Origin of the sequence: Rhodococcus sp. 008 (assembly GCF_001682295.1) — a bacterium.
In the GTDB taxonomy this organism is placed as follows: Bacteria; Actinomycetota; Actinomycetes; order Mycobacteriales; family Mycobacteriaceae; genus Rhodococcus_F; species Rhodococcus_F qingshengii.
This window is the reverse complement of the sequence record NZ_CP012749.1, coordinates 642,985-1,546,584: the sequence shown is the minus strand read 5'-3', so window position 1 is coordinate 1,546,584 and position 903,600 is coordinate 642,985. Positions and strand designations below refer to the sequence as shown.

At 62.1% G+C, this 903,600-nt stretch carries 882 protein-coding genes, 5 tRNA genes, 1 pseudogene and 4 riboswitches (1 of these 892 only partly in view); of the genes and pseudogenes, 493 read left to right on the top strand and 395 right to left on the bottom strand.

Going from position 1 to position 903,600, the window contains the following annotated elements; genetic code table 11:
* A protein-coding gene (locus AOT96_RS07355) for an IclR family transcriptional regulator (RefSeq protein WP_003939932.1) crosses the window boundary here: on the bottom strand, nucleotides 1-410 show its 5' portion. 361 nt of this gene lie to the left of the window's left edge; only the first 410 of its 771 coding nucleotides appear in the window; it begins with the start codon at nucleotides 408-410; its stop codon lies beyond the left edge, outside the window.
* Nucleotides 411-609: 199 nt separating this feature from the next.
* On the opposite strand from AOT96_RS07355, the gene catA reads away from it, so the two are divergent.
* From catA to AOT96_RS07325, 6 genes are all read left to right on the top strand, one after another.
* A complete protein-coding gene (gene catA, locus AOT96_RS07350) occupies nucleotides 610-1,449 on the top strand; it encodes a catechol 1,2-dioxygenase (protein ID WP_003940427.1) in 840 nt (279 codons plus the stop codon).
* Between the two features lie 29 nt (nucleotides 1,450-1,478).
* Complete coding sequence (locus tag AOT96_RS07345; RefSeq protein WP_003940572.1) at nucleotides 1,479-2,600, top strand: muconate/chloromuconate family cycloisomerase; 1,122 nt, start codon at nucleotides 1,479-1,481, stop codon at nucleotides 2,598-2,600.
* 13 nt (nucleotides 2,601-2,613) lie between these two features.
* Nucleotides 2,614-2,895, top strand: a complete 282-nt coding sequence (gene catC / locus AOT96_RS07340; protein WP_042925169.1) for a muconolactone Delta-isomerase — start codon at nucleotides 2,614-2,616, stop codon at nucleotides 2,893-2,895.
* A 6-nt stretch (nucleotides 2,896-2,901) separates the two neighbouring features.
* Nucleotides 2,902-3,849, top strand: coding sequence for a helix-turn-helix domain-containing protein (locus tag AOT96_RS07335; protein ID WP_065351505.1), 948 nt, complete (start codon nucleotides 2,902-2,904; stop codon nucleotides 3,847-3,849).
* Between the two features lie 154 nt (nucleotides 3,850-4,003).
* A complete protein-coding gene (locus AOT96_RS07330; protein ID WP_065351504.1) occupies nucleotides 4,004-5,467 on the top strand; it encodes a benzaldehyde dehydrogenase in 1,464 nt (487 codons plus the stop codon).
* Nucleotides 5,468-5,484: 17 nt separating this feature from the next.
* Nucleotides 5,485-5,850 (top strand): hypothetical protein, encoded by a 366-nt coding sequence (locus tag AOT96_RS07325; RefSeq protein ID WP_065351503.1) that lies wholly within the window; start codon nucleotides 5,485-5,487, stop codon nucleotides 5,848-5,850.
* A 21-nt stretch (nucleotides 5,851-5,871) separates the two neighbouring features.
* On the opposite strand, the gene AOT96_RS07320 is transcribed toward AOT96_RS07325, so the two are convergent.
* Nucleotides 5,872-6,501 (bottom strand): response regulator, encoded by a 630-nt coding sequence (locus AOT96_RS07320; RefSeq protein ID WP_054825987.1) that lies wholly within the window; start codon nucleotides 6,499-6,501, stop codon nucleotides 5,872-5,874.
* On the bottom strand, nucleotides 6,498-7,667 hold the full coding sequence (locus AOT96_RS07315; RefSeq protein ID WP_065351502.1) for a sensor histidine kinase: 1,170 nt from the start codon (nucleotides 7,665-7,667) through the stop codon (nucleotides 6,498-6,500). The genes AOT96_RS07320 and AOT96_RS07315 overlap by 4 nt, the downstream gene beginning before the upstream one ends.
* A gap of 184 nt (nucleotides 7,668-7,851) precedes the next feature.
* Here AOT96_RS07315 and AOT96_RS07310 point away from each other — a divergent pair, with 184 nt between their 5' ends.
* Together AOT96_RS07310 and AOT96_RS07305 are read left to right on the top strand one after the other, a co-directional pair.
* Entirely contained in the window at nucleotides 7,852-8,442 is a 591-nt protein-coding gene (locus tag AOT96_RS07310; RefSeq protein WP_042925227.1) for a GlcG/HbpS family heme-binding protein, read from the top strand.
* 246 nt (nucleotides 8,443-8,688) lie between these two features.
* Complete coding sequence (locus tag AOT96_RS07305; RefSeq protein WP_003940156.1) at nucleotides 8,689-9,639, top strand: alpha/beta hydrolase; 951 nt, start codon at nucleotides 8,689-8,691, stop codon at nucleotides 9,637-9,639.
* Nucleotides 9,640-9,697: 58 nt separating this feature from the next.
* Here AOT96_RS07305 and AOT96_RS07300 read toward each other — a convergent pair whose 3' ends face one another.
* The 3 genes from AOT96_RS07300 to AOT96_RS07290 all read right to left on the bottom strand — a co-directional run bounded on the left by AOT96_RS07300 (nucleotide 9,698) and on the right by AOT96_RS07290 (nucleotide 14,107).
* Nucleotides 9,698-10,813 carry an NDMA-dependent alcohol dehydrogenase gene (locus AOT96_RS07300; protein WP_065351501.1) on the bottom strand — a complete coding sequence of 372 codons (1,116 nt, stop codon included), beginning with the start codon at nucleotides 10,811-10,813 and terminating at the stop codon, nucleotides 9,698-9,700.
* A 79-nt stretch (nucleotides 10,814-10,892) separates the two neighbouring features.
* Nucleotides 10,893-12,620, bottom strand: coding sequence for a PucR family transcriptional regulator (locus tag AOT96_RS07295; protein WP_228232274.1), 1,728 nt, complete (start codon nucleotides 12,618-12,620; stop codon nucleotides 10,893-10,895).
* 77 nt (nucleotides 12,621-12,697) lie between these two features.
* Nucleotides 12,698-14,107 carry an ABC1 kinase family protein gene (locus AOT96_RS07290; RefSeq protein WP_007729754.1) on the bottom strand — a complete coding sequence of 470 codons (1,410 nt, stop codon included), beginning with the start codon at nucleotides 14,105-14,107 and terminating at the stop codon, nucleotides 12,698-12,700.
* Nucleotides 14,108-14,239: 132 nt separating this feature from the next.
* On the opposite strand from AOT96_RS07290, the gene AOT96_RS07285 reads away from it, so the two are divergent.
* The 5 genes from AOT96_RS07285 to AOT96_RS34595 are packed head-to-tail and all read left to right on the top strand — an operon-like array spanning nucleotide 14,240 to nucleotide 18,122.
* On the top strand, nucleotides 14,240-14,659 hold the full coding sequence (locus tag AOT96_RS07285; protein WP_065351500.1) for a MerR family transcriptional regulator: 420 nt from the start codon (nucleotides 14,240-14,242) through the stop codon (nucleotides 14,657-14,659).
* A 46-nt stretch (nucleotides 14,660-14,705) separates the two neighbouring features.
* Nucleotides 14,706-16,082, top strand: coding sequence for an MFS transporter (locus AOT96_RS07280; protein ID WP_042925156.1), 1,377 nt, complete (start codon nucleotides 14,706-14,708; stop codon nucleotides 16,080-16,082).
* Nucleotides 16,079-17,098 (top strand): ABC transporter substrate-binding protein, encoded by a 1,020-nt coding sequence (locus AOT96_RS07275; protein WP_042925153.1) that lies wholly within the window; start codon nucleotides 16,079-16,081, stop codon nucleotides 17,096-17,098. Before AOT96_RS07280 ends, AOT96_RS07275 begins: the two co-directional genes overlap by 4 nt.
* Nucleotides 17,099-17,119: 21 nt before the next feature.
* A complete protein-coding gene (locus AOT96_RS07270) occupies nucleotides 17,120-17,839 on the top strand; it encodes a 2OG-Fe(II) oxygenase (RefSeq protein ID WP_042925149.1) in 720 nt (239 codons plus the stop codon).
* Nucleotides 17,829-18,122 (top strand): Ada metal-binding domain-containing protein, encoded by a 294-nt coding sequence (locus AOT96_RS34595; protein WP_007729748.1) that lies wholly within the window; start codon nucleotides 17,829-17,831, stop codon nucleotides 18,120-18,122. Before AOT96_RS07270 ends, AOT96_RS34595 begins: the two co-directional genes overlap by 11 nt.
* Here the strand turns inward: AOT96_RS34595 and AOT96_RS07265 are convergent.
* Genes AOT96_RS07265 through AOT96_RS07255 form a run of 3 tightly spaced genes read right to left on the bottom strand, consistent with a single transcriptional unit; the run spans nucleotide 18,085 to nucleotide 19,383 of the window.
* Complete coding sequence (locus tag AOT96_RS07265) at nucleotides 18,085-18,513, bottom strand: VOC family protein (protein WP_007729747.1); 429 nt, start codon at nucleotides 18,511-18,513, stop codon at nucleotides 18,085-18,087. The genes AOT96_RS34595 and AOT96_RS07265 overlap by 38 nt on opposite strands.
* A gap of 40 nt (nucleotides 18,514-18,553) precedes the next feature.
* A complete protein-coding gene (locus tag AOT96_RS07260; RefSeq protein WP_003940319.1) occupies nucleotides 18,554-19,036 on the bottom strand; it encodes an SRPBCC family protein in 483 nt (160 codons plus the stop codon).
* Between the two features lie 2 nt (nucleotides 19,037-19,038).
* Nucleotides 19,039-19,383, bottom strand: coding sequence for an ArsR/SmtB family transcription factor (locus AOT96_RS07255; protein WP_003939956.1), 345 nt, complete (start codon nucleotides 19,381-19,383; stop codon nucleotides 19,039-19,041).
* 94 nt (nucleotides 19,384-19,477) lie between these two features.
* Here AOT96_RS07255 and AOT96_RS07250 point away from each other — a divergent pair, with 94 nt between their 5' ends.
* The gene (locus AOT96_RS07250; RefSeq protein WP_037128920.1) at nucleotides 19,478-20,134 is read left to right on the top strand and encodes an alpha-ketoglutarate-dependent dioxygenase AlkB family protein; all 657 of its coding nucleotides are present in this window, start codon (nucleotides 19,478-19,480) and stop codon (nucleotides 20,132-20,134) included.
* 5 nt (nucleotides 20,135-20,139) lie between these two features.
* On the opposite strand, the gene AOT96_RS35655 is transcribed toward AOT96_RS07250, so the two are convergent.
* The 5 genes from AOT96_RS35655 to AOT96_RS07225 all read right to left on the bottom strand — a co-directional run bounded on the left by AOT96_RS35655 (nucleotide 20,140) and on the right by AOT96_RS07225 (nucleotide 25,007).
* A complete protein-coding gene (locus AOT96_RS35655) occupies nucleotides 20,140-20,286 on the bottom strand; it encodes a hypothetical protein (protein ID WP_020723613.1) in 147 nt (48 codons plus the stop codon).
* Between the two features lie 183 nt (nucleotides 20,287-20,469).
* Nucleotides 20,470-21,705 carry a CynX/NimT family MFS transporter gene (locus AOT96_RS07240; RefSeq protein WP_065351498.1) on the bottom strand — a complete coding sequence of 412 codons (1,236 nt, stop codon included), beginning with the start codon at nucleotides 21,703-21,705 and terminating at the stop codon, nucleotides 20,470-20,472.
* Between the two features lie 49 nt (nucleotides 21,706-21,754).
* A complete protein-coding gene (locus tag AOT96_RS07235) occupies nucleotides 21,755-22,468 on the bottom strand; it encodes a FadR/GntR family transcriptional regulator (protein ID WP_065351497.1) in 714 nt (237 codons plus the stop codon).
* Nucleotides 22,469-22,687: 219 nt separating this feature from the next.
* Entirely contained in the window at nucleotides 22,688-23,806 is a 1,119-nt protein-coding gene (locus tag AOT96_RS07230; RefSeq protein ID WP_065352781.1) for a hypothetical protein, read from the bottom strand.
* A gap of 358 nt (nucleotides 23,807-24,164) precedes the next feature.
* Nucleotides 24,165-25,007 (bottom strand): NAD-dependent epimerase/dehydratase family protein, encoded by an 843-nt coding sequence (locus AOT96_RS07225; protein ID WP_065351496.1) that lies wholly within the window; start codon nucleotides 25,005-25,007, stop codon nucleotides 24,165-24,167.
* 86 nt (nucleotides 25,008-25,093) lie between these two features.
* On the opposite strand from AOT96_RS07225, the gene AOT96_RS07220 reads away from it, so the two are divergent.
* Complete coding sequence (locus AOT96_RS07220; RefSeq protein WP_003940238.1) at nucleotides 25,094-25,738, top strand: ScbR family autoregulator-binding transcription factor; 645 nt, start codon at nucleotides 25,094-25,096, stop codon at nucleotides 25,736-25,738.
* A 38-nt stretch (nucleotides 25,739-25,776) separates the two neighbouring features.
* Here the strand turns inward: AOT96_RS07220 and AOT96_RS07215 are convergent, their stop codons facing one another.
* Both AOT96_RS07215 and AOT96_RS07210 read right to left on the bottom strand, forming a co-directional pair.
* On the bottom strand, nucleotides 25,777-26,664 hold the full coding sequence (locus AOT96_RS07215; RefSeq protein ID WP_065351495.1) for a ScbA/BarX family gamma-butyrolactone biosynthesis protein: 888 nt from the start codon (nucleotides 26,662-26,664) through the stop codon (nucleotides 25,777-25,779).
* A gap of 168 nt (nucleotides 26,665-26,832) precedes the next feature.
* Nucleotides 26,833-27,492, bottom strand: coding sequence for a helix-turn-helix transcriptional regulator (locus AOT96_RS07210; RefSeq protein ID WP_047271918.1), 660 nt, complete (start codon nucleotides 27,490-27,492; stop codon nucleotides 26,833-26,835).
* A 516-nt stretch (nucleotides 27,493-28,008) separates the two neighbouring features.
* Between AOT96_RS07210 and AOT96_RS07205 the strand changes: the two genes are divergently transcribed.
* Nucleotides 28,009-29,508, top strand: a complete 1,500-nt coding sequence (locus AOT96_RS07205; protein WP_063315606.1) for a flavin-containing monooxygenase — start codon at nucleotides 28,009-28,011, stop codon at nucleotides 29,506-29,508.
* Between the two features lie 363 nt (nucleotides 29,509-29,871).
* Here the strand turns inward: AOT96_RS07205 and AOT96_RS07200 are convergent, their stop codons facing one another.
* The 3 genes from AOT96_RS07200 to AOT96_RS07190 all read right to left on the bottom strand — a co-directional run bounded on the left by AOT96_RS07200 (nucleotide 29,872) and on the right by AOT96_RS07190 (nucleotide 32,259).
* A complete protein-coding gene (locus AOT96_RS07200) occupies nucleotides 29,872-30,624 on the bottom strand; it encodes a phosphotransferase family protein (RefSeq protein ID WP_042925138.1) in 753 nt (250 codons plus the stop codon).
* A gap of 122 nt (nucleotides 30,625-30,746) precedes the next feature.
* Nucleotides 30,747-31,616: an aldo/keto reductase gene (locus tag AOT96_RS07195; RefSeq protein ID WP_197487714.1), complete on the bottom strand. Its 870-nt coding sequence runs from the start codon at nucleotides 31,614-31,616 to the stop codon at nucleotides 30,747-30,749.
* Between the two features lie 184 nt (nucleotides 31,617-31,800).
* A complete protein-coding gene (locus tag AOT96_RS07190) occupies nucleotides 31,801-32,259 on the bottom strand; it encodes a hypothetical protein (protein ID WP_063315607.1) in 459 nt (152 codons plus the stop codon).
* Nucleotides 32,260-32,336: 77 nt separating this feature from the next.
* On the opposite strand from AOT96_RS07190, the gene lexA reads away from it, so the two are divergent.
* On the top strand, nucleotides 32,337-33,026 hold the full coding sequence (gene lexA / locus AOT96_RS07185) for a transcriptional repressor LexA (protein WP_174519486.1): 690 nt from the start codon (nucleotides 32,337-32,339) through the stop codon (nucleotides 33,024-33,026).
* Nucleotides 33,027-33,039: 13 nt separating this feature from the next.
* On the opposite strand, the gene AOT96_RS07180 is transcribed toward lexA, so the two are convergent.
* Genes AOT96_RS07180 through AOT96_RS07165 form a run of 4 tightly spaced genes read right to left on the bottom strand, consistent with a single transcriptional unit; the run spans nucleotide 33,040 to nucleotide 36,396 of the window.
* On the bottom strand, nucleotides 33,040-33,453 hold the full coding sequence (locus tag AOT96_RS07180; protein WP_003939933.1) for a (R)-mandelonitrile lyase: 414 nt from the start codon (nucleotides 33,451-33,453) through the stop codon (nucleotides 33,040-33,042).
* Between the two features lie 29 nt (nucleotides 33,454-33,482).
* Nucleotides 33,483-33,869, bottom strand: coding sequence for a DUF2255 family protein (locus tag AOT96_RS07175; RefSeq protein WP_007729735.1), 387 nt, complete (start codon nucleotides 33,867-33,869; stop codon nucleotides 33,483-33,485).
* A complete protein-coding gene (locus AOT96_RS07170; protein WP_230359136.1) occupies nucleotides 33,844-35,322 on the bottom strand; it encodes an MFS transporter in 1,479 nt (492 codons plus the stop codon). Before AOT96_RS07170 ends, AOT96_RS07175 begins: the two co-directional genes overlap by 26 nt.
* A gap of 36 nt (nucleotides 35,323-35,358) precedes the next feature.
* Nucleotides 35,359-36,396, bottom strand: coding sequence for a zinc-dependent alcohol dehydrogenase family protein (locus tag AOT96_RS07165; protein ID WP_065351494.1), 1,038 nt, complete (start codon nucleotides 36,394-36,396; stop codon nucleotides 35,359-35,361).
* Between the two features lie 167 nt (nucleotides 36,397-36,563).
* On the opposite strand from AOT96_RS07165, the gene AOT96_RS07160 reads away from it, so the two are divergent.
* Complete coding sequence (locus AOT96_RS07160) at nucleotides 36,564-37,448, top strand: helix-turn-helix transcriptional regulator (RefSeq protein ID WP_065351493.1); 885 nt, start codon at nucleotides 36,564-36,566, stop codon at nucleotides 37,446-37,448.
* Nucleotides 37,449-37,475: 27 nt separating this feature from the next.
* On the opposite strand, the gene AOT96_RS07155 is transcribed toward AOT96_RS07160, so the two are convergent.
* The 5 genes from AOT96_RS07155 to AOT96_RS07135 all read right to left on the bottom strand — a co-directional run bounded on the left by AOT96_RS07155 (nucleotide 37,476) and on the right by AOT96_RS07135 (nucleotide 41,302).
* The gene (locus AOT96_RS07155; RefSeq protein WP_007729732.1) at nucleotides 37,476-38,618 is read right to left on the bottom strand and encodes a GGDEF domain-containing protein; all 1,143 of its coding nucleotides are present in this window, start codon (nucleotides 38,616-38,618) and stop codon (nucleotides 37,476-37,478) included.
* A 118-nt stretch (nucleotides 38,619-38,736) separates the two neighbouring features.
* Nucleotides 38,737-39,201: an RrF2 family transcriptional regulator gene (locus AOT96_RS07150; protein WP_030536487.1), complete on the bottom strand. Its 465-nt coding sequence runs from the start codon at nucleotides 39,199-39,201 to the stop codon at nucleotides 38,737-38,739.
* 62 nt (nucleotides 39,202-39,263) lie between these two features.
* Complete coding sequence (locus AOT96_RS07145; RefSeq protein WP_065351492.1) at nucleotides 39,264-40,013, bottom strand: SDR family oxidoreductase; 750 nt, start codon at nucleotides 40,011-40,013, stop codon at nucleotides 39,264-39,266.
* 75 nt (nucleotides 40,014-40,088) lie between these two features.
* Nucleotides 40,089-40,937, bottom strand: coding sequence for an LLM class F420-dependent oxidoreductase (locus AOT96_RS07140; RefSeq protein WP_039973116.1), 849 nt, complete (start codon nucleotides 40,935-40,937; stop codon nucleotides 40,089-40,091).
* A 44-nt stretch (nucleotides 40,938-40,981) separates the two neighbouring features.
* A complete protein-coding gene (locus AOT96_RS07135) occupies nucleotides 40,982-41,302 on the bottom strand; it encodes a GYD domain-containing protein (RefSeq protein ID WP_007729728.1) in 321 nt (106 codons plus the stop codon).
* Between the two features lie 81 nt (nucleotides 41,303-41,383).
* Between AOT96_RS07135 and AOT96_RS07130 the strand changes: the two genes are divergently transcribed.
* The 4 genes from AOT96_RS07130 (at nucleotide 41,384) to AOT96_RS07115 (ending at nucleotide 43,495) form a co-directional block, all read left to right on the top strand.
* The gene (locus AOT96_RS07130) at nucleotides 41,384-41,566 is read left to right on the top strand and encodes a hypothetical protein (RefSeq protein ID WP_003940600.1); all 183 of its coding nucleotides are present in this window, start codon (nucleotides 41,384-41,386) and stop codon (nucleotides 41,564-41,566) included.
* A 44-nt stretch (nucleotides 41,567-41,610) separates the two neighbouring features.
* Entirely contained in the window at nucleotides 41,611-42,426 is an 816-nt protein-coding gene (locus AOT96_RS07125; RefSeq protein ID WP_058226655.1) for a DUF72 domain-containing protein, read from the top strand.
* A gap of 70 nt (nucleotides 42,427-42,496) precedes the next feature.
* Entirely contained in the window at nucleotides 42,497-43,006 is a 510-nt protein-coding gene (locus AOT96_RS07120) for a hypothetical protein (RefSeq protein ID WP_030536492.1), read from the top strand.
* A 33-nt stretch (nucleotides 43,007-43,039) separates the two neighbouring features.
* The gene (locus AOT96_RS07115) at nucleotides 43,040-43,495 is read left to right on the top strand and encodes a PPOX class F420-dependent oxidoreductase (protein ID WP_030536493.1); all 456 of its coding nucleotides are present in this window, start codon (nucleotides 43,040-43,042) and stop codon (nucleotides 43,493-43,495) included.
* A gap of 2 nt (nucleotides 43,496-43,497) precedes the next feature.
* On the opposite strand, the gene AOT96_RS07110 is transcribed toward AOT96_RS07115, so the two are convergent.
* Nucleotides 43,498-43,941, bottom strand: coding sequence for a winged helix-turn-helix transcriptional regulator (locus AOT96_RS07110; RefSeq protein WP_030536494.1), 444 nt, complete (start codon nucleotides 43,939-43,941; stop codon nucleotides 43,498-43,500).
* A gap of 117 nt (nucleotides 43,942-44,058) precedes the next feature.
* On the opposite strand from AOT96_RS07110, the gene AOT96_RS07105 reads away from it, so the two are divergent.
* On the top strand, nucleotides 44,059-44,463 hold the full coding sequence (locus AOT96_RS07105; RefSeq protein WP_003940256.1) for a PaaI family thioesterase: 405 nt from the start codon (nucleotides 44,059-44,061) through the stop codon (nucleotides 44,461-44,463).
* 1 nt (nucleotide 44,464) lies between these two features.
* Here the strand turns inward: AOT96_RS07105 and AOT96_RS07100 are convergent, their stop codons facing one another.
* Nucleotides 44,465-44,980: a MarR family winged helix-turn-helix transcriptional regulator gene (locus tag AOT96_RS07100; protein WP_003940222.1), complete on the bottom strand. Its 516-nt coding sequence runs from the start codon at nucleotides 44,978-44,980 to the stop codon at nucleotides 44,465-44,467.
* A gap of 58 nt (nucleotides 44,981-45,038) precedes the next feature.
* On the opposite strand from AOT96_RS07100, the gene AOT96_RS07095 reads away from it, so the two are divergent.
* Together AOT96_RS07095 and AOT96_RS07090 are read left to right on the top strand one after the other, a co-directional pair.
* A complete protein-coding gene (locus tag AOT96_RS07095; protein ID WP_065351491.1) occupies nucleotides 45,039-46,472 on the top strand; it encodes an FUSC family protein in 1,434 nt (477 codons plus the stop codon).
* A 58-nt stretch (nucleotides 46,473-46,530) separates the two neighbouring features.
* A complete protein-coding gene (locus tag AOT96_RS07090) occupies nucleotides 46,531-47,130 on the top strand; it encodes a TetR/AcrR family transcriptional regulator (RefSeq protein ID WP_030536496.1) in 600 nt (199 codons plus the stop codon).
* Between the two features lie 21 nt (nucleotides 47,131-47,151).
* On the opposite strand, the gene AOT96_RS07085 is transcribed toward AOT96_RS07090, so the two are convergent.
* Nucleotides 47,152-47,592: a VOC family protein gene (locus AOT96_RS07085; RefSeq protein ID WP_064112402.1), complete on the bottom strand. Its 441-nt coding sequence runs from the start codon at nucleotides 47,590-47,592 to the stop codon at nucleotides 47,152-47,154.
* Nucleotides 47,593-47,765: 173 nt separating this feature from the next.
* Between AOT96_RS07085 and AOT96_RS07080 the strand changes: the two genes are divergently transcribed.
* Nucleotides 47,766-48,929, top strand: coding sequence for an alpha/beta hydrolase family protein (locus AOT96_RS07080; protein ID WP_065351490.1), 1,164 nt, complete (start codon nucleotides 47,766-47,768; stop codon nucleotides 48,927-48,929).
* Nucleotides 48,930-48,991: 62 nt separating this feature from the next.
* Here the strand turns inward: AOT96_RS07080 and AOT96_RS07075 are convergent, their stop codons facing one another.
* A complete protein-coding gene (locus tag AOT96_RS07075) occupies nucleotides 48,992-49,723 on the bottom strand; it encodes a TetR/AcrR family transcriptional regulator (RefSeq protein WP_030536498.1) in 732 nt (243 codons plus the stop codon).
* A 284-nt stretch (nucleotides 49,724-50,007) separates the two neighbouring features.
* Between AOT96_RS07075 and AOT96_RS07070 the strand changes: the two genes are divergently transcribed.
* The 6 genes from AOT96_RS07070 to AOT96_RS07045 are packed head-to-tail and all read left to right on the top strand — an operon-like array spanning nucleotide 50,008 to nucleotide 57,065.
* On the top strand, nucleotides 50,008-50,892 hold the full coding sequence (locus AOT96_RS07070) for an ABC transporter substrate-binding protein (RefSeq protein WP_231917402.1): 885 nt from the start codon (nucleotides 50,008-50,010) through the stop codon (nucleotides 50,890-50,892).
* Nucleotides 50,889-52,451 (top strand): multicopper oxidase family protein, encoded by a 1,563-nt coding sequence (locus AOT96_RS07065; protein ID WP_065351488.1) that lies wholly within the window; start codon nucleotides 50,889-50,891, stop codon nucleotides 52,449-52,451. The genes AOT96_RS07070 and AOT96_RS07065 overlap by 4 nt, the downstream gene beginning before the upstream one ends.
* A gap of 10 nt (nucleotides 52,452-52,461) precedes the next feature.
* Nucleotides 52,462-52,809, top strand: a complete 348-nt coding sequence (locus AOT96_RS07060; protein ID WP_007729706.1) for a plastocyanin/azurin family copper-binding protein — start codon at nucleotides 52,462-52,464, stop codon at nucleotides 52,807-52,809.
* On the top strand, nucleotides 52,806-54,620 hold the full coding sequence (locus tag AOT96_RS07055) for an ABC transporter ATP-binding protein (protein WP_231917401.1): 1,815 nt from the start codon (nucleotides 52,806-52,808) through the stop codon (nucleotides 54,618-54,620). The genes AOT96_RS07060 and AOT96_RS07055 overlap by 4 nt, the downstream gene beginning before the upstream one ends.
* Complete coding sequence (locus AOT96_RS07050) at nucleotides 54,617-56,350, top strand: ABC transporter ATP-binding protein (RefSeq protein WP_050656038.1); 1,734 nt, start codon at nucleotides 54,617-54,619, stop codon at nucleotides 56,348-56,350. Before AOT96_RS07055 ends, AOT96_RS07050 begins: the two co-directional genes overlap by 4 nt.
* A 25-nt stretch (nucleotides 56,351-56,375) precedes the next feature.
* On the top strand, nucleotides 56,376-57,065 hold the full coding sequence (locus AOT96_RS07045; RefSeq protein ID WP_050656037.1) for a SanA/YdcF family protein: 690 nt from the start codon (nucleotides 56,376-56,378) through the stop codon (nucleotides 57,063-57,065).
* A gap of 95 nt (nucleotides 57,066-57,160) precedes the next feature.
* On the opposite strand, the gene AOT96_RS07040 is transcribed toward AOT96_RS07045, so the two are convergent.
* From AOT96_RS07040 to AOT96_RS07005, 8 genes are all read right to left on the bottom strand, one after another.
* Nucleotides 57,161-57,997, bottom strand: coding sequence for a methylamine utilization protein (locus AOT96_RS07040; protein WP_065351487.1), 837 nt, complete (start codon nucleotides 57,995-57,997; stop codon nucleotides 57,161-57,163).
* Between the two features lie 74 nt (nucleotides 57,998-58,071).
* Entirely contained in the window at nucleotides 58,072-58,395 is a 324-nt protein-coding gene (locus AOT96_RS07035) for a cupredoxin domain-containing protein (protein WP_080712742.1), read from the bottom strand.
* Complete coding sequence (locus AOT96_RS07030; protein ID WP_003940240.1) at nucleotides 58,395-58,742, bottom strand: plastocyanin/azurin family copper-binding protein; 348 nt, start codon at nucleotides 58,740-58,742, stop codon at nucleotides 58,395-58,397. The genes AOT96_RS07035 and AOT96_RS07030 overlap by 1 nt, the downstream gene beginning before the upstream one ends.
* 27 nt (nucleotides 58,743-58,769) lie before the next feature.
* Entirely contained in the window at nucleotides 58,770-60,359 is a 1,590-nt protein-coding gene (locus tag AOT96_RS07025) for a multicopper oxidase family protein (protein WP_065351486.1), read from the bottom strand.
* The gene (locus AOT96_RS07020; RefSeq protein WP_007729697.1) at nucleotides 60,356-61,675 is read right to left on the bottom strand and encodes a hypothetical protein; all 1,320 of its coding nucleotides are present in this window, start codon (nucleotides 61,673-61,675) and stop codon (nucleotides 60,356-60,358) included. The genes AOT96_RS07025 and AOT96_RS07020 overlap by 4 nt, the downstream gene beginning before the upstream one ends.
* Complete coding sequence (locus AOT96_RS07015; RefSeq protein WP_029256402.1) at nucleotides 61,672-62,343, bottom strand: methylamine dehydrogenase light chain; 672 nt, start codon at nucleotides 62,341-62,343, stop codon at nucleotides 61,672-61,674. The genes AOT96_RS07020 and AOT96_RS07015 overlap by 4 nt, the downstream gene beginning before the upstream one ends.
* Before the next feature lie 75 nt (nucleotides 62,344-62,418).
* Complete coding sequence (locus AOT96_RS07010) at nucleotides 62,419-63,027, bottom strand: redoxin domain-containing protein (RefSeq protein WP_019745575.1); 609 nt, start codon at nucleotides 63,025-63,027, stop codon at nucleotides 62,419-62,421.
* 44 nt (nucleotides 63,028-63,071) lie between these two features.
* A complete protein-coding gene (locus AOT96_RS07005) occupies nucleotides 63,072-63,662 on the bottom strand; it encodes a MauE/DoxX family redox-associated membrane protein (RefSeq protein WP_058226649.1) in 591 nt (196 codons plus the stop codon).
* 348 nt (nucleotides 63,663-64,010) lie between these two features.
* Between AOT96_RS07005 and AOT96_RS07000 the strand changes: the two genes are divergently transcribed.
* Together AOT96_RS07000 and AOT96_RS06995 are read left to right on the top strand one after the other, a co-directional pair.
* On the top strand, nucleotides 64,011-65,549 hold the full coding sequence (locus tag AOT96_RS07000; RefSeq protein ID WP_042447105.1) for an APC family permease: 1,539 nt from the start codon (nucleotides 64,011-64,013) through the stop codon (nucleotides 65,547-65,549).
* The gene (locus AOT96_RS06995) at nucleotides 65,546-66,331 is read left to right on the top strand and encodes an IclR family transcriptional regulator (RefSeq protein ID WP_065351485.1); all 786 of its coding nucleotides are present in this window, start codon (nucleotides 65,546-65,548) and stop codon (nucleotides 66,329-66,331) included. Before AOT96_RS07000 ends, AOT96_RS06995 begins: the two co-directional genes overlap by 4 nt.
* A gap of 2 nt (nucleotides 66,332-66,333) precedes the next feature.
* Here AOT96_RS06995 and AOT96_RS06990 read toward each other — a convergent pair whose 3' ends face one another.
* Genes AOT96_RS06990 through AOT96_RS06975 form a run of 4 tightly spaced genes read right to left on the bottom strand, consistent with a single transcriptional unit; the run spans nucleotide 66,334 to nucleotide 70,442 of the window.
* A complete protein-coding gene (locus AOT96_RS06990) occupies nucleotides 66,334-67,656 on the bottom strand; it encodes a bifunctional adenosylcobinamide kinase/adenosylcobinamide-phosphate guanylyltransferase (protein ID WP_065351484.1) in 1,323 nt (440 codons plus the stop codon).
* A complete protein-coding gene (locus AOT96_RS06985) occupies nucleotides 67,656-68,444 on the bottom strand; it encodes an ABC transporter ATP-binding protein (protein WP_050657036.1) in 789 nt (262 codons plus the stop codon). Before AOT96_RS06985 ends, AOT96_RS06990 begins: the two co-directional genes overlap by 1 nt.
* A complete protein-coding gene (locus AOT96_RS06980; protein WP_007729681.1) occupies nucleotides 68,441-69,475 on the bottom strand; it encodes a FecCD family ABC transporter permease in 1,035 nt (344 codons plus the stop codon). The genes AOT96_RS06985 and AOT96_RS06980 overlap by 4 nt, the downstream gene beginning before the upstream one ends.
* 7 nt (nucleotides 69,476-69,482) lie before the next feature.
* Nucleotides 69,483-70,442, bottom strand: coding sequence for an ABC transporter substrate-binding protein (locus AOT96_RS06975; protein ID WP_065352778.1), 960 nt, complete (start codon nucleotides 70,440-70,442; stop codon nucleotides 69,483-69,485).
* A 308-nt stretch (nucleotides 70,443-70,750) separates the two neighbouring features.
* Between AOT96_RS06975 and AOT96_RS06970 the strand changes: the two genes are divergently transcribed.
* From AOT96_RS06970 to AOT96_RS06960, 3 genes are read left to right on the top strand one after another with little or no spacing between them, the layout of a single operon-like run.
* A complete protein-coding gene (locus AOT96_RS06970) occupies nucleotides 70,751-71,167 on the top strand; it encodes a GntR family transcriptional regulator (RefSeq protein WP_065351483.1) in 417 nt (138 codons plus the stop codon).
* Nucleotides 71,164-72,033: an ABC transporter ATP-binding protein gene (locus AOT96_RS06965; protein ID WP_065351482.1), complete on the top strand. Its 870-nt coding sequence runs from the start codon at nucleotides 71,164-71,166 to the stop codon at nucleotides 72,031-72,033. Before AOT96_RS06970 ends, AOT96_RS06965 begins: the two co-directional genes overlap by 4 nt.
* On the top strand, nucleotides 72,030-73,100 hold the full coding sequence (locus tag AOT96_RS06960) for an ABC transporter permease (RefSeq protein WP_037126448.1): 1,071 nt from the start codon (nucleotides 72,030-72,032) through the stop codon (nucleotides 73,098-73,100). The genes AOT96_RS06965 and AOT96_RS06960 overlap by 4 nt, the downstream gene beginning before the upstream one ends.
* A 1-nt stretch (nucleotide 73,101) precedes the next feature.
* Here the strand turns inward: AOT96_RS06960 and AOT96_RS06955 are convergent, their stop codons facing one another.
* The gene (locus tag AOT96_RS06955; protein WP_037126450.1) at nucleotides 73,102-73,743 is read right to left on the bottom strand and encodes a DUF4232 domain-containing protein; all 642 of its coding nucleotides are present in this window, start codon (nucleotides 73,741-73,743) and stop codon (nucleotides 73,102-73,104) included.
* Nucleotides 73,744-73,933: 190 nt separating this feature from the next.
* Here AOT96_RS06955 and AOT96_RS06950 point away from each other — a divergent pair, with 190 nt between their 5' ends.
* Together AOT96_RS06950 and AOT96_RS06945 are read left to right on the top strand one after the other, a co-directional pair.
* On the top strand, nucleotides 73,934-74,779 hold the full coding sequence (locus AOT96_RS06950) for an alpha/beta hydrolase (protein ID WP_003939910.1): 846 nt from the start codon (nucleotides 73,934-73,936) through the stop codon (nucleotides 74,777-74,779).
* A 25-nt stretch (nucleotides 74,780-74,804) separates the two neighbouring features.
* A complete protein-coding gene (locus AOT96_RS06945) occupies nucleotides 74,805-75,878 on the top strand; it encodes a VIT1/CCC1 transporter family protein (protein ID WP_065351481.1) in 1,074 nt (357 codons plus the stop codon).
* A gap of 8 nt (nucleotides 75,879-75,886) precedes the next feature.
* On the opposite strand, the gene AOT96_RS06940 is transcribed toward AOT96_RS06945, so the two are convergent.
* Nucleotides 75,887-77,719 carry an APC family permease gene (locus AOT96_RS06940; protein ID WP_030536516.1) on the bottom strand — a complete coding sequence of 611 codons (1,833 nt, stop codon included), beginning with the start codon at nucleotides 77,717-77,719 and terminating at the stop codon, nucleotides 75,887-75,889.
* A gap of 94 nt (nucleotides 77,720-77,813) precedes the next feature.
* Entirely contained in the window at nucleotides 77,814-79,025 is a 1,212-nt protein-coding gene (locus AOT96_RS06935; protein ID WP_065351480.1) for a DUF2254 family protein, read from the bottom strand.
* 117 nt (nucleotides 79,026-79,142) lie between these two features.
* On the opposite strand from AOT96_RS06935, the gene AOT96_RS06930 reads away from it, so the two are divergent.
* Both AOT96_RS06930 and AOT96_RS35235 read left to right on the top strand, forming a co-directional pair.
* Nucleotides 79,143-81,509 (top strand): arylsulfatase, encoded by a 2,367-nt coding sequence (locus AOT96_RS06930; protein ID WP_064073879.1) that lies wholly within the window; start codon nucleotides 79,143-79,145, stop codon nucleotides 81,507-81,509.
* Between the two features lie 47 nt (nucleotides 81,510-81,556).
* Nucleotides 81,557-81,694 (top strand): hypothetical protein, encoded by a 138-nt coding sequence (locus AOT96_RS35235; RefSeq protein ID WP_153211511.1) that lies wholly within the window; start codon nucleotides 81,557-81,559, stop codon nucleotides 81,692-81,694.
* Between the two features lie 8 nt (nucleotides 81,695-81,702).
* On the opposite strand, the gene AOT96_RS06925 is transcribed toward AOT96_RS35235, so the two are convergent.
* From AOT96_RS06925 to AOT96_RS06915, 3 genes are all read right to left on the bottom strand, one after another.
* On the bottom strand, nucleotides 81,703-83,358 hold the full coding sequence (locus AOT96_RS06925; protein ID WP_065351479.1) for an FAD-binding dehydrogenase: 1,656 nt from the start codon (nucleotides 83,356-83,358) through the stop codon (nucleotides 81,703-81,705).
* Nucleotides 83,355-84,020, bottom strand: coding sequence for a TetR/AcrR family transcriptional regulator (locus AOT96_RS06920; RefSeq protein WP_042924910.1), 666 nt, complete (start codon nucleotides 84,018-84,020; stop codon nucleotides 83,355-83,357). The genes AOT96_RS06925 and AOT96_RS06920 overlap by 4 nt, the downstream gene beginning before the upstream one ends.
* 141 nt (nucleotides 84,021-84,161) lie before the next feature.
* Nucleotides 84,162-85,493 (bottom strand): MFS transporter, encoded by a 1,332-nt coding sequence (locus AOT96_RS06915; protein ID WP_065352777.1) that lies wholly within the window; start codon nucleotides 85,491-85,493, stop codon nucleotides 84,162-84,164.
* 157 nt (nucleotides 85,494-85,650) lie between these two features.
* On the opposite strand from AOT96_RS06915, the gene AOT96_RS06910 reads away from it, so the two are divergent.
* The 3 genes from AOT96_RS06910 (at nucleotide 85,651) to AOT96_RS06900 (ending at nucleotide 88,221) form a co-directional block, all read left to right on the top strand.
* Complete coding sequence (locus AOT96_RS06910; RefSeq protein ID WP_003940457.1) at nucleotides 85,651-86,814, top strand: LLM class flavin-dependent oxidoreductase; 1,164 nt, start codon at nucleotides 85,651-85,653, stop codon at nucleotides 86,812-86,814.
* Between the two features lie 150 nt (nucleotides 86,815-86,964).
* A complete protein-coding gene (locus tag AOT96_RS06905) occupies nucleotides 86,965-87,501 on the top strand; it encodes a hypothetical protein (protein WP_007729952.1) in 537 nt (178 codons plus the stop codon).
* Nucleotides 87,502-87,588: 87 nt separating this feature from the next.
* Nucleotides 87,589-88,221 (top strand): hypothetical protein, encoded by a 633-nt coding sequence (locus tag AOT96_RS06900; protein WP_030536522.1) that lies wholly within the window; start codon nucleotides 87,589-87,591, stop codon nucleotides 88,219-88,221.
* A 10-nt stretch (nucleotides 88,222-88,231) separates the two neighbouring features.
* Here the strand turns inward: AOT96_RS06900 and AOT96_RS06895 are convergent, their stop codons facing one another.
* Entirely contained in the window at nucleotides 88,232-88,747 is a 516-nt protein-coding gene (locus tag AOT96_RS06895) for a CGNR zinc finger domain-containing protein (protein ID WP_003940315.1), read from the bottom strand.
* Between the two features lie 25 nt (nucleotides 88,748-88,772).
* Here AOT96_RS06895 and AOT96_RS35230 point away from each other — a divergent pair, with 25 nt between their 5' ends.
* The 4 genes from AOT96_RS35230 (at nucleotide 88,773) to AOT96_RS06880 (ending at nucleotide 91,857) form a co-directional block, all read left to right on the top strand.
* The gene (locus tag AOT96_RS35230) at nucleotides 88,773-88,964 is read left to right on the top strand and encodes a hypothetical protein (RefSeq protein ID WP_039973125.1); all 192 of its coding nucleotides are present in this window, start codon (nucleotides 88,773-88,775) and stop codon (nucleotides 88,962-88,964) included.
* Nucleotides 88,965-89,067: 103 nt separating this feature from the next.
* Nucleotides 89,068-90,675 (top strand): AMP-binding protein, encoded by a 1,608-nt coding sequence (locus AOT96_RS06890; protein WP_065351478.1) that lies wholly within the window; start codon nucleotides 89,068-89,070, stop codon nucleotides 90,673-90,675.
* Between the two features lie 127 nt (nucleotides 90,676-90,802).
* On the top strand, nucleotides 90,803-91,087 hold the full coding sequence (locus AOT96_RS06885) for a hypothetical protein (protein WP_003939785.1): 285 nt from the start codon (nucleotides 90,803-90,805) through the stop codon (nucleotides 91,085-91,087).
* Between the two features lie 38 nt (nucleotides 91,088-91,125).
* On the top strand, nucleotides 91,126-91,857 hold the full coding sequence (locus AOT96_RS06880) for a hypothetical protein (RefSeq protein ID WP_039973126.1): 732 nt from the start codon (nucleotides 91,126-91,128) through the stop codon (nucleotides 91,855-91,857).
* A gap of 14 nt (nucleotides 91,858-91,871) precedes the next feature.
* Here the strand turns inward: AOT96_RS06880 and AOT96_RS06875 are convergent, their stop codons facing one another.
* Nucleotides 91,872-93,827, bottom strand: a complete 1,956-nt coding sequence (locus AOT96_RS06875) for an ABC1 kinase family protein (RefSeq protein WP_223304585.1) — start codon at nucleotides 93,825-93,827, stop codon at nucleotides 91,872-91,874.
* A 349-nt stretch (nucleotides 93,828-94,176) separates the two neighbouring features.
* Here AOT96_RS06875 and AOT96_RS06870 point away from each other — a divergent pair, with 349 nt between their 5' ends.
* The 8 genes from AOT96_RS06870 (at nucleotide 94,177) to AOT96_RS06830 (ending at nucleotide 103,915) form a co-directional block, all read left to right on the top strand.
* Nucleotides 94,177-95,505, top strand: a complete 1,329-nt coding sequence (locus tag AOT96_RS06870; protein ID WP_156778932.1) for a hypothetical protein — start codon at nucleotides 94,177-94,179, stop codon at nucleotides 95,503-95,505.
* The gene (locus AOT96_RS06865; RefSeq protein WP_231917400.1) at nucleotides 95,498-96,640 is read left to right on the top strand and encodes a hypothetical protein; all 1,143 of its coding nucleotides are present in this window, start codon (nucleotides 95,498-95,500) and stop codon (nucleotides 96,638-96,640) included. The genes AOT96_RS06870 and AOT96_RS06865 overlap by 8 nt, the downstream gene beginning before the upstream one ends.
* Before the next feature lie 517 nt (nucleotides 96,641-97,157).
* Nucleotides 97,158-98,162, top strand: a complete 1,005-nt coding sequence (locus AOT96_RS06855; protein WP_065351475.1) for a helix-turn-helix transcriptional regulator — start codon at nucleotides 97,158-97,160, stop codon at nucleotides 98,160-98,162.
* Nucleotides 98,163-98,536: 374 nt separating this feature from the next.
* Nucleotides 98,537-98,776, top strand: a complete 240-nt coding sequence (locus tag AOT96_RS35650) for a hypothetical protein (protein ID WP_047271996.1) — start codon at nucleotides 98,537-98,539, stop codon at nucleotides 98,774-98,776.
* Entirely contained in the window at nucleotides 98,776-100,326 is a 1,551-nt protein-coding gene (locus tag AOT96_RS06845; RefSeq protein WP_047271997.1) for a sodium:solute symporter family protein, read from the top strand. The genes AOT96_RS35650 and AOT96_RS06845 overlap by 1 nt, the downstream gene beginning before the upstream one ends.
* 42 nt (nucleotides 100,327-100,368) lie before the next feature.
* Nucleotides 100,369-101,256 carry an alpha/beta fold hydrolase gene (locus AOT96_RS06840; protein ID WP_047271999.1) on the top strand — a complete coding sequence of 296 codons (888 nt, stop codon included), beginning with the start codon at nucleotides 100,369-100,371 and terminating at the stop codon, nucleotides 101,254-101,256.
* A 71-nt stretch (nucleotides 101,257-101,327) separates the two neighbouring features.
* Entirely contained in the window at nucleotides 101,328-102,542 is a 1,215-nt protein-coding gene (locus AOT96_RS06835) for a DUF1116 domain-containing protein (RefSeq protein ID WP_158170424.1), read from the top strand.
* Nucleotides 102,539-103,915 carry an amidase gene (locus AOT96_RS06830; RefSeq protein WP_054827037.1) on the top strand — a complete coding sequence of 459 codons (1,377 nt, stop codon included), beginning with the start codon at nucleotides 102,539-102,541 and terminating at the stop codon, nucleotides 103,913-103,915. Before AOT96_RS06835 ends, AOT96_RS06830 begins: the two co-directional genes overlap by 4 nt.
* An 87-nt stretch (nucleotides 103,916-104,002) precedes the next feature.
* On the opposite strand, the gene AOT96_RS06825 is transcribed toward AOT96_RS06830, so the two are convergent.
* The gene (locus tag AOT96_RS06825; RefSeq protein ID WP_197523629.1) at nucleotides 104,003-105,238 is read right to left on the bottom strand and encodes an MFS transporter; all 1,236 of its coding nucleotides are present in this window, start codon (nucleotides 105,236-105,238) and stop codon (nucleotides 104,003-104,005) included.
* A gap of 69 nt (nucleotides 105,239-105,307) precedes the next feature.
* On the opposite strand from AOT96_RS06825, the gene AOT96_RS06820 reads away from it, so the two are divergent.
* Entirely contained in the window at nucleotides 105,308-106,321 is a 1,014-nt protein-coding gene (locus tag AOT96_RS06820; protein WP_065351473.1) for an AraC family transcriptional regulator, read from the top strand.
* Nucleotides 106,322-106,377: 56 nt separating this feature from the next.
* On the opposite strand, the gene AOT96_RS06815 is transcribed toward AOT96_RS06820, so the two are convergent.
* Entirely contained in the window at nucleotides 106,378-107,553 is a 1,176-nt protein-coding gene (locus tag AOT96_RS06815) for a PucR family transcriptional regulator (RefSeq protein ID WP_197523628.1), read from the bottom strand.
* 150 nt (nucleotides 107,554-107,703) lie between these two features.
* Here AOT96_RS06815 and AOT96_RS06810 point away from each other — a divergent pair, with 150 nt between their 5' ends.
* The 6 genes from AOT96_RS06810 (at nucleotide 107,704) to AOT96_RS06785 (ending at nucleotide 114,895) form a co-directional block, all read left to right on the top strand.
* The gene (locus tag AOT96_RS06810) at nucleotides 107,704-109,032 is read left to right on the top strand and encodes an MFS transporter (protein WP_054827038.1); all 1,329 of its coding nucleotides are present in this window, start codon (nucleotides 107,704-107,706) and stop codon (nucleotides 109,030-109,032) included.
* An 88-nt stretch (nucleotides 109,033-109,120) separates the two neighbouring features.
* Nucleotides 109,121-110,770, top strand: coding sequence for an amidohydrolase (locus tag AOT96_RS06805; protein WP_054827039.1), 1,650 nt, complete (start codon nucleotides 109,121-109,123; stop codon nucleotides 110,768-110,770).
* 42 nt (nucleotides 110,771-110,812) lie between these two features.
* Nucleotides 110,813-111,574: a maleylpyruvate isomerase family mycothiol-dependent enzyme gene (locus AOT96_RS06800; protein WP_065352774.1), complete on the top strand. Its 762-nt coding sequence runs from the start codon at nucleotides 110,813-110,815 to the stop codon at nucleotides 111,572-111,574.
* A gap of 23 nt (nucleotides 111,575-111,597) precedes the next feature.
* Nucleotides 111,598-112,986, top strand: coding sequence for a 4-aminobutyrate--2-oxoglutarate transaminase (gene gabT, locus AOT96_RS06795; protein WP_083197589.1), 1,389 nt, complete (start codon nucleotides 111,598-111,600; stop codon nucleotides 112,984-112,986).
* A complete protein-coding gene (locus tag AOT96_RS06790) occupies nucleotides 112,983-114,449 on the top strand; it encodes an NAD-dependent succinate-semialdehyde dehydrogenase (protein WP_065351471.1) in 1,467 nt (488 codons plus the stop codon). Before gabT ends, AOT96_RS06790 begins: the two co-directional genes overlap by 4 nt.
* A 122-nt stretch (nucleotides 114,450-114,571) precedes the next feature.
* Nucleotides 114,572-114,895, top strand: coding sequence for a putative quinol monooxygenase (locus tag AOT96_RS06785; RefSeq protein ID WP_054827042.1), 324 nt, complete (start codon nucleotides 114,572-114,574; stop codon nucleotides 114,893-114,895).
* 775 nt (nucleotides 114,896-115,670) lie between these two features.
* Here AOT96_RS06785 and AOT96_RS06775 read toward each other — a convergent pair.
* From AOT96_RS06775 to AOT96_RS06760, 4 genes are read right to left on the bottom strand one after another with little or no spacing between them, the layout of a single operon-like run.
* The gene (locus AOT96_RS06775; protein ID WP_065351470.1) at nucleotides 115,671-117,584 is read right to left on the bottom strand and encodes a dipeptide ABC transporter ATP-binding protein; all 1,914 of its coding nucleotides are present in this window, start codon (nucleotides 117,582-117,584) and stop codon (nucleotides 115,671-115,673) included.
* Nucleotides 117,585-118,436 (bottom strand): ABC transporter permease, encoded by an 852-nt coding sequence (locus tag AOT96_RS06770; protein ID WP_047272016.1) that lies wholly within the window; start codon nucleotides 118,434-118,436, stop codon nucleotides 117,585-117,587.
* Nucleotide 118,437: 1 nt separating this feature from the next.
* Entirely contained in the window at nucleotides 118,438-119,391 is a 954-nt protein-coding gene (locus tag AOT96_RS06765; RefSeq protein ID WP_047272018.1) for an ABC transporter permease, read from the bottom strand.
* A 36-nt stretch (nucleotides 119,392-119,427) separates the two neighbouring features.
* A complete protein-coding gene (locus AOT96_RS06760) occupies nucleotides 119,428-121,065 on the bottom strand; it encodes an ABC transporter substrate-binding protein (RefSeq protein ID WP_134929666.1) in 1,638 nt (545 codons plus the stop codon).
* A 662-nt stretch (nucleotides 121,066-121,727) separates the two neighbouring features.
* Here AOT96_RS06760 and AOT96_RS06755 point away from each other — a divergent pair.
* From AOT96_RS06755 to AOT96_RS06740, 4 genes are all read left to right on the top strand, one after another.
* Entirely contained in the window at nucleotides 121,728-122,789 is a 1,062-nt protein-coding gene (locus AOT96_RS06755; protein ID WP_065351469.1) for an NAD(P)/FAD-dependent oxidoreductase, read from the top strand.
* 119 nt (nucleotides 122,790-122,908) lie between these two features.
* Complete coding sequence (locus AOT96_RS06750; protein ID WP_007729973.1) at nucleotides 122,909-124,096, top strand: ATP-binding protein; 1,188 nt, start codon at nucleotides 122,909-122,911, stop codon at nucleotides 124,094-124,096.
* The gene (locus AOT96_RS06745; protein ID WP_003940327.1) at nucleotides 124,093-124,812 is read left to right on the top strand and encodes a M50 family metallopeptidase; all 720 of its coding nucleotides are present in this window, start codon (nucleotides 124,093-124,095) and stop codon (nucleotides 124,810-124,812) included. Before AOT96_RS06750 ends, AOT96_RS06745 begins: the two co-directional genes overlap by 4 nt.
* Nucleotides 124,813-124,985: 173 nt before the next feature.
* The gene (locus AOT96_RS06740; RefSeq protein WP_065351468.1) at nucleotides 124,986-125,822 is read left to right on the top strand and encodes an SDR family oxidoreductase; all 837 of its coding nucleotides are present in this window, start codon (nucleotides 124,986-124,988) and stop codon (nucleotides 125,820-125,822) included.
* 54 nt (nucleotides 125,823-125,876) lie between these two features.
* Here the strand turns inward: AOT96_RS06740 and AOT96_RS06735 are convergent, their stop codons facing one another.
* A complete protein-coding gene (locus tag AOT96_RS06735; protein ID WP_003940093.1) occupies nucleotides 125,877-126,884 on the bottom strand; it encodes an NAD(P)H-dependent glycerol-3-phosphate dehydrogenase in 1,008 nt (335 codons plus the stop codon).
* Between the two features lie 97 nt (nucleotides 126,885-126,981).
* The gene (locus tag AOT96_RS06730; RefSeq protein ID WP_042447032.1) at nucleotides 126,982-127,710 is read right to left on the bottom strand and encodes a FadR/GntR family transcriptional regulator; all 729 of its coding nucleotides are present in this window, start codon (nucleotides 127,708-127,710) and stop codon (nucleotides 126,982-126,984) included.
* Nucleotides 127,711-127,843: 133 nt separating this feature from the next.
* On the opposite strand from AOT96_RS06730, the gene AOT96_RS06725 reads away from it, so the two are divergent.
* From AOT96_RS06725 to AOT96_RS06705, 5 genes are all read left to right on the top strand, one after another.
* Nucleotides 127,844-129,232, top strand: coding sequence for a GntP family permease (locus tag AOT96_RS06725; RefSeq protein ID WP_003939838.1), 1,389 nt, complete (start codon nucleotides 127,844-127,846; stop codon nucleotides 129,230-129,232).
* 12 nt (nucleotides 129,233-129,244) lie between these two features.
* A complete protein-coding gene (locus AOT96_RS06720) occupies nucleotides 129,245-129,775 on the top strand; it encodes a gluconokinase (RefSeq protein WP_030536532.1) in 531 nt (176 codons plus the stop codon).
* Between the two features lie 46 nt (nucleotides 129,776-129,821).
* On the top strand, nucleotides 129,822-130,361 hold the full coding sequence (locus AOT96_RS06715) for a LiaF domain-containing protein (protein WP_030536533.1): 540 nt from the start codon (nucleotides 129,822-129,824) through the stop codon (nucleotides 130,359-130,361).
* Nucleotides 130,362-130,371: 10 nt separating this feature from the next.
* Nucleotides 130,372-130,809: an SRPBCC family protein gene (locus tag AOT96_RS06710; protein ID WP_007729979.1), complete on the top strand. Its 438-nt coding sequence runs from the start codon at nucleotides 130,372-130,374 to the stop codon at nucleotides 130,807-130,809.
* Nucleotides 130,810-130,952: 143 nt separating this feature from the next.
* Nucleotides 130,953-131,924, top strand: coding sequence for an alpha/beta hydrolase (locus AOT96_RS06705; protein ID WP_065351467.1), 972 nt, complete (start codon nucleotides 130,953-130,955; stop codon nucleotides 131,922-131,924).
* A 9-nt stretch (nucleotides 131,925-131,933) separates the two neighbouring features.
* On the opposite strand, the gene AOT96_RS06700 is transcribed toward AOT96_RS06705, so the two are convergent.
* Genes AOT96_RS06700 through AOT96_RS06690 form a run of 3 tightly spaced genes read right to left on the bottom strand, consistent with a single transcriptional unit; the run spans nucleotide 131,934 to nucleotide 134,207 of the window.
* Nucleotides 131,934-132,737, bottom strand: a complete 804-nt coding sequence (locus AOT96_RS06700; protein ID WP_030536536.1) for a transglutaminase-like domain-containing protein — start codon at nucleotides 132,735-132,737, stop codon at nucleotides 131,934-131,936.
* Nucleotides 132,738-132,795: 58 nt separating this feature from the next.
* Nucleotides 132,796-133,362: a nucleotidyltransferase family protein gene (locus AOT96_RS06695; protein ID WP_065351466.1), complete on the bottom strand. Its 567-nt coding sequence runs from the start codon at nucleotides 133,360-133,362 to the stop codon at nucleotides 132,796-132,798.
* Between the two features lie 2 nt (nucleotides 133,363-133,364).
* A complete protein-coding gene (locus AOT96_RS06690; RefSeq protein ID WP_019745522.1) occupies nucleotides 133,365-134,207 on the bottom strand; it encodes an alpha/beta hydrolase in 843 nt (280 codons plus the stop codon).
* A gap of 146 nt (nucleotides 134,208-134,353) precedes the next feature.
* Here AOT96_RS06690 and AOT96_RS06685 point away from each other — a divergent pair, with 146 nt between their 5' ends.
* Both AOT96_RS06685 and AOT96_RS06680 read left to right on the top strand, forming a co-directional pair.
* Nucleotides 134,354-135,463, top strand: coding sequence for a DUF6670 family protein (locus tag AOT96_RS06685; protein ID WP_065351465.1), 1,110 nt, complete (start codon nucleotides 134,354-134,356; stop codon nucleotides 135,461-135,463).
* Nucleotides 135,464-135,481: 18 nt separating this feature from the next.
* Entirely contained in the window at nucleotides 135,482-136,057 is a 576-nt protein-coding gene (locus AOT96_RS06680; protein ID WP_065351464.1) for an AAA family ATPase, read from the top strand.
* Here AOT96_RS06680 and AOT96_RS06675 read toward each other — a convergent pair.
* Entirely contained in the window at nucleotides 136,040-136,684 is a 645-nt protein-coding gene (locus AOT96_RS06675; protein ID WP_065352772.1) for a formylglycine-generating enzyme family protein, read from the bottom strand. The two genes, AOT96_RS06680 and AOT96_RS06675, sit on opposite strands and share 18 nt — an antisense overlap.
* Nucleotides 136,685-136,710: 26 nt before the next feature.
* Entirely contained in the window at nucleotides 136,711-138,231 is a 1,521-nt protein-coding gene (locus AOT96_RS06670) for a PucR family transcriptional regulator (RefSeq protein WP_231917399.1), read from the bottom strand.
* Nucleotides 138,232-138,406: 175 nt separating this feature from the next.
* Between AOT96_RS06670 and AOT96_RS06665 the strand changes: the two genes are divergently transcribed.
* Together AOT96_RS06665 and codB are read left to right on the top strand one after the other, a co-directional pair.
* A complete protein-coding gene (locus tag AOT96_RS06665) occupies nucleotides 138,407-138,871 on the top strand; it encodes a nucleoside deaminase (RefSeq protein ID WP_003940577.1) in 465 nt (154 codons plus the stop codon).
* On the top strand, nucleotides 138,868-140,199 hold the full coding sequence (codB, locus tag AOT96_RS06660) for a cytosine permease (RefSeq protein WP_065351463.1): 1,332 nt from the start codon (nucleotides 138,868-138,870) through the stop codon (nucleotides 140,197-140,199). The genes AOT96_RS06665 and codB overlap by 4 nt, the downstream gene beginning before the upstream one ends.
* A 94-nt stretch (nucleotides 140,200-140,293) precedes the next feature.
* Here codB and AOT96_RS06655 read toward each other — a convergent pair whose 3' ends face one another.
* Nucleotides 140,294-141,145, bottom strand: a complete 852-nt coding sequence (locus AOT96_RS06655) for a mechanosensitive ion channel family protein (protein ID WP_442978601.1) — start codon at nucleotides 141,143-141,145, stop codon at nucleotides 140,294-140,296.
* Between the two features lie 80 nt (nucleotides 141,146-141,225).
* Here AOT96_RS06655 and AOT96_RS06650 point away from each other — a divergent pair, with 80 nt between their 5' ends.
* From AOT96_RS06650 to AOT96_RS06635, 4 genes are all read left to right on the top strand, one after another.
* Nucleotides 141,226-141,864 carry a DUF2461 domain-containing protein gene (locus AOT96_RS06650; RefSeq protein WP_003939783.1) on the top strand — a complete coding sequence of 213 codons (639 nt, stop codon included), beginning with the start codon at nucleotides 141,226-141,228 and terminating at the stop codon, nucleotides 141,862-141,864.
* Between the two features lie 428 nt (nucleotides 141,865-142,292).
* Entirely contained in the window at nucleotides 142,293-143,285 is a 993-nt protein-coding gene (locus AOT96_RS06645; protein ID WP_007729992.1) for an ABC transporter substrate-binding protein, read from the top strand.
* An 83-nt stretch (nucleotides 143,286-143,368) separates the two neighbouring features.
* The gene (locus AOT96_RS06640; RefSeq protein ID WP_050654629.1) at nucleotides 143,369-144,154 is read left to right on the top strand and encodes an alpha/beta fold hydrolase; all 786 of its coding nucleotides are present in this window, start codon (nucleotides 143,369-143,371) and stop codon (nucleotides 144,152-144,154) included.
* Nucleotides 144,155-144,224: 70 nt separating this feature from the next.
* Entirely contained in the window at nucleotides 144,225-144,953 is a 729-nt protein-coding gene (locus tag AOT96_RS06635) for a Clp protease N-terminal domain-containing protein (RefSeq protein WP_081558480.1), read from the top strand.
* A gap of 69 nt (nucleotides 144,954-145,022) precedes the next feature.
* Here AOT96_RS06635 and AOT96_RS06630 read toward each other — a convergent pair whose 3' ends face one another.
* Together AOT96_RS06630 and AOT96_RS06625 are read right to left on the bottom strand one after the other, a co-directional pair.
* Nucleotides 145,023-145,226: a cold-shock protein gene (locus tag AOT96_RS06630; protein WP_003939930.1), complete on the bottom strand. Its 204-nt coding sequence runs from the start codon at nucleotides 145,224-145,226 to the stop codon at nucleotides 145,023-145,025.
* A 139-nt stretch (nucleotides 145,227-145,365) separates the two neighbouring features.
* A complete protein-coding gene (locus AOT96_RS06625) occupies nucleotides 145,366-146,259 on the bottom strand; it encodes a LysR family transcriptional regulator (RefSeq protein WP_003939834.1) in 894 nt (297 codons plus the stop codon).
* A gap of 168 nt (nucleotides 146,260-146,427) precedes the next feature.
* Between AOT96_RS06625 and AOT96_RS06620 the strand changes: the two genes are divergently transcribed.
* From AOT96_RS06620 to AOT96_RS06610, 3 genes are read left to right on the top strand one after another with little or no spacing between them, the layout of a single operon-like run.
* Nucleotides 146,428-147,903 (top strand): sodium:solute symporter, encoded by a 1,476-nt coding sequence (locus AOT96_RS06620; RefSeq protein ID WP_065351462.1) that lies wholly within the window; start codon nucleotides 146,428-146,430, stop codon nucleotides 147,901-147,903.
* A 42-nt stretch (nucleotides 147,904-147,945) separates the two neighbouring features.
* On the top strand, nucleotides 147,946-148,566 hold the full coding sequence (locus AOT96_RS06615; protein WP_065351461.1) for a TetR/AcrR family transcriptional regulator: 621 nt from the start codon (nucleotides 147,946-147,948) through the stop codon (nucleotides 148,564-148,566).
* Nucleotides 148,563-149,507, top strand: coding sequence for a C-terminal binding protein (locus AOT96_RS06610; RefSeq protein WP_065351460.1), 945 nt, complete (start codon nucleotides 148,563-148,565; stop codon nucleotides 149,505-149,507). The genes AOT96_RS06615 and AOT96_RS06610 overlap by 4 nt, the downstream gene beginning before the upstream one ends.
* A gap of 12 nt (nucleotides 149,508-149,519) precedes the next feature.
* Here AOT96_RS06610 and AOT96_RS06605 read toward each other — a convergent pair whose 3' ends face one another.
* Nucleotides 149,520-150,293, bottom strand: a complete 774-nt coding sequence (locus AOT96_RS06605) for a class II aldolase/adducin family protein (protein WP_065351459.1) — start codon at nucleotides 150,291-150,293, stop codon at nucleotides 149,520-149,522.
* Nucleotides 150,294-150,472: 179 nt separating this feature from the next.
* On the opposite strand from AOT96_RS06605, the gene AOT96_RS06600 reads away from it, so the two are divergent.
* Entirely contained in the window at nucleotides 150,473-151,480 is a 1,008-nt protein-coding gene (locus tag AOT96_RS06600; protein WP_065352769.1) for an ABC transporter substrate-binding protein, read from the top strand.
* A gap of 46 nt (nucleotides 151,481-151,526) precedes the next feature.
* A complete protein-coding gene (locus AOT96_RS06595; RefSeq protein ID WP_050654570.1) occupies nucleotides 151,527-152,246 on the top strand; it encodes a dienelactone hydrolase family protein in 720 nt (239 codons plus the stop codon).
* On the opposite strand, the gene AOT96_RS06590 is transcribed toward AOT96_RS06595, so the two are convergent.
* Nucleotides 152,247-152,972: an SDR family NAD(P)-dependent oxidoreductase gene (locus AOT96_RS06590; protein ID WP_030536548.1), complete on the bottom strand. Its 726-nt coding sequence runs from the start codon at nucleotides 152,970-152,972 to the stop codon at nucleotides 152,247-152,249.
* A gap of 72 nt (nucleotides 152,973-153,044) precedes the next feature.
* On the opposite strand from AOT96_RS06590, the gene AOT96_RS06585 reads away from it, so the two are divergent.
* Nucleotides 153,045-153,584 carry a MarR family winged helix-turn-helix transcriptional regulator gene (locus AOT96_RS06585; protein WP_231915051.1) on the top strand — a complete coding sequence of 180 codons (540 nt, stop codon included), beginning with the start codon at nucleotides 153,045-153,047 and terminating at the stop codon, nucleotides 153,582-153,584.
* On the opposite strand, the gene AOT96_RS06580 is transcribed toward AOT96_RS06585, so the two are convergent.
* Genes AOT96_RS06580 through pcaH form a run of 6 tightly spaced genes read right to left on the bottom strand, consistent with a single transcriptional unit; the run spans nucleotide 153,585 to nucleotide 159,513 of the window.
* The gene (locus tag AOT96_RS06580) at nucleotides 153,585-154,796 is read right to left on the bottom strand and encodes an acetyl-CoA C-acetyltransferase (RefSeq protein WP_030536550.1); all 1,212 of its coding nucleotides are present in this window, start codon (nucleotides 154,794-154,796) and stop codon (nucleotides 153,585-153,587) included.
* A 24-nt stretch (nucleotides 154,797-154,820) separates the two neighbouring features.
* The gene (locus AOT96_RS06575; protein ID WP_007730008.1) at nucleotides 154,821-155,645 is read right to left on the bottom strand and encodes an IclR family transcriptional regulator domain-containing protein; all 825 of its coding nucleotides are present in this window, start codon (nucleotides 155,643-155,645) and stop codon (nucleotides 154,821-154,823) included.
* Complete coding sequence (gene pcaDC / locus AOT96_RS06570; RefSeq protein WP_064114168.1) at nucleotides 155,642-156,823, bottom strand: bifunctional 3-oxoadipate enol-lactonase/4-carboxymuconolactone decarboxylase PcaDC; 1,182 nt, start codon at nucleotides 156,821-156,823, stop codon at nucleotides 155,642-155,644. Before pcaDC ends, AOT96_RS06575 begins: the two co-directional genes overlap by 4 nt.
* Nucleotides 156,820-158,148: a 3-carboxy-cis,cis-muconate cycloisomerase gene (gene pcaB / locus AOT96_RS06565; protein WP_065351458.1), complete on the bottom strand. Its 1,329-nt coding sequence runs from the start codon at nucleotides 158,146-158,148 to the stop codon at nucleotides 156,820-156,822. The genes pcaDC and pcaB overlap by 4 nt, the downstream gene beginning before the upstream one ends.
* Before the next feature lie 11 nt (nucleotides 158,149-158,159).
* Nucleotides 158,160-158,801: a protocatechuate 3,4-dioxygenase subunit alpha gene (pcaG, locus tag AOT96_RS06560; protein ID WP_042446987.1), complete on the bottom strand. Its 642-nt coding sequence runs from the start codon at nucleotides 158,799-158,801 to the stop codon at nucleotides 158,160-158,162.
* The gene (pcaH, locus tag AOT96_RS06555; RefSeq protein WP_065351457.1) at nucleotides 158,794-159,513 is read right to left on the bottom strand and encodes a protocatechuate 3,4-dioxygenase subunit beta; all 720 of its coding nucleotides are present in this window, start codon (nucleotides 159,511-159,513) and stop codon (nucleotides 158,794-158,796) included. Before pcaH ends, pcaG begins: the two co-directional genes overlap by 8 nt.
* 171 nt (nucleotides 159,514-159,684) lie before the next feature.
* Between pcaH and AOT96_RS06550 the strand changes: the two genes are divergently transcribed.
* Together AOT96_RS06550 and AOT96_RS06545 are read left to right on the top strand one after the other, a co-directional pair.
* Nucleotides 159,685-160,431 carry a CoA transferase subunit A gene (locus AOT96_RS06550; protein ID WP_030536554.1) on the top strand — a complete coding sequence of 249 codons (747 nt, stop codon included), beginning with the start codon at nucleotides 159,685-159,687 and terminating at the stop codon, nucleotides 160,429-160,431.
* Nucleotides 160,428-161,075: a CoA transferase subunit B gene (locus AOT96_RS06545; RefSeq protein ID WP_007730017.1), complete on the top strand. Its 648-nt coding sequence runs from the start codon at nucleotides 160,428-160,430 to the stop codon at nucleotides 161,073-161,075. Before AOT96_RS06550 ends, AOT96_RS06545 begins: the two co-directional genes overlap by 4 nt.
* 63 nt (nucleotides 161,076-161,138) lie before the next feature.
* Here AOT96_RS06545 and AOT96_RS06540 read toward each other — a convergent pair whose 3' ends face one another.
* A complete protein-coding gene (locus AOT96_RS06540; protein ID WP_064073894.1) occupies nucleotides 161,139-162,017 on the bottom strand; it encodes an AraC family transcriptional regulator in 879 nt (292 codons plus the stop codon).
* A 154-nt stretch (nucleotides 162,018-162,171) separates the two neighbouring features.
* Here AOT96_RS06540 and AOT96_RS06535 point away from each other — a divergent pair, with 154 nt between their 5' ends.
* The 4 genes from AOT96_RS06535 to AOT96_RS06520 all read left to right on the top strand — a co-directional run bounded on the left by AOT96_RS06535 (nucleotide 162,172) and on the right by AOT96_RS06520 (nucleotide 166,273).
* Complete coding sequence (locus tag AOT96_RS06535; protein ID WP_003940498.1) at nucleotides 162,172-162,744, top strand: peroxidase-related enzyme; 573 nt, start codon at nucleotides 162,172-162,174, stop codon at nucleotides 162,742-162,744.
* 133 nt (nucleotides 162,745-162,877) lie between these two features.
* Nucleotides 162,878-164,575, top strand: a complete 1,698-nt coding sequence (locus AOT96_RS06530) for a hypothetical protein (RefSeq protein WP_064073895.1) — start codon at nucleotides 162,878-162,880, stop codon at nucleotides 164,573-164,575.
* A complete protein-coding gene (locus AOT96_RS06525; RefSeq protein WP_003940455.1) occupies nucleotides 164,547-165,164 on the top strand; it encodes a sortase domain-containing protein in 618 nt (205 codons plus the stop codon). The genes AOT96_RS06530 and AOT96_RS06525 overlap by 29 nt, the downstream gene beginning before the upstream one ends.
* A gap of 26 nt (nucleotides 165,165-165,190) precedes the next feature.
* Nucleotides 165,191-166,273: a M20/M25/M40 family metallo-hydrolase gene (locus AOT96_RS06520; RefSeq protein WP_030536559.1), complete on the top strand. Its 1,083-nt coding sequence runs from the start codon at nucleotides 165,191-165,193 to the stop codon at nucleotides 166,271-166,273.
* Here AOT96_RS06520 and AOT96_RS06515 read toward each other — a convergent pair.
* Entirely contained in the window at nucleotides 166,234-167,259 is a 1,026-nt protein-coding gene (locus AOT96_RS06515) for a LacI family DNA-binding transcriptional regulator (RefSeq protein ID WP_003939717.1), read from the bottom strand. The two genes, AOT96_RS06520 and AOT96_RS06515, sit on opposite strands and share 40 nt — an antisense overlap.
* A gap of 234 nt (nucleotides 167,260-167,493) precedes the next feature.
* On the opposite strand from AOT96_RS06515, the gene AOT96_RS06510 reads away from it, so the two are divergent.
* Genes AOT96_RS06510 through AOT96_RS06475 form a run of 8 tightly spaced genes read left to right on the top strand, consistent with a single transcriptional unit; the run spans nucleotide 167,494 to nucleotide 174,469 of the window.
* A complete protein-coding gene (locus tag AOT96_RS06510; RefSeq protein ID WP_003940276.1) occupies nucleotides 167,494-168,336 on the top strand; it encodes a BtpA/SgcQ family protein in 843 nt (280 codons plus the stop codon).
* A 2-nt stretch (nucleotides 168,337-168,338) separates the two neighbouring features.
* Nucleotides 168,339-169,238, top strand: a complete 900-nt coding sequence (locus AOT96_RS06505) for a PfkB family carbohydrate kinase (protein WP_042924967.1) — start codon at nucleotides 168,339-168,341, stop codon at nucleotides 169,236-169,238.
* The gene (locus tag AOT96_RS06500) at nucleotides 169,235-170,242 is read left to right on the top strand and encodes a substrate-binding domain-containing protein (protein ID WP_042924968.1); all 1,008 of its coding nucleotides are present in this window, start codon (nucleotides 169,235-169,237) and stop codon (nucleotides 170,240-170,242) included. The genes AOT96_RS06505 and AOT96_RS06500 overlap by 4 nt, the downstream gene beginning before the upstream one ends.
* 2 nt (nucleotides 170,243-170,244) lie before the next feature.
* Nucleotides 170,245-171,015 carry an ATP-binding cassette domain-containing protein gene (locus tag AOT96_RS06495; protein ID WP_003939830.1) on the top strand — a complete coding sequence of 257 codons (771 nt, stop codon included), beginning with the start codon at nucleotides 170,245-170,247 and terminating at the stop codon, nucleotides 171,013-171,015.
* Nucleotides 171,012-172,055 (top strand): ABC transporter permease, encoded by a 1,044-nt coding sequence (locus AOT96_RS06490; protein WP_003939698.1) that lies wholly within the window; start codon nucleotides 171,012-171,014, stop codon nucleotides 172,053-172,055. Before AOT96_RS06495 ends, AOT96_RS06490 begins: the two co-directional genes overlap by 4 nt.
* On the top strand, nucleotides 172,010-173,101 hold the full coding sequence (locus tag AOT96_RS06485) for a phosphotriesterase family protein (protein WP_231917398.1): 1,092 nt from the start codon (nucleotides 172,010-172,012) through the stop codon (nucleotides 173,099-173,101). Before AOT96_RS06490 ends, AOT96_RS06485 begins: the two co-directional genes overlap by 46 nt.
* Nucleotides 173,094-173,846, top strand: coding sequence for a glutamine amidotransferase (locus AOT96_RS06480; RefSeq protein WP_054828143.1), 753 nt, complete (start codon nucleotides 173,094-173,096; stop codon nucleotides 173,844-173,846). The genes AOT96_RS06485 and AOT96_RS06480 overlap by 8 nt, the downstream gene beginning before the upstream one ends.
* A complete protein-coding gene (locus AOT96_RS06475) occupies nucleotides 173,843-174,469 on the top strand; it encodes a TenA family protein (protein ID WP_058037937.1) in 627 nt (208 codons plus the stop codon). Before AOT96_RS06480 ends, AOT96_RS06475 begins: the two co-directional genes overlap by 4 nt.
* A 97-nt stretch (nucleotides 174,470-174,566) precedes the next feature.
* Here the strand turns inward: AOT96_RS06475 and AOT96_RS06470 are convergent.
* Nucleotides 174,567-174,640, bottom strand: a tRNA-Met gene (locus tag AOT96_RS06470).
* A 53-nt stretch (nucleotides 174,641-174,693) separates the two neighbouring features.
* Nucleotides 174,694-175,404 (bottom strand): FadR/GntR family transcriptional regulator, encoded by a 711-nt coding sequence (locus AOT96_RS06465; protein ID WP_030536564.1) that lies wholly within the window; start codon nucleotides 175,402-175,404, stop codon nucleotides 174,694-174,696.
* Nucleotides 175,405-175,502: 98 nt separating this feature from the next.
* Between AOT96_RS06465 and AOT96_RS06460 the strand changes: the two genes are divergently transcribed.
* The 4 genes from AOT96_RS06460 to AOT96_RS06445 are packed head-to-tail and all read left to right on the top strand — an operon-like array spanning nucleotide 175,503 to nucleotide 179,266.
* Complete coding sequence (locus tag AOT96_RS06460; protein WP_003940529.1) at nucleotides 175,503-176,252, top strand: (Fe-S)-binding protein; 750 nt, start codon at nucleotides 175,503-175,505, stop codon at nucleotides 176,250-176,252.
* Nucleotides 176,249-177,769 (top strand): LutB/LldF family L-lactate oxidation iron-sulfur protein, encoded by a 1,521-nt coding sequence (locus tag AOT96_RS06455; protein WP_065351455.1) that lies wholly within the window; start codon nucleotides 176,249-176,251, stop codon nucleotides 177,767-177,769. Before AOT96_RS06460 ends, AOT96_RS06455 begins: the two co-directional genes overlap by 4 nt.
* Nucleotides 177,766-178,392: a LutC/YkgG family protein gene (locus AOT96_RS06450; protein WP_047272066.1), complete on the top strand. Its 627-nt coding sequence runs from the start codon at nucleotides 177,766-177,768 to the stop codon at nucleotides 178,390-178,392. Before AOT96_RS06455 ends, AOT96_RS06450 begins: the two co-directional genes overlap by 4 nt.
* A 58-nt stretch (nucleotides 178,393-178,450) precedes the next feature.
* A complete protein-coding gene (locus tag AOT96_RS06445) occupies nucleotides 178,451-179,266 on the top strand; it encodes a mycofactocin-coupled SDR family oxidoreductase (RefSeq protein WP_007730029.1) in 816 nt (271 codons plus the stop codon).
* Between the two features lie 6 nt (nucleotides 179,267-179,272).
* On the opposite strand, the gene AOT96_RS06440 is transcribed toward AOT96_RS06445, so the two are convergent.
* Nucleotides 179,273-179,911: an LON peptidase substrate-binding domain-containing protein gene (locus AOT96_RS06440; RefSeq protein WP_064073901.1), complete on the bottom strand. Its 639-nt coding sequence runs from the start codon at nucleotides 179,909-179,911 to the stop codon at nucleotides 179,273-179,275.
* Nucleotides 179,911-180,387 (bottom strand): DUF309 domain-containing protein, encoded by a 477-nt coding sequence (locus AOT96_RS06435; RefSeq protein ID WP_003940372.1) that lies wholly within the window; start codon nucleotides 180,385-180,387, stop codon nucleotides 179,911-179,913. Before AOT96_RS06435 ends, AOT96_RS06440 begins: the two co-directional genes overlap by 1 nt.
* A gap of 140 nt (nucleotides 180,388-180,527) precedes the next feature.
* Between AOT96_RS06435 and AOT96_RS06430 the strand changes: the two genes are divergently transcribed.
* Nucleotides 180,528-180,872 carry a YciI family protein gene (locus AOT96_RS06430; protein WP_003939718.1) on the top strand — a complete coding sequence of 115 codons (345 nt, stop codon included), beginning with the start codon at nucleotides 180,528-180,530 and terminating at the stop codon, nucleotides 180,870-180,872.
* Nucleotides 180,873-180,878: 6 nt separating this feature from the next.
* Nucleotides 180,879-182,120 (top strand): RNA polymerase sigma factor, encoded by a 1,242-nt coding sequence (locus AOT96_RS06425; protein WP_064687766.1) that lies wholly within the window; start codon nucleotides 180,879-180,881, stop codon nucleotides 182,118-182,120.
* A 7-nt stretch (nucleotides 182,121-182,127) separates the two neighbouring features.
* Here the strand turns inward: AOT96_RS06425 and AOT96_RS06420 are convergent, their stop codons facing one another.
* Nucleotides 182,128-182,706 carry a DUF7822 domain-containing protein gene (locus AOT96_RS06420; protein WP_042926530.1) on the bottom strand — a complete coding sequence of 193 codons (579 nt, stop codon included), beginning with the start codon at nucleotides 182,704-182,706 and terminating at the stop codon, nucleotides 182,128-182,130.
* Nucleotides 182,707-182,732: 26 nt separating this feature from the next.
* Nucleotides 182,733-183,341 (bottom strand): TetR/AcrR family transcriptional regulator, encoded by a 609-nt coding sequence (locus AOT96_RS06415; protein WP_050654586.1) that lies wholly within the window; start codon nucleotides 183,339-183,341, stop codon nucleotides 182,733-182,735.
* A gap of 140 nt (nucleotides 183,342-183,481) precedes the next feature.
* On the opposite strand from AOT96_RS06415, the gene AOT96_RS06410 reads away from it, so the two are divergent.
* The 3 genes from AOT96_RS06410 (at nucleotide 183,482) to AOT96_RS06400 (ending at nucleotide 186,207) form a co-directional block, all read left to right on the top strand.
* Nucleotides 183,482-184,627, top strand: a complete 1,146-nt coding sequence (locus AOT96_RS06410) for an acyl-CoA dehydrogenase family protein (RefSeq protein WP_007730036.1) — start codon at nucleotides 183,482-183,484, stop codon at nucleotides 184,625-184,627.
* A gap of 73 nt (nucleotides 184,628-184,700) precedes the next feature.
* A complete protein-coding gene (locus AOT96_RS06405) occupies nucleotides 184,701-185,462 on the top strand; it encodes an SDR family NAD(P)-dependent oxidoreductase (RefSeq protein WP_003939707.1) in 762 nt (253 codons plus the stop codon).
* A 97-nt stretch (nucleotides 185,463-185,559) separates the two neighbouring features.
* Complete coding sequence (locus AOT96_RS06400) at nucleotides 185,560-186,207, top strand: TetR/AcrR family transcriptional regulator (RefSeq protein WP_007730038.1); 648 nt, start codon at nucleotides 185,560-185,562, stop codon at nucleotides 186,205-186,207.
* Nucleotides 186,208-186,209: 2 nt separating this feature from the next.
* Here AOT96_RS06400 and AOT96_RS06395 read toward each other — a convergent pair whose 3' ends face one another.
* A complete protein-coding gene (locus tag AOT96_RS06395) occupies nucleotides 186,210-186,671 on the bottom strand; it encodes an SRPBCC family protein (RefSeq protein ID WP_003940411.1) in 462 nt (153 codons plus the stop codon).
* Nucleotides 186,672-186,760: 89 nt separating this feature from the next.
* Here AOT96_RS06395 and AOT96_RS06390 point away from each other — a divergent pair, with 89 nt between their 5' ends.
* The 3 genes from AOT96_RS06390 (at nucleotide 186,761) to AOT96_RS06380 (ending at nucleotide 190,042) form a co-directional block, all read left to right on the top strand.
* Nucleotides 186,761-187,387 carry a TetR/AcrR family transcriptional regulator gene (locus tag AOT96_RS06390; protein ID WP_030536574.1) on the top strand — a complete coding sequence of 209 codons (627 nt, stop codon included), beginning with the start codon at nucleotides 186,761-186,763 and terminating at the stop codon, nucleotides 187,385-187,387.
* Nucleotides 187,388-188,141: 754 nt separating this feature from the next.
* Nucleotides 188,142-189,434 (top strand): MFS transporter, encoded by a 1,293-nt coding sequence (locus AOT96_RS06385; RefSeq protein ID WP_065351454.1) that lies wholly within the window; start codon nucleotides 188,142-188,144, stop codon nucleotides 189,432-189,434.
* Between the two features lie 104 nt (nucleotides 189,435-189,538).
* Nucleotides 189,539-190,042 (top strand): NUDIX domain-containing protein, encoded by a 504-nt coding sequence (locus AOT96_RS06380; protein WP_065351453.1) that lies wholly within the window; start codon nucleotides 189,539-189,541, stop codon nucleotides 190,040-190,042.
* Between the two features lie 175 nt (nucleotides 190,043-190,217).
* Here the strand turns inward: AOT96_RS06380 and AOT96_RS06375 are convergent, their stop codons facing one another.
* Nucleotides 190,218-190,637, bottom strand: a complete 420-nt coding sequence (locus AOT96_RS06375) for a hypothetical protein (protein ID WP_125052065.1) — start codon at nucleotides 190,635-190,637, stop codon at nucleotides 190,218-190,220.
* A 237-nt stretch (nucleotides 190,638-190,874) separates the two neighbouring features.
* Entirely contained in the window at nucleotides 190,875-191,894 is a 1,020-nt protein-coding gene (locus tag AOT96_RS06370) for a Gfo/Idh/MocA family protein (protein WP_042923914.1), read from the bottom strand.
* Between the two features lie 361 nt (nucleotides 191,895-192,255).
* On the opposite strand from AOT96_RS06370, the gene hisD reads away from it, so the two are divergent.
* From hisD to AOT96_RS06340, 6 genes are all read left to right on the top strand, one after another.
* Complete coding sequence (hisD, locus tag AOT96_RS06365) at nucleotides 192,256-193,578, top strand: histidinol dehydrogenase (RefSeq protein ID WP_042923916.1); 1,323 nt, start codon at nucleotides 192,256-192,258, stop codon at nucleotides 193,576-193,578.
* On the top strand, nucleotides 193,575-195,008 hold the full coding sequence (locus AOT96_RS06360; protein WP_042923920.1) for an aspartate ammonia-lyase: 1,434 nt from the start codon (nucleotides 193,575-193,577) through the stop codon (nucleotides 195,006-195,008). The genes hisD and AOT96_RS06360 overlap by 4 nt, the downstream gene beginning before the upstream one ends.
* 153 nt (nucleotides 195,009-195,161) lie before the next feature.
* Nucleotides 195,162-196,748, top strand: coding sequence for a GMC family oxidoreductase (locus AOT96_RS06355; protein WP_054188484.1), 1,587 nt, complete (start codon nucleotides 195,162-195,164; stop codon nucleotides 196,746-196,748).
* A 41-nt stretch (nucleotides 196,749-196,789) separates the two neighbouring features.
* On the top strand, nucleotides 196,790-198,589 hold the full coding sequence (locus tag AOT96_RS06350) for a thiamine pyrophosphate-binding protein (protein ID WP_054188483.1): 1,800 nt from the start codon (nucleotides 196,790-196,792) through the stop codon (nucleotides 198,587-198,589).
* Nucleotides 198,590-198,620: 31 nt separating this feature from the next.
* Nucleotides 198,621-199,457, top strand: coding sequence for a sugar phosphate isomerase/epimerase family protein (locus AOT96_RS06345; protein WP_054188413.1), 837 nt, complete (start codon nucleotides 198,621-198,623; stop codon nucleotides 199,455-199,457).
* A 50-nt stretch (nucleotides 199,458-199,507) separates the two neighbouring features.
* On the top strand, nucleotides 199,508-199,648 hold the full coding sequence (locus AOT96_RS06340; RefSeq protein ID WP_156778931.1) for a hypothetical protein: 141 nt from the start codon (nucleotides 199,508-199,510) through the stop codon (nucleotides 199,646-199,648).
* A gap of 264 nt (nucleotides 199,649-199,912) precedes the next feature.
* Here the strand turns inward: AOT96_RS06340 and AOT96_RS06335 are convergent, their stop codons facing one another.
* The 3 genes from AOT96_RS06335 to AOT96_RS06325 are packed head-to-tail and all read right to left on the bottom strand — an operon-like array spanning nucleotide 199,913 to nucleotide 202,823.
* The gene (locus tag AOT96_RS06335) at nucleotides 199,913-200,692 is read right to left on the bottom strand and encodes an ATP-binding cassette domain-containing protein (protein ID WP_019745466.1); all 780 of its coding nucleotides are present in this window, start codon (nucleotides 200,690-200,692) and stop codon (nucleotides 199,913-199,915) included.
* 34 nt (nucleotides 200,693-200,726) lie between these two features.
* On the bottom strand, nucleotides 200,727-201,695 hold the full coding sequence (locus tag AOT96_RS06330; protein ID WP_054188412.1) for a sugar ABC transporter substrate-binding protein: 969 nt from the start codon (nucleotides 201,693-201,695) through the stop codon (nucleotides 200,727-200,729).
* A gap of 48 nt (nucleotides 201,696-201,743) precedes the next feature.
* A complete protein-coding gene (locus tag AOT96_RS06325) occupies nucleotides 201,744-202,823 on the bottom strand; it encodes an ABC transporter permease (RefSeq protein WP_065351452.1) in 1,080 nt (359 codons plus the stop codon).
* Between the two features lie 346 nt (nucleotides 202,824-203,169).
* Here AOT96_RS06325 and AOT96_RS06320 point away from each other — a divergent pair, with 346 nt between their 5' ends.
* The gene (locus AOT96_RS06320; RefSeq protein ID WP_021331895.1) at nucleotides 203,170-204,711 is read left to right on the top strand and encodes a PucR family transcriptional regulator; all 1,542 of its coding nucleotides are present in this window, start codon (nucleotides 203,170-203,172) and stop codon (nucleotides 204,709-204,711) included.
* A 924-nt stretch (nucleotides 204,712-205,635) separates the two neighbouring features.
* Nucleotides 205,636-206,682, top strand: a complete 1,047-nt coding sequence (locus AOT96_RS06315; RefSeq protein ID WP_081377525.1) for a LacI family DNA-binding transcriptional regulator — start codon at nucleotides 205,636-205,638, stop codon at nucleotides 206,680-206,682.
* Nucleotides 206,683-206,711: 29 nt separating this feature from the next.
* Here AOT96_RS06315 and AOT96_RS06310 read toward each other — a convergent pair whose 3' ends face one another.
* A complete protein-coding gene (locus tag AOT96_RS06310) occupies nucleotides 206,712-207,875 on the bottom strand; it encodes an iron-containing alcohol dehydrogenase (protein WP_054188409.1) in 1,164 nt (387 codons plus the stop codon).
* A gap of 63 nt (nucleotides 207,876-207,938) precedes the next feature.
* Entirely contained in the window at nucleotides 207,939-209,429 is a 1,491-nt protein-coding gene (locus AOT96_RS06305) for a CoA-acylating methylmalonate-semialdehyde dehydrogenase (protein ID WP_054188408.1), read from the bottom strand.
* 114 nt (nucleotides 209,430-209,543) lie between these two features.
* Between AOT96_RS06305 and AOT96_RS06300 the strand changes: the two genes are divergently transcribed.
* Nucleotides 209,544-210,437 carry a LysR family transcriptional regulator gene (locus AOT96_RS06300; protein ID WP_042924016.1) on the top strand — a complete coding sequence of 298 codons (894 nt, stop codon included), beginning with the start codon at nucleotides 209,544-209,546 and terminating at the stop codon, nucleotides 210,435-210,437.
* A 127-nt stretch (nucleotides 210,438-210,564) separates the two neighbouring features.
* Here the strand turns inward: AOT96_RS06300 and AOT96_RS06295 are convergent, their stop codons facing one another.
* Nucleotides 210,565-211,143: a TetR/AcrR family transcriptional regulator gene (locus tag AOT96_RS06295; protein WP_054188407.1), complete on the bottom strand. Its 579-nt coding sequence runs from the start codon at nucleotides 211,141-211,143 to the stop codon at nucleotides 210,565-210,567.
* Between the two features lie 34 nt (nucleotides 211,144-211,177).
* Here AOT96_RS06295 and AOT96_RS06290 point away from each other — a divergent pair, with 34 nt between their 5' ends.
* Nucleotides 211,178-212,155 (top strand): DMT family transporter, encoded by a 978-nt coding sequence (locus AOT96_RS06290; RefSeq protein WP_231917397.1) that lies wholly within the window; start codon nucleotides 211,178-211,180, stop codon nucleotides 212,153-212,155.
* On the opposite strand, the gene AOT96_RS06285 is transcribed toward AOT96_RS06290, so the two are convergent.
* From AOT96_RS06285 to AOT96_RS06260, 6 genes are all read right to left on the bottom strand, one after another.
* Nucleotides 212,142-212,963 (bottom strand): tyrosine-protein phosphatase, encoded by an 822-nt coding sequence (locus AOT96_RS06285; RefSeq protein ID WP_003939715.1) that lies wholly within the window; start codon nucleotides 212,961-212,963, stop codon nucleotides 212,142-212,144. The two genes, AOT96_RS06290 and AOT96_RS06285, sit on opposite strands and share 14 nt — an antisense overlap.
* Nucleotides 212,964-213,001: 38 nt before the next feature.
* On the bottom strand, nucleotides 213,002-213,415 hold the full coding sequence (locus AOT96_RS06280; protein WP_020970904.1) for a phage holin family protein: 414 nt from the start codon (nucleotides 213,413-213,415) through the stop codon (nucleotides 213,002-213,004).
* A gap of 27 nt (nucleotides 213,416-213,442) precedes the next feature.
* Nucleotides 213,443-214,420, bottom strand: coding sequence for a DUF1214 domain-containing protein (locus AOT96_RS06275; RefSeq protein ID WP_030537231.1), 978 nt, complete (start codon nucleotides 214,418-214,420; stop codon nucleotides 213,443-213,445).
* A gap of 65 nt (nucleotides 214,421-214,485) precedes the next feature.
* Nucleotides 214,486-214,794, bottom strand: a complete 309-nt coding sequence (locus AOT96_RS06270; RefSeq protein WP_007729626.1) for an SHOCT domain-containing protein — start codon at nucleotides 214,792-214,794, stop codon at nucleotides 214,486-214,488.
* 1 nt (nucleotide 214,795) lies between these two features.
* Nucleotides 214,796-215,233: a DUF6325 family protein gene (locus tag AOT96_RS06265; protein WP_007729624.1), complete on the bottom strand. Its 438-nt coding sequence runs from the start codon at nucleotides 215,231-215,233 to the stop codon at nucleotides 214,796-214,798.
* Entirely contained in the window at nucleotides 215,230-215,604 is a 375-nt protein-coding gene (locus AOT96_RS06260) for a PLDc N-terminal domain-containing protein (protein WP_030537228.1), read from the bottom strand. Before AOT96_RS06260 ends, AOT96_RS06265 begins: the two co-directional genes overlap by 4 nt.
* Before the next feature lie 170 nt (nucleotides 215,605-215,774).
* On the opposite strand from AOT96_RS06260, the gene AOT96_RS06255 reads away from it, so the two are divergent.
* The gene (locus AOT96_RS06255) at nucleotides 215,775-217,310 is read left to right on the top strand and encodes a helix-turn-helix transcriptional regulator (protein ID WP_065351451.1); all 1,536 of its coding nucleotides are present in this window, start codon (nucleotides 215,775-215,777) and stop codon (nucleotides 217,308-217,310) included.
* Here the strand turns inward: AOT96_RS06255 and AOT96_RS06250 are convergent.
* On the bottom strand, nucleotides 217,245-217,832 hold the full coding sequence (locus tag AOT96_RS06250; RefSeq protein ID WP_030537226.1) for a TetR/AcrR family transcriptional regulator: 588 nt from the start codon (nucleotides 217,830-217,832) through the stop codon (nucleotides 217,245-217,247). The two genes, AOT96_RS06255 and AOT96_RS06250, sit on opposite strands and share 66 nt — an antisense overlap.
* A gap of 95 nt (nucleotides 217,833-217,927) precedes the next feature.
* Here AOT96_RS06250 and AOT96_RS06245 point away from each other — a divergent pair, with 95 nt between their 5' ends.
* The 4 genes from AOT96_RS06245 (at nucleotide 217,928) to AOT96_RS06230 (ending at nucleotide 222,749) form a co-directional block, all read left to right on the top strand.
* A complete protein-coding gene (locus AOT96_RS06245; protein WP_037120584.1) occupies nucleotides 217,928-219,706 on the top strand; it encodes an ABC transporter ATP-binding protein in 1,779 nt (592 codons plus the stop codon).
* A gap of 75 nt (nucleotides 219,707-219,781) precedes the next feature.
* Complete coding sequence (locus AOT96_RS06240) at nucleotides 219,782-220,993, top strand: acyl-CoA dehydrogenase family protein (RefSeq protein ID WP_003940162.1); 1,212 nt, start codon at nucleotides 219,782-219,784, stop codon at nucleotides 220,991-220,993.
* The gene (locus tag AOT96_RS06235) at nucleotides 220,990-222,015 is read left to right on the top strand and encodes a phosphotransferase family protein (RefSeq protein WP_007729609.1); all 1,026 of its coding nucleotides are present in this window, start codon (nucleotides 220,990-220,992) and stop codon (nucleotides 222,013-222,015) included. The genes AOT96_RS06240 and AOT96_RS06235 overlap by 4 nt, the downstream gene beginning before the upstream one ends.
* Nucleotides 222,012-222,749, top strand: a complete 738-nt coding sequence (locus AOT96_RS06230) for an SDR family NAD(P)-dependent oxidoreductase (protein WP_065351450.1) — start codon at nucleotides 222,012-222,014, stop codon at nucleotides 222,747-222,749. Before AOT96_RS06235 ends, AOT96_RS06230 begins: the two co-directional genes overlap by 4 nt.
* Nucleotides 222,750-222,753: 4 nt before the next feature.
* On the opposite strand, the gene AOT96_RS06225 is transcribed toward AOT96_RS06230, so the two are convergent.
* Entirely contained in the window at nucleotides 222,754-223,299 is a 546-nt protein-coding gene (locus AOT96_RS06225) for a hypothetical protein (protein WP_007729604.1), read from the bottom strand.
* Between the two features lie 144 nt (nucleotides 223,300-223,443).
* Here AOT96_RS06225 and AOT96_RS06220 point away from each other — a divergent pair, with 144 nt between their 5' ends.
* The 4 genes from AOT96_RS06220 to AOT96_RS06205 are packed head-to-tail and all read left to right on the top strand — an operon-like array spanning nucleotide 223,444 to nucleotide 225,923.
* Nucleotides 223,444-223,944 carry a methylated-DNA--[protein]-cysteine S-methyltransferase gene (locus AOT96_RS06220; protein WP_030537222.1) on the top strand — a complete coding sequence of 167 codons (501 nt, stop codon included), beginning with the start codon at nucleotides 223,444-223,446 and terminating at the stop codon, nucleotides 223,942-223,944.
* The gene (locus tag AOT96_RS06215) at nucleotides 223,931-224,485 is read left to right on the top strand and encodes an RNA polymerase sigma factor (protein ID WP_080961251.1); all 555 of its coding nucleotides are present in this window, start codon (nucleotides 223,931-223,933) and stop codon (nucleotides 224,483-224,485) included. Before AOT96_RS06220 ends, AOT96_RS06215 begins: the two co-directional genes overlap by 14 nt.
* Entirely contained in the window at nucleotides 224,482-225,081 is a 600-nt protein-coding gene (locus tag AOT96_RS06210; RefSeq protein ID WP_007729599.1) for a methylated-DNA--[protein]-cysteine S-methyltransferase, read from the top strand. The genes AOT96_RS06215 and AOT96_RS06210 overlap by 4 nt, the downstream gene beginning before the upstream one ends.
* On the top strand, nucleotides 225,078-225,923 hold the full coding sequence (locus tag AOT96_RS06205) for a DNA-3-methyladenine glycosylase family protein (protein WP_058037621.1): 846 nt from the start codon (nucleotides 225,078-225,080) through the stop codon (nucleotides 225,921-225,923). The genes AOT96_RS06210 and AOT96_RS06205 overlap by 4 nt, the downstream gene beginning before the upstream one ends.
* Before the next feature lie 4 nt (nucleotides 225,924-225,927).
* Here AOT96_RS06205 and AOT96_RS06200 read toward each other — a convergent pair whose 3' ends face one another.
* From AOT96_RS06200 to AOT96_RS06180, 5 genes are all read right to left on the bottom strand, one after another.
* On the bottom strand, nucleotides 225,928-228,153 hold the full coding sequence (locus AOT96_RS06200; RefSeq protein ID WP_065351449.1) for an MMPL family transporter: 2,226 nt from the start codon (nucleotides 228,151-228,153) through the stop codon (nucleotides 225,928-225,930).
* 102 nt (nucleotides 228,154-228,255) lie between these two features.
* The gene (locus AOT96_RS06195) at nucleotides 228,256-229,806 is read right to left on the bottom strand and encodes a bifunctional 3'-5' exonuclease/DNA polymerase (RefSeq protein WP_065351448.1); all 1,551 of its coding nucleotides are present in this window, start codon (nucleotides 229,804-229,806) and stop codon (nucleotides 228,256-228,258) included.
* A gap of 46 nt (nucleotides 229,807-229,852) precedes the next feature.
* Nucleotides 229,853-230,716 (bottom strand): biotin-dependent carboxyltransferase family protein, encoded by an 864-nt coding sequence (locus tag AOT96_RS06190; RefSeq protein WP_065351447.1) that lies wholly within the window; start codon nucleotides 230,714-230,716, stop codon nucleotides 229,853-229,855.
* Nucleotides 230,713-231,345 (bottom strand): 5-oxoprolinase subunit B family protein, encoded by a 633-nt coding sequence (locus AOT96_RS06185; protein WP_065351446.1) that lies wholly within the window; start codon nucleotides 231,343-231,345, stop codon nucleotides 230,713-230,715. The genes AOT96_RS06190 and AOT96_RS06185 overlap by 4 nt, the downstream gene beginning before the upstream one ends.
* Nucleotides 231,342-231,821, bottom strand: a complete 480-nt coding sequence (locus AOT96_RS06180) for a MarR family winged helix-turn-helix transcriptional regulator (RefSeq protein ID WP_065351445.1) — start codon at nucleotides 231,819-231,821, stop codon at nucleotides 231,342-231,344. Before AOT96_RS06180 ends, AOT96_RS06185 begins: the two co-directional genes overlap by 4 nt.
* Before the next feature lie 74 nt (nucleotides 231,822-231,895).
* On the opposite strand from AOT96_RS06180, the gene AOT96_RS06175 reads away from it, so the two are divergent.
* Nucleotides 231,896-232,729, top strand: a complete 834-nt coding sequence (locus AOT96_RS06175) for an alpha/beta fold hydrolase (protein WP_064443692.1) — start codon at nucleotides 231,896-231,898, stop codon at nucleotides 232,727-232,729.
* Nucleotides 232,730-232,733: 4 nt separating this feature from the next.
* On the opposite strand, the gene AOT96_RS06170 is transcribed toward AOT96_RS06175, so the two are convergent.
* Nucleotides 232,734-233,177 carry a hypothetical protein gene (locus tag AOT96_RS06170; RefSeq protein WP_054188400.1) on the bottom strand — a complete coding sequence of 148 codons (444 nt, stop codon included), beginning with the start codon at nucleotides 233,175-233,177 and terminating at the stop codon, nucleotides 232,734-232,736.
* A gap of 49 nt (nucleotides 233,178-233,226) precedes the next feature.
* Between AOT96_RS06170 and AOT96_RS06165 the strand changes: the two genes are divergently transcribed.
* Nucleotides 233,227-233,505, top strand: coding sequence for a hypothetical protein (locus AOT96_RS06165; protein ID WP_064443693.1), 279 nt, complete (start codon nucleotides 233,227-233,229; stop codon nucleotides 233,503-233,505).
* Nucleotides 233,506-233,623: 118 nt separating this feature from the next.
* On the opposite strand, the gene AOT96_RS06160 is transcribed toward AOT96_RS06165, so the two are convergent.
* Both AOT96_RS06160 and AOT96_RS06155 read right to left on the bottom strand, forming a co-directional pair.
* On the bottom strand, nucleotides 233,624-235,000 hold the full coding sequence (locus tag AOT96_RS06160; RefSeq protein ID WP_065351444.1) for an NAD-dependent succinate-semialdehyde dehydrogenase: 1,377 nt from the start codon (nucleotides 234,998-235,000) through the stop codon (nucleotides 233,624-233,626).
* A 99-nt stretch (nucleotides 235,001-235,099) separates the two neighbouring features.
* Nucleotides 235,100-236,413, bottom strand: coding sequence for a YhgE/Pip domain-containing protein (locus AOT96_RS06155; RefSeq protein WP_065351443.1), 1,314 nt, complete (start codon nucleotides 236,411-236,413; stop codon nucleotides 235,100-235,102).
* Nucleotides 236,414-236,584: 171 nt separating this feature from the next.
* Between AOT96_RS06155 and AOT96_RS06150 the strand changes: the two genes are divergently transcribed.
* The 9 genes from AOT96_RS06150 (at nucleotide 236,585) to AOT96_RS06110 (ending at nucleotide 246,492) form a co-directional block, all read left to right on the top strand.
* The gene (locus AOT96_RS06150; RefSeq protein WP_050654601.1) at nucleotides 236,585-237,217 is read left to right on the top strand and encodes a DUF4178 domain-containing protein; all 633 of its coding nucleotides are present in this window, start codon (nucleotides 236,585-236,587) and stop codon (nucleotides 237,215-237,217) included.
* Nucleotides 237,214-237,714 (top strand): DUF2617 family protein, encoded by a 501-nt coding sequence (locus AOT96_RS06145; RefSeq protein WP_042448582.1) that lies wholly within the window; start codon nucleotides 237,214-237,216, stop codon nucleotides 237,712-237,714. Before AOT96_RS06150 ends, AOT96_RS06145 begins: the two co-directional genes overlap by 4 nt.
* 26 nt (nucleotides 237,715-237,740) lie before the next feature.
* On the top strand, nucleotides 237,741-238,118 hold the full coding sequence (locus tag AOT96_RS06140; protein ID WP_042448578.1) for a DUF4247 domain-containing protein: 378 nt from the start codon (nucleotides 237,741-237,743) through the stop codon (nucleotides 238,116-238,118).
* Nucleotides 238,115-238,618: a DUF350 domain-containing protein gene (locus AOT96_RS06135; RefSeq protein WP_042448576.1), complete on the top strand. Its 504-nt coding sequence runs from the start codon at nucleotides 238,115-238,117 to the stop codon at nucleotides 238,616-238,618. Before AOT96_RS06140 ends, AOT96_RS06135 begins: the two co-directional genes overlap by 4 nt.
* Complete coding sequence (locus AOT96_RS06130) at nucleotides 238,618-240,192, top strand: polyamine aminopropyltransferase (RefSeq protein ID WP_064443694.1); 1,575 nt, start codon at nucleotides 238,618-238,620, stop codon at nucleotides 240,190-240,192. Before AOT96_RS06135 ends, AOT96_RS06130 begins: the two co-directional genes overlap by 1 nt.
* 150 nt (nucleotides 240,193-240,342) lie before the next feature.
* Nucleotides 240,343-241,896, top strand: a complete 1,554-nt coding sequence (locus AOT96_RS06125; RefSeq protein WP_064688125.1) for an acetolactate synthase large subunit — start codon at nucleotides 240,343-240,345, stop codon at nucleotides 241,894-241,896.
* 49 nt (nucleotides 241,897-241,945) lie between these two features.
* On the top strand, nucleotides 241,946-242,623 hold the full coding sequence (locus AOT96_RS06120; protein WP_065351442.1) for a GAP family protein: 678 nt from the start codon (nucleotides 241,946-241,948) through the stop codon (nucleotides 242,621-242,623).
* Between the two features lie 18 nt (nucleotides 242,624-242,641).
* Nucleotides 242,642-244,534, top strand: a complete 1,893-nt coding sequence (locus AOT96_RS06115) for an SEC-C metal-binding domain-containing protein (RefSeq protein WP_064443696.1) — start codon at nucleotides 242,642-242,644, stop codon at nucleotides 244,532-244,534.
* Between the two features lie 35 nt (nucleotides 244,535-244,569).
* The gene (locus AOT96_RS06110) at nucleotides 244,570-246,492 is read left to right on the top strand and encodes an SEC-C domain-containing protein (RefSeq protein ID WP_231917396.1); all 1,923 of its coding nucleotides are present in this window, start codon (nucleotides 244,570-244,572) and stop codon (nucleotides 246,490-246,492) included.
* A gap of 36 nt (nucleotides 246,493-246,528) precedes the next feature.
* On the opposite strand, the gene AOT96_RS06105 is transcribed toward AOT96_RS06110, so the two are convergent.
* Nucleotides 246,529-247,959 carry a coniferyl aldehyde dehydrogenase gene (locus AOT96_RS06105; RefSeq protein WP_064443697.1) on the bottom strand — a complete coding sequence of 477 codons (1,431 nt, stop codon included), beginning with the start codon at nucleotides 247,957-247,959 and terminating at the stop codon, nucleotides 246,529-246,531.
* Nucleotides 247,960-248,068: 109 nt separating this feature from the next.
* On the opposite strand from AOT96_RS06105, the gene AOT96_RS06100 reads away from it, so the two are divergent.
* From AOT96_RS06100 to AOT96_RS06080, 5 genes are all read left to right on the top strand, one after another.
* Nucleotides 248,069-248,866, top strand: coding sequence for an enoyl-CoA hydratase (locus tag AOT96_RS06100; protein WP_003939812.1), 798 nt, complete (start codon nucleotides 248,069-248,071; stop codon nucleotides 248,864-248,866).
* A gap of 45 nt (nucleotides 248,867-248,911) precedes the next feature.
* Nucleotides 248,912-250,432: an acyl-CoA synthetase gene (locus AOT96_RS06095; RefSeq protein WP_030537202.1), complete on the top strand. Its 1,521-nt coding sequence runs from the start codon at nucleotides 248,912-248,914 to the stop codon at nucleotides 250,430-250,432.
* Between the two features lie 120 nt (nucleotides 250,433-250,552).
* Nucleotides 250,553-251,719 carry an acyl-CoA dehydrogenase family protein gene (locus tag AOT96_RS06090; RefSeq protein WP_064114207.1) on the top strand — a complete coding sequence of 389 codons (1,167 nt, stop codon included), beginning with the start codon at nucleotides 250,553-250,555 and terminating at the stop codon, nucleotides 251,717-251,719.
* A 42-nt stretch (nucleotides 251,720-251,761) separates the two neighbouring features.
* Complete coding sequence (gene fabG / locus AOT96_RS06085) at nucleotides 251,762-252,502, top strand: 3-oxoacyl-ACP reductase FabG (RefSeq protein WP_003940214.1); 741 nt, start codon at nucleotides 251,762-251,764, stop codon at nucleotides 252,500-252,502.
* Nucleotides 252,503-252,574: 72 nt separating this feature from the next.
* A complete protein-coding gene (locus AOT96_RS06080; protein ID WP_064114208.1) occupies nucleotides 252,575-253,771 on the top strand; it encodes a CaiB/BaiF CoA transferase family protein in 1,197 nt (398 codons plus the stop codon).
* Nucleotides 253,772-253,776: 5 nt separating this feature from the next.
* Here the strand turns inward: AOT96_RS06080 and AOT96_RS06075 are convergent, their stop codons facing one another.
* A complete protein-coding gene (locus AOT96_RS06075) occupies nucleotides 253,777-254,997 on the bottom strand; it encodes an acetyl-CoA C-acetyltransferase (protein WP_064114209.1) in 1,221 nt (406 codons plus the stop codon).
* A gap of 309 nt (nucleotides 254,998-255,306) precedes the next feature.
* On the opposite strand from AOT96_RS06075, the gene AOT96_RS06070 reads away from it, so the two are divergent.
* Nucleotides 255,307-256,497: an acyl-CoA dehydrogenase family protein gene (locus AOT96_RS06070; protein WP_007729528.1), complete on the top strand. Its 1,191-nt coding sequence runs from the start codon at nucleotides 255,307-255,309 to the stop codon at nucleotides 256,495-256,497.
* A 50-nt stretch (nucleotides 256,498-256,547) separates the two neighbouring features.
* Here the strand turns inward: AOT96_RS06070 and AOT96_RS06065 are convergent, their stop codons facing one another.
* On the bottom strand, nucleotides 256,548-258,218 hold the full coding sequence (locus AOT96_RS06065) for a chitobiase/beta-hexosaminidase C-terminal domain-containing protein (RefSeq protein ID WP_042448556.1): 1,671 nt from the start codon (nucleotides 258,216-258,218) through the stop codon (nucleotides 256,548-256,550).
* Nucleotides 258,219-258,400: 182 nt separating this feature from the next.
* On the opposite strand from AOT96_RS06065, the gene AOT96_RS06060 reads away from it, so the two are divergent.
* The gene (locus tag AOT96_RS06060; protein ID WP_007729523.1) at nucleotides 258,401-259,291 is read left to right on the top strand and encodes a LysR family transcriptional regulator; all 891 of its coding nucleotides are present in this window, start codon (nucleotides 258,401-258,403) and stop codon (nucleotides 259,289-259,291) included.
* Here AOT96_RS06060 and AOT96_RS06055 read toward each other — a convergent pair.
* Nucleotides 259,225-260,169 (bottom strand): LysR family transcriptional regulator, encoded by a 945-nt coding sequence (locus tag AOT96_RS06055; RefSeq protein WP_054188394.1) that lies wholly within the window; start codon nucleotides 260,167-260,169, stop codon nucleotides 259,225-259,227. The genes AOT96_RS06060 and AOT96_RS06055 overlap by 67 nt on opposite strands.
* Before the next feature lie 187 nt (nucleotides 260,170-260,356).
* On the opposite strand from AOT96_RS06055, the gene AOT96_RS06050 reads away from it, so the two are divergent.
* From AOT96_RS06050 to AOT96_RS06025, 6 genes are read left to right on the top strand one after another with little or no spacing between them, the layout of a single operon-like run.
* On the top strand, nucleotides 260,357-261,916 hold the full coding sequence (locus AOT96_RS06050) for a long-chain-fatty-acid--CoA ligase (RefSeq protein ID WP_065351441.1): 1,560 nt from the start codon (nucleotides 260,357-260,359) through the stop codon (nucleotides 261,914-261,916).
* Complete coding sequence (locus AOT96_RS06045) at nucleotides 261,913-262,959, top strand: MBL fold metallo-hydrolase (protein ID WP_064114211.1); 1,047 nt, start codon at nucleotides 261,913-261,915, stop codon at nucleotides 262,957-262,959. The genes AOT96_RS06050 and AOT96_RS06045 overlap by 4 nt, the downstream gene beginning before the upstream one ends.
* A 37-nt stretch (nucleotides 262,960-262,996) precedes the next feature.
* Nucleotides 262,997-263,758 (top strand): crotonase/enoyl-CoA hydratase family protein, encoded by a 762-nt coding sequence (locus tag AOT96_RS06040; RefSeq protein ID WP_065351440.1) that lies wholly within the window; start codon nucleotides 262,997-262,999, stop codon nucleotides 263,756-263,758.
* A complete protein-coding gene (locus AOT96_RS06035; protein ID WP_030537193.1) occupies nucleotides 263,755-264,567 on the top strand; it encodes an enoyl-CoA hydratase/isomerase family protein in 813 nt (270 codons plus the stop codon). The genes AOT96_RS06040 and AOT96_RS06035 overlap by 4 nt, the downstream gene beginning before the upstream one ends.
* 30 nt (nucleotides 264,568-264,597) lie before the next feature.
* Nucleotides 264,598-265,500, top strand: coding sequence for a LysR family transcriptional regulator (locus tag AOT96_RS06030; RefSeq protein WP_007729501.1), 903 nt, complete (start codon nucleotides 264,598-264,600; stop codon nucleotides 265,498-265,500).
* Nucleotides 265,501-265,503: 3 nt separating this feature from the next.
* Nucleotides 265,504-266,400 (top strand): LysR family transcriptional regulator, encoded by an 897-nt coding sequence (locus AOT96_RS06025; protein WP_003939949.1) that lies wholly within the window; start codon nucleotides 265,504-265,506, stop codon nucleotides 266,398-266,400.
* On the opposite strand, the gene AOT96_RS06020 is transcribed toward AOT96_RS06025, so the two are convergent.
* The 5 genes from AOT96_RS06020 to AOT96_RS06000 all read right to left on the bottom strand — a co-directional run bounded on the left by AOT96_RS06020 (nucleotide 266,397) and on the right by AOT96_RS06000 (nucleotide 272,600).
* Nucleotides 266,397-267,302: an NAD(P)H-dependent flavin oxidoreductase gene (locus AOT96_RS06020; protein WP_202427117.1), complete on the bottom strand. Its 906-nt coding sequence runs from the start codon at nucleotides 267,300-267,302 to the stop codon at nucleotides 266,397-266,399. The two genes, AOT96_RS06025 and AOT96_RS06020, sit on opposite strands and share 4 nt — an antisense overlap.
* A 53-nt stretch (nucleotides 267,303-267,355) precedes the next feature.
* A complete protein-coding gene (locus AOT96_RS06015) occupies nucleotides 267,356-269,011 on the bottom strand; it encodes a class I adenylate-forming enzyme family protein (protein WP_167349881.1) in 1,656 nt (551 codons plus the stop codon).
* Nucleotides 269,012-269,052: 41 nt separating this feature from the next.
* On the bottom strand, nucleotides 269,053-269,817 hold the full coding sequence (locus tag AOT96_RS06010; protein WP_064074255.1) for an SDR family NAD(P)-dependent oxidoreductase: 765 nt from the start codon (nucleotides 269,815-269,817) through the stop codon (nucleotides 269,053-269,055).
* 54 nt (nucleotides 269,818-269,871) lie between these two features.
* Nucleotides 269,872-271,002, bottom strand: coding sequence for a thiolase family protein (locus AOT96_RS06005; RefSeq protein WP_065351439.1), 1,131 nt, complete (start codon nucleotides 271,000-271,002; stop codon nucleotides 269,872-269,874).
* Between the two features lie 134 nt (nucleotides 271,003-271,136).
* Nucleotides 271,137-272,600, bottom strand: coding sequence for an MFS transporter (locus AOT96_RS06000; RefSeq protein ID WP_174519483.1), 1,464 nt, complete (start codon nucleotides 272,598-272,600; stop codon nucleotides 271,137-271,139).
* Nucleotides 272,601-272,795: 195 nt separating this feature from the next.
* On the opposite strand from AOT96_RS06000, the gene AOT96_RS05995 reads away from it, so the two are divergent.
* On the top strand, nucleotides 272,796-273,953 hold the full coding sequence (locus AOT96_RS05995) for an acyl-CoA dehydrogenase family protein (RefSeq protein WP_003940617.1): 1,158 nt from the start codon (nucleotides 272,796-272,798) through the stop codon (nucleotides 273,951-273,953).
* 66 nt (nucleotides 273,954-274,019) lie between these two features.
* On the opposite strand, the gene AOT96_RS05990 is transcribed toward AOT96_RS05995, so the two are convergent.
* Genes AOT96_RS05990 through AOT96_RS05980 form a run of 3 tightly spaced genes read right to left on the bottom strand, consistent with a single transcriptional unit; the run spans nucleotide 274,020 to nucleotide 277,142 of the window.
* Nucleotides 274,020-275,240, bottom strand: a complete 1,221-nt coding sequence (locus AOT96_RS05990) for a CoA transferase (protein ID WP_064114217.1) — start codon at nucleotides 275,238-275,240, stop codon at nucleotides 274,020-274,022.
* 31 nt (nucleotides 275,241-275,271) lie between these two features.
* Complete coding sequence (locus AOT96_RS05985; RefSeq protein WP_065351438.1) at nucleotides 275,272-276,270, bottom strand: MaoC family dehydratase; 999 nt, start codon at nucleotides 276,268-276,270, stop codon at nucleotides 275,272-275,274.
* A complete protein-coding gene (locus tag AOT96_RS05980; RefSeq protein WP_064443704.1) occupies nucleotides 276,267-277,142 on the bottom strand; it encodes an HpcH/HpaI aldolase/citrate lyase family protein in 876 nt (291 codons plus the stop codon). The genes AOT96_RS05985 and AOT96_RS05980 overlap by 4 nt, the downstream gene beginning before the upstream one ends.
* Before the next feature lie 200 nt (nucleotides 277,143-277,342).
* On the opposite strand from AOT96_RS05980, the gene AOT96_RS05975 reads away from it, so the two are divergent.
* From AOT96_RS05975 to AOT96_RS05955, 5 genes are all read left to right on the top strand, one after another.
* On the top strand, nucleotides 277,343-278,494 hold the full coding sequence (locus AOT96_RS05975; protein ID WP_003940468.1) for an acyl-CoA dehydrogenase family protein: 1,152 nt from the start codon (nucleotides 277,343-277,345) through the stop codon (nucleotides 278,492-278,494).
* A gap of 31 nt (nucleotides 278,495-278,525) precedes the next feature.
* The gene (locus AOT96_RS05970; protein ID WP_042448526.1) at nucleotides 278,526-279,272 is read left to right on the top strand and encodes a GntR family transcriptional regulator; all 747 of its coding nucleotides are present in this window, start codon (nucleotides 278,526-278,528) and stop codon (nucleotides 279,270-279,272) included.
* A gap of 67 nt (nucleotides 279,273-279,339) precedes the next feature.
* Nucleotides 279,340-279,792 carry a MaoC family dehydratase gene (locus AOT96_RS05965; protein ID WP_003940415.1) on the top strand — a complete coding sequence of 151 codons (453 nt, stop codon included), beginning with the start codon at nucleotides 279,340-279,342 and terminating at the stop codon, nucleotides 279,790-279,792.
* Nucleotides 279,793-279,832: 40 nt separating this feature from the next.
* Entirely contained in the window at nucleotides 279,833-281,029 is a 1,197-nt protein-coding gene (locus AOT96_RS05960; protein WP_064114110.1) for an acetyl-CoA C-acetyltransferase, read from the top strand.
* A 60-nt stretch (nucleotides 281,030-281,089) separates the two neighbouring features.
* Nucleotides 281,090-281,479, top strand: a complete 390-nt coding sequence (locus tag AOT96_RS05955) for an ArsR/SmtB family transcription factor (RefSeq protein WP_003940184.1) — start codon at nucleotides 281,090-281,092, stop codon at nucleotides 281,477-281,479.
* 7 nt (nucleotides 281,480-281,486) lie between these two features.
* Here AOT96_RS05955 and AOT96_RS05950 read toward each other — a convergent pair whose 3' ends face one another.
* The 3 genes from AOT96_RS05950 to AOT96_RS05940 all read right to left on the bottom strand — a co-directional run bounded on the left by AOT96_RS05950 (nucleotide 281,487) and on the right by AOT96_RS05940 (nucleotide 283,717).
* A complete protein-coding gene (locus tag AOT96_RS05950; protein ID WP_003940625.1) occupies nucleotides 281,487-281,984 on the bottom strand; it encodes a hypothetical protein in 498 nt (165 codons plus the stop codon).
* Between the two features lie 111 nt (nucleotides 281,985-282,095).
* Nucleotides 282,096-282,746 (bottom strand): pyridoxamine 5'-phosphate oxidase family protein, encoded by a 651-nt coding sequence (locus AOT96_RS05945; protein ID WP_003940212.1) that lies wholly within the window; start codon nucleotides 282,744-282,746, stop codon nucleotides 282,096-282,098.
* A gap of 17 nt (nucleotides 282,747-282,763) precedes the next feature.
* Entirely contained in the window at nucleotides 282,764-283,717 is a 954-nt protein-coding gene (locus AOT96_RS05940; RefSeq protein ID WP_042448519.1) for a DNA-3-methyladenine glycosylase family protein, read from the bottom strand.
* A 45-nt stretch (nucleotides 283,718-283,762) separates the two neighbouring features.
* Here AOT96_RS05940 and AOT96_RS05935 point away from each other — a divergent pair, with 45 nt between their 5' ends.
* The gene (locus AOT96_RS05935) at nucleotides 283,763-284,314 is read left to right on the top strand and encodes a ribonuclease H family protein (RefSeq protein ID WP_065351437.1); all 552 of its coding nucleotides are present in this window, start codon (nucleotides 283,763-283,765) and stop codon (nucleotides 284,312-284,314) included.
* 5 nt (nucleotides 284,315-284,319) lie between these two features.
* Here the strand turns inward: AOT96_RS05935 and AOT96_RS05930 are convergent, their stop codons facing one another.
* From AOT96_RS05930 to AOT96_RS05920, 3 genes are all read right to left on the bottom strand, one after another.
* Nucleotides 284,320-285,318 (bottom strand): MDR family oxidoreductase, encoded by a 999-nt coding sequence (locus AOT96_RS05930; RefSeq protein ID WP_065351436.1) that lies wholly within the window; start codon nucleotides 285,316-285,318, stop codon nucleotides 284,320-284,322.
* An 80-nt stretch (nucleotides 285,319-285,398) separates the two neighbouring features.
* Nucleotides 285,399-286,532 carry an oxidoreductase gene (locus tag AOT96_RS05925; RefSeq protein ID WP_003940612.1) on the bottom strand — a complete coding sequence of 378 codons (1,134 nt, stop codon included), beginning with the start codon at nucleotides 286,530-286,532 and terminating at the stop codon, nucleotides 285,399-285,401.
* Nucleotides 286,533-286,536: 4 nt separating this feature from the next.
* The gene (locus AOT96_RS05920) at nucleotides 286,537-287,064 is read right to left on the bottom strand and encodes a nuclear transport factor 2 family protein (protein WP_065351435.1); all 528 of its coding nucleotides are present in this window, start codon (nucleotides 287,062-287,064) and stop codon (nucleotides 286,537-286,539) included.
* Between the two features lie 125 nt (nucleotides 287,065-287,189).
* Here AOT96_RS05920 and AOT96_RS05915 point away from each other — a divergent pair, with 125 nt between their 5' ends.
* On the top strand, nucleotides 287,190-288,095 hold the full coding sequence (locus AOT96_RS05915; protein ID WP_003940342.1) for an amidohydrolase family protein: 906 nt from the start codon (nucleotides 287,190-287,192) through the stop codon (nucleotides 288,093-288,095).
* 21 nt (nucleotides 288,096-288,116) lie between these two features.
* Here AOT96_RS05915 and AOT96_RS05910 read toward each other — a convergent pair whose 3' ends face one another.
* Nucleotides 288,117-288,860, bottom strand: a complete 744-nt coding sequence (locus AOT96_RS05910; protein WP_065351434.1) for an SDR family NAD(P)-dependent oxidoreductase — start codon at nucleotides 288,858-288,860, stop codon at nucleotides 288,117-288,119.
* A 26-nt stretch (nucleotides 288,861-288,886) separates the two neighbouring features.
* On the bottom strand, nucleotides 288,887-289,825 hold the full coding sequence (locus AOT96_RS05905) for a 3-oxoacyl-ACP reductase (protein ID WP_065351433.1): 939 nt from the start codon (nucleotides 289,823-289,825) through the stop codon (nucleotides 288,887-288,889).
* A 369-nt stretch (nucleotides 289,826-290,194) separates the two neighbouring features.
* On the opposite strand from AOT96_RS05905, the gene AOT96_RS05900 reads away from it, so the two are divergent.
* Nucleotides 290,195-291,790 (top strand): acyl-CoA synthetase, encoded by a 1,596-nt coding sequence (locus AOT96_RS05900; RefSeq protein ID WP_065351432.1) that lies wholly within the window; start codon nucleotides 290,195-290,197, stop codon nucleotides 291,788-291,790.
* 56 nt (nucleotides 291,791-291,846) lie between these two features.
* Here AOT96_RS05900 and AOT96_RS05895 read toward each other — a convergent pair whose 3' ends face one another.
* From AOT96_RS05895 to AOT96_RS05885, 3 genes are all read right to left on the bottom strand, one after another.
* On the bottom strand, nucleotides 291,847-293,094 hold the full coding sequence (locus tag AOT96_RS05895; protein ID WP_065351431.1) for an Nramp family divalent metal transporter: 1,248 nt from the start codon (nucleotides 293,092-293,094) through the stop codon (nucleotides 291,847-291,849).
* 129 nt (nucleotides 293,095-293,223) lie between these two features.
* A complete protein-coding gene (locus tag AOT96_RS05890) occupies nucleotides 293,224-293,715 on the bottom strand; it encodes a nuclear transport factor 2 family protein (protein ID WP_003939809.1) in 492 nt (163 codons plus the stop codon).
* Between the two features lie 32 nt (nucleotides 293,716-293,747).
* Complete coding sequence (locus AOT96_RS05885) at nucleotides 293,748-294,623, bottom strand: TIGR03619 family F420-dependent LLM class oxidoreductase (RefSeq protein ID WP_065351430.1); 876 nt, start codon at nucleotides 294,621-294,623, stop codon at nucleotides 293,748-293,750.
* A 138-nt stretch (nucleotides 294,624-294,761) separates the two neighbouring features.
* Between AOT96_RS05885 and AOT96_RS05880 the strand changes: the two genes are divergently transcribed.
* From AOT96_RS05880 to bphC, 4 genes are all read left to right on the top strand, one after another.
* Entirely contained in the window at nucleotides 294,762-295,670 is a 909-nt protein-coding gene (locus AOT96_RS05880; RefSeq protein ID WP_007729442.1) for an IclR family transcriptional regulator, read from the top strand.
* Between the two features lie 76 nt (nucleotides 295,671-295,746).
* Entirely contained in the window at nucleotides 295,747-296,616 is an 870-nt protein-coding gene (locus AOT96_RS05875; RefSeq protein WP_003940235.1) for an alpha/beta fold hydrolase, read from the top strand.
* A gap of 171 nt (nucleotides 296,617-296,787) precedes the next feature.
* Nucleotides 296,788-297,966: an acyl-CoA dehydrogenase family protein gene (locus AOT96_RS05870; protein WP_003940250.1), complete on the top strand. Its 1,179-nt coding sequence runs from the start codon at nucleotides 296,788-296,790 to the stop codon at nucleotides 297,964-297,966.
* 35 nt (nucleotides 297,967-298,001) lie between these two features.
* Nucleotides 298,002-298,922 carry a biphenyl-2,3-diol 1,2-dioxygenase gene (gene bphC, locus AOT96_RS05865; RefSeq protein ID WP_003940493.1) on the top strand — a complete coding sequence of 307 codons (921 nt, stop codon included), beginning with the start codon at nucleotides 298,002-298,004 and terminating at the stop codon, nucleotides 298,920-298,922.
* A 64-nt stretch (nucleotides 298,923-298,986) separates the two neighbouring features.
* Here bphC and AOT96_RS05860 read toward each other — a convergent pair whose 3' ends face one another.
* The 3 genes from AOT96_RS05860 to AOT96_RS05850 form a co-directional block, all read right to left on the bottom strand.
* Nucleotides 298,987-300,300: a bifunctional o-acetylhomoserine/o-acetylserine sulfhydrylase gene (locus tag AOT96_RS05860; protein ID WP_003939848.1), complete on the bottom strand. Its 1,314-nt coding sequence runs from the start codon at nucleotides 300,298-300,300 to the stop codon at nucleotides 298,987-298,989.
* Nucleotides 300,301-300,337: 37 nt separating this feature from the next.
* Nucleotides 300,338-300,853, bottom strand: a complete 516-nt coding sequence (locus tag AOT96_RS05855; protein ID WP_050656844.1) for an OsmC family protein — start codon at nucleotides 300,851-300,853, stop codon at nucleotides 300,338-300,340.
* A gap of 241 nt (nucleotides 300,854-301,094) precedes the next feature.
* Entirely contained in the window at nucleotides 301,095-301,856 is a 762-nt protein-coding gene (locus AOT96_RS05850; RefSeq protein WP_003940058.1) for an enoyl-CoA hydratase-related protein, read from the bottom strand.
* 117 nt (nucleotides 301,857-301,973) lie between these two features.
* Between AOT96_RS05850 and AOT96_RS05845 the strand changes: the two genes are divergently transcribed.
* Nucleotides 301,974-302,567: a TetR/AcrR family transcriptional regulator gene (locus AOT96_RS05845; protein WP_003940428.1), complete on the top strand. Its 594-nt coding sequence runs from the start codon at nucleotides 301,974-301,976 to the stop codon at nucleotides 302,565-302,567.
* On the opposite strand, the gene AOT96_RS05840 is transcribed toward AOT96_RS05845, so the two are convergent.
* The gene (locus AOT96_RS05840) at nucleotides 302,568-303,170 is read right to left on the bottom strand and encodes a TetR/AcrR family transcriptional regulator (protein WP_042448650.1); all 603 of its coding nucleotides are present in this window, start codon (nucleotides 303,168-303,170) and stop codon (nucleotides 302,568-302,570) included.
* Nucleotides 303,171-303,513: 343 nt separating this feature from the next.
* Here AOT96_RS05840 and AOT96_RS05835 point away from each other — a divergent pair, with 343 nt between their 5' ends.
* The 14 genes from AOT96_RS05835 (at nucleotide 303,514) to AOT96_RS05770 (ending at nucleotide 316,888) form a co-directional block, all read left to right on the top strand.
* Complete coding sequence (locus AOT96_RS05835) at nucleotides 303,514-304,317, top strand: SDR family NAD(P)-dependent oxidoreductase (protein ID WP_007732778.1); 804 nt, start codon at nucleotides 303,514-303,516, stop codon at nucleotides 304,315-304,317.
* Between the two features lie 55 nt (nucleotides 304,318-304,372).
* Nucleotides 304,373-305,494, top strand: coding sequence for a DUF5938 domain-containing protein (locus AOT96_RS05830; protein ID WP_003940189.1), 1,122 nt, complete (start codon nucleotides 304,373-304,375; stop codon nucleotides 305,492-305,494).
* Nucleotides 305,495-305,567: 73 nt separating this feature from the next.
* Nucleotides 305,568-307,088: an AMP-binding protein gene (locus AOT96_RS05825; RefSeq protein ID WP_065351429.1), complete on the top strand. Its 1,521-nt coding sequence runs from the start codon at nucleotides 305,568-305,570 to the stop codon at nucleotides 307,086-307,088.
* Between the two features lie 205 nt (nucleotides 307,089-307,293).
* On the top strand, nucleotides 307,294-308,673 hold the full coding sequence (locus AOT96_RS05820; RefSeq protein ID WP_007732774.1) for an MFS transporter: 1,380 nt from the start codon (nucleotides 307,294-307,296) through the stop codon (nucleotides 308,671-308,673).
* 137 nt (nucleotides 308,674-308,810) lie between these two features.
* Nucleotides 308,811-309,353 (top strand): VOC family protein, encoded by a 543-nt coding sequence (locus tag AOT96_RS05815; RefSeq protein WP_042448493.1) that lies wholly within the window; start codon nucleotides 308,811-308,813, stop codon nucleotides 309,351-309,353.
* 2 nt (nucleotides 309,354-309,355) lie between these two features.
* Nucleotides 309,356-310,120 (top strand): SDR family NAD(P)-dependent oxidoreductase, encoded by a 765-nt coding sequence (locus AOT96_RS05810; RefSeq protein WP_042448491.1) that lies wholly within the window; start codon nucleotides 309,356-309,358, stop codon nucleotides 310,118-310,120.
* Nucleotides 310,110-311,030 carry a 3-keto-5-aminohexanoate cleavage protein gene (locus AOT96_RS05805; RefSeq protein ID WP_042448488.1) on the top strand — a complete coding sequence of 307 codons (921 nt, stop codon included), beginning with the start codon at nucleotides 310,110-310,112 and terminating at the stop codon, nucleotides 311,028-311,030. Before AOT96_RS05810 ends, AOT96_RS05805 begins: the two co-directional genes overlap by 11 nt.
* Nucleotides 311,031-311,088: 58 nt before the next feature.
* Complete coding sequence (locus AOT96_RS05800) at nucleotides 311,089-311,445, top strand: hypothetical protein (protein WP_007732768.1); 357 nt, start codon at nucleotides 311,089-311,091, stop codon at nucleotides 311,443-311,445.
* Nucleotides 311,445-311,879, top strand: coding sequence for a hypothetical protein (locus tag AOT96_RS05795; RefSeq protein ID WP_042448482.1), 435 nt, complete (start codon nucleotides 311,445-311,447; stop codon nucleotides 311,877-311,879). The genes AOT96_RS05800 and AOT96_RS05795 overlap by 1 nt, the downstream gene beginning before the upstream one ends.
* Nucleotides 311,876-312,871 carry a dihydroxyacetone kinase subunit DhaK gene (locus tag AOT96_RS05790; protein ID WP_042448479.1) on the top strand — a complete coding sequence of 332 codons (996 nt, stop codon included), beginning with the start codon at nucleotides 311,876-311,878 and terminating at the stop codon, nucleotides 312,869-312,871. Before AOT96_RS05795 ends, AOT96_RS05790 begins: the two co-directional genes overlap by 4 nt.
* A gap of 29 nt (nucleotides 312,872-312,900) precedes the next feature.
* Nucleotides 312,901-313,533, top strand: coding sequence for a dihydroxyacetone kinase subunit DhaL (dhaL, locus tag AOT96_RS05785; RefSeq protein WP_197523627.1), 633 nt, complete (start codon nucleotides 312,901-312,903; stop codon nucleotides 313,531-313,533).
* Nucleotides 313,530-314,423, top strand: a complete 894-nt coding sequence (locus tag AOT96_RS05780; protein WP_042448476.1) for a 3-keto-5-aminohexanoate cleavage protein — start codon at nucleotides 313,530-313,532, stop codon at nucleotides 314,421-314,423. Before dhaL ends, AOT96_RS05780 begins: the two co-directional genes overlap by 4 nt.
* Nucleotides 314,416-316,146, top strand: coding sequence for an IlvD/Edd family dehydratase (locus tag AOT96_RS05775; protein ID WP_042448473.1), 1,731 nt, complete (start codon nucleotides 314,416-314,418; stop codon nucleotides 316,144-316,146). The genes AOT96_RS05780 and AOT96_RS05775 overlap by 8 nt, the downstream gene beginning before the upstream one ends.
* 55 nt (nucleotides 316,147-316,201) lie before the next feature.
* Nucleotides 316,202-316,888, top strand: a complete 687-nt coding sequence (locus AOT96_RS05770; RefSeq protein ID WP_416309283.1) for an SDR family oxidoreductase — start codon at nucleotides 316,202-316,204, stop codon at nucleotides 316,886-316,888.
* Nucleotides 316,889-316,893: 5 nt separating this feature from the next.
* Here AOT96_RS05770 and AOT96_RS05765 read toward each other — a convergent pair whose 3' ends face one another.
* The 3 genes from AOT96_RS05765 to AOT96_RS05755 form a co-directional block, all read right to left on the bottom strand.
* Nucleotides 316,894-317,679 (bottom strand): IclR family transcriptional regulator, encoded by a 786-nt coding sequence (locus AOT96_RS05765; RefSeq protein ID WP_042448469.1) that lies wholly within the window; start codon nucleotides 317,677-317,679, stop codon nucleotides 316,894-316,896.
* 92 nt (nucleotides 317,680-317,771) lie between these two features.
* The gene (locus AOT96_RS05760; RefSeq protein WP_064688120.1) at nucleotides 317,772-319,328 is read right to left on the bottom strand and encodes an alpha/beta hydrolase; all 1,557 of its coding nucleotides are present in this window, start codon (nucleotides 319,326-319,328) and stop codon (nucleotides 317,772-317,774) included.
* 78 nt (nucleotides 319,329-319,406) lie between these two features.
* Nucleotides 319,407-320,174, bottom strand: coding sequence for a MerR family transcriptional regulator (locus AOT96_RS05755; RefSeq protein WP_003940101.1), 768 nt, complete (start codon nucleotides 320,172-320,174; stop codon nucleotides 319,407-319,409).
* 175 nt (nucleotides 320,175-320,349) lie between these two features.
* Here AOT96_RS05755 and AOT96_RS05750 point away from each other — a divergent pair, with 175 nt between their 5' ends.
* From AOT96_RS05750 to AOT96_RS05735, 4 genes are all read left to right on the top strand, one after another.
* Nucleotides 320,350-321,300 carry a TauD/TfdA dioxygenase family protein gene (locus tag AOT96_RS05750; protein WP_052416968.1) on the top strand — a complete coding sequence of 317 codons (951 nt, stop codon included), beginning with the start codon at nucleotides 320,350-320,352 and terminating at the stop codon, nucleotides 321,298-321,300.
* Between the two features lie 142 nt (nucleotides 321,301-321,442).
* Nucleotides 321,443-322,573 carry an ABC transporter permease gene (locus tag AOT96_RS05745; RefSeq protein ID WP_050656859.1) on the top strand — a complete coding sequence of 377 codons (1,131 nt, stop codon included), beginning with the start codon at nucleotides 321,443-321,445 and terminating at the stop codon, nucleotides 322,571-322,573.
* A complete protein-coding gene (locus AOT96_RS05740; protein ID WP_003939803.1) occupies nucleotides 322,570-323,256 on the top strand; it encodes an ABC transporter ATP-binding protein in 687 nt (228 codons plus the stop codon). Before AOT96_RS05745 ends, AOT96_RS05740 begins: the two co-directional genes overlap by 4 nt.
* Nucleotides 323,257-323,283: 27 nt before the next feature.
* A complete protein-coding gene (locus AOT96_RS05735; protein WP_054781557.1) occupies nucleotides 323,284-323,835 on the top strand; it encodes a TetR/AcrR family transcriptional regulator in 552 nt (183 codons plus the stop codon).
* 9 nt (nucleotides 323,836-323,844) lie between these two features.
* On the opposite strand, the gene AOT96_RS05730 is transcribed toward AOT96_RS05735, so the two are convergent.
* On the bottom strand, nucleotides 323,845-324,219 hold the full coding sequence (locus AOT96_RS05730) for a nitroreductase family deazaflavin-dependent oxidoreductase (protein WP_058037648.1): 375 nt from the start codon (nucleotides 324,217-324,219) through the stop codon (nucleotides 323,845-323,847).
* A gap of 110 nt (nucleotides 324,220-324,329) precedes the next feature.
* On the opposite strand from AOT96_RS05730, the gene AOT96_RS05725 reads away from it, so the two are divergent.
* From AOT96_RS05725 to AOT96_RS35220, 7 genes are all read left to right on the top strand, one after another.
* The gene (locus AOT96_RS05725) at nucleotides 324,330-325,004 is read left to right on the top strand and encodes a TetR/AcrR family transcriptional regulator (protein WP_058037649.1); all 675 of its coding nucleotides are present in this window, start codon (nucleotides 324,330-324,332) and stop codon (nucleotides 325,002-325,004) included.
* A 196-nt stretch (nucleotides 325,005-325,200) separates the two neighbouring features.
* Nucleotides 325,201-326,673: an aromatic amino acid ammonia-lyase gene (locus AOT96_RS05720; RefSeq protein WP_065351427.1), complete on the top strand. Its 1,473-nt coding sequence runs from the start codon at nucleotides 325,201-325,203 to the stop codon at nucleotides 326,671-326,673.
* Between the two features lie 99 nt (nucleotides 326,674-326,772).
* Entirely contained in the window at nucleotides 326,773-327,888 is a 1,116-nt protein-coding gene (locus tag AOT96_RS05715) for an ABC transporter ATP-binding protein (RefSeq protein WP_003940114.1), read from the top strand.
* The gene (locus AOT96_RS05710; protein WP_003940005.1) at nucleotides 327,885-328,535 is read left to right on the top strand and encodes an ABC transporter permease; all 651 of its coding nucleotides are present in this window, start codon (nucleotides 327,885-327,887) and stop codon (nucleotides 328,533-328,535) included. Before AOT96_RS05715 ends, AOT96_RS05710 begins: the two co-directional genes overlap by 4 nt.
* Nucleotides 328,532-329,272, top strand: coding sequence for an ABC transporter permease (locus AOT96_RS05705; RefSeq protein WP_030536962.1), 741 nt, complete (start codon nucleotides 328,532-328,534; stop codon nucleotides 329,270-329,272). The genes AOT96_RS05710 and AOT96_RS05705 overlap by 4 nt, the downstream gene beginning before the upstream one ends.
* An 11-nt stretch (nucleotides 329,273-329,283) precedes the next feature.
* Nucleotides 329,284-330,192: an ABC transporter substrate-binding protein gene (locus tag AOT96_RS05700; protein WP_030536963.1), complete on the top strand. Its 909-nt coding sequence runs from the start codon at nucleotides 329,284-329,286 to the stop codon at nucleotides 330,190-330,192.
* Between the two features lie 238 nt (nucleotides 330,193-330,430).
* Complete coding sequence (locus AOT96_RS35220; RefSeq protein ID WP_054826833.1) at nucleotides 330,431-330,700, top strand: hypothetical protein; 270 nt, start codon at nucleotides 330,431-330,433, stop codon at nucleotides 330,698-330,700.
* A gap of 13 nt (nucleotides 330,701-330,713) precedes the next feature.
* Here the strand turns inward: AOT96_RS35220 and AOT96_RS35215 are convergent, their stop codons facing one another.
* From AOT96_RS35215 to AOT96_RS05635, 12 genes are all read right to left on the bottom strand, one after another.
* On the bottom strand, nucleotides 330,714-330,878 hold the full coding sequence (locus tag AOT96_RS35215; protein ID WP_156778929.1) for a hypothetical protein: 165 nt from the start codon (nucleotides 330,876-330,878) through the stop codon (nucleotides 330,714-330,716).
* A 121-nt stretch (nucleotides 330,879-330,999) separates the two neighbouring features.
* A complete protein-coding gene (gene hutG, locus AOT96_RS05685) occupies nucleotides 331,000-331,968 on the bottom strand; it encodes a formimidoylglutamase (RefSeq protein WP_065351425.1) in 969 nt (322 codons plus the stop codon).
* Between the two features lie 23 nt (nucleotides 331,969-331,991).
* Nucleotides 331,992-333,182 carry an imidazolonepropionase gene (gene hutI, locus AOT96_RS05680; protein ID WP_054187472.1) on the bottom strand — a complete coding sequence of 397 codons (1,191 nt, stop codon included), beginning with the start codon at nucleotides 333,180-333,182 and terminating at the stop codon, nucleotides 331,992-331,994.
* A 37-nt stretch (nucleotides 333,183-333,219) separates the two neighbouring features.
* Nucleotides 333,220-334,893 carry a urocanate hydratase gene (gene hutU, locus AOT96_RS05675; RefSeq protein WP_065351424.1) on the bottom strand — a complete coding sequence of 558 codons (1,674 nt, stop codon included), beginning with the start codon at nucleotides 334,891-334,893 and terminating at the stop codon, nucleotides 333,220-333,222.
* Between the two features lie 42 nt (nucleotides 334,894-334,935).
* On the bottom strand, nucleotides 334,936-336,372 hold the full coding sequence (locus AOT96_RS05670; RefSeq protein ID WP_003940251.1) for a purine-cytosine permease family protein: 1,437 nt from the start codon (nucleotides 336,370-336,372) through the stop codon (nucleotides 334,936-334,938).
* 203 nt (nucleotides 336,373-336,575) lie between these two features.
* Nucleotides 336,576-337,940: an FAD-binding oxidoreductase gene (locus AOT96_RS05665; protein ID WP_064443721.1), complete on the bottom strand. Its 1,365-nt coding sequence runs from the start codon at nucleotides 337,938-337,940 to the stop codon at nucleotides 336,576-336,578.
* A 16-nt stretch (nucleotides 337,941-337,956) separates the two neighbouring features.
* Nucleotides 337,957-339,030 (bottom strand): histidinol-phosphate transaminase, encoded by a 1,074-nt coding sequence (locus tag AOT96_RS05660; RefSeq protein ID WP_065351423.1) that lies wholly within the window; start codon nucleotides 339,028-339,030, stop codon nucleotides 337,957-337,959.
* Nucleotides 339,027-340,595 carry a histidine ammonia-lyase gene (hutH, locus tag AOT96_RS05655; protein ID WP_065351422.1) on the bottom strand — a complete coding sequence of 523 codons (1,569 nt, stop codon included), beginning with the start codon at nucleotides 340,593-340,595 and terminating at the stop codon, nucleotides 339,027-339,029. Before hutH ends, AOT96_RS05660 begins: the two co-directional genes overlap by 4 nt.
* Before the next feature lie 109 nt (nucleotides 340,596-340,704).
* Nucleotides 340,705-341,496: an IclR family transcriptional regulator gene (locus tag AOT96_RS05650; RefSeq protein WP_065351421.1), complete on the bottom strand. Its 792-nt coding sequence runs from the start codon at nucleotides 341,494-341,496 to the stop codon at nucleotides 340,705-340,707.
* Between the two features lie 147 nt (nucleotides 341,497-341,643).
* On the bottom strand, nucleotides 341,644-342,306 hold the full coding sequence (locus AOT96_RS05645; protein WP_003939923.1) for an IclR family transcriptional regulator: 663 nt from the start codon (nucleotides 342,304-342,306) through the stop codon (nucleotides 341,644-341,646).
* Between the two features lie 37 nt (nucleotides 342,307-342,343).
* Nucleotides 342,344-343,486 carry a CaiB/BaiF CoA transferase family protein gene (locus tag AOT96_RS05640; RefSeq protein WP_047270694.1) on the bottom strand — a complete coding sequence of 381 codons (1,143 nt, stop codon included), beginning with the start codon at nucleotides 343,484-343,486 and terminating at the stop codon, nucleotides 342,344-342,346.
* An 11-nt stretch (nucleotides 343,487-343,497) separates the two neighbouring features.
* Nucleotides 343,498-344,667, bottom strand: coding sequence for an acyl-CoA dehydrogenase family protein (locus AOT96_RS05635; protein WP_007732726.1), 1,170 nt, complete (start codon nucleotides 344,665-344,667; stop codon nucleotides 343,498-343,500).
* Nucleotides 344,668-344,901: 234 nt separating this feature from the next.
* On the opposite strand from AOT96_RS05635, the gene AOT96_RS05630 reads away from it, so the two are divergent.
* From AOT96_RS05630 to AOT96_RS05605, 6 genes are all read left to right on the top strand, one after another.
* A complete protein-coding gene (locus tag AOT96_RS05630) occupies nucleotides 344,902-349,548 on the top strand; it encodes an NAD-glutamate dehydrogenase (protein WP_230691707.1) in 4,647 nt (1,548 codons plus the stop codon).
* A 109-nt stretch (nucleotides 349,549-349,657) separates the two neighbouring features.
* Nucleotides 349,658-350,413 carry a histidine utilization repressor gene (gene hutC / locus AOT96_RS05625; RefSeq protein WP_024487384.1) on the top strand — a complete coding sequence of 252 codons (756 nt, stop codon included), beginning with the start codon at nucleotides 349,658-349,660 and terminating at the stop codon, nucleotides 350,411-350,413.
* A gap of 217 nt (nucleotides 350,414-350,630) precedes the next feature.
* Nucleotides 350,631-352,025 (top strand): serine hydrolase domain-containing protein, encoded by a 1,395-nt coding sequence (locus AOT96_RS05620; RefSeq protein ID WP_230587599.1) that lies wholly within the window; start codon nucleotides 350,631-350,633, stop codon nucleotides 352,023-352,025.
* Nucleotides 352,026-352,122: 97 nt separating this feature from the next.
* Nucleotides 352,123-353,202, top strand: coding sequence for a dipeptidase (locus AOT96_RS05615; protein WP_007732718.1), 1,080 nt, complete (start codon nucleotides 352,123-352,125; stop codon nucleotides 353,200-353,202).
* 32 nt (nucleotides 353,203-353,234) lie between these two features.
* A complete protein-coding gene (locus AOT96_RS05610; protein WP_065351420.1) occupies nucleotides 353,235-354,170 on the top strand; it encodes an alpha/beta fold hydrolase in 936 nt (311 codons plus the stop codon).
* Between the two features lie 117 nt (nucleotides 354,171-354,287).
* Nucleotides 354,288-354,764 (top strand): ClbS/DfsB family four-helix bundle protein, encoded by a 477-nt coding sequence (locus AOT96_RS05605; RefSeq protein ID WP_230691709.1) that lies wholly within the window; start codon nucleotides 354,288-354,290, stop codon nucleotides 354,762-354,764.
* On the opposite strand, the gene AOT96_RS05600 is transcribed toward AOT96_RS05605, so the two are convergent.
* Entirely contained in the window at nucleotides 354,755-355,333 is a 579-nt protein-coding gene (locus AOT96_RS05600; protein WP_065351419.1) for a GNAT family N-acetyltransferase, read from the bottom strand. The two genes, AOT96_RS05605 and AOT96_RS05600, sit on opposite strands and share 10 nt — an antisense overlap.
* Nucleotides 355,334-355,547: 214 nt before the next feature.
* Between AOT96_RS05600 and AOT96_RS05595 the strand changes: the two genes are divergently transcribed.
* Complete coding sequence (locus AOT96_RS05595; protein WP_047270700.1) at nucleotides 355,548-356,342, top strand: SDR family NAD(P)-dependent oxidoreductase; 795 nt, start codon at nucleotides 355,548-355,550, stop codon at nucleotides 356,340-356,342.
* Between the two features lies 1 nt (nucleotide 356,343).
* Here the strand turns inward: AOT96_RS05595 and AOT96_RS05590 are convergent, their stop codons facing one another.
* Genes AOT96_RS05590 through AOT96_RS05575 form a run of 4 tightly spaced genes read right to left on the bottom strand, consistent with a single transcriptional unit; the run spans nucleotide 356,344 to nucleotide 359,110 of the window.
* Complete coding sequence (locus AOT96_RS05590) at nucleotides 356,344-356,802, bottom strand: nuclear transport factor 2 family protein (RefSeq protein WP_047270701.1); 459 nt, start codon at nucleotides 356,800-356,802, stop codon at nucleotides 356,344-356,346.
* Between the two features lie 51 nt (nucleotides 356,803-356,853).
* Complete coding sequence (locus AOT96_RS05585) at nucleotides 356,854-357,642, bottom strand: SDR family NAD(P)-dependent oxidoreductase (protein ID WP_020909164.1); 789 nt, start codon at nucleotides 357,640-357,642, stop codon at nucleotides 356,854-356,856.
* 30 nt (nucleotides 357,643-357,672) lie between these two features.
* Entirely contained in the window at nucleotides 357,673-357,969 is a 297-nt protein-coding gene (locus AOT96_RS05580) for a hypothetical protein (protein WP_065351418.1), read from the bottom strand.
* Nucleotides 357,947-359,110: a Rieske 2Fe-2S domain-containing protein gene (locus AOT96_RS05575; protein ID WP_003940257.1), complete on the bottom strand. Its 1,164-nt coding sequence runs from the start codon at nucleotides 359,108-359,110 to the stop codon at nucleotides 357,947-357,949. Before AOT96_RS05575 ends, AOT96_RS05580 begins: the two co-directional genes overlap by 23 nt.
* 237 nt (nucleotides 359,111-359,347) lie before the next feature.
* On the opposite strand from AOT96_RS05575, the gene hsaA reads away from it, so the two are divergent.
* The 7 genes from hsaA (at nucleotide 359,348) to AOT96_RS05540 (ending at nucleotide 365,286) form a co-directional block, all read left to right on the top strand.
* A complete protein-coding gene (gene hsaA, locus AOT96_RS05570; RefSeq protein ID WP_042448427.1) occupies nucleotides 359,348-360,514 on the top strand; it encodes a 3-hydroxy-9,10-secoandrosta-1,3,5(10)-triene-9,17-dione monooxygenase oxygenase subunit in 1,167 nt (388 codons plus the stop codon).
* Nucleotides 360,515-360,552: 38 nt separating this feature from the next.
* On the top strand, nucleotides 360,553-361,845 hold the full coding sequence (locus AOT96_RS05565) for a glutamine synthetase family protein (protein WP_047270706.1): 1,293 nt from the start codon (nucleotides 360,553-360,555) through the stop codon (nucleotides 361,843-361,845).
* A 65-nt stretch (nucleotides 361,846-361,910) separates the two neighbouring features.
* Complete coding sequence (locus tag AOT96_RS05560) at nucleotides 361,911-362,270, top strand: ArsR/SmtB family transcription factor (RefSeq protein WP_007732695.1); 360 nt, start codon at nucleotides 361,911-361,913, stop codon at nucleotides 362,268-362,270.
* Nucleotides 362,263-362,724, top strand: a complete 462-nt coding sequence (locus AOT96_RS05555; protein WP_050656857.1) for an SRPBCC family protein — start codon at nucleotides 362,263-362,265, stop codon at nucleotides 362,722-362,724. The genes AOT96_RS05560 and AOT96_RS05555 overlap by 8 nt, the downstream gene beginning before the upstream one ends.
* Nucleotides 362,725-362,804: 80 nt before the next feature.
* Nucleotides 362,805-363,686, top strand: coding sequence for an SMP-30/gluconolactonase/LRE family protein (locus AOT96_RS05550; RefSeq protein ID WP_065351417.1), 882 nt, complete (start codon nucleotides 362,805-362,807; stop codon nucleotides 363,684-363,686).
* A 1-nt stretch (nucleotide 363,687) separates the two neighbouring features.
* A complete protein-coding gene (locus AOT96_RS05545; RefSeq protein WP_065351416.1) occupies nucleotides 363,688-364,704 on the top strand; it encodes a TIGR03617 family F420-dependent LLM class oxidoreductase in 1,017 nt (338 codons plus the stop codon).
* A gap of 30 nt (nucleotides 364,705-364,734) precedes the next feature.
* Complete coding sequence (locus AOT96_RS05540) at nucleotides 364,735-365,286, top strand: pyridoxamine 5'-phosphate oxidase family protein (protein ID WP_065351415.1); 552 nt, start codon at nucleotides 364,735-364,737, stop codon at nucleotides 365,284-365,286.
* A gap of 79 nt (nucleotides 365,287-365,365) precedes the next feature.
* On the opposite strand, the gene AOT96_RS05535 is transcribed toward AOT96_RS05540, so the two are convergent.
* On the bottom strand, nucleotides 365,366-366,898 hold the full coding sequence (locus AOT96_RS05535) for an FAD-dependent oxidoreductase (RefSeq protein WP_037128865.1): 1,533 nt from the start codon (nucleotides 366,896-366,898) through the stop codon (nucleotides 365,366-365,368).
* A gap of 153 nt (nucleotides 366,899-367,051) precedes the next feature.
* Here AOT96_RS05535 and AOT96_RS05530 point away from each other — a divergent pair, with 153 nt between their 5' ends.
* The 7 genes from AOT96_RS05530 (at nucleotide 367,052) to AOT96_RS05500 (ending at nucleotide 374,845) form a co-directional block, all read left to right on the top strand.
* Entirely contained in the window at nucleotides 367,052-367,678 is a 627-nt protein-coding gene (locus tag AOT96_RS05530) for a TetR family transcriptional regulator (RefSeq protein ID WP_030536987.1), read from the top strand.
* Between the two features lie 192 nt (nucleotides 367,679-367,870).
* Entirely contained in the window at nucleotides 367,871-369,034 is a 1,164-nt protein-coding gene (locus AOT96_RS05525) for a steroid 3-ketoacyl-CoA thiolase (protein ID WP_007732681.1), read from the top strand.
* Between the two features lie 34 nt (nucleotides 369,035-369,068).
* The gene (locus tag AOT96_RS05520) at nucleotides 369,069-371,249 is read left to right on the top strand and encodes an acyl-CoA dehydrogenase (protein ID WP_007732680.1); all 2,181 of its coding nucleotides are present in this window, start codon (nucleotides 369,069-369,071) and stop codon (nucleotides 371,247-371,249) included.
* Between the two features lie 7 nt (nucleotides 371,250-371,256).
* Complete coding sequence (locus AOT96_RS05515; protein WP_003940027.1) at nucleotides 371,257-372,459, top strand: lipid-transfer protein; 1,203 nt, start codon at nucleotides 371,257-371,259, stop codon at nucleotides 372,457-372,459.
* Nucleotides 372,459-373,328, top strand: a complete 870-nt coding sequence (locus AOT96_RS05510; RefSeq protein WP_007732676.1) for a MaoC/PaaZ C-terminal domain-containing protein — start codon at nucleotides 372,459-372,461, stop codon at nucleotides 373,326-373,328. The genes AOT96_RS05515 and AOT96_RS05510 overlap by 1 nt, the downstream gene beginning before the upstream one ends.
* Complete coding sequence (locus AOT96_RS05505; RefSeq protein WP_065351414.1) at nucleotides 373,328-373,978, top strand: PaaI family thioesterase; 651 nt, start codon at nucleotides 373,328-373,330, stop codon at nucleotides 373,976-373,978. Before AOT96_RS05510 ends, AOT96_RS05505 begins: the two co-directional genes overlap by 1 nt.
* A 78-nt stretch (nucleotides 373,979-374,056) precedes the next feature.
* Nucleotides 374,057-374,845: an SDR family NAD(P)-dependent oxidoreductase gene (locus AOT96_RS05500; protein WP_007732675.1), complete on the top strand. Its 789-nt coding sequence runs from the start codon at nucleotides 374,057-374,059 to the stop codon at nucleotides 374,843-374,845.
* 31 nt (nucleotides 374,846-374,876) lie between these two features.
* Here AOT96_RS05500 and AOT96_RS05495 read toward each other — a convergent pair whose 3' ends face one another.
* On the bottom strand, nucleotides 374,877-375,701 hold the full coding sequence (locus tag AOT96_RS05495) for a mycofactocin-coupled SDR family oxidoreductase (RefSeq protein ID WP_003940537.1): 825 nt from the start codon (nucleotides 375,699-375,701) through the stop codon (nucleotides 374,877-374,879).
* 135 nt (nucleotides 375,702-375,836) lie between these two features.
* On the opposite strand from AOT96_RS05495, the gene AOT96_RS35645 reads away from it, so the two are divergent.
* Nucleotides 375,837-375,992, top strand: coding sequence for a hypothetical protein (locus AOT96_RS35645; RefSeq protein WP_003940615.1), 156 nt, complete (start codon nucleotides 375,837-375,839; stop codon nucleotides 375,990-375,992).
* 40 nt (nucleotides 375,993-376,032) lie between these two features.
* On the opposite strand, the gene AOT96_RS05490 is transcribed toward AOT96_RS35645, so the two are convergent.
* The 5 genes from AOT96_RS05490 to AOT96_RS05470 form a co-directional block, all read right to left on the bottom strand.
* A complete protein-coding gene (locus AOT96_RS05490; RefSeq protein ID WP_065351413.1) occupies nucleotides 376,033-377,529 on the bottom strand; it encodes a DUF222 domain-containing protein in 1,497 nt (498 codons plus the stop codon).
* Nucleotides 377,530-377,605: 76 nt separating this feature from the next.
* Nucleotides 377,606-378,121 (bottom strand): nuclear transport factor 2 family protein, encoded by a 516-nt coding sequence (locus tag AOT96_RS05485; protein WP_065351412.1) that lies wholly within the window; start codon nucleotides 378,119-378,121, stop codon nucleotides 377,606-377,608.
* Between the two features lies 1 nt (nucleotide 378,122).
* Nucleotides 378,123-379,019 (bottom strand): TIGR03619 family F420-dependent LLM class oxidoreductase, encoded by an 897-nt coding sequence (locus AOT96_RS05480; RefSeq protein WP_054187457.1) that lies wholly within the window; start codon nucleotides 379,017-379,019, stop codon nucleotides 378,123-378,125.
* A gap of 13 nt (nucleotides 379,020-379,032) precedes the next feature.
* Nucleotides 379,033-379,503, bottom strand: coding sequence for a nuclear transport factor 2 family protein (locus AOT96_RS05475; RefSeq protein WP_030536992.1), 471 nt, complete (start codon nucleotides 379,501-379,503; stop codon nucleotides 379,033-379,035).
* Nucleotides 379,500-381,161 (bottom strand): class I adenylate-forming enzyme family protein, encoded by a 1,662-nt coding sequence (locus AOT96_RS05470; protein WP_007732670.1) that lies wholly within the window; start codon nucleotides 381,159-381,161, stop codon nucleotides 379,500-379,502. Before AOT96_RS05470 ends, AOT96_RS05475 begins: the two co-directional genes overlap by 4 nt.
* Nucleotides 381,162-381,415: 254 nt before the next feature.
* Between AOT96_RS05470 and AOT96_RS05465 the strand changes: the two genes are divergently transcribed.
* Genes AOT96_RS05465 through AOT96_RS05455 form a run of 3 tightly spaced genes read left to right on the top strand, consistent with a single transcriptional unit; the run spans nucleotide 381,416 to nucleotide 384,752 of the window.
* Complete coding sequence (locus AOT96_RS05465) at nucleotides 381,416-383,047, top strand: AMP-binding protein (protein WP_371684398.1); 1,632 nt, start codon at nucleotides 381,416-381,418, stop codon at nucleotides 383,045-383,047.
* A complete protein-coding gene (locus AOT96_RS05460) occupies nucleotides 383,044-383,874 on the top strand; it encodes an SDR family NAD(P)-dependent oxidoreductase (RefSeq protein WP_065351411.1) in 831 nt (276 codons plus the stop codon). The genes AOT96_RS05465 and AOT96_RS05460 overlap by 4 nt, the downstream gene beginning before the upstream one ends.
* Nucleotides 383,871-384,752, top strand: coding sequence for an LLM class F420-dependent oxidoreductase (locus AOT96_RS05455; protein ID WP_065351410.1), 882 nt, complete (start codon nucleotides 383,871-383,873; stop codon nucleotides 384,750-384,752). The genes AOT96_RS05460 and AOT96_RS05455 overlap by 4 nt, the downstream gene beginning before the upstream one ends.
* Before the next feature lie 65 nt (nucleotides 384,753-384,817).
* Here the strand turns inward: AOT96_RS05455 and AOT96_RS05450 are convergent, their stop codons facing one another.
* The 3 genes from AOT96_RS05450 to AOT96_RS05440 all read right to left on the bottom strand — a co-directional run bounded on the left by AOT96_RS05450 (nucleotide 384,818) and on the right by AOT96_RS05440 (nucleotide 388,024).
* Nucleotides 384,818-385,939 (bottom strand): tyrosine-protein phosphatase, encoded by a 1,122-nt coding sequence (locus AOT96_RS05450; protein ID WP_082845730.1) that lies wholly within the window; start codon nucleotides 385,937-385,939, stop codon nucleotides 384,818-384,820.
* Nucleotides 385,940-386,189: 250 nt separating this feature from the next.
* The gene (locus AOT96_RS05445; protein WP_003939753.1) at nucleotides 386,190-386,753 is read right to left on the bottom strand and encodes a GtrA family protein; all 564 of its coding nucleotides are present in this window, start codon (nucleotides 386,751-386,753) and stop codon (nucleotides 386,190-386,192) included.
* A gap of 65 nt (nucleotides 386,754-386,818) precedes the next feature.
* Complete coding sequence (locus AOT96_RS05440; protein ID WP_064687715.1) at nucleotides 386,819-388,024, bottom strand: enhanced intracellular survival protein Eis; 1,206 nt, start codon at nucleotides 388,022-388,024, stop codon at nucleotides 386,819-386,821.
* Nucleotides 388,025-388,157: 133 nt separating this feature from the next.
* Between AOT96_RS05440 and AOT96_RS05435 the strand changes: the two genes are divergently transcribed.
* Entirely contained in the window at nucleotides 388,158-389,378 is a 1,221-nt protein-coding gene (locus AOT96_RS05435) for a fatty acid desaturase family protein (protein WP_007732653.1), read from the top strand.
* 4 nt (nucleotides 389,379-389,382) lie between these two features.
* Here AOT96_RS05435 and AOT96_RS05430 read toward each other — a convergent pair whose 3' ends face one another.
* From AOT96_RS05430 to AOT96_RS05415, 4 genes are all read right to left on the bottom strand, one after another.
* Nucleotides 389,383-390,051 carry a methionine ABC transporter permease gene (locus tag AOT96_RS05430; RefSeq protein WP_007732650.1) on the bottom strand — a complete coding sequence of 223 codons (669 nt, stop codon included), beginning with the start codon at nucleotides 390,049-390,051 and terminating at the stop codon, nucleotides 389,383-389,385.
* Entirely contained in the window at nucleotides 390,048-391,049 is a 1,002-nt protein-coding gene (locus tag AOT96_RS05425; protein ID WP_007732648.1) for a methionine ABC transporter ATP-binding protein, read from the bottom strand. The genes AOT96_RS05430 and AOT96_RS05425 overlap by 4 nt, the downstream gene beginning before the upstream one ends.
* Nucleotides 391,050-391,061: 12 nt before the next feature.
* Nucleotides 391,062-391,919 carry a MetQ/NlpA family ABC transporter substrate-binding protein gene (locus AOT96_RS05420; protein WP_065351409.1) on the bottom strand — a complete coding sequence of 286 codons (858 nt, stop codon included), beginning with the start codon at nucleotides 391,917-391,919 and terminating at the stop codon, nucleotides 391,062-391,064.
* Between the two features lie 114 nt (nucleotides 391,920-392,033).
* Nucleotides 392,034-392,492 carry a nuclear transport factor 2 family protein gene (locus AOT96_RS05415; protein ID WP_030537000.1) on the bottom strand — a complete coding sequence of 153 codons (459 nt, stop codon included), beginning with the start codon at nucleotides 392,490-392,492 and terminating at the stop codon, nucleotides 392,034-392,036.
* A 130-nt stretch (nucleotides 392,493-392,622) separates the two neighbouring features.
* On the opposite strand from AOT96_RS05415, the gene AOT96_RS05410 reads away from it, so the two are divergent.
* The 6 genes from AOT96_RS05410 to AOT96_RS05385 are packed head-to-tail and all read left to right on the top strand — an operon-like array spanning nucleotide 392,623 to nucleotide 398,287.
* Entirely contained in the window at nucleotides 392,623-393,789 is a 1,167-nt protein-coding gene (locus AOT96_RS05410) for an acyl-CoA dehydrogenase family protein (RefSeq protein WP_054187452.1), read from the top strand.
* Nucleotides 393,786-394,733, top strand: coding sequence for a bifunctional MaoC family dehydratase N-terminal/OB-fold nucleic acid binding domain-containing protein (locus AOT96_RS05405; protein ID WP_042448383.1), 948 nt, complete (start codon nucleotides 393,786-393,788; stop codon nucleotides 394,731-394,733). Before AOT96_RS05410 ends, AOT96_RS05405 begins: the two co-directional genes overlap by 4 nt.
* Nucleotides 394,733-395,848 (top strand): acyl-CoA dehydrogenase family protein, encoded by a 1,116-nt coding sequence (locus AOT96_RS05400; protein ID WP_030537002.1) that lies wholly within the window; start codon nucleotides 394,733-394,735, stop codon nucleotides 395,846-395,848. Before AOT96_RS05405 ends, AOT96_RS05400 begins: the two co-directional genes overlap by 1 nt.
* A complete protein-coding gene (locus AOT96_RS05395; protein WP_003940399.1) occupies nucleotides 395,845-396,273 on the top strand; it encodes a MaoC family dehydratase in 429 nt (142 codons plus the stop codon). The genes AOT96_RS05400 and AOT96_RS05395 overlap by 4 nt, the downstream gene beginning before the upstream one ends.
* A complete protein-coding gene (locus AOT96_RS05390; RefSeq protein ID WP_003940050.1) occupies nucleotides 396,273-397,451 on the top strand; it encodes a lipid-transfer protein in 1,179 nt (392 codons plus the stop codon). The genes AOT96_RS05395 and AOT96_RS05390 overlap by 1 nt, the downstream gene beginning before the upstream one ends.
* Before the next feature lie 14 nt (nucleotides 397,452-397,465).
* Nucleotides 397,466-398,287, top strand: coding sequence for a MaoC/PaaZ C-terminal domain-containing protein (locus AOT96_RS05385; protein WP_065351408.1), 822 nt, complete (start codon nucleotides 397,466-397,468; stop codon nucleotides 398,285-398,287).
* A gap of 110 nt (nucleotides 398,288-398,397) precedes the next feature.
* Here AOT96_RS05385 and AOT96_RS05380 read toward each other — a convergent pair whose 3' ends face one another.
* The gene (locus tag AOT96_RS05380) at nucleotides 398,398-399,174 is read right to left on the bottom strand and encodes an SDR family oxidoreductase (RefSeq protein ID WP_003940546.1); all 777 of its coding nucleotides are present in this window, start codon (nucleotides 399,172-399,174) and stop codon (nucleotides 398,398-398,400) included.
* 199 nt (nucleotides 399,175-399,373) lie between these two features.
* Here AOT96_RS05380 and AOT96_RS05375 point away from each other — a divergent pair, with 199 nt between their 5' ends.
* On the top strand, nucleotides 399,374-400,135 hold the full coding sequence (locus AOT96_RS05375) for an SDR family NAD(P)-dependent oxidoreductase (RefSeq protein ID WP_065351407.1): 762 nt from the start codon (nucleotides 399,374-399,376) through the stop codon (nucleotides 400,133-400,135).
* 15 nt (nucleotides 400,136-400,150) lie between these two features.
* On the opposite strand, the gene AOT96_RS05370 is transcribed toward AOT96_RS05375, so the two are convergent.
* Together AOT96_RS05370 and AOT96_RS05365 are read right to left on the bottom strand one after the other, a co-directional pair.
* Nucleotides 400,151-400,927 carry an SDR family NAD(P)-dependent oxidoreductase gene (locus AOT96_RS05370; RefSeq protein WP_007732641.1) on the bottom strand — a complete coding sequence of 259 codons (777 nt, stop codon included), beginning with the start codon at nucleotides 400,925-400,927 and terminating at the stop codon, nucleotides 400,151-400,153.
* Complete coding sequence (locus tag AOT96_RS05365; RefSeq protein ID WP_007732640.1) at nucleotides 400,924-401,562, bottom strand: hypothetical protein; 639 nt, start codon at nucleotides 401,560-401,562, stop codon at nucleotides 400,924-400,926. Before AOT96_RS05365 ends, AOT96_RS05370 begins: the two co-directional genes overlap by 4 nt.
* A gap of 188 nt (nucleotides 401,563-401,750) precedes the next feature.
* On the opposite strand from AOT96_RS05365, the gene AOT96_RS05360 reads away from it, so the two are divergent.
* The 5 genes from AOT96_RS05360 to AOT96_RS05340 all read left to right on the top strand — a co-directional run bounded on the left by AOT96_RS05360 (nucleotide 401,751) and on the right by AOT96_RS05340 (nucleotide 406,704).
* The gene (locus AOT96_RS05360) at nucleotides 401,751-402,650 is read left to right on the top strand and encodes a LysR family transcriptional regulator (RefSeq protein ID WP_065351406.1); all 900 of its coding nucleotides are present in this window, start codon (nucleotides 401,751-401,753) and stop codon (nucleotides 402,648-402,650) included.
* Between the two features lie 84 nt (nucleotides 402,651-402,734).
* Nucleotides 402,735-403,766 carry a hypothetical protein gene (locus AOT96_RS05355; protein WP_065351405.1) on the top strand — a complete coding sequence of 344 codons (1,032 nt, stop codon included), beginning with the start codon at nucleotides 402,735-402,737 and terminating at the stop codon, nucleotides 403,764-403,766.
* A 5-nt stretch (nucleotides 403,767-403,771) separates the two neighbouring features.
* Complete coding sequence (locus AOT96_RS05350; protein ID WP_042924860.1) at nucleotides 403,772-404,758, top strand: hypothetical protein; 987 nt, start codon at nucleotides 403,772-403,774, stop codon at nucleotides 404,756-404,758.
* Nucleotides 404,759-404,767: 9 nt separating this feature from the next.
* The gene (locus tag AOT96_RS05345; protein WP_042924797.1) at nucleotides 404,768-406,057 is read left to right on the top strand and encodes an adenylosuccinate synthetase; all 1,290 of its coding nucleotides are present in this window, start codon (nucleotides 404,768-404,770) and stop codon (nucleotides 406,055-406,057) included.
* Nucleotides 406,054-406,704: an NUDIX domain-containing protein gene (locus AOT96_RS05340; RefSeq protein ID WP_020909123.1), complete on the top strand. Its 651-nt coding sequence runs from the start codon at nucleotides 406,054-406,056 to the stop codon at nucleotides 406,702-406,704. The genes AOT96_RS05345 and AOT96_RS05340 overlap by 4 nt, the downstream gene beginning before the upstream one ends.
* A gap of 6 nt (nucleotides 406,705-406,710) precedes the next feature.
* Here AOT96_RS05340 and hppD read toward each other — a convergent pair whose 3' ends face one another.
* On the bottom strand, nucleotides 406,711-407,916 hold the full coding sequence (hppD, locus tag AOT96_RS05335; RefSeq protein ID WP_065351404.1) for a 4-hydroxyphenylpyruvate dioxygenase: 1,206 nt from the start codon (nucleotides 407,914-407,916) through the stop codon (nucleotides 406,711-406,713).
* A 234-nt stretch (nucleotides 407,917-408,150) separates the two neighbouring features.
* Between hppD and AOT96_RS05330 the strand changes: the two genes are divergently transcribed.
* Complete coding sequence (locus tag AOT96_RS05330; protein WP_042448633.1) at nucleotides 408,151-408,624, top strand: Lrp/AsnC family transcriptional regulator; 474 nt, start codon at nucleotides 408,151-408,153, stop codon at nucleotides 408,622-408,624.
* Here AOT96_RS05330 and AOT96_RS05325 read toward each other — a convergent pair.
* On the bottom strand, nucleotides 408,612-410,156 hold the full coding sequence (locus tag AOT96_RS05325) for an MFS transporter (RefSeq protein ID WP_042448364.1): 1,545 nt from the start codon (nucleotides 410,154-410,156) through the stop codon (nucleotides 408,612-408,614). The two genes, AOT96_RS05330 and AOT96_RS05325, sit on opposite strands and share 13 nt — an antisense overlap.
* A 56-nt stretch (nucleotides 410,157-410,212) precedes the next feature.
* On the opposite strand from AOT96_RS05325, the gene AOT96_RS05320 reads away from it, so the two are divergent.
* Nucleotides 410,213-410,863 carry a TetR/AcrR family transcriptional regulator gene (locus tag AOT96_RS05320; RefSeq protein WP_042448361.1) on the top strand — a complete coding sequence of 217 codons (651 nt, stop codon included), beginning with the start codon at nucleotides 410,213-410,215 and terminating at the stop codon, nucleotides 410,861-410,863.
* A 4-nt stretch (nucleotides 410,864-410,867) separates the two neighbouring features.
* Here AOT96_RS05320 and AOT96_RS05315 read toward each other — a convergent pair whose 3' ends face one another.
* Complete coding sequence (locus tag AOT96_RS05315; RefSeq protein WP_083197585.1) at nucleotides 410,868-412,013, bottom strand: adenylate/guanylate cyclase domain-containing protein; 1,146 nt, start codon at nucleotides 412,011-412,013, stop codon at nucleotides 410,868-410,870.
* Between the two features lie 161 nt (nucleotides 412,014-412,174).
* Between AOT96_RS05315 and AOT96_RS05310 the strand changes: the two genes are divergently transcribed.
* Complete coding sequence (locus AOT96_RS05310; protein ID WP_030537011.1) at nucleotides 412,175-412,894, top strand: DUF6319 family protein; 720 nt, start codon at nucleotides 412,175-412,177, stop codon at nucleotides 412,892-412,894.
* Between the two features lie 74 nt (nucleotides 412,895-412,968).
* Nucleotides 412,969-413,625: a S1 family peptidase gene (locus AOT96_RS05305; RefSeq protein ID WP_007732621.1), complete on the top strand. Its 657-nt coding sequence runs from the start codon at nucleotides 412,969-412,971 to the stop codon at nucleotides 413,623-413,625.
* Nucleotides 413,626-413,638: 13 nt separating this feature from the next.
* On the opposite strand, the gene ilvD is transcribed toward AOT96_RS05305, so the two are convergent.
* Nucleotides 413,639-415,333: a dihydroxy-acid dehydratase gene (gene ilvD / locus AOT96_RS05300; protein ID WP_003940201.1), complete on the bottom strand. Its 1,695-nt coding sequence runs from the start codon at nucleotides 415,331-415,333 to the stop codon at nucleotides 413,639-413,641.
* A 142-nt stretch (nucleotides 415,334-415,475) separates the two neighbouring features.
* Here ilvD and AOT96_RS05295 point away from each other — a divergent pair, with 142 nt between their 5' ends.
* The 3 genes from AOT96_RS05295 (at nucleotide 415,476) to AOT96_RS05285 (ending at nucleotide 418,880) form a co-directional block, all read left to right on the top strand.
* Nucleotides 415,476-415,817 carry a hypothetical protein gene (locus tag AOT96_RS05295; protein WP_003940142.1) on the top strand — a complete coding sequence of 114 codons (342 nt, stop codon included), beginning with the start codon at nucleotides 415,476-415,478 and terminating at the stop codon, nucleotides 415,815-415,817.
* 103 nt (nucleotides 415,818-415,920) lie between these two features.
* Nucleotides 415,921-417,609, top strand: coding sequence for an alkaline phosphatase D family protein (locus tag AOT96_RS05290; protein ID WP_003939836.1), 1,689 nt, complete (start codon nucleotides 415,921-415,923; stop codon nucleotides 417,607-417,609).
* Nucleotides 417,606-418,880, top strand: a complete 1,275-nt coding sequence (locus AOT96_RS05285) for an alkaline phosphatase family protein (protein ID WP_007732611.1) — start codon at nucleotides 417,606-417,608, stop codon at nucleotides 418,878-418,880. Before AOT96_RS05290 ends, AOT96_RS05285 begins: the two co-directional genes overlap by 4 nt.
* On the opposite strand, the gene AOT96_RS05280 is transcribed toward AOT96_RS05285, so the two are convergent.
* On the bottom strand, nucleotides 418,877-419,434 hold the full coding sequence (locus tag AOT96_RS05280) for a TIGR03086 family metal-binding protein (protein WP_007732609.1): 558 nt from the start codon (nucleotides 419,432-419,434) through the stop codon (nucleotides 418,877-418,879). The two genes, AOT96_RS05285 and AOT96_RS05280, sit on opposite strands and share 4 nt — an antisense overlap.
* A gap of 101 nt (nucleotides 419,435-419,535) precedes the next feature.
* Here AOT96_RS05280 and AOT96_RS05275 point away from each other — a divergent pair, with 101 nt between their 5' ends.
* The 6 genes from AOT96_RS05275 to AOT96_RS05250 all read left to right on the top strand — a co-directional run bounded on the left by AOT96_RS05275 (nucleotide 419,536) and on the right by AOT96_RS05250 (nucleotide 426,022).
* Nucleotides 419,536-420,531, top strand: a complete 996-nt coding sequence (locus AOT96_RS05275) for an aldo/keto reductase (protein ID WP_050656831.1) — start codon at nucleotides 419,536-419,538, stop codon at nucleotides 420,529-420,531.
* A 45-nt stretch (nucleotides 420,532-420,576) separates the two neighbouring features.
* Nucleotides 420,577-421,848: an MFS transporter gene (locus AOT96_RS05270; protein ID WP_007732605.1), complete on the top strand. Its 1,272-nt coding sequence runs from the start codon at nucleotides 420,577-420,579 to the stop codon at nucleotides 421,846-421,848.
* Nucleotides 421,849-421,918: 70 nt separating this feature from the next.
* On the top strand, nucleotides 421,919-422,347 hold the full coding sequence (locus AOT96_RS05265; RefSeq protein WP_007732604.1) for a DUF6325 family protein: 429 nt from the start codon (nucleotides 421,919-421,921) through the stop codon (nucleotides 422,345-422,347).
* Nucleotides 422,348-422,371: 24 nt separating this feature from the next.
* Nucleotides 422,372-422,698, top strand: coding sequence for an SHOCT domain-containing protein (locus tag AOT96_RS05260; RefSeq protein ID WP_003939954.1), 327 nt, complete (start codon nucleotides 422,372-422,374; stop codon nucleotides 422,696-422,698).
* A 63-nt stretch (nucleotides 422,699-422,761) separates the two neighbouring features.
* Entirely contained in the window at nucleotides 422,762-424,669 is a 1,908-nt protein-coding gene (locus AOT96_RS05255) for an alkyl/aryl-sulfatase (RefSeq protein ID WP_065351403.1), read from the top strand.
* Between the two features lie 114 nt (nucleotides 424,670-424,783).
* A complete protein-coding gene (locus AOT96_RS05250; RefSeq protein ID WP_065351402.1) occupies nucleotides 424,784-426,022 on the top strand; it encodes an HNH endonuclease signature motif containing protein in 1,239 nt (412 codons plus the stop codon).
* Between the two features lie 70 nt (nucleotides 426,023-426,092).
* Here the strand turns inward: AOT96_RS05250 and AOT96_RS05245 are convergent, their stop codons facing one another.
* Together AOT96_RS05245 and AOT96_RS05240 are read right to left on the bottom strand one after the other, a co-directional pair.
* Nucleotides 426,093-427,088, bottom strand: a complete 996-nt coding sequence (locus tag AOT96_RS05245) for an endonuclease/exonuclease/phosphatase family protein (RefSeq protein WP_065351401.1) — start codon at nucleotides 427,086-427,088, stop codon at nucleotides 426,093-426,095.
* 67 nt (nucleotides 427,089-427,155) lie between these two features.
* The gene (locus tag AOT96_RS05240; protein WP_003939891.1) at nucleotides 427,156-428,577 is read right to left on the bottom strand and encodes a short-chain fatty acyl-CoA regulator family protein; all 1,422 of its coding nucleotides are present in this window, start codon (nucleotides 428,575-428,577) and stop codon (nucleotides 427,156-427,158) included.
* Nucleotides 428,578-428,744: 167 nt separating this feature from the next.
* On the opposite strand from AOT96_RS05240, the gene prpD reads away from it, so the two are divergent.
* From prpD to AOT96_RS05210, 6 genes are all read left to right on the top strand, one after another.
* Entirely contained in the window at nucleotides 428,745-430,247 is a 1,503-nt protein-coding gene (prpD, locus tag AOT96_RS05235; protein WP_007732586.1) for a 2-methylcitrate dehydratase PrpD, read from the top strand.
* Complete coding sequence (prpB, locus tag AOT96_RS05230) at nucleotides 430,247-431,164, top strand: methylisocitrate lyase (protein WP_058226554.1); 918 nt, start codon at nucleotides 430,247-430,249, stop codon at nucleotides 431,162-431,164. The genes prpD and prpB overlap by 1 nt, the downstream gene beginning before the upstream one ends.
* Nucleotides 431,161-432,282, top strand: coding sequence for a bifunctional 2-methylcitrate synthase/citrate synthase (locus AOT96_RS05225; protein ID WP_065351400.1), 1,122 nt, complete (start codon nucleotides 431,161-431,163; stop codon nucleotides 432,280-432,282). Before prpB ends, AOT96_RS05225 begins: the two co-directional genes overlap by 4 nt.
* A 189-nt stretch (nucleotides 432,283-432,471) precedes the next feature.
* Nucleotides 432,472-433,254, top strand: a complete 783-nt coding sequence (locus AOT96_RS05220) for an enoyl-CoA hydratase (RefSeq protein ID WP_065351399.1) — start codon at nucleotides 432,472-432,474, stop codon at nucleotides 433,252-433,254.
* Nucleotides 433,255-433,314: 60 nt separating this feature from the next.
* Nucleotides 433,315-434,175 (top strand): SDR family NAD(P)-dependent oxidoreductase, encoded by an 861-nt coding sequence (locus tag AOT96_RS05215; RefSeq protein ID WP_065351398.1) that lies wholly within the window; start codon nucleotides 433,315-433,317, stop codon nucleotides 434,173-434,175.
* 10 nt (nucleotides 434,176-434,185) lie between these two features.
* Complete coding sequence (locus AOT96_RS05210; protein ID WP_065351397.1) at nucleotides 434,186-434,659, top strand: MerR family transcriptional regulator; 474 nt, start codon at nucleotides 434,186-434,188, stop codon at nucleotides 434,657-434,659.
* Nucleotides 434,660-434,664: 5 nt separating this feature from the next.
* Here the strand turns inward: AOT96_RS05210 and AOT96_RS05205 are convergent, their stop codons facing one another.
* The 4 genes from AOT96_RS05205 to AOT96_RS05190 form a co-directional block, all read right to left on the bottom strand.
* Nucleotides 434,665-436,170, bottom strand: a complete 1,506-nt coding sequence (locus AOT96_RS05205) for an MFS transporter (RefSeq protein WP_065351396.1) — start codon at nucleotides 436,168-436,170, stop codon at nucleotides 434,665-434,667.
* 112 nt (nucleotides 436,171-436,282) lie between these two features.
* Nucleotides 436,283-437,686, bottom strand: a complete 1,404-nt coding sequence (lpdA, locus tag AOT96_RS05200; protein WP_047269781.1) for a dihydrolipoyl dehydrogenase — start codon at nucleotides 437,684-437,686, stop codon at nucleotides 436,283-436,285.
* Between the two features lie 26 nt (nucleotides 437,687-437,712).
* On the bottom strand, nucleotides 437,713-439,209 hold the full coding sequence (locus tag AOT96_RS05195; RefSeq protein ID WP_231917395.1) for an MFS transporter: 1,497 nt from the start codon (nucleotides 439,207-439,209) through the stop codon (nucleotides 437,713-437,715).
* A 236-nt stretch (nucleotides 439,210-439,445) separates the two neighbouring features.
* Nucleotides 439,446-440,081 (bottom strand): TetR/AcrR family transcriptional regulator, encoded by a 636-nt coding sequence (locus AOT96_RS05190; RefSeq protein ID WP_228232242.1) that lies wholly within the window; start codon nucleotides 440,079-440,081, stop codon nucleotides 439,446-439,448.
* A 235-nt stretch (nucleotides 440,082-440,316) separates the two neighbouring features.
* On the opposite strand from AOT96_RS05190, the gene AOT96_RS05185 reads away from it, so the two are divergent.
* The 8 genes from AOT96_RS05185 (at nucleotide 440,317) to lipA (ending at nucleotide 449,284) form a co-directional block, all read left to right on the top strand.
* Nucleotides 440,317-441,300: a thiamine pyrophosphate-dependent dehydrogenase E1 component subunit alpha gene (locus AOT96_RS05185; RefSeq protein ID WP_050656427.1), complete on the top strand. Its 984-nt coding sequence runs from the start codon at nucleotides 440,317-440,319 to the stop codon at nucleotides 441,298-441,300.
* A complete protein-coding gene (locus tag AOT96_RS05180) occupies nucleotides 441,297-442,319 on the top strand; it encodes an alpha-ketoacid dehydrogenase subunit beta (protein WP_007735418.1) in 1,023 nt (340 codons plus the stop codon). Before AOT96_RS05185 ends, AOT96_RS05180 begins: the two co-directional genes overlap by 4 nt.
* 25 nt (nucleotides 442,320-442,344) lie before the next feature.
* Nucleotides 442,345-443,658: a dihydrolipoamide acetyltransferase family protein gene (locus AOT96_RS05175; protein ID WP_030538054.1), complete on the top strand. Its 1,314-nt coding sequence runs from the start codon at nucleotides 442,345-442,347 to the stop codon at nucleotides 443,656-443,658.
* A gap of 25 nt (nucleotides 443,659-443,683) precedes the next feature.
* Nucleotides 443,684-444,781 carry an alcohol dehydrogenase catalytic domain-containing protein gene (locus AOT96_RS05170; RefSeq protein WP_065351394.1) on the top strand — a complete coding sequence of 366 codons (1,098 nt, stop codon included), beginning with the start codon at nucleotides 443,684-443,686 and terminating at the stop codon, nucleotides 444,779-444,781.
* A 25-nt stretch (nucleotides 444,782-444,806) separates the two neighbouring features.
* A complete protein-coding gene (locus AOT96_RS05165) occupies nucleotides 444,807-445,844 on the top strand; it encodes a phosphotransferase family protein (protein ID WP_065351393.1) in 1,038 nt (345 codons plus the stop codon).
* Nucleotides 445,845-445,916: 72 nt separating this feature from the next.
* Nucleotides 445,917-447,128 (top strand): acyl-CoA dehydrogenase family protein, encoded by a 1,212-nt coding sequence (locus AOT96_RS05160; RefSeq protein WP_065351392.1) that lies wholly within the window; start codon nucleotides 445,917-445,919, stop codon nucleotides 447,126-447,128.
* A 54-nt stretch (nucleotides 447,129-447,182) separates the two neighbouring features.
* Nucleotides 447,183-448,259 carry a phosphotransferase family protein gene (locus AOT96_RS36540; protein ID WP_042452881.1) on the top strand — a complete coding sequence of 359 codons (1,077 nt, stop codon included), beginning with the start codon at nucleotides 447,183-447,185 and terminating at the stop codon, nucleotides 448,257-448,259.
* On the top strand, nucleotides 448,256-449,284 hold the full coding sequence (gene lipA / locus AOT96_RS05150; RefSeq protein WP_065351391.1) for a lipoyl synthase: 1,029 nt from the start codon (nucleotides 448,256-448,258) through the stop codon (nucleotides 449,282-449,284). The genes AOT96_RS36540 and lipA overlap by 4 nt, the downstream gene beginning before the upstream one ends.
* A gap of 36 nt (nucleotides 449,285-449,320) precedes the next feature.
* Here lipA and AOT96_RS05145 read toward each other — a convergent pair whose 3' ends face one another.
* Entirely contained in the window at nucleotides 449,321-449,842 is a 522-nt protein-coding gene (locus AOT96_RS05145) for a MarR family winged helix-turn-helix transcriptional regulator (protein WP_007731333.1), read from the bottom strand.
* A 94-nt stretch (nucleotides 449,843-449,936) separates the two neighbouring features.
* On the opposite strand from AOT96_RS05145, the gene AOT96_RS05140 reads away from it, so the two are divergent.
* Nucleotides 449,937-450,905: an NAD(P)/FAD-dependent oxidoreductase gene (locus AOT96_RS05140; RefSeq protein WP_065351390.1), complete on the top strand. Its 969-nt coding sequence runs from the start codon at nucleotides 449,937-449,939 to the stop codon at nucleotides 450,903-450,905.
* On the opposite strand, the gene AOT96_RS05135 is transcribed toward AOT96_RS05140, so the two are convergent.
* Together AOT96_RS05135 and AOT96_RS05130 are read right to left on the bottom strand one after the other, a co-directional pair.
* A complete protein-coding gene (locus AOT96_RS05135; protein ID WP_050656413.1) occupies nucleotides 450,863-451,783 on the bottom strand; it encodes a TIGR01777 family oxidoreductase in 921 nt (306 codons plus the stop codon). The genes AOT96_RS05140 and AOT96_RS05135 overlap by 43 nt on opposite strands.
* Nucleotides 451,780-452,457: a TetR family transcriptional regulator gene (locus AOT96_RS05130; RefSeq protein WP_065352766.1), complete on the bottom strand. Its 678-nt coding sequence runs from the start codon at nucleotides 452,455-452,457 to the stop codon at nucleotides 451,780-451,782. Before AOT96_RS05130 ends, AOT96_RS05135 begins: the two co-directional genes overlap by 4 nt.
* 145 nt (nucleotides 452,458-452,602) lie before the next feature.
* On the opposite strand from AOT96_RS05130, the gene AOT96_RS05125 reads away from it, so the two are divergent.
* Nucleotides 452,603-453,007, top strand: coding sequence for an EVE domain-containing protein (locus tag AOT96_RS05125; RefSeq protein ID WP_065351389.1), 405 nt, complete (start codon nucleotides 452,603-452,605; stop codon nucleotides 453,005-453,007).
* A 12-nt stretch (nucleotides 453,008-453,019) separates the two neighbouring features.
* Nucleotides 453,020-453,466: a MarR family winged helix-turn-helix transcriptional regulator gene (locus AOT96_RS05120; RefSeq protein WP_003940281.1), complete on the top strand. Its 447-nt coding sequence runs from the start codon at nucleotides 453,020-453,022 to the stop codon at nucleotides 453,464-453,466.
* A gap of 6 nt (nucleotides 453,467-453,472) precedes the next feature.
* Here AOT96_RS05120 and AOT96_RS05115 read toward each other — a convergent pair whose 3' ends face one another.
* Nucleotides 453,473-454,126: a TetR/AcrR family transcriptional regulator gene (locus tag AOT96_RS05115; RefSeq protein ID WP_007731342.1), complete on the bottom strand. Its 654-nt coding sequence runs from the start codon at nucleotides 454,124-454,126 to the stop codon at nucleotides 453,473-453,475.
* 96 nt (nucleotides 454,127-454,222) lie between these two features.
* Here AOT96_RS05115 and AOT96_RS05110 point away from each other — a divergent pair, with 96 nt between their 5' ends.
* The 9 genes from AOT96_RS05110 to AOT96_RS05070 all read left to right on the top strand — a co-directional run bounded on the left by AOT96_RS05110 (nucleotide 454,223) and on the right by AOT96_RS05070 (nucleotide 463,976).
* A complete protein-coding gene (locus AOT96_RS05110; RefSeq protein ID WP_065352765.1) occupies nucleotides 454,223-454,684 on the top strand; it encodes a MaoC family dehydratase in 462 nt (153 codons plus the stop codon).
* A 28-nt stretch (nucleotides 454,685-454,712) separates the two neighbouring features.
* Complete coding sequence (locus AOT96_RS05105; RefSeq protein WP_065351388.1) at nucleotides 454,713-455,885, top strand: acyl-CoA dehydrogenase family protein; 1,173 nt, start codon at nucleotides 454,713-454,715, stop codon at nucleotides 455,883-455,885.
* Nucleotides 455,886-455,894: 9 nt separating this feature from the next.
* On the top strand, nucleotides 455,895-457,028 hold the full coding sequence (locus tag AOT96_RS05100; protein WP_065351387.1) for an acyl-CoA dehydrogenase family protein: 1,134 nt from the start codon (nucleotides 455,895-455,897) through the stop codon (nucleotides 457,026-457,028).
* 130 nt (nucleotides 457,029-457,158) lie between these two features.
* A complete protein-coding gene (gene htpG / locus AOT96_RS05095) occupies nucleotides 457,159-459,087 on the top strand; it encodes a molecular chaperone HtpG (protein ID WP_063315798.1) in 1,929 nt (642 codons plus the stop codon).
* Nucleotides 459,088-459,241: 154 nt separating this feature from the next.
* Complete coding sequence (locus AOT96_RS05090; RefSeq protein WP_030535159.1) at nucleotides 459,242-459,781, top strand: DinB family protein; 540 nt, start codon at nucleotides 459,242-459,244, stop codon at nucleotides 459,779-459,781.
* A gap of 92 nt (nucleotides 459,782-459,873) precedes the next feature.
* The gene (locus AOT96_RS05085; RefSeq protein ID WP_065351386.1) at nucleotides 459,874-461,454 is read left to right on the top strand and encodes an FAD-binding oxidoreductase; all 1,581 of its coding nucleotides are present in this window, start codon (nucleotides 459,874-459,876) and stop codon (nucleotides 461,452-461,454) included.
* Between the two features lie 47 nt (nucleotides 461,455-461,501).
* Nucleotides 461,502-462,368, top strand: coding sequence for a diacylglycerol kinase (locus tag AOT96_RS05080; RefSeq protein ID WP_047271231.1), 867 nt, complete (start codon nucleotides 461,502-461,504; stop codon nucleotides 462,366-462,368).
* A 46-nt stretch (nucleotides 462,369-462,414) separates the two neighbouring features.
* On the top strand, nucleotides 462,415-463,242 hold the full coding sequence (locus AOT96_RS05075; RefSeq protein WP_047271164.1) for a potassium channel family protein: 828 nt from the start codon (nucleotides 462,415-462,417) through the stop codon (nucleotides 463,240-463,242).
* 47 nt (nucleotides 463,243-463,289) lie between these two features.
* Complete coding sequence (locus tag AOT96_RS05070; RefSeq protein ID WP_007731351.1) at nucleotides 463,290-463,976, top strand: TetR/AcrR family transcriptional regulator; 687 nt, start codon at nucleotides 463,290-463,292, stop codon at nucleotides 463,974-463,976.
* Nucleotides 463,977-463,982: 6 nt separating this feature from the next.
* Here AOT96_RS05070 and AOT96_RS05065 read toward each other — a convergent pair whose 3' ends face one another.
* Complete coding sequence (locus tag AOT96_RS05065; RefSeq protein WP_054827071.1) at nucleotides 463,983-465,167, bottom strand: metallophosphoesterase; 1,185 nt, start codon at nucleotides 465,165-465,167, stop codon at nucleotides 463,983-463,985.
* A 123-nt stretch (nucleotides 465,168-465,290) separates the two neighbouring features.
* On the opposite strand from AOT96_RS05065, the gene AOT96_RS05060 reads away from it, so the two are divergent.
* Entirely contained in the window at nucleotides 465,291-465,920 is a 630-nt protein-coding gene (locus AOT96_RS05060; RefSeq protein ID WP_007731353.1) for a GyrI-like domain-containing protein, read from the top strand.
* 3 nt (nucleotides 465,921-465,923) lie between these two features.
* Here the strand turns inward: AOT96_RS05060 and AOT96_RS05055 are convergent, their stop codons facing one another.
* The 6 genes from AOT96_RS05055 to AOT96_RS05030 all read right to left on the bottom strand — a co-directional run bounded on the left by AOT96_RS05055 (nucleotide 465,924) and on the right by AOT96_RS05030 (nucleotide 471,977).
* Nucleotides 465,924-466,316: an RNA-binding S4 domain-containing protein gene (locus tag AOT96_RS05055; RefSeq protein WP_029256216.1), complete on the bottom strand. Its 393-nt coding sequence runs from the start codon at nucleotides 466,314-466,316 to the stop codon at nucleotides 465,924-465,926.
* 24 nt (nucleotides 466,317-466,340) lie between these two features.
* A complete protein-coding gene (locus tag AOT96_RS05050; protein ID WP_065351385.1) occupies nucleotides 466,341-467,234 on the bottom strand; it encodes an oxygenase MpaB family protein in 894 nt (297 codons plus the stop codon).
* A 164-nt stretch (nucleotides 467,235-467,398) separates the two neighbouring features.
* A complete protein-coding gene (locus AOT96_RS05045; RefSeq protein ID WP_003940434.1) occupies nucleotides 467,399-468,247 on the bottom strand; it encodes a 3-hydroxybutyryl-CoA dehydrogenase in 849 nt (282 codons plus the stop codon).
* A gap of 87 nt (nucleotides 468,248-468,334) precedes the next feature.
* Complete coding sequence (locus AOT96_RS05040) at nucleotides 468,335-469,492, bottom strand: acyl-CoA dehydrogenase (RefSeq protein ID WP_003939784.1); 1,158 nt, start codon at nucleotides 469,490-469,492, stop codon at nucleotides 468,335-468,337.
* Nucleotides 469,493-469,651: 159 nt separating this feature from the next.
* Nucleotides 469,652-470,344, bottom strand: a complete 693-nt coding sequence (locus AOT96_RS05035) for a TetR family transcriptional regulator (RefSeq protein WP_030535165.1) — start codon at nucleotides 470,342-470,344, stop codon at nucleotides 469,652-469,654.
* Between the two features lie 28 nt (nucleotides 470,345-470,372).
* A complete protein-coding gene (locus AOT96_RS05030) occupies nucleotides 470,373-471,977 on the bottom strand; it encodes an acyl--CoA ligase family protein (RefSeq protein WP_030535166.1) in 1,605 nt (534 codons plus the stop codon).
* Between the two features lie 131 nt (nucleotides 471,978-472,108).
* Here AOT96_RS05030 and AOT96_RS05025 point away from each other — a divergent pair, with 131 nt between their 5' ends.
* Both AOT96_RS05025 and AOT96_RS05020 read left to right on the top strand, forming a co-directional pair.
* Nucleotides 472,109-472,975 (top strand): helix-turn-helix transcriptional regulator, encoded by an 867-nt coding sequence (locus tag AOT96_RS05025; RefSeq protein WP_030535167.1) that lies wholly within the window; start codon nucleotides 472,109-472,111, stop codon nucleotides 472,973-472,975.
* Nucleotides 472,976-473,090: 115 nt separating this feature from the next.
* Nucleotides 473,091-474,518, top strand: coding sequence for an amidase (locus tag AOT96_RS05020; RefSeq protein WP_003940167.1), 1,428 nt, complete (start codon nucleotides 473,091-473,093; stop codon nucleotides 474,516-474,518).
* A 28-nt stretch (nucleotides 474,519-474,546) separates the two neighbouring features.
* Here the strand turns inward: AOT96_RS05020 and AOT96_RS05015 are convergent, their stop codons facing one another.
* The 12 genes from AOT96_RS05015 to AOT96_RS04960 all read right to left on the bottom strand — a co-directional run bounded on the left by AOT96_RS05015 (nucleotide 474,547) and on the right by AOT96_RS04960 (nucleotide 491,672).
* Nucleotides 474,547-475,227 carry a 3'-5' exonuclease gene (locus tag AOT96_RS05015; RefSeq protein ID WP_003940028.1) on the bottom strand — a complete coding sequence of 227 codons (681 nt, stop codon included), beginning with the start codon at nucleotides 475,225-475,227 and terminating at the stop codon, nucleotides 474,547-474,549.
* Between the two features lie 123 nt (nucleotides 475,228-475,350).
* Nucleotides 475,351-476,484, bottom strand: a complete 1,134-nt coding sequence (menC, locus tag AOT96_RS05010) for an o-succinylbenzoate synthase (protein ID WP_030535169.1) — start codon at nucleotides 476,482-476,484, stop codon at nucleotides 475,351-475,353.
* The gene (locus AOT96_RS05005; RefSeq protein ID WP_065351384.1) at nucleotides 476,474-477,295 is read right to left on the bottom strand and encodes a GNAT family N-acetyltransferase; all 822 of its coding nucleotides are present in this window, start codon (nucleotides 477,293-477,295) and stop codon (nucleotides 476,474-476,476) included. The genes menC and AOT96_RS05005 overlap by 11 nt, the downstream gene beginning before the upstream one ends.
* Complete coding sequence (locus tag AOT96_RS05000; protein WP_054187730.1) at nucleotides 477,273-478,436, bottom strand: M20/M25/M40 family metallo-hydrolase; 1,164 nt, start codon at nucleotides 478,434-478,436, stop codon at nucleotides 477,273-477,275. The genes AOT96_RS05005 and AOT96_RS05000 overlap by 23 nt, the downstream gene beginning before the upstream one ends.
* Nucleotides 478,433-481,792 (bottom strand): alpha/beta fold hydrolase, encoded by a 3,360-nt coding sequence (locus AOT96_RS04995; RefSeq protein ID WP_065351383.1) that lies wholly within the window; start codon nucleotides 481,790-481,792, stop codon nucleotides 478,433-478,435. Before AOT96_RS04995 ends, AOT96_RS05000 begins: the two co-directional genes overlap by 4 nt.
* The gene (locus tag AOT96_RS04990; RefSeq protein ID WP_065351382.1) at nucleotides 481,789-482,580 is read right to left on the bottom strand and encodes an ABC transporter ATP-binding protein; all 792 of its coding nucleotides are present in this window, start codon (nucleotides 482,578-482,580) and stop codon (nucleotides 481,789-481,791) included. The genes AOT96_RS04995 and AOT96_RS04990 overlap by 4 nt, the downstream gene beginning before the upstream one ends.
* Nucleotides 482,577-484,457 (bottom strand): dipeptide/oligopeptide/nickel ABC transporter permease/ATP-binding protein, encoded by a 1,881-nt coding sequence (locus AOT96_RS04985; RefSeq protein ID WP_225320135.1) that lies wholly within the window; start codon nucleotides 484,455-484,457, stop codon nucleotides 482,577-482,579. The genes AOT96_RS04990 and AOT96_RS04985 overlap by 4 nt, the downstream gene beginning before the upstream one ends.
* Before the next feature lies 1 nt (nucleotide 484,458).
* Nucleotides 484,459-485,472 carry an ABC transporter permease gene (locus tag AOT96_RS04980; protein ID WP_003940249.1) on the bottom strand — a complete coding sequence of 338 codons (1,014 nt, stop codon included), beginning with the start codon at nucleotides 485,470-485,472 and terminating at the stop codon, nucleotides 484,459-484,461.
* A 62-nt stretch (nucleotides 485,473-485,534) separates the two neighbouring features.
* Nucleotides 485,535-487,136 carry an ABC transporter substrate-binding protein gene (locus AOT96_RS04975; RefSeq protein WP_030535172.1) on the bottom strand — a complete coding sequence of 534 codons (1,602 nt, stop codon included), beginning with the start codon at nucleotides 487,134-487,136 and terminating at the stop codon, nucleotides 485,535-485,537.
* 227 nt (nucleotides 487,137-487,363) lie between these two features.
* Nucleotides 487,364-488,962, bottom strand: a complete 1,599-nt coding sequence (locus AOT96_RS04970) for an ABC transporter substrate-binding protein (RefSeq protein WP_064687688.1) — start codon at nucleotides 488,960-488,962, stop codon at nucleotides 487,364-487,366.
* Nucleotides 488,963-489,106: 144 nt separating this feature from the next.
* Nucleotides 489,107-490,708: a PucR family transcriptional regulator gene (locus tag AOT96_RS04965; RefSeq protein WP_007731373.1), complete on the bottom strand. Its 1,602-nt coding sequence runs from the start codon at nucleotides 490,706-490,708 to the stop codon at nucleotides 489,107-489,109.
* A 49-nt stretch (nucleotides 490,709-490,757) separates the two neighbouring features.
* Nucleotides 490,758-491,672: an SDR family NAD(P)-dependent oxidoreductase gene (locus AOT96_RS04960; RefSeq protein ID WP_007731375.1), complete on the bottom strand. Its 915-nt coding sequence runs from the start codon at nucleotides 491,670-491,672 to the stop codon at nucleotides 490,758-490,760.
* Nucleotides 491,673-491,772: 100 nt separating this feature from the next.
* Here AOT96_RS04960 and AOT96_RS04955 point away from each other — a divergent pair, with 100 nt between their 5' ends.
* Both AOT96_RS04955 and AOT96_RS04950 read left to right on the top strand, forming a co-directional pair.
* Nucleotides 491,773-492,390 (top strand): TetR/AcrR family transcriptional regulator, encoded by a 618-nt coding sequence (locus AOT96_RS04955; protein WP_047271145.1) that lies wholly within the window; start codon nucleotides 491,773-491,775, stop codon nucleotides 492,388-492,390.
* Between the two features lie 300 nt (nucleotides 492,391-492,690).
* Entirely contained in the window at nucleotides 492,691-493,842 is a 1,152-nt protein-coding gene (locus AOT96_RS04950; RefSeq protein WP_065351381.1) for a magnesium and cobalt transport protein CorA, read from the top strand.
* 88 nt (nucleotides 493,843-493,930) lie between these two features.
* On the opposite strand, the gene lppU is transcribed toward AOT96_RS04950, so the two are convergent.
* Nucleotides 493,931-494,548, bottom strand: a complete 618-nt coding sequence (gene lppU, locus AOT96_RS04945) for an LppU family putative lipoprotein (RefSeq protein ID WP_007731384.1) — start codon at nucleotides 494,546-494,548, stop codon at nucleotides 493,931-493,933.
* Nucleotides 494,549-494,657: 109 nt separating this feature from the next.
* On the opposite strand from lppU, the gene AOT96_RS04940 reads away from it, so the two are divergent.
* The 13 genes from AOT96_RS04940 to AOT96_RS04880 all read left to right on the top strand — a co-directional run bounded on the left by AOT96_RS04940 (nucleotide 494,658) and on the right by AOT96_RS04880 (nucleotide 507,449).
* Nucleotides 494,658-495,704: an ATP-dependent DNA ligase gene (locus AOT96_RS04940; protein WP_065351380.1), complete on the top strand. Its 1,047-nt coding sequence runs from the start codon at nucleotides 494,658-494,660 to the stop codon at nucleotides 495,702-495,704.
* A complete protein-coding gene (gene ligD / locus AOT96_RS04935; RefSeq protein ID WP_003940248.1) occupies nucleotides 495,704-496,744 on the top strand; it encodes a non-homologous end-joining DNA ligase in 1,041 nt (346 codons plus the stop codon). Before AOT96_RS04940 ends, ligD begins: the two co-directional genes overlap by 1 nt.
* A gap of 93 nt (nucleotides 496,745-496,837) precedes the next feature.
* Entirely contained in the window at nucleotides 496,838-497,338 is a 501-nt protein-coding gene (locus tag AOT96_RS04930; RefSeq protein WP_050793957.1) for a DUF6764 family protein, read from the top strand.
* A 108-nt stretch (nucleotides 497,339-497,446) separates the two neighbouring features.
* Nucleotides 497,447-498,658 (top strand): serine hydrolase domain-containing protein, encoded by a 1,212-nt coding sequence (locus AOT96_RS04925; RefSeq protein WP_007731391.1) that lies wholly within the window; start codon nucleotides 497,447-497,449, stop codon nucleotides 498,656-498,658.
* A gap of 15 nt (nucleotides 498,659-498,673) precedes the next feature.
* On the top strand, nucleotides 498,674-498,892 hold the full coding sequence (locus AOT96_RS04920; RefSeq protein WP_003939815.1) for a dodecin: 219 nt from the start codon (nucleotides 498,674-498,676) through the stop codon (nucleotides 498,890-498,892).
* 10 nt (nucleotides 498,893-498,902) lie between these two features.
* A complete protein-coding gene (locus AOT96_RS04915; protein ID WP_007731393.1) occupies nucleotides 498,903-499,784 on the top strand; it encodes a hypothetical protein in 882 nt (293 codons plus the stop codon).
* Between the two features lie 81 nt (nucleotides 499,785-499,865).
* Complete coding sequence (locus AOT96_RS04910) at nucleotides 499,866-501,548, top strand: FAD-dependent oxidoreductase (RefSeq protein ID WP_065351379.1); 1,683 nt, start codon at nucleotides 499,866-499,868, stop codon at nucleotides 501,546-501,548.
* A 216-nt stretch (nucleotides 501,549-501,764) separates the two neighbouring features.
* Nucleotides 501,765-502,688, top strand: a complete 924-nt coding sequence (locus AOT96_RS04905; RefSeq protein WP_007731397.1) for a L,D-transpeptidase — start codon at nucleotides 501,765-501,767, stop codon at nucleotides 502,686-502,688.
* A 74-nt stretch (nucleotides 502,689-502,762) separates the two neighbouring features.
* Nucleotides 502,763-503,737, top strand: coding sequence for a carbohydrate ABC transporter permease (locus tag AOT96_RS04900; protein WP_003940557.1), 975 nt, complete (start codon nucleotides 502,763-502,765; stop codon nucleotides 503,735-503,737).
* A complete protein-coding gene (locus tag AOT96_RS04895; RefSeq protein WP_003939837.1) occupies nucleotides 503,734-504,636 on the top strand; it encodes a carbohydrate ABC transporter permease in 903 nt (300 codons plus the stop codon). The genes AOT96_RS04900 and AOT96_RS04895 overlap by 4 nt, the downstream gene beginning before the upstream one ends.
* A gap of 37 nt (nucleotides 504,637-504,673) precedes the next feature.
* Nucleotides 504,674-506,005 (top strand): ABC transporter substrate-binding protein, encoded by a 1,332-nt coding sequence (locus AOT96_RS04890; protein ID WP_003940485.1) that lies wholly within the window; start codon nucleotides 504,674-504,676, stop codon nucleotides 506,003-506,005.
* Nucleotides 506,006-506,020: 15 nt separating this feature from the next.
* Nucleotides 506,021-507,106, top strand: a complete 1,086-nt coding sequence (locus tag AOT96_RS04885; RefSeq protein ID WP_007731405.1) for an ABC transporter ATP-binding protein — start codon at nucleotides 506,021-506,023, stop codon at nucleotides 507,104-507,106.
* A gap of 16 nt (nucleotides 507,107-507,122) precedes the next feature.
* The gene (locus AOT96_RS04880) at nucleotides 507,123-507,449 is read left to right on the top strand and encodes a YnfA family protein (protein ID WP_003940244.1); all 327 of its coding nucleotides are present in this window, start codon (nucleotides 507,123-507,125) and stop codon (nucleotides 507,447-507,449) included.
* 67 nt (nucleotides 507,450-507,516) lie between these two features.
* Here AOT96_RS04880 and AOT96_RS04875 read toward each other — a convergent pair whose 3' ends face one another.
* On the bottom strand, nucleotides 507,517-509,475 hold the full coding sequence (locus AOT96_RS04875) for a M13 family metallopeptidase (RefSeq protein ID WP_065351378.1): 1,959 nt from the start codon (nucleotides 509,473-509,475) through the stop codon (nucleotides 507,517-507,519).
* Nucleotides 509,476-509,587: 112 nt separating this feature from the next.
* Here AOT96_RS04875 and AOT96_RS04870 point away from each other — a divergent pair, with 112 nt between their 5' ends.
* The 3 genes from AOT96_RS04870 to AOT96_RS04860 are packed head-to-tail and all read left to right on the top strand — an operon-like array spanning nucleotide 509,588 to nucleotide 512,866.
* Nucleotides 509,588-510,037 carry a helix-turn-helix transcriptional regulator gene (locus AOT96_RS04870; protein ID WP_030535180.1) on the top strand — a complete coding sequence of 150 codons (450 nt, stop codon included), beginning with the start codon at nucleotides 509,588-509,590 and terminating at the stop codon, nucleotides 510,035-510,037.
* 5 nt (nucleotides 510,038-510,042) lie between these two features.
* On the top strand, nucleotides 510,043-510,453 hold the full coding sequence (locus AOT96_RS04865; RefSeq protein WP_003940539.1) for a VOC family protein: 411 nt from the start codon (nucleotides 510,043-510,045) through the stop codon (nucleotides 510,451-510,453).
* A gap of 52 nt (nucleotides 510,454-510,505) precedes the next feature.
* A complete protein-coding gene (locus AOT96_RS04860) occupies nucleotides 510,506-512,866 on the top strand; it encodes an ATP-binding cassette domain-containing protein (protein WP_007731409.1) in 2,361 nt (786 codons plus the stop codon).
* A 13-nt stretch (nucleotides 512,867-512,879) separates the two neighbouring features.
* Here AOT96_RS04860 and AOT96_RS04855 read toward each other — a convergent pair whose 3' ends face one another.
* The 6 genes from AOT96_RS04855 to AOT96_RS04830 form a co-directional block, all read right to left on the bottom strand.
* Entirely contained in the window at nucleotides 512,880-513,863 is a 984-nt protein-coding gene (locus AOT96_RS04855; RefSeq protein ID WP_065351377.1) for a protocatechuate dioxygenase, read from the bottom strand.
* Between the two features lie 66 nt (nucleotides 513,864-513,929).
* Complete coding sequence (locus AOT96_RS04850; RefSeq protein WP_063315809.1) at nucleotides 513,930-514,856, bottom strand: PaaI family thioesterase; 927 nt, start codon at nucleotides 514,854-514,856, stop codon at nucleotides 513,930-513,932.
* 44 nt (nucleotides 514,857-514,900) lie between these two features.
* Nucleotides 514,901-515,683, bottom strand: coding sequence for a pirin family protein (locus AOT96_RS04845; protein ID WP_003940511.1), 783 nt, complete (start codon nucleotides 515,681-515,683; stop codon nucleotides 514,901-514,903).
* A gap of 115 nt (nucleotides 515,684-515,798) precedes the next feature.
* On the bottom strand, nucleotides 515,799-516,545 hold the full coding sequence (locus AOT96_RS04840) for a pirin family protein (RefSeq protein ID WP_003939960.1): 747 nt from the start codon (nucleotides 516,543-516,545) through the stop codon (nucleotides 515,799-515,801).
* 1 nt (nucleotide 516,546) lies between these two features.
* On the bottom strand, nucleotides 516,547-517,512 hold the full coding sequence (locus AOT96_RS04835; protein ID WP_007731415.1) for a pirin family protein: 966 nt from the start codon (nucleotides 517,510-517,512) through the stop codon (nucleotides 516,547-516,549).
* A 114-nt stretch (nucleotides 517,513-517,626) separates the two neighbouring features.
* Nucleotides 517,627-518,349 carry an IclR family transcriptional regulator gene (locus tag AOT96_RS04830; protein ID WP_065351376.1) on the bottom strand — a complete coding sequence of 241 codons (723 nt, stop codon included), beginning with the start codon at nucleotides 518,347-518,349 and terminating at the stop codon, nucleotides 517,627-517,629.
* Between the two features lie 138 nt (nucleotides 518,350-518,487).
* Between AOT96_RS04830 and AOT96_RS04825 the strand changes: the two genes are divergently transcribed.
* The 6 genes from AOT96_RS04825 (at nucleotide 518,488) to AOT96_RS04800 (ending at nucleotide 523,858) form a co-directional block, all read left to right on the top strand.
* Nucleotides 518,488-518,937: a nuclear transport factor 2 family protein gene (locus AOT96_RS04825; RefSeq protein ID WP_054781475.1), complete on the top strand. Its 450-nt coding sequence runs from the start codon at nucleotides 518,488-518,490 to the stop codon at nucleotides 518,935-518,937.
* Nucleotides 518,938-518,986: 49 nt separating this feature from the next.
* Nucleotides 518,987-519,823 (top strand): SDR family NAD(P)-dependent oxidoreductase, encoded by an 837-nt coding sequence (locus tag AOT96_RS04820; protein ID WP_007731420.1) that lies wholly within the window; start codon nucleotides 518,987-518,989, stop codon nucleotides 519,821-519,823.
* Nucleotides 519,816-520,598, top strand: a complete 783-nt coding sequence (locus AOT96_RS04815; RefSeq protein WP_039973229.1) for an SDR family NAD(P)-dependent oxidoreductase — start codon at nucleotides 519,816-519,818, stop codon at nucleotides 520,596-520,598. Before AOT96_RS04820 ends, AOT96_RS04815 begins: the two co-directional genes overlap by 8 nt.
* Nucleotides 520,595-522,052 (top strand): FAD-dependent oxidoreductase, encoded by a 1,458-nt coding sequence (locus AOT96_RS04810; protein ID WP_003940616.1) that lies wholly within the window; start codon nucleotides 520,595-520,597, stop codon nucleotides 522,050-522,052. Before AOT96_RS04815 ends, AOT96_RS04810 begins: the two co-directional genes overlap by 4 nt.
* Nucleotides 522,053-522,128: 76 nt before the next feature.
* Nucleotides 522,129-523,442, top strand: coding sequence for an MFS transporter (locus AOT96_RS04805; protein WP_007731424.1), 1,314 nt, complete (start codon nucleotides 522,129-522,131; stop codon nucleotides 523,440-523,442).
* 26 nt (nucleotides 523,443-523,468) lie between these two features.
* A complete protein-coding gene (locus AOT96_RS04800) occupies nucleotides 523,469-523,858 on the top strand; it encodes a nuclear transport factor 2 family protein (RefSeq protein ID WP_065351375.1) in 390 nt (129 codons plus the stop codon).
* A 31-nt stretch (nucleotides 523,859-523,889) separates the two neighbouring features.
* On the opposite strand, the gene AOT96_RS04795 is transcribed toward AOT96_RS04800, so the two are convergent.
* The 3 genes from AOT96_RS04795 to AOT96_RS04780 form a co-directional block, all read right to left on the bottom strand.
* Nucleotides 523,890-525,194: an IS256-like element ISRer3 family transposase gene (locus tag AOT96_RS04795; protein WP_065351374.1), complete on the bottom strand. Its 1,305-nt coding sequence runs from the start codon at nucleotides 525,192-525,194 to the stop codon at nucleotides 523,890-523,892.
* A gap of 311 nt (nucleotides 525,195-525,505) precedes the next feature.
* Complete coding sequence (locus AOT96_RS04785) at nucleotides 525,506-527,146, bottom strand: ABC-F family ATP-binding cassette domain-containing protein (protein ID WP_058037711.1); 1,641 nt, start codon at nucleotides 527,144-527,146, stop codon at nucleotides 525,506-525,508.
* 208 nt (nucleotides 527,147-527,354) lie between these two features.
* On the bottom strand, nucleotides 527,355-527,912 hold the full coding sequence (locus AOT96_RS04780; RefSeq protein WP_003940110.1) for a TetR/AcrR family transcriptional regulator: 558 nt from the start codon (nucleotides 527,910-527,912) through the stop codon (nucleotides 527,355-527,357).
* Between the two features lie 51 nt (nucleotides 527,913-527,963).
* Here AOT96_RS04780 and AOT96_RS04775 point away from each other — a divergent pair, with 51 nt between their 5' ends.
* From AOT96_RS04775 to AOT96_RS04725, 11 genes are all read left to right on the top strand, one after another.
* The gene (locus tag AOT96_RS04775; RefSeq protein ID WP_065351372.1) at nucleotides 527,964-528,923 is read left to right on the top strand and encodes a DMT family transporter; all 960 of its coding nucleotides are present in this window, start codon (nucleotides 527,964-527,966) and stop codon (nucleotides 528,921-528,923) included.
* On the top strand, nucleotides 528,920-530,515 hold the full coding sequence (locus tag AOT96_RS04770) for an amidohydrolase (RefSeq protein WP_065351371.1): 1,596 nt from the start codon (nucleotides 528,920-528,922) through the stop codon (nucleotides 530,513-530,515). Before AOT96_RS04775 ends, AOT96_RS04770 begins: the two co-directional genes overlap by 4 nt.
* Before the next feature lie 722 nt (nucleotides 530,516-531,237).
* On the top strand, nucleotides 531,238-532,179 hold the full coding sequence (locus tag AOT96_RS04765) for an Ig-like domain-containing protein (protein WP_082893093.1): 942 nt from the start codon (nucleotides 531,238-531,240) through the stop codon (nucleotides 532,177-532,179).
* A gap of 218 nt (nucleotides 532,180-532,397) precedes the next feature.
* Nucleotides 532,398-532,898 (top strand): alternate-type signal peptide domain-containing protein, encoded by a 501-nt coding sequence (locus AOT96_RS04760; RefSeq protein WP_003939763.1) that lies wholly within the window; start codon nucleotides 532,398-532,400, stop codon nucleotides 532,896-532,898.
* Nucleotides 532,899-532,924: 26 nt separating this feature from the next.
* Nucleotides 532,925-533,467 (top strand): hypothetical protein, encoded by a 543-nt coding sequence (locus tag AOT96_RS04755; protein WP_019745195.1) that lies wholly within the window; start codon nucleotides 532,925-532,927, stop codon nucleotides 533,465-533,467.
* Nucleotides 533,468-533,532: 65 nt separating this feature from the next.
* Complete coding sequence (locus tag AOT96_RS04750) at nucleotides 533,533-534,204, top strand: signal peptidase I (RefSeq protein WP_231917394.1); 672 nt, start codon at nucleotides 533,533-533,535, stop codon at nucleotides 534,202-534,204.
* 9 nt (nucleotides 534,205-534,213) lie between these two features.
* On the top strand, nucleotides 534,214-534,819 hold the full coding sequence (locus AOT96_RS04745; protein ID WP_021332053.1) for a SipW-dependent-type signal peptide-containing protein: 606 nt from the start codon (nucleotides 534,214-534,216) through the stop codon (nucleotides 534,817-534,819).
* Nucleotides 534,816-535,427 carry a signal peptidase I gene (locus tag AOT96_RS04740; protein WP_080726729.1) on the top strand — a complete coding sequence of 204 codons (612 nt, stop codon included), beginning with the start codon at nucleotides 534,816-534,818 and terminating at the stop codon, nucleotides 535,425-535,427. Before AOT96_RS04745 ends, AOT96_RS04740 begins: the two co-directional genes overlap by 4 nt.
* 1 nt (nucleotide 535,428) lies before the next feature.
* A complete protein-coding gene (locus AOT96_RS04735) occupies nucleotides 535,429-536,487 on the top strand; it encodes a hypothetical protein (protein ID WP_156778928.1) in 1,059 nt (352 codons plus the stop codon).
* 297 nt (nucleotides 536,488-536,784) lie between these two features.
* The gene (locus tag AOT96_RS04730) at nucleotides 536,785-538,068 is read left to right on the top strand and encodes a hypothetical protein (protein ID WP_083197698.1); all 1,284 of its coding nucleotides are present in this window, start codon (nucleotides 536,785-536,787) and stop codon (nucleotides 538,066-538,068) included.
* Nucleotides 538,068-539,453, top strand: a complete 1,386-nt coding sequence (locus tag AOT96_RS04725; protein ID WP_442978600.1) for a lipase family protein — start codon at nucleotides 538,068-538,070, stop codon at nucleotides 539,451-539,453. Before AOT96_RS04730 ends, AOT96_RS04725 begins: the two co-directional genes overlap by 1 nt.
* Nucleotides 539,454-539,459: 6 nt before the next feature.
* Here AOT96_RS04725 and AOT96_RS04720 read toward each other — a convergent pair whose 3' ends face one another.
* A complete protein-coding gene (locus AOT96_RS04720; RefSeq protein WP_065351367.1) occupies nucleotides 539,460-540,683 on the bottom strand; it encodes a cytochrome P450 in 1,224 nt (407 codons plus the stop codon).
* Nucleotides 540,684-540,868: 185 nt separating this feature from the next.
* Here AOT96_RS04720 and AOT96_RS04715 point away from each other — a divergent pair, with 185 nt between their 5' ends.
* The 4 genes from AOT96_RS04715 to AOT96_RS04700 all read left to right on the top strand — a co-directional run bounded on the left by AOT96_RS04715 (nucleotide 540,869) and on the right by AOT96_RS04700 (nucleotide 544,941).
* Nucleotides 540,869-541,423: a TetR/AcrR family transcriptional regulator gene (locus AOT96_RS04715; RefSeq protein WP_054781480.1), complete on the top strand. Its 555-nt coding sequence runs from the start codon at nucleotides 540,869-540,871 to the stop codon at nucleotides 541,421-541,423.
* Between the two features lie 122 nt (nucleotides 541,424-541,545).
* Nucleotides 541,546-542,694, top strand: coding sequence for a TetR/AcrR family transcriptional regulator (locus AOT96_RS04710; RefSeq protein WP_178377370.1), 1,149 nt, complete (start codon nucleotides 541,546-541,548; stop codon nucleotides 542,692-542,694).
* Between the two features lie 58 nt (nucleotides 542,695-542,752).
* A complete protein-coding gene (locus tag AOT96_RS04705; RefSeq protein WP_021332062.1) occupies nucleotides 542,753-543,880 on the top strand; it encodes an acyl-CoA dehydrogenase family protein in 1,128 nt (375 codons plus the stop codon).
* Nucleotides 543,877-544,941: an acyl-CoA dehydrogenase family protein gene (locus tag AOT96_RS04700; RefSeq protein ID WP_065351366.1), complete on the top strand. Its 1,065-nt coding sequence runs from the start codon at nucleotides 543,877-543,879 to the stop codon at nucleotides 544,939-544,941. Before AOT96_RS04705 ends, AOT96_RS04700 begins: the two co-directional genes overlap by 4 nt.
* A 19-nt stretch (nucleotides 544,942-544,960) precedes the next feature.
* Here the strand turns inward: AOT96_RS04700 and AOT96_RS04695 are convergent, their stop codons facing one another.
* The gene (locus AOT96_RS04695) at nucleotides 544,961-546,499 is read right to left on the bottom strand and encodes an acyl-CoA synthetase (RefSeq protein WP_065351365.1); all 1,539 of its coding nucleotides are present in this window, start codon (nucleotides 546,497-546,499) and stop codon (nucleotides 544,961-544,963) included.
* A 189-nt stretch (nucleotides 546,500-546,688) separates the two neighbouring features.
* On the opposite strand from AOT96_RS04695, the gene AOT96_RS04690 reads away from it, so the two are divergent.
* Both AOT96_RS04690 and AOT96_RS04685 read left to right on the top strand, forming a co-directional pair.
* A complete protein-coding gene (locus AOT96_RS04690) occupies nucleotides 546,689-547,726 on the top strand; it encodes a phosphatidylinositol-specific phospholipase C domain-containing protein (RefSeq protein WP_037128603.1) in 1,038 nt (345 codons plus the stop codon).
* 75 nt (nucleotides 547,727-547,801) lie between these two features.
* Nucleotides 547,802-548,578 carry a trans-aconitate 2-methyltransferase gene (locus tag AOT96_RS04685; protein ID WP_030535206.1) on the top strand — a complete coding sequence of 259 codons (777 nt, stop codon included), beginning with the start codon at nucleotides 547,802-547,804 and terminating at the stop codon, nucleotides 548,576-548,578.
* Between the two features lie 27 nt (nucleotides 548,579-548,605).
* On the opposite strand, the gene AOT96_RS04680 is transcribed toward AOT96_RS04685, so the two are convergent.
* From AOT96_RS04680 to AOT96_RS04660, 5 genes are all read right to left on the bottom strand, one after another.
* Nucleotides 548,606-549,601 (bottom strand): glycine betaine ABC transporter substrate-binding protein, encoded by a 996-nt coding sequence (locus tag AOT96_RS04680; RefSeq protein ID WP_003939988.1) that lies wholly within the window; start codon nucleotides 549,599-549,601, stop codon nucleotides 548,606-548,608.
* On the bottom strand, nucleotides 549,598-550,416 hold the full coding sequence (locus tag AOT96_RS04675; protein ID WP_003939758.1) for an ABC transporter permease: 819 nt from the start codon (nucleotides 550,414-550,416) through the stop codon (nucleotides 549,598-549,600). Before AOT96_RS04675 ends, AOT96_RS04680 begins: the two co-directional genes overlap by 4 nt.
* Nucleotides 550,417-550,418: 2 nt before the next feature.
* The gene (locus AOT96_RS04670; protein ID WP_007731456.1) at nucleotides 550,419-551,630 is read right to left on the bottom strand and encodes an ATP-binding cassette domain-containing protein; all 1,212 of its coding nucleotides are present in this window, start codon (nucleotides 551,628-551,630) and stop codon (nucleotides 550,419-550,421) included.
* On the bottom strand, nucleotides 551,627-552,274 hold the full coding sequence (locus AOT96_RS04665) for an ABC transporter permease (protein ID WP_019745160.1): 648 nt from the start codon (nucleotides 552,272-552,274) through the stop codon (nucleotides 551,627-551,629). The genes AOT96_RS04670 and AOT96_RS04665 overlap by 4 nt, the downstream gene beginning before the upstream one ends.
* A gap of 300 nt (nucleotides 552,275-552,574) precedes the next feature.
* A complete protein-coding gene (locus AOT96_RS04660) occupies nucleotides 552,575-553,195 on the bottom strand; it encodes a malonic semialdehyde reductase (protein WP_007731458.1) in 621 nt (206 codons plus the stop codon).
* 109 nt (nucleotides 553,196-553,304) lie between these two features.
* Between AOT96_RS04660 and AOT96_RS04655 the strand changes: the two genes are divergently transcribed.
* The 6 genes and pseudogenes from AOT96_RS04655 to AOT96_RS04640 all read left to right on the top strand — a co-directional run bounded on the left by AOT96_RS04655 (nucleotide 553,305) and on the right by AOT96_RS04640 (nucleotide 557,273).
* Nucleotides 553,305-553,658 (top strand): winged helix-turn-helix transcriptional regulator, encoded by a 354-nt coding sequence (locus AOT96_RS04655; RefSeq protein WP_030535209.1) that lies wholly within the window; start codon nucleotides 553,305-553,307, stop codon nucleotides 553,656-553,658.
* A gap of 155 nt (nucleotides 553,659-553,813) precedes the next feature.
* The gene (locus AOT96_RS35200; RefSeq protein ID WP_155277909.1) at nucleotides 553,814-553,981 is read left to right on the top strand and encodes a hypothetical protein; all 168 of its coding nucleotides are present in this window, start codon (nucleotides 553,814-553,816) and stop codon (nucleotides 553,979-553,981) included.
* A gap of 23 nt (nucleotides 553,982-554,004) precedes the next feature.
* Nucleotides 554,005-554,349: pseudogene (locus AOT96_RS34590) on the top strand (transposase); the annotation flags it as partial.
* 175 nt (nucleotides 554,350-554,524) lie between these two features.
* A complete protein-coding gene (locus AOT96_RS04650) occupies nucleotides 554,525-555,487 on the top strand; it encodes a DUF389 domain-containing protein (RefSeq protein ID WP_021332068.1) in 963 nt (320 codons plus the stop codon).
* A 543-nt stretch (nucleotides 555,488-556,030) separates the two neighbouring features.
* A complete protein-coding gene (locus AOT96_RS04645) occupies nucleotides 556,031-556,879 on the top strand; it encodes an alpha/beta fold hydrolase (RefSeq protein WP_020970664.1) in 849 nt (282 codons plus the stop codon).
* Between the two features lie 190 nt (nucleotides 556,880-557,069).
* On the top strand, nucleotides 557,070-557,273 hold the full coding sequence (locus tag AOT96_RS04640; RefSeq protein ID WP_003939828.1) for a PspC domain-containing protein: 204 nt from the start codon (nucleotides 557,070-557,072) through the stop codon (nucleotides 557,271-557,273).
* Between the two features lie 9 nt (nucleotides 557,274-557,282).
* On the opposite strand, the gene AOT96_RS04635 is transcribed toward AOT96_RS04640, so the two are convergent.
* The gene (locus tag AOT96_RS04635) at nucleotides 557,283-557,942 is read right to left on the bottom strand and encodes a TetR/AcrR family transcriptional regulator (protein ID WP_019745154.1); all 660 of its coding nucleotides are present in this window, start codon (nucleotides 557,940-557,942) and stop codon (nucleotides 557,283-557,285) included.
* A gap of 99 nt (nucleotides 557,943-558,041) precedes the next feature.
* On the opposite strand from AOT96_RS04635, the gene AOT96_RS04630 reads away from it, so the two are divergent.
* Nucleotides 558,042-559,538: an MFS transporter gene (locus AOT96_RS04630; RefSeq protein WP_003940566.1), complete on the top strand. Its 1,497-nt coding sequence runs from the start codon at nucleotides 558,042-558,044 to the stop codon at nucleotides 559,536-559,538.
* A 49-nt stretch (nucleotides 559,539-559,587) separates the two neighbouring features.
* On the opposite strand, the gene AOT96_RS04625 is transcribed toward AOT96_RS04630, so the two are convergent.
* Nucleotides 559,588-560,295, bottom strand: coding sequence for a TetR/AcrR family transcriptional regulator (locus AOT96_RS04625; protein ID WP_007731468.1), 708 nt, complete (start codon nucleotides 560,293-560,295; stop codon nucleotides 559,588-559,590).
* Nucleotides 560,296-560,436: 141 nt separating this feature from the next.
* On the opposite strand from AOT96_RS04625, the gene AOT96_RS04620 reads away from it, so the two are divergent.
* Complete coding sequence (locus AOT96_RS04620; RefSeq protein ID WP_020908979.1) at nucleotides 560,437-560,874, top strand: GtrA family protein; 438 nt, start codon at nucleotides 560,437-560,439, stop codon at nucleotides 560,872-560,874.
* A 50-nt stretch (nucleotides 560,875-560,924) separates the two neighbouring features.
* Nucleotides 560,925-561,695 carry an ABC transporter permease gene (locus tag AOT96_RS04615; RefSeq protein ID WP_007731470.1) on the top strand — a complete coding sequence of 257 codons (771 nt, stop codon included), beginning with the start codon at nucleotides 560,925-560,927 and terminating at the stop codon, nucleotides 561,693-561,695.
* A gap of 523 nt (nucleotides 561,696-562,218) precedes the next feature.
* Here AOT96_RS04615 and AOT96_RS04610 read toward each other — a convergent pair.
* Together AOT96_RS04610 and AOT96_RS04605 are read right to left on the bottom strand one after the other, a co-directional pair.
* A complete protein-coding gene (locus AOT96_RS04610; protein WP_065351364.1) occupies nucleotides 562,219-563,700 on the bottom strand; it encodes a flavin-containing monooxygenase in 1,482 nt (493 codons plus the stop codon).
* 76 nt (nucleotides 563,701-563,776) lie between these two features.
* On the bottom strand, nucleotides 563,777-564,235 hold the full coding sequence (locus AOT96_RS04605) for a DUF5990 family protein (protein ID WP_065351363.1): 459 nt from the start codon (nucleotides 564,233-564,235) through the stop codon (nucleotides 563,777-563,779).
* A gap of 38 nt (nucleotides 564,236-564,273) precedes the next feature.
* On the opposite strand from AOT96_RS04605, the gene AOT96_RS04600 reads away from it, so the two are divergent.
* Nucleotides 564,274-565,428: an alpha/beta hydrolase gene (locus AOT96_RS04600; protein WP_042922323.1), complete on the top strand. Its 1,155-nt coding sequence runs from the start codon at nucleotides 564,274-564,276 to the stop codon at nucleotides 565,426-565,428.
* Between the two features lie 33 nt (nucleotides 565,429-565,461).
* On the opposite strand, the gene AOT96_RS04595 is transcribed toward AOT96_RS04600, so the two are convergent.
* The 4 genes from AOT96_RS04595 to AOT96_RS04580 form a co-directional block, all read right to left on the bottom strand.
* Entirely contained in the window at nucleotides 565,462-565,794 is a 333-nt protein-coding gene (locus AOT96_RS04595) for a CD225/dispanin family protein (protein WP_054827127.1), read from the bottom strand.
* Nucleotides 565,795-565,973: 179 nt separating this feature from the next.
* The gene (gene msuE, locus AOT96_RS04590) at nucleotides 565,974-566,540 is read right to left on the bottom strand and encodes an FMN reductase (protein ID WP_007731485.1); all 567 of its coding nucleotides are present in this window, start codon (nucleotides 566,538-566,540) and stop codon (nucleotides 565,974-565,976) included.
* Between the two features lie 8 nt (nucleotides 566,541-566,548).
* Nucleotides 566,549-567,607: an LLM class flavin-dependent oxidoreductase gene (locus AOT96_RS04585; RefSeq protein WP_047271106.1), complete on the bottom strand. Its 1,059-nt coding sequence runs from the start codon at nucleotides 567,605-567,607 to the stop codon at nucleotides 566,549-566,551.
* A gap of 11 nt (nucleotides 567,608-567,618) precedes the next feature.
* On the bottom strand, nucleotides 567,619-568,122 hold the full coding sequence (locus AOT96_RS04580) for a MarR family winged helix-turn-helix transcriptional regulator (RefSeq protein WP_030535216.1): 504 nt from the start codon (nucleotides 568,120-568,122) through the stop codon (nucleotides 567,619-567,621).
* A 158-nt stretch (nucleotides 568,123-568,280) separates the two neighbouring features.
* Here AOT96_RS04580 and AOT96_RS04575 point away from each other — a divergent pair, with 158 nt between their 5' ends.
* Nucleotides 568,281-569,585, top strand: coding sequence for an HNH endonuclease signature motif containing protein (locus AOT96_RS04575; RefSeq protein ID WP_065351362.1), 1,305 nt, complete (start codon nucleotides 568,281-568,283; stop codon nucleotides 569,583-569,585).
* 95 nt (nucleotides 569,586-569,680) lie between these two features.
* Here the strand turns inward: AOT96_RS04575 and AOT96_RS04570 are convergent, their stop codons facing one another.
* A complete protein-coding gene (locus AOT96_RS04570; protein WP_058037733.1) occupies nucleotides 569,681-570,643 on the bottom strand; it encodes a sensor domain-containing diguanylate cyclase in 963 nt (320 codons plus the stop codon).
* A gap of 173 nt (nucleotides 570,644-570,816) precedes the next feature.
* Here AOT96_RS04570 and AOT96_RS04565 point away from each other — a divergent pair, with 173 nt between their 5' ends.
* Nucleotides 570,817-572,085: a vWA domain-containing protein gene (locus tag AOT96_RS04565; protein ID WP_065351361.1), complete on the top strand. Its 1,269-nt coding sequence runs from the start codon at nucleotides 570,817-570,819 to the stop codon at nucleotides 572,083-572,085.
* Between the two features lies 1 nt (nucleotide 572,086).
* Here the strand turns inward: AOT96_RS04565 and AOT96_RS04560 are convergent, their stop codons facing one another.
* The 4 genes from AOT96_RS04560 to AOT96_RS04545 form a co-directional block, all read right to left on the bottom strand.
* Nucleotides 572,087-573,178 (bottom strand): alpha/beta fold hydrolase, encoded by a 1,092-nt coding sequence (locus AOT96_RS04560; protein ID WP_007733778.1) that lies wholly within the window; start codon nucleotides 573,176-573,178, stop codon nucleotides 572,087-572,089.
* Nucleotides 573,179-573,348: 170 nt separating this feature from the next.
* Entirely contained in the window at nucleotides 573,349-573,975 is a 627-nt protein-coding gene (locus AOT96_RS04555; protein WP_003940303.1) for a superoxide dismutase, read from the bottom strand.
* On the bottom strand, nucleotides 573,968-574,540 hold the full coding sequence (locus AOT96_RS04550; RefSeq protein WP_042451450.1) for a flavin reductase family protein: 573 nt from the start codon (nucleotides 574,538-574,540) through the stop codon (nucleotides 573,968-573,970). The genes AOT96_RS04555 and AOT96_RS04550 overlap by 8 nt, the downstream gene beginning before the upstream one ends.
* A 105-nt stretch (nucleotides 574,541-574,645) precedes the next feature.
* On the bottom strand, nucleotides 574,646-575,491 hold the full coding sequence (locus AOT96_RS04545) for an LLM class F420-dependent oxidoreductase (protein WP_064443766.1): 846 nt from the start codon (nucleotides 575,489-575,491) through the stop codon (nucleotides 574,646-574,648).
* A gap of 137 nt (nucleotides 575,492-575,628) precedes the next feature.
* Here AOT96_RS04545 and AOT96_RS04540 point away from each other — a divergent pair, with 137 nt between their 5' ends.
* The 5 genes from AOT96_RS04540 (at nucleotide 575,629) to AOT96_RS04520 (ending at nucleotide 579,826) form a co-directional block, all read left to right on the top strand.
* Nucleotides 575,629-576,507 carry a class I SAM-dependent methyltransferase gene (locus AOT96_RS04540; RefSeq protein ID WP_231917393.1) on the top strand — a complete coding sequence of 293 codons (879 nt, stop codon included), beginning with the start codon at nucleotides 575,629-575,631 and terminating at the stop codon, nucleotides 576,505-576,507.
* A 244-nt stretch (nucleotides 576,508-576,751) separates the two neighbouring features.
* Nucleotides 576,752-577,609, top strand: coding sequence for an ABC transporter permease (locus AOT96_RS04535; protein WP_003939782.1), 858 nt, complete (start codon nucleotides 576,752-576,754; stop codon nucleotides 577,607-577,609).
* Complete coding sequence (locus tag AOT96_RS04530) at nucleotides 577,606-578,706, top strand: taurine ABC transporter substrate-binding protein (protein WP_007733783.1); 1,101 nt, start codon at nucleotides 577,606-577,608, stop codon at nucleotides 578,704-578,706. The genes AOT96_RS04535 and AOT96_RS04530 overlap by 4 nt, the downstream gene beginning before the upstream one ends.
* Nucleotides 578,690-579,517, top strand: coding sequence for an ABC transporter ATP-binding protein (locus AOT96_RS04525; protein ID WP_083197584.1), 828 nt, complete (start codon nucleotides 578,690-578,692; stop codon nucleotides 579,515-579,517). Before AOT96_RS04530 ends, AOT96_RS04525 begins: the two co-directional genes overlap by 17 nt.
* Nucleotides 579,518-579,598: 81 nt before the next feature.
* Nucleotides 579,599-579,826, top strand: coding sequence for a hypothetical protein (locus AOT96_RS04520; RefSeq protein ID WP_007733785.1), 228 nt, complete (start codon nucleotides 579,599-579,601; stop codon nucleotides 579,824-579,826).
* Nucleotides 579,827-579,883: 57 nt separating this feature from the next.
* On the opposite strand, the gene AOT96_RS04515 is transcribed toward AOT96_RS04520, so the two are convergent.
* The 6 genes from AOT96_RS04515 to AOT96_RS04490 form a co-directional block, all read right to left on the bottom strand.
* On the bottom strand, nucleotides 579,884-580,072 hold the full coding sequence (locus tag AOT96_RS04515; protein ID WP_003940277.1) for a helix-turn-helix transcriptional regulator: 189 nt from the start codon (nucleotides 580,070-580,072) through the stop codon (nucleotides 579,884-579,886).
* On the bottom strand, nucleotides 580,072-580,491 hold the full coding sequence (locus tag AOT96_RS04510) for a hypothetical protein (protein ID WP_030535224.1): 420 nt from the start codon (nucleotides 580,489-580,491) through the stop codon (nucleotides 580,072-580,074). The genes AOT96_RS04515 and AOT96_RS04510 overlap by 1 nt, the downstream gene beginning before the upstream one ends.
* Nucleotides 580,492-580,581: 90 nt before the next feature.
* Entirely contained in the window at nucleotides 580,582-581,100 is a 519-nt protein-coding gene (locus AOT96_RS04505) for a GNAT family N-acetyltransferase (RefSeq protein WP_065351358.1), read from the bottom strand.
* A gap of 19 nt (nucleotides 581,101-581,119) precedes the next feature.
* Nucleotides 581,120-581,998: an SDR family oxidoreductase gene (locus AOT96_RS04500; RefSeq protein ID WP_065351357.1), complete on the bottom strand. Its 879-nt coding sequence runs from the start codon at nucleotides 581,996-581,998 to the stop codon at nucleotides 581,120-581,122.
* On the bottom strand, nucleotides 581,995-583,527 hold the full coding sequence (locus tag AOT96_RS04495) for a flavin-containing monooxygenase (protein WP_065351356.1): 1,533 nt from the start codon (nucleotides 583,525-583,527) through the stop codon (nucleotides 581,995-581,997). The genes AOT96_RS04500 and AOT96_RS04495 overlap by 4 nt, the downstream gene beginning before the upstream one ends.
* A 13-nt stretch (nucleotides 583,528-583,540) precedes the next feature.
* Nucleotides 583,541-584,545 (bottom strand): patatin-like phospholipase family protein, encoded by a 1,005-nt coding sequence (locus tag AOT96_RS04490; protein ID WP_042451435.1) that lies wholly within the window; start codon nucleotides 584,543-584,545, stop codon nucleotides 583,541-583,543.
* Between the two features lie 130 nt (nucleotides 584,546-584,675).
* Here AOT96_RS04490 and AOT96_RS04485 point away from each other — a divergent pair, with 130 nt between their 5' ends.
* Nucleotides 584,676-585,266, top strand: coding sequence for a TetR/AcrR family transcriptional regulator (locus AOT96_RS04485; protein WP_065351355.1), 591 nt, complete (start codon nucleotides 584,676-584,678; stop codon nucleotides 585,264-585,266).
* Here AOT96_RS04485 and AOT96_RS04480 read toward each other — a convergent pair.
* The gene (locus AOT96_RS04480; RefSeq protein ID WP_231917392.1) at nucleotides 585,202-586,326 is read right to left on the bottom strand and encodes an alpha/beta hydrolase; all 1,125 of its coding nucleotides are present in this window, start codon (nucleotides 586,324-586,326) and stop codon (nucleotides 585,202-585,204) included. The two genes, AOT96_RS04485 and AOT96_RS04480, sit on opposite strands and share 65 nt — an antisense overlap.
* Nucleotides 586,327-586,345: 19 nt before the next feature.
* Here AOT96_RS04480 and AOT96_RS04475 point away from each other — a divergent pair, with 19 nt between their 5' ends.
* Genes AOT96_RS04475 through AOT96_RS04465 form a run of 3 tightly spaced genes read left to right on the top strand, consistent with a single transcriptional unit; the run spans nucleotide 586,346 to nucleotide 588,368 of the window.
* Nucleotides 586,346-587,110 carry an MBL fold metallo-hydrolase gene (locus AOT96_RS04475; RefSeq protein ID WP_065351353.1) on the top strand — a complete coding sequence of 255 codons (765 nt, stop codon included), beginning with the start codon at nucleotides 586,346-586,348 and terminating at the stop codon, nucleotides 587,108-587,110.
* A complete protein-coding gene (locus AOT96_RS04470; RefSeq protein WP_003939749.1) occupies nucleotides 587,107-587,766 on the top strand; it encodes an alpha/beta hydrolase family protein in 660 nt (219 codons plus the stop codon). Before AOT96_RS04475 ends, AOT96_RS04470 begins: the two co-directional genes overlap by 4 nt.
* Nucleotides 587,767-587,816: 50 nt before the next feature.
* Nucleotides 587,817-588,368 (top strand): SRPBCC family protein, encoded by a 552-nt coding sequence (locus AOT96_RS04465; protein ID WP_003940599.1) that lies wholly within the window; start codon nucleotides 587,817-587,819, stop codon nucleotides 588,366-588,368.
* A gap of 4 nt (nucleotides 588,369-588,372) precedes the next feature.
* On the opposite strand, the gene AOT96_RS04460 is transcribed toward AOT96_RS04465, so the two are convergent.
* On the bottom strand, nucleotides 588,373-589,443 hold the full coding sequence (locus tag AOT96_RS04460; RefSeq protein ID WP_064073436.1) for a LacI family DNA-binding transcriptional regulator: 1,071 nt from the start codon (nucleotides 589,441-589,443) through the stop codon (nucleotides 588,373-588,375).
* A gap of 159 nt (nucleotides 589,444-589,602) precedes the next feature.
* On the opposite strand from AOT96_RS04460, the gene AOT96_RS04455 reads away from it, so the two are divergent.
* Together AOT96_RS04455 and AOT96_RS04450 are read left to right on the top strand one after the other, a co-directional pair.
* The gene (locus AOT96_RS04455; RefSeq protein WP_003939770.1) at nucleotides 589,603-590,775 is read left to right on the top strand and encodes an acyl-CoA dehydrogenase family protein; all 1,173 of its coding nucleotides are present in this window, start codon (nucleotides 589,603-589,605) and stop codon (nucleotides 590,773-590,775) included.
* On the top strand, nucleotides 590,772-591,920 hold the full coding sequence (locus tag AOT96_RS04450; protein ID WP_003939934.1) for a CaiB/BaiF CoA transferase family protein: 1,149 nt from the start codon (nucleotides 590,772-590,774) through the stop codon (nucleotides 591,918-591,920). The genes AOT96_RS04455 and AOT96_RS04450 overlap by 4 nt, the downstream gene beginning before the upstream one ends.
* A gap of 54 nt (nucleotides 591,921-591,974) precedes the next feature.
* On the opposite strand, the gene AOT96_RS04445 is transcribed toward AOT96_RS04450, so the two are convergent.
* Nucleotides 591,975-592,976: an NADP-dependent oxidoreductase gene (locus tag AOT96_RS04445; protein WP_003939765.1), complete on the bottom strand. Its 1,002-nt coding sequence runs from the start codon at nucleotides 592,974-592,976 to the stop codon at nucleotides 591,975-591,977.
* Nucleotides 592,977-593,087: 111 nt separating this feature from the next.
* Here AOT96_RS04445 and AOT96_RS04440 point away from each other — a divergent pair, with 111 nt between their 5' ends.
* Nucleotides 593,088-594,011, top strand: a complete 924-nt coding sequence (locus AOT96_RS04440) for an alpha/beta fold hydrolase (RefSeq protein ID WP_083197583.1) — start codon at nucleotides 593,088-593,090, stop codon at nucleotides 594,009-594,011.
* A complete protein-coding gene (locus AOT96_RS04435) occupies nucleotides 594,008-594,439 on the top strand; it encodes a nuclear transport factor 2 family protein (RefSeq protein WP_065351351.1) in 432 nt (143 codons plus the stop codon). Before AOT96_RS04440 ends, AOT96_RS04435 begins: the two co-directional genes overlap by 4 nt.
* Before the next feature lie 18 nt (nucleotides 594,440-594,457).
* Here AOT96_RS04435 and AOT96_RS04430 read toward each other — a convergent pair whose 3' ends face one another.
* A complete protein-coding gene (locus AOT96_RS04430) occupies nucleotides 594,458-595,231 on the bottom strand; it encodes an SDR family oxidoreductase (RefSeq protein ID WP_003940420.1) in 774 nt (257 codons plus the stop codon).
* Nucleotides 595,232-595,440: 209 nt separating this feature from the next.
* Between AOT96_RS04430 and AOT96_RS04425 the strand changes: the two genes are divergently transcribed.
* Entirely contained in the window at nucleotides 595,441-596,352 is a 912-nt protein-coding gene (locus tag AOT96_RS04425) for a hypothetical protein (RefSeq protein ID WP_065351350.1), read from the top strand.
* Here AOT96_RS04425 and AOT96_RS04420 read toward each other — a convergent pair.
* Nucleotides 596,340-596,951 carry a phosphoribosylanthranilate isomerase gene (locus AOT96_RS04420; protein WP_065351349.1) on the bottom strand — a complete coding sequence of 204 codons (612 nt, stop codon included), beginning with the start codon at nucleotides 596,949-596,951 and terminating at the stop codon, nucleotides 596,340-596,342. The genes AOT96_RS04425 and AOT96_RS04420 overlap by 13 nt on opposite strands.
* 69 nt (nucleotides 596,952-597,020) lie before the next feature.
* Here AOT96_RS04420 and AOT96_RS04415 point away from each other — a divergent pair, with 69 nt between their 5' ends.
* From AOT96_RS04415 to AOT96_RS04390, 5 genes are all read left to right on the top strand, one after another.
* On the top strand, nucleotides 597,021-598,322 hold the full coding sequence (locus tag AOT96_RS04415; protein WP_047271090.1) for an alpha/beta hydrolase: 1,302 nt from the start codon (nucleotides 597,021-597,023) through the stop codon (nucleotides 598,320-598,322).
* Nucleotides 598,323-598,413: 91 nt separating this feature from the next.
* Nucleotides 598,414-599,643 carry an acyl-CoA dehydrogenase family protein gene (locus tag AOT96_RS04410; protein WP_065352763.1) on the top strand — a complete coding sequence of 410 codons (1,230 nt, stop codon included), beginning with the start codon at nucleotides 598,414-598,416 and terminating at the stop codon, nucleotides 599,641-599,643.
* 156 nt (nucleotides 599,644-599,799) lie between these two features.
* Nucleotides 599,800-600,396 carry a CatB-related O-acetyltransferase gene (locus tag AOT96_RS04405; protein WP_037125853.1) on the top strand — a complete coding sequence of 199 codons (597 nt, stop codon included), beginning with the start codon at nucleotides 599,800-599,802 and terminating at the stop codon, nucleotides 600,394-600,396.
* 300 nt (nucleotides 600,397-600,696) lie between these two features.
* A complete protein-coding gene (locus tag AOT96_RS04395) occupies nucleotides 600,697-601,050 on the top strand; it encodes a VOC family protein (protein ID WP_003939907.1) in 354 nt (117 codons plus the stop codon).
* A 73-nt stretch (nucleotides 601,051-601,123) separates the two neighbouring features.
* Complete coding sequence (locus AOT96_RS04390) at nucleotides 601,124-602,443, top strand: M18 family aminopeptidase (RefSeq protein ID WP_065351347.1); 1,320 nt, start codon at nucleotides 601,124-601,126, stop codon at nucleotides 602,441-602,443.
* Between the two features lie 11 nt (nucleotides 602,444-602,454).
* On the opposite strand, the gene AOT96_RS04385 is transcribed toward AOT96_RS04390, so the two are convergent.
* Nucleotides 602,455-603,441: a Dyp-type peroxidase gene (locus AOT96_RS04385; protein WP_065351346.1), complete on the bottom strand. Its 987-nt coding sequence runs from the start codon at nucleotides 603,439-603,441 to the stop codon at nucleotides 602,455-602,457.
* A 251-nt stretch (nucleotides 603,442-603,692) separates the two neighbouring features.
* Here AOT96_RS04385 and purL point away from each other — a divergent pair, with 251 nt between their 5' ends.
* The 9 genes from purL (at nucleotide 603,693) to purM (ending at nucleotide 614,040) form a co-directional block, all read left to right on the top strand.
* On the top strand, nucleotides 603,693-605,981 hold the full coding sequence (purL, locus tag AOT96_RS04380; protein WP_003940379.1) for a phosphoribosylformylglycinamidine synthase subunit PurL: 2,289 nt from the start codon (nucleotides 603,693-603,695) through the stop codon (nucleotides 605,979-605,981).
* A 3-nt stretch (nucleotides 605,982-605,984) separates the two neighbouring features.
* Nucleotides 605,985-607,769 carry an alpha/beta hydrolase gene (locus AOT96_RS04375; RefSeq protein WP_042922291.1) on the top strand — a complete coding sequence of 595 codons (1,785 nt, stop codon included), beginning with the start codon at nucleotides 605,985-605,987 and terminating at the stop codon, nucleotides 607,767-607,769.
* A complete protein-coding gene (locus AOT96_RS04370; RefSeq protein ID WP_065351345.1) occupies nucleotides 607,766-608,422 on the top strand; it encodes a CPBP family intramembrane glutamic endopeptidase in 657 nt (218 codons plus the stop codon). The genes AOT96_RS04375 and AOT96_RS04370 overlap by 4 nt, the downstream gene beginning before the upstream one ends.
* Complete coding sequence (locus tag AOT96_RS04365; RefSeq protein ID WP_007733822.1) at nucleotides 608,422-608,811, top strand: sterol carrier family protein; 390 nt, start codon at nucleotides 608,422-608,424, stop codon at nucleotides 608,809-608,811. The genes AOT96_RS04370 and AOT96_RS04365 overlap by 1 nt, the downstream gene beginning before the upstream one ends.
* 170 nt (nucleotides 608,812-608,981) lie before the next feature.
* Entirely contained in the window at nucleotides 608,982-610,559 is a 1,578-nt protein-coding gene (gene purF, locus AOT96_RS04360) for an amidophosphoribosyltransferase (RefSeq protein ID WP_003940541.1), read from the top strand.
* A gap of 144 nt (nucleotides 610,560-610,703) precedes the next feature.
* Nucleotides 610,704-611,312, top strand: coding sequence for an AIM24 family protein (locus AOT96_RS04355; protein ID WP_003940441.1), 609 nt, complete (start codon nucleotides 610,704-610,706; stop codon nucleotides 611,310-611,312).
* Nucleotides 611,313-611,315: 3 nt separating this feature from the next.
* Nucleotides 611,316-611,993 (top strand): AIM24 family protein, encoded by a 678-nt coding sequence (locus AOT96_RS04350; RefSeq protein WP_003939918.1) that lies wholly within the window; start codon nucleotides 611,316-611,318, stop codon nucleotides 611,991-611,993.
* Between the two features lie 13 nt (nucleotides 611,994-612,006).
* A complete protein-coding gene (locus AOT96_RS04345) occupies nucleotides 612,007-612,753 on the top strand; it encodes an AIM24 family protein (RefSeq protein ID WP_003939813.1) in 747 nt (248 codons plus the stop codon).
* Nucleotides 612,754-612,960: 207 nt separating this feature from the next.
* The gene (gene purM / locus AOT96_RS04340) at nucleotides 612,961-614,040 is read left to right on the top strand and encodes a phosphoribosylformylglycinamidine cyclo-ligase (protein WP_003940225.1); all 1,080 of its coding nucleotides are present in this window, start codon (nucleotides 612,961-612,963) and stop codon (nucleotides 614,038-614,040) included.
* Nucleotides 614,041-614,190: 150 nt separating this feature from the next.
* Here purM and AOT96_RS34580 read toward each other — a convergent pair whose 3' ends face one another.
* The 4 genes from AOT96_RS34580 to ygfZ all read right to left on the bottom strand — a co-directional run bounded on the left by AOT96_RS34580 (nucleotide 614,191) and on the right by ygfZ (nucleotide 617,333).
* Entirely contained in the window at nucleotides 614,191-614,394 is a 204-nt protein-coding gene (locus tag AOT96_RS34580; RefSeq protein ID WP_003940337.1) for a DUF3073 domain-containing protein, read from the bottom strand.
* A gap of 202 nt (nucleotides 614,395-614,596) precedes the next feature.
* Nucleotides 614,597-615,550 carry an asparaginase gene (locus tag AOT96_RS04335; protein WP_003940365.1) on the bottom strand — a complete coding sequence of 318 codons (954 nt, stop codon included), beginning with the start codon at nucleotides 615,548-615,550 and terminating at the stop codon, nucleotides 614,597-614,599.
* Complete coding sequence (locus AOT96_RS04330; protein ID WP_042451408.1) at nucleotides 615,547-616,215, bottom strand: MOSC domain-containing protein; 669 nt, start codon at nucleotides 616,213-616,215, stop codon at nucleotides 615,547-615,549. Before AOT96_RS04330 ends, AOT96_RS04335 begins: the two co-directional genes overlap by 4 nt.
* Nucleotides 616,212-617,333: a CAF17-like 4Fe-4S cluster assembly/insertion protein YgfZ gene (gene ygfZ / locus AOT96_RS04325; protein ID WP_042922285.1), complete on the bottom strand. Its 1,122-nt coding sequence runs from the start codon at nucleotides 617,331-617,333 to the stop codon at nucleotides 616,212-616,214. The genes AOT96_RS04330 and ygfZ overlap by 4 nt, the downstream gene beginning before the upstream one ends.
* Nucleotides 617,334-617,412: 79 nt before the next feature.
* On the opposite strand from ygfZ, the gene AOT96_RS04320 reads away from it, so the two are divergent.
* The 5 genes from AOT96_RS04320 to cydC all read left to right on the top strand — a co-directional run bounded on the left by AOT96_RS04320 (nucleotide 617,413) and on the right by cydC (nucleotide 624,408).
* Entirely contained in the window at nucleotides 617,413-618,276 is an 864-nt protein-coding gene (locus AOT96_RS04320) for an aminodeoxychorismate lyase (RefSeq protein WP_007733829.1), read from the top strand.
* A 154-nt stretch (nucleotides 618,277-618,430) separates the two neighbouring features.
* A complete protein-coding gene (locus tag AOT96_RS04315) occupies nucleotides 618,431-619,930 on the top strand; it encodes a cytochrome ubiquinol oxidase subunit I (RefSeq protein ID WP_065351344.1) in 1,500 nt (499 codons plus the stop codon).
* A gap of 9 nt (nucleotides 619,931-619,939) precedes the next feature.
* Nucleotides 619,940-620,983, top strand: coding sequence for a cytochrome d ubiquinol oxidase subunit II (cydB, locus tag AOT96_RS04310; RefSeq protein WP_003939727.1), 1,044 nt, complete (start codon nucleotides 619,940-619,942; stop codon nucleotides 620,981-620,983).
* 58 nt (nucleotides 620,984-621,041) lie between these two features.
* A complete protein-coding gene (gene cydD / locus AOT96_RS04305) occupies nucleotides 621,042-622,730 on the top strand; it encodes a thiol reductant ABC exporter subunit CydD (RefSeq protein WP_065351343.1) in 1,689 nt (562 codons plus the stop codon).
* Complete coding sequence (cydC, locus tag AOT96_RS04300; RefSeq protein WP_065351342.1) at nucleotides 622,720-624,408, top strand: thiol reductant ABC exporter subunit CydC; 1,689 nt, start codon at nucleotides 622,720-622,722, stop codon at nucleotides 624,406-624,408. Before cydD ends, cydC begins: the two co-directional genes overlap by 11 nt.
* A gap of 233 nt (nucleotides 624,409-624,641) precedes the next feature.
* On the opposite strand, the gene AOT96_RS04295 is transcribed toward cydC, so the two are convergent.
* From AOT96_RS04295 to AOT96_RS04265, 8 genes are all read right to left on the bottom strand, one after another.
* On the bottom strand, nucleotides 624,642-625,682 hold the full coding sequence (locus AOT96_RS04295) for a type IV toxin-antitoxin system AbiEi family antitoxin domain-containing protein (RefSeq protein WP_065351341.1): 1,041 nt from the start codon (nucleotides 625,680-625,682) through the stop codon (nucleotides 624,642-624,644).
* A gap of 144 nt (nucleotides 625,683-625,826) precedes the next feature.
* Nucleotides 625,827-626,465 carry an FABP family protein gene (locus AOT96_RS04290; RefSeq protein WP_197523642.1) on the bottom strand — a complete coding sequence of 213 codons (639 nt, stop codon included), beginning with the start codon at nucleotides 626,463-626,465 and terminating at the stop codon, nucleotides 625,827-625,829.
* A 258-nt stretch (nucleotides 626,466-626,723) separates the two neighbouring features.
* Complete coding sequence (locus AOT96_RS04285) at nucleotides 626,724-627,029, bottom strand: DUF1416 domain-containing protein (RefSeq protein WP_003939797.1); 306 nt, start codon at nucleotides 627,027-627,029, stop codon at nucleotides 626,724-626,726.
* A 2-nt stretch (nucleotides 627,030-627,031) separates the two neighbouring features.
* Entirely contained in the window at nucleotides 627,032-627,865 is an 834-nt protein-coding gene (locus tag AOT96_RS04280) for a sulfurtransferase (protein ID WP_003939859.1), read from the bottom strand.
* A gap of 74 nt (nucleotides 627,866-627,939) precedes the next feature.
* The gene (locus AOT96_RS04275) at nucleotides 627,940-628,410 is read right to left on the bottom strand and encodes a DUF4395 domain-containing protein (RefSeq protein WP_003940408.1); all 471 of its coding nucleotides are present in this window, start codon (nucleotides 628,408-628,410) and stop codon (nucleotides 627,940-627,942) included.
* Between the two features lie 131 nt (nucleotides 628,411-628,541).
* Nucleotides 628,542-628,607, bottom strand: a complete 66-nt coding sequence (locus AOT96_RS36535) for a putative leader peptide (protein ID WP_371734792.1) — start codon at nucleotides 628,605-628,607, stop codon at nucleotides 628,542-628,544.
* Nucleotides 628,608-628,638: 31 nt separating this feature from the next.
* On the bottom strand, nucleotides 628,639-629,115 hold the full coding sequence (locus AOT96_RS04270; protein ID WP_003939684.1) for a thioredoxin family protein: 477 nt from the start codon (nucleotides 629,113-629,115) through the stop codon (nucleotides 628,639-628,641).
* On the bottom strand, nucleotides 629,112-629,891 hold the full coding sequence (locus tag AOT96_RS04265; RefSeq protein ID WP_065351339.1) for an LmeA family phospholipid-binding protein: 780 nt from the start codon (nucleotides 629,889-629,891) through the stop codon (nucleotides 629,112-629,114). Before AOT96_RS04265 ends, AOT96_RS04270 begins: the two co-directional genes overlap by 4 nt.
* 141 nt (nucleotides 629,892-630,032) lie before the next feature.
* On the opposite strand from AOT96_RS04265, the gene AOT96_RS04260 reads away from it, so the two are divergent.
* The 13 genes from AOT96_RS04260 to AOT96_RS04200 all read left to right on the top strand — a co-directional run bounded on the left by AOT96_RS04260 (nucleotide 630,033) and on the right by AOT96_RS04200 (nucleotide 641,659).
* Nucleotides 630,033-630,785, top strand: coding sequence for a winged helix-turn-helix transcriptional regulator (locus AOT96_RS04260; protein ID WP_003939728.1), 753 nt, complete (start codon nucleotides 630,033-630,035; stop codon nucleotides 630,783-630,785).
* Nucleotide 630,786: 1 nt separating this feature from the next.
* Nucleotides 630,787-631,686, top strand: a complete 900-nt coding sequence (mshD, locus tag AOT96_RS04255) for a mycothiol synthase (protein ID WP_007733842.1) — start codon at nucleotides 630,787-630,789, stop codon at nucleotides 631,684-631,686.
* 193 nt (nucleotides 631,687-631,879) lie between these two features.
* Nucleotides 631,880-632,998, top strand: coding sequence for a phosphate ABC transporter substrate-binding protein PstS (gene pstS, locus AOT96_RS04250; protein ID WP_065352762.1), 1,119 nt, complete (start codon nucleotides 631,880-631,882; stop codon nucleotides 632,996-632,998).
* A gap of 62 nt (nucleotides 632,999-633,060) precedes the next feature.
* A complete protein-coding gene (pstC, locus tag AOT96_RS04245) occupies nucleotides 633,061-634,152 on the top strand; it encodes a phosphate ABC transporter permease subunit PstC (RefSeq protein WP_007733846.1) in 1,092 nt (363 codons plus the stop codon).
* Nucleotides 634,153-634,155: 3 nt separating this feature from the next.
* Nucleotides 634,156-635,064: a phosphate ABC transporter permease PstA gene (gene pstA / locus AOT96_RS04240; protein ID WP_003940100.1), complete on the top strand. Its 909-nt coding sequence runs from the start codon at nucleotides 634,156-634,158 to the stop codon at nucleotides 635,062-635,064.
* Nucleotides 635,065-635,122: 58 nt separating this feature from the next.
* Complete coding sequence (gene pstB / locus AOT96_RS04235; RefSeq protein WP_003939968.1) at nucleotides 635,123-635,899, top strand: phosphate ABC transporter ATP-binding protein PstB; 777 nt, start codon at nucleotides 635,123-635,125, stop codon at nucleotides 635,897-635,899.
* Nucleotides 635,900-636,179: 280 nt separating this feature from the next.
* The gene (gene ureA, locus AOT96_RS04230; RefSeq protein ID WP_003939800.1) at nucleotides 636,180-636,482 is read left to right on the top strand and encodes an urease subunit gamma; all 303 of its coding nucleotides are present in this window, start codon (nucleotides 636,180-636,182) and stop codon (nucleotides 636,480-636,482) included.
* Complete coding sequence (ureB, locus tag AOT96_RS36435; protein ID WP_007733849.1) at nucleotides 636,479-636,949, top strand: urease subunit beta; 471 nt, start codon at nucleotides 636,479-636,481, stop codon at nucleotides 636,947-636,949. The genes ureA and ureB overlap by 4 nt, the downstream gene beginning before the upstream one ends.
* Nucleotides 636,946-638,655: an urease subunit alpha gene (locus AOT96_RS04220; protein WP_007733854.1), complete on the top strand. Its 1,710-nt coding sequence runs from the start codon at nucleotides 636,946-636,948 to the stop codon at nucleotides 638,653-638,655. Before ureB ends, AOT96_RS04220 begins: the two co-directional genes overlap by 4 nt.
* 4 nt (nucleotides 638,656-638,659) lie before the next feature.
* Complete coding sequence (locus tag AOT96_RS04215) at nucleotides 638,660-639,349, top strand: urease accessory protein UreF (RefSeq protein ID WP_007733855.1); 690 nt, start codon at nucleotides 638,660-638,662, stop codon at nucleotides 639,347-639,349.
* Nucleotides 639,342-640,085: an urease accessory protein UreG gene (gene ureG, locus AOT96_RS04210; RefSeq protein WP_003939705.1), complete on the top strand. Its 744-nt coding sequence runs from the start codon at nucleotides 639,342-639,344 to the stop codon at nucleotides 640,083-640,085. Before AOT96_RS04215 ends, ureG begins: the two co-directional genes overlap by 8 nt.
* Complete coding sequence (locus AOT96_RS04205) at nucleotides 640,085-640,822, top strand: urease accessory protein UreD (RefSeq protein ID WP_065351338.1); 738 nt, start codon at nucleotides 640,085-640,087, stop codon at nucleotides 640,820-640,822. The genes ureG and AOT96_RS04205 overlap by 1 nt, the downstream gene beginning before the upstream one ends.
* A 90-nt stretch (nucleotides 640,823-640,912) precedes the next feature.
* A complete protein-coding gene (locus tag AOT96_RS04200; protein WP_065351337.1) occupies nucleotides 640,913-641,659 on the top strand; it encodes an SDR family oxidoreductase in 747 nt (248 codons plus the stop codon).
* Nucleotides 641,660-641,717: 58 nt separating this feature from the next.
* Here AOT96_RS04200 and phoU read toward each other — a convergent pair whose 3' ends face one another.
* From phoU to AOT96_RS04175, 5 genes are all read right to left on the bottom strand, one after another.
* Nucleotides 641,718-642,413: a phosphate signaling complex protein PhoU gene (gene phoU, locus AOT96_RS04195; RefSeq protein ID WP_003940130.1), complete on the bottom strand. Its 696-nt coding sequence runs from the start codon at nucleotides 642,411-642,413 to the stop codon at nucleotides 641,718-641,720.
* Between the two features lie 72 nt (nucleotides 642,414-642,485).
* Nucleotides 642,486-644,516, bottom strand: a complete 2,031-nt coding sequence (locus AOT96_RS04190) for an LCP family protein (protein WP_042451384.1) — start codon at nucleotides 644,514-644,516, stop codon at nucleotides 642,486-642,488.
* A 150-nt stretch (nucleotides 644,517-644,666) separates the two neighbouring features.
* Entirely contained in the window at nucleotides 644,667-645,809 is a 1,143-nt protein-coding gene (dusB, locus tag AOT96_RS04185; RefSeq protein ID WP_003939756.1) for a tRNA dihydrouridine synthase DusB, read from the bottom strand.
* Between the two features lie 81 nt (nucleotides 645,810-645,890).
* A complete protein-coding gene (locus tag AOT96_RS04180; protein ID WP_003940492.1) occupies nucleotides 645,891-646,850 on the bottom strand; it encodes an acyl-ACP desaturase in 960 nt (319 codons plus the stop codon).
* A gap of 131 nt (nucleotides 646,851-646,981) precedes the next feature.
* The gene (locus AOT96_RS04175; protein ID WP_081377546.1) at nucleotides 646,982-647,857 is read right to left on the bottom strand and encodes a LysR family transcriptional regulator; all 876 of its coding nucleotides are present in this window, start codon (nucleotides 647,855-647,857) and stop codon (nucleotides 646,982-646,984) included.
* 147 nt (nucleotides 647,858-648,004) lie between these two features.
* Here AOT96_RS04175 and AOT96_RS04170 point away from each other — a divergent pair, with 147 nt between their 5' ends.
* Nucleotides 648,005-649,189, top strand: coding sequence for an MFS transporter (locus AOT96_RS04170; protein WP_167349871.1), 1,185 nt, complete (start codon nucleotides 648,005-648,007; stop codon nucleotides 649,187-649,189).
* A gap of 56 nt (nucleotides 649,190-649,245) precedes the next feature.
* Here the strand turns inward: AOT96_RS04170 and AOT96_RS04165 are convergent, their stop codons facing one another.
* Entirely contained in the window at nucleotides 649,246-649,836 is a 591-nt protein-coding gene (locus tag AOT96_RS04165) for a DUF937 domain-containing protein (RefSeq protein ID WP_003940105.1), read from the bottom strand.
* Nucleotides 649,837-649,935: 99 nt separating this feature from the next.
* Nucleotides 649,936-650,382: a hypothetical protein gene (locus AOT96_RS04160; protein ID WP_003939955.1), complete on the bottom strand. Its 447-nt coding sequence runs from the start codon at nucleotides 650,380-650,382 to the stop codon at nucleotides 649,936-649,938.
* Between the two features lie 99 nt (nucleotides 650,383-650,481).
* On the opposite strand from AOT96_RS04160, the gene AOT96_RS04155 reads away from it, so the two are divergent.
* Complete coding sequence (locus AOT96_RS04155) at nucleotides 650,482-650,859, top strand: MmcQ/YjbR family DNA-binding protein (protein ID WP_020908916.1); 378 nt, start codon at nucleotides 650,482-650,484, stop codon at nucleotides 650,857-650,859.
* Nucleotides 650,860-650,904: 45 nt separating this feature from the next.
* Complete coding sequence (locus tag AOT96_RS04150; protein WP_003940111.1) at nucleotides 650,905-651,489, top strand: hypothetical protein; 585 nt, start codon at nucleotides 650,905-650,907, stop codon at nucleotides 651,487-651,489.
* A gap of 1 nt (nucleotide 651,490) precedes the next feature.
* On the opposite strand, the gene AOT96_RS04145 is transcribed toward AOT96_RS04150, so the two are convergent.
* From AOT96_RS04145 to AOT96_RS04135, 3 genes are all read right to left on the bottom strand, one after another.
* The gene (locus tag AOT96_RS04145) at nucleotides 651,491-652,690 is read right to left on the bottom strand and encodes a low temperature requirement protein A (RefSeq protein WP_075834255.1); all 1,200 of its coding nucleotides are present in this window, start codon (nucleotides 652,688-652,690) and stop codon (nucleotides 651,491-651,493) included.
* Between the two features lie 84 nt (nucleotides 652,691-652,774).
* A complete protein-coding gene (locus AOT96_RS04140) occupies nucleotides 652,775-653,863 on the bottom strand; it encodes an NAD(P)-dependent alcohol dehydrogenase (protein WP_003940364.1) in 1,089 nt (362 codons plus the stop codon).
* Nucleotides 653,864-653,892: 29 nt separating this feature from the next.
* Entirely contained in the window at nucleotides 653,893-654,366 is a 474-nt protein-coding gene (locus AOT96_RS04135) for a DUF4334 domain-containing protein (protein WP_003940331.1), read from the bottom strand.
* Between the two features lie 121 nt (nucleotides 654,367-654,487).
* Between AOT96_RS04135 and AOT96_RS04130 the strand changes: the two genes are divergently transcribed.
* From AOT96_RS04130 to AOT96_RS04120, 3 genes are all read left to right on the top strand, one after another.
* Nucleotides 654,488-655,030 carry a TetR/AcrR family transcriptional regulator gene (locus AOT96_RS04130; protein ID WP_030535258.1) on the top strand — a complete coding sequence of 181 codons (543 nt, stop codon included), beginning with the start codon at nucleotides 654,488-654,490 and terminating at the stop codon, nucleotides 655,028-655,030.
* A gap of 219 nt (nucleotides 655,031-655,249) precedes the next feature.
* Nucleotides 655,250-655,558, top strand: coding sequence for a hypothetical protein (locus AOT96_RS04125; protein WP_136470805.1), 309 nt, complete (start codon nucleotides 655,250-655,252; stop codon nucleotides 655,556-655,558).
* Nucleotides 655,559-655,620: 62 nt separating this feature from the next.
* Nucleotides 655,621-656,472: an alpha/beta fold hydrolase gene (locus AOT96_RS04120; protein ID WP_065351336.1), complete on the top strand. Its 852-nt coding sequence runs from the start codon at nucleotides 655,621-655,623 to the stop codon at nucleotides 656,470-656,472.
* Nucleotides 656,473-656,560: 88 nt separating this feature from the next.
* Here the strand turns inward: AOT96_RS04120 and AOT96_RS04115 are convergent.
* The 3 genes from AOT96_RS04115 to AOT96_RS04105 all read right to left on the bottom strand — a co-directional run bounded on the left by AOT96_RS04115 (nucleotide 656,561) and on the right by AOT96_RS04105 (nucleotide 658,525).
* Nucleotides 656,561-656,633 (bottom strand) — tRNA-Lys (locus AOT96_RS04115).
* A 12-nt stretch (nucleotides 656,634-656,645) separates the two neighbouring features.
* Nucleotides 656,646-658,037, bottom strand: a complete 1,392-nt coding sequence (locus tag AOT96_RS04110) for an MFS transporter (protein ID WP_030535260.1) — start codon at nucleotides 658,035-658,037, stop codon at nucleotides 656,646-656,648.
* Nucleotides 658,034-658,525 (bottom strand): MarR family winged helix-turn-helix transcriptional regulator, encoded by a 492-nt coding sequence (locus AOT96_RS04105; RefSeq protein ID WP_007733882.1) that lies wholly within the window; start codon nucleotides 658,523-658,525, stop codon nucleotides 658,034-658,036. Before AOT96_RS04105 ends, AOT96_RS04110 begins: the two co-directional genes overlap by 4 nt.
* 405 nt (nucleotides 658,526-658,930) lie before the next feature.
* On the opposite strand from AOT96_RS04105, the gene AOT96_RS04100 reads away from it, so the two are divergent.
* The 10 genes from AOT96_RS04100 (at nucleotide 658,931) to AOT96_RS04055 (ending at nucleotide 668,557) form a co-directional block, all read left to right on the top strand.
* Nucleotides 658,931-659,584 (top strand): TetR/AcrR family transcriptional regulator, encoded by a 654-nt coding sequence (locus AOT96_RS04100; protein WP_003940323.1) that lies wholly within the window; start codon nucleotides 658,931-658,933, stop codon nucleotides 659,582-659,584.
* 112 nt (nucleotides 659,585-659,696) lie between these two features.
* Nucleotides 659,697-659,769 (top strand) — tRNA-Glu (locus AOT96_RS04095).
* Nucleotides 659,770-659,904: 135 nt separating this feature from the next.
* Nucleotides 659,905-659,978, top strand: a tRNA-Asp gene (locus AOT96_RS04090).
* 70 nt (nucleotides 659,979-660,048) lie between these two features.
* Nucleotides 660,049-660,125, top strand: a tRNA-Phe gene (locus AOT96_RS04085).
* Nucleotides 660,126-660,366: 241 nt separating this feature from the next.
* On the top strand, nucleotides 660,367-661,995 hold the full coding sequence (locus AOT96_RS04080; protein ID WP_007733883.1) for an ABC transporter substrate-binding protein: 1,629 nt from the start codon (nucleotides 660,367-660,369) through the stop codon (nucleotides 661,993-661,995).
* Between the two features lie 179 nt (nucleotides 661,996-662,174).
* Nucleotides 662,175-662,270: riboswitch (SAM riboswitch) on the top strand.
* A gap of 4 nt (nucleotides 662,271-662,274) precedes the next feature.
* Nucleotides 662,275-663,354 (top strand): LLM class flavin-dependent oxidoreductase, encoded by a 1,080-nt coding sequence (locus AOT96_RS04075; RefSeq protein ID WP_050654776.1) that lies wholly within the window; start codon nucleotides 662,275-662,277, stop codon nucleotides 663,352-663,354.
* A 29-nt stretch (nucleotides 663,355-663,383) separates the two neighbouring features.
* Complete coding sequence (locus AOT96_RS04070) at nucleotides 663,384-664,778, top strand: NtaA/DmoA family FMN-dependent monooxygenase (protein ID WP_065351335.1); 1,395 nt, start codon at nucleotides 663,384-663,386, stop codon at nucleotides 664,776-664,778.
* A 117-nt stretch (nucleotides 664,779-664,895) separates the two neighbouring features.
* Nucleotides 664,896-666,209: an MFS transporter gene (locus AOT96_RS04065; protein WP_020970589.1), complete on the top strand. Its 1,314-nt coding sequence runs from the start codon at nucleotides 664,896-664,898 to the stop codon at nucleotides 666,207-666,209.
* A gap of 224 nt (nucleotides 666,210-666,433) precedes the next feature.
* A complete protein-coding gene (gene ftsW / locus AOT96_RS04060) occupies nucleotides 666,434-667,810 on the top strand; it encodes a putative lipid II flippase FtsW (RefSeq protein ID WP_064687643.1) in 1,377 nt (458 codons plus the stop codon).
* Between the two features lie 114 nt (nucleotides 667,811-667,924).
* Entirely contained in the window at nucleotides 667,925-668,557 is a 633-nt protein-coding gene (locus AOT96_RS04055) for a TetR family transcriptional regulator (RefSeq protein WP_007733896.1), read from the top strand.
* A gap of 3 nt (nucleotides 668,558-668,560) precedes the next feature.
* On the opposite strand, the gene AOT96_RS04050 is transcribed toward AOT96_RS04055, so the two are convergent.
* On the bottom strand, nucleotides 668,561-669,319 hold the full coding sequence (locus AOT96_RS04050; protein ID WP_042451355.1) for an SDR family NAD(P)-dependent oxidoreductase: 759 nt from the start codon (nucleotides 669,317-669,319) through the stop codon (nucleotides 668,561-668,563).
* Between the two features lie 131 nt (nucleotides 669,320-669,450).
* Here AOT96_RS04050 and AOT96_RS04045 point away from each other — a divergent pair, with 131 nt between their 5' ends.
* Nucleotides 669,451-670,191, top strand: a complete 741-nt coding sequence (locus AOT96_RS04045; RefSeq protein WP_064443809.1) for a VIT1/CCC1 transporter family protein — start codon at nucleotides 669,451-669,453, stop codon at nucleotides 670,189-670,191.
* Nucleotides 670,192-670,245: 54 nt separating this feature from the next.
* Here AOT96_RS04045 and AOT96_RS04040 read toward each other — a convergent pair whose 3' ends face one another.
* The 3 genes from AOT96_RS04040 to AOT96_RS04030 form a co-directional block, all read right to left on the bottom strand.
* Nucleotides 670,246-671,136 carry a universal stress protein gene (locus AOT96_RS04040; RefSeq protein ID WP_065351334.1) on the bottom strand — a complete coding sequence of 297 codons (891 nt, stop codon included), beginning with the start codon at nucleotides 671,134-671,136 and terminating at the stop codon, nucleotides 670,246-670,248.
* Between the two features lie 49 nt (nucleotides 671,137-671,185).
* The gene (locus AOT96_RS04035) at nucleotides 671,186-672,721 is read right to left on the bottom strand and encodes a CYTH and CHAD domain-containing protein (RefSeq protein ID WP_007733905.1); all 1,536 of its coding nucleotides are present in this window, start codon (nucleotides 672,719-672,721) and stop codon (nucleotides 671,186-671,188) included.
* A 75-nt stretch (nucleotides 672,722-672,796) separates the two neighbouring features.
* Entirely contained in the window at nucleotides 672,797-673,720 is a 924-nt protein-coding gene (locus tag AOT96_RS04030; RefSeq protein ID WP_082920604.1) for a pseudouridine synthase, read from the bottom strand.
* A gap of 140 nt (nucleotides 673,721-673,860) precedes the next feature.
* Here AOT96_RS04030 and AOT96_RS04025 point away from each other — a divergent pair, with 140 nt between their 5' ends.
* The 8 genes from AOT96_RS04025 (at nucleotide 673,861) to AOT96_RS03990 (ending at nucleotide 683,446) form a co-directional block, all read left to right on the top strand.
* Nucleotides 673,861-675,888 carry a CocE/NonD family hydrolase gene (locus tag AOT96_RS04025; protein WP_065351333.1) on the top strand — a complete coding sequence of 676 codons (2,028 nt, stop codon included), beginning with the start codon at nucleotides 673,861-673,863 and terminating at the stop codon, nucleotides 675,886-675,888.
* Nucleotides 675,889-675,950: 62 nt separating this feature from the next.
* Nucleotides 675,951-677,195, top strand: coding sequence for a DUF6986 family protein (locus AOT96_RS04020; RefSeq protein ID WP_065351332.1), 1,245 nt, complete (start codon nucleotides 675,951-675,953; stop codon nucleotides 677,193-677,195).
* A gap of 3 nt (nucleotides 677,196-677,198) precedes the next feature.
* Nucleotides 677,199-678,185 carry an allantoicase gene (alc, locus tag AOT96_RS04015; protein ID WP_065351331.1) on the top strand — a complete coding sequence of 329 codons (987 nt, stop codon included), beginning with the start codon at nucleotides 677,199-677,201 and terminating at the stop codon, nucleotides 678,183-678,185.
* Between the two features lie 16 nt (nucleotides 678,186-678,201).
* Nucleotides 678,202-679,131 carry an allantoinase PuuE gene (gene puuE, locus AOT96_RS04010; RefSeq protein WP_003940421.1) on the top strand — a complete coding sequence of 310 codons (930 nt, stop codon included), beginning with the start codon at nucleotides 678,202-678,204 and terminating at the stop codon, nucleotides 679,129-679,131.
* Between the two features lie 169 nt (nucleotides 679,132-679,300).
* Nucleotides 679,301-680,212: an SDR family NAD(P)-dependent oxidoreductase gene (locus AOT96_RS04005; RefSeq protein WP_007733918.1), complete on the top strand. Its 912-nt coding sequence runs from the start codon at nucleotides 679,301-679,303 to the stop codon at nucleotides 680,210-680,212.
* A gap of 1 nt (nucleotide 680,213) precedes the next feature.
* Complete coding sequence (locus tag AOT96_RS04000) at nucleotides 680,214-681,134, top strand: hypothetical protein (protein ID WP_003939862.1); 921 nt, start codon at nucleotides 680,214-680,216, stop codon at nucleotides 681,132-681,134.
* Nucleotides 681,131-682,618, top strand: a complete 1,488-nt coding sequence (locus tag AOT96_RS03995) for a flavin-containing monooxygenase (RefSeq protein WP_007733920.1) — start codon at nucleotides 681,131-681,133, stop codon at nucleotides 682,616-682,618. Before AOT96_RS04000 ends, AOT96_RS03995 begins: the two co-directional genes overlap by 4 nt.
* A 75-nt stretch (nucleotides 682,619-682,693) precedes the next feature.
* On the top strand, nucleotides 682,694-683,446 hold the full coding sequence (locus tag AOT96_RS03990) for a MerR family transcriptional regulator (RefSeq protein WP_007733922.1): 753 nt from the start codon (nucleotides 682,694-682,696) through the stop codon (nucleotides 683,444-683,446).
* A gap of 43 nt (nucleotides 683,447-683,489) precedes the next feature.
* Here AOT96_RS03990 and AOT96_RS03985 read toward each other — a convergent pair whose 3' ends face one another.
* Together AOT96_RS03985 and AOT96_RS03980 are read right to left on the bottom strand one after the other, a co-directional pair.
* A complete protein-coding gene (locus AOT96_RS03985; protein WP_065352761.1) occupies nucleotides 683,490-684,245 on the bottom strand; it encodes a class I SAM-dependent methyltransferase in 756 nt (251 codons plus the stop codon).
* A gap of 82 nt (nucleotides 684,246-684,327) precedes the next feature.
* The gene (locus tag AOT96_RS03980) at nucleotides 684,328-685,578 is read right to left on the bottom strand and encodes an MCE family protein (RefSeq protein WP_202425829.1); all 1,251 of its coding nucleotides are present in this window, start codon (nucleotides 685,576-685,578) and stop codon (nucleotides 684,328-684,330) included.
* Nucleotides 685,579-685,916: 338 nt separating this feature from the next.
* Here AOT96_RS03980 and AOT96_RS03975 point away from each other — a divergent pair, with 338 nt between their 5' ends.
* The gene (locus AOT96_RS03975) at nucleotides 685,917-686,228 is read left to right on the top strand and encodes an ArsR/SmtB family transcription factor (protein WP_007733929.1); all 312 of its coding nucleotides are present in this window, start codon (nucleotides 685,917-685,919) and stop codon (nucleotides 686,226-686,228) included.
* Nucleotides 686,229-686,326: 98 nt separating this feature from the next.
* Nucleotides 686,327-687,502, top strand: coding sequence for an MFS transporter (locus AOT96_RS03970; RefSeq protein WP_003939751.1), 1,176 nt, complete (start codon nucleotides 686,327-686,329; stop codon nucleotides 687,500-687,502).
* Here the strand turns inward: AOT96_RS03970 and AOT96_RS03965 are convergent.
* The 3 genes from AOT96_RS03965 to AOT96_RS03955 form a co-directional block, all read right to left on the bottom strand.
* Nucleotides 687,469-688,197: an aspartate/glutamate racemase family protein gene (locus tag AOT96_RS03965; RefSeq protein WP_007733934.1), complete on the bottom strand. Its 729-nt coding sequence runs from the start codon at nucleotides 688,195-688,197 to the stop codon at nucleotides 687,469-687,471. The two genes, AOT96_RS03970 and AOT96_RS03965, sit on opposite strands and share 34 nt — an antisense overlap.
* A 5-nt stretch (nucleotides 688,198-688,202) precedes the next feature.
* Complete coding sequence (locus tag AOT96_RS03960) at nucleotides 688,203-689,777, bottom strand: NCS1 family nucleobase:cation symporter-1 (RefSeq protein ID WP_058226165.1); 1,575 nt, start codon at nucleotides 689,775-689,777, stop codon at nucleotides 688,203-688,205.
* Nucleotides 689,778-689,885: 108 nt separating this feature from the next.
* Nucleotides 689,886-690,611 (bottom strand): GntR family transcriptional regulator, encoded by a 726-nt coding sequence (locus AOT96_RS03955; RefSeq protein ID WP_042451513.1) that lies wholly within the window; start codon nucleotides 690,609-690,611, stop codon nucleotides 689,886-689,888.
* Between the two features lie 196 nt (nucleotides 690,612-690,807).
* Between AOT96_RS03955 and AOT96_RS03950 the strand changes: the two genes are divergently transcribed.
* Complete coding sequence (locus AOT96_RS03950; RefSeq protein WP_007733939.1) at nucleotides 690,808-693,165, top strand: ATP-binding protein; 2,358 nt, start codon at nucleotides 690,808-690,810, stop codon at nucleotides 693,163-693,165.
* Here AOT96_RS03950 and AOT96_RS03945 read toward each other — a convergent pair.
* Together AOT96_RS03945 and AOT96_RS03940 are read right to left on the bottom strand one after the other, a co-directional pair.
* Nucleotides 693,140-693,376 (bottom strand): hypothetical protein, encoded by a 237-nt coding sequence (locus AOT96_RS03945; protein ID WP_007733940.1) that lies wholly within the window; start codon nucleotides 693,374-693,376, stop codon nucleotides 693,140-693,142. The genes AOT96_RS03950 and AOT96_RS03945 overlap by 26 nt on opposite strands.
* Before the next feature lie 190 nt (nucleotides 693,377-693,566).
* Nucleotides 693,567-694,106, bottom strand: coding sequence for a C40 family peptidase (locus AOT96_RS03940; RefSeq protein WP_065351330.1), 540 nt, complete (start codon nucleotides 694,104-694,106; stop codon nucleotides 693,567-693,569).
* A 391-nt stretch (nucleotides 694,107-694,497) separates the two neighbouring features.
* On the opposite strand from AOT96_RS03940, the gene AOT96_RS03935 reads away from it, so the two are divergent.
* The 3 genes from AOT96_RS03935 to AOT96_RS03925 all read left to right on the top strand — a co-directional run bounded on the left by AOT96_RS03935 (nucleotide 694,498) and on the right by AOT96_RS03925 (nucleotide 696,795).
* Nucleotides 694,498-694,803, top strand: a complete 306-nt coding sequence (locus tag AOT96_RS03935; protein ID WP_029256089.1) for a DUF6412 domain-containing protein — start codon at nucleotides 694,498-694,500, stop codon at nucleotides 694,801-694,803.
* 112 nt (nucleotides 694,804-694,915) lie between these two features.
* Nucleotides 694,916-695,869 (top strand): membrane protein insertase YidC, encoded by a 954-nt coding sequence (gene yidC / locus AOT96_RS03930; RefSeq protein ID WP_065351329.1) that lies wholly within the window; start codon nucleotides 694,916-694,918, stop codon nucleotides 695,867-695,869.
* A 50-nt stretch (nucleotides 695,870-695,919) separates the two neighbouring features.
* A complete protein-coding gene (locus AOT96_RS03925; RefSeq protein ID WP_065351328.1) occupies nucleotides 695,920-696,795 on the top strand; it encodes an oxidoreductase in 876 nt (291 codons plus the stop codon).
* A gap of 78 nt (nucleotides 696,796-696,873) precedes the next feature.
* On the opposite strand, the gene AOT96_RS03920 is transcribed toward AOT96_RS03925, so the two are convergent.
* The 6 genes from AOT96_RS03920 to AOT96_RS03895 form a co-directional block, all read right to left on the bottom strand.
* On the bottom strand, nucleotides 696,874-697,881 hold the full coding sequence (locus AOT96_RS03920; RefSeq protein ID WP_065351327.1) for an NADP-dependent oxidoreductase: 1,008 nt from the start codon (nucleotides 697,879-697,881) through the stop codon (nucleotides 696,874-696,876).
* Complete coding sequence (locus AOT96_RS03915; protein ID WP_003939720.1) at nucleotides 697,878-698,306, bottom strand: organic hydroperoxide resistance protein; 429 nt, start codon at nucleotides 698,304-698,306, stop codon at nucleotides 697,878-697,880. The genes AOT96_RS03920 and AOT96_RS03915 overlap by 4 nt, the downstream gene beginning before the upstream one ends.
* The gene (locus tag AOT96_RS03910) at nucleotides 698,303-698,764 is read right to left on the bottom strand and encodes a MarR family winged helix-turn-helix transcriptional regulator (protein ID WP_042451335.1); all 462 of its coding nucleotides are present in this window, start codon (nucleotides 698,762-698,764) and stop codon (nucleotides 698,303-698,305) included. Before AOT96_RS03910 ends, AOT96_RS03915 begins: the two co-directional genes overlap by 4 nt.
* Before the next feature lie 78 nt (nucleotides 698,765-698,842).
* A complete protein-coding gene (locus AOT96_RS03905) occupies nucleotides 698,843-700,225 on the bottom strand; it encodes a condensation domain-containing protein (protein WP_065351326.1) in 1,383 nt (460 codons plus the stop codon).
* Nucleotides 700,225-701,691 (bottom strand): condensation domain-containing protein, encoded by a 1,467-nt coding sequence (locus AOT96_RS03900; RefSeq protein ID WP_065351325.1) that lies wholly within the window; start codon nucleotides 701,689-701,691, stop codon nucleotides 700,225-700,227. The genes AOT96_RS03905 and AOT96_RS03900 overlap by 1 nt, the downstream gene beginning before the upstream one ends.
* Nucleotides 701,624-703,138: a condensation domain-containing protein gene (locus AOT96_RS03895; protein WP_065351324.1), complete on the bottom strand. Its 1,515-nt coding sequence runs from the start codon at nucleotides 703,136-703,138 to the stop codon at nucleotides 701,624-701,626. The genes AOT96_RS03900 and AOT96_RS03895 overlap by 68 nt, the downstream gene beginning before the upstream one ends.
* A 470-nt stretch (nucleotides 703,139-703,608) precedes the next feature.
* Here AOT96_RS03895 and sthA point away from each other — a divergent pair, with 470 nt between their 5' ends.
* The 3 genes from sthA (at nucleotide 703,609) to AOT96_RS03880 (ending at nucleotide 707,032) form a co-directional block, all read left to right on the top strand.
* Nucleotides 703,609-705,021, top strand: coding sequence for a Si-specific NAD(P)(+) transhydrogenase (gene sthA, locus AOT96_RS03890; protein ID WP_065351323.1), 1,413 nt, complete (start codon nucleotides 703,609-703,611; stop codon nucleotides 705,019-705,021).
* A 151-nt stretch (nucleotides 705,022-705,172) separates the two neighbouring features.
* Complete coding sequence (locus tag AOT96_RS03885; protein ID WP_054188915.1) at nucleotides 705,173-706,075, top strand: hypothetical protein; 903 nt, start codon at nucleotides 705,173-705,175, stop codon at nucleotides 706,073-706,075.
* 93 nt (nucleotides 706,076-706,168) lie between these two features.
* Nucleotides 706,169-707,032 (top strand): class I SAM-dependent methyltransferase, encoded by an 864-nt coding sequence (locus AOT96_RS03880; RefSeq protein WP_007733954.1) that lies wholly within the window; start codon nucleotides 706,169-706,171, stop codon nucleotides 707,030-707,032.
* Between the two features lie 582 nt (nucleotides 707,033-707,614).
* Here AOT96_RS03880 and AOT96_RS03875 read toward each other — a convergent pair.
* Nucleotides 707,615-708,049, bottom strand: coding sequence for a hypothetical protein (locus AOT96_RS03875; protein ID WP_054188914.1), 435 nt, complete (start codon nucleotides 708,047-708,049; stop codon nucleotides 707,615-707,617).
* A gap of 50 nt (nucleotides 708,050-708,099) precedes the next feature.
* Nucleotides 708,100-709,101 (bottom strand): helix-turn-helix domain-containing protein, encoded by a 1,002-nt coding sequence (locus AOT96_RS03870; protein ID WP_228402298.1) that lies wholly within the window; start codon nucleotides 709,099-709,101, stop codon nucleotides 708,100-708,102.
* A 364-nt stretch (nucleotides 709,102-709,465) separates the two neighbouring features.
* Here AOT96_RS03870 and AOT96_RS03865 point away from each other — a divergent pair, with 364 nt between their 5' ends.
* Nucleotides 709,466-711,985, top strand: a complete 2,520-nt coding sequence (locus AOT96_RS03865; protein ID WP_065351322.1) for a helix-turn-helix transcriptional regulator — start codon at nucleotides 709,466-709,468, stop codon at nucleotides 711,983-711,985.
* 6 nt (nucleotides 711,986-711,991) lie between these two features.
* Here AOT96_RS03865 and AOT96_RS03860 read toward each other — a convergent pair whose 3' ends face one another.
* Nucleotides 711,992-712,747, bottom strand: a complete 756-nt coding sequence (locus tag AOT96_RS03860; RefSeq protein ID WP_003940632.1) for a MerR family transcriptional regulator — start codon at nucleotides 712,745-712,747, stop codon at nucleotides 711,992-711,994.
* Between the two features lie 321 nt (nucleotides 712,748-713,068).
* Here AOT96_RS03860 and AOT96_RS03855 point away from each other — a divergent pair, with 321 nt between their 5' ends.
* The gene (locus AOT96_RS03855; RefSeq protein ID WP_042921773.1) at nucleotides 713,069-716,524 is read left to right on the top strand and encodes an indolepyruvate ferredoxin oxidoreductase family protein; all 3,456 of its coding nucleotides are present in this window, start codon (nucleotides 713,069-713,071) and stop codon (nucleotides 716,522-716,524) included.
* 94 nt (nucleotides 716,525-716,618) lie between these two features.
* Here AOT96_RS03855 and AOT96_RS03850 read toward each other — a convergent pair whose 3' ends face one another.
* From AOT96_RS03850 to AOT96_RS03840, 3 genes are all read right to left on the bottom strand, one after another.
* Nucleotides 716,619-717,278 (bottom strand): LppP/LprE family lipoprotein, encoded by a 660-nt coding sequence (locus AOT96_RS03850; RefSeq protein ID WP_003940243.1) that lies wholly within the window; start codon nucleotides 717,276-717,278, stop codon nucleotides 716,619-716,621.
* Nucleotides 717,279-717,371: 93 nt separating this feature from the next.
* Entirely contained in the window at nucleotides 717,372-719,039 is a 1,668-nt protein-coding gene (locus AOT96_RS03845; protein WP_003939773.1) for an amidohydrolase, read from the bottom strand.
* A 16-nt stretch (nucleotides 719,040-719,055) separates the two neighbouring features.
* Nucleotides 719,056-720,306 carry an MFS transporter gene (locus AOT96_RS03840; RefSeq protein ID WP_007733614.1) on the bottom strand — a complete coding sequence of 417 codons (1,251 nt, stop codon included), beginning with the start codon at nucleotides 720,304-720,306 and terminating at the stop codon, nucleotides 719,056-719,058.
* Between the two features lie 216 nt (nucleotides 720,307-720,522).
* Between AOT96_RS03840 and AOT96_RS03835 the strand changes: the two genes are divergently transcribed.
* Nucleotides 720,523-721,152 (top strand): TMEM175 family protein, encoded by a 630-nt coding sequence (locus AOT96_RS03835; RefSeq protein WP_065351321.1) that lies wholly within the window; start codon nucleotides 720,523-720,525, stop codon nucleotides 721,150-721,152.
* Here the strand turns inward: AOT96_RS03835 and AOT96_RS03830 are convergent.
* Nucleotides 721,149-721,733, bottom strand: a complete 585-nt coding sequence (locus AOT96_RS03830) for a CGNR zinc finger domain-containing protein (RefSeq protein WP_065351320.1) — start codon at nucleotides 721,731-721,733, stop codon at nucleotides 721,149-721,151. The two genes, AOT96_RS03835 and AOT96_RS03830, sit on opposite strands and share 4 nt — an antisense overlap.
* Before the next feature lie 102 nt (nucleotides 721,734-721,835).
* Between AOT96_RS03830 and AOT96_RS03825 the strand changes: the two genes are divergently transcribed.
* From AOT96_RS03825 to AOT96_RS03810, 4 genes are all read left to right on the top strand, one after another.
* On the top strand, nucleotides 721,836-722,738 hold the full coding sequence (locus AOT96_RS03825) for an NAD(P)-dependent oxidoreductase (protein ID WP_065351319.1): 903 nt from the start codon (nucleotides 721,836-721,838) through the stop codon (nucleotides 722,736-722,738).
* On the top strand, nucleotides 722,735-723,934 hold the full coding sequence (locus AOT96_RS03820; RefSeq protein ID WP_083197582.1) for an MFS transporter: 1,200 nt from the start codon (nucleotides 722,735-722,737) through the stop codon (nucleotides 723,932-723,934). Before AOT96_RS03825 ends, AOT96_RS03820 begins: the two co-directional genes overlap by 4 nt.
* A 12-nt stretch (nucleotides 723,935-723,946) precedes the next feature.
* Nucleotides 723,947-724,462: a hypothetical protein gene (locus tag AOT96_RS03815; protein WP_065351318.1), complete on the top strand. Its 516-nt coding sequence runs from the start codon at nucleotides 723,947-723,949 to the stop codon at nucleotides 724,460-724,462.
* Nucleotides 724,463-724,576: 114 nt separating this feature from the next.
* Complete coding sequence (locus AOT96_RS03810; protein WP_030535300.1) at nucleotides 724,577-727,000, top strand: ATP-dependent Clp protease ATP-binding subunit; 2,424 nt, start codon at nucleotides 724,577-724,579, stop codon at nucleotides 726,998-727,000.
* Nucleotides 727,001-727,052: 52 nt separating this feature from the next.
* Here AOT96_RS03810 and AOT96_RS03805 read toward each other — a convergent pair whose 3' ends face one another.
* The 5 genes from AOT96_RS03805 to AOT96_RS03785 form a co-directional block, all read right to left on the bottom strand.
* Nucleotides 727,053-728,945 (bottom strand): FAD/NAD(P)-binding protein, encoded by a 1,893-nt coding sequence (locus tag AOT96_RS03805; RefSeq protein ID WP_228401278.1) that lies wholly within the window; start codon nucleotides 728,943-728,945, stop codon nucleotides 727,053-727,055.
* Nucleotides 728,946-728,949: 4 nt separating this feature from the next.
* Nucleotides 728,950-729,043: riboswitch (SAM riboswitch) on the bottom strand.
* Nucleotides 729,044-729,121: 78 nt separating this feature from the next.
* Complete coding sequence (gene fahA / locus AOT96_RS03800; RefSeq protein WP_042451307.1) at nucleotides 729,122-730,312, bottom strand: fumarylacetoacetase; 1,191 nt, start codon at nucleotides 730,310-730,312, stop codon at nucleotides 729,122-729,124.
* Nucleotides 730,309-731,178, bottom strand: a complete 870-nt coding sequence (locus tag AOT96_RS03795; RefSeq protein ID WP_030535303.1) for a hypothetical protein — start codon at nucleotides 731,176-731,178, stop codon at nucleotides 730,309-730,311. Before AOT96_RS03795 ends, fahA begins: the two co-directional genes overlap by 4 nt.
* Nucleotides 731,175-732,374 (bottom strand): homogentisate 1,2-dioxygenase, encoded by a 1,200-nt coding sequence (locus tag AOT96_RS03790; protein ID WP_065351316.1) that lies wholly within the window; start codon nucleotides 732,372-732,374, stop codon nucleotides 731,175-731,177. The genes AOT96_RS03795 and AOT96_RS03790 overlap by 4 nt, the downstream gene beginning before the upstream one ends.
* Nucleotides 732,375-732,482: 108 nt before the next feature.
* Nucleotides 732,483-733,034, bottom strand: coding sequence for a MarR family winged helix-turn-helix transcriptional regulator (locus AOT96_RS03785; RefSeq protein WP_007733603.1), 552 nt, complete (start codon nucleotides 733,032-733,034; stop codon nucleotides 732,483-732,485).
* A 104-nt stretch (nucleotides 733,035-733,138) separates the two neighbouring features.
* Here AOT96_RS03785 and AOT96_RS03780 point away from each other — a divergent pair, with 104 nt between their 5' ends.
* Complete coding sequence (locus AOT96_RS03780) at nucleotides 733,139-733,753, top strand: TetR/AcrR family transcriptional regulator (protein ID WP_003939912.1); 615 nt, start codon at nucleotides 733,139-733,141, stop codon at nucleotides 733,751-733,753.
* Between the two features lie 173 nt (nucleotides 733,754-733,926).
* Nucleotides 733,927-735,525 (top strand): ABC transporter substrate-binding protein, encoded by a 1,599-nt coding sequence (locus tag AOT96_RS03775; protein ID WP_065351315.1) that lies wholly within the window; start codon nucleotides 733,927-733,929, stop codon nucleotides 735,523-735,525.
* Between the two features lie 58 nt (nucleotides 735,526-735,583).
* On the opposite strand, the gene metE is transcribed toward AOT96_RS03775, so the two are convergent.
* The 7 genes from metE to AOT96_RS03740 all read right to left on the bottom strand — a co-directional run bounded on the left by metE (nucleotide 735,584) and on the right by AOT96_RS03740 (nucleotide 743,465).
* Entirely contained in the window at nucleotides 735,584-737,848 is a 2,265-nt protein-coding gene (metE, locus tag AOT96_RS03770; RefSeq protein WP_065352759.1) for a 5-methyltetrahydropteroyltriglutamate--homocysteine S-methyltransferase, read from the bottom strand.
* Nucleotides 737,849-738,007: 159 nt separating this feature from the next.
* A riboswitch (cobalamin riboswitch) is annotated at nucleotides 738,008-738,232 on the bottom strand.
* Between the two features lie 81 nt (nucleotides 738,233-738,313).
* Nucleotides 738,314-738,751 (bottom strand): helix-turn-helix domain-containing protein, encoded by a 438-nt coding sequence (locus tag AOT96_RS03765; protein WP_003940179.1) that lies wholly within the window; start codon nucleotides 738,749-738,751, stop codon nucleotides 738,314-738,316.
* Nucleotides 738,752-738,970: 219 nt separating this feature from the next.
* Nucleotides 738,971-739,600 (bottom strand): response regulator transcription factor, encoded by a 630-nt coding sequence (locus AOT96_RS03760; protein ID WP_003940330.1) that lies wholly within the window; start codon nucleotides 739,598-739,600, stop codon nucleotides 738,971-738,973.
* The gene (locus AOT96_RS03755) at nucleotides 739,597-740,721 is read right to left on the bottom strand and encodes a sensor histidine kinase (RefSeq protein WP_050654751.1); all 1,125 of its coding nucleotides are present in this window, start codon (nucleotides 740,719-740,721) and stop codon (nucleotides 739,597-739,599) included. The genes AOT96_RS03760 and AOT96_RS03755 overlap by 4 nt, the downstream gene beginning before the upstream one ends.
* Nucleotides 740,722-741,516 carry an ABC transporter permease gene (locus tag AOT96_RS03750; RefSeq protein ID WP_019745005.1) on the bottom strand — a complete coding sequence of 265 codons (795 nt, stop codon included), beginning with the start codon at nucleotides 741,514-741,516 and terminating at the stop codon, nucleotides 740,722-740,724.
* Nucleotides 741,516-742,472 (bottom strand): ABC transporter ATP-binding protein, encoded by a 957-nt coding sequence (locus AOT96_RS03745; RefSeq protein ID WP_003940598.1) that lies wholly within the window; start codon nucleotides 742,470-742,472, stop codon nucleotides 741,516-741,518. Before AOT96_RS03745 ends, AOT96_RS03750 begins: the two co-directional genes overlap by 1 nt.
* Before the next feature lie 45 nt (nucleotides 742,473-742,517).
* Nucleotides 742,518-743,465 carry an EamA family transporter gene (locus tag AOT96_RS03740; RefSeq protein ID WP_065351314.1) on the bottom strand — a complete coding sequence of 316 codons (948 nt, stop codon included), beginning with the start codon at nucleotides 743,463-743,465 and terminating at the stop codon, nucleotides 742,518-742,520.
* A gap of 68 nt (nucleotides 743,466-743,533) precedes the next feature.
* On the opposite strand from AOT96_RS03740, the gene AOT96_RS03735 reads away from it, so the two are divergent.
* Complete coding sequence (locus tag AOT96_RS03735; protein WP_065351313.1) at nucleotides 743,534-744,079, top strand: CGNR zinc finger domain-containing protein; 546 nt, start codon at nucleotides 743,534-743,536, stop codon at nucleotides 744,077-744,079.
* Between the two features lie 113 nt (nucleotides 744,080-744,192).
* The gene (locus AOT96_RS03730) at nucleotides 744,193-745,491 is read left to right on the top strand and encodes an NtaA/DmoA family FMN-dependent monooxygenase (protein ID WP_065351312.1); all 1,299 of its coding nucleotides are present in this window, start codon (nucleotides 744,193-744,195) and stop codon (nucleotides 745,489-745,491) included.
* On the opposite strand, the gene AOT96_RS03725 is transcribed toward AOT96_RS03730, so the two are convergent.
* Both AOT96_RS03725 and pruA read right to left on the bottom strand, forming a co-directional pair.
* Nucleotides 745,488-746,453 carry a proline dehydrogenase family protein gene (locus AOT96_RS03725; RefSeq protein WP_065351311.1) on the bottom strand — a complete coding sequence of 322 codons (966 nt, stop codon included), beginning with the start codon at nucleotides 746,451-746,453 and terminating at the stop codon, nucleotides 745,488-745,490. The two genes, AOT96_RS03730 and AOT96_RS03725, sit on opposite strands and share 4 nt — an antisense overlap.
* Nucleotides 746,453-748,114: an L-glutamate gamma-semialdehyde dehydrogenase gene (pruA, locus tag AOT96_RS03720; protein WP_065351310.1), complete on the bottom strand. Its 1,662-nt coding sequence runs from the start codon at nucleotides 748,112-748,114 to the stop codon at nucleotides 746,453-746,455. The genes AOT96_RS03725 and pruA overlap by 1 nt, the downstream gene beginning before the upstream one ends.
* Before the next feature lie 195 nt (nucleotides 748,115-748,309).
* On the opposite strand from pruA, the gene AOT96_RS03715 reads away from it, so the two are divergent.
* The 3 genes from AOT96_RS03715 to AOT96_RS03705 are packed head-to-tail and all read left to right on the top strand — an operon-like array spanning nucleotide 748,310 to nucleotide 751,394.
* A complete protein-coding gene (locus AOT96_RS03715; protein ID WP_065351309.1) occupies nucleotides 748,310-749,980 on the top strand; it encodes a PucR family transcriptional regulator in 1,671 nt (556 codons plus the stop codon).
* Nucleotides 749,977-750,294: a nuclear transport factor 2 family protein gene (locus AOT96_RS03710; RefSeq protein ID WP_007733586.1), complete on the top strand. Its 318-nt coding sequence runs from the start codon at nucleotides 749,977-749,979 to the stop codon at nucleotides 750,292-750,294. Before AOT96_RS03715 ends, AOT96_RS03710 begins: the two co-directional genes overlap by 4 nt.
* On the top strand, nucleotides 750,294-751,394 hold the full coding sequence (locus AOT96_RS03705; protein ID WP_065351308.1) for a DNA alkylation repair protein: 1,101 nt from the start codon (nucleotides 750,294-750,296) through the stop codon (nucleotides 751,392-751,394). The genes AOT96_RS03710 and AOT96_RS03705 overlap by 1 nt, the downstream gene beginning before the upstream one ends.
* 11 nt (nucleotides 751,395-751,405) lie before the next feature.
* Here the strand turns inward: AOT96_RS03705 and AOT96_RS03700 are convergent, their stop codons facing one another.
* The 3 genes from AOT96_RS03700 to AOT96_RS03690 form a co-directional block, all read right to left on the bottom strand.
* Entirely contained in the window at nucleotides 751,406-751,852 is a 447-nt protein-coding gene (locus tag AOT96_RS03700; protein ID WP_047270995.1) for a DUF2752 domain-containing protein, read from the bottom strand.
* Nucleotides 751,853-751,902: 50 nt separating this feature from the next.
* Nucleotides 751,903-752,193: a CD225/dispanin family protein gene (locus AOT96_RS03695; protein WP_003940575.1), complete on the bottom strand. Its 291-nt coding sequence runs from the start codon at nucleotides 752,191-752,193 to the stop codon at nucleotides 751,903-751,905.
* 166 nt (nucleotides 752,194-752,359) lie between these two features.
* Nucleotides 752,360-753,409, bottom strand: coding sequence for an ABC transporter substrate-binding protein (locus AOT96_RS03690; protein WP_065352758.1), 1,050 nt, complete (start codon nucleotides 753,407-753,409; stop codon nucleotides 752,360-752,362).
* A gap of 373 nt (nucleotides 753,410-753,782) precedes the next feature.
* Here AOT96_RS03690 and AOT96_RS03685 point away from each other — a divergent pair, with 373 nt between their 5' ends.
* Nucleotides 753,783-754,871 carry a 3-deoxy-7-phosphoheptulonate synthase gene (locus AOT96_RS03685; protein ID WP_030535319.1) on the top strand — a complete coding sequence of 363 codons (1,089 nt, stop codon included), beginning with the start codon at nucleotides 753,783-753,785 and terminating at the stop codon, nucleotides 754,869-754,871.
* Nucleotides 754,872-754,925: 54 nt separating this feature from the next.
* Here the strand turns inward: AOT96_RS03685 and AOT96_RS03680 are convergent, their stop codons facing one another.
* The 8 genes from AOT96_RS03680 to AOT96_RS03645 form a co-directional block, all read right to left on the bottom strand.
* Complete coding sequence (locus AOT96_RS03680) at nucleotides 754,926-755,729, bottom strand: sugar phosphate isomerase/epimerase family protein (protein ID WP_054825533.1); 804 nt, start codon at nucleotides 755,727-755,729, stop codon at nucleotides 754,926-754,928.
* Nucleotides 755,726-757,453 carry an FAD-dependent oxidoreductase gene (locus AOT96_RS03675; protein WP_065351307.1) on the bottom strand — a complete coding sequence of 576 codons (1,728 nt, stop codon included), beginning with the start codon at nucleotides 757,451-757,453 and terminating at the stop codon, nucleotides 755,726-755,728. The genes AOT96_RS03680 and AOT96_RS03675 overlap by 4 nt, the downstream gene beginning before the upstream one ends.
* Complete coding sequence (locus AOT96_RS03670) at nucleotides 757,450-758,544, bottom strand: Gfo/Idh/MocA family protein (protein ID WP_065351306.1); 1,095 nt, start codon at nucleotides 758,542-758,544, stop codon at nucleotides 757,450-757,452. Before AOT96_RS03670 ends, AOT96_RS03675 begins: the two co-directional genes overlap by 4 nt.
* Complete coding sequence (locus AOT96_RS03665) at nucleotides 758,544-759,368, bottom strand: aldo/keto reductase (protein WP_042921744.1); 825 nt, start codon at nucleotides 759,366-759,368, stop codon at nucleotides 758,544-758,546. The genes AOT96_RS03670 and AOT96_RS03665 overlap by 1 nt, the downstream gene beginning before the upstream one ends.
* Entirely contained in the window at nucleotides 759,365-761,317 is a 1,953-nt protein-coding gene (locus AOT96_RS03660; protein WP_042451270.1) for an oxidoreductase, read from the bottom strand. The genes AOT96_RS03665 and AOT96_RS03660 overlap by 4 nt, the downstream gene beginning before the upstream one ends.
* Before the next feature lie 44 nt (nucleotides 761,318-761,361).
* Nucleotides 761,362-762,243, bottom strand: coding sequence for a shikimate dehydrogenase (locus tag AOT96_RS03655; RefSeq protein ID WP_065352757.1), 882 nt, complete (start codon nucleotides 762,241-762,243; stop codon nucleotides 761,362-761,364).
* 63 nt (nucleotides 762,244-762,306) lie between these two features.
* Nucleotides 762,307-763,683, bottom strand: coding sequence for an MFS transporter (locus AOT96_RS03650; protein ID WP_030535326.1), 1,377 nt, complete (start codon nucleotides 763,681-763,683; stop codon nucleotides 762,307-762,309).
* Between the two features lie 139 nt (nucleotides 763,684-763,822).
* On the bottom strand, nucleotides 763,823-764,740 hold the full coding sequence (locus tag AOT96_RS03645) for a LysR family transcriptional regulator (RefSeq protein ID WP_020970528.1): 918 nt from the start codon (nucleotides 764,738-764,740) through the stop codon (nucleotides 763,823-763,825).
* A gap of 134 nt (nucleotides 764,741-764,874) precedes the next feature.
* Here AOT96_RS03645 and AOT96_RS03640 point away from each other — a divergent pair, with 134 nt between their 5' ends.
* Nucleotides 764,875-765,567 carry an SDR family NAD(P)-dependent oxidoreductase gene (locus AOT96_RS03640; RefSeq protein WP_064444223.1) on the top strand — a complete coding sequence of 231 codons (693 nt, stop codon included), beginning with the start codon at nucleotides 764,875-764,877 and terminating at the stop codon, nucleotides 765,565-765,567.
* A 22-nt stretch (nucleotides 765,568-765,589) separates the two neighbouring features.
* Here the strand turns inward: AOT96_RS03640 and AOT96_RS03635 are convergent, their stop codons facing one another.
* Nucleotides 765,590-766,363 carry a hypothetical protein gene (locus AOT96_RS03635; RefSeq protein ID WP_065351305.1) on the bottom strand — a complete coding sequence of 258 codons (774 nt, stop codon included), beginning with the start codon at nucleotides 766,361-766,363 and terminating at the stop codon, nucleotides 765,590-765,592.
* Nucleotides 766,364-766,537: 174 nt separating this feature from the next.
* On the opposite strand from AOT96_RS03635, the gene AOT96_RS03630 reads away from it, so the two are divergent.
* Nucleotides 766,538-767,296 (top strand): crotonase/enoyl-CoA hydratase family protein, encoded by a 759-nt coding sequence (locus tag AOT96_RS03630; RefSeq protein WP_231917451.1) that lies wholly within the window; start codon nucleotides 766,538-766,540, stop codon nucleotides 767,294-767,296.
* A complete protein-coding gene (locus tag AOT96_RS03625) occupies nucleotides 767,293-768,831 on the top strand; it encodes an AMP-binding protein (RefSeq protein WP_065351304.1) in 1,539 nt (512 codons plus the stop codon). Before AOT96_RS03630 ends, AOT96_RS03625 begins: the two co-directional genes overlap by 4 nt.
* Here AOT96_RS03625 and AOT96_RS03620 read toward each other — a convergent pair.
* On the bottom strand, nucleotides 768,824-769,456 hold the full coding sequence (locus AOT96_RS03620; protein WP_007733562.1) for an alpha-ketoglutarate-dependent dioxygenase AlkB: 633 nt from the start codon (nucleotides 769,454-769,456) through the stop codon (nucleotides 768,824-768,826). The two genes, AOT96_RS03625 and AOT96_RS03620, sit on opposite strands and share 8 nt — an antisense overlap.
* Nucleotides 769,457-769,603: 147 nt before the next feature.
* Here AOT96_RS03620 and AOT96_RS03615 point away from each other — a divergent pair, with 147 nt between their 5' ends.
* Entirely contained in the window at nucleotides 769,604-770,020 is a 417-nt protein-coding gene (locus AOT96_RS03615; protein WP_065351303.1) for a DUF7144 family membrane protein, read from the top strand.
* Nucleotides 770,021-770,114: 94 nt separating this feature from the next.
* Here the strand turns inward: AOT96_RS03615 and AOT96_RS03610 are convergent, their stop codons facing one another.
* Nucleotides 770,115-770,342, bottom strand: coding sequence for a hypothetical protein (locus AOT96_RS03610; RefSeq protein WP_231917391.1), 228 nt, complete (start codon nucleotides 770,340-770,342; stop codon nucleotides 770,115-770,117).
* Between the two features lie 248 nt (nucleotides 770,343-770,590).
* On the opposite strand from AOT96_RS03610, the gene AOT96_RS03605 reads away from it, so the two are divergent.
* Nucleotides 770,591-771,382, top strand: coding sequence for a MerR family transcriptional regulator (locus AOT96_RS03605; protein ID WP_054827164.1), 792 nt, complete (start codon nucleotides 770,591-770,593; stop codon nucleotides 771,380-771,382).
* A gap of 83 nt (nucleotides 771,383-771,465) precedes the next feature.
* Nucleotides 771,466-771,927, top strand: a complete 462-nt coding sequence (locus tag AOT96_RS03600) for a hypothetical protein (protein WP_065351302.1) — start codon at nucleotides 771,466-771,468, stop codon at nucleotides 771,925-771,927.
* A gap of 53 nt (nucleotides 771,928-771,980) precedes the next feature.
* Here AOT96_RS03600 and AOT96_RS03595 read toward each other — a convergent pair whose 3' ends face one another.
* Nucleotides 771,981-772,355 (bottom strand): hypothetical protein, encoded by a 375-nt coding sequence (locus AOT96_RS03595; RefSeq protein WP_003940551.1) that lies wholly within the window; start codon nucleotides 772,353-772,355, stop codon nucleotides 771,981-771,983.
* Nucleotides 772,356-772,491: 136 nt separating this feature from the next.
* On the opposite strand from AOT96_RS03595, the gene AOT96_RS03590 reads away from it, so the two are divergent.
* Nucleotides 772,492-772,860 (top strand): hypothetical protein, encoded by a 369-nt coding sequence (locus tag AOT96_RS03590; RefSeq protein ID WP_065351301.1) that lies wholly within the window; start codon nucleotides 772,492-772,494, stop codon nucleotides 772,858-772,860.
* A 22-nt stretch (nucleotides 772,861-772,882) separates the two neighbouring features.
* On the opposite strand, the gene AOT96_RS03585 is transcribed toward AOT96_RS03590, so the two are convergent.
* From AOT96_RS03585 to AOT96_RS03575, 3 genes are all read right to left on the bottom strand, one after another.
* Complete coding sequence (locus tag AOT96_RS03585; protein WP_083197581.1) at nucleotides 772,883-774,028, bottom strand: HoxN/HupN/NixA family nickel/cobalt transporter; 1,146 nt, start codon at nucleotides 774,026-774,028, stop codon at nucleotides 772,883-772,885.
* Between the two features lie 139 nt (nucleotides 774,029-774,167).
* On the bottom strand, nucleotides 774,168-774,497 hold the full coding sequence (locus tag AOT96_RS03580; RefSeq protein WP_003940007.1) for a branched-chain amino acid transporter permease: 330 nt from the start codon (nucleotides 774,495-774,497) through the stop codon (nucleotides 774,168-774,170).
* A complete protein-coding gene (locus AOT96_RS03575; protein ID WP_003940360.1) occupies nucleotides 774,490-775,227 on the bottom strand; it encodes an AzlC family ABC transporter permease in 738 nt (245 codons plus the stop codon). The genes AOT96_RS03580 and AOT96_RS03575 overlap by 8 nt, the downstream gene beginning before the upstream one ends.
* A gap of 79 nt (nucleotides 775,228-775,306) precedes the next feature.
* On the opposite strand from AOT96_RS03575, the gene AOT96_RS03570 reads away from it, so the two are divergent.
* Together AOT96_RS03570 and AOT96_RS03565 are read left to right on the top strand one after the other, a co-directional pair.
* The gene (locus AOT96_RS03570) at nucleotides 775,307-775,747 is read left to right on the top strand and encodes an Lrp/AsnC family transcriptional regulator (RefSeq protein WP_020970517.1); all 441 of its coding nucleotides are present in this window, start codon (nucleotides 775,307-775,309) and stop codon (nucleotides 775,745-775,747) included.
* 57 nt (nucleotides 775,748-775,804) lie between these two features.
* A complete protein-coding gene (locus AOT96_RS03565) occupies nucleotides 775,805-776,230 on the top strand; it encodes a VOC family protein (protein WP_003940409.1) in 426 nt (141 codons plus the stop codon).
* Here AOT96_RS03565 and AOT96_RS03560 read toward each other — a convergent pair.
* Together AOT96_RS03560 and AOT96_RS03555 are read right to left on the bottom strand one after the other, a co-directional pair.
* The gene (locus AOT96_RS03560) at nucleotides 776,227-777,237 is read right to left on the bottom strand and encodes an AraC family transcriptional regulator (protein ID WP_030535335.1); all 1,011 of its coding nucleotides are present in this window, start codon (nucleotides 777,235-777,237) and stop codon (nucleotides 776,227-776,229) included. The two genes, AOT96_RS03565 and AOT96_RS03560, sit on opposite strands and share 4 nt — an antisense overlap.
* Nucleotides 777,234-778,424 (bottom strand): pyridoxal phosphate-dependent aminotransferase, encoded by a 1,191-nt coding sequence (locus tag AOT96_RS03555; RefSeq protein ID WP_003939670.1) that lies wholly within the window; start codon nucleotides 778,422-778,424, stop codon nucleotides 777,234-777,236. The genes AOT96_RS03560 and AOT96_RS03555 overlap by 4 nt, the downstream gene beginning before the upstream one ends.
* A gap of 135 nt (nucleotides 778,425-778,559) precedes the next feature.
* Here AOT96_RS03555 and AOT96_RS03550 point away from each other — a divergent pair, with 135 nt between their 5' ends.
* The 5 genes from AOT96_RS03550 to AOT96_RS03530 all read left to right on the top strand — a co-directional run bounded on the left by AOT96_RS03550 (nucleotide 778,560) and on the right by AOT96_RS03530 (nucleotide 782,382).
* Nucleotides 778,560-779,138 carry a carboxymuconolactone decarboxylase family protein gene (locus AOT96_RS03550; protein ID WP_007733549.1) on the top strand — a complete coding sequence of 193 codons (579 nt, stop codon included), beginning with the start codon at nucleotides 778,560-778,562 and terminating at the stop codon, nucleotides 779,136-779,138.
* Nucleotides 779,139-779,263: 125 nt separating this feature from the next.
* Complete coding sequence (locus AOT96_RS03545; RefSeq protein WP_003940157.1) at nucleotides 779,264-779,659, top strand: TOBE domain-containing protein; 396 nt, start codon at nucleotides 779,264-779,266, stop codon at nucleotides 779,657-779,659.
* Between the two features lie 25 nt (nucleotides 779,660-779,684).
* Nucleotides 779,685-780,494 carry a molybdate ABC transporter substrate-binding protein gene (gene modA / locus AOT96_RS03540; RefSeq protein WP_065351300.1) on the top strand — a complete coding sequence of 270 codons (810 nt, stop codon included), beginning with the start codon at nucleotides 779,685-779,687 and terminating at the stop codon, nucleotides 780,492-780,494.
* Complete coding sequence (locus AOT96_RS03535; protein ID WP_007733547.1) at nucleotides 780,491-781,300, top strand: ABC transporter permease; 810 nt, start codon at nucleotides 780,491-780,493, stop codon at nucleotides 781,298-781,300. The genes modA and AOT96_RS03535 overlap by 4 nt, the downstream gene beginning before the upstream one ends.
* Nucleotides 781,297-782,382 (top strand): sulfate/molybdate ABC transporter ATP-binding protein, encoded by a 1,086-nt coding sequence (locus AOT96_RS03530; RefSeq protein WP_007733546.1) that lies wholly within the window; start codon nucleotides 781,297-781,299, stop codon nucleotides 782,380-782,382. The genes AOT96_RS03535 and AOT96_RS03530 overlap by 4 nt, the downstream gene beginning before the upstream one ends.
* Here AOT96_RS03530 and fadD11 read toward each other — a convergent pair.
* Genes fadD11 through AOT96_RS03495 form a run of 7 tightly spaced genes read right to left on the bottom strand, consistent with a single transcriptional unit; the run spans nucleotide 782,358 to nucleotide 790,627 of the window.
* Nucleotides 782,358-784,160, bottom strand: a complete 1,803-nt coding sequence (fadD11, locus tag AOT96_RS03525) for a fatty acid--CoA ligase FadD11 (RefSeq protein ID WP_065351299.1) — start codon at nucleotides 784,158-784,160, stop codon at nucleotides 782,358-782,360. The genes AOT96_RS03530 and fadD11 overlap by 25 nt on opposite strands.
* Nucleotides 784,157-785,119, bottom strand: coding sequence for an SDR family oxidoreductase (locus AOT96_RS03520; RefSeq protein ID WP_065351298.1), 963 nt, complete (start codon nucleotides 785,117-785,119; stop codon nucleotides 784,157-784,159). The genes fadD11 and AOT96_RS03520 overlap by 4 nt, the downstream gene beginning before the upstream one ends.
* A 4-nt stretch (nucleotides 785,120-785,123) precedes the next feature.
* Nucleotides 785,124-786,557, bottom strand: coding sequence for an aldehyde dehydrogenase family protein (locus AOT96_RS03515; protein ID WP_065351297.1), 1,434 nt, complete (start codon nucleotides 786,555-786,557; stop codon nucleotides 785,124-785,126).
* Nucleotides 786,554-787,054 (bottom strand): SRPBCC family protein, encoded by a 501-nt coding sequence (locus AOT96_RS03510; protein ID WP_065351296.1) that lies wholly within the window; start codon nucleotides 787,052-787,054, stop codon nucleotides 786,554-786,556. The genes AOT96_RS03515 and AOT96_RS03510 overlap by 4 nt, the downstream gene beginning before the upstream one ends.
* Entirely contained in the window at nucleotides 787,051-788,142 is a 1,092-nt protein-coding gene (locus AOT96_RS03505) for a PDR/VanB family oxidoreductase (protein ID WP_007733536.1), read from the bottom strand. Before AOT96_RS03505 ends, AOT96_RS03510 begins: the two co-directional genes overlap by 4 nt.
* Nucleotides 788,139-789,071: a metal-dependent hydrolase gene (locus tag AOT96_RS03500; RefSeq protein ID WP_003940129.1), complete on the bottom strand. Its 933-nt coding sequence runs from the start codon at nucleotides 789,069-789,071 to the stop codon at nucleotides 788,139-788,141. Before AOT96_RS03500 ends, AOT96_RS03505 begins: the two co-directional genes overlap by 4 nt.
* The gene (locus AOT96_RS03495) at nucleotides 789,071-790,627 is read right to left on the bottom strand and encodes a flavin-containing monooxygenase (RefSeq protein ID WP_065351295.1); all 1,557 of its coding nucleotides are present in this window, start codon (nucleotides 790,625-790,627) and stop codon (nucleotides 789,071-789,073) included. Before AOT96_RS03495 ends, AOT96_RS03500 begins: the two co-directional genes overlap by 1 nt.
* 183 nt (nucleotides 790,628-790,810) lie before the next feature.
* Between AOT96_RS03495 and AOT96_RS03490 the strand changes: the two genes are divergently transcribed.
* Nucleotides 790,811-791,467 carry a TetR/AcrR family transcriptional regulator gene (locus tag AOT96_RS03490; protein ID WP_007733534.1) on the top strand — a complete coding sequence of 219 codons (657 nt, stop codon included), beginning with the start codon at nucleotides 790,811-790,813 and terminating at the stop codon, nucleotides 791,465-791,467.
* Complete coding sequence (locus AOT96_RS03485) at nucleotides 791,464-792,090, top strand: TetR/AcrR family transcriptional regulator (protein ID WP_064114448.1); 627 nt, start codon at nucleotides 791,464-791,466, stop codon at nucleotides 792,088-792,090. Before AOT96_RS03490 ends, AOT96_RS03485 begins: the two co-directional genes overlap by 4 nt.
* A gap of 4 nt (nucleotides 792,091-792,094) precedes the next feature.
* Here the strand turns inward: AOT96_RS03485 and AOT96_RS03480 are convergent, their stop codons facing one another.
* Nucleotides 792,095-793,273, bottom strand: coding sequence for an acyl-CoA dehydrogenase family protein (locus AOT96_RS03480; RefSeq protein WP_065352756.1), 1,179 nt, complete (start codon nucleotides 793,271-793,273; stop codon nucleotides 792,095-792,097).
* 187 nt (nucleotides 793,274-793,460) lie between these two features.
* Here AOT96_RS03480 and AOT96_RS03475 point away from each other — a divergent pair, with 187 nt between their 5' ends.
* Nucleotides 793,461-795,182, top strand: coding sequence for an FUSC family protein (locus AOT96_RS03475; protein ID WP_065352755.1), 1,722 nt, complete (start codon nucleotides 793,461-793,463; stop codon nucleotides 795,180-795,182).
* Here the strand turns inward: AOT96_RS03475 and AOT96_RS03470 are convergent.
* Nucleotides 795,158-796,120 carry a sigma-70 family RNA polymerase sigma factor gene (locus tag AOT96_RS03470; RefSeq protein ID WP_065351294.1) on the bottom strand — a complete coding sequence of 321 codons (963 nt, stop codon included), beginning with the start codon at nucleotides 796,118-796,120 and terminating at the stop codon, nucleotides 795,158-795,160. The genes AOT96_RS03475 and AOT96_RS03470 overlap by 25 nt on opposite strands.
* Nucleotides 796,121-796,397: 277 nt before the next feature.
* Between AOT96_RS03470 and AOT96_RS03465 the strand changes: the two genes are divergently transcribed.
* Genes AOT96_RS03465 through AOT96_RS03440 form a run of 6 tightly spaced genes read left to right on the top strand, consistent with a single transcriptional unit; the run spans nucleotide 796,398 to nucleotide 802,767 of the window.
* On the top strand, nucleotides 796,398-797,477 hold the full coding sequence (locus AOT96_RS03465) for an ABC transporter substrate-binding protein (protein WP_007733528.1): 1,080 nt from the start codon (nucleotides 796,398-796,400) through the stop codon (nucleotides 797,475-797,477).
* Nucleotides 797,474-798,295, top strand: coding sequence for an ABC transporter ATP-binding protein (locus AOT96_RS03460; protein ID WP_003940477.1), 822 nt, complete (start codon nucleotides 797,474-797,476; stop codon nucleotides 798,293-798,295). The genes AOT96_RS03465 and AOT96_RS03460 overlap by 4 nt, the downstream gene beginning before the upstream one ends.
* Nucleotides 798,288-799,160, top strand: a complete 873-nt coding sequence (locus tag AOT96_RS03455) for an ABC transporter permease (protein WP_065351293.1) — start codon at nucleotides 798,288-798,290, stop codon at nucleotides 799,158-799,160. Before AOT96_RS03460 ends, AOT96_RS03455 begins: the two co-directional genes overlap by 8 nt.
* Nucleotides 799,161-799,191: 31 nt before the next feature.
* A complete protein-coding gene (locus AOT96_RS03450; protein WP_065351292.1) occupies nucleotides 799,192-800,538 on the top strand; it encodes an LLM class flavin-dependent oxidoreductase in 1,347 nt (448 codons plus the stop codon).
* A complete protein-coding gene (locus tag AOT96_RS03445) occupies nucleotides 800,535-801,767 on the top strand; it encodes an MFS transporter (protein ID WP_042451237.1) in 1,233 nt (410 codons plus the stop codon). The genes AOT96_RS03450 and AOT96_RS03445 overlap by 4 nt, the downstream gene beginning before the upstream one ends.
* 13 nt (nucleotides 801,768-801,780) lie before the next feature.
* On the top strand, nucleotides 801,781-802,767 hold the full coding sequence (locus AOT96_RS03440; protein ID WP_065351291.1) for an LLM class F420-dependent oxidoreductase: 987 nt from the start codon (nucleotides 801,781-801,783) through the stop codon (nucleotides 802,765-802,767).
* Between the two features lie 9 nt (nucleotides 802,768-802,776).
* On the opposite strand, the gene AOT96_RS03435 is transcribed toward AOT96_RS03440, so the two are convergent.
* The 5 genes from AOT96_RS03435 to AOT96_RS03415 form a co-directional block, all read right to left on the bottom strand.
* On the bottom strand, nucleotides 802,777-803,439 hold the full coding sequence (locus tag AOT96_RS03435; protein ID WP_007733514.1) for a DUF3239 domain-containing protein: 663 nt from the start codon (nucleotides 803,437-803,439) through the stop codon (nucleotides 802,777-802,779).
* A 74-nt stretch (nucleotides 803,440-803,513) separates the two neighbouring features.
* A complete protein-coding gene (locus tag AOT96_RS03430) occupies nucleotides 803,514-805,592 on the bottom strand; it encodes a peptidase (protein ID WP_065351290.1) in 2,079 nt (692 codons plus the stop codon).
* 102 nt (nucleotides 805,593-805,694) lie between these two features.
* Nucleotides 805,695-807,353, bottom strand: a complete 1,659-nt coding sequence (locus tag AOT96_RS03425; protein ID WP_003940219.1) for a DNA repair helicase XPB — start codon at nucleotides 807,351-807,353, stop codon at nucleotides 805,695-805,697.
* 180 nt (nucleotides 807,354-807,533) lie between these two features.
* On the bottom strand, nucleotides 807,534-808,610 hold the full coding sequence (locus tag AOT96_RS03420) for an alcohol dehydrogenase catalytic domain-containing protein (protein ID WP_050654728.1): 1,077 nt from the start codon (nucleotides 808,608-808,610) through the stop codon (nucleotides 807,534-807,536).
* The gene (locus tag AOT96_RS03415) at nucleotides 808,607-809,800 is read right to left on the bottom strand and encodes an LLM class flavin-dependent oxidoreductase (protein ID WP_054188959.1); all 1,194 of its coding nucleotides are present in this window, start codon (nucleotides 809,798-809,800) and stop codon (nucleotides 808,607-808,609) included. Before AOT96_RS03415 ends, AOT96_RS03420 begins: the two co-directional genes overlap by 4 nt.
* 215 nt (nucleotides 809,801-810,015) lie before the next feature.
* Between AOT96_RS03415 and AOT96_RS03410 the strand changes: the two genes are divergently transcribed.
* Nucleotides 810,016-810,327, top strand: coding sequence for a hypothetical protein (locus tag AOT96_RS03410; protein WP_003939736.1), 312 nt, complete (start codon nucleotides 810,016-810,018; stop codon nucleotides 810,325-810,327).
* 54 nt (nucleotides 810,328-810,381) lie between these two features.
* Entirely contained in the window at nucleotides 810,382-811,032 is a 651-nt protein-coding gene (locus tag AOT96_RS03405; RefSeq protein ID WP_003940633.1) for a TetR/AcrR family transcriptional regulator, read from the top strand.
* A gap of 424 nt (nucleotides 811,033-811,456) precedes the next feature.
* On the opposite strand, the gene AOT96_RS36305 is transcribed toward AOT96_RS03405, so the two are convergent.
* Together AOT96_RS36305 and AOT96_RS03400 are read right to left on the bottom strand one after the other, a co-directional pair.
* A complete protein-coding gene (locus AOT96_RS36305) occupies nucleotides 811,457-811,582 on the bottom strand; it encodes a hypothetical protein (protein WP_003940363.1) in 126 nt (41 codons plus the stop codon).
* A gap of 87 nt (nucleotides 811,583-811,669) precedes the next feature.
* Nucleotides 811,670-813,994: a helicase-associated domain-containing protein gene (locus tag AOT96_RS03400; protein ID WP_047270951.1), complete on the bottom strand. Its 2,325-nt coding sequence runs from the start codon at nucleotides 813,992-813,994 to the stop codon at nucleotides 811,670-811,672.
* Between the two features lie 60 nt (nucleotides 813,995-814,054).
* On the opposite strand from AOT96_RS03400, the gene AOT96_RS03395 reads away from it, so the two are divergent.
* The gene (locus AOT96_RS03395; protein ID WP_019744939.1) at nucleotides 814,055-814,243 is read left to right on the top strand and encodes a hypothetical protein; all 189 of its coding nucleotides are present in this window, start codon (nucleotides 814,055-814,057) and stop codon (nucleotides 814,241-814,243) included.
* An 83-nt stretch (nucleotides 814,244-814,326) separates the two neighbouring features.
* Here the strand turns inward: AOT96_RS03395 and AOT96_RS03390 are convergent, their stop codons facing one another.
* A complete protein-coding gene (locus AOT96_RS03390) occupies nucleotides 814,327-814,890 on the bottom strand; it encodes a transglycosylase family protein (protein ID WP_003939675.1) in 564 nt (187 codons plus the stop codon).
* An 8-nt stretch (nucleotides 814,891-814,898) separates the two neighbouring features.
* Nucleotides 814,899-815,108: riboswitch (cyclic di-AMP (ydaO/yuaA leader) on the bottom strand.
* Nucleotides 815,109-815,503: 395 nt separating this feature from the next.
* Here AOT96_RS03390 and AOT96_RS03385 point away from each other — a divergent pair.
* Nucleotides 815,504-816,901, top strand: a complete 1,398-nt coding sequence (locus AOT96_RS03385) for a YncE family protein (RefSeq protein ID WP_007733505.1) — start codon at nucleotides 815,504-815,506, stop codon at nucleotides 816,899-816,901.
* Nucleotides 816,902-816,995: 94 nt separating this feature from the next.
* On the opposite strand, the gene AOT96_RS03380 is transcribed toward AOT96_RS03385, so the two are convergent.
* Entirely contained in the window at nucleotides 816,996-817,385 is a 390-nt protein-coding gene (locus tag AOT96_RS03380; RefSeq protein ID WP_003939919.1) for a YccF domain-containing protein, read from the bottom strand.
* A gap of 33 nt (nucleotides 817,386-817,418) precedes the next feature.
* Nucleotides 817,419-817,646 carry a hypothetical protein gene (locus tag AOT96_RS03375; RefSeq protein WP_065351289.1) on the bottom strand — a complete coding sequence of 76 codons (228 nt, stop codon included), beginning with the start codon at nucleotides 817,644-817,646 and terminating at the stop codon, nucleotides 817,419-817,421.
* A 215-nt stretch (nucleotides 817,647-817,861) separates the two neighbouring features.
* Here AOT96_RS03375 and AOT96_RS03370 point away from each other — a divergent pair, with 215 nt between their 5' ends.
* The gene (locus tag AOT96_RS03370; RefSeq protein WP_007733502.1) at nucleotides 817,862-818,275 is read left to right on the top strand and encodes a cold-shock protein; all 414 of its coding nucleotides are present in this window, start codon (nucleotides 817,862-817,864) and stop codon (nucleotides 818,273-818,275) included.
* Nucleotides 818,276-818,363: 88 nt separating this feature from the next.
* Here the strand turns inward: AOT96_RS03370 and AOT96_RS03365 are convergent, their stop codons facing one another.
* The 3 genes from AOT96_RS03365 to AOT96_RS03355 all read right to left on the bottom strand — a co-directional run bounded on the left by AOT96_RS03365 (nucleotide 818,364) and on the right by AOT96_RS03355 (nucleotide 821,452).
* Complete coding sequence (locus AOT96_RS03365; RefSeq protein WP_223304425.1) at nucleotides 818,364-818,831, bottom strand: DUF2771 domain-containing protein; 468 nt, start codon at nucleotides 818,829-818,831, stop codon at nucleotides 818,364-818,366.
* Between the two features lie 26 nt (nucleotides 818,832-818,857).
* Nucleotides 818,858-820,552: an MFS transporter gene (locus tag AOT96_RS03360; protein ID WP_223304424.1), complete on the bottom strand. Its 1,695-nt coding sequence runs from the start codon at nucleotides 820,550-820,552 to the stop codon at nucleotides 818,858-818,860.
* Nucleotides 820,553-820,621: 69 nt separating this feature from the next.
* Complete coding sequence (locus AOT96_RS03355; RefSeq protein ID WP_073512664.1) at nucleotides 820,622-821,452, bottom strand: glutaminyl-peptide cyclotransferase; 831 nt, start codon at nucleotides 821,450-821,452, stop codon at nucleotides 820,622-820,624.
* Nucleotides 821,453-821,490: 38 nt separating this feature from the next.
* On the opposite strand from AOT96_RS03355, the gene AOT96_RS03350 reads away from it, so the two are divergent.
* The 3 genes from AOT96_RS03350 to AOT96_RS03340 all read left to right on the top strand — a co-directional run bounded on the left by AOT96_RS03350 (nucleotide 821,491) and on the right by AOT96_RS03340 (nucleotide 825,611).
* Entirely contained in the window at nucleotides 821,491-822,312 is an 822-nt protein-coding gene (locus AOT96_RS03350) for a DUF3027 domain-containing protein (protein WP_030535360.1), read from the top strand.
* Nucleotides 822,313-822,380: 68 nt separating this feature from the next.
* Nucleotides 822,381-825,053, top strand: coding sequence for a sacsin N-terminal ATP-binding-like domain-containing protein (locus tag AOT96_RS03345; RefSeq protein WP_065351288.1), 2,673 nt, complete (start codon nucleotides 822,381-822,383; stop codon nucleotides 825,051-825,053).
* A gap of 6 nt (nucleotides 825,054-825,059) precedes the next feature.
* A complete protein-coding gene (locus AOT96_RS03340; RefSeq protein ID WP_065351287.1) occupies nucleotides 825,060-825,611 on the top strand; it encodes a phosphatase PAP2 family protein in 552 nt (183 codons plus the stop codon).
* Here the strand turns inward: AOT96_RS03340 and AOT96_RS03335 are convergent.
* Both AOT96_RS03335 and AOT96_RS03330 read right to left on the bottom strand, forming a co-directional pair.
* Nucleotides 825,601-826,641 (bottom strand): iron-siderophore ABC transporter substrate-binding protein, encoded by a 1,041-nt coding sequence (locus AOT96_RS03335; protein WP_083197580.1) that lies wholly within the window; start codon nucleotides 826,639-826,641, stop codon nucleotides 825,601-825,603. The two genes, AOT96_RS03340 and AOT96_RS03335, sit on opposite strands and share 11 nt — an antisense overlap.
* A 90-nt stretch (nucleotides 826,642-826,731) precedes the next feature.
* Nucleotides 826,732-826,989, bottom strand: a complete 258-nt coding sequence (locus tag AOT96_RS03330; RefSeq protein WP_007733492.1) for a DUF2530 domain-containing protein — start codon at nucleotides 826,987-826,989, stop codon at nucleotides 826,732-826,734.
* Between the two features lie 102 nt (nucleotides 826,990-827,091).
* Between AOT96_RS03330 and AOT96_RS03325 the strand changes: the two genes are divergently transcribed.
* The 3 genes from AOT96_RS03325 (at nucleotide 827,092) to AOT96_RS03315 (ending at nucleotide 830,431) form a co-directional block, all read left to right on the top strand.
* Nucleotides 827,092-828,546 (top strand): NCS2 family permease, encoded by a 1,455-nt coding sequence (locus AOT96_RS03325; RefSeq protein WP_003940242.1) that lies wholly within the window; start codon nucleotides 827,092-827,094, stop codon nucleotides 828,544-828,546.
* 65 nt (nucleotides 828,547-828,611) lie between these two features.
* On the top strand, nucleotides 828,612-829,043 hold the full coding sequence (locus AOT96_RS03320) for a MarR family winged helix-turn-helix transcriptional regulator (protein WP_003939901.1): 432 nt from the start codon (nucleotides 828,612-828,614) through the stop codon (nucleotides 829,041-829,043).
* 80 nt (nucleotides 829,044-829,123) lie between these two features.
* On the top strand, nucleotides 829,124-830,431 hold the full coding sequence (locus tag AOT96_RS03315) for an MFS transporter (RefSeq protein WP_007733487.1): 1,308 nt from the start codon (nucleotides 829,124-829,126) through the stop codon (nucleotides 830,429-830,431).
* Here the strand turns inward: AOT96_RS03315 and AOT96_RS03310 are convergent.
* A complete protein-coding gene (locus AOT96_RS03310; protein ID WP_003940103.1) occupies nucleotides 830,415-830,963 on the bottom strand; it encodes a hypothetical protein in 549 nt (182 codons plus the stop codon). The genes AOT96_RS03315 and AOT96_RS03310 overlap by 17 nt on opposite strands.
* 70 nt (nucleotides 830,964-831,033) lie before the next feature.
* Here AOT96_RS03310 and AOT96_RS03305 point away from each other — a divergent pair, with 70 nt between their 5' ends.
* Genes AOT96_RS03305 through AOT96_RS03295 form a run of 3 tightly spaced genes read left to right on the top strand, consistent with a single transcriptional unit; the run spans nucleotide 831,034 to nucleotide 832,736 of the window.
* Complete coding sequence (locus AOT96_RS03305) at nucleotides 831,034-831,624, top strand: TetR/AcrR family transcriptional regulator (RefSeq protein ID WP_037128521.1); 591 nt, start codon at nucleotides 831,034-831,036, stop codon at nucleotides 831,622-831,624.
* Between the two features lie 48 nt (nucleotides 831,625-831,672).
* Entirely contained in the window at nucleotides 831,673-832,479 is an 807-nt protein-coding gene (locus AOT96_RS03300) for a TrmH family RNA methyltransferase (RefSeq protein WP_003939731.1), read from the top strand.
* The gene (locus AOT96_RS03295) at nucleotides 832,476-832,736 is read left to right on the top strand and encodes a DUF2537 domain-containing protein (protein WP_030535366.1); all 261 of its coding nucleotides are present in this window, start codon (nucleotides 832,476-832,478) and stop codon (nucleotides 832,734-832,736) included. The genes AOT96_RS03300 and AOT96_RS03295 overlap by 4 nt, the downstream gene beginning before the upstream one ends.
* 20 nt (nucleotides 832,737-832,756) lie before the next feature.
* Here the strand turns inward: AOT96_RS03295 and AOT96_RS03290 are convergent, their stop codons facing one another.
* The 4 genes from AOT96_RS03290 to AOT96_RS03275 form a co-directional block, all read right to left on the bottom strand.
* Nucleotides 832,757-833,542, bottom strand: a complete 786-nt coding sequence (locus AOT96_RS03290) for a DUF6928 family protein (protein WP_042451221.1) — start codon at nucleotides 833,540-833,542, stop codon at nucleotides 832,757-832,759.
* 52 nt (nucleotides 833,543-833,594) lie between these two features.
* A complete protein-coding gene (sepH, locus tag AOT96_RS03285) occupies nucleotides 833,595-834,554 on the bottom strand; it encodes a septation protein SepH (RefSeq protein WP_058037820.1) in 960 nt (319 codons plus the stop codon).
* A gap of 200 nt (nucleotides 834,555-834,754) precedes the next feature.
* Nucleotides 834,755-835,876 carry a phosphoserine transaminase gene (gene serC, locus AOT96_RS03280; protein ID WP_007733484.1) on the bottom strand — a complete coding sequence of 374 codons (1,122 nt, stop codon included), beginning with the start codon at nucleotides 835,874-835,876 and terminating at the stop codon, nucleotides 834,755-834,757.
* A gap of 63 nt (nucleotides 835,877-835,939) precedes the next feature.
* Nucleotides 835,940-837,067 carry a citrate synthase 2 gene (locus tag AOT96_RS03275; protein ID WP_003940025.1) on the bottom strand — a complete coding sequence of 376 codons (1,128 nt, stop codon included), beginning with the start codon at nucleotides 837,065-837,067 and terminating at the stop codon, nucleotides 835,940-835,942.
* Between the two features lie 244 nt (nucleotides 837,068-837,311).
* Here AOT96_RS03275 and pdxH point away from each other — a divergent pair, with 244 nt between their 5' ends.
* The 5 genes from pdxH to AOT96_RS03250 all read left to right on the top strand — a co-directional run bounded on the left by pdxH (nucleotide 837,312) and on the right by AOT96_RS03250 (nucleotide 842,366).
* On the top strand, nucleotides 837,312-838,025 hold the full coding sequence (gene pdxH, locus AOT96_RS03270) for a pyridoxamine 5'-phosphate oxidase (protein ID WP_007733483.1): 714 nt from the start codon (nucleotides 837,312-837,314) through the stop codon (nucleotides 838,023-838,025).
* The gene (locus tag AOT96_RS03265) at nucleotides 838,022-839,287 is read left to right on the top strand and encodes an MFS transporter (RefSeq protein ID WP_021332219.1); all 1,266 of its coding nucleotides are present in this window, start codon (nucleotides 838,022-838,024) and stop codon (nucleotides 839,285-839,287) included. Before pdxH ends, AOT96_RS03265 begins: the two co-directional genes overlap by 4 nt.
* A gap of 41 nt (nucleotides 839,288-839,328) precedes the next feature.
* A complete protein-coding gene (locus AOT96_RS03260) occupies nucleotides 839,329-840,276 on the top strand; it encodes an aldose 1-epimerase family protein (RefSeq protein WP_042921680.1) in 948 nt (315 codons plus the stop codon).
* A 358-nt stretch (nucleotides 840,277-840,634) separates the two neighbouring features.
* Nucleotides 840,635-841,933 carry a citrate synthase gene (locus tag AOT96_RS03255; RefSeq protein WP_003940509.1) on the top strand — a complete coding sequence of 433 codons (1,299 nt, stop codon included), beginning with the start codon at nucleotides 840,635-840,637 and terminating at the stop codon, nucleotides 841,931-841,933.
* Nucleotides 841,934-842,003: 70 nt separating this feature from the next.
* Nucleotides 842,004-842,366, top strand: a complete 363-nt coding sequence (locus AOT96_RS03250) for an FKBP-type peptidyl-prolyl cis-trans isomerase (protein ID WP_003940440.1) — start codon at nucleotides 842,004-842,006, stop codon at nucleotides 842,364-842,366.
* Between the two features lie 92 nt (nucleotides 842,367-842,458).
* Here the strand turns inward: AOT96_RS03250 and AOT96_RS03245 are convergent, their stop codons facing one another.
* Nucleotides 842,459-843,220 (bottom strand): ABC transporter permease, encoded by a 762-nt coding sequence (locus AOT96_RS03245; RefSeq protein WP_007733480.1) that lies wholly within the window; start codon nucleotides 843,218-843,220, stop codon nucleotides 842,459-842,461.
* The gene (locus AOT96_RS03240) at nucleotides 843,217-844,170 is read right to left on the bottom strand and encodes an ATP-binding cassette domain-containing protein (protein ID WP_063315906.1); all 954 of its coding nucleotides are present in this window, start codon (nucleotides 844,168-844,170) and stop codon (nucleotides 843,217-843,219) included. The genes AOT96_RS03245 and AOT96_RS03240 overlap by 4 nt, the downstream gene beginning before the upstream one ends.
* 93 nt (nucleotides 844,171-844,263) lie before the next feature.
* Here AOT96_RS03240 and AOT96_RS03235 point away from each other — a divergent pair, with 93 nt between their 5' ends.
* Entirely contained in the window at nucleotides 844,264-845,067 is an 804-nt protein-coding gene (locus AOT96_RS03235) for a TetR/AcrR family transcriptional regulator (protein WP_065351286.1), read from the top strand.
* On the opposite strand, the gene AOT96_RS03230 is transcribed toward AOT96_RS03235, so the two are convergent.
* Nucleotides 845,002-845,985: a sugar-binding transcriptional regulator gene (locus AOT96_RS03230; protein WP_065351285.1), complete on the bottom strand. Its 984-nt coding sequence runs from the start codon at nucleotides 845,983-845,985 to the stop codon at nucleotides 845,002-845,004. The two genes, AOT96_RS03235 and AOT96_RS03230, sit on opposite strands and share 66 nt — an antisense overlap.
* 239 nt (nucleotides 845,986-846,224) lie before the next feature.
* Between AOT96_RS03230 and AOT96_RS03225 the strand changes: the two genes are divergently transcribed.
* From AOT96_RS03225 to AOT96_RS03215, 3 genes are all read left to right on the top strand, one after another.
* Nucleotides 846,225-847,052 (top strand): MIP/aquaporin family protein, encoded by an 828-nt coding sequence (locus AOT96_RS03225; protein WP_003940085.1) that lies wholly within the window; start codon nucleotides 846,225-846,227, stop codon nucleotides 847,050-847,052.
* Between the two features lie 64 nt (nucleotides 847,053-847,116).
* On the top strand, nucleotides 847,117-848,625 hold the full coding sequence (gene glpK, locus AOT96_RS03220) for a glycerol kinase GlpK (RefSeq protein WP_047270937.1): 1,509 nt from the start codon (nucleotides 847,117-847,119) through the stop codon (nucleotides 848,623-848,625).
* 48 nt (nucleotides 848,626-848,673) lie between these two features.
* Nucleotides 848,674-850,389, top strand: a complete 1,716-nt coding sequence (locus tag AOT96_RS03215) for a glycerol-3-phosphate dehydrogenase/oxidase (protein ID WP_065351284.1) — start codon at nucleotides 848,674-848,676, stop codon at nucleotides 850,387-850,389.
* Nucleotides 850,390-850,456: 67 nt separating this feature from the next.
* Here AOT96_RS03215 and AOT96_RS03210 read toward each other — a convergent pair whose 3' ends face one another.
* The 4 genes from AOT96_RS03210 to AOT96_RS03195 are packed head-to-tail and all read right to left on the bottom strand — an operon-like array spanning nucleotide 850,457 to nucleotide 853,633.
* A complete protein-coding gene (locus tag AOT96_RS03210; protein WP_065351283.1) occupies nucleotides 850,457-851,734 on the bottom strand; it encodes a sensor histidine kinase in 1,278 nt (425 codons plus the stop codon).
* The gene (locus tag AOT96_RS03205; RefSeq protein WP_047270932.1) at nucleotides 851,731-852,408 is read right to left on the bottom strand and encodes a response regulator transcription factor; all 678 of its coding nucleotides are present in this window, start codon (nucleotides 852,406-852,408) and stop codon (nucleotides 851,731-851,733) included. The genes AOT96_RS03210 and AOT96_RS03205 overlap by 4 nt, the downstream gene beginning before the upstream one ends.
* Nucleotides 852,409-852,420: 12 nt before the next feature.
* The gene (locus AOT96_RS03200; RefSeq protein WP_003940255.1) at nucleotides 852,421-852,984 is read right to left on the bottom strand and encodes a hypothetical protein; all 564 of its coding nucleotides are present in this window, start codon (nucleotides 852,982-852,984) and stop codon (nucleotides 852,421-852,423) included.
* Nucleotides 852,977-853,633 carry a hypothetical protein gene (locus AOT96_RS03195; protein WP_003939689.1) on the bottom strand — a complete coding sequence of 219 codons (657 nt, stop codon included), beginning with the start codon at nucleotides 853,631-853,633 and terminating at the stop codon, nucleotides 852,977-852,979. The genes AOT96_RS03200 and AOT96_RS03195 overlap by 8 nt, the downstream gene beginning before the upstream one ends.
* Nucleotides 853,634-853,886: 253 nt before the next feature.
* Between AOT96_RS03195 and AOT96_RS03190 the strand changes: the two genes are divergently transcribed.
* From AOT96_RS03190 to AOT96_RS03160, 7 genes are all read left to right on the top strand, one after another.
* Nucleotides 853,887-854,453 carry a hypothetical protein gene (locus tag AOT96_RS03190; protein WP_065351282.1) on the top strand — a complete coding sequence of 189 codons (567 nt, stop codon included), beginning with the start codon at nucleotides 853,887-853,889 and terminating at the stop codon, nucleotides 854,451-854,453.
* Between the two features lie 63 nt (nucleotides 854,454-854,516).
* Nucleotides 854,517-854,978, top strand: a complete 462-nt coding sequence (locus AOT96_RS03185; protein WP_007733468.1) for an RNA polymerase sigma factor SigD — start codon at nucleotides 854,517-854,519, stop codon at nucleotides 854,976-854,978.
* A 236-nt stretch (nucleotides 854,979-855,214) separates the two neighbouring features.
* On the top strand, nucleotides 855,215-856,138 hold the full coding sequence (locus AOT96_RS03180; protein WP_051649553.1) for a thiamine pyrophosphate-dependent dehydrogenase E1 component subunit alpha: 924 nt from the start codon (nucleotides 855,215-855,217) through the stop codon (nucleotides 856,136-856,138).
* A gap of 10 nt (nucleotides 856,139-856,148) precedes the next feature.
* Entirely contained in the window at nucleotides 856,149-857,198 is a 1,050-nt protein-coding gene (locus AOT96_RS03175; protein ID WP_007733466.1) for an alpha-ketoacid dehydrogenase subunit beta, read from the top strand.
* 2 nt (nucleotides 857,199-857,200) lie between these two features.
* Nucleotides 857,201-858,718 carry a 2-oxo acid dehydrogenase subunit E2 gene (locus tag AOT96_RS03170; protein ID WP_065351281.1) on the top strand — a complete coding sequence of 506 codons (1,518 nt, stop codon included), beginning with the start codon at nucleotides 857,201-857,203 and terminating at the stop codon, nucleotides 858,716-858,718.
* 6 nt (nucleotides 858,719-858,724) lie between these two features.
* Complete coding sequence (gene lpdA / locus AOT96_RS03165) at nucleotides 858,725-860,122, top strand: dihydrolipoyl dehydrogenase (protein ID WP_065351280.1); 1,398 nt, start codon at nucleotides 858,725-858,727, stop codon at nucleotides 860,120-860,122.
* A 106-nt stretch (nucleotides 860,123-860,228) separates the two neighbouring features.
* Nucleotides 860,229-861,467, top strand: a complete 1,239-nt coding sequence (locus AOT96_RS03160) for a helix-turn-helix domain-containing protein (RefSeq protein WP_054188867.1) — start codon at nucleotides 860,229-860,231, stop codon at nucleotides 861,465-861,467.
* Between the two features lie 10 nt (nucleotides 861,468-861,477).
* On the opposite strand, the gene AOT96_RS03155 is transcribed toward AOT96_RS03160, so the two are convergent.
* Nucleotides 861,478-862,689 (bottom strand): low temperature requirement protein A, encoded by a 1,212-nt coding sequence (locus AOT96_RS03155; RefSeq protein ID WP_054188866.1) that lies wholly within the window; start codon nucleotides 862,687-862,689, stop codon nucleotides 861,478-861,480.
* 85 nt (nucleotides 862,690-862,774) lie between these two features.
* Between AOT96_RS03155 and AOT96_RS03150 the strand changes: the two genes are divergently transcribed.
* The 4 genes from AOT96_RS03150 to AOT96_RS03135 all read left to right on the top strand — a co-directional run bounded on the left by AOT96_RS03150 (nucleotide 862,775) and on the right by AOT96_RS03135 (nucleotide 865,646).
* A complete protein-coding gene (locus AOT96_RS03150; RefSeq protein WP_007733461.1) occupies nucleotides 862,775-863,584 on the top strand; it encodes a helix-turn-helix transcriptional regulator in 810 nt (269 codons plus the stop codon).
* 94 nt (nucleotides 863,585-863,678) lie between these two features.
* A complete protein-coding gene (locus AOT96_RS03145; RefSeq protein WP_007733459.1) occupies nucleotides 863,679-864,845 on the top strand; it encodes an LLM class flavin-dependent oxidoreductase in 1,167 nt (388 codons plus the stop codon).
* Between the two features lie 49 nt (nucleotides 864,846-864,894).
* Nucleotides 864,895-865,344, top strand: coding sequence for a flavin reductase family protein (locus AOT96_RS03140; RefSeq protein ID WP_007733458.1), 450 nt, complete (start codon nucleotides 864,895-864,897; stop codon nucleotides 865,342-865,344).
* An 11-nt stretch (nucleotides 865,345-865,355) separates the two neighbouring features.
* Nucleotides 865,356-865,646, top strand: a complete 291-nt coding sequence (locus AOT96_RS03135) for a hypothetical protein (RefSeq protein WP_042451185.1) — start codon at nucleotides 865,356-865,358, stop codon at nucleotides 865,644-865,646.
* 9 nt (nucleotides 865,647-865,655) lie between these two features.
* Here AOT96_RS03135 and AOT96_RS03130 read toward each other — a convergent pair whose 3' ends face one another.
* Complete coding sequence (locus AOT96_RS03130) at nucleotides 865,656-868,073, bottom strand: lysylphosphatidylglycerol synthase transmembrane domain-containing protein (protein ID WP_007733454.1); 2,418 nt, start codon at nucleotides 868,071-868,073, stop codon at nucleotides 865,656-865,658.
* A 210-nt stretch (nucleotides 868,074-868,283) separates the two neighbouring features.
* Here AOT96_RS03130 and ppk2 point away from each other — a divergent pair, with 210 nt between their 5' ends.
* Nucleotides 868,284-869,249, top strand: a complete 966-nt coding sequence (gene ppk2, locus AOT96_RS03125; protein ID WP_003940295.1) for a polyphosphate kinase 2 — start codon at nucleotides 868,284-868,286, stop codon at nucleotides 869,247-869,249.
* Between the two features lie 13 nt (nucleotides 869,250-869,262).
* Here ppk2 and mgrA read toward each other — a convergent pair whose 3' ends face one another.
* Nucleotides 869,263-870,294 carry an L-glyceraldehyde 3-phosphate reductase gene (gene mgrA, locus AOT96_RS03120; RefSeq protein ID WP_007733451.1) on the bottom strand — a complete coding sequence of 344 codons (1,032 nt, stop codon included), beginning with the start codon at nucleotides 870,292-870,294 and terminating at the stop codon, nucleotides 869,263-869,265.
* Between the two features lie 324 nt (nucleotides 870,295-870,618).
* Here mgrA and AOT96_RS03115 point away from each other — a divergent pair, with 324 nt between their 5' ends.
* Nucleotides 870,619-872,895, top strand: coding sequence for a SulP family inorganic anion transporter (locus AOT96_RS03115; RefSeq protein WP_065351279.1), 2,277 nt, complete (start codon nucleotides 870,619-870,621; stop codon nucleotides 872,893-872,895).
* A 4-nt stretch (nucleotides 872,896-872,899) separates the two neighbouring features.
* Here AOT96_RS03115 and AOT96_RS03110 read toward each other — a convergent pair whose 3' ends face one another.
* From AOT96_RS03110 to AOT96_RS03100, 3 genes are read right to left on the bottom strand one after another with little or no spacing between them, the layout of a single operon-like run.
* Nucleotides 872,900-874,243 (bottom strand): sensor histidine kinase, encoded by a 1,344-nt coding sequence (locus AOT96_RS03110; RefSeq protein ID WP_003939972.1) that lies wholly within the window; start codon nucleotides 874,241-874,243, stop codon nucleotides 872,900-872,902.
* A complete protein-coding gene (locus AOT96_RS03105) occupies nucleotides 874,240-874,944 on the bottom strand; it encodes a response regulator transcription factor (protein WP_003939853.1) in 705 nt (234 codons plus the stop codon). Before AOT96_RS03105 ends, AOT96_RS03110 begins: the two co-directional genes overlap by 4 nt.
* A 40-nt stretch (nucleotides 874,945-874,984) precedes the next feature.
* Nucleotides 874,985-875,560, bottom strand: a complete 576-nt coding sequence (locus tag AOT96_RS03100; RefSeq protein ID WP_065352753.1) for a TetR/AcrR family transcriptional regulator — start codon at nucleotides 875,558-875,560, stop codon at nucleotides 874,985-874,987.
* Between the two features lie 89 nt (nucleotides 875,561-875,649).
* On the opposite strand from AOT96_RS03100, the gene AOT96_RS03095 reads away from it, so the two are divergent.
* Nucleotides 875,650-876,645 (top strand): hypothetical protein, encoded by a 996-nt coding sequence (locus AOT96_RS03095; protein ID WP_065351278.1) that lies wholly within the window; start codon nucleotides 875,650-875,652, stop codon nucleotides 876,643-876,645.
* Here the strand turns inward: AOT96_RS03095 and AOT96_RS03090 are convergent.
* Nucleotides 876,642-877,019 carry a DUF952 domain-containing protein gene (locus AOT96_RS03090; RefSeq protein WP_030535385.1) on the bottom strand — a complete coding sequence of 126 codons (378 nt, stop codon included), beginning with the start codon at nucleotides 877,017-877,019 and terminating at the stop codon, nucleotides 876,642-876,644. The genes AOT96_RS03095 and AOT96_RS03090 overlap by 4 nt on opposite strands.
* A gap of 76 nt (nucleotides 877,020-877,095) precedes the next feature.
* On the opposite strand from AOT96_RS03090, the gene AOT96_RS03085 reads away from it, so the two are divergent.
* Nucleotides 877,096-877,683: a TetR/AcrR family transcriptional regulator gene (locus tag AOT96_RS03085; RefSeq protein WP_065351277.1), complete on the top strand. Its 588-nt coding sequence runs from the start codon at nucleotides 877,096-877,098 to the stop codon at nucleotides 877,681-877,683.
* 10 nt (nucleotides 877,684-877,693) lie between these two features.
* Nucleotides 877,694-879,040: a cryptochrome/photolyase family protein gene (locus AOT96_RS03080; protein WP_031330882.1), complete on the top strand. Its 1,347-nt coding sequence runs from the start codon at nucleotides 877,694-877,696 to the stop codon at nucleotides 879,038-879,040.
* Nucleotides 879,041-879,044: 4 nt separating this feature from the next.
* Here AOT96_RS03080 and AOT96_RS03075 read toward each other — a convergent pair whose 3' ends face one another.
* From AOT96_RS03075 to AOT96_RS03065, 3 genes are all read right to left on the bottom strand, one after another.
* The gene (locus AOT96_RS03075) at nucleotides 879,045-879,413 is read right to left on the bottom strand and encodes a VOC family protein (protein ID WP_003939994.1); all 369 of its coding nucleotides are present in this window, start codon (nucleotides 879,411-879,413) and stop codon (nucleotides 879,045-879,047) included.
* Between the two features lie 156 nt (nucleotides 879,414-879,569).
* Nucleotides 879,570-880,016 carry a hypothetical protein gene (locus tag AOT96_RS03070; protein ID WP_021332236.1) on the bottom strand — a complete coding sequence of 149 codons (447 nt, stop codon included), beginning with the start codon at nucleotides 880,014-880,016 and terminating at the stop codon, nucleotides 879,570-879,572.
* Nucleotides 880,017-880,150: 134 nt separating this feature from the next.
* Nucleotides 880,151-881,389, bottom strand: a complete 1,239-nt coding sequence (locus AOT96_RS03065; protein ID WP_003940229.1) for an MFS transporter — start codon at nucleotides 881,387-881,389, stop codon at nucleotides 880,151-880,153.
* Between the two features lie 113 nt (nucleotides 881,390-881,502).
* Between AOT96_RS03065 and AOT96_RS03060 the strand changes: the two genes are divergently transcribed.
* A complete protein-coding gene (locus AOT96_RS03060; protein WP_007733425.1) occupies nucleotides 881,503-882,093 on the top strand; it encodes a TetR/AcrR family transcriptional regulator in 591 nt (196 codons plus the stop codon).
* On the opposite strand, the gene AOT96_RS03055 is transcribed toward AOT96_RS03060, so the two are convergent.
* Together AOT96_RS03055 and AOT96_RS03050 are read right to left on the bottom strand one after the other, a co-directional pair.
* The gene (locus AOT96_RS03055) at nucleotides 882,051-882,671 is read right to left on the bottom strand and encodes a GNAT family N-acetyltransferase (RefSeq protein ID WP_063316060.1); all 621 of its coding nucleotides are present in this window, start codon (nucleotides 882,669-882,671) and stop codon (nucleotides 882,051-882,053) included. The genes AOT96_RS03060 and AOT96_RS03055 overlap by 43 nt on opposite strands.
* A 57-nt stretch (nucleotides 882,672-882,728) precedes the next feature.
* Nucleotides 882,729-883,313, bottom strand: coding sequence for a TetR/AcrR family transcriptional regulator (locus tag AOT96_RS03050; RefSeq protein ID WP_065351276.1), 585 nt, complete (start codon nucleotides 883,311-883,313; stop codon nucleotides 882,729-882,731).
* Between the two features lie 87 nt (nucleotides 883,314-883,400).
* On the opposite strand from AOT96_RS03050, the gene AOT96_RS03045 reads away from it, so the two are divergent.
* Nucleotides 883,401-883,787 (top strand): DUF1304 domain-containing protein, encoded by a 387-nt coding sequence (locus tag AOT96_RS03045; protein WP_003939752.1) that lies wholly within the window; start codon nucleotides 883,401-883,403, stop codon nucleotides 883,785-883,787.
* Between the two features lie 7 nt (nucleotides 883,788-883,794).
* Here AOT96_RS03045 and AOT96_RS03040 read toward each other — a convergent pair whose 3' ends face one another.
* From AOT96_RS03040 to AOT96_RS03030, 3 genes are all read right to left on the bottom strand, one after another.
* Nucleotides 883,795-884,304, bottom strand: a complete 510-nt coding sequence (locus tag AOT96_RS03040) for a hypothetical protein (RefSeq protein ID WP_223304422.1) — start codon at nucleotides 884,302-884,304, stop codon at nucleotides 883,795-883,797.
* 301 nt (nucleotides 884,305-884,605) lie between these two features.
* Nucleotides 884,606-885,451 (bottom strand): mycofactocin-coupled SDR family oxidoreductase, encoded by an 846-nt coding sequence (locus tag AOT96_RS03035; protein ID WP_007733421.1) that lies wholly within the window; start codon nucleotides 885,449-885,451, stop codon nucleotides 884,606-884,608.
* Nucleotides 885,452-885,543: 92 nt separating this feature from the next.
* Complete coding sequence (locus AOT96_RS03030; RefSeq protein WP_003940009.1) at nucleotides 885,544-887,460, bottom strand: propionyl-CoA synthetase; 1,917 nt, start codon at nucleotides 887,458-887,460, stop codon at nucleotides 885,544-885,546.
* A 178-nt stretch (nucleotides 887,461-887,638) separates the two neighbouring features.
* Here AOT96_RS03030 and AOT96_RS36430 point away from each other — a divergent pair, with 178 nt between their 5' ends.
* Both AOT96_RS36430 and AOT96_RS03025 read left to right on the top strand, forming a co-directional pair.
* Nucleotides 887,639-888,025, top strand: coding sequence for an MFS transporter (locus tag AOT96_RS36430; protein WP_335739929.1), 387 nt, complete (start codon nucleotides 887,639-887,641; stop codon nucleotides 888,023-888,025).
* 27 nt (nucleotides 888,026-888,052) lie between these two features.
* On the top strand, nucleotides 888,053-888,910 hold the full coding sequence (locus tag AOT96_RS03025; RefSeq protein ID WP_335739928.1) for an MFS transporter: 858 nt from the start codon (nucleotides 888,053-888,055) through the stop codon (nucleotides 888,908-888,910).
* A 4-nt stretch (nucleotides 888,911-888,914) separates the two neighbouring features.
* On the opposite strand, the gene AOT96_RS03020 is transcribed toward AOT96_RS03025, so the two are convergent.
* The 6 genes from AOT96_RS03020 to AOT96_RS02995 form a co-directional block, all read right to left on the bottom strand.
* Nucleotides 888,915-889,955, bottom strand: coding sequence for a hypothetical protein (locus AOT96_RS03020; protein ID WP_047270909.1), 1,041 nt, complete (start codon nucleotides 889,953-889,955; stop codon nucleotides 888,915-888,917).
* The gene (locus tag AOT96_RS03015; RefSeq protein ID WP_058226104.1) at nucleotides 889,952-891,439 is read right to left on the bottom strand and encodes an acetyl-coenzyme A carboxylase carboxyl transferase subunits beta/alpha; all 1,488 of its coding nucleotides are present in this window, start codon (nucleotides 891,437-891,439) and stop codon (nucleotides 889,952-889,954) included. Before AOT96_RS03015 ends, AOT96_RS03020 begins: the two co-directional genes overlap by 4 nt.
* A 93-nt stretch (nucleotides 891,440-891,532) precedes the next feature.
* Nucleotides 891,533-892,726, bottom strand: a complete 1,194-nt coding sequence (locus AOT96_RS03010; RefSeq protein ID WP_007733417.1) for an ABC transporter permease — start codon at nucleotides 892,724-892,726, stop codon at nucleotides 891,533-891,535.
* Nucleotides 892,723-893,619, bottom strand: a complete 897-nt coding sequence (locus tag AOT96_RS03005; protein WP_003939757.1) for an ABC transporter ATP-binding protein — start codon at nucleotides 893,617-893,619, stop codon at nucleotides 892,723-892,725. Before AOT96_RS03005 ends, AOT96_RS03010 begins: the two co-directional genes overlap by 4 nt.
* 43 nt (nucleotides 893,620-893,662) lie before the next feature.
* Nucleotides 893,663-894,208 (bottom strand): hypothetical protein, encoded by a 546-nt coding sequence (locus AOT96_RS03000; RefSeq protein ID WP_003939943.1) that lies wholly within the window; start codon nucleotides 894,206-894,208, stop codon nucleotides 893,663-893,665.
* The gene (locus tag AOT96_RS02995) at nucleotides 894,201-894,524 is read right to left on the bottom strand and encodes a helix-turn-helix transcriptional regulator (protein WP_003940147.1); all 324 of its coding nucleotides are present in this window, start codon (nucleotides 894,522-894,524) and stop codon (nucleotides 894,201-894,203) included. Before AOT96_RS02995 ends, AOT96_RS03000 begins: the two co-directional genes overlap by 8 nt.
* 109 nt (nucleotides 894,525-894,633) lie before the next feature.
* Here AOT96_RS02995 and AOT96_RS02990 point away from each other — a divergent pair, with 109 nt between their 5' ends.
* The 3 genes from AOT96_RS02990 (at nucleotide 894,634) to AOT96_RS02980 (ending at nucleotide 896,114) form a co-directional block, all read left to right on the top strand.
* Entirely contained in the window at nucleotides 894,634-895,050 is a 417-nt protein-coding gene (locus tag AOT96_RS02990; RefSeq protein ID WP_003940252.1) for a hypothetical protein, read from the top strand.
* A 74-nt stretch (nucleotides 895,051-895,124) separates the two neighbouring features.
* Nucleotides 895,125-895,538, top strand: a complete 414-nt coding sequence (locus AOT96_RS02985; protein ID WP_021332241.1) for a VOC family protein — start codon at nucleotides 895,125-895,127, stop codon at nucleotides 895,536-895,538.
* A complete protein-coding gene (locus AOT96_RS02980; RefSeq protein ID WP_003939856.1) occupies nucleotides 895,539-896,114 on the top strand; it encodes a TetR/AcrR family transcriptional regulator in 576 nt (191 codons plus the stop codon).
* A gap of 12 nt (nucleotides 896,115-896,126) precedes the next feature.
* Here AOT96_RS02980 and AOT96_RS02975 read toward each other — a convergent pair whose 3' ends face one another.
* The 3 genes from AOT96_RS02975 to AOT96_RS02965 form a co-directional block, all read right to left on the bottom strand.
* A complete protein-coding gene (locus tag AOT96_RS02975) occupies nucleotides 896,127-896,966 on the bottom strand; it encodes an aldo/keto reductase (RefSeq protein ID WP_003940402.1) in 840 nt (279 codons plus the stop codon).
* Nucleotides 896,967-897,111: 145 nt separating this feature from the next.
* The gene (locus AOT96_RS02970; protein WP_030535395.1) at nucleotides 897,112-898,743 is read right to left on the bottom strand and encodes an ABC-F family ATP-binding cassette domain-containing protein; all 1,632 of its coding nucleotides are present in this window, start codon (nucleotides 898,741-898,743) and stop codon (nucleotides 897,112-897,114) included.
* 66 nt (nucleotides 898,744-898,809) lie between these two features.
* The gene (locus AOT96_RS02965) at nucleotides 898,810-899,406 is read right to left on the bottom strand and encodes a class I SAM-dependent methyltransferase (RefSeq protein WP_050654692.1); all 597 of its coding nucleotides are present in this window, start codon (nucleotides 899,404-899,406) and stop codon (nucleotides 898,810-898,812) included.
* A 130-nt stretch (nucleotides 899,407-899,536) separates the two neighbouring features.
* On the opposite strand from AOT96_RS02965, the gene AOT96_RS02960 reads away from it, so the two are divergent.
* Nucleotides 899,537-900,385, top strand: coding sequence for an aldo/keto reductase (locus AOT96_RS02960; protein ID WP_037128502.1), 849 nt, complete (start codon nucleotides 899,537-899,539; stop codon nucleotides 900,383-900,385).
* A gap of 64 nt (nucleotides 900,386-900,449) precedes the next feature.
* Here AOT96_RS02960 and AOT96_RS02955 read toward each other — a convergent pair whose 3' ends face one another.
* The gene (locus tag AOT96_RS02955) at nucleotides 900,450-901,601 is read right to left on the bottom strand and encodes an NADH:flavin oxidoreductase (RefSeq protein WP_065351275.1); all 1,152 of its coding nucleotides are present in this window, start codon (nucleotides 901,599-901,601) and stop codon (nucleotides 900,450-900,452) included.
* 202 nt (nucleotides 901,602-901,803) lie between these two features.
* Between AOT96_RS02955 and ctaD the strand changes: the two genes are divergently transcribed.
* Complete coding sequence (gene ctaD / locus AOT96_RS02950) at nucleotides 901,804-903,558, top strand: aa3-type cytochrome oxidase subunit I (RefSeq protein ID WP_046379038.1); 1,755 nt, start codon at nucleotides 901,804-901,806, stop codon at nucleotides 903,556-903,558.
* Nucleotides 903,559-903,600: the final 42 nt, after the last annotated feature.

Here is a 903,600-nt window from a genome sequence, read left to right as displayed (position 1 = left end):
GCAGGCACTCTGGTGCCGACGCTGACGTTGATGCTCATGATCCGCCGGACGGGTACACGCGCGGCGTAGACCACGTCGACACCGTCGAGCACCCCGAGCGACGCCGACTCGTGGGTGTGTTCTGCGATCTCCAACAGACGAGGGAGCGCCGCCTCCGTCAAGGCATGTGATGCCGAGAAGTGCTGCCCGATGCTCAGAACGCGTGGGGTGAGCGACCACCGACTGTTGTTGCCGGTGACGTATCCGAGCTTCTGCAGCGTGAGGAGGATGCGCCGGACCGCTGGGCGGGAGAGACCCGTTTCGGCGGCAAGATCGGCGAGCGACGGGTTGGGGTTCTTCTCGTCGAAGGCCGTCAGCACAGCAAATCCACGCTCGATGCTCTGGATGTAATCGCGATCGTTCTCGCTCACGGAATGGCCTTTCATCTGCGGGTATGCCCGATCGGCGCCTTCGAAGGTTGACAAACCTTGTGACTGGGCGCACAGTACAAGCGTACGCACAGCGTAACCGATGTACGCAGAGCGTACAACCCAAACTTGGGGAGCCGACGCAGCCCAGCAGTACGGCACCCACCCGGTAACAGCCACATACGGCCCCGAGGAGGACCACATGACCACTTCCGAGAGCCCCACCGCAGTAGGTTCGGGTACTGCCGCCACCGACAAGTTCCTCCAGGAACGAGTCAGCGCGGACACCCCGCCCGAACGCGTCTCGGCCATCGCCAAGGACGTGCTCGAGGCACTCGCAGGCGTCATCGACAAGCACGGCATCACCTACCCCGAGTACCGCGTCCTCAAGCAGTGGCTCATCGACATCGGCCAGTTCGGCGAGTGGCCCCTGTGGCTGGACGTCTTCCTCGAGCACAACGTCGAGGAGGTCGCGTACCGCGGCCAGCACGGCACCAAGGGAAGCATCGAGGGCCCGTACTACGTTGCCGATGCCAAGACGTTGCCTGCCAAGTGTGAACTTCCGATGCGTGACAACGAGGTTGGATCGAAGCTGGTCTTCGAGGGCCAGGTTCGCGATCTCGACGGCAAGGGGTTGGGCGGTGCAACCGTCGAACTCTGGCACGCGGACGACGAGGGCTACTACTCCCATTTCGCGCCGCACATCCCCGACGGCAACCTCCGCGGAACGATCGTCGCCGACGACGAGGGACGCTTCGAGATCACCACGATTCAGCCTGCGCCGTACCAGATCCCGACCGACGGCCCCACCGGCTGGTTCATCGAGAAGGCCGGCTGGCACCCGTGGCGTCCGGCTCACCTGCACCTCATGGTGAAGGCTCCCGGTAAGCGCACCATCACCACCCAGCTCTATTTCAAGGATGGAGAGTGGATCGAGAACGACGTGGCAACGGCGACGAAGCCCGAACTGATTCTCGATCCGAAGCCAGGTGCCGACGGAACCAACCGGGTCACATACGACTTCGTGCTCGATCCGGCCTGATCCACAACTGCTCTGAAGAAAGTGATTTGATGACAGACCTGTCGATCGTCTCCATCGAGACGACCATCCTCGACGTTCCGCTGGTTCGCCCCCACAAGTTCGCCACCACGTCGATGACGGCGCAGCCGTTGTTGCTGGTCGCGATTCGCACCTCCGACGGGGTGATCGGATACGGCGAAGGAGTCGTTCCGGGCGGGCCGTGGTGGGGTGGCGAATCGGTGGAGACGATGCAGGTCATCATCGAGAAGTACATCGCGCCGGTGGTGGTCGGCAGGCGCGTGGATCACATCACCGCGATCATGGCCGACATCGAAAAAGTTGTTGCCAATGCACGATTCGCGAAGGCCGCAGTCGACGTGGCGTTGCACGACGCCTGGGCGCGTAGCCTGGGAGTCCCCGTGCACACGCTCCTCGGCGGGGCTTTCCGCGAGAGTGTCGACGTCACGTGGGCACTGGGTGCTGCGCCGGCGGACGAGATCATCGAGGAAGCTCACGAAAAGCTCGAATCCCGGCTCAATTTCAGCTTCAAACTCAAGATGGGAGCACTCGATCCAGCAGTCGACGTTGCGCGCATCGTCAACATCGCGCAGGCGCTGGACGGCCACGCCGGAGTCCGTGTCGACGTCAACGCACGGTGGGATCGCTTCACTGCCCTGCGGTACTTGCCGCAACTCGCCGAGGGTGGAGTCGAACTGATCGAACAACCCACTCCGGCAGACCAAATCGAGGTCCTCGCCGAACTCAGTAGGCTTCTACCGATTCCGATCATGGCCGACGAGAGTGTGCAGACCCCACACGACGCTCTGGAAATCGCCCGCCGGAGCGCCGCCGATGTCATCGCCCTCAAGACCACCAAATGTGGTGGCCTCCAGCGCAGCCGCGACATCGTCGCGATTGCCAAGGCCGCCGGTATCGCGTGCCACGGTGCGACGTCCATCGAAGGCCCGATCGGCACCGCCGCTTCGTTGCACTTCGCGTGCGCCGAGCCCGGAATCAACTTCGGAACAGAGCTTTTCGGCCCACTGCTCTTCAGCGAAGAGTTGCTTCAGGAACCCCTGAAGTATTCCGAGGGTCAGTTGCACCTCCCCGCCGGACCTGGCCTGGGAGTCGAACTGAACATGGACGCCGTCAAGACCTGGACCAGGAACTAGAGGATAGAAGAACATGGCACTCTTTCACGTTCGGATGGACGTCGATATTCCGCGCGACCTGGATCCGGAAATACGCGCCGATACCGTCGCAACGGAGAAGGCGTACTCGCAAGACCTTCAGCGACAGGGAAAGTGGGTACATCTGTGGCGAATTGTGGGACAGTTCAGCAACATCAGCATCTTCGATGTCGAGTCGGCTGACGAACTCCATGAGATTCTCTGGAACCTGCCCCTGTTCCCATACATGACCATCGAGGTCATGCCGTTGACGCAGCACGGATCTTCGATCAAGTAGCCCGCCATGTCTGCCGTGTCTGCCACGCCTGCGAGCCTGCCGGAATCTGTGCAGCAGTGGCACTGCGAGATGTCGGAGACCTTCGGTGGCCTGTGCCCCGAGAGTTCCGTCGATGCCGCGCCTGTCGGTACGGTCAGCGGCGTAAGTCTCGGGGACGTAGGCGCTTTCGACATCTCCGGTTCACCGCAGATACTGCGGCGGAGCGCACGCGCAGCAAAGCGACACGGTAGTGATCTGCTCAAGATCTGCACGGTCCGAACCGGGAGCGCGATACTGCGCCAATCGGACCGCGAGTTGACGGCCCCGCCCGGCGCGATGATTCTCTACGACGTCGAGCATTCGTACGCGCTGCGTTTCGACGGTCACTGGTCGTGCACCGTCATGACCCTACCGCGCAGTGCGGTGAGTCTGACCGAGCGAGAACTGAATTGCGCGCTCGAGCGCACCCACGACGGTCGGCGTGGGTCCGGTGCATTGCTGGAAAATTTCCTCTCGGGCGCTGTTGCATCCCAGGTCGACGGCAGCGCAGCCGGGCTTCTCGGAGATGCTGGAGTCAATCTCGCTTCGGCAGTTCTGATGCAAGGATCTGCGCCCGCGACACCCGGACGTTCGACGCGAGAGGAGATCTTGCGATATGCGCTTCGGAATCTCGACTCACCAGACCTCTCGGTCGCGTCGATCGCCGGTGCGTTGCACCTGTCGCCGCGAACCGTTCAGCGTCACTTCGGTGACGGGGATCTGACCCTCAGTGCGCTGATTCGCCGCGAACGGTTGATCCGCGTACGCCGCGATCTCACCGACGTCTCACTGCGGGGTCATTCGATCTCCATCCTGGCCGCACGATGGTGTTTCCATGACGCACCAGCGTTTTCGCGTGCGTTCAAAGCGGAATTCGGTGCGGCGCCGTCGGAAGTACGTAACTCGCCTGATCCGAACGCCCGCGAACGTCACTGATCTGTCGCATCCGAACAACAAACGTGTCCGATCACGACAACTGGGAGCCCGAATACCGGGGCAGAGTGTGTTTCAGATCGCTTTTTCAGGCTCGCGAAGAGCTCAGGTCCACGAACAGCGAGGACCGCAGCGAAAGCTACGAATCGAGGAACGCATGACGAATCTGCTCGCTCATCAGCAATGGCACGGAAAGATTTTCGACGGCCAATGGATCGACGGAGGCGGTGACACCGTCGAGTCGCTCGAACCGGCTACCGGCGAGGTGCTCGGGGTGATCGGCACGGCGACTGCTGCGGATATCGATCGAGCGGCACACATCGCGTCGGCCGCGCAGCCGGCGTGGGCGGCGACGATCGGGCAGGCTCGCGCTTCGGTGATCCGTAAGGCAGCGCAGATTTTGGAAGCCGAGCGAGCCGAGGTGGAGCGCTGGTTGATCCGTGAAGGTGGTTCCGTACCAGGGAAAGCCGCATTCGAAGTTGATCTTGTCATCTCCGAACTGTGGGAAGCCTCGGCGCTGCCGACACAGCCGTTCGGGCACCTTCTGCCCGCCAGCCAGGAGGGGCGCACGAGCATCGGTCGCCGGGTGCCCCTGGGTGTGGTCGGCGTGATCAGCCCGTGGAATTTCCCGCTTCTCCTCGCCATGCGCGCTGTCGCCCCCGCCTTGGCGCTCGGAAATGGCGTCGTTCTCAAGCCGGATGTTCAAACCGCGATCAGCGGGGGTGCGGTCATCGCGGAATTGTTCACGTCCGCAGGTCTTCCCGAAGGCCTCCTGCATGTGCTCGCCGGTGACGCGGAACCTGGTCAGGCATTGTGCGAGAGCCCGAGCATCGCGATGGTGTCCTTCACGGGTTCGACCGCCGTCGGCCGTCAGGTCGGGGCAACTGCCGGTCGCACGCTCAAGCGTGTCTCGCTGGAACTGGGTGGGAACAATGCGCTGATTGTCCTCGACGACGCAGACCTGGATGCCGCGAGCTCGGCGGGCGCGTGGGGTTCGTTCCTGCATCAGGGGCAGGTCTGCATGACCGCAGGCCGCCACATCGTGTTGGAATCGGTCGCCGATCAGTACCTGGACCTGCTGGCCAAGCGCGCAGCGGTCCTGCCGGTCGGGGATCCCAATACGGGCGACGTCGCTCTCGGACCGCTCATCAACGCGCGGCAGATTGCGAACGTCGATCGAATCGTCCAGGGCACCAAGGCGGCCGGCGCCGAAATCCGCGCCGGTGGAACATACGAAGGGCTCTTCTATCAGCCGACCGTCCTGGCCGGAGTCACCTCGGACATGCCCGCGTTCCGTGAAGAAATCTTCGGGCCCGTGGCGCCCGTCGTGATCGTCAAGGACGAAGACGAGGCAGTCAGGTCGGCCAATGACAGCGAATACGGTCTGGTTGCTGCCATTCAAACAGGATCGGTTGAACGCGGCGAGCGGATCGCGGACCGACTGCGTACCGGCATCGTGCACATCAACGATCAGACTTTGAACAACGATGCCTATGCACCATTCGGTGGCACGGGTGCCTCCGGAAACGGCGCGAGATTCGGAACTCAAAGCAGTTGGGACGAATTCACCACCTGGCAGTGGCGAACCAGCCGGCCAGCGGCGCAGACCTTCCCCTTCTGAAGTCGAAAGGTACTCCTATGCGCACCATCTCGGCTCACGATCTTCCCATCGTGTTGCAGGACGGCGAATTCGAATTGCGGATGCGAGAAGAAGGCGACATGATCGTCAACTTCGTCAAAATTCCTGCTGGTGCAGACTTCGCCGAACCGTTCGCACAATTGGAAGGCGGGCGCTGTCAATGTCCGCACTACGGATACGTCTTGAAAGGAAGGATCTACACAGATTCCGAAGCAGGTCGGCAAACCTACGATGCCGGCGACGTGTTCTACTGGGCACCCGGTCACGTTCCCGGAGCGATCGACGACTCGGAGTATGTCGACTTTGCTCCCAAGGCTGAATTCCTCGAACTGATCGACGGAGTGCGTAAGGCGATGGGCGGCTGAGCTGTTCGGCTGCCACCGAGGTCAGCGTATTCCGTCGCGACGTAGTGCGACGGACACTGCGGCAGAGCGGTTATCGACACCGAGTTTGGCGTAGATGTGCCCGAGGTGTGTTTTCACCGTCGCTTCGCTGATGAAGAGTGCTTTACCCAGCTCGCGGTTGGTCATCCCCTCGGCGAGCAGACTGAGCAGTTCGGACTCACGCGCGGTGAGCGCTTCCTGCGGGCGCTGCATCTGCTGGACAAGACGAGAGGCCACGGTAGGAGAGAGAACGCTGCGCCCGGCTACCGCGCCGCGCACCGCGCCGAAGATCTCGTCGGGCGTCGAGTCCTTGAGTAGGTAGCCGATGGCACCGGCGTCCACGGCCCGCACGACGTCGGCGTCGGTGTCATACGTCGTGAAAACCAGTACGGGAACATCGACACCGTCGCTTCGCAGGCGTTTGATCGCTTCTGCACCGTGCATACCGGTGCCCATGTCCAGATCCATCATCACCAGATCCGGTGAGGCCGACGGTATCGCCGTGGCCGCCTCCTCGCCGGACGATGCTTCGCCTACTACTTCGACGTCCGGCTGAGTGTTCAGCAGCGCTCTCAGCCCGGCTCGCACGACCAGATGATCGTCGACGAGGAACACGCGAATGGTGGTGGTCACCGGATCCTCCGTTCGAGAGGGAACTGGGCCGCGACGACGGTGCCGTCTCCCGGTGCACTTTCCACGGTGAACGATCCGCCGAGCTGTGCGACGCGGCTTCGCATCGCACGCAGGCCGTATCCACCGTACCGAGAATGGTCGGCGAGCTTTCCCGGATCGAAGCCGACGCCGTCGTCGAAGATGTCTACGGAGACGGAGTGGTCGAGATACGTGATCGTCACGCCCGCCGTTTCGGCGCGAGCGTGGCGGGCGATGTTGGAGGACGCGCTCGAGACCACTCGCACGACGGCATGAGCTACGTCCGAGGGCAAGATGACGGCTTCACCGACGGTGCGGATCCGAACGGCCGGGACGAACTGGCGGGCGGCGGCCACGACCAAGGCGTCGAAGTCGCCCGTGCCGCCCTTGGTCGGCGCCAGATCGTGGACGAGGTCGCGACTCTGCATCAAGCTGGTTCGGATGTTCTCTGCTGCGGCATCGACATCGGCTCGAGACGGCGAACCCGTTGTATTCCACGTTTGTTCGGCTGCCTCGAGCCGTAGAAGGGCGCTCGCCAGTCCCTGGGTAACGGTGTCGTGGATTTCGCGCGCGAGGCGCTCTCGCTCAGCGGCAACGCCGGCAGCGCGTTCGGTATCTGCCAATGCAGATTGCGCTTCTGCTATCTGACGCAGAAGCCGAAGGCGTTCTCGGGCATCTCGTTCCATCTGCCCGTACGCGGCCGCGACCAGTGCCGCGGTGCACAGCGGCCCGAGAAGTGTCACCAATTCGGCACGACCGGTGACCCGGTAGAACGCGATACCGGCGAGGACGCCCAGGATCCCGACGAGGGGGTAGGCGATCTTGCTCGGATACAGACGAATGCAGAGGAAGAGAACGGGAAACGCACACCACGCGAAACTCGGGGCAAGCCAGACCAGCGCTGCCCATGCGCTCAGTACCGGCCACATCCACAGCCGTTGGCGAACCACATCTCGCGAGGACACCGTGGCCATGACGGCGTAGAGCAGGGCGAGGACCACGGCCAGGACGAGTACCACCCCGAACCGACCGCTGGTCCCGTGGACTGTGACGTACCGAACTCCCGATGTAGACAGCAGTACGAAGAACGACGCGTGGATCGCATACGCCAACGGGCCGCGTAGGCCGCGTTCGGCGTCGGCGTTCATGGCTCCGTTACTCATCCCTCGAATGTTACGGAGGGCACCAGGCCGTCGTATCAACCATTCGGATGATATCCGGGTAGCCGTAGGGGGCACGGTTCGTCACCCGAGCGCCCGATGTGCGCACCCGCACCCGGACGCGACGCTGTAGTGGACGGTTTCGAACCATTCGATTGAAAGTGTGCCCGACATGAACCACCGCATTTACACACGACTTCCCCGTACGCTCGCTGTCGCCGTTCCGGTTGTCGCAATCCTTGCCAGCGCCGCATGCTCGACCACCGACACACCGGTGGCGAACGCATCGAGCACGACGTCGATTTCTGCCACGCAGCAGCCTGCCGCGACCGGTGATTCGGCGATTGTCACTCAGAATCGACTCAGTGCCGACGCAGCAGTGAAGGCTGCTGGTGCGGCCCTGGCGAAATGCCGCGCCGACGGTCTCGGCTTCGTCACCGTCTCCGTCGTAGACCGCGCGGGAAATGTCATCGCCATGGTGCGCGGCGACAACGCAGCCCAGCACACGGTGGAAGCCTCACGCGAGAAGGCATACACCTCTGCAGCTTTCGGAGCCGACACCAGTGACCTCTCGCAGCGTACCAAAGGCGAAGGATCAACCATCGCCGACCTTCCCGGCACTCTCTTCCTTGCAGGTGGAGTCACATTGAAGGCTGGAGCCGGGTCGATCGCCGGTATCGGTGTCGGTGGCGCTCCAGACGGAATGCAGGACCAAGCGTGTGCTGCCGCAGGTCGTGATGCGATCGCTTCGTCACTCGGCTGAGTGAGCGCATTCAGCGTGCTTCGTGAATTGTGCTTTTCGCCACCTGGATTCGCTCGGCACGACAGTTGTCCGATTGTTGCGATGACCTCGACTTTGTAACACCGGAGCCCCAGGAAAGGGACAAACACGTCGACAGTGGAACCGACGATGCACTTACCGAAGCGAGTTTCTTGATGCGCAGTTTCGGGGAAAGACACAACCTTGCAGAGAATCAGATTCACGTTGCCCGAACGCAATACACGGCGGGTGCGGGTGCTCGTAGCGGCGTTGTTGTCGATATTCCTGCTCGGCGGTATGTTCGGTCCGACCGCTGCGAGTGCTACTCCGGCGCGCTCGGCGCCATGGGGTGGGTACGACGAGTTGTGGGTCCCGTCTTCGATGGGAAACATCAAGGTTCAGGTGCAGTGGGCCGCGCGCGGTGGCAACGCCGCGTTGTACCTGCTCGACGGTCTTCGCGCGCAAAACGACAGAAATGCTTGGAGTTTCGAAACGAACGCACTCGATCAGTACCGCAATGACAACATCACGTTGGTGATGCCGGTCGGCGGTGAGTCGAGTTTCTACACGGATTGGTACGCGCCGTCCAATTTCAACGCTCAGCCGATAACGTACAGGTGGGAAACGTTCCTCACCCGCGAGCTTCCGGACTTCCTTGCAGGGTATGGCGTTTCACCAACCAACAATGCGATCATCGGGTTGTCGATGGGCGGCAGTGCCGCGTTGAACCTGGCGGGGCATCATCGGGATCAGTTCAAGTTCGCCGGCTCGCTGTCCGGCTACATCAATATCTCGGGTCCGGGTATGCGTGAAGCGATCCGCGTAGCCATGTTCGACGCCGGCCGGTACAACGTCGATTCGATGTGGGGCCCGCCGTGGTCATCCGGATGGCTTCGCAACGACCCGTTCGTCAACGCGGAATCGCTTCGCGGACTGTCGATGTACATTTCGTCGTCCAACGGCATCCCGGGACCGTACGATCATCCCTCTGCGCCGATCGATTACTTCCACACGGCGACGGGCATGGGGCTCGAGGCGCTCTCGTGGGTGCACGCGCGTGCATTCGAAATTCGCCTGAAATCCTTGGGAATCCCAGCGACGTACAGCTTTCCGCCCGCCGGAATTCACTCGTGGCCGTATTGGTCTGCTGAATTGTGGATGGCCAGAGGACAAATCCTCGACACCATGAACGCCTGGTGAAGCTGTAGTTAGGATCTCTCCGGACTTGCTCTCGATCGAAAGTCCGGAGAGAACTCGCTCAGAAGGCGATGATTCCACGGAGGTTGCGACCGGCATGCATGTCGGCGAAACCGTCGTTGATCTGGTCGAGGGTGTATCGGTTGGTGATCAGTCCGTCGAGTTCGAGCTTGCCGCTGGTGTAGAGATCGATCATCCAGGGAATGTCGGCGGTGGGATTGGATGCACCGAACAGGGATCCCTGAATTCTCTTCTGGTACAGCGTGAGTTCCATCAGGCTCACGGGAATTCCGACGTCCGTCATCTTCCCGAGGCCGGTGACGACGCAGGTTCCTGCCTTGCGGATCGACGAGAATGCCTGCGCGACATGTTCTCCGGTGGTGACACCGACGGTGACGATGGCCGAATCCGCGCCCTGGCCGTTGGTGAACGAGCGCGCTATGTCGGTGGCTTCCTCCATGGTGGCCACGGCATGGGTGGCGCCCAACTTCAATGCACTGTCGCGCTTGAACGCAACCGGGTCCACCGCGATCACGTGGGCGGCGCCGGCATGCGAGGCGCCCTGCACCGCGTTGATTCCGATTCCGCCGACGCCCATGACGATGACCGTCTGCCCGGGATACACCTGAGCGGAGTTGACCGCGGCGCCCCAACCGGTTCCGACGCCGCAGCCGAGCAGACACAAAGCGTCGAGTGGCAGGTGCTTGTCGACTTTCACAGCCGAGAGAGTGCTGACCGTGGTGTATTCACTGAAGGTGGACAGGCCGCAGGTTTGTGCGACGGGCTGACCGTCGAGAGACATTCTGTAACTCGAGGTTTCGCCGGGTCTGCTGCCAGTCATGATGGCGGCGCCGTTGTCGCAGAGGTTCTGGATTCCGCTTGCACACCAACGGCAACGGCCGCAGGCGGCGAGGAACGAGAACACGACATGATCGCTCTCGGACCATCCTTCCGTGTTCGGCCCGACCTCGACGACGATTCCGGCGCCTTCGTGTCCGCCGCAGATGGGGTAGCGGCCGACTCCGTGGTCGCCGCTGGCGATGTGATCGTCCGAGTGGCACAGGCCTGAGGCGACCATTTTGACAGTGAGTTCGCCGCGGCGGGGTGAATCGAGTTCGAGATCGACCACCTCGTATGTGCCTGGTGCTTGGCGAATGACGGCTCCACGAGTGCGCAAGGTATCTCCTGAGGTCAGAGTTGTTCTTCGGCTTCCTCAGTTGTCTACTCGAGAGTTCAGGACGGGCTCGAGGCCTATCTCACTGATCGGACGTTTCGTATCTTTCAGACTCGTCCGGGGTGCGTCCCAAGATGGCGAGTTGCAGTTCGGTGAGCAGTCGCGTATCCGGCTCGTCCAACGAAATGCCCATGATCTGTTCAGCGCGCCGAATGCGGTAGCGCAGCGTGTTCGGATGTACTTTCAGAGACGAGGCGGCCTTCTTCACATCCCCGAAAGCTGTCAGGTAGGCCGTGAGCGTGAACTGCATGTCAGAGGTGTTCTTGTCGTCGTAGGAGACGAGTCTGTCGATACGAGGGTCCCGCAATCGCTCGTGATCAGCAACGAGGTCGAGTATCTCGCCCAGCAACACCGCGGTGCGTGACGCCGCGAGTGTGGTGACCTTCGAGGTTTCGTGATCATCGGTGGTATCGAGCACGCGGTCCACTTCTCGACGCGCCTCGGGTACGCCGTGCAATCGCGCGATCGGGACCGCGACGGCGGCGCGCACGCTGATGCCCGCACGGGCCTCGACTACTCCCACGGTGTCGTAAGCCCAGTCGCTGATCGCGACCTCGTGTTCGGCCTGAGGAAACAGCACGTAGATCCGGTTGTCGATGATCGTTGTGACCGCGTCGCTGCGGAATGCGCTGGCGCGCAGGCGCAAGGCGTTGGTGATTCGATCGAGATTCGATCCGGGCGCGAGTGATGTCGCAAATCCGATGACCGCAGACGGTCCGTCGGTGTTGATGCCGAAGGAGCCGGCCAGCGAGTGCATGTCGACTCCGCCGGAGCGAACGCCGAACAGCCTTTGCAATTGGGCATTCTCGCGGCTGGAGGCGTCCAAGGTTCGCATGAGAATGCGTGCGGCGACTGCCGCTGCACCCCGCAATACCGCTTGGGCGTCGTCGGAAAGAGGTTCAGAGGCGCGCTGCACCCAGATGCTGCCGAGATTGTGTTGGTGTGCAACAGAACCCGTCGGCGCTGACAGGTCCGGGCGGGTGATGCTCACAGCCAACCTGTGCGCGGCTCCGATGCTCGGCTCGGAGGGCAGACTGATGACCTCGTCCGATCGCCTGAGATGCTCGAACACGCCTCTGCGCTCTATCCATTCGGTGTATTCGATCGGCCACTCCCGGCCCAGTATGGAGAGCTGACGGAGTTCGTCTTCACCTTCGTGAGCAGCTGAATATGCGATGACATGGAGTGCCGTGTCGTCGATCGTCACGAGTCCGCCGGTCAATTCGGCGATCGTCTCCGAGAGCGCGAACAGATCCGAATCGCCACCGGCCACAGCTCCTGAGACGGCCCGCGAACGGTACATGCTCTGTGTCAGAAGTCGTTGTACGAGTGAATAGACGTGTCCGGAACTAGCCTGCGGATGTACCGCGGCCACTGCGATTCCGATGTTGCGTGCGGCGGTGAGAAGCGTCGTCGCCTCGCGCGCATTCTTGACGAGCAAGAGCTTCGGACGACGCCTCGCCGGCCTGCCTTCGAACTTTCGCAACCACTGCGTCAACGTCGATTCGGGAACCCCCACGGGGAGGTAGATGTCGGAGATCGCACCACGGCTGTCGGTGCCGTCGATATCGGAGGACTCGACGAGGGCGATCGAACGGATTTCGACATCGAGTCCGTCCGGGCTTTCCAGAAGCTCGATCACGGACTTGTCCGTGGAATGCATGAGGGCGCCGAGGGTGGTGCCGACACTCGGCCCGTTATTCCTCGGACCTGTCGACGCTTGCGGGAGGGCTACAGAAAGTGGCTGCACATTTGCTCCTCGGCCGGTGGGTCATTACAGGCTAACCCCGACAGACGCAATGCAGAATAAGGAAATAGGGGACAAATCTATTCGTCAGGCATGGTGATGCCGAGTTCCTGTACCTTTTCGGCGACTGCCTCTGGAAAAACGTTCTTGAACAGATAAAGGTCTTGTCCGATCACCCAACCAGGTGCCAACGCTGTCGCATATCGCTCGAAGTATCCGAGTTGTTTACCGAAAAGAACCAATTCCTCGGGACTCGCAACACCCCACTGCTTGCCCAACTGAATCAGTGCCATGATCAATTCACTGAGCTTGAGTTCACCGAGGTCACGGCCGAGAATCGGGGCCAGAGCCGTTGCGACCTGCATACCGAGCTGATCGTCGTCGACTTCGTAGTCGGTTGCATATCCCAAGGATCGAATTCCGCGGGCGACACGGGCGAAATCACCGTCGATGAGGGTGGCTCGGAACATATCGGAAAGAATGGATCTCCAGGTCTCGGGAAGGACGCCGACGATGCCGAAGTCGAGCATCGCTATCCGGCCGTCGTCGAGGACCCACAAATTTCCCGCGTGTACATCTCCGTGGAACGGACCGTGAACGATGACTGATTCGAGCCAGACCTTCACTCCGCGCCGGATCAGCATGCGGGCTTCGTCGATGCCGTCCGGACCTGCGACGAACCGATCCAGTGGAACGCCGCGCATGCGTTCCATACAGATGACTCGGGGACCACAGTAGTCCCAGTACACCTCCGGTGTCGTGACTCCTTTGTTGTCGCCGAACGCACTGATGTTGTTCCGGAAAGTGGTTTGCCGGTCGGCCTCGACCGCGCTGTTCAATTCCGTCATCGTGGCGTTGTGCAGATCGCGAATGATGGCGGTGGCATTGGCAATTCGAAGGAACTCGACAAATTTCTCGAGGATGTTCGCGCCCCAGTACGCCGCCCGCAGGTCGATCAGCATCCGCGCATAGATGTCCGGACGCTGGATCTTGATGACCGCCTCTCGGCCGTCGTGCAGAACGCACGCGTGTACCTGCGCTACCGATGCGGCCGCGAGAGGTACGTCGTCGAATTTCGCGAACAGGTCGTCCACGGAGTAACCGAGGTCCTTCTGCACGACGCTTCTGGCCTGCTCGGCCGGGAAAGACGGAACATCGTCGAGGCAGCGTAGGCATGCATTGGCGACGGGGGCCGGGAACAGGCCGGACGACGACGCGACCAGTTGGCCGAGCTTGACGAAGGTGGGCCCCAGCGCGATGAAGCCGTCGACCATCCCGTCGGAAGCAGCGTCTGCCCAGGTGCGGCCACGCTTGCGGAAAGGCCACACGATCAGTGCCAGCATGATCGACGTGGACAACACGACGGCGATGATCGCGGAACGCCACAACTGGGCGAGGCCGAAGCGTTCGAGGTCCGGCATGTGGACTTCGAGGGCAGTGGCGGGCACTCCTGACGAGTACGGCCCGACAGGTCGCGTTGGATCCAGCACAGCTCTCCCTCGTTCAACGAGCGCATCCAGCATTTTGCCGTGAGATCACTTACGCGACCCCTTCCGTTAGTCAGTATGCCAAGTCACACATAACTGCCGGAACCGCCTACGCGTTCAGCCTACGATCGGTGAATGCGTGAGCACTTGATCCCGATCGGCGAGGTTGCAAAATCGTTCGGAATTGCGGCGTCGACCTTGCGTTATTACGAGGACGAAGGACTGCTGTCCGCGCGGTCGCGAACTGGCGGCAAACGCTGGTACGGGCAGCGTGAGCTGCGCCGGCTGGCATTGATCCGGATGTACACCGAGACGGGAATGTCCTTGGAACAGGTGCGGTCCTTCATCGAAACCGACACCACGTCCGACCAGTTCTCGACGGTTCTCGCAGATCACGTGTCGACACTCGAGGCACAGATCGCCGCTGCTACGCGAGCGAAGCTGATCCTCGAGCATCACCTGACGTGTCGGCAAGAGCGTCCGATGCAGTGCCCGTGGTTGCTCGAGCAGCTCGACATTCGTGTCGAAGCGGCGCTTGACTTCAAGTTGACTTGAACCTTCATAGTTAGGGCGCACTTACCGCCCTATCTGGAGGTTGACCATGTCGGCACGACGATGGCTGCCGCTCATCGCCGCATGCATCGGAACTTTCCTGTTACTGACGTACGCCACGATCACAACGATCGCGGTGCCGGCCATCGCAGTCGGTTTGGACGGCAGTACGGGCGCGATGTCATGGGTCGTCGACGCCTACACGCTGGCTCTTGCCGCGCTTCTGGTGGGCATGGGCGCACTCGGCGATGCGTGGGGACGCAAACGCCTCTACATCTGTGGACTGGTCGTGTTCCTGGTTGCAACGGCCGTGTGCGCGATTGCTCCGGACATCACGGTTCTGGTCGTTGCTCGCGGCGCGCAAGGAATTGCCGGTGCGGCGATGTTCGCGACACTCCTGCCTCTGCTTGGCGACGCTTATTCGGGCCGCGATCGGCACGTGGCTTTTGCCGCGTGGGGTGCCGTCGCTGGATTGGCGGCGGGAATCGGCAACGTTGCAGGAGGGCTGCTGACGCAGTTCTTCGACTGGCGTGCGGTCTTCTATTTCGGAATCCCCGTGGCCGCAGTGGCGCTCGCAATGGCTGTGTTCTGTTTCGCCGACAGTGAGCGCGGCGACGACAACATCGACTGGGCCGGAATCGTTTTGTTCACCCTCGCTGCCGTTGCCGCGGTTCTCGGCGTGACGTGGGGCGGCGACATCGGGTGGGCTTCGTCGTCGACAGCTCTTGCCTTCCTGATCGCAATCGGTGCGCTGACGGCGTTTGTGTGCTGGCAGCGTCGAGGCAGCAGTCCGATGCTCGATCCGGCATTGTTCCGATCCCTGAAATTCGACGGCGTCCTCGTCGCTGCTTTCGGGTACTACCTCGCGGCCTACGGCCCGCTCGTAGTCCTTTCACTGTGGCTGCAGAACGGGCTGGAACTGTCGGCATCGGCGGCCGCACTCGTGCTCTCGATTCAACCGCTCGCTTTTGTCTTCGTATCGGCCTTGTGTGGATCACGGCTTCAGCGCGTCGACCTTCGACTGTCGCTCGGATTCGGGACGATCCTTTGCGGAATCGGTTGCGTGGCCATGCTGTACGTTCTCGCCGAGCCGGTCTGGCCCGCACTGATCGCCGGGCTGATTCTGACCGGTGTCGGTTCGGCGATGGTGTCGCCGGTGCTGCCGGGTGCCGCGATGTCGGACGCCCCGGCAGAGCGCGCCGGGACGGCTTCGGCAACAGCCAACTCGTCGCGTCAATTCGGGCTTGCCGTCGGAATTGCGTTGTGCGGCTCGCTCTTCGTCGGTCCGGACGAGTTCGCCTTGCTGTGGCCGTTGGTCTTCTGTGCCGGCGTCGGAATGCTCACGGGTTTGGTGTCGATCCTTCTCTTTTCTCGTTCGTCAACTCCTGAAACAGTTCAACCAATCGCCGAAAGGGCACACACATGACCACGCTGTTCACTCCACGACCGCACCGGCGTATCGAGATGGACTGGAATCGCCGCAGGTTCCTCGGCGCTGCAGCAGGATTGGCTGCTGCGCTGGCAGCGGCCGGTTGCTCGCGTTCGGACGCAGACGCCGGGGGCGAAGGCGACGCAGGCTGGTCCTTCACCGATGATCGCGACAATCTGATCGAATTGGATTCACCACCAAGGACATTTGTCACCTACACCGGTATCGCGGGTGCTCTGTGGGATTACGGACTGGTGCCTGTCGGAGTTTTCGGGGCACTGACACGATCGCCGGGATCAACGGACACCAGCATCTCCGGCAATTTGGATTTCGCGAAGACCGACATGGTCGGGCAGCTCTGGGGACAAGTGGAACTCGAGAAGATCGCTTCGCTGGAGCCGGACGTCGTCATAGTCCCTCAGCTGCGTGGTTCGGCACTACTCGACGAGGCGAACTTGGATGCGGTGAAAGGCTTGTCGACAGTACTGTTCGTGGAAACGGCAGCAGGAACCATCGACCGAACCGTGCAAGAGATCGTGGAACTCGCCGTGGAACTCGGGGCGGACCAGGATATGGAGGCTCAGCGAAAAGAATACGACGCTGCGCGTGCACGGATCTCCGAAGTTGCTTCTTCGCTGAATAATTCACAGGTTTTGTTCGCGTCCGCAGATCCGGACACGATTCGTGTCAGTCGTTCGGGATTCCCGATCCTTGCAGATCTGGCGGGATTGGGCCTTGCCGTCGTCGATCCGGCCGCGGGATCGTCGGTCTACGTCGAGAAACTGGCTTGGGAGATGGCGGACCACTATCCGGCCGACATGATCTTCCTCGACGATCGCCCGTCCAGTTTGCAACTGGATACGCTCGGAACCAATCCTGCGTGGTCCAACTTGCCCGCGGTGAAGGCGGGGAAGATCGGGACCTGGAATCCGGAACCCGTGCTCAGTTATGCCGGGATCGCCCGTACGTACAACGATCTGGCTGACCAGCTGCTGGCATTCTCACATTCCTGACCGCCGCGTCGTCTACGACGTATGGACCTCTTCACCGCTCTGTCTGCTCGTGTTGAATCCCTCGATTGGCCTGCGCTGATCGAGGGAATCGACTCCAGTGGGTGTGCCCAGACGACGCCGATACTCGACGAGTCGGAATGTCGCGAAATTGCTTCCTGGTACTCGGAGGTCGACCGGTTCCGGAGCACCGTCGACATGGCTCGATACCGTTTCGGCCAAGGGGAGTACCGGTACTTCGGTGATCCCGTACCGGAGCCGATCACGGCTATGCGATCCGCCTTCTACCGACACCTCCTGCCCGTGGCGCGGGAGTGGGCGTTCAAGCTGGGCGAGGGTGCACCGTGGCCGGATTCTTTCGAAGAATGGATCGATCAGTGTCACGACGCCGGTCAGAATCGCCCTACCCCGATCCTTCTGTCCTACGGACCTGGTGACTGGAATGCATTGCATCGGGACTTGTACGGAGAGTTGCTGTTTCCCTTGCAAGTCGTGATCGGGCTCGACAGACCTCGCATCGACCACGTCGGCGGCGAGTTCTTGCTCGTGGAACAGCGGCCGCGCGCCCAGTCGAAAGGGACGGTGACAGTTCTCGGGCAAGGTCACGCTTTGATCTTCACCACGCGGGATCGACCGGTGCAGAGTTCTCGTGGGTGGTCGAGAGCCCCTGTGCGACATGGTGTCAGCGTGGTGCACTCGGGTACGCGTCGAACATTGGGATTGGTGCTTCACGATGCCGAGTAAGACGTACATTCTCCGCGACGCTCGCAACAAACCCTACGAGAGTTCGACGCCCGGTGTGCTTGGCGGGCACCGGAAAACGAAGATCTACGGGCGACTCGACTGTCGAGGGGCCGCGCAGGCAATCGCGCGTGGCGGGTATGTCGCCAGTCGGGTGTTCTTCGCGGACGAGCCGACCGCGATTGCGGCCGGCTATCGCCCCTGTGCCGTCTGCATGCCCGAAGGTTACGCAGCCTGGAAGGCAGTTGCTACGCGCCGAAGCGGTCGCGGTACTCCTTCGGAATGAGCGGCTTGTCGCCGCGGACCTTCAGCTGCTGGACAGCCCAGGTATTGCCGTCCGGGTCGGCGAATCCGAAGAAGGTGCCCCCGTCACGCTCGTCGAAGACGGTGACCTCACTGGCATCGACGCCGCGGCCGATGAGCTCTTGGCGAGCCGCTGCAGCGTCGGCCACGACCAACTGCAATCCCTTCAACGAACCAGGGGTCATCTCGGTCTGCGACGGCAGGTTCCCGATGACGATCGAGCAGCCCGAACCACGCGGAGTGAGCTGGGCGACCGTCATGTGTTCGTTGACGGTGTGGTGGTCGAGATCGAAACCGACCTTGTCACGGTAGAACTCGATGGAGCGGTCGAGGTCACTGACGGGAACGATGACTACTTCGAGGGTCCAGTCCATGAAACTGCCTTTCGCTGAGGAGGTTCGGGCAAACAGGTGGTCAGAGTTGCGCGACGATCTTGTCCAGGCGTTCGTAACCTTCGGTGACGCCGAGCTCCATATTGCTCTCGATCATTCCGTCTCGCGCTTCGAGGCTCGGATATACGGAATGGCCGGAGAGGCGGGTGCGTCCGTTGCCCAGATCCTCGAACGTGATCGATTCGATGCTGACGACGTCGGGAAATCCCTCGTATTCGAAGGTCTGGATGGCAAAGTCGTTCTCGCGAACGACGTGAAATACACCGTTGAACCGGAACTCTTCGCCCTCGGGGTTGCGATGGACGTACTTGTATCGACCGCCGCTCACGAACTCGTATTCGTCGATCTCCATCTCGTATCCGTTGGGGCCGAGCCACTGCTTGACCAGATCGGGATTCGAATGAGCTGCGAAGACGGCACTGACGGGTGCGTCGAATTCGCGGGTGATGTCGATGTACGGCACGCCCTCAGGAGCCGTGATGGTGACGGGATTGGTGGTAGCCATGGCTAAGTCTCCTTCTGTGTGGTGCTGAGTAGGTGATCGAGCTTGCGGAACTGTTGTTCGTGGATCAGTCGATAGCGGTCGATCCAGGCGGTCAAAGCCTCGAGAGTTGCGGCGTTGAGATGTACCGGCCGCCTCTGGGCTTCGCGGCTGCGAGTGACCAAACCCGCGGCTTCGAGTACCTGAATATGTTTGGAGATGGCCTGTTTCGTGATCTCGAACGGCTCGGCCAACTCGTTGACCGTTTGGGGGCCGGTGCTCAGGCGGGCGATGATCCGCCGTCGTACCGGGTCGGCAAGCGCCATGAACGCTTTGTCGAGACGCTCGTCTGCCCCTGGATCCACGATCACTTGTCAACCATCTCCTTTATCAACCAACCTGTTGATTACGGTACGAGCCCATGCCGAGGGTGTCAATGCTTCGAAACCGATTAGCGTGGAAACCATGAACGCTCTGATTCCTCGGCCACGATTGGAAGTGGCGCCGGGGGCGATCCTCGTTCCGGATTGGCTCAGCGTCGAACAGCAACGCTTCTTGGTGGCCGAGTGCCGACGGTGGGCGACCGCACCCGTACCGATGCGCTCCGCTGTTGTCCCTGGTGGGCACAAGATGTCGGTGCAAACAGTCTGTCTCGGTTGGCATTGGCAGCCGTACAAGTACACGCGCACCGCCGACGACGTGAACGGTGCGCCTGTCGCAGCGGTGCCTGACTGGCTCGTCGACCTCGGCCGGGCCGCAGTTGCCGCTGCCTATGATGATCCGACTGCGGGGGAGCGGTACACGCCGGACACCGCGCTGATCAATTTCTACGACGAGGGCGCTCGGATGGGCATGCACCAGGACAAGGACGAGCGCTGCGACGCTCCCGTCGTCTCACTGAGCGTCGGGCAGAGTTGTGTCTTTCGATTCGGGAATTCCGAGAACCGGAACAAGCCGTACACCGACGTCGAACTCCATTCGGGTGATCTCTTCGTCTTCGGTGGAGAGTCTCGGTTCGCATATCACGGAGTGCCGAAAGTTATTGCGGGAAGTGCAAGTCCCGACATAGGTCTGCCGTCCGGGCGGCTGAACATCACCCTGCGGGATACCGGAATGTCGTGACTGTCTCACCCCTGCTGTGCCACTGGTGCAGCAGGGTCGAAGTCTGCGCTCGAAGGTCCGTCCCCGACCATCTCGATCAACTCGGTCGACGGTGGAGTTGGCAGCGTGCGCCAGCGCTCTCGTTCGAGGTTGTGGGGTTGTGTCTCGTTCAAGCCCTCATTATCGACTTCCGGCTCCGATCCACCAGTCGGGGATGGGCCGGGTGCAATTCGGTAGGCCGTTGAGCGCCCCGCTGTCTCGTCGACATCCTCGGACCTCAGCACGTCGACGACAGTTCGGGTCGCGGCACGGGTCTGGGGAGGTTGGTGGGTGGATTCGAGGCGACCGTGGTTCGCTTATCCCAGTGTCTTGTTGCGGCCGGCGAGGGAGCCGAAGACGAGTTGCACGGCCAGCAGCACCAGCAACGCGATCAGCGGAGTCGTCCAGGAATCGACGGCGTCGTGCAGTGCACCGAAAACGAGAGGACCGGTGGCGGCCAGAAGGTATCCGACGGACTGTGCCATACCCGAGAGTGCCGCTGCTTGACCGTGATTGACAGTGCGTATTGCGAAGAAGGACAAGGCAATGACAATCGATCCGCCGATGCCGATGCCGAGGAATGCATTCCACAGCAGGGCCCAGGAGGGGAGGAGGAGTTGGCCGAGAACTGCCACTGCGGCGACCGACACCAGCCCGAGGACGGCTCCTCTCTGATCCTTGGGCAGTTTGTGCAGGAGCACTGCTGTGAGGAGGCTGCCGACGATCGAGAATATTTGCATGATGCCTTGATGCAGTCCGGCGGTAGCCGCGGTAGTGCCGTGTGATTCTTCAATGGTGGGCCACCATGTCAGAACGGTGTAGAAGAAGAGAGATTGGACGCCCATGAATATTGTGATCTGCCACCCGAGTGCTGAGCGCCAGGGGGAGCGATGGCCGCCTGGATGGGAATCCAAAGCCGCAGCATGATCGTGTTTCGGAAGCGTGCGTCGGCGAAGTTGGGGAAGGAACACCCCAAATCCTATGAGAGCCATAGCAGCCCAGATTCCGAATGCGATCCGCCAACCGTGATCGGTGAGACCGGCGATCGGCACGGCAAGTCCGGATGCGGTTGCGGCGACGGCTGCAGAGACCGCCGAGAAGATGCCGGTCAAACGGCCGGCTTCGGTCGGGAAGTCTCGTTTGAGGAGCGCCGGCAGTAGAACGTTCATTGTTGCGATGGACATGCCGAGCGATACGGTACCGATCCACAGCGCAGGCATCCACGGAACAGAGCGGATCACGATCGCTAAGGCGAGCATGCCGAGTGCTGCTGCGAGTGTCCGTTCCATTCCCCACCGAGCTGCGATGACCGGGGCAACGGGGGAGAACACTGCGAAGCACAGCAGTGGAAGGCTGATCAGCGCTGATGCTGTTGTCGACGAGATATCGAGATCGGTGCGTACCTCACCGAGTAGCGGGCCGACGACTGTGATTGAGGCTCGAAGATTGGCTGCGATGAGAAGAATGCCAGCGATAACGAGTCCTCGGCGCATTATCGGTATCGCGCTCGGGGCAGACGCCACGTTTTCGGTGTCGGAGGTGACGTTAGCCATAGGTGTGCCCTTCTGAGATTGTCTGTGCGCTGAACCTCTTGTGTGTCAGCTACTTCGGCATGTTTTGCAGAAAGAGGGATCGGCTGTGGTCCATCAGTCGGACCACTGCGGTGGCTGCGCCGTCCGGATCGCGGTCACCGATGGCCGCAAGCAGCTGCCGGTGTGGGTCGTCGTCGGTCCAAGGTCCGATGAACAGCTGTCGAGTCTCCTTGTCGGACTTACCTTGTGGGATGCTCATGGTGTCAGAGCGATCGAGACTGCGGTAGATGTCCGTGATCAGTTGGTTCCCGCTCGCTGCGAACATCTCCAGGTGGAAGTCGAGGTCGTACTCGACGGATTTGGCGACGTCGGGCTCAGCGTCTCGGCCATCCAAAGCCCGAGTCATTCGGTCGATGTCTTCGGGCAGGGCTCGTTCGGCTGCGAGTCGGGCGGCGTAGAGCTCCAAAGCTTCACGGGCTTCGAAGATTTCGAGCACGTTCTCCGCCGCTGCACGTCTTTGAAGTGCAATTTCGAGTTCTGAGCTCGCGCAGACGTAGGTTCCGTCTCCCGGGCGTGCTTCGAGGAGGCCGGCATGGACGAGGCCGCGAATGGCCTCCCGGACCGTATTGCGGCTCGCGCCGGTCATTTCGACAAGTTGATGCTCGCCGGGGATCTTCTCCCCTAATTCCCAGTTGCCAGAAGTGATCTGGGACCGCAGTTGTTCCGCGATCTGCACTGAAAGTGGGATGTTGCGTGCGGTGGGTGCGATACGGGAATCCGGCATGAGTCAAATGTAGGACATTTGGCGATTTGTGGATAGGTTTACCTTTGTGATCTAGGGCACTCGGGTTCGGATCGGCCTGGGCGGGGTACCGCCCTTCCGCATGTCTGCGTGCACGTGAGTGCTCCTGCCGACCGCGCACGGGGCAGTTGACTCGACTCGAAGGGCAACTGCGATCGATTCCTCACGGAACCTCATGCCTAGCAGACCCTCACGTGCGGGTCATTGCTGCGATTCCAGCGTCCATGCGGGCTGGTCGGTCACTTCCGGGCCGTCGTGCAGCACCCAAGCACACGGCTCGGAAATGTAGGTGGCAGCATCGGTGAACCAGTATGTTTCGTCGGGTGCCCAGCCCGCGATGACGCTCGCCGTCTCGGTATCGACCTCGATCGCGGTTCCTGCTGCCGCGAGGTATCCCGTCACGGTAAGGTGCACTCCCTCAAATCTTTCCGCGACCTGCACCCAGTCGGGGATGACCCACCCGCCTGATCGGCCGGTAGTCCGATACCAAACCTGCCGCGTTTCTGCGGTGACCTCGAGCGGGAACCGTCTGCACAGCTCCGACCAGGCTTGCGCGCTGTCGATCTCGTAGATGCGTGCGCCAGTCGGTGGCCGCAATGCTCGGACGACGACCCGTTCCCATCCCATGCTGTCTTCGACGAACCACAAGCCCGCCGGAGTCCCGTCGAACAGCGCCCTCGTCGAACCCTGAGTGGGTGGATTCGACCACCAATAACCTGACCAGTTCGCCGCGGGGTCCACCGGGCGGTCACGTTCAGCTCTCGCTTCCGATTCCAGGGTGCTCGTGCGCCACTCGCTGAGGAGTTGTTGCGCAGCAGGCACTTCGTCTGTGTCCGGAGATTCCTCACCTCTGCTCAGAATCGACCATTGGTCGGATGAGGCGAGCGAGGTTGACCACCACCGCGCGCATTCGGAGCCGGCGATGTGCTCGGCGACGCGTCGAAGCTCATCTCGCATAACTTCGGTGGCGACGAGGACGTCTTCTCCGTCGGGATCCTGCCAGTAACGCGCCGCATCGACCGCTTCTGCGAGGGCGGAGCGTAGATCGACGGCGGTGACGTCGGGGAGCGATATTTCCGTGAGGCTGCGCGCCACGCCCTCCGCGGTGACTATGGTCTGCCGGGCCTCTTCGGCGCCCGGGCCGAACAACACTTGGGAGGTTCCTTGTCCGATGTCGAGGTGATACGCCGCCCGGTGAGCGTTGATGCGGAACATGTCGTCGCCTGGCTCGGGACGCAGGGCGCGTTCGGCGTCGATCGCATACGCGAGCAGCATCCGGCGTCCGCGCGGGCCCGACAGCAAAATATCCGCAGTGAGCATCTGTTCTCCCGTTTTCTGGTTCAGATGACGGTAGCCGAGGTCGTTGAGACGGAGAACTTTCTCCCTTGATGTCGGAAATCCCGACGGTCCCGTCGCGCACGACATGATCGCCACACACTGCATTCGGCGGCGAAGGCGGACGGAAGGGAGCCCCAGGCTGCTGCCAGTCGCGTGAACGCCGCTTCTTTGGTGTGCGCGATCACTGCCGTCTTTGTGTAGCCGTGGTTTTCGTCGATCAGAGCTCTCTGTTTGCCTGTAGTGACTGCGAAATAGGTCGTATTGATCGCTGAGGCTGAACAATGGAGAGGGCTGAAAAGGTTGGGAGACAGGTGTTTTGGCGAGAGTGATCCGTGTGCCATCAGTACAGTCTCGACCGGAACCAGTGATCGAGGCTGATCATGTCGATCTGGTGCATGTCGAGACTCAGCTGGGCAGCAGCTTTCACCGCGTCGGCGCGGGGGATAGAGTTCTGGGGCAGAGTCCAGTTGGTCTCCCGCGCATGTTGCTCGAGAAGGTCGATGACTGTCCGCGGGACAGGCTCGTTGACGTGAAGTGTTGAGCCGTAGCGAAATTGCTGTTCTATCGACAACTCGTAGATGGATCGGGCGAGTAGGTCTACGTCGACTACCGACAGGACAGCGCTACCGCCGTCGATGATCGAGTCGAGGCGAGAGACAATTCGCGTCAGTGTCGGAAGAAACCATCTGTCGCCGGGTCCGTACACGAGATGCGGCCGGACGACCAGGCCTCCGGCGTCGCGCACGAACTTCTCGGCGAGAGCGCGCGTGCGACTGGCAGGTGAGAAGGGGCTGAGAGGTGCGCCGTTGACCGGCAAGTCTCGAAACGGTCCCGGCCCGTACACGGCCGCGGTACTGACGTAGAGCAAGCGTTCGACGCCGACGGTGGCGGCCATCGACGCAACGTTCTGTACGCCGTGTTGGTTGACGTGAACGCACCGTTGTTCGTCGTCGCCCACGTACGACACGCAACAGATGACGGTCGACGCCTGACTCATTGCAACTCGTAGAGAAGCACTTTCGTTGATGTCGCCGATCACGGTGGCGATTCCTTCACGGCCGAACTGTTTGGCTGCGGTGGCCGTGCGAACGAAACCGATTGCAGCGTTTCCGTGGCGGGAAACCAGCTGTTTCATCACTGCCGAGCCGATGAAACCAGTGGCCCCGAGTACCAGAGTCGTCACGGTGTGTCCGTGTCGAGAGCGTTGCTGCGGGCTCTTTCGACGTATCGTTGAGATTCATTCCGTCGGCAACGAGAGCTGGGTAGATCATGCAGGAGCGTGCTGTCCTGACGCGCCAGGCCGTCATTTTGGGTGCTGCGAAGAGCTTCGAGAAGTTCGGGTACTCCGCCAGTTTGGGCACGATCTTGCAGCACGGGGGTGTGTCGAAGGGGGCGATGTATTTTCATTTCGCGTCCAAGGAGGAGCTTGCGCACGCGGTCATCGCAGCGCAGCACGGTATGGCGATGGAGGGTACCCGGCGGGTTGCTGCGCACTCCGACATCGCGGTCGAAACCCTGGTGCTCGTTTCGCAGGAGATGGCTCGGCAGCTTGTGACCGAGCCCATCGCGCGAGGTGGCATGCGGTTGACGATGGAGATCGGCAGTATTCAAGGCCCCATCGAACAGCCGTACCTCGATTGGATCGAGGCTATCAAGCAGGTGGCAACCCAAGCGGCCGAAGCCGGCGATATCGTCCCGGGCACCGATATAGACGCGTTGGCTCGATTTGTGGTGGGGTCGTTCACCGGAGTGCAGATTCTCTCGGAAATGCTGACGGGCAGAACCGATCTGTACGAGCGGTTGAGTCAGATGTGGAACCTGGTGCTGCCAACGATCGTCCGCGAGGACAAGTTGGCGCACGTCATGCAACTGGCGGCGCTTGCACCGAGAGAGTGGGAAGCACCGAGCGCTTGACGTGGTAGACGCGACGAGAAGAACGTGTTCGTTCCCTCTCATGATTGGTCCGCAACTGTAATTTCGAGTTCCGCGGTGGTTTCCAGTTCTTGAGTGAACCGAACTCGGTGCACATGGCCCGACGCGTCAAGGGGGATCGTTGACACCTCGCACGGCGTTTCCCATTCAGTGAACCTCGGAAAGACCGCCGAGAGTGAGGCGATCTTTGTTGCTGGGTTGCCGATGTGAAATCGGAGCGCTTGTCGGGCGGCCTCGAAAAGAATCATTCCTGGGATGTGGTCGACGGGGTGGTCGAAAAGGGAGTGGTTGCGCGGATCGGGAGCGCAGAACATCGCGTGCCGAGCAGGATCAGTGCTGATGAGCACATCTCCATCGGTTAGGCGTCCGACTCGCTCCGATCCGACCACCGCGGCTCCGGAAGGAAGGATGCGTCGGCTCGGGCGGTGGTCTTCTCGTCCTTGCCGAATTCGACGGTATCCCTCGGGGCTGACTCCTCGCGCAACAGCGTTGCATCTGGCGACGTGCCGGTTGCCCTCGCTGAGGATCCCCGACACTTCGACCCCCGAAACCGCTCCGTCGCGATGAGTGAGGTTGTCCACTGTCATCGAGAAACTCAACGGCTCCGCGACTGATTGCACGTCGAGCGCGTCCAGCATCTCGAAGCTGAACGTTTCCATGACGAACTTGTAGTGCAGTGGAATCTCGTATCGGGTGTGGCACAGAAGCACCACTGCCTGTCGAAATGCTTCTGCCACCCCGAGCGGATCGTGTTGCTCGCTCGATACGTCGAATATCCGGTGCGAGACCGGGAGTTGCACAGCAACCTGGTACGCCGAGTCCGATTCGATCCGGTAGTCCGTCAAGAAAACCTCGGCAACAGCATGTCTGTGGACGAGATGCCGCGGCACTGTGCGTGTGTATTCCATTGATTGAATGCACCTTTCGATGTTCACTCGTGTCTTCGGTGTCGTGTAGGACCTAATATTCGACGTCCGGGCGCGTCATCGAATCGTCAAAATTGACGATCTTTTCGAAGGTCGAGTTCGATCAGGGGCGGCACCCCATCTCGGCGAGTGTGTCTGGGGCACTTCCTGCTAGAAGCGTCCGATCCGAAGTTCCAGTGGGTGTCTGCGTGCGTCGTGACCAGAGCGGCGGAGCATCGCGCATGCCTCCAGCTGGGAATGCACCCCCAGTTTTTGCAGGATGCTTCGGATGTGGGCGCGAACCGTGGTCGGTGCGATGTGGGCGGTTCGAGCAATCGAGTCGACATTCGAGCCTCCGTAGAGAAGGCCCACGATCTCGAACTCGCGATCGGTGAGACTGCTGATTCGTGCGAATTCTTCGGTGCGCAACCGGATGCGTTGTACGAGCGAGGACTTGTCGTGTGCAGACCGAGCGGAGTTGGGGTTGATCGCGGCCTGCAGCTCATCGAGCAGGGATGTGAATGGCAGTTGAGAGTTGAGCACGGCGTGGGCGCCCGCTGCGAGCCCCCGAATCATGGAGTTGCCGCTACTGAGATCGCCGACCAGGACCGATCCCTCGAGCGCGGAGAGCTCCTTCACCTGCCAATCGACGCCCCCGAGTGGTAGGAGAACGAGCGCTCTACCGTGATCGCTGGTGTGATGCCTTAACAGGCTCATGTCTGCGGTTTGTGGCTCGGAATAAGCCCTGGCGCTGATTCCGGCAGCGATTGCATTGGCGAACCCTCGATTGCTATGAGTGGTGTACACGGTGACTGTGCTGGAGAGTGTCATAGCGACTACATCTCCGGTGGAGGTCCGCTCCGCCCGCTCTCTTCGCTGCGAAACCAAAACCGTTGCTTTCAGCGTGGTTTCGTCAGCAGGTTAGCTATCGCAGTGACCTTTCCGCTGATGCGCACGAAGGTTACGGCGATATCGCAGTTGCCCGTCTTCCCATGGAAACTCGCGCGTTCGTCACCTGATCATGGACCTTCGAATTATGCTGGGGCGCTGAATATTTGGGCGATGAGCATCCCGTGTAGACGAGTCATTGGGCGTTCCGTCGACGACGTGAACAACTCTCCGGTGTCTCGAGGCATTCAGGCGTCTCGATCGAGTTCCGCGAGGCCGGTGCGTCGCGCCTCAATGTTCCGTGCGCGGCCGGGTCGAGATATTGACTGTTACCGTCAGTTGCACATACCCTGTTCATTGGCGCTGACCTTAGGGAACCCGGCCTGAACCGGCCGATCGTTCTCGGTCACTGCCGACGCCAGAAGTAGCTTCGCGACGACCGACGAAACGAGTTTCCTCATGACACAGCATGTCGACGTACTGATCATCGGCGCTGGCTTGTCCGGAATCGGCGCGGCTTGCCACCTCATTCGTGAGCAGACCGGAAGCACTTACGCGATCCTCGAACGCCGCGAGAACATCGGTGGCACCTGGGACCTGTTCAAGTATCCCGGCATCCGTTCGGATTCCGACATGCTCACCTTCGGATTCGGTTTCCGTCCGTGGATCGGAACCAAAGTGCTCGCAGACGGCGCCAGTATCCGTGACTACGTCGAGGAAACCGCCAAGGAATACGGCGTCACCGACCACATCAACTTCGGCCGCAAGGTCGTGGCAATGGACTTCGATCGCGCGACTGCACAGTGGTCCGTGACCGTCCTGGTCGAGGCGACGGGGGAGACCGAGACGTGGACCGCGAACGTCCTCGTCGGCGCCTGTGGTTATTACAACTACGACAAGGGATACCGCCCCGCCTTCCCCGGTGAGGACGACTTCCGCGGTCAGATCGTGCACCCGCAGCACTGGCCGGAGGATCTCGATTACACCGGAAAGAAGGTAGTGGTCATCGGTTCCGGTGCCACCGCGATCACGCTGATCCCATCGATGGCCCCCACTGCCGGTCACGTCACCATGCTGCAGCGCTCGCCCACGTGGATCCAGGCGCTACCGTCCGAGGACCCTGTGGCCAAGGGTCTCAAGCTTGCACGCGTTCCCGATCAGATCGCTTACAAGATCGGTCGAGCCCGCAATATCGCACTGCAACGCGCCAGCTTTCAGCTCTCACGCACCAATCCGAAGCTGGCGAAGAAGCTGTTCCTCACCCAGATCCGCTTGCAACTCGGCAAGAACGTGGACCTGCGTCACTTCACCCCCAACTACAACCCGTGGGATCAGCGCCTGTGCGTGGTTCCCAACGGGGACCTGTTCAAGGTGCTCAAGAGTGGCAAGGCCGACATCGTCACCGACCGTATCGCCACGTTCACCGAGAAGGGCATCGTGACCGAGTCGGGCCGCGAAATCGAGGCCGACGTCATCGTCACGGCGACCGGCTTGAACGTACAGATCCTGGGCGGGGCGACCATGAGCATCGACGGCGAGCCCGTCAAGCTCAACGAGACGGTCGCCTACAAGAGCGTGCTCTACTCCGACATTCCGAACTTCCTGATGATCCTCGGCTACACCAACGCATCCTGGACGCTCAAGGCCGACCTGGCCGCGTCCTATCTGTGTCGCGTACTCAAGATCATGCGTAAGCGCGACTACACGACTTTCGAGGTTCACGCCGAACCTGAGGACTTCGCGGAAGAATCTCTCATGGGCGGAGCCCTGACCTCGGGCTACATCCAGCGCGGCGACGGAGAAATGCCGCGTCAGGGTGCCCGCGGCGCGTGGAAAGTGGTCAACAATTACTACCGCGACCGCAAGCTGATGCACGACGCCGAGATCGAAGACGGTGTGCTGCAGTTCAGCAAGGTAGACATTCCTGTCGTGCCTGATAGCAAGGTCGCCAGCGCCTGAGCCGGCTCCACTCGAATGAACGGGGTTGCGCCCCCTTGCCTGAATCCGTGATCTTTTCGTTTTGTCGGAGAGTCGAGGTTCGCGTTCGTGGCGTTTCGAAAGTTGCTGCAGGAAGAGCGAGTCCAGACTTCGGTCTGCCATCTGGGCGGCTGGGCATGCTTGCCGCGGTCCGAAGCTCGATTGAGACGACCACCGCTCGCTGACAATATCCAGGCGTTTGCCGGCTGACGGCAATCAACGGCGGCGCGAACGCGTCGCGACCTGCCTAACCGTGCCGTCATCGACACGAAATGCTTTTGGCTGCAGCAATTTTGGCGCGAGTCGAAGGTTTGGCAGATCGGGGAGAACGTCCTGATGGTTCGGTTATTGTCGGTCGCGCATCGCTTGTCGATTCAGCACGTCTACTTCGCAGCCCGGCGCGGCTGGATCGAAACCATGCTCGACCAGCCAGCGCACGCCTCTCAAGCTGCGCAACGACCACCACGCCTGGATGACCTCGAGGTCGACGTCAGTGCCGTAGCCCTCAACCACGTCATCGAGATGTTCCGGGTGGCCGAGGGTCAGTGTTGCGAGGTCGTACAAGGGATCGCCCTGAGCGGCTTCGGACCAGTCGATGACGCCGGCAACTTCGTCATCGGTCACGAACACATGGGAGGCTTGGAGATCGCCGTGCGTGAATACCGGTGTCCACGACCTGAGCGCAATCTCGGCAATCCGACGGTTGGATGTAATCACTCCGGTGGCAACCACCCCGCTCCTGGTCAGCCATGCACATTCGCGGTCCAGTTCTGAGGCGATGTCGTCGAGACTACGGCCGGGCCAGGGCGGCAACGGTGCGTCGTGCAGCGTTCGAACGGCGGCACCCGCTGCGGCCCACGCCGCTGAAGACGTGGTCGACGGTCTGCCTAGGCGACCGAGCGCGTGTCCCGGCAGAGCGGCGAGCGCGAGCACGGGCGGTGTGCGCCACAGAATCTGCGCTGTCGGGATTGGGGCCCGGAGCATTGCTTCGACCTCGACGTCGGTATTCGACTGATCGGCGTCGATCTTGAGGAACACCTCACCGACGCGCAGAGTCGCGCGCTCGGTATGGGCGACGACGACCTCGACTTCTGTCACGTCGGTCAGTATGGCTGGGATGCGCCTTGGCGTCGCCGGGTTTCTCGCGTGCGGTCATTCGCGATCGGAGCGCGGTATGGTCCGCTGACCTCCCGCACCTCAAACTTTCTCAACAAACTGCCTTACTGCTCCCTTGTTTGCTGCGTGACATCATCAAGGTCCGCCAAGTCAGTCTCACTGAGATCAATTCGCGAAGCAGCAATGTTGGCTTGTAGATGAGCGATGCTCGTGGTGCCGGGCAGGGGAATGACGGTGGCCGCGACCCCGCGCCCGCGCTGATGGACCCACGCAAGAGCGACCTGGCCAGCCGTCGCTCCGACACGAGAAGCGATGCTGGCAAGGGACCGAGCGACAAGATTGCCGGTGGAATGGTTGAGGTCGCCGTGCCCCATCGGCGAATGTGCGACCAGTGTGATCCCGAGGTCGGCGAGCGTTGGGAGGAACAGTTCAACATCTCGCCGTATAAGGGACCATTGCTCTTGCACGGCAGTGATCGGGTGTACGGCATGAGCTCGTCGGATGTCATCGAGCGTGACATTGGACAGCCCCAGAGCCCGGATCTTCCCTGCCTGGCGGAGCTCGGCCATAGCGTTGACGGTCTCCTCGATTGGTGTGTCCTCGCTGCGGTGATGCAGGTAGTAAAGATCGAGGTGATCGACGTCGAGGCGCCTGAGTGAGCCGTCGATGGCCGCGCGCACCGTTGCAGAGTCCGCCCGAACATTCCAGTCATCAGGACGACCGGACGGCCCGCGGTAGACACCGAATTTACTGCACAACGTGATGTGTTCACGGTTGGTGCCAATTGCCCGACCAACCAGCTCTTCGTTTCCATACATCTCGGCTGTGTCGAGCATGGGCACCCCGGAGTCGATCGCGGCGCGAACCAGTGCGGCGGGGTCGCGGTCAGCATCACCCCACCCGCTGTCGGTCAATCGCATCAGGCCCAGGCCCTGGATGGGCCCGTCATCGAATGTTTTCGGCGCGACAGTCATGAATGAGTACATTATCGGGGCCGCTGATCAGAACCAGGTCGCCAAAGAGGCCGATTCCGGCGACTTCGACATCTCGCTGCATCGCCCGTTCAGCGCTTGACGCGGTGCAGCTGTCGATCGCTGTTTGGAAGTGGGCGTACACAGCTGAATATCACGCTGCGAAATGTCGAGTGTCCTGACGTGCTCAGGATGATTCTGTCCGCTTGACCCGCGCGTTATGCACAACCATCGGGACAGTTATTGCCAGGACCATCGCTATCACGAACACCGATATGAAGACCCAGGGGCGCGCTGCTTCGGATGCTCGGACGGTCAACACAGCTCCACTCGTAAGCAGGGGCATCCCTGCTGCCGCGAGTAGATCGACGTGCCGCGGGGCGACGGGAGGTCCGGCGAAGTATGGAACTCGAACCCCTGAGTTCTCCCGAAGCATCCGTCGCTCCGACATCGCGTAAGTGGTCGCGCCGACTACGAAAATGGCCAGTCCGAGTACGACAAGACCAATTCCCGTTCGGGTGGTGAGCGCGGCAAACATGAACACCGATGTCACTGCCGGATAGAGCACCACCATCTTCCAGAGTGGAGTCTTGGACCGCGTGTCGACTGCAACACTGACCGGGCGCATCGGTTCGAGAGGCTCCATCAGCTCAGCGTGCCATGCGCCGCTCGGGAAACAAACTGCCTGTGCCGTTTCTGGCAGACTCCGGCTGCCTGGCCTGGATGTCGGGACCCCTCACTACGATTCTCATCGTGACCGATTACGACGATCTCGACATGTTCGGTGGCCTCGACGCCTCCTCCCTGCCGCTCCGCCAGCAGCAGATTCTGATGACCATCCGGGATCTCGTGGCTGCCAACGGGTGCACGCCGAGCACACGGCAGATCGGAGACGCGGTTGGTCTGCGCTCGACGTCGACGGTGTCCAAGCACCTCAAGAGTCTCGAAGAGAAGGGCTTCCTCCGTAGGGGAGCGGCCATGGCTCGGCAGTTGGACGTGCGGCCGTTCCTCGTAGGCGCGAAGGAACAGTCGTCGTCGAATACGGTGACGGTTCCGGTCGTCGGTGACATCGCGGCCGGCGCGCCGATCCTCGCGGAGGAGCACGCCGACGAGGTGCTTGCGCTTCCTCGCGAGCTCGTCGGCTCTGGCACGGTGTTCGGACTTCGGGTGCGTGGTGAGTCGATGGTCGACGCAGCGATCTGTGACGGTGACGTCGTCGTGGTGCGCCGCCAGGACGAAGCTCATTCCGGTGAGATCGTCGCCGCGATGATCGACGGCGAGGCCACGGTGAAGGTGCTCCGGCGTCGCGACGGTCACGTGTACCTCGAGCCTCGTAATCCCGCATACAGCGTCATCGACGGCGATCGCGCGGTCATCCTGGGCAAAGTTGTTTCCGTGATGCGACGTATCTGAGAGGTGTCCGGTCTCAGCGATGGTTGGCGCGGGGACCGCCGTATTCCTCATCGGTGACTTTGTCGCCCCATGTAGTTTCGGTGCCTCCGTCGCCGGGTCCTTCCCACAGTGCGAGGTGGCTCATGAAACGGTCGGGTGCCGCGCCGTGCCAGTGTTCCTCTCCCGCTGGGGTGTAGACGGTCTCACCCGGGTGGACTTCGACGATCTCGCCGCCGCGAGCTTGAACCAGCGCGGTCCCGGAGACGATGTGGAGGGTCTGTCCGACTGCATGGGAGTGCCAGTCGGTTCGCGCGCACGGTGCAAAGCGAACCATGTTGGCGCGCATCCTCGACGGCTCCTGTCCGGCGTAGATGACGTCCCACCAGACGTCGCCGGTGAACCAGTCGCTGGGTGCTTTGCTGGTGGGCTGGGGCTTCAAGATTTCCATGAGGTCTCCTCGGAATCGAAAGGGGCGGTTCAGTTCTGCGTCAGCGGAACAAGTCGAATGGTGTTGGGTGCGGCGGCGCGGCCGGTGACGGAGCCGACGATCTGCGGGCCGTAGCGGTCGTACTTGGTGTGATAGGCGGAGTCGATCGACGAGTGGGCATCCGGTGCGGCGGACTCGAACGCCACGTCCCGCTCGATTCCTCCTGCTCGGATTCGGCCCGTTCCACTTGCCGTTGCTCGGACGAACCACGGGTTGTCGGTTCCGTAGGCCGAGCGAACGTACAGTTGGTTGTCGGTACGGACAACCCAAATCGTGACGTACGGCCTTGCGGTTCCGTCTCGGCGGTACGAGGAGACCTGCAACTCCTCGGCGTCGCCGATCTTGGTCAGTTCAGCCTCGGTCCACGAGTGCGACATCTCGGCTTCCTTTCTCCTGGTCGAATTGCTTTGCGGTACTTCGCGTTCTCGTAGCCGGGACGATCAGTGCGAGGACGATGACGAGACAAGCGGCGAGCAGGGCGGTGCCTGCGGTGAGAGCCGTTGATACGTGATCGGTGAGTGCCGTTGTAGCGTCGTCGGCAGAGGATCCGGCGCCCGCGGAGACTGCGACGAGGATGCCGAGTCCGAGGGCACTGCCCAGTTGATGTGCAGTGTTGACCAATCCTGATGCGGCACCGGCATCTTCGGCCTGTACCCCGGAGATGCCAGCAGAAGTCAGTGGGGCGAAAGCCAACCCCTGTCCGGCGCCGATCAAGATCATCGGAAGTGCTATCGCAGTGAGGTACGTGCTGCCGGGATGGACCAGACTGAGCCACGCCATCCCGGCTAGGGTGACGGCAATGCCAACCGACAGAATTGCGGAATTTCCGAATCGCGGTGTCAGTCGCGGAATAAGCATCGCCACAGCAAAATTGACGATCGTCATCGGGAAGAAGGCGATGCCTGCTTGGAACGCGCTGAAGCCCATGACGCCTTGGAGTAGCTGAGTCGTGAAGTAGAAGAATCCGATCATGGCACCCAGATAGAGCATTCGGGCGGCGTACGCCCCGGATCGCTCCCGGCTACGGAACAACCTCAGTGGCATGATCGGCTGCTCCGCTCTCGCTTCGTTGAGGAAGAGCAAGGTCAGTAGTATCGCCCCGGCCGCCAGTGTCGCAACGGTGATCGGTGAGGTCCACCCCGCTTCGGCCGAGTTGACGGTGCCGAAGACGAGTGCGGTCATGCCGAGTGTGGCGAGAACAGCGCCGGCCACATCGAAACGTCCGGAGTTGGGCTCGGTTTCCGGAATGAACCGGGGAGCGAGAGCGATCATCGCGATACCGATCGGAACGTTGATGAAAAAGCCTGCGCGCCAAGACACCCAGTCGGCAAGGGCGCCGCCGATCACGAGTCCGAGGCTGGCGCCTATTCCCGCAGCAGCGCCGTACCAGGCAACAGCGCGCGTTCGCTCCGGGCCGGGCGGGAAACTGGCGGTCAGCAGTGACAGCGACGCCGGGGCGACCACTGCTGCTCCGACGCCTTGGAGAGCGCGCGCTGCGATGAGCCACCAACCGTTCGGCGCGACCCCGACGAGAAACGACGCAATCGCGAAAATCGCGAGACCGGCCACGAATACGCGACGACGGCCGAAGATGTCCCCGAGACGAGCACCCAGCAGGAGAAGCCCGCCGAACACCAGGGTGTAGGCGTCCTGGACCCAGGACAGCCCGGTTGCCGAGTAACCCATGCTGCTTTGGATGCTGGGTAGCCCGGTGAAGATGATCGAATTGTCGAGCAGGATTATGAAATAGCTGATCAGAATGATCGCCAGGATCGCGGTGGGATTGATGCGACCGGCAACAGGACGGGTGGCAATGTGGGTCACGCGCATCTTCTTCGCAAGTGGTGGACTTTCGCAAGTGGTGGACTACGGGCGGACGAGGACCTTCAACGATTCACGGGAGTCCATGGCTCGGTAGCCTTCCGCTACGTCGTCGAGTCCGACGGTGTGGTCGAAGACCTTGCCCGGCTCGATCTTTCCATCGAGCACATCCGGCATCAGCTCTTCGATGTACGCGCGCACCGGGGCCGGTCCACCGGTGAGTGTGATGTTGGGTCCGAAGAGTGTCCCGAATCCGATTGGAGCTTCTTCGTATTGGGGTACCCCGACTCGGCTGATGACGCCGCCCGGTCGGACAACTCCGAGCGACTGCTCGTAGGCAGGCATGTGACCTACCGCTTCGAGGACGACATGAGTGCCGTCGCCTCCGGTCAGTTCGCGGACTTTCTCGATGCCCTCATCTCCACGTTCGGCAACCACGTCGGTGGCTCCGAACTCGAGACCGAGATCCGTGCGGGTCTTGTGGCGCCCCATGAGGATGATGCGCTCGGCGCCGAGGCGTTTGGCGGAGAGCACTGCCATCAGCCCCACGGCTCCATCGCCGATGACCGTGACCGTCGTGCGTTGGTTGACGCCACCCTTGACCGCCGCGTGATAGCCGGTGCCGAAGACGTCGGAGAGTGTGAGCAGTGACGGTAGGAGTTCGGAATCCTCACCGACCGGCGCCTTGACCAGGGTGCCGTCTGCCAACGGCACTCGGATGGCCTCTGCCTGACCGCCTCCGATCCCGTTTCCGGCCCAGAATCCACCGTGTCGGCAAGACGCCTGCAAGCCTTCGCGGCAGAAGTCGCACGTCCCGTCGGACCAGGCGAAGGGGGCGATGACGAAGTCGCCCTTCTTCAACGTGGACACCTCGCGACCGGTCTCTTCGACCACTCCGACAAATTCGTGGCCCATCGGGGAACCACCGGGCGTGGCCGGCATGTTGTGGTAAGGGTGCAGGTCAGAGCCGCAAACGCACGCCCTGACGACCCGCACGATCGCGTCCGTCGGCTGCTGCAGTGCCGGATCGGGCACGGTCTCGACTCGAACGTCTCCGGCGCCGTACATGATGGTTGCTCGCATGGTGTCCCCTCTTGCTTCTGGTGTCGCGTGCTTCGAAGTCGACGTTTCGGCGTGGACCGGTCGACTGCAATCAGTCAACGCCGCGCCTCGCGGGCGCGGGAGTGTCTGTTGTTCCAGGTAACGGCAGTACCTCCCTCGGTCTTCTCCGCTCGAGTAACGTGAACTGCATGGACAACCGAGCCGAGATCCGCGAATTCCTCAGCTCCCGTCGTGCTCGCATCACACCCGAGCAGGCAGGGCTGCCGGCCTACGGCGGGAACCGTCGCGTCAAGGGGTTGCGCCGTGAGGAAGTCGCTCTGCTCGCCGGTGTGAGCATCGACTACTACGTGCGCATGGAACGCGGAAATCTGGCGGGAGCGTCGGACTCGGTGCTCGAAAGCCTTTCCCGAGCACTGCAACTCGACGAAGCCGAAACTGCCCATTTGTACGACCTCGCGAAGGCCGCCAGTGCAGGCGCACCGAGTAGAAAGCGGCCCGCCCCCAAGGGCGTGAGCCCGGTGATTCAGCAGATACTCGACGCCATCACCGACGCGCCGGCGTGGGTACGTAATGCCAGGCACGACATGCTGGCGGCCAATCGTATGGCGCGCGCGTTGTATTCGCCGGTGTTGGCCGATCCACGTAGGCCGGCGAACAACGCCCGGTTCGTGTACCTGGACCCGGCATCGCAGGACTTCTTCGTGGATTGGGAGCGCGCGGCAGACGACATCGCCGCGATGCTCCGCTCGGAAGCGGGGCGCAATCCTCATGACAAGGCGTTGACCGAGCTCATCGGTGAACTTGCCACTCGCAGTGAGGTATTCCGCACCCGGTGGGCGAAACACAATGTGCGCTTTCATCGGACGGGATTCAAGAAGGTTCGTCACCCCGTCGTCGGAGACCTGGAGCTGAACTTCGAGGCGATGGAACTGCCGTCCAATCCCGGGCTGACACTGCTGGTCTACACCGCGGCGCCGGGGACGCCCACGGCTGACGCACTCAAACTCTTGGCGAGTTGGGCGGCAACCCAGGATCAGCTGGATCCGGCGAACGACAGCGAAGCGGCGCTCTGAATTCGATCGGCAGGTAGTCGTGCCGATTCAGCTCAGATGCGTTACTGCCCAAGCTACCTGGTCTCCACCTCGTCGTTTCGCCCGATACATCGCGTTGTCGGCATCGGCAAGAATCCGATCGATGGTTCCCGAAGCGTCCGGGATTGTCGAGGACAGCCACACGCTGGCTCCGACGCTCACGGAAATCGACTGCCGGCCGGCGGGCCGCGATATCGAATTGTGAATGTCCACCACGGTTTGTTCGATGCGACGTGGCTCCACGGGCATGAGAATCACGAACTCGTCGCCGCCAGTCCGCGCAACCAGCCCGACCTCTCCGACCACCGAGTTCAGGCGCCGGCCGACTGTCACCAGCATCCGATCGCCTTCCGCGTGACCCAGTTTGTCGTTGACGCTCTTGAACGAATCGACATCGATCACCACCGCAAGGACTACGTGTCCTTGGAGTTCGCCGACACCGAACAACTGTTGCCAGACATTGTGCAGCCCACGTCGATTCAGGGCAGCGGTGAGTGGATCGCGCCAAGAGTGTCGTGCGTCGTCGGTCAAATACAGGACGAGGAAATGCACGGTCATCGAAGCTGAAGCGATAACACACCCGATGACGAATCCAGTGGACACCGACAGCGAAGAGTCGGTATCCGGATCGGTTACAGCTCGAATTGTCAGTAGCGCAACGACGAACAGCGCGCCGGTGATCTGTGCTGTGACTATTCGAGGGCTGTGGAATACCGACGAATAGTTCGCGACGACCACGAACAGAACGGTGCCGGTCAATGCCAGGAAGCTCGAATGGATTCCGGCGAGAAGTATCAAGGACAAGCAGATATTGGTGAGCGAAACGAAACGAACGGATTGATGGTGACTCGGCCAAGACCGTCCGAGTGACCAGCGAATCATGCAGTAGAGCGCGATCATGCATGCTGCGCCCGCCGCGAGCCGTTCAGGGAGCTCGGTTGCGCCACCCTTCACGAATTGAGCCAGTACGGCGAGTGCCACGAACACAGCACACCAAAAGGTGACGACCACCCTGGCTGTCCCCAACATCGATCGAGCAGCCAGGAACCTCGGGAACCATTCGCCGTCGTACGCAAGAGACCACCAGCGACTCAACAGTCCAGTTGTTTGACGAATGTTCTGCCCCAACCCCGCAGCGCCACTGACTCCCATGAAACCCCCTCCGAGATCTTGCGAAAATTCCCGGAAGATTCTTCGTCAAGATTTGATCCCCGAACAAGGTACCCGATAGTTGAACGATGGATTGCCGTCTCGTGGGGTGTGGGCTGCTCTAGGGTGTGATCGGTGTGATCAGGATCTTTCTGAGTGCCGGAAGGTCCAGGGTTGCAGCAAGATCTGCAATAGTGACCCCCGACAGCGATGCGCGCCAGGCTTTTTCGGCGTCGGCCATGACCTTGGCGATTCCGCAGGCGGAACGGCACTGTTCCGGTGGGGCGGCGAGGATTCCTTGCTGTCGAATCTCCGTGCACCGGAACGCAGGTTCGGTGCCGTCAACGGCCTGTACGACGTCGAGAACGGTGATCTTCTCGGGAGCCCGGGTGAGAACGTACCCGCCGTCTCGGCCCTCGGTCGGATTGACCAGACCGGCGTGCGCGAGCGCTCGCAGATGCTTCGCCAGGTATGTCTTCGACACCCCGTGAAGTTCGGCGAGTCTGGCTGTGGGTACCGGCCCCTCGGACTGGCTCAGAACCACGCAGCAGTGGAGTGACCACTCCACGCCTCCGGAAAGCTTCATGATTGGACTCTATCGACGCCGCGGAAAGCGGTGAGGGCCGGACGTCGCTCGAGTTGTCGACGTCAGGCCTTCTCGGCAAGCCACGCGTCGTATGTTGTCGGCGCGATCCATGCATCTGCACCGGGTGTCGGGGTCAGTGCCGAGTTGTCGAGTTTCGCGCCGAAGTAGCCGGCTTCGGGATCGGAGATCACCGAACGCTTGTCGCCGGTGACGAGGAACAAGCGCCGGACCAGTTCGTCGATGCCCAGCGGTTCGGGTCCGGCAATCTCGACCGTGCCGTTTCGCGGCGCGGCGGTCACTACCTCGGCGACGTGGGACACGACGTCTCGAGACGCGATGGGTTGCAGATGTCCCGGCGTTGCGTGGACGGCGCCGTCGGTGGTTCCCGCGTCGGCGATTCCGGCGACGAACTCGAAGAATTGGGTCGATCGGACGATCGTGTAGGGGGTCGGGCCCGCTTTGACCAGGTCTTCCTGGGCGACCTTGGCTCGCATGTACCCGGAATCGGGCAGTCGATCGGCACCCACGATGGACAGTATGACGTGGTGCCCGACGCCTGCCTTCTCCTCCGCGGCGAGGATGTGGCCGGTTCCGTCGCGGAAGAAGGCCAAGACGTTGTCGTCCGACCACGAAGGGGAATTGGTCAGATCCACGACGACGTCGGCACCCTCGACTGCCTCGGCGATACCTGCGCCGGTGGTGATGTCGATCCCGTCGCCGCGACCGAGCGCCTTCACGTCGTGCCCGGCGTCAGCGAGCTTGGCGGCGACCTGGCTTCCGATGAGTCCGCTTCCGAAAATGACGATCTTCATGTTTTTCTCCTTTACTCGGATAAGTAGTGTCCAAGTATGCTCGGACACTACTTATCCAAGTCAAGGGTTGCCCGGTCAGTCGAAGAGTTCGGCGGCCAGTGCTTCGTAGGTCGCGATCGGATCACCTTCGGCGGGAAGTGCTTGGATCGCAACGTGATCGGCACCCGCCGCGACATGCTCCCGAAGTCGATCCGCGATGGACTTCGCGGTACCCCGCGCAACCAGGGCGTCGATGACGCGATCGTTCCCCTCGTTGGCCAACTCTTCGGGCGCAAAACCGAGGCGCTCGAGATTGCTCGTGTAGTTGCGCAGATACAGATACGGGTTGGCGACGGCGGGGCGACCGATTGCTCTGGCCTTCTCCGGATCGGTTTCCAGGACCACCTTGTGCTCGGGGGCCAGGATCTTCGAAGGGCCGAGGATTTCGCGAGCTTCGGCCGTGTGTTCGGGGGTGGTCAGGTACGGATGCGCGCCGGCGGCGCGAGCGGCGGACAGTTTCAACACCTTCGGCCCCAGTGCGGCGAGGACGCGCCGCGCTTCCGGGACCTGGGCCGCGTCGAGTTCGTCGAGGTACGACACGAGTGAGGCGTACGGCTTGGTGTAGTCGCCGGTAGCCTCCGGATGTCCGACGCCTACGCCGAGCAGGAATCGACCTGGGTGCGCGGCTTCGAGTCGGTGATAGGACTCCGCCACCTCAGCCGCAGGTGAGGACCAGATGTTGACGATTCCGGTTGCCACGGTGATGTGCTCGGTCGCGTCGAGAAGTTTCTCGGCGATCCGTAGATCGGCGCGTGGGGAGCCGCCGATCCAGATGGTGCCGAAACCGAGTTTCTCGATCGCAGTTCCCAGCTCGGGCGGCAAACCAGCCGCTCCTCGCCAGATTCCGTAGGTGCCCAGGTCAGGTGTTTTCGTAGTCTCCGTCACAGCGGGTGCAACTCGGCTGCTGCCGGGATCTATTCCTTCCGTCGTCATTTGCCCGGCGCGCGGTAGTCGGTCGGTCGCTTGACTGCCTCGTCGATCTGCTCCGGCGTGAGCAGTGTGATCGACTCCGAGCGTGCTGCACCTGCCGCAGCCGTGCGAATGCTCAATGCGGCTGCCGCGACGTCGTCCGGCAGGTTGCCGATCACGAACATGTCGTGACCGCCCAGTGCGAAGTGGCAGGATTCGACAGTGCCACCGATGCTTTCGACCATTCGCGTTATCGCGTCGCGCCGCGCAGTGCCTCCCTCCTGCTGCAGACCGGCGGCGCCGGAGGGTGAGTACGTCACTTGCCAGAGGTATTTCGGCATTTCCACTCCTAGCTCGGGATGGGTACTTCGATCGTGTACCCGTAGGGCGCTCGGTGGCAATGGGTAGGGGACAATCACGGCATGGTTGGAACTCCGGTGATCGTGACTATCGTGTCCGTGTGTGTAGGTTTTGTGATCTTCATGCTCGCTGCCAGTGGTGCACGCGGAAAGTGGGACCGTCGCCTCGTGATCGCGTTGTTCATCGGTGCGGTGGTGTGCCTGACCGTCGTACCGGTATCCGTCGCGCTCAGCGCCGGAGTTTGAAACACGGAGTGCCAAAACGCTCGAGTGCCGCTTAGTCTGAATCGATGGCAGATATTCGGGTAGGTATCTCCGGGTGGACGTATCCCGCGTGGCGCGGAGATTTCTATCCGAAAGGTCTTGCTCACCGCAAAGAATTGTCTTATGCCGCAGAGAGATTGACGTCGATTGAGATCAACGGCTCGTTCTACGCGCTGCAGAAGCCGGAAAGCTACACCAAATGGCGCAGCGAAACTCCCGAAGATTTTGTGTTCGCGATCAAGGGCGGCCGGTACATCACACACATGAAACGGCTGCTCGACGCCCGTGACGGACTCGCCAACTTCTTTGCCGCCGGAACGCTCGCCCTCGGCCCCAAGCTCGGGCCGATTCTGTGGCAACTACCTCCGACGCTGCAGTTCGAATCGCAGCGATTGGCCGACTTCTTCGACGGTCTTCCCCGTACCACGCAGGCTGCAGCCGATCTGGCAGCACAGCACGACGACAAACTCACCGAAGACCGAGTGTTCGCCCAGACCGAGAGGGACGTGCCGATTCGCTACGCGGTGGAAGCGCGGCACGCCAGCTTCGAGACCGACGAAGCCGTGGACCTGATGCGCGAGCACTCCATCGGTTTTGTCGTCGCAGACACAGCCGGCAGGTATCCCCGCATCACCACTCCTACTACCGATTTTGTCTATGTGCGGATGCACGGGGACAAGGAACTGTATGCGAGTGGGTACACCGACGAAGCTCTGGACAAGTGGTCCAAGCGCTTTCGGGATTGGATGGACGAGGGCCTCGACGTGTACGTCTACTTCGACAACGACATGAAAGGCTTTGCGCCGCACAACGCAATGTCCTTGTTGGAGCGGCTGCGCTGACGGATCGCCTGGCCTGTCGGTGGGATGTGGAAGGCTTCCGCATGAACACGAGGACCGAGGAGATACCACGATGACGCCAGAACAGCGGACGCCAGAACAGAGCTGGCCGACGCATTGGCCGAAGGTCGCCCGTGACATCGCCGATGCCACGGCCGACGCACTCGCCGCGGTGCGGGCGGCAAATCGTGACGGACTACTCGTGGCTGTCGAGGAACTGCGCGGGCTCTCTTTCGAGCAGGTCAGCTCGGTTCACGCGGCGATCGTGCGCGAATTGCTCGAGGACACGCATCCGGACGGCTTGTCCAGCGAGGACGTGCAGGATGCGCTCACCGCCTGCGCCAAGTCCACGATCGTGTGGCTGCCGGATCTGGACGTGCAGGCGCTCGCTGCGGTCTACACCGGGGCGCTCGGGATCTCGGATCTGGAAGACGATTCGTTCCGTATCGGGCACGGCGCGTACCTGCGTTCGGCGGTTCTGGTCATCGGGAGTTTGTCGACCGGAGTGAAGAAAGCTCAGAGCGCGTACATCATTCGTGCAATCGGCGAAATCGCACGTGCTCAGACCATCGAGATGCCCTGAGCGTCAGTTCGTAAATCGAATTAGGCTGAGGTCATGTCCAAGATCGCCAGCGCAGATCGTGTGTCGTTTGCCGAGCTCCTCGAATTCGTCAGGCCGCGCCATCGGGCCACGTTCGTCACGGTGAAGAAATCCGGCGAGTTGCAGATCTCTCCGGTGACGTGCGGGGTCGACGACGAGGGTCGGATCGTCATCTCCACGTACCCGGAACGGGCCAAGGCCGCGAATGTCCGCCGCACCCCGGCGGTGTCTCTGTGTATCCACTCCGACGAGTGGAACGGCCCGTACGTCCAGGTGAACGGAACCGCGGAGTTGATCGACCTCCCGGACTCGGTGGAACCGTTGGTCGACTACTACCGATCCATCGCCGGTGATCATCCCGACTGGGACGAGTACCGCGAAGCCATGCGCAAGCAGGGTAAGAGCCTGATCCGCGTCACCGTCGACTCCTGGGGTCCGATCGCAACAGGCGGGTTTCCGCCCGGACGCTGACGCTATCGAGCAGGCGGCGAGAGTTCGACTACATGCGCGTCTTTGGCGGCCAGCGGCTCTTTGCAGTGCGCGCACACAACTTGGGCGTGCAGGATCTCACCGCAACGGTGTTCGACGACGGTTGGCGGTGGACCCGTCGTCGCAAAGGCGTCCCCCCATTCCATGAGCGCCATCAGAATGGGATAGAGCGCCTTCCCTGATTCGGTGGCGACGTATTCGTAGCGCGGTGGATGGTCTTCGTAGCGTCGCTTCGCGAGGACGTCGGCGTCGACAAGGGTGCGTAGACGCGCGGCGAGGATGTCGCGGCTCGCACCCGTGCCCGCGGCGATCTCGTCGAACCGTCGTTGCCCGAGGGCGATTTCTCTGAGCACCAACAGTGACCACTTCTCGCCGACGACCTCCAAGGCGTTGGCGATGGAGCAGTTGCGTCCTTTTGTCGCCGTCATCTCTGGGCCCCTGTTAGTTGGAAATGTTAGTTGGGAATTCCAACTTAGCACTTGACGGCATGTATTCGAGGGCGGAAGGTAGGTCGAGAAATCCAACGGAGCAGATGAGGGGTCGTCATGACGGAATTGAATCTCGAGGCAGCAAGCGGATTTGTCAGCGCTGCCGGATTGCAACTGGACGAGGTGTCCGGCACGAAGGTTGTCGGGCACATCGATCTGTCCGAGGAGCATCACACGCCGTGGGGCGTAGTCCACGGCGGTGTCTACACGACCGCCGTCGAGTCCGCCGCGAGCATCGGGGCCAGCACTGCAGTGGCGGACCGTGGCGAATTTGCCGTCGGAGTGCACAACGGAACGGATTTCCTGCGGGCGCGTACGGGTGGGCGCGTGGACGTCGTGGCTGTGCCGATACAGCAGGGCCGGGTTCAGCAGTTGTGGTCGGTGGTCATCACCGATCCGGAATCGGGCAAAGAGGTGGCGCGCGGTCAGGTGCGTTTGCAGAACGTACCGCTGCCGAAGTAGGTCAGTCCCAGATCCCCGAGTCGATGTTGAGTGAGATGCGTTTGAGCAGTGCCGTCAGTTGGGCACGTTCGTCCTCGTCGAGTCCGGTGAGTACTTGACGGTCGCGCTCGACGCGTCGGGGAAACTCTGCCTCGACCAATGCGCGACCGGCATCGGTGAGTTGAAGCAGAACCACCCGCCCGTCGTGTTCGAAACGTTGACGCTCGACAAAGCCCAGCTTGGCCAGGCGGTCTGCGTGTTTTGTGGTGGCGGCGCCGCTGACCATCGTGACGGCGGTGACCTCGCTCGCCCGCAGGGGACGGTCACTGCGAGCGAGTGCACTCATCACGTCGAATTCGGCGCGAGAGACCCCGCTGGACGCCAGTGCGCGGTCGAGCTGGTGAAGAGACTGCGCGTTGATGCGGGCGATCCGGCCCATCACCTCGACGGGAGCAGTGTCGAACTCGGGGTAGGCGCGCTTCCATTCGCGACGGACTTTGTCGATGAAGTCGTCTTCGGATCTGTTCGCCGCGCCCATGTCCCTATCTTAGCGACAGAATTCACATTACTTCACAAGTAATTTACTAGTGAAATAAATGTATGCTGATTGGGTGAGCCGAACCGAAACCGCAGCCAGGACGCCCAGCCGTCTCACTCATTCGAGTGAGGCCATTGCACATACCGTCTCCGGGGCGACGTGGCGAGCGGCTTTTCGCGTCGGATCTGCCGACGCGACCATCGCCCCCGCGATCAGGGTCGGGCTCGCCACCGCCGTAGTCCTCGTGGTCGGCGGACTGCTCGGGCATCGGGAATTGGCCGGCTTCGCGGCCTTGGGCGCGCTGTGTGCCGCGTTCGGCAGGTACGAGCCGTATCCACGGTTGGCCGGCAAGCTGGCAATGGTGGGTGCTGCACTGGTGGTTTCGATTGCCTTCGGCGGCGCCATGGGTGTCGCGGGCGTTCCGATGTGGTTGCAGATCGGCATCCTCTCTTTGCTTGCGGGTGCGTCGTACTGCTTCATGTCAGGCTTCCGGATCACCGGGCCAGGGCCCGTCATCCTCGTCTTCGCGGCGACCGGTGCAGCCGGATATGCCTCCAGCGTCAATGATTTGGCGCGGTTGGTCACTGCCGGTGCGCTCGGAGTTCTGGTCGGTTGGGCGGCCGCGATGCTCCCAGCGCTCGTACTGCCGATGGGACCTGCCCGCCTGGCAGTTGCCCGTGCAGTTTCTGCGGTGGGGCGTCTCGAACAGTCCGGCGCAGACGGAGTGGAACCGGCGCTCGGATCGATTGCCAACGCCCGCTTGGTTATTGCGTCGAGTGGCCGGATCAAGTCGACCGTCGATCACGGACGCGAACTGGTGGCGGTGCTCGACGAAGCAGAAGCGGCAGTTCAGGAGTGGCAGTTGCACGGCGACGCCACCCTGATTCGCAGCATCGCTCGGCACGAGAAGGAGCTTCGGAAGCTCAAGCGTTCCAGCATGATCGAACACGATCTCGCACCGGCAAAGAACCTGGCCGCGCCCGAAGGCTATTTTCTCGAAGGATTGAATCGGCTGTATTCGCGCCCGGTGCGGATGAATGCTCTCCGCATCGTGGCAGCGTCGGCTCTGGCCGGTTGGCTCGCGGCGGGAGCCGGGTTGGAGCATCCGCTCTGGGCGTCGATGGGTGCCATCGCCGCGATGCAGGGGCTGAACTACAAGCAGACCGTCCAGCGTGGGATTCAGCGGTTGGTGGGAAATGTCGGTGGCGCCGTCGTCGCTGCTGCTCTCATCGCATTGACGCTCGGCTACTGGCAAGCGGTTGCCGTGGTCGTGATTCTGCAGACTGCTGCTGAGCTGCTCGTGATCAAGAACTATGCACTGACATCACTGGCCGTCACCCCGATGGCACTGCTCCTCATCGGTTTCAGTGCTCCGATCGGGACCGAAGCGGCAGTGGCTCGCGTCGCGGACACTCTCATCGGCGTGGTGATCGGTGTTGTCGTCGCCGCTGTGACGATCAGTCGATCGGATCGCCACCACGTCACCGTGTAACCGGTACTGCCGTGTTTCCGGTACTGCTGTGTTTCCGGTACTGCGTAGGCTCCTGCAGGTGGAGGACAGCACGCCGGTCGACGGCCGGAAACTGCGTTACCAGCATCGCCGTGCCGAATTGCTCGAGCAGGTAACCGCGTACGTCACGGCGAACGGCGTCGGTGAACTGTCCATGCGGCCATTGGCCAAGGATCTGGGGATCAGTCATGCGACACTCATCCATCATTTCGGTTCGAAGGAACAACTGCTCACTGAAGTGGTTGCCACCCTGCGAGACAGCTCTTCTCTCGACATCTCTTCCGGGACCGACATCGTCGAGATGTTGACGAGTTACTGGAATGGGCGCACATCAGCGGAATCGTTGCCGAACTTTCGCTTGATGTTCGAGATCTACGGACAGGCGTTGTTGCATCCGGAGCGGTATCGCGAGTTTCTCGACCATGTGGTGGGGGACTGGTTGGGTGGTTTGGCGGAAGCTGCGCTCGCGCACGGATGTCCACCCGATCGCGCTGATCGCTACGCGACGATCGTGTTGGCGCAGATTCGCGGGTTGACGCTCGATCTGGTGACCACCGGTGACCGCGTCAGAATCGACGCGGCGTTCGCCGAATTCGCGGCTGCGATGGGCGCTCTGGCCAGCTCCTGGAAGGCGATCTGACGCTCCGAATGCCGTGACGCTTCAGGCGATCTGCTCGAACAGGGACACGATGATCCCTTCAGGCCCCCGGACGTAGGCCATGCGCACGCTGTTCTCGTACTCGCCGATCCCGCCGATGAGTCCGTAACCGTCCGCAGCCACCGCGTCGACCGCAGCCTGGAGATCGCCCACCTCGAAAGACACGTTGCGTATCCCGATCTCGTTGGCCATCGGAGCAGGCGATCCGGGTACGTGCTCGGGCGTGACGAAGGACGAGAGCTCGAGCCGTGATCCTTCGCCCGGCGGGCGCAGCATGGCGATTTCGCACTTGGCTCCAGGGATACCGCAGACGGTTTCCACGAACTCACCCTCCACGGATCCGGTGCCCTCCACCTCGAGACCCAGACCGACGAAGAATGCCGTCGCTGATTCGAGGTCCGCGACGGTGATGCCGATGTGGTCGAAACGCCGTACGTGTGCCATGGACACATCCTCCTACTGTTTTTCGTGCGGTTCGATGCTAGGTCGGAGTTGGGGCCGGAATCTCGACATATACGTTTCACGAAGCTGCAAGATTTTGCTTGACCGATCGGTTAAACAAAATCTACGATAACGTCCAACGAGGTCGCCCACCGCACGAACCGGAGTCGTCAGACGTGAAATTCCAGTCGAAGTCGTTTGCCCGCATATCCATCGCAGCCCTCTGTGCTGCAACGATCGGCTCCGCCGTTGCTGCGCCCATCGCGTCCGCACAGGCACCGAGCGCGTCGCAAGCCACCGGCACTGTGGTGTCGAGTGAGCCGCTACCGAAAGATCTGTGGATTCCGGGTACCGCCGACGCCAAGCGATTCACGTACTGGACCATCGGTTCCAACGGCGGGCCTGCGCTGAGCAGTGGCGCGTACTACGTCCCGGACGGTCCGGCACCGGAAGGTGGTTGGCCCGTCATTGCGTGGGCGCACGGCACCACGGGACTCGACGATTCCTGTGCCCCTTCGCTGGTCGGTCCTGGCCTGCCCGAGCGCGACTACCCCTACCTGGGGCGTTGGCTCTCCGAGGGCTACGCCGTAGTCGCCACCGACTACGTCGGTCTGGGAACGCCGGGGCTGATGCCGTATCTCGACGGAAAGGTGGAGGCGCACAGCGTAGTCGACTCGGTCAAGGCGGCACGGGTCATCGACTCCTCGATCTCGAATCGTTGGGCAGTGGTCGGGCAGTCGCAGGGCGGCGGTGCGGCCATCACGACGGCCCGCTACGCAACCGAGTATGGAGGGGATTCGCTCGACTACCGCGGTGGCGTGGGTACCGGAGTGCCGGCCAACATCGAGTTGACCCTCCTGCCTGCCGGTCCGGGCTTCCCTCCCATCGCCCTCGGCGGCGGGTTGACGTCGTACGCGCTCTACATCCTCGCGGGCTTGCGGGAAGCGCACCCCGAGATCGACTTGAATTCCTACCTGAACGACTTGGGAAGGGAAAAGGTCGACTCGGCCGAAAAGCTCTGCGCCGCAGACCTGGACGAGGCATCCAAGGATCTGGTCCTCGGTGACATCTTCTCCCGCCCGCTCAGTCAGATCCCGAACTTCCAGGGTCTGCTGAACGATTACATGGGTGTACCGACCAGTGGATACGATCGCCCCATCTTCATCGGCCAGGGCTTGCTCGACGTGGATGTCCCTGCACCGTCTGCGCTTTCGCTGGTTGCAGCGTTGGTGGCCAACGGTGAACCGGTCACGTTCAAGACATACAACACCGACCACAGCGGCGCTTTGGTCGAATCACAGGCTGACACGATTCCGTTCGTCGCGAACCTGTTCCGTTAGACATATCGAGAATCCAACTCATCCGAGGGTCGCTGTCGCACAACTGCGACAGCGACCCTCGGTCATTTCTGTGACTCCTTGATTGCGTTCAGCCGCGCCTCGAGGCCGTCGAGGACACGGTCGAGTGTGTAGCGATAGTGTTCTGCCCGTGTTGCTTCCGCAGCATCCGGTGGACCGGCGAACTTCCCGATCAGTGTCTCCATCGATGAACGAGGATCTGAGGGTCCGTCGTTACTCAGTCGTTCCAGCATCGCGCTGTGATCGGGTGAAGGCTGTCCGCTGGGAATGCGCCTGGCGTCGTTCATGGCGATCAGTGTGATTGTCGAGGTGAAGGCGACGGTGTAAGCCTGAGCGGCTTCTTCCCCGAACCCGGCGTCGATCAGCGATGCCAATCCGGCCTCCATGAGTTCCCGGCTGCGCTGGGTGGCAACTCCGTTCATCAGCAGCCACTGTGCCGCGCCTGGACACTCGATCAAGGCCTCTCGCATCTGCAAGAGCAGATGCGTCAGCCATTGACGCCAATCTTCTTGTGCGGATGGCACGTTGACGGCCGACACCGCACTGTCGACCACCGCAGCCGAGAGTGCGTCCCGATCTCCGACGAGTCGATAGACGACGGAGAACGACGTATCGAGTTCGCCGAGCAGCTGCCGCAGCGACCAGCCCTCGACTCCGTGCTCGCGACTGAGCCCGAACGCCACGGTCAGCACCGCGTCCGCAGTGATCCCGGTGTTGTAACTCCGGCGGCGCTGTGATTTCGCGGCGGACTTCTTGTCAGGTGATGGCGCAGTCATGGTCCGACCGAGCTTAGTGGCGTCGGATCGCGTCGCGTAGTCGACGCAACCGATTGACGGATGAACTTAGGTGAGGTTTACTTGCCAAATCCGAGCAGTGCTCCGATTTGTATCGAACCCCCGATTTTTCGAAGCTGAAGGACATTATGAAGTTGAAAACGCGACCCGGTTACCTATCGAGGCTGGGAGCTTCGCTGCTGGTCAGTGTCGTTGCCCTGACTGCGGCCGCCTGTAGCTCGAGTGAGGCGGGACCGACGACGGAACCTGCCGAGGGAACGCGTGTTGTGTCCCACGAATTCGGTGAGACGTCGGTTCCGGGCGACCTCGGGCGAGTTGTTTCCCTCGACGAATACGCCGCACTCGGTCTCCTTGCCGTCGGCATCACCCCTGATGTGGTCTTCACGTCGTGGGGATCGGAGATCGGCCAGGACATCTTGGCGTCAGCTGGTACCGAGGTGGTCACGGTGCCGCCGCTCGGTGCACCCCCGATCGAGCAGGTCCTCGCCCAGGATCCCGGACTGGTCATCTTCACGTCGATGGGCGATCGGAGCTACTACGACTCCCTTGCGTCGACCGTCCCCACAGTGCCGGTCCCGGCCGTCACCACTCCGTGGCGTGAGAATCTTGCCTTCTTCGGACGCGCTTTTGATCGTCAGTCGGTTGCCGACAAGCTGACTGTCGCTTTGGAGGGCAAGATCGCTGACGTCTCTGCTCGGTCCGGTGGTGAAGTGAACACCGTGTCGGTGCTGATGAGCAGTTCTGGAATCCTTGCCACCACCACCGAGCAGGCGCCGCCGTCGTTGCTGTTGGCGGAGAGCGGCTTCGGGCGTCCGGAATCCCAGCGAGCGAATGCCGCTGGAGGACTGCCGTATGCGCCCCTGTCCGACGAGGCGATCCCGGCGCAGGATGCTCGGATCGTAGCCGTGTTCGACGAGGGCGTGTACGAGTTCGGCAAGGTTGCCGGTGTTCCCGGGTTCTCGAGTCTTTCAGCGGTGCAGGAGAACCGAGTGGCCAAGGTCAACGGAGACATGTGGCTTGCCACTCATCCCTTCGCCACCTTCTGGATGATCGAGGACATGGATGCCATGGCTGCCGGCAATCTGACCGGCACCGGAACCGAAGCTGTTGCCGCGAAGCGCTATCAGGAATTCACGGCGCTGACGGCATGAGTTCGAGTGCGTTGAGTCGGCGCCTGGCTCTGCGATGGGGAGCGGTGACGCTCGGCTCTGCGGCTGTGGGTTCTGCGGCTTTGGGTTCTGTGGCATTGAGTGCGTGCAGCCGTGGCTCGGCGAACGAAACCAGTTCTGAGATTTCACCGTTCGACGACGAAGTTCGTGCTGCCGAACAGGCGAGATTTCATAGCGGGCGCACAGTCGAACGGAATCTGACAGCTGCACCGGCTCGGGTGAGTCTGGGCGCCAGAGAGGTCGACACATGGTCGTACGGTGCGGAAGCAGTTGGCCCGGAGCTTCGAATCTCCAAGGGAGACCGGCTCAACGTTCGGTTGCAGAACGACCTTCCGACGGAGACCTCAGTGCACTGGCACGGCATTGCGATCCGCAACGACATGGACGGCGTCCCGCCGGTCACCCAGGAACGAATCCGACCAGGTGCCGAGTTCACCTACGACTTCGTGGCCCCGGATCACGGAACATATTGGTACCACTCCCATTCAGGATTGCAGGCCGATCGAGGGCTATTCGGTGCACTCGTGGTCGAGGACCCGAACGACCGGACCGGAGCCGACGAGGACGTCGTCATCGTGATCGACGACTGGCTCGACGGGCTGGGAACAACCCCGGATGCAGTGCTTCGCGCATTGTCACCGGACGTGCAGGGAGGACACCACGGGCACGGCGGCACTCCACCGGAAGTCGATGGTGCAGAGATTGATTCTGCCGCAGAACTTCTCGGCAGTGGTCACGGAAATTCCAGGGCGCTCGGTGGAACGGCAACGCACATCACGTATCCACTGCACCTGATCAACGGATGGCCTGTGGAAGATCCCTTCGTAGTCAGTGCGACGGCCGGAACTCGGCTTCGATTGCGGGTGATCAATGCCGGGGCGGAGACTCCGTACCGTTTCTCGGTCGCCGGGCACGAGATGACCGTTGTCAGTGCTGACGGGCAGGACGTTGCCTACACAGCCGGAGACGAGATTCTGATCGCACCCGCGCAGCGATACGACGTATTGGTGACGGTGCAGTCCGGCTCGTGGCCCATCGCCGCGAAGGTGGAAGGGAAGTCAGGTGGCGTCGCGTGCCTGCTTCGGACGCCGGATTCGGTAGCGGTCGTCGACCTGACTTCGCCTGCAGTGCTGTCAGGTTCCGGCGGTCGGCTCGTTCTGGAATCGGAGCTTCGCCCGTCAGGAGCGCTGGAGCAGAGGGCACCGGATCGTGCGTATTCGGTGGATCTCATTCAGGCCGGCGATCGATACCTCTGGGGAATGGCGGGCGCCGATGCAGGTCGGTTGAGAATGAAGCAGGGCGAGCGAATACGAATCGTCATGAACAACGACACCGACATGTGGCACCCGATGCACACCCATGGGCACACCTTCTCGGTTCCCTCCTACGGCGGGCTTCGCCGAGACACCGTGATCGTACTTCCGCGTACACAAATGGCGATCGACTTCGACGCCGACAATCCAGGACGGTGGATGTTTCACTGTCACAACGCGTACCACTTCGAGGCCGGGATGACTGCCGACCTCCACTACGTTCGATGAGGAGAGCAGAATGTCATTTCGCACCGGATTGACCACATTGATCGCTGTTGCAGCGGTATTCACACTGACGTCGTGCGGCAACGATTCGACGGGATCTACCGAGCAAGCGCCGGTCGAGATCTCGGTGAAAAACCTTGCGTACACACCGAACTCTGTCACCGTGCACACAGGACAGACCGTCACGTGGATTTTCGAGGACCAGGGAATGCCGCACGATGTCGTGTTCGCCGAGTTGGGGATCAAGAGCGATCTCCAAGGAAGCGGAACCTACAGTCAGACCTTCGACAAAGCCGGAACGTTCACCTACACGTGCACACCACATCCGAACATGACCGGCACGATCATCGTCGAAGAGTGAGTGCGGCAATGAAAGTGAACGAGTCCGCAGCCCCGGAAGACTCGCCTGGACTCGTCGACCGAGACGCTTTGGGCAGGATGATCGCGCCGGTCAGAAATCAACTCCTCCTAGGGGCGGGTCTGTCGGCACTGTCGGTGCCGTTGCGATTCCTGCCCTACGTTGCGGTGGTCGAGATCGCGCGGGTGCTCCTGACCGGCTCGTCGTTGAACCTGGTCTGGATGTGGGCCGCAATCGGTGCAGCGGGCACAATTCTCGGTTTTGTCGTCTACAACGCAGCACTGACCGTCTGTCACACCGCCGACGCGCATTTCAAATACTCGATCCGCTCGCGTATCGCTCGGCATCTGTCCCGAGTTCCTCTGGGGTGGTTTGCAAATGGTGGCACCGGTGAAGTGAAGCAGGCGATGACGGACGACGTGAAGCGGATGCATCTTCTCGTCGCTCACCTTCCCGCCGACGTGGTGCCCGCGATCCTGTCGCCGATAGTGGCCCTGATCTATCTGGTGGCGATGGACTGGAAGTTCAGCCTGGTCCTGGTCGGCTACATCGGAGTGTGTCTCGCTCTCGCCGCGCCGTCGATGCGCAGAGCCTATCGAACGAACGTCGACTCCTGGAATCTTGCAATGTCGACATTGACCTCTGCGACAGTAGAACTGGGCGACGGTATCGAGGTTGTCAAGACGTACGGGAGTGGGAGTCGCGCATTCGCGCGCTACTCGAGCGCTGTCGATTCGATGGTTGCGGTGTGCGTGCGATGGATGTCGGGGATGGGAAGGCCGGTGGTCGCGATGTCGATCCTCCTCTCACCGGCGGCACTCATCGTGGTCATCACGGCGACGGGAACTGCAATGTTGTCCGGGGGTTGGATTACCCCGGTAGCTCTTGTTGCCTTTCTAGTCGTCGGAATCGGTGTTCCGTCGTCGGTTCTGCACATGGGAACGATGGCCAATCTCTACCGCGAAGGCCAACTGGGAGCGACTCACGTCGAGAGCATTCTCGGCGAAGAAGAGCTGGCTGAACCCCGGGAGCCGGTCTCGGCTCGCGGTACCTTGGTTGAATTCGATTGCGTCGGATTTGAATACACCACTGGACAGCGCGTCCTCGAGAACATCTCCTTCGAGATGCAACCGGGCACCGTCACCGCGATAGTCGGACCGTCCGGCTCCGGAAAGACCACGTTGGCGCGTCTACTTCCGCGGTTCTGGGACGTGACGGATGGATCTATTCGCCTCGGTGGAAGCGATTTACGAGATCAGTCCAGTCGTGAAGTCTTGAAATCGATGGCGATCGTCTTCCAGGATGTCGTGCTCTTGCGGGACACCGTGCGCGAGAACATTCGGCTCGGCAGACCAGATGCAACGGATATGGAAGTGGAGACAGCGGCGAAGCGGGCGCAAATTCATGACGTGATCGTGCGACTGCCAGACGGGTACGACACCGAGATCGGTGGTGGTTCGGGCGGTGAGCTGTCGGGTGGGGAGAAGCAACGCCTGACGATCGCCCGCGCCATCCTTCAGAACCCGCCGATCGTCATCCTGGACGAGGCGACTTCGCAGGCCGATCCCCACAGTGAATCGGCCGTTCAACGCGCACTGGGTGAGATCAGTGCGGACGGCGGCACCCTGATGGTGATCGCTCATCGACTGCACACCGTCCGATATGCAGATCAGATACTCGTTCTCGACGCCGGACGGATCGTGGAAAAGGGTACGCACGAACAGTTGTCGGCGCTCGGCGGAACCTACGCGCGGATGTGGGCGCTCCAGAACCCCCTCGTCGAAGACATATCTCCGCGAAAGGCGCTGCAATGATTCGAGACCTGGACGAAATCCTCGGGCGCGGCAATGGGATGCGAGGTCAGATAGCAGGTTTCACGCTCGCTGGGATACTCGAGGGTGTCGTCTTTGCACTGATGATTCCGATCCTGAAAGCGGTGGTTCGCGGCGATTACGACGCCGCAGTGCCGTGGGTTGTCACGGCTGCTCTCGTGGCGGTGGCCTGTGGCGCCGTACGGTGGATCGCCGAGAATCGGGCGTACCGCATCGGAATCGAGGGTTTTGCCGGTGGAATCATGCATCGCCTCGGTGAGCACTTGGTGCAGGTTCCGCTCGGGTGGTTCAGCAAGGCAAACCGTGGAGCGTTCACTCGCCTGGTCACCGAGGGCACGGCTATCTTGATGAGCATCCCGGGAATGATCATCGCGCAACTCGTCACCGTCACGGTGACTCCAGCGACAGTGGCGATCGCTGTGTTGTTTGTGGACTGGCGACTGTCTCTCGCGATGGTCGTCTTCGTTCCACTGGGGATTCGGGCTTACCGCAACGTGCAGCGTGCGGTTGTTCCCGAATACGAGGCGATCGGCAAGAGCGAATCCGAGTTGGCATCGCGCGTCGTCGAATATGCACAGGCGCAGCAAGTTCTACGTTCGGCCGGTAAGAGCGGCGAAGGCTGGACTCGGTTGGACGAAGCTCTTGTGTCCAACCGGGACGCACACCTGCAGGAAATCGGATCGGTCGACAAGTATCTGCTGCGCTTCATGATCGTCGTTCAGGTTGCCTTTCTCACCGTCCTGGTTCTGGCGGCACTGCTGGTCACCACCGGGTTCATCGACACAGCAAGTGTGATCGTTGTTCTCGTGTTGGCCGTGAGGTTCGTGGAGCCGATGCAGATGCTCGCAGGATTCGGTGAAGGTATCTCACTGGCCCGGGTGTCGCTCGGATCTGTCCGAGAGATGATCGATGTACCGGTGCTGGCGGAACCTGAGGTGCCGAAAGAGCCTACTTCGTATGATATTCGGTTCGATTCGGTCTCCTTCGGCTACGGCCCGGATCGCGTGATTCGTAACGTGAGCCTCGAATTCCCGGATTGCTCGGTCACTGCTCTGGTCGGTCCTTCCGGTTCCGGAAAGACAACTCTGGTTCGGCTGATCTCCAGATTCTGGGACGTCGACGAAGGTGCGGTATCCATCGGGGGAGCCGATGTTCGCGACATCGGAACGAGAGCATTGATGTCTCGGATATCGACTGTCTCACAGCAGGTTTACCTGTTCGACGGAACCATCCTGGAGAACGTTCGGTTGGCGAGACCGGATGCCACCGAGTCGGAGGTCCGTCAAGCAGTGGTGGATTCCAGGCTAGGCGAAGTGATCGACCGTTTGCCGAGCGGTGAGGAGACCAGGGTAGGTGAAGGCGGATCACTGCTGTCCGGCGGTGAACGTCAGCGGGTCTCGATTGCGCGGGCATTCCTCAAGGACACTCCGATTGTTCTTCTCGATGAAGCGACTTCAGCCCTCGACGGAGAGAACGAAGTCGCCATCACCGAGGCAATTCACCGATTGGCCCGTGGTCGAACGGTGGTGATCATCGCTCATCGCCTGTCGACTATTGAGGGAGCAGATCGCATCGTCTACCTCGAAGACGGTGGGGTGGAGGAGGTCGGTTCCCACGAAGACCTGATCGCGCGAGGTGGAAAGTACTCGGATCTGTGGGCCGAGCGCAGTGGCGCGGAGGGATGGAGGATCGACCGAGCGCTCGAGCCATGAGCAAACCGTGTGGTTTGATCGACGAATGGACGAAGCTGCTGCAGATCCAGTGAAACCGCCGCGCAAGCGCCGGTGGCCTCGTTGGGTCGCAGGCATTGCGGTGCTCGGAGCAGTTGTCTATGCGGGCTCGATCGTGTGGATTTCCGTGGCGTCGGCCGGCCATACGTCGGACGCCGTCGATGCTCCCGATGCTCCGGTAGTGATCGTGCTGGGCGCGCAGATCAAGGACGGTAAGCCGATGGCTTTCCTGAAAGGGCGGCTGGACGCAGCAGTCGAACTGGTGGAAGCGGGAAAGGCTAAAGCGGTCCTCGTCTCCGGCGACGCGAACGGCGGCTCGGGTGACGAGATCGCGGCGATGACGAACTACCTGTTGGAGCAGGGAATAGATGAGCGTCGCATCGTGGGGGATCCGTACGGCCTCGACACCTATGACACCTGCTTCCGGGCCATACATACGTATGGGGTGACCAAGGCGTTGATCGTCACTCAGGGGTATCACGTGCCCCGCGCTGTGGCGCTGTGCCGAGACGTCGGCATCGACGCAGACGGGGTGAACAGCGATTGCGGGTGCGCAACTCCGACGCTGATCAAGAACGCCGCCCGGGAGTGGGTTCTTGCCAAGCCCAAGGCAGCGCTGGACATGCTGTGGAGTCGGGACGCAAAGGTGACGTCGCCGTCGGAGGACTCGGTCCAGGTGGCGCTGTCGATTCCCTGACACGGGGTGAGTGTGCACGGTTTCTGTCGAGTGAACACACGCTCCGGAGAGTCGGAGCGTGTGTTCACTCGAGGTGAAGGGTGCTCGGTCGAGAGTCAGATCAGTGCTGCGGCGGCGAATGCTCCCAGTGCGATCAATGCCGCGCCGGTGACGCTCTGCACGCGACGGTCCACGACGCACATGATCGAGAGGAATCCCGGCATCGAGCCACCACGCTTGGTGTGCACGATTGCCGCGAGGCTGGGCATGCAGCGGCCAAGGGATACGACCGTGAACAGCGCCGCCCCGAGAGCCGGTGAACCCGAAGCCATGACGCCGAGTGCCATGAGGTAGTACGCACTCGAGCGGATGAAGATCAGAAATCCCGGACCGATGATCGCGCCGAAGATCAGCGAGACCTTCCAGGGCGCCATCGTGCGGCGCAGATGGCGCGGAAGCTGTTGGCGCCGCATCGGAGTCGGCATGCTCACCGCACCCAACTCGTGCAGCCCGTATGCAACCGCGACGACGGCCCAGACGCCCAGCGCCCAGCCGATCGGCACGTACCCGGACATCGCCGCACCGAGAGCGCCGATCAATGCCCCGGTGACGGCTCCCGTCGTGACCGAACCCAGAGCGTGCCAGCCGAGTCGGCGGACGGGAGTCGAGGATCCCTTCCGATCGACTTGCTTCGGCGCGGCAACAACTCCGGCGACGGACATTCCGCAGGTCGACCAGTTCGCGGCCAGCGACGTAACCAGCCCGGCGCCGATAACAGCTGTGGTCAAAGCTGTTGTCGCAGATGGCGTGGCCACGAGTGCGAGGCCGGCACCCGCAGCGGCGCCCGCCGCGACGAGGCTGACACGGGTCGCGGTGCCGACCGATCCTTGAAGGGTCGGCCGGATGTCAGGGACGTCGGTCTGCAGTGGGCCGTGTGAGAGAACAGTAGTCATCAGATCCTCCGAAGTGTTTGTGGTTCAGGAAAAGTGTCGAGCCGAAGTCGCAGCGAAAAGTGATGAGCCAGAGTTCACAGCACTGTGATGACTCCGATCATGTACGGGTGGACGGAGCACGAATATTCGTAGACGCCGACGCTCTCGAACGTGTGCCGGAACGTTCCGTCTCCGGTGATACCGCTGTCGAACAGGCCGGGTGATTCCACGTGATGCAGGAGTCCGCCGTCGTCGAAGCGCCACTCGACGGTGCCGCCGTGCTCCACGGTGACGTCCATCGGACTGAACTGAACATTGCTGATCTCGACCACCACGTCGGGGACGGGATCTTCTGTGCCGCAAGCTGGGACACACGTCGCCGCGACGGCGAGGCCGAAGCCGGCGATCCACCTCCTCACTATTGAACGATCACGGTGCCCACCATCATCGGGTGGGGCGTGCAGTGGTAGGTGAAGGTTCCGGCGTCGTCGAACGTGTACGAGAAGGTTCCCTCGGTGAGCAACTCGCTCTTCAGTTTCCCGTCGAGATCACCGTTGCCGACCACGTCGTGGGGGAGTCCGCTGTCGTCGAACTTCCATTCGACGGTCTGTCCCTTCTCGATGGTGACCGATGCCGGTGTGTACGCCATGTTCTTCACCTCGATCACGACTGCAGGTTCGTCCGACGACGCACCGGCATCACTACTGCAGGCGGTGAGGCTCAGGGCAGCGCACGCGGCCAGGAAAGCGGGAACGAGTTTCTTCATGAGGTGTTCTCTCCATTCTTCGACTTGTCAGCGGACGTAACGCAGATTTGCCGTCATGCCGGCCTCGAAGTGGTAGGCGTTGTGGCAGTGGAACATCCACTCGCCGGGATTGTCGGCGTCGAACTCGATGGCAAGCTCGGTGCCGGGTAGGACGTTGACGGTGTCGCGGCGAAGTCCGCCGTAATCCGGTACCGCAAACGTGTGGCCGTGGGTGTGCATGGGGTGCCACATCGTGGACGCGTTCTTCATCGTGATCCGGACCCGTTCGCCCTGTTTCATGACGAGCTTGCCTGCATCGGCCCCCGCCATTCCCCAGACGTACCGATCGCCGGCCTGGATCAACTCGATGCGGTAGTCGCGATCAGGCGATTTCGTCTCGAGCCGTGCGGATTCCGTGGGCCGGAGTTCGCTTTCGGTGACCAGTCGGCCGGCCAGTTCCGAGAGGTTTCCGCCGACATCCGGGTTCGCCAGCGCCAACGCGTCGGTGCTGCGTAGGACGGTCGACGCATAACCATCTCGGCCCTCGACCTTCGCCACCACCGGCCATGTTCCCGACTTCACCGTCACCAGCACGTCGTAGCGCTGCGCCATTCCGACGATGATGGTGTCGGCGGGAGTTGGTTCCACGTCGTAGCCATCGGTAGCGACAATTGTCATCTCGTGACCGGCCACAGCAAACCGGTACGGAGTTTCGGCCGCTGCGTTGATGATTCGCAGTCGCAGGGTCGAACCGGGCGCTGCAGTGACGACAGCAGGATCGTTGGGTGGCCGCCCGTTGATCAAGTGCAGTGGATACGCGATGTGTTGAGTCATCCCGCCGAGTGGTTCGGAAGAACCGTGTCCGCCGCTCACCAACTGTTGCGCGACGGACATGTCGGCTTCCGAGTGTTCCGCCGGAGTTGTTGCCCCACCGCCGTGTCCGCCGTGCCCGCCCGAAATTGCCGGGTTCAGGGCCATCAGGACGGAATCCGGTGTGGTACCCAATCCGTCGAGCCAGTCGTCGAGCACCAGAACGGCATCGATGTCGGCCCCGGTGATGTCGTTCGGGTTCTCGACGATCATGGCGCCGAAGAGCCCCCGATCGGCTTGTAATCCGCTGTGCGAGTGGTACCAGTACGTTCCCGGATCCGGTGCGATGAAGTTGTACTCGAAACTCGAACCGGCGCCGATGGGTGCCTGCGTGGTGGGTGCCGCGCCGTCCATGTCGTTGCGGATTCGAATTCCGTGCCAGTGCAGTGTTGTTTCGGCGTCGAGGCCGTTCTGGACGCTGACGTTCACCCGGTCACCGGACTTCAGGCGAAGTTCCGGAGCCACCGCAGCGCCTCCGTACGTCCACGTGTCCACGAGGCGTCCGCCAAGATCTACCGTCGAGAATCCGGCGGCAAGGGCAAACGCAGCGGTGGTCCCGTTCCAGGCTCGCGCCGATTCTGCGGCGGCAACTTCCGGGTCGGTGGGCAGGATGTAGTCGAGATCGGTCGTCGGCGTCGGAGATGCTGCAGTGGAACTGCATCCGGCAATCGTCCCCATTGCGCCGAGCCCGAGTGCTCCGGCGCCGAGTGCTCCCAAACTCAGGAAGCGGCGCCGGCCCATCACCACACCGGATCCGGGACGACTCATCGGAGTACTTCTGGTGTGATCAACCCGCTGACATCCCCGACGTTGCCCGAGACATCGACGGAACTGACCTGCTCGCCGGTGCTCGCGTTGTAACCCACGATCTTCTGCGGAGCGGAGCCTTCGACCTCAGGTCCGGTACCGAGCACGTAGAACGTGGCGCCGTCGACGGAAAAGGTCATGCTCTTGATGTCTGTCAAGCCGAGGTCTGCAAGCGTCAAGCTCTTCACCGGGGCGAAGGTCGTTGCATCGGACAAGTCGATCTTGACCAGTGAGCCTCCCCGAGCAGAGTCCGGATGAATAGCCGTGTCCGTGTACGCGATTGCGAGCCGGGTTGCGTCGGCGTTGATGACGTTCTCCGAGAATCGACCGGAGTCCTGCCCGGCGTTTCCGATCGGCTTGACACCTTCCTGAGGTAGTCCGTTGGAGAAGTCGAAGACGTACACATCGCCGTTCTCACTGACCAGCAAGGCTTTATTCGCTTTCGATGCCCACGTGACCTTGCGGGTGGAGACAAAATCCTCGGGTAGGACCTTGCTTCGGGCGGTTTCCTTCGGAACACCGTCGTCACCGATCGTGACGTGCAGCAGTTCCCGGGTGTCCTCGCAGACGCTGTACAGCTCGTGATCGACCATCCACGTGAACGGACCGCAGCCGACTATCTGGAGTGCACCGGTCGCTTCCTTCTTCTCGAGGTCGACCACTCTGATGCCGTACAAACCGTCGTCCCACGTGACGAAGAACTTGCCGTCGGAGGTCACGGCGTTCGAGCCGGGACGGGAATGTACGCGTGCGACGTCCGGAAGCATGACCTCGGCTGGTTCCAGTAGGTTCCCGGAGTAGGTGCTGACCGTGAAATCTGCCGCGCCGCGGGAACCTCGGGGCCGCCACACCTCGGCAGCGAGCACCGCAGGATCCTCGGCGGAATCCCCGACGAATCCGTGAATGACCGGATCCCAGATACCCGGGCCGACGGTGATCCGGCTCTCGGCCACACCGGTTTTCGGATCGATGACGTTGACGCTGAGCTCGAGTTGGCCGAATCCACCTTCGACGCCCAGCAAGCGGTCAGCTGCGATCGGGGTGATCGAACCGACGTGCAACGGCTCGGGAATGGTGTCGCCGATTTCCTGGTCGTCGTGACCGAGGGAGATTCCCTCGCCCGGTGCAGTGAACGGAACTGTCGGATAGGTGACATCACCTGCGCTGGAGGGTTCGTCGTTGTCGGACGAACTGCAACCGGCCAGCGCGAGTACGACGGTGAGTGGGATGACGGCAACGGCGGGTCGCGCCAGTTTTCGGGTTCGCGGACTGCTCATGATCCGGCACCGACCTTGGGGCGCTCGGCCGGTCGAGTCTGGCAGTCCTCACCGATGATGGGCGCCATCGTGCAGGTGTATGCCTGGGACTCGTCGGAGACACACCAGATGATTTCCTGGTCGTAGCTTCCGGAGACCGGGTTGTACATCACGGCCTGCATGTCCGGTTCGCCGCAGAATGCGTTGGAACACGAAGGCGCACCGCAGCAGTCGTAGTAGGCGATCAGATAGGTCTTGCCGGTATCAGGGTTGGTGCAGCATCCGACCCAGAACTCTGCGCCGGGCTTGCTGCCGGGGGCACAGGTGGTGACACCGCCGCCGTTGCATGCGGCACAGGACGTTCCGTCCATGTTGCACCAGCGCCAGTACTCGCACTCGGCCGGATCTTTACCGTCGTAGACAGGGACAAGAGGTTCGGGGCCAGGTGCCGGCGCAGGAACCTCGGGCTCTTGGGCGAAGGCACTACGTGTCACGGGAAGTGTGCTGATCAGTGCCACTCCTGACACACCCATGGTCCACTTGCCGATCCGGCTGATCATGGATCGCCGCGAAACTCGTTCGGAGAGTTTACGTCCGGTTCGGCTGGTAAGCGAACCGCCCTGGCCCGCCATCCATTCGGCCTGGGCCTGAACTGTCGCCTCGTCGACGGGATATCGATTCTCCGTCATGTTGTGCTGCGGGAATTCATTGTCGTCCAACGATTTTCTCCTGATTCGTGAAGAGGATCGAACTGTGCAGGAAGATCAGGCCGCGCTGCCGGATTTCGCCTGGGCATGAAGGTGCTGGAGTGAGGGGGTGCCGGATTCGAGCGCATTGAGGAGGCTTTCCACCTGAGCCATGTGATTGCACAGGCCCTTTCCTCGGATCTTGCCGTGCTCGTCGAGAATCACGCCGTACGGAGTGGTGCCCACCTGGTATGCGATACCGACGTCTCGAGCGTCGATGTAACTGAGCTCGGAACCGATCCCGCTGCCGGCCAGGAACTCGCGATGCTCTTCGGGTGTTCCGTCGGAGATGATGATCACGTCGAGATCCGATTCGGCTCGGGCCATTGCCCTTACGCCGGGAAGAAGGCTCTTGCACGTCGAGCAACTCGGTGCTGTGAACAGCAGGAGTTGAGGTTTGTCGCGGTGACCACCGACTCCGACGGTCCGTCCTTCCTGATCGATGAGACCGGCAAACGATGGGCCGGCCTGTTCGACCTTGGGCCCGGTATCCATCATCCGGGCACCGAGAGGTCCGAGACGTACTTGTACGCGGCCGATTTCACGAGCCAGAGCAAGAACCATCAAGAACAGTACGGCTACGGCGATCACCAGGATCACTGTCGCGACAAGGAGGAAAGTGGTCATCGTGGTAGTCCTGCCTTCGAGTTTTCAGTGGTGGGGATGTAAGTTCACGAGCCGTACCGGGACGCGGTTTCGGCGGTTCGGAGGCGGATGGAGGCGCTCGACAGGTAGTCGTCGACCGGGCGTCGTCCGAGGTGGACCACCGAACGAATCTGTGCGAGCGCAACTCCCGCCAGAACGAGGAGGAATCCGAAGGTCGTCGCCACGACCTGGACGCCGATCTCAGCCTGTCCGGCGGTGACCGACAGTGCCACAGCGATCACCGCGAGTGTTCCGGCGCGAACGGCGTGGAACCATCCGATACGCGGAATCTCGCCGACTCCGAATGCAAAACATCCACAGTCCAGATCGCGTCGCCCACGCAGGAGGTTGATCGTGAGGCCCGTGAAGAACGACGCGAACATGACGGCAGCAACCAAGGCGGCGAGGCGATGGGCCACGCCGAGAACCAGAAGGATGCCTACGACGGTTTCCGCGACGGGAAGGATGCGAGCGATCGGTACTTCGAGTCGCACCGGCAACACTTTGTATCCGCGCACCGAACGAAGGACCCCGTCGTGGTCGTTCAGCTTGGGAATGCCGGCGAGCAGGAGAACAAATCCGATGATCGCCGAAGTGGTGGCGCTGACCAAGTGCATGCTTCCTCCGTTCTTCTCGGGTAGTGCCGGTGGTGTGTGGGACACATCCTGTACGGGCGATGCTGCGAACCCGCGTCGACCGCGCTACGCCTGGACGAGGTGCAACTGAGAGAGCAGTTGTCGTGTGAGAATCGGAGAACTCGCAGGTCAAGGTGCTCCTGGAGGGGCCGGATACCGTCGGCCGCCCTTGATCCGGCATGACGCTGGGTGGGAAACAGAGTCGGATTCTCACTTGAAAGTTCTGTGCGCGCCATCGTGGAAACTGCGCGGAAACATAAGCGGACTAACTTGACCGAATTCTGACAATTCGCTCGTAGGTTCGGGCCTGGACGCGACGGACGGTGACACATGGCCGTGAGTGCGGCACTGCGTGCGGCGATCACGCGAGCGCAGAATGCGGATCAACACAGTGAGCCCGTGTTCTCCCCGCTCCGTGGTCTCGGACGAGGACGTCTGACCCCGATCGACCTGTTGGGGCAATCACTTTCCACGATCGCTCCGGCAACGGGAATGGTGTTCATCGCCCTGTGGATGATCACCTACAGTCCCGGCTACGTCGGGTTGGCTGCGATTGCTGCGACAACTTCGGCGGTGTTTCTCGTTGCGTTCTGCATCACTCAGTTCACGCGGAGACTGGCAGCAGCAGGATCGTTGTACAGCTTCGTCTTCCAAGGCTCCGGTATCCGGGCGACACTGACGGCGGGTGCCGCACTGGTACTCGGGTATCTCGGAATCTCGGTTTCGGTTTTCTCGCAGGCAGTTCCGAGTCTGCTCGATACCATCGCCATTGTCGGCCCCGACGTGCGAGGGCCTGCCGCGACGGTGATCACGACGGTGGCGATTGCCCTGGCCGTCGCGTGGATTGCAGTGCGAGGCGTCCGGTTCGCCACCCGAGCGATCCTGGTCGTCGAAGCGTGCTCGTTGATTCTCATCGTCGTGGTCATGCTGGCGACGCACAGTGACACGACAACTGCTGTTGCCCTGCCGAATCCGTCGCTGAGTGCAGTTCCGTTTCTCGCGATGCTGACGGTGCTCAGCATGGCGGGCTTCGAAAGCTCGGCCTTCTTCGGCCCGGAAGCGAAACGACCACTCATCAGCGTCACACGCACGGTTCTCATTTCGCCGATCATCTGCGGGGTCCTCTTCGTTTTTGCGGCCTGGGCGGCGATGACCGGCCACGGCGCAACGATCGTCGGAGCGTACTTCGAAGGAACGGCATCCGGAGCCAGCGCGGAAGTGGTTCTGGCAGTCAAGATCGGAATGACGTGTTCCTGGTTCGCATCCACTCTCGGTTGTGCGCAGGCGGGTTCGCGGTTGTTGTACTCGATGGGGATCGAACGGGTACTGCCTGCGCCGCTCGCTCGCGTACACAGACGGTTCCGCACCCCGTACGTTGCGGTACTTGCGTTCGTCGCGGTAAGTGCGGCGGGCGTATTCATCTATTCGGATACGGTTCGCGACGATTCGGGATCCTTCGACGGCGTGGTGGAGACCGCGTTGGTCTGCGCTTACACGCTGGTGGCCTTTGCTTCGTGGAAGTTCTTGCGCCGAATCGGGGAACACACGTCGCTGACCCGGATATGCACCCTGTCCGTGAGTACCGCCGGTGCTGGTCTACTGGTCTACATCGTTCTCGACGGTGCGGTTCACGGGATGTGGGCACTGCCGATCGCTGCTCTTGCTGTTGCGGTGTCGGGGACAGTGTGGAGTGCATTGCTCCGTAGAGCCAGACCGGAAAGCCTTCTGATGGTTGGCGCTTTCGACAGCGTCGAGACGGCGGACCTGTTGCCCGGTGCTGGCACTCTGCTGATCGACGGTGACGGGCGAAGGCGACTCGTTCCGGATCGTGGGACCGCCGAGGGTGACTCGCCGGAGCATGGGCGGTGACCGCGGACCGTGCAACCGCTGGTCCACGATCAGGCAAACAGATCGGCGAAGAGACCCACTTCAGTGGACAACAACCGCGTGCGGTTCAGAAGGCGCTGGGGATGCTCGAGGCGGTGGCTCATCTGGGACCGGGAACAACCGCGAAGGAGATCGCCACTTTTGCAGGCGTTCCATCGGCCACGGCGTACCGGATGCTGAATCTGCTGGTGGCGGAGGGCTTTCTCGTGCGGGTGCCGGACCTGTCAGGGTTCGCGTTGGGGCGTCGGACTGCCGAGCTCTCGCATGCGGCGTCGTCGAGTGGTCCGGCGCCCACGCTGCACGAGCGCGTCGAGGACATGCGGACACACACGAGGTTCGGATTGCACGTCGCGTCATTCGCCGGTGGGCGCTTGAGGTTCGTCGACAAGGATCCGGACCACGAGATCATCGGAATAGCGGCACTGCCGAAGAACCTTCACGCGAATGCGCTGGGGAAGGTGTTGTTGGCGCACGACGAGCGGTTGCTGCCGGGCTTGGACCTACGCCGGGTCACGGAGTTCACGATCGGTGACTTCGATATTTTGTCTGAACAGCTGAGGTCTGTTCGCCGGCAGGGATTTGCGTTCGAGGATCAGGAGTGTCGCCTGGGTCGATCCGCGGTCGCAGTACCGGTTCGGGATCACGCGGACCAGGTGGCCGGCGGGTTGTGCGTCCAGGGCGCGAGCGGACGAGTGACTGAAGGCGATCGAGAGTTGGTCGGCTTTCTATTCGATTGTGCGCGCCAGCTCACCGGATTGCTCTGACGTCACCCGCGCAGGTGCTGGGGGAGTCCGGCGGTCATCAGAACCACCGACTCGGATGCAGCGGCGACGCGGCTGTTCAGCAGACCGAGCAGATCACGGAACAGTCTCCCGGACTTCGTGTCCGGGACCACACCGCTTCCGACCTCGTTGGTAACGGCGACAATCGGTACCGGACAGGCGGCCCAGGCGTCGGCCAAGACGTCGATATCTGCGTGGACGGCGCTGAGATCTTCTGTGGTCCATGCCTGATGTCGGTCCAGGCGCGCGGTCAACCACGTGCCGAGGCAGTCGATCAGGATCGGTGTTGTTGCGCCTGAAAGAATTTCGGCCACCTCGGAGGTCTCTACCGTCGTCCACGTCGACGGCCTCCGCGCGCGATGCGACGCAATTCGTTCGATCCAGTCGGGATCGTCGTCCTGCGGATCCCCGGTGGCGATGTACGTGACGTTCCGGTAGCCGGCAAGCAGGCCCTCCGCGTAAGTGGACTTGCCCGAGCGGGCGCCACCGGTGACCAGAGTTCGATGGCTCTGTCCTACCCCGATCTCGAGCACAGCTCCATCCGGAACCGCTCGCGCCCCGGACACGCGAAGTGCTTCCGCGAGTTCGTTTTCGACCGGGTTGTGGTGCCCGAGGTGTACGGCGACCACATCGGTTCGATCGGCGATCGCGTCGCAGTTGCGTAGTCGGCTCACCGTCTCCGCGAAACTCGGCAGATCATGGTGCCCGGTGCCGTGGTCAGTTTTGTAGCCGAAGGTCTCTTCGAGAAAGACGGCGTCGAAACGCGCGTCGGCAAGTGCGTCGACAGTTGATTCGGGCAAAGGCCCGGTGTCGGTGGCCCAGAAGATTCGGGTTCCGGATGCGTCGGTGATGTCGTAGAGAAGGGTGGGTACTTCGTGCGCGGCCTCGAGTGCGCGAACACGATAGGTGCCCAACATGATCGACTGGTCGGTCTCGAGCGGTGTGAAGGTCACCGGATCGTCCGGGCCTACCCAGTCTCGGCAGAGATCGAGCGCGTCGGGTGGTCCGAGAACCTGTAGTGGTTCGGAGCGCGAGGCCCAGGACCGGAACAGCAATGCCATCGGGCCGAGGTGATCGGGATGAGAATGCGTCAACAGGATGTGTTCGACGTGTGCCAGCGTGCGACCGAATCGCGACGCGGCACGCGGTACTTCGGGTCCACAGTCCAACAGGATTCTGTTGTCCACCAGGGCGGCAGTGTGCCCGCGGATGGTTTCACTCGACAGGGCGGCCAGGCAGGAAGGGCAGGTACAGAACGGGTTCGGCCAACCGTCGGCAGCACCGGTGCCGAGCATCACCAATTCCATCAGCGGGTGCCTTCCTGCCGAATCGGAACAACTATGGGACCGCTGGGCCGGTCCAGGATTTCGACCCGAGCGCCGTACACGCGGCCGAGGAGGTCTGCCTCCAGCACCGATGAGGGAGTGCCGTCGGCAACGACGCTGCCCTTGTCCAGCAACACGATTCGTCGACCGTACTGACCCGCGAGAGTGAGGTCGTGCATCGCGGCGATGACCGTGATGTTGTCGGCTTCACGCAGTTCCTCCACCAAGTCGAGAACCTGCTGCTGGTGACCGATGTCGAGCGCGCTGGTGGGTTCGTCCAGGAGCAGTACCTGCGGTTCTTGGGCCAGTGCCCGAGCCAGGACCACGCGCTGCAATTCGCCGCCGGAAAGTTCGGTGGCTCGTCGATCTGCGAACTCGGTGAGGTCGAGCCTCTCGATCACCGAAGAGATCACCGAACGGTCAGTAGCGGTTTCGGTTCCGAAGCGTCGTAGATAGGGAGTGCGGCCGAGCGCAACCAGTTCCTTGACCGTTGAGCCCTCGGGTACTACCGGACGCTGAGGCATCAACGCGACGACGGCGGACATCGCCTTGCGGCTGGAATTGCGAGGACTCAGTCCCCCGACCGAGAGCTCACCGGTAGACGGAATCAATCCAGCGAGGGCATGCATCAAGGTTGTCTTGCCGGCGCCGTTCGGCCCGACCACGGCAACCCAATCGCCTGGTGTCACATCGAGATCGATGCCGTCGACGACGTCCTTGCCGCCGAGGTTGACTCGGAGGTCGCGGCACCGCACTGCGCTGTCGGTCATGCCGAGACCCGGCTGCGGCGCAGAACCAGAAGGAAGAACGGAGCGCCGATCATCGCGGTCACAACTCCGATGGGGAGTTCGGCCGGTGCCATGACCGTGCGGGCGGCAACGTCGGTGAGGACGAGAAACGCCGCTCCGAGCATGAGTGACAGGGGGAGAAGCAGCCGATGAGACGGGCCGACGACCAGTCGAACCGCATGGGGAACAACGATTCCGACAAAGCCGATGAGTCCACTTGCACTCACGACCGCGGCCGTTCCCAGAGTTGCGGCGAGCACCAGCACCAGGCGTGATCTGGCCGGGTCGACGCCGAGGCTGGCGGCTTCGACGTCACCGACGGCCATCACGTCGAGTACACGCCGGTGTACCAGGATGACGGCTGAGGCCAGCGCAACGTACGGCAGGACAACCAGAACTTCCGACCAACCGTCGGTGGACAGTCCGCCGAGTAGCCAGGAATAGACCTCGCGCAGTGAATCGTCGAACCGCTGCTGAACAAAAGTCTGCGCTGCATTCGTGAACGCTGCGACTGCGACACCGGCGAGGATGATGACTACCGCGTTCTGCGGCCCGCCAATGCTTCGACCGAGCGAATAAGTTGCGAACACTGCCAGCACACCACCGACGAAGGCGGCCATGGGAATTCCGAACATGCCCAGCGCTCCGCCCGAAACGATGGCGAGGGTTGCGCCCAGTCCGGCTCCGCTGGAAACTCCGAGGAGATACGGATCTGCCAAGGGATTTCGAAACACGCCCTGGTAGGCGGCGCCGGCTACGGCCAACATTGCTCCGACCAACGCGCCCAGGACTACTCGCGGAAGCCGGATCTGCCAGAGAATGGCCTGCTGTGTTGCGGTGAGGCCGGAATCCATATGGATGCCGGGTATTCCGTCCAGAAGTTCGAGAATGGTCCGATCAAGCGTCAAACCGGCCGGCCCCACCAGAACACCGATCAGCAAGGCGGCGCACAGAATCAGCGCGGCGCCGAGCAGAACGGCGGTCCGATGTTGGGAGATACCGGCTTTGATCATCGAGTGCTCAGGCCGCGGGAACTTGGGCAACGATGGCAGCGACGGCCTTCACCTGGTCGGCGACACGAGGTCCCCAGCGGCTGGAGAGGTCTTCGTCGAGCACATGGATCTGGTTACCGGTGACAGCTTTCATGCCGCTCCACCCGGGTCGAGCGGCGACGGATTCTGCTGTCACTCCGCAGCATTGGGAGTCTGCGAGAAAGATGAGATCAGGATTGGCCTGTACCACGAATTCGGCGGACAACTGCGGATAGTCGCCCTGCCCCGCGGCGTCGGCGATGCTCTTCATTCCGAACAGCGAGTAGATCTGCCCGACGAAGCTCGAACTCGTGACGGTGTAGAGCGAGGAGTCGAGTTCGTGGAAGTACGTCAGCGGCTGTTGGCGCACAGGAACACTGGCGACAGCGGCGTCGATGTCCGAGCGCATGGTGTCGACAGCTTCGGTGCCCTTGTCCTCGTGGCCGGTGGCCTTCGCGACGCGCTCGATCTGGGCGTAGACGTCGTCGATGCTTGTGGCTGCCGGTAGTAGGAGGGTCGGCACCTTCGCCTTTTGCAGCCCGGAGACAAGATCGTTCATGTCATCCGATGCGATCACCAGATCCGGTGCGTAGCCGAGGATGGCTTCGACGTTCGGTTGAAAGCCCGAGAGATCGGTGACCGGGATACCGGCCGGGTAGTCGGACTGATTGTCGACGGCCTTCACCTGATCGCCCGCGCCGACTGCCCACAGGGTCTCGGTGGCGCTGGGACTGAGTGACACGATCGACTGAGGGCGTGACTCGATGGTGATGTCCGTGCCGGAATCCGTGGGACCGGAAACAACAGTCACCGGGAACGAGCCGTCCGAGGCGGCTGTGGTTGCGGGTGCATCGGGCGTCGAGCTACTGCAGGCACCGGCAAGCAGTGCGGTGCTCACCGTCAGTGCTGCAAGTACAGATCTGAATTTACGTGTCGGCCGAGTACTCACAGCCACCCCTCCGCTAGTGGTGAAGGGTCGCGAGCAGCGCGGCCGCGAGGCGAAGCGCCACGAGCGGTCCTTCGTCCGAGAACCATCGTGTCGCCACGAGGCCGGTGACCTGACTCGTTCGCCTCGAGTAGTGACGGGCGAATTCACAGTTGCGTCGACAGTGCCGGGGTTTCACCGAACTTCACACGAGCAGCGTGGCACCCCGGTGAACCGGGGCATCTGCACTTTACAGGGGTCGTCTGGCTTGACCCGGGAGGTCAAGGCAGGGTAAATATCTATTCCACTAATGAACTAGTGAAAGGGTTCGGATGATCGACTTCCGTATCGACCGCCGATCCGGCATTCCCACTTACGTGCAATTGGTCCTTCAGGTGAAGCAGGCGCTCAGGCTCGGTGATCTCCAAGTCGGGGATCGGCTGCCCACAGCCAAGGACGTCGTGGGAGCGCTCGCGATCAACCCGAACACAGTCCTGAAGGCCTACAAGGAACTCGAGCGCGACGGACTTGTTGCTCCGCGGCCTGGATTGGGCACGTTCGTCGTCAAGTCCCTGGCCAAGCCCGGTATGGCGGAAAGCTCTGCGCTACGGCGCGAGTTGGCGCGTTGGGTGGCAGATGCCGTGGCCGCTGGACTCGAGCGCACGGACATCGAAGCACTGGTGAGTTTGGAACTCGAGAAGACGTTCATCGAAACGGATCCGTCCGGAACGCAGGGGGAGACATCATGACTGCGCAAGAATCGGCACTGACAATGCAGGACGTGGACAAGCGCTTCGGCAAGAAGAAGGTGCTCGACGCCTGCACATTCGAGATCGCAACAGGAAGCATCTCTGCCCTGGTCGGGGTGAACGGCGCCGGTAAGTCCACGCTGATGTCCTTGGCGGTCGGGTTGACGATGCCTGACCATGGTTCGATCTCCGTCCTGGGCAGCACGCCGGATCAGGACGGCATCTGCCCAGGCCTGTCGTACCTCGCTCAGCACAAGCCGCTGTATCCCAAATTCACTGTTGCAGAACTTCTTCGATTCGGCGCATATACCAACGACGAGTGGGATGCGAAGTACGCTCTGGATCTGGTGGAGCGCGCTGGAATTGCTCTAGATGCGAAGGCGAAAGCCCTGTCGCCAGGTCAACGAACCAGGGTTGCACTGGCTTTGGCACTCGGGCGCAGGCCGCAGTTGCTTCTACTCGACGAGCCTCTGGCAGATCTCGATCCGGTGGCACGGCGGTCTGTCGCGACCACTCTGCTCGAAGACGTTGCCGAGTACGGCACCACGGTTCTGTTGTCTTCACACATCGTCTCCGAATTGGCAGACGTCTCGGATCGACTTCTTCTGCTGGGCGGCGGAAACGCGAGATTGTCCGGTCCGTTGGATGAATTGATCGCTGCCCATTACGTATTGATCGGGGACGGCGATCCCTCGGACGTGGTCGGCGCCGGTGCGGTCATTCATACCGAGAAGGGGGTGCGGTCGAATTCTCACGTGGTGGAGGGAATCCGTCCGAGCCCTCGGGCCGGCTGGGTGATCGACGACGCAACTCTCGACGACGTGGTGCTCGGGCACCTGAGCGCAGAAACGATGGTGGCGGCATGATCTGGGTTACGTGGCGGCACCACCGGACATCGCTCGTTGTGTCGTTGGGATTCCTCGCGGCATTAGCAGTCATTGTCTTGTCGAGTGGTGCGATCATCAAGAGTGGCGGACAAGCCCAACTCTTCGGATCGCCTCTCAGTTGCTTCGATGACATCACCGCTATCTGCACGGCAGAGACTGCTCTCACACTGACGACAGTGGTTGCTACTGCTCTGCCGGTGTTCCTCGGCGTGTTGATCGGTGTCACCGTGTTTTCGCGGGATGTCGAACAAGGAACACACGTATTGGGGCTTACTCAATCGGTCAGTCGGACTCGTTGGTTCTGGACCCGGGTGTTAATCGTCTTCCTGCCGATTTCTGTGGCTTCGTCATTGCTCGGATTTGCACTGCAATGGGCTCGATCTCTCCCGGACAACTCCCGGTATGCATTTGTTGCCGGGCGTTCGACTTTCGTCGAGATATCGAACCTGTCGTATCCGCTCTTTCAATCCAGCGGACTGGTCTTGGGTGCATACACATTCATGGCACTCATGCTCGGAGCAGCACTGGCTTTGCTGGTGCGTAGTTCGATCGGCGCAATGGCGATCACGATGGTCGGTGTTGTTGCGATCCTGGCAGCATTTCAGTTGGTTGCACGACCCGATTACGCCGAGCCGAGTGTCCGAACGTCACCCGTCGCCGGATTCAGTTCCTACTATTCGAGCGATACCAGTATCCCCGCGGTCAATTGGGAACTCGCGCAGGGATATGTCGACCTCCGAGGTAACTGGGTCGACGTCAAATACGACGAGTGCACGTGGGGTGGATCAGGCGATGAGGACCCGTACGACCAGCGCCCGGAGGAGACCGGCGCCGAGTACAACCTCCGCATGGATGTGCTCTCAGCGCAGCAGAACAGAGAGATGGAGATCTGTTTGCGGGAACACGGCGTCGACCACTACGAAGTTCGCTACCACTCAGCTGATCGGTTCTGGCGTTTCCAGTTCACGGAAGCTGCACTCGTCCTGTTCCTTTCGGGATTGTTCCTCCTGCCGGCGCTCTGGGGTCTACGACGCCTCAAGCCGTGACTCAGCGGGCGACCGGCGCGACCGTCAGCTGGTTGATGTTCGCGCCGGTCATCGAGCAACCCTTGGTGGGGTAGGCGAGGAAGACCGAGTCGTAGCTGTTGGGTGGGTAAACCCTCAGTCCCGCAACGTCGGTCACGCCGCACTGATCTGCCGGGTAGTTCTCGACGTTCGTAGCTCGCACCAAAGACGTTGCGGCAGAGCCAGGGGCAAGGGAGACGAGTGAACCGGATCCGGAGCGGCCGGCTGCAGCACCCACTTCGCTTCCGGACGCTCCCGTGACATACGAGACGCCGGGGAAACCGTCGAGTGTGCACGTGCGGCCGCCCGTGTTGGTGAAGACCACCGGAAGCTCCACAGAACCGGCGGCGCCACTCGACTCGCCGAGGGTGACGTTCAGTTCCCCGATCGTGCAACCCTCGGGATTGGGTGCCGTCGAGGTTGTCGTTTGGGTGTGGTCGGTATGGGTCGTCGAAGGTGAAGCGGTGCCGGTCTGGGTCGTCGGCGCAGAGGCGGTCGTTGTTGAGGCGGGTGCCGGTGAACTCTCGGCCGTTCCCGTTTCATCCGAGCCGCAACCGCTGAGAAGGGCGAGAGCAGCAAGTGGAGCCGCCAACAAGCCGACGTTGCGCATGCGGTTCGAATTCATCGCTCTGTACTCCTCAGGCTGGTCGACAACTGTTTCCGAACATCCGTGTCCGGTATATCCGAATCCGAGGCCGGATGTGCAGAAACGAATCAGGCTCGCCGGTGATCAGGACCTACTTCCCGGATGGATTGCCGCTGCGGATCTAGCATGAGAAATGACCTGTCCGGATCGCGACCACCGGGAGTAGCGCATGTTCACCTTCACCAGCGACGACGGAGTGGTCATTCATGTCCACGAATGGCCCACCGAGCAGGAACCTCGAGGGGTTGTTCAACTCGCGCACGGTATGGGTGAGCACGCAAAACGCTACGCACACGTTGCCGAAGCCCTGAATGCTCGCGGTTTCCACGTCTACGCGGCGGACCACCGCGGCCACGGTGAGAGCATGCACGCCGGCCCAGGCAACATCGGCGACGACGGCTGGAACCGCTTGGTGGCAGACATGGTGACCCTCACGGGCATCATCCGCGACAAACACCCCGGCCTGCCCGTCGTACTGCTCAGCCACAGCCTCGGTTCGTTCGCTTCGCAGCAGTACATCCTCGATCATTCGCACCTGATCGACGCCGTCGCACTGTCGGGGACCACCGCGGTCGATCAACTGATCGAGAGCCTCGTCAACGACGGCCCGGACGTCCTCGCCCAGTTCAATGCGGAATTCGAACCGGCCCGTACTCCGCACGACTGGCTCAGCCGTGACGAAGCGCAGGTGGATTTGTACATCAACGATCCGCTGTGCGGTTTCAGCCTGGACGACGCCGGCATGGGTGGACTTATCGCAGCGGGACCGAGGTTCGTCGACGTCGAGGGCGTGCGACAAGACCTTCCGATCCTGGTCTTCGTCGGCACCTCGGATCCTCTCAACGCCGCACTGAGCCGTACCGACGTCGCAGTCGAACGGTACAACTCGGCGGGGATCGAAGACGTCACCTACTACACCTATCCGGGTGCCAGACACGAGATCTTCAACGAGACCAACCGCGACGACGTCATCAACGATCTGACGACGTGGATGGACCGCGTACTCGAAGCGTGACCGCCTCACCGGAAAGGGGAACACGATGTCCACAGTTCCGGCCGCACGACCCGATCCAGACCCGCGAGATGTCAAGCGCTGGAGACGATACCTCGCCGACGAACAAGCCGAGGCCGCCGTCTACCGAGACCTCGCGAGTAGGCGCAGCGGCGAGGAGCGCGAAATCCTTCTCGCACTGGCCGACGCGGAGGGGCGACACGAGGCGCACTGGCGAGCGCTACTCGGCGATCACGTCGGCAAACCACTTCGCGGCGATATCCGCACTCGGATACTGGGCTTTCTGGCCAGGCGCTTCGGCTCCGTCTTCGTGCTCGCTCTTGCGCAGCGCGCGGAGACGCGATCCCCGTATCCCAACGACGCCGACGCGACCGCATCGATGGGCGCGGACGAGAAGATCCACGAAGAAGTGGTGCGGGCCTTGGCCACTCGGGGTCGGAACAGACTTTCGGGGATGTTTCGTGCCGCCGTCTTCGGAGCCAACGACGGCCTCGTCAGCAATCTCGCTCTCGTGCTCGGCATCAGCGGTAGCGGCGTCTCCAATCAGATCGTTCTGATCACCGGCATGGCCGGGCTTCTGGCCGGCGCCCTGTCGATGGGCGCCGGCGAGTACGTTTCAGTCCGCTCGCAGCGAGAGTTGTTGGAAGCGTCCAATCCTGGTCCGGCTGCCAGCGAAGCTGTCGGACTGCTCGACGTCGACGCGAACGAATTGGCCCTGGTCTACCGGGCCCGCGGCATGTCCGCCGAGGAAGCGGATCAGCGCGCCGCCGAGGTCCTCGCGAACAGCACCTTCGGCGCCGCCGACGTTGTCGACGACCATGAAGCTGTCGGAACCGGGTTGGGCGCAGCGGCGGCAAGTTTCTGCTTCTTCGCCTCGGGCGCAATCATTCCGGTGCTGCCGTATCTGTTCGGCCTGGAAGGCATGACGGCTCTGATCGTCGCATCTGTTCTCGTGGGGATCGCGTTGCTGACGACGGGCGTTGTGGTCGGGTTGCTCTCGGGCGGGCCGCCATTCAAGCGGGCGCTACGCCAACTTGCGATCGGCTACGGCGCTGCCGGCGCGACGTATCTGCTCGGCATGTTGTTCGGGACTTCGCTCTGAGCGTCGGCTTACGCGCGTAGGGCGGGATCGCGGTGAGCCGGATCGATCCGAACCGGAATCTGGCACACCACGGCCTCGGTGTGTTTGCGCAGTGCATGAGCGATCTCATCGGTCCGTTGGCTCGGGAGGAACCGGTGCCATCTGGTCGCCGGGTCGATGGTGGCGACGACAACAAAGGTCTCTCGGTGGGGGAAGTGTGTGCGGATGTAGCGGGCGAGGGTGTTCCCCACGGAATTCTCGGTGTCCTCGATGACGATCAAACGCGAATTCGGGTGTCGGGCTTGCCATCGGCGTGTGAAGTCCGTCGTCGATTCGTGGGCCAGGCAGACTCGAATTGCGATGGGCTGTGACGACATCGCCGTTGCCGCGGCCATCGCGCGGGTGGAGAGCGACGTAATTTCGGACACCGGTACTAGGACCGCTGGTTTGTATCCGATAGACAGAGAATCGTTCTCACCCTGAACGGTTAACCGCGTACCGATATGTGTGTACGCACCGCGGATGCGTTCCATACCGAGGACGAGCGCAGGGAGGGCGAGAGCGATCAGCCAGGCTCCCTCGGTGAACTTCATGGCGGTGGTCACCACTGCTGCGATCGAGGTCAACACTGCGCCGAAACCGTTGAGCGCTAGGCGCCACTTCCAGCCCGGCGTCTGTTCGGCGAGCCAGTGGCGCACCATGCCGAACTGCGCGAGCGTGAATCCGATGAACACACCGATGGCGAACAGCGGCACCAAGGTGTTCATGTTTCCGCCGGATCCGATGAGCAGGAGAGCACCGACGCCACCGAGCGACAAGACGCCGTAAGTGAAGACGTCGCGCGTCGACTTCCGGCTGAAGCGGTGCGGGAGCACGTTGTCGTCGGCGAGGATTCGCATCAGGTTCGGAAGTCCGCCGTACGAGGTATTCGCGGCCAACGCCAATAGAATCACAGTGGAGAATTGGACGACGTAGTAGCCCACACCATTTCCGAGGGCAGCGGAAGTGAGTTGCGACAGGACCGTTGTTCCAGGGACTGGGGCCAGTGAGAACTTCTCGATCAACACGGCAAGGCCGATCAACATGGTGCCCAACAGGATTCCCAGAGCTACTTCGGCACGCTGAGCGCTACGCACGCGAGGCTTCTTGAAACTGGGTACCGCGTTGGCGATGGCTTCGACACCGGTCAATGCGGCGCAACCACTCGAAAATGCCTTGAGCAGAAGGAGAATGCCGATCGTGTGTGCGTTGTCGACGACGAAGGGAGCCGTTGCGGCAGCAGGGTTTTCCCGAAGCAGTCCGGCACCGATCACCGTGAAGATGCTGACGACAAAAACCACGGTGGGCAACATGAATACCCGCGCGGAATCTGCGATGCCCCGCAGATTCAGTGCCGTGATGCCGCCGAGTATCGCCAGTGCGATCCAGACCGTGTAGGGAAGAAGCGCAGGGAAGGCGGAGGTCAGAGCCGCGACACCGGCTGCGATCGATACCGCGACGTTGAGGGTGTAGTCGACGATCAACGATGCGGCGGCAGTCAGGCTTGCGCGAGGACTCAGATGCTTCTTCGCGACGGCATATGCGCCACCGCCTTCGGGAAATGCGGCGATCACCTGGCGATACGACGCCACCAGGACCACAAGCAGCACGGCGATGGCGATCGTCACCGGCACGGTGAACCCGATCCCCGCGCCGCCGGCGAGGGCCAACACCAACACGATGGCTTCTGGCCCGTACGACACCGAGGCCATCGCGTCGAGCGAAAGCCCTGCCAGTCCGGTTGCGACGGAGAGCTTCTGATTCTCTGGCCCACGGGCCGGGCGGGTCGTCGACGATATGACTCCACGGTGTCCGAGTATCACTGCATGTCTCACCGAGTCAGTATCGTCATTTCCCGTAGCTCTGAGACTGATCTTGACGATGCTTTGACGCGATGGCCCGCAAATCTGTACGGGTTCACAACGGGGGTTCGAGTCGCGGGAAGCCTTGTGACAGCTGATCAATCCAGCGAGCGCGCTTGGCGAGAATATCGCGGTTCCGAGACTCCGATTGGGCGGCGACGTGCGAAAGTAGGTCGCGAAGTCGGCCCAGAACGAGTGGCGAGTTCGATGCCGAGGCTATGACGTCGTCCAGTCCGGTTCTGACGAAGCTCGTGAAGTCGGGCAGTGGAATCACCACACGCAGATCACCACGCTCGTCGACGGCCCGGATCGAATCTGCGCGTACGGAGGCCACCAGAGAGAGGAGGTCCTCGATCTCGTCCAGAGCCTGCACGGCCGTCGCAGGATCGTTGATAGCGGGTGAGAGCGCTCTGAGCGCGATGTCAGCCAACAACCGAATCGCGAGTAGGGGGTCCTGGGTGAAGGTCCGCTCACTCCCACTGACCAAGGCGTCAAGGATCGTGTTGGCGGGCATGGGTCCGCCGTAGACGTCGGCGAGCGGCAATCCGTCTCGCAGCGTGCTACCCGGCGACACTCGGAGGACCACCATGGATCGGCAGTTCCGAGCGTTCTGCAGCAGATCTTCGACGAGGATCTGCTGCAGAACGGCCGGCGGTCGATGCCACTCGATTGTCGTGATCACCGGAAGTGTTGGTAGAGGCGGCAACTCCAGATCGGTGGTGGGGTACACGGCGGCGAAGACTGCTCGGCCACGACTCGAGATCGTGGTCAGTACAGGAGCCAACTGGATGGCCGAGAATGCGCGCAGCTGGAGCAGTCTGATCAGCGTCAGCGTGGCCAAGAGTGCCAGCACTGCGAGACTTGGCACAACCACGGACACATCCGTTTCGTTGCTGATGGCGAGCGCCGCCGTGATGTCGAAAACCGACTGGCCTATCGCGAAGGCAAACGTCCGCCACACGATGGGGTCGTCGCGGAACAACAACAAGCGAGGAGTGAAGGTGGTCGCGGCCCACTGGACTACAAGGAACAGCAGCGAGAAGATCACTGCCACTACACCCAATAACCCCAGTCCGAGGGCAACGAGCATCTCGCTGACCTGACGGGCGGGAATCATCGGGCCGCTCCGGACATACGGCATCCCCAGTCCGGCAGCCAGTCCCACGACGACGCACAGGATCTGGGTCAGGCCGGCACGTACACGGCGCCGGGGGACGAGGAAGGCATGCCCGATCGGGGTGGGAGCGAAACGTCCGGGCTGATCCACACTTCAAGCCTCCACGCTGCGGCAATGGTGCGCCTTCACCCGAAACGGATGATGTCGACGTCGTCGTGATCCTGAAACGCTTGAAAGAGCCATGTGAGAGACAGAAGGCGAGACGTCATGACGGATCCGACAGACCAGAGCCGCGCCGTACTACCGATTCCGGATCGACAACATCTTGGTCTGGTGACGTACGACGCGAAGGATCCGGACACCGAGTTTCCGCCGATCACTCCGCTACTACCGCCGGCCGGCGCACCCAACGTTCTGGTGGTCCTGTTGGACGACGTGGGATATGGCGCGAGCAGTGCCTTCGGCGGACCAGCGGACACACCGACTGCTGAGCGATTGCAAAGTAATGGGCTCACGTACACGCGGTTTCACACGACGGCACTGTGTGCTCCGACCCGCGCCGCTCTTCTGAGCGGGCGCAACCATCATTCGGTCGGCATGGGATCGATCACCGAAACCGCTACCTCGGCTCCTGGTCTTTCCGGCCTGCGGCCGAATACCAAAGCCGCACTGCCGATGACGTTGAAACTCAACGGATACTCGACGGCGCAGTTCGGCAAGTGTCACGAGGTTCCGCCGTGGCAAACATCCCCGGTGGGACCGTTCACGTCGTGGCCGACGGGAGAAGGCGGATTCGAGCACTTCTACGGATTCATCGGCGGGGAGAACAACCAGTATTACCCGGCGCTGTACGAGGGCGTCGCGCCTGTCGAGCCGGACAAGACACCGGAGGAGGGTTACCACCTCACTGAGGACCTTGCCGATCACGCGATCGACTGGGTTCGGATGCAGAAGTCATTGGCTCCGGACAAGCCGTTCTTCGTCTACTTTGCACCCGGCGCCACACATGCACCGCACCATGTTCCGAAGCAGTGGGCCGACAAGTACGAGGGCCGGTTCGCAGGAGGTTGGGACGCTCAACGCGAATCGATTCTCGAGCAGCAGAAGCAGCGGGGGGTCGTTCCCGCGGATGCGGTCCTCACCCCGCGTCCCGAGGCCATCCCGGCGTGGGAGGACATGAGTGAGGAGATGAAGCCCGTCCTCGAACGCCAAATGGAAGTCTATGCAGGATTTCTCGAACACACCGATTTCCATGTCGGCCGGCTTGTCGATGCGATCGAAGAACTCGGAGCTCTCGACAACACTCTCGTGTACTACATCATCGGAGACAACGGAGCATCCGCAGAGGGGACGATCAACGGCGCTTTCAACGAGATGGCCAACTTCAACGGACTCGCCGCCATCGAAACACCCGAGTTCATGGCGGAAGTGAAAGACAAATTCGGTACCAAGGACGCATACAACCACTATTCCGTGGGGTGGGCGTGGGCAATGTGTACGCCGTATCAGTGGACGAAACAGGTTGCGTCACACTGGGGTGGCACCCGTAACGGGACGATCGTGCACTGGCCTGCAGGGATTCGGACCAAGGGGGAGACGCGGTCGCAGTTCACCCACGTCATCGACGTTGCACCGACGATCCTCGAAGTCGCGAAACTACCGGAACCGACCTTTGTCAACGGCGTCCAGCAATCACCCATCGAGGGGACCAGCATGGTCTACACCTTCGACGACGCCGAAGTCGCCGAACGTCACGATCTGCAGTACTTCGAGATGGCCGGCAACCGTGGAATCTATTACAAGGGTTGGAGTGCGGTCACCAGGCACAGCACTCCGTGGCTTTTCGCGGAGGCACTCCCCGCTCTCGACGACGACGTGTGGGAGCTCTACGACGGGTCTCAGGATTGGACGCAGTCCAAAGATTTGGCGGCCGAGTTGCCGGAGAAACTCGCTGCACTGCAACGCTTGTGGTTGATCGAAGCAGTCAAGTACAACGTGCTTCCGATCGACGACCGAAGATTCGAGAGGTTCAACCCTCACATCGCGGGGCGTCCGCAGTTGGTGTCCGGGAATCGACAGGTTCTGTTTCCCGGAATGAAACGGCTGAGCGAGCACAGCGTGCTGAGTATCAAGAACCGATCATTCAGTGTCACAGCAGCAGTCGACGTCGCGGATGGCATTACTGCCAACGGTGTGATGATCGCGCAGGGAGGCAGATTTGGTGGCTGGGCACTTTACGCGCGGGAAGGCCGCGCCAAATTCGTCTACAACCTATTGGGCATGACCGAGTTCGTCATCGGTTCCGACGTTGACATTCCGGCAGGATCACACCAGATCAGAGCTGAGTTCACCTACGACGGAGGTGGTCTCGCGAGAGGCGGTGGGGTCACGATCTATCACGACGGTCGCGAAGTGGGCTCAGGTCGCGTCGAGCAGACGCAACCGATGGTCTTCTCCGCGGACGAGACCACCGACATCGGGGATGACTACGGCATGCCTGTCAGTGTTGATTACAGTGGCGCAACCACATTCAACGCACGTATCGACGTCGTGCAGATCGATGTCGGTGACGACGACCATACCCACCTCATCGATCCGGAGGAGGTGGCGCGAGTGGCGGTGTCCAGACAGTGATTCCACAGGCAAGAGCAGCAGTCACAATCTCCTGAGGGAGGGTCGCAATGCCGACCGTCATCCGTACTGTTCACGATCTGGTCCGCCACGCGCGCGGGCCGACGCACCATCACCACCATCAATCCGTGCACGAGGCGCGGCGAATGCGTGCCCACCACATTCTGGTCACGCATTCGCTCGCCTGATTTCGGGGCTACAGGTCGCGCGCCAATGCTCGTCCGGCTGCGCGGCCCGAGAAGATGCAGCCGCCGAGGAAGGTCCCCTCGAGTGCGCTGTAACCGTGGACTCCGCCGCCGCCGAAGCCCGCGACTTCACCGGCTGCGTACAGGCCGTCGAAGACACTGCCGTCGGCCTTGATGACCTGCGAATCCAGGTTGGTTTCCAAGCCGCCGAGAGTCTTGCGTGTGAGCAGGTGCAACCGGACCGCGATCAGTGGGCCGTTCTTGGGGTCCAGGATCTTGTGCGGTGCAACGACGCGCACGATCTTGTCTGCCAACAGATTACGGGCACCGTGGATGGCGGTGACCTGGAAGTCCTTGCTGTACTTGTTATCGACTTCGCGGTCGCGGGCGATCATCTCGCGTTCGATGTCCTCGTAGTCGAGGAGCGGTTCGTCGGTGAGGGCGTTCATGCCGTCGACCAGATCACGAAGGTTGTTGCGCACCACGAAGTCCGCGCCCTTCTGCTTGAACGCCTCGACCGGTCCCGGCGCGCCCTTCTTGATTCGTTCGAGGAGGAGCTTGAAGTCGCGGTTGGTGAAGTCAGGGTTCTGTTCCGATCCCGAGAGTGCGAACTCCTTCTCGATGATCTTCTGGTCGAGGATGAACCACGTGTACTCGTGGCCGCTGTCGAGGATGTACTTGAAAGTTCCCATCGTGTCGAAGCCGGGGAAGTTGGGGACCGGCAGACGCTTGCCGGTGGCGTCGAACCACATCGAGGACGGTCCGGGGATGATTCGGATTCCGTGGTTGGGCCAGATGGGATTCCAGTTCTGGATGCCTTCGGTGTAGTGCCACATGCGGTCGCGGTTGACGATGTTTCCGCCCGCGGATTCGGTGATTTCGAGCATGCGCCCGTCGACGTGCGCCGGTACTCCCGTCAGCATGTGCTTCGGAGCCGTGCCGAGTCGCTCCGGCCAATTCTTCTTCACCAGTTCGTAGTTGCCGCCGATTCCACCGGAGGTGACCACGACGGCCTGTGCGGCGAACTCGAATTCGCCGATGGAGGTGCGCGAGCTCTTCACGCCGCGCAGATCACTGGAAGGTTCGAGGACGGTTCCGCGTACACCAGTGACCGCACCATCGGTGACGACGAGTTGATCGACTTGGTGGCGGTGCTTGAACGTGACCAGTCCACGCTTCTGAGCGGCGATCACTTTGGTCAGAAAGACATCGACGACGCCAGGTCCGGTGCCCCAGGTGAGGTGGAAGCGCGGTACCGAATTGCCGTGTCCAAGAGCCATTCCGCGGCCACGTTCGGCCCAGCCGACATTCGGCATCAGGCGAAGCCCCAGATCGTGCAGGTACTGACGCTTGTCGCCGGCCGCGAACTCGACGTACGCCTTGGCCCACTGACGCGGCCAGTGATCTTCGCGGTCGCGGTCGAATCCCGCTGTGCCCATCCAGTCCTGCATCGCCAACTCGAGGGAGTCCTTGATGCCGAGTCGGCGTTGTTCGGGGCTGTTCACGAGGAAGAGTCCGCCGAGAGACCAAAATGCCTGCGCGCCGAGGTTGGCAGCGTTCTCCTGTTCCACGACAAGGACTTTGCGGCCCGCGCGCGTCAGTTCGTAGGTGGCGACCAGTCCCGCCAGCCCTGCCCCGACAACGATGACGTCAGCTTGTTCGCTCACGACAACTCCTCTTCCGATTGGTTGTTCTGGATTATTTCGCTGTAGGACAGCAGAATTCGAGTGAAGATATCGCGGCGCAGTGCAAAGGCGGCGTTGGTGTCGGTATCGACGAGGCACTGCACGCTGGTGCCGTCGTGCACTGCAACCAATGCCCGTCCCAACGCCGTCGGGTCGCCGACGATTGTTCGCCCGACATCGCTGAGTGCGGACTCCACGATGGGCAACAGGGTGCGAAGGATCGCGTCTTCACGGTCGGCAAGGGCTTTGCGAAGTGCCGGGTTACGGAGCGCGTGGGCTGTGAATTCCGCGTTGATCCGGTACCACTGCGGGTCGACCGGAACCACCGCCACGATCCGGGCGACAGCGGCATGGATGTCGACGATGTTACCGGCGGTGATCGACTCCGTCGCCAGCCGTAGATCGGCGAGCATTGATGCAGATCGCTGCTCCCACATCGCGAAGAACAATTCGTCGAGTGAATCGAAGTTGGAGTAGAACGCGCCTCGGGAGTATCCGGCGCGTTCGCAGATCTGCTCGACCGTGGCGTGCCCGAACCCGGATTCGGAGAAGACATCTGCAGCCGCGTCGAGCAGACGCTGCCGGGTCTGACCACGGCGTTTGGTGACACGCTTGGCCGGCGAGTTGTCCGTTCCAGTCGTCATCGGCGCCTCCGTCAGGGTGGGACCCCAAACGATACACCGATGTATCCGATGCGCAGGCGTATCTCGATCTGTTCTTCTTCGCAGGTATTTCTATACATATCTAGTAAATGTGCAAGAGAGGTGAATATTCAGATGTGATCGCTACAGATGCAGATCACGCTTCCTGATCGCCGCAGTGGCGACGACGCTGATCGCCGAGGTGGCCACCAGATATCCACAGGCCAGCCACGGTGAACCGCCGGTGGCGCCGATCAGTGCAGTAAGGATCAGAGGTGTGACGCCGGAGGCGTAGATACCAGAGAACTGATAGACGACCGACAACCCGGTGTACCGGATTTCTGTGGGGTAGAGGCTCGCATACAGCGTTCCCTGGGCGCCGTAGAGCAAGGCATGAATCACTCCGAAGACCACGACCATCGCGACTCCGAAGAGCAGGAGATTCTCGGTACCGAACAGTGCGAAGGCGGGGAAGATCGCGAGGCCGTACGCGGCGATGCCCACGATGTAGACCCGTTGCGGGCCGAACCGATCAGCGAGTGAACCGGAAAACGGCAGCAAGATCGCCATCACTACTGCGGCCACGGTGACCACAAGAAGTACCGGAACCTTTTCGAAATGCAGAGTCTTGGTTGCATACGTGATTGCAAAGACGCCCCAGGTGTTGAACGCGGCGCCCTCGCCCCAGCGAGACAGCATGCCCAGTACGGTGTTTCGCGCGACTCTTCCTTGAAAGACTTCCCTGAGCGGGGCGGATGAGCGCTGTTCGAGGTCGCGAACGGCCTGAAATGCCGGCGTCTCGTCGACCTTCAAACGGACCACCAACCCCACGATCACGAGTACCAAGCTCAGAACAAAGGCTATGCGCCAGCCGAAACGGAGAAACTGTTCGTCGTCGAAGACCGTTTGAAGTAGTGCGAACATTCCTGTGCCCAAAGCCAAGCCGAGAGCCAGTCCGATCTGCGGGATGCTGCCGAACAGCCCGCGCTTCTTCTCCGGACTGTGTTCGACCGCCAGAAGAACGGCTCCGGCCCACTCACCACCGAGAGCAAATCCCTGCAGGATACGAAGCAGCAGAAGCAGAATCGGTGCAACGACCCCGATTTGAGCTGCGGTCGGAAGGACACCCATGAGCGCCGTCGCGATACCCATGATGAACATCGTGAGGGCAAGCGTTTTCTTGCGCCCGATGCGATCGCCGATGTGACCGAACACCACTCCGCCGATGGGGCGAACGAGAAAGCCGACCGCGAAGGTCGCAAAAGAAAGCATGGTCCCGACAAAGGAACTCTGGTTGGGGAAGAACAGTTGATTGAAGACGAGGCTCGCGGCCGTCGCATAGAGGAAGAAGTCGTACCACTCGACCGTCGTGCCGAGCAGGCTCGCGGCGACGACGGTTCTCAGTCTGGATCGCCGCTCGTCGTCGGTCTCGTTCGAGAACGGTGAATTGTGCTCGACTTCGGCAAACGTGGTCATCGGAGCCCCCGGGTCGCGGTGCAAATTCACGAAGGTATCGCCGGAGCCGAAAGTGGGCACCCGTAGCGATCAGGGTGATTTCAACCCTGTTCTTCGAGGTGGACTGTGGTTGTAATGACAGAAGAGTTCTGCCTGTTCGTCGACGAAAGGAATCACCGTGTCACTGCGCTTCCACTGGTTCTTGCCTACTTACGGTGATTCCCGGAATCTGATGGCGGGTGGGCACGGCAGCTCGATGTCCGGTGATCGTCCGGCGACGCTGAAATACCTCAATCAGATCGGCGCGGCCGCCGAGACGAACGGCTTCGAGGCCGTCCTCACGCCGACCGGCGCGTGGTGCGAAGACGCATGGCTGACGACAGCGATGATGCTCGAGACCACCGAGACGCTCAAGTTTCTGGTTGCTCTGCGACCGGGATTGCTCAGCCCGACGCTGGCCGCCCAGATGGCCGCAACCTTCCAATGGCAGTCGGGCGGTCGTCTGCTGCTCAACGTCGTGACCGGCGGGGAGGACCACGAGCAGCGCACGTTCGGTGACTTCCTCGACAAGAACCAACGGTACGCACGATGCGGCGAGTTCCTCGACGTGATCCGCCAGTTGTGGTCCGGTAACGGTCCGGTTGATTTCTCCGGCGAGTACGTCAACGTGGAAAAGGCTACGCTGCAGCGTATTCCGGATCCGGTACCGCCCATCTTCTTCGGCGGATCGTCGCCGGCGGCCGGAACCGTCGCATCGCGTTACGCGGATACGTATCTCACCTGGGGTGAGACGCCGTCCGCTGTTGCCGCCAAGATCGCCTGGATCCGCGACCTCGCGGAAGTCCAAGGTCGTCACCTCGACTACGGAATCCGTCTGCATGTCATCAGCCGGGACACCTCGGAACAGGCATGGGCAGAAGCGGATCGGCTGCTCAGTGCGCTCGATCCGGCGACCGTCGAGCAGGCTCAGGCGAGTCTTGCGCGATCCGGCTCCGAAGGTCAGCGTCGAATGCTCGAATTGCACGGCGGCGGTTCGGCTTACAAGGAGGGCGTCGGAGCGAGGTCGCTGGAGATTGCGCCGAACCTGTGGACCGGCGTCGGATTGGTGCGAGGGGGTGCAGGCACCGCATTGGTAGGTTCGCACCAAGAAGTGGCTGATCGGATTGCCGAGTACGCGGCGATCGGCCTGGATCACTTTGTATTGTCGGGCTATCCCCATCTCGAAGAGGCGTATCAGTTCGGTGAGGGTGTGCGTCCGATCCTCGAAAAGCGTGGATTGGTAGCACCGCACGGTTCGGTCGGCGGACCGGTGCGAACGCCCTTCGTCTCCAGTGGGAACTGAGTCGAAAAGCAAGCTCTTCGAGAAGGGGACGTTTGTCCCGATCTTTCGGGCACGGCCTCCCTCCGGGACTATTCACGCAATTCGGTCAGTAGATCCGTTCTAGGCTGCGCACTGTTGCCGAACTCAAGGCGCAGTACGAAAGGATCCTCGATGAAGCTGGGCACGAGTGGAGTACGTCGCGTCGTGGGAACCGTGGCAGTCGCCGCTGCAACCGCGGCAGGCGTCGCGATGGTCAATCCTGCAACTGCGTCGGCCGAGGTGGTCCCGCCGGTCGTCTCGTACAAGGTGACCGGAAACGATCTGGCGCTGACGATCACGAACAACAACACGGGCATTGCCCCGTTGTGCCAGGCGTTTGTCGTCAACGCTGCGGATTCTGCTGCCGTGCTTGATGATCCGCTCAAGCTGCTCGATCCGAACCTTGTGGTGTACCCCAAGATCACCGACCCGTCCTCACTGTTCGCCGTCGGTAAGGGCCAGACGGTCACCAACACCGTGACCGATGTTCCGGACGGAACCTACGCCGTGCTCGGTGCGTGCTCCGATCTTCTCGATCTGGAGACGTTGGGTAAGCCTGTTCCTGGCGTGCCGAGCCTCGTTGTCATCGGTGGACCGTTCAGCGGCATCAATACCGGAAGCCTGAGCGACCTGTTCGGCAGCGGCAGCCTCGAAGGACTTTTCGGGTAGCTCACCGTCTGTCTCCCCAATTTTCCGACTGAGCGGTCTATTCTTCAGGCATCTGGTGATCTGACCGACTTGCCTGGAGGTTCGGAAATGCGAAGTCGTGGATTCAAACGCGTTCTCGGAAGCATTGTCGCGGCGTCGGCCGCCGTCGTGGGACTTGTTGTCATGACTCCGGCGACGGCGTCGGCAGCACCGGCGATTCTCCCGCCTCCGATGTCGGTGAGCGCAGCGGACAATGCGATCACCTTCACCATCACCAACCCGAACCCGCGGTTCAGCTTCATCAACTGCACAGTGGCGATCCTCAACGCCAGAGATGTCCCCGACGTGATTCGTGATCCGGCAAAGCTGCTCCAGCCCGGCGTGTTGGTGTATCCGACCGTCAGCAACATCCTCGATCTGTTTGCTGTTTCGCCTGGGCAGACGATCACGCGGACCGTCGGCAATCTGCCGGCCGGGGTGTACGCCGTTGCGGGAGCGTGCGTTCGACTGCTCGATCCGACCAACCCCACTATCGCGATTCCGCAGGCCGTTGTGGTCGGCGGCTGGTTCGAGGGCGCCGGAACCGGAAGTCTCTCAGGTTCTTTGGAGGACCTGGGATATAACACGGTCCAGGACTTGATCGACGCGTGGAATCGAATCAGCTCGGGAAGCAGCGGCGGCAGCTTCCAGTTCGACTACCAAGGTGGTTCGGATTTCGAGGTAGTGGGTCCCACGTCGTAGTCGGTCCGGCTCACTTGCGCGCGCGGTGGCGTCGCACCGCGTCGCGATTCGCACACGTGGGGGAGCAGTACCGCTGATTGCCGTTGCGTGAGGTGTCCGCGTAGATGTTGGTGCACTCGTCCAGGGTGCACCGACCTAATCTGTGCATTCCGCGGCCGACGAGGTGCAGCGCCGTGCCTACCGAGAAGAGGGCCTTGAGGACCTCGGCGAGCGACTGTTGCGGATCGCGGTAGTGCAGATGCCACCCGTCGTTTGCATGGTTGGTCATGCGCGGATACGCCGACGCTTGCTCGAGCATGACGTTCACCAACTCGGCGCGGGCTGCCTCCTCCGTGACGTCGACGATTTTCGACCACTCGATCAGAAGGTCGAGGGTCTCGTCGAGGTCCTTCTCGGCGATGGGGAAATCGAGAATGATGCCTGCGTCGACGCAGCGTTCGACGAGTTCGGCCAAGGTCTCGGGATTTCGATTGGCCAGGTCGGCGGCCAGCGTCACCGCATATTCGCCGTAAGGGTTGAGATGCACAATGCCATTACATCATGCTCGTCGTATGAAAAAAACAGATTTCGCGCCGATAAGTTGCATCCACCGCTGGGAGATCGAATCTCGGCATCGGACCAGCGAGGGGACGGTCACCTACCTGCGCTGCCATTGCGGGTCGTGGCAGACCTTGCTCGCCGAATGGGTGTCGGGCGGTGCGGGCTCGGCCGTCGCTGCGCCGATCAAGGTCAGGTCCAGGTAATGGTCAGCTAATCGCTCCGTTTTGCCTCGGGTGACATGGAACGTGTTCTAGATTCAGGGTTGTATGCCTCGGTATCGCGGCGCAGACTCTGAAAGGGAAGACGATGCAGTTCAACCTCGCTGATGTATTCGAAACCGTCGCCAGCTCGGTGCCTGATCGCGTCGCCTTGACTTACGAGGGAGAGAACTTCTCCTACGCTGAGCTGGACGCGGAAGCCAACCGAACGGCCAACCTGCTCGCGCAAGCCGGCATCTCGCGCGGCGATCATGTAGCCCTGTTCCTGAAGAACAGCGTCGAACATGTCACGTCGATCCTCGGGTTGATCAAGATCCGTGCGGTCCCGATCAACGTGAACTACCGGTACACACCCGCCGAGCTCGAGTACATCTTCACCAACTCCGACTCGGTCGCAGTGGTCGTGGAACTCCCCGAGCATCAGCGTGTCCTTGCTTCCCTTTTCGGTGCATGCCCGAAGGTGAAGACGGTGATCGTGATCGGCGAGGTCGAGGCCGACCTGGTCGCCGCAGCGAAAGCGCATGAAGTTTCCGTGGTTTCCTTCGACGACGCTCGCGAGATGTCACCGGTAGGGGAGTTCGATTCTCGTTCGGGCGACGACGTGTACCTGCTCTACACCGGCGGGACCACCGGATACCCGAAGGGCGTCATATGGCGTCACGACGACTTCTTTCGTAAGCCGCTCTCCGGCGGAAATCCGTACGGCGAGGAAGCTCGACAGGACCTCGCCGAGATAGCCAGCGCTGCAAAGGAATTTCCGGAACTCTCGTTCCTCATTGCCGCCCCCCTCATGCACGGCGCAGCGTTGTATTCGCTGTTCACGTTCCTCACCCTCGGCGCGCGCGTGGTTCTACGACGAGAATTCGTTGCGGAGAAGGTCGTCGAAGCGATCGAGAAGGATTCGGTACAGGTGATCTTGATCGTCGGTGACGGCATGGGACTGCCGTTGGTCGACGAGATGGAACGACGCAAAGACGAGGTCGATTTCAGCACCCTGTTCTCGATCACCTCGGGTGGTGCGATCTGGTCCACCAGCGTTCGGGATCGCATGCTGGCGGTGAAGCCGGACCTGCTGCTGCGGGACAACTTCGGAGCCTCCGAGTCCGGTAACGACGGCGCCTTCTCCATCGACGAGGCGGGGAATCTGCGAATGCCGCCCTCGCCGAACATGATCCTGGTCGACGAGCGGCTCGAAGAGATCCCCGCCGGCTCCGACGACGTGGGCTACATCGCGCGTATCGGAAACGTCCCGCTCGGGTACTACAAGGACGAAGAGAAGACCGCCCGCACGTTCCCGACCCGCGCTGACGGCACCCGTCTTTCGGTGCTCGGCGACATGGGCAAGGTCGAAGCGGACGGCACGATTGTCTTCCTGGGTCGTGGCTCGCAGTGCATCAACACCGGTGGTGAGAAGGTCTTCGCCGAAGAGGTCGAGGCCGCCCTTCACGCGCATCCGGCAATATCGGACGCACTCGTTGTCCCCGCGCCCGACCCGCGCATGGGGCAGCAGGTCGCAGCGGTGATCGCGACCTACCCCGGATCCGACGAGCTGACTCTCGAAGCGGTTCAGGAACATTGCCGTAAGACGTTGGCCGGTTACAAGGTGCCGCGCACGATCGTGCTGGTCGATGAAGTCAAGAGGACCCCGGCCGGTAAGGCGGACTACCGCTGGGCGACGACACTGGCGTCGTCCTAGCAGTGTGGAGTGGGTGGCGACAACCTTTCACACGGATTTCACCACGACATAAGAGACATACCGGAAAGATGGCGCAGAGTAAGTCGTTCGCGCCTTGCGTCGTCACTCCACGAAAGGGTCTCAGCTCATGCTCATCATCGGAATACTCCTGTTCGGGATCGTCATCGGAGCGGGAGCCCAGCTGATTCTGGGGAAAACGACCGCACGAGTGGACTGGACCTTCGCGTTCATCGCGGGAATCGGTGGTTCGCTGGTCGGCGGATTGCTCGTGAGTTTGATTGCAGGCGACGGATTATCATTGCGCCCGAGCGGCATCCTCGGGTCCCTTGCCGGCGCTGTCATCATCACCGCGGGGTGGCAGTGGTACCGCGGGAGGAACGCAACTACAACTACGCGTCCGTCTGATCGCTGATTTCCACAGTTCCGTCATGGGACGGAGAGCGTCGACATATGACCGAACTACTCGATGAAGTCCTCACCGCACATGGCGGAGTCGAACGTTGGCAGTCTGTTTCAGCGATCACGGCACGGGGACGTTTGGGCGGTCTGCTGCCTCAGCGCTTCCCCGGCAACAAGCTGGCGAAGTTCACGGTCGAGGTTGAAGTCGCCGAGCAACGCACTGTCCTCCAAGACTTTCCGCGTGTCGGCGAGTGCGCTGTGTTCGACAAGGGCGTCGTGCGGATCGAAACTCGTGACGGCGAAGAACTCGGGAGTCGAACCGACCCACGTCCAGAGTTTTTCGGGTTGAGTGGAGTCCGGCGCAACCTCCACTGGGACGCGCTCGACACCGCTTACTTTGCCGGCTACGCCTTTTGGAACTATCTGAACGCACCGCTGCTGCTCGCCCGCGACGACATCACTGTCACCGAAGCCGAACCTTGGCAGGAATCCGGGCAGCAATGGCGACGACTACAAGCAACATTTGCGCCAGAAATCGACACCCATTGCCGGCAGCAGACCTTCTATGTCGACAACGGTGGCCTCATCCGCCGTCACGACTTCGTCGCCGAACCGGTAGGCAGCTGGGCGAAAGCTGCTCTCTACTGTGACCATCACCGTCAGTTCGACGGTCTCACCTTTCCCACTCGACGGCGCGTTCTCCCGCGGGGCCCAGGCAGTCGCGTTCTCTCGCGGCCGACCCTCCTGGCGCTCGACTTCGACGACATCGAGATCAAGCGATGAAAATCAGTTCTCGGTTACCTGTTGTCGAGTGTGAACAAACGGAACACGGTCCGCATGCACAGAACGACGCCGACGAAGCCCAGTACCGCACTCGCGAGTGCATAGCCCGACAGCTGAGGTGTGAGTTGTGGTCCGCCAGGTACGAACAGCAGGATCGCCGCGACGATCAGCGCGGTCACTCCCGCCGCCATACCCAGGGCGTTGTTCGCCGACCGTCGTAGCCATCGCCTGTCGTCGGGGTGTGCAACCGAGCGAGTGCGAAGTGTGAAGCTTCCCGACGCGATCGAGGTCGCGATCTGATCGAGCTGACCAGGCAGGCGCCTGACCACCGCGGTTGTGACCGCCGTCGTCGACAGGATTGCCTGCGCGGCTGCAGTCGGGCTGGCGACATGGGTCAACAGTCGGGGTACTTCGGCCCGAACAGCAGCGACGAGGTCGATCTGCGGATCCAGGAGCCGCAGGGCGCGCTCCAAGGACGCGAGCGAACGGAAAGCGGCGGCGACGTCTCCCGGCACTCCGATTCGGTGTTCTCGAAGCACGGTGAACATTCGCGCGAACGATGCCATGGAAACATTGGGTTGGACACTGAGCAGGGTGATCTCTCGGCCCACCTGGTGACGTAGTGCTCCGCGATCAACTTCGGGCGGCACGTCGAATGCCATCAGCATCGCGTCGACTGTCGCCACCGGATCACCTGCGAGGGCAGCGTTGAGGAGCACGGCGAACAAGATCCGTGTCTCGCCGTCCAGAACCCCTACTGCGCCGAAGTCGAGGAGCCCGACCCGGCCGTCATCGAGGATCATGATGTTGCCGGGGTGCAGGTCCGCGTGAAACACGCCGTGGACAAAGATCCCGTCGAGCAACGACGCAAGAAGTTCGTTGGCGATGCTGCTGCGGGTGTCGCGGTCGAGGCCGGTGAGCGCCGACTCACCGTCGGAGAGCGGTGTGCCGTGAAGACGTTCCATCACGAGCACCCGTCCGCTACTGAGGTTGGGGTAGATGTGCGGAACGACGATATCCGGGCGGTTCGACATGGTGGAAGCAATCGCGCCGGTATTCGCTGCTTCGGTGCGGTAGTCGAGTTCCTCGAGCAGTGACGTGACGAGGCCCCCGGCGAGTCGGTGAACGCCGATATCGCGTGCCCAGGGAAAACGGGTCTCCGCGCGGGATGACACGCGAAGGAAGATATCGCAATCCACGCTCACTTGTGCGCTCGCCTCGGGCCGTTGAACCTTCACCACAACGTCGACGCCTTCAACGGTGCGCGCGGAATGTACCTGTGCGACAGAGGCGGCGGCGAACGGCTCCACATCGAACCATGCGAACACCGACTCTGGTGCGTCGCCGAGTTCCGATGCCAGTAGCTCCGCAATGCGGACTGGATCAGCCGGTCGTGCCGAACTTTGCAGAGACGAGAGAGTGCGAGCCAACTCGGGTGGTATGAGGTCGTCTCGCGTGCCGAGGATCTGTCCCAGCTTGACGAAAGTGACACCGCACCGGTTGATTACTTCCACCAGCGCGTCCCCGAACTGAGGCGCTGATGGCCCAGCACGGAGAGCGGGCCCGCCTCCCGCTCGCACGACGATGCCCATGATCTGGACGTATCGCTTGGTTCGTCGCCACGATTTGCGGCTGCGCTGCAATGCTTCTGGCGGTCCGGGGATGGACCCTGTTGGAAGGACAACTTCGAGGAAAACCAATGCGGCCAGGCATGCTGCGAACACCCAGAGCGCGACAACTCCGAAGAATATGAGCGCTGTTCCTACGCTCACCAGAAGTTGATCGTCCTGGCTGGCAATTCCTGCAAGCGTTGCGACGTATCCCGACAGTGGAACCCCCACCGAGAGTGCTATCACCGCGACCGCAAGGGTTCGCGGCCATCCGACTCTCGTCCCCAGCGTTCGTCGCATCACGCCCGCCAGTGCTGCTGCAAGAAATGGCGTCGTGACGATCCAGACCATCAAGTCCATTGCGATAGCGTAGGGGTTCGCAATCTGCGATACATCCAGGAAAACCCCGAGCCCACCCCGACTGCCGGGTAACAAGCCCGACAGTGCCCAAGCGTCGAACATGCTTGGGCACTTCGGTGTTCATTCGCTCCGATGTCGACTCGTCCTGATCGACTGTCCAAAAGAAGATAATGACACGGCAGCAATGAAACAATCACAGCGCACGGTGCACTCAACCCTCGACCGCAGTGGAAGATCGTCGAGGCGTTGCACCATCTGCAGCCCTGAAATCGAACCAGGCGGGCGACCGTTGCGGTACACGATCCGGTTTCGCTGGTACCGTCGATGTCATGACTTTGCAGAAAGGCGCGTGAGCGCCCACCTCGGGCGTAGGTTCCTGCGCCCTCGATATGTCTTCTTCGCCGCTGCTCACCTGTGGGTGGTTGACGAGCGTCAACCCGTTGCGGCACTGATTGATCCGCATACAGAATCGTTGGTGGGGTTGGTGGCGTGGACCGATCTTCCTCCCGCACCACCGGGGTCCGGCCCAGTGCAGATCGCGGCGGACGAGTCGGGATTGTGGATACAGAATCACCGCGACGGCCCGTTGGTTCACCTCGGTATCGACGGCATCGATCGGTCCGAATATACCGAAGGGCGCCATCTGGTCGCCGCGGGAAGCGCCGGCGCCTGGTGCATGATGACTACACGTCGGCACGATGACATTGCACCCTCGCCGGACATTCCGCCACGGACGCTGCGGCGCAAACCGGCGCTGCTGGTGAGCAAGCCGGGTGGCGGGATGCGTCATGTCGAAGTAGGTGCCGCAGCGATCATATCGGCCGAGTTCGACGAATCCTCGCTCTATCTCGGTGTCGAACACGATCCGTGGGAACGGGTGCCGCGCGTAGACAGCACCGGAGGAAAGCGGGCCGGGTTCGAGTTGCGTTACAGCTCATCGGTATTGCAGATATCTTTGCATGATCCGGACCCGCTGCGCATCGACCGCGACACCTACCTCTGCGCGGAAGACCGGCAGGTCGCGTGCACCAGCGAGTACGCCGATGTGTCGTACAACGAAAAGCGCCGTCGCAAGCGGGCGTTCGACGGCGACGTGCGCTGGTACTGGGGCAAAGACCCCAGTACGCGAGGCGCCACGATCGTACGGGCCTTGCGGGGTGAGGATCCGTCGCCGGTGACGACCTTGATGCTGTCTGGGATGGATGTCGCACACGGGGTAGCAGGGGTCGGGAGGCTGTGGTTGGTCGCGAGGGCCGCCACCCGTCCTGCCGTCGGCCGGTCGGTACTTTCCACCGGGGTCGATGGCGGGATCCATTCGCTGATCACAGGCCGCATCGACATCACCGATCGGTGCTGGCCTGTCGGGCCCGAGCCACTCGACCATCACAGGTACGTGCAGTACTGCCTGCGCGGTCTCGACCGTATTCGTTTCTCGGACAAAGTTGATCAGGTGAGCGCCAGGTACGTCGGCCACTGGCCGAGCGGCCGGATCCACGTCCGATTCCAGCATCGCGACTACCCAGGACTGTTGTTGACAGCTCGCCTCAATCTGTACGACGAGCAAGGAATCCGACTCGACAATCTCCTGTCTTACGCCTCAGCAGAGTTGAGAGAACAAGCCGACACCCGCGCCTACCCGCCGGCTTCCGAAGCCATCGCGGGAGTCCTGCATGTCTGAGCTGAGCAGCGGAGGCGATCGAGCCGGAAAGCTCACCGAAACGGTCGGTGGGAGACGCGTTGACCTGGGCCGAAGGCGCCCGACACCGGAATATGTATTGGAGGCAGTGATGACCGAATGGGTGCAGATGTTGGTGACGATGGCCGACGGCCCCCGGCAACCTATCCACGGGGTCGTGGTCCCGTACCGCAATTCCGACGAACCGTTTCACTATTACTTCGGCAGCTACGGTGAAGAACCTGTGTTTCTTCCCGTTCACCTCCCCGGCGTGCATCTGTATCGGTGGGGACGCCGATCGAGGATCGAGTCAGTCGACGGGCAGGTGATGTTCGTCAGCGACGGCACCACCGCCTGGGACTTCACCGCCGACCCAGACCAACCGCGCCGCACCGAACTCCATCACGTGCACTCGCCCGGCGCGGGCCGATACCTTGCGATCACCCCGCGCGTTGAGCATTGGGTCGGCAACCATCATTCACGCCCGACAGGGCAGGTGACAGAGGTCGAGTTCCTCGGCCGTCGATGCTGGTCGGTGGATCTCGCCCCCCGCGAGAGCCGGAATCTGCCGAAGCCGTCGCTGCGGCTTGTCGTCGACGCGGAAACCGGTGCAGTACTTGCCCAACACTCCGGCGATGGTATCGACGGCGCCGCATACACCGACCTCAGAGTGGGTGAGCACCTCGAACTCTCCCTGTTCACCTGGGACGGTCCGGTCACCACCGATGCAGAATCGAGGAGCCTCACCGGTCGCGGCGGGCCACCAGTAACGCCGGCGCAGGAGTCGATGAGCTGGTTTCACGAGGAGATCACCGCCGAACCCATCACGGTGCCCATGCTGACGGACCTGACCCCACGCTTCGTCCACTCAATCGAACCCGAAACCGGCACATTCGCAGCCGAACTCGGTGAAAAAGCGGGATGGATCGCCCGGAGGCCACGATCGAACCAGCCGTGGAAAACCAAGACCTACGAGTATCAGATCGCCTGGTCTACAGAAGATTTCGACTGGGTCTGCCAGATTCACCACGGAACACTCGACACCGCCGGGATCGAGTCCCTACAGCAGCAACTACACCCCGGCCTATCGGTAGTGGGCACGCCTGAACTGGTATTCGGCGGTTCGAACGGCGACTGAGACTGAGGGCGATAGGCACTCTTCAAGGAGAACGGGCATCTGGCAGCGTCATCGAACATGGCCGGAAACTTGCTGCACTGCCCACCGCGGCGACGAACGCACCTCCGCCGGTCCCGGTGTTCGACAACGATTCGGTGTGGATCGGCCCTGATTCAGTGTGAATTGTGATGGTGCCGAACGGTATACCCTTGATCGCTGCGCGAACGATTGCCGATTCACCATTGGTGGTCAACTTGCAGCCAATCTGCGCGCACTGTTTGTCAGCGGTTGCCGCCAGTGACAGTTTGATTGCGGGTGCCGCATCGGAGCTTTGCAAAGTCTCGACTGCCGTCAAAAATGCCGGGGATAGCGACCCCAGCTTGCTCGAGCCGATCGCCGGGTGGGCGTAAACCCAGCCACTTTTCGACCACTGCGTGTGGCTCTGCCGCCGGTTTCCCTCTCGTTCCCCGATGTTGCCTGACTGGCGAGACAATGAGAGCCTATACGTACTTGGGGGAGTCGGATCCAGGAGTATCGTATGCAGATCCACGCTTTGCTTCCCGCCATGATCCCGCCGGACGATGGCCGTTTCGTCGAACTATCCGATGTCCACGTGCGCGCTTCTGCTGCAATGAGAGTCCTGCGTGATTCGATTCCATGGGACGGATACGCATTGACGGCATGGGATGCGGGTTCAGGAAGTCACAGGCACGTCACGTTGGCGAGCGAAGGCTACACGCGGGAGCTCGACGAACATATGAACGACGCGTTCGTCGACGGGAATCCGGGCTTTCATTTGTTGCATACCCAGGTTCCGCACGCCCTCCGTTGGCTGGACTTGCAGAGGGATTGGCACATCCCGTTCGCGCAGACTCAGTCCGCCGAGGGATTCTTGATTCCCGCTGGGTTCAAGGAGGGCGCGACCATGTGTCTGAGGTTGCCTGGTGGGCGATATACCGGTGCTCTGCACGTGAGTTGGGCGCGCCCCAAAGACGCCAGTAACGAGGCTCTTAGCGTGATCGAGAGGTTCCGTCCTGTACTCGCTGACGTCTGTGATCTCTTCCGGAGCGCTCATGGTGCCGTGCAACGGGCTGGGGTGGCAGCGCACGCCGTCATAGTCACCGATACAGGCGCAATTTCGGAGCTGCCAGGTCATACGGCGGGTCCGGTTCTTGGGGAGTCTGCGCGCAGGTGGTTGGCGTCAGCGATCCGGGATTGGGCTGGCCGACCGGCGCAGTATTTGTGGGCCGAGTCGGATGGTTCGTGCCATCGAATCGAGTTGTCGGCGGGTCCCGGAACGTCCCTCGTGGTCGTTGAACGTCGGATTCCGTGGCCGTTCGGGTTGAGCTGCCGGGAAGTGCAAATTCTTCATTGGGTCACCCGAGGCTGTTCCAATCCCCAGATCGCGAAGAAGCTGTTCATCAGTCCTAGAACCGTTTCGACCCACGTCGAGCATCTTCTCGTCAAACTCGGGAGCCAATCTCGTGTGCAGCTCGCCGCGCTTGCTGTGGAAGCAGGACTGTTGCTCGCGAGCGAGATGTGAGTACCCGGAGTGCGACCGTCGTCAGGGTGACCGCAACGACCAGCGAGTCGGGGGAGTCGGAACGGGCGTAAACCAAAGCCCTACGGTAGCGCCAAAGGCGCTGTGAGGGGAGATGTATCTCCGTTGATGATGCAGCAGCCGCGTCTTTAGTGGCGGATTCTCACCCGTTCAGTTCCGGTTATGAAATTCTCGATGCCCCAGTACATTTCGCCCGTTCGGTTTGTCGTGTCCGCATGTGATGTCCGACCGGAGGTATGCGGAAAATACGTCAACTGACCGATGGTCGAGGAATGTGATTGTTCATACGCTTTTCATCTGGCTATACGCCGCCCAGCCGGCCCTGTTGACGGCCTGCAGAGACGAAAAGAGTATCAATGAAACGCACTGGCTTATTCAGTCGTTCCCCAGCGAGGAACATCGCCTTCGGCGCACTATTCGCGCTGATCAATATGATCGCGCTCTGGCCACCTTTGTACATCGCAATGTCCCACCAGCACGGTCTGGTCATCGGCGTACCGATTTCGGTCTGGTACCTGATACTCGTGTCCGCAGCTGCGATCGCAGCAGTCACCGGTCTCTGGGTCACCGAGTGTCGTCAGGGAGCGGTGGACTGATGATCGTCACTTTTGGCGCCTTAGGCGTCTTCTTCGTCGTCATCGTTGTTGTCCTTCACATCTCCAAGAACCGGCAAAGCGTCGCGACGTTCAGCAACTACGCCGTCGGCGAGCGCTCGTTTTCGAGCTGGTTCGTGTCGATGGCGTACACGAATTCGTGGTGGCCCGGTTCGACTTTTACCGCGGTTTTCGGTCTGACCGTTGCTAGTGGCGTGATCGGGTTGTACTTTCTCGTCTACTCCGTCCTTGGTGTTCTCGCGATGTATTTCATCGCCCGGCCAGTATGGAAGTGGGGTAAGAAGTTCGACCTGCGGACCCAGGCGGATCTACTGGACCTGCGGTACAACAGCCGCGGCCTGAAGTTGATCGGAAGCGCCATCAGTGTCGTCGCCCTCGTGCCCTGGCTCGTTCTCGGGCTCATTGCAATGGGCGCGGTAGTTCAGTGGGCATCGCTGGGTAAACTCTCTGACGCCGACTCCATCCTGATCGGGATTGCAGTATTGGTCGTGCGTCAGTTCTGGACCGTCCAGATGGGTATGAGGGGTCTCATCCTCACCGATATGGTCCAGGGGATTGTTGCCTACATCGGATCGGCCATTTTGTGCCTGGGCCTGTTGTTCTTCTACTTCGGTGGCATCTCGAACATGAGCAAGCTTACCGACGCTCAACTGAGCCTGCCCGGCTTCGGATCCGATGAAGGCGGACTCTACTACTTCGGCATCGTTGCCGCCGGAATCATTGGAAGTCTTTGCTGGCCTATGATATTCACGCGAATCTACACTGCGGCCAGCGTGCGTGAAGTGAAAAAGGGCTCGCTGCAAACAATGGCGATCGGCTTCGTGTTCTGCGTTCTACTCATGTTTGTCGCGCTGTGCGCGGCGCCGATCCCTTTCGCCGCTGCCAATCCAGTATCGTCGTTCTTCGCGATCGCGCAGGACGCCGGTGGTACCTGGTTGTTGGCGATCGCGCTTGTCATAGTTTTCGCGGCGGGAATGGGCTTCGTCGACGGCGTCACCCAAGCGATCGGCACTCAAGTTGCGAACGACATCGTTGCTGTCGTTCACCCACTGCGGGACAAGCAGGAGCTCTACCTCGCCAAGGCTGCGATGGCAGTTACCGCAATAGTTGCCGCGATCATCGCGTACCGCATCTACGATTCACCCAACTTGGCCGGCGTCACGCAGTTGGCGTATCAAGCCATCATCCAACTTGCCGTACCGATCTTCGGCGGACTCATGTGGCGCAAAGGTAACAGGGACGGCGCAATCGCCGGGCTGCTCGTCGGTGCGGTAATCGCTCTGGCGCTGACGGTTCCGTACATGGACCAAGGCGGGGCAGTGCCGTGGCTTGAGGGGTTAGGTTCCGGACTGGTCGGCCTCGTAGCCAATCTTGTCGTCTTCGTCGCGGTCAGCCTCCTTCGAGCCAGTGACCGGGAAGAGTTGGAACGAGTTGATCAGCTCTTCGAGTCGGCCCGAGAGCCGTCCCGCAGCCCAGGCCAGACAACACCCATACCGAGTGCCGGCCAGATAGCGCCCGCACCTTTACCGTGACCCGATCTCGGGACTGCCCCACAAAGAAGAGGAATTGAGTTCATGAGCACGTTCGATCAAACCATCACCATCCCCCACCTCGGCGGCTCGGTCATAGGGGCCACGTTCGGGCGACCTTACAACCCCGAATTGCCGACCCTGGTCATGATCAACTCGTACACCACCTCTGCGGAGTTGTACCGCGACCAGTTCGCGGATACTGCGCTGACCGACAGGGCCAACCTACTGGCCCTCGAGCCGTACGGTCATGGCCGAACCCGTTCGACATACAAGCATTTCACCTACTGGGACAGCGCAGTTGCGAACCTGCAGGCTCTTGCGGCACTGGACATTCCGAACGCATTCGTCTTGGGGACTTCGCAAGGGGGGTGGATTGCCACCCGAATGGGCTTGCTGGCACCAGAGGTAGTCAAAGGCCTGATTCCGTTGGGTACCTCGCTGGACGTCGAGAGTCAACGCAGCCGCGACCTCGGGTGCTGGGACGGGCCGGGATTCTGCACCCCCTACATCGAGGCCTTCGGCGAGCCGGTCGACGACGACTGGGTTGTTCCCGATGATTTCGTCGATGCCACCTTCGACGCTGCGCTGGGAGGCTTGAGCCCGGAAGACCGAGTGAGGTGGCTCGAGATCTACCGCACGAACTACTCCGGCGACGCGGGCCGGCACCGACTGCGGCTCGCCACGATCAATCTCCGTGATCGCGACGGGTTGTTCGGGCGATTGGACGAAGTGACGCAGCCGGTTCTGTGGCTCCACGGCACGGCAGACCAGGTTTATTCAGTGGCCAACGCCGAGGACGAAATCAAACTGTTCACCCGTGCGGCCGAAGTGCGCCTCGAGACGATCCCGAACGGGCATCACTTCCTGAGTGCGTCCAAACCCGCTGAAGTCAATGCTGCTGTGATCGATTTCCTCGGTCGGTGGGCATGACCGACACACAGCTCGAGCAAAAGGCAGATTCTATGCAAGACCTATTGTCGGACAGGCGAATTCATGCAAATATGGTCGCAGTGAATGCGATGCTGCAAGCAGACCCCGTCTTGATCGATGTCACCCCGGCACTCGATGCGCTGCCCGGCATGACCCGCCACACCATCCTCACCTCGGGAGCCCCGTTGCCCTGGCCTGCATACGAAGGAGGCCAGCGCCGAGCGATACTGGGAGCAGCACTCTTCGAGGGGCTCGCGAACTCGGTGGAAGAGGCCGACGCTCTCCTGCATGCGGGAGACATCCTCGTCCGGCCGTGCCATGACTACGGGTGCGTAGGCTCGCTGACCGGGGTGACGACGGCGTCGATGCCTGTCCTCGTTGTCGAAGATTCGATGTCGGGTTCGCGCGGACACTGCGTTCTCTACGAGGGAAGTGCCCGCGAACGCCTCACCTACGGGGTATGGAACGAGGCTGTACACCAACAATTGACCTGGATCAAGGACGTGCTCGGACCAGCCCTCTCAGCGGCACTACGACACAACGGCGGTCTACACACCAGTCCCATCATTCGGCGTGCCCTCGGCATGGGCGATGACTTGCACAGCCGTAATACAGCGGCAACAGCGGTGTTCTTCGAGCAGATCTACGAGTCTGTTCTCGAGGCCAACGGCTTCACCGCAGCAACCCGCGACGTTCTGAACTTCCTCAGTCAGAACGATCTGTTCTTTCTCCATGTCGCGATGGCGACGGGTAAGAGCATCGCGACAACCGCCAGCAATACACCGCACAGCAGCATCGTCACCGCTATGGCGTTGAGCGGGAAGGAGTTCGCGATTCGTACAGCTGGCACCGGCCAGCGATGGTTTCGCGCGCCGATTCCCACGTTGCAGGCGAAATATTTCGACGGGATCACCGCTGAGGATACTGCGTACATGGGCGGGGAGAGCCTGATCACCGAGACGGTGGGACTCGGCGGCCTTTCGGCGGCGGCTGCTTTTTCGCTTCAGGATTACAGCGGCGGATCGGCTCAGAACATGGTCGAAACGACGGAGGCAATGTACGGCATTACTCACACTGAGCACCCCCAGTGGAAGATTCCGTATCTAGAGTTTCGTGGCGTTCCGTTCGGAATCGACGCGGCACGTGTGGTTTCCACCGCGATCACTCCACGTATCCACATGGGTGCCGCCCTGCGTGAGGGCGGACACGCGGGCGCCGGTCTGCTCATCGCCCCGATCGAACCCTTCCGCGAGGCCATCGCGGCGCTCACCGTGTCGGCGGCATGACGGAGAATCCCCCTTCGGCCGTCCACGTATCCGCAACTGGCGGCTACTTCAGCCGAAGAACCATCACGGACCTGGCTGCGGACCTTCGGGCACGTCGGGTCACGTCAGCGGACTTGATCGGGATTGCCATCGAGGAGGCCGAGAGCTCGCAATCGACAATCAACGCGTTCGTCACCATCGACGTGGCCGGAGCTCGTGCCGCCGCAGCCGCCGCCGATCGAGAATTGGCCGCAGGTGCTGACCGGGGTCCGCTGCACGGGGTGCCGATAGCGGTGAAGGACATGATCGATGTACGAGGTCTGCCGACGACCGCTAGTTCGCGCCATTTCGTGAATCGGATCGCCACTCGCGATGCAGATTGCGTCGAGCGGCTCAGACGAGCAGGTGCGATAGTGATCGGGAAGACGACGACGCATGAATTCGCGAACGGTCCGACGGGGGATCGTGCTGCTACTGGACCCACTCGTAACCCACATGCATTAGGGCACATGTCCGGAGGGTCTAGTAGCGGTTCGGCGGCCGCCGTCGCTGCCGGCATCGTTCCAGTCGCACTCGGCACCGATACCGGTGGTTCCGTGCGAATCCCCGCAGCATGCTGCGGCGTCGTCGGCATTCGCCCCACACAAGGGGCGATCAGCACGCACGGAGTACTTCCTCTGGCCAGTTCGATGGACACCGTGGGTGTTCTGGCTCGCTGTGCGGCTGATGCACACGTCGTACTGTCAGCGTTGATCGACGATTTCTCACCACCGGCCGAGTGCACTTCCGTCGCCGGTGTGCGCGTTCGCTGGATATCGCCGAGATCAATTCATGCCACTCAACCATCGATTGCCCGTTCTGCCCGCGATCTGGTCGCACCGTTCCTCACCGACGAAATAGATATCCACGGCGCGGAGGCACTTCGCTTCTCCTATCGTGTCATCCAAGGGCGTGAAGCTCACGCGGTCCACGCCGAAAGGCTCAGTCTCGCACCCGATCTCTACGACCCAGAGGTGCGTGAGCGTCTCGAGATGGGCGGCACGTACACCGATTCGCAGTTCTTGCAGGCGATCGCGATTCGTGAACAGTTCCGTGTAGGTGTTGCTCAGCTACTGAGTGCGGTCGATTTCATTGCGCTGCCTACGATTCCCTTTTCGACACCGCCGCTGTTCAGCCGTCGGGTGAGTGTCGAGGATCAGCCGGTCGACGTTCCAAGTGGTCTGCTCTCACTCACCGCGCCGTGGAGTCTCATCGGACTGCCCGCAGTGTCCATTCCAGCAGCCGACGTCGACGGTCTACCTGTCGGTGTACAGCTCGTCGGACGCCCACACACCGAGGCTGGTCTTCTCTCGTTCGCAGCGAAGCTCGAGGCGCGGAAGCTGTTCGAGAGTTGACCGGGCCAGATCACGCTGCTCGCGCACCGATCAGCTGACCTCGCTGATTCGTAGTCCCAGTCTGCCGCCGCATGCAGGTAACCGATGTCACGCAAGGTGATCGGGGTTCTTCACGGACAATGTGATGAACAATGCTGACGCAATCAGCACGACTCCGAAAACCGAAAACACCGCCATGGCACCCCCGGCTCCGAACATCGCACCGCCTGCTGCGGCACCTGCAGCGATTCCGGACTGGACACCGACCACCACGATCCCGCCTGCACTTTCCGCCTTGTCGGGCACGGTCCTGGTCGCCCACGTCGACCACGCCACCGAAACTCCGCCGAATGCCAAGCCCCACAACACCACCAAGGCTGCGCTTACGCTCTGAGTTGCAGGCACCAGTGCCAGACCTAGAGCAGCTGTCCCGATCAGTAAGGGCATCAGCGCCAATGTCAGACGCAGGCTGAGTTGGAGGAGCCATCCGGCGACAAGTGTGCCTGCCAAGTTCGCCACTCCGAAGGCAAACAATAGAACAGTCAAGGTGGAGGCGCCGACATCGACCATGGTTTCGAGCGCCGGCCGAATGTAGGTGAACAGTGCATAGTGCCCGATATGGACGAGCAACATGCCGACGATGCCGATCCCGAAGCGTGGATGTACCAACACCGACCACAAAGTTCTCAACCGTGCCTCGTGCCGCGGTGCCATCGGGGGCAACGCGAACAGTTGGAAGGCAAGCGTCACGACCCCGAGGGCTGCGGTGACCCAAAAGGCACTGCGCCAACCGGACAGTTCACCGAGGTAACTACCGAGCGGCACGGCCACGATGGTTGCTACGGCGATACCGCTGAAAATGATTGATACAGCGCGAGGTACCGACGATTCCGGTACCAGACGCATCGCCGTGGCAGCCGCCATGCTCCAGAAACCACCTAACGCAATGCCGAGCAGGATCCGCATCGCCAACAGCACCACCATGTTCGGGGCCAGGGCCACGAGCGAGTTCGACGCGATCATCAGCACAGTGAAGCTGAGCAGAACAATCCGCCGGTCCATCCGTCGTGTCAGGCTTGCCGTCAGTAGTCCAGAGAGGATTGCTGCTCCAGCCGTGACGGTGACTGCTTGGCCCACCAGTGCTTCCGGCACACCCAAATCATCGGCAATCGGAGTCAACAGACTGGCCGGAAGATACTCGGCCGTAAGCAGTCCGAATACGCCCAGAGCCAGTGACATCACCGCCATCCACTTCGGTGTTACCGGCAGCGGTGGCGGGTCGACAACTGCGGCTGCTCGGACGGGTCGGGTATCGGGCGCGGTGCTGCATACATCACTGGACAACGGTTGTACTTCTCCTGGATCGCATGAAAGGCTTTGAGTCAACACTAGATACGACTTTCAGGATGATCTATGACTGAGGATCCGGCCGTTTTGATCAAGAGTCCGGCCGAGTCGGCTGCCGGGACGTTCGCCTCGTCCTCCGACCTCATCAGCGAACTGTTGACGAGTATGCGGTTGCGTGGAGTGCAGTACCGTCGCGTTCATGCCGGTCCGCGATTCGGCATCGGCTTCGATGCGAAACCGGGCCGTGCCTATTTCCACTTTCTCGCAGTCGGTCACGCGTTCCTGCGTGCCGAGAACGGCACCGTCCACGAACTGTCAGCGGGTAACGCTGTGTTCATCCCGCACGGTCGACCCCATCAGTGGCTGTCCGGGCCGGGCGTAGTGGTTCAGGGCATCGACAGCTACGACTCCGAACCCCTCGGTGATGCGGTGGGGGACGTGAATGTCGGCCTCGCCGCCGACCTGTCTCCCAGCGCCGTATTGTTCACCGGTTACATGGAATTCGATCTTGGCGGGATGCAAGGCCTGAGTCGTATCATGCCCGAGATCATGATCGCCGACGCCCAGGGGGAGCGATATCCCGGACTTTTACCGATCCTTGCTGCGATGAGGCGTGAGACCTGTTCGGCGCGTGTCGGTTTTGCTGGTGTTTCAGCGCGTCTCGCTGAAGTCGTGGCTGCGATGATCGTGCGAGGGTGGGTTGAATGTGGCTGCGACAATGCCTCTGGACTGGTGGCTGCGCTGCGCGATCCGCGACTGGCGGGAGCCATCTTGGCTGTCCACCGGGATCCCGGACATCATTGGACGGTAGCGGAGTTGGCATCGCAGTGCCATGTGTCCCGATCGGTGTTCGCGGAGCGCTTCCATGCGATGATCGGCGTACCGCCTCTGCGGTACGCGACGGAACTGAGAATGCTTCTTGCCAGCCAGTGGCTGGCCCAGGACACGATGTCGGTGGAAGCCATGGCTCGAAGTCTTGGTTACACCTCTCAAGCTGCGTTCAGCCGCGCTTTCAAACGCGTTACCGGGCAGCCTCCCAGCGCACGCAGAGCTACCTCGCCCATACAGTTCGTTGCGTGATGCCTCCGACAGCGATCGCCCCGAGAAGGTAAAAGGGGAAGGGGTTTCGAGTGCTTCTATGCCCAACCCACTACGAGTCTCGCGGATTGTTCAGGAATCGTGGGGTCCAAACCGGTGAGTTTTGCAAATCGATGAAGGCGATTGGACACGGTGTTGCGGTGACAGAACAGCTCGTTTGCCGATTCCCCGATACTGCCTGTTTTCATATAGCTGCGCACGCATTCTTCGAGACGGGCCCGCTCCGCGTCTCCGCAGGTCACCAAGGCGTCATCTACGTCGGTGAGTAGCCCGTTTCCTGATTCTTGTAGGCCTAGTTTGGCCAGTCTCGCCCACCCTCGGTCCCAGGTGAGAGCCGCGTGGTCTTCGCTGGTGATTGTTCGTGTGAGAGCTCGTGCGGTATTGGCCGCCGCGCGAAGGGCTGACAGACCGGTGTCGGCGTTGACAATTCCGACTCGAAGCTTGAGGAGGTTCCGGCCGACATCGGTGACTTGCGGTCCGTCGAGGTCGAATCTGCGTGTGAAGGCAATCAGGACGTCGCCGAGGTAGTGGGTGTACACCGTTCGTCCGGAGCGCTCGGTTTCGGAGATGAACACTCGTAGCGCCGGGATGTCGTCACCGGCAGCTCCGATGACCAGAAGGGGGGCGCGTTGTGGGATTCGGAGTTCGGTTGCAATGGCATCCAGTTGATCTGTGTCTGTGGATCGGGGATCTTGGAACAGGTTTGCGATGCGTCCTTGCAGCGCAGACGATTCCTCTCTCAGCATGCGTTCTCGTTCGGCCATGTAGGCCCCTTGTGTCTGTGCGGCGTACTCGTCGACGGTGCGGAGCACGATCCACGTGTGTCGGACCAACAGTTCGGCATCCGTCGCTGACGACGCGGAGGTGAGGGCCTCCCACAGCACGTTGTAGTCCAATCGGATCGCGGTCATCAATGAGGTGATGGGGATCCCTGCCCGTGCACGCGAGATGCCGACATCGTTCGCGACGGGGACGAAATCGGGCAGACCTCCCGCGCGCAGACCTTGGAGCATGGCGGAGAAGGCCATCCGGCCTGTGCGTTCGATCTCGGACGTCGGTAGCGGCGACGAGTCGTAGCCGGCGATCGAGGCGACACGTTTGACGAAGGTGTCGGTCAGTTCGGCGACGTCGAGGCTGTCGAGCAGCTCTTGCCATCTTCCTGAGTCGCGGGCGTCCGGCTCGTTGCCCGGTCGTGAGGGGGCGAAGTGGTTCACCAAGTCAGAATAGGGCATATGCACAAATTCGTGGCCGTAATCGGCGGGGAATGCCTAGGGACAGTGAGCGAATAACCTGAAATGCTTGCAACAGGCCGAAATCCCCTGGGGACAGAAGCAGACCTAATCCCTCATCCCTGATGGAGAGTTATGACGTACACACAATCGACGTCGATCGAATTCGGAGCCGTTCATGAGCTCGACAAGAAGAGCGCAAACAAGGTCGCACTCGGCGCTCTGGTCGGTTCCGTGCTCGAGTACTACGACTTCTTCCTGTTCAGTGCCGCGGCCGCTCTCGTGTTCAATGTTCAGTACTTCACCAGCGGCAACGCAACCTTGGCCGCACTTGCCTCGTTCGCCACTTTCGGAGTAGGGGTGGCGGCCCGACCGATCGGTGGCATTGTCTTCGGTGCAATGGGCGATCGGATCGGCCGCCGAAAGACGCTGATGATCACCATCGTCGGTATCGGCATCATTACCGCGTTGATCGGCATACTGCCCACCTACGCAGCGATCGGCATCGCGGCGCCGGTGCTGCTCGTGCTGCTGAGAATCGTGCAGGGCCTTTTCGTAGGAGGGGAATGGTCAGGTGCCTTGACCCTGGTGGTGGAGAACGCGCCACTGCATATGCGGGCGCGATACGCAGTGATTCCCCTCATCGGATCTCCGATCGGAACAATTCTGTCGTCTGGTGGGTTTTTTCTGGTCACCATTGCAATTTCGCAGCAGAACTTCGAATCCTGGGGTTGGCGCATTCCCTTCCTCCTCTCGTTACCGTTACTTCTTGTCGCGGTTTATATTCGGCGCAAACTCGAAGAATCCCCTGTCTTCCGTCAGCTCGAGGAAGCTGGGGAGTTGGCGACCAATCCCGTGAGCACAGCCTTCAAACACAGCTGGCGTCAGATTTTGATCGGAATGGCGGCTTCACTTCTCGGAATGGGCGGGTTCTACCTCGTCACGACATTCTGTGTGTGGTACGGAGTGAACGTACTCGGATACAGCCGATCGTTGATGCTGCTCGGAACTATCGTCGCGGCCGTAGTCGAGATCTTCGTGATCTTGTTGAGCGGGCGGTTGGGCGCGCGGTTCGGTTCGAGTCGGGTGATCTTGTGGGGCGGGATCGCCTCTGCCGTAGTCGCTTTGCCGGCCTTTCTGCTACTGACTTCGGGCGTTCCCGTGCTCATCGTTCTGTCGATGACGTTGGCAGTGGCGACGTTGTCGTTTCCCTACGCAGGTACAGGAGCTGTTCTGACCGGACTCTTTCCGGCGCGAACCCGATTCACAGGTGTTGCCGTCGCGAACAACACCGCCGCGATGATTGCGGGATTCGTTCCACTTCTGGTTACCAGCCTCGTAGCTGCAGCTCATGATCACTGGTGGCCAGCTGCGTTGGTTCTCGCGCTGATCTCGTTGATCACCGCATCGGCAGGAGCGATCGCGCCGAAATTCAGCGTGGACCTCCCCGGCTTCAAGCACTGAGAAACGTAGCGCGGCTGGTGTTCGAAACATCGCACTTCGTACCGCTGGATCAGACGCGGCTCGATTACTGGACAAGGACATTTCTCTTATGCAACTCGATCTCATTGTGCGGGCGCGCGAAATCATCACTATGGATCCTGATCGGCCGATCGCTTCGGTTGTCGGGGTAATCGGTGACCGTATTGTCGGGTTCGACGACGAGGTCGCCGGTATCGAGGCGATACGAACCCTGGACTTCGCAGACGCCTGTGTGACGCCCGGTCTGATCGACGCTCATTGTCACACCGTCTGGTGGGGACTTGGATTGGCGTCGATAGACCTCAGCCGCGCCGCCAGTCTCGAGGATCTCTACAGGCTGATCGAGGCCGAAGTAGAGCGTATCGGTGATGACGCCGATGCCTGGGTCCACGGCACAGGTTTCAACCAGGGGCACTATGGCGGCGAATTCCCTGCTATCGATCGGCTCGACGCCGTGACGGGAGACCGGCCACTGTACTTACGGCACACCTCTGGTCACGCTGCGATTGCGAACACCGCTACGTTGCGTCTCATCGGTGCGCTTGACGACGGGTTCGAAGTTCCCGTCGGAGGTGTCGTCGTGCGGGATGACGAGGGCCGCCCTACCGGTGTAGTCGAAGAGTCGGCGCAAGGGTTGGTGCAGGCGTTGCTCTTGCCCTACTCCACCGAGCGGCTCGCCGAGGCAATCGACGAGGCAACCAAACGCTTTGCTGCACAGGGGATAACAAGCTTCACAGAAGCTGGTGTCGGTGGCGGTTGGATCGGCCACAGCTCCATCGAAATCGCGGCCTATCAATTGGCCGCAGATCGCGATCATCTGCACGCTCGTGCACAGTTGATGCCGGCAATCGACGCTCTTCATCCCCTTGCTGCGAACGCTTCGGACTTCTGCGGCGAGGGGACAGGAGTGGGCTTGGACCTCGGGATTCGTTACGGCTTCGGCGATTCCCACGTTCAGTTGGGGCACGTCAAGGTCTTTCTCGACGGTTCTTTGCTCGGGGCGACCGCCGCTGTGACAGAGGACTTCTGTGGCCATGAACATAATCGGGGATACCTCCTCGACACGCCGGAACTGTATCGAGAGCGTGCACTCGCGGCATATCGATCGGGGTGGCCGCTTGCGCTGCATGCGATTGGAGACGCAGCAATAGACCTGGCCCTGGATCTGATCGAGGAGGCGCAGAAGAGTTACGGCCGCCACACAGCTCCGTGCCGTATCGAACATTTCGGCATCGCTCGACCGGATCAAGTGCGGCGTGCCGGCGATCTTGCCATTGCTGTGACCCCCCAGGCAGGTTTCATAGGGCCGCTCGGCGATCAGATTGTCGATCTTGTCGGGACCGACCGTGAACCGTGGCTTTACCGTGGGCGATCGGTCATCGATGCGGGAGCAATACTCGCAGGCTCATCAGACCTTCCTGTCGCCGACAACAATCTTCGTAGAGGTATGCAGTCGGCCGTCGATCGTCGTACCGACACCGGATTCGTCCTGGGCTCGAACGAGGCGATCACACCGGAGGAAGCCCTTCGAACGCACACGGAATGGGCTGCGCGCGCGACCGGTCAGATCGACGACAAAGGCACCCTCGAACGGGGAAAACTTGCGGACTTTGCCGTGTTCTCGTCGTCGCCGCTCACGGCGCCGAACATATCGGAGATCGACGTCGTCGCAACAATACTCGGAGGAAACCTCACCCATGATGCCCGACCGACTCGCTGAAGAATTACTCGTAATCTTGTGAAGGAGAATGCCGTGAACGTGATGCGAGAGCCGGCTGACGAACTCGCCGTCGATCTCGGCTACGTGAAAGCCGGACAAATGCACTTCGACCGGACGTTGCGCGAACTCGGTGACGACGAACTGCGTGGACCCTCGTTGCTTCCAGGATGGACTCGCGCGCACGTGGTCGCGCACGTCGGTTTCAACGCCCGCGCCCTCGGCCGCCTGGTGGATTGGGCGACGACAGGCATCGAGAAACCGATGTACGAGTCTGCCCATGCGCGGAGCCGGGAAATCGACAGTGCAGCACCACTGTCGAAAGTCGAACTCCGTGAACTCGGCGACAGGGAGGCGAGAGCGCTCGAAATCGCCTGGAGCGCAGTCCCCGACAATCGTTGGTCTACCGAGGTAAACAACGCTCAAGGTGTGCGGATACCGGTCGTCGATACAGTGTGGATGCGATCTCGCGAATTGTGGTTACACGCAATCGATCTCAACTATTCGGCGAGTGCAGCGGACATACCGCCGGCGGTGCAGCGACGAATAATTCACAATGTCCTGGATACATGGGCCACCCGAGACGACTATCGCGTGCACATGACAGTTGCGGACACCGGTGAAGAGTTCGAACCGGCTTCGAGTCACATCACCACCGCCGATTCGACCACGGCACGCACGGCTGTGTCCGGGTCGCTTCCGAATCTGCTGATGTGGGTGACCGGCCGCAGAAACATCGCAGTGTCCGCGGTCGACACGTCGGGCCGCGAGATCGGCACAGCCCCGACAGCTCCGCGCTGGCTCTGACGCTCACTATCGACAACACGAAAATGAGGAACGAATTGTCAGTCTCGTCAGTAACAGGCGGCCCACTGGTGTCGCAACACAGAGAACTCGTAACCGCAATTCCAGGACCGCAATCGCAGGTGCTCATGCGTCGAAAAGAGGCGGCCGTTGCGGCCGGTGTAGGGCACGTTGTACCCATATCGATCGTCGCAGCCGGAGGCGGCATCTTGATCGATGCCGACGGCAATTCTCTGATCGATCTCGGTTCGGGCATTGCCGTCACCGGCGTCGGCAATTCAGCTCCAGCCGTTGTCGAAGCCATAACTCGCCAAGCGAAACTGTTCACTCACACCTGCTTCACCGTCACCCCATACGACGGCTACGTTGCGGTCGCTGAGAAACTCAACTCGATCACCCCCGGTGACCACGAGAAGCGCACAGCACTGTTCAACACCGGTTCCGAAGCCGTCGAGAACGCGATCAAGATCGCACGCTCCTTCACCAACAAACATGCGGTTGTGGTCTTCGATCACGCGTTCCACGGCAGAACCAACCTCACCTTGGGCATGACTGCGAAGAACACCCCTTACAAAAACGGCTTCGGTCCGTTCACGCCCGAGATCTACCGTGTTCCAACCTCGTACCCATATCGCGATGGGCTGAGCGGAGTGGCGGCGGCAGAAATTGCGCTCCTGCAGATCGAAAGACAGGTCGGCGCTTCCAATCTCGCAGCAATCGTCATCGAGCCCATCCAGGGCGAGGGTGGATTCATCGAACCCGCGACCGGTTTTCTGCCTGCTCTATCCGAATGGGCAACTGCCAACGGCGTCGTATTCATCCTCGACGAAGTCCAAACCGGGTTCGCCCGTACCGGTGATCTCTTCGCTGCGAACCACGAGCGAGTCGTACCTGATCTCATCGCAACAGGAAAAGGTATCGCGGGTGGATTGCCACTGGCCGCGGTCACTGGCCGCGCAGAGATCATGGACTCGCCACAATCCGGCGCTCTCGGGGGCACCTACGCCGGAAACCCAATCTCCTGCGCCGCGGCGCTCGCCACAATCGAAACGTACGAAAAGAACGACCTGGTTGTTCGTGCACGTGAAATCGCGGCGATCATCGATGAGGTCTTCACCGAACTGGGCGCCTCGGACGACCGTATTGGTGACATCCGCGGCCGCGGCGCGATGAAGGCCATCGAAGTAGTACACCCCGACAGCACAGATCCGAACCCGGCGCTGACCGCTTCCGTCGCAAAATTCGCCGCGGATCATGGCGTAGTGGTTCTTACGTGCGGCACCTACGGAAACGTCATCCGATTTCTCCCTCCGCTCGCAATTTCGGACGAACTGCTACGCGAAGGTCTACGCGTCGTGGCCGACGGATTCCGTGCGCACCCCCCGACCTCAGCCACAAAGGAAAGCCAGTCATGACATTGAAGCCACATGAACAGGACCTACTCAACCGTGTCGAGACCGGTATCGGCGTCGGCGGAACATGGGCGACGTCGAGTTCGGGTGCGACCTTCACCGTCGAAGACCCCGCAACCGGGCTTGTGATCAAGACGATTGCCGACGCAACGGTCGACGACGCCATTCGCGCCCTCGATTTAGCCGTTGCAGCACAACAAGAGTGGGCCGAAACACCTAGCCGCCTACGTTCGGACATCCTCCGCAGAGCATTCGACTTGCTGATGGATCGCAAAGAAGAGTTTGCTCTGCTCATCGCCCTGGAAATGGGGAAGCCGATCGCCGAAGCGCGCGGTGAGGTCGTTTACGGTGGAGAGTTCCTTCGGTGGTACTCCGAGGAAGCCGTACGCGTCAGCGGAGACTATCGCCGAAACCCCGAAGGGACAGGCAACATCACAGTGTCGCACCTCCCTGTGGGGCCCTGCTACTTCATCACACCGTGGAACTTCCCACTCGCGATGGCAACCCGCAAGATTGCTCCGGCACTCGCCGCCGGTTGCACCACCATCATCAAGCCGGCGGAACTCACTCCGCTGACCACGATCTACCTGGTGCAGCTGCTGGAAGAGGCAGGACTTCCGCCGGGTGTGGTGAACGTAGTACCCACGTCGAATCCCAGCGCTCAGTCCAGTGCCCTGCTATCGGATCCACGCCTTCGCAAGCTGAGCTTCACAGGCTCGACGGCGGTTGGCGTCAAACTCCTCGAAGCTGCTGCGCAGAACGTATTACGTACTTCGATGGAGCTCGGCGGCAACGCACCCTTCGTGGTTTTCGAGGATGCAGATATCGACCGAGCGGTTGATGGCGTGATGCTCGCGAAATTCCGCAACATCGGTCAGGCATGTACCGCCGCAAACCGCATATTGGTACACGATTCCGTGGCCGACGAATTCGTTCGTCGAGTAAGTGAAAGGGTTGCTGCGTTGAAAATTGGTCGTGGGGCCGACGAAGGTTACGACATCGGTGCACTGGTCGACAAGAAAGCCATTGCGAAGACAGAAGGTCTCGTCGCTGACGCGGTGGACACCGGCGCGGAGATTGTCACCGGCGGTCAGGCTATCGTCGGCCCGGGCAACTTCTTTCAACCGACTGTGATCGACAAGATCGGGCCTGAAGCTCGGATGGTGAACGAGGAGATCTTCGGACCAGTGCTGGCTATAACTCGCTTTTCGTCCGAGGACGAGGCCGTGCACATTGCCAACAACACCGAGTACGGGTTGGTCAGCTATGTCTACACAGAGAACGTCGGCCGAAGCCAGCGAATGATAGAAAAACTTCAAACCGGGATGATGGGCCTCAACACCGGTCTCGTCTCGAATGCAGCAGCGCCTTTCGGCGGCATCAAGCATTCGGGGATCGGAAGAGAAGGTGGCTTCGAAGGAATTCGCGAGTTTTTGTCCACGAAGTACACGTTGACACCCCGATGACACTTGAATCGACCGCGCGAAAAGCGTCAGTAGGCGTCAGGACTCGTACCGCACGTGGTCGTCGTTGAGTTGCAGTCAGGCACTGTCTTTTGCTCGTAATCTACTACTAGAGAGTAATTTTCGTGACTGAGAACGCACGGCCCGCTACGTCGAACTTTCGGGTAATCGCCGAATACCGGCTGGACGAGGAAACCGCGAACGAGGTGCTCGGCCATCTGGCCCAACTCGCTGAGGCAAGCCGGAACGAGCCCGCCAATCTCGGCTACGAGTACTTCCGCAACGTCGAGAATCCGCTACACGTAACCATCCTCGAGATGTACATCGACGAAGCCGGCTTCGAAGCGCACCGAACTTCGCCGCACTTTGCATCTATCGGCACGGACAAGATCCTTCCACTTCTCACCGATCGCATTGTGCGCACGTACTCAGACGAGAGTGGTCGCTGATGGCCTAAGGCCACCGAGCCGCGTCCCAGCATTCTTAGAGTGATCGGCCTGGCTGGTGGCATGATGGAGGACCGAATTTTCTCGCCAAGAGATCCCGACGAGTAGACGTGTCCTCCGACGACGCTCACGCGATGTTCGGCAAGAGCATTGCTGCAGCCGACTGGCACTCGAACCGGCGGAAGGCGTCGGGTTCAACGGAGCCGAAATCAGACGAGTCACGTACGTTCCGAACGAAAAGTTCGCCGCTGGCGCAAGCTTCGTCGGCAGTTTGCCGACACGCGTTCCACCACTAACCAGATGCAGGGTGGCCTCCGATACGGTTCGACGGCAATGCTTCTCAGGTTCGCTGCCGTGCCCGTGGTGTTCGGAACCGGCAGCCTGTTTGCAGGATCGCCCAGGATCGTCACTGGGTGTAGATGACGGGCGCTGGGTACAACGCGCAACAGTGCTCGCCCGCCACGTGGGACGGACCTACGGGCTCGCCGAGATGGCCGATGACGGTGGGTGGTCCTCTTTCGTCGGACGCGGTGACTATCCGATCTCAAGCTGGATATCGTCTGCAGCCTTGCAAGGCCTTGGCGATGCTGTACGTCGATGTCTTTCGGCGTCACGGCTTCGGGTTCACGAAGTGGTGTTTTCTGTGGCAGTCCGTGCATCCGTGTCGGTCCGTCGGGAGGTGCAGGATCGGCGGATGTTCCATGCAAATCCGAGGTCGGCATTCGTGTTGCGTGCCGGCAGTTCAAGAGTGGGTGCCCGGTCGCCGTATCCAGCAGTGCTACCACGGGATTGCATTTGAACTACGTTGCACAACTGCTGAAATGGAGGATGGAACCGATGCGAGCAGTCGTTGTGTGTATTGGTGATTTGGTGCGTCGAGCACGGCCTCTGTCTCGCCGGCTTCTACGATTTCACCCCGGTAGAGAACCACTGTTCGATCGGTCATCTGCCTCACGACTGCTAAGTCGTGAGTGATGAAGAGCATGCTCATCCCGTTTTCCGCTCTGATAGAGCGAAGCAGCTCGAGAATTTGGGCCTGCACGGACACGTCCAGGGCGGCAACAGGTTCGTCGCAGATGAGCAGCCTGGGTCGAACGGCAATTGCCCGGGCAATCACGGCGCGCTGACGTTCGCCACCCGAGAGCGCAGCCGGACGGAGAGCGGCGTAGCTGCCTGGTAGTCCCACCTTGCCGAGTAACTCCGAGACTTCCGAGGCTACGGAATCGCTATCGCGTTTGTCCGCTCCGGTTCGTACGGCTATAGCTTCTCGCAAGGCTGCACCGATGGTTCGGGATGGATTGAGCGCTGCGTACGGATCCTGAAACACTACTTGGATCTCCCGGGCCAACTCGACTCTGGTTTTTCGCGCAGTGGATCCAGTGGGCGCGAGCTCTCTGCCGAATGCCGATATCCGGCCGGAGGTGACGTGCTCCAGACCTAGGAGAGCACGAGCGATAGTTGTCTTCCCTGAGCCGGATTCACCTACCAGTCCCACTGATTCGCCGGCGCGGATCGAGAAAGTCACGCCGCGGAGGGCGTGCGAGTCCTTGGGCTTGCCGAACATCGCTTTGGCGCGATATACCTTGTGTACGTTCGCAACCTCGACTATCGGTGGGCCGATGGTGTCGAAAGATCGTGACTCGGATTGTTGAGGTAGAGGTGGTTCGAACTCGGAACCGCGGGGAAACTCGTCGTGAATCCGATCGATCCGGATGCAAGCCGAAGCGTGTTCGATCGTGATGGGAGTAAGAGCTGGTCGGGCTGAAAAGCATTCGCCGACAGACCATTCGCATCGGTCAGCGAATGCGCAGATCGCCTCGACGGCTGCGGCTCTGGGCACACTGCCGGGAATCGACGTCAACCGTTCGACTCGACGATCGACAGGGGGACTGGCCGACATCAGCCCACGTGTGTAGGGATGCGTCGGGGTGCGGGCAAGATCGGCGACCGTAGCCTCCTCCACCACGCGTCCGGCGTACATGACCTGGATCCGATCGCAGACGTCCATCGCCACGTGCAGATCATGAGTGATCAAGATGAGCGCCATGTTTCGTGACTTCTGTAGACCGGCGAGAAGTCGGAGGACTTCGTCCTGGGTGGTCACGTCCAGTGCAGTTGTCGGTTCGTCGGCGATCAGCAACTCCGGATCGCCGGCAAGCGCGGCCGCCATGGCAACTCGTTGCCGCATCCCCCCGGAGAGCTGAAAGGGGTACTTTTGTGCGACGGCGGGATCCAAGCCAACCTCCGCGAGACGCGCAGCAACTTCGGCCCGAACTTGTTGGCGTCCGCCTTTTCTGACATTTGGCGGGAGTGTCTCCCGCACGTGCTCGCCTACCGTGTGGATGGGGTTGAGCATGCTGAACGGGTCCTGCATCAAAAGACTGATTCGGGAGCCCCGTAACGATCGCAGTTCACGTTCGCGTGTGCCGATCAACGGGATTCCGTCGAAATCTGCTGCTCCTCGTGCATAGATTCCCGGCGGTAGCAAACCGACAAGCGAACGAACTGCCATCGATTTTCCACTGCCAGACTCGCCGACTATCCCGAGAGTCTCGCCTCGGGGGACCGTGATGTTGACATCGCTGACGAGCACCTGCGACCTGTTCGCGTACACCGATAGCCCGGAAACTTTCAGGAGGGGGCCATTCGCATCGGCCGTTTCCGATTGTACTGTCACATCTTCCACAGTCATCTACTTCCGTTCTCCTGAGTCTGACAGCCGTTTGAAGAACCAGTCGCCGAAGATAGTTGCGGCGCTGCCGGTCAGGATGAGACAGGCTGCGGGGGCAACTGCGACCCAGGGGTTCTCGGAGATCATCGATTGCCCCTGGGAGAGCATCGATCCCCAATCTGCAGCCCCGGGGGCGATACCGATACCGAGAAATGACAACGACGAGAAGGCGACCAACGCTCCGACGAAATCCAGCAGGAAGACGGCGAGCACGGTGGGCGCGATGTTGGGCAGCACATGGCGGATCATGATCCGTGAGTCGGTCAATCCGAGGGTCTTCGCAGAGTCGATGTACGGCAGACGAACCTGGACGCGCGTCACACTGCCGACTATTCTGATGGCGCTCGGTACTGACAGGAAAACCAGAATCGCCACAGTCAGCCAGTAGCTCCCGCCGAGAATCCCCAGGAGCACGATGGCGACGAGGAGCGCGGGCAGGGCATACACGAGGTCTGCGAATCGGTTGAGGACGTTGTCGAGTGCACCGCCGTTATATCCGGCGACCAGCCCCGCGGATGCGCCGGCTATCACTGTTCCCATCGCTACGCACAGCGGTCCGAGCACGGAGCGGCCGGTACCGTCGATCAAACGGGAGAGGACATCGCGTCCCATATCGTCGGTGCCCAACCAGTGTGTGCGATCGGAACCGGTCACACCGCGGAGAAGATCCTGAGTGTAAGGGTCGTAAGGGCTTATGAGCCGACCGGCGACAGCCGCGAATACCATCACACCGAGGATCACCAGTGCAATCACAACGGTGATGGGAATTCGCGATCCCTGCCTGCTCTTTTCGCGATCGGTGAGTGCAGTCATGTCATCCCTTTCCTGCGTACCGCATGCGCGGGTCGACGAGGAGAGCTACCACGTCCACCGCCAGGTTGACGACAATCACGAAGGCGCCGAGACACACGGCCAACCCTTGTACGACGGGTAGGTCCTTTTCGGTGACCGACTGCACCATCAGCGAACCGACTCCCGGTACGGAGAACACGGTCTCGACGAGTACGGCGCCGGACAGCGCAGCGATCAGTATCAGACCGGCCGCAGTCACCACCGGCATTGCGGAGTTCCGTAACGCATATCGGAAGAAGACCCGTGAGGGGTCGAGACCACGAGCTTTCGCGAATGTCATGTAGTCCTGCCGGAGCACGTTGAGCGCTCCGGCGCGTGTCTGCCGGATCAGCAGTGCGATGAGCGCGATGCCGAGTGCTGTTGCTGGCAGGGTGAGGTGCACCAAGCGATCGAAGAATCCATTGCCCACGCCGTAAACGGGGAACAGTCCGAGCTCGAGTCCGAATACGAAAATCAGCAACATTCCGACTGCGAAACCTGGTGCACTCATACCTATTACGGAAGCCATCGAGATACCTCTGTCCACCCATTTATCGCGCTGATACGCCGCTGACATTCCGCAGGGGACCCCGATCCCGACCACCAAAACAAGTGTGTACACCGCCAGTTGGATCGAGACCGGTAGGTGATCGGTGATGATGCCGGTCACCGGCGCACCTGATCTGGTCGACGTCCCGAAATCGAGCTGCAGTGCATCGACCAACCAGTGCCAATACTGAACAAGGAAAGGATCGTTGAGGTGATGTCGTGCCTCCAGGGCCGCGATCAGTTCGGGTGTGCTCGGACGAGAGCCGACAAGGACGGCAATTGCAGAGCCTGGCGTCACCGACAGCAGACTGAACACCAGAAAACTGATTACCAGAAGCAGCGCGGCCGACACCACGAGTCGCTTGCCGATGAACGCCGCTACTGCCATCTCAATCGAACCTCGTTGTGTGGGAGAGATAGTCGTTCACGACGTTGCCTTCACCGCGGTAACCCACGAACCGTTGACGAAGTCGTAGAAGGACATGTCGCGATCGAAGGCGAACCCGTCGGCAATTGCGTAGACCAGATTCGGATTGAACAGCGGGACGTACGGAAGTTGTTCGTGGATGCCGGTCAAGATGGTCTGGGCGGCAGTCCATCGGTCCAGGGGTGAGGTCGATCCGTTCAGGACGGGCAGCGCCTGTTCGACGGAATCGGTAGACCAATTCGAGGCGTTGAATTTCGGTGCGACAGCGTTCTCCTTTCCGACGACGGAGCCGATCAATTTGGGGTCGGGCGTCGATGCGGTAATCGACAGGAATCCGATTCCGGGAACCTTGTGGGCGTACAGGTCGGAAATCCATTGGGTCTGGGTGATGGGCTTTGGAACAACGGTCACACCGAGTGGCGCCAGGTTTTGTTGCAGGTTGAGTACCGTCAGTTCCGTCCAGTTCACGTTGTCGGTGTAGGGGACCTCCACCGTGAATCCCTGGGGGTGCGACGAGGCGGCAAGTTCTTGCGCCGCAAGGTTACTGTCGAACTCGATTCCGCCGATTCCGTCCAGGAAGGATTGCGCGTTCCCAGGGGAACCGGCGACACCGGTCAACATTTCCGGAGTTGCCAAACCCTTCAATATCGCGGAGTCGTTGCCGAATGCCGCCTCTGCGATTCCTTTTCGATCGATCGAGTGCGCGACGGCCTTCCGCACGTGGACATCGTCGAACGGACTCGTACTGGTATCGAACGTCAAATACGTGAGCTTGGTCAGAGGGACCTCGATCGTGTCGATTCCACCGATCTGCTTCCACTGTGACTGCTTCTTGATGTCGGCCACATTCGCAGCTTGGATGTCGCCGGATCGCATTGCCAACTGAGCGGTGTTGCCGTCCGGAATCACGTCGAACTTCAGCGTTTCCGGTGCAGGTTGCTCCGACCAGTAGTCATTGTTACGGACAAGTTGCACACCGGAACTTGAATATTCTTGGACCCGGTACGGGCCAGTGCCCACCGGAACCGCTTGCGCAGTACCCAATTCGGCAGCATGTTCTTCAGCGAACCTTGCCTGTTGGATCAGTCCGAATAGCGCGATGCTCTGCCTGGCAACCGGATCGGGATGCGACAACTTCACAGTCACCCGCATCGGTCCGGTTTGTTCGATGCTTTCGAGACTTTCCAGCTCGCCGGCAGTTTGCGCCCCGGCTGCGGAATCAGAGACGTGCCGAAGGCTCCAGATCACGTCCTCCGGGGTCAGTAGAGTTCCGTCGGAGAATCGCACGTCGGACCGGATGACGTAGTCGATGGTCGTCGGGTCAGGAACCGATACGGCTTCGGCGAGATGAGGTCGCAACTCTCCTTCACCGGAAAGCCGTTCCAGCGGTTCGGTGAACAGGGTCTGAACCTGCATGGAAGGACCGAAATCCTTAGTGATATCTAAGGAGATCGGAGCCGCTGCAAGAGCGAAGGTGAAGGCGGGTATCGGATCGTCGGTGATCGTTCGAGTCTGTGTGGCGCCCGGTGCGGAGCCACACGCGGAAACCACGAGGACGAGTGCTGTTGCCGATACCGCGTACGTGGCGGTTCGCGTGTAAGCGCGCATCGCGCGATGTAGAACTGGCTTCTTCAAGCGTCAACTCCCTGTTCACGAAAACCCAACCGGATATGACGGGTAACGCTACGGAGATGTAGGTCACATATCGTTAGACGATTGTCGAATCCAGCGCGGATATTTTTCGACGATCGGAAGAGTGCTTTGGAAAGTCCCGAGATACAGAGTCAGAGCAAAGATTGCACGCCAACGCGTTCAGACGGAAGCCGGGATTTCAGTATCGGTGTTCTGGGGGTGATGCGACCTGAAGTCGGGATCGGTTGTTGGAGGGCTTCTTTAGGGCCTCGGCCACGACTGGGCGTTCACCAGTGCGACCCGTCGCCAATGTCGACAGCCTCAAAGCATCAGCGCGCGGATGACCTCGGGTTACCTGATCGGCGACTTGGCGACAAGACTGGGCGGGCTTTACGCCCGGTCTGGCGGGCCTGTCGGTGCCCACGGGCGGTTGTTGTTCTCTTTTGGGAACTGTTGCGTGTACTCCGATGACTGGTGACCGCAGGTTCACCGCGTGGGGAGTGGCTCGAGTTTAGGGTGCTCGGCGTGCAGTGCTCGTCCATACCTTCGAACGGGCGGTCGCTCTCGCCGCCGAGCGGGAACAGGCCTAGTCCTCCATTAACCGCCGAAGTCCTCGCATCCAAATCGAGTGGATCCAGGTTGCGGCTCGCAGATATGGTCCACTGGTGACGCATCCGAATGGTCGAAACGACAGCCCGATCCTGGTGATTGGTGCCGGTGTCGTCGGCGCGTCGATCGCGTATCACCTGGCGCGCGTTGGTCTCCGAGTCACCGTGCTCGAGCGGGGCTCGGTGGCGGGAGGGGTGACCGGCAACTCGTTTGCCTGGGTCGGCCTCTCGAAGAGTGCAGCAGAAACCTACTCCGATCCGTTCCGACATGGCGCCGCACTCGAGCTCGACCGACTGGAGCGCGAACTCGTCGAGCCATTCGGTCTGCGCCGCAGAGGCGCGATCACGTGGGAGACGACGGAAGCGGAGACTCGAAAGTTCGTCGACGCGCATCGAGCACTCGGCCATCCCGTCGACCTCATCGGTAATGAGGAAATCCTTGCTCGTGAGCCGGGATTGCGGACGGCCCCCTCGGTCGCAGCGTACGCGCCTGATGACGGTGGCGTTGACCCGGTTGCGTTCGCTCGATCGCTCCTGCGAGGTGCCGAAGCATACGGTGCCACAGTGTATTCCGGTGTCAGTGCGCTCGGGGTGTTCGCGGAGGGCATGAGCGTGTGCGGAGTAATGACTGCCGACGGTCCCGTCTATGGGTCGGCCACCGTGCTCGCTGCGGGTACCGCGATTCCTGGACTCGCGGCGTCGGCGGGAGTCGACGTCGAGGTCGACGCCTCCCCGTGTTGCCTCATCAGATTCTCGACACCCCACCCATTGGTGAACGGAATACTCTCCTCTCCGGATTTCGAGATCCGGCAATTGGACGACACGACACTGATTGCGGCTGAAGATGTTCCGGTCGGGTTCTCCGGAGATGCTCGTGAGCTTGCGGGGCCGACGCTGCACGCGATCCGCAGTCAGCTCGAGGACGGTGACCAAGTGGAACTGATCGAGGCGGTAGTCGCTGACCGTCCCATCCCGCGTGGTGGCCGCCCGCTGCTGGGCTTCGCCGAAGGCGTGTCGGGGCTCTATCTGGCCGCGACGCATCCGGCGATCATTCTGGCCGGAGCAATTGGAGCCCACGTGGCCGGGGACTTCGCCCGAGCGTCAACCCTGGACGGTTAGACGACGACGCCGGAGCCCGGTTCGACAAGGTTCGAGCCGATATTGCGGTTCCTAGTTCTCTCTAGGACACGCGCTAGAGAGCGGGATATTCGTCTACTCGGCTTGTACCGTCGATGGGCATGGACCCCGTGCGCAATCCGTATGCCCCCGGTGCCGGTCAACGCCCGCCGGAACTCGCCGGGCGCGACAAGCAGATCGACGCCTTCGACGTCGTTCTCGAGCGAATTGCGCGTGGCCGCCCGGAACGAAGTGTTGTACTCACCGGATTGCGTGGCGTCGGCAAGACCGTCCTGCTCAATCAGTTGCGTTCGGCCGCGATCTCCCGAAGCTGGGGGACAGGCAAGATCGAGGCGCGCCCCGATCAGGATTTACGACGCCCACTCTCGTCGGCGCTGCACATGGCAGTCCGAGAGATCGCGGTCTCCCATCGCGATCCGGAGCGGGTCGAGCAGTTCCTCGGAGTCCTCAAATCGTTTGCCCTACGCGCCACTGCGGACAAGGGAATGCGCGAGCGCTGGCAGCCAGGCATCGATGCACCCGCGATCAAAGGTCGGGCAGACAGCGGCGACATCGAGATCGACCTCGTCGAGTTGCTGCTCGATGCGTCGTCGCTGGCCAGGGATGTCGGCGTCGGGATCGCCATCTTCATCGACGAGATGCAGGACCTCGGAGCAGCGGATGTCTCGGCGATCTGCGGGGCCTGCCACGAGTTGAGTCAGGACGCGGCACCGCTGATCGTCGTCGGGGCGGGGCTTCCGCATCTGCCTGCTGTGCTGTCGGCGTCGAAAAGCTACTCGGAGCGCCTGTTCAGCTACCACCGGATCGATCGCCTCGAGCGTGAAGCTGCAGATCAGGCGCTGATTGCACCTGCCGAGCGTGAGGACGTCGAGTTCACCGAATCCGCGCTCGACGCTCTGTACGAAGCGGCTGACGGGTACCCGTACTTCGTTCAGGCCTACGGAAAAGCCACGTGGGATGTGGCGGCGTCGAGTCCTATCACGGCAGAAGACGTGCGCGTCGGCGCGCCGACGGCTGAGGAAGAACTCGCTGTCGGTTTCTTCGGATCGCGATACGAGCGAGCAACGCCCGCGGAGCGTGAGTACATGCGCGCCATGGCCGATCTCGCCGGTGACGACGGACCCGTCGCAACCGCGAAGATCGCCGTCGAGTTGGGGCGCAAACCGGCTTCCCTGTCGCCGGCACGCGATGGACTGATCAAGAAGGGACTGATCTATTCGGCAGAACGTGGATCCATCGGATTCACGGTCCCGCACTTCGGCCGATACCTGCGCGGACAAGCGGAGTGAACGCGCTCGAAACCGCGTGGGATCGGGTGGCGGCGCTCAGTCCCAATCCACCGGCGTGGGTAGTTCAACTGGCCGCGTTGATCGCCGTGATCATTGTTCTCGAACCACACCTGTGGCGGATCGCCCGTAACGTTGTCACCATCGCACACGAGGGTGCTCACCTGATCGTCGCCGTCCTGGTCGGTCGACGGTTGAAAGGTCTTCGCCTGCATTCGGATACGTCGGGTGTCGCGATTTCGTCGGGCAAACCGACCGGCTTCGGCGTCATTCTGATGACGTTCGCGGGGTACGTCGGACCGTCGATTCTCGGACTCGGCGCGGCCGGGTTGTTGGGCGCGCAGCGTGCGGTCTCGGTGCTGTGGATCGGCGTATTCGTCATCGCGGTGATGATGGTCCTGATCCGAAACCTCTACGGAGTCTTCTCACTTGCCGTGGTGGGAGCCGTGTTGTTCGGGCTCGTCTGGTGGGGGACCCAGGAGCAGCAAGTGGCCGCAGCGTACTTCCTGACGCTCTTCCTCCTCTTTGCCGGACCACGCCCGGTCGTGGAACTTCAACGGCAGCGAATGCGACGAGGCGGGGCACCGGACTCGGACGCCGACCAATTGGCCAGGCTCTCACCGATACCCGCGATCGTCTGGGTCGGGTTGTTCCTGCTCGTGAACGTCGCGGTGCTCGTGCTCGGCGGATGGTGGATTCTGCGCCCGGTGGGTGGCTGACCGGATTGATCCGTTGTCCCGTCAGGACAACGGACCAACGATTGTTGATGCTCTGCGGACGTAGTCATCGCATGAAGGCGCTCATATCGTGGAAGTCGACGAGTGGTCGTGTGGGGACTTCACGCGGCCACACCCGCAACGACGAAGACCGTCGACGATGACAAGGATTCGTTTTGGACGACAAGAACTTCCGCGGACGAACCGCGATCATGTCCGGGGGAAGCCGTGGCATCGGACTTGCCATCGCCCGTGCGATAGCGCGCCGCGGCGGAAACATCGTGTTGCTCGCCAAGACCGATACGCCGGATCCCAGGCTGCCCGGAACTGTCCACACGGCTGTGGACGAGTTGAACGAGCTCGAGGGTCATGCCGTTCCGGTCGTCGGCGACGTGAGGAACGACGACGACATCGCGCGGGCCGTGGCTGCAGCGGTAGAGCACTTCGGTGGCATCGACATCGTGGTCAACAACGCGAGCGTCCTCGACATCTCGAAAACCGAAGATCTCGCGATGAAGCGATTCGATCTGATGCAGCAGGTCAACGTCCGTGGCACCTTCGCGCTCACCCGCGCGTGCCTTCCGTACCTTCGGGTTTCGGCCAATGCGCACGTGTTGACGCTGTCGCCGCCGCTCAACTTTTCGCCGCACTGGTTGGGTGCTCATCCGGGCTACATGTTGGCCAAATACGGAATGACATTGGCGGCCTTGGGCATCGCCGCAGAGTGTTCAGGTGCACCGATTTCGAGTAATTGCCTGTGGCCGGAGACCATGATCGCCACGGCCGCTGTCGGAAACCTGCTCGGGGGAGACGACAGTATCGAGCACTCGCGTTCACCCGAGATCATGGCCGATGCGGCTGTCGAGATTCTCGGGCGTCCCGCCGGCACGGATACCGGTCGTACAGTGCTCGACGTCGAGATCTTGCGCGAGGCGGGGATCTCGGATTTCTCGCAGTACGGCGGTCGGTCACCGTTGGCGATCGACATCTTCGTCGACGCTCCAATTTCGTGATCTCGGGCGATCTACAGGTATCTAGCCAAATCGCTAGATACCTGTAGATCTTCCTCACGCCACTTCGTGCTCGCCGCCCGGGGCAACCTTCTGAAGTCCGCGATATGCGTCGCTGGCACTTTGGCGACCGCCGATGACGGCCTCGACCTCCGCGGCAATCGGCATGTCGACGCCGTATTCACGGGCCAGATCCATGACAGTGGGGGCGGTCTTGACGCCCTCGGCGACCTGACCGAGCTTGGCGACCGCCTCCTCGACGGTCAATCCCTGCGCCAGAGCTTCGCCGACGCGACGGTTCCGAGAAGTCGGAGCCATGCAGGTGGCAATCAGATCGCCGACGCCCGTCAAGCCGGCAAAGGTGCGCGGGTTGGCGCCCATCGCTTCACCGAGTCGAGTCATCTCGGCGAGGCCGCGTGCGAGCACCATCGCACGAGTGTTGTCACCGACTCCCAGGCCGTCGGCCATGCCCGAGGCGATGGCAACGATGTTCTTGAGGATGCCGCCGAGTTCGCAGCCGAGCACGTCGGTGTTGCGGTAGACGCGGAAGACCGACGACGCGAACAGGGGTTGCAGCGCGGCGGCGACACGATCGTCCTGGGTGGCCACGACCGATGCCGCGGCCATGCCGTCGACGATCTCCTTGGCGATGTTGGGGCCCGCGAGCAGTCCGACGGGATGGCCGGGCAGGCACTCGGCGATCACTTCGGTGGGGCGCTGCCGGGTGCCGGGCTCGAGGCCCTTGGACAGTGACAACACCGGGACCCACGCCCGAACCTCGTTGGCGATCTCGGCGAGGGTGGAGCGAACGGCGTGCGATGGCACCCCGCATACGAGTACGTCCGCTTCGCGGGCGGCTTCGACCAGATCCGAGGTTGCCTTGAGCCCCTTGGGAAGTTTGCGCTCACCAAGGTATTTGGAGTTGGTCCGTTGCGAATTGATCTCGTCGGCTGCTTCGGAATTGCGTGCCCACAACAGGGTCGGGGTGTTGCGGGCGGCGAGGCCGGCCACCGTGGTTCCCCACGATCCGGCACCGAGGACGACGACGCGTACCGGGCGGGCCATCAGAGTGCGCTGTTCTGGGTAGCGAGTGCTGTCATGGCGCCAAGCGTTCCACTTGCGGAGCAGTTGCGGGCCAATTCCGCCGAGTCTGTGGCTCGACTTACAGATGAGGCGGCGGTTCGGGGCTTTCGCGCATTGTTTCGACCGCTTCTGCGGATTCCGCGACGATCGAGCGCATGGCGGCTTCCGCGGCGTCGGCGTCCCCGGCCTGAATAGCAGATGCGACCACTCCGTGCAGGTGAATCGCTTCGGGGTCGGCCTCGTGGGGCATCAACGAGTGGCGGGTGCGGCCTTCGAGTATCTCGACGACGATCTGCGACATCGCCCGCAGCATCGGGTTACCGGAGGCGGCGAGCAGGGTGCGGTGGAAGTCGGAATCATGGCCGAGATATGCGTCGGTATCGGCAGCGCGCGAGGTAGCTGACATGCCGATGACGGCTGCAGTGAGAGCGCCGCACTGCTCAGGTGTGGCGCGAGTTGCGGCCAGTCGCGCAGCCAGAGGTTCGATGCCGGAACGGAGTTCACTGAGGATCGAAAGTTGCTCGAACCGATCAGGACCGGCCAGTTGCCAGCGGATGACATTGGGGTCGAGCGAGTTCCAGTGTTCGGAGCCCAGGATGGTGATTCCGACGCGTCGACGAACTGAAGCCAATCCGAGAGATTCGAGAACGCGGACAACTTCGCGGATGACGGTTCGCGACACGTCGTAGCGCGTTGCCACCTCGTCGGCGGAGATCGTGGTTCCCGGGGGGAGCACACCACCGACTATGTCTTGGCCGAGCTGTTCCAGCATCGAGTCGTGTAACTGCTGAAACGGGACAGAAGGCATACATAGATCGTCCCATGCGTATGGAGTAAGCCCGGTGGAAGCCAAATAAATACTACAAATTAGTGTCTGATCTTGAAATTGTAGGTTAATTAAGGAACAGTGACCTCAATCACTCATCGGACTGGGAGTCCCTATGAACACCACAGCATTGCTGGCGGCCGAGGTCGTCCCCGCTGGTAGCGACGCACGATTGATCATCGCTGCAGTCGCCGGCGTCGCGGTCATCATCGCGCTGATCACCTGGCTCGACCTGCATCCCTTCCTCGCGCTGTCCATCGGCGCGGTGGGCGTCGGTCTGGCGGCCGGCCTCGGATCGGCCGAGTCGGTCGCGGCATTCGCGACAGGCTTCGGGTCGACCATGGGAAGCGTTGGAATCCTGATCGGTTTCGGCGCGATGTTCGGCAAACTCCTCGCCGATTCCGGCGGTGCCGACCGAGTGGTCGACACGCTGGTCGGCCGTTCCAGCACCAAGGCGCTTCCGTGGACCATGGCTCTGGTCGGCGCAGTGATCGGTCTGCCGATGTTCTTCGAAATCGGTCTCGTCCTGTTGATGCCGGTCATCATCCTCGTCGCGCGGCGTTCCGGCTTGTCCCTGATGCGCATCGCGATCCCCACCCTCGCCGGCCTCTCGGCCATGCACGGTTTGGTTCCGCCGCACCCCGGGCCACTGGTTGCCGTCTCGGCTTTGAACGCAAACCTCGGCCTCACCCTCGCTCTCGGTGTCCTCGTCGCGATCCCCACGGTTGTTCTCGCCGGACCGGTCTTCAGTAAGTACGCCGCGCGGTGGGTCGACGTGAAGGTCCCGGATCTTTTTGTCACAGGCGAAGATCGAGGCGAGGAAGAGAAGAAGCAGCGTCCCTCGTTCGCGGCTACCCTCGCAGCGATCCTCCTGCCGGTTGTTCTCATGCTGGGCAAGGCATTTGCAGACGTGATCGCACCCGATTCCGAGGCACTCCCCAAGTCCGTCCTCGACTTCCTCGGAACACCCGTTGTGGCTTTGGGTCTCGCGGTTCTGGTCGGTATGGTGCTGCTGGGTCGTGGCGGCGGAATGGACCGCAAGGCCATCTCGAAGTCACTCGAGAGTTCCCTACCTCCCATCGCAGGCATCTTGTTGATCGTCGGCGCCGGTGGTGGTTTCAAGCAGGTCCTGATCGACACCGGTATCGCCGGAGTGATCGCCGACGCGATCAAGGGCAGCAGCCTCCCCGTGCTGTTCCTGGCCTGGCTGGTAGCGGTATTGATCCGCGTCGCAACAGGTTCGGCAACGGTGGCAACGGTGACGGCGTCGGGCATCCTCGCTCCGGTTGCGGCAGACCTCTCGTCCGCACATGTCTCGCTGATGGTCTTGGCGATCGGTGCGGGCTCGCTCTTCCTCTCGCACGTCAACGACGCCGGATTCTGGTTGGTGAAGGAGTATCTGGGCGTCAGCGTGGTACAGAACCTCAAGACCTGGACCGTGATGGAATGCATCATCTCGGTATCGGGCCTGGCCGGAGTGCTCGTGTTGAGCGCATTCATCTAGGTAGGCGAGCACATGAACACCGAAGCGGCACAGCAGAAGCAGTATCCCGTGCTCGTCCTGATGGGTGTCTCGGGTTCGGGAAAGTCGACGGTCGGCGGCATGCTCGCCGGAGCGATGGGTTGGGACCTTCAAGAAGGCGACGATCTCCACCCGCAGGCGAACATCGACAAGATGGCGACCGGGCATCCGTTGAACGACGAAGACCGCTGGCCCTGGCTCGACAAGATCGCCGTCTGGATCAAGAGCCATACCGACGCCGGTCAGCCGGGCATCGTCACGTGTTCGGCACTCAAGCGCAGCTACCGCGACGTGCTTCGCGGTGAGCACGTCGTGTTCGTGCACCTCGCCGGTTCGCGGGATCAGATCGGCCAGCGATTGACCGCTCGCCTCGATCACTACATGCCCGCCTCGCTGCTCGACTCCCAGATCTCGACACTCGAGGCCGTCGACCCGGACGAACAGGCCATCGTCGTCGACGTGGGCGGGAGTCCCGCCAAGATCGCGGAGGAGATCCTGCGACGCGTGGAGACATTCGAATACTGAGCAAGCCCGGCGTGTAAGCACCCGAGGTTCGGGTTACGGTGCTTGGGTGACTGCTGCTGAAGAAGGCCACGACGTCGATCAATTGCGTGTCGATGCCCAAGCGCGTCTGGAAGTCGCGGTGGGTGAGGGGCGTTTGACCCTCGAGGAGTACTCGGACAAGGCGGCAGTGGTGTGGTCGCCCACCGCAGATCGAGGGCAGCTCGAGCAGATCGTGCCGTTCAGTGCGGCACCACCTGCTGTGGTGTCGCCGCCGCAAGCAACGATCGTCGGTGTCTTCGGTGACACGAAGCGCTCCGGCCGTTGGTCTTTGGCGAAAAAGACACTCGCTCTGCTGTTGTTCGGGGACGTCAAGTTCGATCTGCGATCGGCAACCATCACAGCGTCCTCCTCGACGATCACCATCGTGTCGATCTTCGGGGACACGAGGCTGCGGGTTCCGGAGGGTGTTTCAGTCGAGTTGGGTGGCTTCGACCTTTTCGGAGATCGGGAATTCGACGGGGGTCGACAGGATCCCGGCCCAGGTGCACCGGTTATTCGTGTCGTCGCGTATTCGTTGTTCGGCGATCTCACCGTGCGTACCGGCTAGCTCGGACGCCGTGACCGACTTCGACTTCCACAGCGTCTGGACGCTTCCTGCCTCTGCTGACCGCGTCTACGAGGTTCTCGCGGATGCCGAACGGTATTCGCAGTGGTGGCCTCAGATACGCCGAGTCGGGACGATCGACGAGCATTCAGGCTCCATGTCCATCCGCAGCGCTGTCCCTCTGACGCTGCTGGTCTTCGGGCGACGCGAGGTGGAAGACTCAGTTGACCGCTTTCTGAAAGTGCGTCTCACCGGCGCAATGACCGGGTGGAGTAGCTGGGCGGTGCGCCCCGCTGGATCTGGTTGCACAGCCGAATTTCGGCAACAGGTAGCGGTGTCCGGAGCGCTTGGTCTGGCCGCGAAGGTCGCGAAGCCGCTGTTCGAGTGGAATCATGAAGCGATGATGCGTGGAGGGCACCGCGGACTGTGCGCATATCTCTCCCGGCCGTGATCGCGACCAGAACTTGCACACGCTCGAGCAATTGATCCATACCCGTCGTGTCATTTTGACGCAGCGTCAGTTATCGTTCACATCAGCAGCCGACAAGTATGTGTAACTCAAATGCACAAAACGGCTTGACCTGGGAGGACGCTATGCGGACGCGAGATTCGACGGTATGGCATTGGAACGTGAGTCCGCGAGCGCGGGTTATCTTCTGCCTGACCAGGACGTTCGTGAAGCCGATGTTCACCCTCTGGCCGACCACCGAACGTGGTATCCGCCAACTCGAGCGACTCGATGCGATGGCGGACAAACTGCCGAAGCCGAAGAACCTCGATATCGAGCCTTTCACGCTGGGGGGTGTGCCCAGCGAGAAGGTGCAGCATCCACGCAAAGCGCAGGGCGAGTTGGCCGGCGCCACGATCCTCTACTTCCACGGAGGGGGATTCGTCTTCTGCGGTCTGGCAACGCACCGGGCACTGTGCGGTTTGCTCTCTGCGAAGGCCGGAGTACCGGTGATCTCCGTGCGCTACCGCCAGCTGCCGGAAGGTTCCATCGGCACCTCCGTCAAGGACGCAATGGCCGCGTACACCGCGTTGCTCGAGACAGCCGAAGACCCGAACAAGATTGTGGTTGCCGGTGACTCGGCGGGCGGATACCTGGCCATGAAGGTCGCCGAAATTGCCGCACTGCGCGGAATCACGCGGCCCGCTGCCGTGGTGGGATATTCCCCTCTTCTCAACGTGAACCTCGAGGACCATGATCCCGATTTCATGAAACGTGATGCCTACCTACCGATGTCACAGGTGGAAAAGCTCAAGGACCGGTGGCTCGAGGGGCCGGACGAGATTCCTGGTGCGCAGTCGCCGATCAACGCCGACGCCAGTCTGATTCCGCCGTCGTTCCTGGTGTCCGCCGAATACGAACTGATGCGTCCGGACGTCGAGATCATGACCGAAAACTTGATCAAGGCAGGACAAGCCGTCGAAACGCACATCTGGAGTGGGCAGATCCATGCTTTCCCGGTGATCGGGAAAGCTCTTCGGGAGGGGAAGGCGATCGTCGATCTCACGATCAAGTTCCTCGAGCGAACGATGGTCTCGCAGAACCAGATCAGCGCCTGACGCTGCTTTTCAGCCGATCGATGTGAGTGTTGCGTAGTCGTCGTTGTCGAGAACGCCGTCGACGACTGCGCGAACTTCCGAGGCATGCAACGTGATCGAACCGCCGTGATTGTCGAGGAAGGCTGTGTCTGCGGCATCTCGGCCGGTCGAGATGCGCACAAGATTGCTGCGCGGCGCCAATTGCGTTGCATCGACCACGCGCCAGACGTGGTCGATATTGGCTTCGACTACGGCGTGAAAATCCATCGGATCGCAGCCCGGCGCGTAGACGGCCACCAGTCGAGCGGGAATCCCCACGGCGCGCAGCAGTGAGATGGTCAGGTGCGAGTAGTCGCGGCACACTCCGGCGCCGGCGAGCAAGGTGTCGACCGCACTGTCGGTGCCGCGACTGGTGCCGGGAACATAACTCAAATGTGTACTCACCCAGCGAGTGACTTCGAGGAGGAGTTCGGCCGGGGGAGTGGCGAGATCGAATTGCCCGGCGACAAAACCGAAGAACTTGTCGGCCTCGGCATACCGGCTGGGGCGCAGATATTTCGACACGTCGTAGTCGCTGACCGACGCCGGTTCTGCGCGGCCGATGACGGTTGCGTCGTAGCTGACGATCAGTTTGCCTGGGGCACAGTCGAGTAGGTGGATCCGGGTACCGTGTTCGGCGGTGATCTCGCGGGGTTCGAGCGGATTGCCGTCATGGACGAACGACATCGTTTCCAGCAGTTCGACACCCGGCGCGCGCGTCACCGCGATCTTGAACTCCAGGTTGGTCGCCTCGTCGATCTCGATGTCGAGCAGGGCGGCGACTGTACGTTTCATCGGGCCATCTTTACACCGAATACGGACACCCACCACCTGGGAGGATTGTGACGTGCGATCAGGCTTCGGGGTAGTCGACGTCGACGCCGCTGCTGAGGTCGCTGCACTCCACCAACTCGACCCCGTGTTCGCGTAGGTAGGTGTTGGCGCCGCCGTCCCCGGTGAGTGACTTTGCAAGCGTCGGCCAGTGGTCGCGTCCGATCAGGACGGGATGGCCGGGACGGCCGTGAAAGACAGCTCTTCGCAGTATGTTTCGTGATGGGGAAATCTGACCCACGATCCGCGTCACGGTGTCGGCGTTGAGGTCCGGGACGTCGACCAGAGAGATCGCTGCCGCATCTGCGTCGTCGATTCGCATGGCGGCCTCGAGTCCGCAGCGCAGTGACGCGCTCATTCCGTGTTGCCAATCCGATATCACCACAATGACATCGGTGGTGGGCAGTAGTTCGAGGGCGTCCTCTGCCTGCGCGCCGAGGACCACGATGACCGGTGAGAGGCCTGCGGACTGCAGTGTCGTCACCCCGTGGTGGAGCCAAGACTGACCCTCGGCGTTTGTGACGAGCGCTTTGGGCTTGCCCATGCGGGATCCGGCCCCGGCCGCCAGCAGGATCCCGCACGTAGACATGACTATGCTCCGGTGACCCGCGGACGCAGCCACTCGATCAGATCGTTCAGAACTTCTTCCTGCTCAGGCTCGTTGAAGATCTCGTGGTACAGGCCGTCGTACACCTTCAAGGTGACATCCGAAGAGCCGGCCAGATCTGCGACGAGCTTGCTGCCGGCCGGGTCCGTCAAACGGTCGTCCGAGCCGTGTTGAAGCAGTACGGGAATGGTGAGCGAGGGCAGGCGCGCCGGGAAGCCTTCCGCGGCGGTGATCATGCCGCGCGCGATGCCGGCGGGAACCTTGCCGTGGTGAACCAGCGGGTCGGCGTTGTACTTGTCGACGACCTTCTGATCACGCGATACGGCAGCAGCTTCCAGGTTCTCGACGGGCACGTCCGGGAGGTATTTGCCGACGATCTTGCCCAGCTGCATCACGATCTTCGGAGTGCCGGTTGCGATGATCACCGCAGGTCCGGACAGGGCGAGGGCTTTGAGATCGGCCTGATGGTCGAGGGCGTAGGAAAGGGCGATCGCGCCGCCCATGCTGTGCCCGAGCAGGAACTTGTCCTTGCCGGGATGTGCCGCCGTCACGATCGAAAACAACGTGTGGACGTCGTCGGTGAAGTCGGAGAATTCCTTGAGGTGAACCCGCTTGCCGCCAGAGCGTCCGTGCCCGCGATGGTCGGGTGCGTACACGATGAGCCCGAGTTCCCCGAGCCGCGCAGCAACATGGTCGTAGCGCCTCGCGTGTTCGCCGAGTCCGTGGCACAGGACGAGAACCCCGGTGGGTTCGCGGTCCGGTGTCCACACGTCGTAGACGATCTTGGTGCCGGCCACTCCGGTGAACGACGACTCTTCGTGCTGCATTGTTGCGCCCTCTCTGCGACCGGTTCCGGTACGCGGATTCTCACATGCTATTCGCCGCGTGCGCAGGGCGCGGGTGTTCAGGGTGTGAGGTCGTCGAGGAAAATTCGACACTTGTTTGTTACGTCTGGTTACATTAACTTAGGGGCGTGACCGGACAAACCGTTGATCGTTCCGACCCTGTTCCCGCCACCCGCTCGCGCCGATTGTGGCGACCCGCGGTTCGGGCCTTGCTGGACGGCGCGCTACCGCTGATCGACAAGCGAATGGCGGAATCGGTACGCCCGTTCGATCGGCCCGACATGATGCGTCCGCACCTGGCTTCGCGGAAGTTCGCGTGGACGCACTACGGGATCTTCGTTCCCCGGCTGCCAGGGCCTTTCCGTTACCTCAATACCATGACGTTGATCGGTGCAACCGGGACGGTGGTGTTCGACAACGACTATCTCGCTGCACCAGACGCGCGAAACACCGCAACCGTGCTGAGTTCCACCGCAGCGCCGGGCCATCACTTCTACCGGGCGTACGACGCTGCCGATGAGTGTGCGTTCGAAGAAGATGGTTCGCGAATCGCCTTCGGTGACAACCTGATCATCGAGAACAGCTATCCGAACTTCCGTGTCACCGGGCGATACGACTCATTCGACGTCGATCTCGAGATCGTGGCAACGGACCAAGCGTCGTGGTTCGTGCGTAATCCCGTCTACGACCACGTCAGTCTGCTGGCACAGTGCTCCGGAACAATTGCGAGTCCGGATGGACCGGTGAGTATTTCGGCTCCGTGCACCGTCGAGTACGCGCGGTGCATGACACCGCAATCGTTGACTCGCCGCGCGCTTCCCGAGTCGTGGAAGCTCCCGGCCGACTTTTTCACCTACCAGATCGTTCAACTGGACGACCGGCATCAGTTGTTGCTCACCGATGTTCGAGCGTCAGGGGTTACGGCGTGCAAGCTCGCCTACATTCGGACTGTCGACGGTAGTGCGAAGGTCTTCGACGACGTCGAGTTCGACGTGCTCGAGTACGCCGACGCATTGCACGTCGACCCACAGGGTCGCGAGATGCGTGTGCCGCGCGTACTGCGTTGGCAGGTACGCGATCACGGCAGGACGGTCGTGGAGTTCGAGGCCGAGATCGACTCGGAGTGGCGCTACGGTCACGGCAAGGGATACGTCGGCGCGTATACCTACCGGGGAAGCTTCGACGGTGCGTCGATCAACGGCACCGGTTACATCGAATGGGTGGACTGCGAAGTGTAAGGCCCCTAGGGTGTATCGGTGCCTTTCGTAGACCCCGCCGCGCTGACGATTCGTCCGCAGAAGATCCTTGTCGCGGGGACTTCCGGTGCCGGAAAGACGACTCTCGCCGGTCGAATCGGGCGGCTTCTCGAGATCGAACACACTGAGCTGGACTCGCTGTTCCACGGGCCCGACTGGATTCCGCTCGACAGTTTCGAAACCGAAGTACGACGCTTTTCCAGCGAGCCGGCCTGGGTGACCGAGTGGCAGTACGGTGCGGTGCGTCGACTTCTGGCCGAGCGTGCGGACCTGATGCTGTGGTTGGATCTGCCTCGGCGGACGGTGATGCGCCAGGTGATCACACGAACCGTGCGTCGGCGATTGCAGCGAGAGGTGTTGTGGAATCGCAACATGGAGCCGCCACTGCACACCATTCTGTTCGATCCGGATCACGTGGTGCGCTGGGCCTGGCGAACCGACGGACGCAACGAGGAGCGAATGGCCACGGTCCTTGTCGATGTGCCGTCGTTGCCGATAGTTAGGCTTCGCAGTCGAGAAGAGATCGAGGCTGTGCTCGAAGTCCTCGGCCGTCTGCCCTCAGATCGTCTGAGCTAGGCGAAATCCCAAGTCGTCGATAGCAAACGTCGGGTGGCTTCGCCTCCTTACGGTAGCGCCGCAACCGCGCTCACTTTCGGCCCAACTGCCGCCGCGGAAGATCCGGTACGTGCCGTAAACCTCGGGGTCGTAGAGATCCCAGCACCATTCCCAGACATTGCCGATCATGTCGTACAGGCCCCAGTTGTTGGGTGTCTTGGTTCCGACGGGATGCGCTCTACCCTCTGAATTGTCGCTGTACCAGGAAATCTCGTCGATCTCGCCGTAGCGGTAGCCGGAGGTGCCGGCCTTGCATGCGTACTGCCACTCGGCCTCGGTGGCGAGCCGGTAGCCAGTTGCGCCCCGGTCCCACTGCGGAGAATCGGTGTCGACGTCTCGATATGCGGGTGTCAGACCGTCCGCGACCGAAAGTGTGTTGCAGGTTGCGATGGCGTCCTTCCATGAAAGGTCGACCGCTGGTTTGCTCGAATCGTCCGACGAATCTCCGTGAAGCAGCGCCCTGGTGGTGAGATGGCGTGCGAGGCGGAAGGATTCGACTTTCGAGGTCCACGCAGTACCTTTGCGGTCGTCCCGAAGGTGCACCTCGCCGGCAGGGATCTCGATCATCAACTCCGCTGCTCCGGTCATTCGTTCATCATCGCAGAGGTTGTCGCTCACCCGGGGAGACGCTCGAACGCTGCTTGTGGATCAAGGCCGGTGCGCATGCGCCATGCGGTCAGCGCAAGCCCGAGGCAGACCACCTGTGCCGGATCGTCGAGGGAAACACCCATCAGCTTCTCGATACGCGTGAGCCGTGCATAAAGCGACTGACGCCGAATGCCGAGGAAATCCGCGGTTCTCGCCTTGCCGCCCCGATGTGCGAGGTACGCGTCGAGCGTTCGGACGAGGTCGGCGGAATGTGCTGTGTCGTATGCGATCAGCGAACCGAGTTGCTCGGTTACGAACACGGACAGCGAAGCGGGTGTCGTTCCGGCGGCGAGCAGTCGTTGGACGCCGACGTCCCTCGCGAGGATCACTCCGGTCCGGGTGCCGAAGCGCCGCGCGATCTGGACGACTTCGCGAGCTTGCGCGACCGCAGCCCCGACGCCCGACAGATCCGCGACCGGCGTCGCCACTCCGAGCGTGCGTACCGCGGAACCGCCCGGCCCGCGGCGTAGCAGCTCGTCGGCTTCGGTGAACGCAGTCCGCACTCGAGCGGGGGATGCGGACGCCCACCCATGCGCGAGCACGATGACGTGATTGGCCGCAGTCCCGACGACACAGGAGCCGAGCACGGCCCGCACGGCGTTGCGTACTTGGTCAGCGAGCTCTCGAACCGGGGTTTGCCGATCGATGTCGACAGCGGCGACGAGGACGTGGTGCCCCTCCGACAACGGCGTCCACCCGGCCGCTGTCAGTCGCTCGGACAAGTCGCCGTGCGATGTGAGCACACCGCCCACCACGTCGGTGATCACCGATTGGGCGAGTGACTGTCTTGGGCCGAGATCGCCGTGACGGCCGAGTTCCAGAGCTACCGCGACGGCGGCGCAGTTTGCGACGGCGGTTCGGCGTGTGGTTGCCGGCCCGCACAGGACAAGTCGACCGAGTGAGTTCGTCGGGCCGCGTACGTCGTGGATAGTGCGTTCGGTCTCGGATCGCTCTGCGCCGGTTGTGCTGCGCTCGACGGTTCTGCCATCCGCGTCGAGCAGATCGACGCCGCACCCCGCGAGTCGTGACACTTTGTCGAGCAGCGCAGTCATGCCCTGGCCTGCAACCACGAGACTCAGAAGTTCTTGCCAGACAGGCTCGCCCGCTTGCGCCGAACCGAGAGTGCGGCGGAGCATGAGGTCGTGAAAGTCTTCGACCATCCGCTCGAAGGGCACTACTGCGTGCAGGGCCAAGAACGCGAGTCCCCGTCGGCGCGAAGCTTCGACGAGTTCGGGAGGGGCCGTGAGGAACGAGCGCCCGACTTCCATCGCGAGTGCGACGCATCCCGCGTCCGCCAATTGGTCGATGTAGGCGGTGAGCTGCTCGGGAGATCGCCCGTGCAGACCGAGGCCCGTGGTCAGAAGGACCTCACCTCCGGACAGCAGCCCACCCATCTCGTACACCTCGGACGAATGGACCCAGCGGACCACCGCGGTATCGACGTCGCCCGCGAGCACCTCGATTGCGGCGGCCTTGAACGAGGGCATCGCAAGAACTTGTCGCAGAGTCGGGAGCATTTCTATATCGTCCGCCGAGGGGGCACTTCGTCATAGAGCTAGTTCCGCCGAACTGACAGGTTGTCCCTTGTCGGGCTGTTACCACCGTGGTCGGATTGTGACACGAGCCACAATCGACGATTTTGGTCAGACTCCAGGAGCGCACATGAATCATCCGGCACACACCGATGAGTATTTTCTCGGACTTGCGATCGAACAGGCGAAGATCGGTTGGGAGGAGGGCGGCGTGCCGATCGGCGCGGCGCTGATTCACCGGGGCGAGGTTCTCGCAGTCGGACGTAACCGTCGGGTCCAGATGAACAGCGCCATCCGTCATGGAGAGACCGACTGCATCGAGCGCGCCGGACGACTGCCGGCCTCGGTGTATCGCGAGTGTGTCCTCTACACGACTTTGTCGCCGTGCTTCATGTGCGCCGGAACGGCTCGCCTGTACGAGATCCCTCGAATCGTGGTCGGCGAAAATCGTTCCTTCGAGGCATCGGAGGAATGGTTGCGCAGCAGCGGAATTCAGGTCGACGTCGTCGACGACGCGGAGTGTGTGGCACTGATGGACCGCATGCTGGCCGAGCGCCCGAGCCTGTGGCTCGAAGACATCGGCGAAGTTGTATGAGCAGCGCCGTCGAACCTGCCACGGTCGCAGGCGATTCGGAGAGCGCAGGCCACCCGATCGATCCAGACTATCCCGTCACTCCGGTTCCGCTTCATGCACGTAAGCCGTTCTTCTCGCTCGCGGTGGTGTTGCTGGGGTTCACCATCTTCACACCGACGATGTTGGCCGGAGCAGCGCTCGGTACCGCGTTCTCGTTCTGGAAACTGATGGTGGTGATCGCCGCCGGATCCGCCATCTTGGGGGTCTACGTCGCCATGATGGGGTTCGTCGGAGCCCGAACCGGACTGACTACAGTTGTGATGGCGCGCTACAGTTTCGGCACTCGCGGGTCCAAGCTTGCTTCGATCCTGCTGGGCGGTACTCAGATCGGCTGGTACGGCGTCATCATCGGCACGATCGGCGATCTCACCGCCCAGGCGCTGGGCTGGGATTCCTACCTCGCCAGGGCGTCGGTGATGATCGCGGCGAGCATCTTGATGTGCGTCACCGCCTGCTACGGCTACCGCGGAATGTACTGGGTTTCGCTCGTCTCGACGCCCTTGATCCTGGCGTTGGCCTGCTGGGTCGTATTCCGGTCCCTCGAAGAGGTCGGTGGATTCTCCGGCCTGGTCTCGGTTCAACCGCAGACGACCATGACGATCGCGCTCGCAATCACCACTGTCGTCGGCACGTTCGTATCGGCGGGAACGCAAGCGCCCAACTGGACCAGGTTTGCCCGTTCCGGATCACAAGCGGTGTGGGCCTGCGTTATCGGGTTCCTCCTCGGAAACGGATTGATGATCCTGTTCGGCGCCATCGGAGCCATCACGTTCCACGAGGGTGACTTCGTGTTGATCCTCTACAACCTCGGGCTTGTCGGCTGGGGCCTGGTCTTGCTGTTCGGAAACCTCTGGAAGAGCAACGCAGACACCGCATACGCATTCGGAGTGGCCGGTGCCGAACTGTTCAGAAAGCCCCGCAAGACCCCGTTCGTCATCGGTGGATGTGTGATCGGCACGGCGCTCGCTCTGACCGGTGTGCACAACCATCTGGTCGACTACCTGAGCCTGCTCGGAACTTTCATCCCGCCATTGGGCGGCGTGATCATCGCTGACTTCCTGTGCCGGTGGCGGCGAGGCATACCCGAGGGGTACACCCCGCAGCCGGTCCACTGGCGAAACCTGGCCGTCTATGCCGTCGCAGCGTTCCTCGCTTGGCTTTCCGGTGAGTTCGAGGTGGGAATCCCGCCGCTGATCGGAATCGTGGTAGCCATTGCACTGACGATGTTCCTGCACCGGGTGTTTGGCAACAGTTCGGCAGATCGGGAGGTCTCGACTTCCACCGTCTGAATCATGCTTCAGGCACCAGCGAGCCCCCGGCGGTATCGACCGCGCCGGGGGCTCGCGTACTTGATGGAAAGGGCAGACGCTTCCGTCTCAACCGTCATCGCAGAACAGGCAGGTACGGTGCCTCGATTCCCTGCTCTTCGAACGCAGTCAGCGCCGAGCGCGCAAATGCGCGCTGGACTGCCCATTGGCGCCCAGGCTTGACCTGCGCCGTCACTCGAATGGTAATTGCCTCGGCAGTAACCGAATTGACTCCCAGCATCTCCGGCTTGTCGATCATGTCCGCCCTGATCGGTTCGGACTCTGCCGCCTCGAGGACAGCTCGCGTCGCCACCTCACACGCTTTGTGCACGTTCGCGTTGTGGGCGATGGGGAGATCGAGCACTGCAGTGGCGTAACCCTGACTCATGTTGCCCACTCGCAGGATTTCGCCGTTGCGGCAGTACCACAAGGTGCCGTTCACATCTCGAATCGTGGTGACGCGCAGGCCCACTGTTTCGACGGTGCCGACCGCGTCGCCGAGATCGACGACGTCGCCGACACCGTACTGATCCTCGAGCAACATGAAGATGCCGGAGAGGAAGTCACGCACCAGGTTTTGTGCACCGAAACCTATGGCTAGACCGATGACTCCGGCGGATGCGATGAACGGCGCGACGTTGATCCCGAGGATGCCGAGAATCTGCAGCACACACCAGACCAGGATGACGATGGACACCGTCGATTTGAGTACCGAACCGATGGTCCGGGCTCGCTGCGATCTGCGCTCGTTCACCTTGGCGTTCGGAGACTTGCGAGGCTTCGACATTCGATCGATCCCGCGGTGCAGTGCGAAGCGCAGAACGACTGCGAGCGCCACGTAGATCGCGACCTCGACGGGTCGGTGAATCAACCAGTCTCGGTTGGTATCGGTCAGTTCCCATGCTTGTATTTCGGAAATCATCCCCATGCAGTCTACGGATTCGGGCCGATCCGGGCATCGGTGCAGGGCAGACGGTCCAAAGCCGAACAGGCAGCTAGGCTTACGCCATGGCTGCGTTCACTGGCATACCCGTTGCTGCACTCGACTTCTACGAAGACTTGGAGGCCGACAACAGCAAGACCTGGTGGGCAGCGCACAAGGAGACGTACGACGAAGTGGTTCGTCGTCCGATGGCGTCGTTGACCGCGGCGTTGGAGGACGAATTCGGCACAGCCAAGCTCTTTCGGCCGTATCGTGACGTTCGATTCTCGAAGGACAAGATCCCGTACAAGACGCACCAGGGCGCGTTCGTCGGTCTCGCCGAGAGCTGTGGCTACTACGTGCAGATCGACGCGGCAGGATTGATGGTGGCCGGTGGTTTCTACGCCAGCAGTTCGGAGACCATCGCGCGTTATCGTGCGGCTGTCGACGACGACGTTCGAGGGCCGGAGCTCGAGAAGATCCTGGCCTCCGTCGAGAAGGCCGGATTCACGATCGGCGGCGACAAGCTCAAGACGGCGCCTCGCGGATACACGGTCGATCACCCGCGGATCGAATTGCTGCGTCACAAGTCGCTGACTGCTGGTCGTAGTTACCCAAGCCCGTCGTGGCTGGACAGCGCCAGGACATTGAAGGAAGTTCGCACAGCGTGGCGCGCACTGACGCCTTTGGTCGAATGGTCCGGACAGGTGCTCGGACCGAACTGACCGTCCGACAGAAAAGTGTGACGTAGCCGTAGGAGAGTTCACCTCGAGTTCATCAAAACTCGAGACGCCTGGGGCTAGCGTGGTGTGTGTAACCGAAAGTTTCGGCCCCGCTTCGAGTCGCAGCGCCGCAGTTCGAAGCCATTTTCTCTCGATCGACATCGTGAACAACCCGTGTCAGTGGAGACCATCATGGCTATGTTTCTCGCTCTCGTCCTGATCATCTCGGTCCTCGGAATCGTCGGCACCTACCTCGCGTTCAGTGCGGTCTACTTCGTCGAGATGCGCAAACTCGACAAGTAAGGGGTGCGAATTGGCCTGATTCGACTATTTCTGGGCCGATCGCGACGATCCTCCCTGCGTACGCTGTTAGGGCATCCTTATCCGCTCGCAACAGTGGATGATTCATTTCTTTTGGAGGTTCGACACGCATGCCCGCTCAATCCACGCTCTTGCTCCCCGAGGGCTACTCCGACAACCGCCTCGTTTCGGACCTCACACGTCGGCAGTTCGGCTTCGGTGCCGGAATCGCCGGGCTGGGCGCGTTCCTGGCGGCCTGCGGTGACAGCGGGAGCAGTTCGGGTGAAACCGAAATGCGTTCTGTGACGACACCTCTCGGAACGTACGACATTCCTGTCAATCCGAAGAGGGTTGTCGCGATCGACTCGCGGCTCGATCTGGAACCTGCTGTAGCTCTGGAACTTCCGCTCGTCGGCTACACGTACGCCCAGGCGACACCGTGGGTGCCTATCGATTCGTCGGTACCGTTCCTGTCGGAGATCCCCAACCGCGAGCAGATCTTGGCGCTCGAGCCCGACCTGATCGTGTGCCTGAACTACGAGAGCGAGTGGTGGCCGGTGGCCGAGATGTCCACCATCGCACCGGTTCTGACGACAGAGTTCACCGACGACTGGCGCACAAACCTCTCGCGGTTGTCGGGCTGGCTCGGTCGAACGGCCACACTCGATCGATTGACGCTCGACTACGACAATCTGATTTCCGACATCCGCAGTCGTCATGCCGAGAAGATTGCGTCCAAGACCGTCGCCAGTGTCTCGTTCATGCCGGACACGAACACGCTGTACGTCACGAGCATCCGTACCTCCGAGAAGGGCGACAAGCCCAGCGACATGACGCTCGGCGACATCGGTGGCAAAACCGCCACCTCGGAGGGGCTCGATCCCGAGGGCGGCGTCAGCCTCGAAGGCCTCGACGTGCTGGCCGGCGTCGACGGCTTCATGATCACCGAGAACGAGGACAGTGCGGCGTACCAGGCATTGGTGGCGAGCAAGCTGTGGCAGCGACTCCCGGCAGTGCAGGCGGGCAACGTCACCAGTCTGGGTGGCTCTACGTTCTACGGTTCGATCTACACGATTTCGTACGTGGCACAGGGTTGGGATGCCCTGTACAACAAGATCAGCTGAAGCCTCTGCCGACCGGACCGATGAGTTTAGGTAACGCGGGCGGTCTAATCAGGTAGGCATTGACCAGACCTGAGGAGATCGACGTGCAAACAGAGCAATCCCCAGCGGTAGTGCAATCCCGTGACGGTACGACCATCGCATACGAACGCTCCGGTGCCGGACCAGCAGTGGTCCTGGTCGCCGGAGCGTTCTGCGACCGCGGTTGGTTCGATTCCCTGGCTGCAGAGTTGGCGGCGGACTTCACGGTGTACTCGTACGACAGGCGCGGACGCGGGGACAGCGGTGACAGTCGCGCGTTCTCGATCGACGCCGAGGTGGAGGACTTGCGGGCGGTCGTCGCTGCCACCGGTGAAACACCGCTCGTTTACGGATTGTCGTCGGGTGCCGCGCTGGCTTTGGAGGCCGCTGCGCAGGCCGTTCCGATGCGTAAGCTCGCCGTCTACGAGGCGCCGTACATGGACGACGACCAGCGTGACGAGACTGCCCAAAGTGACCTGGAGCGATTGATTGCGGGCGGCGACAGGGAAGGTGCTGTGACGCGTTTTCTGGATCTGACCGGCGCGTCTCCGGAGATGGTCGACGAGATCAAGCGGAGTGCCGATTGGCCCGACATGTGCGCCATCGCGCACACCTTGCCTTACGACGTCGCTGTGTGTGATCACGGCTGTCAGTCGCTCGACTGGCTTGCCTCCATTACCGTCCCCACGTTGGTCATGTACGGCGGTGACAGTGGTCAATGGGCACCTGCCTCGGCGACGAGAATCGCTGCAAAAGTCTCGGGGACAAAGACTTTGGAGATCCCCGGTCAGGGCCACGGCGTCGCCGACGACGCTATTGTCCCGGCTCTGCGTGAATTCTTTTCCGGCTGAGCACTGGGCGGCGAAGACGATCGTCAACCTAGGGTTGACGCTTTCGATTGCGTCAACCTATGGTTGACGCATGAGCAAACCAGTGGAAATGACCAACAAGGTTCGACTCGACGACCTCATCGACGCGATCAAGAAGGTGCACACCGATGCTCTCGACCAACTCTCCGACGCCGTGATTGCCGCTGATCATCTCGGTGAAGTTGCAGATCACCTGATCGGTCACTTCGTCGACCAGGCGCGCCGGTCGGGAGCGTCGTGGACGGAGATCGGCGCGAGCATGGGTGTCTCGAAGCAGGCTGCGCAGAAGCGTTTTGTTCCCAAGGCGCCGAGTGATCAGAAGCCGATGGATCCGAACGAAGGGTTCAACCGGTTCACTCCCCGGGCGAAGAACGTCGTCATGGCCTCGCAGAACGAAGCCCGCGCCGCCGGTAACGCAGAGATCCGGCCGGAGCACCTGCTCCTGGGGCTCGTCGAGGAGCCTGCCGGGTTGGCTGCGAAGGCGATAGTGGCGCAGGGCGTGGAGCTCGGATCCGTCCGAGCTGCAGTGGCCGGTGTACTACCGGCTCCGACTTCCGAACTACCAGAACTCATTCCGTACGACGCTCGTGCGCGCAAGGTCCTGGAACTGACGTTCCGTGAGGCTCTTCGCCTGGGCCACAACTACATCGGAACCGAGCACATCCTGCTCGCACTGCTCGAACTCGAAGACGGATCAGGTGTTCTGGCTGATCTCGGAATCTCGAAGTCGGTGGCGGAGTCGAACATCGTTGGAGCGTTGGCCGTCATTCAGGATCAGTGATTCAGAGGTGAATCCGATGCAGAAGAGGGCCGCACCCTTGCGGGTGCGGCCCTCTTCTTGTGTCACTGATCAGACAGCGCGCACATTGGTGGCCTGAGGACCCTTCTGGCCCTGGCCAACCTCGAACTCCACACGCTGGTTCTCGTCGAGCGACTTGTAGCCGTTGCCCGAGATTTCAGAGTAATGAACGAACACGTCCGGTGTTCCGTCGTCGGGAGCGATGAAACCAAAGCCCTTTTCGCCGTTGAACCACTTCACGATGCCCTGTGCCATACCGATACTCCCTACAAACTCGATCCGGGCCCTCACATCGAAGTCCCGATCTCGATATGTCTATCCTCCCACGCCGCGCAAGTCGAACGGTGGGCGACGTGCAGAAAGCGAGTTGTCAGGACTATCGGAGGTGGCTGCGCTACTGATCCTCGACGCTGGTTCTGACCAATTCACGGAAAGCGAGGACCAGTGGTTCGCGTGCCCGTCCGCGGCGATAGATCAGGGAGAACGGTGCCTGATATCCGAAGGAGGCGGGCAAGAGTGGGCGCAATCGTTGCTGGTCGACCCAGTATCCGGCGTAGTGCTCGGGCAAATATCCGATGTATCCGCCCGAGAGGATCAGAATGAGTTGCGCCTCCATGTTCTCGACGGTGGCCGATCTCTCGGTGAATCCTTGGCGAGCCAACTCGGCTTCGCTCCAATAACCCCTGGTGACCATTCGTTGACGGGTGATGACGTCCGGGTGCACCCGCTTGCTCGAGAAGAGCGGATGTTTGTCGCTGCAGTAGAGCCAGTGCTGCTCGCGGTGTAGAGCCTGCGCTGTCAGGCCGTTCATGGGCGAGGCGAACGCTCCGATCGCCACGTCGATGCGGTCGTCGAGAACGCCTACCTGAAGCTCGTGCGGAGTTTGGATTTTGAGGTCGAGATAGACACCGGGGTGTGTTCGGCTGAATTCACCGATGACGTCGGCGAGCGGGAGCGTCGAATCCGTGACAGTCGAATCCAGTACCCCGACGGTCATCGTTCCCCGAAGTTCGCCTTGGAGTGCGGTGGCATACCGCTCGAACCCCTCCAGCTCGCCGAGGATGCGGACGCATTCCTGGTGGTAGAGCTCGCCCTTGCTGGTCAGGCTGAACCCACTGCGACCGCGGTGGCACAGGACGATGCCGAGTTGGCGTTCGAGTTGGCTCATGTAGGTGCTGATCGCCGAGGCGGACAGTCCTAGATCCTGCTGTGCCGGCGCGAAGCCCTGATGGCGCACCACGGAGGTGAAGATCCGAAGCAGTTTCAGATCGGGAAGTGTGCTGCGCATCGGGTACCTCGGCAGAGTCGAGAACAGATACATCAGAAATTTCTGAAGTGATTATTTGTATCAAGTGATTTATTTCACGTCAATCGTCTTCTACGGTTTCCTCAGGCGGTCTGACGAGACCGGCGTCTGCTCTCGGACCTGCTGGTACTTCACGAAGGAATCGTCACCATGGACATAGCCATAATCCTGACCTACCTGGCCGCAATGCTGGCTTTCGGTTGGTGGGGCAAACGCCGCGCGAGCAACTCCAGTGAGTACCTCGTCGCCGGTCGAAGGCTCGGTGGAGTTCTCTACACGAGCACGATGGCCGCCGTCGTCATCGGCGGAGCGTCGACGGTCGGCGGTGTCGGCCTCGGCTACAAATACGGAATCTCCGGTATGTGGTTGGTTGTCTCCATCGCCGCTGGTGTGCTCCTGCTGAGTTTGTTGTTCGCCTCCCGGATTCAGCGTCTGAAGGTGTACACGGTTTCGGGAATGCTGAAGTTGCGCTACGGAATCGACGCAACCGGCGCGTCCGGCATCGTGATGATGGCCTACACGTTGATGCTCACCGTCACGTCCACCATCGCCTACGCCACTATCTTCAACGTGCTCTTCGGTTTCGACCGGACGCTCTCCGTAGTCCTCGGTGGATTGATCGTCGTCGCGTACTCCGCGATGGGGGGCATGTGGTCGATCACGCTGACCGACGTTGTTCAGTTCGTCATCAAGACGATCGGAATCTTCTTCCTCCTGCTCCCGTTCACCTGGTCGAAAGCGGGTGGGTACGACGGGATCAAGGAGCGTGTGGGCGACGCAGCGTTCTCACTCGGCACTATCGGCACTGGCACGATCATCACCTTCTTCGTCGTGTACACGCTCGGAATCCTTATCGGGCAGGACATCTGGCAGCGCGTGTTCACGGCCAAGTCGCCCGAAGTTGCGCGCTGGGGCGGCGTCGCTGCGGGCGTTTACTGCCTGCTTTACGGTGTGGTAGGTGCGCTGATCGGTCTGGCGGCTTCGGCTCTGATGCCCGACATCGGTTCGTCCGACGACGTCTACGCCGACGTCGCCGTTCACGTTCTCCCGATCGGTCTCAGCGGAATTGTGCTGGCAGCCGCCGTCGCAGCGATGATGTCGACCGCTTCCGGCGCACTGATCGCCACTGCCACAGTGGCTCGGCAAGACGTCTTGCCTCTCGTCTCGAAGATCTTCGGGCGTACACAGCCTGGCCTGGATACGTCCGATCCGGAAGCAGATGTGCGCGGAAACCGCCTGTACGTCATCGTGATCGGCCTCGTCAGTATCGTTCTCGCTGCTCTGATCAACGACATCGTCGCGGCGCTCACGATTGCGTACGACATCCTCGTGGGTGGCCTGCTCGTCCCCATCCTCGGTGGTCTGGTGTGGAAGAGGGCCACCGGAACCGCGGCAATGGCTTCGATGGCGGTGGGAACGGCGGCGACTCTGATCACGATGTTCGTCGTCGGCGACGTGCTGGCCAACGAACCGGTGTACGTCGGTCTGGAGAGTGCACTCGTTGTCTTCGTTGCGCTGAGTCTGACCACGGCGCCGACTCCGCCCGCGGTGATGAAGATCTGGAACGAGCGAGTTTCCGGAAAGGACACGGAGACGGCCGAACCGGAAGTTGCCCCGATAGCCTGAAGGTCGGTGCGTGCAGGAGTGCACGCCACAAGGAGGTAGATCGTGCCCAAGGTCGTTGATCACGACGAGCGACGGTTGGTGCTGGCCGACGCTGTTCTCAGCCTGATTGCCCGCGAGGGTATCTCGGCGGTGACCACCAGGGCGGTTGCCGAGGAGAGTGGATGGTCGACCGGAGTGTTGAACCACTACTTCAATTCTCGGCACGAACTTCTCCTTGCCGCACTGCGCCGGGCCGCGGACATCCAAGGTGATCAGTATCAGGTCATCCTGGATCAGGCAGACAACTCGGCGCTCGAAAAGTTGCGGGGAATCACCGCCAGTGTCTTGCCGCTCGACGATCGACGCCTGGCGATGACGCGCGTGTTCCTCTTCTTCTACGCCGAAGGCGCACAGGAAGAGAAGGCTCGCAGTGAGATCGCGGGCTTTCTCGCTCGGTGGCGCCGGATCGTTCGCGAGACGGTTCTGGAGGCGCAACAGGAGGGATCGGTGCCGGCAGATGTCGACCCCGACCTCGTGACGATCAGATTGGTCGGACTCACCGACGGCCTTGCCATGCAGTCGATTCTTGATCCCTTCATGATGGACGCCATTCGGGCTCCCGGCGCGGTGGCCCGAGGCGTCGACGCAGTCTTGCAAGCGATATCCGCGGAGGCTCGGACGTGACGGATCGAATCGTGGTGCTCGACGATTTCATCGACCTCGGCACTCTGCGAGAAACTCTCGGCGCCGCCGGGATCGACGTCGGCGTCGAGTTCAGTTCCGAGATCCCGAGCGGCGCAGGCATAATCGCGCTACTGGTGGGGCCGGAGACTGTAGGGCTCGACGCAGATCATCTCGACTCCTTGCCGGATCTGCGTCTCCTCGCGGCCACCTCGGCCGGGTTCGATCACCTGCCGGTGGGCGCGGCGCATGATCGGGGCGTCACCGTCACTCGCGCGGTCGACTACTGCACCGAGGAGGTGGCCGATCATGCGCTGGCGTCGATCCTGTCCTTGCTGCGCTCCATCGGTCCGCTTGATGCCGCAGTGCACCAAGGTCGTTGGAGTGTCGTGGAGTATCCGCCACGTCGGATTGCAGGAACAGTTCTGGGCCTCTATGGATTCGGACTGATCGCTCAGGCACTTGCCAGCCGAGCAGCAGCGCTGGGGATGACGGTCTTGGCAGCGGGGCGTTCGCTCTCGGCCGGAGCGCCCGGCGTCGAGGTCGTGGAGTGGGACGAGCTTCTGCGTCGATCGGACGTGTTGAGCGTGCATGTTCCGTTGACTGCGGAGACTGCGGGCATCGTGGACGCTCAGGCTTTGGCGTCGATGAAGCCGGGATCGTTCCTGGTCAACGTCTCGCGCGGAGGCCTCGTCGATCACGAAGCGCTCGGAAGTGCTTTGCGTAGCGGCAGATTGGCCGGCGCTGCGGTCGACGTGCTACCGGCAGAACCGCCGACTGCTGATGATCCGATACTGCAGATTCCGAACCTGACGATCACTCCTCATGCCGCCTGGTATTCGTCGGCGGTCTCGGGGACCCTGGCCAGGCAGTCCGCACTCAACGTCGTTGCGGTGCTGACGGGAAAGTCCCCGGTGGGCGTTGTAGCCGCACCGGGGTTCTGAGGGGCGCTCGCCTCAGTTCTTGTATTCCGGATCGATTCGATCGAGAAGGCGAAGTAGTGCAGCCCAGGCTAATTCGTAAGCCTGGTCGTCACTGAACTCGTCTTTCACCTCGCCCGCGAATTGTCTGGCGGTGTACTCCGCCAGTTCAGGGGAGGGTAGGCGCAGACTGCCGGAAGCCTGTGCGGCGATCTGGATGTCGCATGCTTTCTCCAGGTAGAACATTCGCAGAAATGCTTCCGACGCAGTCACGCCGACAGTCAGCAGGCCGTGATTGCGGAGAATCAGCGCGGGGTGAGTGCCGAGATCCTTCACCAACCGCTCACGCTCGACGGTGTTGAGAGCAATGCCCTCGTAGTCGTGGTAGCCGACCCGATTGTAGAACTCCATCGAGATCTGGTTGAGCGGCAGCAGACCGTCTTCCTGTGCTGCGACGGCGCAGCCGGCCTTGGTGTGGGTATGAAGGACGCACTGTGCGTCTGACCGCGCGGAGTGCACTGCCCCATGGATCACGAATCCTGCTGGGTTGACCTGATATTCGGACGGCTCGACGAGATTCCCATCGAGATCGATCTTGACCAGGTTGGATGCTGTGATCTCTTCGAAGAGTAGGCCGTACGGATTGATGAGGAAGTGATGTTCGGGTCCCGGTAGGCGCACCGAGACGTGCGTGAAGATGAGGTCCGTCATCTTGAAGTGGGCGAGCAACCGGTAGACGGCGGCGAGTTCGCGGCGAAGTTCCAGTTCGGACTTGGCAATTGTTGGTTGGATGGTGGCCGGCGCGCTCATGCGGTCTCCGTTTCGATGGGCAGTACAACTTTCGTTTAAATATATCAATCGATATATTTAAACGTCAATGGTTGCCGTGCACTAAAACGTAGGAGCCCCATGCGTGCTCAGGGTGGGCTAATCTCGCATTCGCTGTGCCCTCGGTGTGCGCAGCAGACGCCGAGAAGGAGAGTGCACACGTGTACGGAACGATTCGCGAATCACCGACGACCGCTGAACTTGTGGACCAGCTCAGCCGCCGTGGGTTCTTCGGGGTCGGCGCAGTGGCAGCGGCCGCCATCCTTGCGGGGTGTTCGACTACATCAGATGCTTCTGATGCCGGCGAACAACGTGAGGTGATCAATGCGCTCGGAACCACCACGATCTCGGGAAAGCCGGAAAGGATCGTTGTTGCCAGCGACTTCACGGATCTGGAATTCCTGCTCTCGCTCGGTGTTCACCCAGTCGCTTACGGCAATACGGGTGCGTGGGACCGCGGTGCACTGCCTTGGCAAAGCACCGCTGGAATAGCCGACCTCGAAAGCTTCGGCACCACAGGCGAAATCAACCCGGAAATCATCGCGCGCTACTCGCCGGACCTCATCATCGGAATGAAGACTTATCTCGAACCGGCAGCCGAGAGGCTCAGTCAGATCGCGCCGGTCGTCGCGCTGGACTGGACCACGTCGTGGCGTGACGGCGTTGCCACGGTCGGGCAGGCCGCTTTTGTCGACGAGGCTGCTGCTGCAGCGATCGCCCGGACCGACGCTCTGATCTCCGACACCGCAGCTTCCCTGAACGGCTTGGGTGGCAAGACGATCATGATCGGCTCGATGTACGGCGATCAGTTGTATGTGCAGGGGGATGCCAGTGCGCCCGGGGTTCTGCTGCGCGAACTCGGACTCGACTATCGCGGATACAACGCCGAGCAGATGACTGCGCTGTCGATGGAGCAGGCGGAGGTACTCGCACCCGCAGACATTTTGCTCAGCCTCGCTTCTGATCAGGAAGCGACGACGAGGTTGGAGAACTTCGCAGTTTTCCAGAACCTCCCCGCGGTGAAGGCGCGAGCCTATGCGCCGGTCGAACTTCTGCTCTCGAATGCCTTTGTCGACAATTTCGGTCCACTGAGCGCACCGTACGCCTTGCCGCAGCTCGCCGAGGTCTTGACCGGGCTTGCAGCGGGCCAGGGAAAACAGCTCCCCTGACCTCGCTTCCGAGCCTATTGACGCCGCGTCGGCCTAGCATCGAGACATGGTGGACATAGATCTGACGGGCCGCGCCGCAGTAGTCGGCGGATCACAACCGCTGCGAGCGATACTCGAAACCCCCACTACCCCCGGCCCGTGGCCGGGGGTAGTGATGATTCACGAGGCCTTCGGGCTCGAGGAGGTGATGCAGCGGCAAGCCAAGCGGCTGGCCGCTGCGGGGTTTTTGACGCTTGCTGTCGACCTCTACAGCGCGGGCGGGGCGAAGCGGTGCCTAGTGCCCACCATGACGTCGATGCTTCGAGGACACGGCAAGGCGTTCACCGACATCGAAGTCGCTCGCAGTTGGCTGGTGGAATCCCGGGACTGCACCGGAAAGATCGGTGTCATCGGATTCTGCATGGGCGGCGGCTTCGCGATGGTCAGCGCCGGAGATTTCGACGCTGCCTCGGTCAATTACGGTCAGCTTCCACGCAAACTCGATGAGGCCGTGGTGGATGCGTGCCCGATCGTCGGGAGTTTCGGAGGCAAGGACTTTTCGCTCCGGGGTGCTGCAGCGAAGCTGGAGACGGCGCTCAGCAATGCCGGTATCGAGAACGACGTCAAGGAGTACCCCACCGCCGGCCACGCGTTCCTCAACGACGCGGAGGCCGGACCCAAGGTGCTTCGTCCTTTGGAGCGCATCCTCGGAATCGGTCCCGATCCTGTTGCAGCGCAGGATGCCTGGAAGCGAATCGACTCGTTCTTCGAGCGCCACCTGGCGTGATCAGCGACTGGTTCTCTCGCCGCCGTTGACTGCCAATACCTGACCGGTGATCTGCCGGGCACCCGGTGAGGCCAAGAAATGGACGGCTGATGCGATGTCGTCCGGGGTTCCGGCGCGCTTGGTGCTGGTGGATTCGATCAGCATCGCGCGACGCTCGTCCGTCAGAAAGTCCCGGAAGAACTCGGTGTCGGCGATGTAACCGGGGGAGACGATGTTCGCCGTGATGCCTTCTGGGCCCAGTTCGGCGGCCAGATCGACATTCCACGTCGCAACTGCTGCTTTGGCAGCGCCGTACGCTCCAGCTCCCTTGTCGGCGGCAATCGATCCGATGGTGATGACGGCACCGCCACTGGGGATTCGATCTCGAACTGCTGCTGTGGTCAACACTGCCGAGATCAGATTGGAGTCCAGATTGGCCCGCCACCCGGCGGCCAGGGATTCCAGATCTGACGGCGCTTCGCGATCGAAGTCCGTGTTACCGCCGGCGCAGTGCACCACGACGTCGATGGTTCCCGGAAGTGAATCCTGCAGCCGCTTTAGGTCTTTCGGGTCGGAGTTGTCACAAGTCAAGGCGTGAACATTATCGCCCAACTCCTCCGCGGTCTTTTCGAGTGGTTCCGTGCGTCGGCCGGTGACAAAAACGGTGTCTCCGTCTCGGGCGAACGCCGCTGCAACTGCGCGTCCGATCCCTGTTCCGCCGCCGGTTACCAGAACTGTGCGTGTCATGCCTACCTCCGTGAGCTACGTTTAGACCTATACGAAGAACGTATCATTTAGAGCTAAACGAGGTGTGCAGTGGTGGGCGACTACAACCCGGACGACGCGGTGGACGCGGTTGCCTTGGCATGGCTTCGCGAAAGGCCGGGCACGCCCGTGGAGGGTATCGGCATCGTCACCAGGCTGTGGATGTGCGCCAAGCTGCTCGGTGAGGATCGCCGACGGGTACTCGCCTCGGCCGGTGCGGACACAGCCACGCTGGACCTGCTCAGTGTCCTGCGGCGATCCGGCGAGCCGTATCAGTTGACGACTCGCCAGATCACCGAGCAGACCGGAGTCACAGCCGGTGCAATCTCGCAGCGACTCGCGCGCGCGGAGAACGCGGGTCTGGTGGAGAGGTCTTCCGCCGCGGAAGGGTCACGAATAGTGCTCGTGACCCTCACTGCCGCCGGTCACGAACTGGTGGAGCAATTGGTGGACCGAGTCCTCGGCCGTGAAGCCGAACTGACGTCGATTCTCACCGAGCAGCAGCAGGCCGAACTCACCGACCTGCTGCGTGTCTTTCTCGACGGCCTACGCGGCGAACTTGGTGACTCCGGCGTCCCGCACGTCGGGGCTTGATCAGGACAGGCGCTCGAAGACCGCAGCCAGGCCCTGCCCGCCGCCGATGCACATCGTCTCGAGGCCGTAACGCGCTTCGCGACGGTCCATCTCGCGCAACAGGGTGGCCAGGATTCGTCCACCCGTGGCACCGACCGGATGTCCGAGGGAGATGCCGGAGCCGTTGGGGTTGATGCGTGGGTCGTCGGCCTCGAGATTCCAGCTCTGCAGGACTGCAAGTGCTTGTGCCGCAAAGGCTTCGTTGAGTTCGATGACGTCCATGTCCGCCAGGGTCAATCCGAGGCGGCCGAGTGCCTTCTCCGACGCCGGTACGGGGCCGATGCCCATGGTGCGCGGCGGAACGCCCGCAACGCTCCAACTCGCGAGGCGTGCGAGCGGTCGCAGTCCGAGGGTACGAGCTTTGTCGGCGGTGGTGACGATCGCCAGTGCTGCGCCGTCGTTCTGCCCGCTGGCATTACCTGCAGTCACGGTGGAGTCCGGGTCGATCTTTGCGCGCATGGGACGAAGGCGCGCAAGCGATTCCATCGAGGTGTCGGCGCGTGGATGCTCGTCGGTGTCGACGAGCAGGGCCTCGCCCTTGCGCTGCGGAACGGATACCGGAACGATTTCCTCGGCGAAGACGCCGTTCTTCTGTGCTGCGACTGCACGCTGATGGGACTGAACCGCGAGTGCATCCTGATCCTCGCGGCTGATGGAGAACTCGGCGCGCAGGTTCTCTGCCGTTTCGATCATTCCGCCGGGAACCGGGAAGTCACGTCCGCCGGCTGTGACGCGGGCGCGCGCGAGACGATCGCTGAGCGCAACTCCTTCACCCTTGACGCCCCAACGCATTCCGGTTGCGTAGAACTCGGCCTGGCTCATCGACTCGGCACCGCCGGCGAGGACCAGGTCACTGCCACCGGACTGAACCTGCATGACGGCCTGGATGACTGCCTGTAATCCCGACCCGCACCGGCGATCCACCTGCATGCCGGGAACATCGATGCCCAGACCCGCGTTGAGCGCCGCGATGCGTCCGATCGCCGGAGCCTCACCGTTCGGCGAAGCCTGGCCGAGAATGACGTCGTCGATCTCCGCGCCGGAAATGCCGGTACGCGTGACGAGTTCGGTGATCAGCGTCGAGGCGAGATCTTCCGGGGCTACGTCACGGAAGACACCGCCGAAGCGGCCGACAGGGGTACGGAGCGGTTCACAGATGACAACGTCAGGCATTGGTTCTTCCTTGGGTCTGCTCGGTCAGCGGGTGGCAGCCGAGTGATTGTTGGACGACTGAGTACGTCCGAGATCGACGGAGATGGCGTCCGCGGTGGCGACTGCGGCCGGAACCAGTTCACCGCGAACAGCTTCGGCGCTGTAGCGGGCGGCTTGGGTGGAGATGTTGACGGCCGCGACCACGTCACCGGTCGCGTCCCGGATGGGTGCGGCGAGCGAGCGCAGACCCTCTTCGAGTTCCTGATCGACAATCGCGAACCCGTCGGCGCGAATCTTCTCGAGTTCGGCACGCAGTCCGTCGGCGGTGGAGATGGTCTTGCCGGTCAGGCGGGCGAAGGACACTCGGGCGAGGTAGGCGTCCAGTGCGTCGTCGGGCAAGCCGGCGAGCAGAACTCGACCCATGGATGTGGCGTACGCGGGAAAGCGCGTGCCGATGGTGATGGACACCGTCATGATGCGGCTGACCGGAACACGAGCCACGTACACGACGTCGTCACCGTCGAGGATCGACACGGACGTGGATTCACGGACCTTGGCGGACAAGGCTTCCAGATGCGGCCCGGCGATCTCGGGAAGGGACAGACTGGAGAGGTAGCTGTAGCCGAGTTCGAGGACACGGGGCGTCAACCAGAACACCGAACCGTCAGTACGTACGTATTCGAGTTCGACGAGCGTGAGTAGGAAGCGGCGAGCAGTCGCACGCGTGAGATCGGTGTGCCGGGCAACCTCGCTGAGGGTGCGACGCGGGTGCTCACCGTCGAAAGCCTTGATGACGGAAAGCCCACGGGCCAGCGACTGCACGTAGTCCGGGGACGGTCCCGGCGCCTGCTCGCTGCTGTTCTCACTCATGTTGTCTCGTTCTCCTCAGGTTCGGCCGAGAGGTCCGCGAGTGCTTGCTTTCCCAGCGCAAAAGCCAAGTTGCTGTTCGGCACACCCGCATAGACCGCGGTATGGAGAAATACTTCCACGAGTTCGTCGGGATCGATCCCGGCACGCAGCGCAGCGCGAATGTGCATGTCGAGTTCGTGTTCGTTGCCGACGGCAGTGAGGATCGCGAGAGTGAGGAGCCTGCGGGTGTGGTGATCGAGGCCGGGGCGCGACCAGATGTCACCCCACGCCGTGCGAGTGATGAAGTCCTGGAAAGGGGCGGTGAACTCGGTGGCACCGGCAATGGAACGGTCGACGTGGGCGTCGCCGAGCACCTGGCGTCGTACGGTCATGCCGGCCGACACCGCGGCGCTACGTTGGGCGAGCGCAGATGTGTGCGAGGCAATATGCGTTGCAAGTAGTTTGGTGACGCGCCCGGCTTGTTCGACGTTGGCCAGGTGTGCGCCCGGATCGACCACGTGCAGTACCGCATCGGCGATGCCGTCGGCGATCGCACCCAACGTCGACGGAGGCGTCGCCGGATCCTGCTCGCCCGCGACGAGGAGCGTCGGAGCGACGATGCGGGCCAGGTCGTTGCGGCCGTCCCACGTCGAAAGCGCCTCGCAGCAGGCGGCATAGCCCTCGTCGGGTGTGGCTTCGACCATCGCGACGTGACGGGCGACAAGCTCCGGATCGTTCTCGGCCAGTCCCGGCGTGAACCAGCGTCCGACGACGGCGGCCGCGATGGATGCAATACCGTCCGCACGGACAGCCCGAGCACGATCGATCCACGGTTGAGCCGGGGCGAACTGCGAGGACGTGCACATCAATGTCAACGTCTCGACGCGAGTGGGGTGGTGCGCGGCGATCCATTGGCTGACAGCGCCGCCGAGGGAGAGCCCGACGAGATGTACGGACTCGAGTTCGAGCGAATCGAGGAGAGCGATGACATCGCCGGCGAGATCGGCAATTGAGTAGGGGCCCGTAGGCACCGGTGACTTGCCGTGGCCGCGATGGTCGACGGCGATGACGCGGTAGCGATTCGACAGCGCGTGAATCTGCGGCTGCCACATGGACAGATCGGATCCGAGTGAACCCAGGAGAACCACTGCCGGGGCATCGAGATTGCCGGTCTGTTGAAAGTTGAGCGCGACGCTCATCGAGATCCTCCTGTGGGGCGTTCGGCGAGGGCGCGGTCGACCAGATCGGTGGCGTGGCCCAGATAGTGTGCGGGGGCGAGTAGTTCGGCGATCTCGGTTTCGCTCAGGTGCTCTGCGATGGCGGGATCACGATCCAATCTGGTTCCGGAAGTGGCTGCCGCGGTGACGATGTCGCGCGCTCGATCAGTGTGTGCGGACAGGGCCTTGGTGACACGCTCGGCGAGAATCAGGCCACCGGTGATGTCGAGATTGCGAGCCATCGACTCGGTGTGTACTTGCAGGCCGGTGAGGCTCACGGACAGTTGGTGCGCCGCTCCGCCTGCCAGACGCAGGAGATCGGTGACGGTTTCCCACTCGGCGTGCCAGGGGCCTGCAGCGCGGGCGAATTCGTGATCCATGTTCGACAGGGCTGTGGCGACCAGTGCGGGAGCACGTCGCGCTGCTGCGCGGGCGGTGATGGCCGCGACGGGATTCTGCTTGTGCGGCATGGCCGATGAGCCGCCCGGAGCGCTTTCGGCGACCTCGGAGAGTTCGGTGGACGCCATGACGGTGATGTCGGTGGCGGGCTTGGAAACAGCGCCGGCGACGATACCGAGCGTGGTCGCGAGTTCTGCGATGGTCACGCGGTCGGTGTGCCAGGGAGTGACCTGCCTGGCCAGGCCGAGTTCGTCTGCCAGTGCATCGGCGATCCTGAGCCCATCGGGATACAACGCAGCGAGTGTGCCTGCGGCGCCGCCGAATTGAACCGGCAACGTGGACAGCACGATCTCGAGGCGAATCGCTGCGGCGTCGAGTGCGGTGAACCAACTCGATGCCAGTAGCCCGAAGGTGGTCGGAAGTGCTTGTTGTCCCAGGGTTCTCGCGACCATCGGAGTAGAGCGATGGAGGCGGGCGAGGTGGGCGGCGGAATCGGCGGCGCGGGCCAGGTCGGCCAGAACCACCGCGCCCGCGCGTCGCGTCAACAGCATCAGCGCACAGTCCATGATGTCCTGACTGGTGGCGCCCGGGTGCACCACGGAGGCAGGCACACCTTCCTGTCCGACCCTTTCGCGCAGCATCTTCACCAGCGGAATGACGGGATTTCCGCCGGCGGCCGACGCGCGGCCGAGCGCCACGATGTCCAGACCGCCCGGTTGTGAGAGTTCGGCCGCGGCAGCAGCCACCGCGGCGCAATGTTCCCCGTCCGCCAACCCGACTGTGGCCATCGCACAACTCAGTGCGGCCTCCACGTCGAGCAACGCGGTGACCCACGCCTGGTCGGACAGGTGCTCCGATACGCGGGTGGCCCCGAACACCGGGTCGAACAGTGCGCCGCGAGTGGGCATGTGTACTCCTCTTACAGCTCGAAGAAGGGCGTCTCGACGCCGTTCGCGTCCTCGTCCTGAACATAGACCGTCCAGGAGTACCCACCGTCGACCTTGGTTGCAACCAGCTTCGCGCGTTCGGTTTCGCTCAGTGAGGACAGCACCGGATCTGTTGCGTGTGCGTCGGCGTCTTCGGGGAAGTACAAGCGGGTGACCAGGCGGTCGAGCATGCCGCGAGCGAAGACCGACACGTTCACGTGTGGGGCCTCGTCCGCATCCGTTTCAGTGGGCTGCGCACCGGGCTTGACAGTGTGGACCAATGCAGTGCCCGTGGGATCCGCTGCGCTGCGGGCGAATCCGCGAAAACCAGCCGGAGTGAGCTCCACTGCGCCACGGGGATCGTCCGGATGGTTGAAGCGTCCGAGCGTATCGGCCTGCCATGTTTCGATCATCGCGTCGGCGACGGGTGTACGGGCGCCGTCGATCACCGTGATGGCCAGCGTGATTCGTCCGGGGGCATCGGCGGGAGCGGCGTCGGGGCCGTCCGTCCAGGGGAGGCCGATGTGCCAGTACGGCCCGACGGTCTGAGAGGGCGTGACACCGAAGGGGGCGGTGGTGAAGTCGCCGGGGACTACCGGATAAGTGGGTGCGGGCTTCGCGGTGTGATCAGTCATCGTGGTCTTCCTCGTTCTCGAATACGGAGGCGTTACGGCCGCGCAGGACGATGTCGAAGCGGAACCCGAGAGCCCAGTTGGGGACTGTGGCGTCGTAGTCGAAGACGCTGACCATGCGGTGACGTGCTGCTTCGGGTACCGCGTTGTAGATCGGGTCCTGGAAGAACATCGGATCGTCGGGGAAGTACATCTGCGTCACGAGGCGCTGCGTGAATGCCGTGCCGAACAGCGAGAAATGGATGTGTGCCGGTCGCCAGGCGTTGTCGTGGTTCATCCACGGGTAGGCGCCCGGCTTGATCGTGGTGAAGCTGTAGCGGCCGTTCGCGTCGGTGACGCAGCGACCCAGGCCGTTGAAGAACGGATCCAGCGGCGCGGGCCAGTTGTCGCCGGTGTGGCGGTAGCGTCCACCGGCGTTGGCCTGCCACACCTCGAGCAGTGTGTGGGGGACGGGTTTTCCGTCGCCGTCGAGTACGCGGCCGTGAACGACGATGCGCTGTCCCTGTGCTTCGCCGCCGTTGGCAATGGTCAGGTCGTTTTCGCCGGCGCCGACGCGATCCTCGCCGAATACCGGCCCGGTGAGCTCCGTGAGCCGTTGGGGGAGCAGCTTCAGCGGCTGCTTCGGGTGGCGAAGGGAAGTCGTCTTGTAGTCCGCGAAATCGGCCGGGGCGTTGACGCCAGTCGGCCGCTGGTACCTCGGCGGTAGATGCAGCATAGGGAACCTCGTCGTTCGGTTACGTGAAGTTGTTCGCAATGTGTACATGTGTTGCGCTCTGCGAACAGAATAGTTCGTAGATGTGACCCAGGCAATGCCGGGGGCGAAAAATGTTCGTTATGCGGACGGGGGTTCACAATACGTACGGGTCGCGCTACTGTGATCGACATGATGGACAAAGTCATTCCCACTGCTGCCGAGGCCGTCGCCGACGTGCCGGACGGCGTCACGATCGCTGTCGGAGGTTTCGGGCTCGTCGGAGTGCCGGAAATCCTCATCGATGCGCTCCTCGAGCAGGGCGCGACATCACTCGAAACGGTGAGCAACAACTGCGGCACCGACGGGTTCGGGCTCGGAGTGCTTCTGGAGAAGGGGCGTATCCGTCGTACTGTCAGCTCGTACGTCGGCTCCAACAAGGAGTTCGCGCGTCAGTACCTTTCCGGTGAGCTGGAAGTCGAACTCACGCCGCAGGGCACGCTCGCCGAGCGCATGCGCGCCGGGGGAGCGGGCATCCCCGCGTTCTTCACCCCGGCCGGCGTCGGCACCCAGGTCGCCGACGGCGGCCTGCCACTGCGTTACGACGGCAGCGGCGGCATCGCAGTTGCCAGTCCGCCCAAGGAAACTCGTGACTTCGACGGCGTCACCTACGTGATGGAGCGCGGCATCGTCGCCGACTATGCACTGGTCCATGCCTGGAAAGGTGACCGGCATGGCAACCTCGTCTACCGCGCGAGTACCCAGAACTTCAATCCGGCTGCAGCAACGTCGGGGCGCATCACCATTGCGCAGGTCGAGCACCTCGTAGAGCCGGGTGAGCTCGACCCCGCCGAGATCCACACGCCGGGCATTCACGTTCAGCGTGTTGTCCACGTCGGCCCCGTGACGGTCGGCATCGAGAATCGGACGGTACGAGCATGACTTCTGTACTACCCACCAAACTCACCCGCGAAGAGATGGCGGCCCGCGTCGCGCGCGAACTCGAGGACGGGCAGTACGTGAACCTCGGCATCGGTATGCCGACGCTGGTTCCGAACTACCTCCCGACCGATATCACCGTTGTATTGCACTCGGAGAACGGCGTTCTGGGCGTGGGGCCGTACCCGACCGAGGACGAACTCGATCCCGAGCTGATCAATGCGGGCAAGGAGACCATCACCGTTCTGCCCGGTGCGTCGTTCTTCGACTCCTCAGCGTCGTTCGGCATGATCCGCGGCGGCCAGGTCGACGTTGCCGTGCTCGGTGCCATGCAGGTCAGTGCCACCGGAGACCTCGCGAACTGGATGATCCCGGGCCACATGGTCAAAGGCATGGGTGGCGCGATGGATCTGGTCCACGGCGCAAAGCGCGTCATCGTGATGATGGAGCACGTCTCGAAGAAGGGTGAGCACAAGATTGTCGAGGAGTGCTCGCTTCCGCTGACCGGTAAGGGCTGCGTCCAGCGAATCATCACCGACATGGCCGTGATCGACGTGACTGACGACGGTCTCCGCCTGGTGGAGACGGCGCCGGGCATCAGTGTCGAGGACGTGGTTGCTGCTACCGGGGCGAAACTGATTCTTTGACAGTCTGTTTCATCTGATGGCTCAGCCGCCGGGTCGTGACTTCCATCCGACCTGGCGGCTGTTTTACGCCCCGACGTCGCTCAGCTCGCTCTCGACCGGAATCCAGAGCTCGAACCGTGCGACGGCGAAATCGTCGTTGTATTCGGTACGCATGATCTCGGGACCAGGTACGGAGCGAAAAGGGTTGGCAGGGAACCATTCCGTGTAGATATCTCGCCACAAATACTGCACAGATTCGATTTCCGACCCGTCGGCGGTGAAGACGGCCCACGTGTGTGCGTCGACCGTCAGCGCATCGAAACCCGTGGGTGAAGGTTTGCCGGTGACCACTCCCAGGTAGTAATCCAGTTCTGTGCCTTCGGTTCTGGGATGCGCCAAATTGTCGACGACACTGACGATTCCCGCCGGGTCCTGATCGGAGAGCTCGCGCAACCCTCGCAACGCAACCTTGTCCACGGAGCGGGTGAAATCTTCGATCGCAGAATTGGGGCCTTCGTGAACCAATGGAACCCGGGTCTTGAACCCGACTACCGTCAGGGCAGGTTTGTCCACAAGCATGTAGTCCATCGGTGTGGCTCCTTCCAGTGTCACGTGAATGACAAGTTTCTGTTGGGATTTGAGAACGGCGGGAGCGCGTGTGACCGCGCCGGGGCTCACGCCGTGAAATGCGGTGAACGCTCGTGTGAAGGCCTCCGCGGACGAGTAGCCGTACTTCACGGCGGTCTCCAACACTCCTGATCTGCTGACGGACAACTCGGCACCGGCCAGGGTGAGTCGACGTCGACGGATGTATTCGGATACGGGAATGCCGGCCAGGGCCGAGAACATCCTCCGAAAGTGATACTCCGAGGTGGTTGCCAGCCTTGCCATCTCGGCTGTCTCGATCTCGCCGCTCAGATTGCTTTCGATGTAGTCGAGCGCGCGGTTCAGTCCGTCGATCATCGTGTCTTCCTGTTCACGGGTTTCACGCTACGCAGATCACTTGGGCCGTACCCGACTATCCGTGCCCGAAAAAGTAGGGCAGGAAATGCATCTGGACAACTCAGTTAATCATCATTATCTTGAATCGAACATCGATGGCTGACCAGGAGGCACAGTGAGCACCCGTTTTCCGCAGGCTGAATTGACCGAGGTGCCCGAGGACATCGCCGCCAAGATTCTCGAGATCCAGGAGAAGTCGGGGTTCGTGCCCAACGTCTTCCTGATGTTCGCTCGGCGCCCAGCCGAGTTCCGGGCATTCTTCGCATACCACGACGCGATCATGCTCAAGGAAGATTCCGCACTCACCAAGGGTGATCGAGAAATGATCGTCACCACGATCTCTGCGGCCAACAAATGTACGTACTGCGTTGTCGCGCACGGCGCAATTCTGCGTATCTACGAGAAGAAGCCGCTGGTTGCCGACCAGGTTGCGGTCAACTATCGCACCGCAGAAATCTCCGATCGTCAGCGCGCGATGCTCGACTTCGCCACCAAGGTGAACTCCGCCTCGCACGAAATCGCCGACGCCGACTTCGACGCCCTTCGTGTGCACGGCTTCGGCGACGAGGACGCGTGGGACATCGCCGCGATCACTGCATTCTTCGGGCTCAGCAATCGCATGGCGAGTTTCTCCGGCATGCTGCCCAATCCGGAGTTCTACCTGATGGGGCGCGTTCCGCGGTCCTGATTCTTGCGGGTAGAGCAGCAGCTCTCAATTTTTCGGACCGACCGGTCGTAACGTCTGGAAGTCAGCCGACGAAGTAAAGGCTGTCCACGCCGGAATTGCCGTCTTCGTAAAGAAGGCCGAAAGGTTGAGCGCTATGTCGGAGAAGTCCATCGCCCATTCTCGGAGGGTCCGCTCTGCGGCCGCCGGTGCCGTACTAGCTCTCGGATTGGCGGTGGGCGGCACGGGAATTGCATCGGCAGAGCCGGAAACCGTGTGTACCCCGAGCGCTGATCCGCTGGTGACCTGCGCCGAGGAAGAGGCAGCTGCCACCACCGACGCCGACGCGGCGACGAGCACCGAGAACACGCCGGAGAAGGTTGAAGCCGGGGTCGCCGGCACGGGCAGTGCCGAAACCGCTGGTACGGACGCTGCAGCACTGGCGGAAGCCGAAGCAAAAGCCAAGGCAGCTGCCGACGCGGCAGCGAAGGCCGCCGAAGCAGCCGCGACGGCAGGGGTCGACTCGTCCGCAGCGACAGACACTTCGGTGAAGGCGACCGAGGCAATGACCCAGGCGAGCGTCGAGGCAACCAAGGCGGCGGTCGAATCGACCAAGGCCAAGGCGGAGGCAGGGGCCGCGGAACAGTCTGCCAAGGAAGCCGAAGAGGCGGCCAAGGTTGCGGAGTCCGCGGCGGCCGATGCCAAGGAGGTAGCAAAAACAGCTCAGGCAGAAGCCGACGCGGCCGCAGCCAAGGCTGCGGAACTCGAGGAGGCTGCGAAGGCCGCCGGTTCGGGGCCCAAGACCGAAGAGGCAGCAAAGGCGCGCGCCGAGGCTAATGCTCTGCAGGCCAAGGCCGATGAGGCGAAGGCTGCCGCGGATGCAAACGCCAAGCTGGTTGCGGACAAGAACAAGGAAGCCGAGGAAGCCTTCAAGAACTGGGATTTCGCGAAGGCAGCCGTCGCTAAGGCTCAGGCGCTGGCCGCGGCTTGGAACGCCAAGCAGCTCGCGATCACCGTCAAGGAAACTCAGAAGGTGGCCACCGCCGCTGAAACCACGGCCAAGGCAGCCGAGTCCGCAGCTGCCACCGAGGTAGAAGCTGCTACCGCCGCCCGTAAGGCCGCAGATGAAGCGGCGGCTACTGCGGCTTCCGCGCAGAAGGATGCCGACGCTGCGCAGAAGGCCGCGGAGACGGCCCAGGCCGAAGCCGATGCTGCGGGCGAGGCTGCCACCGACAAGCGAGCCATCGCCGACGAAAAGGCTGCCGAAGCCGCCAAGAAGGCCGAAGCTGCCGAAGCGGCGAGCAAGAAGGCGCAGGATCTCTACCTGGCCGCCGAAGACGCGAAGGCCGCAGCCGACGCCGCGGCAGCAAAGGCCAAGGAAGCTCAGGCCGCTGCAGCCGCCGCAAAGGCCGAAGCGGATGCAACGCAGAAGATCGTCGACGAGCTCAAGGCAAAGGGCGAGAAGGAGATCGACAACGGAACAGGCGTCGGCGGTGAAGTGATCATCGGTGAGCACACTGACGACGGCTCCGGGGTCACGAAGGTCGACGAGACCACCGCTGTAGTGAACAAGACCGGCGTCAAGCTGGTCGGCTACTACAACAACAAGGGAGCCTTCGACGTCGTCGACTACTACGTAACCGATGCCGACGGCGATCCGGCGCTCGCCGGAAGCCTGCCCCCGGTCGACCTTGCTCTCGGTGACACCGCAAGCAGCAGCACCAGCGGTAGCAGCAACTCCAACCTGCCGGCTGTATTGATCGGCGTCGGAGTCGTGGGCGCTGCCGCCGCAGCAGCTACGACGGTGGTTGTTCGTCGCAAGCGTCATGACGGCCCGGGCAACACGTCTGCGTAGCGCCGGCCTCTCGGCGGTAGCGATCCTGGCCCTCCTCGCATCCGGATGTTCGGGCGAGAACGCGGGATCGCTACCAGACCGCTCGCCGGTGCAGTCGCATATCGCGGCTGCACCGGCTTCGGTGACCGTCGATCCGGCAGAACCCGAGCGGATCGAGTTGAGGTCTGCGTCCGGGGTTACGTACCTGAGCAGTCCGTTGCACTCGGAGAAGCTGATGCGCGGCGGCGAGAGTGGGCAGCAACTGAATCCCGTCGACGAACTGCCGGTGTGGTGGGGTGAAAGCGGAATGCCGGGAACGTCGACCACACAAACAGTTGTCGTGGTCGGCCACAACTACACCACTCGCGAAGCACCGTTCCGGGCGCTCCGGGTAGTGGAGCCGGGCGATCGAATTCTCCTGGGTACACCGAACGGCACACTCGAGTACGACGTCGAAACAGTCGGGCCGCTGCACAAAGGTTCGCTGCTGGGCGCTCACGAGTTGCGCGAATCGGTTCCGGGACGGCTGATCCTCGCCAATTGTGATGTCGTCGAAGGAGAGTCGACCGACGACAATTACGTTGTCATCGCCCAGCTGGCAGCGCACTGAATCCGTGGCAGTGCAAGAATAGGTACATGGATTCCCTCGGACTTCTCTCGGAACTGGTAGCTCTCGACACGGTCTCGGGGGAGTCCGCTCCTCAACAGCGGGCGATGGATTCGATTGTCTCGTTGGTTCTCTCACGTGCGCCACAGGCGAAGGTGGAGTCAGACCTGACCGGCAATCATCCCTGGGCCTTGATCACCAACGAAGCTGCACCCTCGGCAGCCAGACTCCTGTTCGCCTGCCACGTGGACACGGTGCCGGTGGGCACTGTCTCCGACTGGGAGTTCGATCCGTATGCCGCACAGGTCGACGGCGAATTGTTCCTCGGCAGAGGGACATCGGATATGAAGGCCGGCCTTGTTGCCGCTACTGCCGCGGTTGTCGACGCTTTCGAACGTGGAGTCCCGGTCGCGCTGTTGCTGACGAGCGACGAGGAAATCGGATCGCTCGGGGCTGTTCGTTCGGCCGACGCCGTTGCGAATCTCGAGGTCGGGGCTGTCATCGTTCCCGAGGCGACCGGCAATCGCATCAACCTGGGGCACCGCGGCGCACTGTGGCTCGAAGTGTCCGTCAAAGGAAAAGCCGCGCACGGGAGTACACCGCAGCGAGGAACCAACGCCGTCCTCAAACTGCTTGACGTCGTCGACCGAGCCCGGCGTGAGCTTCCGCTGTCGTCCGACGCGTTTCTGGGTGCCGAAACCTGGAACCTCGGCTTGGTCGGCGGGGGTTCGGCTCCGAACATCGTGCCGGACAGTGCACGTGCGGTGATCGATCACCGCACGGTGGGAGACGGCGCCGACCTGCTCGCGTGGTGGCGAGCCCAACCAGAAGTCGACTCGGTGGAGACGTCGATTCATCTGGGAGGTGTGCGTACCGACGCGTCGGACCCGTGGTTGGCCACCCTGCCTATCCCTGTTGCAACCGAACCGGTTTCGTACTTCACCGACGCTTCGGTACTGGCCGCCGCCGCCCCTGGTGCTCCCGTCGTGATCTGGGGCCCTGGCACTCCCTCGCTGATGCATGCGGCCAACGAAAGCGTCAAGGTCTCCGAACTGGACGATGCGATCGCTGCTTACGGTGCGGTTGCCGCCGCTTGGCCGACGGTGGACTGACGGACAATCAGTTCAGGAGCAAGCGCGATGTGGGCTGTCGACTCGGAAGAGTTGTTCATCGCCTGATCCAGAAGTCGCACAGCTTCTTCCGCGATTCTTTCCTGCGGCTGCCCGACGGTGGTCAACGGCGGGTTGCACAATTCGGAGAATGGGATGTTGTCGAAACCGGTGACCAGAACGTCGCCGGGAACGTCGATGCCCAATGTGTGACAGGTCTGCAACACGCCAAGTGCGATCAAGTCGTCGGCGCAGACCAGGGCGTCGGGGCGAGTTTTGCCGGTCAGGATGATGTTGGATGCCGTGCGCCCCCACTCGATCGAGTACTCGCCGAGTTGTGTCCACTCGTCACGAGTTTCGATGCCCATTCGATCCGCGTGGCGGAAGAAGCCGGCCCGGCGAAGTTCTGTTGACGAATTGGTCAGCTCGGAACTGATGAAGGCGGCTGATTGCGCGCCACGCTCGGACAGATGCTCCATCACCAGGGATTGAGCGGCGTCGTCGTCGACGCCGACCCAGTCCGTCTGGGTATCCATTGCAAACCGGTCCAGTTGAACGACCGGAAGCGTTGCCGCGCTGGCTCGGACGGCTTCGGCACTCAGTTCGCCGTGGCACGGGCTGATGATGATTCCGTCCACTTGCCGGGAGACGAGCGACTTGAGCCGCTGCGCTTCCACGTCGGGATCGGAACGAGAATCGCACAGGAACAGTTGTAGGCCGCGCCGAGCGAGGACGTGTTCGACGTTGACCACCAGCGAAGTGAAGAAGGGGTTCGCGATACTCGGAACCACCATTCCGACAGTGTCCGTCCGATTGCGACGCAGTGAGCTGGCGATGATGTTTCCCGAGTATCCGAGAGAATCCGCGGCTCGTTTGATCGTCGCTGCAAGCTCGTCCGAGACAGGGCGGGAGCCGGACAGTGCCCGCGACACGGTGGCCGTCGACACCCCGGCCAGTTCCGCGACATCGCGAATGGTCGCCTTGCGCATGCGTCCCCCGTTTTCTGCTCGATTCGGGTCCGAGGTTATCGAACCGCACGGTCCAGTGTCCCGCATGTAACGCGATTGAGGCAATCGTTTACAAATTCGAATTGTGAAATCCTTGACACAACCCGGTGTTGATCGCATAACCTGCTAATTCATCAAGGCAATCGATTACATCGTGTGCAGATCTTGTGCATGGACATACAGCGCAAATCTTGCGCATGGAATGGGGTAGCTGAAGTGACCGCATCACCGCTCGGAGTCTTTCCGCCCAAGCCCTCGGCGCTGGCAGAGATGTTCACCGGCACGCCATCTCTCATCGGGGCCATTCACCTCCCGGCCCTGCCGGGCAGCCCGCACTACACCGGGCAGCCGGTTTCGGAAATTGCTCGCTTCGCCGTCGAGGAAGCACACGCGTATGTCGACAACGGTTTCGACGGGGTGATCGTCGAAAATCACTGGGACATACCGTTCCTCAAGCCCGGCGAACACGGATACGAAACCGCCGCGAGCATGGGAGTCATCACGGCAGCGGTGGTCGGCGAGTTCGGCAAGGCCGTCGGCGTCAGCATCCTGTCCAACGCCGGCGAGTGCGGAGTGGCCGCAGCGTGGGCGGCAGGCGCGAGTTTTGTGCGCGTCAATCAGTGGGCCAATGCCTACATTGCCAATGAGGGCTTCATCGAGGGTCAGGCCGCCAAGACGACGCGCTTCCGCCATCGCATCGGCGCCGACCCGGTCCGGATCTTCGCTGACGTGCACGTCAAACACGGTGCGCATGCCATTGTCGCGGACCGCACTGTCGCGGAACAGACCGAAGACGCCGAGTTCTTCGACGCAGATGTTCTGATCGCGACGGGTTCGCGCACCGGTGACGCCGCTTCGGTCGACGAGGTTTCCGTGATCCGAGACAACACCGTTCTTCCGGTGATCATCGGATCCGGCATCACGGCTGCCAATGTCGCAGCGCTGATGAAGGAATGCGACGGCGCCATAGTTGCATCCTCGGTGAAGGACAATGGACGCTGGTGGGGACGGGTCGCAGGCGAGAAGGTCCGCGAACTGTCCCGGGCCGCAGGAAAGTAACCATGATTGTATTTTGTGGATACGCCAACAACGATGTGACGGTACATGTCCCACACGTGCCGGTACTCGGTGAGCGCGTTCAGGCAACGGCCATCAGTCAGATCGACGGTGGAATGAATGCAAATGCTGCGGTATCCGCGGCCAGAATGGGCGCGCAAGTGATCTTTGCCGGTGCCGTGGGCCCGGACGCGCGGTCCACCGAGTTTCTCGAATCCCTCGAGGCAGACGGCGTCGACACCAGTTGGTCGCCGCGAGATGCGTTCCTGTCGACGGCAGTTGTTCTCATCGCGCAGGACGGCGATCGCTCCATCATCAGCCAGGACGACCCGAACGATGCCGAACGCATCGGAGTTGTCGTCACCCGATTGGCCGCTGCCGGCGGTGGACGACTGTTCCTCGACGGATACCGTGCGGTCTTCCTGCCGGATGAATTGCCGGGAAGCGTAAGTCTGGTAATCGATCTGGACGGTTGTGAAAACAAAGCCGCGGCACTGCGCGCGTTCGCTCTGGCTGACCACGTCGTCGTAGGGCGTGCCCTGTGGGAAGGCGAGTTCGGGATCGGATTCGACCAGTGGCAGACTCTGGCCGCCGAGCACCACACCCACCTGCTGGTGACCGACGGCTCGCGAGGTTGGACACTGGCCACACCGGACGGCGAGGTGACGAGCGAACCGGCAGTAGTGGTCGACGTCGTCGATGCAGTCGGGGCCGGTGATTGCTTCGGCGGTACGTACATCGCTTTTGTCGACGCCGGGCGCTCACCGGTGGACGCCGCACGACTCGCCGGGGCATCGGCTGCATTGGCTTGCGCCACCGCAGGCCCCCGCGGATGCCCCACCCGAGATGAATTGGACAGCTTCACAGCAACATTGACCCCTCACACCCTTTTGGAGACTCGATGATGAAACGTGCATTGCCTCTGGCGCTGGGAGCTGCAGTCGCGCTCACGCTCACCGCTTGTGACTCGGCTTCGTCGAGTGACTCGAAGGACGCATCGGGGGGCTCGTCCATCCCGCAGCCGACCCGGGTCGCCGAAAGCTGTAACGGGACGAACGGCAAGCTCAAGGTCGGTCTGGTGACCATCAACCTCCAGGCGCTGTACTTCAACCAGATCAACAATGCCGCGAAGAACGTCGCGGACAAGGCAGGCGTCGACCTGCAGATCATCAGCGGCAACGACGATTCCGTCGCGCAGGCCAACGCCTTCGACAATCTGATCGCCGCCGGAGTCGACGCGATCATCGTCGATGCAATCGACACGGACGGAATCAAGCCGTCGGTGGTCAAGGCCAAGAACGCGGGCATCCCCGTCGTCGCGGTGGACGCGACCATCGACGATCCGGCACTGTCGACTCAGGTCGGTACGGCCAACGCCGAGGGTGGTGCCAAGATCGGAAACACCTTGGCCGACGTCGCGAACAACACCGGAACGGTCGGTATCGTCGGCGCGCTCAACAGCACTGTTCAGTTGGAGCGGCAGAAGGGCTTCACGGAGACCGTGACCGGCCGCGGAATGACCGTCGGCACCGTCGTGGACGGACGTAACATTCAGGAGAACGCACAGACCGCGGCGGAGAACCTGCTGACCGGCGGTGGCGACATGAAGTACGTCTACGCAACCGGTGAGCCGGCACTGATCGGTCTCGTCGCGGCGGTCAACAGTCAGAAGGCGCAGGATCGCATCGAAGCAGTCGGTTGGGATCTTTCGGATCAGGCGGTAGGCGGACTCAAAGCCGGTTGGCTTAAAGGCGTGGTCCAGCAGAACACCTTCGAATTCGGCCATGAGGCAATGAATTCGGCAATCGACCTGGCTTGCGGACGCGGCGCTCCGGCAAACATCCCGGTTCCCACCCAGATCGTGACCCCGGAGAACGTGGCCGACTACATGTACTACTTGGAGAAGTAATCATGGCACCTCCACTGATCGAACTCTCGGGCATCACCAAGTCGTACGGACCGGTGAAGTCCCTTCAAGGAGTGGACCTTCGGCTGGCGAAGGGTGAAGTACTCGGAGTGGTCGGCGACAACGGCGCCGGTAAGTCCACTCTGATGAAGATTCTCGCCGGTGCGGTTCAGCACGACGGCGGCGAAATGCGCGTCAACGGTGAACCAGTGCGCTTTTCGACGCCTCTCGACGCCCAGCAGAAAAAGATCGGAATCGTCTACCAGGATCTGGCTCTGTGCGACACGCTGGATGTCGCCAGCAACCTGTTCCTCGGCAGAGAACCGCGAAAAGGCCCCTTCCTCGACCGGCATGCCATGCACGAGAAGGCGGCTCACATTCTTGCCGACCTGCATGTCAAGGTGAAGTCGACCTACCAGGAGATCGGGCAACTGTCCGGCGGACAGCGGCAAACCGTCGCGATCGCCCGCGCAGTCTCCTTCCGCCCAGACGTACTGATCCTCGACGAGCCCACCGCAGCGCTTGCCGTCGCCGAGGTCGAGTCGGTGCTCAAGCTGATCACGGACGTCGCAGCGGCCGGCGTGGGCGTCATTCTCGTGACACACCGCCTGCAGGACCTGTTCCGCGTGTGTGACCGAATCACGGTCATGTACGAGGGGCAGAGTGTCGACGACGTTCCGATCGGCGACCTCAACATCGAGTCCCTCGTCGGACTCATCACTCGAACTCCGGTGCCGCAACGGACATCGGCAGCAACACAGGGAGCCACGGCATGACCACTCTCGAGAAGACCCAGGCGCCGATCGAGCGCAAGCTCGCCGCGAAACCCTCCTTGTGGGACAGCGTCAACAAGCCCACCCTCGCGATGCTGGCGGTGACAGTTGCTGTCGCAGCCGTCTTCTCGGCGACCACGTCGTCGTTCCTGACATTCACGAACCTGTCGAACCTGGCAACCCAGATCGCTCCGGTTCTGATCATCGCGGTGGCGATGACTTTCGTGATCACGGCAGGTCAGATCGACCTGTCCGTCGGTGCGATCGTCGCGTTCGTCGCGGCGATGAGTGCCGAGCTTATCCAGGCCGGCGTCGATTCGTCCCTGGTCTTCGTCGCCGCCCCGGTGATGGGTGCGGCCTGGGGACTGGTCAACGGATGGCTCGCTGCCTATCAGGGCATTCCGCCGTTCATCGTGACTCTGGCGACGATGTCCGTCATTCGCGGTATCGCGCTGTATCGGACCGAAGGATTCTCCGTTCCGGTTCCGGCCGACACTTACTTCGCGAAGCTCGGAACTGCTGAGTTCCTCGGGTTCTCCGCCAGCGCCTGGATTGCTCTCGTCGTCGTGGTCATCGGAGCAATTGCGCTCAACCGCATGCGCTTCGGGCGCTACGTCACCGGTATCGGATCCAACGTCGAATCCGTGCGACGGTCCGGCGTCAACACGCGTCGTGTGCTCATGATGACGCTCGTCTTCACCGGCCTGGCTGCCGGTATCGCGGGCCTGCTGATCGCGGCTCGACTGGGCTCGGGTTCGGCCAACTCCGCAACGGGATTCGAGCTCACGGTGATCACCGCGGTGGTTCTCGGTGGCACCAACCTCTTCGGCGGTCGCGGCACCGTGATCGGTACCGTCATCGGCGCCGTCCTGACCGGAATCATCGCCAACGGACTGACCCTGCTCGGCGTGAGCCCGTTCTTGACACCGATCATCACCGGTGTCGTTCTGCTACTGGCCATCTGGATCAACATGCGGGGACACACCCTGAGCGCGCTGTGGCGACACCTGCAGTCCGCACCCTCGGGGCCTGCACGCTCATGAGCAAGGTTCGTACTGTCACGGGAACTGTGGACAGCTCGGAACTCGGACTGGTTCTCCCACACGAACATCTGCACAACGACGTCACCGGTGCGTACACCGAGGCCCCGGATCCGGTTGTGGCACAGCGGTTGGCCGGTCCGGTACGCGCCGAGGATGCCTGGCTTCTTCACGACAATCCGTATTACAGTCTCGACAATTGTCGAGTCGACGACGGATCGGCCGTGGTGGAAGACCTTGCGGACTTCGCCCGCCTCGGTGGTCGGACGATCGTCGATCTGACACCGCCGGGACTGGGCCGGGCACCGGAGAAGCTGGCGGAGTTCTCGCGAAAGTCAGACGTGCGAGTGATCATGGGTTCAGGGTGGTACCTCGAGACGACCCATCCGGTCGAGGTCCACGAACTCGGTGTCGACGATCTGGCAGGTTCGCTCGTCGAGGAGTTCGATCCGGCAAAGGAATTGGCTCCTGGCGTGATCGGGGAGATCGGAGTCTCCCCGCTCTTCACTCAGAACGAGGCGAAAGCGTTGCGGGCGGCATGCATCGCCCAGCGCGAGGTGGACGTGCCCCTGTTCGTCCACCTTCCGGGCTGGCAGCGCGTGGGACATCACGTCGTCGACATCGTGGTCGACGAGATGGGCGTCGATCCGCAAGCAGCGGTCCTGTGCCACATGGACCCGTCCGGACACGACGCCGACTACCAACGATCGCTCGCCGACCGCGGTGTCTTTCTCGAGTTCGACATGATCGGGATGCCTTTCGATTTCCCCGGCGAGGGTCTTTCTCCGCATCCGGCGGAAACAGCCACTGCGGTAGCCGGATTGGTCACCTCCGGTCACGCATCTCAGCTCCTGCTCAGTCACGACCTCTTCCTCAAATCAATGCTCAGAAAGCACGGCGGAAACGGATTCTCCTACGTACCACTCGCCTTCGCCGCCCGATTGGTGCGCGCAGGCGTAGATCCCCAGCAAGTGTCCGCATTGATGCGAGACAACCCGAGGTCGCTCTTCGAGCAGGCCGCGAAAGGAAACAGAAGCAGTCATGGGTAAACGAGTACTGATCGCCGGCGAGAGCTGGATGACGACGTCGACGCACGTCAAGGGCGTCGACGAGTTCAGTGTCCATTCCTACGTCGAGGGAGTCGGCCCGCTTCGGGATGCGCTCACCTCACGTGGCCACGACGTGACACACATGCCCGCACACCTGGTGCCGACGCAGTTCCCCGGTACCGCAGAAGCACTGTCGCAGTTCGACGTCGTCGTTCTCTCCGACATCGGAGCGAACTCGCTGCAGCTGGCTCCCGGCGTGTTCGACCAGTTCCGCGCCGGCGAGGATCGGCTTGTCGCGCTTCGTGACTGGGTGAACGCCGGCGGCTCACTGATGATGATCGGTGGTTACCTCTCGTTCTCCGGATTCCAGGCGCGAGCAGCTTTCCGCCAGACCGCGATCGCCGAGGTACTGCCCGTGACGATGCTGGCCGAGGACGATCGCGTCGAGACACCGGCTGGGATCGTTCCCACCGTCGTCGATGCTGCTCACCCGGCTCTCGGTAATGCCGGCGATTCCTGGCCCGCGCTCCTGGGATACAACCGCGTCGTCGCGAAGGACGGTGCCGTGGTTCCCGCCACCATCAACGGCGATCCGCTTGTCGCTGCCGGTGAATACGGCGCCGGACGGTCGATCGTCTTCACCTCGGACTGCTCGCCGCACTGGGCTCCGCCGGAGTTCTGTGAGCAGTGGCCCGGATACACCGACCTGTTCGACGGCTTGATCAGTTGGGTCGCCGGCGAATGAGTCGCTCCTCAGACCTGCTCGCGCGGCAGCAGAGTAATCTCGCTGCCGCGCGGGCGGTTCCATTCATCGAGGACACCATCGGCGGGACGTTGAGTGATGAGGGATTCCGCCGGTACCTCGTGATCGAAGAGGCATTCGTACTGACGGCCGTCAAGGTGTTGGGGTTGGTGGTCGCCGAATCCCCGACGCTCGACGACGCGCTCGACCACGTGACGTCGATGTCGAACCTGGTGGGCGAGCAGCGCGAGTATTTCGCGCAGTTGCGTTCCCGCTTCCCGTACGAGGGTGACGCAGCGGCGCTGGTCGAGGAGTCGGCCGTGCTGTCGACGCACGCCTTGACTCTCGCTCGCGAAGAGGGCAGGGCGGCGGCGCTGGTGGGCATGTACGCCGCGGAAACCCTGTATCTGTCGTGGTGCCGGGAGGCGGCGGCAGTGAAGGTAGATCGCGAACCAGCGTTGCAGGACTGGGTGGACATGCATGTCGCTCCGCCGTTCGTGTCTCAGGTGGCGGTGCTGGCGTGCGAGGTGGACGCCATGCCCGAGTCCGTCACCGACGAGGACCTGGATCGGTGGTTCTCCGGCATGCTGGTCGCAGAGATCGATTTTCACAACGTGGTGGTGTGAACCACTGCTGTGCGCCTTTATTAACCCCCGGCGGTTAATAAAGGCGCACAGCAAAAGGCCCGTAGGTCGCTTTCGCAACCTACGGGCCTCTTCTTTGTAGCGGGGACAGGATTTGAACCTGCGACCTCTGGGTTATGAGCCCAGCGAGCTACCGAGCTGCTCCACCCCGCGTCGGTGTGAAACCAACAGTACACGACTTCTGGAGGCGCAATTACCACCCCCTGTCACCGGCTGGAGTGCGCGCTTTCCGAGTAGTAACCGCGGATGTGTCCGACTATGCGCTGACGTGCGAGTTCGCCGTCACCCGCGTTGACCGCATCCACCAATCCTCGGTGTTCGTCACGCAGTCGCATGCAGGTGCTCGGCCAGCTGTCGATCTGGACGCCCGCGAGAACGTAGGCCTCGATGGACTCGCGCAGGCCGGTCATCATGGCTGCGATCACCTGATTGCCCGCCGCGTCGGCGAGCGCCACGTGGAACTGTGCGTCGAGTAGCAAGAATTCCTCGGCCGAGAGAGCTGCGTCCTCCATCGAGTCGAGCAGTTCGACGGCCGCGCGAAGGTCGGGCGTCGGAGTCCGCGATGCCAGGGATTGCATCACCTCGGATTCGAGAACGAGTCGTGTCTTCACCACATCCGAGACCGGAAAGCCCTGTGCTGCAACCTGCATCCGCATCAGCATGGTCATGCCGCCGGTCGGTTTGGCGACGATCATCGCGCCGGACGTCGGGCCGGATCCAGTCTGCGCCTTGAGGAGGCCGAGTGCTTCCATGACCCGCAACGCTTCTCGGACCGATGACCGTCCGACGCCCAACTCTGCTGCCAGAATTCTCTCTCCCGGCAGGCGCTGGCCAGGAGACACCTCGCCTGAAACGAGCCGACGTTCGAGGTGGCTCAGTACTTGTTCCCACGCTCGCGGGCTCGGCTCGGTCGGCATGAGGCAAGAGCATAACCGGGAGGACGCCGTTTATGGGGTGGCCTGTCCGGGGATGTATTACTGTGGTCAGACCACACCGACAGATTGCGGGGAACCACATGCGAGTAGCGCTGTTCGCCACCTGCATCGGGGACACGATGTTTCCCGACGCCGTCAAGGCCACCGCCCTCCTGCTCACCCGTCTCGGGCACGACGTCGTGTTTCCGTCCGGGCAGACTTGCTGCGGGCAGATGCACGTCAATACCGGCTATCAGCCGGGCGCACTACCGCTGGTCGCGAACTACGCCGATACCTTCGGTGATGCGTCGATCGACGCGGTTGTCGCACCATCGGGGTCGTGCGTCGGCTCGGTCCGTCATCAACACGAGATCGTCGCCGAGCGCTACGGCACCGCGTCGCTGTGTGGACAGGTGCAGACCGTGAAGGCAAAGACGTACGAGCTTTCCGAATTCCTCGTGGACGTTCTCGGGGTCACCGATGTGGGCGCGTACTTCCCGCACCGGGTCACCTATCACCCGACCTGTCACTCACTGCGCATGTTGAGGGTGGGGGACAAGCCACTTCAGTTGCTGCGCAACGTCCGCGACATCGATCTGGTCGAACTCCCCGAAGCAGATTCCTGCTGTGGATTCGGCGGCACCTTCGCCATCAAGAATGCGGAGACTTCGACGGCCATGCTGGCGGACAAGATTCGCCACGTTGCGGACACCGGCGCCGAATTCTGCAGCGCCGGAGACTCGTCCTGCCTCATGCACATCGGCGGCGGTATGTCGCGACTGCAGATGGGCGCCAAGACCATCCACCTCGCGGAGATTCTGGCGTCGGTGGAAAGCCGGGTGCACGCATGAGCGCTGTGACGCTGGGTCTGCCAAGCTTCCCGCCGAGGTCGCCCGAGGGTGCAGGGTTCCTGCGAGGTACTGAGAAATTCCCCGTCGCAGCACATCACGAGCTGGTCAACGCGCAACTGCGACGCAATATCGGCAAGGCGACGCACACCATCCGTGCCAAGCGCATCAACGTGACTGGAGAGCTTCCCGATTGGGAAGACCTGCGTGATGCGGGTTCGGCGATCAAGGCCGACGTCATGGCGCGGTTGCCGGAACTGCTCGAACAGTTCGAAGCTGCAGTCATCGCGCGCGGTGGGCAGGTGCATTGGGCGGCGGATGCCAACGAGGCCAACGCCATTGTGACCGAACTCGTCAAAGCCACCGGCTCCGACGAGGTCATCAAGGTCAAGTCGATGGCCACGCAGGAGATCGGTCTCAATGAGCATCTCGAAGCCCACGGAATCACCGCCTACGAGACCGATCTCGCGGAATTGATCGTCCAACTCGGCCATGACAAACCGTCGCACATCCTGGTTCCCGCGATCCATCGCAACAGGTCCGAGATTCGGGAGATATTCCTTCGTGAGATGCCAGATGTCGATCCGAACCTCGGGGAGAACCCGGCCGAACTTGCCGCTGCTGCACGAAAGTTTCTGCGCCACAAGTTCATGACGACGCCGGTCGCCGTCTCCGGCGCCAATTTCGGCATCGCGGACACGGGCACTCTGACCGTCGTGGAGTCGGAGGGCAACGGGCGAATGTGCCTGACGCTGCCGAAAACACTGATCACCGTGATGGGCATCGAGAAGATTCTGCCGACGTATCAGGATCTGGAGGTCTTCCTGCAACTGCTGCCGCGGTCCTCGACGGGGGAGCGGATGAACCCGTACACCTCCATGTGGACCGGCGTCACGCCCGACGACGGTCCACAGGAGTTCCACCTGGTCCTCCTCGACAACGGTCGGACTGCCGCGCTTGCCGACAAGATCGGGAGGGAAGCCCTGAGCTGCATACGGTGCTCGGCGTGTCTGAACGTGTGCCCGGTCTACGAGCGCACCGGCGGTCACGCCTACGGATCGACCTATCCGGGACCGATCGGCGCGGTGCTGACTCCGCAGCTCGCGGGCATGCATGGCAAAGACGATCCCAACTCGACGCTTCCCTTTGCCTCGAGTCTGTGCGGTGCGTGCTTCGACGCCTGCCCGGTCAAGATCGACATACCCTCGCTGCTCGTCGAATTGCGGCACCAGAAGGTCGAGCAATCCGGTATCACGGCAGAGTCTTTGGCGATGAAAGCCGCCTCTCTGGCGATGTCGACCGAGGGCCGGTGGACGTTGGCTCAGAAAGCTGCCGGGCTCGGACGCGTCGTGGCCGGCAGGAAAGGGAAGATCTCTACGTTGCCACCTCCATTGAACGGTTGGACAGCTGCCAGAGACATTCCCGCACCGCCCAAGCAGACCTTCCGATCCTGGTGGGACTCCGACGAAGGCCGCGCGGCATTGGACGAGGCTCGTCGTGACGGGAAGGCGGACAGATGAATTCACGTGAAGTGGTGCTCGGACGCATTCGTGATGCCATCACCTTGGCGCCCGCCCGCGAAGGCGAGATACCGCGAAACTACCGGACTGGCAGAACCATGTCCGACGAGGAACTCATCGATTTGTTCGTCGACCGTCTGGTGGACTACAAGGCGCACGTTCACCATTGCGCTGCAACAGAAATCGCCGAGGCCGTCGCCGGAATACTGAAAGGGCGCGGACTACACACTCTGGGGATCCCCGCCGGCCTCGACCGATCATGGGTAGCCGGATTCGACGGAACGCTGGTGGTGGACAGCCCGGACGTACCGGCTCCTGAACTCGAGAACCTCGACGCCGTTGTCACCGGCTCGAAGGTATCGTGCGCCGAAACCGGCACCATCTTCCTCGACGCCGGTCCATCACAGGGACGCCGTGCGTTGACACTGGTACCGGACACACACATCTGCGTCGTGTATCGCAGCAGTGTGGAAGTGGGAGTGCCGGAGGCGATTGCGAATCTGACACCGGAGCGCCCCACCACCATGATCAGCGGCCCATCGGCGACCTCCGACATCGAACTCGAACGCGTCGAAGGTGTCCATGGTCCGAGGAATCTTCACGTCGTCATCGTCGACGGTTGATTCCCGTCGAGCGGGAACTCGGAGGCAGCGGGCCACATCAGCGTCTAACGTCCCGGCCATGACACAACTGTTGGCAGGCAAGGTCGTTTTCATCACCGGTGCAGCGCGGGGTCAGGGACGCAATCACGCGATTCGACTCGCGCAGGAAGGTGCAGACGTCATCGCTGTCGACGTGTGCGCGTCGGTGTCCGAAGACGTGGGTTACGCGGCCGCGACTGAAGCCGACCTCGAAGAAACGGCTCGTCTCGTGCGAGCGGAGGGGCGCGAGATCGTCACCGCTGTAGCGGACGTCCGTGACCTCGAGGCACTGCGTGCGGCGGTGGCGTCGGGCGTCGACAAGTTCGGTCGCCTCGACGTCGTGATTGCCAATGCGGGCATCGCTACGTGGAACCGTTTCTGGGAGATGCCTGAAGAGCAGTGGTCGACGCTGGTGGACATCAATCTCAATGGTGTCTGGCGCACGATGACAGCTGCGGTTCCTGCAATGATCGAAGCCGGCAACGGTGGTTCCATCGTGATTGTGAGCAGTGCTGCCGGCGTCGCCGAAGCGCCCGGCTGCGCGCACTACTCGGCGGCCAAGCACGGCCTCGTGGGTTTGGCTCGCACTGCTGCAACGGAATTGGGAAGCTTCGACATTCGAGTCAACACCATCCACCCTGGCGCGGTGGAGACCGAGATGGGCAACGATCCCAACGTCGGTAAGGTACTCACTACTCATCCGGAGTACATGAACTCGTACAAGTGGCCGCTCACGTCCGTCCCGCGCACCACCGTCGAGGACATCTCCAACGCTGTTGTCTACCTCGCGACGGACCTCTCCCGCGCGGTCACCGGGACGAAGATCGTCATCGACATGGGTCAGACGATGGCGTAGTTGCGCTCAGAGGAGATTGAACTGCGCGACCTCGATGGTGTTCTCGACTGCCTCCGAGAGTGCGCGAATACGTTCGTCGGCGCCTGGCGCGGTCAAAATCGCCAGGCGATCGGCGTCACCCATCGGAATGCTCCTGGCGAGGGCATACAGCCGAGAACCCAGCGGATCCAAGGGATCCGGTGGGACGGGCATTCGCGGAGTCTGTTCGCCGGCCCGAAGTGCGAGCTTTCCCAACATTCCGTACATGAACTCGATGCGCTCGAGGAGCGAGTCGTATTCGTAAGCAGTGACTGGTGTTCCGTTGTTCTCGTCAGGCCACAATTCGACCTCGGCGAGTGGGTAGGGATCGTCCGGCAGCCATCGATTGACCCGGATGCGGTCTTCGGTCCGGCAATACAACTGATACCGCCCGGCACCCATGGCGACATGAGACTCGATCCGAGCCAGAGTGCCGACGTCGTGACGTGATTCGCCGCCACCGACCTCGTGGCCACGAGCGATGAGCACTACTCCGAACAGTGGGCCGTCGGCAGCTTCGAGAACGTTCTCGACCAGTGCGCGATACCGAGGTTCGAAGATGTTCAGGGGCAACACCTCACCCGGTAGCAAAGCGGAGCCGAGCGGAAACATGGGGAAGATGGGCATCAGGGGATTCTCAACCTCGGAATCGGAGGGGCGGGGAAATCGCCGGGGCGATCGATTTCGGCGAGCAGGTGCTCGGACCACGTCAGTAGACCGGGGATATCGAGGCCGTGCGGACTCTCGACCTCGTAGTGCCTGATGCGGTCGTGACCCTGGCCGAGGAGTGAGACGGCGCCGGTGTTGTTGCCCCGAAGCAGATGGGTGAGCCCGACGGCCAACTGAGCCAGTCCCTGCCACAGGTCACGTTCCTCGGGCGGCGCGCTTTTCCACGTTCCTTCGAGAATCTCGTGTGCGTGGAAAGGCATGCCGTGGTCGAGGAGGCGCTGCGCCTCGGTGATCGACTCGTCTGGTGGCAGGCGTACATCGTCCGGAATGCGCGGGACACCGCCCGCTGCGTCGCGTGGCAGTGGACGTCCGAGTCCGTCACGGGGCCGCGAATTGAGGGGTTTCCCAGCGGCGTCCCGGTCGCGTTCGGTCATACACTCAGCCTAACGGCAGCGCCTCGGACGAACTCGCCAAAAGTTTTTTCGAGTCGCCTGTCGATTCCGGGGAGAACCGTTCGTCGTCATGTTGTAAGGCAAGAAAGCCGGAAGAGAAACAACAGACCAAGGAGTCAGTCATGAAGTACATGTTGCTCATCTACACCGCACCCGGCGGAGACACCGAACCCCAGTGCACGTTCGAGGACTGGCAGCAATACGACAAGGAAATGAAGGATGCCGGGATCTGGGTGTCCGGCGATGCCCTCGCCGACCTGACGACTACGACGACGGTTCGGGTCTCGCAGTCCGGAGAAAAGACCGTCACCGACGGACCCTTCGCAGAAACCCGTGAAATCCTCGGCGGCTACGACGTCATCGACGTTCCCGATCTGGATGCGGCGCTTTCATGGGCCGCGCGGTGCCCCGGCGCGCGCGACGGCGGCAGCGTCGAGGTGCGTCCACTGGCCGGGTTCGGGGACTGATTCACCGTGGACGAGCAGGCCGAGAACTCCATCGAGTCAGTGTTCCGGGAGGAACGCGGACGACTCTTGGCCTCGCTCGTCCGCCGCTTCGGTGATCTGGATCTGGCCGAGGAAGTCACCTCCGAAGCCGTCGAGGCCGCGTTGGTGCACTGGCCCGTGGACGGAGTGCCGGCTAAACCCGGCGCCTGGCTGCTGACCACGGCGCGTCGTAAAGCCGTCGACAGGCTTCGTCGTGATCAGGCCTATGCGGCGCGATTGGCGGTGATGCAGGTGGACGCCGATCGTGCCGACCCGGCGCCGCCCACGGTCGACGGAGAACTTCCCGACGAGCGGTTGCAGCTGTTCTTCACCTGCTCGCACCCAGCGCTGGCCGAGGACGACCGAATCGCACTCACCTTGCGTTGCCTCGGCGGGTTGACGACGCCCGAAGTCGCTCGGGCCTTCCTCGTTCCTTCGGCGACGATGGCGCAGCGGATCGTGCGCGCGAAGAAGAAAATCCGTCAGGCTCGGATTCCCTTCCGCACTCCCAGCGCCGAAGAACTCCCGGAACGTTTGCCCGGTGTTCTGCAGGTGATCTACTCGGTGTTCACCGAGGGGTACGCAGCGAGTTCGGGTCCGGATCTGCAACGCGTCGACCTGGCGGTGGAGGCGATCAGGCTGGCGAGGATCTTGCGCGCATTGCTTCCCGATGAGCGCGAGATCGCCGGGTTGCTTGCATTGATGCTTCTCGTCCACGCGCGTCGGGATGCCCGTACCGACGCCGCCGGCGGGATCGTGCTCCTCGAAGACCAGGATCGCGGGTTTTGGGACCAGCCGATGATCGAGGAAGGCAGCGACCTCGTCGTAGTCGCGTTGACCGGGGGAGCGCCGGGGCCGTACGGGGTGCAGGCCGCCATCGCCGCATTGCATGACGAGGCCGCAGATGTGGAGAGCACCGACTGGCCACAGATCTGCGCGCTCTACGGAGTGCTCCTCACGCTGACTCCGTCGCCGGTCGTGGCCGTCAATCGGGCAGTAGCGTTGGCGATGCGCGACGGCGAGGAAGTCGGGCTGACTGCGCTGGAGGAACTGGCAGCGGAGCCCAAACTTGCCGACTACCATCCGTATCACCTTGCACGAGCCGAACTACTTGCTCGGTTGGGGCGCACCGACGCAGCGGCATCCGCGTACCGACAAGCTCTGAAACTCGTTGGTACGGAACCGGAGCGGGCCTACCTGGAGCGTCGGTTGGGTGAGATCTCCGATTGATCGGCTCCTATCGAGGGACGTCGAGATCGAAGTACAGGGTCTCGGACCAGTAACCGAGGCCGAGCTCGCGTAGCGGTTCCTCGACGCTCTCCTGAGTCGGCGTGAACAGTCGCTCCCAGAAGCTTGGCTTGACGGGTGCGAGCGTGGCCAGCGCCGCCTCCATCTCGGCGTCGATGTCCGCCAGACCGGTCATCAGGGCCGTGCCCTGTTCGGCGAACGGTTCGTCGTCCATGTCGAAGATCTCGCCGCACTCGAGGACGAAGTAGTGGTCGGGCTCGGTGTGGCTGCGCAGGAAACGCAGCGCATCGCCGGCCATCGTGCCGAGTTCGGGGTGATCGATTCGGCCGAGGAAGTCTTCGAGCCGGGCGATACCAGGACCACAGGGCGCGGTGACCGCGATCAGGTCGGGGGTGTCGTCCCAGATGATCGACTGTTGGGCGAAGGGATTCACGGACACAAGGATCCTCGGGACCAGCGGTATCGCGTACGACCACTCGGAGATACCGGTGAGACCTCGGGCGCGAGCGGCAGCCGGATTCTCATGCGGGGCAACAGGGGTCGAGTAGAGATAGGTGCGGTTGGCCACTGGCCGAGTCCTTTCTGCGGTCGGTGTCACCTGATTCGGGCGGCGCCCACCATCCTCAATGCCAGGTCTCCGTACAGTTTTCCGATGTCTTCCGGATTCGTGTAATTGCCGGCCGGGAACCAGCGGCACACGTCGACGCACAGGGACATCAAGGCGAGGGTGACGCCTTCGGCATCGGGGATCGTGAAGTCGCCTGACTGCACGCCGGCATCGACAACCTCCCGGACCACCCGCGTCGTGCTGCGGCGAAGCGCGACGACGGTTCGGTAGTGCTCTGGTGTGAGGGCAGTGAGTTCGTACTGGACAACGCGAGCGAGTGAATGGTGCCCCGCCTGCCAACTGGCGAAGGTGCTGATCAGTTCCTGCAAACGAACGGACGGTTCTTCACCCGGTCGGTCGGCGCCCTCGACCACCTTCAACGCTTCGGTGTGGCCTTCGTAGCTGATCGCGAAAAGCAACTCTTCTTTCGAGCGGTAGTGCGGGTACATGGCGGCGGGACTCATGTCGAGTCGCGCGGCGATGTCACGGGTGGTGGTGCCGCCGTAGCCGGCAGAGGCAAAAGCGTCCACGGCTGCCGCGCGGATACGGGCCGCAGCTTTGGAGGGGCTGATCACCACGTCAGGTGAATCGCTCACGGTTTCCTCCAGGTGTGACGGATTTCGATGTTGACAATATCCCGCTCTCGATTCACTATAAGCAGGTGCTTAGATTCTAAGCGAATGCTTAGGAACATCGTTACGTGTGGCTTTGCCACGCCGAAAGGAAGCAACTCGTCATGCGTCGCACTCTGTACGGACCCGATCACGAGGCATTTCGCGAATCTGCTCGCGAATTCGTCAACCGGAACATCCTTCCGGTCGCAGAGAAGCTGATCGACCAGCGCTTCATCGATCGTGAAATCTGGCTCGAAGCGGGACGCAACGGCTTCCTCGGACTCGAGGTTCCGGAGGCGTACGGCGGAAGCGAAGCCGGCGACTACCGCTTCAACGCGGTTCTGGCCGAAGAGCTCTCGCGCGCCAGTGCAGCTGTTGCTTCGAGCTTCGGCATTCACGCCGACGTCGTTGCTCCCTACCTCGTTCAGCTCACCACCGAAGAGCAGAAGCAGCGTTGGCTGCCCAAGTTCTGCACCGGTGAGATGCTGACGGCCATCGGCATGACCGAGCCTTCCGGTGGATCCGACCTCGCCTCGCTCAAGACCACTGCGGTCAAGGACGGCGACGACTGGATCATCAACGGCTCCAAGACCTTCATCACCAACGGCTACAACGCCGACCTCGTGATCGTGGCGGCTCGGACCAGTCCCGAGAAGAAGTCCAAGGGCATCACCCTCTTTGCCGTCGAGACCGGCATGGAAGGCTTCGAGCGCGGACGCAAGCTCGACAAGGTCGGCCAGCACGAGTCCGATACCGCCGAACTGTTCTTCGAGAACGTTCGCGTGCCGTCCACCAACATCATCGGTGAGATCGACCGCGGCTTCATCCACATGATGGAAATGCTGCCGCAGGAGCGCGTCGGCGCTGCGGTGTCCAACATCGCGCACGCCGCTCCGATCCTCGAAGAGACGCTGCAATATGCCAAGGACCGCAAGGCTTTCGGTCAGCCGATCGGCTCGCTGCAGTGGAACAAATTCCTTCTCGCGGATCTCGTCACCCGCATCGAGGTCACCCAGGCCTACGTCGACAACTGCGTCGCGGCACACGCTGCCGGCGAGCTGACCGCCATCGACGCCGCCAAGGCTAAATGGTGGACCGCGCAGGTGCAGAACGAGGTCCTCGATCACTGCGTTCAGTTGCACGGTGGCTACGGCTTCATGACCGAGTACCGCGCCGCTCGCGCGTGGATGGACGCCCGCGTCACCAAGATCTGGGCCGGATCCAACGAGATCATGAAGGAACTCATCGGCCGCGATCTCGGCCTGTAATTTCGCAACTGCAGTCGATACGTCACTGCAACCGCCACTTCCCGAACCCGACGACACAGGAGCATCACCGCGCATGTCTGTTCTCGACAAGTTCTCTCTGACCGATCGAGTGGTCATCGTGACCGGTGCGTCGTCGGGCCTCGGGGTGGCGTTTGCGAAAGCCGCAGCAGAGGCCGGCGCGGACGTCGTCCTCGCTGCTCGCCGCGTCGACAAGCTCGAAGACACGGCCAAGCTCGTGCGTGACGCAGGCCGCGAAGCATTGTGCGTGGCCACCGACATCGTCGATCCGGCTCAGGCTCAGAACATGGTCGACGCCGCGATGGAGAAGTTCGGCCGCGTGGACGTGCTGGTCAACAACGCCGGCGTCGGAACTGCCGTTCCGGCGACCCGCGAGACCCCGGACCAGTTCCGCGCCGTCATCGACATCAACCTCAATGGGTCCTACTGGGCAGCGCAGGCCTGCGGCCGCGTCATGCTCCCAGGCAGCTCCATCGTCAACATCTCGAGCATTCTCGGATTGACGACCGCCGGACTCCCGCAGGCCGCCTATGCGGCGAGCAAGGCAGGCGTCGTCGGATTGACCCGCGACCTCGCACAGCAGTGGGGAACGCGCAAGGGCATTCGCGTCAACGCGATCGCGCCCGGCTTCTTCAAGTCGGAAATGACAGACCAATACAACGACGGTTACTTGGACGCGATGGCTCCGCGCCTGATCCTCGGCCGCATGGGCGATCCGGAAGAGCTCGCGGCCACCATGGTGTGGCTCGCGTCCGAGGCCGGCGGATACGTCACCGGTCAGACCATCGCCGTCGACGGAGGAATCACCATCACCTGACGCCGATGCCGAGATGTCGCCGGCTTTGCCGTATAAGTAGCTGGTGACCTCTCGCGCCGAACCTCAGGAGAACTGGGAAGACCGTCCGCCACCATCCATGGCTGCGACGGAGCTTCTGCGTGACCTGCCGGTGACTGCCCGCGGCGTCCGGACCAGGGCTTCTCTGGTCGCAGCGGCTCGAACGGTGTTCGAGCGCGCAGGGTATCTCGACGCCCGTCTCACGGACATCACCAAGGAAGCGAACTGCTCCACCGGCACGTTCTACACCTACTTCGACAACAAAGAGCAGATCTTCGCCGCAGTTCTCGACGTCGCGCAGGAAGACATGCTGCACCCCGGCATGGGACGGGTCCGCGACGTCGACAATCCGTATGCGGTCCTCGAATCGAGCAACCGTGCCTACCTGACGGCTTTTCGCCGCAACGCCAAACTCATGGGCCTACTCGAGCAGGTATCGCATATCGACCCGGCCTTCGCGAAACTGCGTCGGGACCGCGCCGAAACCTTCATTTCTCGCAATGCCCGAGCCATCGAACGCTTGCAAGCAGCTGGCAAGGCAGACGCCTCGTTGGACCCGCTGTTGGCTTCCCGAGCACTGTCGGCGATGGTGAGCCGCCTTGCCTACAGTTCATTCGTCTCCGAGGAACCTGGCGCCGACGGCAACCCCGTCCCGTTCGAGGACGTCGTCAAGACGGCTACTCAGGTGTGGGCCAACGCGCTGGGACTCGAAGGCGACCGCGGGTAGTTTCAGCCTTCGCCGCGGGCCGCGAACTGCTCCTCGAGGCTGTGGCGCAGTGTTTCCTCGCTGTTCTTGACAGCGTTTTCGACGAACGGTCCGATCAATCGGCCGAGTGCCTTGCCGGCAATGCCGCCGGGCAGTTTGTAGGCGAAGTCGACGGAAAGCTCGGTCTTGGAATCGTCGATCGCGGCGAACTCCCACGTGGACGAGTTGGATACACCGCCGAGCGAGGACAGCTTGATGATCCGATTCTTCTCCCACTCGGTGACCTCGAGTTTGGAGCGCAACGTGCTCGGCCCGATCTGCATGGCCGCGTCGAACGTGGCGCCGAGTCCCTGATCGAACTCTCCGAACGGGGTGAACTCGGAAACACCGAACATCCACGTCGGGACATTGCGGTAGTTGTCGATGTAGTCGAAGGCGACATCAACCGGCACGGCAGCAACCGCGGTGTGGCGAACATGGATCATGACTGGTCCCTGTCTTTCGGTGAACACCGACTCTAACCAATGGCTCCGACGTGTTCGGCGGCGGCGCAAGAGCGATCTACGGTATCGGTATGACGAACGAGCTTCCGGTACGCGGGTCCTGGCGCGATTACGAAGACCTGGGACTACCGAAACCGCTCGCTGCGGCGCTGGAGGCGTTCGTCGAGCAGGGCTATCACGGGACTTCGATCCGTGACGTCGCGTCGCGGTCCGGGCTGTCGGTGCCGGGGCTCTACCACCACTACCCGTCCAAGCAGGCTCTGCTGATCGGTCTGGCGACCGTGGTGATGACGGAGTTGTTGGAGCGAAGCCGCGCCGCCGAACTCGATGCCGGGGACGATCCCTCCGATCGCTTCGACGCGGTGATCGAATCTCTGTTGCGGTTCCACATGTTTCGACGCGAGCAGTCGTTCGTCGCCTCCTCGGAGATTCGCAGCATGGAGCCCGACAGCCGGGCTGGTTACATCGCCCAGCGCGACGAACAGCAGAAGCAGGTGGACCGGATCGTCCTCGACGGCGTCGCTTCGGGAGTGTTCGAAGCCGACCATCCCGAGGACGCCAGCCGAGCCGTGGTGACGATGTGCGTCGCCGTCGCGGTCTGGTACCGACCGGACGGTGAGTTGTCTCCGGACGAGTTGGTGGAGAGGTATTTGGAGATAGCGAGGCGCATGGTGGGGGCGAAGCGGGTGGGGGAGTGACTGTGGGGGCGAAGCGGGTGGGGGAGTGACTGTGCGGGCGAAGCGGGTGGGGGAGTAACTGCTGTGTGCAGTGTCGCGGAAGGCGGTCGCCAGCGTTTGGTGTCGGCCACGACGCGTTCAACCTCGCTTTTGTTTGCCTGGGAAATCGCGTAGGTCGGTCGCATTGACCAGCGCGCGGACACGGTTTGTTGCGTTGCGAAGGCGTTCTCCAGCTATCGGATTCCGGACGGCCGCGGCGGCCAACGACTTTGCAACAGTGGCGACTTCATCGCCGCCGGGGATCAGTAGGCGGTCAGCGCCGGCCAGGAGGCTTGCGAGTGCGGTCTCGCGGGTGACCGTCCACGCGTCGTTGCAAAACAGTGCAGGCTCGCTGTAGCTACTTTTACACCGGCACGAGGCTCACCTTCGGGCACACGGCTCGGTCGATCAATTACCAGTGCGCTGATTCTTGCCCTATTGACTCTTCCACGTGCGGTGATACGTTTAACCGCACGAGAATGGTGAATGTTATCCCCCGGTGTCGTTACGCGCAATGATGCAGTGCGCAGTGTCGACCTGGCGGGCGTGCGGCTGCGGGGACTGTTTGGCCTAGGATGTGCGCGATATGTGCATATTTATGGTGAATTAGTTCTCGCACTGCGCATCGTTGTTGTGATGGCGACTCCGTAACGTGATTTGGACAACGCTGATTGCAGTACATGACGTGCCTCGCAACCCTATTGAGGGGCACGCGTGTGCAGATTGAGGACTCACAATGACTACGAACATTTCGGAAGACCGGCCGGCGCTGAGCCTCCAGCGAATTCGGCTTGCCCGGGTTGCGACATTCTTCGGATTCGCGCAATTGGGAGCGGTCATGCTCACGTGGTCGACGAACACCACTGCGCTCCGTGCTCACCTGGGGTGGTCGGGGGAGGGCGGAGACTCGAATTTCGGGCTGGTGGCACTGGCGATCGGCGTCGGCGCTGCAGTCGGCTGCTTCCTCATCGGGCCGTTCGTCGACAGGTACGGTCCGCGAGCCACCTGTATGCCGACGATGATCATCTACCCGTTGATGTATATCCCGTTCGCGTTCTTGCAGGGTATTGCCAGCGCAATGTTCCTCGGCGTGATGATCGGCCTGTTGAGAGGTGCCTTCGATACCGCCTTCAACACACACGGTGTGCAGGTGGAGCGTTACTACGGCAGGCCCATCATGTCTGCGTTCCACGCGGCCTATCCGGCAGGCGGATTCGTCATCGGCCTGGTGGCCAGTGCAATCGCCCGTCACTATGTCGAGAGCCCCGCCGTGGCCTACATCTCGATCGGTGTCACGATGTCGGTTCTCGGAGCTGTGTTCGGTCGCTGGCTGTTGACTCGCGATGAGCTGCTTCCCCCGGCTGCCGCAGTCGCGATCGAGAAGCAATCGACAACCGAGAGATCGGCGTCGACGACGACTTTGCTGATCATGGCCGGATTCGGCCTCTTGATGCTGGCATCGATGCTCAGCGAAGGCGCAATTCTGGACTGGGGACAGGAGTTCGTCCGGCGCCATGCCGATACCAGCGCAGGTATGGCTGCGACAGCTGTGACCTTCTACTCCGGTGCACAGTTCGTGGGGCGCCTCTTCGGCGACCGGCTCGCCGAGTACTTCGGTGCGCGCGTCATCGTGGCCGTCAGTGGTGTGATCGGATTCGTCGGTGCCTTGCTCGCGATCGGGGGTGCGTCAGCTCCGTTCGCCCTGGTGGGATTCGTTCTCCTGGGGCTCGGGCTGGCATGCATGGCTCCGCTGATGCTCTCTGCTGCCGGCCGTCGTGACCCCGAGAACGCCGGAAGAAACATCGGAATTGTCAATGCGATCGGCTACGTCGGCATGCTCGCCGGGCCGGCTGCGATCACGCTCATCGTCGACGGATTCGGAATCGGCTGGATGCCGGCGCTGCCGGCAATCTTGCTCCTGCTCATCGCCGTCGGCGGTCCTGTTTTGATGAAAACCGTTCCGCGATACTCGGAAACTGAACGTACGGGAAATGCTCCGAAGCCGGAGCATCACACGGTCTCCCGCTGAGGTCGAACAAGCAGTGGCCCACGTGCGAGTACATCGAAATCCGGTGTACTCGCACTGGTGTCACCGAACGGAAGGAAATTCTGTTCGGGATTTGAGGAAGAAACATGAGCACCGGCGGACCTTCGGAGTCGATCAGACGTTCTGCGCGAGCGCTGATCGTGGATCATTCGTATCGAATACTGTTGTGCAAGTTTCGATCTAGATCCGATGAAACCTATTGGATCACGCCCGGTGGCCGTTGTGAGGAACGTGAGACCCCACGCGGCAAACTCGAGCGAGAGCTTCGAGAAGAGGTAGGGCTCGAACTACGCACGACGCAGCCGCTCGTCTGGCGCCAAACGATCATCGATCCAGAGCACTTTCCCGGATTCAGCGGCGTCGACAACTTCTATTTCCTGGTTCGAGTTCATGAATTCGAACCACGAGGGGCACTGACCGACGCAGAATTGCGCGATGAGCACCTACACGGTTTCAGATGGTGGAGTCTGGAAGAGATCGAGAACTATTCGGGTTCGGCCCTTTTCGCGCCTCACGATATCGCCGAGAGGCTCGATCTCACCCTTCGTCGCGGCTCGCCGTGCCCGGTAGTGTGTTTCGGCTCGGATTGATCCAGGTTGCTACTCGTACAGAATCGGGCCGCGCGATCGCTGGCGACACCGACGCCACGTACATGACAAGACACCGACGCTCTGTACAGGAGAATATGCCGCAACTGGGCAGCGACCCGTCGTAGACAACCCCGTGGACGACTCGTGATGCCAATGCCGTTCGAGGTCGACGGGGTTATGTTCGGCGCACCAGGACTGTGCCGTTGGTCGCAGAGTTGGTTCCAGACACGTGAAACATTGCGTGCGCCCAAGGGCGGTCCGCGTTCAGCAACGAATTCTCTTCGATCATCCTGTCGTCGTGATAGCCCTGTGGATCCTCGCCGAGCTCGACCAATCGTTGTCGCGCTGTCTCCGGTGCGGTGTCGACCCACACTGTCGCGTCGTACAACATCCGCAATGAACGGCGGATCGACCCGGCACCTTCCACGAGAAGCAACGTCGTCTGGTCAGGGACAGCGATATCGCGAGGCTTGTCGTGGTTCGGCTGGAAGGTGAATGGAAGCCCATTTCGCCGGATAGGTTCCAGTAATTCCTTGGCGAGCAAGGTATCCCAGCCAAAAAATGTTCGACTGCACGCGATGTCATCTGTGTGCACGATGACCGTCCCTGTACAGTTTGCCGATAGCAGTGCGGCCAGCGTCGACTTGCCGGAACCACCCCTCCCATCGATCCCTACGATTGCCGGGCCGCGCCCAACTGAACCGGCCCGCAGAAGTTCCACGAATTGTGGGATCGCGAATCTATTCCAATCCGTATTTTCGTCACGCTCAGTGGGACGTTTCATGAACCTCTACCTTGGATCGAACCAGCTCCGAGTGTGAATTGTGAACGGCTACTGTCCACAGAAGTCGACTGGGACCCGGTTACCCGTCCTGGCCGACTCGAGTATCGAGATGCTCACTGCCAGTGCGTTGGTCGCGTCGAGTCCGTCGACGACTGGTCGGCCGTCACCGCGCGTGGCACGGGTGAAGTGTTCCAGCGTGATGTCGTACGTGTGCCGGCGGTCTTCGACATCGATCTCGTGCGATCCCCGGCGATCGTGCAGAACGACCGACCCGATGGGTTCCGGAGTCATGACGTCGGCTGCATGAAGGCTGCCGGCTGTCCCGTGCACCTCCACATACGTGGGTGCGAATGGCGTAGTGAAAGTGTCGTGGAATCGTACAAGGACGTTGTTCTCGTAGAGAATCGACGAGGAGGCTGCATCTTCGGCTTCGGTCACCCAATCTCCTTGGGCCACAGTGATCGCGCTCGCCGTCAGTGCTCTTGTGCCGAGTAGCGGATTCACGACGGAGGCGTTGTGGCAGGAAAGATCCATGACGGCGCCTGATCCCGGCGTGCTACCGAGTCGCCACCCTCGCAAACGTTCGGGTAGGAGCGACGTGTGGCGAACACTGACCGACAGAATCCGGCCTATGTCGCCGCGCGCCACTGTGCGTCGAATGGCCTGGTGCGTACCTGCTGCGGGCAGGTGGTGGTTGACGCCTAGGACTACGCCGGCGGATTCGCAAGCGGCGGTCATCTTCCGCGCATTGTCGATGCTCGTCGACAGCGGCTTCTCACAGAGAACGTGTTTTCCGGCTGCTGCCGCCGCGCACACCTGCTCGAGGTGGCGATCATTTGCACTGGAGATGTAGACCGCATCGATGAGGGGATCGCTGAGCAGATCGTTCAGCTTGTTCGTTCCGTTCGATATCTCGTTCCGACGTGCGTACTGCTCGGCATGGTCCGCATTTCCGCTGTACACGGAACTGATGTGGTGGCCGGTCCTTCGCAGTGCGGGAATCATTCTCGTTTCGGCGATATCACTCGCACCGACGATTCCCCAGACGAGATGCGGTTGTTCGCTCATCGAAGTATTCCTTCTCGGGCATCGACGATGTCGAATAGACAGCGACGGCTCCGGGTATCGGCCGACTCGACGTCAGGAGTTCGGCGCGGACGAAATCTGGTAGGCCAACCCTACGAAGTGGCGATAGATATCGACAGCGCCAAAACGTGCAAGCGTGAGCCGCTGATCGACCACTGTGAGCAGGCGCGAGCGCTGCACCTGCTCTGACCGTGAGCTTTCGAACGACCGGCATATCATGCACGGATTGGGCAGAATTTGGCAGAAGTGGTTCCCCCTATGTGTCTGTCCGCTGGATCACTTCGCAGGAAAGCTAGGGCTATCAGTTTGATTTCATGCCTCACCTCGAAGGAGTAACCCGCCAATGTCGTTCGTTCTCAAAGCCGCAGTCGGCGAACCAGCGCAGCGTGCCAGCAATCCGGCGGTGGTCGACACTGTCGCGGGTGTGATCGCAGACATTCGTGCCAACGGTGACGACGCGGTCCGCAAGTACTCTGACCGTTTCGACCGGTGGTCACCGGATTCGTTCAGGCTCGACGAAGATCAGATCCGCGAGATCGTCAAGTCCGTCCCGACAACGGTCCTCGAGGACCTGCAGTTCGCGCAGCGTCAGATTCGCGACTTCGCCCAGGCGCAGCGCGACACCATCACAGACCTCGAGGTCGAGACTCTGCCCGGCGTGTTCTTGGGGCACCGGAACATTCCGATCGACGCGGCTGCAGCTTACGTTCCGGGTGGCAGGTACCCGCTGACAGCGTCGGCGCACATGACGGTGCTGACCGCGAAGGTCGCAGGCGTCGAACGCGTCGCGGCTACGACGCCCCCGAATGACGGGCTTCCGCCCCAGATCAGCATCACCGCAATGCATCTCGCCGGGGCCGACGAGATTTTCGTGCTCGGTGGCGTACAGGCGATTGCAGCGCTGGCTCTCGGTACCGAGACGATCGATCCTGTCTCGATCCTCACGGGGCCGGGCAACGCATACGTGGCAGAGGCAAAGCGTCAACTCTTCGGTGAGGTCGGAATCGATCTCTTTGCAGGTCCCACCGAAACACTGATCGTTGCCGACGAGTGCGCCGACCCGTTCACCATCGCAGTGGATCTACTCAGCCAGGCTGAACACGGTCCGGATTCACCGTGTGTGTTGATCACGACGTCCGAGGCTGTGGGCAACGAGGTGATCAAACACATCGACGCATTGCTACCCGGTCTGGAGACGAACGCGATCGCCGGGCCCGCTTGGCGCGACCACGGACAGATCCACGTTGTCGAGACTCTCTCCGAAGCATATGAACTCGCGGACAAGTTTGCCTCCGAGCACGTACAGATCCTGACGCAGAATCCGCGTGAAGCGCTCGACAGCATGAGCAACTACGGTGCCCTTTTTCTGGGGGAAGGAACGTGTGTTCCATACGGCGACAAAGTGATCGGGACCAACCACGTACTTCCTACTCTTGGCGCTGCGCGCTACACCGGAGGGCTCTGGGTAGGGAAGTTCCTCAAAACCCTCACTTTCCAGGAGGTGCGCGATCCGGCGGCGAGCGCCAGGATCGGCGAGATCGCTGCGCGACTGTCCCGACTGGAACGCTTCGAAGGCCACGCCCGTTCAGGTGACCTGCGTGCGGCGAAGTTCGGTGGAGCCGAACTACCGTGGGGCGAGATCCCGGTGGCGGCAAACCTCAAATGACGATGCGCATCGAGCACGACCTGCTCGGTGATCGCGAAGTGCCTGCGGAGGCCTACTACGGCATCCACACGCTGAGAGCACTGGAGAACTTCCCGATCACCGGTATTCCTCTCTCGGTCCACCCGGACATGGTATCGGCGTTGGCTGCGGTCAAGCAGGCCGCTGCTCGGGCGAACGCCGACCTCGGAATCCTCTCGCCCGAGCATGCAGCGGCGATCGAGCAAGCTTGCAAGGAGATTCGTGCGGGCAGGTTCACCGACCAGTTCGTCGTCGACGTCATTCAGGGTGGTGCCGGCACGTCATCGAACATGAACGCCAACGAAGTGGTCGCGAACCGCGCGCTCGAAATTCTCGGCGGCGAACGGGGGCAGTACCAATTCCTCCATCCGCTCGAACACGTCAACATGAGTCAGAGCACCAACGACGTCTACCCCACCGCGATCAAAATCGGCTTGCAAGGTGCCGTCACCAGGCTTCGAGGTGCGATGGACGAACTTGCAGGCGCATTCGCGGAGAAAGCAGCCGAGTTCTCCCACGTGCTCAAGGTCGGGCGGACTCAGTTGCAAGACGCGGTCCCGATGACTCTCGGTCAAGAGATTGTCACGTTCGCCGTGATGATCAAGGAGGACTCTCAGAGACTGGAAGAGGCCGCTCGGTTGATCTCGGAGATCAACCTGGGAGGGACGGCGATAGGTACCGGTCTCAATGCGCACCCGGAGTACGCCAGACGTGTGCGTGAGCATCTGGTGTCGATCACCGGTCTCGACATCTCGACGGCATCGGATCTCATCGAAGCAACCCAGGACGTCGGGGCCTTCGTTCAGCTGTCGGGAGTGCTCAAGCGTACCGCGGTCAAACTGTCCAAGATCTGCAACGATCTGAGATTGCTGTCCTCAGGCCCACGAGCAGGTCTGGGTGAGATCAATTTACCTGCGGTGCAGGCAGGTTCGTCGATCATGCCCGGAAAGGTCAATCCGGTCATTCCGGAAGTGGTCAATCAGATTGCCTACCGGGTGGTGGGAAACGATCTGACCATCACCATGGCTGCCGAGGCGGGTCAACTGCAGCTCAACGCATTCGAACCGGTCATTGCACACAGCTTGTTCGAGACTGCAGAACTCCTCACGCGGGGCTGCACTGTGTTGCGCGAGCGATGCGTGATCGGCATTACCGCCAACGTCGAGCATCTCGAACGAACGGTCGCGGCTTCGATCGGTGTCGTGACCGCGCTCAATCCCTACATCGGCTACACAGCCGCGACGGAATTGGCGGCGGACGCGCTTGCTTCCGGTCGTACCGTCGTGGAGTTGGTGCTCGAACGCGGGTTGTTGGGCAAGGAGGATTTGGACGCGATCATGGAGCCTGCGAATTTGGCACGAACTGCGATCGTGTCGGCTCCCGATTTCGATCCACTCGTCCCGTCGACCTGACCAGGTCTTCAGGGCGGTTGACACCGCACATGTGGGCGGTATCGTTTAGTGATACGTATAACTACTTGCAGTCCTGTTGTGTCAGGATTGACAGAAGCTGAGTCGGCACGGTTCAAGGACGTACCGCGCCAAGCCAGCCAGGAGACGGAAACCATGTTCGAAAAGACACGAATGGACAGTCATCCCCCCTGTAAGAGCAACTACGACGTCATCGTCGTGGGAAGCGGAATGGGGGGTGGAACGATGGCATACGCTCTCAAGGATTCCGGCCTCGATGTGCTCTTGATCGAGAGGGGAGACTTCCTTCCACAGGAACGTCAGAATTGGGACCCCCGAGCGGTGTTCGAGAAAGATCGGTACAAGAACGCCGAAAAATGGGTCGACACCGAAGGGCGGGAGTTCGCCCCCGGCACCTACTATTACGTCGGCGGAAACACCAAATTCTACGGTGGCTCGTTGGTCAGGTTCAGGAGAGAGGATTTTCAGTCCTCACGGCATCAGGACGGTGAATCGCCGGCATGGCCGTTCTCGTATGACGATCTCGAACCCTACTACGCACGTGCCGAGCAGGTGTACAAGGTTCACGGCGACCACACCGACGACCCGACGTTGCCACGCGACCAACCATTTCCGTACCCTCCCGTAGGGCACGAGCCAGCGATACAGCAGGTCGCCGACGACATGCGTAAGGCGGGTTTCACCCCTTCCAATCTCCCTCTCGGGGTCGACCTTCGGCAGGGTGGGTCATGTATTCGATGCAAGACATGCGACGGGTTCCCCTGCCGTACCTTGGCGAAATCGGATGCCGACGTCTGTTGCGTGCGACCCGCACTCGATTCGGGCAACGTCGAAATCGTCACGAACGGGTACGTGGAGAAGGTGTTGACCGACGATTCCGGACGTCGAGCATCAGGCGTCGAATTGACCCATCGCGGCGTCACCTCCACAGTACGTGCGGATACGGTCGTAATCTCCTGTGGTGCGGTCAATTCTGCAGCGCTGCTGCTACGTTCGGCCACATCTGTCCATCCTGACGGGCTCGCAAATTCCTCCGGAATGGTCGGTCGTAACTACATGGTGCACATGAACTCGATCATGGTGGCCATCGACCCACTCAAGAAGAACAAGTCCGAATTTCAAAAGACGTTGTACTTCAACGACTTCTACCTGCGTGGCACTGACGATCATCCGTATCCGCTAGGCCACGTGCAACTGATCGGGAAGCTCCAAGCGGAGATGATCAAGGGGCAACGGCCCCACATCCCCAAATGGGCGTTGAGCCTTGCCACGAACCGTAGTACCGATTGGTGGCTGTTCACGGAGGATCTGCCCAACCCTGAAAATCGTGTCACGCTGACTCCCGGAGGGCGTATCCAGATCGCATGGAAACCGAATAACGTCCGGGCACACGAGGTTCTGGTTCGCGAGACGCGAAAAATGCTTCGCAAGATCGGATTTCCGGTGGTCATCAGTGAAGGAACAGGGATAGAGGTCAACTCGCATCAGGCCGGAACCGTTCGGCTCGGTACCGACCCGGCTACATCGGTCCTCGATCCGAGTTGCCAGGCACACGATGTCGACAACCTGTATGTCGTCGACTCCTCCTTCTTTCCGTCGCTCCCGGTGATGAATCCGGCGCTGTCGATCGCGGCGAACGCGTTGCGTGTTGCAGATTCGATCATCGCTCGAAGTGGCGACTCCACGGCGGGTGCATCGCACGGCTCGTCGATCTCTGCATAAATTGCTCACCCCCAATTCTTTTCGATTCGAAAGTGAAGAACATGACTGTGCAAAAGCTCACCGGTGGCCAGATGGTGGTCGACATACTGATCCGTGAAGGAGTTGAAAAGGTATTCGCTATTCCGGGACACGGCAATACGGCGTTACTTGATGCGTTCGTCGACCGGGCCGACGAAATCGAGTTGGTTCCCGCCATCCACGAGCAGGGCGCCGCACACATGGCCGACGGCTACTACCGCGCATCGGGCAAGATCGCGGCCGTCTGTACTTCCATCGGACCGGGAGCGACAAACACCGTAACCGGAATCGCGACTGCGTTCGCGGACTCGCAGCCGATGATTCTGATCACCGGCGCCGTTCACACGTATATGGAGAACCGCGGCGTCCTCCAGGAGATCGATCGGCCGCACGGGAACAATTTCCCACGGATGGTCGAGCCGGTCGTCAAGCGCTGGTGGCAGCCCGGTCGACTCGAGCAGCTACCTTCCGCGATGGCTCAGGCGTTCAACACGATGCTCGAAGGTCGCAGAGGGCCTGTCCTGGTGGATATCCCGCAGGACCTGCAAGCTGAGTACGGCGACTATGTTCCAGAGTTGTACTCGCGCCGAGCTCAGACCCGGGCGACTGGTGATCCCGTCGCCATTGCCGAGGCAGCCAAGCTACTGGCGGGTGCTAAGCGTCCCGTGATCCTCGCTGGCGGAGGCGTCATCGCAGCCGAGGCCGGTGCGGAACTCCTCACACTGGCGGAACGTCTCGGCGCTCCCGTGACGCACTCCTTCCAGGGCAAAGGCGCATTCCCTGCAGACCACGATCTGTACGCGTGGCCGTGCGGCGACATGGGATCGATTCCGGGTAACGGAGTCACCAAGACCGCCGACGTCATTCTTGCAGTGGGTTGCCGGTTCAGCGATCGCATCACGTCCTCGTATCGCCCAGGAGTCACATTCGACATCCCTAACACGAAACTCGTTCACATAGACATCGACGGATTCGAGATCGGCCGCAACTACCCGGTCGAGGTCGGGATCGTCGGCGACGCCAAGACCTCGCTCTCGTCTCTGATCGACGAACTCGGCGCACCGGCAGCGGATTACGACTTCCGGGCAACCGACTACTACGCCGAACTTCAGGACTTGAAGGCACGGTGGGACGAGCACCTGCGCCCTATGCGTGAGACCGACTACTTGCCGATGACCAACTCGCGGGCAATGGTCGAGATCCGAAAGGTCCTTCCGCGTAACGGAATTCTGGTCACCGATTCCAGCAACCCGGCAAACCAGGCGTTCAACGAATTCCCGATCTACGAGCCGAAGAGCAACATCGTTGCCGGCGGATTCTCCGGAATCGGATTCGGTGTACCTGCCGCGATCGGCGCCGCGATCGGCGCACCGGACAAGCCGGTTCTCGCGCTCGTCGGCGATGGCGCGTTCCTACAGACCGGCACGGAGATCGCAGCTGCCGCCATGAGCGGCGTCAATGTCGTCTTCGTCGTTCTGAACAACGGTGGCTGGGAAGCAATCAAGGACCTCCAGATCAATCTCTTCGGCGCGGAACGGGAAATCATCTCAGGCTGGAAGTTGCCGGATGGATCCCCGTACTTCGCCGATATCACTGCGTTCGCGCAGTCCCTCGGATGCAAGTCCGAGCGAGTCGAGGATCCCGCAAAGCTCGGCGCCGCTGTTCAGCGCGCATTCGAGACCGAGGGCCCCGTAGTCATCGAGGCGATCAGTGCTCGCGAGCTGCCCTGGACCGAGATGCATGCAATGGGTTGGTGGGATATCACCGTACCGGCCTACCACGGCGAAGTTCGAGACGACTACGTGAACCAGCGCGGCTTCTGACCCACCCCTCACCGGAAAGTAGTTGTAAGTCATGGGCAACATCAAACTCGGACTTAATCTGGAGTTCGCGCGATACGAGAACGGCTCTTTCGATTGGGCCATGGACCAAGCTGCCGAGATCGGCTACAAGTACGTCGAGCCGATGGTGCACTGGGGTCGTGAACTGCTCAGTGCAGCAGGATATTTCCACAGCCGTTCCATGCTCGACGATCCGTTGATCCTGCGGAATGCGGCCGAAGATCGCGGTCTCAGCATCTCGTCGCTGTCGAGCCACGCGCCACTCGCCAAGCCGGAGGTGGCAGTGGAGTACTTCCGCCAGGCCATCCGCTACGCCGCGGAGGTGGGTTCTCCGATGATCATGGTCGACGATGGACCCACCCCGTCCTGGACCACGGAGGAAGAGAACTACACGCTCATGCGGTACACCCTGAAGGAGGCAGCGCTGGTCGCGGAGCCCCGGGGTATCAAGATCGCAATCGAGACCCACGGGCCGTACACCGCGACTCCGGAGCGCCTCGACAAGATCATGAATTTGGTCGACAGTCCTGCCCTGACGATCAACCTCGATACCGGAAACAGCTACCTGAGTGAGAACGATCCGCACGAGTGGCTCGAAGCCATCATCGGTCAGGTCACGCACTTGCACGCCAAGGACATTGCGGTGGACGACGCGAAACGTCTACGCGGAAAAGTGAGAGGCATGCTGGGATGCGCCTGCGGTGAAGGTGTCATCGACTGGAAGCGCATCGTCGACACGCTCGCCGCGGCCGACCACGACGTCGTCTTGTCGGTGGAGTGCGGCACGCTCGACGCCGCGAAGAAGAGCTACACCCACCTCAGCGCATTGATCGAAGCAGTCGGTCAGTAGCCGTGTTCGGTTTGGAGACGCATCCGGGAAACATGAATACAGTCGTGATCATGAACCCGTCCGTGATGAAGCAGAGGATTCCGAACGGTGAAGTACCGACCGTCGAGGAGTTCGTGACAGCCCCGCCTGCCTTACGCGCACTGCCGATCCCGCGGATCGAAGCCGTCGATGGCCGAGTACAGATCAACTAACCGAACACCGAAAGTGCTCGGGCCCAACCTCATCAGGTTGGGCCCGAGCACTTTTCGTCTCGGCGGCTGTAGTTCTGCCTCGTCTGGGGCGGTGGGGGCCAGAGGGGTGACGGAAAGGGTCTCGGATGTCCGACGCCGACGCCGACGCCGACGGTGACGGTGACGGTGACGGTGAGTATCGGATCCGCGACACGAACAGGCCCGTCGAAAGTCGTGGTGACTTCAGACGGGCCTGTACGTCGATCTGCCTGCAGCTACAGCTGCTTACGTGACGGCCTCTGCAGGTCGAGCGCCGGTGATCATCGAGACGATCTCGTCGGCGGTGGTTTCCTTGGTGTTTCGGCACCCGACGACCTGGCCTCGCCGGAAAACGTACACCCGGTCGGTCAGTTCCAGCACCTGTTGCATGTTGTGGCTGACGATGATGACCGCGACTCCGCGTTGTTTGAGGCGTTTGATGATGTCGTGGACGTGGGCGGTCTCCTGCAGGCCCAGTGCCGCTGTGGGTTCGTCCATGATGATGAGCTTCGATCCCCAACCGGATGCGCGGGCGATGGCGATACCCTGGCGCTGGCCACCGGAAAGACCCCGAACGGTCCGGTGTACCTCGGGCACGTTCACTCCGATCTCCGTGAGCAATTCGGTTGCACGCTTGGCCATCTTGCGTCTGTTGAGCACGCTCAAGCCGCCCAAGTTGATCAGCTTCTCTTCACGCCCGAGGAACAGGTTGGTCAGGACGTCGAGGTCGTCTGCGAGTGAAAGATCCTGATAGACGGTTTCGATCCCGGCTTCGCGTGCATCGATCGGGCTTTGGAACTCACAGTCCGCACCGTCGAATCGGATGGTGCCATCACTCGACGGTTGCGCGCCGGAAAGGATCTTGACGAAGGTGGACTTGCCTGCGCCGTTGTCGCCCATGATGGCGATGTGCTCACCGTGTCCGACGCTGATGGAGGCGCCTTGCAAAGCTTTGACGCCGCCGTAGAACTTGGAGAGGTTCGTAGTCTGGAGAAGAGGCTCGGTGGTGTTGGTGATAGTACTCATTGAGGTGGTTCCGATCTGGGGGGGTCGTCTCGAATCAGTACGCTGCGGGAGAGTCGGCGACATTGGCGGATGTTACGGGCGGGATCGGGACGAAGATCTTGGGTTGCACCGTGCCACCGTCCAGCAGGGTCAGCATGGCGGCGACAGCTTCTCGCGCCATCTCCTTGGGATCACCGTTGATGGTTCCGTACGTGTCTCCCGCGAGGATGCTCTCGCGCATCTCTTCCGGATAGTCGTTGCCGACGAAGACGATTTCGCTTCGGCCCATAGACTTGGCCAGGCGGGCGCCCGCAGCCAATTCAGGTCCTTGCGCGACCACGGCGTTGATCTGCCCCGCCGGATACTTCGCGAGCCAGTCCTGGGTCAGGCTGATGGTCTTGTCGTTCGCCCAGTTGTTCGGCTGCTCTTCTACGAGCTTGACGTCGGGGAAGTTCTCCTGCAGTTCGGCACGGAATCCTTCCGACCGACCGATCTGCGGCCCACTGCCGAGGATGCCGGTCATCAAGGCGACGTTGCCCCGATTGCCTATTGCTCCTGCGACCATCTTCGCCTGCTCGCGTCCGACCTGAACGTCGTCGGTCCCTACGAACGAGGAGACCGGGGCGTCTTCGGACAGCGCCAGGGAGAATGCGATGACCGGGATTCCTGCTGCTTCGGCTCGTTTGATAGACGGAGTCATGCTGTCCTGGTCGCTGGGGGCGAGGAGAATGGCGTCGACCTTCTGCGTGACCAGCTGGTCCATTCCGCTACTCATCTGAGCGATGTCGTTGTGCCCGTTGACAACACTGAGCTTGTATCCCGCAGCTTCAGCTTCTTCTTGCACAGTCGAGATGGCTACGTTCATCCATGGGTCGACGCCGACGTCGTACACCACGAAGCCCAATGTCTTGTTCGCACCCGAGGAAGGTGCGGTTCCGCAGGCCGTGAGTGCGACGGCGACGAACGCAGCCAGGCAAAGGGCAAATGCGGTTTGGATCGTTCGAGAAGTTCTTCTTACGGTCATGTGTTTTCACTCCTGGAATGTGGTTGGCTGCGAGGGGAATCGGATGTATCAGCGTTTGCGGGCGCTGCGGAACGCTTCGAAGCCGACTGCGAGCAGAACGGCCGTACCCGTCAGCGCCGGCTGCCAGTAAGCGGACACGCTGTACAGGTTCAACGCGTTTGTCAGGACGGTGAGCGACAGGATGCCGATCACCGCGGAGCTGATGCCGCCGACTCCGCCGGTGAGTGGTGTGCCGCCGATGATGACGGCGGCGATGGCGAGAAGTGCCCACTGTGTACCTGTTGCCGGACTCCCGATTCCGGAGATCGAGACAAGAAGAATTCCTGCGATGGCGGCGCACAGCCCGCCGATGGCATAGACGGCAATCAGAACCCGATCGACATGGATTCCGGCGCGGCGCGACCCTTCCTTGTTGCTCCCGACGGCGTAGATGTGCTGGCCGAAGAGCGTGCATCGTAAGACGAACAGCAGAATCAGGATGACCACGACGAATGTAAGACTGGCAAAGGAGATTCCGGCGATGTTCTTCAAGCCCAGATCGGTCCATCCGGAAGGAAGAGGAGCGATCGGGGTGGCGCCGGTTGCGGCGTACAGCAGTCCGGTGACGACGGCTTGTGTACCGAACGTGGCCACGAATGGGTTGATGCCGATCTTGGCTACGAGGATGCCGTTCACGAAGCCGGCGAGTAGACCGGCGACCAATCCGACGAGAATTCCGATGGCTATACCGTGCTGGAGACTGACGTACGCTGCAGCGCATCCGGCTGCCGCTGCCACGATTCCGACCGAGAGATCGAAGCCACCCGAGATAATCATCAGCTGCATACCGCCGGCAATGATTCCGACCATCGCCGCCTGTTGCAGCACGTTGAGCAGGTTGTCCGACTGCCGGAAGATCGGGTTGGCGATGCCCAGAATCACCACCGATGCGACCAGTACAGTCAGCATCACCCGCTGAACGACCTGCGAAGGTGTGCTCGGCAGAATGCGTTTGAGCAGAGCCGGTAGCCATTCCTGCGAGGATGCGTGGAGCGGCTGAGGTGCCGCGGAACGAGTGGAACGGCCGACGTCATCGACAGAGATTCCCGCGCTTGGCGGCCGTTTCTGCTGGTCTTCGGTCAGGGGCATTGAGGACTCCTCGAAAGGGTGTTTCGGTGTTCGGTCGAAAGAGCGAAATCAGGTCACCCGGTCGCACGGCGTTGTGCGTGTCGAGATTCGGATCGGTGCCCTGCAGTTCGCGTTCGGTTCGAGAATCGGTAGCGATTACTCGGACGGTGGGCCGGCAGTACAGGGGCGCTGAAACAAATCTTCGGACAGGTAGGAAGCGGGTTCGCCATGTGTCTCAACTCTGTTTGGCGACCCCCGGCGAAGCCCTGGGGTTGTAGAAATACTGTCCTGTGACTGCATTCACAGCTAGACGCAAGCCGGGAAAGATGTCTCGGCTGGACGACACGTTTTGTGTAGTGTCTTTGACATGTCTTTCACGGTTGCGGACGCTCTGGAACTCTCACTGATCCGCGCGGCCGGTCCTCACGTACTCACCAGCGGAACGGATCTGGATCAACGCGAAGTCCGATGGGTTCACTCGTCCGAGATCCCCGATATCGCACGATTTCTCAGCGGCGGCGAATTGTTGCTGACGGCGGGCCTCGGTATAGGGGAAACAGAAGCCGAGCAGCGTGCTTACGTGAAGGCGGTTTCTCGAGCCGGTGCGGCAGCTCTGGTGATCGAAGAATCCGGTCGCATGTTCGATCGAGTTCCTCAAGCTGTTGTGCAGGAAGCCCAACAAATGCTGCTTCCGGTGATCGCGCTGACCCACGAAGTGTCGTTCGCCGGAGTCTCCGCCCAGGTGCACGAAATTCTGACCGAAATGCGACTTCGGAGCCTGACTCGTGAACGTGAGGTCGAAGCAACATTCTCGGGATTGCTGCTCGACGGCGCAGACCATCTCGGAATAGTGGAGACTCTGGCGGCGCTCACCGACAGCACGGTGGTTCTGGAAAACATCGCTCACCGGGTGACGGTCTATTTCTCAGTGGACGGTGTCGAATTCGACGACGACGAGTGGAATCGTCACGCCAGAGTATCGCACGACAATGAAACTGATTGTGTCCGAAGGCCCGTCGTCATGCGTGGTCAACCGTGGGGGTGGATCCACGTGCTCCAAGGACAATCGCCGACCGCGCCGTTCTCGGCTGAATTCGCGGCGGAGCGGGCAGCAGCAGCGATCGCGATCTCGCTTCTCACCGATCGTAGCCGCGAGGCGCGTGACGATCAGCGCAGTACCGCTTTGATGACACACTTGCTGCTGGGAGAAATTTCCGGCGATGAGTTCGTGAAGCAGGCCAGTCGTCTGGGGTATCGGCTCGGATCTGGCCTGATGCGAGTGTTCGTGGCCAACAAGAATACTCGTGACGATTCTGCTGGAATCCGGCCCAAGCGCAGGAGCAGTCCCAATGCGATCAGTGCCGACATGGGTGATTACATCGTCACGGTGGCGCCGGAAGTGAGTGGCCGTCCGCCGGAGATCGAGGATCTTGTCGGTTTCGTCGGTGCGGGTGTCGGTGTGAGCCGCGCTATTTCACGTGACATGGTTGCTGTCGCGCTCACTCAAGCGCGCAGTGCTGCCGCGGTCGCCCGAGCTTCTGGTGGTGTCCTTCACTTCGACGAACTGGGGGTCGAGCGGATTTTGGTGACCCTGGCGCAGGGCCCGGAACTGGCGAGCTTCGTCGAAGACGAATTAGGTCCGTTGTTGACGAAGGATGCGCACTCGGCCAGTCCGCTACTGCCGACACTGCGCGCATTTCTCAGCGTCGACGGTCGCAAGACTGAAGCGGCGGACAAGCTCTACGTGCAGCGCAGAACTCTGTACAACAGGTTGGAGCGGATCTCGACGATTCTCGGGAAATCCCTTGATGCCCCGGAAACGCGGCAGCGCTTGCTGTTGGCAGTCAAAGGTCTCGAGCTGCTGGAGGGGTCGGCGATCAGTTCGTCGCGACGTTCCGGAAGGAACTAGCATTCCGACTTCGATGAGGGGGACGGCGGTGCGGGCTGCGCGCGCGGCAGTGAGACGGCCTGTTGCCGGCAATCCGCACAGGGAACCACCGGGCAGTCCCAAGATGACGAAACCGAATCCGCTGGTGGTGAGCTCGAGTGCATTCTTGACGTCGGGTGTCCCTGTCGCCCAAGAGGCTTGGCAAGCTCCGTGAAGTGCGAAAGATGACAAGCAATGCCCATTTCGTGCGGTCGAGCACGAACGGCGACTTCGGCTAGAGGATTTCGTTGATTCCCTTCATAGAAGAGATGAGTGAATCGTATCACTAGGTGATACGATTCACTCATGTCGGTGGTGGTAAAACAAGGTGAAGGTTGAGATGTGGCGTGACAGGCGAAAGTATCGCAAACCACGGTGTCGCGCCTACCTTCTCCCGAAGTGTTCAGTCGGGGCAATCGCCGCTGTCGACGGTACGTCTCACGGACGTCGTCGTGTGTACATGTGCGGGACCTTCAGTGCAGAAACATCTTTCAGGCTACCGAGCTACGGCAGGAGTGGGGCGACGAACATGGCTGGTCACCGTATGGAGGAAGAAGTGGGGTACGTCTGTGTCACGTGTCGCCATATCGGTTCGTCGTTGCCTATGCCCAAGCCGTCTGTGCCGCTCGCCGTGCGAGCTCGATGCAACCTCTGTGGCGAGATCGACACGGCGATGTCGGGGCGGAAAGACGATGTGCCATACCGTGTCGAGCTCTTCGGGGGCTTTCGTAGAGCTTGGACGCATGCAGTCCGGTGTGGGCGAATGTGTGAACACCATCTACTGTGACGACAGGTCAACCGAAGCCGACACTCGGTTGAAACGAGACCACGATAGAATTCGTGAGATCGTCAAGGGTTACGGCGGATGATTCGTCCGGAGCAAGGGGAGTCGCTTCAGTGGTTACGATGAAGGACGTGGCGCGGGCAGCAGGCGTCTCCCAAGCCGCTGTCTCATACGCGTTCAGTAACTCTCCGAAAGTTTCTGCATCGCAGCGTGATCACATCTACGCAGTCGCTCAGTCTTTGTCCTACGCCGGGCCGAACATCGTCGGCAGTAGCCTGCGCTCCGGCCGAGTCGGAGCGGTTGGCATCATGGTGATGGAGTCGTTGGGGCACGCACTGGAAGACCCGTCGACCATGCTGTTGATGAAGGGGGTAGTCGAAGTCAACGAACTCGCCGACGTTGCCCTGACTTTGTTGCCGTTGGTCTCCAGTAGGGAAGAAGGATTCAATTCTCCCGCGGTCAGAGGTTTGGTCGACGGAGTCGTCCTGCACAATGTGACTCCTACCCACCCGATCATTGCGGCCCTGATTCACTCCGGAACGCCGGCAGTTGCGATCGATTCACCCGCGGACTGCGGCTTGCCGTTCATCGGAATCGATGATCGCGCTGCAGGATTCAAGCAGATGGCCCATCTCTTGGATCTCGGGCACCGAAGAATCGGTGTGGTCTGCGAACGTTTGAACATCGGTGGCACCGACGGGTCGATCTCCAAGACAGTTGTCGAACATTCTTCCGAGCGGGTCCAGCGAGATCGGATCCTCGGGTACTTCGATGCTGCAACTGCGCGGGGAGATGCCGGTGTCTCGATCGAGGTTTACGAGGCTTCAGGTATCGATCGTGACAGCGGCGTCCGTGCTGTCCGCTCGATGGTCGAGAAACTGAATCCGACCGCAATAGCCACGACGTCAGATGTCTTTGCCGTCGCTGCCTTGAGCGTGCTCCGTAGCATGAATATCCCAGTACCTGAGGTTGTTTCGGTTGTCGGATTCGACGATGCCCCCATCGCCGAACTCATGGATCTGACCACTGTGCGTCAACCGCTGGTGGAGAAGGGCCGCGCCGCAGCCTCCATGCTGCTCGACAATATCGACGGCGCGAAGCGAAGGCAGAAGATCTTCAAAACCAAGCTGATCGTCCGAAACTCGACAGGCCCGGTCAGCACAGTCTGAACGAGACCATGCTGACCGGGCCGGAGTGGTCAGGATCGATAGACTTTCCGGTACAGTTCGGCGATTTCCTGTGCGCTGGGCACCACCGGGTTGTTCGACGGAGAACCCGACGCCAACGCCTGGTCCGCCATCAGTGGAATGAGCTCCTCCCAGCGAGTCTCGTCGATGCCGAATGTGCGCGGACTGGGTACCTCTACGTCGACGCACAAAGTATCGATGAAGTCGACCAGCTTGTGCGAGGCCGCCTCGTCTGAGTCGCCGCGATCTGCCGCGCCCAGCTGCCTGGCGCAATCGGCGTATCGATCACGCGCCCCGGGTATGGAGAACGCGGTGATCGCCGGAAGCAGCATTGCATTGGAAAGTCCATGCGCCACATGGAAATGTGCGCCGATCGGACGACTCATCCCATGTACCAGGCACACGCTCGCATTGGAGAACGCCATACCCGCCTGAGTAGAAGCATGCATCATCTGTTCGCGCGCCTCCCGATCTGAGCCGTCACGGTACGCGCGCAAGAGGTACTCCCCGATTGTCTTCATCGCCGACAGTGCGAGCCCGTCCGAGATGGGGTTTGCCTTCTTACTGACGTAGGCCTCGATCGCGTGTGTAAGTGCGTCGACACCTGTGTCGGCCGTCAGTCTCGGCGGCATCGACATCGTGAGGTCGGAATCGACGATCGAGGCGATCGGAAGAAATGAAAGTCCAGGGCACAGCATCTTCTCGTCGGTGGCGACATCCGTGATGATCGTGAATTGTGTTGCTTCCGAGCCACTTCCTGCCGTCGTCGGGATGGCGATGATCGGAAGCGCCGGCCCCGCGTACACCCGAGGGGCTTTGAAATCGCGCATGACGCCGCCCTGCTTGAACAAGACGGCAAGTGCTTTTGCCGTGTCCATCGGGCTGCCACCGCCGAAGCCGATGATCGAGTCGGCATCGTGGGCGGTCAGAGCGTCGAGACCAGCCTGTAGAGAATCGGTAGTGGGGTCGGGAACCGTCTCGGAGAAGAGTGCGGCCTTCTTTCCTGCTGCTGCAACGATCTTCAGCAATCGATCGGCTGAACCATTGGTGACCATGAATGCGTCGGTGACGAGAAGCGGACGCTCGATGTTCAGATCCGTCAGCACTTCGCCGAGACTCTCGACGGACCCAGGACCAAGTTTCAAGAACCGGGGAAATGAAATGTTGGCAACCATGCCGATCCCTTCGAATGTTGTGAATGTATTTCCCAGCCCGTGGTATTCGGACGGGACAGGGACTCAGTTGTTTTCGGGGAAGCCGAGGTTGATGCCGCCGTGGCTGGGATCGAGCCAGCGGGTAGTGACGACCTTCCCGCGGGTGAAGAAGTGGACACCCTCGGTACCGTGAGCGTGCGTGTCGCCGAACAGGCTGTTCTTCCAACCACCGAAGCTGTAATAGGCCATGGGGACTGGAATAGGGACGTTGATCCCGACCATACCAACCTCGATCTCGTTCTGGAAGCGACGTGCTGCGCCACCGTCATTGGTGAAGATCGCGGTGCCATTCCCGAATGCACTCGAATTCACCAGGTCGAGTGCTTCGTCGTAGGAGTTCACCCGCACGACCGAGAGCACAGGGCCGAAGATTTCGTCTGTGTAGATGCTCATGTCGGTGGTGACGTGGTCGATCAGGGTCGGGCCGAGCCAGAATCCGCCCTCACCACCGTTCGCCTGCACTTGCCTGCCATCGACGACGAGTGTCGCGCCGGCGGCCTCACCGGCGTCGACGTAGGAGGCGACCTTGTCGCGGTGGGCCTTGGTCACCAGAGGGCCCATGTCTGAGTTCTTCGTGCCGTCACCGGTTTTCAGGGTGCGGGTCCGCTCGGCGATCTTGCCGACGAGTTCGTCGGCGATGTCGCCGACGACGACCAGTGCCGAGATCGCCATGCAGCGCTCGCCGGCCGAGCCGAATCCGGCGTTGACCATTGCGTCGGCGGCCAGATCGAGGTCTGCGTCAGGCAAGACGATCGCGTGGTTCTTCGCTCCTCCGAGAGCCTGAACGCGCTTTCCATGGCTGGTGCCGGTGCTGTACACGTACTGGGCGATGGGGGTTGAACCGACAAACGAAACGGCCTTGATCGCAGGGTTGGTCAGAAGTTCGTCGACAGCTGTCTTGTCGCCTTGCAGGACGTTGAACACGCCTGCTGGAAGTCCTGCCTCGGCCCAGAGTGCCGCGATCCACAGCGAAGCAGATGGAACTTTTTCGGACGGCTTGAGTACTACCGTGTTTCCGGTGGCGATCGCGATGGGGAAGAACCACATCGGGACCATCGCGGGGAAATTGAACGGCGAGATTATCGCGACCGGGCCGAGTGGTTGACGGATCGAGGTGACGTCGACGTTCGTCGAGGCATTCTCGGTCATACCGCCCTTGAGCAGGTGCGCGATGCCACAAGCGAATTCGACGACTTCCTGGCCTCTTGACACCTCGCCGAGTGCGTCGGAGAGGACTTTGCCGTGCTCGGCGGTGATTATCTCGGCGAGTTCGTGCTTGCGGGCATTGAGCAGTTCGCGGAACGCGAAGAGGATTGCGGTTCGCTTGGCGAGCGAACTGTCGCGCCAATCGGGAAACGCAGCAGCAGCTGCGTCGATAACGGCGCGTGCGTCTTGCACGCTGGCGAGCGCGACACTGCCAGTGACGGCGCCGGTCGCAGGGTTCGTGACCGGAGCGGAGTTTCCGCTCGAACCGGGGGCGATCGTGTTGTCGATCCAATGTGCGATGACAGTCATGACTATTCACTCCTGAGGCTGGGGTTGATTCGAGTCTGTGCCGCAGAATTGCCGTCGTCAACAAGTAAGATCGCAGTACTCAATGCAAAATTGCAGCCAAGAACGGGAATGGCGATGTTTACTTCTGACAACCTGCGCTTTCTGCTGGAACTGTCACGCACGGGGCGCATTTCGGATACGTCGAAGCGGCTGGGGGTCGATCAGACCACTGTCTCCAGGAGAATCTCTAGGCTTGAAAAAGACATGGGAGCAAGGCTTTTCGATCGCGGCGTCTCGGGCTGGCAGCTGACCGAGGCGGGCAGGCGATTGGTTCCCTACGCGGAGAGTATCGAGTCGACGCTACTTTCTGCGCTCGGTGAGACGACCGCCTCGGCGTCGCCGAGCCTCAACGGGACGGTCCGGATCCTGACCCCAGACGGCTTCGGTGCCTTCGTCTTGGTTCCGGGCCTGCGCTCTGTCCGTGTCCGGCACCCGGATTTGTACACCGAAGTGCTGACTTCGACTACCCACGATGTGTTGACCGGGCGTGACTTCGACGTCGCCGTCACGTTGGAGCGTCCCTCTCCCCGATCTGTGGTCGTCAGCAAACTTGCGGACTACAACTTGCGGCTTTACGCCTCGCGTCGGTATCTGGAGACGCACGAGTCGATCTCGTCGGTGGACGACCTACGTCATCACACGCTCGTCTGGTATGTGGACGCGTTCTTGGATGTCGAACCTCTGCGTATCCTCGACCGGATACTGCCTACCGGGCGGGCGCAGATCCAGACCAATAACATCGCTGGTCACTACGAGGCGGTCAGGCACGGTGTGGGAATCGCGCCCTTGCCGACATACATCGGCGCGACCGACGATGACCTCGTGCCGGTGCTGCGTGACGAGTTCGTAATTCGGAGGTCGTATTGGCTCGTTGTCCCGCGCGAGCTGATCAGATTGGCCCGCGTACGGGCGATAAGCGATGCCTTGCATGAGATTGTCGACAGGAATCCCGACCTCCATGCGCGGTGATGTGCGTTTCCTGTATTCCCCGGGTTGGGCGATGGTTGACGGTCAGTTTGTAGCGCCTGAGGAATGATCGCGATGTCAGGTGTGGACGCTGTCGAAGGGTCTTGTGGAATGTGCGAAGAGGGGTGGGTTACCCTGAGGTCTTCAACAATTCGAGGGCTGCGTTCCGGCCGGCACCGAAGGGGTCGGTGCCGATACCGATCCCGTCTGCGACGAGGGCGCCTTCGTGAAGCAGCATGATTGCCTCGACGAGACGTTCGTCGGCTAGTCCGTCCGTCGCCAGAATGCGCCGGAAAAGGTCTGACATCTCCCGCTTTTGTTCGGCGATGACAGCGAACACCGGATGTGAGTGATCGCTGAACTCGGCGTGCGCGTTGATCATGCTGCACCCTTTGCCTCCGCTCGCCTTGGACCAGGAGGCGGAAGCGTCGAATACCGCACTCAACTGTTCGGCGCGGCTAGCTCCGGCTGATGCGAGCTTCTCGTCGCGAAAGATTCGCCACCGCCGATCTCGAGCCCTCAGGTATTCAACGACGAGACCGTCTTTCGAGCCGAACCGTTCGTACAAAGTCTTCTTCGTGACCCCGGCGTCCAGTGCGACGGTATCCACGCCTACGGCATGAATCCCCTTTTCGTAGAACAGCTTCGACGCAGACTCCAGAATGCGACGCGCTTTCGGAGTCAATTCGGGTGTGGATTCCTCTGCCATGGACAAAAGTATACCGATCTGTATAGTCGGGCTCATGAGTAAACAGATCGGTATACCTCGGATCGTGACCTCGAGATCTGCTGTGACGGCTACCTTGTCGGTCCTGTTCGTCGCGTGCTGGAGTTCGGGATTCATCGGAGCCAAACTAGGCGCCGGCAGTGCCGAGGTCCCCACACTGCTGATGTGGCGTTTTCTCCCGCTCGCGGTGGTACTGCTCCCGATTGTCTGGCTATCCGCCCGGCGCCGGAACACGATGCCCACACCGCGGGCTCTCGGCAGGCAGGTGGTGATCGGGATGCTCTCCCAGAGTGGCTACCTGTTGTCGGTGTACTGGGCAGTCGATCTCGGCGTGAACACCGGAACCACAGCGCTGATCGACGGTATTCAGCCGCTGGTGGCTGCCGCGCTGCTCGGTCCGGTCCTCGGTGTCGCAGTCCCGCGTATGCAGTGGATCGGGTTGGCGATCGGAATGGGCGGCGTCGCGATGGTCACGGCAGCCGATGCCGGGGCCGGTAAATCGGCGCCGTGGTGGGCGTACGCGATTCCGTTCCTGGGGATGCTCAGCCTGGTTGCATCCACCTTCGTCCAACAACGCGCTCACACGTCCACGCCACCTCTGCAGGCTCTGGCCATCCACTGCTCTACCAGCGCAATAGTTTTCACGACACTGGCGGTGGCCTCAGGTGTCGCCGTACCACCAAGCGTCAACACATTCTGGATCGCATTGCTCTGGTTAGTCGTGCTGTCCACGTTCGGTGCTTACGGGCTGTACTGGTTTCTGCTCCGTCGCATCGGCATCACGTCCGTCAACACCTTGATGTTCTTGATCGCCCCCGTCACCGCGGTCTGGGGCGCGTTGATGTTCGGAGAATCGTTCACTGCGTTCACCGCGCTCGGCTTGGCGGTGGGCATCGTCGCCGTCGTCGTGGTCACCCGGGTGGGCAATCGCCCGAAGAAGCAGGACGAGGGCACGGATTCCTGCCCGCCGAGAGCTTCGATCACGTCGCGCTGATGAAGGCCGATCGGGATGTGAACCGCTCGCGGAGCGCGGTGAGTTGCTCTGCGGTGAGCTTCAGTCCGTTGATTGCGTAGTCCTCGACGGTGCCGAAGTGCGTGCGCATTTCGTCGAGAGCTGCGTCGAAATAGCTGTCACGGACTCCGAGGAGGGGTCGTAGCACTTCTGCGTCAACGCCTTTGCTCGCGGCGAAGTCGAGGATCGGTTCTGTCATGGGAGCCAGATCGGTGTTCGTCTCCAGGTAGTCGGCGCGTACATCGGCTTCGTCGGCCCCGAGAAGGAGTAGGAAAGAGGTCGCGGCCCACCCGGTTCGATCCTTGCCGGTGGTGCAGTGGAAAAGTGCTGCCCCGGTGCGTTTTTCGTCGATGAGGTCGAGGTAGAACGTGCGATAGGCGTCGAGAGCGGACGGCAGGCTGACGAAGTTGCGGTTGGCTTCCTCCATCTGTGCGATCCCACGTCCGTCGCTGATGGTCTCGGCGTATGCGACCGGGTCCGTCATGAGTAGTCCAGTGGCCGCGGCGTTTTGGGCATTGTCGGCAAGTACGTCGAGCCAGACTGTGCGCGTCGAGTCAGGGAGATTGTCGAGTGCGCCGTCGCGCTCGGCGGCGGTCCTCAGGTCGTATACCGTCCGCACGTCCAAGTCGGCGACCGCGGCAAGGTCGTCGCCGTCGAGTTTCGCCAGAGTCGCCGAACGATAGAGCGCGCCCGCGCGGACGGTGCCGTCCGCAACAGGAATGCCACCGAGGTCCCGGAAGTTCGGAGCGGTCTTCAGGAGAACGCGGCGATCGAGCGGGTGAGTTGGCATGGCTGACTCCTTGTGGGTTCCGTTTCCGAACTGATCATTCATGCCTTCTGCACACTGCGCACGAGCTTTTCGGCATTGCGTCTCTTGATCCACTTGTCGATGACGAGAGCCATGAAGATCCACCCTCCCAATGCCGTGATCACCCACACGATGATCGGGGCGAGGATCCAGGACCCGACGCCGCTGATCTCGATACCGTCGGGGACCAGGGTCGCAACCCAGAGCGCGAGCAGTGTGGCGACCAAGCCGACACCACCCGCGAGCGGAGCCGCGTAGTGCAGTGCCACGCTGAGCACGAATGGGCCGAGGATCATGTGTGCGAGGGTGAATACACCGATAGCGGCCAAGAAGCCGTTCACGCTCAGGCTGACCCCGGGAAGAGCAAAATGCACGACGATCAGTGCGATCGCGCCGAGAACACATTGCGAAATGAGCTGAAATAACAGACGCATGGCTTGTACCTCCGTGATCAGGTCGAGTCACCCGAGAGTGGTGTGTGCGTGGGGAACGCTTTGCTGCAGGGCTTCGGGACGAGGCGCCGTCCAGGTGCCGTCGAGCACGGAGGGACGGGGGCGGTACAGGCGCAGTACGTAGTTCCACCCGGGCATGATGGGCAGTGCGTTCGCGACGCCGTCGAGATGGACCCCGAAGCGAATGGTGGTGCTGCCGTCGGAGTCTGGGGTGGCCGTGAGGCTGTTGATGCTGTTGACGCCCAGAGCGTTCTCTTCGAAGTATCCGGCCGCGTTGTACAGCGAGACCGACCAGAACGCATCCACGGGAACATCGTTCAGGCGGAGACGGTATTCCCCGACCGGGAGACGTTCGTCGAAGTTGACGTAGGTGGCCTCGTACTCGGGAAGGCCACCCCAGCCGGATGCGGTACCGAGCAGGTGCCTGATCGGATCGACTTCCGCAGCGGTACCGAATGAATGGTCGTACGTGGTGATGCCACGCGCGAGTGCGAGGAGTGCGTCGCGGGTCTCGGTCTGCGATTGCTCGTCGTAGTCGGGCAACGGGAACTCTCCCGTTCCGCCGCCGTCGATGTTGAGGGCGTCTTGCAACCGGTTCACCTCGGCGACGTCTTCGGGGCTGTTCGGATCGACGAGGATGCGCACGATCAGTGCGGCGTAGTCGGTCCCGACCAATTCACGCGTGAGCAGGTGCTCTCCCGGGTCGCGCAGGATGACGGGACCGTAATGATCTTGACTGACCACCCACACGGAGATGTAGCGCTTGCCGGTATCGGGCACCGTGATCGTGACGTTCTCGCGCACGTCGATGATCGCGCTGCTGTACAGAGTGTCGCGGTTCTGGCGGATGATCGGCTGGTTGTCGAGTGACCCGAGATCACGAGTGTGGTTCCACGTGCCCAGGCCGACGCCCGCGGCCAGGCGAGCGAACATGAGATCGGATTCTGCCCGATTGAAGTTCAGGACGTTGACGGCGATCGTGGACATAGTGGGTTCCAATCGGTGTCGGGGTACGGAAGCGGGCGCGGTAATCCATGGCCCGTCGGGGTGAATCAGCCCAGCAGTCGTGCTTTCGCGGCTTGGAACTCGGCGTCACTCAGCAGGCCTTGTGATTTGAGGTCGCCGAGTTTCTGCAACTCGGCGACGAGATCGACCGGGGCCGCGGGTGCGGGTGTGGGCATCGGGAGTGCGGCATGCTGCTGGGCGAATTCGTACTGCGCCTGCTCGTAGTCGGCCTGAGCTCTCCTTTGCCGGCGGGTGGCCATACCGTCGCTGACGGCGGTCGCGGTACCGGTGACGACCGCGGTGCGGGCGGCGAGGCCCAGCAGTCCGGGGCGGCCTCGTCTCGGGATGTACGGCATGTCAGACCTCCAATTTCGGGATGATCGTGTCCATGAGGGCATTGACGACGGGTGCGGGTATCCGCTCGTAACCCAGTAGCACCGCGCCTGACGCAGCGGTGCGGGCGGCGAGTTCGCGCTGATAGACCAGCTCGAGCGCGACCAGCAGCGCTGCAGCGCCGGTGGGAATGGCTGCCGCGAGTTCGGTGATGTCCTCATGCCCGAGCAGACCGGACGCGCCGAGCATCTCGACGTTGATCTCGAAGCCGTTCGGCAACTCCTCGACTTCGATGAGGGTGAGTTCATCGTCCTCGGACTTGGAGATGACGATCAGATCGAGCAGCCGCACCAGGCCGGTATCCGTAAGGTCGGTCAGTGCGGAGAGCGCGGCCGGGTCGAGGCTCTGCCCAGGCAGGCCGAGAAGGTAGAAGTCGACGGGGCCGAAACGCGCGGCACTCACGAGAGGACCTTCAGCTTGAGTGCGGCGAACTCGTCCTCGCTGATCGCTCCGGCTTCGAGCAGTGCTGCGGCTGCGGCGATCTCCTCGCTGGGGCTCTTCCCCGCGACCTCGCGGATATACGATTCGGCGGCCTTCTCGGCGTCGCGTGCGGCCTTGTTGCTGCGTTCCGTCATCCCTTCGCCGCGGGCGACGAGATAGACGAGCGCGGTGAGGATGGGCAGGAAGAGTAGGAAGAACACCCAGACGGCCTTCAACCAACCGCTGAGCTTGTGGTCGCGGAACAGGTCGGCGATGATCGCGAACAGCGCGAAGAGATATCCGATGAAGACGGTTGCCCACAGCATCCAGCCGAGGCTTTCCCAGAAGCTCATGTGTCTTATCCGTTTCGTGTCAGGCCTGCGCACCGGGATTCCGCCGACTAGCGCATTTCGGTTGATTCCGGCAATTCTCACTGGTTTCCGCAGGCTTCGATCGCGGTCTCATCCGAAGCGGATGAGACCGGATTTCCACGGACATCGAACGTCTCGAGTATCTTCGACACATGATCGAAGCCGTGCGTGACGCACTCGCCTCTGGTGAGGCGGAGCAGGCTCGACGAGTCCTGCGGAAAAACTGGCTTCGTTTGATTCTCGAATCTCACACCAGGGAACTCGAGCAGCTCTGCCTTGCTCATCCCGATCCCCACGATCCGCACATCCTGCTGATACGGGCGTGCTGCCGCGATCTCAGCGGTGATCCGTACGGCGCTGAGTTTCTCCGCGGGCAGGGTCTGCGGGTGGCGTCCGACGATTTTGTCGTCTGCTTCACCGACCTGCTGCTCGCTCCGGACACCTCGACCAAGGCCGTCATCGCCGATCGCGCGCGTCACGCGCTCGCCCAGTGCGAGCCCGAGGACGATTACCCGTCCGCGCTTTTCCTCCTCGGATGGACCGAGGTCAGGCTTCGTCGTGACCTTCCTCGTGCCATCGCGCTACTTCGCTCCGCCAGCGACGAGGCGCAGTTGCAGTCGCGCACGGAGACATTGCGTCTTGCACAGTCCAACTTGGCCTTTGCGCTGACCCACGCGGGAGCATTCACCGAAGCCGAACAGATCCTCGACGGCCTTCCTGCGCGAGATGTGGCGTCCGATTGGGAACGCTTCGAAGGTGGTCTCCCACAGTCGAATCGGGGGTGCATCGCTTACTGGCGTGGCGACTTCGAGGAGGCGATCGCTCAGTTCGACTCGATCATCGAGGAGGGCAGCCCTGGAACCAATTTCGAGGCGCTCGCCCGTCTGTACCTGGTGATGAGCCTGATCGCTCTGAACCGGGAAGACCGGTACCACAACGCCGCTCGTCTGCTGCGAGGCGTGAGCACTGCGGACAAGCACGGCATTCCTTGGGATACGCTGCGGCGCGTCACCACGGCCTGGCTCGCCCACGCTCAAGGACAGGACGAGCAAGCTCGCCGCATCGCAATGCCCACGCTGACCAGAACAGGTGCTGCGGTCGCTCACGCGCTTCTCGCGGAGCTCTACCGAGTCATGGGGGATCCGGAACCGTCGGCTCAAGCGCTTCGCTTGGCAACCTCGGCCGCGCTGCCGCGATATGCGCTGGTGAGCACCCTTGTCACGTCTGCCGCCCTGAGCTCCGTCGCCGGGCGTGGACCGCAGGCGCACGAGCAGTTGGATCGTGCGCTGGCGGAAGCAATCCCCGAGCGGATTCTCGCCCCATTTCTGAGCGGCGATCCGGTAATCGTCGATCTGTTGAACGCGCACGCAACACAGGGGTCGAGACACCAGGAGCTCCTGCGCACGATTCTGGAAAAACGGGGCCAGCTCTCTGCCAAACTCGCCGGAGTCCTGACGGAACGTGAGAAAGAGATCCTCACTTTTCTGCGAACTACGATGACTGCAGACGAGATCGCTGCGCACCTCGGCATCGCCTATCCCACTGTGAAGACTCACATTCGCTCGATCTACCGCAAACTAGGCGTGACCAAACGGCGTGCCGCTGTTCAAGCAGCCGACAACCTAGACCGCGGGATCGGGGGCGATTCCGCGGCGGAGGCTGCGAACCGTCAGATCCAAGGCTTGTAGGCGCGTCCCGGAACCGCGGTTCACGTAGTCCATCGACGTGTAGAGCAGTGACCACAGCAGGTTCTGCACCCAGTCCGAACCCATGTCGGGGTCGATGGAACCGTCGGAGTGTCCGCGCTCGATGGCATCGGTGACTGAGTCGTCGTTCGACGCGGACTCGGCAAACGAATCTTCTTGATACACACCGGGAGTGAAGAACAGGACCGTCAAGAGGTCGGCCAGTTCGAAGTATTCATGGCACAGGCGAACCAGTGCTTCGGCTCCGGTACCCTCGCCGAGTCGAGCTGCTGCTGCTGCCTCTCCGACGGCGCGGGTGGCCTCGGCCGCGACTGCGTCGACCAGGTCTGACCGTTCGGGAAAGTAGCGGTGCAAAGTGGTCCGGCCGACCTTTGCGGCCGAAGCGATCTCGCTGAGGGTCGCAGCAGGCTTGGATGCGAACACCGAAACGGCAGCATCGAGGATGGCCTTCCGTGTGCGCTCGCGGGTCGCGCTTTGTTCTGGTGCGCTGTGGATCGTTGTCACGAATCCGAAGCGTAGCCGTGTCCGGTTTCGGTATCCAGTGTTTCCGAATCGGAATTTCTCTTGCCCTTTATGGAACATTCGTGTTCCATAAATTCATGCTTGAATCCGACGCTTCTCAGCCCGCACCGAAATGGAGCAATCTCCGCGTCCTCTCGGAGTTCGCTCGACCGCATCTGCCGTCGCTCCTTCTCGGATTGGTACTGGCGCTGTGCGGCTCCGCGGCGACGCTGGCAACGCCCATGGTCACCAAGTGGGTTCTCGACACCCTCGATACCGGTGCGTCGCTGAAAGGACCTATCCTCACGCTCGTCGTCCTTCTGATCGTCGGTGCCGTGCTCGGTTGTGCTCAGTGGATCGTTCTCGGAACCGCCGCCGAGAAGGTTGTCTTCGACGCCAGGTCGTCGCTGGTGAAGCGATTCCTGGCGGCGACCGTACCTTCGCTGCAATCGCGATCCGTGGGTGAATTGGTCACCCGGGTCACGTCTGACACCTTGTTGCTGCGGGAGGCTGCGTCGTCGGCCGCGGTGAATATTCTGAACGCAGCCGCGTTGACCATCGGAACGATTGTTCTGATGGGCGTACTGGATCTGCCGTTGTTGGGCGTCACCATGGTTGCAATCGTGTTCGCCTCCATACTCTTTGCGGTTCTGATGCCTCGGATTTCCGCAGCGGAAGCGCGAACCCAGGAATCGCTCGGTCAGCTCGGCGGCGTTCTCGAGGGTGGCTTGCGTGCGATCCGGACGGTCAAGGTTTCCCTCGCCGAGGATCGCGTCGGGGCTCTGGTGACGAACAATGCGTCCGATGCGAAAAAGCATGCGATCACGGCGGTGCGAGTGTCGGCAACCGCGTGGACTGTCGCGTGGACCGCCATTCAAGGATCGATCATTGCCATCCTGGGCTTCGGTGCCTGGCGAGTCGCCGACGGCGAAATGGCAGTCTCGACGCTCATCGCGTTTCTGCTCTACGCCTTCACCCTGATGGGGCCGGTGTCGGAGCTTGCGCAGAACGTGACCTCCGTTCAGTCGGGAATCGCGGCAGCTATCCGGATTCGCGAGATGCAGTCGTTGCCCACCGAGCAGTACGACGAGGTCGTGGACGTGGTCGCGAAAACGAGCGCTGCCGCGCCGCTGATCGAGTTGCGCGACGTCACCGTGAGCTACCACGGATCGAACCAGCCGGCGTTGCGCGATGTCTCGCTGGTCATTCCGACGCGTGGGCACATGGCCATCGTCGGCCCGTCGGGTGCAGGAAAGACGACCTTGCTCTCGACCGTGCTGCGATTTGTCGAACCTCGATCGGGTGAGGTTCTCCTGCATGGAGTCGGTTACGACGCGCTCGATCACCGCGCTGTGCGCGAGAGTCTCGCGTACGTGGAGCAGGAGACACCGGTGGTGCCCGGAACGATTCGGGAGAACGTCGTCTTCAGCCATCCCGATGCGACGGACGAAGAAGTCCAGGCCGTTCTGCGCTTGCTCCGGCTCGACGACGCGATCGAGGCCCTGCCCAACGGACTCGACACCGCTCTGACGGCCACTTCGCTGTCGGGCGGCCAACGTCAGCGGATCGCGATGGCGCGCGCAGTTCTGCGGCCGAGTGCTTTGCTTCTGCTCGACGAAGCCACTGCCCAGGTCGACACGCTCACCGAAGCCGCGATTGTCGACGCGATCAACGAACGTGCGCGCACCGGGGCCGTGGTGACTATCGCTCACCGGCTCTCGACGGTGCGTGACGCCGACTGGATCGTGGTCATGGAAGACGGTCGGATCCGCAACATCGGCAACCATGACGAGCTCATGGACAAGGACGATCTGTACCGCGACATGGTGGTTGCCGGCCGGCTCGATCAGGGCGAGGCAATGCTCGAGGATTGTTGACCCGACGCGTCGGCGTGTGCGAGAGTGCTGATACCGAGCGATCGCTCGGTCGGGATGTTCTTTCGGAGGTGGCTGGTGGCAATCGATCTGACGTACGCGCCCGAGGTGGTGGCGCTGATCGAGAAGACGCGCGACTTCACGCGCAACGTAGTGCTCCCCATCGAAGACGAACACGCCGGTGACATCGCTGTAGCGGGTGGCGATGCAATCCGCATCGAGATGCAGTCGGCAGCAAAAGAAGCCGGTGTCTTCGCCCCGCATGCGCCGATCGAGTACGGCGGACACGGACTCAACATGAGTGATCGCGCGCCGGTCTTCGAGGAAGCCGGCTACTCCCTCTTCGGGCCGACGGCGCTCAACATCGCGGCGCCGGACGAGGGCAACGTTCACATGCTGGCCCACGTGGCGAACGAAGCACAGAAGCAGCAGTTCCTCGCGCCGCTCGCAAGCGGGGACATGCGGTCGGCATTCGCCATGACCGAACCCGCGCCCGGAGCGGGATCCGATCCCTCGGCTTTGAACACCCGCGCCGAAAAAGTCCCCGGTGGCTGGAAGATCAACGGTAAGAAATGGTTCATCACCGGCGCCGACGGCGCCGGGTTCTTCATCATCATGGCGCGCACGTCCGGCGAGCCCGGGCAGCGCGGCGGAGCGACCATGTTCTTGGCGCCGACGGACACTCCCGGCCTGGTAGTGGGTCGACACATCGACACCCTCGACAAGGCCATGATCGGTGGGCACTGCGAGGTCACGTTCGAGGATCTCTTCGTACCCGACGAGGCCGTTCTCGGTGAGGTCGATCAAGGTTTCGCCTACGCGCAGGTTCGCCTCGGTCCCGCCCGCATGACGCACGTGATGCGCTGGCTCGGTGCAGCGCGCCGCGGCCACGACGTCGCCGTGGCCAGAGTTGCCGAACGAGAAGGCTTCGGCTCGAAACTCGGTGATCTCGGAATGATCCAGAAGATGGTCGCCGACAACGAGATCGACATCGCAGCCAGCCGCGCACTTCTGGTGCAGGCCTGCTTCGAACTCGATCAGGGCGGGCACGCGAGCAACGCGACGTCCATCGCCAAGACCTACGCTGCCGAGGCGATCTTCCGGATCGTGGACCGCTCCATTCAGATGTGTGGCGGAATGGGCGTGTCCGGCGATCTGCCGCTGGCACGCTTGTCCCGCGAAGTGCGTCCCTTCCGCGTCTACGACGGCCCGTCCGAGGTTCATCGCTGGGCAATTGCGAAACGTGTTGTCGGAGCTGCGAAGCGCGCTGCTCGCGAGGAGTCGAAGTGACGGACTTTCCAGGACTCGATCTCGCGGCGCTCCACAAGTATCTGCAAGCCGCTGGCGTCGAGGTGAGCGGTGAGTTGCGAGCCGAACTGATTTCAGGCGGCAAATCCAATCTCACCTACGGTATCTTCGACGACAACTCGAAGTGGATTCTCCGTCGTCCACCCACGGCCGGCCTCACGCCGTCGGCGCACGATGTTGCGCGCGAGTTCCGAATCACCTCGGCGTTGCAGAACACCGCCGTGCCGGTCGCGCCGACCGTCGTGCTGTGCGAGGACGCCTCGGTGATGGGTGCGTCGTTCACGGTGGTCGAGTTCGTCACCGGTCAAGTGATCCGAACCAAAACCGAGTTGGAAGCTGTTCCGGCAGCGCAGGTCACGCAGTGCACCGACGAGTTGGTGCGTGTTCTCGCTGCACTGCACGACGTCGACTACACCGCAGTGGGTCTCGGCGAACTCGGCAGACCCGACGGTTACGTAGCCCGCCAGGTGAAGTTGTGGGCCGGTCAATGGTCACGCGTCAAGACCGAGGACTCGGCCGACGTGGACAGGTTGGCGTCGAGCCTCGCGGAATTGATTCCGGCGGAATCAGCCTCGTCGATCGTGCACGGCGACTACCGGATCGACAACACGATTCTCGCGGCGAACGACGTCACCAAGGTTGCCGCAGTGGTGGACTGGGAACTGTCGACGCTGGGAGATCCGCTGGCGGACATCGCGATGATGTGCGTCTATCGGCATCCCGCGCTGGATCTGGTTCTGGGTGAGCCTGCTGCGTGGACGAGCCCGTCGCTACCGTCCGTTGTCGATCTGGCGCAACGGTATTCGTCCGTTTCGGGTCGTGAACTGGCGCATTGGAACTTCTACATGGCGCTCGGGTTCTTCAAACTCGCCGTCGTGGCGCAGGGCATCGATCACCGATTCCGAGCAGGAGCCACCGTCGGCGGGGGATTCGACAAGGCTGGATCTTCTGTGCCGGAACTGATCTCGGCCGGACTCAACGCACTGCAAGGGAAATTCGAATGACTCGATCAGCACTGGTCACCGGCGCCTCCAAGGGAATCGGGCTCGGCATCGCAACACGCTTGGCTTCGCAAGGGTACGGGCTGACCATCACGGCGCGTGATACCGAGCGGCTCGCCGTTGTCGCCGAAGAACTTACCCGCGCCGGATCGCCGGACGTCGTCGTCTCGGCCGGCGACATGGCGGACGAGAACTTCGCCGCAGCACTCGTCGCCACACACAATGAGCGATTCGGCTCCATGAGGGCTCTCGTCCTCAACGCCGGAGTGGGAACCAGTGGGCGAGTAGCGGATTACCCGATGCGACGTTTCGACAAGACCGTTGCCGTCAATCTCCGAACACCGTTTGCACTATTGCAAGCGTCGCTGCCGCTCCTGCGTACAGCGGCGGACGCGGACCTTGCCGGCGGAGCGAAGGTGATCGCTCTCGCCTCGATGGCCGGTGTGTATGCCGAGAGCGGTCTGGCCGTCTACGGAGCCACCAAAGCTGCACTCATTTCGATGGTCGAAGCACTCAACGCCGAGGAATCCGGAAACGGCGTCAGTGCGACGGCCATCGCTCCCGGTTACGTCGATACCGACATGTCGGCGTGGACGCACGATCGGATCACACCGGACACCATGATCAAGGTCGACGACATCGTGGAGTTGGTGGACGGTCTGCTCAAGCTCTCGTCTCGAGCGGTAGTTCCGAAGGTCGTCATGACGCGTGCTGGGACCAACGGCTACTCCGCCTGAAATTTCAATCCAGCTTGGCTTCGCCCCGCTTGCGAAAGAAGTGAAAGCCGGGCACTCCGACGATCGCCTGCCGCAGGTCCTTGACCACTCCGAGGAGTTCGTGGATCTCGGGTGAGACGGAGTCGAGGGTTCCGAGGATGGGCAGCACCGCGGCCACCCGGTCGGTGAGCTCCGGTAGTTGGTCGATCAGCTTGATCGCGGCGCTGACCTCTGCCTCGGAAAGGTCGTCGGCGAACCTGGCAGCCAGCGGCGCGAGCTGTAGGGCGATGGGCTCGTAGATCTCGAGGAGTTGTCCCGCGATGTCCGAGGTCTGCTCGACGGCCTCGACCAGTGTCTCAGCGCGAACGGTCACGGCGGCGGCTCCGATGACGACGCGGTCGGCGTTGTCGGCGATCTGGTTGATGCGTGCCACCAACCTCTCGACCGAGAAGAGGAGCGCCTCGAGTCGAGTGGGCAGGGTGACCGCAAAAGCGACCGTGGACAGGGACCAGTGCACCACGTCGCCGACGGAGCGGACGACGGTGGAGCTGCCGGGCAAAACTAGAGCCATCCCTCGATACTGCCTGATGTGACGTCAAAGTACAGGTAAATCTCACATTCACGAGGCCAGCGGCGTCTTCGAGGTGTCGGTGCCGGCGCGGACAATCAATTCACTCGCTGCCTGCTGCACCGCGCAACCTGGAAGGATCGAGACATGACGGCTATCCGTACGCACACCGTGATCGACTCGCCGATCGGGGAGTTGACGCTGGTAGCAGCAGGTGACGACCTCTGCGGGCTGTACATGGCGGAGCATCGCCACAAGCCGGACGAGTCCACGTTCGGTGATCGTTCCGCGGCGGTCTTCGGTGAAGTCGAATCGCAGCTCACCGAGTACTTCGAGGGTGATCGCACGGAGTTCTCCGTTCCGCTGGCGCCCGTGGGCACCGAGTTCCAGAAGCGGGTGTGGGACACCTTGCGAACGATCCCGTACGGCGAAACCTGGACCTACATGGAGCTCGCGCAAACTTTGGGTAACCCGCTTGCGATCCGTGCTGCCGCCGCGGCAAACGGCAAGAATCCGATCAGCATCATCGTTCCCTGTCATCGCGTGGTCGGTAGCGACGGAAGTCTGACCGGTTTCGCCGGCGGCCTCGAACGTAAGCGGTTCCTGCTCGACCGCGAGCACGGCGGCGAATCGGATGTCCTCTTCTGATGCGCTCGGCTCACAATTCGGTGATCGGGAACGTCTACCGGTCGTGACACTCAAACCGTTCGAAGACGTCGTGACCGAATACGGTGCAGTGGTCCTCCGTGTCTGCCGCGCGGTGGTCGGGCCCGTCGACGCCGAGGACGCGTGGTCCGAGACGTTCATCGCGGCGATGCGGGCATACCCGGATCTGAACCCGGACGCGAACATCGAAGCCTGGCTGGTCACCATCGCGCACCGCAAGGCGATCGACATCACCCGAGTGCGTGCCCGCGTGGCCGTGCCGACAGACGACGTTCCGGAGTTGCCGACGCGAATCGGCGTGCCGGGCACGTGGGATCACGAACTCTGGGACGCACTCGAACAACTACCACTCAAACAACGTGCGGCGGTCGCCTATCACTTTCTGGGTGGGCTGCCGTACGCAGAGATCGCGGACATCCTCGGCAACACGCCGGCAGCCGCCAGACGCGCGGGTGCCGACGGTATCGCCACCCTACGAAGAACCTACTTGTCCGCTACCGCTGCGGAAGGGAGTCACTCATGAGTAACGATGTGTTCGAGGCACTTCCAGCCGTTGACGCCGACGCCATGATCCGCCTACGGGCGCGCCTGGCTGCGCAGGCGTCCGAAGCCGAATTGATCGACGTGGCATATCGAACCGTCGATTCGCCGGTCGGAAAGCTGCTGCTGGCGGCAACTGATGTCGGCCTGGTGCGGGTTGCCTTTGCCGTCGAAGGGCACGACCTCGTTCTGGAACGATTGGCGGACACCGTCAGCCCTCGTGTGCTTCATTACCCGCGCAGGCTGGACACTGTCGCTCGCGAGTTGGACGAGTACTTTGCCGGTGCGCGTCGAGAATTCGATCTGCGCTTGGATTTCCAACTCGCGAAAGGGTTTCGACGCGAAGTGTTGCGTCATCTTCCCGAGATCGAATACGGCCACACTGCAAGCTATTCGGTGGTCGCGGCAGCGTCGGGAAGCCCACGTGCGGTGCGTGCCGTAGGGACCGCATGTGCAAAGAACCCGCTGCCGTTGGTGGTCCCGTGTCACCGGGTGGTGCGCAGCGACGGCAGCCTCGGGCAGTACGCGGGTGGCCCCGAACTGAAAGCGATTCTGCTGGATCTGGAAGCCGGCCGGTGAGCGCAGTGACGCTGCGCTTTCAGGCGCCCTATGCAGTCGAACCGCTCACCGGTGCCCTGCGGGCTCACTGCGTCGCAGGCCTCGAGCGTCACGACGACGGTGTTCACACCAGAGTCGTACCGTTGCCTTCCGGACCCGTTGTCGTGTCGGTGTCGTGGACCGACGACGGTGTCGTCGTGGATTCCGATGTGCCGGTAACGGATTCCGCAGTGCTGGAGGTGATCGTGCGCCGTTGGCTCGACCTCGACGCCGATCACACTGCTGTCGAAGCGGCGTTCGGTAGCGATGAGTTGTTGGCCCCACTCGTTGCCGCCCGTCCAGGATTGCGGGTGCTCGGCTCGGTGGACGGTTTCGAGACCGCAGTGCTCACCGTTCTGGGGCAACAGGTTTCGCTCGCCGCAGCGAGGACGTTCGGTGGTCGTTTTGTCAGCGCATTCGGGGTACCGGTGCAAGGGGATTTTCTTGCCTTCCCTGATCCGGACGTGGTTGCAGCGCAATCAACCGAGGGCATACAGAAAGCCGTCGGATTGACCACAGCGCGCGCAAGGACAGTGCACACGCTGGCAACTGCGGCAGCGAACGGCCTCGATCTCTCCTGGAATGCGGATCCTGTCCAATTTCGGCGAGAGCTGTTGACGCTAAAGGGAATCGGACCGTGGACCGCTGACTATCTCACTGTTCGAATTCTCGGTGATCGCGACGCATTCGTACCCGACGATCTGGTGTTGAAGCGAGCGTTGGGGGTTTCGTCGGGCAAAGAAGCCGCAGCGTTGTCCGAGCGCTGGCGACCCTGGCGAGCGTACGCACTCTTTCATCTGTGGACAAAGGAAGCGTTTCTGTAGTCGGTCAGTCTTTCGCGCGGGCCAGTTCGGACGGCCACCAAATACGTTTCCCGATGTCGTGAGAGAGCGCAGGCACCAGGACACTGCGCACGATGATCGTATCGAGCAACACACCGAAGGCCACGGCAAATCCGATCTCGGCGAGGAAGACCAGCGGCAGGATGCCCAGTACGGCAAATGTTGCGGCCAAGACGATTCCGGCTGAGGTGATCACACCCCCGGTCACCGCAAGACCGCGCAGGACACCTGCACGGGTACCGAATTCTCCGGTCTCCTCCCGGACTCTGGTCATCAGGAAGATGTTGTAGTCGATACCCAGTGCGACGAGGAAGACGAAGGCGAACAGCGGGAACGATTGATCCGCCCCGGCGAACCCGAATACGTGTGTGAAGAAGAATCCGCTCACACCGAGGGTCGCCGCGAAGGAAAGCACCACGGTGACAATGAGAATCACCGGGATCAGCAGAGCGCGGAGCAAAGCGGCCAGAACCAGGAAGATCACCACCAACACGATCGGGATGATCAGGTTTCTGTCGCGGACCGAGGCCGCCTGGACATCAAGGGTGGTGGCCGTGCTGCCGCCGACGAGCGCGTCGGCGCCGGGCACGTCGTGGACGGCAGTCCGCAGTCGCTTGACAGTTTCGAGTGCCTGCGGCGAATCGTAAGAGTCGGCGAGGGTTGCATTGATCATGGTTCGGCCGTCGATCGGTGCAACGGTGAAAGCCGCAGGGGCGCAACCCGCAGCGGCGGCTTGTGCGACGGCAGCGGGGTTGGTCTTGATCAACTCGCTGACCTTTGCGACGTCCACCTGGGTGCAGACGGCGCCGGGATCCTGCGAGATACCTTCGACGCCGCTGGCTGCTTTGATGACGGCGTCGGCCTGGTCGGCGTTTGCGGTGATCACGGCCGGTGCGCCGGCTCCGGGATCGAACTTCGAGTCGTAGAGTTCTTGTCCGACAACTGCGTCGGGACGATTGGTGAAGCTTTCGGTGGATGTCAGGCCATCGGTTTTGAGACTGCCGATCCCGGCCGCGAACAGGATGATCAACAACACTGTGGCGCCGATCCACAGTGGGCGGTCCTTGCTACCGACGGCCTCGGCGATCTTGCCCCACATCCCGTGCGTCGTAAGGTCTGCGGCGTGATCGACCTTGGGCTTGCGCGGCCAGAAGACCCACCGTCCGGTGGCGGCCAGAGCGACCGGCATGAACGTCATCATCACCAGATAGGTGCAGGCGATCCCGATGGCGGCGACGGGTCCGAGGCTCTTGTTGGAGTTGAGTTGAGAGAACGTCAGGCAAAGCAGACCGAGAATCACGGTGACAGCCGAAGCGGTGATGGCCGGCGCAGACTCGCGCCAGGCCTTGATCATCGCGTCGAAGCGGTTGGGATACGTGTGCAATTCTTCGCGATAGCGAGAGATCAAGAGTAGGGCGTAGTCGGTACCGGCACCGATCACCAACACGAAAAGGATGCCTTGAGACTGTCCGGTCAGAGTGAGTAATTCGGCTTTCGCGAGAAAATAGATCACCATCGACGACAAACCGATGGCGAGGAGCGCGGAGAACAGCGGGAAGAACCACAACACCGGCGATCGGTACACGACAAGCAGGATGAGGATCACGACCAGGAGTGCCGCGCCAAGGAGCGCTCCGTCCAGACCGGCAAAGGCGTCGATGAACGCAACGAGTAGCCCACCTGGCCCGGCTGGGAGTACCTCGACATCACCAGCTGCTTGTTTTGCGGCGTCGATGACGTTCTGCTCGGTGGTCGCCAGGACATCACCTGCCACGGCGGTGTCACCGTCTTTGGCCACGAGTGGCACGAAGATCGACGCAGTTGTGCCGTCGGCGGAGTACTGAGTGGGCTGCATACCGTCGGCGTCTACTCCGGAGATGCCGGCAATGGCGCCGTAGGCCGAGTTGATTGCAGATTTGTCCGCCTCGGTGAGGGCCGAATCTCGATGGAACAGAACAAATCCAGGGATCGTCTCGACTGCGAGGAAGTTCGCGGATTGGTTGCTGACGATTGTCGATTCGGCGGAACTCGGGAGGTACGAGGCGTTGTCGTTCTTTTGAACCTCGGCGAGTTTGCCCTGGAAAGAACCGCCGAATCCGCCTGCGAAGAAGGCGAAGATCGCAAGGGCGATCACGGTGAAGATCGGCACGCGAAGGCGCTTCACGGCTCCGCGCTCGTTCCGTTCTGCGTCAGTTGTGTCCAGCTTGGTCATGGTTCTCCTCGAACGCAGTCGACCAGCACCAACAAAGCAACATTTTCCAGTAGAACACGCAATACGGGCGCGGTGGAACCACTTGGCGTGGAATTGACGACGCTACGAAGTGCCTTTGCCGTATGTCTCGCGGGCTGCGACGTCCATGGGAAAACGGACGACTGTGTCGCCGAACAACAATCGAGTTGCCGAAGCAGCGGCGGCCAGCACGTGCGCGGTACCGGTTTCGGGGTTGCGGGTATGCACGACTACCTCGTCGTGCTGGAAGAAGACCAACTCGCCGTCCGGATCTTCGGCGAGGCGGCGCCTGAGGTCGGCCAGGAGGCACAGCGCCCACTCGGACGCAGTCGCCTGCACGACGAAGTTGCGCGTGAAACGACCGCGGGCGTGAGCGTTGCCGTGGGAGTAGAAGTCGGGAGACGGTGGGGGACAGGCCCGGCCGAGCAGTGACTTCACCACCTCGCCGCGCTCACCTGCCTTGGCAGCTTGCTCGACGTACTCGACGGCGACCGGGAATCGCTTCCGCAACAAGACGAGCAGTGCTTTGGCTTCACCCGCCGTCGCCCCGTACAGGACTCCGAGGATTGCGACCTTGGCTTTTGCGCGATCACCGCCGAAGGCTTCGGCACCGACAAGTGCGTACAGGTCGTCGTCCCCGGCGGCGGCCATCATGCGGCGGTCGCCGGACATGGCGGCCAGAATTCGGGGCTCGAGCTGACCGGCGTCGGCGACGACGAACACGTGGCCCGGATCGGCGACGACGCTCGAGCGCATGGTCTTCGGAATCTGGAGGGCCCCGCCGCCTCGACTCGCCCACCTGCCGGACACGACACCACCAGGAACGTAGATCGGACGGAATCGATCTCCCCGCACCCAACTGTCCATCCACTGCCAACCGTTGGTGCTGTACAGCTTGGCGAGTTCGCGATGACGAAGGAGTAGCGGCACAGCCGGATGATCGATCTCCTGCAGAAACCACTTGCGCGTCGACGGAAGTTCGATGCCCTGACGACCGAACGCCTCGGTGATCTCCACCGAAGACGAAGGATTGACGGTGCGCCCGAAGACCTCACTGATCTGTGCGGCAAGTTCCTGCATACGAGCGGGGAGGTCGTATCCCGTCGGCCGCGACCCCAGCCGTTCTTCGAGGAGTTCGCGATGCTTCTGCGTCGAGAACGGAAGGCCCGTGTGCGTCATCTCGGCGGCGCTGAGAGCGCCGGCCGATTCTGCTGCGATCAACAAGTCCAGTCGAGCGTCCGCGCCGATGGTTGCGCGCTGCTCGGCGAATTCGGTGACGACGGCGAGGGGATCGAGAACGGGTGCAGTGTCGAAGAGTCCGAGTCGATCGTCGTCGAACTCCTCGGCGGGCGGTGACGGTTTGCCGGCGCGCATTCCGAGTATCGCGCGGGTCAGGGAGATGTCGTGGCACCGTTGAACCCGTACGCCTGCCCGCAGTAGAGGTGGGTACACGGTCGCCGTACTCGGCCACACCCACCGCGGGTGCTCGGCTTCCTCGATGGTGCGTACCGCTGCGATCAGGTCGGGGTATTCGACGGGATCGGCGAGCGGCGTTCCAGCGGGATCGGTCCGTAGGACAGTTGCCGTCACAGCTCCCGTGGACGTCGTACTACCGGGGACCAGGACAACTCGCACGACATCAGTGTGACGGCTGGGTCCGACACGCCATCGCTCGGCGTGCTCAGGCCCCGACGAACTGGATGTGCTGACCCGGGCGGGCTTGGCCGAGTCGGTCGATATCTGCGTCCGCGACCACTCCCACCACCGGATAGCCGCCGGTGATGGGGTGATCGGCGAGGAACACGACAGGTTGGCCGCTGGGTGGGACCTGGATCGATCCGAGTGCCACGCCTTCGGTGGGCAGTTCGGTGTCGTCTGTTCTTCGAAGTAGTTCGTCGGCGCCGACGCGATCGACGCGTGCGCCGATTCGGTCCGAGTCGGTCGAGATCGCCCATCGGCCCTGGAGGAGTGTTTCGGGGTTGGTGAATCGATCTGCGCGAGGACCGAACACCACTCGAATGGCGAGAGTCTCGTTTGCCATCGGCGGCACCGGTGCGAGGTCGACGGCTGAGAACGTGGTCGGCGATGGCCCGATCGGGAGAAAAACACCAGGCTCGAGAGGCGCCGAACCGATCCCGGACATCGTGTCGGTGCTGCGCGATCCCAGGATCTCGGGAACCACAATGCCGCCTCGGACGGTCAGATACGTCCGCAGTCCACTCGGTGCGTAGTCCAGGCGGACGGTCTGCCCAGCCCGCAGATCGATCACGCTCGAATGCCCGACCGGAATGCCGTCGCGGTAGGCCTGTGCAGGCGCACCGGTGAACGCGATCGTTGTCGGTTGCTGCGCCCGAAGACTCAGCCCACCCAGGAGGACCTCGACACCGGCTGCGCCCTCGTTGTTGCCGACGAGCCGATTGCCAAGCCTGAGAGATCGCCTGTCTGCCGCACCGGAAACCCCGACACCCGAGCGAAGATGACCTATCCGTCCGAGGTCCTGGATCAGGCTCAGCGGCCCGGTGTCGAGTATCTCGAGGCCGTTCATCGTTGTTCCTCGTTCACGAAGCGCACGCGTCTGCCGGGCTGAACGGTGGCCGGTGGTGTGGCGTTCAGATCCCACATCACGGCATCGGTGCTCCCGATGATCTGCCAGCCACCCGGTGATGCACGCGGGTAGACCGCGCTGTATCCAGCGGCCAGGGCGACGGAACCGGCAGGCACAGCGGTTCGTGATTGCGTTCGACGCGGAACGTCGAGCCGAGTGTCGCCTGAAGTCAGGTAGGCGAAGCCGGGTGCGAATCCGATGAAGGCGCAACGCCACATTGCCCCGGTGTGGGCCGCAACCACCTCGGATCGGCTCATACCAAGTGACTGTGCGACGTCGTCGAGGTCGGGCCCGTCGTACCTGACGGCGATGGTGAGTGCATCCGTCTCGGAATGCTCGTCTGTGGTCGCGGCAGAATCGGTCTGCTCGAGATCGTTCAAGCGCTTCCGGACGTACGTGAGATCTGCCGCCGGGGTGCACGTGACCAGGACCGTGCGAGCTGCGGGGAGGAAGTCTTCGACCCCGACCGGGGTGTTACGCGTCAGTGCTTCGGTGAACGCGAGAACGCCAGCTTCGGAATCGAAGTCCACGAGCAATGCGCGTTCTCCCGCGGGAAGTATGCGAGTCACAGGGAGGGCTCCCTATCGACTCGAGTCCGCTCCACGTCCGCTCGCATCGCGGCGATGAAACTCGCGATGGTGGCTCGCTCTGTGGCGGTGTAATTCCCGACGGTGCTCGCAGCGCGTGAAATGAGGGGGCCGAAGTAACTCTCGCCCAGAGTGACCGCCGATGGTGTGACCTGCAAGAGCACCCGTCGACGGTCTGCTGAGTCTCGCTCCCGAGCTACGTGGCCCGCTTTGACCATCCGGTCGACGAGCGCGGTCACCGACGCCGAGTTGATACCCAGCTGTGCGCCGAGCCAGCCTGGTGTCGCCGGTGTGTCCGAGCGCTCGGCATCGAGAAGGCAGATCAACGCGCGCACGTCGGTGGAGTGCATTTTGTACTTGTTCGCAAAGCCGGAAACCGCCACGTTCAAGTCGACGGTAAGTGCGCGAAGCGAGTGGACGATCGCCATCGCTTCGTCTTCTGCATCGCCGACGCTCAAGGATGCCTCCAGCCCTGGTGTGTTGTCTCTTGATTGTCTACTATCTCGATAATCGAGAGAAATGGGGGTGGGGGATGGACTTCAATCGCGCATACGACGCTGTACTGACCAAATGGCCGCAGAAACCGCTGGGTGTGGATCTCGCGGGGCGGTTCGGTAACACGCATGTGAACGTCTGTGGGCATGCAGACTCGCGGCCGTTGATCCTTCTGTCCGGGGGAGGTGCCACTTCGACGGTGTGGTTCGACAATGTTGCGACGCTGTCGAAATCCCGGCGTGTCTTTGCTGTCGACACCATGGGCGATGCCGGGCGGAGCGTTCCGAATGGTGATCCGATGAAGTCCGTCGACGATCTGATCGAGTGGATGGACTCGATAGTCGATTGCACCGGGGCCGGCACCGTTGATGTGATCGGACATTCCTATGGCGCAATGATTGCGTTGGCCTTTGCGCTGCATCGACCGAATCGTGTCGGGAAACTTGTTCTGCTCGATCCTAATTCGAGTTTCTCCGGCATGAAGGCGGGCTACCTTCTGCGTGCGCTTCCGCTGTTGCTCTCCCCGTCGCGAGCACGCCGACGGCGACTGTTGGATTGGGAGACAGGTGAGTTGAGTATCGACTCCGACTGGCTGTCTCTTGTGGAAGTGGGCACTTCGGATCTACCGCGACCCGATCTCGTAGTGCCTCGACGTCCGTCGAAGGAGGACTTGAGCGCACTGGATGTCGAGTTGCTGGTGGTCCTCGCGCAGGACGGACGGGTGCATGATGCGGAAACGGTGTCGAAGTCAGTGCGGCAGAGGGTACCTGCAGCACGCGTCGAGGTGCTGAAAGATGCTTCACATCACAGCATTCCGATGGTTCCCGCCGATGAAGTCAACCGGGTGCTCGTCGACTTCTTGGAGGGCTAGCGGATCAGGGTGCGACGACGCACCCCGGACCGATCGGGGTGGCCGGATTGACCATGACCGTTGCGACCGGCCCGCCCGCGGACGTCTGGTAGGCCATCAGGGAGTGCTCACCGGGTGCGGTCGGAGTCCACAGCGTGACTGCGTGGCCGAGCACCACCGGCAAGGTGAAGTAAGGATTGACGGTGTCCCAGATCAATTCCTGCGGGAACATGGTCGACGCCCGGTTCATGTCGACAATCGAGACGTTCGGCTCGTTCAACGCTGCTGTCCTGGCAACCACCAGATATGTGCAGCCCGCTCCGTACGGCGTCGTCGGTCCGCTGCTGAGACCCGGAAGGATCGTGACGTCGACTACGTCCGCGGAAGCTGACGTCGCGGAACAGATGGCTGCGCCCGCGCAGAGGGCGGCGGCGATCACGGAAGTGCGAGCGATACGTGAAAGTGTCATACCAGCAGGTCGGTTTTATCTGGGTGGGCGTTACAGGCAGACTGACCGGATGCGCGCACTTCACGTTCTGCTGGCCGGCTTCGGCTTCCTGCTGGGGTTCCTGATTATTGTTGTCTCCGGCCTGATCGAGTGGGCGTCCTTCGCCTCCCGAACCGATTTCGCCTTCGTCGGTGACTCCGCCGTGTCGGTTGGTGTTTCCAGCGAGGCGATCTACACCGCCGTCGCTGCTCCACTGGTGGGTGCGCTGATGGGCTGGCTGTCAGCTGTCATCGCGACGAGGTTCGGGTGGAGCCTCACTCGTGGGAGTGTCACTCTGGCAAGCGAGTGACCAGGCAGCGGACCCGCTTGCTGGTCCGTGGGTTATGAGGAAAGGCCCCGACCTCCATCGAGGTCAGGGCCTTCCTTTGCGCCGAGCTACTTCTGTGTCGAACTACTTCTGTGTCGAACTACTTCTTCGAGACGCGGAGCAGCTTCTTGTTGACGAACTCGTCCATTCCCCACGGACCCAGCTCGCGGCCGACTCCGGAGCGCTTGACTCCGCCGAAGGGCAGACCGGGCAACGTCGTTCCGTGCTCGTTGACGAACGCCATTCCCACGTCGAGATCTGCAGCGACCGACCGGGCGGAATCGAGATCGCTGCTCCAGACGGATCCGCTCAGACCGTAGACCGACGAATTGGCAAGTTCCACAGCCTCGCTGGCCGACTTGACCTTGTAGACGACTCCGGCAGGTCCGAACAGTTCTTCGCTGTAGGCCCGCATGTCCGGTGTCACGTCTGCGAGCAATGTCGGTTGAACGTAGGCGCCCGGGCCGTCGATCTTCTTTCCACCGGTCAGCAGCGTGGCACCCTTGGACACAGCGTCGTCGATCTGCTCGATCAGAGTGTCTGCCGCGCCCTGCGAAGAGAGCGGACCCAAGACTGTGGATTCGTCCAACGGGTCACCGGCAGTGACGGATTCGAAGGACGTCGCCAACTTGTCGGTGAAGTCGTCGTAGAAATCTTCGGTGACGATGAAACGCTTGGCCGCGTTGCAGGCCTGGCCGGCATTGGACAGACGTGCCTTGGTTGCGGACTTGACGGTGGCATCCATGTCGTCGGAATCGAGGACGATGAACACGTCTGATCCGCCGAGTTCGAGGACGACCTTCTTGAGATTGCGTCCGGCAGTTTCGGCGACGCTGGTTCCGGCGCGTTCGCTGCCGGTCAGTGACACACCTTGAACTCGGGGATCGGCGATCATGTCCGCGATCTGCTCGTTGGTCGCGAAGACGTTGACGTAGGCGTCGTCCGGCAATCCGGCTTGTCGCAGAATCTCTTCCATCAGCAGCGCCGACTGCGGACAGTTCGATGCGTGCTTGAGAATGATCGTGTTACCGAGCATCAGATTCGGTGCCGCGAAGCGGGCGACCTGGTAGTACGGGAAGTTCCACGGCATGACGCCGATGAGAGCGCCGATCGGTCGCCGGTACACAACCGACTCCTCGGCCCCGGGAACGTCGAGTCGTTCTTCCTCGAGCAGTGCCGGACCGTGGTCTGCATACCACTGATAGATCGCGGCCGAGAGTTGTACTTCGCCCTTGGCCTCGCGGACCGGCTTACCCATCTCCAAGGAGATCATTCGGGCCAGTTCGTCTGCGCGCTCTGTGTACAGTTCGGCGGTCTTGCTCAGGACTGCCGCACGCTGCTGTGGCGCACTGTTGCGCCAGGTCAAGTAGCCGCGATGCGTGTTCGCAAGTGCGGCTTCAACTCCGGCGTCATCCAAAGTATCGAATTCCCTGACGGTTTCACCTGTCGCGGGATTGACTGTTTTGTAATTAGCCATAGTTGTACAACGTGCGGAAGGGGCTCGAAGATTCCCGAAACGCGCAATCACATTGAATCGGCTCAACAGGTTTCGATCAAATCCCGGCTGGGTACCATGTCACGCCACCTTGCGGCGATGGGTGCGCTCGTAGCCCTTGCGGTCGTAGAAACGGGTGGTCACGATGCCGAGTACGACGCCGATCAGTAGACCCACCAACGTCATCCAGACGGCATGCAGCAGGCCTGCCTCACCGCGTGCGCCGAAGAACAGGATCGATCGCGTGCCCATGTAGATCTGGTGCATCGGCTCGAATTGCGCCAGCCAGGCATACAACCTGGGGCTGGCTTCGAGGGGGATGGTGCCACCGGACGAGGGCAGCGCGAGAATGACGAACACGAACAGGTTGATCAACATGCCCAACGAGCCGAACGCGGCCATCACCGACATCGCCGTGATGCCCACCGCTGTGATGACCAGCGCGCCGTACTCCCACAATGCAAGCCCGTGAGTGACCGGCATTCCGAGGGCGCGACTGATCCACTGGAACAACGCGGAGACTATGCCGGACAACACGATCATGAATGCCCATTTGACGAGCAGCGTTCGAAACCTGTTGATACCCACAACGTCGTTCTGAACGAAGAGTGGACCGAATTCGGTAGGCGCGTATCCGAGCATGCCGTCCACCAAGGAATTGACCACGGTTGCTCCGGTGAATCCCGCAAGGACCAACAGCAGCGCGAAATAGAATGCCACCAAACCGAATCCGGTTCCGTCGGGAAGCGGATCGTGGGCAACCGTGAGTACGTTCACCGGGTTTTCGAGCAGCAGGCGGCTCGCTCCGGAGATCTGGGTTCCGGTGCTTCCCGCTTCCAACTGCGCGGTGACAAGGGCGGTGAGTTGCTCGCCCATGTTCTTGTTGACCGAGGCGAGGGCTGTGGTTCCGATCGACTGGACCAGCGATGCCGAGACGGAACCGGCGCGAGGATTGGTGTAGATCGTGATGATCGGTTGCTCTACTTCACCGGCGACGACGCTGGCCTCCGCCAGGATGATCGTCCTCTTCGTGAAATCACTGGGAATCACGATCGCGCCGTACAGCGTGCCGGAGTTCAACCGCGATTGGGCTTCGGCGATACCGATCTGCTGCAGGTCGATCTTCTGGTGGTCGATTCCGCTTTCGAGGCCGGCGACGATGTCGTTTCCGAAGTTCTTGCGGTCGGCGGGGTCGCCACCGGGGAGGGTGTCGCCCTCGTCCTGGTTGACCAGGGCGATCGGGAACTGGTCCAGGTGTTTCTTGGGGTCGAGTATTCCGCCCATGTACAACGCTGCCAGCGCAGACATCAACAGGGTGACCACTATCAATGGTGTCAACCAGAATCGTGGTGTGTGCATGACGGTGCGGGCAGACGGCTCCGTGTTCTTGCTCATCGTCAGTCGACCGGCTTTCGTTCGCGCGGAGTTCCTCGGGCTGAGCGTAAACGCAAAGGTGCGCCGGGGCAGTCTTTCGATCTGCCCGCGGCGCTGGAGACCTGTCCGGTCGGCGACAGGCCGGATTGCCGGCAGTCTCATCCGAAAAGGCTGAGAACGGATCGGTAGGGTATGGCCCGCGGCAACCCTGCCGAGACGATTTCGGAGAAACCGTTGACCAACGTGCTGATAGTTGTCCTGATACTCGTAGTGATCGCTGCCGTCGTGTTTGTGGTCCTGCGTGGACGCCAGGGTAAGCCGAATGCTCGCGTCGACCCGCTCGCCGACTATCCCGAGGTGTACGACCCCCACAAGATCGGGGTCGGCGACATCATCACGTACGCGGGTATCGACCATGTTGTTCGAGGGACCATCACGCTCGACGAAGAGGGGTACATCTGGCGTGAGCACCTTCTCGACGGTTCGACCGGTCGTCGTTGGTTGACGGTCGAGGACGACGAGGGCGAATTGGAGATGACTCTCTGGATGCGTCGAGAAGGAACCAACCTGGTCCCGAACGGCGACGTCATTCTCGACGACAAGGTTCACCGCAAGATCGAAAGTGGAACGGCGAAGTTCACGGCCGAGGGTACGACGGGTACGGCCCCTTCCGGCTCGATGGAATACGCGGACTATGCGACCGCAGACAAGACCGGCCTGATTGCATTCGAGAAGTGGGCGCGCGGACAGTCGTGGGAGGTTTCCACGGGACGGGCGGTCACTCGCAGCGAACTCACTGTCATCCACTCGGGCCCCCCGGAATGAGCCTGTATCTACTCGACGTGGAGCCGACCGACGTGGATGCCTCGGCACTGGGGTTGGTACTGGGAGCTCCTGCGCCACCGACCCTCGCCGAGTTGGTGATCGGAACTTCCGACGCGACGCTGACACTCGGAGTGCTCGGGGCTTCGCACGTGGTGACGGCCTGGGCGTCGGGAAAGGAACTGACCGAGCAGGTTTCGTGCGATGCTCTTGCCGCCGGCGGTGAACCCTTGCCGGCAGTGGAGTCCACGGAAAACTACCGGTTCGAGTCTTCCTCGCTGATCCTGGACCGAGTCGAATTCGATTCGGAAGCTGCATCGTTGAGAGAGTCCGCCGGCCAGGACGGTTGGATCTGCGGATCCTTTCCCGGCGACGACACAGCGTTGACCGCGTTGTGTGGCGTGCGAGACCGCCAGGGGTGGAGTTGGCAGAGTTGGCATTTGTACCCGGGGGAGGGGACAGGAGTGATCGTGAAGACGCGCAGTAGGTGGCGCCCGTGAGGGGGCGGACGTGGTTTGCTCCGGTGATGCTGGCGGCCGCAATTATGTTGTCGGCGTGCGGTGGTGGAGCCAAAGACTTCATCGCGGACAACTATTCCAAGACGTCCCAGGATGGCGACGTCGTGTTGTACTCGTCGAAAGATCCAGTGGGCACGACCGTCTCACGGATTGTCGACGCGGACGAACCAGCGGCGCGAAGTGCTGACGGCGGCAACGAATACCTGCGCTACGACGACGACATCGTCACTGTCAGTTCGGCTTCGGGCGGTGGCAGCACCATCAAGGTAGAGGACATCGACGGCACGTATCGCAGCGGCGGATACGCGTACCTGGGACCGGGCTTCAACCCGGGATCCCCGGCGGGTGGAAGCAGTGGCAGCGGCGGCTCGGGTAGTGCCAAATGACGGTAATGCTCAATGAGAAGGAGAACGGCGTGACGAACATCTTTGCATCCACTTCCGTCGAGATCGGAACGGTGGATCCGGCATTGCTCGTCGGGGGCGTTCTCGGCACCCTCGCCTACTTCGTCGTCGGTGCAGCGGTTCTGGCGACGGGATTCCTGGTCCTCGACCTCATGACACCCGGAAATCTCCGCCACCAGGTTTACGTCGACAAGAACCCGAACGCTGCGATTCTGTTGGCCTCCAATCATCTTGCGCTGGCGATCATCGTGGTGACGGCAATCCTGACCAGTTCGGACGGCTTTGCTCAGGGACTCGCCGACTCCGCGGTGTACGGACTGTTCGCGATCGTGTTGCAAGCGATCGCGCTGCGATTGATGAACGCATTCCTTCCCGGCAAGTTGGTTGCGCTGGTGCAGGATCCGAAGATGTGTGGCGCCGCGTGGGCTGTGGGTGTGAGCTTGCTGTCCATCGGTTTGGTGAACGCCGCAGCGCTCACCTGATGGTTGCCGCTGATCCCGATGTGACAGTTGACGAGCGTTCGACGATGCTCGGCCCGCGCGCACGCGTCCTTCTCCTTGCGGCTGTTGCGGCGTGCGCTGCGTGTGGCCTGATCTACGAGCTGGCCCTGTTGACACTCAGCGTGAGTCTGACCGGCGGCGGCATCACCCAGACGTCGTTGATCGTCGCGGGATTTGTTGCGGCTCTGGGTATCGGAGCGCTGGCCGCCAAACCTCTGCTGGGACACGCTGCCGTTTCGTTCGTGACGGTCGAGATACTGCTCGGGCTGATCGGCGGATTCAGTGCCGTCACGCTGTACGTGACCTTCACGTTCTTCGGTTCCAGCGCAGCAGTTCTGGTGGCGGCGACCGCGCTGATCGGCATCCTCGTCGGTGCCGAAGTGCCTCTGCTGATGACGCTCTTGCAGTCCGGTCGCAGCGACAACGACGCACAGAGCACCGGAAAGGTACTGGCCAACCTCAATGCCGCCGACTACCTCGGCGCATTGATCGGTGGTCTGCTGTGGCCGTTCGTACTGTTGCCGTGGGCGGGAATGATTCGCGGTGCCGCACTCACCGGCATGATCAATCTCGTGGCTGCGGCAGTGGTCGCGCTGATACTCCTTCGGTGGCAGCTCAGCCTGCGCGCACGATCGATCGCCGTCGTCGCAATGCTGTTGGCAGCAAGTTTGATCGGATGGTTGCTGATCGCAGCGTCGGACATCGAGACCACGTCGAGGCAGCGGCTCTACACCGATCCCGTGGTGGCCGCCGAGCGATCGGTGTACCAGGAAATCGTCGTCACCGAGCGGGGGAACGACGTGCGCCTGTTCCTCGACGGAGACCTGCAGTTCTCCAGTGTCGACGAGCATCGGTACACGGAGTCGCTGGTGTATCCGGCCCTGGTGAACGACCCCCGGCGCGTGCTGATTCTGGGCGGCGGTGACGGCCTCGCTGCACGGGAAGTGCTGCGAATGAGCAGCGTCGAGCAGATCGTTCAAGTGGAACTTGATCCGGCAGTCTTGGAGTTGGCCAACACGCGTCTTCGTGATCTGAACGAGGGAGCGCTCGAGGATCCACGGGTGGACGTCGTACTCGACGACGCGTTTCGGTGGCTGCGAGAGCGTCCGGAACCGGGTTTCGATGCGGTGATCGTCGACCTCCCGGATCCTGACACCCCCGCACTTGGCCGCTTGTATTCGATGGAGTTCTACGGACTTGCCGCTGCCGCGATGAATCCGGGCGGGCTGATGGTCGTCCAGTCCGGCAGCCCGTACTCGACACCGGATGCGTACTGGAGAACGGTGTCGACGGTATCGGCTGTCGGACTGAGCGTCTCGCCCTATCACGTTTTCGTGCCGAGCTTCGGTGACTGGGGATATGTGCTCGCGCAAAGAGGTTCCACGCCGCCCGAGCTTCGTCTGCCCGCTGATGTGCCGGAACTACGGTTCCTCGACGAGCCGACGCTGGCGTCGGCCTCGGTGTTTCCTCGCGATCGCCCGAGGCGGGAGTTGGAACCCTCGACGCTCGACCGGCCACGCATCGTCGACGATATGCGCAAGGGCTATGAACGCTGAACTCCCGACCGAGTAGCTTGAATCGAGACTCTCGGCCACGACGGAGGTACGGATGACTGTTCGGATCGAGGAGCACGCACCGGGAGTTCGGTTGCTCACGATGAAGCGCAGGAAGCATTCGCAGCTTTTCATGAAGAAGAGGTGATCGAAATGAACGGTGCACAGTCGCTCATCCAAAGCCTGGTCGACTCGGGCGTCGAGGTGTGCTTCGGCAATCCAGGAACGTCCGAGATGCATTTTGTCGCCGCACTCGATTCCGTTCCGCAGATGCGGGCGGTACTCGGCTTGTTCGAGGGCGCCGTGACCGGTGCCGCGGACGGCTACGCACGGATCGCCGGAAAGCCTGCCGCGACGCTGCTCCATCTGGGCCCCGGTATGGCGAACGGACTGGCGAACCTTCACAACGCGCGCCGCGCCCACACACCGATCGTGAACATCGTCGGGGACCACGCGACCTACCACCACGGTTTCGACGCTCCTCTCGAATCGAACATCGATGCGCTGACCGAATGGTTGGAGGGGTGGAGTCGACGTTCCGAATCCACCGCGACCGTCGGTAGCGACGCGGCCGACGCCGTTGCCGCCTCGTTGAATCCGCCCGGACGCATTGCCACACTTGTCCTCCCTGCCGACGTCTCGTGGGGCGAAGGTGGAGTTCTTGCGGGTCCTCGGGACATACCGGGGCGGGCGGAAGTTTCTGCAACACAGATCGACTCGGTGGTGGGCGCGCTCAATGCCGAGGGTCGCGCCACGCTACTGCTGGGCGGCGCAGCCTGTTCCGAAGCTGGGCTGCGCGCCGCTTCCCGAATTGCGGTCGCGACCGGTGCCCAGATTCTGATCGAGACTTTTCCAGCCAGGCTTCAACGAGGTGCGGGGCTACCGTCATTCGAGCGCTTGGGATACTTCGCCGAGCACGCCACCGAACAACTTCGCGGAACAACTCAGCTGGTTCTGGCCGGAGCGGTTTCGCCGGTCTCGTTCTTTGCGTATCCCGGAAAACCGAGCGATCTGGCACCGGAGGGTGCTGCGGTGACAACGCTGGCAAGCGTCGGCGACGATGTTGCCGGTGCACTGGAGGCAGTGGCCGAACTCGTGGCACCGGGAGTCGAACCTGTTTTGCAGGAAGCGAATCGGCCGGCGCTGCCGAGCGGGCCTCTGGACGTTCGAAATTGGGCCGACGTGATCGGCGCCCTGCTGCCAGGCGACGCCATCATCTCCGACGAGGCGGCGACTTCCGGTTGGGCGATCCCGATTGCCCTTGCCGGAGCGCCGCGCCACGACGTGCTCACGCTCACCGGAGGTGCCATCGGCCAGGGCATCCCGGTGGCGACGGGCGCCGCTGTGGCAGCGCCGGAGCGACCGGTGATCAATCTCGAAGCCGACGGAAGCGCGATGTACACCATCACGGCGTTGTGGACGCAGGCGCGAGAGATGTTGAACGTCACGACGATTCTGCTCAACAATCGCGCGTACGCCATCCTGCGTGGCGAACTGCAACGAGTCGGCGCAGAAGGTGGCGGCGTCGTCGCACAGTCGATGCTGGATCTGTCATCTCCGAACATGGACTACGTCAAGATCTCCGAGGGGTTGGGAGTGCCCGCGTCGCGGGCGAACACAGCGGAGGAGTTGGCCCAACAGTTTGCCGCAGCGCTGGCGGAACCCGGCCCGCATCTCATCGAGGTCATGCTGCCTCCGACGTCGTGATTTCGACCTCGAATCGATCGTCGATCGTGCATTCAACTGGAGGTTTTCGGTGCTAGCTGCGATCGGTCTGTCTCTTCCGATTGCCCTCGGCCTGCTTTTCGTCTCGATGCCCATGGCGGTGATCGTGCTCGTCATGATCACCGCTGGAGCACATCGAGGGGCGGCATCTTTTCTACTCGGGTGGGTCCTCGGAATCTCGGCAGTCGTCGCGGTGACCATCGTGATCGCGGACTATTCGTTTGCGGAGTCGGAGTCGTCGCGGACTTCCGTGTGGTCGAGCGTCGTACGAATCGTGTTGGGTCTGGTCCTGTTCGGCTTGGCATACAAGCAGTGGCGCGCGCGTCCGCGAAACGGGAGTGAGCCGACAGTTCCGAAGTGGATGAAGAGCGTCGACGGGTTGACTCCGCGGAAGGCGTTCGGGTTGGCGTTCTTGTCCGCGGCGGTCAATCCCAAGAATGCAGCGCTGGCGGTATCCGGTGCGGCCACTATCGCGGTCGCCACGAATGTCGTTGCCCAACAGATTGTTGCCGCGGTGATCTTCACGGTCATCGCGAGCGTCGGCATCGCGTTGCCGATCCTGGTGAAGGTGTTCTCCGGCAAGCGTGCCGACGAGATCCTCGCGTCCGCGAAGGCATGGATGACCGCCAACAACGCGGTGATGATGACGGTCATCCTGACGATCCTCGGTGCGACCGTGCTGGGCGAGGGGCTCAGTGGGCTGCAATAGGTCGCCTACCATTGGCGGGTGACTGATTTCGACGACGACGCTGCCGGTTCCATTACCTCCGCTGCTTTGGCTGTTCTGCGCGAGCAAGGCCCGCTGAGTCTCGAAGAGTGGGCGACCCATCTCGAGGAGTACGGAACTGCGACCGAGTTGGCCGATGTACTCGAGTACCTGTCCGAACCGATGCTCGGGTACCTGCCCAACGGAAAGTACGTCGCTCTCGACACGGTCCTCGAAGGGCTCGTGTTCACTCACCGGCTCAGCGAAGTCGAAATTGCGTCGGACATCCTTGACGCGAGCCCCGACCTGGAACCGATCTTGGCATTCGGCGACGACGACGGGGCGATCCGGGTGGCCCTGGCGGAAGAAGCAGCCTCCGAACGCGGAGCTGCTCCGTTCCGGAGTCGACGAGTTGTGGTACTTCCGGCCGGAACCCTCGGCGAGTGCGCCGACGGTGATCTCGTCGGCTTGGCTGTCGAAGACGGAACACTTGCGTTTCGTCTGGTCGAGATCGAGGACGAACCCGATCTTGCTCCGGCGCTCGGCGAACTCTTCGAGGAGGACGGAGTCGAGGCCCTGGATTCTGTGTGCTGGCAACTCCTGATCGAGGATCCGTCACTCTTCACGGTTCCTGTTGCGCCGCTGGGTGAGATCTTCGAGGTGGCAGGTTACGAGCACGAGCGTGAGCTACTGGCTCGGCGGGGATTCGACTTCGACGCCTACGACCTGCAGATTCGGACAGCCTTGGTGGCCGGTACCTACGACCTGACCCACGACGAGGCAGTCTCTGCCGTTGCGTTTGTCGATCTGGCGGACCGCGGATACACCGACGCGGTCATCGCCGACTTCGATATCGCGGACTGGGCCCACCGTCATGTGAGCGCTGCTCCGGACTCTTTTGTCTCACTGGCAGATCCGGGTGCTGCAGTGGCCGTGTTCGATCTCGGATTTCGGAATCAGGACCCGGTGACCGACGCAATCCTCGAAGCGCTTGCCTCCGAACTGGCCGAGCGAGGGCCACGGTCGGTGCGGGCGGCGGCTCATTGGCTCGCCGGTAAGGCCGTCGATCGGCTGGGGCGCGTCCTCGAAGCGGAGGCGCACTACGAGAAAGCGCTCTTTGCCGAATCCGGTTGGGGTCCGGCCTTGTTCGAGCTGGCTCAGTTTGCGTCGGACCGCGGCGATGCGACCCGGGCGCTGTCACTGCTCGGGCGGATCGACGGCGGAAGTGAAGAGAATCTCTACGCCGTACTGCAGGACTTCGTGCCATCCGATCACCCGGAACTCGGTCGAAACGACAAGTGTTGGTGCGGTTCCGGCCGCAAGTACAAGGTCTGCCACCTCGGAAAGGCCGATGAATCCGTCAAGGCGGACGGTCGGTGGCTGTACAAGAAGGCATGCCTGTTTGCGTTTGCCTCCGAATTCGTCGACATCGTGACCGGGCTCGACGATCTCGAAAACGAAAATCTCTCCGAGGACGAACTGATCGCGGCCACGATCTTCGACGGCTCGGCACTGGACGTCGCTCTGTTCGAGGGTGGAATCTTTGCCGAATTCTTGGCCAGACGCAGCGAACTACTTCCGGAGGCGGAAGTTGTGACAGCCGCACAGTGGCTCGGAATCCGGAGGTCGGTGTACGAGGTGATCGAAACGTCCGACACCGGCGTCGTGCTGCTCGATCGTGGGTCCAAGGAGACCGTCACGGTTGCTCACTCGGTCGAAGGCAAGCCAGGTGATGTGATCAGTGCTCGGGTCCTGACGGCCCCCACTGGCGCGTTTGCGGTGGGTGTTGTGGTCATGGCAACGGAATCGCAGGCTGCGAGGGTGCTCGAGGTTCTCGCTTCCGAAGATCTCGTGGCCGAAGAACTGGTGCGCGAGTTGCGTGGAGGCGCCGATCACTCGACCGATGACCGGTGACGATGTATCGAGTCGACCCCGTTAAAGTTGGATAGGTGAACGAACCGATGGATGCCAATGACTTGATCGCCGAAGCCGCGATGGAGTTGTTGCGTGAGCACGGCCCGCAGACAGCGGCGGACTGGGGCACCCTGTTGGCTGACGCCGGGCACGGTACAGCCGAGGACATGGCCGAATTTGTCGAGTACGTCGAGGACCCGTTGCTCGGATACTTGAGTGAGGAACGGTACGCCGCCCTCGACACATTGTTCGAGCATCGAGTGTTGACCCATCGGCTCACCGAAGCGGAAATCAGGTCCGGCGTTCTCGACGCGAACCCCGATCTGATGATGCTGCGGGTTTTCCTCGATCGTGACGACGACGAAATCCACGGCATCAGCGTCGTGCACCGCGGGACCGACGACGATCTATTGGCTGATCGTGGGATCGAAGATCCGGAGTTCCCACACGACGAAGGCTTTCTGCTCGACACCGACACCCTTGCCGAGTGCTCGGAAGGTGACTTGATCGGATTGTTCGTCGCTGACCGTGAGCTGACGCTCTGCACCATCCCCGAGGTACTGGATCCCGCACCCGGATTCGGCGAGCACCTGGCGACGGTCCTTGCCGACATCGGTGCTGACACCCTCGATGCCATTGTCTGGCAGTTGATGCTCGACGAGCCGTCGCTGTTCCGTCAGCCGACCGCCCCGCTGGGCGAGATGCTCGAGGCGTCAGGTTACGTCCGCGACGGTGACTACGTTGCGGTCGACGGATTCGATTTCGAGGCATACCACCTGGCGAACCGGGCCCGCATGCTCGAGGTCCGCGAGAATCTGCACCCCGAAGAAGCCGCGTCGGTGATCGCGTTCGTCGATGTGGTCATGGCCGCGAAAGCCGAAGGCGTCGACGATGTCTCGGACTGGGCGCGCAAGCAGATCAAGGAGGATCCGCAGGCCTTCGCAGGCCTCGCCGAGCCGCCCGCGGCTGCGGCAGCGTTGGAGCTGTTGTCCGAACTCGACGATCATGATTCCGTATTGCATTCTGTTGCAACTGCTCTCGCCGAAAAAGGGTCGCGTCGTGTCAAGCCGGCAGCGCACTGGCTGGCGGGCAAGGCTTCGGATCGTCTCGGCAAGATCCTGGCCGCTGAGGCGTCGTACGAATCAGCGCACGATCTCGATCCCGACTGGACTCCCGCGATCTTCGATCTGGCGCTACTGGCCGCCGATCGAAGCGATGTGACGCGCGCGCTGGCTTTGCTGGGCCGAATCGAGGGTGGCGAGTCCGAGGTTCTGCACGAGGTTCTTCAGCGCTACGCCCCGGCCGAGCACCCCGAACTCGGACGAAATGACAAGTGCTGGTGCGGTTCCGGTCGAAAGTTCAAGGTTTGCCATCTCGGTAAGTCCGAGGTGACGTTCGACGACCGGGCCAGCTGGCTCTACGTCAAGGCTCAGTTGTTCTCGCGCACGCCGGAGTACTTCGACGCCGTGTTCGATCTTGCGCTCATCCGTGCCGAGCAGTTCAACAGCGAAGAAGCACTGACGCTGGCCGTCGAAGGTGGTTTGGCCGTCGACGCTGCCTTGTTCGATGCGGGTATTTTCGCAGCTTTTGTCGAGCGCCGCGGAGAACTGCTGCCTGCCGACGAACGCGAACTGGCCGATCAGTGGTTGTCGATTCCGCGCTCGGTGTACAAGGTCGCCTCGACGGAGCCTGGACAGTTGGTGACCCTCAGCGACGTCCGCAACGGCCATCTGGTGAAGGTCACGGACGAGTGGGGCTCGCTGAACCTCGAGCCAGGCACACTCGTGTGTGCTCGTGTTCTTCCGGCCGGGTCCACGATGCGCACGTTCGGTGGCATCGAACCGCTTGCGGTAGAAGACAAGAAGGAGTTGATCCAACTGATCGAGTCGGTGGATACCGAACCGGGTCAGCTGGTGGAGTTCCTCAGCCGCGGCCTTGCCGGTGCGCCTTTCCGGTAGCGCGAACTACCAAAAAGGCGCACGGGGCCGGAGGCCCTAGGGCGTTACCTGAGCCAACATCATCTGCTCGAAACCCTCACCGTACGGCGGGAGCATTCCCCACTCGCCGCGTGGGTCATGCTGCGCTGCTTCGAATACCGTTCGGGCGTGACTGAACTCGAGGAAACCCTCGCGGCCGTGGTAGTGCCCGATACCCGAAGCCCCGACGCCGCCGAAGGGTGCGTCGCTCAGCCCGGGGTGAGACATTGCGTCGTTGATGGTGACGCCGCCCGAGACGGTGCGTTCGAGTACGGATTCCTTCTCGTCCAGATCGGTTCCGAAGTAGTACAGCGCCAACGGTTTCGGTCGTGAATTGATGTCGGCGACGACGTTGTCGAGTTGGTCGTACGGCAAGACGACGACGGCCGGCCCGAAGATCTCCTCCTTCATGATCTGCGCGTCGGTCGGAGGGTCGACCACGATTCGCAGTGGGCGACGACGAGTGTCTGCGGAGAGTTCTTCGTCGGGAACGGTGATGATTCGTGCCCCACGTTCTTCGGCGTCCGCGATGTACCCCTCGATGCGTGCGAGGTGACGATCGCTGACTATCGAGACCATGTCTTTGTTGTCGGCGATCGTGGGAAACAGTCCCGTGAACTGGTCGGTGAACGCGTCGATGAATGCTTCCGTGTTCTCGCGCGGAACGTAGATCAGATCGGGAGAGACACAGAGTTGACCGGCGTTGGTGGACTTCGCGATAGCCAAACGCGAAGCAGCAGAGCTGATATCGGCACTGCGGCTCAAGACGCTCGGTGACTTGCCGCCGAGTTCGAGGGTGACCGGCACCAGGTTCTTCGCAGCATTGGCCATGACCAGCTTTCCGACGGTCGTGCTGCCGGTGAAGACGAGGTGGTCGAAAGGCAGCGACGTCAGCCGATCAGCGACCTCCGGGCTGCCGGTCACCACCGCGACCTCCACGGGGTCGAGAGTTCGACGCGCCGCCTCGGCCAGGACGGTCGCAGTATTGGGCACGATCTCCGACGGTTTGAGAACGGCGCGATTTCCTGCTCCGAGGGCGCAGGCGAGCGGGCTCAGGAGAGTGAACAGGGGAGCATTCCAGGTTCCGATGATGCCGATCGAACCCTTCGGCTGGTACGACACGTACGCCGTGGCACCCAACTGGTCCTGCATCGCTCCGGTAGCTCTCGGTGAGCGAATCATCCACTCTTCGAGCGAATCACGAACGTGCTTGAGTGAAACCATCGACCCGAGAACGTCATTCATCACCGAGTAGGCCGGGATTCGGCCGCCGAAGTCTTCGTTGATCGCCTCGGTCAGATCCTTGTGGTTTGCCACCAGGAGATCGACGACGCGTTGAATGCGCTCGCGTCGTGTCTGCGCTGACGGAAGACCAGCGGCTCGAGTTGCTTCCTGCTGAGCGCGCAGAATCTCTTCGAGATCAGTGGTGACGGCGGCATCGGTGCTCATGGGCACTCCTCGTAGTGGCGAAGTATTGACCGGACCGTATCGACGCGGTGCGAGTGGATGTCCTTTTCGTCTCGTTGACCGGGACGGATTCGATTGGTAGAGAGAACACATGTCGCAGACACAGGTAGAAGACACTGCAGTGAAGATTTCCGTCGAGGAATCGGTGGGACTCGGTTTCCTGACGCTCGATCGGCCGGCGCGGCGCAATCCGCTCTCGGCGGAGACCATGCGTGAGGTGACGGCTGCCCTTGTCGAATTGTCTGTAGACGAGCGCGTGCGGGTCGTGATCGTGCGCGCCGAAGGCCCGGTGTTCTCCGCCGGACACGATCTGACGGAGATGATCGGGAGAACCCTCGAGGACGAGCGGGCGATCTTCGACGGCTGTACCGAGATGATGGAGACCGTACAGCGGATTCCGCAGCCGGTGATTGCCGCAGTACAGGGCCCGGCTATCGCGGCGGGCTGCCAACTGGCCGCGTCGTGTGATCTGGTTGTTGCTGCGTCGAATGCTGTCTTCGGCACGCCGGGCGTCAAGATCGGACTGTTCTGCTCGACGCCCATGGTGGCGCTGAGCAGGGCAGTAGGGCGCAAGCGCTCGATGCAGATGTTGCTCACCGGGCAGACGATCGACGCCGACACCGCTGCGGACTGGGGTCTGGTGAACTTCGTCGTCGCGCCCGAAGACCTGGACCGAGAGGTGCGCGAACTGGCCGCCAAGATCACGACGGCCAGCCCCTTGACGGTGAAGATCGGTAAGCAGGCGTTCTATCGCCAGATCGATCTGCCGCAAGCGCAGGCGTACGAGGCGATGGCGGAAACTATGGCAACCAACGCCGTGACCTGCGACGCTCAGGAAGGTATGCAGGCCTTTGTGGACAAGCGAAAGCCCGAATGGCGCAATAAGTAACGATCGCTCTTCCGGTTTAGTTGGACGTCCTATAACCTGAGGCGCATGAGCCTGGATCCACGCACCAACACTGTCGACGGAGTGCTTCGGCGCTCGGCAGCCAAGTACCCCGACCGTGTAGCCGTCGTCTTCGAAGATCGCACTCGCACCTACCGCGAACTCGACGACGCGGTGACGCGGGTCGCCGCCTACTTGCTCGGTCTGGGGCTCGAACAAGGCGACCGCGTCGCGGCATACGGAACCAACTCCGACGCCTATGCAATCGGATTTCTTGCCTGTGCACGAGCAGGTTTGGTGCATGTTCCCGTCAATTACGCACTGAAGGGGGAGGAACTCCGGTACCTCGTGGCGCAGTCAGGCGCCCGCGCGGTGTTGGTGGATCCGGCATTGGCGCCGACACTCGACTCGGTACGCTCCGACCTCGATCTCGATCACGTGATCGCACTGCGGGACGCGGAACTGTCCGTCGTCACGATCGGTGAGGCAGGCGAGGTGCCGGTCTTCGAACCGCGTGCGACGTCGACCGATCTGGCGCAACTCCTGTACACCTCGGGCACCACCTCGAAGCCCAAGGGCGCCATGATGTCTCACGGTGCACTGGTTCACGAGTACGTGTCCTCGGTGATCGCGCTCGGCCTCGACAAGAACGACAACCCGCTGATCTGCATGCCGATGTACCACTCCGCGGGCATGCACGTCTTCATGCTGCCGTACCTGTCCGTCGGCGCGACGGTCAGTCTGATGCAGGCGCCGGACATCCCGGAAATCCTGCGCCGTGTCGAAGCCGAAAAGATCGGATCGCTGTTCCTGGCGCCGACCGTGTGGGTACCGCTGGCCAACCATCCGGACCTCGAGACCCGCGATCTGTCGTCGCTGAAGAAGGCGCAGTACGGCGCCTCGATCATGCCGGTCACCGTGCTCAATCGTCTGCGCGAGCGCTACCCGGACATCGGTTTCTACAACTGCTTCGGCCAGTCCGAAATCGGCCCACTGGCAACAGTTCTCCAGCCCAGCGAGCATGCTGATCGCCCGTCTTCCTGTGGTCGCGCGGTGTTCTTCGTCGAAACCCGCGTCGTCGACGCCGACGGAAACGATGTCGCCGACGGTGAGTCCGGCGAGGTTCTCTACCGCTCACCGCAGCTGTGCAACGGCTACTGGGAGAATCCGGAAGCCACCGCCGAGGCCTTCCGTGACGGCTGGTTCCATTCGGGCGATCTGGTCGTGCGGGACGAAGAAGGTTTCATCACGGTCGTCGACCGGATCAAGGACGTCATCAACACCGGCGGCATCCTGGTGGCGTCACGCGAGGTCGAAGATGCGGTCTACACGCACCCCGCCGTGGCAGAAGTTGCCGTGATCGGTACGCCCGACGAGAAGTGGATCGAGGCCGTCACCGCGATCGTCGTGCTCAAGGACGGCAACGACGAGTTGACGCCCGAGGCGTTGATTGCCCACGTCAAGGAGCGAATCGCTCCGTTCAAGGTGCCCAAGCATGTCCGTTTCGTGGCCGAGCTTCCGCGCAACCAGAGCGGCAAGCTACTGAAGCGGGAACTGCGCACCGTCTGAAGCTTGCTATAGGTTCTGCCTTACCTTCGGTTCGTTTTCAGGTCTTTGACTCCGATTGCCTCACGGTATTGACTTCGGGGGACGGCATGGACTTCGGAAACAGCAAGGTGAGTGGTGGGAATGCAGGTCGACGCAGATGACTTCGCAGATATCTTGGCGACTGCGCGGGAGTTCATCCGTAAGGAAGTAGTTCCGCGTGAGCAGGAGATAGCCGACACCGACGCCATTCCTGCGGACATACGCAAGAAGGCCGCAGCTATCGGGCTCTTCGGTTACGCGATCCCTCAGGAATGGGGTGGGCTCGGACTCGATCTCACCCAAGACGTCGAACTGGCAATGGAATTCGGCTACACGTCTCTGGCGCTGCGTTCGATGTTCGGTACCAACAACGGAATTGCCGGGCAGGTGCTGGTCGGCTTCGGTACCGACGAGCAGAAGGCTCAGTGGCTCGAGCGCATCGCCTCCGGTGATGTCGTGGCTTCCTTTGCTCTCACCGAACCGGGCGCGGGCTCCAACCCGGCCGGCCTTCGGACCAAGGCAGTGCTGGACGGATCCGACTGGGTGATCGACGGCAACAAGCGGTTCATCACCAATGCTCCACTGGCGCAGCTGTTCGTGGTGTTCGCGCGCACTCGCCCGGCGGATTCCGATGGTCCGGGAATTGCAGTGTTCCTGGTTCCGGCTGACACGCCAGGTGTCACGGTCGGTCCCAAGGACAAGAAGATGGGTCAGGAAGGTGCTTGGACCTCCGAGGTCACCTTCGACAACGTCCGGGTTCCCGAGTCGGCCCTCGTCGGTGGCGACCAGGACACCGGATACCGCGCAGCGATGACGTCTCTCGCGCGCGGACGAGTCCATATCGCGGCGCTTTCGGTGGGAGCAGCACAGCGAGCGCTCGACGAATCTGTCGCGTTCTCCGTGGTCACGGAACAGGGCGGCACCGCGATCGGTGACTTCCAGCTGGTTCAAGCGATGTTGGCAGACCAGCAAGCCGGTGTGATGGCAGGGCGTGCGATGGTGCGCGAGGTGGCCGCGCGGTACGTCAGCGGTGAGGATCGCCGTCTCGGGCCTTCGGCGGCAAAGCTTTTCTGCACCGAGATGGTGGGCAAGGTCGCAGATCTCGCCGTGCAGATCCACGGGGGCAACGGGTACATGCGCGGTGTTCCGGTCGAACGTATCTACCGTGAAGTTCGCCTGTTGCGCCTGTACGAGGGAACCAGCGAGATCCAGCGTCTGATTCTCGGTGGTGGGCTCGTGGCGCAAGCGAAAAAGCAAAACCAGCGCTGACACATTTTCCAGACGAGCTTTAACCTCACGAACGGAGTGGACATGGGATTGTTGGACGGCAAGGTTGCGGTAGTGACCGGCGGAGCCCAGGGCATCGGGCTCGAAATTGCGCGCACCTTCATCAAGGAAGGCGCGACCGTCGTTCTCGGCGACATCAACGAAACCGTGGGAACGGCTGCGGTCGCCGAACTCGGTGGAGAGTCGGTCGCCCGTTTCGCTTCCTGCGACGTGCGTGACTCCGGACAGGTCGAGGCCATGCTCGATCTGGCCGAAAGCGCTTTCGGTCCAGTCGATGTCATGGTCAACAACGCCGGCATGACGCGCGACGCCACGATGCGGAAGATGACCGAGCAGGACTTCGACGACGTGATCGCCGTTCACCTCAAGGGCGCCTGGAACGGAACACGCGCTGCCGCCGCCCGCATGCGCGAGCGTGAGACGGGCGCGATCGTGAACATCTCGTCGATCTCCGGCAAGGTGGGCATGCTCGGGCAGACCAACTACTCGGCCGCGAAGGCCGGGATCGTCGGTCTGACGAAGGCCGCGGCAAAAGAGGTCGCGTTCAAGAACGTTCGCGTCAACGCCGTTCAGCCCGGACTGGTCCGCACGGCGATGACCGAGGCGATGCCCGAACGGATCTGGAACGAGAAGCTTGCCGAGATTCCGATGGGGCGCGCAGCCGAGCCTTCGGAAGTTGCCTCGGTTGTGCTGTTCCTCGCGAGCGACCTCTCGAGCTACATGACCGGCACGGTTCTCGAGATCACCGGCGGCCGCCACATCTGATCCGTCCTGTTCGAGTGCAAGAATTCAGAGTGTGAGAATTCTGGGTGTAAAACTTCTGGGGTGACTACTGACATGGGACAGCCGAACTCGGATCTTCCGCTCGACGGAATCACCGTAGTTGCACTCGAACAGGCGGTGGCGGCACCGCTCGCCACCAGACATCTCGCGGACATGGGTGCGCGGGTGATCAAGATAGAACGCGTCGGCGAGGGTGACTTCGCGCGTCACTACGACCAGGCGGTTCACGGTCAGGCATCACACTTCGTGTGGCTCAACCGTTCCAAGGAATCGATCGCCGTCGATGTGAAGTCGGAAGCCGGCCGGCAGATCCTTCTCGATCTGGTCGCGCGAGCCGATGTGTTCCTGCAGAACCTGGCTCCCGACGCAGCCGCGAGACTGGGGTTCGGCGCGGAGGAACTGCGCGATAAATACCCACGGCTCATCGTGATCGACATGTCCGGCTACGGCAGTGCCGGCCCGCGGCGCGAGCGCAAGGCCTACGACATGTTGGTCCAAGCCGAGACCGGAATGATCTCCGTGACAGGCACACCGGAGACGGCCACCAAGACCGGCATCCCGGTCTCCGACATCGCGGCAGGAATGTACGCGCTGACTTCGATTCTGAGCGCCCTGTTCCGTAGAGAGCGAACGGGCAAGGGAGCGCTCGTCGAGGTCTCGATGTTCGATTCCACCGTCGAGTGGCTGGGCCATCCGATGTACATGAAAATGTATGCGGACAGGCAGATTCCACGTGTCGGACTCGGCCATGCCGCGATCGTTCCCTACGATTCGTATCCCACGGCCGACGGCGAAATCCTGATCGGCGTCCAGAACGATCGTGGATGGCGAGCGCTGATGGTGGACGTGTTCGAGCGAGAGGATCTGGTCGATCATCCGCGTTACCGCACCAACATCGTGCGCGTCGAAAACCGTGGCGAGGTGGACGAATTGGTGGGCTCTCTGACGCGTCTGTACTCGACGACAGATCTGGATCAGCGTCTGGCCGCCGCTGGTGTTCCGGCCGCGGCACTCAACGACATGGCCGGTCTGCTGGAACATCCGCAGCTGGAGAAGCGTGCCAGGTGGCGGTCCGTGGGCACCGAGAACGGTCCGATCGATGCCGTGCTGCCTCCGATGACGTATTCGGATGTCGAAATGCGCATGGGTGACGTTCCGGCACTCGGCCAGCAGACGGATTCTCTGCTGGCCGAGTTGGGACTTACGGGCGACCGGATCGCGGAACTTCGCCGCGACGGATCGATCGGTTAACGCTTCTAGCGTCGCAGGTTCTCGAACACCGCGGCAATCCCTTGTCCGCCACCGATACACATGGTCTCGATCCCGTACCGTGCCTGGCGCCGGTCGAGTTCGCGCAGCAGATTGGCGAGGATCCGCCCACCGGTAGCGCCGACAGGATGTCCGAGCGAGATTCCGGAACCGTTGACGTTGAAGCGTTCTTCGATGTCCCGCGCGCTCAATCCCCAGGCTTTGGCGCACGCGAGAACCTGTGCGGCGAAGGCCTCGTTGACTTCGATGAGGTCGATGTCGTCCAGCGACAGATCGACACGGGAGAGAGCCTTCGCCACGGCAGGCACCGGTCCGATGCCCATCCGGTTCGGCTCCACACCGGCCACACCCCAGCTGACCAGTTTCGCGAACGGCCGCAGGCCCAGCCGTTCGGCGTTGGCCGCAGTGGTGACGATGGCCGCGGCTCCGGCGTCGTTCTGGCCGCAGGCGTTTCCGGCGGTGACTGTTGCTTCGGGGTCGACGCGACCTCGAATGGGGCGCAGTGCAGCAAGATCGGACAGTTGTATCCCTCGGCGCGGATGCTCGTCTTGGGTGACGACTGTCTGCTCACCACGGCGTCCGGGCACCGAAACGGGAATGGTCTCGTCGTCGAAATACCCGCTGTCCTGGGCGTGAACGGCCCGTTCGTGCGATCGCACCGCGTATCGGTCCTGCTCGTCGCGGGTGATCGAGTACTCCCGGCGCAAGTTCTCGGCGGTCTCGATCATGCCGCCTTCCACCGGAAAGTTGACTCCGCCGGAGTTCGTGCGCGGTTTGGCCAATCGGTCGTGGAACTCGACGGAAGGGCGCTTTGTGCCCCAACGCATGTCGGTGGAGTAGAACTCGGTTCCGCTCATGCTTTCGGCGCCGCCGGCGATGACCAGATCACTCATCCCGGTCTGTACCTGCATCGCGGCGTAGATGATCGCCTGCAATCCCGAACCGCAACGGCGATCGAGTTGTATTCCGGGAACGGACACGTCCAGACCGGCGTCGAGTGCCGCGATTCGTCCGATGGCCGCGGCCTCTCCGTTGGCGTACCCCTGACCGAAGATGACGTCGTCGACATCGGTGGACGCAATGCCGGTTCGTTCGACGAGGCCACGCACAACAGTGCCGGCGAGTGTGGTGACGGGAACGTCCTTGAAGACTCCGCCGAATCCGCCCACCGGGGTGCGAACGGGTTCACAGATGACTGCGTCGTGCATGGAATGCGCCTGTCTCGAGGAGAGTGGGGAATGCGTCGCGTGAACGGGCCGATCGAAGGGCCCACCGCGACCTGGCCTCTCGAATATCCAGCACACGTGGCGCGGTTGTCAACAGCAGGAACGACCTGTTCGGACATAGTTTCCGCCATACGGTTCGTATGCGAAATCGACTTTGACACATATACCGTTCGGGGATTGAATGGATGCAGCGTCTCTGCCGCACACACGTCGCGGTGGGATGAAAGTTCCTGGAGTCGAATCAATTTCGTCGACCGGGAGGGCACGAAGTACCGACTGACAGGTGGAACAGTGACTCGTTTGGCGCAGACGGCGGGATTGACCGAAACCCAGACCGATATCGTCGGGGCGGTACGCGAGTTCGTCGATCGTGTGGTCATCCCCGCGGCGCAGGAACTCGAACACTCGGATACGTACCCGACCGACATCGTCAAGCAGATGAAGGACATGGGTCTGTTCGGACTGACCATCGACCCCGAGTACGGGGGTATCGGCGAATCATTGCTCACCTACGCGCTGTGCGTCGAAGAATTGGCCCGTGGATGGATGAGCGTGTCCGGTGTCATCAACACGCATTTCATCGTGGCTCACATGATTTCGGCGCACGGGACGCCGGAACAGAAGGCGAAGTACCTGCCGCGTCTGGCGTCCGGGGAACTCACCGGTGCATTTTCCATGTCGGAGCCTGCTCTCGGTTCCGATGTTGCTGCCATATCGACCAAGGCGAAGCGGACGGACTCCGGCGATTACGTGATCACCGGCCAGAAGATGTGGCTGACCAACGGAGGTTCCTCGACCTTGGTGGCAGTCCTGGTCAAGACGGACGAGGGCGCGGAGAAGCCGCACAACAATCTGACGACGATATTGATCGAGAAGCCCGCAGGTTTCGGCGAGGTACTCCCGGGCCTGACCATTCCGGGCAAGCTCGAGAAGATGGGGTACAAGGGAATCGACACCACGGAGATGATCTTCGACGGTTTCGAGATCGGAGCCGAGGAGGTTCTCGGTGGCACCCCTGGCTCGGGATTCCGGCACATGATGGACGGCGTCGAGGTCGGCCGGGTCAACGTCGCCGCGCGTGCCTGCGGAATTGCCCAGCGCGCTTTCGAACTGGCTGTCACCTACGCCAAGCAACGCGAGACTTTCGGCAAGCCGATCGCCGAGCATCAGGCCATCGCGTTCCGGATCGCCGAGATGGGCACCAAAGTCGAAGCGGCGCATCTGATGATGGTCAACGCTGCCAGGCTCAAGGACTCGGGTGAGCGCAACGATGTCGCAGCGGGTATGGCGAAGTATCTGGCGAGTGAATTCTGCTCGGAGGTCACCCAGGACAGCTTCCGTATCCACGGCGGATACGGCTATTCCAAGGAATACGAGATCGAGCGGTTGATGCGTGAGGCGCCGTTCCTTCTGATCGGTGAAGGCACCAGCGACATCCAGAAGCAGATCATCAGCAAGGGCCTGCTTCGCACGTACAACTGAGCCGAGAAGCGGCACCGCGAATATGCGCGGTGCCGCTTTGTCGTGTCGGGTCAGCGGGTGAAGGCCAGGGTTGTCACCGGTGACCGGTTGCCGTATGCGTCAACGGCTTCGACGCGGGCTTCGTATGCGGTGCCCGCTGCGGCATCGGGAATCGGAATGTCGAGGCTGTTCGGCCGCGGCATGAAGTAGAAGTCCGAGAGCACCTTCGACGAGACCACCTTCGCTCCGGTGGCTGTGTCCGTGACCTCGACGGCGTAGTGGTGCACCATCTGATCGTCCTTGGCCTGCGCGATCCTCAGTGCGGTCGCACCGTTTTCGCCGGTCGTCACCGAGAGCGGAGTGCTCGAGGTGAACTCCGGCGCGTGCGTGTTCCGTGCGCCCGAGGTGTAGCGGAAGTTGTCCTTGATCTGCTGGTTGGTCGACCCGTCGAGTTCGACCGTCCACCCCGAACCGCTCAGCGTGCCCGCGCTCGAGTACGGCGGCTGCCAGTTGGCTGACCACGCGCCACCGGCGTAGATGTCGTGCTTGTCTGCCGCCATGTTGATTCGGTTGATTTCCGTGCGGTCCTGGTAGACCTCGACGAAGAGCGCTTGGGCAGTGGGTGATTCGAAACGGTTCGCGAGACCGGACTCGGTCACCATCTGGTAGCCGTGATCGATTTCGATGTACGACATCGAGCCGTCGTTGACCGACGTGAAGTCACGCTGATGGATCGACCGGTCGTCGTTGTTGTTCAGATGTGAGTGCCCGGAGAAGAAGATTGCCTGAGGGAAGGCACTCAGGTCTTCGGTCAATCGAGGGTTCGACGCCTGCTGCCCGTCCATGGCTGTGTTGCTTGCCGGCCGGTGTCCCTGGACCAGGATCGGCTTGGTCAGGTTCCCGGACTCCGCGGTGATTTCGGTCAGGCGGGACTTCAGCCAATTGCGTTGCGCTGAATCATTGTTGTAGGTTTCGGTGTTGACCGTGAAGAGATGGACACCATTGACGTCGGATTCGTAGTATCCGCCACCGGAATCCGGGAACCACTCCGCCGGATATCCGGCTCTGATCGCCGCGAGACTTGCATCGTGATTGCCGTTGGAGATCAGGAGTTGTGTGTCGTTCATGCCCTTCCGGGCGAGGTTTGCCTGGAAGATTTCTGCGACGATCTTGTGGTCGGGCCCCTTGCCGTCTCCGTTGTCGTTGATCATGTCCCCGTTGGAGAGGATAGCGTCGGGTTTCGGGAAGATGGAACCGATTGTGTCGAAGAAGCTTTCGTACTTCTTGTCGTTGTTCGCGTGATCGCCGACGTGGACGTCGGACATCACGACGACCTGAGCCAGCGGCTTTTCCGAGGTCTTGATCAGGTAGCCGAACGAGACGGCCGCGCTCGCGTGATCGCCTCGGAAAGCTGCGACAGTGACGTTGGTGTCCTGTGCGATGTGCAGCGGACGTCCCGGCGTGGCAGCTTGGCTGTCGGTGGTGGGTGTCGTTCCGTCCAGGGTGTAGCGGACGGTGGCGCCGCGCTCGGCGGTGAAGGTCAGGTCGACGGGGTGCTCGTACCGTCCGCCGGGGACGCTGACGCCGGGCGCTGCGGGCGGCGTGTTGTTCTCGCCCGAAGAGCTGCCCCATTCGAAGGACGAACTGCCCCAGCCGGGTTCGGCGTGGGATTCGGCGGGGGCGATGCCGGGAACGGCGAGAGCCGCGGTCACGGCTGCTATCGCGATGGTCGTACGTCTCACGAGGATTCCTTGTCTTCGACGCGGTGGTTCAGACCTATCCGTAATTGGTCTGGACCAATTACGGTAGGTGGCGCCGGGTAGAAGAAGGTGTGTCCTGAATGTCCGATTAATGAAGCGTGTGTGAACACCCTGCAGTGCTTGGTACCGGTATACCTGTCTGCGTTTATGGCAAAGTCGATGGAGTGGACCTACGTCAGATCGAGTACTTCCTTGCCGTTGCCGGTGGTGAGTCCTTGTCGACGGCTGCGCAGAATCTGTCGGTCACCAAGCCGTCGCTGTCGCAGGGTATTCGTGGCCTCGAGCGCGAACTCGGAGTCGAACTGTTTCACCGTGTCGGTCGCGGTTTGGTGCTGACGGCAGCAGGTCGGGCGTTGGTAGGGCCGGCGAGGCAGATGACTCGCAGCAGCGCGGCCGCGTTCGACGTCGCGATCGGTACGGCCGACGAGCCTCGTGGCCGGCTCGACATCTGCTCCGCGGCACATGGTCTCGAAGGTCCGATCGCACGCATCGTGGCGGACTTTCGTGAGCGGTGGCCTGCTGTGACCGTTCGGGTCGGTGAGTTGCCGCAGGGTGCAACGTCTGAGCAGGTGTTGGCAGACGGCGCGTGCGAGGTGGTCTTCAGTTACTGGCCACCCGACATGTCGGCGCTGTCCACCAAAGTGTTGGGGGTGAACGAGTACTGGCTGGCAGTGCCGTCGGGGGTTCATCCCGACGTCTGGCCGAATGGTGTGAAACCCGCTGCGGGAGAGCCGGTGTCATTGACGGCATTGCCCGATCTCCCCGTGGTGGGTGTGCTCAAACACTCGCGGGCTCGCCTTGCCATCGAGTCGTCTCTGCAGGCCGCCGGGGCCCGGACTCGGATGTCGACGGAGTTGGCGCAGCGGGAGACCGTCGGCGCGTTCGTCTTTGCTGGTTTGGGCATGGCATTCATGGAGCGTTCGTTGGCCGAGAGATCGGTCGCGTCCGGCGCGGAGATATTTCCGGTGGAGCCGCCGATCTCACTGAATTACGGCGTCGAGTTCGATCCGGAGACGCTCTCGCCGTTGGGCAGGCTGTTCGTGGAGGGCTTGTGACGTGGGGAGATGTTCTCGATGTACGCAGACCCGGCCGGTGAGAGCGGGCCGTCGCGGTAGACCAAGATCGTCTGCCGGGTGATCGGTGGGAAAAGCGAGCGAACCTCAGATGCCGGTGAGTCTTGTTCGGCGATCGATCTGGGCAGCAGCGCGGCGCCTACACCTTGCCCGACCATTTCCCGGACAGCAAGGCGATCTGGCACTTCCACGACGACGTCGGTGAGTTCCAGATCGTCGTCGATCGAGTGCCCGCGCCGAACTGCGGATGCCTCGACCACCATTGGCAGGCGCGCGACCACGGTGCGCGGAACCGGATCGGGGAGGTCTGTGGCCAGGCGAATGGGGATCGACAAGACCGTTTCCTGGGTGCTCACGGCAATTTCTCGAAGCCCGTCGGAGACTTCGGTACCCGGGTGGGTCTCGAGAAACCCGAGTTCACACGTACCTGCTCTGACGAGCGCGCGCACGTCCTGTGCGTTGGCGGAGGCGTTCGTGGAGAACCGAATTCCGGGTGCCGTCAGATGGAGGCGTCCGGCGACCTCTGCAACAGGGTCGATGGCGAGATCGGACTGAACTGCTATGGCGAGTTCCCCGGCGCGCAAAGCGGTTACCGCAGCCACCGCGGCCTCGGCCCGAGCAACGTCGGCGAGCAACGTACGGGCAGAATCGGCAACTGCCAGTCCGACCGTGGTGGGAGCCAGACCGCGAGTGGTGCGCTCGAAGAGTGTGGCTCCGAGAGCTCGTTCGAGGTTGCGCACGGCCTGCGAGAGGGACGGTTGCGAGATACGCAGGACGTCCGCGGCGGCAGTGACGCTGCCGTGATCGACGACCGCGACGAGATACTGCGCGCTGCGTATGTCCATGCCGGGTGCCTGCATCTGACGAATTCTCCCAGATGACGGAGCCTTGGCGGCGGTGACTTGCTGCGACCTGCGGACATAGGTCTGAGCTATGGCTCTGTGCGCCTTCTCGTCTTTGTGGCGCAGGCCATAGCGATGGTCGACTGTTCCAGTACCACCGACCGCGGTTCGTGCTCGGTGAGTACCTGGAACACAGGAGCGTGATGTGAGCGAGCTTCACCTACCCAACCGGATACGCCACTCGGCGTCGACACGGCCGTCCGATCCGGCAATCACGTGCGGCGACCGAACGCTGACTTGGGCTGAGCTGGATGGCGAGACCAGCACCTTGGCGAGTGCGCTGGCAGAAGTGACCACAACGGGTGCTCGTGTCGGTGCGCTACTGCGTATGGGGCTCGAAGGTGCGGAAACCTTCATCGCATGTGCGAAGGCAGGCGCTGTGTTCATACCGTTGAACTGGCGGCTCAACCCACTCGAACTCGTCGACATCGCCGAGGACGCGGAGCTCGACGTCTTGATCGTCGATGACGAGTTCGCCGCGGGGGCGGCGGCGATGTCCGCAGCGTTGCCGGACATCGAGGTCATAACCGTGGGAGCTGCAGGGGTCCTGCCGGATTCGCGAACCTGGGCGGAGTTCGTGGCATCAGGGACCGGTGTCGACCCCGGACACGGGCACGATCCGGACGCAGCAGTTCTGCAGCTGTACACGTCCGGGACAACCGGCCGGCCCAAGGGCGTCGTGGCCACGCACCGGAATCTGTACAACGAGCCCGAGGGGTTCGATGTCTACGAATTCGGTTCGAATGCAGTCGCACTCGATGCACTTCCCCTCTTTCACATCGCCGGTGCCGGCTGGATGAGTACATGCTTGTCGGCCGGAGTGCCTTTGGTGCTGCTCGGAGACATGGCGCCTGCTCGGGTCGCTGATGCCATCGCGACCCACCGCGTCACCCACGCATTTCTGGTGCCTGCAGTCATTCAGACGCTGGTAGATCTGCCGACTCTCGACAGTTTCGATCTGACCAGCCTGGAGGTGGTCGCCTATGGGGCGTCACCGATCACTCCGGCGCTCCTCGCCCACGCGATGACTGTCTTGAACTGCAAATTCGTTCAGCGATACGGGATGACCGAGACGACGGGTTCGGTATCCGTCCTTCGTGCTTACGACCATCATGTGAGCGGGCCGCGTTCGGAGTTGCTTCGCTCTGCGGGCAAGCCGATGATCGGCGTCGAGATCTCGATTCGAGACGTCACCACTGGTGAGGAATTGCCGCCCAATAGTTCCGGTGAGATCGTCGCGCGCAGTAGAAACAACACTCGCGGATACTGGCGACGTGACCGTGAGACCGCCGAATTGTTCACCCACGACGGTTTCCTCCGAACGGGGGACGCCGGCCATCTGGACGACGAGGGGTATCTGTTCGTCACCGATCGACTCAAGGACATGATCATCACCGGCGGAGAGAACGTCTATCCGATCGAGGTGGAATCCATTCTGGCCGAGCACCCCTCGGTCGCCGAGGTCGCGGTGGTCGGGGTTCCCGACAAGCGCTGGGGTGAATCCGTGACCGCAGTGGTCAAACTGGTCGACGGTGCCGACTTGCCGAGCGTCGACGAGTTGATCGCTTTCAGCACAGCGAAGTTGGCGTCGTACAAGAAACCTCGCCAGATCCATTTCGTGGACTCCCTACCTCGCAACGCGAGCGGAAAACTGCTCAAGTCGAGCCTGCGGACCATGCTGAACGCGAGCGGAGAAGCATCATGATCGTGACCGAAGACGTCGGTGTCGCACAACGTGAGGCATGGGCGAACAAAGTCCTTCCACCGGTCGAACAGGTGCGGGACGGATTGTGGTCGATCCCTGTTCCCATGCCGGACAACCCTTTGCGCTACGTACTCGTCTACGCACTCGCGCTCGACGACGGACTTGCCCTCATCGACGTCGGTTGGGATCACGAACAGTCCTGGCAGGCTCTCGTCGACGGCATAGCATCGATCGGATACCACGTTTCCGAAGTGCGCTATGCGGCAATCACGCACCTGCATCCCGATCACTTCGGCCTGGCGCCGCGTCTTCGGCAGGTCAGCGGCGCAACGCTTGCGATGCACGTGGCCGACGCGACGCTCCTCGGGTACCACGGGCCCGAACAGACCCGCGACGACATCAGTGGCTGGAACCTGCAGTTGTCCGAACTCGGCGCACCGGCCGAAGTGCTCGACGCGTCTCGGGTCGACCTGGTGCGGTTCGCCGAGCACGAAACCATCGACATTATTCTGGGAGAAGGGGATTCACTCGACCTACCCGGTTGGAATCTCCGCGCCCAATGGACACCGGGGCACACTCCCGGACATCTCTGTTTCGTGGAAGAGGACAGAGGCTTGTTGTTCAGCGGCGATCACATGCTGCCGAGGATCAGCCCGAACATCTCCACGATTCCCGGTGAACTCGAGAACCCACTTCATCGTTATCTTCTCTCGCTCGAGGCGACGACAACACTGGGCGAGTGCGAAGTGCTTCCGGCACATGAATATCGATTCCGTGGGATCGCCGATCGTGCACGTCAATTGATGGGGCACCACGAGGAGCGATTGGCGGAGATCGTGGCTGCGGTGCAGGATGAGCCTGAATCCACGGCCTGGGAACTCTCACGCACGATCTCCTGGTCTCGCCCGTTCGAACAGATGTCGCCGCGACTACTTCGCTTGGCAGTCCGCGAAACCCATGCTCATCTTGTTGTTTTGGCCAAGCGGGAGATCGTGACACCGTCCGGCGGCACACCCGTGCGCTGGAGCATTCGCGCGCAGTGACCTTTCAAGAATCTCATCACGGAAGTAGGAACCGAACATGAGCGTCGTGCTCACCGACTTCGCCGACGGCGTTGCCGTCATCACCCTCAATCGTCCCGAGGCCAAGAACGCGGTCAATCTCGAACTTGCCGAAGCCTTGGCTGCGGCCATCGACGAGTTCGAGGAACGGGCCGATCTCACCATCGGCATTCTGACCGGATCTGGTGGAACCTTCTGCGCCGGTATGGATCTGAAGGGATTTGCGCGCGGAGAGCGGCCATCGCTACCGGGTCGTGGTTTTGCCGGTCTGACCGAGGCACCGCCGTCGAAGCCGCTGATCGCAGCCGTCGAAGGTTGGGCACTCGCCGGCGGTTGCGAACTGGCCTTGGCGGCCGACTTGATCGTGGCGTCCACGGACGCGAAATTCGGCCTGCCCGAAGTGAAGCGGGGACTTGCCGCGGCCGCCGGCGGACTCCTACGTCTGCCGAAAATTCTTCCGTATCAGTTGGCCATGGAAATCGCGATCACGGGGGATCCACTCAGTGCCACCGTGGCGCATCATCACGGCTTGGTCAATCGGCTCGCCGAACCGGGACACGCGCTGACCGTCGCACGCGAGCTTGCGGCCCGAGTAGCGGCTAACGGTCCACTGGCTGTTCGCGCGACCAAGCAGGTACTGGCAATGTCCGCCAAGTACACCGATCCGGATGCCTTTGTCGCGCAACGCGAATTCATCGATCCGGTCTTCACCTCTCGTGATGCCAAGGAGGGCGCCACGGCATTTGCCGAGAAGCGCTCTCCCGTGTGGAGTGGTTCATGAGTGCCGAGACGATCGAGCGTGCGGCCGTAAGCATCGAACGAGACGGTGCTGTCGCGACGATTGTTCTCTGTCGGCCGCACCGCCGCAACGCTCTCGATCTCGACGCCTGGATCGCTCTACGTGAAGCAGTCCTCGAACTTCAAGAGGACGCGCAGATTCGCTCGGTGATCCTGACCGGCGCGGATGGGACCTTCTGCGCGGGCTCCGATCTGGACAAGCGTGGCTCGTCGCACCCGCTCGATCGCATGCGTGTCATCAACGCAACGGCAATCGCACTGAGTGAGTTTCCCAAACCTCTGGTGGCGAAGGTCGACGGGTTTGCCGTCGGAGCCGGATGGAACATGGCGTTGCTCTGCGACTTCGTCGTGGCGGCCAAGGGTGCGAAGTTCAGCCAGATCTTTGCCAAACGGGGGTTGTCTGTCGACTTCGGTGGTTCGTGGATCCTGCCGAGACTGGTCGGCCTCCAACAAGCCAAGCGACTGGTGATGCTTGCCGAGACGATCGACGCACAGGAAGCCTACGAGCTCGGGTTGGTGACTTATCTGGTCGAACCGGCCGAGCTGGACGAACACACGTCAACACTGGCGCAGCGGCTCGCCGCCGGCCCGCCGGCCGCACTGAGTCAGTCTGCCGCCATGCTCGAACGTCACACCTCCCTCTCGTTGCGGGAGGCCTTGGACAACGAGGCGAGGGCGCAAGCGGTCAATTTTGCGACGGATGCCACCGACGCGGTTCGTGCCTTCGTGGAAAAGCGGGAGCCGATCTTCACCGGAGAGTGGGCCGTACCAGGGGCAACTCGGGTGGAGTGAGCGACGGATCGCTGGTCGTATGATGGATGAGTGGATCTGCACTTCGTCACCTACTTCGTCGCTGTTGTCGACCACGGTGGGATAACGAAGGCCGCTCAGGCTCTCTACATTTCGCAGCCCTCGCTGTCACAGGCAATTCGTACGCTCGAGCGTCGACTCGGCGCCACGCTGTTCGACCGGACGGGCAGGCGGTTGGTTCTTACCGACGCGGGCCGCACGTTCGATCTCGCGGCCAGGAGAATCCTTGCCGACGTCGAGCGCGCGAAGGCGAAAGTGACCGCCGTTCGCGAACTCGAGTTCGGTCGTGTCGACGTCGTCTCGTACTCGGCGTTCTCGATCGATCCGATGGTCGAGTTGGTCCGGCGATTCCGGGCCAACTTCCCGAAGATCGTCGTGCGTGTTCTCGACACGTACGGCCCGGCCGGGGTCGACAATGCGTTGCGGCGAGGGTCGGCCGAGGTCGGCGTCACCGATCTGAGTATCGGGTACGAAGGTTTGGTCACGGCTCCGATTGCCACTCAGGAGTTGGTGCTCGCCACCCATGCGTCGTTGTCCGGCCGACTTGCAACGCCGTTGGCGGATCCGGTTCCGCGAGCGCTCTTGCACAGTTTGCCGCTTGTGGTCGATCTCGGTGATCAATCGAATCAGTTCCGGGGTCTACTGAGCGAAGGCGCCGAGAACGTAGTCGTGGACTGTGTCCACCCTGTGACCACGTGGGAACTGGTTCGCCGCGGAATCGGCGCCACTGTAGTGCCGAGAAGGGTTGCACAACAGCAGATGACAGACGTCTGCGCCTTCTCCTTCGATCCGCCGCTGACACGCGACGTCGGTATCGTCTATCGCTCGGGCGAGCAATCCCCGGCGGCCGCTGCATTCATCGCGACGGCTGCGGAAATGGCCACCTCCGCCGTTCCGTCCACGGAAGAGGAGTGAACTGTGGAGTTCCGGCAGATGGAGTACTTCCTCGCAGTGGTCGAGAACAAGGGGATCAACGGCGCCGCAGCGGCTCTCGGCGTTGCTCAGCCGACCGTGTCACAAGCGTTGCGCGGGCTCGAACGTGAACTGGGAGTGAGGCTGTTCCATCGCATCGGGCGCGGCATGGTGCTCAGTGCTGCCGGTCGCAGTCTGGTCGGCCCGAGTCGACAGGTTTTGCGAGACGTAGCTGCGGCGGCTGAACAGTTGACGGCATCCGATGGCGCCATCGTCGGTCGCCTCGACATCATGGCTTTCCCTGCACTGACCTCGGGGACGATCGTCGATCTGATTGCGGAGTTCTGTCGACGGTATCCGCAAGCACGAGTCAGATTCTCGGAACTCGAGCGTGAGGACAATCTGGAAAGTCTCATCCGGGACGGCCACTGCGAATTCGCGGTGGCTCATCTGCCGCTCGAGGCGGGCGAAGGGCTCGAAATCGTCGAATTGGGGGAGCAGGAATACCGCCTGGTCTACCCGGCGGGAACGGAACTACCCGAGGGGCCGGTACGCCTTTCGGAAATGCCGGACATTCCCATGGTATTCGTTCCTCGCGGGGCAGCGATGGGTGACGCGATCGAAGACTCGATCCGAAAGGCCGGTACCAGAACGGAACTCGCGGTGGTGACCGAGCAACGGGAGTCGCGGCTCCCGATGGTCATCGCCGGACTCGGCGGTTCGTTGGTCGAGCGCTCGGTGGCGAAATCGATGCCTGGTCAGGTGGTGGAACGGGCCTGCGAGCCGAGATTTCTGCGTGCGTACGGTCTCGCCTTCGACCCCTCGACGTTGTCGCCGGTGGGACAGGTATTCGTGAACCTGATCCACGAGTACCTGTCCGACGAACGCCGGTCACAGCACTAGAGTCGGCAGATACGTTCTCGCGCGGCAGAGTACTCGGCGGCGAGACGTTCTACTACTGCATGCGTCGGAAGGACTGCATCGATCGCTCCGATGCCCTGTCCGGCGCCCCAGATGTCTCGCCACGCCTTGGTATCGGTGTCGTTGGTCGCGAAACTCATTGCGGATGGATCGGATTCGGCCAGGTTGTCGGGGTCCAAGCCGGCGGCAACGATGCTGCCCCGCAGGTAGTTTCCGTGTACTCCGGTGAACAGGTTGGAATAGACGATGTCGGAGGCCCCTGAACCCACGATCATCTCCTTGTACGCAGGATCCGCGTTAGCCTCTTCGGTTGCGATGAAAGCTGATCCGACGTATGCCAAATCGGCCCCGGCCGCGAGCGCAGCGAGAATCGAATCACCATGAGCGATGGCACCTGACAACAGCAGTGGACCGGCGAACCACTCACGAATCTCCCGAATCAGGGCAAACGGCGACTGCCTACCGGCATGACCACCGGCCCCGGCAGCTACCGCGATCAGTCCGTCGGCGCCCTTCTCGATCGCCTTGCGTGCAAAGCGATTGTCGATGACGTCATGGAGAACGATTCCGCCGTATGCGTGGACTGCGTCGTTGATGTCGGTGCGAGCGCCGAGGGACGTGATGACGATCGGAACCTCGAACTCGGCGATGGTCGCCAGATCCTCTTCCAGGCGGTTGTTGGACCGGTGGACGATGAGGTTGACGGCAAATGGCGCCGACGGATTCTCCGGGTGCTCACGATCATGTTCCTCACGAGCCACGGTGATCAGTTTGAGCCAATCCCGAAGTGCCGACTGCGGACGAGCATTCAGTGCCGGGAAGGACCCGATGATGCCAGAGGTGCACTGCGCGATGACGAGGTCAGGAGTCGAGATGATGAACATCGGTGAAGCGAGAACCGGGACACGCAGTTGCGACGTCAGGTCTGCGAAGGTCGTCACCTGGAACCGCCTTTCTGATCGACGGATTCGAGAAGTCTCGAGCGGAGGTCGGTCTTGAGGACCTTACCGGCAGCCGATGTCGGAAGGAGTTCTACCTCGACGACTTCGCGAATCTTCTTGTACGGCAGCACCTGCTCGGCGACAAACGCCTTGATCTGCTCGGCGTCGAACTCGGCGCCCGGAATCATCACGACGAAGGCTACGGGTTCCTGGCCGTTGCTCCCCACTTCGCGGCCGACGACCGCGGCAGTCGAGATCGCCGGGTGCGAGACCAGAATCTCTTCCAGTTCACGCGGATAGACGTTGTATCCCTTGTAGATGAGCATGTCCTTGGCCCGGTCACAGATGAAGAGGTATCCGTCCGAGTCCAGGTACGCGATGTCTCCCGTATCCAACCAGCCGTCGACGAACTGTTCTGCGGTGGTTTCCGGGTGTCCGAGATAGCCGTCGGTGACCTGAGGTCCATGCACCCAGAGTTCGCCGCGTTCGTTCTCGCCCAGAACGGTCTTCCGGTCGAGCTGATCGCGAATCTGGATTTCGGTGTCGAAGATCGGGAGGCCGACGCTGCTCTGCCGATATTCCGAGCCGTTGATCAGCGGAGCGGCCGTGACCACACAGGTGGCCTCGGTCAGCCCGTACCCTTCGACGACGAGCGCTTTGGGAAATGCCCGGCGGAGTGCGGCGAGCGTGACACTGTCGATCGGGGCGGCACCCGAAGACACGACGCACACGCTGTCGGTGTTGCGCACCGTAGCGTCGGGATGAACCGACAGTGCGTGCCACATGGCGGGAGACCCGGTGAGATAGGTGGCCTCGTGCTTTTCGATCAGCTCGAGCATCCGGCCGGGTTCGAACCGACCGGCAAACACCTGGGTGAGACCGGAAATCAACAGGAACGACGTGTTGAGCAACGAATGTGCGTGGAAGAGAGGGGAGACAACGATGGTCGCCCCGGTCCCGGGCGTCGGACCGAGAACGTCGAGGCCGTCGATGCGTCGAGGCGTGACGAGACCGTCAGGACCTGCTTCCAACTCGTGACCGGTTCTCCACCCACACATCTGCGTGATGTTGCCGACGACGTTGCGGTGAAGAACACGAACACCTTTGGAGACTCCGGTGGTTCCGCCGGTGAACGCGATGTGTGCGATGTCGTCGCTACGAACCGAGGCAGGGGTGAATTCGGTGGGTAGATCGGCGATGAAGGAGTCGAACGCGACGACCGACTCCGGTGTGTCGAGCGCGCCCTCGGTGTCCTGGACCATCACGATCGTACGCACGGAGGTTCCTGAAGCGGCCGCGAGCAGTACGTGCAGCTGCGAACTCTGAGTCACTGCAGCAACGGCGGACGTCTCCTCGATCTGCTTGCGCAGGCCGAGCTCTGGCTGCAGTGGGTTGACCAATGTGACTGTCGCCCCGGCCTGTAGGCATCCGTAGTAAGCCTGGAGGAACTCGACGCAGTTCCCGAGGTGCATCAACACCACGTCGCCGACGCCCACCCCGGCTTGCCGCAGTGCGCCGGCGAATTGCGCACTGCGCTGGCCGAGTTCGCGGAAGGTGCACGTACGCTCGCCGTCCACGACGGCGAGGCGGTCACCGTAGAGCGCCGCCATGCTGGGCGCCCAGTACGCCATGGTGGTATCCGGGTATTGCATGTTGTGCCGCAGTTGTGGATTGGCGATCACGCTGGTGCCCGTCACCGGGGAGCCATTCGGATAGCGCCGTCGAGTCTGATGGTCTCGCCGTTGAGGTAGCCGTTCTCGAGCATCGAGACGGCGAGCTGGCCGAACTCGTCCGGACGACCCAGTCGTGAGGGATTGGGAACAGAGGCTTCGAGGGCCGTGCGCACGTCTTCGCGTAGGCGCGCCAGCAGGGGAGTGTCCATGATGCCGGGAGCAATGGTGTTGACGCGGATTCCGCGGCTGGCGAGATCGCGGGCAGCGGTGACCGTCATACCGACGATGCCGGCTTTGGACGCTGTGTAGTTGATCTGACCGATCTGACCTTCGAATGCTGCGACCGACGCCGTCATGACGATGGCACCTCGCTCACCGTCCACGGCGTCGAGTTCCGCCATCCGCTCGGCGCCGAGACGGAGTGCGTTGAACGAACCGACAAGATTCAGCTTGACGACGAACTCGAAATCTTCGACCGATCCGGCTTTTCCGTCCTTGTCGAGAATGCGCATACGACGCCCGGCGCCCGCGCAGTGGACGACGCCGCGGAGGCCGCCGCGCTCGTGCGCCGCGTCGAGTGCTTCGGCGAATTGTTCGCTGTCGGTGACGTCGGCCGGGGCGAATTGTGCGGCAGCACCGAGATCGGCCGCCACCTGCTTACCGTCGGACGAAGGCAGATCGATCAACGTGACCTGCGCTCCGGAGTCGAGCAGCCGTCGAGCGGTTGCCAGGCCGAGGCCTGAAGCGCCGCCGGTGATCGCGGTGGAAAGTCCCTCGAGTTTCATGAATCAATTCTTCTTTCCTGCTGGATGACGTGTCGGCCCGAAAGCGTTGTCGGGTCAGATCAATTCGAGAATGGTCGCATTGGCCATGCCGCCGGCCTCGCACATCGACTGGAGACCGTAGCGAATTCCGTTGTCGCGCATGTGATGTGCCAGGCGAGTCATCAAGATCGCACCTGATCCGCCGAGTGGGTGGCCGACCGCGATAGCGCCGCCGAGCGGATTCACACGATCGATGGCTGCGCCGGTTTCAGCCTGCCAGGCAAGCGGGACGGGGGCGAATGCCTCGTTGATCTCGAAGGCGCCGATGTCGTCGATGGACAATCCGGAGCGATCCAATGCCTTTGCGGTGGCGGCAATCGGACCGGTGAGCATGATGACCGGGTCGTCGGCTGCGACCACTGCGGTGTGAATACGAACGAGCGGCTTCCACCCGCGTGCCCGGGCGTGCTCGCTGGTCGTGACGAGTGTGGCGCCCGCCCCGTCGGAGATCTGAGAAGAGTTGCCGGCGTGGATGGCACCGTCGGCGTCGAAGGCCGGGGGCAACTTCGCGAGCGACTCCACACTTCCGCCTCGCCGAATGCCTTCGTCCTGGGACAAGCCCGCGATCGGAGTGATCTGCCCGGTGAATGCCCCTTCATCGGTGGCACGGGCCGCGAATTCGTGTGAGCGGAGGGAGTATTCGTCCAGAGCTGTTCGTGTGAGTGCCCATTTGCGGGCCATCATCTCGGCGCCGGTCCCCTGGCTGAAACCGTCCACCCCGTAGCGTTCGAGTACCGAAGCCGGAAAATGCTCACCGTTCTTGCTGGCGGTACCCATCGGTACTCGTGACATCGATTCGACGCCTCCGGCTACGACCACGTCGTTCTGACCGGAGATGACGGTGGCCGCAGCAAAGGAAACTGCCTGCTGGCTCGATCCGCAGGCCCGGGTCAGTGTGACGCCGGGAACGCTGTCGGGCCAGCCGGCAGCGAGTGCCGCTGTGCGGGCGATGCTTCCGGCCTGCTCGCCGACCTGACTGACGCAACCCCAGATCACGTCGTCGACCGTCGCCGCGTCGAGTCCGGTCCGTTCAGCGAGCGCACGCAGTACATGGGCGGACAACTCGACCGGATGGATCTCCGAGAGGGCGCGGCCACGACGGCCGATCGGTGTACGTACTGCGTCGACGATGACGGCATCTCGCATGTATCTCTCCTGCTGTTCGTGCCCGGTTCTGCGACTGTGCGGTCGGGGCGTGTCTCGAGTCGATCACGAGCGGGTCGACCCGGCAATGTCTTTCGGTGAATGGCTTTGTTAGCGAATGGCTATACGTGGAGTACTCAGCCTCGGATGAGCTTGCGATCGCGCTCGGGATTGGCGAAGACGAGGACCAGAACCGCGGCGATCACTCCGATGACGCCGATTGCCTGGAAGGACTGGGCGTAACCGTCGGCCGGGGTTGCAGCGTTGTCCACGATGACTCCCGTTGCGTAAGGAGCAATCAGGCCACCGATCGACATGATGGCGAGGAAGAATCCCATCGTTCCGGCAGTCTGCTGCGGCGGGCACAGCTCCGAGATCGCAGCGTTGATGAGCGGGAAGGTGATTGCCGAGAACCCGTAGCCGATCGAGACCATGGCGACAGCGACGATGGGGGTGGAGATCTGTGGCAGGAACAGGAGAATCGATCCGCAGATCAGAACGCCGACACAGGGAACGATGACGCGAACCGTACGAGAGGTGAAGCCGCGGCCGATCAACTTGTCCGTGACGGAACCGGAGGTGATCATGAGGACGAGACCGACGATCGAGGGCAGCGCGAACATCGAACCGGCTTGCATCGCACTGTATCCGAGGCCGACCTCGAAGTACGACGGCAACCAGGTGAGAACGACGGTGGTCAGCGCGTAGATGGTCGCGATGAGGAAGCAGCAGCTGACGAAGGTGCGGGAGAGCAGGATCTTGCGCCACGGAACGTTGGGCTCGGTGACCGCCTTCGTGGCTGTCCCGGCTGCCTCGGTTGCTTCTGTATCTGCAGTCTTGGTCGCCTTGACGGCCTTGCTCGTGTACGGGCCCTCGGACCAACCGGCCAGCCAGCAACCCATCCACACGAGACCGAGAACGGAGAGCGAGAGAACCGCTGCGCGCCAGCCGTAATGAACGGCGATGAAGGTCAGTACCGGCGCGAGAGCGATCTTTGCGACAGAGGCGGATCCGGCGAGCATTGCGCCGGGAAGGCCGCGCTTGGCCGGCGGGTGCCACGAGTACGCCGCGGTGTGCATCAGCGCAGAACTGGGGCCTTCGGCAAATCCGAGGAGCATGCGCGAGACGATCAACATCGCGAGGCTGGCGCCGAGAACGAGGGGGAGCATGACCACGGACCAGATTGCGGCCAGGATCAACAGCGCCCAACGCAGGGTCAGGTACTTGTTGAGCGGTCCGGCGAGGAATCCACCGATGCAGAACATCAGGAAGAAGAGCGAGCCGACCATGCCGATTTGCGAAGACTTCAGTCCGAGCTCACGAGCGAGGGGCTGAGCGATGATTCCGAGGACTGCCTTGTCCGCGTAGTTGACGATGTAGAGGAAAACGACGAGCCCGGTCATCGTCCACGCACGCTTGCGGGTACCGAAGACGGGAACTGCTGACGAATCTGGCGTTGCTGTTGCTTCGGGCTGGACGTCGTTACGCTGTGGCGCGATGGGGGTCACGTGGCGTCCCTTCGAGACTGGTGGGCGGATGCGATCGTGCTCGAAGCGCGGCCTCGAAGCGATCGATGGTGGTGTGTTTGCCGGCTGACTCATTCAACGTGTTCTGGATCACTTTGAGCAATGTCGCGTCGATGATCGGAACGATAGCGGTTGCCTATGTATCCCAGGTCAGGCCATATTGGTACGCCCTATCGGACGCATAGCCGATGAGTGTTGGATCGAATGCGGAACATTGAGGCAAGGTGAGATCAGGATCACCCTGTCCCCTTGACCGACTGGAGTTCATACATGCAGCGCACCGTGTTCAACGAGGATCACGAGGCATTCCGGGCAACCGTTCGCGATTTCATCGCGAAGGAAGTAACCCCGGTCCACGAGAAGTGGGAAGAGGACGGTCACCCGCCCCGTGACTTCTACCGACGACTCGGAGAGCTGGGCGTACTCGGAATTCAGGTGCCGGAAGAATACGGCGGAGGCGGCGAGAAGTCGCTCAAGTTCAACGTCGTCGTCGCCGAGGAAGTTGCTGCCGCCGGGGCGTCATTCGGCTCGCAGTCGGTGCATACGAACCTGATCCTGCCCTACCTGCTCGAGTACGCGAACGAAGAACAGAAGAGCCGCTGGTTGCCGGGCTTCGCTTCCGGAGATCTGATGTTCGCGATTGCGATGACCGAACCGGGAACAGGATCGGATCTGGCGAACATCGCGACCACGGCCAAGCTGTCGGAGGACGGTACGCACTACGTGGTCAATGGTTCCAAGACGTTCATCACCGGTGGAGTACTTGCCGACCGCGTCCTGGTGGTGTGCCGTACCGCGCCCAGCACAGCGGAGAACCGGCGCACGGGGTTGTCGATTCTGGTGATCGATACGTCGTCGCCCGGATACTCGGTGGGGCGCAAGATCAACAAGATCGGGCTCAAGACCTCCGACACTGCGGAGCTTTCGTTTGTCGACGTCAAGGTGCCCGTCGAGGACCGACTCGGAGAAGAGGGCGACGGCTTCAGCTATCTGACCCACAACCTGGCTCAGGAGCGGTTGACCATCGCGTTCGGAGCGGCCGCCACTGCCAGTGCAGCGCTTCGCTTTGCCATCGACTACGTCAAGGACCGCAAGGTGTTCGGCAAGCCGGTCGCGGCCTTCCAGAACACCAAATTCGTTCTGGCCGAATGCGCTACCGAGGTTGATGCCATCCAGCTGGTGTCCGACAACGCACTCGAATGTCATGACCGCGGCACTCTGACGATTCCCGACGCAGCGAAGGCGAAACTGTTCTGCACCGAGGCGGCAGGTCGAGTGATCGACAAGTGCCTCCAATTGCACGGCGGGTACGGCTACATCACCGAGTATCCCATCGCGCGTCTTTACGCAGACACGCGTGTCACACGAATCTACGGTGGCACAAGTGAAGTCATGAAGACCATCATCGCGAAGGATCTTGGTCTCTGACGCACTCTCGACATGTTGTCGGCCTCGGAACAAGTGTTCCGAGGCCGAAAACATCTTCCGGGTAGGTCAGTTCGCCGGAACCCCGACCACGCCGTCCGCGATCAGCGTCGAGGCGTGATCGGCGTTGGTTCCGAGGATGTCGGCGAGCACCGCGATCGAATCGCCGCCGACCTCGGAGGCGGGTCCGGTACCCAGGTGTGCGCCGTCGAACGAGGCAGGATTGGCGGCAGCCAGGTAGCTTCCGATTCGAGGTTGATCGAGTGCGGAGAACATCGGGTTGTTCTCCAGTTCGCCAGATTTCACCACTTCCTCGAAACTGCGGTACCTCTCGAACAGAACCGACGATGTGTCCAGCGCTGCAGCGATCTCGGCGCCGCTGTGTTCCCGGAACCAATGTGAGAACAGAGCAGTGAGTACCTCTCGATGACGGTAGCGATCCGCTTCGGTGGAGAAGTCGGCTCCGAGCGCAGCTTCGACAGCGTCGACAGCCGCCGTGGTGCCGGTGACCGACGCAAGGTCGCGGAAATGGCGGGTAGTGAGTGCAACGATCATGAACCGTTCGTTGTCGCTGGAGACGAAATCGATTCCGTACGTGCCGTAGACGGCGTTTCCGCCGGACTCGCGACTGCGACCGTTCACTTGTACCTCGGTGAGGTAACCGAGGGTTCCCGCGGTGGCCAATGCGACGTCTTCGAGTGGGAGCGTGATCCGAGATCCATGTCCGGTCGAGTCACGTTGGCGCACTGCGGCAGTGATCGACAGGGCGGCGTAGAGCCCGCATGCGACGTCCCAGGCGGGCAGTGCGTGGTTGACAACTCCGGCGTAGTCGGCGGGGCCGGTGATCTGTGGAAATCCCAAGGCGGCGTTGACCGTGTAGTCGACTCCGGGGCTGCCGTCGCGGCGTCCGAGGATCTCGAGGGTGATGACGTCGCTACGCAACTGGGCCAGGGAGTCGTGGCTCATCCACTTACGGCCGCCGGCGTTGGTGACCAGGATTCCGCCGCCAGGTCCCGGCGCCGTGACCAGTCGGCGAATCAGTTCTTGGCCGCGTTCGGCGCGCATGTCCACTGACAGTGACCGTTTGCCTTTGTTGAGTCCGGTCCAGTAGATGCTCTCGCCCTTGTCTGTGACGGGCCAGCGATTGTAATCGGAGGCACCTCCGATCGGGTCGATCCGGATCACCTCGGCGCCGAGTTGGGAGAGCGTCAGTCCGCACAGCGGCGCGGCGACAAAGCTCGAGACCTCGACGATGCGAAGCCCGGACAGCGGGCCTGGGCTCTGAGTCATGTGTGGTCCTCCGTGATAGAAGAGTGTGTGCTCATGCCATCAACACGGTGAAACGCCAGTCGAGAACCGGAGTTTGTGTTGCAGAAGCATTGTGGGAGAACACGAGCGAACGCAGTTGCACTGCGGTTCCGTGTTCGAGGGGCGACGAGTTTTCGACGTGCAGTTCGCTCGTGAGGGTATCGCCCTCGTGAACGGGTCCGGTGTGATCGCACGAGTGCCACCCGAGAACCGTCACCACGTTGGGCAGAGCGCGAGTCGCCTGGGCGAGTGCGATCCCGATGGTGTGGCCGCCGTAGACGAGGCGACCGTGGGCGCCGACGCGATCGTCGTGGTGCGTCGCTGCGATGTTCAAGCTCAGCCGGGCAAGTTCGGGTGCGCTGGAGACGACGTCGCCGCTGCTGTGGAAGACGGAGCCCACCAAATCGGAATCGAAGTGCCTGCCGGGTACCCGCTCTCGATACGTGTCGAGGTCCCAACCGTCAGGTGATACGTACGGAGCCGGTTCGGACGGACTGATCGCCCCGAGGTCGTCGGCGTGGCGAGTTCTCGCCTCGATCGGGTCGGGGCTCAGGGGGAGCATGGCGCAGCGGTAGAAGTCGAGGACCGTGTTGCCGTTCTGATCAGCAGACGTCATCCGTAGCGCGGCAAGTCCGGTGGCGCCGCGTCCCGGCTTGGCCGAGTTCTCGCGTAGACCGACAACCTCGGTGCGCGTGTACAGGGTGTCGCCGAGTACCGGGAAACGGTGGAATCGCAGTCCACGGTAGAAGAGGTTCGCCTTGACGTGGTGTGTGACCACGGTTGACTGGCCGATGGCGATGTCGGTGACCAGTCCTGGATTTGCCACTGGTGCACCGGAACCCGTGACGCTCGACGACAAGTGTGCGTCGAGAGGCAGGCGCATGCGGTCACCGAGGATCGCCTGATGGGAGGCGGCGAGTCCACTGGTCAACGTCACCGCGGGGGCTTCGTCGAAGATCTGACCATGGGTGAGCTCGTCGAAGTACGGGCCTCCCACGTAGTGCTCGCTCATACGGTGACTCCTTCGGCTCGGGCAAGCGTACGACGCGCTGCCACGGCCACAGCTTCGTCGAGCATCTGGCCGTCGAGTTGGGCGGCACCCGAACCCAGGGTTTCGGCTTCTTCGAGTGCGGTCAGTACCCGTCGGGCGTCATTGACGGCGTCGTCCGAAGGAGTGAATGCGGTAGTGGCCGAGTCGATCTGCGCCGGGTGGATGACCCATTTGCCGTCGAACCCGAGAGCGCTGGTCCAGTGCGCGGCGCGGCGGAAAGCGTCGTCGTCGGTGATGCCGAGAAAGGGCCCGTCGATGGCTGCGACGCCGGCTGCGCGGCAGGCGATCAGAATTCTGTCCTGGACGGCAAGCCAGTGTTCAGGCAGTGCCGAGCGTGAACGGCCGAGCGCTGCACCGAGATCGGCGTATCCGATGATCGCGGCTTGGAGACGAGGAGTCGCGCGGGCGATGGAGTCGGCATTCTGGACGCCGAGCGGAGTTTCGATCAGGGCTTGCAGGGTGGTGTGGTGCCCACCGGCAGTGAAGAGGATGTGCTCGGCCTCGAGTAGTTCGTCGGCGGACTCGACCTTCGGGACGATCACGCTCGTCAGCGATTCTCCGAGGGCGCCGCAGGCGATCAGGTCGTCGCGGGCCCATGGTGTGGTCAGGCCGTTGATTCGGACCGAGATGGTGCGCGCCCTACCGAACTCGTGCACCAAGGTGCTCACGAGGGTTCGCGCCAGGTTCTTGTTCGCCGAAGTGACGGCATCTTCGAGGTCGAGAATCACCTCGTCTGCGTTCGAGAAGAGTGCTTTGCGTGCCTTGCGCTCGTCTGAACCCGGCGCGACCAGGGACGCGCGACGTCTGGTGGCGCGGTAGTGGTTCTCGTCCATAGTGTGTCGATTACCTCGATCTGGAAATCAAATGTACGGCCAGTTGTGAAGTGGATGAGCTGCCGTGAACGGCGTTGATGTGCACGGAACTGCCTCGATGCTGGCAGTTGCTGCGTATCGATGTCAAGGCGCGGTATTGACATTGCGCGAACAATATCGAAATATGGCCGTACAAACTTATTTCAAGTCGAGGCGGATTCATGCTCAAGCTCAACGACGAAGAGACATTCCTGATCGAAACCGTGCGCCGGTTCGTCGACCGAGAGGTCAAGCCCACGGTCCAGGAGGTGGAGCACGCGAACGAGTATCCCGAGAAGTGGATCGATCAGATGAAGCAGATCGGGATCTACGGGCTCGCGATTCCCGAGGAGTACGGCGGATCGCCGGTGTCCATGCCCTGTTATGCGCAGGTGACGCAGGAACTGTCACGCGGATGGATGTCCCTGGCGGGGGCGATGGGCGGTCACACGGTGGTCGCGAAACTCATCTCGCTGTTCGGTACCGAAGAGCAGAAGGTGAAGTACCTGCCGCGAATGGCAACCGGCGAGATCCGGGCAACGATGGCCCTCACCGAGCCCGGCGGAGGTTCCGATCTGCAGGCCATGACAACCAACGCCAAGAGCGACGGCACAGATCTGGTCGTCAACGGCGCCAAGACATGGATCACCAATGCCCGCCGATCCGGCGTGATCGCCTTGCTGTGCAAGACCGATCCAAGCGCAAGCCCTCGTCATGCGGGCATCTCGATCGTTCTCGTCGAGCACGGCGAAGGGCTGACCGTCTCCCGCGACCTCCCGAAGCTCGGATACAAGGGCGTCGAGAGTTGTGAACTGTCCTTCGACAATTACCGCATCTCCGAGTCGGCCATTCTGGGCGGTACTCCCGGAAAGGGCTTCGGGCAGATGATGAAGGGACTCGAGACCGGCCGTATCCAGGTGGCTTGCCGCGCACTGGGCGTCGCCACGGCCGCACTCGAGGATTCACTTGCCTACGCGCAGCAGCGCGAGAGCTTCGGCCAGCCGATCTGGAAGCACCAGTCGATCGGCAATTACCTCGCCGACATGGCAACGAAGCTGACGGCCGCACGGCAGCTGACGTGGCACGCGGCGCAGATGTACGACAGCGGCGAGCGGTGCGACATGGAGGCAGGCATGGCCAAGCTGTACGCCTCCGAGGTGGCGATGGAAATCGCTTTGTCCGCCGTCCGCATCCACGGCGGTTACGGCTATTCGACGGAGTACGACGTCGAGCGGTATTTCCGTGATGCACCACTGATGATCGTCGGGGAGGGAACCAACGAAATTCAGCGCAACGTGATCGTTTCGCAGCTGGTTGCCCGCGGCGGTCTGTGACGGATCGGTGAGCAAGTAGGATCATGTCGCTATGAGCGGTAAGGAAAGAGAGACGGAGCCGGCGTACCAACGCCTCTCTCGTGAGCTTCGTCAGCAGATCTCTGCCGGTACCTACCGCGACGGCATTCAACTGCCCACCGAATCCGAACTGGCGCAGCATCACGGCGTGAGTCGGCAGACGGTCCGCCGAGCCTTTCACGATCTGGTTGCCGAGGGCATCGTGTACCGAGTACCCGGGCGCGGAACGTTCGTGACCGAGAACAGCGGCCGCTATCTCCGTCATCTCGGATCCATCGAAGATCTCATGAACCTTTCGCGGGACACGACGATGGAAGTTGTGTCACCGCTGCACCGGCGCGTGGACATCGAGGCGGCCAGTCGGCTTCGGCTCGACACCGACGTCGTGTACACCGTGGTCTTCCGGCGGATACACGAGGGAGTTCCGTTCGTGCAGACGACGGCGCATCTGCCGGAGGCGATCGCGCGGCAGATCATCGACCTGCCCGCCATGGCGGCCGGTGCGGTGAGCGCCAATACGGTGATCGGCTTGCTGGAACCGCTGATCGACAGTCCGATTGTCGAAGCAGCACAATCGATCACGGTGTCCCCGGCCACGGCGGACGTTGCCAGGGACGTCGATTGCGAAATCGGCCACGCCATGTTGCGGGTGGACCGTTTGTACTCCAACGCGCAGGGCGTTGCCAACGAGTTGTCGGTGAGCTATTTCTTGCCGGAGCAGTACACGTATCGGGTCACGCTGCGCCGCGGCGCACATTGACGCTGCGCCGCGGCGCACATTAGCGCTGCACTTTTCTTTGCTGTTCAACACCTTTCAGGAGAGAACTATGCGAATTTTCAACGGAATCGACGAAGTAGAGACGGCTGTCGGTGAGCACTTGGGCTACAGCGCGTGGTTCCCGGTCACACAGGATCGGATCGACAAGTTCGCCGACGCCACCGAGGATCACCAGTGGATTCACGTGGATCCCGAGCGCGCAGCGCAGGGTCCGTACGGCGGCACCATCGCCCACGGCTATCTGACTCTTTCGTTGTTGCCGGTGCTCGGCGCTCAGGTGATGCGTGTCGACGGAATCTCCATGACCGTGAACTACGGAAGCAACAAGGTGCGATTCCCCGAACCGGTCAAGGTCGGTTCTTCGGTGCGGGCAGGTGCGGAGATTCTTTCCTTCGAGCGCACCGCGAAGGGCGCGACGATAGTCGTGCGGTACACGATCGAAATCGAAGGAGCGGGTAAACCTGCGCTGGTAGCGGATACCGTGCGCCTGTTGGTCTCCTGAATCCTTTTCCATTCTTCCAGAACGAGATTCGAGGTCAGTTGTGAAACGAGCAGCATTGGTCGCGCCGGTCAGAACCGCGGTGGGCCGTTTCGGAGGGGCACTTCGTGACGTGCCTGCGGAAAGTCTGGCTGCCACCGTCGTCAAGGAGACCGTGCGTCGTAGCGGAATCGATCCGTCCCGCATCGACGACGTCGCGATGGGGCAGTCGTATGCCAATTCGGAGGCACCGTGCATCGGAAGGTGGGCGGCGCTCGAGGCCGGGTTGCCGATTTCGGTAGCCGGCTTCCAGACGGATCGCCGATGTGGAACGGGTCTGCAGGCCATCGTTTCCGCGGCCATGATGGTCCAGACGGGTGCGGCCGACGTGGTTCTCGCGGGTGGCGTCGAATCGATGAGCGGGATCGAGCACTACACCACCGGAGCGCGGTGGGGCACCAGATCCGGTGGGCTGCAACTGTTCGACCGCCTCGATCGTGGCCGCGAGCGCTCGCACCCCGAGTGGCGATTCGGTCGGATCAGCGGAATGATCGAAACGGCCGAGAACGTCGCGACACGCTGCGGGATCACGCGGGAAGAGTCGGACACCTTCGCCGTCGACAGCCACCGAAAGGCAACACTGGCAAGAGAATCCGGCCGCTTCGATGCCGAAATCGTCGCCGTCGAACTGACGGATCGAAAAGGGAACGTCACACAGTTTCGTGCTGACGAGGGGATTCGTCCGGATACCTCACTCGAAACCCTGGCACGGCTGCGTGCGGTGACCGAGGGAGGCGTCGTGACCGCCGGTAACGCCAGCCAGCAGAACGACGCTGCGGCAGCGATGTTGGTTGTCGCCGAGGATCGTCTGGACGAGCTGGGGCTGGAACCCATCGGGTTCCTCGACAGTTGGGCCGCGGCCGGTTGTGAACCGGCGCTGATGGGCCTCGGGCCGGTTGCCGCCGTCTCGAAACTGTTTGCTCGCACCGGGGCACGCTTTGCCGATTTCGATCTGGTCGAGCTGAACGAGGCGTTTGCGTGCCAGGTTCTCGGCGTCGTGAAGGAATGGGGATTCGAGGACCTCGATCGCCTGAACGTCAACGGTTCCGGCATCTCGCTCGGGCACCCCGTGGGAGCGACGGGTGCGCGTATGGCAACAACCGCGCTTCACGAACTCGGCCGACGCGGCGGCGGAAAAGCGCTGTTGACCATGTGTATCGGCGGTGGCCAGGGTATGGCGGCCGTGGTGGAGTCTGCCTGACGAGGTTCGCTTCTGGGTACACTTGCGGCGGGGGATCGGAAGTTCTACGGAGGCAGTCGGTTGACGAATGCAGGCGCAGCAGACACCAGTGGCGCGCTGAGCGTCGAGGATGTTCGTCGCGCCAGGGCCGCACTCGAGGGGCTCGATGTCACCAGTTGGTCCGGTCGCTTCGAGCTTCTCTCCGACACCAACCGTCTGCGTCTGTTGCTCTGCCTTCATCACGCACCGGGTATCTGCGTCACGGATTTGTCCGTGGCGCTGGGGATGAGCGGCACAGCCGTCTCACATGCGCTGCGGCTACTGCGTAGCCAGGGGTGGGTGAGCGCGACCCGCGACGGCCGATCGATGCGATACCAACTGGCGGACGACACCGTTCACCAGCTGCTGCATTCGATCGGCGCCACACATTTTCACGACGAGACGCCCACCCCCGGGCACACGCACAGCTGAGCGCTACTCAAGGAGTCGCGAAGAACTTCTCGACGGCCGGCGCAGCGTTCGGGTTTCCGTTGGTGATTCCTGCGCCGACTCCGGCAACCGTGCCGATGACTCCACCGACGATGCAGCCGGCGATGAAGTTCGGGAAGATCGACAGGCAGCCGATTCCGACGCCGAGGTTGGCTCCGATCAGGGTCGACTGCAGACCACCGTTGTTCCAGCCGATATTGACCTCGTTGGCCATCGTGTCGAACGCGGCCTGCTTCGGATCGTTACCGGGGAAGAGCATCAACGCCGCCTGGCTGTTCGACTCTGCGGTCGGTGTCAGTAGGGGTTGGGACGGATCGAAGCCCGCATTCGGGGGCGCTGCGACCGCGGTGCCGGCTCCGGCGCCGACTGCGGCGACGACGAGTACGGACATGGTGAGAGTTCGGGACAGTTTCATGGGGACGGCCAATCTGTCTGTGTGGAACCAGTCGTGAATGGTGGCGGTGCAGTTCGTTAACCAGAACTCCACCGTCTGGATCGATCGTGCGGACCTCCTCGGGCACAACGGGACCCGTCGTCTCCGCGCGACGGGCCGTGTTTGGTGGCTACCCGACTCCGAGTGCCCTGAAACCGCCTAGTCTCATTCGTTTTTCGACAACCGCGCACGCAATTCTTCGACCTCGGCAGTAAGCCGATCTACCTCGGCTTGCAGGGGTTGGCGTGCCAGAGCGAGGGATTCGTCCATGCGCTCCTTGTCGAAGCGTGGCGTGATGTTTCGACTGCAGTTCCAGTCGAACGCTTCGACGTCGATGACGATGGAACGCTGGGCTTTTGCCGTCATGGTGCCGCCGGGGACTTGCAAGAGCTGTTGCAGTAGTGCAGGGTCCTCGTCCGCTTCGATCACCTGCGCGCGCCCGTAGATCTTCAATCTCGTTCGCGTCGGGTAATCGATGACGAACAGCGAGATGCGATTGTTCTCTTCCAGATTGCCGAGCGTCACGAATTGCTGATTGCCGGGGAGATCGGCGAATCCGATTCGATTCGGGCCCAACACATGCAGGAATCCGCGCGGGCCGCCGCGATGTTGGACGTACGGCCAACCGTCGGGCGTCACCGTGGACATGAAGAAGGAATCCACGGATTTCACGAATCCCTGCGCGCGGAAATCGAATTCCATCGGGCCCTCGTCGGGCTGATCGAGTTTCGAACCGTACACGGTGAAACTTCCGGTCGACCGCTGACGCTCCACCGCAGCGGGGGAGAAGGCGATGTGTGCGTATCGGGTCGACATTTTCCAACTCCTGATGCTCAGTGCCAACGGTGGTCGGCAACGGCAGTTCGCGGACCGAACTTGGGTTTGACGGCTTGCCCGCTGACCTGCAGAAGCCTCACGGCGCGGTATCGATGCGGTTGAAGGGGAGCGAGGTACTGCACCATCTGGGCGTCGTCGATCGGTTCACCCAGCAGTGACCACCCGACGACGGCAGAAAGGTGGTAGTCGCCGACCGAGAGTGCATCGGAATCGCCGAATGCACGCTGAGCCACTTCGGCGGCAGTCCAGATCCCGACGCCGGGTACCGCTCGCAACCGTTTGGTCGCCTCGGTCCTGGGGAACGTGGATGCCTGCTCGAGGCGGTCGGCGACGCGAGCGCACTGAACGATCGTCTTGGACCTCGCGGGATCGACGTTCGCGCGATGGAATTCCCATGACGGCATTCGACGCCATTGGTCCGCGGTGAGTGGAACCCGCATTCCGTCGGGCGCGGGGCCGGGTGGGCGCTCCCCGAACTTGGTCAGCAGGCGGCGCCACGCGGCGAATGCGTCGATGCCGTGGACTCGTTGCTCGAGGATCGCGGGAACGAGAGCTTCCATGACGCGGCCGGTGCGGCCGATGCGCAGATGAGGGAAGCGTCGATGAGCTTCGGCGAGCTTGGGATGTTCGGGGGCAAAATCTTCGGCTTCGTCGTCGAGACCGAGCAGCGCTTCGGCGCCGGTCAGGAATTCCGTGGCGCCGGGACCCCAGGCCTGTACCCGGACCGTGTGGCGATCCGACTGGGTGATGCGGTAGGTCACAGGACCCGAAAGTTGGCGGGAAACTCGCCAGATCGCTCCGTCGGCTGACCGTCGATGTGCGGGGTCGCCGGGTCCGCGCTGATGCGGGCTGAGCGTCAGCGCGGCATCGAGCGGTCGCTGAGAAGTCACCGTGACTTCGTCGACCGGAGATAGCGGCGTCATCGAGGTCAGCGTATCGCCACCGTCCATCCTCCGTTAAGGCGTGTGTCGGTGGCGCAACGTATTGTCCGAGCCATGATCATCGTGAGCACCGACGGATCCTGTCTGCGAAACCCCGGTGGGGCTATCGGCTGGGCGTGGGTCAATCACGAGGGTCCGAGCATGTCCGGCGGAGAAGCGTCCGGCACCAACCAGATTGCAGAGTTGCGTGCTCTGTTCGAGGCCGTCGTCGCCCATCCCGGTGCTGATCCTCTACTCATCGAATCCGACTCGCAGTACGCCATCAAGTGCGCTTCCGAATGGTTGCCCAGTTGGAAGCGCAAGGGCTGGAAGACCGCGAGCGGCGGGGCGGTCAAGAACCTCGAACTGGTGCAGAGTATCGATCGAGCCATCACCGATCGAGTCGGTCCGGTGCGCTTTCGCTGGGTGCGCGGGCACATCGGCAACCACTACAACGAAATGGCAGACAAGCTGGCCGGCGAAGCCGCACGCGCCATCGTCTCGGGGGACATCGCATCGGTCCCGCTTGCTGCCCCGGTGAAGAAAGAACCGACCGCCGTGAACTCTCCTTACAAGGAGAAGTCCACGACGGTCGAAGAACCGGCAGATCTGTTCACACTATTCTGAGCGGTTCAGAATCCGTCGGCAACCTGAACCAGCGCCCGGCCGGTGTACTTGCCTTCGCGGACCTGATCGATCACCGAGACGACGTCGCGGACGGCAACGAGGTTCGTGATCTCCTTCAGATGACGTGGGGCCAAGTCGGAGCCCAGACGGGCCCACAGCGCGCGACGGGGTTCGATCGGCATCAATACCGAGTCCATGCCCAGCAGTGAGACTCCGCGGAGAATGAACGGCAGCACGGTCGTAGGCAGCGCGGCGCCGCCGGTCAATCCGCTGGCGGCCACAACACCGCCGTAATTGATCGTGCTCAGAACGTGAGCGAGGGTCTTTCCACCGACGCAGTCGACGGCCGCCGCCCACTGAGATTTTCCGAGCGGGCGAGGCTTGGCGTCGGGATCCTCGGGAAGCCTGCCGATCACCGAAGACGCACCGAGTGACGTCAGAAGGTCTGCCGCGCCGGGCTTGCCGCTGGAGGCGATCACGTCGAAGCCCGCGCTTGCCAGAAGGTCGACGCTGACGGTGCCGACTCCGCCGCTCGCGCCCGTCACCAGGACGGGACCGTCGGCGGGCTTCACTCCGCTGGCCAGAATGGCTTGGACGCTCATGGCTGCGGTGAATCCTGCCGTGCCGATCGCGGCAGCGTCGGCGGTGGAAATGCCGTCGAGCTTCACGACCCACTCGGCAGGCAAACGGGCGATCTCGGCGTAGCCGCCGTTGCGGGCGGTCCCGATCTCGTAGCCATGTGCGACGACCTTGTCGCCCGGGGCGAATGCGTCGGACTCGGAGGCGATGACCTCGCCGGCGACGTCGATACCGGGGACGATCGGGTAATCGCGAACCACCCCGCCTTTCGGCGTGACCGCGAGCGCGTCCTTGTAGTTGACGCTCGAATACTCGACGCGAATGGTGACCTCACCTGCCGGGAGGAAGGATTCGTCGACGGTTTCGGGGGCGAAGTCGATGGTGCCGTCGCTGTCGCGGGCGACCCAGGCGTTGAAAGTAGTCATGGGTCGAACATAAAGGCCTTCGGCCCTGTGCGCCTTTTTGGTAGTGCGAACTACCGGAAAGGCGCACAGGGGCGGAGCCCCTAGATCAAGCTGCCCTCATGCACCGCTCGATCGAACGCCGGTAGCGGGCCACCGGCGCGCAGGGTAGTTGCCAATGCAGGATCGGCGAGATGGAGACGGCCGATCGCGATCAGATCGAACTCTCCGCTGCCGATGCGCTCCTCGAGCTGTGGGATGTTGTCGACTACAGGTGCGACGCCTTCGATGCGGCTGTCCCGCAGCGACTTTCCGATACCGACGCTGCCGACGGCCATCGTGACGGCGCCGGTCAGCTTCTTCGCCCAACCCGCCAACGAGAGATCGCTGCCTTCGAAGGCCGGCACGTCGAAACGCCTGATGCTGGCGTCGAGAACGTCGACTCCGGCGTCGACCAGCGCGCCCAGGATGACGCCCAACTCTTCGGGGGTTTCGGCGATCTTCGCGGTGAAATCTTGCTGCTTGTGCTGTGAGAAACGGTAGATGATCGGCAGATCCGGTCCGATGGCCGCGCGGATCGCGGCGACGACGGCGGCCGGGAACCTGGTACGACGCTCCAGGTCGCCTCCCCACGCGTCGTCGCGCTGGTTGGTGCCCTCCCAGAAGAAGGAATCGAGGAGGTAGCCGTGACCGCCGTGGATCGCGATGCCGTCGAAGCCGAGTTCGACGGCGTGCTTCGCGCTACGGACGTACGCGTCGATGACGTCCTGGATGTCCTGCTCGGTCATCGCTTCGGTGCTCGCCTGTGCGCGTTCGACGTAGGCAGCGGAGTACGAGGTGACGCCGAGCGGGCCCCACTCGCCTGAGGGGCGCATCGGCTTGAGTGAGGGGTCCATCTGCGTCATCGCGCCCCACAAAGGTCCGACGTGCCAGAGCTGAGGCACGATCTTGCCGCCCGCAGCGTGCACGTCGTCGACTACCTTCCGCCATCCGGCCTGAGCAGCGGGAGTGTGGAGGTTGGGGACGTTGGCGTGGTCGACAGCAGTCTCGTGATCGATCGCGACGCCTTCGGTGACGATCAGTCCGGTGCCGCCCTCAGCTCGTCGGCGGTAGTAGTCGGCAACGTCGCGGCCGGGCACACCTTCGATGGAGTACGTGCGCGTCATCGGCGACATGACTATGCGGTTGGACAGTTCGAGCGAACGGATGCGGAGCGGTTGGAACAGCGGGTTGGTCACTTCGTCACAGCGCTTTCATGAATCGGAAGAATCCGGGGTCCTGGTCGACACGGAGCCGGGTGAGGGTTCGGTAGCTGATCAGCCACTTGCCGTCTTCTTTGCGGTATTTCTCGTGGTAGTGGCCGTAGCCGTGTAGGTGCAGTTCTTTCTCGCCGTCGTTCCACCACAGCATGTCCTCCATCGCCCAGATGCCGGTTGCGGTGGTGGGCGAGGTCAGCACGATTTCGGGAGTGTGTGCGTGGTGCGTCGTGGTGAGGGGGATGTCGCCGTCGAGCATGTTCCGAATTGCCGCGGTGAGTTTGTCGATGCCCACTACCTGGTTCGAGGTGTCGCCGGTCTTGGGTTGCTTGTCTGTCGGGAGTCCGCCCCACGTCTCGCTGACGACGTCTGCGGTGTGCAGGGTTGGGTAGACGTGCCACTGCTTGGTGTCCATGCAGCGTAGGCGCGCGGCGAACACACGCTTGATTTCCTCGATTGCGAGCAGTTCCTCCACGGCACTGATCGACCCCACTTCGGACTCGGCCTGAGACATTCAACCTCCAACGGTGATCGGCAAGATGGGTTCACATTCGGGTGCTCCGGGCGGGCCGTCAACGACCTGTCCCGGTGAGCGCGACGGCACTCGGTATGGTCGAGCGAACGAAAGGGGTGTCAGACGTGTGTACCGAAGAGGTCCCATCGACTGGACCGGAGGAGATCGCCGAGGTTCGGGCTTTTTGGCGCGAGTTGGGTGTTCCTGGCGTGATCGACGTCCATACCCATTTCATGCCGAAGAGCGTCATGGACAAGGTGTGGGGCTACTTCGATTCGGCGGGACCGATGATCGGTCGACCTTGGCCGATCGCGTACCGACTTGCCGAGGAGGAGCGGGTACACCGTCTCCGCGAGTTCGGTGTCCGGGCTTTCACGTCGATGATCTACCCGCACAAGCACGCGATGGCCGAGTGGCTCAATCAGTGGGCCGTCGAATTTGCCGCGCAAACGCCCGATTGCCTGCACACGGCCACGTTCTATCCCGAGGAGTCGGCGGCGTCGTACGTCGGCAAGGCATTGGAGTCGGGCGCGCGAATCTTCAAGTCCCACATTCAGGTCGGAAACTACGATCCGAACGACCCTCTGCTCGACAAGGTCTGGGGGCAACTCGAGGACTCCGAGACGCCCATCGTGATCCACTGTGGTTCGGGACCGGCGCCGGGGGAGTACACGGGACCTGATCGCATTGCTTCGCTGCTCGCACGGTACCCGCGCCTGTCGTTGATCGTCGCCCACATGGGGATGCCCGAGTACAGCGAATTCCTCGATCTGGCAGAGGCTTACGGCAACGTCCGCCTGGATACGACCATGGCGTTCACCGATTTCACGGAAGAGCAGTGTGCCTTCCCGAAGGCGGACGTTTCACGGCTCGTCGACATGCAGGACCGGATTCTGTTCGGTAGCGACTTCCCGAACATTCCGTACCCGTATCTCACGGCTTTGCAAGCGGTTACGCGTTTCGATCTCGGAGACGAATGGTTGCGAGCCGTCGTGCACGACAACGCTGCGAAACTCTTCTCGGTGAGCTGAGCCCACCGAGAAGTATTTCGCTCAGCGCAATTTGATGCTGCCGCCGTCGGCCATCAACGTCTGTCCGGTCATGTACTTGGAATCCTCGCTCGCCAGGAATACCACGACGGGAGCGATGTCGGTTTCGGGATCACCGATGCGTCCGAGAGGTACCTTGGCAACCGATGCGGCTGCGCGCTCGGGGAAGGCTTCCTGCCACTTGACGACGCCTTCGGTGGCGGCGAACGGGCAGACCACGTTGACCCGAATGCCTTCCGGCGCCCACTCGTTGGCGACGACGCGCGTCAGGCCTCGCACAGCTTCCTTGGCCGCAGCGTAGGACGTCTGGGTGGGCATTCCGTCCAAACCTGAACCCGATGCGAAGTTGACGACCGAACCCTTGGTCTTCGCGAGTTCGTCGTGGCACGCCTGCATGAGGTGGACAACGGGGTAGAAACCGGTGTTGAAGGACAGGTCGAACATGTCCTGCGTGGTTTCGAGCAACGGAGCCTGACGGGACGCGTGAGCGTTGTTCACCAGGATGTCGAGCTTGCCGAAAGCCTCGAGCGCGGCGTCACGGATCTGCTCGGCCGAACCGGCGGCAGCAAGGTCGACGTTCAGGAACTTGCCGGAGCCGGCCAGTTCTTGTTCGAGGGCGTGGCCCTGCTCGTCGTTGATGTCGACGAACAGGACCTTCGCGCCTTCACGGGCGAAGACTCGGGTGACAGCGCGACCGATTCCACCGGCGCCGCCGGTGACGATCGCTACCTTGCCGTTCAACCTCATGAAACGCTCCTCTTCGTAAGTGCTGCTCAAACTGTTGCGGTCTCGTCGACTGCAAGTGCAATCTTTTCGAGGCCGGCGATGCTGTAGGCGGCGTAGGTCTCGTACGGCCCACGGCCGGAGAAGTAAGACGAGAGCTGGCCACCGAGCTCTTCGACGGTGAACGCGGATCCGGCTGCGTCGAAACGGTTCTCGACCTTGGGTGCTTCCATCAACGCCACCATCTTGCCGTAGACGACGAAGACCTGTCCGTTGATCTCGTCGGAATCGGGGGATGCGAGGTAGCTGACCAGGGTCGCGACGCGCTCGGGTGCAAGCGGATCGAGGCCGACGACGCCGGTGTTGTTCTCGCCGAAGGCTTCTGCCGTCATGGCGGTGCGGGCACGGGGGCAGATCGCGTTGGTGCGGACGCCGTAGCGGGAGAGACCTGCTGCGCTCGAGAGCGTCAGAGCGGTGATGCCGGCCTTGGCTGCCGAGTAGTTGGGCTGTCCGGCGCTGCCGAAGAGGAAGGCCTCGGAAGAGGTGTTGATGATGCGGCCGTAGACCGGTGCGTCGGCTGCCTTGCTGGCTGCGCGCCAGTGGACTGCGGCTGCGTGCGAGGTGGCGGCGTGGCCCTTGAGGTGCACACGGATGACGTCGTCCCAATCGGATTCGGTCAGGTTGAAGATCATCTTGTCGCGCAGGATGCCTGCATTGTTGACGAGGATGTCGAAGGATCCGAAGTTCTTGACAGCCTCTTCGATGATGCGCCCGCCGAGCGACCAGTCGGAGACGTCGCCGGTGACGGCGAGTGCCTGTCCACCTGCGGCCTTGATCTCGTCGACCACGTCGTTGGCCGCTGCACCCATGTCGTTGACGATGACGGCTGCACCGGCAGCCGCGAGTCCGAGTGCTTCGGCGCGACCCAGGCCGGCGCCGGCGCCGGTGACGGCGGCAACTTTGCCTTCCAAGCTCAGTGATTGCGTCATGTCGTGCTCCTTCGATCCGGGCGGTCGGGTACGTCTTGCAGAATTAGTATTCATTCTAATTTGAAGTCGAGAGTTCGGTAGTCGTTCCGAAAAAATCATTCGAGCGAAATCAGAATTAGTTCTAGTTTTGAACAGAAGTTTGGCCGACTGAGGAGGAGTCTCACTCAGCGGGAGCGGTGATCTGGGTCACGAGCGCTGCATGCCACCTTGGGGCGACGCGGCGATCCCACCGCGTACGCGTTTGCGTCACCACCGATCCGCTCAGTTCTCGGCCGCATTCGTCGGCTCCAGGGTCGGATAGTTCCCACCGAAAACGCAGTACGGTCGGCCCCGAATTCACCGGGCCGGACATCAAGGAAGGCACCAGCAGTGTCACTGAATTTGGCAGATCTGTACGAGGGCATCTCGGATCTGATTCCGGACCGCACGGCGCTCGTGTGCGATGGTCGTCGTCGCACCTACGTCGAGCTGGACGAGGGCTCGAATCGCATCGCCCGCCACCTGGCGAGCGTCGGTGTCGGGCCCGGCGATCACGTTGCTCTGCACATGCGCAACAGCATCGAGTTCGTCGAGAGTTTGCTCGGCTGCCTCAAGATTCGTGCGGTCCCGATCAACGTCAACTATCGCTACGTCGACGCCGAACTGACCTATCTGTACAACGATTCGCAGTCGGTAGCACTGATCGTGGACGAGGAGTTCGTTTCCGTCGTGGAGACGGTTCTCCCGGCCGCGCCCGGCATCAAACACGTCGTTGTCGTCGGCAAGTCCGTGGTCCGCGATATCGAAGGTGTCGACGTCGTTGGATACGCCGACGCTGCCGCGGAGCAGCCCGCTACTCGTGACTTCGCGCCCCGCAGCAACGACGACCTCTTCGTCATCTACACCGGCGGCACGACGGGGATGCCCAAGGGTGTCATGTGGCGTCATGAAGACTTCTACTTCGCGGCGCTCACCGGCGGAAATCCGTTCGGTCCGCCGCACACGACCGCTGAGGCTCTGTTCGCCGCGGTGCCGAACGTCCCCGCGATGAACATGCTCAGTACCGCACCCCTGATGCACGGTGCGGCGTCGTACTCGCTGTTCACCGGATTCTTCATGGGCGCCAACGCAATTCTCATGGCGCGGTTCGACGCGAAGACGACGCTGCAGCTCGCCGGAAGTGAGAAGGCCGTCTCCATCACCGTCGTCGGAGACGCGATGGCACGTCCGCTCGCAGACGAATTGGCAGCAAACGCAGCAGATTACGACCTCAGCACGGTCGGAATGGTCTCGTCCGGCGGAGCCTTGTTCTCGCTCTCACTGCGGGAGCAGCTCAAGTCGATGCTTCCGAACCTGGTGATCCGCGACGGATTCGGCTCCTCGGAGTCGGGCGTCGACGGCAATCTGGAGATCGGCGAAGACGGCCTGATGCGCATCGCCGCTCGCGACGAGACCCGCGTCGTGGACGAAAGGATGCGGCCGCTGGAGCCGGGATCGCCCGAGACCGGCTACATCGCTCGCAGCGGTCACGTGCCGGTCGGCTACTTCAATGATCCGGTCAAGACCGCGGCTACGTTCCCGGTGATCGACGGGGTGCGGATGTCGGTGCTCGGCGACGTCGGACGCGTGGAAGCCGACGGCTCGATCGTCTTGCTGGGACGTGGTTCTCAGTGCATCAACACCGGCGGGGAGAAGGTGTATCCGGAAGAGGTCGAGCAGGCGCTCAAGAGTCACCCGGCGGTGCTCGACGCTTTGGTCGCGGGAATTCCGGATGCGAAGTTCGGTGAGCGCGTCGCTGCGGTCATCACGACCCGCGAAGGCTTCGACGTCCCGGACGCTGCCGAGATCGGTGAGCATTGCGCGTCGCAGGTCGCTCGGTACAAAGTGCCGCGCACCGTCATGAATGTTCCGTCGATCAGGCGTTCTCCCAGCGGAAAGGCCGACTATCGCTGGGCCAAGGCCACTCTCGCCGAGCAAGTCTCCTAGTCCGGCCGGAGCCGTCCAGCGCGTTTGTGAGGGACGCGTTGGGTGGCTCCGGTGCTCTAGCCTGTCACCGTCAGAACCAGCAGAGCGACGTTGAGTGCAACGATCAAGCCCGCCGCAATCCACGCCGCGACGGTCGTGAGCGGGGCATTGCGAGCGTCGCCCATGAGTTCGGGGTCCGAGGTCATTCGCACCAGTGGGATGATCGCGAAGGGGATGCACAGGCTCAAGACCACTTGGCTGAGCACGAGCGCCAGCGTCGGGTCGACGCCGAGTCCGAGCACGATCAGCGCCGGGATGAGCGTGACGATCCGGCGTGTGATCACCGGAATCCGAATGGCCAGAAGACCATGCATGATCTCGGCGCCGGCCGCGCATCCCACGGAGGTCGACGCGAGTCCGGAGGCGAGGAGGCCGATCGCGAACACCACGGCTACGCCCGGGCCGAGCGAATTCTCGATCGCGGCATGCGCGCCGTCGATGGTGTCGGTGCCGGGTACTCCGCGCAGCGCCGAAGCGGCCAGAAGCAGCATGCCGATGTTCACGCCACCGGCGATGATCAACGCGACGACGACATCCCAACGGGTGACTTTGAGTAGTCGCTGCAACCGTGGGCCGGGTTTGATGTGGCCGTGGCGATCACGTGCCAATGCGGAGTGAAGGTAGATCGCGTGCGGCATGACCGTTGCTCCGAGCATGCTGGCGGCGAGCAGTACGGTCTCGGTTCCTTCGAAGCGGGGGACCAGTCCGGCGACGGCCTCGCTGCCGGAGACGTCGGTGAAGGCGAGCCCGGTCAGGAAGCCGATGGTGATGATGGCCAGCAATCCCATGACCACGAACTCGAAAGTGCGCTGTCCGCGCCGACTTTGGATCGTCAGGATGACCATCGACACGCATCCGGTGATCAGTCCGCCGAGGAAGAGCGGGATGTTGAAGAGCAGGTTGAGTGCGATGGCGCCGCCGATGACTTCGGCGACGTCGGTCGCGATCGCCATCGTCTCGGCCTGGAGCCAGAAGGCGCGGCGGTTGTTCTTACGCAGGCGCTGACCCAGCATTTCGGGCAGGGATCTGCCGGAGACGAGACCGAGTTTCGCGGACAGATACTGCACGAGGACGGCCATCGCGTTGGCGAGTACGAGTACCCAGATGAGGAGGTAGCCGTACTTGGCGCCGGCGGTGAGGTTGGCGGCGACGTTGCCCGGATCGACGTACGCGATTGCCGCGACGAACGCCGGACCGAGCAGGGCGATGGATCTCCCCGTGGGTCGTCGGCGCGGAGTCGTCGGCTCTTGCGTACTGGTGCTCATCGGTCTCCTGGTCACACGTACTCGGACCTGTTGGTTCGAATAAGTGAACTATAGAGTTCGGGGAGCCGAACTTTCAACAGCTGTGCGCGGTCAGCGACCGCAGAGGGTCCCTAACCGCGCACAGGCCGGTTAGGCCGTCACGCCGGCAGCCAGGAGAGCGCGAGCCTCGGGTCGGCCGTCGAGGAGGGCGTTGGTACGCAGTTCGACCTTCCACTCGCCGTCCGTCTTGATCAGTTCCCAGCGGTTTGCGGTGATGCGGAGGACCTTGAATCCCGTCGGGTTCTCGGGGTCTTTGATGACCAACTGCGAATGGCAGGTCGCGACGGCCTTGTTGCCGTCGATGCGGATGTGGGCGGGTGTCATCATGTGAGCCGCGCCGTTCATGATCCAGTTCTGGTGTGAGGCGCTGTGAACCATCGCGCGCAGTTCGCCGCGGCCGTGCATCGCACCGGTATCGACGTCGTAGACGCCGTCCTCGAGCCACAGGTTCGCGACCTCGTCGGCTGATCCGCTGTCGACGGCAGGGCTGTATGTGGTCAGCAGTTCGGTGATCGCGAGCTTGTCCTCGAGCAATTCCACTCGGGCGAGCAGGGATTCGATCAGGGCGGTCGAGTCGGTCATCGGTACGTCCTTTGCATTGAATTGTCGGGGAATCAGGAAGTGGTGAAAGAAAAGCCCTCGGCGAGGGCGATTCGGTGAAGTTCTTCGAGTTGTTCGCAGTAGTGCTCGACGCTTCGAGCGCCGACCGAGCAGCTGGCGATGGTCGCCCCGGCGTCACGGACGCGAGTCAAGGCGCGAAGGGTGGATTCGCGATTGCCGAGAGGATCGAGCGGCGCACCGGCGGGAAGCACCACGTCGAATCCGTCGGGGAGCGTCGTGGCGTCGAGCATTTCCTTCAGTTCGGAGAATCGCAGCCCGAACGGCACCCACCCGTCGCCGTGTGTGGTGGCCCGGCGCAGCGATCTCTTGGTCCGGCCGCCGATCCACAGCGGCACCCGTTTCTGGACGGCGTGGGGTTCGACGACAAATCCGGAGTAGTCGTAGAACTCGCCGTGATACTCCGGAGTCGGCGTCGACAGTGATGCCCGAAGTGCGGCCAAGGCATCGTCAGCGCGCGCTCCTCGGTCGGCAAATGGAGCATTTATGAGATCGAATTCTTGTTTCAGAGTCCCCACCCCGAGGCCGAGTATCAGGCGTCCATTGCTGACGCGATCAAGCGTTCCGTAACGCTTGGCGATCTCGAGGGGGTGGTGGTAGCCCAACACCAGCACCTGGGTCGCCAGCAGGATTCTTGATGTACGCGCGGCGAGAAAACCAAGGGTGGCGAGCGGATCCCAGTAGGTTCCGCCGCGCTCGGCGGCAATCCCCTCGGGGACCGCCACGTGTTCACTGCAGGTCAGATGATGGAAACCGAGTCGATCCGCCGTGGCGGCCACTGTGGCGATCTCGCCGATGTCAGCACTTGCCTCCCACTCCGAGCGCGTGCTCGGGTGCTGAATCAGGACCGGTGTGACGATTCCCAGGTGCATCGGGCGTTTATAGCGTCCCCACTCGCCCGGTGGCAGGTGAATTACCGCTGATCGGGATCGAAAAGATCGATTCACTTTCCAGAAACTGTGACCTGGGTTATAGTCGGTAGAATCAATTCCAGTTTTCGGGAGGCGTCCATGACCATTGTTGACATGAACGACACACTGTCCACCGTCCAGACTGCCGGTGGGCAACCCAAGAAGGATCTGCCGCCGTCGATGGTCGAGCGGATGACACTGATTCTCGACGCCTTCGACGGCCGCGCCGCGCGGCTGACGCTGGAAGAGGTCGCGTGCCGTACTCAGTTGCCGCGCTCCACGGTCCACCGCATTCTCGATCAGCTGGTCAAGCTGGACTGGGTCGATCACGCATCGTTCGGCTACTGCCTCGGGCGTCGCGCGCTCGGCCTCGGTGGTGGCGACGGCGGCCACAGCCAGATCCGCGAAGCCGCTGCACCGCTTCTGCACGAACTGCACCTGCAGACCGGCATGGTCGTTCACCTGTCGGTGCTCGACGGACGCGAGAGCGTCTATCTCGACAAGGTCGGCGGACGATTCGCCGCGGCGCTCCCGTCCCGCGTCGGCGGCAGAGTGCTCGCTCATTCGACGGCTGGTGGCAAGGCGATGCTGGCGTGGATCGACCCTGAGCGCGTCGACGCTCTGTTCGGGGCTTCTCTTCCCCGCTGTACCGAGAACACGATCACCGACGTCGCTGTGCTCCACCAGGAACTGAACCGCATCCGTCAGCGTCGGGGACTGGCCTTCGAACGCGGGGAGTCGGCGCGTGGAGTCGCTTGTGTGGCTTCGGCAATTCGCGGACACGAGGGTCCCGTCGGCAGCATCGCGTTGTGTGGTGACATGCGGACCGCTCAGCTCGAGCGAGTTGCTCCGCTGGTCGTCGACGCGGCTCGCGAGGTCTCGCGGACGCTGTACCCCGAACTGGGTGCTCCTCGCCGCGGCCGCAAAACGCCTCCCGTTCCGACCAATACGTTCTCGGCGGAGACGATGGATCGCCTGCTGGCAGCGTCGTCCGACCACTGGATCTGACGTATTTTGATCGACTTGTCTCGCTGATCGGGACGAGTCATAGCAGCTCAGCGGTACTGATGGCACCGTTCGGACCATGACGACTGAACTGAGCTACGAGGGAACTCTGAAGGAACTGCAGACCGATCTCGGTGTGCTCCGGTACCACGAAGCCGGCGACGGCCCGCCGCTCCTGCTGCTGCACGGATCGGGCCCCGGCGTCACCGGTTGGCGTAACTACCGCGGCGTTCTCGCGGACTTCGCGAAGCACTTCCACTGCTACGTTCTCGAGTTTCCCGGATTCGGCGTCAGCGATCCCGGCCCCGACCATCCGATGATGATGGCGCAGGCGTCGGTCGGGATGTTCCTCGACGGCCTTGGCCTCGGCCCGGTCCACATGATCGGTAACTCCATGGGCGGCATCGTCGCCACCAAGGTCGCGATCGACGAGCCGCACCGGGTGAGCAAGCTCGTCACCATCGGCGGCATGGGAAAGAACACCTTCTCGCCGGGCCCCGGTGAAGGCATCAAACTCCTCATGGAGTTCACCGACAACCCCACCCGCGAAGCTCTGGTCCGCTGGTTGCATTCGATGGTCTTCGACCGTGCCGTCGTCACCGAGCAGCTCATCGAAGAGCGTTGGGCCCTGGCCACCGAGCCGACGACGCTCGAGATCGCCCGTCGTATGTACAGCAGCAAGGCCATGGCCGCCATGGGCGCGGCTGCCGCTGCGTCGACCGCCGTGCCGTACTGGGCACAGCTGAACAAGATCAAGGCGCCGACGCTGTTGACCTGGGGACGCGATGACCGCGTCAGCCCCGTGGACATGGCGATTCTGCCGATGCGCGACATCCCCAACGGCGAAGTTCACATCTTCCCCAACTGCGGACACTGGACGATGATCGAAGCTCGCGACGCCTGGGTCGCGTCCGTTCTGGCATTTCTGACGCGTCCAGAAGGCAAGTAAGGCCCGTGCGCCTTTTTGGTAGCCCCCACTACCAAAAAGGCGCACAGGGGTGCTCCCACTCACCGGGAAGCGTTTCTGCACTTCGGTGGGCTACCTGCCACCGTTTCACCAACAGATTTTCATTCTGCCCAGGCACTCGCCGGGTAGCGAAACCAGAAAGCCGGAAAAATCATGGGTCAGGTTCTGGACAACATCTCACAGTTCGCCGACGAGATCCGCGCCGACGGGGTCGAGGGCGACAAGCTGATGCGCTTGACGGACGGCAGCGCGAAGCGCTTGCGCGACTCCGGCGTCATCCGGATGTTCCAGCCGAAGGAGTTCGGAGGCCTCGAGGCGCATCCGCGTGAATTCGCCGAGACGGCAATGGCTATCGGCGCGATGGACGGTGCCACGGGCTGGGTCAGCGGCATCGTCGGTGTGCATCCGTGGGAGCTTGCGTTCTTCGACCGCAAGGCTCAGGAAGAGGTGTGGGGAACCGATCCCGATACGTGGATGGCGTCACCGTATGCGCCGATGGGCGTGGCGAGGCCGGTCGAGGGTGGGTACATCCTCAACGGTCGTTGGTCGTTCTCGTCCGGCACCGATCACTGTGACTGGATCATGATCGGCGCGATGGTCGGTGACGAGTCCGGCAAGCCGTTGATGCCGCCGAAGCACCTGCACGTACTGCTGCCGCGCTCCGATTACGACATCGACCAGGACAGCTGGAATGTCGTGGGCCTGCGCGGAACCGGGTCGAAGGACCTGATCGTCAAGGACGCGTTCCTGCCCACCTACCGCACGATCGACGCCGGAAAGGTGTACGACGGGACGGCGTGGAAGGAAGCGGGTCGTACGGAGACGTTGTACAAGTTCCCGTTCTCGTGCATTTTCCCGTTGGGGATCACCTCGTCGTTGATCGGTATCGCCGAGGGTGCGTTGGCGTGCAACATGGCGGCGCAGCGTGAGCGTGTGACGGTCAGTGGTGTTCCGATCAAGGAAGATCCGTACGTGCTGTTCGCGATCGGTGAGGCTGCGGCCGAGATCGCTGCTTCTCGGGCTGCGATCTTGGAGACGGTGGATCGTTTCTGGGACATGACGGAGAAGGGGCAGGAAGTTTCGTTCGAGCTTCGTGCGATCGGTCGGCGTACGCAGACTGCTGCTGCGTGGCGGGCGGTGCGTGCGGTGGACGAGATCTTTGCTCGTTCCGGTGGTGGGGCTTTGCAGTTGAACACGCCGATGCAGCGGTTCTGGCGTGACGCTCATGCCGGTCTCGCGCACGCGATCCATGTACCTGGCTCCATCTTCCATGCGTCGACGCTCTCGCAGCTCGGCGGCGAACCGCAGGGTATCCACCGCTCGATGATCTAGTCCCACAAATACTTTCGAAGCAAGGACGGTTAGGCATGACTGAAATTCGGGGCCTGGGGTATCTCAGGATCCAAACGCAGGACGTGGCTCGCTGGCGCGAGCTCGTGGTCGACGGACTCGGCCTCGCGGTCGGTAGTGGCCCGGAAGCCGACGGCCTCTACTTGCGCCTGGACGAGCGTCGTGCGCGACTGATCGTCCTGCCCGGTGAGACGGACAAGGCTCTCGCAGTGGGCTGGGAAGTGCGAGATCAGTTCGCGCTCCAGCGTGTTCGTGAAGCAGTGGAGAAGGCCGGAGTCGAGGTCGAGGTTCTTTCCGAGGTCGACGCCAGCTACCGCGATGCCGAGCAGGTCATCGCATTCGACGATCCCAACGGTAACCGAGTCGAGGTCTTCTTCGGACCGGTACTCGACCACAGCCCGTTGGTCACCCCGCACGGCGGCCGTTTCGTCACCGGCGATCAGGGCCTCGGCCATGTGGTGCTTCCGGTTACGCGTTTCGACGAGGCATACACCTTCTACACCGAGGTGCTCGGATTCCTCCCGCGCGGTTCCATCCGTCTCGGCGGTATCGATGCGCCGCCGCCGGCTCGCCGCGTTCGCTTCATGGGTGTCAACCAGCGCCACCACAGCCTGGCGTTGTGCCCGGCGCCGCCGGTTGACGAGCCCGGTCTCGTGCACCTGATGATGGAAGCCGAGACTCTCGACGCCGTCGGTCAGGCTCTCGATCGTGTTGCCAAGCTCGGCTTCTCGATCTCCTCGACGTTGGGTCGCCACACGAACGACAAGATGGTGTCGTTCTACGTGCGCGCACCGGGTGGATGGGATCTGGAGTTCGGTTGCGAAGGCATGCTTGTCGACGAAGCCTTCTACACCGCTGAGGAAATCACGGCCGACAGCTACTGGGGCCATGACTGGTCCGAGAGTGAACCGCTGGCCGCGTTCACTCCCAAGAGCTAGCTCTTACGCAACGAAAAAGCTCGGTCCCAATGCATATCGGGGCCGAGCTTTTTCGTGCGATAGATCAGGAAGCTGCTGCGGCCAAACCGGTTTCGAGGTCGGCGAGAATGTCGTCGATCCCTTCGATGCCGACCGCGAGGCGGACGAGCCCCGGCGTGACGCCCGAAGCGAGCTGCTCCTCGGGGGTGAGCTGCGAGTGCGTCGTCGACGCGGGGTGGATGACGAGTGAGCGAACGTCACCGATGTTGGCGACGTGGCTGTGCAACGTCAGAGCGTTGACGAACTTCTTGCCTGCGTCGACTCCACCGGCGAGCTCGAACGCGACGATGGCGCCGGTTCCCTTGGGCGCCAGCTGCTTTCCGCGCTCGTGCCAGGGCGAGGATTCCAGTCCGGCGTACGCGACCGACGTGACCTCGGCGCGGCCCTCGAGGAATTCCGCGACCTTCTGGGCGTTGGACACGTGGCGCTCGATGCGCAGGCTCAGTGTCTCGATACCCTGCGAGATGAGGAAGGCGTTGAACGGTGCGATGGCCGAGCCGAGGTCGCGCAGAAGCTGAACGCGTGCCTTGAGGGCGTAGGCGGGTGCACCGAGATCGGCAAAGGTGACGCCGTGGTAGCTGGGGTCGGGGGTCGTGAAGTTGGTGTGGCGTCCCTGGGTCCAGTCGAAGGTGCCACCGTCGACGATGACGCCGGCGATCGCGGTGCCGTGTCCGCCAAGGTATTTGGTGGCGGAGTGGACGACGATGTCGGCGCCGTGCTTCAGCGGCTGAATGAGATACGGAGTTGCGACCGTGTTGTCCACGATCAGTGGGATGCCGTGCTCATGGGCGACTGCGCTGATGCCGGGGATGTCGAACACGTCGTTCTTGGGGTTGGAGATGGTTTCGCCGTAGAACGCCTTGGTGTTCGGACGGATTGCCTCACGCCAGTGATCGAGGTTGTCCGGGTCCTCGACGAAGTCGACGGTGATACCGAGCTTGGGCAGCGTGTAGTGGAAGAGGTTGTACGTGCCGCCGTACAGGCGAGGGCTTGAGACGATGTGGTCCCCGGCCTCGGCGAGGTTGAGGATCGCGAAGGATTCGGCAGCCTGACCGGACGCAACCAGCAGAGCCGCGACTCCGCCTTCGAGGGCGGCGATGCGCTGCTCGACGGCGTCCTGCGTCGGGTTCATGATGCGGGTGTAGATGTTGCCCGGCTCGGCGAGGCCGAAGAGCGCCGCCGCATGGTCGGTGTTGTCGAAGACGTAGCTGGTGGTCTGGTAGATCGGAAGCGCCCGAGCGTTGGTAGCGCTGTCCGGGCCCTGTCCGGCGTGGACCTGCTTGGTTTCGAACGACCAATCGGCGGTCGGATCGGTATCGACGGGGGTGTTCTCGCTCATGAATTCATACTCCGTGGTGAAGGTGGGTTAGTGCGGGTCAGGCGGTTTCGACGACTGTATGCACTGGGACGGGATTGCGGGTGAGATCGAGTACGGGGCAGTGGGCGTCGACCGTTTCCTGCAGTTCCAGGTAGCGCTCGCGGGGTTCGGGGCCGGTCAGGGTGACGACCACGCGGACCTCGGAGAATCCCGGGCGAACGGCGTCGTCGAAGCCGAAGAATCCACGAACGTCGAGGTCACCTTCGGCCCTGGCCGAGATGTCGTCGAGAGCGATACCGAGTTTGTCCGCCCAGACGCGGTAGGTGACCACCTGGCAGGAGAGCAGGGAAGCAAGGTAGTACTCGACAGGATTGGCTGCGGTGTTCTCGCCGCCGAGGGCCGGTGGCTCGTCGACCTCGACGCTGTACTTACCGAGAGAAATGGTGCTGGCAACGGCGTCGTGCGCCTGGGCGGAAGCCTTGAATACGACGTGTGCTTTGCTCGCGTCTTTGTCGATGGCGTCGGCGTTGGCTGCTACGACGGAACTCAGGTGTGAGATGGAGGCGGTGGTCATGACAGAAATGTCCCCTGATCTGGGTGTACATACGAGTATCGACGTGAGCGGCGCTCACGTCGTAGGTCCGATCAGTAGATCGGACACCCGGATGTACAGACATGCGCAAAGTCGACATGGCGCCGCCGCGTCAGCAGCGTGCCCGTCTCGTATGCGCCGATTCCCGTCACAGGAGAGACTGTAACCGGTTCATACCCTTTCCGACCAGACGTATAGGAAATCTGTCTCGGATTGTGGTCTGTCATGCGGGCGGCAGTCCGCTCCATCGGGGTGTCCGACGAGTGGCGAAAGCGTCGAGTCCTTCGGCGATGTCCGGAGAGCGCAACACTGCGTCCTTGGCGTCGTCGGTGACCTTCCATCCGTCGGCGTCGGCGTCGGCGTAGAGAGCCTCGATGGCCTTCAGACTCAGACTCACGGAAGTGGGGGAGGACTCGCAGATCTCCGCTGCCATCACCAGTGCCTCGTCGAGTGCCTTACCAGGGGCAGTGACTGCATTGACGACGCCGAGGTCCTTTGCCCGTTCGGGATCGAGTGTGCGGCCGGTGATCAAGAGTTCACGGGCGACGTTGATCGGAAGCGCGCGAGGAGCCCGAAAGAGTGCGCCGGACGTCGCAACCAGACCGCGTTTGGTTTCGGGAAGGCCGAATTGCGCTGTGGCAGAGGCGACGATCAGATCGCAGGCCAGTGCGATTTCGAAACCGCCACCAAGCGCGTAGCCCTCGACTGCAGCGATCAGGGGCTTGTTCCGCCGGCGCCGAATGACGCCGTACTCACCGCCGCGAGGCATGCGAAGGTCGGCCCGCTCTCGGATATCGGTTCCGGCGCAAAAGATGTTGGGGGTTCCGGTGATGATGCCGACCCACAGATCAGGGTCGTCGTCGAGAAGATTCAGCGCGGCTTCGATTCCCTCGGCAGTCTCACGGTTGATCGCGTTACGGCGTTCTTCGCGTTCGATCCTGACGATGAGAACGCGGTCATGGCGTTCGGTGGAAACAGTCGACATAATTGGACTGTAGTCCACCTATCGGAGGCGGAGGTGCGTCACCTGACGGGACGGACATTGGACACATTCCGGACTGTGGCGAAGACTGTGTTCTGAGGCGGAGAAGGGCAGGTCGACGTGATTTCCAAACGAGAACAGAACAAGCGCGACACCAACGACAGGTTGCTCTCGGCTGCTCGAATTCTGTTCTCGGCGCAGGGTTTCGCCAGCACGACCGTCGACGACATCGCCGAGCGAGCCGAGGTGTCGCGAGCCACCTTCTTCAATTACTTCCAGGGCAAGGACTCGGTTCTCGAGGCGTTGCACAGTGATCATCTCGATCAGCTTGCGGCACTGGTGGATCAGCTCATGGAATCGCCGATGCCGACTTCTGATCGGATCTCCCGGATTTTTCAGGACTTTGCGCAGCAAGCGATCATGCACCCGCGCTATCTGCGCATGGTGACTGCAGAACTCGAGCGCGACTTCGCCTCCTCCGGAGCGGGGGCGGCCCACGATCATCGGTTCCACGTGGAACTTCTGCGGATCGTCACTGCCGGTATCGAAGCCGGCGAAGTGAGATCGGACTACCCGCCGCTCTTTCTCGCACAGATGATCGGTGGTACGTACGGAGCGTTGGTCCGCTTCTGGCGGCAAGACGCCGATTACGACGTGGTCGGAGAATTCGATCGCGGAGCCAGGTACGTCGCGGAAGGCATCGCTGCTCGCTGATCAGGGAGTGGGCACTACCAGAGGCAGCATCTGCTGGACGCTCTCCGAAAGATAGTTTGCGGCAGTCTGATCGCCGGACAGATGGCGCAGCAGGCTCTGCTGGAACAGGCCGTCGAAGATTGCGTACATCGCCGCCGAGGTGACCGATGCCTCTACGTCGAGAAGCTCGGCGTAGCGAGAAACGATGCGCCAGATCATGTTTTCGAGACTCTCATCGATCGCGGCGACGTCGGCTCGGAACGACTCCTCGAACATCGACTGCGCGCGCAGGTCGTACCAGAGGCGGTGCATCGTGGGTTCTTCGATCATGGTCTCGGCGAGCAGTGCGCCGAAACCGGTTTTCAGTTCCTCCGGTGTCTTCGCGGTGGCGACGATGCCGTCGTAGCGGGTGACGCAGCGTGCCTTGTAGTGGCGCACGCAGTGGGTGATGAGATCGACCTTGTCGCTGAAGTAGTAGTGCAGGACGCCGTGGGAGAACTCCGAATTCTGGGCGATTTCGCGCAGGCTCGTGCGTGCGTAGCCCAATTCGGCCAGGGTTTGCAGTGCGGCCTCGGCGAGTTGATCACGTCGCTCGGAGAATTTGTCGACCTGGCGACGCGACACCTTGTCTGCGTTGGACCGCTTGGCGGAGTCGGACCGCTTCGAGGAGTCGGACTGCTGGCCCGGTGAGCTAGGTGCAGCCTTTTTCCCTGCCTCACTAGGCTTCTCGACTGTCGTGGTCACGATGGCACGTCCTGTTCCCTGCGGTTTCCACAGCGGCACGATCACCGCGTCCGAATCAGTGTAACCCCTGGCCTTTGACGAGCGTGTAACAAAATCTTGACAGTCGTCAAGATTTCTCTTGACACTCGTCCAAAGTTGAATACTCTGTGACTCACACCACTTGGCAGCGTCGCTGTGAACGGTGGCATCGCGAGAGTCGTTTCAGTCATGGAGGCAGTCGAAAATGAGCGTGTTTGATCTCGAGGGACGAAAAGCACTGGTCACAGGTGGTGCCAAGGGGCTCGGAGCCGGAATGGCTGAGGCGTTGGCGAAGGCGGGGGCGTCAGTGATGATCGGCGACGTTCTCGAAGACGAGGGTCGTGCCACCGCAGAGGCTGTTGGTTCGGGCGGAGTCAAAACCGGCTTCGTAAAGCTGGACGTCACCGACGACGCCAACTGGGAAGAGGCAGTCGCCGCCACCGCGGAGACTCTCGGCGGCTTCGACATCCTCGTCAACAACGCAGGCATCGAGATTTCCTCGCTGGTGGTCGACCTCGATCCGAACGACATCCGCCGTATGTGTGAGGTCAACATCCTCGGAACAGCGCTCGGAACCAAACACGGACTGCGCAGCATGCGTCCGGGTGGCGTAGCCGGAACCGGCGGTTCCGTCATCAACATCTCTTCAGTGGCCGCAACCATTCCGTTTCCCGGGATCAGTGGATACTCCGCGACCAAGTCCGCGGTCGATCGCTTCACCAGAGTTGCCGCCGCCGAGTCGGGCAAGCTCGGCTACGGAGTCCGCGTCAACTGCATCTACCCGGGTCTTGTCGCCACGGAGATGGGTCTCGGACTCGCGGCGGACATGGAGAAGCTCGGTCTCTGGCCCAGCGCCGAAGCAGCAGTCGGAGACGTCATCGGCCTCACCCCGCTCGGCCGCCTCGGTGAAGTGAACGACATGGCTGACGCCGTTGTGTTCTTGTCCTCCGACGCCGCGCGATTCATCACCGGAATCGGCCTACCGGTCGACGGTGGCATGGGCATGTAACTCGCCCTTCATTCGTACGTACACCCTTCTCACGTCTTCGAAAGGTTCCACGAACATGTCCGAAAAGAAGCCCGTCATCGTTTACGGCGTCTCCGGGTACACCGGCCGTCTGGTGTGTGAATACCTGCGCGAGTTCAACATCCCGTTCATCGCAGCCGGCCGCGACGCCGCTCGCATCCAAGAGGTCCTCGATAAGATCCCCGGATTAGACACCGTCGATCACGAGGTCGTCGAGGTCGAGCACACCGTCGAGGCGCTCACCGAACTGTTCACCGGTGCACAGGTTGTCAGTAATATGGTCGGCCCGTTCATCAAGCTCGGCGGCACCGTCGTCGAGGCCGCGTTGAATGCCGGTTGCCACTACATGGACACAACCGGTGAGCAGGACTGGGTACTCGACGTCCAGGAGAAGTTCAGCGACAAGTACCAGGAGAAGGGCCTGCTTCTCTCGCCCGGTATCGCGCAGATGTACACCACCGGTGAGATCGCGGCCAATATCGCACTGGAAACGCCGGGCCTCGATACGCTCGACATCCTCGTGCTGTGGAAGGGATTTCCCACCTACGCGTCCACTCAGACGATCTTCACCATCCTCAAGGCGAACTGGTACTACCTCGAGCAGAACAAGTACGTGCAGTGGGCGCCCGGCCAGACTTTCGACGTCGTCGTTCCGGGCCAGCACGAAACTGCGCTTGCATTGCCGTGGGGCGGAACATGCCACCCGGTGTGGTTCAAGAACGATCCGCGAGTTTCCAACGTCAAGGCTGCGGGCGGAGTGTTCGACCGCACCGTGATGGAAGGCGTTGTCGCGACGCAGAAGATCGTGGAGGAGCAGATCAAGACCCTGCCCGCCGACGAGCAGGAAGCCGCCTTGGCCGAGATCGCCGGATCGGTTCAGGCCGGTATGCCCCCTCGTGAAAATCCGCGCATCAACACCTCACTCGACTCCGTCTACGCGTCGGGCCCGCTGGGTCGCTCGCACGTCGTGATCCACGGAAACTGCAACTACAAGCAGACGGGCCTCCTGCACGCCTATGCAGCGCATTCTCTGCTCCAGCAGGCGCCGAAGCGGACCGGGCTTGCCTCGGCTTGCCAGGCGTTCGGCCATCGCGAACTGCTCGGCGCGCTACGTAGTTTCGGGCTGGCTCTGGAGCCGGAAGTAACCATCAACGCCTAACTCGTCGCCCTCGTCATCATGTTCACGGCTCCCGGCGTGTAGCGCGCCGGGAGCCCCGCCCTGGAGGCTCCCCATGCGTTTGACCGACTATCTCGACAAGGGAGCCTCTCTTGGTTCCACCGCACCGTGTTTGACGATGGGGGAGCGCACTCTCTCCTACGGCGAGGTGCAACAGTTCAGCCGACGCTTCGCAGCTTCGCTCGCGGCTTCGGGCATCGCGCCGGGCGAAAAGGTCGCGATTCTGTCCGGCAATGATCCGATCTCGTTCTCGTGCGTATTCGGAATAAGCCGGGCCGGCGGCGTCTGGTGCCCGATCAACCCTCGCAACGAAGCTGCGGAAAACCGAGACCTGTTGGATTTGTTCGATTGTCGCGCTCTGTTCTTCCAGAAGTCCTATGCGCCGCTAGTCGACCAGATCAAGGATGCGCTTCCCCAGTTGGTGACGCTCGTCTGCATCGACGGCGAATGGGACTCGGCACAGTCCCTCGAAAGCTGGCTCGGGGAAGAAGAACTCGACGCCGCGGCGCCCGACGACGTCACCATGCTGGTCGGCACCGGTGGTACAACTGGACGGCCAAAGGGAGTGATGTTGACCGGGCACAACATCGAGACGATGACCGCAATCACTTTGATGAGTTATCCGTTCGAGGGGCGCCCGGTGTATCTGGCGCTGGCACCGTTGACTCACGCCGCCGGTGTTCTGTGCTTCCCGATCATGGCCCTCGGCGGCGAAGTAGTGATCATGCCGAAGCCCGACCTCGGGTACTTCCTCGCGAACATTCAGAAGCACAAGGTGACTCACACATTCCTGCCGCCGACGCTCATCTACATGCTGCTCGAGCACGAGGCCCTGTCGGCCACGGATCTCAGCTCGCTGCAATGCTTCTGGTACGGAGCGGCGCCGATCTCCCCGACCAGACTCGCGGAGGCGATCGACAAGATCGGCCCGGTCATGGCTCAGCTGTTCGGGCAGAGTGAAGCCCCCATGATGATCTCGACGATGTCACCGAAGGAGCACTTCGGCTCGGACGGCACTGTCGCAACGTCACGACTTTCGTCGGCGGGTCGACCGTCGCCGCTGGTGACCGTGGGGATCATGGACGACAAAGGCGCGCTGCTCGGACGTGGCGAGCGTGGTGAGGTGGTGATTCGCAGTTCGTTGGTGATGGCGGGTTATTACAAGAACCCCGACGCAACCGCGGAAGCGTCAGCCCACGGCTGGCATCACACCGGCGATATCGGGTACCTGGACGAGGACAATTTCCTGTTCATCGTCGACCGTGCGAAGGACATGATCATCACCGGCGGTTTCAACGTCTATTCGGTCGAGGTGGAGCAGGCACTCATGGCGTATCCGGGGATTCAGGACTGCGGAGTGATCGGGTTGCCGGACGACAAGTGGGGCGAACGCGTTGTGGCAGTGGTGCAACCGCACCTCGGCGCCGACATCGACGGCGCCGAGGTGATGGCTTTCGTGAAGGCTCGCATCGGAAGTGTGAAGACTCCGAAGCAAGTCATCGTCTGGGACGATCTACCTCGCTCCAAGGTCGGCAAAGTTCTCAAGAACGAGATCAAGAGCGAGCTGACTGGCTGAATACCCTCGGGACGCCTATGTTTCACCGCACGGAGTGCCTGTCGAAACCGACAGGCACTCCGCTTTCTTGTCACCCCGGCTGGTCGATTGCTCACGAATCGAGTACCGATCATCGGGAATCGTGTCTGTGAAGTTCGAATCGCGACCCGCATCGTCTCTGTGTCAGCCATCACAATGATGTGTTCGAATGAGTACGAGGTGAATCATGCGTCACGAAAGAACAGTCACCGAGCAACTTCCCCTTCCGGCCAGGACCGTCCGGAAGGTCATGCTCCGCTTCATGCCGGTCATCGGATTGGCATACATCGTCCTGTATCTCGACCGATTGAACATCGGCGTTGCAGCATTGACGATGAACAAAGAACTCGGAATATCGGCCTCGATGTTCGGGTTTGCGGCCGGAATCTATTTCTGGAGTTACACGATCTGCGAACCCCCGAGCAACTACATCCTCACAAAGGTCGGTGCGCGGCGCTGGATCACACGAATCATGATCACGTGGGGCGTGGTCACCATCGGAACCGCGTTCGTTCAGGGTGCCAGCGGATTGGTGGCAGCACGATTCCTGTTGGGTATTGCCGAAGCCGGCTTTTCGCCCGGCATGCTGTTCTTCGTCTCGAAGTGGTTCCCGAATCGGGATCGAGGCAAAGCAATGGCGTGGATCGTGACCTTCATCTGTATCTCCGGCCTGGGTACTCCGATCACCACACACCTGATGGCTATCGACGGCTTTCTCGGGCTTTCCGGATGGCGATGGGTTTTCATTCTCACCGGCGTCCCCGCTGTGGTCATGGCGTTTGTGATCTACAAGGTTCTGCGGGACAAGCCTTCGGAGGCGGAGTTCCTCTCCGAGGAAGAACGCGGTTGGCTCACCGATACGCTCGAGTCCGAGGCGCAAGAGCGCGAAGCGGTCGTCGGTAAGCACAGCTTCCTCCAGGGACTCGTGCACCCACGAGTACTGGTATTGATCTCCGTGTTCATTTGTTTCACCTTCAGCCTCAACGGTTTCCAGATTTGGATGCCGCAGATTTACGCGCAATTCGGGATGAGCACCAATCAGATCGGATGGGTTGCCGCACTACCTGCACTGATTGCGATCGGACCGATGATCTGGTGGACGCGCCATTCGGACCGCGCCGGAGAGCGCCCCGTGCACTTCGCCATCGCCGCATCGGTCGCAGCACTCGGATTTGCTATTGCTGCGCTGTTCTTCACCACACCGGTTGTCGCTATCTTCGGATTCTGCATCGCCGGGATCGGTCTCTACAGTTCGATGAGCATCTTCATCACCATGCCTTCGAGCTTCCTTACCGGCGCTGCCTTGGCGGCAGGTTTCGGTGTCATCAACGGAATGGGTAACCTCGGAGGCTATTTCGGTCCACAGGTCACCGGCTGGATCAAGGACGCGACCAACAGTTTCACACCGGCAATCGGGGTGTACTCCGCGGTGCTGGCGACGGCAGCATTGATCGTGCTGCTGCTCAAGGTGATCACCAGAAAGGCCGACAAGGCCAACGACCAACTGACACTGGATTACCGGGCGGAGCGCGACGCCGGAACCTTAGTTGCACCTGAACAGGCTTGAGCCGAGTCTCGGCCCCGGAAGATTCCCGATCAACGGGAATTCTTCATTCTTCAGGCGAGCATGCGCAGGACATCATCACTTATCAGGATCACAGTCGTCGACCGTGGTTTCGTCGGCAACGAACAAACGAGGACTTCGTGAGTAGATACTTCGGGCCTTTGCGCCAATTGGGTTTTGTGGTCAACGACATCGACAGCGCGCTGAAGCATTGGATCGACGTTGTCGGCGTTGGCCCCTTCTTCTTCGTGGAGGACCAACCGTTGAACGACTTCGTCTTCCGTGGCAAGTCGAGTGCGCCTCGATTCAGTGTGGCGCTCGCGCACAGCGGAAGCGCGCAGATCGAGCTGATTCAACAACACAACGATGAGCCGTCGGCATTTCGCGAGTTCGCCGATCGAGGGCTCGAAGGACTTCAACATGTTGCCTACTGGACAACGGATTTCGATCGATATGTGGAGGAATCCAAGAACCGAGGGCTCGTCGAATTGCAGAGTGGTAGATCCGGTAGTGGCGCACCGGATGAGCGATTCGTTTACTACGAGGACGGCCCGTATCCGGGAACAGTCATCGAAGTCTCGGAGGTCAGCGGAAGGAAGGGCGATCTGTTTCGCGCAGTCGAGGCTGCATCGAAGGAGTGGGACGGGTCGAATCCCATTCGCGACATGAGGAAGGTGCTGTAGTCGTGAGTAGGAAGGTAGCGATCGTCACTGGTGGCGCATCCGGGATCGGCCTGGCAACGTGCAAACGATTCGCCGACTTGGGTTGGCATGTCATCTCTGCCGACCTGTCGCATACATCCGGAGACACTGCGCCAGAACCAGATACACGGACGGTCGGCGTTCGAGTGGATGTCACCGATGAGGGAGACATCCGACGGCTTCGCGACGTCGCCGAAGAGCTGTTCGGTCGTGTCGACACGGTTGTGACCTCGGCGGGAACCGCGGACAACGCGCCGATCCGGCACACCACACCCGATCGATTCAGGCGAACCCTCGAGCTGAACCTCGTTTCCACGTTTGCGGTGGTCAGGGAGTTCGTGGATCTGCTCGCCGCAGATGGCGGCGGATCCGTGGTGACAATTGCCTCGGTTTCCGGCCTACGCGGCAGCGTAGACCGTGCTGCGTATTCCGCATCGAAAGGTGGCGTGGTCGCGTTGACCACACAACTCGCGATCGAGCTCGCCGGCGAGGGGATCCGAGTCAATTGTGTTGCACCGGGTTCGACGCGGACACCGCTTGCAAGTCGGGCCCAGAGCCCTGAAATGCAGAGCGCCATCTTGCAATCGATCCCGTTGAGCCGTTACGCGGAGCCGGCTGAGATTGCCGAAGTCGTGACCTTTGTCGCTGGTCCCGGCGCCGGTTTCGTGACGGGTCAGACGTGGACAGTCGACGGAGGTCAGTCGATGACAGCCGGTTGGAATCTTCCGAAGGAGCGACATGACTCTTGAGGCAACGTCCAGTACAACGGAGAAACCGGTAATCATCGGAGTGCACGTCAACGAGAACACCATGCGCGCACCCAATCCCCACATTCCGTGGACGCCCAGCGAAATAGCCGACACTGCCCTCGCTTGTGAGGGTGCGGGGGCGTCGTTGATGCATTTTCACGGTCGAGCCGTGGACGGCGGCGTGGATCACTCGGCGGCGACCTACGGAGAGATCGTCGAGCGGGTTCGGGCGGTATCGAATCTGCTGCTTGCGCCGTCGATGGCCAATGTTCCCGGCTACACGATAGACGAGCGGCTGTCGAATCTTGCCCCGAACCAAAGTGATCCGAAACGACGTTCGGACTTCTTGGTCGTCGACATGGGCTGTGCGGCGATGGACTTGATCGATGCGACGACAGGCTTGTTCGCAACCGATTCCAGGGTCTTCGTCAACGACACTCGAACACAGATCGAATTACTCTCGCGCGCTAGTGAATTGGGTCTGGTGCCGTATCAGACGTCATTCAACGTGAGTTGGACGCGCGCGATCTTCGCCCACGCAAGGGTGCGGAATCCGTCGTCACCATTGGTGATCGCTTTCATTCTCGGTGGTGACGAGTTTCCGGCTGCACATCCGGCGACAGCAGCAGGGCTACGTGCGCAACTGGACCTCCTGCCGGCTGATCTTTCAGTGGAGTGGATCGTCTCGGCCTACCGAGGCAATGTTCTTGCAGCAGCGGAGGAGTCGATCAAGCGCGGGGGCCATGTAGCAATCGGTGCCGGTGACTACCACTACGAAGAACTGGGATACCCCTCCACACCTGATCTGGTCGCCGAAGTTGTTTCGATCGCTCGGCGGTACGGGCGTGAACCCGCAACTCCTGATCAGGCACGTCGAATTCTAGGGGTGGATGTCCATGCGAGTAGTTGAAACCGAAGGTGCCGAACCTACTTTGGTTCATTCCTCTAACGGAACGAGAGTGTGGATCATGGATTCGATTGCGTTTGCTTCCTCGGCTCAGGCCGGTGATGTGATCGTGACCGGATCACACGGAGGGACGAGTGCTGGAGAGTACGCCGTCGGGTTCGGGGTTCGTGTTGTGGTGTGCAATGACGCCGGCATAGGGAAGAACAAGGCCGGAATCGCAGGTTTGGCTGCGATCGACGCCCAGAAGATCGTCGGCATTGCAGTCGGACACGAGAGTTCGCGTATTGGAGATGGCAACGACGTGTGGGAGTGCGGCATCGTGACGTATGCCAATCCGACTGCAGTCGCAGCGGGTGTGCGTGTGGGCAGCCGCGTTTCCGAAGAAGTGCTGGCACTGATAGAGAGGAGCGTCGACTGATGTTTCGGAACATTGTCGGTGTGGAGAACGGTAGACAGATTGTCGTCATGGACAGTATGTCGCAGATCGAACGGTCGGACCGCGACCGCATCGTCGTTGCGGCATCCAACGGCGGTCAAGAGTCAGGGCGGATGGCGATTGCGACGGGCTGTGCGTTGGCGGTGCTGAACGATGCCGGAATCGGCAAGGACAACGCGGGGATCATCGGAATCGTCCGCATGGGAGATTCGGGACTTGCCGGCGTAGCGGTCAGTCACGACTCTGCCGAGATCAGCAATGGAATGGATATGTGGCACAACGGAACTGTTTCGTATGTCAACGAGCCTGCAGCGGAGGCTGGGATACGGGTCGGTGACAACGTTCGCACGTGTGTGAGTGCGTTTGCGGTTCGCTTCCCTGTCGGCCCAATGTCGGCGTCCGAGAGTTCGTCATGATCGGCCATGTGGTCAACCGGCCCGAGGATGTAGTCCGCGAAGCGCTCGAAGGACTTCAGATCCTGCACCCGGAAATGCTCTCCTACCACCGAGATCCGTTGTTTGTGACTCGCGCGGGTGTCGCCCGAGACAAAGTTGTGTTGGTCTCAGGTGGCGGGGCCGGGCATGAGCCGTTACACGCGGAGTTCGTCGGATCCGGCATGTTGGACGCCGCAGTTCCTGGGTCGGTCTTCGCCAGTCCCACAGCCTTTCAGATCCGCGCTGCGGTCAATGCTGTCGAGACCGGACGGGGTGCACTTCTCATCGTGAAGAACTACACCGGAGACAAACTGAATTTCTCGATCGCGGCCGAGTTACTCGGAACTGAGCGGCAAGTGGAGATCGTGATGGTCGACGACGACCTCGCGACGACGACTGCAGACGAGGGTGGACCTGGACGTCGTGGTACCGCTGCGGTAATTGCCGTGGAGAAGATTTGTGGGGCGGCCGCGGAACGGCACTGGGCGCTTTCCGAGATCGCTGACCTGGGGCGCCGGGTGGTGGCGGCGTCGGCGACGTTGGGTGCAGCTTTCCGCTCGTGCACGGCTCCCGGACAGGATCGTCCGTCCTTCGAACTGGCGCCGGGGGAGATGGAGTTCGGCATCGGAATCCATGGCGAGCGTGGACGTGAGACGCGTCCGACGGTTCCTGCCGCCGAACTCGTGGCGCAGTTGTCGGAGCCGATCCTCGATGCTGTCGGGGTTGAGCGCGGGGACGGTGTGATAGCGATAGTGAATGGGCTAGGGGCAACCCATGGACTCGAATTATCCATTGCCACTGCAGAATTAAAGTCTTTCCTCGAGGATGCCGGTATCGGTTTGGATCGTGTGATTGCAGGTTCTTTCGTCACTGCATTGGATATGCACGGGCTCTCTATCACCCTTCTCCGTTCGACCGAGGAGTTTCTGGATCTCTGGGATGCAACGGTACGCACTCCCGCACTCGCTTGGTAACTCGAATATGCACTACTGAAAAGAGTTTCATGATGACAATGTTGAGCGTCGGGGACACTCGGGCGTGGATCGATCGATTTGCCGATGCCGCCGAAGATCAATTCGATTCCCTCACAGATTTGGACCGGCTTGTCGGAGACGGCGATTTCGGAATGAATCTGCGGACGGGCCTGCGAAGTGCGGTGCAACGACTTCGTTCCGACCCGCCGACCAGTCCTGGTGAAGTGTTCGCCCGTACGTCGGATGCGTTTCTCGACATCGGTGGGACAAGCGGACCACTTCTCGGTCTGTGGTTCGGCCGGATCGGAGCAGTCTCTGGAGTTGAAGTGACCGCAACAGACTTGGCTTCTGCCCTGGGTACGGCGACAGCTGCGGTGCAGCGTCTCGGCAATGCCCAGGTGGGTCACAAGACCATGGTCGACGCCATGGTCCCCGCAACCAGCGCATTGACCGAGGCGGCAGTCAGCGGGGCAACCTTGTCCGCTGCCTTGAACTCTGCGGCCACGGCTGCGAGGCTCGGCGCCGAATCGACTCGCGCGATGCTCGCCCGCCGCGGACGCGCGACCTACGTGGGAGAACACGCCAGGGGCGTCGAGGACCCGGGGGCATCGGCGATTGCCATGTTCTTCGCCGCATCCAGCTACAGGAGCGTTCCGGCATGAGCGATCTGCGAGACAAGGTCATCGTCACAGTTGCCCCGACGGGTGGCTTCCTCACTGTTGCCGACAATCCGTTCATTCCGACTCAGCCTGAGCAGATTGCGGCGGATGTGGCACGCTGCCACAGCGCTGGAGCCAGCGTGGCAGCACTTCATGCTCGACGACCGGACGATCAAGCGACCTGTGATGCCGCAATCTATCGGCAGATGAATACGCTTGTCCGCCAAAGCTGCGACATCGTGATCAACAACTCGACCGGCGGCGGAGTCAACGGTGACATGGTGAGTGTTCGCAGTGACGGTGCGCGCATCGTGGACTGGGACGCGAGGCTCCAGGGCCTGCATGGCGGCGCAGACACATGCACGCTCGATGCCATCACGGCCTATGTGACCTCACCGGTCGGTGAGGTACTGATGGACACGCCGCCCAGTCGTGCCGCCGAACTGGCAGCGTCAATGCGCAAACTAGGAATCAAACCTGAGTGGGAGGCCTTCAGCCCGTCACATCTGCTCCAGGAGATACGTACGTTGACCGAAGGGCAGCCTGGCCCGCACCTCGTCAACCTTGTACTGGGACTTGATCGAACTTTTCAGAATGCGATGCCGTACTCCCCGCAGATCTTGCAGCAGATGGTGGAACACCTACCGGAGGAATCGGTCTTCTCCGTGAGCATCAGCGGGCCAGATCAACTGCGTGGTCTGACTCATGCACTCCTGCTCGGAGGGCACGTGCGTGTGGGAATCGAAGACTATCCGTTTCTCGCGAATGGAGAGCCGGCCGAGAACGTTCGTTTGGTGGAGAACATCATCGACATCGTCCAGCGACTCGGAATGCAGCCTGCAACACCTGGGGAGGCAAGGGCAATCCTTGGTTTGGAGGGTTCGGATGAGTAGAACACCGACGAGTAGAACACTTCGCTCGCAGGATTGGTTCGGAGGCAATGATCTCAATGCATTCATCCACCGCTCGTGGATGAAGAACCAGGGTATCCCTGATCGGATGTTCGACGGCCGACCGGTTATCGGTATCTGTAACACGTATTCCGAGCTCGCGCCGTGCAACGCTCACTTCAGAGATCTGGCCGAGCAGGTGCGACTGGGAGTCATCGAAGCAGGCGGATTTCCAGTTGAGTTTCCGGTGATGTCATTGGGTGAGACGATCATCCGCCCCACCACGATGCTCTATCGGAACCTCGTCAGCATGGATGTGGAGGAGTCGATTCGAGCCAATCCGATCGACGGCGTCGTACTGCTCTGCGGCTGCGACAAAACCACCCCGGCGCTGGTGATGGGCGCAGCCAGTTGTGACCTTCCCACCATTGTCGTATCCGGTGGGCCCATGTTGAACGGCCGCCATCAAGGTAAGACTGTCGGATCTGGAACCTCGGTGTTCGAGATGAGTGAAGCAGTGCGAGCCGGATGCATGAGTGAATGTGAGTTCAGAGCAGCGGAATCGGCTATGTCTCGATCGCCCGGTCACTGCAACACTATGGGCACCGCGTCGACGATGGCGTCGCTTGTCGAGACTTTGGGCCTCACGCTCCCCGGTAACGCTGCGATCCCGGCAGTGGATTCACGGCGACGTGTACTTGCACGCGACAGCGGCGTGAGAATCGTGGAGATGGTGGCCGAGAACCTGACGATGTCTTCGGTCGTCGACCGAAATTCATTCGAGAATGCGATCAAGGTGAACACGGCTATCGGTGGGTCCACCAACGCTGTGGTGCACTTGCTTGCCATCGCCGGGAGGCTGGAAATTCCCCTCGAGCTCAGCGATTTCGGGGAGCAGAGTCGTGACGTTCCCCTGCTGGTCAACCTCATGCCTTCGGGTACCTATTTGATGGAGGATTTCTTCTACGCAGGCGGACTGCCTGCGGTGATCGCCGAGCTCGGAGACATCCTCCATCTGGATGCCGCCACGGTTACCGGAAAGACTCTCGGTGAGAACAACTCCGGCGAAACAATTTGGGACGACGACGTAATTCGTAGCACGGCGGCACCGTTGCTGGAGCAAGCCGGCATAGCGGTATTGACCGGCAATCTCGCGCCGAACGGTGCAGTGATCAAGCCATCTGCGGCGTCGCCGGAGTTGCTCAGCCACGTGGGCCGTGCGGTCGTGTTTCACGGAATGGACGACTTCACGGCGCGCGTCGACTCGCCGGATCTCGACATCGAGGCCGACGACGTCATCGTCCTCACCGGCGCTGGACCGAAGGGGTTTCCGGGTATGCCAGAAGTAGGTAATCTGCCACTCCCTCGAAGGCTGCTCGAGCGGGGTGTACGAGACATGGTCAGGATCTCTGATGCGCGAATGAGCGGAACAGCCTTCGGCACAGTCGTTTTGCACGTTGCGCCCGAAGCGGATGCCGGTGGGCCTCTCGGCGCGGTCAGGGATGGTGATTTGATCGAGTTGGATGTTGCTCGTGGGGTCTTGCGTGTACTCGTCGACGACGACGAGCTGGCCAGGCGTCTCGAGGCGTTGCCGCCACGCGTACAAAAGAGTACGAGTGGGTATCAACGACTGTTCGTGGATCATGTGATGCAGGCCGACCGCGGAGTCGATTTCGATTTCCTGGTGGGCAGGCGTGGAACGGAGGTACACGGTGACAATCACTGAGCGTGTCGGCCGAGTCGTGGTCGTGACCGGTGCAGGGTCGGGACTCGGCCGCGCAATGGCCAGAGGTCTACTCGATGCAGGACACCACGTTGTATTGGCTGGTCGAAACAGCGTGAGCTTGGAAGCGACAGGTGGGGGTCACGAGCGCGCAGTGGTAATTCCCGCTGATGTGTCCTCGCCCGAATCGGTTCACCGGTTGTTCACATCCGTGACTGAGTGTTTCGGCAGACTCGATGTGCTTGTCAACAACGCAGGGACATTCGGGCCGTCGGGGAGTGTGGACGAGATCGATCCTGAAGCGTGGAACGCGACAGTCGCAGCCAATCTCACCGGCGTATTCCTTTGTGCGCGTGAAGCGATTCGTATCATGAAAACACAGGATCCGAGAGGAGGCCGGATCATCAACAACGGGTCGCTCTCCGCTCACACGCCCCGGCCCGACAGTGCCGCCTACACGGCGACCAAACACGGTGTGTCAGGTTTGACGAAGTCGATCTCTCTCGACGGCCGAGAGTTCGACATCTGTTGCAGTCAAATCGACATCGGCAATGCGGCAACTGACATGACAGCCGGAATCGGCCACTCGGCAAGACAAGCTGACGGCACCACCAGGCCCGAGCCGACATTCGATCCTCGTCATGTCGCGAACACCGTTGTGCAACTGATAGATCTACCACTCGACGTGAATGTCCCGACTCTGACGATCATGGCAAACCGGATGCCGTACGTCGGGCGCGGTTGACGGCATCAGCGTCGTTGTAGGACAGGGCGGACGACGGACTGGGCACTCGAGAGATCACGTGAGATGGCGATTGCCGTCGTCCGCACCGCCGCGTCGATACGGGTCAGATTTATTCGGCCTGCCATACCGGAAATGGAGATTGCGCCGAGGACGCCTTCGTCCGGGCCGAATATTGGTGCTGCGGCGCCGACGATCCGGGGAAATGCTTCCTGGCGGTCGAAGGCGACACCACGCTTGCGAACACGATCCAGTTCTCGGTGGAAGAGTTCGGGATCGGTGATGGTGTTCTCGGTGTGTGCTTCGAGGACAGTGGGCCTCGTGAAATCCCCAGAGTTGGTGAACGCCAATACTGCTTTGCCGGAACAACTTGCGTGTGCAGGCCACCGACCACCGATTTGCTGCGGAAGGCGTGGTCCGTCGTCGCCACGGAAGACATCAAGGTAAACCACGTCGAAACCGTCCAATACAGCGAGTCCCACGTTGTGTCCCGTTGCTTCACGCAAGGCCGAAAGGTGGCGCCGCGCTGCTTCGCGGAGGTTTCGCTGCCGTGGAACAGATTCGCCGATCTCGAACAGGAGGAGACCCAAGCGGTAGTTGGTTCCTTGCCGTTCGAGCAACCCGACTCGGACGAGATCGTCGACCATTCGATACACCGTTGTTTTGGCCATGCCTGTCCGTCGAACAAGCGCTGCTGCGCTGAGAACGCCTGAGCTGTCACGAAAAGTCTTCAGTATCTCGGTGGAACGACCAATTGCGGAAACCTCGCCATCGGCCCGATGAATGGGACTCACCGAACTATTCTGTCTGCCGGATGCGAGATTGTCGAGGGGCAATCGCGCATCAGATCACGCAGGTCTTCCGGTGATGGGATCGCCGGAAATCGTCACGACTCGCACACCACGTCTTCTGCCGGCAGTGAGCCGTCGAGCAGGTACGAGTTGACGGCGGCGTTCGCGCAAGTATTCGCGTAGCCGGGGAACACCGCATGAGTGCGGCCTGGAACTGTCACGAGCCGTGAGCCTTTCATCGCTTCATGCATGCCGAGGCCTTCGTCGTACGTCGTGCGGGTGTCACCGGTTGCCTGGATCTGCAAGGTCGGAACGTTGTTGTCGATGTCGATCCGCGTAGGGGCCTCACTGCGCCAGAACGCGCACGGCATGATCGTGTTGTGTGTGCCGGCAAAGATCGGCTGATCATCACGGTGCTCCTCCAACTTGTTGCGGTACCACTGGGGATCGCTCGGCATCGATACGTCTCCGCAGACGATGGCGATTGTCCCGGCATAGTCAGGACCGGTTCCCAGTTCGGTCTGGAACCATGCCTGCATCAATCCCGTCAGCTGGGGATGGATGTTCTCGACGGTCTTGCCTGCGGCGAGATCGCGCAACTGAACCAATACCTGTGCGAATGCCTCACTTTCCTTCTCGGTGTCGCCGGTTCCGTTGACGTACATCAGGAATGGAAGGACGTGATCGTCGACGGCATGGTCACCGATCTGTATCGGAGTGGTGGCCGCGTCCGAGATCAGCTTCTCGATGAGGGCGCGAACTTCGGCGGGCGTCGATCCGAGTGCATAGGTGGAGTTGTGTTCTGCTGCCCACTGCGAGAATCCGTCGATCGCTTTCTCGTTGGCCGGGCCCATGTCCTGGAACATCTCGTATCCGTATTTCTTCGGATCCGGTGCACTGTCGAGAACCACACGGTCGATCCTGTCCGGGAACATTTGAGCATAGGTTGCACCGAGGTATGTACCGTACGACCACCCGAAGTACGACGCCTTCTCCTGGTCGAGGGCGCCACGAATCACGTCGAGGTCTCGGGCGATGTTTTGAGTATTGATGTGCGGCAGATAGTCCGGGTACTTGTCCCAGCATGTGTCAGCGGCCTCGCGTGCGAGCGCAACACTCTCGTTCCATCCCTCGTCCGTGGTGCCCGGCGACCGCATCCATGTCATCTGTTCGACGCCGCAGTCGATCGGTGTGCTCTTGCCGAGTCCTCGGGTGTCCATGCCGATGACGTCGTATGCCGCTGCGACTTCCGGTGTCATGCCCGCATTCAGAATCTCGGGCAATCCCAGTCCTCGGCCACCCGGGCCACCAGGGTTGGTGAGCAGGATCCCTCGTCGCTGTGCGGGGTCGGTGGATGCGACCCGCGAGATCGCCACTTCGATCGTTTTGCCGTCAGGGACGGAATAGTCCAAAGGTACTGTGACCATGGCGCATTCACTTGCGGTCGACGTTCCGGTGTCTGTGGCGCATGGCCCCCACTCGAGATCCTGTTCGTAGAACGCGCTGAGATTCGATTGTGGATCTTCCTGCGGAGTAGCAGGATCCGAGCACGCCGCCAATGCAGGTACGGCGAGCGCGGCAGCGGCGATTGTGGTAGCCAGCCACCTTCGTGATCGAGGCATGCGTGATCTGGGCATGGTGAATCCAGTCATTGTCGTGTCCTTGCGTTGAGCCCATTTTCGGGCAGTGTTGGTCACCCCACTTCGAATGTGGGGGTTGATCAGGGTTTTTCAGAGGCGGGATTGACGGGCGGCGAACTCCGCGGCCACAGCCTTCGCGAATCTTTCCTGGGTGACGGTTCGTCGATCCGCTTGGTGTTCGCGCAGTACCGCTACCAGCCGGGTGGGGGAAGCGTCCTCCGGTGCAGCCTGTTCGGGTAGCACGCTCTCGGTGAAGTCGCAGAACTGAATGGCAAGGGCCGCAATCGTGTCCGCGTCAGCCGGTGCGTCGGCGAGGGCATACATGCGAGTTATCAATTCGATGGCCTGCTCGCGGTTCGGCTCGGCCAATACCCGGCGATGGGCGGACAGGAGTGAATCGCAGACCTCGGGATCGCCCCCGGAGACCGTGAGTGCGAGGATCAGAAGTTCACGCTCGTTGTCGATCCATGCTGTCGGCGCACCGGCAACGACGTACTGTGCGAGCACTTCCGAAAACGCGTCGGGTAGTTCAGGATCGGCATTGCGGCGTAGCGACTCGATGTGCGCACGCTGAACAGCGATCTGTTCGGCCTTCGTCGCCAATTCCTTGTCGAGGGCATCGAGTGCGGACCGAGTGTCGTGAGCGTCGCCGTCGAGTAGTTCGGCGATCTTGGCAACAGGAATCCCCAGATCGCGCAGGCGGCGGATGCGACTCAGTCGTGCCAGGTCCACCGCCCGGTACATGCGGTAGCCGTTGGGTTGGCGTTGTGGTTCTTCGAGAAGGCCGTTCGAGTGGTAGTAGCGCACGGATCTGACGGTGGTGCCGGCCAATTTGGCCAGCTCGCCGATGGTCATCATCGCCCTGCCCTCCCGTGATCGAATCGGATTCCGTCTGTGAAAACCATTCTCCAACCTTGACGCGGCGTCAGGGTCAAGATTCGCGCCGGAGAACGTGACCGTTGACACTTTAAGGAGGCGGACTTAATCTGACTTTTGTCCTTTACGACATCGTCGATTTCGAGGAAGTGCCCTGATGGCTACCCTTTTTCCTGCGGCAACAATCTTTCCGATCCCCACCGACCCGCTTGCTGCGTACGGTCCACTCGTTGCTCGCCGGAATCCCGAGTCGGTAGTTCCGGCACCGTACGAACACCTTGCGGTCAAGGCGGTCGCGCCGACGATCGGAGCGGAAATCTCCGGTATTCGACTCGGCGGGGGTCTGTCTGATGCCGTGATTGCGGAACTCCGCCGAGCTCTCCTCGAATGGAAAGTCCTCTTCTTCCGCGATCAGGACCTCGACCGAGCGGAACATCGAGCTTTTGCCGAGCGTTGGGGCGATCTCGAACAGCATCCGTTCTTCAAGTACACGCAGCCCGGGCAGACGGACGTCGATGTCACGACACTGGCGAAGGATGCGATGGTCGGCGGAGTCGAGAACAACTGGCACAACGACGTTACGTGGCACGAGTTTCCTTCGTTCGCAGCAGTTCTTCGTGCGGTGGAGGTGCCGGAGGTGGGTGGTGACACTTTGTGGGCCGATACTGCAGCTGCCTACGATCTGCTTCCTGAAGACATCAAGAAGCGTATCGACCCGCTTGTTGCAGAACATGATTGGATCAACTCGTTCGGCAGGTCGATGCCGGTGGATGCGGTCGAGATGTTGCGTCCGAAGTTCCCCGCTGTGCAGCATCCGGTGGTTCGGATCATTCCGGAAAGTGGCAGGCGGGTGTTGTTCGTCAACATGACCTTCACGCAACGGATCTTGGGTGTGTCAGAAGAAGAATCGAACGAACTTCTCACGATGCTGTATCGCCACGTCAATCGTCCGGAATTTCAGGTCCGTTTGAAGTGGGAGCCGAATACTGTTGCCTTCTGGGACAATCGGACCTGCCAGCACTACGCGGCCAGTGACTACTTCCCGGCTCGTCGTGTGATGGATCGAATCTCGATTGTCGGGGATCGACCGGTGGGCGTCGGGGGCTGATACGACGCTCAGTGCCTCGAGTGTCTACTACGGGAAGTAGTAACGCACCTCACATAGCTTTTCGACGCCTTGTCGATATGATTTCGACAAGGCGTCGATAAAAGTCGGCGTGACTCGTATCGACGACTTTGGAGCTTCCCGAATGTTCCTCGCCCTGCGTGAACTGTGGTTTGCGCGAAATCGATTCCTCTTGATGGGTGCCGTGGTTGCCCTCATCTCGATCCTGATGGTGATTCTGTCCGGCCTCTCGTCCGGACTGGTAAATGACGGTGTCTCCGCTTTGCAGCGGACGCCGATTCAGGCGTTTGCCTTCGCACCGGACACCAAAGCCGACTCAGCGTTTTCGCGCTCGGTCGTCACCGAGGAGCAGGCGCAGGCATGGCGTATGCAACCCGATGTCCAAGACGCCGAGCTCTTCGGCAACATGATCGTCAATGCAAAAACTCGCAGTGGCACGCCTGTCGATCTCACGCTCTTCGGCATCGAACCTGGCTCCTTCCTCGAGCCCGTCTCCGCCGACGGGAGGGGGCTGCATGCCGACACGGACATCATCGTCAGCTCTACCTTCCGTGACGACGGTGTTGCGATCGGTGACACCGTGATACTCGATCGACTCGGTACGGAGCTGACAGTTGTCGGATTCACCGAAGACAAGCGCACTTTCGGTCACGTCGACGTCGCCTACCTGCCCCTGCGTACTTGGCAGGAGGTTCACGCCGGTGCCAAGATCGGCGAAACCGCCAATGCCAGTGCCTATTCCGAAGCAAGTGTTGTTGCGATTCGGGGCATTGGTGGCGCGTTACCGGATCTCGTGTCGGGCGATGCGGCGGCGGGAACGTCCGCAAAGACGCTCGAGGAATCTTTCGACTCCTCACCAGGGTTCTCCGCGGAAATGATGACAATGTCGATGATCAAGGCGTTTCTGTACGCGATTTCGGCCCTGGTGGTCGGTGCATTCTTCAGTATCTGGACGGTTCAGCGCGGTCGTGAACTCGCAGTGTTGCGCGCGATGGGAGCCTCTACCGGCTTCCTGCTTCGTGACGGCATGGCGCAGGCACTGGTAGTGCTGCTTGGTTCCATCGGCCTCGGTGTGTTGCTGGGCTTGGGGCTCGGTTCGGGGCTCGAAGGCGGGGGGATGCCGTTCGCCCTCGAGTCCGGCCCAGTCGTCAACGGCGCAGTGCTCTTGGCGGTACTCGGGCTGGTCGGCGCAGCCGTTGCCATCGTCCGTGTTACCCGTGTCAACCCGCTCACCGCATTGGGAGAAAACCGATGACCACAGTCGAAAAGACCACAACCGGATTGGTATTGACCGCTGTCAGTCTTCGATTCGGTGACGGTGACTCCACCGTGCTCGCCCTCGACAACGTGAACCTGGAGGTCTCGTGCGGCGAACTTGTCGCGATCGTCGGACCGTCAGGCGCTGGAAAGTCGAGCTTGCTCGCTGTGGCAGGCGGACTCGGTCGGCCGTCGAGTGGAACGATTGTCATCGACGGCGTGGACGTGTCGGCGATGCCGGCCCGTGCTCTCGCCAAACTTCGACGAGACAAGGTCGGCTTCGTCTTTCAGTCCGGCAACCTGATTCCAGCGCTGACGGCGCGCGATCAGCTTCGGCTGATTCCCAAGCTCACGGGGCGGCCGGGTCGCGATCCCGAGGAGTTGCTCGACTCGGTCGGTATGAGTCACCGTGCAGATCGTCGACCCGGTCAACTCTCCGGCGGTGAACGCCAGCGCGTCGGTATCGCTCGGGCATTGATGAGCAATCCCTCGCTACTGCTCGTCGACGAGCCGACGGCTGCTCTCGACCGCAAACGCAGCCATGAGGTGGTCGAACTGCTCTCGCGCGAAACTCACGAGGCAGGCGTCGCTACGATCATGGTGACCCACGATCACGACGTGCTCGGGCACTGCGACCGCATCCTCGAAATGGTTGACGGTCGGTTGCGTCAGAGCGAGTAAGCCCGCGAGGGGACTGGAGGAGATTCGGTGCCGAGGATCGATGCGCCCACTGTGGTCGAGCATCGTGCTGCTCAGCGCCGTGCCCTCCTCGACGCTGCACACGCTCTTCTGTCCGAGGCCCCGGACCGGCCCCCGGGGCTCGGTGAGGTGGCAGCGAAGGCCGGGCTCGCCAGGTCGAGTGCCTACCACTACTTCCGGTCCCGGGAAGATCTCCTCAGTGCCGTCGTCGAAGACATGTTCCCGCGCTGGAACGACAAGATCGTCGAGGCGATGGCAGGCGCAGACGATCCGGTATGGGCGTACGTCGAGGCAAACCTCCAACTGGTTGCCGACGGGGAGCATGCGATAGTCGGAGCGCTGGCGACGCTGACCCCACAAACGTTTCGAGATTCGCGGATCATGGAAATGCACGACAGTCTTGTGCTTCCGCTGGTCGAGGCCCTCCGCCTCCGTGGCGTGTCGGACCCGAAGCTCACCGCCAAGTTGATCAACTCGCTGGTGCATACGGGTACCGAACTGATCGAATCCGGTTGCAGCATGGAGGAAGTCAGGTCCGCCGTGCGTGAGGTCCTCGCGTGACGGGCACCCTCAGGCCGTAATCAGATCCATCCGAAGGTACTCGGTGATGCGGAGCAGCCTCGGGGGTTGGGACACGTCTGAGGAAAGTGCTTGAAATGCTTCGTCTTTCGCGACGAGGCGTGGGGTGCCGAGGCTCACCTCCGTCTCGTCGACCGACAGTCGAGCGCTTCCCGCTCTCAAGACGTTCTGCACCCAGTCCGAGCCTGATCCGTACACCAGAATGAAGACGTAGCCACCCTCGACCGGATAGGCGTCGAGGGGCGTCCGGTAGGTCGTGCCGGATGTGCGTCCGACGTGAGTCAGTACCGGCCATTTACCGCTCGAAATTGCACGCGGGTTGAACACTCGTTTGTTGACATGTCCCCACCATCTAGGCATCGGCATTGTGATTTCCTCTCTCGATCGCCTTACGAGCGTAAGGCGGGCTTACACCTGTAAGGGTGACTTACGTATGTAAGGTTGTCAACGTATTCGTTCCGCCGAGGGGAGTCTGTGTGTCACGGCAACCGCGACAGTCGCTGAACAGGACTCGCGTAATCGAGGGTGCGATCCGCGTTGCCGACGCGGGTGGTGTCGAAGCCGTCACGATGCGACGGGTGGCCCAGGAGCTGGGCATCGAGGCGATGTCGCTCTACCACCACGTGCCCAACAAAGATGCGATTCTCGACGGCCTCGTCGATGCGGTCTTCGAGGCGATCGACCTGCCCGACAGTGAGTGTGCGGATTGGCGAGATGCAATCCGTGGACGCGCCTTTTCTGCTCGCACAGTCCTGTCGCAGCACCGTTGGGCTCTCGGTCTGCTGGATTCGCGACGCAGCCCTGGCTCGGCGACCCTGCGTCATCTCGACGCTGTGCTCGGAGTGCTCCGGAAGGCCGGGTTCACACTCCCGATGGCCGCCCACGGAGCCTCGCTGATCGACAGCTACATCGGCGGATATGTTCTCCAGGAGGCGAATCTGCCGATCAGCGGGCCCGTCGACGTCGAAGAAGTTGCGAGTGACATCCTCGAGCGCCTTCCGGCTGAAGAGTTGCCCTTCCTTCACGAGATGATCGTCGATCACGGTCTGAGTCCGGCTTACGACCACACGAGTGAGTTCGCCTACGGTCTCGATCTCATCCTCGATGCGCTCGAGGCGCGTCGCGCATCGGCGGCACCGGTCCTCGAATAGCGACGATTCGTGTCCAGTTGCTCACCCTTACTGAGGTGACGCAAGGTTGTGTGCACGCGGGTGAGCTGCAGTGTCCCTATTGACAGGTGGCTGTATATACAGGACTATACATTCATCAAAAGTGACACAAGGCACATTGCGTAGATGATGTGATGCACGCCCGCGGTGGCCGAGTCCTTCGATCGATGGAGTTCTGATGACTGAACGTCTTCCTGGAGAAGACCGGACGGAAGACGACAATGTCCTGCTCGACGGGAAAGGGTTGTCGGTTCACCGGGTGAACGAAATCGCGCGAGAGCCGGCCGTGATTCGACCTGCCGACGCGGCTCTCGAGCTCACACGGCGGTCATGGGAGACCGCGGTTCGGGTTTCCTCCCGTCAAGCGGTGTACGGGCGCACTACCGGGGTAGGCGGGAATCGCGAAACATCCGTCTCCGACGGTGTGCAGCAGGATCTGAGGCTTCTGAGAAGTCACGCAACGGGATCGGGCCCCAGGCTCCCTGACCGGTTGGTGCGCGCCGCGATCGTCATCCGCACCAACCAGATCCTCAACGGCGGCTCAGGTATGCATCCCGACATCATCGACGGTCTGGTTGCTGCTGTTGCTTCACAGAACCTGCCGACAGTGCACGCACGCGGTGCGATCGGAACGGGTGACCTGAGTGCGTTCTCCGAAATCGCCATGGGGCTGATCGGCGAGAGCCCGCTTCGCGACGGACGCACCGGAATCGGTTGGACTCCGCACCACGGTGATGCACTTCCGTTCATTTCCACCAATGCGATGACGGTGGCGATCGCCGGCGACACCAGTATCGAAGTCGCGGGGTGGCTTCAGCACTGCTTGGTTGTCAGTGTTCTTTCCGTGCTTGCGTCGCGTAGTTCTGTCGAACCGTTTGCTGCACAAGTACAGTCGGCAAGAATGCACTTCGGTCAAGCGGAAGTCGCAGAGCGGGTTCGCGATCTGCTGGCACCACACGACATCACACCCGTGAGAGTTCAGGACTCGTTCGGGTTTCGCGCCCTACCGCCAATCTTGGGTGCCACCTGGCAAGCGGTGCATCGACTGCAGAACACGCTGAGTATCGAGATGAATTCGTCTTCGGAGAATCCGCTGGTGTCGGTCGAAGACGACATGGTGTTCCACAACGGAAATTTCCACGCAATGCCAATAGCCCTTGCAGTCGACGAGGCGAAGTTGGCGGTCGCCAGTGCTGCCCTGCTCTCGCAATGTCGGCTCGCCAACCTCTCCGACCCCGCAGTCACCGGCCTTCGTGCGTTCCTTGCAGACGGTCCCGACGGCAGCAGCGGAACCATGCTTCTCGAATACACGACTTCTGCTGCCATTGCCGAGATCCGCTCGTCGGCGGCACCGGGGTCGTTGGGCCACACGGTAATTTCGCGCGGCACCGAGGATCACGCAAGTTTCGCATCCCAAGCTGCAACTCAATTGGCGGACATTCTTGCCCAATCTCGATTGGTGCTGGCGTGTGAACTGATCTCGGCAGTTCGCGCACTCTCGCAACAACAGCGTGAGCTGGATCCGGCGACCGAGCTCGGCGCGTACCTCGCGCGTGCGCGTTTGGTGCTGGACACGAGGACCGAAGACCGGCCACTCAGTGCAGATCTGAGTGCCGCCGTGAACTTTCTTTCTCAACCGCTCGACCAGTAAGCAGGTGGACCGAATCACAAGTAGGTGTGTGCTCGAACGGAACTCGACCATTTCTCCTGGGTGCGTCCGGACTCAGGTCGACACGAAAGTAGTTCGTAGATGATCAAATTCGACAAGGTCACCAAGGCGTATCCAGACGGAACCATTGCCGTCGATGCTCTCGATCTGGAGTGCCCGACGGGAAAGATCACCGCGTTGGTGGGTCCTTCCGGCTGCGGCAAGACGACCTCACTCCGCATGATCAACAGGCTGATCGAACCGACGTCAGGCACGATTTCGCTCGACGGCGAGTCCACGGCGGGAATGGATCCGGCCCTTCTGCGTCGACGCATCGGGTACGTGATCCAGCACGCGGGTCTCTTTCCCCATCGCACCATCGTCGACAACATAGCGACCATGCCTCGATTGCTCGGTGCGAGTAAAAAGGAATCTCGCACTCGCGCTATGGAATTGCTCGAAACGGTTGGTCTGACGACCAACTTCGCCGACCGCTATCCGTGGCAGCTCTCCGGAGGGCAGCAGCAACGAGTCGGTGTTGCGCGAGCATTGGCTGCGGATCCGTCATTCATGCTGATGGACGAACCGTTCAGCGCCGTTGATCCGGTTGTTCGCGGCCAGCTGCAAGACGAGTTTCTCCGTCTGCAGAAGGAAATCGGAAAAACGATCATCATCGTCACCCACGACATCGACGAAGCGCTGAAACTCGGGGATCAAGTGGTGGTTCTGCGTACCGGCGGCATCCTTGCGCAGGCGGCGACGCCCCTCGAATTGCTGACTCAACCTGCCGACGAATTTGTTGCCGACTTCGTCGGACGTGACCGTGGGTACCGATCGTTGGGGTTCACGACATTGGACGGCGACCTACCGACGGTGTCAGAACCCGTTGCGCATCTGGGCGATTCCGCTGCGGCGGCCCGCGCACTCACCGGCGATACGTGGCTGTTGGTAGTGGATCCCGCGAACAAGCCGCTCGGATGGGTGAGGCCGGACGCGCTCACGGATTGTATCCGCCCGGATGACTTGAATCTCAGTGGAACACTTGCTGATTCCACCGGGACGATGCGCGCTCTGCTGGATGCGGCGCTGTCAGCGCCGAGCAAGCGGGGCGTTGTCGTGGACGACGCCGGACGCCTGGTGGGAACCGTCACTGCGCATGCTGCAGTGGAAGCCATCGAGGCTGCCGATCTGGCTGACGCGGGGAGGGCGCTTCGATGAACTTCGAATGGCTCGGACGTCAGTCCGACCGGATCATGGACTTGGTGGGATGGCATGTTCTGCTGTCGTTGATTCCCTTGGTGATCGGCTTGGTGGTCGCGTTGCCGATCGGCTGGGTCGCCTATCGCAGTCGTCGGTTGCATCCCTACGTGGTGGGGACGGCCGGATTGCTCTACACGATCCCTTCGCTCGCGCTCTTCGTGCTCCTGCCTCCAATTCTGGGTACCAAGATTCTGGATCCGATGAACATCATCGTGGCGCTCACCGTGTACACCGTTGCTCTGCTCGTGCGGGTAGTGGCCGACGCGCTCGATTCGGTTCCGCCGGAGACGGTTCTGGCAGCGACGGCGATGGGTTACCGGCCGTATCAGACGCTGTTGAAAGTACAGTTGCCAGTAGGAGTTCCGGTGATCTGTGCAGGTTTGCGCGTCGCAGTCGTCTCGAACGTCAGTCTTGTCTCACTCGGCGCACTCCTGGGTATTCCGCAGATAGGTTCCTTGTTCACCCAGGGATTTCAGTTGCGTTTCTACACGCCCATCATCGCGGGTATCGCTCTGTGTCTGGTGCTGGCGTTGATCCTTGATCTCCTCATCATGTTGGCGAATCGGCTGTTGACGCCGTGGACCCCGAAAGTGACTACATCATGATCAGCTTCCTTCTCGACGGATCCCACTGGACCGGGCCGGACGGCATCCCCACCCTTCTCGTTCAGCATTTGATGTACACATTCGCCGCGCTGGCGGTGGCTGCGGTTATCGCGATCCCGCTCGGTCTCTACATCGGACATACGGGCCGTGGCTCCGTTGTTGTTGCTGGACTGGCCAACTCGCTACGAGCGCTGCCGACCATCGGTCTGCTGATCCTACTGGTTCTCATCATCGCGCCGTCATTCCCGAACAAACTCGCGTATCTGATCCCCAGCCTCATCGTCCTGGTGCTTCTCGCGATCCCTCCCATTCTCACCAACACGTACGCCGGAGTTCGAGCGGTCGATCAGGCTGCAGTCGACGCCGCGCGGGGGATGGGATTTCGGTCGATGCGGATCTTGACCGAGGTCGAGATTCCATGTGCCCTACCACTCATGTTGTCCGGCATCAGAAGTGCCGTGCTTCAGATCGTCTCCACTGCGACTGTCGCCGCTTACATTTCTTTGGGCGGACTCGGCCGGTTGTTGATCGACGGAAAAGCTCAGAGCGATTACGGCCAGATGGCGGCCGGAGCCGTACTGGTATCGCTGATTGCCCTGGTTTTCGATCTCGGAATCGGAGCACTGACTGCGCGGGTCGTTTCGCCTGGCCTGACCAGGCGCGATCGGAAGAAGAAGACCGAGAAGACCGCTGCCCCCTCACAGCGCACCGCTGTGCCTGAGCCCGCACCGATCTGAGGACGTTCGACATGAAGAAGGTATTGATCGCCGCGTTGGTCGGCGTGACAGCGGTTGCGTTGTCCAGCTGCGGAATCGGCAAGGACCCCTTGGCTACGGACGGCGGCGGTAGTGCTGAGGGCGCCATCGTGATCGGTTCCGCCGATTTTCCCGAGAGCCAACTGATTGCGACCATTTACGCCGAAGCGCTTCGTGCCAACGGTATCGACGTTACCGAGAAGTTGAACATCGGTAGCCGAGAACTCTATGTACCGGCACTGCGCGACGGTTCCATCGATCTGATCCCCGAGTATTCCGGCGCCTTGTTGCAATATCTGGACAGCAAGACAACGGCGACGGCTTCAGATGAAGTATCCGCTGAAATCGATGCGAAATTGCCCAAGGGTCTGGTGGCTCTCGAGCCCTCGCCCGCAGAGGACAAGGATGTACTTGCCGTCAAACAGGAGACGGCGGAAAAGTATTCGCTGGAGACCGTCGAGGATCTGGTGCAGCATGCCGACGAGTTGACTCTCGGCGGACCGCCGGAATGGAAGACGCGCGAAAACGGCGTCGCCGGCTTGAAGACCAAATACGGCCTGACATTCCGGGAGTTCCTGGCACTCGATGCAGGTGGACCCCTCACGCTCAATGCGCTTCTGAGCGGGCAGATACAGGTTGCCGATGTCTTCAGTACCGATCCTGCGATGCGCTCGGAGAACTTGGTTGCACTCGAGGATACGAAGCACCTCTTCCTCGCGGAGAACATCACGCCGATCATCAACGAGTTGAAGGCTCGCGATGACGTCCGATCCGTGCTCGCGGGGGTTTCGGCGGCGCTGACCACCGAAGATCTCATCGAGATGAACCAGCGCGTTGCCGATCTCGACGACATGAGTGACATCGCTCAGGACTGGTTGCAGGAGAACTCCCTGGTGCCATGATCGAAGGCCGGGGTGGCGTCCTTGTCGTCGGTCGAACAGACGATATCGATACGACCCCGCTCGGGGTAACGTCGCGAAGTCAGGCATGCCTCGACCTCGCGGCGAGCCGTTCCGACCAAGGATGCCGACATGCCGAGAAGCCGACCGCGCACACCCATTGGACGAGTTCGGAACGGCGCAGCCACTACAACCACGGTTGTAGTGGCCGGCGTGTGTCTGGCATCAGGCTGGAACGCCCATGCAGTTTCCGAGTTGCGCTGTAGTTCCGTTCACGACGCCTGGTGGCACCGGACGGGCAATTCTCACCAGCGAGGGCGTCACCGTCATCGAATCACCGCCGGGAACGCTGACCGACCGCGGCGTCGGTGACGGCTCACCGTGGCTCAAATCGAATCGGCCTACGGCAACGATCATTCGACACGGACGATTCAGACTGAGTCAGGCCAATCGATCTTCGTCACCACCGGTGATCCGGGGCAAATCGGCAATGGCGACCCCGGAGGGTTGATCGGCTTTTCGATTCACGACGGTACGGTCGGGCCTCCTGTGATCGGTGGTGTCCCCGGCTTCGAGTACTGCTCGGGCAATTCGTCGACTTCGACTTCGACTTCACGACTGCCGACGGCATCCACATCCGAGGGGTGCGGAACGATCACGTACCCCGAGACAGGCGTTGTCGCCGCCATCGGCAATCTGCAAGGCGGCATCACTTGTGAGGTGGCAAAGGACATAGTTTAAAGTGCTCGAACAGAACTCGTGGAATCAGTTTTCAGGCAGTCCCGTAGATCTGCTGGAGGCGCGCCGAGGCTAGCGCTGAACCGGCACGTGCTTCGTGACTATCCGGTGGAGCAGACGAGCAGCCGTTCGGGCAGTGCGATTGTCGACGTCGAGGCTCGGGTTCAGTTCGGCGACATCGAGAACCGCGAGCTTTCCGCTGGACGTGACTCGATCACATACGTATTGGATGGTTTCCAGGCTGACACCGTAGGCCGCAGGTGCGCTGACGCCCGGCGCCACAGCTGCAGGCAGGACATCGAGGTCGATGGTCAGGTAGACCAGATCGACGTCGTCGAGGAAGTCTGCGAGGAACTGATCCACGACGCCTCGGCCGATCGCTCCGCATTCTTCGTCGAGCAGATAGCGAACACCGAGGCGGTGAGCCGTGTCGAACAGTGCCGTGGTGTTGCTCGGTTGGCTGATTCCGATCACGCTGTACTGATGCGAGGTGCCTGCCGCGGCTTCGTCCTCGGCGATCTGACGAAAGGGTGTGCCGGAGCTGGGTATCGGATCGCCCCGCAGGTCGAAGTGCGCATCCAAGTTGAGGATTCCGAGTTTGGCTCCAGCGGTTCGCAACTCGGAGCCCGCGACGCCGAGATACGTGCCGTAGGCGATTTCGTGTCCTCCCCCGAGAACCACGGGGAAGTGTCCCGAATCAAGCGCAGCGCTGACGGCGTTCCCGAGTGCGGCTTGACCGGCCTCGAGTTCTTCACCCGACACGGCAACGGTTCCGGCGTCCTGAATCTGCAGTGGTTCGGCCAGCGCCATGGAAGCCAACCCGGCTCGCAACGCGTCCGGGCCATCCGCGGCGCCGCGGCGGCCCTTGTTGCGGCGGACTCCTTCGTCGCTGGAGAATCCGATCAGAACACAGTCGCCGGGAGCTGTTTCGGCTGAATACGGTTGCACGGCATGATGCCACCGCAGATGCTCGGCAGTGGTGCCGTCGGAGCGCCCGGTCCACGGCTTGGGTTCGATGTCGACTGCGATCTGATGAGCCACGACGGCCTCCCGGTGAGTGTATTTCAGTAGCTTGTGGCGAGTGCGCCGTTTTTCCAGACCTCGCGCACCAGAGGGACGCCCGGGCGGTAGGCGAGGTGGAGGTACGACGGTGCATCGAGCGCGATGGCGTCGGCACGTGTTCCGAGAGAAAGGGTTCCGACGTCGGTGCGCTGCAGCGCCCGGGCGCCTCCTGCAGTGGCTGCCCAGACTGCCTCGGCGGGTGTCATGTGCATGTCTCGCACCGCAATTGCTATGCAGAACGGGAGGCTGGTGGTGTAGCAGGTGCCGGGATTGCAGTCGGCGCCGAGAGCTACGGTGACGCCGGCGTCCAGCAGTGCGCGGGCGTCGGGGTACTTGTTGCGGGTGGAGAAGTCGGCACCCGGCAACAGTGTTGCGACGGTGGAACTCTGAGCCAGGGCGTCGATGTCCTCGGCGGTGACGTAGGTGACGTGATCGACGGATGCGGCTCCCATCTCGACGGCGAGTTGAACTCCTGGCCCTTCGCCGAGTTGATTGCCGTGGACGCGGGGGATCAGTCCAGCGGCGACGCCTGCGCTCAGGACTGCATGTGCCTGTTCGCGGTTGAACGCGCCTCGCTCGCAGAAGACATCGATCCACTTCGCGTGTGGCGCACAGGCAGGGATCATCTCGTCGCACGCCATGGCGACGTAGTCATCGACGCGACCGGCATATTCGGGTGGTGGAACGTGGGCGGCCAGCAGTGTGACCTCGTCGGTGAACTGTCCGGCGATCAGTGCGCTGCGTAGTTCGCTCTCGGTGTTCTGCCCGTATCCGGTCTTGCATTCGACGGTTGTGCTGCCCGAGCGCAGGGATTCGTCGAGTAGGCGTCGAACATTGGCCTGCAATTGTTCGTCGGTGGCCGAGCGCGTCGCTTCGATGGTGTTGCGAATGCCGCCGGCGGCGTACTTCTCGCCCGCCATGCGAGCTGCGAATTCCTCGGCCCGCTCGCCACCGAACACCAGGTGCGAGTGACTCTCCACGAAACCGGGGAGCAGGGCCCGACCGCCGATATCCTGACCGATATCGGCAGCCGGGGCGTCGGCGGAATCACCGACCCAAGCAACAACGCCGTCGTCGAAAACGATTGCCGCGTCGTGTCGTACGCCGAGCTTGCCCTCACCCAGAGTCGGGTCATTGGTGACGAGGGTTCCGATGTTGGTCAGAACGGTGGTTCGAGAACCATTCGTGGTCAATGTAATTCCTAACTCAGGGTGAGGTGGTGGAGCTGTTTCAGTTCTCGGTCATCGGGATGCGGACGCCGCGGGTGACTGCCGTGTCGATGGCGTGGTCGTATCCTGCATCCGCATGCCGGATGACGCCCATCCCGGGATCGTTGGTGAGAACTGCTTCGAGCTTCTTGGCTGCGAGTTCGGTGCCGTCGGCGATGCACACCTGTCCCGCGTGGATGGAGCGCCCCATCCCGACGCCGCCGCCTTGGTGGAGTGAAACCCACGAAGCGCCGGACGCGGTGTTGACCAGGGCGTTGAGCAGCGGCCAGTCGGCGATCGCGTCGGACCCGTCGATCATCGATTCGGTTTCGCGGTACGGCGAGGCGACCGATCCGGAGTCGAGGTGATCGCGGCCGATGGCGATCGGTGCGGAGAGCTCGCCCGAGGCCACCATCTCGTTGAACTTGAGGCCGGCGAGGTGGCGCTCACCGTATCCGAGCCAGCAGATGCGAGCCGGAAGGCCTTCGAAGGCAACCTTTTCGCCGGCCATGGTGATCCAGCGGCGCAGGTGCTCGTTCTCGGGGAAGAGTTCGAGGATGGCCTTGTCGGTGGCCTCGATGTCCTTGGGATCACCCGAGAGCGCCGCCCAGCGGAAGGGGCCGAGGCCTTCTTCGAAGAGCGGACGGATGTAGGCGGGAACGAATCCGGGGAAGTCGAATGCACGGTCGTAGCCGGCCTTGCGGGCCTCGTCGCGGATGGAGTTGCCGTAGTCGAATACCTCGGCGCCGGCGTCCATGAATCCGACCATGGCCTTGACGTGTGCGGCCATCGCGTTGCGGGAATCTTCGGTGAACTTCTGCGGATCCTTCTCCGACATGGTCTTCATGTCGCCGAAGTCAATGCCGATCGGCAGGTAGGCGAGGGGATCGTGCGCCGAGGTCTGGTCGGTCACGATGTCGATGGGGGCCTTCATCTCCAGCAGCGCCGGGAAGATCTCTGCCGCATTGCCTTCGAGGCCGATGGAGAGCGGCTTCTTGGCATCGCGTGCCGCGGTCGCCAGTTCGAGCGCGTGCTCGATGCTGTCTGCCTTGGTGTCGAGGTACTTGTGGGCGATACGACGGTCGATGCGGGTGATGTCGCAGTCGACGCAGATCGCGACGCCGTCGTTCATAGTGACGGCGAGAGGCTGAGCGCCGCCCATGCCGCCGAGACCCGCAGTGAGGGTGATCGTTCCGGCGAGTGAGCCGTTGTAGCGCTTCTTCGCGATGGCGCCGAAGGTCTCGTACGTACCCTGCAGGATTCCCTGGGTGCCGATGTAAATCCAGGAGCCTGCGGTCATCTGGCCGTACATGGTCAGGCCGAGGTCTTCGAGACGGCGGAACTCTTCCCAGTTCGCCCAGTCACCGACCAGGTTGGAGTTGGCGATCAGCACTCGCGGTGCCCACTCGTTGGTGCGGAAGACACCGACCGGCTTGCCGGACTGCACCAGCATGGTCTCGTCGTTCTTCAGCGTCTTCAGCGTGGCGACCATGGCGTCGAAGGCAGCCCAACTACGCGCTGCGCGACCGGTTCCGCCGTAGACGACGAGGCTGTCCGGGTGCTCGGCAACATCGGGGTCGAGGTTGTTCATGAGCATGCGCAGGGCACCCTCCTGCTGCCAACCGAGCGTCGTGAGCTCGGGGCCGCGGGGAGCACGGACGGGGCGCGGCTCGTGGCCGGGGGTGCTGATTTCCATTGTGTTCTCCTAGCTTGCTGAAGTTCGAAAGACGTTGGGGGATCAGACGCGAGAGTCGGTCATCGCGGTGTGATCGGGGTAGATCATCGACGAAGGGGGATTGCTCGTGCGCTTGGCGAGTGGGTAATAGATCAGCCCGGTGAACACGATGCCGACCAGCCACGAGATGTCGGCGCCGCCGAGCATGTCCGTGACGGGGCCGGTGTACATCTTCTGGGCGAGGAACGGGATCTGGGCGAGAACGCCGGCGGCGTAGCAAGCCAATGCGGTGAAGTTCCATGCTCCGTATCGACCGTTGACGTCGTACAGCGCCGGAATGTCGATGCGTTCCTTGGAGATCAGGTAGTAGTCGATCAGATTGATCGCACTCCACGGCGTGAACACCATCAGCAACACCAGGACGAAGTTCTTGAAGTTGTCCAGGAAGTCGGCGCTGGCGGCGATGGCGATCAAGACCGAGACCGCAGTGAAACCGAGGATGTAGAGGGTGCGCGCGGTGCTCGAGATTCGCGACTGTCCGTTGAAGGCGGTGACGGTGGTCAGGATCGACATGAATCCGCCGTAGGCGTTGAGCACGTTCACCGTCAGCTTGCCGACCAGGATGACGAAGTAGATCAGGAAGGCGATGGCAGCGGGTCCGGCCAGATCTCCCATGAAGCCGACCTGGTTACCCAGGAACGCGTCGCCGGCGCAGGCCGCGACGAGAGCGCCGAAGGTCATGGACCACTGCGATCCGATGACACTACCGAGGAACGTCGACCAGAACGTGGTGCTCTCGGAAGTGCTGCGCGGCAGGTAACGCGAGTAGTCGGCGACGTACGGGCCGAAGGTGAGCTGCCAACCGGCACCCAGCGAGATCGCGAGCAGGAAGGTGACTATGTCGAAGCCCTTGATGCCGACGTACGAGGCGACGTCGTACTCGAGGAACAGTCGAACGGCCAGGTAGGAGAATCCGACGATGCCCACGACGGTGGCGATCCTGCCGACGATGTGGATCAGCTTGTAGCCGGTGACCGCGACGAATGCGGTGAGGAGACCGAAGACGACGATGCCGACGGTGGGGCTGTCGATGTGCAGGATCTTGTTGACGGCCTGTCCGGCCAACACGGTGCCGGTGGCAGCGAAGCCGAGGTACATCAGGATGACGAGAACAAGCGGTACGACTGCTCCCTTGACGCCGAACTGGGCGCGACTCGAGATCATCTGGGGGAGACCCATACGCGGGCCCTGTGCGGAGTGAAGCGCCATGACAGCGCCACCGAAGATGTTGCCGATCAGAAGTCCGACGATCGCCCAGATGGCGTCCGCGCCGAATACGACGGCGAGAGCGCCGTCGACGATTGCAGTGATCTGCATGTTGGCGCCGAACCAGAGAGTGAACTGGCTGCGCGGGGTGCCGTGTCGTTCTGCATCCGGGACGACGTCGATAGTGCGTCGTTCCGGAGTGAGGATGACCTCGGCCGGTCCATCGTGAGTCATAGGCCTGTCTTTCTGCTGCGAGCCCGTCGAGCGACGGAATCGACGTCGGGGTATTGCCCACCTTCTTCGTGCTTGGTGCTTTGCGCCTTGTGCTTTGTGCGCTGGGTCACTGTCACTGCGGATAAATGTATATGCCTGTATATACAGGCGTCAATACCCGGGACCCGTTTTCGCGTAAATGCTGTGTAACACCGCGCGAGAAATCAGAAACCCTTACCCGGGTTGAGGATTCCGAGCGGGTCGAAGGCAGCCTTGATCGATCGGTGCAGTTGCATGCTGTCCTCGCCGAGCTCGAGAGAGAGCCAGCGACGCTTCAGAACGCCGACGCCGTGCTCTCCGGTCAGAGTTCCGCCGAGTTCGAGAGCACGCCGGAAGACCTCGTCCGCGGCGGTCCACACGGCTTCGGGGACCGAGCCGTCGGCAGTGCGGTCGAAGACGAAGGTCGGATGGACGTTGCCGTCACCAGCATGCGCGACAGTCATGATCTTGACCATGTACTCGGCGGCCGCTCGGTCGATACTCTCGAGCATGTCGGGCAGTTTCGACCGCGGGACCCCGACGTCTTCCACGAGACATTGCCCGAGTCGTTCGGAAGCCGGATAGGCGAGTCGGCGAATCTCGAGTAGCTGTGCGGCTTCTGCCGCGTCCTGCGAGACGGCGACAAAATCGGCGCCCGCCCTCTCGAAGTGTTTCTGCATCGCCGCGGCTGCTGCGTCGGCATCGACCCCGTCGGCCTGTGCGATCAGCATCGCGGCGGTGTTGTCTTCCAACCCGATTCGTTTCCAGTCGTCGACGGCGCGCAGCGTTGCTCGATCGATCAGCTCCAGCAGGCTCGGCCCGATTCCGTCGCGAACGACCGCGGCAACCGCGTCCGCTGCGGAGCGGAGAGAATCGAAACTGCCGACGACGGTGACCGGTGCTCTCTTGGGCTTGGGCTGCAACTTCAGCGTGGCACTCGTGACGACTCCGAGTGTTCCTTCCGAACCGACAAGAAGACTGGTCAAGTCGTATCCCGCAACACCTTTGACGGTCCTTCGGCCTGTCCGCACGATCCGACCGTCGGCGAGCACAACCTCGAGACCCAGGACTGAATCGCGGGTGACGCCGTACTTCACGCAACGCAGTCCACCGGCGTTGGTGGCGATGTTTCCGCCGATCGTGGAGATCTCGAAACTGCTCGGATCAGGGGCGTACATCAGCCCGTACTCGTCTGCTGCTCGGCTGATGTCAGCGTTGATCACCCCGGCTTCCACGACAGCGAGCTGATCGTCCGGATTGACCTCGAGAATCGAGCGCATGCGAGTGGTCGAGATGACCAGGCAGCCCTCGACGGCTACCCCGCCGCCCGCCAAACCGGTTCCCGCACCGCGGGTTACCACCGGGACACGGTGAGCAGTAGCCCATTTCAGAGCCTCGGAAATGTCGGCCGCAGTTTCGGCGAGCATGACGGCTACCGGATGGCCGGGTTCGGCGAGATGGGCCTCGTCACGGCGGTACGAGTCCATTACCGCAGGGTCGGTGATCAGGCGACTCGAACCGATCGACCGAGCAAGTTCGTGGACGGACATTCTTTTCTCCAGTCGGTCAAAGGTTGTGTGCGAGTGCATCCACAGCGGCGATCACGGCGTCTTCTGCTGCCCGCTCACCTACGGTCACCCGCACTCCCTCGCCGGGGAACATCCGGACCGAGACACCCTGCGCGACGCAGGCCGCTTCGAGTGCAGAAGCTCTCTTGCCGAGAGGGATCCACACGAAGTTGGCACCGCTCGGGACCGTCTCGACGCCGCGCAGAGCCAATTGCTCACGTAGGTGAGAACGACCCGCGGTCACCGTTTCGACTATCGAATCGGTGTGTGCCGGATCGGTCAGGGCCGCGCAGGCCGCGGCCTCGGCAACGGCGCTGAGCCCGAAGGGCGGTGCAGCGCTGCGAAGATCCGCTGCGATCGCCGAGTTGGTGACGGCATAGCCGGCACGAAGTCCGGCCAATCCGTAAGCCTTGGAGAAGGTTCGGAAGACGACGATGTTGGGAAAGGCTCGAAGCAGGTCGACGCCGTCGACGTCGCTGGTCGCGAACTCCCGGTAAGCCTCGTCCAGAAGGATGAGGACGTCGCTCGGGATCGAGCGGGCGAACGAGACGAACTCCGCGGTCGAGAACTCGCTTCCGGTCGGATTGTTGGGGTTGCAGACGAGTACTGCGCGGGTCTGCGGCGTCACGGCTGCCGCCATTGCACTCAGATCATGCCGATGTTCGGAATCGAGTGCGACGGGTACACCGCTCGCCCCGGCGATTCCGATCAGTATCGGGTACGCCTCGTAGCTGCGCCACGGGTAGACGACTTCGGTGCCAGGGCCCGTGTATGCGGTCAATACCTGCTGGAGCAGTGCCAACGACCCGGCGCCGACCAGTACCTGGTCGTCGCCCACGCCCAGACGGTCGCTCAACCGGGCTATCAGTGTGTCGCCGAACAGCGACGGATACAAGTGTGAGTGTGAGGCCGCGAGATTGACGGCCTCGAGAATGGCCGCCGAGGGTGCAACAGTCGACTCGTTGCTCGACGCCCGCCACCGAACCTGCTCGAGGCCGGCGGCTTTGGAGTATCGAGGAAGCGCTTCGATTTCGGGTCGGGGGCGAGGCCTCAGCGCACCGGGCGCGCTCATGCCAGGGCGCCGATCGCGTTCTCTGCAGCCGCAACAAGTGCACCCGATGCCGCCAAGTCCACCGCGGCCTCGATCTCGGGGGACAGGAAGCGATCGGTACCCGGCCCCTGCACCTTCTCGCGCAGGGTCCGAAGGACGGCTCCGGTGGCGGGGGAGGGCTCGAGTGGGGAGCGCAAATCGATTCCTCTTGCTGCAGTCAGTATCTCGATCGCGAGAACTCGGGTGAGACCGTCGATGGACCGGCGGAGTTTGCGTGCACCCGACCATCCCATGGAGACGTGATCTTCCTGCATGGCCGAGGAGGGAATCGAATCGACACTGGCCGGGCTCGCGAGTCGCTTGAGTTCGGACACGATGGCAGCTTGTGTGTACTGCGCGATCATCAGTCCGCTGTCGACACCGGGGTCGTCGGCGAGGAAGGGGGTCAGACCGTGATTGCGTGCTACGTCGAGGAAACGGTCGGTGCGGCGTTCGCTGATCCCCGCGACATCCGCGGTCACGATGGCGAGAAAGTCCAAGACGTAGGCCACGGGAGCTCCGTGGAAGTTACCGTTCGACCGAACCCTTCCGTCGAGAGTGACGACGGGATTGTCGACAGCACTGGCCAATTCGCGCCCGGCAACCAGTCGGGCGTGATCGACGGTGTCGCGTGCGCCGCCGGCAACCTGCGGTGCGCACCGCAGTGAGTACGCGTCCTGAACTCTGGTGCAGTCAGGGCCCGCATGGCTGGCGACGATCGGGGAGTCGGCAAGCAAGCGCACCATGTTCGAGGCGGCCGCGCCCTGTCCGGGGTGGGGGCGAAGCGCCTGAAGATCGGCGGCGAACACTTGATCGGTGCCGAGCAAGCCCTCGACGCTCATAGCGGCAGCGATGTCGGCCAACTTGAGCAGATGATCGAGATCGGTGATCGCAAGGGCCAGTTGACCGAGCATCCCGTCGGTACCGTTGATCAGTGCGAGGCCTTCCTTCTCGGCCAGAACCACCGGTTCGAGACCATGGGCAGCCAATGCCGTTGCCGCATCGGTGAGTTCACCGTCGGCGGTGCGGACGGAACCTTCACCGATGATTGCCATCGCCACATGCGCCAGTGGTGCCAGATCTCCCGAGCATCCGAGGCTGCCGTATTCGTGCACCACCGGGGTGATGCCTGCGGTGAGTAGGTCGGCGTACGCCTGTGCGACTACAGGGCGCACTCCGGTTCGCCCGGTGGCGAGCGTCGACAGACGCAGAAGCATCAAGGCCCGGATCACTTCGCGTTCGACTTCCGGTCCCGAACCTGCCGCATGTGAGCGGATCAGGCTGCGCTGCAACTGTGTCCGCAGATGCGCCGGAATGTGCCGGGTGGCAAGTGCGCCGAATCCGGTGGAAACTCCGTAGACCGGTGTGGGGTCTGCGGCCAGCGCTTCGATGCGTGCACGACTTTCGGCGATCGCGGCCAGTGATTCCGCGGTCAATGCAACGCCGTATCCGTTGCGCGCGACGTCGACGACGTCGGCGATGGTGACAGAGCCGATTCCGACCTCGATGGTTCGGGTGGCTGTCTGGGTGGCAGGGGTGGCGTTCATGGGACTCCAATGATGATGCGTGGCTATCTAACAAAGTCTTGTATACGAGACTCTAGTCTTGAATATGAGACGAAAACAAGGCCCACAGAGTGCGAAACGGAGAATTTTGTTACATGTCTGCGGTCGGGGTCTCCACCATTCGATCTCCGAGATCGGCGGAGAACTCGGCGCTGACGGTGCGCACTCGGTCGGCGATCAGGGCACTCTCCTCGGCCGATTTGGAGCCGGAGAGGAAGGTGACGCCGAGAGCTGCGACCGGACGACCGTCCCGTGTGATCACGGGGCTGGCGATGCAATTGATCCCGGATGTCGTCGCATTCTCTTCGACCGCGTACCCGCTATCACGTGCTGCGGCGAGCAGTTCTCGCAGTTCGGCGAGCGTCGACGGTCCCGTTCCGGTCCGCGTCGGCCAGGTGTATCCCTCGTAGAGCGCGCTGATCTGTTCCACGTCCAGACGGCTCAGAATCGCGCGCCCGACTGCGGTGAGATGCGCCGGAAGGCGAGTCCCGATTTCGGTCACCAATCGCACGCCCGGCTTCAGTGGTTCACGTTTGTCGAGGTAGATGACGTCAGACCCCTGTAGTACCGCGAGATGAGACGTCTCATCCGTCGACTGAGTGAGTGCCAGCATGAATCGTTGGCCCTCACGGTGAAGTGGGCCGGAGCGCATGTACGACGCACCGACTTCGAACGCCGAGACACCCAGGGTCCAGGCGCGTTGATCAGCCCAGTACGAGACGAACCGTCGATCCCGCATGACATTGAGGAGGTGATGCGTCGTACTCTTCGGCAGCTCGAGGGCGCTGGAGATTTCTGCCGTCGCCAGCGGCACACCCCGGCGGGCCAGGAGATCGAGCACGTCGAGCACGCGCTCAGCAGATTTCACGCGGCTCGTCGTCATGTGGGGTGTGTCCTTACGGGTAGGGCTGAGGTGGGAGCGGGGAACCACATTGTCTCGGATACGAGACTGAATCGCCAAGTGCTCGGATACGAGACTGAATCGCCAAGTGCTCGGATACGAGACTGAATCGCCAAGCGCTCGGGGTGGTCAGGGAGTCTGGCTACCGAGTTCCGCGGACAACCGGGCGCAGTGCTCCACCAAGACACGACCGTGGCTGGCGCAGACCTCGTCCGTCAGACGGAATGTCGGGCCCACGACGCTGAGCGCTCCGGCTATCTGACCGACCGCGTTGTAGATCGGCGCGGCAACTCCGGTCGAGTGATCCTCGATGGTGTCGTGCGCAATGGCGTACCCGCTCTCGCCTACCTTGCCGCTCAACGCTGCGCCGACGGCGGTGCCGTCCAGGGGAACGCTCTGGCCCACCCACCCCATGTGGCGGATCGCGTGCGTGCCCTCGATCTGATCGAGATACAGCGCAGTGTCTTTCGGTCCCTTCGTCGACAGGTAGGTCGACTCTCTCGTGGTTTCGGCGATGGCCTTCATCGCGGGCCGCGCTCTCGGCAACAGTTGATTGTCACCGAGTGCGCGAGCCCCGATCTGTAGTAGCCGCGGGCCGACGCGATAGACGTTGTCCTCGCCGCGGACGACGAACTCGGTTTGTTCGAGGCTTCTGATCAGGCGAAGCGCGGTACTGGTTGCCAGATCGGTTGCCTTGGCGGCGTCGCCGAGCGTCAACCCGCCGTGCTCGACGATCGCACCGAGAAGTTCGAACGTGCGATTCGCGCTGCGGGTCACGTCGCCGGGGGCCATGTCCTACTCCAAGTGCCGAGGGATGTCTGCGCTGAATCTATCGCGAGCCCGGCAGTACCTCACCGTGGTGCTCGTCCAGCAGGGGACTGCGGCGGACATCGGGGCGTCGGCTATCACCGAACACGACGGGTTGTCGTACGTAGGAGATTTTTCCTGCTACCGGGTGCTCGAACGATTCGACGACTCCGCGATACTCGGCCTGCGCGGAGGTGAGTGCCTGCTGGACGTCCCAGATTTCCGAGCCGGCGAGGCCCGCGTCGCCGAGAATATCGACCACGTCGGCGACGGTCTTTCCGGCAGCCCAGTTTTCGATCTCCTTGCGCAGTGCCGGTTCGTTCTCGGTCCGGGCGGTGTCGTCGGCAAATCGAGGATCTGCGATCAGGTCGACGCGATTCATCGTCTGCGCCAGCTTCTCGAAACCCGACTGGCTCGCAACCGCGAGGACGAAGAGTCCGTCGTCGGCCTTGTAGGTGTCGAACGGTGTTGACACCGGATGACGGTTGCCGACGCGTGGGGGCGTGAGCCCGGTGGATTGCAGTTGGCTGTGTGCTGTCGGCAGCATGGCGAGCATGCTGTCGAACATCGCGACGTCAAGGTGCTGCCCGAGTCCGCTCGCCCGTGCACTCAGCAGGGCGGTACTGATTCCCCAGGCGGCGAACAGCCCGGCGACCAGGTCTCCGAACGACTCACCCAACCGTGTCGGCCCGGATTCCTCCGAACCGGTGATGCTCATGATGCCCGAAAGAGCCTGGACTACAAGGTCGTAGGCGGCGGCTCCGGACATGGGCCCGTCCTGTCCGAAACCGGAGATGGACGCGTACACGATCCGCGGATTGCGAGCCCGCGCAGCCTCGTAGTCGATTCCCAGGCGCTTGGTGACGCCGGGGCGAAAGTTTTCGACGACGACGTCGGCGGTCTCGATGAGCGTCAGCAGCGCCTCACGGTCCTCGTCGTTCTTGAGGTTGAGTGCCACCGAACGCTTGCCACGATTGAGCACGTTGAAGTAGATGCTCTCGCCGTCGCGGAACGGGCCGAGGTGCCGAGAGTCTTCACCGTGTTCGGATTCGATCTTGACGACGTCCGCACCGGCGTCGGAAAGCAGTGCGGTGCAGTAGGGTCCGGCAAGGACGCGCGAGAGGTCGATGACCCGGATGCCGTCGAGTGGGGGAAGTGCAGTCATGTCCGCGCCTTTCAGAACTCGGTGGAACGCGGCGACGGAGCATTGCCGGCAATGGTGAGCAACTGGATCTGCGAGGTGCCCTCGAAGATGCGGAGAATGCGGCAATCGCGGTACAGGCGTTCGATTTCCGATTCGCGCATGAAACCTGCGCCACCGTGGATCTGTACGGTTTGATCGACGATCGAGAAGCAGGCTTCGGTGGCGACGTACTTCGAAATCGATGCGGCGCGGCGGATGTCCTGACCGGCGTCCTTGACGTCGGCGGCCCAGTCTGCGGTGACGCGTGATGCGACAAGTTGCGCGTCGCAGCCACCGAGGAGTAGCTGGATTGCCTGGAAGTCGAAGATCGGCGTGCCGAACTGCTTTCGCTCCGTTGCGTACTCGCGTCCCAGTTCCCAAGCGCGCAGAGCGATGCCGTTTGCCATTGCCGCTACGTCGATGCGTGCTCGGTTCAGGGCGGTCAAGGCAATGTTGCCGCCGCGACCTTCGGTGCCGATCACGGAGTCGAGCGGCAGAACGACGTCGTCGAGGTAGACGGTGTACGTCGGGGCCGAACGAATTCCCATCTTGTCCTGCGGCTCCGAGTAGCTGATTCCCGGAGTTCCCTTGGGGACGACGAAGGCGGTGATGCCTCGGAATCCTGCGCTCGGGTCCGTCTTGGCGAAGAGCACGACCAGGTCGGCTTCCTTGGCGTTGGAGATGTACGTCTTCGATCCGGAGAGATGCCAGCCGTCGTCCTCGCGTCGGGCGACGGTACGCATCGAGGCGATGTCGGAGCCGGCATCGGGTTCTGTGAGTGCAAAGCCGGCCAGTAGTTCGCCCGACGCGAGCTGGGGCAACCAGCGATGCTTCTGCTCTTCGGAGCCGCCGACGAGAATCGGCTCGAGGCCCAGGTAGTGGGCGGTGTAGATCGATGCCAGCGCGGCGTCGGTGCGTGCAACTTCTTCGATGGCGACCAGTTGGGTTCGTGTCGACAGACCCAGCCCGCCGAATTCCTCGGGCACGGAAATGCCCATGAGGTCCTGCTGCCCGAGGCGCTTGACCAGCTGCGCCGGGAACTCCTTGGACTCGTCGCGTGCGGCTGCTCCTGGGTGGATCTCGGCGTTGGCGAAGGCTCGGACAGTGCTGCGGAACTCTGCGAGATCGACGCTGTCGGTGTCGGGCGCGGTCTGGGTAGTCACGGGGGCTCCTTCGAGGCGGAATAGTTACGAATTTCATCTAATGAAATCTAATTGCCACTAGTTGGCATGGACTGACTATGACCGAGGGTGGCGAATTTGTCCAGGGGTGAAGTTGTTGTGTCGCGGCTCACGTTCTGCAATGATCAACTTGTCTAAGCCTGTATAGACAAGTTGATTGCGGATCGAACCCACTACAAGTCGGAAGCAGCGTGGCTTTCGACGGAAGGTGCTGACATGAGCCTCGTTTCAGTCGACACGACACCGGACTCCGAGAATGTGAGGAGGGTGTCCAGTACGTATTTCGAGGGCTTGTCGGCGGACCGATACGCTGCGCTCGCCGAAGACCGCAAGCTGGCGATTGTCGCCGCGCACATGGACCTTTCGCGTCGACGAGGACACAACTCGTCGATCTCGCGACTCGCGCCGGCCGGGGAGTTAGGGGATAGCCCCGCGATTCAATACGTCGGCGACGACATGCCGCAGCTCGTCGAAGCGGTCTTGGCGACACTTGCCCGTGCCCGCGTGGAACCTGAATTCGTGGTGCACCCCGTGCTTCGCACAGCCGTACAACCGGCGCACAGCACCGAAGACGCCCGGGCCGGGGAGCGCACCGAATCATGGATCCACATAGGACTACCCGCACACTGTTCGGACGCGCAGGCGCAGGTGATCGCGGACGACGTCGCCGGAATCCTCGACCGTATCGCGCGTGCCTTCCGCGATTCCGTGCCCCTGCGGGACCTCGTCGACGAGGCGCGCGAGCAACTGGACTCGAACGGCTACGCCGAAGAAGCTGACTTTCTCCGGTGGTGCAGCGCCGGAAACTTCAGTGTCATCGGTGGTGCGCGAACTGTCGACAGTGACGAGCCGTACGCCATCGGCGTGCTCCCCGATCCAACCGGCTCTTCGGATTCGAAAGCGGCGCCCCTCGCGATTGCAGTGGTGTACCTCCGGCAAGGGTTCGGTGGATCCGAATACGCCACCGAGATCGACGTGTCCGTCGGCGACCGTGCGTACCGATTCGTCGGGTTCTTCACCGCGACCGGTATCGTCGCCGACGTCAGGCGAACCCCGCTCGTGCGAGGACGCGTCGCAGACATCTTCGAGGCCTCAGGATCCACCGTCGATTCGTTTGTCGGACAATCGATGCTGGCAGTGATTCAGTCGATTCCGGTCACAGTGCTCCTGGCGGCCGAGCCGGCCCGAATCGCGGACGCGCTGGACGAACTCACTTCCGTGGACGGCCGCACATCGATCCATCTGTTCTTGCAACCGGTGGGAAGTTCCCCGGCGACAGGGCGAGATCAAGAGTTGTCGGCTTTGCTCTTCGTTCCGCGCGAGAAATTCAGTACGACGATCAGAACAATGGCCGAGTCGGTACTCGCCGACGCACTCGGTGCCCACAATATCGAGTTCTCCAGTCGAGTCTCGGAATCCCCCTTGGCCGTCGTACATTTCACGGCCACAGTCGGCGGCGACGCGAACTTCGCGTCGGCGCGACAAGCACGGGAGATTCGGGACCTCGTCGTCGACGCGTGCCTGACGTGGGACGAACGATTCGTTCTGGATGCTTCGCACTACGACGAGCGGCGCAGGCGTGCTCGGTTCGCCGAGCGCGTTCCGGTGGCATACAAGCAGGATTTCGACGCTGTCCGAGCCGCCGAGGACATGGCGGTGTTCGAGGGCCTCGCGCCCGGAGAAGTAAGTCCACGGTTGGCCCGATCTGTCGACGGACCGGGTACTCACCGTCTCGGGCTGTACGTCTCGGGTGATCCGCTCTCGCTGGGCGAGGTGCTGCCCGTATTGCAGAGCCTGGGCGTCGAAGTGGTCGACGAGCGCCCGTACGAGATCGCACCGGTGGGAACCGAACAGTCCAGGATCTACGAGTTCACGCTCGACTATCCGAGTGCTCCGGTCGAAGGCTTCGACAACTTTGCCGCGCGATTCGCGGCGACGTTTGCCGCGGTTCGAAACGGTGACGCCGAGCCGGACTCGTTCAACGAATTGGTCGCGATCGCGGGACTCGGCTGGAAACAGGTAGTGGTGCTGCGGGCATACGCGGAGTTCTTGCAGCAAGCGGGATTTCCTTACAGCACCGGTCGCGTCGCCGAGGTACTTGCCGATCATCCCGAGATCGCCGGCAGATTGTGCGAATTGTTCGAGAGCCGTTTCGATCCTGACGTCGTCGACGGAGATCGAGGTGCACGTGCAGCAGCGGACGTGGAAACGGCCGTGGCGCAGGTGCAAGGACTCGACGCCGATCGGATCCTGCGCGCGTTGTCCGAACTGGTCCGTAACACGTTGCGTACCAACTATTTCGTGTATCCCACTGAATCGCTCGGCGCGCTCTCGTTGAAGTTCGATTCGGAGAAGCTGTCCGTATTGCCTTTCCCTCGACCGAAGTTCGAAATATTCGTGTACTCACCCGATGTAGCAGGTGTGCACCTTCGTTTCGGTACGGTGGCTCGCGGCGGCTTGCGCTGGTCGGATCGGAAAGAGGACTTTCGCACCGAGGTACTGGGATTGGTGAAGGCGCAGGCAGTCAAGAACGCAGTCATCGTGCCTGTCGGAGCGAAGGGCGGATTTGTCGTCAAACGCCCACCGGTTCCAGGGCTGGGCGCAGACGCAGACCGAGAAGCTGCGTTGGCGGCCGGGATCGATTGCTACCGATCCTTCATTCGCGGACTACTCGATCTGACCGACAACGTCGACAAGCAGAGCGGGGCCGTTGTCGCGGCGCGGCGGGTCGTTCGCCACGACGGAGACGACACGTATCTTGTTGTCGCCGCGGACAAGGGAACTGCGAAGTTCTCCGACATCGCGAACGAGGTTGCCGCGGAGTACGGATTCTGGCTCGGCGACGCCTTCGCGTCCGGCGGGTCGGTCGGCTACGACCACAAAGCCATGGGTATCACGGCGAAGGGCGCCTGGGAAAGTGTCAAGCGGCACTTCCGTGAGCTCGGCGTCGATACCCAGCACGATGACTTCACCGCGGTGGGGATCGGAGACATGAGTGGCGACGTCTTCGGCAACGGTATGTTGTGCAGCAGACACATTCGCCTGATCGCGGCGTTCGATCATCGGCACGTGTTCGTCGATCCGAACCCGTCGCCTGAGCGCTCGTACGACGAGCGATCACGTCTCTTTGCGCTCCCACGATCCTCGTGGGCCGACTACGACCCGACCTTGATCAGTGCCGGCGGCGGAGTGTGGGAACGCTCGGCGAAGCGCGTTCCGATCAGTGACGAGATACGAGAGGCACTGGGCCTCGAGGACGACGTCACCGAACTGACTCCACCACAACTGGTTCGGGCGATTCTGCGGTCCCCGGCAGATCTGTTGTGGAACGGCGGCATCGGAACGTACGTCAAGGCCTCCGGTGAGTCCGACCTCGAAGTCGGCGACAAGAGCAACGACGCCGTTCGGGTGAACGGCAACGAAGTGCGTGCCCGAGTGATCGGTGAAGGAGGCAATCTCGGCCTCACCCAGGCCGGACGGATCGAATACGCACGCGGCGGTGGACGGATCAACACAGACGCCCTCGACAATTCGGCCGGAGTCGATTGTTCCGACCACGAGGTGAACATCAAGATCCTTCTCGACTCTCTGATCAGCTCAGGCGTCGTCACGGACTCACGTCGTGACGCACTACTCGAATCGCTGACCGACCAGGTCGCAAAACTCGTTCTCGCAGACAACCGTTCGCAGAACGAACTGATGGGTACCACGCGGGCGGATGCGGGGGCGATGATCGGTGTGCACGGCAGAGTGATTTCCAACCTCGAATCGCGCGGGATCGTCGACCGTGTCATCGAAGGGTTTCCGACCAAGAAGCAGTTCGCCGCGGCCGAGAAGTCGGGAACGGGGCTGACGTCGCCGGAACTCGCCACACTGATGGCCCACGTCAAGCTCGATCTGAAATCCACGCTGTTGGCGGGAAGCTCGATCGACAACCAGATCTACCGCCAGGTGCTGGCGAACTATTTTCCGGAGGGCGTTCGAGTTGCAGGGGGTGACGCCCTCGACCGGCACCCACTTCGTCGCGAGATCGTCGCGACAGTGCTGACGAACAACGTCATCGATCGAGGCGGCATCACCTATGCGTATCGGCTCGGTGAAGAAGTCGGCGCTGATCCGGAAGACGCAGTACGTGCCTTCACTGTGGTCTCCGAGGTGTTCGGACTGTGGGGGTTGTGGCACGACATCAGCGAAGCCTCGATCTCGACCGCAGTGTCCGACGAGTTGATCCTGCTCACCAGGCGACTGCTCGACCGGGCGTCACGGTGGATGCTGACACGTCGTCCGCAACCGCTGGCCGTCGGGGCCGAGATCAGCAGATTCGGTGATCGCATCGCGGAGGCGTCGGCAGAGCTCGATGGCTGGCTGGTAGGCGCAGATCAGCGGAACCTGGCTGCGCGAACGGTCCTCATCACGGACAAAGGCGCGCCGGAGAACCTGGTCAGGCGAGTGGAGATATTGCTCGATCAGTTCGGACTGCTCGACGTGGTGGAGATCGCGGACCTCGCCGATCGGACGATCTCGGAGACCGGCGAACTCTATTTCCGGCTCGGTGAGCATGTTGGGCTCGTCCCGATGCTCAATCGAGTGTCGGCGTTGAGCAAGGACGGAAAATGGAACGCGTTGGCGAGGTTGTCGTTGCGGGACGAGTTGTACTCGACGGTGCGGGCCCTGACCCTCGACGTCTTGGCCGACGCGGAAGCGGGTGACACGACAGCGGAAAAACTCTCGAGGTGGGAAGAAAGGAATGCGTCGAGAATCGAGAGGTCCACTCTCGCGCTCGCAGAGATCGAGGCATCCGGGCAACACGATCTTGCTGCGCTTTCGGTTGCGACGAGCCAATTGCGGCGCATGGTGGGTTAGGTCCGGCGCGGACGCTCTCGGATGGATCGGAAAGGTGCACGAGGCGGATAGACTTCGGAGGCCGAACGGGAGAACCGACTCGGTGGTTTTCGACGAACGGGTGGTGGCGATGGCGATTGCCGAAGTGGACGCAGAACTCGCCGTGCTGTTCAACGAGGCAGGCGGCGAGTCCGCCCCTGCCTACGAACGGGTCAAGAACCTCGTGGTCTCGCAGATCAACTCGGGTCGGTGGACCGAAGGCGATCAGCTGCCTTCGGAGAATCAACTGGTCAGTGCACTGGGGTTGTCACGAATGACGATCAATCGAGCGCTTCGCGAACTCACCAGCGACGGTCTGATCGTGCGGATGATGGGGGTCGGTACTTTTGTCGCCGCCACGAAGACCGCGTCCCCGCTGTTCGAAGTCAAGAACATCGCCGACGAGATTCAGCGCCGCGGCCACCGTCATCGAACCGAGGTCGTCTTCGTTCGTGAGGAAGAAACCGACCACGGGCAGACGTTCCTTCGTGAATCGGTGGGCAAACGGGTGTTCCATTCGCTGATGGTGCACTTCGAGGACGAAACTCCGATTCAGGTGGAAGACCGATTCGTGAATCCGAACGAGGCGCCAGACTATCTGCGCCAGGACTTCACCGCGATCACCCCCAACAACTACTTGAGTGACGTTGCGCCTCTGGTTCGCGGCGAGCATGTCGTGGAAGCGGTGTTGGGTAGCCCGGACGAATGCGAGCTGTTACGCATCGATCGCGGGGAACCGTGCCTGCTGATTCGCCGCCGCACGTGGTCGGCTAACGGATTGGTCAGCGCGGCGCGCTTGATCCATCCGGGTTCACGCAATCGCTTGGAAGGAACCTTCGAGCGCTGATCGTTTCGAATGGCGAATCCTGAACACTCGCTCGTCGGATTGCACCATTTTCGGGGTCGACTTCGGTGCAATCGACCAGGACGTGACTGCGAGCACACTGAGATCATGGGTGGACGGTTATTGCTTCCGCAACCTCACTTCCCGACGAGTGAGACCTGAGCGGATCCCAGCAACGCCGTCTACGCCGCTCGCTTCCATGATCGAAGGAGTTCGACCTGTGACCGACTTGCCCAAGGACCTACTTGTCGCCCCGAAGTGGCAGGAACGCCTCGACGAACTGGCAGCCAAGCATTCGGTACCGGGCGCGCAGGTCGGTGTGATCGCGCTGGGCGAAGACGGCGCGGCGGACATCCGTGTCATCACCACCGGAGTGACGAGCCTGAACACGCGCGTCGACGTCGACGCAGACACCCTGTTCCAGTACGGATCCGCGAGCAAGATCTGGACGACGACGCTGATCATGCAGCTCGTCGACGAGGGCAAGCTGACGCTGGACACCCTGGTGGTGGAGGTGCTTCCGGAGTTCACGATCGCGGATCCTTCCAACACGAAGGAAATCACGATCCGCCAGTTGCTCACGCACACAAGCGGTATCGACGGAGACCTGTTCAACGACACCGGTGACGGTGACGACTGCGTCGAGAAGTACGTCGACGAACTCGCGACCGCGATCAGCGTCACCGAGCCCGGCGGGCATCTGAGTTACAGCAACGCGGGTTTTGCCGTTGCCGGCCGCATCGTCGAGGTCCTTCGTGAGATGACGTGGGACGAGGCGTTGGTCGAATATCTCTGGAAGCCACTCGGATTGACGCACATCATCACCAAGGCCAAGGACGCGCCGCTGTTCCGCACGGCCGTCGGCCACGTGGCCAACCCGGATCGGACGTCGCCGGACAAGGTGATTCCGACCAAGCAGTGGCTGCTTCCGCGCGGTATCGGTCCGGCCGGGATCATCACCGGATCGGTCAGCTCGCTCCTGACCTTCGGTGCTGCACACATGCGTGACGGACTCGCATTGACGGGTGAACGCATTCTGTCCGAAGAATCCGCGCGCCTGATGCGCACTCCGCAATTCGACCTGACCGCGGTCTCGAGCGTCGATCAGGCCTGGGGCCTCGGCTGGATCCTGTCCGACTGGGGCGGCGTGACGTCCGCGCAGCACGGTGGTGCGACGATCGGCCAGATCACTCGTTTTCACACCTTCCCCGAGCTCGGTCTCGCCATGGCCGTGGTGACCAACTCGCGTGGCGGCGGCGCCCTGGCCCACGACATCGAGAAGGAGATCGCCCAGGAGCTCGATCTCGTTCTGCCGGAACCGAAGTCCGAGCCGAATGCGGAAGACATCGACCTGTCGCACATTCTCGGAACCTATGAATCGACAACCGTGCGAATCGAACTCACGCGCGGCGAGGACGGCGGATTCCAGGTGCAGAACTTCGCCAAGGTCGAGATCGACGGCGAGCCGCCGGCTCCGCCCACCAAGGTCGTGCCTCTGTCCGCCTCCCGGTTCTCGATCAGTAACGAGAGCGCTTCGGGTGAGATGGCTCATCTCACGATCGATGGCGAGCAATATCTCTACATGACAAGGCTTTTCAAGAAGATTTCCGACTAGTCGCGGCGAGATGATTCTCTCCGCTGAATGAAATCTCGGGCAGGTCGAAGGCGATGAGGGCCCTCGACCTGCCCGCACTACTTTTCGAGGAAAACTCATGATGAAACCTCTCGCTCCTTTTCCGGACGTGAATCACCCCGCGGCACTGGATGCTTACGGCCTTGCGCCGGTCATCGACGGTCACAACGATCTGGCCTGGACGGCTCGCGAAACTGCCGCATACTCGGTGGAGAATCTCGAGAAGGATTCCATCTTCCAAACCGACATCGACAAACTCGGTCGCGGCGGCGTCGGTGCGCAGTTCTGGTCGGTTTACACCCCGTGTGACCGGACGGAGCCAGAGGCGGTTCAGTACACACTCGAACAGATCGACTACGTGTACCGGATGATCGAGCGATATCCGGATACTTTCGAATTCGCGCGTACAGGTGACGACGTGCGTCGCATCTGGAGCGAGGGCAAGGTCGCGTCCTTGTTGGGCGCGGAGGGCGGTCACAGCATCGGCAGCTCGCTCGGTGTCCTGAGAATGATGGCGCGCCTTGGTCTTCGGTACATGACGCTGACGCACAACGACAACACCGGGTGGGCGGACTCCGCGACGGACACTCGAGTACACGGCGGGCTGACCGACTTCGGTCGCGAGATCGTGCGCGAAATGAATCGGCTCGGCGTACTCGTCGACCTGTCGCACGTCTCGGTGGAAACGATGAGAGATGCCATCGAGACGTCTTCGGCGCCGGTGATTTTCAGCCATTCGTCGTGCTCTCAGCTGTGCGGTCACCCCCGTAATGTTCCCGACGACGTCATGCGACTGCTCGCGGACAACGGCGGGGTCATCATGATCGCCTTTGTACCCATGTTCCTTTCTGCCGAGTACAACGAGTGGTTCAAAGGCGGGCGAGTCGGCCCACGACCGGCGATGACAGTGGACCATCTCGCCGACCACGTCGAGCATGCCCGAGACGTCGCGGGCATCGACCACATCGGTTTGGGCAGTGACTACGATGGGTTCGACGACTTTCCGGACGGTATGCAGGACGTATCCGGTTTCGCGGTGTTGATAGACCGTCTGGCGGAACGCGGTTGGTCCGCGGAGGACTTGGCAAAGCTGATGGGCAACAACGTGTTGCGTGTGCTCGACGAGACCAGTGCGGCCTCGATGTCGAGCCTTTCCTAGCCGTATCGACGCCCGAGAAGATGAGGATGAGAATGAAGAAGATTCGTACCGTTGCACTGAAGCTGGTTGCTTCGGTGTCCGTAGTTCTGGTTGTGCTGGTATCGATAGCGCTCGTATTCAATGTCGGCTCCAGCAAAGCGAGCGTTCCGGCCGGGGAGACGGGCAACCAGTTCGTGTCCGTCGACGGAAAGAACATGAGCTACTCGATCCGCGGCAACGGCGATCAGACCATAGTGCTGTTACCCGGGTTCGGAACGTCCGCACCGATTCTCGACTTCACACCGCTTGTCAACGAGCTCGCACCTGACTACCGCGTCGTCACGATCGAGCCCTTCGGTTACGGCTACAGTGATGGAACGGACAAGGACCGCACGACTTCGAACATCGTCGAAGAGATTCATACGGCAGTACAGTCGCTGGGAATTGACGAATACATCCTCATGGGGCACTCGATCACTGGTCTCTATGCGCTGGACTACACCGCGAAGTACCGTGACGAGGTCACCGCATTCGTGGGTATCGACAGCAGTGTTCCAGGGCAGCCGAACATGGATACCAAATTCCCGATCGACGCACTCCGAGTTGGAAGGCAATTGGGCTTGGCGGAATTGCTGTCCAAGGTCGTCGGTGGTGAAGCCTCGGACGAGTACCTCGATCCCGCCGCAAAGGACGAGATGCGACAGTTGACTGCGAAGAACAACTTCAGCGATACCTATCTCAACGAGATGGATCATCTTTCGAGTAACTTTGCTGAAGCAATCGGCAAGACGTTCCCAGCCGATCTTCCGATTCTGTTGTTCGCCGTGAACAATTCAGAAGTTCAGGGCTGGACAGAGCTGCACGAGGGGCAGGCAGCCTCCGTCGATCACGGAGAGGTGATCTTGCTGGACGGAGACCACTACCTGCACCACACCAGGTCGAAGGAAATCGCCGAGAACCTCGGAAGGTTCTTGGGTGAGCTGAACTGAATCCGGAAGGACGTTAAAGTTGGAGGCGGGGCCATCGAGTCGAGATGGTCCCGCTTCTTTCTTCTCCACTGATCGTTCGGAGGCATTGTGGCGCAGACCTGGTCACGCGAAGAACTAGTGAGCGAGCTGGACTCGGCGTATTCGAAACTCGAAGCGTTACTCGACGGCGTCGCCGAGGCCGATGCGTTCGACGCCGTTGCCGTCGATGCGTGGACGGTGCACGACGTACTCGCTGTGCGTGTCTGGTGGGCAGAGGCCGTCGCAGAGTGGATAGGTGCCGGGCTGCGAGACGAGGCTCCGCAGACGCCGGCGGCGGGTTACAAGTGGACGCAAACACCCGCACTGAACCAGTCGGTTGTCGACGCGAGCATCGACATTCCGGCTCAGGAGCTTCGTGACCGCTTGGGAGCTGCTGTTGCGATGTTGCGCAACTACATCGAGACCCTTGACGATGATCAACTGCTGTCGGTCGGGGTTTTCTCGTGGACCCGGACGTGGCCGGTCTCGAGGTGGATCGCCGTCAACACGATCACCCAATACGCGTCGTTGTCGAAAATGATTCGGCGAGTGCTGAAGTCGAACAATCAGCTCTGAAGTCGATGCATCCGCCATACGTCCGGTCCGTCGGGGAGCGAGGTCTGGCCGACGATCGTGAAACCGAACCGTTGGTACAGCGGTAGATTTCGTTCGGTCGACGTATCGAGCCAGCAATTCTGTTCGGTTCGATCCAGTTCCGCCAAAGCATGTTTCAGTAGCGCAGAACCCAATCCGGTTCCGCGTGAGCGCGGCGTCGTACCGATCGTTGCCAACGACCACGCGTTGTCGGGGACGGGAAGCGCAGACAGTTGTTCGTCAGCCTGAAGAACGCGCTCGAACCGATCTCCGTGCAGTTCGACGATCTTCTCGACGGTCGCTTCATCAGGCTCTGGAGCGTCCGGCGGCAGGACTGCGATGACGCCGTTGCCGGAATCGTCTATGTAGGAACGCCCGAACGGTAGTGCCAGGTGTTCGAGGTAGATCCGTTGCAGAGTCGCGACGCGTTCCACGTGGGAGTCTTCGGCGACGCACCAGTTCGTCCAGGGGTAGTCGGCAAACGCCTCGCCGAGAACCTCGGCGGCACGGTCGAGGTCGTCGATGGACAGCGGTCGAACAGAATTCTGCATAGTGCCACTTCAGCACAGTGAGGTCTTCCGTCGCCACTCGATTTCGGCGGTGTAGCAGGTGCGCGGGCCGTGGTCACGTACTTGTGAGTTCATTCAAGAAAGTTGGACGAGGCTGTCGATCCTGCGTTGACTGGTAGTGATCGGGCAATCGCCGAGCTGTCAACTCCGGGCACGTGAGATCCGGGTATGGCGATTCTCCGCGAAAGGAACAGATATGAACAGGCTCGAAGGCAAGAATGTAGTGATCACAGGCGCCGCCAGTGGAATCGGGCGTGCAGCAGCACAACTCATGGCGGCAGAGGGCGCCAAGGTGTTGGTCGCCGACCTCGATCCTGCGCGTGCAGAGGAATCGGCGGTGGCGATTCGCGAGACGGGTGGCAATGCAGTGGGTTTCGGTGTCGATGTCATGAACGAGGACTCTCTGGCAGCGATGATCGAAAAGGCGGTCACCGAATTCGGCGGCATCAACGTCCTGTGTAATCACGTGGGCGGTAGTAACCCGCGCAAGGATCTCGACCTGCTCCGGATGGACTTGGACGAGTGGGATCGCGTGATGTCGCTCAACGTCCGCAGCACTGTCGTCGCTTCACGACTTGCCATTCCGCACATGAACAGTGCCGGTGGAGGATCGATCGTCAACACGGCCTCGGTAGGTGGATTGATCGGGGATTCCCTGCAGTCTGCCTACGGATCCGCCAAAGCGGCAGTCATTCGTCTGACGCAGTACATCGCAGTCCAGTACGGAGCAAACGGTGTTCGGTGCAATGCCGTAGCGCCGGGCGCGATCATGACACCCGCTCTCGTGGACAACATCCCCGCTGATGTCATCGACGGCATGAAGCAGGCAAACGCCCTGCCTTACCTCGGCGAACCCGAAGACATCGCGCATGCCATGGTCTACCTGGCTTCGGACGAATCTCGCTACATGACGGGGCAGACCCTGGTGGTCGACGGCGGACTCACCAGCAAGAGTCCGCTCGCGACCGGCCGTTCGTCGATGTTGAGCTGAATCAGCTCCGCCAACCGCTGGGGCCGGCGCCCAGAACCTCGATGGATCCCTGACTGGCGTGTGAATGCTTGGTGCGGTGCGTCATTCGCCACTTTCCGTCGATCCGCGCCCATGAGTCGTGGTAGTCGCCGAGGGTGAAGAAGTTCAGGTGAGCCTTGCTCCCGGTGCCCACATGCATGTCGCTGACATAGGAGCGGCTGGTGGCGAGATCGCCGACCACCTCGACCAGCACGTTACCGATCAGATGTTGGGTGGGACCGCACTCGTCGAGGAACGAGCGGATGGACGCCACTACCTCGGCGGGTCCGCACAGAGTTCCGGTGCCCAATTCTGCCGTAGCGTCCGGCGTCATGATCCGGTGGAGTTCATCCCACTCTCGCGCATCCATGGCTCGGGCGAACTCGAAGATGGAGCGGGTGATCTCGCGTTCGTCGAGAAGAGTGGTGATGTCGATGCTCATGCTGTGCGCCTTTCTTAACGTCGGGGGGTTAATAAAGGCGCACAGCAGATGTCAGCGGTTGAGCAGCTTGCGCATCGCTTCGGCAGCGCCCTTGACCATCTTGTCTCGGGGGAAGCCACTGCGCTTCTTGGCGCCTTCGTAGTTTCCTGCAGCCACCCAGATCGGGCCGTCGGCAAGGTGTTCGAGACCTTCACGTGCAACATCTTCGGGCTCTGCGACGTTCATGCCCGGGATGTCGAAGTTCAGTCCCGCGCGAATCATAGCGGGTGTGCGAGTGACACCGAGAATGAACTCGACGACGTGAACGCCGTACGGCTGGAGTTCGAGCCACAGGCTTTCGGCGAAGATGCGCCCGAATGCCTTGGACGCCGCGTAGATGCTCTGGTGCTCGGAGCCCATGAATCCGGCCAGCGAACCGAGCAGCATGATGCCGCCGCGTCCGCGATCCTTCATCAATCCGCCGAAGTGGTGCGAGAGTTCGAGCTGCTTGTTGATGTTCAGCTCGATGACTCCGGCAAATCCCGTCAGATCTCCGGTGACGAACTCGTGGCCGTAGCTGTTGGCGCCGGCGTTGAAAATGAGGAGACCAACCTCGACGTCGTCGGTGACAGCCTTGATCTGATCGAGCGCGTCCGGAACGAGCAGATCCAATGCGAGAGTGCGTACTTCGACGCCGTTGGCGCGTGCCTTGGCCGCGGTCTCCTCGAGCGGGCCCGGCTTGCGGGCGATGAGAACGAGGTTGATGCCGATCTTGCTGAGCTCGTCGGCGAACCCTGCGCCGACACCTTCTGAACCGCCGGCGATGACTGCCCACGGGCCGTAGTACTGAGGATCGATCATTACTACCTTCTTCGAAAGATGTTGGCTTGACTAGTGAAACGGAGCGGGTACGGGTTCGCTGTCGTCGACGATCGGCTGAGGCACCGGCTCGTCGTTGAGGATCTCGAGTTCGCCCGCTGTTGCAGCGTTCACGATGGACGCGATCAAGGCGCCGCACTGCTTGCGAGGGGCACCGGGTCGTCCCTCTCGCTGCCCGAATTCACGGTCGTCGGCGATTTCGAGGCACTGGGCGCGGGCCTGGTCACTCCACTGAACGGTGGTGTGTTCCCAACTGTTCTTCTGGACCAGGACCTGAGCCTTGCACTCAGCGCACTGAAGAGGCTGCATCTTCGTCTGCCTTCTTTGCAGCGAGGTTGTCTTCGACTTCCTTCTGCCAGGCTGCGACGGGTCGCGCGGTGTCGAGTTCGAATTCGAAGCGCTCGGTCATCTCGGGAGCGATGTCCGCGACATCGACGTAGAACTGTTCGTACCAGCGACGGAGCTGGTAGACCGGGCCGTCTTCTTCGCACAGGAGCGGGTTCTCGATGCGAGTCTTGTTCTTCCAGATCTCGACGTCCTGCTCGAAGCCCTTGGCGATGAACGTGCCGAAGTTCGCGGCCATCGCGTCGGCGGCTTCACCCTGGAAGCGATCCGACTTCTTGACGATGATGCCGTACTGGAGCACGAACTTGTCAGCGCTGACCGGGTAGTGGCAGTTGATGAGCACAGAGTCGACGTTGTAGTCCTCGTACTCGTAGGTCAGGTCGTCGACCATGAAGGAGGGGCCGAAGTATGTCGCAACCGAGTTGCTGCCGACCATCTTCGGGGTGCCTGCTGCGTGGGGACGCATATCGGAGCGAGCGACGCCGCGCATGTACTGCGTTGCGGCGTGGCCTTCGAAGACGTTCTTGAAGTACGTCGGGAAGGAGTAGTGCACGTAGAAGAAGTGCGCCATGTCGACGATGTTGTCGACGATTTCACGACAGTTGGTGTCGACGGTCGTGGTGTACCAGACCCAGTCGCTCCACTCGTCGCTGAGCGCGCCTTCGATGCGGGGGATAGCCACGTCGTCGGTCGGCGGGTTGCCCTCGGGGTCGTGCCAGACGAAGAGCATGCCGTCCTGGTCGAGGGTTTGCCAGGCGCGCGTCTTGGCCAGCGGGGGGACGCGGCGTGCGTACGGAATCTTCTGGCACTTGCCGTTGCCGCCCCAGCGCCAATCGTGGAACGGACAGGCAATGGCGTCGCCCTTGATGGTGCCCTGGCTCAAGTCGCCACCCATGTGACGGCAGTACGCGTCGAGGATCTTGACGTTGCCTTCACTGTCGGCGAAGACGACCAGTTTGGTGCCGAACGCCTCGATGGAGTGCGGCTGGCCGTCCTTGAAGGACTCCGTGAGTCCAATGCAGTGCCATCCACGCGCAAAGCGTGTAGGCGCGGTTCCAGCTTGGATCTCGCGAACCTCGTCGTTGTCGGACTGAGTGATCGTCACGATGAGTCCCGTCCTTTCCAGGGGCAGTGTCGACGCCCGACGCTAGGGGAGCGTGAATTGCCTCTGGGGTCTCGTCTCACTGGCCGGGACCAGCGGCGAGCGCGAGGATCCGGCGGCTGATCCCGGCCTCCGGGACTTCCGATCACCGGAACGCGTGACCGACATATCGTGACGGGGCAGCCGTTATGTCTATCTGCCGATCCGCTCCCTCACGGTTCGGTGCGAGGAGTGTCTCCCATGGTCAACAAGGTTCTGAGTTCAGTCCGTGATCTGCTTCCGAAGATCGCGGCCCGCGCTCAGAAGGTCGACGATTCGCGCAAGATCTCCGAACGGACCATCCGGGAGCTGTCCGAAGCCGGCGTCTTCTCCATGCTGGCGCCGAAAAGATACGGAGGTGCCGAGAGCGACCCGGTTCAGTTCTACGAAGTGGTCAGGGCCATCTCGGCTGCCTGCGGCTCGACCGGTTGGGTCGCGTCGGTGGTGGGGGTGCACCCGTGGCATCTTGCACTTTTCGACGACCGAGCGCAGGCCGACGTGTGGGGAGAGGATCAGACGACGCTCATTTCGTCCGCCTATGCGCCGGTCGGTCGACTGACGGCGGTGGACGGAGGCTACGAGCTATCGGGCCAGTGGGGTTTCTCCTCCGGTTGCGACCACGCGAGTTGGGCGTTGCTGGGCGCGATGGTGGTCGGCATGGATGGTCGTCCCGTCGATTTCATGACGGTGTTGGTGCCGCGCACCGATTACGAAATCCGTGACGTGTGGGATGTCGTGGGTATGCGGGGCACCGCGAGCAACGAGATCGTGGTCGACAAGGCCTTCGTTCCCGAGCACCGATTGAAGCGCAACTACGAGACCGCACAACTGCGTGGTCCTGGCCAAGCGGTCAATCCTGGCCCGCTGTACAAACTTCCGTTCGGGAGCATCTTCACCTCGACGGTTGCCGCGCCGTGTGTGGGCATCGTCGCCGGTTGTTACGAGGGGTACCTGGACGTGATGCGTGAGCGCGTCCGTCTGAGTTTGGGTGGTGGACGGTTCAGCGAGGATCAGTTCGCTCAGGTCGCCGTCGCACGTGCGTCGTCGGAGATCGATGCTGCGATTCTGCAGATGGATCGCAATATCCGGGAGATGTACGAACTTGCTGTGGCCGGTCAGGAGCTCCCACTCTCGATGAGGCTGCGTGCGCGTCGTGATCAGGTTCGTGCGACGGAACGCTCGGTGGAAGCGATCGACATGCTTTTCAAGACGGCAGGCGGGAACTCCCTCTCTCGCGGAAACCCGATCGAGCGTGCGTGGCGTGACGTTCATGCGGGCAGCGTTCACGTTGCCAACGAACCCGAGCGCGCGTTGGCGCTCTACGGCCGGGCGGCGTTCGGACTGCCGGTGGAGGACAACCTGATCTGACGGGTTGGCGCGTCACCGGGTGGGGTATTTGCCTTTGGATGAGGGAAGTACCGGCTCTGACCATCGGCTCGATCGTCGACATGGCGGGTGTCGCGCGCGCGAAGGTGATGCCGGCCGGCCGAACCGGTGTCTTCGAGAACGCCGGTGCGGGAGTCTCACCGAGCTGGAACGTCTTCTGTAGCGACGATCGGATTGCCTTCACCGATTCCTTTTCCGTCGTGGGTGATCTCCGGTTGCGTATCGACCGCTCCGACCTCCGTGATCTCGGCGGGGGCGTGTCGTGGGCGCCGGCGACGTTGCACGAGCAAGACGGTGCGACGGCTGCCGTGTGTACTCGGTCCGCACTCACTGCCGTCGTGGCGCGGCTTGCCGCCGACGGACTGGAAGCTCGGGTGGGTCACGAGATCGAGTTCACTCTTTTCGGTGATGCGTGCAACGGAGCGTGGTCGGCGTACGGGTTAGGTGCAGTCCTGCGCCGCGAGGACTTCCTCAAGGACCTTCTGCGCAATGCCGAACGCGCACAACTTCATATCGAGCAAGTTCATGCAGAGTACGGACCGGAACAATTCGAGATCTCCGTCGCTCCGGCAACTCCTGTTCAGGCTGCCGACCTGGTGATACTGGCCCGGATCTTGATCAGCCGCACTGCCAGAGCCCATGGATTGGCGGCCTCGTTTTCACCGATACCTACGATCGGAGGTGCAGGGAACGGTGCACACCAGCACTTTTCGTTGAACTCAGGTGGGCGGCCCGTCTTCTCCGGTGGCGGGCAGGAGTACGGGATGACCGACAAAGGATCATCAGCTTTGGGTGGAATCCTCTCTCACCTCACGGAATTCACGGCCGTCTTTGCGTCCTCACCGCTCTCCGGGGTCAGGCTGCGACCGGACAATTGGTCGGGGGCCTACGTCTGTTGGGGGCTCGAGAACCGGGAAGCGGCACTGAGGTTCTGCGCAGAGTCACCGTCGAATCCACACGGCGCCAACGCCGAAGTGAAAATCGTCGATCCATCGGCCAACCCGTATCTGGCGACCGCTGCGATACTTGGCCTTTCGCATATCGGTATCGGCAATGCCTCGCCATTGCCGCCGGAAATTGTGGTGAACCCGTCGACTCTCACGGAGGCGGAACGTGATGAGCGCGGGGTGACCCGAGTCCCCACCGATCTGCGCGAGATAGTGCAGAAGTTCAACTCCTCCTCGGTGGCGAAGGAAATCTTCGGGGAGTCGATCATCGAAGCGATGGTGTCAGTGAAGGGAGTTGAGCGCGAGACTTTCTCCCAGATGGACGAGGCGACAACCGTCGAGCGGCTTCGATATACCTGGAGCTGAAAGGGTTGACGCGCAAGATGTCGAGTCCTATGTTTAAGCTATTCCTTAATTAAGGAGTTGCTTACATGGACGAGCGAAGTGGCCGACTCGATGCAGTGTTCAGCGCATTGGCCGACCCGACGAGGCGCGAAATGCTCTCTCGCCTCACTGATGGTTCGATGACCGTCGGTGAGTTGGCCGAGCCGTTCGAAATGAGTCGACCCGCCATCTCTCAGCATCTGAAGGTGCTCGAGCGAGCCGGTCTCATCGAACGAACCGCCACCGCGCAATGGCGCACGTGCACCCTTCGCGCAGAGGGTCTCGACGACGCCAGCGCCTGGGTCGACGAACACCGGCGAGGCTGGAACGAACGCTTCGACCTCCTCGACGAGCGTCTACGTGAGCTGAAGCAACCTCGACCGAAGAAGGAGAAGGACAATGAGTGACCAGAACGTCGATGCCACTGCAGAATTCACCATCACCCGGATCTTCGATGCGCCGCGCGACCTTGTCTGGCAGGCGTGGACCGACCCCGACGAGGCGGCGCGCTGGTGGCATCCGAAGGGTGTCAGCAGTCCTCGGGAGTACGTCACGATCGACCCCCGGGTTGGCGGAACGTACCGCTACCTGATGATCAACGACGAGAACGGAGCCGAGTACCCCACCGGCGGAACCTATCTCGAGGTCGACGAGCCGAAGAGGCTGGTCTTCACCTGGGGAAATCCGAGTGATCCAGTGGATGCCGCACCTCGGATAACGGTCACGCTCGCAGAACGGGGTGACAAAACCGAAATGACCTTCCACCTGGTAGGAATTCCGGGATTCAAGGGTGACGGGAATGTGTACGACGGATGGGAATCCGCTTTCGACGTGTTGGACGAAGTTCGCGCCGGCGACTAGTCGGGAATCGGACACCGCGACAGCGGTGCCGGTGATTGAATGGGCTGATAGTCCATTCGTCACCGACGCAGGAGAGCCTGATGGCACCAGAAGTTGCGGTAGTTCTCGAGGGATACACCTACTTCGAATGCCCGCGCTGGCACGAGAACCGGATCTGGGTATCGGACTTCTACACCTACCAGGTGATTTCGGCCTGCGAGGACGGGACAGACATACGCGTCGAGGCGGAGGTTCCAGGGCAGCCGTCCGGGCTGGGGTGGCTTCCGGACGGCAGATTACTGGTCGTCTCCATGCGGGACCAGAAGATTCTGCGGCGAGAATCCGATGGCGAGTTGGTGGTGCACGCAGACTTGTCCGGGTACGTCAGTGCCAACGTCAACGACATGCTGGTCGACGCACAGGGACGAGCGTACGTGGGCAACTTCGGGTTCGATCTGATGAACCTGGCCCCCGTCGAGACGGCAGATCTCCTCCGCGTCGACCCGGACGGATCGGTGCACGTCGTCGCGCGAGATCTCCACTTCCCCAACGGAATGGCTCTGACGTCGACCGGAGATCTGCTCGTGGACGAAACGCTGGGAAATCGAATCAGTGCGTTTGCCGTCCAGGCCGACGGCTCTCTGGGTGAACGCCGCGACTGGGCGTCGTTCGGGCCGGTGCCTGGTGGACCCGAGATGGAGACCACCCTCGCTCAGATCGTCGTTGCGGCGGACGGGTGTTGTATCGACGGAGACGATTCGATGTGGGTGGCCGATGCCCTCGGAAGCCGTGTTCTTCATGTGGGCGCCAGCGGGGAGATAGTCGACGAAATTGCCTTCGGCAGCGGTGTCTTCGCTTGCGGACTCGGCGGTTCCGACGGTCGTACCCTGTTCGTTTGTGCCGCCCCGGATTTCAATGAACACGCTCGCAAGGTGGCTACCGAAGGAAAGCTGCTGTCGATTCGCCTGGAGCCTTTGAGCTGATATGGAATTGGTGACCTCGCTACCTGCCGACACTCCGCTGCGGCAGGTAGCTCAGCACGTCCGACGCATCGAGAACCTTGGTTTCGACACGGTGCACATCTCCGAAACCATTCGTGATCCGTTTGCGGTGGCGGCCCTGGCCGTCGAGCACAGCAGTACTCTCACTGTCCGGACGTCGATGGTTGTCGCGTTTGCGCGCAGTCCCATGGTGACGGCTTTGGCTGCCTGGGATCTTGCGGGTTTCTCGGGTGGACGATTTCAACTGGGGCTTGCGACGCAGGTGCGTGGGAACATCGTCGGGCGGTACTCGATGCCGTGGACGGATCCTGTTGCGCAACTGCGTGATTACGTCAGGGCTGTACGCGAGATCTTCCGAGTGTTTCAGGAGGGCGGTGAACTCGACCATGCCGGAACGCACTACACCTTCGACCGGCTGCAGCCCTACTTCAATCCCGGGCCGCTCGATGTTCCGGCTCCGGAGATCTGGACCGGGGGAGTGAACTCGCGCATGTGCTCACTGGCGGGAGCCGTCGCCGACGGTTTTGTTTCTCACCCCACCAGCTCCCATCCGAAGGTGCTCGCGGAGAGGATCATTCCATCGTTGACGGCAGGAGGAAGGAAGCCGCGACTGATTGCCGTTCCGAAGATGATCACCGGCAAAGATCCTGCCGCGATACTTGCTCAACGAGAAGCGGTGCGCAGTGAACTTGCCTTTCTCTACTCCACTCCGGCGTACCGAGTCGCGCTGGAGGTCCTCGGATTGTCCGAGGTCGGGGAAGAACTGACAGTGATGGCGCGGGCAGGTGATTGGGCTCGACTACCTGCCGTCCTCACCGACGATGTTCTCGACAGGCTGGTCACGCAATGCACCTACGCCGAACTCCCCGAGGTGCTGAGTTCGAAATACGCGAGTCTCTGCGACGGCATTGCACTGGCGGTGCCGGCGAATCCCGCCGACGACCGCGTCTTCGCAGCGATGTGTGAGGAGATTCGAGCCGCCGCAGCGTCTGCCCCGTGACGTCCAGTCGGCGCGAACTACACTCTCGACATGGGGCGCGTCTACGAAGGCATCGATGAAAAGCTCACCACGTGGTTGCAGGCTCAACCGCTGTTCGTCGTTGCCACCGCACCGTTGTCTGCTGACGGGTTGGTCAATTGCTCACCCAAAGGGGGAGTCGGATCGTTTGTGGTGCTGACATCCACCCGGGTGGCGTACCTCGACCTCACCGGCAGCGGTGTGGAAACCATCGCGCACGTGCGCGAGAACTCGCGAATAATACTGATGTTCATGGCGTTTGACGGACCACCGAAGATCGTACGACTGCACGGTCACGGACACGTTCTGCTTGCAGGGTCGGAACCGTTCAACGAGCTTGTCGGTAGGTTCCCTGAGCACCCGGGGCTGCGGTCGATCGTCGTGGTCGATCTGACGCGTATTTCGGATTCGTGCGGATACGCAGTACCGCTGATGGACTACCAATCCGATCGTGACGTGCTCGACCGCGTGGCGGAGAAGAGGGGTCCGGAGCGGCTCATCGCCTATCGCGCCGAGAAGAACGCGAAGAGTGTGGACGGGTTGCCCGGTATCGACCTGGAGTGATACAAAATCGCGTCGCCGTGCGAAAGAGTGTGGGGCAGGTGATTCTGACATTGCCTGCCCCACGTCCTCGTTGTGCTGGTTACTTCGCCATGTCCTGGGCTGCTCGGTACGAGAAGACCATGGCCGTGCCGAGCGGAACGCCAGGACCGGGGTAGAAGCGGCCGCTCAGTGACGCGCTCGTATTGCCGGCGGCGTACAGGCCGTCGATGGCGCTGCCGTCGGCACGCAGGACTCGACCGTTGACGTCGGTGACCAATCCGCCCTTGGTGCCGAGGTCACTGAGGACGATGCGGGCCGCGTAGAACGGACCGTTCTCGATCGCCGTCAGTGCCGCATTCGCGCCGCCGTTGGGTGGGCAGAAGAATGCGTCGTACGGGTCTTCGCCGCGATGGAACTCTTCGTCGACTCCCAGCTTTGCGGCATCGTTGAACTTTTCGACAGTGCTGCGCAATGCGTCGGCCGGCAGTCCGGTCTTGGCGGCGAGTTCTTCGAGAGTGTCGGCGGCGACCCAGGTTCCGGCCTCGAGGTGCTTGGCCGGCGCCGTGTTCGGGATGCAGATGGCAGGTAGTCCGCCACCCTCGCGCGAGTCGAAGATCATGAACGACGGCACTGCAGAACCGTTGTCGTCGTGCGCATCCATGGCCCGGCCGAACTGGTCGTACGGGAGAGACTCGTTGAGGTAACGCTCGCCCGCGTTGTCGACGACGAGTCCGCCGCGAACGCCGACCATGAATGCGGCGCTGCCGTCCGGCTGCTCGACGCCGGGGCAGAACCACGCCTGATCGAGCAAAGCGGTTGCGCCACCGACAGCAATTCCGGCGGAGATCGCGTCACCGGTGTTGGCGCCGAAGGGACCCATACTCCAGATCGCTTTGCCGGGGGTGCCGGCCTGCTCACGCATCTCGGCGTTGCCTTCGATGCCGCCCGCTGCCATCAGCACACCGCGGTTCGCCTTGATTCGCTGGGTTTCGCCGCCGGATTCGACCTCGGCGCCGACAACCCGACCGTCTTCCACGATCAGGGAGGTGAGGATGGATTCGGTACGAAGTTCTGCGTTACCGGTGCTCTGGACTGCGGCCAGCAGTCGGCCGATCAGTGCGCGCCCACCGATCATCGGGCCGGGAGCATGATCCTGACCGGTGCGGTCTTGGTCGAGTTCCGGACGCACCTTGCCGGCGAGGTCACCGATGTCGGCGGGATCGAGATCGAGAGGGTTGATGGAGCGTCCCGTGTCCATCCGGCCTTCGGCCTTGTAGTAGTCGGGGAACGCACGGAACTCGAATTCGATGTGCGGGTTCTGCTCGAGTAGTGCGACGACATCGGGAGCGGTCTCGACGTAGGCATCCTGGCGCTCGGACTCGGCGTCGCCGAGCAATGCGCGCAGATAGGTGCGTGCGTTCTCCGTCGAGTCGGGGAGTCCCGCACGTTCCTGTACTTGGGTTCCCGGCAGCCAGATGGATGCGCCCGAGTACGCGGAAGTTCCGCCGAAGCGATCGGTTTTCTCGAGGACGATCGTCGTCAATCCTCGAGCTGCCGCGGTGTATGCGCCGGTCAGCGCGCCGCCGCCGGAGCCGACTACCAACACGTCGCACTCGGTGGTCCAGTCCTGCATCATTGCGTCCTTACTCCAAGAGGGTGGGGTGTCCACGGAATACCGCACGGGGAGAGAAGGCCATGCCAGGTCCCACTGAGCGGGCAATATGCCGAGATGGGTGGTCGAGATGAGAGAATTGGCGAGGTCGTTCGCGACCGGGACACAGAATCGATGATGGGGGCGACGTTGCCGAGAATTGCCGAGGTCAGGGACGCTGCAGAGCCCAGTTCGGACGAGCAGCGGGCGCGCCATGTGCGGATGCTGGAAGCGGCAGCCGAATTGGGGACCGAGAAGGAACTCTCACGGGTACAGATGCACGAGGTCGCCAAGCGGGCGGGCGTGGCCATCGGCACTCTTTATCGCTATTTCCCCTCGAAGACGCACCTCTTCGTCGCTGTGATGGTCGAGCAGATCGACCAGATCGGTGCCAGCTTTGTCAGGCATCAGGTTCAGTCGGACAATCCGCAGGATGCGGTGTACGAGGTATTGGTTCGCGCGACTCGCGGGTTACTGCGTCGGCCGGCTCTCTCGACTGCGATGCTGCAGTCGTCCAGTACCGCCAACGTCGCGACGGTGCCGGACGTGGGAAAGATCGATCGCGGCTTCCGGCAGATCATTCTCGATGCGGCCGGGATCGAGAACCCCACCGAGGAAGACAACACCGGGTTGCGTCTGCTGATGCAGCTGTGGTTCGGGGTCATCCAATCGTGCCTCAACGGTCGAATCTCCATCCCCGATGCGGAGTACGACATCCGCAAGGGTTGCGACCTGCTTCTGGTGAATCTCTCACGGCACTGACGTGACTTCGCCCCTCTCTGGGGTGGGTTCGTCATGTTCGCAATATTGAAATCAATTCTATTTTTGAATCCGCATCAGTTGAGAGTTGATGTCAATCCGGACATTGCCCTGACATCATTAATAGAATAAATTACAGAAAATTAGACGGTGAGCCAGCTCACCGACCGAAAACTCCACGAAGGAGCGAACATCATGGGTCATGCAGTCATCGTCGAGGCCGCTCGGACACCGATCGGCCGTCGTCGCGGCGCCCTGGCGGGACTGCACCCCGCCGAGATTCTGGGAGCAGCGCAGCTCGGCGTTCTCGAACGGGCAGGCGTCGCACCGGAAGACATCGGACAGATCATCGGCGGCTGTGTCACCCAGGCGGGTGAGCAGTCCAACAACGTCACGCGGCAGGCGTGGCTGCACGCCGGATTGCCGTACAGCACCGCGGCAACCACTATCGACTGCGCCTGTGGATCCGCCCAGCAGGCAGTGCATTTGATTTCCGGCCTGATTTCGTCTGGTCAGATCTCGGCCGGTATCGGCTGCGGCGTCGAGGCTATGAGCCGTGTGTTCCTGGGTCAGGCAAACGCACCCGGAACGGGAAACCCGTACCCGGACGACTGGACCATCGACATGGGTGACCAGTTCACCTCCGCGCAGCGAATTGCCGAGAAGCGTGGGATCACGCGCGCCGACGTCGACGCGTTCGGTCTGGAATCGCAGCGCCGCGCAGCTCAGGCTTGGGCAGAAGGACGCTTCGACCGCGAGATCGTGCCCGTCAAGGCTCCCGTGGTGGACAAGGAAGGCGTGCCTACCGGTGAGATCGCCACTGTCACTCGCGACGGGGGACTGCGTGAGACGACGGCAGAAGCGCTGGCTGGGCTCAAGCCGGTCATCGAAGGCCATATCCACACCGCCGGCAACTCGTCGCAGATCAGTGATGGCGCGGCTGCGGTACTGCTGATGAGCGAAGAGCGCGCACAGGAACTGGGATTGAAGCCCCGCGCGCGGATCGTCGCGTCCGGCATGGTCGGATCCGATCCCTTCTATCACCTGGACGGGCCGATCGAGTCCACCCAGATGGTGCTCGACAAGGCCAAAATGACCTTGGACGACATCGATCTCGTCGAAATCAACGAAGCCTTTGCCTCGGTCGTGCTCTCCTGGGCGCAGGTTCACGGCGCAGACCTGTCCAAGGTCAACGTCAACGGTGGTGCGATCGCGCTCGGACATCCCGTCGGTTCCACGGGCGCTCGTCTGATCACCACTGCGCTGCACGAACTCGAGCGCTCGAACAAGTCGACGGCTCTGGTCACGATGTGCGCCGGTGGCGCTCTCTCGACCGCCACCATTATCGAACGCATCTGACCCGTACTGACACTGTCGAATTGACGAGGTAGACATGACTATTGGATTGAGTGAAGAAGATCGTGACCTCCGCGACTCCGTACGGGGCTGGGCGGCGCGTCACGCAACACCCACCGTCGTCCGTGAAGCCGTCGAGGCGAAGGTCGAAACTCGCCCCCAACTCTGGAACGGGCTTGCCGAGCAGGGGCTTCTCGGACTACACGTAGCCGAGGAATTCGGCGGCGCAGGATACGGATTGGTCGAACTCGCCATCGTCGTCGAGGAACTTGGACGCTCGATGGTTCCCGGACCGTTCCTGCCGACGGTAGTGGTCAGCGCTGTTCTCAGTGATGCCGGAGAAACGGACAGACTGCCGACGCTCGTGGATGGCAGCACGCTCGGAGCTGTTGCACTACAGCCGGGTTCGCTGAAGATCACCCGCGACGGCGACAACACCACCCTCAGCGGAACGTCCAGCCTTATTCTCGGCGGCCATGTCGCTGACCTGTTCCTCCTCGCGACGGACAGCGGATTCGTTCTGCTCGGACGTGACCGCCTCGAGGTTACGGACTTGGCCAGCTACGACGTCGTGCGTCGTAACTCCGAGGTCACCGTCGACGGTTTGGTGCTCACCGATTCCGAGATCCTCACCATCGATACCCAGCGTGTACTGGACATTGCCGCAACACTGTTCGCGGCCGAGGCATCAGGCTTGGCCGACTGGGCAGTCACGACGTCGGCCGACTACGCGAAGGTGCGTCAGCAGTTCGGTCGCCCGATCGGCCAGTTCCAGGGTGTCAAGCACAAGGCTGCACGTATGCTCGCGCTTGCCGAGCAGGCACGCGTCTGCGCTTGGGACGCTGCGCGTGCGCTGACTCCCGCCAACGGCGTCGGTGCCGAAGAGGCTTCTCTCGCAGCAGCCGTCGCCGGAGCCACGGCCCTCGAGGCTGGCTTCTCCGTCACGCGTGACTGCATCCAGGTGCTCGGCGGAATCGGCTACACGTGGGAGCACGACGCGCACCTGTACCTGCGCCGCGCGCAGTCCCTGCGAATTCTGCTGGGTTCCACGGCATCCTGGCGTCGTCGCGTTGCCGAGCTGACCATTGCCGGAACCCGTCGCGTGCTCAGCGTCGAGCTGCCGCCCGAGGCCGAGGCGATCCGAGCCGACGTCCGAGCCGAGCTCGCTCCTGCACTCGAACTCGAAGGCGCCGCCCAGAAAACGTATCTCGCGGAAAAGGGCTACACCGCACCGCACTTCACGGCTCCGTGGGGCAAATCCGCCGATGCCGTCAGCCAGCTGGTCATCGCCGAAGAACTGCGCGCTGCGAAGATCAAGCCGCACGACATGATCATCGGCAACTGGGTCATCCCGACGCTCATCGCGCACGGCAACGAAGAGCAGCTCGCCAAGTTCGTCCCGCCGTCACTGCGCGGCGACATCGTCTGGTGTCAGCTCTTCTCCGAGCCCGGCGCAGGTTCCGACCTCGCCGCGCTGAGTACAAAGGCCACCAAGGTCGACGGTGGCTGGAAGTTGCAGGGCCAGAAGGTGTGGACGTCGATGGCACGCGACGCGCACTGGGGAATCTGCCTCGCGCGCACCGACGCCGACGCCCCCAAGCACAAGGGTCTGTCCTACTTCCTGATCGACATCAAGAACAGCGGCCTCGACATTCGCCCGCTTCGCGAGATCACCGGTGAAGCACTGTTCAACGAAGTCTTCTTCGACGACGTCTTCGTTCCCGACGAGTGCCTGGTCGGCGAGCCAGGCGACGGCTGGAAGCTCGCTCGCACCACGCTGGCCAACGAGCGTGTCTCGCTGTCCAACGACTCGTCGCTCGGATCGGGTGGCGAGGCTCTTCTGAGCCTGGTCGACGGACTGCCCGGTGGCATCGACGACGAGCAGCTGACCGTGCTCGGAAAGGTGCTGTGCGACGCGCAATCCGGTGGTCTGCTCGGTCTGCGCACCACGCTGCGCTCGCTCACCGGCGCGCAGCCGGGTGCCGAATCCTCGGTGGCGAAGCTGATCGGTGTCGAGCACATCCAGCAGGTCTGGGACGTGGCAATGGAGTGGGCCGGACCGAGTTCACTTCTGGGCGAACAGCATCGGATGTCTGCAACCCAGATGTTCTTGAACTCGCAGTGCATGTCCATCGCGGGTGGTACAACCAATGTTCAGCTCAACATCATCGGTGAGCGAATCCTGGGTCTGCCTCGCGACCCTGAACCGGGAAAGTGACCTGCACATGAGCAATCGCACCTTCGTCATCGGCGTCGGCATGACCAAGTTCGAGAAGATCGAGACCCGCGACTGGGAATACCCGGACATGGTGACCGAAGCCGTCTCGAATGCCCTGACCGATGCCGGGATCGGCTACGGCCAGATTCAGCGTGCTGCGGTCGGTTACGTGTTCAACGCGTCGACAGCAGGACAGCGAGCTCTCTACGAGACCGGTCTGACCGGCATTCCGATCTTCAACGTCAACAACAACTGCGCGACCGGCTCGACGGCGCTGATGATGGCGCGCGAGTGGGTCCAGGCCGGACAAGCCGAGTGCGCCTTGGCCGTCGGCTTCGAGAAGATGACCAAAACGGCGTTGACCGGTAACGGTGAGATGCCCAAGGTCACGACCTTGGACTCTCAGCTGAAGATCATGGTCGAGGATTACGGGTTCGCCCGATCGCCGATGACAGCTCAGCTGTTCGGTAACGCTGCCGTCGAGCACATGAAGAAGTACGGCACCACGGTCGAGCAGATCGCAGCGGTGGCGGTCAAGAATCACAAGCATTCGGTGAACAATCCGTACGCACAGTTCCGTGACGAGTACACCCTCGAACAGGTACTCGGCGACAAGATGATTCACGAGCCGCTGACACGTTCGCAGTGCTCGCCGACCTCGGACGGCGCCGGAGCCGCGATCGTCGTGAGCGAGAAGTTCGTGCGTGAGCACGGCCTCGAAGACCGGGCGATCGAAATCGTCGCACAGGCGTTGACCACTGACACCGAGGCAGCGTTCGCCGAGAAGTCGATGATCGACGTGGTCGGCGCGCCGATGACGGCAGCTGCGGCAGAGCAGGTCTTCGCGCAGGCCGGGATCACCATCGATGACGTCGACGTCATCGAACTGCACGACTGCTTCGCGATCAACGAGATCATCACCTACGAGGGCCTGGGGATGTGCGCGGTCGGAGAAGGCGGAAAGCTCGTCGAATCCGGCGCGACCACGTACGGCGGCCAGTGGGTCGTCAACCCGTCGGGTGGTTTGATCTCGAAGGGACACCCGCTGGGCGCGACGGGCTTGGCGCAGTGCGCCGAACTCACGTGGCAGCTCCGGGGGACCGCGGATGCGCGGCAGGTCGAAGGCGCTCGTATTGGCTTGCAACACAACCTCGGACTGGGCGGCGCGTGCGTCGTGACGGTCTACCGAGCCGGAACTTTGGAGAACTGATGGCTATCGATCTCGAGGTGGCGTTGGCCGCCGAACCGACTGTGCGCGAGGCGTCGTGGACCGATCGCGACGTCATGCTCTACCAATTGGGACTCGGGGCAGGGGTGAATGCTCTCGATCCCGCTGAACTGACCTGGGTGTACGAAAAGGGGCTGAAGGTACTCCCGACGTTTGCAATGGTTGCAGGCCAGGGAGTTTCGGCGGGTGTACTGCCCGCACCGTCGATGAGTATGCCGGGAATCGACATCGATCTGCGAAAGATCCTGCACGGTGGGCAGTCGCTGGCACTTCACGCGCCCATCCCGTCGACGGGTGCTGCCCGTATTTCCTCTCGGGTCGCCGATGTCTGGGACAAGGGAAAGGCAGCTGTGATCGTTCTCGAGACGGCGGCCGAGGACCTGGACGGGAATCCGTTATGGACCACCGGAATGCAGATCTGGGCGCGCGGCGAAGGTGGATTCGGCGGCAACACCGGGCCCGAAGTTGTTGCCGGGGTGCCTGATCGAGCGCCCGACAAGGTACTGACGTCGAGCACGAGTCCCTCACAGGCGCTGGTGTACCGACTCAGTGGAGACATGAACCCGCTGCACGCTGATCCCTCCTTCGCGAAGATGGCGGGCTTCGATGCACCGATTCTGCACGGCCTCGCGTCGTACGGCATCGTCTGCAAGGCCGTGGTAGACGGGATTCTCGACGGAGATCCGACGCGGGTAAAGAACTACTCGGTGCGGTTTGCCGGTTCGCTCTTCCCCGGCGAATCCATCACCACCTCGGTATGGCAGGACGGCAACACACTGACGTTGGCGGCGACGTGCCCCGAACGCGAGAACTCCCCGGTTCTCACGCACGCAACAATGGAGATCAACTGATGGACCTCGGTTCGCACCCCACAGCAGCGACACATCCGGGCGGCACGATTCTGACGTCGCCGCCGCAGGACGCCCCGGTCGACCGGGCCACGGCAGCAGCGCGTCGCGTTGTCGACGCGATGCTGCGCACCGACCGCGGAAACGCCAATTTGGACCGGGTTGCGGAGGAGCTCAACAGCATTGCAGAGCATCTCGAACAGCACTCACCCGAGGTGGCCGAGCGGTTGATCGACATGTGGAACGGTGAGGGCGTGACTCGTCACGACCCCGTGACCGGCCCCGAGAACGCCATTGCGCCGCCGCTCGTTCTGGAAGGGCTCGCTGACGGGTCGGTGCAGGGAGTGGTCACGTTGACGCTGCCGTACCAGGGCCCTCCCGGCCATGTGCACGGCGGTGTTTCGGCGCTGCTGCTCGATCACGTTCTCGGCGTCGCGAACGCCTGGGGTGGAAATTCCGGCATGACAGCACAATTGAGCACTCGGTACCATCGCCCGACTCCGCTGTTCGAGCCCCTCACGATCAGCGGCAAATTCCTGTCCAAGGACGGCCGCAAGATTCACACCGTCGGTGAGATCAAAACTGCGGACGGCGAATTGTGTGTGTCGGTAGAGGGACTGTTCATCGACAAGACCGTGCCGCGCCCCAGGTAGGGGCTTCGCCCCCGTGCGCCTTTTTGGTAGTGGGAACTACCAAAAAGGCGCACAGGGGTTCTGACGAAGGAGGGCCCAGTGGGCAAGCTCGACGGACGTGTAGCAGTGGTCACCGGTGCCGGTATGGGCATCGGGCGTGGAGTGGCGGGCGCGTTCGCGCGTGAAGGCGCGTCGGTGTTGGTTGCCGAGATCGACGAGGCAGCGGGCCTCGAAACCACCCAGTGGTTGCGGGACGAATGGGGCGCGGAGGCGGAATTCGTCCGGACCGACGTCACTGACAAAGCTCAGGTTGTTGCCATGGTCGACAAGTCCGTCGAGCGGTTCGGACGCCTCGACATCCTGGTCAACAATGCTTGGCGGACTTTCGGTTTCGCTCGGCTCGAGAAGATGACCGACGAGCAATTGCGCGGCGGTTTCGACATGGCAGTGATGGCGGCATTCTGGGCGATGCAGGCTGCCCTGCCGGAACTGGAGCGTCACGGCACGGGCCGCGTGATCAACATGTGCAGCCTCAACGGCGTGAATGCTCACATGTACTCGGTGCAGTACAACGCGGCGAAGGAAGCATTGCGAACCCTGACTCGCACTGCTGCCCGCGAGTGGGCTCCCAAGCAGGTGAACTGCAACGTCATCTGTCCCGGTGCGCAGAGTGCGGCGTACAAGCGTGTCGCCGAAGCCAATCCGGAGAACGTGGCAGTGATGGCCGCACAGAACCCGATGGGGCGGATCGGCGATCCCCTCGACGACATCGGCCCCGTTGCGGCCTTCCTGGCAAGTGACGACAGCCGTTACGTCACCGGCAACACCCTCTTCGTCGACGGTGGTGGGCACATCAACGGCGTGCAGTGGGCGCCGACCGTCGACTGATCGACGGCGACTCGGCCGGTGTATCCGGCATCTATTTGGCCGTGAACCCGGCGTCGACCGGCAACGCGATACCTGTGACGTATCGAGCCTGATCCGAAACCAGCCAGGCTATCGCGTTGCTGACGTCGGCAGCTTCGATCAACTCGACGTTCAAGAGGTTGCCCACGTCGGCTCCGCTCGATGTCGGGGAGTCCGCAAACAGCTTCGCGACCGCGTCGTTGACGACCATCGGTGTATTCGCGCCAGTCGGGTGCACGGAGTTGACACGAATATTGTGGGGAGCAAGCCAGTGCGACCACGTGCGCCCAAGCCCCACGATGGCGTGTTTACTCGCGCAGTAGCCGTCGGATCCGCCGGTGCCGTCACCTCCACGACCGACAAGTCCCAGAGTTGATCCGGTAAGTACTATTGCGCCACCTGTACCTTGTTCGATCATCGCGGGCGCTGCGGCCTGGACGGTATTCCAGACGCCGAATAGATTGACCTCCATCTGGTCGCGGAAGGCGCGAGCATCGTCGATATCCGGGGACATCATGCCGATACCGGCGTTGGCCAGGACGATGTCGACGCTGCCCAGCTCCGCAATTCCTTCGGATACCGCAGTTCGCAGTGCGGACAGATCGCGAACATCCACTTCTCGCGCGACGATACTTCGTCCCAGGTTCTCGACCGCTGCTGTTGTCTGCCGCAAATCGTCGGCGGTTCCCATCGGGTAGGCCACCGATTCGATCTGACGGCAGATGTCGAGCGCAATGATGTTCGCGCCCTCCTGCGCCAATCGCACGGCGTGGCTCCTGCCCTGACCTCGGGCGGCCCCGGTGATCAGTGCGGTTTTGCCTTCCAACTGTCCGGGCATGCGTGCTCCGTCCGTCGTGAATCATGATTACTCGGTCATGAGTACTGACCCGAGGGGACGGCGAAATTCGTCGCCGGCGACGTAGTCTGAGTTCAGTTACAGCGGGAACTCGCTTCGGAAGAGAAGAGGCTCGGGATGTCCGATTGGGTGAAGAAGGTCGAAGCTGAAGCCAAAGGGCTCCTCGCCGAGGCGGAAGAAGAGCTGACCGTCCTCGAAGGTGTCGACACCATAGATCCGCTTGCCGACGACGATCCGGCACCAGAAGACGGCACCAAGCCGACGTCAGACTGACCCTGCGACCCGTCGGCGCGCCTCGACACCGCTCGGTATCTCAGAACGGTGGCGGGTCGTCCCCGTAGTCGATGGGTTCTCGGCGGGCTCGCGGTGATTTCCGCCGCTTATATTGAACGTGCTCCTCTGCTCGTTTCTGTATCCGTCGGCGCTGGCGATTGCGTTCACTCTGGATACGGGCAGCTTTGTTCTCCGCCTGGGTCCGCCGATTTCGACCGCCCTGGGGCGGTGTCGGTTCGTGCGATCCAGCCATCAATCCTGCGGGTCGCGTTCGGTAACAATGCCCGGTCGGAGACGTCAGCGACATGGTCCGATCCTCGTTCGACGTGAACCGCCACCGGTCGGAATGCTTGAGGCGATGATGGTTGCGGCAGAACGCACTCATATTCGACGCGATCGTTTTACCGCCGCGTTCGGGGTCGCCATGATGGAACGGTTCATTGTGGTCCAGATCGGAATTCCAGGCCGGGACATCACAATGCAGCCATTGGCAGCTGCCCGCGATGATCCGTAACCAGGTATCGAGAACGGCGCCCGGTCGGTAGACGCGCGCCGAAGCAGACACCGGCTCTACGACGTCATCAGCAGGTGCTCGGACGTTTCGAATTGCGGCGTCACGGGCGATATCGCGAGCATGCTCAGCGCTGATCACCCCGTACCCGTCGAGGTGGGCGGGCTCGCCGCCACCGTGCAGAGTGGAATCAGTCATCACGACGTGAACCACGGGCCGACGAACGACAACACCACCGCTACGATCCTGCGGGCAATCAGCTCGGCCACAGTTGCACGGCAAGAATTGTGATCCGTTGGTCAACTCGAAGAGCGCGTCGGCTCGTCGCTGCTCGTACGTTCGTGAGTCGTTTCGGCATACCGACACTGCCAACTCGCGTAGTCGGCCGTCGAATGCCCGAGCCTGCTCTGCCGGAACGCTTCCCAAGATCTTTGCCATCCCGTCCTCGGCAGCGCTGACTCCGACGAACCGATCGGTGAGAGCACGGCGTCGGCGTTCTCGCATACCTTCCGGGTCCACCATCGCCACGATCCGATCGATCGCCGCTGTCAGTCGTCTTCCCGTCAAGCCCGTTCCGCCTGCTACTGGTGGGGCGAGAACCTGCTCGAGCAGTAGTCGTTCCACCTCGTCGATCAATTCGTCTTTCACGTTCGCGGTCGCGGAATCGATCAAACCAACTCGGTACAGATCCAACTCGCCACGCGCCATCGCCGCTCGAGTGCGATGCAGACGAGTCTTTAACGAGAACCCCAATCCGATCAGCTTGCCGGCAGCCGCGCGACCCATCGTCAGTGACGCACCGACTTCCGACTCCGCCAACTCGTGTGCGGTCGACGACCACGCACCACTGGCGACATGCTCCGAGCTTCGCCGCGAAAAGAACTCGGCAATCACAGCGAGCTTGCGTTCGACCAGCATCGCCTCGCATGCATGCAGATCGGTCATGAGATCAACCAGCGCACAATCAGTTTCGGTACCGGTCAGCTGTGCTGAGATACCGAAGAGCTCTGTCGTGGGGTTGACCATGCATCGATCTTATTCGAATATGCGTTCGAATGGCGTCGAATTCTTGAATCAGTCGGAATAGTCGGTTTCCTGAATTTCAGTGCATCTCAAGGGTTAGTCGTAATGCTGTCAGCGGATCCGAGGCATCTCGACGCCCACGCGGACCAGGCCCTTCGGGGTTGACGAAGCGGCCCTCGTCCGAGCGAGTCCACTCGCGTACGGCCCATCTCTCCTTGATCGCCCAACGGCCGTCGCGCCGCTCCATGTGGTCGATGAACCGCGCACCACTGGTGAAGTTGATCATTCCGATGTCTTCGGGCCCGCCCCAGTGTGTGGACATCGAATAGGCCTCGCTGATCGCGTGGGCGCCGTGCAGTTCGACCAGGTGGTTGCCGATGTGGTGCATCGTGCCGCCGATCGCGGAGAGTTTTGTTGTGGCCCAGGCGATGTACTCGTCGATGGTGCCGTCGAATCCGGTGTGATGGTCGATCGCGTCCGGGTGGTAGGCGCTGCGGACGAGATCGAAGTCGAGGCGATCGATGCCGCGGCAGTACGTCAGAACCACCTCACGAATTGCCTGCTTGTCGATGAGATCCTGCAGTGCCCGGTCCATGTCATGCCTCCTTGATGCTGGTCATCCAGTCGAGTAGTTCTGGTAGTTCTTCGGCAGCGCAATCGAATACGGCAGGTCGAAAAACGACGACGGACGCGCCGCGGGCGAACCAGTCCCGGGTCTTGTCTGCGGTTGCCGAGAGGTCGACGGACCCGTTGTCGCGTCGAACCGGCGCCGCAGACACTTGCACGCGCGCCGACTCCGGGTCACGTTGGTGGGCTTCGAACGTGTTGCACAACAGTGCAACACTGTCGGTGAACGTTCCCAGATCGGTCGGGTTCACGGTCCAGCCGTCGGCGACGCGTGCGATGCGGTCGAAGTTCCGCCGGCTTGGTCCGAAACCGAAGAGCACTGGTATTCGGGATTGGATCGGCAGCGGGAGGCTGTGGTAATTCTCGAAAGCGAAGTCGCGTCCCTTGAAGGTGGCCGGTGCATTGGTCCACAGTTCGCGGCAGGCTGCGACGGTCTCTTCCATGCGCCCGAATCGCGCGTCGAAAGGCATGTTGGTGGCGGTGTATTCGGCTTCTTGCCATCCAACGCCGAAACCCATGACGGTTCGACCTTCGGACAATGAGTCGAGAGTGGCAACCTGTTTGGCGAGCAGAGCGGCTGGGCGAACAGTGGCGATCAGAACCGATACTCCGAGGCGAGCGCGTTCGGTCACTGCGGCGATCGAGGAAAGAAGTGAAATCGGTTCGTACCAAGGGTGATCCAACGGGAACAAGAAGTTGTGTTCGGCTGCCCGCTGAGCGTGAGCGTCGGCATTGAACCCGAGATGATCGCCGGTGCAGATCAGATCGATCCCGGCACGGTCAGCACGCGCGGCGAAGTCCAGAACCGGGCGAATCTTGCCGTCGAACAGGGCCTCGAGGCCCAAGATGTTGACGCCGATTTCCACAGTCGTCGTTCCTCTACAGTGCCCGCTTGGCATGCGCGGACATCTCGCCCATGTTGTCCAGACAGAAGAGTCTCGAGCTGAACTGCCACGACCCGTCGACGCAGGTGAAGCGATCGAAGTAGCGCCCCGCCAGAATGGGTTGCAGGGCAAGATCTTCGGTACCTTGGATGACCGTGACGTACGAGAGTGCCGTCGCTGATTCACCGTCGACTGCGATTCGCGTGTTGGTCAGCAGATGTTTGGTTCGTGGAACCGGCGGATCACCGTACATTCGAATGAAGCCGCTGCAGGCTGCGAACACTGCGTCGGCGTCGGACGAAATGAGCGTGGTGGCAACCCCGTCCGGCCCGCACTGCCCGTAGTCGGACGAAGCGAACAATGCAGCGACTTCACGCAATCGGCCCTGATCGATCAGATGCGTGTACTCGCAGAGCAGGTCACGGATCGCCGACTCGGCGACGATCCGTGACAGCTCCGCGGTCATACGGTGATCTCGCGCCGAACCATCTTGCCGGTTGCATTGCGAGGCAGCAGATCGCTGGTGATGCGCCACTTCGACGGCACCTTGAAATAGGACAGTCGCTCGGCAGCGTAATCACGCAGCTCCGCCTCCGTTGTGGCGGCTCCGGGACGCAGGACAACCACGGCGGACACTTCCTGGCCGAGGTCGGGGTGCGGCATGCCGATGACAGCGCACTCGATCACGTCGGGGTGTTCGTCGAGCGTCTGCTCGATCTCGGTGGGGTAGACGTTCTCGCCGCCACGCAGGATCAGGTCGGAACGACGACCGGTGAGACGGAGACGCCCGTTTTCGATTACGCCGAAATCGCCGGTGCGGAGCCAGCGTCCGGGGGCAATTGCCGACTCGGTCGCCTCGTCGTTCTCCCAGTATCCGAGCATGACGAAGGGGCTGCGTACGCACACTTCACCTTCGATGCCGTCCGGCAGCCATTCGCCGAAGGGATCGCGAATCTCCATCGAGACGGTGATGATCGGACGCCCGAGAGTGCCTGGGAACTCTTCGAGTTCGGCGCCGACGGCGACCGCAATGGCGGTGCTGCATTCGGTGAGGCCGTAGCTGTCGACCAGAGCATTGCGTGCGAACGGCACCTGCTCCTTGAGGCGTTCCTTGAACGCGGGCGACGACGGCGCGGATGCCAGCGAGAATGCAGTCAGCGAAGAGACGTCGTACTTGGCGATGTTGCCGTGCTCGAGTAGCCGCGATGCCATCGTGGGGACAGCACCCCAGTTGGTGACACGCTCGCGTTCGACCAACCCGAGCACCTTGTCGACGTCGAAGCCGCCCTCGGTCAGGATGACGGCACTGCCCGTCGCGAGACGGGGAACCACCAGATTGTGAAGGCTGGCGATGTGGAAGAGCGGGGAGGTGAGTAGATAACGCAGTGGGCTCGGCTTGGAAGCGTCGTACTCACGGCCGGTGAATGCGGCGCCGATCGCGTCGCTGTACTTGTGGTAGTCGACGACGGCCATCACGTTGCGGTGCGAATGGAGTGCGCCCTTGGGGCGGCCGCTGGTACCACTGGTGAACAGGATGACGGCGGGGTCGTCCTCGTCGATGTCGGTGCTCGGCACGTCGGAGCCTGCATACTCCGCGATGAGCGCGGGCAGATCCTCTTCCATGGTGAGGACCGTGATGTCTGCCGGCAGTTCGGGGAGGGCGGCGCCGCGCTTGGCATCCACGACCAGAACCTTCGGACGTGAGAGTTCGATCCCGTGAGTGACCTCGCGCGGAACCCACCAACCGTTGAGACCGACTGCGATCGCGCCGAGCGCCTGCGTCGCGAAGAACGTCATGACCCATTCGGGAGTGTTGGCAGCGAGGATGCCCACACGGTCGCCCTTGCGGACTCCGTACTTGTCCCGCAGAGCAGTTGCCAGCGCGGCAACGGAATCGGCATGCTCGGTGAACGAGATTCGACGATCGCTGGTGACGAGATAGTCGCCGTCGCCCCAGGCGCGAGATGCCGAGATGAGTTCACCGATGGCGTGACCGCGGTTCTTCATCACAGGCATGACGGTGCCGAGAACCTCTTCTTCGACGATCTCGAATGGCCCACCTGGACCGGTGAGGCGTGAGACCGCCTGGTCCAGAAGCAACTGCGGATCTGCGGGGGCAGTCATGGAATGGCCTTTCGTATTGTGGCGCTTTTCACGTCACAAAATCTCACGAGAAAATCATATCTGTGGCGGCGGTTACCACTGAGCGAGACTGGGACGGTTCCGGCTCTGAGGCGTCGATACGTTCGAGTCGTATCGCAGTTGGAGTAATCGACATTCCGATATCGACTAGGACACAGGACACGATGACGAACACCGCCACCGAAGCATCTTCGAATGCAGCTCTTGCAGCTCCTCAGCGCGAGGACGTCGCGCAGATGTTGATCGACCGTCTCGGTGATCAGCACCTGGGCCTGCGGACGCGGACGCAGGACTGGAGCTGGGACGAGGTGGTGCGCGAGAGCGCAGCGCGCGGCTCGCTGGCGAAGTCGCTTCGCGCGCCCGGACCGTTTCACATCGGAGTACTTCTCGAGAACGATCCGGAGTTCCTGTTCTGGCTCGGCGGCGCGGCCCTGACCGGGGCCACGATCGTCGGCATCAATCCGACCAGGCGTGGAGCTGAACTCGAGGCTGAGGTCCGGTACGTCGACTGCCAGCTGATCGTCACCGACAAAGCAGGCTACGAGAAGCTTGCCGGCCTGGACCTCGGGCTGACCGAAGATCGTTTCGTCCTCGTCGACGACGCGTCGTACCCGGACAAGATTGCAGCACATCACGTCGAGTCGCCTCAGATCGACCTCGGTGTCGACGCGTCGACGCTGTTCTTGCTTCTCTTCACCTCGGGCACCACCGGAATGTCCAAGGCAGTGCGGTGCAGCCAGGGGCGTCTGACGCGGTTGGCCTACGCGAACTGCGCCAAGTACGACATCGACCGCGACGACGTCTGCTACTGCTGCATGCCGCTCTTCCACGGCAACGCGTTGATGGCTCTGTGGGCGCCGGCCCTTTCGCAGGGAGCTACGGTCTGCCTCGTTCGTAAGTTCACGGCCTCGGGATTCATGCCGGACGTTCGGTTCTACGGCGCAACGTATTTCACCTACGTCGGTAAGGCCTTGGGGTATCTCATGGCGACGCCGGAACTGCCCGACGACATCGAGAACACCCTCACCCACGGCTTCGGGACCGAGGCGTCGCCGGGGGACAAGGCAGAGTTCATCCGTCGTTTCGGTGCACAACTTTTCGAGGGATACGGTTCGAGTGAAGGTGCCGGTTCAGTAGTGCTCGATCCGAACCAACCTGCCGGAGCGCTGGGCCGTCCCGCGAGCGAGAACATCGTCATCGTCGATCCCGATACGCGCGAAGAGCGACCCCGCGCAATTCTCGACGAGCACGGTCACGTGCTGAACCCCGACGAATCCATCGGCGAGATGGTCGACAAGGCCGGATCGAAGAAGTTCGAGGGGTACTACAAGAACGAAGACGCGATCGCCGAGAAGATTCGCCACGGTTGGTACTGGACAGGCGATCTCGGCTACGTCGACGAGGCCGGCTTCATCTATTTCGCGGGACGCAAGGGCGACTGGATCCGCGTCGACGGTGAGAACACCTCGGCTTTGATGATCGAGCACATCCTGCGTCGGCACCCCAAAGTGATTGCCACGGGTGTCTTCGCGGTACCGGATCCGCGTTCGGGTGATCAGGTCATGGCTGCGATCGAGGTCGCCGATCTCGCCGATTTCGATCCGGTCGAGTTCGCCGACTACCTTGCCGCGCAGGCGGATCTGGGTACCAAGGCAGCGCCACGATTTGTTCGCGTTTCGACCGACCTGCCCGTCACGGGCTCCAACAAGGTACTCAAACGTGAACTTCAAGCCGATCGCTGGCGGACCGACGAACCAGTGTTCCACTGGGTGGGCCGAGGCACTCCCGAATACACGTTGATGACCGAAGCTGACGTGGTGAACCTGGAGAAGGAGTTCGAGACGCACGGCCGCACGCGGTTCCTGTGAGTGAAGTTGCGCTGGTGACCGGCGCTTCCCGGGGGATCGGCCGAGAGTGCGCGCTGGCATTCGCGCGCGCCGGATTCGACGTTGCAATCACTGCTCGCACCGTTCGTGAAGGAGAGGGGCGGGCAGCCCCGCGAACGAGGCAAGGCGAGCAAGTGATTCCGGTGCCCGGCAGCCTGGAGACGACGGTTGCCGAGATCGAGTCCTTCGGTGTGCGCGCATTGGCCGTTCCGATGAACCTGCTCGATCTGGCATCCGTCCGCGGCGCCGGTGAACGGGTGCTGGCCGAGTGGGGACGTGTCGACGTGCTGGTGAACAACGCCTATGCGCAGACTGTCGGAAACATGGACCGGGTGCTCGACATCGAGATCGACGACGCTCAGGCGATGGCGATCGGGAATTATCTGCACCAACTCGCTCTGGTCCAGGTGATACTCCCGTCGATGATCAAGAGCGGCAACGGCGTAGTGGTCAATCTGGCATCGGGCTCGGCGACCATGGATCCGCCTGCGCCTCCCGGCGAGGGTGGTTGGGGTCTGTCGTACGCCGCGTCGAAGGCGTCGTTCGGACGTATTGCCGGAGCGATCAACTCCGAGTACCGAGACGCCGGAATCAAAGCGTTCAACCTGAGTCCGGGATTTGTCATCACGGAATCAGGGAAAGTCCGTGGTGGCGCGGACGCAATCGTGGACGCCGGATTTGCGGCCACACCGGCATCCGTACCCGCTGCAGCGGCGGTGTGGCTTGCAACAGATCCCGATGCGGACCGGTACCTCGGTCGCGTCGTGGATGGTCCGAAATTGATGGCGACACTGGAGGAAACGGTATGAAGCTCGGCGTGGTCGTTCCGGTCGAACTGGGTCGAAGCGGAGACCCTGATTGGATTCTGCAATTCGCCCGTGCGGCCGAGTCGCTGGGTTTCGACGAGATCTCGGCAGTGGAGCACTCGGTGGTCATCGCCGACACCGAGAGCGAGTACCCCTATTCTCCGACCGGAAAATCGCATCTTCCCGATGACTGCGACATCCCGGATCCGCTCGAACTGCTTTCGTTCGTGGCGGGTGCCACAACCACTTTGGGCTTGTCCACTGGAGTTCTGGTGCTGCCCAATCACAATCCGGTAGTGCTCGCCAAACGATTGGCGACGCTCGATCGCATTTCCGGTGGGCGATTGCGCATCTGCCTCGGCCTGGGGTGGATGAAGGAAGAGATCGAGGCGTGCGGCGGTGACTTCGAGCGCCGCGGCAAGGTAGCCGATGAGGCCATCGCGGTGATGCGTTCACTCTGGGCGGGCAAGGAAGCAGTCGATTTCGACGGCGATTACTTCTCGTTCAAGGGTGCGTACAGCTGGCCGAAGCCGCACCGCGAATCCGGAGTTCCGCTCTACATCGGTGGACACAGTCTCGCTGCTGCTCGGCGAGCAGGCCGGTTGGGTGATGGTTTCCAGCCGCTGGGACTGGCCGGTGAAGATCTCGACAAGGCTGTAGCGGCGATGAAAGCGGCTGCGGTGAAGGCAGATCGAGATCCTGCCGACGTATCGCTGGTACTCGGTGCGACACTGCCCAGGCTCGACGAAGCGAAACTCGACTGGGCACGCGGGTTGGGAGCCGATCGAATCGTGTTGTCCGCGAGTCGTCGTGGCACGTCGCTGGAACTGATCATCGACGAAATGGCCGAATGCTCGAAGCGGCTGGGGCTGAGTAACTAGGAGTGCGGGCGTGACCGGCAGCCATCGGAGCGGCTGCCGGTCATTGCTGTCGGAACGTCGATCAGTTATTGCTTGGTCAGCAATTTGCTCCGGAGCTTTGCGATCGTGTCGGCGTCAAGTTTCAGCACGTCCTGCGAAAACTTCTCCCACCCACCGAACTGGTCGCGAATCTTGTCGAGTACTGGCTGAATCTGGCTGGGACGCTGCTCCATCAACGGTTTCAACAGATCGACATCGATTCCTTTCGAAGACAGAAACGTGTAGGTCTGTTCGTTCTTGGCTTTGTTGTAGGTGTTCGACAGGACGAAGTCGTCGACGATGGTCTTGTCAGGAACACCCAGAATACCGAGAAGTAGAGCTGTCATCAGTCCAGTGCGGTCTTTGCCTGCCGTGCAGTGGTAAGCGACTGCGGACTCGGAATCGGCGATGGTCCGTAGGGCTTGGGAATACCCAGTCATTCCGTCAGGCTTGGACAGTTGGTCGACGGCGCCGGTGTCGCTGATCCGGACGGCTTCACCGCCCCCGAGCACCTGCTCCACGATTGCAGGGTCACCAGATTTCAGGGCACTCGTAATCGCTGTGGCAAGAGCCTGAGTGCCGGCATCCAGGACTGCCGTGTTGACCACTTTCACGTTCGCGGGAACCTTGTCTGCTCCGTCCTTTGCGATCTCGCTGTCACCTCGGAAATCGACAACGGTCCGGATGCCTGCGTTCTCGATCGTTTGTTGATCGTCAGCAGTCAGATCGCTCAAGCGGTCGCCACGAAAAACCAGGCCCCACTTGACTGATCGGCCGTCGGCTGTCTCGTATCCGCCGACATCACGCACGTTGGCTGCGCCCTGCAGCGTCACGTGGCGGGTTGACGCGATGGTGGAAGTGCCGTCCTCGTCTATGACCTCGAAGTACCAGCGTGACAGTGGGTCGAGGCCGTCGACCTCAGTGGAGAAGCCGTCGACCGTGCCAATTTCCTTTCCTTCTGCGGCTGGGTTTTTCGGGTCGGTGGCGGCGAATACACGCACCTTTTCCGAGCCGCCGTGTTCCCAGACCAGTGAGTAGTGTCCGGCGGACGCTGATGTCACGTCGAGGTCGGTCGGCGTTTTCGCCGACTCGGCCTTGCTGCATGCGCCGAGTACGAGCATGAGTCCTGCCGCCGACAGCGCAAGAACTCGAGTTTTGCAAGTAGCCATGGGTCCTCCGAATCCAATTGGAAATCGGAGGCTACGCACCAGTGATCACTGTGTCGTGACCGTGTCGTGCAGAGCGGGAAAACTGCAGGCTGGAGTGCTTGTCGCCGATGATGATCAGGGATGGGCCAGCCCGTTCAGGAGCATCGCGCCGACAAAGATGGCACTGCTTGCGCGGGCGCTGCAGGACGGGTTGATCGCAATCGACGAACTCTGATCGAAGCGCGAGCGATCGGGTGCGTCGATCCGGGAGTCAGTCGAGGGCGGTGGCGTCGGTTGTCGGCGTCTTGGTGCCGGGAGTCGCTTCGATGTCGAGAACGACCTGGCTGTCGGTGGCTTCTTCGGGGAAGACGTACCGACGCATGGCCCACCAGCGGAAGGCCGTCGCCAGCAGGGTCCCAATGATCGATCCGCTGATGAAGTCCGCGAAGTTTTCCATCAACACCGACACCTCGGGTTGACGCAGATGGAACACGTACCTGGAGGTCCAGAGTGGTACCTGGTTGATGGCCAAACCGATACCCGCGACGATGAAGAACAGAGCGGCCTCGTGATGGCGCTGTCGACCACCGCGCTGAGCAAACGACCATTCGCGGTTGAGGACGTAGGACAGAACCGTCGCGATCAGGACCGCAAGGATGTTGGCCGTCACCGGGTGCTGAGGCAGAACCGTCCACTTGATGCCGAAGAACAGCACCGTGGTGACGATGAAGGCGATGCCGCCGACCACCAGGAACTTGAGCATTTCTGCGTGCGGCAGGACGCGCACGAGAACCCGCTCAGGAAGCCTATTGACCATCTTTTCGACAAACGCCATTGTTCGAGGCTAACCCTGAATACGACCGAGGGCACAAATCGTCGATGCCCGTGTCGGCAAGATCATCAGAATCCGTACCCGAGAATTGCGGGCTTCTGCGCGTTGAAAGCGAAGTCGAAATTCAGGATCTCCTGCGGATCGGACGCGTGGAGTCGGTGCGCCGCCGCGAAGGTCTTGGCCTGGTGCTCGCCCAAGTACAAGCTGCTCAGGACATCAGAGGGCATCGTGATCGCAGGCACCGCGTCAGTGGCCGTACAGGTGGCCTTGCCGCCCTTGACCTGAAGTGCGAAGGTTCCGCCGGCCTTCAGGAACGGATCTTCGACCTTGATGACTGTGTCCAGGTCAGCAGCATATTCACGAGCCTCGAGAGCCGCGGGAACGTCCATGATGCGCAGCCACAGTCGATCGGAGCGCGTCGTCGTCCGGGCAAGGCGGTAGTCCGTGAGCATCAGCCGGAGTGGATCGGCAGGATGCTGGCGTGTCTCGATCCGGGTGACGAGGTCGAGGCCGCAGATCGTGCGCCACAGCGCCGCGTGCGCATCTTCGGTGATCGTCACGAACTCGTCGATCCGGGCGATGCTGTCGCGGCCCTCGCTCGTGTGCCGGTAAGCGATGTATCCGTCCGCGTGTGTCAGAAAGAACAGTCCGGAGGCGCCGTCACGATCCTCGGACGGGTCGGCGAACATATGGTCCCAGAGCGGTTGCGGACGGACCTGAGCGCCGGGTGTCTGCAGCCGCCAGCGGTCGTAGATCTCGGGAAGAAGCGTCGAGGCAGCTTTGATGTCGACGATGGACACGCCACCATTGTCGGGCACCTCGGGGCGGAATCGTGCGAAGCGGCGATCGAGGGTGATGCCTTCGCTGAAGGTGGCCGGGCCGTATCCGAAGCGGTTGTAGATGCCGGCCTCGCTGGCCGTCAGGGCGGCAAGCGGTGCTCCGGTCGACTCGATGTGGGCATGAAGCGCAGTGAACATCGAGCGTAGGACGCCACGACGACGGTGAGTCGGGGCGACGGATACCCAGGTGATTCCGCGCGTGGGGAGTTGGCGTCCGCCGGGCACGGTGAATTCCATGTCGATTTCAATGGCCACGCCGACGGGTAGGTCACCGTCGACGGCGAGGATGATGTCCTCGGGCTTGTAGAGCGCCTTCGTCAGTTCGCTGACCGCGGGAGACGGGTGAAAACCGAACCCCACCGAGTCGAGTAGTTGGAGAGCCGGCCAGTCACTCTCGGTAGCGGTGCGGATGGTGATCTTGTTTTCGGGGCTCACGTGTATCGACTCTGGCATAGATTGCGTGAAGACGCACATGAATATCGGGGCTGACGTTTCCGCACCGGCTCCCAGGGGTACCGCCCGACGGACCAGTCCTGCGGCACGGAGAAAACCGATACGGAGAAACACTGTGGCGATCACCGACATCAAGGAATATGCCCATCTGACCGAGGAAGACGTCGAGGCACTCGGGCGCGAGCTGGATGCCATTCGGCTCGACATCGAGGAGAAGCGCGGCGCGCACGACGCTCGATACATCCAGCGGACGATCGCGTTTCAGCGCTCTCTGATGGTGGCCGGCCGCATCGTCTTGTTCGCCAGCAAGAAGAAGCCTGCCTGGATTCTGGGGACTGCGCTCCTGGGGGTCGGCAAGATCATCGAGAACATGGAACTCGGCCACAACATAATCCACGGCCAGTGGGACTGGATGAACGATCCCGAGATTCACTCGAGCAACTGGGAGTGGGACAACACCTGCCCGTCCTCGGGATGGAAGCACTCGCACAACTTCACCCATCACAAGTTCACCAACATCGTCGGACTGGACAACGACGTGGGCTACGGAATCATGCGCGTCACGCGCGATCAAAAGTGGCACGCCGACTACCTCTTTCAACCGATCACGAATTTTGTGCTCGCGACCCTCTTCGAGTGGGGAGTGGCACTGCATCACCTCGAAACGGACAAACTCCGCAAGGGTGAGGTGAAGTGGTCCGAGAAATCGGAGATGGCCAAGGACGTCGGTAAGAAGATCGCGCGTCAGGTGGCGAAGGATTACATCCTGTTCCCCGCCCTGACCGGCCCCGCGTGGAAGACCACGTTGACGGCGAACGTCGTTGCGAACCTCATCCGAAACTACTGGAGTTACGCCGTCATCTTCTGCGGGCACTTTCCCGACGGTGCCGAGAAGTTCACGCTCGAGGAATTCGAGAACGAATCGCGCGCTCAGTGGTACCTACGACAGATGCTGGGCTCTGCCAACTTTCATGCCGGTCCCGTCATGGCCTTCATGAGCGGCAACCTCTGCTACCAGATCGAGCATCACTGCTTCCCGGATCTGCCGAGCAATCGGTACTCGGAAATCGCGGTGCCGTTGCGCGACCTGTGTGACAAGTACGACCTCCCGTACACGACCGGGCCGCTGTGGAAGCAGTACGGATTGACTCTGCGCACCATCTGGAAGTTGTCGCTGCCCAACAGGTTTCTCTCGGCTTCCCAGGACGACGCTCCGGAGACGCACTCGGAGTTGAAGTTCCGCATCCGAGGCGGAATCAAGGAAGTGTTCGGCGTCGATCCGCAGACGGGTAAGCGGCGCGGACTGCGAACAGCGATCGCGATGGTCTCGAGCTGATCAGTTACCGCTTGTGCGCCATTGAACGAACCACGAGATCGCCGGTCGACTGGATTGCCTGCACCAGCACGATCAAGATCACGACTGCGACGAACAGCACCGGTGTGTTGAATCGTTGGTAGCCGTACTTGATTGCGAAGTCGCCGAGTCCACCGGCGCCGATGGCACCTGCCATGGCCGAGAAGCCGATCAGCATCACCGCCGTCAGGGTTGCTCCTGCTACCAATCCCGGAACGGATTCGGGCAGTAGCACCTTGGTGATGATGTCTTTGTCGGTGGCGCCCATGGACCGCGCTGCCTCGACGCGTCCGGAATCGACTTCACGCAAGGCGTTCTCGACGACGCGCGCAAAGAAGGGCACCGAACCGATGGTCAGCGGGACGATCGCTGCCGTGGCGCCGAGCGCTGTTCCGACGATCGCCCTCGTTGCCGGGATGAGGAGCACCAACAAGATGACGAACGGCAGCGAACGGCCGATGTTCACCACGGTGCCCAGAACCGAATTGAGGACGCGGTTGGGACGGATTCCGTCGGGCGCGCTCGCGTGCAACAGAACACCGAGAGCGATACCGATGATCACGGTGAGCACGAACGAGACACCGACCATGTAGAGCGTGTCGAGTAGGGCTTCCCATGCTTCGCCCAGGGAATCCTGCCAGGACGTCTTGTTCATGAGAACGTCACCTTCACTCCGCGCTGCGAAAGATGTTCTTCGACAGACTTTCTTGTCTCTTCGTTGCTGACGAGTCCCGTGTGCGAGGCGAACTCCACGCGAAGGCGACCGACCTGATGGGATCCGATGTCCTCGATACCGCCGGAGATCACGGTGACGTCGACGTCGAGATCTCGTGAGAGTTGGGAAATCACGGGTGAGGTGGACAGTGAATCGACAAAGGTGAGGAGCGCCGGAATTCCGGTCGTGGACGTTCGTACCGTTCCGGTCGGCAGTAGCGCCTCTCCGAGGGGTGAGTCCGGGTCTGCGACCAGTTCGGTGAGCGTTCCCTCGTCGACGATGCGGCCCTGATCGATCAGCGCAGCGCGATGGCAGATCCGTCGAACCACGTTGAGCTCGTGGGTGATCAGAACAATGGTCACACCGAGTCGTCGATTGAGATCGGCGAGCAGGTCGAGGATCGAATCGGTTGTGTCCGAGTCGAGGGCGCTGGTGGCCTCGTCGCACAGGAGGACGTCGGGTGAAGCCGCCAAGGCTCTCGCGATGCCGACGCGTTGTTTCTGGCCGCCGGACAGTTGCGAGGGGAAGGCGTCACGTCGGTCTTCCAAGCCCACCAACTCGATCAGCTCGTCGACGCGGGCACGTCGATCTGCCCGCGAGTATCCCGCCACTTCGAGAGGGAAGGCGATGTTGGCGGCGACCGAACGGGAATGCAGCAGGTTGAAATGCTGGAACACGACACCGATCCGCTTGCGTGTGTCGCGCAGTTGCGCTGGGCTCAACGCGGTCAGATCGGTGTCGCCCAACAGAATCCGGCCACTGGTCGGGCGTTCGAGCAGGTTGAGGCAGCGCAGCAAAGTCGACTTGCCGGCGCCGCTCTTGCCGATGATGCCGAAGATTTCGCCGTCTTCGATTTTCAGGGATACGGAATCGAGTGCATGCAGAACTTGTGTGCCGCTGCGGTATTCCTTCGAGACCGATTCGATCGAGAAGACCATGACGGGTCTCGATCAGGTAGCGCTGGCCGGAATGACCGAGCCCTGATAGGTCTGCTCGATGAACGTCGCGACGTCGGCGGACGTCAATGCCTCGGCCAACTTCTGTACTCGCGCATCGTTTTCGAGCGAGGTGCGTACGGTCAGGACATTGGCGTACGGGTTGCCCTCGGCCTTCTCGAGCACCAGGGCGTCCTTGGCCGGGTTGAGGCCACCTTCGATTGCGTAGTTGCCGTTGATGATTGCGAGATCGACATTTCCGTCGTCGAGCGTGCGCGGCAGCTGCGGGGGATCGACCTGGGTGAACGTGAGTCCCTTGGGGTTGTCGACGATGTTCTTCTCGCTGATCTGCGTGATGTCGGTGCCGGGGGCGCCCAACTGCTGATCGAGCTTGATCAAACCGGCCTGCTGCAGCAGGTACAGCCCACGGGCGAAGTTCGTCACGTTGTTGGACAAAGCGACCGTTGCGCCCTGGCGCAGGTCGGCCACGTTGGTGACCTTCTTGGAATATGCACCGAGGGGCTCGACGTGGACCTTCGCCACGGCGACCAGGTCGTCGACACCCTTTTCCTTCGACCACGATTCCTGGTACGGCACGTGCTGGAAGAAGTTGGCGTCGGTGTCTCCGGCTTCGAGCACCTCGTTGGCGTCGAGATCGCCGGTGATCTCGCTGACCTCGATCTTGGTGTCACCGAGCAGGCCCTTTTCTTCGACGAACTTCAGGATCTCGGCGTGCGGAACCGAAGAAGCGACGATGCGAAGAGGTGCGTTCTCGTCGGAGGAGTTGTCGCTCGAGCACGCGGCTACGGTTCCGACTGCGACGGCGGCCACTGCGAAGGCAGCGAGGAATCTTCTGGTGCGCGAGCGTGACATGTGAATCTCCAAGACATAGCCGAACGCACGCCGAGATGGCGTGACAGTTGCTGAACGCTAGCCCGGTAAACCTCCCGTGAGGAGATACAGAATCACCGCGATTTTTTCATGTACCTATTGTCCGAGCAGGATGACCGGAACGTCCTCGGCAAAATCGACTACCAGTTCGCGACGCGAGAACAGCCAGGTGCCGTCGATCTTTTCGAAGCTGTCCTGGTAACGAATCTCGATCCGGTTGTCCCGGTGGCCCTCGCCCCGCGGATAGATGTGGTGAGCGGAGCAGTAAGCCTCACCGTGTGCGGTGGTGGGGCCGTCGAGGTCGAGGATCTGCTGCTCGACGATGTGCCGGGTCGAGTGCAGATGTGAGACGGCATCGACCACCGAACTGCTGACGACGGAGTTCCCACGTATCTCCGTCGGCGCACCCGTTCCGTTCAGTGCCGGCGGCAAGACGAATGCCACGTCGTCAGTGAAGAGAGCCGCAAGTGCAGTGGTGTTTCGGCGGTCGACGGCCTGTGCGTACCTGGCGGCCAAGTCGGTGAGAGCGACGCGATCCGAGGAGTCCATGCGCATATCTCACCCTATGTGACGCCGCTCATGTTTCGGCTTCCCGCTCATCGAGACACTCACAGCGCCCACCTGGGCATCTGGTTAGCGTCCAGGCCAAGAGTTGCCAGCCATGAATGCCATAGGAGAAACAGCGATGGATCTGAGGGAATCGCCCGAGCAGCAGGAGCTCCGCAAGGAGTTGCGCGCGTACTTCGCGGCGCTGCTGCCGGAAGAGAAGCGTCGCGCGGCCGGCGAGCAAGGTGTGGGTGGCGAGTACTTCCGCGAGATCGTGAAGTTGCTGGGCAAGGACGGTTGGCTCGGTATCGGCTGGCCCAAGGAATTCGGTGGACAGGGACGCTCCATCGAAGAGCAGTTCGTGTTCTTCGACGAGGTTCAGCGCGCAGGTCTGCCGTTTCCCTTCGTGACGGTCAATACCGTCGGACCGACGTTGATGAAGTACGGCACCGAAGAACAGAAGGAACGTTTCCTGCCCGGCATCCTGGCCGGCGACATCGTCTTCGCAATCGGGTACACCGAGCCGGAGGCCGGAACGGACTTGGCTTCGCTCAAGACCCGCGCAGTCCTCGACGGTGACGAGTGGGTCGTCGACGGCAACAAGATCTTCACCAGTGGCGCCAACACTGCCGACTACGTGTGGCTGGCCTGCCGCACCGACGCGGATGCCCCCAAGCACAAGGGAATCTCGATCCTGATCGTCCCCACCGAGGATGCAGGCTTCGAGTGGTCACCGATCAACACCGTCGGCGGTTTGATGGTGACGTCCACGTACTACTCCGGCATTCGAGTTCCGTCGAAGGACGTTGTCGGCGAGGTCAACGGCGGCTGGCAGCTCATCACGGCTCAGCTCAACCACGAGCGAATCGGCCTGGCGGCCATCGGTGGTCGCACGTACGGTCTGTGGAACCTGGTCCTGGACTGGGCCAAGGAAAACGGTGCCATCGACATCCCGTGGGTGCAACAGGACTTCGCTCGCACACACGCCAAGCTCGAGGCCATGCGACTGCTGAACTGGAAGATGACGGCAGCCGTCGCACAGGACACGCTCTCCGGAGCCGACGCCGGTGCCACCAAGACGTACGGGACCGAGACTCACGTCGACGTCTACCGCACGCTGCTCGGAATTCTCGGCTCCGCCGGTCGCATCCGCCCCGAGTCTCCGGGCGCTCTGCTTGCCGGTCAGATCGAGCAGATCTCGCGTCAGGGTGTCGTGAACACCTTCGGCGGCGGCGTCAACGAAGTTCTGCGTGACATGGTCGGCACCATCGGCTTGGGACTCGTTCGCGAAAAGAGGGTCAAGTGAGCGACATTTCGGCGCAACTCGACGCTTTTGTCGGCCAGACGCTTGTTCCCACCACCTGGGGGCCAGACGAGGTCAACATCCCCATGATCCGGCATTGGGCCGAGACCATGGGCGATACCAACCCCGTCTACCTCGACGACGACGCTGCCCGCGCCACCGGCCGTGACGGCGTCGTCGCTCCCGCTCAGATGCTTCAGGTCTGGATCATGCGGACCTTTACCGACAAGATGGCGGGCAACGACCCGTCGCAGGTGTGGACCGATCTGATCGCCACCCTCGACGCAGCCGGCTACAGCTCTGTCGTGGCCACCGATTCCGATCAGGAGTTCTTCGCCGAACTGCGCCCAGGCGATCGCGTTAACTACACCGAGGTCATCGAGTCGATTTCGCCGGAGAAGAAGACCGGCCTCGGTGTCGGACACTTCGTCACGACGCTCAAGACCTACCGCAACGGTGACGATCAGGTTGTCGGCACCCAGCGGTGGCGGACGCTGCGGTTCAAACCTCAGGAATCTGCTGCGCCCGAAGCTCCTCGTGCACTGCGTCCGCGTCCGGCTCTCAACGCGGACAACGCTTTCTGGTTCGAAGCAGCCAAGGAGCACCGTCTGGTGATCCAGCGCTGCACGTCCTGCAAGACGCTGCGTCATCCCACCGGCCCGATGTGCGGGGAGTGCCGGTCACTCGAGTGGGACACGATCGACGCGTCGGGTCGTGGCACGGTGTACAGCTTCGTGGTCAATCACCACCCCAAGATCGACGCGTTCGACTACCCGCTCATCGTTGCGGTAATCGAACTCGAAGAGGGAACCCGATTGATCGCCAACATGGTGGGTATCGCGCCCGAAGATGTCGTGGTCGACATGCCCGTGGAACTTGACTGGATCGACGCCGACCCGGATCTGACGCTTCCCGCGTTCCGGCCGGCCGTACGCGAGGAGCACTGATGGACTTCAATTTCAGCGAAGAGCAGGAAGCAATTCGCGCACTGGCCGACGAGGTCTTCACCAGCAAGGCAACGATCGAGCGCACCAAGGAGATCGAACTCTCCGCCGAGCGCGTCGACCGTGAACTGTGGCGCGAACTCGCGAGCACCGGCCTGCTCGGTATCGCCCTGCCGGAGGAGTTCGGCGGCGGTGGCCTCGGCTTGTCCGAGCTGTACGCACTGCTCGAACAGCAGGGACGTCACGTTGCGGCCGTGCCGATCTGGGAAACGACCCTTGCAGCTTTGGCTGTCAACGAATTCGGCTCTGATTCCCTTCGCGCCGAACTCCTTCCGGGAGTTGCCGACGGCAGTCGATTCCTGACCGTCGGTCTCGAAGAGTTCGGTCCGTACACGGGCGGCGACCCACTGACCACGGCTGAGCAGGACGCCGACGGCAACTGGACTCTGACGGGTGAGAAGGCAGTAGTGCCGATGACTCACGTCGCGAACCTTGCTCTCGTTTCGGCAACCGCTTCCACTGGTACGGCACTGCTGCTGGTCGACCTGAGTGCCGAGGGAGTGACGCTCGAACAGACGCAGTCCACCAGTTGGGAGATCTGTGCCAACGTCACCTTTGCCGGTGCCCCCGCGCAGCTGATCGGTGCGGCTGACGGCACCACGGTTCCGTGGCTGATCGACCGCGTTCAGCTGGCATTGGCCGCAATCCAATGGGGCGTCGGGTCGGGTGCAGTCGCGCAGGCCGTCACGTACCTGAACGGCCGCAAGCAGTTCGGCCGTCCGCTGGCGACCTTCCAGGCCGTCAATCATCAACTCGCTGACTGCTACATCGATCTCGAAGCGATGCGCGTGACACTGTGGCAGGCCGCCTGGCGCATCTCCGAGGGACTGGATCTCGGCACCTCGGTACTGGTCGCCAAGTGGTGGGCTACCGACGGCGGACAGCGCGTCGTGCATCGCACCACGCATGTTCACGGCGGCATGGGCGTCGACACCGACTACCCGGTTCACCGTCACCTGTTGTGGGGCAAGCAGATTGCTGCCACCCTCGGTGGTTCCAGCTCCGATCTAGCGCGTCTGGGTGCGCAGCTCGCATCCGGTGTGGAGGTGCTCGCATGACCGTACTTGCCGGTCGCAGTTACGCAGACGTCGTTGTCGGAGAGGCATTGCCCGAGTTGGCGATCCCGCTGACCCGCACGTTGATCGTCGCCACGGCAATCGCCACTCGCGATTTTCAGGACGTGCACCACGATCCGAGCCTGGCGCAGGAGCGTGGCTCGAAGGATGTCTTCATGAACATCCTCACGAGCAACGGTCTTGTCGGTCGATACGTCACGGACTGGGCCGGATCTGCATCGACCCTGCGCCGCATCGCCATTCGTCTCGGGGCGCCCAACTACCCGGGTGACACCATGACGATGACCGGTGAGGTCGTGTCCAAGGAAGACGGAGTGGTCGTGGTCAAGGTGCAGGGTGCAAACAGCCTCGGCAACCATGCATCCGGCACCGTCGCAGTCGCTTTCAAGGAAGAGGAGAGGCCCTGATGGCGATCAGCCCACTCTCGGGAGCCGCCGCCATCGTCGGCATCGGATCCACCGAGTTCTCCAAGAACTCCGGCCGCACCGAACTGCAGTTGGCGTGTGAGGCCATCGTCGCGGCACTCGCTGACGCCGGTATCGATCCGTCCGAGGTCGACGGTCTGTCCACCTACACGTCGGAGACGAACGGCGAAGCGATCGTGGCTCGCAACTGCGGCCTCGGTGAGCTCAAGTTCTTCTCGCGCATTCACTACGGTGGCGGCGCTGCGTGTGCCACCGTGCAGCAGGCGGCCATGGCAGTTGCGACGGGTGTTGCCGACGTCGTGGTTTGTTACCGCGCCTTCAACGAGCGCTCCGGTGTGCGCTACGGCCTAGGGCAGCACGATCGCCCCATGGACAGCACCGCGGATCGCGCGGCATATGCGTGGATGACTCCGCAGGGATTGTCGACTCCCGCTCAGTGGGTCGCCATGTTCGCCCGCCGCTACATGCACCAGTACGGTGCGACGAGTGAGGACTTCGGACGAGTTGCAGTGGTGGCGCGCAAGCATGCCGCCAACAACCCGGCTGCTTGGTTCTACGAGCGTCCGATCACGCTCGAGGACCATCAGAACTCGCGCTGGATCGCCGAGCCGCTGCACCTGCTCGACTGCTGCCAGGAAACCGACGGTGGCCAGGCATTGGTCATCGTCTCTGCCGAGCGCGCAAAGGATCTGGCCAACAAGCCCGTCGTCATCAAGGGCGCCGCTCAGGGCAGTAGCAAGGATCAGCACATGATGACCAGCTACTACCGGCCCGACATCTCCGGTATCCCGGAGATGGGCCTGGTTGCTCGTCAGTTGTACGGCCAGAGCGGCCTGACCCCTGATGACATCAACGCCGCGATTCTGTACGACCACTTCACTCCGTTGGTGCTTCCCCAGCTCGAAGAACTGGGCTTCTGCAAGCCAGGCGAAGCAAAGGACTTCATCCGCGAAGGCAACCTCGAGATCGGTGGACGCCTGCCGTCCAACACTCACGGTGGTCAGGTCGGCGAGGCGTACCTGCACGGTGTCAACGGAATTGCCGAAGGTGTGCGACTGGTGCGAGGCACGTCGACCAACCAGCCCGAGGGCGTCGAAAACGTATTGGTCACAGCCGGAACAGCAGTACCCACCAGCGGTCTCGTTCTCGGCGCTGTTTGAGAGAGGAAAAGACAGTGACAACTTCGGAAGCTGCGAAGACCGCCGGCGATTGGCGTGGAGCCGATCTCGGGACCCGCACCGTGTCGTACACCGAGCGCGACGCGATCCTGTACGCACTTGCCGTGGGCGCCAAGGCGACCGAGCTGGACCTCGTCTTCGAGGATCAGCTTCGGGTCCTGCCGACCTTTGCTCTGACGCTGGCGCAGTGGGCTCCCGACGCTCTGGGTTCGGCGGGCGCCTTCGACACCTCGACGGCACTGCACGGCTCGCAAGAGCTGAAAGTGCTTGCTCCGCTTCCGCGTAGCTGTGACGTGACCTTGAAGGCTTCGGTCGGCGAGGTGTGGGACAAGGGCGCAGCGGCCGTGTTCGAAGTGAAGGTGGAGTGCGAATACTTCGTCGCGACCTGGTCACTTTTTGCCCCCGGTGCCGGTGGATTCGGCGGAGAACGTGGACCCTCACGTCCGGCGGAGCCGACCGGCGAGCCTTCGTTGACCGGTGTGTTGACCACAGCGGAGAACCAGACGGCGATGTACCGGCTCCTGGGCGACAAGCACCACATCCACATCGATCCCGAGGCTGCGGCGCGGATCAACCAGCCGCGTCCGATCATGCACGGCCTGTGCACGTTGGCCGCCAGCACACTCGAGCTTGCTCGGGTCGCCGGAGTGCATCCGGCTGATCTTGTCAGTCTCGAGGGTCGATTCGCTGCGGCGATCCATCCGGGTGAAGCGCCGTCCATCGTTGCGTGGGGAACTCCCGACGACCTGGCCTTCCAGGTCACCAAGGGTGATCAGGTAGCGATTTCCGGTGCACGAGTGAGCTTCTCCGCTCGCTAGTCCCTCCAGACTCAACTGCGGGGTGCTTGACCCCTCGTCGCGCCCCGCAGTTGTTCACACGAAGAAGCAGCCCCCGAGCGAATCCGCTCAGGGGCTGCTTCGTATATGTTTCAATCCTGGTGGGTCGCCATGTAGCGAGCCGGGTACTCACCGCCGCCGTGAACGGCGATGTCGGCGCCGTTCACGTACGAGGAGAGCGGGCTCGCCAGGAACAGGCAGGAGTTGGCGATATCGGCCGGCACGGCCATGCGCTCCATCGGAATGGTCCTGGTGACCGCAGCGCCGCCGTCGGCGCCGTAGACCTCGGCGGCAGCCTCGGTACGGATCAGGCCGGTGGTGATGTGGTTGATCCGGACCTTCGGCGCCCATTCGAGGGCCAATGCCTTGGTCAGAACGAGGAGGCCTGCCTTGGCTGCGCTGTACGCCGCGGTTCCGGGCTGCGGGTCGATCGCCGAGACACTGCCGATGTTGATGATGGCACCGCCGTCGTCCTGAGTCTGCATCACTGCATTTGCGGCCTGGGCAACGTTGAAGGGTGCCAACAGGTTCAGGGCCACGATCTTCTCGACGAAGCGGGGTGACACCGTCGCAGCGTCGGCGTCGGGGGAGCCGCCGGCGTTGTTGACCAGGACGTCCAGACGGCCGAAGCGCTCGACGGCATCCTGGACGAGGGCTGCGGCGTCGGCGGGATCGCGGACGTCCGTGGCGCGAAAGGCTGCGCTACGACCGTCGGCGGTGGGTAGGTTTTCGGGCTCGTTACGGCCACAGACCAGCACGTTCGCACCCGCGGCGAGGAAGGTTTCGGCGATGACGTAGCCGATGCCTTTGGTGCCGCCGGTGACGATCACCGAGCGTCCGCTGAAATCGACGGGGTTGGGCAGTGTCACGGTGGAGCCTTCCTGGTGCGGTGCCGAGCTGAATTGCCGCCCAATGTGATTGACGCGACGTGGTCGCACACCTTAGGGTCAAGCAAGTGCTTGGTTGTTTTGTAGGTCGAGTGTAGACGACAAACAGCGGCAGTCACCAGAATTGACCGGTCCCTCCCGCAAAAGGGACCTCTGCGTCGACGGACATTGGAGTGGTCACATGGGCAAGCTCGAAGGCAAAGTCGCACTCATCACCGGTGCGGGTCAGGGAATCGGGCAGGGGATTGCCCTGGCCTTGGCCAAAGAGGGCGCCGTGATCGCCGTTTCCGGCCGCACCGAATCCAAGTTGCACACCACGTGCGGACTACTGGCTGACATCGGTGCGCGCGGTGAGGCGGTGGTCTGCGACGTCAGCAAGAAGGACGACATCACCGACGCCGTGGACCGTACCGTCGAACTGTTCGGCGGAATCGACATCCTGGTCAACAACGCCAACGACTGCAAGCCCGGCCCACTCTCGAGCGTGCTCGACGAAGACTTCGAGCGTTCCTTCGCGACGGGGCCGCTCGCCACCCTGCGCATGATGCAGGCGTCGTACCCCCACATGAACAGTCGTGGCGGTGGCGTCATCATCAACATGGTCACCTCGGCGGCGGTGCGCTGGGATGCCAGTAACTACGGCGCTTACGGTTCCATCAAAGAAGGCATGCGCTCGTTGACCCGCGCTGCCGCCTGCGAATGGGGCAAGGACAACATTCGCGTTCTCAATGTTGCCCCGCACGCCAAGACTCCCGCGTTGCAGTGGTGGATGGAAAAGAATCCCGAAGAGGCAGCGGCATTTGTCGCAGGTATTCCGCTGGGACGCGTCGGAGACCCCGAGACCGACATCGGTCGTGCCGTCGTCTTCCTCGTCAGCGAAGACGCCGGGTACCTCACGGGTGCCACGATCCCGCTCGACGGCGGCCAGTCGCGCTGGGGCTGACCGCCATCGACCCGATCAGGTCATCACGGCGCCGCCGTCGACGGCAATCGTCTGGCCGGTGACGTTGCGAGCCTTGTCACTGAGCAAGAAGGCGACCATCTCGGCGATGTCTCCGGGCGTCTGAGCTCGACCCATCGGAACCATCTGTGCGACAAAAGAATCGAAGACGTCAGCATCGGAAACATCTGTGAGCGAGGGATCGCGTCGACGCAGTTCCTTGATGGTTCGAAGCCACATGTCGGTGAGGATCAGGCCGGGCATGACCGTATTCGAGCGAAGTCCTCGAGTCGCACCGATCCGGGCGACGCTGTGACTCATCTCGATCACGGCGGCCTTCGACGGTCCGTAGTGCGCGAGCATGTCACCGCCCAAGCGGGCACCGATCGACGCGATGTTGACGATCGCTGCCGGACCCTCGGTTCTGCTCACGAATTCGCGGCACATCAGGAAGCTGCCCTTGGTGTTCACCGCAAAGGTGTTGTCCCACTGGTCTTCGGTGATCTCGAGGAACGGAGTGAAGACGCCGATTCCGGCGCCGTTAACGAGTGCAGTCGGGCTTCCGGCCGATGCAGCCACGTCGAAGGCGTTCTTGACGTCACCTTCACGTCGAACATCGCATCGTGCCGTGTGGACTGCTACGCCAAGGCTTTCCAGGCGTGCTGCGGTGTCGGCGAGTGCGGCCTCTTCGATGTCGAGGAGAAGCAGGGTGCCGAAGTCCTCCGCAAGGCGCTCGGCAATAGCGGCGCCCAACCCGGCAGCTGCGCCGGTGACAATGGCTACGGGCGCGCTCACGGCAGGTGCGTTTCGAGCAGTGGGGCAAGCAGTTCGGCTGCGCGCGCCGCCGTGATGACCTCGCTCGGGTCCACCTTGGTCACGACTTTCGAAGCAGAATCTTCGTAGACATGCTCACCGATGAGTCGCCCCTGCTCGTCGTACGGCCAGACAAATGCCAAGGTCCGACGCACGAGATACCAACCGTCGGGGTCGATGTCCGACGACTGTTCGGGGGCTGCGGGGGTGGATCCACCCGATTCGTGCACCGCGCCGAACACCCCGTCTCCCAGAATCGATCCTGGGACGAATTGACTGAAGAGAGTCTCACCCGAGAATCCGCTGTCGGAGACCGCGAAGTCGGACTGTCCGGTCCACATGACAAGGGTGTCCGTCTCGGCGAGTGACTGGTAGAAGTTGGTGACGGCGTCCATGCCGTCGAGGACAATCGACTGCCCGTCTTCGAACAACCGGTAGACGGGTTCTTCGACGGTCATGTCGGGCGAGAGGATTTCCTTGTAACGACCGGAGACCTCGAGCAATGCGTGGCGCCGGTAGTTTCGGAGGATCTTCTGGTGCCGCGGATTGTCGATGGTTTCCAATTGCTTTTCGACGCCATCCATCATGTGGACGAATTCGTGCTCGTACTTGCTCATCACATCTCCTGGTTTCGCGGATTCGGCGGGCTGTCCGGATCTGCGACAACTGTGACCTGACGTGGCATTCGCTGTACATGTAGAACTTCGTTCGACAATTGCCGGTTTGCTTAACTCCGCTGTTCAGATACCGTGATGGTCATCACTTTGCTGGGGAACAGCGGCCTAAGGCAACCGAATGGACGGTAATGAAAAAGGTGAGAAGAGGTGAAGATCTGAATCTGCGGTTGGTGTCCTCGTTGCTCGTCGTCGTGGCGGAAGGGCACTTCGGCCGAGCGGCAGACCGGTTGTTCGTCACGGCGCCTGCTCTCAGTCAGCAGATTCGTCGACTCGAGGAACAGGTGGGTGTCGAGTTGGTTGATCGCAGTTCGCACCCGGTGGTGCTCACCGCCGCGGGTGAGGTGTTCGTCGCGGATGCGCGGCCCGCTCTCGAGTTCGCCGTTCGCGCGATGAACGGGCTCGACGCACTCGAGCGTCGGCGGGCCAGGCGGTTGCGGATCGGATTCATCAACGGGGCGGCCGGAAGTTTGGGACGTGCGGTGATCGATTCGTTGCATGCGGAGGTGGAGCTGGTCCAATTGGACTGGTCCCAACAGGTTTCCGCGGTGGCGAGCGCGACCGTCGACGCGGCCTTCGTGCGCCCTCCACTGCCGGTGCTCGACGGTGTGGTGCTCGAACGGATCGGCGTCGAACCGCGGGTGGTGGCCCTGCCTCGAGGACACCGACTGGCGGGCCGTACGAGTATCGAGATTTCTGAAATAGATGGGACTGTGCAGGTTTCGAGTGACGGTGCGCCACCCGAATGGGTGAAATGGTGGTCGGTGGACCCGCGCCCCAGTGGTGTACCCGTCCGGTACGGTCCCTCTGTCCGCACGATGGACGAAGCGCTCGAGGTTGTCGCCAACGGTCGGGCGGTGGTGATAACGGCAGCAACCATTGCCGAGTACTACACCCGCTCGGATATCAGTTTCGTGCGCATTTCCGACATCGAGCAGTGTTCGATCGATCTGTGTACCCGTGAGGGCGACAGCAGTCCGGCAGTGATCGAGCTACGCAAAGCTGTTTCAGCCCTCGGTGCCGACAGGTGATTGCCGTGTCCTGATGTGATGCGCATGTACTCGGATGAAATACGCATTCTTGCCGTTTTTGTTTTAGTCGCTTAGACTAAAACCATGAAAACGACGCACACTGCACTCGAAACGGTCGAGACGGCAAAGGTTTCGGCTGATGTGTTCGGGGGAGTCCCCAGTGATCTCGACTCCCGCCGCGCTGCAAAGCGTCGTTTTCATCGGCTCGCCTCAGCCATTCATCCGGACCGGGCGAAGCCCGAAGATCGGGTGCGATACTCGGCCGCAACATCTCGATTGAACGAGCTTTACCGCAGTTGGACAGCGGAGTTCGAGCCGGCAGATTCTCGGCCCGTTTATGTCGGCGAGCGGGGCGAGTACATGTTGGGTGGACTGGTAGCGCGCGGCTCGGTCGCTAACCTGTACCGGTCCGATGCCGGTGTCGTACTCAAGATTCCGCGAAACCCTCGGGCGAACTCGATGATCGAGGCCGAACGGAATGTGCTGACGGACATCGAGAATTCGTGCGAAGCCGGTTGGGTAGTCTCGTACTTCCCGCGATTGATCGATCGAATCACCCATGTGGGCAGCGGCACGAGACGTCAGATCGATGTGCTGGACGATCTGACCGAAGGTTTTGTGAGTCTCGCCGACGTCCGTGAGGCGTATCCGGGTGGCCTCGATCCACGGGACTGGGCGTGGATGCACCGACGGCTACTTCGGGCTCTGGCAGCAGCGCATGCGACTGGTTGGGTGCACACCGCGATTACCGCGGAGAACGTGCTGATCGAGCCTGATCGGCACGGGGTGGTGCTGGTCGGCTGGTCCTTTGGCACCCGTACGGGCAGCCGCCCGGTGGCGACGATCGGTTCCGATCGTGATTCGTACCCACCGGAACTCGGCGAAGGAGCGTCTCCGGCCTGGGACGTCTACATGGCTCATCATTTGATGCTCCGAATGCTGGGCGAGCAGACCCACGAACGGATGAAGGCGTTTGCCGACGGCTGCATGCAGGACAACCCGAGATTGCGTCCCGACGCGGTCGACCTACTGGGTGAGTTCGACGAACTCCTCGATCTTCTCTATGGCCAGCGGACATTTCGTCCGTTCGCCGTTCCATCCACGAAAGGGCAGTGATTGTCATGGGCTACGGAAACTGGGACGACAACACCTATTTGGCGGGCAAGACTTTTCGTGCCGCACGCGGTGTCGACGATTTCGGTTACACCGATTCGCTTCGGTCGCGTCCGCGAAGCAGTTGGAAAGCGGACCCGACCCTCGACCCCTTCGGCGTCGACAAGCGTGAATGCCGAGACTCGGCCGGGCACCCCGATTCTCTCCCGATAGCAGTGCTTTTCGATGTCACCGGCTCGATGGGCGCTGTTCCTCGAATCATGCAGGACAAGCTCGGAAAGCTGCACGGGCTGCTGCAACGCAAGGGATACGCGGATGATCCGCAGATTCTGTTCGGTGGTATCGGCGACGCCGATTCCGATCAGGTGCCACTACAAGTCGGCCAGTTCGAGTCGGGTAACGCGATGGACGAGCAGCTTCGGACCATCTTCCTCGAGGGCAACGGTGGTGGACAGAAGTCGGAAAGCTATGAATTGGCAGCATATTTCATGGCGCGCCACACCAGTACGGATGCCTGGGAGAAGCGCGGAAGGAAAGGCTACCTCTTCATCATCGGCGACGAGCTGAACAAGCCGCGGCTCTCGGCTCGTCACATCCGTTCGGTGATCGGCGACAAGGTACGTCAGGACGTATCGGTCTCGTCGATCTACCGTGAACTCGAAGAAAGATGGAATGTCTACTTCGTTCTGCCAGATCAGTCGTCGTACTTCAACGATCCGGAAATCGCGGATCACTGGAAGAAGTTGCTCGGTGAACGCTTCGTCAAACTCGACGACCCCGCTGCGGTGTGCGAACTGATCGCGCTGACGGTCGGAATCGGTGAGGACCGCATCGACCTGCGTGACGGACTGGCGGATCTCCGCGACATCGGTTCAAGAGCTGAAGCCGAGACCGTCGGCAAGGCTCTCGCTGTGATCCCAGGGCGCAGCACCGCGACGGTGGCCGGGTTGCCCCACGATCTCGGAACCGATACGGACGATGTCGATTTCGCATAGAAGGAGAGCATGATGGAGCCGTTCGAAGACCGCGATATCGTCGTCGTAGACCTCGGGTTCGGAGATGCGGGGAAGGGAGCAACCGTCGATTGGCTTTGCTCCGACCAAGCCGATTTGGGTGTGGCCGCAGTGGTCCGGTTCAACGGTGGGGCACAGGCAGCGCACAACGTGACGGTCGGCGAGTACCACCACACGTTTTCGCAGTTCGGTTCGGGAACGCTGTCCGGCGTCCCGACGTTTCTCTCGAGATTCGTGTTGGTCGAGCCCATCGCCCTCGCCCGGGAGGCGCGTGCTCTGGAAGCGCTCGGAGTTCGAAATCCGTTCGATCTGATACGGATCGACGCGCGCGCATTGTTGACGACGCCGATTCACGTGGCCGCCAACAGGGCCCGTGAGGATGCTCGCGGCGGTAACCGACACGGCTCGTGTGGCAAGGGGATCGGTGAGACCGCGGCGTATGCGCTCGAAGTTGCGAATGCGCCTACGGTGGGAGACTGCCGGCGACCTGATTCCTTGCGTCGTAAGTTGTCGGCGTTGGCCACATTCTACGGACCGTTGATCGCGGAGAGTCGCCACGGTTTTCCGCCGATCGACGACATGGTCGACATGTACGCGGAATTCGGTGCCGTCGTGGACATCGCCGACCCGGATGCGCTGGGCGCGTTGGGTGCCCGTGGTCGTCTGGTATTCGAGGGGGCACAAGGTGTCCTTCTCGACGAGTGGCGGGGGTTTCACCCACACACCACGTGGTCGACGGTCGAGCCGTCCAACGCGCGAGCGATGATCGACGAGTTGGGCCGGGACAGTTACGTACTCGGCGTCACCCGCACGTACATGACACGACACGGAGCTGGGCCCTTCCCGACGGAGGATCCGGAGTTGGCGAAGGTGTTGCCCGAGCTGCACAACGGGACGGGTGAGTATCAAGGCGGATTCCGGACGGGCCACTTCGACGAGTTGTTGTTGCACTACGCAATCGAGGTGAGCGGTGGCGTCGACGGTTTGGCGCTTACTCATCTCGATGCGATGGATCGCGCGCGGGCTGCAGGCGTCCCGATCCACGGGGTGCACGCGTACGAAGGATTGCCGTTCGTTCCCGTCGGAGAGTGGAAGGATCTCGATCACCAGCAGGCGCTGACAGATTCCCTGAAAGCCGTAGGGGTCGTGCCGAAGGAACTTCCGGCCGACCCGGAGGATTTCGCCCGGTATCTGAGCGAGGAAATGGGTGCGCCGGTAGTGCTGACCGCGAACGGTGCCGACCGGGTCGATCGTCAGGTGCGCTGCCCAGTGCCTGCATGATGGACGGTGTGGACCAGTCACTTGTCTCGATCGATGTCATCGCGCTCCGGTTCGGCAATCCGGAACCCGGGATGTTGCGATTTGCCGTCACTCCGCGGCAAGCGGAGCCGTACACCGGGCAGTTGGCGCTGCCCGGTGTACTGCTGGGCGCCGGTGAGCGGTTGCAGGACGCCGCCAGGCGAGCCGTGACCACCAAGCTCGGAATTCCCGACGAGAAGATCCTCGTCAGCGGTCAATTGACCGTGTTCGACGAACCCAATCGAGACCCCCGCGGTCCGACGCTCTCGGTGACGATGTGGGCAGTGATCTCGTCGGACGAGGTGCCGGGTTCGGCCGAATGGGTGAGCTGGGACAACCCGGGGGACCTTGCGTTCGACCACAATCGGATAGTCGCCGATACCCGCCCGATCCTTGCTGACACCCTGTTGTGGCGAGATCAGGCATTCACGCGGGCATTACTGGGTCCGTCGTTTCCGGCGTCGTACGCGCTGGCCGTGGCGGAGGAGCTTTCCGGTGTGCGTCCGGACCCGGGCAATTTGAACCGGACGCTCAAAGCGTTGCCAGGGCTGGAACGTACGGACGAACGAGTCCGGGTCAGTGCCACCGGGCGACCCGCGGTGGTCTGGGCGTGGACCGAAAACAGCTGACCTACCTCAGAAGTTGCCCCGCGCGGCCTGCTCACGCTCGATCGCTTCGAACAGGGCTTTGAAGTTTCCCAGTCCGAATCCCAGTGAGCCGTGGCGTTCGATGATCTCGAAGAACACGGTGGGACGATCTCCGATCGGCTTGGTGAAGATCTGAAGAAGATAGCCGTCCTCGTCGCGGTCGACGAGGATGCCTCGCTTCTGCAATTCCTCGATCGGAACTCGAACCTCTCCGATACGCGCGCGCAATTCGGGATCCTCGTAATACGAAGCCGGAGTAGAGAGAAACTCGATTCCTTCGTCGACCAGAGCATCGACTGCTCCGAGGATGTCGTTGGTCGCAAGTGCGAGATGCTGAGCGCCGGGACCTTGGTAGAACTCGAGGTACTCGTCGATCTGTGACCGCTTCTTCGCGATGGCAGGTTCGTTGAGTGGGAACTTGACTCGGTGATTGCCGCTCGAGACGACCTTGCTCATCAGCGCGGAGTAGTCGGTGGCTATGTCGCCGCCCACGAACTCGGCCATGTTGGTGAATCCCATGACCCGGTTGTAGAAGTCGACCCACTGGTCCATCTTGCCGAGTTCGACATTGCCGACGACGTGGTCGAGGGCCTGGAAGATTCGCTTGGGCGCGCCGTCACGCTTGCGGTACGACGACGTCCGTTCGACGTATCCGGGAAGGTAAGGGCCGGTGTAGCGGGAACGGTCGACGAGGGTGTGCCGAGTCTCGCCGTACGTCGCGATGCTGGCCAGGCGAACGGTGCCGTGCTCGTCGGTGACGTCGTGCGGTTCGCTCAACACCGTCGCGCCTTGGGTGATGGCGTGTGCGATGCACTTGTCCACGTCAGGGACGCTGAGCGCGATGTCGCTGATACCGTCGCCGTGACGGCTGTGATGTTCGATCAGCGGACTTGCCGGATCCACAGCGCCCTTGACGACAAACCGCACGGCCCCGCTTTTGAGTACAAACGCGTGGTGGTCGCGGTTTCCCGTCGACGGGCCTGAATAGGCCACCAATTCCATGCCGAATGCGGACTGGAAGAAATGTGAAGTCTGCGTGGCATTTCCGACGACCCATTCGAGGCCGTCCCAACCGCTCACGGGGAAGGGATCGTGATCGCTGTCGTACTCGACCAAGCCGACCAACTGGCGCAATTGCTCCAGATCCAGGCCGGCCAACTGTTCGTCGTCGGTGAGAGTCTGTTCGACGGTCATGATGAGTCCCCTCTGAGTGCGATGTACACAGCGCGGTGCTCGAGTTATGTTCGGCACTGCCAGTACAAACAGATAAGTCCTTCAGAGGTTGGGTAGTCAACGGAGGTAGTTGAAAGTAGACACAGCGCCGGAATGCGAAGATGGTGGCACTGTTTTGTAGGCAATTTGCATAGTTGAACGACGAGTGGAGCAGACGTGAATCTCGACGCAGTGGATCTGGCTCTGTTGGACGCGATGAACAAGCACCCGAGAGCCGGTGCGTTGGAGCTTTCGCGTCAGGTCAAGGTTGCGCGGGCGACAGTGCAGGCGAGATTGAAAAGGATGGAAGATGCGGGCGTCATCGCCGGATACGCGCCGCACGTCAATTTGGCTGCAGCGGGTTTCGGAGTACAGGCATTCGTGACTTTGCAGATCGCCCAGGGGGCGCTCGACACCGTCACAGCGGAACTCGAGGCAATCCCCGGTGTACTCGAAGCCTTTGCCACCACCGGCTCCGGCGACGTGCTGTGCCGGATTGCCGCTGCGTCGCACGAGGATTTGCAAGCGACGCTGCTCGAACTGAATCGGTCGGGGATAGCCACCCGGTCGACCAGCGTCATGGTTCTCTCGGTTGTGGTGCCGCTCCGGTCGATGCCCCTCCTACAGACTCTGCAATCGGAGCAGACGACCAAGGCCCCGGCGTACCGACGAGGCGGTCAGTCTCGCTGACGACCCGGAGCCCAGAATCCCAGAACGATCGCGGATACCCACATGATCGCAGCGAGCGTGAGTGCTCCTTGATCCATGCCTTTGATGAAGGCTTCACGGGCGAATTCGGCCAACTGGGCACCCTGCGGCCCGGCTGCTTCGGCGACGTGGAGAGCGGCGGCCAGAGAACCGGATACCGGCTCCTTGGCCGGTTCGGGTAGCAAGTCGACCGCGGGCTGGACGTGATTTCCGTAGCCGGCGGCGAGGATACTTCCCGCCAGTGCAACGCCGATGGCGGAGCCGATCTCACGGGTTGCGTCGTTGACTGCTGAGGCAACACCCTGTTTGGAGTCCGGTGCGTTGGAGACGATGGCAGCAGTGGCGGGGGTTGTCGACAAACCCAAACCAATAGCGGCCACTACCAAGGGAACACAGACTTCGGCATAGGTCGAACTGGCGTCCAAGCGCGTCAAGAGCGCAATTCCGGTTCCGAGGAAGGCAACCCCGGTGGCGGTGAGGGCGCGAAGGCCGATACGCGGAATCAGTAGGGGAGCAACCACGGACAGCGCCATCACCGGCACGGCGATCGGCATGAGGGCGAGCGCCGATTGCAGGGGGGAGTAGTCGAGCACCAGTTGCAGATACTGCACGATCAGAAAGAACAGGCCGAAGGTTGCCAGAAATTGCAGGGTCAGCGACGCCGCGCCGCTGCCGAATGCACGATTGGCAAACAGTCTGACGTCCAGAAGTGGGTGGCGAGTGCGTAATTCGACCCAGCTGAAGATTGCTGTCATGGCGATTCCGCCGATTAGCAATGCGAGAACCACCGGATCGAGCCAGCCACGGGCGGGCGCCTCGATCATCCCGAGGACGAACAGGCCAATCGAGCCGGCGATCAGCGCTGTACCAGGTAGATCGAGTGGAGTTGCCTCCGTGTCCTTCGACGTCACGATCGTGAACGACACCACGAGGATGAGAACTGAGACGACGGCCAGGCTGACGAAAATCGAATGCCAGGACCATTTTTCGAGGAGTAGCCCGGAGACGACGAGTCCGGCGATTGCACCGGACCCTGCGACGCCGGACCAGACTCCGACGGCGCGGGCACGCTGCGCCGGCGGGAAACCTGCAGTGAGTAGAGACAGCGTCGCCGGCATGACAAATGCGGCGCCGACGCCGGAGATCACGCGGGAGACGATGATCCACGACGGTTCGTCCGCGAAGACCGGAATCGACGAGCCGGCAGCAAAAACGAGTAGTCCGAACATGAGCAGTTCTCGTCGACCGTATCGATCGCCGAGTGCGCCCGCCGGCAACAAGAGACAAGCCAGCGTGAGCGTGTACCCGTCCACGATCCACGTGAGCTGGCTCTGTGTTGCACCGGTATCGCGGGCCAAGTCGGGAAGGGCCGTGTTGAGCGCGGCCATCGCTGCGACGACCAGCGCGACGGCGCAGCACGCGACCGTCAGCATCCAGATCTGTCGGATGGTCCACGTGGACTGTTCGAGCGTCGTATCGCTACTCACGAAACCTCCCGATAGAAACAAGACCATCAGTATCGTTACAAGAACAGCAGTTCCACAACCCCCAAGTGGGTATAACTGAAGTTGTGACGGTGGGAATCGACAAGCAGGGAATCGAACAGCAGGGAAACGACGAGGACCCGCGCAAACAGCGTTCCAGATCCAGGTTGCTCGACGCAGCGACCACGCTGCTGGCAGAAGGCGGCGTCGACGCCGTGACGATCGATGCCGTCACCAAGTTGGCCAACGTCGCGCGTGCGACGCTGTATCGCCATTTCGACAGCGGCACGGAGTTACTCGCCGCGGCATTTGCACGTCTACTGCCGCCGGTGCCGGAGATGTCCGGTGAAGGCGATCTCCGCGCGCAGTTGCTCGAGTTGTTGACCAGTCAGGCCAAGGCCATCGAAAGCGCACCGATCCAGGTGACGGCGATGTGCTGGCTCGGCTTGGGGCCGGAACTGAAGGGTTATTCGAGCGTCGATGCCCTGTCCACGGACAAGCCCGAATTGCGATCGCTGCGCCAGACGGTTTTCGAGCAGTACCGACACGCGTTCGATCGGATCCTGCGCTCGCCGGGCGCGATCGACGCGTTGGGGGAGTACGACTACGACGTCGCACTTGCTCAGTTGGTCGGACCTTTGGTGCTCACCAAGCTGGCCACGCTGACGCCTCTCGGGGAGGCTGCGTGTGAGCAGATCGTGGACGACTTTCTGGCTGCACGCGGAGTGTCGAGCTGAGAGCTCACGGCTCCAGATTGCGGCGTAGCACGTACTGCTCGAGCCTGTCGATGCCGCGCACTCGTCGCGGACGTAGGTGCCGCAGTTTGAAATTGGCGTCCGAGCCGAGTTGGGTGGCCAACTCGGAGTCGATCAGCACGGTGCCGGGACGAGCAGAGCTGGTGAGACGCGCGGCCTTGTTGACCACCGAACCGTAGAGATCTCCGAAGCGAACCAACGTCGGCCCCATGGCCAGACCCACCCGAAGCTGCGGATCGTCGTGATCGGCGAGGACCGCCTGCTGGATCTGCAAAGCGATCTCGGCGGCATGGTGGGGACTTTCAGCGGCAAACATGACCTCGTCACCGACGGTCTTGACCACCCAGCCGTAGTTGCGACCGATGATTTCGGTGGACGCGGACTCGAACCGCTCGAGCAGATCGTTGAGTTCGGCGGAGTCGAGGCCGCGGGTCAGCGAGGTGTACCCGACGATGTCGGCGAAACCCACGATCAGAACACGACTCGCTACTTCTTCGCCCGGGTTTCCCACGTTGCGGCCCGTCGACGACGCGACGTGACGCTTCCATACGTACGTCTGCAGAGATTCGACAGCGGGAATGATCTCGGCGCCGAGGCGCAGAACGATCTTCCGGATCGCTTCGGGCTCGTGATCTGCCGAGTCGGCGAGCTGGTCGATGATGTGTGTGCTGATCAGCGAGACCTGCCACTCAGCCAACCTCGACATCGACTGCCCCAGTGAACGGGCGGCAGCCACCTCACTGCTCTGCGAGATGACTCCTCGATTGACCATGTCGATGATCGTCTTGAGGGCGTTGGCGTCTTGCTGGGTGAACATGACGGCGTCGGGATCCTCGTCGACGGCAAAGCCCATCGCGACCCACAAACGATCGGCACGCTCGCGTGTCACACCGGCGAATTCCGCGATCTGCGATTGCGTGAAGCAGCGCGGTCCGCCGAGGAGGGACTCCTCGATGTCGGCTTGAATCCGGCTGAGCAGATGAGCATCGACGTCGACCGGATCAGCAGTGTGAGGTTCGGCAGCGTGAGATTCAGCAGGGGCGGGTTCGGTGACCTCGTCGATCCACTCTGACTCCGAACTGCTCACCGTGCTCCTTATTGCCGCAACGAATTTCTGTCCACCATCTTCCACGCGGTGCCCCGAGAACAGTACTGAATTGGCCGAACCGTCTACGGATCCTCGGGCTCAGGCGGGCGGTGAGAGTCAACACGTCGGTGGCTTGTGCAAGAGTTGCCCCGAGAAAAGCACTGTCGATACCGAAATGCACGAGATACTTCTGAAAGGACCTGCGCATGCCACCCCGTAGACGTTCCGGCGCTGCCGCATCAACGCCGGATCACCTCACTGCGGACAATCTGGCAGCGCTCGCCACGGCTGTCGCCGAAGGCAAGCGCGCCACCGTCTATCTGCGCGAGGCGACTCCCAGCCTGGGGATCGAAGCCGGTACCTCGGCGAAAGTCGTGTCGGTGGACGGCAACACCGTGATGATCCGCCCCAAAGGCGTCAACGACGAATTGCCTTTCGAGGCAGAGGAATTGCGCATAAACCGCGTCTCCGCGGCACCGGCCAAACCGGCGCCACGGCCCAAACCAGTTGTGGAGTCCGAGCCCCTGATGGAGCCACTCGTAGAGCCTGTTCGACCGAAGCCGCGTGCGCAGCCTGCACCCGCTCCGGTACCGACTGCCACTGCTGCCCCTGCCGCGACACCTCGTCCGGCCGTCAAGCGTGCGAAGAAACTGCCGGCCGGTATCAGCGTCACCATCCATGCCGGCGCGGACAACGACTGGAGCGTGACGGTCACACAGGGCGCCAAGCGTCCGGGCAAAGCAGTTCCGGTCGCACCCGATGCGGTCGAGCGAGCTGTCCGCGAGTTGGGTGAGCCCACCGCAATCGAGGCTGTCGAGTCCATCATCGTCGCTGCACGGGACATGGCTGCAGCGCGAGTCGACGAGTTGAGTCGTCAGCTCGAGGAGGCACGCAAGATGCTCGAAGCGCTCGGAGCTACCGACTAGAAACGCTGCGTAGGTCCGCACTTTCCGGGGTATGCGTTTTTTGCAGCGGGGAGATTACCGGCGGAGAGATTGTGATGTTGCAGCGAATTGTTTCGGCTCTGGCAGCGTTGGTCTTGGCACTCGGACTCGGGTTCATCGTCAGCAGCAATGCGGTTGCTGCACCCACGCCCATGGGTGGTGGTTCGGGCATCATCATCGACAATCAGCTGGTCTGTACGTTGACCACTATCGGTCACGACAACGGCGGCAGACTCGTAGGTATCACCGCAGGTCACTGCGGTGGTCCTGGATCGTTCGTGATCCCGGAAAGCAACGAGGACGCAGGCGTGGTCGGCACGTTCGTCGAGTCGAACCCGGACCTGGACTACGGGGTCATCCAGTTCGATCCGGGCAAGGTCACACCAGTTCGAACGGTGGGCGCGGCAACCATCACCTCGATCGGCGCTCCAGCCAGCTTCCCGGCCACAGCCTGCAAGGAAGGCCGTACGACGGGCACGACCTGCGGCGTCGTCTGGGGAGACCTGAGTGCCGACGCATCCACCTGGACTCAGATCTGCGTCGACCACGGTGATTCGGGAGCCCCGGTCACGGTCGGGACGACGCTGGTCGCGATGGTCAACGCCTACCTCTGGGTGCCGTGCCTGGGGCCGGAACTCGGCACCAACATGACCTCCATCGTGGACACGATCAATGCCCACGGAGGTGTCGGCGCCGGGTACCGGCCCATCTAGCGGCGAGCTGGGATCAGCCGCACACTGCTCCACCCGAGGCTGATCCCACGAGCTTGGAGTACTTGGCCAACACACCACGTGTGTAGCGAGGCGGCAACGGCTCCCAGCCCTTCTTGCGGGCTTCCAATTCGGAGTCGTCGACCAACAATTCGAGTTGTCCGGTACCCACGTCGAGCCGGATCTGATCGCCGTCGCGAACGAACGCGATGGGACCGCCGTCGACGGCCTCGGGCGCAACGTGTCCGACACACAGGCCGGTGGTGCCGCCCGAGAATCGTCCGTCCGTCAGCAGCAGGACGTCCTTGCCGAGACCCGCGCCCTTGATCGCGCCCGTGATGGCCAGCATCTCGCGCATGCCGGGACCACCCTTCGGGCCTTCGTAGCGGATGACGACAACGTCACCGCCGGTGATGGTGCCGTCCTCGAGAGCATCCATCGCGGCGCGCTCGCGTTCGAAAACCCGTGCAGTGCCGACGAATACATCAGACTCGAATCCTGCCGACTTGACCACCGCGCCGCCGGGCGCGAGTGACCCCTTCAAGATCGTGATGCCTCCGGTCGGGTGAATGGGCTTGTTCATCGCCCGCAGGACCTTGCCGTCCGGATCGGGCGGGGTGATGTGCGCGAGATTCTCCGCCACGGTCTTACCGGTGACGGTCAGGCAATCTCCGTGCATGAGTCCCGCGTCGAGCAATGCCTTCATGATCACGGGGACGCCGCCGATACGGTCGACGTCCGTCATGACGTGCTTTCCGAAAGGCTTGACGTCGGCGAGGTGCGGGACCTTCGCGCCGACGCGAGCGAAGTCGTCGAGCGTCAGCGGGACGTACGCTTCGTGCGCGATCGCGAGGAGATGGAGCACCGCATTGGTGGATCCGCCGAATGCCATGACTACTGCAATGGCGTTCTCGAACGCTTCCTTGGTGAGGATGTCCCTCGCGGTGATACCTCGACGCAGGAGTTCGACAACGGCTTTGCCGCTCTCGCGGGCGAAGCCGTCGCGGCGACGATCCGGTGCGGGCGGTGAAGCGCTGCCGGGCAGCGACATTCCCATGGCCTCGGCGGCGCTGGCCATCGTGTTTGCCGTGTACATGCCGCCGCACGCGCCTTCGCCCGGGCAGATCGCCCGTTCGATGGTGTCGACGTCGGCGCGGCTCATCAGCCCACGCGAGCAGGCGCCAACCGCCTCGAACGCGTCGATGACGGTGACTTCCCGCTCACTGCCGTCGGAAAGTTTGGCGACGCCGGGGAGGGTGGAGCCGGCGTAGAGGAACACGCTGGCGAGGTCGAGGCGGGCCGCCGCCATCATCATGCCGGGCAACGACTTGTCGCAGCCGGCGAGAAGGACCGATCCGTCGAGACGCTCGGCCTGCATGACGGTCTCGACGCTGTCCGCGATCACTTCACGGGAGACGAGGGAGAAGTGCATGCCCTCGTGCCCCATCGAAATGCCGTCGGAGACGGAGATAGTGCCGAATTCGAGAGGGAACCCGCCGGCTTCCCGTACGCCCTCCTTGACGGCCTTGGCCAGGCGATCGAGGGACAGGTTGCATGGCGTGATTTCGTTCCAGGACGAGGCGACGCCGATCTGCGACTTGACCCAGTCGTCGTCGCCCATTCCTACTGCACGCAACATGCCGCGCGCTGCGGTCTTTTCGAGTCCGTCGGTGACGTCACGACTTCTGGGCTTGATGTCGGGTTCGGTCATTTTCCAAGCATAGGCGTCAGCGGGGTGTGTTTCCGGCAGACGAGCGACTCGACTTGCCGACAAACGCCGTCCGTCGTGAATAGACTCGTCGCATCGCAGTTGGGGCTGAGTGTGCAGGTGATTGACGTACAGGGGGATTCACGTGGAGTCGGAACTGACTTCGGCTTTCGGATTTGCAGTTCTGGCCGCCTTCTTGACCGGTAGTGGTGTCTTCCTGGTCGTTCTGACGGTTCTGCACGAGATTGCCCGGTGGAAGGGCCGCTTCGTATCGGTGTGGGTGACTTTCTTTGCCGCTCTGCTGATACTGCCCATCCTGTTCGGCGCGTTGATCGCAGGTTATTCCGCGTTTTCCGAGGTCGACGGGTCCGAGGCTCTGCTTCCTCCGGCGTTCTGGATCCTGATCGCGGCCGGGGGTGCACTCGGCGGTTACATCGGAGTCAAGGTCGGTGTGGTTCGAGGCTCGGCCCTCGATTACCGGTTGTGATCGGGATCGACTCGATCAAACTTCCAGAGAAGCGCAGGCGAAGCCTGGGTGAACATCCCGAAGCTCTCTTGAACGCCCGTTCAGGTGCGGGTTCACTCCTAGCGTGCACACGAATGCCTTCGATCGAATATCCAGACGTGGCCTGCTGCAGGGATCGGCGGCCCTTGCCGGCGCAGTAGGTCTCGGTGTCGCTTCGGCGAGCCACGCCGGTGCCGAGGTTCCGGGTGGCAGCCCGGGCTTCGCGCACGGCGTGGCATCCGGTGACCCGTTGCCGGATGCGGTGATCATCTGGACCCGCATCACCCCGACGGCAGACGCGACGCCCGGTTCCGGCGTCGGGCCGGCGGTGACTCTCAACTGGCAGGTCGCGACCGATGAGGGGTTCGCGAGCGTCGTTGCGTCCGGAAGTGTTGCTGCTTCGGCGGATTCCGATCACACCGCGAAGGTCGACGTCACCGGACTCGATTCGTCGACGACGTACTGGTACCGATTCACTGCGGGTTCGGCTGTTTCTCCGGTGGGCCGCACCCGCACGGCTCCGTCGAACTCGGCAGATCTCGATCGTCTCCGCTTCGGCGTGGTGTCCTGCTCCAACTGGGAGGCGGGGTATTTCGGTGCCTATCGTCACCTCGCATTCCGCGAAGACCTCGACGCGATCATCCACCTCGGTGACTACATCTACGAGTACGGGCAGGGGGAGTACGGCGCGAGAAACGGATCCGTTCGCCTTCACGAGCCGGCCCACGAGATCATTTCGCTGGCCGACTACCGAATTCGGCACGCGCAGTACAAGACAGACCCGGATCTGGCAGCTCTGCACCTGAAGCTCCCGTTCATCACCACGTGGGACGATCACGAATCGGCCGACAACGCGTACCGGGACGGCGCCGAAAACCACACTCCCGGTGTCGAAGGTGACTGGGCAGATCGAAAGGCCAACTCGGCCAAGGCATATTTCGAGTGGATGCCCGTCCGCCCGTCGGGTAGTGGTTCGAGCGTTCAGCTGTATCGTCGGTTCCGCTTCGGGAATCTGGCCGAGATCTCGATGCTCGATCTGCGTACTTACCGCGACGAGCAACCGACCATGAAACAGGTCGACGATCCGTCGCGCACCATTACCGGACGCGCACAGATGGATTGGTTGACCAACGGAATCGTCACCTCCCCGACGCAGTGGAAGGTCGTCGGCAATCCGGTCATGATCACGCCCTGCGTGTTCCCGCCGCTGGAACCGGCGACCACCGCGGCGTTGACCGAACTGGTGGGTGTGCCGCAGGCCGGTGTCCCGTACAACACGGATCAGTGGGACGGGTACACCGCCGACCGCACCAGGCTTTTCGACGCGATCACCTCGAACGGTGTGGACAACACCGTCTTCATCACCGGTGACATCCACACGTCGTGGGCCTGCGACCTACCGACCAACGCCGCCAACTATCCGGGTGGGCCGACCGTCGGCGCCGAGTTCGTCGTCCCGTCGGTGACGTCGCCCAATATCGACGACATGCTGAAAGTGCCACCGCGCACGGTAACCGTTGCGGCAGAAGAAGCATTCAAGGCCGTGAACCGACACGTGCGGTACGTCGAACTGGATTCGCACGGCTACGGCGTATTCGAAATCGCCCGCGAAGGTACTCAGATGGACTGGTACTACGTCGACGATCTCACCAATCCGCAGAGCAATGCGCACTACGCCGTGAGCTACCGTCTTCCGGCAGGCGCGGGCAGTAGAGTCTCACCCACCTCGGCCGCCCTCGATCAGGCCTCGTACCGACCAGGAGTCGACCAGTGAGTATCGAAGTTTCGCGTCGTAGCGTTCTGATCGGTGGAAGTGTTGTCGCCGGAACGGCATTGCTCGGAACGCCCGCTCGCGCGAGTGTTCCCACCAGCGCCGGAATCCCAGACCTGGACGTGCATGTCATAGTCGTAGACGGCATGCGGCCGGACGAGCTGCGATCGGAGCTCACCCCGACGCTGACCGGGCTTGCGGCCGGCGGTATCCACTACCCGGACGCCAGTGCCATCACGATCGCAGAGACGCTGCCGAACCACACGGCGATGATGACGGGAGTGCTGCCGGCGCGTTCGGGTGTACCCGCCAACTCCGTCTACGATCCGGCCATCGACAAGAAGCGTGACCTCGATCGGCCTTCCGACCTGCAGGCATCGACGGTTCTGGATCGGGTGCGCACCGAACTCGGATTGACCACTGCGAGTGTGCTGTCGAAGCGCTACCTGCACGGGTTGTTCGGTGACCGCGCCTCATTGGTGTGGGATCCGCAGCCGCTCGTTCCCGGTACCGAGCATGCGCCGGACAACTTCACGATCGACGCCTTGATCCGTATCGTCGGCGGGAACTCGCCGCGGCTCTCGTTCACCAACCTCGGTGACGTCGATCGGGTCGGGCACCTGGATCTGTCCGGTCCGTCCATCCGGATCGCTCGCACGGCTGCACTTCAGAACACCGACAACCAGGTTCGCCGCTTCGTCGACTTCCTTCATGACACGGGTCGCTGGAATCGGAGCATTCTGATCGTGTTGGCCGACCACTCCATGGACTGGTCGGAGCCCGCGCGGCTCATCGGCTTGGATCGACCGCTGAACGCGGACCCGTTGCTGGCAGGCAAGATTCGAATCGCCCAGAACGGTGGCGCAGACCTGATCTACTTCATCGGACCCGATGGCGAACGGGCGGAAGCCGTCAGCCGGATTCAGCAGATCGTGGATGGTGTGGACGGCGTCGAATCCAGCCACCTCCCCGCCGAATTCGATCTCGGCACCAATGCCGGTGACGTCGTTGCGTTTTGCGCTCAGGGCTGGCGGTTCAGTGATCCGACTCCACTGTCCAACCCGATTCCCGGCAACCACGGCCACTTCGTGACACTGCCCATTCCGTTCTTCCTCAGCGGCGGACATCCCGCTCTGGACGGTGGACGGAAGATCGACACGCAGGCTCGCACGATCGACGTCGCGCCGACGGTTGCGGCTCTGCTCGGCCTCGGTGCACCTGCCGGCGGCTGGGACGGCGTCGCCCGCACGACGGGTGTGTCGCTGAACGTCTAACGAGGATCGCGACCGGTCAGGGCAATCAGCTTGTCCTGCAACGACGCATCGTCCGGGAGGTCGACGGGATCGGAGAAGAGTCCGCTCTCGGCGAGCATGTCGCGCTGCCCGTCGAGGTCGGACCAGACGGCCTCGACGAGGTCTGGATCGAGCCGCTCGTCTGCTCCGACCGCTCGCGCAAGGTCCCAGGTGTGGATCGTGACGTCCGAGGTCTGCTGGCGCAGATAGGGTTCCACCTTCACCGTGCCGTACGAGAGGTGAACGTGGGCACTGAGGTCCGTCGATTTCCACGCTTTGATTGCGGCATCGGAGTACTTCTGCCATTCGGTCCACAGGTCGTCCCCGACGGGAACGATGTCCGGTGTCGCCTCGCCGACCGTCAGTCCGGCCAGGAGCGGCGGTACCCACTGCTGCTCCTCGATGACGTGGCGGACGAGGTGTTCGACGTGCCAGTCGGAGTCGGGCGTGGGTGCGTTCCAGTCCTCGACCGCAGCGAGTCGTGAACCGAATTCGCGGTGGGCGGTGAGTACGAGTTCGAGCCAATCGAATGCCATCACTCGAGGGTAACCCGATCAGCGTGACGTTAATCGGTGCGTGAGGCTTCGATTCGGTGAAGACTGTCGGGGTTGTCGCTCAGTCGAATCGAGGAGTTTTCATGACCGTCCCCACCGTCACTCTGGCCGAAGGTCTCACTGTCAGCGCCCAGGGATACGGCGCGATGTCCGTCGCCCCGGTCTACGGCCCGGTGGATCCGGCCGAGGCGCTCGCCACGCTGCACCATGCGGTGGACATCGGGATCACGTTCATCGACACCGCCAACGTGTACGGCGAGGGCTCGAGCGAGCGTGCGGTGGGAGAGCTTCTCAAAGACCGCCGGGACGAAGTGCAGTTGGCGACCAAGTTCGGTCTGGTCGGCAACATCGCCAACGGTCAGCGCGGGATCAACGGAGACCCGGCTTACGTGCCGCGGGCACTCGACGAGTCTCTGGGACGACTCGGCGTCGATCATGTCGACCTCTACTACTTGCACCGGGTCGACCCGAACGTGCCGATCGAAGACACCGTCGGCGCGATCGCGGAGCAGGTGAAGGCGGGCAAGGTCCGCAACATCGGCCTGTCCGAGGCGACCGGCGATGAACTGCGTCGTGCGTACGGGGTGCATCCGATCGCGGCGATCCAGTCGGAATGGAGCATCTGGAGTCGGGACGTCGAGAACAAGGTAGTACCCACCGCCGCGGAACTCGGAGTCGGATTCGTGCCCTTCTCACCTGTGGGCCGAGGCTTCCTGGCGGGATCGTTCGATGCGGAGACGCTCGGTGACAACGACCTGCGCCGACGCTTCCCACGCTTCTCGGACTCCGCGCTCCCTGCTAATCAGAAGGTTCTCGACGTGGTCCGCGCCGTCGGTGAGGAGCTCGGCGCGACGCCTGCACAGGTTTCCCTGGCATGGCTCGATGCCAAGGGCCGTCAGCACGGGTTGCCTTCCGTTTCGATTCCCGGCACGCGGTTCGCTGCACGAGTCACGGAAAACGCCGGAGCGTTGGACATCGTTCTGAGCGAAGACCAGATCGCTCGCCTCGACTCCCTCGCCGCGATTACCGAAGGCTTCCGTTCGGCTGATTTGAATTGGGTCTCTCAGGGCCGCGAATAATCATGTCCTGAGCCTTGCGAAAGACAGGAGTAACATACAGACCCGATGAAAAAAGTGTGGTTGGTCTGGGGTGTCGGTGTTTTTGCCTACGTGATCGCCGTGCTTCACCGCACTTCGTTCGGCGTCTCGGGTCTGTCTGCTGCTGATCGGTTCTCGATCTCGCCCAGCGTTCTGTCGAGCTTCGTCGTGCTGCAGATCGTCGTGTACGCCGGCATGCAGATTCCGGCGGGAGTCCTCCTCGACCGCTACGGTTCGCGGATCATGATCGCAGTCGGTGCGTTCATCATGATGTCCGCGCAGTTGGCTCTCGCCTTCACCGAATCGCTGCCCGTCGCGATCGGTGCACGTATTGCCGTCGGTGCCGGGGATGCACTCACCTTCATCTCGGTGTTGCGGTTGGTACCGCAGTGGTTCCCGCCCCGGCAGGTGCCGTTGGTCTCGCAGTTCACGGGCATCCTCGGTCAGCTGGGCCAGGTGATGTCTGCGCTTCCGTTCATGTTGCTGTTGTCCGGACCGGGCTGGACTTTTGCCTACGGCAGCGCTGCCGCTGTCGGACTGTTGGCGTTTGCGCTGGCGTTGAGTGTCATCCGCGACGCGCCTCCCGGTGCCGACGTGGTCGCCGTGCCGGCCGGCGCCAAGGAGATCGGGCGACAGATCAAGACGGTGTGGATGCGGCCCGGCACCCGACTCGGGTTCTTCAGCCACATGGGGACTCAGTTCTCGATCACGACGTTCGCGCTGCTGTGGGGTGTGCCGTACCTGAAATCGGCTCAAGGCCTCGACTCCACGACGGTCGGCTCGCTGCTGACGCTGTCAGTCATCTCGGCAATCGTGGCCGGCCCGATCCTCGGTATTCTCACCGGTCGCTATCCCATGCGTCGATCGTGGTTGGTTCTCACCATCATGGTGGCCAGCGCGCTCATGTGGACGATCGTGCTTTCACGAAGCGAACCGTCTCCGCTCTGGTTGTTGACGATCCTGGTGGTCGTCATCTCGGTGGGTGGGCCGGGTTCGGTGATCGGCTTCGACTACGCGCGCACATCCAATCCGAGTTCGGCGATGGGCACCGCCCAGGGCATGGTCAACATCGGGGGATTCCTCGCTTCCCTCATCGTGATTCAAGTGATGGGCGTCATCCTCGGGCACATGGGCGGGTACACGTTCGACGGATTCCGTGTCGCCTGGATGGTGCAATATCCAGTTTGGATTCTCGGTATCGTCGGTGTGCTCGTCACCCGAGGCAAAGCCCGGCGAGCCCTCGCAGCAGAAGGCGTACACGTACGGCCGATTCGCGAAGTCATTCGTCGCAACAAATAACTCGATCGCATCGGGTAATTCATCCCCTGCGGGTGAGGTTCCCAAGCGTCCGAGCCACCAGGCTTGATGGATGAACGACGCAATGAACATCGGACCGGTCGAGCTCGTGGTGCTGGCATTCCCAGGTTCAACTGTGGATCCTGAAGCTGTCGCCGCGCTGCAGAACGTGGTGGAACGAGGTTTTGTCACTCTGCTCGACCTCGTGTACATCGCCAAGGACGCGGACGGACAGGTGTCGCAGATCGATGTCGACGAAGATCTCACCGACATCGGACTGGCGATTCTGTCCATCGAAGCCAAGGCATTGATCAGTGACGAGGACCTGGACGTGGTCCGTGAGTCACTCGAACCAGGAACGTCCGCCGCAGTCATCGTCTACGAGCAGACGTGGGCGCGTGAGCTCGCGTCGACGGTTCGCGGTGGCGGCGGCGACGTAGTCCTTCACGTTCAGATACCGCGCGAGGTAGTCGTCGCAGCGGTCGAAGCAGCATTTCAGTAGCGACAATTTCCCAAGGAGTTCGGCATGGTTTTTCGAGGTGGACGCAGAGGGCGGCCGGGGTTGCTCGGCACGGTGGCGCGCACGGCGGTAGTGGCTGGAACCGCAAAGGCGACGTCCAACGCCATGGATCGACGGAGTCAACGAAAGGCCAGCGAGCAGCAGCAGGAATATCAGCAGGAGTACCAGCAGCAACAGCCGCCGCCGCAGCAGCAGGTCGCCCCCGTGCAGTCCGTTCCCCCTTCAGGCGCGGACGATCTGGTCTCCAAGCTGCAGGAGTTGGGACAGCTTCATCAGTCCGGCGTGTTGACCGATGCCGAGTTCGCGGCGGCAAAGGCGCAGTTGCTGAGCTAGCCCTGCTGTTCTCTTCAATTGCGGCAATGCGCATTGCCGCAATTCGGCGTGAAAGGCTGACTTATGATCGACCCACGTGCGGCATCGGCCGCAATCGAAGCCGCGAACGCCCGAGTCGCCGAGACTCTACCGTTCTCCGACGACGCCGACTTCACCGAGGCGAAGCGGGGTTTCGTCGCCGCAATCGATCCGGGGCTGGTTTCCGATTCGGACGGAAAAGTCCTGTGGAACAACGATTCCTACGCGTTCCTTGACGAGGACTGCCCGCCAACGGTCAATCCGAGCTTGTGGCGTCAGTCGAAGTTGGTCGCCAAGCAGGGACTCTTTGCGGTGACGGATTCGATCTATCAGATTCGCGGACTTGATCTGTCGAACATGACGTTGATCGAGGGAGACACCGGAATCATAGTCATCGATCCACTGATCTCCCGGGAAACCGCTGCCGCCGGGCTCGCGCTGTACCGGGAACACCGTGGTGATCGACCAGTAGTCGCGGTGATCTACACGCATTCGCACATCGACCACTTCGGCGGGGTCAAAGGTGTGACCACCGACGACGACGTCGCCGCCGGGCGATGCGTGATCGTCGCACCCACCGGGCTCGTGGAGCACGCGGTCGAGGAAAACGTCTATGCGGGAACGGCAATGGCTCGACGTGCGGCCTACATGTACGGAGCGGCCTTACCCCGAGGTCCCCGAGGTAGCGTCGGAGCCGGGTTGGGGCAGACCACCTCAACCGGCACACCGACGCTCATTTCGCCGACGGTGTCGATCTCGAAGACAGGTCACACGGAGACGATCGACGGCGTTCGGATCGAATTCCAGATGACGCCCGGAACCGAGGCCCCGTCCGAGATGAACTTCTACTTCCCGGATTTGCGCGCACTGTGTATGGCGGAGAACGCAACTCATACTCTCCACAACCTGCTCACGCTTCGCGGTGCCCTGGTACGAGATCCTCACGTCTGGTCTGCGTACCTGACGGAATCGATCAATCGTTACGCCTCACGATCCGACGTTCTGTTTGCGTCCCACCACTGGCCGACGTGGGGGACCGAACGGCTCACCGAGTTCCTGTCATTGCAGCGCGACCTCTACGGGTACCTTCACGATCAGACACTTCGTCGAATCAATCAGGGGTGGACCGGTCTCGAGATCGCCGAATCGATCGAGCTGCCACCTGCATTGGCGCAGGCGTGGCACACGCACGGGTACTACGGTTCCGTCAGTCACAACGTCAAAGCCATCTACCAGCGATACATGGGTTGGTTCGACGGTAACCCTGCGCATCTGTGGGAGCATCCACCCGTCGAATCGGCCAAGCGTCACGTGGAGTTCATGGGCGGATCAGCAGAAGTGTTACGGAAAGCTCGGGAATCGTACGAGCGCGGCGACTTTCGCTGGGTTGCGCAGGTGGTGAACTACGTGGTCTTCGCTGAACCGGACAACGTCGAGGCCAAGAATCTGCAGGCCGATACCTTCGAGCAACTCGGGTACGGCGCCGAGAACGGCACCTGGCGGAACTTCTACCTCACCGGTGCATACGAACTGCGCAACGGCTCAGTGGGGACGCCCACGGTTGCCGCGGCGCCCGACATCACCGCAGCGCTGTCGGTAAGTCAAGTCTTCGATGCAGTATCGCTGCGCGTGGATGGAGTGCGCGCAGCGGGCTCGCACATCGTCGTCGATTGGAACATCACTGACGAAAACATCGTTCACCGAACGGAACTCAGCAACGGAGTTCTGATCCATTTCGACGTGGAAGGTGAGTCTGCAGATGCTGGGTCTGTGGATGCGATGTTCAGTTTGAGTCGTCTCGGCTTGCTCGGTGTGCTGCTCGGTGGTGCGGACTTGGGTGCTGAGATCGCGAATGGAACCATCTCGGTTTCCGGCGACCCGGCGAAGCTCGCAGAACTTGCCGGATACCTCGACGAGCCGGATCCGAACTTTGCGATAGTCACTCCGACCTAGCGCTGTATCAGTCGTGAACGAGCCTGTACTTCAACAGGTTTCGAGTCGCGCACCTTTTTGAAGTTGTCCGTTTCGTCTCTGGTTATCGAAAGTGTGTTCGATTAAACTTTGGGCATGGACAGTCGGGAAGCATGGCAACTGGATAGCGAGGACCTCAAGGGTGAGGTTCTGGATCTGGTGCGCGCCCGACACGAGTTGCAGTCGCGGATGGTGTTGCTGATCGTGGAGATGTTTTCCCGGGACGTTCTCGGTGGGAAGGGTTTTCGGGCGATCGCACAGTGGTTGCATGGTTCGACGAATCTGGAGATCGGTGAGTGCAGTCTGCTGGTCGGGTTGGCGCGGTTGTTGATGCTCGAACCGGTTGTCGGCGATGCGTTTCACCGCGGTGACGTGGATGCGTTGAAAGCCCGTCAGGTGGCGTCGTTTTGTCAGCATCCACCCAAGAACATGACCCTGGCGGATGTGGACAAGGCTCGCGGGATCCTGCTCGGGTTGGCGTCGCAGAACATTGCCGATTGTGATGCGGTGCGGGCGGCGATCCGGCGGATCGAGAAGCAGTACGGCAAACGCGAGGACGGCGTTCCGGTGGGTGAGGATTCGGAGCGTAACGAGTTCTACGCCTCGAAAGGGTTGTACGGACGGGTGACCGTGAAGGGCGATCTGGATGCGATCAACGGGGCCCGTCTGATCACGTTGCTGTCGAGCCTGTCTGCGCCGACGCCGGAGAAGGACGGCGTCAAGGACACCCGTACTCCGGCGCTGCGGCGCGCGGACGGGTTCTGCGAACTACTGCGGCGGTACGAGCGGGCGGGGTTGGGTCCGATCGAAGGCGGGGTGAAACCGCACATCACGGTCACCGCGTCCGCGAAAGACATGACGGACCTCAAAGCCTTGAAGGACCTGTTGCCGTCCACGGAGGAACTCGGGTTTGCGTGGACGGATTGGGTGGGCCCGATCAGCATCGACACCGCACGGATGTTGGCCTGCGACTGCACCGTGACGCGGATTTTGTTGGACGAGAACGGTGTTCCGCTCGACTGCGGCAAAGAAGCGCGAACGGCGACGGTTCCGCAGCGGCGGGCTCTTGCGGTTCGTGATGGTGGGTGTGCGTTTCCGGGGTGCGGGACTCCGTCGGGGTGGTGCGATGCCCATCATATTGTTCACTGGAACGATGGTGGCCCAACAGATCTCGACAACCTGATCTTGTTGTGCGGTCATCACCACCGGACGATGCACCACACCGAATGGCGGGTCGAGATCGGGCCCGACCGGAAAACAGTGTTCTATCCACCGATGTCGATCGACCCGTATCAACAGCCGATCGGCGGGAACAGCCCACCCACAGCAGCCTGAACCGCGACAACTGAAGACGTGAGCACCGGGGCACAACCATGCCCCGGTGCTTGCTCAATCCAGTATCTACTCAAGACAACGTGATGTCGGCAATCAGGCCGTGGTGATCGGATCCCTCGATCTCGATCCGTTCCAAGGATGTCGCCACGGCGCCTTTCGTGATGATGTGGTCGATACCGACCACCGCCGGATACCGCTTGTCGGTCGGATAGGTCGGGATCAGGCCGGAACCCAATTGGTCGGCGGCGCTGGTGTATCCGTTTCTGAGAAGATTCCGGAACTGTTTGTTCGAGTACGACGCGTTGAAGTCGCCGCTCACTATCACGTTGTCCCGTCCGGCGACTTTGTCCATGTAAGACCCAAGCCTTCGCTGCTCGTCCGCCCACACCGAAGGCGGTGAGATGTACGCCGGTGCCGGATGCACGGCGAACAATGTGACTGGCTGCGCCAAGCCGACATTCAGTTCTGCGGACAGCGTTTCGGGTGAGAATCCGTCGAGGCTACGCGGATTGGAGAGTGGAAAGCGACTGTAGATTCCTGCCCCGCCACCACCGTCGGTGTACGGGACGAGGAATTGGTGGCTCAGAACCTCGTCAAGCCCGGCGGCTTTGAGCGCGTCGGCTTCCTGGTACGTCAACTCCTGGACCGTCACCACGTCGACCTCGCGTTCGCGGACCATCGCCACAAGCGACTCCGGATCCGCTGCACCGACCATCAAGTTGGCCTGCATGATTCGAATCGATGGACCGTTCGCAGACGTCGACTCCCCAGTTCCGCCGATGTACAGCGGGCTCACAGACCATCCGAACAACCCAAGGACGAGGATCGAGGCGGCGCACACGATCCACTGACGCCCGATACCCGAGACGACGGCACCGATCAGCGGAGCAATCATCAACAAGGGCGCCACTGACGCCAGAACGATCACGATGTTGTGATCGACGTCCAACTGAGTTGCGATCAAGGCAACCAAACCAGTCACGATGCCGGCCACACCGGCCACGGCCGAAAGGCGGCGAAGAACCAGTCGACGAGGGGTCACGGCATCGGGTTGCATGACGTCCATGGAAGCAGAAGAGCGTCATAGCTCCGGGAAACTGCAGGTGGAGTCGGTGCGCCCTATTGTTTGCGCCCTATTGTTGCGGATACGGAAGGTGGCTGCTGCTGTTCTCACTGACGGAGATCGAGCGGCCGAGTTGGGGGAAGGCGCGTTGAGAGCACGCTGGCCTGTCACAGACTTTGCACCCCGCGCCGATCGGCACGATGGTCGCGGGGTCGTCCGTCTGAATTCCGTGTGAGTAGACCATGCGATCGGCGTAGCCGATGTCGCAACCGAGTCCGACGGCGAAGTTGCGCTCGGGTGCGAGGTACCCGAGTCCGCCGCTGTGGGTAGTGCGCGCCACCCAGAGGTATGTCCGGCCGTCGGGCATCTTCGCGACCTGAGTGAGGATGCGACCTGGGCTCGCGAATGCCTCGTGGATGACCCACAGCGGGCAGCTGCCTCCGACTCTGGAGAAGTGAAAGGCGGTAGCAGACTGACGCTTCGAGATGTTTCCGGCGCGATCGGTTCGGACGAAGAAGAAAGGGATGCCGCGTTGGCCGTGTCGTTGGAGAGTGGACAACCGGTGGCAGACTGTCTCGAAGCCGACCTCGAACTTGAGGCTGAGCAGGTCGATGTCGTACCGCAAGGCCTCAGCGGATTGCAGGAATTGGGTGTACGGGAGTAGCAGTGCGCCGGCAAAGTAGTGTGCGAGTCCGACGCGAGCCAGCGCTGCGGACTCGGCGCTCAATGATTCATCCTCGGCGACAAGGGAATCGATCACGTCGGCCTGCGTGAAGAAGGCCAACTGCATTGCGATCTGGAACGCGCGTTGTCCTGCCGACAGACGACGGGCGAGTGTGAGGACCGACTTGTTCGGATCGTAGTAACGCTTGGGGCCGAGCTTGTCGGGTTCGTCGGTACGGATCGTCACGGTGACGCCGTGCTGATCGCGAAGTAGTCGTGCCAGTTGCAAATCCACTGCGCCCACGGATAATCCGTTGTCCAGAAACATCTGCTCGGCAGCGTCGTCCAGAACGGCGATGTGATTCTTTCGGTCGTAGAAGAAGTCCCGAACTTCCTCGTAGGGCATCGGTACGAGTGACACATCGGATGCTGGTTCGCCGGACAACTGCGTCGAGAACTGGTCCAACTGCTCTGTCGCGGCGTGAAGGCGGCGGTGCAACATCACGAGGGTGCGTCCGACCGCCGGCATGCGGGCCACCAATTCGTCCACCTCGGCCAGAGATACGTCTCCAGATTCCGAAGTTTCGGCCAAGGCGTGATGAACGTCCGCAACCAGGCGTGCGTCGGAATCGGAGGCGAAGAATTGCACGTCGAGATCGAACTCGGCGTTGAGCTTGAGAAGGACGGGCACCGTCAGCGGTCGTTGATCGTTCTCCAGTTGATTGACATAGCTGGGGGAGAGTTCGAGTGCCTTCGCCAGTGCGGACTGTGACAGGTTTCGTTCCTCCCGCAGCCGTCGCAGCCGCGCTCCCGCGTACATCTTCTTCATCGAATCTCCTCGGTGCCGATCGCGTCCACCCTACCGAGAAGCTATTCGCAACATTCGCAACATTGCAGCATTGTCATTGCACAAATAGGCAATTGCGAGGGCCTATCCCGAGGTGAATGAGCTGCGTAGCGTGCAAATAGATACCGAAGAACGTGAGAAGAGGACCGATGAAGACGCATCTCGTACGCACTCACCGCTCTGCCGAAGAGTTCCCCAAGGAAGACCACCTCGCGTGGAAGATCGCGGAAGTTGCGACGGATTCCGTCGACGTCACCGACGCCACATCCGACATGATCGTCAACCGGATCATCGACAACGCGGCAGTTGCCGCAGCTTCCCTGGTGCGCCGTCCCGTGGTGAATGCGCGGGCGCAAGCACAGTCGCATCCGTATACGCCGGGCTCCACCGTGTTCGGTATCCCCGGTACGTTCTCGCCTGAATGGGCCGCCTGGGCCAACGGTGTCGCGGTTCGTGAACTCGATTTCCACGACACGTTCCTCGCCGCCGAGTACTCGCACCCCGGAGACAACATCCCGCCGATCCTCGCCGTCGCTCAGCACACCAGCCGTGACGGTCGAGACCTGATTCGTGGTCTGGCGACCGGCTACGAGATCCAGATCGACCTGGTTCGGGCTATCTGCCTGCACGAGCACAAGATCGACCACGTCGCACACCTCGGCCCCTCGGCTGCGGCAGGTATCGGAACTTTGCTGGGCCTGGGCACCGAGACGGTCTACCAGGCAATCGGCCAGGCGCTGCACCTCACGACGGCGACACGTCAGTCCCGCAAGGGCGAGATATCCAGTTGGAAGGCGTACGCGCCTGCGCTGGCAGGCAAGGTTGCCGTAGAGGCGGTCGACCGCGCGATGCGCGGTGAGGGCGCACCGTCACCGATCTGGGAAGGCGAAGACGGCGTCATCGCCTGGCTACTCGGTGGCCCGGACAAGGAGTACCACGTTCCGCTGCCCGGTTCGGGTGAGGCGAAGCGCGCCATCCTCGACTCGTACACCAAAGAACACTCCGCGGAGTACCAGAGCCAGGCGCCGATCGACCTCGCTCGCCGAATGCGTTCTCGTGTCGGTGATCTCGACCAGATCGCCTCGATCGTCCTGCATACCAGCCACCACACCCACGTCGTCATCGGCACCGGTTCCGGCGATCCGCAGAAGTTCGACCCGACCGCCTCGCGTGAAACCCTCGACCACTCGGTGATGTACATCTTTGCCGTTGCGCTACAGGACGGTACGTGGCACCACGAACATTCCTACGCGTCCGAGCGTGCACAGCGCGCGGACACGATCGAGCTGTGGAACAAGATCTCCACGCGCGAAGATCCCGAATGGACACGCCGTTACCACTCGACGGATCCGGACGAGAAGGCTTTCGGTGCTCGCGCCGAGATCACCTTGAAGAGCGGCGAAGTCATCGTCGACGAGCTTGCGGTGGCCGATGCGCACCCGCTCGGCGCACGTCCGTTCGCTCGCGATCAGTACGTCGCGAAATTCCGCACCCTCGCCGAGGGCGTCATCGAGCCGAGCGAACAGGACCGCTTCCTCGATGCGGCTCAGCGCACCGCCGAATTGAAGGCAGGCGAACTCGATCAGCTGACCTTCACCGTTTCCGAAGACGTTCTCGCTCGGGCTCCCAAGGTCGCCAAGGGACTTTTCTGATGTCGGGCCTCATCGCAGCCGCGACGTCTGCAGCCGACAAGCGGATTGCCTTCCGGGCCGGACTGACGTCCGGAAAGATTCAACGACTCCCGGGTGCGATCAATCCGCTGACAGCCAAGCTCATTGAGGAAATCGGGTTCGAGGGTGTCTACGTTTCAGGTGGTGCGTACTCCGCCGGATTGGCGCTTCCCGACATCGGACTGACCACCTTGACCGAGGTCGCCGGCCACAGCAAGCAGATCGCGCGCGTCACGGACCTCCCGACGCTCGTCGACGCCGACACCGGTTTCGGTGAACCTATGAGCGCGGCCCGCACGGTCACGATCTTCGAGGACGACGGAATAGCCGGTCTGCACCTCGAGGATCAGATCAACCCCAAACGCTGCGGGCACCTCGACGGCAAAGCAATTGTGCCCACCGAAGACATGGTTCGCCGTGTTCGTGCTGCAGTGTCGGCGCGTCGTGACCCGAACTTCGTCATCTGCGCGCGCACCGATGCTGCCGGAATCGACGGTATCGACGCGGCGATCGAGCGAGCAAAGGCCTATGTGGATGCCGGTGCCGATCTGATCTTCACCGAAGCTCTTGCCACCGAGGCCGACTTCGAGAAGTTCCGCGCAGCAGTCGACACTCCGCTCCTCGCCAACATGACCGAGTTCGGGAAGTCGAACCTCATTTCGGCGAAGACATTGGAAGAGATCGGTTTCAACGCCGTCATCTACCCCGTGACCACCCTTCGGCTGGCGATGTTCGCTATCGAAAAGGGTCTGCGCGAGATTTTTGCGGAGGGCACGCAAGAAGGACTGCTCGGCGAAATGCAGCATCGCAGCAGGTTGTACGAGATTCTCGAGTACGAGCGCTACAACGAATTCGACAGTGGCATTTTCAATTTCAGCTTGGAGGGGAGTAGGACATGACCGAACAGATTCCGACGATCTACAAGGGCTTGGCCGGAGTTGTCGTCGATACGACGGCTATCTCCAAGGTAGTGCCCGAGACGAATTCGTTGACGTATCGCGGTTACGCAGTGCAGGACCTTGCCGCGAACTGCAGCTTCGAAGAAGTTGCGCACCTGCTCTGGTACGGCGAACTGCCGACTCCCGAGCAGCTCGAATTACTCTGCCTGCGTGAGCGTGCGGCCCGTCGTGCCGACCGCTCACTGCTCTCGCTTCTGACCAAGATGCCGGACAACTGCCACCCCATGGATGTTGTCCGCACGGCGATCAGCTACCTCGGCGCCGAGGATCCGGCGGAGGACGACAACTCGGAGAAGGCCAATCTGGCCAAGGCGCTGCGGATGACGGCTGTGCTGCCGACCATCGTCGCAGCCGATTTCCGCCGCCGGCGCGGTCAGGATCCCATCGCGCCGCAGTCGGACCTGGGTTTCGCCGAAAACTTCTTGAACATGTGCTTCGGTGCTGTTCCGGAGCCGGCGATCGTGAAGGCCTTCGAGGTCTCGCTGATCCTGTACGCGGAGCACTCCTTCAACGCCTCGACGTTCGCCGCTCGTGTTGTGACGTCCACACTTTCGGACATCTACAGCGCAGTGACCGCTGCTATCGGCACGCTCAAGGGCCCGTTGCACGGCGGTGCAAACGAAGCTGTCATGCACGACATGCTCGAGATCGACGACCCCGACCGCGCCGAAGCCTGGATGTCGGAGAAGTTGGCTGCCAAGGAGAAGGTCATGGGCTTCGGGCACCGCGTCTACAAGAACGGTGATTCGCGTGTTCCGGCCATGAAGCAGGCCCTCCTCGACGTCGCGGCAGCGACCGACGGCGAGAAGTGGGTGCAGATGTACGAGATCCTCGAGAAGACCATGGTCAGTGCCACCGGAATCAAGCCGAATCTCGATTTCCCCACGGGCCCTGCATATTTCCTCATGGGCTTCGACGTCGAGATGTTCACGCCGATCTTCGTGATGAGCCGCATCACCGGATGGACGGCGCACATCATCGAGCAGGGGCAGTCGAATGCACTGATCAGGCCGCTGAGCCAGTATTCGGGCGTGCCACAGCGCACAGTCGTGGCATGACACTTTTTGCTGTCGTGGCATGACGCCCCTTTGACACTGCGTCGGCGAGGTTCGGTTCTGGCATCACCGTCTCCTGGCCTCGTCGACGCTTCTCCGTTCGCACTATCTGCAACTTTGCATCGAGAATTCGCAAAGATATTCAAGTGCAATGTGTTTCGACTTTTCTCTACCGGAAATAACGTGAGTGTCATGACTGAAACGCACGAAGAAATCTTGATCATCCGTCGTGGCGAGACCCTCGACGTCGTGTTCAACCGGCCGGAAAAGCGCAACGCATTGACCCCGCAGATGTACGACGCCATTGCCGGAGCCTGCCGGCGCGCCGACTCCGACCGCGAGATTCGGTTACTCACTCTCCGAGGTGCTGGGGGAGAGGCGTTCTCGGCGGGCTCCGACATTGGCCACTTTCAAACCTTCTCGAGCTTTCAGGACGGGCTCGACTACGAAAGCCGGTTCGTCGGCGTACTGACCGAACTCGAGAAAGTGAGGGTTCCCACCCTCGCGGTCATCGACGGTGTGTGCGCGGGAGCAGGGCTGTTGCTGTCGGCAGCGTGCGATGTGCGGATCGCGACGCAGGGGTCCCGCTTCTGCCTCCCGATCGCGCGCACGCTCGGAAACTCGTTGTCGGTCCATTCCGTGGCGTTGCTGGCGGACAGGATCGGCAGTTCGCGTCTGATGTCGTTGGTGGCTCGGGCGGGGGTCATGTCGAGCGACGAGGCTCTGCGGAACGGCTTCCTCAGCGACTGTGCAACAGAGACCGAGTTCGCGAGCCTGACTGCCCAGGTATCTCGCGATCTACTTGCCGCCGCCCCGATGACCGTCTGGACTATTCGGGAGTCCCTGCGACGCATCAGAACCCGAGTGATTGCCGACAACGATGATCTGATGAGCATGATCTACAGCAGTGACGACTTCAAAGCCGGCGTCGACGGTTTCCTTCGCGGGGAACGACCGGTGTGGGCCGGCGTGTAGTTCGGCGGTAGAACCACAGGCTTGCGTTGGAGCGCGCTCTAACCCCTAGCGTTGCCGACCATGACAACAAAGACCTGGATCATCACCGGAGTTTCTCAGGGTTTCGGCCGTGAACTCGCACTGTCTGCACTTCGATCGGGCGACGCGGTAGTCGCTGCAGTTCGTCGTCCCGAGTCCGTTGCAGATATTGCGTCGGCGAATCCGGATCGGTTCTCGGCGGTGACGTTCGACGTCAGAGACACCGCAGCGGCTCCGGGCGTCGTCGAATATGCGCTCGAGCGCTTCGGTCGCATCGACGTGCTGGTCAACAATGCCGGTCGTGGGATGGTCGGCGCGGCGGAGATGGTGGACGATTCGACCTTGCGGGATCTCATGGAACTGCACCTGATCGGACCCGCCGCGATGGTGCGCGCCGTCCTCCCGTCGATGCGAGTGCAGGGCAGCGGGACGATCGTGCAGATGAGCAGTCAAGGCGGCCGTATGTCGTTTCCCGGTGTCGGGGCGTACTCGGCGTCGAAGTTCGCTCTCGAGGGTTGGTCGGAGGCTCTCGCCGGTGAGGTCGCGCAGTTCGGCGTTCGGGTGATGATCGTCGAGCCCAGCCGATTCCGTACAGCATTCAACACACCTGGCGTTCTGAGCTTCGCCGAATCATCATCGGAATACCGTGATGTGCTCGATCCCGTTCTGCGGGACATGGCGGCCGCAGACGGTGTTCAGGAGGGTGATCCGAAGAAGGCGGCAGAGATCATCACCTCGCTTGTGCACAGCGAGAAAGTGCCACTTCGTCTGCCACTCGGAAAGGAAGCCGTGGAGCGTGTCTCCGCGTCGTATCGGAAGAATCTCGCCGAGGTATACGTCTGGGCCGACCTCGCTCGCAGCGCCGATTTCGCGGATGCTGCCGGACCTGTCCGCCCGTTCTAGGCTGGGAGTCATGGCTACCGAAGACTTGATGCGTAGGGCGCTCGAGGCCCTTGGGGAAGTGGACGGGCCCATGTCGATCGAGGTCATTCACCGGCTCGTCGATGCAGGGGACGTCGAAGATCCGATGTCGATCGCCGAAGTGTCGGACCTACTGGATGTTTCGGCACATACCCTGCGCTATTACGAGAAGATCGGCCTGGTCACGGTCGATCGTGACTCGAGCGGACATCGTGTGTACGGCCCGGAATCTGTTCGCAGGCTGGTGTTTCTGACCCGCATGCGTATTTCAGGCATGGCGATTCGTGACCTGCAGCACTACGTCGAACTGGTCGACGCCGGTGAAGGGACAGTTCCGGAGAGGCTCGACATGCTGCTCGAGCACCGGGACACCGTTCGTCGGCAGATCAAGGAGCTCACGTTGTCTTTGGCTGCGACGGAGTACAAGATTGCGACGTACGGCGGGCGGACCGGAGAGCAGGAGTGATCCGTTCAGTGGATGTGAGTGGCTGTTTTCGTGACTCGCCCTCTTCTGATTCCGATCGAGACGAACGCGCCAATCAGGGAGACGATGGCGCCCACCCACATCGTCGTCTGCAGCCCATACATGAATGCAGTCTCTGTCGCTGATCGCAGTGTGAGGGAAAGAGCCGGGTCAATTTCTGTCACGACTGGTGTGGTGCCCTGGGCGACGGCGCGAACCGCATCTTCCGAGACTCGATCGACTATGAAGTCGGGAATGACGTTGCCCAGTAGTGTTTCGTGGAACTTTGCTGCGGATGCCGCCGCCATCACGGCTCCGAGCACTGAAGTTCCGAGGATACCGCCAACTTGAAGTGAGGTCTGATGGACGCCCGCGGCAGGTCCGGCGTCTGCGACGTTCGCATTCCCTAGGATCGCTTGGACTGACGCAGTCATCACAAACCCGATTCCCAGGCCCAGTACCACAAACGGAATGGCCAGAGAAAGGTAGCTTCCGTGTGGTTCGATGGTGGTGAACAGTAGGAATCCCACTGCGCTGAGCAACATTCCCATAAATAAGGGCGGACGTGCGCCGTACCGTTTGATGATCCAACCGCAACTGCTCGAAGCGATTACATTCGCGATACTCATCGGGAGGATGTGGAGTCCAGCGGCCATGGGGGAGTCACCGTTGATCTGTTGCAAGAACAAGAGAATGAAGAACAGTGAGCCGACAAGCGCAAAGAAGGAGATGATTGTCAGGATGACTCCGAGTGTGATTGACCGGTCAGCGAATAGCCGAAGCGGCACCAAAGGATCCGATGCGCGTCGCTCCGCTTCTACGAAGGCCAAACCAGTGACGGTTCCACCGACCAGCCACCCGATGACATGCCAATCAGTCCAACCACTTTCGGGGGCTTTTATAAGTCCATAGGTTATGGCGAGGAGTGAACTCGTCAGCAAGATCGAACCCAGGACGTCGAACTTTACAGTCCGTACGACCCGGCCCTTGGGGAGCAGAAACAATCCTGTAGCGAGGGAAATCGCCGCAACGGGGACGTTGATCAAGAAGGCCCATCGCCAGCTGGTGTGCTCGATCAGCAATCCGCCGATCAGGGGGCCGGCGGCGGATGAAGCGCCGATCAGCGATGCGAAGACCGCAAGCGCCTTCGGAAGTGCTGCCTCGGAGAAGACGGACCGAAGCAATGCCAGAGCGTTGGTGACGATCAGTGCGCCGAAAATTCCCTGGCCGAGTCTCGAGAAGATCACCATTTCTACACTGTGCGCCAAGGCAATTCCCGCTGATGCCAGCCCGAAACCGACGATCCCAGAAAGGAACACAGATCGTCGTCCGAAGCGATCGCCCAACCTTCCCGCGAGAACGAGCGTTGCCGCCATCGCGAGCAGATAAATGTTGGTAATCCATTGCAAACCAGAGAGACTCGCGCCTAGATCGACGACAAGAACCGGATTGGCCACTGCCGTTATCGTGCCGTCGAGCGAAACGATGAGAACGCCGAGTGCGATCGCAGTCATGGCGACCCAGGGATTGGAGTCTCGGGGTGGATCGGTGACTGGGAGTGCGTGGATTTCAGTACTGCCAGTAGATGTCACTGAGGTCTACTACTTTCTGATCGATCGGAGTTCTTCAGAGGTTGATCATGTGGCCGGCGAGGCCGTGGATCGCTTCCTGCAGTGCCTCACTGAGTGTGGGGTGGGTGTGGACGTTGCGTGCCAACTCGTTGACCGTGAGGTCCCACTTCTGGGCCAAGGTCAGCTCGGGCAGCAGTTCCGAAACGTCCGGTCCGATGAGGTGCCCGCCGAGCAGTTCGCCGTACTTCTTGTCGGCGATCAGCTTGACGAAACCGGTCGGGTCACCGAGACCGTGTGCCTTGCCGTTGGCAGCGAACGGGAAATTCGCGACCTTGACGTCGTAGCCCTCGGCCTTGGCCTGCTCCTCGGTCAAACCGAACGAGGCGACCTGCGGCTGGCAGAACGTCGCACGCGGCATCATCCGGTAGTCACCGAGTGTCTGCGTCTCCGCGCCGCCGATGGTCTCGGCAGCAACGACAGCCTGAGCTTCTGCGACGTGCGCGAGCTGCAGTTTGGCGGTGACGTCACCGATGGCGAAGATGTGCGGGACGTTGGTGCGCATGTAGTCGTCGATCGCGATGGCGCCGCGATCGGTCAACGCGACACCGGTGTTCTCGAGACCGAAGCCCTCCACGCGCGGTGCGAAGCCGACGGACTGCAGAACCTTGTCGACGACCACGGTCTCGATCTCGCCGGACTTGTTGTCCTTGATCGAGACGGTGACCTTGCTGCCGTCGTCGCTGATGGACTGCACAGCGGCACCGGTCTTGATGGTGACGCCGAGCTTCTTGTACTGCTTGGCGATTTCCTTCGAGACGTCGGCGTCCTCGTTGGGCAGTGCCCGATCGAGGAACTCGACGATCGTGACGTCGACGCCGTAGTTCTTGAGGACGTAACCGAACTCCATGCCGATCGCGCCGGCACCGACGATGAGGATCGAACCCGGAAGGTCACGGGTGAGGATCTGCTCTTCGTAGGTCACGACGTTCTCGCTCAGCGAGGTGCCGGGCAGCAACTTGGTGTACGAACCGGTCGCGATGATCGCGTTGTCGAACGTGATCGTCTCGGTGCCACCCTTGCTCAGCTCCACGCTGATGGTGTTGGCGTCGACGAACGTGCCCTTGCCGTCGTACTCCGGGATCTTGTTCTTCTTCATCAAGAAGTGAATGCCCTTGACTCGCCCGTCCGCGACCTTGCGGCTGCGATCGAAAGCGGAGCCGAAATCGAAGGACACGTCTCCGGACATGCCGAACGTCTTCGCTTCTTTCGTGAAGATGTGCGCGAGTTCGGCGTTACGGAGAAGCGCCTTGGACGGAATGCAGCCGACATTCAGGCATACACCGCCCCAGTACTTCTGCTCGATGATGGCGGTGCTCAGGCCCAGTTGTGCCGCGCGGATAGCAGCGACGTACCCACCGGGGCCGGCTCCGAGGACAACGACGTCATAGTGTGAGGTCACGATAATTCTCAGGTAGTCGATTCAGATCAGGTCAGTGCTTCCACAGACTGGGGCTTTCGGCCGTGCGGCATGATGAGAGTCGCGGCGAGTCCGACTATCGCCAGACCTGCTGCAACGAAATAGACTGTCGTGTAGCCAATTCCAGCGTAAATAGGCGTTCCGTCGGCAACCGTTGAAATGTTCAGGGCGAGGATGGCAAAACCAATCTGTACAGCAACAGCACTGCCGACGGATCCCACCACATTGACCGTCGAGGCTGTGACGGCCTGCAGTCGAACCGGCGCGGCGGCGATCACCAGGTTGGGTATTGCCGCACTGATCAGACCGGCCCCGAATGCATATACCAAGTATCCCAACAGTATCGGCCAGAATTCCTTGTGGGAGAGGGCGAGTGATGCGGAGCCGATCGCCATCAAGGCGAAGCCGATCCAGTTCGGCAGGCGTGCGCCCCGACGTTCTGCGATTATGCCGACAAGCAACCCCATTGCGACGGTGGCCACGCCGGCCGGTGTGGTCAACCGCGCCATGTAGCTTGCGCTTTCCCCCAACCCGTAGGTAACGCCGAGGGCGATGGGTGTCTGAACGATGAAGGACAACAAGACGAATTGGAGAACGATGACGGCCTGGCCGGTAAATTGCGCGACCAGTGTCGTCACGACAGCGCGACCACGCAGCACCGCAATGTCGATCAGTGGGTTCTCGATTCGCTTTTCGTATCGAGCCCATCCGATGAAAATTGCCACCGCGGCGATGGCGCAGAGAAGTGTCTTCCACGACGTCCAGCCCCACGTTCCGCCTTCGCCGATGCAGTACAGGAGGAGTGCGATCGAGAGCCCGAGCATGATCCCACCAACCCAGTCGATGGACGTTTTCACTCGGATCGGGGACTCGGGAACAACGAGCATGACCAAGGCACCCAAGAGCACAGGGCAGAGTGCCAATGCGAAGAACACTCCGCGGAATCCGAAATTGTCGATCAAAACTCCGGCAATGACAGGACCGGTGATCGTGGTGACACCAATTCCAGCGGTTGTCATGCTGACCGCCATCGCCAGCATCCGCTTCGGGAAGATGTCGCGCATCAGCGAGTAGGTTATCGGCACGATTGCAAGACCGAGTCCTTCGACGGTACGACCGACTAGTACTACGGAAAAGGTCGGCGCGATTGCGACGATCAGCGAGCCTGTTGCCATGCAGGCGGTTGCGATCAGAAGCCATTTCTTCTTACCGTCTCGATCTGCGAGCTTGCCGATCAACGGTGCGCTGATAGCGCCGGAGAGTGTGAACAGTGTTGACACCCAAGCGATGTTCGAGGTCTCGAATGAACCAGCCATGCTGGGGAGTGCGGGCGTCACCAGATTGAACGCGTATGCGACTTCTTCGGACAGAAGGCAGAGGATCAGGAGGATTCCGACCCAGCCGGCGGTTGATCGATTTCCCACGCCTTCTATCGCGAGAGTGGGGTTTTCGGAGGAAGACTCCGATGGAGTCGAGGAAGGATTATCCGTGGATGGAGCGGTCATCGTGGCTCCTGCATCTTTCTGACGGGAAGACGGGGCAGTGAGCGGGACAGTCGGCGCGGCGAGTGTGCAGACCCACTGAAGCATTTTGTGATGTGAGGCACAGTAAAATGGATCGATTGATTCTGTCAAGTGATCCACTAAATTTTTCCCGAGAAAATTGCAAAAGCGCGCACGGAGACGGCGCGTTCTGTGGATAGTGGATCCGCAACCCTACCTGGGAAGATCCACCCGAAAAGCTAGGTCCGGGTTGGATCCATGAGTGACTCGAGTCCGCCTGCGACAAAATCCGCCAGTGTGTCGAATCGACCGTTGGATAGCGCGCGAGATCCCTCGATGCTTGCGTCCGACCATCGTGCCGCCATCACGATCAGCGTGTTCACGGTGAGTGACCAGTTCAGTTCGATCGCGGTGTCGTCGGCTGCGGGGTAGGCGCGTTCGAGTAGTTTGCGCAGCAACTCTGCTGTGTCGTCCTTGACGGGGAATAGCCGAGGATCGTTGGCGAGGCTGAGTTGTCCACAAATAGTCAGCCACCGAACACCTTTGTCAGGTTCCTGATCGAGGAACTGGCGATACGGCAGTGCCAGGAGATCGACGATCTGCCTCGCTGTCGGAACGGTGTCGGAATCGACCATGTTCTTGGCCAGGCGATGAATGTGTGCGAGTACTTCGGCGCCGGAGTCGAGGAGGACGGCGTCGAGGATCGCGTCCTTGGATCCGAAATGATAGTGCGCGGATGCTGCTCCCAATCCGGCTTCGGCATTGATCGCTCGAATCGAGACGGCCTCGACTCCCTCTGCTGCGAACAGCTTTGCCGCTGAGTCGATCAGAGCACGGCGAGTTGCTGCGCCGTCGCGTGGACTGGATCGTGGCATTTCCGCAACCTTTCGGTTTGTTGACCCCATCATATCGCGATGTCGCGGCCTGATTTCCGGCCTGCTGACCCGGTGATGTCTGAGTAGATCTCAGTCGATTTAGAGAATGCACTTGATTGAATCACTTGATCCACATAGGGTGATGTGACAGCAGCCACACGAATGGCAATCGATGCCGGGTTGTCAAAGGCGCGAACCTCGTACTTGCATGTCGGACTGGTAGAAGGAGATCGGAATGGCCACGCACACAAGCGAACAGCTGACCGAAGTAGTGGAACCGGAGTCACTCGACCCACGGTTGGCGATCGACATTTTCACCGTCATGGCCCGTGCGCGTGCGATCGAGGACGCGGTGCAGATTCACATCCGGGACCACGGATTTGCCGGATTTTGGCATCCGGGCAAAGGGCAGGAAGGTGCTGTCGCTGGAGCGGTGGCAGCGATGCGAGACGACGACTATCTGTTCTATCAGGGAAGAGGAGCCACATGGCCGCTTGCCAAAGGGATGACGATGGGGCCGATCATCGGTGACCTGCTTGGAAAAGTGACAGGTTCTACCGGCGGAAAGGGTGCCGGCGTTCCTCACTGGGCTGATCCGGCGCTGGGAATCATGGGGGAGGGTGCGACGCTGGGTTCGGTGTATCCGGTGGCAGCAGGCGCGGCATTGTCGGCGCAAATGAGAGGCACTGGGCAAGTTGCGCTGGCGGACTTCGGCGACGGGACGGCGGCACGTGGCACCTTCCATGAAACTCTTCTCGAGGCATCGCGGTGGAAACTGCCGCTGGTCTACTTCTGTGAGAACAATGGAATCTCGGTAACCACCCCATTTGAATCTGTGAGTCCGACACGCACTATCGCCGAACGCGCGACTGCATACGGGATTCCCGGCGTTCGCGTCGATGGTCATGACGCCGTCGCTGTCTACCATGCGACAAAGGCTGCGATTGATCGAGCGCGCGATGGTCAGGGGCCGTCGTTGATCGAGGCAGTCGTCACCCGTGTCGGTGGACACTGGGAAGGTGACGCGCAGAAGTATCGCCCGGAAGACTTCCTGTCGACGTACCGAGATCCGTTGGACATCATGCGTTCTCGACTCGATGCTTTGCTGGCCGACCAGATCGTCGCCGCAGCGCGTGCGGAAGTTGCCGAAGCGCTCGCCGAGGCAGAAGCCGCTCCTTTGCCTGACCCCTCCGTTATCATGAAGGACGTTTTTGCATGACTATCACTGACGACACGTCTGTCAACCGCACGGCTCCGGAAACTACGGTGCAAAGCTACGAGGCCGCACAGGGTGCGGCGATTGCCGAAGAGATGCGCCGTGACCCCTCGGTGTTTCTCATGGGGCAGGACATTGCCTCAGGCGGGTTCTTCGGCGGAACCCGAGGCCTGGTAGAGGAATTCGGCCTGGACAGGATCCGAAACACCGGAATCACCGAAGCATTCATGGTGGGTGCAGCTGCCGGGGCGGCCATGACCGGAATGCGTCCGATCGTACAGTTGGGGTTTGCAGACTTCAGTTTGATCGCCGGGGACGAGATCTTTCAGAAACTGGGTAAGTGGCGCCATATGCACGGTGGTCAATTCGAACTTCCCGCTGTGATCATCATGCCGATCGGGCCGAGCGGTGGTGCAGGACCAGAACATTCGGGTTCGATGGAGATGCTACCGATGCATTTTCCGGGACTCAAAGCAGTTGTCCCGTCCAATCCTGCCAACGCGAAAGCCCTACTCAAGGCCGCAATCCGGGACCCAAATCCTGTTCTGTACTACCCGAGCAAGCAGCTCAACTTCAAACGGGGTGAGGTATTCACCGATCCCGAGTACGTAATGCCCTTGGGTAAAGCATCGATTCCACGGCGCGGCGACACAGTAACCGTCATCAGCTATGGATGTATGGTGCCTCGCTCGCTCGAAGCAGCACTCGTGCTGGCTGCGGAGGGTATCGAACTCGAGGTCGTCGACCTGCAGACGCTGGTTCCGCTGGACCACGACACGATCATCGCGTCGGTGATGCGGACCGGGCGGGCGATGATCGTTCACGAGGCGCCGAGAACCGCTGGTCCTGGCGCCGAGATCGCTGCGCTCATCCAGGAGCGTTGCTTCTACTGGCTCCACGCTCCGATCGCGCGTCTCGGTTCTGTGGATGCGCCGATTCCGGCGAGTCGGTTCCTCGAAGATCATTGCTTCCCAAGTGTTTCCGACATCATCGAGACGGCCCGTCACCTGGTTCGCGACTAATTACTCGACTACGAGGACATTCACCATGCTCACACTATTCGACGTCCACATGCCCCACATGGGGTCGGTGGAATTCGCGTTGCTCACCGAATGGCTGCTCAAGCCTGGGGACAGGGTCGCCGAGGGCGATCCGCTTTGTGAGGTGTCGACTGACAAGGTCGACACCGAAGTCGACTCGCCAACTTCGGGAATCCTCATCAGCTACGTTGCCGCAGTGGATCAGGAGGTTCCTGTCGGTGACGTCATTGCTCGATTTGCCTCACTCGACGCCGACCCGGTAGCCGTCGCGCAAGCCATTGCCGGTGAAGATGCAGTCGGTGAAGATGTCGCGCCGGCGGCGCCGACATCGGGTCCGATCGCGGGTCCGTTCCCGATTTCGCCGGATCGGGCTCTCGAGAGCGCGGCCCCGACAGTCGCCGCCGAGGGTTCTCGCCCACCCAACGATTCACTGGTGTTGGCTGCGTCGTGGTTCTCTCCGGTCAATCGTCCGCCCGAAGGAAGTCGACGCCTCCGCCTCGATTCGGGCTCGACTGATATGTCGCTGGAGAGCAAGAGCGAATTCTTGCCGGGAGCCAGGGATCGAGTACCGGAAGATGCTGACACCGTGGCGATTCCCGCCGGATACGAGGCGGTGACCTACACGGCTATCGAACACACTCGCCTGCGTAGGGCAATCGCCAAGAATCTGACAGAATCGTGGAATACGGCTCCTCAATTGACGGCGCAGGTTGATGTCGATTTCACTGCGGTCTCAGTAGCCCGAGCGAAGATCAACCGTGAGAGATCAGCTCGAGGTGAAGGGAAACTCAGTTTCCTTCCCTTTGTCGGTCACGCACTGTGCCGGGCGCTCGCAGACCACCCGGATGCCAATGCCACGTTCACGGACAAGCACCTCGTGCGATGGAACACTGTCAACCTGGGAATTGCCGTGGACACTCCGGACGGACTGATCGTCCCCGTCATACGTGATGCGCAGAATCTCGAACTGGAGGCACTGTCGGACGCAATAGTCGCGACCAGTAGTGCGATACTCTCGGGTTCCGCGCAGCCGGAGGATCTTTCGGGCGGAACAATTACGATCAGCAACTCGGGAAGTGTCGGCGGCGTGGTCTCGACTCCGATCCTGACTCGTCCGCAAGTTGCCTCGATCGGTCTCCCAGCCATCGTGCGTACCCCCGTCGCGCGAAAGAGCGTCGACGGTGAATCCGAGCTCCTCACCATCAGGCCCATTGCACGACTCGGATTGACCTTCGACCACAGGGCATTCGACGGCGCCGAAGCCTTGCGCACGCTGATGTCCGTACAGAAGTATCTCGAACAATGGCCGACAAAATCGTAGGCACTTCTCGACGTGAGGACATCAGATGAGGGCAGCAGTGCTTCGAGGTGGAGACGTCATACTTGCCGACATTCCGGAGCCGTCACCGGGACCGAATCAGCTTCTGGTGGAGCCGATAGCCACCGGGATCTGCGGCAGTGATCTTTCGGCCTGGCAGCACACCGATGATTTCCTGGCTGCGCATCGTGAGGCGGACGTGCCGGGAGCGCTGTTCGATCCGGCGCACGATGTTGTATTCGGACACGAGTTCACTGCAACGGTGACCGAGTTGGGAACCGGAGTGGTCGACTACGCAGTCGGTGACCGTCTGGTGGTTCTGCCGTGGGTCGTTGACGACGATGGATTGACTCATACAGTCGGATACTGCAATTCGAAGCCGGGAGGGCTGGCTGAAAGGGTTGTTATCCAGGCTGGAGGGCACCTGCACATCCCTCCGGACGTGGATCCGGTTACCGCTGCAGTGACCGAACCTCTCGCTACTGGTGTTAACGCCGCGCTGCGTTCACGAATCGTTGCCGGCGCCGCCGCAGTGGTGACCGGTTGCGGGCCTGTGGGACTCGGCGCAGTCATCGAATTGGCGCAACGTGGCGTTCACCCCATCGTCGTATCCGACCCTTCGGAACTTCGACGAACTGTGGCTTTGGCGTACGGGGCCGATGTGGCAGTCGATCCGAGGCACTCGGATCCACTGAGCACAGTTGCAGGAATGATTCCGGCAGATACCGAAGTATTTGTCTTCGAAGCATCCGGAGCGCGGAATCTACTGGGTTCCTTGATGTCTGTCGTTCCACCGTTCACACGCATTGTGATTGTCGGATCGGCAATGGAGCACGAGTCGATTCGACCCGTAATCGGGATTCTCAAGAATGTGAGTTTGGAATTCGTGGGTGGTCCGGGGCGTGGAGAACATACGTACCAAGCGTTTTCCCGAACTTTCGAACATATCGTGGAGCGTCGTTTCGATCCGGGATTGATGGTCACGGGCTTTGCCGGGCTGGATGCGGTGAGTGAGGTGTTCTCTGCGCTGCGCCCGGCCGCGGGTGACGAGATAGAGCACGTGAAGGTTTTGGTTCGGCCCGACCTGCCCGCCGGTGCGGGTGTGGTGCGTTGTGGCGTCGAGTAACGGACTATGGGATGAGGACGTTGTAATGAATGAGGTTGAATCAATAGCGGAGAGCGAGCAGTTCAACGCCGACTTGGTTCGGTCCAGGTTGGTCGAGATGGGCGAGTTGGGTACGGGCGAGGAACTGACTGTGCGACTATTGGCAGGCGGTCGATCCAACCTGACGTTCGAGTTGGCGAGTAAGTCGAGAAGATGGATTCTGCGTCGTCCGCCGATCGGTCACCGTCTGGAGACTGCTCACGACATGGGTCGGGAAGTGACCGTTCAGCGAGCCCTCGCGGAAAGTGCTGTCCCGGTTCCGCGGATCGTGTTCTCCGAGGAGTTCGACGCGACATCGGGTGGAAGTTTCTACGTCATGGACAAGATCGAAGGTCAGGTGTTGCGAACCGATGACGACTTCGCTTCCGTGGACGAGGGCAATCGCTCCGAGTTGGCGCATCGCTACGTCGATTGCCTGGCTGCACTGCACACGCAAGACTTTCGTAGCCTGGGTTTGTCTGGTTTCGGTAGGCCGGAGGGTTACCTCGAGCGCCAGGTACGGCGATGGAGCAAGCAGTTGGCGTCGTCGAAGTCCCGCGATCTTCCGATGTTGGAAAAACTGGGGGCGCGGGTCGCGTCGTCGATTCCGGGGCAGTCTGCAACCTCGATCGTTCACGGCGACTTTCGATTCGACAACATGATTGTTCGGTTAGGTGCCCCGTCGGACATTGTCGGAGTGCTGGATTGGGAGATGTCAACACTGGGTGATCCGTTGACAGACTTGGGTTTAGTCCATCTGTTCTGGTCGGGATGGGCGGGTATCGATAATCCGATTGCCGGGACGCCTTCTGCGCATGAGGGTTTCCCCTCGTTCGACGACCTTGTCGAAAGACATTCCCTAGGTACCGGGTTCGATACCGATGCGCTGCAGTGGTATTCGAGCTTTGCATTCTACAAGATGGCAGTGATTCTGGAAGGCATCCATCTTCGCTTCGTCAATGGGGAAACAGTCGGCGACGGTTTCGAGGACATCGGCTCGATGGTCGTTCCTTTGGCAGAGCGCGGGCTTTCGGCACTTGCGTAGCCGAAAATTGTTGTCAAACAGTAATTTCTGATCTCGGTCGTACTCGGCCCACGAAGGGTGAAGGTGTGTGACATGGACTTCGAATTCGACGCGAAGACTATTGATTTGAAGGAACGCGCGTCGGCATTCATGGACGAGTTCGTTTTTCCCGCAGAGCATTTCTTCCACGACAACCCGGAAGTAGGGGATCGGCAGTGGGAGCGTCCGGCGGTGATGGCGGAACTGAAGGAACACGCGAAGGCACAAGGGTTGTGGAATCTGTTTCTTCCGCACGATCCGCGTGGTGCGGGACTGTCGAATCTGCAGTACGCACCGTTGGCCGAGGTCACGGGTTGGAGTCCGGAGGTTGCGCCCGAAGCGTTCAACTGCAACCCACCCGATACCGGGAACATGGAGTTGCTGACGCTGTTCGGGACTGACGAGCAGAAACATCGGTGGCTCGATCCGTTGTTGAACGGTGACATCAGGTCGGCGTATTGCATGACGGAACCGGACGTGTCGTCGTCTGATCCCGCGAACTTGACCTGCTCAATCACTGATGAGGGTGATTGTTGGAGGATCAATGGACGTAAGTGGTGGTCGACCGGCGCGATGAGCAGCGATTGTGTGTTGTTGATCGTGATGGGGGTGTCAGATCCTGATGCGGATCCGCGGTCGCGCCACAGTTTGGTTCTGATTCCGCGTGAGACTCCTGGCGTGCGTATTGTCCGGGGACTGAAGATGTTCGGCTTCACACACGGTGCCCATGGCGGTCACGCGGAGGTGCATTTCGAGGACGTACTTGTTCCCAAGGACCACATGCTCGGCGAGCGTGGTCGGGGGCAGGCGCTGGCGCAGGCCAGGCTCGGTCCAGGGCGGATTCATCACTGCATGCGCATGATCGGGATGGCGGAGCGTGCGATCGAGTTGATGTGTCGTCGGGCGAACGAGCGTGAGGCCTTCGGTAAGTCGTTGGCGGATCAGGGAATTATTCAGCATTGGATCGCGCAGTCCAGGGTAAAGATCGACCAGTTGCGGTTGTTCGTTCTGCGGACTGCCTGGTTGATCGACACAGTTGGGGCGCGTGAGGCGCGCACGGAAATTTCGGCTATCAAGGTTGCTGCCCCAGACGCTGTGGGTTGGGTGATCGACAAGGCAATTCAGGTGCATGGCGCCGGCGGAATGACGCAGGACTATCCGCTGGCGATGTTGTGGGCGCAGGCTCGGACCATGCGCTTCATCGACGGCGCTGACGAGGTTCATCGGATGGTTGTCGCGTCGCGTGAATTGCGGCTTCATCGATAGCAGTCCGGGTTGCACGAATGACGAATCGATTCCGAATGGGGATAACTGGTGGCAATGCAACTCCCATTCGATATCGGTGAGATTCGACGTCGTCTGATCGACTGTGGCGAGTTGGATCGATACTCGCGATTCAGTGCTAACAAGGTGTCCAGTTCGCCGCCGGGTCAGGCGTACTCCTTGACCAGCGATGAAGGAGCGTGGATCCTGCGCTGTTCGTCGAGCAGTGATGACAGTCTTGGAACACAGGGAATTCGAGCAGAAGCCACTGCGCTGCATATGCTCGAAAAGAGCAGCATTCCAGTACCCCTCCTTGTCTACCGGGACGAAGCCTCTGGATTGGTCGTCTCTCGACGGGTGCATGGGTCATCTCTCCGGACCGATATTCAACTAGCCGACGTCGAGATCGGCGCGAGAAGCCTGGTAGCGAACTCATTTGCCGATACGCTTGCCGGGATTCATTCGCTCGAAGTCGGCCTCGACGGTGTGAGTACCCTCCCCGGGATGTGCGGGGAACTGCACAACTACTTGTCCGAGATCGGGATAAGGCTCGCTCGGCACGAATTGAGTGTGAGGCCGGCGTTGAACGCTCTCCTCGATTCCCTCGCGCGATCGGTGCCGGAACCGCGGAAGCCCTGCTTGCTCCACGGCGAATATCGTCTGGATCGAACGGTTTTCGACCTCGACGACTCCCCACTATTGCGCGCAGTGACAGATTGGCGTCGAGTAGGTTTCGGTGACCCGCTGTTGGACGTCGGTATCGCCTACGTTTTCTGGGCAGGTCTGAGAGGAATTCCCAGCGTTGTATCGGGTTGCCCTTCAGTTCATTTCGGATACCCGGCATTCGAGCAGGTGTTGTCCCGGTATCGAAGGTCAGTTACCTTCCATGTCGATACACGCGTGTTGCCGTGGTTCTACTCGGTGGGGTTTCTCGAGGTTGCTGCACGTGTGCTCGAACTGTGCGATGAGAGAAGCGAATGGCTATCGAGCACAAATAGATTCGGCGATGTGTCGGCCTTGGTAACACCATTGATCACTCGCGCAGTTGCAGCCTTGGAAGGCAGTCACCTTGCCGCATCCTTTGCACTCACGCGAATGGCAGAGACCCGACGAATACTTGGAGGAAAGTCGTGACGCACGACAATCGAACCACCGGGGAGGGGCGCAAGCTGCTCCGTCTCGAGATCCGAAACGCGGAGACGCCCATCGAACGCAAACCCAACTGGATCAAGACCCGAGCAAAGATGGGCCCCGAGTACGCGGAGCTCAAGGGCCTGGTCAAGCGTGAAGGTTTGCACACCGTCTGCGAGGAAGCGGGCTGCCCCAACATCTACGAGTGCTGGGAAGACCGCGAAGCCACGTTCCTGATCGGCGGTGAGCAGTGCACACGCCGCTGCGACTTCTGCCAGATCGACACCGGCAAGCCCGAAGCCCTCGACCGCGACGAGCCCCGTCGCGTCGCGGAAAGCGTTCAGGCCATGGGCCTTCGGTACTCCACGATCACCGGCGTCGCCCGCGACGACCTCCCCGACGGCGGCGCCTGGCTCTACGCCGAGACCGTCCGCAAGATCCACGAACTCAACCCGGGCACCGGCGTCGAGAACCTGGTTCCGGACTTCAACGGCAAGCCCGAACTGCTCGACGAGGTCTTCGCCTCACGCCCCGAGGTACTCGCACACAACCTCGAGACCGTCCCCCGCATCTTCAAGCGGATCCGTCCGGCATTCCGGTACCAGCGCAGCCTCGACGTCATCACCGCAGCACGCGACTACGGACTGGTCACCAAGTCCAACCTGATCCTCGGCATGGGCGAAACCCCTGAAGAGGTCACCGAGGCGATGGCAGATCTCCACGCCGCCGGTTGCGACATCCTCACCATCACCCAGTACCTGCGACCCTCGCCCCGGCACCACCCCGTCGAGCGGTGGGTCAAGCCCGAGGAGTTCGTCGCACACTCCAAGGCTGCAGAAGCGATGGGCTTCGCCGGCGTCATGGCCGGTCCGTTGGTTCGCTCGTCGTACCGCGCCGGCCGCCTGTATGCGCAGGCCATGGCACATCATGGCCGCGAACTTCCCGAGGCGCAGCGTCATCTGACCGAGGGCGGCGACGCTTCCCAGGAAGCCAGCTCACTCATCGCACGCCTCGTCGTCGATATCTAGTGCGCCGACGTCAGTTCGATACAGGAATTGGGCGACTCAGGTACGCGAACGGGCATCGCTCATCCGATCGAGCCCACTTTCCATGGATACTGCCAGTCGCTCGAGTGCGGCAAGGACCTTCCCCCGGTCCCGTCCGAGTTGGGTGAACAATTCACCGTGAGCGGCGAGTTCGCGAGGAAAGACGTCGTCGACGACAGCGTTTCCCTGGACCGTCATCGTGATCAGTGCAGATCGCCTGTCTTCGGGATTGCTTGTGCGGGAGACGAGTCCTCGCTTCTCGAGTCGCGCGAGTGCCTTGCTGACCCCGGCCCGAGACATACCGAGGCGTTCGGCGAGACGAATCGCGGTGACCGGTTCCTCGGCGTATCGCAGTGGCACAAGCAGTTCCACTTCCGACACGGTGAGATCCGCGGTTTGGTATACCGGTTCGACTGCTAGTTCGAGAAGCGCCGTAATCCGTTTGAGTTGCGCGACCACTTCCATGGGCGAGGTGTCGAGGTCGGGATTGTTTTCGGCCCAGAGGTTGCAGGTACGGGAGCGGAGTGTTGGTTCGTTCACGATTCCTCAACTTTGTTAACCGGTAAACAAATTTGCTAGATCGCCAGAATAGCCCACCGTCTCGGGTGGGACGATCTGCGGACTGGGGGAGCACATGAGGTTCGACGTGGTGATTGTCGGTGGCGGTGCGGCGGGGTTGAGTGCCGCGCTTGTTCTGGCTCGGGCTCGGCGGCGAGTGATGATCGTCGATGCAGGTAACCCGCGCAATGGTGTCTCCGAGCACCTGCACGGGTACCTGACGCGGGATGGTGAGAGTCCTACGCAATTACTTGCGGCCGGCCGCAAGGAGGTTCTCGAGTACGGCAGCGAAATGACGACTGGCACCGCAATCCGAATCGAGCGCACGGACGACGGTGGGTTTCTTGTGCAAACCGACGCGACTGCGTCGCTGGAGGCACGGACTGTTCTGGTTGCTACTGGGTTACGTGACGAGCTGCCGAACATCGCTGGGCTGCAAGATCGCTGGGGCGTCGACGTTCTGCATTGTCCCTACTGTCACGGGTACGAGGTTCGAGATTCCCCGATCGGTGTGCTCGGTGGTGGCAATAGGCCGTTCACCATTCATCAGGCGTCGTTGGTGCGTCAATGGTCGGAGGATGTCGTCTTCTTTCCCAACCGTATCGAGCTGACGGGAGCCGAACGGGAGCGGCTGATTGCCAGGGGGATTCGCATTGTCGAAGGCGATGTGGCTGGCGTGTCGGTTGGCGATGGTCGATTGGACGGCGTCGAACTGGCCTCCGGTCAGGTAATTCCGCGAAGCGTAGTGTTTGTCGGCCCACGGTTTGTTCCGGGAGGCGATCTGTTGACTGACCTGGGGTGTGAAGCCGACGAAAATGGTTGGGTGGTAACTGATCCTGCAGGCAGCACAAGTGTGCCTGGAGCCTGGGCCGCGGGGAATGTGTCGGATTCTCCGGCGCAGTTGATCACCGCCGCCGCTGCCGGATCAAAGGCTGCGATTGCACTGAATCACTATCTGCTCGAGCAGGATATCGTGCGAGCGGTTGCGATCGCAGCCGAACTTCAGCCGAGTGAAACCGGAAGCAACCCTCGCGGGGTCTCTTGAGCGATCTGGTTCAGCGCAGACTCCAACGTCGGAAATTGATACTGGAAGCCGCTGTCCGCGAGCACCCCTGGTGAAACCCAGCGACTCTTCGTTACCAGTTCAGCCTCGGTGCGGATGATTCGTGCGCCGAACTCGAGCATCCAGCCCGGCGTCGGAAACCCATATTGTCGGCCAAGTTTCGCTCGTACCATCCGCATCATGTCGGTGTTGGTTACCGGATACGGGGATGCGATATTGACCGGGCCTGAGATCTCCGGATTCTCGTAGACGTGGATGATCGCGCGAATGACGTCGGCGATGTGAATCCAGCTGAACATCTGTCGGCCGTCGCCCATTCGTCCGCCGAAGCCCATTCGGGCGAGGTTGACGAACGGATTGATCGCCCCACCGCCGGCTCCGAGGACGATCGACATCCGAAGTGCCACTTTGCGAACAGGCGTCGGGGCTGAGAACAATTCGTGTTCCCACGCTCGCGCGACCGCTACGGAGAATCCCTTACCCAGCTCTCCGTTCTTCTCGTCCATCGGTCGATCTCGTGCGTCTCGGTAGATCGTGCCGGTACTGGCATTCGCCCAGAGTGAGGGTGGCTGCGGCGTGCGGGTCAGCGCACGACCCAACAGTGCAGTCGTTTCCACTCGGGAGGAGAAGATGTCGTCGGCATTGCGCTTGTTGTAGCGGCAGCTCACGGAGCGGCCGGCGAGGTTGACGAGCAGATCCGTGCCGCTGAGTACATCGGCGACGCCGTGCTCGTCGGACCACGTGGCATCGCTCGTTCCTCCCCGGCCGATCGTCCGAACGTCGACCCCGTTGGATTCGAGCGTTCGAAGAAGGTGTTGGCCTACGTAACCCGACGCACCACAGACAACAACGGTCTTCATGGTTTTGTGTTCCCCTCTGCAGAAACGACTTTTGTCATCAGGGCGGCGACATCGCCGACCAGACCTCGTGCCACTGGCAGCCGGGCGAGGGTGAGCGCTTTCGCGATGATCGGTACCAGGCCGTCGACGAGGGATCGGGTACGAGTTTGCCCCGGAGACGCGTCGGTGACCCAGTGCAGCGTCACGCCCAGATAGCTGAGCCACAAGAGCGTGGGGAGCTGGGTCTCCAATGACGCCGGCGTCTTCTGCTTCGACGCCGCCAGTGCTTCACGCATCAGATCGACGGCCATCGATCTCGCATCGGTCGACTCGGCCGAGAACGGGCTGGACTGTGATGTGGTGGGCAGGGCAACGTGCAGAAACGTGCTGCCGAAGCCGTGATAGGGCCCCATGACATCGAGTCCGGTGTGCAGAACAATCCTGAGATTTTCTGTCAGTGACCCACCTTCGCGAAGGAGTGGAAGCGCCCGCGCGCGGTGATCGCGTTGGATGGCGAGATACAGCTCGTGAACCAGTTCGTCTTTACTGGCGAAGTAGTAGTAGGCGTTCCCGAGCGAGACCTCTGCCTCATTTGCGATCTTGCGCATGGTCGTCGCTGCGAAGCCCTCGTCGCGGAAGAGCCGCAATGCTGTTTCCACCAGCTTTTCCCTGGTCTCGATCCCGCGACTACTCATCGACACTCCTTCTTTGAACATGTTCAAGTGCAGCGTACGCCCTGGAGTTGAACACGTTCAAGAGTGGATCTGTTGCGTGAAATATAATAAGCGCGCATACTAAATGTATGAATGAATGTGCTTTCGGTTCGCCAGGGGGCCGGCGATGAATGCCTGGTTAGGGGTTGTCTCTGCCGAACATGTGCGTCGCGCAGTGGATCTCGGTATCGCACAGATCGGGCACGGAAAGAGAGCTGGTTTGGTACGGATGAAAGCAGGTGACGTGCTTGTCTATTATTCGCCGGTCGAGTCCATGGGCGACCGAGATCCGTTGCGCGAGTTCACAGCTCTCGGTGTGATCGAAGAGGGTGAGATCTGGCAGGCGGACGAGGGGTGTTTCAAGCCGTTTCGGCGTCGAGTGCGATACGAGCAGTTCACGCCCGTTCCACTCGGCGATGTGCGGAGTCGATTGGCGCTGACCTCGGCACCGAATTGGGGGTATCAACTCCGGCGTGGCTTGATTCCGTTGGATGACAACGACGTCGAGGTTCTGCGTTCGACGACGAGCTGACACACTGGCGATGTGGCGAAGAAACTGGAAACCGACTTCGAGGACGCGGACGAGAGTCCCGGTCTGATGTTGTGGCGTGTCACCAATGCTTGGCAAGCCTCGATTCGCGCGGCGCTGCGACCTTTCGACCTGACCCACGTGCAGTTCGTTCTGCTCGCAGCACTGACCTGGCTGGATGCAGAGACGCCGATAACTCAACGCGGTCTTGCCGAGTACGCGCGCACCGACGCGATGATGACGTCACAGGTGATTCGGACCCTCGAATCCAAGGGGTTTGTCGAACGACGTCCACATCCGACCGATGCTCGTGCTCGCTCGCTTGCCGTCACGCCGGTGGGTGCGGCCTTGGCCGGCAGGGCGAACCGCGCGGTGGAATCTTCGGACCGGGAATTCTTCGCCGCTCTGGGGGATCGTCAGGCGGCCTTCGTCGCGATGCTCGGCGCGCTTGATCGACGGTAACAACCCTCAGTTTCGAGGAGGTTGCTCTGTAGTTCTCTGCAGCAGTGCGTATTTGGCTTCCAGTCCGTCCAGTAGGGATTCCAGCGCGAGTTCGAAACTGGCACCGTCGATTTCCGCAGCACGCTCACGCAACAGATGTGCTCGCGTGAGGTGCGGGTAACGCTCGGCGTAGATCGCAGGATCGTCCACGAATCCGCCGGAGAACGTCGCCGTCGCAGCACCCATGACCACGTACTTGACGGAAGCGCCGATCAGCGTTGCCGTGCGCTGCGGCCATCCGGCGCGCACCAGTCCACCATGGATGGCGTTCGCGCGGTCAAGGGCGATGGGCCTGACGCTCGGACCGTAGGCCAAGTAGGGAACGATATTGGGATGCTTGCCCAGGGCGGCGTGGTAGGACCGCGCCCACGTGCGTAGCGCGCCGCGCCAATCGTCGGAGTCGAAGCCGCTCACGTCGACGGACTCCATGATGACGTTCGCGACGTCGTCGAGTAACTCGTCCTTGTTGGCGTAATGGCTGTACAGCGACGGTGCCTGTACGCCGAGAACAGTGGCGAGTTTGCGCATCGAGAAGTCGGTCAAACCGTGCTCGTCCACCAGTTTCAGGGCGGTGTCCCTGATGATCGGCTTGCTCAAGAGTGGAACCCGCGGTCGCGCCATCGCCCAGAACCCTTTCGTCTGAAAGTACTGGACAACCTTACACCGTGAGTTTATTATCGAATTAACCTAACAGTGTTCGGGAACGTGGAGGATCAGATGACACGGGTGTTCGAGAACAAGTCCGATCTCCTGGGGGCAATCGGTGAAACGCTGGGCTCGAGCGAGTGGGTCGAGGTCACCCGCGAGATGGTCCATCAATTTGCCGACGCGACCGGTGACCATCAGTGGATTCACGTCGACGACGAAAGGGCAAAGCGTGAATCACCTTTCGGTGGTCCGATTGCCCACGGGTATCTGACTCTCTCGCTCCTGCCGCTTCTGTCGAAGTCCGTGTACCGCATCGACGGGGCGAAGATGGTCGTCAACTACGGGTCCGACAAGGTTCGATTCCCGAGTCCAGTGCCGGTCGGAGCCAAGGTTCGCAACACTGCAGTGCTCTCCGCGATCGAAGAGTTGCCGAACGGCTCGCTGCAGAGTCAGATCACCAACACCGTCGAGATCGAAGGCGTGGACAAGCCCGCCGTTGTTGCGCAGACCGTCGCACGAATCTTGTTCTGAAACCCTGCCAGAAGAAAGCAGACTCCATATGAATCTCGAATTGACCGGTGAGGAAGTTGCGTTCCGCGAGGAGATGCGAAAGTTCTTCACCACTGAATTCTCGCCCGAACTTCGTGCGCGTGCAGCGGGATTCGGAAAGCTGACGCGTGAAGACATCGTTGCGGGCCAGCAGATTCTGAACGCACACGGACTGGCGGTTCCGCACTGGCCGATCGAATGGGGTGGCAAAAACTGGACTCCGGTACAGCGCCACATCTATTCCGAGGAAATGCAGTTGGCGTCGGTACCCAACCCGTTGCCGTTCAACGTGAGCATGGTTGGGCCCGTCATCGCGGCCTTCGGCTCGCAGGAGCAGAAGGAGCAGTTTCTCCCGGCGACGGCTAACGCCGATATCTGGTGGTGCCAAGGTTTTTCGGAACCAGAAGCCGGTTCGGATCTCGCTTCACTCAAGACGGCCGCTGTCCGTGACGGCGCGGATTACATCGTCAACGGTCAGAAGACGTGGACTACTCTCGCTCAGCACGCCGAGTGGATCTTCTGTCTGGTTCGCACAGATGCCAGTGCCCAGAAGCGGCAGGCCGGAATTTCGTTCTTGCTCATCGATCTGGCAACTCCCGGCATCACGGTTCGCCCCATCAAACTGATCGACGGCAGCGTCGAGGTCAACGAGGTGTTCTTCGACAACGTCCGCGTCCCTGCGGAGAATCTTGTCGGCGAAGAGAACAAAGGCTGGGACTACGCCAAGTTCCTGCTCGGCAACGAACGCACGGGCGTCACGCGGGTCGGGTTCTCCAAAACTCTTGTCGCCACGGCAAAAGAGAAGGCGCGGGAAGTTCGCGTTGGAACCGGCACCCTCCTCGATGATCCGTTGTTCGCGGCTCGGTTGGCTGAGCTGGAAAACGATTTGCTTGCGCTGGATCTGACTCAACTGCGAGTTGTGGCGAGTTCGGCAGACGGCAAGCCGAACCCGGCGTCCTCGCTGCTCAAGCTCCGCGGCTCCGAATTGCAGCAGGCAGCAACGGAATTGCTGATGGATGTTGCGGGTCCGGACTCGTTGCCGGTGAACACGGCCGAGATCGACTCGCCGGAGTGGGCGCAGCAAGCGGCGCCGCGCTACCTGAACTACCGGAAGGTTTCCATCTACAGCGGATCAAGTGAGGTGCAGCGCTCCATCATTGCCTCCTCGATTCTCGGATTGTGAGCATCTGACATGAATTTCGAACTCGACGACGAGCAGACAATGCTTCGCGACACGACGCGTGAATTGCTCAACCGCAGCTACGACGCGGAGAAGCGTAACGCCACCTCGGCCACTGACGAGGGATGGAATGCCTCGGTGTGGAAGCAGTTCGCCGAGCTCGGGTTGCTCGGCCTGCCATTCGCGGAGGCCGACGGCGGGATGGGCGCTGGGCCGGTCGAGACCATGGTCGTGATGACCGAACTGGGCCGCGCGCTTGCACCCGAGCCGTACTTGGGTGGTGTTCTGATCCCCGGCGGTTTGATCGCGGCTGTCGGTTCGGCAGATCAGCGGGCGCGGCTCCTGCCGGCGCTCAGCGACGGGACCACTCTGTCGGCCTTCGCGCATACGGAACCCGGCACGCGCTGGCCGGTCGCCACTGTCACGACCAATGCATCGCAGGAGGGATCGGGGTGGACGATCACCGGCGTCAAGAACCCAGTTCTGCAGGGCGACAGCGCGCACGTCGTGATCGTCAGCGCCACACTTCCAGGCGGCGGCCCCGGGCTCTTCCTGGTGGATGCGGAGGGCCCAGGTGTCACACGGAGCACGTACGCCACCCACGACGGCCGTCGCGGTGCGCAGTTCACGTTCACCGATGCCGCGGCCGAACCACTTGGTGAGGGCGGCGATGTCACGGCCGCGATCGTCGAAGCAGAGGTTCGGGCGCAGGCAGCTCTGTGCGCCGAGGCGATCGGGATCATGACCGAAGCTCTGCGACTGACGACGGAATACCTGAAGCAGCGCAAGCAGTTCGGTGTTCCGCTCGCGAAGTTCCAGACGCTGACTCATCGTGCGGCCGACATGTACGTGGCGCTCGAACTGGCGAGCAGCCTGAGTCTGTACGCCACCATGGCCATCGCCGACGGAGTGATCGATCCGACCATCGCGTCGCGAGCGAAGCTGTCTGTCGGTCGCGCCGCGCATCAGATCGGTCAGGAAGCAATTCAGATGCACGGTGGTATCGGTATGACAGCCGAGTATCCGGTCGGGCACTACGTCTCGCGGCTGGTGGCCATCGAACACACTTTGGGCGCATCTGACGATCACCTCAGGGTGCTGGCCGCCGGCGTCTCGAACTATTCGATGGTGAACGTCACCGAGTAGATCGGTGGTGAAGATAACGGGAGGTCACGCGCAGGTCGCGTGGCCTCCCTTGTCTGTGCGGGGGCCGACCCGCAGTATTCGCGGTCAAGTAAAATTCCTGTGATCAGTCCGAGAAGAGAAAGGGATCGAAGTGACCGCGCATACCGAGCAGCTCGAGTTCCAAGCAGAAACACGTCAGCTGCTGGATCTGATGGTTCATTCAATCTATACGAACAAGGACAGCTTCCTTCGTGAGTTGATCTCCAACGCTTCGGACGCGCTGGACAAGCTCCGCCTCGAGTCGTACCAGGACAAAGACCTCAACGTCGACGTCTCCGATCTGCACATCGAGATCGACATCGACAAGGCAGCCCGCACCCTCACGATCCGCGACAACGGCATCGGCATGTCTCGTGACGAGGTCGTCGACCTGATCGGCACGCTCGCCAAGTCCGGCACCGCCGAGGTACGTCGCAAGCTCAAGGAAGCCAAGGATGCAGCGGCATCGGAAGAACTGATCGGTCAGTTCGGCATCGGTTTCTACTCCACGTTCATGGTCGCGGACAAGGTCACGCTGCTGACCCGCCGTGCCGGTGAAGATCACGCGACGCGCTGGGAGTCGACCGGCGAAGGCACGTACACGCTCGAGCATGTGAACGAGGCGCCGCAGGGTAGCTCCGTGACCTTGCACCTGATGCCCGAGGATTCCGAGAACGGCCTGCACGACTACACGTCGGAATGGAAGATCAAGGAACTGGTCAAGAAGTACTCCGACTTCATCGCGTGGCCCATCCGTATGGATGTCGCTCGTACGTCGACGCCGGCCGAGGGCGAGGAGCCCGAGGTCACCATCGAGACCGAGACGATCAACTCGATGAAGGCGCTGTGGACTCGCGCCAAGGACGAGGTGTCCGAGGACGAGTACAAGGAGTTCTACAAGCACGTCAGCCACGCCTGGGACGAGCCTCTCGAGGTCATCCCGATGAAGGCCGAAGGTACTTTCGAATACCAAGCGCTGCTGTTCATTCCGTCGACGGCGCCGTTCGATCTGTTCATGCGTGAGCGCAAGGCCGGGATCCACCTCTATGTCAAGCGCGTCTTCATCATGGACGACTGCGAAGAGTTGGTGCCCGATTACCTGCGCTTCGTCAAGGGCGTGGTCGACGCACAAGACCTCTCGCTCAACGTCTCTCGTGAAATTCTGCAGCAGGACCGGCAGATCGCTGCCATCCGTCGTCGTCTGACCAAGAAGGTCCTCTCGACCATCAAGGACATGAAGGCGAACGAGCCGGAGAAGTACTCGACTTTCTGGACCGAGTTCGGACGCGCGCTCAAGGAAGGCCTGATGGCCGATGCCGACAACCGCAAGACGCTGCTCGACATCTCGTCCTTCGCCTCGACCAACAGTGAAGAGGGCGTGACCACTCTCGCCGAGTACGTGGAGCGCATGAAGGACGGTCAGGAACAGATCTACTTCATGACCGGCGAATCTCGTCACCTCATCGAAAGCTCGCCGCACATGGAGGCTTTCAAGGCCAAGGGCCTCGAGGTTCTGGTACTTACCGATCCCGTGGACGAGATGTGGGTCGACGCAGTCTCGGACTTCGACGGCAAGACCTTCCAGTCGATCGCCAAGGGCGAGGTCGACCTCGACACCGAGGACGAGAAGAAGGCGGCCGAGGCCGAGCGCGAAGAGAAGGAAAAGGAATTCGGCGCGCTACTGACGTGGCTGACCGAAACCCTGTCCGAAGACATCAAGGAAACGCGTCTCTCGACGCGACTGACCACGTCGGCTGCCTGCATCGTCGGCGACGCGTTCAGCATGTCTCCGACGCTCGAGAAGATGTACAAGGCTTCGGGTCAGCCTGTTCCACACAGCAAGCGCATTCTCGAGCTCAACCCGGAGCATCCGCTTGTCTCGGGTCTGCGGGAGGCGCAGGCCGCCAATGACAATGCAGAGAACCTGACGGAGACGGCTCAGTTGCTCTACGGCATGGCGTTGCTTGCCGAGGGCGGTGAACTGAGCGATCCGGCGCACTTCACGCGCCTGCTGGCCGATCGTTTGGCTCGCACAGTCTGATCTCGTCTAGCTCGCTCGAACTCCCGGCACTCACCTTCATCGGTGGGTGCCGGGAGTTTTTTCTTGATCGTTTTCTAATGAGGACCGTTTCTGTCCGCAATAACTTCTAACGTAGTTCTCACAGGGCACGAACCCACGAGCGAAGGAAAACATCATGAACGCACCGATCACCACCGTCACCGGCGAGCGCGCGGATCTCCTCCAGAGCCTGCGTCGGCATCGTGAATTCCTTCTCTTCACCGTCAAGGACCTCACCGACGAGCAGGCCGCTTCGAGGCCGACCGTGAGTGAACTGTGCCTCGGCGGATTGATCAAGCATGTGGGTCAGGCGGAAAAGGGATGGGTCGACTTCATTCTGGAAGGGCCGGCCGGACTTGGTGGGGACTTCGACCCGACCCAGTGGTCGGAAGAGATGCAACAGGAACGGGCGAACGAATTCGCCATGGTCGAGGGTGAAACCTTGGCAGGCATCGTTTCCGAGTACGAGGGGATCGCGGCCAGGACCGACGAGTTGGTGGCCTCGCTGGACAGCCTCGACATCTCGCATCCACTGCCGTCGGCGCCGTGGTTCGAAGCGGGAGCTCGCTGGTCAGCGCGGCGCGCATTGCTGCACATCATCGCCGAGACGGCCCAGCATGCGGGCCACGCGGACATGCTTCGCGAAGCCATCGACGGTTCCAAGACGATGGGTTGATGGATGGATTGATCCACCGGGATGTTTACACATCACATAAATATGTAACACTAGTGTCTATGAGCACCGAAAAGTCTGCCTTGCAACCGCCGATGCAGTGGGACGCCTGGGGCGATCCGGCCAAGAAGCGTGAACTGTCGGACGCAGTCACATCATTGTTGACCGGATTTCTCGGTGTCTCCGCACCGACTCGATCGCGTCTCGCCATCGAAGACGTCCAGGTGGCTCCGTCCGCTATGGCCCAGTCGCATGTCGAAGCGCTGGCTGGGCTGGTCGGGGCCGAGTACGTCAGTACCAAGGATTCCGATCGAATCCTTCGGGCCGGTGGCAAGAGCACCCCGGATCTGCTTCGCCGTCGTAGCGTCGAGCCGCAGGACGCACCGGACGCAGTCGTCACCCCAGGGACAGACGCAGAGGTCGAGCAGATTCTCCGATACTGCTCTGCCAACCGGATCGCAGTGGTCCCATTCGGCGGCGGCACCAGCGTCGTCGGCGGGCTCGATCCCATTCGTGACGGGTTCGACGCAGTTCTTTCTCTCGATCTGCGCAGGTTCGATCAGCTTGTCGGGTTGGACGAGGAATCGGGCATTGCGACGTTCGGCGGCGGAACTACCGGCCCACGGGCCGAGGAGCTTCTGCGTGAGCACGGTTTCTCGGTCGGGCACTTCCCGCAGAGCTTCCTGTTCGCCACTCTGGGCGGGTTTGCCGCCACCCGGTCTTCGGGGCAGGCGTCGGCTGGATACGGGCGCTTCGAGGACATGGTTCAGGGCCTCACCGTTGTCACCCCGAGTGGAGTGATCGAGACCGGGCGTGCGCCGGCATCCGCTGCAGGCCCCGATCTGGGTGAGCTTTTTGTCGGCTCCGAGGGCACCTTCGGCGTCATCACGCACGTGCGTGTGCGGGTTCACCGTCTGCCCGAGACCACCGTGCGCGAAGGGTGGAGCTTCCCCGACTTCGCCACCGGCGCAGCTGCATTGCGTGAGCTTGTCCAGGAAGGATCGGCTCCGACCGTGCTGCGGTTGTCCGACGAGGCCGAGAGTGGCGTGAATTTGGCGACCACCGACAAGATCGGCGAGAACGCCTTCACCGGTGGTTGCCTCGGCATCACTACCTACGAGGGCACCGCTTCGCACACCGCTGAACGGATGGCGGAGGCCCGAGCAATTCTCACCGCTCACGGCGGCACATCGCTCGGCGAGGAGCCCGGAAATAGCTGGGAACACGGGCGATTCGATGCACCGTATCTGCGTGACGCTCTCCTCGATGTCGGTGCGCTGTGTGAAACCCTCGAGACGGCAACCACCTGGGGTAACCTCGCGAACCTGCGCTCCTCGGTCACCGAGGCGCTGACCAAGGCTCTCGTCGAGCAGGGGACTCAGCCGCTCGTGATGTGCCACATTTCGCACACCTACAAGACCGGTGCTTCGCTGTACTTCACCGTGGTCAGCGCGCAGACCGAGGATCCGATCGCTCAGTGGCACAAGGCGAAAACTGCCGCTGGCGATGCGATCATCGCCGCCGGTGGCACGATCACCCATCACCACGCTGTCGGCGCCGATCACCGCCCATGGATGAAGGACGAGATCGGTGAACTGGGCGCGAACATCCTTCGCGCAGTGAAGAATGCAGTGGACCCTGCCGGCATCCTCAATCCTGGAAAGCTGATTCCGTGACCGAAACCCGCAGTCAGATCGAGAAGGTTACCGTCCTGATCAATCCGATGGCGGGACATGGTCACGCGCCTGCGGCAGGACGCAAAGGTGTTGCGCGACTGCGCGCTCGGGGAGTTGCCGTCACCGAGATCATCGGAACCGACGCCGACGACGCCAAGAAATTGGCCCGTCGTGCGATCGAGGAGGGTACCGACGCGCTGGTGGTGGTCGGCGGTGACGGTGCCATCAGCATCGGATTGCAGGCTGCCGCGTTGACCGATACTCCTATCGGGCTCATCCCGGCGGGCACCGGTAACGATCACGCCCGTGAGTTCGGCATTCCCACAGGCGATCCCGAGGCAGCCGCCGATGTGATCGCCGACGGCGTCGTGCAGCAGTCCGACCTGGCGAAGATCACGCTGGCCGACGGTTCCGTCGTCTGGTCGGGAACGATCATCGCGAGCGGATTCGATTCGCTGGTCAGTGAACGGGCCAATCGGATGTCGTGGCCCAAGGGACCGATGCGCTACAACTTGGCGATGCTCGCCGAGTTGGCGAAGATGAAGCCGCTGCCGTACCGGATCGAACTCGACGACGAGGTCATCACGGTGGACGCGACGCTCGTGGCTGTCGGCAACGGCCGCTCGTACGGTGGCGGCATGCTCATCACTCCGGGCGCGTCGAAGTCTGATGGGTTGCTGGATCTGACCGTCGTCGGGCACGGTTCGAGGTTGCGTCTGGTGCGCCTGTTTCCGCGGGTGTACAAGGGAACTCACGTCTCCTTGGATGCGGTGCAGACGTATCGGTCGAAGAAGGTGCGGTTGGTCTCCGAGGGCATCATCGCCTACGCGGACGGTGATCGGGTGGGGCCGTTGCCCATCACGATCGAGGCAGTTCCCACGGCGCTCAACATCTTGACGCACACTCGGATCTGAGTCGGTTCTGCCGGGCACTAGGTAGCGGTGGTGTCAGACTTCTCGGATGAACGAATCGACGAAGTCGGCGCACCGCCGCGCTGCGTGGACGTTGGAGAAATGGCAGCTAGCCATCGACATCCCGTTGACCGCTGCGGCCTGCCTGTTCTTGGTGGCGTACGCGTACCAAGTGCTGGCGCAACCGACGGGCCTTCCACATCGTCTGACCGAATGGACGATGTGGGCTGCGTGGGTCGTTTTTGCCGTCGACTACGCAGTTCGCCTGTGGTTGGCACCTGCCCGCGGTCGCTGGTTCGTCAGGCATCTCTTGGACTTGGCGATGGTGGTGTTGCCCATGCTGCGTCCGCTGCGCCTACTTCGGTTGGTCACACTGCTTGCGATAGTTCACCGCTCGAGCGGGCAAAGCTTGCGTGGACGGGTGGTTATTTACGCCACTGGTGCCACGGCCTTGCTGATCGGTGTCGCGGCGCTGGCCATGCTCGATGCCGAGCGTCACGCGCAGGGCGCTGCCATCACGTCGTACGGAACGGCATTGTGGTGGGCGATGGAGACGGTCACGACCGTCGGTTACGGAGACATGGCGCCCGTTACCACGACCGGGCGCATGATCGCCGGAGCATTGATGATCGGCGGAATTGCGTTGCTGGGCATCGTGACTGCCACACTCGCTTCCTGGTTGGTCGAGCGCGTGGCGGAACAGGACGAGGCATCCCAGGCCGCGACGCGTAAGCAGGTGGCGGACCTGTCCGAGGAAGTCCGAGCCTTGGCCACCCGCACGCACCGAGTCGATCTCGCGTCCGTCGATACCGATTCGCTGCGTCGCGAACTGGCGTCGAGGGGAGTCGTGGCGCAGCATGCACCTTCGGACAATTGACCCGCAGTACAGCAAACAATAGAACGATGGTCTGATAATCTTGCGTGATGGTGGCGACCCACGGATTTCAGCGCGCGCGCAGGCCTGAGCAGATCGAAGCGCGTCGGTGCGCGATTCTCGATGCGGCCCGCGCGATGCTCGGGTCCAGGCCCGTCGCCGACATCAGCCTGCGTGAGCTCAGTGAGAGCGTCGGACTGGCGAAGTCGAACGTGCTTCGCTACTTCGACAGTCGCGAAGCCATCTTTCTCGAAGTGCTCGACGAGAACTGGGTTGCGTGGTTGGACGGGTTGTCCGAGTCGTTGACCCCGACCGGTGACGACTCGCCGTTCGCCACTGAAATCCATGTGGCATCGACGGTTGCGGAATCGCTTGTCGCACAGCGTTTACTGTGTGAGTTGATGAGCGTCATGGCAGGTGTCCTCGAAAGAAACATCTCCGTCGACTTCGCCCGTGACTTCAAGAAGCGGGCAACGGTCAACTCGGGAAGGTTTGCGTCGCTGATTCATTCGCAATTGCCTCACCTCTCGGAGGGCGACGCGGCTCAATTCGCCAAGGTAACCCTGGTGATTGTTGCAGGCTTGTGGCCGACTGCCGAGCCTGCCGAATCCATGGTCGTCGTACTGAACGAGATGCAGGCGCCCCCTGCTGCCGACATGTTCGCAACCGGCCTACGTGAAGGTCTGATCAATCAGCTCGTCGGGCTGTCGGCGCGAGCGGCAACCCGAACGAGCTGAGCCCGTTCAGGCGCTGTGCAGCGTCAGGACGGTGATCTCGCTCGGTGCGAACACGCGGAATGGTGGACCCCAGAACCCGGTTCCGCGGCTTGTGTACAACTGCGTGCGGTCGCCGTGACGGGTGAGCCCGTGCACCGACGGTTGATCGAGTTTGACCAGAAGGTTGAACGGCCAGATCTGTCCGCCGTGGGTATGACCGGCGAGCTGCAGATCCACTCCCGCGGAAGCGGACTGAGTTACCTGCTTCGGTTGATGGGCGAGCATCAGGATCGGCAAATCGGGGTCGGTGCCGGCAAGGGCCATATCGAAGTTCGCGCCGTGACCGTCGAGCTTCGATCCCAGAGCGGTGGCGTCGTCGACTCCGGCGATGACCAGGTTGTCGCCGCCCTTGGTGACGACGAGGTGCCGGTTGTGCAGGGCATCCCAGCCGATCGAGGTCATGTAGTCGAGCCACTCCTGAGCCTCGTGGAAGTACTCGTGATTCCCGGTGACGTAGACACGAGCGAGTCTGGCTTCCACCGACGCGAGTGGGGTGGCTTGGCCGAGGCGCTGCTCCACTGTTCCGTCGGCAATGTCACCGACGTGGGCCACGATGTCGGCGTCGAGATCGTTGACTGCCGCGATCACGCGCTCGGACCACTTCTCGCGATTGATCGGCCCGAAGTGAGTGTCGGTGATCGCGACTACCCGAAGTTTGTCCATCCCCGCACCAAGGCGGGGGATGGTGACGTCGACCTGCTTGATCCGTGGCAGTCTCATGGCTTCCCGATAGCCCCAGATCAGCAGAACGGCCGAGGTGATCAGTGCCGCAACGGCGACGATCCTCGATCGAAGCGGGTCATCCACGCCGCCGACGAGCAGTCCGAGCCTCAGGACTTCACCGAGCAGGGTCCACACGAACACGACCCAGATGATTCCGAGGAGGGCGTCGCCGACCAGGCGAACTGGATCGCGGTCAGTGTGTCCGTGGCTGAGCATCATGGTGGCAGGCAGGGTGATCAGGAGGGCGGCAAATAGAACGGTGCCGAAAACTGCCACCGCTGTCGGCCAGTCCGGCCGGACGAACAAGCTCCACCACGGGTACACGAACAACAGAGCCAAGATCGACGCGACAATCGCGGATATGGCAACGATCCGCAACGGTCTGCGGCGCGGAACTCGAGCGACGTCGGTCGCCTGGGGTGTAGTCACCCCGTCCAGAGTAAAGGTCCACTGGTCTATTAACAAGGGGACGGTGGTCCGCTATCGGAATGTCGGTGTTCTCGGATAGGTTTCCGAACGTTGAAACTCGGCCAGTGATCAGGTGGGTGGCGCATGGAGAAGTACGACGTCAAGAAGGCATACAAGGATCTCTATTCCCCCGGGCGCCGCGATTTTGCCCTCGTGACCGTCCCGCGCTTCGGCTACTTCGCCGTCGACGGTCACGGTGATCCCAACACTGCCACCGAGTACTCCGAGGCGCTCGAAGCGCTGTATTCGGTGTCCTACGCGACCAAATTCGCGAGCAAGAAGGAACTGGATCGCGACTTCGTCGTGGGCCCGCTGGAAGGGTTGTGGCGGGCAGATGACCCCGAGGTGTTCGTGACGCGGGACAAGTCGTCGTGGGATTGGACGATGATGATCTCGCAACCGGAGTGGATCACGGAGACCGAACTGTCTGCGTCGATTGACGCAGTCCGGGCCAAGGCAGTGCGGGCCAAGAAGGAGATTGCCGCTCTCGACAAGGTCAGGTTTCTCGAGTTGGAGGAAGGTCTGTCCGTCCAGATTCTTCACGTCGGCTCGTACGACGACGAAGCTCCTACCCTGGACCGGCTGCACAACACGTTCATCCCGTCGAACGGCCTGAGCTTCAACGGCGATCATCACGAGATCTATCTCAGCGACGCTCGCCGTACACCGCCCGAGAAACTGAAGACGGTTCTGCGTCAGCCTGTTTCGAGGTAGCAATCAGGGCTCGAGGCCGCGCAACTTCTCGAGGTCGCGTCGCTCGCGTTTGGTCGGTCTGCCGGCGCCACGATCACGTCGCGGAATGGACGCGATCAGTTCGGGCGGTGGTGGGGGCGGCGAATTGTCCTGCAGGCAATCGGCGGCCAGCACCGCGCTGACTCGTTTCGTGATCGGCTTGACCACGACGACAATGCGTTCGATGCCGGATACACGCACCCGCACCTCGTCGCCGGCTTTCACCTGCTGAGCCGCCTTTGCCGACGTTCCATTGACCCGAACGTGTCCCGATCGGCAGGCCGTCGCCGCCTGCGAGCGTGTCTTGAACAGCCGAACCGCCCACGTCCAGCTGTCCACGCGGACACTGATCGCGTCGGAGGGGAGTTGGGCTGGCACGCACTCCAGCCTACCGACGAGTGCTCACAGACCCTGCGCGCGGATGCCCGAGTAGGCGCGCGGCGCATACCGCAGTCGTAGCGGCAGCAGATGCCAGAACCGATCTGTCAATGTCAGGAAGCGGGCGAACCAGAAGTACATCCGTTCGTCGCGCGGCGTCCATTCCCATTCAAGGGTCTTGCGTGCCTTCTCCGGCATCAGTGCCTTGCCGATCCAGTTCGCCACGGCCATCGTGGGGCGAGAGCTAAGACGCCACAGCCACGTCGGAACCTTCGGAGCCGGTGCGATGTCGTGCTCGGCGATGCGCGTCGACCATTTTGTGGTGTGGGTGTTGATCAGGTGGTTGTCGAGCATGTCTTCCCAATACGTGCGGAAGCTGACGTAGTCGTCGAAAGCCGGTCGATCGGTGAGTCCGTAACAGCGCCACCAAGTTACGGCCTCACGGACAAGTTGGTCCTTCTGCTCCGCCGTGAACTTCTTGTACGCGAATCGCTCGTTGAAATCGAGTATCACCTCGAAGAACGTGACGTGTGTCCACCAGAAAGTGTCAGGAGCGAGGGCGTGGTAGCGCCCGCCGGTTTCGTCGATTCCTTTGAGATCGGTGTGGAAGTTGCGAACGAGCGTGCCTGTGCCCTCTTCGGTCCGGTCGTACACGACGCCGTAGATGGGCGGCAGTGAGCGGAACAGGCGGTCGAGCGGGTTGTCGAAAAAATTCGAATGGTCCTGCAGCGCTCCACTTACCGCGGGATGCATGTTCTGCAGCGTGCCTGCGCGTCCGAGATACAGCAGACCGCGAACGTCGCCGAAGTGTGTCCACGTCAGGGAACCGGGGCCGATCGGATCTGCTCGCAGGGCCCGGGGCGCTGGCAGTTCCCGGGGCTTCGGCCGACGAGTACCTGTGTCCGCATCGCTGCTCATCTGGTTGACCCTCCGCCTGCGTTCATGTGACAACGGTTGTTGTCAAATGATGACTTTTGCTGCGCCGCGCGAATTTGTCAATGGATTCGGCTAGATCTGCCCGAAAACAACTCCGGCCCCTCACCTGCAACAGGTGAGGGGCCGGAAGAGTGAAGCGGTCAGACTCAGGCGTATTCGTAGAAGCCGCGACCGGTCTTCTTGCCGAGGCGACCGGCGTCGACCATGCGGCGAAGCAGCGCCGGCGGAGCGTAGTGCGGTTCTGCGAATTCCGCGTACAGGGACTCTGCCGCTGCGAGGGCAATGTCGAGACCGACGGTGTCGAGCAGCGTCAGCGGGCCCATCGGGTAGCCGCAGCCGCCCTTCATGGCCTCGTCGATGTCTTCTGCTGTGGCGTAGCCGGATTCGAGCATCCGGACAGCCTGGCACAGGTACGGGATGAGCAGAGCGTTGACGATGAAGCCCGAACGGTCGCCCGCGCGAACCGTCTTCTTGCGCAAGGTGTTCTTGGCGTAGTCGGTGACGGCGAGAACGGTCTCTTCGGACGTCGTCAGGCTGACCACGATCTCCACGAGCGGCATGACCGGCACGGGGTTGAAGAAGTGAACGCCGACAACCTGGCCGGGGCGCGAGGTGGCCTTGGCGATCTTGATGACGGGGATCGACGAGGTGTTGGTCGCCAGAATGCCTGCAGGCTTGACGATCTTGTCGAGCTTGCCGAAGATCTCGTACTTGAGAGCTTCGATCTCGGGAGCAGCTTCGATCACCAGATCGCGATCGGCGAACTCTTCCATGTCCAAGGTGACGCGGACGCGTGCGATCGCGGCGTCGGCTTCTTCCTGGGTGATCTTGCCCTTGGCGACGCCGCGGTTGATCGACTTGGCGATCCGTTCGCGAGCAGCGGCGGCAAATTCTTCTTTGGTTTCGAGCACCAGTACCGAGCTACCGGCTTTTGCACAAACTTCGGCAATGCCGGCACCCATGGTGCCGCCGCCGATTACGCCTACGAGTTCCACGATTCTCCTCAAAAATTAGGGGCAAGCCCCTGTGCGCCGTTCCGGTAGTCAGAACTACCAGAAAGGCGCACAGGGGCGCGAAGTGCCTTACTTCAACAGCGCACGCGACATCACGACGCGCTGAATCTGGTTGGTGCCTTCGTAGATCTGCGTGATCTTGGCGTCGCGCATCATGCGCTCGACCGGGAAGTCGGTGGTGTAGCCGGCGCCACCGAACAGCTGCACGGCGTCGGTGGTGACCTCCATGGCAACGTCCGAAGCGAAGCACTTCGCCGCAGCGGAGATGAAGCCGAGGTTCTTCTCGCCACGCTCGGCGCGTGCTGCGGAGGTGTAAACCATCAGACGTGCGGCTTCGACCTTCATCGCCATGTCCGCGAGCATGAACTGAACAGCCTGGAAGTCGCTGATGGACTTGCCGAACTGCTTGCGATCCTTGGTGTACGCCAGCGCCGCGTCGAGTGCGCCCTGGGCCAGGCCGACAGCCTGAGCACCGATGGTGGGACGCGTGTGGTCGAGGGTCTCGAGTGCCGTCTTGAAGCCGGTGCCCGGTTCGCCGATGATGCGGTCGCCGGGGATGCGGCAGTTCTCGAAGTACAGCTCAGCGGTGGGGGAGCCCTTGATGCCGAGCTTCTTTTCCTTCGGTCCGACGACAAAGCCCTCGTCGTCCTTGTGGACCATGAAAGAGGAGATGCCGTTTGCGCCCTTGTCGGGATCGGTGACAGCCATGACGGTGTACCAGGTGGACTTGCCGCCGTTGGTGATCCAGCACTTGGAGCCGTTGAGGATCCAGTCGTCGCCGTCAGCCTTTGCGCGGGTACGCATCGAAGCGGCGTCGGATCCGGCTTCACGCTCGGACAGTGCGTACGACGCCATTCCGCCGTTCACGAGGTCCGGGAGCACCTTGGACTTGAGCTCTTCGGAACCCTTGAGGATCAGGCCCATGGTGCCGAGCTTGTTCACAGCGGGGATCAGCGAGGAGGATCCACAGACGCGGGCGACTTCCTCGATGACGATGCAGGTGGCGACGGAATCGGCGCCCTGGCCGTCGTAAGCCTCGGGAACGTGGATGGCGTTGAAGCCGGACGCGTTGAGAGCGGTGAGCGCTTCCTCGGGGAAACGTGCGTTCTCGTCGACGTCCTTGGCGTACGGCGCGATTTCCTTCTCGGAGAGTCCGCGGATAGCAGCCCGCAGTTCGTCGTGCTCTTCGTTCAGTGCGAAGAGATTGAAATCCGGGTTTCCTGCCATGGGAACGCTCCTTGGTGAAGGTGGCTTGAAGGCGGTCGGTGCGGCTCCGGCGTTACCAGCGAGATTCGCGGACAGACCGGTGCCCATGACCCCAGTCAAACACGGCACTGAGTGCCAGGTCAAGGGATGGGTGTGTGAAGTTTCGGTGCACGAGCAGTGTCAGCCGAGTTGTTCGTGGATTTTTCTGCTGATCTCATCAGCGGACGTGCCCGGGGCAAAGGCTACTACCAGCACGGACTTCGATTCTGGCGTGCTGGTCTTGGACCCGGGTGCCACGCCGTACGTCCGCCGAACGTCGAGCAATGCCTGACTTAGTGCATCAGCTGTGGCGTCCTCGTCGCCTTTGATCATGCTTCGCAAGAGGTAGTTGTGGCACGCGGTGACAGCTGCGGCAAAACCGACAACCTCGAGGACAGGTTCGCGGGGCACAGCGCTGCGCAGGTAGTCGACGAAGAGGCGCTCGTAGCGGAATCCGGTGACGAGTTCGCGGTCGCGAAGAGCCGGAACATGCTGTACGACGCGGTATCGCCGCATCGACAGGTCTCGGTTCCTGCGGAAGAAATCGAACACCAGTCCCGCGGCCTCGCACACGGACGCCCAGGGGTCGGCGGAATCGGACGCGAGGAACTCTGCGACGTGTTCGAGGAGGGACTCGTGATCGGCGAAGATCACGTCTTCCTTGGAGCGGAACTGCCGGAAGAACGTCCGACGCGACACACCGGCGGCAGCGGCGATCTGCTCGACGGTGGTGGCTTCGTACCCGTTCTCCGAGAACAACCGGATCGCTTGAGACGCGACGTGTACCCGAAACTGTGCGGGGTCAGTTCCGGGTACATCGGAGCGCTCGGTCATGGATGCAAGTATCCAGGTTTCGTCGGCGTCAGTTGTCGGCGCGTAGCTGGAACTTGAGAACCTTGCCGGTGGGGGTGCGAGGAAGGTCGAGCGGGAAGACGATGTCGCGGGGAACCTTGTACCCGGCCAGCAAAGTGCGGGTGTGCTCGACGATGTCTTCGGCGGATGCCTGTAATCCCTTGCCCAGCACCACGAATGCCTTCGGGCGCTCGCCCCACTTCTCGTCCGGAACGCCGACGACTGCCACGTCGATCACCGCGGGGTGACTCATGATCGCCTGCTCGACCTCGACGGTGGAGATGTTCTCGCCGCCTGAGATGATGATGTCCTTCGCGCGGTCCTTGAGCTGGATGTATCCGTCGGGATGCATGACGCCGAGGTCGCCGGAATGGAACCAACCACCGGCAAATGCTTCGGCTGTCGCGGCCTCGTCGCGGTAGTACCCGAGCATCACGTTGTTGCCGCGGAGCACGATCTCACCCATGGTCTGGCCGTCGGCGGGGACGTCGTTCATCTCGGCATCGACAACGCGAGCATTTTCGGCCTGCACCATGCCGACTCCCTGACGCGAGAGAAGTGCGGCGCGCTCGGACTGCGGCTTGTCGTCCCAGGCTTCCTGGTATTCGCAGATCGTGTAGGGGCCGTACACCTCGGTGAGGCCGTAGACGTGAACCACGGTGACACCGATGTCTTCGAGTTTTCCGATGATCGTCGGTGACGGGGGAGCGCCGGCGGTGGTGATGCGCAAGGCGTCGACCTTGTGGGCCTGGTCTGCGTCGGCGATGGTGGAGCAGACGGTAGGAGCGCCGCACAGATGTGTCACGCCCAGATTGTCGATGGCGTCCCAGATCGCATCGGCGCGGACCGCGCGCAGGCAGATATGTGTGCCCGCGGCCTGAGTGACGGCCCACGGCGTGCACCACCCGTTGCAGTGGAACATCGGCAGTGTCCACAGATACTTCGTCGCTCCGTCGAAGCCGTTGTGGAATGTCTCGCCGAGCGAGTTCAGGTACGCCCCGCGGTGGGAGTACATGACGCCCTTGGGTTTTCCGGTGGTACCCGAGGTGTAGTTGATGGCGATGCACTGCTGCTCGTCGTCGACGCCCCAGTGCAGTGGCTGATCGGAGAGAGCTTCGCCTTCGGCAATCAGATCGGCGTACTGCCCGGTGACGATTCCGGTGGGAACGTCCGGATAGGGGACGGTGGAGTCCGGGATCTCGACGATCTCACGCAGGCTCCCCACGTTTGCCTTGGACGAGGTGACCGAACCGACGAATTCGGAGTCCACGAACAGGATCGTGGTTCCCGAGTGATCGAGAATGTATTCGAGTTCGGGACCGGCGAGGCGTGAGTTCAGGGCGATCAGGACCCCGCCGGCGAGGGGGACGGCAAAATGCGCGAACAGCATCTCGGGTACGTTCGGCGCCAGGTATGCAACGCGGTCACCGGGCTGAATGCGTTCACGCAGGACGCGGGCCAGAGCCGCGACCTCGTCACCGAACTCTCGGTACGAGTAGGTCCGGTCGCCGTGAACGACGGCGGTGCGCTCGGGGAACACCGCGGCGCTGCGCTCGAGAAAGCGCAGCGGACTGAGCGGGGTGTTGTTGGCTGCAACAGCTGTCGGGACAGACACGGTTCCTCCGAAGGCGACGTGGCACGGTTGGTGTCACGATAAGTGTGATCGGCACTACAAATGGCCTGGATGCACGCTATTGCCCAGCCAAAGGTGCCGCTACCCTCTGAATTGGGTACGTGGAGGTGAGAGTGAGCAGGGTACTGAGACCGAGCGACGACGACGCGTTGCGCGCCGAACTGCGTCGGCTGCACCCCAAAACCGAGTTGCCGGTTCTGTTCGGCGGCTGCGTCAGCGACCGGTCGCTGACCATCACCGGTCACGTCGGCACGCGCAGCAACATCCTGCGAAACCTCCGGATCGACGCCGAATGCGGACTCGGCGGTCGGGCGATCGCAGAACAACGACCGGGCGCGGTCCAGGACTACGCGAACTCGTCGCACATCACTCACGACTACGACTATGAAGTGGGTACCGAAGCGATTGAATCCTTGATGGCAGTCCCCATCGTCGTACGCGGGGTTACTCGCGGAGCGATCTACGGAGGACTGCGTGCCAACCTGCCGATCGGCGACGTGATCGCAGAGACGATGATGCGATCGTCGTACGCGTTGGCCCGAGAATTCGAGATTCGCGACGAAGTGGATCGTCGGGTGGCGATGCTCGATACCGCTGCGGTGGAACATGGTTCGAACCGCGATGCCCAGATATCCGAAGGGTTGACCGAGAGCGTCCTGGCGCTCGGCGAGATCGCGGCGAACCTCGAGGACATGGCTCTCAGCGCGCAGGTCCTCGCGGTCGAGGCAAAGTTGCGGGCGTTGGCGTCGCCGAAACCTTCCGCGAACACTCCAGTCGCGAACACCGTTGTCCTGTCGCCACGCGAGCGGGAGGTGATGGGGTACGTCGCTCTCGGACTGCGCAATGCCGAGATCGCCGAGAGGTTGTCCCTGAGCGTCGAAACGATCAAGACGTACATGAGGAATCTGATGGGAAAACTCGACGTCCGCAGTCGTCACGAAGCGGTCGTGGAAGCGCGGCGGCAAGGTTTGATTCTGTGAGGGCTTGATTCTCTGATCGGTCCCGCCAAGCGGAATTTCGGAACTGCGTCGCCACTCCGGTTGATATGACGGACCTCACTATCGGCAGAGTTCGACACGAGTGATGAGGGCATCGATGCAGGATTTGTTCGACAACAACGACATGACCGGCCTGGCCGAAGCGATCAAGAGCGGCGACGTCTCCGCCAAGGAAGTCCTCGAGTTCAGTCTGGACAGGCTCGACGAGCGCAACCCGGCAGTCAACGCGGTGATCAGTGAGCGCCGAGAGGAAGCGCGCAACGAGGTATCAGGCGGCCTGCCGGATGGTCCACTGCAGGGCGTCCCGTTCGTGATCAAAGACCTCGGCATGGACGTCGCAGGATTGCCGAGCACCAATGGATCTCGATTGTTCGCCGACGCTGTGGCAGAAAAAGATTCGACGCTCGTCGAGCGCTACCGCCAGGCTGGTCTGGTTGTCATCGGCAAGACGAACACCCCGGAGTTCGGCAAGAACGCGAGTACCGAACCTGCGCTGTTCGGACCCACCCGTAACCCTTACGCCCTTGATCGTTCGCCCGGCGGATCTTCGGGTGGCACGGCTGTAGCTGTTGCCGTCGGGATCGTGCCAGGCGGGCATGCCAGCGACGGTGGTGGATCGATCCGTATTCCCGCATCGGCCTGCGGCCTGGTAGGCCTCAAGCCGAGCCGAGGACGTACTCCGACGGCACCGGCGCGCACGCTCTTCTCGTCGCCGATGAGTGTTCATCACGCGCTCACCCGAAGTGTCCGCGACACTGCGCTGCTTCTCGATCTGTCCGCCGGGCCGACAGTGGGCGATCCTTACGTGATCCTGGCGCCGAAGCGGCCGTACATCGAGGAAGTGGGTGCCGATCCCGGACGGTTGCGGATCGGTCTGAGTAACGCTCTTCCTGACGGCACACCGGTGGACCCGGAGTGCTCGGCCGTCGCGACCGGTGTTGCCGGCCTGCTCGAAGAACTCGGTCACGATGTCACCGAGAGTGCCCCGAACTTTCCGCTCGATGCGCTCACTGCCGGGCTTTCGGTGTTGATGGGCATTCCGATGACGATCGAGGTCGACGAACGACTCGACGCCCTGAACCGCGCGATCCGCGACGACGACCTCGAGCCGATGGCGCGGATGATCTACGACCGCGCGAAGTCCGAAAGTGCGACGAACGTTGTCAAGGCATTGCAGGAACTCGAGCGGGCCGCCCAGGTGATCGGTGCGTTCTTCGTCGATCACGACCTGTTGCTGACTCCGACGATGGCTCGGCCGGCAGCTCCGCTCGGTCTGCTCGATACGGCGAATCCTATGTCGATCTGGGAGCATTCGGCCGGGTACAGCGGCTTGACCAGTCCGTTCAACAGTTCAGGTCAGCCGGCGATTTCCTTGCCGATGGGTCATGACTCGGCCGGCGTTCCGATCGGCGTGCAGTTGGTCGGCGCGTTCGGCCGTGAAGATCTGCTGATTCAGGTTGCGTCGCAGCTCGAAACAGCCCGTCCGTGGTCCATTGCGCCGGTGTGGCCGCCGGTCCCGGCGTAGCGCGCGGTCGTCCGAGCCGGGGAGGACGTCAGGCGATGATGCGAATCGGCCACTGGCCGTTCACATCTGCCACGTCCCTCCCTTGGCTGAGAAGGTACTCGGCGAAATCGCGTTGCCGCTCTGCGTGCCAATCGGCTTGATCGACCATGAGATCGAGCCCCAGGATGTCGGGGAACCGCACGGCCAACTCGCGGGCCAACGCTGCCGCAGCTTTGGCATCGGCCTCGGCTTCGTGCGCCGACTCCAATGAAATTCCGTAGTGCTCGCACACGGCCGCAAGCGTTCGCTTGCCCTTGCGGAACGTATCCATCGCCCGATCGATCACGTACGGATCGATCACCAACCCCGGAACGAATGCAGGCTTGCCGATGCGCAGACCCTCGGCATGCATGACCGTCAGATCATAGGAGGCATTGAACGCCACGACGGCGTGATCGCGCGCCCAGGAATTGTGCAGAGCCTCGCGAATCTCTTCGTAGCCCTCGGAATAATCCTGGCCGTGTTGCGCCGCGAACTCGGTGCTGATGCCGTGAACAGCCGAGGCGCCGGCGGGGATGTCGACGCCGGGATCGAGTAGCCACGTGCGTGTTTCGACACTCGAACCGTCGATCACCGCGACGCAGGCACTGACGATACGAGCGGTCGACGGATCCCGCCCCGTGGTCTCGAGGTCGAACGCGCAGATCGGGCGATCGGACCAGCTACTCATCGGGGGCCTTTCGGTGCAGAACGTCATGTCCGAATCACTATGCACCCCCCTACCGACACAAACGACGAACAGCCACCTCCGGGGTGAAGGTGGAGGTGGCTGCTGCGTGACTGTGTGACGGACCTACAGAATCTCGGTTCCGACCGTGAAGCGATCCATGACGTCTTCGCGCGGAGTCACACCGAAGCCCGGTCCCTGCGGCACGGCGATGTGGCCGTCCTCGATGACAAAAGGTTCGGTGATGTCTTCCTTGTAGAAGCGATCGGACGCCGAGATGTCGCCGGGCAGCGTGAATCCGTCCAGCGCCGCGAGGGCCGCGTTGGCGGCGCGGCCGATTCCGGTCTCGAGCATTCCGCCGCACCACACCGCAATACCGTGTGCCGAGGCGAGATCGTGGATGCGCTTGGCTTCCAGATATCCACCGACACGGCTCGGCTTGATGTTGATGACCGAAGCGGCACCGAGCGTGATGGCATCCGCCGCATCCTTGGCCGACTCGACCGACTCGTCGAGGCAGATCGGAGTCGAGAGGGACTGGGCGAGCTTGGCGTGCTGCACCAAATCGTCCTCGGCCAGCGGCTGTTCGATGAGGAGCAATGCGAATTCGTCCAGGCGGCGCAGCAACTGCGCGTCGACGAGGGTGTACGCGGCATTCGCGTCGACCTGCAGAGGAACGTCGTAGCCGAACTCCTTGCGCACCGCAGCCACGGGAGCGATGTCCCAGCCCGGCTTGATCTTCAGCTTGATTCGCACGTAACCCTGCGACAGATAGTTGCCGACGGTTTCGAGTAGCTGCGGAATGCTGTCCTGGATGCCGACGGACACTCCCGAGGGCACCCGAGTGCGAGTGGCACCGAGGTACCGAGCGAAAGACTGTCCACGAGCCCGCAATTCAGCATCGAGGATTGCCATTTCGATAGCCGACTTCGACATCTGGTGACCCACGACGTGGTGAAGTACGCTGCCGACCGTCTCGGCCGAGAGCGGTTGATCCGACTGCGACTTACGTAGCGTCGGAACAAGATACTCGCGAAGCATCGCCCGCGCACCAGCGGTGTATTCGGAGTTGTAGTACGGATCGCTGAGCGAGCCGCACTCGCCCCAGCCGACGGTCTCCACCGGACCGTTGGGGCCGTCGGTGGTGCCGCTCACTTTCAGGACGAGGGTGTTGCGCTCGAGCTGGGTGCTGAATGACGTGGTGAAGGGGGAGACGAGAGGGATGCGCAGTTCGCGCAATTCGACGGACTCAATGTGCATGGACTTGCTCTTCTCCGGTTGTCTCGCAGATTTTCGTGAACATGTAATAGCCGCTGGGGTCGAAGCCGGTCGATTGCCATTCCTTCGAGGCGATCAGTGGTTCGAGGTACTCGCGAAGCGCGTGTCGCCAGGCAAAGGCAGAGGCGCGGTCGACTGTTCTCAGATGCTCGATGTCTCTGGGTATTCCGACTGCGATATCGACGCAGTCGGGTGGGATCGGGAGCATTCGAGGCGTACCGTCTTCGGTGGGTTGAAGCACCTTGAATGTATCATTCACGGCCACAGTAGAACTCGGAGATCCATCGACGTCGAGGTCCCAACTGACGAGCATACGATCGCTGGCGTCGCCTGCGTTGATTCCGTCTGCCATCGACCCGTAGAAATCCGGGTTGTATTCGGCCGGTTCGGCTCCGAGACGCTGAATGTTGAAATAGGCATTTCGTGCGACCAGTGGATCGAAGGTCCACCGGATCGTCCTGACGCCGCGCTCGAGGCACCAGTCTCGCTGATGATGCTTGAGGGCGCGGCCGATTCCCTTGCCTGCGTGTCCCGGTAGTACTCCGGCGATGTGTGAGTGCAGAACCTCGCCGAGAGGCTCGACGAAGAATCCGACGCAACCACCGATCATTTCGCCTTCGGAAAAGGCTCCCACCACGTAGTGACCACCGTGGTGAAGCGCAACCAACATCGCAGTGCCGAAATGAGCCGGTCCGGGACTGGTAGCCCAGATCTCGTCGAAAACGGCGGATAGATCGGCTATTTCGCGGGTATCGACCAGTTCTCGAAACTCAACCGCTTTGCTTTTCGACACGAGGGCCCCCTTCAGACGTGATCGAACGAATAAGGCCCGCAACCAACGCCGTCCTCGGAGCGATTGCGGACACGAGCGCATGCTCGGTCTCGGCGTGTGCACCGCCGCCGACGCCACCGAGGCCGTCGAGGGTGGGGATACCGATACCGGCAGTGAAGTTTCCGTCCGAGGCTCCGCCGACGGCGAGGCCGACGAGCGGAGTCAGATCATGCTCGAGCGCAACGCGTTCCGCCAACGCCAGCAACGGTGCGGACATCGTCGCTTCGAGAGGTGGACGGTTGACACCACCCGAGACCGTGACTACGGCTTCGGGGTGGATTGCCTGCAGGGCTCGGATATTCGCATCGACGCGCTCCTGCTCGGCGGCGCTGGTTGCGCGCACGTCCACGTCGACGAAGGCTTCTGCCGGAACGGTGTTGGTTGTGGTTCCGGCTGAAATGACAGTCGGGGTGACGGTGGTTGCCTGTGCCGGCGAGGACAAGTCGTTGATCGCGATCACGAGACGAGCCAGTTCTACTGCAGCGTTGATGCCTTTTTCCGGCTCCAGCCCCGCGTGGGCGGCGCGACCGGCAACATGGATCCGATACAGCGACACCCCCTTGCGGACAGTCTTCAGTTCGCCACCGTCACCGCCGGCCTCGAGAACCAGTACCGCGCCTGCCGCAAGTTCCTCGATGAGGGACCGCGACGTGGGTGAACCGATTTCTTCGTCACCGGTCACGAGGAGTGTGATTCCGTCGAGTGCATCGTCGCCGTGCAGCTCCCGGACGATAGCGAGGGCGTGGATTGCCTGAACGACACCAAGTTTCATGTCGAGTCCGCCCGGACCTCGGAGCGCTCCGTCGGTGACGGCTGCGGGCAGGCGTGTCAGGGTGCCGATCGGCCACACGGTGTCATGATGACCGAGCAGCATCAACCGCGTCGGTGAGCTGCCGAAACGGGTCACCAGATGGGTTCGGCCTTCCGTCACTATCGACTCCGGTGTCACGCCGAGTCGTTCGTGGACAAGATCTGACGTCCACTTCGCGCTGCGGGCAACAGCTTCGAGATCGTGTGACGGCGACTCGACTTCGATGAGCGCGATGGCGTCCTCGAGGATCTGAGGAAGTTGGCGCTCGGCCAGATCGCGGAGAATGGTCATCGGTTGTTCACTCGCGGATACGCGCGGCTTCCGACGTGTAGCAATTGTGTACTCCCGTTGTCGGAGAAAGTGATCCGGATCCAACCTGCTGATTGAGGGAGTCGGGTCCCGAACACTCCAGGGTGAACTTCGATCAGGCTGAGAGAGACGGACTCTGCGCTTTCGGCGGTGACCGAAGGGTCGATGTGATCGGTGCGGCGGGCGGTCAGGGAACCGCCGGTCCTTTCCAAGACGAAATCGGCTGCGGCATCGCGGTACAGGCCGCACAGCGCATCGAGTTCTTCAGGTGAGGACGTGACGCGGGTGTGGGGGTCACCAGGCGAGAATGCCGGTGTCACACTGACGCCGCCTATGGAACCGATTACTTCAGCCAGAAGATCGCCGGAGAGAGCGTCCATTGCTCCACCGTTGGCCATCAGGACCACGGCTAGACCGCACGACGGCACCACTCGCAAGAACGACTGCTGGCCGAGAGTTCCGCCATTGTGGCCATGAGCCAGTACCCCGCCCCAATTATGCAGCAGCCACGTGGTTCCCATGATGTCCGCTGACGACACGTCACCGATCTGGCGGCGCTCCTCGAGCATCGCCAGATGGGTGGACCGCTGAAGCAGAATCGGATCCTCGCGCATCGAATCCTGCGCGAACAGAAGAAGGTCCTCGGCGGTGCTGTTGATGAGACCGGCGGGGCCCATCGAGCGAGGGATGAGGAATTGTGGTGTCTGCTCGAGGTCGTCGGCAGCGCCGACGTGCCCGACTGCAGCGCGGTGCAGTGCCGTCTCCTCAGGCAGGGTCGTGGTTTTGGTCAGGCCGAGCGGTTCGATGATCCGCTCGCGCAGAACCGCGTCCCAACTCTTACCTCGGAGAACCTCGATGATTCGTCCGGCGATCACGAAGCCGGTGTTGCAGTACGACCAATCGGTGCCGGGGGCGAAGAGCTGCACCGTTGATTTCAGTGATGCGACGTATCGCTCGACGCAGTCGTCGCCGCGCCCGCCGTCGATGAAAACGTCACCGTCGATGCCACTGGTGTGAGTCAACAGGTGGCGAGTCGTGACCGTTTCGGTGGCTACCGCGTCGGCAACTGCGAAGTCCGGCAGGATGTTCCGGACAGGTGAGTCGAGATCCAGCAATCCTTCTTCGACGAGCTGCATGATCAGGGTGGCCGTCCAGACCTTGCTGATCGAACCCATCTGGAACAGCGTGTCGGGCGTAGCCGCGACGCCGGTGCGGGTACTGACGACACCGGACGTGATCACGGTGCGGTCGAATCCGCTGCGGGTTGTGGTCAGAATTCCCAGCGAGGCGCCGGGTACCCCGTACTTCGCACTCAGGGTGTCGAGTCGGTACTGCCAGTAGTCGGGATCGACCGTGGTCAGTGCGGGCTTGGGGGAGAGGTGCCGTTCGATCCAGTCGACGAGACGAGTGCTGTACTCCAGTCGGTGGGACGGCCGACCCGTCAACACGAAGGCATGTGACGCGTCCGGGAAAACCACCAACTCGGTCGGGGTGCCGGCCAAACGCAGTCCACCGAACCACTGTTCGGCCTGGTTGACCGGGCAACGGACGTCGCTGCCGCCGTGAAGGATCAGCGTCGGTGTCGTCACCTGGGAGACTCGCCCCAGCGGCGAAAGTTCCCGTACCCGAGATGACTGCGGGTCGAATTCGACCGTCTGCAGCAAGATGCCCTCGTCCGAGGGGCCGGCTGTGTTCGCGATGTCGCAAACGAGACCACCGGCGACTGCGACGGCAAACCGATCGGTGACGGACGTCAGGGCGCACGTCATGAATCCGCCGTAGCTGTAGCCCGTGAGTACCAGTTGCTTCGGATCGGCCATCCCCTCGGCGACAAGGGTTTCGACCGGTTCGAGCAGGTCGGCACGATCCGCCTCACCCCAGCCGTCCCGCACACCGTCGAAGAAGTCGTTTCCGTAGCCGTCACTTCCGCGCGGATTGATCATCAAGACCGTGAATCCCAGCGCGACCAGTTCCGCGTGGTATGCGTGCATCACGGTCGGCGTTCCGGTCCAGGCATTGTGTGGTCCGCCGTGGACGTCCAGAACCAGCGGACCGGCGCCCGTGACGTTCGGGTCGCGCAGGATCCAACCCTGAACACGGGTGCCGTCGCTGATGTCGAACCAACGCTCGGAGGCGACTGGAAACGCGACGGAAGTTGTCAGTTCCGTGTTCAATTCGGTGACGGTTTCGACTGCACGAGTCTCGAGGTCGATGACGGCGACCTCGCCGAAGGATGTAGCCGTTGCCAGCGCGACGACGGCTCGCCCGGACGTCAGGGCAAGGCCTGAGACCACTGTCCGCTCGCCGGTGAGAAGTGGTGAGACGGAGCCTGATCCGAAATCGACCTTGTGCAGTTCGGTGGAGCCGTGGTTGCGGATGCAGAAGACGATGTCGCCGTCGGCGGTGAAACTCGGTGCGCCACCGGGATAACCGGTCCCGCCCGGCATGACGTTTCGGTCGAGTCCGGACGTCAGGCTGCGGTCTTCCACTCGCTGGTCGCGGTGCAGGACAAGAAGTTCGTTGTTGTGAATGATCGGTGTGTGCCAACCGACGGCTACGACCGCGTCGCCGGCAGGTGTCCATGCAAGTGGTCCTGCGATGCCGCGTGCGTGCCCCAACATCCGCGGAGCGGAGGCGAGATCAGTCAGCGATACGGTCCAGGCGGAACTCGCCCGCGTCAGATCGGCGTCGCCGTCCATCGCCGCGGTGAAAGCCAGTTCGGTGCCGTCGGGACTGTACGCGGGATGCGAAGCGTCCCAATCGCCGTCCGTCAGCTGCCGTAGTGAGCCGGCGGCCAGATCGAACTCGAACAGGTGCGCCCGAACGCTGCCCCGGACACCGGATCCGTCGACCTTGTAGTTGAGGCGCTTCGCCACCAAGAGGCATGACGATCCGGCGCCCGTGCGGTCGACGGGGGCGCTGAAGGCGATCCGAGCGCCGTCGGGAGAGAACACCGGTGCCCCCACGCCGAGCGGGAGCTGCGCCGTGGTGGTCAGCTGTGTTGCCGGGCCCCCGGTGGCGTCGACCTTCCACAGTTGTGGTGTGCCCGAGGAATCTGGCCGAACGAAGACCAACAGCGTCGAAACGGGATGCCAGGTCGGCGAGGTGTCGGCAGGTCCCGCGGTGAGATGTAGTTGCGGGGAAGCCAACCAGATCGAGTGCTCGTTGGTATCCGCAGCCGGATTCGATTCGGTACGTACGTATGCAATGCGTCCCGACGCCGATACGGCGATGCTGGTCGGTGTAACCACGGACGCGTAATCCTGGATTCTCGCCGAACGACGTTCTTCGGCACGGGCTACGGCAGCGGGGGAGTCGAGAGTGGTCGGCGTTGTCATTGGAACATCGGCTCCCCGAATGTCGGGATCGCGGACAACAGCTTTGCCGTGTACGGCTCCTTCGGCGAATCGATCACGTCGAGAACCGGCCCGTGCTCGACGATCTCGCCGCCGAGCATGACTGCGACGTGGTCACAGACGTAGCGGATCACCGCCAGGTTGTGACTGACGAACAGAACCGTCAGACCAAGCTGCTTCTGCAGATCCACCAACAGATTCAGAACCGCGCCCTGCACGGACACGTCCAGAGCGGAGGTGATTTCGTCGGCAAGCAGAACTGCTGGTGCGGCTGCCAAAGCCCGCGCGAGGGCAACGCGTTGGCGCTGACCACCCGACAACGACGATGGGTATTCGTGCGCCTTCTCCACCGGCAGTTGGACGGTGGTGAGGAGTCGAGCGACCTCGACAGCGCGGTCGCCGCGGCTGCGCCGAGCTTTGTCACGACGCTCGGTGGACCGCAGCGCCTCGGCGAGTGACTGGCCGATGGTCATTCGCGGGTCGAGGCACGAGTACGGATCTTGGAAGACCATCTGGATCCGGTGGCGCAGACGAGCCGTCGCGCCGCGGGCGTGAGCGACGTCCACACCGTCGAGAAGGATCTGGCCGGAACTGGGCTCGGCCAGGCCGACAGTTGCTCGCGCCAGTGTCGACTTTCCGGAACCCGATTCACCGACGAGACCGACCACCGATCCGGAGGGGATGTCGAGATTGATGTTCTTGACGGCGTGGAATTTTTTCGAACCGCTACCGAGGTGGACGTTGACGTCACGGAATTCGAGTCTGCTCATCGGATCTCCTCTGCAACAGCCAACAGTTCTTCCAACTCGATGTCGGCGGTGCTCTCCTCGGCGTCGAGGCTCTCCACCTGCCAGGCTTCGTCGACGGTGGCAAGCGGCTTGTCGCGATCGGTGCTCATGGTGGGGACCGCGGCGATCAGCGCGCGGGTGTACGGATGCTTTGCACGGCCGGCAATCAGATCGTCGACTGCGATGTCTTCGACGATTTCGCCGGCAAACATGACGAGGACACGGGTGCACATGCCGGTGATGACGGCCATGTCGTGCGAGATGAGAAGGATTGCGGCGCCGGTTTCTTCGCGAACCTCGTGGAGCAGCCCGAGGACCTCACGCTGAACGGTCACGTCGAGCGCAGTGGTGGGTTCGTCCGCGATGATCAGAGCGGGCTTACCCATCAGACCCATGGCGATCATCGCGCGCTGACGCATACCGCCGGAGAACTCGTGGGGGTACTGCTTCGCACGCCTGGGCGCGTCGGGGATCTTGACGGCGTTCAGTCGCTCGACTGCCGCCTTCTTCGCGTCGGCCTTGCTCATACCTTCGTGGAGCCAACCGATCTCGGCGACCTGGTATCCGACCTTGAGAGACGGATTCATGGACGACATCGGATCCTGGAACACCATCGCCATACGTGTGCCGAGTTGGCGGGCAACCTTGCGCGAAGCCGCGTCGTCCGGCCGCTTGCCGTCCTTCATCAGCACGGTGCCGTCGAACTCGATGAGCCCGGCGTCGACCACGGTGGGGTGGTCGGTCAGCTGCGCGATTGCCATGCAACTCAGTGACTTTCCGGACCCGGATTCACCGACGATGCCCACGGTTTCGCCGCGGTGAACTGTAAAACTGATGTTGTCGACGGGGCGACGCCAGTCGTCACCCGCGGGGACTGCGACGGACATGTTGCGGACGGTCAGTACCGCGTCTTCGTCGGTGGGCGCCGAATCGGCCTGGGCAGTTTTCCGGTTGATCGGCTTCCACTTCGGCAGGCGACTGCTGATCGGGCTGCGAACTCCCGCGCCGCGAGCAATGGCCTCGCCGAGCAGCGTGAAGGTCAAGCCGGCGAGCACGACGGCGATGCCGGGGGCGAGTGCGGTGGCCGGGTTGACGAAGATCTTCGACAGACCTTCGTTGAGCATCCGGCCCCAGTCGAATGCAGGCGGCTGAATGCCCAAGCCGAGGAACGAGAGTCCGGCGAAGACCACGAGGCCGCTGCCGACAGCGATGCTGGCATTGACGATGAGTGGTTCACGGATATTGGGGAGAATGTGGCGGAACAGCAGCCCCGGCTTGGTAACCCCGAGGATGCGTGCTGCGTCGATGAAGTCGCGTCCGTTGACCGACGAAGCCAGTGCGTACGTCAACCTCGCGAACGGCGAGGCCAGGGCGAGACCGATGGCGATCACCGCGCTGCCAGCACCCTGTCCGAGAACGACCAACAGGAAGATCGCGAGGAGCAGTCCGGGGAATGCGATGGCGAAGTTGAGGAATGCCACGACCATTCGTCCGACCCAGCGGGGAGCGAGCGTCGGGAGCGTACCGAGTATCAGGCCAATTGTGACACCGAGTGCGACGGCTCCGAGAGCCATGAGCACCGACAGTCTCGCGGCGGTCATCGTGCGGGCGAAGACGTCACGCCCGCCGGCGTCGGTGCCGAAGATGTGCTCGGAACTCGGTCCCTGAGACAGTGCCTTCGGGTTGGCTGCGACAGCGGCGTCACCCCAGATCATCGGTCCGAAGATGACGAGGGCGATGAGAGCGGTCAGGAAGGTGAGGGCCAGGATTCCCAATGGGGTGCGGAACGTTCCGACGATCCAGTGTCGTCGCGGGGGCGTCTTGGGGGCCGCAGTGGGGGCCGTAGGTGAGGTGCTCAACTCAGTTCTCCCGAATTGTGGATCGTGGGTCGATGAGAGCGAGCACCACGTCGACGATGAAATTGATGAGAAGGACGATGGCGCCGTAGATCACGACCAGTGTCTGGGCGAGCGGGTAGTCCTTCTCGGTGATGGACTTGACCAGCGCCATGCCCATGCCGGGCCAGGCGAAGATGCTCTCGATGAGCACGGTGCCGGCAATCAGACCACCCAGGAGGAGTCCGGCGAGCGTCAGCGTCGACGTCATGAGGTTGGGCATTGCATGACGGAAGTAGATTCGTGCCACGGGCATTCGCTTGGCGCGCGCCGTACGGATGTAGTCCATGTCCAACACGCCGAGCGCCTCTGCACGGACGATGCGCGACATCGAGGCGATGGCACCGATCGACATGGCCGCGACCGGGAGGATGTAGCTTTCCGGTCCACCTCGGCCGGCGACGGGCAGAACAGGGAACGTGACGGCAAAGAGGTAGACCAGCGCCGTACCGAACATGAACTCGGGGATCACGGCGATGGTGCCCGACGTTGCGGTGTAACCGATCTCGACTCCGCGTCGTCGACCGTTGCGGGTCAGTGCAGCGAAGATGAGGCCGATCGGAATGCCCACTAGCAGCACCGTGACGACTGTGAGTACAGCCAGTTCGAGTGTTGCCGGTAGGCGGGACGCGATCACCTCGAAGACCGGAGTCCTCAAGGTGATCGAGTCACCGGGATTCCCGCTCAGCAACCCGCCGACGAATCGGAAGTACTGCTGCCACAAGGGAAGGTCGTAACCGAGCTGAGACCTCGTTGTCTCGACCAGTTCGACCGGTGCGTTCATTCCCAGAGCCAACCGAACCGGGTCTCCCGGAATCAGTTGGAGCATCAGGAACGCCGCAGTCACCAGCGCCCAGAGTGAAATCACGAAGGTGCCGAAACGACGCAGAAGATATGCGGGCCAGCTGTCGGACTCGAGCCACTTTGCTCGAGCCTGAGGCGCCGCTTCTGGTTTCGCGGCTTCAATAGTTTGACTCATGGGCTGTCTTTCCGGAGGGCGGGATGCTGGGGCGGGAAGGTATTTCAGAGTGGGCGGACGGCCTACTGGTAGAGACGCAGCGCAGAACCGTTGAGCGACTTGCCGAATGAGAGTCCGGCCTTGTTGAAGTACACGTTCATGACGGAGTCTGCGAAGGGCACGGCCGCGATCGTCTTGGTGAGCTCCGACTCGGCGTCGGCCCAGGCGTCACAAGCGTCGCTACCGGTCAGACCGGAAGCCTTGGTGGCTGCTGCTTCGTAGGCGGGGTTGCTGACCGATCCGAAGTTCTTGCCTGCTGCGGGAACCGGCCCGGCAAAGTACGCAGTGAAGGTGCTGGGCAGCGAGGAGTTGACCTGGACCCAGGCGATGTCCCAGGCAGAGTTGTCCTTGCCGCTCAGAATGACGTCGATGATCTTGTTCGAGTCGCCCCCGGTCACCTCGACGTTTGCGCCGAGTTCGGACCACGCCGACTGAGCAAGTTCGGCCGCCGCGTTGCGCGGATCGTCGGTGCCGTCGTACACGAGGCGGAGGTTGAGCGGCTTGCCATCCTTGCTTCGCTTGCCGTCAGCGCCGGCGGTCCAACCAGCGCCGTCCAGTGTTGCCTTGGCGGCAGTGAGGTCGAAGTCCGGAATGTTGCCTGCGACAGAGTCGTAAACGCAGGCGCGCGGTTCGACGGCGACGAGGCTGGTTGCCCGGACCCCGTGTCCGGCGGTGATGACCTGAGTGAGGTCGTCGAGATCGACCGCTTGGATCAGGGCCTTGCGCACTGCGGGATCGCTGGTGGGATTACTCGCGATCTGGTTGAAGTACATCTGGCCTGCCGGCAGAGGCCGACCGACGGAGTCCAGATTGGCTGCCGCGACGCGGTCCTTGTCCGGACCGGCGATCGGAGCTGCGTTGAGTTCACCCGAGAGCAGCTGATTTGCGGCGGTGCTCACGTTCGGCGACATGGCGGCGACGACCGTCTTGGGGACGCCCGGGGTGTCGGAGGTCGTGCCGTCGGGGCCCCAGTTGTAGCCCTCGCGACGCTGGAACGTGTAGTGGTCGTTGGCGGCAACTTCGGTGACTTCGAACATGCCGGTGCCGAGCGACTTCTTGTTCGACGCTGTCGGATCTTTCAATCCGGCCTCGCACAGGATCGGCAGGCGACCGACGTTGAGAAGAAGGAACGGGCTCGGCGCCGGAGTGGTCACCGTGACAGTGCGCGTTGCCGGATCGGCAGTCGCAGTGGCGCCGGTCGGCACGGAGGACCCGCGCAACTGTGAACCGTTGTCCGGGTTGGCCACGAAGTTGATGTTGTCCGCGACGGTCTGCGGTGTCAGCGTCGATCCGTCGGTACAGGTCACCCCGTCACGGATGGTGAAGGACGCCGAGGTCGGGGTCTCCTCCCACTTCTCCGCCAACCACGGTCCGACTTCACTGGTATCGGGATCCTGGTAGATCAGGTAGTCGTACGCCAAACGCGACAACTCGGCGGTCGCCGAGGCGGCCGACATGATCGGGTTGAGTGCACCCGGATCGGCCTGCAGGGCGAAACGGAAGGTCCCGTCGGTGGCCGGTTCACCGCCACTGGCGCCCGAGGACGTGCCTCCCGAGCCACAAGCAGACAACACAAGCGTGAGCCCTGCGGCTGCCGCAAGTGTTGGATAGAAGCGGTGTTTCATGGTGCCTCCGTGATGGAGCAGGGGCCCGAGCGAAAAACGTGAGGGCGCGGTTGAGTGTTGACTGCTAAATCTTGGCGCATGACGTGACGCGCATCTCTGTCGATCCTCACGAAAATCGGGTCGATTTTCGTCCGCTCCCACGAAAACCGTCAGGATCAGTGAATACCTGTCCGTATACCGACAGCGACCGGCGAAACACGACGATTTCCCCGGTCGCTACCGGCGGTCTACTGGTACAGGCGCAGGGCCGAACCGATGAAATTGCGGCCGAATGCAAGACCCGCATTGTTGAAGTAGAGAGTCGTGATCTTGTCGGCAAAAGGTACCGCCGAGTTTGCTTTGATGATCTCGGACTCAGCGTCTGCCCAAGCGGCACAAGCGTCCTCGCCCGTCAGCCCGGAAGCCTTGGTGACGGCTGCGTCGTAGGCCGGGTTGGAGATCGACGCAAAGTTCATTCCCGCAGCGGGCACCGGACCGGAGAGGAAGGGGACCAGCATGCTGGGCAGCGCGACGTTGATCGGCTCCCACGCGACATCCCACGCCGTGTTGTCCTTGCCGCTGAGTGCGACATCGAGAATCTTGTTCGAGTCTCCACTGGTGAGTTCAACGGTGGCGCCCAGGTCGTTCCACGCGTTGACTGCGACGTCGGCGGCAGCATCGGTCGCGTCGCCGAACGTCTCGTAGACCATCCGAATTCGGAGCGGTGTGCCGTCCTTGCTGCGTTTACCGTCCGCGCCGACCTTCCAGCCCGCAGACTCGAGAGTTGCTGCGGCCGCACTGGTATCGAAGTCCGGTAGGTTTCCGGCGACAGAGTCGTAGATGCAGGCCCGCGGTTCGATGGACACCATCGTGGTCGATCGGGTTCCGCGGCCGGCGGTGAAGATCTCGGCGAGGTCGTCGAGATTGAGAGCCTGGACCAGCGCCTTGCGTACGGCAGGATCGCTCGTCGGATTGCCGGGACTGTGGTTGAAGAACATCTCGCCCGCTGGAGCAGGCTGCTTGACGGTATCCAAGTTCGCGGCGTTCATGCGGTCCTGATCGGGGCCGGAGACGGCAGCGGCATTCAGATCACCGGACAACACCTGGTTGGCCGCTGTGCTGTTGTTCGTGATGATGGATGCGACGACATTCTTGGGTACACCGGCAGTGTCGGAGGTAGTGCCGTCCGGTCCCCAGTTGTATCCGTCGCGCCGAACGTAGGAGTAATGATCGTTGGCGACTGCCTCGGTCATCTGGAACATGCCCGACCCGAAGGTCGTCTTGTTTGCCGCCGTCGGATCCTTCAACCCGGCCTCGCACATGATCGGTATTCGCGCCAGGTTGAGAAGCAGGAACGGAGAGGGTTCCGGAGTTGTGACCGTTACGGTCCGGGCCGCCGGGTCGGCGGTGGCAGTTGCAGTTGCCGGTGCGTACACCCCGCGGAGAGCGGATTTGTTTGCTGCGTTGGTGATGAAATTGACGTTGTCGGCGACGGTCTGGGCAGTCAGAGCGGATCCGTCGTTACAGGTGACGCCGTCGCGAATGGTGAAGGACGCGGAAGTGGTTGTCTCTTCCCATTTCTCGGCGAGCCACGGCTTGGTTACGCCGGTATCGGGATCCGGATGGAGCAGATAGTCGTAGCTCAGACGCGCCAGTTGGTGCGCCGGCGAAGCGGCGGTCATCAGCGGATTCAGAGCGCCGGGGTCGGCCACGAGAGCCAATTTGAAGGTGCCGTCCGTGACGGGTTCACCCCCACCCGAACCCGATGAGCCACCCGTTGAGCACGCGGTCAGGGCAAGAACGGTGCCAGTTGCCGCAGCCAGTAGTGCGTAGGACCGTTGTTTCATGGTGCCTCCGGAAGGTGTGGTCCCGCCCGAGTGACGCGAGGTCTGTCGGGTCAGGAGCAAAAGACGATTGCTTGAATCTTCACCCAACAAAAGAACGAGAACATCGTCCGGATTTACGAATGTTTCGTGAGACTTGGTAGATCGCTACAACATTGTCGGATGGAAGAGACGAAGCTGGAGCATCAGGCTGAATCGAGTTTCCGGATCATCGAGATCGATGCCGGCAATCCCGGCAAGCTTCTTGAGGCGGTACCGGAACGTGTTGACGTGGATGTGAACCAAGGACGCAGCAGCCGGAATGTCGCCGAACGTGTCGAGCCAGGCGCGGAGCGTGTCGACAAGGTTGATGTCGTGACTGCGGTCGTACTCACGCAGTACCGCGAGCGGACCCGATGCGGTCTCGTTCTCGTCCGCCAGGGCGTCGGAGAGGCGCAGAAGTAGGGAATTGATCTGCACGTCGTCGGCGCGCGCGACGGTCCGGCCCGAGGAATTCCACGTCGACCTCAGAACGCGAAGCGCTCGGTCGGCTTCGTCGCGTGACTTCTCCAGCGTCATCACGTCGGCCACTGTCGCACCGATTCCGATGACCACCGACTTTTCCGAACGGGAACGGTCTGCAAACTCCGACGCGATCCGACGCACGTAGTCGTCGTCGGTCTGATGCCGGGTGTGTGGGATTACGGCGTAGACGGTGCCGCCGATCGCTGCCGCCACCGACAGCGGAAATACTTGGTCGAGATAGGTATTGAGTGTCAGGGCCAGTTGATCGACGTCGGCTTCGGCCTCCAACGATGCACCGGCGCCGCTACGGAAGCCGGCCGCAAGCACGTTTGCTTTCGAACGGCCGTAGCCCAGTCGCTCGGCCGCTTCCTTCGCTGAAGTGCCGCCACTCAGTAACGTGATCACCTCGCCCAACCTCAGTCGTCGTGCGGAATCGGCGGCCAGCTTGGCGCGAAGTAAACTCATCGCGGCCACGCCCGCTGCCTCGACGAGCGTTTTGACCTGCAATTCGTTCGGCTCCTCGTCCAAGATCACCCAGATCGAACCGAGGATCTGCGATGCCGCATGTATTCGCATGCCGACGCGGGGCCTGATGCCCGGCCCGATACCCGGTAGAAATACCGGCAGGGTAGAGCCGTAGATCTTGTTGAAATACCCCATTGACCTGAGCCGATCGGAATAGTGCTGCGGCACTTGATGTCCGAGGACACTCTGCTTACGTGCCTCGTCGCCGAAGGCTTGATCTGCCGAGAACGCGAGGATCCGGCTCGACTGATTCTCGATGGTGACCGGGCCGTTCAATACCTGAGCGATAGAGTTGGCAAGATCGAACAGGTCGGCGTCGGCGGCCGACGTGCGGTCCCCGTTGTTGCCGGATTCGAGGATCTCGTTGATCAACGACGCGCTTTGCAGCCAGCTTGCATCCTTGACCATTCCGAGGAGTGCGACGTCGGTGTCGGCCACCGCTTTCTCGACGAGGCCGTCGAAGTCCAGGGGCTCTTTGACGATCAGCGCTACCGCACCTGCCGAGCCGTATTCTCTTACCGCCGTTGCGATATCGGCCGAACCTGCGAGACCTGCGCCGAGTACGACGGCGCCCGCACTGTCCTGGGTAGCTTCGGACCCTTCGTGCAGGGTCACGCGGCTGACAGTGCGGGCGCCGTCGACGGTGTCGCCACCGCTGAGGAACGTCATTCCCAGTCTGTCGACGATGTCGACGATCGATACTCCCGTAGGTGTGGTCACCACCACACCTTAGGGGGAGCGGGGTCGATCAGTTGTCTGGTTGCCCGGCTCAGTTGCTGGGCTGCTCCGCCACGGCCTTCTCGACGAACCGGCGGGTCTGATCGAACGCCGCGGGCACCTGGACGGAATCGGTCATGTCACTGATCTCGGACCACCGTTCGGCGACGACCTCGGGGGAGAGTGCGCCTTCGGGGATGTAGACGCCCTGCGACTCCTCCATGCGAGCGATCGCGAAGACGCCGGCGCCGGCGCTGAGGATGGTCTTCGTCGGTGCGTCATCGGAGACCATGAACAGTGCGCCGGGTGAAATCGATTCGGGTGCAAGCAGAGCGAGAGTCTTCTCGTCGAGGAGGTCTTCGGTCATGCGGGTCGCGGCGGTCGGGGCCAGCGAGTTGACGCGGATGCCCTTGCGTTCGCCCTCGATGGCGAGAACGTTCATCAGGCCGACGACGCCGGACTTCGCGGCGCCGTAGTTCGCCTGGCCGAAGTTGCCGTAAATTCCCGATGCCGACGTAGTCATGAGGATGCGTCCGTAGTTCTGTTCGACCATGTGCGGCCAGACTGCCTTGGAACAGATGACGGAACCCATCAGATGCACGTCGATGACTTTGCGGAAGTCGTCGAGCTCGGCCTTGATGAACGACTTGTCGCGCAGGATTCCGGCGTTGTTGATCAGGATGTCCACGCGGCCCCACTTGTCCACGGCCGTCGCGACCATGGCGGCAACGGCGTCGACGTCGGTGATGTCGCAGTGGTCCGCGATGGCCTCGCCGCCCAGCTCGACGATTTCCGCCACGACTTTGGCGGCTGCGGTATCAGCGCCGCCACTGCCGTTGACCGAGCCACCCATGTCGTTGACGACGACGCGTGCGCCGCGTGCGGCGAGGGCCAATGCGTGTGAACGGCCGAGTCCGCCGCCTGCGCCCGTGATGATCGCTACCTTGCCGGAAAAATCCAACGACATTGGAAAACCTCTCTGATCTGGGATACTACTCAGTATTACTATGCGATGGCGTGGAAACAGTCAAGGGCCGGCAGGCAGTGTGAATGGGAGCGGAAGTCGAATGAGTAGTGATCTTCCGGACGTGCGATCCGCGATAATCACCAGCGCCGCCGACGCCTTTGCCGAAGACGGTTACGCAGCCACGACTGTAGATTTACTGGCCGATCGAATCGGCGCCACCAAAGGTCTTGTCTACTACCACTTTCGTTCGAAGTTCGACATCTACCTGGCAATCTACGAGCGCGGGATGAGCCTGCTCCGCGCTGAGGTCGAGTCTCGGATGGGCGGGGCAGAAAGCGGCCTCGCGCGTCTCGAAGCGATGTCGCACGCCCACCTGGTCAATCTCATGACACATCTCGGGTACCACCACACGATCCACCAAGGTGTCCGCGGTCAGATGAACTCCGCGCTCAAGCCGAGGCAACAGCAAGTCCTCGTGGAACTGAATTCGCTGCGACTCGACTACGAGAATCTGTTCGTCGACGTGATGACCGAAGGTGTCGCGGATGGTTCCATTCGTGTGCGCTCACCGCGAATGGCGGCAAAAGTACTCCTCAGCAGTCTCAACGGCATCGACCTCTGGTACCGAAGGCGTGAAGGGCAGACGTTGGCGGAGACGGAGTCGTTGGCGGATCAGATCGTCGAACTCCTGATCGGCGGATTGCGCGCCGCGAACTGACTGAAAGTTGCATTCACCGAGGGTTTCCTCCGATCGATTCGTGCTGTCCTGCGGCTTGTCGTTCGGTTTGTCGTGCCCTGACAGTCGGGGTAGCATGTTGGCGTCGTGCGCGGACTTGCGTAGGAATTCAGGGAAGAGGAGGTGTGGCTGTAATGCGTGGCCAACCTCCGAGTACCAACTGAAGCTGTAGCCGCCCGGGTTGATCCGGTATTTTGCTGCAGCTTCATCGTGTGTTCATCGGCTTCGGCTTTGCTGTGAAGCAAGCGTCGTCGTTCATTCTTCCCTCGAAAGCTGTTCAGCATGCGCGAATTTCGTCGTTCACGTTCGGTACTGCCGCGTCGTTCCGCGGGGCTCGGTGACTCACATCCCGGACACTCGCGTGCCGCACGCACCGTCGTCAAGGCTGCCCCGCCCGAGGCGGTGGCGCCCGTCGAATCGACCGTCGTCAACAGCGGCGTGTACCGCGACGGCGAGCGGATAGCGTCACCGTCCACGCTGGCGGAAGCACTGTCATGCCTTCCGGATTCGCAGTCGATGGCGTGGATCGGCATGTACCGGCCCGACGACGCCCAGTTGTATGCCGCTGCACAACATTTCGACCTCCATGAACTGGCGGTCGAGGATGCGATCGTCGCGCACCAGCGCCCCAAGCTCGAGCGCTACGGCAAGACACTGTTCGTGGTGCTGCGTGCTGCGCGGTACCGCGACGAGACCGAGCGGGTCGAATTCGGCGAGTTGCACATCTTCTGTGGTCCGAACTTCATTCTGACCGTCCGTCACAGTGAATCGCCGGATCTGTCGGCGGTGCGGACTCGCATGGAGAACGATCCTGAACTGTTGCGGTTGGGTACCGAGGCCGTTCTCTATGCCATTCTCGACGCAGTCGTCGACGGGTACGCGCCGGTGGTGGCCGGCCTGCAGAACGACATCGACGAGATCGAAACCGAAGTGTTCAGTGGCGATCCCGGGGTATCGCGTCGCATCTACGAACTGACCCGTGAGGTGATCGAATTCCAGCGGGCGACGCGTCCGCTGCTGGGAATGCTGCGTGGGTTGTCGGCAGGGTTCGACAAGTACCACACGGACGAGGAACTCCAGCGATACCTGCGCGACGTCACCGACCATGCGACGACTGTGGTGGAGCGGGCCGACGGCTTTCGTCAGTTGCTCGGAAACATCCTCACGGTGAACGCAACTCTGGTGTCGCAGAACCAGAACGAGGAGATGCGCAATCTGACGCAGGCGAGCTACGCGCAGAACGAGGAGATCAAGAAGGTCTCGGCGTGGGCGGCAATTCTCTTCGCGCCGACGCTCATCGGAACCGTGTACGGGATGAACTTCGACGACATGCCGGAACTGCACTGGCACTTGGGCTATCCGTTTGCGCTCTCGATGATGTTCCTGACCTGTGGAAGTCTCTACACGATCTTCAAGCGTCGGGGCTGGCTGTAGAAAGCGCCGGCTGTAGAAAGCGCTGTGCGCCTTGCCAACCGAGATCGGTTGGCAAGGCGCACAGGTGTTTTTCGGGAGGGCGCTCGAATCAGAGCGTTGCGACGCAGACCGTGAACTTACGTTCCGGGTGCTCGAATCCCGAGTCTGCCCCCGAACCGCATTCGTCGATCGACGTGGAGTTCTGCAGGATTTCGACGACCTCGACTACATTGGTGCCGCTGGTATCCGAGCATTCGATGCGGGCGGGCTCGTCCATTCCGCTGCCGAGGTCCATGCATCCGCCGACTACCCAGTCGACGTCGAGACAGACAGCGCCCTGCTCGTCACCCGCGAGGGTCTCGTAGTAGTACGAGTCGACATCGGAGGCACACAGATCAGAGGTGGGAACCTTGGCGACCACCTTGTAGTTGGAATCCTTGCTACCGCAGTCCGCGTTGTCGATTTCTGCGGCCGTCGTGGTGCCTCCGAGCTTGACGCAATCACCGATCGACACGTCGATGTCGACGTCGCCGCCGTCGTCCGAGCCCTCCTGGCCGGTGATCTTCGAGGTGGTCGGGGCCGCGGAGGTAGTGGTCGAATCGGCAACCGAGGAAGATGATTCCGCAATGGCTTTCGGCTCGATGTCGGAACCGCAACCGACGGTGAAGGCGGCGATTGCAGAAGTTGCGATCACCGCAGTGCAAAGTCGCCGGACGATTCCGGACATAAGGACCCCTTTGTTGATTCTTGGATAATTCTGTTGGTTCGTGGATTGTTCGGGACCTATTCCAATACATCGGTAGTCGAATTGCCAACCGGACTGTCAGTATGGGTAGGTGGAGCTACCCCTGATGCCGCCGCTTGCCCCGATGCTCGCGAAGGCTGCGGCCACTGTGCCGCCTCAGCCCGAGTCCGGTGACCCGACGTGGTCGTACGAGCCGAAATGGGACGGATTTCGAGCAATCATCTTTCGTGACGGTGACGAAGTGGTGCTCGGATCGCGAGGAGGAAAGGACCTGGCGCGGTACTTTCCCGAAGCGGTGGAAGCTGTCAAGTCTGAATTGCCCGAAAAATGTGTCGTGGACGGAGAACTGGTGGTTCCCCGTGAGATCGACGGTGTGACGCGTCTGAGTTGGGAAGCGCTCTCCGAGCGGATTCATCCCGCCGCGAGCCGCGTCGCATTGTTGTCGGAACAGACGCCAGCGCAATTTGTCGGGTTCGATTTACTGGCGCTCGGCGATCGCGACGTCTCGATCGAGGACTTCGGGGTCCGACGTGCGCTGCTCCTCGATTGCATCGGTGGCGGGCCGAGTTGCCACGTCACGGCAGCGACGGCAGACAGCGCCGAAGCAATGGCCTGGTTCGAAACCTTCGAAGGCGCGGGTCTCGACGGGGTTGTCGCCAAGAAGCTGGCGGGACCGTACCTGCCGAACAAGCGCGAGATGATCAAGGTGAAACACGCCAGGACCGCGGATGTCGTACTGCTGGGCTACCGTCCCCACAAGAGTCAGCCAGGTATCGGGTCGATGCTTCTTGGTCTGTACGACGGTTCCGAATTGAAGATGGTCGGTGGCGCTTCTGCTTTCACCGCGGCGCGGCGGATCGAGTTGTTGGCCGAACTCGAACCTTTGCGCCTCGGGGACGGCGTTGTAGCCGAGGGAGAGGCCAGCCGGTGGAGATCGGCCGCAGACCGCTCCTGGATTCCGCTTCGTCCTGAGCGGGTGCTCGAAGTGGCGTACGACCAGATGGAAGGGGAACGCTTTCGGCACGCTGCACGATTCCTGCGCTCGCGTCCGGACAGGGTGCCCGACGAATGCACATTCGATCAGTTGGAGGTTCCGGTGCGATACGACTTCGCGGATGTTCTTGCAGGCGGTAAGTGATGGCGAGCCCGGCAGAGGAACTGGACGTCGACGGGATCGCGGTCCGATTGTCGAGCCCGGACAAGATCTACTATCCGCAGTTGGGTGAGGACGGCGGAACCAAACGGCATCTTGTCGAGTACTACCGAACGGTGGCGCTGCAGGGTGCAGCGTTGCGGGCGCTCCAAGATCGGCCCACGCATCTTCAGCGATTCCCCGACGGCATCGAGGGCGAAGAGGTTTACCAGAAGCGGCTGCCGGCAAAACGGCCCGAGCACGTCGAATCCTGCGAGGTCACGTTCCCGTCGGGTCGCAAGGCCGACGTCCTTCGAGTGCGAAGTGCTGCGAACATCGTGTGGGCCGCCAATCTCGGGACTGTCACGTTTCATCCCTGGGCCGTGCGGTGCCCGGACACCGACCACCCGGACGAACTGCGCATCGATCTCGATCCGCAACCGGGGACCGGGTTCGACGAGGCCGTTGCCATCGCGGACGAGGTCCTTCGCCCTCTGCTCGCTGAGTTGGGATTGGAAGGATTTCCCAAGACGTCCGGTGGCCGAGGCCTTCACGTCTACATCCCGCTCGAGGCGCGCTGGGATTTTGTCGAGGTCCGTCACGCGGGTATCGCCCTTGCTCGTGAAGTCGAGCGTCGTAGTGCCGATCGCGCCACAACCGCGTGGTGGAAGGAAGAGCGGGGTGAACGGATCTTCATCGACTTCAATCAGAATGCCCGTGACCGGACGATCGCGGCGGCGTATTCCGCTCGTAAGACGCCGATCGCAACTGTGTCGACGCCGGTGACCTGGGACGAACTGCGCGACGTGCATCCAGACGACTGCACCATCGCCACGGTTCCCGGCTTGCTCGCCGATCGTGGTGATCCGATGGAAGCCATGCACGACAAGGCCTTTGCCCTCGATGTTCTGTTGGAGATGTGGGAGAAGGATCTGGCGGCAGGACTGGGCGATCTGCCGTACCCGCCGAACTATCCCAAAATGCCCGGTGAACCCAAACGTGTTCAACCGAGCAAGGACCGCGATCGGAAGAACAAAGACGGGTAGCGTCAGAGGCGGACATATCGGGTAATTCGATCAGACGTCGAATGTACGGTCACGTCGAATGCACTGTGGGGGTTGGATATGGATCGCCGGAAAATGCGAGCAGCAAGCTTAGCGGCGGGCGGTGTGATTCTTGCCGCCTTCGGATTGTCACTCGGTAGCGGAACAGCGTCGGCCGCGACGTTGGATTGTTCGGCGCGCGGGCAAGATCAGACGATCGTCGACGGGTCATCCGCATGCCGAGCGGTGGCAGATCCCTCCAGTTACGCGATTTCACACGTCGAGGGCGACGGTGTCGGCGTCGCGGATTCTCGAGACGGTGGCAGGTCGGCAGGCGTCGGACTCTTCGGCGGCGTTGCTGCGGCGGAGTCGCGCGGTGGGTTACTTGCCGCCGTTGCGTACGGCCCGGGTTCGCTCGCACTCGGTCGCACCGACTCCTCACCATTTGCCGTCGTGCTCAGTGGGCCTGGTGGCAGAGCGGCGGTGGGTGACGCGGACGTCGGGGCGATCTGCTCAGGTGGTCCCACCCTTGTTTTCAATATCGCCACAGGTCAGGGATGTTTCAGCGACGGCACTTCGACGTGGGTCACCCCGTGAGGGCACCCCGGCCCTGAGCCTCTTGCGTGACAGTGGTCACAATGGTGTCAAGCTCCTGCCACCGATCGGGTGACCGGGCAACTTGATCAGCGGGGATCGGAGGACGCGATGACTCCCAGTGCACGACGGGGTTCACTCGCCCGGGTGGAGGTGCCTTCGCGCACCGAGCTGTACGTGGACCGGCGATTCCTTCCCTTGGCCGACCGCTTCTTCGCGATGTATCGCCAACCGCAACAAGGCGGCGGCGCTCTCGTCGTGTACCTGGGAGGCGAGAAAGTTCTCGACATCTGGGCCGGCAATGCCGATCGTGATCGGCGCTGGGACCACGACACGGTGTCGCTGTCGTTCTCGACCGGCAAAGGCGTCGCCAGCACCGTCGTTCACCGACTCGCCGAACGTGGGTTGATCGACTACGACGCCCCGGTTGCTCGGTACTGGCCTGAATTCGCGGCGGCCGGCAAGGACAAGATCACCGTCCGTGAACTGATGTCACATCGCGCGGGCCTTCACCGAGTTCGCGGCTTGATGCCGCATCCTCTCGACCTGATGGACTACGACGCGGTCGTTGCCGCCCTGGCTGCCGAGAAACCGGATCCGCGTCGGCTTCGAGGCCCCGGCTATCACGCTGTGACCTACGGCTGGTTGGTAGCCGAACTTGTGGCCAGGGTGTCCGGTCAGCCGTTCATCGACGTCGTACAAGCGGAGATAGCGAAGCCCCTCGGAGTCGACGAATTCTGGTACCGCGTACCCGAAACCGAGCGTCCACGGATCGCCAAGCTGTTCCCACATATCAACCCTGCCGGCTTGAACTGGGCCTTCGCGTCGACCGTGCTCTCACACGTCGGTCCGACTCGCGGACTCGCGGAGGCCGCGATGCCGGACGGTTTCGACGTCATGGTGCGCAACCCGGCTGTCCATGACGCCGTCATGCCGGGCTGGAACGGAGTGTTCAGCGCGCGTGCTCTCGCGAAGATGTACGGCGCCATCGCGAACGGCGGCGTGATCGACGGGAAGCGGTTCCTGAAGGAATCGACCATCGAACAGATGTCGACCATCCAGACTCGCGATCGGGATTACGTGCTGGCGGTGCGGCCCAACTGGACTCTCGGTTACCACCCGCCGATCATTGCCGCGCGGCGGCAGCCGCGGAATGCGATAGGCCACTACGGAGTCGGCGGTTCAGGCGCGTATGCGGACCTGTCCAGCGGACTCTCGCTCGGTTTCACCACCAACAGGTTGGGTAGTGCTGTGACAGCTCTCGGTGATCTTCGCCTTGCGAGGCTCGGCGCCGAGGCGCAGGAGTTGGTTCGTCGAATCTGACACGAAGGGAATGCCATGAGCAGCAACGTGTACCGGGTGACCGAGATCGTCGGCTCGTCCACCGAGAGCAGTGACGCGGCAATTCGCACCGCCATCGCCCGGGCGAACGAGACGGTGCGCAACCTCGAATGGTTCGAGGTGGTGGAAACTCGCGGCCACATCGAGAACGGCGCCGTGGCGCATTTCCAGGTCACGTTGAAGGTCGGCTTCCGGCTCGACGGCGACGAATCCTGAACCGTTCTTCATGACTGTTGATCTCACGGCAGCCGTCGGGTTCATGGCGGGACATGCCAGGACTCTCGATCGGCATCGGCTGAATTTGATTCTCGGACAGGGTGACCGGGCCGCGGCTTGTGCGGCCGTGGACGGTTATCGCAACCCGGACGGTGGGTACGGCTGGGGACTCGAACCGGATCTTCGCTCGGCAACCAGCCAACCTGGCGGAGCGCTGCATGCCTTCGAAGCCTTTGCCGACATCGGAACGCCGACGCCCAGAGCGGTCGAACTGTGCGACTGGTTGCAGACCAATTCGCTGGCAGGCGGCGGTTTACCCTTCGCCTTCCCGATTGCAGACCCAGCCGGGTGTGCGCCCTTCTGGGTGAGCGCGGACCCGTCGGCGCCGTCGTTGCAGATCACCAGCATCGTGTGTGCTGCAGCGGCTCGCGTTGCCGAATTCGACGAGGCCGTCGCCGAACATCCGTGGTTCGCCTCTGCCGTTCGATATTGCCTCGACGCGATCGACGGGGCCGATTCTCTGCATGCCCTCGAGCTCGCCTTTGCCTTGCAGTTTCTCGACGCGGTTCACCGGAACAGTCCCGAAGCGTCGTCGTTGGTGAGCACTCTTGGTTCGCGTATCCCGGCTGACGGCTTGGTTCACGTGGACGGGGGAGCCGAGGGCGAATTCATGCGGCCCCTCGATTTCTCACCGCTTCCCGGCGGCCCGACCCGCGCGTTGTTCGACGCATCAGTGATCGAGTCCGAACTGTCTGCGCTCGCTGCGCGACAACATGGCGACGGCGGTTGGGCGGTGGATTTCGACAGCTATTCGCCCGTCGCGGCGTTGGAATGGCGAGGTCACGCCACCGTGCAGGCGGTGTGGCTGCTGAAGCGCAATGGGGTGATCTGAAAACGATTCTCGCGCCAAATTGGAACACGTTATAGTCTGGGAACCAGTTCGAGCTTCGTGTTTCAGGGATAGGGGAATGTCATGGCGTATGTGATCACGCAGCCGTGCTGCAACGACGCCTCGTGTGTTGACGTGTGTCCGGTCAATTGCATTCACCCGACACCGGACGAAGCCCCGTTCGCGACCACCGAAATGCTCTACATCGATCCCGACACCTGCATCGATTGTGGTGCGTGTGTGGACGAATGCCCGGTCGAGGCGATCTTCCCGGACAACGAACTCGACGAGGACGACGCGCCGTACCTGCAGATGAACGCGTCGTACTTCGAGAAGCATCCGATGGGCCCGGATTGGCCCGAGCCGATCACGATGGCCAAGATCGATCCCGAACTGGGAACGCTGAAAGTGGCGATCATCGGCTCCGGCCCGGCCGCCTGCTACGCGGCGATGGAACTGACCGGCAAGCCTCGCGTCGAGGTCGACATGTTCGATCGACTTCCCACTCCCTACGGATTGGTGCGCGCCGGCGTGGCTCCGGATCATCCCGGAACCAAAGGCGTCACCGATCAGTTCCGCGCCGTGGTCGCGAAAAAGACCGTGCGCTGCCACTTCAACGTCGAGGTGGGTACCCACATCTCGCATTCGGAACTGTTGGACCATCACCACGCAGTGATCTACGCGGTAGGCGCTGCCGGGGATCGCAAGCTCGAGATCCCGGGCGAGGATCTGCCGGGAAGTCACGCTGCCACCGAGTTCGTCGCCTGGTACAACGGCCACCCGGGATATGCCGATCGGACTTTCGATCTGTCCGGCGAGCGAGCGGTGATCGTCGGAAACGGCAACGTCGCACTCGACGTCGCACGCATCCTGGTGACCGACCCTGACCAGCTTGCGAAGACGGACCTCGCCGAGCACGCATTGGAAGCGCTGCGGAACAGCAAGATTCGTGAGGTGGTCATTCTCGGGCGTCGTGGGCCGGCGCAGGCCGCGTACACCAATCCCGAACTGTTGGCGCTCGGACAGATGGTGAACGTGGACGTAGTCGTCGACCCGATCGAAGCCGAACTCGACGAGGCCAGTCAGGCGTTCGTGGACAGCGATGCCGCCGAGCCGTCCGTCCTGCTCAAGGTCAAGCAGGCGCAGGAATTTGCTTCGCGTACCGCAGATCCTTCTCGCAAGCGGATCGTTCTCCGGTTCCTCACCTCTCCCGTCGAGGTCCTCGGCGACGGTGCAGTCTCACAGGTGCGGATCGTGAAAAACGAATTGGTGGCAACGCCGACCGGTCAGCTCTCCGCCCGGCCTACCGAAACCGAGGAGACGATCGACACTTCACTGGTGCTTCGGTCGGTCGGATACCGCGGCACACCGATGGCCGATTTGCCCTTCGACGACGCTCGCGGCGTGATCCCCAACGAGAACGGCAGAGTAATCGACACCGAGACCGGCACGCCGATCCCGGGTGTCTACGTCGCGGGTTGGATCAAGCGCGGACCGACTGGCGTGATCGGCACCAACAAGTACTGCTCCGCCGAGACCGTGTCGATGATCTTCGACGACTTCGCTGGTGGGCGCCTCGCCACCCCGACCGAGGATGCCGACAAGTTGCAGGTTTTGTTGGCAGACCGGTCGCCGGATCAGGTGGACTATCAAGGTTGGCAGCGGATCGACAAGGCAGAACGCGCATCCGGTGCCGCAACCGGACGGCCGCGAACCAAACTCATCTCCATCGAATCCATGTTGGCGGCTGCCCGGAGCGAGGGATAGCAACGTTTGGGCGAACATCCGAATTGCTCGATTGCCGCTTTTGTGTGTTAATGACTATGGAAATGTGCGGTTTGCTCTCTTCGGCGTGCTCGGGTGTGTAGGTGTGCTCCGAGCGGGTGCGTCCGAATGGTGCATCGGCATCGGTACCAGGCGGGTATCGATGCCGGCCGCGCAAAATCCACGTGAGTACGTGGTCAGTCGAGCGAAGGTAGTGACATGGGCAGCAAACAGGGTCGTCGGACGTCACGGGTTGCCGTGGCAATCGTCGGAGCAGTGGCCGCCGGCCTCGCTCTGGCCGGACCCTCAGCGGCTGTTCCGCTCTTTCCCGGTGGACCCGACATCCCGTTGCCCGTGATCCCCGGCGTTCCGTACCTCGACCCGGCAATTCCGGTTCCGGGCATCCCGGGTACGCCGATCCAGGCGCCCATCGGCGTCCCCAACTTCTCCGCTCCGTCGCTCAATCCGTCCGCGGGCGAGACCGTCGGTATCGCGCAACCGATCATCATTCGATTCAACGAGGCCGTCGGCGACCGTGCGACGGCCGAACGCGCTATTCGCGTGACCACCGATCCGCCGGTCGAGGGCAGCTTCTACTGGATCAACGACAGCCAGGTCCGTTGGAAGCCGACACAGTTCTGGCCGGCGAACATCTCCGTGACCGTCGACGCCGGTGATTCGCACTCCACGTTCAACATCGGTGATGCGCTCGTCACGGTCGCGGACGACAACACCAAGCAGGTCACGGTCACCCGCAACGGCGAGGTCGTGCGCACCATGCCGACGTCGTTCGGCAAGCCGGGCCACGAAACACCGAACGGCACGTACATCGTCGGCGAGCAGTTGCGCGACATGTACATGGATTCGTCCACGTACGGCGTTCCGATCGATTCTCCCGAGGGTTACCGCACCTACGTCGAGTACGCGACGCGAATTTCCTACAGTGGCATCTTCGTCCATGCAGCTCCGTGGTCGGTTGCGCAACAAGGTTTCACCAACGTCAGCCACGGCTGCCTCAATGTCAGCACCGAGGACGCCAAGTGGTTCTTCGAGAACGCAGGCAAGGGTGACCCGGTGATCGTGCAGAACACCGCAGGTGGAGTCCTCAGCGGCGCCGACGGATTGGGCGACTGGAACCGCTAGACATCGACGAGGAAGGCCCTGCGCGAGAAGTATTCGCGCAGGGCCTTTTTCGTGTCGCGTTCAGCTCGAGTGTCTTGTACGTTCACCATTCATTCGTTGCGGGCGGTCAGACTGCCTCAGTGAGATCGAGTCCGGAAAGAACGCTGCCCACATCAGGCAAGCCAGGTCTGTGGGGCAGACCATGGCGTGATTACGCGCTGTTCGCGCTCTTGGTCGGTCCCAATCTCGCGTTGCTGATCTTGTTCACCTATCGCCCGCTGGTGGACAACATCCGACTTTCGTTCTTCGACTGGAACATTGCGGACCCGAAGGCGACGTTCATCGGGCTGAGCAATTACCGCGAGTGGTTCGGACGAAGCGACACCTGGCAGATCGTCACCAACACAGTGGTATTCACATTGGTCACAGTGGTGGGTTCGATGGTCATCGGTTTGGCGTTGGCCATGCTGCTCGATCGCAAGCTCGTCGGGCGAAACCTGGTCCGGTCGGCCATCTTCGCGCCGTTCGTGATCTCCGGTGCAGCGATCGGTGTCGCGTTTCAGTTCGTCTTCGACCCCAACTTCGGCCTGATCCAGGATCTCCTGCACCGTGTCGGACTCCAATCGCCCGACTTCTATCAGGATCCCCACTGGGCGCTGTTCATGGTGACGGTGACATACATGTGGAAGAACCTCGGGTACACGTTTGTCATCTATCTCGCTGCACTGCAAGGAGTTCGGCAGGAGCTGAACGAAGCTGCCGAAATCGACGGCGCCAAGCCGTGGACCAAGTTTCGCCGGGTTCTCCTACCTCAGTTGCGCCCGACGACGTTCTTCCTCTCCATCACCGTCATGCTCAACTCGCTCCAGGTCTTCGACATCATCAACGTCATGACCCGTGGTGGCCCGCTGGGTACGGGGACGACGACGATGGTCTACCAGGTGTACAACGAGACGTTCCGAAACTTCCGGGCGGGCTACGGTGCGACGGTTGCCACCATCATGTTCCTGATCCTGCTGATCATCACCGTCTACCAGGTTCGTGCCATGGATCGGGGAGAAGAGAAATGACAGCGGTAGAGGAAAAGAAAAGCGCTGCTCCGACTTCCGTCGTTAGGCCGGGGCCGGACCGCAAGAACGTGGACCGGCGTGAGGTCGGTGTGAAGATCCTCGGCTATGCGGCAATGGTGATCGCGTTGGTCATCATCGTCCTGCCGCTCTACTGGATCGTGATGACCTCGTTCAAGGAGCGCCCGGAGATCTACACGCAGCCGGCAACGTGGTGGCCGTCGTCGCTGCATCCCGAAAACTATTCGGAAGCAACCACATCGGTCCCGTTCTGGATGTTCTTGCGGAACTCGATAGTGATCACGACGATTCTGTCGGCGGCGAAGTTCGTTCTGGGGACTCTCAGCGCCTATGGGTTGGTGTTCCTGCGCTTCCCGGGGAAGAACTTCGTCTTTCTCGGAATCATCGCCGCATTGATGGTTCCGAACCAGATCACCGTGATCTCGAATTACGCGCTCGTGGCAGAGTGGGGCTGGCGTAACACGTTCCAGGGCATCATAGTTCCGCTCGCGGGTGTAGCCTTCGGTACGTTCCTCATGCGCAACCACTTCCTCTCGATCCCTTCGGAGATCGTCGAGGCGGCGCGGATGGACGGAGCCGGCCACTGGCGGTTGCTCTGGCGCGTGGTGCTCCCCGTTTCCGGACCCACGATGGTGGCGTTCGGCATCATCACGGTGGTCAACGAATGGAACGAGTACCTGTGGCCGTTCCTCATGTCCGACGATTCCTCGGTGGCGCCGCTGCCGATCGGATTGACCCAACTGCAGAACAACGACGGACTTACCAACTGGGGTCCGGTCATGGCAGGAACGGTGCTGACGATGCTACCGATCCTGGTGATTTTCCTTCTGCTGCAACGACACATGATCAAGGGCCTCACCTCCGGTGCGGTCAAGGGCTGACAGCTTTCCCGTCACATTTCTTTCTCGAGGAGCAGTAATGGCAAACATGAACAGGCGCGGATTCTTGAGCCTCGGCGGTGCAATCGCCGCCGGCGCCGCACTGACCGCGTGCGCGGGATCCGGCGGGTCGAGCGCTGATGCTGCGGGAACATCCGGTGCGTCGGGTGATTCCAACACCATCACCTTCTGGTCGAACCATCCGGGTAAGTCCACCGACGTGGAGAAGGAACTGATCAACCGCTTCCAGACCAAGTACCCGGACCTGAAGGTCAACTTGGTGGACGGCGGCAAGAACTACGAAGAGGTGGCACAGAAGTTCAACGCTGCCCTCTCCGGTGGAGATGTGCCCGATGTGGTTGTGCTGTCGGATGTCTGGTGGTTCAACTATGCACTGGCCGGGGCAATCGAGCCGCTCGACGGACTCTTCTCCGAGGTGGGGGTCGACTCGGCCGACTACGTCGATTCACTGCTCGCCGACTACCTGTTCCAGGGCAAGCACTATGCGCTTCCCTACGCGCGGTCGACGCCGTTGTTCTACTACAACAAGGCGGTCTGGTCGCAGGCAGGTCTTCCCGACCGTGGGCCGGCGACATGGCAGGAGTTCGACGAGTGGGGACCCGAGCTGCAGAAGGTCGTGGGCAACGGCAAGTTGGCACACGGGTGGGGCAACGCGAAGGATTACCTCGGCTGGACCTACGAAGGCCCAATCTGGACGTTCGGCGGCTCGTACTCCGACCAGTGGAATCTGCAGCTCGACAACGAGAAGACCATTGCCGCAGGGCAGTTCCTCTCCAGCATGATTCACGACAAGAAGTACGCCGCGGTCTCCACTGACATCGCAAACGAATTCGGTACCGGCATTCTGGCGTCGACCATCGCGTCGACGGGCGATCTGTCCGGCATCAAGAAGACTGCCAACTTCGACTTCGGCACCGCTTTCCTCCCGGCAGTGGACGGAACTCCCGGTTGCCCCACCGGCGGTGCCGGGCTTGCCATCCCGTCCAAGATCTCCGATCAGCGTAAGAAGAACGCGCTCAAGTTCATCGACTTCATCACCAATGGTGAGAACACGGCGTACTTCTCGCAGAACGTCGGCTACATGCCGGTCCGCAAGTCGGCAACCTCGGAGCCGAGCATGAAGGCGTTCCTCGACGCGAACCCCAACTCCCGTACCGCTGTGGATCAGCTCTCGCGTACGCGCTCGCAGGACTACGCACGCGTGTTCGTCCCGGGTGGGGATCAGATCATCGGCACCGGACTCGAGCAGATCGCTCTCCAGAAGGCCGACGTCGCATCGACATTCGCCGGCGTTGCCACGCAGTTGCAGCAGATCATCGACCGGCAGATCACCCCCAAGCTGCCGAAGTAGTAGGAGAGAACACTCATGGCCAACGTGCAATTCGCGGGAGTCACGCACCGCTACGAAGGAACCGATCGACCGGCAGTCGACCGTCTCGACCTCGACATCGCCGACGGTGAGTTCCTGGTACTCGTAGGACCTTCCGGTTGCGGTAAGTCCACCAGCCTGCGAATGCTCGCCGGTCTCGAGTCCGCGTCGGACGGTCGGATCGAGATCGGCGGCACGGACGTCACGCACCTCGCTCCGCGAGCACGTGACGTCGCCATGGTGTTTCAGAGTTACGCGCTGTACCCGAACATGACCGTCGAGCAGAACATGGGCTTCGCGCTCCAGAATGCCGGAGTGGGAAAGACGGAGCGCCGGGAGCGGGTACTCGAGGCCGCGCGGATGCTCGAACTCGAACCCTTGCTCGGACGGAAACCGGCAAAGCTGTCGGGCGGGCAACGTCAGCGAGTTGCCATGGGTAGAGCCATCGTTCGCCATCCCAAGGTGTTCTGCATGGACGAACCACTCAGTAATCTGGACGCCAAACTGCGCGTCAGCACACGGTCGCAGATCGCCGCCCTACAGCGTCGACTCGGCACCACGACGGTCTACGTCACCCACGATCAGGTCGAGGCGATGACGATGGGGGACCGAGTGGCGGTGATGCTGGACGGTCGCTTGCAGCAGGTGGCGAAGCCGCGCGAACTCTACGACAACCCCGTCAACACCTTTGTGGCCGCCTTCATCGGATCGCCCGGCATGAACCTGATCGAAGCGCCGGTCGAGGGAACCGTCGCAGTGCTCGGTGATCTGCGGATTCCGCTGCCCACCGGGGCGTCCGAGCGGGAGCGGGTCGTCGTGGGAGTGCGCCCGGAATCGTGGGATCTGGTGGGAGCGTGGCGAAAGGGCTCGCTGGCCGTGGATGCCGATCTGCTCGAAGAGTTGGGAGCCGAATCGTTCGTCTATGCAAAGGGTGCCCCGGATTCGCAGTGGCAGAGCCGATCCGGTCGAATCGTCATTCGCGTCGACCGGAAGATGTCGGTGGCACCGGGGGAGTCGCTTCATCTGCTGCCCAAGGCCGGCGAGGTGTACTTCTTTTCCGCGGAGACCGGAGTACGTCTGTAGCGATACTGTGTGCGGCATGACCGTCGCACGTTCGCTGTTGCTGTTCGTACTCGCCGCGCTGCTCGAAATCGGGGGCGCGTGGTTGGTGTGGCAGGGAATTCGCGAGCACAAGGGATGGATCTGGGTGGGGCTCGGCGTCATCTCGCTCGGCCTCTACGGTCTGGTCGCCACCATGCAACCCGATGCGAACTTCGGGCGCATCCTCGCCGCGTACGGCGGGATCTTCGTCGCAGGTTCACTGCTGTGGGCGGTGGTGATGGACGGATTCCGCCCGGATCGTTTCGACATCGCCGGTGCGCTGATCTGTCTGGTCGGCGTCGGGGTGATCATGTACGCCCGGTAGGCCTTCGGCCCCGTGCGCGCTCAGGGAGTCCAGGGGGTCCTCGAGCGCGCACAGGGGCTTGCCCCTGCTACCAGATCTTCACACGCTTCTCCGGCTCCAAATACAGTGCGTCACCGGGCTTGACGTCGAACTCCTCGTGGAACGTGTCGAGGTTGCGGACGACGCCGTTGCACCGGAACTCCGGCGGCGAGTGCGGGTCGACGGCCAGACGGCGAAGCGCTTCGGCCTCACGGGCCTTCGTGCGCCATACCTGCGCCCACCCGAAGAACACGCGCTGCAAGCCGGTGAGTCCGTCGATGACCGGAGGTTCGATACCCTCGGTCGCGATCTTGTACGCCGCGATCGCGATCGACAGGCCGCCGAGGTCGCCGATGTTCTCGCCGATCGTGAACTCGCCGTTGACGTGGTGGCCCGGCAGTTCCTTGGGCTCGAACTCGTTGTACTGCTCGATGAGAGCCTTTGTGCGCTTGCCGAATTCGCTGCGGTCCTCGTCGGTCCACCAGTCGACCATGTTGCCGTCGCCGTCGTACTTGGCGCCCTGATCGTCGAACCCGTGACCGATCTCGTGGCCGATGACGGCGCCGATGCCGCCGTAGTTGGCAGCGTCGTCGGCTGCCGCGTCGAAGAACGGCGGCTGGAGAATGGCTGCGGGGAAGACGATTTCGTTCATGCCCGGGTTGTAGTAGGCGTTGACGGTCTGCGGCGTCATGAACCACTCGTCACGGTCGACGGGGCCGCCCAGCTTGGCCAGGTCACGGTCGTACTCGGCGGCGTATCCGCGACGGTAGTTGCCCACCAGGTCGGTTGCCGAGATCTCGAGTCCGGCGTAGTCGCGCCACTTGTCGGGGTAACCGATCTTCGGGGTGAACTTCTCGAGCTTGGCCAATGCAGCCTCACGAGTCTGCGGGCTCATCCACTCGAGGTCGGAGATGTTGCGGCGGTACGCCTCCTGCAGGTTTGCGACCAGTTCCAGCATGCGGGTCTTCGCCTCTGCGGGGAAGTGTCGATCGACGTAGAGCTTGCCGACGGCCTCGCCGAGCAGATCCTGGACCAGGCTTACCCCGCGCTTCCAGCGCTCACGGTTCTCTTCGGTCCCGGACAGTGTGGTGCCGTAGAAAGCGAAAGTCTCGTCGACCAGGGCCGAATGCAGGTAAGGGGAGCGGGCATGAAGCACCTTCCACGCCGCCCATGCCTTCCAGTCGTCCAGTGACTCCGACGCCCAGAGTGCGGTGAAGGTGTGCAGGAATTCGGGCTGGCGGACCACGATCTCGGCGAACTTCTCCGAATCGGCGCCGAGACCGGACAGCCAGGCCGCCCAGTCCAAACCGGGGTTCTGCTCGGTCAGTTCCTCGAAGCCCACCAGGTTGTAACTCAAATCTGCGTCACGACGCTTGACGACGTCCCAGTGCCCGGCCGCGATCTTCTTCTCGAGTTCGAACACACGCTGGGCGTCGTACCCGACGCCGGCCAGGGTGAACATCTTGTCGATGTGCGCGACGTACTTCTCGCGGATCTCCGCGTAGTTGTCCTCGCGGTAGTACGACTCGTCGGGGAGGCTGATTCCCGACTGGCTGAAGTGGATCAGGTACCGCTCGGAGTTCTTGGCATCGGTGTCGACGTAATGCGAGATGGCACCGCCGACGCCGACGCGCTGGTGGCGTCCGATCACGGTGGCCAGCGACGACCGGTCCGGCGCATCGGCGACGGCGTCGAGCTCGTCGTCGATGGGGCCGAGGCCTGCGGCCTCCACGGCGTCGGCGTCCATGAAGCTCGAGTACAGGTCGCCGATGCGCTGTGCATCGGTACCGGCGGCCGAGTTGGACTCCGCGGCTTCGGTGATGATGGTCTGTACGTCTTCTTCGGCCTTGTCGTAGAGCGTCCGGAAGGCCCCGTCGACTGCGCGGTCTGCCGGAATCTCGTATTCGGCGAGCCATTTTCCGTTGACGTGGACGAACAGATCGTCCTGCGCCCGTGTGTCGCCGTCGAGGTGGGTGAGGTCGATGCCTGAGCGATGAGCCGTGGTCATTTCTCCATCCTTACACGATCATGACGAACTGCTCGGTGTGTGCGCGATCGCTCCACGCCGAGTTCATCTCTTGTGCTGGGCAACGTCGGTATGGCATGGCACGATCGAATACGTGACCAGCAGACCTGCCGCAGATCCGCACCTGCAGGACCTCGCGCGACTACGACGTGTGCGAGACCGTATCGACCGGGAGTACGCGCGGCCTCTGGACGTGGAGGCGCTCGCGCGGGGAGTGAACATGTCTGCGGGGCATCTCAGTCGCCAATTCCGTCAGGCATACGGAGAACCGCCGTACGCCTACCTGATGACCAGGCGAATCGAGCGAGCGATGGCGTTACTGCGGCGCGGAGACCTCAGTGTCACGGACGTCTGCTTCGAGGTCGGTTGCAGCTCTCTCGGCACTTTCAGCAGCAAGTTCACCGAATTGGTGGGGGTTCCGCCCAGTGTCTATCGGCGCGAGGCCGAGCAGTCGACAGCAGGAATGCCGTCCTGCGTGTCCAAACAAGTCACCAGACCGATCAGGAATCGAGAAGCGCAGACCGCGCAGCCGCAATTAACGTGATCGCCATGGACATCACCATTCACTCGAGTTTCCTTCCGCAGGACGACCCTGAAGCCGCCCTGAACTTCTATCGCGACACGCTCGGCTTCGAGGTTCGCAACGACGTCGGCTACGACGGGATGCGTTGGATCACGGTGGGGCCGCCCGGCCAGCCCGGCACCTCCATCGTGCTGCATCCGCCGGCCGTCGATCCCGGAATCACCGACGAGGAGCGCCGCACCATCATCGAGATGATGGCCAAGGGCACCTACGGCGGACTTCTCCTGGCCACCAAAGATCTGGACGACACGTTCGAGCGGCTTCAGGCCGGCGACATCGACGTCGTCCAGGAACCGACCGAGCAGCCGTACGGCGTTCGCGATTGCGCCGTCCGGGACCCAGCGGGAAACCTGATCCGTATTCAAGAACTGCGCTGAGCCCGTCAACTGCGCTGAGACCGTCGGCGATCGACTGACAGATGGAGACACGATGACTGCCTTGCACACCGCAGACAGCCACGATTTGATCCGCGTGCAAGGCGCGCGGGTGAACAACCTCGAAGACATCAGTGTCGAGATCCCGAAGCGGAGGCTGACGGTATTCACCGGCGTCTCCGGTTCGGGGAAGAGTTCGCTGGTGTTCAGTACGATCGCCGCGGAATCGCAGCGGATGATCAACGAGACCTACAGCGCTTTCGTTCAAGGATTCATGCCGACGCTCGCGCGGCCGGACGTCGATGTTCTCGACGGCCTGACCACCGCGATCATCGTCGATCAGCAGCGGATGGGAGTCGACCCGCGCTCGACCGTCGGAACCGCCACCGACGCCAACGCGATGCTCCGCATCCTGTTCAGCCGTCTCGGAAAGCCTCACATCGGTTCGCCTCAGGCGTTTTCGTTCAACGTGGCCTCGATCTCCGGAGCAGGCGCGGTCACGATGGAACGCGGCGGACGTCAGACGAAAGAGCGTCGCAGCTTCAAGATCACCGGCGGCATGTGTCCGCGGTGTGAGGGACGAGGGGCGGTCAACGATTTCGATCTGACCGCGTTGTACGACGACACCAAGTCGCTCAACGAGAGTGCGATCACGGTCCCCGGCTACAGCATGGAGGGTTGGTACGGCCGGATCTACCGCGGCTGCGGTTTCTTCGATCCCGACAAGCCGATCAAGAAGTACACCAAGAAGGAACTGAACGATCTGCTCTACAAAGAGCCGACCAAGATCAAGGTCGAAGGCATCAACCTGACGTACACGGGTCTGATTCCGCAGATTCAGAAGTCGTTCCTGGCCAAGGACGTCGACGCAATGCAGCCCCACATCCGGGCTTTCGTCGAGCGGGCGATCACGTTCACCACCTGCCCCGAATGCGACGGGACGCGACTGAGCGAGGGGGCGCGGTCGTCGAAGATCAAGGGCGTCAACATCGCCGACGCCTGCTCGATGCAGATCAGCGATCTCGCGGAATGGGTCAGCGGACTGAAGGAGCCTTCGGTCGCGCCGTTGCTCACGACGCTCGGTGAAACGCTCGACTCGTTCGTGGAGATCGGACTCGGCTACCTCAGTCTCGATCGGCCGTCGGGAACCCTCTCCGGCGGTGAAGCTCAGCGCACCAAGATGATTCGTCACCTGGGTTCCTCGCTCACCGACATCACGTATGTTTTCGACGAGCCCACCACCGGCCTGCATCCGCACGACATCGCGAGGATGAACGACCTACTGCTGCGCCTGCGGGACAAGGGCAACACCGTGCTCGTGGTCGAGCACAAGCCGGAGACGATCGTGATCGCCGACCACATCGTCGACCTCGGTCCGGGTGCGGGTAGCGCCGGCGGAAACGTCTGCTTCGAGGGCACCGTCGACGGTTTGCGTGCCAGCGACACCGTAACCGGCCGTCACTTCGACGACCGGGCCGCAATCAAAGAGACCGTGCGGGAGTCCACCGGAGCAATCGAGATTCGTGGAGCGAACTCACACAACCTGCAGGACGTCGACGTCGACGTACCGCTCGGCGTCCTGGTCGTGGTCACCGGTGTCGCCGGGTCGGGCAAGAGTTCGCTGATCCACGGCTCGCTCGCGAAACGCGAAGACGTGGTGTCGGTCGATCAGAGCGCGATCCGCGGCTCGCGTCGGAGCAACCCGGCGACGTACACGGGGCTGCTCGACCCGATTCGCAAGGCATTCGCCAAGGCCAACGGCGTGAAGCCGGCGCTCTTCAGTGCCAACTCCGAGGGCGCCTGCCCGACGTGCAACGGCAACGGCGTCATCTACAGCGACCTGGCGATGATGGCCGGCGTTGCCACTCTCTGCGAGGAGTGCGAGGGCAAGCGCTTCCAAGCCGAGGTACTCGAATACAAATTCGGTGGCAAGGACATCAACGAGGTTCTCACGATGTCGGTGGCCGAGGCCGAGGAGTTCTTCGGCGACGGTGAGGCCAAGACCCTCGCTGCGCACAAGATCCTCGTCCGACTGGTCGACGTGGGGCTCGGATACCTCACGATCGGCCAGCCGTTGACGACGCTGTCGGGCGGTGAGCGTCAGCGCATCAAGCTGGCAACCCACCTGGGTGAGAAGGGCGGCGTGTACGTCCTCGACGAGCCGACCACCGGACTGCACCTGGCCGACGTCGAGCAGTTGCTCGGCCTGCTCGATCGACTGGTCGATTCCGGCAAGTCAGTCATCGTGATCGAGCACCACCAAGCGGTGATGGCACACGCAGACTGGATCATCGACCTCGGCCCTGGTGCGGGTCACGACGGCGGTCGGATCGTCTTCGAGGGCACTCCCGAGGAGCTCGTCGCCGACGGCTCCACCCTCACCGGAAAGCACCTCGCGGCATACGTCGGCAGCTGACCGGGCTCCTACCTCAGGCGTCGATACCCAGGTTGATGACGGCGAGGTAGGACCCGTCCGACTGCTGTTCGACGGTCATGAGGCCGGTGTCGTCGTAGATGCCGTCACTGGCGTTGTTCGTGTTGTTCTCACGACCGGTGTGCTCGCTGTACGGGGACTGCGAGTACACCTCGTCGAGAAGGGTCTCGTCGAAGAAGGTCTGCGACGTGAGGACCGTCTTCTTGTCGATGTGAACCTTGACGTGGATGTGGGTGGTGCGGCCCATGTACCAGCCGGGGAAGATCGTGGTGAACTGTGCGATGCCGTTTGCATCGGTGGTCTGCGCCCCGCGCAGATAGGTACCGTCGTCGGTGGTGGTGGCTTCGGTGTCGCCGACGCTGTACGAACCGTCGGAGGTCTCACCGGACCCTCCCATGCCGCCGCCCATTCCGCCGGGGGCGCCTGACGGTGGTTCGCCCATTCCGCCTCCGGGTGCACCTGACGGAGGTTCACCCATCCCGCCGGCCGGGGGAGTTCCGCCACCGCCGCCGCCGTTGGCGCTCAGCGAACCGGATTCGAAGCCGGAGTACACGCCGCCGGCGTCGCAGTGCCAGATCTCGACGACGGCGTTACTGACCGCGCCGATGCTGCCGTCGACGTTGCACTGGCTGTTGTCCTGCACGCGCATCGCAACCTGCAGCGTGGTGCCCGGACGGTCCTCGCGGATGTCGCCGCGAATGGAGTCGACGTCGAACCAGTAGGGACCCTGCGTCTCTTCCTTGCTCATGACGCACTGCGGTGCTTTGGCCAGCAGTGCGGTGACGGCATCGCCGGACGTGGCCGCTGCGGAAGCGCCGGAAGTGGTTGTCGTCGATGCAGCCGCGGCCGAAGTCGTCGTCGCGGTGCCACTGTTACCGGAACAGGCTGCGATGAGCCCGCCGAGACTGATGGTTCCGCCGAGAGCGAGGGCCCGTCGACGGCTCACGCGTAGCCTGCTCGCTTCGATGTCTTTGTTCACGCCGCTGTACCTCCATTGTGTGGGCTGTTGTCTCAATGGTGGACGGGCGACCTGGTGCGGAACTGGTTATCCGCTGTGAACTTGCTGGGAGAGCATCTGGATGCTCGAGGTGGCCCGTACGTAGACCTGTCCGCCGGCGTCGACGATGCGCGTTTCGATCAGCGCGAGCCTGCGCCCGGCACGAATCACGGAGGCCTCGGCGCGTAAGACCGGCCCGCCGATGTCGGGTGAGCGCAGGAAGTCGATCTTGTGGTCGAGGACGCGATAGTCCTGGTCGACGCTGGTCAGGGTCTGGGCAGACAGGCCAGTGATGGCGTCGACTGCCGAGATGAGGACACCGCCCTGAACGGCGCCCAACGGGTTGGCCATCCAGGCCACGGGTGCGAACTCACCGACGACGGAACCCGGGGTCACGTCGACGACAGCAAGATCGAGGAGTCCGGCGAGTGGACCGCGTTCGAGTTTGCCGTCGCGGATTCCTTCGACGACGTCGGACCCGGACAACCCGCTCAGGTCGCTTGTCTTCTCCGGCGTCGGGACGGGCAGCGGCTCGCCCTCTACGTAGTCGTCGATTCCCACGACGGGGGGACGCGAGACCACCATGGCGCGACCAGCCATCACTGCCAGAAGGGTGCCGTTCTCGTCGCGAAGTTGCCCGGATGCGAGTCCGACGCCGTCGTCGAGATGCACGAGTGTTCCGGTGGCACCGACGTCCGCGATGTCGGGGATGTCGGCGCCCGCACTGACCGTGACCTGCGCGAGCACGGACTGATGGCCCGAGGTCAGTCCCGAGTACACCGCGCCACCCATGGCACCGTCGATCATGACTCCGATGGAACCGAGCACGGTCTTGCCACGGTGATCGTGGAATCGCTCGCCGACGGCCTGCGCGAAGGCCAGGTCCCCGGGCTCGACCGAAACGGCGCGCACACCCATCAATGTGTTGAGTGGGTCAAGCTTCTTGACGGGCGCGGCGGAGTTGTCGATGCTCATCCGTCGAGTATCTCCAGCGCGCCGAGTCCTGCCGAGACCGGGTCTCAACCACCGATACGTGAATGCATCTCCCAGACGAGGACTTCGGCCCCGGCGTCGGAGGTCAGCTGCTGGCCACCCGAATCGCTCAACCGGACAGCATCGCCCTCGTACAGTGTGCCGACGCCCTCCATCTCGGCAGTGCCCTGCGCGACGAAGACGTGCAGGAACCGTGCGCCCGGAAGATTCACGGAGGTGCCCGGCAGAATGCGTGCGACATGCATGGCGGCGTTCTTGTTGTTGATGCGAATCGCCGAATGATCCTTGTAGCGCTCCATCCCGGAGGCAACCGGGATCAGACCGCCGCGCAGCAGTTCGTCGTCGATCTCGAGCTGTTCGTAACCGGGGGTCAGTCCACCTTCGTCCGGTACCACCCACATCTGAATGAAATGCACGGGGTCGGAATGCTGTTCGCCGCCGATACGCCACGAATCGTTCTTCTCACTGTGCATGATTCCGGTACCGGCGCTCATGCGCTGGGCGAGTCCCGGATAGATGACGCCGGTGTGGCCGATGGAATCCTGGTGCACGAGCGAACCGCGAAGCACCCAGGTCACGATTTCCATGTCCTTGTGCGGATGGGTGTCGAAACCGGTTCCCGCCAGTACGGTGTCGTCGTTGTTGACGAGCAGCAATCCGTGATGAGTGTTGTCCGGATCGTAGTGCTGTCCGAACGAGAACGAATGTTTCGAATCCAGCCAGGAGACGCGGGATTTCAAGCGATCGCCGGAGCGGTGCACATCGATGTGCGGTGTCGTCCGTGGGGCCTGTGCTCGACCAGATGCCATGGCTCCTCCTTCTGTACCACCGGGATCCACCACAATCGGGATCCGCCACTACCGGCATCCACCCTACGACGAACCTGCTGTGTAGTCCGAACATTGGGCGTACTCGGTGGTGTCGTCAGTTCGTCGACGCGTGCATCTCCCACACGAGTATCTCCGCATCGCCGATTCCCTCGACTCGTTGACCGCCAGTATCCTTGAGTCGCAACGAATCTCCCGGGCCGAGCAATCCGACTCCCTCGACGTCGACAGTGCCACCGGCGATGAAGCCGTGCACGTACGGCGCATCCGGGAGAGATACCGACCCACCGGTCTCGAGGCGAGCAACATGCAGTGCCGCATGTTTGTTGTGCAAGCTGATCGCGCTGTGGTCGCGATGCGCGGGCATCCCCGACGCCAGGGTGATCAGGCCACCGCCGTCGAGTTCGGAGTTGATGTCGAGTTCCTGATAGCTCGGAGTCACTCCGGATTCGTCCGGGGGTATCCACATCTGGACGAGGTGAACGGGCTCGGTGACACGTGAGCCGTCGGCCCGGAAGCGATCGTTGCGCTCGGAGTGCAGGATTCCGGTACCGGCGCTCATTCTCTGCGCGAGTCCGCGATGGATGACTCCGGAGTGCCCAGCGGAATCCTGGTGAACCAGAGATCCGCTGAGCACCCACGTCACGATCTCGGTGTCGCGGTGCTGATGAGTGTCGAAACCGTAGTCGGCTTCGATGATGTCGTCGTTGTTCACCAACAGAAGTCCGTGCGCGTACGCGGCGTGATCGAAGTTTCCGGCGAAGGGGAAACTGTGACGCGCCGTGAGCCAGCCGTAGTTGAGATGCGCACGTTCGTCAGCTCGCTGGACGACTACCGACGACATGTCAGCTCAGCGTCTCGTGTGCCGCCGGGATGGATCCCAGGCGTCCGGCCTGGAAGTCCTCGAAGGCCTGCATGACCTCGGACTTGGTGTTCATGACGAACGGCCCGGCCATCGCGATGGGCTCACGAATCGGTTTGCCGCCGAGGATGAATACCTCGAGAGATTCGGTCCGTGAATCCTGGCGATCGGAAGCGGCGACGGTGATGGAGTCACCGCGTCCGAAGACAGCTGTCTGTCCGACACGAATGGGCCGACGCTCGGCCCCGACCGTGCCTTCGCCGGCGAGGACGTAGACGATCGCGTTGAACTCGGGGTTCCACGGAAGCGTCAGGCTCGCACCCGGGGCCACAGTCGTGTGGGAGAGCGCGATGGGTGTGTACGTCGATCCGGGTCCGGCGTGGCCGGCGATGTCTCCGGCGATGACGCGTACCAAGGCTCCGCCGTCCGGCGAGGAAAGCAGGGCCACCTTGTTACCGGTGATGTCCTGGTACCGCGGAGATGCCATCTTGTTGTCGCGAGGCAGGTTGACCCACAGTTGGACGCCGTGGAAAAGGCCGCCGCTGAGGACGAGGTGCTCCGGCGGAGTTTCGATGTGGAGGATGCCGCCACCCGCGGTCATCCACTGGGTGTCGCCGCCGCCGATAATGCCACCGCCACCGTTGGAGTCCTGGTGCTCCATGATGCCGTCGATCATGTAGGTCACGGTTTCGAAGCCGCGGTGCGGGTGCCACGGTGTGCCCTTGGGTTCTCCGGGTGCGTAGTTGACCTCGCCCATCTGGTCCATGTGGATGAAGGGATCGAGGGCGGAGAGGTCGATGCCGGCGAAGGCGCGGTGAACGGGAAAGCCTTCACCTTCGTATCCGACCGGTGCGGTGGTGATGCTCTTGACGGGGCGGTCGACTGCTGACTCTGCCGGCTCGTCGAGACGGGGCAGGGCCAAGATGTTCTCGACTGTCACAGCAGGCATGTCGTACTCCTTGTATCCGTGAAGCTGATGTCAGGTAGTTGATTGTTCAACTATCTCATTCGGAGTCAACAAAGTCGAGCCCCGGGTATTCCCGGGGCTCGACTGGTGTTCGGATCAGCGCAACATGCTGCCGAGGGTTTTTGCCGCTGCCATGACCTCGGCGCCCAGCGCTGCTTGGTCCTCGGAGTCGAAGACGGAAATTCCGAGGCTGGAGATGGCGTCGCGGCGTCGGCCGGGGATCACCGCTGAGATTCCCAGGACGGACGGGATGACCTCGCCGACGGTCACTGCGTAGCCGCGTGCGCGTGCCGCCGTCACTTCCTCTCGTTCCCCGCTCGTCGGCGGGAGTGAGGCAAGGATGGAAAGCCCGGCGGAGCCGCGGTCGATCGGATCGACCTGCCCTGGATGAAACGCGACGTGAACCTTGGCGCTGCGCGGTTCGACCACCATCAGCGCGCGCACTTCGGTATCGCTCTCGCGGACCACCAGGTGCGCTGTCGCCTCGGTGGCCTCGGCAAGTTCTTGAAGTATCGGGCGAGCGAGAGTGCGCAAATCCTGTTCCACCGGTTCGGCGAGGGTGACCAGGCCGGCGCCGAGAGTGACGCGCTTGAAGGAGTCCTTGCGGCACAGGTGATGAGCCTCGAGCGTGCGGATCAACCGATGTGCGACGGTTCGGTGGACTCCCACTCCGTCGGCGATGTCGGTGACCGACAAGCCGTGCGGATAAGACGTCAGGAGTTCCAGGATCTCGAGTCCGTGGTGCAGCGTTTTCGACATGCTGGAGTCCAGTTGAACTGCACTTTTGCGCGGTCGGTGTTCCTCGCTCAGCTCTGACATCAAATCCCTTTCTTGACGTTTGTGAGGTATGCCACCTACGCTTTGAATATATCGCACAGTGTGTGCGATTATCGCACACTTTACGAAGCTGCACAACCTTCGGGTGGATGCAGCGCAGCGTGTTCGGAGAGAACCTTCATGAGCAACTACAGCGTCGTGGCAACGGAGGATGTTGCCGCAATTCACCAGCTGTACGGCCACCAGAGTCATTGCATAGACTCTGGGCGCCAGCAGGATTGGGCGCAGACATTCACCGATGGCGGTGAGTTTCATTCCCCCAGTTATCCGGAACCTGTGGTCGGTTTCGACGACCTTGCGGCTTTTGCTGCTCGCTTCTTCGCTGCGGCGGAAGCTGCCGACGAGGTGCATCGCCACGTTCTGACCAATCTCGTCGTCGAGGCGGTGGACGAGAGTGCTCTCACAGTGCACGGGTACCTGCAGATCGTTGCCACCGCTCGCGGCGGAGACTCGCGACTGGTGCGGATGACAACTGTCACAGATCACGTGGTTCGGGTCGGTGAGGGGTGGAAGATCGCCCGCCGCACCGTCTCCCGCGACGACGCGCCCCGAGCGTCCGAACAAGCTTGAAGTACCGAAATGTTTCTTGCACAACAATATTCAGTAGGAGAAGTACATCATGACCGAAAGCTCTGACCAGACGAACCCGGGCCGTACCGTTGTGACGCAGATGTCGGCGGTGTACCCGGAGTTGGCAGGCAAGGTCGCAGTGGTGACCGGCGCGGCTCAGGGTATGGGTGCGACGTTCGCCGAAGGACTGGCAACGCGCGGCGTACATGTCGTCGGCGCCGACATCAACGAAGAGCAGATGCTCGCCACGGCCGCACGAATCAACACGGACCTCGAATCGAATGCACTGGCGGACAAGCCGGGTCGCGTCGTCGGAGCTCGGGTCGACGTCACCAAGCCCGACGAGCATGAATTGCTTGCGCAGTTGGCGTTGAAGGAGTTCGGCCGGGTTGATTTCTGGATCAACAATGCGGGTATCTTCCCGTTTGCGCTGGCCGAGGAGATCACCCCGGAGCAGATCGGCGCAACGCTGAGTGTCAATGTCGAGGGAGTGCTCTACGGTGCTCAGGCGGCGGCACGTCACCTCGGTCCCGGCGGCGCCATCGTCAACATGTCTTCGGTGTCTGCGCTGCGTGTGCGGAAGGGGAGAGGCGCATACTGCACGTCGAAAGCTGCCGTTGCGCACCTCACGGAGTCTCTCGCAGTGGAGTTCGGCGACAAGGGTATTCGGGTCAACTCCATTGCACCCGGCTACATCGACACGGCGATGACGAAGTGGGTCCAGGAAGATCCGATCGCGCTCGCGAACGCACTCGACGCGGTACCACTGCATCGTCTGGGCTCGCCCGAAGAGGTCTTCGGCCCGCTGCTGTTCCTGCTCTCGGACAGCGCGCGTTACGTCACCGGGCACAGCATTGCGGTGGACGGTGGTTCGCGGCATGTCTGAGTCCACGACATATCCCGGCGTCGTTCTCGTTACCGGCGGTGCTGCCGGGATGGGGGCGCATCACGCGCGCACTCTCGCCGCGCGCGGTTCGCATGTCTGCATTGCCGATGTTTCGGATTCATCCGGCGTGGTCGACGACATCGTCGCCGCAGGCGGATCGGCGTCCGCTCATATTCTCGACGTCACCGATGTCGATGCCTGGGACCGGGTTGTCGACGAAATTCGCACCACCCGTGGGGAACTCGGCGGACTGGTCAACAACGCCGGCATCTCGCGTCGGCTCGAATTCATGGACACCCCGAACGACATCTGGGAACTGACCATGAAGATCAACCTCTTCGGCCCGTTCTACGGTATGAAGGCGGTGGCGCCGCTGATGCGCGAGAGTGGTGGCGGATCGATCGTCAACATCTCGTCCATCGCCGGTCAGATCGGATACTTCTCTCCGGCTTACTCGTCGAGCAAGTGGGGTCTGACCGGTCTGTCGAAGTCGGCCGCAGGTAACTTCGCGCAGTGGGGGATTCGCGTCAACTCGGTGCACCCGGGACTGGTCGGTACGGCGCTGCTCGGCGGCGCGAACGACTTCGTCGCCGCGTCACTGAAGTCGGTTCCCTTCGGACGCATGGGAACTCTCGACGAGATCACCGAAGCAGTGCTGTTCCTGCTCTCGAACAGTTCGACCTACACCACCGGTACGGAACTCACTGTCGACGGCGGGTTGGTGTCGAACGGTCTTTACCACCGCATCATCGCGGAGACTGGAGAACTTTCATGACCGAGCACTGGGACGTCGTTGTCATCGGTGGCGGCGGAGCAGGTCTCGCCGCTGCGGTGTCGGCAGCTGAAGAAGGCGCATCCGTTCTGCTGTTCGAATCCGAAACCGAACTCGGTGGATCCACCGCGCTGTCGGCCGGCATCTTCACGGCCGCCGGAACGAGCGTGCAGGCCGGCCTCGGCGTCGACGACTCGGCAGAGAAGTTCTTCCAGCACTACATGGACCTCAACCAGTGGATGCTCTCACCCGGATTGATTCGTGCGTTCTGCGAAAACGCCGGTCCGACACTGGAATGGCTCATCGGACTCGGCGTCGAGATTCCCGCGGCGATCTCGGGTAACGCTCACCAGCCGGGACTCGCCCAAGCCGGCGTCGAGGACGTCTGGCGCGGCCACGTGCCCAAGGACCAGGGATACGGACTGATTCAGGTGCTGGACAAGGCTCGTCGTAAGCACGGGATCGAGGTCATCTTCGGAACACGGGTGCAGAAGCTGATCGAGGAAGACGGTCGGGTTGTCGGCGTTGTCGCCGACGACATCGAGGTGCCTGCGGGCGCCGTCGTTGTTGCCTCCGGTGGATTCGCGCAAGATCCGGGTTTGGTGGAACGCCACTTCCCGGACGCGAACAAGGCCGGAGAGGCCTTGTTCGTCGTCGCAGCCGAGGGGAGCCGCGGAGACCATCTTCGTTTTGCCGAAGACCTCGGTGCTTCCCTGGCGGGCGACGGCTGGGGTCTGATGCTGCCCACCGTCTACTTCCAGCGATTCCACCACTGGCAGGCCGGCTTTCCGCCGAAGTCGCGGATCTACGTCAACCAGGACGGCCGTCGTTTCATGGACGAGGACAGCTCGTACGCGGTCTCGACCGGCATCATCGACCATCAGGGTGGATACGGTTGGATGATCTTCGACGAGAACGCTCGCGTGAATCTGGCTCCAGGATATGCGGATTGGAATCCCGAACGCATCGAGGAAGAAGTTGCCGCCGGTGGCACGATTCGTGCGGACACGATCGAAGACCTCGCAGTGGCTACGGGTGTTCCGGTTGCGACGTTGGCGCAAACCCTGCGTCGATGGAACGACCAACTGCCCAGCGGTCACGACGACGACTTCCTCCGCCATCGCACGTTGCGGAACAAGGGTGCCGTCGGCAATCCGGATCCTATTGCGACAGCTCCGTTCTATGCCGCGAAAATCCTTCCGGCAGAGCTCGTCTGTACGCATGCGGGAATGGAGATCAACACCGATGCGGCCGTGCTCGGCAGCACCGGAGTACCTATCGAGGGTCTGTACGCCGCAGGTGAGGCCGGCGCCGGAATCCTCGGACTGAGATACGTGGGCGGCGGCAATGCGGTTGCCAACGCTTTGACCATGGGCCGCGTAGCGGGACGTAATGCGGCGAATTACACCAGGACCAGCGCTGAGAGCGCACCGGTCCATTCCATCGCGCACTCCTGACGTCCGACGTCTGCGCGGCACCGAATCCAGTCAGTATCCAATCCAGGCAGGGAACAACATGTCAGAGAATGAGACCATGGCGAGAGCCGAATCCACCGAGGGCAGCAGCGTGGCAACCGAACGACAGTCGACGACGAAGGTAATTCGCGCGGCCATCGTCGGTACCGTCGTCGAGTACTACGACTTCGGTATCTACGGATACATGGCCACGACGATCGCCGCGCTGTTCTTCGTTTCCCATGACCCGAACGCAGCACTGCTCGGTACCTTTGCAGCATTCGCCGTGGCCTTCTTCCTACGCGTGCCCGGCGGCATCTTCTTCGGCCACATCGGCGACAAGTACGGCCGCAAGAACGCGCTGTCCTGGACCATCCTCCTGATGGTTCTCGCGACAGCCGGAATGGGCCTGCTGCCGACTTACGCCACGTTGGGTGTGTGGGCGACGTCCATCCTGGTTCTGGCTCGTTGCCTGCAGGGCTTCGCGGCCGGCGGTGAACTCGGCGGCGCCAACGCGTTCGTCTCCGAGTCCGCTCCCAAACGGTGGCGTGCGACGCAGACCTCGATGGTCAATACCGGCACCTACCTGGGTTCGCTGGCAGCTTCGCTCATGGCCCTCGGCCTGACGTCGGTGTTCTCGCAAGAGCAGATCCTCGAATGGGCTTGGCGTATCCCGTTCCTGCTCAGCCTGCTGATCGGTGGCATCGGTATCTGGATCCGCAGCCAGATGGAAGACACTCCTCAGTTCGAAGAACTGCAGGACAAGGGTGAGACCAAGAAGCTTCCCATCCGTGAGTTGCTCAGCACCTCCGGTGGCAGCGTCGTCAAGATCATCCTGCTGGGCGCACTCATCACCGGCGGTTACTACATCGCCTCGGTGTATGCCGCGACGTACCTGCAGACCACCGGCGGTCATTCGTCGCGCGTTGCTTTCCTTTCCACTTCTCTTGCACTGGTTCTCGGCGTCATCACGTTGCCGATCTCGGGATACATGGCAGACAAGTACGGGCGTCGGCCGGTGCTGTTCGCCGGTAGTGCCGCCGCAGTGGTTCTCGGAATCCCGATGTTCATGATGATGGCCGGTTCTGGCATCTGGCAGGCGGTTGTCGGTCAGTCAGTGCTCTTCATCTGCGTTTCCGTTGTCAACGGTGCTTCGTACGTGACCTATGTCGAAATGCTGAAAGCATCTGTGCGGTACAGCGGTCTGGCATTGGGTAACAACGTCACCAACATGTTCCTCGGTGGCACCGCGCCTTTCATCGCCACCTATCTCATCAGCTTGACCGGCAACTCTCTCGCTCCGGCTGGATACTTCGTCTTCTGTGCGGTGATCACCCTCGTCACGGTCTTCTTCATCAAGGAGACCAAGGGTGTTGAACTGCAGGTTGATTGATCATCGGGTAGAACAGGAGCCTGACCGTGTCCCTCGCTGACAAGCAAGAAATCACCGAAGTTCTGTATCGCTACGCTCGGGCCGTCGATCGGAAGGATTTCGACAGCGTGGCCCTCTGCTACTTCGACGACGCGATAGACAACCACGGCGGTTACATCGGAACCGTCGACGGGCTGATCGAAGACATGAAGCTCAGACACAAGACGATCGACTCGTCGATTCACTGCATTTCCAACATACTGATCGACGTCAACGGCGATGTCGCTCAGTGCGAGTCGTACTGTTTGTGCTTTCTGCGGCAAGAGCGTTCCGGTACGGATACGGTGCAGACGCTTGCGACGATCAAATGCCGTTACGTCGATAGGTTCGAAAGGCGCCACGGTGAATGGCGAATCGCCGATCGGATTGTCGTGTGAGATATTGTCAAGACCTGTGGATGAGGGTGTTTCAGGCGACCTCCGTTTCGCTTGATTCGTCGGGCTCAGCGGGTGAGATGTCGATGGGTCGTTCGAGCAGCTTGCCTTTGTGGAACACCGCGCTGGCACGGACCAGCGCGACCAGATGGGGGGCGTTGACCGCCCGCCAGCGGGCTTGTGCGGCGTCGATCAGCTTGTAGGCCATGGCAATCCCCGCTGCGCGTGACCCAGGGCCCTTGGTGACCTTGGTTCGCAACCGCACGGTCGCAAACGTCGATTCGATCGGATTCGTAGTGCGCAAGTGGATCCAGTGCTCGGCCGGGTACCGGTAGAACTCCAGGAGCACGTCGGCGTCGTCGACGATCTTGGCGACCGCCTTGGGGTACTTCGCGCCGTAATCTACCTCGAAGGCCTTGATCGCGACCTGGGCCTTGTCGATGTCCTCGGCGTTGTAGATTTCCCGCATCGCCGCGGTCGCACCTGGATGAGCCGACTTGGGCAGCGCAGCAAGCACATTGGCCTGCTTGTGAAACCAGCAGCGCTGTTCACGGGTATCCGGAAACACCTCCCGCAGTGCCTTCCAGAACCCCAGCGCCCCATCACCGACGGCCAGCACCGGGGCGGTCATCCCGCGGCGTCGGCATGAGCGCAGCAGATCAGCCCACGACTCTGTGGACTCCCGGAACCCATCGGTGAGCGCGACGAGCTCCTTGCGGCCGTCGGCGCGGACGCCGATCATCACGAGCAAGCACAGCTTCTCCTGCTCCAGGCGGACCTTGAGATGGATGCCGTCGACCCATAGGTACACGAAATCGGTGCCCGAGAGATCCCGGTCGGCGAAGGCCTTCGCCTCGTCCTGCCATTGCGCGGTCAGCCGGGTGATCGTCGAGGCCGACAGCCCGGCACCAGTGCCGAGGAACTGCTCCAACGCCGCACCGAAGTCGCCGCTGGACAGCCCGTGCAGGTACAGCAGCGGCAACACCTCGGTCATCTGCGGGGACTTGCGTGACCACGCCGGCAGGATCGCCGAGGAAAACCGTTGCCGTTCACCGGTCTCGGCGTCGACACGGCGGTCGTTGACCCGCGGTGCGGTCACCGTCACCGCCCCCGCCGCGGTGAGCACGTCACGCTCGTGGTGATAGCCGTTGCGGACCACCAGCCGCCGGCCGTGCTCATCGAGATGCTCGGCGAACTGCTCGATGTATGCGGCGACTTCGGCGGCCAACGCCGCCGCGAGCATCTGCCGGGCACCGTCGCGAACGATCTCGTCAAGCAACGACCGACCAACACCGCTGTCGTCGTTGGAGGATTGCTGATCCTGAACTACCGTGAGCATGGGCGTACCTTCCCGAACCAGCGCGCCAACGCCGGTCCTGATCAGAGCTGATGGAATTTCAGATCATTCCCGGGAAGGTGCGCCCACTCACGCCGCCTCGCCGAGAACCATCCACAGGTTCTGATCATTGCTCTTGTCGTGTTCGACGAATCCCGTGAAGACGTGATCGAGAACATCCTGTCCACGGACTGGGTGACGCAACGTCGATCCTTCGACGATCCGGTGTACACCAGGACGCCTTGACCAGTAGTGCAGACGAAGGCCTTCACACACATCGTGTGTGAAGGCCTTTCGCCTGTTCACTTCTCGTGTCAGCCCAATGCGCCCGGTGCGGCGACCTCGGTCAAACGGCCGTCCGAGAGCCTGAGCCAGCGTTCGACCTTGACCTCGGCCAGGAATCTCTCGTCGTGGCTGACCACCACGAACGCCCCCTGATATGCATTCAGGGCACTTTCGAGTTGAGCAACGCTCACCAAGTCGAGGTTGTTGGTCGGCTCGTCGAGAAGAAGCAGCTGCGGGGCCGGATCGGCGAAGAGAACGCACGCCAATGTAGCCCGCAGTCGTTCACCGCCCGAGAGTGCAGCGACGGGAAGATGAGCACCCGCACCCCGAAAGAGGAAGCGCGCCAGGATGTTCATGCGTTCCGGTGCCGGTAGGCCTGGAGCAGACAAGGCAAAGTTCTCTGCGACGGTGCGTGCGGGGTCGAGTAGGTCGAGCCTCTGCGACAGGTATGCCACTCGACCGTCGGCTCGCGTGATCTCACCGGAAGTCGGCGCCACATCCCCGTTGACGATGCGTAGCAACGTCGACTTTCCGACGCCGTTCGGCCCGGTCAACGCGATACGCTCCGGTCCTCGAATGGCCAGGTCGATTCCGGAGTCGGCGAAGATCGCATGATCGCCGAACGCGAATTGCATTCGCTCACCGAGGAACACCGTCCGGCCGGCGGGTACATGTGTGCCAGGCAATTCGAGTGAAATCGTCTGGTCGTCTCGAAGAGCGCGGCCCGCTTTGTCGAGTCGGTCCTTCGCCGCGTCGACCCGGGCGAGGTGTGTCTCGTTGGCCTTGCCTGCCGACTCCTGAGCATTGCGCTTCATGGTCCCCGCAAAGATCTTGGGCAAGCCCGCGTTCCCGAGATTGCGGGCAGCGTTACTTGCGCGTCGCGAAGCACGTTCTCGGGCCTGCTGCAGTTCGCGCTTCTCGCGCTTGACCTCTTGCTCGGCGTTGCGGATGTTCTTCTCCGCCACTTCGCGAGCCGAGCGTGCCGCGGCTTCGTAGTCGGTGAAATTGCCACCGTAGAAGCTGATCTCGCCGCTGTGAAGTTCGGCGATGCGGTCCATGCGGTCGAGTAGTCCTCGATCGTGACTGACCACCAACAGACAACCACTCCAGTCGTCGAGAACGTCGTAAAGCCTGCGGCGCGCGTCCAGGTCGAGGTTGTTGGTGGGTTCGTCGAGGAGAAGGACATCGGGGCGTCGCAGGAGTTGCGCCGCCAGTCCGAGCGAGACGACCTGCCCGCCGCTCAGAGTGTCGAGGCGACGATCGAACGTCATGTCGGCCAAACCGAGTCGACCGAGTTGGGCTCGCGTTCGTTCCTCGATATCCCAGTCGGACCCGATTGTCGTGAAGTGTTCTTCTCGTGTGTCCCCGGATTCGACTGCGTCCAACGCAGCGAGCGTCGGGGCGATGCCCAAGACCTCGGCAATGGTCAGATCGCCCGTCAGTGGCAGGTCCTGCGGAAGGTATCCGAGAACGCCGTCGACGGACACACTGCCGGCGCGCGGCCGCAACTGGCCGGCGATCAATCTGAGCAGAGTGCTTTTCCCGACGCCGTTCTGGGCCACCAGCCCGGTTCGGCCGCCGGGCACGGTGAATGACAATTCGTCGAAGACCGGAGTGTCGTCCGGCCAGGCAAAAGACAGATTCGAGCAAACGATGTAGGTATCGGACATGAATAGACCTCAGGTGTTGTGCGGGCGCGGCAACGCTGCTCCGCGAAGAGTCGGGTAAGTGAACGACAACATGGCCACGACGGCAGCGCTCCGAGGCGTCTGCCGGTGGCCGTCATGCCCGGTTTTATCCGGAGATGTCGAGTTCACCAACCATGTCTGATCCTTTTTGGTCTGTGTCGTTTCATCCGACGATAACAGGAGCCGGTATCTACATACGAGCAATACCGGCGCAGAGAAGTTCGACCAGTCGTCGATACACCCGATCCGGGTCGGTGCCGGCCGGTTGTCCCTCTACCGATTCGAGGATGCAGAAGCCGTGCAGCGCACTGCGAAGAGACCACGCCGCCTGCTCCGAATCATCCGGGCTCAGACCGTATCCCGCGATCACCTTGTTGATGACGTCGACCACCTCGCCGACGGCGGAGACCAGATCGGGATGCGGTGCAGTGGGGTAGCGGTCGGTGATGGCGTAGAGCCCGGGGTGTACTCGGACGAACGCACGCCATGCGTCCGCGAGCGCCATGACGGCGTCGTCGCGCGAGAGACCGACCGCGGCGGCACGCAGTTGTTCGGCGAGAAGGTTGCGTGCGAGGAGGCTGAGTTGATGGTGGACGTCATCGACCCCGTCGACGTGTTTGTACAGGGCTGACTGCCGGACGTCGAGGGTCTCGGCGAGTTGACTCAGTACCAGAGCGTCGGCGCCTTTGCTGTCGACGAGATCGGCTGCGGCAGCGATCACGCGTTCACGGGTAACCGGAGTTCTCATGCACGCATCTTCCCTGTATGACAGGCTTCGCGTCGGTGATACATTATCACCATGAGTGATGAAGTATCGCCACGCGAGCCGTCCGGCGATCAACTACGCCGTCGTGACCTGCGCGTAGTCGTCGCCGGTGCATGCATCCTCGGGTTGACCTCGGTGCTCTACGAACTCTCAGGAGTGTCTCCGTCGACGGGTGCATTCTTTCGGTGTCTCTATGCGCTCATCCCTCTCGGCATGCTCGTGCTCGTTCAGCGTCGTCGGTCACCCCGGCCTTCGGTCTCGGCGCCCTGGATCGTGAAGTCTCTACTTGCCGGCGCGTTCCTCGGAATCGATCTGGTGCTCTGGCACGAGTCGATTCATTCGATCGGGGCAGGTCTTTCGACTGTGATCCTGAATTTGCAGGTGCTGTTCGTCGCAATCCTCGGCTACGTTGTCCTGCGCCAACGGATCGGCCGGGAACTGGTCGCCAGCCTTCCGTTGCTCTTTGTCGGAGTTGCTCTGGTAGCCGGGACGAGCACAACGCTCACCGGGTCGAATCCTGCTGTCGGAGTGTCGTTTGCCGTGATCGCCGCAGGCGCGTACGCGGTCTACATCTTCCTCATGGGTCTGGCTACTCGGGCGGCGGGCAGAACGGCGTTGCCGATGTTCGTCTCGACGGGAGCCACTGCCCTCACGGCAGGTGCATACGGCCTCGTGAGTGGAACTTTGGATCTGACCCCTTCGCTCGTAGCTCAAGGCTGGCTTGTGCTGCTCGCGTTGGTATCTCAGGTGATCGGGTGGCTGCTGGTAGCCAGCGCCAGTCAGCGTCTGCCTGCAAGTGCAGTCGCCGCCAGCCTCGTGTTGCAATCGGCGTCAGCACTGTTGTTCGGCGCAGTGCTGCTTGCACAGACCCCAACTCTCGTCCAACTTGCGGGTGCCGGAATGATTTTGGCCGGAGTGGTTGTGGCGACGCGGATACCCGCGAAGAAATCCTCGACGACTGTTGTCGGAAAACGAATGGAGACAAGCGTATGACCACGGCGGCTGACCACATCTACATCAACGGCGACATCAGGGCCATGGACGGTGCGGTCGGCGATAACGCCACCGCTGTGGCAGTCAAGGACGGCAGATGTGTCGCCCTCGGAACTGACGCCGAGATCTCGGCGCTGACCGATTCCGAAACCTCCGTTGTCGATCTCGCCGGAGCGGTGGTTGTGCCGGGGTTCATCGAGACGCACCTTCATCCGATGATGTGGGGTTTGATGCTCAGTGGGGTCGACGCAACGACGAATACGTGCCCGACCATCGAGAAGTTGATCACGGCGTTGGCCGCGCGGGCCGCGATCACACCAGTTGGCGAGCCCATCGAAGCGTGGGGCTTCGACGACAGCCTCGTGGCGGAAGATCGAGGCCTGACCGCGGTTGATCTGGACAAGGCTTCCACCGATCATCCGATTCTGGTGCGGCACTTGTCTGCTCACGGAATCTATGTCAACTCGGTCGCACTGGAGAAGGCCGGGATCGATGCCACCACGGTCGATCCGGAAGGTGGTGTCATCGTTCGGGACAGCGACGGTGTACCCACCGGTGAACTGTGCGAGGTTCCGGCAATGTCTCTGGTGCACGGACTTGTTCCGGATATGAACCCGGATGCGTCCAAGATCGCGATGCTGCGGGCGCAGGAAGTCATGGCGTCGGTGGGCGTGACGAGTTTCCACGACATGTACGTCACGGCCGAGATGTACGAGGCGTACCGGCAACTCGACGCCGATGGTGACTTGAGGCTGCGTGCGCGCCTCTATCTCGGCCACGGGGTGCACGATCAGTTGGGTGAACTCGCCGATTCGACAGACCGAGTTCGTGTGGGCGGCGTCAAACTCATTTCGGACGGGTCGATTCAGTTGCACACCGCTGCGCTGACCGCGCCGTACCACGATCTGGGCGGATGCCACTGCGGCGGAATGGCAATCCCGGCAGGTGCGCTCGGGGCACTCGTCGAGGAACATCACGCTGTCGGCCGACAGGTTGCGATTCATACCAACGGTGATCAGGCCATCGATTTTGCATTGGACGCAATTGCAGCGGCACGGACGGCGCACCCGGACATCGAAGTTTCGCATCGACTCGAGCACGTTCAGACGTTGCGGGAAGATCAGATCGCGCGGATGGTCGAACTCGGGGTGGTGGCGTCGATCTTCGTGAACCACGTCTACTACTGGGGTGACCGGCACCGCGATCGTTTTCTCGGACCGGGTCGCGGCGAGCGGATCAGCCCCGTGGCGTCGGTCGTGGCGGCGGGGCTTGCCTACGCGCTGCATTGCGACTGCCCTGTCACTCCAGTGAACCCGCTCTTCACGATGAACACCGCCGTACATCGTGTGACGCGAGAAGGTCACGTTCTGGGTGCGGAGCAACGGGTTTCCGCGTCCGAGGCGCTGGCCGGCTACACAAGCGCAGCCGCTCGTCTCACCGGTGAGTCATCGGACAAAGGTCGGATAGCGGTGGGACTTTTGGCGGATTTTGTTGTGCTCGACGGAGATCCGCTGCGCAGCGATTCGACAGACTTGAATGAACTGTCGGTCCTGCGCACGGTTGTCGGAGGTGAGACCGTCTTCGGGGCGTAGATGCTCGTCGTTTTACCTTGGGATTGGGTGCCGGTAGTCAACTCCTTACCGGCTTCGCAACTGTAGATGCACGTGGGCCGGGGAGCGAATTTGCTTCCTGGCCCACAGCTTTGGATGCAGCACGGGCAGTCGCGATTCGATGGTCGGACAAAGTTATTGGTGGAGTGCTGGTTTCGGAGCGCGCGAGAGTTTGTCCTGGCCGGACGATCCGGCGGGGCGCAGCGATCGATGGCGCCCGTGTCCGTGGCGCTAGTGGACGAAATGCGGGGGTCTCGAAACGGCTCGATCTTTCTGTTTGCTCGAGGGTCGCTGTTCTCGGCGAGTTCGTTCGTGGATTCCCGGACATACCAAGAGCATCTAGAACTTGTTCTTGTTTGGATAGGAACGAATCGCCCGTTCGATCGCAGAACGCTTTTTGGTAAATAGTTGCGATGCGCAGCTAACTATTTCTAACGGTACTGGTCAGGGTGCAGAATTAGCCCTTGAGGGATGTTGAAATTCCTTCTGAACGTTTGACCAGTAAAACCGCCACAAAAGCTGATACCTGTGATAAAAATTGATCCGAAGCGGAGCGGTTGCTATGTATGAGCGAGGGCATGCACAGCGTCACGGTTCGGCTCGCAAGCTTTCTGCAACATGTTTGGCACCGATGGCGGATGTACCTCGTTCCGCCATCTCTTCACCCAATGCCCGGCAACGGGACAGACGAAATGAGTCTTCACATGCCTCGATTTTTCCCGGTCGGGGACGGACGAGAATCCCGTCTCCCCCGGCGCGCCACTGCTGTGTTGGCGGCTCTGCCGGCTGCACTGCTCCTCGCGACCTCGGGTGCGCTGCTTGCACCTGGTAGCGCCGCGGCCGCCCCGGGCGACGACATCACTGACCAGTGCCTGGAGATGTCCCAGAACGGTGGACCCTGGGTGAAGCCGGCGGCCTTCGATCCCAGTGGAACCGACTACATCCCGATCCCCGGTGACGAGGGCACGCAGTTGGCCTTCAACGTTCGTAATGTCTGCGACCTTCCTGCCACGCTCACTCTTTTCAGTGAGAGCTGGTCCGTCTCGGGCGGCGGCACTGCGACAGTGCGGGGCAAGCTCGACGGCCAGGTCGGCCAGCAGTTCGTGATCGGGCCGAATGCGAATTCGTCGACGCGGATCGAGCTGGTGAAAACGCCTCTCGCACAGAACGCCAACGTGATGGCTGGTTTCATGATTGGCATCCCTGCCGGCGAAGTTTTGCAGGGATACGAGATCAACCCCGGCTGGGGTCTCGTCCTGGTGGAGGGCGAGCCCGTCGTTGTTGCTCCCAGTGCGCCGACCGGTTTGACTCTGGGTTCGGCCGAAGTAGAGGCGGGCACACCCGTCAAGGTCTCCGGCAAGGCAGAGCCGAACAGTACCGTCACCGTGACCGGAGGCGGCGCCACCTGCACCGCCACCGCGGATACGAGTGGGAACTTCAGCTGCAACCTGACGATCACCACGCCCGGCAGTCATCCGATCACCGCCACGGCGACAAATGCGGGTGGGACCAGCCCCGCCTCCACGGCGGTCACGGTCAAGGTCACGGCGAAAACCACCGATCCAGGTGGCAGCAGCAGCGGTTCGCTCGGAAGTAGCACCGGTTCGCTCGGAAGTCTCGACCTGTTCGGCAGCCTCGGCGGATAACCACTCCGGCCCAACCGGCCACTTAGACCTCGCGATGCACGGGGCGATCTCGACCATCTCCGCGCATCGCCAACCTTCTCGGTCACCGAATTCAATTCGGCGGCTTCATTTCCCATGCCCCTTCCTGGGGCTGTTTCACCGGAGTGCACATCCGCACGGCCCGGGCTCAACCAAGCGCGTCGGATGTCCCGCCGCGAACTGCACAGGAGGAATACCAGATGAACAAGACCACAAAGGGTGCGATCGCCGCAGGTGCGGCTGCTGTTCTGCTCGCAGGTGGTGCCGGAACCATGGCTGCGTGGAACGCGTCGACCGGCGCTGGCGGAAGCCAGACCGTCAATGCCGGCTCGATGACGATCAGCGAAGCGGCCGGCTCCGGCGTATGGAAGCTCGGCGCGAACACGTTCAACCCGGCCAGCGACAAAATTGTCCCCGGTGACGTACTCACCTACACCGCCACGTACAACTACACCCTCGTCGGCACAAACCTGAAGGCGACGCTGACACCTACCGTCGGCGGAATCTCCGGGGCTCTCGCGAGCAAGCTGGAGGTCGCGACTGCCGGTGGTCAGAACGCGAGCGTCTCCGCGGGCACTGGCACGCGCGATATCACCACGACGATCACGTTCAAGCCGGACACCACCAACACGGACGGCGCTGGCCAGGCAGCCACGCTGTCGGGAGCCTCGGTCACCCTCGAGCAGACGCTCACCCCGTAGTTAATCCGTAACCAGAAGAAGGTCACGTGAAGACCCAATACAAATGGGCGATCGCAGCGTCGTCGGTTCTGCTCATCGGGTTCGTCTCGGTGCAGCAGACCGGCGCGCTGTGGCGCGATACCGCAGAATCGACCGGCGGCACTATCCAGGCAGGCATGCTCGATATCTCTGCCGGCGGAGAAGGGGTCAAGCAGTTCAACCTCGATGGGTTCAAGTTGGACAACAAGGGCCCGGGCGACAGCATTCAGATGCCACTGCCGGTGATCAACTCCGGCAACGTGCAGATGAACTACGTGCTTTCCGATGTTGTACTCAACGGCGCGACCCCACCGCCGCTGAGCCTGCGCGTGGCCAAGGTAGCCAACGAGGCGGCCTGCACCGCCACTGGCGACGTGGGCACTGAGCTCTACAACGGTGCCATGGACGGCGCGGCCTTTTCCGAACAGCTGGTTCCGGCCGGGCAGATGCAGGTGTTGTGCCTGCGGGCCACGCTGGGCCAGGGCGCGGCAGCGAGCCAGCAGTCCAACGCGACGTTCACTTTCGACGCAAGCTCAGTGAGCCAGTCATGACCGTCACCGCGAGAAGCCGGCGTGCAGGCGAACGTGCCGAGTATCGACCCCGGCACAGCGCACACGTGGAAACATCTGAGCGGCAACATGATCCCGAACAAGGCGGAGACGACAAGACCACCCTATGGTGGTGGACTCGCACCATCGTCTCGTGGGTACTGCTGCTGCTGATGGTCGGCATTCTCGCGGTGATGGTCGTTATCCCTCGACTCACCGGCTCCATCGCGTACACGGTTCTCACCGGTTCGATGGAACCGACCATGCCCCCTGGCACGCTCATCGTGGTCAAGCCGACCCCCAACGAGGATCTGACCACCGGGGACGTGATCACGTTCCAGCCCGTCTCCGGCGATCCAGCGGTGGTCACCCACCGCATCGAAGGCATCTATTACACGGGGGAAGGGGAGCGTCGCATCCACACTCGCGGCGACAACAACCCCGTCGCCGACTCGTGGTCGCTGGTGCCCGAGCAGATCCGTGGTCGGGTCATCTACTCGGTGCCGTATCTGGGCCGGGTGAACTCGGTGATCAACGGGCAATCGCGTTCGATTCTCACCACAGGCGTAGCTGCGGGCCTGGCTGTATATGCCGTGTGGATGGTCGTCAGTGGCATCCGCGACAAGCGGGGCAAGGCCGGTGACGACGAAAGTGGCACAGACCCGACTCTTTCCGGCCCTGAACTCGGCGCGCCGGTATTGCCCGCCGATCCATCGGCACCAACCTCCGAATCGAAATAGGACAGCAGAATGTCTACAGAACAGAAATCGGGCGGCGACGCGCGTCTCGGGGCGCGGATGCGAAGCCGTCTGGGCGAGACCGGTTGGATACGGACCCGGGCCGTGCTCTCACTGGGCATGGTCCTGGGCCTCGGAGCGGTCGGCACGATGGCGGCGTGGTCCGACAGCGCTACTGCGACCACCGGCATGTTCAGCACTTCGTCGGTCCAGCTGAAAGTCGACAACCAGCGGCCCGCACACCAATTCACCGAACTCAAGCGCAACAGCATGCTGCCAGGCCAGAGTGAGGCTGGGGCATTGACGGTTCAGAACACCGGAACTGCCAACTTCCAGTGGGCGGTATCGGCAACGGCCACGGGTTCGTCCGCGCTGATCGGGAAGCTCAAGGTTTCCCTACATCAGACCGGCGCCAACGACGGCAGTACCTGTTCAGGACCGATCATCGGGACGCAGCAAGCGTTCTCCGGGAACCCGACACTCGTCTCTGGCCGATCACTCGCTGCCGGTGTTTCGGAGCAGGTGTGCATCAAGGTGACCGTCGATTCGACCGCGGGTCAGACGGAGCAGTTCAAGATCGCCGATCTGGGCTTCAACTTCACCGCAACGGGGCAGTGATCATCGCGATGGACAGCACCGATGAGGAGGTGAGCGTGGGACGCAGTCGTGGCAAGGAAATTGCCTTGAATGTGGCTGCGGTCGCCGGGCTCATCTGCATAATCGCCACTCTCGCGTCCCTGATATTCGGGATCAAACCACTGGTGTTTCGCTCGGGTTCGATGGAACCTGCAATTTCCACCGGTGCGCTGGCGCTGGCGAAGACCGTGCCTGCAACTGAATTGGCTGTCGGCGACGTGATCAGCGTCGACAACGACCAAGGCGTGCGCATCACCCACCGCGTGGTCGAACTCGAATCGGCAGGAGCGGACACCGTGCTCGCCACGCTCAAGGGCGATGCCAACAATGTGGCTGATCGACTGCCCTACACCATCACCGAGGCCGACCGAGTGTTCATCAGCGTCGGCGGGCTCGGCTATGTCGTTGCTTGGCTTTCCAGCCCGCTCGCAACCTTCCTTGGCGGCGGATTGGTAGGCGCGGTGCTGGTCATCGCATTTGGACGAACTAAAGACCGGCGTCTGGAGAATGCCCGCGCCGCCACTACAAATGACGCCCGCGTCGATGCTGACGAAACCTGCGGGGAGCTTCAGGAGGCTCATAATGATTGAAATGCGACGGGCTAGCACCCGCATGAAGTCGCTGCGGTCGTTGATCGCTGTCGGCGGCGCTGCTGCAATGGCTTTCGGTCTGGCTCAGGCCACTGGGACGTTGGCAAATCCAACTGACGTGGTCAATTCGACTGGCGCACAGGTGGCGACGGGCAACTTCTATCCGACGCCGTTGACCTCGACTGTGAACTGCTCGACGTCGGGAGGAGCAGACCTATTGGGACGTAGAGCAAACCTGAGCTGGCCCGCGGTTCCAGGTGTCACGGGGTACAAGGTGGTTTTCGTGAGGAAATCCGATCCGAGCTACATCGTTCGAACGGATAATCTGTCGGCGAGCCAAACGTCCATCAGTGGAATTACCCATGGCAGTCGCAATGTGATGTGGGCGCGGGTGTACACCGTGAACGGGCCGGCAATCTCATCTGGTTTCATGTCGTCTGTCGAGATAACCCATAAGGACCTCGTAAGTAACAGGACCGAATGCGAGGGTAATCGTGGTCCGCAATTGGCTAACCAGGCCTGGGAAAATACCAACACCTGGAATCCGGCGACACCGGCACCCAACGGGGCGAACCCTCTGAGCAGGATGCAGGCCGAAGCGATGGTGCCGAACGAGCCTGATGCGTTGGAGACGACCACCACCCAAGCTCCGTCCACGAGCGAGACCGCCAATCCGACAACGTCTACCGAGCCGACCAGCACCACCGAGGCCACGACCACGACGGCACCGAGCACGACAACTCCGGCACCGACCACCCCGGAAACCACGTCGCCGGAGACCACCCCCTCGGCTGATCCGAAGCCGGTTCTGACGGACACAGTCGAGAGTGGCGGCCTCACCGGCGGCTGGACTGCGGGTGGTAACAAGGTTGCAGTGGTCGACGCCGACGGCAACGAACTCGCAAGTGGCCGTGTCGAATCGGGTTCCACTCTGCACTGGTACGACGGCCAGTTGTGGATTGTCGGTGCAACCGAGGTCTACCGCATCATGGAGTCGCCGCAGGACGGCACGTGGAAGTTCTACAAGGACAGCGGGCAGAACATGCCTGACTTCGGGTAGCGGCCAATCACTCGACGTCTGGACTGTGCCCCCGAGTTTCCGGACCCGGGGGCACAGTCGTAGCTGCGCATGTTCCGACGGTGTCGGGCAATCAGGTAACCGGCTGGTCGCCCGCTGGAGAGGTTTCGGCCGCCCGTGAACTGGATAAACCAACTGCAGACGGCAACGACGTGTAGAGATGCCTGAAGCGTTCGCAGTGGATTGGCACTTATTCGGGGCTCGAGTTATCTTACTGCAAAGTAAGTGTTTGGTGTCGGCGTCGATCGGGGCTATGCCGACCTGAGTACAGGGATCGATATGCGGATGAACCTGGGGGCAGGTGTTCGGCGACGTCGTTGGGCGCGCGACGTATTGGCAGCCGCGACGGCATGTGCGCTGGCGATGTCCGCGTTGCTCTCGGTACAGATTTCAGCGTCGGCGTCCGAGCTGGACGAGTACGTGAATTTGCCTTTGGTGAATCGGAATGCCGAACACGGTCCGGGCGGTGTCCATCCCGCGTTGCCGACTGATCTCGGCACCTTGCAAGCCCTTGTGGAAGAAGCCCGCGCCAGTGGTCGCAGTCCGGAATCCTATGCGGCCTTGCTGTTTCAGTATCGATTGGTCGCTGCCACGGAAGCCGCCGGAATCGATCTGTCATCGTGGAATCCGCGCGCCGGAGTGTCGGCCAATCGCACGAACCTGGTGAAGTCGTACCGCTTCTACGAGGATCTGCAACTCGGTCACCCGGAATTGCAGTGGGCGGGCATGGGTGGACAGGTTGGTGCGGACTTCGGCGGGGGACTGATCGACTTCGAACTGATGGCGGACATGTACTCGTTTCCGAATCTGCAATATGTTGCCAATTCGATAGTTTCTCAGGTCACGGATCAGGTTGGCGTGCAAGCGCTGAACCAATTGCCGGCAGGGCTGCGCGCGCTCGCCGCGGTGGGCAGGAACGTCACGGCGGACGACTTGGATTATGTGCTGGGGATGATCCTGGTGATGCAGAAGAACATCTTCTCGGATCTGATGCCGATGCATCAGGCATACGTGGATGAAGGACTTCCCGCGCTGGAAGAAATGCAAAGTGCCGGAATGTTCGGTCAGGATGTCATGGACGCCTGGCGTGATGTAGCTTCCGGCGATTCGAATCGGATTGCACGTGGGAACGTAGCACTGCTCCAACGTGAGCAAGGGGTGATCATCCGCGACCAGTGGGATACCGTGCGCGCCTACAAAGGTGATGTGGGAGAAGCGATCACCTACGCATCGACCGTTGCCGGCTCGCCCTCGGTCGCCGGCGTGGTCCCGCCTCGCTCGTTCCGGCCCCTCGAGTTCACGACGACACTTGCCGACGGACGCACCGCGACAGTGACACTGCCCCTCCCGGATTGGAACTGGTCGCTGTACGAGGAACGGTGGGACTACATCACCTCACAGCTCTTGCCGAAGTACCGAGCGATGGTCGAAGAAGATTGGCCACGGCTCGTAGCCACATTGAGTGTTCCCTACGAAATTCAATTGGAGAGTCACCGCCCGATGGTGACCCTCCCACAAACTCTCGAATCGGCCCTCTCCAGTTTGAAAGTGACGGTTCAGTGATGTCGTCGGCGACATTCCGAAGGTTGGCGCCGCTGGTAGCGCTGACCGTTGCGCTGGTCCTGCCAGCAACGGCTGGAGCTGAGGTGCCGGACAGTGATGCCCCGAAAGACGTGCAAACTCCTGTATCCGAGGAGTTTCGAACCGACACCCCAACTCTGGGAGAGGTATTCAACGGGTTCACCGTCGGTGCTCTCAGTTCGGGGGAGTTCGCATCCGAAGAGGAGATCTTCACTGCACTCACGCCCGATGATCCGTTTTACGACGAGCCGGTGTTGACCGGCGCCGAGCGTCCCGGTGATCTCCTGAAGTCGAAGAAGGTGGATGTACTGTTCACCGGATACAAACCGGGACAGCTCGACGCCTACAAGATCATGTACGTTACAACCGGAATCGACGGTTCGACGCCGGTGGTGAGCACCGGGATCATGATGATCCCGATCGACGGAACACCGGCATCGGAGAAGAAAGTCATCAGCTACCAGGAGGCCAACGACAGCGTCGGCGGCTACTGTCATCCGAGTTCGCACTGGACGGGCGGCGATCCGTTGGACGGCGCCTCCTGGTCGGCGTTGGGTCCGCTGGCACTGATGTTCGGAAAAGGCTATGCCGTAGTGATATCCGACGTCGGGAACAACGGAGACCGCGATCCTCACGGCGTCTTCGCGGGCAAGTTCGCGGGGCACGCGCAGTTGGATGCTGTGCGTGCAGCATTTCAGGTGCAGGATTCCGGGCTGAATCCTGAGGCGGAGATTGCGTTGTTCGGAATCGCTGGTGGTGGAGTCGGTACTGCATTCGCCGCCGAATCTGCGCAGTCCTACGCACCGGAACTCGACATCGTCTCGACAGTCCTCGAGGGAATGGTGATCAAGCCCCGAACATTCATGGAGACAACAGATTCCTCGGTCGGTGCCGGCTTCGGATTTGCGACGCTCCTTGGCCTCGAACCCTGGTACCCCGAGATGAAGTTGAACGACAAGCTCAATCCCGTGGGCCGAGCGATTGCCGACGTGTACCGGGATGAGTGCCAGATGCCGGCGTACTTCACGCTTCCGTTCGTACCGCTGGCGAGCCTTTTCGAGCCGGGGATCGATCCGATCACAGAACCCAGTTTCCAGCGCGCGTACGACGACAACGTACTGGGCCACGGTGCTCCGGCGTCGAAGGTATTGATAACGTCGTGCGCAAAGGACGACTCCCCGATGTCACTTGTACCGGCAGCTGATGCGCGAGAACTGGCGGACACGTACAGGAGTGGAGGGACCGACGTGAGCTACCAGCCCACCGACTGCAGTATGGACCGCGCATTCACGAATCCATACGGTTGGGGAACTGATCTGTTCGGAATGCAGACGATCGACTGGATAGCCCACAATTTCGACAACTGAGTGAAACTATCCGGTGACAGCGAGACACAAACTCTGATGGCGGCGCACGAACATGCTGGGGACCCAACGGGGTGGGGATTCGGAATCGATTGTGAAGTGTGAACTGTTTTCGAGAATGACTGCGATCGCGGTCTTTGCTTCCAGACGAGCCAGCGCGGCCCCGACACAGAAATGTGCTCCTTTGCCGAAGGCGAAATGTGCTCGGGGATTGACTCTGTCGAGGTTCATCACCTGTGGTTCGACGAACGACTCGGGGTCGCGGTTCGCCGAACCCCACAGCAGTATGAGATGACTGCCGGCGGGCAGTGTCATGCCACCGAGTGTCGTGTCCGCGTTGACATGTCGGTGATGTCCGCGAAAGGGTGACTCGAGTCTGAGCGTTTCTTCCAGGAACGCGCCCACGAGTAGAGGGTCCTCGCGCAGCTGCGTCTGAATCTCAGGGCGCTCGGCGAGCAACCGTGCAGAGTTGGCGATCAGTCCGGCGGTCGATTCGCCACCCGCACCGACGAGTTGCACCAACATCAGCACGGCCACGTCTTCGCTGAGTTCGCCTGCGTCACAGCAACGGACGAGGTCTCCGAGTAGATCATCCACCGGGTGAGCCCGTGCGTCACGAAACTTGCTGTAGAGGTACCCGGTGAGTTCGGCCGCCGAGGTGACGACGCCTGTCAAACGCTCCGACGTCACGATGCCGCTGAGAAGTTCGGTGCTGTCGTACGACCACGCCAGCAATTGGGGGACATCGTGTGCCGGCAAGCCGATCAGCGTGGCAACCATCTGCAGCGGCAGCGTGTCCGCTACCGACGTGACCCATTCGATCCGTCGACCGTCGAAGCCGTTGTCCCACAACTGCTGCGTGTACTCGGTCATCACCGGCTCGAGTGCTCGTATACGTTTGGCGACCAGTGTCGGCAAGACAAGTTTGCGCTGGTGTTGATGGTCGGGCTCGTCGGCAGTCGCGAGAACGTGAACAGCTTGGCCGCCGCCGTTCATGTCGAAGGTCATTGCCGAACCGTCCGGTGTACGAACCAGCACGCCGGTGAGGTTGTTGGAGAAGTCGTCGGTACGGGAAACGGCTTCGGTGACCAATTCCCAGGTGGACACGAGATAGAAGTCGGTATCAGGAATGCGGTACACGGGGTGCTCGCGCCGGAGTACGTCGTATAGCGGGTACGGGTCGTCGATGTTCGACGGCAGGAAAGGGTTGATGTCGAGCGTCGATGGTGTCACGAAGGGAAGATTTCACGGCCGTCGAGGAGAAGTCAACAGGTGGAAAATGCCTCTGAACTGGCATTTTGAGAAAATCTCACGCACTTCAACCCCATCGTACTTCTCCCAGGTCAGAGGCTCGCGGCCTTCCGTAGCCTTGAGATTTCTGATTGAATCTGTCTCAGAGTGAGACGAGGTGACGGAGAGTGACCGGTGCAAACGAGCGCCGCGCCGCCGACTGGTTGGCCGGCGGTAACCGCCGTGAACTCGCAACCGAGCGCATCTTCGCGGCTGCGGCAGAGCTGATTCGAGAACAGGGATTCGATCGGTTCAACGCCGACGACGTCGCTGCCCGCGCAGGCTGTTCGAGGGCAACGCTCTACCGCTACGTAGGTGGCAAGTCCGCGATCCGCGAGGGGTTGTTGTCACGAGGCGCGGCATCCGTGGCGAGCCAGGTCGCGACTGCCGTCGAATCACTGCACGGCGACGAGCGCATCGTGGAGTCGATCCTCGTCGCCGTCGACGCGATCAGATCCGACGCTGCCATGAGCCACGGCCTTGCGGCAGCGCGGGCCAACGGAATCGACGAGTATCTCGTGTCCTCGCCGTTGCTGCCGCGTACTGCACTGGAACTTGCAGGATTGGATCCTGAAGGTCAAGAGTCGCAGTGGGTGGTTCGGATCGTGTTGATGCTGTTGGCATGGCCTCTCGCAGACAGGGCCGCCGAACGACGGATGGTCGAGTCGTTCATCTACTCCTGAGCGGGATTCCGTGTTCGTGAACGGTGCATCGGATCGTCGCTGCTGTAGACGGTTCGGTTCATTGCTTCATTCCTCGGCTCGGTACTCTGAGCTTGTCCGCTGCCGCGAAGGAGAGAGTCACGATGGTCGTACGCAGGCCCCGCGACCGTAAGCAGCAGATTCTTGCGGCTGCAGGTGAGCTTTTCCGTGAGCACGGTTATCACAACGTGTCTGTCGCTCAGGTGGCTGCTGCAGTTGGAATCACGGCACCTGCGCTCTATCGGCACTTCAAGAACAAGCCGGATCTCCTCTACGCCGCGGTCAACGCAGGCATCGAATCGCTCTACGATCGGGTCGCAGGTGCCGAGGATCTGAAAACACTGATCACCGAACTTGCGGCATCGGTGTCCAAACGTCGGGGTCTGTCGCTCCTGTGGCAGCGAGAGGCACGCTATCTGCCTGACGAGCAACGTGAGGAAATGCGTTCGACCCTCAAGAGTGCAGCTTCGCGCGATGCAGCGCTGATCCGAATTGAGCGTCCCGACCTCGACGAGGAAGACAGCTATCTGCTCGCCTGGGCTGTCATCGCAGTCTTCAACAGTGTGTCTTCGCATCGAGTGTCCTTGCCGAGGCGTCAGATGGAACTGCTGCTTGTCGAGTTGGCAGACCGCGCTGCATACGCGGAACTGGGTCGCTCAGAAGTGAAAGTCGTGGCGGCAACGGGTCACCTGCCCGTTGTGATACCCAGACGTGAACTCTTGTTGACCGAAGCAATTCGGCTGTTCGACGAGCGTGGATATCAAGCAGTCAATACCGAGGACATCGGTGAGGCTGCAGGGACGACAGGCCCGAATGTGTACAACCACTTCGATGCCAAGATCGACCTGCTGATCTCCGCGGTCTCGAGGGGCGGCGAGCGTCGCCGGCTCGGCGTTGCACAGGCTCTCGGCGCCGCAACCGGCCCGGAGGACGCGCTGTCCGGATTGCTTGCCGCACATATCGATTTCGCGATCAACGAGCGTCATTTGATCGGGTTGTTGATCAGCGAACTCGACCAATTACCGGACAAGTTCCGCCGCACGTGTGAACAGAATCAACGTGAGTACGTCGCGCTATGGGTCAAGATGCTCGAAGAAGTCCGTCCGGGCCTCGAGTCCGCCACCGCCAGGATCACCGTCAATGCCACTTTGACAGTTGTGGAGAACGCCGTCCGAATCGGCCGGCTTCGCCGTCGCGACGACCTGTCGGACAGACTCTTCGAGATCGGCTGCGCCCTGCTGCTGGGCGCATGAAAAATTCGGGTAAGCGCCACGGGCGGCGGATCGACTCACGAAACTGATCGGAGACGTCATGCGTTTCGACGCAACAGAACTGACGATCGAGGAGCTTGCTCTTCAGGCTGAAGTGCGGGAGTACCTCGACAAGCGACTCACCCCCGGTACCTACTCGCTCGGACTCGGGATGGCCGGGGCGGTGGATCCGGTGTTCTCGCGAGATCTGGGTCGACGTGGGTGGCTCGGCATGTCGCTGCCGAAGGAATACGGCGGGGGCGGACGGTCAGCAGTGGATCGATTGGTCGTCGTCGAAGAACTTCTCGCGCGGGGAGCGCCGGTCGGCTATCACTGGATCGGAGACAGACAGTCGGGTCCGAGCATCGCCGCCAACGGCACGGAAGAACAGAAGCGGTACTTCCTTCCCGGTATCGCGAGCGGTGAGTTCTCGTTCTCGATCGGGATGAGTGAGCCCGACTCGGGTTCGGACCTGGCATCGGTGCGCACTCGCGCCGAACGTGTCGATGGTGGCTGGAAAGTCAACGGCACCAAGATCTGGACCACCGGCGCCTTCCACGCCACACACATACTCGCCCTGCTTCGAACCTCGGCAGACAAGCACAACGGACTCACTCAGCTGATCGTCGATCGCGACAGCGAGGGCCTGACCGTCTCACCCATTCCGTTCATCGACGGTAGTGAGGACTTCTGCGAGGTGTCGTTCCAGGATGTTTTCGTGCCGGATTCGCGTCGCCTCGGAGACGTCGGAGCGGGCTGGGGACAAAACACCGGTGAACTCGCACTCGAGCGAGGTGGCGTCGACCGTTGGATGTCGCTGATGCCGGTCCTCGAGAACTTCGCGGCCAACCAAGCAGCGCAAGGCGGTCCAGCTGCCCTCGCCGATCTGGGCTCGATTACCGCACGCTGCTGGGCTTTTCGCGGGATGTCGCTGTCCATCGCACGGATGGTCGACGCCGGTCGCTCGCCGGTCACGGAGGCCGCGCTGATCAAGGAGATGGCAACACGCTTCGAACAGGACTGTGTTGCGACCGTCGCGCGGCACCTCGGCCGGGCTCCGGACCTTGCATCCGACGATCCGTACGAGTCGCTGCTCGCCCGGGCCGTGCTGGTGGCGCCGTCGTGGTCGATTCGCGGCGGTACCAACGAAATTCTCCGCACCGTGATCATGAAAGGGTTGGACCGATGAATTCGGGGTCACAGATCAACGCGTACACATTCGACGCCGACCTCGAATCGATGGTCGAGCAATTTTTCGCCGAGAAGTCCGGCACCGAGGTGGTAGCGCAGGCGGAGATCGGCGGTCTGCCCGCCGGATTATGGAGCGCGGCAGTCGAACTAGGGTTACCTCTGGTCGGTCTTCCCGAATCGGTTGGTGGTTCCGGTGGCTCGCTCCTCGACGCCGTGACTGTCCAGCGCGCGGCGGCGAGGCACGCTGCGCCGCTGCCGCTCGCCGAGACGTACCTCGCGGGCAGGCTGGCAACAGCGGGCGGGTTACCCGTGCCCTCCGGAATCGCAACGGTCGCCCCGGGTTCGCCGCGCGACGATGTGCGCCGGACCGACGACGGTTTCCTGTCGGGAACCTTTCACGACGTGCCGTGGGGTAGTGCCGCATCAGTGCTGGCAGCAGTTCTCGGTGATCGCGTCGTACTCCTTGACATCTCCGACGCCGAGATCGGTGGCGGGACGGATCTTGCGGGGCAACCGCGTGAGAGCCTGACGTTCTCCGAAGCGCGGACCATTGACGGCGACAACCCGGTCGATGCCCGGATTCTCAGCAAGCTCGGCGCGTTCTTGCGCTCGGTGCAGATGTCGGGAGCGATGGAGTCGGCGTCGGCGTTGACCCGGCGCTATGTGTCCGACCGGGTGCAATTCGGTAGGCCCGTCGCGCAGTTTCAAGCAGTCCAGCAGCATATCGTGACGCTTGCTCAGATGGCTTCGATGTCCACGCTGGCCGTCGATCGCACTGCACATGCACTCATCAGAGGCGACGCCGACTTCGAAGTGAGCGCAACCAAATTGGTGGTTTCGCAGAATGCGCTCGTGAGCGTCCGCGCCGCCCACCAGGCACACGGTGCAATCGGCATGACCCGCGAATACCGATTGCAACAACTGACGCGTCGACTGCACGCCTGGCGATCGGAGTTCGGCGACGAAATCGCGAGTGCGACGCAACTAGGAGAGGCCGTAGCGGCGTCGCCGTCACTGCACCGCTTGATCACCGACCCAGAACCGACATTGAAGCTGTAATCCTGACCGTCGTAAAGGATTACGTTGCGTTGCAGCGAAGATCGCGCTTCAGCACCTTGCCTGCTGCCGACAGCGGCAATGCATCGACGAATTGGAAAGTGCGCGGAGATTTGTATCCGGCTATCAGCGTTTTCACGTGAGCGCGCAGTTCGTCGGCGTCGGCGTCGAAACCATGCCGAAGGACGACCACGGCATGGACACGCTCGCCCCACTGGGCATCGGGCAGACCGATCACGGAACAGGCCGCGACGGATTCGTGTTGTGCCAGAGCATTTTCGACCTCGGTGGAGTAGACGTTCTCGCCACCGGTGACGATCATGTCCTTGATGCGATCGACGATGAACAGGTAACCGCGGGCGTCGAGGTATCCGGCGTCGCCGGTATGCATCCACCCGTCGCGGAGCACTTCTGCGGTCTCCTTCGGTTTGTTCCAGTATCCGAGCATGACGTGGCTGCCGAACGTGACGATTTCGCCCACCTTGCCGGGTGGGAGTTCCGAGCCGGCCGGATCGACGATTTTCACCTCGCAATGAGGGAGCGCGCGACCAGCGCTGCGGAGGAGATCACCACCTTCGAGGTGATCGGCTGGACTCAGCATGCTGATGTGCGCGGTTTCAGTCATCCCATAGCCCTGAGCGAAGGAACTGTTGGGGAACATTTGCATGACCTGCCCGAGAAGCGTCGGAGATATGGGCGAGGCGCCGTATCTCAGGATCCTGACGCTGGACAGATCGTAGGTGGTTGCGTCTTCGCCCGTTTCGTTTTTGTGGGCGACCAACATCTGGAGCATTGTCGGCACCAGACCCACGGTTGTCGGGCGATAGCGGTCCACGGCCTCGAGGAACGTCCGTGGGCTGAAGTTCGCTACGAAGACCTGGGTTCCACCCATCAGCGACTGAGCCAACCATCCGACGATCCCGGCAATGTGAAACAGAGGGTTCACCGCGAGGTTCGTTCCGTTGCTGATTGCCACGCCGCCTGCCGCGAGAGTGCCCAGCGCCGAGGTCATCAGCGCTTGATGGCTGATCATCACGCCCTTCGGCACTCCGGTGGTCCCGCCGGTGTAGAGGAGTAGTGCAAGCGTGTCGCCGCCGACGCGCAGATCGTCGACCGGAATCGCCTCCGCGATCACCTGTTCGTAGTCGAGCATTCCGTCCGGAACTCGGTCGTTGCCGCAGTAGACGACAGTGGTCAGGCCTGGACACGCCTCGCGAAGGGTAGATCCGACGGAAGCAAAATTCTCGTCCACGAGTAATACCGTCGACCCTGAATCTTCCAGGGCGTATGTGATTTCCGCCGTGCTCCAGCGAGAATTGACCGGACTGGCCACTGCTCCGAACCACCAGCAGGCCAGGAGCGCCTCGTGGTAGTAGTCGGAGTTCGATGCCAAGATTGCGACTCTGTCACCGGTGCGCAGGCCTAACGTCTGCAGCCCGCCCGCGAGCCTCTTGATCCGGTCGACCGATTCGCGAGACGTGCGCACTCGGCCATCGGAGATCGTCATCACCGCTTCGGGCGACGCTCGTAGGGATCGGTGAACGAATTGAGTCAGCTGCATGCGATTCCTCCTGCGAGTGTGCGGCGAGTGCTCTGACTCGGATCAGTTCGGCACTGATGCTATTGGCCTGACAATTGCCCTCACTCACCGCCTGAAATCATGCCCCACTCCGGTGCAATCTAGACGATTGTCCAGTTAACTCTGACGATTCCATCCTGCCGTGGGGTGATTTCTGCGAGAGTGTCGAACATGCGAGCAATCCTGGTAGCCGGTATGAGTGCGTTCGTGGCGGTCGTCTCGGCGCCCTCTGCCGGCGCCGAAACGACTACGAACCAAGTGCGCTCGTTTTCCGAGACCACGTCAGTCGGGGTCCACAATTCCTACGAGAAGGCGACGTTTCCGTACTTCGCCGACGCTTTGGATTCCGGGGCGTCGTTGCTCGAGCTGGACCTGTGGACCAACGGGGGCGGTCCGGACTGGCGTGTGTCGCACATGAATCCGGTGGTGAGCGACAGCAACTGCGTCGGCGCTCAGGACGCATCCGGGTTGCGAAGCGGTCTACGAGATCAGGGATTCCGTGGATGCCTGGCAGATATGCGGGCGTGGCACGAGGCCAATCCCGAGCATCCACCGGTGATGATCAAGTTGGAAATCAAGGACGGGTTCACTGCCGGGTACGGACGTGGGCCCGCGGATCTCGACGCCCTGATTCTCGGGACTCTCGGAGACGCGGTTTTCACGCCGGCCGATCTGATGGGGGAGTCCTACTCCACCCCGGATGCCGCCGTCACCGAGCGTGGATGGCCGAGCAATTCCGAAATGACCGGGAAATTTCTGTTCGAGCTGATACCGGGAACGATCGAGGAGGGAAACCCTCTCGATACGGAGTGGACGGACCGGCAGTATGCGACGCACCTGCGAGATCTGTCCTCCGCCGGGCTCGTCGAACTCGGCGCCGCCTTTCCCGCTGTTCACCGTGCATCACCGGGAGACCCACGTCTCGACCGCTATACCGACCCGGGGATCCGTCCGTGGTTCGTGATCTTCGACGGTGACGCTCTCGACTACACCGCCGGAGTCGTGGATCCGAGTTGGTACCACGATCGCGGCTACCTGCTCGTCATGACCGACGCGCACAAGGTCGCTCCGCAGATCGACGGAACCCATGCCACCGAAACCGAGGCGAGCGAGCGTCTCGACCTGTTGGCCGGGCAGCACGCAAGTTACATCACCGCGGACTGGTCGAGGTTGCCGAACGTACTGTCCACCGTGGTGCCGCGTCGGTGATTTTCGAATGGCCGGATCGTGAAGAGCGAGATCTGACGGGCGGCAATTCTCAGGAACAGGGTGCAGGATGGGTTCATGCGCACTGTCACGTGGAATCCCGAAGTCTACGGCCGCTATTCGGGTGAGCGGTCACGCCCGTTCGTGGACCTGGTGTCACGGGTGGCCACCGAAGACCCGACGCGGGTAGCCGACCTCGGCTGCGGATCAGGCACCCTGACCGCGATGCTCGGGGAAAGATGGCCGGACGCCTCGGTATCCGGATTCGACTCGTCTCCCGAAATGGTCGCGCAGGCCCCTACAGACCTACCGGGAAACGTCACCGTCGAGTTGGGGGACATCATGTCCTTCGACGCCACCGGTTACGACGTGGTCGTCAGTAACGCTGCATTGCAGTGGGTTCCGAGCCATCGCGAGCTGATCGACCAGTGGGCGGACACCCTGGAATCCGGATCGTGGCTGGCGTGGCAGGTGCCGGGTAACTTCGATGCTCCGTCCCATGCGCTCATGCGAGATCTCGCGGAATCAGCGGAATGGAGTGAGCGACTGGGTGGCGTCCTACGCGGCCCGGAAGGCGTCGACAGTCCAGTTCAGTACGCGCAGCGTCTCCAAGAACACGGATTCGACGTCGACGCCTGGGAGACGACGTACGTACACGTGCTGGCAGGTGCCGACCCGGTGCTCGGATGGGTACGGGGGACGGGGTTACGACCCGTGCTCGACGTTCTCGGCGAAGCTGACGCTCCGGAGTTCGAGCGTCAGTATTCCGATCTGCTGAGGGAGGCCTACCCCGCAACAGCCGCCGGAACGCTCTTTCCGTTCCGGCGGGTGTTCTGCGTCGGACGCAAACGGTAACTACTCGGCTGGGTTGCGGTCAGCCGATCACTGCGCCGTGACAAAGCCTTCCGAGACCAGCCAGTCGCGGGCCACGTCCGCCGGCTCCTTGCCGTCGACGTCGACCTGCCGGTTGAGCTCGGTCATCACCTCGTTGGTCAGTCGCTCCGAGATCGGTGCCATGACTTCTGCTACCTGCGGATGTGCTTCCGCGAAGTCCTTTTTCATCACCAGTGCCGGATTGTATTTCGGGAAGAACTGGAGATCGTCGTCGAGCAGAACGAGATCAAGTGCGATGATGCGACCGTCGGTGGTGAACACCTCGCCGAACTTGCACTGATCGCCATCGGCTGTCGCCTGGTAGATGATGCCGGTCTGCAGGATCTGGCGTTGGGCACGAGAGGCGTCGAAACCGTATTTCGCTGCCAGGCCGGGATATCCGTCCTGGCGGACGTTGAACTCGGTCTCGACGCACGTCACCGCAGCTCCGGGATCGGATTCGACCAACTTCGCGTAGTCGGAAACGGTCTTGACACCGGTCTTCTCAGCGGTCTCCTTGCTCATCGCCAATGCATACGTATTGTTCATCGGCGCCGGATCGGTCCACACCATGTCGTTCGCAGCAAGGTCCGCATCGCGGACGGCCTCGAACTGCGCCTGCGAATCGGGAAGCGGTGTCTCGTTGCCGAGGTAGTTGATCCAGCCGGTTCCGGTGTATTCGTACGCAAGATCGATCTGGCCGTTCAACTGTGCGTCACGGGTGCTGTTCGAGCCCTGGATGTTCGTGAGATCTCGAACATCCGCGCCCGCAGCGGCCATCGCGAATTCGATGACGTACCCGAGCACGATCTGCTCGGTGAAGTCCTTGGAGCCGACGGTCATCTTCACACCCTCGAGCTCCGGAACCGGCTCGATGCTGCCGGGGCCGACGGCCAGGGGCAGTGCGCCACCGGACTCGAGACCACACGAAGCGACAAGTGTGAGGCCGATCGTGGCAACCGCGAGTTTCCAGCCCCACGTTCTGGTGATCGAAGTCTTGGTCATCGCAATCCCTTGGGCCCGAGATAAGTTTCGGCGAGCGCGCCGAGCCAGTCGATCAGCAAGGCCAGCGACACCGCCAGTACGGCACCGACAACGAGGGTGACGTTGTCGCGGAGCTTGTATCCGGTGTCGATCAGAATGCCGAGTCCGCCGGCACTGACCAGGAAGCACAGCGTCGCGGTACCGACGGCCAGAACGAGCGAAGTACGCAGTCCTGCAAGGATGTACGGGACGGCCATCGGGAATTCGAGTTGACGCAGGACCGTGAGCGAAGACATTCCCTGCCCGCGCCCGGCATCGATCAAGGTCTTGTCCACTTGCTGGTAGCCGAGGATGGTGTTGCGCAGCACCGGAAGCAACGAATAGAACGCGATGGGAAACACGCCGATCCAGAAGCCGGTCGTTCTTGTCGCGAGATAGAACAGCACGAGCAGGCCGATGGCAGGCGCTGCGGCTCCGATGTTGGCTATCCCCACGAAGAACGGTGCCAGCCGGGTGAATTTCGGCCTGGTCAGCAGGGTTCCGAGTGGAACTGCGATGGCGACGACGATGATGACCACGGCGGCCGTGATCAGTACGTGCTGCCAGGTCAGTGTGACGATGTTGTCGAGATTGATGCTCGCCTTCTGCGTCGCGTTGAGATCTCGGCTGAATGCCCAGATCAACACGCCCGCAACCAGGATCAGGACGATGACCGGCTGGACATACAGTCGCATCCGTTCCGCACGGCGCGTGGCGGCGTTCTCGGCCGCACCCAGATCGGGGGCGTCCGGTTCCATCTCAGGCGCGGAGACGCGCTCCTCTGTCGTGGCAGTCATGTTCAACCCTCGACGTTCTCGGTGTCTGGCTCTTCGTCGTGGTCGTGCGCATGCTCCTCGCGCATTTCGGAAAGATGGCTGACCAGTGTGTCGATGGTGATGAGACCGACGTACTCGCCACGCCGTCCGGTGACCACGGTGGACGCATTGCTCTCTGCGAGAAGAGCTTCCAACGCATCCTGCAGGGTGGACTGGATGGACACGGCTTCGCCGATCTCGTTACCGACACCTCGAAGAGTCGACGCATGGGCGAGGTGGCCGGGCGAGACCCAGCGAAGCGGCCGTCCGCGCTGATCGAGAATCAGGGCCCACTTCCACTTACGCGCTGCGAGTGCGGTTCTCAAATCATCGACCGAATCGGTTTCGCGGGCGGTGAGGCACTGTTTGAGTTTGATCTGGCGCACGCGTGTCAGGGTCAGCTGCTTGAGCGAGGCGTCCGCCCCGACAAATCCGGCGACCATGTCGTTTGCGGGATTGGCGAGAATCGCTTCCGGAGTGTCGTACTGCATGATGCTGGACTGATTGCCCAGCACGGCAATACGGTCACCGAGTTTGACTGCCTCGTTGAAATCGTGGGTGACGAAGACGATGGTCTTACCCAACTCCGACTGCAGACGCATCAGTTCGTCCTGGAGCAGGCCGCGGGTGATCGGATCGACGGCACCGAAAGGTTCGTCCATCAACAGCACCGGAGGATCGGCAGCCAGCGCCCGCGCCACGCCCACACGCTGTTGCTGCCCGCCGGACAATTGGCGAGGGTAGCGGTCGCGATAGGTATCGGGATCGAGGCCTACGAGGTCGAGCATCTCGTCGGTGCGCGCTGCGATACGTTTCTTGTCCCAACCGATCAGACCCGGGACAGTCGCGACGTTCTTCGCAATCGTGAAGTGCGGGAACAAGCCTGCCTGCTGGATCGAGTACCCGATGCCACGGCGGAGCTTGTCCGGGTCGATCGACAGCGCGTCCTTGCCGTCGATGGTGATCTTGCCGGAGGTAGGTTCGATCAGGCGGTTGATCATGCGCATCGTCGTTGTTTTGCCGCAACCCGAAGGTCCGACGAAGACCACGATTTCACCGGCCGGAACAGTCAGCGAAACATTGTCCACCGCTGCAGCTTTCTGGCCCGGGTACCGCTTGGTGACGGACTCCAGGACGATCTCGACCCCGGATACCTTCTGATCTGTGGATACGTCAGACGGAATGGTTTCAGTCATTGCAGCCCCTTCGAAGTAGTGAGACGACCGATGACGACGTAGATTCCGTCGAGAATCAGAGCGAGAATGACGATCAGTACGGTGCCGACCAGCGCTTGCGGAACAGCATTCGGGCTACCGACACGCGAGAGTCCGGAGAAGATCAGGTTTCCCAGACCAGGACCTTTGGCGTACGCCGCGATGGCGAGGATGCCCATGAGCATCTGTGTACTGACCCGCATGCCGGTGAGGATCGACGGCCACGCGATCGGTAGCTCGATTCGACTCAGTACGTGCATGCGATTCATTCCGACACCGCGGGCTGCGTCCGTGATCGCCGGGTTGACTGCATCCAGACCGATGATCGTGTTCCGAATGATCGGGAGCAGGGCATACAAGATCAACGCGGTGATCGTGGGAGCGACGCCGAGACCGAGAATCGGAATGAGCAGTCCGAGGAGGGCGAATGAAGGAACCGTCAGGATCGTGCTGGCCAACGCCGTAGCGATGGAGGATCCCGCCGGGCTTCGGTAGACGAGAATGCCGATGATCACGGCGGCAATCGTCGCGATGATCACGGACTGGATAACTGCTGAAACATGTAGGTACGAGTCGGTCATCAATTGTTGTCGTCGTGCAACGACAAAATCCCATAGGGCGCCCATATTTCCGAACCCACTTTCTTCGGACTTCTGCTCGCTCGAACGTCTTCCCTCGACACCGACCGGCGCGCAAGGGCTTTCCCCGCAGCCTCCGTAGGCCGAGGGGTTTCCCTCGACTGTCGTCCAAAAACTGAGATACTGCAACTAATTCCGATTGCAGCGTGTCGGATGTTGTTCTGGACGTGAGATTTTGCGAGACGCGGGTATGTACCCACTGCGGGCAGAGTTGAAACGCGCTGTAGATGGCAAAGCGGGAGAGTTCCGCAGAACTCTCCCGCATTGCTTGATTTGTCCGAATTGTCCTCAGGCCCAGCTGAGCGCATCCTCATCGGAGAGGCGCGGCAGACGATCGAACCAGGGGTTCTCACCGGGATGGCCGATGTTCACCACGAGGATCGTCTTGAAACGTCCGTCTGCGAAGAATTCGCCGTCGATGCCGTCGGCGTCGAACCCGGCCATCGGGCCGGCGACCAGACCCTGTGCGCGAATCGCGAGGATCACATAGCCGGCCTGAAGTGCGGCATTGAACCGACTCGTCGAACTGGCGGCAGCCTCGTCGGATTCGAAGTAGTCCTTCATCTCCGGGCGAATGGGGAACAGGTTGGGGATGTGCTTGTAGAACTCGGTGTCCACCGCCAGAACGGCAACTGCAGGAGCGGCCTCGGTCTTGGCTTTGTTGCCGTCTGCCATGTGCTCGACGAGGCGTGCTTTGCCTTCCTCGGTACGGACGAACAGCACACGTAGCGGATTGGTGTTGGCCGCGGTCGGTGCCCACTTCGCGAGCTCCCAGATCGCAGTCAGTTCGTCGTCGGTCACAGGTTCGTTCGAGAAGGAGTTGGCGGTGCGAGCCGCAGTGAAGAGGAGCTCGCGGCCGGCTTCGTCGAGTTGCTGGGCGGTGAATGGGGTGGCTGCGTCGAGAGACATCGGGGGTTTCCGTTCCGTGGTAGCTCGACCGAGCATCACCCGGTAAAGCTAGTTGCTAGTAAAAAAATAGTGCCTACGGATACGTTAGCACTGTGGCTAGGATGGTGGGGTGGCAAGCAAGAGCGAAGCGGGACACGAGCCCCGCGCATGTGACGGGGCTCTGGCCCGCGCGTTCGGCTTCCTGGGCAAACGGTGGAACGGCGTCATTCTCGGCACGCTGCTGAACGGGCCGGCGGGATTCTCCGAACTCAAGCGCGCGGTGGGCGGGATCAGTGATTCGGTGCTCTCGGAACGCCTGACGGAGTTGACAGGGGCAGGCCTGGTGACGAGGAGCGTCGATGCAGGTCCGCCCATCGCCGTGGAGTACGAACTCACAGCGTCGGGGCAGGCGCTGCTCCCCGCTCTCAGTGAACTGACAACGTGGGCCGCCGAAAATCTGCCACCCGAGAGTTGCTCGAACTGAGCGCTAGCTTGAACGGCAGTTCAGCGACTGCGCGGGTCCTGTTTCTGCCAGTTGTTATTTCCTTACCGTTTTTCCCGGGCGATACTGGCCGAACATTTGTCGGTTCGGGGCTGCCTGGGGACGCCGGGTATGGCTCTTTTTGTGCTGCTGTTCGCATGGCTGAAGGAGAACGGCCGCCCGGTGTTCTCGACGACTCGACCTATCAATCGCCTGACGGACTTCGAAAATTCGGCCGGACGAAGTCGGAAGTGTGGTTCCGGAACAAGAAGGCATACAACGCCTCTCGGATTGACGACGCCGCGGTCGAGGCCGCAAACGGGTAGTTGGTGCGGGTGGCTGGGCAGATGTCGCCGCCACGGGTGGTGACGTGTCTGTGTTCGGAAGCGCAGACAGATTGGCCGGCATCTCAGGGTTTAGCGCCTGTGCCGCGAGATTCGGGCCGAGTCAGTGGAAATCTGCGCCGGCCGCGCAGGTACGACCGCAGGCTGTTGCGGGCCTTCTATCTGTCCGCGCAGCACAGTATCCGGCACAACGCTCAGTCGTAGGCTTTTTGTACCCGCAAACGGGCCGAGGGGCAGTGTCATACGCAGGCGGTTCTTGCGTTGGGAGGCGGAGACTGAACGTGTGGTGGGCGCTCCTCCGCGATAACGCGATCTATCAACTTGGACCGACTACCGTCGCGGCTGCGTGAGCGCCCTAGCGACTGACGCAGTGCGGTAGATGTATGTGCGCCGGGGGAGTGTGGCTCGTAGCGCTGAGAATCCACGGTGTTGAGACATGTCCGAGCCCGCTATGGTTTCCGGTGATGGACCGGCCGTCGATGCTGCCTGCACCCGAGGCCACCGCCGGCTGAAGGAGACAGAACTGTGCTGCATCTGCGTGTCATCTCGCCGAGTGAGCGGACCGGAGATGTGCTGAACATGTTGGCCGCCGAACCTGGGGCTACTCATGTGACACTCGCACTCAGAGCCGCTGTCGATCCGCCGGGAGATGTGATCGAGGCCGATGTAGCCCGCGCATGCGCGAACGACGTGCTTGCCGCGTTGACTGCTCTGGACCTGGTGAGGGCTGGCGGTATTTCGTTCGAGCCGGCGGGAACCATGCTGTCCTTCTCCGCAGAACGGGCGGACACTGCGGCCCCGAGAAGACCCGACGAGACAGTGGTGTGGGAGCAGTTGCTCGGTCAGGTGCGCGAAGGTGCCCGACTGACTCCGGCGTTCCTGGCCTTCCTGGTGATCGCGTTTTTGCTCTCGGCAGTCGGTGTTGCCACGGCGTCGCCGCTGACCCTGGTCGGTGCAATGGTGGTGGGGCCGGAGTTCCGGCCGCTGGCAGCGCTTTCAGTGGGTCTGGTACGTCGAGACAAAGATCTCGTGCGAAATTCGATTCGTACCCTCGCGATCTCGTTTCCGGCCGCGATGGCCCTCACCGGCCTGGCTACCTTGCTGTGGATTCGTCTGGGCTGGGTCGGAATCGGCGATGTCGAGAACGCCCGCGCATTCGACTTCATCTACGAGGTGGGGCCGTTCTCACTGGTGGTAGCACTGCTGGCGGGAGCGGCTGGCATGCTGGCAACGGTCACCTCTACCTCTACGGTCCTGGTGGGGGTGTTCATCTCGGTGACGACGGTGCCAGCTGCGGGATTGGCGGTCGTTGCGGTCTTCGCAGGTAAGTGGAATGTCGTGCTGAGTTCGCTGGCTCAGCTCGGTGTCAATCTGATCGGTATCGTGCTCGCTGGAGTAGTTGTGCTGCTGCTGTTCTCGTTGCCCCGATCCGGTCGCCAATGGAAATCAGTCACGCGCCGGGACGCCAGGCCTGGCACATCGCCGTAGGCGCCTGACCCACTGCCGGAACTGGACTTTCGAGGCTTCAGGCTGACAGCTGTCTTGCGGATCGGTGGGAATGTCTGCGCCGACAAACGTCGCGACAAACAGATCCGGCATGCGAACTGTCGGATCTGGGTACCGCTGTCTGTACCGATCATGGCTTCCAGGCTGGTTGCAGCGACTGGAAAAGGGGATCAATCGAGCCGCAACCGATTGGCAGCGTGACTTCACTCAGACCCTTCGGACCTGCAGCGCCGGCGGCTCTGCCGGAGGAAACGGCCTGCCGCAGTGCTTGACAAGACTTGTCGAGATTCTCCTTGGTAGCGACGAAACATCTACGCAACGTAGATGCAACGTAACCAAAACTAGTGTTCTGGATCACACAGTGTTCGTGTGGTCGAGAGGCCTTTGGTCACGAATCTGTGGGCAGAACGGGTCCTGGTTCGCTACCGGTGGTGGATGAGGACAAGGTTCCGCGGGTTGAGCACACAGCTCGCGGAACCGCCCCACCACACGCCCCGACGAGGGCACCGGCCGACAGGAGTTCAGGTGTCCGTAGTTGCGGAAGTCTCGGCGATCGATTTCGCGGAGACCGAATTCGATTGGGCGCAGCGATCGACGCTGATTCGTGAAGTCGACCCACTCGTTCCGGGGCCACCATCCTTGGCGATGTGTCTGAGCGAGCCGACGCGCGGACTGGTCGACATCGCTTCACTGCTTCTCGCGGCTCCTTGGTTGCTTCGATCGCCGCGTGGGGACGGGCATCCGGTCCTCGTTCTCCCCGGATTGCTGACTTCGGACGTTTCGACTCTCGCCTTGAGGACATACCTCAGCTTTCTCGGATACCGGGTTCACGGTTGGAATCTGGGTCTGAACACCGGTCCGACGGCGACGGTGGTCGACGGACTGCCTGCCGCATTGGCCGAGGTAGCAGATCGATACGAGCAGAAGGTGTCGGTAATTGGCTGGAGTCTGGGCGGTATCTACGCTCGAAAGCTGGCGAGGGACCTGCCGGATTCGGTGCGTCAGGTAGTGACACTGGGAAGTCCTTTCGGTCTCACCAGTCTGGAGCAGACGAGAGTCGGATCTCTCTACGCTCGTTTGTCCGGCAATCACGCGATACTGCCTCCGGTCGACGGCATCGAATCCGAACAGGGATCGCCTATTTCCGTTCCCGCCACGTCGGTCTACTCCAGGCACGACGGTATCGTTCCATGGCAAGCGTGCTGTGAAACCTCGGCAGGCCTGTCGGAAAGCATTGCGGTGCAAGGCAGTCACATGGGGTTGACCCACAACCCGTCGGCGTTGTGGACCGTTGCCGATCGTCTGGCGCAGGACGTCGACAACTGGCAACCTTTTGCGGCTCCGAAACGGCTTCGACGCATGTTTCCCTGCTGAGGTGCGAGGCTGAGGTCCGAGGCCGGGGTGTGGGGGGGAACCCTGAGTCAGACGCGGGGACGGACTCGTACCTGAGGACACACCGCGTCGGAAAAGATGGGTCCATGGCCTGATGCGCACAGGTGGATCGGCAGCGGATAGTGGAGGTCGACGCGGATGAACCGCGAGTTCCGTTGAAAGGAAACAACACATGACCTCCCCGATGAATACCCGCAAGCTCACCCGCGCCCGCTCGGGAGCAATGTTCGGTGGGGTGTGCGCCGGAATCGCTCGGTACTTCGGTTGGAAGTCGTCGACTGTCCGCTTGCTGTTCGTACTCTCGTGCCTGCTGCCCGGCCCGCAGTTTCTGATCTACATCGTGATGTGGATTTTCATTCCTCGTGAGCAGATCTGACCGAACCGCTCAACGGCGGCGGTCTTTCAGGCATTGCTTGGCCTCGTGCAATTCTTCCGAACTCAGTGGAGGAAGGGGCAGTGCGTCACGGTGCAGGCCCTCCGTGCGTAGGCCGTCGAGCATTACCGAGAGGTATCGACGCCACACGGTCGGGTTGACGGGCTGAGCAAATTCGGTGACTGCGCCCACCATGAAGATGAGGCCGAACAGGTCCGTCGGTACGGCGTCGGGGCGCAGCATCCCGGCCTCCTGGGCCCGGTAGAAGATCCTCTCGACCGACGGCTCGATGATGGATCGTTGGCATGCGACTTGCTCGCATCCCTCGTCGGTTCCGTTCAGGACGTCTTTGAGTCCGCGGTTGACCGACATACGGCTGCAGGCGAATTCGGCAAAGGTGACAAGTCCGTCCCACGGATCCGGATTGGCAAGTGACGCGTCCGCGGCCGCTGCCATGTCGGCGAAGTTCTGCTGGAAGACTCCGTCGATCAATTCTTCCTTGCTGGCGAACCGCCGATAGACCGTTCCGACGCCGACCCCCGCGCGCCGGGCGACGTCGTCGAGTGTGACGTCGATCCCTTCTTCGGCGAACAATTCACGTGCGGCGTCGATGATCAACTGCCGATTACGTGCAGCATCGGCGCGAAGGGGGCGCTCCATTGCGGTACTCATGTCCCCACTCTACCCGCCAAGTGGAGACAGCCTCTCCGTTTTCGTGTAGCGTTTTTGCTAACCGGAGAAGCCATCTCCGCATAGGTTGGGCGAGGGACTATGTCAGACATTGCTGAACGGACTGAATTCGAGCAGTCCTCAGCGCCTTCAGGGGACAACCACGCAAAGCGGTGGCTGGTTCTCGCGGTTCTGGGAATTGCGCAGCTGATGGTGGTCTTGGATGCCACCATCGTCAACATCGCGCTGCCTGCTGCGCAGCGCTCACTGGAGTTCGGTGATTCGGACCGCCAGTGGATCATCACGGCATACGCATTGGCGTTCGGCAGTTTGCTGCTACTCGGCGGTCGATTGAGCGACTTGTTCGGGCGCAGGCGAACTTTCATCGTCGGCCTGATCGGCTTCGCAGTCGCTTCCGCCATCGGTGGCGCAGCCGTCAACTTCGAAATGCTTGTTGCCGCTCGTGCCGGCCAAGGCGTATTCGGTGCGCTCCTTGCCCCGGCAGCCCTGTCGCTGCTGTCCGTGACATTCACGGATCCAGGTGAGCGTGCCAAGGCGTTCGGTATCTTCGGTGCCGTTGCCGGCGGTGGTGGCGCCATCGGACTGCTGCTCGGCGGCGCACTCACCGAGTGGGTCGACTGGCGCTGGTGCCTCTTCGTGAATCTCTTCTTCGCGGCGATCGCTCTGGTCGGAGCAGTCCTGTTGCTCGCGCCGCACACCAGTGACTCGCGACCCAAGCTCGACATCCCCGGAACGATCCTGGTGTCGATCAGCTTGTTCAGCATCGTCTTCGGATTCTCGAAGGCCGAGTCGGACGGGTGGAGTGCAACTCCCACTATCTCGTGGCTCGTTGCCGGCGTCGTGTTCATGGCGGCGTTCATCTACTGGCAGACCAAGTCCGAGCACCCACTTCTTCCGCTGCGGGTGGTCCTCGACCGAATCCGGGCTGGCTCGTACCTGGCGATCTTCCTTTCCGGCGCAGGCATGTTCGCAGTCTTCCTGTTCCTGACGTACTACATGCAGCTGATCCTCGGGTACAGCCCGATCATGACCGGCCTCGCATTCATGCCGATGGTGTTCGGAATCGTGACAGCGGCAACGCTTTCGACAGCGGTTTTGCTGCCGCGCGTCGGTCCGCGAGTGCTGATCGTGAGCGGAATGGTCATCGCGGCGATCGGAATGACTCTGCTGGCCCAGATCTCGGTGGACAGCACCTATGCAGTCCACATTCTGCCGGGGCTCGTCGTCACCGGACTCGGCATGGGCAGCATTTTCGCCCCGTCGATGCAGGGAGCAACTTCAGGCGTGCATCACGAAGATGCCGGCGTCGCATCTGCCACGGTCAACACGATGCAGCAGGTGGGCGGCTCGATCGGAACTGCACTGCTCAGCACGATTGCCGCCTCGGCTTCCACCAACTACCTGGTGGGCCGCGAGATGAATCCGCTGACTCAGGCGCAGGCCGCCGTCGAGAGTTACACCACGACGTTCTATTGGGCCGCAGGCATATTCGCGGTCGGTGCGGTCTTGACCGGACTGGTTCTTCGGAGTGGACTGCTTCCGGATTCGCCGGAAGGTGAACCGGTAATCGCCCACTGACAGCAAATTTCGGGGTCGACGCCGCAATGGCGTCGACCCCGAAATCGACTCAGCAGTTCTTCCCGGGCGTTGCCTGAAACCGATGAAGGACGTGATCGAGTTGCTCGGAGGACAGCGCCGGCACGGGCAGTTCCCGATGGTCGGTGCGGGACGCGCAGAGTCCGTCGATCATGAACCCGAGTGCGCGGCGGTAAGCCTGAGGGGCCTCGTCGCCACCGAACTTCTGGGCCATCTTGACGACCTGCATGAGAAGTGGAATGTCGTTGACTTCGAAGTCGCTGCGCAGGGTGCCCTGTTCCTTGGCGCGATTGACAAGTACCGCAGTGTGTCGAGCGATCCCGGCGCGCGCGCGAGCGAAGGTGTCGGACGTGAAGCGTCCGTCCATCAGGAGATCGCCGAATCCGCGGTTGTCTGCCATGCGCAGAGAGATCACGTCGAGAAAGTAGACAAGACCTTCCCAGGCGTCGGGCATCTCTCGGGCGGTGGCGGCGATCGTTTCGATCTCGGAACACCGCGTGTCGAACAGTGCCTGGATCAGTTCGTCCTTGCTGGCGAACCGGCGATAGACGGTGCCGACGCCGACGCCGGCGTGCTTCGCGACGTCCGCCAGCGTGGCGTCGAGTCCTTGGGCAGCGAACACCTCGCGAGCGGAGTTGAGGATGCGCTCGAGGTTGGCCTTGGCGTCGGACCGAAGGCGCGGCTGTGAGCAGTCGGCCGAGGTCCCCGCATGAGAAGCGTCGGGGTGTGTTGTCGGCATCCTCACAGTCTACGGCACTAAGCGGAATGATCGATTCCGTTAGTGCTATATTACTAAGCGGAACGTGTGGTTCCGATTGTCCGTATGAGAGAAGCCGATATGAGCACGTCTGACATCTGGGTCGGGAGCAATCCGATCTCGATGGTGGGTACGCGGAGTGCAGGTTTCGCGGCAACGAGGCTTCGCGCCCTTGCCGGCGACGGCGCCTTTGCTCAGCTCGTTCGTTTTGCCCTCGTCGGCGGAGCCAGCAACATCTTGTACTTTGCCGCTTTTCTGGCGCTGCGCGGTGACGGAGCGCTGGTCGCCAACGCAGTTGGTGCGGTCTTGAGCACCATTCTGGCCAATGAGCTGCATCGCCGGCTCACCTTCCACGCCGCGGATCGCGTCAACTGGTTCACCGCGCAGTGGGAAGGCGGTGGACTCGCACTGGTCGGGTTGATCGCCAGTTCTGCCGCCATCAGTGCGCTCGGCTTCCTTCTCCCAGGCGCCGACGGGCTTCTTCAAGCCGGGCTTGTGATCGCCGTGAGCGGAATTGTCGGTGGCCTGCGATTCGTCGCCCTTCGCGGTTGGGTGTTCTGAGCGGTTCTCGAATTCGGATCGGACTCGGCTCGTAGGGAACACTGAGACCCATGAGCCTTTCGATAGCCGACTCCGGCATCCGTCTGGCTGTGCTCTGCATCGTCATGGCACTTGTCGCCACGCTCGTCTACCGATTCACCTACCTCGGTAGCGTTCGGGTGGTCCCCGGTGCCCTCGCTCGTGGCGCTCTTCAGCTGGCTGCGATTTCGTTGATCCTTGCCGCCGCCTTGGCCCACATCTGGTCGGCGCTCCTCGTGCTCGCCGGCATGTTCGTTGCGGCGTCTTTCACCGCGGCACGACGCTCGAACGCGGGGACGTCCGGAGTTTGGCTGACCATCGCGTTGGCGTCGGGAATCGGTGTGGTTCTGCCACTGATGCTGCTGTCCGGAGTGGTTCCGCTGCAAGGCGTCGCTCTGGTGCCGATCGGCGGCATTGTTCTGGGTGGCGCGATGACTGCAACATCGATGGCAGCCAAACGCGGACTCGACGCCGTCGACGACCGGTACGGGGAAGTGGAAGCAGCACTGAGCCTTGGATTTTCCCAACGCGATGCGCGGTGGGAGGTAGCCCGCACCGCTGCCTCCGATGCTCTGCTGCCTGGAGTCGACCAGACACGCACGGTCGGCCTCGTGACATTGCCCGGAGCCTTTGTCGGTGTGTTGCTCGCGACGGGATCGGCCGTTCAGGCCGGTGCTGTGCAAATTCTTGTATTGGCAGGGTTGTTGTTGGCACAAACCTGCTCGGTGGCCGTGGCGTTGGAACTCGTCGCCCGCGGTTTCGTCTTTCGAGGCCAAGCTGTCAGGCCTGCGCGAGTTCGTTGATCTTGTCGCTGCGAAGGACGCGGCCGGGAAGATCGGGGGTGTTTGCCGCGAGGGTGATCATTGCCCTGCCGATGTTTTCACTGGTGATCACGCTGCTGGGCCACACCCTGCGTAAGAGTGGGTGGAGAGGCACGGAGATTTGATACGACCGTGTCGATTCGTGAATCGTCCATGTATTCGACCAGCACTCGGTTGCCGACCATCACAACGGAACGGACTGGAGATCATCCGGCCGGCATGGCCAACTGAACGCTTGACCTGCAATTATGAGTCCATTTTGATCCGACTCGCGACTAAAGTCCCTACAAACCGGCTGGACGGTTGGCTGAAAATAGTTTTATGGACGAAGGAGTTGATGAAATACACGTTCTCGGATCGGAGTCCGCCGGTCGAATGGTAGAGGCGTCGGCGATCATCGTTCTCGGTGCGCTCTGTGCAGTAGTCGCAGGTTCGGGTGTGTTCTTTGTCGTCGGATCGATTGGTGGCTTCGCCCGATTGCTCTACCTGGTTGTTCGTGGTCCGCTCAACTCTTGCTCGGTACCGGCGTCGACTGTCGAGCTGGCGCCTTCGAGAACGTCATGTGGTCGTTGATGCTCCCGAACGTCGAGTGAAGACGATCAAGGATGTAGTTCTGACGCATGTTCCACGGTGACTTCGATCCCTGCTTCGGGAACTGTTCCACAGCACGCATGACGTACCCCGACGCCAGGTCCAGGATCGGCCGCTGGTCCATCTCTTCGCTCGCGTGCGGCACGCACTTCGAATAGCCGCGCTTGTCCATCTCCGTCAGCAGTCGGCAGACGTACATCGACGTGAGATCTGCTCGCAGAGTCCACGAGGCGTTGGTGTAGCCGACGCACATCGCGAAGTTCGGTACGTCGCTGATCATCATGCCCTTGTAGACGTAACGATCACCGAGGGTGACGGGTTCGCCGTCCACTTCGATCGACATCCCGCCGCACGCTTCCATCTTCAATCCTGTTGCAGTGACGATGATGTCAGCTTCGAGTTCGCGACCTGACGCGAGACGAATTCCGGTCTCGGTGAAAGTGTCGATGCGATCGGTCTCGATCGAGGCCTTGCCCGATCGGAGGGCTTTGAACAAATCGCCGTCCGGTACGACGCACAAGCGTTGATCCCAGGGATCGTAGGTGGGTGTGAAGTGAGGATCGAGTGGGATCTCTTCCGGGAGTTGGCGACTGATCGCGAGGTTCAGCAACCGCTTTGCGCGCGCTGGACTGCGCCGGCACAGTTGGTAGAAACTCAGGTTCACTACGATGCTCTTCCATCGAGCGATGCTGTGCGCGAGCTGATTCGGCAGTACTGCGCGAATGGTGTCCGATAATTTGTCGCTGGACGGCAGAGCCAGAATGTATGTCGGTGATCGCTGGAGCATGGTGACATGGCTCGCGTCGCGCGACATCGTGGGGACCAAAGTGACTGCGGTGGCGCCGCTTCCGATCACAACGATCTTCTTGTCGGAGTAATCGAGATCCTCGGGCCAGAACTGCGGGTGCACTACGTCGCCGCTGAATGATTCACGTCCAGGGAAGTCGGGGGTGTATCCGCCTTCGTAGCTGTAGTAACCACTGCACAGATAGAGGAAGTTGCAGGTCAGGGTTTCATCTTCGTCACCGGTCGTGACAGTGACCGTCCACGTCGAGTCAGCTGACGACCATGATGCGGCCGTCACCTTCCGGTTGTACCGAATCTTCTTGTCGATCCCGTTCTCTCGCGCGGTGTCGCGCACGTACCGGAGGATCGAATCACCGTCGGCGATTGCTTTGGCATCTGTCCACGGCCGAAACGGGTAGCCGAGCGTGAACATGTCGGAATCCGACCGGATGCCAGGGTATTTGAAGAGGTCCCAGGTTCCGCCACTGTTCGCGCGGGCCTCGAGGATTGCGTACGACTTGCCGGGAAGCTCGGTCTGGAGTCGATACGCAGCACCGATGCCGGACAAGCCGGCGCCGACGATCAGGACATCGAGGTGTTCGGTGCTCATCAGTTCGGACTCCGTATCGATCGTGTGGGGCCACCGGGCAGGCTAAGTGTTCGATCTCCACACTACTGAACGATGCTCAGTAAGGCGAGGATGACCATGTGATCGTCGGCGGTCGGATAGCCGCACACAGTGGTTTACCTGCGGCGTCGGTGAGGCCGAGGTCTCCGTGGAGCATGCCGGAAGCGTCGGCCTCCTCGGCGATGTGCTCGGGGATCGCGTCGAGCATCAGCTTTGCGCGCCGAAATATCTCGAACGTCTGGTCATCGGATACCGTCACCCAGGACAGGTAGATGAAGCGTCCGCGAGGTGGACCCTGGATGTATGGACCGAGTAAGTCCCAGGCACCGGACTTTCGCTCCAGACTCGCTGTCAGTTCCCATCGCACTGTCTCGGTATCTCCCGGTACGAGGTCGAGGATTTCGTGTGGCTTGCCTCGGCGCTGAACGCCGACGTGGATGTTGCTGCGCTCTTCGAAGGTTGCGGTTTCGGAACACTCACGTCCGGGCAGGCTGTGACCGGTGATGATGATCTGCATATCGACATCATGCTCTGCATAGGTCGGGAGGGGTTGGCGTGGTGAGTCGTTCGGGTAGAACCTCTGTTGCGGCCGTGGTGGCGAGCATTCTGTTGTCGGGTCTCGGGTGGGGGTCAGGTGTTGCAGTGGCGACGGCGGACGAACCGGAAGTCGCGGGCGCGCTGGAGTCCTATGGCGAACTCTCGGCCGCAGTGTTTCCGGTCGGCGCCGGTGAGACGCAGCGGGTCGTCTATCGAACTCTGCGTACCGCTGACAGATGGGGAGAGTCGTCAGGGTCCGTGTTTCTGCCGGAAGGCGCCCCACCGGCGGGCGGTTGGCCCGTCATCTCCTATGCCCACGGAACTTTGGGCAGTGCGGATCAGTGTGCACCCTCGTCGACCGGATTCGGTCCGGGCGAGATCGAACCGATCGAACGCTGGTTGGAGCAGGGGTACGCGGTGGTCGCTACCGACTACTCGGGAGTTGGTACCGACGGGGTGCTGGCCTATCTCGACGGACATGCCGCCGGCGCGAATGCCGTCGACATCGTGCGGGCCGCGCACGAGTTGTACGGCAATGTGCTGAGTCCGCGGTGGATGGTCGCGGGTTTGTCCGAAGGTGGTCATGCGGCGTACTTCGCGGGACACGATGCCACCACTCGTGCGCCGGAATTGGATTTCCGTGGCTCGGTTGTCGTCGCAGGCCCCACACACATGGAAGGGCTGTTTCCGTTGGGCGGCCCGCTGTTTCCCGACATCGGTATCACCGGGCTGGTGGGATATGCGCTGTACGTCCTGGCTGGGATCGACGATCAACGACCCGAAGAGAACATTCGCGAGGTTCTCTCGCCGCAGGGGATCGAGTGGATGGAAAAGGCTCGGACACTGTGCGCCGGAGATCTCGGCCGACACATTCGAGCCGAACGAATCCAGTTGAGCTCGTTGTTTTCTCGGTCGGTATGGACGCCGCGCATGTACGACCTGTTCCGCGAGATGATGCAGGTGCCGGTCGACGGCTACGACCGTCCACTGCGCGTGGTGCAGAGCGTGTCGGACACAACGGTTCCTGTCGCCCTTACCTGGGCGCAACTGGTCGACATGCGTTCGCGAGGAACGCAGTTCGAGTATCAAGAACTCGCCGGAATCAGCCACGGTCAAACGACGGTCGCTTCGATGGACCAGACCATGGAGTTCGTCGATCGATTGATGAGGTGATGTTCGGCGGTGTTGTTGTTTCAGTGTGGTTGTTCAGCGCATACGTCGCGGCCCGTAATCGTGGCCACCGTTGGCGAACCACACGATTGCCGCAATCGCGTACAGAATGCAGACCAGGAGAAGTAGCCCGCCTGCGATCCACAGCGAGATCTGACCGAGCCGTTTCACTCGATCGGACGCGTACCGCGACCCGGCCACATCGCCTTCAGCCCACAGCGGATACACGTTGAAGGCGTGCGTGAAAGCGGAGAAGGAAAGCGGCCAGAAGAACAGCAGCGAGACCACTGCCCAGCCCGCATTGACGGGTGGTCGAATCGGGTGCTGAGGAACGGATTGCTGGACAGTGGGTTGATCCGGGGTGGTCATGGGGGCTCCTGACATGAGGTGGCCCTTTCGACGCTACTGCGATGGAGCTGAAGAATCACTGAAAAACGGTGTTCGGTGATGCGATGTGGATCAGCGGCGTAAGTGTGCTGGATCAGCCGCATTGCCAGTCGTGACCGCTGGTGGTGGTTCCGGGTCATTGTTGTGCAGACGAGGGGCGTTCACGTCAGCGCAACTCGATGCCGCTCCGCGAGCATCCTGGCTACCGGCAGGACGTCCTTTGCTGCCATCTCGATACGTTCGAATACCTCGGGGTTGAGGATAGTCGTTCCGTCGAAATCACCTGAGCTGAGATAGATCCCGACCGGAGCGGTCAGCGCTTGGAAGAAAGCGAACAGTGGCCGCAGGGCATGGTCCAACACGAGAGCATGGCGGTCGCTGCCACCTGTAGCGGCAAGAATCACCGGAGTGTTGGCAAGCGCGTACTGGTCGACGAGATCGAAGAAATGCTTGAACATTCCCGTGTACGAGCCTCGGAACACCGGTGACGCCGCGATGACGATATCGGCGGACTCGACTGCTGCCAGCGCTTCGGCGGTCACTGAGTCGACGTGATCGCGATCCAGAGCAGATGCAAGACCAGGAATCAGATCCACGATCTCGAAAACTCGTGTGTCGATCTGCTCGAAGTCTCCCAAGGTTTCGACGATCAGGTCGACGAGGGCACGAGTCTTGGAGGGTTTTTGGAGATTGCCGACAACGGCAACAATTTTGAGCGGTGTGCTCATCGAAACTCCTATTCTTGGGACGACTTCAGTGATTCGATTTCCTTACGCACAACGGGGGCTACTTCGGTGCCGAGGATCTCGATCGCACGCAGCATGTCCTTCTGTGGCACGTTGCCGAACCCCATCTGGATCATGATGCGGTCATGATGGAACAGTTCGTACTGCGCCATCGTCTTGTCGATGATTTCCTGCGGGCCGCCGAGGAAGAACGCACCCGCGGTGGTTGCCTGCGCTTCATATGCCCTGCGCGGCATGGGAACTCCGTTTCCGCGCTGATGATGATTCTGCATCCACCCGGCCTGGAAGTACGGGTACGACGTGTCGAGTGCTGTTTGCTTCGAGGTATCGACAAATCCTGGCGAAGCAATCGAGACAGCCAGTTTCTTCGGATCGTGTCCGAACTCCGCTGCAGCCCTGCGGTATAGATCGACGAACGGTTCGAACTGTTGGTAACTTCCACCGATGATGGCCAGTGAGAGGGGCAGGCCCAGTTTCGCGGCACGGACGACAGAGGCCGGAGTACCTCCGACTGCGATCCACACCGGAATCTGACGGTCCGGGCGGGGCGTCACGTCACCGTCGATCAGTGGTGGGCGAAGTTGTCCTTCCCAGTTGATCGGGTTCTCGTCGCGCAGTTTCAGTAGTAGATCAAGCTTTTCGGCGAAGAGTTCGTTGTACTGGGACAAGTCGTACCCGAAGAGCGGAAATGACTCCGTGTACGAACCTCGGCCGGCAATGATCTCGGCACGGCCTTCGGAAAGCAGGTCGACTGTCGCGAACTGTTGGAACACACGGACGGGATCGTCGGAACTGAGTACAGTTACGGCGCTGGACAGCTTGATGTTGTCGGTAGCCTGAGCCATTGCCGCGAGCACAACTGCCGGGGCTGAGACTGCGAAGTCGGTGCGATGGTGCTCGCCGACGCCGAAGACATCGAGTCCAACCTGATCGGCAACGGTTGCCTGCTCCACCAAATGGCGAAGGTGGACACCGGGATTCATCATCGCGCCGGTAGTGGGATCTGGGGTGAGTTCACCGAAATGGTAGACGCCCAATTCGAAAGCCATGTTGTTTCTCGCTATCTGTTCGTGGGGGTGATGGAAAGCTGTCCTACGTGCGCATCGCATGCGCCGCCTTGATTGGTGTGATGTGTGGCAAGTCGGGAGAAGAAGCGTTCGAGTACCGGAAGCTCCTCGGTTTCAATGAGATCGGAGAAATATTCGGCGATCCCTCGCGTGTGTATGGCGGACGCTTTTCGAAGCGTCTTCTTGCCTGCAGGCGTCATCGATACCGTCACGACGCGTCGATCGTTGTCCGGTCTAACGCGCTCCACTAATCCCGCCTCGACCAATCGATCGACGACGCGCGTCACGCCACTGGTGGTGACCAGGACCAGTTCGGCCAGATCGCCCATTCGGATCGTGTTTCCCGGAGCTTCGTGCAGTCGGAGCAGAACGTCGTACTGGCCAAGGGTGAGTCCGGTGGTGGTTCGAAGGTCCGCCTCCATCTTGCCGAGGATGACGCTGTGGGAGACGACGAGGTCGCGCCACACACGACCACGTACGTGTTCATCAGTTGTCATCGGTGACGCCCTCCATTTATTTGCGACCGCAAGTATTGCTTACTCAAATAATACGCGTGCGACCGTCGAACTATTCCCTGCTCTTATTTGCGCTGGTAGTGAGGTATTGACTCGAACACGTGTTCGAGTATGATTTGGGGAGGGGATCGGGGGATTCAATGAGTGTCTTGTTGTCGGATGTGGTGTCTGGTTCTGCGGTGGGGTTACGCGGACGTCTGTGGCAGTTGTCTGCTGCTGAGTTGCGTACCGCTGCTGTCGAGGCGAGTGCGGAGATTCTGCGTCTCGAGGCTGTGCGTGTGGCTGTGGTGGACGAGTTGTCGTTGCGTCCCGATGATCAGGTGATTGCGAGCCGCGGGGTGGGTGCGTGGTTGGCGGCTAACACGATGCTGCAGGTTCGGGACGGGAAGAAGATCGCCGCCCTGGGTGCAGCGTTGCGGCCGTTTCCGGCGGTGGCGGCAGGCTTCGATGATGGGGATTGCTCGTTCGAGCACGCGGTGTTGATCGTGGCGTTCTGCGAGTCACCACCTAAAGGCATGCCGGAGGAGGCATTACCGAAGTGCATCGATTTGTTGTTGGCAGCTGCGTCGGGTGTGGAAGCGACGACGACGAAAGTGCGGAACGTGATCGCGACCTTGGAGCGGTTGTTCGAATCGGATGAGATCCCGCCCGCCGAGGATGTCGATCTCAACGAGTTGCGGATCGCGTCGACGCTCAATGGTCGGGTGGTGGTGCGTGGGGATTTCGACGCCCTGACCGGTGAAATGCTGCTGTCGGCGTTGTCGAATCTGACGATGCCCACCCCGGCACCCGATGGAACCCCGGATGCTCGGTCGGCGCCGAAGCGCACGGCGGACGGGTTCACGGAACTAATCCGCCGGTATCTGGACTGCGCGAAAACCGGTACCGATGGTGGCCAACGCCCGCACGTGAACGTGCACATCAACGCTCGGGATCTCGCTGAGCATCGGGACTGCGCCGCAACACCCTCCACTGCTGATGACGGAATGGCTGTATCGGATCTCGATGTCGGGCACATGCCCTGGCTCGGACCGCTGTCGGTGTCGCAGACCAGACTCCTTGGGTGCGATTGTTTCCTGTCCACGGTGCTGCTCGATGATCACGGCGCGCCCTTGGATGCGCAACCAGGAAAACGATTGGTCACCGCCGAACAGCGAGTGGCGTTGATCGCCCGGGACAAAGGCTGCGCGTTCCCCGGCTGCACATGTGTACCGGCCTGGACGGATGCGCACCATATCCGGCACTGGGCGAACGGTGGCCCGACGGTGATGAACAACCTGGTCCTGCTGTGCCGTTCACATCATCGGCTGATGCACCGCAAATCCGGGTTCGTCGGGAAATGGGTGATCCGCATCGGCGCCGACAACAAACCGTGGTTCATCCCGCCACCCTCGATCGACCCCGGGCAGCAACCCAGGCCGGCGAACACCACCTTCAAAACCTGAGAGGTCAAACCTCTTTGGCGACAACAGAACACGGACCGAGCACCGCATCGAAGGGATCCTCCGATGCGGTGCCAACCGGCCGTGGAGGAGTCGAATCAGTGCTTCGAGCGCTTGTGGCGGTACATCTCCGCATCGGCCGTATCCCAAGTCTCGGAAAGGCTTTGGGTCATGGAAAAGTCGGCTCGACCGATCGAACAACAGACGTCGGCATTCCGGAACGCCTTCTCCAAACACTCGAGCAGGTAGTCGACGGCGCGCGGCTGTGTATCGGGCAGAGCGATTCCGAACTCGTCTCCGCCCAACCGTGAAACCACCGCACCAGGGTGCGCGCACGCTGCCAAGATCTTGCCGGCCCTTTGAACGTATTCGTCGCCCGCGGCGTGGCCGAGTTCGTCGTTGATGGTCTTCATGCCGTCCAGATCGACGATGATGATAGCTCCCGGATCGGCGAATTGGCGGTACCGAGTTTGCTCGGCCTCGAGGATGCGATTCCACCCGCGCCGATTGAGAAGACCTGTCAACGGGTCGGTCTCGGCATCGAGTTGCGCAGTTTCGGCCAGTCGGACTGACTGCGCGCGCTGATAGTCGACATCGAGAATGGTTCCGAGAAGTCGGCACAGGAGATTGAGGAGGGCTAGGTTGTCCTCGAGCGCGGAGTCGCCCGCACTCGGGTCGGCGCCACACAGAGTGCCGAAGAGACTGCCGTCGTTGTGGAGGATTGGGATGCTGACGTATGCGCCAATGCCTTCCCATCTGCCATCACGGGACAGTGCGCGCACGAGCGCGCGATTCGATGAGACTGGCGGCGCATTTCCGAGTACCACCTCGCTGCACATGGTGTTTGGCCAAGCCCGGGTCTCGCCGACTTCGATGTGAAGTGGGTTGGGTGAGACGGTGAGAAAGATTTGATTGGACCCGTCGAACCGCGTGATCGACCACAGTGCCAGCGGAAGATATTCGTCGAGGTAGGACACGACCGAGCGACTTGCGTCGTCGAAATTCGTCAGAGGTGGCAAGAGTGGCAACATCGGGATGGTGCGCGTCTGGCCGTGCGGCATTTTGACCTCCTGATCGACCCTAGGATTCTGTCGATGTTCAGGCTCTTGGTCCCGCGTGCGACAAATCTTCCACGAACAGTCTGCCTCGAGAATCCTCGCGATTGCTGAAAGTGTGCTGTGATTCTTCCGACCGCGGGGCCGTGGATTCTTTGGTGGCCAGCTAATCTTCCGGTATGGAGCTGGCGCGTGGAGCGAACACAGTCGTTGAGGGAACTTCGCTGAAGGTGGCGGTGAACGGTAGCGCCCCGGGCACGGTAGACCTGATGGTGTTCCAGCTCGACGAACGGAACAAAGTACGGGACGACGCAGATTTTGTCTTCTTCAATCAGCCGGTCTCACCCGAAGGCGCGGTGCGCTTGGAGTCCGGCGGCGTCATCGAAATCGACATTGCGAGGTTGCCCGCTGACATCCATCAGCTGAGTGTTGCCGTGGCACTTGATGCGGCGGCAAACGGAACCCTGTCTGCTGTCGGGGGCCTTGGGGTCGTGGTGGAGCAGGTTGGTTCCACCGCCATCGTGGCTCAGGCTTTGGGGTTGACGAGTGAGAGAGCAGCGGTTCTCGTCGAGATCTATCGCCGCGGCACGGGCTGGAAGCTGCGAAACGTGTCAGCTGGCTGGGACAGCGGATTGGCGGACCTGGTAACAGCATTCGGCGTTTCGGTCGACGAGGAACCGCCGGCTCGACCCGCCGGCTCTGCTGAATCGACAGGCGGTATCCGGACCGTGCCCGACGAAGCCAAACTCTCCATGGTGAAGCGGGAGAAGCTGGACCTCCGAAAGCGCGAAGTGGCCAAGGTCCTGCTGACCAAGGGTGGCAACGGAATTCGGGCACGGGTGGTCCTGGTGATCGACAAAACCGGAAGTATGGCCAAGCAGTACCGCACCAGAGTGGTGCATCGTGTTGTCGAACGCATGATTCCCGTTGCGATCCAACTCGATGACGACGGCAAGCTGGAGCCGTACTTGTATGCAGTCAGCTTCGTCAAACTTCCCGAGATCTCTGTCCATGACGCGGAAGAGTGGTCGGATACCTACCTGCACTTGCGCGGCTCGCACGGCGGATTCAACTACGACAAGATCGGCGCCGCAAATCGTGAAGTGCCGATCATGACTGAGATTCTTTCCGGCCTGACACGTGGTTCCGCGCCGACGCTCGTCCTGTTCTTCACCGACGGAGGCTTCAGCGAGCGCAAGGAAATCACGAAATTGATGCGCGAAGCGTCTGGGCTCCCGGCCTTTTGGCAGTTCGTCGGAATCGGCAAGGCCAACTACGGAGTGCTGGAGAAGCTCGACGACCTCGACGGCAGGGTGGTCGACAATGCCGGATTCTTCGCGCTGGACGACATCGACACCGTCGACGACGCCCAGTTGTACACCCGTTTGCTGAGTGAATTCCCGGATTGGCACAAGGCAGCTGTAGCCGCGGGCATCACAACGCCGTGATTTAGCTGGTCGAAACCAACTGCGGTGCATTCTCTTTCAAGAATTCGTCGATGTGCGCCCAGGTGGAGTCTCTCGCGGTGGGGCCGGCAACGAGCCCGAGGTGACTTCCCGGCGCCTTCTCGAACCGGACCGACGGCGCGCCGGTGAGGACCGACGTGATTGCTTCCACCGAAGCGATGGGTGCAATCACGTCAGTGGTGCCGCCGATCGCGAGAACGGGAACGCTCAGAGCTGACAGTTTGATCTCGCGTCCGGCAAGCGTGACGGCGTCGTTGTAGAGATTGTTGCCGAGCATGAGTTGTTCGCAGATCTGCTGAAAAGCCTTGCCAGGGTATCCAGGCATGGCTGCCATGAACTTGTCTATCGATTCCATGCGAGCCAGTGTCTCGGTGTTGTGGAGGTTGCGCATGATGAACCATGGCTTGAGAACTTCGCGCTGCAACGCCGTCACCTTGTAACTCGCCTGAACGAGTGGAGCAGGTAGTCCGCCGACAAGATTGGTCGCGGACGTGAGTGGGGTGTCGCCCGTGTATTTGCCGATCAGCCTCAAGGGGCTGATAGCGGGAATCTTCGTGTAATCGATTGGCGTTCCGATTGCCGTGATCGATGCGATCGGCAGGTCGGAGTGAGCGGAGCCCGTGAGCAGAGACATGGTCCCGCCGAGGCTCCACCCGATCAGCGAAACCGGTGCGCCGTCGTGTAGATCCGAGATCGTACGGATCGCTTCGGGGATGATGTCGTCGACCCAGGCCTCGAAACCCATCCCGCGGTCGGAGTACCGCATGGTCCCGTAGTCGAGGAGGTAGGGCGTGTTCGCCCCATCCAGTAGGTGCGCGGCGAGGCTTTGGCCCGCACGAAGGTCGTAACAGTCGGCTGAAACCGCGAGGGGCGGTACGAGGAGAACCGGATTACCTCTTGGCCTCCACAATGCGCCGAAGCGATACAGATCGCGGTGTGGACCTTCGCTGATCAGTACGGACGGGGTGCGTTCGGTCTTCTCGACACCGTCGCCGAAGGAGAGTCCCCATGCATTGCGTGCTGCGGTGTCCAGCGTCGGACGCCACGTCGCGATCAAACCACTGATATCGAGCACTGGTTCCCCTCGGAGTCGAATCGGCGGACGGCCGAGTCAGCCGCGCTCGGTGTATGTTACCTGCCTTCACATACATCGACTTCGTGGGTGCAGAAACCCAGCTCGGCAACGGAGCCACCGTGCCGAGCTGGGTTGATCGGGGTGGTATGGCAGTGATCGGGTGGGGACGATCAGGCGGGGACGATCAAGCCGGTCGAGGCTGTGGCCGTCGCGTATCGCTGTGCAACGTCTTCCCAGTTGATGACGTTCCAGTAGGCCTTCACGTAGTCGGCCTTGACGTTCTTGTACTGCAGGTAGAAGGCGTGCTCCCACATGTCGAGCATGAGCAACGGAACGATACCGATGCTGATGTTGCCTTGCTGGTCGGTGAGTTGCTCGATGACCAGGCGCTGCCCGACCGTGTCGTAGGCCAGTACTGCCCAGCCGGACCCCTGCAAAGTGGTTGCTACAGCGGAGAAGTGGTTGACGAATGCGTCGAAGGTGCCGAAGTGCTCGTCGATTGCGGCTGCCAACTCTCCCTCTGGCCGCTCACCGCCGTTGGGGGAGAGGTTCTTCCAGAAGATGGAGTGATTGGTGTGGCCGCCGAGGTGGAAGGCGAGGTTCTTGCTGAGCAGCGGCGCCTTCGCGGTGATCGTGCCGTCTTCGCGCGCAGCAGCCAACTGCTCGATTGCGCTGTTGGCGCCCGCCACGTACGTGGCGTGGTGCTTGCTGTGGTGCAGTTCCATGATCTCGCCGGAGATGTGCGGTTCGAGAGCGGCGTAGTCGTAATCCAGTTCGGGGAGAACGTATTCAGTCATGTGACATGCCTTCCTTTGAGGAAATGTTGTGAGTCGAGAGATTTCGATAGGTTCGATTGTGATAGACGAGCGGCGCTGACATGTGCTGCGGATCGATGACGTCGACGACGCGTGCAGTGACGATCACTGCGGCGCCACATGTAGTGGCATTCAAGGGAACCGCACGCAGGGCGTGGCCTGTCCCATGTAGGAACGGTTCACCCGTCGAGAGAAACGACCAGGGCATATCGTCTCCGAAGCGCACAGCGCCGCGGGTTGCGAACGTGGAAGCCAGTCGTTCGTTCGCCGAATTTGCCAGGTGAACAACAAAACTGCGGGCGGAAGCGATGACGCTCGCAGAGCCTCGCAACGACTGCAGTGAAAACGCCAGAACTGCAGGATCGGCGCTGATCGAGATCACCGACGATGACGTGATGCCGGCCGGGCCGTCATCGCCCGTTGCGGTGATGATCGAGACGCCGGCGGGATGGTTCCGGAACGCCTCGACGAAGGAGTTTCGGATGGACGGCTCCGCATCAACAGAGTCGTCCGAAACAGATTGGGTGCCAACCAGTTTTGTGGTCACTCCTCGCCCCTCTTCTGTCTCGGGTTTTGCTGCCGTTGCACTGTCTTGTGCAATACCGACGTTAAAACCTCGAGTGCAGTTGAGGTCAAGATGCTGTGGCGGACCTCACCGTCCGAGCTTGGCTGCCAGACGTTCCATGTATCCGACAACCTCGTCGGGGCTCTTGTCCGGAGTGCCGAACATTGCTTCGGTGACACCGATGTCTGCCCAGTGGGCGAGCTTCTCCGAATCGGGTTTGCCTGCCAGGACGGTTATTTCAGGCTCGCCGACTCTACCTGCTTCGGCCCAGATCTTTCGGAGCAGTTCCACGTTTCCGTCGATCTCCTGCTCGATGGGTGTGGTGATCCACCCGTCGGCAGACTTTGCGATCCACTTGAAAGTCTTCTCGTTGCCGCCGCCGCCCAAGAGGATGGGAGGACGGGGCTTCTGAACTGGTTTGGGCCACGCCCAGCTGGGTCCGTACTTCACGAATTGGCCGTCGTACGACGCTTCTTCCTTCGACCACAGTTCGCCCATGGCTTCGAGATACTCGCGGAGTGCGGTCCGGCGTTTGTTGGGCGGTACGCCGTGGTCGGCGAGTTCCTCTGCATTCCAGCCGAATCCGACGCCGAAGACCACGCGTCCGCCGGAAAGATGGTCCAGCGATGCGATGGTTTTCGCGAGAGTGATCGGATCGTGTTCGAGGGGGAGGGCCACGGAGGTGCCCAATCGGATGGTGTTCGTGACCGACGCGGCGGTGCCGAGGGCAACCCAGGGGTCGAGTGTGCGCATGTAACGGTCGTCGGGCAATTCGGCCGACTGGGTTCCGGGGTGATCGGAATCCCTCGAGACGGGGATGTGAGTGTGCTCCGGAACGTAAAAGGCGTCGAATCCATTCGCCTCCGCAGCCTTTGCTGCATCGGCAGGGCGGATGCCGCGATCACTGGTGAACAGGCTGAGTCCGTAGCGCACTGGTTCTCCTTCGATGGTCCGTCGAAAAACTGTAACCTGTTGCATCTTCGTTCGGATAGGTTTCCAGCCCAGTAAATCGATTGCCGACGTGACCGGGGACGTGGTGAACTCGGGCGGACCTTGTTGTGGGTCGAGAAGTGGATGCAGTAGAGGTGGATGCAGTAGTGATGGATGCAGCGGAGATGAATCGGTTGTCGTGGAATGCGGCGACCGTCGCTCACAACAGTCACAAAGGAGACCAGGCACAGTTCTTTCGCAACGGCGGGTCGACCTTGTATCCGGAAGAACTGGCGCTGCTCGGCGAGATCGACGGCTCCTCGATTCTTCATCTGCAGTGCAATTCCGGTCAGGATTCGTTGAGTTTGGCCGCTCTCGGTGCCGCGGTGACCGGCGTCGACATCGCGGATTCCGCGATCGACTTCGCCCGAACCTTGTCCGCGGAATCCGGAATTGCCGCCGATTTCGAGCGTGCCGATGTATCTGCGTGGCTCCGCGCTGCTACCGCTGGCCAGAGAAAGTTCGACCGAGTCTTTTCTTCGTACGGAACGGTGATCTGGTTACCCGATCTCGACGAGTGGGCCGAGGGGATTGCCGGTGTTCTCGCGCCGAACGGTCGATTCGTTCTGGTGGAGTTTCATCCGTTTGCCATGTGTTTCGACGAGAAGTGGTCGCTGACATACCCGTACGGAGGCGGGACTCCCGTGACCGAACCCCGTGGCGTGGGCGACTACGTGGCAGATTCGGCCGATCTCGTCTTGCCAGGCGCTGAGGGAAAAGGAGTCGAGAACTTCGAAAATCCTTTCCCCTCATGTGAATTCAACTGGTCCATTTCCGAGGTGCTAGGAACTTTGCGGCGCGCCGGATTGACGCTCGAGTCTTTCGACGAGTACCCGTACGCCAACGGTTGGCAAGGATTCGAGGAGATGGCTGAACTCGGCGGCAAGCGTTGGGGAGTCCCGGCCGGACGACCCGAGATCCCGCTCATGTATTCGCTGTCGGTTCGCTTGGCCGACTGACGCCTATTTCCCCCGCATTTGCGGGTAATTGCAGACACAGGTAGTAATTACCCCCATGCCCTCGACGCCACTGACACGACGCATCGCCGTCGACCTGTGCCGTCTTGGTGCCAATTGCTGTTGCTGTTGATTCCTTCCGACTCTCCTGAGTGAGAATGGCGCCGCTCTGTGCGCCTTCGCCCCTGCATATGCGCCCGTTGCTGCATGTGTGCCGGAATTTTCCGTACGTCGAGGAAGAACAGCGATGTCGACTCCTGTCGAAGCAATAGAACCAACATCAGTCACGGAACCGAACCGTGAGCCGCGTCGGCCGTGGACTTCGAGTGCGACCACTGTCGGACTGCCGGTGCTTTCCGTGATCGCATTCTTGGCCCTGTGGCAGGTCGCTGCCGCGAGCGGCACCTGGAGTGAGACCTTCGTGCCGTTCCCGAGCACGGTCTGGCATGCCTTCGTCAACACGATGACCACGCACGACGGAGTGCGCGGCTACCAGGGCTACCTGCTCTGGGAGCACCTCTACATGACGCTGCGACGGGTGCTGGTCGGTGTGATCATCGGCGTCGGATTGGGCGTGATCCTCGGTTTGGCCATGGGATCGGTGACATGGCTGCGGAGCCTGCTCGAACCGTGGTTGACGTTCCTGCGCGCACTGCCGCCCCTGGCGTATTTCTTCCTGCTGGTGATCTGGCTGGGAATCGACGAGGCGCCGAAGATTACATTGCTGGCGCTCGCTGCTCTTCCGCCGGCAGCGGTGGCCACCACAGCTGCTGTGGTCGCGGCGCCGGTCGGACTGGTCGAAGCGGCCAGGGCCCTGGGAGCCTCACGGGCGCAAGTGATCCGGGACGTCGTCGTCCCGTCGGCCTTACCGGAAACTTTCACGGGCATTCGGCTGTCGGTAGGTATGGCGTACTCGTCGGTGGTCGCGGCCGAACTGTTCAACGGCATCCCCGGAATCGGCGGAATGGTCAAGGATGCAAGCAATTACAACAACACACCGGTCGTGCTGGTGGGGATCTTTGCCATCGGATTCTCCGGCCTGATCATCGACGGACTGCTGCGGGCTGCAGAGCGCCGCGCCGTTCCCTGGAGGGGAAAAGTATGACTGACAATCAGAAACACGCCAGCAGCAATCTGAAGCGCAGCAGTAATTCGACGCCCAATGAAGGAAGGGCTGCCCGGACGGCGTTCACGGTGCTGATCGGCGTCCTTGCCCTTGTTCTCGGTGCGTGCTCGGTGGATCATTCGGGCCAGGATTCGTCCAAGGAAACAATCCGTATCGCTTACCAGTCGTTCCCGAGCGGCGACCTGATAGTCAAGAACAATCGCTGGCTCGAAGACGCACTGCCCGAGTACAACGTGAAGTGGACGAAGTTCGATTCGGGAGCCGACATCAACACCGCCTTCATCGCCGGTGAAATCGATTTCGGCGCAATCGGTTCGAGTCCGGTTGCTCGTGGACTCTCGGCACCGCTGAACATTCCGTATCAGGTCGCGTTTGTTCTGGACGTGGCCGGCGACAACGAAGCCCTGGTGGCGCGCAACGCAACCGGAATCAAGACCGTCGCAGATCTGCGCGGCAAGAAAGTGGCCACGGCATTCGCCTCGACCGCGCACTACAGTCTGCTGGCAGCGCTGAACCAGGCCGGACTCAGTGCCGACGACGTCCAATTGGTGGATCTCCAGCCGCAAGCATCCCTCGCAGCCTGGCAGCGCGGTGACATCGATGCCGTCTACACCTGGCTGCCCACGCTAGACGAACTCCGTAAGGACGGAACACAGTTGATCGCCAGCCGTGAGCTCGCGACAGCAGGAAAGCCGACACTCGATCTTGGTGTGGTGTCGACTGCGTTTGCCAAGAATCACCCCGAGATCGTCGACACCTGGCGCCAGGTTCAGGCCCGCGCGCTCACGACGATCGCCACTGATCCGAACGCGGCAGCGGAAGCTGTTGCCGCACAATTAGGCGCCTCGAAGGAAGACGCGGCAGCGCAGTTGAAACAGGGTGTGTTCCTCACTCCGGAGCAGATCTCTTCGCCGGAATGGTTGGGCACCGAGGGCGCTCCCGGGAATCTGGCAGTGAACCTGCAGAGTGCAGCGCAATTCCTGGCCGAGCAGAAGCAGATCGACAGTGTGCCTGATCTGGCGGTCTTTCAGAATGCTCTCTATGTGAAGGGGCTTCCCGATGTCCTTGACCAGTAGCGTGACCGCACAGCAGGCCTCGGGTGGATTCGCCCCCGACCGCCCGGGCGCGATCCGAATCGACACCGTCTCACACAGGTACGGCCACGGTCGAGAGTCCGTCACGGCACTCGGGCCCGTATCGATCGACGTCACACCTGGTGAGTTTCTGGTTCTCGTCGGAGCGTCGGGTTGCGGCAAGAGCACATTGCTGCGGCTGATCGCGGGTTTCGAAAGTCCTTCCAGTGGAACGGTTCAGGTCTCCGGATCCGACCCGATTCCCGGGTCGAGTGCGGGAGTGGTGTTTCAGCAGCCACGGCTCTTTCCGTGGAAATCGGTGGGCGGCAACATCGATCTGGCACTCAAATACGCCGGCGTTGCGAAGAGCGAACGCGGGCAAAGGCGTGACGAGCTTCTCGACCGCGTCGGTCTGGTCGGCACTGCGAACCGGCGTATCTGGGAAATCTCCGGCGGGCAGCAGCAGCGGGTGGCAATTGCTCGTGCCTTGGCGGCCGAAACGTCGTTGCTCCTGTTGGACGAACCCTTTGCCGCGCTGGACGCCCTCACTCGCGAGCGTCTGCAGGAGGACCTGCGCAGTGTCAGTGCCGAATCGGGGCGAACAAGTGTCTTCGTCACTCACAGTGCCGACGAGGCGGCCTTTCTCGGCTCCCGCGTCGTAGTTCTGACAAGCCGACCGGGCAAGGTCGCGCTCGACCTGAAAATCGATCTGCCACGAACCGGCGTCGATCCCGACGATCTCCGAGGCTCACCCGAATACGCAGCATTCCGAGCCGAAGTCGGCCATGCGGTCAAGGTTGCAGCTGCAGCGTAGGTACCCTGCGCGTCGACTACCAGGTGGCCGCGTCGATAATAGGAAGGAGAACGTGCAGGACACGACGAACAAGGAGTGGTCATGGCAACTGAGGTGGAGTCCGGTGACCTCGTGCAGGCAGCCGGCCATGCGGGTCCGTGGACGGTGGTCGAAGTTCGCCAGGGGATGGCGCTGCTCGAACACAGTGACGGGCACAGGTTGTCGCGTCGAACGACGACGTTGACCGTCGTCCGCAAGGGCTCGGGCAAGAAGGCAACGGCCGTCGAAGACGGGAACGACGAAAACGGATCGCCAACTCTGTTCGACTGAAACCGCAGCTCGACTGAAACCGCAGCTCGACTGATCTTCCGTCAGTTCGAGACGGCGTCAGCTGGAGAAAATGTCGTCTACGCGTTTGTCGAAGTATTCGGCGATTCGGAACGCCAGTGACAGACGCGGGTCGAAGTGTCCCTTCTCGATCGAGATGACGGTCTGGCGTGTGATGCCGAGCGCGTCGGCGCACGCTTGCTGTGACAATCCGGCTGCCGTACGAAGTTCTTGAAGGTTGTTGCGCATCAGATCTCGTCAGATCTCGAATGTGGGGTGCGGTCCCTCGACACTGCCCAGTACCGGATTCCGAAGTCGGCCAGACCGAGGGCTGTAAACATTACGAGCGGCAGTTCGGGAGCGCCGAAGACATTGTGCGCGATCAGCGCGATCCCCATGGCAGTGATCAAGTCGGTGAACGCGCCGAAGCCGGCCTTGCGACTCCATTCTGTTTCGACGGTGTCCTCGGGGTAGGCGGGGGCCTTGTCGTTCTCCGATGGAAAAAGGGCCCACGCCGACCCGATACAAGCCGGTGCCATGACGATTGCGAAGACGATGAAGGCCAACGTCTTCCGATCATCGGCGGTCAATGCTGCAAAAAAGCTGAAGGCTAGCGTTGCTGCGACGCCGATACCGATGATCAGGCTCCACCGTGCCGTGGTGCTCATGAAGCCTCCCAGGTGTAAGAGTTCTTTGACATGCCTGAGCGTAGGTCTACGTGCGCTGGATGTCAAAGAACTCTTACATCGCGCTGAGGGTCAAGCGACCCCGAAAGGCGCTGCGTATGAAAACTTCCCCGTCTGATCGGGGCGGTGCGTGGTGAGGGTCCTGATCTGAAAGTGCTCGCCCCACTCGGCTTCCGGAGACTCGATCCCGGCGTCCGTGCTGGTGACGAACCCGAACTGCGGGTAGTACTCGGTGCTGCCCAGGAGGGCGAGCAGTGGCACGTCCAGAGCGTCGGACGCACCGATCACCGCGTGCATCAGCGCCGAACCGACGCCGCTGCGTTGGTTGTCCGGTGTGACTGCCAACGGGCCGAGGCCAACCGCCTCAACGGGACCGACCCATCCGCGTGTTCCGATTACGAAACCAACGATCTCATGACCGGCGACGGCGACAAGGGACAACTTCGGTAAGTAGTCGTTCGAGGCGAAGAGCTGACGTGTCAGTTCGATCTCGTAGGGAGACTCGCCGGGCGGCGCTTGGTCGGCAAACGCCGCCCCGAGCAGTGAATAGATTGCGTCACGGTCGGAAGAAGTTTCGCGGCGGATGTACATGGCCACGAAACTACCCGCTTCATCTCCGATCGTGCTCCTCGTTTTCGGCCTGACGTGCCACTCGCTTTTCGTAGTCCGCACGCCCGTTCGGATCTACCGATGTCAGCGCGCGGCGATCGTCGATCACCCGGCGTCCGATGTTTATCATCCATTCGGGTACTACAGCGTCGATGAGGTCCCAGCCCGCAAGGTAACGCGGAACAGTAGTTTCGGCTCGCCGGTGCGCGACCGTGTCGACGACAGCTTTGGCCACGACCTCGGGTTCAACCGTCGGCATGCCCTTTCCGAGTGGCACACCGGAGGAGAGCCCGGTGCGCACCGCGCTGGGCAGGATGGCGCTGACGCTGACGCCGGAATCTGCGAATTCGACACGAGCAGAGGCGGAAAGGCCCACCGCACCGAACTTGCTTGCGTTGTACACGGCCATTCCTGGCACCGGTAGCTTGCCTGCCATGGATGCGATGTTGACGACGTGGCCGCGTCGCCGATCCACCATGCCGGGCAGCACGGTGCGCATCCCGTGAATCGGGCCCCAGACATTGACGTCGAGGGTTACTCGACTGGTGGCGTCGGACTCGTCGAGGAAGCTGCCGAGCGGCATCACGCCCGCATTGTTGACCAGAATGTCGATGTGACCGAATTCGCCGATCACTGTGGAGACGAACACATCCCAGGATTCGCGTGAGGTGACGTCCAGAGCGTACCCGCGGGCCCGTGCGCCGATGGATGTGGCGGTGTCGACGGCCGTCTCCTCGTCGAGGTCGCCGACGCAGACGAGTGCGCCGCGAGCTGCGAACAACTCCGCTGTGGCCCGGCCGATTCCGCGGCCACCTCCGGAGATGACGACGACTGCTCCGTCGAGATCGATCGGCGGGTAGGTAGTGCCGAAAAGGCTCATGTGGTGTACTCCGGTTCGGGGGTGGTGGTGGGCTCAGCGGGGGTGTCGTCTGACGCAGGGTTGTCGGACAGCGTGTGGTTGTAGGCGTATGGATCGAAGGCCCGTAGCCGTCGACGCATGGCTCCTGACGACCACGGCCAGTTGAAGCTGTTGCGGCCGTTGACGTCGAAGAAATAGCTTTCGCAACCACCGGCGTTGTAGACCGTGGTACCCAATGCCTCCTGAACATGAGAGTTGAAGGCCGCCTGTACTTCCGGGCGCACGTCGATGGTTTTCCAGCCGTGCCGACGAGCGTGGCCGATCGCCTGTGCCACATAGTTCAGTTGGGCTTCCAGAATCATGAAGGCCGACGTGTGTCCGGTGCCGAGGCTCGGGCCCAGCAGAATGAACGCGTTGGGGAATCCGCTGACGGCGGAACCGAAGTACGCCCGCGGGCTTCCCTGCCAATGATCGTCGAGTGATCGACCTTCTCCGTCGAATACCTTTGATGCAATGGGCATGTCGAGGATGTGGAAGCCCGTTCCGAAGATGATCGCGTCCACTTCCGATTCCACTCCGTCGGCTCCGATCACGGTGTTGCCGTGGATCTCTTCGACTGCGTTGGCATGGACGGTCACGTTGGGTCTGCCGAGGGCCGGGTAGTACGAGTTCGACATGAGTAGTCGCTTGCAACCGAGGGTGTAGTCGGGAGTCAGCGCCTTGCGTAGCTTCGGATCGCGCACCTGCAAGCGCAATTGGGCCGACCCGAGTTTCTGCACGATACGCAGGATCCACGGATTGCGGAACCCCAATCCAAGCGCTTCCATGATTCCGTATTCGATGCTGCGTAGAGCCTTGTGCGCTCCCGGTACGAATCGCATGACGGACCTTTCGATCCGCGGTACGTAGTGATCGGGTTTGGGAAGGACCCATTGAGCGGTGCGTTGGTAAAGGTGAAGGGCGGACACGTCGGAGACGATGCGCGGCACGAATTGGACTGCGGAAGCGCCGGTACCTACGACGGCGACGCGCTTTCCGGTCAAGTCGTAGTCGTGATTCCACTGCGAGGAATGAAACACCTCGCCCTCGAACGTTTCCAGCCCGGGAATCGCCGGCGTCAAGGGTTCGTTCCACGGGCCGGCGGCGGCTATCACGAAACGAGCAGTGAGTTCACCGCTGGAAGTTGTTATCTTCCAAAGTGATTGCGATGCGTCCCACTGTGCGGAGAGCATTTCGACCCCGAAGCGAACGTGCTTGTCGACCCCGTGGCGGACGGCCGTGTCCTCGATGTACTCGCGGATCTCCGGCTGCTCCGCGAACAGTCGGGTCCAATCCGGATTGGCGGCAAAGGAATACGAGTACAGGCCGGACGGAACGTCGCAGGCACAACCGGGATAGGTGTTGGCGCGCCAGGTGCCGCCGAGGGAGTCCGCTTTCTCGAGCAGGACAAAATTGTCGATCCCGAGGCGCTGCAGGTGAATTGCGGCACCGATCCCGGAGATCCCCCCACCGATGATCACGACCTCGAAGTGGTCAGTTCTGTTGTTCACTGAGTCTGCGCTTTCACTGGTGGGACGGGGTGGAGTGGAACGGGCGCGCATCGAGTTCGCGTTTCACGCTCGCACGTGTTGTACGTAGGGATGATTCGAAGGTGGCGAGCCGCCGTCGGCCGTCCATGAAGTTGGCGCCCATGACGGCGAGATCGTCGTCGGTGGCGTCTATGCGCAAGACCCTGGTTCCCGCAGCGCGCACCAGTTCGATTTCCCGGTCGAGGCCCTTGGACATGGAGTTCCGCAGGGCGCCGCGTTCGATACGGGCGGCGCCGCGCGCCGGCTTCAGTGTTCGAGATGCCATGGGCGCCAGTACAACCAGCTCGTCGAGTTCGAGGGGGAGCAGGAGGTCTACCGATGCCGTGGACGCCGCGCCGCCGTCGATGTACCTGACGCCGTCGATGGTGACAGGTGGGAACCAGCCGGGAATCGCCCAAGACGCTCGAAGCGCTTCACCGACTGTCGCTTTCGGAGCCCCCTGTGCCCCGAACGCGACCCGTCGCCCGGTTCTGTAGTCCATGGATACCATGTACGCGCACGGATGTGGGAGCCACGAATCGCCAGGGGCAAGAGATTCGGCGAGCGTGGTGAGCCAGGACGGGTCGCCGCCACCACGCGGTGCGATACCGCTCATCCGGCTCAGAACGGGAAGATCTCGACGCGTCACCAGTCGTGGATTGCCGATCCCCAAACTCGGAAGTGGCGGGATTCTTCCGGGCGCCGATGCTGTGTGGGCGAGGAGTTCGGGACGTGCGGCGGGCTCTCCGAGTTGCATGGCTACCAACTCGTCGACGCCGACTCCGCTGCCGAGCATTGTCACGAACTCGGCTCCGGCGGACGTGCCGATGATGGCGGTGGCTTCGCGGGGATCCCAGTCGAGGGCGTCCCGAACCGAGGCGAGGGCAGCAACGGTCCAGGCGAAGCCGAGGGTGCCGCCGCATCCGATTGCCAATCCCCGTCTAGGCGCGCTGTGTCGTCCGGACCCGGGCGCGGTGGTGCCGGTCACTTCTGAAGTCATATTTCGGAGACTATCAGTATCTGAATAACGTGGGTACCCCAAATTTGGGTTTCGGGAGTGCGCCTGCGGTGCGCTTCCGGTATTCGGCTACCGTTGGAATCTCGATACTCAGAACCGCGAGGAGGTTCCGATGGCGCGATTGACCAGGCAGGAAGCGCAGGCGATGACCCGCGAGACCTTGTTGGCGACGGCCGTCGAACATTTCCTCGATCGCGGGTACGCCGCCGCGTCGCTCGATCAGATCGCCGAGGATGCCGGCTATTCCAAAGGTGCGGTGTACTCGAACTTCAAGAACAAGGACGAGTTGTGCGCCGAAGTGCTCGGCCGAATCAGGTTGACCAAGGTCGGCGAGATCACCTCACAGCTCGGAGCCAATTCGACGCTCGACGACGCGGTGGCCGAGTTCGCGCGATGGGCCGAGCGAACCATCGGGGACAAGAGATGGACGTTGCTCGAAGTCGAGTTCTCGGTGCGATCGCGGCACAGCGAAGAGATCCGCGAAAAGATCGCGACGGGTGCCGATCAGGTGCGCGGACTGATTGCCGGAGTGGTGCAACATCTTGCCGAGTCCAACGGCGTGACGCCGACACTGAACCCGAACGCCGCGGCACTGCGCATACTCAGCGTCGGAATCGGTTTGGGGCTACAGCGTGCGATCAGCCCTGAGCTGCCGGTTGATCCGCTGGTGGATACGTTGCGGGAGATTTTGCTGGGTGGGTGAGTAGAACGCGGAGCATTCCGCCGATCTCGGCGACGGCGGTGCGCGAACCCACGCTCGGTCCCAGAACGTTGACGAAGCCGTGGATGAACCCGCGATAGCGTCGATCGGTCACGTGAACACCGTTGTCGCGCAATCGAGCTGCGTAGGCTTCGCCTTCGTCCCGGAGTGGATCGAATCCCGCCGTGATCACGATGGCCGGCGGCAGTCCGGTCGCGTCGGGGGCGCGTAGCGGCGACACCATCGGATCGAGTCGATCGGCATTGCTGCCGAGGAAGCTGGACTCGTAGAAGTTCATGTTGGCCTCGGTCAGGAAGAAACCTTCACCGAACGTCGTTCGCGAGGGGGCCTTCTCGTGAAAGTCGGTCGCGGGGTAGATCAACAGCTGCGCCGCCGGTGGGGTCTTGCCGTCGTCGCGGGCACGCAGCGCGACCGTTGCGGAAAGATGCCCGCCCGCGCTGTCGCCCCCGACAGCGATGCGCGTCGGGTCTGCGCAGAACTCGTCGGCGCGGTCGACGATATCGAGGTATGCGGCGTAGGCATCGTGTACCGGTGTGGGGAAAGCGAATTCGGGTGAGAGCCGGTATTCGACCGAGATGACCCGTGCGCCGGAGGTTTCGGCCAACAGGCGGCACGGGGCATCGTGGGATTCGATGCTGCCCTGTACCCACCCGCCGCCGTGGAAGTAGACGAGCAGAGCGCCGGTGTCGGCTGTCGGGACGTAGAGCCGGGCGCGAAGCGGGCCGTCGGCACCCGAAACGGAGATCTCCTCGGTGTGGACGGGCGTGGGCCTGCCGCCCATCATGATCGCGGTTCGGGTGAGATTGGCGCGAGCAGCGGCGAGTGACTGGGGATCGGTTGAATGCGAGGGGAGTGGCCGCGTCTTCGCGAGCGTGAGCAGAAGGTGCGCGTCGGCGTCGAGCGTGTTGCCCTCGATGACGACGGGTGGTCCGGTGATTCGACGTTTCACCGCGCTGGGCAGTGCGAATGCGGCTGCCACCAAGGATGCTTCGGCGCGATCTCGAATACTGCGGCTGCTGGCCTGCTTCACGGATTCCGACACGTGGCGCAGACTACCAAGCATGACTACTGCGGCACTGTCGATCACGCAGATCGAGAACACACATCTGGTTCGGTGCGGTCACGCCAATTGGGTCCTGGTCGAAGAGGGGTCCGATCTGACCTTGATCGACGGCGGATATCCGGCCAACGGCACCGACGTCGAACGCTCGATCGAACAGATCGGTCACCAGTTCGGGGATGTTCGGGCAATTCTCGTCACTCACGCGCACATCGATCACATCGGTGGGATCGCGGACATCGTGACTCGGCTCGAGGTTCCGGTCCTGATGGATCCGTTGGAAGTGCCTCATGCGAAGCGGGAGTATCTGCAACAGTTGTCGCCGGCCGGAGTTCCGTTGCTGTTGTGGCGGCGAGGTGCTCCGAAATGGCTTCGCGACGTGATCGGAGTCGGCGCGTTGAAAGGTGCGGAACTGCCTCGGGCACAGTCCTTTGCGTCCGGTGGTGCGCTGGACGTTCCCGGTCGGATCGTGCCGATTCCCACTCATGGGCATACCGACGGCCACAGCGCTTACCTTGTTCCCGACGCAGGAGTGATCGCGTCGGGTGACGCTCTGGTGACCGGACACGCGACGTCGAGCATCGCCGGACCACAATTTCTGGTGTGCCCCTTCAATCATGACCGTGAAGCGACGGACCAGGCGTTGGACAATATCGCCGCTGCACCTGCCGGCGTGCTGTTTCCCGGACACGGTCCGGTTTACGAGGGCAGCATGACTGCCGCGGTCGAACAGGCCCGAGCGGGCCGGACAAGGATGCGTCCATGACTACTGTCGAAACGGTCGACGAAGGTGCGGTGCACGGTTTCCTTCATCGACCTGCTTCTGTGTCCTTCGCGTCGCCCGTCGCCACGCTTGCACTGACTCACGGCGCGGGAAGTAACTGCGACACCGTGCTGTTGCGTGCTGTTGCCGACGGCTTTGCTGCGGCAGGAGTGCAAGTTCTGCGCTTCGATCTCGCGTTTCGGGTGCGTCGAGCTTCGGGGCCTCCGCATCCGTCGCGTGCTGCAGAGGATCGCGCGGGCATTGCCGAGGTGATTGCTGCTGTTCGCAAGGACTACTCGGTGCCCGGACCCGTTCTGCTCGGCGGACATTCGTACGGCGGTCGGCAGGCGTCGATGCTTGCGGCGGAGAACCCGGGACTTGTCGACGGCCTGGTCCTTCTCTCCTATCCACTGCATCCACCGAAGAAGCCCGAGAAGCTCAGAACCGAACACCTGCCCGACCTGAACACACCGACCGTTGTCGTCCACGGTTCGAAGGACGAGTTCGCGACAACGGAGGAGATGCGGGCAGCACTCGCCTTGATTCCCGCCGCGACGCGTCTGGTTGAGTTCGAAGGAGCTCGACACGACTTGTCCGTGGTGAAATTTCCGGTGGTGGAGGAGACAGTCGCGGCCGCATCGGCGGTGTTTGCGTTCTGAACGCCCAGCGGGCGGTTGCTCGTGTCGGTGGTTCCTGGTGAGATCGAACCATGAGTGCCCAGCCGTATCAGCCCAGTGCCCTGTCCGACGTCACGGTGAGCGTCGACGGTGACGACACAGTCGTCAGCTTTCCTCGGGTGCTGCCGTATTCCGTCGAGAAGGTGTGGGAGGCGATCACCGACCCGGAGATGTTGGCGCAATGGACGCCGTACACCGCCGATCGGAACCTGAGCCGTACCGGTGATGCGGTGATCACCATGCTCACCGAGGACGGCGCCCCCGAAATGTCGCTGCCGGTCACCGTTCACGTCGTGGAGACCACTCGGCGGCTCGAACACGAGTGGGGCCCGGACGAATTGGTGTGGGACCTGACCCCGATCGAAGGCGGTACCCGCGTCGTGCTGACGCAGAGGTCGCGCGCCGAGGGGATGGCGTCGGCGCTCGCTGCGGGGTGGCATCTGTGCTTCGACGTACTCGATGCCCTTCTGGCAGGCGAGCCCTTCGGGCCGATCGTGGGTGAACGGGCGCGCGAATACGGCTGGGACGCACTCAACTCCGGTTACGCGCGACAGTTGGGCATCGACGAATCTCAGGTCTGGTAGCTGCTCAGAGTTTGTGACTGGCAGGCTTTCTGGTGGAGGCTCGCGCGATCAGTTCGACGGGAAGCTTCACGGATTCGACGTTCTTGCCGGAGATCAGTGCGAGTAGGTGCTCGAGCCCGGTCGCACCGATCTTTCGGGCGGGGGACCTGACCGTCGTCAGGGGCACCGGGAGTTGGGAGACAACCGGAATGTCGTTGTAGCCGACCAACGCAAGATCGTCGGGAATGCTCAACCCGAGATCACGGGCCACACCGAGTACGCCGATCGCGATGGTGTCGCTCACCGTGAAAACGGCGTCAGGGCGCGTGTTCCCGCTGAGCAGTGTGGCCGCCGCATCGACACCCCCTTGAACTTCGAACTCGGACGCCACTATTCGGTTCGGCGGCAGTTCCAGACCGGCTTCGGCCAGGGCATCGCGGAAACCCGCGACGCGTTCCCGCGACGTGCTGGCGTGATCCGGCCCCGCGATCACTCCGAGATCGCGATAGCCGCAGTCCAGTAGATGCTTCCCCGCGAGGTAGCCGCCGAGGCGGTCGTCGCCGCTGACAAAGGGAAGGCTTCGGTTGACGGATGACGTCGCCGAGTCGATGTGCCGGTTCAGCAGCAGGATCGGCAGTGAGCGCAGGGGGAGCGAGTCGACGAAATCGGTACCCGGCAGGTGAATGCTGCTCAGCATGAGACCGTCGACCTGTCGGCTCACCAGGAACTCGACCGCTTTGCGTTGCGCTTCCAGATCGTCGGGCGGGCTGGAGAGCAAGACGGAGTACCCGGCTGCGGTGGCGGCTTCCTCGATGCCTTGGAACATGGTGGCCACTACAACGTCTGTCAGTCTCGGCATCACGACGCCGATGGTGGTGGTCTTGCGGGTACGAAGGCTGGCTGCCCACAGATTCGGTTGGTAACCGAGTTCCTCGGCAACCTGACGAACTCGGAGTGCGGAGTCGGACCAGCCGTCGGCGGGCTCGGGCTGACGGAGGACCCGCGACGCCGTCGAGATGTGGACCCCGGCCTGGTCGGCGATTTCGCGCAACGTCGGCGGACGGCCGTTGCTGCGGTTCGACGGATCGGGCGTCATCTGCGTCGTGGCTCCTGGTGTGCGTCGGTCCTGAGTTGATTCGGTGTCGGTCGGCAGTTCGGGGATTGACGGGTGCGCAACCGGGCTCTACTCTAGGCGATGCAAACGATTGCGCAATCGTTCTCGCAAAGGATTGCGCCCGAGAACACTGGAGGCCCCGTGACCACGCCGCAGTCCCTGTCCGAGCTTTTTGCCATCGACACCCTGCTGGACGCAGAGGAGATCGCGATCCGCGACACGGTCCGCAAGATGGTCGACGATCGCATTCGCCCGCACGTAGGTGAATGGTTCGAAGCGGCAGCACTGCCAGCTCGTGAGCTGGCCAAGGAACTGGGCGCGCTCGGCGTACTGGGCATGCACCTCGAGGGCTACGGCTGTGCCGGGATGAGCGCCACGGCGTACGGGTTGGCCTGCCAGGAACTCGAAGCTGTCGATTCGGGCATTCGCAGCCTCGTCTCGGTCCAGGGCTCGCTCGCCATGTTCGCGATCCACCACAACGGAAGTGAAGAGCAGAAGGAAGAATGGCTCCCGCGAATGGCGGCGGGTGAAGCCATCGGCTGCTTCGGTCTCACGGAACCCGATTTCGGATCCAACCCCGGCGGTATGCGAACCAACGCCAAGCGCGACGGCGACGACTGGATCCTCAACGGCACCAAGATGTGGATCACCAACGGCTCCATCGCGGACGTCGCCGTGGTCTGGGCTCGAACCGACGACGGCGTGCGCGGATTTGTCGTTCCCACCGACACTCCGGGATTCTCCGCCCCCGAGATCAAGAACAAGATGTCGCTGCGGGCGTCGGTCACCTCGGAACTGGTGCTCGAGGACGTGCGTCTGCCTGCCTCGGCGATGCTGCCCAAGGCTCGCGGACTGTCCGGCCCGCTCGGCTGCCTCAACGAGGCACGCTTCGGCATCATCTTCGGGGCAATGGGTGCAGCACGTGACTGCCTCGAGACTGCGATCTCATATGCACGTGATCGCAAGGTCTTCGACAAGTCGCTCGCCGCGTATCAGATCACCCAGGCCAAGATCGCCGACATGGCAGTCGAATTGGGCAAGGGGCAGTTGCTCGCCATCCACCTCGGGCGCCTCAAGGACGCCGGGACGGTTCGCCCCGAGCAGGTCAGCACCGGCAAGCTCAACAATGTCCGCGAGGCCATCAAGATCGCCCGTGAATGCCGAACCATTCTGGGCGCCAACGGCATCACGCTCGAGTACCCCGTGATCCGGCACGCCAACAACCTCGAATCCGTTCTCACCTACGAGGGCACGTCCGAGGTTCACCAGCTCGTGATCGGCCGCGCTCTCACCGGTGAAGAAGCTTTCCGGTGACGGCAGACGCTGTCGGAGCGCTCGACGGGTTGGTGATCGCTGATTTCGGCCGCGTCCTCGCCGGTCCGTACGCCACGATGATTCTCGCCGACCTGGGTGCCGAGGTCGTCAAGATCGAGCGGCCGGGTGTCGGGGACGACACTCGCAGCTGGGGCCCACCGTGGGTGGGGGACGAGTCGAGCTACTTTCTGTCGGTGAACCGCAACAAGAAGTCGGTCACTCTGGACCTGCGCGAGCGCGAGGATCTGGAGAGTGCACGCGAGCTGGTTCGCAATGCGGACGTCGTGGTGCAGAACTTCCTGCCGGGAACGATGGACCGTCTGGGGCTGGGCTACGACGCTGTCCGAGAAATGAATCCGCGTGCGGTCTACTGCTCGATCAGCGGCTTCGGTGGCAACAACTCTCTGCCGGGATACGACCTGTTGATTCAGGCGGTCGGCGGATTGATGAGTATCACCGGACCCGATCCCAAGACTCCCACCAAGGTCGGTGTCGCGGTGGTCGACGTCATCACCGGTCTGCATGCCAGCGTGGGAATCCTTGCAGCGCTGCGCCATCGCGATCGCACAGGCGAAGGGCAGCACGTCGAGGTCAATCTGTTGTCCTCGTTGCTGTCCGCACTGGCCAACCAGTCGTCCGGCTACGTGGCCGCGGGCGTGGTGCCGCAGGCAATGGGCAACCGGCATCCGAGCATCGCACCATACGAGGTATTCGACACCGCGGACCGTCCGCTGGTCCTCGCGGTCGGCAATGATCGGCAATTCAGTTCGTTGACAGAGGTTCTCGGAGTTTCCGAACTTGCCGCTGATGCGCGTTTCGCGTCCAACAGCGACAGGGTTGCGCATCGAGAAGAACTGTTCGACGCCGTCACTGCTGCATTGGCCAAGGGCTCTGCGGACTCGTGGTTCGAGGCACTGACCGAGCGAGGTGTTCCGTGTGGGCCTCTCAACGACATCGCCGACGCGATAGCGCTGGCGGAACGGCTGAATCTCGATCCGGTGGTGTCCATCGACGACCCGCGTCGCGATGCACCGACTCGGCAGGTAGCCAATCCGATTCGGATGAGCGGCACGCCGGCAACCTATCGGTCGGCCCCGCCGCGGTTGGGGGAGGACAGCGTTCCCACTCCGTCCGGAGTCAGTTGACCCAAGCGAATCGGCCACCGGAATACCGGTGGCCGATCTGCGTGTGTGGCCGACTCAGCTGACCTTCAGGACCAGCTTTCCGGTGTTCGCTCCGGCGAAGAGAAGATTGAGGCTGTCGCCGAACGCGTCGATACCGCCGTCGACGACGTGCTCGCGAGCAGTCAATTCGCCACTCTTGATCCACTTTCCGATCTGCTCTTGTGCTTCTGCGTAGCGATCGAGGTAGTCGAAGACCACGAAGCCGGCCATCGTGGCGCGGTTGACGAGAAGTGACAGGTAGTGAGCAGGGCCTGGCTGAGGTTCGGTGGCGTTGTAGCCCGCGATGGCGCCGCAGATGACCACCCGAGCGCCGAGGCGCAGACGGGAGAGAGCGGCGTCGAGAATTTCTCCGCCGACGTTGTCGAAGTACACGTCGATACCGTCGGGAGCGTTGGACTTGAGCGCCTTGTATACGGATTCGTTCTTGTAGTCGATGGCGACATCGAAGCCGAGGTCCTCGGTGAGCCACGCGCACTTCTCCGGACCGCCGGCGATGCCGATGACCTTGCATCCGTGAAGCTTTGCGATCTGGCCGACCAGACTGCCGACCGCACCCGCGGCACCGGACACGACGACGGTGTCACCGTCTTTCAGCTTTCCGACGTCGAGTAATCCGAAATACGCAGTGACGCCGGGGAAACCGAGAGCGCCGAGCCAGGTCGGCAGGGGAGCGATCGATTCGTCGACCCGCGTGACGTCTGTACCGTCGGACACGCCGTACTCGGAAGCGCCGAAGGATCCGGCCACGATGTCCCCGACCTGGTAATCGGGGTGCTGTGATTCGGTGATGCGTCCGACGCCGTGGGCGCGCATGACGGAACCGAGCTTGACCGGCGGAACGTACGACTTGACGTCGTTGAGCCAACCGCGCATCGCGGGGTCGAGGGAGAGGTATTCGACCTTGACGACAAACTCGCCCGGTCCGGCGGACGGGATCTCGGCATCGACGTATTCCCAGGTGGAAGCGTCGGGAAGTCCTGTCGGGCGGGCGGCGAGGCGTACTTGGCGGTTGGTCATCTCTCCCCTTCGGCGAAACGAATTGAACTTGAGGCCGGATTCAATATAGGTGATGGATCACGAACTGGGAAGAGTTGGATGAACCGATTGACGACTATGTATGTTCGATCGATGAGCAATGTGGTCGAAGACGCGCCTGGTTGGTTCACTCGGGCGTTGGCAGCGCCGGTCGAGACGGGGTCGGTGGAGGTCGAGGGTGCCTCGGTGCACTTTCGGGCTTGGGGGCCGGCGGGGCCGGGAATCGTGCTGATTCACGGCGGCGCCGCCCACAGTCGCTGGTGGGATCACATTGCGCCGCAGTTCGCCGAGGGGTGCCGCGTCGTCGCTCTCGACTTGACGGGCCACGGCGACAGTGACACTCGCGACGCCTACGCGATGTCCCAGTGGGCTCGCGAGGTGCTGGCGGCGGCCGAGGCAGGGGGAATCGACGGCAAGCCGATTCTGGTGGGGCACAGTATGGGTGGGATTGTTTCTTTCGTGGCCTCGCATCTGCATGGCGAACTGTTGGACGGGGTTGTCATCATCGATTCTCCGCTCAAGGCGCGTACGCCCGAAGAGGAGGCGGCTCGACGCCAGAATGCGTTCGGCCCCAAGAAGGTTTATCCCACCAGGGAAGACGCGATGGGCCGGTTCCGCTTCGTTCCGCCGCAGGATTCGGGTCTGCCTGCGGTGCGTGACCATGTGGCGGCCACGTCGATGGAGGAAGTCGAGGGCGGTTGGTCGTGGAAGTTCGATCCGAATTTCTTTCTCCGAGTAGGCGCCGAAGATGTTCTCGACAGCGAACCACGTTGCCGCGTAGCCTATTTCCGAGCCGAGAACGGCATCGTGTCCGATCGACTCATGGAGCACATGCGCGGATTGTTCGGAACGGAGGCCATCGTGGCGGAGATTCCCGAAGCCGGACATCACGTCATGATCGATCAGCCGTTGCAACTCGTGACCGGGGTGCGAACTGTGTTGAGTGCGTGGTCCGTCGCAAGTCAAGTGCCGGTAGAACAAGCGGCAGGTAACGTCGAGGGAAGGGTAGAAGCATGAGCACGGAATTGACACTCGAACCGAAAGTCGAAGCTGCACTGAAGTTGTGGCACACCATGATCGAAACCGGCGATCTGTCGGCGCTACCGACGATCGTCGCGGCCGACGCGCAGTTCCGATCGCCCACGGGATTCAAGCCGTACCAGTCCGCGGATGCCGTTGTGCTCATTCTCAATACGGTGATCCAGGTGTTCGAGAACTTCGAGTACCACCGTCAGTTCGCCGGAGCCAACGGTCGACAGGTCGTGCTCGAATTCAGTGCGAACATCGGCGACAAGAGTCTCAAGGGAATCGACATGGTCGAATTCGACGAGGACGGCAAGATCGTCGATTTCGAGGTCATGGTGCGTCCGGCCAGCGGGCTCGCGGCTTTGGCTGCCGAAATGGGTAAGAGGCTCGGCCAGACGCTACCGACCTACAAAGCCTGAATTGAGTCCGGCCAAGGCTCAGTTCGTACTGAATCCGCCGTTGGAGTGAAGGAGTTGTCCCGTAATCCAGCCTCCGGCGTCGGACATCAGAAACCGAACGAGGTTTGCAGTGTCGCCGGGAGTACCCAGCCGGCCGGCAGGAGTCTGGAGGGTTGTGGCCTGTCTGATCTCGGGTGTCATCCATCCTGTGTCGATAGGTCCTGGGTTGACGACGTTGGCTCGTATGCCGCGTGATCCAAGTTCGACTGCGGCGGCGATGACGATGCGGTCGAGAGCGCCCTTGCTGGCCCCGTACGGAAGATTGTGGGCCGCATGGTCGCTGGTGAGTGCGATGATCCGCCCGGCCACCTGACTGACGTCGCGCTGTTCCGGAAGCCGTTCAGCGAACGCTTTGATCAGCAGCCAGGAGGCGCGAGCGTTGACGGCGAAATGTCGTTCCCAGCTCTCGACGGTGGTGTCGAGGATCGAGCTGTCGACGCTTTCGCAATGTGAGAGCACCAGCCCACGGAGGTCGTTCCGCGCTGCGGCAGCGTCAACGAGCTGATCGGCCACGTCGGGCGAGGCCAGATCTCCGGGAACCAGGTCGACACGGCTTCCGAGTGCGCGACACTTCTCGGCAATGTCTTGCGGATCGTGCGCTCCGCGCCCGAACCCGACGCGTTCGTCGTAAGGCTCCCAGTAGCCGATAGCCAGATCCCAACCATCCTCGGCAAGGCCCAATGCGAGGCTCGCTCCGATCGACTTGCTCCGACCGACACCGGTGATCAATACGGTCCCGCGCTTGTCAGACACTGCTCGCCTCCAGCGATGTCCTGCAATTCAAATGGGGTGAGGTCACTTCAGATGGAAGCATCACTGTAGCGGGCGAGCTGTCGCCTGTATCGAGCGAGCTGTCGCCGTGCCTCGACCTGACCAGTGTCTTGACACGGCGCTGGTCACAGCGTTTGACTGAGATGCAAGCTCGAGTTGATTCGCCGGACTGTGTCCCGGGAGGTTGACCTATGCGCGGCAAGGGAATTGCAGGCAAGGCTTTCTCAAACGAGGGCTGTAGACGTGGAGCACGGTCTCATCGCGGGACGGTGTCGGTTCTGGCTTTGGTTGGGGTGTGCGTACTTTCGTTTGCCACCACTCAGATGGCCGGCGCGCAACCCGTTGCAGACACAGTCGATACCGGGTTCGTGATCCCTTTTGCCGGGGCACCGGTCTACGAGAGCGTCGCGCCCACGCAGATGACTACTCCGGATCAACTCAACCAGCCACTCGGTCAGCAGACTGCGGAAGAGATTGCCGCGCAGATCGGACTCGAACCAGCCGACGCTTTGACCGAGGAGCAGTATCGCGATCTCATCTCCGGCGGAGGGGTCGGCGGAAATCGCGAGGACGCCGCGGTGATCGACGAATGCGCCCGGATTCTCACCAATACGAACGGGCGGCCCCTCTATTCCGGCACGACGCCGTCGGTTCTGGCCAGTTACGGGTTGTACGTGAATCCAGACGGATTGCTGGAGAGTCCGGCCAACGCGGATGCGCCGACGCGACAGGTGAATACGCTGATCGCCCCTGGCGGTTTCGTGGGCACCTGGTTGCGCAACAACGGTGCGACGCACACTCTGATTGCGCTCTATCAGTCGGCATACACGGTGCAGGCAGTCTACGGATTTGCAGCGCAACAGATTTCGGGAGCAGCGCAGCTGGTGACCAACACCAAAGGCAATGTGAGTTCGGAAGTCGGCATGTCGATGGCGCCGCCGCTCTGGATAGTGAACTTCGCACTGCTCTACATCTTGAAGCCGTCACTGGCGGCGGCCATGCCTGCGAACTGGGCTCCCATTCCGCCGGCCGTTGCCGACGCCGTGAAGGCGAGTCCCACCGGTCAAGTCGCTTTCAGTGACTACGCGTCCTATTTCGAGTGATCGGTCTGCCGGACAGCGCTGACGAACTTCTCGATCAACGTGTGGTCCTTGACGCCGCGGGAGGATTCGACGCCGCTGGAGACGTCGACGCCCCAGGCGCCGGTGGCATCGAGTGCGTCGCGAACGTTGTCCGGGGACAGTCCGCCCGCCAGGATCCACTTGCCTTGCGGGCGCGATTGCTGTTGGGCCCAGTTCCACGGCACCCCTGATCCGGCGTCTGCGCCGTCGATCAGGAGTTCGTCCTCGCCGAGGTCGAGATTGTAACCGTCGCGGACGTTGCTGGAGACGACCGCGCGGATGACGGTGAGGCCGGCATCGTGCAGCCGCTGCACTTGCTCGGCGTCGACAAGATCGTGAACCTGTACGGTGCGAAGCCCGGTGATCTTCGCGATCTCGAGGATCTGTCCGATCGGGTTGCCGAGAAAGACTCCGATTGCACGGATGTGATCGGGAACTCGCGCGAGCAGAGCGACTGCGAGTGTGGGGTCGACTTTGCGGACGCTCTCGGCGAAGACGAAACCGATGGCGTCGACGCCCAGGCCCACCGTGAGGTCGACCGTGTCAACGTCGCGTAGGCCACAGACCTTGATGAATGTCACCTGATACAGAGTACTAGCGTCGTCGTCTAGCCTCGTGCGTGCGACATTTCTACGCGCGAGAGGCTTGACGTGGACTGGCTCTACCGAATCAGTTTGATCTCGGGACCGCTGCCGGTGATCCTGACTGTCCTTGGGGTCCTGGGTGGCGTGTGGCTGCTCGGTTCGAACGTGCGCTGGTACTACCGCAGAGCGGTGCCGATCGCGGGGCTGATTGCGCTGGTGATCATGATCGCCGTGTGGATCACCGTCGAAAAGGTGATCGTGCCGTTCCCCGATCCCATCGAGATGTCGATCTACGTGTGGATCGGAATCGGTATCTACGCGTTGCTACTTCTCGGGCCGCGAATCAAGGCGGGCGGAACCGTCGCGAAAGCGCTCCTGTCCGTGATCGCGACGGTTCTGGTCGTCATCACTGCCGCGACGCAGATCAATCTGGTTTTCGCCGCGTATCCGACTGTGGGAATTGCGTTCGGACACGACGATTTCGACCGCATCTCACTCAGTGAAGTTCCCGGTCCGACCGATCCTGTTGTCACCGGCGATCCCACCGACACTGTGTGGAAAGCGCCGGAGGGCATGCCGATTCGCGGACGGGTCACGACTTTGCCTGTCCCCGGGACGATTTCAGGATTCTCCGCGCGCGACGCGCAGGTATATCTGCCGCCGTCGTACTTCACCAATCCGCGTCCGCTTCTTCCCGTGCTCGTGCTGATGGCAGGTCAGCCTGGCAAGCCCGAGGACTGGCTCCAGGGCGGAAAGCTGACCGCGACAATGGATGCCTTTGCACGAGATCACGAGGGGTTGGCTCCAGTCGTCGTGATAGCCGATGGAACAGGGTCGCAGATGGCCAATCCGCTGTGCACCGACTCGTCACAGGGCAAGGTCGGCACGTATCTGGCAAAGGACTTGCCCGCTGCGGTGGCGAATGCGTTCCAGATCGACACGAATCCGCGAGCGTGGGCAATCGGCGGGCTCTCCTACGGTGGCACCTGCTCACTGCAGATGGCGACCAATTACCCCGAGGTGTACCCGACATTCCTCGATCTGTCCGGTCAATTGGAGCCTTCGCTCGGTGACCGACAGCGAACCGTCGACGAGATATTCGGCGGCGACGAAGCGGCGTTCGTGAAGGTGAATCCGATGGACCTGCTGGCGACTCGGAAGTTCCCGAACTCGGGCGGAGTGTTCGTCGTCGGAACAGATGACAACGAGTTCAAGCCGGGTCAGCAAAAGGTGTACGAAGCGGCCAAAGCGGCCGGAATGGACGCCAGGTATCTCGAGCTTCCCGGTGGTCACAGCTTTTCGGTGTGGTCGGCCGGCGTCGAGCAGGAGCTGACGTGGATCTCGCAGAGAATGGGACTGATCAGCTGAATCCTGTTCCGGTTTTGGAACGTGTTCTATATTCGGTGTGTGGCTGCCGTTCGGCAGTCTCTCGATCGTTCACCGACTGGAGTTCAGGCACATGTACGAGTGGTCCGACACCGACCTGATGTTCCGCGACGCCTTGCGGGGCTTTATCGACAAAGTGGTGCGACCTCACGTCGACGAGCTCGAAAGTGGTGCGCTGCCGCCGTTCGACATCATTCGCAAGCTGTACTCGACCTTCGGTCTGGCCGACATGGCACGCGAAGGCCTCGAGAAGTCGCTGGCACGCGAGCGCGGCGATGCGCCCTCCGGTGACGGTGAGAAGTCGAGCGCCTTCAGCGGCGCCGGCAGCATGGGCGTCGTGCTCAACAGCGAATTGGCCGGAGTCAGCCTCGGCCTGGTCGCATCGTTGGGTGTCAGCCTCGGATTGGCCGCCGGAACTATCCGCAGCCGCGGCACACTCGCGCAGAAGGAACGCTGGCTCCCCGGCCTGGTGACATTCGAGACCGTCGGCGCCTGGGCGATCACCGAACCGGACTCCGGCTCGGATGCCTTCGGCGGCATGAAGTCCTACGTACGCCGCGACGGCGACGACTACATTCTCAACGGCAACAAGACCTTCATCACCAACGGTCCGTACGCCGACGTGATGATCGTGTACGCAAAGCTCGACGAGGGCGATGCGTCGGTTGATCGTCGCGATCGCAAGGTGCTCGCCTTCATCCTCGACAAGGGCATGGAGGGTCTCACACAGAGCCCGCCGTTCAAGAAGATGGGCATGAACTCCTCACCCACAGGTGAGCTGTTCTTCGACAACGTCCGCATCACCAAGGACCGTCTGCTCGGCGAGACCGAGGACAGCGGAAAGTCGGACGGCAAATCCAGCGCCAAGGAGAGCTTTGCCGCCGAACGCATCGGCATCGCGTCCCTGTCTCTCGGCATCATCAACGAATGCCACCGTCTGAGTATCGAATACGCGAAGTCCCGCAAACTGTGGGGACGCGAGATCGGGCAGTTCCAGCTCATCCAGCTCAAGCTGGCCGAGATGGAGGTCGCTCGAATCAACGTGCAGAACATGGTCTTCAACGCGATCGAACGTACCGCGGCCGGAGACAAAGTGAGCCTGGCGGAGGCGTCGGCGATGAAGCTGTACTCCTCGCGCGCAGCGACCGAGGTCGCGATGGAAGCCGTGCAGCTGTTCGGTGGAAACGGCTACATGGCCGAGTACCGAGTCGAGCAGTTGGCGCGTGATGCCAAGTCGCTCATGATCTATGCGGGCAGCAACGAAATTCAGGTCACCCATATCGCCAAGGGTCTCCTGGGCTGACACCGGTACGTTTTCGCTTGTCGGTCGATCGCAGCAGGAACCAGATAGTCTTGCTGCGGTCGGCGACACCGCGCCGACGGATCGGAGTAAGCAGTGAACGCGTCAGATCCCATTGCGTCAGATTTCACTGCGCCGGATCCCACAAATGTTCATCCGATGGCCGGGCAACCGCGAGTGGTGTTGCTGAGGCCGTTGATCGACAACCCGTTGATCGAGGTAGGGGAGTACACCTACTACGACGATCCGGAGTTCGCCGAAGAGTTCGAGACTCGAAACGTGTTGCATCACTACGGTCCCGACAAACTGGTGATCGGCAAGTTCTGCGCCCTGGCCACCGGTGTCACCTTCATCATGAACGGCGCGAACCATCGTATGAACGGTGTCTCCACCTACCCGTTTCCGATCATGGGCGGTGATTGGGCCAGGCACATGGATTTGGTGCAGGATCTGCCGTCACGCGGTGACACCGTCGTCGGGAACGACGTGTGGTTCGGCGGGAACGTGACAGTCATGCCCGGTGTCCGGATCGGTCACGGGTCGATCGTGTCCACTGGCGCCGTCGTAACGCGCGACGTCCCGGACTACGCAATTGTCGGCGGCAACCCGGCAACGGAGATCAAGCGCCGCTTCAGTGCCGAAGACATCGAGAAGTTGGTGCGAATTGCGTGGTGGGACTGGCCGATCGAGAAGATCACCCGCCACGTCCGGGTGATCTCGGACGGGAGTGTCGCGGAACTCGAAGCGGTCGAGTGATCTACCGATCTGCTAGTTCGATCGAGTGAGCGAGTAGTTCCGGACATAAAGCAGGGCGGCCGCGAGAAGGCCGACGGCAAGACCTGTTCCGGTGAAGGTGATCAGGTTCGGCTCGAGGTCGAAGTGGATGATGGTCAGGCGAGCACTCCGAGGATGCTCAGGAGCAAGCCGGTCGCGATGAAAACTGCGAAGAGTGGTTCTGCAACACGGTCGCGCAGCGTTGTGAGTCGCACTCGACGATCGTTTCATCTCAGCCCGAGATCGAGAGTCTTTGTCGGTGGCTTCCATTAGCGTGTGCGCATGACTCTCACACTCGGCATGATCACCTTCGACAGTCTCGATCCCGGTCCGCTCGCAACGTGGTGGGCAGCGCAGTTGGGCGGAAACATCGTCGAGGAAAACGACGGTTGGTTCTACATCGTCTCGGTCCCTGACAGCGCCACCAACTTCGCATTCCAGAAGGTCCCGGACCCCACCGCCGGCAAGAATCGCATCCATCTCGATTTGGGGAGTCCGGATCTCGACGCCGAGGTGGCGCGGCTCGTCGAGGCCGGAGCTACCGAGCACCACCGCGAGAACATGGACGGTTTCCGCTGGGTGACGCTCCTCGATCCTGATGGGAATCAGTTCTGCGTATCCGGTCCTCACGCCTGAGCTAACCGATTCTGTGCCCACCTGATTCGTGGCCACTGATATCCCGGACACCTGTTCGGGCATGATGAGAGGCATGACTTCTCAGACTTCTCGGACGGCTCGGGCCGGGGCGGCTTCTCCGACCGGGGCCGACGCAGACGGCTTGTGCAGCTTCGTCGATTCGTCACCGTCGCCGTTCCATGTGTGCGCGACGGTGGCGACCGAGCTGACGGCCGGCGGGTTCGTCGAAGTCCACGAAACGCAGTCGTGGCCAGCCGAGCCCGGACGGTACTTCCTCGTGCGAGGCGGTTCGCTGATCGCCTGGAGCACCGAGGGCGTGGGAAACGCCGCTCCGTTCCGGATTGTCGGAGGTCATACCGACAGCCCCAACCTGCGGGTCAAACAGCATCCCGACCTCACTTCGGCCGGGTGGCAGATGGTGGGCCTCGAACCGTATGGCGGTGCGTGGCTGAACTCCTGGCTCGACCGCGATCTCGGTATCTCCGGACGATTGAGTGTCCGGGTGGGAAACACTGTGGAGCAGAAGCTGGTTCGCATCGACGACCCGATTCTTCGTGTTCCGCAGCTGGCTATCCACCTGTCCGAAGATCGCAAGGGTGTGACGCTGGATCCGCAGAGGCACGTCAACGGAATCTGGGGCGTGGGTTCGAAGCCCAAGTCTTTCATCGGCTTTGTCGCCGAGCGTGCGGGTGTAGCCGCGTCGTCGGTTCTCGGCTGGGAATTGATGACACACGACCTTGCGCCCAGCGCAGTCGTGGGGGTGGACAAGGAATTGGTCAGCGCCCCCAGGCTCGACAATCAGGGCACGTGTTATGCAGGGACACAAGCACTTCTGGCCGCAGTCGAGTCGCCCTGTCAGCAGGTCCCAGTGCTTGCACTCTTCGATCATGAAGAGGTCGGCAGCATGTCCGATCGCGGAGCTTTCTCGGACCTGCTGAACACCGTGCTCGAGCGGATCGTGTTGGGACGCGGTGGTGGCCGCGAAGAATTCCTGCAGGCGATGGCCGGCTCGGTATGCGCGTCGGGCGACATGGCACACGCGACGCACCCCAATTACCCGGACCGCCACGAGCCCGCTCATCGGATCGAGATCAACGGTGGGCCGGTACTCAAGGTGAACCAGAACCTGCGCTACGCCACCGATGCAGCCGGTGCCGGCGAATTCGCGCTCGCGTGCGATCAGGCGGGAGTGCCGATGCAGCGCTACGTCCACCGCGCCGATTTGCCGTGCGGCTCCACCATCGGACCGATCACGGCATCACGCACCGGACTCTCCACCGTCGACGTCGGCGCGCCTCAGCTCGCCATGCACTCGGCCCGCGAGCTGATGGGCGCGGCAGATGTCCGCATGTATGCCGACGCGCTTGGTGCCTTCCTCACGCCGCGTAGTTAGAGGGCGCGTAGTCAAAGTGCAGGGAGCCCAGTGGGCGTAGAGGGCGCAGTCGGTAGATCCTCGAAGAAGTCGGCGCTCGGTGTGAAGAACATCGAGCCCGTCACGGCCGTCGAGAAGTCGAGCAGACGGTCGTAATTGCCGCGAGGGTTGCCGAGAAACATGTTCTCGAGCATCCGTTCGGTGATCGCCGGCGTGCGGCAGTAGCCGATGAAAAAGGTGCCGATCTCGTCGTCGCCGAGGCGCCCGTACGGCATGTTGGCACGCAGGATCTCGAGAGCCTTGCCGTTCTCGTCCTTGATTGCGTTGAGGGCTACGTGCGAGTTGGCCGGCTTCACGTCGGACGTCATCTCGATGTCCTCGAGCTTGCTGCGTCCGATCACACGTTCCTGCTCGTCGACGGTGATTGCTTCCCAGTCCCGCATCTTGTGGACGTAGCGCTGGATGTGGACGTAGCTCCCTCCGGTGAACGCAGGATCTTCGTCTCCGACAGTCACGGCGGCGACGGCGTCGCGGCCCACCGGATTTTCGGTGCCGTCGACGAAGCCGATGAGGTCTCGGTTCTCGAAGTACTGGAAGCCGTGAACCTCGTCGACCACCGTGGCTGCGCCGTGCAGTCGCTTCGTGATCTGCCGAGCCACCTCGAAACACGCATCCATGCTCATCGCGCGGATGTGGAAGAGCAGATCGCCGGGAGTCGACGGCGCCGAGTGAACGTCGCCCTGCAAAGCGGTGAACGGGTGCAGTAGCGCGGGGCGCGGACCGGCGAACAGTCGATCCCAAACCGACGAACCGATGCTTGCCACCACATCCAAACCTGATCCGGGGACGCGCAGCCCCACGGCGCGCTGCAGGCCGGCGACGTCGGCGAGTAGTTCTCGTGTGGTGTTCTCGCCACCCGGATTCACGGTCGCGACCAGGAAAATCGCAGCCGGAGTGAGGGGAGTGGTCACCGACTGGGACTGTGCCGTGAGGTCGGACTGACGAACATCCTGGGGCATGCGAGGCCTTTCGAGGGAGAGAGTGGGCCGGCCCTGACTTTAAGAAAACCGACCGGATTACCCAAACCGGGGCGGGTGTGACGGGCGATACTTCGCAGGCCCGGAGGTGTTGCGGGTGCTGCCGTCTGCGGAAGTCGTCGGCCCACACCGATAGACTGTCCCCCGGCACGTTCTTTCGTTGGGCACATTCGTGGTGTCCCGCTCCGCGCCGGCTTGCCTCTTGACTCCCGTAGGGAAGGGACCACTCTCCAGTGTCTGCTCACCAGGTCGATACCGTCACGCACGCATCGGCTGATCCCGATGCCGCTCAGCCGTTCAAGGAGCTCGGTCTCAAGGACGACGAATACGCACGCATCAAGGAGATCCTGGGCCGCCGTCCCACGGACGCCGAACTGGCGATGTACTCGGTGATGTGGAGCGAGCACTGCTCGTACAAGTCCTCCAAGGTCCACCTCGGATACTTCGGCAAGACCACCACCGACGAGATGCGCGCCAACATGCTGGCCGGTATCGGTGAGAACGCCGGCGTCGTCGACATCGGTGACGGCTGGGCAGTCACGTTCAAGGTCGAGAGCCACAACCACCCGTCGTACGTCGAGCCCTACCAGGGTGCGGCGACCGGTGTCGGCGGTATCGTCCGCGACATCATGGCCATGGGTGCTCGTCCGATCGCCGTCATGGATCAGCTTCGGTTCGGTGCTGCTGACGCCCCCGATACCCGTCGCGTCGTCGACGGTGTCGTGCGCGGTGTCGGTGGATACGGAAACTCCCTCGGCCTGCCGAACATCGGCGGCGAGACGGTCTTCGACGAGTCCTATGCAGGTAACCCGCTGGTCAACGCCCTCGCTGCCGGCGTCATGCGCGTCGAGGATCTGCATCTGGCCTTCGCTTCGGGCGCGGGCAACAAGATCATCCTGTTCGGCGCACGCACCGGTCTCGACGGAATCGGCGGCGTCTCGGTCCTCGCGTCGGCGACGTTCGACGACGAGGGTGGAGACACCGGCGGACGTAAGAAGCTGCCCGCGGTTCAGGTCGGCGACCCGTTCACCGAGAAAGTGCTCATCGAGTGCTGTCTCGACCTCTACAAGGCCGGCCTCGTCGTCGGCATCCAGGACCTCGGCGGCGCCGGGCTGTCCTGCGCCACCTCCGAGCTGGCCGCGGCCGGCGACGGCGGCATGCACATCAACCTCGAGAAGGTTCCGATGCGCGCCACCGGAATGACCCCGGCCGAGGTGCTCTCGAGCGAATCGCAGGAGCGCATGTGCGCCGTGGTCACGCCCGAGAACGTCGATGCGTTCATGGAGGTCTGCAAGAAGTGGGACGTCCTGGCCACTGACATCGGCGAGGTCACCGACGGTGAGCACCTCACCATCTCCTGGCACGGCGAGACTGTCGTCGACGTTCCCCCGCGCACCGTCGCGCACGAGGGTCCGGTTTACCACCGCCCCGTCGAGCGTCCGGCAACGCAGGATGCCTTGATCGCGAATACGACCGCCGGACTGAAGCGTCCCGAAACCGACGCCGAGCTCGAAGCGACCCTGCTGAAGATGATCGCCTCGCCTGCCCTGTGCAGCCGCAAGTGGATCACCGAGCAGTACGACCGCTACGTCCGCGGAAACACCGTCCTGGCCGAGAACGCCGACGGCGGTGTCATCCGCATCGACGAGAAGACCGGACGCGGAATCGCACTGTCCACCGACGCTTCGGGCCGCTACACCGCGCTCGACCCGTACACCGGTGCGCAGCTCGCGTTGGCCGAGGCTTTCCGCAACGTGGCAGTCACGGGCGCAACGCCCAAGGCCGTCTCCAACTGCCTGAACTTCGGTTCTCCCGAGGACCCGGGTGTCATGTGGCAGTTCCAGCAGGCCGTTCGCGGCCTTGCCGACGGCTGCGCCACCCTCGGAATCCCCGTCACCGGCGGCAACGTCAGCTTCTACAACCAGACCGGATCCACGGCAATCCTGCCGACGCCGGTGGTTGCCGTCCTCGGTGTGATCGACGACGTTCACCGCCGCATCCCGACGGGCCTCGGACTCGAGCCCGGCGAGACGCTGATCCTGCTCGGCGACACCCACGACGAGTTCGACGGCTCCATCTGGTCGCAGGTCGAGCACGGTCACCTCGGTGGCGTGCCGCCGAAGGTCGACCTCGCCCGTGAGCAACTGCTCGCCGACATTCTGCTCGCCTCTTCGCGTGACGGTCTCGTCACCGCAGCCCACGACCTCTCCGAGGGTGGACTGGCCCAGGCTGTCGTCGAAGCCGCGCTGGCCGGCGAAACCGGTTGCCGCATCCTGATTCCCGAGGGCGCCGATCCGTTCGTGACCTTGTTCTCGGAATCGTCGGGACGCGTCCTCGTTGCAGTTCCGCGTACCGAGGAGACTCGCTTCACCGGTATGTGCACCGCCCGCGGCTTGCCGTGGACGCGTATCGGGGTCGTCGACGAGGGCAGCGACTCCGTCGAGGTCCAGGGACACTTCTCCGTCACGATGGCCAAGCTCCGTGAGGCCTTCGAGGGAACGCTGCCCGCACTGTTCGGGTGATAGATGGTCGATTCCGGAGAACTGACTTCTTCTGACAGCCAGCCGCAGGAACACCACCTGCGGCTGGCTGTTCCCGCACCCCTCGAGAAGCTCGACAACCGCTTCACCGAGTGGGCGTGGGGGCTCCTCAAACTCGACTTCACCGGCATCGCGTTTGCCGCGTTCTTCTTCTGCTGGTCGTTGACCCCTTCGCTGTTGCCGCGTGATTGGCTTTTCCAAGGTCTGATCGGCGGAATCAACTCGGCCATCGGCTACGGCGTCGGTACTGCGATCGGTTGGGCTGTCGAGCGATACCTGCTAAGCGGGCGACGGTGGTGGCCACTGCCCGAGCCGGTGCCTTCCGCGATCAAGGTCTTCGTTCCGGTCGCGTCCATCGTCGCGGCGATCATCATGCTGGTCTACGCGGCCGGGTGGCAACGTGAAATCGCGGCACTGACCGATGCTGAAGGCACGACCACTTCCGGCTACATCCGAACCCTCGGACTGAGCCTGCTCGTCGGTGGCCTGCTCATCTCGATCTGGCGGGTCCTCCACGATCTGGTGAAACTGATTGCCCGACAGCTGATGCGGCGGTTCCACTGGTCACGGTCGGTGGCCAATGGCGTCGGTGTCCTGGTTGTCACCGTCCTGTTCTTCATGCTGGTCGACGGCGTCCTGGTCCGCGGAATCTATGCAGCGACCAACTCGATCTTCAGTCTGCAGAACTCGACCACTCGCGACGGCGTCGTCGAACCGCAGGATCCGATGAAATCGGGTAGCCCCGAATCAGCCGCTCCCTGGGACACATTGGGGTTCGAGGGACGAAACTTCGTCTCGCGCGGACTCGACGCGCAGGAACTCGAAGCGGCAACCGGTAAGCCTGCGATGGATCCGATTCGCGTATATGCCGGACTTGAAAGCGCCGAAGATCCCGAAGAGCGTATGGATCTGGTCATCAAGGAGCTGGAGCGAACCGGCGCCTTCCAACGCAAGGTCCTCGTGGTCATTCCGACGACGGGTACGGGGTGGGTCAATCCCACTGCGGCACAGGCAATCGAACTTGTGCATGACGGCGACACTGCTCTTGTCGCCAGCCAGTACTCGTACCTGCCGAGTTGGATCTCGTTCCTCGCCGATCAGGAGAAGGCGCAAGCTGCCGGACGCCTGTTGATCGAGCGGGTACACGAAAGATGGCTCCAGGAACCGGAAGCCACCAGGCCGAAGTTCATGGTCTACGGCGAGAGCCTCGGCGTCATGGCCGGCGCCGGAGCCTTCGACACACTGCAAGCGGCGCGCGATACCGCCGACGGAATTCTGTGGGTTGGCCCACCGAACGCGACGCAGTTGTGGCGTTCGATCGAGAAGAGGCGCGATCCTGGTACCCCCGAAGTAGCGCCCGTATACGCGGACGGCTTGGCCGGCGTGCGGTTCGCGGATCGCTCCGAAGACATTCCGACCGACGGGATGACGTGGCCGCAGCCGCGGGTTCTGTTTGTCCAGCACCCTTCCGATCCGGTGGTGTGGTGGTCGCCCGACCTCATGTTCAATCGGCCCGAGTGGCTCAAGGAAGTGCCCGGTTTCGACCGCTCGCCGTCGATGAAATGGTTCCCGGTCGTGACGTTCTGGCAGGTGTCTGCAGACCTCGGTAACGCCGCGGGAGTTCCCGACGGTCACGGTCACAATTACGGAACCTCCGTTCTGGACGCCTGGATCAGCGTCGCCCAGCCCGAGGGATGGACGGCCGCAGAAACCGAGCGGGTGCGGTCGGCATTGGTTGTCGCCGTGAAATCAGAGGGCCCCGAGAAGTGAGGGGAGTCGCCTCGATCGCGCTCTCCGCCGCCGCGATCACCTGGAGCAACGTCGTGCTTCCGGCATTCGGTCTTTCGCCCCGAGCCCGCGCCGTGGTCAACACCGCGGCCGGTCTGTCGGCGATCGGAGTCCTACTCGCACGTGGTTACACCCGCGAGGAACTCGGCTTGGCGCACACCGGCATTCGTGGTGGTGCTCAGTTCGGCGGAGCCGCGGCGGGGGCGGTCCTCACCGGCTACAGCGTCGCTTTGGCCGTTCCGTCCTTGCGCGCGACTCTCGCTGCCGACGAGCGAGCAGACGGCCGCGAAGACTTCCTCGAATGGATCATCCTGCACATCCCGTTCGGGACGGTGCTCTCCGAGGAACTGTTGTTCCGTAGCGCGATGTCGGCCGTCTGGAGCCGCGAACTGAACAGGCCGACCGCGCAGGCTGTTCACGCACTGACCTTCGGGCTGTGGCACGTCGCCCCCGCCCGCGGTGCCGGCGACAACGTTCCCGCAGCCGTGGCGTTCACCGGCGCTTCGGCATTGCTGTTCGAGTGGCTGCACCGCCGTGGCGGCAGCGTACTTGCCCCCGCCCTGCTGCACCTGGCCACGAATGCCGGTGGCGCACTTGCCGTTCGTATCGCTACTCGCAGACAGGGAGTGAACTGATGCCGCCCCGCCGCGCCGTCGACCCCGCCGAATTTCGTGCCGCCGTCCTGGCCGTCGGCCCGTGGCTTCGAGATCCGGAACTGCCGAAGCCTTCGCGCAGTGAACTCGGTGCGGCAGTGAAGATGAGTGCGCGCACTCTCGAACAGATCGCCCCCGGATCGAGCGTCGAGGTGCGGGTCCCACCGTTTGTTGCGGTGCAATGCATCGAAGGTCCGCGTCACACGCGCGGAACCCCGCCCAACGTCGTCGAGACGGACGCTCGGACGTGGTTGCAGATGGTCACCGGATTGCTCGAGTTCTCCGAGGCCTCAGGTGACGGAAGAGTCGACGCCTCAGGTAGCCGCGCTCCCGAAATTGCGCACTGGCTCCCACTGCTGCGGTTGACCTAGCAACAGAGGGGTTGGCGTAGTGACAGAGTGGTTGACGCAGTAACAGAGAGAGACCATCCGGTTCGCTTCGGCGTGATCTGAGACCCAAGGCAGCCCTCAGGGGAAGTGAGTCCCAAAATGGCCGTAGACTGTGGATGCCCCCCAACCCCTGCCCACAAAGGGAGCGCCCGGTGACTCGTGCCGATCTGTCGGTCAACAGTCCAAATCTCCTCGCTTCGAACCCGTCCGACGAGGACGAGAACGAGCCCCGCGAAGAATGCGGTGTATTCGGCGTCTGGGCGCCGGGAGAGGATGTGGCGAAGCTCACTTATTACGGCCTGTACGCACTTCAGCACCGTGGTCAAGAAGCTGCCGGCATTGCGGTAGCCGACGGCTCCCAGGTGCTGGTGTTCAAGGATCTCGGCCTGGTCAGCCAGGTATTCGACGAGCAGACCCTCGCAGCGATGCCAGGTCACGTCGCCGTCGGACATTGCCGTTACTCCACCACCGGTTCCACGACGTGGGAGAACGCGCAGCCCATCTTCCGTACGACCACTGCCGGCACCGGCATCGCGCTCGGCCACAACGGCAACCTGGTCAACACCGCTGAACTCGCGAGCCGCACCCGTGCAGCCGGCCTGGTCAACGACAAGCGCCCCAATGCCGCGACTTCCGACTCCGACCTCATCGGTGGTCTCCTGGCACACGCTGCCGGCGACAGCACCATCGAACAGGCTGCGATGGAATTGCTTCCCACGTTGGAGGGCGCGTTCTGCCTCACCTTCATGGACGAGCACACGCTGTACGCAGCGCGCGATCCGCACGGCATCCGCCCGCTCTGCCTCGGTCGACTCGACCGCGGTTGGGTAGTCGCCAGCGAGACCGCAGCCCTCGACATCGTCGGTGCGTCGTTCGTTCGCGACATCGAACCCGGTGAGCTGCTTGCGATCGACGCCGACGGCGTCCGCTCCTCACGTTTCGCGAATCCGACGCCCAAGGGCTGTGTTTTCGAGTACGTCTACCTTGCCCGTCCCGACAGCGTCATCGGTGGCCGTTCGGTCCACTCGACCCGCGTCGAGATCGGCCGTCTGCTCGCCAGCGAGCATCCCGCCGAAGGTGACTTGGTCATCCCCGTTCCCGAGTCCGGCACCCCCGCAGCCGTCGGGTACGCACAGGGCTCAGGCATTCCTTACGGCCAGGGTTTGATGAAGAACGCCTATGTCGGCCGCACCTTCATCCAGCCGTCGCAGACGATCCGTCAGCTCGGTATCAGGCTCAAGCTCAACCCGCTCAAGGAAGTCATCCGCGGCAAGCGCCTTGTGGTGGTGGACGATTCGATCGTCCGCGGTAACACCCAGCGTGCGCTCATCCGGATGCTCCGCGAAGCCGGCGCCCTTGAAATTCACGTCCGTATCGCCTCGCCGCCGGTCAAGTGGCCCTGCTTCTACGGCATCGACTTCGCCTCACCGGCCGAATTGATTGCCAACGGCGCGGGCGGACAGGATGCGACGTTCGAGGAGATGCTCGACGGTGTGCGTCGTTCCATCGGAGCGGACACCCTCGGATACATCTCCACCGAGGGCATGATCGCCGCCACCGAGCAGCCGGCCAGCCGTCTGTGCGCCGCGTGCTTCGACGGGACCTACCCGATCGCGCTTCCCAAGGAAACGTCGATCGGCAAGAACGTCCTCGAGGGGATGCTCGAGAGCACCGCAGGTTCGACGGCCACTCGCGACAACGACAATGCGAGCGCGCTCAGCCGCCCCTGAACATCAGAATCGTTGAAATTCGACAGCCGAGAATCTGCCGTCCACAGCATGTGGGCGGCAGATTTTCTGTTCACGACTTTCTGTTCCACGACACGGCATACGTCGTGAGCATCTGGCATAGTGCCCTCCGTGGCGCAACTGAGAATGGATGGGCACCGGGTCCTGGTCGCAGACCTGGTGGGGGACACCATCAAAGCGATCAACGGCTCGATGGTGGCGTACGAGGGTGCGATTACCTTCAAGAACGCCGGAATGGGCGGTGGCGGTGGGTTACGTGCCGCGCTGAAACAGAAGGCGGCAGGTGAATCACTGTCCCTGATGGAAGTCAGCGGTCAAGGCACCGTCTACTTCGCGGTCGACGCCCAGGACATCACGATTATCGAGCTCAACAACGACGCTTTGCACGTCGAAGCCTCGCAATTGCTCGCATTGGTCGGCCAACTGCGAACCGACGTGAAATTTGCCGGTCTCCGCGGCGCAGGTTCCGGACAGGGCTTGTTCACGACGGTCGTCAGCGGCACCGGTCTGGTGGCGGTGCTGTCGAAGGGCGGACCGATCATCGCGCTCGAAGTCAGCCCGCAGTATCCGCTGGTTGCCGATCCCGACGCATTCGTCGCTCACCGTGGCCAGCTGAACCAGAGCTTCGTCACCGACGTCACCTGGCGCTCTGCGATCGGCGGTGGCAGCGGTGAAGCGTTCTCGCTGCGATTCGACGGATCCGGAGTCGTCTACATCCAGCCTGAGGAGCGCTGACCCATGCCGTTGGAATTGGTGAACAGCAAGGTCGTCAAGTCGACCCTCGCACCGGGACAGAACGTGCTCGCCCGCACCGGGTCGATGCTCTACTACACCGGTGACGTCCGCTTCATCCCGCACAGCATGGGCGGTGGGCCCGGCGCCATGCCGAACATGGGCGGTATCGCCGGGATGGCCGGCCGCATGATGTCCGGCGAACACGCACGCATGATGGCCGCCGAGGGAAACGGTGAGGTTTTCTACGGGCACGCCGGTCTTTACGTCGAGGTCATCCACCTCGACGGTTCCTCGATGCTCACGGTCGAAGCCGACCGGCTCCTCGCACACGACGGTTACCTGCAGAGTTCGATAGTCGCTCTCACGTCGCAGGGCGGTGTGCGCGGAGCGGTACGTGGCGCCATGACCGGTCAAGGCCTGTTCACGACGCAGTTGCACGGACAGGGAAGCGTCGCGGTTCTCTCGCACGGGGGCGCGATTCCGTTGCAGGTCGGTCCGAACAATCCTCAGGTCGTCGTCGACCCGCAGGCATACGTGTGCCACATCGGTCAGATCAACGTCGACATCTCCGCGAACGTCGGTTGGCGCGAGGCCGTCGGCAAGGGCTCGGGGGAGTCCATCCAGCTGAAGATGACCGGCGCCGGCACCGTCTGGGTCCAGGCGTCCGAGCAGAAGTTCTGAGAGGGCACAGAGCATGGGTATCGAAATTCACAATCCGGCAACTCTGCCCGCCAACGACAACGTCCCGGGCAATGATTACGCCTTCTGCGTCGAGATGGCCGGGCAGCCGTGGTTCACGTCCAAGGGCGCGATGATCGCGTACTACGGAAACATCAACTTCGAGCCGCTCGGGCGCACGAGCATGACGGCGATCGTCGCGGCCAGGTTCTCTTCACCGCTCTACGCGGACGACTGGGTGCTCGCTCAGGGACAGGGCAAGTTGATCCTCGGGGACCGCGGATTCAACATCAATTCCTATGACCTCGACGACGGCAACCTCACGATTCGCGCGGCCAATCTCCTCGCCTTCGAGACGAGCCTGGACCTCAAACAGTCCATCGTCCCAGGCTTTTTGACGCTACTGGGGACAGGCAAGTTCCTGGCGTCGTCCAATGGCCCGGTCATGTTCGCGGAGCCGCCGCTGCGCATCGACCCGCAGGCGTTGGTGGGTTGGGCCGACTGCCCGTCGCCGTCCCACCACTTCGACGCCGACTGGATGCAGAGTTTCCTGGGCGCGGTTCGCGGAAGCATGTTCGGCGCGAACACCGGTGAAGAACGCCAGTTCGATTTCACCGGAGCCGGGACGGTACTGATCCAGTCGAGCGAGAAGGTCGTCCACGACGGACACCTCCTCAAACACATCGAATCCGAGACGGTCGCACTCGGGCAGAACAGTCTGCGCGCACTGCACGCCTCGATCGGTGCGCGGCTGCAGAACTGACGTCTCGGGGTACGCGAGGTCTCACCGAGGGGGCCGGTCCGGTAGCGTATGGGCGTAATCGTCGGTATTTGTGTGCGCGCTCTGGGTCTCGAGTCGAACGATCCATCTCGCGTCACGAGGATTGCAAACACTTCACATTGCAAGACCACTTACCTGTGCACGAGCAATACGTGCTCGCGAGAAATACAAGGCTGGAGTAGTAACCCGATGACCGAGGACAGTCACCGCACCGCAGGCGCCTCCTACGCGGCAGCAGGAGTCGATATCGCCGCAGGCGACCGGGCGGTGGAACTCTTCGCCCCTCTGGCCAAGAAGGCCAGCCGCCCCGAGGTCATGGGTGGCCTCGGTGGTTTCGCCGGCTTGTTCTCCCTCAAGGGTGACTACAAGGAGCCGTTGCTCGCCGCATCGACCGACGGCGTCGGAACCAAGCTCGCTGTCGCGCAGGCGATGGACAAGCACGACACGGTCGGACTCGACCTCGTCGCCATGGTTGTCGACGACCTCGTCGTCTGTGGCGCCGAGCCGCTGTTCCTCCAGGACTACATCGCCGTCGGCCGGGTCATCCCCGAGCGCGTCGCGGAATTGGTCAGCGGAATCGCCGAGGGCTGCATCCAGGCCGGCTGCGCTCTCCTCGGCGGCGAGACCGCCGAGCACCCCGGCATCATGGCCGACGGTGACTACGACCTTTCCGCCACCGGTGTCGGCGTCGTGGAGGCAGAGAAGCTGCTCGGACCGGATCGCGTTCGCCCCGGCGACGTCGTCATCGCGATGGGTTCTTCGGGACTGCACTCCAACGGTTACTCACTGGCCCGCAAGGTCCTGCTCGAGATCGACCGCATGAACCTGAGCGCACACGTCGACGAGTTCGGCCGCACGCTCGGTGAGGAACTGCTCGAGCCCACCAAGATCTACGCCAAGGACTGCCTGGCACTCGCTGCCGAGACCGACGTGCGCACGTTCTGCCACGTCACCGGTGGCGGCCTCGCCAACAACCTCGCGCGCGTCATGCCCAAGGGCTTGGTCGCCGAACTCGATCGCGGAACCTGGAGCCCCGCTCCGGTCTTCGCCATGATCGCGCAGCGCGGACGCGTCGAGCGCGCCGAGATGGAGCAGACGTTCAACATGGGCGTCGGCATGGTCGCCGTCGTCGCACCCGAGGACGTCGACCGTGCACTTGCCGTCCTCACCGCACGCCACATCGACTGCTGGACGCTCGGTAGCGTCAAGAAGGCGTCGGACGCCGCTGCAGAGCGTGCGTTCCTGGCCGGAGACCACCCGCGCTTCTAGACCGCAACGTCAGCCGCCCCATCGGAGAGATCCGGTGGGGCAGTTTTGTGTGTCCGTGCAAGCAGACGCGAGGCGGAAAATCGAACGCAAAAATGAGGAAGAGCGATCAGCTCTTCCTCATTTCACAGTCTGCGCGGTGGCAGTGCGCGGTCAACGCCGCCAGTCGTCGTAGTCGTCCTCTCGCGCATGCCCTTCCCTATCGGAAGTCTGGTCCGATCGGACACTGCTCCGATGCGAGTTGGTCGATCCACCTGCGAGCTCTCTTTGCAGGCTGTCGAAATCCGTGGTCGGTACGCTGTATTTCAATTCGCGTGCAACCTTGGTCTGCTTTGCCTTAGCCCGGCCGCGGCCCATGGCTGACCCCCTCGCGCTTTCGCGGGGCGGCCTGGGGAATTTGGCGGCCCCGTTTGAGTGTGTAAGTTTCCTGACACACACTCTAGCGTGGAAAAGTCGCTTCCGCTTCCACGAAGGCCTCACCGCCGTGTCTGATTGCTCTCACTATGGCCGCGAGCTGCCAGGATGCTGAAAGAACTCGTCAGAACTTTGTGAGAACTGCTCAGAAGTTTCCGGGAATTGCGCGAATCGTCCCCACTCGGGCGTCGCCGCCGAAGACCGGAGCGGATGCGAGAGCCGCCAACTCCTCGGTCCACTCGGTGTTCATCCGCTTGAGCAGAGCTGCCGCCAAGGGCAGGAGCGCCCGCTCGTGACCGTCGTCGATCTTGAGGGCGAAAGCGGAACCGTCGGGAAGCGCTCCGGCGTAGATGCCGTCGTATCCGGTCTTGGAGAACAGACCCGGCACGGCGGACATCAGGCGCTGATCGTTGCGGCCGGTGCCCGAGACGAGGAAGGGGTTCTCGCGGACCGCGTCGGCCACGGCTCGTTCGGGTGAGTCGGGCTCAGCCGAGGGCAGGCGTCCGAATGCCCGAGCCAGGTTCGTGAGCGAGAGCGGCACGATCGGGAGACCACAACCGTCGATGCCGAGTTCCTGCTCTTCCTCGCCGCTGAGATCGAAGATCGTCTCCTGGATCGCGAGTTGGAGGGGATGAGTCGGCTCCATGTACGTCTCGAGCGGCCAGTCGTTCACGACGCACGTGGCGAGCATCGCGGAGTGCTTGCCCGAGCAGGTCATGTAGATCGGGCTGGGAAGCTCGCCCGCTGCGATCAGTTCGGCTCGGGCCAGTTCGTTGCCCGGCAGATCGGAGGGGCACTGCAACTGGTCGACACCGAGTTGGTAGCGAGCGAGAAGCGCTGCGACCAGTTCGATGTGATCGGCCTCGCCCGCATGTGAGGACGACGCGACGGCCAGCTCTTCCGGGCTGGTGGGTGCAAAGCCGTTACGAAGCGCAGCGACGGCTTGCAGCGGCTTGTTCGCCGAGCGCGGGTAGATGGGTGTGTGAATTTCCCCGAGCCCGACAACGACCTCGCCGTCGGCGCCGAGAATGACGGCCGATCCGCGATGCACGCATTCGCGGAATCCGGAGCGGACCACTTCCACCAATTCGATACTCACGAGTGCACCTGCGCTTCTGCTTGTTCGATGAACCTCTGGACGCGCGCGGTGACGTTCGGTGCAAGGTCGGTGTGTTCTGCGAGGAGCCGTCGAAGCCGCTCAGGATCCGTTCCGGCGAAGACCTCTCGAACAGTCACTCCGTGATCCGGTACGTGGACTCGGGTGACCGAATCGCCCGCGGCGATCGTGCCGGTCCGGTTGACGCGAAGGTAGGCGCCGACGTCGGTCCGCTCGGTGAATCTTTTGACCCAGCCCTTTTCCGCGGCCCAGATGCCGAAGGTGCCGCACGGGACGCGGGGCGCGGTCACCTCGAGTTCGAGAACGTCCGACGCCTCGGCTCCGGTGATGTGCCAACGCTCGCCGATCACGGCGTCCGTGACGAGCATCCCGCTGATGTGAAGATTCTCGCCGAACCATCCGGGGCCGAGAGGTCGGCCCAATTCGTCCGACCAACGCTGCGCTTCGTCGCGCTGATACGCGTAGACAGCTTGGAAGGCGCCGCCGTGGAACTCGGTGTCGCAGACGTAGTCGCCACCCAGACCGAGTCGTCCTACCGCGACGCGGCCGTCGACGGGACGCTTGTCGATCGCGGTACGGGGGACTCGCCTGACGCCACTGTCACGTTCGGTGTGGACGACGCAGACCGCGTCGACCATGCCCGTCACTTTCCGCGCAATCGGTTGACAGCCTCACGTCCGGCCTGGGGTGCGTCGTCCGCGACGATCGAATCCGGATCGATGGACGCAGCGCTGGGGCCGGCCATCAGTTCGGTGTCGACCGGGATGTTCCGCTTGATCAGAGCGAGTGCGATGGGGCCGAGCTCGTGATGATTGACGACGGTCCCGACGCGTCCGACGGCCCGTCCGCCCGCCGTGATCGGGTCACCCGGTTCCGGGACGGCTTCGGCGCTGCCGTCGAGGTGCAACATGACGAGATGGCGCGGGGGCTTGCCGAGATTGTGAACCCGGGCGACGGTTTCCTGACCGCGGTAGCACCCCTTGTCGAGGTGGACGGCGCCGTGCTCGGCCGGCCCACCGATCCAGTGGACCTCGTGCGGGATCGTGCGTTCGTCGGTGTCCAGTCCGAGGCGAGGCCTCGTCGCTTCGACGCGCAGTGCCTCGAAGGCCCAACTGCCGGCGGGCTTGGCACCGGCATCGGTCAGCCTGGTCCACCACGCTGCCAGTTGCTCACGTGGGACGAGAAGATCGAAAGAGTTCTCGGTAGGCCACGGCATGCGGCGGACAAATCCGCCGTCGGCCAAGGCGAGAGCGTCGTAGGCCTCGGTGGGTGTCTGAACCTCGAGTGCGGCGAGGACAGTTGACGCTTCGGGTCCGATCAGGCTCAGGACCGCGAGTTCGTTGCCGTCTCGGGGTTCGGCCTTGGACCAGAACACCATCTTCTTCAAGAAGGAGAGAAGGTCGGGTCCGCGGTTCGCCTCGGTGTCGATCCAGGTGACACCTGCCAGGTCCGTCTGCACGAAGTGGTGCTCGACGCGTCCGTTGACGTCCAGGCTCAAGTTCTCGGCACTCTTGCCGTCGGGGAGCGCGGCGATGTGCTGGCTCGAAATCGTGTGCAGCCACGTGAGGCGTTCGTCGCCGGGAATGGCGATCACGAATCTGTGACTGCGGTCGACCACCACTGCTGCGCGCTGCGCGGTTCGCTGTTCGCCGAGGGGATCGCCGTAGTGCCACGCGACACCGATGTCGGCCGAACCGTCCGGTGCGGTGACCGCGCCGGGGGAAGTCAGAAGTGGGCTGTTGGGCACAAGAGCGTTGTCGACCACAAGACCAGTCTAGGAGTGTGGGCGGGATCGCGGTTACAGGGCGGCCCCGGCGGCTCGGCGGATCGTTAGGGTTGATGGCATGCCTGATCGCGTATTGGTGACTCTCGACCACGAGGTGCTCGATGCTGACGCACCGTTTCTGCACGCCGACGACCTGGCGGTGGTGCGCGGCGACGGAGTCTTCGAGACGCTGTTGGTGCGCGACGGTAGGGCGCGGGTGGTCGAGGGACATCTGAGTCGACTGGTTCTGAGCGCGCGGGCGCTGGGTCTGCCCGCCCCCGTTCTCGATGACTGGCGTCTGGCGATCGAGATGGCAGCCGAGGAGTGGGGGACAGAGAAGGAAGGCGCTCTTCGTCTCGTTCTGACCCGCGGCCGTGAGAGCGGCGACAAGCCGACAGCCTTCGTGATGGTCGGTCCGGTGGCCGATCGGGTCAGACAGGTCCGCGAATCGGGGTTGTCGGTGATGACTCTCGAGCGAGGTTTCTCTGTCGATCTCTCTGCCCGGGCACCCTGGCAGCTACTGGGCGCGAAGACGTTGTCGTACGCAACCAACATGGCAGCGCTTCGATATGCGGCGAATTTGGGTGCTGACGATGTGATCTTCGTCAGTTCCGAGGGCAATGTGTTGGAGGGGCCACGCTCGACGGTGGTGATCGTTCGGGACAGGACTTTGATCACACCGCCTCCCGCACAGGGCATTTTGATGGGCACTACGCAGCGCGCCCTGTTCGACGTTGCCGGCAGTGCTCGCTTCGATTGCCGATACGAAACCCTCCGACCTGCGGATTTGATTGCGGCCGACGGAGTGTGGATGGTTTCGAGCGTCACGCTGGCCGCACGCGTCCATACACTCGACGGGCTCACATTGCCAGAGCCGAAGGTCTCCGGGGAATTCGCGGAATTGGTTGAACGTGCAATTGATTCGGATTCAGCAGGGCGATAGGCGAATAGGAATCGCGACAGGTCTCTACTACATTTGGTAGTAGCAAAGTCCTGCGGTCCAAACCGGACAGCAGTACCGTGTCCGCAGGGGCCGAGCGACTGCCCGCGTCTCGAACCCCGAAGCCTGTCCCAGGGCCCTACTCTCGGAGTAGCCAATGGATACTTTGGACGTCTCCAGGTGGCAGTTCGGTATCACTACCGTCTACCACTTCATCCTTGTTCCGCTGACCATCGGACTTGCGCCGATGATCGCGATCATGCAGACGATGTGGGTGGTCACCAAAAAGGACCACTGGTATCGGCTCACCAAGTTCTTCGGCAAGCTTTTCCTCATCAACTTCGCACTCGGTGTAGCCACCGGCATCGTGCAGGAGTTCCAGTTCGGCATGAACTGGAGCGAGTACTCGCGATTCGTCGGTGACGTCTTCGGAGCTCCGCTCGCATTGGAAGGCCTCGTCGCCTTCTTCATGGAGTCCGTCTTCATCGGACTCTGGATCTTCGGTTGGGGCAGGCTGCCCAAACTTGTACACCTGGCGTGCATTTGGCTTGTGGCGATCGGCGTCAACGCGTCGGCATTCTTCATCATCGCGGCCAACTCGTTCATGCAGCATCCGGTCGGTGCGACGTACAACCCTGAAACGGGTCGTGCCGAGCTCACCAGTATCTGGGAGCTGCTGACCAACAACACCGCTCTCGCTGCCTTCCCGCACGCGGTTGCCGGCGCCTTCCTGACAGCGGCGACGTTCGTCGCCGGCATCAGTGGTTGGTGGATGGTGCGGAACATGCGCCGCGCCAAGCAGGCTGAGGCCGCCGAAGCCGAGCGCCTCGAAGCCGACGCACGGACGATGTACCGCCCGGCAACACGATTCGCGTTGCTCGTCATGATCGTGGCCGGAATCGGCATCATCTATACCGGTGACGTCCAAGGCAAGCTCATGTTCCAGCAGCAACCCATGAAGATGGCGTCGGCGGAATCGCTGTGCGACACCGAGATGGATCCGGACTTCTCGATCCTCACTATCGGCACTCACAACAACTGTGACAGCGTGACGCACGTTCTGAAGGTGCCGTTCGTTCTTCCATGGTTGGCCGAGGGCAAGTTCACCGGCGTCGAACTGCAAGGCGTGAACCAACTGCAGGAGCAGGCGGAGCAGGACTTCGGACCGGGTAACTACCGACCGAATCTCTTTGTCACGTACTGGTCTTTCCGCGCCATGATCGGCCTCGCCGCCGGTTCGGCAGCACTGGCTCTCGCGGGACTGTGGGTCACTCGTAAGGGGCGGGTCCCGGACCAGAAGTGGTTCGGAATCCTCAGCCTGGTCGCGATCCCCACTCCGTTCATGGCGAACAGCGCCGGCTGGATCTTCACCGAGATGGGCCGTCAGCCCTGGGTGGTGCATCCCAATCCGACCGGCGTCGACATGATCAGACTCACTGTCGACCAAGGTGTTTCGGACCACGCGTCGGCTACCGTCTGGGCTTCGCTGATCACCTTCACCCTCCTGTACGGAGCGCTGGGTGTGGTCTGGTTCAAGCTGATCGTGCGGTACGCGAAGGAAGGCCCGTTGGAGCACGACATGCATCCACCAGGCGATGCAGATCATGACGAGCCGGAAGATCCGGACAAGCCCAAACAACTGTCGTTCGCGTACTAGGAGGCGATCATGGGACTTCAAGAAGTATGGTTCGTGCTCGTCGCAGTACTGTTCATCGGTTACTTCGTCCTCGAAGGGTTCGACTTCGGTGTCGGGATGCTCATGCCGATCGTCGGCAGAGGCAGTGACCTCCCGGCCGATACGCGTCGACGGGTGGCGCTCAACACGATCGGCCCGGTGTGGGACGGCAACGAAGTGTGGCTGATCACCGCCGGTGGCGCGATGTTCGCGGCATTCCCGGAGTGGTACGCGACGTTGTTCTCCGGGTTCTATCTACCGCTGCTGATCATCCTGGTGGCCTTGATCGTTCGTATCTGTGCCATCGAATGGCGAAGCAAGATCGACGACGACAAATGGCGTCAGCGTTGCGACTGGGGCATCATCTTCGGCTCCTGGGTCCCGGCGGTTCTCTGGGGCGTGGCTTTCGCGAACATCGTTCGGGGCGTGGCGATCAACGCCGACAAGCAGGTCGAGTCGGGATTCTTCGATCTGCTCAATCCTTACGCACTGCTCGGCGGTCTGACCACCGCTCTGGTGTTCGCTCTCCACGGCGCTGTGTTCCTGGCGCTCAAGAGTGCCGATGAGGTTCGTGAAGATGCCGTGAAAATTGCTGCACGACTGGCAATTCCAGCTATTCCTGTTGCCGGCGGATTCGTTCTGTGGACGCAACTCGCCTACGGCAAGGGATGGACGTGGATTCTGGTAGCTGCCGCTGCTGCGGCACTGATCGGCGTCGTCTTCCTGACGCGGGCCGAGCGCGAAGGCTGGGCCTTCGTTCTCACCTGTGTGGCCGTCATCGCCACCGTCGTGCTGCTGTTCGCCTCGCTGTTCCCGAACGTCATGCCGTCGACGCTGGATCCGGCGTACAGCCTGACCATCGAGAACGCGTCGTCGAGTCCGTACACGCTCAAGGTGATGACGTGGGCCGCGGCATTCATGACGCCGGTGGTGATCATCTACCAGGGCTGGACGTACTGGGTGTTCCGACAGCGCATCTCCTCCAAGCAGATTCCGGCGTCGATCGGTCTGCGATTCAAGGAGAAGACGTGGTAGTCACCAACCTTGAATCACGACACATTCGAAACACGAAAGAACTGACGGTCGAATTCACGTGACAATCGAAGTAGGTGACGCTCCCACCACTCGGGAGCGTCGCCGGGGGCCGATCGACCCGCGGCTGTGGCGACATTCCGCTTCTGCGCGCGGCTATCTGATCCTCACGGTCGCTCTGTCGATGGTGAACGTCGTGATGGTCATCGTCGCGGCGCTCATGATCGGCCGGGTGCTGGCCGGAGTGATCACCACTCGAACTGTGGATGTTTCCTCGTGGACAACCGAATTGGTTGTTCTCGCCGCAGCTGTGGCGGTCCGAGTTCTGGGGACCTGGTTGCAGACCAGGTATGCGCACCGGGCGTCGACTCGCGTCGTTGCCGAGATCAAGAACGGCGTGCTGACGTCGGCGACGGCGATGAGTCCTCGCGATCTGGATCCGCGGCGTGACGAGATCGCGACCGTGGTCACCCGAGGTGTCGACGGCCTTGGTCCGTACCTGACGGGATACCTTCCGGCCCTGGTCTTGTCGGTGACGCTGACACCCATCACCCTGATAGTCATTGCGGTGCAGGACATGACGTCTGCGGTCATCATCTTCGTGACGCTGCCGCTGATCCCCATCTTCATGATTCTGATCGGCTTGCTGACAAAGGGTAAGTCGGAGAAGACGCTGGCAGCGATGACCACGTTGTCTTCGCAACTGCTCGATCTTCTTGCCGGTTTGCCGACGCTGCGGGCGCTCGGTCGTCAGCAAGGTCCTGCCGAGCGCGTCCGTGAACTCGGTGACGCTCATCGGCGAACGACGATGTCAGCTCTCCGCGTCGCGTTCCTGTCCTCGATGGTGTTGGAACTGCTCGCAACGCTCTGCGTCGCGTTGGTGGCCGTGAGTATCGGCTTGCGACTGGTGTACGGCGACATGTCACTCGAGCCGGGGATAGTCGCGTTGATCCTCGCCCCCGAGGTGTACCTGCCACTTCGGATGGTGGGAACCCAGTTCCACGCCGCCGAGGACGGAATGGCGGCAGCCAACAAGGCATTCGAGGTTATCGAGGCGGATTCTGCCGCGCCGGAGGGTGGTAGCACGACGGTGGTCGCTCGAGGCGCCGACATCGTCTTCGACGGACTCGGTGTGGCCTCTCGTGGGGGAGTCGCACCGTCTCGACTTTCCGCCATGGCATCGCCAGGGGCGATCACCGTGCTCACCGGTCCCAACGGCTGCGGCAAGTCGACGGCAGTGCACGCGCTGCTCGGGTTGATCGAACCGAGCAGTGGGCGTGTGACGGTCGCCGGCGTCGATGTCCGAGACCTGGACGAGCACGCGTGGTGGAGTCAGTTGGCCTGGCTTCCCCAGCATCCGGTCCTCCTACCCGGCACCGTTCGTGAAAATCTCGATCTCACCGGGGTCGTCGATGCGCAAGCACTGACCCACGCCGCTGCTGCGACGGGATTCGACGCGGTACTGGCCGAGCTGCCTGCGGGCGTCGAGACCGTGATCGGCGTCGGCGGTACAGGTCTGTCTTTGGGGCAGCGGCAACGGCTGGCACTGACACGCGTGCTTGCCTCGGACCGCGCAGTTCTTGTCCTGGACGAACCCACCGCTCACCTCGACTCGGATTCGGAAGGGACAGTGTTGGCTTCTCTGAGAGCACGGGCGGAGCGTGGCGACACCGTTGTCGTGATCGGCCACCGTCCGAGTGTGCTTGCCGCAGCTGACCGGATCGTCGAGGTACACGCTCATGAGAAATGAAACTCACGATCCGCTCCTGCGTGCTCTGCGGCTACTGGAACTTCGGCCACGACGCGTACTGACGGCGGTAGCGGCGGGTGTGGCGACACTCGGTAGCGCACTCGCCTTGGCGGCGCTGTCCGCATGGTTGATCACGCGGGCTTGGGAGATGCCTCCCGTTCTCGACCTCAGTGTCGCTGTGGTTGCCGTACGCGCGTTGGGAATCTCGCGTGGTGTCTTCCGCTACCTCGAGCGATTGACGACGCACGACGTCGCGTTGCGCGGAACCACCGCGGCGCGATCGAGGATCTACCAGCAGTTGGCCGCAGGAGATCCCGCGGCAGCAGCCGGACTACGACGCGGTGACCTGCTCTCACGTACGGGCGCCGACGTGGATGCACTGGGCGACGTCGTCGTCAAAGCACTGATCCCGATTGCGGTCTCGATTGTCCTCGCGTTTGCTGCGGTGGGAATCCTGTTGTTCATCTCGGTTCCGGCCGCGCTCATCCTGGCTGTTGCGCTGGCGGTGTCCGGGATCGCGGCACCCTGGCTGTCGGCTCGTGCTGCTCGTCTCGCCGAGGCCGACAGTTCTGCTGCCGCAGCGCGATTCAGTGAGTCCGCGGTGACCGCCCTCGACCATTCCGCCGAGCTCCGGGTATCGGGTCGCTTGGACCAGGCGGTGAGCGAGGCGGTCTCTGCCGAGAACGATGTGGTCGACGCAACCGATCGCGCGGCGGTCCCGAGTGCCTTTGCCGCCGCTGCCACGCCCCTGGCAATCGGAGTGAGCGTCCTCGGTGCCCTGCTGATCGGAATCTCGCTGTACGGAACCACCGACATGTCACCGATGTCCATGGGAATCCTTGTACTGCTTCCGCTGTCGGCTTTCGAAGGAACCGCGATACTGCCCAGCGCGGCGGTGGCACTGACCAAGGCGAGGCTGGCGTCGGCACGCATCATGGCGGTACTCGATCGAGCCGACGCCGAACACGTTGAAGGAAATCGTGCGTGGCCGGAGGACGGGGTCCTGAGTGTGCACGCGTTGCGGGCGGGTTGGCCCGGGGGAAAGGTGACCGAACCGCTGTCGGTGGATCTTCCTCGCGGTGCTCGTGTTGCCGTCGTCGGCGAGAGCGGATCCGGAAAGACCACCGCGCTGATGACGATGGCGGGACTGCTGCCGCCTATCGCGGGAACAGTGCGCGTTGGCGTAGTGGATGTTTCGGAAGTCGATCCGGCCGAACTGCGCAGGCACGTCGGGTACTTCGCCGAAGACGCACACCTCTTCGAGACGTCGGTACTCGAGAACCTGCGCGTCGCGCGGGGTGACCTCACCGCCGAGGACGCGGAGAAGGCACTTGCCGCAGTTGGTCTCGGCGACTGGCTGTCGGAACTGCCGGAAGGGCTCGACACCTACCTGGTCGGCGGCATGCGAGCGGTTTCGGGCGGTGAGCGTCGTCGGTTGCTGTTGGCGCGCGCGATCGTCTCGCCCGCGGAGGTACTGCTGCTCGACGAGCCGACCGAGCACATGGACGCGGAGGCGGGCGATCAGTTGCTCCGCGAGTTGCTCAGTCGCGACGCAACGCTGGTCGATTCTTCGCGAACCGTTGTTGTCGTCACCCACCAACTTCCGGACGGCACACCAGCTGACCAGGTGATATGCGTCGGAAAAGTTTCTGTGGAAAATACGTTGCCGTCATCGTGAAGTGGGCGTACTTTCTCCTGTACACAAGGAAGGAGGTGGTCTGAAATTGAAGTACAGACGGACGCGTGAGGTGGCTGCCAGCTAGCCGCAATCGCTGATGGAATTCACTTACCGCGTGAGCGGCCGGCGAATCCCAGGCAGCCACCCGACCCCCGAGCCCCCGATCAGTCCGACCGGGATCCGCGCGAAAGCGTGGGTGTGGCTCGGGGGTCGCTTCGTGCCGTGCGCCTTTATCAACCCCCGGCGGTTAATAAAGGCGCACAGCGTGGACAAGGATTAGGCCCCCACCATCCACCGCGCTCGAGGATCGCTCTGACCTCGGCTGCAGTTCGGCACGAGGCCCCCTCCACCTCCTCCCAACCGAAGACCAGTGTGGCGTTGCCTGACAGTTCGGATGCGTTTCCTCGCCGACGATCCCGCAGCGCAGTCGCCCGAGAAGAGTGGAAGGCAAATCCGTCGAGTCGAACGATCAGTGCGACACCGCAATTGCGGTAGTCGACGTCCTCGTAGAGAGTTCTCCCATCGACGAGGACCGGCGATTGCCGTCGTGCTTCCGGCAAACCGTGTGCGCGCTCGACCTCGATTGCGTAGCGATGTTCGAGTACCGACTGGACACCGCGATCCAACAGGTCCAATGTCGAGGACAGCGCTTTGACATATCGCCTCGGCCGGCGGCATTCCATTCGGGTGCGCAATTCCATTCGTGACACTTTGCACGCCGTGGCGGAGCGAACCAGAGAACGAGCGGCGTCGCGAGCCGACGGCTCTGCAACCGCCAGGTCAATTGCGGTGTCGGCCAGCGAAGTACGAGCAGGCTGAGTGGCAACGCCGATGTGGGCCTGAGCGCGTGAACGATGAACGATCACTCCGGGATGGGCAGTGGACCACCCCAACGGAACGGGGCGCGCCGGGGAGCGTTCGGGTCTGACCGTCGGACTCTGACAGCGCGAGGATCTGCCGTATCGGACCGTGATGTGGACCGGCAGTTCGGACTCGATGTGCGTGAGTCCCCACTCTTCAGCTGCCGTCCGGTGACTCAGGTAAGTCTCTCCGCCGCCGAACAGAAGGGTGGCCTCGAGAATCATTGCACGGTTGAGCGGGCCGTTGGTGCTGGATTGAACGCCGTGGAGGACGGTTGTCCATTGACCCGATTCGACCAGGTGTTGGATGCGCCGCGGTGAATAGCCGAAAGGGCGTAGTTGTTTATTGGTCGCGAGTCCGTGTTGGAAGTCGAAGAGTCTTCGGAGATCAGGATCGATGTAGTCGCAGCTCATGCGAATACCGTCAGATCGCGGACCGACAAGAATCGGTCGAAGATGCCGCTCCGAAGTCCGCCTGTGGAATTTGTCGGTGCCTGTGGATAAATCTGCTGTGCGCCTTTATTAACCGCCGGGGGTTAATAAAGGCGCACAGCAGAGCTAGCCGACGTAGCGCGTCAGGCGGGCCGATAGACGCGGTTCCAGGCCACCGTCAGACATGATCCGCTCTTCGACGTACGCGAGGTCGCCGCCTTCGACGATGCCGTACAGACGCTTCGCGCCGCCGTACAGTGCACCGGACTGGCTGCGGATCACCACGTCGGTGGCAAGTTCCCACGACGCCTGGGTGAGTGCGCGCCCGTAGTACATTTCGACGACACCGGAGCTGTGGCTGAGCAGGAGTTCGACCACTTCCTGGTTGACGCTGCCCGGGATGCCGTCGCCGCCCATGCGCCAGTAACCGCTCTCGCGCAGATCAGGGCTCACGTACTTGCCCTCGGCGTCGAGGCGCCAAGATCTGGACTCCCAATTGAGGTACGGGCCGCCGTCGTGCGAGATGACGATCTGCTGACCGAAGGCGTAGTCGCCGTTCTCGTCGTGTCCTTCACCTTCGCCTCGCCAGACACCGACGAGGGGGAGAAGCGCGAGGAGTTCGGGATTGATATCCGGGCCGAGGCGCAGGTTTGCGGTGTCCTCCGGCAACGGAAGGTCCGGCAGGGTCGGAATGTTGAGCGACGCCGTCGACTTGGAGCGCTCGACGGCGATGGCGACAGCTTCGTCCCCGCTGCCGCGCCTCACGGCACCTGCAGCGGCGGAATCGTCAGCGGTCGCGTCGGACCCTGAATCCGGAGCCTGACTCACGACTCGTCGGTGACCAAGCGGTACACGACGTACACGGAGAACCAAGCGATCATGACGGATGCGAGTGCGAGGAGTACCTCGAAGAAAATGACCACGGGTACATCTTAGACCGCGGCGACCGACCGGAAAAATCGGGAGCCGGAATGCAGAAGGCCCCGCACCGGAGGGGTGCGGGGCCGCCTGACAAAGCAGGAATTACTTGCTGACGGTCACGTCCACGTTGTGCACGCCCGAGCCCTCGGGAGCGACGGTGGAGGTGCCGTTGCCCGAGCTGGACAGTGCACGCACGGTCCACTCGCCCGGAGCGGCGAAGAAGCGGAAATCGCCGGTTCCCGATGCCACGACCTCGGCCGTGAACTCTCCGGAGCCGTCGAGCAGACGCACGAATGCGCCGCCGATGGGCTGGCCGTCAGCTGCGAGAACGCGGCCGGTGATGACCGTTTCCTTCTCGACGTCGACGCCGGCAGGCAGGGTCTGGCCCTGAGTAGGTGCTCCACACATGATCAGGCTCCCAATTCGATCGGTGCGCCGACGAGTGAGCCGTATTCGACCCAGCTGCCGTCGTAGTTCTTGACGTTGTTCTTGCCGAGGATCTCCTGCAGGACGAACCAGGTGTGGCTCGAACGCTCGCCGATGCGGCAGTAGGCGATCGTTTCCTTGGTGTCGTCGAAGCCCTTTTCCGCGTACAGCTTGGCGAGGTCGTCGTCCGACTTGAAGGTGCCGTCCTCGTTGGCGGTGGTGCTCCACGGGATGTTGATGGCTCCGGGGACGTGGCCACGCTGCTGCGCCTGCTCCTGCGGAAGGTGGGCGGGAGCGAGGATCTTGCCGGAGAACTCGTCAGGGCTACGAACGTCGACGAGGTTCTTGCTGCCGATGGCGTCGATGACCTCGTCGCGGAATGCGCGGATCGAGAAATCGGGGGTCTCGGCCTTGTACTGCGTGGCTTCGCGGTTGACTGCGTCCTTGGAGAGCGGGCGTCCGTCGAGTTCCCACTTCTTGCGGCCGCCGTCGATCAGCTTGATGTCCTGGTGGCCGTACAGCTTGAAGTACCAGTAAGCGTAAGCGGCGAACCAGTTGTTGTTGCCACCGTAGAGAACGACGGTGTCGTCGTTCGCAATGCCTTTGGCGGAGAGCAGATCCGAGAACTGCTCCTGGTTCAGGAAGTCGCGTCGGACGCCGTCCTGGAGGTCCTTGCGCCAGTCGAGCTTGACTGCACCCTCGATGTGGCCGCCGTCGTATGCGCTGGTGTCCTCGTCCACCTCGACAAAAACGGTCTTGGGGGTGTTGAGGTTCTGCTCAGCCCAGTCAGCGGAGACTAGGACGTCGGAGCGAGCCATGGTGTTCCTTTCGATGTGGTCTTGCATCGGTCGTTATCTAGCAGGGGTTCAGCAGGGTTGTGGGGCAAGCGTTTTCACGCGGTGGTAGCGCGGCCGGTATTTCGCAGCCTTGCGACGAGTGGATAGATCTGGCAGCCGAGGCAGATGCCGAACGCGGCGTTGAGCAGGGCCGCGAACAAGGCGAAGCCGGTGGCAACGGTGCCAACGATCGTCGACCCGGCCAGGAAACCGACCGTGCCGGCGAGTGCGAAGACGAAGCCGACGAACTGCGCGAAGCGCAGCGGCGCCACGGGTTCGCGTTCGCTGACCGGCGAGAGTCGCGGGGCGACGAGCTTGCCGAAGATCTGGCCGTACGGGCTGCGCTTGGGGCCGAGTACCGCTCCGACCGCGAAGACTATGGCCTGCAGTGCGAGAACGACGGTGGCGGCAGGCAGTGAGAAGGTCGAGAGGATGAGCGTGAGTACGAGAACGCCGGTGGTGACCCACGCGGCGAATCGAGGTCCGCGGACGTCGACCTGCTCGAGCTGGGGTGTGGTTGTGGACATCGGGAGTGCTCCTGCGCTGGATTGCATGATGCTGTGCCTGGGCCGAGAAAACGGGACGTCAAAGTCCCACTCGGTGGATTGATCACGTGAGCGAAAGCTCGAAGGTCAGAGAGATCTGACGGATGTGGTGATCAGCAACAGGTACAGCAACAGCCCCCGAGGCGGCACAGGTCTACTGCGCGGCGTCGGGTGAGCATCAGCTCGTGGCGGGTTTGCACGTCGGCGAGTTTACCCCGAATTCTCGGATTTTGGCTCGTGGGGTCCGGATAGTGGTACGAGTGCAGCTTTCAGATCGGCTGCGGATGGCACTCCGGACACCCGGAACTGTTCCTCCAGGCCACCGTCGAGGATGAAGGTGGTGGGCAGCGAGAGGACACTCATCTCGCGTGCCAGAGCCGGTTCCTTGTCGATGTCGAGCTCGATCTCCACCGGCGGACGGGGAGCGTCGGCCATCGAGATCACGACCTGACCGACGACGCGGCGTACTGCCGCGCACGGTCCGCACCAGTCGGCAGAGAAATGCAGTACGACGGGTCCGCCGTTCGGCGAAGAGACTCCAGCGGCGCGGAGCAGTTCGAGGCGACTGTCCGCCGCGCCGGTCGCGGCCGGCGTGGTGACTCGGACCTTTCCGTTGCGCGACTTGAGAAAGAGCCCGACCGCGACGACGGCGACCAGCGCGACCAGCAGAATTGTGATCCCGGTCATCGGTTCTGCAGCCCTGCGAGATCGATCGTCGTGTTTTCGGCGCTGCCTTCGATCACGATTCTTCCGCCTTCCGCGTAGACCAGGCTCGGCTGAATTCCGTAGGGGAGTGCCTGCGGATCGATCGTGTAGCTGAACAGTCCGAGGACGACGGGTTCGAGTGCTGCGGGGATCGAGAAATCGGCTTTGCCCTCCGGACCGAAGTACAGATTGCTGGCGACGATCTTGACCTGCCCACCTTCCAGAACCAGGTTGGCCTGCACGCTCACTGCAGTCTCGACCGGGCCGACGGCAACCGTTCCCGTCAGCACGACGGCGCCCGCGGTGCTCGCTCCGGTTCCGCCGCTGCCCCCGGTGCCATCCGACTTGTTGGCCGGCGGCGAAGATACCTGCAGGTCAGGGATATTGAGCAGCTTTCCGAGGTCGGTGGCGTTGATTCCCATCCGGCCGTCGAGTTTGTCGACGGGGAGTTGGGTGACATTGCCGTTCACGATGTCGGAGAAGGGAACGGTGACCCCGCGCAGATCGGCCTCGACGGTCACTTCGCCCACCACGTCGCTCTGGACGCCGGTAGCTCTGACGTAGACGTCCTTGTATTTCCCGCCGAGTGCCTGGGTGAGGAAGGGGAACCCGTTGAAGGTGACCTCCGGATCCGACTCGAGTGATGCGCCGGTTCGGAGCTCGCGGGAAACCCGGTACTCGGCGTACGCGGCCGCGCCGAAATCGGCCACCAGTCCGAGGCCGAGGAGAAAGACGATGCCGATGATCAGTTTGCGCACCGCACCATTGTGACGGACTCCGGTCGGGGTTCGATGCGACGGCCCCGGTACCAGGCACGCTAATGTAGGGACCGACCAAAAGCGTCGAACTACTCGAGCGTTGCCCTCACGGGTTGCGCGGGCTACTAGATAGGAGGCCGTGTGGAACTGCTCCTCCTCACCTCCGACCCCAACCCGGAAGCTGTACTACCGGCGTTGGCGTTGCTGGCGCACTCGGTTCGGCCTGCCCCCACAGAGGTTTCCTCGCTACTCGAGGCAAGTTCCGCGGACGTGGCATTGGTGGATGCGCGCACCGATCTGGCTGCCGCACGCGGGTTGTGTCGATTGCTCGGAAGCACAGGATCCGCAGTACCTGTGGTCGCCGTCCTCACCGAAGGCGGACTCGTTGCCGTCAACGCCGACTGGGGGTTGGACGACATCCTGCTTCCCGGTACCGGTCCGGCTGAGGTGGACGCCCGATTGCGGTTGTTGGTCGCCCGCAGCGGCGGTGTGGCCAGTCCGGAAGCGTCGGGAAAGATCACGCTGGGCGAACTGGTTATCGACGAGGGGACGTACACGGCACGACTGCGTGGACGGCCCCTTGATTTGACTTACAAGGAATTCGAGCTGCTCAAGTACCTCGCGCAGCACGCCGGACGGGTATTCACCCGGGCGCAGCTGCTGCAGGAAGTGTGGGGCTACGACTTCTTCGGCGGCACCAGGACGGTCGACGTCCACGTGCGTCGTCTGCGGGCGAAACTCGGCACCGAATACGAGTCCTTGATCGGTACAGTCCGAAATGTCGGATATAAGGCAGTGCGTCCGACCAGGGCCAAGGGTGGCGCAGCTGCTCCCGTTCAGTTCGAGGACGACGAGGACGTCGACTACGACGCGGCCGACGGATCGGTGGTCTGACGTGGGTTGGACAGATTCACTGCCGGCTGGATTCGCCGAGCAGGTTTCCGCGCTTCTCGATCGCGCAACCGAGTTCGACGGCAAGGCGCCCGTGTCGGAACAGGGGCGCCATGCCGTTGCCGGGCGCGGCGGCGCGCGACACTTCCTCGAACTCGACGGCGATGCAGTCGTCGGTTATGCGCAGCTGCAAGCCGGTTCGGACGAGCATCCCGACATGGCGGAGTTGGTGGTCGACCCGCAGGCGCGGCGCCGCGGCATCGGAACCAGGCTTGCCGCAGCGGTATTCGACGAGGGCCGGCCGGGCACGCGTGTCTGGGCGCACGGAAACGTCGACGCCGCAGTCGAATTCGCCAAGAGCCTCGATCTGGTCAGCGTTCGTGAACTCCTGCAGCTGCGTCGACCACTCGATGCTCCGCAGCTTCCGGAAATCGTTGTGCCCGAAGGTGTGACGATTCGGACGTATGGTGGACCCGAAGACGATTCCGAGATCCTTCGCGTCAACAATGCGGCCTTCTCCTGGCATCCCGAGCAGGGTGGCTGGACCCAGGCGGAGATCGACGAGAGAACGGCCGAAGGTTGGTTCGACCCTGCTGGTCTGTTCATGGCGTTCGCGGACACCGATCCCGATACTCTTCTCGGCTTTCACTGGACCAAGGTGCACGCACCCGAAGGTGACGATCCGGAGCTGGGGGAGGTGTACGTCGTGGGGATCGATCCCGCGGCGCAGGGACGAGGTCTCGGCCGAGTGCTGACTCTCGCGGGCATGCATTACCTGCGTGATCGCGGCCTCGGAACCGTCCTTCTGTACGTCGAAGGCGACAACACGGCCGCCCTCCACACGTACGAACGACTCGGCTTCGATCGGTTCCACGTGGACATGGCTTACGCCCGCGCGCTCTGACGTCACAGTCGGACACGCAGAAATGTCCAGTCTGTTCATTCTGCGTTAACCATGTGTGGTCCAGCCGGACACCGCGCCCGCCTACTTTTCTCTGTGGGCAGCGCCGTGTTGCCTGATGCAGATTTCAATCATTCTGCGTCTCATGTCGCCGCCCGATCGTGGGCGTGGCGGTAGCGATTTCCGGAGGATCTTGGTGAATCTCAAGCGCAGTGGTGCCCTGCTTGGTGTAGTGGCCGTGGGCGCCATGACCTTGGCCGCATGTGGCAGCGACAACAACTCGTCGTCGACGGGTGTGGACGCGTCCGCATCGAACGCAACGTGCGAAGGCACGAGCAACCTCTCTGCCGCTGGTTCCTCGGCACAGAAGAACGCCATGGACCAGTTCGTCGCCACTTACATCTCCGTGTGCCAGGAAAAGGGCAAGACGGTCAACGTCGCGTACAACCCCAGCGGTTCGGGCGACGGTCGTACACAGTTCATCGCCGGCCAGATCGACTTCGCCGGCTCCGACTCGGCCATCAAGGACGAGCAGGCCGACAAGGCCAAGGAGCGTTGCGTCGGCGGCGAAGCCTGGAACCTTCCCCTCGTCTTCGGCCCGATCGCAGTTGCATACAACCTCGACGGCGTCGACAAGCTCGTTCTCAACGCAGAGGTTCTCGCGAAGATCTTCAACGGCGGCATCACCAAGTGGAACGATCCGGCAATCGCCGCGCTCAACTCCGGTGCATCGCTTCCCGACGAGAAGATCACCACCGTGATCCGCTCCGATTCCTCGGGTACCACCGACAACTTCCAGAAGTACCTCGACGCGGCATCGAACGGTGCTTGGACGTCGGGCGCAGGGTCCGACTTCACCGGTGGCGTCGGTGAGGGCGCCAAGGGTTCGGCGGGCGTTGCACAGGCAGTTGCCACGGCACCGGGTTCGATCACCTACGTCGAGAAGTCGTTCGCCGATCAGAACAAGCTCTCGGTTGCCGAAATCAACACCGGCTCCGAGGCAGTCGCACTGACCAACGACACGGCCGCGAAGTCGATCGCAGGCGCGAAGTTCAAGTCCGACGCAACCGGCGACCTGACGCTCGACCTCGCGTCGATCTTCAAGACCAACGAAGCCGGCGCCTACCCGCTGGTTCTCGCCACGTACTCGATCGTCTGCTCCAAGGGCTACGACGCGGACACCTCCGCAGCAGTGAAGTCGTTCCTGACGAGCGCGGCCAACGAGGGTCAGGCCAACCTGGCCGAGCAGGGTTACGTCCCGCTGCCGTCCAACGTCCAGGATCGCCTCAACGCGTCCATCACGGCAATCAGCTGACCTAGAGACTCGTGCGGACAAGCTCATGGATCTACATTCAGACGTGAAGGAAGTGAGCGCGCATGAGTGACGCGCCCATCACCTCGACATCTCGTTCTCCCGGCCCCGCAACCAGCGGGGCCGGGGTGGGCGGTCCGAACGGCACCACGGAGGACACGATTACTTCCACCAAGGCTCCAGAAACCGAGCATCCTCCGAAGGGTGACGGTCCGGGTAGCGGCAACAGCAAGACGGTGACCCGTCCGGGTGACCGCATCTTCAGCTCGCTCGCCTCCGGTTCGGCAATCTTCATCACGGTTGTCATCGCGGCGATCGGTGCGTTCCTGATCTGGCGTGCTGTTCCTGCTTTGAGCCGGAACCAGGTCAACTTCCTGACCAGCCGTGAATGGGTCACGCAGAACATCAACGCGATGGCGTTCGGTGTCCTCGATCTTTTCCAGGTCACGGTGTTGGTCTCGCTGTTCGCACTGGTGCTCGCGATGCCGATCGCACTGGGCATTGCGATCTTCCTGACTTCGTACTCACCCAAGTGGCTCACGCGGCCACTGTCGTACACGATCGACCTTCTGGCAGCTGTGCCGTCCATCGTCTACGGCCTGTGGGGACTTCTCGTCTTTGCTCCGGCGATCACCCCGGTCGCGGTGTGGCTCAACGACACTCTCGGCTGGTTCCCGCTCTTCGCCGACGGCAGCGGATCGATCACCGGCGGCGGCACCATCTTCACCGCAGGCATCGTCCTCGCCGTGATGATCCTTCCGGTCATCACCGCAGTGACCCGCGAGGTGTTCATCCAGACCCCGCGATCACAGATCGAAGCCGCACTCGCCCTCGGCGCCACGCGCTGGGAAGTTGTGCGCACCACGGTCATCCCGTTCGGTAAGTCCGGCTACATCAGCGGCTCGATGCTCGGTCTCGGACGCGCACTCGGTGAGACGATGGCGCTCTACCTGATCCTGCGCACCACCTCTCAGGCCTTCGGCTGGTCGCTGTTCGACGGCGGCTCGACCATCGCCTCCAAGATCGCCCTCGGCTACGCGGAGTTCAACAACGACATCCAGGCAGGCGCGTACATCGCGGCCGGACTGGTGCTGTTCGTACTGACCTTCGTCGTCAACGCGGCTGCCCGCGCAGTGATCGCCGGAAAGAAGGACTGACCCATGACCTCCACTCTGGACCGGCCGGTCAAGGCCCCCACTTTCCAAGGCGTCGGCGCTCGTCGTCGTGCCAAGGACGTCATCGCGACCATCCTGGTGAGCCTGGCAGTCGTCATCGCGCTCATCCCGTTGGTCTGGGTGCTCTTCACGGTCATCGCCAAGGGCCTGCCCGCTCTGACGTCGCCTACCTGGTTCACCAACTCGCTGAGCGGATTGACGGCGTCGGCCGACGGCGGCGGTATCTATCACGCATTGATCGGCACCCTGCTGCAAGGCATCGTGTGCGCGGTCTTCTCCATCCCGCTCGGTATCTTCGTCGCGATCTACCTGGTGGAGTACGCCGACCGGAAGTCGAAGCTGGGCAAGCTGACCACGTTCATGGTCGACATCCTCAGCGGTGTTCCGTCGATCGTGGCTGCGCTGTTCATCTACGCCCTGTGGATCGCGACCTTCGGCTTCCCCAAGTCCGCGTTTGCGGTGTCACTGGCTCTGGTCCTTCTGATGGTCCCGGTCGTCATCCGCTCCACCGAGGAAATGCTGCGCATCGTCCCGATGGATCTGCGAGAGGCGTCGTACGCGCTCGGTGTGCCGAAGTGGAAGACCATCTCGAAAATCGTTCTGCCGACGGCACTTCCCGGCATCATCACCGGCGTCATGCTGGCCCTGGCCCGCGTGCTCGGTGAGACCGCACCGCTGCTGATCCTCGTCGGCTACGCACCGTTCATCAACTTCGACCTGTTCAACGGCGAAATGGGCACACTGCCTTCCGTCATGGTCGCCGAGATGAACAACCCCACCGACGCCGGCACCAACCGCATCTGGGGCGCAGCACTGACCCTGATCCTGCTGATCGCGATCCTCAACATCGTCGCGAAGCTGATCGGTCACTTCTCCCAGGTCAGAAGTAAGTGATGCGGCCTCGGAACATGTTCGTACTCAACAGCGTCAACAACTCAGTAGGGAGCCGGTAATGGCCAAGCGTCTGGATCTCAAGGACGTCAACATCTACTACGGCAAGTTCCACGCCGTCGCCGATGTGGGCCTGTCCGTCCCGCCCCGGAGCGTCACCGCCTTCATCGGCCCGTCCGGTTGCGGCAAGTCCACCGTTCTCCGTTCACTCAATCGCATGCACGAAGTGATTCCCGGTGCGCGCGTCGAGGGTTCGGTGCTGCTCGACGGCGAGGACATCTACGGCTCGAACGTCGATCCGGTCGGTGTTCGCAAGACCATCGGCATGGTGTTCCAGCGACCCAACCCCTTCCCGACCATGTCCATCAAGGACAACGTCGTCGCGGGCTTGAAGTTGCAGGGCGAGCGCAGCAAGAAGAAGCTCGACGAGGTGGCCGAGCGTTCGCTGCGCGGTGCCAACCTGTGGAACGAGGTCAAGGATCGCCTCGACAAGCCCGGTGGCGGCCTCTCAGGCGGTCAGCAGCAGCGTCTGTGCATCGCGCGTGCCATCGCGGTCTCGCCCGACGTCCTGCTCATGGACGAGCCGTGCTCCGCGCTCGACCCGATCTCGACTCTCGCGATCGAAGACCTGATCACCGAGCTGAAGAAGGATTTCACGATCGTCATCGTCACGCACAACATGCAGCAGGCTGCGCGTGTGAGTGACCAGACGGCATTCTTCAACCTCGAGGCAACCGGCAAGCCCGGTCAGCTCGTCGAGATCGACGACACCGAGAAGATCTTCTCGAACCCGACGCAGAAGGCCACCGAGGACTACATCTCCGGCCGCTTCGGATAGGTCCCGGGATCAACCCTGCACGATCATGTTTCACCCCCGTTTCCAACAGGAGACGGGGGTGAAACTTTTTGGTTGTGGTGATAGTTCCCACTCCGGTGCGCAGAGCTGAGCGTCGTTGGGCGCCCGAATAATTCGATGAGCAGCGCAAGTGCGCCGAGTGGGCGCTGAAGTAGCCGACGATGTGAATCTCGTGGATACTGACGACGCTTCGGACAATGCTAATCTCGGCCCGACAGCACGCTGTCGATCGATGTCGTTTCACAACCGGAAGGGCTTGTCAGTGCACCTCACCCCTTCAGATACCGAAAAGCTGCTCCTGAGCGTCGCGGGCATGGTCGCCCGTGACCGCCGCGAGCGCGGGGTACTGCTGAACTACCCCGAAGCGATGGCACTGATCTCGTGCTGGATTCTCGAGCGCGCGCGTGACGGAATGACGGTTGCGGAACTGATGAACGCCGGTCGGCAAGTGCTCACCCGCGACGACGTGATGGAAGGGGTACCCGAGATGATTGCAAACGTCCAGGTGGAGGCCACTTTCCCGGACGGTCGCAAACTGGTCACCGTGACGGAGCCCATTCGATGATTCCCGGCGAAGTACGTGTGTCCACCGAACCGCTCGAGTTCGGCACGGACGCGGAGAAGATCACGATGGTCGTCGTCAACGACGGCGATCGCCCCATTCAGATCGGTTCACATCTCCACCTTCCCGCGGCCAACCCGGCGTTGACCTTCGATCGCGAAGCGGCAGACGGCTTCCGGCTCGACATCCCCTCGGGAACGTCGGTTCGGTTCGAACCCGGGGTCAGCAGAACGGTGACACTGATCGCGCTCGGCGGACTCAAAAGGGTTCCGGGCCTGCAGATCGTGCCGGACGAAGACCTACCGACACATGCGCGCGAGCCCAAGACCGTCATGCCGTTCGGCACGCCCGGCGTCGAGGTCGAAGAACCTTTGCGAGCGTCCTCGGTGAACGTGCGTGTGAGTGATGTTCCAGTCGAGGCGGATTCACCGGACGACGCCGCGACGACAGTTGAGAGGACAGCCGAATGAGCAGGATCGATCGACGCGGCTACGCCTCCCTGTACGGCCCGACCGCAGGCGACCAGATCCGTTTGGCCGACACAGATCTGTGGATCGAGATCGAGCACGACTACACCGCGACCGGCGACGAGATGGTCTTCGGCGGCGGTAAGAGCATCCGCGAGTCGATGGGCCAGGGCCTGACCACTCGCGACCAGGGCGCTCTCGACGTCGTCATCACCAACACGGTGATTCTCGATCACTGGGGAATCGTCCGGGCAGACGTCGGAATTCGCGACGGACGCATCGTTGCGATCGGCAAGTCCGGTAACCCCGACATCATGGATGGCGTGCACCCCAAGTTGCTCATCGGGCCGAGCACCGACGTGATCGCCGGTGAGGGAAAGATCCTCACCGCGGGTGCGATCGACACTCACGTGCACTTCCTCAGTGAAGTCGAGATGATGGAAGCACTCGCCACTGGTACGACGACCGTGGCGGGCGGCGGAACGGGCCCAACCGAAGGAAGCAAGGCAACCACCGTCACGCCCGGCGCCTGGTCGCTGACGATGATGCACCGCGCCCTCGACCACATCCCGCTCAACGTCCTTCTTCTCGGCAAGGGCAGCACCGTCAGCCATGAGGCCATGCGCCAGGAAGCTCTCGCGGGCGCAGGCGGATTCAAGGTTCACGAGGACTGGGGTTCCACTCCGGCCGCGATCGACGCCGCTCTGCGCGCAGCCGACGAGTTCGGCCTTCAGGTAGCGCTGCACGCCGACAGCCTCAACGAAACCGGTTACGTACAGCACACTTTGGATGCGATCGCCGGACGCGGGATCCACGTGTTCCATGCGGAAGGCGCCGGCGGCGGGCACGCACCGGACATCATCGTGACGGCAGGTGAGCCGAACGTTCTTCCGGCATCGACCAATCCGACGTTGCCGCATACCGTCAACACGGTTGCCGAGCACCTCGACATGCTCATCGTGTGTCATGCGCTCAATCCCCGGGTTCCGGAGGATCTTGCCTTTGCCGAGTCCCGGATCCGTCCGACAACGATTGCAGCAGAAGACTTTCTGCACGACATCGGAGCCATCTCGATCACCTCGTCCGACGCCCAGGCGATGGGCCGTATCGGTGAGGTGACCCTGCGGACATGGCAGGTGGCTCACGTCATGAAGGCCCAGTACGGCAAGCTGGGCACCAGCATGCCGGCCGACAACGAGCGTGCGCGGCGTTACGTCGCCAAGTACACGATCTGCCCCGCGGTGGCGCACGGTATCGATCACGAGATCGGCTCGGTCGAGGCAGGGAAGATGGCGGACCTGGTGCTGTGGGATCCCGCGTTCTTCGGAGTCCGTCCTTCTGCCGTGATCAAGGGCGGGGCGATAGTTGCTGCGCCGCTTGGTGATCCGAATGCTGCTATCCCGACCCCGCAGCCGGTGTTCGTTCGCCCGGCCATCGCGGCGACTCCGGGATCGGCCCCGCACCTGTCCACGACGTTCGTCTCTCCGATGGCCATCGAGGACGGTCTGGCCGATCGTCTCGGTCTCACCCGCACCCTTACCGGTGTTCGTCCGACGAGACACCTCACCAAGGCGGACATGCCGAACAACACGGCGCTGCCGTCCATCGACGTCGATCCGGAGACGTTTGCCATCAAGGTCAACGGCGACCTGATCGCGCCCAACCCCGTTGACGTGGTGCCGATGGCTCAGCGCTACATGCTGTTCTGAAACCATGTCGATCGAGACGGCATCTGCCGAGATAGCATCGATGCTCTTGGCAGACGGGCGTCTGCCTACCGGCGGTCACGCGCACTCGTCGGGGTTGGAACCGGCACTGGCGGGCGGACTCCTGCAGAGTCAGGTCCCTGACTTCATTCGCGGTCGACTCGAAACAGTCGGACTTGTCGAGGCCGCTTCAACGGTGGTCACGCGCCGCTGGGCCGTAAGTGAGGGTAGTGCAGGCGAACTCGAGGACATCTCGAGGGAACTGCTCGCTCGGACTCCCAGCGCACCGCTGCGTGAGGCGTCGATTCAGCTCGGCCGTGGGCTGGCGAGACTGGCGTCGCGATTGTGGCCGCAGCACCCCGCGGTGCAGATGCTCATGGCGCTGCCTGGGCATCCGATGCGTCCGCTCGCGTTGGGCGTCTTCACGGCGGTCTCCGGGATGGACGACCTACAGGCAGCCAGATCTTGTTTGTACGACGACGCCCAAACGGTGGCGTCGGCGGCATTGAAGCTACTGCCGGTGGATCCGGCAGAACCGGTCGAATGGTTGCTCCGAGCAGCCCCGACCATCGAAACCGTCGCCGCGGCTGCCGTAGCCGTCGAGGGCGTCGCAGATATACCCGCAACAACAGGGCCGTTGGTCGAACAATGGTCACTCGAACACCACGCTCGATCCAGGAGGATTTTCCGTGCTTGACAACCTGAACAACACCACCACTGCTGCAAGAGGTTTGAGGCTCGGCGTTGCCGGCCCCGTCGGCACCGGCAAAAGCACCCTCATCGCCACCATCTGCCGCGAACTCGCGGCGGAGTACGAGATCGCGGTGGTCACCAACGACATCTACACCGACGAGGACGCGCGACTGTTGCGCGCGGCCAACGTTCTGCCGATCGAGCGCATCGTCGCAGTCGAGACCGGTGCGTGCCCGCACACGGCAATTCGTGACGACGTCACGCCGAACCTCATTGCGGTCGAAGACCTCGAGCGTCAGTTCCATCCCCTCGACATGGTGATCGTGGAAAGCGGCGGTGACAACCTGACTGCCACGTTCAGCCCGGCACTGGTCGACGCCCAGATCTTCTGCATCGACGTCGCGGGCGGCGGAGACGTCGCACGAAAGGGCGGCCCCGGAATCGAGCGGGCAGATCTGTTGGTGGTCAACAAGATCGATCTGGCCCCGTACGTCGACGTCGACGCGGTCCAGATGGTTGCCGATGCCACGGCCGCGCGTGACGGACTTCCCGTTCTCGCGCTCAGCCAGAAGGATCACTCAACGATCGACCAGCTCAGTGCGTGGCTCCGCCAGGTCATCGCATCTCATCGCGCGGGTAGTCACACCCCGCAGGATCCGGGGCCGATGGCGCCGCACTTCCATGCCGATGAAGAAGACCACGGTCACGGTCACGGGCACAGCCACTCTCACGCTCACTGATGCGCACTGGAGCTACGCGGGTCGTCGTCGAGAGAGTGGGTGACACCGCTGTTGCGCGAGAGCTGATCTCGGGCGACTTCCTGGCCCCGCGGTTCGTCGACGCTCGCGGGCTCACCGTGCGAATTGCCTTGGTAGGCCACAGTGCAACGCTGCTGGCCGGCGACGACCTGCGTATCGAATTCGTAGTCGCTCCGGGTACGTGCCTCGAGGTGATCGAGCCGTCGGGGACCGTCGCGTACAACGCGCGTGGCGGCCGGGCGTCGTGGTCGGCTTCGGCGAGCGTCGGCGCCGGTGCGGCGCTGATCTGGCGCGCGGCACCGTTTGTCGTCGCGGGCGGCGCGGATGTGACCAGGCGCGTGGATATTTCACTGGAATCCGATGCGGTTGCGCTGCTCGACGAGATGATCGTGTTCGGCCGGACCGGCGAAACCGGCGGTGCGCTTCGCTCGGATCAGCGCATTACCGTCGGCGGGGAAGCGCTGCTCGTGGAAACTCTCGACCTGCGTAGCGTTCCTGGCCGTTCGCTGCCGGGAATTCTCGGTGGTCATCGTGTGCTCGGCACGACCATGCTGTTGGGGATGAAGACTTCCGACGACGTCGAGGGGCACGTGTCGCCGCTGGCGGGACCGGGGATGCTGGCACGGGCCGTGGCCGACCACGCACACGAAGCGAGCGCAGCGTTGGATCCGATCTGGTCGCAGTGGCGTGGGCGATTTTCGCAGAAGTACACCGACTGATTCGCCCTACCGTCACACTTCGGGAGGCCGCGTCGTCCAGTATGTGACCAGGCCGAAGAGAGCCGGGCGCACAGGTTTGACGGAGGCATCATGCGAATTGTTGTTCTGGGCGGAACCGGCCAGATGGGAAAGTTGGTCGTCGAGCAGGCAAAGGTAGGGGGCCATGACGTGGTCGCTGCCGCTCGATCGACGGGAGTCGACATCTCCACGGGTGCAGGGTTGGACGAGGCATTTGCCGGCGCAGACGTGGTCGTCGACGTGAGTGATCACGTCACCAACAGTGCCAAGAAGGCTGTCGAGTTCTTCGAGACCGCAGCCAGAAATATCGCCGCGGCGGAAACCAGAACTGGCGTGAAGCATCACGTGTTGCTCTCGATCGTGAACTGCGACGATCCGCAGTTGAAGTCCTTCGGGTACTACCAGGGGAAGGCTGCGCAGGAACGCGCGGTGGAGGCGTCGGGTATTCCATTCACAATCCTGCGATCCACTCAGTGGTTCGAGTTCGGCGAGAAGACGATCGCGCTCTTCGGGCTGGGGCCGGTCGCGATGGTTCCCCGGATGCGGTCACAACCGGTGGCAGCGAAGACCGTCGCCGAGGCGCTCGTGACCTGCGCTCAGAACGGTCCGACCGGGAGGGCTCCGGACCTGGCCGGGCCCGAGGTCCTCGAGATCCCGGCCATGACGCGCGAGATCTTGAAATACCGTGGCCGACGTAAGTGGCTGATCCCGATCTCGATGCCGGGAGCGGGTAAGGCGATGAAGGGTGGGGCGTTGCTGCCCGCGCCGGGATCGACAACTGCAGGACCCACGTTGGAAACCTGGTTGCGCGAGGACTGAATAGGAAAGGCGGCCGCGCAAGTGCGCGGCCGCCTTTTACTCACGTGGACGGTTGGGTTCAGAGATCCGGGTACGAGGTGAGGTTGTCGACCTTCTCGGTGGTTTCGGGCTCTTCGGGCAGCTTGCCGGTCACCAGGAAGATGACACGTCGGCCGACCTCGACGGCGTGGTCGGCGAATCGCTCGTAGAAGCGGCCGAGCAGCGTGACGTCGACTGCGGCGGCAACGCCGTGCTTCCACTCACGGTCCATGAGGACGGTGAAGAGGTGGCGGTGGAGGTCGTCCATCGCTTCGTCTTCTTCGCGCAGACGGGCAGCGCGCTCGGGGTCGCGGGTCTCGAGGACGACCTTGGCGGCCGCACCGATGGAGACAGCGATGCGTCCCATCTCGGCGAAGTAGCCGTTGACCTCTTCGGGAAGCACGTGGTTGGGATGTCGGCGGCGCGCGATCTTGGCGACGTGCAGGGCGAGTGCGCCCATGCGGTCGATGTCGGCGACGATCTGGATTCCGCTGACCACCGAGCGCAGATCTCCGGCAACGGGAGCCTGCAGGGCGAGCAACGCAAACGCGCGCTCCTCGCAGATGGTGCTGAGTTCGGTGATCTTGTCGTGTTCGCCGATTACTTGTTCTGCCAGGGACAGGTCTGCCTGGAGCAGGGACTGGGTGGCGCGCTCCATAGCGGCACCTGCCAGTCCTGCCATCTCGCCGAGCGTGTCTGCAAGCTCGGTCATCTGTTCGTTGTAAGCCACGCGCATGAGGTCAGAGCCTACGTGCCGTGAAAGACCAAGTCACAAGCACCAGGTGAACGCAAGGTGAATGAACGCGTGTCAGTCGCAGGTGGTGTCGCCGGCGTTGACGCTGGCGATGTCGGCGGGCAGAGCCGTCGAGGTGCTGGTGTCGACCGACGTCGGATTTGCCGCCAGGATGGTTCCCGGGTCCGCGGGGGCGACGACGGTACCGGCGAAATTGCTTCCGACGACGACCTCGATCATGTCTCCCATGCTCGGAGCGAGAACCAGAACCGCGCCGGGAATCGACGACGCGACAGTCACCGCTTCAGCCTCGTAACCTGCGGCGTAGCGCACGACGGTGGTCGACGCTTGAGCATTCGCCAGGCCGGTGGCTGCGCTGAAGTTACCGACTGTGGAGATCTGGAAACCGTAAGCCGCGAGGCTGTCGGCGATTGTCGCGGCCTGCCCGGCGATTCCCGACGCGTTGGAGACGTCGACCGAGATGTTGTAGGCGCTCATTGCCTCGACGGAAGTGGCGGCCGGCGGCGTGCTGGACGTAGGCGCGGTTGTCGTGGAACTGGTCGACGACGGTGTGGTGTCCTCGCGCTCTTCGCCCGGAAGCGGATCGTCGTCGATGATCGCCTGGAAGAGGGACTTGATCTCGTCCGTGCGAGGAATCTCGTTGCCCCAGTCGTTGGTGCCGTCCGTGGGGACCGTCAAGAACGTGACCGCGCCTGCGTCGACGTTCTGGAGCGAGCGACCGAGGGTGACCAGTGACTTGGTGTCGATGTTTTCGACGAACGTGTCGCTGGTGAAGGCGTTGATGAATCCGTTGAGCTTGCTCGGATTCAGGAGGACCTGGTTGGACAGGGCCGAGCGGAGCAGCGCCGACAGGAACTTCTGCTGGCGGGTGATGCGCCCGTAGTCGCCGTTGCCCTCGGCTTCGACGTGGCGAGCACGCACGTAGTTGAGGGCGGTACGGCCGTCGAGCATCTGCGTGCCGCCGGAGGCGAGGACGGTTCCGAGGATGCCGTCTTCGATCGGTCCGGGGGAGCAGACGTTCACACCGCCGACGGTGTCGACCATGCGCTCGAAACCGGCGAAGTCCATTCCGACGAAGTGCCCGATTTTCAGGCCGGACATCTTCTGGATGACCTTGACCAGGCATTTGGGGCCACCGAGTGCGTACGTCGCATTGAGTTTGTCCCCGCTCGCTGCCGGGAAGGTTTCGCTGGTGTACTTGCCGGCGTCGTTGTCCCATCCCTGACAGATCGGACGTTCGACGTCGAGGTCACGCGGGAAGGAGACGGCGACGACGCGGCTTCGGTCGGCGGGAATGTTCACCAGCATGACCGTGTCGGCTCGGGCGCCTTCGGCGTCTTCGACGGTTCCGGCGCCGATCTCACCGCTCGCACCGGCGCGGGTATCGGTGCCGATGATCAGGTACGTCTCGTCGCCGAGTTGACCACCGGCGTCGATGATGTCGTCGGACTCGGTGTCGAGTGCCGCAATCTGATCGAATCCGCCTTCGACCGAGCGCAGATAGCCCCACACGACGCCGGTCAATGCGAGAGACATGACGGCCAGGAACGCTACTGCCGATCGGCCGATCACTTTTGCGCGATGGCGGCGGCGAATCTTGCTTTGCGCCAGACGAGTGGCGCCGGTGTCACCGACTACCCGCGGCACTGCGGAGGTGACGGGATGTTCTTCGGTGATCCAGTCCGCAGCTGCGGGCGGAACGGTCGGACGGGCGGGAATCGGCCGGGCGGGGGGCGGCGACGACGCTGCTGAAGATTGAGTCTTGGGTGGTACGGATTTGTTCGGCGCCGGCTTGGGCGGCGTAGCCGGGGCTGGTGGCGGCTTCTTGTCGCCTACCCGACGGACCAACTCGGCGACCGAAACAGAGTCGTCGGTCGGAGGCGAGTCCCGTCGCCCGGTACGTCCACTGCTGCGACGCTCCGGGGGACTGGGTGGTTGCGGTGTTGGTCGCTGGGGTGTGGCAGGGCGCTGGGGCGTTGCCGGTTGGTCCGGTCGGGCGTTGCGGAAGCGCTTGTCTGCGAGCGGACGTTCCCAGGGGGCGCGGCTCTCGGGCGGAGGTGGGCCCGAATCGTGATCATCACCCACCGATGCAACCTGTCCCGTCGTCGACTGTCAGTAACTCGTCATTCAGATGCCGGCGTCAACCGGTTGTCGACGAAGCTGGAGCCATATTACTGGTGAATCCTGAGTGCTTCACTCAGAAAGTGATGTGAGTAATCCGACGGCGTGTTTTCGCTAGCCACCAGAGTGCATCATGTCAGCTCCCACCGGCACAAGGTCGTCTTCGGGATCGTCGAGCCAACCTTCCGGGAGTGCTACCTGACCGGGTGAGCCTTGGCGTCCGCGCGGGCCTTCGGCGTCCTTGGGGAACGGGACGTCGTGGTCGAGCTGTCCGAGCAGATCGTCCAGTTCGGACAACGTGCTGACCAGAGCCATCGAGACCCGCAGATCCGATCCGACCGGGAACCCACGCATGTACCAGGAGACGTGCTTGCGAAGTTCGCGCAGACCCTTCATTTCACCGTGATGTGCGGCGAGCAGTTGGGCGTGACGGGCGATGATCTTGGTGACTTCGCCGAGCGTCGGCGGCGTGGCGATCTGTTGTCCGTTGAGAGCTGCGCTGAGTTCCGCGAACAGCCATGGCCGTCCGAGGCAGCCTCGTCCGACGACGACGCCGTCGCAGCCGGTCTCGTTCATCATGCGGGCAGCATCCGAGGCGTCGAAGATGTCGCCGTTGCCGAGGATCGGCACGTCGGTGACGTGTTCCTTGAGGCGCGTGATCTCGTTCCAGTCAGCAGTGCCGGAGTAGCGCTGCGACGCGGTACGTGCGTGAAGTGCGACGGCAGCGGCGCCTTCAGCTGCCGCGATCCGGCCGGCGTCGAGGTGCGTGTGATGTTCGGGGTCGATGCCGACGCGCATCTTGACGGTGACCGGAATGTCGGTGCCTTCGGTGGCGCGCACGGCTGCCGCGACGATCTGACCGAACAGTCGACGCTTGTACGGTAGAGCCGATCCGCCGCCCTTGCGGGTCACCTTGGGTACCGGGCAGCCGAAGTTCATGTCGATGTGATCGGCCATGTTCTCGTCGACGATCATCTTGGCCGCGGCGTAAGTCGTATCCGGGTCGACGGTGTACAGCTGCAGCGACCTGGGCGTTTCGGTCGGACCGAACGTGGTCATGTGCATCGTGGCGGGTTGGCGTTCGACGAGCGCGCGGGCGGTGACCATCTCGCAGACGTAGAGCCCGGACGTGCTGCCTGCACGTTCGAGTTCGAGTTCACGGCACAGCGTGCGGAAGGCGACGTTGGTGACGCCCGCCATGGGTGCGAGGACCACGGGGCTGTGCAGCTCGAGTGAACCGATACGAAGGGATGACATGTCTACCTCTGAACAAATACTTGTGACAATTGGAAGTGCCCGGTACCGAATCCGGTACCGGGCACAGAATAGCTGGTGAAACTAAGAAGCCTGCTGTTCGCGCTTGGCGGCTTCGCGTGCGAGCATGCGATCGCGCTGTTCCTCGAACTTCGTCGCGTTGGCGGCGAGTGTCTCGAGGAAGGCCGCCAACTCTTCGCGCGTGTTCTCGCCTTCGGCGCTGAAATCGTTGCGCTCGAAGATGTTCCACTTGCGCAGGACAGGCCAGACGACCTCGTCGAGGTGCTGGCGAAGGTCGTAGATGCCGTGCTTGGCCATGAGGGCGCCGTTGCGGCGGAAGTTCGGCATGCCGGCACCGGGCATCTGGAAATTCTGGACGATGTTCGCCACAGCCTTGAGCGCCTGATCGGGAGCAAGATCGAGCGCGGCGGCGCAGATGTTGCGGTAGAAGATCATGTGCAGGTTCTCGTCGGCGGCGATGCGCTGAAGCATCTTGTCGGCAATCGGCTCGTCGCAGGCCTTGCCGGTGTTGCGGTGGCTGACGCGCGTCGCGAGTTCCTGGAAGGTCACGTAGGCGACCGAGTGCAGCAGGCCGGCGTCGCCCTCGTCGATGGGTGCGCTGTAACCGTTTGTCATGTGTTCCATGCGGAAGCGCTCGAGCTCGACGGGGTCGACTGCGCGCGTGACGACGAGGTAGTCACGCATCACGATGCCGTGGCGGTTCTCCTCGGCGGTCCACCGGCCGACCCACGTTCCCCAGGCACCGTCCTGCGAAAAGTTCTCGGCGATCTCACGGTGGTACGACGGCAGGTTGTCCTCGGTGAGCAGGTTGGTGATCATCGCGGCGCGAGCTACCTCGCCGAGTTGTGACTGTTCGAGACTCCAGTCTTCGCCACCCATGGCTGCGAAATTACGGCCCTCGTCCCACGGAACGTAGTCGTGTGGATGCCATTCCTTGGCCATGGAGATGTGGCGGTTGACGTTCTCCTCGGCAACCGGCTGCAGCTCTTGTAGCAGCTCCAGCTGCGTCAGAATCCTCGTCATTTCTTGCCTCCATGTTGAGTGAATGCGCGACTTCGCCCCAGCCTACGGCACCGTAGGTTTGAAAAGAATGGCATGAAAATTGCTCCCCTCGAGGGATGTTACCGATCCGTAGTTATCCGGGGGCACTTTCACTACCAAGTCGTTCTTTCGACGTAGTCGCGGAAAGTCCGGGCGGGATCGGACAGCTCGCGGCTCTTCGACCAGATCAGCCCTATTTTTCGCTGTGCTCCTTCGATCGGTACGTAGACGACTCCTTCGGCCCAGATCGGTGGATCCTGAACCGGCATGACCGAGACACCGAAGGACGCGGAGACCAGTCCGCCGACCGTTGCCAGCTCGCTGCTCTCGAAGACGAAATTCGGAGTGAATCCTGCGGCCGCGCACAGTTCATCGAGAATTCTTCGCATCCCGAAGTTCGGATGCATACCGATGAACGGTTCGTCGGCCGCGTCCGCAAGCTCGACCGAATGCAACTTCGCAAAGCGATGATCAGCCGGAACAGCCAATGCCAGTGACTGCTGGGCGATCTGCATCCACGCCACCTGCGGATCGCGCGGCTGAGGCGAGACGACGGCCAGGTCGGACGTGCCGGCGGCGATTCTGTCGACCAGGAACTGCGCGCTGTCCTGATGCAGTTCGAATCGCACTCCGGGATGCTCGACGCGGTATCCGCGCAGCATGTGCGGCACCAACCAGGTGCCGAACGAGTGGAGGAAGTCGAGCCGGACCGTGCCGCTCTCGGGGCTCGCCAGCGACTGGATTTCGGTCTGCGCGGCGTCGAGGGCACGCAGTGCGATGCGAGCATGTCGATAGAGGATCTCGCCGTACCGGTTCAGTTCGAGTCGGCGTCCCTGACGGTCGAAGAGTGTCACGCCGATCTGTCGTTCGAGGCGTGCGAGTTTGCGCGAAAGGGTCGGTTGCGACAGGTGAGTCAGATCCGCGGTAGCGGTCACCTGTTGGGTTTCGGCGAGCACGACAAACCATTCGAGGTCTTCGGTCAGCATCACGAACCCAATCTATATACCTCTGGAGCATATAGAACACCAAGTTTATGCATTTTCTTTTGCCGAGTCTGGGCGGGAGGATTCTTACCGGAGGTAAGTGATGCCTGGAGGTACGTGGTGACTGTCGAGAATGTGATCGAATCCGAAGTGATGCCGCTTCGCCGCGGAACATCGGGATATCGAACCGTGACCGTTGCGTTGTTCGCGGCCGGGCTGTCGACGTTCATCTCGATGTACGCGGCACAGGCGTTGCTGCCTGCGTTCGCCGAAGACTTCCACGTCTCGCCTGCGGTGTCTGCGCTGTCCGTCTCGGCGACGACGGGCATGTTGGCGTTGGCAATCATTCCGGCCAGTGCGCTCTCCGAGCGGTTCGGTCGCACACGGGTGATGATCGCGTCGGCGTCGGCGTCCTGTGTGATCGGTTTACTTCTACCGCTGAGTCCGACGATCGAGGTTCTGCTGGTCGGACGCGCAGCACAAGGATTGGCTCTGGCCGGTGTCCCGGCGGTGGCGATGGCCTATCTGGCCGAGGAGGTCGATCGGAAGGACCTCGGTGCAGCGATGGGAAGGTACGTCGCCGGCACGACGATCGGTGGGCTGATCGGACGGCTCGTGCCGTCGGCCGTCGTCGATTTCAGTACGTGGCGTTGGGCGCTGTTGACTGCGTCCGCGCTGTCGGCATTGTTCGCGCTCAACATGATCCGGCGGCTTCCCGCGTCGAAGTTCTTTCGCCCGCAACCGATATCGGCGCGCACGATCGCGTCGAATCTACGACGCCACCTTGCGAACCCGTCGCTGCGAACACTCTTCGCTTTGGGATTCATCCTGATGGGCGGCTTCGTGTCGATTTACAACTTCCTCGGGTTTCGGCTCACGGCAGCACCTTTCGGCCTTCCTGAAGCGCTTGTGGGCCTGGTGTTCCTTTTCTACCTTGCCGGAACTTTCACCTCGGCGGTAGCCGGCGGGGCCTCTGACCGACTGGGTAGGCGCAGCGTGCTGCTCGGGTCGGTTGTCGTCATCGGTATCGGCCTGGCACTGACCGTTCCGGACAATCTGGCGTTGACGCTCGTGGGGATGCTGCTCTTCACCGGAGGATTCTTCGCCGCACATTCGGTGGCCAGCGGTTGGGTGGGGCTGATCGCTACCGATCACCGGGCCGAGGCGTCGGCGTTGTATCTGTTTGCCTACTACGCGGGTTCGTCCGTGGCGGGCGCCCTCGCGGGTCTTGCATACGCGGGTGGCGGTTGGGTCGGGGTCAGTACTTTTGTGGGCGCGCTGCTGTTGGTTGCGTTTGCCTTGTCACTGAGGATGTTTCGATCTTCGACGATTGACTGAACAGAGCACTGCGGCGACCCCGAACGGGATCGCCGCAGTGCGTTCTGTCGAGCGTCTTACTTCTTGCCTCCGCCGAGGAGGCCGCCGAGCAGGTCTCCGAGGCCGCCGCCACCGGATCCACCCAGGATGCCGCCGAGTGCGCCGCCGATGCCGCCGCCGGAATTGCCGCCGCCGCCGAGAATTCCGCCGAGGAGATCCCCGAGCCCGCCGCCACCGGAGGCCTGAGTCTGCGCGCCGGCACCGCCACCGGTGAACTGCTTGGCGAGGTAGGCCAGGACGATGGGAGCGAGGATCGGCAGCAACTGCTTCACCAGATCGTTTCCACCGCCGCCACCGACACCGCCCAGTGCGCTGGCGACCTGATCGGTGTTGCCGCCGAAGATGTTCGAGACGATCTTCTGACCGTCAGCGGTGTCGACTTTGCTGATGTCGACGCCGTCGTCGAGAAGGCTGGTGTCGGCGTGAGACTGCAACGCGCTTTCCAGCGAGGCTGCACCGGCGGGATCCTGCGCGTTGGCGCCGAGGCCACCGACGAGGGTCGGAAGTGCAGTCTTGACCGCCGATTCGGCAGTTGCCTGGTCGACGCCGAGTTGCTGCGCGATCTGGTCGATGGGGATCTGGGATAGAAGGTCGTCAAGCGATGCCATTGATGCCCTACCTCTTCTGGGGTACTACTCGTCAGTACCCGGCTGTTGCAGACACTAGTGAATGTCGGCGTCGACGGTAACCCTCCGGTTGCCGAGCGGTCAGGCTCGGGTCTTCTCGCGGGGGACCAGGCACGCTAGGAGAGCGAGAATCAGTCCGCCGGCCGTCAGAATGAATCCTGTCTGATTTGTCAGGATCGTGGAGTAGTTTTCCCTGATGACATTGTCGAACTGATCGTTCACGCGGTAGTAGAACGTGCCAAGAGTCCCCAATCCCACGATAATTCCGATCCATGCTGCGATGCGAGAACCGAACAATGCGGCGATCAGAATCAATACGGCGGCGGCGAGCAGAAGTATCGCCATCGACCGGTAGAAGGTCACGGACTGATCGCCGAGTTGCTCGATTGCCCACCCGGCCGGAAAGCCGTCCCGCAGGTCCTCGAGGCGAACGTTGTCGGGTTTGACCCCGGCCAGTACGTACATGAACGAGCCGACGGCAACGGCGATTCCACAAATGAGCAGAACGAGATGAACTAACGTGCGCATGCCAGTCTCCCTGTGTTCGGAGTTCGGTGACGCGGTCGTCGCCGAGCCTAGCTGTGTCGCGGGTGTCAAGCTCGGTATCGGGCGTGCAGAATCGTCTCCATGCCCGACAACATGCGTCGACTCGAAGAGATCTCGCTGTCGCTGCCGGAAGCGGAGCGCGTCGACATCGAAGCGTGGGACGGCCACCCGACGTTCCGGGTCCGCGGCAAGAACTTCGTGTTCTGCAACCTCGAAGCCACCTCCTTGACCGTCAAGCTGAGCAAGGAGGAAGCCGAAGCGGTGGTGGCCACCGAACCAGGCGCAAGTGCTGCGGGCTATGGACTCGGTCGACACGGGTGGGTTGCACTCGACATCGGCACCGACGTTTCCGAGGAGAAATGGTCGCAACTGGAGGAGTGGATCTACACCTCGTTCACCCTCGTTGCGCCGAAGCGGCTTGCCCGGATCGTTCTCGATGCGGATGAGGAACGCCCGTAACGGATAGATTCGTCAGTACAGACGCCGACTAGACGAGGAATTGTCATGACGACACCGGAAACTTCACCGGCCACCGCAAAACCGGGCATGCCGCCGTGGGCGAAGAAGGCCATCGGGATCGCAGTGATGGCGGTGGTCCTGGTCATCGCTTACTTCATCCTTGCCGCCTTCCTTCCGCGTTGGTGGGCGCAGCGCATTGCGTCGTTGGCGAACGGCAGTTTCAGCGCCGGAATCGCGTGGGGGCTGCTGTTCGGTCTCGTGTGCACCCTGGTCCCGCTCATCTTCTTCCGGGCGGTCTGGCAGGTGCGCAAGCGCAAGCATGCTCGAATCATGCAGATCACGGCTCTCGCGTTGGGTGTGATCTTCGCGCTGCCGAATCTGCTCTCTCTGACAGTTGTTCTCGGCAACAACAACGCTGCGCATGCGGGCGAGCGGATCCTCGACGTCGACGGCCCCGGATTCCGCGGAGCATCCGTTGTCGGTGCCGTCCTGGGCGTTGCGTTGTTCCTTGGACTTGTCGCGCTCGGCTACATGTACAAAAAGCGTGGCAAGGATCTCGACAAGATGCGCGGTGAGCTCAAGCAGCACGAGCCGCAGAGCAAGGGCGAGGCTCCGGCTCCGGAAATCTGAGTCAGCTCTTCGACCGAGTACTCAGGCCGACACCGACTCCGACGGTTCCCGCCGCCACCAGTCCGGCGAGCGGGACAGCCCAGTGTCCGGCAAATGTGCAGGCGAGAACCAGGATTGCGCTCACTGGTAGAACAGCCTGCTCGATCCTGTCGCGCTTGAAATGTCGTGAGTGCATGAGCCACACGAAGATCAGGAACATCGCGGCGGGGATCGTGACCGCGGCAGATGCTGCGAACGTCGAAATGTGCGCCTCGCCAACTGCTTCTTCGACGGCTACTTCGATGCCGGCGCCGATGGCCGCAGCGGATCCGAATACGAAGTAGTGCCCGTATCCCCACAACAGGACGGCGCGATTGCCCTGGTCTGCGAGGTACTCGTGGATCGGGACGGCGAAGTAGATCCACAACGCGGAGAACACGATCAGAACTCCGCCGACAGCAATCGGAATCAGTAGGTCGGCGGCGTCGAAATCCCGGATGCCGGATTGGACCGCGATGGTGGCGGCAGCAATGGTTTCGCCGAGCATGATGATGGTGAAGAGGCCGTAGCGTTCGGCGATGTGATGCGGGTGCCACGGCGTCTGGTGGTTGCGTTCGGCGATCGCCGGCACCGCGAGTTCGGCGATCATGAGAACGAAGAAGCCGGGTATCCACGCCGACGCCGGCATCAGGAGCAGCACGATCCAGCCGGCCTGGACGATCACGAGCCCGGCGGCATATTGCAGAGCAGTCGTTCGCGCTGCACCGGATTCACCGCTGGCGGCTCGAAGCCATTGGCAGGTGAGCGCAATTCGCATGATGAGGTAGCCGACGATGGCCGTCGTACGGTCGGTTCCGTCGAATGCGTCGGGGATTCCGGCGGCGAAGACGAGCACGCCACAAATCTGTACGAAGGTCGCGACCCGGTAGGGGACGTCGTCCGTGTCGTAGGCAGACGCGAACCAGGTGAAGTTCACCCACGCCCACCACAGCGCGAAGAAGACGAACATATAGCCGGCGATGCCGTCGGCGTAGTGGCCCTCGGCGACAGCATGCACCAGTTGAACTCCGGCCTGTGCGGCTGCAACCACGAAACACAGGTCGAAGAACAGTTCGAGTGGCGTCGATGCTCGATGGTCCTCGTCGCGGCTGCGTGCGCGCATCCGGATGATCGGCATTACGGCCCGGCCGTGGCCCGCGCCTGTACTGGTGTGTTCTGTCATCGTCCCCACCTTGCTCCGACGTCTAGTGCAGGAGCGCAGTCTAGGGCGAATTCCGTCGGGTCGACGAATGAGACATTTCGCCCCTCACCACACGAGAACGGGTTTGATGACGCGCCCCGACGCTTGATCTTCGACGGCTTTGTTGATGTCGGCGAATGCGTAGCGCGTCACCAAGCGGTCGATCGGAAACCGGCCACCAGTGAAGAGTTCGACGAGTTCGGGGATGAACGTCGAGACTTCCGACTCTCCTTCGATGCATCCTCGAATTGTCTTTCCGCTCAGCATGATGTCGGCCATGTTCACCTCGACCGTGGATGCTCCGAGTCCGACTACCGCCAGTGTTCCCCGTGCTCGAAGTGATGTGACGGCTTGATTGATCACGGAGCCGATTCCGGTGGTGTCGAGGGAATGCGTCGAACCTCCGTCGGTGGCGGCGTGGACCGCGTCGATCACATCTTCATTCGAGGGATCGACAGTGACGGCGCCGAATTCCTCGGCGAGTGCGCGCCGCTGCGCAACGGGGTCCACGGCGACCAGGGTGGAAACGCCGGCAGCCCTCGCCGCCAGCAGCGCTGCGAGTCCGACGCTGCCTGCCCCGAAAACGACAAACGTCGAGTCGGGCTCGGGGCGAAGCAGATTCAGTACCGCGCCGGCGCCGGTTTGAAACCCGCAGCCGAGCGGAGCTGCGACGGTCAGGTCCACCGCAGGATCGACGACGACGGTGTTGTCGGCAGAGGCGATGACGTATTCCGCGAAGCTGGACTGGCCGAAGAAGGCGGACCGTAGCGGGGTTCCGTCTCGCCGGATCGGCGTCGAGCCGTCGGTGCGTGCGCCAGAGCTGTTGAGCCCGTGTGAGCTTTCGCAGTACGCCCGATGGCCGCTGAGACACTGCCTGCACACACCGCAACTGCGGTAGCTCAGCAACACGTGATCACCGGGCGCAATGCTGTCGATCGACGAGCCGACGGCCTCGACCACCCCCGCCCCTTCGTGCCCGAACACGCAGGGGCCGAGTCTTTCCGGTAGCGCCGACTTCGTGAACAGATCTGTGTGGCACAGGCCGGTCGCGACGATGCGAACCAGGATCTCGTCTGCGCGGGGGTCGTCGATCTCGACGGTGTCGAGCGTGAAGGGGGAGTGCGGGCCGTGTGAGAGCGCCGCTGTCATCTGCATGGAGGATCTCGAATTCTGTTCGGCGCGAATCACGCTCGCTCGAGCAGGAAGTAGTAGTGCTGCCCGCCGTCGAGGACCAACGCCGACTTTCCGTTCATGATGCCCATGAGCGTCGAATCGTCGACTTTCTTGAAGTGGTCGAAAATCGGCGCGCCGTCGTAGACCATGGTCGCGGTCACTTCACCACGAAACTCGATGTTCCACAGACTTGCCTCGCCATTGCCGCTCTTGACGTCGGAATAGAGATTTCCGTCTTCGTCTCGGCAGATCAACGGCTTGGCATCCTCGACGGAATTGAAAGTCTTGCCGTACCAGCGGCTCGCGGACAGCTTTTCGTGCAGACGATGACCGGTGGCGAAGTCGTCACCTTTCCACTCACCGAGGATTTCTTCAGCGGCGACGGTTTCCAGCGCGGCCCACACTTCGTCGAGTTCTGCTGGTGATACACCATTTTCCGCTGCACGGAGCCGGGCGAAAGCAGTTCGGGCTTCGTTGAGATTCATGTCTCTCCTCGAGTCGACGGTAAGTGGCACGACTTGTTCGCGAACCAAATTGTTCGTCAACTCTGCACGCTACGCCGAACCGGATGGTTCGGCAACGGTCGATTCGTTCTAGGCTGTGAACATGCGCTCAGCAGGGGAAGCTACGAGGGACCGCATTCTGGCGGCCGCAAAGGACGAATTTGCCACGTACGGGCTGGCCGGCGCGCGGATCAATCGGATCGCCGCGCAAGCGCGTGCCAGCAAAGACCGTCTCTATGCGTACTTCGCAAGCAAGGAAGAGTTGTTCGCTGCCGTGACCGAACAGTGGACGTCCGAAACAACAGCGGAGACAGCACTTCGAGGTGACGACTTGCCGGGCTATGCAGGTCGCCTCTTCGACAACTACGTTGCCCATCCCGAGAACGCCCGATTGCAGCAATGGGCGGATCTCGAAGCGCCGGACGTCATGAGCGAGGACGACATACGAAGCAAGACCTTCCGGCCTAAAGTTGCGGAAATCCGCAAGGGGCAGCTCGAGGGACACATCGACCCCGCGTGGAATCCCACGGAGTTGATCCTGCTGATCACGGATATCGCCCGGATGCTCGCGCTCAAGTCGTCTCGTTCCATCCCTCGACGTCGGGAGGCGGCAGTCGAGGCGGTTCGGCGTTTGATTGTGGCGTAGCGAGTCCAAACGCGAACGTCCACGCCCGTCGCTGTGTGGTTGCCCGGATTTACGGATTTCTCAGTAACGGTGCGTACGTTGGGCGTCGGCTCGTTGACGCCCTCGGGATGTTGACGTGCCGCCAAAACTTTTGTCGTCGACTGTTCAGATGCTGGTGAGCAAAAGGATCGCGGCCGGCCACCCTGACTGAATATCGTCGACGCCGAGCGTGTTCCTTCGGTGCGCGCACCCGTTCAGCATCTGGAGTGGACCCGTGTCGAAGTGGCCGTGCATATGAAGATCTCGAAGAAGGTAGCGCTGGTCGTTGTGGCTGCTTGCGCCCTGACGTTGGGATCGGCGCAAGTCGGAACCGCCCGCGCGGACGCGCCGGTCAAGGTCAGCGTGGCCGGTCATGTGGTGAGCGCCGGGCACTTCGAGCAGGTGCGGCGCCCCAACCGGTGTGTGAAGGCCGGGACGGGGAAGTCGAAACCGAGCGAGCAGAAGTCCACGAATCGCAGTGGGCGTCGAGGCAGCGGGGGATGCTTCTGACGGTGGTTGCGAAGTTCCGCAATCAGCCGTCCTGGATCTGTAACACGTTCTAATCTTGCGTGATGGACGTGACCTGTGAGGGGACCAAACGCGAAGTCGCTACTGACAAGGGGACTTTGCGCTATCACGAGGCGGGCGATGGTCCGCCGTTGATCCTGTTGCACGGCTCCGGGATCGGTGTGAGTGGTTGGCGGAACTATCGGGGGAACCTCGAGGTGTTCGCAAAGCACTTCCACTGCTACCTCCTGGAGTTCCCGGGGTTCGGCGTGAGCGATGCCGTCGACGGTCATCCAGTTCTCACGGCAACCTCGGCGGTGGTTCGATTCATGGATGCGCTGGGAATCGAATCCGCTGCGATGATCGGCAATTCGATGGGCGGAGTTGTCGGGGTCAACGTCGCGATGAGGTTCCCTGACCGCGTCCGCAGATTGGTCACCATCGGAGGCGTGGGCCCGAACATCTTCAGTCAGAACCCGAGCGAAGGTACGCGTCTCCTCCAGGAATTCGCCGACGCTCCCAGCCGTGAGAAGTTGGTTCGCTGGCTCGAGTGCATGGTTTACGACAGATCCGTGATCACCGAGGAGCGGATCGAGGAACGATGGCAAACGGCCAACGATCCGGCCTCGCACCAGGCATTGACCGCGATGTACGGATCCAAAGCCTTTGCCGCTCAGCAGCAGATGATGTCCAACTCGGATGTGCCGCCGTACTGGTCGATGATGCACAAGGTGCAATGCCCGACCTTGCTGACATGGGGGCTCGATGATCGGCAGTGTCCACCGGACATGCCGATGATTCCGATGCGACTGATTCCGAACGCCGAACTGCACGTATTCCCGAACTGCGGGCACTGGGTGATGATCGAAGCCAAGGAGGCATTCGAGCGCGTGACCCTCGAGTTCCTGCTTCGATGACCTGCTGTTGCATTCATGTGGCACGAATCGATGTGGCACGAATGCACAAGACCCGGCGCCTCTGAATGAGGCGCCGGGTCTGTGTTTGTGCCCCCAGTAGGACTCGAACCTACGACCTGCGGATTAAAAGTCCGTAGCTCTACCAACTGAGCTATAGGGGCGCGGCGCAGAGTCTAACGGGACCGCAGAGTCCGTGAAAACACCACCCCCACCAGAAGGGCAATTCCGATGACGGCGATGGTCCCGCCCGTGCGATGCAGACCCGCGTCGTCGATGGTTCCGCGCATGGTCAACTCGATGACGACGGCCGCAAGGTTGGCGCCGATGTACTGGATTGTTCGGTACAGACCGATCGCAGTTCCGACGTCGGCGGAGGTGGTCACCGAGTTGATCAGGTTCTGGTTTCCCATGTTGTTGAAGCCGTTGGGGATGCCCAGGATCGCCGCTATCAGCAGGAGTGCCACTAGGGGAGTCGAACTCGATTCGACAAAGGCGATCAGAATCCCGCCGACAGCCAACGCGGCGGTGCCGATCAGGAGGGTGATCCGTGCGCCGAATTTCCCGTACACCCTGGATGCGGACATGGTCGCGAAGATCCCGACCGCAGCGACGGGCAGCATGAAGAGCCCGGCGCTGATCGGTGACATTCCGCGGGCTACCTGTAGCCACTGGGGGAGTCCGAAGAAGATGCAGTAGAACGCTGTGTAAGTCAGCAGGGTCCGGCCGAGAGTCATGCTCAGTGCGCGGTTTCGGACGACGGCGCGGACGTCGATGAACGCCGAGGCCGTTCGACGTTCCCACCAGACGAACAGGAACGCGAAGAGGGCCGTCGACGGGACGAGGTACCACTTCGCGTGCTCGGCGAGAGAGAGGAGAAAGAGCATCGTCGATGTCGTCAGAGCGAGAAACAGGGTGATGCCGAGTGGGTCGAGAGATTTGAACAACGCAGCGGCGCCGGCCCGGTCGGGCAGGGCGGAGTCGCTCGGGGCGGCGAAGAAGACCCATACGGCAGTGACGACGACAAGCGGGAGGTTCACCCACATGATCGATTGCCAACCGAGTGTGCCGACCAACAACCCGCCGAGAGTGGGCCCCAGCGCGACGACCGATTGAGCGCAAATGGTGAGTGTTGCTATAGCTGAACGGGTTTGAGTCCGGTGGCGGTCAGCGTATTCGCGGATGACGGTCATCGCGTTCGGATACTGTGTCGCCGTGCCGATTCCGAGCAGGATTCGTGCGGCGATCAGCCAGCCCAGCGACGGGGCGAGCGAGCCGAGGATCGATCCGGCAGCGATCAGGCCCAATCCGGCGAGGTAGACGCGTTTGGCGCCGAGGATCGATCCGAGTCGACCAGCCGCCGGCGCCGTGACCGCAGTCGCGATGTAGAGGGCCGAGATGACCCACGCTGTGCCTGAACTGGAACCGAAGTATGTGGCGATCGGGACGATTGCCACCGCAATCATCGACGAGTTCAGCGCTTGAAGAACGGTTCCGGAGCCGAGAGCAAGACTCAGTTTCAGTGGAACGGGAGTTTGGGGGGTCGGCGTTTCGACGACGGTGGTCACGAGTTCATCAGTGACTCCTCTGATATCGATGTCGATGCTGGGGACTCGCCCTGGCCGAGTCTTCGCAGGATTCGGCCGGCGATCAGAAGCAAGTCACGCTCGGCTTCGGTGCACTCGGCGTCGATGACCTCGGCCAGCCACTCTGTTCGTTTCGTTCGGTCTTCGTGAAGGGTCGATGTGCCGAGTTCGGTCATCGTGACCAAGACCGCGCGGCCGTCCGATGGATCCGCCCTTCGCGTCACCATGCCCTGCTCTTCGAGCGCGGCCACGGTCTTTGCGATTGATTGCGGCGTGACGCGCTCGAATTTTGCCAATTCTTTGGCGGTCGACGGACCTTGTCGGTCGAGGTGGCCGAGGGCCTGGATCTGGCTCGGCGTGAGCTTGTGGTCGTTGCGTTTGGTGCGTAGACGTCGGACGAAGGCACCCAGATCGTCCCAAAGTACGTCGATCTCGTCTCGAGCCTTGCTGCGACCCTCTCCAACATTCATTTAGACAGTCTAACTGTGTTGTTTCGATGCTGCCAGTACGGTTTCGACGGAAAAGGGGGAATAAACAATTGCACTAGTTGTTTAAAACCTTGGGACTGCTGTCCATCGGTCGGCGAAGCAGTTCCGTCTGCGAGGTCGAATTATCAGAATCTCGGGCACGAAAAAGCTCGGATGCGCACCCCCTGCGGCGCACCCGAGCGGCCAAAACCATACCACTTGGTGTCTTTTGGGCATAAAGTCGGTTCTTGTCCCCTGAACAGCCGATTGCGTCTAGTACTTTTGGCGGGTATGGCTCTAGTCCTTACGTAGGGTGTGTTGGAGGGGATATTGTGAAGTTTCGGGGGATGACAGGCGCCGATCACGGCGGCTCTGCGTACCAACTCTGCGAGAGGCACAACACCGTAAATGGCACGTCAACAAGAGCGTGCGCGGCGTACCCGCGCCGCCCTGGTCGAAGCGGCTGCAGTCGAATTCGCCAAGCGCGGCTATGCAGCTGCGTCGGTGAACACGATCCTCGAGGGCTCCCGCGCCACCAAAGGCGCCATGTATTTCCATTTCCAGTCCAAGGAAGAGTTGGCGCGAGCGGTTCTGACCTCGGCTATCGAAACCTTCACTGGAATTACTGATCGTTGGGCCAAGAGAACAGACCTCGATCCATTCGTCGCTTTGCACGGTCTCGTGCTCGACATTGCCGAGGTCTTCCGTGCCGAGGTGATCGTGCAGGCGGAATTCCGGCTGATCATCGAGCCCGAGTTCTACAAGGATGTGCAGTCCGGTGGTGGGCAGGTCTGGGGAAAGACCGCCTATGAGTTGGCATTGCGTGCCAAGGACGACGGTTTGCTCCGAGAAGACGCCGACCCGGACAAATTCACGCGTGTACTGGCAGCGAGCCTTGCCGGCCAGCGGTACATGGCAGACCTGATTGCCTCCAGTGGAGATCTGGGCGAGTGGTTCGAGGAGTCTCTCGAAGTAGTCCTCGAAGCCATGGCTACGCCGCAGTGGTTGGAGACGTTCCATCGTGACGGGTGGCCCCAAGTCGAGTTCCCTGACACTGAATAGTGCACTTTTCTGCCCGTGAACAGGCGATTTGTGATTTTCGAATGCCGTGCCATAAGCTATCCAAGCTCCCAACGGAACGCCGTTGGGGTACTAGTTCGGAGAGATCCGGCGGGCCCCCTTCGTCTAGCGGCCTAGGACGCCGCCCTTTCAAGGCGGTAGCGCGGGTTCGAATCCCGTAGGGGGTACGTTTTGCGAAAGCGAAACGATGCAGTATGGTTTGACCCGCACGACACGCTTTGAGATGCACAAATGCCAGGCCAGGACAGTGGTTTGGGAGCGGCTCGAAGATGTAGTACGGTTTCACAGCAAGGAAAAAGCAAGGCCCTGTGGCGCAGTTGGTTAGCGCGCCGCCCTGTCACGGCGGAGGTCGCGGGTTCGAGTCCCGTCAGGGTCGCAAAGCTTTGTTCTCAATCAATCGGTTGAGAACAAAGCAATGCGATAGGCATTCGGTTCGGGTGCCGTCCGGCCAGGTAGCTCAGTTGGTACGAGCGTCCGCCTGAAAAGCGGAAGGTCGCCGGTTCGATCCCGGCCCTGGCCACCATAATTCTTATCGACAAGCTCCAATCTCATGTTCTTCGAACATAAGGTTGGAGCTTTTTCGTATTCGGATGTCAGTCGCCGTCAACCACTCGGCCCGATCATCTCAGTTATGCGCATCCTTTGTCTCCGTGAATGTTTCCGGTCACCGGGAACGTGCTGGGCGTCACTCCACAGAGGACATCACTATTAGCCGATTGCGGCCGATCCGTGGCTGCGTCTACTGAAAGTGAGGTGGAATCTCCGTGTCGCACTCGAGATCTTGGCGCATCGGGAAAGTCAGCCGGGTCGCCGTCGCATTGTTCGGTACCGGGGTTCTATTGGTGGGCTGCGCGAGCAATGGTGACGACAGCGGGACCGATACGACGACCGCGTCGGCGGACGTCGTGACCGGCATGGTCAACGAGCAGCCTGATCCGGGAACTGCGGTGGCCGGCGGGACCATGACGTACGGCGTACAGGTGCTCGTTCCCTCACTCGACCCGACGAAGACGGCCGCGCGCGGCGGTTCCGGCGGTGAGGCCTTCGCTGCTGTGTACGACGTCCTGATGAGTTACGACACTGCGAGCGGCGAGTTCGAGCCCAAGTTGGCTGAATCGCTCGAGACAGCCGACGACGGAGCCACCTGGACGCTGAAACTTCGCGACGGTGTGAAGTTCAGTGACGGCACCACCCTCGACGCCAACGCCGTGATCGCGAGCATCGATCGGTACAACGCGGGCAAGGGCAATGGCGCCGAACTGTGGCTGGCTTCGGTGGAATCGGCGCAGGCAAGCGGTCCGACGACGGTGGAATTCAAGCTGAAGACGCCGTGGATGCGTTTTCCGTCGATGCTCGCTCTCGGGCACGGGATGATCGTCGCCCCGAGTTCGCAGCAGGGCGACAAGTTCACCGCCGTCGGAGCCGGACCCTTCACCGAAGATGTCTTCACACCGAGCGTCGAGCGAATCTTCAAGGCCAACCCGTCCTACTACGGCGGCGCCCCCAAGCTGGACAAGTTGCGGATGGTTGCGCTCAACGGCCCGCAGGCCAATCTCGAATCATTGAACAGCGGTCAGCTCGATGTCGCCTACATTCGCGGCCTCACGTCGGCGATCAATTCCGCCAAGTCCGCTGGCTACCCCGGCTACATCGACGTGCTCAATGCCGGTAGTGCCGAGATTATCAACAACCGTGAGGGCCGACCGGGCTCGGATGTTCGCGTCCGTCAGGCTATCGGCTACGCGCTCGACACCACGTTGATCGATCAGCGAGTGGAAAACGGTGAGGGACTGCCGGGCTCGGAGTTGTTCGGTCCGACGTCTCAATGGCATGTAGACACACCGGGTATTGCCTACGACCCCGAAAAGTCGAAGGAACTTCTGAATCAGGCGAAGGCAGACGGGTACGACGGCAGCCTCGACTACGTCGTTCTCAGTGAGCCGAAGGACCACGCGATCGGCCTCGCCGTGCAGTCACTGTTGCAGGCCGTCGGGTTCGAGGTGAACTTGATCTTGGCCAACAACGCCGGCGACATCGTGCAGAACGTCTACGTCAAGCACGATTTCGACCTCGCGCACGCGGGCATCGGAATGTACGAGTCGATTCTCGATCTCGGATTGTTCTCCACGACCAACAGCACCTCGATGGCGAATACTGCTGGATATGCGAACCCGGCGATGGATCAGCTGATCGCAGATCTACAACAAGCCAAGGACAATTCGTCGACCCTGGCGATCATCGGCAAGATTCAGACGCTGTGGAACGAGACGGTTCCGTCGGCGCCGATCGGCGGGCTCACGTCGTTCTGGGCTTGGCAGAAGAACGTGCACGGTGTGGTTCCGACTGCAACCGGCATCATGCTGTTCGATCAGGCATGGATGGGCGCGAAGTAGCGTTCCAGCGCACACCGAGAGCTCCGTCCGGCGCGAGTCGGGCGGGGCTCTTTCGTGTCTACGTCGGCTAGCGTTGCGCAACCCTTTCGATCAGGATGATTGTATTGAAATATGTTGTAGGTCAATATGATTCGACAAGCGTGATTTGACTTGCCCAGCGTGGCCCGCATAGATTGCATCCACCATCCAGAGTGGCTGAGAGACCTGGCTCGATGATGCCGCAGCAACCCGCTACCTAACCGCAGTGTGGGTGCTACCGCCAGGACCGATGGAGGACACATGACTGTATTTGCCGTGGGTATCGAACTGGACGGCGAGGGCACTCACCCCGCTGCCTGGCGCCGAAGCTCACACCGCCCGGACCAGCTGCTCACGGGCAAAGCCGTGCGCGATCGCGTCGCGGCTGCCGAGAATGCCGGCTTCACGTTCGCGACGTTCGACGATTCCATCCTCCCCCCGAGTGGTGACGTCGTCGGCCGCATCGATGCCGTCTCGAGGGCGTCGTACGTGGCGGCGACAACCAGCACGATCGGGCTGGTCCCCGTCGTCGGGACCACGTACGCCGAACCGTTTCATACGTCCTCGCAATTGGCGACGTTGGACTACTCCTCGCGTGGGCGTGGCGGCTGGCTTGCTGTTCCGGTCGAAGACGATGCCGCGGCGAGGGCGTGGGGGAGGGCTCCGGTAACAACGGAGTCGGCGCGTCAGCAAGAGCAGCGGGATTCGGTCACCGTTGTGACCGATCTCTGGGACTCGTGGGAGGACGACGCCGTCGTTCGTGACTATCTCAGTGGGCGTTTCCTCGAACGTGATCGTCTGCATTACGTCAATTTCGAGGGCGACACGTTCTCGGTGAAGGGGCCGGCAATCGTTCCGCGGCCGCCTCAAGGCCAGTTGGTGGTGTTCGGCCGCTACGGCGAAATCGATCCACGCCAGCCGGATGTTGTTCTCGTTTCGGGTGATTCGGTGGAGACCATTGCACAGTCGGCTGCCAAGGCGCGCGATGAGGGCGCGTCATTGGTGGTCGCCGAGCTCGATGTGGCATTCGATACGCCGAATCTGTCTGCGGCGCAGCGGAGGACCGAGCTGAACTCGTACGGGAATGCCGTCGTCACCGGCCGACTGCTCCTGGCTGCAGATCCGGGGGAAGCGGCCGTGGTTCTGAAGGAATTGGCCGGACACCTCGACGGTGTTCATTTCCATGCTCTCGTGATCGACGAGGACCTTCCGGTGCTGGCCAAATTCGTGCTTCCGACGCTGTCCAAGGCCGGGTTGACGCGACGCCCGGTTCCGGGATCGACCCTGAGGGGCAACCTCGGTCTGCAGCGGCCCTCAAATCGATTCGCCCACTCCTCCTGACTTGACTTCGCGCTAAGGATATTTCGGCCATGACTGCATCACGCTCCGCCGTACCTCGACCCGACGCTCACGTTCACTTCGGTGTCTTCTTCCAGGGGGTCAACCACACCACCATCTGGTCCGATTCCGCGAGCGGATCCCAGATCGACTTCGAGACGTTTAGGCGGTTGGTACTCACCGCCGAGCGAGGTCTGTTCGACGCCTTCTTCCTCGGTGAAGGCCTGCGGCTTCGGGAACAGAACGGCAAGATTCTCGATCTGGATATCGCCGGCCGACCCGACGCCATTGCGCAGTTGGCCGCCCTCGCCGGTATCACCGACAAGATCGGGTTGGTCGCGACACAGAACACCACGTACAACGAACCGGCCGACCTTGCGCGTCGACTCTCCGGCCTCGACCTACTTTCCGACGGACGGGCCGGCTGGAATGCGGTGACCACCGACAACGCGTGGACGGGAGAGAACTTCCGTCGCGGTGGTTTCCTCGACCACTCCCTGCGCTACGAGCGTGCCGGGCAGTTCATCGAAACCGCGCGGGCACTGTGGGATTCGTGGGCCGACGACGCGATCTCGGATTCTCGCACGTCCGAGAACTGGTCTACTCCGGGTGCCGTCGGCGACGTGCGCAGGCAGACTTCACAGTTCGACATCTCCGTGACGCCGACGCTTCCCCGAAGCCGCCAGGGGCATCCGGTCATCTTCCAAGCGGGTGATTCCCCGAGTGGACGCGATTTCGCGGCGACCCATGCCGACGTCATCTTCTCGCGACACGGGACTCATTTCGACGGCGCGCTCGACTTCGCCGACGACATTCGGGCTCGGTTGCGTGAAGCCGGGCGACCGGAGGACGACGTCAAGATCTTGCCCAGCACGCAGATCGTGTTGGCGGAGAACGAGTCCGAAGTCGAGGAGAAGGCACGGTGGGTCCTCGAAGGCCAGTTCACCGGTCAGACTGCCCTCTCTCTCGTCGGACTGGTGTGGGGTAAGGACCTTTCCGATCGAGACCCCGACGGTCCACTCCCCGAGGAAGATCCGGTTGCCCGCCCGGTTTCGGAGACGCGCGGTTCCGCGCGGGACGGCAACGACCCCATTGCGATCGCACGTGAATGGCGTGCTCTTGCCGAGGCAAAGAATCTGTCCCTACGTCAGGTCGCTATCGAGACCTCGCAGCGTTCGGGTTTTGCGGGCACTCCGGGGCAGGTCGCAGATCAGTTGGTCCATTGGGTGCGCAACGGAGCTTCGGACGGCTTCAACATCTCGCCGTACCTGGTGCCGACCGGGCTCGACGAGATCGTCGACTGGTTGATCCCGGAACTGCAGGAGCGTGGGGCGTACCGCACCGAGTACTCCACGTCGACGCTGCGAGAGCACTTGGGGTTGCGACCGCCGCTCACGCGTCGGGCCACGTCTGAAGCTGCGGGGTAACGGGTCCTGTCCCACACGGTCACAGCGGCGGCCGAATCCACCAAGCTCGATTCGGCCGTCCGCTGGGAGATCATCGTCTGCGTAGCCGCGGGCTTCACCACTCTTCTCGATTCGGCGGTGCTCGGAATCGGGGTTCCGTCGATCCGGGCGTCGTTGGGCGCGTCGACCTCCGAGGTGCAGTGGATCCTTGCGAGCTATTCGCTGACTTTCGGCTTGGCCCTTGTGCCGGCGGGCCGACTCGGTGACGTCGTCGGGCGTCGACGCTTGTTCTTGGCGGGCCTGAGCATTTTCGCGGTGATGGGAATCCTCGGAGCGTGTGCGTCGGATCCGTCGATGATCGTGTTGGCTCGTCTTGGGCAGGGGATCGGCGCAGGCACCATCAGTTCGCAGGTGCTCGGCATCATCACCGACCGGGTGTCCGGAAAGGCTCGGGCGAAGGCGTTGGGCGCGTACAGCACCGCGGGTGGTCTGGCCGGCGTTTCCGGACCGATCCTCGGTGGCGTTCTGCTGAAGTATTCCGACGCCGACTTCGGATGGCGGTTGCTTCTCGTTCTCAACGTGCCGTTTGCCGTGATCACTCTGATTCTGGCGTTTCGCTTTCTGCGCCGTGATCGAACTACCCGATCGGGCGCGTCGATCGATCCGGTTGGGCTGTGTCTGCTGGCGACTACGACCGGGCTCCTGTTGTGGCCCATCGTGACCCGAACCAGTGTCACTGTGGCTGCGGCTTTCCTGATCGGTGCGTTCGGCGCTGCCGTTGCCTTCTGGTTCTGGGAACGTCGGTACGCCGAGCGCGGCGGGACGCCGGTACTGCTTCCGTCGTTGATCGCCTCGAGGGGCTTCCGGTTGGGTACGACGGTTGCACTCTTCTGGTTCGGATCCATCCTCGCCGTCAACGCGGTGCTCAGCCTCTATCTGATCGAGGGTTTGGGCTTCGCCCCGCTGAGTGCGGCGTTGATCATGACCGGTAGCTCACTCGCGATGGCATTGACGTCGGCTTTCGGATGGCGGCTGGTTGCCAGGTTCGGCCGAAGTGCAGTGGTTTTTGCCATAGTCGGCGAGATCCTTGTCATCCTCGGGTACATCGCGGCGGTCAATCTGATTCCGCGGGAACATCTGATCCCGGTGCTGGTGGTCCTGGCGGTGTTGTCGGGAGTTGCCAGCGGTTTGGTCGACGCGCCCAATCGGGTGCTGACTCTCGAATATGCACCGCCGGGCGCGAACGGTGTTGCGGCGGGTTTCCTTCAACTGTCTCAGCGCCTGTCAGCGACCATCTCGCTGGCCGCGGTATCGGGATTGTATCTCGGTGTGCTCGGATCGTCGCCCGACGGATACGGACGTGCGTTCGGGATCGCGCTTGCCGTCTGCGTGGTCATGTTGACGCTCTCGTTGGCGGGAGCGGTGGCAGACCGACGCCGGCGAAGGACGTGACCTGGTATTTCGTGGGTCTACATGGACCTCGGGAGGCCGAGCCCGTGTGACTCATGGGACTTGTGTTACCCATGGGTTAGGAGTCGTGGGACGATACTTGTGTGGTGACCGGTCGCAGTGAAGACAAGCCCAACGGTCGCGGGAGTGGAGAGCCAGTTAACTCACCCCGTGGAGCGTCGGACAAACGTGACCGCACATCGACACCCTTCCGCGCTCGAACGGCGATGTGGACGAATCGGCCACTGTTCGATTTCCATATGATCGTCGGTCTGGTCGTGCTGATCGTCGCGTTCGGACTGCTGATGGTGCTGTCGTCTTCGGGCGTCGAATCCTATGTTCTGTCCGGGACGTCCTACGCCCGCTTCTGGCCGCAGTGCATGTTCGCAGCGATCGGTTTGGTGATGTTCGTGGCGGTCGTGCGGTTGCCGACCGAAACGATGCGTAGAGCCTCACCATGGCTGCTGATCCTGTGTCTTGTTCTGCTTGTCCTGGTGCTGATTCCAGGTATCGGCTCGGAACAGATGGGTGCTCGCAGCTGGTTCGTGATCGCGGGCATTTCCTTCCAGCCGTCGGAGCTGGCCAAACTTGCTCTGGCGATCTGGTCCGCAGCGACGGTTGCGTCGTTCATGAAGGCGCGGATGGACGTCAACCGCGCGCTGCCGGTGATCGGCGGTACGACGTTGCTGGTTCTGGTTCTGGTGGTGTTGGAGAAGGACCTCGGAACCACCATCACCATCGGCATCATCTTCATGTCGGTGCTGTGGTTCGGGCTGTTCCGGATGAAGACATTCATCAGCCTCACACTCGGTTCCGCAGTCGCATTTCTCGTGCTCGGGCTTACTGCTGGTTACCGCTCGGATCGCATCAAGGCTTTCCTCAATCCTGATCTCGACCCGCAGGGTTTGAACTTCCAGAGCACTCAGGCCAAGTACGCACTGGCGAACGGAGGCATCTTCGGGCGCGGTCTAGGACAGTCCGACGCCAAATGGAGCTATCTCCCGCAGGCGCACAACGACTTCATTTTTGCCGTGATCGGTGAAGAGTTGGGTCTGGTCGGCGCGCTGATCGTCGTCGCTCTCTTTGCCGCGGTTCTGATCGTCGGGCTGCGGATCGCGAAACGGTCCACTGATCCGTTCCTCAAAGTCATGACAGCGACGGCAACGACGTTGATCGTCGTGCAGGCGTTCATCAACATCGCCTACGTCGTCGGCCTGATTCCGGTGACCGGTCTGCAACTACCGCTCATCTCGGCGGGCGGAACGTCGATGATCACCACCCTGCTGATGTTCGGGCTCATCGCGCACGCAGCCTTCCGTGAGCCCGAGGCTGTCGCCTCGGCCGAGAGCAGCGGTCGCGGTTGGATACCGCTGGTCTTCGGCAAGCCTCGGTTCGGCATTGCCAAGAAGCCACAGACCGATCGACGGAGGCCGCCAGCTCGCCGCGCCCAGCCTGCTCCAACTGGGCAACGCCGACCGGAACGACGGGCACCACAACCCGACAGACGCCGGACTCCAGCTCCGGGCCGACGCGCACCCTCTCGCGACTGGTCGGAAGATCCACGTAGACGCGGCCGATCCGATCGGCCGCGGCGCGCTTCCTGATCTGGGCCAGTTCCACTGGCGGGCAGTTCGGAAGCGGGCAGTCATGCACCCGACAATTGCGTTGGGCGGCTACATTGGGAGTCGGCAAAACGACGTCTAATAAGGGTTGTGGACATGGCAGGTGGCGACAAGGCAGACCAGTCGGTGGTCGAACGTAGCTCGGTGACCGGACGTCGTACGACGCCGTCGCAGCGAGCGCGTTTTCGCCGGATTGTCGACGCCGCAATGGAATCCGCCTCCGAAGGCGGCTACGACGCGGTGCAGATGCGATCGGTGGCCGATCGCGCCGGCGTCGCGATCGGCACTGTTTACCGGTATTTCCCGTCCAAGAACCACATGCTTGTCGTCGCATTGTTGTGGATGTTCGAGGGTTTGCGTGACAGATTCCAAGACTTTGTAATCCCGGGCGAGACTCCGTCGGACCGGATTCTGTTTGTGCTGCGCAAGAATACGGAGGTCCTCGAGACCGATCACCTCCGTTACGAAGCGTTGGTTCGGGCGTACATGTTCGCGGACGCGTCGGCGACCCCGGAACTCAACGCGCTCGGTGGGGTCGTGACCGAGATGTTCGCGAAGGCGATCGGTGTCGAGGAAGTCTCGCAGCAGCAGTTGGACGCGGTGAAGGTGATCGACGACGTCTGGATGTCGAGTCTCGTCTCGTGGGTTGCGGGCCGGATGACGACGGACGAGGTGATGGCGCACCTGGAACTTGCCGTGCGACTGGTCTTTCGCAAGTTGGGCGGATAGCGCTCAGACGGTGTAGCCACCGTCGACGTTGAGCTTCTGACCGCTGATGAATCCGGCCGCGTCGCTTGCGAGGAAACATACTGCTTCGGCGATGTCGGCAGCTGATCCGAAGCGCTTCAACGGGATTCGGCTCATCGTCACGTCGAGCGCGCCCTGGTCGAGTTCGGCGGAGCTGATCAGGCGCTCCGCCATTCCGTCCGTCAACATGCCTGGTCCGACAGCGTTGAACCGGACGCCGTAGCGTCCTTCCTCTGCGGCGAATCCGCGAACAAGTTGTTCGACAGCCCCTTTGGTGCCTGCGGAGAGTCCGTCGCGCACGGGAAAGCGATCCGTTGCCGCGGTTGTCACCGCCACCACCGAACCCGAGGATGCACGCAGCGCAGGCAGGGCGGTGTGGACGAGGGTGAAGAACGCCGCGGCCTCCTGGTTGAGTTGTTCGGTGAAGAACGCCGGCGTCACACGTGAGAGGTGCGTCATCGGGACGTGCGGTCCCGCAGCGTGGACGAGGGTCGTCAATGCGCCCAGATCACTGACCGCATCGTTGACGGCGGCGCTGATCGACAACTCGTCGGTCAAGTCGAGCGAGTACGAGTGGGCGCGCACACCATGCGCTCGAATCTGCTCGCTCAGTTGCTCGGCAGCGCCCTTGTTGTTTCGGTAGGTGAAGGCGACGTCGTGTCCGCGTTCGGCGAGGGTCAGGGCGATCGCCGACCCGATTCCACCGGTTCCGCCGCTGACAAAAGCGGTGCGTACTGCGCTCACAATGCCTCCAGGTGTCTGCCGATTCCAAACCTAACAAATGCTTGGTTGGGGTGCCAATCGGAATATATCAGTGCGCGAAGGACAGGCTCAGATTGCTATCGCAACCGGACTGATCGTCCTAATCTGTTGCCATGTCCGGAGACAGTGTGCAGTTGACCGACGGGGTGCCCGGTGGGGAATCGGAACCTCACGCACCGAGTTTGAACAATCGCCTGAACTGGCTGCGTGCAGGTGTTCTGGGTGCAAACGACGGAATCGTCTCGACCGCAGGCCTCGTGGTCGGTGTTGCTGCAGCCACAACCGAGCGCTCAGCAATCTTCACAGCGGGTTTTGCTGGTCTGGTTGCCGGCGCTGTGTCCATGGCGCTGGGTGAGTACGTCTCGGTCAGCGCTCAGCGAGACACCGAACGCGCACTCCTGCAGAAGGAGAAGAAGGAACTCCTCGAGACCCCGGAGGCTGAACTTCAGGAACTGACCGAGATCTACGAGAACAAGGGATTGAGTCCGGAGACGGCCCGCCGCGTCGCCGAAGAATTGACCGAGCACGATGCTTTCGCGGCACACGTCGAAGTCGAATTGGGTATCGACCCGGATGATCTCACCAATCCATGGCATGCGGCGATTTCGTCGGCAATCTCGTTCACGATCGGCGCGGCGATCCCGTTGGTCGCAATCCTGTTGCCGCCGACCGGTATCCGCGTCCCCATCGCATTTTTCGCGGTGCTGATCGCACTTGCGCTGACCGGGACGATCAGCGCGACGCTCGGCGGAGCTCGCAAGACCAGAGCGGTGCTACGCGTGGTGATCGGTGGCGCGCTGGCGATGGCCGTGACGTACGGAGTAGGTCAGTTGGTGGGCACGGGTCTCGCCTGACCCCTGCTGTGCGCCTTTATTAACCGCGGGGGGTTAATAAAGGCGCACAGCAATTCAGGCGCGACAGACCATGACCGGCCCTGGCGCATGGTGCAGCAGATTCTGGCTGGTGGAGCCCATCACGGCGCCCGCCATCGCACTGCGGCCGTGACTTCCGACAACTATCAACTGTGCGTCGTCGGCGTATTTGAGCATGACGGGAGCAGCGGCACCGGGTTCACTGATGCGGGTGACCGGCACGTCCGGGTACTGGTCGGCCATACCGGCTAGATTTTCCGCCAGTAGCGCCGATTCCTCCTGCTCGACAGCCTCCCAGTCGATCAGGATTCCCGCTCCGCCTTCGCGGAAGGTGGACGAGCCCTGCCAGGTGTGGACCGCGATGAGCGGCGCGTCGAACTGATCGGCATAACGAAACGCGTACTCGACGGCCTTCTTGCTCAACGCGCTTCCGTCGACTCCGACGATGACGGGACGCTGATCCGGACCGGGATTCTCCGCCGAACCACGCCACACGGTGACCGGACAGGTTGCATGATTGGCCACCTTCAGTGCGGTCGATCCGAGCAGCCGTGAGCGCAGTGCACCCGATCCGGTCGACCCCATCACGATCAGGCGTGCGGTACCCGAGGATTCGAGGATATGCGTCGACGCCGGTCCTGGCGCGATCTCGGATTCGATGGTCAGTTCGGGGAATTCGGCCGAAATCACCGTGGCGGCGGCATCGACGATCGCTTCGCCGTCTTCGCGGATCTGGCTGAGGAACTGTGACTGCAACATCACTGCAGCGGGACTGTAGATCGGGCCCTCTTGCGGCAGGGCGTGCGCCAGAATCAGTCGTGAGTTCACCGCGTTCGCGACGGAGGCCGCCCACCGGGCCGCCGCCGTCGAGGCCTCGGATCCGTCGATACCGGCGACGACATCCTGGTGTCCTGCAAGTGTGTTCATGTCTACTCCCTCTGAAATGATCGAGATCGGTCGACTGGTTACAGCGACGTCACCAGAGTGACGATGCTGACTTCACGGCTTCCTTCCACGTCTTGCGTAGCAGGGTCGATTGCCCGTCGGCTATTTCCAGTTCTCGTCGGTAGGCCATGCCCAATCCGAAACTGGTGAGCGAGGTATGCTCCTGCTCGGCTGCCATTGCAAGTAGATGATGTTGGGCGACAACGGAATCCTGGTGCTCGCCGAGAACATCCTGGAAGTGGCTGAAATGCTTCAGTGCACGCTTCGCTCGGCTCTTCGACACGGGTTCCATGACCTCGATCGCGTACTTCATCCGCTTGGCTCCCTTGCGGGCGCGGTGCATTCGCTCGTCACGCTCGGTGCGGCTATCGGCATCGAAGACGTGATCGACCCGCTTACCGACCTTGTGTGCCAGGTGCCGCAGGGTATGGGCCAACTCTCGTGCCGATGCCTTCTTTCCGACGCGGTGGGTGGCGGTGTCGAATTCGAGGTCGCCGACGTACTCGTCGAGGCGATCGAGCAGCGTGGTGTATCGCTCGGAATCGAGCGCCTCGAGGGCTGTTTCCTGGGCGGTTTCACCACGTGCAGAGAAGAACTCGTCGATTCGAGCTCGCACAGCTTCTCGCTCGGGCATCTCGTCGATTTCGCCGAGGCGTTCCACAAGACGCTCCCACTGGACCTCGACGTCGCGGGCGTCACCGAACTTTCCACCGATCCACCGCAGATCCGTGATGAGATCGTCGGTCTTGGGGGAGTGGCCGGCGTACGACTGCAGAGCGCTGCGGATGCGACGTGCCGCAACCCGGAAGTCGTGAACGGCTTCGTCGTCGGCCCGACGCGTGCCGAGATCCGCGGCGACCAGTGCGCGCAATTGTTCGATGAGGTAATTACGCAACAAGATCCGCGGATTCGACGCCTTGCCCGAGGTGACCTCGTGACCGGCGTACGGTGTGACCGACGTGCCCAGTGCTCGTTTGAGTTTGGACGGACTCGCAGAGCGCTCCAGCCCGGCGTCCAGTAGAACCGACTCGATTGCATCGGCCAGCTCTTGCCCGCCTGCGCCTTGTTCGACCTCGACTTCCTGCCACGTCGACTCTCCGGAACCGTCTGCCTTGCAGGCGATGACGGTGTCGGAGACCACTTCGGCAAGCAGCACACCGTTTTCGCCGTTGAGCCTGGTGCGCTCCCGATCGGTGATGATCAGGGCGACCGGCACCAGATCGTGACCGCGAATGATCGCCCGGATCAGACTCGACAGCGGCGAGGGCACATCGGTGCTCTCGTCCGGGGGAAGTTGGATTTCGGTTCGAGTGTCCTGGCCTGCGGGAAGTTTCATGTGCCACCCCGCGTCGTCGCCACCCTCACGCTTGCGCAGCGTGATCTTCTCGGCCAGCAACCGGTAGTCCGCGGTGTCGAAGTAGGTGGCAGAGAGCTGTATCGAGTCGTGGACCGGTTCGCCGACAACACCGGGAAGTCCGCCCAAGGCGGGAACTTCCTGCTCGGCCGGCGCCTCGTACTTGCGCTCGATCTCCCGTACGGCTTCGGGTACGACGGCGGTCTTGCTCATCTGGTCTCCTCTTGCGGTGCGGTCTGCGCTTCCATCCTCCCGGTATCGGAGGCGCAGTGGAAGGGTCCGGGGTCCCTACGGCGAGTCGCCACGGCCTGATTCGTCCGGCCAGGACAGGGTCCGCCGACTTTCGAACCGTTGCAGCCGGCCGGTCTTCGGATCCTCGAACTCGAGAACCTTCGACAGCAGGCGCAGCGGGTTCGAATAATCTTCTGCGGCAACGTCGTAGAAGTCGGGATAGAAGTTGTCGCCGTGGATCGGGAGCCCGAGCGAGTTCATGTGCAGCCGAAGTTGATGGGTCTTGCCGGTATGGGGAGTCAACCGGTACCGCGCGAAGCCGTCTCGCGTTTCGATCAGTTCGATCCGCGACTCGCTGTTGGGTTCGCCCTCGATCTCCGCGGCCTTGAGCACGCCGCGTTCTTTCACGATGCGACTACGCACGACCACGGGGGTGCTCACCTGAGCGTCGTGACGCGCGATGGCCTCGTACTCCTTGGCGACGCGGCGCTCGGCGAACATGGTCTGGTAGTCGCGCCGGGCCGCCTGATGCACGGTGAACAGCAGCAGTCCCGCCGTGACGCGGTCGAGGCGATGAGCTGGACTCAGCTCCGGTAGTTCGAGGTCCCGACGCAAGCGGACCAACGCCGATTCGGCGATGTATCGCCCGCGCGGGGTGCTCGCCAGGAAATGCGGTTTGTCCACGACCAAGATGTTCTCGTCCCGATAGAGGATGTCGATCTCGAACGGCACCCGCGTTTCGACGGGAGGGTCGCGGTACAGGTAGACGAACCGCCGGGGAGCAAAAGCGCTCGTCTCGGTGATTCCGACACCCTTCTCGTCGACGACCTCCCCGGCTGCGACCTTCTCCCGCAATCGGACGGCGTCCTGGGGGAACCGTTCGAGCAGGTAGTCGAGCGTCGTCGTCCACATGCCGTCGTCTGGCTGACGGATGCGACTCGGGTTCAGGCCGTCGCGGACGGGAAGCGGTGATCGTGACACATCTTCAAAGCTAGCCGTCCGGTCGGCATTCAGACCTATTGACGACATATGGGACGGAAGTTACTATCCGGTAAGTTCGTGACACCGGTCACTGTCGTGGGGGCAGGGCTGGGTCATCACAACAGAAAATTGGAGTTTTCGTGAGGACACGACTTCTACGTCGAAGGTCGACAACGATTGCGGTGGGGCTGTGCGTCGTGGGATTGGCGGTGCCGAGCGCCGTCGCTTCTGCGGATCCGACGGGAGGGTCGGACGGGCAGGCCTGGCTCGCGGCAACGGAGGCGACGCCGCAGTATCCGGGGGTCTCGATCGAGTGGGACGTGCCCATCACGATGAGTGACGGCACAGTTCTGCAAGCGAATGTGTACCGACCGGCGGATGCATCCGGGCGGGCCGTGGAATCGAAGACGCCATCGGTCCTCAACATCACGCCGTACACGAAACTGCTGGACACACTGGTGGATTCAGCTCTGTCGATCCCGCAGGTCGGTGAGACGCTGATGGACGTTGCGAACTCGCTCGACCTCGCGGCGCCGTTCGACGGCGTGTCGGAGTTGACGGGCGTCATCGCCGGCGGAGGCGCCAGGGTTCTCGGCGTCAACCGTGATCTGGTCCAGAACGGATACACGCAGGTAGTGGTCGACGCACGTGGAACCGGCTTCTCCCAAGGTAATTGGGACGTGCTCGGTAAGCGCGAGCAACAGGATTCGGTCGAGGTCATCGACTGGATGAGCAAGCAGGGGTGGTCCGACGGGAAAGTAGGGATGGCGGGCATCTCGTACTCCGCGATCAATTCGGTGCAGGCGGCGAGCAACAATCCACCTGCACTGAAGGCGATCTTCCCGGTCGAACCTGGCAACGATCTGCTGCGCGACATCGTCGGAACCGGTGGCGGCCTCGGAGTCGGGTTCATGCCGTTGTGGTTGACCGCGGTCAACGGGCTCAAACTCATCCCGAACGTTCAGGACATCCTGCAAGGAAACTTCGATCCCCTGTGGTTGGCGAGCCGCCTCGAGGATCCGGGAACGCTGATTCCCGAACTGGTGCAAGCGATGACGGCTCAGAGAATCGAGGACGTGTCGCCGTCGACTCTGCAAGTCGCGCAAGACGGGCAGTTCTATCAGGACCGAGCCGCTGACGTCGGCAACATCGCCGTTCCGACGATGGTCTACGGCGGTTGGCACGACATCTTCGCCAACAGTGAGCCGCGGATCTACAACGGAATCGATCTGCCGCCCGGGCAGAAGCAGTTGATCATGGGGAACGGCTATCACGTCACTCCCGGTGGAGGATTCGGCAAGGACGGTGCGCCGCCGCGCCTCGACGTGCTCGAACGTGCGTGGTTCGACAAGTGGCTCAAGGGCATCGACAACGGAATCGATCGTTACGGTCCGGTGACGATGTTCCAGCAAGGCGGCGGATGGATCACGGACGATCAGTTCCCGCGAGCCGGTGCGAGCTACGAACGTATGTATCTGAACTCTGCGCCCAGCGGTACTGCCGCCCACGCATCGTATGACGGTTCGCTGACGAATGACCCGCCCAGTGCCGCAGCGCGATTGACAGTCGCACCAGGACTGCGAGGCTTCTGCTCCGGTGACGGAACTCAGGGAACTGCCGGGATCTCCGTGGTGCTCGGTGCGACGTGTTCCAAGGATTCCCGATTCCAGGAAGCGGAGGGCCTGACGTTCACCGGTGAGGCAGTGACGGAGCCGACCTCACTCTCGGGCCCGATCAACGTCCACCTCGAGACCGTCCTGGACGCGACGGACGGATTCTGGGCAGCGACGGTCAACGACGTAGCACCGGACGGAACATCGACACCGATCACGAACGGCGCTCTGACTGCGTCGCTGCGGGCAGTCGACGATTCGAAGAGCACTCGCTCGGCCAACGGTGACTACAGTGAACCGCACCACTATCTGACGATCGACACGCGTCAGCCGGTGGTTCCCGGTGAGGTCACCACCGTCGACATCAACATGCTCCCGACGGACGCAGTGCTGCAACCGGGGCACCGGCTCCGCGTCGACGTCTACGCTGCCAGCGTGCCGCGATACCTGGCGCTCGGCCCGATGCTCGCCGACAGCCAACTCAAACCGCAGCACATCGAGTTGGCTGCAGACCGGCCGAGCTTCGTCAACGTTCCGTTCGTCGGGGGCCGCTGACTCGGATTGGATCGGCGGCGTGAGAACCTGCGGGCTCGCGGACGTTCTGAGAAGATCGTCCGATGACAGAATCCCGACTCTCCGCCGCCGTCCACGATCGTCTGGACGGACTTCTGGATCCGGTGGACGAGCGGCTCGCGGTGCAGTACCCGGGAAACCGTGACGAGATCCAACCCGTGCACACGATTTACGTCAGTGCCGCGGATGCAACCGTCGACACGCCTCGACTCTGGGGTGAGCAGGCGATCGCGCTTCTCGATTCCCATGCTCATGTGTTCGCCGACCTCGACACGGAGAATGCGCTCGCTGATGTGCGAGTTCAACTCGGCCGCAAGCCGGTCCAAGACTTTCGGATCGATTTCGAGGACGGGTACGGACGCCGCAGCGACGAAGAAGAAGACGATGCAGCGACGTCGGCCGGACAGACGCTTGCCGCGCTCAGCGCTGATCCTGCCGGGCCGAACTGGAGTGGCATCAGGTTCAAGGGGTTGCCGGCCGGTGAGCGTCGGCGCTCGATCAGGACGCTCGAGCTTGTGCTCGACGCGGCCGGCGGAGTGCCGGACGGATTTGTCTTCACCGTTCCCAAACTGCGCGCGGTGGAGCAGGTCACGGCGACGGTGTTGCTCTGCGAAGAGCTGGAGAAGGCGCACGGACTCGAGCTCGGTTCGCTTCGGTTCGAGTTGCAGATCGAGAGCCCGCAGGCGGTCATCGCGGCCGACGGAACGGTGGCAGTTGCTCAGGCCATCCATCGTGGTGCCGGTCGTCTGACCGGTTTGCATTACGGTACTTACGATTACAGTGCAGCTTGCGGAATTGCATCGCGTCATCAGTCGCTCGAACATCCGGTGGCAGACCACGCAAAGGCTGTCATGTTGACTGCTGCCGCGCAGACCGGCGTCTGGGTGTGCGACGGGTCGACTCAGGTCGCGCCCGTCGGGAGCGCCACGGCGATCCGCGACGCGATCACTCGGCACCATCGCCTCGTCACGCGGTCCCTGGAACGCGGTTACTACCAGGGGTGGGACATGCACCCCGGGCATCTGGTCACCCGCTGGCTCGCCACGTTCGGCTTCTATCGCAACGCGCTCGGCGCCGCTGCCCCGCGCATCCAGTCGTACTTGGGGCGCCAAGGTGGCGACGTGATGGACGAACCTGCAACTGCCCAGGCGCTCGCAGCGGTGGTACTGCGCGGGCTCGACGCGGGGGCTTATCCGGAATCCGAAGTTCTCCGGCTCGCCCCGAGCGCCGACACCAACGCACTCCGTCACCTCGTAGGACGCACCACACCGATCACAGGAGAACACTGACCGATGACCACCACCGAATTCACCTTGCTGCCCGATCTGGCACTGCGCACCCTCGGCGGAGCCGTCATCTGGGCGAACGACGAGGCGTTTGCCGAGCGTGAGGCCCTGATCCGCCCAGGCAAGGCCGGGTACCAGCCGGCGACGTTCGGTCACAAGGGGCAGGTGTACGACGGTTGGGAGACGCGTCGCCGCCGGGTGGCAGGTCATGACGAGGCGATCGTCCGACTCGGTGTTCCCGGAGTGGTGCGAGGCGTCGTGGTCGACACCGCGTGGTTCAAGGGCAATTACCCGCCCGAGATCTCGGTGGAAGCAATCTCGGTCGACGGGTATCCGGATCCCGCCGACCTGGCCGGATCCGGCGAGTGGACAACCATCGTCGAGCGCTCGACCGTGCACGGTGACTCGGAGAATCCGTTCTCGGTGGCGTCGGAGGAGCGGTGGACGCACGTCAAGCTGACCATTTACCCGGACGGCGGCGTGGCGAGATTCCGTGTTCACGGCGAAGCGCGGCCGGACCCGCGTTTCCTCGATGCCGGGCCGTTGGACCTCGCAGCACTCGAAAACGGTGGCCGCGTGACCGATTGCTCCAACATGTTCTACAGCTCACCGCAGAATATCCTGTTTCCCGGACGCGCTGCTTCGATGGGTGACGGGTGGGAGACCGCCAGGCGCCGCGACAACGGAAACGACTGGGTGCAAGTACAACTCGCGGGTGAAGGCGTGCTGAGTTTCGTCGAGATCGACACCTCGTACTTCCTCGGAAACAGTCCAGGTGAGGGCGCTCTGACCGGGCGGACGTCGGAGGGGGAGTGGATCGAACTGTTGCCGCGCACGACGCTGCGTCCGGATACGCGCCATCGCTTTCCGATCGATTCCGAAGTCCAGGTCACCGATGTTCGCCTGGACATCTTCCCGGACGGTGGCCTGGCGCGGCTGAGAGTCTTCGGCGTACTCACCGACGCTGCTCGCGCTGTGATCTCCGGGCGCTGACGGTAAAGTTGTTGGCATGAGCGACTATCCGCGCGACGACTATCCCCGGGACATGGTGGGGTACGGCCCTCATCCGCCGCATCCGCACTGGCCCGGCGACGCGCGGATAGCGGTTCAGTTCGTGCTCAACTACGAAGAGGGAGCCGAGAACAACGTCCTGGACGGGGACGCGGCTTCGGAAACATTTCTGTCGGAAATGACTCCGGCAGAGGCATTTCCGAATCGACACATGAGCATGGAATCGCTGTACGAGTACGGCTCCCGGGCCGGGTTGTGGCGTGTACTGCGAACCTTCGAGCGGCGAAACCTGCCTCTCACAGTCTTTGCGGTGGCGCGGGCGATGCAGCGTAACCCCGAAGCAGTCAGTGCTTTTCAGGAGTTGGGCCACGAGATCGCGTGCCACGGATTACGTTGGAAGTCTTACCAATCCGTGGACATCGAGCGCGAACGCGCAGACATGGCCGAGGCAGTGCAGATTCTGCGAGATCTGACGGGTTCGGCGCCCCTCGGTTGGTACACCGGGCGCGATTCACCGAACACCCGCGAATTGGTGGTCGAGCACGGCGGCTTCGTCTACGACTCCGATTCGTACGCCGACGATCTGCCGTACTGGGTCGACGTTCCGCGTGGCGCAGAATCGGTGAAGCACCTGGTCGTTCCGTACACCCTTGACACCAACGACATGCGTTTCGCCTCTCCCGCAGGATTTCCCAGCGGTGATCAGTTCTTTGCGCACCTACGCGATGCCTTCGACGTGCTGTATGCGGAGGGGACGGCCGGATCGCCCAAGATGCTCTCGATCGGGTTGCACTGCCGCATAGTCGGCCGCCCTGCCCGTGCGGCCGCTCTCGAGCGATTTCTGGACCACGTGCAGTCACACGAGAAGGTCTGGATCGCGCGGCGCATCGACATCGCCGAGCACTGGAAGACCGCGCACCCCGTTTAGATCACGGTCGGTCGACAAAAGACTTCATTCGAGCAGTCCGGGTACTGGTTCGACTGCCGCGTATTCCGCCATCGAATTCTAGGCCATTGACAACTGGCACGGTTGTGGATGACTCTTTGGAGATGGAGAAACACACAGCAGTCGAAGCGTCTTCAAGGTGAGCCGACCGGTGCCGACCAAGAAACCGACCAAGAACCGCGGATCGAAGGTGTCCCACAATGCCCGCGCAGTGGTGACCGGCGCCGGCAGCGGAATCGGCCGTGCCTTTTCGTTGGAGTTGGCGCGCAGAGGCGGTGAGGTGATCTGCGCGGATATCTCGCTGGAACGGGCCAAGGAAACAGTGGCACTCATCGATGAGATCGGTGGTACCGCGCACGCCGTCAAATGCGATGTGTCAATTCGTGAGCAGGTTCAGGACCTGGCGTTGTTCGCGGAACTCGAACTTGCGGGTCCGCTTTCGCTGGTGATCAACAACGCCGGGGTCGGTATCGGTGGAAAACCTGTGGGCCAGATCGGTTTCGACGATTGGGAGTGGGCACTCGGGATCAATCTGTGGGGTGTCGTGCACGGCTGTGAGATATTCGCTCCACAACTGCGTGCGAGCGGGGCCGGGGGATTCATCAACGTGGCCTCGGCTGCTGGGTTTGCGGCTGCGCCACTGATGGCGCCCTACAACGTCGGTAAAGCCGCCGTGATGTCGCTCTCGGAGACCTTGTCCGCTGAACTTGCCGGTACGGGAGTGCGGGTGACGGTGCTGTGTCCGACCTTCGTCAAGACAAATGTTGCTCTCGACGGCCGAATCACCGCGGAAGCAACACAATTGGCGCAAGCGTTGATGCGGCGAACCGGCTTTTCGCCGGAGCGCATCGCCGTCACCACTCTCGACGCCTACGACAAGGGTCGACTCTACGTGGTGCCGCAGTTCGATGCGAAGGTGATCTGGCGACTCAAACGGTATCTACCCGTTGCATACACCTGGGGCTGTGGAGTTCTCAATCGCTTTGCACCGAAACAGAAGTCGGGTTCATCTGGAACTTCGGCGGCGCCGGAGACGAACTCGCCGAGCACGAAAGGAGCGTGACATGTCCTTCGATTTCGACGGCATGCTGCACAAGATCAAGGACCGCCAATGGGCTCTGGTGGACATCGACTGGGATGCTCCGGGCGCCGAGACGATCAGTCCAGAGCTTCATGCGAAGCTGAAACCGTTCATGTCGGACCTGATGTGGATCGAGAACGTCGGTGCCCGTGGCTTCGCTGCGATGGCTCTCAAGGCGCCGACTGAAACTCTCCGAGACATCTATCGGCATTTCCACGCCGAGGAACAGAAGCACGCCAACGCCGAACTCGCGCTGATGCGTCGTTGGGGAATGCTGGACGGCGACGAGATGCCCGAGCCCAACATCAACGTCAAGCTCGTCATCGACTGGCTGGACAAGCATTCCGACGGTTTGTCGCTCTCGATTCTCGGGACCGTCATACCGATGCTCGAGGTGGCGCTCGACGGAGCCCTGGTCAAGTTCATCATGGACGAGATCGAGGATCCGGTCTGTCAGGCTGTGTTCAAGAAGATCAATGCAGACGAGTCCAGGCATCTGGCGGTCGATTTTGCGGTGATCGAGATGCTCGGGCACTCGACGACGCGCAAGCTCGTTGTCGAAACCGTCGGCGCCTGGATGAATCCGGCGTTGATCATCGGGACACTTCGCTACATCCCGCTGCTGAACAAGATGCGCGACAACATCGTCGACATGGGAGTGAACGAGGAACGGCTCTACACCGCGATGAAGCGATTCAGGAACGTAGGCGAACGGAGTCCGGCCGCGCTCCGCGTCCCGATGTATCGGGTGGTGAAGTGGCACGGCAACATGGTCATCAATCGCAACCATCCCTACCATCTGCTTGCCGATCGGATGGTCAAGGTCACTGGCCGACTTTCCGGCAGCAGGCTCAATTCCGAGCCGACCTGGGCCAAGGAACTTACGTACGAGCCACTCGCATGAGTACTGCCGAGCCACTGTCAGTGGCGATCATCGGTGGAGGTTTCGCAGGAATCGGAGCGGCGATTCGGTTGAAGCAGAACGGTATCGAGGACTTCGTCGTTCTCGAACGCGGCACGGAGGTCGGCGGGACGTGGCGCGACAACACGTATCCGGGAGCTGCGTGCGACATTCCGTCCCGTCTGTACTCGTACAGTTTCGCCCCGAACCCGGACTGGTCGCACACCTACTCGGCCAGCGCGGAGATCCTCGGCTACATCCGAACGATGGTGAAAGAGTTCGGCCTCGAGCCGAAGATTCGGTTTCGGTGCAACGTCACGGGCGTCGAATGGGACGAGCAGACAGGTGTCTGGGCGATCGCGCTCGAGGGCCGTGAAGCGGTCATTGCCCGGACCGTCGTCATGGCGTCCGGTCCGCTGGCGAACGTCAGCTTTCCCGCTGTTCCGGGTTTGGAGAGCTACGAAGGACACAAGATTCACAGTGCTCGCTGGGACCATGACTACGACTTCACCGACAAGCGGGTCGCAGTGATCGGAACCGGAGCCAGTGGCGTCCAGATCGTCCCGGAACTCGTGAAAACTGCACGATCAGTGAAGGTTTTCCAACGAACACCGGGATGGGCATTGCCGAGAGCAAACCTACGCACCCGATCTCGCACGAAGGATCTGTACCGTCGTCATCCGGTCGTCCAGACTCTGGCGCGTCGGGCTTGGTACTGGGGACACGAATCGGTAGCTCTCGGGGTGGTGTGGGAATCCCCGTTGACGAGGGTGGTGGAAACAGTCGGGCGTCTTCATCTGCGCATGCAGGTGAAGGACCCGTGGTTGCGGCGACAACTCACTCCCGACTTTCGGGCAGGGTGCAAGCGGTTGCTGATGACCAGCGAGTATTACCCGGCTCTCCAGCAAGACAATTGCACACTCGTGACCTGGCCGATCGCGAGATTGGCGCCACATGGCATTCGCACGGTCGAAGGGATCGAGCATCAATTCGACTGCATCGTCTTCGCCACCGGCTTCGACGTTTGCAAGACCGGAACACCGGTCCCGATCATCGGCCGGGACGGACGTGTGCTCGCTCAGGAGTGGAAATCCGGGGCGCGTGCGTACAAGAGCATTGCGGTATCCGGTTATCCCAACCTGTATTTCACCTTCGGACCCAACTCGGGTCCGGGGCACAGCTCCGCCCTTGTGTACATGGAAGCGCAACTCGACTATCTCGCCCAAGCGATCAAGATCGTTCTCGAGCGCGACCTCAAGGCACTCGATGTTCGTCAAGATGTCGAAGATGCGTACAACGTCGAGTTGCAGCGTCGGCTGTCGAAGACCACGTGGAACTCGGGATGTTCGAGTTGGTATCTCACCGACGAAGGATTCAATGCCACTATGTTTCCCGGTTTCGCGACCCAGTACGTGAACCAATTGAAATCGGTGGATCTTCGGGACTACACGAGCACGGTGCGCGAGAAAGACACCGCGCAGACCTGATCCCGGGTTCTGATCGGCCTGGTGTTGCCACTAAGTTGGAATCGTGACGACCGACGCGGCAGAGGAGACGAGGCGGTGACCGAGTACCGCATCGACGATCTAGCGCGCGCTGCGGGCACCACCTCGCGGAATGTACGGGCATATCAGGAACGTGGATTGCTTCCTCCGCCGGAGAAGCGTGGGCGGGTAGGCATCTACGGCGACGCGCACCTCGAACGCCTCAAGCTGATCGACACGCTTCTTCAACGAGGTTTCACCACTGCGCATATCGACGACTTCATCACCGGGTGGGAAAGCGGGAAAGACCTGACAGAGGTGCTGGGTCTGCAGCACGCGGTCACCGAACCATGGTCCCGCAGCGACACCGTGAGTATCGAGATGGCCGTCGTACGCGAGTTTCTCGGGGGAGATGCAGATGGTCAACTGCATCGTCTCGTAGATCTCGGACTGGTACAGATCGAAGGAGAGAACTGCGTTTTCACCGATCCTGCTTTGCTCAGCGGATTTTCGAGTCTCCTCGACTACGGTTTCACTCTCGATCAACTGGTCGATGTGCACGAAAAGCTTCACAACGCTGTGGACGGGATCGCCAAAGACCTGATTCAGGCGGCAAAGGATCGCATCGTCGATCAGCACGGGGTCGGTTGGCTCCCGGAGGGCGACGAGGTTGCCGGAACAGCCGAGATGCTCCAGACGATGCGTGAACTCGGTGTGGCGTCGGTACATTCGGCACTGGCCCGGGCACTCGACGCGAACCTTCAGCGTGAACTCGGCGACTATCTTGCCGCTGCGATCGGCTCGCGGAGCGACGCCGACGAGTCCGACTAGCAGCATCGATCACGTTCGGGATGTGCGGCCCGTCGCGGTGCGCTCAGCTCTTGCGTGCCTCGATCAGGAATCGACTCGAGTGCGCGACAAAAGATCCGTCGCGACGGATCTGCTGATCGAGTTCGCGGAGCCGGTCCCGATACTGCGCGACGGTGAATCCCGGAACCATCCAGATCACCTTGCGTAAGAAGTAGACAACGGCGCCGATGTCGAAGAATTCCATGCGCAGACGCTCGAAACGCAGGTCGACGACGGTGAGCCCGGCCTCAATCGCGTCGGCAGTTTCGTCCTCGTGGTGCCGTCCGCGACGAGCCTGCGGCTGAGGACCGAGAAAGTACTCGACCAGTTCGAACACGCTGGCGTGACCCACATGTTGAGCGAAGTACGTTCCTCCCGGTTCGAGTACCCGCGCGATTTCGGTCCACCACACCGTCGCTGGGTGTCGGCTGGTCACCAGGTCGAAAGCCGAATCGGCGAACGGTAGCGGCGGCTCGTCCGGATCGGCGACCACCACCACACCTCGGGGACGCAGAAGGGCGGTGGCCTTGGCGATGTTCGGTGGCCAGGATTCGGTTGCTGCCATCACCGGCGGGAGTGACGGTGCAGCGGCGAGGACTTCGCCGCCGCCGGTCTGGATGTCCAATGCGGCGCCGCCGCGGCCGAGACGTTCACCCATCAGCCTCTGGTACCCCCACGACGGACGCTGCTCCGTGGCGCGTCCGTCGAGCCACGAGAAATCCCACCCGTCGACGGAGGCGGATTCCGCTTCGGCGACAAGTTCGTCGAAACCTCGTGACATGCTCTGTGACTCGCCTTCAGGCGTTCCTTCCGACATCACATCATCATCGTCGCGGAGGGTCGACGGTGCCAGTTGTTTACGGCTACTTCGGGGTGGCGCCGAGCATCGGTGCGAGTTGAGTGGCAATCGGGTTCAGGTTGAGCTTGTCCGGGTCCACCTTGGGCTTGCCGTCCCACGGTTGCGAGGTGTTCGGGTCGGCGAACGCGATGCGGTTGGCGCTACGAACTCCCGTTTCGCTGCCCTGAGGTGCCTGGCAGTTGGCGGCAGTGTTCAACGGGAAGTTCTGCGTCGTGTCGTCGAAGTTCGGGTCCTTGCGCTTCATCTCGTCGAGGATCGCCATGGTCCCTTCGTAACCGACGGTGCACGAGAGCGGGTTGTTGGTCTCGAGTACCAAGCCCAGATGTACTGTGCCGTCTCCCGGTGCAACGGTGGGCGCCGCCCCGGCGAGAGCAGGCAGGAAGAGCAGGAAGGGCTGCAGCGAGGGCAGTGTCGGTGCGGCTGCCGCTGCAACGGCGGAGAGGTTGGAGAGGTTGGTCGTGAGCGCGGGGCCGGCTTCGGTGACGAGAGAGCCGACTTGTTCGCTGGCCGGTATGCCGTTGTCGATCACGCGTCGGATGTCGGGGTCGCTGGTGCGCAATTGCGCCGTCAGTGCGTCGAGGTCGGTGCTGAACTGCTTGATCGCCGACGATTGATCGGACTGGGTCGTGAGCACCGTCTGGCTGTCGCGGATCAGTCCGAGGGTCTGGGGAAGGGTGTCGAGGCCCGACTGGGAGATCCCCGACAGCGAGTCGGCAAGTACCTGCAGATCTTCGCCCTTGCCGTTGAATGCCGCGCCGAGTTCTTTCGCGACGGTGTGGAGTGCGTCGACCGGAACGGAGTGCACCAGACCGTTGGCGCTGGTCAAGACATTCTCGATCGGGATCGGCGTGGTTGTGTCGCCCACGGCGATCACCGAGCCGTCTTCGAGGAACGGGCCCTGGTCGGTATCGGGCTGAAGGTCGACGTACTGCTCGCCGATGGCTGAGCGATTGGCCACCACGGCCCGCGCGGATGCGGGAATCTGCGGAGCACTGCTGTCGATCAACAGGTCGACTTCGATTCCGTCGGACGTGAGCGACATGTCACCGACGCGTCCGACGGGTACACCCCGATAGGTCACTTCGGCGTTGGTGAAGATGCCACCGGACGTCGCCAGTTCGGTTTTGACCGTGTATTGGCCGAATCCCAGAAGATTGTCCAGCCGTACGTATTTCGCTCCGACATAGATCAAGCCCAGGAGTGCAACCACGACGAGGGCGACCAGCTGCCATTTGGCGAGCTTCGACATCACCATGAGGTGAGGACCCTGAACTGATGCGGTGTGTTCATGGTTCGACTCCCGAATGACAAGCCGGGTACGGCTGGTGTTGAGCGAATTGTGTTCACCCACGGACGTTCTGAGGTGAACCGGAAACTTCCGGCAATTCGTTGTTGGCGATAACTATAAACAAGTCGTCACAGATAGAAAGTCGGCGCTGAGATTTCCGCAGGTCGTCGAAACGTAAGTGTCGCAGCTCACTTCGAATGCTTCGATGTGATGCAGACGGCTTTCGGTCCGGATCGGGCTTGACTTCGTCAAACATATCCACAAAAGTAGATGCGTTCCGGTTGTCGTGCAGAGGGGTGTGGTCCATGGATGCTTTGGCGATCTTCAAGGCGCTGTCCAACCCGACTCGCCTGCAGATCATGGAGTGGCTCGCGCATCCGGCGAAGTATTTCGACGAGGACTCGTATACGCAGCAGGATCTCGGGTTTCACATCGGAGTCTGTGTCGGTGACATCCAGGGGCGATCGGGACTTGCCCAGTCGGTGATCTCGGGGTACCTGCAGGGCATGAAAGACGTGGGTCTGCTCGAGTCCGAGCGCATCGGGAAGTGGACGTATTACCGACGAAACGAATCCGTGATCGGCGAGTTCAGGGAATTCGTTCGCGAAAAGCTGTAGCGGCCGAATTGCCCTCGTCGGCCTGTTTGTTCAACCAAATATATCTACATATCTAGATATGTAACTGTCTTGTGTGACGTAGTAGTGAGGAGTGTGTCGTGAAGTCGAAATTGTTGATACCGGTTCTGGCGTTGGGTGTATTCGGAATCATCACTACGGAGATGGGCATTATCGGGGTTCTGCCTCAGATCAGCGAAAAGTTCGGTATCACCGCGTCGACTGCCGGATGGTTGGTCGGTGTGTTTGCACTCGTCGTGGCGGTGACCGGTCCGTTCACAACGCTGATCACCTCGGGAATCAACAGGAGAACCGTTCTGTTGGTGGCGATTGCAGTCTTTGCGGTCTCCAATGTGGTGTATGCGACCACATCGAGTTTCGAGGTAATGTTTGCATTTCGGATCATCCCCGCCGTGGTTCATCCGGTCTTCTTCGCTGTCGCGCTTGCAAGTGCGGTTCGTCTGGTATCGCCGGAACAGGCGACCGCCGCGGTGACCAAGGTATTTGCAGGCGTCACAGTCGGATTCGCGTTCGGCGTGCCCTTGACGTCCTATTTGGCCGAGAACTTTTCGGTGTCGACAGCATTCGTGTTCGGCGCCGTGGTCAACGTTCTCGCGTTTCTCGGGATTGTCGTACTTCTGCCCTCGGCTCCTGTGACACAACGCCTGTCGTACGGTGCACAAGTCGGGATACTTCGCCGGCCGCGCGTGTGGTTGACCATTCTTTCCGTCACCTTCGTCTTCGCAGCCATGTTCTCGGTGTACGGATACTTTGCCGAATACCTCGGCGAGGTGACCGGCATGAGCGGATCGTGGATCAGCGCGATGCTATTGGCTTTCGGTGTCGTGATGATCTTCGGCAACTTCGTCTTCGGGGCTCTGCTCGCCAAGGGGGTGGTGCGCACGGTTGTGGCTTTTCCCTTGCTGTATATCGTCGTCTACGTGATGCTCTATCTGGCGGGCCCGTACTTCGGCGCGATGGTTGTAGCCGTGTTGGTTTGGGGTGTAGTGCATTCCGGTGGACTGGTGGTTTCGCAGAGCTGGATGGGGCGAGACGCAGTCGACGCGCCTGAATTCGGCAACAGCCTTTTCATCTCGTTCTCCAACCTGGGGATCACGCTCGGCACTGCGGTCGGTGGACTGTTTCTCGCGCATTTCGAAACCCGCCAATTAGTCTGGGCTGGAGTATTGTTCGCGATCCTGGCGCTGCTGGTGACAGGTGTTCGACTCTCGCTCAGGCACGCTCACAGCGAGAACGGTGTCAGTGTACCGGTGTAGTTCTTGGGAAGTGGGCGTGCGAACTCGCCGCGCGAACTGGTCGACAGCCCGAGGGTGACCAACGACTGAACCATCGTGACCCCAGCGGCAACGCCGTCGACTACCGGGACACCCAGTTCGTCGGACAAGTCCTGGCACAGGTCCGCCATGCCGGCGCAACCCAGCACGAGGACGTCCGAGTCGTCTTGCTCCAATGCGTCGAAACAGGCTTCCAAGATCACCTTTCGCGCGTCGGGATCACGATCGAGTTCCAGAACCGGAATCTCGCAGGAGTGGATACCCCGGCACCGAGCCTGCATGCCGTACCGGTCCACCAGATCGGCTGCGCGGCCGCGGGTTCGACCGAGAGTGGTCACGATGCTGAATCCGCGACCCAGGAAACTTGCGTAGTTCATGGCCGCTTCGGCAACAGCTACGACGGGGCCCTTGGCCAACTCTCGGGCTGCATCAAGACCTGGGTCACCGAAGCAAGCGATGACGTAGCCGTCGACTTCGTTCTTTTCTCCGGCGGCGATCTCGGTCAGGATTCCGGGGACGCTGAGAGCTTCGTCGTAGTGGCTTTCGATCGACGCGGGACCCATGGCAGGGCTGACAGCCTCGACGAATGTGCCCGAGCCTGCGACGGTCCGGGCACATTCCTCGATCTTGGCGGTCATCGCCCACGTGGTGTTGGGGTTGATCACCTTGATTCTCATGACGATCAGTCGACCGTCACAGTGTCGGGAGAGGAAGCATTCCGGACAGCTGAGGAAGAGCGCGCGGCGAGTAGGTAATAGACGGTGAATCCGAGCCCACAACCGATGAACCAGCTGTACTGCGCTGCGGTGTACATCCCGGTGAGGTCCTTGCCCAGGACCGGGACCATCGCGACGACGGCTCCCACCACGGTGGCGATCACTGCAGCAGGGTTGTATCCCTTGCTGTACCAGTAGGTTCCGGTCGGCGACATGCTGAACAGTTCGTCGACGATCACCTTCTGCTTGCGCACGAGGTAGTAGTCGGCAATCAGAATTCCGAACAGCGGACCGATGAAGGCTCCGAGGGTTTCGAGTGTGTAGTGAATGACGTCCGGATTGTTGTACAAGTTCCACGGCGTGATGAGGATCGAGCCGATCGCTGCGATCATTCCGCCGGCGCGCCAGCTGATCTTCTGCGGACTCACGTTGGAGAAGTCGAAGGCCGGGGAAATGAAGTTGGCCACGATGTTGATGCCGATCGTGGCGATGGTGAAGGTGAGTGCGCCGAGAACGATGGCGAAGGTGCTGTCGATTCGTGCAACGGTCGCAACGGGATCGGTGATCAGTTCGCCGTACACCGGCAGCGTCAACGATGCAGTGACGACGACCAACACCGAGAATACGAGGAAGTTCAACGGCAAACCGAGGAAGTTGCCCTTCTTGACGGCAGCGAACGACTTTCCGTAGCGGGAGAAGTCGCCGAAGTTGAGCATCGGTCCGGAGAAGTACGAGACAACCAGAGCGATCGCACCGAGCATGACAGGCACGGCGTCGAAACCCGAGTACTTGACGTCGCCGAGCGTGAGATCGATGGCGCTCCAGCCTGCCTTGTAGATCAGGTAGCCGCACAGCATGAACATCACGACATACACAGCCGGCCCGCAGAAGTCGATGAAGCGGCGGATCGATTCCATGCCTCGCCAGAAGACACAGGCCTGAAGTACCCACAGGAGCATGAAACTTCCCCAGCCCAGTGCGGAGAGTCCGGCGAATCCGTAGTCTTCGACGACGGCATAGGGCGCGAGTGACGGAAAGAGTTTGATCAGTACGACATCGAGGGCTGCTGAAGCGAGGAAGGTTTGAATTCCATACCAAGCCACGGCAATCAGGCCACGAATGATTGCCGGGATGTTCGCGCCGAGGACGCCGAACACGCTGCGGCAGATCACCGGATACGGCACGCCGGTAACTTGGCTGGGCTTGGCGACGAGATTGCAGAAGAAGTAGACGATCGTGATACCGACCAGCAGGGCGACGAGTACTTGCCAGCTGGCCAATCCCAGTGCGAAAAGACTACCGGCAGTGACATATCCGCCGACGCTGTGTACGTCGGACATCCAGAAGGCGAAGATGTTGTACGACGACCAGGTCTGCTTGCGAAGCGGCGCCAAGTCCTCGTTGGTCAAACGAGGGTCGTAGCCCGGCTTGATCAGGCCGCTTCCGACAGGGTGACCCGCGGCTTCGACAAGGTCACCCGATCCGGTTTCCTTTGGGGGAGTGGGGGTAGTGGTCGTTCGGGACGGAAGAATGTCGGTCATGACAGCTCCTGTGCATCAGTGCAGGAAATCAGCGGACGGTGCCACGAGCTCTCAGCGTCAGTGATGAAAACTGTGTTGAGAGAAAGGTATCGATGCTGTGTTGCACGACTATTGCGTGATCGGTATATCTTTTTCGGCCAATAGACCGGTGTCTGTCGGTAGAGTCGCGATCACGGTATCGAGTCGGCGATGATGGATTTCGGAAGCGCTCAGAAGTGCGGATGCGTCCCGACGCAGGAATGCGTCCAGCATCGCGGTGTGATCGGAGTGCAGAACCCGGCGATCGACGCCGGCAACATGGACCATCGGCTGTACTGGTTCGGTGATGTTCCAGGCAGCTTCGAACATGTGCAGAAGTCGAAGCATCTGAGACGGTCGGGTCAGTGCGAGATGAAAGTTTCGGCTCTCGCAGTGATAGGACTGAGAGTCGTCGTAGCGCAATGCGATCTCCAAACGGGAGTTCACCTCGACGGCGTGTTCGTGATCCTCTTCGGTTGCCTGCTCGACGGCGACGGCCAATGCAGCTGATTCGAGAGTTTCGCGGACGATGTACATCTCTCGCAGTTCTGCCGGCGTCAGCTGAGCAACGGTGTAGCCGAATTGATGTCGATGGTCGACCAAGGACTCTCCGACCAGTGTTTTCAGTGATTCCCGCACAGGTATTCGACTGACACCGAACACATCAGCCACGTCGCCGAGAGGAATCGGGGTACCCGGAGGCGCCGAACCCGACAGAATCACTCGCCGCAGTTCGTCGAGGATCGTTTGTTGTGGACTTCCGGGAGCATCGATTACCAGTTGCGTCAGCAGTACCGATCTACGGCGCGGCGGCATGTCGGTCTCCCTTCGTCTGTCTGCCAGAGTAGGAATACGTTGTTTCGTCTGCGTGACGCCGGTGTGGCCGTCGTGCATCTCGCACTCGGGGGAGAACAAGTGGGCTCCGATCACATGCTCGCGTGAGTGCTGCTCGGGAGGCCGATCGTGGGGGTAGCGTTGTTGTGTAGTGGTATGGCAGAAAGCGAGTCGGTCGATGGCATCCGCTGTGCGCTCAGAAGCCGACCAGCGAGTTGTCGGCAACCTGCCCTTGGAGCTGACGAGTTTCGTCGGTCGTCGGCGTGAGTTGGCCGACGCCAGGAGATTGTTCGAGACGTCCCGTTTGTTGACACTCACCGGGATCGGTGGCGTGGGCAAGACACGGCTCGCGATCCGACTTGCGGGCGCGTTGCAAAGGGTGTTTCGAGACGGTGCCTGGTTGGTGGAACTGGGGGAGCAGACAGATTCGGATCTCCTCGAAGATCATGTCGCCGTGACCCTTGGTGTCCGGTCGGTCTCGTCGGCGGACCCGCTGCAGGCATTGATCGACTACTGCGCCGATCGGAGTCTGCTGTTGGTGCTCGACAACTGTGAACATCTGGTCGATGCCGTCGCTGTGTTCGTAGGCGCGATCCTACGGCGATGTGCCGGCGTCAAGATCCTGGCGACGAGCCGCGAATCGCTGGGCCTGGGCGGTGAGGTGACGATGCGCGTTCCCTCACTCACCACACCGCAGCAACAGCCGCCCGAATTCGAGGGAATTGCCCAGTACGAATCGGTGTCGTTGTTCACCGAGCGTGCGGCTTCCGTCGTACCTGGTTTCACCCTCACCGAGGAGAACAAGCGCGCCGTTGCGCATATCTGTCACGACTTGGATGGACTCCCACTTCCGATCGAACTGGCGGCAGCTCGCCTGCGTGGTATGTCTGCTGAGCAGATCATGAACAGGCTCTCGGATCGATACCGACTTCTTACAACGGGTGGACGCGACGTTCCGAGTCGTCAACAGACGCTGCGATTGTCGATCGATTGGAGTTACGACCTCTGCTCGCCAACCGAACAGCAGTTGTGGGGGAGGTTGTCGGTGTTCTCGGGTGGGTTCGATCTCGATGCCGCTGAGGGCGTGTGTGGGCAGGACATGAATTCGACCGAAGTGCTCGATCTCGTCACCGCGTTGGTCGAGAAGTCCATCCTGATTCGTGAGGAAACCGACGGGGATGTTCGGTACCACCTCCTCGACCTACTCCGGGAGTACGGACATGAAAAGTTGGAGTCCGCCGGTGAGTATTCCGCTCTGCGTCGAAGCCATCGTGATTGGTTCGAGGCACTGGTCGTTCATGCGGAAGCCGAGTGGATCAGTGGCCGGCAAGCTGCCTGGATCGCAAGGCTCGGTCGTGAACAGCGCAACGTCAACGATGCGTTGGAGTACTCGATTTCCACTGCCGGAGAGGCGCGATCTGCAACGCGAATGGTCGGTGCGTTGTACAGATTCTGGCTTGCAGGTGGATTACTTGTGCAGGCGCGTTACTGGACGGATCGAGCCTTGAATGCAGAGGATCGAGAGCTGGATCCGTTCCGAGTGGATGTCTTGGCCATCGACGCCGTGAATCACGCGATGCAGGGGGAACTCGAACGGGCAGAAGAGTTGGTCGACGAGAGTTGGCGCCTGGCAAACGACTTGGCGGATGTGCGCTCGCGCGGCTTGGCGACGTGGGGAGACGGATACGTCGATACCTTCAGAGGTAACTTCGATACCGCTACAGCCAAGCTGGAATCCGCGTTGACGCTGTTTCGACTCGACAAGAATCTGCTGCATGTTGTGATCGGCCTGGACACCTTGGGAGTCGCGTACTTCCTGTCCGGCGCTCTTGATCGCTCTGTGGAGTGCAACGAAGAGATTCTCGCGATCACCGTGCCCGCCGACGAGATGATGTTCCAGGCATTTGCGCTGGGAACTCTCGGGCTCGTGAGCTGGCTCCGAGGTGAATTGGAGGCCGCAAGTGACTATTTGACTCGAAGTTTGAGAATTCTCGATGCCCCGATGAACTCGGCGTGGTGTATCGAGCCGTTGGCGTGGATTGCTGCAGCGCAACGTGATTGGAAGCATGCAGCGGTTCTGCTCGGCGCGGCAGCCATGTATTGGCAGAAGGTCGGGGGACGGCTGGCGGGCCTGCCGGGTTTGTCAGCTCATCACGACACTGCTGCAGAGACTGCTCGCAAAGCCATGGGTGACGATGCTTTCGACAAGTCGTTTCGCAGCGGGTTTGCGATGTCCGAGGGTGAAGCTGTCGCATATGCGCTCGACAAGCGCTCCAGTGTCACGACTGCGTCGTCGGCTGAAGGGCCTCACCTCACTCCTCGTGAGCAGCAAGTTGCGGAACTGGTTGCCCAAGGGTTGACCAATCGCGCGATTGCGGAGCACTTGGTAATCTCGCTGCGCACCGCTCAGGGACACGTGGAACACGTACTGACAAAACTGGGATTCAGTTCCAGAGCGCAGATCGCAGCGTGGTACGTCTCGACCGCGCAGGAGCGTGACTCGCGTGAGGTCAATGGCTCAGCAGGCCGGAGTTGACGTCCGATAGCAGTTCACCACGGTCGTCGCCGCACAAGCAGAACACCGGGTAGCGCTTACCTTCTTCACGCCCCTGAAACGACACTCGTAGCGGTCCAGGCGCATCCGCGCGAGGGGATTCGGTGAGGAAAGTGTACAGCCACGGCCCCTCGTCCAATTCCACGATGGCGAGAACGGTCGAGGGGTCGCCGTGAACCGTTCGCCAGGACACGACAGTGCCGTCTCCGCAACACCGCGTCACGTCCAACCGCGCCCCACGACACCGGGCGCAGACCGCGCTCGCGGGTGAGAGGATGACATCACATTCCGCGCAATGGGGGAGTGTCAATCGTTCGGCTCGCGACGAGCGATTCGAATATCGCCGCGATACACGCTGTTTCATCGAGCTTGCGGGATTCATGTCAGTAACGTCGGGCGAGGTAGTACGGCATCGAGTCCACGGGTGCGCGCTCGACCGACTCCCCGGACGTCGGGGCGTGAACGACCTCACCGCCTCCGGCGTAGATCCCCACATGCTCCCCGCCGTAGTACAGGACCACGTCACCCGGCTGTAGATCGTCCCGGGAAACTGGAGTGCCGCCAACCGCCTGGTCGTAGCTGGTTCGCGGAATCGAAACGCCCGCTTGTGCATAGGCCCATTGAACGAGACCGGAGCAGTCGAACGAGTCCGGCCCGGTCGCGCCCCAGACGTACGGAGTGCCGATCTTGGACTCTGCGGCTGCCAATACGCGGCCTGTATCCGAGGAAGCGAAAGCTGACACCTTCGCCGGATTCGTGTCGACGGAAACTGCGGCGATGTTCCAGTCCCGAAGCACGGGGGCCTGAGCGTTCGCGGTGTCGATACTCACGGCAAGGGTTGTCAGGGAAAGAACACCGACGACAAGCGCCCTTCCGAGTGCATGCTTCCTCGTGCGGGGGTCGGTGAATCGGTGGTGCGACATTTCTCGTGTTGCCTTTGCGTCGATGCGTCCCGAAGCAGGTGTCCAGCTGGGTGTGATCGGGCTTCGGCTTGCGACACTCAGCCTGGTTGCGCCTCGACGTGTTCGCACCGGTCAGTTGGACGGGGTGCATACCTGTTTCGAGTGGCATTGTGGGTGCAAGGCCTGTTGATCGATCGCGAAAACTTCGACGGACTTTCGTGATCCGAATCAAGGAGGGCACGGCGGCCGGCCTCCCCCCCGGCTCCGGTCAGGCGATTCGCAGCGGGAGCGCCGAACGCTCAACAGTGGCACGGTCGGATGGACCACGATCCTGCGCACAAATGGCTGCGCGAACAAGTACGTGAGGCAAGCGTCTGGCTGGATTCGGCAGACGTTCTGTACTCTCGCAGTCATGCAACAGCGGAGCACAGGAACGGTGACACGGTCACTGTTGCTGCTTCTGCTGCCGTTCATCGCTCTTCTCGCAGTGCCTCCGCTTGGTTCCTCGGGTAGCGCCGCGGTGCTGGGAACTGCGATTGCCGTCTTCGTGGTCGCTGCGCTCGCAACCTCCTCGAAGTACGAACTTCTGCAACTGTGCGCGGTTTCGGCCACTGGCCCGTCTGATGACGAACGCTGCCTGCGTGGTGCTTTCCGCAGGCAGAGCAGCCCGGACGCGCCCGGTCGTCCGCAACCTCGAGCTCCGGGAATCGGTCTGTAGATCGGCAGTCGGCGGGTGTGAACTCGTCGTAGGTCGGTCAGACGTCTTGCGTCCACAACCATTCCCGCGCTCTCATCTCTCTGAGCGTGCCTCTCGGTGAGGTTCATTCGTCATGCTCGATTTTGTCTACTACCCCGTGTCCGGAATCCTCTGGTTCTGGCACAAGGTCTTCTCACTGGTCTCCGGATCACCCGACAACGGCGTCGTGTGGGCGTTGTCGGTCGTATTTCTCGTCTTCACGCTCAAAGCCCTGCTGTTCAAACCCTTCGTCAAGCAGGTCCGCACTCAACTGGTGATGCAGAAGCTGCAACCTCAGATCAAGGCGTTGCAGAAGAAGTATTCGGGTGACCGACAGAAACTCACTGTAGAGATGGCCAAGCTGCAGAAAGAACATAATTACAGTCCGTTGCTCGGCTGTCTGCCGATGCTGGTTCAGGCACCGGTGTTCATTGGTCTCTATCACGTCCTGCGATCGTTCAATCGGACCGGAGCGGCATCGCACGTCCCGTTTCTGAGCCCGACCGAACCGATGTCGGTGGCGGACAACGCGAACACGGCCAACTACTTCTTCAGTGCCTCGGATGTGCAGTCTTTTCTCGACGCCAAACTGTTCGGCGCACCGTTGTCCGCCATGATTTCGAGCCCGGCAGCACAACTGGAAGCATTCGGCGACGTCAGCCGTATCTCCATCATTCTGGTAGCGGTACCGCTGATGATATTTGCCGCCGTCGCTACACATTTCACATCGCGGGCATCCATCGCGCGCCAAGTGGACACCGGAACCGTCAACCCTCAAACAGCGATCATGAACAAGCTCGCATTGTGGGTGTTTCCGGTGGGGGTGATCGCTTTCGGTGCGTTCGCGCCCGTGGCGATCCTGCTGTATTTCGTGAGTAACAACTGCTGGACGCTGGGACAACAGCATTTTGTGTACGGACGCATCGCTGCGGAGCGGAAGGAAGCCGAATCGTCGCCGACTCCCGGAATGACCGCGCCCCCGTCGCCCAGAGTGGCTGCACCGCCGCTGCCGGGCGCCAAGCCCATCCGCGCCAAGCGCAGGCGATGACGGAAAGCGACCCCTCCCTACCGGCGAGTAAGGCACGTACGCTGGAAAGCATGACCAAATGGACCGAAGAAGACGTAGTCGATCAGACCGGCCGCACATTTGTCGTCACGGGGGCGAACAGCGGACTGGGTGAGGTAGTCGCACGAGCGCTGGGCAAAGCCGGGGCCGACGTCGTCCTCGCCTGTCGTGACACCACGAAGGCCGACGCCGTAGCCGCCGAGATCGGGCCCAACGCGGTTGTCCGCAAATTGGACCTCTCGGATCTGTCGTCGGTACGAGCCTTCGCCGACGCAACGGAGAAGGTCGACGTCCTGGTGAACAACGCCGGCGTGATGGCGGTTCCGTTCCGCCGGACGGTCGACGGATTCGAAATGCAGATCGGCACAAACCATCTCGGACACTTCGCATTGACCGGATTGCTGAAGGACAAGCTCACCGATCGTGTCGTGACGATGTCCAGTGCCCTGCATCAGCTCGGAACTGTCGATCTGGACGATCTCAATTTCGAGCGTCGGAAGTACAACCGATGGTTGGCCTACGGGCAGTCCAAGCTTGCCAATCTGTTGTTCACGTACGAACTTCAACGCAGGTTCGCGGCGTCGGGATCTTCGCTCAAAGCGCTCGCTTCGCATCCGGGATACGCGTCGACGAACCTGCAGGGGCACACCGAGTCGATCCAGGACAAGCTGATGGGAATCGGCAATTCGATCTTCGCGCAGTCCGCGGAGATGGGCGCCCTTCCCGAACTGTGGGCGGCAACCGCGCCGGATGCCTTCGGCGGCAGTTACATCGGACCGGACGGTCCGTTCGAGCAGCGAGGGTATCCGAAGGTCGTGGGGTCGAACAAGAAGTCACACGATACGAAGACAGCCTCGGGTTTGTGGACACTGTCGGAGAAGTTGACCGGAGTCTCGTTCGGGATTTGATTCAGATATGAAGGTGGCCGCGAACTTCGAGAAGTTCGCGGCCACCTTCATATCCGCTCGAGCTAGATGTTGTTCGGGTTACAGCGTGACAACCATCTTGCCGGTGTTCGCGCCGCGCATCAGGTCGATGAACGCTTGCGGTGCATTCTGCAGGCCTTCGACGATGGTCTCGTCCCACTGAATCTTGTTGTCGGCGAGCCACCCTGCCATGTGGGTGCGGAATTCGCCACCGAGGTGACGGTAGCCGCCCACGAGGAATCCGCGCAGTGTGAGCTGCTTGCCGATCACCAGTGCCAGGTTGTGGGGAGCGGTGGGCTTCTCGGTGGTGTTGTACTGAGCGATGGCTCCGCACAGGGCAATCCGGCCACCCTGGTTCATGGCATCGATTGCGGCTTCGAGATGCTCGCCACCGACGTTGTCGAAGTACACGTCGATGCCGTCAGGGGCGGCAGCGGCGAGTAGTTCGGTGATCGGGCCGTCGTGATAGTCGAATGCCGCATCGAATCCGAGTTCGAGAAGTCGGGCAACCTTCGCCGGTGAACCGGCGCTACCGATTACTCGCTTCGCTCCGAGCAACTTGGCGATCTGACCGACGAGCGATCCGACGGCACCTGCTGCGCCGGAGACGAATACGGTATCGCCTTCCTTGAACTCCGCAACCGCGGTGAGGCCGGCATACGCGGTGAGGCCAGTCATGCCGAGGGCACCCAGGTAGGCCGTCGCCGGCGCGATGGACGTGTCGGCCGGAGTCACTGCGGATCCGTCGAGGATGGCGTATTCACGCCATCCGAGGCCGTGGACGACGACGTCGCCCACGGCGCGATCAGTCGACTTGGATTCGACGACCTCGCCGACAGCACCACCGTCGAGCGGCGCACCGACCTGGAACGGCGGAAGGTAGGACTTCACGTCGTTCATTCGGCCGCGCATGTACGGGTCGACGGAGATGGCGATGTTGCGGACCAGGATCTGGCCGTCTTCGAGTTCGGGGAGTTCTACTTCGGCGGTGGCGAAGTTCTCCGACGTGGGCCAACCGTTCGGGCGTGAAGCGAGACGGATTTCCCGGCTGACAGTGGTAGTGCTCATTCGTCGTCCTTACTTACTTCGAGGGTGACCTCGATGTTGCCGCGAGTTGCATTGGAGTACGGGCACACCTGGTGTGCCTTCTCCGTCAGCTCGACGGCCTGATCATGGGGTAGATGGGGGAGTGAAACCTCCAGCGTCACAGCGAGTCCGAAGCCTCCTGCACCGTTGGGGCCGATGCCGACCCGCGCGCCGACTGCGGAATCAGCCACGTTGGCCTTCTCGGCACGGGCGACCATCTGCAGAGCGGAGTGGAAGCATGCTGCGTATCCGGCGGCAAAGAGCTGCTCGGGGTTGGTGCCTTCGCCGCTGCCACCCATTTCCTTGGGAATGGCGAGGCCGAGATCGAGGCGTCCGTCCGAGGTGCGAGCGTGACCGTTGCGGCCTTCGCCGGTGGCAAGTGCTTCTGCGGTGTAGACGATGTTCATGACTTCTTCTTTCCGTCGGAGTGGGCATTGGATGCTTGGAGCGACTCGCCGAGACGAGTGAGAACGTCTCGAAGTTCGGTGAGTTCGTCGGTGCTCAGACCAGTGGCACCTGCGAGTTTGGCTGGGATGTCCTCGGCCTTGCTGCGCAGGGTGGAACCCGCCTCGGTCAGGTGAATCTCGACGCGACGCTCGTCGGTGGTGAGGCGTCGGCGCTCGATGAATCCCAGACCCTCGAGCCTCTTGAGCAGCGGCGAGAGAGTTCCGGTATCGAGATCGAGTGCCTCACAGATCTCACGCACCCCGCGGCCGTCTCGTTCCCAGAGTGTCAACAAGACGAGGTACTGGGGATACGTGATTCCCAGGTCGTCGAGCATCGCCCGGTACGCGGCCGTCGTGGCCCGCGACGCCGAATAGAGGGCGAAGCAGACCTGGCGTTCGAGGGCGAGTGGGTTGGTCACGAGAACAACTGTAGCGCACAGTTAAGTTGTGCACAACAAAGAAGTGTCAAATAGATCTACGGATAGGCGGCCGTTCGTCTACGGCGTCGACAGGATCTCGGAGACATGCGAGAGGAAGGTGTGCACTGTCCGGGCAGCGGGCGCAGGAAACCTGGTCCGCACTGCCAATCCGTCGTGAGTTCGTGAGAACCAGAACTGAACGTCGTCGGCGTTCGAGACGCGACTGAGTTGCTGCGGATTGATCGGCGCAGGCTGTGATTCGCTGGACTTTGATTTACGGGGGCGAGATCCACCGGGCATGGTTCGGTAGTCGGCGTAGGACACCGAGAAGATGTCTCTGCGAGTGGGCGAAACCTCGGGCCCCAAGCTCCGCAACACCTGCCTCGACGAGACGGACGACAGTGAAAGTGACTCGTGGAAAGCGAGATTGACTGCCCGGGCAGTGCTGTGAAGATTGTCCATGCTCGTCACGGTGATGGGCGCATTGGCTACCAGCCATCCGAAGGTGTGGTTGTGTCGCGGTTCCCGACGCGTGTGAACAGGGAACAGTAGGTGCGTGTCCCTCTTGCCGGTCAATTGTGTTGTGGCCAAACCGATCGACGCAAGAATTGCACCGAACGATGAGTGCCGATGATCGGCGCAGTTCTGGTCGAACAACTCTGCTTCGTCGGCGTCGAGGAGCATTCGGGTGTCTGTGCCCTGGGGCGACATCGCCCCGGCGGGCAGTCCCAGATCTACGGGAAAATGGGGAGTGTCACCCCCGCATGCTCGGAGGAAGGACCGCCAACCCGCAATCCGGTGGTCGCCGGGCTCTGGATCCGCGGTTGCCGATTCCCGGAAGCAGTAGTTGAGGAAACTCCCGGGCTCCGGAAGGAGATCAGACGCGATCGGATCACGGTCCGCCCGCGTGTATTCGCGATACAGAGTGCTGATCTCGGTAATTGCGATGCTCATGGACCAGCCGTCGCAGATGGCATGGTCGAACCCGCAGACCACTGTCGACTGGTCCTCGCGGGTGATGGCACCGAGAAAGTACGCGGGAAACGCGAAAGGATTGCACCATCGATCCAAGCGCTCGCCCAAGAGTTCTCGCACCCGCTCCGGTGTTCGCGCGTCAGCCACTGTTTCCTCACGCAGGCGCAGATCGGCGACGTCGGCGACGTCGACGAACAGTGCCGAGGATTCACCCGATTCTTCGGCCTGGGAGAACGAGCACGACAGGGCGTCGTGACGGGACGTCCATTCCTCGAAGCTGGCCTTGAGTGCGTCCGTGTCGATGGGGCCGGGAACGTCGAAAGTGGCAGCGAGCCAAGTCGTATCGCCGCGGCTGCCGGCAAGATGCAGCTGCTGATTGGAGGTCGGAGGAACCGGATACGTCGTTCCGGTGGAGATTTCACTCGGCGTCCACTGCAGAATGCGGCCCGGCCGTGCCTCGAACCTGTCGAGAAACGTGATGTGCATCAGGCGGTCTCCACTTCCTGACGTGCATCCGCCTGACGCACGACACGGTAGTCGCCGGTATCAGCGACCGTTCTCAGGACGTTGCGAAGGTGTCGTAGGTACCGATTCACCGATGTGTGCGCCTGCTCGGTGTCCGGAAAACTGACCATCACGTACGTACGGTCTTCCTTCCGGTTGATCCACATCGACAGATCACCCGTCGTTCCTGGCCCACCCAGTGCCCGCGCCTCGAGTTCGTCATGGTGCTCGGCACCTGGAATCAGGCGCATGTCGATGTACGACACCATCGGCGGGACCGAGGTTCCACCGATGTCGGATCCGGTCAACTTCGACACCTGGGCGATCACCGAGTGAATGGACACGTCCGCGAGTCCCTTCACCGCAGCGCGAGCAGCGTGGGCAAGGGGGAGTGCATCGGTAAAGTTCGTGACACCGCTCAGCGTGAACGAGACCGGGACGAGATTGATGAACCAGCCTTGGGAATAGAGGTATCTCGGATCGGAGCGAGTGCCGACTGCGTTGAGCGCGAAGTAGTTCGCTCGATCCGCAACTTCGATCTCGGTGAGGGCGAGGGCTGCGAAGATCCCCGTGGAGAAGCCGACGCCATTGGACTTGCACAGCGCTGCGAACGCGGCTGACTCGTCGCTGTCGAGAACGTCGATGTGTTTGCGGGTCGACCGGGTCTGTTCGCCGCTCGCGACACCGAGGTCGAGGGGGAACGTCGGGAGTTGGCCGGCGTTGGCGGCGAGAATCGAAATCCACTGCTGCACAGGCGCTGCGGCCAGGTCGAGGTTCCCCGCGGATGTCCGTTCCTCGCCGCTGTACTCGACGTAGCTGCCGGGAGAGGGAAGTTGAGCGTCGATGCCGGCGCTTTCGGCGATGTACAGCGCACGAAGTTCTTCGACGCCCAGCATCAACGACAGGCCGTCGGTGTGCGAGTGATCGACGCCGTAGTAGACGGTGAAGCCGGCGCCGTGCTCGACGACGCCACTGATGAACGAGGGCCATTGCAATGGGCTGGTATCGCCGGCGAAACTTCGGCTCACATGCTCGCGAACCGCATCTGTCGTGTTCAGAGAACCGATGCTGTGCGGCGTGAGTTCGATCGTCGACGCATCCACCACGTGACGGTCGATGACCCCGCTACCGTCGGGATCTTCGGATGATCTCACCTCGAACCAACTGTGCAGTGTGTTGTGCCGCAGGACAAACGCCTGGACCGCCCGACGCAGTGCCTCCCGATCGAGATCACCGGGCAGAGTGAACGTGAATCCGATCCACGGTGACCAGTCGACGCCTTGTGCGCGCTTGTGATCGGCGGTACGAATGTGTCCTTCCTGTAGGAACGAGAGCGGTTGGTCGCTCCGTGGTGCCCCGGATGCCGCCGCCAGGGATTGTTCAGTAGGCCTGAACTCGGTGAGCGTCCCGGCTTTCGGTGCCCAGAGATCGATGGGTGTCATTTCCATGAGAGTTCTCCTCGATCGGTACAGCGGTATTGATCGGTACGGCGGTGTTGGTCGGAGGTGCGAAAGTGTCGGTCGAGAAGGCAAAGTCCTCCATTTCGCGGCGTAGGAGTCCCGCGAACTGATGGATGTGGCGGCTCGTGCGCGCGTTGCCCGGGTGGCGTATGGCCAGATTGAGCCCTTCGGGAGTCCGCGTGAGCCAGATGTAGACGTCGGTTCCCGAATGATCTCGACTACGAAGGCCCCTGGTCTGCCAGCTCGTCCATTGCTCGGCACCAGGAACGTGACGAACGTCCATGTACGAGAGCACGAACGGCAGGTGCTGCGGGGAGTCGATCAGCTCGCACACTTTCGAATACGGCAGTGCCGCGGCGGGGCGGACGCGCCGTATCTCCGTGCCGGCAACCTTGGCCAGATCGCTCACGGTTGCGGCGGGGGCAATCGGAATCCTCACCGGCACAACACCGATGAACCATCCCAGCGACGCGGCCCATCGAAGCTCCGAACGGGTGTGTTGCGGCACGACGACGCGGAATTCGTCTGCACCGGTGAGATCGCCGGTCACCTTGGCCGCGCACGCGAGTATCGCGGCCAGGAATCCTTGGTTGCTGCGCTTGCTCGCTTCTGCCAGGCGTTCGGCTCCCCGGGCGCTCAGAAGCCAGGCAGACAGGCTCTGCTGAGGGACTCGGCGTCCGGTGACCGGTTCGGGTAGCGCTGGAAAGTACGGAGCCTCGCCCTGCGCGTAGAACTCGCGCCACGTCTGCACTGCCGGGTGAGAGCGGTCCGCGTGTCCCACGAGATCTCGTTCCTTGGTGCCGAAGTCGATGTAGCTTCCGGTCTCCGGCGGCGAGGGAGGGCTTCCCTCGCTCAACGATCGGTAGATCGTCTGCAGTTCGTGCGCGGTCAACGCCACCGAATATCCGTCCAGCAGAGCATGATCAGCGGCAAAAACCACGGTGAAGTGGTTGGGGCCTTCGATCGTCGCGAACTGATACGCAGGCCAGACAAGTGGATCGGTCGATCGGTCGAGCAGTTGCTGCAGATGCGTGAAGACAGACATCGAGGACGCAAGGTGTCCGACCTCGGTGCCCAGAATCCGGACGTCTCCAGACGCCGCGGTGCGTCGGACTATCGTTTCGCCCTCCACGGCGACGTGTGTTCGGAGCACTTCGTGGCGATCGATCCAGTGATCGAGAGCGGCCGCCCAGATCCTTCGGTCGAGTCGGTCGTGGATGCGAAACGAGGTACCCAGCCACGACGGAGTGCACACGTCGGTCTGATGGTGCAGCTGCCGTTTCGCCTGCTGGGCATGTTTCAAGTGTGCCTCGTGTATGTAGCTGGCGGGACGCTGGTCGACAGGCCACAGCTCGGGCGGATTCACCGCGGCGGGAGTCCACTCGGTGACGGCCCCTGGAGGTAGGGGATAGTCGGCAAGTTCCGTGAATTCCATTGGGAAACCTGATCTCTCGAGATGGCGAAAGGTGGGGATCGTGAACGGGGCGGATGTTTGTAACCGAGAGTGACAGATGATTAGTCAAGGCAAGTAGAACGCGGCCCGAGGCTCCGCGCAACTGCTTCGGTGCGGGATGTGACGAGGAACATTCCGCTCGTTATTTCGGACAATTCGAATACTGGACATCCGGTTTACGGCCCTGGTCACCTGTCAGTTGATCGATCAATCACTCTGTGGTGAAACAAATTTCAACAGACCGTTGTGAATTCCGTCGGCGACGAAGCATGTGCGCATGCAAACGTCGGAATATGTTTATGTGTAGCAAGTTTCGTATGGATTCGGCTGTATCTCTTTTAATTGCAACAGGGTTCGTGTACTGCCGTCGTGTCGTTTCGGCGCGCGGATTGTTCACCGAGTATTGACATGCTCGGCATCTGCCGGTCGTATGCAGACGGTATTTGTAAGCGATGACTGATCCGATGGAATACGACCTGGTTGTGATCGGCTCCGGCCCGGGTGGGCAGAAGGCTGCCATCGCGGCGGCCAAGCTGGGTAAACGGGTAGCGATGGTCGAGAAGGGCAACATGCTCGGGGGAGTGTGCGTCAACACCGGCACCATTCCGTCGAAGACGTTGCGTGAGGCGGTTCTCTACCTCACCGGGATGAACCAACGCGAACTGTACGGCGCGAGTTACCGCGTCAAGGAGAACATCACTCCGGCCGACCTGCTGGCGCGAACCCAGCATGTCATCACCAAAGAAATCGAAGTCGTTCGATCTCAGCTCCTGCGCAACCGCGTCGAATTGTTGGTAGGGGTCGGCTCGTTCGTCGACGAGCACACCATCCTCGTCGAGGACGCCTCGCGCGGAGACAAGATGACGATCACGGCGAGGTTCGTCGTGATCGCGACCGGAACGTTGCCTGCTCGCCCGGCGGGGGTGTCCTTCGACAGTCACCGGGTGCTCGACTCCGACGGAATCCTCGATCTGACCTCCATCCCGACCACCACGGTCGTCGTGGGCGCGGGAGTGATCGGTATCGAGTACGCATCGATGTTCGCGGCACTCGGCACCAAGGTCACCGTCGTCGAGAAGAGGACGTCGATGCTGGACTTCTGCGACCCCGAGGTCATCGAATCGCTTCGATTCCATCTACGCGATCTGGCGGTCACTTTCCGATTCGGTGAAGAAGTGACGGCCGTCGACGTCGGAGCGAACGGAACGCTTACGACGCTGCGCAGCGGCAAGCAGATTCCAGCCGAGACCGTGATGTACTCGGCTGGACGGCAAGGCCTCACGGCGCCACTCGCGCTGGAGAACGCCGGGCTCGAAGCCGACGAACGTGGCCGTATCTACGTCGACGACAATTTCCGCACCAAGGTCGAACACATCTACGCCGTCGGTGACGTCATCGGATTCCCGGCGTTGGCGGCGACGTCGATGGATCAAGGTCGACTCGCGGCCTATCATGCCTTCGACGAACCAGGCGCGAAGCTGATGGATCTGCAGCCGATCGGCATCTACTCGATTCCCGAGGTGTCGTACGTGGGCGCCACCGAGGTCGATTTGACCAAGGAATCGGTGCCGTACGAGGTCGGGGTTTCCCGATACCGCGAACTCGCACGCGGGCAGATCGCAGGCGACACCTACGGGATGCTCAAGATCTTGGTGTCGACGGATGACCTGAAACTGCTCGGTGTTCATATCTTCGGCTCGGGTGCAACGGATCTCGTGCATATCGGCCAAGCGGTGATGGGGTGCGGCGGGACCGTCGAATACCTTGTCGACGCCGTCTTCAACTATCCGACACTGTCCGAGGCGTACAAGGTGGCGGCGCTCGACGTCATGAACAAGATCAGGGCTCTCAAGCAATTCCACTAGGGGTCGGGGTGTCCCCAGGTACCGGTCAGGGGCGGTCGGTGTACTTCTCGGGTAGCACTTGTTCGAATACCTGAGGGTGATGTCAGGCCTGGGGAAATAAGGCAGGGTCTATCTCCATGACCATTGCCCAGGAACTTCGTGTGGAATTTCGATGCTGATCGGACTGATTGCCGCGATCGTGGCATGCGTCGGGTACGGCGTTGCATCCGTGCTGCAAGCCTACGGCGCGCGCAAGTCGGCAGCTGCCGCCGAGCAGCGTGGCGAGGCCGGACACGTGACGGCGTCGGGTGGCCCGACCTTGCGTTCGACGTTCGCGGCCGCGCTGACGGCGTCGTTCATCCTGGGCACCGTGCTCGATGCGGTCGGATTCGCCGGAAGTGCCATCTCCGCGCGGCTCATTCCACTGTTCTTGTCGCAGACAGTGGTCAGTGCCAATCTCGTCATCACGGCAGTGCTGGGGACCGTGGTCCTCGGCATCCAGTTGCATCGTCGCGACTGGTTCGCGATCGCTGCGGTGATCGGATCGCTCCTGCTGCTCGGATTGTCGTCAGGTCACGCGGGCGGTGGGAGTTCCAACGACGTCGTCCATTGGGGTGTCCTCGTGGGCTCGGCGTTGATCTTGCTGATCGGCATCGGTTTGATCCGATGGTTGGGCTCACGCGCAGCAGTTGTCGCCGGGTTGATCTCAGGTGTGCTGTTCGGCTGTCTGGCCATTGCCGTACGCGTGGTCTACGGAATCGATCCGTTCGAAATCGGTACGATGCTCCGCGATCCGGCCGGCTGGGCGATCCTCGTCTCGGGCCTGGGCGGTTTCTATCTGCACACGGTGGCGCTGCAACTGGGATCCGTCAACGGAGCGACAGCGGCTCTGGTTGTCGGCGAGACGGTGGTTCCGGGAATCGTTGGCGTCGTGGTGCTCGGCGACGCGTCGAGACCGGGCCTGGAATGGCTTGCCGTCGTCGGCTTCGTCGGGGCAATCGCGGGTGCCGTCGCCGTGGCCGTCTTCGGCGCGGCGAGCCACGAGGAGAAACCGGTCGAAGAAGTTACCTTCTGATCCGGTAGACGAAAGTGTCCTCGAAGACACGACGGCGAACACGACTACAGACGTGTTAGAAAGGCAGTTCAGGCCGATCTCGGAGGGGTAGTCATGCAAGGGGCAGCAGCGAAGCACGAGGCCGAAGCCATCGCCGGAAACAAGGCAAATTGGGACGATCGCGCCGATGTGCATGTGCGCTCCGAAATGTATGACGTCGGCGGGTTTCTCGCCAACAGAGCGACCATTTCCACAGTTGTGCAGAACGACTTGTCGATTCTGGCCCCGCATCTGCCACAGTCAGGAGTGCAAGGTCACTCGCTCCTGCATTTGCAGTGCCACATCGGGATCGACACGATCTCCTGGGCGCGTCTTGGTGCGATCGACGTGCACGGGCTTGATCTGTCACCCAACTCTCTGCACCACGCTGCTCGTATCGCAAAGGCAGACAACCGCGAGATCACCTGGGTGGAAGGTGATGCGCGATTCGCCTCGACGCTGATCGACCGACGTTTCGACGCGATCGTCACCAGTGCCGGAACAATCGTCTGGTTGCCGGAACTCACCGCTTGGGCTCAGTCGATCCACGACCTCCTCGAGCCTGGTGGGGTGTTTCAGATCCGGGACGATCATCCGATCCTCGGCGCAATGGCGTTCGAGCCGTGGATGATCACCGACGACTACCTCTCCGGAGGCGGCATGCGATCGTACGAAGACTCGGCGACTTACACCGGGACCTCCGATGGGCAGATAGCGCACACTGCCAACCACGAATGGCGCCACGACCTAGGCGAGGTCATTGGTTCCTTGCTGGATGCGGGTCTTCATATCGAATCAGTTTCGGAACTTCCCTATATGGACTGGCCGGCCTTCCCCGAACTCGTTCCATGCGCCAACGGATGGACTCTGCCGAGCCACTCTCCGCGGATACCGTTGAACTTCGCCATCGTCGCCAGGCGAAACCAGCGAAGTGAGTGAGCAGAGCCGATCCCTTGGAAGACTTCGAATTACTCCTCGAGCGGCGTGGCCGTATTTCGTGCATGATCGTCGGATGGCTTTGTCCCGGTTGTTGCCTGTCAGCTCGCCCTTATCGCAAGTCGGCGCGTCTGATGTGGTGCGTCCAGGAATCGAGTTAATCGTAGTTCTTTCGAGCTAATACTTCTGGTGGATAGTGCTTTTCGCTCGAACTCTGCTCGGCGTTGTTGCAACCGTTCGGCGAAGTTGCAGTATCAGGTTCGAATGAACCTGCGTCGCTGTTCGATCGGTCAATTGGTAACGGAAACCGCGTTCTCGCAGATAGTTCCAATGCGCCCCAATGTCCCGCTTACGTTGTGCGTCACGGGCAGCGGGACGAAGAACGGAGGAAAGTGATGAGCAGCTTGGATATTCAACGCTGGTCGAACGACTTCACCGCGCTGACCAAGGTCATATCGGAAGGCATCGAGCAGTTTGTTCTCCGGTTCATTTCCAGCTGAAGTGATCTGAGCTCGTTGCCGGGTGCGGATAGTTCAGTCGTCGCTTCCGCGGTTCGAGTGATGAATTGCGATGAAATAGAGGTTCTTACGGCGTCTGGGAGGCCTGGGCGGGGGCGAGCAGGTAGGAGAACACGTACGTAACTGCGGCGATGACCGCCAGTACGATCAAGGACATCGGGAACCCTGCGGCATCTCGCACCGGGTCACCAGTAGCGACGACAGCCGCCATGGACACTCCGATTACCAGCAATGTCACCGCCAAGGCAGAGCACGCAGCGAACCGATGCTTCCAGCAGCAGACTGTGCGCGCCGGCCATGTGTGGCTTGTTCTCAGGGCGCAGCGCCCACCTGCAACAGCGCTCGAGCCGACAATCAGCCCTGCCAGCGCTCCGATGAAGGCGGGTATGAACAGTCCTACCCAGGACCAGGCTCCATCGCCGACTATCGGGATCATCACGGCGACACCTGTGACCGCACCTGTGAGCGCAGCCAGACTCAGTTCCTTGTCGACCCAGCTCATGGATCAACTAGAACACAGGCACGCTCGCGAGGCTGTGGAGTATCTCGGATTCAGGGGCTGAAGAACTCGAGTCGGCGGTGCAGGCGTGCGATCGACGGGTCCCCGATCGTGCGTCTGCCGTCGGTTCGGGCTTGGCTCGGGGTCATCCCGTAGAAGTCCTTGAACGCTCGCGCCAACTGGGATTTCGAGGTGAAGCCGCATCGCAGGGCCAACGCTTCGATCGTTTCGTTCGGCATCTCGGTTCTGGTCAATTCGCGGTAGACGAGTTCGAGACGCTTCCGCCGAATGACAAGAGCTATTCCGCCGTCGGATGCGAATGCGCGATAGAGCTGTGCCCGGGAGACGGACAATGCTGCGCACATGCTCGTCGGGCCGAGCCAGGTCTCCGAGAGATGCTCGGCGATGTAGGCGTACGCACGATCGCGGAGAGAGTGATCGGGCCGCGGCGACAGATCAGGTTCGGCGATACCCAAACTGACACGAAGGAGGGAAGCGACGACGTCCTCGTAGCCGGCCGCAGCATCGGGATCGAGATGCGGTAGCGCGAGTACGACCGATTGCATGCACTGAGCGAGCACGACGGCAGGAACTCCGCGCAGTACCGTCCCGTGTAGAGAACGACCCTTCGACTCGGCCTCGACGAGGGAACGCGGTGCGAGGAGCGTGATGGTGCGCCCTGTCGATTCCGCCTCCGCGTCGGCGGTCCAGGTACGCCCGAGGTCGAAGAATGTGACATCGCCTGGACGTGCGACGAAATCGACTCCGTCGGCGTTGCCGCTCAACTGCCCGTCGAGGACGACCTGGACCATGTATTCATCGTCGAGTCCGCTCTCGGCGATCAGCCGATTGTTTCGGGTGTACTTCTGTGCGTTGAAGGTAGTTTGACCGATCAACGAGGTTCCGATGGAAAGCGCTGTGATCGAGCCTTCGAGAGATGTGTCAGGGTCAATTCGGTCGGTGACGAAGAACGGACGTGTGACACTGCGCCAGAAGTCGTCGGCGTCCGCAGGATCGACCGATCGGGTCGACACGCGGATGCGGGCGGAATTCATCGACACGCGGGCATGATATGTCAGATCCCGCAGGTCGCAGTCACTCTCCCGCAAATAGACGTCAATAGTGACCGAGCCCACATAATGAGACAAATCGGGCGTATTTGTGAGACGGCCCGTGCTCGCGTGTCGCGGCGAAGCTGTCTATGTTGTTCGTTATGGGTGGACAGGTTGGGAGTTCGATGCTCGAACGAAATCTCGAGTTCGGCGGGGATCGACTGCTCGTTTGTCGGCCATCATGACGTCCACTTCGAATCGATCGCAGCTATCTCGAGCAAAGCGAAATCCTCGAGGAAGGGGCACGCTGCAAAGGCGGCTTGCCGGGCGTGGAGCCACGGCGATTCGTCCCCGCCTCCTCGGATTGATGGAACGCTCGGCGGGATTGACTGTCATCGATTCGCCACTTGGGTTCGGCAAGACGGAACTCGCCGCGTTGTGGCTCACGACTCTCGGGCAGGTGCCGAGCAGACCGGTAGTCTGGGTGCCGGCGCCATCGCATCGGATGACCCCCCTCGAGTACTGGAACACCGCGCTCGCAGTAATTCAGGATTCGCTGGAATCACTCGAGGCCCCGCCACGAATGCGCGAGGATCCAGTGGGCGCGATCGAATCACTCCTCGACTCGTCGCCCGCACCATTCGTGTTGGTGTTCAACCGCATCGACCTGGTTGAGGGTGACGAGGTGGGACGCCGAATCGTGGATCTGATCGTGCGGCTTCCCGGATTGAAAGTAATCGTCACGCTGCAGGATCGGTCTGCGACGGACTTGCTCGAAGACGTCCGCGTGGACGAGTACCTGTGCGCGAACGACCTCAGATACACGCTCGACGAGTCCACCGTTCTGTTCGCGGAGGCAGGGATTCACCTTCCCTCGGGCATCGTCCATTCGATCTGTGAACGCGTCGCCGGCGTTCCCGTGCTGATGAAGGTTGCTCTGAGTGCGGTTGCGGGGCTGAGTGAACCGAGCCGTGGACGCGAACGCGTTCAGCAGCGAGTGGACCAGGCGATCCACGCGTACGTCAGTCGGACCGCTCCTCGGTCGGGCAAGTCGCTCGAGTTGTTCGACTTCGCGACTACGATCGCCGCTGCCCGCACGGTGACACCAGAGATCGCTCGTGTCTTGTCCGACGATCTTGACGTGGAGGGCAAACTGGACTTGCTCGAGTCTTTCGGTCTGATCTTCCGGAATGGTTTCGAGGGAGAACCGTCCTGGTACTTCGCGCCGTCAGTTCGACTGGCATTCATACAGATACGGGCCGAACAAGGGGATGGATTCGAAGATCCCTTCCAGGTACTCGTCGATCACGCTCTCGGGACTTCGGATATAGCCGGTGCCGTTCACTACGCCTTGGACGGACGCAAGTGGACCAGGGTGCTCGACATACTCGAGCGCCACTGGGCTGATCTTCTGGTCGATCACACCGGATTGGTCCGGACTGCGTTGCAATCCATACCCGGTGACGTACTCAGTTCGAACCCTTCGATTCTGGTGGGTCGTGACCTGCTCGAATCACGTCTGCGGCCGCAGTTGATCAACGGCGATTCATTACCGACGGAACCGGCGGAATTGCGTGCGATAGGTGGTAGTCCGCATGCGCACAGCTTGTTGAACGTCGGAACTGTCCAATCGGTGGTGCTGAGAACATCCGGTAAGTACCAACGCTCGACCGAGATCACGCGCAAATTGGCGCACGTCGTGTACGGACTCGGCGACGAGTCGTTGGGCGCGTTGGGGTCTCAACTGCCCGCCCTGCGGCTGATCTGGGGGGTCTCGCATCAATTGACCGGTGACCTCGGTGATGCCGCGGTGGAATTGCGACTCGCCTATCAAGGTGCGGTGCAACATGGTCCGGAGTTCGTCCTGCGTCACGCCGCAGGCAATGCCGCGCTCAACTCCGCGCTGATCGGGGACGTCGCGCACGCGACAGACTGGCTGCACCTGGAAAGCACACACCCGGACGTTTCGGGATGGTTGGGACCGCCCTCGCACATGGGGGGAGCGATCGCGCGGGCACTGGTGGCGTGCGACAGCGTGGACCTGCACGCCGGAGCTGCCGCGATGGACGCACTCGCCGAGGTCACACCGCCGGGCGACCTGTGGGCGTTCGCGGCCTACACTTACACCAGATTTGCACTGCTGCAATCGGACCCGTTCTCGGGGCTGATTTCCCTCCAGCGCGCAGTGGCAACGCACGGGCACGTGAATCCGTGTGAACGATCACTCGGTGACGCGCTTCTCGCCGCGGCACGTATCGATCTTCTGTTGGCGTCCGGGGAGGGTACCAAGGCGCTGGAAGAATCAGTCGCTGCGCCACATACGTTTGCAGTTGTCACGGTCTCCGTGGCGCGGGCGCATCTCCTGACCGGGTCGCCGTCCCAGGCATTGGAATTGTGCCGCGAAATCGACTGGAGCGGGCAGTATCTCACGAGGTTTCGGCTCGAATCCCTGCTGATCGAATGCGCTGCTCTGTGTGAACTGGGCAGGATCCCCGCTGCCGCGAGTACATGGGAGGAAGCTCGCGGACTGCTCGAAACCTCCGGTGTCCTGTCGGCCCTGGCGACGATACCGCGTGATCTGATCAGGCAACTCGAAGATCGGGCCGAGGGCTCGAGCAGTGCCGTCGCGACCTTTCTCGAATCCGAAGCGGCGCAGATGTATCCGGCGGCCATCGTTCGGGTCCAATTGACGAAACGGGAGATGGACGTTCTCGTGGAACTGGGTCTCGGCATTCCGATCGGTGAGATCGCGCGGCGGTTGTTCGTATCCAACAACACGCTGAAGAGTCACCTCCGAGCCTTGTATCGCAAACTCGGTGCGCATTCCCGGGAAGAGGCTGTCGCGGCAGCGCACCGACACAACCTCCTCGGCAGTGGGCAGGACTGATCGACGTCAGTGCAGATTGCGCTCGGCGTAGACCTTCATCGCGTCACGGACCAGCGAAGCAGTGCCTTCTCCGTACTTGTCGTAGTTTGCAGTGAAGCGGGGATCGTCGACGTACATCTGGCCGAGCCCGGTGAAGGCGTCGGCGCTGGGAGTCCTTCCCTGCCAACCGATCTTTATCCACTCGAACTGTCTTCGGGTAATCGTCTGGACGTCGTCGCTTTCCGCGGACAGCCCCGCTGTCAGTGCTTTTCCGAATGCCGCTGCGATGTCGGCTTGAGATTGCAGATGAGCTTTACGGTCCTGCTCCGACATCGACCGCCACCAGTTGTCGCCGCTGGTGTAGGCGTCCTTGCCCCAACGCTCGATGACCTCGTCCTTGTATCGGGTGTGGTCGAACCCGTCGAAAACATCTTCCGGCATGAGTGATTCACCATTCTTCGTCTTGTTCAAGGTCCTGTTGACCGATTCGATCTGTCTCGAGATCCGCGTGCGCTCTTGCTCGAGGAGTTCGAGGTGCGTACGCAGTGCGGCGGCCGTATCGCGTTCGCCGGTGAGGACTTCGGCGATGGCCGGCAATCCGAGTCCGAGTTCCCGAAGTAGAAGGATGCGTTGCAGTCGCACCAGGGCGTCTTCGTCGTAGAAGCGGTAGCCGTTGGCGCCGATGCGACTCGGTTCCAGGAGTCCCAAATCGCCGTAGTGACGCAGCGTTCTGCTGGTGGTACCTGCGGATTTGGCGAGTTCTTGGATGGACCATTCGCTCACGTGGAGTTCCTACTCTCGGATCGGTTGTGCTCATTCAGCATGCAAGTTGACGTTGCGTCAATGTCAAGAAAGTTCTCGGTGTGCATTGTCGGGAACGTTTTATGTCCGTTTCGCCGTATCGCCACGAACGGGTCTCCAACTGATTGATTCGATGACCTAGGTCACGTGATTTGGCTCACAAATTGTCAATTTGAATAGTTGAACAAGCCTCTGTTGACGCTTTCACATACCTCGACCACGATCATCTGAACAGATCGAGTTACGCGGTTGTTGAAAATGCACGGTAGTTGAAATGCACTGCAGACGGAACGGTGGTCCACGATGACTGAACTGGTGTCGGGCGTAGCCCAGGCCAAGCCCTATGACCTCGATGATCGGTACCGGTCGGGATCGGGACCGGTGTTGCTGACCGGTGTTCAGGCAATTGCACGCGGCTTCGTCGAGCAGCACGTTCGCGACATTCGGGCAGGTAAGCGTATTGCCACCTTCGTCTCCGGTTACCAGGGCAGCCCCCTCGGTGGCGTCGACAAGATGCTTCACGGCATGCCCAAGGTTCTCGCCGAGCACGACATCACCTTCATCCCTGGCTTCAACGAGGAGCTCGCCGCCACGGCGGTATGGGGAAGCCAGACGGATCTCCCTGCCGGAACCGCGACCCACGACGGCGTGACCGGCGTCTGGTACGGCAAGGGCCCCGGGGTCGACCGCGCTACCGACACCATTCGCCACGCCAACATGTACGGCGTGAACCCCAAGGGCGGCGTCGTCCTCCTGGTGGGCGACGACCCCGCGTCGAAGTCCTCCACGGTTCCGGCCGTCAGCGAGCGCTCGCTTGCCGCGATGGGCGTGCCGGTTCTCTTCCCACGCAATGCCGAAGAGATCATCACGATGGGTATGCACGCCGTTGCACTCTCGCGTGTATCCGGTTGCGTCGTAGCGCTGAAGATCGTCGCCGACGTCGCAGACGGTGCCTGGACGATCGACGGCAGCATCGCGGACTTCGACATCGTGGTTCCGGAAGTGCAGTTCGAGGGCAAGCCCTTCGTCTACAAGCAGCGTCAGATGGCCGCGCCGCCGGACAGTGTCATCGCCGAGGCCGATCTGTACGGCCCGCGATGGGATCTTGTGCACGCGTACGGAACTGCCAACAACCTCGATGTGATCGAGGTCAACCCCTCCGGTGCGAAGATCGGTATCGCCGCCACCGGTACAACTTTCGACTCCGTCCGACAAGCTCTGGCAGACCTCGGCGTCGATGATGCCGCGCTGCACCGCGCCGGGATCCGTCTCCTTCGCATCGGAATGTGCTACCCCGTCGTGGGCGAGAAGATCAAGGAGTTCGCCGAAGGTCTCGAGCAGATCGTCGTGGTCGAGGACAAGACCGCGTTCATCGAAGCTCAGATCCGGGAAGTCCTGTACGGCACCGACGATGCCCCTCGCATCATCGGCAAGCGTGACGGCCAGGGCCGTCTGCTCATGCCTGCCAGTGGTGAACTGACCGCAGGCCGGCTGCTCGCCCCGTTGCGCCGCGTACTGAAGCCGCACGTCGAACTCAAGCGCACCCTCCCGGCCCCGCTGTCGCTGAACGTGCTCTCCGCCAAGCGAACCGCGTACTTCTGCAGCGGGTGCCCCCACAACCGTTCCACCGCTATCCCCGAGGGTTCCATCGGCGGCGGCGGAATCGGTTGCCACACACTCGTCACCATGTCCGGCCGTGAGGACAGCGCTGTCACCGGCCTGACGCAGATGGGCGGCGAGGGCAGCCAGTGGATCGGGCAGGCACCGTTCACCGACGTGCCTCACCTGTTCCAGAACATCGGCGACGGCACCTTCTTCCACTCCGGTCAGTTGGCTGTCCAGGCATGCATCGCCGCAGGCGTGAACATCACCTACAAGTTGCTCTACAACGAAGTAGTAGCGATGACCGGTGCACAGGACGCGGAAGGTGCCCTCTCCGTTGCTCAGCTCAGCCACAAGCTGACCACCGAGGGCGTCAAGCAGATCATCATCTGCGCCGACGAGCCTTCGCGTCACAACAAGCGCGCTCTGGCCAAGGGCACCAAGCTCTGGCACCGCGATCGCCTCGACGAGGCCCAGAAGGAGCTTCGCGAGATCAAGGGCGTCACAGTGTTGATCTACGACCAGCACTGTGCGGCCGACGCTCGTCGCCAGCGCAAGCGTGGCACGCTGCCCACTCGCAACACTCGCGTCGTCATCAACGAGGCAGTGTGCGAAGGCTGCGGTGACTGCGGTGTGAAGTCGAACTGCCTCTCGGTCCAGCCCGTGGACACCGAGTACGGCCGCAAGACGAAGATCGACCAGACGTCCTGCAACACCGATTACACCTGCATGGACGGCGATTGCCCGTCGTTCGTGACCGTCGAATTGGTACCGGGCAAGAAGGCTCCCAAGGCCGCACGTCCCGTCCCGCCCGTCGTCGCAGACCCCGATTTCGGACCGCTCACCAGCACGCAGAACGTTTTCCTCGCGGGCATCGGCGGCACCGGCATCGTGACCGTCAACCAGGTGCTCGCAACGGCTGCACTGCGCGCCGGCCTCGAGGTGGAGAGCCTTGACCAGATCGGACTGAGCCAGAAGGCCGGACCGGTTGTCTCGCACCTGCGTTTCAGCTCCAGCGCGCTCGAGCCGTCCAACCGCCTCACTCCGGGCAGCGCGGATTGCATCGTCGCCTTCGACCTGCTGACCGCGACGGACAACAAGAACCTCGACTACGGCAACGCCGAGAAGACGGTCTCCATCGCCTCGACGTCGCAGACGCCGACCGGAGACATGGTCTACGACAAGGCTGTTCGCTACCCCGAGGAGACGTCACTCCTCGCCCGTCTCGACAAGGTGTCGCGCACCCTGCGTTCGTTCGACGCACTCGCCGCGGCGCAGGAGTTGTTCGGTAACACCGCAGCGGCCAACTTCCTGCTGATCGGTGCTGCCTACCAGAGCGGTGGACTTCGTCTGCCGGCCGAGGCCATCGAAGAAGCGATCGGCATCAACGGCGTTGCCGTGGACGCGAACATCGCGGCATTCCGTTGGGGTCGTGCAGCAATTGCCGACACCGCAGCGTTCTCGGCCGTCACCACGCCGGCCAAGTCCGTCCGCGAACCCGTTGTCGCACCGGCTCACATGTTCGCCGGAACCACCTTCACCGGTGAAACCCTGCGACTGGTGGAACTGCGTGCAGCGCAGCTCATCGAGTTCCAGTCCGTCAAGATCGCCCAGCGTTACATCGATCAGGTTCAGGCAGTCTGGACCGCCGAACGTGCCGCAACCGAGCGGACCGATTTCAGCGAGGCTGTTGCCCGCGGCCTGTTCAAGTTCACCGCGTACAAGGACGAGTACGAAGTTGCTCGTATGCTGGTCGACCCCGCATTCATCGAGGACGTCAAGTCTCAGGTGCCGGCCGGGGAGAACCTGACCTACAAGCTCCACCCGCCGATCCTTCGAGTGATGGGCCGCAAGAAGAAGATCGGTCTCGGACCCAAGTCGCATGTTGCACTGAAGGTTCTGGCCAAGGGTAAGAAGCTTCGCGGTACCAAGCTCGACCCCTTCGGCTACATGCACGTCCGCAAGGTCGAGCGTGAACTGCTCGCCGAGTACGAGGCCATGATCGCTGACCTCTCTCGTACGCTCGCAACCGACGGATACGATCGCGCCGTCGAGATCGCGGCACTGCCGGACGTGGTTCGCGGTTACGAAGACATCAAGCTCGGCAACATCGAGCTGTACAAGACTCGCCTGCGCGAACTCGGTGTCGGTGAGTAGGAGCGCCGGCGAGTAGATCGAACAAGACTGTGCCCCAGTGACCGTCGTCGCTGGGGCACAGTTGCATTCAGGGCCTTCTCGGACCCAGGCAGGTTCAGGACGGCGGGAACTGGCCGTCGGCAACCACGGCGCTGCCGTTCCACGTGAAGTTCACTATGTTCGGTCCGCCTTGGGGACAGCAGAATGCATCGTCGTCCAGCAGCCAACGGTATTGGACGGATACCGAATCCTTGTTGCTGTCGATGACGTGTGTGTACGAGTACGGCTCACTGGTAGCCGTGCCCAGGTATGTTCCGTCGTGGAAGAACAGGACGTGTGACTGGTAAGTCGCATCGCCGACGCCGTCGCCGTCCACCGAAACCCAGAGCAGGTCAGGACAATTCCCGATCTGTTCTTCGCTCGCGGATCTCGGTATCCAATTGCCCCCGTTGATGTCGGTGCCCAGCGTGCCGATGGCGTCGGTGACGAGCGAGGAGCCGACGTCGAGACAGGGACCCGAAGCGGGGATTGCTGTCGTAGTCGCCGTCGTGGATGCATTTGTGCGGGTGTTCGATTGTGGCGGGGGAGAGCTCGCTACCGTCGTCTCGGTTTCGTTTGCCGTCGATGTCGCCGACGCCGTTGAACTGGCTGCCGTGGAACTCGCCGCCGCTTCAGGTGTTCCTTCGGTCGACCCACAACCGGCGACCGTCAGGGCAGTGGCCGTCACCAGTGCAGCGGCTGCGACGGCGGCCGAAATCGGAGCTTTCCTGCGCATGCGTCCTCCAGAGTGTATGGGTTCACGTGTTCAAGTCCCTCCTTCGTTCTGTCGCCGGGCCGCATGCGTGCGTTATCGAACAACCGGTAACGATCAGCTATCGGACTCGGTGTTCCGTGCTTCGGTGCTCTTGGCCCCGGCCGCGTCGTATCGCACGGATCCAGCAACGACGGTCATCGCAATCTCTGTGGTCAGGAGAGAATCGACCCCTTCGGTGAACGGATCTTGTTTCAGTACGACAAAATCGGCTGCTTTACCCCGAACCAGCTGGCCGGTCACATCTTCCCACCGGCACGAGTAGGCAGCGTCGCGAGTTGCGTGAGCCAGCGCGTCCGCGAGGGGGAGTGCGTACTTCGGCAGGTTGGGTGCCAGTGACGGATCGATTGCGGATCGACGGGTGGTGGCGATGAACATGTTCGGCAGCGGCGGGTGGGGAGCGGTCGGAGCGTCCGAACCCAACGCCAGAACCGCTCCGGCCTCGGTGAATTCGGGCCAGGGGTACGCGCGATTGACCCGGTAGTCGCCGAGCATCGCCTGCCAGTTCTCCTGGATTGCAGGGTCAGCGTGAACCGGTTGCATCGAGGCGATGATTCCCAGGCGGGCAAGCCTTTCGACGTTGTCCCGGGTGATGGACTCCAAGTGTTCCATTCGGTGCCTGCGGGGAATGTCTCCGTTGGCGGCGATCGCGTACTCGAGTGCCGTCAATCCGATCTCCGACGCCTCGTCGCCGATCGCGTGCATCGCGATCTGCAGGCCTGCGGCGTCAGCGGCTGTCACGACGGGGATCAAGGACTCGAGATCCCAGATGGGCTCGGCGTTGGTGCCGTCCGAGTACGGCTCTTTCATTGCGGCAGTGCAGCTGTCGATCACACCGTCGATGATGATCTTGATTCCGGCGATACGGAGCCACGGACCTTGGACGCGCTCGTGGAGTTCGATCACGTCGTGAACTTGTCCGACGTTGTCGGCCTCGTTGTCCTCGCGGGTCATCAGCCAGTGAGCCGCGACACGCAGCGGCAGTGTTCCGTCTCCTGCGTCCAATGCTCTTTCCAGCGAGGCTAATTCGTCCGCGCCGAGTGCCATGTCGACCGCACCGGTCACGCCGTCCTCGAGATAGTGGCGGAAGGCGAGAGCGAGGGCGGCGTCCCGGTCTTCGTCGGATGCGAGCTCCGCCAGTTTCGGCCAGACGTAGAGCATCATGGCGGTCTCGTACAGCATTCCGGTGGCTTCTCCGGTGTCCGGATCCCGGCCGATACGACCGCCGATCGGATCGGGAGTGTCCGCGTCGATGCCGAGTTCTCGCAGTGCTGCAGTGTTCACCCAGACCGAATGTACGTCGTTGGCGTCGAGGTACACCGGGCGATCGGGTACGACGGCGTCGATCATCTCTCGCGTCGGGTGCCCTCCATCCAGCGCGGAGAACAACCAACTGCGACCCAGCAGTCGTGGTGCGTCCGGGTTCGATTCCGCGAATTGCTTGATGCTGGACTGAATGTCGGCGAGATCGGCGGCATCACGCAGATCCAACTTCTGCAGCGCGAATCCCATCATCACCAAATGCGTATGGGCGTCGACGAAACCGGGTAGCACGACGGCACCTTCGAGATCGATCACCTCGGCGTCTGGAGCCAGGATATCGGCATAGACGGTTTCGCCCACGAATCTGAGCTTGTGGTCCTCGACGACTATCGACTCGGCCCATCCGTCGTCGGCAGCCGTGAAGATCTTTCCGTTGCGGTAGTGAGTGATGCTGTCATTCATGACTTCTACGTGATCCTTACGCGATGACGGTAGTAGTGATGGCGGCGCTGTGGTGACGATACGCACCTTCGGTACGTGCGGAGAGTCGGGAAACCAAGGCGAACGGGACCAGTAGAACGAAGCTGATCCCCGAGATGATGACTCCGAAGGTCGGATACCCGAGGCCGGCCGTCACCGAAGTTCCGAACAGCGGCGCGAACGCGGAGCCGATGAGGTAGGTGCCCAGTAGTGGCGCCGACCATCGGCCGGCCGCGTCGAGCGCGGCCGAGATGGCAACCAGGACGATGAACGTGGCCGCGTAGATCGTGTTCCAAGCGATGACCACTACCAGGTAGATCGTGGGATCGGTGGTGAGGCCGGCAGACAGCTTCAGAATTGCCCCGAGTATCAGTAGCACGGAGATCGATACTGTCCGACTGACCCGAGAACCCAACGCGGTCAAGGTAACAGCCGCGAGCACACCACCCGCCGTTGATGCGCTCAGTGCGAGACTCATTTGTTGATCCGAGAGCCCGGCGTGCTCGGAACCCATGATGCCGAGTACTGCCCACAACGAGTCCTCGCTGATCGCCCAGACTGCAAGCATCGCGAGAAATGCGGTTCCGGCAAAAGTGAGACGTTTCGCGCTGACCCCGGCGGGGAGAGCTGTGGTCGTATTGGCGGACTTCGCCGTCTCCGGCGACTCTTTCACCGGGGACGACGGCAACCAGGTGACCGTTGCTGCGGTAGCCAGTGCCAGGACTGCGACGATGCCGAATGCGTTGGTCATGTGTGTGCCGAGGATGGGTATGAGAGCGAGGACGGCTGTGACGACGACACGGTTCACGAGGCCGCTGATGCTTGACGCCCGGTCCGGGTTCGTGAGCGCGGCCAGTGCCGCTCCGCCAACGGATGCGGATCCACCAGCGCCGATACCGCCGACGATGATCGCGGCGCATGCGATCGTCGTGGACGGTGCGATGGCCGCAACGCCGAATGCGGCTGCCATCGCGATCAGGCTGACGCGGCCGAGGAGATGGCGATGCCGGCCCGAGGCGATTCGGGTGGTGGCGAGGCAGGTGACGGCGCAGACCAGCAGCGATGCGGTCAGAACGGCACCGGCAGCGGATTCGGTGACACCGAGGTCCTCGACCATTGCCACGATCATCAGGGGGATGAGGTTCGCGGTGATGAACCCCATGACGCCGATACTGAAGACGGCAATACCGCGGTTGGCGGTGAGTGGAACCCGGTCGGACTGCGTATTCGTCGAAGCGTTGATCGGCACTAGGGCAACCCCATGTCCTGAAGGGGGTGGCTGAACCGACCCCTGGTGGCGTGATGCGAGTCACTTAATGAATGTGATTCGTTAAGTATGGGGATGGGCTCCGCCACGGTCAAGAGATCTAACGAATTTGATTCGTTAATTGTATGTTTCCGGATACGTGCTTCCGTAAAGTGGCGTCGCCGGTCTGTTTCCTGTTGTGAGGCTTATGCTTCCGCAATGGCTGAGATTGCGGAACGCACCCGCTACTTCGAGCGCTACGTCACTTTCATCGACGCGATTGTCGCCATTGCGATCACGCTGCTCGTACTGCCGCTGGTCGAACTCACCAGTGACCACCACGGCACCACGTCGGAACTGCTGCGCGATCACGCTGCGCAGTTCTACTCGTTCGCCCTGAGCTTTCTGGTGATCTTCCGGCTCTGGTGGTCGCAGCATCGGCTGCTTCGTTTTGTGGTCGACGGAGACAAGGTGGTCGTTCGCGGACTGGGGTTGTGGGTGATGACCATCGTGTTCCTGCCCTTCCCGACAGCGCTCGTTGCGGCGCCGTCGCAGGATCTCGGAACCAGGGCTCTCTACATCGGGACAATGGCAGCCAGTGCTGCGTGCCTGGCGGTGGTCGCGTGGGGTCTGGTTCGCAACCCGTCGTTGAGTGAAGAGAATGCGAAGCCGCATTTCACCGCTGAAATCGTCACCTTCCTGATCATGGTGGTGGCGCTGCTCGTCAGTGTGCTCGTTCCTGTGACGTCGTACTTCCCGCTGTTTCTTCTCCTGCTGTCGACGCCGATCGAGAAGCTGTGGAAACGAGTGGCGGCGAAATCGACTGGCGGCGAGCGTGAGATGAGCTAGTCGGCGCGAGCGGTCATCGCGGATTTCTTGGCTTTGTTTCCGCAGATGTTCATCGAGCACCAGCGTCGGTTGTTGCCGCGACTGGTGTCGAGGTAGAGGCCGGTGCACCCGTCGCCCTGGCAGGCTTTGACGCGGTCCCGGTCGGCTCCACCGAGCACCGCGATCGCGTCGGCAGCCACTATCGACAAAGCGTCGCGGATCGGATTGTTTCCGGCTGATTTCCAGAGGGCCCGGCCACTCTCGAGGACGAGGTGGGCATCACCGAGCTCGGATGCGGTGTTGACGATCCCGACATCGGTGCGTGAGGCACGGCGGTTCTCGCACACGGCGGTTCCGATGCGATGAATGGCCTCACGTAAATCCTGCGCGCCGCGGAGGTCGTCTTCTGTCGCGGTTGCGGGGGCGTCCATCAGATCGTTGGCGCGTAACCATAATTCGAGTCGCTGCGGGCTCGTGAGTCGTTCGAACCTCGAGCCGTTCCGATTGGTGAGGGTGGCGGTGAAGCGGAAGGCGAGCGTGTCGTTGTCGAGTCGAAACACGTCCCGAGCGGATTGATCAGCTCCTGCTTCGTTCACTTTCATCCTCCTTCGTGGCGAACCATCTCAACCGGTTCGACAGCAACTGTACCTGTGTGAGAGTGTTGAACCGTCTTAGATGGTTCAACATTTTCGAGAGGGAAATCCATGACTTCTGTTTCCGTAGTCGGCTTGGGCGCGATGGGTCGTCCCATCGCTCGAAATCTACTGGGCGCAGGCTTCGACGTGACGGTGTGGAATCGCAGCCCTGAAGCGGTAGCCGAACTGGTCGAGGAAGGGGCGATCGGCGCGAAAACCGTTGCCGAGGCATTCCAGTCCGGTGTTGTGCTGTCGATGTTGGCAGATGATTCGGCCGTGTCTTCGGCCATTCTGGATCCCGCCGTCCTCGCATCCGTTCCGAGTGGAACCGTGCACGTCAACATGGCCACCGTCAGCGTCGACCTTGCCAAGCGCGCCGCCGCACTGCACGCCGAGTACGGGATCGGGTACATCGCGGCGCCGGTGTTCGGGCGCGTTTCTGTTGCTCAGTCTGGTCAGTTGAACATCATCGCCGCCGGCGACAGTTCCCTCCTCGAGCGAGTGCAGCCCTTTCTCGACGTCATCGGTGCTCGCACGTGGCCACAAGGTGAGCGTCCGGAGCAGGCCAACATCGTCAAGATCATCGGCAATTACCTCATCCTCGCCGCGATTCAATCCTTGGGCGAGGCAATCACATTGGGGGAGAGGTCCGGTGTGGACGGAAGCCAACTCGTAGAACTGCTGACCTCGACGATCTTCCCGGGGCCGGTCTACTCCAGCTACGGAAACCTCGTCGCGACGCGTCAGTACGAGCCTGCAGGATTCACCACAGCTCTGGGCCTCAAGGATTTGAGGCTTGCGCTCGACGCCGCCGGCAGCGTCGATCTGGATTTGCCGTTCGGTGGCGTACTTCGAGGCGTGCTCGCTCAGGCTCTGGCGAACGGTCAGGGCGAGATGGACTGGGCGTCTATTGCAGAACTGGTCCGTTCCGGCCAGTCGGGTGAAGGCAGTCCCGAAACACCGACAAGGTGAGCTCGAACTCGGACGGGACGGCGACTTCGGCACTGGCGGAGACCGATTCCGTCCGGACACTACCGCTGGCCGGGTTGTCGGCACTCGCAATGGCAGGCTTCATAGCGATCACAACCGAAACCATGCCGGCCGGACTACTGGTGCAGATCGGGTCAGGGTTGTCCGTATCAGTCTCCGGCGCAGGGCAATTGGTCACCGCATACGCATTGGGTTCCGTCGTCGGGGCGGTACCACTGATCGCATTGACCCGAGGATTGCGACGGCGTGCTGTCCTGGTGTCGGCGATTCTGGGGTTCGGTGTCTTCAATCTGGTGACAGCGCTTTCGTCGAATCTTGTTCTCACCTTGGGTGTTCGGTTTCTGGCCGGTATGGCGGCAGGTGTGGTGTGGGGGTTGCTTGCCGGGTACGCACGCAGGATGTCGCCCCCTCACCTGCAGGGGCGGGCCGTTGCGGTTGCCTCCGTCGGACAGCCGATCGCGTTGGCAATCGGCGTTCCGATGGGGGCGTGGCTCGGGACCCTGGCCGATTGGCGCGTCGTCTTCGCCGTGATGTCGGTTGTTGCGCTACTTCTGGTCGCGTGGATACTCACGGTGATGCCGGACTTTCCCGGGCAACAAGCGGATCGGCAGCTGCCGGTGCGGAAAGTCCTGGTCCTGCCTGGCGTACGACCGATTCTGTTTGTCGCGTTCTTGTGGATCCTCGCGCACAACATCGTGTACACGTATCTGGCGGCGTTTCTGGATCGCATCGGTTTCGGCGATCGGTTGGGAATCGTCTTGTTCGTGTTCGGACTTTTCGCCTTCGTGGGCATCGGTGTGGTCGGGGTGTTCGTCGATCGGGCCCTTCGAAGTCTCACCGTGCTGAGCTTGGTGGTCTTTGCCGCAGCTTTGACGGCGTTGGGCGTCGGCGGTGACAGCTTCGCTGTGATTGCACTCAGCGTTGCGGCGTGGGGTGTGGCATTCGGAGGCGCTCCCACTCTCCTTCAAGCGGCGCTCGCGGATACGACGGGCGACGCTGTGGACACTGCGCAATCGGTTTTCGTGACGATCTTCAATTCGGCGATCGCAGCGGGCGGCGTCGTAGGCGGGCTGATCTTGGCGGACAGGGGTGCGGGAGCATTGCCGTTGGTTTCGCTGGTGCTGATCGTCGTCGGTGTTCTTGTGGTCAGTATCCGACAATTCGGACATAGCTTGTGATTCACTTCACGCATGCGGAAGTCATTGTTGGTGGTTGCTCTCGTTGCTACGTGGTTTGTCGCCGGAGCGATGCCCGCGGGGGCTGCGGATGCGAATTGGTCAGGTGATTACTCGCTCAAGCGTTTCGCCGCGACCAAGACGGGCACAAGTCTGGCCGCCAGCCAGTGGGAGCCGGATTTCTCCGATACCTACACGTTCGAGACGGATTGCTCGAGCGGAGTCTGTATCGCCACAGTGGTCGGCGGTCCGGCTCCCGCCAATCCGACGTTGCCGCAGCCTGCTCGATACACCTGGGACGGAACCAGTTGGGTGCACCCCTATGACTGGGAGTGGGATTGCTACCAGGGGGAGGGCGTGCCCAAGGTGTGGGCACCGGCGCACTCCGAGGCGTATTACACACCTCAGCCCGATGGCAGTCTGAAAGGTTCGTGGCGTACCGACATCTCGAGTGGTCCCTGCGAGGGATCGGTGATCATGCACGTCGAGGCGTACCCGGTCGGTCGATCTACCGGATCCTTCGGTAGTTGAGAACGATCTGTGGCCCGAAGGTGTTGAAACAAATCTGAGGCCGCGGGAATTGATCGAGCCCCATGCACGTTAATTGAGTCAGTAACGCTCAACTTTCTGCAAGGAGGCTTCGGAATGCCAGCATTCTTCGGGCCCGAGGGTCCCGGTCGCATCGATATTTCCCGGCTCATGAGCAGGGCCACCCAGCAACTCATGGCTGACGCTGCACGTGTAGCGGCTGCTCGCGGTGATTCGGATCTCGATGCACTGCACGTTCTCCGCGTCATGGCGGAGCAGGATCCGGTCCGCACGCTCATGCAGCGCGCCGGAGCCGACCCGAAATCCGTGGTCGACGCCGTCGACCTGCGGCTGCCACAAGGCCGTGAGCAGGGGGCCTACTCTGCTCCTGCGCTCAGCAGTGCCGTCAAAACTGCACTACTCGAGGCTCATCAACTGGCCCGAGCCCTGGGATCGACGTACATCGACCCCGAACATCTCTTCATCGCCCTGGCCGGTGACCCCGATCATGTTCCGGGTCGTCTGCTCGCTTCGGCCGGCATCACGCCGGAGAAGCTGCAGGCAGCGGTTCAGAACCCTGCAGCCGGTCCAGTCGAAGACGAGTCCACCACACCGACGCTCGACAAGTACGGCATCGATCTCACCGATCGCGCCCGCAACGGCGGCGTCGATCCGGTGATCGGCCGCGCCGACGAGATCGAACAGACCATCGAGATCCTCTCCCGCCGCACCAAGAACAACCCGGTCCTGGTGGGTGAGGCCGGCGTCGGCAAGACTGCCATCGTCGAAGGACTGGCCCAGCGAATCGTCGACGGGGATGTCCCGGAATCGTTGGTGGGCAAGAAGATCGTCCAGCTCGAACTCTCGAGCATGGTCTCGGGTACCCGTTACCGCGGAGACTTCGAGGAACGGCTGACCAAGGTGATCGACGAGATCACCGCACACAAGGACGAGCTGATCGTCTTCATCGACGAGATGCACACCATCGCCGGTGCCGGAGGCGGCGCCGAAGGTGCGATGGATGCCGGAAACATCCTCAAGCCCAAGCTCGCTCGCGGTGAACTGCACATCGTCGGCGCCACCACGCTCGACGAATACCGTAAGAACATCGAGAAGGATCCAGCGCTCGAGCGGCGCTTCCAGCCCGTACAGGTCGGAGAGCCGTCGATCGAGGACGCGATCGCCATCTTGAGCGGCCTGCGCAGTCGGTACGAGGATCACCACAAGGTCCATTACACCGACGAGGCGATCACCGCTGCGGTAGAGCTGTCGGCACGTTACATCGGCGACAGGTTCTTGCCGGACAAGGCAATCGACCTGATCGACCAGGCCGGCGCCAGGCTTCGCTTGAAGACGGCCACGGTAGACACCGCTGCGCTGCAGCAGCGTCTCGAGCAGCTCGAGAGCGACAAGGAAAAAGCCGTCGCCGACGAGTTGTACGAGAAGGCGTCGACCCTGCGCGACGAGATCAACGGCGTCGCAAAGCGTCTCGAGAAGGCAGGATCCTCGGTTCCTTCCGAGGAAACGCCGGACGTGACCGCTGAACAAATCGCCGAAGTTGTCGCTCGCGCAACGGGTATTCCGGCAAGCCAGATGACTCAGGCAGAGAAAGATCGCCTGCGCCGTCTGGAAGAGGAACTGCACGGTCGTGTCATCGGGCAAGATGACGCCGTTCGCGCCATCGCGCGTGCCGTGCGTCGTAGCCGGACCGGTATGAGCGATCCGGATCGTCCCGTCGGTAGCTTCCTGTTCCTCGGACCCACTGGCGTCGGCAAGACGGAGCTCGCAAAAGCTCTGGCTGCCACACTCTTCGGAGACGAGAACAAGATGCTGCGCTTCGACATGAGTGAGTTCGGTGAGAGGCACACGGTCAGCCGATTGGTCGGTGCTCCTCCCGGATACGTCGGCTACGGCGAGGCCGGACAGCTCACGGAACAGGTGCGTCGTAACCCGTACTCGGTGATCCTGCTCGACGAGATCGAGAAGGCACACCCGGACGTGTTCAACACCTTGCTCCAGGTGCTCGACGACGGGCGTCTGACCGACGGTCAGGGTCGGACGGTGGACTTCAAGAACACCGTCGTGATCATGACCAGCAACCTCGGCTCGGACATCATCTCGAGCAAGTCCGGTGGACTCGGCTTCACCACAGGCGATGCAGAGTCGGCGGAGAAGCCACTGCGCGACCGCGTGATGGCCAGGTTGCGCGAATCGATGCGGCCGGAGTTCCTCAACCGTATCGACGAGATCGTGATCTTCCGCAAGCTCGACACCGAGCAACTACACCGGATTACTGATCTGCTGCTCGACGACAGCCGGAAGCGGCTGCAGTCCAAGGGCATCGAGATCGAGTTCACTGCCGACGCAGTGGACTGGATTGCCGAGCACGGGCATCAACCCGAGTTCGGGGCTCGCCCGTTGCGTCGTTCGATTCAGCGTGTGGTCGACGACAAGATCGCCGACATGCTGCTCGACGATCTCCTCGAAGAGGGCGGCAGTATCACCGTCGCGGTTGACGAGGGTGAGTTGGTGTTCAGCTAGGAGGGGCACAGCCCCCGTGAGCGGTTAGGGAGTCTCTGGACTCCCTAATCGCTCACAGGCGCGCAGCGCCCAAAATCTCCGCCGCCAGGGCGTCGTTGTGCCGGAAAAACCCCGCATTGGTACGGGGACGAGGGAAAGCCGCCGACCAGTTGTGGCCTGCAACCCACGGCCCGGCCGCGAAGCGGCGAGGATGAGCTGTGTTGTTCCGGTCGAGAATTCGTGACGTGCCGTCGACGGCGAGCTTCGCCGAACTGTCCACGGTCGCACGAAGTTCGACTGCCTCGCCCCGACCGTGAAGCGTCTGCAGGAGCAAGTCACCGCTCGCGCTGATGGAAGCAACCGGCAAGCGTGCTTCGACGAGGGTGTTCGCGGCCACGATGTCGGTGTGCGACGCACTGCGCGCGACAAAGATCCCAGCCCCCGTTGCCGGGTCGATCTCGGTGGAGAACACCGAATCCGGCCCGAGGAACTGGACGATGCCCGCCTCGTTGAGGGCGATCAACTGTTCCAAACGCTCGGGCGGCGGACCACTGGCGATGAAGCTGAAGAACGAATGAAGCCAACCCTCGACGTCCTTGGCGACGGATTCGGCCGGGATTCTGCCGCGCCGCAACAATTCTCCGACGGTCATGTACGTCGACAGCAGCGCTGAGAAGACAGCCGCGTCGGCGCTGAAATACGGGTCCGACCTCCGCGCGACATCCGCCGAGATGTATTCGGTGATCCGGGACTGGACCTCGGCAAGCCCGTCGTAGCGCTCACCGCCGAGTGGGCGGTTCAGCCGCTCGAGATCGATACGGTCTTCCGGCTTCGGGACTGCGTTCTCGACCAGTTCCTGCAATCGAGGCGATCCCCAAGCCAGCGAGGCGAATTCGGCGTCGAACTCCTCCCAGGTGCCCACTGTCCGATCCGGGTGAGATGCAAACAGCTCGTAATAGTGGGCGCCTGCCAGTTCTTTCGACGCCAAGGGCCAGATGTCGTTTCGGAAATCCAACGGTCCGTCGCCGGGAACGAGATCAGCGGTGAAGAACCGCGGTAGCGGTGGCCGCGCGTCAGCGATCGAGTACGAAATCTTGGAATGATACGGCACTCCGCGACGAGATCCGGCATACAACAGGGGTTCCCGACCCGAGGGAGCGTAAGTGAGGACGCCGTCTTCACCGCGTTCGAAGATGCCGCCACGGCTCTCGGCGAGGAGAACCATCCAGTCGATGAAAGCCAGCCCGAGTCCGGCGATCAGAACCGGTTCGCCTTCGGGAATGACATCGGCGTCGAGATCGGCAGTGTAGCCCGGACCCACATACGTCAACCCGTGATCGGACGCGAAGCTGGTCAGCGCGGTTTCACGTGGGGCAGGCAACGCATCGGGGTGCCCTTGTGCGAGAAGGACGGTCGTCGCGTCGATGACAGCTCCGTCGTCCAGATGAACCGTCTGTGTCTCGCCGACGTTCACGATGTCGACCACGGATCGTCGATGAACTCGAACGTCGACGTGCGCTGGCGCGGAGTCGACTGCAGTCTCGAACACCCAGTTCAGGTATCGGCTCTGCAGTGACCTCGATGCAAACGACGACGGGGTGATCGTCGGAACTTCTGCTGCGATTTCTGGGAATTCGGCAAGCTCAGCCGAGCGCTCGGCGACCCATTCCGCGAGGGTCGGACCCGGCAGCACCGGGCCGATCACGGCGGTGGTCTCGTCGGTGAACATCGTGACGTCCGCGGTTGTCGAATTCATCCACAGAAGCGGCGCCTGGCTGCCTCGCCAAATACGGCCGGCGCCTGGCGGATACGGGTCGACAACGTGAATGTCGATCGGTGTGGGATCGGCGTTCACCGATTCGTGAGCGAGGATCCGCTCGAGTACGCCGGTCCCGCGGGGTCCACCGCCCACGATCACGATGACAGCTGCTGTCCCCACTGAGGTACGGGGTCGATCGCCTGGCACGAGTCCTCCATCGGACCTGGCAGAAAGCACCCGCACCTCAGCAGAGGGGGTTGCTGCGACGTCACGGAGCCAGGACTCTCGATCGCTCTGGATGGTTAGTCCAGCTTATCTTCGGAGAATCGTGAGGCAAGGAATTCCGGACATCAGATCAGCGTGAATCAAACAGTTGTCAATCACTATCTTTCGGTTTGCGTTGCAGGCAGGATCCGAGCGTGAACATCCCCGAAGCCGATTCGTGATCCGCCGACGCCGGGAGCGGTGGCTGAGATGGCGATGGTGTCGCCGTCTTCGAGAAAGGTACGGGTCTCGGAGCCCACAGCTACGGGTTCCTTGCCGCCCCACGTCAGCTCGATGAAGGCGCCGCGCTGATCTTTGTCCGGTCCGGAAATGGTTCCGGACGCGAAGAGATCGCCGGTGCTCGCTGCTGCGCCGTTGATGGTGGTGTGCGCGAGCATCTGCGCAGGCGACCAGTACATCTGGGCGTAGGGCGGCCGGGAGACGACGTGACCGTTCCATTCGACGGCCAGGTCGATGTCCAGCCCCCACTTCTCTTCACCACGCAGATAGGAAAGCGGTTCGGGATCCTGCACCGGAGTGTCGATTCGGGCTGCTTCGAGAGCGAGCAAGGGTACGACCCACGGTGAGATGGAGGTCGCGAAACTCTTCCCCAGGTTCGGACCGAGGGGCACGTACTCCCACGCCTGGATGTCTCGGGCAGACCAGTCGTTCACGACGACGGCGCCGAAGACGTGCTCGGCAAATTCGTCCGGGGTGATGGAATCGCCCATCTTCGAGGGAGTTCCGACGATGAACCCCATCTCGGCTTCGATGTCGAGGCGCCGGGACGGTCCGAAGTCCGGGCTTTCCTGATCGGGTGCCTTCCGCTGTCCGCAGGGACGAACGATGTCGGTGCCGGAGACGACGATGGTGCTCGAGCGCCCGTGGTATCCGACGGGAAGATGCTTCCAGTTCGGCATCAAGGGGGCGGCGTCCGGGCGGAACAACCGCCCGAGGTTGGTTGCGTGATTCTCCGAGGCGTAGAAGTCGACGTAATCGGCCACTGCGATCGGCAAATGCATTGTCACCGAATCAACGGAAAACACTGCATTCGAGTCTATTTCGCTAGTCACGAGCTCCGTGATCCGGTTTCGCACCGATACCCACTGATCTCGTCCCTGAGCCATGAACGCGTTCAGAGTCGGTTCGGAGAAGACGGAATCACCCAGTGTCGCTGCGAGATCGACCACCGATTCGGCGACGCGCACACCGACACGCGGTAACCCTCCCGCGGGGGAGAAGACCCCATACGGCAGATTGTCGAGACCGAACAGTGAGTCGGCGGGAATGTCGATGGTCGTGACAGTCATACGAGAGTTCCTTCGGTTTTGTCGGAGCGGACGATCAACCCGAGGCCTTCCAGCTCGGTCAGAGGGTCCGAGATGCTGCAGGTACCGAACGAGAGGAATCGGCGACGCACCTCGCCGGCCTCGTCCTCGGTGAGGTCGGCCAGGGCTTGCGCGATCGATTTTCCATCGCGCTGAGACAGTGCAGCAACAATTTCCGAACGATCGGCGCCCCGCCTCGCCGCGTCGACGGCCACCATGATGTTGAGGAAGCCGTGTTGCTCGAAGCCTGTTTCCGGATCGGTGTTGCGCACGCCGTGGTGCAGTCCCGCAGTCGCCTTGAACGGGATATTGGCTCGGACAACGGATATCACCGCATCGGCGAGCTCTTCCTCGTTCGGGTACGCCTCGGCGACAATCCCGCCGGTGCGAAACTTTGCGGAATGCCCGGCAGTTTCGAGAGCTGTGAGATAGCCCGCGCGCCGATCACCTCGAGGCACCTCGACAAAAATGTCGACGTCGGGATGAGCGGCATGGACACGAGAGAGTTCCTCGAAGGCCGCATCGGCGTCCAACCCGTCAGGAATTCCCACCTCGACGGCGGCGACGTGAACACCAGGGATGGCGAGCGCGTTCGAGAGTGCGGCCGCCGTTTCGGATGGGCCGGCCGGCACGGTCAGACTCAGCGTCACCGGGCTGTCCGCTGAAACGTACGCAGCCAGTTCGCTCAGTCGCGGCGCGGGAAAAACGAAAGGCCCGACCAGTGCGTCGTAATCTGCCTGCAGGTAGGCGGCGTGGGCCGGAATTGCTTCGGCGAGAGGAGCATTGCCGGGTGGGAAAAGTGCTGCGTCGTCGCACAGGCCGCGCAGGAGTGGGGAGATGATCGTCATTGCCGAGGCCCCCGCCCTGCCCAACTCCAGGCGTACGCTTCGTCCTCGCTGGCAAGGGCTCCCTCACCCAATTCGAGGGGCCGGAACGTATCGACCATCACGGCGAGCTCGTCGAAGAACTCGGCGCCGATGCTCCGCTCGTAGGCGCCGGGTTGTGGTCCGTGGGCGTGGCCGCCGGGATGAATCGATATCGAACCCTGACCGATGCCGGAACCCTTGCGCGCCTCGTAGTCACCGCCGCAGTAGAACATGATCTCGTCCGAGTCGACGTTCGAGTGGTAGTACGGCACCGGGATCGACAGGGGGTGGTAGTCGACCTTGCGCGGAACGAAGTTGCAGATCACGAAGTTGTTTCCCTCGAACGCCTGGTGGGCCGGCGGCGGTTGGTGAACACGGCCCGTGATCGGCTCGTAGTCGGAGATGTTGAAGGTGTACGGGTACAGGCAGCCGTCCCAGCCGACGACATCGAAAGGGTGCGTGGGATAAACCATTCGGGTGCCGACGATGCCCGCCGACGTTCGGTGCTTGACCAGTACCTCGACGTCGGTTCCTTCGGCGATCATGGGCGCGATCGGTCCGTGCAGGTCTCGTTCACAGAACGGTGCGTTCTCGAGCAGCTGGCCGAAGCGGGAAAGATAGCGCTTGGGCGGGACGATGTGACTGTTCGCCTCGATGGCGTAGGCACGAAGTGGCTTGTCACCCTTGGGGATCCATCGATGCGTTGTGGACATCGGGATCAGGACGTAGTCACCTTCACTGGCCTCGAGTGCACCGAAGACGGTCTCGACGGTCGCCTCGCCAGATTCGATGTAGACCATCTCGTCGCCGATTGCGTTGCGATACAGGGGAGATGGCGCTGCCGCAACGACGTAGGACAATCGCACGTCGGCATTTCCGAGGATGAGACGACGGCCGGTTACCACGTCGGTCTCGTTCCAGGTGCTTTCGGGAAACAGCGTGTGGAGTTTCAGATGGCGCGGTTTGAGGGGATGGTTGGGGGTTGTGCTCTGATCGCGCAGTTCCCAGACCGTTGCGTCGACGATGGCCGACGGGATCTCGCGGTGGTACAGCAACGAAGAATCCGAGGAGAAACCTTCCTCTCCCATCAGCTCTTCGTAGTAGAGGTTGCCGGACTCGTCACGGTGTTGGGTGTGACGCTTCGGTGGGATGTTGCCGAGTTGTCGATAGAACGCCATGACGGGGCTCCTTCTGTGCTGTTCTGCCTGGCTCACCTCCACCAGATAGTAAACACATTAACTAAAATGATGTGATGAGCGCAACCCTCCAAGGGGTTCGGGTCTATGTCAGTTACGTCCGCGTACGTCGAACTGGCTGCGGTTGGTGATCAGTTTGTCCAGGAGCATGACAAGAATTCGCTGTTCGGCCTCGCTCAGGACGCTTACCCAGGCGTGTTCGCGTTCGTTCTGCTCGCGAAAGGCTTCGACCATGGCTTCTCGGCCCTTGGCGGTCAGGTACAGCTGGACGGAACGGCCGTCGTTCTCGGTGGGCCGACGATCGATCAATCCGTCTGCCAGCAGCGACTTGGACAGATTGGAGACCGCTGCCCTACTCATGCCGGTGAGCTCGGCGGCAGCCTTCGGCTCGATCGGACCGGCCAGCCAGGTGACGAACAACAGCCTGAAGGAGGACCATGACCAGCCGCGAGGGCGGTGGATCGACGACTCGAGATCGTAGGTGACCACGTTGGAAGCCCGATTGAGTGTCAGTAGTACCTCGGTGGCCAGCTGGTCGCGAAAGCCGTGTTCGGTGGCCAGTCGCTTGTTGGCCAGTTCGATGAACGACCAGAAGTTCAGCACGCCGACGGTTGGCTGGTCATCGGTTGTCCGGTCAGTCATGGACTAACCCTAGCGCGATCTGCAGTTGATTAATCCGTGTATTAGATCTCGGGGTTACGATGAAACTTCGCAACCCGGCACTGCGGTCAGGATTCTGAACTATCGTGACGCGCGTGACTGCGCGCAGCGACGAGTTTCCCTTGGACGTCGACCTCATGTCGGTGGGGCAACTCGAGCGGAGAGGACGACTGACCACGGCGGTGGTCGAGATGCTGGCCGAGATGCCGTCGGATCGAATCCAGATGAAAGACGTCTCGGAGCGTTCAGGCGTCGCACTCGGAACGCTGTATCGCTACTTTCCGACCAAACAGCAACTTCTGGCTGCGGCGATGACGGCGTGGAGCGGTCTCGAATCGGTCCGTCGTCCTGAGAAGTTGCGGGCAGACGGTGGTGAGAACAACGCGTACGAGCGGGTTCTGGCACTTCATCGCCGCGAGATGAAGGCATTCGAGCGTAGGCCCTACTTCGCTCGGTTGGAGATCGAACTCCATTCGTCCTCGGATCAGTTCGTGATCGAGTCGTTGGATCTGCGCGCAGCGGCACATCGGAGAATGCTGTTCGAGTTGATGGACGGCGTCCCGGCCGAGACGGCGAGGGTTGCGGCCGTGGCAATAGGCGGCACGATGTTGACGGCCCTTGCGCTGTGGACCAGTGGCCGGATCGGATTCGCAGAGGCCCAGCGGAACGTCGAAGACGTCATCGGACTGGTAATTCGCTGAACGGTTGCAACCTAGAATTCAGTTCTTGTTTCTGCTGTCATGAACGCGAATTATCGCTTCGGCTTTGTGAAAACGAAGACGCAGGACGAGACCTTACCTAGAATTCACTTACAAATATGTCGGGTGTCCGATCCAGGGATCGACGTATCCGTGAACTGTGAAAGTGAGTCGCAATGAAGCGCTCGTACCGAGTCCGCGCTCGAATCTGGATGGTTGTCCTGGCGTCGGCGACGCTGGTGGTGACGGGGTGCGCCGGTAGCAGCCAAGGTACGACCACGGATGCATCGGACGTGACGGTCGGAGTTGTCGGTGACCAGAACAACGGGGGAGAGCCGCGATCGGGTGGCACCGTGTCGTTTGCCACCTACAACGGGATCAGCAGTCTCGATCCGGCTGACCGTCAGGACGGCGGCGCTACCGGTGGTAGCGAAATGGCAGCCATCTACGACCTTCTCATGCGCTTCGATACGGCGGCGGGCGAATACGTCCCCCACTTGGCGCAGTCCTTGTCGGCCAACGGCGACAACACGGTGTGGACACTGAAATTGCGCGACGGCGTCACCTTCAGCGACGGCACTCCGATGGACAGTGCGGCAGTCCTGTGGAGCATCGATCACTATCTGCAGAAGAAGGGAACTCACGCGCTGGTGTGGAAGACCGCTGTGCGCGAGACGAATTCACCGGATCCGAGTACGGTCGTCTTTACATTGGCGCAGCCGTGGGACGAGTTCCCGATCATGTTCACCACCGGTCCCGGCATGATCGTCGCGCCCTCGTCGATGGCTACCGGCACGTTCACCCCGATCGGGGCAGGCCCGTTCACCGTCGAGAAGTTCGCCTCCCAGGACGAATTGGTGCTCGCTGCCCGTCCGACGTACTGGGACGGGGCGCCGTACCTCGAGAAGTTGCGCTTTCCCGCAATCGTCAACGAGAAGAGCAAACTGGAAGGATTGCACACCGACGGAATCCAGGTTGCCTATCTGAAGTCTCCCGACTTCATTCACGAGGCTTTCGAAGCCGGTGATCCCGGATTTGTGTACTCGGCCAGCATGGCCGGAGTTCTGGCAATCAATCAGCGCGACGATCGGGCAGCGAAGGACGAGCGCGTGCGTAAGGCGATTGTCGCTGCGGTGGACCCGAATACGTTCAACGAGCGAGTTCAGGGCGGCTTCGGCGAACCCGGCACCGACATGTTCGCGTCGTGGTCGCAGTGGCACGGATCGGTGGCCGGGAACGGCTTCGACCCCGAGGCGGCCAAGAAGTATCTCGCCGAGGCGAAGGCGGACGGTTACGACGGAAAACTGACGTACGTCGGGATGAACGATCCGGCGACGCAGCGCAGCGCACTGACGTTTCAGTCGCTCTTGCAGGCAGTGGGTTTCACGGTCGACATCACCTACGCAACCAGCATCAACGATCTGATTTCCATGCTGTACGCAAAGCATGACTACGACGTGTCCTACTTCGCGTTCAACGTGCTGGAAGAGTCACCGTTCGTGCGTATGTACGGCAACCTGTTCAGCGAATCGCCGTCGAACATCCTCGGTTACAAGAACGCTCGGATGGACGAGTTGCTCGGTAAGCTGCAAACAGCGTCGGGCGAGGATGAGCGGCGAGCCGTCATCGACGATATTCAGACCGTGGTCAACGAGACGGCGCCGATGGCCGTGGTCAACTCCGGCAAGGTCTTCATTCCGTGGCGCGAGAACGTGCACGGAGTGACCCCGAGTGCGGACGGGGTTCTGCTCTTCGGCAATACGTGGTTGAGCTGACCCCCGTGCGCCTTTTTGGTAGTGCCCACTACCAAAAAGGCGCACAGGGGCTTTGCCCCTATAGCTCCGCTCGTACCAACTTCGCGGCTTCGACGAGGTTACGCAGTGACGCCTCGACCTCGACGGAACCGCGGGTCTTCAAACCGCAGTCCGGGTTGACCCACAACCGCTCGACAGGAACAGCTTTGAGTGCCTCACGCAGGGATTCGGCAATCTCGTCGACGCTCGGCACCCGCGGCGAGTGGATGTCGTAGACACCCGGGCCGACGCCGAGGTCGAACCCGACCGAACTGAGATCGTCGAGGACCTCCATGTGTGAGCGCGCCGCCTCGATGGACGTGACGTCCGCGTCGAGGCCGGCGATGGCGCCGATCACCGCTCCGAACTCGGAGTAGCACAGGTGCGTGTGGATCGCGGTGGAATCCGCGACGCCCGAGGTAGCCAACCGGAAGGCGCCGACCGACCAGTCCAGGTAGGCGCGCTGATCCTCGGCACGCAGTGGGAGTAGTTCTCGTAGAGCCGGTTCGTCGACCTGGATGATTCCGATTCCGGCGGCCTGCAGGTCGACGGTCTCGTCTCGAATGGCCAGTGCGACTTGATTTGCCGAGTCGGCGAGGGGTTGGTCGTCGCGGACGAACGACCAGGCCAGAATGGTGACGGGTCCGGTGAGCATGCCCTTGACCGGCTTGTCGGTCAGGGACTGCGCGTACGTGATCCAGTCGACGGTCATCTGTTTCGGGCGGGAGACGTCGCCGTACAGAATCGGCGGACGCACGCAGCGGGTGCCGTACGACTGGACCCAACCGTTGGCGGTGGCGAAGAATCCGTCCAACTGCTCCGCGAAGTACTGGACCATGTCGTTGCGTTCCGGCTCACCGTGAACAAGAACGTCCAGGTCCAGCTTTTCCTGGAGCGCAACAACTTCGGCAACTTCGGCGCGCATACGGTTGACGTACTCGGCTTCGTCGATCTCGCCCGTGCGCAGTGCTGCGCGAGCGATGCGGATCTTCGAGGTTTGCGGGTACGAACCGATAGTCGTCGTGGGCAGCGGCGGCAGAGAAAGCAGTTCGTCCTGGGCAGCGCGACGTTCGGCGGCGGGCGCGCGACCGGTCGCCGAGTTCAGCACGGCGGCCAGGCGTCCCCGAACACTCGCATCATTGAGTCTGCGATCGTCCTTGCGGGTCGACGCGGCCGCTCGTGCCAGAGCGAACTCGTCCTCCACCGACTCTCGGCCCTGTGTGAGAGCGGTTGCGAGAGTTACTACTTCCTTGACCTTCTCGGTGCCGAACGCGAGCCACGAGCGCAGGGCCTTGTCGACATCGGCCTCTGCGTCGAGAGTGTACGGAACATGCAGCAGGGAGCACGATGTGGAGACGGCAAGAGTATCCACGCTGCCCAACAGAGCACCCAACGTGCTCAGTGCCGAATCCAGATCCGACCGCCAGATGTTTCGTCCGTCGACCACACCGGCGACGACCAGTTTGCGGGCGAGTTCGGGGACGGAGCCGATCGAATCCTGACCGGCCACCAGGTCGACGGCAAATCCTTCGACGCCGGTGGACGCAAGCGCGGGCAGCGCCTCACGCAGCGAACCGAAGTACGACGCCAACAGGATCGACGGCCGCTCGGACAGCGCTGAAAGCTGTTCGTACGCAGCGCGTGCCGCTTCGATTTCCTCGTCGGTGCGATCGCCCACGAGGGCCGGTTCGTCGAGCTGAACCCAGCTCGCACCGGCCTTCGCGAGCTGACCGAGTAGATCCGCGTAGAGGGGGAGTAGTTCGTCGAGTCGCGAGAGCAGCGGCTCGTCGGTGCCGACAGCCTTCGAGAGCAGCAGGAAGGTGACCGGTCCGATGACGACCGGGCGGGCTGCAATGCCGTCGGAAAGTGCTTCTGCCAGTTCGGACAAGACCTTGGACGGGTCGAGTGCGAACGTGGTGGACGGCGAGATCTCCGGCACCAGGTAGTGGTAGTTGGTGTCGAACCACTTCGTCATTTCGAGCGGCGCGATGGTGTCCGTCCCACGGGCAGCGGCAAAGTAGCGGTCCAACGGATCGGCGACCGACGCGACGCGGTCGGGCAGCGCGCCGAGAAGAACTGCGGTGTCGAGCATCTGGTCGTAGAAGGAGAAGGTATTGACCGGGACGGAGTCGAGGCCCAGGTCACGGAGGTCGGCCAAGCCCTGCCGACGGAGGTCACGGGCGACAGCCTGCAGGGCGTCGGCGTCGATGCGCCCTGCCCAGTAGCTTTCGGTTGCCCGCTTGAGTTCTCGATGAGGACCGATGCGCGGTGAGCCCAGCACGGTCGAAGTGAATGTTGTTGTCACGGAGTTTCTCCAGATTGCCAATGCACTGATGGCCACTGCCGGCAGACGGGTATACCTCACGAGACCCCGAGTTTCAGCGGGCAGCACTGCCCGCACCGCACGCGAGGTCCGATGGAGATCTACACGCCCATTCCACGAGGCGGTGGACCGTCGGGCACGGCGTGCCCGACACAGTCGGCAGGTCTTCGGACTCGCGGGCACTCGATCGAGTTGGATCGAACCTACTGGCCGTCGCTTCCCAGGCGGATGCCCAGTGCACATGAACGGCGGTCGTTCCTGCTTACCGCTGCGGGACAGTCCCGGATTTTCACCGGGTTCCCTCTCACCCCGACAGCTTGCGCTGACGGAGCTTCGACGCCGGGACCGGTCTTCGGGGCTCCTCATGACCGTGCCGGGCGAACCAGCTGCATCGACCAGCATAAGGCCAACCCTCCCTGAACAGTCAAGGAGAGTCGGCGAAGGGCGCTATGCGCGTGACATGTAGGAATTCGAGTCCGGTGGTACGCGCGGAAGATTTTCGGAGGAACGTAGATTCTCCGCCATTTCGACAAGCAGATCCTGTGAAGACGGTGAGAGGTCGACGACACGGGAGGTGAGGTTCCGCAGGCGCACGTTGTGCAGCTGTTCGAGGAGGGAGAGGTCTGCCTCGCCACCTGAGATCGCGGGCGGAGTGTGATCGGACGGGGCGTAGAAGTAGTCCGGATGGACCTTGAAGAAGTGGGCGAGGGCGGCAACCACTTCGGGTGACGGATTGGTTCGGACGCCGGTGCGCAGTTGCGACAGGTACGGCGTCGAGATACGGCAGCCGAACTCGGTCATGCCGCGAACGACCATCGCGTTGGTGACGTGAAAGTCGGCAGTCTCGAACAGCGAGTTCAAGCGATCGTTGAACTGGTTCGACATGAGACGTCCCTTCCCCCGCTACGCACAGGCTCCGTCGGTTCAATTAACTGCATCATAGCCAGGTATCGAACGATTAGCTGTTTCGGATTCTCGCGAAGCGGTCGTTTGCAGGGAAAATCCCTAGGGTAGAAGGTCCCTACTTTGAGTGATCTGGACAAATCGCCATCACGAATCGAACGGCGAACTATTTGCCGGGGAAGGCTATTCCAGACGCGCGGATCAGAGCCAGCCGTTCGACTCGGCGATTCTGACGGCTTCCGCGCGCGTCGACGCACCCGTCTTACCCATCGCGGATGACAGATGATTTCGAACTGTCCCGGCAGACAGGAAGAGCGCCCCTGCGATGGCTGCCACGGGTGCGCCGTCGTGAGCGGCGCGCAGTACTTGGGTCTCACGCTCCGTCAGGGGCGACTCGCCGCTGACGAGGCTGTCGGCCGCAAGGGTGGGATCGACGACGCGCAGTCCGGCGTGGACACGCCTGACCGCGTCGGCAAGCTGCCTGGCGGGGGTGTCCTTGACGACGAACCCGCCGGCCCCGGCGTGCAGGGCTTTACGAAGAAATCCGGGACGGCCGAACGTGGTGACGATCAGAACCCGGGTGTCGGGCGCTGCCTCGCGAAGGGCCGCCGTCGCGGCGATTCCGTCCATGCCGGGCATCTCGACGTCCAGAAGCGCGACGTCCGGGCGGTGTTCGAGAACGGCGGACACCACCTCGTCGCCGCGACCGACCTCGGCCACCACGGACAGGTCGGATTCCAGATCGAGCAGCGCGGCCAAAGCTCCTCGCACGAGCGCCTGATCGTCCGCCAAGAGCAGCCGTATGGTTGCTCGATCGCCCTGGCTGTTCACTCTGTCTCCTGTTCGACTACCTGAAGTGCAAACCCCTGCGGCTGGGGATGAGTGATGATCACTCGTGCGCCCGACGCTCCGGCGCGCTCGCGCAATCCGATCAGACCGTTTCCGGAAGACGTCGACTCGGCCCCTCGTCCGTCGTCGACGACCGACGCACTATTCTCGTCGACCGTGATCCGGCAGTGGGTCGCACCGCTGTGTCGAACGACGTTGGTGACGCCCTCACGGATCGTCCATGCAAAGAGTTCCCGAAGACGCGTGGGAACCATGTCGGTGCTGCTCGGCACGTCGTCTTCGATACCTGCCGCACGCAAAGCCTCTCGCGCTCGGGCTATCTCGACGGGTAGCGAAATCCCACGAAATCCTTCGACGGCCGAGCGCACGTCTGCCAACGCGTCACGAGAAAGTCTTTCGAGGTCGTCGAGTTCGCTGCGTGCACGTTCGATATCGACATCGAGTAGGCGATTGGCCAGTTCGGCTTTGATCGTGATGACGGTCAGCGAGTGCCCGAGGATGTCGTGCAGATCGCGCGCCATCCTCGTTCGCTCCTCCATGATTGCCCGCTGCTCCTGCTCTTCGCGTTCATGGAGTATGGCGAAGTTGCGGCTGATCAGGGACATGATTCCCCAGGTCGCGAACGCGGCCGCGCAGACTCCGAGTGAGAGTCCGGAGTAGTTCCCCCATCCGGACGAGAGGCTGACTATCTCCACGGAGGCCGCGAACACCAAGGCGAGAATGCCGCCGGCGACGGTCGGCAACAGTGTCACCGCTGTCACCGCGAGGTACGGTGCTGCTGCCAAACCTGTCGGCCCGACGCTCACGATCATCACGGCGGCCAACGCGGTCAAGGCGGCCAAAGCCAGTGCAGCTTCGCGAATCGTCGGCCGAGTCATTGTCATTCGACGCCGCTGCTGCGTTGTGGCGAACGTGTAGAGATAGAGCGCACTGAAGGCGACCGTCGCGAGAATCCCTGTCCAGCCGCGCAGTTCGTCGCGCAGATTCCATCCCTCGATCAGCGGCCCGCCGAGAAATACCATCCAGACCGCCGCGAAGAGAACGCCGAAACGATTCCGCCGCGGGAGCGCGACGGAATCTTCTCGGTCAGTCGTTTGCGACAACTACACACGCTCCGTATCTCGTTGGAACCGCCAGATCGCTCCGCCGGCGAAGATGGCGAACCACACCAGGATATTGACGATCCAGGTCCAGTGAATGCTATTGCCCGTCAACGGTGCGTGGGCGAGGGCGTTGATGCCGAACATCGGGGTGAACTGTGCGATGGTCGCCCATACGGAACCGTCGGTGAGTGGTACGAAGAGTCCGCCGCCGAATGCGAGCAGAGCCAGTCCCGGTCCGAGCAACTGCATGACGTTCTCACTGGGGAGTAGGTACCCCATGAACAGGCCGAAGGCCGCGAAGATCGACGATCCCAGCCAGGCGATCAATGCCGTTGTGAACCAGAGTGATCCGTCCATCTGCGCCGAGGTGAACGCGCCGACGACGTAGACCACGAGAATCGAGACGAGACCGAGCAGCATCGCCATGATCAGTTTGACGGCGATGTAGGCGACCGGGGTCAGGGGAGTCAGCCGAAGTTGTCGGCTCCACCCGGACGCTCGTTCGATCGAGACCATCGCGCCGCCGCTGGTGGTGGCCAGCATCGCGCCGTACAGGGCCATGCTGATCATGATGTACGCGGCGACATTGCCGTGCCCGATCCCGTGGTCGTCGTCGCCTTGACCGAGACCGAAGACGAGGAAGAAGACAACCGGCATGACGAGCGTGAAGATCATCGTGCGCCGGTTGCGAGTCAGGCGACGAAATTCCAGTCGCAGTAGCGTCGTGTTGAATCCGCCGAGAGGTACGACGGTTCGCTCGGCTCCGTAAGTGTTCGCTTCGGTTGCAGTGGTCATCACTTCTGTCCTTCGGAGTTGTTCGACGTGAGTGCGATGAATGCGTCTTCGAGGCCACGCGAGACGATTTCGAGATCGCGAGCCTGCGTATTGGTCAACAGGAATCGTGCAACGGCATCGGTGTCACCCGAGTGCACGAGCAGCGACTCACCGCGCACCTCGACGGCGTCGGAGTTCGGTATGGCTCGCAGGAGTTCGTCGGTGATGCCTGGAACAGTCGCGCGCAGGGTGCGTCCGGACGCCATCGCCTTGACCTCGGCGGTGGTCCCGTCTGCGACCACGGTGCCTTGCCTGACCAGGATGATGCGGTCGGCGTAGACATCGGCCTCTTCGAGGTAGTGCGTCGCAAAAAGCACAGTGCGACCGTGATCTGCGTCGGCGCGGATGGCGGACCAAAAGTCCCGACGCCCTTCGACGTCCATGCCGGTGGTGGGCTCGTCGAGAATGAGCAATTGCGGGTTCGACAGCAACGCCATCGCAAATCGCAACCGCTGTTGTTGTCCGCCTGAGCATTTGCTGACCAGGCGATCGGAGATGTCGAGGATTCCGGCTCTCCCCAGCACTTCGTCGACCGGACGGGATTGGGAGTACAGGCTGGCGGTCAGCTGCACAGTCTCGGCAACCGTCAGCTCTTTCAGTAGTCCGCCGGTCTGCATGACTGCCGAGACGAGTCCGCGGGCAATAGCCGATCGAGGTGACATTCCGAAGACGCTCACCTCGCCTGACGTCGGCCGGGACAGGCCGAGGATCATGTCGATGGTTGTCGTCTTGCCTGCGCCGTTCGGGCCGAGGAACGCGACGATCTCGCCGGGGCGGATGCTCAGGTCGATACCTTTGACGGCGTCGACGGTTCCGAAACTCTTGCGAAGTCCGGTCAACCGGACGGCGTCGTGTGCCGATCCTTCAGTGAGTGTGTGCAGTGCCTGTGGTGAATGCCGTGCCTGTGTTGAGGTCATACATAGAATCTGCTCGCTTCGAGGTCGTGATCCCTCGTCCGTCCGTCATTCTTCTGCCATGACATTTGTCATCGGGTCGGCCGGTATCTGTTTCGGTGCAACCTGACCGAGGCGCGCGAAGACCAACCCCGCGATGATTGCTGCGCCACCTACAGCTTGGAGTGCGGTGACGGATTCCCCGACCAGGATCCACGCGGCGACGACCGCGCACAGCACTTCGGTCAGCGCTACCAGAGACCCGATTGTCGGCCCCAGCAGTGTGATCGCGGCGATGCCGGTGAGATAGGCAATGACAGTGCTGACCAGGACCAGGACCACCACCGGCAGCCACACGTTCGCCGAATGGTCTGCCACGACGGCGTTCGAGGCCGAGAACTGGAGGGGGAGGACGCCTACGAGTCCGAGCGCGCCGATGACCACTGCACTGACCGTGAGCCCCGATGCCGCGAGCACAACAGGATGGAGATCACCGTCCGCACGTTCGGAAATGACGAAATAGACTGCAAGGCATGCCGCGGCGGCCAGTCCCCAGGCGACTCCGACGGCACTGATCTCTGCCGATCCGAAGACGTCGATCACCACGGCGGCGCCGATCAAGGCCACCGCCGCACCGAGAAGCGTCTGCACGCTCGGACGCGCGCCCTTGGTTATCCACACCCACCCGATGACGATGATCGGTGCAAGGTACTCGAGAAGCAATGCGACGCCGACCGAAAGATGTTGCACGGCATTGAAGAAGCACAGTTGAACGCCCGAGATCGCGAACACCCCGTACAGCAGTACCGTTCGCGTGTGGGTGCTCACCTGTCGTAGGCGAGGCCATTGGGTGGCTACGGCGATCACCATCATCACCAGTGCGCCGCCGGCAACGCGCGCGAACACTGCGCCGCCGGGGGACCACCCTGATTCGATGAGAGATTTCGCGAACGGGCCCGATACGCCGAACGTTGCCGCGGACAGCAGAGCGAAGATCAAGCCGTTGCGAGAGTTCACGTCGTCACCCGTCAGGAGTAAAAGCGATTACGATGCTGACATTAGGTTGATACGGCTCAGGAGTCAAAGTGCATTTTGCTGGTGACACGGAATCGGCGCTCGTCTTCGCCGCGTCGTTGGTCAACACGGCCCGCGGCGGGGCCGAACTGCTTCCGGATCAAGAGGAGCTGACACGGTTTCTCGACGCGGATCGCTGGACCGGCAGGCGGGACGGCACACCGGAGGAATTGACGGCGGTTCGTGCGCTGCGTCCACGACTGCGAAAGTTCTGGGAAGCCGCGGGAGTGGACGACGCCGTCGAGGTGGTGAACACACTGCTACTCGAATCGGGCGCGAGGCCGCGGCTCACCAGGCACGATGATCTCGGCTGGCACCTGCACGTCACCGCTGACGATTCGCCACTGGTGGACCGGATGGCCGCAGAAGCGGCGATGGGTGTGCTCGATCTGATCCGAACCGACGAATTCTCGAGGTTGCGATGGTGCGAGTCCCCGGACTGCGAAGCGGTCTTCGTGGATTTGTCGCGCAATCGTTCGAAGCGATACTGCGACACCGGGAACTGTGGGAACAGGGCGCACGTCGCCGCCTATCGTGCCCGTAAATCCGGGGCGTGACCAAGCGGCGTTCGGAGGGATAGAACCAGGCTGAGTGAATACCTTGTCGGGAGCCAGGATCGGTCTAGCGTTGTGAATTCGGAACAGATTTCGCGAAGCCAGGAGGATGGTCGGTGGCCGATCGTAGGCGTCCACTCAAGACGGTGACCGGTGTCAGCGGGGCGGTGAGTATCTACGACGCCGCGATCGATCCGACGACTTCGACGGTCGCGTCCGCGATCGACGTCGCAAAGACGGCCGAGGCGAACAAGATCGACGGACTGTTTGCCGCCGACCTGCTGAGTTTCGGTGCTCAGGGCGCGATCGGTGCGCAGGAGCCGTTGATCTTCCTTGCCGCGCTGAGTGCGGTCACCACCCATGTGGGGCTCATCGCCACCGTCACGACGACGTTTCATCACCCATTCAACCTGGCACGGTTGTTCGGCACCCTGGACCACGTCAGCAATGGTCGAGCCGCATGGAATGCCGTCACATCCTCACTCGGAGAAGAGAACTACAGCGACCTGGACCTACCGAGTCCGGAGGAGCGGTACGCTCGAGCGGCCGAATCGCTCGAGGTGGTCAGCGCGCTCTTCGACAGCTGGAAGCCCGGCGCCTTGATCCAGGCAGAGGGCTCTGCGGTGCTAGATCCGTCGAGGGTGGTCCCCATCGAGCACCGAGGCAAGTACTTCACCGTGCAGGGGCCGTTGAACATTCCATCCCTGCCGCAGCGTCGTCCGGTCCAATTCCAGGCAGGCCAATCTGCCGGAGGTATCGAACTGGGTGCTCGCTTCGCCGAGGTCGTATTCACTTCTCTCGCAACCTTCGAGGACGCGGTCACCTACACGAAGACGATCCGCGCCAGGGCGGCAGAGTTGGGGCGTGGGGACGAACTGCCACTGATTTTCAGCTCGTTCCACGCAACGTACGGCGCTACCGAAGCCGAAGTCGAACGATTGGTCAGAGAAGCCGAGGAATCGACGGACTTCGACGCCGGACGCACCAGGCTTGCCGACATGTTCGGCGGCGGCGTGGATTTCTCGGAATTGCCGCTGGATCGGCCGATCCCGGAGTCGTTGTTGCCGGACCCGTCGTCGGTGAATCGACGACGGGGCCGGGTCGAGATCTTCGGCAAGCTCGCATCACAAGGAAAGACTCTGCGTGAGTTGATCATCGCGTCCAAGGACACCGGCCACTGGGCAGCGGCGGGCACCCCGGAACAGCTCGCGGACGCGATCGAGGAACGATACGACGCGGGCGTACTCGACGTCATCACGCTCGGTGACCTTGCCGATCCGCGTACACGCGATTTCGTCACGAACGGGCTGCTGCCGGAGCTGCGCAAGCGCGGAATCGTGGGATCCGACTACGTCGGCGGTACCTTTCGCGAAAACCTCGAGTTGCCACCGCTGCCACCGGTTTCCGGTGTCTAGTTGTTGGAAGCGAGTGAGCGCATGAAGAACATGAGGTTGGCCGGTCTTTCCGCCAGGCGACGCATGAAGTAGCCGTACCACTGGCTGCCGTAGGGAACGTAGACCCGCAGGTGATTGCCTTCGGCTACCAATCTGCGTTGTTCGCCGTCGCGGATGCCGAAGAGCATCTGGAACTCGAAATCCTCGGCTGTCCGCTCGGTCAGTGTGGCGAGTCCGAGGGCGGCGTCGATCATGGTGGGATCGTGGGAGGCCACCATCGGGTATCCGTCACCTTCCATCAAGACCTTCAGGCAACGCACGTACGACGCGTCGACTTCGGCGGCCTTTTGGAACGCGACGCCGGCCGGTTCCTTGTATGCACCCTTGCACAGCCGAATTCGTGAACCTGATCCGGAGAAGTCCCGGCAGTCGGCCTCGGTGCGGTGTAGATACGCCTGCAGGACCGTGCCGAGCGTCGGGAAGTCGCGGCGCAACTCTTCGACGATGGACAGTGTCGAGTCGGTGGTGGTGTGATCCTCCGCATCGACGGTGACCCACGCGCCCACTTCGTCTGCCGCTGTGACGATTCGGTGAGCGTTCGCCAGGGCGATCTTCTCGCCGTCACCGGGAAGTGACTGCCCCAACGCGGAGAGCTTGAGCGAAACCTCCAGGGAGTGTTGCGTCCCGGCAATCTCGGAAAGCGTTGCGTACGAGCGGAGAAGGGAGAGATAGGCATCGACGGTAGCTGTTGCCTGAGCCGGATCGGTGGTGTCCTCGCCGAGGTAGTCGACCGTCACGAACCGGCCACTGGTGAGGATGTCGCGCACCGCTGACATCGCTGCGGGTTCCGCGTCCCCGGCGACGAACCTGTCTACAAGCTTGCGGGTCAAGGTCATCCCGGAGACTGTCTTCTCCAGTCGCGACGAGCGTGCCGCCGCGAGGAGCACCGGGCGCAGTGGGTTGCTCAGCGAGACGGCACTCATCAACGGTTCTCGCTCTCGGCTGGATCGACGTCCTGGTGGGGGTAACGATGATCGGTGGGAGGAACGAAGGTTTCCTTGACGGTGCGTGTCGACGCCCAACGGAGCAGATTCTGCGGCGAACCGGCCTTGTCGTTGGTACCGGAAGCCCGCGCACCTCCGAAGGGTTGTTGTCCGACAACCGCTCCCGTCGGCTTGTCGTTGACGTAGAAGTTTCCGGCGGCGAACCGCAGACCACGATGAGCTTGATCGACGGCCGCACGGTCGGTGGCGATCACGGCGCCGGTCAGGGCGTAAGCGGATCCGCTGTCGACGCGCGCGAGGATGTCGGCGTAGGCATTCGGTGCGGAGTCGTCGTAGACGTGAAGCGAAAGGATGGGACCGAAATACTCGGTGCTGAAGGCTTCGTCGCTCGGGTCGTCACCGAGTAGGACCGTCGGTGAGATGAAGAATCCTTCGCGGTCGTCGTAGTCGCCGCCTGCTGCGATGGTGAGGCTGCTGGTCGACTTGGCGCGGACGATCGCGGCGGCGTTTCGGTCGAACGAACGTTGGTCGATGACGGCGCCGCCGAAGTTCGTCAGGTCGGTGACGTCTCCGTACTTCAGCGACGACACAGTGTCGATGAACGTGTCGCCCATCTTGGCCCACACCGACTTCGGGATGAACGCCCGTGATGCGGCCGAACATTTCTGGCCCTGGTAGTCGAAGGCCCCGCGAATCAATGCCGTCGTGAGTACGTCCGGGTCAGCGGAACTGTGTGCGAGTACAAAATCTTTGCCGCCGGTTTCGCCGACGAGACGCGGATACGTCCGGTAGTTCGAGATGTTGGCTCCGACCTCACGCCACAAACGCTGGAACGTTGCGGTGGATCCGGTGAAGTGGATACCCGCCAGTCGGGGGTCGGCAAGCGCGACCTCGGACACCAAGGGGCCGTCGCCGAGAACAAGATTGATCACCCCAGGCGGGAGGCCGGCGGCTTCGAGTAGTTGCATCGTCAGGTACGCCGCGACGGCCTGCGTCGGTGACGGCTTCCAGATCACGGTGTTGCCCATCAGGGCCGGTGCGGTGGGGAGATTTCCGGCGATGGCGGTGAAATTGAAGGGAGTGATCGCGTAGACAAAACCTTCGAGTGGACGATATTCGACGCGATTCCACACTCCCGGAGCGGAAACGGGTTGGTCGGCGAGTATCTGACGTGCGAACGCGACGTTGAAACGCCAGAAGTCGATCAGTTCGCAGGGCGCGTCGATCTCGGCCTGGTATGCGGTCTTCGACTGGCCGAGCATTGTTGCGGCGGCGATGGTTTCGCGCCACGGGCCGGAAAGTAGATCGGCGGCGCGGAGGAAGACCGCAGCGCGGTCGTCGAACGAGAGGTCGCGCCAGGCCGGGGCGGCGAGTGTAGCGGCGTCGATGGCATCACGAACGTCCGAGTGGGTTGCGCCCGCAAACGATCCGATGACCGAACTGTGACGGTGTGGTTGAACTACGTTCTGTCGCTTACCTTCCGCAGTTCGGTGGATGCCGCCGATGACCTGCCTGATGTCGGTCGGCGATTCGGCCAGTTCGGTCAGTTTCGTACGGAGGCGCGATCGTTCCGGGCTTCCCGGCGCGTAATTGTTCACCGGTTCGTTGGCTGGGTGGGGGACATTGGTAACGGCGTCCATGACGATCCTTCGGCAGACTCAGGAGTGGGCAGTTGTCGTGTCGTGAACCAGTCAAGTCGAAAGACGTCGGCGAGTAATCCGCTGAGCGGCCAAACATCGGTGTCCGTGTTTGTCCGATCGGCTGAACCGTTTTCGCAGGAAAATGCACTATTCTCGAAGTTGAGGCGTTGCGACGGTCCGGAGAGTGGGTGGTACGTGTCTATCCGTGGGGTCAGGCTCGACGCGGTCCTTCGGGCGCTGGGCGGAGCTTTTGTCGAGCTCGTCCTCGCGCCGTCAGGTGATGACGTCTTCGTCGACTCCGTGGTGTTCGCAGAGGTCGGGGACCTCACACGCCCCAGAACCGCGGCCGTCGAATCCTCTGAGCTCTGGCTCGCTGTCGGTATCGGCGCAGCCGAATTGGCGGCCTGGCTGAACCGCCTCGATCAGAAGGGATCAGCGCCTCGGGCCGTCATGTCGAAGGAGGCCTCGGACACGTCGGTGCGTGCGGCGGCACAGCGCGCCGGAATCGCCTTGATAGCGGTCCATCCGGATGCTCGTTGGGATCGATTGTTCACGACCATCCGGGGCGTGCTCGATCATTCGGTGTCCCGACAGGATTCGGACGACATCGTATTCGGTAGTGACACAGACTTGTTCGAGCTGGCGCAGAACGTCGCCGCAATCACGCGGGGGATGGTCAGCATCGAGGACGAGCATTCCCACGTCTTGGCCTATTCGGCATCGGGAGATGCTGCGGACGAGCTACGTCGGCAATCAATCCTCGGCCGCGAAGGACCTCGCGAATACCTCCGAAAGCTACAGGAGTGGGGCGTCTTCGAGAGCCTGCGGCGAAGTGACGACGTAGTGGAGGTGCCCGCTCACGACGACCTTGCGATCAGGCGACGGTTGGTGGTTCCGATTCGGAGAATATCCGACAATGTCAAGGGGGAGAGCGGTTTCAGCTCTGATCTTCTCGGCACGATCTGGGTGCAGGAAGGCCCGGTTCCCATTGCCGGCGATGCCGACAGCGTGCTCCGCGGTGCCGCGGCCGTTGCTGCTCGGCTGATTTCGCGCATCCGAGACGCGCCGAGTAACGAGGCGATACAGATTCAGCGGTTGCTCGGGGTTCGCGGCGGCGGTGTCGACGTTCCTTCGCTCGCGGCCTCGTTGACCATCCCGATGTCCGGACCGGCGATGGTGGTCGGAGTGGCGAGTATCGGAAACGGTGGGCTGCCGTCTTCGGGCGAACTCGTGTCGTCTTTGCGACTGCACGCCAGCGCCTTTCAGCGTGAATCGCTGGTGAGTACCGTCGGCACCCGGATCTATGTGCTGTTTCCGCGAACCCAATCCGTGAAATCCACAGTCTCGTGGACCCGCGAAGTTGTCGCGCGTTTGGACAAGGTGTCGCCTTCGGGGCTACGGGCCGCGGTCTCGTCGCCGGTTTCGACGCTTGCGGAGGTGGCCCAGGCTCGGGCCGAAGTGGATCGGGTCTTGGACGGAACGTCGGGGGATGTTCGTGTGACCACCCTCGCGGACTCGCGCACACCGGTGCTGCTGGGCGAAATCATGGACACCATTGCGGCCGACGAGCAACTGCACGATCCGAGAGTCGACGCCCTGGACGTCTACGACAGACGCAACGGGTCGAACATGCGCGAAAGCATCTCCGTTTACCTCGCACATTCGGGCGATGTCCGACGTGCATCCGAGCAGCTTCGGATTCACCCGAACACCCTCAGGTATCGGATCAAGAGGGTCGAGGAGATCACGGATACCGACCTCTCCGAGCCGTCGGCCAGGCTGTTGATGGAGATTCAGTTGGCGGCGTCTGCTCGGGCAGTGAGTTCGCCGAACCTGTCGGACCCCAGCAGTACTCTTCGCGAATGATCGACTCAGCGAAGGTGCCAGGCGCAGCGCGCGCGTATTTCGACGGCGGCGACGTCCGCGGCGTTTTCACCGAAGACGCAGTGGTTCGTGACGACGGCCGGACGTATGTCGGGATCGAAGAAATCGTGGCGTGGAAGTCGGCCGTGTCGACGGCGTTCACCTTCACCCAGAAGATCGAGTCGGTCAACACCCCAGGCTCGGCCGTTGTCGTGTCGGTGAAGGTCGAGGGTGATTTTCCCGGAAGCCCCGTCCAGTTACATCACCATTTCACTCTCGACGGTGATCGGATTTCCGCTCTCACGGTGTGCCCCTGATGCCCACCGCTGACGAACTGCTCGGGAAATCCGTCGTCGCCGATCTGGCAGGCTGTCTAGAGCGAGCCTCCGGTCACACACGCCTCGCCCTCGTTCGGGGTAGTACATCCGAATTCGACGGTATGAGTCTCGGCGAACGTACGCGCGTTGTGCGGGACGCGATGACTGCCGAACTGCCTCAGGATCTTCCGGCCTTCGCCGAGATCATCCGCCGTGCGCTTTCAGAAGAGACCTTCACCGGTTGGATGATCTGGCCGGTGACCGAAGCCGTCGCCGTCACGGCGACACGAAGTGGCTCCGAGTCGGATTTCGACGAGGGAATGGCTCTGCTTGCCGAGTTGACGTCGCGTCTGACGGCCGAATTCGCAATTCGCTCATTTCTCGAAACGAACCTTGACCGTTCGCTGGCGATCGCACTCACCTGGACCGGCCATGAAGACGAACACGTCCGGCGCTTGGCGACCGAAGGCACTCGTACTCGTTTGCCCTGGGGAAGACGAGTGAAAGAATTGACGGCGCGTCCCGAGTCGACAATCGTCATTCTCGACGAGCTGTATCGGGATGATTCGGAATATGTACGACGTTCGGTCGCAAACCATCTCAACGATCTCAGTCGTGCTGACGCTGCGCTCGCAGTATCGACTGCGAAGCGTTGGCTGCAGACACCGGATTCCAACACACTGAAAATCGTCAAACATGCATTGCGGACGTTGATCAAGGCCGGCGATCCAGATGCTCTGTCCCTCTTGGGGTTCTCGCCGCCCACCGACGTCGTGCTCGAGGGGTTCGTCATCGACCGCGAAACAGTTCATGCGGGTGGAGAACTCACCTTCGACTTCGCCGTCACGAACAACGGCAGCGAGTCCGTCACCGTCGTGATCGATTACATCGTCCACCACGTGAAGGCCAACGGGACCACGACGCCCAAGGTCTTCAAACTGACAACACGAACGCTGGAACCCGGGGTGCCGGCCCGTATCGCGAAGAGGCATTCCTTCAAACCGATCAGCACCCGGAAGTACTACGCCGGCGAACATGCCGTCGAGGTGCAGATCAACGGCGTACGCCAGGTGCGAGGTGTATTCCGTTTGGACGTGTGAGGAGATCCGGCCTAGACGCGGAGACCGGCAAATATCGGGATCGGGGCTATGCGGACCGTCGTCCAGATCAACACGAGTGTCAAGATCACAGCCGGTGACCAGCGCAACTGATGCCAGAGCATGACGGGTCTTCCACGGGTGCGGGCGGTCGTCCACGAGACGTACGTGAACGCCAGTGCAAGCAGCATCACGAGGCCAAAGGCATTGAAACGCATCGCTGCACCGAAATCGCCGTGGATGAGGCTGTACACCATCCGAGTGCTACCGCAACCGGGACAATTGACGTTGAACAGCGCTTTGGTCGGACAAACGGGAATGACCCCACCAGGTGTGGTGGGGTCACTCCAGGAGATGAAGGCGCACAGCGCAATTGCCGTGAACGCAACTGCCGCTGGCGCCTTCAGTGCGGCGAGTCGTGATATGTCATCGTTCTCGGTGTCACCACAATTCGGTGTCATTGCAGTTCGGTGTTTGGCCGTCGATCAGTGTCGCCGGTCGGCGTCGGCGGTCACAGGGAACTCGATCCGGCAAGGACGACGACAAAAAGGAAGTACAGAACAGCGACGGCAACACCTGCGCCGACTGACCACAAGGCGAACTTCTTGGCATCGTCAGCTGATTTTCGCGCAGCGTCGAACTGACCTTGCGCCCACAAAGTGTTGACCTGGCTTGATTTGACGATCGAGACGATGCCGAGCGGGAGGCAGCAGAACACTGTCACGAGAATCGCCCAGACCAGATTGTTGTCCGGCGGAGGGCCGACCGGTTGTTGCTGGCCGTAGTACGGGTTCTGCGTCATTGGTCACCTAGCGTTCGGAGAAACAGGGCGTTCGGAGAAACACCCTCTGACGTGCGAAGAGCACGGGCAGGTGACAACATAATCCGTTTCCGAGTGAGTCAGTATCGACTGTTCGTATGACAGAGAATCCGGTTGATTTCTGATTCGGAAGGCGATCCCGAAGACGTCAGCGCATGACCTGTACCTGCTCGGCGATGTCAGCGGCCAGGGCCATCGCAGTCAGAGCGAGGCCGTTGTTGAGGTCGTATCGCAGATGCCCGACATGGCCGTCCTGGACAGCGCGGACTCGTTTCCACGTGGGCGACTCGGCTTCCACAGCGTCGGGGTTCTGTAGCAAGACGAAGTCGGCCTGGTCGAAGATCGCAAGCTCCTCGAGGCTGTAGAAAGTCGAATCCTTCCGATCAGGTGCGGCATGGGCAGCGTCGGTCAAGACGTTCAAGCCGAGGTCCTGCGCAACCGAGACGGCGAACGTGTTGTTCTGCAGCCAGATCTGACCGCTGTCTGCGCCGGCGATCGCAATCGACTTGCCTTCGAGGAGACCACCGATCTTGGCCCGCGCTTGCGCAAGTTCGGCGTTGTATCGGGCGATGACGCGTTCGGCGACTTCGCGGCGATCGAGAGCCGTGAGCTGCGCGGTCATGGCCTGCTTCCACGACGAGCCCGTCGTGCCCTCGTCGACGACGAGCACCGGTGCGATGTCAGTGCCGAGCAGGCCCTTGTCCTGGTAGTAATTCCACCAGCCTTTCCCGACGACCAAAAGATCGGGGTCGTGGCTCAGTATCGATTCGGCATTCGGTTCGTTGTTCGTCCCACCGAGGCGAGCCGCGCCGGCGGGTACCTGGCGCATGAGTTGAGACTTAGGATCCCAATTGGTCGCGACGATCGGGTACTCGGCAAGTAGTGCAAAATCGAGGGCGCCTCGAGCTTCGAGCACCACGACGCGCTTGGGGTCCCGCGGGAGGCGGTAGGCCTGGTCCGCGACGACGATGTCGACCCACTCGTCGGAGGCTTCGGTGCCGCTGGATTCGCCCGAACATGCAGAGAGTGCGCCTAGTGTACCGAGCGCCGCCGCACCGGCCAGGAATCCGCGTCGTGTCAAGGAATCGATCAGACGGGTGAACTCGCCGTCCACATCTCTTGTCGACTGCAAGGGGGTATCGGTCGCAAAAGGGGACACCGTCGGGTGGAAGGTTTCGGTCGATTCGATCACAGGCATGAGAAGGCGCAGCTCCATCTGATGTTCCGGGCATTGGCAGGTGCCTGACCAACGTATTCGAATTCCGTAGCCGGAGCCTTGCTCGAAAGCGCCAATCGCTCAGCGGATTTGGCCATTCGTCACGGATTCGTGCCACGGGACGCTCCCCTCGGATTCGGCTCGTCGTGGAGGGGCGCGCCCATCTGATCCGAACTCGAGGTATCGTGGCCGACATGCAGCGCGTCTATTTCTGGTTTAGCAGGCCGGCCCCGGGTGGGCCTGCCGGCGTAACCACGCGCTGACAACCTCCACCCAAGAGCCGGACTACAGACCGGCTCGCTGGAGTTTCTCTTCATCTCTGGGGTCGGCCTGAGAACAGGAAACCGAAAACCCCATGACTGTCACCATCGACACCACCACAGCTTCGGACAGCCTCGACGATCAGCGCACTGTGAGTATCAGTCCGCTCGTGTCACCGGCGACTGTTCGTGCTCAGCACGCTCCGGACGAGGTCGCCGCCGCCACTGTGCGCACCGGTCGGGCCGACACCATCAACATCCTCAACGGTGACGACGATCGTTTGATCGTCGTAGTCGGTCCGTGCTCTGTGCACGATCCGGAAGCGGCGATGGACTACGCCCGCCGGTTGGCCGCCAAGGCCGACGAACTGCGGGACGATCTGCACATCGTCATGCGCGTCTACTTCGAAAAGCCGCGCACCACACTCGGGTGGAAGGGCCTGCTCAACGATCCCCACCTCGACGGCACGTTCGACATCAACACCGGGCTCGGTATCGGCCGCAAGTTGCTTCTCGACGTGTCGAGCCTGGGCCTGCCTGTCGGCTGCGAGTTCCTTGATCCGATCATGCCTCAGTACATTGCCGACCTGGTCAGCTACGGTGCGATCGGCGCCCGGACCGCCGCCAGTCAGGTTCACCGTCAGCTGTGCAGCGCGCTGTCCATGCCCGTCGGTATCAAGAACTCCACCGAAGGTGATGTGCAGGTAGCCGTCGACGGCACCCGCGCCGCGGCAGCGAGCCACGTGTTCCCCGGAACGGACCTCGACGGCCAGGCTGCCTTGATCCGTACCGCGGGCAACCCCGACTGCCATGTCATTCTTCGTGGCGGTAGCGACGGACCGAACTACGATGCCGAGACAGTCGCGGACACCCTTGCCCGCCTGCGTAAGTCGAACCTGCCCGAGCGCGTGGTCATCGACGCGAGCCACGGTAACAGCAGCAAGGACCATGAGCGTCAGGTCATCGTGCTCGACGACATTGCCCGACGTCTGACCGAGGGCGAGCAGGGAATCGCCGGCGTCATGTTGGAGAGTTTCATCGAGGCCGGCCGTCAGGACCTGACCTTGGGCAAGGCGGACGAGCTCACCTACGGCCAGTCGATCACCGACGCGTGCATCGACTGGTCCACCACCGCAGCGCAGTTGGATCGTCTGGCGCAGGCCGTTGCGGCTCGGAGGGGCTGACGCCCCCGTGCGCCTTTTTGGTAGCGCCAACTACCAAAAAGGCGCACAGGGCCGCTAGGCCAACACTTCTCGCGTGGCCTCGACCAGGCGCTCCAGCCAGGCGTCGGTGCCGACGGCGCGGCGCAGTGGCTCGTTGGGCAGTTCGATGCTGACCGGCAGTCCGGCAGGCAAAGTCGACCAGATGTCGGCCAGGGCTATGCCGCCGGTGCCGGGCACCAGACGCTCCTCGCGGGCCTGACGGATCAGCTCTGCGTCCCCAGTGGGAGCGGGGGTCGAACCGTCGCACATCTGGGCGTAGTGCAACCACTCGCGAGGGATGGACGCAAGATCCTCGAGCGTTGTCGCCGAGCGGTCGGTGTGCAATGCGTCGACCAGGACACTACGAGCCGGACCGTCTGCCGCCGAGACGATCTCGATGGCCGCACGTGCATCGGGCACCGCAGTCCACGGCATGAACTCGAGGGAAGCGACGATGCCGTAGTTCGCGCACAGTTCCGCGAGGCGTGCATAGGAGTCCGTGAGCCGAGCGCGGTCGCGGTCGTCGCCGCCCACCAGAACGGCTTTGGCTCCGAGCTGTGCGCCCGCTTCGAGCAACGGAACGTAGTCGGTGGGGTCGAAGTCGGCTGCAAGACGGATGATTTCGAGGTCGAATACCTCGACCGGTGAATCGCCCAGTCGACGCACCAGCTCGTCCAACGACTGCTTGTCCTCGTGCAGAGGGTAGGCCGTCGTACCTGGTGCCGCTGGCATCAGACGGATACCGATGGTGTCGAAGCCGTGCTTTTCAGCCAAGGCGACGTGCTGCATCGGTGCGGTGTCGAGCACTGTGAGGGCTGCCAGTCCAAGTGAGAGTGTCATGCGTGCGCTCCAACTGTCTCGGCTCCGGCCAGTTCCCGGCCGGCCAGGTAACCGAATGTCATGGCCGGTCCGAGGTTGATGCCCCCGGACGGGTAGTGCCCGCCCATCACGCTCGCCTGATCGACGCCGACGGCGAGCAACCCCTCGATGGGGCGGTCGTTGTCGTCGAGCACATGCGACGACGAGTCCGTGACCAGTCCGGCGAAGGTGCCGAAACTCCCTGGCACGACTTTCACCGCGTAGTACGGACCCTTCTGCAAGGGCGCGAGCGACGGGTTCGGCCACGGATTGGAAGCATCTCCGGAACCTCGGTTGAACGGTGTTGTACCGCGACCGAACTCGGGGTCTTCACCGGCCACGGCCCCGATATTGAAAGCTGCGACGGTTTTCTCCAACTGCACGGGGTCGACGCCGATCTTCTCGGCCAAGTCCCGAAGAGTGCGCCCACGCGTGAGGTACCCCGAGCGCAGGTACGGCTGGATCGGGATCGGCAAGGGCTTCGCCATGCCCAGCGGGAGGTATCGCACATACTGTTGATCGGCAATCAACCACGAGCACACCTCTTCGCCCTCGGGAACCTGCTCGACCATCACGAGTGTGTAGTCGTGATAGCCGAGTGCTTCGTTGACAAACCGCTTGCCGTTCGCGAGAACTCCGATGACACCGGGCTTTCCGCGATCGAGGATGTGCGGGAACACACCTTCCTTGCCGTTGCGGTAGCGAACGATGGAGACGGGGCAGTACGCGACGGGGGAGGCGAGGGTGCGGTCGAGTCGGCCGCCCACGGATTCGCCGAGGGTGATGCCGTCGCCGGTGGTTGTCTTCGGGGTGAGCGACCAGTGCTCGTTGCCGGTGGGGGTGCGCGGGAACAGTTCGCGTCGTCGGTCGATGTCCTGGGCGAAGCCGCCGGTGGCGAGTACGACACCACGTCGGGCAGTTACCGAGTACGCGCCGTCCGGACTTTCGAGGCGGACGCCGACAACGCGGCCGTCGTCATCGGTCTGCAACGCGGTCGCGGACGTCTTCACCCGAAACTCGACGCCCAGATCGAGTGCCGAGCGCAGCATCATGCCGACAAGCGCGGTGCCGTTGACGAGTTGCTGGCCACGACGCTTGGTGGCGAGATCGAACATGTGCTTTGTCACCCGAACACCACAGTGCACAAATGCTTTCGGCGATCGAGTCGAGTGCAGGAATGCCTGCAGGTCGGGCCCGGCCATGATGCCCATGCCGAGGAATGACGTCTCGTACAACTGTCGACGTAGCAGCGCCGCGACGTCGGGTCCGAGCTTTCGCAAGCTCACCGGTTTCGGTCCGACGGAACGATGACCCGTGCCGGCTCCCGGTGTGTCACCGTGAATATCGGCGATCTTGGCTCCGGGAACAAACTTCAGCGCTGTCTTGCGTTCGAAGAACTCGACCATCTCCGGTGCACCGTCGAGAAGAGCATCAACCTTGGCGGCGTCGAAGTTGTCGCCGAGTCGGTTTTCCAGATACGTCCGCGGTGCCGAGCGATCCTCGACAACCCCGTCGGCGATGGCAAACATGTTGCGTGGGGTCCACATCCACCCGCCCGACCAGGCCGTTGCGCCGCCGCAGGTGTCGGCCTTCTCGACAACGAGTACCGACGCGCCGCCATGTGCTGCGGCAATTGCTGTGGAAAGCCCGCCTGCGCCGGAGCCCACGACAACCACGTCGTAGGTGAGGGGGGTACTGCTACTCATTTCTGCTCCTTGGCAGTTGTTGCGAGGGTCGGTGTCGATGTCAGCTCGACAACCTTGCCCGTTCGTGACGATTCGTAGATTGCGGCGATGATGGCAAGTGATGCGCGGGCGTCCCGGCCGGTGACGGCGGGTTCACGCCCGGTCAGGACCGCGTCGGCGAAGTCCTGAACCTGCAGGGTGTGGAAGTCGGTCAGTGCCGCATTGACCGCGCCCACATCGAGATTCGCATCGATGTCCGCGGAGTACGGCGACCGGAACTCCACTTCGCCTGGCACCGTCCAGATTTCGTTGACACCCTCGTGCCCTTCAGGAAATTCGAGGACGCTGGCAATGGCGCCGGTGCGCCCGATCACCGTCACGCGGTTACCCAGATTGTGATTGGCACCGGTAGTCGCGGTGACGGTGGCGGTGCCGCCCGAGGCAAAGGAGATCACAGCTGACGCGCTGTCTTCGGTCTCGATGTGCGCACCGTGGGTGTGGGTGCGGATGAAGCCGCTGACCGAGACGGCCTCGCCCATGAACCAGGCCAGCATGTCGATCTGGTGCACGGCCTGTGTCATGAGCACGCCACCGCCGTCGGTGTCCCAGCGTCCACGCCAGGCGTCGGCCGCGTAGTAACTCGACGGGCGATGCAGGATCACCGACGCCTCACCGAGCATGGGTAGTCCGATCCGCCCGTCGTCGATGGCGTCGCGGATCCGACGTGCTGCCGGCCAGAATCGGCGTTGGAAGAGCACCCCGAACGTGATACCGGCGCGGTCGGCGGCCTCGATCATGCGGTCGGCGGCAGCAACATCGACTGCGATGGGCTTCTCGCACAAAACATGTACACCCGCTTCGGCAGCGGCCACGACTACCTCTTCATGTACCGGGTGCGGCGTGCAAACGGTGCAGGCGTCGAGTCCGAGGGCGAGAAGTTGCTCCACTGAACTCACGGCTGCGGGAATGCCGTGCGCTGCCGCGAACTCCTGGGCGCGTCCGAGATCGGGATCGCAGCAGCCGATCACCTCGACACCGGGGACTTGTTGCAGCGCGCGGGCATGGTTGCCGGCGATCTTGCCGCAGCCGACGATTCCGACTTTCAACGTCATCAGAAATGTTCCTCTGCTTCGACGTCCCGCGCGGCAGACTCGCCGCGGTCGAGACTGTTCAGTGCTTCGATGTCCTCGCTGGTGAGGGTGACGTCGAGTGCTGCCAGGTTCTCGGCCTGACGCGTCGGGTTCGCTGATCGCGCGACCGGAACCACACCCTGCGCGACGTGCCAAGCGAGGACCACTTGAGCTGGTGTGCAACCGATTCGACCGGCGATCTCGCTCACAACGGCGTTGTCGAGCACGTCACCCCGGCCGAGCGGACTCCACGACTGAGTGAAGATGCCAAGTTCGTCGTTTGCGCGGCGAACCGGGATCCGAGCGAGCGACGGGTCCATCTGAATCTGGTTGACTGCCGGTGCCTCGCCGGTTTCGGCGACGACGCGGCGCAGGTGGAGCTCCAGGAAGTTCGACACACCCACGTACCGAACCAGTCCGGCGTCGCGGCAGGCCAGCATCGACTCGAACGACGCGACATAGCGATCGATTCGCGGGAGTGGCCAGTGGATCAGGAACAGATCCAGCTGGTCGAGTCCCAGTAGTTCCAGACTCTGCTCGAGGGCGCCCCGAATGTCGCCGGAAACCTGGTCGTTGCCACGAAGTTTGGTGGTGACGAACAGTTCTTCTCGCGGCACACCTGATTCCGCCAGCGCCACACCGACTGCGCCCTCGTTGCCGTAGATCGCGGCGGTGTCGATGAGGCGGTACCCGGCCTCGATGCCGGAGAGAACCGAGTTCGTGGCGTCGGCACCGACCAGGGGCCAGGTTCCGAGTCCAATGGGCGGCAATGCAGTTGCCACGGGTGTGGCTGCCTGTGTGGTCATGCGTGAACCTCCTGACGTGCCGCAGCGGCGGCGGTGATCGCGACGGCAACGTCGGCTGCGGTCACGAGTGCGGCATGGATGGACCCGCCGTCACCGCTCGCGTCGCCGACGGTATGTACTCCGAGTCGTGGTGCCAGTGAACGGAGTTCGGCAAGAAGTTCCGAACGCGGCTCGACGCCTTGCGAGATCAGCAGTTCGCCGGGAGCATCGACCTCGCTCAGCACACCGGCCGTCGAAATCGTGACGCGGTCAGCGGCGACTGTGGTGACGATCGAGCTGAGGTAGGTCGTGAGGTTCTCACTTGCGGCCAGGCGCGGCAGCAGCACGATCTTTCCGCGGCGTCCGACGTCGTGCGCGATGGTTTCCTGCGGGCCGATCATCACGACCTGGGTGCCCTTCTGAAGGAGATCGTCGGCGACGGCCGCAGCCTCACGGTCGGCGCCGAAGATGGTGACAGCGGCAGGAGCTGGATCGCCGGAGACGAGGAATTCGCGGACGTCGCGAACGGTACGGGTTGCTGCTCCGGGGAGATCGACCACGGGGCCGACGCCGCCGGCGGCAAGAACTATGGCGTCGAAATCGACACCGGAGAGCAAAGCAGCATCTACCCGGGTCGAGGTGTGGCAGTGGACCCCGAGTTCAGCCAGTTCCGCGGCGTACCAGTCCACGATCCGTCCATATTCGGGATACTCGTGAAGCTTCGATGCCAGAGCGAAGTCGCCACCGAGGCTGGGTCGCTCGTCGTACAGGTCGACGCGGTGACCGGCAAGTGCGAGGTCGCGGGCAGCGGCCATTCCCGACGGCCCGGCACCGATGACGGCGACCCGCACGGTGGCATCAGCCGGCTTGGTAGGCTGATCCAATTCGCGGCCGACCCACGGGTTGACGGAGCAGGGAATGGGGCCGGCGGCCAGGCTGTCGATGCAGTAGTTGCAGGCAATGCAAGGGCGGTACCGGCCACCGTCGATGGCGCGATTCGGGAAGTCCGGATCTGCGTGCAGCGTACGAGCCATGCTGACGAAGTTCGCCTGCCCGGATTCGATGATCCGCGCAGCGATCTCCGGCGACGTGATGCGTCCGGCCACTCCCACCGGGATGTCGAAGTCGCGCTGGTACTGCTCGGAGTACGGCGCGAGGAGACCGCGCGACCATTCACCGGGCTGGATGATCCACTGTCCCGCTTCGTAGTTGCCGGCCGAGACGTCGAGGAAATCGAGTCGGTCGGTGTCGATGGCGCCGATGCGAGCGCGAGTCATCTCGGCGTCGAGTCCGCCGTCGATGCCTTCGAAGGCTGAGAATCGGAGTCCCAGAGTGATTCCCGGTGCGTGCTCGTGGACGGAGGCGATGACCTTGTTGACGAACAAGGTGGGGTCGGCCCACTCGTCGTCGCGGTGATTGTAAGCAGGGGAGAGGAACTGGTGGATCAGATACCCGTGGCCACCGTGCAGGGAGATGACGTCGACGCCGGCCTGCTGGCAGCGTGCCGCGGCTTCACCGAAACATTCGATGATGTGCTCGATGTCGTCGCCGTCGAGTTGTTCTGGCATCTCGCCGCCGACAACCAAACACGGAATCGGTGTCGGGGCAACGGGAACAAACCCGCTGACAGAACCTTGCGCCGTACGTCCACCGTGGTTGAGTTCGACTCCGACGAGGGCGCCGTGAGCGTGGATCGCGTCGGCCATCTTCTTGATGCCGGGAATCCGTTCGTCGACGTCGACGCCCATCTGCCGGATGCGACCCTTGCCGTCGGCGCGCACGTAGCTTGCTTCGGTGAAGATCAGTGCAGCACCACCTTCGGCGCGGCGAGCGAGGTACGCGATGTACTCGTCCGTCATAGTGCCGTCGACTTCGCAGTAGTTGCGTTCCATCGGGGCGGACACGAACCGGTTCCGGAGGCGGACGCTGCCCATGTCGAGAGGTTCGGCGAACGGCGCAGTCACATTCATCAGTGCTCCTGGTACTTCGCGAGAAAGTAGGTGTTCGGTTGTGCTCATGCGCATGCCGTCTCGGAGAGCAGCTCGCTCAGATGGCTGCGCATGCGATCCGTATCGGCTTCGACACCAGTCAGGAGTGTGAAGGTGTCAGAGGCTTGAGCCACCAGCATCTGCCCACCGTCGAGAACTGCGCATCCGAGAGTAGCTGCAGCGTCGAGCAATTCGGTGCGCATCGGTCGATAAACGATGTCAGCGACCCACAATCCGGAATGCAACGCCGCAGGGTCGAAGGGAGTTCCGGGGTGACCCACCATGCCGATCGGAGATGCGTTGACGACGCCGTCGCACGTCGTCAGGTTGACGGCGATCTCATCGATCGCCAAAGCCGTTGTGCGCGTGACAGGAAAGGCCGAGGCGACGCGAGAACACACATCGGCAGCGCGATCGGGATCAATATCTGCGATGCGAAGATCCGTCGTACCGGCGGCGGCGAGTGCGTACGCCACGGCGGAACCCGCCCCGCCAGCCCCGGCAAGCACCACTCGGTCCAAGGCGGCGTCGGGCAAACCGCGCTGCAGTGCTGTGAGGAATCCGCTGTGGTCTGTGTTGTGGCCGATCAGAAGGCCGTTGTGGACGACAATCGTGTTGACAGCACCGAGCAGTCGGGCATTGTCGGACAGTTCGTCGAGTGCGTCCACGACAACCTGCTTGCACGGATGGGTGATGTTCAGTCCGGTGAAGCCCGCTGCGACGGCGCTCCGAACCACCTCGCCGGTCTTTTCGACCGAGACCGTCAGGTTCTCGAGGTCTACCAGTTCGTAGCTGTAATCGTCGAGTCCGAGTGCTGATGCTTCGTGCGAATGCAGCGCCGGCGAGAGGGAAGTCGAGATCCCCGACCCGACAAGGCCGATTCGGTGACGTGTGAATTCGGTAGTCATGACATTCTCCTGCATAAGTGGGGACGGCCCCTCGCGGCAATTCAGCGCGAGGGGCCGGTCCGGTCAAGCGTTGTTGCTGGTGAGCTCCGAGTCCTGCTTGGTTGGCAGGCTCGGCTTCGGTTGGCCCAGTTCAGCTGTGGGCGTGCGGTACGTTTCCGGTCCGGTCATCGCCGCGATGGCGGAGACGACGGCGAAGCCCAGGCACATCCAGGCAACCGGTGTCCAGTTGCTCTTGTCTCCGGCTGATATCGCCTGAGCGATAGCCGGTGTGAAGCCGGCAACAAGGAGTCCGAGCATGAGGCTGACGGCCATTCCGGTGTATCGGACCTTCGCGGGGAACTGCTCCGGGAAGTACGCCGGGTACGTGCCGTTGGGCATGGCGTAGAAGATTCCGATCATGACGATTCCCGAAGCGAAGACCATGGGGACGCTTTGGGTTCCGATCGAATGGAAGAAGACGAAGATCATCAGGCCGGCTCCGATCGCGCCGACGACGAAGATGGGCTTGCGTCCGTAGCGATCCGAGAGGATGCCGAACAGCGGCTGAGTCAGTACGGCAACAAAATTGGCGGTCGCGATTGCCCACAGCATCGTGGAGCGTTCGAAGCCGGATTCGACGGCGTACGCCAGAGCGAAGACGTTGACGATGGTGTTGATCATCGCGAAGGTCGAGCTCATGCTGATACGGATCACGGTGCGCCAGTGCGAGCGGAACATCTCGACGACGGGAATCCCGGCCGTCTCGTCCTGTTCCTTGAGTTCTTCGAATACCTCGGGTTCATCCAGGGCACGACGTAGCCACAGGGCAACGACGGTCACGATGATGCTGAGCCAGAAGGGAACTCGCCAACCCCACGAGTAGAGGTCTTCGTCGGGCAGGCTCGCCACTGGGATGAATACCAGGCTGGAGACGACGATGCCGAACATGATCCCGCTCATGGTGAACGAGGTGAAGAACGAACGACGGTGATCCGGCGCGTGTTCGAGCGTCAGTGCGGAAGAGCCGGGTGATTCACCGCCGGCAGAGAGCCCTTGAAGTAGACGAAGCAAGACGAGAATGATCGGCGCGGCGATGCCGATCTGGTCGTAGGTCGGCAGGCAACCGACGATGACCGTCGCAACACCCATGAGGAGCAGGCAGGCGAGAAGCGCGTTCTTGCGTCCGTACCGATCGCCGAGGTGACCCCACAGCACCGCGCCGAGCGGGCGGGCGACGTAGGCGACACCTAAGGTGCTGATCGAGAGCAGGGTTGCCGTTGATCCGCCGCCGGGGAAGAAGATCTTGGGGAACACCAGCGCGGCCGCGGAGCCGTAGATGAAGAAGTCGTAGTACTCGAGGGTGCTGCCGAGGAAGCCCGAAACGGCGGCGCGGCGCGCGTTCGCATTCGGATGTTCCTCGGTCGAGTTCGTGGATCCGGTGGAGGTGATCGGAGGTGCCATGTGAAGTCCTTTCGTCCCGATGGGCCGGCCGTGGCGGCACGTTTGGAGATGCACCACGCATCGGTGACGTCCCTCACCTTTCGGCGGCTGAGACGACAGTGCCACGAAGGACTATGGCGCGTCCAACACTAAATGAGTCTCAGATAATGACGTTTTTTGTCTCAATCTCCGGCGTCGGCAGAATTTCCTCGGATGTCTCCAATGCGACGGCGAGCGCATCGGTCATGTGCCGCGGTGACCAGGCAATTCCGTGATTCATGAACGTCGGCTCGCCGGTGAGTGGGACGAACACACTGCCAGGTGGGGTGATAGCAGCCATACCGGACGTCATCAGCGCTACACCGACGCCGGCGGCAACGAGCATCAGGATCATGTACGGATCGGTGATCTCCTGAACCACGCGAGGCCTGAAGTCTGCGTTCATGCAGGCGCGCATCGCGGTTTCCTGGAGGGCCGAGCCGGCCGAGAGCGGGGTGGTCACGAATCCGTCGTCGGCCAATTCGCGGAGGTCGATCGCGTCTCTCTCTGCGAGGGGATGGTCGATCGGAAGCACAGCGCCGAATGCCTCCCGTCGGATGAGTCGGGTAGACAGTGATGCGGATTCCACGGGTAGTCCGACGAAGGCGAGATCGAGGGCGCCGCTCTCGAGTTGGATGACCGCGTCGCGCGTCATGATCCGGCCGAGGAGTGTCAGTTCGACTTCCGGATAACGCTGACGCAACGCGCGTGTCAGTGGCGGAAGTGCTTGATAGTTGAGCACTCCGGTGAACCCGATTGTGACTCGTCCGTAGACGCCTCCCGACGACGCGCGCGTAGCGTGTCGTGCCGTCTCCATGTTCTCGATGACGCGATAGGCGTGGGGGAGAAAGGCATGTCCGCCGGATGTGAGTGCGACGCTGCGAGTGCTTCGTTCGAACAACTTGACGCCGATGTCCTTTTCGAGCTTTCGGATCATCTGGCTGAGCGGCGACTGGGCCATCTGGAGCCGTGATGCGGCCCGCCCGAAGTGAAGTTCTTCCGCAACCGCGACAAACGCGTGCAACCAGCGGGTTTCCATCTGCAAGGCCTCCAGGTATTTGACGTTGACAACAAACGCCATATATTCAGAATTTCTACACAGTGTGACGGCAATTATGCCTGTTTGCAACATAAATTGAGTGCGTAGCGCACAGAAACTCAGGAGTGAATGCGATGCAGGGTTACCCAGAGGGTGTCACAGCGCTCGTTACCGGCGGTGCGAGCGGAATCGGCGCCGCCAGTGCAAAGCTGTTGACGGAGAGGGGAGTTCGGGTGGTAACGGCAGATCTTGCCGAGGGTGCGGACGAACAACTCGACGTGAGTGATCCGACAGCAGTCGATGCGCTTCGAACCAGGCTCCGCAGAGTCGACATCTTGATCAACAGTGCGGGAATCGTAGGACCATCAGCGCCACTCGTCGACGTCGACCTCGCGGCTTGGCAGCGTACGTTCCGCATCAACGTCGAAGGGACATTCCTGATGTGCCGGGCGTTCGTGCCGGGGATGGTTGCGTCGGGGTGGGGGAGGGTCGTCAACCTCGCAAGTATTGCGGCCAAGGACGGAAACCCGAATCAGAGTGCATATTCCGCGTCCAAAGCGGCCGTCGTCGCGCTGACGAAATCACTCGGCAAAGAGGTCGCCACCACCGGTGTGCTGGTCAACGCGATAGCTCCGGCGGCCGTGGAAAGTCCTATGAATGCCGGCACCGATCCGGCCATCCTCGCCCGTTCGCAGTCTTTGACGCCGATGGCGCGAATGGGGAGGGCCGACGAGATTGCCGAACTGATCTCCTGGCTGTCGTCGTCGGCGGTAAGTTACTCGACCGGCGCCGTGTACGACGCCAGCGGCGGCCGTGCAACATACTGAATTACCTTCTGGGAGAAATCGATCAGAACCGGAGCAGTGACTGCCACAGTTCGCGAGATGCGTCCTGGTACTCGAGCATGTGCGAGATCAGTTCGCGCAGTGGCTGTGTCGGTTCGAGTTCTTCCGGAAGGAGCGGATTGCGCACGATGACCGCGATCACCGCGCTGCCCAGAGCAAGTGATTCGCGGGCCGCCTCCTCGCGACTGATTGTCGCCAGGCGTGTTTGCGCCTGTGTGAGTGCTTCACGGGCCTCGGCGATGTCGGCCAACAGTGCTTCCGAGTTCCAGAGTGTGCGGATTGTCGAATCATCCTCGGGGGCAAAGTGAGCGATTTCCATGACAGCCGATTCGGGGGCGGCGCCGAGTCGGCGGAGAGTGCGGCGGGCGCTGTCCGTGCCGCCGAGCAGATTGTTCGGGCGGACGGCGAGTGTGGGCTTCCACTCCTCGTAGCCCGCAAGGCGCAGCGCCTGATCGTGTCTTCGGGCGGCGGTGCGGTCGCTACGTTTGAGCGCTGAGTGCTCGACGGCTATCCACGTGCCGTCCCAGGGGCGTATGCGATCGGTACGAGTTCGCCACCCCTCCACTTCGCTGTAGGTGGGGATACCGTCCGGGTTGAGGACGTACGTTCCACGCGCGGTACGACGCAGTTTGTTCTCGCGGCACAGGCGGCCCGTTGCCACGCGAATGCTCGATGCGCTGACGCCGACGATCTCGCCGGCCCGGGTCAGCACAGCGGTGCTGAACTCGGTGTCCGGGCTCGCTGTTGCGAGGTCCAGCACAACTCGGGTTGCGGACATTCCTCGATCAGTTTGTAACAACTTTTGAACAACTCCTGACAAATTCTGTTACAAGTGGCATGGTTGGTACCGGGAAACCTTATCCGCGAGCAGTGAGGAAATATCGTGACCGACTCCGATCGACCAGGTGGCGATGTCTATGTGGAGCGTGACGGTGGCGTCACCGTCATCGTGATGAATCGCCCTGATCGCAAGAATGCGGTGGACGGGCCGATGGCGGCGCAGTTGCGTGATGCCTTCCTGGAGTTCGAATCGGACGAGAGTCAGAAGGTGGCGATTCTGTGGGGCGCGGGCGGCACATTTTGTGCCGGTGCGGATTTGACCGCGGTCTCCGACCCCGCCCGCGTGCATGAGTTGCATCCGGAAGGCGGCGGCACCGGCCCGATGGGGCCGAGTCGGTTGGCGTTGTCCAAGCCATTGATCGCCGCCGTCAGCGGATACGCGGTTGCAGGAGGGCTCGAGCTTTCATTGCTCGCGGACCTGAGGATCTGCGAGGAGGATTCCGTGTTCGGAGTCTTCTGCCGGCGCTGGGGAGTTCCTCTCATCGACGGCGGGACCGTGCGACTGCCGCGAATCGTCGGGCAGGGGCGAGCGCTCGACATGATCTTGACCGGTCGCCCGGTCGACGCTTCGGAGGCGTTGGCCTTCGGACTGGCCAATCGTGTTGTTCCAGTGGGGCAGTCACTCCAGGTAGCCAAGGAGCTGGCGCACCAGTTGTCCGCTTTCCCACAACTCTGCATGCTCGCGGATCGCGCATCGGCCTACCGATCTTTTGATCTACCACTTGCCGAAGCACTGCGCGCCGAGGGTGTCGCAGGAAATCCCATTGTCATCGCCGAAGGTGTGCGCGGCGCTGCTGCGTTCGCCGCGGGCGCCGGCCGGCACGGCCGATTCGAGAACAACCCGAATTCGAACGAGGAAACTGAACCATGATGCCCGTAACCCGAGATCTGATCGCCCGTGGTGCGCGACAGCACGGACCGCGAACAGCCGTCGTTTTCGGCGATCGATCGATGACGTTCACGGAAGTGGACGAACTCAGCAGCCGATTGGCGCACACATTCATCGCCCTCGGTATCGGGCGTGGTGCACGGGTTGCATTGCTGGTCAACAACTCTCTTGCCAGCGTGCCTGTCGATTTTGCGTGTGTCAAAGCCGGCATCAACAGGGTTCCGCTCAACTCGCGACTCTCGCTCGACGAGCACGCACGAATGCTCGAGGACACCGACACCTCGCACGTCGTTTTCGGTACTGACCTTGCCGGCCGAGCTGCTGAACTGTCCGCCAGGTTCCCGGATCGGACGTTCGTCGGGCTGGAAACAGGTGCGGAGGGGCAGCTTTCGCTGTTGGATCGAGCACAGGGCATGTCTTCGGCCACTCCGGACGTCGAGGTAGATCCCGACGACGTGATCCTGACGCTGTTCACTTCCGGGACCACGGGAACGCTGAAGGCCGCGCAGCACACTCAGCGCAGCTACGCCGGAATCTGCCGCAATGTTCTGCTCAATCTGCTTCCGGCGACTCAGGACGACAAGATGTTGCACGCAGCATCACTGATTCACGCCAGCGGTGTCTTCGTGCTTCCGTTCTGGCTACGTGGCGGTAAGACCGTCATCCTCCCCGGTTTCGACCCGTCGACCTTCTTGGACTCGATAACCGAGCATCGGGCTACGGCAACCAATCTGGTGCCGACGATGATTCAGATGCTCCTCGAACGCCCTGATTTTGCGAGCGCAGACATCTCGAGTCTGAAATCCGTGATCTACGGTGCGTCGCCGATGCCGCTGGCCACCATCGAACGGGCGATGCAGGCGTGGGGGCAACACCGTTTTCTCCAGTACTACGGGCAGACCGAGGCACCGCTGTGTATTGCAGTCTTACGGCCCGAAGATCACACGGAAGATCGCCTGCTGTCCTGTGGTCAGCCGGCCATCGACGTCGAGATCAGGCTGCTCGACGGCGAGGGAAACGAAGTGCCCCAGGGAGAACCGGGTGAAATCGTGATCCGCTCGCCATCGGCGATCGCCGGATACTTCAATGCACCGGAACTGAATGCGGACACCTTCACCGAAGACGGCTGGGTTCACACCCGTGACATCGGTCAGTTCGACGCCGAAGGATTCTTGTTCTTGAAGGACCGAGCTTCGGACATGATCATCAGCGGCGGATACAACGTCTACCCCCGTGAAGTCGAGGATGCACTCCTGACGCATCCGTCTGTCCGTGAGGTCGCCGTGGTGGGTACCGCCGACGCCAAGTGGGTGGAGGCGGTCACGGCTGTGGTGGTGCTCGAGGACGGGACCGTCGAAAACGACGTACTGCAAGCATCATTGGTCGCGCACGTCGGCGAGCGACTGGCGTCGTACAAGAAGCCGCGTCGGGTTGTTTTCGCAGAATCCATACCGAAGACGGCCGTCGGCAAGCTCAATCGGAAGGCGCTGCGAGACGAACTCCGCGACGCTATCTAACTCCGCGAGTGCGGAATTGAACGCTGATTCTCGGCCCGAGGGCCCGCGCACTCTTCGGGACACAGTGTTCCCACGTGCGTTGGCAGGATCCGCCCATGACGAGTAGATCTCCGTGTCCGAGATTGAAGCGGATGGATTCGCCGCCCCCACGAGGGCGCAATAGGAGCGGGCGAGCCGCACCGAGAGACAGGATGGCCACCATCGTGTCCTCGGTGCGACTTCGTCCCGTGTCGTCCCCGTGCCAGGCAACGCTGTCGGAACCGTCGCGATAGAAACAGAGACCCGACGTGGCGAATGGTTCACCGAGTTCGTCGAAGTAGTGACTGCTCAGCGCGTCTTTGGCTTCGGTGAGAAGTGCGTCCGGCAGTGGTTGATTCTCTGCGTAGAAACACACCAGACGAGGGACGTCGACAACGCGGTCGTACATCTGACGCCGTTCGGAACGCCACGGCACCGTAGCTTCCAGATTGTCGAACACGGCCTCCGATCCGGTCAGCCAGGCCGGGCGATGGTCGACCCATGCGCCGGCGGTGAGGATACGTCTCTGCACCGTGCCCTCGAGATCGCCCAAAGAGACGCCCAGGTCACCGTTGTCGAACAGAGACGGTTGCATCGTGGCGGTCATAGACTCCACCGTACACCGAAATCGAACATATGTTCCCATGAATTTTGATTGCAGTGCTGGACGGCTGTTCATCCTTGCTGGGTGATGTCCGTCGGCGTGAACCTTTGAATACTGTTCTCACGCTATTTCGCCGAAGAAGGGGACGTCATGACTGCTCCGCACCAATCTCATGCGAACCATCCTGTCCGACAGGGCTTTGCCATCGGGACCACGGTGGCGGCAGCCTGCCTGCTCTTCGTCGCGGGAATCGTCGCGTTGCTGCAGGGCATCGCGGCTCTCGCAGACAACGACCTGCTGATCGTCGGAGTCAACTACACCTTCGAATTCGATGTCACGACATGGGGTTGGATCCACATCGTTCTCGGAATCATCGGCATCGCGGTGTCGCTGGGATTGTTCGTCGGCATGACGTGGGCCCGCGGCATGGCCTTCGTGATCGCGGCGCTCTCGATCGTGGCGAATTTCCTGTGGATGCCGTACTACCCGCTGTGGTCGATCGTGATCATCGCCCTCGACGTCGCTGTGATCTGGGCCGTCACGACCTGGCGACCTGACGAGGTGTGATCCTCTGACCGAAGTGAGTGGTTCACCTGCGGTAGGTGAACCACTCACTTCGCTGTGTCCGGGCCTCCACGGTTGGCCTCATCCCTACGCGGCGTCAGCGCCGTTTCGGTGACTCGCGATCCTGGTTCTCGCGCGGACGCATGTCCTTCGTCGATCGGTGTGGGAAGCCATGGATCATCGAGCAAGAGATCCAGCAGATCACTACCGTTACGATTCCGAGTCCGATCGACGCGAATGGTTCCTGCGTAGCCAGCCAGACGCTCAGTCCGATTGCCGTCCCGACGATCAGAATCAGGAGGGTGTCGAGTCGTGTCGTTTGCATCGAAATCATCGCCTGGCACAGATAGTTTCTGGCGGCCCGCTGGTTTTGGCGGCCCGCCACCCGGCGAGTGACAGCCGGGGGCAGACCTTGCGCGGCTGACCCCTCGCTCTGGAAATCGCCGCCGCAAGTGATCAATACCCGCGAAATTCGTCTGCGAAACTCTTGGCAGGAAGAACAGGACCTTATGCCTCAAGGCCCGACATGCCGGGCCTTGACTATGACGTAGCGTCATAGTTAATGCTGTTCGTATGCGAATCAGCGACGTGGCCAGTGCGGCAGGCACCACTCCGCGGACCGTTCGGCACTATCACCGACTGGGGTTGCTGGCCGAGCCGAGACGACTGTCCAACGGTTACAGAACTTACGAACTTCCCGATCTGGTCAGGCTGATGCGCATTCGTTGGCTCACCGCCGCTGGCATTCCACTCGGATCCATTGCCGCGATGATCGAACCGACGCCGATCGATGCACGAGAACCGGACGACTTCGCCGAAGATCTTTCCTCCCTGATCGCGGAGATAGACCGGAAGCAGCGCGTCCTCGCAGACCAGCGAGTGCGCCTCCAGGAAATGCTCACGGCGCGAGGTGCTGGGAGGGTGGTCTCGCCGCTTCCGGTGGAGTTGCTGTCTGCGTTCGACGAGTTGATCGCGTCGTCCCCGACGGATTCGGTTCGGCGTCTGTTCGAGCGTGAACGCGACATGTGGGAATTGGTGGCGATCTCGGGAGCAGCGCCACACGAACTGTTCTCCACGGCTGCGCGATTGCTGTCCGACGAGGGCGACCGGAAGAGAATTGTGGATCTGTACCGTCGTTTCGCCGCTCTGGCTGGGCGCGAGGTAGCCGAGGTTGCAGACGAGATCGCGTACTTGTCGGACGAACTGGAGGAATCACTGGGCGGGGTGCTCGGCGATGTGTACTCAGACGGAGACTCCGCAGGCGTGGGATTCTCGGTTGGGATCGCGGACCTGGTGCCCGATCCAGCGCAACGTGAAGTGGTTGCGCGCGTCGCAACACGTCTCATGTCAGGCGGTACGGCGTGATCCGATCACTGTGGTTGTTCTCGACGGGCAGGAGAGACGGAGGTTCCAGTGATACAGCGACTTTCGGCTACGCGAGGGGGACCATGTCGATACCGGTGGCATTTGTTGCGGCGAGTGTGATCGAGGCCGTGGCGATTCACTTCCTGGTGCCGTGGCAGTGGCTTCGCGTCGTGCTGCTCGTTGCAACGGTGTTGTCGCTGATTGCGATTGGCGGTTGGCTTGCCGGACGCGTCGTGCACCCGCATCTCGTGTCCGCTCGAACGGTGGTGTTTCGTTCCGGCACGGGCATTCGAGTCGAGGTGGACCGATCACGGATTTCGCGGGCGAGCATGGTCCGAAGATTCGGTGAGACAGAAAATGCGATTGTCGACGATCGCTTGGTTCTGCCGGGGCCCGACGGCACTGTCGTGGATGTCGACTTCGATCAACCGCTCTCGGTCACGCTCCCGAAACGGCTCTCGAAGGCCACTCCCACCACGATCGGTGGGCTGCGGTTGCATGTCGACCAACCCGGCGAATTCTGTGCAGCGTTGTCGCGGGACTGAACTCGCAAAGATCGTCTGGAGTCGGTCAGAGCGGAGACCTAGATGGAAGACCTTCAGGGAATCGGCTCGACAACCAGCCACTGCACCGTGCCACCGACATTCCATAGTGCGTCGGGGTTGTCGAGCGAGGCCGCGTACGTTGTCGCGGCTTGGTCGCCGGCGATCTCACCGCTCTCGCCCGACGGCGGGTTGGGCTCGAGGAATTCGGAGGGGTGCGGGCCTGGCCATGCAGGCACGTCGAACGGGGAAATGCTGGTGTCGATGAGGCCAGGTCGATGCACGGTCACCCGGTCGGGAACTTGCTTGGTTTCCGCCGCCACGGCGATGCCTGGTCCTTCGGCAGCTTCGCCGTCGCCGCCACCGCAGCCTGCCACTGCAAGAACAAGTCCCGTGATTGCCACACCCACTACCGCATGACGTATCCGCACCGTTTTCTCCTAGCCGGGGCTCACCCCGTTCGAACTCCACTATTGCATCTCGCCAACTCCGCGGGATGCGTCTTTCGATAAATGTGGGAAACGCACTGAATGTGCTCGACAGGAGAATTGGATTGTACTGTGAGCCATGCCGACCCTGCTTCGACGTGCAATCAAGATCGGCGCGGTAGCGCTGGCAACGATTGTGGTGGCGGCCTACCTGTATGCGGCCTTCACTTATCGCAGCGCTGATGTCTTTGCGCCGCCAGGGCGCATCGAGTCTCTCGGCCGGACCTACCTGATCAGCAATTTCCCGCCGCGCACTCGTGAAGATCTCGAACAGCGATTCGCGCAGGGCCATCGTGAGCAGTACACCTTGGAACAAGTGAGTTCCGTATTTCCGTGGCGCGCTGTCTACCAGTGGCAGAACGACCAGATCCGCGGCCAGGCGACGTCGAGCGCGTACCTGAAATGGGGCGAGACGTACATCAGCTATTCGCTTTCGGGTGGCCCATGATTCTGCGTAGACCGAGTCGAACTCACATCGCTTCGTCTGCTGTCGCTCGTCGTGCTACTGCTGCACCGGACTGAGCCTGCCACCGTTCTTCGATGCGGCCGTACCGCCACACGAGTAGAGCAATCAGCCAGGTGGCGACAAAGAGTCCGACGATGATGAAGCCCATCGCGCCGAGATCCAAGTTCCCGATGGCGCCGATAAACCCGTCGTGAATGTCGAGTTTGTCGGTGAAAATCGAGATGATTTCCTGGGTCCCGATCAGCAGTGCCACTGCCACCGAGAGTCCGGTGATCACCATGTTGTAGTAGATCTTTCGGACCGGCTGAGCAAATGCCCAACCGTAGGCGAAGTTCATGAACGATCCGTCGATCGAGTCGAAAAGCGACATCCCGGCGCAGAAGAGGATCGGCAGAACGAGGATCGAATACCACGGGAGCCCTGTCGCCGCCGCGCCGCCGGCGATCACCAACAGCCCGACTTCGGTGACGGTGTCGAATCCCAATCCGAACAGCAGACCGACCGGGTACATGTGCCAGGGCTTGCGAACCATCTTCATCACCGGGCCCAGAATCTTGTTCAGGGCGCCGCGGCTGTCGAGTTCCTTCTCGAGTTGTTCCTCGTCGAAGGTTCCGGCCTTGTACTTCGTGTACACCCGATGAATTCCGATGAGAGAGAAAAGATTCAGGAGGCCGATCAAGATCAGGAACGTTCCGGAAATGGTTGTGCCGAACAAGCCGGTCCACTTTTCCAGATCGGAGTTGTCGTCGGAAAGGCTGGTGGCAAGTTGCCGCACACCCAAAGCCAAGAGGGCGACGAGTACGAAGACGATGGTCGAGTGTCCGAGCGAAAACCAGAACCCGACGGACATCGGTTTCTTGCCGTCCGCCACCAACTTCCGAGTGGTGTTGTCGATAGCGGCGATGTGATCGGCGTCGAAAGCATGGCGCATGCCGAGCGTGTACGCCGTTACGCCGAGTCCGACGCCGAAGACACTGCCTTCGATCGTGTAGTGGCCGGGGACAACCAGGCCGAGAAGAACTGCCCACCCGACGACGTTGAGCGCTACGACGGTGACGGTCATCCCGATGATGCTTCGACGCTGGCCTCGATCCAGACTGTGCCAAGCACCGGCGATTCGAGTGCCTGTCGTGGTCATTATCGTGGACATCGAACCTCACCGATCTTTCAGTCGCGGCCGGCGGCCACGCTACTGAAATCGTATAAGTGTTCAACTGTTCAGATAAGCGCCTGGAGGTTACAAATTGCCCATTCGGGAGTAAAGATATTTTGCTCGTCGATGGGAATGCTCAGGCGAACACGGTATTGACCAGCGCGACGTAGATCGTCGTTCCGACGACGATGCTCAGGACGGCATTCTTTCGCCAGAGGTGCGCGGCGATCGTGGCGCACACTGCAATCAGTTCGGGTAGGCCGTGAGAAGGGGCGGTGATCGACACCCCTTTGAGTGAATACATCACGAGGATCAACATGACGCCTGCCGGCATGTAGATGCCGAGGTAGCCGACCAGGGCGGAGGAGCGCAGCGGCATGAGCGCGGCGAAGGGGATTGCGCGCAGCGCGAAGGTGACCACGGCCATGACTGCGACCGCCGCAAAGATGTACGAGGTGTCAGGCATCGATCTTCGCCTTTCGTGAGTCGTAGACAAAGCGCCCGATCAGGAAGAGCACGAAGGCGCCCATTGCAATTGGCAGCATGTGGTCCGGCGCTGCGAGCCGGGCGACCAGAGCGCAGGTGACCGCGGCGACCGGCACCGCGAATCCGTTTTGTGCGCGAATCGCTTCGATCGAGAGGACGACGAACAACGCCGTCAGGGCGAAGTCGAGGCCGACGATCGAGTCCGGAATCCACTGTCCTGCTGTCGCGCCCAGAATCGCGCCACCGATCCAGTAGCCGTGCAGGTACAGCTGGGAGTAGACGATGACGCGTCCGGTGAGTGCCTTGGGATCGGCAGTTACCGACATCGCATAGGCCTCGTCGGTCAGCGCGAACATGCTGTAGAAGCGGGCGAAGGGGTTGCGAATCTTTTCCAGCGGAAAACTCAAGGCGTAGAACACATGTCGAAAGTTGACCAGCAGTGCGGTCAGAGCGACGTACGGCAGCGGTGTCATGGCCGCGACCATTCCGACCGCGAGAAACTCCAGCGATCCTGCGTAGATCAGCGAGGTGAAAGCGACTGCCCACCAAGGGCTGAGCCCTTGTTGGACCACAAGAACGCCAAGTGCGATCCCGAGTGGGAGCAGGCCGAATCCAACCGGTAGCGACAGCTGGAAGGCGTGCCGCCACGCCGGGGTTCGCGGTGGGAGTTCGACGGCCGGTGCGGCCGTCGACGATGCTGGTTCGATCACGACGCAAATCTATAACAAAGATCGAGGTGATCGATTGCTCAGAATGCCCACATAGTGAACAGTGCGCAATAATAGTGCGATGGATGCCATGGATGACGCAATTTTGTTTCACCTACGCCAGGACTCGAGTTTGACCAACACCGAGTTGGCGGATCTGGTGGGTCTGACACCCTCACCTTGCCTGCGTCGGGTGAAGAAGCTCGAAGCCGACGGAATCATTACCGGGTACCGGGCGATCGTCAGTCAGGAAGCGCTCGGTCGAGGATTTCAGGTGATCGTCACCGCCGAGATCGGAGTCAACGACCAGGCCACCATCGAGGACTTCGAATCCCAGGTCGCCGCCTTCGACGAAGTGATCGAATGTCGGCGGTTGTTCGGAATTCCCGACTACTTCATTCGGGTCGCGGTGAAAGATCTCGCGACGTATGAGAACTTCATGGTCACCAAGCTCAGCGGGCTTCCGGCTGTCTCGCGGGTGACATCGTTGATCACCATGAAGACCATCAAGAGCGTCGACTGACTCCCGGGCTCGGCTGAACCTTCACTAGGTGTCGGTGGTCGGCGTTAACGTCGGAACATGGGATACGAATTTCAAGTCACAGTAGATTCGGCACATCCGCACGAACAGGCGAAGTGGTGGGCCGCAGCACTCGGGTGGGCAGCGGAGCCCAGCGACGAAGACTTCATCAGGGGCCTCGTCGCCGCTGGTCACGCCAAGGAATCCGACACCACGACATTCGAGGGAGTCCTCGTCTGGCGCGAAGGTGCGGCCATCAGCGATCCGGAGCATCCCGAACGTCCCCGCGTTCTGTTCCAACTGGTTCCGGAATCGAAGACGGTGAAGAACCGGCTCCATTTCGACATACGAGTGGGCGACAAGCGCGAGGATGTCGCAGCGCACCTCGAGACGGTGGGGGCGACGATCCTGCACCGAGGAGCGCAGGGGCCGAGCGTGTGGATCACGATGACCGATCCCGAAGGAAACGAGTTCTGCGTCAGCTAGCGGTACGAACTCGGAGTGTCGCCGGTCCATCGTTTGAAGGCCCGACGGAAGGCGCTGGGCTCGGAGAACCCCAATCGCGCCGAGAGTACTTCGACGGATTCTCCGCGCCGCAAACCAGCGATGGCTACGTCGCGGAGCACTTCCTCGCGCAGTTGATTCAGTGATGTTCCGTCACGCCGCAGCAGTCGACGCAGATGGGGAACGCTGATCGAAAGCATCTCGGCGATCTCCTCGGCCGTGGAGGTTCGCCCCTTCACCCCGAGTTCCAGGACCCGTCGTACCTGCGCCGACGCAGTGCTGTCGTAATCGCGTTCGGACATGAGCTGAATCGGAGATTCTCGGAGGTACTCCTCCAACGTCTCCTCGGTTTGGATGATCGGTGCACGCATGGCCGAGTTGTCGAACTCCAGTGCCGCGCGCTGCGCGCCGAAGGTGACCGGCGCTCCGAAGATGTAGTCGTAGTCCTGCGCCAACCGTGCATCCGGTGCCGAGTACGGAAATTCGACCGCCCGAAGTCGGACGCGCTTTCCGATCAACCATGCGGAAAATCGGTGCAGCAAGATCAGGACGAAATCGGTTGTGACACGTTCTGCGACATCAGGTTCGGCGACGCCTTCGCGAGCTCGGACAGCGAAACTCACCCGAGTGCTTTCCTCGCCCTTCTCGATCGACAGTGGGGCCAGAGCCGGTAGCGCACGGATCACGTCGGACATTCGAGCGAAGGCCGATCCGAGATCAGGGCAATGGATCAACGTCAGGCAGATCAATCGGAAAGTGCCACGGGGGACCGGGGCGGATCCGAGGCCGAACAATTCGTCGTCGGTGATCTGCCACGTGGATTGGATGAACGTGGTGACCTGAGTCGGGGTCAGCCGGGCGCGCGGGTCGGACAGTGTCTCGAGGTCGATCCCGGCAGCGCGCAGTGCACCAGACAAGTCGACGTCGTTGTCCGGCGAGAACGCGAGATAGCGGTGGACGAATGCGGTCGGGATGGTCCGCGCTGTCATGGGTGCGCTGCTCCTTGGAGCAGGTGGAGACGGCGTGCAGCTTCGGACAGAATGTGGTCCTGCTTGCAGAAGGCGAAGCGCACCAGGTGCTTCCAATCGTCGCGGTTGTCCGCGAACACGTCGACCGGAACGGCCGCGACGCCGATCCGCTCGGGCAGTGCGCGGCAGAAATCTCCCGCATCGGTTTCGCCCAACGGTCTGATGTCGGCAAGGAGGAAGTACGTGCCGCCACCGGAATGCACCGTGAAACCGGCCTCGGTCAGAGCTTTACCGAGCACGTCGCGTTTGCCTTGCAAGCTCTGTCGAAGTTCGACGACCCACGGCTGTTCGTTGGTGAGCGCGTAGGCAACGGCCGGTTGGAACGGTGCACCGGCAACAAATGACATGAACTGCTTGGCGGCACGGACTCCGTCGATGAGTTCGCGCGGGCCGATCGCCCAGCCGGTTTTCCAGCCGGTGACATTGAAAGTCTTTGCGGCACTGGACACCGTGACGGTGCGCTCACGCATGCCCGGGAGCGACGCCATCGGTGTGTGGGTGAGGCCGTCGAAGACCAAGTGCTCGTAGACCTCGTCGCTCAACACGATCAGGTCGCGTTCGCACGCGAGTTCGGCGATCGCTCGAAGTTCGTGATCGGTGAATACGGTGCCGGTGGGGTTGTGAGGACTGTTGACGATCAGCATCTTCGTCTTGGCGGTGATCGCGCCGCGCAATGCATCGAGATCGACCGCAAATCCGTCTCCCGCGGTTACCAACGGAACTGTGCGACGTACAGCGCCTGCCAACGCGACGGATGCAGCGTAGGAGTCGTAGTACGGCTCGATCAGCACTACTTCTTCGCCGGGTTCGACCAGTCCGAGAATCGCAGCACTGATCGCCTCGGTGGCGCCGACGGTGACCAGAACTTCGGAGTCGGGATCACTGTCGAGTCCGTAGCGGATGCGCCGATCCTCCGCGATGGCCTGACGCAAGACGGGCATGCCCGGACCGGGCGGGTATTGATTGACGCCCTCGGCGATGGCTCGGCGCGCTACCTCGAGCATGGCCGCAGGACCGTCGGTATCCGGAAAGCCCTGACCGAGGTTGACCGCGTCGTGAAGTGTGGCCAACGCTGTCATCTCGGCGAAGATCGTGGATGCGAACGGCTGCAGACGCGAGACGGTGCGGTTGCGGGGCGTCGAAGGCATCTTTGCAGCTTAGTCGGCTGACACCGCATCCTCACATCCGCTCGGACGCGGTGCTTGTCACGTTTGAATCGCCGCCATCGTCCAACTCTGTAGAGAGCATCGAATCCGGTGCCCCAGAACATACGGAGGCTTGCCATGACTCGCATTCCCGCAGTGACACCGTCAGAAGCCAGTCCGTTGATCAAAGTGGCATACAAATTCGCCGCCAGGCAGTACGACGAAGTCCCCGAGCCCTTTGCCGTCCTGGCCAACCATCGGAAATTGTTCGTAGCGGCTGCCCGCCACGAAATGGCTGTGCAGAAGGCGTCGAAGGTGCTGCCGTCGAACATTCGTGAACTGGCCGTCTATCGCGTCGCCTGGACTGTCGGCTGCTCGTGGTGTGTCGACTTCGGGACGATGCTCTCGCGCTTGGACGGTTTGGACATCGACAAGTTGAAAGAGATCGCGAACTACCGGGATTCATCGAAGTACAGCGAAGACGAGCGGGCCGCGATCGCCTACGCCGACGCCATGACCGGTGACCCCCATGGGGAGAACGGGGTGACGGACGAACAGGTCGCGGATCTCGAGCGCAGGTTCGGGCGAGCGGGCGTCGTGGAACTGACCTATCAGATCGGGCTCGAAAACATGCGCGCCCGGATGTATTCGGCGTTGGGGATTACCGAGCAGGGGTTCAGCACCGACTCCTGCCGTGTGCCCTGGGCAGAAGAATGATGCGCTGATTCGTCTACGGCAACTATCGACAATGCTCCGCAGATACGTGATCATGATTGACTAGTTCACGCATCTGCGGAGCATTCCGGCTTGTTAGGTCCGCACTTGCGACCTACGATCACCTGGTGCCCAACATTCGAATCCGCGAAGCTGCCGGCCTGCTCGGTGTCAGTGACGACACCGTCCGGCGGTGGGTCGACGGTGGGCTTCTCACCGCGACGACGGACGACTCCGGCCGCAAGGTCATCGACGGTGCCGAGTTGGCGGGCTTCGCCCGGTCCAACGCCGGACCCGCACCGGCCGATCCGCTCACGGGTGCGAGTTCGGCCCGCAACCGGTTCGCCGGCCTCGTCACCAAGGTCGTCACCGACAAGGTGATGGCTCAGGTCGAAATGCAGTGTGGGCCCTTCACTGTCGTCTCGTTGATGAGTACCGACGCGGTTCGGGAGCTCGGACTCGAGGTCGGGAGTATCGGAGTCGCAATCGTGAAGGCCACCACGGTCATCGTGGAAACGCCGTAGTTTTTGAACATACTGGAGGAAATTCGTGAAGCGTGTAGTCGGACTTGTTGCAGCAGGTGCCTTTTCGCTTGCCCTGGTGACCGGTTGTAGTTCCTCCGACAATTCTTCGTCGGAGACGTCGTCGGCCGCTCCGACCACAACCACTTCCAGTGATAGTGCCACGGGAAGCATCACCGTCTTCGCAGCGGCGTCACTCAAGAACAGCTTCACCGAACTCGGCAAGGAATTCGAGTCCGAGAACCCCGGTTCATCGGTCACATTCAGCTTTGCCGGGTCCTCGGACCTCGTCGCTCAGATCACTCAGGGCGCACCGGCTGACGTGTTCGCCTCGGCTGACGCCGCCAACATGACCAAGGCCACCGACGCCGGCGTCGTCGCGGGGTCGCCCTCGGACTTCGCGAGCAACACCTTGACGATTGTTGTGCCGCCGGGCAATCCGAAGGGCATCGCGTCGTTCGCCGATCTGGCAAAGGAGGGGACGCAACTGGTGATCTGCGCTCCGCAGGTCCCTTGTGGCGCGGCTACGAAGAAGGTCGAGACGGCCACAGGCGAGACCCTCTCGCCCGTCAGCGAAGATTCGTCGGTGACCGACGTTCTCAACAAGGTGACGTCCGGGCAGGCCGATGCCGGCATCGTTTACGTCACCGACGCGAAGTCCGCTGGTGACAAGGTTCAGACCGTCGCGTTCCCGGAAGCCACCACGGTGGTCAACCTGTACCAGATTGCGGTGCTGAAGGATTCGAAGAATTCGGAAACGGCAACGAAGTTCGTCGATCTCGTGAAGGGCCCCAAGGGCTTGGCAGTTCTGGGTGACGCGGGATTCGCTGCTCCGTGACACGCCTACGACCGTCAGCCCGAGCCCCGCTCGGGTTGCCGGTATGGATTTACCTTCCCGCGCTGATCGGCGGGGCGTTTGTCATCGCGCCCTTGGCGGCGATGCTGGCCACCGTGCAGTGGTCGCAGTTCTGGGAACTCGTGACTTCCGAATCGTCGGTTGCCGCGTTGAAACTGAGTTTGAAGACAGCGGCAATGAGCACGCTGCTGTGCATCCTGTTCGGGGTACCGATGGCCGCGGTGTTGGCGCGCAGTCATTTTCGGGGACTGTCCGTTCTTCGATCCTTGATTCTGCTCCCGCTGGTTCTGCCGCCAGTGGTGGGCGGTATCGCGTTGCTGTACACGTTCGGGCGCAAAGGGTTGATCGGTGAGCAGTTGGAAGTGCTCGGCATCCAGATAGCATTCTCGACAACCGCGGTGGTCCTGGCGCAGACGTTTGTCGCGCTACCGTTCCTCGTCGTCAGCCTCGAAGGTGCGCTACGCACTGCGGGCACACGATACGAGGCTGTAGCCTCGACGCTCGGAGCCCGCCCGACCACCGTGCTTCGCCGGGTGACTTTGCCGCTGGTGCTTCCCGGTCTGGTGTCAGGGGCAGTGCTGGCTTTCGCTCGCGCACTGGGGGAGTTCGGTGCAACGCTGACGTTCGCGGGAAGTCTGCAAGGGGTCACGCGTACCCTGCCGTTGGAAATCTATCTCCAGCGTGAGACCGATCCGGATGCAGCGGTAGCGCTTTCGCTGGTGTTGGTCGTAGTCGCGGTGGTCATCGTGGTTGCGGTGCGTGGACGCGGATCGGCGGGTTCGTTGTGAGTGGCCTCCACGTCGACATCGAGATTCCGGAGCGCGATGTCGTTGCGACGTTCGACGTCGCGGCCGGTGAGGTGACCGCTGTCCTCGGACCGAACGGCGCAGGCAAGTCGACGGTACTGGCGGCGGTTGCCGGACTACATCACCCGCGGCGTGGGTTGATCGAACTGAATTCTCGCGTTCTCACCGATACCGGTAGGGGAGTCGCGTTGGCGCCGCATCGGCGCGGCACTGCTCTACTCGCGCAAGAGGCACTTCTCTTTCCCCACCTCAGTGCGGCCGCGAACGTGGCGTTCGCGCCGCGCAGTGCAGGGCGGTCGCGTCGCGATTCCGCCGATTCCGCGCGCCACTGGCTCGACGCAGTCGACGCCGCCGAATTGGCTGACCGCAAGCCGTCACAGCTCTCCGGCGGTCAAGCGCAACGAGTCGCAGTGGCGAGGGCATTGGCTGCTGAACCCGAACTACTCCTGCTCGACGAACCGATGTCTGCGCTCGACGTCGCCTCCGCCCCGGCATTGCGGTCGTTGCTGCGTAGAGTGCTCCGAACAGGAGATCGCACGGCCGTGCTCGTCACGCACGATGCTCTGGATGCGCTGGCCCTTGCCGACACCGTTGTCGTGCTGGACGGCGGCCGGGTCGTCGAACGTGGTGACGTACGAACAGTTCTGACTCGCCCGCGTAGTGCATTTGCAGCACGCATCGCAGGGATCAACTTGCGCAGCGGCACGATGGCCGGAGACGGAATGCTCAGAAGTCCGGTCGGGGTGGATATCGCGGGCCAGACGGAGACCGACCTACCGGCCGGCAGTGCCGCCGTGGCAGTCTTCGAGCCGCGAGCAGTGTCGGTCTACCTGGATCCGCCTCACGGGAGTCCACGAAACGCGTTTGCGGTCACGATCGCGGAGATCGAAAATCGAGGCGATGTCGTCCGAGTCCGAGCCGAGGACGAAGCCGGCCAGCCGGGCTTGTCTGCCGACATCACGGCGAGCGCAGCGGCCGAGCTCGATCTGGTTCCGGGATCGGCCGCTACGTTTGTGGTCAAGGCCACCGAGACGCTGATCTATGCGCAGGGCGCAGGCTCGTAGACGTCCTCTACGACCGAATCCGCATAGAGGGCTGCAATTTCGGACGCGTACTTCTCGGCTATCGGCTTGCGCCTGAGCTTCATCGTCGGTGTCAGCTCGTCGCCGCCTGGCTCCCAGAACGTGGTGAGTACGTGAAACCGCTTGATCTGCTCGGCCCTCGACAGACGCGAGTTTCCCTCGGCGACAGCAGTTGCAACGATGTCGACGATCCGAGCGTCCTTGGCGAGTACCGCGGCCTCGGCCGCAAGTCCCAGTGAGCGTGCCGCTCCGACCGCGGCGTCGGCGCTGAGAGTGATCAACGCTGTGTTGAACTTTCGGCCGTCTCCGATTGCCACGACCTCACCGATCAACGACGACGACGTCTTCACTGCGGTCTCGATGGCAGCGGGGGACATGTTCTTTCCCGACGCATTGATGATCAGCTCCTTCTTGCGATCGATCACCGTGAGGTATCCGTCTGCGTCGGCCGTGACGATGTCTCCGGTCGAAAGCCAACCGTCTGCACTGATCGCTTCGGCCGTTTTTGCCGGTTCGCCGCGGTACCCCTTCATGACCAACGGTCCTCGAACCAGTAGCTCACCGTCCGCCTCGATGCGCATTTCCATGCCTGGAAGCAACTTTCCGACCGTTCCCAGCTTGGTCGGCTCGGCCGGTGCGGTGCTCGCAATGCATGTCAGCTCGGACATTCCCCAGATCTCCGAGATCGGAACTCCCAGGGCTGCAAAGAATGCCAAGGTGTCCGGCGGAATCGGTGCGGCGCCAGAGATGGCCCACTTCAGTTCGGCAAAACCGAGTTTCGCACGCAGAGCGGAGAGGACCATTGCATCGGCTCGGGCGTAGTCCGCTTCCAGTTCGGCGGGGACTGTTTCACCGGCTCGCAAGTGTGCGAGCCGAGTGCGACCGACGTCGAGTGCCCACTGCAATGCCGCTCGCCGCGCGTCGTCCGGTTCGTTGGCGACGGCCGATTCGACTGCAACCTTCAGCTTTTCCCACACACGGGGGACGCTGCCCCAGATCGTGGGGCGACAGTCCGGAAGCGCAGCCGCTACCTGGCTCGGATCCGGCACGACAGTGATCTGGGTGCCGAACACCATTTGCATGTACAGGCAGGTGAGCCGATCGGCGATGTGCGCCGACGGCATGTACGAGGTGATGCGGTCACCGAACTCGACGGGGAGTACAGCACTGACGGCGGTGGTTTCGAACAACAGACAGGCATGAGTCGTCTCGACGCCCTTGGGGTTGCCGGTCGTGCCGGAGGTGTAGATCAACGTGGCTACGTCGTTCGGTTTCACCGCACGCCAGGTGCTCTCGAAATCGAAATCGGCGGCAGCAGAGGACTTCATCTGCTCCAGCGTCAGGGTGCCGGACTGCTGGGCAGACGGTTGCGCGTCGACGACCACGATCGTGTCGAGTGTGGCACCGGATCGGCGAACGGTATCCACGTACGGGGCCTCGCAGACGAGCACTCGCGCACCGGAATTGGCGAGGATGTACTGGATGGCTTCGGGTGCCGACGTGTTGTAGATGGAGAAGGATGTCGCGCCGAGGTGTTGGGCGCCGACGTCGATCGGGTAGAACTCGATGCGGTTACTCATCATCAATGCAACCGTATCGCCATGTCCCACGCCGATTCCGGCCAATCCCGCGGCAACATCGCGAACCTGTTCGCCGTACGCGCGCCACGTCAGTGTTCGCGCATCGCCGATGTCTCGCAAAGCCACCGCGTCGGGCGCTACCGCCGACACTCGCTGGAAGGCTGCACACAACGTAGTCATGATGTTCTCCTGGATGCCTTTGGCAGGGCTGATGCATTCGTCGGGGCCGCAGCGGTGGTTCTGTCTTCGAGTTCGCGGATCAGGTCGTGTGCCTGTTTGTCTTTTGCCAGGTAGCCGTCGGCAAGGACATTGATGAATCCGCGTCCCCACGCCCAGGGTTCCCAGGCAGCGGGGGCAAGGGTCCGGGCGGCGCGGCGCGCGATCGCGTCGGCGATCACGGTGGCGGCACGGTCCGGGGAGATTCGATGACGGAGGGGACCAGGTAGTCGAGCGTCGAGTTTGCGCCCGATCTCGTCGTCGTCGAGTGTTGCGCGTGCAAGTTGTGTATCCACCATCCCGAAGTACGCGATGCCGGCAGTAGCGCCGTAGCCGGCAACCTCGAGACGCAGCGCCCGGCCGAGCGCTTCGACCCCAGCCTTGCTGATCATGTACGAAGCGCCGCCCAAACCGGGGGCGAACGACGCCGCCGATGACACGACGACGATGTGCCCACTGTTGCGGATCACCTCGTCGATGGTCGGATGCACGGTGTTGAAGACGCCGGTGAGATTGACGTCGAGCACACGATCGAAGGCGTCGGGATCGATCTGGCGCAATGTTGCCGGGAGAGGGGTGATTCCGGCGTTGGCCACCACGACGTCGATTCTGCCCAGCTGCTCGATGATCGTTTGCACGGCTGCGGTCATGCCGTCCCGATCTCGGACATCGGCCGTCACCGTCACGACTCGCTGTGACTCGAATGAGCGCTCGGCCGTTGCCAATGAACTCTCGTTGACGTCGACCAGTGCCACGGTGGCCCCACGCCGGTGGAGAGTGCGCGCCAGCGCTGCACCGATACCGTCGCCTCCACCGGTGATCAGTACGACCTTCCCGGCGACGTCGTAGTCGAGTCGGCGTCCGGGCAGTGGAATGCCCAGATCGCGGACTGTTCCCGCAATTGCGGACAAGCGTCCCGTCATTGCTTCAGTGCCTTCCGTGTAGCGCGCGGATGAGAACCTTGACCAGCCAGTCGATTCGGGCGGTCCTTCGAAACGTCGTCAGTGGTAGGGGCGAACGGAATCGTTGCCGAGTCGTCGAACGAGCGTAGGTGAACTCCTTCAGACCATCTGGGCCGTGAACGCGTCCGAAACCAGATGCTCCGACCCCACCCAGTGGCAGGTTGGGAACCGCGGCATACATCACGTAAGAGTTCACCGACGCTCCTCCGGATCGGAGCCGATCGGCAACAGCCGCTCCGTCCTTGCCGAACACGCTTGCTCCCAATGCGTATGGCGACGCATTGACCAACTCCACCGCCTCGTCCATCGAGGCGACCTTGGTGATCGTCATCGTCGGGCCGAAAGTTTCCTCCGTGACGGCGAGGCTGTCTTCGGGGACGTCGACCATGATGGTCGGTTGCACGTACTGGCCGGAGATCGAGCCGAGCCCTCCGAGAACGACACGTCCACCCCGCGACATCGCGTCGTCGATGTGGCGCCGGATTACAGCCACTTGCGAGGGCATGGTGATCGGACCGATCTTGTCTTCGGCACCCGGACCCGCATGAACTCGGGCAGCCAAAGTGATTGTCTTGTCGATAAACTCGCCGTAGACATGTTCGTGCACGTATACACGCTCGACGCCCAGACAGGTTTGACCGGAGTTGGACAATGCTCCCCACACCGCAGCATCCGCGGCGGCACCGACATTTCCGTCGGCATCAAGGATGAGCGCGTCATTACCACCACATTCCATCAACACCGGTGTGAGGGTCTCGGCGCACGCTGCCATGACTTTCTTGCCCGTCGCGGTCGATCCGGTGAACCCGATCTTGTCGACACCGGCCAGGCACAGTGCCGCGCCGACCGAACCATCGCCCGTGACGACCTGCAGCACAGGATGTTCAGGGACGACCTCGGCGAAGGCGCGGCCCAACCATTGCCCGACTGCCGGTGCGAACTCACTCGGCTTGTAGACCACGGCGTTGCCTGCAGCCAGCGAGAACGAGAGCGAACCGAGTGGGGTGAAGACCGGATAGTTCCACGGACCGATCACACCGATCACCCCGAGAGGTCGATACTCCACCGAGGCGGCCTGATTGACCGTCAACAAACTGGAGCGGACGCTGCGCCTGCCCAATACCTTTCGGGCATTCTTCGACGCCCACGCGAGATGTTCTAGTGCCATGGCGATTTCGAGCATCGCGTCAGGGTGCGGCTTGCCCATGTCCCGGTGCACGACGTCGGCGAGTTCGGATGCGCGACGAGCGATGATTCCTCGCCACCGATCCAGTCGACGAGCGCGTTGCTCGAATGTCAGTTCTGCCCACCATTCGGAAGCAGTACGGGCGTCGCGCACTGCCTGTGTCACTGTGTCGTCGGACGCCTGTGTGGTCGTGTCGATCTCGGTCGCCGTCATCGTGGAGTTCCTTGAAGTGTGTGGTGGACGGCGCCGTCGGCCCAGCCGCGGGTGACGCGTTGGAGGATCGGTCGGGACAGAGTCAGAATGGGGGCGAACCACGGCTGCGCTTGCACAGCGAACGTCCAGGTGAGGCGGCTGCCAGTCGAAGTCGGTTCCAACACCAGATCTTCAGCGAAGCGTTTGAACCCCGGAAGTGACGCCGACTCCACGTAGAAGGACATCCGGTGCCCCTCGTCCCAGCGGAAGAATCGCTCGTTCAGTGCAGCAAAAGCGCCGGCTCGCACGGTTCGCGTAGTCCCGACGCAGAATGGTCTGTCCGAGGTCCAGTCGGCTCCGGTGATCCCGTGCGCCCACGACGTGAGCGCTCCGTCCGAGGTCAACGTCTGCCACAAGCTTTCACATGTCGCTTCGGATTCGATCCGGTGAGTGATCACCAGCGGAGCGGAGCGGACGAAGGCTGCGTCGGCCGCAGAAAGAGAGAATTTTCCCTTCACAGGTCCACCACCAAAGACCCACCGGTGGAACGTGATCGACAGGTCAACATCGAACCAGTACGTTCGGATTCGGTGAGGAGGGTGTCTCGATGTTCGACGGTCCCGGAGAGCACCCGGACCTTGCATGTACCGCAGAAGCCCTGTTGGCATGAATACGCTACTCCGGGAAGTACGCGTCGTATTGCAGCCAATGCACTTTCGGACTCGCCCACATCGACGGTGAGACCGGTGCGCGCCAGATGCACCGTGAACTCCTTGCCGTCGACTACCGGGAGTGGGGAGAACCTCTCGCTGTGCACCGATCCGGTCGGGTTGGCGGCGAAAGTTGCCGCACGCACCGTGTTCATCAGCGGAACCGGTCCGCACGTGTACACCGCGGCACCTGGATCCGCAGCAGCGACGAGTGTTCCGATATCCGTCGGACCCAGCTCGTCGTCGGGTCGGATGGTTACCCGGCCGCTGGAATACTCCTCGATCTCGTTCAGGAATGGCATAGCTGCCCGAGTTCGTCCGAGATAGTCCAATCGCCACGGGACTCCGCGGCGGTGACAGCGTTGCACCATGGGAAGTATCGGAGTGATCCCGATTCCGCCCGCAACAAAGAGGTACGACGGAGCAGTGACAAAAGGAAATGCATTCCGCGGCCCTCGTACGTCGACAACCATTCCGGGTTTCAGCGACTCGTGTATCTCGCGGGAGCCACCCCCGCCCTCGTCGATCCGCCGGACGGCGATCCGATACGAGGTCAAGTCGTCGGGGTCTCCGCACAACGAATACTGTCGTTGCCTTCCCGAGGGGAGAATGACGTCTAGGTGAGCGCCGGGAATCCACGACGGCAGGGTGATTCCTTCCCTCGGGGTCAAGGTGACACTCAGGACGTCTGCGCACTCGAACCGGACGGACTTCACGTCCAGCGTCATGTCGAATCCGCTGTAGCGGACCGGGTTGGGACGCGAAAGTATCTGCGCTGCAGGACTTGACGCAAAGATTCGACGGTATGCGCTCGTCGCCTGTGCGGCAATCCTCAACGACCGGGTCGGTGTGAAGTCTTGTGCGTCGTGAGGACGGTCGGCAGTCGTCTTGTTCATCCTTCACTCTTTTCGGAAGAACGATTGGCGGCAGGTGAGCGAGCGAGGTAGCGCATGGCTACGTCCATGTCCCCGATCTGGGACGGATGGAAGCTCGGCCGCAGATACGGAGGAATCTCGGTGATCAGGAATTTCATGTTCGGGACCAGGCCGCGGCGAGTGGCGCTGATCAGTTGCAGAGGCCACAGGCGGCCCTTCGCCTTCGACGGGTCCTGCCGGAAGAGGTAGTTCATCGAGGCGATGAACAACACGAACAACGTGAAGCTGGCGAGCAGCGCCGTGCGAACGCGTCTGGCGTAGCTACCGTCCACGTACATGTAGGCGTCGAAGGCCACGTTGCGGTGCTCGACTTCCTCGGCGCCGTGCCACTTGACCATGTCGAGCATCGTCGGGTGCATGCCGGCATCTTCGAGGGCGGGATCGGTGAGCAGCCATTCCCCGACCACCGCCGTGTAGTGCTCCATCGCGGCAAACAAGCCGAGACGTTCACAGAGCCAGGCGTGCTTGGCTTTTCCGGTCAATCCTTTGTCGCCCAATATCTTGTCCACGAGCCAGTCCATCCGGCGTGACATCGGTTTCATGTCCATGCCGAGGTCCGCAAGATGCTCGCGTGCACCTTTGTGCGACGACGCGTGTGTTGCTTCCTGTCCGACGAATCCCACCACCTCTTCGTGCAGGCGGGGGTCCTCGATGAGCGGGAGTGCTTCGGCGAGCGTTGCGGACATGGCCCGCTCTCCCTCGGGCAACACGAGATGCATGAAGTTGATGACGTGGGTGACCATCGGTTCGTTCGGCACGTAATGCAGTGGTACGCCGTCCCAGTCGAATTCGACGTCACGGGCGGCGATCGCATGTGCTTCGTCGGTGTAGCGGCGCGCGCCGGACGGTGCGACGACGGGTGTGCCTCGGAAGGCGTTGATGCCGAGCATTATCGGCTCCTCACGGTTTCTCGGGCAGTGGTGAGTGATTCGGACGAGACGGGTTGTACCTGCGCGTAGTGAGCGAGGTCGGCTCGTTTGGTCCTGGTGCGGAAGGATCGGTTGAATCCGGGATAGAAGGTGTAATTGCGGCCGCCGTCGACGAGGTAGTAACTACTGCACCCGCCGGCGTTCCACACGCTGGTGGCGAGTCGGCGGTCGGTCGCGCGCACGAACTCTCTCTGCACGTCTGCCCGGACGTCGATACTGCCGATGCCGCCCTCGTCCATTTGAAGAATGCAGCTCACGATGTACTCGACCTGCGCTTCGATCGTGACGACCTGCGAGGTGTAGACCACGGAATTGGGGCCGAGGATCATGAAGAAGTTCGGAAACCCGCTGATGGTGGTGCCGAGGAAGGCCTCGGCACTGCCGTTCCACGTCTGCGCGAGGCTGCGGCCGTCCTTGCCCCGGATGATGTCGAACGACGGGTTGTCTCCCATACGAAAGCCGGTTCCCATGACTATGGTGTCGACTTCCCGGAAGGCGCCGTCCGCGGTGAGGACTCCGCGCTCCTGCACCTCGACGATTCCGTCCGTCACCACCTCCACATTGGGTGACGCTAGCGCGGGATAGTAGGTGTTCGAGAACGTCGGACGCTTGCATCCGAATGCGTAGTGGGGGAGCAGCTTTGCGCGAAGCTCCGGGTCCCGCACCTGCCGGCGGAGGTGTGCTCGGCCGAGTGCGGCCAGCCCTTTGAGCAGTGACGGCTTGTACACGAATCCGGGTACCAGGGCTTCTTGGAGCAGGTCGAGTCCCTTGCGTGCCAGTCGTTGGGTGAGCGGCACCCGCTCGAAGAGAGCGCTCGGCCAGCCGGTCATCGGCTGATCCGGGTGCGGCAGGATCCACGTCGGTGTCCGCTGGAACACGGTCAACGTGTCCGCGAGCGGTTGCAGTCTGGGGATGATCTGCACCGCAGAGGCGCCGGTGCCGACCACGGCTATCCGCTCACCGCGAAGGTCGTGGTCGTGGTTCCAGTCCGCGGTGTGGAACATCTGACCACGAAACGATTCGAGCCCGGGAAGGTCGGGTGTGGCGGGGGCACTGAACGGGCCGGTGGCCGCGACCAGGAACTGTGCCTCCCACACGGTTTCCGCAGTGTGTACCCGCCAGATCTGGGCTTGCTCGTCCCACGAAGCTTCTGTCACGCCCTGATTGCAGTGGAAATGACCGGCCAGTCCGAAGCGATGGACGCAATCCCGGAGATAGTCGTAGATCTCGGGCTGTAGCGGATACAGCCGCGTCCAGTTCGGATTGGGCGCAAACGAGAACGAGTACAGAATCGACGGGATGTCGCACTGTGCACCGGGGTAGGTATTGACCTGCCAGGTTCCCCCGGGCTCCGCGGCACGTTCCAGAACGACGAAGTCGTCGATCCCGGACTGCTTCAAGCGGACAGCCGTTCCGATGCCGCCGAAACCGGCTCCGATGACGACGACTCGTGTTCGGCGAGTTCGAGTTTCCTCGTCACCGGCCGATGGCCCCGAGGTTGGGTCGATGTCGACCATGTGTGACGCCTCCTGATTGGTGCGTGAACAACTGAACGAAGAGTAAGTCTGACATCAAGTGATGTCAACAGCGGTTGATGTCAGAATTCAACTGATTGACATCGGGCGATGTCAGTTCGCTTGCGGAGGTCGCCGCGATAACCTGAGGTCGAGAGCGCTGCCGGTCAGTGAGAACATGGGGACATGACGGATACCGAGGCTCGGCGCACCGGCCCGCGCAGGTGGCGTGGGCAGGAACCGGAAGATCGCCGCGCCGCGCGCCGGACACAGCTGATCGAAGCCGGGTTGCAGATCATGGGCACCGAGGGAGCGGCCGCCGCGACCATGCGTGCGACCTGCCGCGAGGCCGCGCTGACCGAACGGTACTTCTACGAGAGCTTCGCCAACCGTGACGAACTGCTGGTCGCCGTGCTCGACGAGGTCGTTCTCGGTGCGCGTGACACTATTCTGGACGCTCTCGAGGCGGCGCCTTCCGAACCGTCGGCCCTGATCCGCCACGTGGTGAAGGCCTTCACCAACTACGTATTCAAAGATCCTCGACGTGGACGCATCATGTTCGTCGAATCCCAGGCGGAACCTGCGCTGTGGGATCGAGGGCGAGAATTGATGGCGGAGTTCACGAATCCGATTTCCGCGTCGCTCGAGCTGATGTACGGCGGCGAGGCAACCGACTCCGCGAACTCCGAACTCAATTCGGTGGGGCTGTTCGGTGCCCTCGCGTTCATCTATCAGGCGCACACCCCGTCCTCCAAGATCTCTCGAAAGCGTTTGGTGGAGCACATTTCGCTCATGGTCGAGGCGCAGGCGACGGTCAACAGCACGCCCGCGAGAAAAGAATGACGTCCGCGTCGGCCACAGGCGGAAGGCGTCTCGGTCCCGAAGACCGGCGTGAGCAGATCATTGTCAGCGCGGCAAAGGTTTTCGAGGAGAAGTCTTTTGCCGACGTCTCGATGACCGAGTTGGCCAAGGCGGCTGGGGTCGGACGTCCGCTGCTCAATCATTACTTCGGCTCCAAGCGGGAGTTGTATCTCGACGTCGTGCGGCGGTTCGTCTTCATTCCCGAAGTGGCGGTGGACCGCATTCCGCGATCGGCGAGCCAGGAGAAGCGGATCGGCGCCGTGATCGATCGGTGGCTCGACGTCGCCTGGCGTCATCGCGACATGTGGATCTCGACAGTCATGTCCGACGACCTCCGCCGTGATCCCGAGATGGATCGGATCCTGCAGGATGCTGACGACGTTGCTGCGCGACGCATGATGGATGCGCTCGAGATTCGACCGAGTGAAGGCAGCGCGGCTGCTGTTCATTCGATGATCGTGGCGTACGGAGGCTTGGCGAAGGCCGCCAGTAAGCAGTGGCTGGTGACGGGAGCGCTCGACCGCGAACAGGTGCACCTTCTGCTGGTACGCAGTTTGCTCGCCATCGTGCGTGACGTTCTGCCGGCGTGCGAGGCGGATTCCTGATTGCTCAGAGTGATCTCGCCACGAGGTCCTTCATGACTTCGTTCGATCCGGCGTAGATTCGCTGAATACGAGCGTCGGCGTACATCTGAGCGATGGGATATTCGAGTATGTAGCCGTACCCGCCGTGTAGTTGCACGCAGCGGTCGATCACGGCGCACTGCTGGTCGGTGAGCCAGTACTTGGCCATCGCGGCGGTAGTCGCATCGAGCTGCCCGGCAAGGTATTTGACGATGCAGTCGTCGATGAACGTTCGTGAGATACGAGCGATGGACGCGCACTCGGCAAGTTCGAAGCGGGTGTTCTGCAGATCGAAGAGCTTTTGCCCGAACATGTTTCGGGATTTGGTGTACTCGACGGTGAGGGCGACTGCACGCTCCATTGCCGCAGTGGCTGCAACTCCGCAGATCAATCGTTCGGGCAGTAGCTGCTGCATCAGCTGGGCAAACCCTGTGCCTTCGCGGTCCCCGAGCAGGTTTGTTGCAGGCACCCGCAAGCGGTCGAAGAACAGCTCGGTGGTGTCCTGGCCCTTCTGTCCGACCTTCTCGAGTATTCGCCCGCGCTCGAAACCCGGTGTGTTGTCATCGATCTCGGCCACGATGAGCGACACTCCACGCGCTCCGAGGCTGGGATCGGTCTTGGCGGCAATGATCACCAGATCACAATTGCGACCGTTGGAGATGAAGGTCTTTGCGCCGCTGATCAGATAGTCGTCACCGTCGCGGACGGCTCGGGTGGTGATGTTCTGCAAGTCGGATCCGGTGCCGGGCTCGGTCATGGCGATTGCGCCCACCCACTCGCCACTCACCAGTTTCGGTAGCCAGCGCTGTTTGTGCTCGTGATCGGCGTAGGCATTGAGGTAGTGCGGCACGATTCCCGAGTGCACGCCGAGTTGGAGTGAATGATCACCCGCCATGACCTGCTCGTGGAACAGCACGGCGTCGTGCGCGAAAGTTCCTCCTCCGCCGCCGTACTCGGTGGGGATCGACATGCCGGCGAGCCCGAGCGCCCCGAGTTCTCGATATGCGGATTTGTCGGGAAAACCTTGGGACGCGAAGCGTTTCTGATGCGGTGTGACGTGTTTGGTGAAGAAGTTCCTTGCCAGGTCGGCCACGGCCTCCAATTCGTCGTCCATCCACGGGGACCGTCGTTCTGCGGTCCGGGTTGCGGTAGATCCTTGCGTCATCGTGATTCTCCCGATCGATGAAGTGCGACCCGCGAGCGGATCCGACTCCACCTATCATCCACACTGTTGACATAGTGTCAATAAAGGGGTGGTCGAATCGACCTCCGGACCCGCCTCGAATTCCACGTCGGCCGCCCGCAAGAATGGGACGACACAGACACGAACAGGCCGGCGCGAAGGATGGGCAGTGGACCCCGAAGAAACATCAGCGGGTCACGAGTCCAACCTCCCGGCTCCGCGGCCGGCGCGCAGCGTCCTGTTCGGATTGCCGCCGGTGGGAAACAGGTACCCCGGAGCGGTTCGCGTCGCCCTAGCCCTGGCGATTCCGGCGGCCATCGCCACACTGCTCGGATTCGGGTCTGCTTCGCTCCTGGTCGGCCTCGGTGCATTTGCATCGATCTACGGTGAGGGTCGTCCGTACCGGAGCAGGTGGAAGGCAGTCGGTATCGCTGCGACGGCGCTGACGATCCTGTCCTTCGTCGGGGCATCGGTGGGTGAGCCCGTCCACCGAGCCATCGCCGAGGGAGCGCCGACGGTGCTGCTCGTCTTTGTCGTGCTGATCATGGCCGTCGTGGTGTCGACCTGCGCCTTCACCGTCGACGTGCTTCGATTGGGTCCACCGGGCGCGTTCTTTCTGTTGCTCACCACCGAGATCAGCTCCGTGATCGCCACTCCCGGCCAGCCGCCGGTCGAGGTCGCGATGTGGACGGCAATCGGTGGGATCAGCGCGGTGGTCGTCTCGATGACGGGAATCCTGTGGGCACCGAGAGCTGTCGAACGCAGCGCTGTACAGGCAGCCGTCTCGGCCGTTGCGGAGTACACGGACGCTCAGGCGACGTACGCCCCACCCGAACTCACGCGAGACAAACGCCACGCTGCAGCACTTCGGCTGCACGACGCGTGGCAGTGCCTCTACCGCGGCGCAATCGTCGGGAAAGACCACCCGTTGACCCGTGAACTCGAACGAGCGCAGATCTCGATGGCCAGGGCGATCTCCGACGACCACGATCCGGAACTCATGGCCGACCCCGCGTTCGACGTCGACGACGTCGGTGCTCACCCGCCTCTGCCCGACCCGACGATCCGATATCGGTTCCTCCGCGCCTGCAATCGGTCCAGCCGAGCGTCGGTGACGGCACTTCGGCTGTCCATTGCCTGTATGGCGGCGGGAACCCTCACCGTCCTGCTCGGCATCGATCGCCCGGACTGGGCGGTGATCGCCGCGGCGATGGTCCTTCATCAAGGACCGGATCGAATACTGGGCACCTATCGCGGAATCCACCGCATCGGTGGGACCGTCCTCGGGTTGATTCTGTTGGGTGCCATCTACTCCTGGAGTCCGACCGGTCTGTGGTTGGTGGCGGTACTTGCAGTCCTGATGGCGGGGATCGAGCTGTTCCTGGTGCGGAATTACGGGATAGCCGTCATCTTCATCACCGCCCTCGCGATTCTCCTCGGCGCGGCCGGTGGTGCGCACGGGACCGTCCGACATCTGATCCTCAGCCGCATGCTCGAGACGGCAATCGGCGTCGTCGTGGCGTTGGTGGTCCTGTGGACGGTGGGGCGCGGTGCGCATCGACGCACTCTGATCTGGGTCGACGAACGGGCGGGTAGCGTCCTGTTCAAGCTGCTGACCGAAATTCGCGCGAGGCACTATGCACCACAGGCGAATTGGTCGGAGCTTTCGGAGCTTCGTCGGGACCTGGACTTCGAACTGCGAGGTAGCGCGATGGCCGGGATCGACGCCGCCCACAACGAACCCGAGTGGGCGTCGCAGCAGTGGACGACGCACACCGAATTGCATCATCTGGGATCGGATGTACTGCACCGACTGTGGTTCGGCACGCAGGTGTCCAGATCACACCTCGAGGAATGGGAGTCTCGCTACTTGCGTTCGGGTTCGGTGTGATCGAGCATCGGCACAGCGCTGAACTTGGCTGGATTCGCAATGTCGTAGGCTGCGCACACAACTCCGTCGCGGACAGTGAAGCCGGCAACGCGAGCGGCGAACTGCGGGTACTGGTCGTCCCCCGGTGAGCCGGCGAATACACCGCCGAGCTGTCCGTTGACGAGAACCGGTGACATCGAGAACACCGCTGCCGGTCCGTACTTGCGGGCCAATCCCAGATAGAACCGCGCGACACGATCGCTGCCGCGCACAATGTTGACGGCCGTGCGGGTAGTTCCGCCTGCGTCACCGATCAGGACGGCATCGGGATCGAGTGCATCGATCACGGCGTTCAGATCTCCACTCGCGATAGCCGTCACCAATCGCTCGACGGCAGCAGCATGCTCCTCGCTACTGACCGGGACCGGCGCCGACGCTGCGGCTTTACGGGCCCGCGAGGCCAACTGACGGGCAGTGGCTACTTCGATGTCGAGGATGCGCGCAACCTCGGCGAAGGGCACGTCGAAGCCGTCATGCAGGACGAAGGCAACGCGTTGAGCGGGAGTAAGGGTGTCCAGGACGACGAGGGCAGCAAAACGATTCTGTTCCTGCGTCACGACGTACTCCAGCGGATCGGGTGTCGCTGAGGGTGTGCCCGAGGTGGCGTCGACGGGCGTGACGATCGGCTCCGGAAGCCACTGTCCGACATAGCTTTCTCTTCTGACCGCGGCCGATTTGAGATGATCGAGGCAGATCCGACCGACAACAGTGGTGAGCCATCCGCGCAGCTCGCGGATCTCGAGGTCGCTTCCTTGTCTCGATTGTGCGACTTGCAAGCGTATCCATGCCTCCTGCACCGCATCCTGAGCGTCGCTGAAACTTCCGGTGAGACGGTAGGCCACCGACGTCAGGTGGCCACGGTGTTGCTCGAAGTCCTGCGCAGTCGTCGGCGAAAGCATGCCCTCATGATACGGACCTCACACATTAAATCCGGCATGAATGTAACCGTTGACCCAGGTAGTGGGTGCCGACGTATGGTTTCGGCACTGCTCACGGCTCGATCCTGTCTGCACATTCATTGGAGTCTCACGTGTTTCGGTCTTTCCCGCTCATGTCGCTCAACTGTTGTCGTTGAACTGACATTCCCCACACCTGCCTGTGCCGAGCGCCGCACACGGCGCTCCGGACAGGTGTAGCCGAGAACTGAACCAATCATCTTCTACAGGAAGCAACTTCATGATTCGCCCTCGTTTCGCGCGCTCGGTAGCCGCGGTCGTCGCTCTTGTCACTCTGTCCAGTTTTGCCGTTGCCTGCTCGGGCTCCTCCGACGAAGTGGTCAAGACCGCCGACGGCAAGACCGTCCTGCGGTACGAGGGCAGCACCGGACAGGTCATCTACCCCGAACTGGCCGCTGACCTCGGCTACTTCAACGACGTGGAGCTCAACTGGATCGGCGATACGACCAGCGGCCCTCAGAGCATTCAGAACGCAGCGACCGGTCAAACCGAGTTCGGGGGAGCGTTCAACGGTGCGGTGGTGAAGTTGGCTTCCGCGGGTTCACCGATCACCTCGGTCATCGGGTACTACGGCTCGGACAAGGAGAGCTTCAACGGTTACTACGTTCTCGACGACAGTCCGATCAAATCGGCGAAGGACCTGATCGGCAAGAAGGTCGGGATGAACACCCTCGGTGCGCACCACGAGTTCGTCGTGCGTGAATGGCTTGCGCGGGAGGGGCTTACACCGGACGAGATCAAGCAGGTGGAACTGATCGTGGTTCCGCCGGTCAACACGGAACAAGCGTTGCGGCAGGGACAGATCGACGTCGCCACCCTCGGCTCGGTCTTCCGTGACTCCGCGCTCGAACGTGGTGGCCTTCGCGAGCTGTTCACGGACGAATCGTTGTTCGGCTCGTTCACCTACGGCACGTTGGTGTTCCGTGACGACTACATCGCGCAGAACAAGGAGGCGGTCGCCGATTTCGTGCAGGGAACAGCGAGGGCCATCCGCTGGACGCAGACACACCCACGAGAAGAAGTGGTCGCGAAGCTGACGTCGATCATCAACAGCCGCGGACGCAACGAGGACACCAAGCTCATCAGCTACTGGAAGAGCCCAGGAGTCGCCGGCCCCGGCGGAACGATCACCGATACCGAGATCAGCACGTGGATCGACTGGCTCACCCGTAACGGCGAACTCGAAGAAGGAAAGTTGAAGCCGTCGGACATCTACACCAACGAATTCAACCCGTACGCCAACGGAACGTATTCACCCGACAGCGGCGCTGACGGACAGGCACTGGAGGCAGCAAAATGAGCACAGAACCGAAACTACGGCTCGAGCACGTCACCAAACAGTTCGACATTCGTGGGACCGACGAAGTTTTCACCGCGGTCGAGGACATCAACATCGACGTGGCGCCGGGGGAGTTCCTGGTCCTCGTCGGGCCGAGTGGTTGCGGCAAGTCGACTCTGCTGGACCTCCTCGGAGGACTCAGTTCGCCCACTTCCGGTCGAATCCTTCTGGACGGCAAGCAGATCACGGGCCCAGGCTTGGATCGGGGAATCGTCTTCCAGCAATACGCGCTGCTTCCATGGCGAACTGCACGTCACAACATCGAGTTCGGACTCGAAGCGAAGGGCGTGAAGAAGAGCGAGCGACGCGAGCTCGCCGAGCATTACCTCGAACTGGTCGGTCTGCAAGGTTTCGCGGATCGCTATCCGCACGAGTTGTCCGGTGGAATGAAGCAGCGAGTCGCGATCGCCCGCAGCCTGGCATTCGACCCCGAAGTGTTGCTGATGGACGAACCATTTGCTGCGCTGGACGCACAGACGCGAGAGTCGCTGCAGGACGAGCTTCTGCGCATCTGGAAGGCCACCGGCAAGACCATCCTGTTCATCACCCACGGAATCGACGAGGCCATCTACCTCGGGCAACGTGTTGCAGTACTGACTTCGCGGCCGGGGCGCGTCAAGACGATCGTCGACATCGACATCGACCGGTCCGGCGACGACGTGCGATCAGGTGAGGAGTTCCGAGTGTTCCGGCACCGGATCTGGACGCTGCTGCACGGTGAAGTCGAGCGCGCTCGGGCCGGCGAACTCGATCCTGCCAAGGAGGTTGCACATGTCTAGCGCATTGGCGACGCCGGAGGTGGTCGCCACCCCGAAACCGTTGGCCGACATAACACCTGACATTGCGCAGCGGAGCCAGGCCGGCGGCAAGGCGGCGCGCTACATTCGTTCCACCGCCTGGCGGATTGCCAAGCCGTCGATTGCGATCGCGATCTTCCTCGGGATCTGGGAAGCGGCACCTCGGCTCGGGCTGGTGGACAAGGTCTTCCTCCCGCCCTTCACCGAAGTTGTGTCCGCATTCTTCACTCTCGCCGAGAACGGACAATTGCAAGAGCATGTTTCGGCCAGTCTGACGCGTGCGCTGACCGGATTCCTCGTGGCCATCGCGATCGCGATTCCGTTGGGAATCGCGATCGCCTGGTACCGCCCGGTCTCCGACTTCCTCAACCCGATTCTCGAATTGTTCCGCAACACAGCAGCCTTGGCTCTGCTTCCCGTCTTCGTGCTGATTCTCGGAATCGGTGAGGAATCGAAGATCGCCCTGGTGATCTACGCCTGCACCTTCCCGATTCTGCTCAACACGATCTCCGGTGTGCGAACAGTGGACCCCCTGCTGATCAAGTCCGCTGCCTCGCTGGGGTTCTCCTCGATTCGGCTGTTCCAGAAGGTGGTTCTGCCCGCCGCTGTTCCCACGATCTTCACGGGTATCCGCATGGCAGCCGCGTCGTCGATTCTCGTGCTGATCGCCGCCGAAATGGTCGGGGCCAAAGCCGGTCTCGGGTATCTGATCACCGCTTCACAACTCAACTTCCAGATCCCGAACATGTACGCGGGCATCGTCGCGATCTCGTTGTTGGGTCTGACAATCAACGCGATTCTGGTCCTGATCGAACGTCGGCTCTCGCGCTGGCGCGTCACCACCTGACCACACATTCACGGAAAGATTCTGCGAACTCATGTCCGAACGACAATTTCATCTGAACGCCTTCCTGATGGGCGTCGGCCATCATGAGGCGGCGTGGCGCCACCCACGCACAAATGCGGCCAACCTCCTGGACGTCAAGCACTTCCAGGAATTGGGGAGAATCGCCGAGCGTGGAAAGCTGGACTCGGTGTTCTTCGCCGACGGTCTAGCAGTCGGCCCGCGGGTCAAGTACAACACCCAGGCGATCTTCGAACCCGTCACCTTGCTGTCGGCGATCGCGGCGGCCACCGACAAGGTGGGGCTGATTGCAACCGCGTCGACCAGTTACAGCGATCCATACACTCTCGCAAGGAAGTTCGCTTCCCTCGATCACATCAGTGGCGGACGAGGCGGGTGGAACATCGTGACGTCGGCCGGCGCCGACGAGGCCGCGAACTTCGGCCTCGATGCGGTACCGACGCACAGCGGTCGTTACGAGCGCGCCGAGGAGTTTCTCGACGTGACGCTCGGACTCTGGGACAGCTGGGAAGAGGGGGCAGTTGTCCTGGACGAAGAGACCGGAATCTTCGCCGATCCTGATCGTGTCCATCGCATCGACCATGACGGTCAACGATTCACGGTGGCTGGCCCGCTCAATTCGCCGAGGTCTCCACAGGGACGTCCGCTGCTTGTACAGGCCGGTTCCTCCGAGAGCGGTAAGGATTTCGCGGCGAGGTATGCCGAAGCCGTGTTCACCGCTCAACGAACACTCGAGCAGGGGCAGGATTTCTACACCGACCTCAAAGCGCGGCTGATCAAGTACGGGCGTAGTCCCGACGAGATCAAGGTGCTGCCAGGCATCGTTCCCTTCATCGCGGATACGGAAGACGAAGCCAAGGCACTGGAGCAGTCGTTCACGGATCTCATCTCACCTGAGTACTCAGTGCGCCAACTCTCGAACATGGTGGGCGTCGACCTCACCGAGCATTCGCTGGATGCCCCGCTGCCACCGTTGCCGGACATCGATCGCATCCAAGGAAACAAGAGTCGATACCAGCTCGTCAAAGACCTTGCAGAGAGCGAAAACCTCACCGTCCGTGAACTGATCGGCAAACTCGGCGGTGGCCGTGGGCATCGGACATTTGCCGGGACACCGGAGCAGGTCGCGGACGAGTTGACCGAATGGTTCGACAAGGGCGCCGCGGACGGCTTCAACATCATGCCGCCCTATCTGCCTGGAGGGCTCGAGGTGTTCGTCGACCGGGTCGTGCCGATTCTGCAGGCGCGTGGGATCTTCCGGACCGAATACACGGAATCCACCCTGCGGGGTCACTACGGCCTCGATCGTCCGGCGAATCGGTTTTCGCGGGCCGCTGACGCGGCAGAAGTGAGCGCGTGACGGAAACACTGCCCAAGGAACAGCCGGCGATTGCCGGTCTCAAGCCACTGGTCACAACGGTTTTCGTACCGGCGGCCATCTTCGGGATCGGTCAGGGTGCGGCTGCCCCCATCATGGCCGTCACCGCGCGCGACCTGGGTGCCTCGGTTGCCGTCGCCGGCCTGATCGTTGCACTCGGTGGTTTGGGCGCCGTACTCGGTGACCTCCCCGCCGGCAGGATCGTGTCGCGTTTCGGTGAGCGCAGGTCGATCATCGGCGGAAGTTCCTTGGGTGCAACAGGAGTGGTGATCTGTCTCCTTGCACAGACTCCGTGGATGCTCGGTATCGGCGCACTGTTGACCGGATTGGCGAATGCGGTGTGGGGCCTTGCGCGGCAGAGCTACCTCGCCGAGACCGTGCCACTCGGTCTACGGGCCCGAGCAATGTCGTCGTTCGCTGCGATGTGGCGGTTGGGTTTCTTCCTGGGACCGCTCATCGGGGCCGGCGTGATTCTCCTGGTGGGAGCGCGCGGAGGATTCCTTGTCCAGTTGGTGGGCGTCGTGCTCGCCGGGGCGCTGATGGCCCGCGTTCCCGACCCGCCACGAAAGGTGCAGGCAGGCAACAGCGATCACGGACACGTTACGCTCCCGGAGATCCTTCGCCGTCATCGTGCCGCTCTGTCGACGCTCGGGACAGGCTCCCTTCTGATGGGCGCCGCCCGCGCTTCGCGTGAGGCCGTTCTTCCATTGTGGGCATTGCACCTCGGATTGGATGCAGCCCAGGTGAGTGTGATCTTCGGTATCGGTGCGGCCGTGGACCTGCTGTGCTCGTACCCGGCCGGACACATCATGGACCGATACGGCCGCAGGCTGGTCGCGGTGCCTTCGCTGACGGTGATCGGTGTGTCGTACCTACTGTTGCCGTTCTCGACGGGTGCAGTGGGATTGACCGTGGTCGCTGTCGTGATGGGGATCGGCAACGGGCTGGGCAACGGCGTGATCATGACCCTCGGTGCCGATATCGCCCCGCCCGAAGAACGCGCCGAGTTCCTCGCTGCATGGCGATTGACTCACGACACCGGCATGTTCGGTGGGCCGCTCGCGATCGGTCTACTCGCCGCGGTGCTCCCACTCGGGTGGGCATTCGCCGCTCTGGGCGCGACGTCGTTCGCCGGCGCGGCGATGATGTTCCGCTTCATTCCGGTCTACTCTCCGCGGGTGTCACCCCGGTCGCGCGTCGGGAAACTGTAGGTAGGCTCGCTACATGCGATTCGGACTGTTCGTACCTCAAGGCTGGCGTCTGGACCTGGTCGGCATCGACCCCGCGAAGCAGTGGGAGGTGATGCGAGACTTCACGCTGCGCGCGGAGGCAGGGCCGTGGGAGTCGGTGTGGGTCTACGACCACTTCCACACCGTTCCCCAGCCGACGGAAGAAGCGACTCACGAGGCGTGGACGTTGATGGCCGCACTCGGTGCGTCGACCTCGCGTATCCGACTGGGCCAGATGTGTACCGCCATGAGTTACCGAAACCCGGCGTACCTCGCCAAGGTCGCCGCGACCACCGATCTCATCACGGGTGGACGCGTCGAGATGGGCATCGGCGGCGGTTGGTACGAGCAGGAGTGGCGTGCGTACGGCTACGGTTTCCCCTCTGCCGGTGAGCGTCTGGGCCACCTCGACGAAGGAATCCAGATCATGCAGCAGGCGTGGTCGACCGGCAGCTCGACGCTCGACGGCAAGTACTACCAGGTCGACGGAGCGCTGTGCCGTCCACTTCCGTTGCAAGAGGGCGGAATTCCCATCTGGGTTGCCGGTGGCGGCGAGAAGGTCACACTCAAGATCGCGGCCAAGTACGCGCAGTACACGAACTTCGACGGCACCCCGGCCGGCTTCGCGCACAAGTCCGAAATCCTGAAGAAGCACTGCGACACCGTCGGTAGCGATTTCGACGCCATCGTCCGTTCGGCCAACTACAACGTGGCCATCGGCGCGACGGAATCCGAGGTGGCTCAGCGGTTGGAGACACTGAAGGCCCGACTGACGCCGTTGGTCGGCGAAGCTGCCGCCGATGCGTCGCTCGATGCGTTCCGCGGAATGCCTGCCGTGGGTACGCCCGAGCAGATCATCGAGAACCTGTCGGCGCTCGCGGCGCAGGGACTCGAGTACGGAATCTTCTACTTCCCCGAGGCCGCGTACGACACGTCGGGAATCGAGATGTTCGAGAAGGAAGTGCTGCCCGCGCTCGCGTAACCGTTGGGGCTAGCGCAGCGAGTCAGGAAGATCGGCCGGGTTGATCAGAACCCGGCGATCGGGGTGGGTGCGAACTTCTTCGGAATCGGGAATCCGGCTCTGCAGGAAGTTCCACTCGCTCGCACTGACAGCAGCGATCGCGCGTGCCAGCACTGCCGAGTCCTTGGTCCCCCACTCGATCGGCATGGGACTGACCATCTGCCACGTGTCAGCCTTGCTGCGGGTGGAACGATCCGAACGCAGTGCGACCGACGGAATGCGGTCGCCGACTCGCCACTTCGGATTGAGTCGAACGTTGCGGCTGACGAGCGCGTACTGCGGTGCTCCGGCCGCAGGCTTCGCGATGTCGATCAATGCCGTCAAGGTCGCCGCTCGAGGGTGAACCTCGGTGACGATCGCGGGAACCAGTGGGTTGTCCGCATACAGAGATTCGACGCTTCCCACCTTGCGAGGTGCCCACACGGCAACCCACAGGGAACTGGCCGCACCGATGGCGAGGACTGCGCCGATGATGATGGACCACACCTCGCCCATGCTGATCAACCAGGCCCCGACCGCGGCGAGGACGATCGCGAAGATCACCGCAGAAATCTGCAGGCGGCGTACATCGGCCAGTGTGTCGTTGACCGACTTGGCATGAGCCTTGTCGACGGTGAACTGGAAGTCAGCCACGAAAAATTCCTTCGGGTGGTGCCGGACGATCTAGGACCGGCCCCCGATCGCCCGGGGACCGTCCACCAGCGTAGCTAGTTTCGCGCGCGCTCCCACATCTGCAGGTAAGCCTCGGCGCCGCGGCTCATGTCCTCGATGATGGTGTCGCCGTCGGCTCCCGCAGCGATGCGCATGTCCGCGATCCAGTCGGGAATCATCCCGTACTGCGCCACGCCGTCGGTGTTCACGTCGAAAACCCGGGTGCCGGCGCGCTGCTGGTCCATGACCGTGCCGTCGAAGGCGGTGTACGGATATTGCAGCGGATTTTCTGCGGCGTCGCCGCGCGGTGCGGCCTGCGGCCCGAAGCCGTTGGTGTCGGCGCCGTAGCCGAAACCGAAGTAGTAGTTCTCGCTTCGCATCGCCCGTGCGTCCCGCCACTGGTCGATGAACCCACGCTCTTCGGGCTTTTCGTCCGATGCGTCGAGTTGTCCGGCGTACAGGGCGACAAATCCGCCGAGTGCGTAGATCCGCTTGTACAGGCTCGGGTCGCTCCAGCTGTGACTGGAAACGACGCCGGAGTAGTTCGCAGCTTCGAGAATATCGAGAGCCGCTTCGGCGGTCTTGACGCTCATGTGATCGATGTCCACGATCATCCCTCGGTCCATCAAACCTCGGATCGTGTACGCGCCGAGGTCGGTCAGGCCGTGCGAATTGCATTGCGGACCAGAGGGGTACACCGGAAGCGTCACTCCGGGTGGGAGTACCGCGAGAAGATTCTGTGCGCCGTCGACCTTGGTGGGCAGCACATTGTCCTCGGCAACGCCGGTGCATGGTTCCGACTGCCAGAACTCCCCGGTGCCCAGGTAGTTGCCGATGTTGACGGCCACTCCGGTGACGCCGCCGTCGAAACGGGCACCGCCGAGGGCGTTGTCGAACTTGTGCGTGACGATCATCTGCCGGACACCGAGGTCGTACAACTCGTCCAGGCCGCGGTCGATGTCGTCCTCGGTGCACTGCGAAATACCGTTGCGCACAGAGCAACCGAAGGGTTCGGACACCTCCACCCCGAGGGTGACGGCCAGCTTTCCGTCGGCGGCCACCTGCCTGGCCTGTTCAGGGGAGCTCACGATGCGGAACCAACCCCGGCCGGGACCGCCGTACTGGGCGTCGATGTAGTCCTGGAGTTCGCGTGTCTGCTGCGCCTGGATCCGGACGGTCTCCATCTCGTCACAGGGATTTCGTTTACTCGGATACAGCTCGCACAGGACACGGTTGGCGACAAAGAGGTTGGTGAAGATTCGCAGACCGCCACGCCAGGCCCGCTCGACCCACTTGTAGTACGTCTGCTCGTGTGTCAGTGAATCGTGCGCCGGCCAGTCGGTGAAACTCGGCCAGCCGGTGGTGTCGTGAGTTTCGAAGGGATTGCCGTACGACAGAACGTTTTCGAGGAGCGCCGGTATCCCGTCGGGTTGATGGTCCGGGCAGTCGACGAGCGCTGCGGTGACGCCCTGAGGATCGAAAGGTCGGCCGCAGTGCAGGTTTCCGCCCATGAACTCGGAAGCATTCATGTGCACGTGTGTGTCGATGAATCCGGTGACTTCACCGTTCGGTCCGATTTCTCCCGGAACGCCGTTTGCGCCCACCTCCGCTTCGGGGAAGTCGGCGCAGCCGTCGCGCGGGATCAGCGTGAACGCAGATTCGGGAACGTCACCGGGATCGGACATCGTGAGCATCAAGTCGCGCGAGATCAGTTGTCGGCCGTTCGAGGTCGCTGTCAGAACGAAGGACTCGCCAGTGGACATCACGGTCCAGTCGGTGGACGGAGTTGCTTCGGAAGTGGCGAGCACCGAGTCTGCGCCGTCGTGCGAGAGCATCGACCCGTCCGGGCCGTACAGCATGAATCGACCCAACTGGGCCGCATGTAGTCGGAACGGTTCGGCGTCTGCGGCTTTCGTTACGTCGGTGAGGTACGCCGACCCGTCACGACGGACGAAATCGCCGGACTCCGTACGAAGTGCGAAGCAACCGTTCGCAAGTGCGTACACCGAGTTCTGCGTGGTGGGAGCAGGACTCGGAGCGGCCGCACTGACGCCGGTCGTGGCGACGACGACGGCGGCAGTCAGCAGCGAAATGGTCCCGGCGAGCCGACCCCGTAGACGTGGAACTGAGCGCATGGTGCTGGTGACCCCCGGCCGATGGACACGACTGTGACAGGGGACACTCTACAGATAACTGGACGTATGTCCATTTGATTCTGCAACGTGTTGCAGAAATGCTCAGCCGATGGCAGGTCCGAGCAGGTCATCGGCGTCGGTGATCCGATAGGCGTAGCCCTGTTCGGCGAGGAATCGCTGACGATGTGCCGCGTACTCCGCATCGAGAGTGTCGCGCGAGACCACCGAATAGAAGTGAGCCTGACCGCCGTCGTGCTTGGGTCGCAGTAGGCGTCCGAGTCGCTGCGCTTCTTCCTGTCTCGACCCGAAGGTTCCCGAAACCTGCACGGCGACAGACGCCTCCGGAAGGTCGATCGAGAAGTTCGCGACCTTACTCACCACCAGCGTCTGGATCTCACCGTTACGGAACTGATCGAAGAGGATCTCGCGTTCCTTGTTCTTGGTGGATCCCTTGATCACCGGGGCGTTCAGGGCTTCGCCGAGTTCGTCGAGCTGATCGAGATACGCACCGATCACCAAAGTCGGAGAATCGGGGTGCTTGGCCAGGATCGACTTCACGACCGCAATTTTCGTGTGAGCCGTCGAGCACAGTTTGTAGCGCTCCTCCGGTTCGGCGACGGCATAGGACATGCGCTCGGCGTCCGTCATCGTCACTCGCACCTCGACGCAGTCGGCCGGCGCGATCCAGCCCTGCGCTTCGATGTCCTTCCACGGAGCGTCGTAGCGCTTGGGGCCGATGAGCGAGAAGACGTCGCCTTCGCGGCCGTCCTCACGAACCAGCGTTGCGGTCAGGCCGAGACGGCGGCGCGACTGCAGATCTGCCGTCATCCGGAAGACAGGCGCGGGCAGCAAGTGGACCTCGTCGTAGATCACCAGTCCCCAGTCGCGGGAGTCGAAAAGTTCGAGGTGCTTGTACTCGCCCTTCGTGCGACGTGTGATCACCTGGTAGGTCGCGATCGTGACCGGCCGAATCTCCTTGCGCTCGCCGGAGTATTCGCCGATTTCTTCCTCGGTCAAGGATGTACGCGCGATCAACTCACGCTTCCACTGACGACCGGCAACGGTATTGGTGACGAGGATGAGGGTGGTGGCCTTGGCCTTTGCCATCGCTGCGGCGCCCACCATCGTCTTGCCGGCGCCACACGGCAGCACGACGACGCCCGAGCCGCCGGCCCAGAACGAATCCGCTGCCATCTGCTGGTAGTCGCGCAGTTCCCAGTGGCCCTCTTCGAAAGCGAGATCGATCGGGTGCGCTTCGCCGTCCACGTAGCCGGCGAGGTCCTCGGCCGGCCAGCCCACCTTGAGCAGCATCTGCTTGAGGCGGCCGCGTTCGCTCGGGTGGACGATCACGGTGTCGTCGTCGACCTTCTCACCGAGCATCGGCGAGATCTTCTTGTGTCGCATCACCTCGGTGAGGACTGCGCGGTCGAGGCTGACCAGGATGAGGCCGTGCACCGGGCTCTTGACCAGCTGTAAGCGTCCGTACCTGGCCATCGTGTCGACGATGTCGACCAGCAGCGGTTGTGGAACCGCGAATCGTGAGTACGACACGAGCGCGTCGACAACCTGCTCGGCGTCGTGTCCGGCGGCGCGGGCATTCCACAAGGCCAGGGGAGTGATGCGATACGTGTGGACGTGTTCGGGGGCCCGTTCGAGTTCCGCGAAGGGGGCGATTGCCTGCCTGGCATCGCCGGCGCGCTCGTGGTCGACCTCCAACAGCAGCGTCTTGTCGGATTGGACGATCAACGGTCCGTCGGTCACGGAATCCTCCTAGTGAAGCAAACGCGGCAGCCACAGAGCGTTGCGCCGCGTTGTCGGCTGACGCCAACCCTGCCATTGTCCTGGTATCGGGGCGCAGACGCCAACAGGCGACGCTCGCACAGCCCGAAGTAGAGGTGCCCGAGTGCGAGCACCCCTACGTCAACAGGGCAGGATCGACCGCTATTCCGGGAGGCCCGCGGGTAGCACGAGGATCTTCACGTGTTCGTCGGGTGCGCGCAGAGCTGCGAAAGCGTCCGAGACTCCATCCAGACCGACCCTGCCGGTGATGATCGCTTCGGCGTCGATCTCGCCGTCGGCGAGCCTCTGCAGGGTGATGTCGTAGGCATTCTCGTAAGGACCGTGACCGAAATTGATCGAGATCCTCCGGAACTGCCCGACGACGGGAATGATCGTCTCGTCGCCGAACGGCGCAGCCAGAACCTGAATCCGCGAGTTGAACGGCAGAGTGTGCATCAGTTCTCCGATGACTCCCGCCCGCCCGCTGCATTCGTAGGCGATCAGAACTCCGTTCGCGGCCTGGCCGACAAGCTGGTTGCCTTCGGCGATCATTCGATTCCACAGTTCGATCGGATCCTGCTCGGCCGGATCGACGACGATGTCCGCGCCCATCTTCGCGGCGAGCTCGCGTCGTTTGGGGGAGGGCTCCGACGCGATGACGATCTGCGCTCCGCGCGCTTTCGCGGCGACGATGGCGCCCAGTCCGATCGTTCCGCAACCGATGACGAGCGCCGAATCGGCCGAGGTGAGGCCGGACTGTTGGAGGTGCATCTCGCCGACGTGGAGAGGTTCGGCAAGTGTGGCGTGCTCGAGTGACAGGTGGTCGGGAACTTTGCGGACCCAGAACCCGTCGACGACGATGTGATCGCCGAACGCGCCGTGGTACTCGTTCGAGTAGCCGATGATCGTCGGGATCCCGGTAGCGGTGTCGGTGGCCAAGCCGATGCCGGCCACCCGATCGCCGATCGCGAAATCGTCTACTGCAGAACCGGTCTCGGAGACGATACCCGCGTATTCGTGCCCCAGCACCACTGGCGCGTCCGGATCGAAGGTGGCGAGCGGGTAGCCCCCGTCGTGCGCGACCTGAACGAAGCGGCACGGGTCCTTCGACATGCTCAGGTCACTGCCGCAGATCCCGCAGGCGACGACGTCGATGCGGATCTGATGGGGTGCCAACGGCGGCGGGTCGGCGATCTCGGTGACCGCGAATTCTCCCTGCTGGAAACGGACGGCCCTCATGCGCGCACGGCTCCCGTCTCGGCCGGCTGGCCGTAGTAGTCGGTATGGGCTTTGGTGATCGCTCCGACCAGCCCGCCGATCAGGTACTCGCGATTGTCCTCGGCGAACTGCATGCTCGCCTGACGCCCCACATTTCGCTTCCGGAAGTGCGGGACCACCTCGGAGGCGAACAATTCGTAGCTGCGTTTGGTGTCCTCCCAGCTCGCCATGTCGACGTGAAGGATCAAGAACGTGCCGAACCCTCCCGTCTTCTCGATCAGACGCTCGATCTGTGCGATCGCATCTTCGGGGGTACCGATGATCGCCTGACCGAACTCGCCGAGCGTGTCGTTGCGCCACTGATCGATGACTCCGGCCGGTGTATCTGCCCAGGCCGGGTTCTGGCCGGTCTGTCGATTCACGTAGGAAGCCATCGATTCGATCCGTCGGCTCACGGCGCGCTCGGCCTCCGCTCGGGTCTCGGCGATGAACATCGGATTGACCACACGCCACGTCGCTCGGTCGGCGCGGTGGCCGTGTTCGGCCGAGACCTTCTCGTACACATCCCAGTTGCGATCCAGTGCGTCGAAGCCGCTGGGTGAACTCGCGGCCAATGAGAGCAGGGAGAGGCCGTTCTTGCCTGCGAGCACCGAACCGTTGGGGGAAATCGTGGACGCTGTCACTGTCTCGATGCCGTCCGCGCGGTAGGTGGGCAGCTGTGCGCGTGCGTCACGCAACGTGAACCAGTCGGTTTCCATGTTGACGACCTCGCCGCGAAGCAACGCGAGAATGGCCTCGAGCGCTTCGCCCTGGCGACGACGCTGGTCCGACGGGTTGATGCCCATCATGTGCGCATCGAGGGGGATCTTGCCCGGGCCGGTGCCGAAGATGAGTCGTCCGCGCGTCTGCAGATCGAGCTGAGTGATGCGGTCGGCCGTGATCAACGGGTGGTGATAGGGCAGAGACGTCACGCCTGTGCCGAACTGGATGCGCTCGGTTCGCTCTGCGGCGGCCGCGATGAACATGTCCGGGGCAGGCACGATCTCGGCGCCGGTCGAATGATGCTCACCCATCCACGCTTCTTCGAATCCGAGGTGGTCCAGGTGTGTCATGAGGTCGATATCGCGTCTGAGTTGCAGGGCGGGATCGGCGTCGAGCGGATGGTACGGGGCGAGGAAGGCTCCGAAGCGGATGGACGATGCGGACCACACGATGACAACTCCTGTCGACAGGGGAGTGATTTGGATCACTCGCTCTGATCGAGATGTCTAACATGGATCACCTGATCCAATAAGTTGAGCCTCCCGCACAGTGGGAGATTTGTAATCACCTGTAGTTCAACGTTATCTGGTGCAATGACGTCGGATATCGTTGTTGCAAGTCGATCGACTGAACCAAGTACTTTCCGAAGGAGTATTGAAGAGGTATGCAACTGGACGTCACAATCACCCCCGACTCCTCGACCGTCGAACTGAACAGTGTCGACGACTTCACCAGTCTCTCGGTCGTCGTTGGCGGCGACGATCGATCCGAGACTCTGAGTCGGGTACTGGAACCGTGGGGGGAACTCGAGGGGGATCACGTCTGGCTCGACATCGGCCACTTGGAGCAAGCCGTCGCTGCCCGGATCGGAAACACCGAGTGGAGACAGAAGTTCTCCGCGATGGTGGACTACGCACGCGCCCACGGCTGGGTGGATCGCGACAACAGGGTGCGAGCACACCGTGAATCACTCTGACTCCGCGTTCGCCACGGTTGAGACGTTTGTCGAGCCCGTGCGAAGCTCGTTCGTATGACCGACTCCCGGCAGAACCGTCAAGGCGACGCGACGCGTCTGCGTTTGCTCAAAACTGCTGAAAGGCTTTTCGCGACAGAGGGATTGGATGCAGTTTCGCTGCGCTCGGTCAACGCCGCGGCCGGTCTCGGGCCGTCATCGGTCCACTACCATTTCGGAACCAAGGACGATCTGGTCGCAGCGGTGCTGTTGGACATGGGAACGTCGGTGCGAGATCAGATCAGCGCGAACGTCGACGCCCTCTCCGCCGACAAGACGCCGCCGACGGTGGAGGCGCTGGTACGGGCCGTCACTGCGCCCTACAAGGCATTGCTCCTTCGCCATCGCACGCGGGGAATGCGATGGATCAGAATCGTCACGCAGATCTCGCAGCCGCAGATGTCACGACCGGGCCATCCAGCCCTCGAGGCGACCGAGCTGCACCTGCGTGAACATCTTCTCGACCAGGTCCGTCGTACTTTTCCTGCTACCGATCCCGAACGGCTCGAGACTCGCTGGGCGATTGCCTTGATGGGCTTCCTCCAGGCGTTGAGCCGGGCGGACGATTGGAGCGGAAGTGGCAAGCCGCTCGCGCCGGAGCGGCTTGCCGACTTCTACGAGGACCAGGTCGTCTTTCTGGTGGGTGGTGTGCGGCAGTTATTGGGGTGAGCGCCTAATCGATGCGTCTCCTATTTCTGCGCGACCACTGACTTCCGCATTTCCATTACATGAGTAATAGCTTCGGAAATTCCGGACCGGTAACCGATATTCTTTTCGGAATCACCCGGAGTGGAATCAAGCTCCGATTCGAGTCTCGTTTGAATGCGGTCCAGGGTATGGATTGTTCTTTTCACGATGGTTGATTCTCTTTCTGCGGTAAATCCGATAGAAGTATTCCGGATTGCCGAGCGTGTTCGTCGAGGACGCAGAGTGAAGCGAGGGTCATGCCCGCTGCGTACCCGCGCGAGCGTGCGTCAGTTCCTCGATTACGTGACTTGAACAGGTTGAACGTTTCGTGCAGGTGCACAAGGGTGTCGGTGGGGGCAGGCATTGGTCAGCTTCGCAATCAGCTCGTCTTCTCTGGACTTTGCTGTCAGCTCCGCTTCCGCTTACGGATGAACTCGGAAGACTCCGCAGATTTCGCCCGCTTCTCCGCGCGGCGTTCCTTGATCGACTGGGCGGGTTTCTTCATGTTCTTACCCGGCGCCTTGTCAGCCATTGTCGCTCCTCATTTTTCGAAGTGGCAATCACAAACTGACCTCGACCATACTTCATTTACAGAAAAAAGCCAGTTGCTTCTTTTTTGCTACTTTTTTCCGGAGTCGACGGGGCTGACGGAAGTAATTCGGTGCAACGTGAAACGGCGAACCGCGCCGCTCGCGGGGTCGAAGGCGTCCAGCTGTCCGCCGCCCACGCTGACGGGGTCGACGATGCGATGCGTCGCGACCCCCTGGGCGTCGACGTAGCCGATGTTGACGCTCGAATTGTCTCGGGCCGCCGTGGCCAGCAAGGCGATGGTGGCGGCGTTGTTCTCCCGTGAACCGTCCGTTCGCACTCCGCCGCGGCCGGGGGCGGAAGCACGGTCTCCGGCCCGCATCGTGCGGACCAACGACGCCAGCTGATCCGCCGACGGGCTCGCCGGCATCCTCGACGCCGGTCGGCTGCGACGGTTGGGTACACGTGCCCCGCGTGGGCGGAGATCGACCAACGTGCCCGAGGAGTCCTCACCTGCCGGCGCGAATCCGGCGGCTCGCAGCTCGGTCAGGACTTCGCGGAGAGGGGCCTGCGAAATCGCGACGGTGGGAGCCAAGGCGCGCAGTGCCAACGGCTCGGCCACTGCGGATGCGAGGACCTCCGCCAGCAGTGACGCGTCCTCACATCGAATGAACGACGCCGCCACTCCGGCACGCAGTCGTCCGTGTCGACGGGCGACATCGTCGATCAGATACGAAAGTGATTGGGGGACAGGAGTCTTCGATTTCGAAGCGAACATCGTATGCAGTTCGGTGGCCGTCAGACCGGCGTCGAGCGCACGACGCACGCTGTCCTCGCTGATGCGGTACATGGACGCCGATCCGGCCGACTCGATGTCTGCGACCAGGCTCACCTGCTCGAGCAGGTCCGGTACCAGCGGGCCGGGCGCAACCAGAGTCAGATCCGCCTGGACCAGGATGTAGTCGATGGGCTCGGGTAGGGCGGACTGCATTTCGGCTTCGGCGTCCCCGCCGTGCAGCAAAGCTCGTCCAGGTGACGACAACGCGCCGCGGGCCACCAGCCCGAGCGCGGCGGCCTCGTCCAGAGTCCGCTCGATCGCGAACGTCCGTAGGCGCCCGCTCCATCGCGGGCGTCGCCACGCCAGTAGTCGACTTACCTCGACGGCCGACGCGGTCTGGCCGCTGTCGAGTTCGGAGAGCAGCCCGAGAATGGCCTGACGATCTCGCGGAGCCGCCGGAGCGCGGCCCTCCTCGGACAACGCCGCGATCGGCTTGTCGGTGGAATCGCGCAGCCCGATCATCCACGGGACTCGAGGTACGTCGACCCAGGCGGACGCCAGGACCTCCCACCGTCGCGCTGTGGATGCGTTCAGCCAGCCGTCGACCGCGAGCGTGGGCGTCCAGTATTCGTCCGCGTTGTCCGAGACCGGCGCCGGATCTGGTGTTCCACTGGCGATGAGTCCGGCTGCCGAGAGCAACTCGACAAGTAGGCTCACGCGCGCTTCGTCGAGATCGGCCGTCTTGGCCACGCGTCGTAGTTCTCGAACACCGAGCCCACCGGCTCGCAGTGCGGGGGCCGGCGCTGCGCCCAGAACAGCGATCACGTTCTCGCATTGGCGTACCAACTCGAGCGCCTCGCCGGCTGCTGCGGCGTTCACGTCCGCCGGCTTGAGTTTGTCGCCCCCGATGACAGGTGCGGTCAGCGTCGTCGGATCGAAAACCGGCTCGCCGCGGATGACCTGACGAACCGTCGCCGGAAGCTCGACGGTCTGCTCGTCGAGCCACCGCAGCAGGCCGGCCGCCAGCAGTCGTTGAACCGGGCGCTCAGGCGGCGTTCCGGGGGCAGCGTCGCGGGTGCGACCGATCGGGCTGGAGTTGGCGAGTGTCTCGAGGAGATCCCGCTCGCGGGTGTCCAGAGCGTTGAGCGCAGCCGAGATCTCGGTCTCGGTCATCGCCTCGGCAGGTTCGAGGGCGCGCCCCACACGCCACGGAATCATCCCGATGACTGCCGGGACGACGCTGATGGGATCGACACCCCAGATGAGGGCGGACGCGCGCATCTTCGACAGAGACTTGTCGACGGCCTTCTTGGTGACCTTGCCCTTGCCGGTCAGCGCTCGTTCGGCGATCGCACTGTTGAGCTCCGCCCGCGTCATCGGAGTTTCCTCGGCGCCGCCCAGCGCCAACAATTCGAGAAGACCGAAATCGAGGGTGTCGAGTTCGTCTGCGGCTCGGCTGACCGACGCGCGTTGCTGTGCCCGACCGCTGAGAACCACCATCGTGCTCGGCGGCGGTACGGCCAGATCGGGGCGCAGACGCAGCAACTCCGTCAACTCGGCGTCACTGCGCGCCGAGAGCCAATCGGTCAGACTTTCGGCTGCGGAACTGCCCGCCGGGGTGCCACGTGTTTCGGTCATCAGGTATCAGATTAGAGACCTGGTCTGTACGGCGTAACGGCGTCCTGTCAAAATGACTTCGTGGCCAACAATTCGAAGCAACACTATGTAGATCCAGGATGGCCGGAAACTGCAGACGGAGATCACGCAGTGACCGAATTGTCATCGACCCGCGCAGGTGGACTTTCACCCTTCGGCGAGGACACCACCTTTCCGGTTCCGGTGGAGTCACTTCCTTACGTACACCCGCACACCGTCATCAACCGATAACAACTCGACACGAAGAAGGCCCGCACCGAATCGGTGCGGGCCTTCTTGATGTTCGAGCGTCCGAGCGGACAGTCTTGCCGGTGTTACTTGAGGAACGACTTCGCGGTGTCGGCGACTGCGAGGATCTGCGGGTCGACCGGGATGCCGTTGGCCTCGGCGAATGCGATTGCCTGATCGATGGCGTCGGCGACCGGGTGTGCAACGGTCTGTGCGACCTGCTGCGCCGGAGCCGGAGCTGCCTGAGGAGCCGTCGTGGCCGGAGCGGAACGCTCGGTGGCGCCGCTGCTCAGCCCGAGGCTGGAGGAGCAGGACGGCCATGCGCCCCAACCCTGGTTTGCGAGAACACGCTCGGCAACAACGATCTGCTGCTCGCGAGTGGCCTGGTTTGCGGTGGCTGCGTACTGTCCGCCGCCGTGTGCGTTCCACGTGCTGGGGGAGAACTGCAGTCCGCCCTGGTAACCGTTGCCTGTGTTGATGGCCCAGTTTCCGCCGGCTTCACACTGGGCGAGACGATCCCAGTCGGAGTCGGGGGCAGCGTTTGCGGTTCCGGTGGCTGCAATTCCTGCTACGCCCATGATGGCGCCGGTGACGGCGACCTTGGCGACAGTGCGGCCGGTGGTGGTGGGCTTGCGATGGCGTCCGCTCATGATGGTCGAAATCCTCTCCACACGCGCCTGCGAGGTCAGCTGTCGGGTTCGGGCTGAGAGGTCGCCCGGCCTCGCCTTTCCTGGCTGGAAAGGGTCTGGCTTCACCCCAAGATTCGGTCTTGCGATCGAACCGGTGTCCACTGGAGAACTTTTCTGTTCTCACAGAGGACTTTGGGTCCCCCGTCCTCGTCCCTGGAATGCTCTGTCGGAAGTCCGGTACCCGCGGGACAAGGCTTGGCGCGGCGGGCCGGAGGTGGCCGAGTTTCCCGGCCGAAAACGACGGTAACGGCTCGAGTCGCTCGTGTCACCATTTGATAACGCGGCGTGGCGAAAGACGTACAACGCGTCACACAAAGCGCAGGAGACTCTTCCCAGGTAGGTGGGGGTGCCCGAGTGAATGTCCGGTTGTGTCCGTTCCGTTATCCATCCGTAATGTGAGCAAGGTCACACGTTATGCGGAAATAGAATTTCGGGCGATTGAGAGGTGCGTCGATCCGGACCCAAGGTTGTGGCCCGTGTCTCAACATCGACTTTGGAACTTAGGTTAGGTTTGCCTGACTTGCCTCGCTTGGGCAGGTTTCGCAGAGTCTTCCAAAGAAGTAGGGCACCCCTCATGAAACTGCAATACCGTCGGCGTGCGGTCACCGCGTCACTCGCCGTTGCCGCTGCTGCTGTCGGCCTGGCCGTCACTGCTCCCGCTGCACACGCCTCACCCGAGGATCCGACACACGGTGTTGTCGGAAGCTATTCCGCAACCCAGCCCGGCGACATCGTCGTCGACGCGGCAACCCACCGCGGATACATCACGCAGTACGGCGGACCGACCAGCTCGTTGTCCGTCGTCGACACGAACACCGGCAAGTCCGTCGGCACCATCGACGGCGTCGTCGGTTACCCGTCGGCACTTGCCGTCGACTCGGGCCTCGGACGCGCATACGTGTCCTCCTCCTACGGCGGCGCGATCTCGATTGTCGACACGAAGACCGGCAAGGTCGAAAAGACGGTCACGCTGAGCGAGAAGAACCCCGACGGCTCGCGTCCGCAGATCAACGATGTCGTCGTCGATCCCACAACACACCGCGCGTACTTCTCGGACTACAAGTCCGGCAACATCCGAGTCGTCGACCCCAACGCCGCCGACGCCGTGTCGAGCATTCTGGTCCACAAGTCGGCAACGCCGACCAAGCTCGCCTTCGACAGTGTCCGCGGCTTCCTCTACATCGCGGACACCAACTTCTTCGACGAGAATTACGGCCGCACGCTGTGGCAGGCGGACGTACGCAAGGGCGGAGCACTCAAGTCGATCGTGCGTGCCGACAACCTCTACCCGGTCGACGTCGATGTCGACACGAACACCGGCAACATCTACATGACCGACACCCGGGCAACCAACCTGTGGGCGATCACCCCGGCCGGCGCGGTTCTGTCGAAGACCACGCTGTCTCCGACCGCGATTCCCAACGGCGTGGTCGTCGACGCTGCGGCAGGCATTGCATATGTCGCGGACGTCATGAACGGACACCTGTGGTCGGTCGATCTGACGACCCGCGCCACCACCGCTCTGACCGATACCAAGGTTCCGGCACTGGAGAAGGTCAAAAACCTCGCGCTCGACACCTCGACCGGCGCCATCGCGTCGACGACCAACGGGGGCAAGGTGACAGTCGTTGCTGCGTACCCGCTACCCGCCACCGTCGAATTGCCTGCCGCTCAGGTAGGTAAGGCGTATTCGCAGAAGCTCACTGCCGCCGATGCGCGCGCAACGTTTGCACTCACCAGTGGCACTCTGCCCGGCGGACTGTCCCTCGCACAGGACGGCACCATCTCGGGTACCCCCACCGCTGTCGGCAGCGTCACCGTCGAGATCACTGCGAAGAGCGTGCTTTCGCGTGCTTCGAGCGTGACCATCGTGGTCTCCGAGGGGCCGGTCGGCCCCGTCGATCCGGGCAACCCGGGAACGGGAACCGGTTCGCTCGGTAACCTCCCCGGACTCGGTAGCCTCGGCCGCTGATACGACCTGATACCAGAGAACCCGACCACAGCAACTGCTGTGGTCGGGTTCTTCGGTCCGCGGGCCCGCTATGCGTAATCGACGCGGTCCACGACTATGCGTAATTCACCCGGTCCACGTCGACGATCTCCTTGCCGAGCGGCATCAGCGAGATCGGAATCATCTTCAGGTTCGCGACCGCGAGCGGAATTCCGATGATCGTGATCGCCATCGCGACGGCGGTGACGATGTGTCCGATCGCCAACCAGATACCGGCGATGATCACCCAGATGACATTGCCGATCATCGAACCGACACCAGCGGTCGGCTTGTCGACGACGGTCTTACCGAACGGCCACAGTGCGTAGATGCCGATGCGGAATGCCGCGATTCCGAAGGGAATCGTGATGATGAGGATGCAGCAGATGATGCCTGCGGCGAAGTAACCCAACGCCAGCCAGAAGCCGCCGAAGACCAGCCAGATCACGTTCAGGAGGATTCTCATGGTCAGTGACCTTTCGGTTGGAGGCGGGAGTGATCAGCGCACGCGTCGACCGGATCTGAGCGTGTAGACGATGGCCAGGAGGAAGCCGATCGGGCATGTGAGTGCTACCAGGTACAACGCCAGGCCGGGTGGGGTGTCGCTGAAGATATGGACTGCGAAGATGGCCACGATCGCCAGGAATCCGACGATGAACAGTGCCATCGCCGTACGGAACAGACCGTTTCCGGTGCCGGAAGTGCGCGGGTTCGGTTGAGGGTCCACACCTACGAGGATAGTGCCTGTAAACCTGGGTGCCGACCCGGGTTCGTCACAGGTAGACTGTTAACAGACTGCGCGCCCCGCTGAAGCAAGTGTGGGGCGCGTTCTTTTGCATTCTTCCACCGGAAGCGATGCGAGCAAGGCCATGAGGCTCTTCCGAGAGCCTCCCGAGCACATTGGGGCAGACGCCCCAGTCGAGTGATGAGCAGGTGAACGCGGTGCCGACCGGCAAGGTGAAGTGGTACGACGTCGAAAAGGGTTTCGGCTTTCTGTCGCAGGAAGAGGGCGAGGACGTCTACGTCCGTGCTTCCGCTCTCCCCGAGGGCGTCGAAGGCTTGAAGGCCGGCCAGCGCGTCGAGTTCGGAATGGCTGCGGGCCGCCGCGGTCCGCAGGCACTGAGCCTGAAGGTACTCGAGCCGGCGCCGTCGTTGCGCGGCGCGACGGCGACGCGTCGTGAGCCCGTCGAGCGTAAGCACACCCCTGATCAGTTGCACGGCATGGTCGAGGACATGATCACGTTGCTCGAGGCGAAGGTCCAGCCGGATCTGCGCAACGGCAAGTACCCGGACCGTAAGACCGCTCAGCGGATCTCCGAGGTCGTCCGGGCCGTCGCTCGCGAGCTCGACACCTGATCGCTCGATACGAGCTGCCGTACACGGCTTCGAAACAAAATGCCCTGCACACCAATCGGTGTGCAGGGCATTTTCGACGTTCCGGGGATCAAGCGGTCTTGATCGACCAGATCAGCAGTCCCTGTTCGCTTCCCTCACCGACGGCGAGGTGGATTTCGACGCCGACCAGTTGCTTGACGGGATCGCTCGAAGACTCGACCGTCACTGCCAGGGCCTCGCCGGGCTCGAAGACTCGGGGCTCACCGGTCTGGTTGCCGTCGGCATCCTCGTAGACGGCGAGCAGTGCCCACTGCGCATCCGAGACGTCCGTCGACAACGACAGCTGCAGCGGGTAGCCCGCTGGAACGTCGAGTGCGTAGATGTCGCCCACCTGGGCGCACTGGGACAGGTCGATGGTGCAGAAACCGGCAGGGTTCGTTTCGATCGTCTTGCCGTGTGCGTATGCAGTGATGACCGGCAGCTTGTCGGGGTCGTCGTTGATGTTCTTGATGATCACGAAAAGAACGGAGACGTAAGCAACCAGTGCCACCACCATCAGGACACTGATCGCTGCCACGATCTTCTTTGTTCTCGAGCGCATCATCACTGCGGAGTACTTCCTTGTCCTCGGTTGGATTTACCGGTGTAAATCACTTCGGTCACTTCTTGTTCGGCCAGATCGGGTCGCTTCCCGCCGAGGCCGGGCAGGAGGCTGCTTCCTCGGTAGCTCAGGAAGGTCTGCAGAAGCCCGATCGTCAGGAACACCGATACAACAGTGAACCCGATCCAGTATTCGGTCGGAAGCAGAACCCCCAATGCGCCGCCGAGTACCCAGCTCAGCTGCAGAACCGTCTCGGATCTACCGAATCCGGACGCGATCGATTCCTCGGGCAGGTCGTGCTGGAGTGACGCGTCGAGTGAGACCTTGGCGAGCGCGCTGGCGGCCGATGCGATGAGCGTGGCAAGCGCGGCCGTCATGAGGTTGTCCGTCAGAGCTGCGATCACCGCGATGATCCACACCGACGCAGTACACCGGAGCACGATCAAGGCAGGCCGGCCGAGCTTGAGGCGCGCACCCGTGGCATTTCCGGCGAAGTTACCCAGACCGGCTGCTGCGCCGACCAGGCCGAGCATCATGGCCTGCTGGAGCGGCTCGTGATCGGTGCGTGATTTGGCGACGAACGCGATGTAGAGCGTCAGGAAGCCGGTGAGCACGCGAATGGTGCCGTTGCCCCAGAGTCCGATGATCACGGCGCGTCCGAGAGGCTGACGGACCTTGGCAGGTTTGGCGTCCGGCTGCGGTGGGGCGCTGCCGGCGTGATGCGCTTCGTCCGGGTGGTAGGTGATGGTCGCGGGAACCTCACCTTCGGTGACCTCGACCCACGACGGGATTCGCATGCTCAGATATGCGCCGAACACGGTGACGGCGACCGCGAACCACAAGGCGCCGGTGGAACCGAAAGCGAGCGCGAGCGCACCTGCGACAGCTCCGGCCCCGATCGTTCCACCGATCAGCCCGAAGACCGTCAGACGCGAATTCACGCGCACCAGGTCTATTTCCGGTGGTAGGACACGTGGTGTCACTGCACTCTTGAGCACCGAGAACGATTTACTGAGCACCATCATGCCGAGCGCGGCCGGATAGAGGATCCAACTGTCGAAGTTGAAGACCAGGATCACCGCGAGGAGCGTCCGGATTCCGAACGACGACGCGAGTGCGATGCGGCGTCCGCGCTGCAACCGGTCGAGCATGGGGCCGATGAGCGGTGCGATGACCGCGAACGGTGCGATCGTGATCAGGAGATAGAGCGCGACCTTGGTCTTGTCCTCGCCCGTCGCGGCCGAGAAGAACAGCGTGTTGGCCAGAGCGACGGAGATCGCCGCGTCGGTCGCGTTGTTCGTCATCACCGCGTAGGTGAGAGCGGTCAGACCGGACTTGTCCGCGCCGTCGGCCTTCGCCGCGCGCTGGAAGGTCGCGATGCCCTTGTTCGTCAGTTCGCGGCTGCGCATCGCTGCGACGCGAGTGACGGTGAGCTTGCGAGGCATCGGTGGAGCCTTGGGAGCGTCCGCCCCCGGCGTCTTCGAACCGGCCGCGGATTCGGAGTCTCCCCGCGATTCGGGAATCGGATGCAGCGGTGGCAAAGGCGTGCGACGGGCAGCGGGACGGGCCGAAGGTGGGTAATTGTCCGGGCGGGCCGCGGGTGGGTAATTGTCGTAACCGGGGTGCACCTGTTGCCCCTCCGGCTCGTCGTGGATTCGCCGAGTTTCGGGGTCGTAGGGTTCGCGCGGTCCGGTCACCACTCAATTCTGTCCTAGTGTCGGCGCGGCTACCACGCACACCCCTGCGAGTCCTGTGTCATGTCGGACTCAGTTAACAAAACGGACTTCGAACATCTGCGGCCAATACTTGCCGGTGAGCAGGAATCGATCGGTACCGGGAATCTGCGCGATGCCGTTGAGAACGTCGACGGTGCTGGTCGATCCGTCCGCGACGAGTTCTTCGCGTAGCGGCGAAGCGTCGTACACGTTCGTGACGCTGCCGTCCGACGGGTCGATTCGGACGACGGTGTCCGTGGTCCAGACATTGGCGTAGACGGAGCCGTCTTCGGCGCATTCCAATTCGTTCAGCTTGCCGACGGACTCCGAAGATCTGGTGACGTCGACGGTCGAGATCGGCGCAAAGGTTTCGGGATCGCGAAAGGTCAACGTGGCCGAACCGTCGCTCGAGACAATCCGATCCCCGAGCGAACAGATTCCCCATCCCTCGGTGTCGAGTGGGAACCGCCCCCGTTCGGTCAAGGTGTCCTTGTCACGGGCGATGGCAACGCCGTCTTTCCAGGTGAGTTGCCACAGTGTGTCTCCGGCGACCGTGATGCCCTCACCGAACAACGGCGGGTCGAGATCGGCACGCGCAACTTCCGGTCCCGAAGCGGGGGACTGCTCGTCGGAGATCTCGCTCGAGCGCACCCAGGACTGCCCGACGCGTCCGGTGCTTTCGTACAACCGGTTTCCGTCGATCTCGAGGCCCTGCGTGAACGCGTCGGGATCGTGCGCGGACACTCGAACGATCTCGACGGAGCCGGTTTCGGACGTGAGGTTGTCGGGAGCGCCGGGGGAATCGGAGCACCCCGCCAAGGCCGAGGCGATCACGGCGACCACTGCAAAAGTGCGCACGGAATTGGCGTGTGACCTACTCATCTGCCCAGCATGGCAGCCCAGTGCGTTGCGGACTTGCGGTGGTGCGGCAAACTGGAGGAGTGAGTGTTGCTACTTCTCCAGAGCGTGCAGTGCCGCGCCCAGTACTGGCCGATGCGGTCGAGCTTGCCCGAAAGGCAGTCGTCGACCTGCATGAAGGCGGTGTGGGGGCATACCTCGGCGTGACGTCGGAGGACGAATTTGCCGCCACCCATCGATTTGCAGCAGACATTCCGGGATACCGCGGTTGGCAGTGGGCGGTTGTCGTCGCTGCCGGACCGGAGGACACCCACGCCACGATCAGTGAGTTGGCGCTGTTGCCGGGTCCCGACGCGTTGGTTGCGCCGGAATGGCTGCCATGGGATCAGCGGATTCGTCCCGGCGATCTGTCCGTCGGTGACCTACTCGCCCCGCCGGCCGAGGATCCTCGCCTCGTTCCCGGCTACGTCGCCACCGGTGACCCGGAAGTCGACGAGGTAGCTCTCGAAATCGGGCTCGGCCGCAAACAGGTCATGAGCCGCGAGGGCCGACTCGATGCCGCGCAGCGTTGGTTCGACGGTGACTTCGGCCCGGAGTCGGAGATGGCGAAGGCCGCGCCGTCGACGTGTGGACTGTGTGGATTCTTCCTTCCACTCGCCGGTTCGCTGCACGCAGCGTTCGGTGTGTGCGGAAACGAACTCTCCGCAGACGGCCGTGTGGTCAGCGTGTCCTACGGTTGTGGCGCGCACTCGGACACCAGCCTGCCGCTCGGTGCGGGCTCGCCGCAGTTCGACGCATTCGACGACGGGGCCGTCGAGCTGATTGCGGTGCCCGCTCGCCCGTCGAGCGCTGTTGCAGTTGAGGATTCGGTATCCACCGAGTAGAAGATCCGTTCGGTACGGACGCACTCCGCGAGGCGACGCTGCGCGCGTGGTCGGAATCTCCGACGCGATTGCGTGAAGACGCGGCTGCGGAATCCGACCTCGCAAAGGCCGGGTACCGCGACCGTCTGCTCACCGAACTGGCGCAGAACGCTGCCGATGCAGCAGCACGCGAGGGCGTCCAGGGCTCTTTGTGGGTGGACGTGGACGGTCGGACGATGACGGTGGCGAACACGGGCCGTCCACTGGACGAATCCGGTGTACATGCGCTGACCGCGCTGCGCGCGTCGAACAAGGTCGACGCCGACGAAGGTGTGACGGGACGGTTCGGCGTCGGATTCTCGGCAGTTCTCTCGGTCAGTGACGAGGTGGAACTGCGCTCGTCGACGGGATCGATTCGATTCTCTGCCTCGCACACTCTGCGCGAGATCGAGTCTCGCGAACTCCCGGTGCCGGAAACCGGTGTCCCCGTACTTCGTTTGGTGTGGCCGTTTGGCGAATTGCCGAGCGATGGTGCTGATTCGGAAGTGGTGCTGACGCTTCGGCCGGACGTCGATGCCGCAGCGCTGCTTTCGCAGATGGCACGTGAGGCCGTCGACCTGCTCCTCGAACTCCCAGCTCTCGGATCAATTCGTCTGGGTGAGAAGACTTTTCGGCGATCGGAACGGGTGCTGGATTCCGGCCTCGTCGAGATCGCGATCGGTGATCGCACGTGGTGGCAGTACACCGCGCCGAACGCGCGATGGTTGGTGCCGGTCCGCGACGGGGTCGTCGAGCCGGTCGCAGACGACGTCCTGCGGGCGCCGACGCGATCCGACGAGGAACTGTCGATCCCCGCGATCATCATTGCCGACATTGCAATGCAACCCGATCGGCGACGCCTCATGCCCGCTGCACCGATCGCTCCGCTTGCCGAGGGGTACGCGAAGTTCCTTGCTGCACTACCTCCTCGGCAGCGAACGGCACTCGTCCCGATCCCTGCCTTTGCCCGCAGCGAAACCGATTCGCTTCTGCGCGAAGCGCTTCTGAAGGAGCTGCAGGAAAACGAGTGGCTTCCGGTGGTCGGTGAACCCGACCGCGCGCCGCAGCGAGCATCCGTGGTGCCCGGGCTCGGTGATGACCTTGCCGAGTTGCTCACCGACATCATCGGCGGCCTGGTTGTCCCCGAGCTCTCCGGCCCCAAGCACGAGCGAGCACTCGCGGCAGTGTCGACGCACCGCATCGGGCTCGCGCGCATCGCGGAACTGCTCAGCGGTTCGGAACGTGAACCGAAGTGGTGGAATCGACTCTATTCGGCTCTCGAGCCCTTGGTGATCGACACTCTTGCGGTGGAAGAGCTTGGAACACTGCCGGTTCCGCTCTCCGACGGACGGACGGTGACCGGGCCGCGGACCGTCGTCGTCGGCGTCGAACTGGGCGAAGACGCGCCGTCGGTGCAGTGGACGAGGTTGGTTCATCCCGTCGCGGTTCACCCGTTGCTGTCTCGATTGGGAGCGCAGACCGCGAGTGCCACCGACCTGCTGTCCGATCCGGCGCTGCGCGCATTGATCGAAGATGCTGCGGACCAAGATGATTCGGTAGCGACGGAGTTGGCGCAAGTTGTACTCGGATTGGCGGCCCACGTGGCGCCAGGGGCGCTGCCGTCGTGGATCGGTGAAGTGCTGCTTCCTGATTCGGAAGGCGAATTGCGGTCCGCCGACCAACTTCTGCTTCCGGGAGCTCCCCTTGCAAGCGTCCTGGTCGAGGATTCTCCCTTCGGCATCGTCGACGCTGATTTTGTTCAGCGGGTGGGGGAGCAGGCGCTACGGGTAGTCGGTGTCGGGTGGGGTTTCACGGTGGTCCGTGAGGAATTGCCTTCCGGCCCCGATCACGATCTCGACGCCGAAGACGCATGGTGGGACACCCTCGACGAGGACCCCGAATACATCGAAGCCGTGCGCGATCTCGACCTCGTGGACGAAGACCGCTGGCCGCAGGCGTTGTCGCTGCTGGTCGAGTCGCCGGCGACGCGGGCGCTGCTCACCGACCGTCGTGGATACACGGCGTGGTGGTTGCGTTCGAATGCCGAACTCGGCGGTGAGGTGCTGGGCTTGCTGCGCGCTCCGGGCGATCGCACCTTCGAGGGATTGCTCGATGCTGCCGAACACCCCGACGCCGGATTCTTCTCCGGATTGCTGGCATCGGATACCGTCGACGATCCGGAACTGGCTCAGCTGCTGCTCGATCGGCTTGCCGACCCACTACGGATGCCGGCCTCCGCCGTCGTCGCGCGGACGCACCGACTGCTGGGTGAGGCAGCGCAGCGACGGGTTCTCGACCTGGAGGAACTGCACCTGCCTCCGTTCGTGCGAGGCCTTTCCGGCGATCTGGTCGATCCCGGCGACGCCCTTGTTCTCGACCGACCGTGGCTGGGAGCAGCACTACCTGCGCAACGAGTGGTGCTCGGCAGCTTCGAGACGGCCGACGCACTGGCAGATCTGCTCGACGTCGCGACGGCGTCTGCATCCGTTCACGGACGAGTGAGCAGCACCGGCGTCGTGACGACTTGGGCGAACGAACCGCAGGCAGTTCTCGGCTTCGCAGCCCTCGGCCGTGAGGTACCCAGCGGCGAGGTAGTGATCCATCACGAACTGACGGTGGAACTGACGGGGGCGGTCGAGACGACGGTGATCGTGCCGTGGTGGGTGGACTCGGACGGCGTTCATCACGTGATGCGTACGTGGACTCTGCCGCAAGGAATGTGAGGGCAGATGTCTTTTGATCAGTGGGTACTCGACAGCGCAGTGAGTCAGCGGACGGCGTGGCTCGTAGACGTCGTCGACGTCATCACCGACAGCGGCGGAACCCTCGCGTCGTGGCTGATCGCGACGCTGCTCACGATCGTGCTTCTGGTTCGGGGACTGCGTACCGAAGCTCTGCTGATCGCCGGATCGATGTTGACCGGTCTGCTCGTGATGAGCGGATTGAAGCGCATCTTCACGCGAACCCGCCCACCCGTTCCGGAGCGATTGATCGAAATCGATTCGTATTCGTTCCCGTCGGGCCACGCGATGATGAGCGCGATACTCGCGACTTCGGTTGCCGCCGTGATCCTTCGTCTTGCCTTGCCGAGGCTCGCGAAGACGGCAATGCTCGCGAGCCTCGGCCTGTACACGATCGCCGTCGGATTCTCCCGCGTCTACCTGGCTGCCCATTGGATGACCGATGTACTGGCAGGTTGGGCGTTCGGGATGATGTGGGCCGGCGTGTGGATCTGGGGAACCGCGCAGATCAGAAAGCGCCGGGCGCTGGTTACTTCGTGAGCTCGGCGAGTAGTTGGCTCGTGGCCCACGGCAAGCTCAGTGCCGAGCTTGCGGTCAAGGCCGCACCGACCTGCGGAGCCTGATCGTCTTTGACGTAGACGACGCGATTGTCCTTGACCACGTCGAGTTGCTGGAAGCCAGGGTTGTTTCGGACCGCCTGTGCGGCATCGGGATTGCCGATGACAACGAGACGGTCCACGTCGAGAAGATCCAGTCGTTCGGTGGAGATCGGCGCGTAGAACTCACCGTTCATCAAGGCCTCGACCGCGGGAGCAGGTTTGAATCCGAGACTGCCGAGAACCCGTCCGCGGGCGTCCTCGGAGGAGAAGGCGTAGAACTCCGGGGTCGCGTCGACGCTGATGATCACCGCGGTCTGGTCTGCAAATTCCGGGTGAGCGCTTCTGGCGTCGGCGAAATGCCTGTCGATATCGGCGACCAACTTCTCGCCGTCGGCTTCGCGACCCACTGCCTTCGCTGCGGTCTTCGTCGTGATCTGCCACGGAGTTGCGTAGTCGCCGTAGGCCGGATCCTTCGCGACGGTCGGGGCGATCGCGGAAAGTGTGCTGTACAGGTCTTTGTCGATGCTCGAGTAGAGCGCGAGGATCAGGTCGGGCTCGAGCGCAGCGATCTTTTCGACGCTGATCGTGGTTTCGGGATTGCTGCCGACGACGGTCGGTTCGGTTCCGCCCCAAGGGCCGGTGACCCATGGCCACGTGCGGTTGACGTCCGGTTCGCCCGGGTACTGGTTGACCATTCCGACGGGCTTGATGCCCAGAGCCAACAGAGCCTGCTCGTCGTTGTAACCGACGGTGACGATCCGTTGTGGTTCGGAATCGATCGTGGTGCTGCCGAAAGCGTGATCGATCGTGACGGGGAAGGCGCCACCACCGGAACTCGACGGACTACTTGCTGCGTCGTCGTTCGAACTGCAGGAGACGAGTGCTGTGCCGACCAGGGCGACCACAGCAACGGATGTCAGTCTCGTCCAACGTCCTCGGCTTTTCCAACGATTTCGGTGGGAGATCTTCACGGCTACGTGGTTCCTTTCAGCATTGACAAGCTAAGACCGACACTGAAGTACAGGGTAGGCTTACCATACTGAAAGGGTGAATCGACCTGCTCAGTCGACCAGACCGGCGCCCTGTTGTGCGCCCTTGTCACCGCGCACAGCTGCGCGTCGTTGAATGGAGAACAGAGCGAAGCCGAGGAAACCGACTCCGATACCCGCGTAACAGATCGGGAGTGCATCCGACCAACGATCGCCGCTCACCGCGACCACGATCGTGGCGATCACCCACAACGCGGTGCCGATGATCAGTGCCGGCGCGGGTGCGGACAATTTGCCGATCAGGCCTGTTGTGTTGCGAGTCTCCGTCACAAAATTAACGCTACCCGTACCCCGGTGGCCTACTCTCCCTAGTGCGACCGGCTTCATGTGCGCCGGCACACGGCGACCTACAGCGATGGGGAAAGAACAAACATGGCGGCACCCGGCAAGATCCTCGACACCTATTTCAAGATCAGCGAACGAGGGTCGACGATCTCGACCGAGATTCGCGGCGGTGTCGTCACCTTCGTGGCGATGGCCTACATCGTGGTCCTCAACCCCCTGATCCTCGGCAGTTTCTCGGCTGACGACGCTGCAGCGAAGACCGACGTTCTCGGCAACATCCTTCCGGTCAACCAGGTGGCGGCGGTCACCGCTCTGGTTGCCGGCCTGATGAGCATCGTCTTCGGTGTCGTTGCCAACTACCCGTTTGCCATCGCCGCGGGTCTCGGCATCAACAGCCTGCTCGCCGTCACAATCGCACCTCAGGTCACCTGGCCCGAGGCGATGGGCCTGGTGGTCATCGACGGTGTGATCATCGTTCTGTTGGCACTCACCGGTTTCCGAACTGCGGTGTTCAATGCGATTCCCTCGGCATTGAAGTCCGCGATCGCGGCCGGTATCGGCATGTTCATCGCCTTCATCGGACTGGTCGACGCCGGATTCGTCCGCCGTATCCCCGATGCCGCCGGTACGACGGTTCCCGTCGGACTCGGAATCAACGGCTCCATCGCTTCGTGGCCGACCGTGGTGTTCATCTTCGGTGTGCTGCTCATGGGTGTTCTGGTAGTGCGCAAGGTTCGTGGTGGACTGCTGATCGGCATCGTCGTCACGACGATCCTCGCTGCGATCATCGAGGCAGTTGCCGACGTCGGACCCTCGCTCGGAACCAACCCCAAGGGCTGGAACCTCAGCATCCCCGCGATCCCGGAGATGCTCGGTGGTATGCCTGATCTGAGCCTGGTCGGCGACGTCAGCATCTTCGGCGCATTCACCCGCATCGGTGTTCTGGCCGCCAGCCTGCTTGTCTTCACCCTCGTGCTCGCGAATTTCTTCGACGCCATGGGCACGATGACGGGTCTCGGTAAGGAAGCCGGCCTGACCGACAAGGACGGAAACCTCCCCAACGTCGGTCGCGCGCTTGTCGTCGAAGGCGCGGGCGCGATCGTCGGCGGTGGCGCTTCGGCGTCGTCGAACACCGTGTTCGTGGAATCGGCGTCGGGTATTGCCGAAGGCGCCCGCACGGGCCTGGCAAACGTCGTGACCGGACTGCTCTTCCTCGTCGCGATGTTCCTGACGCCGCTCTACTCCGTCGTGCCGATCGAGGCAGCTGCGCCTGCCCTCGTCGTCGTCGGTGCGCTGATGATCGGGCAGGTCCGAGACATCGATTTCACCAAGTTCTCGGTTGCTCTCCCGGCGTTCCTGACCATGATCGTCATGCCGTTCACCTACTCGATCGCCAACGGCATCGGCGTCGGCTTCATTTCATGGGTGGTCCTGCACGCTGCCAGCGGTGGTATCAAGAAGATCCACCCGTTGCTCTGGATCGTGGCGGCACTTTTTGTGGCCTACTTCACTGTCGGACCCATTACCGACGCCCTTACGTGAAATCAGGGTTGACCGGTATTCGATTACGTGAGCTACCGGCCAGCTCTTGACGTATTGTCTGACGCGTGACCACCGAAACTCGTGCGCTGGCCAGCGATCTTTCCCTGGCTGTAGTGCGTCTCACCAGGCATCTGCGCGGCCGCAGAGTCGACGCTCAGGTATCGCTGACGCAACTGTCCGCCTTGGCGAGCCTGGATCAGTACGGCCCGATGACTCCTGGCGTACTCGCAGCACGTGAGAAAGTGCAGCCGCCGTCGATGACGCGCGTTGTTGCTTCTCTCGCCGAGCTCGGTCTGGTCGAGCGCTCGCCGCATCCCACGGACGGTCGTCAGATCATCGTGAATCTGTCCGACGCCGGGCAGGCGTTGCTCGCGGACGAAACCCATGCGCGTGAGGCGTGGATGAACGAGCAGCTGGCCGGGCTGGGTGGCGAAGAACTCGCGACACTGCGCGGTGCCGTCGAGATCATCACCGAGATGGTCAACAAGACGGAGTAGCTCCGCTACCTAGAGGTCGTTGCCCAAACGAATTACTCGAGGGGCAAGATAGTGGGGTGCCCCGAGACCCCGATTCCGGCATGTTTGCCGCGCTCCACAACCGCAACTACCGCCTTTGGGCTTCCGGACAGATCGTTTCTCTGGTCGGCACGTGGATGCAACGCATCGCCCAGGACTGGCTGGTACTGACGCTCTCGGACGGCAACGCGCTGGCGGTGGGCATCGTCATGGCCTTGCAGTTCGGCCCGACGCTGTTCTTGTCGGTGTGGGGTGGGGTGCTGGCCGATCGGTACGACAAGCGTCGGATCCTGATCTTCACGCAGTGGGCGAGTGCGGTATGCGCGCTGGTGTTGGGTCTGCTGGACGTCGGTGGGCTCGTCGCGTTGTGGCATGTCTTCCTGATTGCCTTTGCCCTCGGCTGTGTCTCGGCGCTCGACGCACCCGTGCGTCAATCGTTCACCATCGAAATGGTGGGCAAGGAACACCTGTCCAACGCCATCGCGCTCAACTCCATGACGTTCAACACGGCCCGCATCGTCGGTCCGGCCATCTCGGGTGTGCTGATCAACCTGATCGGAACAGGGTGGGTGTTCCTGCTCAACGTCGCGACATTCGGTGGGGTGCTCATCGCGCTCTACCTGATGAACAAGAAGGAGTTGATCCCGTCGGAACCGGCCCCGCGCACCAAGGGGCAGGTGCGCGACGGGTTCCGATATGTATGGGGCCGCAAGGACCTTCGCGTGATCATGGTGTCGGTCTTCATGGTCTCGACCTTCGGCCTGAACTTCGCGATCAGCCTGGCGGTGATGGCGCGCAACACGTTCGGCCTCGAGGCCGACGGTTACGGATTGCTGTCCACGACGCTCGCCGTGGGCACCCTTGCCGGCGCTGCGTACGCCGCAAGACGGAAGGAAGCGCCGCGGTTGCGGACGTTCCTCGGTGCCGCCGTGGCTTTCGGTGTGTTCGAGGTCGCGGTGGGATTGATGCCCACCTACGCGTTGGTGGCGCTGATGTTGATCCCCACGGGCGCACTGACGTTGACGTTCACGACGTCCGCGATGAACATCCTGCAGATGTCGGTGCCTTCCGAGATGCGCGGGCGGGTGATGGGTATCTACATGCTCAGTTTCCTCGGTGGCACACCGCTGGGAAGCCCGTTGCTGGGTTGGCTCGCCGACTCCGTGGACCCACGTGCGCCCTTGATCGTGGGCGGAGTGATCTCGCTCGTCTCGGGCACTGTGGCCGGGGTGTACCTGCTACGCAGCGAAGGGCTGAAACTTCGTCTTGCGCGACCGGAAGACGGTGGCAGGCTGCCGGTTTTCGTCCTGCGTCCGGTGATCGTATGCGACGCGACCGAACAGGCAGTCGAGGCTAGCCGCGCGCCGTGACCTTCTCACGCTTGGGAAACACCGTGTAGCTCAGGGCGATTGCTCCCCAGATTGCGAGTACCACTGTCAGCTTGCTGATCCATCCGTCGAGGGCTCCAGTGCGGGTGGGGTCGTCGACGAGGAAGATGGCCGCGCCGAGAAGTCCGCACGCGACGGCCCAGGCGATCGCGGCTTTGCCGAACTCGCGCCATTCGCGCAGTGCTCGCGCACTCCCGTACTTGGGTGGTGCGACGGGAGCCGGGCCGCCGGCGAATCGGTAGGCGAACCTGGCGTCGGCCCAGGAGATGAGGCTGTGTCCGAACGCGACGGAGAATCCGATGTAGGCCGCGGCAAGCCCATGGGTGAAGTTCGCCTCGCCACCGCCACGAAGATCGAGGGCTGTGGCGACGAGCAGTACGACATCCACCAGGGGCGCGCAGATGAGCAGTGCGGCGCCCAGCGTTTTGCGGCGCAGTAGATAGCGGGCCGCGAGACCTGCGGCGATGAACACCCAGAACATGATTTCGCACGCGATGATCAAGTGGACGATCATGACATCAGCTCATTTCTAGTACGACTGTGTTAGTGATTGAAAACTAGCACAGCTGTGTTAGTTTTGTGAAGTGGTGAAACGTAGCAGTCCGGATGAGCGGCGTGAAGAGATCGCCGAGGCCGTGTGGCGTGTGATCCGTCGAGACGGTGTGGCGAGCGCCAGCGTCCGGGCGGTCGCGGACGAGGCGAAGATGTCGACGGGGTCGCTACGGCACTTCTTCGCGACGCAGTCCGAACTCTTGCTGTTCGCGATGACGCTCGTGACCGTCCGGGTGGAGGAAAGGATTGCCGGCATCGACTTCGATCCCGACATCCGCCGCGCGATCCGTCAGTTCACCGATCAGTTCGTTCCCCTCGACCAAGATCGGCGTGAAGAAATGCAGGTTTGGGAGGCCTTTGCTGCTGCCGCCCAGACCGATTCGGCGTTGACGGCGGTGCGTGACGAGACAGACCGGACCTTGTTCGAGCACTTTCGTTCGTTCGTGGAAGCGGCGCATCGAGCGGGTTTTCTACGGCCGGGTGCCTCGGTCGACATCGAGGCGATGAGATTGCATGCGCTCGCCGACGGGCTCGCGTCGCACGGCGTCGACAATCCCGAGCGAACCAATCCAGAGGTGATCAGCCAGGTGCTCGACGCGCATTTTGTCACGCTGTTGCGTTAGGTCGGGAGTAGTGGTGGGGGCTCGCGGTGCGTACGGCACGATAGACCCGTGGTTCACGTCATCGACATCTCAGATCCCGCCGACCCCCGGCTGGATGACTTTCGCGATCTCAACTCTTCGGATCGGCGCCCCGACCTCCCGGAGGGCAAGGGACTGGTCATCGCCGAGGGAGTGTTCGTCACTCAGCGACTGCTGACTTCGCGGTTCGAGCCGATCAGTCTCCTCGGCGTCGAACGACGGCTCCTGGAGCTCGCTGACGATCTCGACGGTGTGGACGTGCCGTTCTACCGTACGAGCGCCGAAGTGATGGCCGAGGTCGTCGGATTTCACCTCAACCGCGGCGTCCTCGCTGCAGCAGCGCGCCCGGCACCGCTCGCGGTCTCGGACGTGTTGAAGGACGCGAAGACCGTCGTGGTTCTCGAAGGCGTCAACGATCACGAGAATCTCGGCTCGATGTTCCGCAACGCGGCGGGGCTCGGTGTCGATGCAGTTCTGTTCGGGAAGGGTTGTGCCGACCCGCTGTACCGGCGGTCGGTCCGTGTGTCGATGGGGCACGTGCTGCGAGTGCCCTTCGCGCATGTGGCAAAGTGGCCACACGACTTGGATGAGCTGCGTGGCAACGGTTTTCAGCTCATTTCCTTGACTCCGAATCCGGAAGCGGTCACTTTGGCCGAAGCGATGACCGGGGAGAAGGTAGCGCTACTGCTGGGCGCCGAGGGGCCAGGTTTGACCGAACATGCGATGCGGGCCACCGACATTCGTGCCAAGATACCGATGGCGCCCGGCACCGACTCGCTCAACGTCGCGACCGCAGCGGCGATGGCCTTCTACGAACGTGTCAGGACCGGCCGGTGACTCAGGACCGCACGCCCTGGTTCACCGGAATCGCGGTGTCGGTGTTCGCAGCCATGCTCTCGACCAGTGCCGTCGCGGCGTTCTGTGTCGCGCTGGGCAACGTGAACGTGCTCCTGGCGGTTGTCGTCAATGTCATTGCGGTAGGCGGACTTGCGCCGACCGTCTGGCGCTGGCGAGCCGTCCCCGTCTGGCGATGGGTGGTCTACGGCGCGGTAGCCGGCGTACCGCTCGGGTGGATCGCAGCGATAGCCGCGTGAACCTGTGAGGCTGCTCGGCGCTACTTGAAGCCGAAGTACCGAGCGAGGCGGCCGCGCGGCTTGGCCACCGGTGCGTCGTGGATCGGCGGCATGTTTTCGGGCATGGGTACCTCTGTCGGCGCCTGCTCGGGCATCGGCGCGGGGGCTGGGGGTGCAGGTTTGGGTGCCTCGCCGGGTCGGTGAATCTTGAAGCCCCACAGGAGAATCTGCGTTGTGTCGAGTTCGTGTTCTCGCGGCGCGCCGGTGTATCGAAATCCCAGCCACTCGAGGTTGGCGGACTCCGCGAACTGTTGCGGGTGGAACGGAAGTGACTGCGGATCAGGCAGGATCCCGGGCGGGTAACGCAGGGGATGGTTGCCGGCCCAGAATTCCAGTTCCCAGGTCTGCGGGATCCCCAGATTTTCGACGATGTCGATCGGGATGGCACTGAACGAGCGTCGTAGCTCGCCGTCCTCCCACAGTGCAAACGAACCCTGCGCGGTTTCGGGGACGGAGCTGATCAACAGCGTCGAGCCACCCTCTGCCGAAAGGTGCCAGGAATCAGGCAGTTTCGAGGGGACGAAGGTGCTGAGTTCGGAGCTGCAGACGACACTCACTCGACCGTACGCGCCGACGAAGACGTAGCCGGGGCTCACCGTCGCGGCCATCGACAGCGGCTGAGGCCCGAGCGACTCGAACTCCTTGTCCGGGTACAGCGACATGGCGATTTTCAGGGCCTCGGTCTGATCCGGCTGTGGGTACCTGCTCAATTCGGTGCGAGCGTCTGCGCCGCCCAGAAACCAGATCGTCGATACCCGTGCAGCCACCGGCAGCCCTCTCTCCTCAGCCTCGCTCGAAAGAAGAATACTTTCCTTCGGGTCAGCGACCGCTGCTGCGGACCCCGAGGAGTACGTCGTCCCACGAGGGAAGAGCAGGCCGTCCGCGCTTGTCCTTGGTCTGCGTCTGCTGCGGAGCGGTTTTCGGGGTCACATCCGGTGCGGGTTCGGGAACCTCTTCGGTGACGACGGTTTCCGGCTCGACAGCAATCGGTTCGGGCGCCACGATCCGTTCCGCCACCACCGTCCGCTCGGGGACTACTGTGCGCTCGGAAACTGCTGTCCGCTCGGAAACTGCTGTCCGCTCGGAAACTGCTGCGGGCTCGGGCTCGATCTCCGCCACCGGTTCGACGTCGAATCGGGACAGTTCGAGCTGCTGCGGCTCGTTCGAGACCACCGGTACCAGGCCGCGGAGTGGGCGACCGAAGTCAGGATCGATCAAGTCGAATGCCGCGTCGTCGAGTGCGACGATCGTTCCGCCGTGCGCGTCGGGCTGGTAGCGCCAGTGCGCGGCGTTGGTGGTGCGGCCGGCCTGCCACTGCAACTGCGCGACCCACTGATTGTCCTCGTCGCGCCAGGCATCCCAGGTGGCCTCGTCGATACTGTGGCCGCGGGCGCGGAATGCGTGGGTCACGATTTCGGAGAGGGTGGGAACTGTCGGACCGTTGTCGCGCACCGGGTGTCCGCCCTGCGCCATTTCCGCGGCGCGGGAGCGCTCGAGCAGAACGGGGTACGCAAAGCGCTCGACCTTGCTGATGGGGATCTTCGCTTCTTCGGCGACCTGCTCTACGGAAGCACCGGAACGAATGCGCGCCTGAATTTCGCGGGGACGGAGTTGGCTTTCCATTTCGATCTCAATCTGGCCGAGTCGAGCCACGTCTCCGCGGGAAGCTGCACGAAGTTTGTCATCGGCGGGAAGCCGGAATTTCTGGCCGGTTTCAGCATCTGCGCACACCACATGCGATCCATCGGGTTCAAGTCCGATCACTCGAAGCTCTCGCACATTGACCTCCTTATCGCGCCGGCTCGCGACTTTGCGCCGCGCTCAACTGTAATTCATTCGTGACCATGGACTCGGCAGGACACGCAGGGCGAGATGACCTCGGATCCGACCACCGGTGTGGTAGCTCACAAGGCCTGGCGCAAACGACGCTCGGCCCCCGACGTCATGCCGGGGGCCGAGCGGTGAAGCAAATGTGAAAATCAGCCGAGCTGAGAAACGACCCAGTCGATGCTCTTGGTGAGAGCGGTGACGTCATCGGGGTCGATGGCCGGGAACATGCCGACGCGCAGCTGGTTGCGGCCGAGCTTGCGGTACGGCTCGGTATCGACGATTCCGTTGGCGCGCAGGATCTTTGCCACTTCGGCAGCGTCGACGTCGTCGTTGAAGTCGATGGTGCCGACAACCTGCGAGCGGTGTGCCGGATCAGCGACGAACGGCGTTGCGAACTCACTGGCCTCGGCCCAGTTGTACAGGCGCGAGGACGAATCCGCGGTGCGAGCGGTAGTCCAGTCGAGGCCGCCGTTGCTGTTCATCCACTCGATCTGGTTGGCGAAGAGCAAGAGGGTGGCCAGGGCCGGGGTGTTGTACGTCTGATCCTTGGAGCTGTTGTCCACGGCGATGGGCAGCGAGAGGAAGTCAGGCGTCCAGCGTCCCGAATCCTTGATCTCCGCGACGCGCTCGAGGGCGGCCGGGCTCATCAGCGCGATCCACAGTCCGCCGTCTGCAGCGAAGCACTTCTGCGGAGCGAAGTAGTAGACGTCGGAATCGGCGACATTGACCGGAAGTCCACCAGCGCCCGAGGTGGCGTCGATGGCGATCAGTGCGTTCTCCGAACCCGCGGGACGCGAGACGGGGATCGACACACCGGTGGAGGTCTCGTTGTGCGCCCAGCCGATGAGATCGACGGAAGGGTCGGAGACCGGCACCGGTGCGCTGCCCGGATCGGCGGAAACGACGATCGGGTCACCGATGAACGGGTTGGCCTTGGCGACCGAAGCGAACTTGGAGCTGAATTCGCCGTTGGTCAGGTGCAGCGACTTCTCGCGGATGAGGCCGAATGCGGCCGCATCCCAGAACGCAGTGGTTCCGCCGTTGCCGAGGACGACCTCGTAGCCCTCGGGCAGTGAGAACAGATCGGCGAGGCCGGAACGAATGCTGGCCACAACGTTCTTGACCGGCTTCTGGCGATGGCTGGTGCCGAACACCGAAGCGCCCACCTCGACCAGGGACTGCAGCTGCTCGGGGCGAACCTTGGAAGGACCGCAGCCGAAGCGTCCGTCGGCGGGCTTGAGGTCGGCGGGGATGATCGGTGTGGAGGTCATCGCTTCTTTCTGTTCCTTCACTTGTGTTCTGTACTACCGTGATTGGCGAATTCGAGCGGGGTACTACGCGTGGCTGATCTGGTCCCAGCCCTCGACCGACTCCGGAGTACGGGGCGCCGGGCCGGTGTAGATGGCGGCCGGGCGTACCAGCTTACCGAGACGCTTCTGCTCGAGGATGTGTGCACACCAGCCGGCGGTGCGGCCACAGGTGAACATGGCGGGCATCATGTGCGCGGGAACCTCGGCGAAGTCGAGGATGACGGCGGCCCAGAACTCGACGTTGGTCTCGATCGCGCGATCGGGACGACGCTCACGCAGTTCTGCCAGTGCAGCCTGCTCGAGAGCTGCGGCAGCCTCGTAGCGGGGAGCGTTGAGGCGCTTCGCCGTGGCGCGGAGCACGCGTGCACGGGGATCTTCGGCGCGGTAGACGCGGTGTCCGAAGCCCATGAGCTTTTCCTTGCGGTCGAGGATTCCCTTGACCAGTGCGCGGGCGTCGCCGGTCTTCTCGGTCTCTTCGATCATCGGAAGAACTCGGGCCGGTGCGCCGCCGTGCAGCGGGCCGGACATCGCGCCGATGGCGCCGGAAAGCGAAGCCGCGACGTCGGCGCCCGTGGAGGCGATGACGCGGGCCGTGAAGGTGGAGGCGTTCATGCCGTGCTCGGCTGCCGAGACCCAGTACGCGTCGATTGCCTCGACGTGTGCCGGATCGGGCTCACCCTTCCAGCGAACCATGAAGCGTTCGGTGACGGTCTTGGCCTCGTCGATGCGGCTCTGCGGGACTGCCGGCTGGTAGATGCCGCGAGCGGACTGCGCGACGTACGACAGCGCCATGACGGATGCGCGGGCGAGCTGGTCGCGGGCGGTCTCGTCATCGATGTCGAGGAGCGGCTGGTAGCCCCAGATGGGAGCCAGCATCGCCAGTCCGGCCTGAACGTCGACACGGACGTCGCCGGTGTGAATGGGGAGGGGGAACGGCTCGGCCGGCGGGAGGCCGGGGCCGAAGCGGCCGTCGACGAGAAGGGCCCATACGTTGCCGAAGGTGACCCTCTGGCCGACCAGGTCTTCGATGTCGACTCCGCGGTAGCGCAGTGCGCCGCCGTCCTTGTCAGGTTCTGCGATATCGCTGGTGAAGGCGACGACGCCTTCGAGTCCGCTCACAAAATCGTCCGGTATTGCTGCGCTCGCTGCCATTCTCGTGGACTCTCCTCGTTCGAGTGCGCCAGGTCTACAGTCGCACTGCCTCAGCTTCAGTGACTGCGCCTCGGTGCTCGCAGGGATGAGCACGCACCGTGTTTTGTACTGCGCAATCGTCTCGTCCCGATTCGGCGCTGTCGCTGGTGCGGCTCGCGGTCCGGGTCGGGTCTAGCCACGGCAAACTTTAGCGCGTGCCGCGTAGCCGTTGGCCAGTGAGTACCCGGGAGTAGCGTTCTCGGCTGTGTCGAATGAACGTCAGGACCCGCAGGCGGTGGACAACGAACTCGCGGCCATGCGTGTGGGCTATCCGCAAGCAGGCAGCGAATCGGAGTCCGTCGAGGACCGCATGAGTGCGGAATTGGATACTTCGGTTGTCGAAACCGGTTGGCTGCCCCTCATGCGCCAATGGCTCGTGGACGCCGTCGAAGCTGACGCGCCGGAGCCCAACGCCATGACTCTGTCGACGGTGGACGACGGTGGCCGTCCGGCGTCGCGCACCGTGCTCTGCAAAGGGCTCAGCGAGGACGGCGTCCTCTTCTTCACCAACTACGGATCCGACAAGGCTCGTCACCTCGACGCCCACCCGTACGCGTCGGCGAACTTCACGTGGCTGACCCTTGCCAGGCAGGTGATCGTCCGCGGCACCACCGAGCGGGTGAGTGCTCAACTGACGCAGGAGTATTGGCGAACCAGGCCTCGAGGTTCACAGCTCGGCGCGTGGGCGTCGTCGCAGTCTCGTCCGATCGACTCGCGTGCCGATCTCGACGAGCAACTGCGTGAGGTCGCTGCTCGATTCGGCGTGGACGGTGAGATTCCGGTGCCACCGAACTGGGGCGGGATTCTGATTCGGCCCGAGTCTGTCGAGTTCTGGCAAGGACGCGCGAACCGCATGCACAATCGAGTTCGCACGAGCCTGGTCGACGGACAGTGGTCCGCCGTCCGTCTCCAGCCGTGAGCCGGCTACTCGCGGACACGACTCCGCTCGAGAATCGCGACTATCGACGGCTGTGGACGGCCGGCATCGTCACCGTCATCGGCGCTCAGCTCAGCGTGGTCGCCGTACCGCAACAGGTGTACGAGATCACCCGAAGCTCGGCCTACGTCGGTCTGACGGGAATCTTCGGTCTGGTCCCGCTGGTCGTTTTCGGTCTGTGGGGCGGCGCACTGGCCGACGTCATGGATCGACGACGGCTGTTGATGATCACCTCGATCGGACTCGGCGTCACGTCGGTGCTGTTCTGGATCCAGGCTGCCCTGAACGTGAACAACGTGTGGTTGGTGCTCGGATTGTTCTCGGTTCAACAGGCGTTCTTCGCGGTGAACCAGCCGACGCGAGCGGCGATCATCCCTCGGTTGATTCCGGGCAGGCAGTTACCTGCCGCGAACTCGCTGAACATGACTGTCGTGCAGTTCGGTGCGATAGCCGGCCCGCTACTGGCGGGTGTCCTCATACCGTCGGCCGGTCTGCAACTGCTGTACCTGCTCGACTCGATCTTTCTTCTCGCCACACTGTGGGCGGTATGGAAGCTCCCGGCGATTCCGCCGACCGGAACGTCTCGGCGAGCCGGATTGAGCGAGGTCCTCGGCGGTTTCACGTATCTCGCGACGCAGAAGGTTCTGCTCGCGTCGTTCGTGGTGGACATCATCGCGATGGTGTTCGGGATGTCGCGAGCACTGTTCCCGGAGATCGCTCACGAATCCTTCGGTGACCCCGCCAGCGGCGGTTTTGCGCTGGGACTGCTGTTCGCGGCGATGTCGGTGGGAGCCGTTCTGGGCGGAGTCTTCTCGGGTTGGTTGCCACGGGTTCAGTACCAGGGGCGAGCCGTTCTGGTCTGCATCGCGCTGTGGGGGCTGTCCATGGTCGGCTTCGGCGTTGCCGTGTACTTCGCGAGTCCCGGTTCCAGTGTGATTCTGCTCTGGGTGGCGGTCGCATTCCTGGCATTCGGCGGAGCCGTCGACATGGTCTCGGCGGCTTTCCGCAGCACGATGCTCCAGCAAGTGGCAACCGACGACATGCGCGGACGACTGCAGGGCGTGTTCATCGTGGTCGTGGCGGGTGGTCCGCGTATCGGTGACGTGCTGCACGGCGGTGCAGCCTTCCTGTTCGGGACCGGTGTCGCGGCAGCGGGCGGCGGCTTCCTGGTGATTGTCGGTGTTGTCCTTTCTGCCCTCGCATTTCCGGCATTCGTTCGCTACAAGGTGGGACGCGCCGTCTGACGTCCTGGTTAACCGGTCGCTCGTGGTGGAAACTGGTACGTATGACTGCGCCGCACAGCACGGGTAGGGGAGGGTTCGAGATCCGTGGTGGAGGCTATCGAGCCGAGATCGCCGCGGCCGGTGCCGGGTTGCGGCTACTCGATCACGAAGGACCGAACGGTCAGCGCGCGCTGACCGAGACCTGGGCACTCGGATCGAAGCCACCGCTGTCGGCCGGATTGGTTCTCGCGCCGTGGCCCAACCGAATTCGCGACGGGCACTTCATGTTCGACGGGATCGAGCATCAACTCGAGATCACCGAACCTGCGCTGGGGAACGCGAGCCACGGGTTCGTCCGGCGTCGCAATTGGAGCCTCGTGGACCACACGTACGAGCGCGTCGAACTGTCGGTCGACGTGGGACTTCACAAGGGTTGGCCCTATCCGTTGCAGCTGACGGTCGCCTACGAGGTCGGTGCCGACGGACTGACCGTCACGCACACGGCCACGAACAAGGGTGCGACCTCGTCGCCGTTCGGGCTCGGAATGCACACCTTCATTCGCGCCGGCGACTTTCCGCTCGACGAATGTGCTCTGCATCTGGCAGCAGGCACGCGGTTGCCGATCGATCCGGCGAGGATGCTGCCGAACGCGTATTCGCAGGCAGTCGCCGGTACGGACTACGACTTCCGGACACCGAGACTGCTTGCCGGGGTGCAGTTGGACACTCCGTACAGCGCATTGGACGTCGTCGACGGCAGTGGTCGCACGCAACACGAGCTGCTGGCTCCGGATGGAACGGGCACTGCCCTGTGGACCAACCGCGAGTTCCCGTGGATTCAGGCATTCGTCGCAGATCCCGCCAACGACAAGGGGTATCCCGATCGCGGCCGCGCATTGGCTTTGGAGCCGATGACCTGCCCGCCTGACGCCTTCAACTCGGGCATCGATCTCCTGGTGCTTCATCCGGGTCAGACGTGGACGGGTAGCTGGGGCATCAAGGCGCTGTGATCCGGCTCTCATACCGTGGGATCGTGTAACACCAAGTAGGCATCAGCCGATAACAATCGGTTTTCGGTACCCCGTGTCAGTGGTCCGGAAGGTCCGACGTTGCTCCCATTTGCGAATTGCAGCCGAGATTTGCAGATCAGTGTGGGTAAATGCGCGATTCCGTAGACTGGAGTACCGGTCACGCGAGTGGGAAAGCCCAGACTGGAACATGTTTCAGTTTCGGTGGGTATGTCGGGTTCGTGAGTACCCGAAAAATAGCCGTGGAGCGACCCTCCTTCGGCACGATCTCTCCCGTGCGACTAGTTTCTAGTTGATCGCATGTAGTTACTCGTTGGTTCGAGCTTGAGAGGGATCCTTCGTGCCCGCTGACAATGACACAAAGCCCACGCTTACTTACCCCGGTGGTGAGTACACGATGTCCATTGCCAGGGCAACAGAGGGCAATGACGGCATCGAGCTGGGAAAGCTGCTGGCCACAACGGGGTACACCACCCTTGACCCCGGTTTTGTGAACACTGCATCCACCAGTTCTGCAATCACCTACATCGACGGTGAGAAGGGAATCCTGCGTTACCGCGGATATCCCATCGAGCAGTTGGCAGGTAAGTCGACGTTCATCGAGGTCAGCTACCTGCTGATCTACGGCGAACTGCCGACCGACGCCCAGCTCGAGTCCTTCACGGACCGCATCCGTCGACACACCCTGCTTCACGAGGACCTCAAGCGGTTCTTCGACGGATTCCCGCGCAACGCTCACCCGATGCCGGTTCTCTCGTCCGCAGTGAACGCATTGTCGGCGTACTACCAGGATTCGCTCGATCCCGAGGATCCGGAGCAGGTGGAACTGTCCACCATCCGTCTTCTCGCCAAGCTGCCGACCATCGCTGCGTACGCGTACAAGAAGTCCGTCGGACAGCCGTTCCTGTACCCGGACAACTCGTTGAACCTGGTCGAGAACTTCATGCGTATGACGTTCGGCTTCCCCGCCGAGCCGTACCAGGGTGATCCCGAGGTCGCCAAGGCACTCGACATGCTGCTGATCCTGCACGCAGACCACGAGCAGAACTGCTCCACGTCGACCGTGCGCATGGTCGGCTCGTCGGACGCCAACCTGTTCACCTCCGTCTCGGCCGGCATCAACGCACTGTGGGGCCCGCTGCACGGCGGCGCCAACCAGGCAGTGCTCGAGATGCTCGACGAGATCAAGGCCAGCGGCAGCACCGCAGCCGAGTTCGTCCGCAAGGTCAAGAACAAGGAAGACGGCGTGAAGCTCATGGGCTTCGGGCACCGCGTCTACCGCAACTACGATCCGCGCGCTGCGCTGGTCCGCGAAACCGCGCACACCATCCTCGCCAAGCTCGGCGGCGACGACGAACTGCTCAACATCGCAATGCAACTCGAAGAGGCCGCCCTCACGGACGACTACTTCATCGAGCGCAAGCTCTACCCGAACGTCGACTTCTACACCGGCCTCATCTACCGCGCGATGGGCTTCCCGCCGCGCATGTTCACGGTGCTGTTCGCCATGGGCCGTCTGCCCGGCTGGATTGCGCACTGGCGTGAAATGCACGAGGATCCGGCTACGAAGATCGGCCGCCCGCGCCAGATCTACACCGGCTACACCGAGCGTGACTACAGAGACATCACGTCCCGCTGACGCGTGACCTAGCGATATCACCACCCGCTAGTCTTCTGTACCCAACATTTCGCCTCAACGAGGAGGACCCATGAGTAGCAAGCCCGTAATCGAGTTCCAGGAAGGCCCCGCGCCGACCGATCTGGTCATCAAGGATCTGGTTGTCGGAGAAGGCGCCGAAGCCGTTCCCGGTGGCACCGTCGACGTTCACTACGTCGGTGTCGAGTTCGAGTCCGGCGAAGAGTTCGACTCTTCCTGGAGCCGTGGCGAGTCCATTCAGTTCCCGCTTCGTGGCCTGATCAAGGGCTGGCAGGACGGCATCCCGGGCATGAAGGTCGGCGGACGCCGTCAGCTCACCATTCCGCCGGAGCTGGCATACGGCCCCGCCGGTGCAGGGCACCAGCTTTCCGGCAAGACCTTGGTCTTCGTGATCGATCTGCTGGACGCCAAGTAATCCACTGTGCGCCTTTATTAACCCCCCGCGGTTAATAAAGGCGCACAGCACAAGCAGCCCCGCACCGTCAGGTGTGGGGCTTTCTTGTGTGGTCAGCTCGCGGTCTTTCGTCGGTAGAGCCAGTTCGACCACACGAATCCCACGGCGGCGATGCCCAGGCACCACGCGAGGGCGATGGCCGCGCTGTTCCCGATCGGCGTGCCCATCAGGAGTCCGCGCACAGTCTCGATGATCGGAGTCACGGGTTGGTGCCGGGCAAACCCCTGCAGCCAGGACGGCATGGTCTCAGCCGGTACGAAAGCAGTGCTGACGTAGGGCAGGAACATGATGGCGAAGGTGAATCCGCTTGCAGCCTCCGGGTTCTTGGCCAAGAGTCCCAAAGCTGTCGAGAGGTACGACATGGCAAAGACGAAGGCGACGATCACAGCGGCGACGCCGAGCCAGCGCAACGGATCGCTGGTCGGGCGAAATCCCATGATCAGCGCAACCACGACCACGATCGCCGTAGTCAGGACGTTGCGGACGACGCTGGCCAGTACATGACCGGTCAGGACCGACGGCGGAGAGATCGCCAAGGTCCGGAAACGGTCGATGATCCCGTCCTTCATGTCGCTCGAGACGCTGACCGCAGTGGTCGAGGCGCCGAAACCGGCGCACAGAAGGATGATTCCTGGCACGACGTAGTCGATGTACTCGCTACCGGTGTTGATGGCGCCGCCGAAGACGTAGACGAACAGCAGCATGAGCATGACCGGAAGGGCTATCGCGGTGATCATCGAATCCGGACTGCGCAGAACGTGTTTGAGATTCCGGCGGAGCATCACCGCGGAATCGATTGCAATGGTGGAGGTCATCGAACGCTCGCAATCTCGGGTTGGCCTGATCCGGTGAGCGCGAAGAACACGTCGTCCAGATCCGGAGTGTGAACGGAGAACTTCTCGACGGTGATCGACGGATCGTCGATCGAGTCGAGGATCGCTTTGATCGACGGAACTGCCCCGTCGGAAGGGATGTGCAGGGTCAAGGTCTCGGCATTCGAATGCGCCTGCGGCAGTGATGCCGCGGCGAGTTCGAGTTGGGCCAGGTTCTCGAATTGCAGTGCGACGTGGCCGCCGGGAACAAGGCGTTTGAGTTCGTCCGGTGTTCCCTCGGCGACGATGCGGCCGCCGCTCAGCACGCCGACCGTATCGGCCAATTCGTCTGCCTCGTCGAGGTATTGGGTGGTGAGGAAGATGGTGACGCCTGACGCTGTGAGTCCTCGAACGATCGACCACATGTCGTGGCGGCTTCGCGGGTCCAGGCCGGTGGTGGGTTCGTCGAGAAAGACGACGTCCGGTCGGGCGACGAGGCTCATTGCGATGTCGAGTCGTCTGAGCATGCCGCCCGAGTAGTCGCCGGCGCGTTTGTCGCCGAAGTCCGTCAAAACGAACTGGTCGAGCAATTCCTCGGCACGGCGACGGGAGTTCTTCCGGCCCAGGTGATTCAGTTCGCCCAGTAGGGTGAGGTTCTCGAATCCGGTCAGCAAGGTGTCGACGGCTGCGTACTGCCCGGTCACGCTGATGCGCCGCCGAACGTTCTGTGGATCTCCGGGCAGTGAATGCCCCGCGACCATGACCTCGCCTCCGTCGAAGGGGATGAGGGTGGTGAGAATTCTTACGGCCGTGGTCTTTCCGGCGCCGTTCGCGCCGAGGAGGGCGTACACCGATCCGGCCGGGACCGACAGGTCGAGTCCAGCCAGTACCTGTTGATCGCCGTAGCGCTTACGGAGTCCGCGGACCGAGATTGCGGGGATCGTTCCTGACATCGAGACCTCCAAGTAAGAACTGTGTATGTCATAAACTCGTGTTTATAGCGTACACAGTTCTAGGATGATGGCAAGAGTGAAGAGTGGGAGCTTATGGATCGCGGAGCGCTACCGAGAGCAGTTGAACTGGCCTGGGGACTGGACCAGCCGGGAACGCGGGGTCCGAAGAAGGGGCTCAGTCTCGAGCAAATTCTCGACACCGCGATCGAATTGGCCGACGCAGAAGGCGTCGCCGCTCTGTCGATGGGCCGCGTGGCCAAAGCGCTCGGCTTCACGACCATGTCGCTCTACCGCTACGTGGCAAGCAAAGACGAACTGATCGAACTGATTTCGGATCGGGTGATCGGGCCGCCGCCGGTGATTCCCGACGGCGTGACCTGGCGCGTCAAGCTCGAGGCGTGGGCGAATCAGGAGTATGCCACGATGCTGAGTCGACCGTGGTGGCTCAAGCTGCCCATCACGGCTCCACCGACCGGGCCCAACAACATGGCGTGGCTCGACGCGGGTCTGAGCGCCCTCGACGGGGTCGCCCTGAGCGCCGCGTCGAAGTTCCAGGTGGTGACCAACGTGTCGTTGTTCGTCATCGGCCGCGCTCGATTCTCGGCTGACCTGGCTTCTCGTTCAGCGCAGTCGGCAGACGACGACGTCGCATACGGCGCTCTCATTGCTCGTGTCATCAATCGGGAGGGATTCCCCTACCTGAGTGCAGCAATCGAGGAAGGCGGCTTCGAGGACGGCAGCCCGGAGGGTGAGGCCGCCGGCGACGATGCCTTCGATTTCAGTTTCTCGCTCGGTTTACTTCTCGACGGAATCGAGAAGCTGGTGCAGCGGTCAGGACACCAGCGCGGTGGCGCTGACGTCGTCGATGATCAGATCGGTGATCAGCCCGCCCCGTAGTGCTCCCTCCAGAGCCGGCAGTTTTGCTGTTCCGGCGACGATGCACACGCGCCTGGCGACCTTCTCGAAAAGGTCCAGTCGCGGGCCGCTCGCGCGCTCGTTGAGTTCGATTCCGCGGTAGCTCCCGTCCGACCGGAAGAAGACGGTTGCGATGTCGCCGACCACTCCGTCGCGTCGAAGTGCTTCTGCTTCATCGGGTTCGAGGTATCCGGCGGTGTAGACGTGACTCGGTACGTTGCCGCCCGGTACGCCGATGCTGAAGACTGCCAGGTCCATTCGCTTCTGCATGTCCAAGACGCGTTTGATGCTTCGTTCGCGCCACAGTTGCTCCCGAGTTTCCGGGTAGTCGAAGAAGGCAGGCACCGGAAATCCTTGTGGCAGAGCACCGTAGGCGTCGGCGATGGTTCTGATGATGTCGCTGGCGTAAGAGATCCCGGTGGTGCGAGTATTCGCGGCGCCGTTGAGTTGCACGACGTACGAGTTGTACGTGCGTTTGGGGGCAAGGTGCTTGCTGACTTCACTGAGAGTGGTTCCCCAGGCGATCCCCATCACCATGTCGCTGTCGAAGAACGACGCCAGCAGGCGTCCGGCAAAGGTTGCGACCTTTTCGAGTCGCTCGAGATCTCCCACCAGTTCCGGCACGGTCACCACGTGGGCGCGCACTCCGTAACGGTCCGAGAACTCGCGTTCGATGCGAGGAGCCTGGCCGTGCGGGGTGCTGATCTTGATCTCGACGAGACCCGAGGTGCGCGCGTAGGTGATCAATCGGGAGACGGTGGATCGGGACACCCCCATGTCGCGGCCGATGGCAGCCATGGTCTGGTCCTGGAAGTAGTAGAGGCGTGCGGCCTGAACTGCGTCGGCGATGCGCGGGTCCGCCGGATCGGAGGTAGCGGAGTCCGAAGTGGGAGTTTCCATGGGTTCGTCCTGTCTGCACGTACGTGCAAGAGCATTGAACCGAATCCTATCCGAGTAGGCCCAGGCCGAGGCGCTCGATCACGCAAAGTCCCAGAAGTGTGTCTGTTACCCGCGTTACGGTGCGCAAATGGGGTATTTGCACATATGTGCACGAGCTATGCGTGAATGTGCAAAGGGCTTTACGCTACGGGTGCAGCAATCCAAACTATGACATGCATCACAACGAAGTGAGGGTGGGGATGGAGAAAGCCAAGCGATTAGGGCTTCCAGGCGAGTTGGCAGCCGAGTTCGCCGGAACGATGATATTGATCTTGTTCGGCGTCGGAGTTGTGGCGCAGGTTGTGTCCGGCGGGAGCGGTGGGGGTCTCGGCGGACACGACAGTATCGCGTGGGCCTGGGGACTCGGCGTCATGTTCGGCATCTATGTCGCAGGCCGGGTGACGGGTGCTCATCTGAACCCCGCAGTAACCTTCGCCTTTGCGATCTTCCGGGGATTCTCCTGGCGCAAGGTCCTGCCCTACACGCTGGCGCAGACCGCTGGAGCCTTTGTCGCGGCCCTGATCGTCCGGTGGAATTACAACGACATGCTCAATGCCATCGATCCCGGACACACAACGGCGACTCAGACGATCTTCTCGACGATGCCCGGAAACGGAACGCTCCCGGTCAGTCTGGGATCAGCGCTGATAGATCAGATCATCGGCACGGCGATCCTGTTGTTCCTCATCGTTGCGGTGACCGATACTCGGGGAACTCCGCCGCTCGCGAATCTTGCGCCCTTCGTCGTCGGTTTGATCGTGGTGGCAATCGGATTCGCATGGGCGACCAACGCGGGTTACGCCATCAATCCGGCCCGCGACTTCGGTCCGCGGCTGGCGTCGTATCTCACCGGTTACGGCAGCGCCTGGCGAGATCAGTACGGGAGCCTGTATTTCTGGGTGCCCATCGTGGGGCCGCTGATCGGCGCTCCGATCGGGGTGTTCCTCTACGACAAGCTGATTGGTCGATTCCTGCCTGACGAGTCGGTGGAGAAGGCAGCCGAGGAGCCGGCCACGATACCGGCCTGATGGCGAATCATCATCTCTGACAGTAAATCTTTCGCACTTTCTTCGACACCAAAGGGGTAGCACGATGGCGCAGTTCGTAGCCGCGATAGACCAGGGAACCACCTCCACGCGATGCATGATCTTCGATCACAGTGGGCACGTAGTCGCTGTCGAACAGCACGAGCACACACAGATCTTTCCGCAGGCAGGCTGGGTCGAACACGATCCGATCGAAATTTGGGACAACGTCCGCAACGTCACCGCGGGCGCCTTGGCCAACGCAGATCTGACCGCGGCCGACATCGCATCCGTCGGCATCACCAATCAGCGTGAGACGGCAGTGGTCTGGGAACGAGCAACCGGAAAGCCCGTTTACAACGCCATCGTCTGGCAGGACACACGCACCGATCGAATCTGTACTGCACTCGCCGGCGAAGACGGCCCCAGGAAGTACGCCGAAGTCACCGGATTGCCGTTGGCCACGTACTTTTCGGGCCCCAAGGTCAAGTGGATTCTCGACAACGTCGAGGGCGCGCGTGAGAAGGCCGAAGCAGGCGAGTTGTGCTTCGGCACGATGGACACCTGGGTGCTGTGGAACATGACCGGCGGCGTCGACGGCGGAGTGCACGCTACCGACCCCACCAACGCGTCGCGCACTCTGTTGATGGATCTCGACACTCTCGCTTGGGATTCGGCGATCTGCGCCGACATGGGCATCCCCGAATCGATGCTCCCCGAGATTCGCAGCTCGTCCGAAACTTTCGGATTCGTGCGCGAACGCGGAACGTTGTCCGGCGTGCCGATCGCCGGAATCCTCGGCGATCAGCAAGCAGCGACTTTCGGTCAGGCCTGCCTCTCGCCCGGAGAAGCGAAGAACACCTACGGAACCGGCAACTTCGTGCTCCTCAACACCGGCACCGAAAAGGTGATGAGCAAGAACGGCTTGTTGACGACGGTCTGTTACAAGATCGGTGAGCAGCCAACGGTTTACGCACTGGAAGGATCGATCGCCGTGACCGGTTCGCTGGTCCAGTGGCTTCGGGACAACCTCGGCATGATCGACAACGCGGCCGACATCGAGGTGAACGCGCGCTCTGTGGACGACAACGGTGGCGCGTACTTCGTGCCCGCGTTCTCGGGCCTGTTTGCACCGCATTGGCGCGCGGATGCACGCGGTGCGATCGTCGGTCTGACAAGGTTCGTGAACAAGGGGCACCTTGCCCGGGCGGTGCTCGAAGCGACTGCGTACCAGAGTCGTGAGGTGATCGAGGCGATGAACCTCGACTCGGGTGTCGACTTGAAGGTTCTCAAGGTCGACGGCGGAATGGTCGCGAACGAACTCCTCATGCAATTCCAGGCCGATCTGCTCGACGTCGAGGTGATCCGCCCTGTCGTTGCGGAGACCACGGCATTGGGCGCTGCGTACGCCGCTGGTCTCGCGGTCGGGTACTGGGAGAGCGAGGACGACATTCGCAGCAACTGGGCGAAGGACAAGAGCTGGACGCCGTCGATGGATTCGGCCGAGCGTGAGCGCCTGTATGCAGGCTGGCAGAAAGCCGTCACTCGGACACTCGACTGGGTCGACGCAGACTGATCGCGGCGCCCCCATTTCTACCTATTTTCAAGTGAAGGAACAGTTTTCATGAGCACAGCACAAGCATTGAGTCCGTCCTCGCGGGCGGAGTCGCTGAAGAAGTTGGAAGAAACCGAACTCGACGTCCTCGTTATCGGCGGTGGCGTGGTCGGAGCGGGTAGCGCGCTCGACGCCGCAACTCGCGGTCTGAAGGTGGGCTTGGTGGAGGCTCGTGACTTCGCGTCCGGAACCTCGAGCAGGTCGAGCAAGCTGTTCCACGGCGGACTGCGTTACCTCGAGCAGTTCAATTTTGCGCTCGTGTTCGAGGCACTGCGTGAGCGGTCGCTGGTTCTGAATTCGCTGTGCCCGCATCTCGCGAAGCCGGTGCCGTTCATCTACCCACTCGAGAAGTTGATCGACCGGCCGTACGTCGGTCTGGGCATCGGCGTCTACGACGTGATGGGCGCAGGCCGCGGGGTTCCCTCACACCACAAGCATGTGGGCAAGAAGAAGACTCTCGAATCGTTCCCTTCCGGAAAGCGCTCTGCTATCCGGGGTTCGGTCAAGTTCTACGAGGGTCAGGTAGATGACGCCCGCCACACGATGATGCTGGCGCGCACAGCAGCCGAATACGGCGCACTGTGCGTGAACAGCACCCGCGTAATCGGCTTTCTCCGTGAGGAGGACCGCGTAGTCGGGGTGAAGGCCGTGGATCTGGAAACAGGTCGCGCGTTCGAGATCCGTGCTCGTCAGGTCATCAACGCCGCCGGGGTCTGGACCGACGAGATCCAGGAAATGGTAGGTGGTCGAGGACAATTCCAGGTTCGCGCTTCGAAAGGTGTGCACCTGGTCGTCCCGCGAAACCGCATCAACTCCTCTACCGGAATCATCACGCGGACCGAGAAGAGTCTGCTGTTCGTGATCCCGTGGGGAAGCCACTGGATCATCGGCACGACGGACACCGACTGGAACCTCGACCTCGCCCATCCGGCAGCGAGCCGAAGCGATATCGACTACATCCTCGGACATGTCAACAAGCTCCTTCAGGACGAGTTGACGCACGAGGACGTCGTCGGTGTGTACGCGGGGTTGCGTCCGTTGCTGTTCGGCGAATCGGATTCGACCAGCACTCTCTCGCGTGAGCATGCGGTGTCGAGTCCGGTCCGAGGTTTGACGGTGGTCGCCGGTGGCAAGTACACCACTTACCGCGTGATGGCCAAGGACGCTGTCGATTCCGCGGTGCACGGATTGGAACAGAAGGTGCCGAAGTCCTGCACCGAGCGTATCCAACTTGTGGGTGCCGACGGCTACTTTGCCGCGCACAACAATCGGCATCTCACCGCTGAGCGCACGGGACTGCACGTTTCGACCATCGAGCACCTACTGGGTCGGTACGGCACTCTGGCTGACGAGTTGTTCGAACTCGTCGAGGCGCGACCGGAACTGGGGCAGCCGTTGGACTCCGCCCCCGAGTACCTCAAGGCGGAGATCCACTACGCTGCGAGCCATGAGGGTGCGCAGCATCTCGACGACATCCTCACCCGTCGTACCCGCATCTCCATCGAGGTGACCGACCGCGGCGACGCGGCAGCAGCGGAAGTAGCCGAACTGGTTGCGCCGGTGCTGGGTTGGACTCCCGAGCACATTGCCGAGGAGATCGAACACTACCGGTTGCGTGTTGCAGCCGAGCGGGAATCTCAGGAGCAGCCCGATGACCTGACCGCTGATGCGGCGCGCCTCGGTGCACCGGACGTTCGCACCGGAGTCGCTGTCGGACAGGTTTGAGTCCGAGACACCACCAATGATCGGCCGGGACCCTGTGTCCCGGCCGATCGACCGAACTGCCTCGGTGTCAATCGAACTCGTCTGCCGAACATTCGGGGAGGTCGATCGTCACCACCGCGCCCCCGTTCGGATGGTTCGCGAAGTCGATACGAGCGCCGATGACCGCCGCTTGTCCCACTACGATCGTCAAGCCGAGGCCCAGGCCCGAGTTCGGGCCGCGTTCGACGGAGTTGGTCTGAAATCTCCTCGGCCCCTGGCGAAGCCACTCTTCAGTGAACCCGACGCCCCGATCCCGGACCGTGATGCGGGAGTGGTCGACGTGGACATTGATCGGCGACTTTCCGTGATTGCGAGCATTCAAGATCAGGTTGGCGATGATCCGCTCGAGCCGACGTGCGTCGGTGTGCGACACAGGCGTCCCGTGAACTCTCACTTCGCATTCCACCCCGGTGGTGGAAATCGCGTGACGCACCACCGGTGCCAGTTCCACCGATTGGATGTCAGCCTGCTCGGAGGTGGTGTCGAGGCGTGCCACTTCGATGACGTCCTCGGCGAGCCTCCTGAGTTTATGGACGCCGTCGCGCACCAATTCGGTTGGCCTACCGGGTGGCAGGAGTTCTGCGGCGCCGACCAGTCCGGAGATGGGTGTCCTGAGATCGTGCGCGATGTTGGCTGTCACGCGCTTCTCGGCGTCCAATTGTCCCCGTAGAGCATCGGACATCGCGTCGACCGCATCCGCCAGCTCGGTGATCTCGTCGTCGAAAAGCGACCAGGTGACCGAGCGGACGCGGATGTCCGCTCCGGTAGACACTTTGCGAGCCGCACGGGCGGCCGAGCGCAATCGATACGACATCGCGAGTCCAAGCAGCACACCCAGGACGGCACCCGCTGCGATCACTGCGACGGTGGCGTTGCGAAGTGTCCGATCGACGCTGGCGATCGATTCCCGCTGCGCGGTGTACGGGACGCGAATCGCCACCACCTGAGTGTTGACGTCGGCAGCAGCCCAGACGAATGGCTGGTCCCCGCTGTCGACAAGGTAGGTGGCACGTTTGCCGCCCGCCACGGCCTGACGCAACTCTTCCGGAACGTCGAGACCATCTGTGGTGGCGCGGAACAGCGCACGCATGCTGCCCGTTTCGTCCTGCAGCACCAGTTGGAGATTGCGATCAGCTGCCGCCCGCGCTGCATCCTCTTGGTTGTGTGAAAAGGTTTGATGCATCACGGTACTGAGCGTGATCGAGGCGACGGCAATCACGAACGTGATGGCCGCCGCGATCTTCCACTGAAACGACAACCGCCTCCCGGTGGACGGGAGCTTGGCAGCGAGATCCCGCGATCTCACCGATGGTTGTCCATCGTGTAGCCGAACCCCCGGACGGTCCGGATCTGTTCGGAGCCGATCTTCGTGCGCAATCGCTGAACGTGAACGTCGACGATGCGCGTATCGCCGCCCCAGTCGTAATCCCAGACGTCCGAGAGCAGTTCGGAGCGAGACCAGACTTTGCGCGGCACACTCACCATGACCAGGAGCAGCTTCATTTCGGTGGGTGTGAGAGCCACTTCGGCGCCCGAACGCGTGACGGTCACCAACTCGCGATCGATCTCCAGATCGCCGAGAGTCACGATGTCTTTCTCCGTACCGGAATGGGATTCGACCCGCCGGAGCACACTGCGGATACGGGCCACCAGGACACCGCTGTCGAAGGGCTTGGTGACGTAGTCGTCGGCACCGGCTTCCAATCCGAGAACGATGTCGACCGGGTCGTCGCGCGCGGACAGCATGATGACCGGCACCGACAGTTCCTCACGAATGCGTCGGCACAGGCTGATTCCGTTCAGGTCGGGAAGCATCACGTCGAGGACGGCGATATCCGGCTTGGCGTCGATCGCCATATCCATGCCGGTCAACCCACCCGATGCGGTGATCACCCGAAACCCGTTGCGTTCGAGATTCAATTGCGTTGCTTCGCGTATGACAGCGTCGTCTTCGACCAGCAAAATCAACGGATCGGTCATCGGCCTTCGCTTTCATGGGAACGGAACACTCTCAAACCCTTCACCGGTCCACTTGTATGCAGTCGACGATTGACAGAACTCCGGAATGCCGGGGTCTTTGCACAGGTCGACCATGACCGACAATCCTCCGGTTGAGCCGACGACGTAGCGTCCTGGGTCTTGCACTCCGAAGACTTTGTGAGCGCCCGATTCGTCGATCTGGTAGACGAATCCGGCGACCATGAAGCTGACCGGTGGGGCCGGTCGTCCCCAGATGCCGACAGACTCGCAGGTGAAGACATTGACGACGGCATCTTGCCAAACGGCGCCTGTCACGGGGGAGTACCGGATTTCGAAGGGGAAGTTCGCATCACCGCACAGTCGGAGACTGTCCTTGACCGCATCGGACACTTCCGGGTCTGCTCTGAGGAGGGCAACAGGATCGATGCTCAAGCCCTGTGAGAGATCCGAGGGGTCGAGTGATGCTGCGATATTCGGAGTGGGTTCTGATTCAGGCTCGGTGGAACAGGAGACGAGAGCAAACGCGACCGGCAGGCAAACACCGGCGAGCATCGCGCGGCGACGGCGATCAATCACGGATGAACTCCATTCCATCCCAGTGGAACTCGGTCCGAAGCGGTGGACGGGGGCAACATTCGAACTCCGGTGGCCGCGGATCCGTTTCCAGGACAGACAAACTCGCGGCGCGTTGACCGCTGACGATGAACTTTCCGCGCTCTTCGACGGAGAACAGGCGCTCACCCAGTTCGGGATCGTCTTCACTCGAACCGGCCTTGCCGCTGCGGTAGACGTAGCCGGCAAGGTTGACCGAAATCGACACTCCGGTCCCGGGTTGGTGGGCCGGTTGGCACGGATACACATTCATGACGACGAGTTCGGTCTCCGGCACGATACGCGGTGCGCCTGGATCGAGAAGGATGGACCCGACCGAGATCGGATACCAGTCAGGGCACGACCGAAGTTCTGTCTTCACTCCCTCGGACACCCCAGGATCGTCGAGGAGCGCCCGGCCCAACCTCGAGTTTTCGGCAACCCGTCTGGCCAGGTCTGCAGGTTGTGTGACGGGCAACCCGGTGGAAGCGACATCGCCTTCGATCACAACGCCCTGGGTGGACGCGCAGCCGGTGATCACGGACGCTCCGAGGGTTGCTGCCGCGAGCGCTGTACCGAACAGGCTGCGAGTACGGTCTGATCGACCGCCGCAGATGTCACTCCGATACAACACGTTCCCCTCCCCGGCCGCTGCGAACCCTCTCATCGGCATGTGCGTTTTCATACGATCACAGGTGATCTCGATATCGGAGTTTTGCCACCCACCGTTACGTAATCGTATGAATGTCAGGACCGTCGAGAGTTGGTACGCGACCGACGGAATTCTGTTACGAAACCGATGGAATCAGGCTCCTAGAGTGAGTCACGTCGGTGCTCACCGCTTGGGCGGAACGAGCTGATCCGCGTATCGAGGAGTGTGAGAGCAAATGCCTGAAGTATTGCTGACCAACAAGACTCGGCGTCCGCGAGTGCTGCTCGCCGTACTGACGATCGGGGTGGTGTGCGCGATGACAGGGTGTTCGAGTGATGACAACAGCGCTCCAGGAGACGAAACGACGACTACATCGGTGGTTGCGGCGTCTACGACCCCACCGCCGCTGACCGCAGCGACCACTTCGGAGACAGTCGAAGGCTCGAACTCGGTGGGCGGCGGTACGGACGCATCCACCCCCGGAGTCCCGGCGGGCGGAGCAGCGCCGGCCTGGACACCGGTCTCGACCAGCGCGGCTGCCCCTGCGGCCCCTGGTCCGGCTACCGAGTCGACCAAGTGCACCGATCAGATCAACTATGTGGGTGACCCTCGTTCGAATGCGGAGATCAACAGCATCGGAGAGCGGATGGGTTCGTGCCCGGCGCCCCTCCCGCCCGATGCCGTCGAGCCCTCCGAGAAGTGCACCGACCAGATCAACTACGGCGCTGACCCTCGTTCCAACGCCGAGATCAACATCATCGGGGAACAAACCGGGATCTGCCCCGAGCCGATACGCCCCTAGCGACTTCAAAACCTGAGCATTAGTCGGGAATTCGACCAAGAGCCGAACCAGGGGGAGATCGGAATGACAAGCAGGGCAGGTGGACGTTCGATCGACAGTGTTGCCGACGATGCGTCCCGAGGGGATCGGGACGCGATTGCAGAACTCCTTCAACGCATCGTGCCTCTGGTGACGCGGCGCTGCCGTGCCGAACTGCGACCGCTCGACGCTGATCGTATTGCCGTCGGTATCTGCCGATCCGTCCTGTCCGACATTCGGCGACGTAGACGTGCCGGAGAAGCGTTCCTCGCGCATCTGTACGACGCGATCAGTCGCGAAATCGATTCGCTACCCGCCTCCAGTCGACTCACTCTGCCCTTCGGTGATCTGTCGGCCGCAGAACGCAACGTCTTGGTAGCTCGCATCGTTGTCGGCTTCGACGTGCGCGAGACGGCGCTGTCACTGCGAACGACAACGAGCGCCGTCGAACTCGCCCAACACCGCGCGCTGGCCAAGATCAGACGCGACAGCCTGAGCGGCGCCTGAATCAACGCTCGAAAGTCAACAGCTGCAACCCTTCGCAACTCCCGGCAACCTCACGCAACTCTTTCCCTTCGCCCGTGACCTGCACGACACTGCATGGCGACGAGTGATCGAGAACGAGGAGTGTGACTGTGGTTCAACGGACGGCGCAGAAGCCTACAACCCCAGGATCGAAAAAGACCGGCGCCAAGCCTCATTCGGGGCTGGACCGGGATGCATTGCTGAAGGCGTACGAGAAGATGTCGCGCATCCGTGCGTTCGAGGATCGACTGCACGAAGAGAATGCAACCGGTGACATCCCCGGCTTCATTCACCTCTACTCGGGCCAGGAAGCCATCGCGGTGGGAGTGTGCGAGAACCTGAGCGACGCCGATTACATCGGATCCACTCACCGCGGTCACGGGCACTGCATCGCCAAGGGCTGCGATCTGAACGGCATGATGGCCGAGATCTTCGGCAAGGACGACGGCCTGTGTCGCGGTAAGGGCGGCTCGATGCACATCGCCGACCTGTCCGTGGGAATGCTCGGCGCCAACGCGATTGTCGGCGGAGCCCCGTCGTTGGCGATCGGCGCTGCACTGAGTGGTAAGACGCTTCGAAACGGTGTCATCGCAGCGTCGTTCACGGGTGACGGTGGATCCAACCAGGGAACCGTCTTCGAGGCGATGAACATGGCTGTGGTGCTGGATCTTCCGATCGTCTTCGTGATCGAGAACAACGGATTCGGTGAGGCCACCGGAACCGACTACGCAGTTGGTGCACCCGACATCGCCGCGCGCGCCGCATCCTTCGGCATGCCTGCCGTCAAGGTGGACGGCACCGACTTCTTCGCGGTCTACGACGCGATGGCGGAAGCATCGGAGCGCGCCAGGACCGGCGGTGGCCCCACCACGATCGAGGCGGCGGCATTCCGTTGGCACGGCCACTTCGAGGGTGACGCGCAGCTGTACCGCACGGCGGAACAGGTTGCGCAACTACGGGAAACCAAGGATCCGCTCAAGAATTTCCGTAGCAGCGTGGATGTGAAGAAGGTCAGCACCGCTGATCTGGACGCGGTGGACGAGCAGTCGCGAGTGCTGGTGGACGAGGCGGTAGCGAAGGCGCGTGCCGCGGCGTATCCACCCGTCGAGAATCTGCTGACCGATGTCTACGTGTCGTACTGAGGAGCCCGAGATGACAAGCGTGGAAGCCGAGAACGTGTCGAAGAAGACCTACCGCGAGGCCGTCAAAGAGGCCATCGCCCAAGAAATGCAACGCGACCCGAGCGTCGTTCTCATCGGTGAGGACGTACGGGGTGGGCATGCCGGTACCAATCCCGATCTGGAGACGAAGAAGATCGAGGCATTTGGCGGTGTCCTGGGTGTCACCAAGGGATTGTGGACGGAGTTCGGATCGGAGCGTGTAATCGATACCCCGATCACCGAATCCGCGATCATCGGAATGGCTGCCGGAGCCGCACTGACCGGACTGAGGCCGGTCGCCGAGCTGATGTTCATGGACTTCTTCGGAGTCTCCTACGACGCGCTCTACAACCAGGCTGCCAAGTTCCGCTACATGTTCGGTGGCAAGGCCAGAACCCCGCTGGTGGTGCGAGGCATGATCGGCGCAGGGTTCTCCGCCGCTGCGCAGCACTCTCAGTCTCCGTACAACGTGTTCGCGGCAGTGCCTGGTCTGAAGGTAGTCGCTCCGTCCAATGCCTACGACGCCAAAGGCCTTCTCATCCAAGCCATCCGGGACGACGATCCCGTCGTCTTCTGTGAGCACAAGGTTCTCTACGACCTCAAGGACGAAGTGCCGGACGAGCCGTACGCGATTCCTTTCGGCGTCGCCAACTACACCAGGCAGGGCGACGACGTCACGATCATCGCGTTGTCCGCAATGGTGAACCGCGCCAACGACGTAGCAGACAAGCTGGCCGCCGAGGGTATTTCGGTCGAGGTTGTCGATCCTCGTACCGTCTCACCATTGGACGAGGACGGCATCCTCGAATCCGTCGCATCGACTGGAAGGGTCGTGATCGTCGACGAATCCGCCGCCCGCTGCGGTTTCGGGCACGACGTAGCCGCGCTGATCGCCACCAAGGGATTCAACTACCTGAAAGCGCCGATCGAACTGATCACGCCGCCGCACACGCCGGTTCCGTTCTCCCCGACCCTCGAAACTGCCTGGCTGCCTGACGCGGCGCGCATCGAAGAGTCGGTTCGCAAGCTGGTGAGAGCCTGATCATGGCTGACATCAAAGCTATCGACATCCCCAAATGGGGGCTCTCCATGGAGGAGGGGTTGGTCAACGCGTGGCTCATCGAGGAAGGTGACTCGTTCACCAAGGGCCAGTTGATCTGTGAGATCGAGACCAGCAAGATCACCAACGAGCTCGAGGCGCCGTTCGACGGTGTTCTCCGCAAGATCGTCGGCACGCCTGGGCAGACTCTGCCCGTCGGTGCCGTGATCGGTGTGTCCGCCGATGCGTCCGCGACGGATGCGGAGATCGAGCAGTTCCTCGCCGCCCGCGGCGCAACCGCGCCGGCGGAAGAGCCGGCACCGTCACCAGCTGCTGCGCCGGCGGCTCCCGTGACACCTGCGGCTACACCGGCTGCGAAGGTGGTTGTTGCACCGAAACCTGTACCAACCGGTTCCACCGTCGTACCGAGCGTTCTGCAAGGCACGACGCAGGACGATGTGTTTGCGAGTCCTCGCGCACTCCGACGTGCGGAATCGCTCGGAATCGATCTCGCCGCCGTAGTGGGTACCGGTCCCCTCGGGTGGATCAGTGTCCGCGACATCGACGACGCGATTCGTGACGCCGGTGGCACTGTTGCGCCGGTAGTGCCGGCCGCGAGATCCGGCCTCCCGCTGCGATCGACCGCCGACGACAGTGCCGTGCCTGCCACCCCGGTCGCACGCAGAACTGCCCGATCACTGGGCGTCAACCTGCATGACTGTCGTCCGACGGGTTCGCGGGGGCGCGTCTGCGTCGCCGATGTGCACGACGCCGCTCGTTCCGCGCAGCTCCTGCCCGAGGCGGCGGCTGAGACCGAATCTGTTGCGGCCGAACCCGAGTACGACACAATTCCTTTCACCCCCATGCGATCGGCAATCGCCGGTAGGTTGCAGGCGTCCAAGCAGCAGGCACCCCATTTCCGGCTCACCGCAGACCTCGAGCTCGATGCGCTCCTCGCTCTGCGCAAGGAGATCAATTCGACCGTCCCGGCGGTCAAGCTGTCGGTCAACGACTTCATCGTGAAGGCTTGCGCCGCTGCACTGATGAAGGTGCCGGACGTGAACGTCCAGTTCGATGCCGCGAACGAATCGGTTCTTCGATTCGCGTCGGCGGATGTCTCGGTGGCAGTTGCACTTCCGACCGGGCTGATCACGCCCATCGTGCGTAGCGCGAATACCAAGTCGTTGGCGGACATCTCGGGTGAGGTGCTCTCGTTGGCCACCAAGGCGAAGACCGGCAAACTTCGTCCCGAAGAATTCCAGGGCGGAACCTTCACGGTGTCCAACCTCGGCATGTTCGGGATCAAGGCATTCGACGCGATCATCAATCCGCCCCAGGGAGCGATCCTTGCCGTAGGTGCGGGGGAGAAGCGCGCGGTGGTGGTCGGTGACAGTGTTTCTGCCCGGACCGTGATGACCGTGACCCTCTCGTGCGATCACCGGGTTATCGACGGAGCCCTGGGTGCGACCTTCCTTCGGGAGCTCCAGCGCTTTGTCGCTTCTCCCGCGCTGATGTTGGTGTAAGGGGCTGTGGTGGAAAACAATACGTCGCATAAGTACGACGTTCTTGTCATCGGTGGCGGCCCCGGTGGTTACGTGGCGGCGATCCGGGCTGCCCAGTTGAGGTTGAACGTCGCGCTGGTAGAACGTGATCGCCTCGGAGGTATCTGCCTCAACTGGGGTTGTATCCCCACCAAGGCGATGCTGCACGGCGCGGACGTCGCGCATACCTTGAGTGAACTCGACACATACGGATTCAGTTCGGCGTCTGTCCAGTTCGACATCTCGAAGTTGGTGTCGTACAGCCGAGGGGTTTCGGAGAGGTTGTCCGGCGGTGTTGCCTATCTGATGAAGAAGAACGGCGTCGACGTCATCTCAGGCGCCGCTAAGTTGGTGGACAAAGGCGTCGTATCCGTGGGAGGACAGACGTATCGAGCCGACCACGTGATCATTGCAACCGGTGCCCGGCCGCGTTCGATTCCCGGCGTTGCCCCCGACGGTGATCGGGTATGGACCTACTTCGACGCGCTCGTCCCGAAGGAACTGCCGAAGTCGCTGCTCGTGATCGGGTCCGGCGCGATCGGAGTCGAATTCGCCAGCCTGTACCGCGATCTCGGAACCGAGGTGACCATCGTCGAGATGGCACCACACATCATGCCGGTCGAGGACGAAGAGATCTCGGCCTTCGTTCGCAAGCAGTTCGAGAAGCGTGGCATCACGATTCACACCGTAGCCTCGGTGTCGGCGGTGACCGTCGGCGACGACGCCGTCCAGGTGAATGTGCAGACGAGCGACGGTGTCGAGTCGTTGACCGTGGACCGGGTGTTGGTGGCGGCCGGAATCACCGGCAACGTCGAGGATCTGGGGTTGGAGGCTCTGGGCGTCGAGATCGAGCGCGGTGCGATCGTCACCGACCAGTGGTGCCGTACCAGCGCTTTCGGGATCTATGCGATCGGTGACGTCGCGGGCGCTCCATGTCTGGCGCACAAGGCAAGTCACGAAGCTGTCCTGTGCGTCGAAAAGCTGGCAGGCGTGCCCGACGTTCATCCGCTCGATCGCGACTACGTTCCGGGATGCACGTATGCCCGCCCACAGGTGGCGAGCCTGGGTCTGACGGAGAAGCAGTGCGCCGGTACTGGTCGCGCGCTGCGGGTCGGACACTTCGACCTGCAGGCGAACGGCAAGGCACTGGCGATCGGCGAGGCCGAAGGCTTCGTCAAGACGATCTTCGACGCCGATACCGGGGAACTTCTCGGCGCGCACATGGTCGGTCCGGATGTGACCGAGCAGATTCAGGGTTTCGGTATCGCTCGATCCCTCGAAGCCACCGGCGAGGATCTCGCCGAGGTCGTGTTTGCTCATCCGACGCTCTCGGAGGCAATGCACGAGTCTGTGCTCTCGGCGCTGGGGAGACCCCTCAACGCGTGAGCACCGTTCGCGTGCGTGAACGCGGTCCTTTCGTTCACGCACGCGAACAACTCTGCAACCGGGTGCAACGCTCGCTTTCGATGACCCCGTCACATAGGACTGGAGTGTGATCGGCGAAACGAATCGACTTGAACCGGCCCTGGCCAGTGGTGAAGACCCGGCGCAGTACGCACGTGTTCTCGAATCCGTGTACGAAGCAACGATGTCGGGACGCAAGCCGCCTGCGCGTCCGCGCTCCGTCATCGCGAATTCGTGGTCGCGTTTGCGTGCGCTCGGACTCGATCCGGACCGGTGCTCGATCACCGAGACGGGCCGCGAATCCGAGATCGAAGAAGGCAGACGCGCAGCCGGCATGGCGGAGATCTTCGACGAGGCGGTGCACGGTCTGGCACCACTCGTCGGCCCGGACGACGCGAATCTGATCGTGGTGGCGGACCGCTACGGACGTATCCTCTGGCGACACGGGTCCAGTCGAATGCTGGATCGGGCCGAACGGCTCGGGATGATCGAGGGTGCGTCGTGGACGGAGGAAGCTGTCGGTACCAACGGGATCGGCACTTCCTTGGCATCAGGTTCGGCAGTGCAGGTGTTCTCGGCCGAGCACTACTCGCGCTCGCAGCATCCGTGGACCTGCTCCGGGGCGACGGTTCGAGATCCGCGTAGTCGCCGGGCCATCGCCGTCGTGAACGTCGCCGGCGCAGCAGACACGGTCCACCCGTCGACTCTCGCTCTGGTGGACAGTGTGGCCAGGCTGGCGGAATCCGCACTGCGGGAGAAGCATCGAATCGGATTGGATCAGCTCCGGATGATCTCGGTATCGACGCTGGCTCGCGCGAGTCAGCCGACAGTGGTCGTGGACCGCAGTGGCTGGGTCGCGGCGGTGGACTCGATGGCGCCGATCTACAGAATCGCACTGCCGAAAGTGATGAGCAGCGGCGAGCATTGGCTCCCGTCGCTCGGACTATGTATGTGCGAGCCGCTTCCGGGTGGTTGGCTCGTCCGCCCTCAGATGGATCCGGCGTCCGGAACGGTTTGTGCCGAAGTCGAATTGGATGTGCAAGATCCGAATGCGATGGAATTGCGGTACTCCTCGGCAATGGGGAGCTGGAGCATCGACCTCAGCCCGCGCCATTCGCAGATCCTCGTGGCTCTGACACATGCGCCCGAGGGCCTCACGGCCTCGCAGCTCGCCTCACAGTTGTTCGGCGATCCACGCAAGACGGTGACCGTCCGGGCCGAGATGTCGAGGTTGCGTAAGCGATTGGCCGGAATCCTGTTGGCTCAGCCCTATCGCTTCGACCCGGCGGTGAGGGTAAAAACCGCCCCTGCTGTGCGCCTTTATTAACCGCGGGGGGTTAATAAAGGCGCACAGCAGAGCGGCGCGAACGCCGCACCTGCGCGTACTCGTAGCCGTTCTGCCAGGACACGGTGGCCACCAGCACCCAGATGATCCACGTGGCGCTCATGTGCGTGCCGACGATGCCCATGACGATGGGGATGGCGGTGCACGGGAGCGCCCAGCCGAGCAGCCACCGTCGGTCCGATCGCGCGAACAGCCCTGCCACCAGGCTGATTCCGAAATAGACTGCGATGCTTCCGCACAACAACCACCGCAGGTTCGCGGGCGTGTGCTCCGCGCCGTGTTCGGTTGCCGCTCCGAGCCCTGCGACCAGAACCGCGATAGCGCCGGTGGTGAAACAGTGCAGCGCCATGTCGATGCGAGCGGGAAACTTCTCGGCCTGCAGGTGCGGAACACCGGCGTGGCCGTAGAGAAGCGAGAGAGCCCACATGCCCGAGAGCAGGACAAACGATCCGACTGCGAGGCTGACCACCGTCGAGTCCCAGGTGAGCTTCGAGGCCGCAGAAATCACGAGGATCACACCCTCGCCCAGCACGATGATGACGTACAGGCCCAAGCGCTCGGCAAGGTGAGCCCGATCGGAGTGCAGGGCTTCGAGTTCGGGCATCCGGTCGTCCTTGAACCCCCGAACCTTGATGATGCGGTCGAGCTTTTCCTGCGCGTCTTCCATGATCGCGCTGCCGGAGACGACGAACATGATCAGCAGGTCGATGGTCACACCGGCGGTCCAGAGCCAGAACCGAGTTTCGCCCTCGAACCAGAACGAGACGATCCACGGGATCACACCGAGAGACATCTGGGCGATCGGCCAGTCCACGACTATCTGGCCGTTGTGCCACACCCGACTCGCCAGCAGACGTACGGCCACGTAGGCGACAGCGAAGGCCAGCGCATGGTTGTCGTGGATGCCGGCCACGGCTGCCATCATGACGGCCAGTCCGAACATGGCGATCAGCATGCTCGGGATCCGGACACGGTCACCGGCAACGTTGCCGTACATCGTGAACGTCGCCCACGCGGTCCAGAACGCGAGATAGAGCAACGCGTAGAGCGCGACATCCGACCACGACGGCGAACCGTGGAGCAGGTGAGCCAGCTGACCGATACCGGCAACCACGACGAGGTCGAAGAACAATTCGATCCATGACGCGTGTCGCTCGAGCACCGCCTTCTGCTTCGAGTCTGGTTCATTTCCGAGTTCCGACATACAGCTCAGTATCGGCTATCGGCATCAACAGTGCTGGTAGGCGGCGAAGTTGTCCGTTCTCTCGAAGTAATGCATATGCTGTCCGATGAGTGATCTGGATCATAGTTCGGGTGAGGTGGTCGACGTGCACGGTAGCGGTGACGTCGCTCTGTCCGCTGCGGACTACGACCGTGTCTTCGCTGTCTTCGACTACTGCTCGGCCGCGAGAACGCTCGATCAGCTCAAGGATCTCCTCATGGTCGCGCTCCATGATCACTACCGCTGTCCCAACACCACCTTCCTTGCCGGCCCGACCTTCACGACGGCTTTCGCCGACCCGGATCCGGTGACGACCGGGCGGATCACGCCGATCCTCGACGAGTACCAAGCGCACTGGTACCTCGACGACGTTTTTGCGACAGCGCAATCGCGGGCAACGCTGTTGGCATCTCCCGCCATCACGCACACTCAGTTGGCCGACGTCCCTTCACAGTCGGCGACGTACCTGCGAGATTTCCTCTATCGCAAACGCCTTCACAGCGCGTCGGTGATGCATCTCCAGTTGGCCCACGGCGGTCACGGTCTGGTGGGGATTTTCGATTCAGAAGGCAAGGATCTGTCGGGGCGCGACATCGTGGGCTTGGGCATTCTGGGCAAGCAATTGTCGCTGTTGTGTCAGACGCTGCCCGGGCAACGCGAGCCGGGATGGCGAGAGAAGCTGACGCCCCGGCAGATCGATCTCGCGGAGTTGTTGGCGGACGGCCATACCAACGACGAGATCGCGGTGATCCTGTCGCTGAGTCCGGACACGGTGAAGAAGTATGTAAGCCGCATCCTTGCTCTTCTGCGCGTTCGCAACCGTGCCGAGTTCGTGAAGTTGGTCTACGCGCAGAAACTTGCCGATCAACGCGCTTGAGATTGTCCACTTTCGTGCACTGTGACCGCGGTCACGGCACGGATAGCGTTTTCGGTGCACGGCCAGGAGTTGGCCCACAGCACTAGGAGAACTCATGAGTAGGCTTCGTTTCGGGTATTTCATGGCACCGTTCCACGTCCCCGGACGCAATCCCACCGCCGCACTGCAGCGTGATCTCGAACTGGTCGAGTACCTCGACCGGTTGGGCTACGACGAGGCGTGGTTCGGTGAGCATCACTCTGCCGGAAGCGAGATCATCGCGTCGCCGGAAATCATGATCGCTGCAGCCTCGCAGCGCGCACCTCGGATTCGTTTCGGCACGGGTGTCACGTCGTTGTCGTATCACAACCCGCTGTGGGCAGCGGATCGAATCATGCAGTTGGATCACCTGACTCAGGGGCGCACCATCTTCGGAGTCGGGCCCGGTTCGTTGCCCACCGACTCGGCGATGATCGGTCTGAACCCGACGGACACCCGAGAGTTGTTGCAGGAGAACCTCGACATCGTCGTGCGCCTTCTTCGTGGCGAGACGGTTTCCGCGAAGACACGAACCCACGAGCTGTACGACGCCAAGCTGCAGCTCGCTCCGTACTCGGAGAACGGCATCGAAATCACCGTGGCCGCAGTGGCCTCCCCGACAGGACCTCGCCTGGCCGGTACGCACGGTCTCGGTCTGCTCTCCATCGGAGCAACCTTGTCCGCCGACGGTTTCGACGCCTTGGCGCACCACTGGAATGTGATGGAGGAACGCGCTGAGGTCAACGGGACGACGGTGGATCGTCGGCAGTGGTCTCTTGCCGGACCTTTCCACATCGCCGAAACCGAGGCGGAAGCACGCAAGCAGGTCGAGTACGGCATCGAGGAGTGGTTCGACTATTTCCAGCACGTCGCGGCCTTCCCTCAGATGGCGGTCTCCGGTGCGCGTCTGAGCGAGATGATCGACTTCATCAACGAGGCCGGGATCGGTGTCATCGGCACACCGGAGCAGGCCAGACGTCAGGTACAACGGCTGTGGGACCAGTCCGGTGGTTTCGGCTGCATGCTGCAGATGGGTCACGATTGGGCGAACCCGCAGGACACCCGACGTTCGGCAGAGTTGTTCGCGCAGGAGGTCTTTCCGCACTTCCAAGGGCAGGCGCAGGCGACGCTCGACGCGGCAGCTCACGCGCGCGCTGTCAGGGAAGGGCATGCAAAGGCGCAACTCGACGCCGTCGACCACATGACGAAGAAGTACGCACAAGAGTTGGCAGACAAGGGCTGACATCGTGAATGTCCCACAGGGCAACCGGGCGTTGCGTTTTCGAGAAGCCATGGCGCACGTGTGCTCACCGGTCGCCGTCGTCACGGCAATGGACGGCGACCGGCCGCACGGCACGACGGTCAGCGCATTCATGTCGTTGTCGATGGACCCGCCGATGACCGCGGTGGCTCTGGATCGACAGTCGGAAGTTCTCGGCCTCATCGAAGGAACGCGGAGGTTCGCGATCAATGTCCTCGGGACCGCGCAAAGCTCACTGGCGGTTGCCTTTGCGAGGAAGGGCCGTGCGAAGTTCGACGGTGTCGAGTGGGCGGAGCATCTCGGTGTTCCGAGACTGCCGGACGTATCCATCTGGATCGCGTGCACCGTTGATGCCGTCGTGGACGGTGGTGATCACAAGATCGTGACAGGATCGGTGGACGAGGTCGAGCACCGCGAGTCGAATCCACTGACCTACCACCGGCGTGTATTCGGTACGCACGCACCGACGTCAGTGCTCTAGGAAGGAGAGCCATGTATGTACTGGTGGACGACGGCCGCGTCAGCATCCACGATGTGGACAACCTGAAGGCCTTTCACGTCGAGGTGAGTGCCGACATCTCCGAAGCCGAACTGGACGAACTCTTGCGCCTTCAGGATTACGGATACGTCAGCGGTGGTAGTGCATTCATCTCGGTAGCCCGCGTTCGCGAGAGCACCACGGACGTCGAAGGTGTTGCCGCGATGGTCGACTACGCCCAGAGCAAAGGCTGGGTGGACGAGGACGGCGAAGCACTGCAGGCTCACGTCGTTCGCCAAAAGTAGCGGAACGGCTCAGACCATGTCGTTCTTCTGCAGCCACCGCAGTGTCGGCCAACCGCAGAACACCGGGAGCCAGCAGGTCAGCACTCGGTAGAGCAGGACCGACGGGACCGCGATACTTGCCGGCAGTCCGAATGCGGACAGACCACCGATGAGGGCGGCCTCGACGGCTCCGACGCCACCCGGTGTCGGAGCCGCCGAGGCGAGCGTCCCACCGATCATCGTCACGATGGTGACGGTGATGAACGTCGTTCCGCCGCCGAATGCTTCGACGCTCGCCCACAGAGCCAGGGCGGCACCCAGAGTTGTTGCGGCGCTGCCGCCCACGATGATGAGGAAGCGCGTGGGATTTCGCGCGAGTTGGCTCAGTTCACCCAACACCTCGGTGATCTGAGGACGCAGATCGTCGCGCAGCCACCCACGGAGTTTCGGGATGAACATGAATGCACCGAGAACTCCGAGCGCGACGCCGCCCGCCAGGTACAGAACAGTGGATCCCGGGATGAAGTGCGAGAGGTTCGTATCACGTCCGGCGACGATCGAGAAGAAGATCAGCAAGCCGACGTGGGTGACCACCTGGACCGTCTGTTGCAGCGCGACTGCGGCCGTTGCGCGGACGGTACCGAGCCCACCCTTCTGCAGGAACCGCACGCTCAGCGCGAGCCCGCCGACTCCGGCCGGAGTTGTCGTCGCCGCAAAGGTGTTGGCCACCTGCATGATCAAGAGGTTGCGGTAACTGACCATCGACGACGCACAGGCCCACAGGGCCGCTGCCGCGCCGACGTACGTCAGTGCGGAGACGCCGAGGCCGAGCAGTGCCCACCACCAGTTGGCCGTCTTCAGTTCGGTGATGAACGCGGGGACCTGGCTGATGAAGGGGTAGGCGACGTAGACCAGACCGATGAGCAGAACGAGCTGGATCAGCTGGTTGCGACTGAATCGGGTGACCTGTGCGGGAGCGACCTTTTCGATCCCGTTCTTGGCACCGACCTCGTCTCGGATCTCGGTCATCAGTTTCGCGGAATCCGTGACCGTCCGCCGAATTCGGTTGGGCAATGCAGCGGTGGTCAATCGGCCGGAGGCGGCGAGAATCGTGTCTGCGCCTTGCGCTCGAATCGCGGCGTCCACCGCTGCATCGACCCCGAACAATGATGCGGTGGCGAAGAGAAGTTGTGCGTTGTCGGACTGCATCTGAACTTCGGTGGCGCCGAATTCGGAGTACGCGTACCCGCCGAAGAGGATGGTTCCGCCTTCGACACGAATCTCGGAAGCGCGCAGGTCGCCGTGCGCCATCTGGTGCACGTGAGCGGTATGCAGTGTTTGCCACAGCGCGTCGATCAGTTTGGTGGATTCTTCCTCGCCCGCCTGGTTCTCGACGGCGACGGCAAGGGGGATGCCACGAGGACTCGGGCGCGCGTACATCTCCCACCCGCGATCGAGTACCGAGATTGCGACGGCCTTGGAACTGGCCAGACCGATGTCGGCGAAAGCGATACCCATGAGCGCTCGGTGTTCGACGGCGCGACGAAGCGATCCGTAGGGCGGCGGAGTTTCACGGTTACGGAAAGAGATCCAACGGAACGTCTGTCGAATTGCTCCGCTGCTTCGCTGGTTCTGTCCGTACAACTCGACGACGAGTTCGTCGAAAGGTTCGTCGTCCGGTGCTTGGTCGATGGCTGCGGACATGACAAGAGGCCCGATTCCCGAGGGACTCACGACGCGGAACGCGGTGACGCGGTAACCGCGCCGCGCAAGTACGCGTACTGCCGAGTCCAACGGCACTTCGAGGGCAGGGGTGCCGACGGCGAGAACGATCACCGCGCCGATCAGGTAACCGACGGCGAGACCCAGCATCGATCGTGCGGGAACGATCGAGCTGACGATCAGATGGATGGGAGCGAAGAGCAGAAGCAGCGTCCACCAGGCTCGTCGCCACTTCTTCGGAAGCCACGGGCCCGAGACGGTGAGCACCGCCGCGAGCATCGCGATCCATCGCGGATCGTCGAGGAATTGCGACAGGAAGGTGGCGTCGAGTCGGTCCGGCACGTCGAGGTGCCATTTCGGTGCCGCCAGGCCTGTTCCGGTGAAGGACAGCGCGACACCGGCGCACAGGCCGGCGGCGGCGTATCCGGCCAGCAACTTCCACCGGCGCCCGACGATCAGGCCGATCAGGATGGCGAACGGTAGCGCCAGAATTGCGATGCCGTAGAGCAGGTACACAGTGTCTGACAGGCTCGGCGACAGAACACCGACGATGTTGGACACCGACGTTTCGAGCGCGTCCCACTGACTTCGAGTGATCAGAGATCCCGCGATCACGCCGCCGAGCAGCACAGCAGCGATCGCAACCCGCATGATGTCGCTCGTACGGCGGTGCAGTGGTGGCAGGAGGCTTCCCGTTACCGGGATCTCCCGTCCGTCTACTCGCATCTCGCCAGAACTCTCTTCTCTCGGGGTTACCGACCGTCTCAGTTACCTCGATCAAGGTACCGCGTGAGGGTTCGGCGACTGGGAAGCCGGACCTGTCGTTACCTCCTCGATGCCAAGCAACATTCTCTTCGGACCCGCGGGAGCGGGCTTCGGCGCGTAAAATTCACTTTCCGGACGTTCGTTCATTTCGACGACAGGGAGTGCGTATTCATGAGCCCCGACGCCAGCGGTGTGGACGGTCGGGTTCCTGACCTGCCGACCCCGTCGACCAGAATTTCCGTCACCGAGGATTACGCGGCCGAGATCGACGAGCTGTCGAGTCTCAAGCACAAGCTCGGCGTGCTGGAGCCTTCGGAGTTCGCGGATGCCTGGAAGCAGGGTTACCCCTACGAGAAGAAGATGTCGCGCCGCGAGTACGAGCGGAAGAAGCGGCGTCTGCAGATCGAGCTGCTCAAGCTGCAGTTGTGGGTCAAGGAAACCGGTCAGAAGGTGCTCATCATCTTCGAAGGTCGCGATGCTGCCGGTAAGGGCGGGTCGATCAAGAGATTCACCGAGCATCTCAATCCCCGTGGAGCCCGCGTGGTCGCGCTCGAGAAGCCCACCGACATCGAGCGGACGCAGTGGTATTTCCAACGCTATGTCGCACACCTACCCAGCGGCGGCGAGATAGTGATGATGGACCGGTCCTGGTACAACCGCGCCGGCGTCGAACGAGTGATGGGTTACTGCACGCCGACGCAGTATCTCGAGTTCATGAGAGAGACCCCGGACTTCGAGCGGATGCTCGTCAACTCCGGGATTCATCTGCACAAGCTGTGGTTCTCGGTCAGCCGCGAAGAGCAGTTGGCGCGGTTCGCGGCCCGCCGAACGGACCCGGTGCGTCAGTGGAAGCTCTCACCGACCGATCTGGCTTCGCTCGACAAGTGGGACGACTACACCCAGGCCAAGGAAGCCATGTTCTTCTACACCGATACCGGGGATGCGCCCTGGACGGTGATCAAGAGCAACGACAAGAAGCGCGCTCGCCTCGAGGCGATGCGTCACGTGCTCGCCAGCTTCGACTATCCCAACAAGGATCACCGGGCTGTCGGTACTCCGGATCCCTTGATCGTCGGGCCGGCGTCGGCGGTATTCGAAGAGGGCGAGCACGTGAACGTGGAGTTGCCTCAGCTCTAGCGCAGGTGATCGCTCAGATCGAACTGGCCTCTGCCCACAGATTGATGCCGCTGTCCTTGGCGTGCTGATCTATGGAGGCCAGTTCGGCTGCGCTGAATTCGAGATTGTCGAGCGCGCCGACGTTGGCTTCGAGTTGGGCGACACTGGACGCACCGATCAGTACCGAGGTGACCCGCGAATCGCGGAGTGCCCAGCTCAGTGCCAGCTGAGCCAGCGACTGGCCGCGGTCTGCCGCGATGTCGTTGAGCGCGCGGATGTGGGTGAGAGCGTCGTCGGTCAACCACGACGGATCCAGTGACTTACCTTGAGCTGCACGGGAATCCTCGGGGACGCCGTTCAGATAGCGATCGGTGAGCATGCCTTGAGCGAGTGGTGAGAACGCGATGACGCCGACGCCGAGATCGTCGACAGCCGACAGCAAGTCCTGCTCTATCCAGCGGTTCAGCATCGAATAGCTCGGCTGGTGGATCAAGAGCGGAACCCCCGCAGCGGCGAGCAGTGCGGCGATTTCACGGGTGCGCTCCGGCGAGTACGAACTGATACCCGCGTACAGGGCCTTGCCCTGCTGGACAGCGCTGATCAGGGCGCCTGCGGTCTCGTCGATCGGAGTTTCGGCGTCAGGGCGATGGCTGTAGAAGATGTCGACATAGTCGACGCCGAGTCGTCCGAGCGACTGATCGAGGGACGACAGCAAATACTTTCGGGAACCACCGAATCCGTAGGGGCCGGGCCACATGTCCCAGCCGGCTTTGGACGAGATGACCAATTCCTCGCGGTACGAAGAGAAATCCTCACGCAGGATCCTGCCGAAGTTCGTCTCGGCGCTTCCGTACGGGGGTCCGTAGTTGTTCGCAAGATCGAAGTGGGTGATTCCGAGATCGAATGCCCGCCGCAGAACTGCGCGCTGGTTCTCGATCGGTACGTCGTCGCCGAAGTTGTGCCAGAGGCCCAGCGAGATGGCCGGGAGTTTGAGACCGCTCCGACCGGTTCGGCGGTACGGCATGGCTTCGTAGCGGTCCTGCGCGGCGACGTACTGATCGGACATGGTGCCTGCCTTCACATCGTTGTGTCTGCGGTTGAGCGTTCACTCCCGACCATTATCGCCGACGGCGCTCAGGTGTGCCGGCCGCTGGAGGTGTGTCAGTCAAAATGCTTGCGGTTTAAAGCAATTCGATCGATCTTTTGGACCGATGTTCAGGTTCGAGTCACAGTGCCGGGCGGCGGTGACGTCGACCACGTCTGGGCTCGCATCTAAGGGAACGGTAAGGAATCGCGGTTACCATGGTCACAGTCGATCGGCGATACCGATCGCCGATTCGCTTCGAACATGTTGCCCAGCAGCCGGATCCGGGGTCCGGCGAGGAGATCTATGTCGACGCAGTCCGTAGTGCACGCACAATCATCCGCAGACGAGAGCGTCGTGGGGGATTCGTCTCCGCCGGGTGGTGGAAGCCGGCGATATCTCGAGCAACTGATCAGATACGACGTGCCGGCGTCGCTGGTCGTATTCCTGGTGGCGCTTCCCCTGTCATTGGGAATTGCGATCGCCTCCGGGGCGCCGATCATGGCAGGTCTGATCGCCGCAATCGTCGGCGGAGTGGTGGCCGGAGCTGTGGGAGGTTCACCGCTGCAAGTCAGTGGTCCCGCAGCCGGCCTGACCGTGGTGGTCGCCGAACTGATCGGCAAGTTCGGGTGGAAAGTCACCTGCCTGATCACCGTCGGCGCCGGAATTCTGCAGATCGTGTTCGGGCTCAGCCGAATTGCCCGTGCGGCGCTGGCTATTGCTCCAGTGGTGGTGCATGCGATGCTCGCCGGTATCGGCATCACCATTGCGCTACAACAGGTTCACGTGTTGTTGGGTGGAAGCTCGGCCAGCTCGGCGCTGGACAATCTACGGCAGTTGCCCGCACAGATCGGTGCCTTGCATGTCGAGGACCTGATGATCGGACTCGTTGTCATCGCCACCCTTCTCGGGTGGCGCTATCTCCCTGCCGGTGTCCGCAAGGTTCCGGCGGCGTTGGTGGGCATCGTATTGGCAACTCTCGCTTCGCTGGCGCTGCCGATCGACGTCGAGCGTATTGCTCTCGACGGATCTTTGCTGGACTCGATCGGACTCCCCGCTCTGCCCGACGGCCAGTGGCTCGGCGTCGCAACCGGCATCCTCACCATCGCCCTGATCGCCAGTGTGGAGAGTCTGCTCTCGGCCGTGGCCGTGGACAAGATGCACTCGGGCCCGCGGTCGAACTTCGATCGCGAGATGCTCGGCCAGGGCACCGCGAACATGGTGTCCGGGGCCATCGGCGGCCTTCCGGTCACCGGGGTGATCGTGCGCAGTGCGACCAATGTCGAGGCCGGGGCGAAGTCCCGCGCGTCGTCGATCATGCACGGCCTGTGGATTCTGCTGTTCTCGGCTGCGCTCGCCGGGTTGGTCCAGCAGATTCCGAAGTCTGCACTGGCCGGACTGTTGATTGTCATCGGTATTCAACTGGTCAAGCTGGCGCACATTCGGTTGGCGCGACGGACCGGTGATCTGTGGGTGTACGGCATCACGGTGGTCGGCGTCGTGTTCTTGAATCTGCTCGAGGGCGTCCTGATCGGGTTGGCGCTGGCCATCGCCCTCCTGGTGTGGCGTGTCATCCGCGCAACTGTCACCGCAGAAGAGTTGGGCGACAACGATTCCGGGAAGTGGCGCATCCTGGTCGAAGGCTCGTGCACCTTCCTGGTGCTGCCCAAGCTGACGTCGGTGCTCGCCGGACTCCCACCGCGGTCGGACGTCACCGTCGAGCTGTCTGTCGATTTCCTCGACCATGCCGTCTTCGACGTCATCGAAGAGTGGGCGAGGCAGTACGAGTTGGCAGGTGGTTCGGTGGTCATCGACGAAGTCGGCTCGGTGAGTATGGAGAGCGCGACCACCGGTCCGCCGAAGCGCGGCGCCGCAGTCACCGACCTGCGCGGCTTGCTCGCGCCGTGGGGCAGTTGGCAACCACAGGCTTCGGGGAGGAATCTGAGCAGCCCGCCGGCCTTGCGGCCCATTCTCGACGGGGTGTCCAACTATCATCGCCATCGCGCCGAAGCGATACGGCCGCACATGGATCAGTTGCGCGACGGGCAGAACCCCGACTCCCTTTTCCTTACCTGCGCAGATTCGCGAGTGGTGCCGAACATCATCACGAGCAGTGGCCCCGGTGACCTGTTCACCGTGCGCAATGTCGGAAACCTGGTTCCTGCCGGCGGCCGCGATACGTCGGTGGAAGCGGCGCTGGCCTTCGGGATCGACGAGTTGGGTGTCAGTTCGGTGGTCGTGTGCGGACATTCGGGCTGCGGCGCGATGCAAGCACTCCTGACCAACGGTCCGTCGGAATCGGGAGTCGTCGGTGAATGGCTGCGGCATGCGGAGACGAGCTTGCAGGCCTATACGAGTGGCCATCCGGTCGCGCGTGCTGCGGCCGAGGCAGGTTTCTCGGAGGTCGATCAGCTCGGAATGGTCAATGTCGCAGTCCAATTGCAGACTCTCGAACGCCATCCTCTCGTCGGTCAGGCCCGTGTGGATGGTCGCCTGCGTATCGCCGGACTGTTCTTCGACATCGGCTCGGCTCGGGTCATCGAAGTGACAGCGTCGGGGATCGGCCAGTTGATCGAGACCTGAAGGGCTATTCGGGTCCGGGCTGATCCCTGAGTTCGACCAGCAGGCGAGCCCCGCCGAGTGGACTGTCGTGAAATGTCGTCCGTCCGCCGTGCAGGGCCGCCTGCTGCGCCACCAGCGCCAGGCCCAAACCGGAGCCTGTCTTGCCTGCCGTCGATCCGCGAGTGAAGCGCTCGAACACGCTCGAGCGTTCCTCGGCCGGTATTCCGCAACCGTTGTCGTCGATCGTGATCGTGACGGTGTCCGGTGAATCGGCCGGGCGAGCGAGGGTGATGCGCACCGCGCTCGCGCCGCCGTGGCGGACTGCATTGGTGATCGCGTTGTCGAGGATCAACCGGATTCCGCCGGGAAGGGCCCGGATGCAATAGGGGAGTGGGGAATCCACCGTGACGACGCCGACGTCGAGCCCAGGATGATGTCGGCGTGCGTCGTCGGCAGCGATGTCGCAGACCTCGGTCAAATCGGTGTCCTTGAAATCCTCGGCCGTCGAGAGTTCACCCTTCGCCAGGCGCTCGAGGTCTCTCAGAGTTGACTCGACGCGGCCCTGCGCGCGGGCCAGATCTGTGAGGATCTCGCGTCTTTGTTCGTGATCGAGGTCGTGAATGGACAACACTTCGATGTCGGTTCGCATTGCTGTCAACGGAGTTCGGAGTTCGTGAGCCGAGGCGGACGCAAAATCTCGGGCGGCGGCAAGGGCGGAGTTGGTTGCGGCTTGCGCTCGAGCGACGTCGCTGAGCATCGATTCTGCTGCTGCGGCAAGCTCGTCCGCTTCACGGATTCCGGAAACCTCGGTGGCGAGATCGGGATCGCGCCTGGCGATCCGGCGGGTCAACTCCACGAGGGGGCGCACCGCCGGGCCACCGAACAACCATCCCAACGCAGCTGCGGCCGCTACGGCCCCGACGCCGAAGAACGCAACCTGTCGCTGTTGGTCGACTGTGATGTCTCGCGCTTCGGCATAGGGAACCGCCAGCGAGACAAGGGCATTGATCCCGTCGGCCTCGGCGGTATATGCCCGGTACTTCGTACCGTCCACGTCGACGGTCGCCGAGCCGACCGGTAGTTCGGGCAGTCGCGTCGGGGTACTGGATTTGACGGTTCCGTCGGTGTCGGAGCGGATGGTCACGGAAAAGGCGCCGCCGTCTCCGAACGCGCCGAGAAAAGGTCCCGCTGTAGCCGCATTGGCCACGATGACCGTCGATGCCGTCTCCAATCGACGGTCCAACTGCGCCAAATTGTTTCGTGCGATAGCCAGTGCAACGACCACACCGAGAGCGATGACGATGAACGTCGCCCCCAGTGCCGCGGCCGCGGCAACGCGAGTTCGTAGTGAGAAGCGGCGACGCTTCACGGGTTCTCCCGAAGCACAAACCCGACGCCGCGAACCGTATGCAGCAGACGAGGTGAACCACCGGATTCGAACTTTCGACGCAGATAGCCGATGAAGACGTCCACGACGTTCGTGTCGGCGACGAAGTCGTAGCCCCACACCAGTTCGAGGAGACGTTCGCGAGTGAGCACGATGCCTGAATTGTGTGCGAGCACTTCGAGTAGCTCGAATTCGCGTTTGGTGAGCGGTACTTCCTTGCCGTCGACACGAACCCGGCGACCGGAGAGATCGATGTCGAGGTTTCCGACCCGCAGGGTATTCGTACCCTCGGAGTGATCGCCGGCCGGAGTGTTGCTGCGACGGAGCATTGCGCGGATCCGGGCAACCAGTTCGGCAAGAACAAACGGTTTGACCATGTAGTCGTCTGCACCGGATTCGAGCCCGGCGATGCGATCGTCGACCGAGTTGCGCGCACTGAGCACGCAGATCGGGATTTCGTTGCCGGCGGCACGAAGCGCCGTCACCACACCGGTGCCGTCGAGCACCGGCATGTTGATGTCGAGGACTACCGCGTCCGGTCGTTTGTCGGAGATCACTCGGAGCGCGTCGGCGCCGTCCACCGCCGTCAGTACGGTGAATCCCGAGAGCCGCAATCCGCGTTCGAGTGAGGTCAGGACGTCTGCGTCGTCGTCGACTACGAGGATTTTCGGTATCTCGGTCACAGCCCCATTGTGCCTTGCCTGATACGTCGGGTTTCGCCGATCAGACCGGCAAGTCGGTACCGTCCGGACGCAGACCGGCCATGAACACCGCGACCAACCGCGGGACCAGGTTCGGCATGGCCTCGTCGGACAACTCGATTTGCGGGCGCGTCAGTTTGGCCAGAGCCATGACGAATTCGAGCGGTTGCAGATCGGCGCGAACCAGTCCGGCGCTCTGAGCGGCGCCGATCGTCGCGGTCATCTTCGTTTTCGTCACCTCACGCACCGCCAGAACTTCGGGCGCCAGCTCGGTGAAACTGCGTTCCACCAGTGCAGGAATGAGCGCACCCAGGCGCAGTTCCACGAGGCGGTCCACCAGCGTGTGCCACGCGTTTGCCGGATCGGTGGACATTGCCGTGAGTGCGATGTCGGCAGCCTCGCGGACATCGGTCAGTGTTGCGACGGCGACGGCGGTCACGAGGTCCTCGCGCGTCGGAAAGTTTCGATACAGCGTGGCGATGCCCACTTTCGCGAGTTCTGCGACTGCATCGAGCGGCGCGTCGTGCCCGCGTTCGGTGAACACCGCTCGTGCGGCGTCGATTATTGCGTTTCTGCGTTCACGTGCATCGGCTCGCACATCCACCTCCGGTATTGACAGTTCATCATAACCGGAGGAATATCTTCCACAAATAGTGGAGGAAAAACTTCCACTTAGGGAGGGTAGTTATGAACGCCGAAGTTGAAGCACAGGACCGCAAGAAGTTGGTGGCTGTGGTGTTGGGCTTGTCCGCCGTGATCGGGCTGATGCTGCTTGCCTTCGTACTGCCCTCGGTCAACAGTGGCCCGCACGAACTGAAGTTGGGCATCACCGGTCCAGTTGCGGCAACCGAACAGATCAGCACCTCGCTCGAGGCGAGTAAGCAAGGCGCCTTCGATACTCGAGAATTCGCCGACGCCGACGCCCTGCGTGACGCGATTCGGAATCGCAACGTGGTCGGCGGAATCGCCGTTGATGCCAACGGTCCTCACGTGTTGATCGCGACTGCAGGCGGAACCCCGATCGCCCAGACCCTGACCGGGGTGGCCAACGGCCTCTCGGAGGCCTCGGGGGCAAAGGTTCCCGTCGAAGACGTTGTGCCGTTGACGGCGGACGACCCGACCGGTGCTGGGCTCACGGCATTGGCCTTGCCCTTGGTGTTCGGCGGAATCATGCCCGCTGTTGTTCTCGTGCAACTGTTTCCGCGCAGCATCGTCAAGCGAGTGTTGGGCGCTGCCGGCGTCGCGGTGGTCGCGGGTTTTGCACTGACTGCCATTCTGCAGTTCGGCACCAACAGTCTTGACGGAAACTACCTGCTCACCGCGCTCGCACTCACCATGGGCATGTCGGCCATCTCGCTTCCCATTTTGGGGCTCGAATCCCTGCTCGGGATGAAGGGGTTCGCGTTGGGCGCCGTCACGATGATGTTCATCGGAAACCCACTCTCGGGGATGGCGACAACTGCCGCGTGGTTGCCCGCAGGCTGGGGCGCATTGGGGCAGCTGCTCCCACCTGGCGCCGCAGGAGCATCCGTCCGTTCGATGGCGTTCTTCGACGGCCATGGCGCCACCACGCCACTTCTGGTGCTGGTGTGCTGGATTGCCGTCGGGATCGCGCTGTGCGTGGCTGCCGGACGGAAGAAGGCGTCGGCGCCGGTTATCGAACCGGAGGCTGCGCTGGTCTAGCCGGCGCAGCTTGCGTACGGGGTCAGGTCGGGAATCGGCCAGACCCCGTCAACGCGTTCCACGGCCAGTTCGGCGACCACGGTGTCCTCGTCCATCGGTAGAGGTCGGAGGATTCGGGGCTTTTCCGCCTCCCATTCGACGTCGATGCCCGCGGAGGTCAGGGCGTCCTGATCGATGACGGCGACGACCAGCGGCAATGTGAGGTCGCCGAACACCAGATCGAGCACCGAAGTGAGTGCGTCCGGGGTGGTTGCGCGAATGAATCCTGCCTCGTCGTAACTGATTCCGCGCGTCGAGACCTCGTACTCACCGAAACGCTTGCATGCTTCCCAGTCGTCGGCGATAGCGACGTGGACGAGTCGTTGTCCGGTCATGCAGTGCTCCTGTAGTATTCGAATTAATGAAACGTCAACGTAGCATTAATTTACCGGCACGGTAACAGGGGACTTTATGGAGCAACCGCGCAGACGTGGGAGAACCAGTGACGCCGAACGCGCCGAACGACGCAACGAGATTCTCGACGTCGCTGTCGACTCGTTTCGAGATGTCGGGTTCGCCCGAACTACCATCGAGGGCATTGCCACGGTGGCCGGCGTCGCCAAGCGGACCGTGTACAGCTACTTCGGCGACAAGTCTGCGGTCTTTGCAGCTGCGGTTGCGCGTCAGCACGCGTACGTCGACAATGCCGGCGAGGGCCAGTCCGACCTGCTCGCCGCTGCAGTGGACATCGTCATCGCCCTGCACAGCGACAACTCGATTGCGCTGCACCGCATGATGATCGGCGAGGCCGTGCAGTTCCCTGAATTGGCCGCAGCGTTCTACAAATCCGGCCCGGCCAAGTCGATTGCCTTTCTGGAGAAGATTTTGATCGATCAGCACGGCCAGAAGGCTGCGCTGTGCGCGGATCAGTTGTACACCTTGCTGCTCGGGGAGGAGCACCGGCGGCGACTGCTCGGGCTCACCTCCGAACCGACAGCCGAAAGAGCGGCGCAACTGGCGGCCCGCGCGGTGGGATGCGTTCTGAGATCTGATCGGTAGGCTCGACTGGGTGAGTAACTCTGTGATCTGGTTTCGACGCGATCTGAGGGTCGGTGATCTTCCGACTCTGACTGCAGCGGCGGATGCCGGCGGACAGACGTTGGGTTTGTTCGTCCTCGACGAGAAGTTGCTCGGACCGGCAGGCTCACCCCGCCAGAATCAACTGTTCGCCAACTTGTCGGCACTCGATAACCAGCTCGACGGACGATTGATGGTTGTTCGAGGTGATCCGGCAGACGTGGTGCCCCGCGTGGCGGAATCCGTTGGCGCCGAAGAAGTTCACATCAGTGCCGACTACGGGCCCTACGGCCGACGGCGCGACGCGGCCGTGGCCGAGAAGGTGGAGTTGATCGCCACCGGGTCACCATATGCCGTGGCGCCCGGACGCGTCACCAAGGCGGACGGTGATCCGTACAAGGTGTTCACGCCGTACTTCCGTCAGTGGATGGAACATGGTTGGCGGGGCCCCGCGTCGACCGATGCGGGGACGGTCCGTTGGTTCGATCCGAGCGAGAAGGACGGTGGCCCGCGCCGGGTGAGTATCCCCGCGCCGTCCGGCACCGTCAGCGATGTCGTCGGTGAGACCGGTGCGCTCGAACAGTGGAAAGAATACTGCGAGAACGATCTTGACCGGTACGACGACGAACGAAATCGCCCCGACCTCGACACCACGAGTCGGATGTCGATCCCGCTCAAGTACGGCACGATTCATCCGAGAACCATGTTGGCAGATCTCTCCAAGCGACTCGGAGACGGCGCTCAGGCGTACCGTCGCCAGCTTGCTTGGCGAGACTTCTACGCAGACATCCTGTTTCAGCGCCCCGACAGCGCGCGGAAGAACTACGACGACAAGTTCGACCGTTTACGTCACGACGAGGGAGTCGACGCAGACGCCGCCTTCACGGCCTGGTGTGAAGGCAAGACCGGCTTCCCGATCGTGGATGCCGGCATGCGGCAACTCGCCGCCGAGAACTGGATGCACAATCGGGTCCGAATGATCGTCGCGTCATTCCTGGTGAAGGACCTGCACATTCCGTGGTGGCGCGGCGCACGGTACTTCATGTCGCAACTGGTGGACGGTGACTTGGCCTCCAATCAGCACGGGTGGCAGTGGACTGCCGGGTCGGGTACGGATGCTTCGCCTTTCTTCCGCGTCTTCAACCCGATCACGCAAGGGGAGAAGTTCGATCCCGACGGCACATACGTCCGTCGGTGGGTCCCCGAACTTCGCGATGTTCCCGGGAAGGCCGTCCACTCGTTGAAGGCGATGCGCCCAGTCGACTACCCGGACCCGATCGTCGATCACGCGCACGAGCGTGAGGAAGCCTTGCGCCGGTACGGCGAGATCAAAGGCTGAGTGCTCAGTGATCTGCGGGCGCTACGCGGACGCGGTTTCCGTCCAGATCTGAAATGACGAACGTCAGACCGAAGACATCTTCGTTGGGTTCTTCGACGACCTCGACTCCCTTGGCCACCCACTCGTCGTGGATCGCCCGAATTTCGTTGCTCCCGCCGTCGACCAAGATGCCGACTTCGAAATTGCGCGGCGTCGCGGGATCGAGGTCGCGGGACTTGCCGCTCCACAGTGCAAGGACCACACCGCCGCCGAGGTCGAAGGTCATGTACCGAGGGCTGAGGACCTCAGGCTTCGCGTCGAACAATTCGCCGTAGAACGCTGCTGCGGAGGCGGCATCGCTGACGTAGATCAGAAACTGGTTGGGTAGTCGCACTGTGGTTTTCCCTCTCCCGTTGATGTTCGGGCCACCGGCAACGGGGCGTGTGCCTGGTCGTGCGGGGCTGCGTTCAACAATCCCCGCGCGCCGGACGAATGTCCAAGAACAAGTGCGTCTGAGAGGCAGATGGATTACTTATGACGACTGCTGCAGTCACACCGCACTGAGGTGGTACCCGACGCTCAGGTTCGGGTAGTAGCCGTCGATGTAGCTCGAGATGAAGTAGTGATCAGGGTCGGTGGTGCGGGTTCCGTCGGTGTCGAACTGCGGATAGTCGTTGGCCATGAAGACGGCTTGTCCGCCGCCGGGAGTGGAATAGACGACGTCGACCGTCAGGCCGCGCGGGTCCTGGTTGTACGCCGTGACGATTTCGGTCTCGTGGGGAGCGAGCGACTGGCGTGGGCTCTGCATCCACTGTCCGTAGGGGTTGTCGGCGCCTTCGAGATGAATTGTCTGTTCGGTGTCGTTGCTGATCGTCATCGTGATGCTGTTGCCGGTTGTGGGAAGGGTTCCGGCACTGGCGATTCCGCTCAATCCCAACGTGAGGGCGCCGGCGGCCAGAGCTGTGATTGCGGCAACTACGTAGCGTGGGTTCGTCATCGACGGTGTCCTTTGTCCGGGTGAGCGTTCGGTTGGCTCTCTCGAAGACAACTATGTCGGAGCAGATCGATGTCGTATGTCCACTCCCCGGACCCTGTGCAGGCGGAACGGTGTGTCCACCGATCGGGGGACACCTACTCCGACACCGAGACGGCTTCGACCTTTCGCTCGCCGGTGACCAGCAGTCCGATCAGTGCGGCCGCCGCGAGCACCATGACGAGTGCTCCGTAGCCACGCGTCGTATCCACCAATCCGACCTTGCCGACCAGGTAGCCGGCCAGCAAGGCGGGAAGACTGTTGGCCAGATATGCGATGACGTAGACGGTGGACAACAAACCCGCGCGTTCGTGGTTCTCGGCCAGCGGCATGACGGTGAGGATAGTTCCTTGGAATCCTGCTCCGAAGCCGATACCTGCAACAGCCGTACCGACCAGAATCAATACGGCAGAGGATGTTTCAGCACCGATGAGTGTGACGGCCACCCCGAGCACCAAGGCGGTGGTTCCGATCAGCATCACGGTCCGGCCGCCGAGTTTGCGGAAGGTGAGTACTGCTGCCGCTCCGAATCCTGTCAGTGTTGCAACCATGATGGCACCGATGAGGGAGCTGTGAACGTCAAGTGCGTTGCGCGCCAATGCAGGTCCGAGTGAGAGGTAGAAACCTCCCAGCGCCCAGACCGCGATCAGGCACGGTGCGGTCAGGGCAATCATCGTGCGCGCCTGACGAGGAACGGCCAGTGTGGGGCGCAGGGACTGCCAGGCTCCGGGGCGTCCGCCCGAAGTCTCGGGAGCGGCCCATACTCCGAAGATCTCGAGAATGACAAGCACGAGAAGGACCAGGTAGACAGTGCTGGTGGGCCGGGGCAGGTGCTCGCTGATGAGGCTCGAACCCACTGCTCCGACTGCAAGCCCCATCGTCGGAGCGACGCTGTTGATGATCGATCCTCGGCCCGGAGTGCGTTCGAGGTCGATCAATGCCGAACCCAGAGCACTGATTGCAGCGCCGGTGGCAACACCCTGTACGACCCGGGCGATGAGCAGGATGGTCAACCCGTCGGCCGAGGCGAACAGCGCGAGCGAGACTGCCTCGAGCGCGAGTGCTCCGAGCAGGACCGGGCGCCTGCCGATGTGATCGGACAGGGATCCGGCGGTCAGGAGCGTGGCGAGCAATGCGAGAGCGTAGATGCCGAACACGAGCGTCGACGCCAGCGAGGAGAATCCCCACAACTGTTGATAGTGCTCGTACAACGGTGTCGGGGTCGCGGATGCGCCCAGGAACGTAGCGATGATGACGGCGATGAGTGTGAAAGCGACGCCTCGCCCAAGGCGTGGGCGTGAAGTGCTCTCGGTCTGAGGTGAAACGGTCGTTGTCATTGTCGTAGCGCTTCCCGTGCGGGTGGTGAAGACTTCAAACGCAAATACTTTGCGTTTGGGACGCTACGCCTGGCCGTAGCCTAATGCAACATCTTTGCGTTAGTATTGGATTTATGAGTCCGTCCGCAGGTCCGCGCCCCGGTGGCCGTAGTGCGCGCATCCAACAGGCCGTGCATGCGTCGGCGCGCAAGTTGTTGGAACAGCGTGATCGAGCCGAGATCACGGTGCCGATGATCGCGACCGATGCGGGAGTGACCCCGTCGACCATCTATCGGCGGTGGGGTGACATCAACGAAGTCTTTGCCGACGTCTCGATCGAGAGATTGCGCCCGGACGCCGACCCGCGTGAAACGGGCTCGCTCCGAGGGGATCTGACGATTTGGGCGCAGGAGTACCTCGAGGAGATGTCTGCGCCTGTCGGTCGTGCTTCGTTGCGTGACGTGTTGATGAGCGACGATCAGACGCATGCACCGGACGGTACGAAGAAGTTCAAGTGTGCCTTCTTCTGTCGGACGCAGATCGACGTGATCCTCGCGCGTTGGCCGGAAGCTGCCGGCGTGGATGGTGATTCGGTGGTCGACCATGTAGTGGCGCCGATCATCTACCGAATTCTGTTCGACCTCGAACCGGTCGTGCCGCAGCGAGTTGCGGAATTGGTGGATCAGACGCTTGCCCTCGCGGCGCGGGTCGTTGCCGAAGGCTGATCGCTACGTAGTCGGGCGTGGACGTGCATGTCGTGCCAGCCGTCGGCGTGCCTGGCGGAGCTTCGTCGAACACCTTCTTCGCTGAACCCTGCTTTGGTGGCGACTCGGCACGATCGTGGGTTGTGGATCGAGTGCTCGAGTTCCAGTCGATGAAACCCCGCTTCGCGGAATGCCCACTCGGACAGTGCGGTTACAGACTGGGTGCACAGTCCGCGGCCGCGCGCCGCTGGGGTCACCCAATACGCGAGCTCGGCAGTGCCGTCCCACAAATTCACCCCCTTTGCTGCGATTCGGCCGAGGAGTTCATTTGTCTCGGGAGCGGCGATCGCCCAATGGCATTCGGATTCGCTTGCCCACCCGTCTCTCCACTGGGTGAGCCAACCCCGTGCTTCGTCGATCGAGTCGGCGCGGCGGATGTGCCAACGCTGAATCGACGGATCGCGAAAGGCTTCCATGACGGCCGGTGCGTCGTCGCGGGTCCAGGGTCGGAGAATCGCGAAAGTCCCGACGTGGATCGAGGGTTGGTCCATTCCCCGGAGATATCCAGCGGCGATAGCGGGCGTGGTCAACTTGGGCACGTGAAGCATCATCGCCTACCCGCCTGATGGCGGGCAATGGCGTGAGCTTTCCGGTCATTATCCCTGCCAGTCTGCGTTCAGTCGGCGCGCAGATTCCAGAGTTGCGATGGCCTCTTCGGTGTCAACTCGTGCGAGTACCAATGCACTTACCGTGCAGGAGAGAAGGATTCGAGTGCGATCTGAGAGCGTGGCGTCTGTCTCGGTTGGAAACGCGGCGTGTAATCCACTGTTGATCGCGTCGGCGAGTTCTCGGCGGTACGCGCGGATCACTGCGGCCGCCGCATCGTCGTGCGCGCCGAGTCCGGCAGCCGTATTGAGAAGTAGGCAACCGCGCCGAGGCGAGTCGGCGGTCATGGTGCCGATCGCTTGCGCAAGCGAGGAAAGGTAGTCGTCGACTGCGTCTGCCCCGGGATTTGTCGTGAGGCTGCGCAGACGTGGCCGGATGACATGGTCGAGGTACATCTGCACGGCGGCGTCGAACAATCCGCGCTTGTTGGTGAACGAGTTGTAGAGACTTGACCGACTCAGCCCCGTCGCGGATTCGAGGTCGCCGAGTGAGGCACCTTCGTATCCGCGTGCCCAGAAAACGTCCAAAGCGGCAGCGACCACGGCTGTTGTGTCGAATTCTTGTGATCTGCCCATCAAAGCCTCGCTCTTTCTGTATCGTTCGGTCCAGTATATATTGGACTGAACGATACAGAATTCACTCGAAGCAACAGGAGCTCACCGATGAACGTCGCCGGCTACATCTTCGCGGGACTGGCCGCAGCAGTGCACGTGTACATTTTTGTCCTCGAATCGATTCTCTGGACGGCCCCGAAGACCCGCGCCACGTTCGGCGTGAAGTCCGAGGAAGAGGCGATCACCACGCAGCCGCTCGCCTTCAACCAGGGCTTTTACAACCTTTTCTTGGCGATCGTGTCGGCGGTCGGCATCGTGATTGCGGCGACCGGCTCCGCGTCGGTCGGAATTGCCCTCGTCCTGGCAGGCACAGGATCGATGGTTGCCGCGGGATTGGTGCTGATTCTCTCGTCTCCCGACAAAGCCCGCGCAGCCGTCGTACAGATGCTTTTCCCAGCTATTGCCGTTGTTCTGCTGGTAATCCACCTGCTCTGAGTGGTCTCTATCCGCCGCCGAGCACCAGTGATTCGATCAACGCAAAAGCGCCGTTGAGTGCTCCGCAATCGAAGGCTTCGGCCAGGGCGTAACCGATGACAAGTTCGTCGGTGCTCGGCGTGCTCGACCAGACTGCGTCGGTCTGTCTGGGATCGGATTCCTCGTTCTTGGAGAAGTGCCCGATCCGCAATCCGTCGCGGGTGAATGCACTGTTCGCGTCGTCGACTGGGGCGAAGTTCAAACTCACGCCGTCGACGAGTGCCGAGACAGAGTACGAGCGACGGGACAGAAACCCTTTGCCGACAGTGAGTTCGACTTCATCGCCACCGACAGTGAAGAACAAGTCGGCGGCGGCGCGCGTTCCGATGGGTGTGCCTTCACGGCGCGGGGCATCGACTCGACGCGTCAACAGAGCGTGTGAGTTGCCGTTTCGGACGTCGACGACCCCCGTGTCGACATCGAACGAGATCTCGACTTTTCCGTGAATCGGGTCCATTACGGCGTATTTGACCGTCACTGTGCCTACCCCCTGTAAGTGTGAACTCGGGTCCATAATACGTGGTGGGAGCGTTGTCCAGTATGCCCGAATCCAAAAAAATAGTGCCGAATGACGCGCGTTTGCGGCCAAATGCTTCTACGCTGGGTCTTGGGTTTGTTGCGCATCCCACAACGGTTTGTCCCACGCCAGACGAGGAGCGCCTATGAGGTTGTCGACTACTTGTTCTGTTGCTACGAAGGCTTGATCAAGCCGGAATTGCCTCTGCCGGATGGTGCTCGAGACCCATCCGGCAGAGGCAATTCTGCATCAGTTCGGGCCTTCAGCCGCCGGCGAATTTTTCCGAGGTGCCGAGATCGATCGGCAACGCGATGCCGGTGATCCCGCGGCCTGCCGGCCCCACCAGATAGAACACCGCATCCGCAATCACCTCGGGGTCGACCCACGGGTGGGGCAGCAGATTCAGCTTCGACATGATCGGAGCGGTATCGGCGAGGACAGGATTCTCCAAGTCTGGACGGAACGCACGAACCATCGGTTCGTTGTCGATCATCGTCGTTCGCACATTGCCCGGGTGTACGGAGTTGACTCGGATGTCTGCCCAGCCGAGTTCGTTGGCCAGAGACTTCGCCAACCCCCGAACGGCGTGCTTGGACGCGGAGTAGTGTGCAATCCCCGGCACGCCTCGAAGCCCGGCCATCGAGCTGATCAACACAATGGATCCACCTCGATTGCCGTTCATGATGTGCGGAATCGACACCTTGGTCGTCAACCAGACGCCGGTGACGTTGATATCGATCAGCTCGCGGAACTCTTCGGCGCTCAGGTCCCAGGACAATTTCGCCGACGCCGCGATTCCCGCGTTGGCGATCACGATGTCCAGTCGGCCGAGTTTCTCGACTCCGGCGTCGACCGCTGATTTCAGGGCATCGAGGTCGCGAGTGTCCGCGACGGATGCGACGATACGCCGGCCCTGAGCTTCGACCAGGGCGACGGTCTGGGCGAGGTCGGCTTCGGTGGCCATGTCGTACCCCGCCGTTGCGACCGGCGCGCAGAGATCCACCGCGATGATGTCCGCGCCCTCGGACGCGAGCTTGACGGCATGCGCGCGCCCTTGACCACGCGCCGCTCCGGTGATGAATGCGACCTGACCGTCCAAATTGCCCATCGAACTTCCCCTGCCCGTGTGAATCGCCGAAACTGGAACGTGTTCATACTGCTACGTCCGGAGGCAGACAGACAGGGGAATTCGCTGAATCCTTATCCGCGAAGGAGTTTGGACAACTCGTCCAATACGCTCGCGTCCTCGATGGTCGACGGGACCGTGTACTCCTCGTTGTCGGCGATCTGCCGCATGGTCTTGCGGAGGATCTTGCCGGAACGAGTCTTCGGTAGTGCGGCGACGACGGTGACGTCCCGGAACGTGGCGACGGCACCGATCTGGTCTCGCACCCGCGCGACCAGTTCCTGTCGGAGTGTTTCGGGATCGATGTCGACGCCGGACTTGAGCACGACATAACCGCTCGGCCGTTGCCCCTTGAGTTCGTCGTGAATGCCGATGACCGCGCATTCGGCGACAGCCGGGTGGCCGGCGACGACGGCCTCCATGCTTCCGGTCGAAAGGCGATGTCCGGCAACGTTGATCACGTCGTCACTTCGTCCGAGCACGAAGACGTAGTTGTCCTCGTCGATGTACCCGGAGTCGCCGGTGAGGTAATACCCTTCGAAAGTCGACAGGTAGGACTTCACGTACCGGTCCTCGTCACGCCACAGTCCGGCGAGTGTTCCGGGAGGAAGCGGCAGGCCGATCACGATGTTGCCCTCGGTGCCCGGACCCACGAGTTCGCCCTTGCCGTCGACGATTTCGACGCGGTATCCGGGGCAGGCGACGGTGGGTGAGCCCGCTTTGATCTCCATCGGTTCGAGGCCGCGCAGGTTCGCGCAGATGGCCCAACCGGTTTCGGTCTGCCACCAGTGATCGACCACCGGGCGATCGAGAATCCGAGTAGCCCACTCGTAGGTGTCGGGATCCAAGCGCTCGCCGGCCGCGAACAGTGTGTCGAGCGACGAGATGTCGTACTTGGCAAGCTCTTTTGCGTCCGGGTCGGCCTTGCGGACCGCGCGGATCGCTGTCGGAGCGGTGAAGAGTGCCGACACGTTGTATTCGGAAATGATGCGCCAGAACGCACCGGCGTCGGGGGTGCCGACGGGCTTGCCTTCGTACATGACCGTCGTGGCTCCGGCGAGCAACGGTCCGTAGACGATGTAGGAGTGGCCGACCACCCAGCCGACGTCGGAGGCGGTCCACCACACCTGTCCTGGGCTGATGTCGTACAGATTCTTCATGGTCCACGTCAGCGCAACGGCATGGCCACCGTTGTCCCGGACGACGCCCTTGGGCTTACCGGTCGTTCCCGAGGTGTAGAGGATGTAGAGCGGATCCGTCGCGGCGACCGACACCGGGTCGGCCGGGGTGGCGTCGGCGATCAGCTCGTCCCAGTCGAACCAGGCTGCGGCACTTGACTTGTAGTCGGAAGCTGCACCGGGAATCTGCTCGCGATTCTTCACGATCACGGTGTGCGCGGGAGTGGCGGACAGTTGCAGAGCCTTCTCGACCATCGGCAGGTACTCGATTGTTCGTCCGGGTTCGAGGCCGCCGGACGCCGTCACGAGCACCACTGGACCGGCGTCGTCGATTCGCGTTGCGAGCTCCTTGGCCGCAAAGCCGCCGAACACCACCGAATGCACAGCGCCGATTCGCGCACACGCGAGCATCGCGATCGCAGCCTCGGGGATCATCGGCATGTAGATGATCACGCGGTCGCCCGCCACCACACCCTGATCTTTCAAGACGCCGGCGAAGAGTGAGACCTGCTCGAGCAATTCGGCGTAGGTGTACGTGGCCTTGGTGGGTACCATCGCGGAGTCGAAGATCAACGCGGTCTGATCGCCGCGGCCGTCGCGGACGTGCCGATCGAGGGCATTGAAGCTGGTGTTGAGCGAAGCATCCGGGAACCAGCGATAGATCGGCGCGGCAGAGTCGTCGAGAGCCTTGGTGGGGGCGACATCCCAGTCGACGGCCCGCGCAGCGTCGAGCCAGAACTTCTCCGGCTGATCCATGCTCTCGCGATATGCGTCGGCATACGTGGTGTGGGACGCCTGCTCGGAAGAGCTCATCGACGTGTGTCCTCTCGTGAACTTCGCTTACCGGTGACCTGAAACACCTTAGGTCACCGTCAGTGCGGTGCGCCTCAGTAGCGGTGCGGGTACCGTCCCTTTGCGCCGGGCGGGCCTGTCCCGTCGGCCAGTGGCGCGCAGGGGTGGGATAGGGCAGGGACTGAAAGGGGGGATCGATGTGACAGGTGCAGCGCAACGCGCAGGCTTCTGGGGAGTCCTCGCTCTGCGTGACTTCCGACTTCTGTGGACCGGCGACGCAGTCAGCGGTATCGGAAACGGTGTCACGACCGTCGTACTGCCGCTGATCGCGCTTCGCGAACTGGACGCGAGTAGCTTCCGGATCGGTGTGCTGGCATCGGCAGTGTGGTTGCCGTGGTTGATCGTCGGACTACCAGCCGGTGCCTGGATCGACCGGCTGCCTCGGCGCCCGATCATGATGATCGCGAACGCTGCGTGCGCGCTGTTCTTCGCGAGCATCGCGATCGCCGGCTTCCTGGAGGCGATGACATACGGCCACCTGCTCCTGGTCGCGCTGCTCACCGGTACAGCCACCGTCTTCTTCTAGGCGGCCTATCACTCGTATCTCCCCACGGTGCTCGCCGAAGCGGATCTTGTCGAAGGGAACTCGAAGATTCAGGGCGCTGAGGCCGCAACTCGGGTGATCGGCCCAAGCGTCGGTGGGCTGGTGGTTGCAACTGTCGGGCTCGCGGCCGGTCTGGTTGTCGACGCGTTCACGTTCGCCTTCTGCTTCGTATGCATCTGGCTGATTCGTGTGCAGGAGACCGTCCATCGCGGACGGAATCAGCGAGAACCGTTGCGACGCCAGATTGCGCTCGGACTGCGATTCGTCGCCGGTGATCCGTATCTGCGGTCGATCGTCGTCTACGGCACTCTGCTCAATTTCGGTCTCACTGGGTACTCCACGATCCAGATCGTGTTCCTGGAAAAGACGGTTGGCGTGGGGGAGTTCGGACTCGGGCTTCTCCTGGCGATTGCCGGGGTGGGCGGAATTGTCGGATCGATGATCGCGCGCCCGCTCGGCCGCAGATTCGGCACTGCCCGAAGCGTTCTCACCTGTCAGTTGGTGACGGGACCGTTCATCCTGTTAGCACCTCTGACGACGTACGGTGCCGGCCTGTTCTGGTTCTGCATCGGCGGCATGGTGATGGTTGCGGGCGTCGTGTCGTGCAACGTGGTGCTCGGCAGTTTCCGTCAAAGTTACTGTCCGCCGGACCGCCTCGGACGAGTGGTGGCAACGAGTATGTTCCTGCTGCACAGCAGCATTCCGCTCGGTGCTCTGACGGCAGGCTACCTCGGCGACGCAGTGGGACCGCGCGGGACGATGTGGATCATGGCCTGCCTGATCGCGCCGTGCGGATTGGTCCTGCTCTTCAGCCCGCTCCGCGGGATCCGCGATCTACCGAGTCGGCCTGCAGTCCCACTGCGGTAGAGGATTACTGCGGTAGAGCCGCGGCGGCCTCTTCGCTACGAATCGCGATGCGAAGAGTCGCGAGCATGAACAGCGACACTGCGAAACCGAAAAGCGCGCCGAACTGGTCCTGCGTGAACAGATAAACCTGCGTCACCAGGAGGCTCACGATGAGGGATGCACGCAGGAGCCTTAATGCTCGCAGGTACGGACCTCGGAAGAGGAACCACACTCCCAGAACCACAAGAACTCCGGTTGTGACGGTGGAGATCTGGACCACCAGGTCGGAGACGTCGTCGGCCTCGACGACGTTCTCGGAAACCAACGCGTAGATCACCTGGACAATCGCCAGAAGAGCCTGCAGTACGAACAGGGTCAGTACCAGTCGGCGGACGACCCGGTGCCGGAGCAGTTCCTCGGCACGGTGGAAGAACGCGTTGCGGCCACGAGTGATCTTCGATTCGATACCGCCGGTCGGCGGAGTCTGTGAATGCAGGCCGGCTTTGATCGAATCGACGAGGTCGGTGAGGCTGCGGTCTTCGACGCCGTCGAGTACGCGGAGGGCGTGGTTGTACTGGATCTCGTCGAGCTGACCGAGAGCGAGGTCCGAGAGCGCGCGCGCCCCGATGGCGAGCCGATGACGATCATTCATTCCGCGCCGAATCACCACCTCGCGCGCGGCAAGATAGAAGAGAACGAAGACGACGTACATGATCGCGATGGCAGGCTGGTAGAAGTAATCGACATCGGCGGTGACGAATTTTCCGACCTCGTCAATGAAGAGACCGAACCCGATTCCGCCGACGAGCGTGGCCAGGTCACGCGTGCGAGAGCCTTCGGTGATGGCGGTCGCCACGATGGCTACGGCCATCAGCAATCCGCCCCAGAGAACGTGTGCGATGTGGAGGGCGCCGCCCCCGATCTGGGGATAGCCCGTTGCCGCCAGATATGCGCGGGTGATCAGCACGGTGGCGATGCCCGCGAACAGGAACAATTCGAAACGAGCGAGTGCCGCGCGGTCGTAACTGTGCGGCAGCGTCAGCGCATTCCGGTCCTTCGTCGTCATTGCGGAACTCCCAGGTTTCGATAGCGCGCGATACGGGAGGACTGGCGATCGGTGTCCGACTCTTCGGCAAGCACGAAGAGTTCGTGCGCTATCGCAGCCCCTACCCTCTTGGAGAATTCCACGGGTTCGTCGGCCGCGTCAGGCGTTTCGGGAATGATCGCGTCGATCACGCCGTCTCGAAGCAGATCCAACGAACGAATGCCCTGCGCTGCCGCCATCTCCGGTGCGTGACTGATGTCGCGATGGACGATCGCGCTTGCGCCTTCCGGCGGCAGGGGAGCGAGCCACCCGTTCTGTGCCGCGAGTACCCGATCGGCGGGCAGCAGCGCGAGCGCCCCGCCGCCTGTTCCCTGGCCGAGCAACACCGACACTGTCGGGGTCTTCAGCGTCACGAGGTCGGCGATGCAACGGGCGATCTCAGGGGCCAGTCCACGTTCTTCAGCTTCTTTGGACAGCGACGCGCCCAATGTGTCGATCACTAGGACAAGCGGGAGTTGTAGTTCTTCGGCAAGTTTCATGCCCCGTCGCGCTTCCCTGAGCGCGGCCGGTCCCATCGTGGTGAGCGCGGATTGGCCACTGCGGTCCTGGCCGAGCAGGATGCACGGAAAGCCTCGGAAGCGGGCGAGCGAGAGCAAGATCGTCTTGTCGGTTTCACCCTGCCCGGTGCCGCTGAGCGGTACCTGTTCAGTTGCGGCATGGCGGAGCAACTGCCGGATGCCGGGTCGATCGGCCCGGCGCGAGAGCATCACCGACTGCCAGGCGGGAACATCGGGAATCTTGGGTGAGGGAATCGGGTCCGTGGCCGCCGGGGCCGGGGGATCGGTGAGCACGCACAACGCTCGGTTGACCAGCAGACGGAGGCGGTCGACGGGGACGACGCCGTCGATCACGCCGTTGCGATACAGATTCTCGGACGTCTGGATACCGTCGGGAAACTTTTCGCCGTACAGGGATTCGTAGACACGGGGTCCGAGGAATCCCACCAGAGCACCGGGTTCCGCGACGGTGATGTGGCCGAGGGATCCCCACGAGGCAAAGACCCCGCCGGTGGTGGGATTGCGCAGGTAAACCAGGTAGGGCAGGTGTGCCGCTTTGTGAACAGCCACTGCCGCAGCGATCTTCACCATCTGAACGAACGCCACGGTGCCCTCCTGCATCCGCGTTCCGCCGGAGGTTGGCGAGGCCAGCAGCGGGAGTTGTTCTGCCGTAGCACGTTCGACAGCGGTCACGATCCGCTCGGCTGCAGCAACTCCGATCGAACCGGCGAGAAAGCTGAATTCACAGGCAATTACCGCGACCCGACGTCCCCGAACGGTACCGACACCGGTGACGACGGACTCGTCAACTCCGCTCTTCTCGCGGGCCTTCGCCAGGTCTTCCGCGTATTTCGCGCCAGGTCCGACGTCGACGGGCGGGGAGTCCCAGGAGACGAAGCTCTCGGGATCGAGTACCGCAGTGAGTAGTTCTTCGGCCGAGATTCGCACAACGTCCTCCAAGTAAGCAGCACCCCGTCCAGGATGAACCTACCTGGACGGGGTGCCGCCGGGATCGCGTGGCGCCAGTTGTGCGCTGGAGAATCAGCGTCCGAACGCCTCTTTCCATGACACGACCTTGCCGATGCGAAGGATGGAGCGCTGGTAGATCTTTGCCGCGATCATCGACAGCGCAGCGGTCACCACCAGCATCAGCAGAATCGTTCCCACGATCTGGAACGGAGAAGCAACACCGGCGGAAATGCGCAGGGGCATGAGGATTGCCGAGAACGGCGGAATCCAACTCAACACGTTGCTCAGGGTTCCTTCTGGATTGCTCACCGAAACGAAAGCCACGCTGACCATTGCCATGACGAGCAGCGCGAGAGGCATCGCGGTGGCGTTGACGTCCTCCTGTCGCGAGACCATGGACCCGGCCGCGGCGTACAGCACGGCGAAGAAGAGGAAGCCGAGAATGAACCACCCGAGAGTGCCGAACAGAACGCCGATTGCGGTGCCCGTCACGGTCAGGACGCCCGTCGCCAGTCCGGTGGCGACGCCCGCGACGGCATAGGCAGCCATCTGCATCAGGCCGACAGCACCGATTCCGAGAACCTTGCCCCACAACAACTGCAGTGGACGGAGAGTGGAGAGCAGCAACTCGACGACACGGCTGGACTTCTCCTCGACGACGCCCATCGCCACGTACGTTCCGAACAACAGGATCTGCATGTACAGGAGCACCACAGCAGCGATCGACATCGCTATACGTTGGCCCTGTTCGGGATCCGGGGGATCGATGGCATCGATGGTGACCACTGCGGTGGACGTGGCTTCGGCGAGCTGAGCCGGGTCGATCCCCGCAGCGGAAAGCGCATTCGATTGTGCCTGCTGTGCAACGGAACTCTCGATGACGGCCCGCAGATTCGTGGCTACTTCCTTCTTGGTCACGACAGTGACGCCGCCGCCCGATCCAGCGATCACGGCCACGTCGAGGTCGCCGTCCTTGACTTGATCACGCGCGGTGCCGTCGTCGGAAACCTCCGTTACCGTCACCGGATTTCCGAGGGTGTCGCCGATGGACACCATCGTGGCACTGAGTGATTGGTTGCCGACCAAGCCGATCTTCGACTTGTCCTCGTCGCCGCCGGAGAAGAGCGAGAAGGCGATGATGCCGCCGATGATCGCGACCAGAATGATGACGTTGCTGATCACAAAACTCTTCTTCGAGATCTGCGTCATGAATTCGCGTCGGGCGACCAACCCGATGGCTCGACCTCCGCTCAACTGGTTGCTCATGCGGCTACTACCTCTCGGAACAGATCGGTCAGTGACGGACGTCGTAGCGTGAACTCGTGCACCGGTCCGGTTTTCAATGCTGCGTGCAGGATCTGCTGATCGTCGGCCGTGCCGTCGACGCTCAGGAGCGTTCGGCCGTCGAGGTGGCTCAGTGTGGTGACACCGATCAGATGGTGTGCCCAACCGACCGGCGCGTCAGGGGCGAAGACTTCGATTCGGCCGTCGCCCTTGCCTCGTAGCTCGTCGACGGTTCCGATCTCTCGCATGCTGCCGCGGCTGATGATGCCCACGCGATCGCACAGGCGCTCCACCAGATCCAGCTGATGGCTGGAGAAGATTACGGGAACGCCGGTGCGAGCCTTCTCGACCAGCACGTCACTCATGACATCGACTGCTACGGGGTCGAGGCCCGAAAACGGTTCGTCCAGAACGAGTACCGATGGGTCGTGAACCAGCGCCGCCGCGAGCTGCACACGTTGCTGATTACCGAGGGACAGGGAATCGACGGTGTCCTTGACGCGTTCGGCGATGCCCAGACGTTCGGTCCACCGCTCAGTGGCCGCGTGCGCGTCGGCCTTCGACAGTCCGTGTAGCTCGGCCAGATAGGAAAGTTGCGCTCCCACCTTCATCTTGGGGTAGAGGCCGCGTTCCTCCGGCATGTATCCGATAGTGCGACGCACGTCGAGGTCGACGGGTTTGCCGCCGAGGCGAACTTCTCCCGAATCTGCTCCGAGCACACCCAGCGCAATGCGCATCGTGGTCGTCTTGCCGGCGCCGTTGCTGCCGACGAATCCGAAGATCTCGCCTGGGCGCACTTCGAAACTCAGGTTGTCGAGTGCGACGACGTCGCCGTAGCGTTTCGAGATGCCGTCGATCGTGAGGGTGGCTGACATGGGTCCTTCCCATCGGTCGAGTGGTGCGCTTCGGTAATACGGGTCAGAGATCGAACTCTTCCGAATCAATCGGATCCGGGTCTGGATTGGTCCACGAGAGAATCATCGCGGGCGTGCACGCGCCGATCAGCATTGCAGTCAGTGCCAATAAACCTCCCGTGTAAGGCAGCCTCTCTACATTCCACTGCACCGACGAGGTGAAAATGAGGAAAATGGCGACAATGAAGACCAACGTTTGGGTCACGCTGAGCCCGACGGAGCGAGCGTCGTTGCGTTGCTGGATCTCCCATTCGTCCAACGCCTGCCGCGGAGCATCCCCTTGCCGGCCCGACACGATTTGAAGTGAGGACCACGTCGGCAGGAACAGCAGGGTGAGGACCGGCCATGCCACGGCGAAGAGCGGATTGAACAGGCATGCTGTGCTGACGGCAACCATCGTGGTGAACAGGACCGCCAAGGCGACGACGAGTACGCGCCGACGTCGACGGGTTCGCCAATTCGGGAGCCAATGTCGGAACGTCTCCTCGTTCTGCAGGAACCGCCGAGTGCGGTGGGCCTGGTAGCGGTCGATCAGATTTGATTCAGGCACTTGGCTTTTCACTCCCCTCGGTAGTGCGGTCAGATCGGTAGACCTCCGTCGACGGTGCATTCCGGTAGACCTCCGTCGACAGCGGCCCGAACTCCGTCCGGGAGAACACCGCCTCCACCGGGAGGTCGAACACCCAGCAGATTCGGAATGCAAGATCCAGGCTGGGGTAGTGGTCACCGCGTTCGAGTGCCCCCACCGTCTGCGGATTCACGTCGACGAGTTGCGCAAGCTGTGCCCGGCTCATCTTCCGCTCGGCGCGAAGCACTCCGATGCGATTGAAGATGGGGAGCGCGTCTCCCCGCCGGACTGGGCTCATGCATCAAAGTGTTGTAAAAACCCAACAGTTTGTCAACACGAACCGCGATTGTTCCGCTTCTGGGGCGTGCCGGCGGATAAGGTTCGGGCAACGGAAGGGGCTTGGCATAGTGGTCGAACAGTTGGTGCTCGAAGAGTCCGGCCTGGTCGTGCAGGTGCGCGAGGATGGTAGCTACTGCGTGGGACCGCAAGGGCGCGAAGCGGTCTGGCGCGATCCGATGGAGAAGGGTGCAGTCATCGGTATCGGGCAGCACACTCCGGGGGATGTGGAAGGCGAATCGTGGTGGGTCGTGTACGGCCAGTCGGACATCGGGGCGGACGTCACCGTTCGACTCGAGGACGGGTCGCACGTGCCGGTTTCGCGCCTCGGTGAGATCTTCGCCAGTGAATGGGTGAGTACCCCGCAGCAGGCGTTGCTGTACCGGTCCGATCGCCCGGTGGAGTCGCAGCCCACTAAACTGTCTGTGCTGTTCGCCAGGCCGAAGTTCATGCCCAAGGCGGCGTTTCCGGAGAATGATCGCTTGTAGTTGAAGCGAGCTGCCGTCGGGAGGCTGGCAGCCATTTTCTCGAAACATTACGGTACGTACTGTACTGTTTTGGAATGACAACTTGGCCGAACGACCTCGCAGTAGTGCAAGTGCGCGTAGCGCGACCCACCGACAGGCTCGACGACGTGATTGCGTTCTATCGCGACTGTCTGGGATTGCCAGAGCTCTACCGGTTCTCCGGTCATGCCGGGTACGACGGAATCATGCTGGGTCTGCCGGATTCGAACTATCACCTCGAATTCACGACCCACGAAGACGGAAGCCCGTGCCCGGCGCCGACGCAGGACAACCTGTTGGTGCTCTACTTCGCCGGCGAGTCGGCGATGTACGAGGTAGTTCAGAGGTTGGGGGAAGCAGGGCACGAACCCGTTGGCGCCGAGAATCCGTACTGGGAGGAGAATGCGGGGATGACTTTCGAAGATCCCGACGGCTGGCGTCTGGTGCTCATGCCGCGGCCGGTGCTGTAGATGGTGCGCGCCCGCGACGAGCGGATCGACGACGCCGTTCTGGCGGCAACCCTGGAGTTGTTGGGGAAGAACGGATATGCGGAGCTGTCGATTGGTTCGGTGGCGACGAGAGCGGGCGTGCATCGACCCGCCATCTACCGGAGATGGCCGTCGAAGCGGCATCTGGTGGTGGACGTCGTCGTGGCGCACATCGGCACTGATCCAACGCCGGACACCGGCGATCTCAGGGCAGACCTGGTCGCCGGCATCACGACATTGGTTGTGGGGCTGAGCGAAACGGTAGTCGGGCGGATCCTGCCCGCGTTGGTCGCGGATCTGGCGGCGGACCCGGAATTGGCGCGGGATTTCCAGTCGGCATTCTTTCAGCCTCGACGCGATTCCACTGCGGCAGTGCTGGAATCGGCGCGCCTACGCGGCGACATACGGAGCGACTTCGACCTGGACTTCGTCCTGGACGCGCTGGCGTCGCCGATCTATTACCGAGCGTTGTTCCGTCACTTACCGCTGGACGCGCTCCTGGCCGAGCAGTCCGTCGATTCTGTGCTGCTGACGTTGACTCCCCACGAAAATTCTTGAAGCCGTTTCGATTCAGTTCAATTCGACTGGATCAGGCCCGACACGGCTGTCGGTGTTCAGCGCTGCGATGGCCGCTGACTCGTCGGCATCGAGTGCGAAGTCGAAGATTGCGGCGTTGTCGCGCATGCGTGCAGGCGTGACCGACTTCGACAGAACGGTGTGACCCTGTTCGAGATGCCAGCGCAGAATTATCTGTGCCGGGCTCTTGCCGTGTGCTGCAGCAATTTTCCCGATGGCCGGGTCGTCGAGGATGGTTCCTTGTCCCAATGGGCTCCAAGCCTCGATTTCGATGCTGCGACTCTGGGCGTACTCCCGAGAAGTGTGCTGTTGCAGTCTGGGGTGCAATTCGATCTGGTTGACGGCCGGGGTGGTCGCGCTGTGCTGGGCCAGCAGTTCGAGGTGCTCGGGCAGGAAGTTGGACACGCCGATCGCACGGGTGCGGCCGGAGGCGAGAATTTGCTCGAATGCCGCCCAGGTCTCGACGAACAGGCCCTTTGCCGGCGCGGGCCAGTGAATCAGATAGAGGTCGACGTAGTCGAGTCCGAGCTTGTCGAGGCTGGTGTCGAAAGCGGCGAGTGTTCGGTCGTGGCCCTGATCGTCATTCCACAGCTTGGTGGTGACGAACAGCTCTGACCTAGGGATATCCGAACCTGCGATGGCGCGGCCGACCCCGGCTTCATTTCCGTAGATCGCGGCCGTGTCGATGTGGCGGTAGCCGATCTCGAGAGCTGCGGCAGTGACCTCTTCGGTCTGTGCGTCCGGTACCTGGAAAACGCCGTACCCGAGTTGCGGGATGGTGATCGGCTCGCCGGTGGTTCCGTGAGTCAGTGTGCGGTCGGGGATCGACAACATTGAAGAGTGCCTTTCGGGACTGGGATGTGGCAGCTCGACGGGGGATCATGTCATCCGCGGGCCACCTATGCCGCGCATGCAACTATTGCGTGCGCCTGATAAATAGTTGCACACGCGGGTTGTCTGCGCAAGCAGAGTCGATCGGCTACTCCTCGAAGAGCTGTCCGTTCTCCATTCTCCACCGGCGCGTGCTTCGGGTGGACTGCAGCATGCGTCGATCGTGAGTGACCAGAAGGAGGGTTCCCTCGAACGACTCCATTGCCTGCTCGAGCTGTTCGATCGCCGGAAGGTCGAGATGGTTCGTCGGCTCGTCCAGTACCAGTAGGTTCACGCCGCGAGCCTGGAGCAAAGCAAGTGCAGCCCTTGTTCTCTCGCCGGGGGACAGGGAAGCGGCAGATCTGAGTACGTGGTGTCCGCGCAGGCCGAACTTGGCGAGGAGAGTGCGGACATCGGCATCGGGCCAGTCCGGAACCTGCGCACCGAAGGCCTCCACGACTGGTTGATCACCTTCGAACAATCCACGCGCCTGATCGATCTCACCGATCGCGACACCGGAACCCAGCGACGCGATGCCCTCGTCCGGGACGAGTTTGCCGAGCAGGACGTTCAGGAGGGTGGTCTTGCCTGCCCCGTTCGCGCCCGTGACGAGAATCCGATCGCCCCAGTCGATCTGCGTCGTGACCGGACCGAACGTGAACTGACCGCGAGTTACCTTGGCGCCGTTCGTGGTTGCGACAACGGAACCGGACCGCGGCGCCGCCGCGATCTCCATGCGAAGTTCCCACTCCTTGCGCGGTTCCTCGACGACTTCGAGTCGCTCGATGCGGCGTTGAGTCTGGCGGGCCTTCGCGGCTTGCTTCTCCGTCGACTCGGTCCGCAATCCGCGTCCGATCTTGTCGTTGTCCTTGGCTTTACGACGCGCGTTGCGGACGCCGTGTTCCATCCAGTTGCGCTGCATCTGTGCGCGATCTTCGAGATCGGAGCGGGTGCCTGCGTATTCCTCGAACGCCTCGCGTGCGTGCTGGCGGGCGATCTCGCGTTCGGCGAGGTACGACTCGTAGCCGCCGTCGTACACGGCGATGTCCTGTTGTGCCAGATCGAGTTCCACGATTCCGGTGACGGTGCGCGAGAGGAACTCGCGATCGTGGCTCACGACAACCAGTGCTGCGCGCGTCTCGGCGACAAATCGCTCCAACTGCTCGAGACCGCGTAGGTCGAGATCGTTGGTGGGCTCGTCCAACAAGAGAATGTCGTAGCGCGAAAGCAACAGTGACGCGAGGCCGGCGCGCGCGGCCTGACCGCCGGACAATGCCGTCATATGTGCATCGAGTGGAACTCCGAGACCGAGTTCTTCGACCACCTTCTCGGCGCGCTCGAGCAGGTCGGCGCCGCCGAGAGCGAGCCAGCGTTCCAGTGCCGGGGAGTACAGATCCTCTTCGGCTTCGGCCAGGGTTTCGGCTGCGGCGTTCATGACTTCCTCGGCGTGGGCGACGCCGGTGCGGCGGCCGAGGAACTCGAGGACGGTCTCACCCTCGATGCGATCGGGTTCCTGCGCGAGGTAACCGACCGCAGCATCCGGCGGGCTGAGGATGATCGAACCTTCGACGTCGGCGGTTCCGATTCCGGCCAGTGCGGTGAGAAGCGTCGACTTGCCGGCGCCGTTCGCGCCGACGAGGCCGATGACGTCGCCGGGGGCAACGGTGAGGTCGAGGTCGGAGAACAGGGTGCGTTCTCCCCGGGAAGCAGAGAGGCCGCTGATGCGCAGTGTTGCAGTCACCTGAGAAGTATCCCCGGTGCTGTGCGCCTTTATTAACCGCGGGCGGTTAATAAAGGCGCACAGCAGTCAGCCACGGACCAGGTGATACCAGCACGGATGTGCCGCACGGACCGGAAGTGGCGATTCACTCACGTCCGCGGCCATGCTCGAGGCCATCGACCAACCGTCGAATGCTCGCATGACGTCCTCCTCCGAGACGCCGTGTGGCATCGGCCAACGGTGCCCCGGTCCGAATGCGAACATCACCATGGACGCCCCGGGTGCGGTGATCGCGTTTACGGATCTCCCGTAGTCCCGCCGTTGATGATCGGTGAGCCCGTGAAAACAGCCGATGTCGAGCACCAGCATGTGCCCGCCGTCGACGGCAATGTGCAGGTCTGCCGCGTCCTCGTGGAGGAACCGGACGTCGACGTGTGCTTCACGCGCGTGTATGCGCGCTTTGTCCAGCGGTTCCTGTTCGGCGTCGACGCCGGTGACGTGCCACCCGCGTTGCGCCAGCTCGATGGAATGGCGTCCGGTGCCGCAACCGATATCGAGTGCACGGCCACCTTCCGGGACGGGAATCGCATCCAGAAGGCCGGACAGTTGAGCGTCGAACCCGTGCCCGGTGTGCTCCCACGGAGTGACGCCGACCTTGTAGGCGAGACGATATCCGAGATTCATCGCTCTCTCTTTTCTCGAGGCGATTCGATTACTTGTATTCCAAGGTAGACCGGCATTTCGGGTGCGACAAGGGTGCGAAGAGGAGGTTCGGTGGGGAATGCCTCCTGGCACCCGTGCGTTGGATCCACATATGACCGAGACCAACGATGTGACCTCTGTACCGACCATTGTTCTGAACGACGGTAAGACGATCCCCGCACTCGGATTCGGTGTGTTCCAGGTTCCGGACGACGAGACGCAGGAAGCCGTCTCCACAGCCCTGAAGACCGGCTACCGCAGTATCGACACCGCCAAGATCTATGGCAACGAGGTGGGCGTCGGCCGCGCGATCGCCGAATCCGGCATCGCCCGCGAAGACCTCTACATCACGACAAAACTGTGGAACGACGACCAAGGCTACGACTCGACGCTTGCGGCATTCGACGCGAGCCTCGACAAGTTGGGTCTCGAGTACCTCGACCTGTACCTGATCCACTGGCCGGTTCCGTCCAAGGACCTGTACGTCGAGACGTTCAAGGCATTCCAGAAGCTCAAGGCCGACGGACGGGTTCGATCCATCGGCGTCTCCAACTTCACCATCGAGAACCTCGAGCGCGTCATCGGCGAAACCGGTGAGGTGCCGGTCCTCAATCAGATCGAGCTTCACCCCAAGTTCAACCAGGCAGAACTGCGCGCCTTTCACACCGGCAAGGGAATCGCGACGGAAGCGTGGAGCCCGCTCGGACAGGGAACCGTTCTCGGCGACCCCGTCATCACCGCTATCGCCGACGCTCATGGCGTCACCGCGGCTCAGGTGATCATTCGCTGGCACCTGCAGATCGGAAACGTGGTGATTCCGAAGTCGGTGACCCCCGAACGTATCGCCGCCAACTTCGATGTCTTCGGATTCGAACTGACACCGGAACAGATCAACGCGATCGGTGCTCTCGACGACCCGGCCGGCCGCATCGGCCCCGACCCGGTCACGCTCGGCAGCTAGTACTTCCGGCAGACCCACAAACGGCACTCCCGCAATTGCGGGAGTGCCGTTTTGTCGTGCGAGGTCAGTTCAGGTGCGTGCGATGTTCTGCGGTGAATGCGATGTGCTCGTCCGCGCGTCCGGTGCGGAGCTTCTCGACCCACTCGGGATCGGCGAGCAGCGCGCGCCCGATGGCAACCATGTCGAATTCACCCCTCTCGTACTGAGCTTCGAGACGCTCCAGCCCGGTGACGGCAGATGCAGCTTCGCCGGTGAATGCCGTCGTGAACACGGAATCGAGTCCGACCGAACCGACGGTGATGGTCGGCAACCCGGTCAGCTTCTTCGTCCAACCGGCGAGGCCGAGTGTGCCGTCTTCACCGTCGAGTTCAGTGAATGCCGGTTCCCAATGACGCCTCGTGGACGGATGCAGAACGTCGACGCCGGCGTCGACCAGGGGAGTGAGGATGCGGCCGAGTTCTGCCGGGCTCTGGGCGATACGAGCGTCGTAATGGCCGGACTTCCACTGCGAGAATCGGTAGACGATCGCGAACTCGTCCCCGACGGCCTCTCGGATTGCGGCGACGACCTCGGCCGGGAAACGGGTGCGGGCCTCGAGTGATCCGCCGTATCCGTCGGTTCGGACATTGGTTCCCGCCCAGAGAAATTCGTCGAGCAGGTAGCCATGTGCTCCGTGCAACTCGAGACCGTCGAAGCCGGTGTTCTTCGCGTTGAGTGCGGCGTCGACCCACGACTGCTTCAAGTCGTCGAGGTCAGAGGTGGTGAATTCTCGTCCCAGGCGGGTGCCGTCCAGTGCCAGGCCGGAGGGGCTGACGGTTTCGACCTCGGGGTTCAGGCGCGAGTTCTCGCCGCGTTCGACTCCGAGGTGCCACAGCTGAGGAATGATCGATCCGCCTTCGGCGTGGACGGCGTCGACAACCGACTTCCAGCCACCCAGGCTCGAATCGCCGTAGATGCGCGGTACGCGGGTGTGCGGGCCGGCTGCCGGGTCCGGGATGTACGTGCCTTCGGTGATGATCAAGCCGACACCACCTGCTGCGCGACGACGGTAGTACTCGGCTACGTCGGCGCCGGGGATTCCGTCCGGCGAGAAGGCGCGCGTCATCGGGGCCATGGCGAAACGGTTACGCAACGAGAGTGATTTGACCTCGAAAGGCTCGAAGAGGCCGCGCAACGCGGAGGCCTCGGGTGCTGTCGATGTGTCGGGAAGAGTCACGGGTTTGTTCAACGCGGCGGACCCTCGACCTATTCCGCCGCCTGACTTTATCTCACCGAAATCTGCAAAAGGTTGCGTACGTTCGGTTTTCGATAGATGCTCACGTCGACCACACTTAGTTTGTGCATTAACTATTAACATGCGATATGGTCGTGCGGAAAGTTCTTGAGGCGGTATCGAGCACGAAAGAGGACGCGCGAGCATGACGACAACGGTGCCGGACGAGCGGACCGGAGAGTTGGAGCCGATTCCGGAGCGGCCGTACCCGAAGCGCCGTGATCCCAAGGGGTCGTGGATGTTCGACATGATCAAGACCACCGATCACAAGAAGATCGGGATCATGTACATGATCACGGCTTTCGTGTTCTTCCTGATCGGCGGCCTGATGGCCCTGTTCATGCGTGCGGAACTGGCTGTCCCCGGGATGCAGTTCCTCTCGAACGAGCAGTTCAACCAGTTGTTCACCATGCACGGCACGATCATGTTGCTGCTGTACGCGACGCCCGTCGTTTTCGGCTTCGCGAACTACATACTTCCGCTGCAGATCGGTGCCCCGGACGTGGCGTTCCCGCGTCTGAACGCATTCGGGTTCTGGCTCTTCACTTTTGGTGGTCTCATCGTTCTCGGCGGATTCCTCACGCCGGGCGGCGCTGCCGACTTCGGTTGGACCGCGTACACCCCGTTGTCGGGTGCGGTGCACAGTCCCGGCGTCGGCGCCGACCTGTGGGTCTTCGGTCTGACGGTCGGTGGCCTCGGCACCATTCTCGGTGCGGTCAACATGATCACCACCGTGATCTGCCTGCGCGCACCAGGCATGACGATGTTTCGGATGTCCATCTTCACGTGGAACATCTTCATCACCAGCATTCTGATCTTGATGGCGTTCCCGTTGCTGACCGCTGCGTTCATGGGTCTGTTCGTCGACCGTCACCTCGGTGGACACATCTTCGACCCTGCGTCGGGTGGAGTTCTGTTGTGGCAGCACCTGTTCTGGTTCTTCGGTCACCCCGAGGTGTACATCATCGCGCTGCCGTTCTTCGGTATCGTCTCGGAGATCTTCCCGGTCTTCAGCCGTAAGCCGATCTTCGGGTACACCGGATTGGTCTATGCGACACTGGCGATTTCAGCTCTGTCGATCGCGGTGTGGGCTCACCACATGTACGCGACGGGTGCTGTTCTCCTGCCGTACTTCTCGTTCATGACGTTCCTGATCGCCGTGCCGACAGGTGTGAAGATCTTCAACTGGATCGGCACGATGTGGAAGGGGCAGTTGACCTTCGAGTCGCCGATGCTGTTCTCGGTCGGCTTCTTGATCACCTTCCTGTTCGGTGGTCTGTCGGGTGTCATTCTCGCGAGCCCGCCGATCGACTTCCATGTCACCGACACGTATTTTGTCGTCGCCCACTTCCATTACGTGGTCTTCGGTACGGTCGTGTTCGCCACGTACGCCGGTATCTACTTCTGGTTCCCGAAGATGACCGGTCGCATGATGGACGAGCGTCTCGGCAAGTGGCACTTCTGGACCACGTTCGTCGGTTTCCACGGCACGTTCCTCGTTCAGCACTGGCTCGGCGGCGAGGGGATGCCGCGTCGCTATGCCGACTACCTGCCCTCTGACGGGTTCACGGTGCTGAACTCGGTGTCCACGATCTTTGCCTTCGTGCTCGGTGCCTCGACGCTTCCGTTCATCTGGAACGTTTTCAAGAGCTACCGCTACGGCGAGGTGGTCACCGTCGACGATCCGTGGGGTTACGGAAACTCGCTGGAGTGGGCAACCACCTGCCCGCCGCCGCGTCACAACTTCACCGAGTTACCGCGCATCCGCAGTGAGCGTCCGGCGTTCGAGCTGCACTACCCGCACATGGTGGAGCGAATGAGGGCGGAAGCGCACGTGGGTCTCACCGGGCAACCCACGTCGACGTTGGAGAAGAGTGACGATCGTCGCCAGATTGATTAGTGCAATAATAGTTGCTGCACTAATTAATCTGATAATATCGGA

What these genes read in the sequence shown, in the direction of transcription:
- AOT96_RS06820 (WP_065351473.1), top strand. Translation starts at nt 105,308, where the DNA reads ATGACTGAGGATCCGGCCGTTTTGATCAAGAGTCCGGCCGAGTCGGCT.
- AOT96_RS04710 (WP_178377370.1), top strand. Translation starts at nt 541,546, where the DNA reads ATGGTCGTACGCAGGCCCCGCGACCGTAAGCAGCAGATTCTTGCGGCT.
- AOT96_RS03460 (WP_003940477.1), top strand. Translation starts at nt 797,474, where the DNA reads ATGAGCACAGAACCGAAACTACGGCTCGAGCACGTCACCAAACAGTTC.
- AOT96_RS03815 (WP_065351318.1), top strand. Translation starts at nt 723,947, where the DNA reads ATGCGGAAGTCATTGTTGGTGGTTGCTCTCGTTGCTACGTGGTTTGTC.
- AOT96_RS05170 (WP_065351394.1), top strand. Translation starts at nt 443,684, where the DNA reads ATGAGGGCAGCAGTGCTTCGAGGTGGAGACGTCATACTTGCCGACATT.
- AOT96_RS06920 (WP_042924910.1), bottom strand. Translation starts at nt 84,020, where the DNA reads ATGACGACTGGAACGGACAACTCGCCGGCCAAGCGTGTCACCAAACGC.
- AOT96_RS05745 (WP_050656859.1), top strand. Translation starts at nt 321,443, where the DNA reads ATGTTCCTCGCCCTGCGTGAACTGTGGTTTGCGCGAAATCGATTCCTC.
- AOT96_RS05535 (WP_037128865.1), bottom strand. Translation starts at nt 366,898, where the DNA reads ATGCAGGACTGGACCACCGAGTGCGACGTGTTGGTAGTCGGCTCCGGC.
- AOT96_RS04445 (WP_003939765.1), bottom strand. Translation starts at nt 592,976, where the DNA reads ATGACCAACCGCCAAGTACGCCTCGCCGCCCGCCCGACAGGACTTCCC.
- AOT96_RS03420 (WP_050654728.1), bottom strand. Translation starts at nt 808,610, where the DNA reads ATGAGGGCCGTCCGTTTCCAGCAGGGAGAATTCGCGGTCACCGAGATC.
- AOT96_RS05080 (WP_047271231.1), top strand. Translation starts at nt 461,502, where the DNA reads ATGGCGGGACATGGTCACGCGCCTGCGGCAGGACGCAAAGGTGTTGCG.
- AOT96_RS07345 (WP_003940572.1), top strand. Translation starts at nt 1,479, where the DNA reads ATGACAGACCTGTCGATCGTCTCCATCGAGACGACCATCCTCGACGTT.
- AOT96_RS05805 (WP_042448488.1), top strand. Translation starts at nt 310,110, where the DNA reads ATGACTCTTGAGGCAACGTCCAGTACAACGGAGAAACCGGTAATCATC.
- AOT96_RS05935 (WP_065351437.1), top strand. Translation starts at nt 283,763, where the DNA reads ATGATCATCGTGAGCACCGACGGATCCTGTCTGCGAAACCCCGGTGGG.
- AOT96_RS04975 (WP_030535172.1), bottom strand. Translation starts at nt 487,136, where the DNA reads ATGAAACACCGCTTCTATCCAACACTTGCGGCAGCCGCAGGGCTCACG.
- AOT96_RS04630 (WP_003940566.1), top strand. Translation starts at nt 558,042, where the DNA reads ATGTCAGACATTGCTGAACGGACTGAATTCGAGCAGTCCTCAGCGCCT.
- AOT96_RS03060 (WP_007733425.1), top strand. Translation starts at nt 881,503, where the DNA reads ATGAGTCCGTCCGCAGGTCCGCGCCCCGGTGGCCGTAGTGCGCGCATC.
- AOT96_RS06105 (WP_064443697.1), bottom strand. Translation starts at nt 247,959, where the DNA reads ATGAGCACCGATGCCGCCGTCACCACTGATCTCGAAGAGATTCTGCGC.
- cydC (WP_065351342.1), top strand. Translation starts at nt 622,720, where the DNA reads ATGAGAAATGAAACTCACGATCCGCTCCTGCGTGCTCTGCGGCTACTG.
- AOT96_RS06885 (WP_003939785.1), top strand. Translation starts at nt 90,803, where the DNA reads ATGCTCATCATCGGAATACTCCTGTTCGGGATCGTCATCGGAGCGGGA.
- AOT96_RS35215 (WP_156778929.1), bottom strand. Translation starts at nt 330,878, where the DNA reads ATGGCGGCGACAACGCCTGTCTCGGGGTACGTGATCGTTCCGCACCCC.
- AOT96_RS07065 (WP_065351488.1), top strand. Translation starts at nt 50,889, where the DNA reads ATGAGTTCGAGTGCGTTGAGTCGGCGCCTGGCTCTGCGATGGGGAGCG.
- AOT96_RS04880 (WP_003940244.1), top strand. Translation starts at nt 507,123, where the DNA reads ATGACCGTCGCACGTTCGCTGTTGCTGTTCGTACTCGCCGCGCTGCTC.
- AOT96_RS04665 (WP_019745160.1), bottom strand. Translation starts at nt 552,274, where the DNA reads ATGGGCGCCCTATGGGATTTTGTCGTTGCACGACGACAACAATTGATG.
- AOT96_RS07000 (WP_042447105.1), top strand. Translation starts at nt 64,011, where the DNA reads ATGGCCGTGAGTGCGGCACTGCGTGCGGCGATCACGCGAGCGCAGAAT.
- AOT96_RS04020 (WP_065351332.1), top strand. Translation starts at nt 675,951, where the DNA reads ATGACAGAATCCCGACTCTCCGCCGCCGTCCACGATCGTCTGGACGGA.
- AOT96_RS06670 (WP_231917399.1), bottom strand. Translation starts at nt 138,231, where the DNA reads ATGCCCTCGTTCAAGGCCGCCGCAATCGAGGTGCTCGCGGGCGACGTC.
- AOT96_RS03065 (WP_003940229.1), bottom strand. Translation starts at nt 881,389, where the DNA reads ATGACAACGACCGTTTCACCTCAGACCGAGAGCACTTCACGCCCACGC.
- AOT96_RS03765 (WP_003940179.1), bottom strand. Translation starts at nt 738,751, where the DNA reads ATGTCGAACCAGTTCAACGATCGCTTGAACTCGCTGTTCGAGACTGCC.
- AOT96_RS03170 (WP_065351281.1), top strand. Translation starts at nt 857,201, where the DNA reads ATGGCTGACATCAAAGCTATCGACATCCCCAAATGGGGGCTCTCCATG.
- AOT96_RS04160 (WP_003939955.1), bottom strand. Translation starts at nt 650,382, where the DNA reads ATGCGCACGTTAGTTCATCTCGTTCTGCTCATTTGTGGAATCGCCGTT.
- hppD (WP_065351404.1), bottom strand. Translation starts at nt 407,916, where the DNA reads ATGACCGTCGAACAGACTCTCACCGACGACGAACAGTTGGCCGGCCTG.
- AOT96_RS03145 (WP_007733459.1), top strand. Translation starts at nt 863,679, where the DNA reads ATGAGTAGGCTTCGTTTCGGGTATTTCATGGCACCGTTCCACGTCCCC.
- AOT96_RS06020 (WP_202427117.1), bottom strand. Translation starts at nt 267,302, where the DNA reads ATGTTCATCATCTCGACTCCTGACCTCGTCATCGCGCAGTGCACCTCT.
- AOT96_RS03785 (WP_007733603.1), bottom strand. Translation starts at nt 733,034, where the DNA reads ATGACTGACCGGACAACCGATGACCAGCCAACCGTCGGCGTGCTGAAC.
- AOT96_RS04725 (WP_442978600.1), top strand. Translation starts at nt 538,068, where the DNA reads ATGTCGTCGGCGACATTCCGAAGGTTGGCGCCGCTGGTAGCGCTGACC.
- AOT96_RS05945 (WP_003940212.1), bottom strand. Translation starts at nt 282,746, where the DNA reads ATGTCGACCCGATACGCACACATCGCCTTCTCCCCCGCTGCGGTGGAG.
- AOT96_RS03915 (WP_003939720.1), bottom strand. Translation starts at nt 698,306, where the DNA reads ATGAACATCGTCTACACCGCAGAAGCACTTGCCACCGGCGAAGGCCGC.
- AOT96_RS05705 (WP_030536962.1), top strand. Translation starts at nt 328,532, where the DNA reads ATGATCAGCTTCCTTCTCGACGGATCCCACTGGACCGGGCCGGACGGC.
- AOT96_RS04440 (WP_083197583.1), top strand. Translation starts at nt 593,088, where the DNA reads ATGAGCAATGTGGTCGAAGACGCGCCTGGTTGGTTCACTCGGGCGTTG.
- phoU (WP_003940130.1), bottom strand. Translation starts at nt 642,413, where the DNA reads ATGCGCGTGGCTTACAACGAACAGATGACCGAGCTTGCAGACACGCTC.
- AOT96_RS03635 (WP_065351305.1), bottom strand. Translation starts at nt 766,363, where the DNA reads ATGTCCGCAACCCGAGTTGTGCTGGACCTCGCAACAGCGAGCCCGGAC.
- AOT96_RS06865 (WP_231917400.1), top strand. Translation starts at nt 95,498, where the DNA reads ATGTCTGAGCTGAGCAGCGGAGGCGATCGAGCCGGAAAGCTCACCGAA.
- AOT96_RS07315 (WP_065351502.1), bottom strand. Translation starts at nt 7,667, where the DNA reads ATGAACGCCGACGCCGAACGCGGCCTACGCGGCCCGTTGGCGTATGCG.
- AOT96_RS05905 (WP_065351433.1), bottom strand. Translation starts at nt 289,825, where the DNA reads ATGACGCAATCACTGAGCTTGGAAGGCAAAGTTGCCGCCGTCACCGGC.
- AOT96_RS06200 (WP_065351449.1), bottom strand. Translation starts at nt 228,153, where the DNA reads ATGACCAAGCTGGACACAACTGACGCAGAACGGAACGAGCGCGGAGCC.
- AOT96_RS03385 (WP_007733505.1), top strand. Translation starts at nt 815,504, where the DNA reads ATGAAACTGCAATACCGTCGGCGTGCGGTCACCGCGTCACTCGCCGTT.
- hutC (WP_024487384.1), top strand. Translation starts at nt 349,658, where the DNA reads ATGGCGATTGCCGAAGTGGACGCAGAACTCGCCGTGCTGTTCAACGAG.
- AOT96_RS04865 (WP_003940539.1), top strand. Translation starts at nt 510,043, where the DNA reads ATGGACATCACCATTCACTCGAGTTTCCTTCCGCAGGACGACCCTGAA.
- AOT96_RS03790 (WP_065351316.1), bottom strand. Translation starts at nt 732,374, where the DNA reads ATGGCGTTCTATCGACAACTCGGCAACATCCCACCGAAGCGTCACACC.
- AOT96_RS03380 (WP_003939919.1), bottom strand. Translation starts at nt 817,385, where the DNA reads ATGAGAATCCTCCTGAACGTGATCTGGCTGGTCTTCGGCGGCTTCTGG.
- AOT96_RS05730 (WP_058037648.1), bottom strand. Translation starts at nt 324,219, where the DNA reads ATGCCGATGCCTAGATGGTGGGGACATGTCAACAAACGAGTGTTCAAC.
- AOT96_RS05350 (WP_042924860.1), top strand. Translation starts at nt 403,772, where the DNA reads ATGGGCTACGGAAACTGGGACGACAACACCTATTTGGCGGGCAAGACT.
- AOT96_RS03810 (WP_030535300.1), top strand. Translation starts at nt 724,577, where the DNA reads ATGCCAGCATTCTTCGGGCCCGAGGGTCCCGGTCGCATCGATATTTCC.
- AOT96_RS04745 (WP_021332053.1), top strand. Translation starts at nt 534,214, where the DNA reads ATGTCTACAGAACAGAAATCGGGCGGCGACGCGCGTCTCGGGGCGCGG.
- AOT96_RS05035 (WP_030535165.1), bottom strand. Translation starts at nt 470,344, where the DNA reads ATGACCGAGCGCTCCGATGTACCCGGAACTGACCCCGCACAGTTTCGG.
- purM (WP_003940225.1), top strand. Translation starts at nt 612,961, where the DNA reads ATGACCGAGGACAGTCACCGCACCGCAGGCGCCTCCTACGCGGCAGCA.
- AOT96_RS07165 (WP_065351494.1), bottom strand. Translation starts at nt 36,396, where the DNA reads ATGCGAGCAACCATCATGTACGGCGCCGGAGACGTTCGAGTCGAGACC.
- AOT96_RS03775 (WP_065351315.1), top strand. Translation starts at nt 733,927, where the DNA reads ATGAAGCGCTCGTACCGAGTCCGCGCTCGAATCTGGATGGTTGTCCTG.
- AOT96_RS04375 (WP_042922291.1), top strand. Translation starts at nt 605,985, where the DNA reads ATGGTCGATTCCGGAGAACTGACTTCTTCTGACAGCCAGCCGCAGGAA.
- AOT96_RS03155 (WP_054188866.1), bottom strand. Translation starts at nt 862,689, where the DNA reads ATGTCGGAACTCGGAAATGAACCAGACTCGAAGCAGAAGGCGGTGCTC.
- AOT96_RS06900 (WP_030536522.1), top strand. Translation starts at nt 87,589, where the DNA reads ATGCGAAGTCGTGGATTCAAACGCGTTCTCGGAAGCATTGTCGCGGCG.
- AOT96_RS06430 (WP_003939718.1), top strand. Translation starts at nt 180,528, where the DNA reads ATGAAGTACATGTTGCTCATCTACACCGCACCCGGCGGAGACACCGAA.
- AOT96_RS07145 (WP_065351492.1), bottom strand. Translation starts at nt 40,013, where the DNA reads ATGAAGATCGTCATTTTCGGAAGCGGACTCATCGGAAGCCAGGTCGCC.
- AOT96_RS05965 (WP_003940415.1), top strand. Translation starts at nt 279,340, where the DNA reads ATGCGAATTTTCAACGGAATCGACGAAGTAGAGACGGCTGTCGGTGAG.
- AOT96_RS07010 (WP_019745575.1), bottom strand. Translation starts at nt 63,027, where the DNA reads ATGACCACTTTCCTCCTTGTCGCGACAGTGATCCTGGTGATCGCCGTA.
- AOT96_RS03390 (WP_003939675.1), bottom strand. Translation starts at nt 814,890, where the DNA reads ATGAGCGGACGCCATCGCAAGCCCACCACCACCGGCCGCACTGTCGCC.
- AOT96_RS03400 (WP_047270951.1), bottom strand. Translation starts at nt 813,994, where the DNA reads ATGACCGAAACACGTGGCACCCCGGCGGGCAGTTCCGCAGCCGAAAGT.
- AOT96_RS05525 (WP_007732681.1), top strand. Translation starts at nt 367,871, where the DNA reads ATGGGTCATGCAGTCATCGTCGAGGCCGCTCGGACACCGATCGGCCGT.
- AOT96_RS04000 (WP_003939862.1), top strand. Translation starts at nt 680,214, where the DNA reads ATGTCCTTCGATTTCGACGGCATGCTGCACAAGATCAAGGACCGCCAA.
- AOT96_RS06335 (WP_019745466.1), bottom strand. Translation starts at nt 200,692, where the DNA reads ATGAGTACTATCACCAACACCACCGAGCCTCTTCTCCAGACTACGAAC.
- AOT96_RS06830 (WP_054827037.1), top strand. Translation starts at nt 102,539, where the DNA reads ATGACGGAGAATCCCCCTTCGGCCGTCCACGTATCCGCAACTGGCGGC.
- AOT96_RS06490 (WP_003939698.1), top strand. Translation starts at nt 171,012, where the DNA reads ATGACCACTCTCGAGAAGACCCAGGCGCCGATCGAGCGCAAGCTCGCC.
- AOT96_RS06270 (WP_007729626.1), bottom strand. Translation starts at nt 214,794, where the DNA reads ATGCCGTACATCCCGAGACGAGGCCGCCCCGGACTGCTGGGCCTCGCC.
- AOT96_RS05410 (WP_054187452.1), top strand. Translation starts at nt 392,623, where the DNA reads ATGGATCTGAGGGAATCGCCCGAGCAGCAGGAGCTCCGCAAGGAGTTG.
- AOT96_RS04485 (WP_065351355.1), top strand. Translation starts at nt 584,676, where the DNA reads ATGGCGCGATTGACCAGGCAGGAAGCGCAGGCGATGACCCGCGAGACC.
- AOT96_RS06090 (WP_064114207.1), top strand. Translation starts at nt 250,553, where the DNA reads ATGCAGGTCGACGCAGATGACTTCGCAGATATCTTGGCGACTGCGCGG.
- AOT96_RS06045 (WP_064114211.1), top strand. Translation starts at nt 261,913, where the DNA reads ATGATCGTGACCGAAGACGTCGGTGTCGCACAACGTGAGGCATGGGCG.
- AOT96_RS04925 (WP_007731391.1), top strand. Translation starts at nt 497,447, where the DNA reads ATGACTCCCAGTGCACGACGGGGTTCACTCGCCCGGGTGGAGGTGCCT.
- AOT96_RS04500 (WP_065351357.1), bottom strand. Translation starts at nt 581,998, where the DNA reads ATGAGCCTTTTCGGCACTACCTACCCGCCGATCGATCTCGACGGAGCA.
- AOT96_RS05490 (WP_065351413.1), bottom strand. Translation starts at nt 377,529, where the DNA reads ATGGTCAACCCCACGACAGAGCTCTTCGGTATCTCAGCACAGCTGACC.
- AOT96_RS06410 (WP_007730036.1), top strand. Translation starts at nt 183,482, where the DNA reads ATGCGTCGCACTCTGTACGGACCCGATCACGAGGCATTTCGCGAATCT.
- AOT96_RS05580 (WP_065351418.1), bottom strand. Translation starts at nt 357,969, where the DNA reads ATGCAGCCTCTTCAGTGCGCTGAGTGCAAGGCTCAGGTCCTGGTCCAG.
- AOT96_RS05995 (WP_003940617.1), top strand. Translation starts at nt 272,796, where the DNA reads ATGCAGCGCACCGTGTTCAACGAGGATCACGAGGCATTCCGGGCAACC.
- AOT96_RS04700 (WP_065351366.1), top strand. Translation starts at nt 543,877, where the DNA reads ATGAATTCGGGGTCACAGATCAACGCGTACACATTCGACGCCGACCTC.
- AOT96_RS05555 (WP_050656857.1), top strand. Translation starts at nt 362,263, where the DNA reads ATGAGTGACCAGAACGTCGATGCCACTGCAGAATTCACCATCACCCGG.
- AOT96_RS07330 (WP_065351504.1), top strand. Translation starts at nt 4,004, where the DNA reads ATGACGAATCTGCTCGCTCATCAGCAATGGCACGGAAAGATTTTCGAC.
- AOT96_RS04475 (WP_065351353.1), top strand. Translation starts at nt 586,346, where the DNA reads ATGACTACTGCGGCACTGTCGATCACGCAGATCGAGAACACACATCTG.
- AOT96_RS05710 (WP_003940005.1), top strand. Translation starts at nt 327,885, where the DNA reads ATGAACTTCGAATGGCTCGGACGTCAGTCCGACCGGATCATGGACTTG.
- AOT96_RS05225 (WP_065351400.1), top strand. Translation starts at nt 431,161, where the DNA reads ATGACCGAACAGATTCCGACGATCTACAAGGGCTTGGCCGGAGTTGTC.
- AOT96_RS04105 (WP_007733882.1), bottom strand. Translation starts at nt 658,525, where the DNA reads ATGAATGTTGGAGAGGGTCGCAGCAAGGCTCGAGACGAGATCGACGTA.
- dusB (WP_003939756.1), bottom strand. Translation starts at nt 645,809, where the DNA reads ATGTCATCCCTTCGTATCGGTTCACTCGAGCTGCACAGCCCCGTGGTC.
- AOT96_RS03850 (WP_003940243.1), bottom strand. Translation starts at nt 717,278, where the DNA reads ATGCGCAGGAAAGCTCCGATTTCGGCCGCCGTCGCAGCCGCTGCACTG.
- AOT96_RS07170 (WP_230359136.1), bottom strand. Translation starts at nt 35,322, where the DNA reads ATGCGCGTGACCCACATTGCCACCCGTCCTGTTGCCGGTCGCATCAAT.
- AOT96_RS05395 (WP_003940399.1), top strand. Translation starts at nt 395,845, where the DNA reads ATGACCGTACTTGCCGGTCGCAGTTACGCAGACGTCGTTGTCGGAGAG.
- AOT96_RS05585 (WP_020909164.1), bottom strand. Translation starts at nt 357,642, where the DNA reads ATGATCGATCCTCAGTACTACGGCCCGTGGGCAGTCATCGCCGGCGGT.
- AOT96_RS03440 (WP_065351291.1), top strand. Translation starts at nt 801,781, where the DNA reads ATGCGATTCGGACTGTTCGTACCTCAAGGCTGGCGTCTGGACCTGGTC.
- AOT96_RS04170 (WP_167349871.1), top strand. Translation starts at nt 648,005, where the DNA reads ATGCCGCTTCGCCGCGGAACATCGGGATATCGAACCGTGACCGTTGCG.
- AOT96_RS03230 (WP_065351285.1), bottom strand. Translation starts at nt 845,985, where the DNA reads ATGGAAACTCCCACTTCGGACTCCGCTACCTCCGATCCGGCGGACCCG.
- AOT96_RS05455 (WP_065351410.1), top strand. Translation starts at nt 383,871, where the DNA reads ATGAAGCTCGGCGTGGTCGTTCCGGTCGAACTGGGTCGAAGCGGAGAC.
- AOT96_RS06380 (WP_065351453.1), top strand. Translation starts at nt 189,539, where the DNA reads ATGAGCACCGGCGGACCTTCGGAGTCGATCAGACGTTCTGCGCGAGCG.
- AOT96_RS07060 (WP_007729706.1), top strand. Translation starts at nt 52,462, where the DNA reads ATGTCATTTCGCACCGGATTGACCACATTGATCGCTGTTGCAGCGGTA.
- AOT96_RS05790 (WP_042448479.1), top strand. Translation starts at nt 311,876, where the DNA reads ATGATCGGCCATGTGGTCAACCGGCCCGAGGATGTAGTCCGCGAAGCG.
- AOT96_RS04660 (WP_007731458.1), bottom strand. Translation starts at nt 553,195, where the DNA reads ATGTCTCTCGACGCAGCCACCCCATTCACCGCCCAGCAACTCGACGAA.
- AOT96_RS06545 (WP_007730017.1), top strand. Translation starts at nt 160,428, where the DNA reads ATGACTTCTGTACTACCCACCAAACTCACCCGCGAAGAGATGGCGGCC.
- AOT96_RS06210 (WP_007729599.1), top strand. Translation starts at nt 224,482, where the DNA reads ATGAGTAACGATGTGTTCGAGGCACTTCCAGCCGTTGACGCCGACGCC.
- AOT96_RS03965 (WP_007733934.1), bottom strand. Translation starts at nt 688,197, where the DNA reads ATGAGAATCAAGGTGATCAACCCCAACACCACGTGGGCGATGACCGCC.
- AOT96_RS04675 (WP_003939758.1), bottom strand. Translation starts at nt 550,416, where the DNA reads ATGACTGCCACGACAGAGGAGCGCGTCTCCGCGCCTGAGATGGAACCG.
- AOT96_RS05475 (WP_030536992.1), bottom strand. Translation starts at nt 379,503, where the DNA reads ATGACCGCGGAGCTGTCACGGATCGTCGCCGAGTCGGCGATCCGTGAC.
- AOT96_RS06580 (WP_030536550.1), bottom strand. Translation starts at nt 154,796, where the DNA reads ATGCCTGACGTTGTCATCTGTGAACCGCTCCGTACCCCTGTCGGCCGC.
- AOT96_RS03490 (WP_007733534.1), top strand. Translation starts at nt 790,811, where the DNA reads ATGACGGATACCGAGGCTCGGCGCACCGGCCCGCGCAGGTGGCGTGGG.
- AOT96_RS03250 (WP_003940440.1), top strand. Translation starts at nt 842,004, where the DNA reads ATGAGTAGCAAGCCCGTAATCGAGTTCCAGGAAGGCCCCGCGCCGACC.
- AOT96_RS05060 (WP_007731353.1), top strand. Translation starts at nt 465,291, where the DNA reads ATGGAGAAGTACGACGTCAAGAAGGCATACAAGGATCTCTATTCCCCC.
- AOT96_RS03185 (WP_007733468.1), top strand. Translation starts at nt 854,517, where the DNA reads ATGACAAGCAGGGCAGGTGGACGTTCGATCGACAGTGTTGCCGACGAT.
- AOT96_RS04280 (WP_003939859.1), bottom strand. Translation starts at nt 627,865, where the DNA reads ATGGCTCGCTCCGACGTCCTAGTCTCCGCTGACTGGGCTGAGCAGAAC.
- hisD (WP_042923916.1), top strand. Translation starts at nt 192,256, where the DNA reads ATGTCGTTCGTTCTCAAAGCCGCAGTCGGCGAACCAGCGCAGCGTGCC.
- AOT96_RS07085 (WP_064112402.1), bottom strand. Translation starts at nt 47,592, where the DNA reads ATGGCACACGTACGGCGTTTCGACCACATCGGCATCACCGTCGCGGAC.
- AOT96_RS04815 (WP_039973229.1), top strand. Translation starts at nt 519,816, where the DNA reads ATGTCTGAGTCCACGACATATCCCGGCGTCGTTCTCGTTACCGGCGGT.
- AOT96_RS04670 (WP_007731456.1), bottom strand. Translation starts at nt 551,630, where the DNA reads ATGACTGAAACCATTCCGTCTGACGTATCCACAGATCAGAAGGTATCC.
- AOT96_RS07030 (WP_003940240.1), bottom strand. Translation starts at nt 58,742, where the DNA reads ATGAAGAAACTCGTTCCCGCTTTCCTGGCCGCGTGCGCTGCCCTGAGC.
- AOT96_RS06035 (WP_030537193.1), top strand. Translation starts at nt 263,755, where the DNA reads ATGAGTGCCGAGACGATCGAGCGTGCGGCCGTAAGCATCGAACGAGAC.
- AOT96_RS04130 (WP_030535258.1), top strand. Translation starts at nt 654,488, where the DNA reads ATGCGCTCAGCAGGGGAAGCTACGAGGGACCGCATTCTGGCGGCCGCA.
- AOT96_RS07220 (WP_003940238.1), top strand. Translation starts at nt 25,094, where the DNA reads ATGCAGGAGCGTGCTGTCCTGACGCGCCAGGCCGTCATTTTGGGTGCT.
- AOT96_RS06525 (WP_003940455.1), top strand. Translation starts at nt 164,547, where the DNA reads ATGACGGCCCGGGCAACACGTCTGCGTAGCGCCGGCCTCTCGGCGGTA.
- AOT96_RS06985 (WP_050657036.1), bottom strand. Translation starts at nt 68,444, where the DNA reads ATGACCGACAGCGCAGTGCGGTGCCGCGACCTCCGAGTCAACCTCGGC.
- AOT96_RS06150 (WP_050654601.1), top strand. Translation starts at nt 236,585, where the DNA reads ATGGCCCGCGGCAACCCTGCCGAGACGATTTCGGAGAAACCGTTGACC.
- AOT96_RS04640 (WP_003939828.1), top strand. Translation starts at nt 557,070, where the DNA reads ATGACCTCCCCGATGAATACCCGCAAGCTCACCCGCGCCCGCTCGGGA.
- AOT96_RS03605 (WP_054827164.1), top strand. Translation starts at nt 770,591, where the DNA reads ATGCGAATCAGCGACGTGGCCAGTGCGGCAGGCACCACTCCGCGGACC.
- AOT96_RS35645 (WP_003940615.1), top strand. Translation starts at nt 375,837, where the DNA reads ATGTCCGATTGGGTGAAGAAGGTCGAAGCTGAAGCCAAAGGGCTCCTC.
- hutU (WP_065351424.1), bottom strand. Translation starts at nt 334,893, where the DNA reads ATGGAAATCAGCACCCCCGGCCACGAGCCGCGCCCCGTCCGTGCTCCC.
- AOT96_RS03550 (WP_007733549.1), top strand. Translation starts at nt 778,560, where the DNA reads ATGACTCGCATTCCCGCAGTGACACCGTCAGAAGCCAGTCCGTTGATC.
- AOT96_RS03450 (WP_065351292.1), top strand. Translation starts at nt 799,192, where the DNA reads ATGTCCGAACGACAATTTCATCTGAACGCCTTCCTGATGGGCGTCGGC.
- pruA (WP_065351310.1), bottom strand. Translation starts at nt 748,114, where the DNA reads ATGGACGCCGTTACCAATGTCCCCCACCCAGCCAACGAACCGGTGAAC.
- AOT96_RS05520 (WP_007732680.1), top strand. Translation starts at nt 369,069, where the DNA reads ATGACTATTGGATTGAGTGAAGAAGATCGTGACCTCCGCGACTCCGTA.
- AOT96_RS04570 (WP_058037733.1), bottom strand. Translation starts at nt 570,643, where the DNA reads ATGCCGCACGGCCAGACGCGCACCATCCCGATGTTGCCACTCTTGCCA.
- AOT96_RS06275 (WP_030537231.1), bottom strand. Translation starts at nt 214,420, where the DNA reads ATGTCCACGATCGCCGTCAACGTCCTGAACTTCAATCGGGCAGAATCC.
- AOT96_RS07115 (WP_030536493.1), top strand. Translation starts at nt 43,040, where the DNA reads ATGTCCAAGATCGCCAGCGCAGATCGTGTGTCGTTTGCCGAGCTCCTC.
- AOT96_RS05970 (WP_042448526.1), top strand. Translation starts at nt 278,526, where the DNA reads ATGAGCGGTAAGGAAAGAGAGACGGAGCCGGCGTACCAACGCCTCTCT.
- AOT96_RS05110 (WP_065352765.1), top strand. Translation starts at nt 454,223, where the DNA reads ATGACACGGGTGTTCGAGAACAAGTCCGATCTCCTGGGGGCAATCGGT.
- AOT96_RS05400 (WP_030537002.1), top strand. Translation starts at nt 394,733, where the DNA reads ATGGACTTCAATTTCAGCGAAGAGCAGGAAGCAATTCGCGCACTGGCC.
- AOT96_RS03980 (WP_202425829.1), bottom strand. Translation starts at nt 685,578, where the DNA reads ATGGTGATGTCGAAGCTCGCCAAATGGCAGCTGGTCGCCCTCGTCGTG.
- AOT96_RS05420 (WP_065351409.1), bottom strand. Translation starts at nt 391,919, where the DNA reads ATGTCACGCTCGCGCACCAGAAGATTCCTCGCTGCCTTCGCAGTGGCC.
- AOT96_RS04885 (WP_007731405.1), top strand. Translation starts at nt 506,021, where the DNA reads ATGGCCAACGTGCAATTCGCGGGAGTCACGCACCGCTACGAAGGAACC.
- ctaD (WP_046379038.1), top strand. Translation starts at nt 901,804, where the DNA reads ATGACGACAACGGTGCCGGACGAGCGGACCGGAGAGTTGGAGCCGATT.
- AOT96_RS02985 (WP_021332241.1), top strand. Translation starts at nt 895,125, where the DNA reads ATGACAACTTGGCCGAACGACCTCGCAGTAGTGCAAGTGCGCGTAGCG.
- AOT96_RS03995 (WP_007733920.1), top strand. Translation starts at nt 681,131, where the DNA reads ATGAGTACTGCCGAGCCACTGTCAGTGGCGATCATCGGTGGAGGTTTC.
- AOT96_RS03625 (WP_065351304.1), top strand. Translation starts at nt 767,293, where the DNA reads ATGATGCCCGTAACCCGAGATCTGATCGCCCGTGGTGCGCGACAGCAC.
- AOT96_RS06315 (WP_081377525.1), top strand. Translation starts at nt 205,636, where the DNA reads ATGAAGGACGTGGCGCGGGCAGCAGGCGTCTCCCAAGCCGCTGTCTCA.
- AOT96_RS06770 (WP_047272016.1), bottom strand. Translation starts at nt 118,436, where the DNA reads ATGACTGCACTCACCGATCGCGAAAAGAGCAGGCAGGGATCGCGAATT.
- AOT96_RS06345 (WP_054188413.1), top strand. Translation starts at nt 198,621, where the DNA reads ATGGGCAACATCAAACTCGGACTTAATCTGGAGTTCGCGCGATACGAG.
- AOT96_RS06905 (WP_007729952.1), top strand. Translation starts at nt 86,965, where the DNA reads ATGAAGCTGGGCACGAGTGGAGTACGTCGCGTCGTGGGAACCGTGGCA.
- AOT96_RS04470 (WP_003939749.1), top strand. Translation starts at nt 587,107, where the DNA reads ATGACTACTGTCGAAACGGTCGACGAAGGTGCGGTGCACGGTTTCCTT.
- AOT96_RS05665 (WP_064443721.1), bottom strand. Translation starts at nt 337,940, where the DNA reads ATGTCCGTCCACGAACTTGCTCGGTCGATCGGTTCGAGTCGCCTGATC.
- AOT96_RS05590 (WP_047270701.1), bottom strand. Translation starts at nt 356,802, where the DNA reads ATGAGCATCGACATCACCACTCTTCTCGACGAACGCGAGATCACCCGC.
- AOT96_RS06340 (WP_156778931.1), top strand. Translation starts at nt 199,508, where the DNA reads ATGAACCCGTCCGTGATGAAGCAGAGGATTCCGAACGGTGAAGTACCG.
- AOT96_RS07125 (WP_058226655.1), top strand. Translation starts at nt 41,611, where the DNA reads ATGGCAGATATTCGGGTAGGTATCTCCGGGTGGACGTATCCCGCGTGG.
- AOT96_RS02965 (WP_050654692.1), bottom strand. Translation starts at nt 899,406, where the DNA reads ATGAATCTCGGATATCGTCTCGCCTACAAGGTCGGCGTCACTCCGTGG.
- AOT96_RS03190 (WP_065351282.1), top strand. Translation starts at nt 853,887, where the DNA reads ATGCCTGAAGTATTGCTGACCAACAAGACTCGGCGTCCGCGAGTGCTG.
- AOT96_RS06695 (WP_065351466.1), bottom strand. Translation starts at nt 133,362, where the DNA reads ATGTCTACGTGCGGGATCCTGCTGGCGGCCGGGGCCGGATCCCGCATG.
- AOT96_RS03750 (WP_019745005.1), bottom strand. Translation starts at nt 741,516, where the DNA reads ATGACCACTGCAACCGAAGCGAACACTTACGGAGCCGAGCGAACCGTC.
- AOT96_RS06605 (WP_065351459.1), bottom strand. Translation starts at nt 150,293, where the DNA reads ATGAGCGCGCCGGCCACCATCCAACCAACAATTGCCAAGTCCGAACTG.
- AOT96_RS05280 (WP_007732609.1), bottom strand. Translation starts at nt 419,434, where the DNA reads ATGGCATTCGATTGGCTCGAACTCGTACTCACCGCCCACCGCGAATTC.
- AOT96_RS04405 (WP_037125853.1), top strand. Translation starts at nt 599,800, where the DNA reads ATGGCCGGGCAACCGCGAGTGGTGTTGCTGAGGCCGTTGATCGACAAC.
- AOT96_RS05700 (WP_030536963.1), top strand. Translation starts at nt 329,284, where the DNA reads ATGAAGAAGGTATTGATCGCCGCGTTGGTCGGCGTGACAGCGGTTGCG.
- AOT96_RS04890 (WP_003940485.1), top strand. Translation starts at nt 504,674, where the DNA reads ATGGCAAACATGAACAGGCGCGGATTCTTGAGCCTCGGCGGTGCAATC.
- AOT96_RS04635 (WP_019745154.1), bottom strand. Translation starts at nt 557,942, where the DNA reads ATGAGTACCGCAATGGAGCGCCCCCTTCGCGCCGATGCTGCACGTAAT.
- AOT96_RS05015 (WP_003940028.1), bottom strand. Translation starts at nt 475,227, where the DNA reads ATGAGTAGCTGGTCCGATCGCCCGATCTGCGCGTTCGACCTCGAGACC.
- AOT96_RS03555 (WP_003939670.1), bottom strand. Translation starts at nt 778,424, where the DNA reads ATGCCTTCGACGCCCCGCAACCGCACCGTCTCGCGTCTGCAGCCGTTC.
- prpB (WP_058226554.1), top strand. Translation starts at nt 430,247, where the DNA reads ATGTCGGGCCTCATCGCAGCCGCGACGTCTGCAGCCGACAAGCGGATT.
- AOT96_RS06155 (WP_065351443.1), bottom strand. Translation starts at nt 236,413, where the DNA reads ATGAGCAAGAACACGGAGCCGTCTGCCCGCACCGTCATGCACACACCA.
- AOT96_RS03955 (WP_042451513.1), bottom strand. Translation starts at nt 690,611, where the DNA reads ATGCCGCCGCGCCGTAGATCGGTACTGCTGACGCAACTGGTAATCGAT.
- AOT96_RS06305 (WP_054188408.1), bottom strand. Translation starts at nt 209,429, where the DNA reads ATGACTGTCATCGCACATTGGATCGACAACACGATCGCCCCCGGTTCG.
- AOT96_RS03870 (WP_228402298.1), bottom strand. Translation starts at nt 709,101, where the DNA reads ATGAATTCCGCCCGCATCCGCGTGTCGACCCGATCGGTCGATCCTGCG.
- hsaA (WP_042448427.1), top strand. Translation starts at nt 359,348, where the DNA reads ATGGTCAACAAGGTTCTGAGTTCAGTCCGTGATCTGCTTCCGAAGATC.
- AOT96_RS06735 (WP_003940093.1), bottom strand. Translation starts at nt 126,884, where the DNA reads ATGGCCCGCCCGGTACGCGTCGTCGTCCTCGGTGCCGGATCGTGGGGA.
- AOT96_RS04345 (WP_003939813.1), top strand. Translation starts at nt 612,007, where the DNA reads ATGGGTATCGAAATTCACAATCCGGCAACTCTGCCCGCCAACGACAAC.
- AOT96_RS05100 (WP_065351387.1), top strand. Translation starts at nt 455,895, where the DNA reads ATGAATTTCGAACTCGACGACGAGCAGACAATGCTTCGCGACACGACG.
- AOT96_RS06080 (WP_064114208.1), top strand. Translation starts at nt 252,575, where the DNA reads ATGGGACAGCCGAACTCGGATCTTCCGCTCGACGGAATCACCGTAGTT.
- AOT96_RS06550 (WP_030536554.1), top strand. Translation starts at nt 159,685, where the DNA reads ATGGACAAAGTCATTCCCACTGCTGCCGAGGCCGTCGCCGACGTGCCG.
- AOT96_RS06495 (WP_003939830.1), top strand. Translation starts at nt 170,245, where the DNA reads ATGGCACCTCCACTGATCGAACTCTCGGGCATCACCAAGTCGTACGGA.
- codB (WP_065351463.1), top strand. Translation starts at nt 138,868, where the DNA reads ATGAGCAGCGCCGTCGAACCTGCCACGGTCGCAGGCGATTCGGAGAGC.
- AOT96_RS03235 (WP_065351286.1), top strand. Translation starts at nt 844,264, where the DNA reads ATGGATCGCGGAGCGCTACCGAGAGCAGTTGAACTGGCCTGGGGACTG.
- AOT96_RS03845 (WP_003939773.1), bottom strand. Translation starts at nt 719,039, where the DNA reads ATGAATGACAGCATCACTCACTACCGCAACGGAAAGATCTTCACGGCT.
- AOT96_RS04365 (WP_007733822.1), top strand. Translation starts at nt 608,422, where the DNA reads ATGCCGCCCCGCCGCGCCGTCGACCCCGCCGAATTTCGTGCCGCCGTC.
- AOT96_RS03135 (WP_042451185.1), top strand. Translation starts at nt 865,356, where the DNA reads ATGTATGTACTGGTGGACGACGGCCGCGTCAGCATCCACGATGTGGAC.
- AOT96_RS06970 (WP_065351483.1), top strand. Translation starts at nt 70,751, where the DNA reads ATGATCGACTTCCGTATCGACCGCCGATCCGGCATTCCCACTTACGTG.
- AOT96_RS03140 (WP_007733458.1), top strand. Translation starts at nt 864,895, where the DNA reads ATGGCGCACGTGTGCTCACCGGTCGCCGTCGTCACGGCAATGGACGGC.
- AOT96_RS04135 (WP_003940331.1), bottom strand. Translation starts at nt 654,366, where the DNA reads ATGAATCTCAACGAAGCCCGAACTGCTTTCGCCCGGCTCCGTGCAGCG.
- AOT96_RS06810 (WP_054827038.1), top strand. Translation starts at nt 107,704, where the DNA reads ATGACGTACACACAATCGACGTCGATCGAATTCGGAGCCGTTCATGAG.
- AOT96_RS03895 (WP_065351324.1), bottom strand. Translation starts at nt 703,138, where the DNA reads ATGGAATTCACGGAACTTGCCGACTATCCCCTACCTCCAGGGGCCGTC.
- AOT96_RS06015 (WP_167349881.1), bottom strand. Translation starts at nt 269,011, where the DNA reads ATGCAATACCCGGATACCACCATGGCGTACTGGGCGCCCAGCATGGCG.
- AOT96_RS06960 (WP_037126448.1), top strand. Translation starts at nt 72,030, where the DNA reads ATGATCTGGGTTACGTGGCGGCACCACCGGACATCGCTCGTTGTGTCG.
- AOT96_RS03485 (WP_064114448.1), top strand. Translation starts at nt 791,464, where the DNA reads ATGACGTCCGCGTCGGCCACAGGCGGAAGGCGTCTCGGTCCCGAAGAC.
- AOT96_RS03480 (WP_065352756.1), bottom strand. Translation starts at nt 793,273, where the DNA reads ATGACGCAAGGATCTACCGCAACCCGGACCGCAGAACGACGGTCCCCG.
- AOT96_RS04770 (WP_065351371.1), top strand. Translation starts at nt 528,920, where the DNA reads ATGACCACGGCGGCTGACCACATCTACATCAACGGCGACATCAGGGCC.
- AOT96_RS07105 (WP_003940256.1), top strand. Translation starts at nt 44,059, where the DNA reads ATGACGGAATTGAATCTCGAGGCAGCAAGCGGATTTGTCAGCGCTGCC.
- AOT96_RS03725 (WP_065351311.1), bottom strand. Translation starts at nt 746,453, where the DNA reads ATGAGTGCCGTCTCGCTGAGCAACCCACTGCGCCCGGTGCTCCTCGCG.
- AOT96_RS06855 (WP_065351475.1), top strand. Translation starts at nt 97,158, where the DNA reads ATGCAGATCCACGCTTTGCTTCCCGCCATGATCCCGCCGGACGATGGC.
- AOT96_RS03005 (WP_003939757.1), bottom strand. Translation starts at nt 893,619, where the DNA reads ATGTCAGCCACCCTCACGATCGACGGCATCTCGAAACGCTACGGCGAC.
- AOT96_RS05885 (WP_065351430.1), bottom strand. Translation starts at nt 294,623, where the DNA reads ATGCACCTGGGAATCGTCACACCGGTCCTGATTCAGCACCCGAGCACG.
- AOT96_RS04595 (WP_054827127.1), bottom strand. Translation starts at nt 565,794, where the DNA reads ATGACCACCCCGGATCAACCCACTGTCCAGCAATCCGTTCCTCAGCAC.
- AOT96_RS07130 (WP_003940600.1), top strand. Translation starts at nt 41,384, where the DNA reads ATGGTTGGAACTCCGGTGATCGTGACTATCGTGTCCGTGTGTGTAGGT.
- AOT96_RS06645 (WP_007729992.1), top strand. Translation starts at nt 142,293, where the DNA reads ATGCCCGCTCAATCCACGCTCTTGCTCCCCGAGGGCTACTCCGACAAC.
- AOT96_RS03645 (WP_020970528.1), bottom strand. Translation starts at nt 764,740, where the DNA reads ATGGAAACCCGCTGGTTGCACGCGTTTGTCGCGGTTGCGGAAGAACTT.
- AOT96_RS05470 (WP_007732670.1), bottom strand. Translation starts at nt 381,161, where the DNA reads ATGACTGCCCCCGCAGATCCGCAGTTGCTTCTGGACCAGGCGGTCTCA.
- dhaL (WP_197523627.1), top strand. Translation starts at nt 312,901, where the DNA reads ATGATGACAATGTTGAGCGTCGGGGACACTCGGGCGTGGATCGATCGA.
- AOT96_RS06950 (WP_003939910.1), top strand. Translation starts at nt 73,934, where the DNA reads ATGTTCACCTTCACCAGCGACGACGGAGTGGTCATTCATGTCCACGAA.
- AOT96_RS35235 (WP_153211511.1), top strand. Translation starts at nt 81,557, where the DNA reads ATGCCGACCGTCATCCGTACTGTTCACGATCTGGTCCGCCACGCGCGC.
- AOT96_RS06965 (WP_065351482.1), top strand. Translation starts at nt 71,164, where the DNA reads ATGACTGCGCAAGAATCGGCACTGACAATGCAGGACGTGGACAAGCGC.
- AOT96_RS07110 (WP_030536494.1), bottom strand. Translation starts at nt 43,941, where the DNA reads ATGACGGCGACAAAAGGACGCAACTGCTCCATCGCCAACGCCTTGGAG.
- AOT96_RS07175 (WP_007729735.1), bottom strand. Translation starts at nt 33,869, where the DNA reads ATGTCGCACTCGTGGACCGAGGCTGAACTGACCAAGATCGGCGACGCC.
- AOT96_RS05850 (WP_003940058.1), bottom strand. Translation starts at nt 301,856, where the DNA reads ATGTCGACTGTTTCCACCGAACGCCATGACCGCGTTCTCATCGTCAGG.
- AOT96_RS03050 (WP_065351276.1), bottom strand. Translation starts at nt 883,313, where the DNA reads ATGGGCAGATCACAAGAATTCGACACAACAGCCGTGGTCGCTGCCGCT.
- AOT96_RS03130 (WP_007733454.1), bottom strand. Translation starts at nt 868,073, where the DNA reads ATGCGAGTAGACGGACGGGAGATCCCGGTAACGGGAAGCCTCCTGCCA.
- AOT96_RS07205 (WP_063315606.1), top strand. Translation starts at nt 28,009, where the DNA reads ATGACACAGCATGTCGACGTACTGATCATCGGCGCTGGCTTGTCCGGA.
- AOT96_RS05260 (WP_003939954.1), top strand. Translation starts at nt 422,372, where the DNA reads ATGGTTTTTCGAGGTGGACGCAGAGGGCGGCCGGGGTTGCTCGGCACG.
- AOT96_RS05365 (WP_007732640.1), bottom strand. Translation starts at nt 401,562, where the DNA reads ATGAGCAAGTACGAGCACGAATTCGTCCACATGATGGATGGCGTCGAA.
- AOT96_RS04530 (WP_007733783.1), top strand. Translation starts at nt 577,606, where the DNA reads ATGACTGACAATCAGAAACACGCCAGCAGCAATCTGAAGCGCAGCAGT.
- AOT96_RS03665 (WP_042921744.1), bottom strand. Translation starts at nt 759,368, where the DNA reads ATGACCACACAGGCAGCCACACCCGTGGCAACTGCATTGCCGCCCATT.
- AOT96_RS06400 (WP_007730038.1), top strand. Translation starts at nt 185,560, where the DNA reads ATGGCTGCGACGGAGCTTCTGCGTGACCTGCCGGTGACTGCCCGCGGC.
- AOT96_RS07240 (WP_065351498.1), bottom strand. Translation starts at nt 21,705, where the DNA reads ATGGCTAACGTCACCTCCGACACCGAAAACGTGGCGTCTGCCCCGAGC.
- AOT96_RS04850 (WP_063315809.1), bottom strand. Translation starts at nt 514,856, where the DNA reads ATGAGCATCGACAACTCCGCCGCGCCCGTCAAGAAGCTTGACCCACTC.
- AOT96_RS05550 (WP_065351417.1), top strand. Translation starts at nt 362,805, where the DNA reads ATGGCACCAGAAGTTGCGGTAGTTCTCGAGGGATACACCTACTTCGAA.
- AOT96_RS03590 (WP_065351301.1), top strand. Translation starts at nt 772,492, where the DNA reads ATGCCGACCCTGCTTCGACGTGCAATCAAGATCGGCGCGGTAGCGCTG.
- pcaH (WP_065351457.1), bottom strand. Translation starts at nt 159,513, where the DNA reads ATGCTGCATCTACCGCCGAGGTACCAGCGGCCGACTGGCGTCAACGCC.
- AOT96_RS03515 (WP_065351297.1), bottom strand. Translation starts at nt 786,557, where the DNA reads ATGACGGCGACCGAGATCGACACGACCACACAGGCGTCCGACGACACA.
- AOT96_RS03900 (WP_065351325.1), bottom strand. Translation starts at nt 701,691, where the DNA reads ATGGAAATGACACCCATCGATCTCTGGGCACCGAAAGCCGGGACGCTC.
- AOT96_RS05175 (WP_030538054.1), top strand. Translation starts at nt 442,345, where the DNA reads ATGCTCACACTATTCGACGTCCACATGCCCCACATGGGGTCGGTGGAA.
- AOT96_RS04395 (WP_003939907.1), top strand. Translation starts at nt 600,697, where the DNA reads ATGACTCTCACACTCGGCATGATCACCTTCGACAGTCTCGATCCCGGT.
- AOT96_RS04525 (WP_083197584.1), top strand. Translation starts at nt 578,690, where the DNA reads ATGTCCTTGACCAGTAGCGTGACCGCACAGCAGGCCTCGGGTGGATTC.
- AOT96_RS07235 (WP_065351497.1), bottom strand. Translation starts at nt 22,468, where the DNA reads ATGCCGGATTCCCGTATCGCACCCACCGCACGCAACATCCCACTTTCA.
- AOT96_RS03905 (WP_065351326.1), bottom strand. Translation starts at nt 700,225, where the DNA reads ATGCACATCACGTTTCTCGACAGGTTCGAGGCACGGCCGGGCCGCATT.
- AOT96_RS06930 (WP_064073879.1), top strand. Translation starts at nt 79,143, where the DNA reads ATGACGGATCCGACAGACCAGAGCCGCGCCGTACTACCGATTCCGGAT.
- AOT96_RS06875 (WP_223304585.1), bottom strand. Translation starts at nt 93,827, where the DNA reads ATGGACTTGATGGTCTGGATCGTCACGACGCCATTTCTTGCAGCAGCA.
- AOT96_RS04120 (WP_065351336.1), top strand. Translation starts at nt 655,621, where the DNA reads ATGGACGTGACCTGTGAGGGGACCAAACGCGAAGTCGCTACTGACAAG.
- AOT96_RS03640 (WP_064444223.1), top strand. Translation starts at nt 764,875, where the DNA reads ATGCAGGGTTACCCAGAGGGTGTCACAGCGCTCGTTACCGGCGGTGCG.
- AOT96_RS05325 (WP_042448364.1), bottom strand. Translation starts at nt 410,156, where the DNA reads ATGGTCTTGTTTCTATCGGGAGGTTTCGTGAGTAGCGATACGACGCTC.
- AOT96_RS04535 (WP_003939782.1), top strand. Translation starts at nt 576,752, where the DNA reads ATGTCGACTCCTGTCGAAGCAATAGAACCAACATCAGTCACGGAACCG.
- cydB (WP_003939727.1), top strand. Translation starts at nt 619,940, where the DNA reads ATGGGACTTCAAGAAGTATGGTTCGTGCTCGTCGCAGTACTGTTCATC.
- AOT96_RS06635 (WP_081558480.1), top strand. Translation starts at nt 144,225, where the DNA reads ATGAGCAAACCAGTGGAAATGACCAACAAGGTTCGACTCGACGACCTC.
- AOT96_RS07325 (WP_065351503.1), top strand. Translation starts at nt 5,485, where the DNA reads ATGCGCACCATCTCGGCTCACGATCTTCCCATCGTGTTGCAGGACGGC.
- AOT96_RS05770 (WP_416309283.1), top strand. Translation starts at nt 316,202, where the DNA reads ATGGCCAGAGGTCTACTCGATGCAGGACACCACGTTGTATTGGCTGGT.
- AOT96_RS04680 (WP_003939988.1), bottom strand. Translation starts at nt 549,601, where the DNA reads ATGACCAAGACTTCGATCACCAGAACGTGGGGCTGGAAACTCGCGGTT.
- AOT96_RS06690 (WP_019745522.1), bottom strand. Translation starts at nt 134,207, where the DNA reads ATGCAGCACGAAGAGTCGTCGTTCACCGGAGTGGCCGGCACCAAGATC.
- AOT96_RS03500 (WP_003940129.1), bottom strand. Translation starts at nt 789,071, where the DNA reads ATGCTCGGCATCAACGCCTTCCGAGGCACACCCGTCGTCGCACCGTCC.
- AOT96_RS06170 (WP_054188400.1), bottom strand. Translation starts at nt 233,177, where the DNA reads ATGACACTTTCACGTATCGCTCGCACTTCCGTGATCGCCGCCGCCCTC.
- AOT96_RS04510 (WP_030535224.1), bottom strand. Translation starts at nt 580,491, where the DNA reads ATGAGCACCACGGCACGGTGGAGCCTGATCATCGGTATCGGCGTCGCA.
- AOT96_RS04980 (WP_003940249.1), bottom strand. Translation starts at nt 485,472, where the DNA reads ATGAGTCAAACTATTGAAGCCGCGAAACCAGAAGCGGCGCCTCAGGCT.
- AOT96_RS02980 (WP_003939856.1), top strand. Translation starts at nt 895,539, where the DNA reads ATGGTGCGCGCCCGCGACGAGCGGATCGACGACGCCGTTCTGGCGGCA.
- AOT96_RS06005 (WP_065351439.1), bottom strand. Translation starts at nt 271,002, where the DNA reads ATGCGAGATGCCGTCATCGTCGACGCAGTACGTACACCGATCGGCCGT.
- AOT96_RS04145 (WP_075834255.1), bottom strand. Translation starts at nt 652,690, where the DNA reads ATGACAGAACACACCAGTACAGGCGCGGGCCACGGCCGGGCCGTAATG.
- AOT96_RS06260 (WP_030537228.1), bottom strand. Translation starts at nt 215,604, where the DNA reads ATGAGCTTCTGGGAAAGCCTCGGCTGGATGCTGTGGGCAACCGTCTTC.
- AOT96_RS06330 (WP_054188412.1), bottom strand. Translation starts at nt 201,695, where the DNA reads ATGACCGTAAGAAGAACTTCTCGAACGATCCAAACCGCATTTGCCCTT.
- fabG (WP_003940214.1), top strand. Translation starts at nt 251,762, where the DNA reads ATGGGATTGTTGGACGGCAAGGTTGCGGTAGTGACCGGCGGAGCCCAG.
- AOT96_RS03960 (WP_058226165.1), bottom strand. Translation starts at nt 689,777, where the DNA reads ATGACCGACATTCTTCCGTCCCGAACGACCACTACCCCCACTCCCCCA.
- AOT96_RS03615 (WP_065351303.1), top strand. Translation starts at nt 769,604, where the DNA reads ATGACTGCTCCGCACCAATCTCATGCGAACCATCCTGTCCGACAGGGC.
- AOT96_RS03950 (WP_007733939.1), top strand. Translation starts at nt 690,808, where the DNA reads ATGGCATCCGCTGTGCGCTCAGAAGCCGACCAGCGAGTTGTCGGCAAC.
- AOT96_RS04425 (WP_065351350.1), top strand. Translation starts at nt 595,441, where the DNA reads ATGCGCGGCAAGGGAATTGCAGGCAAGGCTTTCTCAAACGAGGGCTGT.
- AOT96_RS04905 (WP_007731397.1), top strand. Translation starts at nt 501,765, where the DNA reads ATGGGCAGCAAACAGGGTCGTCGGACGTCACGGGTTGCCGTGGCAATC.
- AOT96_RS06300 (WP_042924016.1), top strand. Translation starts at nt 209,544, where the DNA reads ATGTTTACTTCTGACAACCTGCGCTTTCTGCTGGAACTGTCACGCACG.
- AOT96_RS03670 (WP_065351306.1), bottom strand. Translation starts at nt 758,544, where the DNA reads ATGACGTTGAAAGTCGGAATCGTCGGCTGCGGCAAGATCGCCGGCAAC.
- AOT96_RS05390 (WP_003940050.1), top strand. Translation starts at nt 396,273, where the DNA reads ATGGCGATCAGCCCACTCTCGGGAGCCGCCGCCATCGTCGGCATCGGA.
- AOT96_RS06800 (WP_065352774.1), top strand. Translation starts at nt 110,813, where the DNA reads ATGCGAGAGCCGGCTGACGAACTCGCCGTCGATCTCGGCTACGTGAAA.
- AOT96_RS03430 (WP_065351290.1), bottom strand. Translation starts at nt 805,592, where the DNA reads ATGCGCTCAGTTCCACGTCTACGGGGTCGGCTCGCCGGGACCATTTCG.
- AOT96_RS03630 (WP_231917451.1), top strand. Translation starts at nt 766,538, where the DNA reads ATGAATCGCCCTGATCGCAAGAATGCGGTGGACGGGCCGATGGCGGCG.
- AOT96_RS05740 (WP_003939803.1), top strand. Translation starts at nt 322,570, where the DNA reads ATGACCACAGTCGAAAAGACCACAACCGGATTGGTATTGACCGCTGTC.
- AOT96_RS05975 (WP_003940468.1), top strand. Translation starts at nt 277,343, where the DNA reads ATGCTCAAGCTCAACGACGAAGAGACATTCCTGATCGAAACCGTGCGC.
- AOT96_RS04805 (WP_007731424.1), top strand. Translation starts at nt 522,129, where the DNA reads ATGGCGAGAGCCGAATCCACCGAGGGCAGCAGCGTGGCAACCGAACGA.
- AOT96_RS04275 (WP_003940408.1), bottom strand. Translation starts at nt 628,410, where the DNA reads ATGTCCACAACCACACCCCAGCTCGAGCAGGTCGACGTCCGCGGACCT.
- AOT96_RS03710 (WP_007733586.1), top strand. Translation starts at nt 749,977, where the DNA reads ATGATCGACTCAGCGAAGGTGCCAGGCGCAGCGCGCGCGTATTTCGAC.
- AOT96_RS02960 (WP_037128502.1), top strand. Translation starts at nt 899,537, where the DNA reads ATGACCGAGACCAACGATGTGACCTCTGTACCGACCATTGTTCTGAAC.
- AOT96_RS04915 (WP_007731393.1), top strand. Translation starts at nt 498,903, where the DNA reads ATGACTGTTGATCTCACGGCAGCCGTCGGGTTCATGGCGGGACATGCC.
- AOT96_RS05715 (WP_003940114.1), top strand. Translation starts at nt 326,773, where the DNA reads ATGATCAAATTCGACAAGGTCACCAAGGCGTATCCAGACGGAACCATT.
- AOT96_RS04565 (WP_065351361.1), top strand. Translation starts at nt 570,817, where the DNA reads ATGGAGCTGGCGCGTGGAGCGAACACAGTCGTTGAGGGAACTTCGCTG.
- AOT96_RS04910 (WP_065351379.1), top strand. Translation starts at nt 499,866, where the DNA reads ATGGCGTATGTGATCACGCAGCCGTGCTGCAACGACGCCTCGTGTGTT.
- AOT96_RS04315 (WP_065351344.1), top strand. Translation starts at nt 618,431, where the DNA reads ATGGATACTTTGGACGTCTCCAGGTGGCAGTTCGGTATCACTACCGTC.
- AOT96_RS04150 (WP_003940111.1), top strand. Translation starts at nt 650,905, where the DNA reads ATGACGACACCGGAAACTTCACCGGCCACCGCAAAACCGGGCATGCCG.
- AOT96_RS06480 (WP_054828143.1), top strand. Translation starts at nt 173,094, where the DNA reads ATGGGTAAACGAGTACTGATCGCCGGCGAGAGCTGGATGACGACGTCG.
- AOT96_RS06540 (WP_064073894.1), bottom strand. Translation starts at nt 162,017, where the DNA reads ATGATCGACGGACTGAACCGCGCGCTCGACTACATCGAAAGCAATCTG.
- AOT96_RS04810 (WP_003940616.1), top strand. Translation starts at nt 520,595, where the DNA reads ATGACCGAGCACTGGGACGTCGTTGTCATCGGTGGCGGCGGAGCAGGT.
- AOT96_RS06620 (WP_065351462.1), top strand. Translation starts at nt 146,428, where the DNA reads ATGGACATAGCCATAATCCTGACCTACCTGGCCGCAATGCTGGCTTTC.
- AOT96_RS03865 (WP_065351322.1), top strand. Translation starts at nt 709,466, where the DNA reads ATGGAACGCTCGGCGGGATTGACTGTCATCGATTCGCCACTTGGGTTC.
- AOT96_RS03465 (WP_007733528.1), top strand. Translation starts at nt 796,398, where the DNA reads ATGATTCGCCCTCGTTTCGCGCGCTCGGTAGCCGCGGTCGTCGCTCTT.
- AOT96_RS07050 (WP_050656038.1), top strand. Translation starts at nt 54,617, where the DNA reads ATGATTCGAGACCTGGACGAAATCCTCGGGCGCGGCAATGGGATGCGA.
- AOT96_RS05510 (WP_007732676.1), top strand. Translation starts at nt 372,459, where the DNA reads ATGGCTATCGATCTCGAGGTGGCGTTGGCCGCCGAACCGACTGTGCGC.
- AOT96_RS05985 (WP_065351438.1), bottom strand. Translation starts at nt 276,270, where the DNA reads ATGAGCGAGCACTACGTGGGAGGCCCGTACTTCGACGAGCTCACCCAT.
- AOT96_RS06435 (WP_003940372.1), bottom strand. Translation starts at nt 180,387, where the DNA reads ATGACCGAACGCGACCGGGACGCCGCTGGGAAACCCCTCAATTCGCGG.
- AOT96_RS05820 (WP_007732774.1), top strand. Translation starts at nt 307,294, where the DNA reads ATGCGTCACGAAAGAACAGTCACCGAGCAACTTCCCCTTCCGGCCAGG.
- AOT96_RS07040 (WP_065351487.1), bottom strand. Translation starts at nt 57,997, where the DNA reads ATGACTACTGTTCTCTCACACGGCCCACTGCAGACCGACGTCCCTGAC.
- AOT96_RS06705 (WP_065351467.1), top strand. Translation starts at nt 130,953, where the DNA reads ATGCGGACGCGAGATTCGACGGTATGGCATTGGAACGTGAGTCCGCGA.
- AOT96_RS07195 (WP_197487714.1), bottom strand. Translation starts at nt 31,616, where the DNA reads ATGACTGTCGCGCCGAAAACATTCGATGACGGGCCCATCCAGGGCCTG.
- AOT96_RS05775 (WP_042448473.1), top strand. Translation starts at nt 314,416, where the DNA reads ATGAGTAGAACACCGACGAGTAGAACACTTCGCTCGCAGGATTGGTTC.
- AOT96_RS03245 (WP_007733480.1), bottom strand. Translation starts at nt 843,220, where the DNA reads ATGACCTCCACCATTGCAATCGATTCCGCGGTGATGCTCCGCCGGAAT.
- AOT96_RS05720 (WP_065351427.1), top strand. Translation starts at nt 325,201, where the DNA reads ATGACTGAACGTCTTCCTGGAGAAGACCGGACGGAAGACGACAATGTC.
- AOT96_RS05090 (WP_030535159.1), top strand. Translation starts at nt 459,242, where the DNA reads ATGAACGCACCGATCACCACCGTCACCGGCGAGCGCGCGGATCTCCTC.
- AOT96_RS34595 (WP_007729748.1), top strand. Translation starts at nt 17,829, where the DNA reads ATGCCGAGTAAGACGTACATTCTCCGCGACGCTCGCAACAAACCCTAC.
- AOT96_RS04860 (WP_007731409.1), top strand. Translation starts at nt 510,506, where the DNA reads ATGACTGCCTTGCACACCGCAGACAGCCACGATTTGATCCGCGTGCAA.
- AOT96_RS02995 (WP_003940147.1), bottom strand. Translation starts at nt 894,524, where the DNA reads ATGAGCCCAGTCCGGCGGGGAGACGCGCTCCCCATCTTCAATCGCATC.
- AOT96_RS04140 (WP_003940364.1), bottom strand. Translation starts at nt 653,863, where the DNA reads ATGCAGATGACAGCGGCGCTCTCACACGGCCCGCACTCCCCCTTCACG.
- AOT96_RS03150 (WP_007733461.1), top strand. Translation starts at nt 862,775, where the DNA reads ATGAGTGATCTGGATCATAGTTCGGGTGAGGTGGTCGACGTGCACGGT.
- catC (WP_042925169.1), top strand. Translation starts at nt 2,614, where the DNA reads ATGGCACTCTTTCACGTTCGGATGGACGTCGATATTCCGCGCGACCTG.
- AOT96_RS04875 (WP_065351378.1), bottom strand. Translation starts at nt 509,475, where the DNA reads ATGACCACGGCTCATCGCTCAGGCATCGACCTCACCCACCTCGACGGC.
- AOT96_RS06625 (WP_003939834.1), bottom strand. Translation starts at nt 146,259, where the DNA reads ATGCGCAGCACACTTCCCGATCTGAAACTGCTTCGGATCTTCACCTCC.
- AOT96_RS07215 (WP_065351495.1), bottom strand. Translation starts at nt 26,664, where the DNA reads ATGGAATACACACGCACAGTGCCGCGGCATCTCGTCCACAGACATGCT.
- AOT96_RS03660 (WP_042451270.1), bottom strand. Translation starts at nt 761,317, where the DNA reads ATGAATGTGACTGCGCCGTTCGCCGAACCTCTCGACATGGGCAGCGTC.
- AOT96_RS06460 (WP_003940529.1), top strand. Translation starts at nt 175,503, where the DNA reads ATGCGAGTAGCGCTGTTCGCCACCTGCATCGGGGACACGATGTTTCCC.
- AOT96_RS06945 (WP_065351481.1), top strand. Translation starts at nt 74,805, where the DNA reads ATGTCCACAGTTCCGGCCGCACGACCCGATCCAGACCCGCGAGATGTC.
- prpD (WP_007732586.1), top strand. Translation starts at nt 428,745, where the DNA reads ATGAAGACGCATCTCGTACGCACTCACCGCTCTGCCGAAGAGTTCCCC.
- AOT96_RS05255 (WP_065351403.1), top strand. Translation starts at nt 422,762, where the DNA reads ATGATCGACCCACGTGCGGCATCGGCCGCAATCGAAGCCGCGAACGCC.
- AOT96_RS05375 (WP_065351407.1), top strand. Translation starts at nt 399,374, where the DNA reads ATGGGCAAGCTCGAAGGCAAAGTCGCACTCATCACCGGTGCGGGTCAG.
- AOT96_RS04435 (WP_065351351.1), top strand. Translation starts at nt 594,008, where the DNA reads ATGAGCACGGAATTGACACTCGAACCGAAAGTCGAAGCTGCACTGAAG.
- AOT96_RS03020 (WP_047270909.1), bottom strand. Translation starts at nt 889,955, where the DNA reads ATGACGACGAAGGACCGGAATGCGCTGACGCTGCCGCACAGTTACGAC.
- AOT96_RS06295 (WP_054188407.1), bottom strand. Translation starts at nt 211,143, where the DNA reads ATGGCAGAGGAATCCACACCCGAATTGACTCCGAAAGCGCGTCGCATT.
- AOT96_RS05600 (WP_065351419.1), bottom strand. Translation starts at nt 355,333, where the DNA reads ATGCAGAATTCTGTTCGACCGCTGTCCATCGACGACCTCGACCGTGCC.
- AOT96_RS05660 (WP_065351423.1), bottom strand. Translation starts at nt 339,030, where the DNA reads ATGAGCGCGCCCGGTGCGCTGAGGCCTCGCCCCCGACCCGAAATCGAA.
- AOT96_RS06390 (WP_030536574.1), top strand. Translation starts at nt 186,761, where the DNA reads ATGACGAACGAGCTTCCGGTACGCGGGTCCTGGCGCGATTACGAAGAC.
- AOT96_RS06165 (WP_064443693.1), top strand. Translation starts at nt 233,227, where the DNA reads ATGCGCGCACTTCACGTTCTGCTGGCCGGCTTCGGCTTCCTGCTGGGG.
- AOT96_RS05875 (WP_003940235.1), top strand. Translation starts at nt 295,747, where the DNA reads ATGACGACTGAACTGAGCTACGAGGGAACTCTGAAGGAACTGCAGACC.
- AOT96_RS06100 (WP_003939812.1), top strand. Translation starts at nt 248,069, where the DNA reads ATGTCGCAGACACAGGTAGAAGACACTGCAGTGAAGATTTCCGTCGAG.
- AOT96_RS05760 (WP_064688120.1), bottom strand. Translation starts at nt 319,328, where the DNA reads ATGACTGGATTCACCATGCCCAGATCACGCATGCCTCGATCACGAAGG.
- AOT96_RS06135 (WP_042448576.1), top strand. Translation starts at nt 238,115, where the DNA reads ATGACGGTAATGCTCAATGAGAAGGAGAACGGCGTGACGAACATCTTT.
- ureB (WP_007733849.1), top strand. Translation starts at nt 636,479, where the DNA reads ATGATTCCCGGCGAAGTACGTGTGTCCACCGAACCGCTCGAGTTCGGC.
- AOT96_RS04555 (WP_003940303.1), bottom strand. Translation starts at nt 573,975, where the DNA reads ATGACTGAATACGTTCTCCCCGAACTGGATTACGACTACGCCGCTCTC.
- AOT96_RS03655 (WP_065352757.1), bottom strand. Translation starts at nt 762,243, where the DNA reads ATGACTACCGAATTCACACGTCACCGAATCGGCCTTGTCGGGTCGGGG.
- AOT96_RS06405 (WP_003939707.1), top strand. Translation starts at nt 184,701, where the DNA reads ATGTCTGTTCTCGACAAGTTCTCTCTGACCGATCGAGTGGTCATCGTG.
- AOT96_RS03310 (WP_003940103.1), bottom strand. Translation starts at nt 830,963, where the DNA reads ATGATCGTCCACTTGATCATCGCGTGCGAAATCATGTTCTGGGTGTTC.
- ligD (WP_003940248.1), top strand. Translation starts at nt 495,704, where the DNA reads ATGGCGAGCCCGGCAGAGGAACTGGACGTCGACGGGATCGCGGTCCGA.
- AOT96_RS06595 (WP_050654570.1), top strand. Translation starts at nt 151,527, where the DNA reads ATGGTGGACATAGATCTGACGGGCCGCGCCGCAGTAGTCGGCGGATCA.
- AOT96_RS05515 (WP_003940027.1), top strand. Translation starts at nt 371,257, where the DNA reads ATGAGCAATCGCACCTTCGTCATCGGCGTCGGCATGACCAAGTTCGAG.
- AOT96_RS04165 (WP_003940105.1), bottom strand. Translation starts at nt 649,836, where the DNA reads ATGGCATCGCTTGACGACCTTCTATCCCAGATCCCCATCGACCAGATC.
- AOT96_RS06360 (WP_042923920.1), top strand. Translation starts at nt 193,575, where the DNA reads ATGACGATGCGCATCGAGCACGACCTGCTCGGTGATCGCGAAGTGCCT.
- AOT96_RS05800 (WP_007732768.1), top strand. Translation starts at nt 311,089, where the DNA reads ATGGATTCGATTGCGTTTGCTTCCTCGGCTCAGGCCGGTGATGTGATC.
- AOT96_RS06890 (WP_065351478.1), top strand. Translation starts at nt 89,068, where the DNA reads ATGCAGTTCAACCTCGCTGATGTATTCGAAACCGTCGCCAGCTCGGTG.
- AOT96_RS04410 (WP_065352763.1), top strand. Translation starts at nt 598,414, where the DNA reads ATGTACGAGTGGTCCGACACCGACCTGATGTTCCGCGACGCCTTGCGG.
- AOT96_RS06530 (WP_064073895.1), top strand. Translation starts at nt 162,878, where the DNA reads ATGTCGGAGAAGTCCATCGCCCATTCTCGGAGGGTCCGCTCTGCGGCC.
- AOT96_RS03180 (WP_051649553.1), top strand. Translation starts at nt 855,215, where the DNA reads ATGTCGCGCATCCGTGCGTTCGAGGATCGACTGCACGAAGAGAATGCA.
- AOT96_RS07150 (WP_030536487.1), bottom strand. Translation starts at nt 39,201, where the DNA reads ATGAAGCTTTCCGGAGGCGTGGAGTGGTCACTCCACTGCTGCGTGGTT.
- AOT96_RS04490 (WP_042451435.1), bottom strand. Translation starts at nt 584,545, where the DNA reads ATGACTTCAGAAGTGACCGGCACCACCGCGCCCGGGTCCGGACGACAC.
- AOT96_RS05495 (WP_003940537.1), bottom strand. Translation starts at nt 375,701, where the DNA reads ATGCCCGGACAGTTGGAAGGCAAAACCGCACTGATCACCGGGGCCGCC.
- serC (WP_007733484.1), bottom strand. Translation starts at nt 835,876, where the DNA reads ATGACCTCCACACCGATCATCCCCGCCGACCTCAAGCCCGCCGACGGA.
- pcaDC (WP_064114168.1), bottom strand. Translation starts at nt 156,823, where the DNA reads ATGAGCGTCGCGCTCAACTTTCAACAGACCGGCAATCTCGATGCCCCG.
- AOT96_RS05355 (WP_065351405.1), top strand. Translation starts at nt 402,735, where the DNA reads ATGAAAACGACGCACACTGCACTCGAAACGGTCGAGACGGCAAAGGTT.
- AOT96_RS05185 (WP_050656427.1), top strand. Translation starts at nt 440,317, where the DNA reads ATGGCCACGCACACAAGCGAACAGCTGACCGAAGTAGTGGAACCGGAG.
- AOT96_RS06465 (WP_030536564.1), bottom strand. Translation starts at nt 175,404, where the DNA reads ATGCCGACCGAGCCGAGCCCGCGAGCGTGGGAACAAGTACTGAGCCAC.
- AOT96_RS03095 (WP_065351278.1), top strand. Translation starts at nt 875,650, where the DNA reads ATGAACGCCGAAGTTGAAGCACAGGACCGCAAGAAGTTGGTGGCTGTG.
- AOT96_RS03070 (WP_021332236.1), bottom strand. Translation starts at nt 880,016, where the DNA reads ATGACGAACCCACGCTACGTAGTTGCCGCAATCACAGCTCTGGCCGCC.
- AOT96_RS05835 (WP_007732778.1), top strand. Translation starts at nt 303,514, where the DNA reads ATGAGCGTGTTTGATCTCGAGGGACGAAAAGCACTGGTCACAGGTGGT.
- AOT96_RS03315 (WP_007733487.1), top strand. Translation starts at nt 829,124, where the DNA reads ATGTTTGCCGCGCTCCACAACCGCAACTACCGCCTTTGGGCTTCCGGA.
- AOT96_RS05180 (WP_007735418.1), top strand. Translation starts at nt 441,297, where the DNA reads ATGACTATCACTGACGACACGTCTGTCAACCGCACGGCTCCGGAAACT.
- AOT96_RS03705 (WP_065351308.1), top strand. Translation starts at nt 750,294, where the DNA reads ATGCCCACCGCTGACGAACTGCTCGGGAAATCCGTCGTCGCCGATCTG.
- AOT96_RS05990 (WP_064114217.1), bottom strand. Translation starts at nt 275,240, where the DNA reads ATGACTCAGAGCCCAGGCCCGCTGTCCGGGCTTCGCATCGTCGAGGTC.
- AOT96_RS04515 (WP_003940277.1), bottom strand. Translation starts at nt 580,072, where the DNA reads ATGCGCAACAACCTTCAAGAACTTCGTACGGCAGCCGGATTGTCACAG.
- AOT96_RS05615 (WP_007732718.1), top strand. Translation starts at nt 352,123, where the DNA reads ATGATGAAACCTCTCGCTCCTTTTCCGGACGTGAATCACCCCGCGGCA.
- AOT96_RS03620 (WP_007733562.1), bottom strand. Translation starts at nt 769,456, where the DNA reads ATGACCGCCACGATGCAACCGTCTCTGTTCGACAACGGTGACCTGGGC.
- AOT96_RS03115 (WP_065351279.1), top strand. Translation starts at nt 870,619, where the DNA reads ATGTCGACGCAGTCCGTAGTGCACGCACAATCATCCGCAGACGAGAGC.
- AOT96_RS04955 (WP_047271145.1), top strand. Translation starts at nt 491,773, where the DNA reads ATGAGTAGTGATCTTCCGGACGTGCGATCCGCGATAATCACCAGCGCC.
- AOT96_RS07280 (WP_042925156.1), top strand. Translation starts at nt 14,706, where the DNA reads ATGTCGGCACGACGATGGCTGCCGCTCATCGCCGCATGCATCGGAACT.
- AOT96_RS03085 (WP_065351277.1), top strand. Translation starts at nt 877,096, where the DNA reads ATGGAGCAACCGCGCAGACGTGGGAGAACCAGTGACGCCGAACGCGCC.
- AOT96_RS06055 (WP_054188394.1), bottom strand. Translation starts at nt 260,169, where the DNA reads ATGCAGGCACCCGGCATGGACATACGCAGCGCGCAGTATCTCGTCGCG.
- AOT96_RS04460 (WP_064073436.1), bottom strand. Translation starts at nt 589,443, where the DNA reads ATGACGCCCGATCCGTCGAACCGCAGCAACGGCCGTCCGCCGACGTTG.
- AOT96_RS06285 (WP_003939715.1), bottom strand. Translation starts at nt 212,963, where the DNA reads ATGCCAACTCACCCGCTCGATCGCCGCGTTCTCCTGAAGACCGCTCCG.
- catA (WP_003940427.1), top strand. Translation starts at nt 610, where the DNA reads ATGACCACTTCCGAGAGCCCCACCGCAGTAGGTTCGGGTACTGCCGCC.
- AOT96_RS06990 (WP_065351484.1), bottom strand. Translation starts at nt 67,656, where the DNA reads ATGGAATTGGTGATGCTCGGCACCGGTGCTGCCGACGGTTGGCCGAAC.
- AOT96_RS07095 (WP_065351491.1), top strand. Translation starts at nt 45,039, where the DNA reads ATGTATGCTGATTGGGTGAGCCGAACCGAAACCGCAGCCAGGACGCCC.
- AOT96_RS06955 (WP_037126450.1), bottom strand. Translation starts at nt 73,743, where the DNA reads ATGAATTCGAACCGCATGCGCAACGTCGGCTTGTTGGCGGCTCCACTT.
- AOT96_RS07310 (WP_042925227.1), top strand. Translation starts at nt 7,852, where the DNA reads ATGAACCACCGCATTTACACACGACTTCCCCGTACGCTCGCTGTCGCC.
- AOT96_RS07160 (WP_065351493.1), top strand. Translation starts at nt 36,564, where the DNA reads ATGGACAACCGAGCCGAGATCCGCGAATTCCTCAGCTCCCGTCGTGCT.
- mgrA (WP_007733451.1), bottom strand. Translation starts at nt 870,294, where the DNA reads ATGTCCGATCAGTACGTCGCCGCGCAGGACCGCTACGAAGCCATGCCG.
- AOT96_RS06450 (WP_047272066.1), top strand. Translation starts at nt 177,766, where the DNA reads ATGAATTCACGTGAAGTGGTGCTCGGACGCATTCGTGATGCCATCACC.
- AOT96_RS05130 (WP_065352766.1), bottom strand. Translation starts at nt 452,457, where the DNA reads ATGAGTAGTCGCGGGATCGAGACCAGGGAAAAGCTGGTGGAAACAGCA.
- AOT96_RS03240 (WP_063315906.1), bottom strand. Translation starts at nt 844,170, where the DNA reads ATGTCAGGAACGATCCCCGCAATCTCGGTCCGCGGACTCCGTAAGCGC.
- sthA (WP_065351323.1), top strand. Translation starts at nt 703,609, where the DNA reads ATGACTGATCCGATGGAATACGACCTGGTTGTGATCGGCTCCGGCCCG.
- AOT96_RS05860 (WP_003939848.1), bottom strand. Translation starts at nt 300,300, where the DNA reads ATGAGCGAGAACACCCCCGTCGATACCGATCCGACCGCCGATTGGTCG.
- AOT96_RS04765 (WP_082893093.1), top strand. Translation starts at nt 531,238, where the DNA reads ATGCCTCGATTTTTCCCGGTCGGGGACGGACGAGAATCCCGTCTCCCC.
- AOT96_RS04780 (WP_003940110.1), bottom strand. Translation starts at nt 527,912, where the DNA reads ATGAGAACTCCGGTTACCCGTGAACGCGTGATCGCTGCCGCAGCCGAT.
- bphC (WP_003940493.1), top strand. Translation starts at nt 298,002, where the DNA reads ATGACTGAAATTCGGGGCCTGGGGTATCTCAGGATCCAAACGCAGGAC.
- AOT96_RS05830 (WP_003940189.1), top strand. Translation starts at nt 304,373, where the DNA reads ATGTCCGAAAAGAAGCCCGTCATCGTTTACGGCGTCTCCGGGTACACC.
- AOT96_RS34580 (WP_003940337.1), bottom strand. Translation starts at nt 614,394, where the DNA reads ATGGGCCGCGGCCGGGCTAAGGCAAAGCAGACCAAGGTTGCACGCGAA.
- AOT96_RS05345 (WP_042924797.1), top strand. Translation starts at nt 404,768, where the DNA reads ATGATGGAGCCGTTCGAAGACCGCGATATCGTCGTCGTAGACCTCGGG.
- AOT96_RS03795 (WP_030535303.1), bottom strand. Translation starts at nt 731,178, where the DNA reads ATGACGATCATCTCCCCACTCCTGCGCGGCCTGTGCGACGACGCAGCA.
- puuE (WP_003940421.1), top strand. Translation starts at nt 678,202, where the DNA reads ATGAGCGACTATCCGCGCGACGACTATCCCCGGGACATGGTGGGGTAC.
- AOT96_RS03225 (WP_003940085.1), top strand. Translation starts at nt 846,225, where the DNA reads ATGGAGAAAGCCAAGCGATTAGGGCTTCCAGGCGAGTTGGCAGCCGAG.
- AOT96_RS05670 (WP_003940251.1), bottom strand. Translation starts at nt 336,372, where the DNA reads ATGACTCACGATGGACCGGCCGAGGTCATCCTCACTCCGGAACGACGC.
- AOT96_RS06095 (WP_030537202.1), top strand. Translation starts at nt 248,912, where the DNA reads ATGAGCCTGGATCCACGCACCAACACTGTCGACGGAGTGCTTCGGCGC.
- AOT96_RS05910 (WP_065351434.1), bottom strand. Translation starts at nt 288,860, where the DNA reads ATGAGGTTGAACGGCAAGGTAGCGATCGTCACCGGCGGCGCCGGTGGA.
- AOT96_RS03565 (WP_003940409.1), top strand. Translation starts at nt 775,805, where the DNA reads ATGGGATACGAATTTCAAGTCACAGTAGATTCGGCACATCCGCACGAA.
- AOT96_RS04795 (WP_065351374.1), bottom strand. Translation starts at nt 525,194, where the DNA reads ATGCTCACGGTAGTTCAGGATCAGCAATCCTCCAACGACGACAGCGGT.
- AOT96_RS03650 (WP_030535326.1), bottom strand. Translation starts at nt 763,683, where the DNA reads ATGGCACCTCCGATCACCTCCACCGGATCCACGAACTCGACCGAGGAA.
- AOT96_RS06370 (WP_042923914.1), bottom strand. Translation starts at nt 191,894, where the DNA reads ATGAGCGAACAACCGCATCTCGTCTGGGGAATCGTCGGTGCGAGTGAT.
- AOT96_RS05330 (WP_042448633.1), top strand. Translation starts at nt 408,151, where the DNA reads ATGAACAAGCACCCGAGAGCCGGTGCGTTGGAGCTTTCGCGTCAGGTC.
- AOT96_RS05415 (WP_030537000.1), bottom strand. Translation starts at nt 392,492, where the DNA reads ATGCGCATGGACTCCTCGGATCGCGTCGCTCTCACCGACTTGGCCGCC.
- AOT96_RS06835 (WP_158170424.1), top strand. Translation starts at nt 101,328, where the DNA reads ATGGTCGCAGTGAATGCGATGCTGCAAGCAGACCCCGTCTTGATCGAT.
- AOT96_RS05595 (WP_047270700.1), top strand. Translation starts at nt 355,548, where the DNA reads ATGAACAGGCTCGAAGGCAAGAATGTAGTGATCACAGGCGCCGCCAGT.
- AOT96_RS06130 (WP_064443694.1), top strand. Translation starts at nt 238,618, where the DNA reads ATGGTTGCCGCTGATCCCGATGTGACAGTTGACGAGCGTTCGACGATG.
- AOT96_RS03935 (WP_029256089.1), top strand. Translation starts at nt 694,498, where the DNA reads ATGCAACAGCGGAGCACAGGAACGGTGACACGGTCACTGTTGCTGCTT.
- AOT96_RS03690 (WP_065352758.1), bottom strand. Translation starts at nt 753,409, where the DNA reads ATGCCTGTGATCGAATCGACCGAAACCTTCCACCCGACGGTGTCCCCT.
- AOT96_RS03885 (WP_054188915.1), top strand. Translation starts at nt 705,173, where the DNA reads ATGCTGATCGGACTGATTGCCGCGATCGTGGCATGCGTCGGGTACGGC.
- AOT96_RS06325 (WP_065351452.1), bottom strand. Translation starts at nt 202,823, where the DNA reads ATGCCCCTGACCGAAGACCAGCAGAAACGGCCGCCAAGCGCGGGAATC.
- AOT96_RS05070 (WP_007731351.1), top strand. Translation starts at nt 463,290, where the DNA reads ATGGTGGCGACCCACGGATTTCAGCGCGCGCGCAGGCCTGAGCAGATC.
- AOT96_RS05310 (WP_030537011.1), top strand. Translation starts at nt 412,175, where the DNA reads ATGCCACCCCGTAGACGTTCCGGCGCTGCCGCATCAACGCCGGATCAC.
- AOT96_RS05220 (WP_065351399.1), top strand. Translation starts at nt 432,472, where the DNA reads ATGACTGAAACGCACGAAGAAATCTTGATCATCCGTCGTGGCGAGACC.
- AOT96_RS07250 (WP_037128920.1), top strand. Translation starts at nt 19,478, where the DNA reads ATGAACGCTCTGATTCCTCGGCCACGATTGGAAGTGGCGCCGGGGGCG.
- AOT96_RS07020 (WP_007729697.1), bottom strand. Translation starts at nt 61,675, where the DNA reads ATGAGCAGTCCGCGAACCCGAAAACTGGCGCGACCCGCCGTTGCCGTC.
- AOT96_RS03325 (WP_003940242.1), top strand. Translation starts at nt 827,092, where the DNA reads ATGGCGGCACCCGGCAAGATCCTCGACACCTATTTCAAGATCAGCGAA.
- AOT96_RS05160 (WP_065351392.1), top strand. Translation starts at nt 445,917, where the DNA reads ATGGACTTCGAATTCGACGCGAAGACTATTGATTTGAAGGAACGCGCG.
- AOT96_RS03700 (WP_047270995.1), bottom strand. Translation starts at nt 751,852, where the DNA reads ATGACACCGAATTGTGGTGACACCGAGAACGATGACATATCACGACTC.
- AOT96_RS04520 (WP_007733785.1), top strand. Translation starts at nt 579,599, where the DNA reads ATGGCAACTGAGGTGGAGTCCGGTGACCTCGTGCAGGCAGCCGGCCAT.
- AOT96_RS05980 (WP_064443704.1), bottom strand. Translation starts at nt 277,142, where the DNA reads ATGGACGAGAACCACTACCGCGCCACCAGACGTCGCGCGTCCCTGGTC.
- AOT96_RS06590 (WP_030536548.1), bottom strand. Translation starts at nt 152,972, where the DNA reads ATGACACGCACAGTTCTGGTAACCGGCGGCGGAACAGGGATCGGACGC.
- AOT96_RS07265 (WP_007729747.1), bottom strand. Translation starts at nt 18,513, where the DNA reads ATGGACTGGACCCTCGAAGTAGTCATCGTTCCCGTCAGTGACCTCGAC.
- AOT96_RS04995 (WP_065351383.1), bottom strand. Translation starts at nt 481,792, where the DNA reads ATGACAACGCCGACCACTCTCGACTCCCCCGCTGCCGTAGCCCGTGCC.
- AOT96_RS03470 (WP_065351294.1), bottom strand. Translation starts at nt 796,120, where the DNA reads ATGCTTTCGCCGACGACTGCGCAGGACTTCGAGCAACACCGTGGCCAC.
- AOT96_RS03880 (WP_007733954.1), top strand. Translation starts at nt 706,169, where the DNA reads ATGCAAGGGGCAGCAGCGAAGCACGAGGCCGAAGCCATCGCCGGAAAC.
- AOT96_RS03505 (WP_007733536.1), bottom strand. Translation starts at nt 788,142, where the DNA reads ATGAACAAGACGACTGCCGACCGTCCTCACGACGCACAAGACTTCACA.
- AOT96_RS06190 (WP_065351447.1), bottom strand. Translation starts at nt 230,716, where the DNA reads ATGAACGGCCTCGAGATACTCGACACCGGGCCGCTGAGCCTGATCCAG.
- AOT96_RS05265 (WP_007732604.1), top strand. Translation starts at nt 421,919, where the DNA reads ATGAACGACGCAATGAACATCGGACCGGTCGAGCTCGTGGTGCTGGCA.
- AOT96_RS06915 (WP_065352777.1), bottom strand. Translation starts at nt 85,493, where the DNA reads ATGACCACGTTTGCCGAAGTCGAGCACAATTCACCGTTCTCGAACGAG.
- AOT96_RS06730 (WP_042447032.1), bottom strand. Translation starts at nt 127,710, where the DNA reads ATGCCTTCTGTCCCGTTTCAGCAGTTACACGACTCGATGCTGGAACAG.
- AOT96_RS06075 (WP_064114209.1), bottom strand. Translation starts at nt 254,997, where the DNA reads ATGCACGACGCAGTCATCTGTGAACCCGTTCGCACCCCGGTGGGCGGA.
- AOT96_RS05190 (WP_228232242.1), bottom strand. Translation starts at nt 440,081, where the DNA reads ATGCCACGATCCAGTCCACGCGACGGCGCAGCAACTCGCCGTGCTCTG.
- AOT96_RS04385 (WP_065351346.1), bottom strand. Translation starts at nt 603,441, where the DNA reads ATGCCCCAGGATGTTCGTCAGTCCGACCTCACGGCACAGTCCCAGTCG.
- AOT96_RS35220 (WP_054826833.1), top strand. Translation starts at nt 330,431, where the DNA reads ATGCAGTTTCCGAGTTGCGCTGTAGTTCCGTTCACGACGCCTGGTGGC.
- AOT96_RS03680 (WP_054825533.1), bottom strand. Translation starts at nt 755,729, where the DNA reads ATGACACTCTCACTTGGACTGGCAGCCCTCACAGTGCTCGACACCGCA.
- AOT96_RS03975 (WP_007733929.1), top strand. Translation starts at nt 685,917, where the DNA reads ATGGATGCTTTGGCGATCTTCAAGGCGCTGTCCAACCCGACTCGCCTG.
- AOT96_RS06750 (WP_007729973.1), top strand. Translation starts at nt 122,909, where the DNA reads ATGGACCCCGTGCGCAATCCGTATGCCCCCGGTGCCGGTCAACGCCCG.
- ppk2 (WP_003940295.1), top strand. Translation starts at nt 868,284, where the DNA reads ATGAGCCCCGACGCCAGCGGTGTGGACGGTCGGGTTCCTGACCTGCCG.
- AOT96_RS05210 (WP_065351397.1), top strand. Translation starts at nt 434,186, where the DNA reads ATGGCTACCGAAGACTTGATGCGTAGGGCGCTCGAGGCCCTTGGGGAA.
- AOT96_RS04155 (WP_020908916.1), top strand. Translation starts at nt 650,482, where the DNA reads ATGCCCGACAACATGCGTCGACTCGAAGAGATCTCGCTGTCGCTGCCG.
- AOT96_RS05825 (WP_065351429.1), top strand. Translation starts at nt 305,568, where the DNA reads ATGCGTTTGACCGACTATCTCGACAAGGGAGCCTCTCTTGGTTCCACC.
- AOT96_RS04580 (WP_030535216.1), bottom strand. Translation starts at nt 568,122, where the DNA reads ATGACAACTGATGAACACGTACGTGGTCGTGTGTGGCGCGACCTCGTC.
- AOT96_RS06215 (WP_080961251.1), top strand. Translation starts at nt 223,931, where the DNA reads ATGTCCTCTTCTGATGCGCTCGGCTCACAATTCGGTGATCGGGAACGT.
- AOT96_RS07275 (WP_042925153.1), top strand. Translation starts at nt 16,079, where the DNA reads ATGACCACGCTGTTCACTCCACGACCGCACCGGCGTATCGAGATGGAC.
- AOT96_RS04960 (WP_007731375.1), bottom strand. Translation starts at nt 491,672, where the DNA reads ATGTCGTTGGATTTTTCCGGCAAGGTAGCGATCATCACGGGCGCAGGC.
- AOT96_RS04295 (WP_065351341.1), bottom strand. Translation starts at nt 625,682, where the DNA reads ATGAGCTGCGACTACATCGATCCTGATCTCCGAAGACTCTTCGACTTC.
- AOT96_RS03215 (WP_065351284.1), top strand. Translation starts at nt 848,674, where the DNA reads ATGAGCACAGCACAAGCATTGAGTCCGTCCTCGCGGGCGGAGTCGCTG.
- AOT96_RS04685 (WP_030535206.1), top strand. Translation starts at nt 547,802, where the DNA reads ATGCGCACTGTCACGTGGAATCCCGAAGTCTACGGCCGCTATTCGGGT.
- AOT96_RS03585 (WP_083197581.1), bottom strand. Translation starts at nt 774,028, where the DNA reads ATGTCCACGATAATGACCACGACAGGCACTCGAATCGCCGGTGCTTGG.
- AOT96_RS04180 (WP_003940492.1), bottom strand. Translation starts at nt 646,850, where the DNA reads ATGACGAGGATTCTGACGCAGCTGGAGCTGCTACAAGAGCTGCAGCCG.
- AOT96_RS04220 (WP_007733854.1), top strand. Translation starts at nt 636,946, where the DNA reads ATGAGCAGGATCGATCGACGCGGCTACGCCTCCCTGTACGGCCCGACC.
- AOT96_RS05305 (WP_007732621.1), top strand. Translation starts at nt 412,969, where the DNA reads ATGTTGCAGCGAATTGTTTCGGCTCTGGCAGCGTTGGTCTTGGCACTC.
- gabT (WP_083197589.1), top strand. Translation starts at nt 111,598, where the DNA reads ATGAGGAACGAATTGTCAGTCTCGTCAGTAACAGGCGGCCCACTGGTG.
- AOT96_RS36305 (WP_003940363.1), bottom strand. Translation starts at nt 811,582, where the DNA reads ATGGCTGACAAGGCGCCGGGTAAGAACATGAAGAAACCCGCCCAGTCG.
- AOT96_RS06310 (WP_054188409.1), bottom strand. Translation starts at nt 207,875, where the DNA reads ATGGTTGCCAACATTTCATTTCCCCGGTTCTTGAAACTTGGTCCTGGG.
- AOT96_RS06720 (WP_030536532.1), top strand. Translation starts at nt 129,245, where the DNA reads ATGAACACCGAAGCGGCACAGCAGAAGCAGTATCCCGTGCTCGTCCTG.
- AOT96_RS04970 (WP_064687688.1), bottom strand. Translation starts at nt 488,962, where the DNA reads ATGAAACAACGGTCCTACGCACTACTGGCTGCGGCAACTGGCACCGTT.
- AOT96_RS06650 (WP_003939783.1), top strand. Translation starts at nt 141,226, where the DNA reads ATGGCTGCGTTCACTGGCATACCCGTTGCTGCACTCGACTTCTACGAA.
- hutH (WP_065351422.1), bottom strand. Translation starts at nt 340,595, where the DNA reads ATGAACGCCACCCCTGCCACCCAGACAGCCACCCGAACCATCGAGGTC.
- AOT96_RS04355 (WP_003940441.1), top strand. Translation starts at nt 610,704, where the DNA reads ATGGATGGGCACCGGGTCCTGGTCGCAGACCTGGTGGGGGACACCATC.
- AOT96_RS06665 (WP_003940577.1), top strand. Translation starts at nt 138,407, where the DNA reads ATGAATCATCCGGCACACACCGATGAGTATTTTCTCGGACTTGCGATC.
- AOT96_RS04205 (WP_065351338.1), top strand. Translation starts at nt 640,085, where the DNA reads ATGCGCACTGGAGCTACGCGGGTCGTCGTCGAGAGAGTGGGTGACACC.
- AOT96_RS06320 (WP_021331895.1), top strand. Translation starts at nt 203,170, where the DNA reads ATGTCTTTCACGGTTGCGGACGCTCTGGAACTCTCACTGATCCGCGCG.
- AOT96_RS06790 (WP_065351471.1), top strand. Translation starts at nt 112,983, where the DNA reads ATGACATTGAAGCCACATGAACAGGACCTACTCAACCGTGTCGAGACC.
- AOT96_RS06655 (WP_442978601.1), bottom strand. Translation starts at nt 141,145, where the DNA reads ATGGGGATGATTTCCGAAATACAAGCATGGGAACTGACCGATACCAAC.
- AOT96_RS05545 (WP_065351416.1), top strand. Translation starts at nt 363,688, where the DNA reads ATGGAATTGGTGACCTCGCTACCTGCCGACACTCCGCTGCGGCAGGTA.
- AOT96_RS07260 (WP_003940319.1), bottom strand. Translation starts at nt 19,036, where the DNA reads ATGGCTACCACCAATCCCGTCACCATCACGGCTCCTGAGGGCGTGCCG.
- AOT96_RS03275 (WP_003940025.1), bottom strand. Translation starts at nt 837,067, where the DNA reads ATGGCAGCGAGCGCAGCAATACCGGACGATTTTGTGAGCGGACTCGAA.
- AOT96_RS03675 (WP_065351307.1), bottom strand. Translation starts at nt 757,453, where the DNA reads ATGAGTAGCAGTACCCCCCTCACCTACGACGTGGTTGTCGTGGGCTCC.
- AOT96_RS06000 (WP_174519483.1), bottom strand. Translation starts at nt 272,600, where the DNA reads ATGAGTCAGCCGGCAAACACACCACCATCGATCGCTTCGAGGCCGCGC.
- AOT96_RS06280 (WP_020970904.1), bottom strand. Translation starts at nt 213,415, where the DNA reads ATGCGTCTGTTATTTCAGCTCATTTCGCAATGTGTTCTCGGCGCGATC.
- pstC (WP_007733846.1), top strand. Translation starts at nt 633,061, where the DNA reads ATGAGTGACGCGCCCATCACCTCGACATCTCGTTCTCCCGGCCCCGCA.
- AOT96_RS05795 (WP_042448482.1), top strand. Translation starts at nt 311,445, where the DNA reads ATGTTTCGGAACATTGTCGGTGTGGAGAACGGTAGACAGATTGTCGTC.
- AOT96_RS04505 (WP_065351358.1), bottom strand. Translation starts at nt 581,100, where the DNA reads ATGTACATCCGCCGCGAAACTTCTTCCGACCGTGACGCAATCTATTCA.
- AOT96_RS05115 (WP_007731342.1), bottom strand. Translation starts at nt 454,126, where the DNA reads ATGGCGCGACCGCGGGTTCCACTCTTGAGCAAGCCGATCATCAGGGAC.
- pcaG (WP_042446987.1), bottom strand. Translation starts at nt 158,801, where the DNA reads ATGACTGATCACACCGCGAAGCCCGCACCCACTTATCCGGTAGTCCCC.
- AOT96_RS03745 (WP_003940598.1), bottom strand. Translation starts at nt 742,472, where the DNA reads ATGACCTCAACACAGGCACGGCATTCACCACAGGCACTGCACACACTC.
- AOT96_RS05565 (WP_047270706.1), top strand. Translation starts at nt 360,553, where the DNA reads ATGAGGGAAGTACCGGCTCTGACCATCGGCTCGATCGTCGACATGGCG.
- glpK (WP_047270937.1), top strand. Translation starts at nt 847,117, where the DNA reads ATGGCGCAGTTCGTAGCCGCGATAGACCAGGGAACCACCTCCACGCGA.
- AOT96_RS06725 (WP_003939838.1), top strand. Translation starts at nt 127,844, where the DNA reads ATGAACACCACAGCATTGCTGGCGGCCGAGGTCGTCCCCGCTGGTAGC.
- AOT96_RS05040 (WP_003939784.1), bottom strand. Translation starts at nt 469,492, where the DNA reads ATGGCAGGAAACCCGGATTTCAATCTCTTCGCACTGAACGAAGAGCAC.
- AOT96_RS04730 (WP_083197698.1), top strand. Translation starts at nt 536,785, where the DNA reads ATGCGGATGAACCTGGGGGCAGGTGTTCGGCGACGTCGTTGGGCGCGC.
- ilvD (WP_003940201.1), bottom strand. Translation starts at nt 415,333, where the DNA reads ATGACCGAACCCGACATCAAGCCCAGAAGTCGTGACGTCACCGACGGA.
- AOT96_RS06475 (WP_058037937.1), top strand. Translation starts at nt 173,843, where the DNA reads ATGAGTCGCTCCTCAGACCTGCTCGCGCGGCAGCAGAGTAATCTCGCT.
- AOT96_RS35230 (WP_039973125.1), top strand. Translation starts at nt 88,773, where the DNA reads ATGAAAAAAACAGATTTCGCGCCGATAAGTTGCATCCACCGCTGGGAG.
- AOT96_RS05940 (WP_042448519.1), bottom strand. Translation starts at nt 283,717, where the DNA reads ATGGACGGTGGCGATACGCTGACCTCGATGACGCCGCTATCTCCGGTC.
- AOT96_RS06445 (WP_007730029.1), top strand. Translation starts at nt 178,451, where the DNA reads ATGACACAACTGTTGGCAGGCAAGGTCGTTTTCATCACCGGTGCAGCG.
- AOT96_RS03010 (WP_007733417.1), bottom strand. Translation starts at nt 892,726, where the DNA reads ATGAGCAACCAGTTGAGCGGAGGTCGAGCCATCGGGTTGGTCGCCCGA.
- AOT96_RS04835 (WP_007731415.1), bottom strand. Translation starts at nt 517,512, where the DNA reads ATGCCTGCTGTGACAGTCGAGAACATCTTGGCCCTGCCCCGTCTCGAC.
- AOT96_RS04690 (WP_037128603.1), top strand. Translation starts at nt 546,689, where the DNA reads ATGCGAGCAATCCTGGTAGCCGGTATGAGTGCGTTCGTGGCGGTCGTC.
- AOT96_RS05505 (WP_065351414.1), top strand. Translation starts at nt 373,328, where the DNA reads ATGGACCTCGGTTCGCACCCCACAGCAGCGACACATCCGGGCGGCACG.
- AOT96_RS04200 (WP_065351337.1), top strand. Translation starts at nt 640,913, where the DNA reads ATGCGAATTGTTGTTCTGGGCGGAACCGGCCAGATGGGAAAGTTGGTC.
- AOT96_RS05610 (WP_065351420.1), top strand. Translation starts at nt 353,235, where the DNA reads ATGAAGAAGATTCGTACCGTTGCACTGAAGCTGGTTGCTTCGGTGTCC.
- pstB (WP_003939968.1), top strand. Translation starts at nt 635,123, where the DNA reads ATGGCCAAGCGTCTGGATCTCAAGGACGTCAACATCTACTACGGCAAG.
- AOT96_RS05930 (WP_065351436.1), bottom strand. Translation starts at nt 285,318, where the DNA reads ATGACTACTTTCAACGCCTGGGTCGCCCGCGACAGCGACGGCACCATC.
- AOT96_RS06010 (WP_064074255.1), bottom strand. Translation starts at nt 269,817, where the DNA reads ATGAAACTCGAGGGACTTTCCACCGCGATCACCGGCGGCGCTTCAGGC.
- AOT96_RS03835 (WP_065351321.1), top strand. Translation starts at nt 720,523, where the DNA reads ATGGCTGAGATTGCGGAACGCACCCGCTACTTCGAGCGCTACGTCACT.
- AOT96_RS06230 (WP_065351450.1), top strand. Translation starts at nt 222,012, where the DNA reads ATGACTCGATCAGCACTGGTCACCGGCGCCTCCAAGGGAATCGGGCTC.
- AOT96_RS04585 (WP_047271106.1), bottom strand. Translation starts at nt 567,607, where the DNA reads ATGGCTTTCGAATTGGGCGTCTACCATTTCGGTGAACTCACCCCAGAT.
- AOT96_RS05895 (WP_065351431.1), bottom strand. Translation starts at nt 293,094, where the DNA reads ATGAGCACCAGTACGCAAGAGCCGACGACTCCGCGCCGACGACCCACG.
- AOT96_RS05205 (WP_065351396.1), bottom strand. Translation starts at nt 436,170, where the DNA reads ATGACTGCGATCGCACTCGGCGTTCTCATCGTTTCGCTCGACGGCACG.
- AOT96_RS05360 (WP_065351406.1), top strand. Translation starts at nt 401,751, where the DNA reads ATGAAAAAGGTGAGAAGAGGTGAAGATCTGAATCTGCGGTTGGTGTCC.
- AOT96_RS04845 (WP_003940511.1), bottom strand. Translation starts at nt 515,683, where the DNA reads ATGGCATCTGGTCGAGCACAGGCCCCACGGACGACACCGCACATCGAT.
- AOT96_RS04990 (WP_065351382.1), bottom strand. Translation starts at nt 482,580, where the DNA reads ATGAGCAGACTCGAATTCCGTGACGTCAACGTCCACCTCGGTAGCGGT.
- AOT96_RS03610 (WP_231917391.1), bottom strand. Translation starts at nt 770,342, where the DNA reads ATGCAAACGACACGACTCGACACCCTCCTGATTCTGATCGTCGGGACG.
- AOT96_RS04390 (WP_065351347.1), top strand. Translation starts at nt 601,124, where the DNA reads ATGACTTCTCAGACTTCTCGGACGGCTCGGGCCGGGGCGGCTTCTCCG.
- AOT96_RS06160 (WP_065351444.1), bottom strand. Translation starts at nt 235,000, where the DNA reads ATGGCTAATTACAAAACAGTCAATCCCGCGACAGGTGAAACCGTCAGG.
- AOT96_RS06515 (WP_003939717.1), bottom strand. Translation starts at nt 167,259, where the DNA reads ATGCGCAAGGCGACCATTCGCGATGTCGCGGAACTGGCCGGGGTGTCG.
- AOT96_RS06255 (WP_065351451.1), top strand. Translation starts at nt 215,775, where the DNA reads ATGATCGAAGCCGTGCGTGACGCACTCGCCTCTGGTGAGGCGGAGCAG.
- AOT96_RS05560 (WP_007732695.1), top strand. Translation starts at nt 361,911, where the DNA reads ATGGACGAGCGAAGTGGCCGACTCGATGCAGTGTTCAGCGCATTGGCC.
- AOT96_RS05890 (WP_003939809.1), bottom strand. Translation starts at nt 293,715, where the DNA reads ATGACCGACTCGACCGCCCTGATCGAATCCCTGCTCGCCCGAGTGGAA.
- lexA (WP_174519486.1), top strand. Translation starts at nt 32,337, where the DNA reads ATGTCGGGACCCCTCACTACGATTCTCATCGTGACCGATTACGACGAT.
- AOT96_RS04285 (WP_003939797.1), bottom strand. Translation starts at nt 627,029, where the DNA reads ATGTGTGGAGCACCTACTCAGGGCCAGACCCTGCCTGCCGGCGTCGAC.
- AOT96_RS07210 (WP_047271918.1), bottom strand. Translation starts at nt 27,492, where the DNA reads ATGACACTCTCCAGCACAGTCACCGTGTACACCACTCATAGCAATCGA.
- fahA (WP_042451307.1), bottom strand. Translation starts at nt 730,312, where the DNA reads ATGACTGTCACGACCATCGACATTCCCGCCGACTCACTGTTCGGTCTC.
- AOT96_RS06765 (WP_047272018.1), bottom strand. Translation starts at nt 119,391, where the DNA reads ATGGCAGTAGCGGCGTTCATCGGCAAGCGACTCGTGGTGTCGGCCGCG.
- AOT96_RS04625 (WP_007731468.1), bottom strand. Translation starts at nt 560,295, where the DNA reads ATGCCGACAACACACCCCGACGCTTCTCATGCGGGGACCTCGGCCGAC.
- alc (WP_065351331.1), top strand. Translation starts at nt 677,199, where the DNA reads ATGACCACCACCGAATTCACCTTGCTGCCCGATCTGGCACTGCGCACC.
- AOT96_RS03455 (WP_065351293.1), top strand. Translation starts at nt 798,288, where the DNA reads ATGTCTAGCGCATTGGCGACGCCGGAGGTGGTCGCCACCCCGAAACCG.
- AOT96_RS04830 (WP_065351376.1), bottom strand. Translation starts at nt 518,349, where the DNA reads ATGTCAGAGCTGAGCGAGGAACACCGACCGCGCAAAAGTGCAGTTCAA.
- AOT96_RS06385 (WP_065351454.1), top strand. Translation starts at nt 188,142, where the DNA reads ATGACTACGAACATTTCGGAAGACCGGCCGGCGCTGAGCCTCCAGCGA.
- AOT96_RS04035 (WP_007733905.1), bottom strand. Translation starts at nt 672,721, where the DNA reads ATGAGCAAGACCGCCGTCGTACCCGAAGCCGTACGGGAGATCGAGCGC.
- AOT96_RS07335 (WP_065351505.1), top strand. Translation starts at nt 2,902, where the DNA reads ATGTCTGCCGTGTCTGCCACGCCTGCGAGCCTGCCGGAATCTGTGCAG.
- AOT96_RS35200 (WP_155277909.1), top strand. Translation starts at nt 553,814, where the DNA reads ATGGCTGAAGGAGAACGGCCGCCCGGTGTTCTCGACGACTCGACCTAT.
- AOT96_RS04695 (WP_065351365.1), bottom strand. Translation starts at nt 546,499, where the DNA reads ATGCAGCTGACTCAATTCGTTCACCGATCCCTACGAGCGTCGCCCGAA.
- AOT96_RS05450 (WP_082845730.1), bottom strand. Translation starts at nt 385,939, where the DNA reads ATGGCTACTTGCAAAACTCGAGTTCTTGCGCTGTCGGCGGCAGGACTC.
- AOT96_RS03600 (WP_065351302.1), top strand. Translation starts at nt 771,466, where the DNA reads ATGTCGATACCGGTGGCATTTGTTGCGGCGAGTGTGATCGAGGCCGTG.
- AOT96_RS07155 (WP_007729732.1), bottom strand. Translation starts at nt 38,618, where the DNA reads ATGGGAGTCAGTGGCGCTGCGGGGTTGGGGCAGAACATTCGTCAAACA.
- AOT96_RS05755 (WP_003940101.1), bottom strand. Translation starts at nt 320,174, where the DNA reads ATGATGACCATCGGCGAGCTGGCCAAATTGGCCGGCACCACCGTCAGA.
- AOT96_RS03580 (WP_003940007.1), bottom strand. Translation starts at nt 774,497, where the DNA reads ATGCCTGACACCTCGTACATCTTTGCGGCGGTCGCAGTCATGGCCGTG.
- AOT96_RS03925 (WP_065351328.1), top strand. Translation starts at nt 695,920, where the DNA reads ATGACCAAATGGACCGAAGAAGACGTAGTCGATCAGACCGGCCGCACA.
- AOT96_RS05140 (WP_065351390.1), top strand. Translation starts at nt 449,937, where the DNA reads ATGAGGTTCGACGTGGTGATTGTCGGTGGCGGTGCGGCGGGGTTGAGT.
- AOT96_RS07270 (WP_042925149.1), top strand. Translation starts at nt 17,120, where the DNA reads ATGGACCTCTTCACCGCTCTGTCTGCTCGTGTTGAATCCCTCGATTGG.
- AOT96_RS04705 (WP_021332062.1), top strand. Translation starts at nt 542,753, where the DNA reads ATGCGTTTCGACGCAACAGAACTGACGATCGAGGAGCTTGCTCTTCAG.
- AOT96_RS06220 (WP_030537222.1), top strand. Translation starts at nt 223,444, where the DNA reads ATGACGGCTATCCGTACGCACACCGTGATCGACTCGCCGATCGGGGAG.
- AOT96_RS05250 (WP_065351402.1), top strand. Translation starts at nt 424,784, where the DNA reads ATGGACAGTCGGGAAGCATGGCAACTGGATAGCGAGGACCTCAAGGGT.
- AOT96_RS03355 (WP_073512664.1), bottom strand. Translation starts at nt 821,452, where the DNA reads ATGAGTAGGTCACACGCCAATTCCGTGCGCACTTTTGCAGTGGTCGCC.
- AOT96_RS06225 (WP_007729604.1), bottom strand. Translation starts at nt 223,299, where the DNA reads ATGGCTCTAGTTTTGCCCGGCAGCTCCACCGTCGTCCGCTCCGTCGGC.
- AOT96_RS03570 (WP_020970517.1), top strand. Translation starts at nt 775,307, where the DNA reads ATGGATGCCATGGATGACGCAATTTTGTTTCACCTACGCCAGGACTCG.
- AOT96_RS06805 (WP_054827039.1), top strand. Translation starts at nt 109,121, where the DNA reads ATGCAACTCGATCTCATTGTGCGGGCGCGCGAAATCATCACTATGGAT.
- AOT96_RS05135 (WP_050656413.1), bottom strand. Translation starts at nt 451,783, where the DNA reads ATGAAGACCGTTGTTGTCTGTGGTGCGTCGGGTTACGTAGGCCAACAC.
- AOT96_RS03035 (WP_007733421.1), bottom strand. Translation starts at nt 885,451, where the DNA reads ATGGGCAATTTGGACGGTCAGGTCGCATTCATCACCGGAGCGGCGCGT.
- AOT96_RS07135 (WP_007729728.1), bottom strand. Translation starts at nt 41,302, where the DNA reads ATGCCGAAATACCTCTGGCAAGTGACGTACTCACCCTCCGGCGCCGCC.
- fadD11 (WP_065351299.1), bottom strand. Translation starts at nt 784,160, where the DNA reads ATGACTACGTTGTGTGCAGCCTTCCAGCGAGTGTCGGCGGTAGCGCCC.
- AOT96_RS05075 (WP_047271164.1), top strand. Translation starts at nt 462,415, where the DNA reads ATGAACGAATCGACGAAGTCGGCGCACCGCCGCGCTGCGTGGACGTTG.
- AOT96_RS04045 (WP_064443809.1), top strand. Translation starts at nt 669,451, where the DNA reads ATGTCCGGAGACAGTGTGCAGTTGACCGACGGGGTGCCCGGTGGGGAA.
- AOT96_RS05530 (WP_030536987.1), top strand. Translation starts at nt 367,052, where the DNA reads ATGATGGGGGCGACGTTGCCGAGAATTGCCGAGGTCAGGGACGCTGCA.
- AOT96_RS05645 (WP_003939923.1), bottom strand. Translation starts at nt 342,306, where the DNA reads ATGGCCCCCGGCGACGTGACCCGCAGCGCGAATCGCACGTTCGAACTT.
- pcaB (WP_065351458.1), bottom strand. Translation starts at nt 158,148, where the DNA reads ATGCCCACTCGCGGCGCACTGTTCGACCCGGTGTTCGGGGCCACCCGC.
- AOT96_RS06520 (WP_030536559.1), top strand. Translation starts at nt 165,191, where the DNA reads ATGGATTCCCTCGGACTTCTCTCGGAACTGGTAGCTCTCGACACGGTC.
- AOT96_RS06175 (WP_064443692.1), top strand. Translation starts at nt 231,896, where the DNA reads ATGGACTTCAATCGCGCATACGACGCTGTACTGACCAAATGGCCGCAG.
- AOT96_RS05195 (WP_231917395.1), bottom strand. Translation starts at nt 439,209, where the DNA reads ATGACCGCTCCATCCACGGATAATCCTTCCTCGACTCCATCGGAGTCT.
- AOT96_RS03205 (WP_047270932.1), bottom strand. Translation starts at nt 852,408, where the DNA reads ATGACCGATCCGTTGATTTTGCTGGTCGAAGACGACGCTGTCATACGC.
- AOT96_RS03855 (WP_042921773.1), top strand. Translation starts at nt 713,069, where the DNA reads ATGACTGAACTGGTGTCGGGCGTAGCCCAGGCCAAGCCCTATGACCTC.
- AOT96_RS03260 (WP_042921680.1), top strand. Translation starts at nt 839,329, where the DNA reads ATGACTGCGCCGCACAGCACGGGTAGGGGAGGGTTCGAGATCCGTGGT.
- AOT96_RS05425 (WP_007732648.1), bottom strand. Translation starts at nt 391,049, where the DNA reads ATGGTCTTCTCGATCGAATCGGTCTCGAAGGAATACCGCAGCGGCACA.
- AOT96_RS07180 (WP_003939933.1), bottom strand. Translation starts at nt 33,453, where the DNA reads ATGGAAATCTTGAAGCCCCAGCCCACCAGCAAAGCACCCAGCGACTGG.
- AOT96_RS06840 (WP_047271999.1), top strand. Translation starts at nt 100,369, where the DNA reads ATGAGCACGTTCGATCAAACCATCACCATCCCCCACCTCGGCGGCTCG.
- AOT96_RS04575 (WP_065351362.1), top strand. Translation starts at nt 568,281, where the DNA reads ATGAGTGTCTTGTTGTCGGATGTGGTGTCTGGTTCTGCGGTGGGGTTA.
- menC (WP_030535169.1), bottom strand. Translation starts at nt 476,484, where the DNA reads ATGCACATTGAGTCCGTCGAATTGCGCGAACTGCGCATCCCTCTCGTC.
- AOT96_RS04350 (WP_003939918.1), top strand. Translation starts at nt 611,316, where the DNA reads ATGCCGTTGGAATTGGTGAACAGCAAGGTCGTCAAGTCGACCCTCGCA.
- AOT96_RS03175 (WP_007733466.1), top strand. Translation starts at nt 856,149, where the DNA reads ATGACAAGCGTGGAAGCCGAGAACGTGTCGAAGAAGACCTACCGCGAG.
- AOT96_RS05245 (WP_065351401.1), bottom strand. Translation starts at nt 427,088, where the DNA reads ATGGACGTCATGCAACCCGATGCCGTGACCCCTCGTCGACTGGTTCTT.
- msuE (WP_007731485.1), bottom strand. Translation starts at nt 566,540, where the DNA reads ATGAGCACACCGCTCAAAATTGTTGCCGTTGTCGGCAATCTCCAAAAA.
- AOT96_RS05880 (WP_007729442.1), top strand. Translation starts at nt 294,762, where the DNA reads ATGACCATTGTTGACATGAACGACACACTGTCCACCGTCCAGACTGCC.
- AOT96_RS04930 (WP_050793957.1), top strand. Translation starts at nt 496,838, where the DNA reads ATGCGAGCAGCAAGCTTAGCGGCGGGCGGTGTGATTCTTGCCGCCTTC.
- AOT96_RS07005 (WP_058226649.1), bottom strand. Translation starts at nt 63,662, where the DNA reads ATGCACTTGGTCAGCGCCACCACTTCGGCGATCATCGGATTTGTTCTC.
- AOT96_RS04895 (WP_003939837.1), top strand. Translation starts at nt 503,734, where the DNA reads ATGACAGCGGTAGAGGAAAAGAAAAGCGCTGCTCCGACTTCCGTCGTT.
- AOT96_RS03875 (WP_054188914.1), bottom strand. Translation starts at nt 708,049, where the DNA reads ATGAGCTGGGTCGACAAGGAACTGAGTCTGGCTGCGCTCACAGGTGCG.
- AOT96_RS05000 (WP_054187730.1), bottom strand. Translation starts at nt 478,436, where the DNA reads ATGACCATTCTCCGCGATCTGGCCGAGCGCCAACTTCCTCAGATCCTC.
- yidC (WP_065351329.1), top strand. Translation starts at nt 694,916, where the DNA reads ATGCTCGATTTTGTCTACTACCCCGTGTCCGGAATCCTCTGGTTCTGG.
- AOT96_RS05750 (WP_052416968.1), top strand. Translation starts at nt 320,350, where the DNA reads ATGGCTACCCTTTTTCCTGCGGCAACAATCTTTCCGATCCCCACCGAC.
- AOT96_RS04610 (WP_065351364.1), bottom strand. Translation starts at nt 563,700, where the DNA reads ATGAGCACCGAACACCTCGATGTCCTGATCGTCGGCGCCGGCTTGTCC.
- AOT96_RS05165 (WP_065351393.1), top strand. Translation starts at nt 444,807, where the DNA reads ATGAATGAGGTTGAATCAATAGCGGAGAGCGAGCAGTTCAACGCCGAC.
- AOT96_RS03340 (WP_065351287.1), top strand. Translation starts at nt 825,060, where the DNA reads ATGTCTTTTGATCAGTGGGTACTCGACAGCGCAGTGAGTCAGCGGACG.
- AOT96_RS07015 (WP_029256402.1), bottom strand. Translation starts at nt 62,343, where the DNA reads ATGACGGAGAATCGATATCCCGTCGACGAGGCGACAGTTCAGGCCCAG.
- AOT96_RS07230 (WP_065352781.1), bottom strand. Translation starts at nt 23,806, where the DNA reads ATGCTCACTGCGGATATTTTGCTGTCGGGCCCGCGCGGACGCCGGATG.
- AOT96_RS06145 (WP_042448582.1), top strand. Translation starts at nt 237,214, where the DNA reads ATGAGCCTGTATCTACTCGACGTGGAGCCGACCGACGTGGATGCCTCG.
- AOT96_RS05485 (WP_065351412.1), bottom strand. Translation starts at nt 378,121, where the DNA reads ATGGACCGGGCACTGCAGGATCTCATCGACAAGCAGGCAATTCGTGAG.
- AOT96_RS07285 (WP_065351500.1), top strand. Translation starts at nt 14,240, where the DNA reads ATGCGTGAGCACTTGATCCCGATCGGCGAGGTTGCAAAATCGTTCGGA.
- AOT96_RS05540 (WP_065351415.1), top strand. Translation starts at nt 364,735, where the DNA reads ATGGGGCGCGTCTACGAAGGCATCGATGAAAAGCTCACCACGTGGTTG.
- AOT96_RS03030 (WP_003940009.1), bottom strand. Translation starts at nt 887,460, where the DNA reads ATGAGCTCTTCCGAGCAGGCGTCCCACACCACGTATGCCGACGCATAT.
- AOT96_RS04775 (WP_065351372.1), top strand. Translation starts at nt 527,964, where the DNA reads ATGAGTGATGAAGTATCGCCACGCGAGCCGTCCGGCGATCAACTACGC.
- AOT96_RS04605 (WP_065351363.1), bottom strand. Translation starts at nt 564,235, where the DNA reads ATGCAGATCATCATCACCGGTCACAGCCTGCCCGGACGTGAGTGTTCC.
- AOT96_RS05240 (WP_003939891.1), bottom strand. Translation starts at nt 428,577, where the DNA reads ATGAAGAAGATGTACGCGGGAGCGCGGCTGCGACGGCTGCGGGAGGAA.
- AOT96_RS04920 (WP_003939815.1), top strand. Translation starts at nt 498,674, where the DNA reads ATGAGCAGCAACGTGTACCGGGTGACCGAGATCGTCGGCTCGTCCACC.
- AOT96_RS06775 (WP_065351470.1), bottom strand. Translation starts at nt 117,584, where the DNA reads ATGACTGTGGAAGATGTGACAGTACAATCGGAAACGGCCGATGCGAAT.
- AOT96_RS06125 (WP_064688125.1), top strand. Translation starts at nt 240,343, where the DNA reads ATGAACGGTGCACAGTCGCTCATCCAAAGCCTGGTCGACTCGGGCGTC.
- AOT96_RS06845 (WP_047271997.1), top strand. Translation starts at nt 98,776, where the DNA reads ATGATCGTCACTTTTGGCGCCTTAGGCGTCTTCTTCGTCGTCATCGTT.
- AOT96_RS06575 (WP_007730008.1), bottom strand. Translation starts at nt 155,645, where the DNA reads ATGAGTGAGAACAGCAGCGAGCAGGCGCCGGGACCGTCCCCGGACTAC.
- AOT96_RS03695 (WP_003940575.1), bottom strand. Translation starts at nt 752,193, where the DNA reads ATGACGCAGAACCCGTACTACGGCCAGCAACAACCGGTCGGCCCTCCG.
- AOT96_RS04075 (WP_050654776.1), top strand. Translation starts at nt 662,275, where the DNA reads ATGACTGTATTTGCCGTGGGTATCGAACTGGACGGCGAGGGCACTCAC.
- AOT96_RS05050 (WP_065351385.1), bottom strand. Translation starts at nt 467,234, where the DNA reads ATGAGCAGCGATGCGGACACAGGTACTCGTCGGCCGAAGCCCCGGGAA.
- AOT96_RS03560 (WP_030535335.1), bottom strand. Translation starts at nt 777,237, where the DNA reads ATGACAGCGCGGACCATCCCGACCGCATTCGTCCACCGCTATCTCGCG.
- AOT96_RS35650 (WP_047271996.1), top strand. Translation starts at nt 98,537, where the DNA reads ATGAAACGCACTGGCTTATTCAGTCGTTCCCCAGCGAGGAACATCGCC.
- ftsW (WP_064687643.1), top strand. Translation starts at nt 666,434, where the DNA reads ATGTGGACGAATCGGCCACTGTTCGATTTCCATATGATCGTCGGTCTG.
- AOT96_RS03410 (WP_003939736.1), top strand. Translation starts at nt 810,016, where the DNA reads ATGCAACTGGACGTCACAATCACCCCCGACTCCTCGACCGTCGAACTG.
- AOT96_RS04270 (WP_003939684.1), bottom strand. Translation starts at nt 629,115, where the DNA reads ATGACCGGGATCACAATTCTGCTGGTCGCGCTGGTCGCCGTCGTCGCG.
- AOT96_RS03830 (WP_065351320.1), bottom strand. Translation starts at nt 721,733, where the DNA reads ATGAAAGTGAACGAAGCAGGAGCTGATCAATCCGCTCGGGACGTGTTT.
- AOT96_RS06355 (WP_054188484.1), top strand. Translation starts at nt 195,162, where the DNA reads ATGTTCGAAAAGACACGAATGGACAGTCATCCCCCCTGTAAGAGCAAC.
- AOT96_RS07190 (WP_063315607.1), bottom strand. Translation starts at nt 32,259, where the DNA reads ATGGAGCCTCTCGAACCGATGCGCCCGGTCAGTGTTGCAGTCGACACG.
- AOT96_RS05105 (WP_065351388.1), top strand. Translation starts at nt 454,713, where the DNA reads ATGAATCTCGAATTGACCGGTGAGGAAGTTGCGTTCCGCGAGGAGATG.
- AOT96_RS04840 (WP_003939960.1), bottom strand. Translation starts at nt 516,545, where the DNA reads ATGTCGTCGGTAGTCGTCCAGCGAGCTGACGAACGTGCGCATCTCAAC.
- AOT96_RS06040 (WP_065351440.1), top strand. Translation starts at nt 262,997, where the DNA reads ATGAGCGTCGTGCTCACCGACTTCGCCGACGGCGTTGCCGTCATCACC.
- AOT96_RS06290 (WP_231917397.1), top strand. Translation starts at nt 211,178, where the DNA reads ATGAGTAAACAGATCGGTATACCTCGGATCGTGACCTCGAGATCTGCT.
- AOT96_RS04825 (WP_054781475.1), top strand. Translation starts at nt 518,488, where the DNA reads ATGAGCAACTACAGCGTCGTGGCAACGGAGGATGTTGCCGCAATTCAC.
- AOT96_RS05125 (WP_065351389.1), top strand. Translation starts at nt 452,603, where the DNA reads ATGAATGCCTGGTTAGGGGTTGTCTCTGCCGAACATGTGCGTCGCGCA.
- AOT96_RS07120 (WP_030536492.1), top strand. Translation starts at nt 42,497, where the DNA reads ATGACGCCAGAACAGCGGACGCCAGAACAGAGCTGGCCGACGCATTGG.
- AOT96_RS04760 (WP_003939763.1), top strand. Translation starts at nt 532,398, where the DNA reads ATGAACAAGACCACAAAGGGTGCGATCGCCGCAGGTGCGGCTGCTGTT.
- AOT96_RS04620 (WP_020908979.1), top strand. Translation starts at nt 560,437, where the DNA reads ATGGTGGGTACGCGGAGTGCAGGTTTCGCGGCAACGAGGCTTCGCGCC.
- AOT96_RS05870 (WP_003940250.1), top strand. Translation starts at nt 296,788, where the DNA reads ATGGGTCAGGTTCTGGACAACATCTCACAGTTCGCCGACGAGATCCGC.
- AOT96_RS07100 (WP_003940222.1), bottom strand. Translation starts at nt 44,980, where the DNA reads ATGGGCGCGGCGAACAGATCCGAAGACGACTTCATCGACAAAGTCCGT.
- AOT96_RS04215 (WP_007733855.1), top strand. Translation starts at nt 638,660, where the DNA reads ATGTCGATCGAGACGGCATCTGCCGAGATAGCATCGATGCTCTTGGCA.
- AOT96_RS03520 (WP_065351298.1), bottom strand. Translation starts at nt 785,119, where the DNA reads ATGACGGGACGCTTGTCCGCAATTGCGGGAACAGTCCGCGATCTGGGC.
- AOT96_RS03495 (WP_065351295.1), bottom strand. Translation starts at nt 790,627, where the DNA reads ATGGTCGACATCGACCCAACCTCGGGGCCATCGGCCGGTGACGAGGAA.
- lppU (WP_007731384.1), bottom strand. Translation starts at nt 494,548, where the DNA reads ATGTCCGGAATCGTCCGGCGACTTTGCACTGCGGTGATCGCAACTTCT.
- AOT96_RS05275 (WP_050656831.1), top strand. Translation starts at nt 419,536, where the DNA reads ATGACCGTCCCCACCGTCACTCTGGCCGAAGGTCTCACTGTCAGCGCC.
- AOT96_RS05780 (WP_042448476.1), top strand. Translation starts at nt 313,530, where the DNA reads ATGAGCGATCTGCGAGACAAGGTCATCGTCACAGTTGCCCCGACGGGT.
- AOT96_RS06675 (WP_065352772.1), bottom strand. Translation starts at nt 136,684, where the DNA reads ATGACCGGAGCAGCGGAGTTGATGATCGAGATCCCTGCCGGCGAGGTG.
- AOT96_RS06500 (WP_042924968.1), top strand. Translation starts at nt 169,235, where the DNA reads ATGATGAAACGTGCATTGCCTCTGGCGCTGGGAGCTGCAGTCGCGCTC.
- AOT96_RS05020 (WP_003940167.1), top strand. Translation starts at nt 473,091, where the DNA reads ATGCAGGATTTGTTCGACAACAACGACATGACCGGCCTGGCCGAAGCG.
- AOT96_RS05270 (WP_007732605.1), top strand. Translation starts at nt 420,577, where the DNA reads ATGAAAAAAGTGTGGTTGGTCTGGGGTGTCGGTGTTTTTGCCTACGTG.
- AOT96_RS04735 (WP_156778928.1), top strand. Translation starts at nt 535,429, where the DNA reads ATGCGACGGGCTAGCACCCGCATGAAGTCGCTGCGGTCGTTGATCGCT.
- AOT96_RS06395 (WP_003940411.1), bottom strand. Translation starts at nt 186,671, where the DNA reads ATGATCCATGTTCGCCACACCGCGGTTGCTGCCGTGCCGGTTGATGTC.
- AOT96_RS05340 (WP_020909123.1), top strand. Translation starts at nt 406,054, where the DNA reads ATGATGGACGGTGTGGACCAGTCACTTGTCTCGATCGATGTCATCGCG.
- AOT96_RS06350 (WP_054188483.1), top strand. Translation starts at nt 196,790, where the DNA reads ATGACTGTGCAAAAGCTCACCGGTGGCCAGATGGTGGTCGACATACTG.
- AOT96_RS06455 (WP_065351455.1), top strand. Translation starts at nt 176,249, where the DNA reads ATGAGCGCTGTGACGCTGGGTCTGCCAAGCTTCCCGCCGAGGTCGCCC.
- AOT96_RS05630 (WP_230691707.1), top strand. Translation starts at nt 344,902, where the DNA reads ATGAGCCTCGTTTCAGTCGACACGACACCGGACTCCGAGAATGTGAGG.
- AOT96_RS04100 (WP_003940323.1), top strand. Translation starts at nt 658,931, where the DNA reads ATGGCACGTCAACAAGAGCGTGCGCGGCGTACCCGCGCCGCCCTGGTC.
- AOT96_RS06980 (WP_007729681.1), bottom strand. Translation starts at nt 69,475, where the DNA reads ATGATCAAAGCCGGTATCTCCCAACATCGGACCGCCGTTCTGCTCGGC.
- AOT96_RS04615 (WP_007731470.1), top strand. Translation starts at nt 560,925, where the DNA reads ATGAGCCTTTCGATAGCCGACTCCGGCATCCGTCTGGCTGTGCTCTGC.
- AOT96_RS07025 (WP_065351486.1), bottom strand. Translation starts at nt 60,359, where the DNA reads ATGAGTCGTCCCGGATCCGGTGTGGTGATGGGCCGGCGCCGCTTCCTG.
- AOT96_RS03825 (WP_065351319.1), top strand. Translation starts at nt 721,836, where the DNA reads ATGACTTCTGTTTCCGTAGTCGGCTTGGGCGCGATGGGTCGTCCCATC.
- AOT96_RS04465 (WP_003940599.1), top strand. Translation starts at nt 587,817, where the DNA reads ATGAGTGCCCAGCCGTATCAGCCCAGTGCCCTGTCCGACGTCACGGTG.
- AOT96_RS04950 (WP_065351381.1), top strand. Translation starts at nt 492,691, where the DNA reads ATGCGCGAATTTCGTCGTTCACGTTCGGTACTGCCGCGTCGTTCCGCG.
- AOT96_RS06880 (WP_039973126.1), top strand. Translation starts at nt 91,126, where the DNA reads ATGACCGAACTACTCGATGAAGTCCTCACCGCACATGGCGGAGTCGAA.
- AOT96_RS03090 (WP_030535385.1), bottom strand. Translation starts at nt 877,019, where the DNA reads ATGACCGGACAACGACTCGTCCACGTCGCTATCGCCGACGACTGGGAA.
- AOT96_RS05640 (WP_047270694.1), bottom strand. Translation starts at nt 343,486, where the DNA reads ATGACTGCACTTCCCCCACTCGACGGCATCCGGGTCATCGACCTCTCG.
- AOT96_RS04785 (WP_058037711.1), bottom strand. Translation starts at nt 527,146, where the DNA reads ATGTCCGATACCTACATCGTTTGCTCGAATCTGTCTTTTGCCTGGCCG.
- AOT96_RS05445 (WP_003939753.1), bottom strand. Translation starts at nt 386,753, where the DNA reads ATGGCGTTTGTCGAAAAGATGGTCAATAGGCTTCCTGAGCGGGTTCTC.
- AOT96_RS02975 (WP_003940402.1), bottom strand. Translation starts at nt 896,966, where the DNA reads ATGTTGTCGATCCCCGACCGCACACTGACTCACGGAACCACCGGCGAG.
- AOT96_RS03920 (WP_065351327.1), bottom strand. Translation starts at nt 697,881, where the DNA reads ATGAGCACTACCACTGTCAGCCGGGAAATCCGTCTCGCTTCACGCCCG.
- AOT96_RS06630 (WP_003939930.1), bottom strand. Translation starts at nt 145,226, where the DNA reads ATGGCACAGGGCATCGTGAAGTGGTTCAACGGCGAAAAGGGCTTTGGT.
- AOT96_RS05465 (WP_371684398.1), top strand. Translation starts at nt 381,416, where the DNA reads ATGTTGATCGACCGTCTCGGTGATCAGCACCTGGGCCTGCGGACGCGG.
- AOT96_RS05430 (WP_007732650.1), bottom strand. Translation starts at nt 390,051, where the DNA reads ATGAACAAGACGTCCTGGCAGGATTCCCTGGGCGAAGCATGGGAAGCC.
- AOT96_RS06245 (WP_037120584.1), top strand. Translation starts at nt 217,928, where the DNA reads ATGCTTGAATCCGACGCTTCTCAGCCCGCACCGAAATGGAGCAATCTC.
- AOT96_RS04040 (WP_065351334.1), bottom strand. Translation starts at nt 671,136, where the DNA reads ATGAACACACTTGCAGGACACCAGGATGTCGTCGCCGGTATCGACGGA.
- AOT96_RS04070 (WP_065351335.1), top strand. Translation starts at nt 663,384, where the DNA reads ATGACTGCATCACGCTCCGCCGTACCTCGACCCGACGCTCACGTTCAC.
- AOT96_RS06700 (WP_030536536.1), bottom strand. Translation starts at nt 132,737, where the DNA reads ATGAAACGTACAGTCGCCGCCCTGCTCGACATCGAGATCGACGAGGCG.
- AOT96_RS03940 (WP_065351330.1), bottom strand. Translation starts at nt 694,106, where the DNA reads ATGTCGCACCACCGATTCACCGACCCCCGCACGAGGAAGCATGCACTC.
- AOT96_RS05855 (WP_050656844.1), bottom strand. Translation starts at nt 300,853, where the DNA reads ATGACCACCGCCTCCATCTCACACCTGAGTTCCGTCGTAGCAGCCAAC.
- AOT96_RS05085 (WP_065351386.1), top strand. Translation starts at nt 459,874, where the DNA reads ATGCAGTGGGACGCCTGGGGCGATCCGGCCAAGAAGCGTGAACTGTCG.
- AOT96_RS04820 (WP_007731420.1), top strand. Translation starts at nt 518,987, where the DNA reads ATGACCGAAAGCTCTGACCAGACGAACCCGGGCCGTACCGTTGTGACG.
- AOT96_RS06140 (WP_042448578.1), top strand. Translation starts at nt 237,741, where the DNA reads ATGCTGGCGGCCGCAATTATGTTGTCGGCGTGCGGTGGTGGAGCCAAA.
- AOT96_RS04320 (WP_007733829.1), top strand. Translation starts at nt 617,413, where the DNA reads ATGCCTGATCGCGTATTGGTGACTCTCGACCACGAGGTGCTCGATGCT.
- AOT96_RS03985 (WP_065352761.1), bottom strand. Translation starts at nt 684,245, where the DNA reads ATGTCACGAGGTTTCGACGAACTTGTCGCCGAAGCGGAATCCGCCTCC.
- AOT96_RS03405 (WP_003940633.1), top strand. Translation starts at nt 810,382, where the DNA reads ATGACCGACTCCCGGCAGAACCGTCAAGGCGACGCGACGCGTCTGCGT.
- AOT96_RS07045 (WP_050656037.1), top strand. Translation starts at nt 56,376, where the DNA reads ATGGACGAAGCTGCTGCAGATCCAGTGAAACCGCCGCGCAAGCGCCGG.
- AOT96_RS06505 (WP_042924967.1), top strand. Translation starts at nt 168,339, where the DNA reads ATGATTGTATTTTGTGGATACGCCAACAACGATGTGACGGTACATGTC.
- AOT96_RS36540 (WP_042452881.1), top strand. Translation starts at nt 447,183, where the DNA reads ATGCAACTCCCATTCGATATCGGTGAGATTCGACGTCGTCTGATCGAC.
- AOT96_RS03685 (WP_030535319.1), top strand. Translation starts at nt 753,783, where the DNA reads ATGACTGTCACCATCGACACCACCACAGCTTCGGACAGCCTCGACGAT.
- AOT96_RS07075 (WP_030536498.1), bottom strand. Translation starts at nt 49,723, where the DNA reads ATGACTGCGCCATCACCTGACAAGAAGTCCGCCGCGAAATCACAGCGC.
- pstA (WP_003940100.1), top strand. Translation starts at nt 634,156, where the DNA reads ATGACCTCCACTCTGGACCGGCCGGTCAAGGCCCCCACTTTCCAAGGC.
- AOT96_RS05920 (WP_065351435.1), bottom strand. Translation starts at nt 287,064, where the DNA reads ATGTCTCAGGCCGAGTCCGAAGTGGGGTCGATCAGTGCCGTGGAGGAA.
- AOT96_RS04055 (WP_007733896.1), top strand. Translation starts at nt 667,925, where the DNA reads ATGGCAGGTGGCGACAAGGCAGACCAGTCGGTGGTCGAACGTAGCTCG.
- AOT96_RS06440 (WP_064073901.1), bottom strand. Translation starts at nt 179,911, where the DNA reads ATGCCCATCTTCCCCATGTTTCCGCTCGGCTCCGCTTTGCTACCGGGT.
- AOT96_RS05215 (WP_065351398.1), top strand. Translation starts at nt 433,315, where the DNA reads ATGACAACAAAGACCTGGATCATCACCGGAGTTTCTCAGGGTTTCGGC.
- AOT96_RS05650 (WP_065351421.1), bottom strand. Translation starts at nt 341,496, where the DNA reads ATGACGACGAGCCGCGTGAAATCTGCTGAGCGCGTGCTCGACGTGCTC.
- AOT96_RS03045 (WP_003939752.1), top strand. Translation starts at nt 883,401, where the DNA reads ATGAACGTCGCCGGCTACATCTTCGCGGGACTGGCCGCAGCAGTGCAC.